Below are 653,214 nucleotides of genomic sequence, written 5' to 3'. Positions count from 1 at the left end.
AGTTCGGCAGTGATACGGCCCGTTCAACCGGCAGGGGATATTATGCGCATATGCGGCGTGAGCAGGATGCGTCTTATGTTATATCAGGCGCCACCTTGCGTTTTATGTACCAGCATGAACTCAACAGTTCATCAGTGCAGCTGCGGATCACCGATATCAGTAAGAATCCCCAACAGGAAGTGGCACTCGATTCATCGAACCTGGCAGTGAATTATGGTTCCAATTACCTGAGCCTTGACCTGGGTAATAAAGGGTTGATCAACCGCCATATGTATCTGCTTGATCTTTCCAATGACCGTAATGAACATTGGTATCTAAAATTCGAATACAGACAGCAACAGTAATTCCAACGGTAAAATAATCTGAAGAAAACTTTATAATAATGTTACAGACATTAGCCCGTAATCCCAGAACCATTGCCTGGTTTTTAGTGACCTTATTTTATCTGGAACTGGTGATGGTACCGGTTGCAGCCAGGGCGAATAGCCGCCCGATATCAGGGCGTACGCATAATTACAGTGCAGATACCTGGAAGGCTGGCCTCATTAACAACAAGCCAGTTAAGGCGGAAGCAGTTAGAAAGCCCGATGTAATAACCGAAAACACAGGTGAAAAGAAAGCTAACAGCCCTTTACATGTAAAAGGAGTAGTTACTACCGGCCCAACACAGCCGGAGATGCAAAGCTTTCAATCGGTGAATGGAAACAACCTGGTTGATCCGTTCTCCGGTGATTTTTCCTATAACATTCCATTGCTTGATGTGGGCGGTTATCCCGTAAACCTGCATTACCAGAGTGGAGTCTCTATGGACCAGGAAGCAAGCTGGGTAGGGTTAGGCTGGAACATTAACCCGGGCGTGATCTCGCGCAATATGCGGGGATTGCCCGATGATTTTCAGGGTGAGCAGGATAAGGTTGAAAAGACCATTTCCATTAAACCCAACAAGACCGTTGGCGTTACCATTGGTGGCAATATTGAGTTGTTTGGATTTTCAAAATTTTCCAGGATAACCAATCCGGAAACAGGCGGTGTTGTAGATTCTGTAAAAGGCCGCTCTGGCGTATTGGGCGTTTCCTTGGGCGTTTTTCATAATACATACAAAGGCTGGGGTACAGAGTACGGCTTAAATGCAAATATCAATGCCGGTAGTGCAGCCAAGACGCCGCTTTCGGCCGGACTGGGTATTACCAATAACTCTCAAACCGGTTTCGACTTTAGTCCCTCGCTGTCATTAAAACTTGGCAAAGAGCATGCAAAAAGAATTGGTAATATTTCCATTGGTACCAACTACAATTCCAATACAGGGATCCAGAATCTTCAGATCACCGGCGAATTAAAACGAACCACTAATGATTACAAAAAGATGTGGCGGGGTGGGCTAGAACATTCCCTTTCTATTGGATTTGCACGTCCATCCTATACACCTGCCATTAATATACCTTATACCAGCAGTCAGTTTTCATTGACGACCAAAGTAGGGTCTGAACATTGGGCGTTACATCCTAACTTTTACATACGTGGATATAGCTCCATACAGAAAGTGGAAGACAGGGATAAAACCCTGAAATTGCCTGCCTACGGATATTTGTATTACGACAAAGCTGGCAAGAACAGGAATGTGCTGCTTGATTTCAACCGCGAAAAAGATGTTCCCTTCTCAGACAATTCACCTCACATTGCAGTGCCTATCTACACCTATGATACCTGGTCAATAACCGGTGAAGGGACCGGTGGCAGCTTCAGGGCTTACCGGGGTGATATCGGCTATGTGTTCGATCATGCCATGACTACTAAAAGCAACAGCAATAACTTTTCACTCGATCTGGGCTTTGGCCAGATATTTCATGGAGGCGTAGATTACAACCGGGTAGATGCGTACAGCAAAACGAATCCCTGGGAAAAGAGCAACAATTTTATCGGGGTAGTTCCTTTTAAACAGGCAGAAGCTTCGTTTGAAAATGTGTATTTTAAAAATCCCGGTGAAAAGACCACTGTCAATAAAAGATTTCTCGATGCAATAGGTAACGACTCGCTCATTAGAGTAAATCTTTCACCCGAGGCGGCCAGCAATCCGGAAGTAGTAACTGCTACCCGGCAGGTGTCGCTCTTTCACAATGGCAAAGCCGTTGCCACCCGGTTATTCGATGCCAATACGTTCCGGCAGGTTCGGGATAAAAGAACACAGGTGATCTCTTATTTAAGTGGAAAAGAAGCCTGCGCCGCAGGTTTGGATACCATTATCAAATCTTATCAGATAAATGCATTTCCCATCACTTCCTGCGACAACAATTACGAGGTGATCAAGCGCGTGGATGCGATAAGAAAAGCCCACCATCTCTCAGAGATCACGGTGCTGAATGCCGACGGCCGGCGTTACGTGTACGGTGTGCCGGTATATAATATTACACAAAGTGAAGTTACCATGTCGACCCAAACGGGTGACAATGCAACAGGTTTGGTGGGCTATAGCGCTGTGGACAACTCTCCCAACAATAACAAGCCCAAAGACGGATATTATAATCACGAAAAATTGTCCGCTTATTCCCATTCGTTCTTGTTGTCAGGGATATTATCCAGCGATTATGTAGATATCACGGGAGATGGTATCACGGAAGATGATAACGGGGATGCGGTAAAATTCAATTATAGCCGCATTTACAGGCTTGGAGATGCATACAAATGGCGGGCGCCGTATCAGCAAAATCTGGCTGCCTATAATGAAGGCTTAAAAACCGATAGCCGGGATGAGCGTGGAAGTTATACGTATGGCGAACGGGAAGTATGGTACCTGAATTCCATTGAATCAAAGACCATGATCGCCACTTTTGTGCTCGAGACCGATTCCATCCGGCAGGATTCATACGGTGTATTAGGCGAAAACGGCGGGCAGGATGTCAACCAAAGATTGTTCCGGTTGAAAAAGATCAACCTCTATGCAAAGGCGGATTATTTAAAGAACGGACCAGTAAATGCAAAGCCGGTCAAAACAGTGCATTTTGATTACAGTTATGAACTTTGCAGGAACAACCCGGGTTCATTGAACAGTTCCGGAAAGCTTACTCTCAAAAGAGTTTGGTTCAGTTACAATAAAAATGAAAAAGGCAGACGGAATCCTTATATATTCACCTATAATACAGCCAATCCTGATTTTTCACAAAAGTCGGTCGATCGCTGGGGAAACTATAAAGATCCCAAAGACAATCCAGGTGGATTAACGAACGCCGATTACCCCTATGCCTTGCAGTCAGGCATCAATAACTGGAATGCTGATAAGGCGGCAGCCGGTTCTGCTCCCTGGACCCTTTCACAGATCAAACTACCGTCGGGCGCCACGTTAAAGGTGACCTACGAATCGGACGATTATGCCTATGTTCAGAACAAGCGTGCGATGCAATTCTTTTCCATAGCTGGATTTGGCAGTACACCCAACGCCTTCATGGCGCAGGAATTATACCAGAACTACCAGGATCACCATTATGTATTTATTAATGTGACCGAACCCGTAACTGACAAGAATGATATAACACGCAAATATCTGGAGGGTGTGAACACATTGTTCTTCAAACTTGCAGTGAATGTTCCGGGTGACCGCTGGGGCAGGGGATATGAGATCATTCCGGTTTATGCCGAAATTGAAGATTACGGAGTCAGAAGTGGAAGCGGTAATAAAATTATCTGGATCAAAGTAAAACCAGTTAAAGGCGACGATAGTCCGTTTGCCACTACCGCGTTGCAATTTTTGCGGCTAAACCTTCCCTCCAAAGCCTATCCTTTTTCGGAACCGGGTGATAATCTCGACATAAAAACCCTGTTGGGATCGCTGGCTTCCGTTGCCAATAACGTAAAAAACGCTATTAATTCATTTAACAGTAATGCCCATGAAAGAGGATTTTGTAAGCATGTTGAGACAGACAAGTCTTTTGTGCGGTTAAATAATCCAGTGTACAGGAAACTAGGCGGCGGATTACGGGTGAAGAAGGTGGAGGTATTTGACAATTTCAATAAAATGACCGGGCATAAGCTGCAGGAGTCGGTGTACGGGCAGACCTACACTTATACCGATTCCGTAATGATCAACGGAGTATTAACGGCGATCAGCAGTGGCGTAGCAACCTATGAACCCATGATCGGCAATGATGAGAATCCGTTCAGGGTTCCGCTGAAATTATACACAGTTAAAGTGGGTGCGCTGGCGCCGGCTGATTATATGTATACGGAGGAGCCATTTGCAGAGACCTTTTTCCCTGCTCCGATGGTAGGGTACAGCAAAGTGCGGGTCCGATCTATTCATAAGGACAGGAAATCAGCCAATGGATTTGAAGAAACGGAATTCTATACGGCAAAAGAGTTTCCCGTCATTGTAGAATATACACCTATTGATGACAAAACAAAGAAAACGTATAATCCGAAGATCCAGAACTTCCTGAATTTTGATGCTAAACACTTTGTAACCCTCAGCCAGGGCTTTAAAATAGAGTTGAATGATATGAATGGCAAGCTGAAAGCGCAGGCCAGTTATGCTGAAAATGATCCGAAACATCCCATTTCATATACCTATAATTATTACCGGCTAAAAAATGATAATGCGGCACAACCAAAATTATTGAATACGGTGGCTGCAATAGATTCAGCCAATGGCATTATAGATACGGCAGCCGAAATAGGCAAGGAAGTAGAACTTATGATCGATGTACGTGAAGAGACCTCCTATACCTTGAGCAACAGTCTGGAGGTGAATGCCGATTTTGTGCATCCGTTGCCACCCATCAATATTTTTACCGGTATTCCGCTGCCTTCTGCAGAAACCAACCGGTACCGGTCAATTGCTGTGTTAAAGATCGTGAACAGGTACGGAATGCTGGACAGCATTATTCATGAGGAAAAGGGGAGTACGGTTACTACCCGCAACCTGGTATATGATGGCGAGACCGGCGACGTGTTATTGTCGCAAACCAATAATGAGTTTGATGATCCCGTATATAATTTCAATTATCCGGCACATTGGGCGTATAGCGGCATGGAACCGGCATACAAGAATATTGGAACCGTATTGAAAGTTAATTTCCGTAAAGGGATCATGAAGTTTGCAAGCAATGAACGGGTACCCGTTGAAAAATATTTTGAGAGTGGGGACGAGTTGCTGGTGTTTGCCCGGGATAAACGCAAAGCGTATACCAACGATGCCTGTACTGATCTTTATTACCAGTTTGAGGACGAAACAAATGCCCGCAGGATTTGGGCTGTTGATGCAGCAAAAGGTAAAGAAGGGCAGCGGGGGATCTATTTTATTGACAGGGATGGTATTCCCTATTCTGCTGACGGGGCAACCATCAAGATAGTACGCAGTGGAAAGCGCAACATGGCGGGTATTCCGATAGGGGCGATCACTTCATTGCATTCGCCGGTAAAAAAAGTGAACAATGTCCCACGGCTTGTTTTTGATGCAACTACAGGTGTTATTGCGGCCAGCGCTGCCCGGTTCAGGGATCTGTGGGCAGTGGATAGTACTTTATATGCCAAGGATACCCTGGTGCGGTCACCTGGTTTGGTGACACCGCATTCCCCAATAACCCTGGTAGCCACTGATCATTACAGTATCCGTAACTATAAAGAATCTAGCGGTGGTAACCGTGATCTTGAGATACAGCCCGATTACGAATATTTTGAAGCGTCTTCATATAACAATGGTGGAAGTGGTTCAGATGAAGAAAAGAAAGGGTATTTGAAATTTGATATGAGCAGCATACCGAAAGGCGCATTAATAACTTCTGCAAAATTGTATTTGTTTGGACGGTCGAATGAATTACATAGGAATTCCCGCATCAGCAATGCCTGTTATCTTGAACGGTTAAAAGCTGTCTGGCCCCGGCAGGCAATTCCCGGGTCAAGCGATGGAAACATCGTATCAGATTATTTTTATGATGAAGAAAATTTAACCATTGACCGCAATAACCGGATAATTATTCCGGAAACAGCCCGTGATGTAGATGTTGCCAGAAACGACACTTTAGACATAACCGCTATGGCGCAGGATATGCTTGATCAGTATTATAGTTCGGAAGGTGTCGTATCCCCTGCCATGCGTATGAGTCTTGTGCACATTGGCGATGACGACGATGGTAAAAGAAGCCGTTTAACTTATAGTTCGGGGCAATTGCCTGAATTTTGTCCGGGTATTGTGCCTTGTAATCCCTTTATCGTACTTACTTATTATGATCCTTGTGGGGATGGGTCTCGCCCTTATAAACTAAGCACTTCTGGGGATGGTGGCGAAACTGCTATGATGATGGCCGCAGCCGCGCCGGCGCCTGTAGATTATTACTATTGTAATGATAAGCTGGTCGATAGCCCCATGTGCAAACCCAATATCAATGATACCGCTTTGAATTTTTACCGGTTCGGCATTTTAGGGAACTGGCGTATGGACCGCGCCTATACCTACTATGGAAACAGGGTGGAGTCTGATCCCGCCGATAGTACCAACATTCGGGTAAATGGGATCATTCAGGATTTCGCACCCTACTGGTCGTTTACCAATGCCCGTTTGGCCCCCTCTTCAGATTCCACCCGCTGGGTCTGGAACAGTGAGTTAACACACTTTAATAATAAAGGCTATGAAATAGAGAATCATGATCCGTTGAACCGGTACAATGCCGGACAATACGGATATAACCAGTCAATGCCGGTTGCCGTAGCGCAAAATGCGCAAAGCCGGGAAATCGGTTTTGATGGATTTGAAGATTATGGTTACCAGACGGATGCATGCAAGAGATGTAAACCGTACCGCCATTTCGATCTGGGCAGCGATGCCAGCCTGGTTGACTCCGTCAGGCATACCGGTTTGCATAGTGTACGGGTAAATGGGAATAGCGCAATAACTATATCTTTCAAAATTGGTACGCGTAATGAAGCCGGCCTATTGCCGGAGTTGTCAATGAAAGAAGATTCCATACCGCTGATTACATCCACCGTCAATCCTCAGGGGACCGGATTGACAGTTAAGTCCGATGCTGCGTGGACTGGTCCGAACATTTGTGGTATCGGAACGTTGGATATCGATACGAATATTAATTTCAACGTTACAGATAGAGAATTACCCGGTTTATGCCGCACAGGGTCTTTTAACGTTGAGTGGAATGGCTATATCCAGCCCCGTTATACCGGAACGTATAGATTTCTTGGGGTTGCTGATGATAATATGTCTGTACACATTTGGAAAAATGGTGTAGATATAGATCTTACTGTAGGTACAGGTTTAGAAGGCCCCCACGAATGGCTTGATACAATTCCTACTCATGCCATTGATCTACAAGCTGGTGAGCTATATCAGATCAGAGTGATATGGACCGCAGGACATGATCCTAACCAGGTCCGGCTGGAATGGCAAAGCGAAGGCCTGCAGCCACAAAGCAGGGAAGTAGTACCAGCAAACGTGCTGTATCCCTGGGGTTCTGATTTGAATGTTATAAAAAACATTAGTATCAGGAAAGATACCACCTGGTGTGTGCAATTAAAAAATCCAACAGGAAAACACGTAATCAATAAACGATTCTCACCCCTGCAGGGACAAAAAGTGGTGATAAGCGGTTGGGTAAAACAGGAAGGACAATGTATTTCCGGCAACTATGATAATGCCTGGTTAAACCTCGGCTTTAATGACGCAGCAGGCACTTATGTTACAATGAAACCAACTGGAAATATTATTGAAGGCTGGCAGCGGATAGAAGATACGCTGACCATTCCGAATACAGCTACAGAATTGTCGTTGACGATGAGGGCAGCTTCTTCGGCCTCGGTATATTTTGACGATATCCGCATTCAGCCCTTTAATGCAAATATGAAATCGTTCGTGTACAACCCGGTGAACCTCCGGCTGATGGCAGAGCTGGATGAGAACAATTACGCCACCTTCTATGAATATGACGATGATGGAACGCTCATCAGGCTTAAAAAAGAAACAGAAAGAGGGATAAAGACCATCAAAGAAACCCGGAGCGCTTTACTGAAAGAAAATGATCTGCCCTGATAAACAAATAAAAGAGAACAACTATGCTGAATATAAATAACCTGTGTTTAAAGCTGTTGATCCTGCTGGTGACCGGGTGCGGGCTCAAAGCCGCAGCACAGCCGGTCTCCGACGCATTTCAATGCTCCATGGAACTGGGTAAAATAAAAATGGCATTGCAGGATACAACCGGTTTAAGTTTCCAGGCCGAATACGTGGTCTCCTATAATGATGCCACCAGTAAAACGGTCAGTTATCAATACAGGTTGAGTAAACATAAAATGCATTACACGGCGAGTGATAGCACGGAGGTGATCCAGAATTATGCATACAACCTGGCCCTGGATCACAGACAGCATCGGGCGGTTGTTTCGCGGCCGGTGGATATTTTTAAATACCTGACCAATATTAATATCACTGATCTTTCATTCTATAAACTACTCGTAACCGGCAGGTCGCTTTCAGATACCGGTAATTACCGGAAACTGTCGTACCATTTTAAGCCGGCAAGTCCGTACCGGTCTTATGATATCATATACGATCCGGTCAGCTATCGCATCCAGGCTATCCAATACAGTTTTAATATGAATGGTGCACAAGGCGCTCCTGCAGGCAGCAAAATGCCTTTTCATGTAACCGTTCAGTTCAGTAACTATAATACCGGCGCATTCGGCGACGATGTGTTTGCCACCACCGGTTATTTTACCCGGAAGCAGGGAAACTGCAAGATGGTAGCCCCTTATAGCAATTATGAACTTATCAACTCCTTACATCAATAAACCGTATTCCATGCAACGCACTCTTTACCGGTTATTGTTTATTTGTACGCTGCTTGTTTGTTTTACTACAGTAAAAGCAATTGATGAACGGTACGCTGCCCCCGAATTAAGGGGTAATCAGCTGGCGCCCGATTCAACCAGTATCGTAATGGATACGGTATATTTCAATCCGGTCCTTAAACCGGCGCAAACGACCTGGTTTGTTAAGAACCTGATCACTTTCAAGATCGATGAAGCGTACCGGTTTGTCCTGCCCGATGCGTTTAACGTAACTATTAAGTTCCTGGTGCATTATACCATGGACAATAATGGTACACCAGTTACAGGTGTCTCTGATACGATCTCCTTAAATATCAATTACACCAAATTGAACACCTATGCTTTTAAAAATACCTATATGAAAGACGGGTGGTATAAAGCGGAGATCGAAATAGTAAGTATAAATGGAGGCACTAATTTGAGTGATTACCGCGATGCATTGGTACTGACGAATGAGATCCTGGTTAACCGGGAATACAATTTTTCGTGTACTAATAATGCCGTCAAAAGCATAAACCATGCTTTGCTGCCCGCTAACGGTGAATTGTTCGTAAACTGGCAGCCGGAAAGAGCTGCGGATGAATATGACCTGGAGTGGACGTATGTAGAACACGCTGCTGCGAATAACTACAGATCCGGTGATCAATTCGAACCTAAGAAAGTTTTCGCGGCTGGAGCAACCAGAGTGAGTGTAACGAAAGAGCATTATACTATACCATTGTTGTTTGAAGGGGCCGGTACCTTAATTTTCCGGGTAAGAGCTGTGCAGGTAAAACAGAACGGACAACGGATAGAATCAGTGTGGAGCTCTGATTATGCAGGTGGACTGGGGCAATATGTTTTCCGTGGATTGGATACGATGATGAACTGGCAGGCAAGTACCAGCTTTGCAGAAGAAGGAAAAAGGAAATCGGTAGTTCAATATTTCGACGGTTCCCTGAAAAGCCGCCAGACGGTTACCAAAGACAATACTACCGATAAGGCGATCATTGCAGAAACTTTGTACGATCACCAGGGCCGGCCGGCGATACAGGTAATGCCATCGCCATCATTAAGCAGTATTATAAAGTATACACCTGGCTTTAACCGGTTGAATGGAGAGTATACTAAAGACAAGTATGACGGTCTTCTAAAAGACACCTGTTTTTGCAGACAGGGCGCGCCGGCTATGAATACAGACAGCGGGGCCGCGCTGTATTATTCACCCAACAATCCCCTGGCCGACAGCAGCTATCATAAATATATTCCCGATGCAAACGGTTATGTTTTTGCCGAAACAAAATATACGTCAGATAACACCGGACGTATCAGCGTACAGGGTGGGGTAGGCGAACCTTTTCAGCTCGGTAAAAAGCATGAGACCCTTTACACCTACAATTCAGCTGAACAGGAAGAATTGGATGCCTTGTTTGGAACGGAAGCAGGTAATGCCCGGCATTATTTTAAAAATACGGTACAGGATGCCAATGGACAGCTGAGCATCAGCTACGTTGATATGCATGGCCGAACGATTGCTAGCGCACTGGCCGGCGATGCAGCCGTTAAACTGGATAATCTGACATCGAACACGTCCAACCTGATCATGAAAAAGCTGCTCGATAGCAACAGCAACCTTGTAAAAGGAACGGTGATCGAAAGCAGTAAAGGCCTCCTGGTAACAGAGACCGGGCCACACCGCTTTATATATTCACTGCTACCGGAAGGAGTTAGCATTAAAGATTGCAAGGATATTTCTATCTGTTATGACTGTGTCTATGATCTTTCGTTAACTATTGCCGAAGAATGCAATGATACCACGAGGGGCAACGGAAATTCCATCGTGTTAACCCGAAATAATTATAAAATTGATACAGCCTGCAACAATTATTTTCCGTCGCTCGATACTACGCTTACACTGGTCAAGGGCAGCTACCTGGTAACCAAAACCCTTACGGTGAACAGGCAGGCCATGGAGTATTACCGTGACAGTATTTTCATGCAGCGCAATACCTGCCGGAGCTTGCAGCAGATGGTTCAGGAGCAAATAACACAGTTGCAGACGAGTATTTCATGTGAAAACGCCTGTGCATCTTGCGAAACCGAAGGTTTACATGTTAATATCCGCCAGCAAATGTTGGCAGATATAACCCCGCCGATGGGACAATACGCCAAACCCGGCAATATTGATCAGTATTCCGTTTTTTACCAGGATGGAAATAATCAGCCGGCCTATAAACAAGTGAAAGGCCTGTATAGGGATGAAAATGGCAATGAGGATCCCCTAATACAAAACGGCATAACCCGGGAACAATTTATAGCGGAATTTAAAAGCTCCTGGGCTGAAACGCTGATCGAAATGCATCCTGAGTATCCCAAGCTTCGGAAATATGAAGAGTTGGCAAAAAGCAATAGCTGGGATCTGCGTTTTCAAAATACCGACAGTTATCAGGCAGCCGTCGACAGTGGATTTTTAAATCCGGCTGATTTTCCAACGCATCCGGCAGGCAGCATCTTTGCTCATAAGTATGAACACCGCGATCCGCTGTTCACCGATCTATACCCCGGATATAAAGGACGTATGCAGGACAGCCTTAAGGAAAAAGCCAATGATTCCGGAAAAGCGATTTCTATGTGGTCGCTGGCTACCATTATGGCCCATTGCCCCGGGGGCGATAATAGCTGCCTGAACCGGTACAAACATATTGACAGCGCCTTTGCTATAGGCAGTGAATGCAGTGGCGACCGCGATATTGCCTGGCAATACTTCCGGGAAATGTACCTGCAGGAAAAAAGGGAAATTATTGCGGAAATATTAAATGCAGCTCAACAGGCAGCTGAGATAGAACGATTCAGGGACCTGACAGAGTTATTTGATAATCACACGCCTAATTTTTATGATCCCAATTCAACGTCCATCAGAAGTGATATACCTCCAAATGAGCAGGCCGGCCGCGACAGTTTAAACAGTTTTATTAATAACAACTGCCTGGCGTATGTAACGCAGTGGTGGGAGGAATTGAAGCCATGTGATTTTAATGCGACTGACAGTTTATGGATAGTACCAAAATTGCTGACGGTATGCAGCCTGGGAGGAGATTCCGCGCATTTATTTGGAGCAAGTACGGTAAAGCCATCCAATTCCTATCAATTCAGAAGTTTTGAAGAAGTAATAAAAGCATACAGGGCACTTACGGGCAAGAGCTACAACGCGGATTGCAATGCCTATCTCATCACAGCGCCCTTGCCCTATGACCAGCAGCCGGTATACTATGAAAAACCGGTTTATCAAAAGCCCGACAGTTGTGAATGTGCTACCATTAGCTCGTTGTACGAGCAATTTGAGTTTTCTCGAAAAGACAGCAGTTTTTCTGATTATATCTATAGAACTACGGGTACCCGCATATACCAGGGGGTGCTGGATACATTGCGTATGGCTTGTGATGGGCAGGTCAATTGCAGTTTTCTCTCAACACCAATATCCTTACCGCCCGTGCTGCAATGTGGGGTAAAAGATGTGTGTGTTGACTGTGACCGCATCGAAGCCTTAAACGAACGATTTAAAGCTTCTTTCCCGGGTGTAAATCCTGCTATTGAAAATACTGGTGTATCAGATTCTGCTTACCAAACTTCGAACCGGTTGTACGAACGGTTTATGAATAACCATCTTGGATTTAGTAAAACGGCTTATGAATATTTAACGTTTACTGAACAATGCGGAACAGAGAATTTGAATGGGTCTTGTGGTACGCTGGGAAATTGGTTGAGCGAATTTAAAAAATACAGCGGTATTCCGCATTTGGATGCCAGCGGTAGTGACACTACACATTGGAAAGTAACTTTCTTTGGCTGGGATTACAATGTTGGAGTTCCGCTAGGGGAAGTCATCAAAAACGGGGTAATGGGTCTGCCAGGTTATTATGCCGATACGCTTGTAAACAAGAATGCGGCCTTTGAATACCTGAGAGATACGATGTGCTTTGATACGACGGGGTTTACCTGGGAAACCAGGATCAGGTTACCGGATAGCCTCGCGAAAATAGATGGATTTGGTACCATTTGGTGGACTTACTTATACCTCAATAAAGAAGTTGGGGACATTTTGCTGACTATTTCACCGTACGATGGACAAGGTACGGGTGTTTGTACCCATCTGAATGATCCCCTGAAGTCCTGTGTTCTTCAGAATCCCGGCCTGCATTTGAATGACTGGACGGTACTTAAAATGCAGTTCCGTGGCCGGAATTTCAAAGTTTATGTTGGTGATATATTGATGTCGGAGCGAACATTGGATGCGCCCGTGTCGAGTATGTATCATTGGAGTTTGGCGCCACGTTCTGCAAAGGGGAAGGTAGACTATATAAGAATTTACGATGCTGATAGTACGATATTGTATAATGAGAATTTTGACGATGCCCATAACCTGGCGCAGATCAGCAACAAAGCACGGTGCGAGCCCTGTGGAGTACGCTATACGAACTATTTCAATCAGCGAAATAATTCAAATCTGTCATATGCGTCGATCGATTCAATGTATCACAGTTGCGGAGTTCAATTAGATCCTTGCGAAGAATTAAAAAAGCTTTGCGGCAAAACGGAACCGGTATTTGCGCCAGAAGTAGTAAAACAGCATGCTGCCTGCAACGACACTACTTTATTTTCGCATACAACCGGCGTAGTGATGCATGAAGCCTACCGCGACTCTTTGATCAACAGTTTTAATGACCGCTATCTGGCCAAATGCTTAAACGTTCGTTATAATGAGCGCTTAACGCTGTATCAGCCTACCCGCGAGTTTCATTATACCTTGTATTATTATGATCAGGCTGGTAACCTGTTAAAGACCATTCCGCCCGCAGGCGTAGACGTGAGTAAATTTGGCTGGGCGCGTGCCTGGTCAGATTCCGTAACGCTGGCCCGTCGCAACCGGCAATCGCTGACGCCCAGGCATACCCTGCCTACACAATACCGGTATAACACGCTGAACCAGGTAGTAGCGCAGCAATCACCCGATGGCGGCAAATCAGAATTCTGGTACGATCGGCTGGGCAGGCTGGCCATCAGCCGCAATGCACGGCAGAAAGCCGCAGGCGTTACAGAACAGAACCGGTTGTATAGCTATACAAAATACGATTCCCTGGGCCGGATCACGGAAGTAGGGCAGGTGAGCAATACGGATGCCAACGGAGCGATGACGAATGCCATCAGCCGCAACCAGGGATCATTGAACAACTGGTTAAATACCTTACATGGCCGGCGTGGACAGATCACCAATACTGTATATGACCTTCCTTATCCCGGGTTTATAGGCATAGGTGACATGCGGCAGGTGATAACACAGAAGAATTTACGTAACCGGGTAAGCTACACGACCATCACAGATACCGGAACCAGCAATGCATACAACCAGGGTACTTTCTATACGTATGATATCCTGGGCAATGTAGATCAGCTGTTGCAGGATTATGGCAGCAGCAGCTTTGGAACTACTGCCAACGTGATGAACAAGAATTCAAACCGCTGGAAAAAGATCAGTTACCAGTATGACCTCGTAAGCGGTAAAGTGAACCTGGTGAAATACCAGGCAGGTTGGCGGGATGGATTCTTCCATCGTTACAGTTATGATGCCGAGAACCGTTTAACGCTGGTAGAGACCAGTAACGACAGCCTGGTGTGGGAAAAAGACGCCCGGTATGAATATTACCGGCATGGACCGCTGGCACGGGTAATACTGGGAGAACAACAGGTACAGGGCGTAGACTACGCGTACACGTTGCAAGGTTGGTTAAAAGGCATCAACAGTTCAGGCGGAACTGATTCGTTTGATATGGGCCAGGATGGGCTTACCGGCAGCATGAACCAGTACACAGCACAAGATGCGATCGGGCTTACGCTGAATTATTATGGCAATGATTATACGGCGATCAGCGGACATCCGTTCCCGGGGGTCAGTGGGTATCTGCCAACAAATGTTTACCGGCCGTTGTACAATGGAAATATCAGCAGCAGCAGTGTTTACCAGCGGCGGTTTGAACTGGTGGATAATAATCATCCAGGCGGGCCGCTGATCTTTTACAATTATAAGTATGATCAACTGAACCGGTTGACGGCGCAGGATGCTTATGCAGGTAATTATAATATATCTACCGGCGCCTGGAACAGTTTGCAAAGCATGGGTGAAAGACTGAAAGAGCGGATCGTGTACGATGCCAATGGAAATATTCAAAAATACCTGCGCAAAGGAATTACAGGCACTGCAGCGCATATGGATAGTTTGAATTACTTCTATTATGCAGGCACTAACCGGTTAAAACATATTTCAGACAGTATTGCGGCAAATGCGTATACCACGCCCGGTAACCGGATCATCGATATCGATGGTCAGTCAGACAGCAACTATGTATATGACGCCATAGGTAATCTGATCAAGGATAAGAAGGAAAACATAACCGACATCAAATGGAATGTATATGGCAAGATCCAGGAAATAACCAGAACACCGACGGCAGAAGTACCGGCCAGTAATATTAAATATACCTATGATGCCTTGGGTAATCGCATTGGGCAGGAAGTTACATCGGGCGCAACGAAGTATTACAGCTGGTATGTGCGGGATGGGCAGGGCAATCTGTTAAGCACTTATACGGCAGAAGGCAGTGCCAGCGACCTGTCGGCCCTGGTATTGAAGCAGACAGAAAAACACCTGTTTGGCAGCAGCCGGTTGGGCTATGTGACCATGGGAACGGGCGTAAATTTTGATGGCGGTCCGGGCAATACGCAGTTTTATTTCAATGAACGGAAATTCAATTATGAACGCGGGCATAAACAGTATGAGTTGACCAACCATTTAGGGAACGTACTGGCCACAGTATCAGATCGCAAATTTGGTGTATCTTCAGCCGGAAGTTCTTTGATCGATCACTACGACCCGCATATTGTGACTGCCCAGGATTATTATCCGTTCGGGATGCTTTCAAGGGTTGCATTGCCTAATAGTGGAGTGCCATATAAGTTTGGGTTTAATGGCAAGATGAATGACAATGAGGTGAAGGGGATGGGCAATCAGCAGGATTATGGGATGAGGATTTATGATGCGAGGGTGGGGAGGTTTTTGTCTGTTGATCCACTTACTAAAGGATATCCTGAGTTAACGCCTTATCAGTTTGCGAGTAATAGCCCAATTGCAGGGATTGATCAGGATGGGTTAGAGTTCTTAGGTGCTGGATGGCTAATAGATAAAGCATCGGAGGGGTTATCAAAATTAGGAATGCCCAGAACGGCAGGTTTTGTAAGTTCATATGGACATTCAGTAATTATCGATCCTGCATACTCAAATTATGAGCATGTTCAGAAAATTAGGAACAAACAGTATATTGAGGCTGCAAAAGATTATGATCCTACTGGACTGACTCGAATTCCCGATATTTATAGAACTGGTGTAAAAGCTTTTAGTGGGGATAAGAATGCACAAGGGCAACTTCTAGGGATGGTTCCTGGTGTTATTGGAGGAATTAAGGCTTATAGGGCAGCAACAGGTAAAAATGCAGTAGCTACTGCGACAGAAGCGGCTACCATTGAAACACAAGTTGCTGCAAATAGTGGAAATTCAGGAGCGGCAAAAACAGTTAATGTTAAAAAGCCATTCGGTTATGACAGCTGGGGAGGTGAGACTCTGGATGATGCTATTAGGACTAAAGAGCAAGCATTTGACCCTACTCCACCTGCACCAACTGCACAACCAAATCCTCCTCCATTACCAGATTTGGTTGGTTTTCGTAAAGCCCATATTTTAAATAGACATAAACCCGGTGCTGGAAAAGCTGGTAAAACAGAGTTTCCATCAAGTTGGAGTGATCAAAGAATTATTGACGAAGTGAATAAAATTGCAAATGATCCAAATGCAGCAGGAGGAGTAGGTTTATATAACTCACCATATAAATATGGCACAGTAAATGGTGTTATAATTCGTGTTGATTTTTATCCAATAGGTCACGCTCAACACGCAGGTAAGGTGTCAACTGCATATCCGATAAATACCATTCCCAATCCTTAAAACTAATAAATGTATAATTATGGAAAATGAGACTGCTATTCAGGCTGAATCGTTTATAAGAGAAGTGCTATCAGTTGTAGCCTCTAACCTCGAAAAAGATCTAATAGACTTTGTAAAACACTATTTATATCATGCCGAGTATGAAATGGCGTTTGAGGGATTGTTTATTGCGATAATGAATTTTGATACAGTTCCAGTTATTGATTGGAGAAGGAGCATTGAAGTTGGCAAAAAGCTTAAATTAGATGTGGAATCAATCTATGATGAAAACTTCTGGACACGATTTAGTAAATATGTTGAAGGTAAAATCAATGACGATATGTCAAGTAATGGTATATAACGTTATTGAGCTAGAACTAAAATAAGCTAGGCCCACCACCTGGCGTTTATAATCCATTGAAGGAGGTCAACACATGGCCTCCTTTTATTTTTTCACCTCCTAGAACTTCCATGAACTTTACACAATTAAGCGTCCGGTTATCCAATAGCATAACAGAAACACATAAGCTAAAGCCAGGCTAAACAGCTTGGCTTTTTTTATTTCACCCATTAAACATTATTACATGACTACAACACTCAATACAGTTAACCGGGAGTCTCTGCATGCCAATGCCAATAATTGAATTATGGGCTTTAAGCGGCATATCGCGGGCATGTAGGATTAGTGTTATGGCCTGATAGATAATTCCTGCAGGTGGAGTAGTTGATATTGAGATGTACGGCTGCTTTCTTAATAGAAGTGTACTTCTCTCCTGTGCAGGTGTCAACGATAAGGCGTCTTTTCCTTTCTCCGGATTTATATAAGCCCGTTTTATAGGCATGTAAGGCGTTTTCTGAGGATGGCCATTTGGATTTTTCAGCCAGTTATCAGGCTTGGCGCCGTTGAAATGGTTTAGCGTAGCTTTATTCTCATGTTTTGGAAATTCCTGAGCAGGTATCCTATGTACCTGTTTGGTGGTTGATTGTCCGTTTTTTATTAGAAGTAACGGTAAAATAACCTTTGCTAGATGCTTGGGCGTTTATCTTTTCTATTGAGATTTGAGTACCTGGTACGTAGATTTTGTAGGTATGCATCTTTTGATGCTACGAAACTGTCAGAATTGCGTATATCCTAGTGCTCTGTAATAACGTAAAAGACGTCCAATGTTCCCTATCGATAAATAGTTGAGTAGAACTACCGAACGTACAAGGGAGTGACACAACAGGTGGTGGTGAGAGTAGGTGTAGCTGGTCAATAAAAGAAATTAACGGAGGAAACCTGGTGCCAATTAATTCGGCTGCAGCCAGGCTGTCTTCGTTCAGGAGTGCAAATGAGAAGCCATACCTGCATGGACCAATGCTACAGCTAACATTAAGTGAACAGCAGCGCTTGTCCCGACTTCAGTCGGGATGCAGGGTATGGACTATGCATACACGCTGCAAAGCCTGCCCCGCTTAGCTGGGGTTGGTTAAAAGGCATTAACAGTTCAGGTGGAACGGATTCATTTGAGATGGGCCAGGATGGACATGCCGGCAGTCTTAACCAGTACACTGCACAAGATGCCATCGGGCTTACGCTGAACTATTTTGGCAATGATTACACCGCGATCAATGGCCATCCGTTCCCCGGAGTTAGTGGTTATCTGCCATCAAATGTTTACCGGCCATTATATAATGGCAATATCAGCAGCAGCGTTTACCAGCGGCGGTTTGAACTGGTGGATAATAATCATCCAGGCGGGCCGCTGATCTTTTACAATTATAAGTATGATCAGCTAAACCGGTTGACGGCGCAGGATGCTTATGCAGGTAATTATAATTTATCTACCGGCGCCTGGAACAGTTTGCAAACGATGGGTGAAAGACTGAAAGAGCGGATAGCATACGATGCCAATGGAAATATTCAAAAATACCTGCGCAAAGGAATTACAGGCACTGCAGCGCATATGGATAGTTTGAATTACTTCTATTATGCAGGCACTAACCGGTTAAAACACATTTCAGACAGTATAGCGGCAAATGCGTATACTACGCCAGGTAACCGGATCATCGATATCGATGGTCAGTCAGACAGCAACTATGTATATGACGCCATAGGTAATCTGATCAAGGATAAGAAGGAAAACATAACCGACATCAAATGGAATGTATATGGCAAGATCCAGGAAATAACACGGACGGCAACGGCGGAGGTGCCGGCCAGTAATATTAAATATACCTATGATGCCTTGGGTAATCGCATTGGGCAGGAAGTTACATCGGGCGCAACGAAGTATTACACCTGGTATGTGCGGGATGCGCAAGGCAATTTGTTAAGCACTTATATGGCAGAAGGCAGTGCCAGCGATCTGTCGGCACTGGTATTGAAGCAGACAGAAAAACACCTGTTTGGCAGCAGCCGGCTGGGATATGTAACCCTTGGAACGGGTGTAAATTTTGATGGCGGTCCGGGCAATACACAGTTTTATTACAATGAGCGTAAATTCTATTATGAACGCGGGCATAAACAGTATGAGCTGACCAACCATTTAGGGAACGTACTGGCCACTGTATCAGATCGCAAATTTGGCGTATCTTCCCCCGGAAGTTCTTTGACTGCGTCCGACTCCCGGCGGATCGATCACTACGACCCGCACATTGTGACAGCGCAGGATTATTATCCGTTTGGGATGATGAGCAGGGTGGCGTTGCCTAATAGTAATATTCCGTATAAGTTTGGGTTTAATGGTAAGATGAATGACAATGAGGTGAAGGGGATGGGGAATCAGCAGGATTATGGATTTAGAATTTATGATCCAAGAATCGGTAAATTCTTATCAGTTGATCCGCTTATTAAAGATTATCCCTGGTACTCGTCTTATCAGTTTGCGGGGAACAAGCCAATTTGGGCAACAGATTTAGATGGTTTGGAAGAAAAGTATTTTGATGGGCAGTGGAATAGCAAAACGGGCAAGGTTGTGTTTAAATTGGAGAAGGTTGTGGATCAAAAATCCTTCCTTGGTTATAAATATAAACCCAGCGAAGAAATCATAGTTACGTTCAAGCGTCCCGATGGAGATCAAAGCATATTCAGCTTTACACCTGTAGGCCATATTGTAAGGAATAATGGTATAAACGAAAGGGTTAATAAAATCGCAGAGTTTGAGGCATTTAAAACTGCATCTGCTGAAGCGGTTTTTTCGAATGAGAATGACGCATTCATGCCATTTGGAGGTGAAAAGGGGGCAGGGTTTTACAGTAATGGTGCATTGTCGTGGAACTTTTGGGGTAATTTTGATAAAGATTTTCATGATCACGGTGGTGCTTATACCTTAAATGCAAGGATAAAAGTTAGCAATCAAGTTAAAGCAGCTAACCAAGGGAACGAAGAAGCTGGTGAATCTGGTAGTGGTGATAAAATAACTTTGTACAGAGGTATAAACGAAAGTCATAAGTATTATAAAGATGCGTTAAAAGGTAATGCAACACCAAATCAAGGAAATGCAACGCCGCTAGAACATAATACTAAATCTACTTTAAACAGTCCATATACATCCTGGACAACGGATCGGGACGTTGCAGAAAATTTTGCTTTGCGTCCATTTGGAAAAGGTATCGTGCTGACAAAAACAGTCCCAGTTAGTGAAACCGTTGTAAGTCCAAATACCAAAAAAGTTAACCTTATTCAAAAGCCTGGGAAAATTGTTAGCGAATCGGAAGTATTAATAAAAGGAAAAGTAACTGGGGCAAAGGTTGAACATGTTAAAAAACAATAATAAAACCTAATTAAATATGATAGAAGCTCGTTTCCCACAACTTTCTGAGAAGGAAGTCGCATTAGTTAGAGCCGAAAAAAATACAGGAATAATCGTAGATGATAAATTTGAACGCCATATATCAGAAAGTCAAGTGTATTATTCAGTTTTTGAAAGTTATGAGGCGGCCCTTCAATATATTAATAGTATTTCGAGAAAAGATATTGAGTTCATAATCTATGGGAAGAATCAAGAAGTATTATTGTTTCATTCTTGAGGTATATGCTGCAAGGGTGATAATGTTTCACATGCCACGTTAGTTGAAAAGTAAGTAAAATTAAATGCATGTAAGTCTTGTTCACCGCCTGGCTTTTATAATTATTAAAAGGAGGTCAAACGGCCTCCTTTTTTTATTTCACCCCCTGCAACCTCCACGAACGTCACACAATAAAGCGTCCGGATATTCAATTGCATACCAGAAACACATAAACTAAAGCCAGGCTTTACAGCTGGCTTTTTTATTTCATCCCCTTAAACCCTTTTACATGACAATAGCACTTAATACTGAAAACCGGGACTACATCACCTGGCAATATCAAGATTTGAACTTCGGGCTTCTGGGTGGCCTGAAAATAGAAGGACTGGAAAGAATGCGGGTAACCCTGAAAGTGGAATATAAAGAACTGCAGTACGGCATAACCTTGACCTGTACAACAATGAAAGCCTTGATAAACTGATAAGGCGCTGTGCTGAACGGGTTACACTGGGGTACTGCTTACCTGACTACAGCATTTGCCACACTGATAAACCTGTTGGAAGAATACGGGGTTGGAGCAACTGAAGCTACTGGTTAAAGAAAAAGAACCGGTAAAACAGCTTACCGATGCAGAAAGGAAGGAAGCTGAGCAGTTTCTACGTCAGCCTGACCTGTTACAGCGAACCAATGATCTGATTGGGCAAAGTGGTGTAATAGGTGAAGAGCAAAACAGACTTCTAATGTACCTGGTTTTTACCAGCAGAGAGCGAGAAGAACCTTTGCATGTAATTAGCTTAGGTAGCAGTGGTACAGGTAAAACCCATTTACAGGAAAAGGTAGGTGAACTTATGCCGGCAGAAGATGTAATCCAGATCACCAGCTTATCAGAGAATGCTTTTTATTACTTCGGTAAGCAGGAGCTAAAACACAAGCTGGTTATGATAGAAGACCTTGATGGAGAAGGAGACGTGCTTTACCCGTTATGTGAGCTGCAAAGTAAAAAGGTGATCACTAAAATAATATTTATCAGAGAAGCCATCTTTCCCGTAGGTATTCATTCCTAAATGTTCATAATTTTCGATAACCTTTTGGACTAGTTGCATGATATACTTGTAGGTACAGTAAGCCTCCTGATGCAAGCGCGGTATGCATTCGTTCAATAAGCGGCATTTTTCCGGATCAGGTAATGAATCCATATCGGATGTAGGTTTGTGGAATGATGGAAGACCTGGTCTGCTTTGAGGACAGCCCATTCAAGGACTTATATGGGATTGAAAGGAAGTATTTAGACCATTCGGATTATTCTGCATCAAGATCTATAATAAATCATAAGAACCCGATGGTAAACAATGAGTTTAAGGAACGCTATAAGCTACAGGAAGTCAACATACAGCATTGTGATTTTGGTATAAACCGCCATAACTTTATTATTTGTCGGAGTGTACTCCATTTCTTTTACCTGTAATTTCATCCTTACATAGCTCATAAAGATTCGTACGTTTCATATACGAACGCGGGCATAAACAGTATATGAGTTGACCAACCATTTAGGGAACGTACTGGCTACTGTATCAGATCGCAAATTTGGCGTATCTTCAGCCGGAAGCTCTTTGATTCATCACTACGACCCGCATATTGTGACTGCTCAGGATTATTATCCGTTTGGGATGATTAGCCGGGTAGCGTTGCCTAATAATAATGTGCCTTATAAGTTTGGGTTTAATGGCAAGATGAATGACAATGAGGTGAAGGGGTTGGGGAATCAACAGGACTATGGGATGAGGATCAGTGACCCGAGGATAGGAAGGTTTTTATCGGTTGACCCACTTACTAAGGGATATCCTGAGTTGACGCCTTATCAGTTTGCAGGGAATAGCCCAATGGCAAATATAGATTTGGATGGTGGTGAGCCTAAGCCGGCAATAAACGGAACTCAGGAAGGCCAGTCACAATCCACTTCCCAAGACACCTACAATGCAAGGGGAGATTACACTGGAACAAAAACGGAGACTTGGTATTGGCATTCCGGTGGATTACGTGATGCAAAAGGAAATTTGACCAAAGCTGGTTGGTATGGGTCTGGTGGTTATGTGAATGTATTGTCTACTTCTCTGGCAGCAAAATCTTTGGGAAGTTCATTGGGATTGTATAATTCGGCTGCAAAATCATTGAGTGGAAATGAAGAATTGAATAAAAAGGAACTTGATAGATTTGTAGGAAGTGGATTAAATTACGAAGCAGCTAGACACTTTACCGCTGCAGCAAAAGCTACAGCAAATTCTTCAAACAGCTTTGTATCGGGCAAAATTGAGCCAAGTAATTTTAATGTAGAGGATTTATTAGGTGTTGGCATGTTACTTAGAGGAGGGCTTAGATTCTTAGGAGGAATAGCTGCAAGAAATCGAGTAATGCCTCTTGTGGGTTTTGGAAGTGATAAAGCAATTATTCAAAATTCAGCTAATCTAATTTCTAAAAAAGGTTGGTATGATGCTGTTGTGCATGGTACTGAGGATGGGATGGCATTTACAATAAACAAAAAAATTGTTAGTCCTCAAGAATTATATAATCATATGTTAGCCAATGGATATAAGCCCGGCACTAAAATCAGACTAATGTCTTGTTATTCAGGAAATTTTCCAAATGGTGCAGCTGCTCAATTACAAAAAATAGCAGGTGTACAAGTTGTAGCACCAACTGGGGAGCTTTCAATTATGAACAAAGGGAGCTTTATGGTAAATTACGGACAACAATTCTATGTAGCGCCCACAAAGCAACATGAAGTAGGGAAAATGCTCTTGTTTGAATAAAATTAATAGAAATGAAATTTGTAGGTATCATTAGCGATCATGAACGTGGATTGTTTAAGATTGGACAGCCATTAAGCGAATATCAAATACAAAAGGAGGTGCCAGTTGAAAATCTTGAACAGATCATTAACTATTTGGAGAATGGAACAGTAGTTGTTTCTTTTTTGCATTACGTTTATGATAAAATGAATAATCCAATTGTCCCACTCATTTTTTATACAGATGGAACATGGATTTGGCCTAGCTATCTTGGGTATTATTATTCTAAACAGTACACTGATTTAATTCCAGAGGAATTCCTTACTGATATGAAGAATAACAATTACAACCCGCCCACTGTCGACAATGAAAAATTGTTAGAAGCTCAAAAATTATATGTCAATACATATGATCCTAATAGAAAAGGTGGAAAGTAGTCATTCTTTAACAACATAAATAAAATAGCACCAAGGCCAACACACTGGCTTTATATAATCTATTGAAGGAGGTCAATACAGCCTCCTTTTTCATTTCAACCCATTAAACACTTTTACATGAAAGTAGCACTCAATACAGAAAGCCGGGAGTACAACACCTGCTAATATCAATCGTTGAATTTGGGGCTTAAGCTGCGTATCGCAGGCATGTAGGATTAGCGTTATGGCCCGATAAGTAATTTCTGCATGTGGCGTAGTTAATATTGAGATGTACGGCAAAAGGCTCTAATAAAATCAGGTATGGCAGATAAAAAAGGGAAAATAACAAAACTGAATCATGGATAAAGATTATAATGATATTCCGCTTGATAAGGAATTGGCTGAAAAGATATTTGCATCAAAAGATGTTAAAAATATTTGTCATGCACTGGTCGCTATAGCTTTGAATGAGCAAGATTGGAAATGGGTGCAAGATAAATGTCTTTATTTTTTCATGAGTAATAATTCTGAAATAAGTGGCTTAGCTGCCACCTGCTTAGGGCATGTGGCAAGGATACATGGTAAACTTGAAAAAGATAAAGTAATAAGTATACTCCGCACTAGGTTAAATGAGCCTGAAATAGCTGGGATAGGAGATGCTTTAGATGATATAGAAATGTTTATTAAAGGCTAATGTCTCAAAAAAATTGGTAAAAGAATAGTAAGAATAAAATCATTGAAGGAGGTCGATACGGCCTCCTTTTTTCAATTCACCCCATTAAAACGCTTCAACATGCAGAAATCAGCGGAGGATACCTGGTGCAATTAATTCGGCTGCGGCCAGGCTGCCCTCGTTCACGAGTGCAGAGCAGAAGCCATACCTGCATGGACCAATGCTACAGCTAACATTAAGTGAACAGCAGCGCTTGTCCCGACTTCAGTCGGGATGCAGGGTATGGACTATGCATACACGCTGCAAAGCCTGCCCCGCTTAGCTGGGGTTGGTTAAAAGGCATTAACAGTTCAGGTGGAACGGATTCATTTGAGATGGGCCAGGATGGACATGCCGGCCGACTTAACCAGTACACTGCACAAGATGCCATCGGGCTTACGCTGAACTATTTTGGCAATGATTACACCGCGATCAACGGCCATCCGTTCCCCGGAGTTTTCAACATGATCCGTTATTTTTGTTCTCAATGAGCCTGTTGGCTTTGGCTTGCTCAATTTGAAAGCATAGGCATGCCCGGTAGGGTAGCATGGAGAGGTACACGCACACATCAATGTAATTGATACAGGCCAAGGCTTTGAAAATAGTTTTGCCGCTGGCTTTTTGGTTGAAAATAATGTGGGTAATGTTAATACGAATGGAATTGGGTGATTCACATTTGACCGCTACCCAAAAAATTGTATATTGGCGCGGATGCTCAATAATGACACTGCCGTAAACCTTTATTTATGATGAACTTTATTACTTATTTTGCCCTTTTAGTTTCTTCTTTTTCCTGGTTATCGTCCGATACTTCGATCAAAAATACCAATGCACCTCAGCCTGCTTTCGGATGTAAAAGCTATTACGATACAACACTTGGGTTAACTGTATACACGGGTGTAGAAACCGTACCGGAGTATCCGGGCGGTGCGCCTGCATGGGGGAGGTATATAAACAGGAATTTTAATACTAACGATATTGATGCCACGATGGATTGTAACTTAAGAATTAAATTGGTCATAGATTCTGCCGGAATGATCAGAAGAACAGTACCTATGCGTGGCGAAACAGAGGTAAAAGAACCGAATGCGCTGGAAAAGGAAGCACTACGCATTTATCGCAAATCGGGCAAGTGGAAACCGGGTACCTGTAACGGGAATAACGTAACCACTGAGTTCGTGCAAGCGTTGAATCCTTGTGATAGATAAATAAAGTGAGTAAGTCAAAAAAATAATTGAAGGAGGTTAATACGGCCTCCTTTTTTCATTACAGTGATTTTAAATCAACAGACTGAAATAAACATAAGTCATTTACATGGAGTTGACCAGAATAACAGCGGTAAGTTAACCTACATTTCTTCCAGTCTGAGCCCACTCTGCGCTGGGCCTGCTTCGGGATTTGTTCGGGATTTCCGGGAGAAAACCCAAAGCATCCCCGGGGAAGAGCCGAACAAATCCCGAAGAAATGCATGCAGTTTCATAGACAAACCGTCAACATGCTCATACGAATTTTCCACCACAAGACCCGGGTGAACAGCCGCTCCTTTTTAAAATTAATCTATTGGTTATTAGTCGAAATGCAGTGATACATGACCCAAAACGGCTGTTTTGTACATTTCCGGCCACCATTGATCCACTGCGGCTCAAACCTGCCAACGACGGCTACTGATCTGGTATTACGCGTTTTTCCTATTGGTTTAATGATACATTTGTATTCAACAAAGTAATGGTCACAAACAATAATTCAGTTCTTTGATTTATGGGATGGCCAATTAAAACGTCAACTCATCATCTTATTAACCCTAAGCCGTTGCACCTGGTTCAATTTGCCAATCCTTTCTATAAAAGCCGCTGCCTCGTAAATGGCCTTGTGGCTATGTTCCTGCATGTTATGCTTATACGTTTCATTCGTCATTACAGCAGTTACAGCCTGGGCAATTTTGGAAGGCGTTGCTGCTACAAGCCCTGTTCCGGTTTGCGTTAACCAGTCTTCCTGTGCCTTTTGCAGGGGCCGCATGCTCCTGCTCCTGAGCGCTATCAGCGGTTTCTGCGTGATCAGCGCTTCCGAGATGGTCATAGCGCCGGCTTTACCTATCACGAGATCACTCAGGTGCAGGAAAAGTATTGGCGATTGGTGTAAATAGCTGTAAACGGCCGTAGGCAAGGGGAGTTGTAAAGCGGTTATCTTACGGAATGATCGTTTGTTCTTACCACATAAAATGATCAGGTTCAACTGGCGGTGTTGTTTGGCCAGGGCGTGCACAACAGCACGTATTTTGTGCGAACCTTGTGCGCCAAATGAGATCAGTGCTACCGGCCATTCGGGATTCAGTCCGATCGAGCGTAATTGAAAATGGCGGTCGGCCGGCGCCGGCTCATAAGCGCTTTCGTCTACCGGCAAACCGGTTATGCGGAAACGATATTGTTCGGGAATGCCTGCTTTTGCGGCCTGCTGCTGCAGTTGTTCCGTTGCATTCAGGTAATACTGCTTTACTTTAGGGGTAAACCAGTAGCGGCTGCAAACTTCATTGAAATTTACCGGAATGGTAATGCATTGTACGCCCGGGTTCACCTCCATGGCACTGCGGTATAACACAGGGTTGAAGAGAGGCGTTACCGAAACAATTACATCAGGATAGAATGATTGCCAGAATGCGGCCATTTTACGAATTCCATTTCGGCCAATGAGGTCGTGGGCAAACAGGGTGCCGTTGATGAGTCCGCGCAGATCGAAGCTGCGGTCACGTTTCAATTGCCAGTTAAAATAGTGAATGCTGCTGCGAATAAGTTTTCCGAAAAGGCGATGATGGTCGAAGATCTCCGTAATGTTCACCAAACGTACCCGGCAGTGGGGTTGTTGGGACTGCAACACTTTTTGTAAGGCTGTCGCCGCAGACCGGGAGCCGGAAGCGGCATCTGCATACACAATGGCAACGTTGCGGGTGGTTTTTATGCTTTCTACTTGCATACAAAGGATATTGGGACTGGATTGGAGATAAAAATAGCAATTATAGGATCGTATGCAAGCTTTTACGGCAAAATATTACAGGGTAGGTGTCCGCAGTTTCCTGGCGTCGAACGGGTAAGTGTGGCACACCTTACAAATACCTGAAACTTTTTAAAAAATCATCCTTATAATTCCTGCCGATAGGGATCTGATGTGGCCCTATGATGATCTCTTCTTCGTTAAAGCTATCGATGTTCCTGATGTTCACAATAAAGCCCCGGTGCACCCGTACCAGGGCCGGGTGATTGAACTTATCTGCCAGGTATTGCAGGGATAAGCGCAATGCTATTTTCTTCTTGGTAGTAACCAGCCTGATATAATTGTTATCACTTTCGGCAAATAACAGCTCATCGAGGGAGAACTTGTTAAAGCGATAATTGTGTTTTACAAAAAAGTAGTTATTGAAGAACAGCAATGTTTCTTTAGCGGTATCGTCTTTCGCTTCTACAACTGGCTGCGGATGGGTGGGTTTGCCCGGCACGGCAAAATTGTGAATGGCGATCTGGATGCTGGTGTGCAGGCTGTCGTTATTGAATGGTTTTACCAGGTAGGCCGAAGGGTTTACGGTTTTGGCCCGGGTAATATATTCATTCTGAGAAAAAGCCGTGAGAAAGATCAATGGCACTTCCTGGATCTTTTTTAAGGCGGCGGCAGTTTCAATGCCGTCTTTTTTACCTTTAATATTAATATCCATCAATACCAGGTCGGGCTTGTGTTCGGTATAGATCTCAATGGCATCGTCGCTGTTACTGGCAATACCCACCACCTCGTAACCTTCTTTTTGCAGGCGCAGCGAAAGGTCCATCGCTACAATGGTCTCATCTTCCACGATCATGATCTTTACTTTGTCGTTCATGCTTGTACAGGTTTAACAGGGAATGTAAATGTAAATACGGAACCGGCATCGCAGTTCAACTGCATGCTGCCTTCCAGTTGCCGGGTAAGCGAATGTATCAATTGCCGTCCGAATGAGGCAGACAGCCGCCAGCTTTTCTCTGTAAGTTCCCGGCCGTTATCGGCGATGGTCAGTTGCAGCTTGCCACCGTGCTCCTCCAGTGAAATGTATAACGAAGGATCGGTCACCTGCCGGTAAGCGTACTTAAAAGCATTGGTCACCACTTCATTCAGGATCAATCCTACGGGGATCGCCGTATCGGCTTCCAGTTCTTTAACTGCTATCTCTAATTGCAGGTTGAAGTTATCAGCTTTGTAACCGTAGGCATGCATCAGGTTCTCCGATAATTCTGCAATGAACTCCTGTATATTCACCCGGCTGGTGGTTTTGGTCTGGTATAGTTTCTGGTGTATCAGGCTCATGGCCTCGATCCGGTGCTGGCCTTCGGTCAACGCCTTCTGTGCCTGGGGATCATCGATCCTGGCGCTTTGCAAATTCAGCAGGCTGCTTACGATCTGCAGGTTGTTCTTGACGCGGTGATGCAGCTCTTTCATCAGGTAGTTCAGGTGGCCTTCCTGCTTTTTTATTTTCTTGTTCTGCCGCCACAGCAAGAACAACAGGGCCAGGAAAATGGCGGAAGCGGTGACGGCAATGAACAATAATTTTTTGCGCAGGCGGTTTTGTTGATCCAGGTCTTTTATGCGGGCATCTTTTTTACCGCTTTCGTACCGCGTATCCAGTTCCTGCGCATGACCGCTGATGATCTCATCGTCCCGCTGTTTTTTCAGGTCATTGTATCTTTCCAGCGCCGCTCTGGCCGAATCATAATGATTCAGGCTGAATTCCAGCAAGGCGCGGTTGAGATAATATTCCAGCAGGTTATCCTTCCCGGGCGAAGTGATGGCCATCAGGCGTTTCATACTATCGAGGTACATTGCCGCCAGCGTATGGCGGGGTGATCCATGCTGCATATCGAGGCTGGCGATCTTCGTATAGCCTAACCCTTTTGTCAGCGGCATTACATCAGGCAAAACCAAATAAGGCCGCATAGCAGCCACTGCCTGAAATGACTTCGCATATTGTTTCAGACCATTGTACGAATTGATGATCTGGATATAAGTTCTGGCTATGATGTCTTTATAGTTGCCCGTATGCGCAAATTCGAGTGTTTTTTCGTGGTACACCAGCGCGCTGTCGTAGTGGTTGAAGCTGTTGAAGATGTTCCCGATGTTTGACGAGGTGGTCGCCATATCATAACTGTTGTTCGAAGCTTCTGAATAGGCCAGCGCCTTCTTATAGGCATCTATCGCTTTGGCAAACTGATTGGTGTTACGGTATACATACCCTAATTTCCGGTATATAGCGGCAAGCACATCGGGCGGTAATGTCGTACGTTCGCTGATCTTTAATGCTTTTAACGCATATTCCATCGTCATGGCGTTGTTGTCTTTCATCAGGTAAACTGCGCTTTTGCCGGCATACACCATGGCCAGCGCCGTATCGTTGCCGTTGCTGGTAGCGAAACGTTCCGCTTCATTGTACAGTAACATGGAGGTGTCGGGGTCCTGCAATAAAAATATAAAAGCAGCGTCTGTAAAATATTTTACTTGTTCCACCGGGGCGATTGCCTTTTTACCGGCTTTCAGCAGGCTGTCGGTCTGAATACGCCATTGTTGCGCCATGCAGTAAGAGGAAATGAAAAAAAATCCAATAAGCAGAAAGGGGTTTTTGCGGCGGCGCTTCATTCAATAAAAATAGTAAGAGATTTTTGGATTTTGGGATTTCGAGATTTAGAGATTTCGGGATTTTGACACTTGATTTTCAATATAACTTTCTACATGTGTTGGGGCTAACACCACTTTTCGGCGCGGTTTGAAGTGGTCTTATGTGCGGGTTTATCAGAAAAAATAATTATAAGAAAGCTGTGGCGCGGTTTAAACTGCGCCACACCTGATCTATGCATTTCAGCCTGAATAATTTATCCAGTCTGCAAAAAGTACAGAATGTATTAAAATGTTGCCGGAAATAGTAATAAAAAATACAGGTCGTACTTTCTTGATACTCATCTATCCTTTCCTGCTTTAGTTTGAAACAATATTATTTTCTTTGATCACATGATCAAAGATCCGCGCTACAATATTGCCCGGCTTTTTATTGAAAAAGGAGAGATCACCTCGATCTCCCAGATCTTCGACTATATACCCAAGTCGGTCGTGAGCCATGAATTGAAAACAAACAATAACCGGTTCACCCGGCTTATTAACGAGCCGCTCGAATTTAAATTAATAGAGCTGTCGAAGATAGCAAGGGCAATAGGTGTTGATACAAAAGTGCTGGTGAATATGGCTTTACAGGATGAGCATAAAAGGAGCAGATCGGGTAAGCGTTCGGGAAGGTAACAATTCGCATAGCCCGGTTTGTTAATTCATTTGAAACAAAAAAAATACAAAACGAAATATCTGTTTGCTCGAAGTGAAGAATTAAAAGACGAATTGTTGATTTTTGATATTTAATCGTGTATTCTTCTTTTATTTGAATAATGAGCATGGATAAACGATATGAAAGTATAAAGTTCATGATCGAGACCGGACATATAAAAGAGTTTAAAGAAATATTCCATTACATCCCAAAGAGCTTACTCGGTAGACACCTTCGCACTAATAATCCAAGAATGACCCGCCTGGTCACCAACGTAGACGATCTTACCGTACACGAGATCTTTAGCATCAGTACCCTGTTCGATGTAGATTATCACAAGATCAATCATATAGTGTTCACGCAATATCTGAACGACAAAAAGAACAGGCAGTAGAAATGTGGTATCAACACATTATGTTGTTAAGGCTCTGCTTCATACCATGGGTTTTTCGGGAAGAGGGATTATGCTGCTGTGGTTAAGGCAGCTACCTGCGCCTTCTGACAGGAAACCCGGAGGGGAATGAGCCATCCTGTATATGCAGCGGTGGCTTCATTTTTACCCCCAGCCCCCCAGACACCCCCCGGCCCCCTAAAGGGGGAGCAACGCACGGTTCATAATAATCTATACCCCAACTTCCTAAGCCGGGAAGCGTTTGCGCCTTCAGCCTTGCGCCTTCAGCCTTTAGCCTTTCGCCTTCAGCCTTCAGCCTTTAGGCTTCAGCCTTGCGCCTTTAGCCTTGCGCCTTTTTTGTTAAAATCTTCTTCCCCTAAAAAAAAACATCGAAATATTTAGATGTATCTATTTATATTTGTCCCGCAATTCAATTGGGAGCTAGTATGGATAGTAAAAAAATAGAGAAGATTTCCCGGGCGATAAGCGATCCCAGCCGCATCCAGATCCTGCAACAGTTCAGGAAAAGGCGGGAATGTTTATACTGTGCAGAAATACATGACATGCTGGACCTTGCCCAGCCATCTATATCACACCACCTGAAACAACTCGTAGATGCAGATCTCTTGCTGCCTGAAAAAGAAGGCCGCAACCTCAAATACGTGCTGAACAAACCAGTGCTCAACGAGTACATTGCCTTTTTAAGCTCCCTGGAAGGGTAGCGTTAACAATAATTTTTAATGAATGAAGGTTGGCAAACCATAACCGGCTTGCTACAGGATCACTATTGACTAATATATCGAAACATTTGAATGTTTAAATTTATGAAGAAGTCTATTTACATTATGGCCCTGGGCGCTTTCGGCATTATCACTACCGAATTCGGCATCATCGGCATTATGCCCGCCATTGCCAAACACTTTAACGTTTCCATCGACACAGCCGGCTGGCTATTGAGCGGGTTTGCATTGACCATTGCCTTAACGGGTCCCTTTGGTGTGTTGTTAACATCCAGATTTAACAGAAAATGGATGATGAGCCTGGTGCTCTTCACATTTGTGTTGTCGAATATCCTGTCGGCTGTAGCGCCCAATTTTACGGTATTGATGATCGCCCGTATACTGCCGGCCTTTCTGCACCCGGTATTCTGGGCGGTGGCAACAGTGGCAGCGTCTAAACAGGTAGAACCAAAAGATGCACCCAAAGCGGTGTCAGTGGTGCTGGCAGGTTTAAGTATAGCCACCGTACTCGGCGTGCCTCTTACCACTTATGTAGCTGAGTTGATCAACTGGCAAGCAGCCTTCATCGTATCGGGCGTTATAAACCTGATTGCTTTTGCAGCGCTGGCAGCTTTTGTACCATCCATGCCCGTTACAGAAAAACAATCGATCAAAAGCCAGCTGGTAATTTTACGTAAAGGGCAAATGTGGGTGAACCTGGTGGCAACCATGATCATGATCGCCGGCATTTTCGCCACCTATAGTTACCTGGCCGAATACCTGGGTAAGATCAGCAGGATGAATGGGACCCAGATCAGCATTATGCTGTTGTTATTCGGCGCCACCGGTATTGCCGGTAACTGGGTCACCGGACTGGCATTAAGCAAAAACGTATTGTTGACCACCCGGTTCTTTTTGTTGTCACTGATCGGGGTGCATATACTGGCCTATGTTTTCGGCGGTTTATTTATTCCCATGACCGCCATCGTGGGTATCTGGGGTTTCATTCATACCGGCGGGTTTTTGATCGGTCAAACCCGCTCAACGTCAGAAGCGCCGGAAGCGCCTGAACTGGCAGCCAGTTTGATGGTGTCGTTTGGGAATGCAGGCGTAACCCTCGGCACTTTCCTCGGCGGCATCGTCATTACGCAGTTCGGCATTCACCAGGTGATCTGGATCAGCATCCTGTTATTACTGGTAGCGCTGGCGCTCACCTATGTGTTCGTTAAGAAACGGGAGCAGGTAAGCGAACCTGCAACTGCTTCAGCCAATGACATAGTTGAGGAAGATGTTATCCCCGAAGAGAGTTTCCTGGGCGTTTAAAGGGGTTTGAACCGGCTTAGAATTAAATGACTGCACAGGTATCGGCCGGTCATGTACGTTTATGGAAGTAGTTTATAAAACCTTATAAGACAGGTTCTCAATAAAAGAGGCCGTCTCAAAATTATTGTTTGAGACGGCCTCTTCATAAATATTTCGGTTACATTAATTGACCCTGAATGCTGTAAAATAATAATTATTCGCGGCGCCTATAAGTTCGAGATTGGTATAGTATGACTGTACAAAATCAAAATATGCTTTGAATTCGTGCGTTGGTACAGCAAATTCATCAAAGAAAACGATATCTCCCTTTTTCAGAAAAGGCGCCAGGGTGCTCAGCACATACAGAGTAGCGGAATATAGATCTGCATCCAGCATAATAACATTCCTGTTATTATTGTTTAATTCTTTCAAAAAGCCAGGAACAGTCTGTTGAAACAAGCCCTGAAAAAATTTCCCTCTTGAATCGTTGATCACAGGTACTTCGTTCTTGTTATCGAAATGTCCTTTTTTGTACGGACCATAATCTTCGGGTAACCCGGTAAACGTATCAAATCCATAAAAACGGCTTTCAACAAGCGTATTTTGCTGTAAGAACCATTTGAAGGAATGCCCCTGAGCAACTCCGAATTCCAGGTAGTTAATAGGCTGCTGTTGAAGGTTCTCTTTTTCAATTACCCATTTATAAAGACCATATCTTTTCTCATAATCCCATTTGCAGGGAAAATCATTATATCCGATCTTTCTGTTCCTGCTTGCCCACGCAGATAATTTTGTCAGGTGATACAGGTTTGATAACAGGCTGGAGAAAATATTGAAAATAACATGCAATCGCAGCCTGAGGAATGCGATCTTGGTGTATCTGATAAGAAATAATTTCATTGAGTTGTTTTTTAACGGATATACAGATTGACCGGAATAATGGGCAAAATAGAGGTGTTTTATTGATTTTTGTAAAGGACACAAAATAAGCGCTCCTGCTACTTATTAACAAAAAAACTTCCTTTTTTGCCATTTCCCCATTTGCAGGCAGCAGATTGAATGGCACAAACTTGTGAAGGCTAAAGTTTGTATTGTATTAATTTAATCCCGATTATTGTAAAACAGAAAACAGTAAGCTGCATGCAAAAAATTTATCTCAGTGATTCGGGCCCTAAAGTATCACCGGCCATTTATGGTTTTTACAGATGGAATGAAGTAAAGAACGATGCTGCCGACACCATGGAAAAGATCGTTAATCTCTGTCTGGAACTGGGGATTAATACCTTTGATCATGCTGATATTTACGGCGACTACCAGTGCGAGGAACTGTTTGGCAAACTGATCAGCCGCAAATCGTTCAAAAGAGAAGATATTGTTTTATTTTCCAAATGTGGACTGGTTACCCCACATGCCGGCCTGCCTGGCGTGCGCATCAACCATTATAACACTTCCAAAGATCATATACTTAAAAGTGTAGACAATTCCCTGCGGAAACTGAAAACCGATTACATCGATATCTTTCTGCTCAATCACCTCGATCCGCTGTCGAACGTGGAAGAAACTGCACTGGCATTGCAACGCCTGAAAGATTCGGGTAAGGTGAAGAACGTTGGGGTAGTCAATTTCACCGTGTTTCAACACCAGTTACTGGCTTCGTTGTTAAAAACGCCTATTGTAACCAATCATATTGAACTGAACCTGCTGAACACATCGGCGCTCGACAATGGGCAGCTCGATTATATCAAACAGCGGTATATGCGTCCGCTCGCTTCAGCACCCCTCGCTGCAGGCCGCATTGCCAATGGCACCGACGCGCAGGCCGTAAAAGTGCGTTCGAGACTGGAAACGATCGGCAAAAAATACAATGCTGATATAGAGTCCTTAGCCGTTGCCTGGCTGGTTAAATTGGGCGCGCTGCCATTAGTTGGAACCATTAGTGAGCAACGCATCCGCAATATTGCCAATGCCTTTACCATTGACCTCGATCACCAGGATTGGTATGAGCTGTATGCAGCTTCACGGGGAGAATTATAAATTACCAGTTACCAGTCGCCGGATGCCTGGAAACCGGAACCCGGTGACTGGTAACACAAACTATAACCAGTTCATTTTCATCTTAAACAGAAGGCCCGAGCTAACCACAATTGAACTATCTTTGTGCCGTTTATGAGAACGTTTGAAGACACCTACCGGCATAAAGGGCTGCGTAAACAACTGGTTGACCAATTAAAGCAGAAAGGCATTACCGATGAGCGGGTGCTAACAGCCATTCTACAGGTTCCCCGGCATTACTTTCTGGATTCAGCTTTAGACCGCGTTGCCTATGAAGACCGGGCGTTTCCCATTGCTGAGGGACAAACCATTTCTCAACCTTACACTGTTGCTTATCAAACCCAGTTGCTCGAAATAAAGCCTTACGAAAAAGTGCTGGAGATTGGTACCGGCAGCGGTTACCAGGCCATCATTCTGGGCGAAATGAACGCACAGGTATATACTATAGAGCGGCAGAAAAAACTGTTTGAAGAACACCGTGGTTTTATCCTGAGAAGTAAATACCCCAACATCAAATATTTTTACGGTGACGGCTATGAAGGCCTGCCCACTTATGCACCATTCGACAAGGTGATCGTTACTGCAGCAGCGCCGTATATTCCGCCTAAATTAATAGATCAGTTAAAAGTGGGTGGTAAAATGGTGATACCGGTAGGCGAGGGGCATATTCAACGTATGTTACGCATTACGAAACAACGCGATGGAAGCATAACGGAAGAGTATTTTGATAATTTTTCGTTTGTGCCCATGGTAGAAGGGAAGAACCAATGATCCACGTGGCAATGTGATAATGTGATGATGTGATAATGTAATAATGTAAACAACGGGCATAAGCCCTGGAATCTGACACTGGTAACCGGTGACTGGCAACTGCAGTTCAGCATCAAGAACAAAAACGTAAAACAAAGCATTGAGAATAGTAATAATCGGTACAGGAAACGTTGCCACCATATTGGGAAAAAGATTTTTAGCGGCAGAGCACGAGATCATACAGGTGTATGGCAGAGATCGATTGCACGCTGAGGAACTGGCCGATATGCTTTCAGCTTCCTTTACCCATGATCTGAAACACACCGATCCATCAGCCGATCTGTATGTAATAGCCGTAAGTGATTCCGCCATTGCTGCTGTTGCTGCAGAACTACAGGTAAATAATAAATTGGTTGTACATACAGCCGGGGCGGTATCAAAAGACGTCTTGAGTTCCTGCAGTAAAAACTATGGCGTTTTGTATCCGCTGCAAAGCCTGCGCAGCGAACTGAATGAACTGCCCGATATCCCCTTCCTGGTTGATGGCAATACGGAGGATGATCTTACCCTGATCACTGAATTTGCCGGCACTGTTTCGAACCAGGTGCAGCAGGCCAATGACGAACAGCGGTTGAAACTGCATCTTGCAGCCGTCATGGTAAGCAATTTCACGAATCATTTATATGCCCTGGCAAAAGCCTATTGTTTGCAGGAACAGGTTGATTTTACCATGTTGTTGCCCCTGATCACTGCGGTAGCCGACCGGTTACATGAACATGAGCCGGCTGCTGTACAAACGGGTCCGGCCATTCGCAACGACCAGGCCACCATTCAAAAACACCTCGAGCTGTTACAAACGCATCCTTCACTGAAAGTAATGTACACCCTCTTTACCGACAGCATCAGGAAAATGTATGGGGAGAGTTAACCAGTTATCACATTCATTATTGTTTCTTCTTTTTCTTCTTTTTAATACCGTTCACTTTCACTTTATCGCCGGATTGTTCATCCAGGTATCTTTCCCTGATAATACGCATATGATGAGCAACATGGCCTGCACAAACAAACGCCAGTCCCGCCACACTGATCGTACTGTTATTGGCAGAACCGGTCTGTAACAATTGATCGTTGTCGAGTGAGTTCAGGAAGATCTCATTGGCATTACGGAGCAATTTGAATTCTTCTACCAGTTCGTTCCATTTGCGTTTGGGGGCTTTGGCAGTAATGGCCCAGTTGTTTTCATCGAAGCCGGGCAGGGGAGCCGGGTCGCGGCGGGCAAATGTAAGGGCCCGGTAAATGAATACCCGTTCAGCATCGATGATATGTTGCAGCAGTTCCTTGATCGTCCATTTGCCTTCCGCATACGCATAGTTGATCTTATTATGCGGGATCTGTTTAAGCAGTTTTCTAAAACGGCGGGTGTTGTTGGCAAGGGCCTCCTGCAGTTCTTCTTCCTGCAGGGCATTGATATAGGTTTTGTAAAAATCAGGTACAGTTATTTCGCTTTTACGCAACATACTTTCTTTTTTCTAAAAATACTTAAAATACATGTTCCAGGTTACAGGTGTACAAAGTTAGAATGTTTCAGAATATCCGAATGTGTTACCGGTTACCTTGCGCCGGTCGCCAGGACATTATTTCGAGGCTTACTATTTTTCCGGCATTGGTCGCATGTGCAGGCGCTGATTAAAGGGTGCCTTTTCGCGGTAACCGGCGACCGGTAACTAAAATAAACAGGGTACAAATTACCGGTTTTACCCTGTAACCTGTACCCTGTAACTATCTAAGTAAGCTTATCCTTTTTTGTTCTTCAGCGTTGGTTTGGCAGAAGATTTTTTGGGCGAAGCTTTTTTGCCGGAAGGATCCAATGTAGCAGCTACTTTAGCGGCTTCGTAGGCATTGATAATACCACCGCTTTCGCTCAGGTCAGTTAAAGCAACCATTTCCTCAGTACCGGGTTTTCTAACCTTGGCGTCGGGCACCTGGGCCGATTTCATAATGCAATATTTTAATTGCTGCGGCGTAAGGTAAGGGAAGTATTGCAGCAGGAAGGCGGCTGTGCCGGCTACTACCGGGCAGGCCATGCTCGTACCCTGGGCATTGCCGTAGGTGTTGCCTCCAGGAATGCTTGAGTAGATCTTGACACCGGGTGCAAATACATCTACCTGTTGTTTGCCATAGTTGGAAAAAGAGGCTGTAAAGCCACCGGATTTCGGATCGCCACTGGCGCCTACCGTGATCCAGTTAGAGGCTTTTTCATTGCTTCCTTTCATATAAGCATTCGGGAAATTGTCAGCGGTATCTATGTTTTTGGCATCGTTACCAGCTGCATGTACCAGTAATACGCCTTTGCTTTCTGCATATTTAACGGCTTCGTCTACCCATTTTTTCTGGGGCGAGAAATCTTTACCGAAGCTCATGTTCACGATCTTGGCGCCATTGTCAGTTGCATAGCGAATTGCCAGGGCAATATCTTTATCATGCTCGTCGCCATCGGGTACGGCGCGGATCATCATGATGCGTACATTGTCGGCAACGCCATCCATACCTTTACCATTGTTGCGCACAGCGCCGATGATACCGGCCACGTGCGTACCATGGAATGGGGTAGAAGCCATTACATCGGGATTACCATAGTTGCGGTCGTTGATATCGGCCTCATTGTCTTTGGTGATATCGCCGCGGTAATTTTGAGGCGCTTTTTCCTTGGCCTCTGCCTTTCTTTCTTCACCGCTTACAAACTCTTCAAAACCTTCCAGGAATTCCTTGTTGGTGGTTTCCATCATCTGGTTGGCTTTGAATAAATACAACAGGCTGCCTTTAGCCGTTTTTTCGTTTGATGAAACAGCCGTGAAAGTATCTACATCGGAGCCGGTATAAGTTTCTTTTTTCAGCGCTTTACGCATGATGCTGTCGCTTTTCTGTGCGCTGCTCAACGCTCTTTTCAGCATTCCCAGGTCAACGCCTTCATCGGCGCCTTCCCCTTCGATCTTCTTTTTCGATTTCAGCCACATTTTGTACTCATCTTTTTCTTCGGCCGACAGCGTAGCGGTGTCTATGCTCTTACCGGCGAACTTCTCCTTGTACATATGGTAAACGCGGGCGCCTTCATAAGAGTCCTGTTTTACGTTCTTGCCGTCTTTTCCGCCTATGAAGTTCCACCCGTGGATATCATCAGTATAACCGTTGCCGTCATCATCGATATTATTGCCCGGGATCTCCTTTGGGTTCACCCACAGCACTTCTTTCAGGTCTTCATGCAGCGTATCGATACCCGAATCGATGACCGCCACTACAACAGTCTTTGATTTCAGGTTTTTGGTACGGATGAATTCATAGGCTTTATCGAGACTGATCCCGTGATACCCGTCCTTGGTTTTGTCGAGCAGGTGCCATCCCTTCGGCACATCTCCTGTTTTTATGCTTTTCTCTTGCTGCGCAAAGGCCGTTTGGTCAGCAATCACCATGGCAGTAACTAATCCTGCTACTTTTACCAGTTTGTTCATTTACAAGTTTTTTTTGCTTTACAGATGTGTAACGTAAGTTTATTAATGGTAATACGGTCCAAATATCTTGTTTTTTACTAATTCTTAACATTTCATGAACCCTATAACCGGGAGAATGAACTGCGTTTATTGCCCAAATTCAGGCGGCTGCTTTTACAAACGTTCATTCTCCGCCTGGCACAAAATATAAAATTAAAAGCCACACATGTATCTTATTTACATGAGTGGCTGGTAATTTGTTCGAGATTAAGCGACAATTATATTACGAGCAGGATCGCAACTCATAACCTTTTGCAAACTTTGAAAAGATCCCGCTTTGCAATGGGCAGGCGCCGCTTTCAACTGCTATCGCTGCGATAGTTTCAGTTCCACCCGTCGATTTGCTGCCCGGCCCTCGGGTCTGCTGTTATCGTCAACCGGGTTTTCCTGGCCATAGCCGATAGCTGTTAATCTGCTGGCGTCAAGCCCTTTTTGAACCAGGTAGTTCTTAACGGCATCAGCGCGTTTTTGCGACAGGATCAAATTCGATGCCGGTTTGCCTACATTATCCGTATAACCCGCTACCACCAGTTTAAGGCTAGTATCATTCCTCAGAATGGCTACCACATTATTCAGGGCGGCGAAGGAAGCCGGCAGGATCTTGTCGCTTCCCGTGGCAAAGAAGATCTTCTTGGCCGCATAGTTCACGCGGTCAACGATCTCTTTCTTAATGGCCGGACAACCGCTGTTTTCCCGTACGCCGGCCACAGTAGGACATTTATCCTCTTTGTCATTTATGCCATCGCTATCGCTGTCGGGCACGGGGCAACCATTAAAGTCGGCCGGGCCTGGTTTGTCAATACAAAGATCATTTTCGTCGTTGATGCCATCGCCGTCGGTGTCGGGTGGCGGACAGCCCTGGTATTTCATAAGTCCTGGTACGTCAGGACATTTATCTTCAGGATCAAGAACGGTATCATGGTCGCGGTCACGAATGGGACAGCCTGCATCGCGGGCAAGTCCTGGCTCATCCGGACATTTATCCACCCCATCTGCCACGCCATCGCCGTCTTTATCAGGACAACCGCCTGCCTTCGGTGAACCTGCCACATCGGGACAGCCGTCCACTTTATCGAGCACCCCGTCTTTGTCCTTATCATTCGTCAACACCACTTTTTTACCCAGCCACAAGCCAATGGAAGCGCCAATAACCCGGTGTTTGAAGCTGCCTTTGTATGGCGCATCGTAAAAACTGGTCAATCCCTGGCTGATGAAACCGGTCAGCAACAGGTTTCCAAATTCAAAACCTACCCGGGCATTTACGCCCAGATCCAGCGTAGTGACCTTATGATCATCTTTGCCAACCTGGATGTTTGATTCATCTTTTGAATAAGTGATGGATGAATCGTCATAGGAGATCCGCGTTTCGGATGTTTCCTTACCATTATAAAAAAACGATACGTATGGACCGGCGCTGATGATGAAGTTGCTTCTCCTGCTTTTGTTCAGCGGAAGTTTTAACGCAAAATTCAGCGGTACTTCAATATAGTTGGTGTAGTAAGTATTGCTGTGAAAGACGGTGTCTGTTTTCACCTGGATGGTGTCATACAGGCGTTGGTATTTTCTGCCCTTGGTCATGTATAAAATACCAGGCTGGAAATACCATTTATTGCTGTAACCAAGCGACATTTCACCCATAAGCCCGATATGCATACCGCTTCTTTTCGTATAGTAAGGCTTTACGGTATTATCCCAATCCGGTATAAAGTTCTTTTCAATTACTGAAGAGGAGTGAGGACCACCCATTATTCCCAGCCGCATTTGGGAATTGGCTATATGCATAACAGTGGTAGATAAAAGCAGCAAGTAAAGTTTCTTCATACCGGTTTCAGCTTGACAGACAAGAATTAACGCTATAAGTAAGTCAATATTGTTTGCTTACAGGCCTGAAATCAAGGTATGAGGCACGCGTTAAGGAATTTAGCGATTGCTGATTTCGGGATTTTGAGATTTGACCAAAGGCAGAATCTGGATGAAATCTCAAGATCCCAAAACCTGCCTGCCGGCAGGCATGTCTCAAAATCTCGAAATCAGGATTATGCCTTTAAACGAAAGCTTTTTAATATGTAATAACGCATTAAATTAAATATGGAGGCCTATACATGAAATTTAATGCCCTGCGCTAAGGGTAATTGTGTAGAATAGTTGATCGTATTCGTCTGGCGTCGCATATACGCTTTCCAGGCATCGCTGCCACTTTCCCGGCCGCCGCCGGTTTCTTTTTCTCCGCCAAAAGCGCCGCCAATTTCTGCTCCCGAAGTACCGATATTGACATTGGCAATACCACAATCGCTGCCGGCTGCCGACAGGAACTGCTCCGCTTCGCGCAGGTTCAACGTCATAATACTGGACGATAACCCCTGAGGCACACTGTTTTGAATGGCAATGGCATCGTCGAGTGTACTGTATTTCATTAAATACAGGATAGGCGCGAATGTCTCCTGTTCAACGATCTTGTAATGAGGCTCCACTTCGGCAATGCAGGGTTTAACATAACAACCGCTTTCATACCCTTTACCGGTTAAAACGCCGCCTTCAACAATAAAGCGGCCGCCTTCTTTTTTACAGGCATCGAGTGCTTTTTCATACCCGATAACTGCATCTTTATCGATCAGTGGACCTACATGGTTGTTTTCATCAAGCGGGTCGCCAATACGCAATTGATTATACGCAGCTACCAGTTTATCTTTTACCAGGTCGTATACTTCATCGTGGATGATCAGGCGCCGCGTGGTCGTGCAACGCTGACCGGCAGTGCCTACAGCGCCAAAGACGGCTCCGCGGATGGCGATATCCAGGTCGGCATGTTTCGAAATTATGATGGCATTATTGCCGCCTAGCTCGAGCAGGGCCCTGCCCAGGCGTGCGCCAACAGTAGCCCCTACAGCTTTGCCCATGCGCGTTGAACCGGTAGCCGATACGAGCGGAATACGGGTGTCGGCCGACAACCATTCACCCACTTCGCGGCCGCCAATGACCAATCCGTTTATGCCGTCAGGCACTTTATTGCGTACCAGTACTTCCTGGATAATATTATGACAGGCAACTGCGCATAACGGTGTTTTTTCTGAAGGTTTCCAGATGCACACATCGCCGCAAATCCAGGCCAACATGCTGTTCCAGCTCCATACCGCTACAGGAAAATTAAAGGCGGAAATAATGCCCACAATACCCAGCGGATGCCATTGTTCGTACATGCGGTGTGCCGGGCGTTCGCTGTGCATGGATAATCCGTATAACTGACGCGACAGTCCCACGGCAAAATCGCAGATGTCGATCATTTCCTGCACTTCGCCAAGCCCTTCCTGCAGGCTTTTACCCATTTCATACGATACCAGTCTGCCCAGCGGTTCTTTATTGACCCGCAACGCGTCGCCGATCTCGCGCACGATGTCGCCCCGTTTGGGCGCAGGCCAGGTGCGCCATTCCAGGAAAGCTTCCTGTGCTTTGGCTACCACCAGGTCATAATCACTTTTGTCGGCAGTTTGTACGGTTGCGATCAGTTTACCATCCACCGGAGAAAAGGATTCTATGACCGCACCATGGGCGGGCAGCGTTGATATACCTGTTGAAACACCGGCGTTCTGTTTCGTTATTTTTAATGGGGCGAGAAGATCCATATGGTGCATTTTCAACAAATGTAGGGAAAACTGGCAAGTAGCAGCCAAGGAGGAATGACGGTGACTGCATTTTCGTAAACACATTAGCTAACTATCGAATTAGCTAATTGTTTTCTGCAGTATTCGTTAAACTCATCTTCATCGGCATCGTCCTCTTCATCGTCTTCCACTTCGCGTTGTAAAATGCGGTTATTGGTAAAGTCGAGTGTGAGCAATCCGTCTTTCAGCACAATATTGCTGAACTGTTTCCAGTCGTATCTTTTTTTAAAGAGCGAGTTAATAACGATCTGGTTATCGGAGAAACCGATCTCTATGGAATATTTAGCCTGGTATTCGAGTAAGGCAAGAATAATGAATACAAACACCAGCCACTGAAAATAAGGCATTTTCATCCATACCAGGGCGGCTATAAGCAGCGCACGGCTGTAATACACTTTTCTTTTCTTAGCCGATTGAATAAGGTTCCATACAACGAAACCGAGCACGGCTATACTGCCCAACAGGTAGGCTTTGCTAGTGCTGAACGATTCCAGGGTAAAACAAACAATAGAAAAAAGGCTCAGAATTAATCCCAGTATATCAATATACCGGTTACTTTGATTTTTGAGGGTTACAACATATTGGTATACCATAGGCAGGTCTATTGGTTGCTGGCCACCAGCAGGTTCGCTAATCTCCATAAAATATGCGCGCCCACATTGGCATCCCACTCATTGTTGTCGCCTACGCCTATTTCAACCAGGTCGAAACCGATGAATTTACGACCGCTCTGGACTATCTTTTTTAGCAGGTAGAAGATCTGTTCGGTTTCAAATCCACCCTGTACTGGTGTGCCGGTATTGGGACACAATTTAGGATCGAGCCCATCAACATCAAAACTTACCAGTACTTTTTCTGGTAATTTGTTTACGATCTCATCGGTGATCTGTTTCCAGGTTTCTCCTTCAAACTGCCGTTCTTTAATGTCTTTATCAAAATAGGTGGTTACGCGGCCAGGATTGTTTTTAATGTATTCCCATTCTTCCTGGCAATAGTCCCGGGCGCCCATCTGCACGAGATGCGTAAGCGAAGGAATTTCGTTGAGCGCATTGTACATAACACTGGCATGGCTGTACGTAAAGAGCTCATACGATGCACGCAGGTCGCAATGCGCATCAATTTGCAGTACACCAATATCACCATGCTTTTCAGCCATTGCCTTAATAAAACCTAATACAATACTGTGGTCACCGCCGAGCAGGGCAACCAGTTTATTCCTGTTGATCAGCTGTTTTGTTTGCTCATACACCCAGTTGTTCAGGAACTTTCCGCCTTCATTTATTTCTTTCAACGATTTGCACATGAAGAAATTCTTCTCCAGTACTTCCCCTTTGGAAATATAGTCGATATACAGTTCTGCTTCCTTACGCAGGTAATCGCTTTTCAGCAGGATCTTTTTGTCCGGAGAGCGCATAAAAAAACCCTGTCGCCACGATTCCTTGGTGTCAGGGTCAAAAAGATCAACCTGCATACTTGCCTTAAATATATGATCGGCTGCCCGGGCAGTACCGGCATTATAGCTTACTGTTACTTCCCAGGGAACAGGTAATATAACTAAACGGGCGTCTTCTTCAGTGAAGGGTAGTCCGAATATGTTGTTATTGGGGTTGCTCGCCGCGTTAGGATCAAAATGAGATAGGTCTGTCATATATCATATATCATACTACGCTAAAAAAAACGGGATGCAAGGTAACACAGGAACCGGAGGCCGCAAAAAAATTATAGCTAACAAGCTTACGTTTGTTAGGAATGGCTGCCCGCTTACGGGTTGGTTACCAGTTGCCGGTTACCAGTTGCCGGTTACCAGTTGCCGGTTACCAGTTGCCGGGTTACCAGTTACCGGCTAAGCCAGGCGTATGCTCATATTTACCTGAGAACTAACCTTCCCGAATCAGGTGCCCGGAAACCGGTGACAATCTCTTGAAATGTTAAAGATTTATCAATTACCTTATAAATTAAATCTATCCATCCCTCAATATGTTTTTGAACTAACTTTGCGGTGCATAAACAATTGTGCCACGTCTTCAAGGCGTTACGATAAACATTTCAGATGAAAAAGATCCATATTGTTATTCTTGTGGGCATTGCGGTCTGCATAATGATCCTCTTAAGCTTTATGGCCGACCTCTCCACCTATGAAACCCTGGCCTCCGCCCGTCAGAAAGAAGGAAAAACAGTGACGGTTATTGCCAAACTCGATAAATCGGTGGCAACGCCTATCGAATACGATCCCGCCAAAGATCCCAACCTTACCCGGTTCTATGTGATCGATTCGCTGGGAAACAGGGCGCAGGTGCGTTATTATTTCGAAAAGCCTTTTGACATGGAGAAAAGTGATCGTATTGTGCTGAAAGGAAAAATGCAAGGCGATGTATTTGAAATTACCAGTAAAGACGGTATCCTTATTAAATGTCCTTCAAAGTATAAAGACGATCCCAAGGCTGCACAGAACAATCTGACTCAAAATTAAAAAGCTGTAATGAAGTATATCGGTGAACACCTGTTACCCGGTCAGTTGGGACATTTCCTGGTTGTGCTTTCCCTGGTAGCGTCTTTAGTAGCCACTATTGCCTATTTCAAGGCTTCAAATGCTACCACCCCCCAAGACCACGATGGCTGGAAAAAGCTGGCGCGTATTGCGTTTTTGATCGATGCCGGTTCTATACTGGCTGTTTTCGGCCTGTTATTTTTCATCATTGCCAATCATTATCACGAATATTTTTACGCCTGGAACCACTCCGACCGGTCCCTGAAGCCCAAGTACCTGCTGAGCAGTATCTGGGAAGGGCAGGAGGGTGCTTTCCTGTTGTGGGCGGTATGGCATGCCTTAATAGGGATGGTATTGATCCGTACGGCCAAAAAATGGGAAGCGCCGGTAATGACGGTGATCAGTTTTGCCCAGCTTTGCCTGGCTACCATGGTCCTGGGTGTGTATGTTTTCGATGTACGGGTAGGAAGCAGTCCCTTCTTACTCACCCGGCATCAGTTTCAGGATGCACCCATCTTTGCTGCGGCCGATTACCTGAGCCAGCCTAAAATACATAATGGAAACGGTCTCAACCAGTTGTTGCAGAACTACTGGATGGTGATCCACCCCCCGGTGCTGTTCCTGGGTTACGCCAGCACCCTGGTGCCTTTTGCCTTCTCCATCGCCGGTTTATGGAAAAAAGATTTTGGCGGCTGGACAAAGCAGGCCTTACCCTGGTCATTATTTTCCGGAGCCATCTTTGGGCTGGGTATTATGATGGGCGGCGCCTGGGCATATGAATCTCTCACCTTTGGTGGTTATTGGGCCTGGGACCCCGTTGAGAACGCCTCCCTGGTGCCCTGGCTGATCATGATTGCGGGTATTCATACCCAGCTTATTTACAATTCCACCGGGCATTCCCTACGGGCTACCCATGTATTCTTTATACTCAGTTTTCTGCTGGTAATGTACAGCACCTATCTTACCCGCAGCGGCGATCTGCAGGATACCTCGGTACATGCTTTCGTTGACTCGGGAATGAACTGGCAGCTGCGTGCCTGGCTGTTCACCTTTATTGTTCCGGCGCTGGCCCTGCTGATCGTGCGGTATAAAAGGATCCCGCATATTGCCAGGGAAGAGGAATTCAACAGCCGGGAATTCTGGATGTTCATCGGTTCGCTGGTTCTGTTCCTGTCGGCCATGGCAATCATTGTTCCTACTTCTTTCCCAATTATTAATAAACTATTCGGCACCAGCCTCGTGATCGGCGAAGACAAAGAGTTTCCTTACAACCGTATCCAGATCTTTGTGGCCATTGTGGTGGGCGTGTTGACTGCCATCGGCCAGTACCTCAAGTACAAGAACACGGCAAAGGCATATTTCGTCAAAAAGGTGTTGTGGGCTACAGTCATCTCCGTGCTGGTATCGGCTTCGATCAGTTATTTCGGTAATATCAATTATAATAAATACGGATTAGGCTTCCTGGCAGCCATTCACCTGGCCCTGTTTGCTTCCGTGTATGCCGTAATTGCCAATACCGCCTATATTTTTATAGGCCTGAACGGCAAACTGAAGGCCGCGGGCGCTTCTGTAGCGCACCTGGGCTTCGGCCTGATGCTGGTTGGTATCCTGATCTCTTCTTCTAAAAAGGAAGTGGTGTCAGTGAATACCTTTAACCCGCTGAACTTCGGTCCTGACCGGCCGAAAGAGGGCTTTGAGAACCTGACCCTTTTCCGCGGTGTAAAGACCGATATGGGTAAGTTCTGGGCCACTTATGTTAAAGACTCGGTGAATGAGAACGGCAACATTACCTACTTCCAGGTTGATATGGAGCGAAAAGACGGTTCCGACAAATTCACCTTATATCCCGACCTCATCAAAAATACCAAGGGACAGGAAGGGATGTCGAACAACCCCGATTCGCGTCATTACTGGGATAAGGATATTTTCAGCTATGTGAACCATGCGAGCTCATTGGAGGAAGGGTCTGATACATCGCAATTCAAAAATCATGTCATAAAGACCGGCGATACCGTCTATTATTCCGAAGGTTTTATGATCCTTGACAGTGTAACTGTAAATCCGAATGATGAAAAGCACAAGTTCACCAGCAGGGATACAGCTATCATGGCCAACCTAACGGTGATCACCAAGGACCAGCAAAAGCTGAAGGCCAAACCGGTGTTTTACGTTCAGAATAATGGCGCTCAATATATTATAGATACATTGTATTCGGAGGGGCTGGCCATTGGCCTCACTCGTATTGCCGATGACAAACATCTCGAGATCAGTGTGAAGGAATCTTCGCGCCTGACGCCGTTCCTGGCCCTGAAAGTACTGCAGTTCCCCTTCATTAATCTCGTTTGGCTGGGAGTCATTCTGATGATAGCAGGTTTTGTAATAAGTATTATCCGCAGAGTAAAGTTGTTATAAGTTCAAAGTTTTAAGTTCAAAGTTTACAGTTATGACTTCCAAAGCCGGAAAACTGTAAACTTTGAACTATAAACTATAAACTGTAGCTCGTGTAACTTATTATAAAAAGAATCTATCCGTTCGTTATAAGTAGTTAGTCTTATTTAATTAAACCAATAGCACCCAACTCATCCCTTTGCAGTTTCCGTATTGTAATTTTAATCTGAGGTCTTAATATTTATTTAAGAATCGTGAGGCAGCAACATGGGTTACATTTCGTGTCTTTCGGAATTATAATTACAGATATTTTTGTACTATATTAGTAACGTTGGAATGACTGCAAATTGGAAAATATTCAAAGGTTTTGTGGCGGTTTTGGCGCTCGTAGCTGTAACTATGGGTTCAGCATTTGGCCAAACGGCTCCCGATTCCATTCCCTTACCACAGTTAGGTCCCAACGATACGATCCCCGTTCCTGCAGAGATCCACGGCGGCGAATATGTGCCGGTGCAAACCCTCGAATATTTCCGGGTACAGGTTCCCTATCCAAAGCATTTATTGAAAAGAAGGCAGGAATGGACGCGGTTGCGCAATGCGGTTTATGTTTGCTATCCATACGCCCGCCGGGCAGGCGCCATCATGAACGACATCAATGCCCGCATTGCCAAAATGCCCGACAAGGAAAAAAGGAAATATATACATTCCCGGGAAAAAGAATTGAAAAAGCAGTTTGCTGAACCGTTGAGCGAACTTTCTATCTACCAGGGAAAAGTATTAATGAAACTCATCAACCGGCAAACCGGTAACAACTGCTACAACATCATCAAGGAATATAAAGGTGGGTTTACTGCCAGGGCCTGGCAAACGGTGGCCTTTGTATTCGGCAGCAATCTCAAACAGCCCTACAATCCCAATGGCGACGAGCGTGAAATGGAAATGATCGTGCAGGAAGTGGAACGACTACACAGAATGTAGTTTGTAGTTTGTGGTTTGTAGTTTGTCGTTTGTCGTTTGTGTTTGTTCAAATTCCTCAGCTCATAATTGTTTTTCAGACCTCTGCTTTTTGGTTATTCAGTTCCTGAGTTATTCAGTTCGTAAGTTATTCAGTTCGTAAGTTATTCAGTTCGTAAGTTATTCAGTTACTTATAATAACGTAGCAACTAAATAATTGAGTAACTGTCTATGAACTTTAAACTTTAAACTGTGAACTGTAAACTATGAACTATGAACTCATTCTCTGAATGATGCCCGTCGTTGAAAAGCCTTCTACAATTGGATTGATAATTACTTTACCCCCAGCCGCTATTACTTCTTTAGCGCCTACGATCTGTTCAAGGGTATAATCGCCGCCTTTCACCAATACATCCGGTTTAAGCGTCGTAATGAGGTTCAGCGGAGTATCCTCTTCAAAAATAACAACCATGTCTACCATGATGAGGCCCGCCAATACCAGGGCTCTCGACTGCTCATCATTTACCGGGCGGCTATCGCCCTTTAAACGTTTGGTGCTGGCGTCGGAATTCAAACCTACTACCAGATAATCGGCTTCAGCAGCTGCCTGTGAAAGCGAGAAGATATGACCTCGATGCAGGATATCAAATACCCCGTTGGTAAATGCCACTGTTTTTCCGGTTATGCGCCATTGACCCAGTCTGTGCAATGCTTCATTCAGGGTGCATATCCGGGTAGTGATGACATCAGCTTTTCTCATGAACTGGGTTTCTTTTATTAAAATAGGGTAATAGAGTAAGGGCGATAAATCCGCTGATCAATGCAAAAAAGAATTGTACCGACCACATGAGCTGCCCAAATGCAAAACCTATGGAGCCCACCAGTGCATAAGCCTTCAATGTTTTTTCAACAAACAGGGGATATACACCAAGACCGCCGCCGGGTACCGGCACGATCATCGCAAGGCTGCCCATGGTCAGTACCGATAACGCCTGGGGAATGCCAAACATCGACGTTTCTCTCATGGCCCAGAAACCGATCTGTACGCTCAGCAGGTACATGCTCCAGATCACTATGGTATGAACAACGAACCAGCCTTTATTTTTCAGGTAGCGCACGCTCGTAATGCCATGCCAGATGCCTGAAAAAATTGTTTTTATCTTTTGAATGAATTTGATATGGCCGAACTTTTTAAATACAATGATAGCGGAGAAAACAGCCACGAGCAGGATGACAAGCAGTATAATGATCCGGGTAGAAGAAAATGAACCTGTTTTGGACGCAAGGATATCGTTCAATGCATCATTGATATATCCGCCGATCAGATCGGCCTGGGTAAGCAGGGTGATGATGATAACCAGCGCGAGGCACAAAACATCGAAAGCCCGCTCTGCTACAATGGTACCCACGAGTTTATCGGCCGGCACCTTTTCATACCGGGCCAGAATCGTACATTTTAACACCTCGCCCAAACGCGGAACGGCCAGGTTGGCCATATAGCCTATCAACACCGCCATATACGTATTAAAGACCCTGGGTTTATAACCGAGCGGCTCCATCAGGATCTTCCATCGCATGGCTCTGCTATAATGGCTCAACAACAAAGTACACATAACCGGCAAAATAAGCAGGTAGTTCGCGTTGCGAAAGGCGTCTTTGATTTTTACCCAGTCACTGTCAGAGATATCTTTAATTGACCACCATACCAAAAAAATGCTGAGCCCGAGGAAAAGGAGATATTGTAATATGCTCAGGATCTTTTTATTCATAAAGGGGCGATTGTTTTCCAAAGTTACAGGTTTCAGGTTGCAAGTTGCAAGGTGCAGTGCACCAGTAACCTGAAACCTGTGACTTGTAACATTTACTTAATGGAAAAAGAAGATATTATTTGAAATGGCAATATGTTACAGCTTATTTCCGGCTTGTGGAAATATAACTGAGGGTTTGAAAGTTTTTGCTTTATCAAAATCCATTGTAGCGTAGGAAATAACGATCACAATATCACCTACAGCACCCTGCCGGGCGGCAGGACCATTTAAACAGCAAACGCCTGAACCGCGTTTTCCTTTGATCAAATAAGTTTCAATGCGGGTACCATTATTTACATTCACGATCTGCACTTTTTCGTATTCGATCATGTTGGCAGCTTCCATCAGGTCTTCATCCAATGTAAGGCTACCCACGTAATTGAGGTTGGCTTCCGTAATGGTTACGCGGTGAATTTTGGACTTCAGTATTTCTATCTCCATGTTTTGTTTTTGTTATTCGATTTTATAAAACGGGCGCAAGCTACTATTAATTGGTTAACAATCAAACCAACATATTATCAATTAATCTAACGTCATTCAGGAACGCTGCTATCAAAGCAACCCGGGGAACCTTGTTACCGGTTGTTGTGTCGGCGGGTTCAAGCGTATTAGCGTCGGCCAGTTCAACATAATCGATCCTGAAGCCGGCAGCTGCAAGCAATTGTACTGCTTTTTCTTTTATAACAGGCCAGGCTATGTGTTGGTTGTATGCCTCTTTGATAAGGGCAAGGCATTTAAAGATAGTGGTTGCTTTCTGCCGCTCTTCGGGCGACAGGCGCAGGTTGCGGCTGCTCATGGCCAGTCCATCGGCCTCGCGCAGGGTAGGGCAGGTGACCAGTTCGGTGGTCGATTGCATCAACTGCAGCAGCCGGCTTACCACCATACATTGCTGGTAATCTTTCTGCCCCATAAATAATTTATGCGCCTGTACCATGGTCAGCAGCCGGTTCATGACCTGGCACACGCCCTGAAAATGCCCCGGGCGGTATTTTCCTTCCAGTAAAGTTTCGAGATAACCCAGGTCATATTGTTCCAGGTTATTGGTGCCATTGGGATACATTTCCGCAATGGAGGGGAGGAACAACATGTCGCAGCCGGCTGCTTCCAGTTTCATGATGTCCTGTTCAATGGTATTTGGGTATTTCTGATAATCGACTGGATTATTGAACTGCGTCGGATTTACAAATATGCTGCAGACAGTCAGATCTGTATCTTTTTTTGAGCGGTCGATCAGGGCAATATGGCCGTTATGCAGGGCGCCCATGGTGGGCACGAATCCTATTTGTTTACCTGCATGCTTCTGCTGTTGAATATACCGGGCAAGCGCTTCAGCATATTTAAAAATGATCATTTAACGAAATTTTAAGTTTTTTAGCCGCCCTGTTCCTGTTTCAATGGAGGCCATTATTCATCATTCATCAAAAAATTTGCGGTTCCAGCGCCCTGTATAGGAACATATAACGGGCTTCTGAAGCCGTCTGCCAGCAAAGGCTGGCTTAGAACTAATAAAAAAACCTTAACTTTGCACCCTGATTTTTAAAAGTTAGCTCATTAACTATTATCTATAATGCTGACAAAGAAAAGAATTTTATTTATTGCTAACGAAATGTCCCCCTACCTGGAATTGACGGAATTCTCCGAAACGGTTAACCGGTTGGCAATAAAGGCAAATGAAAATGGCTTTGAAGTGCGTTGTATCATGCCCCGGTTTGGGGTTATCAACGAAAGACGTCATCGCCTTCATGAAGTGGTTAGGTTGTCGGGCATTAATGTTTCGGTAGGTAATGACGATTATCCTCTTCAAATTAAAGTAGCTTCTTTACCCAATGCGCGGTTGCAGGTTTACTTCCTTGACAATGAAGATCTGTTCAAACGTAAATTTATTTTCCACGACGAAGGCGAAAAATGGTTCGAGGATAATGACCTGCGTACGGTGTTCTTCTGTAAAGGTGCCCTGGAAACAGTAAAGAAATTCGGCTGGCCGCCCGATATCATCCATTGCAGCGGCTGGATGACCGGTTTGATCCCTCTGTACCAAAAGACCGCTTACAAAAAAGAGCCGGTGTTCTCGCATAGCAAAGTCATTTATACCATTGGCAACAATGCCCATAAAGAAAAACTGGGTGATGATTTCCTGAAGATCGCTTCAATCAGTTCTTTTGTAAAAGAAAAAGACCTGGAGCCTTTTAAAGAAGGTACCACTACCTCAATGATGCGCGGTGGTGCAACATATGCCGATGCCATTACCTTTGGCGCCGACAAGGTTGATAAAAAGCTGGTGGAAGAGTTTGGTAAAGTAAAAGGCAAAAAGGTGCTCACCTATAATGCCGAGTCTGACCTGACTGACTATCTCCAATTATACCACGATCTTACAAAGTGATGAAAGTAGTAAGCGATAAGTATTAAGTAATAAGTTAGTACAAGTATGCGGATGTCCACAAGTAATCAACAATTACACAATTCAGCAATTAAAACTTAGCACTTATAACCTAAAACTTATAACTTAGAATTTTTATCTCATATATTTACCCATTAATATTCTATTCAATTCCAACAAACAAAAAGTACTATGCCTTACTTATTTACTTCTGAGAGTGTTTCGGAAGGCCATCCTGACAAAATAGCTGATCAGATATCTGATGCCCTCATTGATAATTTTCTGGCATTTGACCCGCAGTCGAAAGTAGCTTGCGAAACCCTGGTTACTACCGGTCAGGTAGTGCTGGCGGGAGAAGTTAAGTCAAAGGCATATCTCGATGTTCAGGAAATTGCGCGTGAGGTGATCCGCAAAATTGGTTACACCAAGAGCGAATACATGTTCGAAGCCAGCTCTTGCGGTGTATTATCTGCTATTCACGAACAGTCTGCCGACATCAACCAGGGTGTTGACAGAACCAAGAAAGAAGAACAAGGCGCCGGTGACCAGGGTATGATGTTTGGTTATGCAACAAACGAAACCGAAGATTACATGCCGCTGGCATTGGACATTGCCCATAAATTATTAATTGAACTGGCTGCCCTGCGCCGCGAAGGCAAACAGATCAAGTACCTGCGTCCTGATGCGAAAAGCCAGGTTACGCTCGAGTACGACGATAATAATAAGCCCGTTCGTATTGACGCCATTGTAGTGAGCACCCAGCACGATGATTTTGATTCAGAATCAAAAATGGCGAAAAAGATCAGGGAAGATGTGATCAACATCCTCATCCCCCGCGTAAAAGCCAAGTACAAAAAATACGCTCACCTGTTCAACGATAAGATCAAGTATCACATAAACCCAACCGGTAAATTCGTGATAGGTGGTCCGCACGGCGATACAGGTCTCACCGGCCGTAAGATCATCGTAGATACGTATGGTGGTAAAGGTGCACACGGTGGTGGCGCTTTCAGTGGAAAAGATCCTTCAAAGGTTGACCGTTCTGCAGCGTATGCTACCCGTCACATCGCCAAGAACCTGGTAGCTTCCGGCTTATGCGAAGAAGTACTGGTACAGGTTTCCTATGCCATTGGTGTTGCCCAACCCATGGGTTTGTACATTAACACCTATGGCACAGCCAAGGTAGAACTTACCGATGGCGAAATTGCAAAACGCGTAGCCCAGATCTTCGATATGCGCCCTTACTTCATTGAACAACGGTTGAAGCTGCGTAATCCTATTTACAGCGAAACAGCTGCTTACGGTCACATGGGCCGCCAGCCGGAGATCGTTGAAAAAACGTTCACTGCGCCTGATGGTAAAACCGTTAAGAAGAAAGTAGAACTGTTTACCTGGGAGAAACTGGATTATGTGAAGAAGATCAAACAGGCTTTTGGGATCCGATAATTTTGAACTTACATAAGTGCATGAATGCCATTCTGTTATGCAGAATGGCATTTGCTTTTATGAAGGGTTTTATTATATTTGTTGAAGGCTTGAGAGAATGGTGACAGCATCGCAGACATTAAAGATGTATGAGTTATTGAATAAGCACTTCAAGAATAGTGAGGATGCTAAAGTACTTGTGCAGGGGGATTGAAGAGGTAATCGATATAAAATTTGAAGCCGCAAAGGACAGGTTAGCTACGAAATCAGATCTGACCCGTGCAAAAGTAGAATTGAGGAAAGGTTGGAAACCCGTATGGAACCAGGATTTAAAGAGCAATTAAAATGGACTATAGTGCTCATGGTGGGAATGACTTCTTTATTTGTTGCAGCACGTAAACTTTTTTAAACAGAACACATATTATTTAGCAATGCATCTTCGAACTGGATGGCATTGCTTTTTTTTGTAGCATAAGTTATATTTTCGGCCTATGAATGAATTACATAATCCCTGGAAGGTCTTACAGGAAAAGAAAGTGTACGAGAATCCGTGGATCAAACTGACAGAATATGATGTTATCAATCCCTCGGGTGGAAAAGGTATCTATGGCAAGGTGCACTTCAAAAGCATAGCTACCGGCGCCCTGCCGCTCGATGAAGAGCTGAATACCTACCTGGTTGGCCAGTATCGCTTTACTATTGACCGGTATAGCTGGGAAATTCCGGAAGGTGGCGGCGCTTTTGGCGTTGACCCTGTAGAATCGGCCAAACGGGAATTATTGGAAGAAACCGGCCTCGTTGCTGAAGAATGGACAGAAATTGTTGGCATGCATTTGAGCAATTCTGTTTCTGATGAATATGCGGTCATATACCTGGCGCGCAAACTGAGCCAGCAGGTGGCCAGTCCGGAAGAAACCGAACAATTGCAGGTGAAGAAGATCCCTTTTGAAGAAGCCTATCAAATGGTGGAACGGGGCGAGATCACCGACTCCATGTCGGTTGCCGCTATTTTAAAAGTAAAACTGATGCTGGCAGATGGACGGATTTCATAGAAAAAAACCTGGTGTTAATAAGTCGCAGCTGATCATAGGCCGCCAGCCCATTATTGAAGCCATTCAATCGGGCCGGCCCATCGATAAGATTTTCTTTCAGCGAAATGTAAGCGGCGATGCGATCGGCACCATTCGCCAGCTGGCCCGCGAACACAATATTCCTATTCAACAGGTGCCGCCCGAAAAGCTGCAATCATTTACCAGGGCCAATCACCAGGGCTGCATAGCCATTGCGGGCCTGGTTCAGTATATGGACCTGCAACAGGTGATAGATCATGTGCTGGGTAATGGAGAAACGCCGCTGTTCCTCATCTTGGACGGTATTACCGATGTACGTAATATTGGTGCTATTGCCCGCAGTGCGGTGTGTTGCGGCGCGCAGGCCATCATTATTCCCGATAAAGGAGTAGGGGCATTGAATGAAGAAGCCATGAAATCATCGGCGGGCGCTTTGGAAAAGATCAATATCTGCCGGGTGAACAGCCTGATGAAGGCGGTTGATACGCTGCATTTGAATGGAATAAAAGTATACGCAACGGAAATGACCGCCGAAAAATTCTTATATGAAGTAGATTATTCAGCACCCTGTTGCATTGTAATGGGCAATGAAGAGAACGGCGTATTTCCGGCCCTGATGAAAATATGCGATGAAAAGATCAGGATCCCCATGGCCGGGAATTTTGAATCGTTCAACGTTTCTGTAGCTACCGGGATTGTTTTATATGAGGCTATGAAAAGCAGAATGGGCAATCGTTAATAAACGAGCGTTACAAGTGGCAGGTTACAGCGCTGCAGGGAAAAACCTGCAACTTGAAACGTGTAACCTGTAACTTCTACCTATAATAACAAATCATAAATTGAGTACGAATCCTCCAATACATCTCATCGAGTGTCCAAGGGATGCCATGCAGGGCTGGCCGGTATTTATTCCTACCGAAAAAAAAATAGAGTATCTGAGCGCCCTGTTGCAGGCAGGCTTTCATACACTTGATTTTGGCAGTTTTGTTTCGGCCAAAGCCATACCGCAGCTGACCGATACCGCAGCTGTTTTGAAAGGACTGAAAAGTTCACCCGTTAAAACCGAAACAAAATTATTAGCCATCATTGCCAATGTGCGTGGGGCCGAAGAAGCTGCTGCGTTTGACGAGATTGATTACCTCGGATTTCCATTCTCTGTATCAGAGACCTTTCAGCTGCGAAATACCAATAGCACTATTGAACAATCGCTGCAACGGGTTACTGACATCCAACGCATTTGTGAACAAAGCAGGAAGCAGCTGGTCATTTATATCTCCATGGGATTTGGGAATCCCTATGGGGATCCCTGGTCGGCGGAGATCGTTTTCGACTGGGTAAACCGCATCGCTGGCCTGGGTGTATCCATTATTTCCCTGGCCGATACGGTGGGCCTGGCAACACCGGAACAGGTGTATACCATTACCAGCTATGTGATCAACAAATTACCAGGTCATGAAATAGGCGTTCACCTGCATAGTACGCCGCACAACCGCGCTGCTAAAATAGAAGCGGCCTGGCAGGCCGGCTGCCGGCGGTTCGACGGCGCCCTCAAAGGCATAGGAGGCTGTCCCATGGCCAATGATGCGCTGGTTGGCAATATTGATACGGAATGGCTCATATCATATTTAGAACAATATGAGAATTTGCCTCGGCTAAATAAAACAGCGCTGGCTAAAAGTGTTACCTTAGCTAACGAAATATTTACCTTATGAAATTCACCTTTAGGGCGCCGTTTCCCGGTTTCCCTGAACGCGTAAATAGATCGTGGCACGGCCCGCCGCTATGTTACGATTTGTATTTTCATCCTCTCTTGCTTTAATTTGCAGCAGCAATCGCCCTTCACTATAACCATCACCTGTTACAATGCAATAGTCACCGGTTGATCAGCTTCCTTTGAAAAATGGCACCTTATTCCTTAATGTATTAACCAGATAAACGTGATTATGGACCTCCAGATACCGATTCAAATTCCAACCTTGTCGACGCCCATTAATTACCAGGACAATATCATGTTAATGGGCTCGTGTTTTACGGAGCATATTGGCGAAAAGCTCGACGAGCTTAAATTCGGCGTATTGCAAAATCCCAACGGGATCTTGTTCGACCCCGCCAGTGTGGCGAGCAGCCTGGTTTCTTATATTCAGAATAAGCAGTATCAAACCGAGGAACTATTTTATTATAATGAGGTTTGGCAAAGCTGGCAGCACCATAGCCGTTTTTCCAAAACCGATCTGCAGGAATGCCTGCGGGGGATCAACGCTTCGCAGCAGGAGGCGCATGCCTATTTAAAAACGGCCAACTGGCTGATCATTACATTAGGCACTTCTTTTTCATACCGGCTCACTGAGCAGGTGCCAGCTTCATTCCGGCGGGGCGCTGTACGGGGAGCTGTAGCCAATAACCACCGAACACCGGCAGGATGGTTTAATAAACACCTGCTTACCATTGAAGAAACAACCACCATGCTCGACAACTGTTTACACCAGTTGTTCCAGTTCAATCCCGGTCTAAAGGTGATCTTCACTGTTAGTCCTGTACGGCATATACGCGATGGGGTGATTGATAATAACCGCAGTAAAGCGCGTTTGATCGAAGTGGTGCATCACCTCGTTAATAAATTTGACAGGCTGTATTATTTCCCGGCTTATGAACTGGTAATAGATGTATTGCGCGATTACCGTTTTTATGATATCGATATGGTGCATCCCAATTACCAGGCCACCCAATTTGTGCTCGATAAATTCATGCGCCATTTTGTTGATGAAAAAGCGCAGCAGCTGGCAGAAGAAATAAAGAAGATCGTGATCGCCCGCAAACACAAACCTTTTCAGCCTTCCACCGAAGCGCATAAGAGATTTTTAAAAGCACATCTCGAAAAGGCGCAGGAGCTGCAAAGAAAATACCCGTTCCTTAATTTGGATGAAGATATCAGATACTTCCTGCAATGAACAGTGTAACGGGAATACTTGTAAACGTTTATGGTTTGTGGTTTATGGTTTGTTATTCCTTCATACAGAACTTCCAATTTAATTTCGAACCTCAAAGCGCGGCAGCAACCACAAACTACAAACCACAAACTACAAACTGAAGCAACGATCTATTAGTATTCGTCATTCAATGCAAAATTGTTCTTCCTGAACATCCATTGCCCGCTGGTAAAGTCGGGAAACTCAACGGTTTCATTACCCAGCTCAATGCTTCGCTCGCTCAGCGGTGTGATAGCGCTCCAGGCAGCGGCATCATACACATCCATTGGTGTTACAGTCTTCCGTTTTATTGATTCAACAAAAGCGTGCAATACAAAGAAGTCCATGCCCCCGTGGCCGGCGCCTTCCGAAGAAGCGCCCCAGCGTTTCCATAAGGGATGATCGTATTGATCGAGGTAGGCTTTGGCATCTTCCCACTTATCATTGGTTTTGCTCACGCCTTCGATGTACAGTGAATGGTTCACATCCATCCAGATGCCTTTTGTGCCCTGTACGCGGAAGCCCAGTGAATAAGGGCGGGGCAGGTTGGTATCGTGTTGCAGGAGGATGGTTTCGCCATTGGCGCAACGGATCATGGTTGTTACCACATCACCCAGTTTGAATGCCACTTTTGCATTCGGGTGTTGTTCACCGCCGTTTTTCACAATATATTCATGCAGTCCGCGAGCTTTGGTAGCAAAAGAAGACAGCGACACAAAGCGGTTGCCGCGGTTTATATTGATCATTTCTGCTACCGGGCCAATACCGTGGGTGGGGTATAAGTCGCCGTTACGGTGTATAGAGTGTTCCGTTCTCCAGCGGCCTTCAGAAAACGCTTTTTCACCAAACTCAACACCGCCGCCATAAGGCTTTTGTCCGTCATTGAATTTCACATTCCGCAGATCGTGCTGGTAACCACCCTGCAGGTGAATGATCTCGCCGAACAATCCCTGCCGCACCATATTCAATACGGCCATTACATCGCGGCGGTAACAAACGTTCTCCAGCATCATAACCTGGGCATTGTGGTGTTCGGCTGCTTTTACCACGTCCCAGTGATCCTGCAGTGTAATGCCCAGCATCACTTCGGTGCCTACATATTTTATACCTGCTTCCAGGCTGCCAATGATCATCGGCGCATGCCATTCCCAGGGAGTAGAGATGATGACCGCGTCGAGTTCTTTTAATTCCAGCAGCTTTTTCCAGGCATTGGGATCGCCTTTGAAAACCTTGGCCATTGGCTTGCCTGCTTTTTTAAACAGTTGGCCCGACATTTCGAGCATCCGTTCATCGATATCACAAATGGCTACTACCTGTACATCTTTACGCCGAAGGGCATTGTCGAGGTGCCTTTGTCCGCGCAGGCCTACGCCAATAAAGCCCAGTTTAACGGCAGGCTCAGGCGCAGCAAATGATTGAGCTGTTGGTAATATGGCGAAACCGGCTGCAGCCAGACCGGTATTTTTGACGAATGATCTACGGTTCATAGCTTATTTTTACATATAGTTTGGAAATGCCAAAATACCAAATAAGCGAACATGAAGACCGCCGCTGAAAAACTTACGCAATCGTATGCTATCCTGAAATTTTACAAAAATCTGGCGCCGAAGCTTAAATTACCTGCTGGCGTGGAGATCATGAACCCATTTACCGATGCGGCCGCCTGGCAATTGGCAGAGTCGTTTTATCATAAATATTACAATGATCAACAGCCGCGCACATTCATTTTCGGCATCAATCCGGGGCGCTTTGGCGGTGGCATAACAGGTGTTCCTTTTACCGATCCTATAAAACTGAAAGAGGTACTGGGTATCGAAAATGACCTGCCGAAAAAAGCGGAGCTGTCATCGCATTTTATTTATGCCGTGATTGACGCTTATGGCGGCCCGCAGGCGTTTTATGGCGATTTCTTAATTACGGCTTTGTCGCCGCTGGGTTTTACGAAGAATGGCGTTAACCTGAATTATTATGATGATAAAGAGTTGCTGAAAGACAGTGAACCGTATATTATACAGTGCATCAATGAGCAGTTAGAAACTATTGCTACCACGCGGGAGGTATGTTATTGCCTGGGCGAGGGCACCAATTACAAGATCTTTCAGAAGCTGAATGCAAAACATCAGTTCTTTAAAGAGATCATTCCGTTGCCGCATCCACGGTGGGTAATGCAGTATCGGAGGAAAAAGATAGATGACTTTGTTAAGTTGTATATCGAGAAGTTAAATGCAATGTGATAATTAGCAGATTTGATAATGTGATAATGCCGCGTCGCGGCTGTATTTCATTATCAAATTATCACATTATCTAATTATCACATTAATTAATGCATTCGATCACCCCGCACTTCCAGTTTTTGCATTAACTCCGCTTCATACGCGAGCCATTCCTGCCAGCGTTTGCGCACTTTGGTCTTTTCAACATAGGTTTCTGCCAGTTCAATGAACAGGTGATAATGGCCCGCTTCGCTTTCCATAAAACGGCGGTAAAAATTACGCAGGTACTCATCATCGAGCCCTTCGCTGAGGCGTTTGAAGCGTTCGCAGCTGCGGGCTTCGATCAGCGCGCAGATCAATAGTTTATCCAGCAGGCGTTGTTCTTCGGTGGCGCCTTTTATTTCAAACTGTAATAACTGGTTTACATATTCATCTTTCCGCTGTTTCCCCAGTTTCAGGTTGCGCTTTTGCAGTTCAGCCAGCACCAGTCTGAAATGACCCCATTCTTCCGTAACAATGGGCGCCAGTTCGTTCACCAGTTTTTCTTTATCGCTGTAGCGCTGGATCAGCGAAATACAGCTGGTAGCCGCTTTTTGCTCACAATAGGCATGATCGGTGAGAATATGTTCCAGTGACATTTCGGCCAGGTTCACCCACCGGGGATCAGTAGGCAGGTGCAACCCCAATATATTCTTTGTTTCGTTGGTAGTGCTCATAAAGTGCACAAAGTTAACATGTAAGTACGATATATTTGCTTCGGCTGACGGGTAGTAAATAGCGAGTGGCGAGTAGGGGGAAAGGCAGGCGGAAAAGGATAATTTTGGAATAAAATCAACAAGGCGATTAATTGTGAGCTTCGAATAAAAGTCCTACCAGCCATTTACTACTAGCCACTAGTTTTAATTATGAACGACGACTTCCTCCTCAAAAAACTCAACGAGCGGCAGCAGCAGAATGCTTTCCGCCGGCTTAGGTTGCCCGATGGCAAAACAGATTTCTGCTCGAACGATTACCTCGGTATTGTGCAAAAGCAGCTGATCGAAAAAAAACTGAAGGAACAAGACGGTACCGCCTACCGGCATGGCTCCACAGGCTCCCGGCTGCTGGCCGGTAATTATGCACTGGTAGAAGAAACAGAAAAAAAACTGGCGGCCTTTCATGACGCCGCGGCCGGACTGATCTTTAATTCTGGATATGATGCCAACCTGGGACTATTGAGTTGTGTGCCCCAGCGCGGCGACACCATCATCTACGATTTTCTCAGCCATGCTTCGCTGCGCGATGGCATTCGGTTGAGCTTCGCCCAATCCTTTTCCTTCCGGCATAATGACCTGGCCGACCTGGAAAAAAGACTGCGGGCCGCTACCGGTACCATTTTCGTGGTCACCGAGTCGGTATTCTCCATGGATGGCGATATGGCGCCGCTGACAGCTATCAGCGCCCTGTGTAAACAATATGGCGCGCACCTGATCGTAGATGAAGCGCATGCCACCGGTGTGGTGGGTGCAAAAGGGGAGGGACTGGTACAACAACTGGGTCTGTCGGCAGCCTGTTTTGCCCGCATTCATACATTTGGCAAGGCAGTAGGCTGCCATGGCGCTATTATTCTGGGCAGTGAACAACTGCGGAATTACCTGGTGAATTTTTCCCGCTCATTTATTTATAGTACGGCTTTGCCCGAAGCCAGTGTGGCTGCCATCCGTTGTGCCTATACGTTATTTCCCGAAATGCATGCGGAAAGAGCGCACCTGCGACAACTGATCGCCACGTTTCAGCAGGCAGCGATGCCCTGGGAAAAACTGGTTTCCGACACACCCATACAAATAGTGATCATCCCTGGTAACGATCAGGTTAAGGCAGTAGCCGCTGCACTGCAGGCGGCAGGGCTGGATGTGCGCCCCATTTTATATCCTACGGTTCCGGCGGGAAAAGAACGGTTACGCATAGTACTGCATGCCTTCAATACGTTTGAGGAGATGCTTCTATTGGTTCGTATTCTGAAATCCTGAATGTCGGTAGTCAAAAGAATATGTTACAAGTTGCATGTTACAGGTTGCAAAGGATCGTTTTTTTGAATGCTGCGATCTGGGATTTTAACAATGATCCGGTAATTGGAAGCTGGTAACCGGAAACCAGGAACTGGTAACAGCCCGTGTGACCTGGAACCTGCAACCTGCAACTTATTGCTTCTTGGTTTCAGCTTCCGGAATATAATAGGTCTCATTAGGCCCTATGCCTGCCACCTGCATCGTACATTCTTCAGTGAACCATTCATAATGGGGTTGATCTGCTTTGATGATCACATAACTTCCGGGGCCATAAGCCATGGCATTCACGGTGGTATCAAAAACCTTATCCATTACAATATGCGCAGAACCGCTGAGTATAGTAACATGCAGGTCGGAATTGTGCACATGCGGCATGCCTTTATAACCGGGCGGGAAAATATAACGTTCAATAAAGAATCCGGGTTGGTTGCGGTGCCCGGCAAGGTAAATATTCCTTCTGCCACTTTGCAGAACAGTATCATGCACAGGCGGGAGTATCATCCTGGCTTTCGTACCTGAAGGAGGATTTGCAAGGTTCTGCACCGGGTTATCGGTACAGGACAGCCATGGAACCAACAGCATTGCCATGGCATAAAAGGCTGTCTTTTTCATAGCAAACAATATTTAGGTGACGAATAACTAAAAGAACTGATAAGTAAGTTACTAAAATTTCAAGAATTACGTATTCTGTTATGACCGGCGGTATTGAGCTGTACCTGCCGGATAATTCCTTAAGACAGAGTTTGGTTGGGTATACGGCGGAAATGAATGACCATCGTTGGCTCAGCCTGACGGGCGGAGCGCACCAGCTATTCTTTGCTTGATAAATAAAACTACTCTTTCAAAACCTGATTTTTCAACAAAAAAAGCCCCGCTTTGGGCGGGGCTGGTACCACGGACTGTAACCTCTAAGGTTGATGAACTAAACGATTGCTGATGACTACTGAACTGCGAACAACTTTTATGTATAATTGCTATACAAATACGGCCATTAACAACAGTGCGGCAAATAATAAGGCCAGCACTCTTTTTTTCCATTGATAATCCTGCGCTTCCATCTGCTTCAATTTTAACGCCTCAATTGCTTGATCTCAATACAAAATTCAGCATAAGTAATGTTTTACACAATACAACTTTGTGGTAATTCTCTGCCCCGCCAACACCGTTGTTCGGCGGGGGCATTCATTTATTTATCCGAAAACCGTTTTGGCAAAACGGGTTTGCAACCATCGGGCCCCAACCGAAGGCCATCCGGTGCGGTAAGCATTTAACCGTCGAGTGATTTCAAAAAAATGCACTACTTTTAAAAAACCTTCTAACCCCATGATGTGAATTAGCTTTATGCGCATTATTCCATTTATTGTTACCGTAGTTATCACTATAGGTTTGATCATTACACTAAGTATACCTATAGACAGCATTCCGCCGCTGGGTAGTTTTCTCAGTCCGCAAACCGGCTTCTGGCAGAATGCAGAGCCCGTTAATGCCCATCCCAACCTGGATCTTCATTTTCCGCAGTTAAAAGACAAAGTGCAGGTGTACTTCGACGACAGAATGGTGCCGCATGTGTTTGCGCAAAATGACGACGATCTGTATTTCGTACAGGGATACATTCATGCCAAATACCGGCTCTGGCAAATGGAGTTTCAAACCCATGCAGCTGCCGGCCGTTTGACTGAAGTACTGGGTGCCGGTCCTAAGGACGCTTACCTGGATAATGATCGCAATATGCGCCGCCTGGGTATGTGTTACGGAGCAAGGCGTTCGCTCGACAGTATGGAAAGGGACGCCGATACCAAAAAGCTGCTCGATGCCTATACTGCAGGGGTAAATGCCTACATCGATCATCTGCCTGCCAATGAACTGCCGCTCGAATACAGGCTCCTGAACTATGTGCCCGAACACTGGAGCAATTTAAAAACAGCGCTTTTTCTTAAATACATGAGCTATGACCTCACCGGTGCTGAAAATGATCTGGAATATACCAATGTTCGCAATGTATTGAGCCGGGAAGATTTTGAGCTGTTATATCCGGTTATGCAGGACTCCCTGGATCCTATAGTGCCCAAAGGCACACCCTTTCCGGCGCCGGCTGTTCGTCCGCAAATACCTGCCTCGGCCGATTCATTATATTTTAAATGGAATACTTTTTCAAGCATCAATATAACACCGGTAAACAAACCCGATAAAGACAATGGCAGTAACAACTGGGTGGTGAATGGTACGAAAACAAAAAGCGGCCGGCCTATTTTGTGCAACGATCCGCATCTCGGACTGAACCTGCCATCACTTTGGTTTGAAATGCAATTGCATACCCCGCAGCATAACGTGTATGGCGTTACGTTTCCGGGCTCACCGGCGGTGATCATCGGGTTTAACGACAGCTGCTCCTGGGGAGTTACCAATGCGGGTCGTGACGTGAAAGATTATTTTAATGTCCATTTCAAAGACAAGACCAAACAGGAATACGAATTCAACGGCCGCTGGCGGCAAACCGACCTGCGTGTCGATACCTTCAGGATAAAAGGGCAACAACCCTTTTATGATACAGTAGCTTATACGGTCTTCGGACCCGTACAATACGATAATTCTTTTTCGGGCGGTGAAGGTGCTTCTACCCATAACAGTTATGCCGTACGATGGAAAGCGCACGATCCTTCGAATGAGCTGAAGACATTTTACCTGCTGAATCGCATGAACAATTACGCCGATTACAAAGCGGCCATTAGCTATTTTGACTGCCCGGGACAAAACTTCGTGTTCGCTTCCAAGAGCGGTGCGGTAGCCATCTGGCAGCAGGGAAAATTTCCGGCCAAGTGGCGGCGCCAGGGCGATTTTATAATGCCGGGGATCGACACCTCTTATTTGTGGCAGGGCTCCATAAAACAGGATGAGAATCCGCACGACACCATTGCCGCCCGTGGTTTTGTAAGCAGCGCCAACCAGGCAGCAGCTGATACTTCCTATCCTTATTACCTGGGTGGAAGTTTTCCCATTTACCGCGGTATTATCATTAACCGCTACCTGCAGCAGATGAACAATATCACCATCGATGATATGAAGAAAATGCAGACGGATAACTACAATGTGTTTGCAGAGTATGCCTTGCCGGTATTGATGGCCCATGTGGATGAAACTAAATTAGATGCGGAGCAGAAAAAATACCTCGATATTTTACGCGGCTGGAATTTACGAAACGATGCTACCGAAAAAGCGCCCGCTATTTTTCAATTATGGTTCGACAACCTGAAGAGAGAAGTGTGGGAGGATGAGCTGGATATTGCCACCCGGCCGGTTATTATGCCCGACGAAGCAACGCTTTTAAAATGTCTTTCCATTGCCGATTTCAAATTTGCCGACAATGTGAGCACAGCGCCGGTTGAAACTGTGCAGGATGCAGTAACAGCGGCTTTTAAAAAATCAGTACCGCTTATTTCAACGGCCGATAAACAAGGCACCCTGAACTGGGGGAAATACAAAGATGCAGGTATTCGCCATTTGATGCGGCTGCCGCAACTAAGCCGTTTTCACCTGATCACCGGTGGCGGACCAAACATCATCAATGCAACCCGGCAGTTTCATGGTCCGAGCTGGCGTATGATCGTTGAATTAACGGATAAAACAGAAGCCTGGGGCATTTACCCCGGCGGACAAAGCGGTAACCCCGGCAGCAGGTACTACGATAATTTTATCGATGACTGGACGGTAGGAAAATACTATAAGTTGTGGGTGATGGATGAAAAGGAAGTGAAGGATAAACGGATACTTTTTACGATGAACTTTACCAATTAGCTAATTAGCTGATGTGCTAATGTGCTAATGAAAATAAAGCCGCGACGACACGAATAGCACATTAGCAAATTAGCACATTAGCAAATTATCAAATTATCGAATTATCACATTAAAAGGTTGGGGCGCATAATTAATAATTCAATCAATCAATTAAATGAAGTTCTCGGTTTCTATAATACTAACTATCGTTGCAAGTTTCGCCGCCGGTTTTTACCTGCCTTGGTGGAGTATAGCGCTGGTGGCTTTTGGAGTGGCGGTCATGATGGATCTAAAGCCGGTGATGGCCTGGCTGGCAGGTTTTGTAAGCATTTTATTACTCTGGGGTTTACTCATCTGGTGGATCGACGCCCAGAATGACAGCATTTTGTCTGCACGTATGGCCACCCTTTTTCCGCTGGGTGGTTCTTCTGCATTATTGATATTGATAGCGGCATTGGTAGGCGCCATCATTGGCGGATTGGCCGCTTTGTCGGGAAGCTTTTTGCGGCGGTACCTGAACGAAAGGAAATACAGGAGCGAATACTAGTTATATTTGCGGCTGAAAAATTACCCTTACTCTATGCAGGACATTTTAACAGACCCTGATCAACAGCCCAAATTGGCTTCCATATTTAGGCGGTGGGCTGCCTGTTTTATCGATCTCTTTCTCGTACTTATAGTATCTGCTATTATAGCCGTTATTTTTGGTGAACGACAACTGTATCCGGACGGCTCGTATAGAAGTTACACTTTTCATAAAATAAATGGAAACCTGGTACTGTTGCTGTGCTGGCTGGTATTCTTGCCGGGGATAGAAATTTTTAACAACGGTCAAACTATTGGCAAGATATTGTTGCGGTTAAGAACATTACATGAAGACGGTTCCCGGCTCAATTGGAAAAGATGCCTCGTTAAGCATCTGTTCGATTTTGTAGATCATTTTCCTGGATGCGGAATAACCGGGATGATAGTATCAGGAATTACCAGAAAAAAACAGCGCGTCGGCGATCTCGTAGCAAAGACCGTTGTGATTGATTCTATACCTAAAAGCGGGTAATTACTATTTCATATAGTAATTTGACCGGCTTATCTATTATATGGCCGTTTTAACCATTTTACTTCAACGCTAATCAACAATTGGCCTTATTTTCGCGTTCGTCGCGATTATGAGAATTTTGACCTTCATTAACCTCTTTATTGTTTGCTATACTTCAGCGCAGGCTGGCCGCATCAGCGGTAAGGTCACGGATGAAAACGGACAGGCACTGGTTTATGCTTCAATTCTGGTAAAAGGCACCACACTGGGCACCACAGCCAATAAACAAGGTGATTATTTTCTGCAGCTCGATCCAGGCACGTATACCATCATTGCACAGTATGTAGGCTATACCCGCCAGGAAAAAACCGTAACAATAGGAGCTGAAGACCACACACTCGATTTTCAGCTTTCCATTCAACAATTAAGTTTAAAGGAAGTGGTGGTTCGGCCCGGCGCTGAAGATCCGGCTTATGAGATCATTCGCCAGGCCATTAAAAAAAGACCCTATTACCTCAACCAGCTCAATGCCTTTCAATGCGAAGTGTATATAAAAGGACAGCTGCAGCTGCGCGCCTATCCCAGAAAATTCCTGGGTGAGAAAATTGATTTCGAAGACGGCGATACCAGTCAGCGCAAAATGCTTTTTTTATCCGAAACCATAGCACGGTATTCCGTAGAAAAGCCACGCAAGAGCAAGATTGAAGTGCTTTCCACCAAAGTAAGCGGCCGCAGTGATGACTTTGGTTTAAGTACCCCTCAGATCGTTTCTTTTTATGAGAACAATATTTCGGTAGGCCGTAACCTGAATCCGCGTGGATTTGTTTCTCCCATCGCCAGCAGTGCGCTGAATTTCTATCGCTATCATTACGAAGGAAGTTTTGTAGAAGATGGCCGCGAGATCAATCGCATTAAGGTAACGCCCAAACGGCGCTACGAGCCTTTGTTCAGCGGATACATCAATATCACCGAAGGCGACTGGCGCATCCACAGTTTGCAGCTGCGGCTCACCAAGTCCTCCCAGATGGAACTGATCGACTCGCTGAATATCGAACAATTGTATGTTCCATATAATAATGATGTATGGGTGATCAAAACTCAGGTGTTGTACCCAGCTGTAAAATTGCTGGGTTTTGATGCGTTCGGCAGCTTTGTAAATGTGTATTCCAGCTTCAATACAACACCTTCTTTCGACCGCAGGTTCTTTAACAATACATACCTGAAGATCTATGAAGGTTCCAATAAAAAGCCGGCAGCTTTCTGGGATTCTATCAGGCCTGTACCCTTACAGGCCGAAGAAATAGCCGATTATCACCGGAAGGACAGTCTGGAGAAAGCGCATAAAGACCCGCATTACCTGGATTCGATAGATCGGCGCAGGAACAAACCGCACTTGTTTGCGATGGTAGCTACCGGGCAGAGTTTTTACCGCGAAAAAAGGCGCGAAACCTGGTACTTCAACCCGCTTTTACAAACAGCAGCCTACAATACCGTAGAAGGCTGGTTAGTTAATCTCGGGGGGCGTTATACCAAAAAGCTCGATACCATTCCCGGCTCAAGAAGGGCCCTCAGTATAGAGCCGGCCATCAGGTACGGGTTCAGTAATCATCATCTTAATGCAGCCAGCAGTTTTACCTATACGCATGGTAATAAATATTTTTCTTCCTTTTCACTGAGCGGCGGAAAATGGGTATACCAGATCAATAATGCCAATCCCATCAGCCAGCTGAGTAATACGATCCGCAGCTGGTTGTTCGAGCGTAACTATGCCAAGTTCTATGAAGCCTGGTTTGCACGTTTTCACTTTTCAAAAGATGTAGGCAGTGGCATCACGGTTTTCGGTGGTCTGAAATACGAAGACCGCATTCCGTTGGAGAATACGTCAAGCTATTCCTTCGGCGATCGCAAAGGCGTTACGTTCACACCGAATTTCCCCATCGAGATCATGCAGCAGAACTTTGCCCGCCACCAGGCATTTATCGGAAATGTAGGCATCAGCTGGTTGCCCGGAACGAAATATATCGAGTTTCCCGAACGGATCGTGAATGTGGGTTCCAGGTATCCGCTGCTGACGTTCAATTACTCGCAGGGCATACACAAATGGCTGGGCAGCGATATCGATTACGCCAAATGGCGGTTTGAAGTGAGCCAAAGTGTGAATATGAACCTGGGTGGCAATTTCCGCTATAAAATGGCCCTGGGCGGCTTTATGCGGCGCGACAGCGTGCAGGTGATCGATTACACGCATTTTAACGGCAACCAGATCCTGGCCTCCGTTGAATACCTGAACGGATTCCAGTTATTACCGTATTACAAATACAGCAACAAGAACCGCATTTATGCGCAAAGCCATATAGAACATCATTTCAATGGTCTCCTTACCAATAAGATACCCTTATTCCGCAAGATCAACTGGTACCTGGTAATGGGCGCCAATGCCCTGTATGCCGATAGCGACAAAGAGTATGTAGAGGTATTTGCCGGCTTCGAGAACCTGCTGAAAATAGCCAGGTTCGACTGGGTGTGGGGCGTGGAGAAAGGACATGTCGTAACTACCGGGGTCAGGTTGGGGATTAGAGGGTTTGGGAAGTTGTAGGTTTACCGTTTATTCAATCGTTTATGTTTATAGTTTATGGTTTGTAGTTGCTGCCGCGCTTTTACATCACCTTGTTCTCTCAACAGCCTGAATTTTAGGAAAGAAGAATGTATCCGGAGATGTCGAATGAATGAACAACAAACGACAAACCATAAACCCCAAACACAAACAATTTAAGCTTAATCTTCACTATTACCGCAAACAGAACGTTTTGTATATTTGCACCGTTTAAAAATTTTTGACTGCCCTGCAAGCGGTCGCAAAAATTAAATTATGGCAATTTTACATAACCGCGTCTCCCAGAAGGAGTTGAAAGAACGCTTGTACCAGGAAACCGAACCCCGTACTACCATTTCTTTTTACCAGTATTTTCCCATCGCCGATCCTGAGCAATTCCGCAATGAGCTATACAAACATTTGGATGCCCTGAAAGTGTTTGGCCGCATTTATGTGGCGCATGAAGGCATCAATGCCCAGATCAGTGTACCGGAAAGCAATTTCGAAGCCTTTAAGAGCTATTTGTATTCCATAGAACCGTTGAACGGTCTGCGCCTGAATATTGCGGTAGACGATGACGGCAAATCGTTCTGGGTGCTGAAGATAAAGGTGCGCGACAAGATCGTGGCCGATGGCATTACCGACGAAACCTTCAACATGAACAACAAGGGAAAGTATGTAAATGCCGAGCAGATGAATTCCCTGCTGAACGACCCCGAGACCATCGTTGTTGACATGCGCAACCATTATGAATATGAAGTTGGTCATTTTGTAAAAGCCCTGGAAGTGCCAAGCGATACCTTCCGCGAGCAGTTACCCATGGCGGTTGACATGCTGAAAGATCAGAAAGACAAAAATATCATTATGTACTGCACGGGCGGCATCCGTTGTGAGAAAGCGAGTGCGTACATGCTGCATAACGGGTTTAAAAATGTGTTTCACCTCGAAGGCGGCATCATCAATTATGCCCAGCAGATCAGGGAAAAAGGGCTCGACAGCAAATTTATCGGGAAGAACTTTGTGTTCGATAACAGGCTGGGGGAGCGCATTACGCCCGATGTGATTGCCAAATGCCACCAGTGCGGCCAACCGGCCGATACACATGTGAATTGCGCCAATGACGGATGTCACCTGTTGTTTATTCAATGCGAAAACTGCCGCCAGCAATATGAAGGCTGCTGCAGCAAGGACTGCCAGGATTTTATTCATTTACCTGAAGAACAAAGAAAAGAACTTCGCAAAGGCATTGACAAAGGCCGGAACATTTTCAATAAATCGCGGCACAGACTCAGACCTAAATTGGGAGAGTGAGCGCATTGAATGGTGAATGGTCAATGGTGAATGGTCAATGGTGAATGGTCAATGGTGAATGGTGAATGGTGAATATCTCGCGACATTCAAAACCAATAACCAACCACCCGCCATTTCCTTCAGCCTTGAGCCTTCAGCCTTGAGCCTTTTGCCCTGAGCCTTTTGCCCTGAGCCTTCAGCCTTGAGCCTTCAGCCTTGAGCCTTTTGCCCTGAGCCTTGAGCCTTTTGCCCTGAGCCTTCAGCCTTGCGCCTTTTGCCTTTATCGTTGCCAATTGTCTACTGCTCATTGTCTGTATTTCATTATCACATCATCACATTATCACATCATCACATCATATCATCACATTGCTAATTGGCTCCTGCCCATTTCAAACAAACCGGGTTTCCCACTTCAATGCGTTTGCCGGTATCGGTCAACAGGCCGGTCTTTTTGTTGCGCCGGAAGATCACGATGTTGTCGGATTCCTGGTTAGCCACCAGTAAAAAGTTTCCGGAAGGATCGATTGTGAAATTGCGTGGCACATCGCCTTTGGTAGATTCATAACCTATGGACTTCAGCTTTCCGCTTTTGTCAATCGAAAAGATAGCGATGGTATTGGAAGGCGTGCGATTGGAGGCGTAGAGAAATTTGCCATCGGGCGAAACATGAATATCGGCCGACCATTTCTTACCGGTAAAATCGGCCGGATAGGTGGATAGCTGCTGAATCAGAGTGAGCTTGCCGTCTTTATACTGATAAGCCGATACAGCGCCGCCCATTTCCTCGATCAGGTAAGCGAATTTACCATTGGGATGAAAGGTGAAATGACGTGGTCCGTTGCCCGGCGGAACGGCCGCAAAAGGTACAGGAGCCGGTTCAGGTTTACCGCTGCCGGCATTAAAGGAATAGATCATCACCTTATCGATGCCCAGGTCGGGCACAAAAAGGTATTTATCATCGGGTGAGAAAACGGTGGAATGTACATGCGGTTTTTCCTGCCGCTCTTTATTTACGCTGCTGCCCGTATGTTGAACAGTGGTGGGCCTGCCCAGCGTTCCGTTAGCCATAATGGGCAGGGTAGAAAAACTGCCGCCGGTATAATTGGCCACGGCCACCCATTTGCCCGTTTTATTTACCGCCACATAACAAGGGTGGTCTCCGCCACTGGTTTGTTTATCGATGTATTTCAGTGAGCCATTGCTTTTATCAAACGCAAAAACCGACACACTGCCTTTGTCACTGGCATCTTCATTCACGGCATACACGAACTTTTCATCGGGCGAAAGATCGAGGTATGATGGATTGGCAGCTTTGGCGTTGCTCACAAAACTAATATCACCGGTTTCGGTATTCATTTTATAAACATATAAGCCTTCGCTTTTTCCGCGCGTGTAGGTTCCGATCAATAAATACTGGTTCATTTGGCAATCGCTGATTATAGGAAGCGCAAGCAATAAAATATTATACCATATCATTTTCATACCCGGAAGTTACGGAGGCTGGCAATTCGCACCCCACCCATGGCATGAAAATTTTTGCACTAATAAGAACAAAAACATACAACCATGCCAAACGAAAAAACAGATAAGAAGGGATTCGCATCACACGATCCGGATCAGGAGCGGGATATGGCGGCCAAGGGAGGACCTTCTACGTCGTTAGGTAAAGCAAACGATAAACACGGTGTTGCATCACCGTATAGCGAAGACCTCCAAACTCAGATGGCGGCTAAAAGTAAACATAAGAAGAACGATAAAGCCGATAAGAAACGCAAGCCATAATGTTAAGAACGAAAAAATCCCTGGTTCCAGACCAGGGATTTTTAATATACGTTAGATAAGTCAATTAACTTTTCAACCGGGCAAGTTCACCCGTTATACGGCTGGCTGTTTCTTCTTCCGAAAGGTCTTGCGGAACAAACTTCTCCCCAATAACCTTTTCATAAAGCTCAATATATCTTTTAGAAATGGTATTGATCCATTCTTCGGTCATTTCGGGAACGGTTTGCCCTTCCTTGCCCATAAAATTATTGGCAATGAGCCATTCGCGCACAAACTCCTTGCTCAGCTGCTGCTGCCGTTCACCTGATCTTTGTCTTTCTTCAAAGCCATCGGCATAAAAATAGCGGCTGCTGTCGGGTGTATGGATCTCATCCATCAGGTAAATGGTATCGCCGATCCTGCCAAATTCATATTTTGTATCTACTAATATCAATCCGCGTTTCGCGGCAATTTCTTTACCGCGGGCAAATAATTTCAGCGTATAGTCTTCAAGTATAGCCCATTCTTCGGCGGTAGCCAGGCCGGTGGCAATTATTTGTTCTTTCGAAATATCTTCATCATGTCCGGCTTCTGCCTTGGTGCTGGGCGTTATAATGGGAGATGGGAAATAATCATTTTCTTTCATGCCTTCCGGTAATGGTACGCCGCATAATTCGCGTTTACCGCTGGCGTAGGTGCGCCAGGCATGACCGGTTAAATTTCCTCGCACCACCATTTCAATTTTGAATGGTACGCATTTTTTTCCGATCGATACATTGGGTGCCGGTACCGATACTAACCAGTTGGCACAAATGTCGCGGGTCGCCTGCAGCATATATGCAGCAATCTGATTTAATACTTGTCCTTTATAAGGGATGGGGCGGGGCAATATCACATCAAAAGCCGAGATCCGGTCACTGGCAATCATTACGAGCCACTGATCGTCAATGGTATATACATCTCTAACCTTGCCTCTGTAAAAATTGGTCTGCTGCGGAAATTGTAATGATTTCATGGGCCGAAGATACCAGCGATGTGGAAAATCATGAAAAAAAAGAATTCCCGAAATATCAACAAAATCAACAAGATGTGATTAAATAAAATTTTCTGTTGAAAATTACAAGTCGTATTTTGCTCAATAACCATAAAAACTCCATGCTATGAGTAAATGCCCTCGTTGCCTGGCAGCTTTATCCTTGCTCTTTTTATTTACGATTGCTGCCAATGCTCAAACCACTGTTATTTCGGGCACTGTCCGGAATAATACAAACAAAGAATCCGTTCCCTTCGTTACCGTATCAATCAAAGGCACCAGTGCCGGAACCTTTACCGACGAAAGAGGTAATTTCAAGCTTAGTACTTCACACGCACTTCCCCTCACACTCGTATTCTCATCCGTAGGTTTTGTTTCAAAGGAAGTAGCTGTATCCAGTGCGGGAAATATCGATGTAGACCTGGAGCCTGGTAGTAGTCTGGGTACTGAAGTGGTCATTTCTGCCAGCCGCGTGGCCGAACGCATTCTTGAATCGCCCGTGTCTATCGAACGCATGAACGTAGGCGCCATAAGGGCGGCGGCGGCTCCCAATTATTATGATCAGGTTGCCAACCTGAAAGGTGTAGACCTTACCACATCCAGCCTTACTTTCCGAACCATCAGTACGCGCGGTTTTAACGGCAGCGGAAACCTGCGGTTCAACCAATTGGTAGATGGTATGGATAACCAGGCGCCCGGTTTGAATTTCAGCGTAGGCAATATCATAGGGCTTACCGAGCTGGACGTTGACAACGTAGAACTGTTGCAGGGCGCTTCTTCGGCGCTGTATGGTTCCGGCGGAATGAATGGTACGCTGCTGATGACCAGCAAGAGCCCATGGAAGAACCAGGGATTAAGCTTCCAGGTAAAACACGGGTATATGCACTTCGACGATCCCGCTCAGGACAATGCCACACCGTATTACGACTGGTCGCTCCGCTACGCCAAAAAGATCTCTGAGCGGTTTGCTTTCAGAATTTCAGGTCAGTTCATAAAAGCCGATGACTGGCAGGCTACCGACTACCGGAACCTGCAACGCAATAACGTGTTCAGTTCGTTAAAAGATGGCGACCGTACTTCTGATCCCAATTATGATGGCGTAAATGTGTTTGGTGATGAAGCCAGCGCCAGCATGAATGCATTTGCACAGGTAGTACGGTCTCAGGTAGCTGCCAATCCATCTGCAGCGCCCGCCCTGGCAGGGCTCGACGCTATGATCGCCGGCGGTATGACGCCCCAGCAAATTGCTACTACGTGGCAGGGAAATCCCCTTTTGGCGCCTTTGGCGCAATACCTCCCATTCCTGATACCGACCAGCGGCGTGGCCAATAACCCTTACAGGGGTACCTTTGGTGCACAGACCGTCAGCCGTACGGGATATGAAGAGAACACCCTGGTTGATTATGACACTTACAACGTAAAAGTATCAGGCGCGCTGCACTTTAAAGTAACCGAAAATATAGAAGCCATTTTGATGGGTAACTGGGGAACCGGCACCACCGTATACACCGGGGCCGACCGCTACAGCATCAAGAACCTTAAAATGGGCCAGTATAAACTGGAAGTTAAAGGGAAGAACTGGTTCGTAAGGGGCTATACCATTCAGGAGAATTCCGGCGATGCCTATACGGCTACCACAGCTGCTGTAGCTATTAACAGGGAATGGAAATCGGATGCCACCTGGTTCCAGCAATATTCAGCTGTTTATGGGGCAGCCCGGTTAGGGATCTTGCCCAATACCGGTGGAGCAGTAATTCCCAATGCAACGGCCCACGGCCTGGCCAGAGGTTATGCGGATTCGGGGCGATATGTACCAGGAACGCCTGAATTCAAAGCAGCATTTGATAATGCAGTGAATAAGTCCATCAGTAAAGGCGGCGCTAAATTTGAGGATGCTTCCGATATGTATCATGTTGAAGGACAGTATAATTTTTCCGACGACATAAAATTTGCTGAAGTATTGGTAGGCGCCAGCTTCCGCCGCTATGTGTTGAATTCGGCCGGAACCATTTTTGCCGACACTACCGGCTCTATAGGTATTAATGAAATGGGAGGGTATGCGCAGGTATCAAAATGGGTAATCGATGATCGCCTTAAATTAACCGTATCGGGCCGCTACGACAAAAACGAAAACTTCGACGGCCGCTTTACACCACGGGCAACCGCATTGATAAAAGTGGCAAAAGACAACAGCTTCCGTTTATCGTATCAGCAGGCCTATCGTTTTCCTTCCACCCAGGACCAATGGATAAACCTCCGTACGCCCGCAAGTGTATTAATAGGCGGTTTGCCCGACTTTTTTACGTATTACAATTTCGGGAACAGTCCGGCCTATACTGCCGAAAGTATAACCAAATACAGGACCACTGGCAATCAGAATGACCTGGAGGTCGCTGAATTTGGAACGCTGAAGCCTGAGATCGCCAATTCGTATGAGATCGGTTACCGCGGTTTGCTTACACCAAGCCTGTTGGTTGATGCATATGGTTATTACAGCCGGTACCAGGACTTTTTAGGCCGTAAGGCTGTGGGAAGATCTGTAGGAGGCAGCGTAAATAAACAAATGTTGTTAAGTCCGTTTACGACCGATAACTACTCGTTTATCTTCAACTCTGAAAATGTGGTAAAAGCCATAGGCTGGGGGGTAAGTGTAAATTATAATTTTAAGAAAGGATATCAGTTTGGCATAAACGTTTCGGGCGATCAGCTGCAGGATGTAGATTCAGGGCTCGTTACTTTCTTCAATACACCCAAGCTGCGTTTCAACGTTACCCTGGGTAATGAAAAACTGAATGGCAGCAACTGGGGCTTTAATATACTGTATCGCTGGCAGGATAATATGCTGTGGGAAGGAACCTTTGGTACCGGTGATGTTGATTCGTTCGGTTCACTGGATGCACAGATCAGCTATCGTTTGCCAAAGATCAAAAGTCTGATCAAACTCGGCGCTACCAATCTGCTGAATAACTATTATACAAGTGCTTTTGGTAATCCCAGTGTAGGCGGTTTGTACTATGTGAGTTTCGGCTATAATGTGTTTTGATAAATAAGAGCTTGTTTAAAGTGTGGCACACCTCGAAGGTGTGCCACACTTACTTTAGGCTCCTCAGCTTTTCAGCATGATCTCCTTCACCTGCTTTACGCAGTCCAGGTGCTGGGCTGTAAACCCATCCTGCCAGGCAATCCCCATTTGCTTAAGGTCGAAATGATGTAAGATGGTGGCGATATTGCCTAACTGACGGTTCTCTTCCTGTTTGTACCCCAGAATATAAATAGAATCGGCCAGCTCTACCGCCAGTTCAATATCGTGCGTACTGAACATGATCGTGTTCAGTTCATGACTTTCATTAATGAGTTGAAATGCTTTTTTTACGCTCATGATATTCCCGATATCCAAACCAGAGAACGGTTCATCGAGCACCATATACTGTCCTGAGCTCAGCAGCTGCTCCAATATAGCCGTCCGCTGCCGCTGACCACCCGATAAAAAATTCGGATACTGGTCTTTACACGTCTCCAGACCCCAGTCTTTTATGTAATGCATGATCTTGTCATGTTTTTCTTCTTTCGACAAAGTGGTTTTGCGCAAGGCAAACAGCAGGGTATTGTAAACGGTTTTATGCCTGAACAGGGTGTATTTCTGGTTTACAAAACCTACGTCGCCTTCCTGTACCTGTTTGGCAGGTTGCTGTCCGTTATTAATGGGTTTACTCAGATCAGGGATCAAGACGCGGCCGGTAGTGGGTTTTTCCAAACCGGTGAGCGCACGGAACAGGGTACTTTTTCCACGGCCCGACCGCCCCAGGAAAGCAATGATCTGTCCCTGTTGCCGATTGGCGCGTACGGTATCTTTTTCGGTAATATTTATGTCGCGGATGATCGTTCTGTCGCCATAGGAAACACTCAGGTTCTCTACATGCAGAATGACGCCTTTTTGTTCATAGGCTTGGGTGGCGGTTTCCATATCAGAAGGTTGAATACTTGAATAAAGATTTACGGGTTGCGCGAAGGAACCAGTCGAGTAACAGGCCCACCAGCAGGATCACGAGCTGTAATGCTACGATGCGGCCATGGTTCATGAATTTGTCACTGTTCTTGATCAGCACGCCGAGTCCGCCGGCAGCCACTAATATCGATTCAACGGTTACGAGCATCATCCAGGTCATGGCCAGGTTCTGGCGCAATACATCGATCACATAATCCAGGCGTCCTTTAATGATCACCTCCCACAATACCTCCCAACGGGTGCATTTAAGCGATCGCGCATGATCAATTTCATCAACGGGCACGTCTTTCAAAACTGCCAACAAAGACGTAATAAAGTACAGGCTCATGAAGATCACCAGTACGCTTATCTGCATCGTACGTGCACTGCTCACGAGCATCGCCAGGTAAAAAGTAATACCGGTAAGCGGCAGGTACCTTAATTTACTCAACGTATTCGCCAGTGGTTGTAAAAAGGGCAGGGGAGAAATATAAACGAGTATTAAAGACACCAGTATGGAATATATAGTGGCTTGCAGGCAAAGCGCCAGTGAGCTGCCTACATGAACTACCAGGCCTTCCTGGTAAAGAGAAACAAAACCATCCCATACCTGTGCGGGCGTAGGGAACAGATGTTTGCTGCCTGAGGTAGAAAAGATCCAGTAGGTTATAAGCAGCACTATCCATACCGCGAAAATGATGTACCGCTCTTTATGAGCGATCGTTTCAAACGGCCTGAACCAGCTTTTAAGTTTCATAAGATATTTTTGGTGAGAAGGGGCCTATGAAAAAAGGGTGGGCCGCAACCCACCCTTATACATAATCAAGTTTATTTAAGCAGTGCGATCACCACCCTGCGGTTCTTAGCTTTACCGGCAGCTGTGGTATTGTCGGCAACAGGCTCATCCTGGCCTTTACCATCAATTTTTTGAAAGCGGCTGGATGGGATCCCTTTTTGGATCAGGAAATTCTTTACAGCTTCAGCACGGGCAGTTGATAAGGCGTAATTGCCGTCCTGTGTGCCGGTGTTATCCGTGTGACCTACCAGTTCCAGCTTAGAATCTTCCGCCTGTACCAGCAGGTTATAGATCTGTTCCAGCACATCTTTTGCTTCCGGGCGGATGGTTGCTCTTCCTGATTCGAAATTGATGCGCCACTCACCGGAGGCCATTACACTGGTAGCTTTTTTAGTGTAGTCGGCGGTATAGGTAGCACCTGCATCAATATTGGTAATGCCTTTCAGGTAAGAAATGTTCACCGCCTCGTCATAAGGCACTATACGCTTTACATTCTGGTTAAAACCGCCGGGGTTCAGTTCTTTCAGGTAACGCGACACCTGGTCGTAAACGGCTTTATAGCGGTTTACACCATCGGTGGTACCGAAATACTGGTTACAATCGGCCAGGTTGAAAACGCGCGAACCTCCCATGTTATAGGAAATGCCGCCTTTTTCTCCCTGCTGGCCTTTGAACATATTATACCAGTAATCACCATTTTCCTGTTTGAAATTCGCAGCGGCAGTTTCGGCTGCTTTTTTACGCCAGCTGTCGTATTGTTTCATCTGGTTGGTGGCCAGGAAAGTAGCTTTAAAGAGATCGGCTACAAGCGATTTATTGGCATCTGCCCACTGTTTCAGGCCGATCACCGTCGTCGGCATCTGGTTGTTGAACTCCTTGGTAGAAACAACATCGGTAAAACCGTTGAGGGCATCGAATACCATTTTATCGCCAGGTGTCCAGGTAGCGCAGCCATCAATTTTTTTGTTGATGGTTTTGCCGGTGAGTTTACCGCTTTTCACTTCTTTGAGGGGAACGGTATAATCCTGCGTTTGCGATTTAATGAGCGCTTTTGACGCTTCAATGTAATCGTCGTTTTCAGCAGCTACAAAGTTCACCGCTTCCGCGTCATAGGTGGCGGGGTCCGGATTAACTTTCAGACCATTGGCAAAAGCATAGTTTACAGCTACTACCCAGTCGCCATCACCAATTACGGTTGAAATAAGAGCGCCCTTCATTGACTGGGGGTTCATTTTCCAACTGGGCGGGCCGATCACTTTGTCTTCACCGTAACTTAAACCGATAGCACCCAGTACCTGCAACTGGTATTTGCCGGCGCCGTATTTATCATCGAGTGCCTGTTGGGCAGAACTGATATAGAACGGAGCGCCATCACCCATGATCATGATAGCGGCAACGCCTTCTTTTGGTGTATTATTTCCTTTGTCGAACTCTTCAATGAATTTCATTTGCTGGTTGCGCAATTCAGACAACCAGTCCTGGCGGATCAGTTCGAGATTGATACCGTTTTTCTCCATCAGCGAACCCCTGGTGGTTTTGGAACCGCCATTGGCTACAATGATACCAGACTGTGCATTCCAGGCATAACCGGCTATACGGATCAGTGGTTTTGATGCTATTGCCGAAGAAGGTTCTGCTTCAGGCAGCGGCAATTCAGCTGATGTAACTACGTTGTTCACGTCTTTGTCAGAAACATCCAGTTTGCCAAGCGATTTTGATTCGTCTACACGCAAGCCTGGGCTCAAAAAGTAAACAGCGCTACCTATAGCGCCGGCTACTACTAATGTGATCAGGGCCTTTGAAAAAAAGGTTAGGTTAGACCATTTCATGTGTTGTTCAGGTGTTGGTTAAATTAATTGAAAATATCCCCGAAGCCTTTGCTTTCCATCTTATCTTCCTGGGATAATTTATAATTGGGGTTAGCGTATTTTTTTGATTCAGGAATAGTATAGTTGTCGGTCTTGATCTGATCGGCCAGTTTATCGAGCTTGGAATACAGTTCGTCGCTATCCATTGAGTACTGGCTGGTAAGGGAGTCAAGATCGAGCAGGTTCTCCTTGGTGGTGGCCAGGTCGAGCTCGATGGTATTGGTAACAACATCCAGCGCATATTCCAGTTCCCAGCCCTTGGTGAACAGCATGGCAGATTTCGCCTGCTCGGTAGCATCCTTGGCCGCCTGGGCAAAAGCGTATTCTTTCTTAAGCATGTCAATGCTCACCTCAAAATCGGCGATCTTTATTTCCATGGCGGTATCAACCATATTCAGCTTACGGTCTAACTTACCGATCACATGTGCCCGGCTGCCATATTTCCGTACCAGTCCGGTGCTTTGATTCAACATATGGCTCACCCGCTGCGCTTCACTCAGCGTTTTCATGATGTTCGTTTGCAGTTCCACGTATTCATCCGAATCTTTGGCGGCTGCACCCATCCGGCCTTCCATTTCCTGCATTTTATTCTTTGTGCCTTCTGCTTTCGATTGTAAAGCCAACACTTTTTCCTGGTATTCTTTCGCTTCTTTTTCGGCTTTTATCGATTCGTTTTCCATATTCGATTTAATAGCCTTGATCTTGGCCTTCGCTTCTTTGAACTGCACCCGGTTGTTGATCATTTTCTCTTTTTGTTCTTCCAGTTCACCAAAGGGATCGTATTTGATGAGCATTTTATGAAGAGTTCTGGCCAGCCGTTTCAGCGCTTTAACGATCACCGGCAACAGAATAAAAAATGCGATCACCAATACAGCAGCTGCAATGGCGCCCAATGCCTGGCCTACCCAGGTAAATACGATGGGCAGAATAAATTTATATAACCCCCAGGCAATAGTGCCAAGCAATACCAGGGCTATTACAGTGGCAATCCCTTTTTCTCCTTTACGCCAGTTTTTAGGGTTGAAAGTGATCTGGCTTTTTTCAAAATGCTTGAGGATAGGCAGCTCAAGCACCTTATTGGATTCGGTAGACATTCGTGTTGGTTTAAGAGTTTATTAGGCTTTAATGTATTTCAGGATCCCTTCTTTGATGATATTGAGCTTGTCGATGCTTACTTTCCGGGCCATATCGTTGGCCATTAATTTTTCGCGGATCGTTTTCTCCTGGGGATAGAAACTTTCATCTGTTTTGGTGAGCGCAGTTTTCTTTTGATTGAGCTCTGTTTCCAACTGCTGCAATTCGGCCGTGAGTTGTGAAAGACGGGTAGAACCGGCATCTATTTCACGCTGCAGTTTATCTTTATCGGCACTCTTTTTTTCCTGCAGGGAATTTAGTTTTTGGTTTCCCTGCGTAACATACTGCCCGTGCACCTCATTTATTTTGCTTATATAGAACTCGGCATCGGTCATCAGCTTTTGAGGCGTAATGGTTTTGTCGAGCGACTTAGCCATTTGATAAGCCAGCTGATAGGTATTTTCGTTGGCCTGTCCTATGCTGGTGATCGCTTTATAAAACTCATAGAAATCGTACCCGGGCATGTTAATGGAATCAAGGCCCGACTCATACACATCAAGCACTTCCTGTACAGAAGGATCAATAGAAGATGGAGGAGGTGTAGCAGCTCCCGACACTGAACTGGCGTTAAACGAAGAAGTATCCGTAACGGGAAATGAAAAAGATTCTGTGGTAGTATCTTTTTTAGGGGAATCTTTTTTTTCATTTTCGGATCCGGTCTCTTTTACAAACAGGCTTTTCCAGTTTTTAATCATGGATGATAAGGGTTTACTTAAGGTCTCTTAAAAGAGATTAAAATGTATTTCTACAATTAATCCCAAGGTTTATAGAATAACAAGCTGTATAATAAATACGGGTATTTATCAACAACTTCTTTTTTCCTGATTAAATGCCTTTCTGGTTATGTAGATGCAATGGTAAACTCTACAAATATACACATGCGTATTCAAAACGCACTGGATTAGGCTTTATTGTAATATCACCTGACCTAATGTTGTTTTGATATTACTGATAATAATAAAGTGATTCTGTGACCGGCTACATTTCTTACAGATCGCCGACAGCTATAGGTAGTTAAGCATTATAAAATGTTACAAAAACTGAAGATGAATATTTGAATTTATTTAAGTGTATTAATTATAACATCATCACATCATCACATTATCACATTATCACATTAGCTTTCCATACTCGCCGCTATCAGTTCAGCAACATCAAACACTTTTACCGACTCTTCCTGCTCTTTTTGCTTCACGCCATCGGTGAGCATGGTATTGCAAAACGGACAGGCGGCAGCTACGATCTGTGCCTTTGTTTCCAGCGCTTCCTGTATACGTTCCTGGTTGATGCGCAGATTGCCTTTTTCTTCTTCTTTGAACATTTGCGCGCCACCTGCTCCGCAACACAGTCCCTTACTGCGGCAGCGTTTCATTTCTACCAGTTCAGCATCCAGCGCTTCCAGTACTTTGCGGGGCGCTTCATAAATATCATTGGCCCGCCCCAGGTAACAACTATCATGGTAGGTAATACGCTTGCCTTTGAAAGAACCGCCTTCTTTTAAGATGATCCTGCCCTCATCGATCAACTGCTGTAAAAAGGTAGTGTGGTGGATCACTTCGTAATTACCACCCAGCTCAGGGTATTCGTTTTTAAGGATGTTAAAACAGTGCGGACAGGCCGTTACAATTTTTTTGATACCGTAACCATTCAGTATTTGAATGTTCTGATAAGCCATCATCTGGAACATGAATTCATTGCCGGCCCGGCGGGCTGGGTCACCCGTACAGCATTCTTCTTTACCCAGCACGGCAAAATTGATCCCCACTTTTGTGAGTATGGTAGCGAAGGCCTTCGTGATCTTTTGCGCCCGCTGATCGAAACTTCCTGAACAGCCAACCCAAAAAAGTATATCCGGCGGCGTGCCGGCGGCGATCATTTCAGCAACAGTGCGTACTTGCATGTGGTATACCGGTTTATGTGCCTCAAATATAAGGGAAAGGCCGGCTAATTCATACATATTGACCACCTGTGTATTTGCCCATCCTTTTGCGGGCTAAACGGTTAATTTTGATAACTTCAATTAGAACAACTACATCATCATGAGAAAAAAACTATGTATTCTTTTTTGCTGTACCTGCGTGTCTGTACTTTCCCTGCAGGCGCAGAAAAAGGCCGAAGCAGGCCCACAGCCGCCAAAAGCGGAGAAACCTGGCGAAAAGGATCACACGGTGCGGCTGGCATTGGACAGCAGTGTGACCACCTCCAATACGATTACCATAAAGGGCCAGCGTGTGCCCTATACTGCAACGGCCGGTTCCCTGCCGGTATGGGATGAACAGGGCAAACCGCTCGCCGGCGTGTTCTATACGTATTACGAACGAAGCGATGTAAGAGACCTGAGTACCCGCCCGCTGGTGATCTCGTTCAACGGAGGACCCGGTACTTCTTCTGTATGGATGGAGATCGGTTACACCGGCCCTCGTATGCTGAAGATCGATGACGAAGGTTATCCCATACAACCGTACGGATTAAGGGATAATCCACATTCCATACTCGATGTGGCCGATATCGTTTATGTTGACCCGGTGAACACTGGCTTTTCACGCCCTGCTGATGCAGCTATTCCGGGTTCAACCTTTTTTGGAGTGAACGCCGATATCAAATACCTCGCCGGCTGGATCAATACTTTTGTAAGCCGCTACAAACGCTGGGCTTCGCCTAAATTCCTGATCGGCGAAAGTTATGGCACCACGCGGGTAAGCGGACTGGCACTGGAACTGCAGAATAACCAATGGATGTACCTGAACGGGGTGATATTGGTTTCGCCAACAAACCTTGGTATTGAACGTACCGGCCCGGTAGATATAGCCTTGCGCCTGCCTTATTATGCCGCCACCGCCTGGTATCATAAGAAACTCCCCGCCGACCTGCAAAGCAAAGACCTCACCGCCATGCTGCCCGAAGTAGAAACGTTTACGGTTAATGAGCTGATCCCTGCACTGGCAAAAGGGGGCAGTCTGGCTGATGCCGACAGAAACGCCATTGCCGCTAAAATGGCACGGTATGCGGGAGTGTCCCAACAATTCATTATGCAGAACAATCTCGAGATAGCCCCCTCCGCATTCTGGAAAGAGTTGCTGCGCGACAAAGGGTACACCGTAGGCCGGCTCGACAGCCGTTACCTGGGCATTGATAAAAAAGATGCCGGTACAGCGCCCGATTATAACGCGGAGCTTAGCCACTGGCTGCATGCATTTACACCGGCGATCAATATGTACCTGCGCGATGAGCTGCGGTATAAAACCGATCTGAAGTATTATATGTTCGGCCCTGTTCGCCCGTGGGACCGCTCTAATGACCTCACCGGGGAGAACCTGCGCCAGGCGATGGCCATGAATCCTTTTTTGCATGTATTTGTACAGTCGGGCTATTATGACGGGGCCTGTGATTATTTCAATGCGAAATACAACCTGTGGCAGATAGATGCAGGGGGTAAATTAAAAGGACGCCTGTCATGGGAAGGCTATCGTAGCGGACACATGATGTACCTGCGCAAAGAAGACCTGGCTACGGCCAATCAGCATTTGCGGGACTTTATTTTAAAAGCGATCCCCGGCGACAAACCGGCGAAATACTAAAATGCTAATGTGATAATGTGATGATGTGATAATGTGATGATGTGATAATGTGATAATGTGATAATGTGATAATGTGATAATGCAATAACTGGTAGTAAATGGTGAGTAGGGCTTAGGGATCCTGCTTGCCATTTACTACCAGCTACTAGTTGATGGAGATTGTCTGTCATTTGGAACGCTATGAAGTTTTCAACTTTACACCGTGCACGGAAATTAATTTCTTCTTCATTTTTTCAACCCCTTTAGGTACACTCTTCCTCGCATCACTCAAAATAACATCGCGGTTGGGGTTAAGGGTGATCGTTGCGTACTTTTCAGACCATAATCCAATGCTCAGGATGATGGGCAGCAGGTCGATCCCTTTTTCTGTCAGACTGTAAATGATCTTCTGCTTGTGCTGGCTGTCTTTTTCTTTACGGATGATCTTTTCTTTTTCCAGCATCGCCAGCCGGTCGGCCAGCATATTGGTGGCAATGCCTTCGGCCGACTGTAAGAATTCGTTATAATACCGCTTGCCGAAGAACATGAGGTCGCGGATGATAAGCAGGGTCCACTTATCACCGAAGATCTCTATACCATAATTCAATGGGCAATCAGACCGCATACTGTTAAATTTAAAACCACTTGCAAATATAAAGCAGTTTGCCGTATCTTTGCCACTGCTTGCAATTTGCAAGTAGATGGCGAAAACGCAAAACGCGAAACGCTGAACGCAAAACGCTCAACGCAAAACGCAAAACGCTGAACGCAAAACGCAAAACGCTCAACGCGAAACGCAAAACGCTCAACGCTGAACGCTCAACGAAAAACGCAAAACGCGAAACGCTAAAGGCTGAGTGCTTAAGGCGGAAGGCATGAAAATTTGCTTAAACGGTATTGTTGACGATTGTCGATACGATTCTTGATTCTCGATTGCCGATTGTCGATTGCCGATTGTCGATTGCCGATTGTCGATTGCCGATTCACGATTGCCGATTCCGCCATGATCTAAAATTAAAATCTATGAACAGAGTAGTTGTTACCGGTATGGGAGCGCTTACACCCATCGGCAACGATGTATCGACCTTTACCAGAAATTTATTGGCAGGAAAAAGCGGCGCCGCACCCATTACCCGGTTCAATGCAGAACGGTTCAGGACCCGCTTTGCCTGCGAGCTGAAAGACTTTAATGCAGCGGCCTTTCTCGATAAAAGCGAGCTGCGCAAAACAGACCTGTTTACGCAATTTGCGCTCGTAGCAGCGGATCAGGCCATCAAAGATTCTGGGCTCGATCTGCCATCCATGGACCCATTTGATACCGGTGTTATCTGGGGTTCAGGACAAGGTGGTATGCAAACCTTTGAAGAGCAGGTCGCTGAATATATAGATGGAGATCGCAATCCCCGGTTCAATCCTTTTTTTGTGCCGAAGCTCATTGCCAATATGGCTTCGGGCATGATCTCGATCAAATACCGCCTGATGGGCATTAATTATACAACGGTATCGGCCTGCGCCACCTCGAATACCGCTATTATGGATGCGCTCAATTACATCAGGCTTGGCAAAGCCAAAGTGATTATTACCGGCGGCTCCGAAGCACCCATCACAGAAGCATCAGTAGGCGGTTTTTGCGCCATGAAAGCCATGTCTACCCGCAATGATGATCCGCAAACGGCATCGCGGCCATTCGATGTGAACAGGGATGGTTTTGTAATGGGCGAGGGAGCAGGAGCCCTGGTGCTGGAAGACTATGAGCACGCCCGCAAAAGGGGCGCAAAAATATATGCAGAAGTAGCCGGCGCCGCTATGACAGCCGATGCCTGGCATATGACAGCTACACATCCGGAAGGACTGGGCGCTTCTCACGCCATGCGGCTTGCCTTACAGGATGCCGGCATTGCCCCGGGTAAAGTAGATTATGTAAATATGCATGCTACGTCAACACCGGTGGGTGACCTGAGTGAGATAGCTGCTATCACGAAATTGTTTGGCAACGATCTTTCTGCTGTACATCTCAGCGCTACCAAGTCCATGACCGGACATTTACTGGGAGCCGCCGGCGCCATTGAAGCCATCGCCTCAATTGCAAGTATAAACGAAGGCGTAATTGCACCCACTATCAATACCGATCAACTCGATCCGGAATTACCAGCCGGTGTGCAGATCGTGCTTCAACAACCACTCGAAAAGAAAGTGGATGTGGCTATGAGCAATACATTTGGTTTTGGCGGGCATAATGGGATAGTTGTGTTTAGGAGAGTATAAATTGTTAGTAGGAAAGGTGAGTGATGAAGCGGGACCAGAGAATGTAGGATGCCAATGTGCTAATTAGCTAATATGCTAATGTGCTAATGAAATACAGGCTTATGCGAAGGAGCATTATAATTAGCATATTAGTACATCTGTAAATTGACCGTATCAATCGTTTGCGCAATTTTAGTTTTCCAAATCAATGCTATGGAGTAATTTTTCGCCTTCTTTTTATAAAAAAAGAAGCTACCATAGTGTATGAATTCGCTGCGAGTCCCTTATCTGACTAATATAAATCAGTATACGCCTTTACGTGATGTTTCGCATGTGCTCGATGGCACACCCAGGCAGGAACTGGTGTATGCTCCGTGGGCAGAGTATCCCTACCATCCTCAGGTGCAGTTCTCCATGGTGCATGGCAGCGATGCCGTGTTCCTTAAGTATTTTGTTAAGGAAAAAACAATAAGGGCCGTTAATAATACACATCATTCGCCGGTGTATAATGACAGCTGCGTAGAGTTTTTTATCGGCTTTGACGATGAACCGGCCTATTATAATTTTGAATTCAATTGCATAGGGGCACATTTAATAGGTTATGGCGAAGATAGGCTGAACCGTACTTTATTACCGCATGATATTAGTCAGCAAATAAAGTACAAATCTGTACTTACTAATGACCAAAGCGGCGAAGTCATTGGCTGGGAATTGACACTGCTGATCCCCGTAACTGCTTTCTACTTCCACAACATACAATCTTTAAAGGGCCGGAACTGTGTTGCTAACTTCTACAAATGCGGCGATGAACTGCCCGAACCACATTTTGTAACCTGGTCGAACATCCAATGGCCACAGCCTAATTTCCATTTACGCCAGTTTTTTGGCTCCCTGGTGTTTGAATAACCAATTAGCTAATCAGTTCATGTAATAACGCCCTGAAGGTCCACAAACCTGTTTTCCGGCACCTAGCGCCTGAGGCTACGGTAAGACACCCGTAATTTCTAACACATCGCCAGTTCGCAAAGCCTGTATTTCAATTCTCACATTCTCACATTATCAAATTATCACATTAAGTTTTGGCTTGAATCTTGCTTACCAACCCCCGATCAAAATTTACCGTATCTACCCTTTACGATAATAATTCACGCGATCCGCTATCCCGGGAAACTACTCTGAACATTCATTAAAACCATTTGCATGCGAAAACTTTTGCTATTAAGCATTTTTTGCCCGGTTATAGCTGTGTCTCAACAACGCTTTCACGTTACCCTATTCGGCGGACTTTCCAATTATGCGGGCGATTTACAAGACCACCAGTTTACTTTAGAACAATCAAATTTTGCTTTTGGCGCGGGTCTCAAATACGATCTTTCGCCACACCTGGCTCTGCGCCTGGCGTATAATCACGGCACTATTGAAGGGGATGATAAAAAGAGCAGCGATCCCATGTTACGGGCACGCAACCTGAGCTATGTTTCAAAGATCAATGAAGGTAGTTTACTGTTAGAATACACCCTGCTGAACCTGGAAGAAAGAAAGATCTCTCCATATATATACAGTGGTTTAACGGTGTTTCATTTCAACCCATATGCATACGATACCCTGGGCAATAAAGTTTTCCTGAAACCGCTCAGCACCGAAGGCCAGGGCCTGGCGGAATATCCCGATCGCAAACCTTATAAACTCACCCAGTTTGCCATTCCGGTAGGGGTGGGATTAAAATTCAGGATCAGTGATAATACGGTGCTGTCATACGAAGTGACCTTACGTAAAACCTTTACGGATTACCTGGATGACGTAAGTAAAACCTATGTCGACCAGATTGCGCTTGGCCAGGCAAGGGGATCGAAAGCGATTGACATGGCCTACCGGGGTGATGAATTAAAAGACAATGCAACAACATATCCCGCTGAAGGTTCGGTACGCGGTGGTTCAAAATATAAGGACTGGTATTATTTTACCGGCTTCACGCTGTACGTTGGGCTGGGTTCCCGTAATGGTGGCAGCGGCAAAGCATTTGGCGGCCGCTATCGGGGCGGTAGGAACCAATTGGGATGTCCGAAAGTGCTGTAAAGGCAATTTGCTCATTAGCTAATGTAATAATAAGCCAATGGAAAGCCTGGAAGAAATTGGGTGCCACTTTCTTCCGGGCTTTGTCATTTCTTGTTAATCATTCTCTCTTTTACTTACTGGCAAATTAGCAAATCAGCACATTAGCAAATTATCACATTAGCAGCTTACCTTTGCGCCATGTCATATAGAAATCAGCAGCATTTTATTGATACGTTGGAGCAGGCAGGTGAACTGGTGCGTATCAAATCCTATGTAGACCCGAAATTGGAAATAGCAGAAATTACCGATAGAATTAGTAAAACTACGGGCGGTGGCAAAGCCCTGTTGTTTGAAAACACCGGCTACGATTTTCCTGTGCTCATGAATGCCTATGGCAGTGAAAAAAGAATGTGCCTGGCGTTGGGGGTTCAACAACTCGACGATGTAGCGCGCGAAATTGAAAGCTTGTTTCACTTACTTGCTTCGCCCAAAGAAAGTATCATCGATAAATTGAAAGTGCTGCCCAAATTGTCGCAGTTTGCCTCCTGGATGCCAAAAGTAAAAAGCGGTCGGGGAGCCTGCCAGGAAGTGATCATGCCGCAACCGGATATCTCGAAACTGCCGGTGATTACCTGCTGGCCAAAAGATGGCGGTCCGTTCGTGACCCTGCCTGTTATTCATACGAAAGATCCCAACACCAATACCCGCAATGTGGGCATGTACCGTATGCAGGTGTTTGGACCTGCCTTAACGGGCATGCACTGGCACAAGCATAAAGTTAGCGCCCGCCATTTCAATGAATACAAAAAGCTTGGCAAAAGAATGCCGGTGGCTGTAGCATTGGGTGGCGACCCCGTATATGCATATTCTGCAACAGCACCGCTGCCGGAGAATGTAGATGAATATATGCTGGCCGGTTTTCTGCGTAAGAAAAAAGTAGAACTGGTTAAATGTATTACCCAGCCCGAAATAGAAGTGCCTGCCGACGCTGATTTTGTGATTGAAGGGTATGTAGACCCCAATGATGAACTGATCTGGGAGGGACCGTTTGGCGATCATACCGGCTATTATTCATTGCCCGACTGGTATCCGCGCTTTCATATTACCGCTATTACCCACAAAAAGAATCCGGTGTACCCGGCTACTATTGTTGGAATTCCGCCGCAGGAAGATGCCTGGCTGGGCAAAGCTACCGAACGCATTTTCCTGGCGCCTATTAAAATGACCATGGTGCCTGAGATCGTTGATATGGATATGCCTATCGAGGGGGTTTTTCACAATCTGGTGATCACCAAGATCAATAAAGAATATGCCGGTCAGGGACAAAAAGTAATGAATGCCATGTGGGGCGCCGGTCAAATGATGTTCAACAAGATCCTGGTGCTTGCCGACGAAGGCGTCAAAATCCAGGATTACGAAAAGCTGGCGCAATACGTATTTGCCAATCTGAATCCGGCCACCGATATCTACCTGTCACAGGGACCTATGGATGTGCTGGACCACAGTTGCAGCAAGCTGGGCTTTGGCGGCAAAATGTGTATCGATGGAACGCGGAAATTCGATGAAGAAACCGATCCGGCATTTGAGTTTCCGGTATTAAGCACCAGGTTCGATAAAAAGCTGTTGCAGCAACAATTCCCGGAAATAAAGGGCATCAATGATGCGCTGCCGGCCATACATATTCCCTGTTTGATCATTTCTGTTGAAAAGAACCGCAAATTGCATATCCGCGAACTGCATCAGCAGTTATGCGCTACCGGTATGATCGAAGGCATTAAAATGGTCTTGTATGTAGAGCATACGGTAGATGCCAATGACCTGCCGGTTGCCTTATGGCGGTTCTGTAACAACCTCGATCCCCGCCGGGATAGCGTTCTGGTACAGCAGCCTGCCCGCCAGATCCCTGGTAAAACCTGGGCCTGCATGGGCTTCGATGGTACCATTAAAACAAAAGAGCTCGACGATTTTCAGCGCGACTGGCCCAACATTATCGTAGCCGATGATAAAACCATTGCTTCAGTCGATGAAAAATGGAATACGCTGGGCCTCGGTGAATTTATTCCTTCGCCATCCTTAAAGTTCAAAGACCAGATGTATGGGGAAGAAGCAATCGTAAGTTAGTTTATGGTTTGTGGTTTGTGGTTTGTGGTTACGCCTGATTCGAAGCATCCGGTTATTCGCGGGCGCCCTGTCATTGAGCAACGACAAACTACAAACAACAAACCACAAACAACAAACGCTATCTAAATTGAATAGCTTTAATTGGTTGTACTCGCTTAATTATAATCGTTGGAATAAGCAACACCAGGAAACAAACAATGAATGTGCCGGTGTTTACCGCTGCGATCTGCCACCATACGATATCTACCGCTGCTTCTGAGATATAATAGGCGTCTTCAGGTAATTTAATGAAGCCGGTCTTTTGTTGCAGCCAGGCGATAAATAATCCGCAGATATTGCCCAGTAATAAACCAAAGAAGGTGATAATGGCGCCGTGATACAGGAATACGCTTCTCACCGTATGATTTCGGGCGCCCAGGGCTTTTAGTAGGCCGATCATGCGGGTGCGCTCGAGCACCAGGATCAGCAGGCAGGTTATCAAATTCAGGAGCGCTATGCCGATCATGATCGCGAGCACGATCAGGATGGTTTTATTTTGCAGGGCCAGCCAGTCGAAAATACTGGGATAAATATATTTTATTGTATTGCTTTGCAGTCCCACCGGAATGTCAGGAACGATGGCATCACTCACTTCATCCATACGGTTATAATCGTGCAGGAAAATCTCATAACCACCTATGAGGTCGGCATGCCAGTCGTTCAACCGTTGTATCAGTTTCAGGTCACCGATGGCGATCAGTTTATCATATTCTTCAATGCCCGTTTTAAAGATGCCGGCCACAGTTAATTTGCGGGGGCGGGGAGGAGCGCCGGGTTGAATAAAATAGATCAGCACCTGGTCATTGGTATCTAATTTTAACAGGTTGGCTGTATACGCCGATAGCATGATCTCGTTACTGTAACCGCTGTCGGTAAAGTTCAGCCAGCGGCCTTTTACTTTGAACTTCTCCAGGTTGCCGAAGTCATAATCCTTTTCTACTCCTTTGAATAATACCCCTTCGATGGTCTCAGCCGTTTTTAAAATGGCATTTTTGGTAGCAAATGCCTGAACGGTTTTTATGGCGGGATATAATTTTTTAAGATCAGTCACCGAATCACTGCGCTGAATGGGTGTTTCTTCGGCAATGGCAACGCGTGCTGAATAATAGCTTTGAATACGGATATGGCCCCAGAAACTAAACACTTTCTGGCTGATCGTTTTCTGGAACCCGCTGGCAAAGGTTAACGTAAGTATCATTACGGTAACGCTGATCACAGTAGCTCCAATTGATAACCGGATTACAAAGCGGGAAAACGATTTCTGCTGATTAAAGGCAATTCTACGTGCTATAAAAGCGGCAATATTCAACCGGCATGATTTTTAGTCCATCAAAAATAACCCCTCATCCTAAGAACGACGAAAGTTTTTTGATATTTTATGGTAACATTGTATGCTTTAGCGCTGTGCAACGTTTTCAAAATGCGGCACATCTAATACCTGACGAAATGCATAACATGAAAAATATCCTCATATCAGTTATTGCCGGCCTGCTGATTTCAGTTCCAGCAAGAACGCAGTTAACAGAAGCCATCAACTACCCTAATATTAAAACGGTTCAATTGTTCCCTGCCGGCAACCAGATAGGTTACCCAATCATGAAACTGGGCAGTTCTGACCGGTTCGAACTGCATTTCGATGACCTGGACGCCAATGTTAAAAACTACTCCTATACATACCAGTTGTGTAATGCCGACTGGACGCCGGTTATGCTCAGCAGTTTCGATTTTATCAAAGGATTTTCCTGGCAACGCATAAATACTTACCGGATATCATCCGTAGCATTTACCCGGTACACCCATTATTCGGCGGTAGTGCCTGATAATAACTGCGCTCCTTCGCGTTCGGGTAATTATATCTTAAAAGTATTCTTAAATGGAGATACGTCGAAAGTAGCTTTTACCAAACGTTTCCTGGTAGTGGATGACCAGGCCTCGATAGCTGCACAAATTCAACAACCATTCAATGGCGAAATATTCCGCACGTGGCAAAAGATCCCGTTCCAGGTTACCCTGAGCGACCGGTTACAGGTCATGAACCACCTGCAGCAGATAAAGGTGGTGATCATGCAGAACAACCGATGGGATAATGCGCTCGTTAACGTGCGACCTACTTTTTTCTCTGGCAGAAAACTTGACTTCAATACCGAAGATCAGATCGTAATGCCCGGCGGTAAGGAATGGCGCTGGCTCGATCTGCGCAGTTTCCGCCTGCAGAGCGACCGCGTAGCGAAAGCCAATTACAATGCCCGCTCAACCGAGATCTTTGTCAAGCCCGATGTTGACAGAAGCCAGCATCGATTTGTATATTACAGGGATATCAATGGCATGTATACTATTGAAACTACGGAAAGCCTTAATCCATACTGGCAAACCGACTATGCAACCGTACATTTTACGTATATACCACCCGATAACGTACCCTTTGCCAACCGCGATCTCTACCTGATCGGGCAGCTGACCAACTACAATCTGAACGACAGCGCAAAAATGACTTTTAATAACGAGACCAGGGCGTATGAAAAAACGCTTTTCCTGAAACAGGGGTATTACAATTACAATTATGTGACGATCGATCAGCATGATAAAAAAAGGGCGGCTTCATACGAGTACACCGAAGGTAATTTCTGGGATACAGAGAATATGTATACCATCCTGGTTTACTACCGGGCGTTGGCGGGCCGGGCAGATGAACTGATTGGGATCGGTCATGTGAGCTCCCTGCACGGAAGACAAGGTATTCAATAGGCAAAAGGCTCAAGGCTGAAGGCAAAAGGCTCAAGGCTCAAGGCTGAAGGCTCAAGGCTCAAGGCTGAAGGCTCAAAGCTGAACGCAAAAGGCTCTTGCGAGTTATTCACCATTCACCATTGACCATTGACTATTGACCATTGCCCACTCACCACTGACCACAATTATTTGGAAAATATTCATTGTTAATTCTCCATTCATTCGTACATTTGCACCCGGCAGGTCTTACACGACCAGCTCCCGCTGAACCCCCCCAGGGCCGGAAGGCAGCAAGGGTAGGTGGTTGTAGCGGTGCGATGTAAATCGCCTGCCTTTTTTCTTTTTTATTCCCTACAGAACTGCACGATAGGTTGTAATAACCGACTTAGAATTTACCTGCTCACTTACTCATTTCAACAAACAAGTCTAATACCAGAGCAAATTCGTAAATTTGCAACTGCAATCTAAAATCTAAAATAATCATGAAGTTTTTTATTGATACAGCGAATCTTGCCCAGATCAAAGAAGCTCACGACCTAGGTATTCTTGATGGTGTTACAACCAATCCTTCCCTGATGGCCAAAGAAGGTATTAAAGGGGAAGAGGCAGTTATGCAGCATTATCTCACCATCTGCGAACTGGTTGATGGCGACGTAAGTGCTGAAGTATTGTCTACCACTGTAGATGAAATTATTGAAGAGGGCAAAAAGCTGGCAGCTATTCACCCCAATATTGTAGTAAAAGTACCGATGATCAAGGATGGTGTGAAAGCTTTGAAATGGTTCTCAGACAACGGTATCAAAACCAATTGCACACTGGTATTTTCTGCCGGTCAGGCAATCCTGGCTGCCAAAGCGGGCGCCAACTATGTTTCACCTTTCATTGGCCGCGTTGACGACAGCAACTGGGACGGTGTGGAACTGATCAAACAAATTGCGCAGATCTACAAGATCCAGGGCTATAAAACAGAGATCCTGTCTGCTTCTATCCGCAATCCTTTACACATTGTAAAATGCGCTGAAGCTGGCTCCGATGTGATCACTTCTCCGCTGGAACCCATTCTGGGCCTGTTGAAACATCCGTTAACTGATATCGGATTGGCCAAGTTCCTCGACGACGCCAAGAAGATGCGTCATGAACTGGCTACTGCCAAGTAATCAATTTACAATAGGCAAAAGCAACTTAAACGATAAAATAAGAAGGGATTGGAAGCTCCAATCCCTTCTTATTTTACATTTATAATCGTACGCTGTATTTCATTATCACATTATCATATTAGATCATGTACCGATAAGCATATTTCTCGAATTCTTTCTGTTCCTCCGCTGAGAAGGCGTATTTAGGATCTCATCCACTGTTTTCAGCCGTTCCACTACTTCTACTTTCTTAATATAAATGGTGCATTCTTTCCAGATGGCCGTATTATTTTTCAAGACCGCTTTTACGGTCACTTTTTCACCTTTAAAAGCAGTGTCGAGCACCAGACTATTGCCATCAAATTTACCTGCCGAGGCCGTAAAATCGATCTCCTTATTGGTTAAAGGAAGCCAGCGGCCATCCGATAATTTGCCATCGACGTTAATATAATTATGCACGCCTTTTTTAAGGCTGTCAGTGTACAGGTGAAAAAAAATGCTATCTACCTGCTGCGCCCGTCCGGCCAAACCGGCGGCGGTTATCAGCAGTAACAGCAGGAGCTGCTTACGGGGTACGTTGGTTGATATTTTCGGCATGGTGAACAATGTATATGTGTCTTCAAAAATACGACGCAACAGGTCGTATTTATTTAGACTAAAACGAACGTGTTCCGGTTGTGTTGTGCCCGCCTAAATGTCTGTTAAATCGGTTAACGAATTAACATGCATGTTTTTCACCGGAACCAGGGAGATCTCTTCGTAATGGCGCACAACGGGGTCATACCGCACCATCATATCCTGGGCAATCTGGGGAACTACGGCAATATCAGCCGCTTCGCCGGCAAATTCCTTAATGGCATCCATACTGTCCCAATAGGTCACCACCAGGAATTCGATACCATCGGTGACAGCCCGTTGAAAGATGGAGGCGTGTTTAAAGCCCCTGATGGTTTTTAGTTTTTTGAACGTATCGTTCTGAAGATGAGCGATATAATCATTGGTACGCTCTGGTTTTACAACACCTGTCCAGTTTCTCGAGATCATAGTAATATGGAATTGATTAGTGAATACGGTAACCTGCCCGCGCAGGCAGGCGCTTAACGCCTAAAACTTAATGCTTAAGGCTCAACAGTTATCAACATTAAAGCAATTGCCGTTCCGTATTGCTATGGATGCGTTGCTACTGCACTCTCCCCGAACCTTGAGCCAAAGCAGGCCTGCTGCACACGCAGGAGTAAGCGTTCAGCGTTAAGCGTTTTGCGTTCAGCCTTAAAGATACCCACAACATATTAACATTTATAAACACCATTTCACAGGCGTTATTCCACAAAAGTGCACAACTTTTGAGGCCTGTTAGTAGAACCGGCACTATTTTGTATCGCTATTCGTTATTTTTGTCGTTTCCTAAAAAATAGATCAAGTGCGCTTAAAAAGCTTAGAAATCAAAGGGTTCAAGAGTTTCGCCGATAAAACCGTACTCCACTTCGATGAGGGGATTACGGGCGTTATCGGGCCCAACGGGTGTGGTAAGAGTAATATTATCGACAGTATCCGCTGGGTGATCGGGGAGCAGAAGATCAGTCACCTCCGTAGTGAAAACCTTGAAAGTCTGGTGTTTAACGGGTCCAAAACCCGCTCGGCATCCGGTCTGGCCGAGGTGAGCCTTACCTTCGAAAATACCCGTAACCTGCTGCCTACTGAATTCAGCACCATTACCGTAACCCGTAAGTTCTACAAAAGCGGAGAAAGTGAATACCGCCTCAATGACGTTCAGTGCCGTTTGCGCGATATCCAGAACCTGTTCATGGATACCGGGGTAAGCACCGACAGCTACGCCATCATCGAGCTGGGGATGGTTGATGAGATCATTAAAGACAAAGAGAACAGCCGCCGCCGCATGCTGGAACAGGCTGCCGGCATCACCATTTATAAGACCCGCAAGAAAGAGGCTAAGCAAAAGCTGGATGCCACCGAGCAGGACCTGGCCCGTATCGAAGACCTGTTGTTTGAGATAAACAACCAGTTGAAAACGCTGGAGAACCAGGCTAAAAAAGCAGAGAAATATTACGAAATAAAGAAGGAATACCGCGAGCTGAGCATCGAGTTGGCCAAAGCGGCCCTCGAAGGCTTCAACCTCACGTACCGCGAGCTCAATTCACAATCTGAAATAGAGACCGATAAAAAGATCCGCCTCGATGCGGAGATCGCCAACGAAGAAGCGATCATTGAACAGGAAAAAGTAGGTTTCATTGAAAAAGAACGCGCCCTGCAAAGTATGCAGCACGAGTTCAACGAGCTGTTGCAAACCCTGCGTACCAAAGAGAATGAAAAGAACCTCGCTTCCCAGCGCCTGAACTTCCTGAAAGAAAAAGAAACCAGCCTGCGGGAATTTCTGAATAAAAGCGAAGGAACGCTGAAATCCATTGAAGACAGTATTGAATATACCCGCGTACAGGTAGATCAGGAACAGGGCAAACTGGAAGGGTTGGAGCAAATGGTGGAAGAGCACAAAGAAACCGTTGCCACCAAACGTTCGGTCTTTGATGAAATGAGGGGCAAGGTAGACTGCCTGCGCGCCGAAAACCTGAGCCTGCAGCGCAACCAGTTCGATGCGGAAAAGAAGGTGGCCGTTGCCGATACCTCTATCCAGAACGTTCAAAAAGCGATCAACCAGATCGAAGAAGAACGCGAGGCCCGCTACAGCCAGTTAAAACAGCTGGAAGAAGAAAAGATGGTGAAGGAGCAGGAGCTGGAGAAAAGGCAAATTGACCTGGTGCAATTACAGGAGCACCAGGAAAGGACCAAAGAACAAATATTAATTACCCAGCGCGAACTGGAAGCCTTACGTCAGCAGCTGGCCGAAGAAGGCAGAAAGCTGGATGCCAAAAAGAACGAGCACGATCTGTTGAAAAGCCTGATCGACTCCATGGAAGGTTATCCCGAGAGCGTAAAGTTCCTGCACAATAACCCGGGCTGGAACCATACAGCACCAATTTTATCAGATATTATTTACGTTAAGGAAGAATTCCGCGCTGCCGTTGAAAATGTGCTGGAACCTTACCTGAACTATTACGTGGTGAACAACCTGCAGGAAGGTTTACAGGCCGTGCACCTGCTCGATAGTAACAAGAAGGGTAAAGCGAATTTTTTCCTGCTCGATAAATTAAACGAACGAAAGAACGAGGCGGAGAACGGACATGCGCCCGCCAATACCATCGCCGCAATGGATGTGATTGAGGTAGATGCCCAATACCGTCAGTTGGCCGAATACCTGCTGGGCAATGTGTTCATTGCTGAAAGCGAGGAAGCCCTGGCCACCAGCAATGGTTCGGTAGTACTGGAAAAGACCGGTAAATATGTAAAAGGCAAATATGCATTGACCGGTGGTAGTGTTGGATTATTTGAAGGTAAAAAGATCGGTCGTGCCAAGAACCTCGAGAAATTGCATGAAGAGATCGTAGCGCTGGAAGAAGTTGTACAGGGATTAAAGGACGGTATTCAGCAAAAGCACAACGAGGTGATCGGGTACAACGAGCAATTGAAAGATACGGCCATCAAACAAGCCCAGGCTGATATCAATACATTGACCAACCAGGTGTTCTCCCTGGAGAACAAAATGGAAAACCTGCATGGTTTACAAAGTTCTTCGCAGAACAGGCTGGAAGAGCTGCAGATGAACCTGGAAGAAACAACGTCTTCCATTTCAGGCACCCGCCAGCAATGGATGGAACTGGTGAGTCAGTTGAACGAGCTGAAGGAGCAACTGGCCAGTGTGGAAAGTGAATACAAATCGGCTGAAAGCGAATACAACAATGCACAGTCGGTATTCAATGAATACAATCTTCAATTGACACGTCAAACCAGTAAGATCAATTCATTGAAGCAGGAACTGGACTTCAAGAGCAAACAGCTGGTTGACCTGCGCAACCAGATAGAAGCGAATGCATCGCAATTAAAACAAACAGTTGAGCATATTACCGAAAGTGCGGAGCAACTGGCCAATGCAGAGAACGGATTGATAGACATGATGCGGCGCAAGGAAGAAGAAGAAAAAACGCTTAACGAAGCCGATCAGGCCTATTACAACCTGCGGAATGCGCTGAGCGAAAAAGAAAGCGAACTGCGTCACAAGTCGAAAGAAAGAGAGCAGACGGAGCATTTGCTGAGCGAAATAAAAGACAAGCTGAACGAGCTGAAGCTGCAGCTGGCCGGCATGAAAGAGCGATTGAGCGTTGAGTTCAAGATCAACCTCGATGATATCATCGATCAGCCCCGTACAGGCGACACGCCCGTAGAGGAGCTGCAGGAAAAAGGCGACAAAATGAAAAAGCGCCTCGAGAACCTGGGTGAAGTGAACCCAACGGCTATCGAAGCTTTCCAGGAAATGAAAAAACGTTATGAGTTCATCCTGGAACAAAAGAACGATCTCGTAACGGCGAAAGACAGTTTATTACAAACCATCCAGGAAGTGGAGGCTACCGCCAACCAGCAGTTCCTGGATACTTTCAACAAGGTGCGCGAGAACTTCCAGAAGGTGTTCAAGGCATTGTTCACCGAAGATGACTCGGCAGATATGATCCTGGAGAATCCGGAGAATTTGGCTGAGACCAGCATCGATATTGTGGCCAAGCCCAAGGGGAAACGCCCGTCTTCGATCACGCAGTTGAGTGGGGGAGAAAAGACCTTGACGGCAACAGCCCTGTTGTTTGCGATCTACCTGATCAAGCCGGCGCCGTTCTGTATCCTCGATGAGGTAGATGCGCCGCTGGACGATGCGAACGTAGGTAAGTTCACGCAAATGATCCGTAAGTTCAGCCAGGAGAGCCAGTTTATCATTGTAACACACAATAAGCAAACCATGAGTGCTGTGGATGTGATCTACGGGGTTACCATGCAGGAGCCCGGCGTGAGCAAGCTGGTGCCGGTTGATTTCAGGAATTTAAATTAACGCGGTTTAATGATTAGATATAAAGCCCGGCAGGCAACTGCCGGGTTTTTTGTTTGCTGCACACTTTTTAGCAAAAATGGCGCACTTATCAGCAAAATGTACGCAGATACAAATTGGCGTGTAAACCAATTGAAACATGAGTTACTTTCGCTGCACTTTACAGTAACTCTCCATAGCCATGAAACGTACACTACTGTAAAGCTGATCTCAGCAAAAGAAAAGCCCCGACGAGCAACATCGGGGCTTTTGGTATTGATCAGTTATTTCATTTCTAGTGATGCCCGTGGCCGCCTTTTTTGCCGCCGCCACCTTCCTGTACGGCCAGCGTGGCCAGGTCGCGATCGAACAGGTACATACCGCCTTTGTCTTCACCGATCAGGTTCAGTTTGTCGATGATATCACGGGCAAGGCTTTCTTCCTCGATCTGCTCGGTAACATACCATTGCAGGAAGTTATGGGTGGTATAATCCTTTTCCTGGATGCAAAGTTCAACCAGTGCATTGATCTCGTTTGACACTTTTACTTCATGTGAGTGAACGATATCGAATATCTCGCGAATGTCTTTAAAGTCTTTTTGAGGAGCAGCAAAAGGCGGAACAATAGCACGCCCACCCCGGTCGTTAATATAACGGAACAATTTCAGCATATGCATTCTTTCCTCATCTGAATGATGATACAGGAACTGCGCCACGCCTTTATATCCTTTTACTTCTGCCCAGGAGCCCATAGCCAGATAATACATAGAAGAATAGCCTTCCAGGTCTATTTGTCTGTTTAATGCCTCTTCAATTTTGCTCGAGATCATACGTGAATAATTTTATTCAAATTACTGAAATATTATTAGTTAAAATTTATTGCTTTCATCTTTATTTTTGGCAAATGCGTACGATCCTTCTATTGTTATGTTCCAATATTTTTATGACGATCGCCTGGTATGGTCATTTAAAACAGCAGCACATGCCTATATGGAAAGCCATCCTGATAAGCTGGGGTATTGCTTTTCTGGAATATTGCCTCATGGTGCCGGCCAACCGCTGGGGATTCTCCAATGGCTTTACCGGATTTCAGTTGAAAATGACGCAGGAAGTGATCACCCTCGTCGTGTTTACCGTTTTTGCGATGGTGTATTTACATGAGCCCTTTCACTGGCGCTACCTGGTTAGTTTTGCCTTGTTACTGGGAGCGGTTTACTTTATGTTCAAGAAATAGCTGGCTGTAAGTGGCGGGTGGCCCGTAGGAGAGAGCAATCGGCAAACGTGAAATCCGCGAAACGGTAACTTAATACTTTAAACTTTGAAACTGGCGCCCGGCAACCGGCAACCGGTAACTGGCAACCCAATCCTACAAAATCAATCTGGCAACGCGCCCGTTACTGCCGGCGAGAAAAACGGTCTTGCCTTTTTTGGCTTTACGGCAAACGTGGTAACCTGTTTCGCTGATCAGGCGCCAGGTAAGGCCGCTGTCGGTGGACAGATCAACACCCGAGGTGCCGCAACAAAGCAATTTTTTATTGGTGATATAAGTAATGCTGCTGCGGTACCCGTGCGGTGGGGTAGCAGGGTGGAACCAGGTTTGTCCCCCATCATTGGTCAGCACACAATTACGGGTGGTGTCTTTATCCCTGGTAAAATCGCCCCCCGTAATAATAAACGTATTGCTCACGCGAGGACCGCTGTTTCGTACTGCAATGGAATTGGCCCCTGTGCTTTCCTTACCCTGGATGATGGGGATCGACCGGCCGCCGGCATCGTCGTGTAACCGGCTCACCGTGCCGCCGCTCACGAACAGGAAATCCTTGTTGCGGAAATAATGAATATTGCTGCCGCTGCTGGCAAAACACGCTTCTCCGGCCATTGCATTGGATTGCATGATGGGCGGTGTTTTCTTCCAGGTATTGCCCCCGTTGGTGGTCTTTGCAATGAAGAATTTCGAGTCGATGGGATCGCCCACGACGACGCCGTGTTTGTTATCATAAAAATCCATGGCATCGAGGAACATGCCTTTGGTAGAATCGGCAAATACGACCTTCCAGTTGTCGCCGCCGTCGGTGGTCTTTAAGATATGCGCCGGTTCGCCTATACCCATAATGATAGCTGTATTCGCATTAAAAGCCTCTATATCGCGGAAATCTGTTTTTTCGAACCCTTTTACCGTGATCCATTTCCAGGTTTTTCCGCCGTCTAACGACTTCCCTACGACGCCCTGGCTGCCGCTTACCCAAACAATATGGTCGTTAACAGCACATAATCCCCGGATAGAGGTGGCTTTTCCGCTCGTAAGCTGTTCGATGGTTTGAGCAGTTGTGCAAAAAGAAAGGCCTGCCAGCAGCAGTGATAATAACGATAAGCGGGCGGTCATGAATGTGTTTGTTTTGGAAACATGAATATAAAAGAAAAAGCCCTGACGGAACCGTCAGGGCCAATATAATTTCATCAGTCGACTTACCAAATTTGAACTGCTTTCATTGGTATCGGATTTTTTTTCAAAGGTAAAACACGTTTTGGTTACAGGTTTTCAGGATATCGACTGGGTTTTCCAAGGGATCTCATTGGATCTGGTCTTTGAACTTAGGCATTGGATGTAAGTACTGTGGAACGGTTTTTTAAGGATACGATCTACAATGTAAAAATTACATTTTTTGGAACCGGTTTTTTACGGGATAATTGGACGGTGGTCGTTCGGATACTGGATTTTGAAACCTCTTTAAAAACTTACTACTATTGATTATTGAAATCAGTAAATCAAAAATATATGTTAAACCCATTCGATCATAGAGCAAATGTGCCCGATTTAAAACCTTCAGTTATTACGTTGGGTATCGTTTTAATAACATGTCGCACAGGTAAATAACCAGTTTGCAGTATAGTAAAATTACTATAGTTGCCGGTTGCGAACCCGATGATATGGCATTAATATAGCCTTTTTACATACAGGAAGTGACCATTCATCCGGCGAGAAATCCACGGTAGGTTTTCACGGTGAATAAAAGTACAAAAGCAGGGGCAGAAAAAGCATTTATCAGGCAAGCGTATTTATACAACACAGTATGTGGTGCGCACCAGGGAAAAGCATCGGTTGTTTATTACAGATATAACACTATTGTTCACCCGCCGTAAATTAGCTAAATCGAATAGTAATAGTACAATGCTCCCAACCAGTTGATCTGTCTGGATCTGACTTATGCAACCGGTTGTGCAGAAGCGATTTTTAGCAACAGTATTTTATGCAGAAATCGACAAAAGTACAATTACTGAAAAACACGCTCAGAGCAATATTTTGCGGTATTTTAGCGATTTTATAGCGTAATCTGTTCATGTTTTGAAAAGTCTTATTTACCAGATCGTATCTATTGTTGCTGTGGGGTTATATTTCGTACCTGTGCTTATTGTGATAGCTAAAAAGCTATGGCCCGCAGTTCCATTCAGATTGTTTGCTTTGTACTGGCTGGTAGGTGCTTTGGCAAATGTGGTTGAATTCATTCCCCTGTCTGCCCGCGCGATGGATCTGTACACTGTAATTTATAACCTGCTCGATATTCCTTTTGTTCTGATCATCTTTTACTTCTCCACGACCTCTGTTGCTGTTAAAAGATTCACCAGCCTCATGGCGCCGGCGCTGGTAGCGGTTGGATTGGTAAACTGTATTTTTCGGGGATTTACAACCGATACACTGAAGTATGTGCTGGGCGCTGAACTGCTGATCGTATTGGGAGTGATCGTGTGGGAGATCATTTTAAAATTACAGAAGATCAAACTTACCCGCCATGCCAAAGGATTGTTGCTGATCTGTGCAGCCTTACTGTTTGAATACGGAACATTCGTTGTTATCTACATATTCGATTATTTCCTGCCAGGCGTTTCTTCATCGGCCGACAGCTTCCTGATGTATTACTTATCTTCCCTGATCGCCCTGCCGGTGGCCATCTGCGGATTTTTGATCAGGGGAATTAAAGTCCCCGTGCCGGAAGCGGACCGCTTCGAAAACCAGTATAGCAGACACGCCGAACGCGAAACCATGAACGCTTAACGCAAAACGCTGAACGCAAAACGCAAAACGCTGAACGCAAAACGCAAAACGCTTAACGCAGAACGCTGAACGCAAAGCCAATATACCTTCAACGCTCAATTGAAATCCAGCTGTTTGAACTATAAATTTTGAACTTTGAACTTTGAACTTTAAACTTTAAACTGTGAAGCGGTAATTACAAATTAATGATCGCGTAGGCTGTTTCGCTTACGTATGGTCCGCCGGGATAGCGGGCGGTGTAATCAAGATTGATCCAGTATTGACCATTTTGTTCGTGGTAATACATGTTGTCGATAGCTTCATTACCAAACAGGTGTATCACAGCCTGTTGCATCATCTCGAACTGTTTTTCGTCGCCACAGAGCAATTCAGGATACAGGTGACCATCTGTAAGGATCATGCGGCAATGAGCGCCTATGGCCTTCATGCAGGTTACCATCAGAATGGTATGATCGTCGCAATCGCCGCCCAATCCGTTCTGAATAGTCTCACGGGCGGTAGCAAAGTATTCATCCCTTTCAGAATCAGACACATATTTAAAGTTGCTGTTGATGTGTTTGAACAGCGACAAAATTCGCACCTGCGAGCCATATTTGGGATAATATTCGTCAAAGGAAGCTACCGAATGTTTTACGGCATAATTCCTCACAAGTGAATCATTGGCATGTACTTTTGATCGCAGCGACTTCACCGTTTTCGTAAGCGGGCCATCAAAAAAGGTGGGGCGTAAAACCAGGTCAATTTCCTTCTGTTCTTTCTTGCCCCAGTTGTTTTGAACCATGGTTTTGTAATCTCTTAACATATTGCCAAAACCGTAACCATTGGTCAGCTGATTATAGATCAGCACCAGGATGAGTAATCCAACAGCCGGTAATAATAAAAAACGGAATAACCGCAGGGTAAGAAAAGTCAGAACGCCTGCCAGAATGATGGAAACAGTAAGATCAAGGTTCCAATCCCCCAATACTAATGGTGGAATGTAACGATTGATTAATGGAGCCAGCGGAATTACTGCAATTATGCTCAGAATCACCAGCAGCACTTTTCTCGTATGGCCATATTTATCCTGGGCTTGGTTCATAACGTACTTGATTTACAGTAACGTAAGATCAACCATTTTTTTCGTATGGCAAGTGTTAAAGGTATCCGTAATTTAGCCGGTAAAGATTTTACCTGATAACGTGGTAAAATAATGCATGGAGTGATATCAGGCGCTTACCGTCAGTTTACCCGTTGTACCTAAAAAAGGGAAACAACCTGGCAACTGGTCTAAAGCAAACTTACGAAAAACAAGCCACAATGTAAAAGGTTTAACGTATACCGTTTAAGGTTGATGCTGCAGGATGTTATAAAAAGCAAAAGGTTTAAAGTGTGACCTTTTTAAATATTAATAATATTCAAAGTGAGGCAACAACTTTAAACCTTCCAACTTATAGTTCAAACTAACTATTCATCATCTTCTTCCTCATAATAGGCATCCTGGCCGTCATTGTAAACGGCTTCCCATTCTTTCACTTTATCATCGCTCAGCAGTTCCAGAATGTCGAAGATCGGATCGTTTTTCTTTTTCCACACCAAAACCGGCATATCCTCATATTGAGTGACATACAGGCACTGGTCGGTTTCTACCGTTATTTTAATAAGCGTTACAGGATCGTCTTCTTTTTCCTGTATTAAATAATAACAGCCGGGCTCTAATAAAGCATACGAATACATACTAATATCCTCCACCTTTTTAAATGTTTCAAAAAAGAAGAATCAACAGGTTGCAAGCCGAATTTAACGGGTAGTGTCGCGTTTCGTTCTACAGAATTTAATGTGTTGGTTCCATGTAGTATATGGGGTGTGTAGTAAAGTTTCCCGGAACGCTGACAAATCAAAATTAGGATAAAAAATCACATCGGCCATGAGCCCGGCACCTGCCCGGTAGAATTTATAATTTGTTTAAAATTGCCTATTGAAAATCAGGCTGTTGCGTTGTTTAGCTTTTTTAGCGGCGGGGGAATAATTGATGAAATTTAAATTTTCGGACCCACCCTTTAAAACCGGTTTTTGGCACCCGGTTTATGGTCCGGCGAGCTGGCAAAAACGTCATTTCGCCTGTCAAAATTCCGGTCAACTAATTAAAGTTCAAAGTTCTCAGTTTTAAGTTCAAAGTTCTCAGTTCAAAGTTCAAAGTTCTCAGTTCAAAGTTCAAAGTTACAAGTGCACTGCCTTTACGTCTTTGAACTGTAAACTTTAAACTATAAACTTTGAACCTTTCCCCGAACCAGCTGAATGCCGCGCACTTTCTGGTTCCGTACGGTGTGAACAGACAACTGCATGTGCCGGGCTATTTGTTTGTTGCTGAAACCGCCTATGTAACTTAACAGGATTATTTTGCGACATTGTAGCGGCAATGATTCCACGCTTTTGTAAACATCGCATAAGATCTCTGATTGGGTTATGGAGCTTAAAACTGATTCATCGACTTCATCAGTAAGAATGCGCCAGCCGGCTTTGGCACGTGCCTGGCTGCGGGTCTTTTGATTGTGATTGATACAGGCATTTTTTGTGCTGATGTACAAAAATGCCTTTGCAGCATCCAGGGCATTGAACTGGTATTGCTTCTGCCAGTACTTCAAAAATATGTCAGCAACAAGATCTTCCGCGGCCAGGGCATCCATCAGCAGTTTGCGGGCAAAATAAACCAACGGATTGTAAAAACGCTTATAAACACTCGCAAAGGCAAGCGGCTCTGCTTCCTGCCAATGACCACCAGCGTTACATGGGTGCGGTAGGTGCATACAAAAGGTTTACTGGTTAAGATAATTTGAGCGGCTGTTGTATTGGTTGGGTGGGAATGACTATAGCTGAGAACAGGCGGCAAAAATAAGGGAAAATAATAATGTGGGGTTTAAGTCCCACATCTTTTTTATGAATTTCGGTGATCTTACTCCTGTTAATCATCAATATGAAGGCAGGGGACGACCAGGACATCTTAAAAAAGTTTGGCGATAATCTGAAGAAGATAAGAAAGCGCAAGGGTTTAAGCCTTCGTGCATTGTCGTATGAGTGCTCGATCGATTTCAGCGATATCGGAAAAATTGAACGTGGCCAAACCAATATAACTTTACTCACCATTATGCAGCTGGCCAAAGCACTGGATATACCCGCTGAGGATCTGTTCAGGTGGGAGAACTAACAATCTGGTACATCAGGTATGCTGCCTTCCTTCAAACCATCCGGCTGTACCGCCTATAAACTGCAATGCGCCCTTTCCGCGTTATCGCCTATTCTACCGGCGTTTTAAACCGCTGTTAACGCATTCAAGACGGCAGCGGCGCAATTGGCGGCCGGTAGCCTGCATCATCGTTTTTGACGGACCCGGTGCCAAATAGTGCCAAATTGGGAATATCAAATTATCGGGCAAACGAGACTTAACAGCGCTCGCAATAGCCCTGCGCAAAAAAATACCCATTTGCAGCGTTTTCCCGGCAAAAATGGCCTTACGGAAAGAGATGAATAGTACGGTAAGGGTACATCAGGTCAACCTGGTTTTTCTGCGTTTATAAGGGGTAATCAACTGGCACAAAAGTTTAAGCATTAACATTACAAAAATCATCAGTTATGCGAGCCATTTGGACCGGAGCGATCGGTTTCGGGTTAGTCAATATTCCCGTTAAACTGTACAGCGCTGTACAAGGCAGTGAGCTTGATCTGGATATGCTGGATAAAAAAGATCATTCCAATATCCGGTTCCAGCGCGTGAACGAAAAAACAGGTAAACAGGTAGCCTGGGAGAATATTGTGCGCGGGTATAACCTCGATGGCCAGTATGTGGTGCTGACAGAAGAAGATTTTCAAAAAGTAAGGCCCGAAAAGAATAAGATCATCAATATAACCGAGTTTGTCGATGAAAAGGAAATAGACACCATTTATTATGAAAACCCGTATTACCTGGCGCCTGATAAAAGCGGCGTAAAAGCGTATAACCTGTTGCGTGACGCCCTGGAGGAAACCGGTATGGTGGGCCTGGGAACTTATGTGTTGCGGAACAAGGAAAGTATTGCCCTGATCAAGCCGCATGATGATATACTGGTATTGAATAAGATACGTTTTGGCGAAGAAATTCGGGATGCATCGGAACTGGATGTTAAAACAACCAAAAGCAATCCCCAGGAATTGAAAATGGCCATAGCCCTTATAAACCAGTTATCGGGCAAATTCGACATCTCACATTTTAAGGATACATACTCAGCGGATCTGATGCAGCTGATCAAGGATAAAGCAAAAGGCAAGAAAATTGAAAAACCCACTTTACGGGTGGTGCATTCCCGGTCAAAAGACCTTATGGAACAACTGAAAGCAAGTCTTGGCAAGGAAAAGAAAGGGGGTGGCGGAGGCCGCCGCCGGAAAGCTTCGTGATGTAAGAAGTTGGTAAGAAAATTTTCATTAAATTAGTAGTAATCCTTTGCGTGTTTACAAACAGCAGTGATCGTTCGCCCTGACGGAACTGTAATTTTTCTTCTACTGATACGGAACAAATTTAATAACACTTCAAAACATCACGCTTGTGGAATATCAACAATTAGCAGAGATCTTGAATGACCTTTCTGCAATTAATCGCGAACGGGCTAAGGCTTATGAAGAAGCGTCTTTTCTGAATTTCATTTTTAACCTCGAATTGCGAGGCACTTTCGCCTTACTGGCCAATCAAAGCCGGCAAAACAGTTTTGCCCTCCGTCAGCACCTGGAGCAATTGCAAAGTCATATTCCCGTTTCAAAGAAACCAATGCCGCAGCTTACATTTGGTTATTTGTTTAACCTATGGAAAGAAATGGGGGTGTCCTTCTCTGGCCCCAACATTTATGATATGCTGAAAAGCAGCGAAGCCGGAGAACAGGCCATACAGGTCATTTATAGCAAAGCGATTGAACAGTTACCGGCCGGTGAACTGCATTATTTGTTAGAGAACCAGCTGCGTGGACTGCAAAATTCGCACAGCGTTGTTAAAGGCATTCTGAACCAGCCGCAAAAGATGCCGCAGAAAATGAAAAAGACAATTTAAAGGCATGCGATACCCTGGAAATTCCTCAGTATAACACTGTAAGGAGCGGGTAATTACATTAATTGCCTGGCATTTCACTGATCTTTTTCAGTACCGACTTTAAGTTGATCCCTTTTCCTAATACGGGTTTGAATATATCTCCAACTTCCCTGGCCCGGCTATACATATTTCGAATAGTAAAATCCTGGATGCTTAATCCCTTTTTTACTTCATCCCAATGCAATGGCGCCGAAGCAGTGGCTCCTGGTTTGGGCCGAAGCGAATACGGAGCAGCGATCGTTTGAATAGACCTGTTCTGTAAATAATCCAGGTATATTTTGTCCTTTCTTTTGGCCGGACTGCGCTCGAGGCTGGTGAAAGTGGGCATTTCATTATACGCAAGCGATACCAGCAGCTCTGCTAACTGCCTCGACTGATCGTAATCATAAGCCGCGCCCAGCGGAATGTAAATATGCAGCCCGGTAGAACCGGATGTTTTACAATATGTGTCTATTTTCAGGTCATCTGCCAGTTCTTTAATTACCTGAGCAGCTTCAATGACTTTATTGAAGGAAATATCCCCGGGATCCAGGTCGATGACGCACCAGGTTGGATGATCAGGCTTTTTAGTGGTGCTGTGCCAGGGATTCATTTCAATACAACCAAGATTGGCCATGTATAACAGGGATGCCTCATCAGTACAAACCAGGTATTGTTTTTTCTCGCCATCCGATTCGCTCACATAATCATGCTTTTCGATCCAGTCGGCCACTTTGCCGGTAACATCCTTCTGATAGAAGCTGGGTTTGTTGATGCCATTGGGAAACCGGTTCATAGATTGCGGCCGGTCTTTCATATAAGGCAGCATAAAAGGTGCAATCTGCTCGTAGTAGTTCAGCAAATCGCGCTTGGTGATCTTGTCGGCCGGCCAGTATATTTTATCGAGATTGGTAAAAGTGAGCTCTTTTTTATTGATAATGACCACCTGTTCTTTTTCGGCGTCATTCAGAAATCCTTTAGGTGCCTGGGAAACAGGTTGCTTTTTACGCGGGGTATTTGACGTGGCGTGCTTGCCTGTCGCAATGGGTTCAGCCCGCTGCGTTCCGCTTCTGGCTTTCTGGGTTGCGCCTTCAGCGCTGGGCGTTTGGCGTTTTTGCATCGTTTTGCCGGATCTGGTTTTTTTATTATGGGTGGTGCTTTCGGCTTCAGCTGCAGAAACAGCTTTACCAGTATCCACTGCTTTTTCTTTAAATACGTCTTTGGCGTTCTTGTCTTCCCGTAATCCCATGAAAATCGGCTGGCGCAGAATATTGTCTTTGGTCCATTCTGAAAACTTTACTTCACAAACCAATTCGGGTTTCACCCAGGTACAGGGCATATTGGTCTTAGGCTTTTGTGCGAATGGTGACGTGGAAATGACCAGCGGTTTAAGCTTTTCATAGATTTCTGCCAATGATTGTTCCGTAAACCCGGAGCCCGTATGGCCTACATAGATCAATTTATTTTTTTCGTACACACCTAGCACCAGGGCGCCAAAGTGGCTGCGGCTTCCTCTTGTTTCGGTAAAGCCGCCGATCACAACTTCCTGCCTTTGATTCGCTTTGATCTTTAACCATTGTTTGGTTCGTGCTTTGGGCGTATAGGCACTGTCAATCTCTTTGGCAATAATGCCTTCGAGCCCCTGCTGTGTAGCCATGTCAAAAAACTCGATGCCGGTTGCTTCTATATGATCGCTGTACCGGATCATAAGATGATCTGGCAATATTTCCTTTAAGATGGTTTTGCGTTCAGCCAGTGACAAATCCATCAGGTTGTAACCGTTTAGCCATAACAGGTCAAACACATAATACGCCAACTCGCCTTTGCCGCTGTTTTGCCAGTTCTGCAATAGTTGAAAATCACTTTTGCCTTCCTCATTAAGCGCAACCACCTCGCCATCGAGCACGGCTTCCAGGCCCAGCTCCTGCAAGGCTTCAACTACTGTTGGAAATTTGTGATTGAAAGGCAGGTTCTTGCGCGACATGAGCGTAATATCACTCCCGTTGAGATAGGACACTGCCCGATAACCATCGTATTTTAATTCAAATACCCAGTCTTTGTCATCGAATGCGCCATCTGTAAGTGTGGCCAGCATGGGAATGATACCGGCCGGCATTGGTTGTTTCTTACCCTTTGCTATGAGCTTTTCGACTGACGCCGGGACTTTTTTTTTAACTGCCTGCTTTTTTTGCGGGCCAGCCGTTTTGCGGGCGGATGTTCTTTTCGCACTGCTTTTCCGGGCAGTGCTGCTTTTCCGGTTGCTTACCCATTCATTGGTGCTTTCTTTAGCTACCTCTTCCAGTTTCAAGCCGGATTGTACCGATCTCGCCTTTTTGGTAACGTCGGCAGTACTGGCGTATTTGTCGCGTTTTTTGATCAGCAGCCAGGCATTGTCTTCACTGTTTTTTATATGTACCAGGGCAAAATCGCCTTTCAGTTTTTGTCCGTGTAACCTGATCTTGAGGTCGCCTTTATGTAACTGACCAAGCAGGTGTTTCTCCGCTTTTTTGCCATCCTCGATAGATTCCATGGGTTCATAGGTGCCTTCATCCCAAACGATGACGGTACCGGCGCCATAGTTACCGGGTGGAATTATGCCTTCAAAGTCTTTGTAATCGTATGGGTGGTCTTCCACCATCATGGCCAGCCGCTTGTCTTCGGGGTTCATGGAAGGGCCTTTGGGAACGGCCCATGATTTCAGCACGCCTTCCATTTCCAGGCGGAAATCATAATGCAACCGGGAAGCGGCGTGTTTTTGAACAACAAAATGCAGGGCGCCGGCTTCGGCTTTCTTTTTGGCGGCGGTTTTTTTACCTGCTGGCTCCGGCGTTTTGTTAAACGACCGCTTCTTTTTATAAGTGGTAAGACTCATACGATAGCGGTCAAAAAAGTTGTGCCATGTAACCGGTAGTGGGCAGAAGGCAATGGTTACTGTAAAAAAGTAAGCAATGCCTGCTTAAACTGGCCCAGGTCCTGGATATGCGGTATATGGCCGATACCTGGCATTTCGAACAGCAGGGCATTGGGAATTTGTTCCTGGGTTTTCTTGGCCAGGGCAGGATATTGTCCATAACGATTTTTGTCCTCATCGCTTAACAGGGCTTTCCCTACAACGGTGCGGTCTTCAGTACCAATGATAAGCAGGGTGGGGGCGGCAATGCGTTCCCATTCATAACACACCGGCTGTTCATAGATCATTTGATAGGTAATCGCGTTTATACGGGCAATACGGGGAAATTCCGGATTCTTCAGCGCTTCAGCCTGGGCCTGTACATATTGCTCGTATTCCGGTTTCCATTGCGGATAATACGATTGCTGGTATTTTTTATAGGACTCATACGTGGCGCTGACTTCTTTTTGATACAATTGTTCGATGGTTTGATAAGGCACAAACCGTTTGTAATCTTCCAGTCCGATCGGGTTCTCCAGCACCAGCTTTTCTACCTTACCCGGGTACATCATGGCGAAGCGGGCTGCCAGCATACCACCCATGGAATGGCCAATGAGGTACACTTTCTTTACCTGTAAGGAATCAAGCAATCCGTTCATCGCATAGGATAACAGGTGAAAGCTGTAATGCAGTTCAGGTTTATCTGAGCGGCCCCAGCCGGGCTGATCAGGAACGATCACCCGAAAACCTGATTTTATTAAAAAGGACATTACGTCTTTCCAGTAATAGCCATTGAAATTCTTACCATGAAAAAGCAATACGGTTTTTCCGGGTGCTGATTCCGGTTGTACATCCATATAAGCGATTTGAACCGGTTTATTTTCGAGGGTAATATTAAACTTTTTAACGGGGTAGGGATATTCTACCTGCCCCTGCCCGTACAAAGTGGCAGTGAGGAAGAACAGCATCATCAGGGCTTTGGGATAGTATAAACTTGCCATGCAGAAAAAAAATTAGATGCATGAAGTTACATGCATTTTATAACCGTTAGTTGATTTAAGATATTTTAACAGGATTCTAAGAAGTCAGGAAAACTTCCGCTATGCAGAACTGGTTCTGCATATTCCATTACTGGCAAAGATGGGTTTCTACGGGTTGGGGGGTAGGGGTTATTCCGGTTCTGATTCTATTTTTTCTTTGACCATTTCTATCAACATATTCAACTCACGGGGATCCATAATGTTTTTTTGATTCCCCATTTCGTATTCGTTGAACAATACATCGCCCTGTTGGGTAAGGGTGAAAAGGTAATTGTCTTCTGTGAATACATCGAATACGATCATATCGCCAAAATCCCTTTCCTTGATCTGACAGGAAACGGTTTTACCACTTACTGACAGATCCATTGTTTTCGTTTGTAGTTCTTCCATAACCTGCGATTTAATTGAAAAATAAGTGGAACGGTTCAAACTGAATTAATGGAAAATCGCCTGTTCTTCTCTTTCCTGAACCGGCACTTTTTTGATCAGTTCGTCATAATTCTCATCTTCATTATGGGTCGTATAAACGCCATAAGCATCCATACTGTAACCAATTGTGCCGTCATTCGCTTCTATAAGGTAAACGACAGAAGAGTCGCCCGGATCCGAAACACCTTCGAAGCGGTAGGATTTAATGATGGTCAGGTCTTCGGGTTTATAGAATTTCCCGTTTGACGTGGTGAAACCATCATTCTTGGGAGTAAATTCATTATCGTTATGTTGTTTTCTTAACTTCTCCAATACGGCGGTTAAGGTTGTCATTTCAGATGGTTTTGTTTCCATAAACAAGTTTTTAAATGAATAAATAGTTCGTCGATTATTGAATACCAGTCAGGTACTAATTACGAGCTGTCATATCATTTCAAAAACCCGTGCCACCTAATGCCACGCTATTATATTGATAGTCTGCATTAAGCTTAATTTGTGGTTTTGAAATGCCTGTGGGGTTGTTGAAGCGCTCGTCATATTGACGAAATATTTCTACACAAACAGTGGGTTGCAGGGACCACCAATTCCAACTTTTATATTATTTATTGAACATCACCGGAATGATAGCTGGCACAGGATTTTAATTATTTGTTCAGAGCGGTAATTTTTTCCTTCTGGCAATTACACTCTTATGGAGAGTGTTAAGAATGCTGGATACATCACTGTAAAAAGGGAAAAAAATATCACTAGCCCCGGATAAAACCGGGGTTTTTTATTGGGTATCGGGGTTGCATTATTTTCCGAAAGGAAGTTTATGGCATCAGCAGCAAAGAAAAAGAAGCGAACCACCACCGCAGGTAAAAAAGCCAGTCCTACCCGCAAAAAGACCAGCCGCAAAACAGCTTCTAAAAAGACTGCATCAAAGAAAAAGTCGCCGAGGAAATGGTCGCGCCGGGTAATGCAAACCAGCGATGCGCTTGACCTGGAGTCGGGCGTATTTCGATCAAAGGACCCGAAGAAAATAGCCAGGTCGTTGAAACGTTCGGCCGAAAAAAGTAACAGGAGGAAAGGCACGCCTTTTCAATCTGCTATGTCTATGTTAAACTTCTATATCAACCGGGCGGGGAAACAACTGACAGCCAAAGAAAAGCAACCCCTCGAAAAGGCCAAGCACGAATTGCGGGTGCTTTTTGACCGGGAAGAGCCTTAAAGCAGAATGCCTCCCCCTCCGTCCGCCGCTCTCTTCAAAACCGATTCCCGCCGAATTTGTTATATTCAGGGCTAACGATTGTTAGCAAAGCCATATCTTTGTGTTTACCAGAAAACCAGATCTTAAAAACAGCACTTACTATATGAACAAAAGAGAAGTATATATTATATCCGCCATGCGAACACCGATGGGTAGTTTCGGTGGTGGTTTAAAAGATTTTCCTGCCACAAAACTGGGCGCGATTGCTATAAAAGCCGCGTTGGAAAAAGCAGGTGTGCAACCAAACCAGGTGCAGGACCTGCTGATGGGTTGTGTATTGCAGGCCAACCTGGGGCAGGCGCCTGCCCGCCAGGCTGCCAGATATGCCGGCTTGCCCGATGAAGTGAATTGCACCACCGTAAACAAGGTATGCGCCAGCGGAATGAAAGCTATAACACAGGCTGCACAAAGCATTGCCCTCGGGGATGCCGATATCGTAGTGGCCGGTGGTATGGAAAGCATGAGCAATGTGCCTTTCTACGTAGAAAATATGCGCTGGGGAAATAAATACGGTAACAGCAGTCTGGTTGACGGACTGGCTAAAGACGGGTTGACCGATGTATATAACGGCCAGGCCATGGGAAATGCTGCCGAGCTTTGCGCCAAAGAATGCGGGATATCACGGGATGAACAGGATACATTTGCCATTGAAAGTTATAAACGCAGCCAGGCAGCCTGGGCTGCGGGAAAATTTGCAGACGAAGTCGTCTCCGTCGACATTCCGCAACGCAAGGGTGATCCCATCAGGTTCTTTAAGGACGAAGAACCTTTTAATGTGAAATTCGATAAGATACCCGAGTTGAAACCTGCTTTTCAGAAAGACGGTACCGTTACCGCCGCCAATGCCAGTACGATGAATGACGGAGCAGCAGCACTGGTATTGATGAGTAAGGAGAAAGCGGAGGAACTTGGGCTGAAGCCCATTGCAAAAATTATTTCATACGCCGATGCAGAGCAGGCGCCTGATTGGTTTACAACAACACCGGCTATTGCAGTGCCAAAAGCAGTTGCCAAAGCTGGGCTTCAAATGAGCGACATCGATTACTGGGAATTAAATGAAGCGTTTGCTGTAGTGGGTATTGAAAATACCAAACGCATGAAGCTCGATCCGGCGAAAGTAAATGTGCATGGAGGTGCAGTTTCGCTGGGGCATCCCCTGGGAGCCAGTGGAGCCCGTATTATTGTAACACTTATCAATGTGTTGAAGCATAATAATGGTAAATACGGTGCCGCGGGCATTTGTAATGGCGGTGGAGGTGCATCAGCTATGGTGATCGAAAGGATGTAATAAAGTGTATATAAAGAAAAAAGCCCTGACGCTGCCGTCAGGGCTTTTTTTATTTAGAACTGAGGTCTGCACGGAAGGATAATAATTCGCTGGGCATGTGCCGTTAATGCCTTTTCAAACTCAGTTGTTCTGTAGGCTTTGGGAATGCTCTAAACGAACTAAGTACATTTTTGGGTTTGGCTTATTCCGACTAATGGAAGTAGTAGCCAGCAGAAAATTGTTTTTCACATGGTCAGTGATTGGAGGATATTTTTCCGAAGAAATTTTTTTATAGGGAAAGGTGTGAAGTCCAATTGCAAAAATGCATTGAAAAGTTACAAAGAATATATTTTCAGAAAAAATGATATCCATCATGACCGTGATTAAATTGTTAGAATGATCTATAAGCGGAATGTTTTACACAATTACATTTGTAATATGAATGAGATTCAAATAAGAGAAGCAACCATTGAAGATGCTGCATTGATAGCGGATCTGAGCAGGCAAACTTTTTATGATTCATTTGCACGTGACAACTCCAGGGAGAATATGGACAAGTTCATGAATGAAGTTTTCACCCGGGACAGCTTAATGAAAGAAGTGGGCGCTGCCGGTAATACTTTTTTATTGGCTGAACAAGATGGTGAAGTGGTAGGATATGCACGATTGCGTGAGACGACGAATCCCCTTTTAACAGAATACGGTGCGGCTATTGAGATCGCCCGCATCTATGCGGTACAAAGAAGTATTGGCAAGGGAGTGGGAAGTGCGCTGATGCAACGATGTATTGATGTGGCCAAACAAAAGAATGCCCGGGTAATATGGTTGGGCGTATGGGAGCACAATCATAAGGCTATTGCGTTTTATACAAAGTGGGGGTTTGAACGGTTCAGCGAGCATGTCTTTATGTTAGGAGACGATGCACAAACCGATTGGTTAATGAAGAAATTATTGTAAACCTATATCAGTAAACCCGCCGATGAAGATCGGCGGGAAACTTACAACAACTACACGTCACCCAAATTTCATACCGGGCATGGCAACCCGGCAAGGGTAAGGAAACACCATTAAAACATACACGGATCTAAAAAAACTTTTTTAATGAACCAACAGCAGGCGCTTGCCGTTCCACTGCGAAGGATATGTATGCGGCAAGCAGCTTAACACACAGCTAACAAGCTTCCGGCCGCGATGTTGCTACACTATGCTGAACTTAAATTTTAAGGTCCCCGTTGTGCACACTTCCTGCGCAATGCAAAGGAGGTAAAACGAGGTTGCGGTAGGGCGCCCAACATGAGCATAACGTGCAGCTTAACACATCAGCTAATAAACTTCGGTCAGCTATCACTGCACTATGCTGATTTGGATTTTAAAGCTCAATATGGACACTCCCTGCAACACCCCGGAGCACTGATTGAAAGAGTATTTTTGGACTAGCTGCAGTGCCCGCTTGCGTGAACGCCGTTCAGTCTTTCGGGAACGAGCTTATCTATAAAGGTTTTTGGTTAATGGTACGATTTCTTATTATATCATGGCTGCTTCCCTGCTTTGGAGGCCTGCCACTTTGATTATTCCATTTCAGCCAGATCTTCCGGCTGCTCAGCGGACTCGTTTTGGTGTCTTGCGCCACCACCCAGCATGAGCATTTCATTTAACACGACTTCTGTAATAAAGCGTTTAATACCGTTCTTATCTGTATACTGGCGGTGCACAAGTTTACCCACAACGGTCACTTCTTTTCCTTTGGTCAGGTATTTTTCGGAAATATCGGCGAGTTTGCCCCAGGCTACAACGTTATGCCATAAAGTTTCGGAAACTTTCTGACCATGTGCGTTGCGGTAAGTGTCATGGGTAGCGATTGAAAAACGGGCAAGTTTTTTACCTGTTTCTGTAGTGCGTATTTCAGGTAATTGACCTAAGTAACCGATCAGTTGAACTTTGTTTCTTATTGCGTACATAACCGTATTTTTAAAGATTGATAATTTTATTTCAGTCACTCGGGCGCCGTTCGATTGACAACTCAAAGATGCAACCCACGGAAAGCCATAGTCGGTTTTTAAACGTTTGTATCCGGATATAGTCGTTTGTTGTCGTTTACAAACGACTATTTTTTGTACTTTCCATCATTCAATAGCCAATTAAACCTTTGATAATGACTGTTAAAAACTGTCTGGCCTGCAACAGGCCGATTAAAGGCCGCACAGATAAGAAATTCTGCGACGATTCATGCCGGAACAACTACAACAACCGGTTAAACAGCGATGCAAACCCGGTGGTAAGGAATATCAATAATATTTTACGGAAGAACCGGCGGATACTCGAAGAATTGCTGACAGCACTTGAAAAGAAGGTGTTGGTGGTTGACCGGCAAAAGCTGGCTGAAAAAGGTTATCAGTTTGAATACTTCACCGAGCATTTTACTACCAAGGAGAACGACCAATATTATTACTGTTACGATTACGGCTACAAGCAGCTGCCTGATGAGAAATTGTTGGCGGTTAAGGACACCCGCAAAAAGACATTTCCAGGGGAGAAAAAGCAACGCCTGGTGAGGAGTGGGGAGTAGAACGGGCTGCCGTTATATCCTTTTTTGGGATGTTCAAACCATCCCTGGCGCAGTCATCGTATGAGACATTACCGAATCTGGTATCACGCGTGCCTGGCCCAGAGGTAATACTGATCTCCCTCACTTCCTCAACAACTTATTATTTACAATCTTCTCCATGATCTCTTCCTTCTGGTATTTGGAGATCGGGATCTGGTACTTGCCCACATGCAAAATGTTGCCTTCAATGGATTGAATGCCCTGGATATTCACCAGGTAAGATTTATGCGGCTGAATGAACTGGCCCGGCGGCAGTTTTTCCTGCAAAGCTTTCAGGGTGCAGTGGGTGATCAGTTTTTTCTCGGAGGTATACAGCGCTACATAGTTTTCCATCGCTTCTACGAAAAGCAGGTCATCCAGGTTCACTTTCTCCAGTCGATTATCGGTTTTAATGAACAGGTAGCCGGGCGCTGCAGCGACGCTGGCAAAGAGATCGTATGCCTTGTTGGCCGCTTTCAGGAAACGTTCAAAGGAGATGGGCTTCAAAAGATAATCCAGTACATCCAACTCATATCCCTTGATCGCATATTGTTCATAGGCAGTAGTAAAAATAACCTTAGGTGCCTGTGGAGTGTTCTTCAGAAAGTCAATGCCGGAAACATAAGGCATTTCAATATCCAGGAACAGCAGGTGGGCACGCTGTTGTTTTAATAAGGAGTTTAGCTGGATCGCATCTTCACATATACCAACCAGTTCCAGGAAGTCAATTTTATCAATATACCCCTGCAGCCCTTTACGGGCGATCGGTTCGTCATCGACAATGATGCATTTGATGGTTGGCGTCATGCTAACTGTATTTGGATGGCTGCGAAATAAGTGTTATCTTTTTTTTGGGCAGTAAATGTATGTTTGGCCGGGTATAATAATTCAAGTCGTCGTTTTAGGTTTTCCAGTCCGATGCCATGCCGGGAGGGACCGATGGCTTGCTGGTAACGTGATTCAGTAGGGATTGAATTTTCAACGGCAAACCACAGCAGGTTATCTTCTCTCCGTGCTTCAATGTTTAACTGATAGTCGCCGCCCACATATTTAAAGGCATTTTCTACCAGGGGCAGAAACAACAGGGGATACACCTGTTCGCCATTGAGTGATTTATCAAAATGCACCTGCAGTTGTAACCTGGCTGAGCTTCTTACTTTCTGCAATTCGATAAAGTTCTGCAGGTAATGTAATTCCTGTTGTATAGGCACCGTCTGTTGCTGGTCATACAACTGGTAGCGCAGCAGTTCTGAAAATTTCTCTATGCTTTTCTTTGCTTCGGCTATATTATCATCCATTTGAAAATATACTGTATTGAGCGCATTGAATAAAAAGTGTGGATGGTACTGCGCTTTTAAAAACTTAAGCTCTGTTTGCAGTTGGTCATTGGTCATTTTTTCCAACAGCAATTTGTTGTTTACATACGCTTGCAGCAATCTGTTGCTTCTTACCACCGCATAGTACACAAGACAAAACAACAAGGGTATTATATTAATAGTAGCGAAGTCGCCCCAGCTTAAGCCGTCGTCGGTCAATGCCACCATCGGAGTAACGATGGTATTGTTGATCAGTTCGGTTATGATCACTACCCACACAAGTTCCTGCAGCACTGTTTTGAAATTGATACTGTGTTGTAATCTTTTATCGAACCGTTGAAACAGCTTTTGAAATGCATACATGGTAATATAACCGGCGGCTACGACGAACACCAGTTCTATAGCTGTGATGATCCAGGCCCGCCGCCATACCCTGAAATGGGAAACTGTATCATTCAATATTCTTATTGTGATATAGATCAGTAATCCAAATAATCCGGGGAACGCATATTTCCAGAACCGTTTCATTTTTTGTAATTTACGATATTTGGATGGCTGATGGTATTGTTTCAGCCGATTTCTCCGGTGCAGCTTGTACCCCTGTTTCAACGCCCGGTTTTGTCTCTTTTTTCTTCGGTTTCATGCCAAACAGGAATCGCGTAATATCGTAGGGCCTTATCAGCAGATGATAGATACACATAATAAGGGTAAGGGAAGTGATAAAAGTGAACAGGAACTTGTTCATGACCGGTTCATTTGTCCTTATTACATAAAACACTACTATTACAATGATCGTTTGGTGCAAAATGTAAAACGGATATATAGCCTCATTTATATAGTTCTGAATGCGGTGTTTTTTATTCAGGTATCGTTTACCATACCCAATGGCGGTAAAGATCCAAAACCAGGCTGTAATGGGAAATAACGATATATACGCATAGGTACGCCAGTCGCCTCGCCAGTCAGGGATCACATTTTCAGGTTCCAGGTTATTCCACCGGATATAATTGATACAAAAAATACTCGCAAACGCCAGCAGGAATGAAGTGCGGCGATTCCTTTCGAGGCTATTCATTAACGAAGAAAAATTGACGCATAAAAAACCCGTGAATAAAAAGAAGATCCAGTATACATGCCTGCTCCAGTCATGTATAAGATCATGGGTTTCGGGGAACGACAAGTTCATACCGGTATAGGCGATCACACTGGGAACAGCCAGAAGATAGATCCATCGGCGGTTAGCGAGTCTATTGAAGAAAGCCAACGCTTCTTTACCCTGTTCACTCATCATCCATTTAAACAGTGGCGCAAACAGGATGTCGTACAAAAACAAATAAACAATAAACCAGAGGTGATGCCAGCTGAAATTACCAGCCGGGTAGGGGCCGGTAGTGAAAACAGTCGGATAGAAATCGGCAAAATTGCCTTTGAAGCCTTGTGTGAGTCTTTCCATGTAAACCTGCGGCGGCACAATGACCAGTATGCCAAAGACCAGCGGGATAAACAATCGGCGGAAGCGTAAACCCATGAAGGAGCCGGTGCTTCTTTTCAACAACATGAAATAAGTTACCGTACCGGAAATAAAGAACAACAACGGCATTCTGAAACGGCCCAGCCAGAAATTCACCTCCATGAGCAGGTTGCTCGTCTCTTTATTTTTAAGGTGCCATTCCCATTCTTCCACGAATGCCATGCCTGAATGCAGGAAGAAAACAGCTAATATCGACAGAACTCGTAGCCAGTCTAGATACGCCTGGCGGGCAGTAGCAGGTTGCATAAGGTTAATTTTCTACAAACCTAGTTGGGGACTCCCCGCCTGTAAAATTACTTTGACGTGTGGACGGTTCCGGCGGGTCAATGGACCAATCAGCGGATTTGCCAAATAGCGAATCTGTGTAAGGGCGGTACAAATTGTGCTAACGGGCCAATGGCTAGCAGGGTAGCTTTTGCTTCGGATAATTAAAAAAACAATGGTAAATCCGCCTTAAAACGCGTGAAATCCCCCCGGTACGGGGCCTTCACTATTGTTCCTGACTTTCTGTCTTTTAGACATTTAATTTATTATTGCCCGGCAATTTGTTATTATGCTCCTCAACCAATAATTTTGCCGGGTTTTAAAAACTGAATACAGAATGGCAAGATCTATCGCATTTCGCGAAGCGCTCCGCGAAGCTATGAGTGAAGAAATGAGGAGAGACGACCGGGTTTTCCTGATGGGTGAGGAAGTAGCTGAATACAATGGCGCCTATAAAGTAAGCCAGGGAATGCTGGCAGAATTTGGCCCTAAAAGAGTTATTGACACCCCTATTGCCGAGCTGGGTTTCGCCGGTATTGCGGTAGGTGCTGCTCAAAACGGTTTACGTCCGATCGTTGAGTTCATGACCTGGAACTTTGCTGTATTGGCATTGGATCAGATTTTAAACACAGCTTCTAAAATGCTGGCTATGAGCGGTGGACAAATCGGTTGTCCCATCGTTTTCCGCGGGCCTAATGGTTCTGCCGGCCAGTTAGGCGCCCAGCACTCTACAGCTTTTGAAAGCTACTATGCAAATATCCCCGGTATTAAAGTAATTTCTCCTTCCAATCCATACGATGCCAAAGGTTTAATGAAAGCCGCTATCCGCGACGAGGATCCGGTAATGTTCATGGAGAGTGAGGTAATGTATGGCGACAAAGGCGAAGTTCCCGAAGAAGAATATATCATCGAGATCGGTAAAGCCGATGTTAAGAAACAAGGCAGCGATGTTACCATTGTTTCTTACAATAAGATGATGAAGGTTGCCCTGGGCGCTGCTGCCGAGCTGGAAAAAGAAGGGGTGAGCGCTGAAGTGGTTGACCTGCGTACTATTCGTCCGCTCGACTGGCACACGATCCTGGAGAGCGTTAAAAAGACCAACCGCCTGGTGATCGTAGAAGAGCAATGGCCCATGTGTTCGGTTTCTTCAGAGATTGCTTACCGCATTCAAAAAGAAGCTTTCGACTACCTGGATGCGCCGATCCGCCGCCTCACCGCTGCTGATGCTCCGCTGCACTACGCACCCAACCTGGTTGAAGCAGCCTTACCAAGCGTTGACAAAACCGTGCGCCTGGTGAAAGAAGTTATGTACATGAAGAAATAAAAAAGGCAACGAGGCATAAAGTTATTATGGTGGGCTGCTCCTGGTGAGTAGCTCACTTTTTTATTGCTGATAAGCGAGGTAAAAACTGTGAAGCGGTGATCGTTGTAAAGGGAATGACATTCGCGGCCGGGTAACTGGTAACCCGCAACCGGTAACTGGCAACCTGTAACGAAACAAGCCTCCCGATTTACCGGAAGGCCGTTTTTGCTTGCTTTGGATATTACTAAAAAGTTCTCCGGAAATTATTTTAATAATGAAGAACATAAGGTCAGCAGACCATACATGCCTCCAAGAATAAATCCTCCTAAAAGTGCTAAACGGGTAATTACTTTGGTAAGTGACAGGTGTGACTGAACATCTACTGCAGATGCCTTCATAAGTAACGGATTTTGATTAACAATGTTTTTTCTAAAGGATATGGCTCTAAAATAATATGTATTGTTAAGCCCTGCAAGGTAGATTTACTAAGGAATACTCTTATGTGTACAGAGTTATTTACCATCGCCGCAGCTGATGCGGGGTGAATGTCCACTCGGGTGTGTAAATGAATGAGTTATCGGTCTTTACTTCGTACCAGGGGCTCAAAACCCCGTTTACCGGGTTTTTTAACAGGTGAATATTTTGCGCCGGCATATAACTTTGCGCCAGCAGGTAGATCGCTCTGCCATTGCTGTTAACGGCCATATCCATAACCATTACACAATGCCCCGGCGAACCGCCTTTGATCAAAACATCACCCGGTTGTATCGACGCAAAATCAGTTACCCGACGTAATTGCTTTTCAAGTGAGGCTGTGCCGCAAAAGCTGTACACCCTTTCAAGATAGCGCTCGAACCGGGTGCTGTCGACAGGGTTCGGACAAGCATGTTTTTTTCCACTGTTATCTGTAAAAAAGATCTCAGCATACCGTTTTTGTTCAAGCAGGTACGATGCCCGCAGGCGCATTACTGCATCGGCACACTGCTGCAGGTCTTTGTCGCCAACAGGCAGATCGAGCACCGCATACTGAGCCTGCTGGTTGCGCTTAAGCCGGCCATTGTACAGGTAAACCCTCGCATCTTTTTTAAGCGGCTGCTTACGTAACCAGGTGGCAAAAGACCGTTCGGGGTAAGTTATGCGTTTAAATCCTGCTGGCACAGGAATTTCTGCTACCGATGACGGCGTTGCAGTGAGTGTATATGGTTGAGGGCCGGCTTCATTGATATTTGTGGTTTTTCCCATACAATTAATAAGTAAAAACGGCAGGATAATTGTCGTGAGGAGGTTCCGTTGCATATCGTTACTTTTGATGAACCATGAGATGATAAAACTCTATTTTTCCATAGCTAAAGACTGTTAAACCAAATATGTCAAACATTTTAATTATCGACGACGAAAAAGCTATCCGTAAAACCCTGTGTGAGATACTTTCTTATGAAGGGTATAAGATCGAAGAGGCAGGCGATGGGGAAGAAGGGCTGAAGAAATTCAAGGAAAAAGCGTATGATGTAGTGTTGTGTGATATCAAAATGCCCAAACTGGATGGTATTGAATTTCTTGATAAGGCGCGTGAAGCCAATTCAGATGTGCCGGTGATCATGATCTCGGGTCATGGAACCATTGAAACGGCTGTAGAAGCGGTTAAAAAGGGCGCGTATGATTATATTTCAAAACCGCCAGACCTGAACCGCCTGTTGATCACCATTCGCAATGCGATGGATAAGAACAACCTGGTTACCGAAACCAAAGTGTTGAAGCGCAAGGTGAGTAAGGTGGAAGAAATGATCGGCGAATCGGCGCCCATTGTAAAGATCAAAGAAACCATTGATAAGGTAGCGCCTACCGACGCGCGTATCCTGGTTACCGGTGAGAACGGGGTAGGTAAGGAGCTGGTTGCCCGCTGGGTGCATGAAAAAAGTAACCGCGCTTCGGGGCCGTTGGTGGAAGTGAATTGCGCGGCCATCCCCAGCGAACTTATAGAAAGTGAATTATTCGGCCATGAAAAAGGTTCTTTTACCTCGGCTGTTAAACAACGTATAGGCAAGTTTGAACAGGCCCATGGCGGTACGTTGTTCCTCGATGAGATCGGCGATATGAGCCTGAGTGCCCAAGCCAAAGTATTACGTGCCCTGCAGGAAGGCAAGATAACCCGCGTGGGTGGTGACAAAGATATCAGTGTAGATGTGCGGGTGATCGCGGCTACCAATAAAGATCTGTTGAAAGAGGTGGATGAAAAGAATTTCCGCCTTGACTTGTATCACCGGCTAAGCGTGATCATCATACATGTGCCTTCACTGAACGATCGCCGCGAGGATATTCCTTTGCTGGTTGATAAATTCCTGGCAGATATCTGCGCTGATTATGGTATTCCCAAAAAAGGCATCGATAAAGAAGCCCTGGATGCACTGAAACAACATAACTGGACGGGTAACATCCGTGAATTACGGAACGTGGTTGAGCGGTTGATCATCTTATCGGGTAAAACCATCATTTCAGAAGACGTACATGCCTACGTAATTCCTAAAAGATAGTTACATGTGCCACACCGTTAAGGTGTGGCACAGATATTTGACCAATTAACTTGTTAACACGTTAATGCCTTCCTTCAGGAAGGCTTTCTTCTCCTCAATTGTCTTCAATAATCTTACGTTTTTCAGATCACAGCTGCACTGACAGGCTTCAGGCCCTGAAAAAACGATCTCCTTCTCGGGAAACATGTGAGAGAACGTTTTCAGGTATTCATGCATGTCGCATTTATTCAGGTTCGGAATGATGAGGAAATACAATTGTGTGCAGGGCTGCTGGTTGCAGATCAGCTGCAACATGTCCAACGGCACATTTTTGCCCATGTAAATCGTGGGCACGCCTTCTTTCTTCAGCATATATTGCATGAACAGCAGGGGCAGCTCCTGGCATTCGCCGCCCGGCATATCGTGGTGGTCGCCCGCCGGGGTGAATAACAGTACCCTGCGGCCACCGGTGTAAGCCGGTTTTTCCAGTCCGTCAATAGCCACCATCATTTTTTTAATGATCAGCGAACGGGCAAAATGGGCATGTGCCTGTATTACCTGGCCGTTCAGCCATAATACCCCTATCTTTTTGAGGAAAGGGAATAGCACACTGATCATGCTTTTTTCGAAACCGGCATGTAAGACGAGGTTATGGAGAATTTTATCGAACCGGGGCTGATCGAGGTCGATGGACGCTTCTGTTAATTGATTGATAAAAATTTCGTAATTATCGGTATCCGGCTTTGCCTCGAGGGCCAATCTGGCCATTTCTTCAGGCGAACAGCAGGCAATCTGGGAAATCTTGTGTCCCTGGTTGTACAGGTAGGCAATGCGTAAGAGGTGTTTCAGATCCTCACAATCATAGAAACGGTGCTTGCTTTCCCTGCGTTTGGGGCAGAAGAGGTTATAGCGTTGTTCCCAGATGCGCAGGGTATGCGCTTTAATTCCCGTTAAGTTTTCAATATCCCGGATGGAAAACAAATTCATAGTATTGTAACAAAAGGTAAGATATCACAACTAATGCAACTGGAGAAATACTGTTCATCATAAATAGCGCCATTCTGCCAAAATATAGACACTTTTTTTAGCAAATTGTTCGTTATTGCCCTGTTCCTGTGAATATTAATATGGTATTTTTGCCCGGATTTTTTATAAAACAGCCCCATAATGAGTTTACACGATCTGTTTGTTATTATACTAATATCCTTACTGATAGTAGAACTGCCAGCCTTCGGCTTAGCCAAGTTATTCGAAAAAGCCGGTATCCCATCCTGGAAAGCCTGGGTACCGTTCTATAATACCTGGGAGATCGTAAAAGCCGCCCGGTTGAAAAAACACTGGTTCTTCTGGCAATTTTTGCCGGTTGCGGGCTGGTTCATCAGCATGTGGCTGCTGGTGGAGTTCGTGAAATTGTTTGGTAAATTCAGCTTTCTCGATCATGCAGGCGCGGCGCTTTTAGGGGTGGTTTATTTCCCCTATATCGGCATGGACAAAAAGGTAAAATACCTGGGTCCCGAAGCCGTAAAAAATCACAAAAAAACGACCCTGCGGGAATGGATCGATGCCGGTGTTTTTGCCGTGGTAGCGGCTACCCTTATCAGGGTGTTTGTGTTTGAAGCCTATACCATCCCCACCGGCTCCATGGAAAAAACGCTGCTGGTGAACGATTTCTTATTCGTTAGCAAACTAAGTTATGGCCCCCGCATCCCCAATACACCGCTGGCTGTTCCATTCGTACATCACACCCTGCCTATATTTAATTCAAAATCGTACACTGAGGTCGTTCATTTGCCATACACCCGCTGGTTTGCCACTCCGGTGAAACGCAATGATGTGGTAGTGTTCAATTTTCCGGCAGGTGATACGCTCACCAAGGAACTGGATTCGCAGGACCCGTATTACGACATCTTACAAAGTGAAGAAATGCGGCAGTACCAGCAATTAAAGGGTCAAATCCCGAATGAGGCCGACCTTAAGGCGATCAGCAGGCAAAAGGCGCGGGAAATTGTATGGACAGACTATACCATTATGACCCGCCCCGTTGACAAGCGCGAGAATTACATTAAAAGATGTGTGGCCATTCCCGGCGATACCATTCAGATCGTAGATGGTATTTTATTTGTCAATGGTCAGAAAGCATATATTTCACCATCTTCTGCTACTGACTATGTGGTTACTACTGCCAATAACAGAATATTGAGCGAAGATGAATTGCGGGAAGCGGGCATACGCTTAAATACCGATGAGCGCAATCCTGATTTTATTCCTTACGGCCCGAACAGTTACATGATCAACATGACTGAATCGGAAGCCGAGATCTTGAAAAAGATCCCGGGTGTAACTGTTACCCGTAAACTGGAAAATGTAGGCGACCCCCGGATATTCCCGCGTGATACGGCCCTGGTTTTATGGAGCACGGATGAGTTCGGTCCGCTCTGGATCCCTAAAAAAGGTGTTACCATACCATTGACCCCTAAGAACATCGCCTGTTATAAACGCGCTATCAAAGTGTACGAAAATAACAGTTGGGAAGAACGGGATGGCAGGATCTTCATTAACGGCCAGGAAGCAACTTCTTATACCTTTAAAATGAACTATTACTGGATGATGGGTGACAACCGCCACCGGTCGCAGGACAGCCGCTTCTGGGGTTTTGTACCGGAAGATCATGTAGTAGGAGAAGCCTGGTTGATCTGGATGAGCTGGGATAAAGGTGTACGCTGGAACCGCATGTTCAGAACAATACATTAACGGTTACCGGTTTCCCGTTTCCGGTCACCGGGCAAAAAATTCGGTGAGCCCAATTGCCCGCAGGAGGATCGCCATGCAAGGCCTGGCAACCGGTACCCGCTAACTGGTAACCTGTAACATGCAACCTGAAACATATTTCATATCTTTAATGATCCTCCCCGCACTGTGGGGAGGATTTTTTGTCTCGTAAGGTTTAATATAAAATCAGGAATATGAAAAAAGATGAATACAGGTTTTCCTTCGAGATCTATGATTCCATAGATGAATTATCAGAAGAAGATGCGTGGTTGCTTAATGAAGCGAGGGAAGTAACGGAACATGCGTATGCGCCCTATTCTCATTTTCATGTAGGTGCTGTGGCCAAACTGGCCAATGGAGAAATTGTTGCCGGCAGCAACCAGGAGAATGCTTCTTTTCCGGTGGGCTTATGTGCCGAACGGGTATTGCTGGCTTCCGCATCATCCCTGTATCCCAAGGTGCCGATTGAATCGCTGGCGATCAGTTACCAGGCCGGTAATGGCGATAGTGATCATCCTATTTCGCCATGTGGCATCTGCCGTCAGTCGTTGCAGGAGTTTGAATCCAGGGTTGGGCATCCGATCAGGCTGATACTCGGTGGTATGGAAGGAAAAATATATGTGATACCAAAAGCAAGTTCATTGCTTCCTTTGGCTTTTACCAGTGAAGAATTGAAATGACCAATGAAACCGCATCATACCAACATACTAAAAAAGCTCACCAGTCATTTCGGCGCGGCGCCTTCTTTGTTGTGGGATCCCAGTGAGGAAGGGCCTGAAGTTGGCTGTGCTTATTTTCCGGCAGAAAAGACGGGCCGTCCATGGGGTACACTCGCAACTTATGGCATGAGCCTGCAGCCAATGGTTTTGGATGAGCGGGCAGAAGATACTGATACAAAAAGGACTGAGTTAATTGCCTATGTAAGGGAAGATGAAACAAAACTGGATGACCTGGCCAACTGGATGTGCTGGGCCGGCGCTTTTCCCTTCCTGCAGGATCCGCCAACCTACCTGGGCTGGGGGCATACGATCCATATGGGTGAGGTATTCGAAAATTCTTCGCTGACCACTTTACTCACGCTTACTACCATTGTCATTGCCGACACGGGAACCGTTTTCCGGGTTGACGATGACGATGTTTCTTTTCTCTGGCTGACCTTTCTTACCGATGCCGAGTATGCGCTGGCAAAAGAACATGGCGTAAATGCGATACTCGATCTTTTCCTGGAATATAAACATCCTGTTACATTAGACCGCAGCCGTACCAGTTATGTGTAGCTATTCTTAGATCTCCAGTTCCAGGTCTGCCGCAGCATATCCTGTGCAGGTGAGTACCAATCCCTGCTGCAGGTCTTTATCGGTTAACACTTCATTGATGCTCATGGTCACCGAACCCTTGCGGCACCGCGCGGCGCAGGTAGCGCAGCGGCCGGCATTGCAACTATACGGCAGGGAAATGCCCTGCTTTTGGGCGGCCTGTAAAATGGTGTCGGGCCAGGCAGACGTGAACCTGTGCGTTTGTTTAGCGTACTGCACAATAACGGTAAATGGGGTCGACGGCATGGTAAAGGCAGGTTTGCGCACCGGTTCAATTACAAAATGTTCCTGGCGCAGCTGTTCTTCCTGGAAACCCATAACGCGCAGGGTGAACTGTACCATCCGCATAAACGGCTCCGGGCCGCAGGTATAGAACAGGGTGTTGAGCGCATGGCCCGCCGCTGTTGTTGTCCCCACTATTTTTTCCAACAGCCAGTTGTTTAACCGTGCCGGTCTGGTATCTGCGTCAAGAGGATTGCTTAACAGGTCGATGCGAGTGAACCGGTGTGCATATTGGGCAGCCAGCTGCTGCAGTACTTTGTGATAAATAATATAACGTTCATCGCGGTTCTGATACAACAGGGTGATATGGCTGCCCGGTTCGTTGTAAAGCGCTTTTTTCAACAGGGCCAGAATGGGTGCTATGCCGCTGCCTGCCGCAATGAACCAGATATGCCGCTTTTGTGCAGGATCGGTATCAATGACAAAGCGGCCGGCCGGGGGTAAACTGCGCACGAGCGTTCCTTTTTGCCAGGTGCCCAGAATATGCCGCGATATTTCACCATTCTCTTTCTTTTTTACGGTGATGGCTATATGTTTATCGATGCCCGGCGCTGTACAAATTGAATAGGAACGGCGGATCTCATGCCCGTGACGGGTAAATAAAAAGGTCAGGGACTGACCGGCATCCCAGCTAACCGGGTTTCCATTAGTTTCTTCCAAAACATAAGTAATCGCATCAGGTGTTTCGGGGATCACCTGTATAACTTTCCACTGCAACAACTCCATGATCACGCGTTGTTGAGGTTTACTACTATGCGGCCCATCACTTTTCCCTGTAGAATGCTATCTATATAGGTGGTGTTCAATTCTTCGAGGTTTATTTCTTTTGCAATGGCTGGTAGTTTGTCTTTAATATTCCAGTCGGTAGACAGTCTTTCCCAAATGATCAATCGGGTAGCCATGGGGGTTTCGGCCGAACCTACACCCAGTAAATTAATTCCGTTCAGGATAAAAGGGTATACGGTTGAATCGAGTTTGGGCGATGACACGAGGCCGGTGCTCACGATGCAGCCTTCAGACCGGCAGCCTTTTAACAAGGTGCTCAGGGTTTCACCGCCAACCGTATCAATAGCGCCTGCCCACCTGGGTTTTATCAGTGCTTTTTTTGATGTGTCGAGCACAAATGACCTGTCTTCCAAACGGGCGGCGCCCAGGTGGCTTACGTATTCATGTGCATTGGATTTGCCGCTTACGGCAATCACCTCGTAACCCGCTTTTGCTAAAATCGAAATGGCCATACTGCCCACACCACCGGTGGCTCCGGTAACCACTATGGGGCCGGCGTCGGGTTGAAGTTTCAGCAATTCCATTTTGTAAACTGCAACAGCTGCCGTAAAACCGGCTGTACCAATGATCATGCATTCCTTCAGGGAATAGTTCTCGGGCTTTTTAACCACCCAGCTGGCCGGCACGCGAATGTACTGACCAAAGCCGCCGCAGGTATTCATGCCCAGATCGTAACCGGTGATCAACACTTCGTCGCCTACCGCGAATTGTTCATTCCGGCTGATCTCGACCGTACCCGCTGCATCGATACCTGGTGTATGCGGGAACTGGCGTGTAATGCCTTTATTACCTGTAGCCGAAAGCGCATCTTTATAGTTTAATGAAGAATAGTGTACTCGTATCAATACCTCACCGGTTGGCAGGTCGTCGATCGCCCGCTCAACAATTGTCCGCTCAAACGTTCCTGTCCTGGTTTCTGTTATCCAAAGCGCTTTAAATGACATACCTGTTATTGCTGATTTTAGGTTTCAGGAGTTTGGGATTTCTTACTGTGCGCATTACTTACACTCTAAACGCTGAAATGCCAACATCCAATTTTTATTATAGTCTTTCTTTATACAAAGTATAATTCTCATCGTCGAAGCAAACAAAGATAACTTCCTCTAACGGGTTTTCGTCTGCCAGATACTGTTGTACTTCTTTTATGGCAATATCGGCGGCATTGGGTTTGGGAAAACCATAGATGCCCGTGCTGATATTGGGAAAAGCGATCGTCTTTACGCCATTGGCCACGGCCAGTTGCAATGAACTGCGGTAACAACTGGCCAGCAGTTCGGGCTCTCCTTTATGGCCGCCATTCCATATTGGTCCTACCGTATGGATCACATATTTTGCCGGCAGCTGTCCTGCTGTCGTGATCACCGCTTTACCGGTAGCACAACCGCCTTGTTTGGCCCTGATCTTTTTGCATTCTTCGAGAATAGCGGGACCTCCGGCCCGGTGAATGGCGCCGTCGACACCGCCGCCACCTAACAGGGAGGTATTGGCGGCGTTAACAATGGCATCTACCGGTAACTTTGTTATATCTCCTTTTATTACTGTAACCACGTCCTTGATTTCTGATTTCTGATTTTGAGATTTCTAGATTTCTGAAATTCTTAACCCGCTTTCTGATTTCTGATTTATGATTTTGAGATTTCGAGATTTTGCGATTTTGAGATTTTGTGATTTTGCTATTCGTAGTTCGCTTTGAATCGATAAATCCCGAAATCTCGCAATCCCGAAATCTGCTATTCGTAGTTCACTTTGAATCGATAAATCCCGAAATCTCGCAATCTCGCAATCCGTCGCAATCCCGAATCATAAATTTCAAATCTTATGCCGCTTAGGTAAGTTAGAACAATGTCTGTACCCCGTGTGCTATTTTCTGCTCATGGTGCAATAACCACTTTTTGCGGGGCAACCCGCCGGCATAACCTACCAGCTGGTTATTGGCGCCGATTACCCGGTGGCAGGGCACAATGATGGCCACGTTATTCCTGCCATTGGCGGCTGCAGCAGCCCTGATCACTTTGGGATCGCCCAGGCGGTGCGATAGTTCGAGGTAACTGATCGTTTTGCCAAAGGGGATGTTCATCAGTTCTGCCCAAACCTTTTGCTGAAAAGGTGTTCCTTCCTGCGATACAGGCATTTCAAAAAAGCGGCGCTGTCCATGAAAATATTCTATTAACTGTTCAACTGCCTGTATAGCCAGGGGCGGTAATTGACCAGGATCGGCAGCAGTTACTTTTTCCTGCTCATCAATAAATTTCACTTCACTGATGAAGTGACCGGTGCCTGCAATCTGCAGCAATCCTACGGGCGACTGATAATATGTAATAAATGTGCCTTGCATGATCCGGGGTCATCATATATGGTATTTTCAAATTACATGGAATCGTTGTACCACCATACGCTGAACGCTTAAGGCTTAACGCTGGTTTCCGCAAATGCTGGTTTCAATACTGGCGTCCGGCTTTCGTATTTGGCGTTTTGCGCCTGCCTGCCGGCAGGCAGGTTAAGCGTTTTGCGTTGAGCCTTCAGCCTATTTTCCAGCCGTTTTGCACCGGCTGATCAGGTGTTAGTAAAACTACCTCTTTTTTATCAGTGTATACGCCCAATACCAGGCATTCACTGAAAAAATTAGCAATCTGTTTGGGTGGAAAATTCACGATGGCTATCACCTGCTTGCCGGTCAGCGCTTCTTTTTCATAGAAATGGGTTATTTGTGCTGATGACCTTTTAATACCCAATTCACCGAAATCGATGGTAATTTGCCATGCTGGATTCTTAGCTTTGGGAAAATCATTAACTTCCGTAATTGTTCCGACGCGGATATCTATTTTTGCGAAATCATCCCAGGTGATGTTCATGCTCTTAATTTTTTTCAAAAATAAATCACAATTACATGAAACGTACAGCTACTGCCGTTTGGAACGGCTCAGGAAAAGATGGAAAAGGAATTATGACTACACAAAGCACAACCTTAAACAAAACGCAGTATTCGTACAAGTCAAGGTTTGAAGAAGGTGTAGGCACCAACCCCGAAGAGCTGATCGCGGCAGCGCACGCCGGCTGTTTTGCTATGAAATTAAGCTTTGTGCTGGGCGGCGCCGGTTTCACTCCCGATTCGCTGGATGTAACTTCTACCGTTACGCTCGAAGATGGCAGCATTAAGAGTTCTGCCCTGGTACTTAAAGCAAGTATTCCCGGTATCAGTGCTGAAAAATTCAAAGAATGCGCTGAAGACGCAAAAGCGAACTGTCCTGTGAGCAAGGTATTGAATGCAGAAATTACACTGGACGCTTCTTTAGTATAACAAGAGATTTCTGATTTCTGATTTAGAGATTTTGAGATTTAGAGATTTTGGGATTTTGGGATTTGCAAATCTCAAAATCCCGAGATCTCGAAATCATAGATTACATTAAACTTTCTGCTTCACTTTCTCAGAATGCGATTCTGACTTCAATGATCTTCATCCTAACATTGCTTGAGATATGCATGCCCTGAAAAGAACCATCAACCGGCGCAACTTTATAAAAAATACTTCCCTGGCTGCCGGTAGTTTCTTCATTGTTCCGCGACATGTATTAGGCCGTGGCTATACTGCTCCCAGCGATAAGCTCAATATTGCGGGTATAGGAGCCGGTGGCAAAGCCGAAGTGAATTTACCCTACGCTTATAATAATGGCGCCGAGAACATCGTAGCCCTTTGTGATGTGGATGACCGCATGGCCGTAAATGCCCGCAAAAAATGGCCCAGGGCGCCGTATTACCGCGATTACCGGGAGCTGTTCGATAAAGAACACAAGAATATCGACGCGGTAATAATTACCACACCCGATCATATGCATGCTGTGCAGGCCATGGCCGCCATGCAGCTGGGCAAACATGTATATGTGGAGAAACCATTAACGCACGACATTTACGAAGCCCGCGTGTTAACGCAGGCCGCCCAACGATATAAAGTGGTTACTCAAATGGGTAACCAGGGCAGCAGCGGCGATGATACCCGCATCGTTGAAACATGGATCCAGGATGGTGTGATCGGTAAGGTGCACACCGTGCACGTATGGACAAACCGGCCCGTATGGCCACAAGGTATACCTACACCCACCGGCAAGTTTGAGATCCCCGCAGCAGTTGATTGGGACCTGTGGCTGGGCACTGCGCCGTATCGTGATTTCAATCCGGCTTATTTACCGGCCACCTGGCGGGGATGGGTCGATTTTGGTTGCGGCTCCCTGGGTGATATGGGCTGCCATTTCATCGATGTGCCATTCCGGGCGTTGAAACTGGGCTATCCGGAAGCGGTAGAATGCAGTGTCGGCTCTGTTTTTACAGGTTTTTTCAAAGAAGCGTTTTATACCGACAGCTATCCGCCTTCTTCCAAGATCCATATCTATTTTCCGGCGCGCGGCAAAATGCCGCCGGTAGAAATGATCTGGTACGATGGAGGTATTAAGCCCGACCGTCCGCCAGAGTTGCTGCCCGATGAACAACTGGCAGAATGGGATGGAGGTATTCTCTTTGAAGGAACCAAAGGCAAACTGATGGCGGGCCTGTTTGGCCGGAATCCCACTTTGCTGCCAACGAAAAAAATGAAAGAAGCCCGATTGCCCAAATCAAAATTCCCGTTTGTTGAGAAAGGGTCGGAGGGACACCAGACGCAATGGGTACAGGCCTGCAAAAAAGGTTTTGGCGCCTACACCAGTTCTTCATTTGATGTGGCAGGTCCGTTAACAGAAACGGTACTGATGGGTAACCTGGCAGTAAGAAGCTATAACATTAAAGAAGGCAATCATTTTCCCGGCCGCAAAAAACTGCTGTGGGATGGCACCAATATGCGGATTACCAATTTCGATGCAGCCAATGCTTTTGTAAAACGCGAATACCGCGCTCACAGTCTATAGTTTATGGTTTATGGTTTGTGGTTTGTGGTTTGTAGTTATTCACTTACGGCAAACTAATAAGCTTAATAGCTCATCAACTCAAAAATTCAGGAACTCAAAAACTCATGAACCCAATAACTCAAGAACTCATCTAGTCTTTCTGCACACAGTTGAGGGCCGGTGCCTGCAAAAATATTTTTGCAGGTTTTTTCTATAAAATACTGATACAGATATCAAAAGATTAAAGTAACTTAATTTGCTAAATCGGTTTAAATCTATACTTTCAGGCTTCTAAAACTCAATGCTTACAGTATGAAGAAGAACAAAAAAAACAACCAGTCACGCCGCGACTTCCTTAAAAACACCTCTTTGGCGGCTGCCGGGTTCTTCATTGTTCCCCGGCATGTATTGGGCCGTGGATATATTGCTCCCAGTGATAAACTGAATATTGCTGGTATTGGCGCAGGCGGCAAAGGCGCCAGCGATCTCACTGAATTTGCCAAAAGTCCCAAAGTGAATATCGTTGCTTTGTGTGATGTTGACGATCGCCAGGCAGTTAAGAGCCGCGAGCGTTTTCCCAAGGCGCCTTACTATCAGGATTTCCGCGAAATGCTGGAAAAAGAAAAGAAAAACATCGATGCTGTAAGTGTTTCTACCCCAGATAATACACACGCTGTAGCGGCTTTATCGGCTATGCAGCTGGGTAAGCATGTATATTGCCAGAAACCTTTGACCCACGATATTTATGAAGCGCGTATCCTGGCGGAAGCAGCCAAGAAATATAAAGTCGTTACTCAAATGGGTAACCAGGGTGGTTCCGGTGACGGGGTGCGTAAAATGAAGGAAATGGTGGATGCCGGCCTGGTGGGTGATGTGCATACTGTACATTGCTGGACGAACCGTCCTGTATGGCCCCAAGGCATTCCTACACCAACGGGCTCCTTTGAGGTGCCTAAAGAAGTGAACTGGGACCTGTGGCTGGGCCCCGCCAAAAAGATCGATTATAACCCCGCTTATCTGCCTTTCAACTGGCGTGGCTGGTGGGCTTTCGGTACCGGAGCATTGGGCGATATGGCCTGCCATATCATGGACCCGGTATTCCGGATCCTGCCTATTGACTATCCTTCGTCTGTTGAATGCAGCGTAGCTACCATTTACAAAGAAATGTGGAATGACAGCATGAATCCGGATGGCTGTCCTCCTTCGTCTATCATGCACCTGACCTATCCGCGCAAAGACGGTAAAGGCAATATTAAAGTATCCTGGCACGATGGCGGTTTAACCCCCGAGCGTCCTGAAGAGTTACTGCCCGAAGAGCCCATGGGTAACTGGGATGGCGGCGTGATCATGGTAGGCACCAAAGGCAAGATCATGTGCGATTGTTATGGCGCCAACCCCCGCTTATTGCCAACGCGCCTCATGAAAGAAAAGAAAATGCCTAAAGAAACCATTAAACGGGTTCCAGAAGGTCACTATATTCAATGGGTGAACGCCTGTATGGAAGGTTATGGCAAAGGGGTGACCAGCTCGCCGTTCGATTATGCCGGTCCGTTTACAGAAAGCATCCTGATGGGTAACCTGGCCATTCGCAGCTTTATGATGAAGAATCCGAATGCGAAAGGTGATAACAGGTATCCGGGCAGAAAACGCCTGCTGTGGGATGCGAAAAATATGAAGATCACCAATTTCGACGAAGCGAACCAGTTTGTGAAGCGGGAGTACCGCGAAGGCTGGACTCTTAGTTTATAAGTTAACTAGTTGACCAGTTAACTAGTTAACTGGTCAACTATTCTTCCGGTTCCTCAGGTTGTTCAGGTTTTGTGTTCTCACTGATCAACTCTGCCAGGGCAAGTAATTCTTTCTGCTTGTAGCTGTTCTTCTCACCAGTAAAACATTTGCTGAACTCTTCCATTAAGAATTGGATCACCCGCTTGTTGGAAAGCTGTTTGAAGTAGGAAGCAGATGGCGCTACGTTTATACGTTTGAAATAATTCTCAACATCTTTATGGGTGAATACCTGTCCGCTCATCGGATCTATAAAGAATTCCGTTTTATACAACGGGTTCTCTACATGCCGGGTAAAATCATAATCTGTTTTAAAATATCCCAGCACGAACTGGTGCGGAATATTGATGGCGCGAACCGGTACATCGAGCAGTTCGCATAAGATCAGATAGAGTATACCGTTGGCAATGGTATTGCCGCGTTTTGTTTCCAGTTGTTTATTGATCAGGAATTCTTCCGGGTTCTGGTAACCGATCTCCACGCCCCGTAAATTGAAATAATTGTACAGGATGCTGGTAACCACATTTACCTGTTCCAGCGGGGTGAGGTAACTGTTCAGTTCAAGCCAGATGTTCCTGCGTAATTTTTCAACTTCCTGAAAAACCTGGGCGTTGATCAGGTCGGGGTATTGAAAGCGGGCAACGAGCAGGGCGCCGGTAAGTAAGTCCTGGTGAATGTTTTTATTCCATTGCGTGAGTTCTTCCGTCAGGTCGCGGTAGTGCAGGCGGTGTATCAACATTTCTATACGTTCCTGCACATCTTCGCTGATCGTGTTCTCCCATAGATTTTCGAGGTTGGGTATGATCCCTTTCCCGTAATCGATAATACGCGTAGATACCGCGTTGAAGACTTCTTCATCGGGATCGTCAATTAAATGGAACAAGGCCGATATTTCTTTGTTTTCTTCCATTTTGGTAACAGGCAGGGTTGGCTACGAAGCTACCCTGCATAATAACTTGAAAGTAAATCACAACTAAAAGATATCAATAAAAATCTTATCCACAAAGTCCGTCACTATGTGGGGAACTCTGAACTTAGTGGCAAATACTGGTTAAATAATCGTTCCAGCTCCTGCTTGTCCTGGGGTGTTGCAATTACCCGCCTGGGTATAACGATTGCGTGATACGAATTTGTGTACAAATAGTAACAGGCGGGCGTTTCAGCCTTTTTTACAATCGCTTCCCAGGTGTACCTGCTTTCCGATGCATTGTCCTTATCGATAATGCCTGTATCACTGAGCACCACTTCAGCCTCTTCCAGTACGTGCTGGTTTTCCGGTTTCGACAAAATATTTCTAACCCGGCGCAGGATAGACTGCCTGATAAGATACGGGACCATCAGGAAATAAACCGTGGCGATCAGTCCGAAGATGATGAGATCGATAAAGATCTGGTCTGTACGGCGGCTGAAAATGTATAATCCCGCAACCGCTGCATACAGAATGAAAACCCGCAGGTAATACCACAGCCGGTAATTCTTCTTTTCAGGCGATGCCCAGGCTGTGTAGTAATTGTAATCGAAATATTCTTCTTCTGTAAGGTGGTATTTGAGACTAAGCATTGTAAAAATCAATTGGCAAGGAAAATCAATAGGCAATTGGCAAGCGAATACCAATTGACAATAGGCAATTAGCAATTGGCAAGCGAAAACCAATAGGCAATAGGCAATTAGCAATTGGCAAATAAGTTCCTAAATGGTAGCAGCTTGCCTAAAATCGATCGCTCTGCAGCCATAAGCCCTTGTCTATTGCCTATTGTCCATTGCCCATTGTCCATAGCCCATTGGCTATTTTGACTTCTTCTTCGGTGCTGCTTTTTTGGCTGCTTTTTTAGGCGCTGCGGCTGTTTTACCAGGCGCTTTCCTGGCGGCCGCCTTTTTAGTGGCGAATGCATTCGGGATCTGCGCCTCGATCATTTTCTTTACCTCGTCGAGCGGAACAGTGCTCAGCTCTTCAGCGGTGTATTTAGTGTCATCGGCTTTTCTGCCTACCTTGAGTATTTTCTTACCAAATTTCAGAACCGGACCCCAACGTGCATTTTCAATGGAGATCTTTTCTTCCGGCCAGTTCTGGATATACCGGTTCTCTTCTTTTTTGATCTTGGCTTCTATCAGCTCATCGATATTTGCCTGTGAAAGGTTCTCAAAATCGTAGCGCCTGGGTACATTAATGTACATATCGTTCCACTTGATGAACGGACCAAACCGGCCGGTGCCTTTGGTAACAGGTTTATCGTCGAAATATCCGATGGGTGAATCGGCTTTTTGTTTTTCACCTATCAGCTCCAGGGCTCTTTCCATGGTTAACCCGAACGGATCTTCACCGCGGGGCATGGAAATATTCTGCTCGCCGAATTTTATATAAGGACCAAACCGGCCCAGGTTCACCGAAATTTCCTGTCCGTCCAGTTCGCCAAGGGTCTTGGGCAGTTCGAATAACTGCAATGCCTCATCGAGCGTAATGGTCTCAATGCTTTGGCCTCTTCTTAACCCGGCAAAGCGGGGCTTTTCTTCGTCATTCGCATCTCCGATCTGCACCATGGGTCCAAACCGGCCCATCCGGGCAACGATCTTTTTACCGCTTTGCGGATCGATGCCCAACTCACGTTCACCTTTTATGCGTTCTGCTGTTTCAATGGTATTATCAACGTCTTTTTTGAAGGGAATGTAAAAGTCGTCGATCATGTTATTCCACTTCAGTTTACCGGCGGCCACTTCATCAAATTCATTTTCTATACGGGCAGTAAAGCCGTAGTCCATGATATCGTCGAAGTACTGTTTTAAAAAGTCGGTCACCACCAGGCCAAGATCGGTAGGGAAGAGTTTGGCTTTTTCCGCGCCGGTATTTTCCTGTTCAGTTACTTTGGCTATTTGATCATTCTTCAGGGTCATGATGCGGAAATCACGCCTGATGGGGTCTTTATCGCGTTTTTCTACATACCCACGTGCGAGGATGGTTGAAATGGTAGGCGCGTACGTGGAAGGACGGCCGATGCCCAGTTCTTCAAGCTTCTTTACCAGCGATGCTTCCGTATACCGGGGCGAAGGACGGCTAAAGCGCTCTATGGCCTTCATTTCCCGCAAAGGCAGTTGCTGGTTTACGGTTAATGGCGGCAGCATGCCTTCCTGTTGTTCGTCCTCGTTTATATCTTCATCATCGCGGTCTTCGCGGTATACTTTCAGAAACCCGTCGAATTTCAGCACTTCACCGGTAGCGGTAAGCTCTTCTTTATTGGTTGAGATCTCAATTTTGGCAATGGTCCTTTCCAGTTCGGCATCAGCCATCTGGCTGGCCATGGTACGTTTCCAGATCAGCTCATACAGGCGGCGGCCATCGGCATCGTCTACCGTGCTGTTCTCCATATAGGTAGGCCTGATAGCTTCGTGCGCTTCCTGTGCAGATTCATTCTTGTTCCTGTATTTCCGGGGCTGATAATAATTATTACCGTATTGTCCGGTTACCTGTTTACGGATATCGTCCATAGCGGTATCGCTCAGGTTCACACTGTCGGTACGCATGTAGGTGATCTTACCGCTTTCATACAACTGCTGGGCGATCTGCATCGTGCGTTTAACGGAATAACCCAGTTTCCGCGATGCTTCCTGCTGCAGGGTAGAGGTGGTAAAAGGTGCCGCCGGCGATTTTTTGGCGGGTTTCACCTGAATGTCGTTCACCTTATATTTTGCACCGATACAGCTTTGCAGAAACTTTTCGGCATCATCTACCGTATCATATTTTTTGCCTTCGGCAACAAAGGTTACGTTCTTGCCGGTTATATCGGGTGTGGTGAAAAGGGCTTCAATTTTAAATGTACTGGTAGCAATAAAGGCGTTGATCTCTCTTTCACGTTCAGCGATGAGCCGAACGGCCACGCTTTGTACACGTCCCGCGCTGAGGTTGTTGCGGGTGCTTATTTTACGCCATAATACCGGGCTTAGTTCAAAACCCACGATGCGGTCGAGTACCCGGCGGGCCTGCTGCGCGTTCACCAGATCCATATTCACCGTACGGGGAGTAGTCACCGCTTTTTGGATGGCAGGCTTGGTAATTTCATGGAAAACAATACGTTTGGTGGTCTTTGGATCGAGGCCCAATACCTCGCACAAATGCCAGCTGATGGCTTCTCCTTCACGGTCCTCATCCGTTGCCAGCCAAACCTCGTCAGACTTCTTGGCGAGGCTTTTAAGTTCTTTTACGACTTTTTCCTTGGTTTCCGGAACGGTATATCGGGGTTTGTAGCCATTTTTTATATCTATACCCATCTCTTCCTTTTCCAGGTCACGGATATGACCAAAACAACTCTTTACCTCGAAATCCTTCCCCAGGATCTTTTCGATGGTTTTGGCTTTTGCAGGAGACTCAACTATCAATAAATTCTTCGCCATAGGTTCAATAAATGGTTTATATGCACTAACGCTTAACGCTTAAGGCTTAACGCTAAACGCCAGTCTCTCAAATTCTAAGCTCACTTTTTTCTTTCAGCCCTCCGGTTTCAGCAATCAGCATTTGCCTTCGGCTTTCTGCATTTCATTTTACATCAGGACTTCAGCCTTTTGCTTTCAGCGTTCTGCGTTTTGCCTTCGGCCATCGGCATGAAGCCGTTTAGCTTTATGCTAATTGCTTCAAATTCAATGATCTTTACTATTGAATTTATGCGTGGCTGATGGCAGAAATGGTCTGTTGCTGGCGTGCAAGTTTAATGTATAACAACGAAAACAACAAATTGGTACTTAGCCGGTAAAAGTGTAACATGCCGAAATGGCGGTTATATTTTACAATTGCGGGCGATCATTTTAAACAGCGGGAGGCCGGATGAAGTTCGTAATCCTCACTTTCTATTAGGTGAAAACCTGTACAGATCAGGATGATAAAAATATAATACCATGATATTTATGACAGAATGCGTGGTTATCTGGTAAAAAAATTAACTTCAGTCATTTCTTAGTCACGTTGACCAACCAATATAAAATATTTCCCCTCGGAGATGCGGCCGTCACTTTAGACATGGGCAATACGATCAGCGAGACGTTGAATCAGAAAGCGCTGGCTATGCAGCAATGGCTGCTTGCCCATCCGTTTGAAGGATTGAAGGATTGCCTGGTGGCCTACAGTTCCCTGACGCTCTTATACAATCCGGTTATTATCAAAAAATATTATAAACCAGCAGATACGGTATTTGCCTGGGTAGCTGATCTGTTGCAAGAGGCATTTGACAAAGCCCTTTCAACTCCGACAGCATCCCGGGACGTGATCAGGATACCGGTTTGTTATGAGGAACCTTATGCACCCGACCTCGCCGCGCTGGCCCGCGAAAAGCAGCTGACCACCGGGGAAGTGATCCACCTGCATACTGCGCCTGTGTATAATGTATACATGATCGGATTTCTGCCTGGTTTTTCTTATATGGGAGAAGTGCATGAACGAATTGCCATGCCGAGAAAACAATATCCCGCACCGGTAAACGCCGGCAGCGTTGGCATAGCCGGTTCACAAACGGGCATCTATCCTTTGAACAGTCCCGGTGGCTGGCAGATCGTAGGCCAAACGCCGCTGCGGTTGTTTGAACCCTTTGCGCCAGAACCGGTGAAACTACAGGCAGGAGACAGGGTTCAGTTTTATGCTATTAGTAAAAATGAGTTCATGGAATATATTCAGCGTTTGTAGTTTATGGTTTGTAGTTTATGGTTATTATTATTCAGCCTCGCGACTAATTGTTAACCTCAAAAGCCTTAAGAATCCAATAACTTATGAACTTAATAACTCAGGAACTGAATAACTCAGGAACTGAATAACTCAGAAAACGAGAACCGAGAATTTAGAACAAACAATGTCATTAAGTATAATTAAACCCGGTTTACTGGACACCATCCAGGACCTGGGAAGAACAGGCTACAGCCGGCTGGGTATTAATTCCGGCGGGGCGATGGACCGTTATGCCGCCCAGGTAGCCAACATGCTGGTGGGCAATGAAACGCCGGAAGCTGTCATTGAAATACATTTTCCCGGTGCGCAGTTCCTGTTTGAACAAAATACGTTGATCAGTATCACCGGTGGTGATTTTAACGCCATGCTCAACGACGAACCGGTTCCGTTATGGCATCCCATAGTGGTACGTAAAAATGCGGTATTGCATTTTCCGAAATTGCAATCCGGCAGCAGGTGTTACCTGGCGGTACATGGCGGCCTTTGCGTCAACAGATGGCTGAATAGCTACAGCACCCACCTGAAGGCCGGCGCCGGCGGCTTTCAGGGCCGCAAGCTGGAAAAAGGGGACGAGATACCTTTCCGCGAAAGCCGGATCTATTTTGCCGGACTGCTTAAACCAGGCCGGGAGTTCGAAGTGTTGAAATGGAAAGTAGATACGGGCAATACCTACCGGCATCCAAACGAGATATACATTATTAAAGGAAATGAATGGGACCAGCTGACCGAACAATCGCAACAACATTTGCAGGAGGATAATTTTACCATCCATCCCTTCTCAGACCGCATGGGTTACCAGCTAAAAGGGGTTGACCTGAAACGGACCGACAATACAGAACTGGTTTCTTCCGGTGTAAGTTTTGGCACCATTCAGCTGTTGCCCAACGGCCAGCTGATCGTGCTGATGGCCGATCACCAGACAACGGGCGGTTATCCGCGCGTAGGGCATGTGATCTCGGCCCACCTGCCTAAACTGGCGCAGCTACGGCCAAGTGATTGTATTCATTTTGAAACGACGGATCTTGCCACAGCCGAAAACCTGTTGCTTGCACAACAACAGGAATTAAATATCTTACAACGTGCCTGCACAGAACGGCTGAATCAAATGGTATGTTAAGCATAGACATCAATTGCGACATGGGAGAAAGCACCCACCTGTGGCACTACAATCTTGAAAAAGACCGGCAGTTGTTATCGTATGTAAGCAGCATTAACCTGGCTTGCGGCTTACATGCGGGTGATGCACATACCATGCATGAGCTTGTGGCAGCTGCGATCGACGCCGGTGTTGCCATTGGTGCGCATCCCGGATTTCCCGACCGCGAAAATTTTGGCAGAACCAATATGAACCTGCCGCCGGAAGCCATCTATGACCTGGTACTGTACCAGACCGGTGCGCTGGATGCATTTTTAAAGGTGATGCATACCCGCATTCATCATGTTAAACCACATGGCGCATTATACAATATGGCGGCAAAGGACGCAGCCCTGGCCGAAGCCATTTGCAAAGCGGTGTATGATTACGACGATCAGTTACTGGTCTACGGCTTATCGGGCAGTGCGCTTATTGAAGCAGCCACTGCCACCGGCCTTAAAACATGCAGTGAAGTATTTGCCGACCGTACTTACCAGGATGATGGCCATCTGACGCCACGTACGCAGCCAAATGCCATAATAATCGATCCGCAGGCATCCCTGAACCAGGTGCTGCAAATGGTTACCCGGCGCAGTGTGATCAGTGTACATGGCAGGGAAGTACCCATTGTTGCGGATACCGTTTGTATACATAGCGATGGGGAACATGCTGTTGAATTTGCCCGTTCCATAAATGAAGCTTTGTTGATCAACGGGATCAAAGTTCAAAGTTCTAAGTTTTAAGTTCAAAGTTCATAGTTCATAGGTTATTCAGTTCCTGAGTTATTAAGTTCATAAGTTTTTGAGTTGAAGTATGGTGAAATCGACAACAAGGTCTGCTATCACCGGCGCCGCCTTCCTGATGGCTACTTCGGCCATTGGTCCGGGTTTTATTACCCAAACCACGGTGTTCACCCAGCAGCTGCTTACCAGCTTTGGTTTCGTAATATTAGTGTCCATCGTGCTCGACATTGCGGCCCAGTTAAATGTATGGCGCATTATTGCCGTCACTGAAATGCGGGCCCAGGACCTCGCCAATCATTTATTACCCGGCATGGGATATCTGCTGGCGATCCTCATCGTGACCGGAGGCCTGGTCTTTAATATCGGCAATGTAGCCGGGGCCGGACTAGGAGTGAATGTGGTATATCCCTTCGATACTGATATCGATCATCCGGTATATGGCGCGGCCATCAGCGCGGCCCTTGCGCTGATCATTTTCTGGGTTAAAGAAGCAGGCGTGGCGATGGACTGGTTTGCCAGGATCCTCGGCTTTATTATGATTGCACTCACCCTGTATGTGGCCATCAGTTCGCAGCCACCGGCTGGCGAGGCGATCTATAGGTCCTTTGTACCGGTTACCATAAACACAACTGCGATTATAACGCTGGTTGGTGGAACCGTAGGCGGATATATCAGTTTTGCCGGGGCGCATCGCCTGCTCGATGCCGGCATAAAAGGTCAAGAACAACTACCACAGGTAACCCGCAGCAGTATAAGCGCCATATTACTCGCCTCTGTAATGCGGATATTATTATTCATGGCGGCATTGGGCGTTGTAACACACGGCGGTGTATTGAACAGTAAAAATCCGGCTGCTTCGGTATTTCAGATCGCTGCCGGCGATGCCGGTTACAAAATATTCGGGATCGTATTATGGAGCGCAGCCATTACATCGGTTGTAGGTTCTGCGTATACCTCTGTTTCATTTTTACGCACCCTGCATCCGGCATTCGACAAATACCATCGGCTCATCACTACTTTATTCATATTGATCTCCATGAGCGTTTTTGCTTTTCTGCAGCAGGGAGCGGTGCAATTGCTGGTGATCGCCGGCGCTTTGAATGGCTTGATCTTACCTGTGTCGCTGGCTCTCATGTTAATGGCCGTTCTGAAAAAGAAACTGATCGGTGATTATAAACACCCTGTATGGTTATCTGTTGCCGGCTGGATCGTCGTAGTTATCATGGGTCTTATGGGCGCCAAAACCGTCGCATCCCTTTTCGGTAACGTATAACAGGTTCTGGAAGCTGCTATTATAATTACTGTGCTGTGCACGTAGTATTCCTGTTTCTGTGCAGTAATTACGAATGTTATGATTAATTTGTGTTAACTGTTTTAACACCATTAATGTTGCCGTTCTTTAAAGGATCGCTTTTCCTTTCTTTTTTACGTTTCGTTTACACATAAACCGATTTTTTTATCGTTATTTGTGATGTTCCAACCACCTCAACCCACCTATAAGGCATTTCATTTTTTTTACAACAATTATCCATTAATTAAACCGTAACGGTTATGGCTGACAATCAGCAATCGCCTGACACTGGCTTGTATACCTATGATTCATTCACCGGCAGAGGCCCCGGTAAAAAGGCCGACACTAATTTTTTATGGTGGTGTTCCGGTGCTCACCAGGAACTGCTAAAACAATTCCCTTCTGAACACAGCAAATACTGGGGATTAGGCGGCGTAATTCTGGCCACCTTTGTGCTCGCTGCATTATCTGCCGGTTACGCTATTTACAGCGTATTTGGCAACTGGGCCTGGACACTTTGCTTTGCCGTCGTCTGGGGGCTTATCATCTTCAATTTCGACCGCTTTCTGGTTTCCACCATGCGTAAGTATGGCGTAAGCCGCCGCAAACAATTGTCCATGGCTATACCCCGGATGGTGCTGTCGATCCTGATCGGTTTTACCATTGCACGGCCACTGGAGCTGAAGATCTTTGAAAAGGAGATCAACACAAAAGTGATCGAGAACACGCACAAGAAGATCCAGTTGAACGACAGCTTGCTGCAGGCTGAAAATACCGCCTTGATGCAATCAACCGAAGCGGAAAGAAATCGCCTGTTTGAACGCAAAAAAAATATTGAAGATGAACTCAGCCGGTTGCAACAATCCTATGTGCAGGAAGCGGATGGTACAGGAGGTTCGCAGCAGCGCGGCGTTGAGCGGATCGCCAAACTGAAATTGGATGCTTATACATCTTCTACCCGGCAAGCGACGCCTGAGCTGCAGGCGCTCACCAACAGCATCAAAGTGCAGGACAGCATTCTGGCTACGGCTAAAAGTAATATGGAAGCCAAACGGGCCCAGTACGAATTAAACGCCCTGCAGAATGTAGGTTTCCTCGAACGCAATAAGGCCCTGACCGATCTGGCGGCTGAAGAAAGCAGTGTTTTCTGGACCAGCTTTTTATTATCACTGCTCATCATCCTGATCGAAGTAGGTCCCATCATTTCAAAACTGATCATGCCCGTGGGTCCATACGATATTGCGCTGGCCAAGGAAGAACTCACCAGCATGGCCGCTGCCGAAGAAGAAATGCGGCGGAACAAGGAAATGCTCGTTAATAAAAAAGATACCTGGTACAAGAAACAGAAAGAAGTGTCGGACCAGCTGGTTGAAAAAATGACCACGCTGCAGCAAAAACACATCGACCAGGAGCTTGACAAATGGGAGCGGGGCGACTGGAACCCGCGCGATCACCGCGCCAGTATGGACGAAGTCATGCGCAAAATAAAGGAGCGTTACCAGTTCAATGGCGAAGATCTATTGTAAGTAAATATATGCGCCTCCGAGACCAATTAATAACAGCAGGGTTAGTAGAGCAACACCTTTACTAACCCTGTATTTTTGCCGGGCGGAGGGTAACAGTAAAAAGATGATAGCCCAAACCAACAGGAACAGTGCTACGAAGAAACCGATCATGCTGTTATCGAATCTTTTCAATTTCATGGCCTGCTCTACGGTCATGGCGCCTGTAACCGTTGTAATGAATAACAAGATGGGAACACCCAGCATCCAGCCCAGGCGCCTGCCGGCCAGCAAACACCAGCCTGCTATAATGCCTGCAAGGATCAGCGAATAGGTCCTTAGATCAGAGAACAATTCATTTTTATTGATAACTAAACTTCCGTTTTGAATGGCATAGGAGCTCGACCTGTTTGAGAATACCGATGCCAGCTGCATCAGCAGGTAAACGATACTGATCAGTAACACCAGGATGCCGGCGTATTTTTCTTTCCAGCTTAATTTAACCATAGGACGTTGTTTTGAAATATGTTATTCGCTAACGTCATGAATAGCGTTTCAAGTATGTGTTGCAAGATTCAGGTTACAGGTTTCAGCGCCTTAATTCAGAAGATATCTCATTTTTTTTACCCCTGAAATTTGTAACCTGCACATGTAACTGTTTCTTATTTTATTTAAGCAGGTCGCTTAGAATCATCCCTGCCAACTTTCCTGCCCACAAAGTATATTCTTTTCCCGAAGGGTGTAATTGATCGGCGGCCAGCAACGATGGATCATTGGCCGCCAGCCGGGTGCCTGGTGTTATGTCGATATAATTCACTGCATACTTACCGGCCATTTGTTTGTTCACCGCATTGAAGGCATCTATTTCCCGGGTAATAGCCGCACCGTCCCTGCCACTGGCGAAAGGTGTAATGCCCCAGTCTGGAATGGATAAAACAAAAACACGTTCCGTTTGGTCGCCGGCCAAACGAAGGGCCTGCTGTAACAGCGTTTCGAATTGCTGTTCATACTCATCTATACGTCTGCCCCGGTATTGATTGTTTACACCGATCAACAGGGAAACAATGTCATATACAGGAAGGAGCCGGCTATTGTTTATGCCTGCCTGTAATTCATCGGTTGTCCAGCCGGTTTTGGCTACGATCTCTGCTGCAGCTACCGCATACCCTGCGTTTCGCAACAGTTGAACGGTTTGATAGGGAAAATTTTCATATACCGGAACGCCTTCTCCAATAGTGTAGGAGTCGCCCAGGGCCAGGTAAGCGTACGTTTTAAGCATAAGCTGATAATAGGGGAGAAAAGTACAAAAAATACGGTTACCGGGTTACCGGTTGCCGGTTACCAGTTACCGATTGCCGGGTACCAGCGGTCGCGGCGTTGAAAAATCAGCGTTGGTCGTTAAAAAATATGTTCCAGGAATGGAACAAACAGCATTTGTTTTTTAACAATGCAGTCAGATCTTTTCAATGACGGGGGGCATTTATTGAAAAATGGGTTCAATTATTTTAAAGAATTGATCTGTTTGTTCAACGAACAATATCTGTTTGTGCAATAAATTATCCCTTTTTTTCAATGAACCATACCTGTTTATTCAATAAACTGTTCTTGTTTGTTCAATAAATTAAGGTGCAGGTAATTCATATTCATTTAAAAAAAAGGGCTGCTTTCGCAGCCCCGCAACATAATCATGTAGTTTCCGTAACTGTTGCTTTATTAAAACAATTTTCCTTCAGGTTTTACTAAATCCATGGTGCTAAAAATGTGAAGCATTTGCATTTTTTCATTTGCACATTAGCACATTTGCTAATTTGCTAATTACTGCTGTATTCCCTGCATGCCGTTCTGCATGCCTTCCTGCTCGCCGCGCAGGTTCTTACGTTTGAACAGGGCCACGTCGAATTTACCAAAGCGGTAGCTGAAGTTCACCCGAACCATTTGCGGGTCTCTTCTGCGCCAGTCGTCCTGCACAAACCCGGTGGCAACAGCGTGCACGAAATAGCGGCGGGTGCGGAAGATATCGCTCCAGTTTACAGAGACAGTAGCTGTATTCTTTTTGATCTGGAAATCCTTGCGCAAGCCCATATCTACGCCATAGTTGGCATTGATGTAACCTTGCGTAGTGGTGGGTGGCCCGCCGCCAAATCCGCCACGGCCGCCGCCGCCGCCGCGGCCTCCACCGCCATCACCACTGTTGCTGGTGCTTACCGGTAACGCGCTCTTTCCTACGTATTCTCCGCTGATCTGAACACTCCACCCTTTATTGAATTTAAAATTGTGGTTCATTTTGGCCGACCAGCTGGTGCGTTCGTTTTCAAGGTCCTCAATAACATTGCTGCCGTTGATCTTCGAATAATACACATTGGCGCTTGTGGTAACATCCCACCATTTTGCCAGGTTATTGCGGAAGATCAGCTCGAGGCCGCTCGCATAAGCGGTTGAAGCATTTACGTAAGTTGAAATAAAGGCGGAATCGGTACTATTGCCCAGGTTGCCCCACTGTTGGTAGCGGGCGATCAGGTTAGTGGTATACTTTCCGAAAAGGGTAGCCAGAAAAGTATTGTTCTTTTTACCATAGGTTTTCTGATACGACAGTTCCAGCGAATGCGTGAACTCCGGTTTCAGGGCCGGGTTACCGGTTTGATAATTCAACGGATCTGAATAGTCGGTGTTCGGCATTAACTGGAAGAAATTGGGCCGGTTAATGCGCCGGGTATAATTCAATTGCAGGTCCTGCCTGTTATTCAAGGTCCTGCTTAAAAACACACTGGGGAAGAGGCTGATGGGGAAATCGTTCTTGTACGTGTCTTTACCTATCTGTTCGCCTTCATAGCCACTGCTTTCGGCGCGTAACCCAATCTGGTAACTGAAGCTGTCCTTTATTTTTTGCGAGAAGGTAACATAACCGGCATATACGTGATCGGTATATTCAAAGTTATTGCTCTGTGCATCGATGAAAGTACCGTTCAGGTAATTATACTGAAAGCTTTCAAAATTGCGGATCTGGGCACGCAGACCGGCTTCCCATTTTATATCTTCCGTAACCGGTTTTATGTAATCTGTTTGCGCAATAAAGAATTTGTTGCGGCCGCCACCATCTATCGTTTGCAATTGTTCAACATTCTTGGGATCCATTTGATCGAGGTCTGCGAAGTAACGGTAGCGGATATCGCTGAAATTCGTATTCCTGCTTTGATTGAAGTTCACGTCGGCGGTCCATTCTTCACCGGGTCGCGCGAACAGGTGTTTGAAGCTCAGTTGCGTACCGTAATTGCGGAAATTGTTTTTACCAAGTGTATTGCGGTACTGGGTCTCAAGACTGCCAAAGGCGGTATCGATGACGGTATTGGTGCGATTATCCGGTTTGAAATCGCCGTTCACGATCGACTGCGACAGGGAAATGGTATTGCGGTTATCAATGAAGTAATCAAAACCAAAGCGGGCAAAGGCAAAAGCACCTGTGAACACGCTTTTCATATATTGGGTAGTATAAGCTTCTCTTGCATCAACGATACTGGTGCGGTCTGTTTGTCCCCAGCCCTTTGATTTCCGCTGGTTGTACATGGCATTGGCAAATACGTTGATCTTGCCCTGGCGAACGTTCACATCTCCACCGCCATTAATGCGGCCGCGGCTGTCAACGCCGGCGCGTACACTTCCATTATAACCGGTCTTACGGTTCTTCTTCAAAATGATATTCAGGATACCCGATTGACCACCACTGGCATCGTACTTGGCAGAAGGGTTGGTGATTATTTCGATACTTTGAATGGCGTCGGCGGGGATCTGATCTATAGAGAGGGTAGTGGGGCGGCCGTCTACGAAGATCTGCGGCGCCGAATTTCGCAGGGTAACATTGCCGTCAATATCTACATTGATGGAAGGCACATTACGCATAACGTCAATGGCGGTACCACCGGCCGACGTGATGCTTTTTTCTACATTAAAGATCTTGCGGTCGACACCCATCTGGATCATGGGTTTACTGCCGGTAACCGTTACGTCCTGCAGCATGGTAGCATCCTGCTCCATTTTAATATTGCCGAGGTCTTTATCTACTGCGGAAAGGATCTGCGACCTGTCCATACCCGGCCCCATCTTAATATCAAAGCTGATTTTTTGTTCAATGGGTTTGTAGCCGATGGCAGTTATCACCAGTTTGAACTGGCCAAAAACGGGCAGGTTTTCGAGACTGAAATCCCCGTTGCGACCGGTAAGCATACCGCCAATTACGACATCTGTTCTTTTCTTGCTAACTGAATCAAACTTATTCTGGAATAATTGTACTGAAGCTGCGTCGAGTCCTTTGTTGGTTGTTTTATCAACGATACGTCCGTAAAAGTGACCGATATTCATTTGTTGTCCGCCGCCCTGCCGGTTTCCACCACCGGGCCGGCCACCGCCGCCAGCTGCGCCCGGGAACTGGGCATTGGTGATATAACAACAGGTCAGGAGTGCAAAGAGCCATCCGATTTTTTTCATCTGAAAAGTATAATTTGTGTTTTCGCCGGATGAACCTACGTCCCGATAACCGGGAGGTAGGTTTCATTGGTTTAGTGCTATGGTTGTGATCAATTAGACGCAAAAATGCCGGAGAACTTGTGAAATGGACATTATTTGTGATGAGCGGCGATGGTTCCTGGTTACAGGTTTCAGGTTATAGGGCTTCTATTGCAGCTGCCTGTTTTTCTGTAACCCCCTGCAACTTTTAACCTGGAACTTTTTTATACCAAACCCATTACGATGAACGCCTGTACACAACCCACAATAAAGCCCAGGGCAGCGCCTAACAAACCCGCCTGGCGTAATTCTTTTCCCATGGTCTCGCGTACCGTTGCTTCTATTCTTTCGGGAGAAACAGCGGCTATTTTATCGTGGATGAGCTGTTCCAGGTTCAGCTCTTCTTTAAGGTTTTGCACATAGGTTTTCATGATCACCGGAAAAAGGGTTTCCAGTTCTTTCATAAAGATCTCTTTAAGGGTGGCAATGGTTCTGTCGCCGATCAGCATACCGATCATGGGAAATGCTTCCTTCAGCTTATTGCGCAGGAAATCATCAACGTGCATCTCCACGGTAGGCATGATCTTTTTAAAATTGTCGGGGTTGGTGATCTTTGCTTCGAGCGCGGCCAATGTGCCGAATTCCCTGCTCGCAACCGTGCTCAACTGAGCGGCCAGTTGCTTTTGGCGTTTGGGGATAATGCCCTGGATGGTGAAACCGGGTAACCGTACAGGTTGCAGGGGATGGAACAACAGGGTGATGAGAAGCTTGTTACTTGCCCAACCGATAAATGCCGATGTAAAAGGGATAATGATCAATAACCACCAGTTCATAAAGACTTTTTAAACTACAAACCTTGCATATGTTCACGGAAAACCCTATTTTTCACAGCCAGGTTCTACAAATAAAAAGCCCCCCGACTCAGGTCGGGGGGAGTTATCTGAGGGAGGATGATGGGTCTCGAACCCACGACCTCAAGTGCCACAAACTTGCGCTCTAACCAACTGAGCTACAACCTCCGTGTTCAGGCTGCAAATGTAAGAAAAAATTAGTTTTCGTAACAAATCTTTCTATAAACCTTTCATCAAAATGGCTTGTTAATTATAACATTAGTGCAACAACCCATCTTTTTTATCGTTATTTTTGAATTGATGCCTAAAGTATTAAAATATATGCTACAACGTAAAAATTTACCCATAGTCTTGCTTTTATTCGGTGCAGGTTTGTTCCTGGCGTTCCGCTCGCTGGGCATTGGTTTGGGTAATGGTAATCCGCCTACTAAATATGAAAAAATACTTCATAACGTGGGTGAAATGCTTGCCGAGATCCACTACAGTCCAAAAAAGATCGACGATAATTTCAGCAGGGAAGTGTTTAAGAAATATCTGGGCGAGAAGATTGACGACCAAAAGAACATCCTGCTTCAATCGGATATTCAGCAGCTGAAGAAATTCGAAACCAAGCTCGACGATGAGATCCTGGGTGGCGCTGTTCAATTTGTGCCAGCCGTATCCGAGATCTATAAAAAACGTTTACCAGAAACTGAGGCCATCTATAAAGAGCTGCTGTCGAAACCTTTTGATTTTACAAAAGACGAAACGGCCAACTTTAATGATGAAAAGCTTGATTATCCCAAGACGGAAGCAGACAGAAAAGAAGCGTGGCGCAAACGCTTAAAATACCTTACGCTCGAGCGCTATTATGACCTGATGGAAGACCGGGAAAAGAATAAGGGTAAACAAAACTTTGTAGTAAAGACAGATGAAGAACTGGAAAAAGAAGCCCGTGAGCGGGTGTTGAAAATATTGAACCGGAATTTTGATCGCCTGAAATTCAAAGTGAGCGATGACGACCGGTTCAACGAGTTTGTAAAGACCGTTACCGAATCGATGGACCCGCACACAACCTTTATGCCACCGGTTGACAAACGTTATTTCGACGAAGAAATGAGCGGCCGATTCTATGGCATCGGCGCTTCGCTGCGCGAAGAAGATGGCAATATCAAGATCGGTTCTGTACTGGCTGGCAGCCCGGCGTTGAAATCAGGTCAAATTGGTGTTGGCGATGCCATCATTAAAGTTGGCCAGGGTGCTGCAGAGCCTGTTGATCTTACCGGTTATACCGTTCAGGATGCCGTGAAACTGATCCGTGGTAAAAAGGGTACAGAAGTTCGCCTTACATTAAGAAAACCCGATGGCTCGGTAAAAAATCTTTCACTCATCCGCGATGAGATCATCCAGGACGAAACTTTTGCCCGCAGCGTGGTGATCAATACCGGCAAAGCAAAACTTGGTTTCATTTACCTGCCCGAGTTCTATGCCGATTTCGATAATCCCAAAGGCGCCCGTTGTTCTGAAGACGTGCGTAAAGAGATCATCAAATTAAAAGAGCAGAAAGTAGACGGCATCATAATGGACCTGCGCAACAACGGCGGCGGTTCATTATACGATGTGGTGCAAATGGTTGGTCTGTTCATTGAAGGTGGTCCCATCGTTCAGGTGAAAGACCGCGAAGGCAAACCCACGGTTTACTACGATCGCGACAAATCAGTATTGTATGATGGTCCGCTGGCCGTTATGGTAAATGAATTCAGCGCTTCGGCTTCCGAGATCTTTGCCGCTGCCATCCAGGACTATGACCGTGGTGTTATCATTGGCAGCACTTCTACTTATGGCAAAGGTACTGTACAACGTAACATCGGTCTGGATAAAACAATGGGTTTCCTGGATCCCAACAGCGAACTGGGAACCATTAAACTGACACTGCAAAAATTCTATCGCATCAATGGTGGTTCTACTCAATTAAGAGGCGTTTCATCTGATGTAAACATACCAGACATCTTTGAGTATACGAAGATCCGTGAAAAAGATAACCCCGATGCATTGGCATGGGATGAGATCCAACGGGCAGATTACAATCGTTGGAAATATGGCCTTGACCTGGGCCCCATCAGAAAAGCCAGTGCAGAACGTATTAAGAATAATGCCCTGTTCACCACCATTCACAACAATGCTGAATGGCTGGCTAAACAAAGCGATAAAACGGTTTCATTAAGCCTGAAAAAATACCAGGAAGAACAGAAGAAGAGCAAAGCGATCGCCAAACAAATTGAAACGCAGAACAAGTTACCGCACGAGCTGAATGTGGAGCCTTTACAGGAAGATATGAAACGCCTGGAAGCCGATAACGCCAAGCTGGAGCGTTTCAAGAACTGGTTGAAGATCCTGCGTAACGACCCATACCTGGATGAGGCAACCCATGTTTTAAACGACATGGTTACCCAAACCAACCTGGTATACGCCGACGTAAAACAAAAACAACAGTAACAACAGTCGTTTTTTAAAATATAAAAAAGCCCTGACGCAACCCGTTGGGGCTTTTTACTTTTGACCTTTATTTCTTTACACGGGCCACTGGTATAAGCCGGATTTTCCGCTTATTTTTGCACCCATCCCATGAGTATGAATATTTTAGACCAATTTAAGCAGATAACGACCTTTGTCTTTGATGTAGACGGCGTACTGACTGATGGTACGCTGTTTGTTTTTGATGACGGACAGTTTGTGCGGCGAATGAATATAAAAGACGGGTTCGCGCTTCAACTGGCCATTAAAAAAGGGTATAGGGTGGCCGTTATTTCCGGTGGCACAAGCGACGCTGTTACCCAGCGCCTGAGCCGGCTGGGCATACAGGATGTTTTTATGCAGGTAACTGATAAGAAAAGCAAACTGGCGGCCTATGTTCAGCAGCATAAACTGAAATGGAACGAAGTACTGTTCATGGGCGATGATATTCCCGATTATGAGGTGATGCAACAGGTTGGACTGCCCTGCGCACCGGCTGATGCGGTCATGGAAATAAAGCAGATCGCCAAATATATTTCGTTGCAACCCGGTGGACAGGGTTGTGCCCGGGAGGTGATAGAGAAGGTGCTGAAGTTGAATGATCACTGGGAGCTACATACTGATGTAGCCAGTAAATGATTGCTGATTTCGCGATTTAGAGATTTCGGGATTTACTTCAATACGCGCCAAGCTTTTGATTGCTGATTTCGAGATTTCGGGATTAAATAGTCTTAGTATTCGAAGTGCAAATCTCAAAATCTCAAAACCTGCCTGCCGGCAGGCAGGTCTCAAAATCCAAAAATCCAAAAATGTTTTTCTGATGAAGCTGCTGGCAGCATTTATACGCCTTATACGTTCAGTGAACCTGCTGTTCATTGCCATTACCCAATTGCTGTTCCAGTATTGCATTGTTGGCCCCATTTTTCAAAACGCCCACGTACCACCGGTTCTAACGCCGCCTGTTTTTATTACACTGATTGCCGCTTCCGTATTGATCGCCGCTGCGGGTTATATCATCAATGATTATTTCGACCTGAACATTGACCTGGTAAACAAACCAGATAAGCTTGTGGTGGAAAAGATCATCAAGCGCCGCTGGGCAATTATCTGGCACCTGGTCTTTTCGGCCTTCGGCGTGTTGTGCAGCGCCTATGTTGCCTGGAAAACAAGAGCCTGGTGGCTGATACCGGCGAATATAGGTTGTGTAGGCGCCCTTTGGTTTTACAGCACCATTTTTAAGAAGAGACTGCTGAGTGGTAATGTGATCATCTCGCTGCTCACGGCCTGGGTTATCCTGGTGATAGGTTTTATCACCCATTATGTAGTGATCAAAAAGCCCGAAGTGTATGGGCTGGTAGATGCATCCAAGCTCATGCGGCTTACATTTCTGTACGCCGGATTTGCATTTATCATCTCGATTATCAGGGAAGTGGTGAAAGATATGGAAGACATCCCGGGCGATGCCAAATATGGCTGCAGGACCATGCCGATCGTATGGGGGATCAATGCCTCGAAAATATTCACGGCCACCTGGCTCATCGTACTGATCACTGCTGTGGTCATTATGATGGCGTATATCCTGCCGTTCCAATGGTGGTGGGCTGCTGCTTATTGTGCAGTGCTGATCATCATTCCCATGTTGCTGCTGTTGCGTAAACTGGTGAAAGCAGTAACACCAGCCGATTTTCATACAATCAGCACCTGGTTAAAGCTGATCATGCTGAGCGGAATTTTATCCATGTTGTTCTTTAAACTCTATTCATGACAATCAACGGTCCACGTATTATACTGGCTTCTCAATCGCCAAGGCGTAAACAATTGCTTGAATGGGCAGAGATCCCGTTTGAGATAATGGTACAACCCACCGAAGAAACTTTTCCGCCTGATATGCCGGTTGCGGAAGTGCCTGTTCATATTGCCCGGCAAAAAGCGATTGCCGTGAGGCAGAAATACGAATCCCTGCACGACGATATCAATATTGTCATTGCCGCAGATACGGTTGTAGTACTGGGTAATACCGTCATTGGTAAACCGAAAGACCGTGAAGATGCGCTTAATATACTGAGACGCCTGTCAGGCAATAAACACCAGGTCATTACCGGCGTTGTGTTATTGAAGGGCGAGCGGGAAATAGCTTTCGCCGATACTACCGATGTGTGGTTTCACGCCCTGACGCCGGAACAGATCGCTTTTTATGTTGATAAATATCAGCCTTATGACAAGGCCGGCGCCTATGCCATTCAGGAATGGATCGGCGTAGTGGGCATTAAATCCATCCAGGGAGATTTCTATAATGTAATGGGGCTGCCCGTTAGCAGGGTAGTAGCCGCATTGGCTAAACTTATAATTTGATGATGTGATAATGTGATGATGTGATAATGAAATACACCAATTAGCTAATTTGATAATTAGCTAATTGAAATACAGTTATGATAGCAGGCTGTTGATAATAGTTGGAGTTTCGGAAATTAAGCATTATCAAATTATCAGATTATCGAATTATCACATTATTTCGGTAGCTTTAGGTATAGTAAGTCCTCGATTAGTAGCCACTCTGTTTCAGTAGCACATTTTCTAATTTTCATATTTGCTAATTGATATGACAGAAAGGCTATTGCAATATCTGTGGCAGTTCCAGTATTTTAATAAACATAGTGCCATCCTCGACAATGGAGATAGTTTCCAGGTCATTCATCCCGGCCGGTATAATACCAATCAGGGTCCCGATTTTCTCGAAGCCAAGATCAAAATAGAAGACACGTTATGGGTTGGCCATGTGGAATTGCATTTGAAAACATCTGACTGGTTCAGGCATGCGCATCACCTTGACCGTAACTACGATAACGTGGTATTACATGTTGTATGGGAGAACGACCTGCCTGATACTGAGACCCGGATACCCGTCTTTTCCATGCAGTCGAAAGTGCCGCTGATGTTATTAGAGCAATATGGGCACTGGATGAACAATAGCGGGTTTATTGCCTGTGGCAGCCAGATAAGAGATGTGTCGCGCATCATCTGGATCTCGTGGCGTGAGCGGCTGCTGGCCGAACGCATGCAACGTAAGTCATCAACGGTCTTTTCTTTTCTCCTGCAATCGAACCAGCATTGGGATGAAACATTCTGGTGGCTGCTGGCCCGCAACTTTGGGGCAGTCCTGAATTTTGAACCCTTTGAGGCCATGGCCAAGTCATTGCCCATAACCCTGCTGGCCCGGTATAGGAATAAACTACCCATACTGGAAGCACTGTTATTAGGACAGTGTGGTTTACTGGAAGGAGCCTTCTCCGCCGAATACCCGGCCATGCTGCAACGGGAATACCTGCATATCAAAGCAAAGTTTCATTTGCAACCTGTAAGGCAGCCAGTCCATTTTCTGCGTACCCGGCCGGTTAATTTTCCCACCATCCGGCTGGCACAACTGGCAAAACTGATCCACGGATCATCGCACCTGTTTGCTTCTATCAAGGATACAGTACAACTCAACGACGTCAGGAACTGGCTGGCAGTAACGGCCAGTGAATTCTGGGATCAACATTATACCTTCAACAAATCGTCGGTTCACCGCCCAAAAAAGCTGGGTAACCAGATGATAGATACGCTCATCATTAACACGGTGGTGCCCATTTTATTTGCCTACGGGTCATTGCATAATGAAGAACAATACAAGAACCGGGCACTGAACTGGCTCGATGAGCTGGAACCCGAAATGAATGCGGTCACCAATGGCTATGCCGGGCTCGGCATCGTTAATAAAAGCGCCTGTGATTCGCAAGCCCTGCTTGAATTGAAGAACCATTATTGCGAGCCGCGCAAATGCCTTGATTGCGCCGTGGGCAATGCCCTGCTGAAAAGATCGGTTGCAGTTAGCCTGGAAACATGTTTTTGATGTCCCGGGCAACCGCTCGTATCACTTCACATATAATATGGATCAAACAGCCGCTGGGGGCGTGTTTGCCGGCCTGTTTGATCCTGGAACAATAAATTTTACAGCTGAAAAATCGTGTAAATGCTTTATTATTGCCGGATATCCTGGTTTGGGATAACCCTTAATTGACAGATCGTTTAATTTAATATGATTAAAGGACAAAAAGTAGTAGTAGTGCTGCCGGCATATAATGCAGCCAAGACACTCCGGCCAACCTATGATGAGATCGACAGATCGGTTGTTGATGAGGTGATCCTCGTGGATGATGCCAGTAAAGATGATACCATTTCCGTAGCCCGTGAGATCGGCATCCAACACATTATCCGGCATGAGAAAAACAAGGGCTATGGCGGCAACCAGAAGTCCTGCTATAATAAGGCGTTGGAAATAGGGGCTGATATCGTTGTTATGCTGCACCCCGATTACCAGTACACGCCCGCATTGATAACACCCATGGTGTCCCTGATCGCTAATAAAGTGTACCCGGTGGTGCTGGGTTCCCGGATTCTCGGTAAGGGTGCTTTAAAAGGCGGAATGCCTTTGTATAAATACATTTTCAACCGGATGCTCACCATGACCCAGAATCTTCTCATGGGTCAGAAATTATCAGAATATCATACCGGCTACCGGGCTTATCATAAAGATGTGCTGCTGTCGATCCCATACCAGGAGAACTCCGATGATTTTGTGTTCGACAATGAACTGCTGGCCCAGATCTTTTTCAAAGGCTATGAAATTGCAGAAATTACCTGTCCTACCAAATATTTCGATGAAGCTTCCTCTATTAACTTCAAACGCAGTTCCATTTATGGATTAGGCGTTTTGCGGGTAAGTATGCAATATTTTCTGCACAAAGCAGGGATCGCGAAATACAAATTGTTTAAAGACTTAAATAATAAAAAATAAAATACAAATGGGCCTGCAAGGCCCATTTGTATTTTTGTCAATTGCTGATTGTCTATTGTCAATTGGCTACTTCGTTTCCCATTTAGCAATGCGCTGCGACCAGCTTACCAGCAGGCTGTTATGAGCCATATACAATAACATCAGCGGAAATATTTTAAACAGTCCGCGTTTGGTTGAATTGTCCAGATCGAGCAGCGGCAACAGGTATCCCAGCAGGGGGAAGCCTATATAAATGACCAGTACGGCGTACAGCCAGTTACGGGTCGTAGTGTTTAGTTTGCGTTTGATCACCAGTTCCAGCACCAACAGCCCAATGAACAGGTAGAAGAAATAGCCATAATAACCCACTGCCGTATCGCTGAAGATGAGTTTACTGTTGATCTCTGAAAAGCGGTCGAAGAAGGGCGACAGGTCGCCAAGGTTCTTGTTTACCTGTCCTTCAATGTTATACTTTACCGGCAGATAGCGGTTGATATAGACCGAAACGGAAATGATATACGCTAATACGGAAGGTACCCCAAAAAAGGCGCTGCTCATCAGTCCTTTTACGATACCCGTCTTATTCTTCCAGTGATACCACACAATGGCCGGTACCATCAGGAAGGCCAGGATGAGGGTCTCTGACCTGATGTAGGTGGCAATGGCCATCAGCAAACCGGCAAATGACAGGTAATTGCGTTGCTGGTTCTGAAAGAAAACGTAGAGGAACCAGACGGACAAAAAGAAAAATACGGCATTGCTATAGTCGAACAACACCATAAAGGTGTAAGCAAACATTTCAGGTATGGCCATGAAGAACAGGACCAGCAGCCCGGCAAAAATGCGGTGAATGGTGAGGGTAAGCGCGTGGTACAGGAAGATGAGAAAGCAGGCCACGATGGTGCTTAACCAGATTTGTCCGAATTCGAAACCCGCATATTTATAAATGATCTGCAGGCAGGTAATAAATGGTGGTTTGAACTGGTTGTTGGTTGTTTCCAGGTTCACGGTAAATACCGAGTTGATCATGGTCTTTTCGCGGATGGCATATTCAGCGATCACTTCAGGTCCCGAGGTAAGATCGCGTGGGGTGGGAGGGAAGTAAAAGCAACGCCATGCGCTAACAAACACAATGAAAATGATCATCACCACAAAGGGGATCTCGTATATTTTGATCCTGAATCGAAGGCCACTCCAAAGCTCTTTAAAACGGGCCAGCCCCGATTTAAACCTAATATTTAAGAGAGCGGTGGCTGCTATTATCGAAATGAATACATTAGCCGAGGTCAACGGAATAAAGGCCAGCTGTAAAACAAAGGGCATAATGGAAAAAACAGCTACTCCCAATAATATGGCCAGGGAAATAAACAGGCCTGGTTTCAATTCTATTTTAAACAGGTTGAGGAGGCCAAAACCTGCAATAAACTGTATGACCGTTAAAACCAGAATGATCATTATGCCGCTCATAAGGAAGATTTGAATTTGTTAAATGCTGCAATCGTGTCGAGGAAAGCCTGTTTGTTGGTAACGCTGTCAAACACCAGTCCGCCCCCTTTTGCAGTAATATACCAATTGGCTTTCGAGGCTTCGGGGCTGTTGGCCCAAATGGTCTTTAAACCAGTGAAGTAATAGAATACGGCCGGTTCGGGTACATGTATGTTTAAGCCATTGGCTTTGAAATAATCGCTGGGCGGCACCAATAAAAGTACTTTACCGGCTGTTCCTCTTTTTTCGAAAAAGTCGGTCACGTTTCTGGCAAAAAGATAATCGGTCCCATAGCGGGCCATTTTGCGTTCTTCCAGGTCGAGGTTTAGTTTTTGTTCTTTAAAATCCTCCCAGTAAGGCATGATCCGTTGTTCGAACCAAAATTTGTTGGGCGTAAGTCCGAAGAAAATAAGAAGGGAAATAATAGCGGTTACCAGTAAAATAAATCCTTTAAAACCATTGGTGGAAGCTGCCGGGGCCGTTTTTTTGGCGGCAGGCGGGGCCGCTGGTGATGGAGCAACCGGTTGAGGACTGCTTTTGGTTGCAGTACGTGCGGTCTTCTTTTTTTTCATCTAAATGGTTTTATGTTTTTCCATGGCTTATTAATCAATCGCACCTTCATGCCTCTGTGTACATGCAGTTCAACGCCCTGATGCTGCAAATATTATAACTTTTTATAAGGCTTCCGCGTTAAGCCGGGGATAATTTCGGCAATTTTAAAAAATTTAAAACGAAAAATATCAAACGAAGTAGAAAATGGTGGAATAAAAAAAGAGGCGTCCGCCAGCTAGCGGATGCCTCTTTACCAGTGTGATCATAGACATTGGGCGGGTTCTTCCGGTATTGGAATCGATGGTTTGTTTGCCTCATCGGCATTTGTAATAAGTTTCCTTATGCTACATAAATGGCCTTCTATACAAGCAGAAAGCAACCATACTGTATTATAAGAAAACCGTTACATGGTCTTTCAAAGCGTATTTCTGAATTAAGAACAAACAAGCTATGCTCCATGCTATGGAACTGATCTAATTTCTTTATCAATATGTATGTGGAACTGCTTTCTTTCCGGGAGGTACACAGCGCCTACAAAATCAAAAATGCCAGGAAAAGGTCGCGGATCGTTTTTCGTCAGAATATGTGGATTTCCTCTTTCCTCACTAAAATCATTCCTATCTCGTTGTTTCGAGAAAAAAATGTATATGATCAATTAATTTGGTTCGTTTAGTCACAAGCATTATGCCATCCTTTTTTCCCATTACAGGCGATTCGCATATTCAATCACTTGAGTGCTATTAATTTAGTTTTAATATACCTTATGCAGCTTTTGAAATACCTTATTAAGTGCTTAAAGCGGCTTTTGTTATTACCTTATTGTTTTTTGTACACTTAACAAAGAAGAAGGTGTGCCCACAATTAACCAAGGCACACCTTCTTCAAAAAAATTACAGGTACTCATCAATTCCAGGTGAAGTTGAGCGGTATGTGCAGCTTCACTCCAAAGTTTCGGCCCATATTGAATACACCGGTGCGGCCGGTTACATTGTTAACAGCTGTATATTTTAAGCGGCTTAAATGGCTTTGCCAGGCAACATCGCCCAGGTTGTTTGCTGTAAAGCGAAGCGTGAACAGGGTTTTTCCTTTGCTCACAAAATCGCCTCCAATGCCGGCATTGATCAGCCAATAGCCAGGTGTGGCCGTTTCTGTATCAAATCCGGTAAAAGCATGATCCTGCTTGAATGTATAATCGCTTTCGAGGTTGATGTGCAGGTTGCGCAGGGTCTTTCCTTTGGGAAGCAGGCTTACTGCCAGGTCGGTGAACAACCGGGCAGCCGGAATGTACGGAATATTCTTCGTGCCATCTATTGCTTCGGTAAACTGTGCCCGGGTATAAGAGAATGCATTTCTGAAGTGTAACCAGTCGAGCGGGTGGGGATGAATGTCAATGGCCAGTTCAGCACCATATAAGTTAGCATCTTTCTGATCGAAACGAAACACATTTAGTTCATCGCCAGATTCGGCATCGATGAGTATGGAATCGGTACCGGCGCTGTTCAGCACTTTCTCATAAAAAATAAAATGATTGATATGATTATAGAACAGGCTGGTTTCCAGCGAAACGTGCTCCGAGTTCAACTCAAAGCCGCCATCTACCTGCAAGCTGGTCTCTGATTTCAAATCGTTATCGCCTATTTCGTACCGGTTCGTTCCTTCATGTGCACCATTGCTGGCCAGCTCAGCCAGGTTAGGCGCTCTGAAACCGCGCGCTACATTAAGCTTGAAGGTGAGCAGATCATTGGCGGCATAACTAAGGCCTACACTGCCCGACACATTGGAGAAATTACGGCTGAAGCCGGTGAACTTGGTCTCATTGTCAACATCCAGCGGTTTGCCATTTACATGGCGGGTATCGAACCGGATCCCACCGCTCAGTGACCATTTATTTTTATTGAAACGACTGTACACAAAACCGCCAAGATCAAACAGATCGTAATCCGGGATGATCGCTTCTTCGGCTTTATTGGCATTGGTTTGCGACATTCCGTTTACGCCGATCGTTGTCTTCCAGTTTTGGGTGGAAGGTAAATGCCAGCGTAAGGCATAATTAACCGTTTTTAAATTGAACCAGGCTTCGGGAGTGGCGGCTTCATCGGCATTGCCAAATTCCTTCCGCTGGTTCTGTTGATAACCCAAAGCCACATCGAGGCTGCCTTTGCCGACCGCAAAATTGTTTTCTGACAGTACTTTGAAGTGGCGGATATGCTGATAGGGGATCGCGGGGGTTATTTTCTTAAAATCGGCATCGGTTGCAATACCTTCATCACCACCGGGCAGGGCTTTCAGAAAGGCGCCGGTGGCGCTGTCGCGATCGCCTTCCACCATGCCGATGCGTTGATCAAAATTACTTACTACTAAATGGCTGTAGCCCCAGGAGCCGCTATAACCCAGCATACCACCGACATTCTGGTTGTAAAACTTGGAATTAAATACGCGGCCATCATACTTATTCTTATAATCTTCAGCGCCTTTGTAAGAACCGTATACATTCCAGCTGAATCCGTTCTTTGTTCCGGCCACATCGCCATAAAAACCGCGCAGGGCATTATTGCTCTGGTATTCACTCAGGATGTTGGCAGTAATATGTCCATCGGCAACCGGCCGTTGTGAAATAATATTAATAACACCCGCCAATGCATCGCTGCCATACATGAGAGAAGCGGGGCCTTTCAATACTTCAATGCGCTGGATGCTGTAATCGTCTATTTCAATTCCATGTTCATCGCCCCACTGCTGGCCTTCCTGCCGCATGCCGTCATTGATAGTGACCACCCGGTTATACCCAAGGCCGCGGATAAATGGTTTTGAAATGGCCGGACCGCTTGACAAATTATTCACGCCAGGTACTGTTTTGGTCAATGCATCGATGGCATTGGTTGAAGACACATTGAAGAGCTGTTCTTTTTTTATGACGTCCACCGGCTGGGGCGATTGCCTGATGCGGGTAGCTGCCGATACCCCGGTCACCGTGACTTCTTCATTCTCCACGACGGCGGCTTTCATGGAAAAATCTTTTTGCGTTTCGCCTTGTACCGGCACTGTTTCTATGATACTGGAATAACCCCGGTATGTGATCTCAACCAGGTATTTACCGGTGTTCAGATTGGCAATGCGATACATGCCTTTATCATCTGATATGGTTCCTTTCTTCAGGTCGTGAACATAAATGCTGGCGCCCGGCAGTGGCTCCCCTGTTTTGGCATCGGTTATTTTGCCGATGAGCATGCTGGCAGGTGGAGTTGCTACAGGCACGGGATGGTTGCCTGCATTGAGTTCGTGCTGGCTATAGCTGTAAAAATGAATTAAACTATATATAAATGTAAGGATCGCACTTACTGATTTCATAAATGAATGAATTAGAACAGTCCGTAAAGGCCTGGTTGGATTAAATTGACTGATTGGTTGATAAGGGCAAATGCCATTGGCAATAGACAACAGGCAATCGACAATACGCAGTGAAACATCAGGTTATTGATGGCCCTACCAAAGTACCGATATGCTGATTTGCCAGCTAACAAAAGATAATTCAGGCCAGTGCGGGAGGAGCGCGAAGGGAATGAAAGTATTTAGATACCGTAAGGATGGAAAAAACAGGCTCGGCTTGCGGTGTATTTACTACAAAAACCGGCGGCTGTATGGCCGGTACGCTTGTTTCGGTGAACGGTAAATTGAAATCATTGATACATCCGCAGGCGAACTGTAGTTCCTGGCTGGAGATGGGTTTTGACGGTGTTGCATGTTTACCGGGGGCGTGTAACCAATTATGCAGGTAAAGACTCATCCCCATTTTCTGGCTGAACACCAGAATGAGTAAGAGGGTGGTGAGCTTTGCTATAATACGCTTTCCGGTCATCTCGTCACAAAAGTAGATAAATTTGCAACAAGAGTACAAATTTAATTAGCTAATGTGATAATTCGATAATTAGCAAATTAAATCCCCGACAGGGCGGATTATCCATGAGCATCATGCATTCTCGTAATTGGAGTGATCTACTTCGCAAGAACGGTGTTCTTATTATCACATTATCAAATTATCACATTATCGCATTGTTTACCGGTTCTTCTCTCCCCAGTCGCTCAGGTTCTGTAAAATGGGTGTCAGGGATTTTCCTTTGGCAGTCAGTTCATATTCAACCCGGGGTGGTACTTCGGCGTAAACGATCCGTTTAATGAGTCCGTCCTTTTCCAGTTCGCGCAATTGCAGCACCAGCATGCGTTCAGTAACTTGGGGAATAGCATCGCGCAGAACGCTGTAGCGGAGCTTGCCGTGGGTGAGGCGCCATAAGATGGCCGGTTTCCATCTGCCGCCGATGGCAGCAAGCGTATACGACATGCCGCAATCCATTTCCATCTGGCGTTTATTGAGCGTATTGGTGGAATTCTCTTTTCGCATTACTTACATTTTTGACAGTACCTAACAACTTTATACGTACCGGCAAATGTACAATGCAGCCAATAGTTTTGCAAGCAATAAAAATGATAACATGAAGAGCATAACTAACAAGGTTGTATTTATTACCGGAGGGAGCCGCGGTATAGGCGCGGGTATTGCTAAACGTATGGCTGCTGCAGGCGCAGATGTGGTGATCACTTATGTACATGCCGCCAGCCAGGCAAAACAGGTAACAGAGGATATTACAAAGACGGGCCGCCAGGCATTGGCCCTGCAGGTTGACAGTGCTTCACCGGCTGCCATTACCGGCGCCATAGAAAAAGCCATTGCCACTTTCGGGCGCATCGATATCCTGGTGAACAATGCCGGTGTATATATAGCCAAACCATTGGCGGAACTAACACTGGAAGATTTTGAGACCAGCGTGGCCGTGAATGTACGGGCTGTTTTCCTGGCTTCCCAAAAGGCTGCGCAATATATGCAGCCGGGCGGCCGCATTATTACCATTGGCAGCAATATGGCCGACCGCGTTGCGTTTCCTACCGGCAGTTTATACGCCATGAGCAAATCGGCGCTGATCGGTTTAACGAAAGGGTTAGCCCGTGACCTGGGCGAACGCGGCATTACCGTGAACCTGGTACAACCCGGGCCCATCGATACCGATATGAACCCGGCCACCAGTGCGCATGCCAGTATGCTCACCAGTGCCATGGCTGTTCCCCATTACGGCAAACCCGAAGATATTGCCGAACTGGTAGCCTACCTGGCCAGTGATGAAAGCCGCTTTATGACGGGGGCTGCATTGACAATTGATGGAGGATTTAATATTTAATGATCTACCGAAAAGATAAAGGGATCGATCAGTACACCGATCCCTTTTTATATTTTTAATAGACAACGTTACTAACGCACAAGCACCTGCGGTTTTCGGGCTTGTAGATCCCACATTAAAAAACCCTCGTCCCGATTGTAAAGGGATGAGGGTTTTATATTTCGACATGATTGTTGAGGCAGAGATAATATTAATGAAACATTTAGAAGAGGGATTACAAAGACGAAAATGTACCTGTATCCTGCTCCCTTTAGGGCTTCACATCAAGAAATATTTACTCCATTGGACACATTTTTGATACCAGTAAAGCTACTAAACGCTTTCCCACATGGTATTTTCGGTGGCTATCACCTGCATGGTTCCGTTAGAGGACAATGTTACATTCTTTAATGTATACAAGCCGGGTTTACAGTTTCCTGGAACTGTTAAACCATCAACGATTGCTTCAGCCGGCAGACTGCCTCCATCACCGGCGTTAACCTTTTCAACAATTTCAATTGATTGCATCGGGCAGAAATAGAGTACCATTTTCCCGAAATTGCTTTCCAATCTAACCGGAGAAATGTTAGCTGTCACTGTTTCACCATGGGACAGTTTTTCTTCTTTCATTCTCTGTTGCAGGACATGCGGTTGAGAATAAGAAGTGATCACTACCGGTGTAGATTTTTCTGACTCTGTGGGCTTGCCCTTTGCACCAAAGAGATTGCTGAAAAGGGAGGTGTGTTCTTTTTTCATATCTCTTAAATTTTTAGTTACTAAAAACAATACTAAAAGAGGTCATCTTATACGGGCGTAGAATGCCCGCTTAATAACTTATAGTTCCGATCTAATACAGTAAATAGGATACAGTGTTGTACAATTCGTCTTTCTTCGGATCTGTTAGCGGTGTTATAAAGGTTCTAATGCATATTATCGGCTCAATAGGGTGGAGTTAAAAAGAGGATAATATGATTCAATGATTCTACCTACTTAACCAGACAGCGTTTACCTGTGATTTGCTGCTTATGGTACATTGGATGAAATGCATGCAAAAAGGTATGCTGAAACAAACGATGCTTTTATCTGGATGTTCTCAAAATGGCGGTGATGATCTGAATGGTGTTTCGTTGATTCGTCAGTTGGTCCAATACCTGGTGAAGTTGTTGAAATATCTTCCCCCACTTTGCAAACACACTGGTAATGTGCATTCTTCCTATGATAAAAGATCAAAAATTATGCCGGGCGAATTATCCTCACTTACTTCAATTCTAGCTGTTGTTCTTTTATGATAACCTTAATTTATGTTGTTAAGTTCTCGTGACAAGCAGATTGTTATTAACAGTTCACTTCTTTTACTATACGATGAATTGCTGTTATGCGTTGGGCAAAAAACGCTGCTTCGCGCGCAGTGAAAGAAGTGTTAATACACGCCTGTACTGCTGACTGCATGTTTCAAACCGGCCTTAAAAAATCGATTGCCGAAAGTGATATCTTTTATTCTTTCTTTCTAACCTAATTTAATCATTTTTTCTGGTAAACTAATGCATATATCCACATTAAAATTTTTTTGCCAAAAGCAGCAAGGCAACACCGTTCACTCTTAATGGAAATACCTTGCTGCATAGCTTAACAATTAGTCTACTCAACGGGAATACTTTCTTCTTTTTCGCCGAAAACATAATTGTTAAACCATAACCAGTTGTGCCAAACGGCTGCCAATCGTTCTTTGGGTTTATTGATGCTATGTCCAAACCCTTTATAAACGATGAGCCGTGATGGAACTTTGCGATCCTGCAAACCGCGGTACAATTCATAAGCATTGGGAATTGGTACGCGCTTGTCAAATTCGCCATGTTGAATGAGCGTGGGAGTAGTAGCCTGGTTAATGTTTGTCATGGGCGAGGTCTTGAGGTAGATATCCATGTCATTCCAGGGCGTATTCTGCAAATACTGGCGTGTAAATGGCGTTATGTCAGAGTTTACGTAGTATGTCACCCAGTTGGAAATGCCTGCACCTACGGAGATCGCTTTAAAAATATGCGTGTTAGTGGTTAAAAACGCCGAAATATAGCCACCCTGGCTCCAGCCCATGGCGCCCATCCGCGACGTATCGATCATGCCTTTGCTATTGAGGTATTCAACGCCGCTCACCACATCCCACATATCGCCAACGCCAAGATTGCGCACATTCAACGAACGGAATTTTTCTCCGTAACCGGCGCTGCCCCGGTAATTCACCCGCAATACCAGCGCTCCTTTTTCAACCCATTGGATGAGCGGATAAACATAGGCCGCCGTAGGATCAGGAATGTCGATACCGGTTGGTCCCCCATGGATCACCACCAGCAACGGATATTTCTTTTGCGGATCATAAGCGGCCGGCTTTGATAAAACGCCTTCAATGGAAACGCCATCCTTACTTTTCCACCGGATGATCTCATTCACCGGTGTTTTCCAGCCGGCGAGCTGACCGGTGAAATTGGTGATCTTTTTCAGCGGTTGTTTGAAGGAGCCGGTATAACAGTCGCTCATTTCATTATAGTTCCGGGCGATCACTGCAATCTTATCGGTGTTCCTGCTGAAAGCAACACTCATGGTAAGGTCATAAGGAAGATCAACTGCTTTTGTTTTGCCTGTTTTGGGATCTACCGTAAACAATTTTTGTCGGGTTCTTTCGAGGGCGCCTACAAACAAGCCGTATTTGTTCCAGTCCACGATCGACCGGTATTCATCTATATCGGTGGCAATTTCGCGGCTCGTTTTGGTGGCCATATCATAAATGAACAAGCGATTGTTCTTGTAATAGTCTGAAACACTGTCATTCACCGCGCTTTGATAAATGAATGCCCTGCCGTCGGGGCTCCATCGGCCGTTAAAATCACTGGTGGGATTGCTGACCAGGGTATCTATTTTTTTCGTAGCTATGGTAAGCAGCGCTATGTCGGATGTAATGCCGGAGAGGATCAGCGGATCCCGCTGTTTAGTGATCAGGATCTGCCTGTCATCGGGGCTCCAGGCATAATTGATAACAGTGAAAGAACCGCTGGTAAGCCTTTTGGCAGCGGGTAGCGTTAAACAAAGGGAACTCCTGAGGGCAACGCTGTCTTTCTTTGCCGAATCTTTTTTGGTGTCGTAACAGGGAAGCTGACCGGCCAAAATAACAGAGTCATAATTGAAGTCGAGGAGCCATAAATGGCGGTGTCTGTAGTCTTCTCCTTCCACGCCAAAAGCGCCATAGCGATCTTTAAGCGTCTTCTCCGGTTTACTGTCGGGTTCCGTTTTTATGAGGGCGAGCTGTGTGCCGGCGTGATTCCATCCATAGCTAACGATGCCGTCTTCTTCTTTGGTTACCTGAAGGGCTTCGCCGCCTGCCACAGCAATGATGTATAACTGGGATTTATCACCGCGATCGGCCAGAAAGCTCACGAACCGGCTGTCGGGCGTGAAACGGGGCGAAAAGCTGCTTCCTTTGGCCGTACGCGTGAGCTGTACCGGCGTTTCTCCGTCGCGGCTCATCCACAATTCAGAATCATACGTATTATTGGCCCAGTCGGTGGTAGTTACCGGATACACGATGGTTCGGCCATCGGGTGATATAACAGGATCACCGATCCTTTGAAGGCTTAACCATTTTTCGAACGATACAGAAGCGCCTTTCTGCGCCTGTACGATTGTTGATGAAAATAAAGCAAGAAGAAGGAGAAGGCGTGTCATAATGTTGATCGTTTTTTTAAATGTACTAAAAGCGAACGGCCGCCCGGCTTATAAAGTGATAAATGGAATGGTATTTGACGGGGCCTAATTTCCCCAATACGGTGTTATGCGCTGATCAATGGCTTACAATGGGCGGTGGCACTGATTTATACGGATTATAGCTGATATGAATCAAAATAGTATCCGATATGGAAAAATGGTTTGTTTTAATCAGGGATAAGCTGGAATCGTGGCTGGAGCTGCTGATAAAAATGCTGCCTAACCTGGTCCTTGCGATCCTGATCTTTGTTGTTTTCATTTTTCTGGCCCGGTTGCTGCGAAGGATACTCTATAATATCCTGCTGCGCATATCCCGCCAGCCTTCCATCAGTGGTTTGTTCGCCAGCATTTTTTTTATCGTTGTGCTATTTGTGGGCCTCTTCATCAGCCTGCAATTGCTGCATCTTGACAAAACGATCGCCTCGCTGCTGGCAGGGGCGGGCATTATCGGCCTGGCCCTTGGTTTTGCTTTCCAGGACCTGACGGCCAATTTCATTTCGGGCGTATTTATCATTTTCCGGAAGCCTTTCGATGTGGGCAACATTATCGATACGAACGGATTTATCGGTATTGTTGAGGAAATACAGTTGCGCTCTACTACCATCCGCACCTTCCAGGGCCTGCATATTATGCTGCCTAATAAAGATATTTTTCAAAAGCCGATCACCAATTACTCGCTGAGTGCTAAAAGACGCATCGATGTGGTGCTTACCCTGCCGGGCAAATCGAACCTGGCGGAAACGGAGCAACAGATCAGAAATGCGCTCACGGGTATCCGGGAAGTCAAAGATGACAAAGTGGAAATATTATTCACCGATTATAATGGCGATACCGTTAAAATGGAAGTGCATTGCTGGATCGACAATACCATTGAAATGGGCTATATGACTACGCGCGACAAAGTGCTGCGGCGGGTACATGCCGCTGTTACGAAAACCGACAATCGTCAGTCGTGAATCGTCAATCGTGAATCGTGAATCGGGAATCGGCGATCGGCAAACCAATCGGCAACCTTCATTATTCAAACCTCAATATTTTCCACGGCTCTAAAACTTAGAACTTAAAACTGAGTTATCCATTGATGATCGATCCGCCATTGGGGTGTAATACCTGACCGGTCATGTAGGACGCATCTTTGGAGGCCAGGAAAAGATAGCTGGGAGCTACTTCCACCGGTTCACCGGCTCTTTGTAAAGGTGTATCCTCGCCATGGTGTTTGTTGCTTTCTTCATCGAAGCTGCTCATGGCGAGCGGCGTCCAGATGGGACCCGGAGCCACGCCGTTCACCCTGATCTCCTTATCGACCAGGCTGGCCGACAGGCTGCGCGTAAATGCGACAATAGCGCCTTTGGTGGCAGAATAGTCGAGCAGGTCCTTGTGTCCCTGGTAAGCGGTTACCGAAGTTGTATTGATGATGGAACTGCCTTTAGGCATATGCGGTACTGCTGCCTGCGTGATCCAGATCATGGCAAACACATTCACCTGGAATGTTTTGATGAGGTTGTCTGTTTTTATGTCTTCAATACTTTCGGTATGGTGCTGCGTGCCGGCATTGTTTACCAGGATGTCTATACGGCCGAAATGTTTTACGGTAGTATCTACCAATTGCCGGCAAAAAGCTTCGTCGCTGATATCGCCCTGGATGAGCAACACCTCGCCGCCATATTTTTCAATAATGGCTTTTGCATCCTGCGCATCTTCCTCACCTTTATAGTAATTGATGGCTACTTTGGCGCCTTCCTTCGCAAACAGAATGGCCACTGCTTTGCCGATGCCGCTGCCGCCACCGGTGATAAGTGCTATTTTGCCTTTGAGTTTGCCACTGGCTACATGGCTCTCATCATCAACCACCGGTTGGTGCTCCATCTGTTTTTCATTGGTGATTTTTGATTCATTTTCTGCTGTTGCGGTGTTGGTTGTATGGTTCGGTTTCATGAGCTTACGTTTAATGGTTGGCAGAAGAAACAGTACCGGTCTGCAGGTTGATCTTTTCCAGGTCTTTGTCGGCCGGACCTGTAAGTACTTTTCCGTTGGCATCGTACCGCGCACCATGGCAGGGGCAATCCCAGGTTTTTTCTGAAATGTTCCAGGCAACGGTGCATTTCATATGGGTGCACCGCGGGTTGATCGTATGTACCTGACCGCCTTCATCCTTATACAGGGCAACGGTTTGTCCTTCCAATTGAACGATCTTTCCTTCACCCGGGGCAATGTCGGCTATGGCGTCTATTTTTTCTTTGGTAAAAAATCCGGTGATCAACTGTTTGGCCACATCCACATTCTCTTTTACAAAACTGGCAAAGCCTGCTATGGGTTTTATCCGGTTGGGATCGAACAATTTGATACCCGGGTTTTCTTTATCTAACACGATATCGGTCAGGATGCGGGCGGCCACGGTGCTATAGGTCATTCCATTGCCGCCGAAACCCGTTGCCACCAGTATTTTACCGGGGTTACCGGGCAGATGCCCGATATAAGGCAATCCATCGGCTGGTTCAAAGTATTGTGACGACCATCTGTACGCGATTTCCTGCACGTTAAAATTTGACCGGATATGGCTTTCCAGGGTGTTAAATGAAGCATTCGTATTATCGGTATGAGCTGTTTTATGGTCTTCACCGCCAACGATCAGGTAGGGCTCACCATCGATCATTTGTGTTCTGTAATAATGATAGGGATCGTACATATCGTAACTGAGATCGGCGGGGTAACTGTTGTCCGACAGGCGCACAGCCATGGCATAGGAACGGTAAGGCGCACAACGCAGGTGCAACAGGTTTATGCCGGGTGGAATATGTGTTGCATAGATCAGCCATTTGGCCTGAATATCGCCCATTTCGGTTTTAACGATCACCGGATCGGTATTATCTGTGTCGAGCACCCGGCAATGTTCTACTATAGAGCCACCGGCGTCTTCAAAAGCTTTTGCCAGTGCCAGTACATATCGTAACGGGTGGAATTTCGCCTGTTGTTTTACTTCAATTGCTTTGTGAAAAGATATGGGTAAGGGAGTGGCGTGAATGTAGGCGGCAGGAACGCCGGCTTCCAGGGTTGCTTTTCTGATGGCTTCCAGCTCTTCGCTTTGCTTTTCGTTCTGAGAGTAAAGGTAGGCGCTGGCTTCTTCGAAAGCGCAATCGATTTGATACCGGGCTATATTGGTTTTAATGTCGTTTATGGCGTTGCGGGCAGCCTGCGCTACCAGGTTGGCGTTGTCTTTACCAAAGTCATCGGCAATGGTGTTATAAGGCGTATCGAGCAGCGTATTGAGGTGCGCGGTGGTGCCGCCGGTAGTGCCAAAACACAGGGATTGCGCTTCGACCAGCAGGCATTGTAAGCCGGCCTCCTGCAGCATTAAAGCGGTGCTGATGCCGGTAATACCGCCGCCTGCTATTACTACATCATAGACCTTTTCGGTAATAACCGGCCGCGATGGAATATAGGGGGTAGTTGTTTGTTGCCAAAGACTTATGTTGGCGCCGTCCCTTGCTATCATAACATGCTTTTAACTACATCTGCAAATTTCATCCGCCCGGCAGCTGGTATCTGATGTAGAAAAAGGAAACTATACAGGGAAAAAATTCCCCGGATGGTATTTTTTAAGGCCGGTTGAACCCAAATAAGCGCGCATCGTCATCTGGTATGCCCAGTGCCAGCCGGGTGATGATCTGCGCTGCGATCATGCTGAAGGTGATGCCATTGCCGCCCAGGCCGAGGGCAAAATAAGTATGTGGCTTACCGGGCAGGCAGCCGATGTAAGGCAAGCCATCTTTGGTAGCTGCAAAACTGCCGGCCCATTTAAAGTCTGTTCTGAAATGGATGTGAGGAAATAATTTATGGAACGCATGTTCCAGTGACCTGGCTTTTGCGTGCAGGGCTTTGTCGCGTAACCGGGGGCTGGCAAAATGATCATCTTTTCCGCCTATGAGAATGCGATTGTCTTCCGTTGTTCGCAGGTATAAATAAGGCCTATCGGTTTCCCAGATCAATGCATTTTGATGCCAGTATTGTTCAATGTTCGCCGGCTCGCTGATAATGGCGTAGGTGGAATGCAGGGTTTGTATCTTTTGCGGAATATACCGCGCCGATTCATAACCGCAGGCAATGACGAGTTTGCGGGCTTTAATTTTTTTGCCCTCATCGGTGGTCAGTTCAACGCCCCGTTTGTTTTCCTCCAAACGGGTGATGGCTGTATGATCGTATACTTCAAGGTCCAATTGTTTACAGTTGTGCAACAGCGCATGGGTCAAACTGTAGGCTTTTACTTCCGCAGCATCACGGGAAAGCAGGGCCGCTTCTTTTTCAAAGCCAAACCAGTCTTTAATGGTGCTTTTATCGAGCCATTGCAATGCAATGCCGGCCTGTTTGCGAAGCTGAAATTCTTTTTTCAGGGCGGTTACATCTTTTTTATAAGAAGCGTATTGCAGGCTGGGTCTTTTAGTAAATGATACTTCCGGCCATTGACTGCAGATGTCTTCGAGGTCGGTTATGGCTTTAAGGCTGAGCAGGTAACTTCTTACCGCATCACGTTCGCCACGCAAGTTGATCAGTTCGGTTAGCGGCGTATCAATTTCATATTGCAGCAGGGCGGTGCTGGCGGCTGTGCTGCCCATACCCACATGGCGTTTATCAACTACAACGGTTTTAAAACCGGCGTGGGCAAGATGCCAGGCGGCCAGTGCGCCGCTGATGCCTGCTCCCATGACAACGATATCGGTCCTGATGTGCTGCTGCAATGAAGGGTAGGAGTGTATGATGCCTTTGTCGAGCAACCAGAAGGGAAAGTCTGATCTCAGGTCCATGTAATGGTAGTATTTTGGTTAAAGGCGTATGATGTATTTACAGGCTACAGTATACTGGCTTAATTCACAAAGTGAAAAGTACATGCCAGTCGGCTGGTGGCATATCATTTGAAATGAGTGGATAATATCAACTGTATGAATAAAAGGATCCGTTCTTCCAGCAAAGAAGGTCAAAACTGATTCATCTGCAAACAGTGTGGGAAAGCGGTTATTGTGTGGCCAAAAGCTGTTAACACAAAGCCGCTAATTGGCATTAGGTGAGGGCCTGGTGTGGGCAAGTTGTTGCTCAAAATGAGGTGAGCCGGACATACATATTAAAAAACTTTTTCTTGTAATAGCATGTACTATTATGGATAAGCATGTGTCATCATTAACGAATCAGTTGGATTTTTTGTCGGGCGGTGGCGAAATGGGTGAGCGTGTTCGCAATTTTGACTGGGCGAGTACCCCCTTAGGCGATCCGGAAACCTGGGAACAAAGTCTGAAAACCTGCGTACGAATTATTCTTACTTCGGCCCAGCCCATGTTTGTATGGTGGGGCCCTTCCCTTATAAATATTTATAACGACAGTTATGCCCAGATCATGGGCAAAAAGCATCCGGCCGGTTTAGGTGCTAAAGCGGAGGATGTATGGCCCGAAATATGGGACGTGCTGGTATCCCGTATCGAAAGTGTAAAACGAAATGAAGGCACTTATGACGATTCGTTCTTTTTCATTATGGAACGTAAGGGATTCCGGGAGGAAGTGTACGTGTCGTTTAGCTATAGTCCGGCGCCCGGCGATGATGGAACGGTGAAAGGTATCTTCTGCGTATGTACAGAAAGTACCGAACGAATTATCAATGAGCGGGCCCTGCAATTATTGCGTGACCTGGGCGCTGTGGCATTTGATGAAAAATCACTGGATGTCATTTACCGGAATGTGGCCGAGGTATTGGGCAGGAACAACAAGGATTTCCCTTTTGCGATAGTGTATAAATCAGACAAGGGCGGTTGTTCGGCTGAGGCTGCTGCAGCTACAGGCATAGAACGGTACGAACATATTTTACCGCAATTTATCAATCCTGCAACGCCGTCGGCCCTTACCAGCGATTTTTGTAGGGCGTATGAAACCAATAAAGTGGTTGTTGCCGGTATCAATGGCATGCGGGACGATCTTCCCAAAGGATTTTGGAAAATACCGCCCTCTCAAGTTGTATACATACCCATCAGTGCAGCAGGCAGCAAACATCCCTACGCCATTATTTTTGCAGCGCTTAATCCCTGTCGTCAGTTCGATAAGAATTTCCAGCAGTTGTGCGAGATGATCGGCGCACGGGTTTCGCTCGAGATCAATAAAATGCAGGCCCTGGAAGAAGAGCGGAAGCGGGCCGAAGCGCTGGAGGAGATAGACAAGGCCAAAACCGTTTTTTTCAGTAATATCAGCCATGAGTTCAGAACGCCGCTCACCCTCATCCTGACCCCGCTCGAAGAACTGCTTCATCAGCCAAAAAGCAGCCTGTCTGCTGCAGAACAGCAAAATATTGAAACGGCGCACCGGAATGCGCTGCGTTTACTGAAGCTGGTAAATACACTGCTCGATTTCAGCCGCATTGAATCGGGCAGGCAACAGGCCAGTTACGTGCTTACCGATATTGCCTCCTATACCAGGAACCTGGCAGCTAATTTCAGGTCGGTAATAGAAAAAGCCGGACTGCAACTTTTTATCAAGACCGACAGGGTAGTGCAGCCTGTGTATCTCGACCGGCGGATGTGGGAGAAGATCGTGTTTAATTTGTTGTCGAATGCGTTCAAATATACATTGGCAGGAAGTATAACGGTGGAGCTCACTGCAGAAGATAAATTTGCCGTATTGAGGGTTAAAGACACAGGTGTTGGTATTCCGGAAGCAGAGCTTCCGCACATGTTTGAACGGTTTCACCGGGTGCAGCATGTGCAGGGCAGAACTTTCGAAGGCACCGGCATTGGCTTATCGCTCGTAAAGGAACTGGTGCTGTTCCATAAAGGTGATATCAGCGTTGAAAGCCAGCCCGGCAAGGGAAGCACGTTTACGGTAAAAATACCAACGGGTAAAGAGCATTTGCCTGAACCGCAAATAAACATGCAGCTGGAAGAAGAACGGGTAACATCAGGCATGTATGTGGAAGAAGCCGGCACCTTACTGGTAAAGGAAAATGAAGCCCCGGCCATTACTGCTTCACCGACCAATGAGGCGGTTGTTCTGGTGGTGGATGATAATGCCGACATGCGCGAACACCTGCATTCGATCCTGTTACACCGCTTTCAGGTAATTACCGCTACCAACGGGCAGGATGCCCTGCAAAAGATCCGGGAACAGAAACCAACATTGATCGTAAGCGATGTTATGATGCCGGTGATGGATGGCATTGAACTGGTTAAAGCATTGAAGGCTAATAGAGCTACGGCGCATATTCCGGTCATCTTACTTACTGCGCGCGCAGGCGAAGAATCGAAGATCACCGGCTGGGAAACAGGCGCCGACGATTACCTCACCAAACCCTTCTCTTCCAAAGAACTTATTTCGCGCATTGCCTCGCAGATAAAGACCCAGGAAATAAGAAGAGAAGCCCTGGTTGATGTTGCGGAACAAAGGAAGTATGCCAGAAAGCTGGAAGATATGAACCGGGAGCTTATCAAAATAAATGAAGAACTTACTTCATTTGCCTATGTGAGCAGCCACGACCTGCAGGAACCATTGCGTAAGATCCAGATGTTCAGCAAGCGCATTCTCGAAAAAGAAATAAATTCTTTGAGCGAAGAGGGCAAGAACTTTTTTCTGCGGATGGACAATGCCGCCAACCGGATGCAGCTGTTGATCAATGATCTGCTGACCTATTCGCGCACGAATACATCCCAGAAGCAATTTCAAAAGACCAGTCTCAACGATCTGATAATGGATGTGAAGCAGGAGCTTTATGAAAGGATCATGGCCACTGATACCATCATAGAATGCGAGCCGCTGCCCGAGTTAGAAATCATACCGTTTCAGTTCAAACAATTGTTCACTAACCTTCTTGCCAATTCGATCAAATTTGCAAAGCCGGGGGAACGGCCGCATATATCTATCACGAGCAGCCTTGTTGATGGCAGTCAGATCAACTATCCTACGGCCGATAAAGAAAAGAGGTACTGGCATATTGCTTTTGCCGACAGGGGCACGGGCTTCGATCCGCAATTCAATGAACAGATCTTCGGGCTGTTCCAGCGTTTACATGGCAGAAAAGAATATGAAGGTACGGGCATTGGCCTGGCCATTGCGAAAAAAGTGGTAGAGAATCACAACGGCATTATTACAGCAGAAGGAAAGGAAAATGCCGGCGCCACCATTCATATCTATCTGCCTGAACAATGGCTTCATTGAATGCCAGGATGCAACAGGTAACGTTTAAAGTACTGGGTAATAATACGTCTGAAAGCCGTTCAGATTTATTCTTCATGCTACTTAAAAAAGACTTATCTTGATAGTAACCTTTTAAAACACATTTCATGAATATACAGGTGTACAATTTAAGCCGTAATATCAGTGATGCTGATCTGCGAAGATTGTTCTCTCCGTACGGTATTGTCGATTCAGCAGAAGTCGTACGCGACAAATTGAATGGCCGTTCGAAAGGGAACGGTATTATCGATATGCCTGTTGAAAAAGATGCCAGGCAGGCAATTGCAGCCCTGGATCAAACGATAATGGATGGGAAAAAGATCTCTGTAAGCGAATTGAGATAGCCACCGCAACGGTAGTAAAAAGGTGCGAATTAAGCTGTAATTAGTGAGAACACAGGCTGTAAGTTAAGGCTTCTATTTTATTAACTTGCACTTTATGAACAAGTTAACATTGTAAGATCAATGTTTTTCCCGATTTTACCGTTTAAAGGTGTATCTTCGTTCAACTTATTTCGTTCCTGCACCTATCTTGATTTCCCCGTTCAACATTTGTGAAGGTAAGATTCTAAGCCTGGTACGTGTCATCATAGGCAACTTACCATCATTATTATTTATTTAAATTTCAAACATTGTCATTCGAAAAGTTAAAAGTAATTGCGCCCATTTTAAAAGCGCTTACAAATCAGGGTTACACACAACCTACTCCGGTACAGGAGCAATCCATCCCCGTTATTCTGCAACAAAGAGATCTGTTTGGGTGTGCCCAAACAGGTACCGGTAAAACCGCAGCTTTCGCCATACCGGTTCTTCAATTGTTGTATCAACAAAAGCAAACAGTAAAACACACAGCATCAATAAAAGCATTGGTATTAACACCTACCCGTGAGCTGGCTATTCAAATACAGGAAAGTTTTGAAGCCTATGGCAAAAATACGGGGTTGAACCAGGTGGTGATCTTTGGCGGTGTATCACAGTGGTCGCAGGTGAACGCCTTAAAAAAGGGAGTTGATATTTTAGTGGCAACTCCCGGCCGTTTACTTGATCTGATCGAACAAAAAATTGTGAACATCAGCAACATAAATCTTTTGGTGCTCGATGAGGCAGACCGTATGCTGGATATGGGTTTTGTGCACGATGTAAAAAAGATCATCGCCAGAACGCCTAAACAAAAGCAAACGCTTTTCTTTTCCGCTACTATGGCGCCTGCCATCCGTAAGCTGGCCAATTCCTTATTGATAGATCCGGTTATGGTGGAAGTAACGCCGGTGGCAACCACTGCGGAAACCATAGAGCAGCGTGTTTGTTTTGTAGACAAAAAAGACAAGCCTGCCTTATTGTTACACATGATGACGAAAACAGCGATCCCGATGGCTTTGGTATTTACCCGTACCAAACATGGCGCTGACCGGGTAGCGAAGGAATTGAACCGGTCTGGCGTGCGGGCTGAAGCCATACATGGCAACAAATCGCAGCAGGCACGGCAAAAAGCGTTGCATCAGTTCAGATCGAAGCAGATCAAAGTGCTGGTGGCAACCGACATTGCAGCCCGGGGCATAGATATTGATGAATTGTCGCATGTTATTAACTATGAGCTGCCAAATGTTCCCGAAACCTATGTTCACCGGATCGGAAGAACAGGACGGGCAGGGGCATCGGGTATTGCGCTGTCGTTTTGCGACAGGGAAGAAAAATTGTATTTACGCGACATACAAAAGCTCATTTCCAGGGCTATACCGGTTGAAGAAGAACATCCATTCAGGGATGCCGCCTTCCAAAATGCCAGCCGGCAGCCATCCAGAAAAAATTATGTAGGCGGAACACAGGCCAATCGTTTTTCCAGAGCTAATAAAAGAAGACCCAGCTATAACAAAGCTGTTCAATAAGTCTTAAATTGTAAATGTTTATTATGACAAACGTTCAGATCGAAAAATTCGTGCAACAGAATTACCTTGATAAAACGCCTGTGAAGGTTAGTTTTAGAGGAAGAAAGCCAATCGTTGGAATATTTATTTCAACACCTGACTATAGTGAATTAAAAGCAAAGAATTTCTGGCGGATAGTAGGTGAATTGAATATTGAAAGTTATCGCAAGTCGAGGGATATGAATCTGGCAAGAATGTTCAGCGGATCCGAGATCACCAAACTTTCTGCTCCCTAACACCCTTATTTTATGTTACGTTCAATTATTACCGGATCGGGAAGTTATATTCCACCGGTCATTAAAGCCAATGCCGACTTCATTACAAGAAATTTTCACGGTATAAACAACCAACCACTTGCTGTGCCGGCAGATGAGGTCATCAAAAAGTTCGAGTTAATTACCGGTATAGGGGAACGCCGTTATGCGCCTGATAACCTGAACACGTCGGACATAGCTGCCATCGCCGGTAAGCTGGCCATTGAAGACAGTGGCATTGATGCGGAAACTATTGACCAGATCATCGTTGCCCATAATTATGGCGATGTAGTGAAAGGGACCATTCAATCGGATGCGGTTCCTTCGATTGCCTCACGGGTTAAACATTTGTTGGGCATCCGTAACCCGGCCTGTGTGCCGTATGATATTCTGTTCGGTTGTCCCGGATGGGTACAGGGCATGATACAGGCCGATGTGTATTTCAGAGCGGGCAGCGCCAAAACCTGCCTGGTGATCGGGGCAGAAACATTGTCGAGGGTATTGGATGAATATGACCGGGACAGTATGATCTTTTCCGATGGTGCAGGGGCCTGCATACTCGAATACAGGGAAACCGGTGATCAGCCCGCAGGCATATTGGGTACCAGCACCAGGTCAGATTGCCTCAACGAAGTTTCATATATAAATTTTGGTGAATCATACCAGTCGGGGGCGAATGAAGATACACGGTACATTAAAATGAAAGGCCGGAAAGTATATGAGTATGCGGTACGCCATGTTCCGGAAGCAATGAAGGGATGTTTAGATAAAAGTGGCATACCTATAACCGACCTGAAAAAAATATTTATCCATCAGGCGAATGAAAAAATGGATGAAGCCATTGTAACGGCTTTTTATAACCTGTACGGTATTCAAAAGGCGCCGGAACACATCATGCCAATGAGTATTCACTGGCTGGGAAACAGTTCTGTAGCCACCATTCCAACATTGTATGACCTGGTGTGTAAGGGAATGGTAAAGGACCAGCAGCTTGAACCCGGAGATGTTATATTATTTGCATCTGTTGGTGCAGGTATGAATATCAATGCCGTTTGTTACCGAATGCATGGTAATTAAATTAACAATTACATTAACCAGCCCTTTAAAGAATTAGTTGGCAGTATGCATTTAATGGGCTATCTTTATTAACGACAATTGAGTTTTACAGCATAAAGTACTTTAAACGATATTTTGCTTTTTTTTCTCCTGTAAGCTTTCGCTTTTTCTACTTTTTGTGAGTGCTGCTCAGTTCATTTATCACATTTTAATTTTAGAGTAATGAATTTGTACGTTTCTAATTTAGGTTTTCACGTTAGTGACGAGGACCTGAGAAATTTATTTTCGGCTTATGGTAACGTTACCTCAGCCAAAGTAATCACAGACAGAGAAACAGGCAGATCCCGTGGGTTTGGATTTGTAGAAATGTCTGCAGAAGATGAAGGGAAAAAAGCCATACAGGGGCTTGAAGGAAAAGAAGTTGAAGGCAGGAATATTTCTGTTTCGGTGGCAAGACCGAAAACTGACCGCGGCAATTCGTTTGGCGGCGGCAACCGCGGTGGCGGTGGTTTCAAATCAAGATGGTAATCAATAGCTCGTTGTTGAAATAATTCAATCGAAATAGCTCATTGAAGTAACCCTGACGATACCGTCAGGGTTTTTTTGCTTTCACCTCGGTGTCATTTTGTACAGTTAATATCGAAACTATGAGTGGTTTTGGCTAAACTTGCAAATGGCACAAACCATCGAAATAATTGGATCAATTGGGATCAGTCTGCGGCCCCTACTGGCTTCAGATGCCGAAGCGCTGGCGGTTATTGCCAACGATCCATCGATCAGCAGCTTCGTACGAGACAGTTTTCCCTCTCCGTATACACTCGCCCATGCAAAAGGATTTATTCAATTCGCCAAAGAAGATGCCCATTTATATTGTTGGGGTATCTTTGAATCTGGCACACTGGCCGGTGTTATCAGCCTTGTACAGCAGGAAGATATTTACCGGCATTCTGCCGAAATAGGTTACTGGCTGGGAAGCCGTTTCCGGGGCCGGGGAATAACCACAGAAGCGATCGGCCTGGCATGCCGGTATGGATTCGATCAACTGAACATCGTCAGGATATTCGCACATGTGTTCGAGAACAACCATGCTTCCCAAAAAGCCTTATTGAAAAATGGATTTGTAATAGAAGGAATACGCAGAAAAGGGTCTATCAAGAACAATGTATTACTCGACGATTACCTGATGGCCAAATTAAAATAAGCATGGCAGGAAAAATTGGAAAAATAATAGCCCAACGCACAGGGAACAGCGATTTGATCAGTATACTTTCTGAGCAATTATCAGGCGCCGATCTCAATTCCCTGTTGCTGGAAGTGTTTGCGCGCAGGGCGCAGCAGCTCACTGCACCTGAACTGTTGAAACAATATGATAACAACCGCTTTGTTCAACCGGCTGAAACGGATTACCTGCACCTGCTTGAAAGGTCTTTGCAAACGCTGCAATGCCTGAAGCGCCATGATTTTAAACCTTTGCAGGTATCGCCGCTCAGTCAGCTGGGTACCTGTTCGGTAGTAGCCACCGTTGACCAGGACAAAGTGGTTTCGGCTTTACGCAGCTGCGAAGTGCTGTCAGATGCTACGAATGCCCTGGCGTTACACATCAGCAGCCAGAAGAAGAAACAAAAAAATGCGGTCGGAGAGGCGCATATAAAATACAGCACCGTGCAACGGCATGTGCGTTCGCAGCCATTCGCAATAAAAGGCTTCTCGCCCCATTTTACGATCGGCTGTATGGTTTCATCCGGTTCAGATACCGGTAGCTACACATTTGAAAAGAAGGCGTTAGCCGACCATTTCACGGCATTGCAGGATGTACTTACCACGGTTTTTAATACGGGCACGGTAAAATTCCGGTTGCAGCAAAGAGCGGGTTACCCCGAAGTTTTCTTACCAGCTGTTATGGAATATCTTAATGACCGGTTGCCGGGCGTAGCAATTACCCGCGACGAAACGCCCGGTTCAAATAATTATTATAAAGGGCTTCAGTTCAAAGCAGACATTAGTGTGCAGGGACGGCAATTTGAGATCGCTGATGGCGGACTGGTTGACTGGACCCAACAACTGCTCAACAATAAAAAAGAACGGTTCTTCATTTCAGGGTTTGGCCTTGAATTGCTTAATAAACTGGAAGAAGGATTGCTGTAGCTCCGGGCAGGCGTTTTTTAAATTCTGGCTGCCAAAGTGATTTATATGAATGCTGGGAATCGCCTGCTGTATTGGCGCCTGCTCAAAAGACAAAGACGAAATGTAGCATGGAAGGCCTGGTCATTGACAGTAACACCACGGCCATCGAAATGGAAACAGGTATTTTTTCAATAATTAATCAATGACAAAAGGGTCTCCGCAACTCGCGGAGACCCTTTTGTCATTATTCCCACTTCTCTTACTGAATGATGAGCTTACCACTGGTTAACCTGCGTTTTCCGTTCTGTATGTTGTAATAGAACATACCGCTCAAATTAACCGGCAACGTTATACGTTGATTGCCCGTTGTCAGGATGCGGCTGAACACAAGTCTACCGGTAGCATCATTCACCCGCAATATCCCGTCGTTTTCGCTGCATACTACCTGTATGCTTTCACCTTGCTTTATAACATTCGGATACAGGGCAGTTTGTACTTTTCCGGTCTCCAGGAGAATAGTGTTTGAATAGTATACCGAATCCTTATCGGTTACCTTTATGCGATAGTAGTTCTTACCATTATCAGGCATTTCGTGTTTAAAATCGAAATTAAAGCTGCAGGCATCCCAGCCTTTTGGTTTGCCAATGCTGCTGAAACTAATTCCATTATGGCTTTGTTCAACATCGAATATGGCCCATTTGCGTAAACATCTGAAGAACCAGCTCAAAACATTGGATCTGCCCAATGAATGACCGTTGAAGTTTTCAACCATCAATGGTGTGCCCTTCCGGTTGGTTTGTACGATAAAACCGCCAAAACCGCTGGCCTCAAAGGTGATCTCCCAGCGGTTGGCTGCTGCATTCCATACAATGTTGCTGTCTGCCGGATCTATAAGCGTAGCATCGCCGCTGTAACTACAGGGCAGGCCGGTACCATTGCTGCTGCTGCCTTCGTACCAGGCGATACGTACATTGGCTATACCAGCCGCATCTCTTGGGTTGGCCGGCAGGTTCAGAAAGCTCAGGTAATCGGCATTGAAGGCGGTGAATTCAGCCTGGGTAAAGAACAGGGTTACCTGGGCTGTAGCCGATGTTGCATTCGTGGCAGGCAGTAACTGGTAATGCCTGGCCACAAAAGGTATTCCGCAATCATGGGGAACCCTGGATTCTATCCATACGTTGGCGGTAACCGTACCACTTACCGGCGTGGCGCCGGCCGGTGATACCTGGGCTATGAGGCGGCAGCTGCTGTCGACGAACAGATGGCTGGCAGCAATGTCCCTGATCGCTTTTGTATTCCTGGTAACCAGGTTGCCTGTCATCAGCGGATGGCTGTATACCACCGAGCGGATCTTGTAATCAAATCCCGGATTTACCCAGGTGATCCCATTCGCGGAAATGAGTGTCCGGTTATCAAGACTGGTGCTTTCCCGGCGCAGGCTCCAGTTGGCTGCGCTGGCCGAATCGCGATAGACCACTACATAATAATCGGCGCCGTTCGTAACGGAGATGTTCAAGCCGCTGAGATCGACATAATTCCATGAATAAGCGCTTACAGTGGTATCGGGCAGTGGCAATGTGGCCAGTAACGCACCCGGGACGCCGGCGCTATCAGCCCGTACTTCCAACACCAGGGCCGTTTTGGTAATAGAGGTATGATAATACGCGCCACCAAGGCGGCCGCTTATATCGGGCGTAAAGCGTACGGCTACCCGCTGGCTGCCGAGCGTTACCCCGCCATCTTCAGAAGCCAGGTTGGGGGCATCGTATTGATAGGTCTTGCGGTTCACCGGTGAACAATTGAAGGCTGCGCCAACGGCCCGGTAAATATCCAGACGGCCATGTCCCCAGGTCGTATTAGGAGTGGGGCCTGCTGCTTCAGTTAAAGAATCTTTGGTGGTATTGGAAAAAAGAAGGTTTCTAAGCTGGGAAACGTTTGCTGTTGGATTGGCCTGTAACAGCAATGCTACCGCACCGGTAACCACCGGTGCCGACATACTGGTTCCCTGGTTCTTCCGGTACAGTCCGGGATAGATAATATCTGTTACCGCCGCTGAACTACTGGTGGAGAATGCCGAGATCACGTGTTGACCAATAGCAGCGATCTCGGGTTTCAATACGCCATCACGCCGTGGGCCGTGAGAGCTGAAAGTGGCAATGGCATCCATTTGGGCAGTAGTGCCGTAATAGGCGCCATTGGCGGCATAGGAATACCAGGAAGGCCGGCCTACATAGGCTGCCGCAGTGATGGCCGAAGTGGCATTGCCCGGTGAACTCACGAGGAAGTCGCTGTTGCCGTTCACCAGCGTCAATGCAAAGAAGGCGGGGTTCCTGTAATACATCCAGCCGTGCAATGACAACGTATTGCTGGTATTATTCGAGAGCGAAAGGGTCCAGGTACCAACCGGATTGATGTTATTGGTACCATTCCTTTGAACATAGACGTCTACATAGCGGTCACCATTGCCTAATTCTATCTGATTGCTTACATATACATTGAAGCCATTGCCTATAACCTGGCCAACCACAGACTGACCTGCATTGGCTGTAACTGAACCGCCGGAGCCGGGTGCAGACAATGTAGCCGAAATATTGCTGCTATCGTTTACATATACGCGGTACTGAAAGAGATCCGGGGCGGTGACAGCCGGCACATTGAATGAAACCGTTCCGCTGCCGCCGCCTTCCAGCGTAAGCTGGTTATGGATATTACTGCCATTGTCGTTACCGGCTGAAATAACCACTGCCCGGCCAGGTGCGGAAGCCGTGAAATCATCTACTACAAGTTCATATTCGCGGGTGCCATCGTGGGGGCCGAACTGGCTTCCGATACTCATATTCAATACAACGGGTTTGCCAAGCGAAGTGGCCAGGTTCTTTAACCAGGCTATGCCATTGATGACATTGGTGTTGGGAAAAGAACCGTTGCCGCCTTTAATAACAACGATGTCGGCTTCCGGCGCCATACCGGTGTATTTTCGGGTAAGGGGCAGGGCGGCGCCATTACCGGCAGCTGTGCCGGCCACGTGGGTGCCATGTCCGTTAATGTCCTGTTCCCGAACATAGTTCGTAGGCGTTCCATCCAATTCATCATTGATCTGTTCCCGGGTATATTCAACGCCGTAACCCATGCCTGCGGGTGACACTTCTCCGGCAATGGGAGTGAGCGTTTGATCCCAGATGCGCAGGATGCGGCTTTTGGTGGTGTCGTCAGGGTCGCGAAAGTCGGGATGTTTCCAGTCGATACCCGAATCAAAAATGGCAACGATCACTCCTTTGCCTTTGTACACCGTGTTGTTCAGTTTTCCCTGGTGAAGGAGGGTGGCGCCGCTGCTGGCAACGGCAATGTCGTTATGCAATTCATCCATCACAGGAGCAGCTATGTAATTGACCCCGGGCAGCTGCGCCAGCTGGTTTATTTGTTCTGGCGTAACCCAGGCCGTTACAAAATGCGGATACACTGAATTCACCAGAATGCCACTGTTGCGGAGTGCGTTTGCATCGGACGTATATACGATGCAATCATAACGCTCACCAGCAGGCTGCCCCGTCGCCGACCGCACCTGCGTAGGCGTGGTTTTGAAAGCAGGGGAATAAGTGCCCGTCACCTGCCGCGCGCCCGGTTGATGGGCCAACACAAATTTGAATGCAGGATCGATCTTCTGTTCCGGCGAGCGACCCTGCGCATAGCCAGCCAGGTATAACAGCACTGAAAGAAAAGAAAGCAGGATTGATTTGTTTTGAAATAATGTTGTGACAGGAATATGCACAACAAGAGGATAACCCTTTTGGGTAGATTTTCTCATAGACAGGTATTTGATTGTGGTTAATGGAGACAAGCAATTTAACGAAAACTATTATACGCAGCTTCGGGGGATTTGGGTAAGTTGTTATTGCGGATGCATTTTTAAATATTCCGGGGCTTCGATAAACTTCACTTCGGGCATGGCTGCTGCAATGGTTAGCTGGGTTAGGGTAACCCGGGCCGTTACTGCCCGTGGGGAAACAGCCAGAATGGTAAAACCCTTCTTTTTAAGCGCTCCGGGTTGGGTGGTATGAATAATACAATCATACTTTTTTACTAAGGTGTCCCGGTTGCTGCACTGGTTTATGGAGTCAGCGCGTTTTTGTTCGGCGATCAGGCGCCTGAACGGCCAGTCGATCTTGTTATCAGGAATGGTTTGTTGCGCCGTAACCTGGACAGGTGTCAGTAAAACAAGATATAAAACTGTTATCATTGCCCTGGCAAACATGCAAAATCAGCTATCGTTTAAAACATAAGTTACGGGTATTGTTTTGCAGTAAAAAAACAGGGTGTTATAGTGAATTTAATGAATATGATGAAGGTTATTAATGAAACATTTACTTACAGCTTAATGGTAGACGGATGCCGAAAATAATTGCTATCTTTTGATAGTAATTAATCAAATCATGCAAACAAATATACTTTGGGCAGGACGTGAATACCACTCACTGGAAAACTGTTTGATCGATACGGGAGAAACAGGTTCCGAAATTACTGCTACCATCGTTGGAAGCTACCAGGGAAAGATCTACCAGGTAACTTACCACATTAAAACAAATGATCATTGGGAAACCCGGTTTGTTGCCATCACCAGCCGGCATAGCAACGAAACCCAAACGATACGGTTGGAAGGGGATGGAAAAGGCAACTGGACATTGGATGGTAAAGAGGCGGCACAATTCAATGGATGTATTGACATTGATATTTCATTAACACCCTTTACCAATACCCTGCCTATACGCAGATTGCGGTTGCACCAGCACCAGGAAGAGGACATCCAGGTGATCTATTGTGATCTGATGGAACGGCGGATCCTGCCTGTTCGCCAACGTTATCGCCGCCTGTCTGCGACCGAATATCGCTACCAAAATATTCCCAATGATTTTGAAGCCGATATTGTAGTAGATGAATCCGGCTTCGTGGTGGATTATCCAACCTTGTTTGTACGAAGCGCAGCCATAAAGACCGCTTACGGTACTTCAATTGACAAACAATTGTGAAATCCAGGAAGCTGATCGCCCGTCTCAGCGTTCGGGTATAATATTTGAGCTCACTCTTTTGTTTAACGCTATTTTAAGCATCCACCTGTATAGTTAAAACGATGAGAAGCGTTAACAACTGTGCGCCTGTGCTGTAGCATGATATTCCTACTTTCTAAAATCATTTATTATGGATAGCCATACTGCTCAGCACCAGCGGTTTCCCGCAGTGGCCCTGGTGGCCGTTTTATTTCTGCTGTGTATCATCTTTGGCCAGTCGTGGATCGCCAATCAATTTCCTGCCATCTCGGGGCTTGTTCAAATTAAACCAAGTCTTGTTTTCCTGGATATTCCCACACCATTACCCATCTACATCGATCTCATCCTGGCGCCGGCTTTGTTCCTGCTGGTTTATCCCGTAGTGTTATTATTCTTTCCTGGCCGGTGGGCCATTGGCCAGCGGTTAAAAGCCGCATTTACCGGATTATTTGCCTTGCTGGTCTGTATGCTTGCGGGTGGAGGGATCTATTACCTCGTGCAGGATCATTTGCCTGTGAACATCCGGAACGGTATCGATTCCATGGGCATCATTGCAGATATTCATCTGCCATACGCCGGCTTTGAACCGATCAATCTGCGGGGCAGTTTGATCTTGTTTGTTTGTTTTAATATTGGCACGTTCATCCTGGTAAGAAAACTACGCAAGGAACCGGCGCCGGGCCTCACCCGCGAGCAACGTATGACACCCTACAAGCGAATGTTGCGGGAGAAACGTATGCAGAAAACGCAACCGATAGCAGAAGGACGAAACATGCAGTCAGCAGGATTCAATTATACAGCACAGGACAATACCAATAAAAATTATAGACAGGAAGGCCTGGAAACGGAAGCTGTGCAGTCTGGATATCATAGCCAGTCACCTGTATGCTGGTGCCAACCGGTTATGACCATAAAGCCAGAGGCCGTTTATTATATGCCAAAGTGATATTGTGGCATTTATTTTAAAGAGTCATATTAAGGCAAGTGCCTGAAGAAAATATAAAGGGGCCTTTGCAGGCCCCTTGTACGTTGAAGACACCGTTTTACAAGGCTGTTTCAAAAATGCTTTCTGTAGAATATACTTTCAATACCGGTTCCCGGGCGAAATCTTTTCTTACTTTTTCAACCAACTCCCTGTACACACCACTGGTGTGGTAAGCATCCGCATCCTGCTGGCTTGCCCAGGTTGTCATGGAAATATAGTCGTCTGTTTTTTCAATAGGTTCCAGCAGCCGGCAATCGAGATTTCCTTTTTGTTTTCTTACTACCGGAACAACCTGTTCGTTGTAAAGCCTTTTAGCCTCTTGCAGATTTTGAGGCAGAAAACGTAGGAATGTTAATCGGACAATCATAAAACCTCCTGATTTTAAATTGAAAAAAGGGATGAAAGAAACGGGTTTAAGACTGTGCGGATATTTAATGAGGAGGATAAGTAGGCAGGAATTATCATAGAGAAGATACAACTAAATATGGGAATAAGCAATTAAAAATATTGAACGAGGCCCCGGTCTTAACGACTAGATCTCCGTTTTACAATGATAAAATGCTTCTTCCGCCAACCGGATTTCTCGTAGCAACCGGTAATCAGCGCTCGCAGGCTGTTATTGTACTCTTTTAATTGTTTATATCAGAGAAAATAAATTACCGAACAATAAGTCCACTTATTTTGTGGACTAAATAAAACTATTTAATATTGTACAGAATTTAAAACTAAAGCTTGATTATGTAGCCAGTATACCTGCTGGTTATAAAGCTGCGCTCATGTCGTATATCAACCACATATTCATGCCTTGCATGCCAGCATTATCATTGACTGGCTCCAGTTGTTGTTATTGTTGTAGCTGAACATGCACGACCTTATCATAATTAACTTGTTTGGCCATAGATAACCTGAATAAGTAACCATACATAAATTATTAAAGCAGTATGACCAGGTTAACCATCTTTTTAAAGAAAGGACATAATACCTGTTTTGGCCGGGCAGGCCCTGATGGTTTGTTCGTTTGATAAAAGAAGCCGGAATTGTTGCGAGCAATTCCGGCGGAAACAAGGCGTTAAGGGCAGATAGTGATTGCGAGTCCCGTCTGCCCCGCCTTATTGTTAATTACCAAAACAAATATAATGACAAAAGCTCTTAGTGTATGGCTTTCGCTTGCACTGCTTGGCCCATTTATTACGTTTTCCCAGGAAGATGCTGAAAAAAGAGATTCATTAAAGGGGGCAAAAACGAATAACATCATTCTTTTCGGCCGCATCATCGATGACAAGACAAAAGCGCCATTACCGGGCGCTACCATTCATATCAAGGGCACTACGCATGAGGTGTCGGCCGACGATAAAGGCAATTTCAAATTTGTAACCGGCCAAAAAATACCCTCCGTGTTTCTGGTTACCTATGTCGGGTACCAGCCGCGGGAGATCACTATTAACCAGGCTGAGAATATTGTTATCACCCTGCATGAAAATAATTCACAGTTGAACGATGTGGTAGTGGTAGGGTATGGCACACAATCCCGGAAGAACCTGATCAGCTCCATCACCAAGGTGAACGCCGCAGAAGTAAAAGAAATTCCGGTAGCAGGTGTAGATGCGCAATTGCAGGGCAAAGCTTCCGGCGTTCAGATCAATTCAAATACCGGTGTGCCGGGCGATGGTGTTTTTATCAGGGTTCGTGGCGCTACCTCCATTAATGCCAGCAATGATCCGCTGTACGTGATAGATGGTGTTTTTGTTAATAATACCAGTCTGCAAACGGTAAGTACCGGTGGCCGGTCAACATCGCCTATTGCCGATATTAATCCCGCCGATATTGAGAGCATTGAAGTGTTGAAAGACGCCAATGCCACTGCCATTTATGGCGCTCGTGGCGCTAATGGCGTAGTGATCATTACTACGAGGCGCGGTAATTATAATGCGGCGCCGCGCGTAAATTTCAAAGCATCCACTGGCTGGGGCAAGGCGCCTGAATTATGGAAATTAACGTCAGGGCCCGAACATGCCGAAATAGTAAATGAGTTTTATGCCAACTCTTACCAGGACGCTGTTGCAGCTAATGATGCAGCCGGTATGGCCAAATACAGGCACCTGCCGTTCCGGGCGCTCACTGATAATCCCACAGCCACACCTGCGCCGCGCGGATTGCCGGAGGCGCAAGCAACCTATGACCGCTTACATAAATTATTTCGAACAGCCCGGTTGCAGGAATATGATCTTTCTTTACAGGGCGGCAGCAAAACAACGAAATACTATCTTGGCGCTGGTTATACCAGCCAGGAAGCGATCATCCGGCCAGTCGATTTTGATCGTGCCAGCTTTAAGCTGAACCTCGATCAGAAAGTGAACGAGAAAGTACAGGTTGGTGTAAGTAACAGTCTTTACCGCAGCTTCCGCAACCAGGCGAGGGCAGGTGACGGGCCACAAGGCGGATTGTTACAGTCGGCCCTGCATACGGCTACTTATTTACCCGAAGTGAATGCCGATGGTACGCCGGCGCGATGGGCCGGTTTTGATAACCTGGATGTGCTGATCAATAATTACGATGTAAATACCATTAGCCTGCGGTATATCGGTAACCTGTATGCAGATGCAGACATTCTCCCCGATCTGAAATTCCGCACCAGCTGGAGCCTCGACTATAATCATTACAATGAATCGGAATACTGGAACAACCTCACCCAGTTAGGCGCGTCACCTACCAATGGGTTGGCTACTTCCATTCAAACCCAGAACACGACCTGGATTAACGAGAATACGCTTCAATACCGCACCAATTTCTTTGGCGGACATGGTCTTGGCATCCTGGTAGGTAATTCTATTCAAAGCAATTCCTTACGTACAGATTCCCTGTCAGGTTCAGGGTTTCCCAATAATTCCTTTACGTCAATTGCGTCTGCAGCTACCCGTTCTTCTTCGCAGAAATTCACCAAAGGCAACCTGGTGTCTTTCTTTTCGCGGGTAGACTATAATTACAGCGGGAAATATTTCCTGGAATTTAGTATCCGGGCCGATGGTTCTTCGCGCTTTGGTAAGAACAATCAGTTCGGTTATTTCCCTTCCGTAGGCGCCGCCTGGCGTATCAGGGAAGAAAACTTTTTGAAAGAGGTTAACTGGCTGAGTGATCTGAAACTCAGGGCCAGCGTGGGTTTGACCGGCAACCAGAATGGCATCAACAATTTTGCAGCCCTGGGGCTTTGGTCGGGCGGTGCCGGATATCCTGATAATACCGGAGGTACTGATCAGCCAGGCACTGCACCGCAGCAGCTGGGAAATGCCGATCTGAAATGGGAAAAGACCCGTCAGGCCAATATCGGCGCCGATATCGGTTTCCTGAATGGCGCACTCACCGTAGAGGTGAATTTCTATTCCAAATACACCACCGATGCGTTGTTGCAGTTGCCTATTCAGGCCATTTCGGGCTTTAACAGTTATTCAACCAATATGGGAGAGATCAGCAACAAAGGGTACGAGGTGAGTGTATTCTCGCATAACATTCGACGAAAAGACTTTAGCTGGACTACCAGCTTCAATATTTCCGGCAACGTAAATAAGATTGAAAAGCTGCCTACACCTGTCAATTATTATAACCGCGACTGGGTGCGTTTGCAGGAAGGTCATTCACTGTATTCTTTCTGGTTGTATAAACAGCAATATGTTGATCCGCAAACCGGCGCTGCGGTTTTCGAAGATGTAACGAAAGACGGCGCCATCACCGTTGCCGACCGGCAGATCCTGGGTAGTGCCATTCCTGCATTCTTCGGCGGCATCACCAATAACCTGCGCTACCGCCAGTTTGACCTGGGTATTTCATTTACTTATCAATATGGCAATAAGATATTTAACCTGAACCGCTTTTTTGGGGAAGGCGGCGGTACCCGCGATGGCAATCGCGTGATACTCGCCAGCCAGCTGAGCAGGTGGCAAAAACCGGGTGATATTACTGATGTTCCGCGGGTAACAGCTTACGGAAATAATTACACGCTGGAGCAGAACAGCCGCTTCCTCGAAGACGGATCATTCATAAAGTTGAATGCATTGACCGTCGGGTATTCGATTCCGCAGCGCATCGTTTCGAAAGCGCATATTCAACATGTTCGCCTGTATTTCATTGGCAGCAATCTGTTATGGATCAAAAAATATACAGGCCCGGATCCGGAGTCGAATGTAACCGGCAGCCAGAATGTGCAGGGGCTCGATCTGGGTACGCCGCCGCAGCCGCGTGTAATACAGTTCGGTATTAATGTTACGTTGTAAACTTCAAAATTTATTAAGATGAATATTGTTAAATATATAGTGCTGGTACTGGCAGTTGTATCGCTTGTGTCGTGCAAAAAGTTCCTGGATGTAGAGCCGGTTGATTCGGTTACTGATGACCAGACCATTGTAGATAAGACATCAGCAGAAACGGCTACGCGCGGTTTGTACCGGGCGCTGGCTGGTGATGGCTATTATGGGCTTACTTTTCAGGCTATCGGTTATTTGTCGGGCGACAACGTGCAATGGACGGGTTCGCAATCAATCGTGCAACAGTTTATTACCCATAATGTGCGGGCGGATAATGCGTATATAGCGTCGGCCTGGGGAGCGATCTATGCCACCATCAACCGCGCCAATCACATCATTGCCAAAGTGCCTGAAGTAACAGATCCCCTGTTCACGCAAAATTTGAAGAACCAGCTTACCGGTGAGGCATATTTCGTCAGGGCGCTGGCCTACTTCGATCTGGCCCGCACCTGGGGCGGCGTTCAGCTGGCACTAACGCCCACTAATTCCGCATCTGATAAGAACGGCATTGAACGCAGTTCGCCGGCTGAGACCTATGCCCAGGTATTGAGCGACCTTACGACTGCCGAGCAGCTGTTACCCGAAACAACCAATCGCTACCGGGCCACCAGGAAAACAGTGTGGGCCTTGCGGGCACGGTTCCATCTGTATCAAAGCGAATGGGCGCTGGCAGAAACCTATGCTTCCAGGTTGCTGGGCGATGCTGCGAATTACCAGCTGGTGAAACCCTACAGCGCTTTTTTTGCAAATAATGTAGTGGCCACACCCGAATCTATATTCGAATTGTCTTATAGTGCTACCTATACCAGCGGGCATCGGAATCAATGGCAACCACCGGCCAATAACGGTACGCGGCAATGGGCGCCGAATGATACCTTCATAGCCCTGGTGAATGATGCGAGTATAGGAGGCAACCGCAATGCAATGGTGGCTAAAACATCGCAGGGACTTTGGTATGGTAACCTGTATTACCGTAGTCCGGCTACCGATCCTGCTTATATCCTTCGCATCGCAGAACAATACCTCATCAGGGCAGAAGCAAGAGCTCAGCAGAAAAAGCTTACCGAAGCGCTGAGCGATCTGAATGCAGTGCGCAGCCGGGCAGGTCTAACAGCGAGCACAGCTGCAACACAGGAGGAAATACTATTGGCGATAGAAAATGAAAGAAGAATAGAGTTCGCGTTGGAGCCGCACCGCTGGTTCGACCTGGTGCGCACAAAACGGGCTGATGATGTATTGGGTGTTACAGATACCAATAAATGGGTGCTGCCGTTCCCTGCTTCGGAAGTGTTGATCGATAAATCGCTGGAACAGAATTTCGGGTATTAATAAAATCAGTCACAATGAATGCACAACATACTACGGAATGGACACGCTGTGAAAAAATAGCTTTCCGGTTCTTCTTTATCTACTTTTTTATCCAGGCAGTTCCGCTTGACTGGCTCTATTATAAACAGGTATTTGCCATAGACTGGCTGCACCTGCGGTACAATGATATATTTATCCTGGCGCATTATATGCCACAGTTTATAAGCGGCCAGCCAGATTTTGTAAGCTGGGGCATTGTAGCCCTCATTGCCGCTGGTAGTACAATCGTATGGACTGTTGTTGACCGGCAAAAGGAATACAATAACCTGTATTACTGGATCCGGGCAATCGTTCGCTACCGGCTGGCCATTGCTGTTATTGCTTACGGCTTTATCAAGGTCTTCCCTTTGCAATCGCCCTATCCATCCATCAGCAATCTGAATACCGCTTACGGCGACTTTACCCGTTGGAAATTGTTCTCGATCAGTTTGGGAATAGTGCCCGGTTACGAAAGTTTTTTAGGTTTTGTAGAGGTTATTGCCGGTTTATTATTGTTATATCGGAAAACGGCATCTGTAGGCGCCGTAGTTATATTGCTGTTCACCGGTAATGTATTTATGTCGAACATAGCTTACGAAGGAGGAGAGGTAGTCTACAGCCTGTATTTAATAGTGTTCGCGCTCTTTGTGTTGTGCTGGGACCTGCAGCGGATCACCCGCCTGCTGGTATTGCAAAAGCCTGCATCACCTGACCGCATCAGGCCAGTGTTTACAAAAAAATGGCAGGTATACGGCAAAAGGTTGTTGCAGCTGGCTGTTATTTTCTTTTTTGTGTTGTTGTATAGTTTTAAGACGGCTACAGGTTATAAATACGATCCTTATCAGTTGCCCGTTACAAAAGGTTTGTCCAACGCAGCCGGCATTTATAATGTAACATCCTTTCGCATCAACGACAAGGCCATTGCTTATTCAAAGTATGATCCATGGCGCTGGCAGGATGTGGTTTTTGAAGAATGGAACACCATCAGTATCCGGTTGAACCGGCCGGTAAAGATCGACTCGAATAATATTGAACAGATGAATTTGGAAGATAAAGACAAAACGTATGAACTGGAAGGATCGGCTGGCCGTCATTATTACAGTTACACCGTAGATAGCGTACATCAACTGCTGACACTGCAAAACAAAAATAAGTATTATAAAAATGAACAGTTGCTGCTTCATTATAACCGAACGAACGACAGCTCGATACAGGTTTATGGTGTGAATGAGAACCGCGATTCGGTATTTGCCACCCTGCAAAGGATCAATAAGAAATACCTGTTAAAAGAAGTGGAACGCCAGGGACGCAGCAAACCCCTGAAATTGTGATGGCATTGTTCCACTCATTATCAAAAATACAAACTATGTCAACCATACAAAACGAATACATAGCCACTGAGCCGGTACCAAAACAGCCTAATGGCAAAGGATATTCAGTCACCGCATCAGGCATTACGGCTCCGGTGTATACCGCCTGGACGTTCTGGCAAAAACTTTTGTTCAGGATCGCATTTATATTTTTTATCTGCATCTCTATTCCAAATAGTGCAGAGTGGTATAAGATCGTATTTCATATCGACTGGACCAACCTGCATTACCGCGATCTGTATGATATAGCGCGTTTTGGTTCCGGGATCAATTTGTTCGGCAACAAACTTTTTGGAAGTACTTTGCTGGGTTATGCCAATTGGATCATTACCTTGATCGTTGCTATTGTTGGCGCACTGGCCTGGACCTGGATCGTTCGCCGCCGGAAAACAGAAAGAGCAGAATACAATCTTCTGTATTACTGGCTCCGGGTGGTGGTGCGGTACCGCGCCGGTATCGGCATCATTGGATTTGGTTTCACCAAATTGTTACCGGTGCAAATGCCTTACCCTTCACTGGGTTTATTGAATACCAATATCGGCGATCTCACTGCACAGAAATTATACTGGTTATCGATAGGCATAGTGCCCTGGTACCAGATCTTTGCCGGGGTGGTGGAAGTGCTGGCAGGTACGCTGATATTGTTCCGCCGTACAACGACCATCGGATCTATCTTGTTGTTCAGCGCCCTGGCTGATATTGTATATGTAAATTTTGCCTATGACGGCGGTGTGCATGTATACAGCAGTTATTTCGTGTTGCTGGCAGCTTTTCTGTTAGTGAATGATGTGCCGAAGCTGTACCAATTGTTAATACTGGAAAAATATACAGTGCCGGTAAATTTTTATCCGGTATTCAGCCGGAAATGGCAGCAGTATGCAAGGGTAGGCATGAAAGCACTTACGTTGGTCGTATTTCTTGGCGTGTTCTTTTATTTGCAGTTGATCAATTTTCTGTATGATCCATACAAGCAACCTTCTGTAGCCGGGCTGAAGCAGCTGCGCGGTAATTACGCCGTTTCAGAATTCCGCATTAACAACAAAATTATCCCTTACGATCCCATGGATACCATACGCTGGCAGGAAGCCACTTTTGAGAAATGGACCAGTCTCACCTTCCGTGTGAATAAACCTTTGCCGCTTGATCTGTCGAACGGCGGCGGTGATCCGCAACGCGATATCAACCGGACGTTTGAGATTGCCGGTGTTGGGGGCGGACAACGGGTCTTTCATTATTACGCCGATACCGTCAATAACGTACTATACCTGCAGGATAAATACAAAGAGGTACCCGACAGAAGGAACCGGGCCTCCGGCGTTGGCGGTGATGGCGGAACCGACAGAAACCTGAATACAGCCGGCAACAAAGCAGCCACAGCAAAAAGGGATTCCAAAGACACCGCAACTGATAACTTTATTCCGGCAGATGCCTGGAAGAACATTGGCAATGAAGTAACGAAGATCGATGCGCGGGCGGCATCTACCCGGCGCAACCGCGAATTTGCCGAAGCTCCCAAAAATGAAAAGCGAAACCGGATGATCCTCCATTACCAGACTTCAGACGGATCACACGTCGTACTGACCGGTATAAACGAAAATAAAGATTCCATTTATGTGGTGCTTGACCGCATCGATCGCCGGTATGCTTTAGCTGAAAGCAGTTTACAGGCAGGAAATTATTAATAGCATTATGAACAAGCTGTATATCGTATGCATGAGCGTTATTGTGTTATCATGCAACATTGAACAAACCGTACAACCGCAAACAACAGAAGGAATTAGTAGGGAAGCTGATACCACCGGATGGCCAGCCAGCTTTGGGCTCGGTCGTCCGGCATCAGCCGCAGCCATTGCGGCAATGGATATAGACGTACGGCCCGACGGCGTGGGGCTGCCCGCCGGCGAAGGAAATGCCATTATGGGAAAAGCAGTCTATATGGCTAAATGCGTTGCCTGTCATGGTACTGAAACTACACCGGGCGATGCTAAGTTATTGGGCCCTGTTTTGATCAGTAGCCATCCCGGTAAAAAAGCGAAGACCATCGGGAATTACTGGCCCTATGCTACAACGTTGTTCGATTATGTGCGCCGTGCGATGCCTTACAATGAACCCGGTACACTGACCAACGAAGAAGTGTACCAGGTAACGGCATTCCTGTTAGCGGCCAATAAGGTGATCGATGAGCAGCAGCTGGTGAATGCGCAAACATTGCCCAACATTAGAATGCCGGCGCAACAACGCTTTGTTCCCGATGACCGGAAAGGCGGGCCGGAAATAAGATAATATGATAATTTGATAATAGGATGATGTGATGATATGATGATCCCGACTGAAGCCGGGATAAGTCCATGATAAGGTAATACAATGCTGGAATTTTAAAAACAGATTAATGGCAGACAATACAAATAAAATAAGCCAGGAACAAACGGCATCCGGGGGTAGGCCAATAAGTAGACGAATATTACTGGGTGGTGCTGCTACAGCCGCAGTAGTGTTATTGCGATCATCGTATGGGCAGATAGTGCAAAAGGCCATAACCCAGGCTGAGATGAAAATAAGTGATCCTACAAAAGTACTGGGACCGCCACCTGGTGAACTGGGAACGCGGTCGAAGTTTGAAAAACCCATAAAGAAACCTTCAGATACTTCGTCGCGCACACCTTTGCAGGACCTGTATGGAACCATTACACCGGCTGATCTGCATTACGAGCGGCATCATGCCGGCGTGCCCTTGATCGATCCGCACAGCTATACGCTCACCATACATGGCATGGTAGAAAAGCCATTGGTGTTCACCCTGGCCGATCTGAAACGTTTTCCATCAGTGACCAGGGTCTTTTTCCTGGAATGTTCCGGTAACTACAGGGGGGGCAGGGAAACGCTTACACCGCAGGAGATCTGCGGCCTCACCAGTCAAAGCGAGTGGACAGGCGTAATGTTGTCGACCCTGTTCCGCGAAGTGGGTGTTAAATCGAAAGCCAGCTGGTTCCTCGCAGAAGGATCCGATGCGGCAGTAATGACGCGCAGTATACCAGTTAACAAAGGGTGGCAAGATGCCATGATCGCCTATGCACAGAATGGTGAAGCTATCCGGCCTGAGCAGGGTTATCCGGCCAGATTATTGCTGCCAGGTTGGGAAGGGAATACCAGTGTTAAATGGTTAAGACGGATAGAATTATCGGATCAGCCGTTTATGACGCGGGAAGAAACTTCGAAGTACACCGAATCGGTGAAGGGTGGCAAGATCAGGCAATTCAGTTTTGTGATGGATGCCCGGTCGATCATAACGTACCCGGCGTATCCGCAACAAATTCAAAAAGGCTGGATGGAGATCAGGGGCATCGCCTGGAGTGGCCGGGGGAAAATTTATAAGGTGGAAGTAAGCACCGATGGCGGCAGCACATGGAAGACAGCAGTCTTGCAGTCGCCGGTGCTTGACAAAGCCCATACGGCTTTCCGTTATTTGTGGCAATGGAAGGGTGGTGAAGCCGAGATCATGAGCCGTGCCATTGATGAAACCGGTTATATACAACCCTCAATGAAACAGCTAAAAGAAGCCCGTGGTGCAGACATGGGCGGGTATCACCTTAATCCAATCACGTCATGGATCATCCAACGTGACGGACGCGTTATCAATAAACCGCTTAGTTGATATAGTTATTGAGTTATTGAGTTATTCAGTTATTGAGTTATTCAGTTATTGAGTTATTCAGTTATTCAGTTATTGAGTTTATGAGTTATTGAGTTAATGGGTCTTGAGATTTGCAGGAGAGCTTAGCGTGAGGGAAATCTCAAAATCTCAAAATCTCGAAATCAGAAATCAGAAATCAGAAATTTTAGAGTATTGAACACATACGATGCAATAGTAGTAGGTTCAGGGCCCAATGGATTATCAGCGGCTGTCACGCTGCAGCAGGCAGGGGTAAAGGTGTTGCTGCTGGAAGGTAAGGAAACGATCGGGGGCGGATTGCGCACCGCTGAAATTACATTGCCCGGTTATCTGCACGATATTTGTTCGGCTATCCATCCCATGGCAGTCGCTTCTCCGTTTTTATCAACCTTGCCACTACAGGAACATGGATTGGAGTTTATCTATCCCGATATAGCTGCGGCGCATCCTTTTGATGATGGCAGTGCGGCTGTATTAAAACAATCGTTTACTGAAACTGCCCGGTTACTTGGCGAAGACGAACACAACTATACTAAGCTGATACAACCCTTGCTGCAGAGCTGGCCTCAGATCGCCGCTGATATACTGGGACCCTTACAGTTTCCCAGGCATCCATGGCTCCTGGCGCAATTCGGTTTGAAGGCATTGACCTCGGCCAGTTATCTTTCCGGTAAATTTCGCACGGACAAAGCAAAAGGCCTTTGGGGCGGCATGGCGGCGCATTCCATACAGCCATTGACGAATGCGGCCACATCGGCTATCAGCCTGGTTTTGATGGCTGCAGGTCATTTAAAAGGATGGCCATTGCCCAAAGGTGGTTCCATTTCCATTGCCAACGCAATGGCTTCTTATTTTCTCTCCATCGGTGGAAAAATTGAGACCGGCAATTATGTGCGCTCGCTCGATCAGTTGCCGGCATCAAAAGCAGTGTTGCTCGACGTTACACCCCGGCAGTTACTGCAAATAGCCGGTAACCGGTTCTCCTCATTTTATACCAGGCAGTTGCAACGGTACCGGTATGGGATGGGTGTTTTTAAAATTGATTGGGCGTTGCGAGAGCCAATTCCTTTTACGGCTCCGGAATGCCGGCAGGCTGGCACCGTGCACATTGGCAACAAAATAGATGAGATCATGGAAAGTGAACGGTTATCATCCGTTGGTATTCATCCGGAAAAACCATTTGTGCTGCTGGCGCAACCAAGCCTTTTCGATATTTCACGGGCGCCTGCCAATAAACATACCGCCTGGGCTTACTGTCATGTGCCCCATGGCTCAACGGTTGATATGACAACCGCCATTGAGAACCAGGTGGAGCGCTTTGCGCCAGGTTTTAAAGATTGTATTCTGGCCAGGCATACCATGAACACCGCACAAATGGAAACTTATAACCCTAATTATATTGGAGGAGATATAAATGGCGGCATCATCGATCTGAGACAGTTGTATACGCGTCCCGCCATGCGCTGGTCTCCATATACCACACCCGCAAAAGGGATCTACATCTGTTCTTCTTCCACACCGCCCGGCGGCGGCGTGCATGGTATGTGTGGTTTTCATGCTGCCCGCAAAGCACTGCAGGAAATTTTTTCAATTAAAATATAAATTAATAATCTAACGGGATTCCCCAAGCTAACAAACAAAATAACATGTCGTACCAGCACATGAACGCAGAAAATGCAACTGTTAACAAAAACGTCAGTCAATCCACTGCCACCAAACGGTCAGTATTCAGCAATTTTACGGAAGATGGCTGGGCCATATTGATAGGGAGTGTTGTTATTGTAGCCATCCTGGCATTAACCACTTTGGTGGCTGGTTTCAAATTCCCGCTGCCAACATATCAATGGGAAAATACCAGCGACCTGGCGACCAAAGTATTCTCCGGTAAAAATATCATATTGATCGTTCAAACCGGGTTGTTGTTCCTGGTGCTCTCCGGTGTGGCTATCCGGTTGTCGGGTGGCAGCATTAAAAATTATGCGGCCGGTTTCTCCCTGGTGTATTTGCTGGCCATCGCAGCGCTTATTATAGAAGGTAACAGTACCATCTCTTATTATGGACTGGAATATGTGGTCTTTGCGCTGGTATTGGGGTTGTTGATCGGTAATCTCACCCGCATTCCGGTTTGGCTCAAAGAAGCCGCCCGTTCCGAATTTTTTATTAAAACAGGCCTGGTGATCTATGGCGCCAGCATCTTGTTCAACGATATTATCAAAGCCGGTGCACCGGGTATTTTGCAGTCGGTGCTGGTGGTGCTTGCCGTTTGGTTCGTGGCCTTATGGATCTGCCGGAAATTAAAGGTGGATGATGAGTTTGGCGTAATACTGTCATCGGCAGTAGCCATCTGCGGCGTGTCGGCAGCCATTGTGGCCAGCGGCGCTATCAAAGGCGATAAAAAGAAACTGTCTTATGTGACCACGCTGGTATTACTGGTAGCCATTCCCATGCTGGTAATTCAACCCTGGTTGATCAAACTGTTGAACATACCCGAAATAGCAGGCGGCGCCTGGCTGGGTGGTACACTGGATACCACGGCTTCCGTTTCGGCAGCAGCGGAACTGGTGGGCCCTAAAGCCTCCAAAGTAGGGGTGATCGTAAAATTTTCGCAGAACGTATTGATCGGGATTGCCGCTTTTTTCATTGCCCTTTGGTGGACGTACAGAAAAGATCCCTCCAGACAAGGCTCCGAAAAACCAGGGCTGGGCGTAGTATGGGAACGGTTTCCCAAGTTCGTGCTTGGTTTCATTGCAGCTTCGCTGATCTTTTCGTTTTTGATACCTGCAGCCGTTACCAAAGAGGTGGCCGGTCCATTGAAAGGGCTGCGCACGGTATGGTTTGCGCTGGCATTTGTTTCCATTGGATTGGAAGCCCGTTTTACCGACCTGGTAAAAACGGAAGGCGGCCGGCCGGCGCTGGCATTTATAGTAGCGCAGGTGTTTAATATTCTCTGGACCCTGTTATGGGCTTACCTGTTGTTTGGCGGTGTGCTGTTTGCGGTTCCGGATATTGAGTAATGAAACAGTGGCATGGTTAATAAAGGCGTGGTACATTTAAAATGTGCCACGCCTCAAAAAGTACAAACCGTGCTTCCTATTTACTGTTCTCTTTTACTGTAGTTTTATTGTCCTTGTCGGTCTCTATTTCCACTTTTTTCAAAGCCACGGCATAATCATTGGGTTGAATGGAAGTGCCCTTTTGGGCGCTCCATGCTTTGGCAAATTCAGCACCCAGGTATAAGATTATGGCGGAATAATAAACCCAAAGAAGTAAGATCACAAGTGATCCGGCGGCGCCATAGGTAGTACCAATATTACTTTGTCCAATATAAAATGAAATGGCAAATTTACCGATCATAAATAAAATGCCCGAAGCAATGGCGCCTGGCATTACATCTTTCCATTTGGTTTTTGCATCAGGCAGCACTTTAAAGATGAGCATAAACAGGGAAGTGATAACAACAAAGGAAATAACCAGATTTAAAATATAGAAAACTATTAGGGTTACATCGGGGAAAAAAGCCTTTAATCGATTGTTCAACCCTTCAATGACACTGGTTATGGCCAGGGAAACAAGTAATAAAAAGCCCAGGCTTACGATCACGGAAAAAGATAAGAAGCGGTTCCTGATGATCGGCCATAAGCCTTTGTTGGGTTTTGCCTTAAACCCCCAGATCGTATTGATGGAATCCTGTATTTCCGCAAATACTGCCGTTGCACTAAACAGTAATGTTATAACCCCGATCACAGCGGCGATCCTGCCTTTGCCGCTCAATGATGCATTCTGGATAATTGTTTGCAACTGCAGCGCCGCATCCTTCCCAACAAATTGTTGCAACTGCCGGTAAATTTCGCCCTGTACAGCTTCCTGACCCAAAAAGAAACTACATAAAAAGATAATTACCACCAGTAAAGGTCCAAATGAAAATACAGTGGTGTAAGCCAGTGCAGCACTGAATTTTAGAATTTTGTCCTCCATGAAACTTTTGAAAGACTGTACAAGTACTTTCCATATGGTTTTTAACCGGTTCATCTGTTTCACTGTTTATGTTACAGCAGTTACAGGAAAACCGCTAAAAAATCCATACCATGGGGTCATTTCATCTCTACCACAGCCACTGAAAATGGCTGCAAGGTGATCATATTACCGGTGAAAGTAGTTAATGCAGGCGGGTTCTCACGGGTGTTCACATCTACCTGCCTTATGATACCGTTGTTTACTGTCGCCGGTAACAACACTGCGGCCGCTGTATTGTGTTTATTGATCAGGAGTATCTTTTGTCCCTGTTTTGTTTTAATGCCTTGCGCTGCTACATAACCGCCTTTTCCTTTGCAGGTGGTATTAACCAGTAGATCACCTGCACCGAAATTCTCTTTCAGCAATCGCAGCACCCAGTAACGGGCATTGGGGTTTCCATTTTCCCAGTTCATCATACTTACGTCGGGGAACTGGGTGGGATAACCTACCAGTTGTGATTCACCTGCCACATCGATACCAATTTTGGTTAACTCGAGAAATATATAAGCATACATGGCGCCGGCCAGGTTCCAGTAGTCTTCATGTATGGGGCCCGATTCCCGCGCCGAACGCAGGATCACGCCTATTTCATTGATGTGAGTAAATACCTGTGGCGCCAGCCTTTTTCTTATGTTTTCGATATACCGCACTTTATCGAGAAACGATTCTGCACTTTCAAAAAACGTGTATTGGTAAGCGTCAATAGTTTGCTGTGGGAAGGAAGGTCTTGAATAATGGTGATAGGAGATGCCTTCCAGCGGGATACCTGGTTTATGGTTTTTAGGATTGAGGAAGTATTCAAAATACGCAGGGTCGCGTACATGGGCAAGGGAAAGTCCGATAAATTTTGTTTGTGGTGAAATTTTCTTCAGTTCACCCACAATGGCATCGTACATTTTTGTGTACAATTGAACAGGTATATGATGTTCGAGGTCGGGTTCGTTAAGTACTTCCCAGTAAGCAATATTGTAATGGTGTCCTGATTTATGGTATACACCCAACTCATCCGTAAATCCACCTTTTGTATACCAGCTGAACAAACGGGAAAAGTAACCGGTCAACTCTTTCATCGTTGTATCGCGCAATTCCTTACCCTGGTTATAGTCCCAGCATAATCCATAGGGGTCATCTGGGTATTTCACCGGTTTGGCAGTTGCCCACATCCAGGCGGGTGTGGTGCTGAAGTTGATAACGGGTGAATGTCCTTTCGTTGCTTCCATGAAAGCGGCCATGGTGCTGTCGAGATAGGTAAAGTCCCAAAAGGTTTTATTGCTGGTAGGTGGTTGCAGTTCGGCTACCGCCATTTTAGGGTAAGGAAACCAGGGTACATAGCGAACATAGTCGGCGTCGAGTTCCTTCAATGCCTTGAACGTATTCTTATGAATGGGCGAACCTGGCCGCACCATCGGATTTTCTACCAGCTGCAGGGTAGGTGTTGTTTTTGATACGGTGATCGTATGGTTCCAGTTGATCGTAACCTTGTTGGTATCTGTTTGGGCAGATGATAGTTGCATCAGCGCCAGGGCGCCGGCAACGATGAACAGTCGTTTCATGTTAGCGGGTATATGTTTACGTATAGATTATAAATACGTAAAAAACGCCTGCGACCACTAATACAATTCTCAAGTGATGTATTTTTAGAGATTGGTTATGGAACAATAACCGGTAAAACGCCGGGCAGGCATTCAGCCTGTAAGGAATAGATCTTGCCCAGGTACTCGCCATCTACCTGGAAATGCACGCGGTGCCTGGAATGTACTTCAACGCCCGAGGTGGTGAACAGTTCTGTTTTTGCCGGGTCGAATTCTTTGTGAGTGATCATCATTTTAATGATCTCACTGAAAGCAATCTTTTTGATCACAACGATCTCGAATTTACCGTCATCCAGTTTACCATTTGGATTGATCACGGCGCCGGTGCCGTATTTAGTGGCATTGGCAAGCACTACCATGGCGGCATTCCGCCTGACGGCCTGCTTTTCGCCAGCAATGGTCACTTCCATATGGCGGTGCCGGAACAATACCTTGAAGGCTGCTTTTATATAGCCCCACATGCCTCGTTTGTTGAACGTTTCAAAGGTCTTTACTACGAAAGCGTTAAAGCCGATATCGCTCAGGTGAATGCACAGCTCATTATTAATGCGGATGAGATCAATATTTTTTATGTTGCCTTGTGTAATGATGTCCAATGCCTTTTCGGGATTGGTGCCAATGCCCAGTTCTTTGGCCATGCCATTGGCAGAACCGGCAGGCAATACTCCAACGGGCACATTACTGTTCAGCATGCTTTCTGCAACCAGTTTAAGGGTGCCGTCTCCGCCCACTGAAATGATGCTGTCTGGACTGTGTGTTTTGTATTGTTCCTGTATTTGTTCCCTGGTGAATGGCGCTTTTAAATGATGAATTATTATGGTGTGAGGTTTGTTGTTGAAGTATTGCCGGATAGTTTGGTCCCAGTCCGGTTTGGTTTTACCGGCAGTGGCATTGATGATGAATAACAATTTCAATGGCGGGTTGGTATACATATTGGTGACCGGTTATATAGTGCTAACGTCATTAAATCCTTTAAGCCGATGAAGATAAAAGTATACCAGGGGTATGGCCATACGAAGAACCTGGTCATTTACGGGCACGTGTTGAAAAAACAACCGGCTGAACATACCCATTATTCCAAAAACAAACTGGTAAATGCTTTATATCTGCTGCGTTTGTTTTTTGTGAAACCTTTTCCCCAAACCCGGGTAAAGCTGCGTTGGGGAAGCCAGGAATTTTTCACGGTTACCGACGATGAAGGATTTTTCAAGTTTGAATGGAGCTCGGAATATGAATTGGACGCAGGCTGGCATAACGTGACGGTTGATAGTATCGATGAAGCAGGCGCCGTTATTGCCAGCGGAACCGGCAGGTTGTATGTGCCCCACAGCACCCAGTATGTGTTTGTTTCCGATATCGATGATACGGTAATGGTTTCTCATACGGCCACTACCTTCCGAAGGATGTGGGAGCTGCTCAGGCATCCGCATTCGCGCCGCCAGTTCAAACACATGGCTGAATATTACCAGGCGCTTGCACAGGCGCAAACGGAGGACCATATACCCAACCCTTTCTTTTATGTATCAAGTAGTGAATGGAACCTCTACGATTACCTCACTGAGTTCTTTATGTTCAATCGCATGGCTGAGGGTATATTTTTATTAAGCGAGTTGAAAAGAATATGGGAATTATTCCGGAGCGGACAAACAAAACATGGCGGTAAACAGGTACGTATTGAACGTTTGCTGAGCGTGTTTCCCAAAGAACAATTTATTCTACTCGGCGATAATTCTCAAAAAGATCCGGAGATCTATACCGGTATTGCCGCAAAATTCCCCCAACGCATCTTCGCCATTTACATTCGCAATGTGCGGCCCGAAAAAGCTGTAATGACCGCCGGCCTTTTGCAAAGGGCACAGCAACAGGGTGTGCATACCCTGCTCTTTGAACGTACTGCCGAAGCCAAATCGCATTCTGAAAAAATAGGGCTGATCTCCTGATCGATATAATCGATTTTCCTCATGTCATGGCCCTGAAAGGCCATCCTGAAAATTATTTTTATCCTGAATAGATATTTGAATGTAAACGGTTACATATTACAATACGCTTGTCTCTACGGGAATGTAGACGTTGTTTATAACTTTATTTATGTAATCGGTTACATCAATGGCCGGAGTTCGTTAAATTTAGTATCACTAACAAATTTTGCCATCATGAAATCAAACACCTTCCTATCCGAAGTAACCAGGATGGTTCGCTTCGGCGCAACGACGCTTCTGTTCGTTGCCAGTTCATCCATTTTACCTGGTTGTAGCAAAGAAAGTGCTCCCGCACCCGCAGTTCCGGGCGAACGGCTGACCGGTTTTGTTAAAGACGATGCCACGCCTGAAGATCAGGGTACCATTAACGGCTGGTTCTGGTCGTTATACCGTGAAGGCGGCTCTGCCAGTATCACTCATGGTTCAGGCGGTAACTTCGCTATCAGCTACAACAATGTGAACGATGTGGTGGGCGGAAAAGGCTGGAGCACCGGCGCCTCCCGCACCATCGGGTACAATGTAGGCGCCCTCAGCGGCAGCTACAATTTTGTAGGTATTTATGGCTGGACAACCAACCCGCTTATTGAGTATTACGTGGCGGAGAAAGGCTCCATGACCGGTGGAACCTCCTTTGGCTCCGTGAGCAGCGACGGACACACCTACAGCTGTTACAAGAGCCAGCGCGTGAACGCACCTTCCATTATCGGCACTGCCACTTTCTGGCAATATAAAGATACCTGGGGCGGCGCACCTACCGGATCAAATCAAAAAGTTACCATGGGCAACCACATCAACAACTGGCGCAGCAGGGGCGGACAGGGCTTTGGTAATCACAACTACCAGATCCTTGCACTGGAAGCATGGGGCAACAGAAGCGGCTATATAAATGCCACAGTATGGCAGCAATAAATTATCAGGTGCAGCCCTGATGCAGCTTTCGGCAATGCTCATGGATTGCAGGCTATTGCGGCCTGCAATTTTTTCTATCAGTTAAAGGAAACATGTAATGAATAAACTGTTCCTCGTTCTGGCAACGGTAATGATCGTTGTCATAAATGCCTGTTCGGAAAAAGCGCCTGCTCATTTTGTATACATCAAGGGCGGAGCTTTTAAAAACAATAAGAGTAACTACTATGGAAAAAGTGCGCCTATGCATGACTTTTATATTGGCAAATATGAAGTAACCCAAAAAGAGTGGCAGGTTATCATGGGCAGCAATCCCGCTACCTTCAAAGGCAATGAACTGCCTGTTGAAACCGTAAGCTGGTATGACTGTATCGAGTACTGTAATAAAAGAAGTATCCTGGAGGGCTTACAGCCGTATTACACAATTGAAAAGAATAAAAAAGATCCGGGTAATAACAATGAGCTGGATGATATGAAATGGATGGTAACGATCAATGCGCATGCCAATGGCTACCGGTTACCAACAGAGGTTGAATGGGAGTATGCTGCCGGCGGCGGCCAGTTGAGTAAAGGGTATATCTACAGCGGTGGTAATTCCATAGATGAAATAGCCTGGTACTGGAAAAATTCAGGCAATAAATACCTGACAGGGTATTGGGTGTGGGCTGCCCTCGAAAAGAACAACAACAAGACAAAACCCGTTGGTAGCAAAAGCCCCAACGAATTAGGATTGTACGATATGTCGGGCAATGTAAGAGAATGGTGCTGGGACAGATACCTGCCCCAGGGGGCCGACACCCCGCAAGGGCGCATTTGGAAGGGCGGTGGCTGGATGGGCGCTGATTTTTGCTGTGAACCTTCGTTCCGGGCCGACTACCAGGCTAATGGCAAAGGCCCCGACCAGGGTTTTCGCATTTGTCGCAATGTTCTCTTTTAACAGGCAGTGTATGTGATCAGAAGTAAATAAATGTAATGATCCAGATGGTGGCCAGGATCATCAATGCCTGATAATAACTCCAGAAAGCGCCCATATCATTTTCCTTTTCATAATGCGCCAGGCTGACAAACACGCCAATAATGGGGATCCAGTATATTAGTTTATTGTTCATAAACCAATCTCTCCTGTACTAAAGGTACACCATTTTCCCCAATCGCTATCGCGGGCCTTGGCTGCCTGTCCAAGCTGCCACCTTGCGGTCTGGTGCCCCAGGCGGCGTGCTGGTGTTATAAACTGAAAACCACTGCCCAGGTAAAATAGCTTAGTGAAATGCTTATTTAACAAATCAAACTTTGTATCTTCATAGACTCCTGCCTTATACAACAGCTTCGTTCGCTACCACCATTGAAGACCAACACTATTCTTAACTTCAAAAAAGTTTACCATGAATGAATCAACAACCATGCAGCCAACTGCGGTGAACCCTAACAAAGCGCTCTGGGAAAAAGGCGATTTTACCCGCATAGCAGAAACCATGCGGGAAAGCGGTGCGGCACTCATCGAAAAACTTGGGATCACCAGCGGAATGGATGTACTGGATCTTGGCTGTGGTGATGGAACTACCGCGCTCCCTGCGGCCCGGCTTGGCGCCAATGTAACTGGTGTAGACATAGCCAGCAACCTCGTGGCTGCGGCTAACAAACGCATCCAGGAGGAGGGTCTCACCAATATTACCGTGCGCGAAGGGGATGCCACCAACCTGGAAGGTATACCTGATGAAAGTTTTGATTTGGTAGTAAGTATCTTCGGCGCTATGTTTGCCCCGAAGCCATTTGATGTGGCCAAAGAGATGGTAAGAGTAACCCGCCGCGGCGGCAGGATTGTCATGGGTAACTGGATCCCTAACGATCCAACACTGGTGGCACAGATATTGAAGATCAGTTCTGCCTATACACCACCGCCACCGGAAGGATTTGTGAGCCCGATGTTGTGGGGTGTAGAAAGCCATATCATAGAGCGGTTTGGCAAGGCCGGTATCCCACCGGAAAATATTTCCTGTGAGCGCGATACCTATATTTTTATGGCCACATTTTCACCTTCCGAAATGGTAGAAAGATTCAAGAACTATTATGGACCTACCATGAATGCCTTTGATGCAGCGGAAAAAGAGGGAAAAGCGGCCGATCTGCAGCGTGAACTGGAAGAATTGTTCAACCGGGAAAACAGGAGTGGAAATAATGAAAGCACTTCCATTCCCGCCACATTCTTACGGGTAACGGTTAAACGCTAAAAAAACAATCAGTAATGTCGGCACATAAAAAAAGCCTTCCGGTTCAATACGTGAAGGCTTTTTTATTTTGGCAAACTTTTTTTTTCAGACCGTTGTAATCAGCTTGTATGATAAAGATCGCAACGTTTAATATCAATGGAATCAATGGACGATTAGCAGTGCTGCTTCGCTGGCTCAAAGAAGCAACACCCGACATCGTTTGTTTGCAGGAATTGAAAGCGCCGGCTGACCGGTTTCCCAAAGCGGCTATCGAGGCTGCAGGTTACCAGGCGGTGTGGCATGGACAAAAAGCATATAACGGTGTAGCCATCCTTTCCCGTTCTTTTCCCATCCAGGAGATCAGGCGGCAATTGCCTGGCGACAAAACGGATGACAGCAGTCGTTACCTGGAAGCTATCGTTGGTAAAATGGTGATCGGATGCATCTATGTGCCGAATGGAAACCCATACCCCGGTGAAAAATTTGAGTTTAAACGGAAGTGGTTCAAAAGGCTTTCAGCACATGCCAAAGCGCTGTTGAAACATGATGTACCCGTATTGCTGGTAGGTGATTTTAATGTAATGCCCACGGAGCTGGATGTTTACAAACCAGAAAAATACATCAACAATGCGCTTTTCAGAAAAGAGATCAGGGCCGCTTATGCGAAATTGCTGACGCAGGGGTACACCGACGCATTGCGAACCTTGTTTCCCACAGAAAGGATCTACACATTCTGGGATTATTTACGATTCGCGTGGGAACGCAATGCCGGGCTCAGGCTTGATCATTTCCTGCTAAGCCAACACCTGGCCGGCCGCCTACGCCAGGGTGGAGTTGATAAACACGTCAGGGGTTGGGACAAAGCCAGTGATCATGCACCCGCCTGGATAACGTTGCGGTAAATCAAAGCCCTTAGCGAAACCGAAGCAGAAGGACTGCCTGTTGTCTATTGTTTATTGTCTTTTGTCTATTGTGAACTGGCTATTGTCAATTGCTTACTGTATTCCCAGGATCGGTTTACATGCTATAAAGTTATCGATAAGCGCTGGCGAATAAGCTCCCTCAAATTCACCAAAGCCCATCACAAAAGCCGGCGCCGGCATGAAGAAGCGGATAGCGTTCGTAACTTCTTCGAGGTATTCCGTTGCATAACCATTGGTGATCCTGCTGGAATTAATGGCAGTCTGGAAATAAGGTGATTGTTCTGATTTCAATACGAGGAAGGGGATTATAAAAGGAACATATTTGCTCAATGCCGGATTCTCTTCATACGTCAACCGGGTATCGGGCCAGATGTTGAGCTCATTAAAAGCAGGCGAAGCGCTGGTGGTATAAACGGCCCGCTCTTCTTTGATCATCCGGAATATTTCATCCTTGTTGTTTTTGATGGCCATTTTTATATAGGCATCTGTCCAGGTGGTAACTCCTTTGGCGTTGATGGTAAAATAGGGGTGGAAAGAGTTGGTGATGCATACGCCCCCGATATTACCTATTACTAATTGATACAGGTTATGAAAAGCCTGTATGTCGTGCGAGGTGCGATTGGGATCGTTTGAAAACCCGTACAGGTAAAAAAAACGGAAATCGTCGAGTTCGAGCTGTGTCCTTTCGGCATATGGGATAGATACGATCTCTTCCTTAGCCTTTTTAAAAATACTTAATAAAGCCATGGTTTCTCTCAATTGGATTTTATATAATACGTAAATATAAACGTTGTATTGTATTGATGCAAGCCTAAATGGCTTCTAACTGGCTGCTGTAGCGCCCTTGAGGCTGTTTGAAGGGGCGGGAAAGGGGGTTAGAAGCTACTGCCAGGGCCAAATGTAAATGGCGTTTTTACCGGATAAACGCCCGGAAATGCGCTATAACCGGGCGTATTTCTTCGATAAACGGAAACGGAGGATACGGTGAATAAGTTTATATGGAAGTGCGTCTAAAAATTCGATTAATTTTTTGAAAAAGTTGTTAAAAAACGTTAATAGGCAGCTGCTTTATTCGGTATTGATCAATGATCGAACCATGCTGCCGGAACGGTTTTATCGTGCTGAAAGCTGTGGTGCATTCTCAAGCGCATTGGCAATGGCATTCAATAACCGTTGCCGGCTATCGTCCTGCCGAAGCTCCCAAAATAATAAACCATTGAGTCCTTTGCTCAGCGCGTATTTTGTTTTATGCGCCACAGAACGTTCATCATCAAAAGTGGCAAACTGCTTTGTTTCAGGATTGAAGCAATACGGCACTTTCGCAGTATCATCCCAATAACCGGTAAAGCCACCCGCTTCCGCAAATCGCCGCGGATAGCTTTTATACACCGCAAAATCCTTAAAGACGGCCGGCCGGTACAAACCATGATCATTGGTATCAGCAGTGATATACGTGCGCGCATAAAACGCCGCACCAATGACCACTTTATTCCGGGCAATACGTAAGGAATCTAAAAAACGGATGGTGTTATCAATGGAGGTAACCTGAAAAGGCGTGGAGTACAAAGCCGAATGATGGCCGGTAGCAGCACTCTTCCTGTTCACCATATCGTATGACATTAAATGCACCCGGTCAACCAGCGGCATTACCTGCTGCCATTCTATGGAATTGTATAAATATTCCGGGAATACGCCCGCAGCAAAACTCAGCTCATAACGATTGCCCAGGGCTTGTCGAACGGCACTGATCAATTCAGTGAAATTTTGTTTATCGGCCGGGCTGTACGGGTGTCCGGCCGGGCCTTCATCGATGGCCGGATATTCCCAGTCGATATCGATGCCATCTAATTGGTATTGCTGCAGAATGGCCAGCACCGATTGGGCAAAAGCTGTTCTGTTGCCAGGAACAGCAAAGACATTGGAGCAGGTTTTGCAACCTCCCCAGCCGCCAAAAGCCAGCGCTACTTTTAATGATGGATTTTTTTTCTTCAGCGAAACAAGCTTCTTCAAGATACTGCCTGCAGCAGCACTAACATAAAGCCGGTTATTTTTAAGCAGGGCAAAACTGTAAATGATATGAGTAAGCGGTTGTATATCGTAGCGATCGATGTCAGTACTATTGCCACTGTAATAAGCAATAACAGAGAAAGGCCGGCGGGCAGTATCCGCCGCTTCACTGTATCCCGAAATACCGGTAGCAACGAGTAACCATAATAAGAAGCGCATTTTTCACACATTGAAATTCCCATGCCAGCGTGGCGCCAATCTGCCATTGCTAATAAGAACAGCCAGTGCGCCGGCATTTAGTTCAGTAAAATAATAAACTGTATTAAGGTTTATATTGTGCTATATTAAACCGTTAAAACACCTTTTTTTATTACCTGAAGAAGATATGTTCATAACGGTGTGTTATATATGAAATAATTTACTACCTTGGCATTCCCTAAACGCCCCTAAGTGATTTTATTCAATTGATATCAATGTTCTGCCTGGTTTGAGCTCCCTATTACTGGCATCCATACCTGAATACTTATCTTACAAGGCTTCTGTATAATTAGTCAGCTGTTTCACCAAAGATCCCATAAGCATTTAATCAGCTACCACTTACCATACGACTCTGTCCTGCTGCAGATACCAGCGGGGGCGAATTCCGAAAAGCCTTATGAGTAGGAGTAAACTATTAAAACATTTCAAATGAGTACGTTTTTAGACTTACAAAATGGATGGTATAATGGTTTCATCCAGGGAATGGATCAAAATGCAAATGCATTTCAGATCATTCAGCCGGCGCCCCCTATAGCAAGCGGATCGGCAGCTGATGCTACGCTCTGGGCTTATTTTAACAATATTCCGCCATTATCGCTTACACAACAATTTATGGCCAGTGGTGGTAACCAGTTCTATAGCAACTACAGAGCATTAATGTCTGCACTGGTGCCATCCAGGAATGTGAATGTGCAGGGAGATATTGGGGCTGATAATTTTAAAGAGTGGCAAAAATATGTTCTGGGTTTGTCCACACCGCCAGGCATGAACCAGATACCCACATTATTCCGCAACTGGGCCATGATCTTTGCACCACAGGTTGCCAATATAGGCTCTTCTGATTATGCCTCGATCTTACTGGATCCTATTGCTACTGCTCAAAATGAATTGACATTAATATACACCGATCTGAACGGGCTTCCGAAGCCATTTACCTGGTCGCTCAGTTACACCGATCTGATCACGCAATTGAATAGCAGCCCTTCAAGACAATTCAGCTTTGACAGCAGTAATATGAATACCAATGTGAGCACATCCTGGACAAAGGGTTCCAATGAGGGCTTTTTTGGATTGTGGGGTGAAAGTACGACTACCACTTCTATCAGCCAGCAATTCGCTGCCAGCCATGTAAAGGTTACTGCCTCCTTTGATAATGTACTCGTATTTAGCAATACACCAGGCCTGTGGTATAACTCCTCTGCCATGGCGCTGGCTTTTGCCAACAAAACCGGCAACCCATGGAGCCCTCAATCATCCATCAACTGGGACAATACTTTCGGGTCTAATGGCAATATGCAACGTTTTGCAGCGAACCTCATCATTGCATCCGGCATGTCTGTTACGGTAACATCCGACGCATCTTATTCCGCCCAGGATCAGCAAACGATCAGTTCCAGCGGGCATGCAGGTTTCTGGCCATTCTATTCCGGCAGCAGCGGCAGTTCATCAACCAATACAATAACCTTTAACCAACAGGGACAACTGACCATTACTACATCCAGTGTAAAAGGTGTTCCCATTGTACTTGGCGCAAATGTGCTGCCGGTTGCACAATTTGTAGGTCACTCAGCTGCTATGAGCAATTCATTGTATGCAGCTGCCAGGAGCTTCAAAGCGCCGAAACCAGAAATGGCTGAAGCGTTCGCTAATTAAAAACAAGTAATAACAGATCATAAAGAAGAGGCAACCTGAATAAGGGAACTGCCTCTTCTTTTCTATATATTCATTTCGCCTTTTGCAGATCATCGCTTATTATTAAAAGCTTTATGATGGCCACCAATAACCTTTCCTGTGACAGCATCACAGGAATTACGAATGCCTGGTACAACGAATTATGTAACAGATTGAACTTGTCAACCGGATATTTCCAGCTGTTTCAGCCCGTTATAGTTCCGGAAAATAACCAGGAACTATGGGCTTTTATAGACCTTGTTCCGCCAAAGACGTTGAAGTTCAATTACTGGTATTACCATCAGCCGGGCTTTTTCGGTCAATACGCCGCAATAGCTGACCAACTGCAGCTTCCTGAAAGCGCCTTCGAGAAAAATATCGGGCAAACTACCTATGCAATGTGGAATAGCTATCTGCAAAGTTTACCCCAGCCGCCACCTGAAAATACATTGCCAACGGTCTGGTTTCAATGGGCGCTCCTCCATGCGCCTGCAGTGGCAAATATTGGCCGCTCCGGTCTGGCCTCCGAAATACTTCTCAAAAGCGGCCGCAAAGCTTTAACACCGTATCAGGGACCGCATGCGAAATCACCTGATTATTCGCCGGCATTTCCGGAACTGTTTACGATCCTGCAGGTTTCGCCACCGATTGAATTTTCGTTTACCTGCGCGAATGGCAACCCCGATGTGTCAAATTCCTGGGTGACCGCTAACGATCCCAACCTGTTTGGTATGTGGACAGGCAGCTGGTGTGGATTCCTTATAAATAAAAAATTTGCACAAAGTAATATTTCAGTGTCGGCCAGGTTTGAACAGGCTGCTGTTGTAACCATTACACCTGGTGCCTGGTACGATTCAGGCGTGTTGCATCTTGCATTGGCTTCTACATCGGTGCCGCCATGGAATTCCATTACGGCGTGGGATACCTGGTTCGGTCAGGATGGCGTGCTGAATTACGCTATGGGCTCGGTATTGGCCGTAGACGGCTTATCGCTCACGCTCACGTCAGATGCGGCTTTTACCAGCCAAGAGCAGGCTGTTCTTCAATCGCAGGCCAGCATGGGGTTCTGGCCAATGTACTGTCCCTCGAAACCGGCTGTAATTAAAAACAGGGTTTCTTTTGATGCGGGTAAAATGACCATTACCTGCCAGGCTGCTCCCGGAAATCCGATCTTGATAGGGGGGAATGTGGTAAGAATAGGTCAGTACCTGGGCGGAAACTAATACTGCCGGCGCTCTGCGCCGCACTCATTTCTTTAGATCGAAAACCACCTTCGCATTTTTTTGCCGGCTCGATGAAATAAAAACTTCGTAACGGGTGCCGGGCGTATTGATCACCATGACGGAGGTATTGGGTGGAATGGAACCCAGGTTCTCCGCCACCATAATGAGTTCATGATGGCTTTGCGCTTCATTTACAGCAATGGCGAATGAGATCGGTTTTTCAGATAGCCGCATCTTCGATTTAATCAATTTGTTGTTATGGTATATGCTAACCGTATCATCATCTATTTCACCATTGTCATAGCAACTGATGTTGATCTCGCCGGCTTCCGTCTCAATTTTCTTCACCAATGTATTTTCCCTGTTTTTCAATACCAGGGGCATTACAGGTATGGCTATCGTAGATTGTTTTACCGGTTCAATGGTTTTTGAAATGATCACAGGTTTCGGTTTTATCACCGGGCCCGGCTGAACTTTTTTTTGCGGGAAAGTGGTTGTTTTCGGTGTGACTGTTTTGGAAGCTGTAAAACGTTTTGTCGCGGCAGGCGTTTTTTGCGTTGCTGCAACCGGCTTTTTCACACATTCCCGGAAGGTGATATCATCTATGGCAAAGTCGTTTCCGCAGCCTCCCGGCACATGGTTGGCCATCACCAGACGCAATGTTGCCGGAGATGCAGGGGTGGTAAAATAAGCCCGGTGCTGTTCCCAAACCGGCACTGCGATCCTGGGCAGATCCTTTGTAACTATATTGGCAACCGGCCTGCCTTCCGTTGTCTCCAGCCGGATGTTCAGGCTCGGCAGCAGTATGGACGGGCATTTTTTCGTGGGCTTGCATAAATTGATCACCCAGAGGGCAAGTTCATATTGCGTATTGCTCTTCAGTCCAATTACCGGGATGTTCATAAAAGTGCCTCCATCCGGTGCTGCGTTCACCAGCAGCATATTGCCATCAGCATCGCCTGCGGTATGATCTGAGGAGAGCGTATGCCAGTCATCACTAAAACATCTGCTGGTATATGAAACAAAAGAATAATGTCCGTCAGAAGGGCAGGAGCCGGCAACCCGCCAGTAATTGGAAAGATTGGCGGTATTCGGGTCACGCACGTTACCGCTACCGAAATGGATGGTGAATTGGGATGGCCTTAAAATACAATTGCCTGGTTGCGCCTTCGATAAAAAGGTGAAAAGAAGAAAAATGATTATGAAACCAGGCTTCTTCAAATCTTTTACACTTTGTCTTATAAGTTACTACAAAAAGCGATCATTTTTCAGTTCATGGTATGAAAGGTAATTTTAAGGGATAGGGTGGAGTGCTGCAGATCTCAGGAATTGCAATACTTCTGCACCAGCATTTCTATCATTTCCCGGAACCCTTCGAATGTATCGGGTTTGGTAATGATCTGGGTGGCGCCGATATCGAAGCATTCATTGGATAAACGGCTGTCGTTATAGGTAGAGTAGATGACGACGGGGATGTGATTGAAACGGTCGTTCTTCTTGATAAGCTTCAGGGTTTCCTTTCCATTCAACTGCGGCATGTTCTGATCAAGGATCACCAGGTCGGGTAGTTTAGGTGTATTCTCCAATGCATGGAGGATCTGCACGCCATTGTCTACCACATCAAAGTGAATATTTCTGTTGGCGGTCAGTTTTTTCATGATCTCTGTGAAGATCCATTTATCATCTTCATCGTCTTCCGCTAACATTATTCGCTTAAATACTGTCATTTCATTTCGTGTTTACCTGGCAGATTGCTCTATGGGAAGTATAATGGAAAAAACCGCTCCATGCCCTTCCTGGCTGTTTGCTGCAACCAGGCCGTTATGTTTTTCCACAATCTTTTTCACGATCGCAAGACCGATACCTGTACCTTCAAATTTGTCTTTCGAATTCAACCGTTGGAACAGGTCAAAGATACGGTTCCGGAACTGTTCATCAAAGCCTATACCGTTATCCTTAACGTCAATATGGCACCAGCGGCCTTTATCTACCGGTGGCGCAGTGAATGATTTTTCATTTATGCACCAGGCAGTAATGGTGATCACCGGCGGTACGTCATTACGTGCGAATTTGAGCGCATTGCCAATGAGGTTCTGGAACACCTGCTGAATATGCGGTTTTATCACTTCCAGCTGTGGAATATCTGACACCCTGATCTCCGCATTCTTATCGCGGATGACCATTTCAAAATCTTCCCGTACTTCCCTGATGATCTGCCCTATGTCGGTCTTCCTGAAGCCGGTAACGTCGTTCGACAGCTTTGAAAAATGCAGGATATTGTTCACCAGCGCTTTCATGCGCATGGCAGACTGCATGATCTTGTTAAGGTATATGACGGTTTCCTCGGGAAGATCCCCTTCATGACGGTCTTTCACCATCTTGGTAAGCATATGGATCTTGCGAAGCGGCTCCTGCAGGTCATGGCTGGCTACAGAAGCGAACAACTGCAGGTCGCGGTTGCTCGATTCCAGTTCCCGGTTGGTTGCCTGAAGCTGTTCTGTACGCTGTTTTACTTTTTCTTCCAGTTCTTCATTCATGCGCTTGATCTCCAGCTCGGCCTTGCGCAGTGCGGTAAGGTCGAGCATGGAGCCCAGCATGCGGTAGGGCACCCCAAATTCATTATGCAGGATATAAGCCCTGTCCAGCACATTGGCATAGTCGCCATCGGCTTTCCGGAAGCGGTATTCCTGGCTCCATTGATGATAATTTTCATGAATGGCGGTATGAATGCTGGTTTGTAGTCGCTGGCGGTCATCGGGGTGAACATGTTCCAGCCAGGCCTTACGCGTCATTCCCGTTTCTGCATAACCGAAGGTTTTGCGGAACGCATCGCTCCACCATACTCTGTCGGCGGTAAGATCCCAATCCCATAGGGTGTCATTGGTGGCGCGCGCCACAAGCCGGAAGCGCTCTTCGCTGAAAGACAGTTCCCGCGTGCGGTCCTTCACTTTATCTTCCAGTTCTTTATTGAGCCTGCGGAGGTGTTCTTTCACTTCGTTCAGCTCACTGTAGTTCTTGCGGATCTTCTGAACAGCCTTCTTTTTATCGGTGATGTCGGTAAACGTTATAACAAGGCCATCCGGCATCTTCGCTGCCGTAAGTTCAAACCACATATCCGTCCCGTCGATTACCACGTCGCGGTGCAGTTTAACGTCATCCAGCACTACCGACAAATACTCCGAGAACAACTCTGGTGTGCTCAATAACGGCGCTGCGCTGCGCAGTCTTTTGCCGGTTAGCAATACATCTTTGCTGCCGAACCATTCTTGCGCTTTTTCGTTGGCTGCATCTATCATGAAGTCTGTGATCTTTCCGCGTTGGTCAGTCACGGTATGCAGGGCCAGAATGGCGCTGGTAGTGGCATTGAACACGCTGCGGATGATATTGTTCAGGTTCGTGATGGTCGTGATATCTACAAAGGTGATAATGATACCTGCGTACTTTTTTTCCCGGGTGATGTAAGGCATAATACGCAACAGGAAGTTCCTGCCTTCGTGCAGGCTGATCTCCTTTTCGACCACTGTGCGGGTATGCTCTACATGGCGGATATCATTTAACAGCTGGTCGTACTTGAATTTGTTGGAAATGTCGGAGAATGGACGGCCAAGATCGGACTCGATAAAATTGATGATCTCTGTTGATGCAGGGTTGAACTTGCGAATGTTCAGCTGTGCATCGAGAAAGATCTGGGCGATATTCGTACTGCGGAAATAGTTGTTCAGGTCATCGTTCAGTTCTACCAGTTCCTTGATCTTTAACTGGTGCTCAGTGTTGAGCGTGTACAGTTCTTCGTTCAGCGATTGCAGTTCTTCATTTGAGCTTTGCAGCTCTTCGTTGGAGGAAAGCAATTCTTCGTTGGAGCTCTGCAGCTCCTCGTTGGCCGTTTCAAGGTCTTCTACCGCCAGTTGCAGGCTGTTCTTGGTTTCTGCCAGTTCGGCCTCAAGGTTCCGTACGTAATCATAATCATATTCCGGTTCGGGCCTTTCCACTGGAAGCTCTACTGGCGGTACGGCCCTGCTGAACATGACCAGCGTATAATCGTGCCCGCTGGCTATTACAGCGGGCTTCAGCAAAATATTCACGGCGCGGGCATTATCCCCTTTGCCAAATACAATATAATTCAGGTAAACAGGTTTATTGCTCTTCCACGCTTTGCGCACTTCCCGGTTCACGATCAGAGAAAGATCCTGCGGCAGCATGCGTATCAGGTTCAGGTTAAGCATTTTCTTGGGCAGGGAAAGCAGGTCCTCATAATTGCCCATGGTTTCATGGATCTCGAAGTTGCGGTCGATATAAAAAGCTATATAGCCGAGGTCTTCCAGGAATGCCGTCCGCATTTCTTTCCAAAGATCTTTCTGTCCTTTTGTGCCTGCATCCTGCGGCGAACTGCCATGCCGCTGCATTTTTACGGGGCTTGATACACTGTCGCCAAAGGTTACCCGTTGCTTTATGTCAGCCAGTTTTTTAAAGATCTTCCACTTCGGGCTCACCTGCTGTATGGCGCTGTTCTTGCTGAACGGCGGGTTCTCGCTGGGGCCAAGAAAGAGGAAACCATCTTTGTTCAGAGAGAATTGCAGCATGGCGTAGATCCTGTCCTGCAGCACACTGTTCATGTAAATAAGCATGTTGCGGCAGGTAACCAGGTCGTTCTTGATGAACGGCGGGTCTTTGGTAATGTCGTGCCGCGCAAATACGATCTGTTTGCGCAGCCGCTGTACGATGAGCCAGCCTTTTGCCTTCTTTAAAAAATACTTGTTCAGCAAATGCTGCGGTACATCATTTTCAATGGAAAAAGGGTACAGCCCCACAGAAGCAATGTCGAGGTTGGCCGTATCAATGTCTGATGCAAAGATCTTTACTTCTATCTCTTTTCCTGTTTCTTCCAGTACCTGGTCAATGGCCATGGCTATGGAATAGGCTTCTTCTCCGGTGCTGCAGGCCGATACCCATACTTTAAGCTGATCACCGCTTTCTTTTGAGGCGATGAGCTCGGGCAGCACTTTTTCGCTAAGTACTTTATAAGCTTCTGCATCGCGAAAGAACTTGGTTACGCTGATGAGGAAGTCATGGGCCAGCTCCTTACATTCTGCAGGGCTGTTTTCCAACAGCTTCACATACTCCTGGGGCTCCTCGATGCTGTGCTGCAGCATTCTTTTATTGATGCGCCGAAGGATGGTCGGTGTTTTGTAATAATGAAAATCCTGACCCGCGTATTTATAGACCAGCTCAAATATTTGTGCGAGCGTTTCCTCATCGGGCTCTTTGGCTTTCAGGTGTTGTTCCGTTTGGAATATTTCCTTTACGATCGCTTCGGCAATACCGGCCGGTGTGTCTATGACATCTGCATAACCCGAAGCCAGGGCGCTGTTGGGCATGCCGTCGAATTTGGCAGAGGCAGGGTTCTGAACCATCACTGAGCCTCCATTCTCTTTAATGGCGGCAATACCTCTGGTGCCATCGGTTCCGGTTCCTGAAAGGATCACGGCGATCGCCTGTTCTTTTTTATCGGCAGCGAGTGAGTGCAGGAAAACGTCTATTGCGTTATTGGGCGCCTTATCGTTCACTTTATCAGATAACAGCAATTTCCCTTTCTGCATACGGATCTGTTTGTTGTTGGGGATCACGTACACACTGTTTGGCAACACCGGCATATTATGGGCGGCTTCCAGCACTTTCATGTGTGTTCTTCTGCCCACGAGATCTACCAGCAGGCTTTTGTAATCCGGCGAAAGGTGCTGGATCACTACAAATGACATATTGCCCGTCGGGGGCATATGATCAAAGAACTCCTGGATGGCTTCCAAGCCCCCTGCAGAAGCTCCTACTGTGATCACATAATGTTTTTGCGTCGCTTTCATTGCTGTAATGCCAATGGTTCGGGGTTTATCAATTCATAAATAAAACTACGCAGATTTTCTGCCGCCATTATTTCTTCAGGCAGCCAGGGTTTGGAAAATCCTTTTACATGCTCCTGCCACAGCTTGAACGAGTGGCGTGGGTGGTAGATCTTCGGATCCTTGTCGAAGAAGATCCGTTCTTCCGGATTGCCGCCCCAACTGGTGGTGCGGATGAATTCTTTCCGGAAAAGAATGAGGTATTCATCCTGCGCGGCTTGTATCGGTATCACCAGCATGCCGCTGGCAATGTCCTGGTATTCCGCTGCCATATCATATATGCCCGACAGTGAGTCGGTGTAAAATACTTTGCGAAGGTTCTTGAGGTGAAGCCACAGCACCAGGTCTTCCAATTGTGAGGCATTCGGTACCTCACCGGCTGTTTCTTTTTTATTTCTGTAAGTTATGACAACTCCCTGCGCATCGAAAAGATCCAACACATGCGGTTTTTCGTGCAGCAGGCTTTTTACCAGATTTTTACTCTGATAAATATTTTCGATCAGCTGGGTATAAAGGCTGTTGAGCCGGGCGCTCAGGTCTTGAACTTTCTGGTGGTAAAGCAGGTTGATGCGTGCCGAAATTACGGTCGAGAGAAATTCAAGCACCGTGCACAGCTGGTTGTCTATGCGCCGGGCTGTTTTATGGTGACAGGCGATCAGGCCCCATAAGGCGCCGTCCTTTAATAATCGCACAGACATGGACGCCATCACCTGCATGTTCTTCAGGTATTCTACATGTACTGCCGCCACCCCCCGAAGGTTGCATTCAGACATGTCGAGGAAGGTGTTGGTGATGGGATTGATCACCGGGTACAGTTTTACCGGTTTGAAGTCCCTGTCGGGAATGAAGCGGTACGGATTCTTCTGGTACATATCACGCGCCGGCTTGGGAATGTCTGATGCCGGGAATGTGAAGCCAATATAAGATTCCATGTCCGGTTCCATAGCTTCAGCCAGCACATTACCATTCCAGTCCTGGTCAAATGCATAGATCATTACTTTATCGAAACCGGTGATCCTTTTCAATTCCGCGGCTGCAATGGTGCACACCTGCTTTATGTCGGTCGCAGATTCTATCTGGCTGATGGTTTCGCGGAGCGACTGGTATAATGCACTGAACGAGGATTCGGTATCTGCCGCAGGCTGGTTCTCCATTTCCACGATCACCATATTCTCTTTTACATGCAGCAGGGTGTTATAGCGTTCTCCTTTTATTTCCCACGCTGTGGCATATTTGCCGTTGCCTTTTTGAAGGTGCTCCTCCAATACGTGGGAGGCAGCTGCGCCAATTAGGTCCTGCACCGGTTTGCCGGCAAGGTTTTTAAATGGTGATCCAAAGAAAGCTTCTGCATTTTCACCCAACTGCTCTATGGTGAGTTTGTGCCGGTCAAGCACCAGAAGGACCCCATACTCCTGGGTAGTATTGATAATATGGATGGGGATATTGCCACAAAATTCGGAGTCATATTTAGAAAACTGGCTCATACTGGTCGATCCACGCTTTGAATTTTAAAAATGTTTGCCGGGCCGTATCGGCTGCTGCTTCCTGGTCTTCTTTTCGTGTAAGCGCAAGCAGGTATGTGCGGAATTTATTCCACATTCCATGGGCATTTTCCCCATAACAATTGAAAAACGAAAATCCCTTTCCTGCAGGGATATCCGGCAATTGTGCCCTGATCATTTTTGCAATGATCACACCACCGAGTGTTGAGCCTTCCAGTACGTATGCGGCTCCCAGAGCCTGGGCATAGCTGTTGATGTCCGGTGTATCAACCTTCCCCTGCTGGTTTTTGCTGTCCCCGCCAAGGTCCCTGATATCCTGCAAAAGCGCATTCGATTTCCGGCGCTCAGCAATGTCAGGAATAAGGTCTTTTTTCAAATATTGTTCCATTTGAAGCTCGAGTGCATGATAATAGCCATGGAACATCCTTAAGAGGTGGATATACTGTTCTGTGGTATGAATGTTTTTAATGATGCCGATCAATTGCTTCTCCAGAGCAGCATGCTCCGTCTTCGTGTGCAATTTTATGTATTCCGGTAATGTGCGATCTGCCACTTGTACCATTTGCCTGCAAGATAACCCGAAATTGCATTTATAAAATCGATCGTGTAAATATGAAATATATAATTATATCCTTGTTTCGTAATTGTCGCTGTTGACGTTTGTAACAACCTCAAGGACTGCATCGATCGACTGGGATGTATACTTAATGGAGATCTTTAAAAGCTCACACAGCTGTTATGGGATGGTCGTCATGCGCTGCAAACGTTTACACAGGTTGGGATAGATCAGATCGAAGTAGACTTCGATTTCTTAATCTATATCAAATGACTTCACGTGGTACTCTGACAAAAAGGACTTACCTTTTATTAAAATTTTTCAGCCATGATCATAGTACACGACATTTTTATTTGTAAACCAGGCAATGCTTCCAAACTGGCTAAACTATTCAAAGAAGTGATGGCCGATAACAAGGAGTTTGTAGATGTATTGACCGATATGACCGGTCAGTACAACAAGGTAGTAATGGTAAGCAAATTCGACAGTCTGTCTGCTTTTGATAAAAGCTGGGAAGAAATGGGCAAAGACCCTGAAAAAACGAAAAAGATGCAGGAGAAAATGGCCGGATACACCGATATGTATTTGACCGGCTCCAGGGAAATATACCGGGTCTGGTGATCACGGTAAACGCTGCCGTTGTTCATCAGAAAAGCTTGCCCGGACGTAACGCCAGCCATACAGGTTCCTCAGCCGGGGCTTCTCCGCAAACCGGTTTTTTTAGCCTAATTTTGCGGAAATCATTTGATCTTGAGTGTTCCTGTGTTTTTGATTACTCCGCCTTTCACCCAGCTTAATACGCCGTATCCGGCCACGGCTTATTTGAAGGGTTTCCTGAATACTAAAAATATCCGTTCCTTTCAGAGCGACCTGGGTATCGAAGTAACCCTGGCCCTGTTCTGCCATGAAGGGCTGCAGGAACTGTTCAACCGTATCAACCAGCTTGAAAAACCATTGTCTGACAATGCCGCCCGCATAGTGGCCTTGCAGGAAGATTATATCCATACGATCAACGAGGTTGTCCTGTTTCTGCAGGGACATAATCCCACCCTGGCGCACCGCATCTGCAAACGCGATTTCCTGCCTGAAGCCAGCCGTTTTGCGCAGCTGGGCGACCTCGACTGGGCATTCGGTTCCATGGGTACCCAGGACAAAGCCAAACATTTTGCCACCATGTACCTGGAAGACCTGTCGGACCTCATTAGTGAATGTATAGATGAACATTTTGGCTTTAGCCGGTATGCAGAAAAACTGGGGCGCTCTGCCAACAGCTTCGACGAACTGTACAGCGCCCTGCAAAAGGAAAACACCTTCATCGATGAATTGCAGATCAGGCTGCTGAAAGCGCACATGGAAAGGTTAGCACCGAAACTCGTAGCCATTTCCGTTCCTTTTCCCGGCAACCTGTATGCTTCCCTGCGTTGCGGTCAGTGGATCAAACAACATTACCCCGAAGTAAAGGTGGCGATGGGCGGCGGCTTCGCTAATACAGAATTGCGTTCCCTTTCCGATCCGCGTGTATTCGAGTTCTATGATTACATCACCCTCGATGATGGCGAAGCGCCCCTCGAACAACTGGTGCATCTCGTAGAAGGCCGCTGTTCCGCTTCAGCCCTGAAAAGAACATTTACCCTGCAGCATGGAACCGTGCAATTTATAAACAACCAAAGCTGCGCCGATTACAAACAGGCGCAGGTGGGCACACCGGACTACAGCGATTTTCTTCTGGATAAATACATTTCTGCTATTGAAGTAGTAAACCCCATGCACCGGATGTGGAGCGATGGCCGGTGGAACAAACTAACGATGGCGCATGGCTGCTACTGGGGCAAATGTACTTTCTGCGATATTTCCCTTGATTATATCAAACTCTACGAACCAATAGCCGCCTCGCTGTTGGTTGATCGCATGGAAGAGATGATGAAACAGACCGGACAGAACGGTTTTCATTTTGTGGATGAAGCTGCGCCACCGGCCATGATGCGCGCACTGGCGCTGGAGATCATCCGGCGCAAACTAACGGTGAGCTGGTGGGCCAATGTGCGATTTGAAAAGAGCTTTACCCGCGACCTCTGCCTGCTGCTGAAACGTTCAGGTTGTATTGCTATTTCCGGCGGACTGGAAGTGGCCAGCGACCGTCTTCTTGCGCTTATTCAAAAGGGGATCACCGTAGCGCAGGTGGCACAGGTGAACAAACATTTTACAGAAGCGGGCATTATGGTACATGCTTACCTTATGTATGGTTTTCCCACCCAAACCGAACAGGAAACGATCGATTCACTGGAAATGGTTCGTCAAATGTTCGCCGCAGGTGTACTGCAGTCGGCTTTCTGGCATTTATTCACCATGACGGTGCATAGCCCTATAGGAATGGAACCGGAGAAATTCAAAGTAAAAAAAGCGTCGGCACTTGCAGGCAGCTTTGCCAACAATGACCTCGTACACATCGATGAGACCGGAGCGGACCACGAAGCATTTGCGTTTGGTCTGAAGAAATCGCTGTTCAACTATATGCATGGCATCGGCCTCAACGATCCCTTGCAAAAATGGTTTGATTTTAAAGTGCCGAAAACAAAAGTAGCGCCTGACTATATTCAGAAAGTACTTGAACAGGATATCTATACTTCTCCAAAACCCAGTTCCAGGATCGTATACCTGGGCAGGCCGCCGGTCATAGAACAATTTACCAAAACTAAAAAAGGCAATAGCTGGGAAATGACCTCGCTTACCTTTCAGGACAAACGCGAGCAATACAGCATCAGTGTTGGCCGCGAACAGGGCATCTGGCTGGCCGGAATGCTCAACGCACTGTCGATCACCAATCCCAGGGTGCTTACGCTGCAGGATGTAATGGACAGTTACAAAGCCGCCGGACTGGAAGACTTTGAGCTGTTCTGGGACAATAAACCAGTAAATACTTTACATAAGGTTGGTTTGTTGAGGTTATAAAGTTGATGCATAGGGTATACATATAAATATTGTTTCTTACCGTCACACTACATTCTTCTACGTATAATTACGCCGGTTGTTTTCCTGCTTCTTTAGTAAATCTACTGCTGTTGCGCATAGGCAAACAAGATAGCAATGCGGCTTAACCTATTGACTCACTGGATAAAGTAGTTAATGTAATAATATACATCTAGCAATAATGCAGGTGTATACACTTAGGGTAAAATAAAAATAAATATTAAATCATATAAAAGCTTTTGGTCTTATAGTTTAATTAATATATTTGTTTTATTTCCTATAGATGGGTCCTGGAACAGGCAGTGTGAACGATAGTGATAATAGGATAAAAAGTGACCGGCAACCAAGAGAAAAGTTAGTCTAAACCATTTTTCAATAATAAGGTGCTGCCAGCCCGGAGATTTACTGGCAAATCCATTTCAGCTTTATTGCTATTTAGTATTGACATTGGTTTAGTACTCTTTTATATCAATCCGTATTTATGAAAAAAATTGTACTCATCCAATTCCTGGCTCTTTGGGTGTATGGGGGTAATTCACAGGTCATGACACCCGTAATTGAGGGAAAATTCGGGATAGAAGCCGATGCACAAGCCAACATGTTCATGGGCGTTAACAGCCCATGCAGCGATTGCGATGACTGGTTTTACAAACAGGTTCCCAATGGCGGCAACAGTTTGTTTGTAATTGATACCACAGGCGCTGCAGCCATCCTCGCCGGTTATCAGTCCAATGCAGCCAACAGAAATATACCGTTTTACCGCAAGATGGGGTATCCCTCATTTTATCAAACAAATGGAAGGACTTTAATTGATGCAGTATTTGTCAGGGATTACCATGACTATGACCAAACTGCGTTTACCGCCGGCTCTAATAAGAACGGCGATAGTCCGGCAGACTGGACCGGCGAAACGAGCAATATGCTCCCGAAAAATGATATCCTTGACGTATTCCTTCATTTAAGGCGCGAAGGGCCCAACTATGATCCTTCAGATCAACTCTGGCTGTTTGGCGCCGTCGCTATAGAAGGTACTAACGGCAACCGGTATTTCGATTTTGAACTCTACCAGACAGATATTTTTTATACCCGCAGCACAACCGGTTTTACCGGTTATGGTCCTGATGCAGGGCATACGGCCTGGAAGTTTGATGCCGCCGGCAATGTAACGCAGGTGGGCGATATGATCTTTGCGGCCAATTACAACGGCGGGCTTCAAAACATCGAAGCGCGGATCTGGGTAGATGAAGCGGAACTATTAAATACAATACCAGCAAATTTTGACTGGACCGGCACCTTCGGTGGCGGTAAAACCCAATATGGATATGCCGGCATTCAGCCTAAGAACGGCGACCCGTTTTACTTTGGCACTGAAAACGCTGCTCCTACCTGGGGCGGCCCCTGGTGGGTGCCACGCGCCAATGGCGGGCTGGTGCAGTCCTACGCCACCGGCCAGTTTATGGAATTCGGCATAAACCTTACGGTGCTCGGCCTCGATCCTGTTAGTTTGATGGGAAAAACGCCCTGCGGCATACCATTTAGTAAGGTAATGGTTAAAACAAGAAGTTCAGAACAATTCACTGCGGAATTAAAAGACTTTATTTCTCCCTTCGATCTGTTTTTACCGCCAAGTGTTGATATTGCAGCCGATGTTCCCATATTTTGCGGCGCTGTAGGTGTCAGCAATATCTCGGTTACTAATCCATATTCTACATCCATCTACAACTGGACCACCACCGATGGATCAATTGCAGTCAATAACGGCACTTCTATAACGGTGGATCAGCCCGGTACTTACAAAGTAACCCAGGTGCTGGAGAACAATTGCCCGGCCTATGCGGTCGACAGTGCTACCATTGTTTATGATCCAAGCTGTGCTGTACTGAACAATAACAAAATAAATGTTACCGGATTACTAAATAATGGGTTGGTTAATCTCGATTGGTCGGTGACCTCAAATAAGAGCATTAAGAACTTTACTATAGAGAGAAGTACCGATGGGATCCATTATACGCCTGCAGGAACGGTGAGTGCAGATACGAAGTTAACTTATAGCGCTTACAAGGCCACAGATGAAGTATTCGGGGTTAAATCCTCAAAAGTATACTACCGCATAAAAATAACCGGTCATAACGGAGAAGTGCAATACAGTAAGGCGGTAGAAATATCATTATCGGTAAATGCATTATCCGTAAAACTGACGCCTAATCCGGTAAAAAATGCAGTACTGATAAATATTGCATCCAATGCTGATAAAGATGTGCAGGTGTTTATTTACGATGTTACAGGAAACCTAATGCGATCAATTAACACCCATGTTCAAAAAGGATTCTCAACCATTAAAATGAATGATTTCGATACCTGGGCAAAAGGCATCTACACCGTAAAAGTGCTGTCAGGTAGTGATGTGCTGGTGGAAAGAATGCTTTTAACGAAATAGATCATTATAAAAAAGGGATGCGCTTTTTTCGGGAAGCTGCATCCCTTTGTTTTATACAGCTGGCGCAATACAAACATACATGTTGTCGTTTTTTAATATGTGTGCGTGCTGCTCAGGCGTTTTATTAATGTGCGTTCACTGATAACCTATACCATATCCTGTGAAAAGTTAAATCCATTTATCAACTATGCGAAAAACTTTGCAGGTGCAAATACTGAATAAAGTATTGCTGCTTTTTCTTTCCCTCCAGCTATTTTATTATGTGGCACAGGCGCAGGTGTCAGGTACATACACGATCAACTCCACATTGCCTACAGGCGGTACCAATTTCCAATCATTTACCGATGCGGTCGCTTTCATGCAGAATGGACTGAACGGCCCCATTACTTTTAACGTAGCGCCCAATACGGGACCCTATAATGAGCAGATCTATCTCGATAACAAGATTGGGACAACTGCTACCAATACCCTCACTTTCAATTGTAATGGTGTAACGCTGTCATTTATTTCGAACAATACCAATAACCGGGCTGGTGTAAAGCTCGATAACATCAGCTATGTAACTTTTGATAAGATCCGGATCACCCCACAGGCAGCCGGGCAGTTTGGCTATGGTTTTCACCTGCTGAACAACGCAGACAACAATACTATAAAGAATTGCAGGATCATTCTTCCAACCGGCGCTACGCCGGGCAATAACGAAGGGATCGTAATTAATGGTAACCACGGCGCATCAACAGCGGCCGGTACCAGCCTTTGCGATAATAACCTTATTCAAAACGATACCATTTCAGGCGGAAGAACCGGCATTACGCTTAACAGTGCACCTGTTTCCGGCACAGCGGTATTTATGCAGGGTAATAGGATCCTGAACAATGTTATTTCCGATTCATACAGTAACTGTATTCAATTGACCTATAACGATGGTACTATCGTAGACGGTAATGACCTGCAGGGTGGGCCGCATGCCACCACTACGGTTGTCGGCGTTTACCTGAACCTGTTTGACCAGAACGTAAAAATCATCAATAACAAAATTCACAATTTTCATATTGATGAATTTATATGGGGCAGCTATATTTATGGTATATTGAATTCGGCGCAGGGAGCTGCCGGTAAAGAAAATCTGTTCGCCAATAATCTTATCTACGATCTCAGCTCAAATGGTATACAATATGGTATAGCGTCGCGCTATGCAGCCACTTCGTATTTTAACATTTACAATAATACCATTTCACTCGACGATCAGAACATTTACGGCCAGGAGTGCAATGGGATCTATTTTGAAGACGTGAGTAATGTAAATGTGTTTAATAATATCATTACTATTTCAAGACCAACCAGCGACTGGAACTATTGTATTACATTGGAGAAGGTGATGCCGGCGCTTACCTTTAAACGGAATGTGTATTATGTAACCGGTTCTGATTTTAGCAATGCGGTTGCCTCGCTGGCGCACGAGGACCTGCCATTATTATCTGACTGGCAAAAAGCAACGGGGCAGGATTATTCATCGGTGTACATGCATCCCCAATACACCAATATAGCGGCTTTCAACTTTGTGCCTACAGCCCAACCCATAGATAACATGGCGCTGTTGGTAAATCTTATTACCGATATTGCGGGCGCAACACGTAGCACGCTCAATCCCGACCCCGGCTGTTATGAGTTTGTAACGCCCGCCTGTCAAACCCCGGTTACGCCCGGAACCACTACCGTTTTACCTGATTCAATATTATGTTACGGTCCGCAAATAGCGTTGGGCTTAGCCGGTAATTCCTGGGGCGTTGGGCAAACCTACACCTGGCAAAGCGCTTCCTCGGCAAACGGAACCTATACCAATATCAGCAGCGGCCTTGCTTATCCATCATTGGAACTGTTACCGGGCACCACCTTATTTTACCGGGCTGCTGTAACCTGTCTTGGAGATACAAAATATTCAGCGCCTATTCGGGTGATCGTTAATACAAAACTGTCTGGCGGCACCTATACCATCAATGCAGCGCAGCCCACCGGCGGTATAAATTTCAATTCATTCAACGATGCGGTGCTCGCCATGCAATGCGGCATTACAGGATCCATCGTATTCAATGTAGCGCCTGGTACTTACAATGAACAGGTAATTATACCTGCTGTCAGTACTTCGCCCACACAAACAGTCACCATCAGGGGTAATGGAGCAACGCTGGCATTTGCCCCAACCAACAACAGCGAACGCGCCGTACTGAAATTGAACGGTATAGATTATCTTACCATCGACAGCCTGCATATAAATGTGATAGGGTCATCATTTGGTTATGGAATACAATTGATGGGCGATGCCGATCATAATACCATACAACGCTGCACCATTTCACTTGGTACCAATGTTACCACTACCGGTTATGCAGGCATTGTAATTAACAACAGCCCGAGCAACCCGATCGATTTTTCGACTTATTCTTACTGCGATAGTAATACCATAACCAACAATACCATCACCGGTGGTTATTATGGCATAACGCACACGTCACGCACCTCTCTTGCCCCTTCACCCATTCCTTTAGGTAACATCATTAGCGGCAATAAAATAACCGATGCCTGTGGCTTTGGCATTTATCTCGACGGCGTTGCCAAAACACTGGTCGATAGTAATGATATCAGTCAGCAGGCCCGTACGGTTTTTACCAATTTCAACGGTATTTACGTTAAACAATCCGTCTCATTTGGTATTACGCCGAACGGCAATCAAATTACCAGGAACAGGATCCACGACCTCATCACCGGCGGCAGAGTGTCTACTGTAGAAACACATGGTATTCATTTCGAAGCGGTGGCCGGTATGCCGGCTTCCCCGAACATCGTAACCAATAACCTGCTGTATAATTTCCGGGGTGTTGGCAACCAATATGGTGTTTATACCCGGAATTCAAATAACCTGAAGGTTTACCACAATACCATTTCACTTGAAGATTCCACAGGCTTTACCATTGCCGCTATTGTGACACGCGGATTTGGTGTGATAGGCAACCTGACGGTTAACAACGAATTCAGGAACAACAACGTGGTCATCAGAAGGGGAGGGCAGGGAACCAGAACTGGTATCTTTATCAATGGAAGGGATAGCGCCCTTAAGGCCGATTATAATAATTATGTAGTTACGGCAGACAGCGGCACTGCTTATACCGGTTCTATGGGTGGAATTAACTATGCGCAACTGGCCGACTGGCGGGCAGTAAGAAAAGATTCCAATGCCATCAGCCTCGATCCGCTGATAGCAGATTCATTAAACAGCGATTTCACACCTACGTATATACCCTACGACGACAAAGGCGCTTACGTGGGCGTAACAAACGATATCAATAACAATCCGCGAAGCAGTACCAAACCCGATATAGGCGCCATTGAATTTACGATCTGTCATCCGCTCACGACGCCCGTACTCACGGTAGATTCGGTGGGTGGATTTGTGCTCCGTTTTGCCTGGACGCCCGTTGAAAATGCAACCGGCTACCGGGTGTCGCGGGATGGCCTTCACTGGACCGAGCCTTCATCGGGACCTACAGGCACCACTCATACCATTAGCGGTCTGTTGGGGCGCGATACGGTGGGACTTATGGTAGAGGCGCTCGGATCGAGGTGGGATTGCGCATCTGCATTCTCAAACAGAATAGTAGGTCAGACATTAAGCGACCAGATCTACTTCCCCAATACCTTTACACCAAACGGGAACGGGCAGAACGATAAGTTCAAAGTATACAGCAACGTTATTCAATCCATCCGCCTGATCATTTTTAACCAGTGGGGCGAAAAGGTATTTGAAACAAAAGATCCTGCTGAAGGCTGGGACGGCATCTATAAAGGCAAACCACAACCTGTTGGTGTTTATGTCTATGTTGCTTCCATCGTGTTATCTGATAATACGACAGCGGTTAAAAAAGGAAGTTTTAACCTGATCAGGTGATCAGCCCGCGGCAGCAGTCGGTCTAACTGTAATGGGCAGTCCGGCGAAGTAAAACGATCGGCATGAACCGGTTCGTTTAAACCACCCCCGGCGTTGCGAAAAGCGGCCACTGTGGTGTGTGGGTAATTGTGAGCCCGCATAACTGAATGGCAGAAAATTCAGTTAAATTTATAGCGGTACTCATTTTTACCATTAAATCGAATCGTCACATGAGAAAAGTTTTACTCTTCGCAACAGCGATGTTGTGCAGCACCATACTGCTTGCACAGGATTACTGGAGGCCACATACAGATGGCGCCAGGATCGCTACCGATAAAGCCGTAGCCCGGCTTGCCTTTCCCACTGAATTCAAATTATTTGACCTGAATTTCGCTCCTTTACGGAATGAGGTATTCAAAACGGTTGGTGCAACCGCACGACCAACAGTTATCTCTTTGCCCAACGCCGACGGACAGATTGAACAGTTCCAGGTAGTAGAGGCTTCCAATTTTGAACCTGCATTGCAGGCACAATTTCCTGAAATAAGGGCGTTTTCGGGAAAAGGTCTTACCGACAAATACGCCACTGTAAAGCTGAGTATTTCCCCGCAGGGTGTACAGGCAATGGTCATTCGCACAGAAAGGCAAAATGAGTTTATTGAACCTTATTCTGCCGATCACACCGTTTACACGGTATTCAGGAAACAGCCCAGGCAATTACCATGGAAGTGCTCAACTCCTGAACAACAATTGTCAACTGATATCGGGAACCAGGTTAATGCCGCAAGGGTGGCAAGGTCAACCGGCGATCTGAAAACATTGCGGCTGGCACAGTCAGTTACTGCCGAATATTCCAATTATTTCGGGGCTACAAGCGCTTCACAGGTGGCTTTGGTGCTGGCGGCTGTCAATGCTACGCTTACCCGGTGTAATGGTGTTTACGAAAAAGACCTGGCCATCCATCTTAACCTGATCGCGGCTTCCACCAATGTATTTTATTATAATCCCTCAACCGATCCCTATTCACCGGCCAGTACCGGCGCCGGCGGCGCCTGGAACAGCCAGTTGCAGAGTACATTGAACTCGGTGATCGGCGCAGCGAATTACGATATTGGCCACCTGTTTGGCGCATCAGGCGGTGGCGGTAACGCCGGTTGTATCGGTTGCATTTGTGTCGACAATTCAAAAGGAAGTGGCTTTACTTCACCTGCCGATGGTATTCCGCAGGGCGATAATTTCGATATTGATTATGTGGTGCACGAAGTAGGGCACCAGTTGGGCGCCAACCATACTTTTTCTATGAGCAATGAAGGCACAGGCGTTAATGTAGAACCCGGTTCAGGGATCACCATTATGGGTTATGCCGGTATTACCAGCCAGGACCTTGCCCCACATTCTATTGATATTTTTCATGCCGCTTCCATTGCACAGATCCAGTCAAATCTGTCTGGTAAGACCTGCCCGGTAACTACTCCAATAGCCGCCAATAACGCAACACCCGTTGTGAGTGCCGGTAGCAATTATACTATACCGATCAGCACTCCGTTTGCGCTTACCGGTTCAGCAACAGATGCCAATGCCGCGGATGTGCTCACGTATTGCTGGGAGCAGAATAATAATGCATCCACAGCACAAACAGGCGCTGCCAGTGTGGCCAGTCCCACCAAAGCTTCCGGTCCCAACTGGATCTCCTTTGCACCTACCACATCACCAGTAAGATATTTTCCCAAGATGTCGACTATCCTTGCAGGTGGCCTGGTATCAGGCCCGCTGGCGGGAGGTGACGCGGGCGCCAATACCGAAGCATTGAGTTCCGTTTCTAGAACCCTGAACTTCCGGTTAACGGTCAGGGACAATGCGCCTTACAGTTCCACGGCGCCGGTAAGTGTGGGCCAGACGAATTTCGCTGACATGACGGTAACCGTCACCAATTCATCAGGGCCTTTTTCAGTAACCGCTCCCAATACGGCCGTATCATGGGCCGGTAATTCGGCACAATCAATAACCTGGAATGTAGCCAATACCACGGCTGCGCCCGTAAGTTGTGCCAATGTAAAAATATCCATCTCTACCGACGGCGGCACTACATTCAATACCCTGGTGGCCAGCACGCCGAATGACGGCAGTGAGATGGTAACTATTCCTAATACACCCACTACGACCGCAAGAATAAAAATAGAAGCTGTTGGCAATATTTTCTTTGATATTTCAAACATCAACTTTACGATCACATCCGGTTCAGGCTGTGTGTCTCCGGCAGGTTTGGTCGCTTATGGTATTACCACCACATCGGCCAATGTAAGGTGGACCGCAGTCAGCGGTGCTGTATCCTATGATGTGGATTATAAATTAAACACATCTGCCACCTGGATCAATGCAGCAACGGGAACAACGGATACTGCCGTTGCCTTAACGGGCCTTACACCGGGAGCCACCTACGATTACAGGGTAAGGACCAATTGCGCCAGTGGCAGCAGTGCTTATTCAGCAGCACAGTTTATCACAACGCCATTGGTTACCTGCAGTGCGCCCACCGGACTGAACAGTTCAGGGATAACTGCTACAGGCGCCACTGTTAGCTGGGCGGCTGTAAGCGGTGCAGTAAGTTATGACGTAGATTACAAGGCGAATTCATCAGCGACGTGGATCAATGCAGCAACCGGAACCACTTCAACGTCTGTAAATCTGAGCGGATTAACATCCGCTACGTTATACGATTGGCGGGTAAGATCAAACTGTTCAGGTGGCAGCAGTGCATTTACTGCTGCGCAGTTCACAACCATATCCACTATTTGTGCAAGTACACTGGATACTTCAACCAATGGAACCCTGTCCGGTGCGGCAACCATTCCATTTAATACCAATGTCAATGGACTCATTAGCCCCACGGCCGATATTGATCATTATAAGTTCGTGATCAGTAGCCGCGGCACTATCACCATTACATTGGGTAACCTGCCTGGCGATTATGACCTGAAACTGCTTAACAGCGCAGGTAACCAGCTCGCTATTTCACAGGCAGGCGGCACCAGCAATGAAACGATCAGCAGGACCGTTAATCCCGGTACATATTATGCACAGGTATATGGATACAACGGGGCAAATAGTGCTACCACTTGTTATACAGTACGGGTACAACTGGGCACCGCCAGCCGCGGAACAGATCTTATCACCAGCGATGTGCAGAAAGTAAATGTATTCCCGAACCCAGTTTACAATGTAGTGAACATTAACCTTACAGGTTTTGCAGGAAGATCAGACATCAGTCTGTTTGATGTGAACGGCCGTGTCGTATTACGCCGTCAGGTAAACACGATCAATACGCAGTTGGATATCGCTGCATTGCCGGCAGGCGTATATATGATGAAAATTATGAATGGAGGCAGGGAAGTGAATATGACGAAGATCGTTAAGCAATAAATAGCAAATTCGAAAGTCAGGTTTTACCTGGCTGTTCTAGAAAGACGAAGACCCGCTGATGTGCAGCGGGTCTTTGTCTTTCAAATTAAACTTGTTAACCATAGGCTCAACGTTTTGATAAGTTTGCCTGCTGTTAAATTTTGGCGTTTAACAGCATAAACATATATTTGCAACAATGTTGTAAATACGAAGTTGACGCTTTCTGGAAAATATCGCCATTGGATCACTTCTTTCCTCCTGATCTTGTACGGTTTGGTAACCGTGCCGGTACAGTTCTGGCATCACCATCCGGAAACGACAGCGACATCATTAAACAAAAAGCAGTCGGTTCAATCAACCGTTGACAAAGCGGTTGTTGGTAATATTGACAATTGCAAGATCTGTTCTCATTCTTATTCCGTTTTTGCGCCTGATCATGCATGTATACAAATTAGTATAGCAACCAAACCGTTATCATTAGCGCCGGCGCCGGTTCTGGATCTACTTGAGTTTGCGGGACCTGCTTTTTCCAACAAAGGTCCGCCTCCTTCCTTCCCTGTATAACATTGCCTTTATTCAATTAACCAGGTCACGCTGTATTAGTGTATGCCGGAGCTGTGTCGTTGGCAGCTTCAAAAAAAACGGCTAACGCCAATGCGAACGTGTAGCCCCATGTGCTGCCACGGTATATCGCAGCCGCCTGTCTGCAATTCTTTTAATGAAAATTATAAATTCCTGACTCAGTGAGAAGAACCGTCATTTTTTCAATTGTACTCCTATTGCCTGTGTGGCTTTTTGCGCAGAAACCAGGCCATGTAAACGGCCGTATCATAGATACCAATAAGGAAGCCGTTGCTTTCATTTCGGTAAGACTTTTGGAGATCAATAAAGGTACACAAACCAACGACAATGGCTATTTTGATTTCTTCCGGGTGCCTGCCGGAAAATATACCCTCGAGGTAAGCGGTATAGGCTTCGAAGCGCAGAAACAAAACATTGAAGTGATCGAAGGGAAAAGGACCGCGCTATCGCTGCAACTGAATAAGCAGGACAATAGCTTACAGGAGGTAACGATCACCTCCCGCACTATGAGGCGCTATAATTCAACCACAACAGAAGAAAGTAAACTGCCGGGTAACCTCATCGACCTGCCGCTCACTGTTCGCGTGATCGATCGCGGGTTGATAGACGAACGGCAGGCTACCGAGTTCAGGCAGGTGGTAAAAAATATGACCGGGGTTACGCTCACTTCTGCTAATGGCGATTTTATGATCCGCGGTTTTCAGCACTCGGGAGAATACAATTCCGGCAGTGCACAACTGATCAATGGAATGAAAAACTTCTACACCGGTTATACGAACGATTTGAACCTCGTGAACGTAGAACGGATCGAAGTTTTAAAGGGACCAACCTCCATATTGTATGGCGCGAATTCGCCTGGTGGTAATTTTAATATTATCACCAAAAAGCCGCTTGAAATGAACCGGTATACGGTGGGTGCATCCTTCGGCAGTTGGGGACGGTTCCGCGCAGACGCCGATCTAACGGGTAATCTGAGTAAAGACAAAAAATTGCTCTATCGCTTCAACACATCTTATCAAAACAATCCAGACTACAGGGATTTTATCTACAATAAGAACTTTGCCGTAGCACCCGCCATTCGTTACAAACCTTCGGAGAAAACAACAATAGATATCGAATTTGCCCATAATCACATTAACCGCAGCGTTTGGTTCGACTGGGGTGTACCAGCCTGGAATAATGATGTGCTTGCCATTCCTGTAAAGTATACTTCGCATGAGCCAACCGACAATGTGCAAATAAGGAACACGATGCTGTCGTTCCAGCTGCAGCACAGGTTTACGCCCACACTGACTTTTCATAGTGGCTTTAATGGGAGCGGACATAACCTGGAAGGACATACCCACAGTCCGTCTTTCTTTAACCCGATACCTGGGCCCGACAGTAGTGTAAGCAGGGTATACCGGGAGATGATCGCCAACAATACGGCTTCCTTTTTCACGAATTACCTGGTTTGGGAGCCTGCAAAAGGCAGGTTCCGGTTTCGTGTTACAGGCGGGGTAGACTATTACAAAAACAAATACTATTCAGATATCAAACAGGCTGGGGGATTCGATGGCGTGCCCTCCATCAACATCTTCAGGCCGCAATACCAGCAGGCGTCCGAAAAATCGTACACGATCTCACAGTCATTAAGCGAAATGACCTTTACTGAATTCTGGGGCGGGTACCTCATGGGCTTTATAGATTTTAACGACAAACTTAAGCTGATGGTAAGCGGCCGATACGACATATACAGGTTCAGCTACCTGATGGCCAATACTTCCAACGACAGCAAGCCATTTTTGCCCAATGTAGGCATCACTTATCAGCCGGTTAAAGGAATGAGCGTATATGGCAGCTGGAGCAAAGGCTTTATGCCGCAGACCGACCAGTCGATCGATTTCGGCGGTCCGTTTGACCCGCAGTACAGTGAGCAATATGAAGTTGGGATAAAGAAAGAGTTTTTCAACGGCCGATATAGCATCACAGCTGCTTATTACAATATCCAGAGAAAAAATGTGCTGGTGCCCATAGACCCTGTCAATGATCCCTGGGGTAAACGGGAAGCTACTGGCAAAGCCAGCAGTAAAGGCATTGAAGTTGACATTGTTGGCAACGTGTTGCCCAACCTCAATGTAAACGCCGGCTATACATATAACGACAGCCGCATTACGCGCAGCGCTTTTGAGATTGAAATTAACCGGCAGGCCACCAACGCGCCTTACCATTCAGCGCATGTGTGGACCCGGTACAATTTTACAAGCGGTGCATTTAAAGATGTAGGCATCGCTGTGGGAAGCAACTATGTAGGCTTCCGCACAACAGACGGCTCGCTTGATTATCCTGTTCCTGTGCTTCAAAAACTGCCTGCTTACGCAACGGTTGACCTGGGATTATACTATCGATATCAGAACCTTCAACTGAGCGCCAATCTCGATAATGTATTCGATGAGCAATATATCTATGGAGCCTTCAACGCCTTTTATATGCAGCGCGGTTTACCAAGGAATATATTGTTCAGGGCGCAATTGAGCTTTTAACAAGGTTATCACATTAAAAGAATGCAGATGAAAGCGATTATTCAATACGAGTGGTTGCAGATCAAACGTAACAAAGTGGCCATACTGCTGTTGGGAATAACCGGTTTGCTGTTGATCATATCGCTGGTGATAAGCTGGAATTACTATCAGTGGTATAGCAGGCTGCAAAAGGAAGTATCAGACAATGCAAGGCACCACTGGGAAACACAGGGAGAAAAGAACAGCCACAGCGCTGCCCATTTTGGCATCTATCTTTTTAAGCCTTTGTCTGCTTTAGCCATCTGGGACAGCGGCATCGAAAAACACTACGGGGTAAGCCTGTACATCGAAGCGCATAAACGCAATGAGTTACAACTGAAAGCCATTGAAGACAATCCATTACTCGCGCGCTGGGGCGAGCTCACGCCGGCAGGTATGTTGTTGGTGGTGCTGCCCCTGCTGATGATCTGGCTGGCGGCCAGTATGGTAGTAACTGACCGGTCAAATGGTACCCTGAAGATGCTGTTAATACAGGGCGTGCCTGTGCGGAAACTGATCTGGGGCAAGGCACTTACACTATGGTGCATCAGCGGTAGTATGATCGGCGCCATTTGGTTGTGTGGAGGCATCCTGACAAGTATATTGAGCCAACAGAACTTTTTTAACGCTTCCTCCTTCTCTTTGCTGCTGTTGTACCAGCTATATGCAGGTGTATTTATTCTGGCCGGCATCATCCTAAGTATGAAAGCCAAAACGGCGAGAGCTGCGTTGGTAAGCGCTTTAGGCATCTGGTTGCTGGTGGTATGGCTGGCGCCAAGATGCTTTGTTCAATGGAGCAATGCAAGGTATCCGCCGGTAGATGCCGAAACGTTCATGGCCAGGATCGGCGAAGACATAGCGCTTAACGGACTGAACAGTCATGGCGCGGCAGGCAATAAAGAAAAGGAACTGCAAAACCAATGGCTGCAGAAGTATGGGGTAGACAGTGTGCAGCAGCTGCCTTTGAACTGGCTGGGTGTAGTGTTGCAGGCCGATGAGGAGATCAATAACCCCATTTATGATAAACACTACGATAGCTTGTATAATATTTTCCGGCTGCAAATTGATATGCATCACCGGAGCGGATGGATGTCTCCGACGCTGCCGGCAAAATATGCCAGCATGGCCCTTGCCGGCACTGACCTGTACAATTGTATCAGCTTTTACCGGCAAACGGAAGCGTATCGCAAGACTTTTATCAAACGCCTGAATGAAAGACTGAGGGACAATAGCCAGTATGGCGGCCGTGATACCGGTAATACCGCTTTTTGGAAAACGGCGCCGGTGTTCACGTATATCCCTCCTGCAAACGGGAACAAATGGGCGCAGGCAAAAGCGCCGTTTCTTACGGTAATGGTATGGGTGCTGGTATTGGCCGCGGCCACCCAGTTGCTGGCGCCACGTATTAAAATCATTGAAAACTGACAGCACACCATGAGAAAGGAGATCATACAATTTGAATGGAAACACTGGTTCCTAAGACCAATGACCCTGTTATTGATGTTTACCTGGGTCGCTGTACTGACTGCTACCTATGCTGTCAGCAACGCAGTGACGAAGCAAACCCGATCGGGTCAACAAAAATTATTATCGGCTCAGCAGTTAAAGAGAACTGCCCACTTGGCGCAGGTCGACAGTTTTTGGGCCGGATTTAAAAAGCCGGCGGACGTTTGGGGTGATCCTACGAATGCTTATGTAACAGGCCTAGATTACGGACGGCGGTATTTGGTAAAACACCCGCTGCCGTTGGCTCCCATCTCTTATGGACATAGCCACATACATCCTGGCATTGCCACAATCAATACAGCAGCCGAAAATTGGTTCATTGCTTTGAGGAAGTCGGAAAAACTGATTAATCCACATAACAGTATATGGGGAAATATCGATCCTGCAGGCGCCATATTGTTCTTATTGCCACTGCTCATCGTTGTGTTCAGTTTCAATATTATCAGTGCAGAAAGAGAGGCCGGGCGGTTGTCCATTTTGGCGGCCCAGGGCGTATCTATACAGCAATGGATCTGGCATAAGACCGGTTTCAGATTTCTGGCCATAACGTTGATAACTGTACTAACGCTTTTGACAAATCACTGGTTGCTGAGCGGAACTTCAGGTTCCGGCGGTATGGCCATGACCGGTTTTGTCATCGCTGTTGCGTTGTATAGTGGCTGGTGGCACTTATTGTGCGCACTTATAAACCTTTATAAAAAGAGCGCTGCGTTCAATGCAGGCTTTTTGTTTGCAACTTGGATTGCATTCTTAATGGTGATCCCGGGGTTGACAACCGTGATCGGCACAGCAGTGCGGCCGACGGCAGGTAAAGTAAAACTGATAGACGAGGTGAGAAGCACCCTGACAGCCTTCGACCGGAAGAATTCACAACTCCTTGATCAGTTCTATACCGATCATCCTCGATTTGTAACTACCGACAGCGCCAATGTGATGCCCCTTTTTGTGTACAGGTATATCGTTAAGTATATGCACACGCTCGATACCCTCAGTCCGGTTATGAGCGAATATAAAAAAGAGGCTTTGCAGCAGGCGCATGCCGTCATGTATACATCTGTGATAAGTCCTTCTATGATATTCCAGGAACTGGCAGATGAATTTGCCGGCAACTCCCAAACGCAATTCTTACTGTTTCAGCAACAGGCTGATTCCATGGTGCGCAGCTGGAATGACTATATCAACCCGAAAGCGCTTGCAAATCAGCAGTTGGGAAGGGAAGTATTAAACACTCTGACCGATAGGGTATATGCAACGAAAATATCGGCTGGCAAGGTTTGGTGGTTAACCGGCGGAATGCTTGTTTGGTTGGCTGTTTTACTGCTACTGGTAATCAGGCGGACAGGAAAGTTCACCGTTATTTAAAAAGTTGGAGCCATATTAGTTAGCGATATATGCCGGGGCATCGATAGCGGTTACTTCAATAGTTACCCAATCTGACACATTAAAAAAATTATTATCGGTTTAGATATATTAGTTATTTTTGGTAAGTGTTCCGTTCTGCCTTTTGAAACTGCTGTCTAACTATCTGCTACAAACCAAAACTAATTGATATGACTTCTAAATTTTGTTTCCGCATCTGCTATTTACTGAGTTTTGTTATCGGCCTTGCCGGCTGCAATGACCAGGCAGAGACTAACACACCGGCAAAAACAAACGCTACATCAAGTGACACCTCAACAACCAGGTATACGCCCTTTGATACGGCCCGGGGTGTAACCAGGATATCACCGCGTCTCTACAAAAAATTGGCAGACACGCTAAACGTCAGGGTCATACAGGGCATTTATAAGCCAGGCGACTCTTCCATCATGCATGCGCACCCCGATTTTGCCATGTATGTATTGGAAGGTGGTACTGTTGAGCTAACAGCCGAGGATGGTAAGAAGCAAAATATAGAATTTAAAAAAGATATGGCAGTAGTGCTTCCTGCTGCAACGCACTCCGCTAAAAACATCGGAAAATCAACGTTAAAAGTAATTGTAGTAGAGGTGAACAGGCCGAGAGACTAAGGGGCTGGATGTGGATTTTCGTTTATCTGGTCTGCAGCGGGATTACAACAAAAATGATGTATTTTACTGTTGAAATGATAAACGATACAGAGATAATTTTGCGCAAGACCGAGATCGCTGATCTTGAGTACTTTTTTATTTTTCAGCTTGACAGGGAAGCCAGTTATTTAGCTGCTTTCACGCAAAAAGACCCGACGGATAAAACAGCCTATCTTGAGAAATATTCAAAACTGTTGAATGATCCTACGATCAGTATGCTGACAATTATTGTTGACAATAATATTGCAGGAAGTATTTCAAAGTTTGAAATAGAAGGCGAAGCAGAAATTACCTATTGGATCGACAGAAAATATTGGGGCAAGGGTATTGCGACGAAAGCGCTTAAAGAGCTTCTCAAAATAGAAAGTAAAAGGCCTGTTCTTGGCCGGGTTGCGTTTGACAATATTGGTTCGCAGCGGGTTTTGGAGAAATGCAATTTTGTAAAGGTCGGCACCGACAAAGGATTTGCGAATGCACGGCAGACCGAAATAGAGGAGTTTATTTACAAACTGACGTAACCATTTTTTTCGTAACATTAGAATAAATCTCCTGATATGCAAAAATATGCGGCTTTGCTATTGCTCACACTAATAAGTGCAGGCTTAAAGGCACAGAAGAAAGAGATTTCAAAAGAAAAATGGCATTGGGGTAAGGTAAAGCAGGATACAACAGCCGGATACGCACAGGTATTGAAGGTTGACAACATATTGTACATTTCCGGAGCCGTTAGCACAGAGATTACGCCTGAGGGAATTACAAATGTTTACCGTGCCCTGGAGCAGTCATTAAAAAGCTTTGGCGCCAGTTTTCAAAATGTTGTAAAAGAGAATTTATATACGACAGATATTGAAGCGATGAAAAAATATAATGATTCGAGAAAAGTGTTTTATAAGAACGACTTTCCCGCAGCAACATGGGTACAGGTTGCAAGATTATATATGCCAGACGCTAAATTAGAGGTAGAACTGGTAGCGCATCTGCCCAAGGATTGATGTGAAATGACATGCATTATTGACAATTCAAAATGCAGTGATAAAGTGCTTGTTTAAATCACACGTGTAAGGATAGTATTAATACAAGTGCTCCTTCCCATGAATAATTTCCTGGTGGGAATAATCAAACGCATGCTTTAAGATAAAAACAGCTCTCTCCTTTGGATTCAGGTATTCCAGCAAAACTAACATGGAATACGATATAATTTCCTGCCTGTTAATTTTTGTGTCCGCATTTTCAGTTGATACGGGGTCGGGCAGCCATGTGGTTTCCCCTGACAGCTTTTTGTTCCTTTTTTTCAGGTTGATCTATCTGTTAATTACACTTTTAACAAGGTAAGCCAATTCATTATTTATATTTTCCCTTTTACTTTCAAAATAGTCTACTATTACATCCTGGATGACATCGTTGGCATCATCTATGCTGCCAAGTATGTTGTAGGCGTAGGGAAACAATTTTGCCTGATAATTGTTGAAATTTTCCATTTTCTATCATTCCTTTGGATCCCCGGCTTTATTGTATAAGCACAGTGTGCTGTACATAGTGTAATATGCAAGGGTTTACTCAATTAAAAGACCGCCTGAACGCAAGTGGAGAAAGATTGGTTTTTGTCTTAAATAGTTTACTGAATGACTGCGGATGTTCGAAACCCAGCGCATAGGCAATTTCGCTCACCGATAATGTAGTGGTGGAAAGTTTCTCCTTTGCCTTTTCGATCAGTTTTTCATGGATGTGCTGCTGCGCATTTTGGCCGGTCAATGCACGCAGCATATCGCTTAGATAACTGGGCGACAAATGCAGGTTTTCGGCAAGATACTGAACGGTAGGGATGCCCTTGCTTAAAGCCTCTTCATTGCTGAAGTAACCGGCCAGCAGTTCTTCCAGCCTTTGCAAAAGATCGTGGTTGACGACCTTACGGGTAATGAATTGGCGCTTGTAGAAGCGATTGGCGTAATTCAGCAACAACTCGATCTGGGATATCACCAGGTCCTGACTGAAGTCATCTATCCGGCTGCTCAGTTCCACTTCCATGATCCCGAAAATAGACATGATCGTGGCTTTTTCCCGTTCGGAAAGGTGCAGCGTTTCGTTGGTTGCATAAGAAAAGAATCCGTACTGACTGATCTTTTTAGCAATGGGATAACCCAAAAAGAAATCCGGATGAATCAGTAAAGTATACTCGGAACATATGGCATCCTCGTTTTCAACGCCACCCATTACCTGGCCGGGTGAAGCGAACAGTAGTCCTCCTTCATCAAAATCATAATAACCCTGGCCATATTTTAATTTACCGCTCAGTTTTGGCTTGTAAGAGATCTTATAAAATCCCAGCACATGCGGCTGTGACGGCTGCAGTATTTCCGGCCAGGATGGCGTCCCTTTGATCAAACTGATCAACGGATGCATGGGACGAGGCAGGCCAAATGCGCGATGCGCATCGGACAGTGTCTCAAATTTGTGCACGCTATTCGCGTCTTTTTTCATCTGTAAATATTAATTGTGTTGTTGACCAGATGCCCGGATGAGGCGTTTCATTTAAAAACAAATATAATCATAACCGGTAACCATTTAAATTACCGGTCATGATCCCTTCTTTTTAAAGAATGCCCTGAATTTAAATAATACCCTGGGCTGAACAGGAAACCGCGTCCCATTGTTCCCAAACTGCCAGCCGTTCTTCATAAGCAGCGCGTACCCATGGAAGATTTTGACTGCCCAAATGGAACCGCAGCGGCGGGTTTTCCGCATCTACGATCTGAAAAAGCGCTTGTGGAGTGGCGTTTGGATCGCCTCTTTTCATATCTTTTATTCTTCCGATAAATTGCTTTTTAAGATCTGCGTATATTTCCATATCGGCAGCAAATTTCAAAGACTCCTGACTGCCAAATTCCGTCGCATATGCGCCCGGCTCAATGATGGTCACTTTGATCCCAAACCCTTTGATCTCGGTTGCCAGGCTTTCGTGAATAGCCTCAAATGCCCATTTTGACGAGCAGTAGTAGCCAATAACCGGCAGTGTAACATGGCCAAGGTTACTCGAAGTGCCAAGTATGTGCCCGCTGCCTTGTTTCCTGAGCAACGGTAACGCAGCCTGAATAACAGCCAGTGCGCCGAAAACATTGGTTTCATACATCGCCTTAACATCTTCCACACTCGCTTCCTCTATTGTGCCCACTAATGAATAACCAGCGTTGTTCAGCACAATATCTAACCTGCCGAAATGAGCATGCGCCTGGGCTACAGCTGTTGCCGCCTGGCCAGGCCTGGTGACGTCTAATTCAAGGAGCAGCACATTTTCGCCATACTTTTGTTTAAGTGCGGCTATACTCTCGACATTGCGTGCTGTTGCAGCGACTTTATCGCCGCGCTCCAGGGCGGCCTCCGCCCAAACGCGTCCAAAACCGCGTGAAGCTCCGGTAATAAACCAGACTTTAGTATTGCTTTGATTTTTCATGTTCCTTTTCTTTTCAATGATTGATAGGACAAAAATCAGGAGGTGCCGCCTGACGTACGTAGCCAAATTGAGTGGTTTTGTAGTCTAATCGCGGATTTGTGTAATTGTCGTCATTACAGCTGTTTTTAGCTAACCGCACCAGGCAGCAAGTGGAGGCGGCGCTGGGTGGTAAAACGACATTCGCGGGGGCGATTGTGCCTTGATTAAGAGCCGTATAAAATGCATCCCCGGGGCCCTCGGGGCTGCATCTTGTTTTGATTGGCGTTTTGCCATTCCCGATACGCATCGGGATAAGTAGCCGTAGCTTATTACGGCTTGTGTTAGTTGTCCTGCTTAGAGGACGTCGTTGGCGGTTAGGTAAGTGTTACTTCACCGCAATAAACGCTGTTGGCCAGCAATTTGCCGTTGGCCGACATGAAACTGAGCCAGGTATGCACCTTCTTGCCTGAGAATTCAGACAGGTCCAGTGTTCCTGTTCCTGCATCCCGGGCAGGCCCGAATGCGTACTCTGTTTCATTTTCTACAGGGCAATAAGCAATAAGTATCGCCTGGTCATTGGCCTTTGCGAGTTTTTTACCCGCATCGTTAATCCAGGTGAACCTGAGAATGCCGTTAGCTTCCGGCGTTGTTGCAGGCTTTTTGACCTTAGGCAGCTTGCCCTGGCTAAGTGACACCTTGCTGTAATCGATCTGAAAATCGGGGTAAGTGCCGGTAATTGCATTCCTCAGGAGGAGCGACTGGCCATAGTTTTTACCCGTCATTTTAACGGCCTGGTCTTTGAATCCAAGCGTTAAGAGATCATTCATGCTTTGAGCGAATTTGCCGGCTATGGCAAATTTTGCCTGTTGTTCAAGTTGAGCATCGGTGAGCGCGCCTGTGCGTTTTTTTGATTTAGCACGCATATATGACACGCCGCGCCAGTTACTGCCAACTACTTTGCCGATGGTTCCTGAAAACTCATCCAGGATACCGTTGTTCATCTTTCCCATAAAAGGAGATTTTAAGTGTTAATGAAAAGGGTGTCGTTCATGAAAACCGGCCTGTGTGTAACCGGTATATCCACTGGTTCCGATTTCCATGACAAACATACACCGGCAAAAAGTAGCGCAATCCCGTTTACCAACTTAGGCCAACTTAGACCAACTTAGACCAACTTACGTCCCTTTTTGACGTCTTTGTCGCGTTATAGAGTGGGCGAAGTGATAGTTACGCTAATTGATGTTCATAAAAAGCGGAGGATTTCTTCGCAACTTCTTTTAGACTTCTCTTAGACTTCTCTTAGGCTTCTTCGCAAATTTGCGAAGAACTTGCGAAGGATTTGCGAAGAAGGGTAAGCGCTGTCTTTGCTCAGTCCCGGAGAAGGGGCGCAGCAAGCATGTTAAGAATTCGATGAACTTTAATAAGCCTGGGTTTTATCAGGGTTATATTTTTAAGCATGTGAATTTGTGTAAATTGAGAGACGCTTTTTTTCCCTCCCACCAAAAATACCCGATACCCTGCCTTCCGGAAGTGATTGCGCTTAGTTATTTTTAACGCATGAATACCATATCCGAACTGGAAGAGCTGGCCAATAATTATGACCTGCAAGCAATGGATACCCTTGTCGAAAGCCTTTCGCCCACCGAACTGGAAGAAAATAAGCAAGAGATAATCGATACTTACGATATGGTTTATTCGCACGAACAGCCTTGTTACTGAAGCCGCTTGAAGGTTATTACACAGAAGACGCAGAACTGCTCAACCGCCTGGGTAAAGCATTTGCAGACACTGCCAAAAGATCAGCTTACAACGATCTGCGCCTGACCTGTTATAAAGCAGCAGTCGACTTTTTTACGAAAGGTCATAAGCTGCAACAAGCTGCATGGACCTTTCCGGTATATGCCACCAACGCCCTGCTGGGTATGGCAAAAATCTATCATGAACAGGGCGCATACGAAAAACTCATCAATACATTTGAGCAGGGGCTACAACTTTTTTCACAGGTATATAAACATGAAGAGGACTTTACACTGAATCTTTACTGGGGCGATTTCCTTGTTGCATATTCAGGACTTGCCTACGATTACAGGTCGCCCTCCATTAACCGCCTTGCAGAAGAAAGATTGCAACGTTCCATAGCGCTGGGCAATAACTATTATTCGCATCCTTACCTTTCTTTGGCAAGGCTCGCGATAAAATCGGGCGACAAAGGAAAGTGTGTTAAATTGTTGCTGCAATGCAGAGCGGCCATGCGTTCAGGCGGATACGATGCGTATGACCTGGGTGAAGCCTTGGGCGATGAAGATTTCAGGGAGATCTGGGACCAATTGCAATGATTATTGGTTGAAGTCACTTAAAACAAGATTCGTAATATTTTCAAAAAGTGGGAAAAAGCCATTGTCATCGGAATTAAATAACGCAGCAATAAAAATATCCTCCTCCGGCAGATAAACCTCCATACTTCTGAAACCGTCTATTGCGCCTCCATGGCCGATCAGTTTCCTTCCCCTCAATTCTTTAATGAACCAACCATAACCATACTGCGATAGTTTTCCATCTGAGAACCGGAAGGGCGCGACTGCCTTATCCAGCGTTTCCTTTTTCACTAATTTATATGCATATAATGCCTGGTGCCATCTGAACAGATCGCGGGCGCTTGCCAGCAGTGCTCCTGCACTAAACACCTGGTTCATGCTCAGATAGCCGGCATTCTGATAACCTGTACTTCCTTTGGTATAACCGGGCATCCTGTTTTTTATGATCTCTACAGGCGAATCATAAAAGGTCTCTGACAGGCCTATAGGTGTAAAAACATTTTCCTTCATATAGGATTTATAGGCTTTTCCAGTCACTTTCTCGAGGATAAAGCCTAACAGGAAATAATTGGAGTTGCTATAGCTGAATTTAGTCCCGGGAATAAAGGCAAGAGGTAAAACCCCAAGACTGTCAATCATTTGTTTTGGTTGGAAGTCAATTCGGATTGCATTGGGAATATGAAAATCCAAAACTTCATAGTCCACTATACCGGAAGTATGGGTCAGTAGATGCTCGATGGTGATGGTATGTCCCTTATAAGGAAAGCCATTGACGAACTTTTGAAGGCTGTCTTGCAGGGAAATTCTGCCCTGCTCAATTAATTGCAGGATGGCTATCGCTGTGTATTGCTTGGTGATTGAACCTAGCCGAAAAAGCATTTCCGGTCGCATGGGAACGTTTAGTTCGATATTGGCCTGTCCGAAACCTTTTTCATACACAACTTTCCCTTTTTCGGATACCAGGACCACACATCCGGGTGCGATCGAATGATAGCTCCTGGTGATCAATTCATCGATCTTTTTAATTGATCGCTGGCCTGAAAGCACTTGTGAGCTGAGGGGAACGCTAAACAAGAGAACGAAGAATAGAAGTGTTGCTTTTTTCATAGCTGCTTTTTGATGCAAACCTCGGAGCGGCCTGCCGCCAAAACAAGAAACAGCCGTCTCAAAAGCCGGTTTTGAGACTAATTTCCCTTTTCAGACACCGATTTCCGGAAGTCGCTGGGGGAGGAGCCGGTAACCTCTTTAAATATACGCTGAAAAGTTGCCCTGGAATTAAAGCCACATTCCAAAGCAATAGCGGCCATGGTAAAGTTGTTTATCTCCGGCTGTTGCAGCTTTTGCTTAAACGCCTCTATCCGGTACTCATTAACAAACTCATTGAAACTTTTTTTCATATGCTGGTTGAGAACAGCTGAAAGCGTTTTTTGTGGGATACCTGTATGTTGAGCCAACGAGTGCAGATCAAGATCGGGGTTAAGATACATTTTATCATCTTCCATGGATTTTTGTAAGAGTAACACCGTTTCCTGAATAATGCCAGGTGCCAATGATGCAACTGCAGCTGGTTTCTTTCTGGAAGCAACGTTAGACAGGTATGAAATATATCCTTTAATGCCTAGCCAGTATATCATAATTGCCATTAATATATATACCGGGTACCAGCTGAATATTTCCAGCATGGCATCTGTGTACGAAGGGATGACATAGGGAACCAGATATGCCAGCCAGATGATCTGAAAGACTTGAAAAATACGGATAAGCTGTTGCATGCGCGTAACACCCACTGACTGGGAGCCTTCCTTATTTTTTAGTCCGTCAAGATATCTGGCAGAAAGCACTAAGTAACAGGTCACGGATATCCAACGCGGGATATCAGAATATACGTTGTAGTCATCAATAAAGACATTCCAGGGTTTCGGATCAGGAGTAAAGAATCCGGAAGCCACTCCGATAAGACAGACAATAACCACAAACGATGGAATGAGATCGATAATTACGGGTAAAAAATGAATGCGGTGCTTCCTCGTTAATTGAAAGGTGGGGTCGAGCGAAGATCGTACATAAAAGTACAGGAGCGGTCCTACCGGCATGATGATCACCATCGGGATAATGGCATGGAGTATCGCCAATGTTGTATTCGCATAATACCAGCCGGTATAATTCAGGTAAATATTCAGGCTGGCCAACGCCAGTAGCCAGATCAAAACAGCAAGAAGCCGGGTGTTTTGGTTGCCATGTACTGCAAAAAAAAGTAAACATCCGGTAATGATCCCTTGTAAAGATCCGAGCAGGATAATCGTGTGTAGTATCTGGGATGCAGAAGCCATTAAACTAGTTTGATCGGGAGCCCGCCGTCGCTTAAGCTTCGGCGGGCGAACCAGGGCAGACTCGACAAATTTCGAACCTGTTAATTCAGGATCTATGATTATCAGGGCAATTTATAAATCTGAATGGAAACTGAATATGAAACCAATTGTTAAATTTTCAGTATTCGACCTGAGGTAGCGGTAAAAAGCACGATTAGTAGAACCGCGAACCTGCAAAACATTGTAAGGACAACTTTAATTTTTGATCAAAGCCACATTCATAGCCACCGGTCCTTTGTGGCTTTTTTGAACCGTGTACGACACTTTATCATTTTCTTTAACCGGTGCAGCCAGGTCGTTGACGTGAAAGAAGATCCGCTCATGAGATTTGGCATCATTGATAAATCCAAAACCTTTGTGATCATTAAAGAAAGTGACAATTCCGGCTCTTAATGCATCAGCCGGTTGTGCTTCTTGTTTTGGAACACTTATGGAAATACTCTCCAGATCATAATCAATTTTTTTTCTGGGGTCCTGTGGTTTGCTGGTAAGATTGCCATTTTCGTCGAGATACGCCATCATTTGTTCAAGGCTTTTACCTTTGCTATTATTATTTTTCCGCTCTTTCATTTTTTCCCGCTTATCCTGCTGTTTTCTCTTCCGTTGTTTTTCGCGGTCTTTTTTTGAGAATGTGTCCTGAGATTTTGCCATTGTTAATTGTTTGGTGAATCCTGTTTTAACAGGAAATTATGTTTGAAAGATACCTCGATGCTGCGTTTGGGAGCAAAAGTGAATTGACCGGCAGTAATTGAAGTCTTAATCAATAGCAGTGAAGGTAGGTCTAATTATTGGAATAACAATTGAAACCGCTTGTTATAAGCAAAAAGGCAATTTTTAACCGGATCGATATTTAATTGACATTACGCCCAATATAGCTTACCTTTAGGAAGGGTGCGTTGATAAATAACGTTTTTATTTCCCTCCTCAGCCGTTCTACGCAGCTTAAATTGATATCAAATGAAATTTTTAAAAGAACATCTTCAAAGCAGTCATTATAGTTGGGAAACCATTTCCAGTCATTCAGCATTTACCAGCGAACCCGACCGCCGTTCTTTCGACCGGTTCAATGGCAACCAGGTATTATTCATTATAAACTATCTTGGTAGCTCATTAGGAAGATTAACACTGTCTCACGGACAAAAAATAGAAGAACTTATATCAACCCAGTTGCCTCAACATACGAAAAGCGAACTTTCTGTTTTTAACTGGTTGCGCGGAGTCTATCTGTATTATGGAAATTAGAATTGAAACATTTTTTTTAATATTAAATCAGATTCATGAAGATACAGATTTACAATCTTGGCCGCGATGTTAACGATGCCGCTCTTCGAAAATTGTTTTCAACTTTTGGCATTGTTAACTCTGCAGAAGTAGTACGTGACAAATTAAATGGACGCTCTAAAGGAAATGGTGTTATAGAGATGCCTATAGAAAGGGAAGCAAAGCAGGCAATTGAATCTCTTGACCAGACAATCATAGTTGGAAAAAGGATATCTGTAAGCGAGTTGCGGTTGCCGCCTGAATGGTAGTATAATTATACAACGGCCTCTGACACTTCAATGTAATGATTCATAAAGTTTATATTGTTCAATACATTAATGGCAGAGTTGCCCGATTGCTGGTCCATTACTATATACCCGTATCCCAATGAATGCCCTGTATTGTCCATAATGATCTTTGCAGAGAGAACAATTCCAAATTGAAGGAAAAGATTTGATAAATGAACAGCAGTTGTCTTAAAGTTGAGATTGGAAATAAATATTTTCATATAATAAATTTAAAGCGGTTTCAATTATCTGACGCGATTGGATACGATTACAAGTATGATCCGGGGGATGATAGTCAAGGTACCAAAATAAATCCGATAAATCTAAATTATTAATTTCAGGAATAATTAATCGCAATACCTTAGGAAGACAGGCCTGCACGTAAACATTTTCCGTCCCGCATGATAAGGCGGAGATTATAAATTGAAGGTGATAGATTATTCTATTTATTGAATCCCGCTTTGATAATAGTTAATTGTAACTTATTGAACCTGTTTGGAAGTTAACACAAGTAACTATCGGTATGTCACCACTTAAAATCGGTTTGATTGATCTTGTAAGCAAAGGCCCGGCTAACACGTTGTGGGCTAAGATCATGCATGCTAATCTGGCCAGTATTATGCCTCAGGTAATAGCTGCCTGGTGTGAACAGGAGGGGCATGAAGTGACAATGATCTGCTATACAGGCTATGAAGACCTTCGAAAGGAACTTCCCGATAATGTAGACCTGGTGTTTATCAGTTCTTTTACACAAGCAGCCCTGCTGGCTTACGCGCTGAGTAATTATTACCGTAGCCAGGGTGCAGTAACCGTGTTGGGTGGACCGCATGCCAGGTGTTATCCGGACGATGCCATCCTTTACTTTGATTACGTGTTGGGCTTTACCAACCGGTCTACCATTGCAGAGATCTTAAATGATTGTACTCCGCACCGCCCTATAGGAAAACAATTGAGTGCGGGTAAACAACCGGCTTATTTTTGTGGCGTACAGGAGCGCTGGAAATTCATAGAGCCTACTTTAAAAAAAGCGCCATTCCTTCAAATTGTGCCTATGCTTGGCAGTGTGGGCTGCCCGTACACCTGCCCATTCTGCATCGATTCAACAGTTCCCTACCAGCCATTGGATTTCCAAACCATAAAATCAGACCTTCAATTTCTGCTTACAAAATATAAAAAGCCCTGGATAGCTTTTCATGATCCGAATTTTGGAGTAAGGTTTGAAGAGATTATGGAGGCTATTGCTTCGGCTGGTGCACCAAAAAGCTTTCGTTTTATTGCAGAGAGCAGCTTGTCAATCCTTACAGAGAAACACCTGAATCAATTACATCAAAATGGTTTTGTTGCGCTGTTGCCTGGTATAGAGTCATGGTATGAACTCGGCAATAAATCAAAAGCTTCACATATTACAGGAGTCAATAAGGTTAACCAGGTAGCTGAGCACGTTAACAATATATTTCGATATGTACCCTACGTGCAAACAAATTTTGTACTGGGTTTGGATAGTGATGAGGGGGCTGAGCCATTTGAGCTTACCAAACGATTTATAGACCAATCGCCCAACGCTTTTCCGGGTTTTTCATTACTTACTGCTTTCGGCGAAGCGGCCCCGTTGAATTTGGAATATCAAAAGCAGGAACGGGTACTTCCATTTCCTTTTCACTTTCTGAACAATCACCTGGCCATGAATATTAAACCCAAAAATTATGATTGGGTAGAGTTTTACGATAAGGTGATTGATGTAACAAGTTATGCATTCTCTCCAAAAGCAATGTATCGCAGGTTTCGGCATGCACGCGGAATTACTGTAAGATGGATGAATATTATGCGGGCCATTTCGTCTGAGGGCTGGGGACGGTTGAGATTTTACAGAGAAATAAAGCAGCAGCTGGTGGGGAATAGTGGTTTTAGAAACTATTTTGAGGGCAAAACACAACAATTGCCCGAGTTCTATTATAATATTATTAAAAGAGATCTTGGGATCTGGTGGCAATGGCTTCCGGAAAATGCTCTATCGCATAACGCCAACGCCTATCTACACAAGACAATGAAAAGCGAACGAGGTGAATCGGAAAGAACGGGCTGAAGGCGTGAGATTATTGAAACTGCAGTTAAGGCTATCTATATTCCTGTCATTATTTTAAGACAAGTGTAAAAAGGCTGTCTTCGGTACAAAAAAGCGTAGTCAAACGCTGGGTTCCCGGTTGTGTTGATTTTGCTGATAACTGCGCAGATTTGCCAATAGGCGTGTAGATTTTGGCAATAGCTGTGTAAATCGGTTCGGTTATCGGTAAGTATAGGTAAAATTTATTATTCTACCATATTGGTTAAACAAAATGCAACCAGTAACTTACCGGGCAAAACCCAATTAGCTAGAGCCATTGTGGCGCCCTATTAATCCTTAAACCACATGATTGCAAGCTTCCGTTCAGTAATACAGTTGTTGTTGCTTTTATCGCTAACCACTACTGTTCAGGCACAGCTTAATGCAAATTTTACGGTCGATAAATCAGCAGGGTGCTCGCCGCTAACTGTTACTTTTACCAATAGAACAACAGGTGCATCTGCCAGTGCCATCTATAAATGGGACCTGGGAAATGGCAACACTTCCAGTCTTGCTAACCCGGCTGCCGTCTATACCGATGAAAAGAACTATACAGTTACGCTTATTGTTCAGGATGGCAATCAAACGGCCAGCAAAACAGTGGCCATTTCGGTTTATAAAAAGCCGGTGGCCGATTTTTCCCCTTCTATAGTAAAAGGATGTGTACCGTTGCAGGTAACGTTTACCAGTAATTCGCAGGCTATTAACGGTTCCATCTCGAGCTACTTTTGGGATTTTGGCGATGGCAATACAGAACAGGGAAATACCGGCAGCCAGACTCATATGTATAATCTGGCCCAGCTATCTGCGGTAAGCCTCACCGTGTCCAACAGTTTCGGTTGCTATGCTACTATAAAAAAGAAAGACCTTATAGAAACCATGCCGGCCCTGACGGCGGCATTTTCATCCGATAAAACAGTGCTTTGTAAGGAAACGGATGCGGTGTTATTCACTAATACCAGTACCGGCCCTGGTGTACTTGATTATAGCTGGGATTTTGGCGATGGCAATGCTTCCAACGAGAAAGATCCCAGTTATGCATTCAATAAAAAGGGTACCTATACGGTAAAGCTCACGGTTAATAGTTCTGTAGGTTGCACCGTTTCAAAAACAGAAACCAACTACCTGAATGTAGCCAATTACAGCTCCGGCATCCTCATGCCTGCCCGGGTGTGCGCGGGCAACACCGATACTTTTTATCCCCAAAATAATCCGGTGGCCGATAAAATGGTCTGGAAAGTGAATGATCAGGTGATAGCGCCGATCACCAATTATGCGATGAAATATCCTTTTGGCGCTGCAGGGACTTACCTGGTTAAACTGGTGAATACTTTTGGTAATTGCCTGGATTCAGTTACAAAACAGTTTGATGTAAAGGATGTTCCTGATATTCGCCCCTTTGTTGCCGATATAGTAACGCCTTGCGGATCTCCTGCTACCGTAAATTTTAAAGATACCACGCCGGGAGCGGTGAAATGGGAGTGGAGATTTGAAAATAATTACAATCCGGCTGTGGTGCAATCAACATTGCAGGCGCCTACGTATGTTTATCGTGCCAACACGACGTACACGGTATTGTCGAAAGTATGGAATGGGGATGGCTGTGCCAATACCATTAGCCAGCCTGTAAGAATTGATAAACCTGCTGTTCGGATCCTGTATAGCTCCAGTGCGACCGGCTTGCAATCATGCGGGCAGCCGCTTACAGTTACTTTCTTTGTGGGAAACCCCCAGGACATGGCATCTTATGAATGGGATTTTGGCGATAAAACTACCTCCACCGACGCCTCGCCGACTCATACCTATACGAAGGTAGGTGAATACCGGGTGGCATTAAAATATGTATCAGTAAATGGTTGTTCAGACAGGGTTGATTTGGGTTTCGTGCTCGCTGTTACCAACCCGTTGAAGGCAGATTTTGAAAGTCGTGATGGGACTACTATTTGTGGCAATAACCAGGTATATTTCAAAAATACGTCAACCGGAGGCTGGTCATGGTGGTCTGTTGACGGGAAACAGGTTAATTGGTCCAGTTCCCCGAAACAGGATATGATCTACAAGTTTACTACGCCGGGAAAACATACTATAAGCCTGACCGTTGAGTGGAACGGGTGCTACGATAAAATTGAAAAAACGGATTACATAACGGTATTGCCACCTATTGCAAAGATCGATAGCGTGACCTATCCATGTACAGGAAACAGGGCAGATGCGATCTTTTATTATAAAGACCCGGGCGGTGGTACATGGACCTGGGACTATGGCGACGGTACAACAGAAACACTGACTACCTGGTCGCCTACAATCACCCATACGTATGCTAAAACCGGTTTGTACAGAGCGAAATTAAAAGCAACCGATGGACAATGCCAGATAGCTGACTCCATCCTTGTAATTGTAATGCATAAACAGTACCCACAGCTTACAGCTGCCAAAACCGGTGTTTGTGAAAATGAACCATTGAAGTACGAGCTTACGAACATTGATTTTATGAAGAGTAATTTTTTGGGGCATGAAACATATACGTATTATGAATTGGTTGGTTACAACTATAATACCGGCGTTACGGACGCCCCGCCAAAAACGTATATAGATCCAAAAGCTCCACTCCCTTATAAGGGAACTATTGAAAAGATCCAAAAAGATGCAGACCAGGTACGGGTTATTGTACGTAATCAATCGAACTGGTGTTATGATACCAGCAATTATATTCCGGTTAATATAACCGGCTCGCGGGCCGGTTTTGAGGTGATCACCAATAATGTCTGCTATAAAGATGCGGTTACGTTTAAAGACACGTCGAAATCGAACAACAGTACCATCACCAGTTGGCAATGGGATTTTGGCGATGGGCAAACGAGTACACAAAACGGAACTGTTTCTCATATTTATGATACACCGGGGCAGTATAATGTAACTTTAAAAATCACTGATGCCAGCGGTTGTGGTTCCGCTACTTCTTCGAGCGCGAATACGGTCATTGTTGTTGGCCCGCAGGCTGCGTTTACCCCTTCGGGTATCAGTGTGCCATTGAGCACTACCGTAACCTTTACCAATAATACCAACAATTCGGGGAGCAGCAATACTACTTATCAATGGCAGGTGAATGGAACCGGTTTTTCAACCGATTTCAGTCCTTCTTACACCTTTGATAAACCAGGCAGCTATACGGTGACATTAACCGCTACCAACCCGGTTACCGGATGTTCCTCAACTGCCACCCAGGTAATTGTAGTAAATAATTTTAATGTAGCTTTTACAATTGATTATACAGCCATTACGGCTAATGGTTGTCCGCCCGTACAGGTTCGCTTTACCAACACCTCGCAAAATTACGCCAGCTTAAAATGGAACCTCGGTGATGGCACTATCATCGAAAATGTAAGTAACCCCACCCATATTTATGAAAAAGGCGGCAAGTATATCATCACGTTGGATGTAACAAATGCAAGCGGATTACAAGGCACTCATATTGATTCTGTGATCATCAATGTACCACAGGCTGTTGTTACCAGCAACGCGTTGGAAGCCTGTAAAGGAAGCATGATCACACTGAATGCCGTTGCCAGCAATACCGGTTTGTATATTTGGGATTTTGGTGACGGCAGTGTGATCACTACAACCGATACATTTGCTAACCATCAATATAGTACAACAGGAGTATACACACCTGCGCTGATCATGAAACAATCAGCCAACGGATGTACGGGCGCTACGCCGCTTGGTAACAAGATCAACATCAGACCCGATCCGGCAGTGACCATTGCGCCGGCCCAGCCGTTGATCTGTAAGGGCGGTTCTGTGTCTTTGCAGGCAACCGGTGGTAGTACGTATGAATGGCTTCCGGCTGCTGATCTGAGTAATGCTGCCATTGCCAATCCGGTGGCTTCCCCGGGGCAGACCAGCTCTTACACCGTAAACGTTGCAGATGATATCGGCTGCAAAAGCACCGGCCAGGTGACCATTACAGTTATCCAACCCGTTGAGGTAGCAGTGACCGGCAAGGGCGATATTTGCCAGGGGGAATCGGTTAATTTGAAAGCAAGCGGCGCTGCCGTGTATAAATGGATCAATGACATTGCCGGACTGAATAACGTCAATATTCCCAATCCGGTAGCAACGCCTGGCGTTACAACGGTCTATACCATTACTGGTTCAGACGCTCATAGTTGTTTTACCGACACCGCTGCGATCACCATACAGGTAAAGCCTGCGCCCACGGTAAATGCAGGCCCCGATGTACAAGCATGGCCCGGCGAACCTGTTCCATTACAAGCTATTGGAAGTAATGATGTGACCTACTGGAAATGGACGCCTGCCACCTATCTGAGTTGTACCAGTTGTTCCAACCCGGTTTGTACCCCGCTCACCAGCAGTTCATACACCGTTACTGTAAAGAATCAGTATGGATGTGCTGCCGTTGATACCATGGAGGTGAAGCTGTTATGTAGTGAGGGCAGAATAAGGATCCCCAATGGCATCACGCCAAATGGCGATGGGAAGAACGATGTATTTATGATCAGGGGGATTACTATAGTGAAACACCTGGTTATATTTAACCGCTGGGGACAAAAGGTCTTCGACCGCAGTAACTTCATTGCCGGCGACCGGTCATTATGCTGGGATGGCACCCTCAATGGACATCCGGCTGAGACGGGCACCTATGTTTACTTTGTGGAGGTCGATTGCCCCGAGGGGCCATTTACGAAAAAAGGGACCTTGGAATTGGTGCGGTAGGATTACTGCCAGACTTGGTGCGTTATCTCAATGCTGCCGGTGGAGATCCTGTTTTCAAGATATTTCGAACCAAAAGGGCCTTCAAATCCAACGACTTGAAGGCCCTTTTAATGTAGTGTCGGGCAGACTGGATTCGAACCAGCGACCCCTACGTCCCGAACGTAGTGCGCTACCGGGCTGCGCTACTGCCCGAAATTTCAGCATTCTCTACGCTATCCGCTTGCCCTGGTCCCGACTAAAGTCGGGATCAGGAAAATCTATTGCTCCTACGTCGCAATGACTTTCCTTGAGCTGCGCTACTGCCCGAAATTTGAGATTTCGGGGTGCAAATATACCTAAATTCTATATTACTCAACAAATTACAACTTTTTTTACTTAATCCCGGGCAACCCAATCGGAGAGCCCTAATACCCACATATCTGCTCGTCGAAACACATACCAATTTCCTTGCAAATACCTGTTCCAATGGCTCTATTGTGGCTGCCAACAAAAATCCGGCTGTCAGCGAATGTCTATTGAATTGAAACAATAACCAGGTAAGTGTGAGCCTGCAGGCGACGTTATCTACAATCGTATAGAAAATTGCTGTTTGCCATGGACGGAGATCTTGGCCGTAAGATTTATAACTCCGTTAGCCGGTTCATAAATAGAAAAGATGCTACTGAATGCCTCCATCGTTTACTGTAATCATAAAGCAAATTTTTCACGTCTACGGCTAAAATCCCGTGACCAACGCCATAATTTACACACCTATCGCCAAAATCTGCACGCCTATTGCTAAAACAACGCAGTTATCAAATATATTAATGTGTTCTAAAACTAATCCATAATCTTATCTATATTCGCACTCATAAGGTTACTAACGTAATAGCGTACTTGAACAGATTGCTGATTTTTCGGATTTGTTTTTAATTGGTTAAGGCAAATGCATAAGACATTTATCCTCTTTCTGTCATTTGTTGCCCCCGGTTTTTTCTAAATCTAAATGAGATTATAGTACGTCTAAACTGATGCGCTTGCAAAAGACGCAATAGGAACTTTTTTGACCTAAACCCATAAACCCAACCGCACGGCATGGTAATAATTTATCCATGTTGCAGATTCTTTATTGTCCGAACCTGCCTGTTTGTTATCCTTCAGGTTGGCGGAACCATTGCCTGTGCGCAATCGCTGCACAAACCCGGCCTTCATACGAACGCTGGGTTTCTTTTACGGGACACCCTCCCGGTTCCTTCAAAAGATACTCTTAAAAAGCTGCTCCCGCCCATTGCTAAGGATTCAATCAGGCAGTTATCCAAGGCTGTTATAAATAACGTAGGCCGGAAAGAAAAAGCACGAATAACCGCCAACGTAAAAGATCAGATCGGTTCATTTGCCAGCCAATGGAAAACTCCTTCCATAGATTCAGTTAAGATCAATGTAAATAACCCCTTTGATAAACGCTTTTTGACCCATCCGGCCGTTCGGGTAAATGGCGGAATGGTTTGTTATAATTTCAACTACAGGTCACTGATCGATACGCCATACGCAGAAAAGAATATTCTACAACATAACGTTACCGGCAAACTGAATGTTACCGTGGCCGGAATTTTTCCCCTTCAGCTCAATTACTGGATGCGCCAAAGCAATTCTGATTTCTTCAAAGATATCTATGACGTACAACTTGCTTTCAGCGGCAGTGAGTTTCATCAGAAGATCAGATCTGACATGCAGGGCCGGTTATTGGCGCTTGCGCCCTTCGTTGCAGATTCCCTGCTCGAAAGATCATACCACTTAAAACAGGCACAGCTTTTCAACCTGGATAAACTTTTAACCTCCACCTTTTATCCGCAAAAGCTTATCGAAGCAAACGAAGTGCTTAAAGTGCCTAAGTTCACCTGGAACGCCGCTTTTCCGGATAGCATCAATCTGCACAGGGAAGATTCTCTGAAGAATGCTGCCGCCTTTTTCCTAAACCGGTATTCCGCTACAAAAAAAGAATACGATCAGTTAAGCAAACAGGTTGATTCATTAAAGAACAGGTATGAAGAAAACCTGAAAAAAGTGAACGCCTATAAACAAATGATCAATGGTAACTGGAATGATCTGCAAACGGGTCGCCAGTGGAAAAACAAGTTGCAGGAATATGGATTGGAAAATACATCCATTCCCGCTAAATACCGATGGTTACTGGGCGTTAAAAGCTTCAGCCTGGGCCGCAGTCCGGTAAACTATAGTGAGCTTACCGCCAAAAACGTCAGTGTAAACGGCATCAACATTGAATACAACTCCTGGTATTATTTTGCCGCTACCGCTGGTACGGTAAATTATCGTTTCCGTGATTTTGTAATGAATGGTGTGGGTAAAAAGCCTCAGTTCCTGTACCTCCTTCGTGCTGGTATAGGGCGGTTGGAAAAGAATTACTTTATAGTTACCGGGTTTAGCGGACAAAAGCAGCTGTTTGCCGCCAATTCCGCCAATAATGGCACTATTCGGGTTTCAGGTATAAGTGCGGAAACGCGTTGGGCAATCAATCGCACCTCTTACCTGACGGCCGAGATCGGGAAATCCAATGCACCTGATTATCGCAATAACCCGCCAGACAGCAGCCGTAACAAGGGTTTTCTGAAGGATAAAAATAACCGGGCCTTAGCGCTTCATTTGTACACTGAGATGCCGCTTACACGTTCCCGGGTGGAAGCATTTTATAAAAATACCGGCGCCAACTACCAGTCATTCAGCAGTTATACTACCCATGCAGCGATGGAAAGCTGGTACCTGAAGGCTGATCAACATTTCTTCAACAGAAAGTTACGGATCGCAGGCTCGTTACGTAAGAATGAGTTCTCCAATCCTTTTATTGTTCAGGATTATAAAAGCAATACGGTCTTCAAAAGTCTGACCGCTTCGCTGCGTATTCGCAAATGGCCGGCAGTAACCGTGGGCTATCAGCCGCTATCGCAATTAACCAAAGTTGATGACCTGGTTGTTGAAAACCGGTTTCAAACATTCAATGCTACCATCTATCATTTTTATACTGTTAAAGAACTCAGGCTGGCGACCACCCTTATGCTGAACAAATTCTATAATAGTAATTCCGACACCGGTTTCATCTATTATAACGCTACCAATAGTTATCTCGCACAGAGTTTCTTTTTTAATTCATTTACCGCCAATGTGGGTGCTTCCTATACCAGCAACCCGAATTATTCATTGCAGATCCTCGAGGCAGGCATTCAGCCGAATATTTCAAAGTTCGGCACCGTGGGAGTGGGTATCAAGATCAATAACCTCAATCATTCGTTCATTAAGGCAGGTGGCTATGTAAACGCCAATGTTCGAATATATAAGCAGGATATGTTGTCAGTGAGTTATGAGCACGGTTACCTGCCGGGTAATGGAAACAGGCTGGTTCGGAATGAGATGGGTACAGTTCAATTTATAAAGTCATTCAATTTCAGATAATATGAAAAAAGTTTTGCTATTCATTGGGCTCCTGGCAGTGTGCGGTGTAAATGCACAGGTAGTTATAAACCCGCAGCTGCCGCCATTGGGGCTTACGATAAAGCCGCAATTGTGGAATGTGTCGCTGATAAACACTACGGGGCAAAATATGAATGTGCAATTGCAAATGGTAATGACGGATGCTGCAACCAGCCAGGCGGTTTTGTCGGGCGCTTCGCCCACCTTTACAATCCCGGCAGGGGTGAAGCTGGTAACAGCAAACGATGTATCTCCCGTTACCTACAATAATGGTACAGGCTATACGATAGATCCTTCCCCCGCCGGTTTTTTGCCGGTAGGCGTATACAATATATGTTATACGGTTACCCGGTGGAACAAGGATATTCCCGAACAGATCGCAGAGGAATGTGTTACTGCAGCAGTGGAGCCCATCACTCCGCCACAGCTGGTGCAGCCTGCAGACAGCGACAGGGTACTTCTCAGGCGGCCGTTCTTCACCTGGCTGCCGCCCACTCCTCATAATTCGTTCAGCAGCCTGTTGTACGACTGGTCGCTGGTAGAAGTACAGGCAACCCAAAGTGCAGCAGATGCCATTCAACAGAACATACCGGTTTTGTTGCAATCAAATATTTCATTTACCAGTTTTCAATATCCATTGTCGATGGCTGAATTAGACAGTACAAGGCTGTATGCATGGCGTGTAATCGCAAAGAACAACGGGATGCCTGTTGCCAACAGCGAGATCTGGTGCTTTCGTATACAGCCGTTCACAAACGATACGATCAAAAAGCCGTCGAGCGGAACCTATGCAGCCCTGAGAAGAACGCATGATGCTTCTTATGTCATTTCTAACGGCCTCTTGCGCTATCAATACCAACATGAAATAAACAGCAATAGTATTCAGTTCAGGATCACCGACATCACGAATGCCAATCAAACAGCCATCCAGCTGGATTCAAATTTGAGCGCGGTGAAATATGGGTCAAATTATATAACGCTCGATCTAACGGATAAGGTTGGAATGATCGATCGTCATATGTATTTGCTCGAAGTGACCAATGCTGTTAATGAACGATGGTACCTGAAGTTTGAATACCGTAAGCTGCCGCAATGATTCATTGCGCATACCTGAAAAAACGACCAATATTTTCTGAACCCAGAATCAAGAATTCAGCCTGATATGTTACAAACATTAGCCCGCAATCACCGACCCATTGCATGGTTTTTCGTGAGTGTGTTTTATCTTCAGCTCGTTTTAGTACCTGCCGTAACGAGGGCGAACGAGCCATTGAGGTATCCTTTCAGAATGCCGGCACCTGCTTCAGGTACGGTAAAGACGCCGGTTGGTAACCTGATGCCGTTGGATCGCAAAGCGGTGGAAAGTAAACCTGATAAAATATCCCGGGTGGCAAACGCCCGGCCACGTTTTGCTCCCAAAGGCATTAAAGGAACTTTTACTACAGGCCCTACACAACCTGAAATGCAAAGTTTTCAATCGGTGGGCGCCAATAACCTGGTTGACCTGTTCTCAGGTGACTTTTCTTACAACATTCCCCTGCTGGATGTTGGCGGTTACCCGGTGAACCTGCATTACCAGAGTGGTATTACAATGGATCAGGAGGCGAGTTGGGTGGGGCTTGGCTGGAATATCAATCCGGGCGTGATCAGTCGGAATATGCGTGGCCTGCCTGATGATTTTAATGGAGAAACAGGCGTAAAGAAAACGATCAGCACCAAACCCAACAAAACCTTTGGTGTTACGGTGGCGGCCGACATTGAATTAGTGGGTTTTCCGCTGCTAAGCGCCGGTGTAACCCTGGGTGTGTTTCACAATACGTATAGGGGATGGGGTATTGAATATGCCCTTAATGCATCTATCAATTCCGGTTCTTCTGCAAAAGGTCCTTTGTCGGGCGGCCTGTCTATTGGCAGCAACTCCCAATCAGGCGTTAATATAAGTCCTTCCATGGGTGTTCATCTCGGAAGCAACGAAAGCAAAACCCAGGGTAACATAAGCATAGGCACCAACTATAATTCCCGTACCGGCATCCAGGCCCTTCAAATGACCGGCCAGGTAAAACAATCGGCCAATGTTAAAAAGATGACGCTGAGCGGTGGCGCTAAAATAACAACGGGGATCTCTTTTGCAAAACCATCGTATACACCTTCCATTAACGTTCCATATACTTCTACACAATTTTCCTATACTGCCAAAGTTGGTACAACTGCCTGGTCGATGCACCCCAGCGGCGCTTTGAGCGCTTATGGTTCAACCCAGGAAATTGCACCAGGCGACAAAACCCAGGAGATACCTGCCTATGGATATATGTACTACGAAAAGACCGGCAATAACCGGAATGTATTGTTAGACTTTAACCGGGAAAAAGATATTCCTTATACTGATAAAACGCCGCACATTGCCGTGCCTGTTTATACCTACGATATATGGTCTATTTCGGGTGAGGGTACAGGTGGAATGTTTAGACCCTATCGAGGCGACATAGGTTATATTTACGACCATTCTTCTTCTACCAAAAGTAAAAGCAACAACTTTGCGCTGGACGTAGGTTTTGGTGGTGTGCTGCACACGGGTTTTGATTATAACGCGATCGATGCCGGAACCACCAGTAAAGGATGGGAAGCTGGCAACAGCTTCGTTCAGGCAGTGCCGTTCAAAGAAAGGGATGGCAAATTCGAAAACGTATATTTTAAAAATCCCGCCGAAAAGACTGTTGTCAACAAACAATACCTGCAGGCGGTAGGTGATGATTATCTGATGCGGGTGAAATTATCGCCCGGCGGACAAAACAATCCCGATGTAACTGCTACCAACAGTGTAGCATTGTTCAAAGGCGGCCGGGAAGTATCATCAAAAACGTTTGACTTAAATACCCTTCGCGCAGACAGGGATAAGAGATCGCAGGTAATATCTTATCTGAGTGCCGACGAAGCGGAAGCTGCCGGACTTGATAAAAAGATTAGGTCCTATCACCTCAACAGTTTTCCGGTTGCTGCCTGTGCCAACAATTTTGACGAATTGTCAAGGCTGGATGATTCCAGGAAAAAGCACCACTTATCTGAGATCACTGTGTTGAATGCAGATGGAAAGCGGTATGTGTACGGTATTCCAGTGTATAATAAGAAGCAGGTGGAAGTAACGATGGCTACCAAACCGGGCGACAATAAAACCGGCCTGGTACAATATAGCGCACAGGATAAATCGGTCAATAACACGCAGGGAAAAGATGGCTATTTTAACCGGGAAGACCTGCCTGGTTATTCCCATTCTTTTTTACTCACCGGTATCTTATCGCCTGATTATTCCGATCTGAGAGGCGATGGCATCACAGAAGATGATAATGGCGATGCGGTGAAGTTCAACTACTCGCGCGTGTATGGTCTTGCAAATCCATATTTATGGCGGGCGCCGTACGATGCCGGCAAAGCTTCTTATAACGAAGGGCTAAAAACAGACAGCAGGGATGAGCGCGGCAGCTTTACCTATGGTGAACGTGAAGTATGGTACCTGAATTCCATTGAATCTAAAACGATGATGGCCACTTTTGTGGTAAGTGCCGATCGTAAAGATGGTTTTGGCGTGGCCAATGAAGATGGCGGGCAAAACGCTGCGCAGCCGCTTTACCGGTTGCACCAAATAAATTTATATACAAAGTCGGATTACCTGAAGAATGGGGGAAATGCCAAACCCATTAAAACGGTACATTTCGAGTATAGCTATGAGCTTTGCCGCAACAATCCCGGTAGTGCAACCGACTCAGGAAAGTTGACGCTGAAAAAGATCTGGTTCAGTTATAATAAGAATAAAAAAGGCAAACGCAACCCATATGTTTTCAGCTATCATTCAAATAATCCAAAATTCGATAGCAAAGCTGTAGACAGATGGGGTAATTATAAGAGTGCGGCCAATAATCCGGGCACCAGCGGCGGGGCACTGACCAATGCCGACTACTCTTATACACTACAGGAAGGCGTTAAGAATTGGGATTCGGCCAAGGCCGCCGCCAATGCGGCTCCCTGGACGCTCAATGAAATAAAACTTCCCTCCGGGGCCCGCATCAAAGTAACCTACGAATCGGATGATTATGCGTATGTACAAAACAAACGGGCCATGCAGTTCTTTACGGTGGCTGGTTTTGGCAGTTCACCTTCTTCCTCCATTCAACCCCAGTTATATCCGGCAGGTTCTACAGGAAGCGATTACAAATATGTATTCATCCAGGTAAGCGATGCCGTAAGTTCCCGGACAGAAGTGCAACGCAAATACCTGGAAGGCGTTAACCAGTTGTTTTTTAAACTGGCGGTAAATGTGCCGGCCGACAGATGGGGCAAAGGATTTGAGATCATTCCGGTGTATTGTGATATTGAGGACTTTGGCGTTCGCAGCGGTAACAATAAAATGATCTGGGTTAAAGTAAAATCCGTTAATGACAATGAAAGTCCTTTTGCTACAGCCGCTTTACAATTTTTGCGGCTCAACCTGTATTCCAAAGCTTATCCCTTCTCTGAACCTGGCGACAATCTCGATATCAAGACGATCGTCAACATGATGGTTTCGGTGAGCACTTCTATCTTTAGCGCCTTCAGCGACTTCAATAAAAAAGCGCACCGCAATAACTGGTGCAATACTGTTGTAACCGATAGATCGTTTGCCCGCCTCGATAACCCCCGGTATAAAAAGCTGGGTGGCGGACACCGGGTGAAGCAGGTGGAAATTTACGACAACTGGAAAAACATGACGGGGCAGGAGGAATCGGTATACGGACAAACCTATGATTACAGTACTACGATTGATCTAAACGGAACGCCTACCCGTATCAGCAGTGGAGTGGCAACGTTTGAACCGGTAGTAGGCAGTGATGAAAACCCTTTCCGGGTTCCCATGAAACTCTATACCGAAAAAGTGGGAGCCATGGCGCCAACGGATTACATGTACTCGGAAGAACCTTTTGCCGAAACCTTTTTCCCTTCTCCCTCGGTGGGCTATAGTAAGGTGCGGGTACAAACAATACATAAAGAGAGAAAATCGGCCAACGGTTTCCAGGAAAGCGAATTTTATACTTCCAAAGATTTTCCTGTTCTCGTAGAATACACTCCCCTCGATGGAGACAGCAAGAAAACATATAATCCTAAGGTTCAGAACTTCTTTAAAGTAGATGCAAAGAATTATGTAACGCTTAGCCAGGGCTTCAAAATAGAGTTGAACGACATGAATGGCAAAATGAAGTCCCAGGCCAGCTATTCTCAAAACGATTTAAATGCACCTATCAGTTATACTTATCATTATTACAGGCTTAAGAACGACAATGCAGGCCAGCCGCAGTTATCGAATGTGGTAGCTGCTGCAGCGCCAGCCACCGGTATTGTGGATCCTACTGCTGAAATAGGACGGGAAGTGGAAGTAATGGTAGACGTACGCGAACAAATTTCTATTACCCAGAATAAAGGGGTTCAAACGAATGTGATCTGGGCCCATCCTTTCCCGCCGATCTTTTTGGGATCAGTGATCCCGGTACCCAACAAGGAAACCAACCGTTACCGTTCGGTAGCCGTTTTGAAAGTAGTGAACCGCTATGGGATACTCGATAGCGTAGTTCATACTGAAAAAGGAAGTACGGTTACTACCAGGGACCTGGTGTATGACGCCGAAACAGGCGGTGTATTGTTATCTCAGACCAACAATGAATTCGACGACCCTGTATATAATTTCACCTATCCGGCGCATTGGGCGTACAGTGGCATGGAGCCGGCCTATCGCAACATAGGCACAATTTTAAAGAACGTTGTTTTCCGCAAAGGGATCATGTTCTATCAAAATGGTCAGCGGGTGCCGGTAAACCAGTATTTTGAAAGTGGCGATGAATTGCTGGTGTTCGGTCAGCAGGACCGCAAGCATACAACCGAAGATCATTGTTTGCCTGAGTACTACGATTTTACCAGTGATAAAAGCTTTAAGAAAGTGTGGGCGGTAGATGCGTCGCGCGGAAAAGAAAAGCAACAGGGAATTTATTTTGTCGATCTCGATGGAGCGGCTTATTCCGCCAATGCCGATCAAGTTAAGATCATCCGCTCCGGTAAGCGCAACCTGGCCGGTACGCCTGTAGGGTCAGTTACTTCGTTGCGTTCGCCGTTGCGAAACGCCAGCCAACTGGTGTTTGATAACCAAACCGGAGTAATTACCGCGAATGCCGCTCGGTTTAAAGATCTGTGGAGGGTAGATAGTACCATTTACAGAAAAGATACCAGCATAATTGCTACCCACAGGTTACAAATACATCGCATTACCCTTACCCCTGATGATGTTTATGGTATTCATGACTATAAGCCAGCCGGCGGCAATCGTGGGCTTGGTCAGATACCCGATCAGCGATATTTTGAAGCTTCTGCATATGACGATGGCGAAAGCTCGTGGGATGAACAGATCAGAAGCTATTTGAGGTTTAATATGGACGGGATCCCACAAAATGCAATAATTACATCTGCCAATCTTCGATTATACGGAACGCAGAACATACCCAGTAAAAACGAAAGGGGATCAGGTAATATGAGTTGGATCGAACGGTTGAGCGCCGGCTGGGTGCGGGATGTTATTGACAATGCAACAAATGAAGAAGATATTAAATACGCACGGGCATTTTACTGGTCCAGTGCAGAACCGTTGGATCTGGAAACAAGGGTTTCGCTTAGTGGAACGCTACCTAATATTAATGTGGTTAGAAATGAGAACGTATCCATTACGGCTATGGCGCGGGCCATGTTGCATGATCGATATGCTTTAGGCAATCCGCCTGTGATCCGCATCCGCCTCGATGATCCGGGAGGCGGCCACAAATTAATGAACAGGAGAATTTATAACACGCAACTTACACCCGAAGAATGTCCTTCCACACAAACCTCCTGTTTGCCGGCTATTGATCTTGAGTATATTATTCCCTGCGATAATGGATCGGAACCCTGGTTCTCAACCACGCCTCCTTTTGGTGCAGATGATCAAACACCGGGTCCCGGTTATTACTGTAACCTGTCGCAGGTTGACACCTTCCTGTGCAAACCAAACATAAATGATACCGCCGTTAACTTATACCGCTTAGGCATACTTGGTAACTGGAGAATGGACAGGGCTTATACGTATTACGACAGAAGAGCGCAATCTGATCCAGGCACCGTTACCAATGCCCGCCGGGATGGCGAAATAAACAATTTTGCGCCATTTTGGTCATTTGCCGCCTCCAAACTGCAACCCGGTTCAGATGAAATGCGCTGGGTATGGAATAGTGAATTGATGAAGTTCAATATCAAAGGTTTTGAGATCGAAAACCACGATCCGCTGAACCGCTTTAATGCGGGTCAATATGGTTATAATCAAACCCTGCCGGTAGCCGTTGCGCAAAATGCCCAAAGCCGTGAAATTGCTTATGATGGCTTTGAAGACTACAGTTATCGCACTAATGATTGTATAAAGTGTGTACTGAACCGTCATGTTGATCTGGGAAGTGGCGCCAACCTGGTTGATGATGTTAGCCATTCTGGTTTGTACAGCTTGCGGTTGAACGGGAACCAGACTTTTGCTAAAACATTCGAGATCGGTTCAGCAGGAGATGATAATACTGCCCCGGAATTATATATGAAGGAAGATTCAATTCCTCTTGCATCTATGGCAGTGCGTGGCAATGGAACAGGATTAGGCAACTATTATTATACCAATGGGGGTGGTTGTCATCCTTATAATGAGAGCGATCCCAATCAACAACCTTTATATACTGGTTATAACACCAATATAAACTATCAGATCGGTGTTAACCCGATACTCAATACCTGCCGCACAGATTGGATCTATTACTCCTTCAGAGGATATATTCAGCCCATTCATACCGGGTTATATAAATTCTGGGCTACAGCTGATGATGCTATGTCGATATACATTACCAAGAATGGCGTAACCAGGCGTATTACAGAGGGCAGATTCATCGAGGACCCTACCCGAGAAGAGTGGGAGTATGCAACGGCCTATGAAACGGAAACCATAGAGCTGGAAGCAGGAGAGTTGTATGAAATTGCTGTTTTATGGGATAATAACGGGGGAGATTACCGTGCCAAACTGGAGTGGGAAAGCCTTACTGGCGATCAGTTGCAGGGCAGGGAAATAATTCCGGCAACCCAGTTATATCCTGCCGGTTCTGATGTAAATGCTGTAAAAGCAGGCACTGTCTTCCGGGATACTACCTGGTGTGTTCAATTTAAACATCCCAGGGTCACTAATGGTAACCAGAAACGTTTTTCACCGCTGAAAGACCGTAAAGCAGTAGTGAGCGCCTGGGTTAAACAGGATGTGCCATGCGTCAACGGTAATTATGATAACACCCAGTTGGAACTGGCATTTGATGATGGAAGCAGCAGCACATTCTCCTTCAGGCCGGCCGGCAACATAATAGAAGGCTGGCAGCGCATTGAAGGCATCGTGCCGGTACCGGCAACAGCCCATCGTGTAACAATAAAGATGCAATCGTTGTCTTCGACCCCGGTCTATTTTGACGATGTTCGTATTCATCCTTTCAATAGCAATATGAAATCATACGTGTATAACCCGGTGAACCTGCGGCTGATGGCCGAACTGGATGAAAACAACTATGCCACTTTTTATGAGTACGACGATGAGGGTACGCTCATCAGGTTGAAAAAAGAAACAGAACAAGGCATAAAGACCATTAAAGAAACCAGAAGTGCCTTATTGAAAGAAAAACAAACTCCGTAAAAGCAGGTAGTTAACAATTAATACGGTTGAGAATAAATAAAAATGAATATGCGCTATATAAAAAGGTTACCCATACAACTTACAGCCATGCTGATGATTGCCAGCCTGGTTACACTAAAAGGTCAGCCAAATACAAACAGCTTTGATTGTTCCAGGGAACTGATGAAGATTGAACATGCAATGAATGATACAACGCATATAAGCTTTCAGGCCACCTCTAATATGCATTTCAACAATGGTGCACATGAGACGTATTCGTTTGATTATAAGGTGAGCAAAGACAAGCTGAGCATACGGGGAAGCGACAGCACTGAAATTATTCAGAATGAGGTTTTCAGTCTGGCAGTAAAGAACCGCCTAAAAAAAGCGGAGCTATCCTGGTCAAAGAGCGTGCTCAATTACATTCTGCGTGTTCATGTGCATAGTGCTTCCTTCAATGAGAAATTTGTAGCCAGCCGGTCTTTCGTCGATTCGGGTAACTATCGCATATTGTCGTACCACTTCAAGGGCGGACCATACACCCAATATGACATTGTTTACAGCAAAAGCACCCACCGGATACAATCTATACGGTACAGCTTTGGCGGCACAAAAAGCAGCAGTCCCGACAGCCCGTTCCCTTATACGGTAAATGTTCAGTTCAGCAATTACCAAACAGGCGGATTTAATGACAGCGTGTTCAACACTGACGCCTGGTTTTTGCGCAGGAACGGCGTGTACTACATGGTGGCGCCTTATGAAAATTATATCCTGATTAACTCACTTAACCACAAATAAACCGTATCACATGCAACGCTTTTTTTATCGTTTATTGTTACGGCTTTGCCCCTTTTGCTTTTTACTCTTTATAACCAACCGGGCATTGGCCATCGATGAGCGGTATGCAGCCGAGGTATTGAGAGGCAATCAGCTGAACAGGGATTCGGGTAGTACGGTAACGGATGCTGTGTATTTCAATGCCGGGTTGAAACCATTGCAAACCACCTCAATGGTAAAGAACCTCATCACATTCCAGATCGATGAGCAGTACCGTGGTATATTACCAGATACATTTGATGTATCGGTAAAATATACAGTAACCTATACCTACGATAACAATGGAACACCAACAACTGTTGTAAGTGCTCCCTTTATCCTAAACCTGGCCTATTCAAAATTTAATAAATACAGCTTCAAGGCGGTAAATGTGCAGGATGGCTGGTTTAAGGCAGAGATCAAAATAATAGATATTACAGCCGGTAATGGCAGCAACCTGAACGATTTTCGCGATGCATTGATGCTCACCAATGAAATACTGGTTAACCGTGAGTATAGTTTTTCGTGCACCAACAATGCCATTCAGGCTGTTTTTTCAGACATCACCACGGTGCCGCTCAAAGGCGAACTGAAAGTTTACTGGAACACAGAAAGGGCAGCGGATGAATATGATCTCGAGTGGAGTTATATCGATGATTCGGCCCTGGCGAATTATTATATCTCCGGCAGTTCAACCGATTTCGACGCCAGAAAGATCTTTACCCGGAATGCTACCCGGGTAAGCATTCGCCAGGAAGCGTATTACATACCATTAATCTACGAAGGGTCAGGGCATTTGTTCTATCGGGTACGGGCCGTACAGGTAAAAGGCAGCGGGCAGCGCATAGAGTCGGTTTGGAGTTCGGATTATGCTGGTGGTATGGGTAAATACACTTTTGCAGGGTTGGATACCAGCCTTAACTGGCAGGTGTCTACCAGTTTTGCCGAAGAAGGAAAACGCAAGTCGGTGGTTCATTACTTCGACGGTTCTTTGAGAAAACGGCAGACTGTTACCAAAGACAATACCACCGATACAACTATCGTTGCTGAAACATTGTACGATTACCAGGGTCAGCCTGCGATACAGGTAATGCCAGCACCATCGCTCAGTAATGTTATAAAATATACTGCCAACTTTAACAGCCTCAATGGCGCTGAATATAGGAAAGAAGCATACGATGGCATGTTGATAGACAGCTGTTATTGCAAGCAGGGCGCTCCGGCTATGGACAATATTTCCGGTGCAGCCAATTATTATTCACCCAATAATCCGCTGGTTAATACCGGTTATCATAAATACATTCCCAATGCCAATGGATTTGTGTTTGCGGAGACCCGTTACCTGCCGGATAATTCCGGTCGCATCAGTTTACAAAGCGGGGTAGGCGACCAATTTCAGATCGGCAAAGGCCATGAAACAAAATATACGTACAATTCGGCCGATCAGGAAGAACTGGATGCCTTGTTTGGAACCGAGATCGGCAATGCCGCTCACTATTTTAAGAATACAGTGCGGGATGCCAATGGCCAGGTGAATATAACCTATGTAGACATGCATGGCCGTACCATTGCCACGGCGCTGGCTGGTTTCCCTGCTGAAAAGCTCGATGCAATACCCTCTAACAAAGGGTATGTGATCACCAAAAATCTGATCGATAACAATACGAATATTGTTAAAGGCCGGGTGATCGAAAGCATTAAAGGACTTACCGTAACGAAAGCAGGGCCGCACCGGTTCAGGTATTCACTGTTGCCCGACAGCATCAGTCTTAAAACATGCGATACCAGTACCATTTGCTATGATTGCGTGTACGACCTGAAGATAACCATCACTGATGATTGTAACAACAGCACGCTGCCCAATGGCCAGCCGATAGTGATCACAAAATCTAATTACCGCGCTAATGTAGATACCGATTGCAATCCCAATCTTCCATTTCCCGAAGTTGACGATACCGTGTTTTTGCGCGAAGGCAGTTACATGGTGACAAAAACGCTCACCATCAACAAACGGGCGATGGATGATTACCGGAACATCTTTTTGTCTCGCAATACATGCCGGTCGCTCGAGAGAACCATACAGGAACAAAAACAATTGATATCGCAGACCATCTCATGCGGACCGGGTGAATCTGTGCCAAAGAACCTGTATGCCTCCGTTCGCGAACAAATGCTGGCCGATGTAACGCCGCCTTTCGGCCAATACGCCAATCCCGATAATGTTGATCAGTATTCTATTTTCGCGCGTCATCAGTTTAGATTGACCTATACCAGGGTAACGGATTATAAAGATGAGAATGGTAACCCTGATCCGCTGGATCCCCGGAGTTTAAGCATCCCCGAGTTTGTGAAAGAGTTTAAAAGTTCCTGGGCCGTAAGCCTGTTACCGCACCACCCGGAATATCCGAAACTGGTAAGGTTAAACACCCTGGCAGCCAGCAATGCCTGGGACGAGCGCTTTGGCAGCACCCAAACCTGGCAGGCAGCTGTTGACAGCGGATTTTTAAACCCGGGAAATTTTGCTACCCGGCCGGCAGGAAGTGCTTTTACTTATAATTTCGATCACCGCGACCCTTTCTTTACTGATCTTATCGGTCAGGGTTATGTTGGCGCCTTTTATAAATCGACTATGCAGAACGCCCTGGTGCGCGCAGCGGAAGATGCAAACGGGGCAGCAGTTTCAATGTGGTCGCTGGCCACTATTATGGCCCATTGTTCAAAAGACGACCTTGCCTGCTTTGATCAATTCAAGGATCTCAATGCTGCATTTACGATGGGGGCCGACTGCAGCGGCGATCTGGATATTGCCTGGAGGACCTTCAGGGATCTTTACCTGCAGAAAAAACAGGAATTGATCGCGGATATATTGAGGGTTGCACAAAACATGAATAGTGAATTTTTCCGCGACCTTACGGATCTTCACAATAACCATGCACCCAATTTTGTTGATCCCACGTTAGTGCCAACATCCAATGTAACCAGAGATACTACAGTTGCAAAGGCCGGACTGGAAAATTACATAAGCAATAATTGCGAAGCCTATGCCACACAATGGTGGAATGAACTGCAGCCGTCCTGCAAATATAGCACTGCAGACAGTGCTGCTATTATTCCCCTTTTAATTCAGGTATGCCGTGAAGGCGGCGATGCAGACCATGTGTATGGCGCCAGCACAGTGAAACCATCGAGCACAAATACCTATAGAAGTTTTGAAGAAGTTTTAAAAGCATATAACCAAAGTGCAGGTTTGCCCTATAACGCATCCTGCAATGTGTACCTTATAAGTGCGCCAAAGCCGTATGACCAGCAACCGGTATACTATGAAAAACCGCTGCTGCAAAAGCCTGACGATTGTGAATGCGCCACTATAAATGAGCAATACCAGCAATACCAGGTGGCAGGAAAAGACGCGAGTTTTGCCGCTTACCTGTTCCGCACTTCCGGCACCATAATGCGCAACGGTGCCCTGGATACGCTTCGCATGGCTTGTAACGGACAGGTCAACTGCAGCTTTTTGAAAGAACCTTTGAAATTACCGCCTGCATTACAGTGTGGGGTAAAAGATGTATGCGTGAATTGCGCCCGCATTGATACGTTGTACCAGAAATATACAACCCAGTTTCCCGATGCAGTTCCCCGTACAGATAATACTGACAGTCTGCAGCGCGAAAAGAATAAGCTGTTTGAGCAGTTTATGAACTCGCAGCTGGGTTTTAATAAATCTACTGCAGAATACATGCAGTTCATGGATACCTGCAATATTAAAAAGCTGAAAGATACTTCCTGCAATGTAGCCCTGCAATTTAACGGGGCTGCCCGCCAGCGTGTTATTATTCCAAACCAAACGCAAATTCAACGCCTGGACATAGGTGCAAGTGATTTTACCATAGAAGCAAAGGTTAAATTCAAGGAACTACCAGGCAATGTTCAGTATCCCATTATTTCCAGTATGTCTTCAATGTGGCCTCCTGGTAAATACCCCTTTGACTTTTTTGTTGAACCTAACGGAGATATTAATTTCTTAATAATACCATGTGGATCTTTTAAGGCTACAGGAAATAATTTATTTGACAATAAAGCACACCATATAGCTGTGTCACGGAATGGGGACTCACTGGCCATATATGTTGATGGTGTTAACAGACCCGTTGTAAGCAAAAGAATATGTGGAGGACCTGGTAGTGGCGGCCCTATCAGTCCCGCCGGAAATTTGTCGGCTGACCTTGGTTATCGTATTGGAAGTGATTCAGCATATAAGATAGGATCGGGACCAACAGCTTATACATTTCCCTATGGCTTTTTTAATGGCTGGATGAATTATGTGAGAATTTGGAAAAAAGCACGTACGGAGGCAGAACTCGCAGCAGATAAAGATAATGAGTTAGCTCCGCAGGATGGATTGGTAGGTAATTATATAATGGAAAGTAACGACACCTGCCAGCAATTCGTAACTGACCAGTCAACAGACGACTCCTCGCTTCGTAACAATGCCATTATTGGAGAAGTGGATGGAAAAGAGTTGATTGAGCCTGTATGGATGTCCGGTTCTCAAATAGCTGACAACGGGCCAGATCCGGTGGGTGTTCTTAATAAATGCAGTTGTGAAAAAATAGCGCCTCCACCTGCTAGCTGTAATGTGGCCATGGGATTTTCAGCGGCTGCGGGCCAACGTGTTACTATTCCTAAGCAAAATAATCGCCTGAGCTTAGGTTATAGTAAGTTGACTATTGAGGCAAAAATTAAAATTAAAAGCAGGGAAGGCAATATAGGTTACACCATATTTGCCACTCCTGAAGTAAGGCTCATTGTTAATAATAGAGGCCTGGCATATACTGTGGGCGAGTGTACTACCTATGAAACTTCAGGTATTAATTTGTTAGACGGCAAAGCACACCATGTTGCTGTGAGCACGCCAAAGGCCGGTACTGTAAACCTGTATATTGATGGTGTTTCAAGATCATATATGCTCTCCATGTGTTCGGGGGGGCCTAATACTATATCTCGTTATACGGGCAATTCATATATTGGATTTGATCCAATAACCGGGTCTAATATCTTTAACGGTTGGATAAGCTATGTACGGGTTTGGAATAAAGCGCGAACCGGCGTTGAAATAGCCGGTAATATGGATTCAGTATTGTTGCCACAGGACAGCCTGGTTGGGAATTACATAATGACCAGCAATAATAGCTGTCAACAGTTTGTGGTTGACCGGTCAACCAACGATCCGTCTTTCCAGAACAATGGTATTTTAGGAAATTCAACTGACGGTGAACCTGTAGATCCTGTTTGGTTGTCTGCAGGCCAGATCTCTTTTGACGGGGCCGACCCGGTAAATATTCCGAATAGCTGTACCTGTGAAAGCGTACTTTTTGCACCTGATACAAACTGTAACAAGGCATTGCAATTTTCAAGAAACAGCCGACAACGGGTACTTATTCCTAATCCGAACGAGCGATTGCAATTAGGCACCGGTGATTTTACCATGGAGGCGATGATCAAACCTAAACTCGTTCCGGGCGTAACGGCAGCTTATACGATATTTTCTAACCGGGCAAATCAACCGTCTGGCGTTGGGCGTCCCGTTGAAGGATTTGAGTTGTCTATCACGGAAAGCAAATGGTTAGCGATCACAATGCAGGGATGCGGACTTTCTTATGTTTATGCCCCTCAATTGTTTGATGGTAAGGCACACCATGTTGCAGTAACGCGTAATGTAGATACCCTTGGGATCTATATTGATGGCGTTTCGAAATATTCATCTACCTCAACGGGATGTATAATCGATAGCAATAACCAACAATACCGGCTCAAGCCTTCACAGCTGAATTTATCAGCCACAGGGAATTTTTACATTGGGTATGATTCATTACCAAATCTTTGGAATCAGGGTTTTAACGGTTGGATGAGCTATGTAAGGATTTGGAAGAAAGCGCGTACCACTGCTGAAATAGCCGGCAACATGGATAAGTTATTATTGCCGCAAAATGGGTTGGTTGGAAATTTTGTCCTTGGTAGCAGCAATACCTGTCAACAATATGTGATAGACCAGTCAACGAATGATCCGGCGCTTCGCAATAACGGGATCATAGGTAATTACACAGGCAGTGAGCCTGTTGACCCTGTTTGGCTGTCTGAAGCCCAGCTGTCTTTTGCGGGTGCCGATCCGGTAAATGTTGCTAATACATGTGTGTGCGGCGAGGCTACGAACAGCGAATTACAGGGCGCTAAGAATGAATTTATTAATTACTATTACAATTATGGCCGTAAATACGATAGCGATGGTACTGATACCAGCACCTGGAAAGTAAATTGGTCTGGATTAAATATTAACAATACCGGTGTTCCGCATACGGACATCTTTAAAAACGGGGCAGCTCAGTTCCCCCATACATTATCGTCATCGTACGGTCACCAATCGGTTAAGTTCGATTTCTTCGGAAAGGATTCAGCCTGTATTGATGGATATGTTAAAGTCGAAATGAGAATGAAAGATACCCTGAAGGCATGGGAAGCATTACATTCGAAACAGTTTGTATTTTATTTCAGTAACCCGTCTACGGGAACCCAGCAGTTAGTTCGTATTGATGATCTTAACGCTTTTGGGAATTCGGTTTATAATGCGCCTGGTTATATTGATTTTGCTACTGAGTTACAACAGAATTATACTGGTCCTCATACACTTGGTTTTGAAATGCACCCCTTCTATTTTAAATTTTATCTGGACGGGCAATTGATCAAATCCATTAGTTATCCTGCTACGATCGAGTCGGCTGCAACCAGAAGCAGATTTTATGGTATGTCTGTAACGTCTGAGGCTGACAGTAACCTCAGCGTTCTGTTTGACTATATAAAGTGTTACGACAAGAACGGCCGGGTGTTTTATAATGAAAATTTTGATGACAACAGCCAGTTCCGCCTGTTTGATCGCTATATAGCATGTCCTCGTTTACCATGTGCACAGGCGTTCACCAACTGGTATAATTCCCAAAAGCAAACCAACTATACGTATTCGCAGCTGGATAGTTTATATGCAGCCAGCCACATGCCGTTGGATATTTGCACGCCCCCGTTGAATACCACTCCGGTTAATACCAGGTATCCAGACATTACCCTTTGTGGAAAGACCGAACCGGTATTTCCACCGGCCGATAAGGAGTTTACACAACATACACCCTGTGCCGATTCTACGCTGTTTGCCTGGTCAACCAGTGTGTTGATACATGAAGCATATAGCGATTCGCTGTTAGGTAATTTCGACGACCGTTACCTGGCGAAATGCCTTAGTGCCCGCGATCACGAACACTTTACCGTTGAACAACCCATCAGCGAGTTTCATTACACGTTGTATTATTACAACCAGGCGGGCAATCTTATAAAAACCGTTCCACCAGAGGGTGTTGATGTAAGCAAGTTTGCCTGGGCAAGCGCCTGGTCAGATTCGGTGAAAGCAGCCCGCAAGGCAAACCAATTGTTAACACCAGCGCACCGACTGACTAGTGAATACCGGTATAATACATTAGAAAAATTAGTGGCGCAAAAAACGCCTGACGGGGGATTGTCGGAATTTTGGTACGACCGGTTAGGCCGTATAGCCATCAGCCGCAATGCCCGACAACGAACGGCAAGCGTCACTGAAGACAGCAGGTTGTACAGTTATACCACATACGATGCACTGGGGCGCATTATCGAAATAGGTCAGGTGAGCAATATCGCTAATAATGGAGCCATGACCGATGCCGTTAGCTGTAATGAATCGCTGCTCGGCACCTGGCTTATGAAGCTGACAAACCGGCGAGGACAGATCACAAATACGGTATACGACCTGCCTTATACTGGCTTTGACGGTACTGGTATTGATATGCGACTGGTAATTACACAACGCAATTTGCGCAATCGGGTAAGCTATACCACGTACACCGATACAGTTACCAATAACGCTTATAACCAGAGTACGTTTTATACCTATGATGTATTAGGTAATGTAGATCAGTTGTTGCAGGACTTTGGTAGCAGGGATGTAAATGCTACTGTCAATGTGATGAACAAAAATGAAAACCGGTGGAAAAAGATAGCATACAAATACGATTTGATCAGCGGTAATGTAAACATGGTAATGTACCAGCCCGGATGGCGCGATGGCTTTTACCATCGCTACGGCTATGATGCCGATAACCGGTTAACATTGGTTGAAACCAGCACCGACAGCCTGGTGTGGGAAAAAGAAGCCCGGTACGAACATTACCGCCATGGCCCGCTGGCGCGTGTAGTGATCGGCGATCAGCAGGTGCAGGGCATGGATTACGCATATACCCTGCAGGGCTGGTTGAAAGGCATCAACGCTACTGCCCCGGCTGAGCAAGGTACTGGTGCAGGTGATATGGGTGGTGATGCTAAAATCGGCACCCTTAACCAATATACAGCGAAGGACGCTTTAGGGTTAACATTAAACTATTTCACAGGCGATTATGCAGCTATTAATACAGGGGTTATGCCATTCCCTGGTTACAGTGGGCATTTGCCTTCAGGCGAATACAGGCCTTTGTTCAACGGTAATATCAGCAGCCAGAGTGTTTATCAAAAACGCTTTGATGCTGGTAATACGCCGGGCGGACCGTTGATCTTCTATAATTATAAATACGATCAGCTCAACAGGTTGATAGCCCAGGATGCCTACAAAGGATTCAATGTGGGCTCTAACAACTGGAATGGTATGACCAGCATGGGTGAGAACCTGAAAGAACGGATCGCTTATGATGCTAATGGTAATATTTTAAAATACCTGCGTAAAAGCATCAGCGGTACTCCGGCTGATATGGACAGTTTGAATTATCATTATTATGCCAATACCAATCAGTTGAAGCGGGTTACCGATAATGTGCCTGCCAATGCCTTCCCGGGAAGCCAGGATAATCAGGCGTTGGCTGATGTCGAAACCCAGGCTGATAACAATTACGGTTATGACTCCATTGGTAATTTAATAAGAGATGATGCTGAAAAACTCACCGATATAAAATGGAATGTTTACGGTAAAATCCAGGAAATAAGCAAAGCGGCAACAGCTACAGCGCCGGCTACTCATATTCAGTATTCGTACGATGCTGCCGGCAATCGCATCAGCGAGGTAGTGACTTCAGGTGGAAATAAATATTATACCTGGTATGTGCGCGATGCACAGGGTAATGTGTTAAGTACTTATACCGCCGAGGGTAATAACAACGATCTCGCGGCGCTGGATTTAAAACAGGCTGAAAGATATATGTATGGAAGCAAGCGGCTGGGCGTGCTTACAACGGGCGAATCGATGGACACCGGACCTGCCGACATACAATTAATGCATAGTTATACTTACAACCGGGGAGCCAAACAGTATGAACTTACCAATCATTTAGGAAATGTACTAGCTACTGTGAGCGATCGCAAATATGGCGTATCTTCAGCCGGAAGTTCTTTGATCGATCACTATGAGCCGCACATTGTAAATGCCCAGGATTATTATCCGTTTGGAATGATGAGCCGGGTAGCCAATGGTAAGGCTTACAGATTTGGATTCCAGGGACAAATGACAGACAATGAAGTGAAGGGGTTCGGCAATCAGATTGATTTTGGTTTTAGGGTCTATGATCCACGCATCGGCAAGTTCTTAAGCATAGATCCGCTGACGCCAAAATATCCACAATACTCTCCATACCATTTTTCATCAAATCAGCCTAACCATGCAAGAGAATTGGAGGGTCTGGAAAGTGAATTTGATTTGACTATACCTAATTCACCTGGTGAGGTAGACTTGAATCATTGGAAGCCGAATACCCAACATAGAAACCCGAATGGAATGAGTTGGGTCGATCATCATGGAAATAAATTATTTTTCGATAAGGCACAATACGATGCAAATGGAAAACCATTAAACGGATGGAAAGGGGTGGATCATTGGCATTTTGAAAATGCAGAAGGACAGCGATTTAATGCGGACGGTGTACCTAATAAGTCCGCAAAAGGAAGTGCAACGCACATACTTCCCGGTACACAAACTAAAATAAAGATCATGCCAGCCGTAGTAACAATAGTTGAGGAAGGTATTGCGGCAACAAATGCTGTAGCAAAAGCAGCCGAAGAAACTGTAGTTAGCAAGGTTAATGGAAAAGTTGGTGGGGCAATGATGATCCTTGATGTTGTTACCAGTTTCTTTGGGATTGCTAGTGGCGATCCCGATGCATTGATCAATTGGTTTGGTACTGCCCAGGTCGGGGAACTAAAAAAAGGAAATATTGGCGGAGGAAATGGAAATTATTTTATGATCGTCAGAGAGGAAACTAAAGAATGGACAGAAAATGGTGTTAAGCATAAGGAGGTAACAAGATTTGGCCAGAATTATTTACATAAAGGTCTTACCAAGGATAAAAAGTACATCGGCGTTGATCCTGTAGGAGCAGAAATCCGTCAAACTCAAAGTTATGAAAACGGAAAAAAGATTAAAACCGGTAAACTTGAGCAACCTGGAATAATATAAATATGAATTTGATTAAGTATAATATTGAATCTGAAAATCCATACATCTATATCGATAACATTGAACTGCCTGCTTTCATGAATATTTTAGGTAGTGAAAAAGAAATTGTTTTATCGGAACTGTTTGGATATACCGGTGATAGATATTTTTCAAAAAATGATTTTCCACCAAAAATGACAACTGATGCATTCCTCAGATCAATTGAATCATTAAAAATTTCAAATATCAAAGACCTTGTTTTCCAATCAGAAGGTTACAAGATTGTTGTTGATGATTGTAACACATATCATATCAATGCGGATTCTTCATTGATATTAAATGTGCTTAAGGAGATTTGTAAAAAGATTTTATTGACAGAGGAGTTTTATAAACATATCAGGTCATTTGAAGATCTATACCTGTTATTCGATAATGGGCGGTTAGTGGAAACTTTTGAAACCTTTGACCAGTACTTAGAATCTGAATATAGTGACTAGCAAGCGTGTTAAGGAGGTCGCCACGACCTCCTTTTTTATTTATGTGCATCCATCTACAGTATCGACCTTATCAACCCGCCTTCCACCCGAATAGCAGCGCCATTGGTCGCTGACGCTAGCGGACTTGCCAGGTAAGCTACCATATTGGCTACTTCTTCCGGAGTGGCAAAGCGTTGCAACAGGGATGTAGGTCGGAAGTCCTGGAAGAATTTGGATTCCATTTCATCAAAACTCACGTTCTCCTGTGTTGCCAGGCTATTCACAAAATCTCCAACGCCTCTCGATCTGGTAGGACCCGGTAAAACGCTGTTCACCGTTACATGAGTTCCTTTTGTCAATTCCGCCATACCCCGGGCAATGGCCACCTGGGCCGTTTTCGTCATGCCATAATGGATCATTTCATCGGGAATGAATACCGCTGATTCACTGGAAACAAAAATGATACGGCCCCAATTGCGTTCGAGCATTTTGGGAAACAGAACACGTGACAGTCGAACCCCGCTCATGACGTTCACCTCAAATAAGTGGAACCAGTCCTCGTCCGGGATTTCAGCGAAGGGCTTGGGTTCAAATATGCCTACGTTGTTTACCAGTATGTCAATTTGAGGCAGTCTGGCTATCAGGGCGTCCACCTCTTCCTTTTTACTAAAATCAGCGGCCATGCCGGAAACCTTAGCCTGCGGAAAAGCTTTTTGAAGGGCTGTTACCACTTCCTCAACCTGTTTTTCTTTGCGTCCGTTAATAATGACGGTCGCGTTCTCTTTCAGCAGGGCTTCGGCAACAGCCAGGCCGATGCCGGCGGTTGAACCGCTTATAAATGCCGTTTTGTTATGAAGTTGCAGGTCCATTGATTGCTTTTAAAGTATAATTGATATGAATGAATACAACAGACTGCCTGAAAAATTGTTTAATGAAACTTATTTCAGTTAGCGCCATAACCGTTGGGCGTCTTTACTCACTTTCATAATAATTGTAAACGGTTGCCAGAACTTCCCATCTGTTATTCTGAAATGTGTAAAAATTGAACTCTAATTGTGTATAGTTAGTTCTGTATTTTTTCTGATCTAAAAACAGGGTGATTGTATTATCTCTTAAAAAAATTGGTTTTGAAAAAGTATAAACAATTGAACACATGTTTTTTTCGCTTTCTGATGGTAGCTTTTCAGTAATGTTAAGCGAATTTTGTATTTCAGTGAGCTCGATGCGTTTTGAATTAGGAAATAAATTGGAATCCCATCTGTGGCTTTTGTGCTTTTCCAATTCTGTTAGCAGGTAAGCTTGTTCTTCTTTCGAGAGTTCCAATGGGCTTGTCATTTTGCCGCGATATAAAAAGTGGATCTTGAATGAGGTTTGGTTTTTTATAGTTTGGATGGCAGAATCTATAATATTTTGTTCGATCTCAGCGGTATAATACATCGTGTCGCAGGTAAATCCTTCCAGTTTCCATCTGTAAACCCAGTCTAAGTAGGGGTCTTTCATCAGGCTGAGCGGGGTTTTTGTGTTGTCGGCTATCTGTGCAACCGTTAATGTGGCAACAGACAGCAACAAAATTGTACTTAAATATTTCTTCATGGTGTGTATTTGTTTAACCTGAGTATCAGAGGCTAAAAATAACATCTATCTATTACTTTTAAAAGCTTCCGGTCTCCGCAGTGTCGCAATCGGTTTGCAGCGCATCGTTGTAGATTATATATCCACATAGTTGCAATTTAGCCGGAAGCGAACCAATTTTTCGTTTTTGCCACGGACTATTCTTTGAAAAAAGATACCGCAATGCAACGGTAATAATGATTTAATGATCCTAATTGCTGGTTATTAAAAAATGCCGTATAATCGAGGAATTTTTTATTTGAATATTACTGCTGAAACACAAAAAACTACAATGAAAAAACTTACGTTTTCCGCTTTGTCCGTTGTGCTGGTACTACTTTGTTCCTGCAAATCACCATCTGCCGGCAGCGCAAACCCTGCGGATGATCTTACATTCTCAAAGCTTATTTACCATTTGAGCAAGTGTAATGGAACCTGTCCCAGTATGGACCTGCAGATCGATAATAATAAAAATGTGTATGTTAACCGGGAGTTCTATAGAACAAAAAGTACGATAGACTCAGTCAATAGCGGCCGTTTCAAAGGCACATTGAGCCAGGGTCAGTATAATAAGCTGATAGAAGTACTAAAAAAGAGCAAACTCGACAGCCTCGAATTTACTCCCGTGGGTATAACGGATGTATCAGAAACCACTCTTATTGTTTATTATAATGGTAAAAGGAAATACCTGCATTCCGCCCGTCCTGCTCCTGCTGCAGAAGAGCTGATCAATTTTATAAAGTCTGTCGGCAACGATAGATCTTTGGAAAGAACAACTGAAGTGAAGGAGTTGGAGAACTAAGCGGGTTCTCTACTGGGATAACGCGCAGTCAGGACACCTTTTGATAAGTGATAGCGCTTATTCAAAAGGTGTCTTTCTTTTTACATAGCGATACCTGCCAGTGCGCAGGTCAGTGTTTGTTTTATGCCTCTTTAGGCTGCTTTTATCTCGATCCATACCGGCGCATGATCGCTGGTTTTTTCCCAGCCCCGAACATGATGGTCAACACCTGCTGCCAGCAATCGGCGGTCTGTTTCCGCATTTAATAAAAAATGATCTATGCGAAGTCCTGCATTGCGTTCATAGGCGTTGCGGAAATAATCCCAGAACGTGTAGATGGTATCGTTGGGATAAAGTTTTCTTATCGCGTCCGTCCAGCCCTGGTCGACCAGCTTCTTAAATGCCGCACGGGTTTCCGGACGAAAAAGGGCATCGTTCACCCAACCCTCGGGTTTATACACATCTTTTTCGGTAGGCATCACATTGTAATCGCCGGTTAAGATTACAGGTCTTTTCAATGTTAATAATCCCGCGGCATGCAGGGTTAACCGTTCGAACCACGCCAGTTTGTAATCGAACTTGGGTCCTGGGGCAGGGTTTCCATTCGGTAAATACAGGCAACCGATGGTTATATCATTTACAGTAGCTTCTATATAACGGCTATGTACGTCTTCGGGATCGCCGGGGAGGCCACGCTGGGTTTCAACCGGTTGTCCTGACCTTGATAATATAGCTACGCCATTCCAGCTTTTTTGTCCATGCCAGATGGCGTGATAACCAGCGTCCTTTATGGCTTGTTCAGGAAATTTCTCCTGCGGTGCTTTCAGTTCCTGCAAACAAACGACGTCTGGTGCGCTTTCATTTAACCAGCGAAGTAACACAGGCAACCGGCCATTGATGCCATTCACATTGTAAGTAGCGATTTTCATTGTATTCTTGCATGTACACCGAATATAATGATATATTTGGTAGCCATTTATACTGACAGCGAAAAAAAATATAAGCTTATAGCAATTCTATTACATGGACAACTGAAAAGCCGTGCCCTTGCCCGGTGCCGTGTGTACTGAAATGCTGCAGGCGATGGTTTTGGCCAGGTCTCTCACTAAATGAAGTCCCAACCCGCTTTTTATACCAACGGGTGAAGCGTCGTTGAAAAGAGCTTCCAGTTGTTGGTCTGTTGCGCCTCCGCCGTTGTCTGTTATGGAGAGATATTTATTGCCGTTTTGTTCCCAGGCTTTCCATTCTACGGTCGCATTTGTCGTATTGGCCACGGCTTTAATGGCATTGCCTGTTAAATTGCGCATGATGGTCTTCAGGTAATGTTCATCGGTGCTGATATACATATCCGGTGATTGATCGAAAGTAATGCGCACACTATTTCCATCGGCAAAATGCTTTTCAATGTCGGCAAACAATTCGCTCACTGGCACATTCCTTATTTGTGGTTTGAAGTTCTCCATCTGGCCTTTACACCACAACAGCAAGCCTTCCATGGTTTCCAGCAGGTTTTCTGCGGAAGCTGTGATCTTTTGTGTATATGACGCTGCTGTTTGTTTATCCATGAGGTCAGGTGCTTCCCGTTGCAGGTGTAAGAAGTTGATGAGGTTAGAAACAGGACTGCGCAGGTCATGGCTTAATATGCTGAAGAATTTCGTCTTTATTTTATTGGCTTCATCCAGCTGATTATTGAGCAGTAATAACGTAGTATTTGTCTTCTTCCGGGTACGGCTCTGTACATACAGCAATGCTCCGATAATGAGCAATAAGCAAAGGCCGGTTATCAGGAACCAACCTTGCTTTTTCTGATTATCAAGCGCCAGCTGGTTAATGGCGATCTGTTTGTCCTTTATGGCCAACTCGCGTTGGCCTTCAATGGCGGCGATATTGTTTTTGTTTTCCTGCGAGTAAATAGAATCGTACAGGTCGTGATAGGTCCTGAAATTGGCGTAAGCTTCTTTATACCTGCCCTGTTCAAATTGAGTTTCTGCCAATACGCCGGTAAAATACGCCCGGTTTTCCACGTCGCCTGTTTGTTCGCCCAATGCGATCGATCTGCGAAGATAAACTTCCGCTTTTTGCAATAAAGCCTGTTTACTGTCGGGGATGAGGGCATCCCGTTGAACGATATGTAAGGTGTCATACCGGGCAATATCTAAATAAGCTGTCCCGAGATTTCCAATATTTGTAATGGCGATAGGATAGGCGGGGCTAAGCGTGTCCCAGATAGCATGCGCTTTAAGTTCATAGCTTATGGCTTTCCGGTAGTCTGTTGCACTGGCTACACCCAGCTGCGAGTATATAGTAGCGATGTTCAATAAGTTGCCTGCGTCCTCATATATTTTCAGGGCTTTTAAATAAAACGCTTCAGCTTTTGCGTATTCTTTCTGCTGATTATAAATATTGCCTATAACTTCCAACGCTGTTGCAATGCCCAGTTCATCCTGCAGGGCTTCGTATAGTTGAAGGCTTTTATGGCCATAATCGAGGGCTTTGGCAAAATGGCTTTGCCCAAAAAATATTTTGGCAATATTTACATAGTTCAATGCAATCAGCGAACTGTCATGAATGGCTTCTGCCAGTTGTAAAGATTGAAAATAAAGATCCGTAGCTTTGGTGTAATCCCTTAGATCAAAGTAAGCGCCGCCGATATTAAGCAGCGCCGATACCATTCCTTTTTTATTATTGATCTCCTTATTAACAGCCAGCGCCTGTTGGTAATGTTCAATGGCCGGTCGATAACTGCCGGTGTTGCTTAATAAATTGCCCAGCGATATATGAAAAGCGGCAATACCTTTTTTCCATTTCATTTTCCGGGCATGTTCCATTCCCATCTCTGCATACCGCATACCCTCCTGTGTATTAACAGGTGTATAGCTTTCACTGATTTTATAAAGCAGTTTCGTTTTGAAAGTGTCTTCCTTTGCCTGGCCCAATTGTAACAGCAGGCTGTCGATGAATGCCTGCTGCTGGGCGTGTGCAGCAAACCCGGTGAGAATAGAAAATATTATGGCAAGCTTTTTCATGATCCCTTGTTCATTTTGAGTTCTTCCAGGCTGTTCCTGTAGCTTCTGCCTACCGGCAGCGTAATGGCCGTATTCAAAGTAACCTGGTTTACCGCGATCTTTTCAATAAAATGTTGCTGAACCGCATAACTCCGGTGAATGCGGATGAAGGTCTTGAATGCAGCCTCTTTTAACAGGTTGCCTAACGTAAAGAGCACACAGTATTTTTTGGTGGTTGTTACCACATGGGTATAATCTTTCAACGCTTCCAGGTATACTATTTCATGTAATTTAATTTTAATCTGATCGTGTCCTTCTTTAATGAAAATAGTATCGCCGCCCACACTGCATTCGAACAGGGCGGCCTTACGTTTAATATCAAAATAATCCTGTAGCCGGTTCATGGTGTGCAAAAACCGGTCAGTCTTCAAGGGTTTTACCAGGAAGTCGAGGGCGGCCAGTTCAAAGCTTTCTACTGCATAATCGGGATACGCTGTTATGAAAATACAGACTGGTGTTTGTAGTAACTGTCTGCGCAGGTCGAGCCCAGTGAGGCCAGGCATATCGATGTCGAGGAATAAGACGTCAACCGGCGTATTTTTTATGCCCACCAGCGCTTCCTCAGCCGAGGCATATACTCCTGCAATTGTTAAAAAAGGATATTTCCGGACAAACGAAAGGGTGGTGAGTCTGTCCACTTCATCATCGTCTACTATAATGCACTTATAGGGAGGCGTGAATGGCATATCGGACTTCAAACATAGCGCTTTTTTCGCATTCTGCCCTGTACACCATTCATTCATCTATTTAAAATGTCATTCGTCGGTTAGCCGTTTTTCCCGGGATAGCGGGATCGTAGGTTTGCGAAAAAAGAATCATGAAAACAAGAAACTTATTGGCAGCAGCGCTGGTTGTGACAGCTTTTGCTTCCTGTGAAAAAGACAAGGATGATCAACCAAAGAACGATGTAAAGGTCTTTGAACCTGTTGTAGCCTTTAATACCAATCCCGGGAGTAATTATGTGGAAGTAGGCAACCAGTATAACGTACAAAAAGGATGTTACCTGGATCTCATCGGCGGCAGGGCCAGAAATCTTGATAGCGCCAAACGTCATCCCTACAGCATCGATCTGATCTTCCTGGCGCCTAATGATGGCCAGAATGCTTATTACCTGATGACGCCTGCTTATTCGAGAAGTGGGGCAGGAGCCAATGCTATGTGGGGGTCAAACAGTACCGAGAATCCGGTAAAATCCTGGTCAGGCGTAAACGAGAGTGAAATAGCTGCTACTGATCTTACTGCAACGGATTTTTATAATGTTTCAACGAACAGCCAGTTGAGTGCTGCGGTGCAGGGGGCCGATGATTTCAGCGGCAACTATGTATCCGCCGGCGGCGTAAAGCTGACAGGACAGGTGTTTGCCGTTAAACTGAATATGGATAACCGCGCCCTGCAGGCGCTGATCTTAATTGTTGATCACCTGGGCACCAGCGGCACTACCGGATACCTGAAAATAATTGTGAAAGTAACTGGTATCGACACCAATAACGATGGTAAACCTGATAACAACGGCTATCGCAGCAGGCTGTAACCCCTTTTCGTTTATTAAACGGGCCCTGCTGTTGCCGGGCCCGTTTGGAATTATGGTATAGTGTGGTATGATCTTCTTCAGTAAATTTGACTTGTTTCCATCTAAAAACAAAATGTTATGCATCCGGATATTCAAAAATACAACAATGCGCAGGCGCCAGAAGAGAAAGCGATCTGTGAGTTGCTGGCAAAAGAAATAGATACTGCTTTGCCGGATGCTGAAAGCAAGATCTGGCATGCACATCCCGTGTGGTTCCTGGATGGTAATCCTATCGCTGGCTATAGCAAATTAAAGGGTTGTATTCGCCTGTTGTTCTGGAGCGGTCAGTCGTTTGATGAAGAGGGTCTGCAAAAGGAGGGTACTTTCAAAGCTGCGGAAGCGCGTTATACTGCTGTGAGCCAGGTCAAAAAAAGCGAGTTGAAACGCTGGCTGAAGAAATCCCGTGACATTCAATGGGATTATAAAAATATCGTAAAAAGAAAAGGTGTGTTGGAAAGACTGAAATAAATGTGATAATTCATATCTTTTAGAACAGGATAACAGCAATATACAAAAAAACAAGCGTCCCGGGTTGCCAGGACGCCATTATACAAATATTCATATCTCTTTAATGCATCGGGGTCTCGCTCATGGTTCCTGCGCCCGCGATTGCTTTTGAAAGTTCCGGTTGCTCTTTCTTTTCACGGCTCAATAATTTCCAGATAATGATTATGCTGAGCAACATACACACCGCCCCGATCAGGAAGTGTATCCCGGGGAAATGAAATGGTGCTTTGTCTGACGTGAAATAAGCAAACGTATTATTCATGATCAATGGACCGAAAATGGTCGTCAGGCTCATCAGGCTGGTGAGCGCGCCCTGCAACTCACCCTGCTGGTTGGGCGCTACATGCACGGAGATCACTGACTGTAATGAAGGTCCGCAAATGCCACCCAAACAATAAGGAACCAGGAAAGCAAACATCATCCATCCCTCAGTAGCAAAGGCAAACAACACCAGTCCGAGGGTATACAATCCCAGGCCTATGTAGATACTTTTTTCATTACCCAGCTTAGGCACCACCACTCTGGTCAATCCACCCTGTACGGCACCTACCAGTACGCCTACAACGGCCAGGGATATACCCACCATTTTTTCACTCCAGTGAAACTGGTATATAGTGAAGAAGTTCCAATTGCCCTGCACTGCCTGCGCGCCGAGATAGATGAGGAAAAAGCTGATGGCCAGTCCACCGATCTCTTTGTGTGCAGTTAGAAATTTTAAGGAACCAAATGGGTTGGCGCGTTTCCATTCAAAAGGCCGGCGGTTCTCTTTGCTTAATGATTCGGGCAAAAGGAATAGTCCGTACAAACAGTTGAGCAGGCACAGGGCAGCGGCTGCATAAAAAGGCGCTCGTATGCCCCAGGTAGCCAGCAGGGCGCCGAGGGCCGGACCCAGCACAAAACCTAACCCGAACGCAGCACCGATCAGTCCAAAGTTTTTAGCCCTGGTCGTTTCATCGGGACTTATATCTGCAATATAGGCGGTGGCTGTTGTAAAGCTGGCGCCTGTAATACCGGCTATTACACGGCCTAAGAACAACCAGCCATAGGTAGGTGCCAATGCCAGGATAATGTAATCGATGCCGAAACCCAACAGGGAAAACAATAACACGGGCCGGCGGCCGTACCGGTCACTCAGGTTTCCGACAACCGGTGCAAATAAAAATTGTGCAACAGCAAAAACAGATAATAAAAAAGCGCCATAAGTGCTGGCCTCATTTACCGGTATTCCTTTTAGCTGCGCAATCAGATCGGCCATTACAGGAATGATCAATCCCCATCCCATTACATCTATCAGTAATGTGATAAAAATAAAACCCATTGCTGACTTCATCGGTTTCTGCATAAATATCGTATTGATTTTTCGGCGGTAAACTTAAGGCGATATGCTTAATTATCAAGGCGGTAAATGCGACATTTTTAAGGTCATTTGCGACAAATTAAGCTCATATTAGAATTGAATTAGTTTTTATAGCTTAGCGCCCCAAATACCAGTATTCATGAAGTACCTCAAAGGCCTCCTGATCGTCCTCACAATAAGTGTAGCATTTGCATTCCCGACATGGGCGCAGGATGCTACCCGCAAACAACATCAATCGCAGCATAATACAGACTCAACGCGTAAGCAACGTGATACTGCCCGATGGAGAAGAAGCAACCAGCTGTCCTCGTTATTTTCCGATTCCGCCAAATTAACGACCAGCGATTACCAGCTGCAGATAGAAAAGACCTACCTCATTTTGAATAATGTAGGAAATAAGAGCGAACTGGGATTGCCGGTAAAACTAATAAGAGAAAACCTGGAGCACACCGACTCGCTGCTGGCTGTGCTGAAAGACAACGTGCTTAACAACAGCGCGGCGCTTAACCTGCGCAATTTGCAGGTTTTTGAAACCCTTTTGCAGAATATTCAGGCAGCCTGCCGGGAAGACCGCAAAGTGCTGGATAGTACCGAAAATAAATTGGTTGCTCTTCGCAACAGTATGAAAACCCTGGTAGGGGATACGCTGATGCGGCAGATCTGGCGCGATTCGGTATTACGCAAACAGTTCTCGCCCCAGTTAAAAGGAATGCGCGATCTGTTTAGCGGCTCTACCTCCAAATTGCGGGAAAGCCTGGCTAAAGTGAACCACTTACAAACGCAGGTATCTTCCAATGCGGTAACAGCTACTCAATTGCTGGATAAAGTAAGGGGCCTGCTAACGACCTCTGCCAGCCGCATATTCGGCAAGGAATCTAATTACCTGTGGGAAAAAGATACCACCAGTTTGTCGGCCAGCGCCCGCCAATCGCTCGGGAAAGCGTATGATGGTGAAAAAAAGGCGCTGCATTATTATTTCAAGGACAGTGGCTACAAACGGTTGTTCCTGCTGCTCATCGGTGTGTTGTTCTTCACCTGGATCTTTCGCAATATCAAAACCCTGAAGCGGTTGAACGCGCTGGAACGCATCAACAACCTTGAGTTTGACTACCTGCCGCAAAACTATATCGTTGCTGCTTTCATTATGATGTTTGCGGTAGCGCCCTTATTCGATCTGCATGCGCCTTCTGCCTATATTGAGTCCATGCAGTTCCTGATGCTTGTTATTCTCACTATCATCTGCTGGAAGAAGTGGCCGCGCCGGCTGTTCGTATACTGGATAGCGATGGTCATCTTATATATTTGCTTTTCTTTTACGCATCATATGGCCGATCCCGGTTTCTGGCAGCGCAACGGCCTGATCTTACTGAATATACTGTCGGTGGTTTTTGGCATGCTGTTCCTTTCTCAAATGCAACACAACCTGCCTGTGCGCCGGTTCCTTCGTTTTGTGATCATCCTGCATAATGTTATGAATGTGGTGAGTGTGTTGTGCAATATCTTCGGCCGCGTTTCTTTGGCCCAGATTCTGGGCAGCTCGGCCATCTTTGCGTTTACCCAGGCCATTGGCCTGGCCGTGTTCAGCAAAATATGCATGGAAGCCATTTTGCTGCAGATCGTTGCCAGCCGCCTGCATCGCAATGTACAGGGCCGGTTGAATTACCAACCGGTACTGGCAGGTTTCCGCCGGCCGATCCTTTTCCTGGTAGTCATTCTGTGGCTGATCGTATTTGCGACAAACCTGAATATCTATACTTCAGCCTTGACCTTTTTGGGCGAATTCCTTACTCACCCGCGTAATATTGGTAATGCCAGTTTTACGCTCGGCGGTGTGCTGTTGTTTTTCTTTATTATCTGGATCGCTCACCTGCTGCAGAAATATGTGGGCTACTTTTTTGGCGATACGGGTAGTACAGAAGACGATGAAATACATAACAAGGGACAGCGCTCGCGTTTGCTGATCGCGCGGCTTATTCTTTTGTGCGTTGGCTACCTGCTGGCCGTTGCCGCTTCCGGTGTTCCGGTTGATAAAATTACCATTGTGCTGGGCGCTCTTGGTGTTGGTATCGGTTTAGGCTTGCAGAATATTGTCAATAATTTTGTATCGGGTATCATCCTTATCTTCGACCGGCCGCTGCAAATAGGAGATTTGGTGGAAATTGGCGATAAAAGTGGCAAAGTGCGGGAGATAGGACTGCGTTCGAGCACCCTGCTCACCGGCGATGGGGCCGAAGTGATCATACCCAACGGCGATGTGCTGTCGCAGCAGATCGTTAACTGGACCCTGAGCAATAACCAGCAGCGGGTGCAGTTAGACCTGGCCGTTACCGGGAATAATGATATGGAAGTGGTATCAACGCTTGTTAAAAATGCTATTCTTTCTTCGGGTTATGTTTATGAAGGCCGTGAACCTTCCATTTTGTTCACCAAGGTGAACGACGACGGCTTCGAGCTGAAAGCCTATTTCTGGTGCAGCGATGTGAATAAGTCCGATTCGGCCAAAAGCGCCATTTTATTGTTGTTATTCCAAAAATTAAAGGCGGAAGGCATTCAAATGGTATAAAATAAAAAATGCTGTTCTGGAGCGCCAGGACAGCATTTTTTTACAAACACCCGGGTTATGTTACCAGTTGCTGGTAGCCATTAATTCTCGGGGATCGGCATCTTTATAGCCATAAGCGGTTGCAATAAAATAAAGGTCTTCGCCAATGATATCCCTGGCAACTGTTTCTATTTCGCTGTCATTGTCATAAAATTCATCCTGCAGGTCGTTGAATTTGTCTGCAGCGGCGTGGGTTAAAACATATAATTCATCGAGGTCCTGCGGCTGCGTTTTTTCGATGTCGAAGCAAAGGTCGATTAAAATAGATTTTCCTTTATCAACCACGTCATTTGGGTAATAGACGGTTTCATACAGGTCATTAAGAAAGATATACGCTTTGATCTTTTCGTTCTTCAGATCAGCTTGTTTTTTCATCGTTGTCGGTAATTATTTGCTATGGAAACTTTCAAAACGTACATTAACGGATGAACGCCGGATTTATTTTATTCCGCCTTCGCTATTGATCTGTTATCGTATTTTGTTACTTTCTGCAGCTGTCTGGCGTAATAATCAGCCAGCTCCTTGTTGCCGCATAAACGGGCCGAGCGGGCAGCTCCCTGGAGCCCGTTGTAGCGGTTCGGATGTTTTTCCAGATCTGCCTGGTAGGCCGCTAATGCTTTTTCAGGTTGTTTCAATGCCAGGTACAGATCGGCCAGTAATTCGCGCGCAGGTAATACCTCGCCGGGCGTTACCGGATGTTTTTCGGTTTTGTCTTCCATATCTGCGGCCTCGTGCATCTTTTCCAGGGCAGCTGCGGAATTGCCTTCTTTCCATAAGATCCAGCCTTCCGAGGCTTTGATCTGGATATCTACCTGGTTGGCATAATAGGTCTTTTGTTTGGCCAGTAAGTCGTTTCGCAGCTTGTTCAGGATGGCGAGTTCGTTCTTGGCGCTGTCTGGCTGGTCGAGGTGCACAAAGCCCAGCAGGCGGGCGAAATGAATAATGCCGCGCTGCCAGAGAAATTGTTGCATGGGAAATCCGGCCGGGGTGGTAGTCAGTGTTGTAGCTTCTTTCCACAACCTGTTTTCCAGCACATACCGCACCGGAATAGCGGCAAATGTATAGGCGCCTTTCAAATTAGGCGGTGATGCTTCTTTAAATGTATTCAGCAGATCCCATTGTTCTTTGGCTTTTTTCAGGTCCTTCTTTTGCAAATAGGCATATACGACATAATCCATGGCATGCAGCTCTTCATCCCAGATACCTTTGATGCCCGCGCTTTCTGCATAACAGCGGGCTGCCGTGATGGATGCCAGGTTCGACTGGATGCTTTCATCCCACATGCCCAGGCGCGTAAAGATATGTGAAGGCATATGCTGTGCATGCGCCGATGAAGGTGCTACCGATGCATATTTCTGTGCTGCCGGTAACGCCAGTTGCGCCAACTCCGGATAATCGTAGGTGTGAATGATATAATGCACAACGCCGGGATGATAGGGGGCGTTGGGATAAATGCTGTTGAGGATTTGTCCGGCCTTCTTTTGCCGGGTGTACATTTTATCGGCCGGGTCAGCGGCTGCATCCAGCGCCAGGGCATAAAAGATCGCGGCTTCTTTATCGTTGGCATATTTCTCCGATAATTTTTTCATTGCTTCTTCATACTGCAGGCACCGGGTGCGGTGATCGAGCTTTTCCCAGTTTTTATAATAGGCAGATAAGGCATTGATATAATCCGATTCACGGTTAGTTTTAGCTGTTATGGAGCGCGCAATTTCCAACGCTTTATTACCTTTTATCAATTCCGGCGCTTCGGGCGGCGTCCATAAGGGATGGAAATTACACATGGCTACACCCCAATACGCCATGGCGCAATGCGGATCGCGGTGAATGATCTGTGCAAAAACTTTTTCGGCTTCATCGTATTCAAAGGAATGTAACAGGGCGATGCCAAAATTGAATTGCCTCGAAGTGCTGTCGTCGCCCGATATGATAAACGATACTTTGCCTACGCCTTTATCTTCGGGACCGCATAACACAACATTCCCTGTTTTCAGATTAATGTCGCTGATCTCTTTCGCCAGCATGGGCTTTTGTCTTTCTCTGCACGATAACAGCAGGGTGACAACAAAGAGCATAGCAGTTGCCAAATGTTGAAAGTTGTTCATGGTTGTTACCGGTTGAATGGCTTACAAAAATGCAGGTGTGCGGATAGGCGTTATCAATGGGGACAATATAAAGGCCATTCTTAAAGGTAACTATATTAATTGGTATAATTACCAGCCTATTTGGGTGGACGATGGGTTCCGGTATTTTTGACTGGGACTGGCACATTTAGGAGAATTTATGGGTTTGGATTCTACCTTTATTTTGGTATTTTTACCCGTTCGGTTTCTTAGTTAACCTTAAAAACAACCCATGAACCAAAAACCCTCAAACGCCTTTATTGCGGCGTCGTGGATTGCCCTTGGCGCCGGTATGGCCGGATTTTTAATCGGCTTGTGGCGCGCTGAAATGCAACTGAATGAAAAGGGCTATTATTTTACGGTTTTAATGTTCGGTCTTTTTTCCGTTATCTCTGTTCAAAAAAGTGTTCGTGACAAACTGGAAGGTATTCCTGTTACCGAGATCTATTATGGTTTAAGCTGGTTCTGCACCATTCTGGCCGTAGTATTACTGGTAGTGGGTTTATGGAATGCTGCTATTTTACCCAGCGAAAAAGGATACTATGCGTTCTCTTTTTTACTGGCTCTGTTTGGCGCTATTGCTGTTCAAAAGAATACGCGCGATGCGAAAACTGTAACCAAAAGCGTTTCAAAGGATCAATAACTTAAAAAATTTTGAGATTTCGGGATTTCCGATTTCGGGATTTATCGGCAATTTTGAACTCGCGCAAATCTCGAAACCTGCCTGCCGGCAGGCAGGTCTCAAAATCTCAAAATCAGAAATCTCCAGACCGCGGTTCTTCGTAACTTTAAAAGAAAAAAATGGACAACCGCGGTCTTCTTTTTATTCCTGATATCAGCGGTTTCACCCGTTTTGTTTCTGAATCGGAAATTGAACACAGCCGCTTCATCATTCAGGAATTGCTTGAGGTGCTGATCAATGCCAACCATCTCGGTTTGCAGATCTCCGAAATTGAAGGCGACGCTATCCTGTTTTACAAATTTGGCGATCCGCCGGCATTACCCGAGTTATATCAGCAGGTAGAGGATATGTTCTGCGCTTTTCACCGGCGATTGATCGCTTACGACCGCCGCCGCTATTGCCAGTGTGCTGCCTGCGCTGCAGCCATACAGCTTACACTTAAAGTTATTACGCATTACGGTGAATTTACCGGGTACCAGGTACAGCAGTTCAATAAACTGATCGGTAAAGACGTGATCGTTGCGCACCAACTATTAAAGAACGATATAGCACAACATGAATACTGGCTGGTAACGAATAACCTGATACAGGATCCACCTGAAGGTATCAGGCAATGGATGAACTGGCGTATGAGTAATAAGGAAACGGAGGCTGGCGTAATTCCATATCGCTATACGTTGTTAAGTAAGTTGAAAGAAGAGCTGCCGCCGGAACCGCTTGAGCCGGTAAATGAGCGGGAGATCGTAAAGATGCTGTCGATGTCGCAGGAATATAAAAAAGATATCATTACGATGTTCCATGCTACAGGCGATTTCAATTACCGCAGCCATTGGCAGGAGGGGGTTAAAAAGGTAGTAAATGTTGAACATCCTTTACCCCGCATTGGTATGCGTTGCCGCTGTATCACCGACTCTGGTGAAAGCGTTGTTTACAGCAGCAGTTTTTATTACCAGCCGGACAAGATCAGGTTTAGTGAAACGGAGGAGAACACCCATAACGTAACTTATTTTACGTTGGACAGAATAGATGATAACACGACGCGTGTTACCCTGGATATCTACCGGAAGAAAAATTTTATTAACCGTTACCTGCCTGCATTTGCCGGTAAAACCAAACTCAAACGCAGCTTGCAGCAATCCATGAAGAACCTCGAGAAGCTGGCAGCGGAAATCGTATTACCATGTCCGTAAAATAACAAAAGCTCCTGATCGTATATCAGAAGCTTTTGTAAGATCAATGCTCAATTACTTCACATATTAAGTACAGGGCATTTGCACCTGAGCCGAATGTGCTGCATTTTCCGCCTTTGGCGGATCCAGCATTTCGCATTTGAGCGTGTATGGGTTTTCATAAAGGAATCGTAACGTGCAGCCGGCAGCCTTTACCAGGCGCGGTAGTGATCTCGCAACGGCCGTGCAGGTGCCTGGCGCGTTCCCTGATATTGATCAGGCCGATACCATCTACCTGGTGGCCCGGGTCGAAACCGATGCCATCGTCGTCAATGATCAGCTCCACATGCCTGTCATCGGTTTCGAGGGTCATGACCACGGTTTTTGCTCTGCTGTGCTCTATGATATTCCTGAATTGTTCCTGCAGAATACGGTAAATGTTGATTTTCTTATGGTCGGAAATGAGCTCTTCCTTAAACTGATGGATCCCAAAAACGATGTTTATTTTGTGGATCGATCTGATGTCTTCAATGAAAGCTCTTACACTTTCAAGCAGGGTATCTTTTTGCAATTTTTGTAACACCATTCCGCGCGATAACTTCTTGATCTCGTCTATTGCGTCTTTTAGCAGCTGAATAGTAACATCCTTTGCTTTTTGATTATCTGCCTTATACACCTGGATGAGGTCAAGGTGCAGTTTGGCAGAGGCGAGCAGTTGGTTCACATTATCATGTAGTTCCTGTCCGATTACCAACCGTTCGTGGTCGAGCATTTTTATCAAAATGCCTGAAAGGGCGGATTGCTGGTCTTGTTGGCCTGCAGCGCCGGGTGCCAGGATCGTGGCGCTTTCGGCGGTCACTGCGTTCTCATTACTAAGGCCGGCACACAGGATGTAGCCGTTGTCTTCTTTGCCCGAGATCAGTTGAAAGAATGACCATTTAAAGATCAACTGTCGGTTGGGGCCGGCATAGGTGTACAAATTAACAGGGAAGGATTGCAGGGCAGGGTCGTTATTTGCTAACAGGGTATCGAAGATTTCCCGGTCGGTTTCTGACAGCAGGGATTGAAATTTCTCCAGCTGCCGGGTAGTTCCGGGACCAAAAACCGCGTTCATGGCCGTGTTCATAGATACTATACGGCCTTCCTGGTCAATGATTGCATAGTACACCGATTCATGCCCCCTGAGGGGAGCATCCAGTGACCATCCGTCACTCATGTTCATAGCTAGTTTTACTTTTGTTTTAGAAGGCTTTCCAGGGCCTTATCTGTTATGCCTGTAATGGAGTCAAACCCCATAGACTTCTCTACATAGTAATCAGCTCCAAGGCGCATGCATGTTTCCAAATATTCACCAGGGTCGTTATTGGTAAGCATGACGATCGTCACATGCCTGTTCATTTCCCTGATCTTTACCAGCAGGTCAATTCCGCTCCTGTCTGGCAGGTTGATATCAAGGAAAATTACGTGTGGTGTTTTTAGGGCGAACATCGTTAGTGCATCTTCATAGCTACCGGCGATCGCTATAGAGACATTATCGTAACGTTCAGAAAGCAGTTGTTCGATGCGATGAATGAATAAGGCCGAATCATCAATTAAGAGGATACAGAGTGTTTCGTTCATTCATGCTTTTTTGTTTGGAGTGCAAAGTTGCATCAACAACCAATGTTGAGCAATAGGGTCAAATGTTGTTTTTTTGTCGGGATGACAATTACTTGTTGTCGTCGTTTGCACTACAAACAAAGTCAGCAGTAAGGAGGAAGTGCAGCGGTTCGGAGAGTGTTACAGGTTGCAGGTTAACACGTTTCAGGGAAAAACAAATACAGTTACCGGCTACCGGTTGCCGGTCACCGGCCAGGGAGCTGGAGGGCGATTCCTGGTAGAGTGATTGAAATTCAGGTCCTGGTAACTGGCGCCCGGTAACTGGTAACCGGAACCCTGCAACCCGGATCCTTAACGAGCATTGTATTTTCGTGATTTTCCAACAGTCAAATGAGCTTATTCTCAATAGCGTACACCGTCAGTTCAGCGTTATTCTGCATATTCATTTTTTCCAGTATCCTCGACCGGTAGGTGCTGATGGTATTTACGCTGAGGGAAAGGGAAGCGGCTATTTCCGACACTGTTTTGCCCGAGGCTATGCGCTTGAGCACGTCAAATTCGCGCTCTGATAATTTCTCATGCGGTAACTGGTTGGGATCATCGCCAAAGGCGGCGGCTAATTTCTCGGCGCCCTCGGCACTCACGTATTTCTTTCCCTGCAGCAATTGCCGCACGGCTTTTATAAGCTCATCGGGATGGCTTTCTTTATTCAAATAGCCGGAGGCGCCGGCTTTCAGCGCGCGTACCACATATTGATCTTCAGGATGAACACTCAGGATCAATACCGGGGTGGCAGGTAATAATTTTTTCAGCTGCCGCAATGTTTCCAGTATGTTGCGGCCGGGCATGGATATATCTGAAATGATGAGATCCCATTTTTGTACCACGGCTTCTTTAAGAAGGGCGGAGGAATCGGTCACTTCGCTTACTTCCGCTCCGGGAAATTCCTCGCGTAATAAAGTACTAAGGCCTTTCCGGATAAGGCTGTGATCATCGGCTATTAAAAATTTAGTCACAGTTGGTTTATTTCCTGGTTAGTGATTAGTATAGGGATGGATATTTGAATATAGGTTCCCTGTTCAGGGCTGCTTTCAAGATGGAATTCCCCGTCGATCATCAGCGTTCTTTCCTGCATGCCCTTCAGGCCGAGTGTTTTTTTATTGTTCACATCATCGTTCATGCGAAAGCCGCTGCCGTTATCGCGGATCTCCAGTATGTACCTGTCATTGTCCTGCGACAGCACGGCGTCAACCTGGGTGGCGCCGGCATGGCGGGCAATATTGGTGAGGGCTTCCTGGTATATGCGGAATAAGGCATTTGACTGGGTGACCGTAAAATGGGGTTCGTTCAGGAGGCTTTCAAAAATGCAGCGGATACCAAAATTCTTTTCAAACTCCCGGCTTTGCCATTCCAGCGCACTTACCAGTCCCAGGTTATCGAGTATACTGGGTCTCAACTGGGTGGCTATCTTACGTACCGATCGCATCGTTTCTGCCAGTAACTGATCAGCCTGTTTCATCTTGTCTATCAATTCCTTTTCTTCGGGGTTTATCTTTTTGGTCATTTGTAACAGGTCGAGCTTTAACAGCGTTAATTGCTGACCGAGTTCATCATGTATTTCACGCGAAATATGTTTTCGTTCTTCTTCTCTTATGTTTTCGAGGTAAGTGGATAATTCTCTTAGTTGGCGGTGTGATTGTTTGAGTTCCTGTTCGGCTTTTACTTTGCCGGTAATATCACTGGCCACTATGTATATATTCTTATGTCCTGTGGAAACAAAGAACTCCACGTTCTTTTTCGATCCATCCTTGCAGGTTACTTCATAATGGTTAACCAATGCTGTTCCGGTTTTCTGTTGGCCGCGTTTTGCCGATTCACGTACGGCCCTGATCTCATTCCGGTAATTGGCGTCAGGATACGCTTTTAGCAGCCAGTACTTCCGGTTAGGTATATCTTCGCGCGTATAACCAAACGTATCTATAAACGCCTGGTTCAGGAACCGGGTTTCTCCCTTATCACTAAATACACAAATGGGAATAGGTAATTGTTCGGAAATATTCCTGAAATTCCGGGCGTTCTCCCGTAAGGCCCTTAAAATGGCATTGCGTTCCGTAACATCGTTAAATGTTATATAACAAAGATTTTCATCTGTTGTAAGCGATAATTCCAGATCCTTGATCGTGCCGTCTTTGCAATAAACTGTTACATCAATAGGCCCGCTTTCCGCCTTTTCACCACTATGCACTTTAAATAATTCGGTTTGCCATTCTTTTTGCAACTGCAGAAAATACTCCTCGTCGCGAAAGGCCAGCTGCCGCCAGTGATCAATATCAGGAAGATCTTCAATAGTATAGCCGAACCATTCCGTAAACTTGGGATTGATAAATTCGAATCGCTTCGGTTCATGTATTTCGTATGCAGCAATGGGCATTGTGATCTTTTCAATGATGCGTTTGAACTTCTCCTCTGCTGCTTCGCGCACCCATTGTTCCGCCTGTTTTCTTTCAATGAATTCGGTGTCTGCTGTCGCCGGCAGGCCGGTGGTGGCAGACTGAGGTTCGGCCGGTTTATGTATTACCAGCACGAAGGGCTGTTTGCGTATATGCCATAGAGAGCACTCATAGCTGGCAGCAGGCAGTTTTTTGGAATGGAACTCAAGCCGGAGGGTAGTTTCGGGTAGTTTATTCTTTTTCGAAATGGCTTGTTTCAGAACTGTTTTGGACGCAGGAGTGAGGAAGGACTGGATCTTTTTGCCTATACACCGTTTACCGGCCATGCCATGTAAGCTGGCTTGCCGGGGCCAGATGCCATTTATAACGCCAGATTTTTTTTCCACTGATACCAAAATGACATCGCCTGAACGGTTGTTCGCATGCATACTCTTTTCCATTAAGCGGAAATTGATTTAAGTATGTATTAAGGGTTCGGTTTATAAGTTACAGTAATTCCTTATAAAAATACTTGTAAAAGGGTTATTTTTTAACGAATACCTTTTTACCTGTAGTCTTAAAAAACACTAAAAGGGCGGGTGCTCTTAAGAAGACGCATCCCTTTAACAAAAAAATTATCCTGAATACACTTTCTTGCTTCCGTTCAGGTCATAGCCCTATACATTCGGGACGCTCTCTGGCCATAGCAATAAAGCGTCGGCGATCGTAAAACTACGCATGTGCGTAGCCGGGGATGAAATACTGCAAGCGACCGTATCTTTTTATAATTGATATATGATCGTTTTACTGCCTGTTAACACATGGACAAGTGGCGCCCCGCTTGTTTTGGCGGTCTTTTTGAATTATTTATTATTGCATCATGAAAAAACAAATGCGCGACATGCTAAAGAAAGGTGATTTCAGGGTAAATGGAAGTATTTGGGTGGAAGGCAACGGAACCCGCTTTTTTGGTCCTGGCCCGGTTGAACTGTTGCAGCTGATCGAAGAAACGGGATCCATTAACCAGGCAGCGCGCAAAATCGGCATGTCGTATAAAAAAGCATGGGAGATCGTCAGCCGGCTGAATGAGACCATGGGCAGTGCCATGGTAGTTACTGCCACTGGCGGCGAAAAGGGGGGAGGCTCCACTATTTCGGCAGAAGCCAAACAAATGATAGCCTGGTATCAGTCGCTGCGCGAAAAGTTCAGGAAGTTTATGGAGCAGGAGACGGAGAAGATTCAATAGGCAATTGACATTAGGCAATTGGCAAACCTCCTCAATGTTCAGAATCTACAATTGTCCGGTTGCTTATTAATTATAAACTGAATAACTGAATAACTAGTTATCCCTGCCAACTCAGCATATCAACTGTAAACTTTAAACTTTGAACTGTAAACTTTAAACGGTGAACTGCATTTGCCAAAAAGAAATAACCCTTCTCGTAACAAATCCCAGATATTCGTATAACCGGATGGCGCGTTCATTGGTCTGTAATACGTGCAGGAAAGGGGTGTTGCCCTGTTCAAGATTGGTATGACATAACTGAACAATCAATTGTTGCGCATAACCGCGGCCTGTATAAGCAGGATCAGTGCAAATAGCACTTATCTCTGTTAGTCGTTCCAGTCGCATTCTTTCACCGGCTATGGCGACCAGTTGATCATTTTGCCGGATGCCAAAATAATTACCGAGTTGAGAAGTCTCCGGTTCATAATAACCGGGTTGTACTTTGTTAATCAGGTTGAACATTTCTGTTTTGTTAAATTCGGTTAGCTTAGCCACCGTAACATTCCTTTGTATGGCGGGCACCGGCCTTTGCAGGATCATTTGGGCGCAGGGTAGTTCTTTCAGCAATTGAAAACCGGCGGGCAGATGCGGCAGCTCACCTATTAGAAAAAAGGTCTCACCTGGTTCAAGCAGCTCACTTAACGCAAGCAGGTTTTCTGTTGTTGCCTCTTCAACCGCCGTAAAAGGTAAAATGCCGCGTTGGTATCTTTTAGCGCTTGTATCTCCCGCTGCAAACGATTGCTGGGTGCCGGTCAGTGCCCACCAGGCGGGGTTATCTAGTTTATCCAAAGGATCACTGTTATGCATATTGCAAGATAAGGCATGATGGTGAGTGGCCAATGGTCAATGGTGAATGGTCAATGGGCTTTGAACTTTAAACTATGAACTGGAAATCGATTGAAACGCCTGGCCCAGACAATCGATAAGGTCAGAAGCGATGAGGGAAGGCTGCGAAGTGTAAGCGGCTGCCAGGTCGCCGGCAAGTCCATGCAGGTATACGCCCATAATGGCAGCATGTAATGGTGCATACTGCTGCGCCAGCAGCCCGGTGAGTATACCGGTAAGCACGTCGCCTGTTCCGCCGGTGGCCATACCCGGGTTGCCCGAGCTGTTGAAATAGCCCTTGCCATCAGGGGATGCAATAAACGTGTAACGGCCTTTCAATACAATATAAAGCTGGTGGGCTGCTGCTTTTTGCTGGGCCAGCTGTATGCGCTCGTAGTCGTTGAATGTCTTGCCGAACAGCCGTTCGAACTCTTTTGGATGGGGTGTAAGTATGGAGCCGGGCGGGATCTTGTTCAATAATGCTGTTTCCCGGCCTATCGTGTTCAAACCATCTGCATCTATGACCATGGGCCGGCGGTTCTGCTCAAATAATGTATATAGCAGCGGGATATTCGCCGCATCTGAACCAAGTCCGGGACCAATGCCAATGACGTCGTATTTGTCCATTTCTGCCGCGGGATGTTCGTTTTCGGCGGTTTTGCACATAGCTTCCGGCACCGATACCTGCATAATTGTATAACCGGAGGCTGGTATGTGGCAGGTGAGTTTGCCTACGCCGCTGCGCAAACAGGCCCGGGCACATAAAACGGCAGCGCCCATCATGCCATAGCTGCCGGTAACGAGCGCGGCATGGCCAAAATCGCCTTTATGGGAAAATGCCTGGCGAGGTTGCAGCAGGCGGTTGACGATTGGCCGGTCGATCAGTTCAAAAGGAGCGTCCTGTGTGTTTAAAAAATCGGGGTGCAGGCCGATATCCAGGATATGCATCCCGCCAATGACCGCTGCGTTCTCCGGCATCAGGAAAGCCGGTTTAAAACATTGAAAGCTAAGGGTGTGCCTGGCTTTGATGATCGTATTTCCGCGGCTGCTGTGGTCTACGAATAGCCCGCTCGGAATATCGATGGCAATGACCTCGTTGCCGCTGTTATTTATATGCTTAATAAGCTGCGCGGTGAGCCCGTCGGTGGGCCGGTTAATGCCGGAGCCCAGCAAGGCATCGATCACCACATCGGCTGGAGGAATAGGATGCAAGGCTTCTTCTGACGACACAAACCGGATCCCCGCGGTGGTGTCGTGCAATCGGGCCAGGTTGATCTGAAAATCAACGGTTCCCTTGTGCCCGAATTCGAGGATATGAACGGTAACAGTATGATTGCTCTGGGCCAGCAGGCGGGCGATCACGAGGCCATCTCCGCCATTATTCCCTTTTCCGCAGAAAATGGAATAAGACCGGCCTTTATAGTTGTGTTGCATCAACCATTCATAGCAGGCTGTGGCAGCGCGCTCCATGAGGTCGACCGATGCAATCGGTTCATGGCGGATGGTGTATTCGTCCCAGGCTCTAATTTGTTCGGTAGCAAAAATTTGCATCCCGAAAATTAATTACTTTCTGGCAGTTGAGCGGCGATGGGAGCTTTTCTTTTTTGTGGTGGCTTTTGCCTGGCGGGGCCTTTCTGCGCGGGCTACCTGGGTAGGCTCATCGTCGGCATAGCGGCGATGTTGCTGCATATAATCGCCAAAGATGTCGGCCAGCTCCTTCACTTTATATACATAGCGGCAATCGTTGTTGCAAAGGGCAATGATCACGGCATCTTCATCGGTCATCCGATAGAAGGAAGTGCGGTTGCCATGCCACCAGCCATTGTGGTAAATGAGTTTTTTGCCGTTCTTCAGCAGGTACATACGCCAGCCCAGCCCATAATTGTGGGTGCCGGGCTTTTCAAAACTGTAACCTGCATAGGCCTGGTCGAGAGTAGCTTTTTTAAAATAGTTCTCGCGTTGCAGGGCCTGGTGCCATTTCAACAGGTCGCGAACCGTGCTGTAGACGTTCTTGTCGCCATACACTGCATCGAGGAATTCGAACCTGTATTCGCGGTTGCTGTAATAGAAAGATGGCATATAGCGGGCAGAATCGGCCAGGGTGAATACATACGTATTTTTCATCCCAAGCGGATCGAAAAAGGTCTTTTTCAAATAATCCTTGAAGGATAGTCCACTTACTTTCTCAATGATCAGCGCCAGCAGTGCATAGTTGGTATTGCTGTAGCTGAAGCCACGATTGGGGGGCGCGATAGGTATTTTCTTGTAGTTGGCAATAAGGAAATCCAATACATCCTGATTGGAGATCATTTTTCGTTTATCCCAACCCATTTCGCCCATGTAATGATCGTATTTCGGAATGCCGCTGCGATGGTTGAGCAACGTACGTATGGTTACACCTTCCAAAGGAAAGCCAGGCAGGTATTTGGAAACAGGATCTTCAATATTCAGCTTACCTTCTTCCCATAGCCGCAACGTGGCCATGCCGGTAAAAGTTTTTGATACAGAAGCGAGGTGAAATGGTGTGGAGGGAGTAATGGAGTCTTTTTTTGTGCGGGGATCTACAAATCCGGTATATTCTTCAAATACGATCTGTCCATTCTTTGCAACAAGGATGCTGCCATTGAACCGGGTTCTTCCCAGGGTGGAATCAAGATGGTTATCAACCCTTCTCCTCAAATTGCTAATTTCCTCGGGCGTTAAGGTAACAGCATGAGCAGGTAAAGATGAGGTATCACCTGCGTTCATTGGGCCAGAGGTCACCTTTTTATTGTTAACGCGCGCACAACTCTCCAATGCCAGTAGTATAAGCAATAACCTGACTATGTTTTTCACCAGGACAATCTAATTTTAGGTTACCGTAATTTGCGAAATTATACAAAACCGATCAGTTACAGGCCCATGTATGCATTTTTCATGCCTAAGTTTCTGCAACTATGAACTATATTTGCAATCTTTTAACTAAGGTACCGTAAATAACGTAAAAGCAGTAGGAATCATTATGACCGACAAACAAATTACGAGTTATCCCAAGGAAAAGATAAATATTCTTCTACTTGAGAACATCAGTGACACGGCTGTAAAATTCTTTAAAGACAATGGCTACACATCCGTTAAGAAAGTAACGGGGGCATTAAGTGAAGAGGACCTGATAAAGGAAGTGAAGGATGTGCATTTGCTGGGTATCCGATCCAAAACGCAAATTACGCCACGTGTTCTGGATGCTGCTAAGAAACTGCAGGCGATTGGCTGTTTTTGTATTGGTGTAAACCAGGTTGATCTAAAATACGCTAAACAACAGGGTGTTGCGGTGTTCAATGCGCCGTATTCCAATACCCGTTCGGTAGCAGAGCTGGTGATCGGTTTGTCAATTCTGTTGATCAGACGCATTGTTGACAAGAACAAAGCGGCTCACGAAGGTATATGGTTGAAAGATGCGAAAGGCAGTTACGAGCTTCGTGGCAAAACACTGGGTATTATCGGTTATGGAAATATCGGTACACAGGTAAGTGTGCTGGCCGAAGCGCTGGGTATGCATGTGATTTTTTACGACACGGTAACCAAGCTGCCCTTAGGCAATGCAGTGGCGAAGAAATCGTTGAAAGAACTGGTAAGCCAGGCAGATATCATTACACTGCATGTGCCTGAAACCGCCAGCACTAAAAATATGATCAATAAGAACGTGATCAAGAATTTCAAGAAAGGTTCTATTCTTATAAACTATGCCCGTGGTGAGGTAGTTGAACTGGAGGCGCTGGCCAAAGCCCTGCAGGACGGACAATTGAGCGGTGCTGCGGTAGATGTATATCCCTGGGAACCTGAAAAGAATGGCGACAAATTCACTACGCCGTTACAGGGGTTGCCCAACGTTATTCTTACCCCGCACATTGGTGGTTCAACAGAAGAAGCGCAACAGAACATAGGTGAAGATGTGAGCAATAAGCTTTTCCAGTATCTTGAAATGGGCGTGAGCATTGGTTCCCATACCGTGCCGCCATTAAGCCTGCCGCCCCAGGAAGGAACACACCGTATTTTACATGTTCACCGCAACGTGCCTGGTGTGTTATCGGCTATCAACACCACTTTGTCGAACAACAAGATCAATATTCTTGGCCAGTACCTGAAAACCAATGATGAAATTGGGTATGTGGTGCTTGACCTCGACCGTAAGATCTCCAATACCGCGGTACAGTTGTTAAAAGAAGTAAAGGATACTATCAAGGTAAGGCTGTTATACTAATCTAAATCATTCATAAACGAAAGCGGGTCGTTCTAAATGAGCGATCCGTTTTTTTGTGTTGTTACCAGTTACCGGTTTCCAGTCACCGCGCAAAAAATTAGGAGAACCCGATTAGTTGCAAAGTGATCGAAATTTAAAGTCCTGGTAACTGGTACCCGGTAACCGGTAACTGTTCGTGTCGCAAAACACCCCATTATTGTCCGCAACACACCCCGTTAAAGCTGTTTATTGAATATATTTTTGTTTCAACAAACCAGGCCGGTATACAACAAAGCATCGCTGGCCTGCTAACAAAACAAAAATAATTAGTCAACGATTAAACTATTTGTTATGAAAAAGACGAACATTTTCTATTGGGTGTTTACCGGGTTATTTGCTTTCCTGATGCTAGGTTCAGCCATTCCTGATATCATGAGCCATCCTGTGGCAATCCAGGGCATGCATGTGGAACTGGGCTATCCGAAATTCTTTGTCCCCTTCATTGGCGTTGCAAAATTATTAGGCGTCATAGCTATCCTGGTGCCTGGTTTTCCCCGGATAAAAGAATGGGCATATGCCGGGTTGTTCTTCGATCTCATAGGCGCAACTTATTCAATACTGGCCATTGGCAAACCCGACTGGATGTTTATGGTATTGCCTTTGGGACTGGCCACTGCTTCTTATGTTTTTTATCAAAGAAGAAAAAGATTGCAACAGGACAGGATTGGTAATCAACAGACTGCTGTGTTAAGTACTGCGTTTTAAGTTTACAGTTCAAAGTTTATAGTTCATAGTTTATAGTTCATAGTTCGCAGTACCTGGTTATTGAGTTATTAAGATATTTGGTTCCTGCCGGAACCGACTAACTTAATAACTTTTTTCTTGTAGCGAAATTTCCACACCGGTTAGCTGTCAATTGGCTGCGGTAATAATTAAATTTGTTTTTCAGTAACTTGATGCCAAACCATTAAATAGCAAAACCATGGATCAGGGCACATTAGGCAAAACCTATTTAAAAGAGCTGGAAGCAGAGGTAACGGCTACCCGAAAATGCCTGGAGCGCATACCGGTTGAACTGTTCCATTACAAACCGCATGAAAAATCAATGGAGCTGGGATACCTCACCATACTGGTGGCTGAGATGCCCAACTGGATCACCACCATGATTGAACAACCCGAGATTGATCTGGCTACAGGTCAGTTCTTCAAACCTGCCAGCACTGCCGATGTAGTAAAACGGTTTGATGAAAATATCCAGGGCGCCAAAAACGCCTTGAACAAGGTTACTGATGAAGCTTTGCTGGAGCCATTTTCTTTGAAGAGGAATGGAGAGGTGCTTTATACCGCTCCTAAACTGGGCCAGATCGGATCCACTTTAAACCACCTGGTGCATCACCGCGGCCAACTTACCGTTTATATGCGATTGAATGATATTCCCGTGCCTTCTATTTATGGACCTTCTGCGGATGAGCAAAAATGGCAAAACGATTTCTGATTTCTGATTTCGAGATTTAGGGATTTGCTCCAATATAAGCAGCCCGCTAAATCTCAAAATCTCGAAATCTCAAAATCTCGAAATTTCTTAAGCTATTTAAGAAAGCGGTACGTCCATTTAAACAAAAAGATATTTCTTGCCGCCTGGTTATCGAAGGCATTCTGAAATAAACTTTTTGGAATGGCTACATTATTGTACAGGTCAGCCGATGCATCGGGTGTATTGCTTTGCGACCACACGAGGTAGAGCTCGGAGCCTGGTTTGTATTCCCACCGCATGACAAAATTGGAACGGAACTGCACAAAATTGAAATCGGGTTTGCCGAAGCTGTAATCGACTATCCCATCGTTTTGCTCATCTACCTGGTATTCGCCATTCACTTCTTTTACTTCTCCATTGTTGAATGGATGGAAACGATCGTTGTAATTTTTTGCCGTGGCATTGGTTACATAGGCAAAGTGGTTGTACAACGGCCGGTTAATATAGGGCTGCCCATAGTATTGCAGGGTGAGGTCGGGTGTAATGTTATACGTCAGGCGGCCGGTAAAACGCAAGGTGTTTTGTTTTACTTCGCTTACAATGGTCCGGGTAGTGTTATTATAAGTTACATTATCAACAAACTGGTCCTGCCGGCGCCAGTAATAAATATAGAGGGCACTCAAACTGACGCGCAGGTTATTCATCGGTTGAAAGTATAACGTAAGTTCCAGATTGTTCGTTTTTGTGGTATTACCGAATCCCCATGTATTGATAATACCCAGGTAAGCGGATACCTTTTTCCGAAAGTCGGTATTCACATACATGTTATGTGAAATATTGCCGGGATTACGGATAGCCGTGGCGCCCCGTAATGCATTGTTTGAAACGTCGTACACATTGGTAGTGCTGCCCGTACCGGCCTGCCAGTTGTTCCTGAAGGTGGCATGCGAGTTGAAATTGAAGGCCTGGTTCATGAACCTGCCGCCGTAATCCCACCGCGACCAGTGATTATAGTTTAGCCTTGCATTACGGAAGAAAAGGAACGACTTAGGCCAATGCAAACCAGCCCAGGTAAAATGGTTGATCTCATTAGCGGTGAGCATAAAGCCGATATCGTTCAGCTCCAGCTCCGGCGAACGAAGGGTAAAACCCGTTTCAAATTTAAATAACCGGCCATGACGGCCGGAATTACCACCCACTTTTCCAAACCTGAAGGTGCCACCGGTGCCGGTGAGCGCGGTGCGGTTACTGTCTACCGATACCTCGCTGGCGCCGTTGCGCTGAAACAGGTGTTCAAAAGCTGTCTGGGTATTGAGGATGGCGGTTTTACTACCCTGTACCTGGCTGAACACCATATTACCCCGAACATACCAGGTGCGGTTTTTCCAGGTATGAAAGAAATCGAGCCCGCCGGAGTAAGCGCTGCGATGGAGCTGGTCATTCAACCCGTTATCACGATTTACCGCAGTAAAAATGCCGCCCAATATGGTTTGACCACCATTGATATCTTTTTGCAAGCGGCCAACAAAATAGTTGGTAAGCGGTTCTACCAGTTCCTCTCTTTTTTCGCCATTGTTATCAATGGTGGCGATCTCTTTTTCGGTAATGCTTTCCAGGATGCCGATGCTCCAGCCTTTGCGCGTTTTGCCACTGAACTTGGCCGCCCCCAGGATCGTATTGTTTAAAGGCATCTTCAGGTATTCATCGCTGTTTATTTTCGGCGAAGCATGCGGTGCGCTGCCGATGCGGCGGGAATAAAAGAGCAGGTCGGAGTCGTAATCGCCGCCCGCTTCTGACCCGGTTAACTGGTAATCAAAAATATTGCGGCTTTCCATAAAGAATGGACGGCGTTCTTCAAAGAAGTTCTGAAAGCCATCGATGCGCACCTGGGAGGGATCGGCTTCTACCTGGCCAAAATCAGGATTTACGGTAAAATCGAGAATAAGGTCGTTGGTAACGGCATACTTGCCATCGAGCCCGCCGTTTAATTTTGTGTCGAACCCTTTCGCAAACGGATTGCCATCTTCTTTTTTGTACTTATCGGCCTGCATAGTTACATAAGGCGCTATTTCCACCTGTCGGTGCAGGGGAATGTTCTTCAATCCCTTCAGTTCGCCAAAACGGCTTACCCATACACCTGAGTTTTGTGGAATGTATTGCCAGCAGGACCTTTCTTCTTTTCGAAAAATGCGCCTGGTAACCTGAATACCCCAGGTTTTGTCTGCTTCATTGCCATAACGAAGCTGGCTGAACGGGATCTTCACTTCTGCCGTCCAGCCGGTATTATCAATATGGGTTTTAGCAAACCAGATAGGGTTCCAGTTTGCGTCCCAGTTATTGCCATTATTTGAAACAAACTCATCACCGCGAACGCCGGATACCGACAGGGTAAAGGAAAAGGCGGTGCGCAGGTCGTGGTAGCTGTCGATGTTTATTTCTACCCAGTCGCCGGGAAACTGGTCGCGGCGGTCCATCCATCTTATGATGGAGTCGGGATATTGATCAATACAATGGTATGCGATATACAGGTATTTTTCATCATACAGAATTTTGAAACGGGTAGGCTGATGGGGCGCTTTCCCTTCGTTGGGCTGCCATTGCGTGAAGTCACCGGTCCAGTCAACTGCATTCCAGGCTTCCTCATTCGGTATACCGTCTAATGAAATGGCGCTTTTGAGGTGTTGAGTAATAAAAGTTCTTCTTACAACCGTTGTATCGGTGGATTGACTCATGGCGGTTGTTGTGACTGTGACTGCAAAAGAGATTAGCAAAAGCAGTTTACCCGGGTTCATATACCAATTGTACAAATTCTCTTATTTTTTTTCCTGTTAAAGTATAACAGCGGTAGCCTGTGAAATTTGGATGGCGGAACAATTGTTGCTGTGATCGAAGGAAGTAACCGGTCGGTATGATTGATAAAAATTGACCATTTAAAGGATGAGCGGAAAAAGCCGCCTGCAAGAACGATACAATGCGGCTGTTAATGGCAAACGATCATCACCTTTTGTAAAAATGTTGGTAGGGTGTTTTAGGTGCTGGTAACTCATTGTTAATTAAATTTATTCAAAATTGGCAATTATGAATTCCCGTCGAAACTTTCTGCAAAAACTGGCCGCTTCGGTAGTTACATTTCCCCTGTTATCGTCCGAAGCAATAGCATGTATGGAACAAACCGGCTCTATGGTACAGGATGGACCGCCATTACGCGTAGCCATCATGGGATTGGGAAGTTATGGCACCCGCGTAGCGGAAGCCATGAAGGACTGCAAACGGGCCCGGCTAACCGGAGTTATCAGCGGTACCCCGGCCAAGATCACCAACTGGCAGTCGAAGTACAACATTCCCGAAAAGAACTGTTATAATTACGAGAATTTCGACCGGATAAAGGACAATCCCGACATAGATGCGGTGTATGTGATAACGCCGAATGCGTTGCACCGTGAGCACGTGATAAGAGCAGCCAAAGCGGGTAAACATGTCATTTGTGAAAAACCGATGGCGCTGAATGCAAAGGAAGGGCAGGAGATGGTGGATGCCTGCAAAAAGGCGAATGTAAAATTACTGGTAGGGTACAGAATGCATTTTGAACCCAAGACCCTCGAGATCATCCGCATGCGGAAAGAGGGCGAATTGGGAAAGATCATGTTCTTTCAGGGATTGAGCGGTTTTGCCATCGGCGATCCCGGCCAATGGCGACTGAAGAAAGAACTGGCCGGCGGAGGCGCTTTGATGGACATAGGTATTTATTCCATTAATGGTGCGCGTTATATGGTAGGCGAAGAACCGGTCTGGGTAACGGCGCAGGAGACCAAAACGGATCCCGAGAAGTTTAAACCGGGCGTAGATGAAACTATTCAGTTCCAACTGGGTTTTCCCAGCGGGGCGGTGGCTTCCTGTTTATCTACTTATAGTATGAACAACCTCGACCGCTTCTTCCTGAATGGCACTAAAGGATTTGCCGAACTACAGCCCTCAACAGGCTATGGCCCTATTAAGGGTCGAACCAATAAAGGCGAATTAACGCAGCCGCATATGACGCACCAGACCGTGCAGATGGATGAAATGGCTGCGATTATCATGGATGGCAAACAGCCGGTGGTTTCAGTAGATGGAGAAGAAGGCTTACGCGACCTGAAGATCATCGATGCCATTTATGAGGCGGTTAAATCGGGCAAGAAAGTTAAGTTGACCATTTAATTACAAGGCGGGACAAAATTTTCCCAGGTTACAATTGCAACCATTGTCAACAGGTAGATAGCATAAGCCCCGGTTAAAAGACCGGGGCTTATGCTGTTTTTTAGTGTATTGCCGTTCCTCTGATGTTGTTATCACCGGTTATATGCCTTTGGGTGGGCGTTCGTCCTTCGCCAGGTTCACGTTTTGAAATGAACACGATCACCAGGCCAATACTTCCCAATATTACGTGTGGTTCCCAAATGTAATCTTTAAAGCCGAACAGCCAGGGCGAAGCGATCAGGAGCAGACTAACGATGGTGTCGAGTAATAAATGCCGGCGCATAGGTATCATCCGGGCCTGGCTTAACTCATACCTGGTCAACAAACTGTACAGTATCGTTGCTATACCCAGTATTGGCGGAATAAATGTACTTGCGTCATCCCTGGCAAAATTAAATATCCATGGGGCTGCAATGAGCAGCGCGCCCATTATATAATCGATGTATCCATGGATCTTTGTGCTGAGTAAGTTCATATCCCAGAGGTTTAGTGTACTATAAAAACTTCACAAGTTATGCCAGCTCATTGGGCCGGGCTTTTGCTGCCGGCATAGTTGGGGAGTGTAGAGTAAAGGCAGTTATTTAGGGAGATTTATTTACACTGGAGCCCGCGGTCACCTACAATGTTAAAACCTTGAAGGTGCCTGCCGGGATCATCCAACTTTTCATCAACGTGTTACGTATCTTGTAGCCTAAACATTAAAGCCCTGATGAAAAAACTTGTCTTGTTTACAGTTTCGCTAATTGTTGGTGCTGCAGGCTACGCTCAAACACCGCGGTACCGTAACCTCGTGATGGAAGGCGGAGGGGTGAAGGGTTTTGCGTATGCCGGTGCTTTACAGGTACTTGACAGCATGGGCATTTTAAAAGACATTCAGCGGGTAGGAGGTACTTCGGTGGGCGCTATACAAGGGGCATTGCTGGCCGTTGGTTATACGTCGGGTGAGATCATTGAGTTAACGGCGAATATCCCCTTAAAAAAGTTCAATGACGGCGGCTGGATGCTGGCCGGTGGTATCAGGCGCCTGCGTAAACAATTTGGCTGGTATAAAGGAGAGAAAATAGCTAAGTGGATGGAAGATCTGCTGGCTGCTAAAACAGGTAATGCCGATATCACCTTCGGGGAACTGCATGCAAAACGTGTTGAAAAAAATTATAGAGACCTGTATATAACGGGCACCGACCTTACCTATCAGCGGCTGCGGGTATTTTCGCATGAGAGTTATCCGGATATGCGCATTTGTGATGCTGTGCGTATTTCGTTATCTATACCCTTGTATTACCGGGCTGTGCTGATGGATGACTGTGGCAGGGTATATGAAAGACCTACGGACAAGCAATTACTGCATGTAATGGTTGATGGTGGCGTGCTGAGTAATTACCCCATCAGTTTATTTGATTCTACCAAATACATCAACGGTCATAATGCGCCAGTCAATACATGGGTCGAAAACCGTGAAACGCTGGGGCTGCTGATGGAAATGCCCGAACAAATTCAATACAATGCAGAGCAGCCGGGCGTTTACCCGTTTGAGATCTATACCCTGAGCGATTATCTGAAAGCGTTGTACCACACGCTGATCGATAAGGCCAATCCGGAAGTTACCCATCCCAATAGTTTACGCAGGACCATTGCCATTAACAATATGAATCTCTCCGGCCGCGTACGCAGGCTGCCGAGGAAAACAATAGCTGAGCTGGTGGAGCATGGAAGGGAAGGCGCGAGGCGTTTTTTTGCCGCCGAACCGTTAAGGACCGACCAGTAACATTTGTATAAATACGCGATAGTAGCTTACTTTGTTAAAAAAATACCGGTTAGTATCTAAACATGAAAAAGGCCGAGGCAACAAGATTGGGCATTTTACAAAAGGCTTTTGAACTGATCTATGTAAAGGGTTATCAAACGACAAGTATCGATGATATTCTGGCAACTACACAGGTCACTAAAGGCGCTTTTTATTATCATTTCAGGAATAAAGATGAGATGGGCATTGCCATCATCAATGAATTGCTGAAACCCAGTTTTGCAACTGCGTTTATCAAGCCGCTTCAGTCAGAAGGCGATCCGGTAAAGATCATTTATGACATGATGTATGCTATCCTGATGAAAAATCAATTTTTGAAAGTAGAGTACGGTTGCCCCGCGGCCAATTTTACCCAGGAAATGGCTCCCTGGCATAGTGATTTCACCAGGGTGTTAAACGAGTTGTCGGAGGAATGGAAAAGCGCCATTGTCCATTGCATCAGGAACGGAAAAAAAGCCGGAAGTATAAGAGCAGATGTGAAAGCTGAACAGGTTGCCGTTTTCATTATGTCGGGCTACTGGGGCATTCGAAATATGGGTAAATTGAATAACAGCAGCGCTGTATATCTTGTGTATCTAAAGCAATTGAAAGATTACCTGAATTCCCTGCAATAATTTTTTTCAGTAAAAACATACCAGTTAGTATGTTTTTGTGTTAGCTTTGCCCTGCCTTTATTTTAAACAATCACAAAGCGGGTATAGCCTGATTATGTATCAATTCCTCATTTATTTGCATTCGTATGTACGATGGTTCGTACTGGTGAGCTTGTTCCTTGCGGTATGGAAGGCCTGTAGCGGATATTTCTTCAAACGAAAATTCACAAAAGGCGATAATGCCGTACGCCATTGGACGGCTACTATAGCGCATATACAGTTAATGGCTGGAATGACTTTGTACTTTCAAAGTCCGCTAATAAAGTATTTTCTTAAGAACGGTAATAAAACCATGGAAGACGCCGGGTATTTGTTCTTCGGAATAATACATAGTACACTGATGCTGGTTGCTATTGTCATTGTTACCGTTGGATCGGCATTGACAAAAAGAAAACAAACAGATGAACAGAAATTCAAAACAATGTTGTTGTGGTATTCGCTTGCATTGGTTATAATCTTTATAGCCATTCCCTGGCCGTTCTCCCCATTTGCTAACAGACCTTATATCAGATAGCATATGCAATCATTATTTAAAACAAAGATCGGGCGCCTGCGGCTGCTCGGCTTCCTGGAAGGAGTTTCTCTTCTCTTACTGGTATTTATAGCTGTGCCGTTGAAGTATGCAGCACATGATGAAACGTTTACAAAATTACTTGGGCCTGTTCACGGCGTTTTGTTCCTGCTTTTTATATTCAATACAATTAGCGTAGGGGTTGAGCAGAGATGGGCTTTTACAAAAATCACCTGGAAAGTGATACTGGCCTGCTGTATTCCTTTCGGTACTTTTTATATTGACAGGAAGATCTTGAGTAAAGTGTAAGCGGTAATTACTTTAACACTTTGGGAGCTACGCCTTCAAAAGTTATTTTCACGGGTTTGATGAATCCCTTGTCATCAAACTCCATTTTATCGATGCAGGTCACCCGGTGGTTGCCGTCGGTTTCACCCAGAGGGCGGCGGTGGTATACAATATACCAATCGTTGCTGCCCGGAACTTGAAGCACCGAATGGTGGCCTGCACCGGTTGCCACGGCTGCATCCTGTTGCAGAACGGTGCCTATCCGCTCAAATGGACCAAATGGAGAATCGCCTATCGCATAAGCCACGCGGTAATCAGGACCTGTCCAGCCGCCTTCGCTCCACATAAAATAGTACTTGTTGTTACGGATGAACATAATGGGTCCTTCTACATAACCTTTAGGTGTGATCTCCCGGAAGGTATTCCCATCTTCAAACGGAACAAAGCCGGTAAAATCGTCTTTCAGTTTGGTGATGTTGCAATGACCCCATCCACCGTAGATCATATAGTACTGCCCGTCTTTGTCCCGGAACACAAACTGGTCAATAGGCTGCGCTTTGTTTACGATCTTATCGAGTAAGGGTTTGCCGAGGTAATCTTTGAAGGGGCCTTCCGGTTTATTGGCAACAGCGACTCCAATGCCACCGGGTTGCTGTTCGTTCTGAATATCGTTAGCGGCGAAAAATAAAAAGTACCGGCCATTCTTTTGCACAATGGCAGGCGCCCACATGGCCCTTTTCGCCCACTTGATAGCAGCCGTATCAACAATGCGTTCGTGTTTCGTCCAGTTTACCAGGTCCGTCGACGAGAAAGCATCTAGAAATACCTGTTGATTATAAGGTGCAGAGTAAGTAGGGTAGATCCAGTATCGCTTGTTGAAAATCGCCCCTTCAGGATCGGCATACCAGCCGGGAAAAACGGGATTGCCGGAGGTTTTTTTGCCCGCTGTTTGCTGTGCTTGCAGGGATGAACAACTGCTGATGACAATGGCAAAAAGCAAAGAAGGATAAACCAGTTTTTTCATGTTCAACGATAGTTGCGTTGAAGTTACTGGATAATTTCTTTGCCGGCGAAGCTAAAATTGTTTTGCACGAATGTGTTTGTCGAAAGGGAAATGAACCCGGGCGCTACTGATTCCTGGCGCCCTGTTTCATACGTCTGGTTAGCCATTTCCGCACAGGCTCATCTACATACTTCATAGTCAGGTACGCCAATAACAATAATAAGATTGTACCAATGACAATGATCCATGTCACAGTATCCATAGCAGGTTTGTGCTTTTCAACATAACTCATGAACACCCATATAAATGGATAATGGACCATGTAAAGCGGGTATGATATCTTTCCCGAAAAGCGGCAAAGGGCGCGGGTCGTTTTTTGCGTTACTGCGCCGGCGCCTAACACGACTAGTAATGGAAAATAAAAGATAACCACGAGTGGGTCGGCAATCCAGTTATGTTTTTCAGAGAACGGAAACAGTAAAGCCGGCAAGAGCAATAATCCTATTGACACAAAACCCAGCTTTGAGCGAATGATCCATCGTGAACGGTAAACAAGTACGCCTGCCAGGAACGAAAAGCTTACCCTGATGGCGCCTCCTTTAATATTATCGCCGCCCCATCCAACGCTAAGATGGCTTGATTGCGAGGATTCATATACCAGCGCTATGGCAGCCAGTACCGCTAATGCCCAAAGGAATTTCTTCGGTAGCCGGATAAGCAGCACGGCATAAAAAATATTAGCGATGTATTCCCAGAACAAGGACCATGTTGGTGGATTGAGATGAAAAAGATTTAAATATCTTTCCTTTACCACCGGGAAGGGGATCATCAGGCAGGAGTATATGAACAACAGCCAGGTTTTATCAGCATAGGTTTCATGTAAATTACTGAAGGGATCGAATACAAAGGTCAATAAACCGAGCACCGAGCCAATGATCACCAGTGGATGTAAGCGGGTCAGCCTTCGTTTGAGGAATGTAGAGATACCAATGACAGGCATTTTATCATCATAAGCATAGGCAATGACAAACCCTGACAGGCAAAAGAAAAAGTCCACAGCCAGGTAAGCATGGGCAATAAAATTTTTTTCGAGATCAGGTACGGCAATTTCCATGAAGTGAAAGATCACCACTGCAATCGCCGCAACACCCCTTAACCCGTCTAAGATCTCAAAATGTGGTTTGTCGGGCAGGGAAGTATGCGGATGTTTCATTTGGGGGGCAATATTCTGTATCACGTGAATTAAAACCAGCGCCAGCGAAGAAATTAATGCGTATTTAATGTGGAACCACGCATTATCGCAAGGTGATCTATGAATAAAGATGAAATGGTATTAAATTCCGAGCAATGAATTAAAAACTAACTGCTGCCGAAAATGTAACGGCCGTATTGGTATTAGTTACATTATCACCTTTGATAAAGATCTCGTCCCTGCTTTTCAACATTCTTCCTTCCAAACGAAGCGCGATGTTTTGCGCCGGCAGATAATCGATGTTGGCAGAGAATCCGGTTGTTTTGAATCCATTCGCGGTACCAGAGGCAATGATCACGCCCTTTTCATCGCTATAATATTCACCGCGTACGGCAAAGGCCCATTGATCAACCGGCGCATAACGCAGGATAACAACGGGCGTGTACCAGGTATTCATTTTGCTTTCGCCTTTAGCCGCCTGCTCCTGGCCGATATCGAAACCAAGGATCGCTTCTACTTGACTGCTCAACTGAATAGTACTGTATAAATTATGATAATATCTCCAAAGCCGGGCACTGTCGGGTTTATCAGTACCTATAAACGTGCTGTAATTCAATACCACTTTATTGGTTGGTTTAAACTGGATCTGTGTACCCCAGCTCATCAATGAATTGCCAGCCGCCCGTTGAATCCGTTGCCAGCCGTTCAGCGCCAACGCACTGAATAACCATTTATTATTATCGGTGGTGTAGGTGAGTTTGGCGCCGTTTTCGTAATAGGGGGAGTTTTCTGCCATCAGGCTCCTGGTTATGGTACGGCAATCCTTGCTCACGGCACTTTCAAAACCAATATGTGATGGCATAATGCCTATATCGAGCCACAGGTTTTTGCGGGCACTTAATTTAAAACCCACATTTGCTTCATATAGATTCTTAAGAACGCCGGGTTCAGCCGAATAGTTGGCATTCATGTAAGTTCCTGCTGCCAGCGCCAGATTGGCCCGAACGCGCTCGCCGGCATAGGCGGCTTTAATAAAGGCGATGTTTACATTGAACTCATTGCTCCGGTTGTGACTGTATAAAAATTCCGGCCGGTAGCTGTCTGCCGGTTTGTTAAAGTCGTAGCTATAATATGCCTCCGCATAGCCGCTGACACTGATCTGTGCTATGTCTCCTTTTTTCGTGGAATCCTGGGCCCATCCTGAAGTTGCAAATAAGACCACTGTAATTGTCAAGATCCGTTTCATTATTGTATATTGAATTATTTTACCTGCTGCTTTTTCCTGCTTATTCTCTCTTATTTTATTTAAAGCTTTAGGCCGTTTCAAACATTCACTTACAAGTAACGGAAGGCATTGACAAATATGCTTATTTTAATTACATTTATTTATTCTTAGCGCTCAAACCCCAAAACCAAAACTGTGCTTTTCAACTCGCTTGCATTTCTTGTTTTTCTGCACATTGTGTTCTGCTTATACTGGTTTGTATGTAATAAGCGTTTGCGTTTGCAAAATGGCCTGGTGCTGGTTGCCAGTGACAAAGGCGCCACCATTGCCACTCCTATTATTAAAAACGCCCTTTAGTTAAGACGCCACGGTTCTTGTCGAAATGCCTATTCGGTTCAAAAAGTTGATGTGACAGATGCAGACGATGATATCGGCTATTTCCCGGTCATTAAAATGCGTTTTGATCTTTTCATATGTTGCGTCAGTAACGCCATGAACGGAAATATGCGTAATTTCTTCTGCCATTTGAAGCGTGCTTTTCTCCATATCGGTAAACAGGGGGCTTTCTTCCCACGCGGTAAGGGCGAATATCCTGCGGGCTGTTTCGCCCTGTTGTAAAGCTTCCTGGGTATGGTAATCGATGCAAAAAACACATTTATTGATCTGCGAAACCCGGATCTTGATGAGCTCTATGAGACTTTTTGGAATGGTAGAAGCATACAGTCGCTTGTCTATCGCAGCAATCTGATTCCAGTACAACGGTTCTTCCTTCCAAACATCTAAACGGTGTTTAATAACATTAAGCATAATTGAACATTTTTGTTTAGGAGGCAAATTTCGATAGCAAAAATGCAATGCTTCTTAAACTGGTTTAAGAAAGATATTTTTTGCGGATCTCACTCAGGTATTCGGGGGTAAAACCCAGGAAGGAAGCCAGGAGATACTGGGGAACGCGCTGAACAAACTGCGGGAACTGCTCATTGAAATGCCGGTATAATTCTTCCTTGGAGAACTCGTATAACAGCCGGAATCTTATTTGAGAAGCGGCATAAGCCTTTTGAAATACGAGGTGAAAATATTCGTTCAGTTCCGGAACCTGTTTCAGCAGCTCACGCTGGCTGTTGGCTGTAATGCACAGCACATTGGTGGTTTCTACCGCACGAATGGACAGCTGTGCCGGGGAACCGGTTGGGAAAGCCATAAAATCCGACGTCCACCAGTTCTCCAGTGCGAAGTCGGTCGTTTGTTCAACCCCATTCTGCTTTAAGTAATATAGGTGTACGCAGCCTTTGACAATGAAAAATTTCTCATAACACCGTTGTCCTTCGCTTAACAACAGTTCTTTTTTCCGGTAAGTCCTTTGTTCAAAGAAAGCTTCCAGTAGATTTAATTTCTTTACATCCATTAGACAAAACTTGCTGATATGGGTTATAAGGTTTTCTATCACCGGCTTTCTTTTTGCGGCCAAAATTATTACAGTTCCCGCAATTTCTGTTTTTATCGCCTTACAGGTAAATGACGTCTTTGACGGGAATTAAGTATTAGCTTTAAGCCAAACATTCGCCAATATGAAAAAATCAGCAGTCAGGAAAGCGCGGAACATATTAGCCGCCGGCGTACTCTTTTTATTGGCCAGTCCGCTACTGGCACAACGCACACCAGACCCCTCAGGCGCGGTGCAAACGGAGATCTGGCAGTTTCGCGATTACACCTCGCAACGCATTTCCAGCCACGACACCAGCGGCGCCAACGACGACGGCAACTGGAAACACAAGATCAAACCGGGAGAAACACGCACAATAGGAAACGTAACCGGCCCGGGCATCATCAAACACATGTGGTTCACCATCGCCAGCAACGAAACCAATCACCTGAAAAAGATCGTCCTGAGAATTTATTGGGAAGGCAACAGCACACCAAGCGTCGAAGCGCCTATTGGAGATTTCTTCGGTCTCGGGCTCGCTAAATATTTCCTCTATGAATCGAGATATCTTTCAGTGGGATCACAGCGTGCACTGAACTGCTATTTTCCAATGCCTTTCCGTAGATCCGCAAAAATCACGATCACGAATGAAGGGGAAAACGCAATCGACGCATTTTACTATAATATCGACTGGGAAAAGCATGCATCGCTGCCTGAAAACATGACCTACTTCCACGCACAATACCGCCAGGCCGTACCAACAGACGGCTGGTCGGCCGACTGGAAAATGAACGGTGATGAAAAGATCAACAACAAACAAAACAAAAGCGGAGAAGGAAATTATGTTATCCTCGAAGCGCAGGGTAAGGGATTCTTCCTCGGCGTTACACATAGCATCGTGCAAAACCAGGGCGACTGGTGGGGTGAAGGAGATGAAATGATTTATATCGACGGCGACAAAAGTCCTACTATCAATGGAACAGGAGCAGAGGACTATTACCTGGGCGCATGGTGCTACGGCGGTTGCGGGATCAATCCTTTCGGAAACAATCAGCCGACATTCAGCTACTCCGATTATGGCAATCCCAGGAATGGCGGAGATAACCGCGGCGCGGAATGGACTGTTTATCGCTTTCACAGCGAGTCGCCAATCGTGTTTAAAAAGTCAATCAAAATGACCATCGAACACGGTCATGCTAATCACAGATCTGATAATTATTATACAGTTGCCTATTGGTATCAGACACAACCGCATGGCCCGTTCCCTGCTTTGCCGGCCGTTAAAGACCGCATTCCACGCATGGTGAACACCGATGGACCAACTAATGGTAAAAACTGACATGGAAAAATCTCGTGAATTTTTGAACAGGTGAACAAATGAGGTGTGCCGTTAGTGTCAGTTTGCGTGCTGTTCTTTTGCAGAAAACCGGGTGTCATTTGGGGTAGAAAAATGGGAGACAGCGTAAGAGCTTACCTGTTTTTGACCTGCCTGAAACAAAAAAGCCCTGTAAATCAATGACTTACAGGGCTAAGTTGGTGCCCAGGACTGGATTCGAACCAGCACACCCTTGCGAGCGCTGCGACCTGAACACAGTGCGTCTACCAATTTCGCCACCTGGGCAATTCAGATCTATATAATCCTAAAAGAACTTTTTACTTTTCCGAACTTTCTGCCGTTGACAGCAGTGTTATTTTTAATTCGGGTTGCAAAGATAATCGTATTTTGTAAACAGCCAAAAAAATGAGAAAAAAAATCTCAGAAAAAATTGAGTATCAACCGCCCACCTCCGCAACTTTCAATAACTGCATCAAACCACCTTGCTATCTTATACTATCTTAGCTGTAAACGCCCTTTATGGCTGCTTCCACTGCTCAAAAACTGAAAATAAAGGAAGGGTTTACCCTGCGTACCATCAATGCCCCGGCAGACTTTAAGCAGCAACTGGTGCGCTGCCGGATAAGGTGACTATAGACCCCAAGGCCAGGAACTTTCAGCAGATCCACTGGTTTATGCTGAACAAGGCCCAGCTCGATAAAGGATTGCCCAAAGTAATGCAGCTGGTAAAAGGGGAGGTGCTCTGTTGGTGCTATTACCCGAAGGGGACTTCCGCCCTGCAGACCGACCTAACCCGCGATAAGGGCTGGGATAACCTGCTTACAGTTGAAGCCTTTCACTGGGTCAGTCTTATCTCGTTCAACGATACCTGGTCGGCTTTTGCATTCCGGCTGAAAACGGAAGCTGATATAAAAAACGCTGCCCGGCCTAAAGAACGCCCTATCCTCGATCTTATCGATGCCAAACAAAAGATCGTTCGGTTGCCCGACGATCTGGCGAAACAGTTAGCCGGAAACAAAAAGGCAAAATCCTTTTTCGAAACACTTTCCTTTACCAACAAAAAGGAATACGTAGAATGGGTGGTAACCGCAAAACGTGTGGAAACACGTCAACAACGCATAAGCGATACGATTGACAGATTATGCAAAGGCTGGAACAATCCGCGTAATTTATAATGGCATAAGATTTTTATATTGTATCATCCGGGCCTGTTACAAGCTCGTTTTACAACCGTTTATTATGTTCATATTCAAGAGCAAAATCCTGTTTTTTTATTGGTAGAACTTTGAAAAAAAATATGTATTATCTTATAAAAAATAATATATATTTACAGTGAAATTGCTCTGATTCCCGATTCCAACATCTTCTGATAATCCTTTCTTCAATTGGTTGGGTGCTTAAAAACTATTCTTTCATTACAGTTGACTGACTATTCATTCCTAATCTACTTATCATCCATGTCCATATAGGAAAAACGCTTTGCTGGAAGCTTTATGTTTATCGGTATTATAGCGTTCCACTTTATGGTGTATACTGGTTACTATTACGCTTACCGTCCATTGTCCAATAGAAAAAACGTTACTCTGAAAGCCACTATAAAATGCTTTCATTAACTGGTGCGTGCCTGCTTGTTGCATTGTTTGTTAACCAACCAAAATTGTTTGTTATGAAAGTCAAAGTACCTACCGTAACCAATCGTAATTTTGAAACCATGAATTTATTTTGTGCATTATCTCTGGTATGTATTCTCATCTTATCGGGTTGTAAAAAACATGATGAAGACTCCGGCTCCGGAGGAAATGAAAAGAAAGTAGATCTACAGTTAGTTGCAGAAGATTTTGTTTCACCACTACAGGTTGTTTCTGCCCCCGGTACTAAAAATCTTTATATTCTTGACCAGGTTGGTAAAGTATGGATGATCGATAGTAGTGGTAAAAAATGGCCCACTCCTTTTCTGGATCTCAGCAGCAGAATTGCTCCGCTCTCATCTAACTATGATGAACGTGGGTTAATAGGCCTGGCCTTTCACCCCGATTTCAAAAGCAACTGTCGCTTTTATGTGTATTATCAACTTCCCCCACGTGCAGGCGGTCCGGTTCCAGGCGCTTCATGGAACAACCTCAGCCGCGTGTCACAGTTCAGGGCTAACTGTGATGAAAGAAGAACTGACATGAGCACTGAAAAAGTATTGCTTGAGTGGGACGATCCTCAAATGAATCACAACGGTGGCGCACTCGCTTTTGGCCCCGATGAATTCCTGTATATCGCCATTGGTGATGGCGGCGGCGCCAATGATACAGATCTCGGTCATGTTGATGACTGGTATTCCGGTAACAAAGGCGGTAATGCCCAGAATATTGAAGCCAACTTCTTTGGAAAGATCTTGCGCATCAATATTAAATCAAGCTCTCCTACAGGAACTCCTTACACTATTCCCACACAAAACCCATTCTTGAATGCGCCCGGTCTGGATGAGATCTATGCATATGGTTTTCGCAATCCATACCGGATGTCATTCGACATTGGCGGAGAGCATGGTCTAATTGTTAGCGATGCCGGCCAGGCATTATCAGAAGAAATAAACCTGGTTGAAAAAGGTCATAACTATGGTTGGAATGTAAGAGAAGGCAGGCATTGTTTCAACGCAGCCAACAATAAAGATATACCGGCCTCCTGTCCTACAGAAGACAACTTAGGTAATTCGTTGAGAGATCCGGTTATAGAAGTGAACAACTGGCAGAATCCTACAGGTGGTAAAGCCACTACCATCATCGGCGGACATGTATATCGCGGTCGTGCTATTGAAGGCTGGGATGGAAAGTATATTTTCGGAACATTCTCTCAATCACCCACCACACCTAACGGAGAACTTTTTATGGCAACAATGGGCGGATCAAACTGGGAGTATAAAGAAGTTTCAGTTAAAAACCATCCGAACGACCTGGGCTATTATATCAAAGGATTTGGCCAGGACAATGACGGCGAAGTGTATGTAACTGTTTCATCCAACGCTGGTCCCACAGGAAACACTGGTAAAGTATATAAGATCGTTCCTGCAACAGATAATTGATCAAGGGATGTTACTGACGTTCCGGTTTTTTCAATCTTGCTTTTTTTTTACAGCTAACAGTGAAAGATTAAATACCAATGGAGTAAAAGGGGGGAATTCAATATTTCCCCCTCTTTCCATTGGCTAATGCTGGTAGGTGATCGTTGCTTCGGTAGTTGGCTGCGGCCTGCTTTAAATCATCGTTTTCCTGGCCGGGGATGATCACCGCTTTCTACACCCGGTGTTGCCGGCTATGGCGCCCAATGGTAATTCGATAATTTGCTAATGTGATAATGCCTCTGGCTCAGGGAGGCTGATGACCGGCTGGCGTTTGTAGTGGCGAAAAATATTAATTATTTTTAGCCCATCGAACGCCCATGGAATTCTCATTAAACATCCGGCAATTGTACCGCCCCCTGCAACCAACGGTAAAACAAACAACAGAAAATGTATCCTATGTTGAAGTGGCGCCCGGCGAACAGTTGCTGCCTTATATTTATTGCTACTGGCAGCTAAAGACCGATAAAAGCCTGCAGGAACCATTTACCTACCGGGTTGTTGCCGATGGCTGTATTGATATTTATTTTGAACTGAACGCCCCATACGAAAATTATGTAATGGGCTTTTGTAAGAAATATACGGAGTTCCCTTTGCAAAACAGTTTTAACTACGTTGGCATCCGGTTCCTGCCCACCATGTTTCCCCAATTGTTCCAGGTAAATGCAAAAGCACTCAGTAACAGGTACCTGCACCTGAAAGCGGTGAATAATAAGTTATCGGCGTTCATTAGCAGCGCCTTCCATGGTAACCAGTCGCTCGACGTGATCGCAAGGCTATTGAACGATTACTTCATAAAACATATTTCTACCCTGTCATTCGCTGCCGACAATCGCCTGTACAACGCATTGGAAATAATTTTCCGCAACCAGGGCATGGTTGCGGTAGAAAAGGAGCTCGACACAGGCATAAGTGCAAGGCAGTTGCGCCGCCTGTTCGACTTCTACATTGGCGATACCGCCAAGACCTTTGCCAAGGTGGTGCGTTTTCAAAACATTCTGAATGCCAAACCTTCCACACAAAGCCTGCGAAACAACAAACTGTTTTTTGATGCCGGCTATTATGACCAGGCGCATTTTATCAGGGAGTTCAAAAATTTTTATGGAGTAACTCCCAGCAAAGCCTTCGGAAGATGAACTTGTCCGATTTGTACAATGATTTGCCTGCCAATAGCCGGAGATTTGGGGCGTAATCAATCTCATGAATTATGGTCCGTTTTATTTTGATCCTGGCATTGGCCGGTATAACGGCAGACACTTATGCCCAAACCCATTCATCATCTAAAAAAGCGAATGCAATGAAATTAAATGCAGGCATTGTAACCAGTAAATTGAAGGAAACAAAAGCTTTCTATACAGAGAAATTAGGCTTTGGCGTTACCTTTGAAAATGAATTTTATCTGTTAATGCATACGCCGGACAGGGGAGCAGAGATCAGTTTTTTGTTGCCCCATCATCCCAGTCAGCAGCCTTTATTCCATAAACCTTTTCCCGGGCAGGGAATGTACCTGACAATAGAGGTAGACGATGTGGATAAAATATATGCTGACCTAAAGAAGAAAGGGGCTGCCATAAAGATCGAACTCCGCGACGAACCCTGGGGCGACCGGCATTTTGCCATTGAAGACCCAAATGGCATTGGTATTGATATTGTAAAATATACGAAGCAATAATACATGACGCTGGATCAGATCATAGAACGAACGTATCAGCTTCCTGCCAGCTCCAGGGCGCAACTGGCGATGTATGTAACGGAGGTGAGTTACCCGAAATGTCATGTGCTGTTAAGGGCCGACCGGGTAGAATCCTATATGTATTTTATTAAAAAGGGAATTGCCCGCGCGTACACCAGGTTCGATGATAATGAAATTACATTCTGGTTTGGCAAGGAAGGTGATATGCTCGTTTCGCTGAAAAGTTTTGTAGATGATCAGAAAGGATATGAAACAATAGAACTGCTGGAAGACTGTGAACTGTATGTTATCGGCATCAGCAACCTGCGGGCGCTGTTTACCGAAGATATCCATATTGCCAACTGGGGAAGAAAGCTGGTTGAACAGGAGCTCATCAAAACGGAAGAAAGACTTATCTCCCGGTTATTTCAAACGGCTTCAGAAAGATATAAGGACTTACTGCAGCATAACCACGATCTGCTGAAACGGGTACAATTAGGGTATATTGCTTCCTACCTGGGCATTACCCAGGTAAGCCTGAGCAGGATAAGAGCTGAAATAAAATAGCCGTGGTTTTTATCATTTGTAAAATTTTAAGGACTTCTCATAACCGACCTTTGCAAAAAAAATAAAAAGCAATGAGTTGGTTTTTGTTGATAATAGCAGGGTTATTTGAAGTGGTATTTGCAACCTGCCTGGGAAAAGCGCAGGCAACGACCGGCAATACATCTATGCTCTGGTATGCGGGATTCTTTGTTTCGCTGTTCATCAGTATGTTCCTGTTAATGAAAGTAACACAAACCATTCCCATCGGCACCAGTTATGCGGTATGGACAGGCATTGGGGCTGCAGGCACTGCGCTCATCGGCATCTTTTTATTCAAAGATCCGGTCAGCTTCTGGCGGCTGTTCTTCCTCATTACACTTATTGGGTCTGTTGTTGGATTAAAAGCAGTTTCTCATTAAGATGCCGGCATTTTTGATAACATTTATAAAAAATTGATTAGAATTGGGTCTTCCAATCTAAATAATTAAACGGCTGATGTATAAGACCATTCTTCCAAACCTGATGCTCCGGCGCTATGTAGCCCGTTTCTGGGAAGGAGAACTGGTTATCGATCCTGGCCAGGTGCATACCCACCATGCCATCGCCAACCGGAAGCTGGAACTGCTGTTTTGTTTCGCGGGCGATTACGCCACATCAGATAACAATGGCGTGCCGATGCGTATTCCTACCATGGGCTTCTATGGTCAAACGAACACCAGTAAACAATTCGCGTCTGCGGCCACCGTAAACGGGTTCTTTGGGGTGCAGCTGTATGCACATGCATTGCCGCTGTTATTCAATATTCCCGCTACGGTTGTTACCAACCAGCAGATTGATGTGGTGGCCTTATTGGAAAGACCAGGCGCCGCCCTGGCCGATAAATTGTTGCATGCGATGAGTTTCGAAGAAAGGGTGCAGATCGTTTCCGGGTTTTTGGAAGCGCAACTGCATCGGGGCGCCTCGAAATATACCCGCCTGGAAAAACTGATCTTTTCGATTTATGAATCGAAACATTACCCTTCCATAAGTGAGTTGGTGAAAGAGGCGAATTTGTCGCCCCGCCAGTTTGAAAGACATTTTAAAGACCTTACCGGTTTTTCGGCCAAAACATTTTTCAAGCTGGCACGCTTTGAGCAGCTCATCGAGGTTTTAACGGGCGGTGCTAATACATCTCCTCAAAAGCTCACCGCCATTGCGCATGCGCTCGATTACTACGACCAGGCACATTTAAACCGCCATTTCAGGGAGTTTACGGGTTTGTCGCCATCGGCTTTCTTACAACAGCAGGCGATACAGGTGCAGTAGCAGGCAGAATGTCGTTTCGGTACAATTTCCGGCAGGAATAGTTCTTCAACTTTGCAGGCTACTACGCAAAAGCCCATAGTATGCCCGACCAACACACAAACCAGTATGCTATTCCTTTGCTGCCCTGTATGTCAATAAACCAGACAGAGGACTTTTACAAAGCCCTGGGAGCAGTTGTTACCTATAAGCAAAAGGTGCCGAACAATTACATCGCATTTAATATCTGGGACCTGGAACTGCATTTTTTTGCGCTGAAACAACAGCCTGATGCCAATTACAGCGGCTGCTATCTGATAGTTACCGAAATCGATCCTATCTATGAAGTTTGCCGGGCTTCTTTAAAATCGCTGTATGGCAAAGTGCCGTTGAAAGGTTATCCCCGGTTAAATCCGTTGAAAGACATACCGGCCTATGGCGTACGGCAATTTATTGTTGTTGATCCGAATGGCAACTATATCAGGGTAGGGCAGCGGATCGAAAAAACGAACAGCCTTGTCTTCCCTGAAAAAGATAAACCTGCTGTGACAGGCACACCCCTGGCCAAAGTGTATGAGTTAGGAAGCCGGCTGGCTGATGCTCATGGGGATTTTGAAACGGCTGCCAAAGTGCTTGACAAGGCGCTGTTGACTGCCGCTACCAATGATCCACTGAACCTGCTTAAAGTACTCATCCTTCGGGCAGATATTGCAGCAAGGCTTGCCGACGCCAACCGGTTCAATGAATTGATGGCCGCTGCGGAGAAACAGCTATTGACGCTGCCTGTTGAAGATACCATAGAACAACGGCGACTGCTTGATGAATTAAAGAATATATAGAAAAAAGCACCGATAGAATGATTTTCGGCTGAATTCTTTTTAGCATTTTCTTGCTTTTGCTAAACGCCGAAATTCGTTGTATTCACGGTTAACATTAAACTTTTTTCTATGAACCAAACGCTTGCTTTATCCCGGATGAAAGCAGCCTGGCTATTGCCGCTGCTTCAATTCTTTATTCTTCCAGCAATGGCCCAGATCACGTGGCCCTCTTCACAACTCCTTCCTTCGTTCCCCGCGCCTGCAACAACGCAGGACCATATAGTGCTTCGGGAAACGTCTTCCCACTGGGAAGCCGAAGGACCGGCACTAAGCCATAATACCGGCCGGCCTGAATCAGATGGCTGGCTTTGCCAGACCAGCATCGATGCCCCGAACCAACATATGATCTATGGTCCCTATGATGCCAGTATTCCCGCAGGTCCCAATGTGGCGGAATTCAGAATGAAGGTTGATAATAACACCGCCAATAACGACTCTGTAGTAGACATTGACGTTAGAAACGCCACTACCGGGCAAACACTGGCATTCCGGACGATCACCCGGCGTGAATTTCCGGTGGCATCGAACTATGTAAGTTTCACCCTGCCCTTTACGATGCCGGCTGCCAATCAATCCATAGAGCTGCGCGTCTTCTGGCGGGGCACTTCTTATACAAAAGTAGATTGGGTAGCGGTGCAGCAAAACGCATCTTCTGCCGAAATGTATCTTTTCGCTTCCCTGAAAGGCATTGTAAACAGAACAAAACCACGCATCTTCTCGTATGAAGGCGATGCGTTTGCCGAAGGGCCATTCACTTGGTTGCAATCATTAGGGCTGAGTTATACCGAACACGCCGATAAATGGAGCCTGATCAGCAAATACAGGAGCGAGATCGCCGGCCTGATCGTATATGATCCGGCGCAGATGCATACCGTGAACCTGGCTACTGTGCTGGCTAAGAACAGGAAAGCGCTCATCGCTTCACCATTATTGTTATCCCGTTTAACAGCTGCCCCTTATAATTTACCGGTATTGCTCGATCTGCGGGGGCAATTCACCAGTAAACTGCAGGTATATCAAACCCTGTACAATACCTACTGGCCCAGCCTTGATCGCCGCTTGTTGATCGGCTTAAATCCTGATGTGCATAAAGCTGCCTTACGGGAATATGCAACAGCACTGGGCGCCGCCGTTATATGGCTCGATCCGAATGTGGCTGCAGAAAGTACCCTGCTTAACAGTTTCTTAAATTCCATGCCGGCCGGTTCCAATTATATGGGCTGGTGGCCTGAAGAAGCACCGGGTGTTCAACGGGCATCGCAATATGGTATCGCTACCATTGCCAGTGACTGGTGCAGCAACCTGACCATTCACAGCGGCACTTCCAGAACAGTGACGGTAAAACCAGCTCCGCCAAAGCCTGCCTTGCAGAACAAGATCTATGTGGCCTTTATATTAAGTGATGGCGATAACCTCCAATACGTAGAGCACCTCATGCGAAAGCTTTGGAATAATCCTGATCGTGGTTCTGTACCCATCGGCTGGACACTGTCGCCGGCTATGCTGGATGCCATGCCCGGTGCGCTTAACTTCTATTACCAAACGGCCACCGATAACGACAACCTTATTTCTGGTCCATCGGGGTATGGTTACGTATATCCCAACAGCTTTCCCAACCAGCAACGGTTGAACCAGTTTGTTGCCAGGACCGAAGATTACAATCGCCGCGCCGGTTTCAGGGTGATCACCATCTGGAATACGATCACCGGCGGCATAAATCAGAATGTGGGACAAAGCTTTGCTACCTATGCACCATCCCTGCTTGGCCTCACAGCACAGAATACCGGCGGCGGGCTGACCATTTATAATAACAGTCTGCCCGGTATGGCGCTTTCCTGCAATTATTGTACAGGTGAACAGGCCATGAAAGATCATATTGCATCAGCGGCTGCTGGCTGGAACGGCAGTTCGCCCCGGTTCATCATCATTCAGGCACAACCGTGGACAGATGTGAAACCATCCAATTTCAAGAACGTGGCCAATTCCCTGAATGCCGATTATGTGGTGGTACGGCCCGATCATATTTTTCAATTGATCAGGGAAGCCAATGGCCTGCCGGTTGATGCTTCACCCAATGGATGCAGGTTCAACCCGATAACAAAAAAGTAAATTAATTTATATACGTAAATCAGTAAACGTTTTTATCATATAATGACCGGGTCAGGTTCTCGATAAGATGAATGAATGTTAAGCCGGGTAATTGATTATCTGTATTGGTTTTAAAAAATAAACTGTATGTATATTCGTTCATACATCATCTTATGTTGAATCCCTGACCCGGCCTATGCAACGTTTTGGTTTTTTGGTATTACTCCAACTGTTAATATGTCCTGAGCTCACTGCCCAGAAGCAGGGAAATATCTGGTATTTCGGCCGGAATGCAGGAGTTAGCTTCAATTCCGGTGCACCCGTGGCGCTTACGGATGGCGTTATTAACCAGAGTGAAGGCTGTGCATCTATTGCAGACGAAAATGGCCAGTTGCTGTTCTATACCGATGGTTCGCAGGTATGGAACCGCAATCATGCAGTTATGCCCAATGGCAGCGGATTGCGCGGCCAGAACATCTCGGCACAATCGGCCATTGTAGTTCCCATGCCTCAAAATAAGAACCTGTATTATGTATTTACTATTGGTGACTGGACCAACACTTCTGCTGGTTATGGGCTGAATTATTCTGTCGTTGATATGTCACGCAATAACGGGTTGGGCGATGTAACCATCAAGAACAGCCTGTTGTTCGAAAATGCGCGGGAACAGGTTACGGCTGTACATCATAGCAATTGCCAGGACGTATGGATCATTACGCATGAGAAGGGGAATAACAACCGGTTCCATGCTTTTTTGCTGACGGCTGCCGGCATAACGCCCACAGCCGTAACATCAGCTGTTGGTATGACCTATCATGGAGGCAACCGCTATGGCTATTTAAAAGCGTCGCATGACGGTAAAAAGCTCTGTTCAACGCTGGGTTATGCCAATACGCCTACTACGTCACCCACAGTAGAATTGTATGACTTTGATAACCTGACCGGCCAGGTCTCAAATGCTGTTACCCTTGCCCTGCATAATGCAATCCGGGATGCATACGCTTCTGAATTTTCACCCGACAATACAAAGTTATATGTGGTAGCATTTAGCGGCTCCTTTATTTATCAATACGACGTTTCATTAGGTTCGGCTGCTGCGATCCTGGCTTCCCGGCAAAGTGTTGGCACCGGTACCAGCATAAAAGCCTGTGTGCAGTTAGGACCCGATAAAAAGATCTATGTATCCCGGTCTGCTAATGGCTACCTGGGAGTGATCAACAATCCTAATAATGCCGGCGCGCTTTGCAATTATGTAGATAATGGCGTTTACCTGGGCGGCAGGAACGGCGCCCTGGGTTTGCCTAATTTTAACGCCCTCTATTTTTCCTATCCCGATCTCGGACCAGACTCAACACTCTGTATCGGTAATACATTGCCGTTAGATGTTTCAGGTTTGGGCAGCACGTCGTACCTGTGGCAGGATGGATCAACATCGCCGGCATTTACCGTAACACAACCCGGCTGGCATTGGGTAGAAGTGACGAGTACCAGCGGCTGCCGCAAAAGAGATTCGGTGAATATTCAATACACTTCTCTGCAGGTATCGCTGGGAAACGATACTGTTCTGTGCGATGGCAACAATCTGTTGCTTGATCTGGCATCCGTTTCGGCGGATAGTTATCTATGGCAGGATGGAACTACCGGTTCCAGCTACACCGTTTCTTTGCCGGGTACTTATTCCGTACAGGTAAAAAAAGGGGGTTGCAATGCAACAGATAACATCCTCGTCAGTACCGGCGTGTCGCCAACACCTGACCTGGGGAAAGACACGGCTATATGTAACGGCGCTTCGCTGCAGTTGGATGCTACAGCTGCCGGCATTCAAACATACACCTGGCAGGACGGATCGATACAACCTACATTTACTATAAACCAGACCGGGCAGTACTGGGTGGAAGTGGCTGACCCCGCCGGCTGCCGGAAAAGAGATACAATAAATGTATCGTATACAAACCTGTCGCTGGAATTGGGTAACGATACCACTTTATGTAATGGAAGCTATTTATTGCTGAATGCAGCTTCAAGCGCTGGTGATAGCTATCTGTGGCAGGATGGTACGCTCCAGCCTTCTTACACCATAACCCAGCCCGGCAAATATTGGGTTGAAATCAATAAAAGCAACTGCACGACAGCTGATACTATTAACGTAGTGTATTCGTTTGTACCCACATTTTCATTAGGCAACGATACAACGATCTGTAATGGGACTGCCTTGCCATTGAATGTACTGGTGACAGGCAGCCATCAATACACCTGGCAGGATGGATCCGCGGGAAATACCTATACCGTATCGCAGCCCGGCCAGTATTGGGTACAGGTTGCAAATAATGGTTGTGTTCGTGCTGATACCATTCAGGTTTCGCTGAAGGCGCTGCCTACAGTAGAATTGGGACGGGATACTGCTCTTTGTGATGGTGCATCAATTATACTGAATGCATCTGTTGCAATGCCGGCCAGCTGGCAATGGCAGGATGGCGCTGTAATGCCAACTTATAATGTCACCAGATCAGGAAAATACCGGGTTGAAGTTGCCAGTACCTGTGGAATAGTGGCCGATTCGGTGCTTGTGCAATTTTATAATTGTGATTGCCAGATTAAACTGCCAAATGCCTTTACGCCGGATGGGAACGGCCGCAATGACCAGTTTAAACCGGTTATGGAGGCGGGCTGCCGGTTCAGCGAATACCGGCTCACTATTTTCAACCGCTGGGGCGAAAAAGTATTTGAATCTACCAATCCCGCAACTGGCTGGAATGGCCTATACAAATATGAGCGCGCCATGGCCGGTGGTTATGCCTATATGCTGCAATACAGAACCCCGGATCGCAATGTTGTTGAAAAGCGGTCGGGTGTCGTGATGTTGCTGCGATGATCCCATCAATCCCGGCTGACTCCAGAAATATATATATTGCTGATCATGAATTTCTTACGCAACCTGCGCCCAAACTGTTTTTTGTCAGGAATACCCTTTTTCAGTTAATTTGTTACATTAGCCAGATAAAGCTGCACAGGATTTAGCAGGATGCGGCATTTTACAGCTGTGTTTGTCTGGTATGTAACATTTAACCCTTTAGCCAAAAGTGCTTGCGAATGAATTTTAAGTCCCCGGAGAATAAACCTGAAGGTGCGTCTGCCGGCCATGTCCGGTTCGATGATGCTTCCTTTGAGGAATTCTTCAAGAAGCACTTTCTTCCCCTCTGTGCATTCTGTCAGTTCAGGTATGGGCTCGACCTCGATATGGCCAAGGAAATGGTTCACTCAGGCTTCATTAAATTATGGGATGCGCGCGATAACCTGGCGCCGGGTGTTTCTCCCCGGAATTATTTGTACAAGATCATTTCCAACAATATCCTAGACAATCTAAAGCACCGGAAGATCAGGCAGCAGTATGTTCAGTTCATGTTGCAATCAGTAGCTGAAGACGACCCGGCCAATGGGTTTAACAATGTGGATGTAAAACAGCTGCAGGCAGCCATTGATACCGCTATTGGCGAACTGCCCGAACAAATGCGCCGCATATTTGAAATGAGCCGGTTCGAAGGACTGAAATATAGTGAGATCGCCGACCGGATGAATATCTCCGTAAAAACCGTGGAAACGCAGATCAGCCGGGCGCTGGCAAAACTGCGCGAAAAGCTGGCCAGCTGGCTTTCTTTCGGCATTATCTTATTGGCTTTCATTTTACTGTTAAATAAATAATATTTTTTTTATTTCACGGTAAGGGTAATTCTTTTTCCAGTCGTATCAATAATAAGTGCATGGAAAGTAATAATCAAATAAATGAGCTGATAGGCAGATTCCTGACGAATAACCTGAGTGAAGAAGAACATTCGACCATTGTTGAATGGATCAATGCCAATGAAGAGAACCGGCGCTACTTTATAAATTATATGAACACCTGGCAGCTTACTTCCGTAAAGCTTACAGCACAGGTAAACGAGGACGAAGAATGGGATCTTTTCAAACAAACTGTAGCGGCAAGAGACGCAAACCTTATTTCTATTAATGAGAACACGCTATCTGAAGATGCGTTTACAGGAAAAGCGCAGGAGCGGAAAGCGGTTATTTACCGGAAGATGACAAGGGTGGCCACTGCGGCTGCGGTGCTGCTGGCTATTGGTTTGGGCTGGATCTATTTTTCCAAAAAAGATCAGCCGCCTGCTGTGGTTACGAATACAGCGGCGAAAGATACGGTAGCAACGCTTGTGCAGCGTGAAGTGAATACGAGTGGAAAAGAAAAAAGCATTACACTGGCCGATGGTTCCATGATCGTTCTGTTCAATAACAGTGAGGTCATTTACGAAGCGCCGTTCAATAAACGGCATATCCGGCTCACCGGTAAAGCTTTTTTTAAGGTGGCCAAAGACACAACACGGCCATTCACGGTAGAAAGCGGTGCTATTGCCACCACTGCACTGGGAACAGAGTTCACTGTTTCGGCCTTTGCCAAAGAGCGGCAGTTGTCGGTTCGTTTATATGATGGAAAGGTGGTGATCAAAGCCGTGGATAAAACGACCAGTTTAATAAAACACGATGTTTTTCTGATGCCGGGGCAGGAATTCATTTATGGGCCTTATTCCACTGCGATACGAACATTCAGGGCCGACAGCCAGAAACCGAACATGCGAAAGAACAGTTCAGCGGCGGTTGATAACCCTTCATTACCGGTAAATGCCAAAGGCAGCTGGCATATGTATAATAACCAGCCATTGTCCCAGGTGCTCGATCACCTGGCAGCTACCTACAAAGTAATGATCGTGTACGAGGCTAAGGATGTGCAGCAGAAATATTTTGTAGGGCAGTTTAAAACAACAGATTCAATAGAGGTGATCTTAAAATTGATAACCAAAGCTAACAAACTGAAATATACCAGAGAGGACAGTACCTACATTATTCATCAATAGGTATTCCCATTCAGTTATTGTAATTAAATAAGTAGACCATTCATTTACGAACGGTGTCCTGCGTCGGAAGCTGCTTCCGCATGCGGGAACAGGACCGTTTTTTATTTAAAAATTGCAAGCTATATGAGATTAACGATTGTCAACTCCGGGGCATGCCTATTGCCTCTGCTCTTGCTTAGTCAATTACTCCTGTTTTCCCCGGCAAGCGCCCAACAGAACAGCACTGTGACCGGTGTTGTTTCGAATGAAAAGAACCAGCCACTGGGAAGCGTTACAGTGGTAGCGAGAAACGCAACAACCAATTTTACGGCTGGTACTACTACTGATTCTTCCGGCGTGTTTACGTTTAACAATTTACCAGCGGGCGGCCCGTACAACTTTTCATTTTCAGGGGTGAGTTACCAGGCGCAAAACCTGAACGGTTATAACCTGAAAGGCGGCGCCTCGCTGTCACTCGTGGTCACCATGAAAGAAATTGAAAACACGCTCGATCAGGTGGTGGTAGTAGGTTATGGAACGCGTAAGCGGTCAGAGGTGACCAGTTCTATCGTAAGTATCAATTCAGAAGAAATACGCTCGCGGCCCGTGCAGAATGCCGTGCAGGCATTGCAGGGCAAGGCAGCCGGTATCGACATTACATCGAACGAGCGGCCGGGTGAAGTAGGCAATGTGCTCATCAGGGGTGTACGTTCCCTGCGGGCAAGTAATGCGCCTTTATATGTAGTGGACGGTGTTCCACTCAGCTCCGGTGGTTTCAATCCTGCTAATCCCAATTCTATTTCAAGCGGCGGCATCAGCGCGGTAAATCCAAACGATATTGAGACCATTGATGTGCTGAAAGATGCTTCTGCAACCGCCATTTACGGTTCAAGAGGCGCCAATGGGGTAGTGCTGATCACCACCAAGAAAGGGAAGAATGGTTCGCTGAACCTCGACTATGTAGGAACGGTAACGGTTGAAGATATTCAGGACCGCATGGAGTTAATGAATTCGGCGCAATACATCGAATTCCGCCGCGATGCTTACCGGCGCATCAGGTACCTGGGTGGTACAGGTGCGTCCTATCCCGATGTTCCCACAGAAGCGGCTGACAAAGCTATCTTTGGCGCTGATGCTTATGCCTGGGCAAATGTGCAGAAAGGCTGGGCAAATGGCGCATGGGATGGCAGCCTGGTGCCAACCACCGACTGGAGAAGAATGGTAAAACAAACAGGTATTACGCACGACCATATTGTAAGTGTAAGCGGCGGTTCTCAAAAAGTGAAAGCATACGCCTCTTTTGGGTATCTGAAGCAGGAAGGTACACAGCTGGGACAGGACTACACCCGCTATTCTTCCAAATTCAATATCGATATCAATCCCGTTAAATGGTTTTCCATGGGTACCAGTATTACCGCTACCTATGGCCTGCAGAACTTCGGCTTTGCTACCACCAATGCTACGGGCCCCGGTTCTTTATACGCAGCTGCCGCCGGTATGCTGCCTTATGCCATTCCTTTTGATGAAAATGGAAAACGCATCAATCTGCCCGGTGGTGATATCAATATCAACAACCCAATTGGTGAAGATAAATACAATGTGAACCTGCGTAAATCCCTGCGGGCGCTGGGTGCTTTCCACCTCGAATTCATGCCGGTGAATGGATTGCGTTATCGGTTGACCTTTGGTCCCGATTTCAACAATTACTATAATGGCCGCTGGATGGACTCTATGTCAGTTAACCGTGGTAGTGGGCAGCCTGGCAGCACCAACTATGCACAGTTGAACCAGAACAACAATTTCGCCTGGACCCTCGATCACCTGTTGACCTATAATAAAACGATTGGGGATGGTCATGATATCGGCGCTACTTTCTTATACAGTTCTACCAGTGTGCGGCAGGAAGCCTCAACGATGACCGCCACCAAATTGCCCTGGGCCAGCCAGAAATGGTATCAACTGAATTCTGTGTCGGCGCTGGATAATTTCAGCAGTAACCTGGTAGAGAATTCCATGCTCTCGTACATGGGCCGTGTCACCTATGGTTACAAGGGCAAATATTTTATAGATGCGTATACCCGTTGGGATGGTGCATCGCCACTGGCGCCCGGTAAAAAATGGGATATGTTCCCGGCGGCTTCAGTGGCCTGGCGCATCAGCCAGGAGCCATTCATGCAGGAAGTTACCTGGGTTAACCAATTGAAGGTACGGTTTGGTGTGGGAACCGTAGGTAACGCTGCTGTTGACCCATATACGACGCTGGCCCCGGCGCAAACATTATATTATACCTGGGGCGGCGTGGTGGAACCCGGTTATGTGTCATCAGATGCTTCTTCAGCTAACCCAACTTCTATGCCCAACCCCAACCTGAAGTGGGAGCGTACTACGCAAGCCGACCTGGGCGTCGAGTTCCGCCTGTTCAATGGACGTATAGACGGATCTATAGATCTCTATTCTTCCATCACAAGAGACCTGATCATGCTGCGTCCCATTCCTTCACCAACCGGTTATATGCAGAGCCTCGACAATGTGGGCAAGACCGGCAACAGGGGAATAGATATCACGCTGAATACAGTGAATGTGCAGCAGAAGGATTTCTCCTGGTCAACCACCCTGAATTTCTCTGCCAACCGTGACCGTATCATAGAAACCGCCAATGGAAAGATGGATGATGTTACCAATCTGTGGTTCCCCGGCCAACGCCTGAACGTGATCTATGATTATGAGAAAGAAGGCATCTGGCAGGAAGGCGATAAAACTGAAATGGACAAATTCAACGCGAACCTGCCCACCGCCAGTCATTTCAAACCCGGTACAATAAAAGTGAAAGATCAGAATGGCGATTATAGAATAGATGCGAATAACGATCGGCGTGTGGTAGGCAATCTGCAGCCCAGCTGGAACGGTGGCCTGGTAAATGAAGTTACCTACAGGAACTGGAGCCTGAATGTATTTGTTTTTGCCCGTTGGGGGTATTCCATTCAAACGGGCCAGGAATCGTTACAGGGACGTTTTGCCCAACGGGTGCTGAACTACTGGACGCCTGCGAACCCCACGAACGATTATCCGTCGCCGAACTATAGCAATGCATCCGGCGATCCTTACCGTTCAAGCATGAACTACCAGGATGGTTCATTTATCAAAATAAGAAACATTACCCTCTCGTACCTGCTGCCCCGGGGAGCCATCAATAAACTGAAAATGAAGAATTGCCGCATTTATGCACAGGCATTGAACCCCGGTTTGATCTACTCGCGCATCGACTGGATCGATCCGGACCTGGGCGGATCAACCTGGAACAGAGGTTTTGTATTTGGCGTGAACGCCGGTTTTTAATTACTAACGATATAACTCTTACATAATGAATTGCTCCAAAATATTATTCTCTGCAAGTGCAATAGCCTTACTACTGACGGTGGGAGCCTGTAAAAAATCTTTTCTCGATGAGAACCTGATCACCGCAAAGAGTACCCAGGATTTTGAGACCCCAACGGGGCTTGATGGTCTGGCCACTGGGTTATACCAGAACCTCCGCTTTCATTTCAACTACGAATGGGCTTATGTGAGCACCAACTATGGCGTTGATGAGTTTACCGTGGGCGGCGACCCGATCATGCAAATGTGGAATTCATACGATGCCAACCTGAATTCGCTTACAGGCGATGCAAGAACCATCTGGGACAATATGTATGGCGGTATCAACTCTGCCAATATTCTTATTGAGAACATTCCCATCTATTATGGCGATGGCCCCAACAGGAACACGCGGTTGGGCGAAGGTTATTTTATGCGCGCCTTTAATTATTTCAAACTGGTAAATCAATACGGCGCTGTGCCGCTTAAGCTGAGCCAGTCAAAAAGCGTGGAATTTGAGTTTACCCGCACGCCGGTTCCCGAAATATATGAGCAGATTATAAGCGATATGAAACAGGCGTACGACCTGTTGCCGGCCACACCGGCGCAAAGAGGCCGCATTACCAAATGGGCCGCTGCACATTACCTGGCAAAGATCTCGCTGTTCAGGGCCAGTGAAGCCAACAACAGCTGGAACAGTGCTACCAGGGCCAGCGACCTGGATAATGTGATCAAATATGGTACGGAAGTGATCAATGCAAGCGGCCATAAACTGGCTGCCAATTTCAGTGACCTGTGGAATTATACCGGTCCGGATGCTGCAAATGAAACGAATGCCGAAATAATTTTAACGGCTCAATTCTCCAACAATACTTCTACCCAGGGCCGTTTCGGCAACCAAATGCATTTGTATTATCCGTCGGTTTATCAGAACCTGCCTGGTATGGTGCGTGACCTGCCCGGCGGCCGTGAATTCCAGCGCCTGCGGAGTACCGACTATGCATTGGATGTTTATGACCGCGTAAACGACTCCCGTTTCTGGAAGAGCTTTAAAACAAGGTATCTCTGTAACAATCCGAATGGTGCGCCAAAATGGGATACGGCCTATGCACCCTCACTGGCGCTGGCAGGTAAGGCAAGGTTCGCCGGCGGACAGGAATCAATTCTTTATATAGTCAACAACGCCGGGGATACGCGGTATACGTCTACAAACATCAATTACCGTGCTCCGCATATGTTCGTCCGTTATTTCAGCGGACAACCGGAGAATATGCTCGGTGGCCATGGTAATTACAGCGCATCCCGGTATGTAGGTTTGTCGAAATTTGCCGATGGATCAAGAGATGCGGTCGCCTCGCAGTTTGGCCGTCGGGATGGCATCCTGGCCCGGCTGGCTGATACTTATTTATTGGTGGCAGAAGCGTATGGCCGCAAGGGACAGTATGTAGAAGCATTGCCCTTCATCAATGCCCTGCGCGACCGGGCTGCTTACAAGAGTGGGGAAGACCGCAGCGCTTATGTAGATGGCGGTGTGGCCTATAAGACAAATACGGCCGCCAATACCGCCACCTTTGTGTCTTATTCCGACAAGAATACCTATTACGAGTCGAACAACGATATGCCGGTAACGACAGCCAGTACACTCAGCGAGATGCATATTAACAGTGTAAATGACATTTTGAGCTCAACACGCGAGTTCTATGGCAAACTGAATGCTGCCAGTGATGCAGATAAGTTCCTTGCATTTATCTTGAATGAACGTTCGCGGGAACTGATGGGCGAGTTACACCGCTGGGAAGACCTGGCTCGAACCAGGACGCTCATAACGCGTTGCCAGGCCTTTAACAACGAGGCCAAGCCTTCCCCAAAAGATTACCTGCGTCCCATACCGCAAAGCTTCCTGGACGTTATAAAAACGGAAGGAAGGCCATTGACCGCGGAGGAAAAAACAGCGATGCAAAATCCTGGTTGGTAAATTTCGATTATACAACAGTGTTCTGATGGGTGTGCCATCCCGGTGATAACCGGGGTGGCACATCTCTTTTATGGGAATTCTGCATTATGACGTACGGGATTATTCGAAGTAACCTTACTATATTCAAAAACACTTCATAATACATCGAAATATATATAATATTTGGCATTGCATTTGCGTAAAAACTGACATACTTTGCAGAAGTATACCTAATATCTAATCCATTACCGATGAAAATGAACATCCCTTTTACCGTGTGCATCATGGCCTTCATTGCATCATGCTCGGTTTCGTATCAGGCCCAGAAAACCGTATGGACAGTTAAGGAGGTGCAGGAAAAATTTAATAAGGATTCGGCCAAATTCAATGCTAACTGCGTTCTTTACCGCGGCTCCGACAATCAGGCGCATCATTTTTTAAGTCAGTTTACTGACAAATGGGTATTTCTCACCATCAAAAAAAATGAGCTATCGATCACTGAAGAGAAGCCTTACAAGGTAGATTCAGTGGTTAAACTGGGCTACTATTACGTAGATCCCAACAATCATTTTGCAAAGATCCGGGACTTTAACTAATTACCCATACCTGAACAGGTAAATATACGTGTTGTATGATACACTGTTTACCAGGTATGATCTCACATAGGCACAATTTTTCATGGTACAGCCAGAACAGATTGTGTCCTATGTGCTTAAAAAAAATATAATCCGCGGCATTGCTTTTGTTTTACCTAATTTTTATATTACCATAACAAATCCGTATTCATTAAAAATCCAGTACCATGTGGAAATCACTTGCCTATTCTCAAAGAGTTTGCCAGGGAGATAAGATCAGATTCAACAATGCTCCACGCGAAGTTGGCCCACAAACTTTATTTCAGGTAGTAAAAGCAGATGAACATTATTTTGAAGTTTGTCCCATTTCACAGGAATGTGACACGCTGCTCGATCTTGTTACCAAAAAAATTGTGCGGTACTTCGATCTTGGCTATTATGTGCAGGCAGAGATATGGAATGATGAGTAGTGATGAGCTGATAGTCCCTGGTTGAGCACGGTTCCATATTTGATCTCCGGTTATATCTATTCCAACCCCTTCCAACTGCCCTAACACGATCCCGGCCTGTAGCACTATTTTCGATATAACGTAAGATGTAAATAGGTGTGATGGTATGTCTTTTCACCAGCTGACAGCCTGTTGTCTTTCCAGGAAAGGCCATGAAACAGGGCTCACAGAAAAAATTATGCCCGGGATGGCATGAATTTGTCAATGATATTGTGCAGTGTTTGCAACAAAACTACTTTGTTGCGGGTGATTTTTTGCTCCACTTCCATAATGCCCCATAATATTTTTTTTCTTCCATTCCTTGCATTACCTTAGTATCACTACGGTAATTCGCTGTATGTCTATACTGTTTTCCCAGTCATTTTTCCAGACAAATTTATTTACTCATTCATTTGTTGGTATTCTTTTAAGGTGAGGCCTGGTAGGCTGGCATGGCTATAGTAGTGATCTATTAATAAAAGAGAATCGTCTACAAAACATGCGCGAAAAAAATGTGATGAAGGATCCATGGTTGAGGGATATAGTTCCGCAACAGAAAACGGGTCAATCTTCATTTACCCATAGCCGTATCAGTTGCCGGAACAACAACCATGCAAAGGAATGTTTTCATATTGCAGCGGACAGATTGCGGAATGTGAACCGGTGGAATGATTTTGCCGGAAAACCGACCGCCGCCTTCCAGGTCTTTGATGAAACCGGTAATTCCGTTTACCGGCCTGTTCAGAAGAATGATTATATGCGCATCAATATTCCGGGTCCCGGCAATCCGGATAGTGATGGCGGAGACTGGGTGCAGGTGATTGAGCTGGGAGAAAAACAGGCTGAACAGCAGCAGTTGGCGTTTTTTACGGTACGGGCGGCTTCCAATCCCATGGTCATTGCAACCGAGGCATCGCATTTTTTTGATCAGCCCGCCACCTCAACGTTTGTAGTGTATCGCAGACAGCTGACCATTATGGCTGCCGTATTTGGCCGAAATGAGCATTCGAACCTCCGGACGCCGAACATTATAACCAGGATCCGGAACTGGTTGATCTATATAGGAGCACAAATGGGTTTAGCTAACTTGCAGTGGAAAGCGTTGACCCATGGATTATTACACTATAATCAGTCCTGAGCTCCTGTTAACTAAAAACGACGATCTATGATACGCACAATTTTACAAAGTATTTGCTGCCTCTTTTTTTACTTTTCCTTTACTTCCTGTGATAAATTTCCCTGTGAGCCTGAGCTTGACCGGTTGAAAACGGTATTTGTCGATGATACGTTTCAATTGACCGGTGTGGCCATTTCGCCTGAGGAGCGGTTATTCGTGAATTATCCTTTGTGGTCTGATATCTATAAATATGCCGTAATAGAAGCCGGTGGCGGAAACAATAAGCAACCCGATGACAAAAGTTGGGATACGAAACATCCATATCCCAATCTGTATATGAACAGCTGGCAGGCAGGGCAGAATGGCAAAGACAAATGGGTTTGCGTGCAGGCCGTGTATGCCGATGAAAAGAATTACCTGTGGGTAGTTGATCCCGCATCGCCTAAAATGACAGGGGTTTATCAGAACAGCCACAAGCTGGTAAAGATCGATCTGGCCACCAATAACATCGAGCGCACTTATTTTTTTGAAGGCGTGGCAGGTGCACAAAGTTATATCAACGATGTGCGGGTTGATAACCAGCGCCAGTATGCATATTTAACCAATAGCAATGAAGGCGGCATAATCGTGCTGAACCTGGCATCGGGTAATGCCCGCCAGGTATTGCAGGATCACTATTCCACCAAATCTGATCCGGCATTTAAATTCATTATCGATGGGCAGGAATTGATGAAGAACGGCCAGCCGGTAAAGATCCACTCAGATGGTATAGCGCTTACGCCTGATGGCGACTGGTTATACTATAAACCGTTAACAGATGATAAATTGTATCGCATCCGCACCGAATTCCTGCGCAACGATACCATGAGCAGCGCCACGCTGGGCACAAAGGTGGAAGACCTGGGCCGTTTTGCCACCACTGATGGAATGATCTTCGATAAAAAAGGCAATTTGTATATCGGTGACCTGCAGAACTATGCTATTAAACGCATTTCGCCTGATCTTAAGATACAAACCCTGATCAGGGATGAAAGGCTGATCTGGCCCGACAGTTATTCCATTTCAAAAGATGGTTACCTGTATATCAGCTGCTCGCAAATACACAAGCAACCGGAGTATAATAACGGAGTGAACAAACGAACATCGCCCTATACGATCTACAAACTAAAGCTGCCCTGATCGTATTCATTTCATTTAAAAAACTATTTTTATGATCGAAGGAATTGTAGGGATCATCGCAGTTATAGGAATAATCATTTTCCTGTTTGTTGCCTTTAACAAAAAGAAAAAAGGGCAGGACCTGGGAGAGCGGGATCAGCAGTGATTTGTTTGAGGTAAATATTGGTTTGTCAAGCAGTTTTTTTCGTAATTTTTCAGAATATTGTTGAATTCAAAAAATACTGCTATGAACCTTTCCCAACAGATCGCTACCAATTTCAGATCGGTGTATTTCGGTGGTAACTGGACAGACGTAAATTGTAAGGACAGCCTTGCAGGGGTCACGTTTGAGCAGGCCACCAGGCAGGTCTATAACTGCAATACCATTGCTGCGCTCGTTTTTCATATGAATTATTATGTGAGCCGCGTATTGAAAGTGTTCCGGGGGCAACCACTGGATGCGCATGACAATAATGCTTTTGATCTGCCACCCATTCAATCGGAAGAAGACTGGCAGAACCTGCTGAACCAGTTCTGGAGCGATGCAGAGGCATTTGCCATGGAAATTGAAAAATTACCCGAAGCCAGGTTTGAAGAAATTTTCGTGATGGAGAAATATGGTAATTATTACAGGAATATTCATGGCATCATCGAGCACAACCATTACCACCTCGGACAGATCGTGCTGCTGAAAAAAATAATGGCGCAGGTTTAAATACGATTTCTGATTTCTGATTTCAGGATTTTCGGATTTTATTCAATTTAAGTATTCAAAGAAATCTCGGAGTCTCAAAATCCCGAAATCCCAAAATCTCGAAATCACGAAATCTCGAAATCACGAAATCTCGAAATCTCAAAATCTTCCTATCATCCCTACGACAGCCGCAATTAATGTATTGAGAAAGTTCACCTGGTCATTCTTCAACCAGCCTTTTCGTTCAAGCGAGGCGCCGAGAACGGAATCGGCTATGTTGCCCGTAAATCCGGCGAATACTATCCAAAAAGCCGCCACGCTGTACCCATAACCGGCCATATAGATCAGCGCGATCAACATGCTGCCGGCAATACCCCACAGGGTGCCTTCCACACTAATTACGCCATCGAGTCCGCAGGCGTCTTTTTTAAATGTAAGGATGTTATAGAACGATTTGCCATATACGCTTCCCATCTCAGATGAAAGGGTGTCGGCGCAGGCCGATGCCAGGGAGGCAGCGGCTGCCAGTTGCCATAACCCCGCCTGTTGTGGATATAACCAGGCCAGTAAACCAGCCAGCGCGGCAACACTGCCATTGGCCAGCACCTGACCCGCAGTTCGCTGGCCTTTGTTCTTTTCTGCTATGCCCAGTTTTTCTTTTTTTCGGCGTCCGAAAGCAGTAGCTGCCGTGCCGGCCACAAAGAAGGCGCCTAGCATAACGATGCCGGTGATTCCGGCGCCTTTGTACAGCAATGCCGCCAGGCAGCCGCCTGTAAGCGCTCCAACTGCGGTTAATTTGCGCAAAACAATGGTGGCTGCTATCATGGTGCCGATAAATAACAGCACAATACCGTCGGTTATATGCATCGTGGCAAACTACTGCATGGGCGGCAAATGACCAATATTTATCTGCCTGGCAATACCGGTTGCCGCACTTTGGTGGGTACAGCCGTCATGGATTCCAGGAGGGCGATCAGGTCGGCTTTTTGTGTTTGGCAATTATTTGCGGAGTGCTATTATGTGAATTCGAAAATCACTCAACAACCGTAATGCCGGTTGCAGTAAACCGAATTTCTTTTTTGGGCTGGGTGATGGCGTTGATCTCTGCCGCTGATTTTTTAGCGTCTTTCGCATAGTGCTGCAGTTCGCTTACCGGCGTCGTGATCATTTTTACCTCTCCATCCATTACAATGGTCTTGCCTTTAACTGCTGTGGGCAGAAAGAAAGCATAGTCCTTCATTTTAACAAATGCAGTGGTGCTGTCGTTAACAGCCAGCTTTAACCAGCAGCCTTTTTTCGGACAAACATCCAGCACCTTTGCTTTTACTTTGGTGTTGAAGGATTCTTTTTCCTTAAGTTTAGCCGGAATTTCGGCAATATCTATAGCGTTGGCAGTTTGTACTTTCTCACCATACCAATCGCCGGGACTGGCATTTCCTGCAGGAGGCTGAGCCGCTGCATGTATAATGCTACAGGCAACGAGTGCCGATAATAGTAGTTGTTTCATGTAACAAATTTAATTGAAAAGTTTTACAGGTCAGCCTGTTGCGGTTGAACGGCGTGAAATTAACAGAAGACGCAGGATGAGGTGGTAACGATCGGGAAATCGATTTACGCAGGCCGTAAAATAGCAGTTGTATCCGGAAAAATAAATATATAAGGAGGGCAAAAAGCTAGGAAATCGTAAGTATTATATTTTTTGTTTTAGTGTGCGGAATGCTGAGAGAAGAAAATAAAGAAGGGTACGGATCAATACAAATCAGGTAAACAGTGTAATTAAAAACGGGACATTTGGTGAAAAGGGATTAGGGACAGGAATAATAAATACGAAGACGTGACATGGCTGATCGGAAGATAGCCGGTTGACTAGTATCCCGTAGCTGCAATCATTACTCAACCCAATGAGATAATCATAAGAGAGTTAGTGGTTTTATCCGGACTATGGATTATATTCCTGGTTTTTCATTATTCATTTCCGGAGCATATCGCTGTGTTATGGGGGTACTTGTAAGTTACAAAAATTTTCAATACAACGATTATTTAGCATACGATTTAATGTTGGCGTTAGTAGGGTTTTGATCTTCGTCAATGCGTTTAGTGCACCACAGTCACCAATATCATTTATTTTACTTATAACCCAGCATTTTTGTTGGGATAAATAGTTTTTGTACATTTATTAGTAACCCCCATCCTGTAAAAATACAGTTACCTACATCTCCTTGAACCGAAAAACCTGTATGAACAAGGTGTTACTTAACGGTAACGCCTTGTTGCTTTTCGGGCTCGTGCTTATGTAGTATCTCCCATGACATATAAATAGTAAGCCATCTGCGCCGGCAGATGGCCTAAAAAAGGATCGTAAATAAATTCCGGATCATGCGTTTACGGCGATGCCTAAATAGGCTTCGGTATAGTATACGCCTGATTTATACAACTGTTCTTTTTGCTGCTGCGTAATGTGAAAATCGGTGGCGGCAATGCCGAAGTCATCTATCCGCACGGTTCTTTTTTCCATGGATTCATCGTTTTCAAAATCGATGTCCTGCGAATCGAGCAGGGTTTCGAACAATGCCTTGCAATAAGCGATCGGCTGGTCGTAGGCGATCGTACCGGGCTTTTTATTGCCATTGCGGTCGTATAAAAAGAAACCCAGCGTTTGCGGGTTGTCCGGCGCCTGTGGGGTATCGAAGACGGTGAGCGGATAGTTCAGAACTACACCGCCATCAACATAAATATGATTGTCGGGCAGGTTATTACTGAATTTCCACGCTTTGAAGAATAATGGGATCGACATGGATGCTCTCACTGCTTCGCAAACAGGAACGTTGGGCGTATCGAGGTGGGAGAATTGTTTGATGTCGTACATGTTGAGATCCGTAGCGAATACGAACAGGCCGATGCCATTTTGCTCGTACAGATCGGCAAAGCTGGCATTGGCGCCTTTAACCGATTTATTGGCGATCATCTTTTGTATCCATGCCAGGAAGGTATTGCCTTTATATAAACCGTATTCCGTGGGCAAACGAAGGGGATCCCAGCCGTCTTCAAACTGGCTGAAGTCCATGCTCATGATGATGGACTTAATTTCAGGGGCGGTATAACCCAAAGCTATCAGCGTAGCTGTAATAGCCCCAGCCGATGTGCCGGCTACCTGTTTAATTCGGGACATAATACCGCAATCGGTCAATACCTGCAGCGCACCGGCATAAGCGATGCCTTTTACGCCACCTCCTTCAAATACCAGATTGGTGTAGTTGTACGTCATTTGTTACGTTTTAATGGTTAATGTAATAAAGGCAGTTATGGAGACCGGGTAGCGGAATGAAGGTTGTTTTCCGGAGAACGAATGAGGTAAGTGGTTGTCAAAGGTTGCATTATTTCCCCGGTTATGCAAAAGAGTTAATCGTATTTTCCCGGCCACGCGCCAGCGCTAGAACAATTTTGCCTTGCAAATGAATGCAAGGTTTGCCCTTCAGTTCATAAATTGATCGTTGTCATGTTAATGTTGGGGTGGTGAGTTTTGGCGGGCAGCGCGATTGTCAGCGCTGCGGTATATTTCATGAGCACAACCTGTCCCGCTTTGCGGGATTAGCAAATTATCACATCAGCACATTGGCTTTCCGATTCCGTCAATCTTTCGCTGAATGGTTTGTTTATCGGTAGCCGTTTTCGCCAGCGCCAGGGCCTGCTCATAATGATGCCGGGCTTTATGAGTGTCGATACCGGTATACAGTTCGCCCAGCAAAGTGAAATAAAAATGATTGTTGGTGAGTTGTAATTTTTCCGCTTCGATGATGGCTTCCTGTTTGCCATTGGCTTTTGACAGGGCAAAGGTGCGGTTAAGGGCTGCCATGGGCGAGTATTCAATTTGTAACAGCCGGTTATACAGTTGTAAAATATTCTCCCATTTTTCCCGCGTATCGTCTTTCTGCGTATTCCAGTAGGCAATGGCTGCTTCAAGGTGATATTTGGAAAGCTGTTCTCCACTGGCAGACAAATTCAGGTAATAAGCGCCTTTGCTGATGAGATCGGTATCCCACAGGGTGGTATCCTGTTCGTCGTACAGTACATATTCGCCATTCTTGCCGATGCGTGCTTCAAAACGCGAGGCGTGAAAGCACATGAGCGACAATAACGCATTCACCGCCGGTTTGTTGGTGTATTTGTTCTCTACCAGCATATAACATAACCGCATGGCTTCAATGCACAATTCTTTGCGAAACACCTTATTATTGCTGATAGAATAATATCCCTCACTGAACAGCAGGTAAATTGTTGTAAGCACACTGGCCAGTCTGCCCTCAAGCGCTTCTGCCGGAGGCAGTTCAATGGAGATCTTTTCTTCCCGCAGTTTTTCCTTTGCCCGGAACAGCCGTTTGTTAATGGTTTCTTTATTGGTGAGAAACGCATCGGCGATTTCTTCAATGCCAAAACCGCAGAGGATGCGCAGCGATAAACCGATCTGTGCTTCCGGCGGGATCGTTGGATGGCAGATGGCGAACATCATCTGCAGCTGGCTGTCATTGATGTTCTGAGGCGACAGATCGATCTCGTAATCGGGCAGGGTGGCGGTATCATTCCGGTTCGATGTTTCAGGAATGACCTTATTGGCGAAAGTAGTTTTTCGTTGCAGGTAATTCCTTGCCTTGTTTTTCGCTACCGTGTACAACCAGGCCACCGGGCTTTCGGGAATGCCCTGCAAGGGCCAGGTTTGAGCAGCGCTCATAAAAGTGTCGCTTGCAATATCTTCTGCAATTTCAATTTGGTCGAAACCAAAACGTTTGCAAAGGACAGCGATCACTTTCCGGTATTCCGTTCTGAATAAATGTGGTATTAACGCTGATTGCTGCATATTTGAAAGCAAATTTGTCAAACAGGCCAACATGGCGCCGGCCCATTTGACAAATTTGGCGCATTTGGCTGGTAACTTATTGCACCTGACTTATTTCTCTTACTTCCACATTGCCACCGACGGTTAACACGGGACAACCTTTTGCCAGTTCAATAGCGGCATCGTACGATTCGGCTTTTACAATGGAATAACCACCTATTGATTCTTTGATCTCTGCATACGGACCGTTGGTTATGGTGCCGTCGCTCTTGATCACTTTTCCTGAAACTTCAAGCCGGTTACCGCGGTTCCCCAATTTATTCTGGGCCGCAATACTGCCGATCCAGTCCATCCAGCGTTTGCTCAGAGCCTGCATTTCTTCAGCAGTAGGCTTTGGCATATTATTGAAGTCGGTGCGGTAAACCAATAAATACTCCTTCATATTCAGTTGTTGTTTAAGAAAGTGGTTGTTGTATCATGACCATGTTACACATCGTGTTTATCGATCTTTCTCACCTCCACGCTGTTTCCTTCGCCCAGCAGTACAGGGCTGCCTTTGGCAAATGCAACAGCTTCATCAAATGAATCGGCTTTTACTATGATATAGCCGCCTATAGTTTCCTTGATCTCGCCAAATGGTCCATCCGTAACGACCCCCTGTGACCAAACCACTTTACTGCCTTCGAACGGAAGGCCATTACCACCCACGAATTTCCCTTTGGCAGAAATGCCGCCGATCCATTCCATCGTTTGGTTCATCCAGATCTGAATTTGCTCCGGCGAAGCTATTTTATTTCCGTCTTCGTGCCGGAAGATCAACATGTACTCATCCATTTTTTCAGGTTTTTAGTTATTGAATATAATTATTATATCCTTATTACAATTGAGGAGGTCGCGATTGGACAATGAATTCGAAATTTTTTTTCATTGCCTGCGACTAGAAAAATACAGCTGAACGCTAAACGCGGAACGCAGAACGCAAGGCCCTGAAACGTGTAACCTGTAACTCCAAAAGAATTCGGATCTGAACTTTGAACTTTAAACTTTGAACAGTAAACAGTGAACCATTCATGTATTCTAATTTTTCTTTTGGGTAATATGACGTAACTTATGAGACACAAAAAATTTTAAAACTAAAGCTATGAGAAAAGCAGCGTTACTCAGCCTGGTATTCGTTGCGTGTGGGTATGCAACGAATGCTCAACTCTCTGTTACTCCAAGAGTGGGTCTTGAACAAGCTTTCACCTGTGTACAGTACAATAACACTTCTGGTATTAAACCCATGTCGTCCAATTTCTCCCCGCAAATTGCTTTACGAATGGATTATCTCTTCAACAAAGCACATGGGCCATTTGTAGGTGTGGCGAGCAACCGTTCTGTGGTTGAATACATGTTCACCAATCCTGAAACAGGCGACAAAGAATTCTCTTCTTCTCATGGCGACTGGAAACTGCGCCTCGAGGCCGGTTACCAGGTTAGCAGTAAACCAATTGCATTAAGTAGAAACGCCAGCCAAACATCGGCCACAAAAGCACCCAAAGCCAAGCAAAGCCCCTGTGCGGCGCGGCTGAACAACGCCAAAGCGGCTCTAACGCAAAAACCGGTCATGAATATGCGCATTCAGCCTTATGCCGGAATGGCCTTTGTGCCCAATGCACAAACCGCCATCAGCAGCGTCATGCAGGCCAGCGAAACGGTTTACCAATACAGCGCCGGCAACTGGAATACCGCTTTTATTACCGGCGTTAATTTTGCTTTTGCCAAAGGAAATATAAATAAGTATGTGGTGGGCATACAGTACCTCAAAGGCATTGGCAATATGGGTTCAGAAACTTTGACCACTGCATTGGATAACAAACAGCTCAATACACAATTATCTTCTTCAGCTGCCGCCTGGAATATAACCGTGGGTATGCCGCTCAGTTTCAAAAAAGACAAACAGGTTATGCCTGCAAAAGCCGTAGCACCGGCTAAAGAACCGGTTAAAACAGCAACGCCCATGATAACAGAACAACCCAGGAAAACGGAAGCACCTGCGCCTGCTAAAAAGTCTTGTGGATACTATAAGAGCAGGTGTTCGAAATGGCAGTAAGCTTAATTTGATAATTAGCAAATGTGATGATGTGATAATGGAATACCGCATAATTTGATAATTAGCAAATGTGATAATATGTGATGATTGCATGTTGATTATTGGAACTGTATCAATTATCACATTATCAAATTATCATATTATCAAATTATCTTTTCCAGCCAATAAGAATAACACCAATGATGACGAGAACCGTACCGGCAATTTGTGCGGGAAAGATCTTTTCGCCCAGGATGAAATGTGCCTGGATGATCGTGGAAACAGGGCCGATAGCGGAAATAATGGCTACGTTGTTGGAACCGATCCGTTTCATCCCGTTCGACAGGAGAAAAGTAGGTAATACCGTTGCAAGAACGGCCAGCAGAAGTCCATAACCAACATGGGTGCCGGCTTCCCGCAAAAGCTGCAGGCTGCCACCGCCCAATGCAAAGTGGATAAAGACGCCGGCGGTGGAAGATAACATGGCATACGCCGTAAAACGGGTAACGCCCACCGTTGGTATCATGCGGCCGCTGCCAACAATGTAAACACTGTAGGTGATAGAACAAAGAAAGATGAGGAAACTGCCCCAGATAAAATCAGGATTACTGATATCGATGCTTAATTCGCCGATATAGGCAATACCGATGCCGATATAGGTGAGCAATAAAGCGATCTGTTGCGTGCGAACGACAGGTTGTTTAAAAACAAAAGCGTTGATGAGCACGGCAAAAGTGGGGTACAGGAAAAGAATTAACCGTTCCAGGCCGGCCGTAACGTATTGCAGTCCTACAAAATCGAACAAACTGCTGAGGTAATAACCAAAGATACCGAGACCGATAACGCCCAGCCACTGGCGGATTGTTAACGGTTTAAGGCCTTCCTGGCGGGCAAACCAGATGGCGCCAAGATAAAAGGGAAGGGAAAAAGTCATCCGCAGCATAAGCAGGGTAAGGGCATCCATGGACGTGTTCGCAAATGCCACTTTTACAATGATGGCCTTTGTTGAAAACAGAATGGAGCCGATTATCGTAATGAGGAATCCCGCTAGTGTGACCGTATGTTTTTTCCCTTCCAAATAGTATGTCTTAAACAGATACGTTAAAATCTCTCAGCGCATCATTCAAACTTGTTTTCAGGTCAGTGCTTGGTTTACGCTGACCGATGATGAGCGCACAACTAACATGATATTCTCCGGCAGGGAATTTTTTCGCATAGGTACCGGGGATCACCACGCTGCGGGCCGGAACCCGTCCTTTGTATTCAACCGGCTTATCGCCGCTTACATCTATGATCTTGGTACTTTGGGTCAGCACCACGTTGGCGCCGAGCACCGCTTCTTTTTCCACCACTACACCTTCTACCACGATACAACGGCTGCCGATGAAACAACCATCTTCCACAATAACAGGGCTGGCCTGTAAAGGCTCCAGAACGCCGCCAATGCCTACGCCACCGCTTAAGTGCACGCCTTTACCAATTTGGGCGCAGCTGCCTACAGTAGCCCAGGTATCAACCATGGTGCCTTCATCAACATAAGCGCCGATGTTTACATAAGAAGGCATAAGCACCACGTTTTTGGCTACATAAGCGCCATAACGCGCTACAGCGTGCGGCACGGCGCGAACACCCAACTCTTTATAATTTTTCTTCAACAGCATTTTGTCGTAGAACTCAAAGGGCTCCAGGTCCCAGGTTTGCATGGGCTGAATGCCGAAATACATCAAAATTGCCTGTTTTACCCACTCATTCACCGTCCATTTGCCATCCGTGGGCGAAGCCACCCGTAAACGGCCTTTATCTACTTCTTCAATAACAGCTTTTACCGCATCGGTGTATTTCTTTTCTTTTAATAACTCGCGGTTGCTCCAGGCTTCGAGTATCAGATCTTGCATTTTTTTAATTTTTTGCAAACATACAGTACAGATCATAAAGTGTTTTGAATAAGTAGGGCTTTTTGGCGGTTTTTATTATTTTTATCGCTTTATTTAACCCCTTGACTATGCGTTTATTGATCTATATCCTTTGGGCACAAATCTGTTCAAAACCAATGGACGATACTATGCGGCCTATTATGAAAACGATTCCCGCAGGCTGAGTATCTCGAAGTTTTAAACAGCATTACCCGTCTTTTTCAGGTGGCGGGCTATTGGCATTTTGACATTACATTTGCACCATGGATTTTTCACACGATATTGATCATTGTTTAAAAGTGTTACAGGGTGGGGGATTGATCCTTTACCCCACAGATACCATTTGGGGCATCGGGTGCGATGCTACCAATGCGGCAGCCGTTAACCGCATCTTCCAGTTGAAACAACGGCCCGAATCGAAAAGCATGATCATTCTGTTGGCCGATGAAAAAGAGCTGATGCAGTATGTGGCGCATATCGATCTGCAGGTATTCGATTACCTGGCAAAGACCAAAAAGCCTACGACGGTCATTTATGACGGGGCCATCGGGCTGGCAGATAATGTGATCAACGCCGATGGAACAGTAGCCATCCGGATCGTAAAAGACCCTTTCTGCAGGCATTTGATCAAACGGTTCCGTAAACCAATTGTTTCTACATCGGCCAATATCTCGGGCGACCCGTCGCCGGCCCTGTTCACCGACATTATGCCCGCCATCTGGCAGGGCGTGGATTATATTGTACACCACCGGCAGAAAGAAACTACGCCACATGCAGCGTCATCGATCATTAAGTGGAACAAGGATGGGAGTGTAACGGTCATAAGAGAATAAATTATAGTTTATGGTTTATGGTTTTTAGTTTATAGTTCTTTCTCGGCGAGCTTAAAATTAATTTCCAGCCTCAAGGTTCGGCACAACCATAAACTATAAACAAGAAACAATAAACATTCATGAAGTTTCTCATAATACAAACCGCCTTTATCGGAGATGTAGTACTGGCCACCGGCATCATAGAAAAACTGCACCAGCATTTTCCTGATGCCGACATTGATTTTATGGTACGAAAAGGCAATGAAGGCTTGTTGTTACACCATCCGTATCTGCATGAAGTGCTGATCTGGGATAAAAAGAACGGTAAGCTGAAAAACCTGTGGAAATTATTAGGAACGATCCGGAAACGCCGCTATGATAAAGTGATCAATGTACAGCGTTTTGCCGCCACCGGTATCCTCACTGCTTTTTCCGGCGCCCGCGAAACCATCGGGTTCGATAAGAATCCGTTCAGCTGGTTGTTCACTAAGAAAATAAAACACGTTATCAGTGATGTGCATCATCCTGTTCACGAAGTGGACCGCAATAATGAACTGATCCGTGATTTTACCAATGACCAGGTTATGAAACCCAGATTGTATCCCGCAGCGCAGGATATGGCAGCCGTGCACGTTTACAAAAAACATCCTTATATCACGATCTCGCCTGCATCGGTTTGGTTCACGAAACAATTCCCGAAAGATAAATGGATCAGCTTCGCCAGACAGGTGCCGGCCCATTATACCATCTATTTATTGGGGGCGCCCGGCGATATTGCACTGGCAGAAGAGATCCGCACAGCGGATATTCCCGCAACAGTGGTTAATTTATGCGGAAAGCTTTCCTTTTTGCAATCGGCTGCTTTGATGCAGGACGCGGTAATGAATTACGTCAACGATTCAGCGCCCATGCATTTTGCATCTTCCGTAAATGCACCGGTCACCGCTGTGTATTGTTCCACCCTGCCTTCATTTGGGTTCGGACCATTATCAGACAAACGGTTCATCGTTGAGATACAGGGGCCATTACCCTGCCGGCCATGCGGATTACATGGTAAAGCTGCCTGTCCGCTCGGCCATTTTAAATGTGCGTATGAGATAACCGATGCGCAGCTGCTCGAGACTATGCAGAAGGCTGAAGGCTGAAGCCATTCACCATTCACCATTGACCATTGACCATTGACCATTGACCATTGACCATTCACCCTCCAACTGCTAACAAAAAATTATATTTGCAACAAGCAATATACAATGGATATAAAGTGCACTGAAAAGGAGCTGTTTGTATTTAAAAAGATCGCCCATGCTGCAGAGGAACTGGGCGTGCCTGCCTATGTAATTGGTGGTTTTGTTCGTGATAAGTTATTGGGCCGTCCTACCAAGGATGCCGATATAGTATGTGTGGGCGATGGCATTCAGCTGGCGCATAAAGTGGCTGAACGGTTTCATCCAAAACCTGCTGTTTCCTTCTTTAAGAATTTTGGCACAGCACAAATAAAACTGAGACATTTCTACGAAGAACATCCCGGTGAGGTAGATCACAGTCATCTTACCGGTGAGAACGGTAAACAGGATGAGCAACCCGCAGCAGAGGCACCGGGTGAAGAGCCTGCTCATGTGCAGGAAAAATCTGCTTTGGAAATAGAATTCGTAGGTGCCCGTAAAGAAAGTTACCGCTATCACAGCCGCAACCCTGAAGTGGTGCCGGGTACCTTAAAAGATGATCAGGACAGAAGGGATTTTACCATCAATGCCATGGCCATTTCTTTGAATGCCGCCGATTATGGCAAACTCATCGATCCTTTTAACGGACTGCTCGATCTGGAAAAAAAGATCATTCAAACGCCGCTCGACCCCGGACAAACATTCAGCGATGATCCATTGCGTATGATGCGCGCCGTTCGCTTTGCTTCGCAATTGCATTTTACCATTGCGCCTGCAACTTTTCAAAGCATCAAGGACCATGCAGAGCGCATACGCATTATTTCACAGGAGCGCATTACCGAAGAGCTGAATAAGATCTTATTGAGCGCCAAACCTTCTATCGGTCTGGATCTCCTGTACCAAAGCGGTCTACTGCATATCATTTTCCCGCAGCTCGTTGATCTGGCTGGCGCCGAGTATATCGATGGGCTCGGCCATAAAGACAATTTTTATCACACTTTACAGGTAGTAGATAATATCGCCCGCCACACCAATGACCTTTGGCTGCGCTGGGCTGCCTTGTTGCACGATATAGGGAAACCGGCTACCAAGAAATTTGAAAAAGGACATGGCTGGACCTTCCATGGCCATGAAGTAGTGGGTGGCAGAATGGTGCCACGCCTGTTCACCAAACTGAAGCTGCCACAGAACGAAAAACTGCGTTTTGTGCGCAAGCTGGTAGAACTGCACCTGCGGCCTATTAGTCTGACCAAAGAAAATATCACAGATTCTGCCATACGCAGATTATTGTTTGATGCGGGCGATGATATCGATGCATTGATGATGTTGTGTGAGGCAGACATTACATCAAAGAATAAGCAAAAAGTCATTCGTTTTCTGGAAAACTTTGAGCTGGTGCGCCACCGCCTCAAAGAAGTGGAGGAGAAGGACCGCATCCGCAACTGGCAACCACCCATTACCGGTGAAATAATTATGGATATCTTTGGACTTCCCCCCTGCAAAATGGTGGGCGACCTGAAAAACGCTATCCGGGAAGCCATACTGGATGGAGAAATTGATAATACGTACGACGCCGCATACGATTTTATGATGAAAAAAGCAGCAGAGTCAGGACTGCAGGTTGTCAAAAAGAACGCTGCCGGCAAATAAGGGCCGGTACGCCGGCTACGCGGCTTTTTCCTGGTCTAATTATGGATTTATTTGCATAAATCAATATGACTGTGTATGTTCGGGCATTTTGTTACTATGCAAATGCAGCTTAAATTGCATACTTTGATAGTTGGGGAATTGTCTTATTTTTGACGCTGGGGCAAACGAAATGGTGGAACTGTCTGAAGGCACAACTGGCTGGCACGATTATAGAGAATTATTTTACAATAAGCTCAGGACGCACTGGGTGGTAAATAAAATCAGAAACAAGTAACCTGAAATTCCAAGTATGGCTGTTTTAAAATTCAGAATATATTTTGAAGAAGATGACAGTATCTACCGTGATGTAGCTATTAAGCACACCCAGACTTTTCTGCAACTGCACCAGGTAATACTGAAAGCATACGAGTTTGATAACAAACATCAGGCTACCTTCTATCGCAGTAACGACAACTGGCAGCGCGGACGTGAGATCAGTCTGGCCACTTATGACAAACCCTATAAGGTGGCGCCCCTGCTCATGGAAAGCACTACGATCGGTTCTGAGATCAAAGATCCCAATCAGAAATTTATTTATACATACGATTTTGTAAAGGGCTGGACCTTCCTCGTTGAATTGATCAGCGTATCAAAAGAAGAAAGCAGCAAGATCGATTATCCCGCCGTGATAAAATCGGAAGGTATTGCGCCTTCTCAATACGGTACCAAAGGCATTGCCGGCGACAAGCTTACAGAGATGGAAGAAAAATACGATCTCAAAGCAGGTACCGAAGGTTTTGGCACCGAAGGTGATGAAGACGATGATGACCTCGGCCTTGGTGAAGAAGCCGAAGAGGGACAGGACGACGAGGCTTAAAGGCAATTTATGATTTCTGATTTGGAGATTCTGGGATCTATTTACTGTCGAGACTCATACGTAAATTCGCATGCGCCAACTCTAAAATCTCAAAATCAAAAAATCTCAAAATCTCAAAATCTCAAAATCCCGAAATCAGGAAATCCCGAAATCAGCTAATCCGGAAATCAGGAAATCCCGAAATCAGAAATCAGAAATCAGAAATTAAAAGATTTGTTGGGTTCTGTACAAGCTCAAACAAATAATATGAATGAAAAAACCTGCCTGATCATCGCTGGTCCCACGGCAGTGGGTAAAACAGCAGTAGCTATTGAAATAGCCCGCCATTTTAATACTGAGATTATCTCCGCCGACTCCCGGCAATGTTTTAAAGAAATGACCATAGGGGTTGCCAAGCCCTCACCGGACGAACTGCAGCAGGTACATCATTATTTTATTAATTCGCACTCCATACACGAAGATGTGAATGCGGCCGTATATGAGCAATATGCGTTGCAGGCAGCCGATAAAATATTCCGGCACCATAATATTGCGGTGGTTACCGGTGGTACCGGTTTGTATATAAAAGCTTTTTGTGAAGGGCTCGATGATATGCCGCCTGTATCGCTGGAGATCCGCCAGGCGATCAGTGAACAATACCAAAAGTTTGGACTCGCCTGGTTGCAACAGCAAGTTCAGCAACAGGATCCCTTGTATTATAAGACCGGCGAAATTCAAAATCCGCAACGGCTCATCCGCGCACTGGAAGTAAAGCAGGCAACGGGTGCGTCTATCCGCAGTTTTCAACAGGGAAAAAAGGCGGTACGCCCTTTCAGGATCATCAAGCTGGCGCTTGAGCTGCCCAAGCCTGAATTACATGCACGCATCAATGCACGGGTTGACATGATGATGGAGATGGGATTGCTGCAGGAAGTGAAAGGACTGCTGCCAAAACGACAATTGAATGCGTTGCAAACAGTGGGGTATACCGAACTTTTTGATCACCTCGATGGCAGGATAACCCTTCAACAGGCTGTAGAGCAAATAAAAACAAATACCCGCCACTACGCCAAACGCCAAATGACCTGGTTTAGAAAAGACGCCGGTTTCAGGTGGTTCTCACCCTTTTCAATTGACGATATGCTGCGAACAATATAAAACACGTGTATCTATGCGAGTGGATTAACAAATGTAATAGTTCAAATCTTCGAACAACGGGTCAAACATAAACTGTAAACTGTGAACTTTGAACGGTGAACTTTGAACTAAGAACTATTACCTAAAGCATGCTAAGTTTTGTTAATAGCGTTTGACAATTATCGCCGAAAGATTAGCGTAACCGGTTTGATATAACGAGTTTTACACCACGAAAGAAGAAAGAAAGTTTAATCCGTAACACCTGGGAAACGTGAAAGGTACCAAGAAGAAAACCTTTTAAAAGAAACCCCGTCTGCCAACTGGCGACGGGGCTTTCTACTTTAAAAGATCGATGGGCTTATATCTTAAATCCAAAGGTCAGTAATACCTGTCCGATATTGCTTTTGATATCGGCATAGGGAACGCCTTTATCGGGTAACCTGTATGGGATATTTATATCACGGGAAATACTATGCACGTAAGTAAGGTCAATGAAAATGCCTCTATCGCGATAACCCAGGCCACCGCTGATATTGGTTCTGCCTGCTTTAAAAGCGCTTTCTTCGTATGGGTTGCCATAATAGGCAAAACCCAGCCGGGTCATAAGGGTATTGAATTTTAATTCGCCACCCACGCGGAAGTTAAAAGCACTTTTGTAATCCTGCTTAACCACTTTGTTCACGTCATCGAAATAGCCGTCATCATCACCTGCCTCGGCAGCGCTGAACCGGGTAGAACCGTAGGTTACATATTCTACATCTGCAGTGATAAACCCTCTTTGCCGGGTAACATCTTCCACTTCATTAAAGACATACGAACCACTCACCAGGAACCTCCAGGGCGAGGTCATATCATATTTATACACGGGGCTGCTGCCAAAATAATCTGAGGTAACACTGTCTACCGGATCATTGTTGAACAGCTGCTCCACATCGGTCACCATTTTGGTACTTAACTGGTCTTTCAGTCCGTAAATGGTGGGGGTATGAAAAGCGACGCCGATCCGGGTTTGTGGGGCCGGTTTAAAAATGATACCCAGTTTGGCATTCAAACCCACACCGGTGGTGGTTAATTTTTCTTCATACCGGCTGTAACTGAAATTATTGTCGAGGTCACCGCTGGGGTCTGATTCCTTAAGTGTCTGGCGTCTTTCATACCTTAAAATAGGAACGCCGATGCCTCCACCAACATAAAATTTATCCTGCAGGTTACCGGCGTAGCCAATGGCGATTTCGGAAATGCCACCGCGGGTGGTAGCGCTGTATTCCTGGTCAACCGCATCGAGGTATTCGGGCCGGCCCACTACCTGGGGTATTCCTGCAATAGTATCCACATCGATCAGGTAAGTATGAATAGCCGATTTGGTGCCCAATGAAAGATAGGGGCTATACCGGTAATCATCGATATCCACGCCCGATTCAGACAATTCTACCGCATACACTTCAGAAAACGAGCTGGCGTCATTGATCCCCCTGTAATAAACTGAATTGTTGAAATTGGCCATGCGGTTCACGGCAATGCTGAAAGCCTTGCTCACCCAATTGCTGCCCGGGGTGTTGGTGGCTGATACAAAACCAGTCGTGCTGAAATTGAATCGGCTGATATTATCACTGGTTGAATTCATACCCAGGTAATCGCCTTTGCTTTTGGCCAGCGTTAAACCAGGCGTTAGTACAATTTCGCTTACCTTGTAAAAGCCTAAACCGGCAGGGTTCACAAAAGTATTCGTTATTTCACCACCCAGTGAACCCACGGCGCCGCCTATGGCCTGGCTGCGGGCTGTACCCGAAGGCACATTCCAGTTTAAACGGATCACGTCTTCCGGTAACTGCGACATTGCCTGATGGCCGATCATTAGAACTACTGCTATCGTTACTGTATACTTCATGTTGCTTCATTGCATTAAAAACGGTAAACCTGAAATGCTACCCCGGCAAACGACCCGCCCGTGGCGAAGTTATGTACCGTGTATTTCATGTTTACCGTTGTATAAAAGACATTTATCTACTGTAGTAAAACGGGATCACGCCGGATTGTAAGAACAATTTGTTTTTTAAAGAGTGTTATGCGTTGCCAATTGCCTGTGCCAATTGGTTGTTGATTTATCGTCCACCACGGCTCGGTCTGCCGCCGCCGCCACTGCTTCCGCCAGATGATCCACCCGAAGAAGGCGAGTAGCTTCTAACCGGTGCAGAAGATGGAGGAGGAGAGAAGGATGGTCTTGAGTTGGACTGCGACTGCGGTGTATAATAGCTGTCATTGCTTCTGCTGGGATACACCCTGCGCAATCCGTTTGAGCCTGAGTTGTTGTTGCTATTGTTGTAGTAGCTGCCCCTGGTGCTTTGCCGGCCATTGGGCGTAGAATAATAAGTGCCACGGCTGCTGGTAGCATTGTTACTACGGTTGTAGTAATTCCTGTTGCTGTAGCTGGACATATTGAAATTACGCACCGACCTGTACACAGCTGGGTTGTTTTTCGGACTACCTACAATGAAGCCGGGGCCGTATGGGTTGTAATAGTTGTTCCAGTTATAGTAACTGTTCCAGTAGGAACCAAATGACCAGGGATTGTAAGCCCATGGATTATAGAAACCATAGCCGCCATAAGGGCTATAGAGACTGCCATAGAAACCTCCTCTTCCATAAGAGAAAGGTGAATACATGCCATAATAGCCGCCGTTGTATTGCCAGTCGTTCATATAAGCATAATCGTCGAAAGTGCTCCAGCGGCTTCCGTAACGGCGCATCCGCAGATAATTATCCTCGGGGCTGGTATTATTTTCATAACGGTCATAGCTGCGGCCACGTCTCGAATTGTCAACCGCCAGGTAAGAATCCTCTGAACGTCCGGGAGAATAGTACACATCATCCGGTGTTTGACCCGACCGGTACACCGAACAGCTGGATAAGGCAGCCATTGCCAGTATCACAGGGAGTATATTTAGAAACCTCATAGTTATGGTTTTATGTTATGTTTACAACGCTAAATATTACTTTTGCGTTTTCCGTATTAAAGTTACAATAAAAAGACAGCCTCAGCCAGGAAATAATTGCATGGCGAATGTTAAAGTTTCTCGATAAAACGCCTGATAATGAGGACGGAAGGGTATTCTGGCGGGGATTAAATGGTAATTAAAAAGAAATCGGAAGTCGGAAGTCCGAAGTCGGAATCCGAAGTCTGAAGTCGGAAGTTCGAAGTCGGAAGTCTGAGGCCAAAAAATCAGCCGCTTCAGACCTCAGACTTCAGACCTCAGTCTTAGACCCAATTATAAAAAACAAAACATGAGCAAAGAGATCACCAGCCGAAGCGCAGATTATTCGCAATGGTATAATGATTTGGTAATTAAAGGCGGCCTGGCCGATTATTCGGCCGTAAGAGGTTGTATGGTAATTAAACCCTATGGGTTTTCACTGTGGGAGAATATGCGTGACGCCCTTGATAAAATGTTCAAGGATACCGGGCACGTAAATGCCTATTTTCCGTTGTTCGTGCCTAAAAGCCTTTTCGAAGCCGAAGAAAAGAATGCCGAAGGATTTGCCAAAGAATGCGCGGTGGTAACGCACTACCGGTTAAAGACCGATCCTTCCAAAAAAGGCGCCCTCATGGTTGATCCCGAGGCCAGGCTGGAAGAAGAGCTGGTGGTTCGCCCAACCAGTGAGGCCATCATCTGGAATACGTACAAGAACTGGATCCAGTCGTACCGTGATCTGCCTTTGCTGATAAATCAATGGGCCAACGTGGTGCGCTGGGAAATGCGTACCCGTCTGTTCCTGCGTACTGCTGAATTCCTCTGGCAGGAAGGCCATACCGCCCATGCTACCGCCCAGGAAGCCGTTGCCGAAACCGTTCAGATGCTGAACGTGTACGCCGATTTTGTGGAGAACTGGATGGCCCTGCCGGTGATCAAAGGGGTGAAAACCGAGAATGAGCGTTTTGCCGGTGCGGTCGATACCTATTGTATCGAAGCCCTGATGCAGGATGGCAAAGCCCTGCAGGCCGGTACCTCGCATTTTCTGGGACAGAATTTTGCCAAAGCGTTTGATGTAAAGTTCTCTGATAAAGACAATAAACTCGATTACGTATGGGCCACCAGCTGGGGCGTGAGCACCCGCCTGATCGGCGCCCTCGTAATGGCCCATAGTGATGATGATGGATTGATACTGCCGCCTAAAATTGCTCCGCTCCAGGTGGTGATCGTTCCCATTTATAAAGGGGAAGAGCAAAAGGCCAAGATCGATGTAAAGGTGCAGGACCTGGTGAAGCAGTTAAAAGCCCTGGGTGTGCGCGTGAAATATGACGATAACGATAACGCCCGGCCAGGTTGGAAATTTGCCGAATATGAAATGAAGGGCGTGCCTGTTCGTATTGCCCTGGGTTTACGCGATCTTGAAAACAATACCGTAGAGCTGGCCCGTCGCGATACCAAGGAAAAACAAAGCGTATCTATGGACGGACTGCCAGAACGGATCGTACAACTGCTGGCCGATATTCAACAGGCGATCTACAACAAGGCGCTGGCTTACCGCGATTCACATATCACAGAGGTTAACAGCTGGGATGAATTTGTAAACACCCTGAATGAAAAAGGCGGTTTTGTGTCTGCTTTCTGGGATGGCACTTCAGAAACGGAAGACGCTATCAAGGAAAAGACGAAAGCTACTATCCGTTGTATTCCTTTGGATAATCCGCAGGTAGACGGCGTTTGTGTTTTCTCGGGCAAACCTGCGAAACAGCGGGTGTTGTTCGCGCAAGCCTACTAACCAATTTCTGATTTCTGATTTAGGGATTTTGGGATTTTAAAAAATCCAGAAATCTCTAAATCTCTAAATCCCGAAATCGAGAAATCTCGAAATCTCAAAATCTCGAAATCCCAAAATCGACTGACTATGGAACCATATAATCAGGCCACTGCAGGAGCCGATCAGCATTTGTTCGATCTGCAGATCGATCAGCAAAGCATCAGTTACCTGGGCGAAACTGCCCGCTGGGCAAAATTCCTGTCGATCGTGGGATTTGTATTGTGTGGACTGATGATCGTATTTGCCCTGTTTGCCGGAAGTATACTCACCACATTTGCCCGGTTCGGCAGCCGCGATGCGCTGACCAGCGGTATGGGATTTGGCGGCGCGTTCGTTTCCCTGATCTATATTGTGATTGCGTTATTATATTTCTTTCCCTGTTTGTACCTGTTCAATTTTTCAGGAAAAATGCAAACTGCATTGCGCAACAATGACCAAACCCTCCTGAACGCCTCTTTTGGCCACCTGAAATCCTGTTTCAAGTTCGTTGGCATTCTTACCATCGTTTTTTTGTCTTTCTATTTGCTTGGGACCATCGTTATAGTGTCTGTGGCTTCGATGATGCGATAATCGTAAACTAATGTGCTGATTTGCTAATTAGCTAATGTACTAATGGTCCTGTGAGCGGCCTGCCAACCAATTCAAGGCAATCTGAGAATTTAAAACTCCTACCAGAAGTATTGGCTCAACTTTTAACTGTATTCCATTAGCATATTATCACATTAGCATATTAGCAAATTGATTTATTAGTTAGTAGAATAATAGTTATAATCCTTTAACAGGGTTTGTAGGAAATCCAGTGAATCCTGGTCGCTGTTCATTTTCAGTTTTGACTGAATACGATCGGCGATCTTGAGCGCCAGGTCGTAGTCGTTGCGCTTTTTTACGGTTTCAATAATATTCTTCAGTGTATTAATGTCGCGGTCGCTGAGCTGCATTACCTGCGGGTATCGGGGTTGATAGGTAGATTCCACCTCGGTGAATACAGTATCCTGCCAGGAAGTGCGGTGTTTGAGATCGATGAGAATGGTACCGGCTACCAGGTCGCCCACCCGTTGGGAATTGGGCGTGGCAATGGTGCAGATCAAACCGGCAAACAGAAAGATCACCACCCACCAGGTTGAATAGCCACTGGCTACACCCAGGAACAGCAGCACCGGAAAATCAATAATACGGAACAACCAGCGGATGAGGAACTGGCTCACGGAAGGTTGTCCGCCCTGCAGCGTCATTACCTTTATTTGCATGGCCATTTTACCAATACTCTGGCCGTTCATGATGATTTCGGAAAGCAGGTGATAACAGATGAAAGGCAGCAGGAACAATACCACGATCCACAGCTCACCATTCCAGCGATAGCTGGTGAGCGCATCGAGGAGTTTGGAGCCCAGCCATACGTAAGTGCCCTGAATGGTGACATCGATCAGCCAGGCAAAAAAACGGCGGTGAAAGGGACTCAGCGCAAATTCCACTTCAATGTTAAAACCGGTATCTAATTTTACTTGCAGCATAGCTATTAAAGTTCCAGGTTACAAGGTACAGGTTACAGGGAGAATTCCAAAACAGGTGCCAGTTACCAGTTGCCTGTTACCGGGGACGCTGAACCTGTATATTACTTACTTATAACGAATTATATTCAAACATTCTGTGAACGATAACAAGAATTATCTGTTTCCCAACGTTATAACGTTCAAATTTTTACTATTATATTTACTTGTGCCATTTAATTTGGGCCTGAATAGGTAGATTTGAAACAATAAAAATACGTCTGAGTGAGAGAAGGACTATTTATAAAGAAAAATATTGATAAGTGGCGGAAGTACCAATATGAAACAACCACCGACCCTGATGAAATGGCGCAGCAGTTCACCGAACTGGTAAACGACCTTGGTTACTCCAAAACTTTTTACCCGCACAGCAAGGTTACGCAGTACCTAAACGACCTGGCTTCGCGTATTTACCTCGATATTTATAAGAACAAACGCGAAGAAACTTCCCGCATCGGCCGTTTTTTTAGAACGGAATTACCCCTGACGGTACGCAAGCATCATCGTGAGATCTTATATGCCTTTCTCATTTTTGTTGGTTTTGCCGTTATGGCGGCTTTTTCCGCAGCCCATGATGAAACTTTTGTAAGAGGGGTATTGGGTGATGGCTATGTAGAAATGACCGAGGAGAACATTGCCAAAGGCGATCCTTTCGGCGTGTACAAACAAACCAATCCGGCGAACATGTTCGCGTACATCGCGTTGAATAATATTTATGTTTCCTTCCAGGTGTTTGTATGGGGATTGTTCCTGGGCCTGGGCAGTGTTTACGAATTGTTCATCAATGGCGTAATGGTAGGTTCTTTTCAATACTATTTCTTTGCAAAGGGCCTGGGCTGGCCTTCGGTGCTGGTGATCTGGATCCATGGAACGCTGGAGATCTCTGCCATCATACTGTCGGGAGCTGCCGGCTTAATCATAGGCAACAGCATTCTATTTCCCGGTTCACATAAACGGTTGCATTCCCTCATGCAAGGGGCAAAAGACGGGTTGAAATTGATGATCGCGCTGGTACCCATACTGATCGCCGCTGCTTTCCTGGAAGGATTCGTTACCCGCTATTCGTATTCATCCATGCCGCAATGGGTAAGTATACTGATCCTGGCCCTGTCTTTTATTTTTATCATGTGGTATTTTGTATGGTATCCCATACAGGTACAACGTAAAGCAAAAGCCGAAAAAGCCGTTAAATAAACTATTTGCCCGACTGATGAATTATTTTGCTTCATACCGCTTCTTCATACCCACTGTTAAAAGCATACAGTTAATAGCCTGCCTGGCTGTTTTGCTGGCGTTATCAGCGGGTGCACGGGCGCAGGAGAACGATACCGCCGCGGCGATCGTTGAAGAAGCGCTTATAGAAGAGACTACCGCAGCCCCCGATGCCGAAGACACTTATAAACTGCCTGAACCGCCCCAGTTGCGGCAGGTGCCTGATTCCATAGTGAACAATTTGAAGAAGCAGGAAGAATTTGCCTATGCAAATGATCCGGCCTACTGGGAACGCGACCCCGAGCTGCCCCGCGAACCTCGCAAACGGAATAAAGGATTCTGGGATCATTTCTTTAATTTCTTTTCCGGTTCTACCGTGCGTACCATTACCTATGGTATACTGATCGCATTTTTTCTGTTCGTTATTTACCGCATCATTGTAGTGAACAAGCTGTTCCTGTTCTATTCATCCGGAAAGACAAAAGCAGTAGCCGGCGGTGACGACATGGACATTGAAGATGAGAACCTCGATGAAAAGATCCGGAAAGCCATAGCGGCCAAAGAGCATCGCCCCGCGGTACGCTTCATGTATCTGAAGGTCTTGCAGCTGTTGAATGAGCGGCAGTGGATCAGGTATCATGCAGATGGCACCAACTATGAGTATGTGATCCAGATGAGCGGGCATAAACTGGGCAATGAGTTCAGTTCCCTTACCCGCGTGTATGATTACGTGTGGTATGGTGAGTTTACCTTAACCGAAGAACAGTTTGATATAGTTCATAAAAATTTCAGCCACTTTTACAACGCCATTTATTCTTGAAACGTATAATACGATATCGCTTATTGATCATCTGGCTGGTGGCGTTAACCGGTCTGGCAGCCAGTTGTGGTTCCGGCGCCAAACGTTTGAACAAACGGGTGACCTTTTGGCGGACCGATAAGATACCTTATGGTACTTATTATGCCTATGAGCAGCTGCAGCAGCTCTTTCCCGATGCCTCGGTGCTCATCAATAAAAGATCGCCCGACCGGTACAAGACCTTTAGCCTCAAGAACAAGGAGGAGGAAGAAGAAGCCTACAACAACTACGATGATCAAAAGACGAATTACATCATCATCTCTAACCAGGTTATACCCGATGACGATGAAATAGCCGCTATCCTGGGAATGGTGGCCCGGGGCCAGCATGTGTTCATTTCGGCCCTGCGCATCAGTGAAACGCTGCTCGACAGCCTGCATTTGAAAACCGCGTTTTATACCAGCGCCTATAATACCGATGATTCGCTGACCATAAGTGTGAATAATCCGGTGACAAATGATTCGGTGTCGTACACATATCCCGGTTATGCCCTGGATAATTATTTCGTGGAAGTGGATTCATCCATTACATCGATCCTCGGTAAAGACAAGTACGGCCGGCCCAATTTCGTACAGTTCAACTATGAAGGCGGGGGATCGCTGTACATCCACCTGGCGCCGACCGCTTTTACCAATTTCTTTTTGCTGCACAAGAATAACAAAACCTATTACGATAACGTATTATCATACCTGCCGAAGAACAGCGATGTGGTGCGGTGGGATGAATATTTCAGGTACCATACCAAAGGGAATGACAGCGGCTCGGGCGGAAAAGGTAAAGGCCTGTTTGGCGCCGGCAGCTGGTTGAGCAAACAGCCGGGGCTGGCAAGGGCCATGTGGTTATTGCTGATCCTCATGCTGATCATTTACCTGTTCGAGAGCAAACGCAAGCAACGCATTATACCGGTGATACAACCGTTGAAGAACGCATCGGTTGATTTTGTGAAGACAATTGGCCGCCTGTATTTTCAACGGCACGATAACAAGAACCTGGCGTTGAAGATGACGGTGCATTTTCAGGATTATGTGCGCAGCCGGTATGGCATCCGCGCCTCGCTCAGCGATCCGGAATTTGAAAAAAGACTGGCCTGGAAAACGGGTTATAACGTTAATAACCTGAAGAACCTGTTGTACTATATGAATATGTTGCAGGACGAATACAGCGTAAGCGATGAAGCCCTGCTTGAACTGAACAGTAAACTGGAGCACTTTTATAAACACGCATAATACATGGAAAACTTTTTCGATGTCAGAACCGATCTCAGCGCCCTGCAGCAGTCGGTACAAACCTTAAAACAGGAGATTGGTAAGGTGATCGTTGGGCAGGAGCAAATGGTAGAACTATTGCTTGCTGCTGTATTAGCCGATGGACATGTTCTTATTGAAGGCGTACCCGGCGTAGCCAAAACCCTTACGGCCAAATTGCTGAGCAGAAGCATTTCGGTTGGTTTTTCACGTATCCAGTTCACGCCCGACCTTATGCCCAGTGATGTGCTTGGCACCTCTATCTTCAACCCCAAGGATTCAACTTTTCAATTCAATAAAGGCCCCATCTTCAGCAATATCGTGCTCATAGATGAAATTAACCGCGCCCCGGCTAAAACCCAGGCTGCGCTGTTTGAAGTGATGGAGGAGCGGCAGATAACGGTCGACGGCCATTCCTACCAGTTGGCGATGCCGTTCATGGTGGTAGCCACGCAAAACCCCATAGAGCAGGAAGGTACTTATCATTTGCCGGAAGCCCAGCTCGACCGCTTCCTGTTTAAAATAAATGTATCGTATCCCACTGCCGAGCAGGAGTTTCGCGTTGTCTTGCAGCATCATCAGCAAAACCTGGGCGATATGATCAACCAGGTATCAACGGTGCTGTCGGCCGCCCAGATCCAGGAGCTGCGCAAGCAGGTACGCACCATTCATGTGGAAGAAAAGCTGATCAGCTTTATTACAACCATCGTAGCCAATACCCGTAACCATAAATCGATTTACCTGGGAGCGTCACCCCGGGCTTCTATTGGTATCCTCAACGGCGCGAAAGCGCTGGCCGCAATGCGGGGCCGCGATTTCGTTACGCCTGATGATATCATCTATGTCATTCCGCCGGTATTGCGTCACCGCGTTGTTTTAACGCCCGAGAAGGAAATGGAAGGAGCGAGTACCGATGATGTGATACAACAAATTATTACGAGTATCGAGGTACCAAGGTAGTTTACGGTTTCATTCGGGTGTTTATGGTTTATGGTTTGTGGTTTATGGTTCTTTTAATTCTTAGCAGTACTATTTCCACTAAACCTCAAAAACTTTAGGAAAAGGATTATGCTGCTATTTATTAGAAGCTTCGAAGTGAGGCAACCATAAACTATAAACAATAAACCATAAACTCTTTCATTATTGACCAAACATGAACTTTTATAAAACATACATACTACCGCTCTTCTTCGGTCGCCGATTCTACTGGGCTTTCGTAGCCGTCATATTGCTGTTTGTGCTGTCGTACAATTGGCCCGTGCTGTACCCGGTAGCGCAAATATGCCTGTGGTTCGTAATAGCCATGGTAGTGCTCGATTACGGGTTGCTGTTCGCCCGCCGGGAAGGATTACGCATCGAACGCCGGGTGAGTGACCGGTTCAGCAATGGAGATAGCAACAAAGTGCAGCTGTTCATTACCAACCGCTTTCATTTTCGCGTTTATCTCAAGATCATCGATGAGATCCCCGTGCAGTTCCAGCAGCGGGATTTTTCAGTATCCGCCGTGTTGAACAGCGATGAAACACAAAACATCGTGTATACGTTAAGGCCGGTGGAAAGAGGCGAATACATTTTTCATGATACCAATGTATTTGTAAAAAGTCCGTTACAACTGGTAGTACGGCGTATCAGGAATGAAGGGGAGCAGATGGTAAAGGTTTTACCCTCGTATCTGCCATTGCGCCAGTTTGAACTGATGGCCTATTCCAATAACCTGGCAGAAGCTGGCAGCCGCAAGATCCGCAAGATCGGGCATAGCCTGGAGTTTGAACAGATCAAGGAATATGTAACCGGTGATGATATCCGCAGCATCAACTGGAAGGCTACCGCCCGCAAAGGCGGACAGCTCATGGTGAACAACTATACCGATGAGCGCAGTCAGCAGGTGTATTGTATCATTGATAAAGGCCGCGTAATGAAAATGCCTTTTGAAGGTATGACACTGCTCGACTATGCCATCAACGCCACGCTCATCTTATCGCGGGTAGCACTTATTAAACAGGATAGGGCCGGACTGGTAACTTTTGCCGAGAATATCGGTCATTATTTGCCGGCCGATCGCAAGGCTGCCCAGATGGGACATATCCTGGAAACTTTGTATAACCAGCAGACGAAATTCCTGGAAAGCGATTTTGAAAAATTGTATGCGCATATCCGCACGCGCATCTCTCAACGCAGTTTGATCGTGCTGTTCACTAATTTCGAATCCTTATCAGGCCTGCAGCGGCAGCTGCCTTATATCAGGCATATCGCCCGTAATCACCTGGTGCTGGTGGTGTTCTTTGAGAATACGGAATTGCGCCAGCTTACCGATGATCCGGCTGAGGATATTGAAAGCCTGTACACTAAAACCATTGCAGAGAAATTTGTATATGAAAAGCGGCTTATTGTAAAAGAGTTGCAGCAGCACGGTATTTTCACTATTTTAACGGCGCCGCAAAACCTGACCATCAACACCGTGAACAAGTACCTGGAGCTGAAAGCCCGGCAGGCGATCTGATGCACTGACTGTTTATCAAATACCCTTAATTATATAAGAAACCTGCCACATGAAAAATATCGTAAAAGGTGTATGCCTGTTTGCAATGGCTTGCATTTTCAGTAATGTTGTAAATGCCCAGGAAAACGATAAGAGAACGGAAGTCCTTAAACTGCAGCCCCAACGGGCAAAGATCAGTTCCGCCAACTTTTCAAATGTAGAGGTAATAGATACCCGTCGTGATCCTGATCATCTTGGTTATATCCAAAAAGGGGGCTTTAACAGAAAAGAAACGTTGGTCCTTACTCAACCGCTGAAAGATGAGATCGCTTCCGTTGTTACCAAACTGCTCGATGGGGCCAATAAAAAGGATGGCACCCTGCTCATCAACATTCGTCATTTTAATGTCTCTGAATTGACAGGCTATATGACTGAAAAAGGAACTTTTGAATGGAATGCCGGGTTTTATATTAAACAGGGTTCCGATTACAGGTTCCTTTTCTCAATTGATAGTACGGTTACCGTTAAAGCCGGCGGCCTCGATGTAACCACGCGGTTACTCGATACCGTACCTGAAGTTTTGGCCGGGTATATTAATCAGGCTGCCACTTTCGATCTTAGCAAGGCCGGTACCAGGCCATATACGGCAGACGATATTCAACATATTGATGAACTGGAAAAAAAGGAGATCCCGGTTTATAATGTCGATATACCAAAAAAAGGTTTATACCTCACGTACGACGATTTCAAAAATAACCGCCCTTCCCGGGAGGATATCATTGTATATCACAAGAAAGGTTTCAGCCGGCCTTTTGTTTATGAAATGAAAGAGAATGATAAAAAGGGCAAGGAAATTCCCAGTAAATCTTATTATGTCGTATGTGACGGCGAAAAAATGTATATCGGCCGGCCGCGCACACTCTACGCATTGACAAAAACGAATGGCGATTTTTATTTTACCGGAATCGGCAAAGACGAAGCGGATATGGGAACCATGATCCTCGCAGGCGCCTTGGGCGGCCTTGCCGGGGGCATCGCCGGTTCGCATGATACTGCCATTTTCGAATTCAAAATAGATCACCTGACAGGTAAATTCATCCCGGTTAAGAAGATCAAAGATTGATATTGTTATAATAAACGCGAGTTACATCCATCCTATGAAACAAATGGTAAAAAGTATATGCCTGTTGGCAATTGTATGTTCGTCATATAGTGCAGCTACTGCCCAGAAAAACGAGATCATCAGCCTGCAACCCAAACGGGTCACGATCAGCTCTTCCTGTTTTTCGAATGTGGAAGTAGTGGATACCCGCTTGGATACTTCAAACCTGGGATTCATTCAGCGGGGCCTGCTTAACCGCAGGGCGTTTGTAACAACCTCGCGGCCGCTGAAAGAGGAACTGGCCTCCATGGTAACCACCCTGATAAAGGATGCCAGTAAACAGGATGGCACTTTACTTATTAACCTTCGCCAGTTTAAGCTATCCGAGTTTGATGGAAAAGGTGGAGAAAATGGCGTGTTAAGGCTCAGTGCGGTTTTCTACCTGAAGCGGGAATCGATGTACAGGAAATTATTTACCGTTAATACGAATGTGGTCACTACATCTTTGGATATAACAGAAAGATTACTGGATACGGTGCCTGAAATACTGGGTGCGTATATAAAGCAGGCCGCCGGCCATGATACCGCCAAAACTGATTCAGCTTCCCCATTTACTGCCCGCCACTGGGATGAGCTCGATGAGCTGGAAAAGAATACGATCCCGGCTTACAATGTCGATCTGCTGCAAAAGGGTTTATACACCACATTTGACGAATTCAGGAATAACCGTCCGGCAGCACAACCGGTCATCGTGGAAATGGATGCATCTGACAAGCCTGTGGTTTATGAAATGAAACCAAATGGAAAAAGAGGCAGACAGATAAAAACCAAAAATTTTTTTGCTGTTTGCGATGGAGAAAAAATGTTCTTTGCAGGCCAATATGCCTTATACGCGATGTCGAAAAGGGATAATGATTTTTATTTCAGGGGCATTGGCAAAGAATCGGGCGATGGATCGCAGTTGGTGCAGGGCCAGACGATCATCCTGGGCAGGTCGGGCGAACTGCCGCCTGATCTGAAGTTTGACTGGTCGATGGTCGTGTTTAAAATAGATCATATTACAGGCAGGATCATTCCGGTAAGGATCGTCGAAGATTAACTGAGGTTCTACAGAAGGCGATAAACCTTATTTTTGCCGGATGCAACAGGCGCCTAAACAAATTTTTGAAGAAGGACAGGTTTTATTGATCAATAAACCGCTCGGGTGGACCTCCTTTGATGTAGTTAGAAAGATCCGTAACACCATTAAAATAAAAAAAGTGGGTCATGCCGGTACGCTCGATCCGCTGGCGACCGGTTTACTCATCCTGTGCACCGGTAAGTTCACCAAACGCATTAACGAGTATATGGCGCAGGAAAAAGAGTATACCGGCACCTTTACCTTTGGCGCCGTTACACCTACCTACGACCTCGAAAGCGAACCACAGGATCATAAAGATTTTAGTGCCATCACGCCGGAACAATTACAGGCAATTGCCCAACAATTCACCGGCAACCTGCAGCAGGTGCCGCCCATGCATTCGGCTATTAAAAAAGATGGCAAACGGGTGTATGAGCTGGCCCGTAAAGGGCAGACGATCGAGCTGGAACCACGCAGGATCGTGATCAAAGCATTTGAGTTTACCAGGATCGAATTGCCTGTCGTGCATTTCAGGGTGGTTTGTTCAACCGGCACCTATATCCGCAGTCTGGCGCATGATGTAGGCCAGGCAGCGGGTTGCGGCGCTTATCTCAGCAGTCTCTGCCGTACCCGTATTGGAGCATTCACATTGGATCAGTCTATGACTATGGACGAAGCTTTAGAGAAGATACAAACCATTGGTGAAAGGTAACTGGTGAATGGTCAGAAATATATTGGTGAGTTGCAGGTTGCTACAGGGCTTTATTTTCACAATTCCAAACAGGCAGCTGCCAACTAAAAACTGCAGCTTTACATCATTTGTGTAACCTTGTAACCTTGTAACCTGGAACCTGTAACCTGTAACGCATGATCCGTGAACCTTACAACCAATCAGGGACTCAGCTTATTAGAATGGGTATCCGATCCCCAACTGGAACTGCCCATTGAGTATTCGCAGGTCATTGAACCAACCATCATTCTTCCAGGCATAAAGCGGGTCTTTTATCCTGTAGGCCCAGTCGAGCCGGATCATAAAGAAGTCGAAGTCGAACCGCAAACTGCTGCCGGCGCCAATGGCGATGTCCTTGTACAGCCGGTTCAGGTTGAAGGAAGCTTCAGGCACTTTTTCTTTTGTGGTGGGATGAAACTCTGTGCTCCAGATATTTCCGATATCTACAAACAAGGCACTGTTCACTTTAATGCCTGCAATGGTTGTGATCGGAAAACGGTATTCGGCATTCAGTTCTATCTGCATATTGCCAAAGCGCTCGATGCCGCTGGTGTCGGGTTTGTCGTACAGGTTCGAAGAACCGGGTCCCAGCCGGCGGATGGGCCAGGCGCGCATGCTGTACGGGCCGCCGGCAAAAAACGCTTTGAAGAAGGGCAGGTTGTTTTCATTAACGATCAATTGGGGCCCTGTCTTGGAAGTGTCGGTTTTACCATATACAAAACCATAACCGGCAAACGCCCTGAATGCCCATGAAGAATGCGGCTTATTGATAACATGTTTCCACTCGCCATCAATTTTAATGAATCGCGCCAGCGAACCCAGCTCCAGGTTTTTGATCAATCCGAATAAAGCGCCGCTTTCCTCGATGCGGCCGCGCAGCAGGGTAAGTTTATTGTCTCTTTCAGCACCGGTCGACAGGCTCAGGATCTGGCTGATGATCATTCCACTATTGAAGGCAAACTTGTACGAACTGATCCTGTCTTCCAGTTTCAGCAGACTATCGGTCTTGGTTACATCGGTATATTCAAAATTGATAGGAACGTACTGCCAGGTCTTGCGCCATCTTTGACCAACCAGGTCCTGGTCTTCCCGGCGGCGGCCTTTGATCCATTCGTAGCCCCAGGAGGTATTGAATGAACGGGATTTATACAGCAGAAACCTGTCGGTGTACGCGGCATTCAGGTTTAACAGCGTACGCGGGGCGATCAGGCTGTCTGTTTTTATGCGGATGGGTGAAATAAACTTCGGGAAATTGACGGTATGCGCCAGGCTTGCCTGCAGGGTTTGAATGATATTTGTTCCCAACTCGATGCCAAACCGGGCACTGGTCACCGTTTGAATGGCTTCGCGGTAAGCGTTCCGGTTCAACAGGCGGCCGTTCAACCCGATCCCGAATAATTGTCCGGTGGACAGGATATCGCTTACGTTCCGGCTCGTTTCAAAAGAAATGTTCAGGTTTTGTTTAGCCTGCGGATACAGCAGCACTTTCGCATCGAGCAGCGGCCGGCTGCTGTCGTACCGTTCGGTCATTTCAATATCCACGTTCTGCCACGCTCCGAGGCTTGTAAAGCTGTTAATGGTCCTGAAATAGCGGCGCTGCACATACATCGATCCCGGCCGCAGGTATACGTGATTGGCGACAAACGGCAACTTGAACCGCCGTGAATTATAGACCATTTTAAAGCCTTTGATATTGGCGGTATCGTGGCGGGGGGAATCATATTCGTGGGTATAACTCGCATCGGGGAACACAGTCACATTACCGATATAGAATTTTTTTAACCGGGTGCTGTCTTTTACCGGGTGCTGTTTCATGACGACGTTAATGGTGGGGTTCTCCCTTTTCCTGCGCAGTGAATCCAGCAGCCTGATCTGTTCAAAAGGATCGAGGGTAGGGTCTATCAGGGCTGCCACCACGGTATCTACCTCGGCAAAAACATCTTCTTTACTCAGTTTGTAATAGCCGTTGTTCCTGAAAACGGTGATCAACCTGTCCAGTTCATCCGATAATTTCTGCAGGGAATAGGACTCGCCTTTTTTAAGCACCGATTTATCGAGTTGGCGCAAAGCCAGCGCCTGTAATTCAGGGGTACTGAAGGCATAGCCAATGGAATCGAGCCGCAGCACCTTGCCCGGTGTAACCGTAAATTTTACCCGTGCACGATATTGCTTTCGTACGGTATCGATCTGAAACGTATCGCTTATTTCAGGATGGAAATAGCCCAGCGAATGCAGCAGGCTGGTCATAAATATGCGCGAGCGGCTGATATTGGCGGTATCAAATACGGGCGGTTTCCATAAGACCCTTCGTACACCGGCATAGGTAATGACGCGGGTTTTCAGGCTGTCATCGAGCTGGTTTTGCAGGCGTTCTTCCAGTTGCAGTTTATCGGGAACGTTGCCATTTATGTTGATGGTGGTCTTGTAAACAAAAGGTTTACCGGGCTGAAATTTTCTGGGAACCGTGCAGGAAATTATCGACGCTACAACTAAAGCGACGTACGCTATCCACTGAACCAATCTAAAAACAGTAACTTGCCGGGCTAATAACATATTTAGTTTAAACGGAATGCAATGTTGATTAAATCTCAGGTCAAATATATTCAAAGTTTAAGCCACAAAAAATTGAGAGATAGCGAAGGGGTATTTGTTGCCGAAGGACCGAAGCTAATTAACGAATTATTAAGTGCCCGCCTGCCGCTGCAGCAGTTGTATGCCGTTAAAGAATGGATCAGTGAACAGGATAAGGTTATTGCCGGTATGGCAGTTGAAATAACAGCTTCAGAGCTGGAGCGTATATCCCTGTTAAAAACACCTAACCAGGTGTTGGGCATTTTTAAGAAACCCGGCTTTGCCGCGGCCAGGCCTCGCCGAAATACTATTTCCCTGATGCTCGATACCATTCAGGACCCCGGCAATCTGGGTACTATTATCCGTTGTGCCGACTGGTTTGGGATCACGCAGATCTTTTGCAGCGCCGACTGTGCCGATGCTTATAGTCCGAAGGTGGTGCAGGCCACCATGGGCAGTATAACCCGGGTGCAGGTGGTATATGGATCTTTGATCGAATTACTGCAACAGGAACCGGATCTTCCAACCTACGCGGCTGTGTTAAATGGAACCGACCTGCGGCAATTACCACCCGTTAAAGAAGGCATTGTTATCATCGGCAATGAGTCGAAAGGCATTAGTGAAGAAGTGTTGGCAGCCAGCCGTAACCGCATAACCATTCCCCGCCACGGCCAGGCAGAGTCGTTGAATGCGGCCGTGGCTACCGGTATCATTCTTTCACATATAACGAACGCTTAACGTTGGTGAATATAGCTGTTCCCGGTTACCGGTTACCGGTTCCCGGGCAAAAAATTTTGAAAGTCCGAATACCGGCGAGACGATCGGAATTCAAGTCCCGGCAACTGGTGCCTGGTAACCGGTAACAGATTTTTACTCCGTCTTCACAACGATCCGCTGCCCCGCATCCACCTGCACATCATCGAACAATTTTTTAACCGCGGCATAATCGGCTGCCGGTATTTTATACTGGTTCAACACCAGCGAGGCCGCTGCGTACACCGCTTTTTCCGCTTCATTATACCAGTAGGCAGTGCTGTAGCTCGCATAAGAGCAGGTTAAGCTAACCGGTTTGGGCAATGCTTCCACCGTGGCGCCTGCGGGCAATTTGAATATCGTAGTATCGGTAAATGCAAACGGACTTTGAAAGTAATAGTCCAGTTTCCTCTTGTCTGCTTTGGGCAATGTAATATCCCAGATCTTATGCAGGCGGGGCGCCAGGAACATTTTATTACCGGCTGTGAACTCGGGGATCTTTTCAACCGTCATAGTGAGGGCAGTGGTGAACAGGTCGCCGGTGTCTTTTTTGTTATAGTCGAACGCATCAGGCTGTTTAAACCCGAGGCTGTTTACGATGGATGCTTTCTGGTCGTCTTTTTTCTCATTGAGGATAAAATCCAACAATCCTTTATAGCGGCCGTTCGAACGGAACAGCGTAGCGGTTTTGCCGGAACCATCATTAGCCAGGTCAATACTGGTTGTTGTAATAAGTTTATTGCCGGCTGATGTACTGGCAGGCGTTTTTACCAGCACACCACCTGCATCGGTCACCAGCAGTGCATTACGGTTCTCGGTAAAGGAGCCCAGGATGTCGAAGTCGGCCTTTGAGCTCGTGCATTCGAGCCAGATGGAATCCTGTGGTTGCGGTACGCACAGGATCGCATGATCGAACATGTTTGCCGGGAAATCCCTGTCAACCGGTTCGCTGTTGTATCCGGCATTGATAATGGCAACATGACTGGTGATATTTACTGCTTTCAGGGCAGCTTTCATATAATTGCTGAGCCCTTTACAATCACCATATTTTTTCTTATCGGTAACATCGGCTGAAAAGGGTTTCAGGCCGCCAATACCCAATTGAATACTTACATACCGGAAATTCTTTTGCAGGTAATCATAGATAAGCCTTACTTTTTCCCGGTCATTCGGTGCGTCTTTGACCAGGTTGCGAAAGAAAGCTTTTCTTTCTTCCGGCAATTCATCGAGCCCGGTGTACAGTTTATTGATCCACTCGCCAAACGATTGCCAGCTGGTAAGGTCGCCGGTATGGCCATAATAAGAAAAGCGGTTAGGCGCCAGCAGGATGGATGGGTAGCGGCTTTCGGCACTTACGGCACCCGCCTCGTTGGCTATGGGCGCCAGGTTATTCGCCGTCCATTTATACAGGCGATAGGCGCCTTCTTCGGTTATTTGTGGCGCCAGTTTAATGTTCTTCTCTTTATAGCGCAGCCCCAGCTCTTTGGGTACTTTGGCGGTAAAACTTGATCTTTCAACGCCCTGCCCGGGTCTTATGATCTGGTATGGCGGAAAGAACAAAGTGCCTTTGAAGCGGAGGGTGAATTTGTATTCCACCGTAACCGGATAGGCAGCGGCGGGCACATACATGCCCGTTAAAGATCCATCTTCGATCAAACCTTCGCCGGTAGCCACGGTTTGCATATCCTTCTTTTTGTACCTGTTTATTGGCCTGCCCAGTACGTCGTACACTGTAATGCTGGCATCATCGAGTAAAACCGTTTTATTGGTTGGCACGCTGAAGGCGAGTTCCGATTTTCCATTTTCGTTCTTGATGGTCACAATTTTATGGACAGTATAGGAAGCCCGGTCAATATCGGTTACTTCCAATACAATATCCTCATAGCGTTTTATAACATCTGCATCTTTCTTTACGATCTCGGGCACCGACGACAGGTCATACGCGGTAACCTGCGCCTGCAGGGAACAGGTGAAACACAATGCAGTTATGATGGATAAACACTTCGTCATAGTGGTCAATGGTGAATGGTGAATGGTCAAGGTCAATGGTGAATGGTCAATGGTGAATGGTCAATGGTGAATGGTGAATCGTCAGTCGTCAATCGGCGGCTCATTGCCTTTCCCACTCGCACTGGCTGCTTTCTACCCGCCTTTGATCTGTGAACTTTAAACTTTGAACTGTGAACTTTGAACTGTGAACTGTAAACTAATCAGCCTTCTTCAAAACGATCTGCTCGTTCATAAGGTCAGCCATTTTTTTATAGAAACTTCTTACATATTCATATTCGTCGGCAGTGAACACGCTTCGATTGGTGACAATGTCATATCGCACTTGTAACAGATCGTTCTTTACTTCGAGGATCCGGCTGAAGCTGATGCTGGTATCCGGCATGATCATGCGGATGTTCTTTGGCAGGCTTTCTATCTTCAGGGAGGCCGGCAACTCAATGGCTTCTGTAACCACATGGCTTTGCAGGCAGCCATAGTCGATATTGGTGAACCGGATATCAGAAATGAACGGGTTTTTGGCGATGCCGGTGAACAGGTTCAGGTTAATGAGTTTGTAATTACCGCTCACCGTTGGCGGAATGGAAAAATGGAATTGTTGCTCCAGCGGCAGCGAATCATTGTTAAGGTTGTTCATCACCAGGCTATCCATTTGCATGCCGGCCTGGTACTTGGTATAATAGTTCTCGCGAAAATGTTCTTTATCGCGTTCCCAGGCCCGCAGGCGGTTAAGGCGGGCATATTCATTACTTTGAATGCTGGCATCGCCGGTGAGGGCGCCGTTCTCATCTATCCGGGCGTAGATGTTAACAAAGTTCCTGTCTTTTTTGGTGGTCTCTGTAAGGCTGATAATGCCGCCTTTCTTGCGGTTCACCACAAATGCTTTTGTATTGATCACAGAGAAAGGGATCATAAAAGGCGGGGTGTACGGACCCGCTGCATCCAGCACATAATGTTTACCGTTGATAAGCACATAAGCCATTACTTTATTGAACTGGTCAATAAAAGGGTATTCCGCGTTCACCTTGCCGTGTCCGCGTTCGCTTACGAGCAGGGGATACACGTCCAGTCCGGCTTCTTTCAGCAGGTTGATGAGCAGCAGGTTGATATCGCCGGTGCTGCCTTTCTTTTTCTCCCAGGCTTCCTTAACGCCGTTGGTGCTGCCCACACTGCTGATACCGTCGCTGCTAATAGTGTTATATACATAATTGTAAATGGTCGACATTCTTTCAAATGCCGAAGGCATTGCTTTCAGTTTGTTCGTCCATTCTTCTCCAACCGGAATATTTTTGTTCAGCTGGCCGCCAAAATATGAGTTGGCCATTAATTCACGGGTCACTTCATCCCAGGTGGTCATCAGGCGGGTGGTGCCGCCGAAAGTGCCCTGGTAGCCCGACATTTGAAATTGCACATGCTGCAGGTAATCTTTTTCAGCATCCATGAACGGTTCGTCGCGCAGACCCGCTATGTTGTTCATCTCGAAATAGATCTTACCCGAATTTCTTTCCTGTTTGATCTCTATGGGCAGTTGCTCGCTTTTATGTACCCGGTAGGCAAATTCATAATTAGGCATGATGGTTAGCGAGAACTGGCTGTGCATAACAGGCAGTTCGCGCTGGAAATACCAGTCGTCGAGATAATGGAAGTTCTTCGAGGTAATGGAGTATTTGTATTCGATGATGCTGCCGGCTTTTACTTCCGGCATGGCTATTTTTACGACAGATACTCTTTCATTTAATTTTTGCCGGTAAACAGCCGAGTTCGGCACCTTTTTAATTTCCGGGACAGAGCCGCCGTTGGTAAAATTGCAGGTGTAGGCTTCGATATCGCCAACATACTGAACATCGTCAGGGCTGCGGTAATGGATGGCAATATCACCATACCGATTCCCTTTCGGTTTAAGTATTTTGATGCGCACCCTACGGTTGACAATGAGATTGTACCGGTCGTTGTAGTCTGCCGAGGCGGCGTCGAAGAGTACAACAGCATCGGCCTCTTTATCGAATGCACATTCGGTAAGAGCGCTTTCTTCGGCAGAAATTTGTCCAAATTCAGGCAGGGTCTTTTGTGCCCAACAGCAATTAACCATTGCAAGCAACAAACAGCTACAAAAAAGTCGTTTCATGTACAAATTGCTTTATAAGCAATAATTGGTTTAGGTATTTTTTCCTTTTGTATAAACGGTTGTCTGATTCGTTTATTCCCCGGTTTCGATTTTGTAAATTTATTGGTAGATATCAACGAGCCGGTTTAGCTTTGTTGAACGTGTTTTAACTATTTCTGCCTACGGCACAAGTATAATAAAAAAAGCACCATATTCATATCAGGTTGGACAAAAGCAAGTAAATATGTTATCGAAAAAAGTAAGTATGTTAATCTTTTATGTAGCCCTGGCTGTGGCCGGATTAGGACAAAATGACAAACCAGGGAAGAAGGGGAACGTTCCGGCAGCGAAAACCGCCTATAATCAGTTAGATAACACCCTCTTATGGAAGATCGCCGGAAACGGGCTGAAAAAACCATCCTACCTCTATGGCACCATGCACGTGCTTTGTGCCGATGATGCAACGCTGAGCGATAGCCTGAAACTCGCCATTAAGCACTGCGACCAGATCTACTTCGAGCTCGATATGGATAATATGGGCGAATTGCTGGGCGCCATGAAATACCTGCGCATGAACGACGGCAAAAAATTATCGGAGCTGCTCACCAAAGAAGAATATGCTAAAGTGGAAGCGTATTTCAAGGAGCATTCAGTGCCGCTGCCATTGGCCATGATGAACCGGTTCAAACCGTATTTCATTTCCAGCCTTATTGGCGAGCAAATGATGAGCTGTTCGCAAAAGAATGGTATGGAAGAACTGATCATGCGCGAAAGCAGGCAATACAAGAAGGAAATAAAAGGGTTGGAAACAACCGAGTTCCAGGCTTCCATTTTCGACAGCATCCCGTATGAAAAGCAGGCAAAGGACCTGGTAAATTATATCGACAGCATCGATAGTTACAAAGAAGTAACCATGGAAATGGTGGAAGTGTACCGCCAGCAGAACCTCGAGCGCATGGATTCGCTGATGCACAAAAGCGATCCCGGCATGGATGAGTATATGGATATTCTGTTATATGGCCGCAACCGTCATTGGGTAGATCAGATGCCGGCCATCATGAAAGATAGCACCATTTTATTTGCAGTAGGAGCGGGGCATTTACCCGGCGAGCAGGGCGTGATCAATCTGCTGCGGAAGAAAGGGTATAAGGTGACGCCGATGAAGAACATCAGCAGGAGAACGGAGTCATTGTAGTTAACCAGTTGACCAGTTGACGAGTTGACCAGAAAACTATAATAAAAGTATATATGAAAAAAGCGTGATCCGGTCTGGAGCACGCTTTTTTAGCTTTTCAGCCTTATAATCTTGTTAACTCGTTAACTGGTTAACTTGTCAACTGAATTAATATTGCTCCAGTCCACTAAAGAAGAAATTACCCTCAATAATGGCATTTTCGTCGCTGTCGCTGCCATGGATGGCATTTTCGCCAACGGAAGTTGCAAATAATTTACGAATGGTACCGGCTTCGGCCTGGGCGGGGTTGGTGGCACCGATCAGGGTACGAAAAGCAGCAACGGCATTGGGTTTTTCGAGGATGGCGGCAATGATTACACCGCTGCTCATAAAATCAACCAGTTCGCCATAGAAGGGACGCTCTTTATGCACGGCATAGAACTCGCCTGCTCTTTCCTTACTTAACTTGGTCATTTTCAACGACACAATGCGGAAGCCTTCTTTAATGATCCGGTCCAGGATCGCGCCGGCATGCCCGTTCTTCATAGCGTCGGGCTTAATCATCGTAAACGTGCGGTTACTCATACTATCTTCTAATTTTGGCCGCGAAAATAAGAAAATGGTTTGTAGTTTGTTGATTGTGGTTTGTGGTTCTTTATTTCTTAGCGCCCGACGAATAGCTTGATTCGCTTTTATTCGTAAAAGGACAATTGCTAAAAATATCGCTTTCGACGTTGCGGCAACCACAAACAACAAACCACCAACCACAAACTGCTTTTGGTGTTTGGGTTTTATTTCTGCAACTTTGCTGCCGCTCCATGAAACCTATACAAGACATATATTCACATTTAACAACCCCACGCAATGTGGTGATAACCACGCATCAGAAACCTGATGCGGATGCCATGGGCAGCTCCCTGGCCATGTATCATTTTTTAACCTCCTTTGGCCATTCTGTAACCGTAGTGTCACCTACCAACTGGGCAAAATGGCTCGACTGGATGCCGGGAAGCGCTACCGTGATCGATTACGAGCTGCAGCGCGACCGTGGGGAAGCCGCCTTACAGCAGGCCCAATGGGTGTTTTGCCTCGATTTCAATGTGCTCATCCGCACCAAACACATGGCCAACTCTTTGCGCCAGGGTGCCTTTGACCGCATTCTTATCGATCACCACCAGCAACCCGAGACAGCCATTTTTACCTGGGGCGTCAGCGACACCGCCAAAAGCAGCACCTGCGAAATGGTGTATGATTTTATCGTTGGCAGCGGCCATAGCGACCGCATTACACCAGCCATTGCCGATTGCCTGTATGCCGGGGTAATGACCGATACGGGGTCCTTCCGCTTTCCTTCGGCCAGCGCCTCTGTGCACCGCATGGTGGCCGATCTGAAAGACCGCGGATTACAGCATACCCTGGTGCATGAGAACATTTACGATAATTTTCTCGAGAACCGGCTCCGCTTCATCGGGCACATCCTGCTGCACCGGATGGACCTGTTCTACGAATACAATACAGCCCTGATCGCCATATCTAAAAAAGATCTGTTGCGATTTGAGATCAAGACCGGAGATACAGAAGGACTGGTGAACTTCCCCCTCAGCATTCAGGGTATTAAACTGGCTGCCCTGGTCATTGACCGGGACGAGGAAAGGAAATGGAGCTTCCGCAGCAAGGGAGATTTCGATGTGAATACTTTTGCCCGCACCTATTTTGAAGGCGGAGGCCATTACAACGCTTCCGGCGGCCGCAGCAGCGCTTCGCTCGACGTCACCGTGCAGCATTTCATTGAAGCTATGAAGGAAAACGCATTGCAGTTACAATAAAATTCTATCTAATAAAAAAATGAAAAGATCAACTATTTTATTAAGCGCCCTTTCAGTGCTGTTGTTGTCGACGGCCTGTAAAAACAGCGGGTTCAAAAAAACACAGAGCGGTTTGCTTTACAAGATCGTTTCTACCGGAAGCGGCCCAAAGGTTAAACGTGGTGATGTCATAAAACTTCAGTTCGTACATAAATTAAGGGATTCTGTACTGGCCAGCTCTTATGAGCAAATGCCTTTCTATGCAAAGGTCGACAGTGTAGGACCTGTATATGATCCGCAGGAAATTTTCACCATGCTGCGCAAAGGCGACAGTGCGGTGGTGATCCGCCTGGCCGACAGCCTGGCTAAAAAACAGGGCATGCTGCCTGAGTTCATCAAACCAAAAGATAAACTCGTTCTTTCTTTCAAGGTGGTTGAAATATTCACCGTTGACAGCCTTGCTCAGCGCGACCAGATGACTGAAATGCAGGCTGCGCAAAAAAGACAATCTGAAAAGCTGGAAAGCCTGAAAGGCCCCAAAGTGAAGGAGATTGAAGAATACCTCACTAAAAACAAGATCCAGTACCAAAAAGGTCCTGAAGGCACTTTCATTGAAATAAAAGACCCGGGTAACGGCGCCCAGATCGATTCCGGTAAATATGCGTCTATCCGCTATACCGGAAAAGTATTCCCTTCCATGAAAGTGTTTGAAAGCAATATGGAAGCAGGTAAAGAGCCTTTCAACGTTCAGGTAGGGACCCACGCGGTTATTCCTGGTTGGGATGAAGGCCTGAAATATTTCAAACAGGGCGGAAAGGGAACCTTGTACATTCCGTTCTTCCTGGCTTATGGTGCACAGCCTGGTCCCGGCGGCAAACAATACGAAAACCTGGTTTTTGATATTGAAGTAGCCAAAGTAAGCGATACAGCGCCCAAACAGGCTATGCCGAATATTCCCATGCCGCAGCAACAGCAGCAACATGGCGCGGGCGACGGACATAATCATTAATACACCCCCAGACCCTTAAAAGGGGCTTGAAATACATTAAAGGCATGTTATCTGATGGTAACATGCCTTTTTATTTATTAAGAGACTTGTAAACTGGTGATTTAATTACGGCTTTTCAAGGTGCGCCAGCAGTTCCCCCTTTAGGGGGTTAGGGGTTAGGGGGTTAGGGGGCGTAACAGCGTGATCGCTTCCTTCGCCTCCTTCACATCATGCACTCTTATGATGCTGGCGCCGTTCAACAGGCCAACGGTGTTCAAGACAGTCGTGCCGTTCAATGCTTCCTGCGGGGTTATGCCCAGGGTTTTCCATACGGTCGATTTGCGGGAAAGCCCGATGAGGATCGGTTTGTTCAATATTTTGAGGGTGGCCAGTTCTTTCAGCAGGGTGAAATTGTGCGCCTGGGTCTTGGCAAAGCCAAAACCGGGATCGATGATCACATCGGTAATGCCTGCCTGATGACATTCGGCTGTTTTTTGAATAAAAAAATCGAGCACTTCGCGGGTCACATGCTCATAGGTGGCATGTTGCTGCATGGTGGCGGGTGTGCCTTTGATATGCGTGCAAACGTAGGGAACCTGCAGGGCGCCGGCGGTGGTGATTATCTTGGGGTCAATGAGCCCGGCGCTGATATCATTCACGATGGAAGCCCCTGCGGCGACCGCTGCTGCAGCTACCTCCGCGTAATAGGTATCGATGGAAATTATTGCTTCCGGAAAATTGTAATGCAGCGACTCAACAGCGCCGATCACCCGTTGCAGTTCTTCGGCAGCCGAAATGGTGGTGCTGTTGGGGCGGGTGCTTTGCCCGCCAATATCCAGGATATCGGCGCCGGCCTTCAGCATTCGTTCGGCCTGCTTCAGCACCCCCGATTCGCCCATAAAACGGCTGCCTTCATAAAATGAGTCGGGCGTGGTATTGATGATACCCATCACCAGCGGTTTATCAATTACCAGTAAACGGCCTTTACAATTCAGCGTAAACATTTATAGTTTGTTCATTACATTTGATGTGTTAAAGGTAGGTTGATAAGTTGATAGAGGTGACAAAGTTGATGGGAAAGTTAAAGCTTGGTCGAGAAGTTAAGGAATTGACGATTGACTTGCTCAGGAAGAAGGAAGTAAATGTTTGGCAGGAAATTTTTACGATTGCGCGGCTGTCCGGCATTGTGCGTTTCACGTCTGCCGTCTGCCGTTTCACCATTCACCATTCACCATTGACCATTCACCATTGACCATTGACCATTGACCATTCACCATTGACCATTCTCCGTTCATGTTACAATATCTTATATGAGAATATTACTGACTATAACCCGTATCGTAGTAGGCGTTCTGTTTATCTTTTCAGGCCTGGTCAAAGCCAATGACCCGCTCGGACTGAGCTATAAAATGCAGGAGTTTTTTGAAGTGTGGGGTTGGGGCTTCCTGGATAATTACACCCTGGCCTTCTCGGTAGCCATGATCGCTTTTGAGATCATTGCGGGTGTGGCTGTACTGGTAGGCTGGCAAATGCGCCTGTTCAGCTGGCTGCTGTTGCTGCTGATTGTTTTCTTCACCTTTTTGACGGGGTATGCCCTTTTCAGCGGAAAAGTTCGTGAATGCGGTTGTTTTGGCGACTGTATTCCATTAACGGCCGACCAGTCGTTCATGAAAGACCTGATCCTGCTCGTACTCATCGGTTTTATTTTCTGGAAACGGAACAGCATTCAACCGGCATTGAATACAACTTACAGTCTGGTAGCGCTTTTCTTTACTACGGTCTTTTCCTTTGCCTTCCAGTGGTTCGTGCTCGTGCACCTGCCCGTAAAGGATTGTCTGCCCTATAAGATCGGCAATAATATTGTTGAAAAAATGCAGCCGCCGCCCGGCTCCATTCCCGATAGCACGGTCATTAGTTTTGTTTATGAGAAAGCAGGCAAACAGGTTGAGTTCACTGCGGATAATTTCCCCGCAGATTATGATGAAGCAACCTATAAGTTCGTAAAGCGGTACGATAAAGTAGTGCGTAAAGGCAATGCTTCTCCGGCCATCAAAGATTTCTCCCTGCAAACCTATTTCGGTAACGATACCACACAGGCACTGTTGAATGAAGATCAATACCAGTTGTACCTGTTCCTGAAGAATGGCTACACCCTCGGTGAATGGACCAATGTGCTGAACGCGGTGATGCGCAGTGCAGAGCAGAAACATATTAAGGGTTACCTGGTTACCAATGTGCCTTTAGAAACCCTGCGGGTGAATCCGCCGGATGTGTTTTATGCGTTTATGCCGCTGCGTTGCGACGCCACCGCTATTAAAACGGCGGCCCGCGCCAACCCGGCCTTGTTCCTGGTTAAGAAAGGAACTATCCTGAATAAATGGAGTTATGCCGACCTGGAGAATGCCTTGCTTGTTGTAAACAACTTACCAGGCAATGTAGCTAAAACAAACGGTGAGCAGTTGGGGAAGAAATAAGGTTGAGGGAGTTGCCGGTTCCCGGTTTCCGGTTGCCAGGGTCTTTATGCAACTTACTGACAAATCTTGTATTTCCCGGTAACCGGTAACTGGTAACCGTTAGATTCACTTAGCATCGATTTAAAAAGAACGAACTTGATCAAATACTTCACACGACGGATCCTGTATGGCCTATTGGTAATGCTTGGCGTAATAGTGCTGGTATTTTTATTGTTCCAGGGTTTTGCCGATCCATCGAGGCTGATCATGGGCCAGCGGGCAGATGCTGCTACGCAGGAAAACATCCGCCGCGAACTGTATCTCGATCAACCCAAATGGAAACAGTTCGTGTTGTTCATGAACGACCTGTCGCCCATAGCCATTCATACAGATAGCGAAATTCAAAAGAAGCAGTTGAAAGGCATCTTTATAGGCGGTGATGTTAACCTGGCCATTAAACTGCCTTATTTACGCCGTTCTTACCAAACCCGCAAAAATGTGGGCGAGGTATTGATGGAAGCCCTTCCCGGCACGTTGCTGCTGGCGGTAGCGGCCATGTGTATTGCCGTTATTTTGGGCATTCCGTTGGGCGTGCTGGCGGCCGTGAAGAAGGATACCTGGCTGGACACTTCGGCCATTTTTACCAGTGTGCTGGGCATCTCAGCGCCTTCGTTCTTTATGGGCATTGTGATTGCCTACCTGTTTGGATTTGTCTGGAGCCAGTATACCGGGCTGCACATGACCGGCAGCTGGCGCGATATGGATGAAGTGACCGGAAGGCCATTCTGGTCTTTACAAAACCTGTGGCTGCCTGCTATTACGCTGGGCATTCGTCCATTGGCCATCATAACGCAGCTCACCCGCAGCGCCATGCTCGATGTGCTGAACCAGGATTATATCCGGACAGCCTATGCCAAGGGATTATCAAAGGGGGTAGTGATCTGGAAACATGCTTTGCGCAATGCGTTGAACCCGGTGATCACCGCTATTACCGGCTGGTTTGCCGAATTGCTTGCCGGTGCTTTTTTTGTAGAATACATTTTTGGCTGGAAAGGAATCGGTAAAGTAACGGTAGATGCGTTGGAGAAACTGGATTTTCCGGTAGTGATGGGATCAGTATTGATCACTTCATTCTTTTTTATCCTGGTGAATATTCTGGCTGATGTATTGTATGCGGTTGTTGATCCAAGAGTGCGATTGGAATAAAAAAGAGTTGTTCAGTTATTCAGTTATTCAGTTATTTAAATCTCGCGACTGTATTCAAACTGAAGACTTAATAACTCAATAACTTATGAACTGAATAACTTATGAACTAACAAACAAAGAACTAAGATTAATCAATAATATGAAAAGAATCATTCTGGCTCTCGCTGCACTTGCTGTAATAGCCGGCTGCCATCGTAAACATAACCCGCAGAAGGAGTTTGGCAAATCCTTATTCCGGGCGTATGATCATACGGCTGAAAACCTGTTTACCAGGAATTGTGAAGGGCCTGCTGTTGATAAAGAAGGGCGCTTGTTCGTGGTGAACTATGAAAAAGACGGCACGATCGGACTGGTACAACCGGATGGTAAAGTAGAGTTGTTTGTGACCCTGCCCAACAAAAGTGTGGGCAACAGCATTCGCTTCAAGGCCGACGGTAATATGCTGGTCGCTGATTTCGTGGAGCACAATGTGCTGGAAGTGGATCCCGTTACCAAAGCCGTAAGCGTCTATTGTCACGATGACCGTTTTAACCAGCCGAACGATCTTTGCATCAGCAAAAAAGGCATAGTGTATGCGTCAGATCCCAACTGGCAGAAACAGACCGGCCAGGTATGGAAGATAGGTACCGACCGCAAAGCCGTGCTGTTGAAAGAGAACCTGGGCACTACGAATGGCATTTGCTTAAGTCCCGACGAAAAGATCCTCTATGTGAATGAAAGTGTTCAGCGCCGCATCCTGGCATTTGAACTCGATAATAAAGGCAATATAAAAAGTCAACGCACTTTTGCCACCTTCACCGATTTTGGCATGGATGGAATGAAATGCGACAGCAAAGGCAACTTATATGTTACCCGTTATGGAAAAGGCACCGTGGCCATTTTTAACGACGGTGGCCGCCAGATCCAGGAAGTGGAATTGAAAGGAAAAGATGTAAGTAATATAACCTTCGGCGGCAAAGACGACAAAACCTGTTTTGTTACTTTGCAGGATAGAAAATGTATTGAGAAATTCAGGACCGATATAGCAGGAAAGTAGATTTCTGATTTCTGATTTCGGGATTTCTGATTTTGCGATTTTGGGATTTTGCGATTTTGGGATTTTGGGATTTTCAGATTTTGCGATTTCTGAATTTCTGATTTGGGGATTTTGCGATTTCGAGATTTTGGGATTTTGAGATTTTGGGATTTTGAGATTTATCGGTAGTTCCGAATGTGAGCAAATCTCAAAATCAAGAAATCTCGAAATCAGAAATCGTTTTATTGGATGACAACGTCCTTCACCGCATTCTCCCCCAGGGTTTCATTCACCCTTTTAATGATATTTTCTTTCTGATACAGCAGCTCCTGCTTCAGCGGGGCCATGCTGGTGGTTATATACAGGGTCTTACCCTGGATCTGGATCTTATCGGTGTATTTGGCAATGGTTTTACCCATGATCTGTTCCCACACATCTTCAATTTGCAATGCCTGGATATAACCTTTCAATTTGCTCTGGTTAAGAAAGTATTTTAAGGCGTCGCCTAGAGACTGTTCACCCATTGTTGGTTTAATTTCACGTGTGAAGGTAAGAAAGTAAATTTAGAGATTTCGGGGATTTTAAGATCGCCGGCAGGCAGGTTTCGGTATTTATTATACGGCGAATAAAGTGAAATCTCAAATCAGGAAATCTCAAAATCAGCAATAATAGTTTACAAACAAATTAACTGGTATTTAAGCCCTAGATTATCAAAGTGAAGTTTGATACGATCAGCGTGCGTGTCGGTGATAAAAACCTGTCCCAGGTTCTGCACACACACATGGTCGAGCAGGTTATGCATGCGACCGGCATCGAGCTTTTCGAATACGTCATCGAGCAGGAGCAGGGGCGGAAATTGTTTTGCCTGTTTCAGCGTCTCAAATTCGGCCAGTTTCATGGCGAAGAGCAGGCTTTTTCTTTGCCCCTGCGACGCCAGTGATTTGAAGGGCTGATTATTGAGCTGCGTATTGATGTCGTCGCGATGAATACCACCACTGGTGCGTTGCAGTAAGCAGTCCTTCTGGCGTAAACGCTGTAACAATTGGGGCAGGGAAATTTCGTGCAGCTGGCTTTCGTAATGGAGGGCCAGCGGTTCGGCTTGTCCGGCGATCTGCGTATAAAATGCCGATACCAGGGGCAGAAAAGTTTTCAGGAATTCATTCCTTTTCCGGTAAATGGCATCGCCATAGCGGGCGAGTTGTTCGTCGTAAACATCGAGCAGTTTGTAGTCGGTGATCTTTTTTTCGGCCAGCGATTTTAAGAAGCCATTGCGTTGCTGCAAGACCTTGTTATAATCCATTAGCTGCTGCAGGTAACCGGCGTCGAGCTGGGAGAGCAGGGCATCGAGCAGGCGGCGGCGTTCTTCACTGCCGCCGGTGATGATCTGCACATCGTCAGGAGCGATTATTACGCAGGGGAGTTTGCCGATATGTTGAGCGAATTTCTCATAGGGTTCGTCGTTCACAGAAAATTCCTTGCGACCTGTTTCGCGCAGGATACAAACCACTTTCAGCGGGTCGTTTTGTATACTGAAATGCCCTTCGACCCGAAAGCCGCCCGATCCGTGTAAGATGTTCTGGCTGTCGCTTCTCGTAAAATAGCTTTTGGTAAAACAGCAATAATAGATGGCGTCGAGCAGGTTGGTCTTGCCAACGCCGTTCGGTCCGCAAATGCCTACGATCCTTTCAGTGAAAGGGAAATTGCGGGTTTCGTAGTTTTTAAACTGGGTGAGAGATATGTTTTTTAGTAAAAGCAAATTGGCCGCAATATAAACATTCCAATAAAATCGTTTTGCTAAACGTGCTTTGGGTCATTACAAGGCTGCAATGAACCGATGTTAGCTTGTTATGAACCGTTTCCGCGTGTTATTTCACCGCTGTAAGCTGTTATTGTATCATAACAGGCCGGTATTGTAACGAAACGGCTTGCTATGATATCGTTGCAGGCTGCTACGTCATCGTTGCAGCCTGTTTTGCTGACATTGCAGGTGCTAAACGGATAATAACAGCCTGCAATGATAAGCATTCACGCTGCAATGATCCGAAGCCGGCAGGAAACGATCCGAAGTCAGGCTGAAATGATGAAATTTCAGGTGTTATATGGTCATTGCAGCTTGAAATGATCTTAAAACAGGTTGAAAACATTTCAATTACAGCTGAATCGGCATCATATCAGGTTGTTTTGATATAAATGCAGGCTGATATGACAACATTCCAGCCTGCAACGACCTAATAGCAGGCAGCTTCGATCCATAACGGGCAAACAATGATCCGAAGTCAGCCGGTTATACCTCTTAGCAGCCGGGCAGTGCAGCGAAGCAGGACGGAAATGATCCAAATCAGGCAGATATTGACCCGTATTCACCTGTTTCCGGTTCATAGCAGGTCGGTAACGGTCAAATGGTAACCGGTAACCGGTACTGGCAGCCCGCATCCACGATTTTTCACGGAAATATGTCCTAAATACGGCCGTGCCAGCCATTTTTCTTCCAAACAACTGGCTATCAAACCATATATTAGGCTTAAAATCTCATTTCCCCATTCCATATTTCCCATTCTTACCCTATCTTTGCCCCCGCCTTTGCCAGCCTGCCCCGACGCGAGTCAGGAGGCCTCGGCGGGGTTAAAACCTCAAATTTTTTTACTGTGGCTTCGAAATTCTCCAAAGAAACGTATTTGTACTGGTATGAGTTAATGCTCTTGATCCGTCAATTTGAACTGGCAGCCGAAGAAAAATATAAAATGGAAGGTAAGATCCGCGGCTTTTTCCACGCCTATGTAGGGCAGGAAGCAATTGCCGCCGGTGTTATGACGGCCACCCGCCAGGAAGATCCATTCGTAACCGCTTACCGCGATCACGGTCTGGCCCTGGCCAAAGGCATGAGCCCTGAAAGCTGTATGGCCGAACTGTACGGTAAAGCAACCGGTTGTGCCAAAGGTAAAGGCGGAAGTATGCACTTTTTTGGAAAAAAAGAATACTTCTTCGGTGGCCATGGTATCGTGGGCGCCCAGATTGGAACCGGAGCCGGTTTGGCATTTGCCGAAAAATACAAGGGCACTGACAATGTTTCATTGACCTTCTTTGGTGATGGCGCTGCCCGCCAGGGTATTTTGCATGAGGTATTCAATATGGCCATGACCTGGAAATTGCCAGCGATCTTCATTTGCGAAAACAACAATTACGCCATGGGTACGTCGGTAACCCGTACCAGCAACGTACATGATATTTTTAAACTGGCCGATGCGTATGAAATGCCGGCCGATTCTGTGGATGGCATGAGCGCTGAAGCGGTACATGATGCCATTTCCCGCGCCGTGAAAAGAGCCCGTGAAGGCGGTGGACCAACTTTACTGGAGATCAAAACCTACCGCTATAAAGGTCACTCCATTTCTGACCCGCAGAAATACCGTACCAAAGAAGAAGTAGAAGAATACAAACAACGTGACCCCATCCAGCTGGTACTGAATACCATTCAGAAAAATAAATACGCCACCAAGGACGAAATTGCAGCCATCGATAAACGGGTGAATGATAAAGTTGCGGCAGCGGTGAAATTTGCCGAAGAGTCGCCTTTCCCAACGGAAGATGAAGTGCTGAAAGACATCGTGATGACGCCTGATTATCCGTTCATCGTTGATTAATATACAGATTCAATACCTAAGTAAACAACATTAACAACTAAAACAATACAAATTCATGGCAACTGACGTTAAACAAGTGCCAGAACAACCAGTAGAAAAAACAACCGAAGAAAGAGTGGTGGATTCCGCCCGCGATTTCTGGGGTAGGAATAATAAACTTATTACTTACGTGTTGGCCGGTCTGGTGGTGATCGTAGGCGGTTATTTTGCCTATAGCAAATTTGTCAAAGGACCTGCAGAGGCCAAAGCGGTTGAAGCGATCTGGAAAGCCGAAGACTATTTCAGGCAGGATTCTTTTAAACTGGCTTTGAATGGTGATGGCGTGAACGGTGGTTTTTTGAAGGCCATCAAGAACCACAGCGGCACCAAAGCTGGTAACCTGGCTAAATTTTATGCCGGCGCCTGCTACCTGCACCTGGGCGATTATAACAATGCGATCAAACACCTGAAGGATTTTTCTACCGACCAGGTTGAAGTTGAATTGCGCGCCACCGGATTGCTGGGTGACGCCTATTCTGAACAGGGAAAAAAACAGGAAGCGATCGATTATTATAAAAAGGCCGGTACCATGTTCAATGAGGATGATGTGAATTCTCCTGAGTACCTGTTCCGCGCAGCCATGCTGAGCCAGGAACTGGGCAAGAACAAAGAGGCTATCGAGCTGCTGCACACGATCAAGGATAAATATCCTAATAGCCAGCGTGCTTTTGAGGTAGATAAATACCTGGGTAAGTTAGGAGACTTAAACTAGGGTTACCAGGTACCAGTTACCAGTTGCCGGGATTTTGAAACCGGTCGCGGCGAAGCCGCGAAGAACTGGAAACCGGAAACCGGTAACCGGAAACCGAATAAAATGGCTGAAGTAAGCAATAGCAAGTTATTACAGATAGACGCAGGCATTCTCAACACGAATGCCTGTGTTGTTATAGTACGCACCGAATGGAATGCCGCCATCGTTGATGAGCTGGAAAAAGGCTGCCATACCATCCTGAAGCAGGCCGCCGTTAGATCTGTGAAAGTGATCACCGTGCCCGGCGCTTTTGAGATCCCGTTCGGCATTAAAAGTTATTGGGACGCGAACAAATACAAAGATGACCGTCCCTGTGCATTCATCGCCCTCGGCTGTGTGCTGCGTGGCGACACCCCCCATTTCGATTATGTATGCCAGGGCGTAACCAATGGGGTTACCCAATTGAACCTGTCCTTACCCGTGCCCGTTATCTTTGGCATCCTGACAGTAGATAACGATCAACAGGCACAGGAACGCATTGGCGGAAAACACGGACATAAAGGCGAAGAAGCCGCCATCACTGCGCTTAAAATGATCGCATTAACGCATTCATACAAACAACAATAAAGTTTACAGGGTGAGCGGTTGCCTTCCGGTAATAGCGGCAGGCGGAACACCACCTTTAAAAGGGGATTTCCATGAAGGTTCAATTATTTATACCCTGCTTCGTAGACCAGTTGTTCCCGCAGACAGCCTTTAATATGGTAAAAGTGCTGGAGAAAGCAGGTTGTACCGTAACGTATAATACCAACCAAACCTGTTGCGGACAGCCCGCATATAATGCCGGGTTCTGGGACGATGCCCGCGAGGTGTGTTCCAAATTCATCAAAGATTTCAGCGGATCGAGCACTGATTACGTAGTGGCGCCCAGCGCATCCTGCGTTGGTTTTGTTCGGAACTATTACGAAACGCTTTTTGAAAATACGCCACAGATGAGCGAGGTGATGCGGTTGAAGAAAAGAACCTTCGAGTTCACCGACTTCCTGGTAAACGTGCTGAAGGTTGAAAATGTAGGCGCCAGCTTATATGCCAAAGCCACTTACCATGACTCCTGCGCCGGTTTGCGCGAATGCAGGATCAAGCAGGAGCCGCGTAAATTATTGTCGAATGTAAAAGGACTGGAACTGGTGGAAATGACCGATGTGGAAACCTGTTGCGGTTTTGGCGGAACTTTCGCCGTGAAATTCGACCCCATTTCCATTGGTATGGCCGATCAGAAAAGCATCAATGCCAAAAATACCGGTGCCGAATGCATCATTTCTACGGACCTGTCGTGCCTGATGCACATCGATGGACATATCCGTAAAAAAGGGATGGGATTACAAACCATGCATATCGCAGATGTGTTGGCCAGTGGTTGGTAAAGCCCCCTAACCCCCTAAAGGGGAAAAAGGTGTTAGAGGTACAAGTTGCAGGGAAAACATGTTCCCTGTTATGTTAACCGGGTGGTGCAATCCCTGAACCCTGAAACCTGTAACAGTTGCCTGATATGAAAAGCAACAATCCATAACATTACAAACATTTATTGTATGGGCATTGCAGACCGTTTATTTCAACAACGAAAAGAAAAAGCAGCAGCTAATTTGAAAGCCGGTAACGACTTTCTGGAAGCAAATAAACAAAAACCCGGCATTGTGGCTTTGCCCAGCGGGTTACAATATGAGATCATCACCGAAGGTACTGGCGCCAAGCCAACAGCTACCAGCAATGTGACCTGTCATTACCACGGTACACTCATCGATGGCACTGTATTCGACAGTTCAGTACGCCGTGGCCAGCCGGCCACTTTCCCGTTGAACCGGGTAATCAGGGGCTGGACGGAAGGGCTGCAACTGATGCCTGTCGGCAGCAAATGGCGCTTTTTCATTCCGCCGCACCTGGGCTATGGTGAGCAACAGGTAAGTGCACAGATCGGTCCGAACAGCACGCTGATATTTGAAGTGGAGCTGTTGGGAATAAAGTAGCGTAAAAAATAAGATGTACAATATACAGTGCCACGGTCGTCCTGAAAAGGAAGGCTGTGGCATTGTTGTTCCAGCATAAAATAACCTGTTACTATGAACAACAAGAGGGTACTTTTCATGCTTGCTTTCGCGGCCCTGGTGTTTACGGGCTGTGGCTTCGACAATATGGAAAAGCAGGCGAGTAAACAATTCGGCGACCAGCATTTTAAAACAGCTATTGCATTGATAGAATTGCATAAGGTTCGCTTTGGTGAATATCCCGCATCGCTTGAGAGTATAAAGTATACCGGCCAATGGGATCAGATCGTATGGTCGGCTGTCAAATACAAAAAGCTGGACACCGGCTATGAACTTGACCTCACCAATGGGCTGATGTCCCTGCCTGAAAACCTGGAATATCCGGCCGAATTCTGGCAGGGGCTTGGACTTGTAAGATCAAATTTGAAAAAGTAACTTGAGTGGCGGTTCACCAGGACCGTCCTCTAAAGACCTTTTAGTATGAGCCGTTATGCTACGTACGAAAAATTCTTCAACCCCGAACAGGCAGCGCCGGTGCTGTCTGTATTAAAAGAGCAGCGTATTCCCCATGAATTTGCGGCGATCGGGAAACAGGTTGACCAGCTGATCACCGGCGGAGGACCTGCCTACTTATATGAGGTCAGAATGCCTGCCGATCAGTTTGAAACGGTCAACCGGTTGTTGCGTGAAAAAATGCACGTCCATCTTGATGACATAGACCCTGATCATTATCTGTTCAGCTTTGATGATATTGAGTTGGTGGAGATCCTTAAAAAACCCGATGAATGGGGCCGGCTCGATTATGCGATTGCCCGGGAGATCCTGGAAAGCCGCGGCATTGTTTACACGAACGAAGAGCTCGATGGCCTGTGGAATAAAAGAATGGAAACATTGGCCCGGCCTGCGACTGATGGTGGCCGTTGGATCACTGCCGGCTATTTCTTTTCTGTGGTGGGCGGATTCATTGGCATTTTGATCGGTCTGGTCCTGATGCAATCGACCAAGACCTTACCCAACGGCAGCAGGTATTATATTTATGATAAACGCACCCGCAGGAATGGGAAAACCATTCTTTTTATTTCTGTAATTGTAACTGCGATCAATCTTACCTTGGCGCTGACAAGGTCATTTACTATCGTTAAGCATAACTGGATTGGCTGGTGACGGGTGGTTAATAGTTGGTTCGAGTTCTTTGATTCGAATTGCAGTCGGACAACAGCATGGTTTATATGATAATGGAGATCGCCGGGTATGTCTTAAACGCACTATCCTTATTTGATCGTGCATTATCCTGTAGGTTATTCTATAATGATAAATTTCAAAACCCGCCAGGTGCCATCGTTACCATTCTTATACTTATCCGGGGGATATTTTTCGGGATGTCTGGGAAGATCGAGTGTTATATCAATAATTTCATCCCTAACCTTAGCTGCATTTTGGGGAGAATCTTCCCGAATATATTCGTAAGCTTTTAATAATTGGTTTTGTGCTCGCTTACTCCAAAAAGTTACCATTTACTGGCTTCTCTTTTTAAATCAGCTGCAGTGATGTAATCTCCTTTCTCGATCTCTGCATTGCCATCTTCCAGGTCCTGATTATATTCATCCAGCGTTTGGGGCTTTTCAGAAGTTTTGAAAGCAATACCCATTAATTTTAACGTGCGAATAAGCCACTCTCTTTTTGAACTGTCCTTTATTTTATCGATGTCAATTATTAGCTCCATTATTTTATGTTTATTTATTTCTGCGGATCACACACCTACCAAAATTAATATTTTTTAGCGAATTTCGGAATTGCAAACGACGTAGAAATGCATCCAATTGGCTGATCTTAATGAGTTGATTTGTATATCATTATACTGCCTTCTCAACTTGGCCGGTCTACCGCTCACTAAAAAAACACCGCCAGCTTCAACCGCGCAAAGAACGGCGTTCCCGGCGTAAAATGGATCTCGGAAACAGGATCAGGCTCGTCTTTCAACCGGGATTCGGTATCAAACTGCGTTTCATTCCATTTCACATTGAACGGGTTTTCGATTTCCAGTCCAACCTCGTATTTCTTTTTGGTATAATTAACTGACAGATCGCTAACGGTATATCCTTTAGCTACAACCGAATTGTCTTCGTTGGCGGCGCGATCATTCATGAACCTGTAACGCAGGCTGCCATTTAATCCGTTCTTTAATTGAAAGTTCAGTCCGCCGGTGCTCGTAAAATTGGGCGCCAGCGGAATATACTGTTCGCCTTTGGGTTCATCAACACTGCGGGGTTTGGCCAGGTTTACATTGGCATCGGCAAACAGCCAGTTGTTGAACTGGTAACGGGCAGAAAGGTCGAGGCCGATCCTTCGGGTCTTGCCACTGGGCTCCACCACGCCTTCATCGCCTACGTAAACAAATTCCTGTTGCAAATACAAATACCAGGCAGCTACATTCAACAGCAGGTTGCGGGTGGGTTTCAACAATACGCCAACATCGGCTCCGTAAGCGGCCGGTAATATGTCATACCCCTGGTTAAATACCACTACGCGGGCATCATTCGAGTGGAAGCCTTTACCTGTTTTTACATACAGTTGTGTGTTGGTATTGAGTGTGTATTGAATATTCACCTTGGGACTTACAATAACTTTCTGCCGGTCGGGCGATTGATCTGCGTTGAGCTGATCGTTATAATGAAAATTGAAATAATCGAGGCGGGCGCCGATATTGAAGCGCCACCTGTTCTTTTCAATGCTTTGGTCGGCATAGGCACAAGCATTGGCTTCGCGGATATCGCCCAGCTGGGTATATTCCAACACCGTGTTGCGGTTGGTGGTATGCGATAATTCCGTATTCCGCGTTTGATCGAGGCGGAAACCGGCGCCATAAACCGATTGCACATTCCAGCTGCCCAGGCTGGTTTCGTGCGAAAGCTTGGAATGGTAACCATAAATATGCCGGCCCTCCCGCTGGCGGATCTGATCACCATTTACCGGATCGTTTAAAAAGAACGTGAAATTGGAATGCAGGTTGAAATTGTAGTTGCTGTAAAATGCGTGGTTTTCCCAGGTGGTATTGGGCGATAAATAACTGGTGAGCCGTGCACTGGCATTGGTTCTGTTCGTATAACCGCCTTCGGTATTGTCGAGATAACCAAACCTGCCGATGAGGCCGCTTTTTACTGCCCGCTCAGGTATTTGACCCGATGCATCCCAGTCGCTGTTGAGGGTAGAAGCGATCAGGGTGAGTTTATTATTGTTGCCAATCTGCGTATTGAATTTTGCAAATAAGTTGAAGCGGTTGAAATATTGCGGCGATTCAAAAGGACCATCCGAATAGAGGAACTCACCGGCCACGTAAGCATTGGTGCCTTTCTGTTTTAGCCTGTTGCTCAACAGGTCGATCATTGCCACGCCGCGCAATGTATTGAATTGACCGCCTTCCAGCTTTATGGTACTTTTATCGAGACTATTCACGGTGTTCATGCTTACATAACCGGCCGTGCCCAGGTTGCCGTATTGGGTGTAGTAGGGGCCTTTGCCATAATCCACGCTGCCGGTCAATTCCGGGATCAGAAAATGCAGATCGGCATAACCCTGTCCATGCGCATGCGATACCATGTTTACCGGTAAACCGTCTACTGTTACGTTGATGTCGGTGCCATGGTCAATATCGAAACCGCGTAAAAAGATCTGTTCGGCTTTACCACCGCCCTGGTGTTGCCCGATGAACAGTCCGGGTACCGTGCGTAAGAGATCCTGTGCCGATCGAACCGGCTGCAGGTTCAGGTCGATCTTACTGATCGTATGAAATGAAGCGGCGGTCGACTGCGGCGTAATTACCACTTCCTGCAGGTTAACCGGTCCTTTTTCCATTTCAACAACAATGGTATTATTACCGGTTGTTGTGATTTCTTTGGTGGTAAAACCTATAAAAGAAACGATCAATATGCCATCGTTTTTGTGATTTGCCAGATTGGTTAAAGCGAAATAGCCCTGTTGATTGGTAACCACACCCTGGGCGGCATTACGCCAGCGAACATACGCCAGTTCCAGCGGTTCCTTACTGTTTTTGTCAATGACGCGTCCCTGCACAGTGCCCTGGCTCCAGGAAGCATAGGTAGAAAAACAGATCAAAGCAGTTGTTATATATTTTTTCATAATCAGTTGAGCGCTTTTAATAAGGCACTATAGCTGCTGTCCGGTTCAGCCGCATCCAGCTGCGAAAGTAATAATTCAAAATCAGGAACCGGATGCCGTTGCTGTAAATAAGTAACGATCGTACGGGCACTGGACCCAGGCATTATGCAGGAAGAAAGCCCTGATAGAGATCAGGGCCTCGTAGGGAGTTCTTAGCTCCCGGATAACACCACATGATCGATCATAGTATGCATTTACGTTGGCCGGCGATCCTCAGATTGCAGCAACGAAGAAAAAGGCTGTTGCAGTGTCTGCCCGTTGGAAACGTAACTTTCCTTACATTCGCATTTATTATTATTGATTATGGCATACTGGCTGGTAAAATCTGAACCTTCTGTTTATTCCTGGGAACAATTTGAGAAAGACAAGCAGACCTTTTGGGATGGCGTACGCAATTACGCGGCCCGCAATCACCTGCGGTCGATGAAAAAAGGCGAGCAGGTTCTATATTATCATAGCAACGAAGGACTGGCCATTGTTGGAATTGCCAAAGTAGTAAAAGAAGCTTACCAGGATCCCTCCACAGATGATGACCGCTGGGTAGCCGTTGACCTGAAGCCCTATAAAAAGCTGGCCAATCCGGTTACATTAAATACCATCAAAAAAGATAAACGTCTTGCCAACATGGCCCTGGTTCGTATCAGCCAGTTATCGGTTCAGCCGGTCACTGATGAAGAGTGGGCCGCCATCATGGAACTGGCGGGACTGTAACGCCGGTTGCCAGTTACCGGTTGCCGGTTGCCTGTTACCGGTTACCGGTTGCCGGTTACCGGTTGCCAGGCACCGATGCCCGCCTTCGCAAAAGCCTCGGACGGGCAAGCGTTTTGCGTTAAGCGTTTTGCGTTAAGCGTTAAGCGTTTTGCGTTAAGCGTATTAACAATTCCTTTAGGTTACCTTTTCATCCCTTGGTAATTAATCATTACTGATTAACCTAAACATATTGCCATGTCAGCAACTACTGCCCGGGGAGCTCCCGGTAATGAAAATGCCATGTATAAATCGAAGCACGCGACAAGGAACGAACACAGCATTCAACATTTTCTCTTTCAAATCGTATGTAATTTTTCCCGCCCGGCATCTACAACAAAACACTTCTAAACACGTATAGCCATGAAATTACTTTTCCAATTACTGGCAGCATTGCTGCTCTGGCTCTTTATTGCCTGTAATAACAGTACAGAATCCGAAGCAAAAACGGCCGATATGGCAGTGGCTGAAAACAATACGCCTGCTGCCAGCGCCAATTACTATGGGGTTGCAGACACCACCGCACCTGTACCGGCTGCAGGTAATGAAGAACAGTCCAAACAAGCAGGTACAACCGCAACTGCTGCAACTATCGACTGGGATAAAAAGATCATCAAGAACGCCAGTTTAACGGTGGAAGCGAAGGATCATAAAACGTACAATGATTTTGTGCATGAGCAGATAAAAAGAACCGGTGGTTATATAGCCGAAGAAGAGCAGCATAAATCGGAGTATAAGATCGAAAACATCGTCACCATCAAAGTGCCTGTTGATCAGTTTGACAACCTGGTAAGCGCATTGACCGCCACAAAAGATGAAAATGTAGTGTCGCAAAAAGTCACTTCGCAGGATGTGACCGGTGAAGTGATCGACACCCGTTCCAGAACAGAAGCCAAACGGCAGATCAGGTTACGCTACCTGGAGTTACTGAAGCAGGCAAAAAATATGGAAGAGATCTTGAAAGTGCAGCAGGAAATTAACAACATCCAGGTAGAAATAGAGGCGGGCGCAGGCAGGGTAAATTATCTCACCCATGCTGCTGCCTACAGTACAATACAGTTGACCTTTTATGAGATCTTAAATCCCTCGGCCCAGTATGTAGATAAGCCTGGTTTCGGAAAAAGGGTACTGAATGCCCTCACCAATGGAATGGATTGGATAGGCGAGATGCTGATTGTAGTGCTTACCTTATGGCCATTGTGGTTATTGGCAGCATGTATCTGGTGGTTCTTTAAAAGATGGAAAGCGAGACCCACAACGGGCAACAACAGGCCGTAAGAATTTAGCGATTTCGGGATTTAAGGATTTTGAGATTTACCGGAAAGATCAAACCGGGGCAAATCTCAAAACCTGCCTGCCGGCAGGCAGGTCTCAAAATCCCGAAATCCCTAAATCTCGAAATCAGCAATCAAAAAGCGAGGTGTATTGAATTAAATCTCGAAATCCCTAAATCTCGAAATCAGCAATCAAAAAGCGAGGTGTATTGAATTAAATCCCGAAATCCCTAAATCTCGAAATCAGAAATCATATATTTGAAGCATGAGCAAAAAGAAGATCGTAGTATTGACCGGTGCGGGTATTAGCGCCGAAAGCGGACTGAAAACATTTCGTGACAGCGACGGCTTATGGGAAGGATATGATGTCCGGGAAGTGGCTACCCCGCGCGCATGGAAAAAGAACCCGGCCCTGGTACTGGAATTCTATAACCAGCGCCGCAGAAATGTACTTGAGGCGCAACCGAACGAAGCGCATATCGGATTGGCCAAACTCCAGGATGATTTCGATGTAACCATCATTACCCAGAATATCGATGACCTGCATGAACGCGCTGGTTCCAAAAAAGTATTGCATTTACATGGCGAAATCTTAAAGATGCGCAGTGAATTCAATGAATCGCTGGTCTATGAGATCCGCGGCGATATCAAGCTGGGCGACAAAGCCGCAGATGGCGCGCAGTTACGTCCGAATATCGTATGGTTCGAAGAACCGGTGCCTTTGATCGAATTAGCCATTCCGGTAGTGCTGGGCGCAGACATCTTCGTCGTAGTGGGCACTTCCCTGGTAGTGTACCCGGCGGCCGGTCTCGTGAACTATGCGCCGAGGGAAATTCCCAAGTATGTAATAGATAAGGTGATCCCCGCCACCAATTCGGTGTACAATGTCACAAACATCGAAAAACCGGCTACTGTGGGCGTTCAGGAATTGATTACCCTGTTAAAAAGGTAAGACCCGGCTGCAAATAACCGCATTCCGCATGTCAATAATTTTAATGCGGAATGCCCATTGCACATGACATTTCGTTCATATATTTTTGTAAGCGTGATAGCGCATTACGTGGACTGAATGGCATGTAATCTAAATTGTTTGCAATGGAAATTCCCGCTGTAACCTCATCCTTGAAAAAATACAAAGGCAAATGGGGCCCTCCTGAAGTGAAACATTTGCTGAAACGTACCTTGTTCGGCGCCCGTAAAGAAGACATCGATCTTTTTGCTTCCAAATCACTCCGCCACACTATTCAACATCTCCTGCATACTGAAGAACCAACGCCGGCGCCGCCCATCAATCATTATAACGACGAAAAGTATACCGACGAGGAAATTCAAGCCGGTGCTACCTGGATAACCGCTACCAAACTAAACGGTATGAACAGCGGCCGCAGAAGGAATTCCTTCAAGGCCTGGTGGCTGGGCTGTATGCTGAACCAGCAAACGACACTTCGCGAAAAAATGGTGCTGTTCTGGCATAATCATTTTGCCACCGAAATGAAAACGGTCGATAATCCCACCATGATCTACAAGCACAATGTGCTGCTGCGGCAATATGCTCTGGGCAATTTCAAGGCCATGGTACGGGCCATAACGGTTGATGCCGCCATGCTCAAATACCTGAACGGAAATGCCAATACCAGAAAGGCGCCTGATGAAAATTATGGCCGCGAACTGCAGGAGTTATTTACAGTAGGCAAGGGACCCGGCTCGCAATATACCGAGGAAGATGTAAAAGCTGCCGCCCGCGTCCTGACCGGTTTCCGCATCAACAACAAATCGCTGCCCGACATACACGGCGTATTTGACGCCGGCCGCCACGATGAAAGCGATAAACAATTCTCTGCTTTTTACAACAACCAGGTAATAAAAGGCCGTAAAGGGAAGGAAGGAGAGGCGGAGCTGGACGAATTGCTGGACCTTATTTTCCGGCAACCGGAAGTAGCCCGTTTTATCTGCCGCAAATTGTATCGTTTTTTTGTTTATCACCAGGTCGATGAGGCTTCGGAGAAAAACATCATTGAACCGCTCGCCCACACGTTCCGGCAAAACAATTATGACATTAAACCGGTGCTTGAAAGATTATTGAGCAGCCGGCATTTTTTTGATATGGGTAACCGCGGGAGCATCATTAAAAGCCCGGTCGATCTGGCGGTTGGCCTCTGCCGTGAATTCAATATAACATTTCCTGGTGAAGAGAGTTACGTAGAGCAATATAACTGCTGGTTCAATATTCAAACCATTGCTTCGCAAATGCAGCAGAATATCGGCGACCCGCCGAATGTGGCCGGCTGGCCGGCTTATTACCAGGAGCCGTTGTATGATAAATCATGGATCAGTTCCGATACATTGCCGAAGCGAACAGCCTTTACCGATCGTATGGTGAACAATGGGTTTGCCCGCACTAGTAAAAAGATCCTGATCGACCCGGTGTTGTACACAAAACAATTATCGGCGCCCGGTGATCCTAATAAACTTATCGATGAGCTGGCGGCCCTGTTGTATGCCGTCGAGTTGCCTGTTGAAGAAAAACAGTATATGAAAACCGGCATCCTTTTACAGGGATTGCAGGGCATGGCCAGTGATCATTACTGGACCGATGCGTGGAATAAATTACTGGAGAAACCAGCCGATGCGGCCAATGTCAGGAACGTTACCAATAAGCTGAAGAACCTGTTGAAATATATGATGAGCCTTCCCCAATACCAGTTAATGTAAAACCGCAACTATGAAACGCAGACAATTTTTACGGAACACGATCTCAGGCGTGGTGCTGCCCACTTTTCTGCAGGGTATTTCCCTGAAAGCCCTGGCAGGTACACCCGGCTTGCATGCCCGCCATGCCGTATTGAACGATGACCGCGTGCTGGTGCTTATTCAACTGGCGGGGGGCAATGATGGCATCAATACGGTGATCCCCTTCGATCAGTACAGTGCCTATACGGCAGCGCGCCCGAACATTTATCTGCCGGCCGAAAAAGTGTTGCGATTGAACGGCTTTGATGCCACCGCATTTAATCCGGCCATGGTGAATATGCAGCATTTGTTCAATGAAGGAAGGCTGGGAGTGGTGCAGGCCGTCAGTTATCCAAAGCCGAACTTCTCACATTTCAGGGCAACCGATATCTGGATGTCTGGTTCTGATAGTGATAAAGTAGTGTCGTCGGGTTGGGCAGGGCGTTTTTTACAGGATATATATCCGCAGTTCCCTGATAATTTCCCCAACGAGGTTATGCCCGATCCGCTGGCCATACAGGTAGGCGCTGTGGTGTCCACGGCCTTGCAGGGCCCCTTGTTTACGATGGGTATGGCCATCAGCAACCCGGCGGGCTTTTACAAGCTGGTAGAAGGAAAAGTGAATGTGAATGCCAACTCACGCTGGGGCGAGCAGCTGGACTATATAGAGCTCATGAGTCAGAAAACGGATCAATATGCTACGGTGATCAAAAATGCGGCACAAAAAGTAACGGCGCAATCACCAGTCTGGCCGGCTGCGGGTAAAAATCCGTTGGCCGATCAGTTAAAGATCGTGAGCCGCCTCATTGCAGGTGGACTGAAAACAAAAGTGTATATGGTAAGCACCGGCAGTTTTGATACGCATGCTAAACAAACGGAAACCGATACAACTACCGGAACGCATGCCAAACTGTTGCAGCGCGTATCGGAAGCTATTGGCGCATTTATGGCCGATCTGCAATTCCTGCAAACAGAACAACGGGTGATGGGCATGACCTTCTCGGAGTTCGGCCGCCGCATTAAAAGCAATGCCAGTGGCGGTACCGATCATGGCGCCGCGGCGCCGGTATTTTATTTCGGCCATGCCATAAAACCGGGGATCGTTGGCGCCAACCCGGTAATCCCGGAAAAAGTCAATGTGAACGACAACGTTCCCATGCAGTTTGATTTCAGGTCATTGTATACGTCGGTGCTGCAAAACTGGTTCAACATGCCGGCGCAGGACGTGCAGCAGATCCTGATGGGCGATTTTGCGCCGGTGCCTATTATATAATGGTATCCGTTTCATGAAAGCGGATGCCGTTCAATTCCAGTTCCCGGAGAACGGGGGTATAAATAGAAGACATAACGGGAATGTGCAATCCCTTTTCGGGCAGCTGTCCCTGTAAGATCTGCTTGGCGGCAATGGCCAGCGGCAGGCCGGTGGTTTTGGCAATGGCGGTGTTCAGGTGATCCTCGCCTTTTATCACCAGGCTGCTCGTAGCTATGTGTTGCTCACTGTTCAGCTCATATCCGATCTCATGTTGTAATACTACCAGGTCTTTATCGGCCGGCTGCAGTAACAGCTTTTGTTCCATGGCAAACTGCAATACATCAGCGGCGCTGCATGTTCCCTTATTGATCAGCGTTTGGTCGTCGTCCATGCCTAAAAAGAAAAGCTGTTTCATCGAGAGGTTGGCCTCGTGCATTTGTCCGGCCACCGTAGCTGCGGCCTGGGTCTTTATGGCATCGAGGTTTATGTCCATCAACTGCCCTTTGTTATCTACCATCATAAAATCCTGCAGGGCTTTTCTTTCATCTTCATTGGCGTCCTCTTCGGCTTCCAGCAGTTGTTGCAGCTTTTCGAGCAATTGTTTGGTTTGGGCAAAGCGGGCCGTCAGTTGTTTTTCGATCCATTCGCCAAAACCATGGCTGGCAAAATGTTCCTGGAAGAACTGTTGCAAAGAAACGCCGTCGGTATTGTATTGTTTCGTGACGTCGGTCAGTTTTAGCTCTACTACATTTTTCCAGCCAAAACAGAACTCGGGATACCGCAGGATCGTGCGCACAAAAGTGTGGGCATCAGCAAGTCCGTATAACGGCATATAATGCAGCGAATCGCGATTGGGATACCAGGCCAGGTAACCCAGTCCCGGGATCTGGATAACCCGGTTGGGATCGAATAATTGCTCGTACGACAGCCGGCAGATCGTGCCGTTCTCCTTGAACACAGCGCCGTCTTTACCCGCCAGCACTACGTTCTGGTAACCGCCTGTCATTTTATAATGCCAGGGATTGTTATCGCTTTCGGGCGAGATCAATCCGCCGCAGAATGATCTGAAAGAAGTGATGGTTCCGCCATTCGCTTTGATCCGGTGGATGTGTTGCATGGCATTCATATGATCGATGCCCGGATTGAGCCCCATTTCACAAAGGAATAAAAGTCCTTTTTCCTTGATCGCGGCATGCCAGGGCACCATGGCATTGTCGACATACGATGGCGTTAGTAAATTCTTTTTATGTTGTAAACAATCGGCAGCAATAAGCAGGTGCAGGGCAGGAGGGAGCAGCGAGATCACCAGATCGGCGCCTGTGATCAGTTGATGACGTTGTGTTTCATCTTCGGGTAAGAACAACACGGTTTGAATATGGTTGTCAGGAAGCGCAGGTGTATGTGCAGTTAAAGGAGGAACATCAGCAATGGTAATAAACCAGTTGTTTATTGCAGCTTCTTTTAACAGGTAACCGATCAACGAAGGGGAAGAGCCATTGGCACCAAACACTAGTATGCGCTTCATGTAAGAATTATATTAAATAAAGATACTTAAAAAGGCAAAAAGGAATGACAGCTAAAGCAATGGCCGGTTTAAGAGGCCCATTGTCGATTGTCGATTGACGATTGTCGGTTCACAAGGAGGGGCATAAAAAAAGCCGGTGATAAACACCAGCTCTTTTGGTTTTGAACCGTCCCTTATTTAATATGTTTAATTCAGAATGATCGTTCCCATATCGAGTGTGCTGCCTTCTACAACTTCTACCATCTTGCCTGCTTCATCACTCGCATGACCCTTTCCGACTGTCACTTTCCACGCGCCCGGTTTAACTTTGAACCGGAACTGGCCATTGTTCACCATCGTCTTTAAAGAATCCTTACCATTTACTGCAAACACCCAAACGGAGTCCCGGGGTGAAGTTACTTTTCCGGTTATTTTGGATTCGTGCATCGCTCGTGTCGCATGAAATCCTATAACCACACTTACAACTCCTATTAAGGTGGCAACAGTTCTATCCATATAGCAAAGGTTTTTAAGTCCCCAGTTATGTGATCAATTATCGAGAGCACATAACCTTTAAAAAAACTGTGCCAGATGCTTATAAGGTCTAAAAACTATGCCAGACGCAATAAATGTGGAAAACGAAGATCGCAACTGTAGAATATTCCTCAGAAACCCGCAGCAGCCAAACCGAGCGCTTTTGAGTTGATGCTGGTAATAGAATAGTCAATGCTTATGCCCCGTTTGGTACTGGGTACTTCCAGCGTTCTTCTTTTACCGGCAGGAACATTATTGAAGATGATGGTTTGCGTTTTTACGAGTTTCTTTTCCATACCGTAATACTTCACCTCAACCGCTACCTGGTCAAGCGTATAAGGGCTACTGTTAAAAACGGTTATATCCAGATCTGAAATACCACCAAGTAAACCTACCTTGAAGGCGCTGGCTTCTGCGCGCACCTGTTCATAGATGTTCCTGCGCGCTTTTTCAATTGCTTCCTGGTTATTGGTTTTTTCCCTCGTTTCCACGGTCGTTACCGTTTCTGACTGGGGAGTGGAATTGGAAACCGGAACTACAATGGATCTGTTTTGCTGTGGTGGCGGAACTATATTATTGTCTTTTTTAATAACTGCCTGCCGCATGTTTGATTGGGCAGGCGGGTTACTGGTAACGGATGCAGCAGGCGGTGGCGCCGGTTCTGCCACATCGTTATTGGCATTGTCGGTGGCGGCAGGCCGTTCTTCTTCCCGCTGTTCAGTGCGTTTCTTAGCCACCTTTTCTTTTTCTTTATCAGGAGCAGCTGTGCTGACCTTTTCATTTTGCTGTTCCCTGATCTCTTTCACCAGGCTCTCCAATGCTTTGGCATCCGGATGCTCACGGCCGGCATTGATAACCAGGCCAATGACTACCCCGGCCAGGATCAATACCGCTGCTACCAGTGTACGGGTCACATTCTTATTATCCTGCAGGTATTTACCCGAACCAGCCACCAATGCTTTCCAATCGAATTGATCTTTTTTAGCCGTCGTTGACCAACTGGTCTTCGATCTGGCGGCGGCAGGTCTCTCAACCGGTTTTTCGGCTGTTTGTTTTATCGTTGAACTGCCCGGTCTCTTTCCGGAAAAAGCGGCTTTCCGCGCTTCATAATCCGACAGGAATCCGTTATTGATCTCATCGTCCTCCTTTTTCCTGGAGTTATATCCCTTCAGCAAACTGCTGTTCAGTTCATCATCTTCCTCAGAGATCAGGTATGTGGCTGCTTTGTTTTCGGTATTTTTTTGAGTGGCTGCATAGGCGTTTTTATCGTTTTGCCGGGCAACCGGTTTGGCAGCTTCTTCTTTTTTGGCAACAGGAACCGCTGTTTTACCACCGGGCATGGTTACGTAAATGTGTTTGCCCTTGTTTACCGGCTGCTGCTCTTGCTGAACATTGTTAGCAGTTGCCTGATGTTGTTCGGTCACCGTTGATGCGGTCGCTTCACCCTGTTTTTTATAAAATCGATCGTATGGCTGTTCTTCCACCCCCGGAGCAAATGATTTCAGCTCTTCAATCTCGCTGGGATAACGCCATGCTGCACTTCTTCCTTCCAACCAAACGAGGTCATAAGGCTTAAGACCTTTGGCCGCCAGCTCTTCTGCGGTGTAGGGCCCTGTTTGCTTGTTATCGCGTAAAAGTAGGTATGTGTTCATAACATTACAACTCAGTAAAAATTATGCAAGCAGGTAGCTGTAGTTAGCTACTTCGTAAACCGAAATAGATATTCAGTGGGTCGCGGGCTCAGAAGGTTACACGGAATTCAAAAAGGATACCGGGGGGTGAATTAAGCTTAGCTGCAAGTTAACAGTTGATAGTTATTGTACCAAATACTCGATATAAAAAGAGACGTTAAAATAGCAAGTAGTTTTCCACCATAACTCGCTCAGTACCCGATACCCATAAGCAAATACCAGTAACACGTTTTAAAACCTTTCTGCAACAAGGAAGAACAGGATATATAACGATTGGTTATAAGGCATGGTAATGCCATTTTTATGCGGTTTTCAGTTATCCCGTAGCTTCAAAAAACGCATGATGAAAGCTGATAGATGGGTTCTTGAGTTTTTAACTGGCAACTGCCAACTGTAAACTGTGAACTGTGAACTGCGAACTGCTTTTCAACCCGCTATTTTTTAACATTTGTTGATAAAATTTAGGGCTAAAAAACCCCTTTAATTACCGGGTTTTCACGCTTAAATAGGGTATTTTTGCACCCCATCCAACGACCAATAAACGGATGTAAATCATTTCTGTAAACAAGTATGGAAGAAAACTTCACACCACAGGAAACAAACGATCAGAATCGTATAATCCCTGTAAATATCGAAGAGCAAATGAAGACGGCTTATATCGATTACTCTATGTCAGTGATCGTAAGCCGTGCCTTGCCGGATGTACGCGATGGTTTGAAACCGGTTCACCGGCGCATTTTGTACGCCATGAACGAACTGGGTTTGAACTATAACAGAGCGTACAAGAAATCTGCCCGTGTTGTAGGTGAGGTGTTGGGTAAGTATCACCCGCATGGCGACTCATCGGTGTACGACGCCATGGTGCGTATGGCCCAGGAGTGGAGCATGCGATACACCCTTGTAGACGGCCAGGGTAACTTCGGTAACCAGGACGGCGATGGCCCTGCGGCCATGCGTTATACGGAAGCCAGGCTTGAAAGACTGTCGGAATACATGCTGCAGGATATCGACAAGGATACGGTCGACTTTCAGCCGAACTTCGACGATTCAGAAAAAGAACCGTCTATTCTGCCCGCCCGTATTCCCAACCTGCTGGTAAATGGTTCAAGCGGTATTGCGGTTGGTATGGCTACCAACATGATGCCGCACAACCTCAGTGAAGTAATAGACGGCTGTATTGCCTATATCGACAACCGCGAGATCGGCATTGAAGAATTGATGCAATATATCAAGGCGCCCGATTTCCCTACCGGTGGTATCATCTACGGTATGGAAGGCGTGCGGGCCGCCATGCATTTTGGAAGAGGCAGGGTAGTGCTGCGGGGTAAATTGCATGTAGATACCAAACCCAGCGGTCGGGAGACCATCATTGTAACCGAGGTGCCCTACCAGGTGAACCGGGATGCGCTGTGCGATAAGATCGGTCAGCTCGTAAATGAGAAAGTGATCGAAGGCATTGCACATGTGAACAATGAATCGAACCAGAAGGAAGGTACCCGCATTGTGATCGACCTCAAACGCGATGCTATCGCCAATGTGGTGATCAACCAGCTGTACAAGTTTACCGAACTGCAGACTTCATACGGTATCAACAACGTAGCCCTGTCGAAAGGCCGTCCCAAAACACTGAACATAAAAGAAATGATCAGTGAGTTTGTGGAGTTCAGGCATGAAGTGGTTGTTCGCCGTACGCAGTTTGAATTACGGGAAGCGGAAAAGAAAGCCCACATCTTACAGGGTTATCTCATTGCCCTGGATCACCTCGATGAAGTGATCGCCATGATCAGGGCATCGGCCACGCCGGAAATTGCCCGCGAAAGCCTGATCAACGCCGGCTGGGGATTGGATGAAGTGCAGGCAAGAGCTATCCTCGATCTGCGTTTGCAACGGTTAACCGGCATGGAACGCGAAAAGATCCGGGAAGAATTTGAAGAGCTGCAACGCCTGATCGCCCATTTGCGCGAACTGTTAAGCAATGAAGGTATGCGGTACGATGTCATTAAGACCGAACTGAACGAGGTCAAGGAAAAATTCGGCGATGCCCGCAAAACAGAGATCACTTACCTCGATAATGAGGTTCGCATAAAAGACCTGATCAAGGAAGAGGATGTGGTGATTACCATCACACACCTCGGTTATATAAAACGTACTTCCGCTACCGAATACCGCGCCCAGCGCCGCGGTGGCCGTGGCGCCAAAGGCGGCCGCGCCCGGGAAGAGGATTTTATCGAGCATCTGTTCGTGGCCTCAACCCACAGCGCCATGTTGTTCTTTACCGAAAAAGGACGCTGCTACAAGCTGAATGTATACGAAATACCCGAAGGCGATAAAACAGCCAAAGGCCGTGCCATTCAGAACCTGATACAATTGCCTTCCGACGATAAGATCAGGGCCATCATCGATATCAAAGACCTCGAAGATGAAGAATTTGTAAAAGGCCACAACATCGTGCTGTGCACCAAAAAAGGTATCATCAAAAAAACGGCGCTGGAAGAATTCAGCAACCCGCGCAAAACCGGGGTGAATGCCATTACCATCGTGGAAGGCGATGAACTGCTGGTAGCCAGGTTAACCACCGGCAACAGCGAGATCATGATGGCTGTAAAAAGCGGCCGCGCGATCCGTTTCCCCGAAGAAAAGGTACGCGCAACCGGCCGTGGCGCCATTGGCGTGTCAGGAATTGACGTAGATGATGAAAATGATGCAGTTATTGGCATGATATGTGTCAGCAAGGAAGATAACACTCGTAGCGTATTGGTTGTGAGTGAAAAAGGGTACGGAAAAAGAACGCAGTTAGAAGAGTACCCCATCACCAACCGGGGCGGTAAAGGGGTTAAGACCCTCAACGTTACCGAAAAGACCGGTTCGCTGGTGGGTATGCTCGATGTGGCAGAGAAAGAAGACCTGATGATCACCTGTAAGAGCGGTATGACCATCCGGATGCCGGCCGAAGGGATCAGTGAACTGGGCCGCAATACGCAAGGTGTAAAATTGATCCGCCTGGATGATGGCGACGAGATCGCCGCCATTACCAAACTCGACGATAGCGAAGAGGAAGTGAGCGGCGAAAATGGCGAAACCGAGGCACTGACAACAGATACAAATACAGTTGCACAGGCAACCAATGGCAATGAGTTTGCATCTGATGATAATGAAGGTGGTGCTGCATCTTCGAACGAAGATGCTTCATCCGGAACCGATGAGAGCCCCGGTAATGAGTAATTAGGAGCACTAAAGCACTAATTAATAAAACACACAGATGGAACGAGCCGTAAAGATTTTCAACCGCTTTGAAGTTTTTTACGGCGAATTCCATTGCATGTCCCGAAAGCTTTCGGGATGGCCAATAAAAATCAAAAATTACACATGAAAAAGTTGTTTCTGACAGCAATGCTTGCTGTATTTGCGTTCTTGTCACAGGCCCAGAAACTCGAAAAGGCGAAGGACCTGCTGAGCAGGAAAAAACTTGCCGAAGCAAAAACAGAGATTGATAATGTACTGGCCGTTGAAAAGAACAAAACCAATTCAGAGGCCTGGTATACGAAGGCAAAAGTATATGGCGCAATAGCCGCTGATTCTACCCAGAAATCAACGGTTCCCGATGCCCGCGGTATTGCCTTTGAAGCCATGAAACAGTATCTGTCGCTCGAATCAGGCGTAAAAGATGCCGCTAAAAGGAATATTCAATTGACCCTGGATAACAATGCTCCGCTGATCGAGCTGTACACCGGGTATTCAAAGGACGCAGCGTCTTTTTACAATGCCAGCAACTTCAACGATGCATTCGTGAATTTCAAAAAGTCGCTCGAAGTATTTGACCTGATGTCTGAAAAAGGCATTATTCCCATCAAGCTCGATACTACCACTACTTTGTATGCTGGTATTTCAGCTGAAAAGGCGCAAAAGCCCGATGATGCCGCTGTTTATTATGGAAAGATCGCCGAAGCCAAAGCAAAAGGCGAGGGCTTTGTAGAGATTTACAAATGGCTGGCTGATTACTACCGCAGAAAAGACGATGTGGCCAACGCTTCCAAATTCTCTGCACTGGGTAAGGAAGTATATCCTGCCGATCAGTTCTGGACAGGTTTTGAGCTCGATATGGCGCGTGAAAAAGGAAATAAGGAAGACCTGTTTAAAAAATATGAAGCAGTTATCCAGGAAAATCCCGACAACTACCTCTTCCTGTTCAACTACGGTGTAGAATTATATCAAACAGGTTATGATCCTGATGCCAGCAAACGTCCGGCTAATTCAAAAGAGCTGATCAATAAAGCCATTGAAGTAATGACCAAGACCCTGGAGAAAAAACCTGATTTTGCGAATGCCAATATGGTATTAGGCCAGATCTATTACAACCAGGGTGTTGAGATCAACAATGAGAACAAGAATATTCGTCCAAGCGGCGGTGTTAAATTATCAGCTGATCAGTTGAAGAAAAAAGAGGAACTGCGTGCTGAAACCAGCAAGAAGTTCGATCAGGCCCTGCCTTATTTAATGAAGGTAGACGAGCTGCTCGATAGCCAGGGCAAATTGAAAATGGAAGACAAAGAGCACCTGAAGAATGCCCTTGACCTGCTGATCATCATCAACGAAGAAAAAGTAAATCAGCTGGAACAAAAGAAACGCCAGGCCGAAGCTAAAAAAGATGCAGCCGGCATTAAGGCAATCGATGCAGAGATCAAGAAGATCCAGGATAACGTAACCAGGTACACCGATAAGTACAATAACATCGATAGAAAGCACTAAGAAGCATACACGAAATTTGTAATCAGGTGTGGCATCCCCGGTAAGTGGATGCCACACTTTTTTTATGCCCATTGCCCATTGCCTATTGACCATTGACCAGATATCCGCCGGCTGATGCATTCCTGTAACAGACCGTTGCATGAAGTGTATTTTAATTTCGTTTTAATTGATGCATAAGTACCGAATGGGACGTGGCTATTACCTTTACGCATGCGCTGAACAATCGTGCGCATGGGTTTAAGGGTTTAATTTTTCAATCAATTTAACGCAGCCTTTCTAGGCTGCGTTTTTATTTGTAACACCTCATTGGTCATCACAGATTGATATTTTGTTTAATGCATTGGTTTTGGTTAAGTTATCAGCGAAAAAATCGCTATCTTAAAGAACCAATATGTCAAACGCAAACATAACCATTAAACCTTGTCGCTTATGATCACTTCCCTGGTAACAGGCGGGGCCGGTTTCATCGGGTCGCACGTTGCAAGGTCCTGCCTTGAATTAGGACATAAAGTAATTGTTATTGATGACCTTAGTGGTGGGTTTGAAGATAATTTACCCCCCGGCGTGTTATTTATAAAAGGGTCGGTATACGATAACGAGCTTCTGAAACAGATATTTGAAACGTACACGATCAATTTTGTTTATCATCTGGCAGCTTATGCTGCTGAAGGACTTTCCCATTTTATCCGCAGATTTAACTACGACAACAATCTCATAGGGTCGGTAAACCTCATAAATCTGGCCGTATTACATAAGGTGGATTGTTTTGTTTTTACTTCCTCAATTGCTGTGTATGGCGCCGGCCAGTTACCCATGACAGAAAATATGGTTCCCGAACCTGAGGACCCGTATGGAATTGCCAAATATTCGGTTGAACTGGACCTGATGGCCGCACGCCGGCTCTTTGGACTCAACTATATTATTTTCAGACCACATAATGTGTATGGCGAGAACCAGAACATTGGAGACAGGTACCGGAACGTCATCGGCATTTTTATGAATGAAATCATGAACGGCAGGGAGCTGACCATTTTTGGGGATGGCGAGCAAACGAGAGCGTTCAGTTATATCAGTGATGTAGCACCGGTGATCGCCCGAAGCGTACATGTGAGGGAAGCTTATAACGAGATAATCAATATTGGCGGCGACAATGCCTACTCTGTAAACTACATCGCCCGCCTGATCGCGGATGCGTTTGGCGTCGTTGCATCGATAAAATATTATGAGGCGAGGAAAGAGGTGCTGCATGCTTTCTGCGATCATACAAAAGCCCGGAACTATTTTGGAGAGGTAACACATACACACATAGAAGAAGGTATAAAGAAAATGGCGGCCTGGGCGAAATTAAAGGGAGCAAGATCTTCTACGGTATATGATAATATTGAAATAGAAGAAAATTTACCCGTTATCTGGCGAAAGCCCGTAAATGAGATCAAAGATTGATAACAAAGATTTTTGAACGTTATGCCTGAACAGCATTCCAATTACAATTTTTTGACCAGGGATATTATTGGCAACAAACCCCGTTGGATAGTGCGGTGGGGGATCTCTGTTATTTTCCTGATCCTGCTTACCCTGGGAATTACTTTGTCCCTGATAAAATACCCTGTTTCCGCCAGCCTGCAGGCCAATCTGGAGTATGACCGTAAACCGGTACCCATCATAGCAACAGAAAATGCATTGCTTGCAACGGTGTACGATAGCGCCAGGGCAGGTGTTGTTGACAAGGGCACCAGCCTGATGCTTTTGGAAACATTAGGCAACCGGTCGAAGATCATGCTTACAGCACCTGTGCCAGGGAATATCTACCTGTCGAATAACTTTAGCGTAAATTCCTTTGTAAACAAGGACCAGGTACTAGGGTTTATTTTGCCCCGGCCGAACGAACATATCGTAAAGCTGGTTGTTGCTTCCGATAAATTCAACAGGCTGCAGGTAGGTCAGAAAGCGACAATTACGATTAATGGCCGTTCAACGATCAACGGCAGACTTGAAGGTAAGATCGACTTTATAGGCCCGGGTTTCTTAAATAACACCTATCAGATCACTGTGAAATTCCCGCATGCCGTGAATGAACAGTTACTGGCTGATCCGTTATTGAATACAGTTGACAGCATCAAATGCACTGCAGGCTTCACCATAGATACCATGAGCTATCTAAACTATATTTTCCGGGGAAAGCGGATGTAACCGGTTCTATACCTTTTCTGCCTTTGATCTTATAGCGGTGAGGTAATACCTGTTCAGAAGCGTGTAAATGACGAACTCGCATTTATTGGGGTTCGATACGAAAAGCCGGTTGATGAACATGTGTATATAGCTTGCCGTTAAACTATCCAGCTGTACTTCCCCGTAAGTACTCACCTTACCCATGATCACCGGGGCAATCTTTTGCAGTTTCTCATACCGCTCGTCAAGCGCCGGCATTCCTGCCTGCAAATACTCTGTTAGCTGACCGTAATTACAATTTTTAGCAAGCAGGTTCTTTATTTCTTTCTCGAACAGTTTATATTTCGCATTCGCCTGTTTGATGGTGGATTTGTTGCCATTTGACCTTTTTAATTCATACTGCTCCATCTCAGCTAATAAACGCTGTTTGTCATGTAAGGCGTAGCCAAATGAATGTAAGAGCATGTCAATTGCTTTAAGGGCCCAAAGCCAGCGTTCATTGTATTCATCATACTCTTCCCCTAATCTGATAAATTCAAGGCAGGCTGCGCTGTCTATACAAAACAGCTGTTCCGATTCTTCCATGGTATGGGGGCCATACCTTTCCACTTCCCGGTCATAGGTGTCGATCTGGATCTTATAAAGAATTTGCTGGTCCTGCAAAGAACGCATCGCGTGGGTAAAGCCTTCCATTATTTTTAAATAACCGGCATTATCATTTGAATGAAAACGCAGCCGTAGATGATATTCCGGATCACCATAACGCAGGAAATGCCATGATACGATGCTGTCTTCCTGCTGCAAATGCCTGATGAGATCGTACACATGCTGCATCAGCATATTTTCTGCATTTATCCTGCTGGTGTACAGTTTGAAATAAAGCCATTCACTGCCTATCGAAAATTTTCGTTCAATTTTTGCCGGCAACACAGGCGGGAGATCAACCGTCCTTGTTTCTTCAGTCGTGATCTTATTTACAGGCAGCATTATTTCATTGGCATACCGCTGGTTGTTGGTGTCGCTGATCCAGCAATGATCCCGGGGCTGCAGGTATTCTTCCAGCAGGATGCTGCCATTCCTGTTCAGTTCCTTTAAGATGTACCGGCAGCTGATCTCACAATGCAGGTCGAATATGAACTCCTTATCGAGCTCCTCAAAAAAAGATACAAACCTTGGAATAGAAAGCTGTTCTGCCAACTGCCTTAAACAGTTTACCGGATCGTTATTCAGTATTTCATCGGGTGCAGCGGGAAGCTCTTTTCTGGTAATTAACCACTTGGCTGTTTTTAACACTATATTTTTATATTGAACCCGGGGTAAAAAACGCTGATTTTTTAAATACTGCCAGTGCCATGACAACCAGTCGCTGCCACGATCGCGCTGGCACTCTCCCAAAAATTTATAAACGGGCAGATATGATTCGGCAAAGACATGCGCATTGGTGAGCCTTGGAATAATTTCCCTGTTCAGTCTTTTTGACCGCAATCTGATGCTGTTATTCCTGACTGAAACCATCAGATCAGTAACAGGGATCTGGTATTCAACGTTCAGGCCTGATTTACCTAAATAGGGGATTTCATACGCCCTCAGATGCGGTCTTATAGTCACGTTACCAACCCGCGCATTGGTTAAATGAACGATTTCGGCATAGATGGCTTCTTTGTTGAGCGCTTCTTCTTTTGCAATGCAGTCTTTCACTTTTTCTGTGAGGTATTCGGATGTATAACAGAACCGGCCAAGGGTAAGGCACGAAGGCGGCCCTGACAGGTTCTTCAAATGAAAAAGGAAATTGCCATTGTCCAGTTCATCGGGTGAGGCGGCTACCAGCGAGCCATGCATGAAAAAGTTGTCGGGCAGTTTTCTGTCGATCCCTTTTTCTTTAAGCTGTTTAAGATCCTCGTCGCTGATGATGAGTTTTTGCGATCCGTTTTGAATGCACTCGATATATTTTTCCGTAACATAATCGGTAAGCGCATCATAGGTTATCCTAACCGGCTCGCCTTTGTCGTCGTTACCAAAAGCAATATCCTTCAGGAGCGGATTTTCTGTGTTGACACCTAAGTTGCCGTAACCAATGCCAATATCCGGGTCAATTGCTTCCACAAGCGGAATTTCCTGTGTATCATATCTTGCCAGAAACTCCTGTTTGAACGTTCTAAGTGCGGGGCGGTCGATCCCATAGGCGAAAATTTCCAGTTGTTGCATTTGTGCGGCAATTGTTTCCAACACCCGCCGGCTTATTTTATTTTGCCGGGTTAACATCTCCATGTCTGTTTGTAAAATGCTCCAGTAAGGTTTGGCGCCTACTATTTTTTCTGCCAGATCGCGGGTGTGCTCTGTTCTTTCAATGTCATATCTCTTTGTTTTCAAATACGACTGAATTTCTTCGAGGATCGTTGTATATTCTTCATTGCCTTCACAGCGGTTGAGGATCTCAATGATCTGCGTAAGATTGTCCTTACCCGTAATATTCGGTTCCAGCTCACTGACCAGGAGCTGGGCAGCGATTAACTGATTCACATATTCCGCAGCATCCTCGTCGCTTATTTCATCATCGTAGTCCTTTAATACTTCTATAAGCTTCGAATAACTGCATCCTTTCGCGGCTGCCTGCAGTATTCCATCCAGGTATTCTTCGTAAGCAACAGCAGCATAATTATATTTTCTTAAATAGGTGTCTGTTGAATATTCAACGTATTTGAACTTGTCGTTTACGCGGTAGATGGAGGAATTGCGGTAATAGCTGACAGACCGTTTTATTTTTTCGTCGGCACATAAAGTGTATACGATGTCCTGTATGTATTCCATGTCTAACCGCAGGTGCGTCGTATTTTTACCGGCGCCAACCAGCTGGAAGTTCGTTTCATTTCCGATGTCTGCAACGGAAAAACCAGAGAACATGCCAAATGGCACACACCGGGTGGTCATCCGCGCCAGGTACCTGATCAGGGTGTCTTCGATCTTTTCGTTCTCTTTGGCCGATTTTGTTCCTTCCATCCATTTCCTGAACTCAGCATAAAATGCCCGGGAGCTGCTGCCATGCAAGGCGGTCTGAATGGACGGATCAGCATAGATCTTTTTTAATTCTGCACTGATGGATTCCTGGCGCTGATCTTTCTTCTGGTAAAGTTGATATAACAGATCGACCGGGTAGGCCGGAGTGCGCATGAAACAAAAATCGGCTATAGTATATTTTTCCATAAACGGCAGCTGGATATAAGATCAATTAATAAGGTTTATTTATACGGCGTATTACAGGTTGAATGCTTTGTGAATTAACGAGAGCGCGGTTTTCCTGTCTTTGGGATTACGGGCAATATTCAGAAAGGTAAATTCATTGTAGCCGTAATGCTCCTGGTACATGTAGATCATGTCTTTAAACTTTTGTATAGAACCAATAATATTGATTGTCCTTATGCCGAGATAATTGGCGCTTGCAGCGATCTGGTTGGCCTTTGTATCGGTATGATGGCAACAGCCGGCAAAGGCAAGCGTTAATTCAGCATGTTGCTTATGCTGGATAAAATAATTTGTTTTGAAAACTTCCAGTTGTTCCCGGTTAAAGTTGAGGTCGCTTCCATGAAACAATGATCGTGAAAAATTTGCCTTGTGTTTGATCACATCATCCAGGTTGCTGTAAGACGAACCAAGGAACCATACCGAAGGAATGCTGCCTTTAAAAGGCGGAATGATCAATTCTTCTTCATTCACCAGTTTGTCTTCGTTGGCCAGCAGGTGAACAAGCTGGGCTCTTTTATCGTGAAAGGAGCGCTGCTCCGTTGTAAAGAAACTGCTCACATTTTCCGGCGGTGTTCCACTGGCAATTCCCAGGTCGATGCGGTCCGGAAATAAATTGGCCAGCAATTTATAGTTGAGGGCTATGTGATATGGATTATGGATGTTCAGCTGGGTACCGGCAATGCCTGTTTTTATTTTTTTGGTCATTCCGGCGATCAGGGGCAAAACAGGCAGGGGATTATACCAGGCTGCGGTAGCGTCTGAGATATGATGTTCTGCCAGCCAGATCCGTTTGAAACCCATCTGTTCGGCTGTTTGTGCATAATCGAGCACATCTTCAATGATCCGCAAACTGTTCATGGATGGGTCCCGTAAGCCGAAATCCAGTAAGCTGAATTCAATTTTAGTATTGCCTGTTACTTCATGCATGCTGCTTTTTTTATGCGACCGGCTGTTTTTTCTTTTTCGGTTGGTAAATCACTTTTGCCTCCAGCGACTTTAACAGTGCCGCCGACACTTCGTGCTGCGGGGTATTCAATGCTGCAAGCGATTCTGTAATATTATGCGAATGCTGCAATGCATGTTGCAGCACCCTGATCCAGCTTCGCGCTGCATCTGTTGCTTCCTCGATGATCTCAACAAGGTCTCCGTCCAGGAAAACATACCATTGACCCTGCAGATCGGTTAGCATGGTAACGTTTCCGGCTACCAGCAGATCCTGCTCTTTTTTATTTTTATGCGTTTTGGCTGCATGCTTTTTCACCAGGCTGTCAAATGCCGATTGCTCCTGTTTTACCTGATTACAAAAAGCCGTACGATCCAGCTGGATCTTTTCCCGCGTTGTAATTTTATCAAAGTCATTTTCCTGTACTTTCCGGGATAGAATGCCCATATTCACCAGGAATCTCAGCTCATCGATGCCTTTATGGTTGGTATCGGTTTTAACCTGGTTGATCAACCGGTCAATTTCTTTTCTGTTCAACACATCGTGTTTTGCATGACTATCGCCCAATGCATAATCGATCAGTTCATGATCATTAGCTGTGATAATATCCAGGATCACCTTCCTGGAGTAGTTGTTTTTATTGTCGAAAATAAATGGCACTTTAGGCCGATGGCAAAATGCAGCGCTTAGATCATGCTTCATGGCTTCCCGCAAAATATTCTTGTTCCAGAACAAACGTGGAAAATACTTTTGCGGCACCTGCAGCATAAATTCTACAAGCCGGTGATCGAGGAACGGAACCCGGTTCTCGATGCTGTTCGCCATAGCGGTGCGGTCTTCGTGCAGCAACTGGTACAACTGCAGGTTTTTGGCATGCATATTCAGATAACCATACCATGGGGAAGTTCTTACGGCGCTGTTCTTTAATGCTGCCAGATAATCGCGGTTCATAAACCGGTGATAGGAGCTGATACCCTGGTTTATACCCGAGAGCCAGCTGCCTTGCTCAATATGGTGTAAGGTTTGTTCAAATTCAACCCATTTGTTGTGTTTTCCGGGGCTGGCTTCATTTACATATTTGTGAACATAGCCTCCATTGAACTCATCGCTTCCCTGGCCAAGTAAAACAATTCTCAGCTCCGGGAAAGCCGATCGTATGTAGCTGTATAATTCATATTTGAAAAGCTGTTCGGTACCGCATTCATAGGTTTCGCACTGCCAAACCAGCTTCTTCCAGAAAGCGGCATCGTGATAATAGCTGTTGTAAGTTATGTTCACCTGGTAATTGACCAGTCCCAGTTCGTTAGCCACCCTGTTGCCATATACAGCGTCCTCACTTTCGAGCGTGTCGGGGTTCAATACACTGAAGGTTTTTATTTTTTGCGTTTTTGCCGCCAGTGCGGCAATGGCCGAGGAATCGATACCCCCGCTTAAAAAAAGTCCTATATCAACGTCCCCAAGCAGCATGAGCCGTACCGAATCATTGAGCAATTCATAGTATTCGCGGATCAACTGATCTGGCGCTTTATCTTCATAATGCCTGTTTTGATCTGCACATGCAAGCAGCTGCCAGTAATTTCTTACCGTTATTTCATTTTCATTTTCCCGTACAAGCAGGTACTGTCCGCCATTTAACTGCCTGATCCCTTTAAAACAGGTCTCAACTTCGTAGTTATCATCAACAAATCGTTTTTTGTGTGTATTTAAAGCTTCATACCAGTTAAACTCCCGGGGACAATCCGGAAAAGGCAGCAGTGCTTTAATTTCTGAACCAAAGAGCAGCCGGCTGCCGGAGTTTGAATAATACAGCGGTTTTATACCCAGCCTGTCGCGGGCTAACAGCAGGATCCCCTTGTTTTGATCCCAGAGGGCAAGCGCAAACATGCCGTTTACAGCCTGTAAAAAGTCGATACCTCTTTCTTCATACAGGTGTATCAGCACCTCACAATCGGACCGGGTATAAAACCGGTGCGGTTGTTTCAAATCATCCATCAGTTCCCTGTAATTATAGATCTCGCCATTCACTATAATTTTGATCGTACCGTCTTCGTTTTGCAGGGGTTGCCTGCCGCCTTCGGGATCTACAATTGACAATCTTTTAAATATAATGCCCAGGTTCCCCTGCATACACAGCTGTTCGTCGTCAGGGCCACGATGTGCGATCTGGTTGCCCATTGACCGTAAAACAGATGTTTTATCTACATCGAGATGTTTGTAAAGATAGAAGCCGGCAAATCCACACATAAGCAGGTGATAAATCGTTAGTATGATCAGGCCTGGAGTTAATTTAACTGAGCAGCATGAACTTTTGCCATTTCAGATCCCTGTCGGTCAGAAAGGACGATAATACCAGGTTTACGCCGGCGAGTCCTTCGAGCAACGAGGTCTCCAGATTTTTCGGTTTGTAGAATCCGGTTGGCAGTTCATCGTTCAGTGCACAGATGGTATTATGCAGCCAATAGTCGCAGGCAGCTTTGTATTCCGGCCTTCTGCTGATCATATATAAATGTTTATATACTGCCGCCAGTCCTGAGTGGCCATGGCAAAAATGGGAGGTTGAAGAATAGGTTTCTTCCAAAGTTTTTCTGTACGTGGTAGCAATTCCGGTAGCTTCTGCCAGTTTCAGCAACTCTTCATTATTGGTGTATTCACCAAACCGGTAAAAGTAAATCACCCAGCCCAGATCCCCGTAACACCATGCAAGCCTTGAGTCGGGCCAATGCGCCAACCGGTTGATCTCGTCGATAGTGGATTTAACCGGCAGGTAGCTGGGAAAAAAACTGTAATTACCTGTTTCGTTCTTTATCTCCCGTTTCAGGTTGACCATGAACGTGGTTGCAGCCTGTAAATAACTGTTGATCTGCCCCGCATTTTTAATGCCTCCTTTTTCAAGCACCGACAGCAATATCAGCATGACACCGCATAACCCATGCGACAGGCTGAGGTCGTAATCATCGTTTTTGGTCCATACGTATTGCCCTCTGGGTATTCTTATGCCTAACGGATCCTCTTTGACCTGGTTGAGGATAGCGGTTACAAGCTGCTCTTTATAATGGGTGATAATTTCATTAGGGTTGCGCATATTAAAATACAAAAGCGCACCTGCGCCGCCATGCATATACTCTACATACCCTTTATTGATCTGGTCCAGCGCATGCTCAAAAATTGATTCATCAATTACCTGGAAATCATCATCCATATCGGCATCAATCGCTTTTTCATCAACTAAAAATTGTAAAACAGCGCCCAGGCCTGCAAGACCGCCTGAATATTGATAGGAATTAAGCGTAGATCCCGGCGTGGAAAGATCGTTAACGAGTTGCTCAATAAGCTCTAACGCGAATGCGCGGTTGTGGATATACTGATCTTTGAGCAATGAAATACAATAGTGATAAACTACGAGACCTAAATTCCCTGTAAAAAGCGAATCTTCCAGGGCCCGCTGCCGATCTATTAGTGCGTGAATGTGCCGGAAACACTCCTCTGTACGTTGCTGTAATTCATCATGTAGGCGTGGTTCGGTTAACAGGTTAACAGGAGAGTTCATAAATAAGATAAAGGTTTAAGTTCATTCATGTATCCGCTTCACTTATACTTACAGGATAACACAAACTTTTATTTAAGTTAAACAAAAAATATTTACAAACTGAAATAAAATTTAATTAAATTAATAGCTCCAAAAAATGTGTCTAACAATAATAAAATATTGTTATACGATTTTGGACTTTGCTTTACCGAATATTCCTTATCTATGTCAATGCAAGTACGAGTGCCACTGCCGGTTAATATTGAAACAGGAACACTTTCCCTTTTTGAGCCCTATACGAGGTATGAAGTATCACCCCTTTACGTTAAAAGATTAAAGAATGTTTTTATAACTCACTCCGGTCTGGCCATTAACAAAAACGGTTTGATCAAAGAATGCTGCCATGACTATCCGGAACAGCAGGCGATCTGTTCGCAGGAAGCTGCCTTCTATTATTATGGTGCAAGCGAAGATCCCGACAAATGGATCGACCTGGATAATGAGCACACGTATTTGTTGATCCATCACCCCTGGTATAATTATTATCACTGGATCTGCGAATGTATTTTGCGATTGTGGCTGGTAAGGGAAAAGAAAGATGCGATGATCCTGTTATTGCCTGACTATTACGAGCAAAGTGATTTTATTACCGGCTCACTGGAACCATTTGAAATAAAGAAAAGATATTATATCCCCCAGGGTAAAAGTGTTTTTGTAAGAAATCTTTGCCTGCCACAGATCAAGCCGGTATGTGATTCATACCATGTTGACAAATTGATTGAGATCAGAAAGTTTTATTTGAACTACGTTCTGCAGGTAAAGAAAATAAATATCCAGCTGGGTGAGCGAATCTATTTAAGCCGGAAAAAAGCGGCCAGGAAAAAAGTGGTCAATGAAGCGGACGTTGAGAAAGTCCTAAGCCGGTACGATTTTACCATCGTTTATAATGAAGACTATTCATTCCTTGAACAGGTAAGCATTTATGCCAATGCACGGTACCTGGTTTCCATTCATGGCTCAGGCTTAACGAATATGCTGTTTATGAAAGAAGGATCTACTATTCTTGAATTTCATAAAGTGAAGACCAATACCCTGGATCGTCCCAGTTTTGTTTTTTGGTACCAGGCTGCAGCGCTTGGCTTCCGTTACTTTCACCAGGTGTGTGAACCAATCACTGAAGACGACGATTATTTTTTTGGAGATTTCGAAATCGACATCCCTCTTTTAGAAAAAAACCTGGCAGCCGTATTTGCCTGATCTTTCAAAGACACCATTAATTATTATGAGCCGTGCATTTGTTACATTTATGACAACCGACGATTACCTGCCTGGCGTACTTGCCTTGTATAAATCGTTACGGTTTTTCAATAAAAAGCATGATTTCGTGGTATTAACGACAAACACGCTGTCTGATACATCAAAGGGCATGCTTGAAGCGCTGGGTTGCAAAGTGCAGCTGGCGCCCGAAATTAAGAATCCGCATATCGGGGAAAACGATCGCGATACATTCAACCATTATACCAAACTGCGGGTCTATGCACTGGCCGAGTACCAAAAGATCATTTTCCTGGATGCTGACCTTATTATCTGCTCCAATCTGGAGCCGCTTTTCAAAGCGCCCCACATGTCTTCGGTAATTGCAGGCGGATTGATACCAGAGAATAACTGGACGGACCTGAACGGTGGCTTTATGGTCGTAGAACCCTCCCTGCAATTATTTAACGAGATGTTTGAAGCTACCCGGTACCTGCCTTCCAAGGACAGGACCGACCAGGGATTCCTGCAATCCTTTTATAAAGATTGGCCCGAAAATAAAGCGTTGCACCTGGATCATAAATTCAACGTACCGGCCAATTACCTCGATATTTATTGTGCGCAGTTCGGTTACGATTTTTCGTATACCGACCAGACCCTTGAGACAAACATAGCTGTAATTCATTACTGGGGGCCTGTGAAGCCCTGGCATATTGACCGGCATTCCCTGCCGCCGGATGGATCGCCGAAATTCAATCAGGCAATTGATCTGTGGTGGGACTTTTATACAGCCGTGCTTATTGATATCAAAACCAGCCAGGACAAATGCTGTCTTTAAATCTAAATCTATCCTGTTATGCTCAGAAACTTCTTTAAAACAGCCATCCGTAATTTATATCGCAACTTCAATTATACTTTGCTCAATATTGCGGGTTTAGCGGCCGGTGTTGCCATCTTCCTGCTCATCTATATATTCATCCATTTTGAAACCAGCTTCGACAGTTTCCATTCAAAAAAAGACCGCATTTATCGTGTTCTAACGGAATATCACAAGGAAAATACCTGGCTGAGCGCAGCGATACCCCAACCATTACCTGCCACTATAAGGTATGATTTCCCCCAGCTGGAAGCCGTTTCCGGGATCTATGCAACGAGTAATAACAGTGTTTTTGTTCTGAATGAAAGCGGGCAAACCGTTAAAAAATTCAAAGAAAAATCAGGTACCTATGATGTAGAGCCGGAATTCTTTCAAATTTTTGATTTCAAGTGGCTGGCGGGCGATCCGAATTCATCTTTGAAAGACCCCCTTTCTGCCGTTCTTTCGCGTTCTACGGCAGAAAAATATTTCGGTAACTGGCAGCACGCGATGGGTCGCACCGTTAACATGAATGGTTATGTGGTACTAAAGATCACCGGGGTGCTGGAAGACCCGCCTGCCAACACGGATTTTCAATACAAGATCATTACGCCATATACTTTACTGGGTTTTACAAGATCGGCTGACTGGGGTACTTCATCTGACAGGCATAACTGTTATGTGCTATTGCCACCCAACGAAACGGAAGCCTCATTTACCAGACAGCTAAGGGCATTCGCTAAAAAATACCAACAGGGCGACAACAGGAATGAATTTGTGTTGCAACCTGTCAGCAAGGTTCATCTGGATGAGAATGATAGCCGGATCACCAATTACCTGGGCCGGACCATTTCCGTCAGCCTGATCAGGGCTCTATGGATAATAGCAGCATTTATCCTCGTCATTGCCTGCGTTAATTTTATAAATCTGTCTACGGCACAGGCCGTAAACCGGGCGAGGGAAATCGGCATGCGTAAGGTTTTTGGCAGCAATGCATGGCAAATAAGAATGCAATTCCTGCTTGAAACCTTTATCATCGCATTGGTTGCAGTGCTGCTGGCAACTATTATAACGCTGTTAGCGGTAGGGCCTATTGGAAAACTGCTGGATATTCCGCTTTCTTTGACCGTTTTTCTGGAACCCTTAACAAGCGTGGTATTAATTGCCGTGACCATACTGGTTACGCTGCTCGCAGGGTTTTACCCATCGGAGATCGTATCGAGGTTCAATCCTGTTACTGCGCTAAAAAGCAAACTGCTGGCGAAAAGCAGCAAGGGCATAACGTTACGCCGGGCGCTTGTGGTATTTCAGTTTGTTATTGCGCAGGGCCTGATCATTGCGATATTGATCATGGTAAGACAGATGGATTATTTCCGGAACGGCTCTATGGGCTTCGATAAAGAAGCCGTTATAAATGTTCCGCTTCCCAGCGACAGTGCAAGCAATAGTAAAATTGATTATATACGCACAAGGCTGGCAGCAATACCTGGCATAAAAGAGATCAGCTTTAGTTCCAATCCGCCAGCAGCCCAGGACAATAACTGGGGTGATTTTCATCTGGATAAGGGCAATAAAGGAGACATCTTATGGTCAATATCAAAATATGCCGACCGTTCGTATGTTCCATTATATGACCTGCAACTGGTCGCCGGCCGCAATTTTACATCGGATACCGCCCGCGAATTTCTCGTAAGTGAAAAGCTGGTTCAGCAGTTAGGCATAAAGAACCCTGCAGATGCTTTGAATAAGGAATTGACACTTGGCGAAGATTTTATAAAAGGGCCCATTGTCGGGGTCCTCAAGAACTTTCATACAACGGGGTTTAAAGACGGGTATTCACCTGTATTTATTGTGCCTCACAAACGGTCTTATAATACGGCCGCTATAAAACTGACATCTGTATCCCAGGCCCAGACTGCATTGCATCAAATTCAGGCGCTGTGGGATAATACTTTTCCCGATTTCATTTTTGAATATGAGTTCCTGGATGCCGTTATCGAAAATTTTTATAAACGGGAGATGCAGCAGACACAGATCTATAAGATACTTGCCATCATTGCCATTTTCCTTGGGTGCCTCGGATTATATGGTCTGGTATCATTTATGGCTGTTCAAAGACTGAAAGAAGTAGGTATCCGGAAAGTACTTGGTGCATCCGTGAGCAGCATTGTTTACATGTTCATCAAAGAATTTATCTTACTGATTGGGATCGCATTTATAATTGCTTCTCCGGTTGCCTGGTACTTTACGAACAAATGGCTGCAGAACTATGCTTACCGCATCGATATCAGCTGGTGGATCTTTATTGCCGGCGCAGCCATTTCCATGGCTATTGTACTGGTAACGATAAGCTTTAATGCTGTACGGGCAGCGGTCACCAGCCCGGTGAAGAATTTAAGAACGGAATAAGCATCTTAGACCAGATCGCCTACAGGAAAGCTAGTCCTGCGTTTTTGTCTTTTTTAAATGTGCCTTTAAGTAATTGAATGGATGGGCATAGACCTCCTTATGCTTTTCCTTTAATTGTTCTATCAGCTGCGTTTGATTTTTGAAGACCTCCGTAACCCTGGATGAATCTTTTTGCCTGTAATAGAACAATATTTCAGGCACGATCACGATCGACCAGTGTTCTTTTGTCATCCGCATCCAGAACTCCCAATCTTCAAATCCATCATTCACCGTTTCATCGAAGCCATTTATCTCTTCCCAGGCGGTTCGGCGGATGAGGGCGCAAAGGTGACTGCCCATATTACGCAGGATGTCTTCGAGCTGCCCCCCTCTGTAGTCCAGAAAACCTTCCTCATAACCAAAATACATCACTTTCCCGGAAACAGCACCTGCTTCCGGGTTTGTGGCCATTCCGGCCATTGTTTTCTCCATAAAGGTCTTCTCCAGGATATCATCTGCATCCAGCGTTAGAATGAATTCCCCTTTTGTATGTGAGAAAGCCAGGTTTCTTGCCCGGGACGGAAAGATCTGTTGCGCTGAAGTCACTACCTGGGTAAACGGCGCCTTATAATTACGCAGTTTTTCTTTGGTGAACGGATCATCAGACCCCGCGTCCACTATAACAATTTCATAGTTGGTATAAGTTTGCTGGTAAACGCTTTCAACTGCATCGTCAATGAATTTACCTTGATTAAAGCAGGGAATCACTACAGAGATCAAACCTGGCTGAGTTTCTTGGTTAGGCATTTATTTGCAGGATATTTATAAGTAAGAGATCTTTTATCCGGTAATGGTACAGCTGTTTCAGCGCGATGTGCTCATCCGCGGCGGGTATAGCTGCTTTATGGGATAGTAAGTGATCAGTAAAATCACTGATCGTACTTTCTTTCGAAAAATGATCAATGATCTCAGCCGATATCTTATCAATGTTAAATTCAAATGCCGTATCCCGTTCCTGGTCAGGGATAAAGCCTGCGATAAAATAAGCAGGATCAACACTGCTGTTATAGATCACCTTCAATGCCGCTACTTTTTCAACAGCAACGCCTTCTACCCAGCGGGTGTTCCATTTCCAGTCGGTCTCTGTGAAGTAAAAGAACGGGTTCACGGCTATTTTCAGCCTGTTAAACACTTCTTCCGGTGCATCCCAGTATTGCAGGATCTTTTCAAATGCGGTGTTCTGTTGTTTACGTACAGCATCGCTTTGCGCCAAATAATGTTTATGAACCTTACTTACATTCTTCTCAAAATGATATACATCCTTCAATAGTTTCATACGGTCGTCAGCCGGCCTTTTGCTCATGCTGGCCTTGATGTTCTGCAAAGACAACACATTGCCGGTTTTACCGTTCCCCGCCGGCGTAACCGTTTCAGGATACATTCGCTGGTAGAGCTGCCTGGTGCGTGGATAGGAAGCTGTTTTGCCATTGTTGTTATGCAGCCGCTTTTCCAAAAGCCGGATCGCCTGGAATGTGTCTGGAAAATGAAGTCGAAAATAACGGAGGAGGTGAAGGGAAAAAACAGGGTCGGAAAAATAATGATCTCTTACTTTCAACAGATCCTGGGTGACATTTTTAGTGGAGAACCCGAATTGATCTATTGTTCTTTGTATTACTTCCATCGGGTCCTTAAAATAACTGTCAAATTCAGCGCCTTTGGCGGTGCAATAGGAATACAGCCAATAGCGTTTGAAAAAATCTTCTATGACGGCATTGTCGATCTTTGAGAGCCCGGCTGCATAATTGTGTATGAACTGTTGCACCTCCGTTAAGTAATCTTTTATAAGGGCATTATTTTCGATACCGATCAATGCGGTGTCTATGTAAGCCATTTTGTTCTGCCACAGCGTATCATCCAGGAGGGGAATAGTGGTGTTAATGCGCATTGTTTTGATCAGGGCTTTTACCAGTTTTATGGAGTTCAGATCAATGCCCAGGATCTTCAGGGCGCCCGGTTTACAGCTGAGATCGATCTTACCCATCGTCAGTAGCGTATCATCCACCAGAACGGCAGGTTGCGCCTGTAACGACAAAACATGCAGGTCATTAACGGATTTGTACGAGGCAGAGAGTTTGTCCACAACATTGATCTTCGCGAACGGGATCGAAAGGCTGTCTATGATCCGGGCGCCTGCTGCATCTGTATAGAGTTCAACCGTGTGATGTTTTAATAATAATAAAGAACTGAGACCAAACAGGTATAAAGGTTCGCGCCTGATGGTGAGATAATAGGGGCGCCTGTCTGGCCCGTCAGGATCATCCCAGTAGGTTTTAATGATTTTCATTTTGCTGGATTGGAAGGCAGTATACCGCCGTTATAATTTGATTTGGCCGTCACTTTCTCATATTCAGGAGTTGATTCAGTTTAACCCTGTCTTCTTCGCTGTATTTCCTGGTGGTTATAATCCTGGTTAACAGCTCATGCATTTGAACATCTACGGGAATATTCTTTACATCTTCTTTGTAGTCTTCCATCGCCAGGGCTTTGATTTCGTCTGTTCTTGCTGAAAGCGCTTTTCTCATGTCATCCAGTTGCTTTTTCACCGCTGCCTCATCCTTCCTGTTGGATGATGCCGTTTCAAGGGTTCTGATAAGCGCAGCGATACTATCCACTTCATCATTCAGTTGGTCAGTTCTCCGGCTTCTGATCTGCCTGGGGGTAGGAGGGATCTTGCTCAATTCTTCCATGGAGATAGTCCTTGATTGCCGTATGGTTTTGTAGATGGTATCCAATTCCATTTTTGAAACAGTGTCGCCATCAATGTAGGCATACAGGGGATCGCCGTTGGTGGTTGACACCAGGAACAGTTCATGCTTTCGATTGGCTTTTTTATAATTGAAAACCTCAATTTTATGATTGGCCTGGTTGTCGGCATAAATTTGCTCAACGGAATCTTTTGGTTGCGGGAGCAGGTCATTATTCAACTCGCTTACGCATTTGGTTAAAAAGATCAGGAACGAAGAAAGTAAGATCAGCGTTGATAAAGGCATAGATATTCTAAACCGCTGCCTCGGATTCACCAACCGGTAGATCCTTTTGTAAAAGGTTCCCTTTTCGGGTGCAGCAGATAAGGAGAGCCTGGCATGGGCGGATAAGATTTTTAAATTGGTCAAGGCAATTGCCATGGTTTCTTTGTTCCCGCAACAGGCTGCCGCCATATCATCACAGCAGTATTCTCTTTCATTTCTGACGATCCGCGACATCACATGGAAGAACGGGTTGAAGAAATAGATCGCATCGAGAGCAGCCTGCAGCATATTTATAAGATAATCTTTACGCCTGATATGGGCCAGTTCATGCGCGAGGATCATTTCAAGCTGGTCAACAGGTACCTGTGCCACATAACTGAAAGGCAGCATGATGACGGGTTTTATATGCCCAAACGTAAGCGGCTCATTGATCTTATCCGTTATGATCAGTTTTAACGGATGGTAGATGCCCATCTTTTGGCTTAACTCCTGCAGTTTATCAACGGCCAGGGGGAAAGTTTCAGATGGCAGCTTTCTGAGGCCATGGAGATAACGCCAGTTATAACCCATCCTGATCAAATACAACAGCATCCCAAGCATCCACAGCAGTGCACAATAGGGGCTGACAGCGGTAAGGGCTTGTAACAAATTAAGTCCGGTTCCTGATGTATTGCTGGTAACAGGTGCGGGCGTCAGGGCCGGAGCCGGGTTAACAGTAGCATTCACAGGGACTGCCATTTCTGCAACAGCCTGCCCGCCTTCGCCGTGCAATGATCTAGATTCATATTGAAAAGTTAACGCCGCGCACGTTACTGTTGCCACCAACATACTGATACTAATGAGGTACCGCAGGCCGGATCTTCGCTTAGGGATGAGCCAGAGGCTCAACTGAAGTAAGATCAGCAGGACCATTGATTGCCAGATGGAATGAAAAACAGACCACCCGATTATTTTCAGTATATCGGTATTCAACCATTCAGGAAATAGCATAAGATTTATTTTTTATTGTTTTTTAATTGATTTACAACTTTTATTAATTCTTCCATGTTTTCATCGTTGGAAGAATTTCCCAGGGCATGAAGGGCGAGGCTTGAATAAGAGCCGTTAAAAAACTTATTGATCAGCTCTTTGACCGTATGGTTTCTCACCTCCTCTTCTTTGGCCAATGGATAAAAAACATGCCCAGGACTACCGGCAATTCGACCTATCAACTTTTTAGTGGTCATTTTTTGCATGGTTTTTAAAGTAGAAGTATAAACGCATTTCTTACGGGCAGAAATAGCGTCATGCACTTCCCTCACAGTGGCCTTTTTCAGTTCCCACAGAACTTCCAGTATTTCCAGCTCTGCGCTGGTTGGTAATTTCTTTTTTTGTCCCTTCATGCCCGGATATTTATCATGTTTCGGTTGTGTTACCGTTATTGACGTACGACGATTGTCGTAGTTAAGGTACGAAGTTTCCGGAATAAAAAAATAATTTTTCTTTATTCCTTTAAAAACAGGAAAGCAAACCTGGAAAAGCGGTCTTTCAGGAAAACCGCTTTTCGAATGTAAGCTAGCCGCAACATGCCGTATTAACGGTAGAACAGCAGGAGGAACTGAACTTCGAGCACTGGCCTTGTCCACCTGAAGTATAATCAGTGGTAACAGCCATACGGCCGCCCATAAAATGGTTCAGCTGCTCTTCATTGAGTTGAGACAGTTTTTCCCTGCTTAATAAAAGCTTTTTTCCGAGTTTGATCTTCTTTTTCATAACTGAATAAATGTAGGTTGCAAAATACCTATGCTGTTAACAGCATGCTGTTCTGGAGGTAGAGCAGCAATCGGTGTACATTATTGAACATTTGCCTCCGTCATTGGTACCGTAATCGGTAGCCCGGGCCATGCGGCCGCCCATGAAATGATGCAACTGCTCTTCGTTAAGCTGATTCAGTTTTTCCTTGCTTAAAGTAAGCGTTTTGCCGAGGTTGATCTTCTTTTTTTTCATGATAAAGAATGTGTGTTAAAAAATTAAGTTTTACAACAAGCAGGCTTTCGTTTAGCCGCAACATGACGTTGCATCAATTGAACAGCAGGAAGTACTTCCCTCTGAGCATTTGCCATTGCCGTTTGACGTGTAATCAGTAGCAACCGCCATACGGCCTCCCAGAAAATGGTTTAATTGCTCTTCGTTGAGTTTGCTGAGCTTCTCTTTGCTTAATGAGAGCTTGGTGCCGAGGTTGATCTTCTTTTTTTTCATAATTGAGTGTGATTTAAGATTTCAATTAATAAATACAATGTTACAAGAACGCGGCTGCATTAACCGCAGCATGAGGTTGAGCCTTCCGAACAACAGGAACTTTCGTTCTTTGAGCAGGTACCACCACCTCCGGCGGTATAGGTGGTTGCCAGAGCCATACGGCCTCCCATAAAATGAGACAGTTGTTCTTCATTCAAACGACTGAGTTTTTCTTTACTCAGCGAAAGCTTCTTACCGAGTTTGATTTTCTTTTTCATACATACTAATGACGTTTTAAGAGCTGTATACGCATTTAACCACAACAGGAGGTTTGTCCCTCAGAACAGCAGGAGGAATGCATGTCGGAGCAACTGCCGCCTCCTCCGGAGGTGTATTTGGTGGCTACCGCCATACGGCCTCCCATAAAATGTTGTAACTGTTCTTCATTCAGCTGGCTTAGTTTTGCCTTGTTCAATGAAAGCTTCTTGCCCAGTTTGATTTTCTTTTTCATAATTGATGATTTGAGTTTACAATAAAAAAAACAGGTTTTACTGCCCGTGTGCGGTTATCCGCAACAGGATGATACGCCTGTAGAACAACATGCTGTTTTGTCTGCTGAACAATTACCATCGCCGCCGGAGGTGTAAGAAGTAGCCAGGGCCATTCTTCCCCCCATAAAGTGGGATAATTGTTCTGCATTCAACTGACTAAGTTTTTCCTTACTTAACGAAAGCTTTTTGCCCAGTTTAATTTTCTTTTTCATAATTGATGATTTAGGTTTATAATAGATACATCAGCCCCTTCTCATTTGTGGATAAGAGCAGGTTTCCTTTGGGTATTGACATAACAGGTCTTGGGTGGCTACGCATCCTGATGTACACGGAATAGCCACGCTCTTTTAGCCTGCCGCTTATTTTATCACCTGAAGCATTCGGCCAAAAGTCATCCTGAACCCTATTTGATCTGCCTTTTCTGGAGTTAAATGTCTGAAGAGAAAGTGTACAGTGGTGCTTGTTAACAGCACGACGTATTTGTCATTGAGCAACAGGACGTGTTAAACGTTGAACAATTGCCCGTACCGCCCGCTGTGTAAGAGGTAGCAATGGCCATTCGTCCGCCCATAAAGTGACTCAATTGCTCTTCATTGAGCTTATGCAATCTTTCTTTACTTAAGGTGAGCTTTTCGCCCAGTTTGATCTTCTTTTTCATAAAAGCAAGTTTTAATGTTATTGTAATAATGGTTCTTCGGTCAATAAAATGAGAAGTGATTTCGAAGGAAATGTTTGCAGCAGGTACCGGAGGAGCGTTGTATGTTCTGGTTACCCTGGATGGATCCCGACATCATTAAACTTAATTCTTCGTTCCGCAAGACGGAGCTTTTTGTAGATACGCATTTGCATAAAATAAGGTTTAACCAAATATATGTAATTAATTTCTTTAAAACCGATAATAAAATTTGTTTTTGCAGTATTTTAGTTATGATCGTCTGAGTTTATGGATATGCGTTTGAGTTATAAAACATATTTATGTTATGCAATATATGTGCAAATGTGATAAATAAACGTAGTTATTACATTAGTACAGGTTTGGCGGCAGGCATGATAGTTAGTGCAGGAATAATTTTAATACCTGGTCTGCGTAACATTGTTTGAATGGAATTGATATATTTATCATACACTTTTTGTGACGCTATCCTCCATTGCTTTATTGATTATCGATTGCTTTATGAGACAATGTAAAATTGGCCTATTGAATTTCAGTGAAACGAACAGCAATAAACACCAGCTGGATGTTATGCAGGAATTGCTTGATTATGCAGAGATGGCCGACCAGTTGGGTTTTTCACGATTCTGGCTGGGTGAGCATTATTTGTACAGGAAATTACAGAATTGGACCAATCCCGAAATGCTGGTTCCTGTAATTGCCGGTTACACAAAGCGGATAAAGGTAGGCGTTGCAGGCTCATTGATAAGCATTCACCTGCCGCTTGACGTAGCCACCAATTTTAAACTACTCGCAAACCTGTTCCCCGGAAGAATTGATCTGGGCTTTGCCAAGGGAGGCACAAAGGAACTGGGCGAGAATGCGAACAGCCTGTCCTTCCTTTTAAAAGAAGCAGATCCTGAAAAATTATTTAAAAAAAATGCAGCGCTCATAGCCGGCTACCTGCATGCAGAAAAATTCCATTTTGACAATGGCCTTGTTTTGCCGCCGGCCTGGGGCCATTTGCCCGATATGTGGCTTTTGGGATCGTCATACAGGAGCATTGAGCTTTCCCTGGAACTGGGCGCTAATTTTTCCCGTTCCCTGTTTCATTTACAAAACACCCCCGATCCCGGATTGGATATACTCAACAGCTTCAGGGAAAGATTCTACAACAATTTCAGGCGAATGCCCGGTATCAGCTTAGCCATTGCAGGTTGTTGTCATGAAAATGCTGCTGTTGCCAGGCAGATCGTGGAGGCAAATTGTAATTCGGGCACCGTTGTGCTCGATCAAAAGAACATCGTTTATGGCTCTGTCAAAGAGTTTTGCGATCAGCTCTATCTGCTGCAGGAAAAATATGACATCGATGAGATCATATTGCTGCAGCTTTACAATAGCCAGTCAGATAAATTAAAAGGTATCGAGCTAATTGCCAGAGAGCTCAATCTTTGTTAGTCAGAAATTAACCTTATCATCTTCTTTAATTCATTGCATGGCTTTTCCTTTTTTCAAACAGTACGATTCAATGGATTGCGGCCCCACCTGTGTTCGCATGATCGCCCAATACTATGGTAAGGATTACAGCCTTCAGTTCTTAAGAGAAAAATGCAGTATCGGCAGACTGGGGGTGAGTATGCTGGGCATAAGCAAAGCTGCTGAGACCATTGGCTTTAAAACGCTGGGGGCAAAGATCACGATCGACCAGTTGCAGGATGAAATGCCGCTTCCCTGTATTGTCCATTGGGATCAAAACCATTTTGTTGTTGTATATAAAGCAGGAAAGGACAAGATCCATGTGGCCAATCCTGATACCGGCTTACTGACATATAAAAAAGAGGAGTTTCTAAAACATTGGGCGGTAAAAGGCAAGGATAAGGATGCGGATCCTGAAGGCGTGGCTTTGCTGCTTGAACCGATGGAAAAGTTTTACGAGATCGAGTCGGTCAGGGCATCCAAGAACGGGTTGATCGAACTATTAAAATATTTCAGGAACTACAAGCAAACCATCTTTCAGTTGCTGATTGCCCTCATCATAAGCAGCTTGTTGCAGCTGATGTTCCCTTTTTTAACCCAATCTATAGTAGACGTAGGCGTCAACAATAAAGACATTCATTTTATCAGTGTTGTGCTGATTGCGCAGGTAATTTTATTTGCAGGCCAGTTCCTTTCGAACTTTTTCAGGAACTGGCTATTGCTGTATATGAGTACGAAAATAAATGTTTCGATCCTCTCTGATTTTGTGGTAAAATTGATGCGGGTGCCTGTTTCGTTCTTTGATGTAAAACTGGCCGGCGATATTATTCAAAGAATGAATGATCACAGGAGGATCGAATCTTTTTTAACCGGATCTACGCTGAACACTATATTTTCCTTTTTCAGCTTACTGGTCTTCGGTATTGCCATATTCATTTACAACAAGCTGATATTTCTGATATACATTTTTTTTAGTGTGTTGTATGTATTGTATATAGTATTCTTTTTAGGCAGAAGAAAATCGATCGAAGGAAAAAGCATGGAGGTCGCTTCAGCCATTCAGGGAAATACCTTACAAATGATCTATGGCATCCAGGATATCAGGCTGAATAGCGCAGAAATGCTGAAAAGGTGGGAGTGGGAGGAGTTGCAGGCGAATCTCTTTAAAATAAATATTCAAAAGCTCCGGGTTGAGCAGATCCAGGAAATAGGCGCTTTTTTCCTGAACCAGTGTAAGAATGTTTTAATTACTTTCTATACAGCATACCTTGTTATAACCAACCAATTGACCCTGGGTGAAATGCTGGCCTGCCAGTTTATCATCGGGCAGTTAAACGGGCCGCTGGAACAGTTGATCCATTTCATGTTGGTTGCCCAGGATGCCCGTCTGGCCCTGGGCAGAATAAAAGAGATCAATGAAATTGAGGACGAGGAGCCCATGGGCAAATACAGTGCTGACCATTCCGGTTCAAGCCTCGATAACAGTATTGCCATTAAGGATATGTCATTCAGGTATCCGGGCATTTATAAGCCGGTATTGCACAATATAAATCTGGAAATTCCTGCCGGGAAAATAACGGCTATTGTAGGGGCCAGCGGAAGCGGTAAAACAACGCTGATGAAACTTCTTTTAAAGATCTATAATCCAACGGACGGAAAGATCAGCATCGGAGACATTGACTTTAGCGATATCAGTCCAAGCCTTTGGCGCGAAAAAATAGGTACGGTTATGCAGGATGGTTTTATTTTTTCTGATTCCATTGAAAAAAATATTGCACTTGGTGACAATAAGAACCAGATAGATAGAGAGAAACTTACCAAAGCCATTAAGATCGCCAATTTAACTGAGCTCATTGAAAGCCTGCCTAACGGACTGGAAACGAAAGTTGGCACAGAAGGCCTTGGCTTAAGTCAGGGACAAAAGCAGCGGATCCTTATAGCCAGGGCTGTTTACAAAAATCCGGAAATAATCATGCTCGATGAAGCTACGAATGCGTTGGATGCAAATAATGAAAGGGAAATTGTTAACAGTTTCAATGATTTTTTCCAGGGCAAAACGGTTATTATCATTGCGCATCGCCTGAGCACGGTAAAAAATGCAGATCAGATCGTAGTGCTTGACAAAGGGGGCATAGCGGAGGTTGGCCGGCATGCTGAGCTGATAAAAATGAAAGGGTTTTATTATACCCTTGTTAAAAATCAGCTTGAACTGGATGCATAGATCTATTCAGCGTTGTTGATCACTTCAAGTAATGGAGCAAAAGCCGTTTCGGCAGAAAAATATTTTCGAATAAAGTCATAGGCGTTGCGGCTTAATTCAAGGCGGCGATCTGTATTCTCGATCAATAACGATAGTGCATCCAGTATATGTGCCGGCTCATTGGCTGTTAAAAATGCCTTGCCATCGGCCATTTCCAATCCGCGCGCGCCATGCGCTGAAGTTACCAACGGCTTGCCGTTGGCCAGCGCTTCTATGTTCTTTATTTTAAGCCCGGCGCCAAATCTTACAGGGTTAATTACAATATCAACGTTTTTATAAATTTCCTGCAGATCGGCAACAAAGCCATTTAAAATAATCCCTTTTCCTGCAGCCCTGATCTTCCGGCAAACATTCCCATAAACGGATAACGTTACATTGTATTTTTCCTGTACAGCGGGCCAGCAGTTCTCTATAAAAAAATGGATGGCGTCAATGTTAGGGTCGTATTCACTGGCAATAAAGGCGAGATTTGAAACGGTGGGCCTGGTATCATGATAGGAGACGGATGTTGAATGAGAACAGAGCAAGGCTTTGGGGTAATCAAAGAAACTGTTTATTTTCTCCTGGTCGGCCCCACATAATACTATTACATGATCATAAATATCGAAAACCTGAAACTCGAATTCTTCCGACATTTCAAATAATGACTGGTAATTATACTTTTTGAAAGCTTTGGTCCGCTCACTGATCAGGTCATGCGCATCCAATATGGTAATGGCATTGTCCAGGTCGATATAGTTCAATAAATAGGTATTATGAATGTATTCGACAATGATCGCATCAAAATTCCGGTCTTTGAGCAGCGCACTTACATACAAACCTGTTTGTTCCATGGTAGCGGTGGCAATAATTTCAACCGGCAGAAAACAAACCTCTGCGATTTTTCCGTGCAGTACAGATCTGCGGGCAGGATCGTCTGCACCCAGATACAGAATTGTTAACTGAACATGGTGTACCAGGTAATCAACCAGATTGTAAATTCTCATTCTGTGACCGGCGCCCTTCACCCAGAAATTTATATCAGTGATCAGCAAGACCTGCTGCATACTATTTCATTTACATTATCAGATAGTTTCAATTGTTCTGGTATGGCTGTAATATTCCAGGTAGGTTTTCTGGATACGCCCCATTTTTTTGAAATTTTCAGTAAAGATCATGGTAATTAAACCTTTTACATCATGGTGAACCGGCGTAACATCAGAATAACCAAAATCTTTCTGAAACGATATAAAGGGATAGAGCACCATTTTATTTACCGTCAGGTTCGATAAAAATCTGTCGGCAATCACCTTATCGTCAAACGGTTGGTCCAGGATGCGGTTGAAGAATTTGCGAAAGACGATTATAAACTGGGTTGAAAGGCACATGGAGCCCCAATACCTGTTTTCAGTAACGGGAACAGCCTGTGCAACACCGCCGCTGCCGCCACATAGATAATCAGCTCCCTGAAAATGCGCTTCAAAAATATTTTTGATCAGGTATTCTTTTGTATAATATTCGGAAAATTCGTGGTCGTCTTCGCATATAATGATCACTTCGTCATCATTGTCAATGGCCATTTGGATTATTTTACGAATACTAAGCCATAAGCCCACCGCACCAATGTCATGTCTGCAAGCCTCAATGTATTTAACGTCGAATTCATCCCTGCCCTGGAACTGTGCTTCAATATGCGCCCTGCGCTCGGTTCTTTCCGGTAAATTGATGACATAGGTGGGAATGACCAGGTTTTCAATATTTTCCGGGTCGAATACAGCCCGGCTTTCTTCAAGCGTATCCTGGTAGAACGAAAAAACTTCCCGGATGGTTTTAATGGCGGGTGCAACCTGAAATGTTGCTTCGGTTTCTTCATTATTGATCGGCACTTCTTCGCAGTCTTTTTTAATGGACAGAAGGGGAGTGGCGATAAAAATCTTGGAAGACATTGCTGACAGCTGCTGCTCTATGTCGTAAATGTTACCAAGTTTGGCATCCAGTATTTTTTCATAGAACCTCTCGTATATGATCATGAATTGTATTCCCGTAAAATAGTTGATCCAGGCAACCGCATCCGTGACCGGCAAAACCGTATCAAACCAACTCACGCCTCCTAATAATAGGTCTGCATCGAGTTGATCTGCCTGGGTAATTTGATCGCACAATGTGTCTGTGGAATAATCCGCTGTAAACTGATGGCTGTCATCACAGACAAGTATAAATTTCTCTTTATTTATCCGGGCTGTAGATATGATGCTGACCAGGCATCCCCATATACCATCTACCTCGGGGTTTGTTGAATCTGTGACCGTGATGGTGAATTCTTTTTTGTCTTCAAATTCTATCAGCAGATGCTGGTGATCTGTTGATTGGGCATTCCTGTTGATGAGATACGTTGAAATAGGCAATCGCATAGTCATAAGGTTAAAGGTTATATATGCAGTAATTTATTATTAAATTCTGATAATTGGATATTCCTCCATCAAATACTTTTAGCCTGTTAGAAATGGCTAATAGTTTTAATTTGTTTGTAGAATATACAATTTAAAAAAATTGGCTTAAATTGATTTGCATGGACGAATCAAATGAATGGACGGGTTTTTCCATTTTTTCGCCGCGTAAAGAATGGCCGCGCCTGCTAAGCGAATTGGATATTTTTTTTAACGCCGGCCCGGGCAGCGGGCTAACGGAACTGCGCATTATAGAATTTAATTATTTATATGGAAGTAATATCCGCGTTTTCGGGTTGCCGGTAACGGGCCAGCGAGCTGCTTTGGCCAGGCATTTACAAACTTTACTGCAGGATACCCTTGGGATGCAGGTTATGCCGGCCCTGCATCCAAAAATACCAACCGGTAATACAACCGCTTTGGCTATCCGGGTATTATTGTCAGATGTGATCATGGCGGCATTCCAGCACGAAGCAGTGGATGACGAGGCGTTATTCACCATGGTGATTTGCCTGTATCTCACCCTGCTAAAGAAAGACAAAACCGCAATGGCGCTGATGCTTACAGATACAGATCCTGTAGGTTTTATGGAAGACCCGGTTAAAAACAGGAAACAACTGGAAGCTGAATATGCCAGGAATAAGGGGCTGCTGTGTGAAATGAAAAATGATATTTTTCGAAATAGCGAGACAAACCGGCCCGATTGGTTACAGGAATGGATAACCGGTTATGAAGCAATTACCGGCTCAATGCCGGCAGGCAGTTTGCCGGCAATCTATCGCACTACGGTGTATTTGATCATGAAACAATTAGGGCCAGCCGGGCCGCTGATGCTGCAGGCGGAGTATTTTATCAGAAAAATAGCAGCGTCGGAAACGGTCAGTTTATAAATATTGTCAACTATGATATCCAGTAACCTTGTTCCCGCTGCCAGGCAGGTTTTCCTGTTGCTTTCTAATAATTGTACACCCCGGATTATGCATCTTTTCAACCAGATAAGCGCAGCTGCTGCTCACCTGGGCGATAGTTTTTTGCTTTATCATCAAACGGAAGCAGTACTGCCCGCTGCATTGAACAGCAATAACAGTTTTAGCTTTTGCGACAATATCCTTACCGGTCTTCATTATCTGCCTGTATCAGCTACACTTATACCCGGCAACAATCATTTTCCACTACTCCATTTTTACCGGCAGCATCCGGGCTATGATTTTTACTGGTTTATTGAAGATGATGTACGGTTTAACGGGCCATGGGAAAACCTGTTCAACTATTTTACCGCACAGCCGGGCCAGCCTGATTTTATAAGCTCACATGTAAGGAGGTTTGACGAGGAACCTAACTGGTATTGGTGGAACACCCTTCAGCATGTATATACCTTTATACCACTTCATTTGCGTATCAGGTCTTTCAATCCTATATACCGGATATCAAATGCTGCTTTGAACTGTATTCACAGCATCTTATATGCCGATAAATGGCGCGGCCATCATGAAGTGCTGTTGCCAACCCTGCTATCGCTGGAAGGATTGCATATAGCGGATTTTGGCGGGGTGGGGCAGTTTGTACCGGAAGGCTGCATGAATAAATTTTATGTAGACGATCATTGCGACGTGTTCGGAGCGATCAACGCCGGAACCATGCGGTACCGGCCTTTGATCGAAAATTTACAACACGCTGATAAATTATACCATCCAGTTAAGGAATAATGGTTGGTGAGTTTTCATTAATATGCTTTTCGAGTTGATCCAGGATGGAAGCACTTTCAACATCATCAAACTTTCTGGCCCACAAATTTTCAGACTGCATGATGGGCTCCCAATCATACATAGTAAGAATGCGTGGATGCGGACCGCCCGTCCACACGATATATTTCAGGTTATTATTAACTGTCTTTTCTTTAAAAGGCGAATTCAATACCAGCGTATTGAAGAATATTTCGTCAGGATTAAGGCAAGTTTGAAAGAACTCTTCATAAAGCCGGTTAGAGCGGAGGAATTTCAAAATATACGTGGCACATTCGGTGGTTATGCACCACCATTGTGATCCGCCATACGGCGGAAAGTCCTCGAAGTAGGGCCTTGTCATGTCTTTGTTCTTTTGCAGCTCATACACTTCATAACTTGCGTCAAGGCCAAGAGCATCAATAAACCAGTGAAAGCGCATTCTGTCCAGTCCGAAATAAGGGCTCCATCTTACGTCGGGAAGCGGGAAATGCTCCAAATATTCGCGTCCATAATTTTTCAGCAGAAAATCATAAATGACCTCAGGCGATTTAACCGGGAAGTCCTGGCCGCTTAACAAGATCAAATAACCCGGTTCTTTTTTTTGACAAGCCGCTTTCATAAGGCTAAGGGTGGCCCTGACCATATTGTAACCACCCCAGGTAATATTGTACCTTTCTTTTATGACAGTTACTTTGGGGGCGCCATAAAATCCGGATCTTTCAATGTCATCGGGAGGAACCCTTCCATCGAGATGAATTAAAAACTCAGCGTGTTCATGACGCAGGGCATTGATCATTCTGTCTACCTGGTGCAGGTTCGCATGAGCGAGTATCAAATAGAAAAGCTTCATAATTGATAAGGTTTATTTCAAATTTAAGGAATACCGTTTTTTTTCTGGTAAGTATGACCGTTAATTATTTGACAGAAGCTCGAGTCGCACAACTGTGATCGTAAATGACTTGGGGTAGATCACATATCGAATTGATCCGCGGCTTTAGCATAACGTTTTTGAAAAAAGTTGACCGCTTCAATTTGAACAACAATGCCCGAATGCTCGCTGGTTTCAATTCCTATCTAAATTCAAAAACAGGATAGAAGTAAATAAAGAAACGGTGCAGCATGTTTACAAACATTAACTGCACCGTTTTCTATTTAACATAACATAAATTATGATACTAAACTGGAGAGCTAAAAAGCGGGGACATTTACAACGCTATAAGTACAATGAACTGGCATCCAGGGACTCTGGTATTATTTAGGCACATAGTGCCCGTATTGAAAATAGTACGGCTCTCGAAATATCCGGCTGAAAAGTGTTGGCAGGCCGGGAAAGCCAGCATTGAGCCTTCAATAAAAATGATGCGGATCAAAAAAAATGATAGATCTATAAGCCCGGGAACCTTAATCCATGATAACGAAACGTGATACAAATCAGATAAAACACCTAAAAGGCCGGTTTTGCCAGGCTTCGGGGAAATACTTATACTAAACTAATGGCTTTATGCGTTTGAAACATTGATTCACATCCCTGGTAAAACCTGATTTTATGCTCGGTACAATATCCCTGATTCTGATCCTGTTGGTTCCGGTCATCTTCATCTGGCTCGGTCATCGCAGTAGCAAACGGTTTAAAAACTTCAATTGAGGTATTGCATTAGCAAATTAACTAATTAGCACATTAGCTAATTGATCCAGGTAACTTTTTCCTGCACCGGTTTTCGTTTGCCCGAAACTGATGGTACTTTAACATAACCCAGGTAAAAAAATCCCATCAACATATCATCCGGACCCAAATTGAACAATGGTTTGGCTTCTTCAATAAATGTAATGCCACCCGTGCTCCAGTAACCGCCCAGTCCATCATATGCAGAAATAGTAAGATAAATGTTTTGCACCGCACAGGCTACAGCCGCAATTTCCTCCATGGCCGGCAGCTGATCTGCATGCCGCTTACAGCCGATGGCAATCACATGCGAACATTGCTGCGGCGTCACTTGCAGCTGCTCATATTTATTTTGTTTGAACTTGACGCCGGCATATTTTTTATAGATCTCGGCCTGTTGTTCGGCCAGTTTTTGTAACCCGTTGCCACTAAAAACCGTAAACCGCCATGGTTCTGTAAATTTATGGTTGGGCGCCCAATTGGCGTTTTCAAGAGCCTGCCAGATGATCTCGTCCGGTATAACTTTTCCCGCTTCAAATTGTTGCGTAAACACACTCCTGCGGTTACGAATCAGTTCATTGATCATGTCACTTTTATTCATAGGTTGCAAATTTAAGATACAAGAAACATTAAACCTTTAATTCCACAATTTTCGATTGCGTCCCGGTTTTTGTGCCTTGTTGCGCCTTGAACCTTTTAACTTGCGCGTTGAATCTTGTACCTTGCGCCTTGCCCGCCGCAGCCTTGGCGAAGCTGGCCCTGAACCTTGTATCTTGTGCCTTCTTCTTTAACTTTGAACCATGCGTATAATTTTATTTTGTATTTGTTTTCTCTCTGGGATCTCATTGTATGCGGCTGACACTAAAGAACTGGACAGCCTGCTCAGCCGGCGCCATTTTTTTGAGCTGAAACGTGCCCTGCAAAGCGACACCTACAGCAATTTGCCCGCCTATCGCAAATTATATTACCAGGCTTTTTTGCATAATTTTTTTCATGATCTTCCTGCCTCCAACCAGGTCATCAGCCTGCTGCTGGAAAAGCACAAACCGCAGTTGACGCCCACACAGATCAGTAGTTTACTGATGAAGAAAATTGATAACCATGTGAAATTGTACCAATACCGCGAGGCGCATCTTACTACCCAGCTATTATTGCGTAAATACCGGCATGTATTATCCGCCGAGGAACGCGATGACGCCCGTAATTCGGATATCATCTGGAAAGGACTGCAAAACGTTGGGCCACAAACGACGACAATTACCGGCGAAACGCAAATAGCGTATCGTCGCGACCTGGCCGGCCTCATCAATGTTCCGGTGAGTTTCATTGACAGCACTTTTGACTTTGTATTTGATACCGGCGCCAACTTATCGGTAATAACGGAATCCTATGCCCGCAAATCGAAGCTGCGGTTACTGAATGTAAAGTTCAAAGTGAGAGCCATAACCGGTTTACAGGTTCAGGCCAACCTGGGTATTGCCGATGAATTTCGCATGGGAAATATTATTATAAAAAACGCCGTGTTCATGATCTTTCCTGACAGTGCCCTGTCCTTTGCCCGTGGTATGTACACCATTAAAGGCATCATCGGGTTTCCGGTTATAGAGCAGTTGCAGGAGATCAGGATCAATAAAAATAAACTGATAGTCCCTGCTATCGCCGTTGACCGGAAGATCCGCAATTTTGGTGTTGATGAGTTGCTGCCCGTTATCTCAGTCGCTTACAATACCGATACCCTGGCGTTCACATTTGATACCGGCGCCCAGTTTACCTTTTTGAATGAACCGTTTTACAAGAATTATAGACCACTCATCGATACGGCCGGCACATCGTTCGACATGCAGATCGGCGGAGCTGGCGGCATAACCAAAACCAAAGCTTACCGCCTGCCGCAGGTGCATATCAAGGTTGCCGGTCACCCTGCTGTGCTGAAGGATGTGGCCGTGAAAACGGTCAGCACCACTCCAAAAGATGAATTGTATTATGGCAACCTGGGCCAGGACGTTATGAATCAGTTTTCCGAAATGGTCATCAATTTCCGCTATATGTTTGTTGATTTTATACCCGCCGCTCCCTAAAGGGGCCTGGTTCCTGCAATCGCCAACTAATATTGATTAATCCGCCGCCTGTTGCAAGGGGAACATGCCTGAAAGTATCAGATCAGCTTCTCCCCCTTAGGTGCTGGGGTTTAGTCTCTGTCATCATGTTCTTCCTGGCCGCTGCCGTTGTTATTCCGTTTGAATAACTGGAAATCGGCCTTGCCAAATTTGTAAGTAAGGGTTGCCCGGAAGCTACGCACATTCCAGCGACGGTATGAATCCTGGTAAAAATTTTCAGTATCGCTTATCATTCCCCGTTTTCTGGAATTAAATAAGTCGTTTACGTTAAAAGTGAAGGTGGCTTTGTTCTTAAGAAATTCCTTGCGCAGACCGAGATCGATGCCATACATTTCCTTGCGTTTTCCCTGCGGAACCACTTCGGGTGATTCGTATTCACCGGTGGCCTGGAAGCTCCATTTGTTCCAGAAAGCTGATTTGGCAGCAAGCCGGTAATTGATGATCAATTTGGCTTCCATATTAAATCCTTCATTGCTCAGATCGGTATTGTTGACATCAGACACGACTTTTTTATACTGCATGTCGATGGTAGGTGTAATGTCAAATTGTTGTCCGAGCTTTTGTTGTAAGGTCAATTCAGCGCCCCAGCGGTTCTGGTATTGGGCATTGACGAAAGTGTTCAAAATAGCGCTGGGATCTATGGCTGCATTGTTCAACCGCTGAAATTGTTCAGCCGAGATGGTGTCGCTGTAACGCGTGATATCGCCCTGGGTATTGCGGAAATAAATAACGCCCAGGAAGCTGCCTGCGAAATAAGTTTTGTTGTAATTGAATTCAAATGAATTTGTGAATTCTGGGCGCAGGGCGGGATTACCCTGCCTGATATTCAGCGGATCGTTGATGTCGACGAAGGGGTTCATTTGCCAGAAATCGGGCCTGCGGATACGGCGGCTGTAATTCAACTGGATCTCCTGCCCCTCGCCGATCGTTTTACTCAGGTATAAGCTCGGGAACAATGCATCCCAGATATTTTTGAGCTGTTGCGGGAACTGATAACCGAATTTCTGGGCGCTGTCGACAAGTTCGCCATCGAATTTAGAAAATTCAGCGCGTAAACCTGCCTGGTAGCCTATCCCCTGCCATTTCCCGGTGTATGTGGCATAGGCTGCATTTACCATTTCCCGGTATTTGTAGTGGTTGCTCAATGGCAATTTGATCTCGGCAGCATTGTTAACTGAATAGGCATTGAAAATACTCGTAAAATCGTTGATGTAAGTACGTACGCCTGTTTCAAGCTTGTTATCTTCCCCGTTTGGATCAACGTAATCAACCTGTATGGTGACCTGGTTATTACGGCCGGAACCTTCATTACGAACCCGGCTTTCCGGCGCGTATTCACTGCCATCCGGATAGGAATACGTGTTGCTGATATTTGTATTATCGGTGTTATTTCCGTAGTTGTAATTGATATCTGCACTTAACGTTTTGCCGCTCTCCACGAAATTGTGTTTGAAGATCAATTGCGTGCTGCCGCGCTCATTGTTCGAACTGTTGTCAGATGTTCTAAATCCATAGTGGTCGGCCTGCCGGTGAATATCCAGGTACTCCTGGTGCTGTTCTTCCGCATTGCCAAATTTTCCGCCGCCGATATGCTGCGTAATGGTAAACGTATTGCGGTTGTCAAGATAATAATCCATTCCAAACCGGATAGAAGAAAAACGGCGCTCACGATCATTATATGCGACCTGGTTAAAGTAATTCTGAACAATACCATTGTCTTTATTCTGGCGGTAGGTTTCCGATTTGGCGCGGCCGCCTGACTGGTTATAGTTTCCGTTTACAAAGAAATTAAATTTGCCCTGGCGTAAATTAAGCGCCAGGTTGCCGGTATAGATACCAGGTGTACCGGCGCCGGCTGAAACAAGACCGTTCAGGCCCAGCTTTTTATTTTTTTTCAGTACCACATTGATGATGCCGCCTGTGCTGGCGGCGTCAAACTGGGCGGAAGGATTGGTGATGAGCTCTACCCTTTCAATATTGTCGGCCGGTATCTGGTCTAAAGTAAGGATGGTAGGGCGGCCATCTACAAAGATCTGCGGCGCATTGTTGCGCAAGAGCACGTTTCCGTCAACGTCAACAGTTACCGAAGGAATATTCCGCATTACATCGATGCCGGTACCACCTGCGGAAGACAGGTTCTTTTCAACATCAAATGTTTTACGATCGATGCCCATTTGCAGCGCAGGTCTTTGCGCAACCACGGTAACTGATCCCAAATATTGTGATTCGGCGGTTAATTTGATGTTGCCAAGGTCTTTTTGAACAAAGTCGCCTTTGGCTGAGCCCTCGAAAAAGATAATTATTTCCTGTTTAGCATATCCTATAGCAGTGGCAACCAGTTTGAAAGTATCGGTAGTGGAAAGATGGCTGATATCAAAATCGCCATTGGGTTTGGTCAACATCCCACCAGCCAGCGTATTGGAATTCTTTTCAAATAATTGAACAGAAGCGGCATCTATACCTTTATTGTTCCTGGCGTCAACTATTTTACCAAACAATTTACCAGCACCTGCTGCGGCTGGCTTTTTTGGGGAAACATTTTCTACCTGGGCCCATAGGGATATCGTTATAAAATTTGCTAAAAACAGTGCTAATACAGGTTTCATTACGCAGTTTGTGATTTTTTTAGACCCAGTTACATGAATTTTAACCGGATGGGCTATTAGACGGTAAAAATGTGACGCAGGTGTGCATGCTAAAAATTTATTTAATATTAATTTAATGTGGTTCCAACGGATGGAAGTTTATATAGTGACATCAATATTCACACCACGCAGTGCGAAGTGGCGCAGGAGAGTCAATTAATCCGACGTCCATTCGAGTTGCAGTTTATTCAAACTTTTATATAAACCATCTTCCTGGGCGAGTAGTTCCTGGTGGGTGCCGCTTTCAACCACATGGCCTTTATCGAGCACAATGATCTTACCGGCATTGCGAATGGTGGAAAGCCGGTGCGCAATGACAAATGAAGTACGGTTTTTCATAAGATTGTCCAGCGCTTCCTGCACCAGCGATTCGGAAGCGGCATCGAGTGAACTGGTGGCTTCATCCAGCACGAGGATCACCGGGTCTTTTAAGATAGCCCGCGCAATGGCAATTCGCTGCCGTTGACCGCCCGATAATTTTACGCCCCGCTCTCCTACCATGGTATCATATCCTTCAGGGAAGCTGATAATAAAATCATGGGCATTGGCTTTACGGGCAGCTTCTTCAATCTCTTCCTGGGTGGCGCCGGGTTTGCCATAAGCAATATTTTCCCTGATGGTGCCGCCAAACAACAATACGTCCTGGGGTACCAATGCCATTTGTTTGCGAAGCTGTGAAAGCGGAATTTCATCGGCCGGTTTACCATCGAACAATAATTGGCCTTCATCGGGATGATAAAAGCGTAACAGCAGCGCAGCAATGGTTGATTTGCCGGCTCCGCTTGGACCAACAATGGCGATCTGTTCGCCCGGCGCTGCAGTGATGGTCACATCTTTTAAGATATGTACTTCTTTGCGGGATGGGTAACTGAATGCTACATGTTCAAAACGAACTGCTCCCAGCAATTTGTTTTTTTCCTCAACCGGTTCATCATTTACTGTTACCGGTTCTGTATCATCACGCAATATTTCCCGAACGCGCTGGGTAGCTCCCAGTGTTTTTTGCAGTTGACTGTACAGGTCGGCAAAGCCCGCCATGCTACCGCCGACAAAAGCGGTATAAACGACAAAAGCGGTAAGGTCACCGAATGAAAGCGTACCCGCCTGCACTAATGTGGTGCCATACCACACAACGAGAATAATGGTTCCGAAAATGCTCATTAATATAAAAGAAACGAACAGTCCCCGGAAGCGGCCATTGCTCACCGCAAGTTTCACCACCTGCTGCAAGCTACGGGTATAGCGCCCGATCTCATACCACTCATTAGTAAACGATTTTACATTACCGATTCCCTGCAGGGTTTCCTGCACAATGGTATTGGAGTCGGCCAGCTGATCCTGTGTATGGCGCGAGAGCTTGCGGATCTTTTTCCCAAACACCACGCCGGCTATCACAATCACAGGCACAACAGATAACATTACCACCGTAAGCGACCGGGATAAATATAATATCAATCCCATTCCAATTACAAGCGTTAACAGCCCACGCAAAATTTCTGCCAGCATGCCGGTAACGGCTTCCTGTATTTGCGAAAGGTCGGCGCTGATGCGGCTCGAGAGCTCTCCCACCCTGCGTTGTGCAAAAAAGTTCATGGGCATCATGATCATTTTGCGATACACATCTTTTCGCATATCCGCCAGCGCGTATTCCCCAACATAGGAAAACAGGTACACGCGCATAAAGGAAAAGATCATTTGTAATATTAATATACCCAACATCCACATGGCAATGGCGCCGGGTGCTATGGCATCCTTACCGAGGCTGAGTGAGTGAGCACTATCAATAAGTCTTTTTAAGAAATAAGGAAAAGCCATGGTAGTACCGCTGCTGAGTGCAATGAAAAGCAATCCGGTTATGAATGTCCAGCGATATGGTCTCACGTAGCTGAAAATTAATAACGCTTCCTTCAAATTTTCCTTTGTCAATCTTGCTTTAGGCATATCCGGTTTACGAGCACCGTTATCCTGTCTGTTGCCACGAGCCATATAAAGCAATGAACGTTTTAATGTTTAATAATCAATGTTGCAAAAAATGGTGCCGGACTTTTTAATTTTCTGGATCCTTTCTTAACAACAGCTGTTTTTTTGCCGGCTGGAACTGGTTGCTACGGGTAATAAGGTATTTTTTTCTGGTAGACGAAAGGGCAGGATAAATATTGTATTCGGAAATTATATCTCAAGGAAAATCAATAAATAATACATCTTTATTGAAGTGTGTGCAGGTTTTATTAAGCAGTAATAAATAGTTTAATTTTTCTATTTTTTGAATGCAGTTGATTTTTTTGGCATGATTCTTAATACTTAATTGATAACCTAGCGATTTTTAAAACTACAAGCCGATTGCTTAACCTGATTTTGTAGCCTACCCGCTCCCCAGCGTAGTTACTTTAGTTAGTTAATTACATTTTTTACATATTAAAAACTCAAAGTTATGAAAAGAAGCTTTTTAGCGGCAGGCATTGGTCTTTGCATTTTTGCAGTTACTATGGTAGTATCAAACACACCAGTTAGAGCAGAAGTTTACAACGGTAATGCAATCGAGCAGGATACTACACCAAAGAAAAAAGATACAAGTAAGAAGCAACCAGATACAATGCATCTCAATCTGTCTTCACCTTCAACATCACAAAAGTAATTTTATTACTTACAGAAAAACCGTTCCGGTAAACGCGGGACGGTTTTTCTTTTTATGATGGATGGCCTTATCAAATTAAGTAAGCTCCATAGTATGCGGCGCCGATAAGCCCGGTTTTATCATTTTTGATAATTCGGATGGGTACGTTCTCCAGTAAATGTTGCATGCGATCACAATCCATATAATGCTCCATGAATTGTTTTTGCAACAATAAAGGCGCAATTTTAGGGGGAATACCTCCGCCCAGGAATAATCCACCGGTAGCTTTCATCTTCAATACCAGGTTCGATGATTCACGCGCCAGGTACCGCACAAACAACTCCATCGTTTCAACACAAATAGCTGCCTTTTGTTCGATTGCAGCACCACTGATCACTGCCGAATCATTCTTTTCCTGTTCCAGCGCTTCCTTTAACCAGTTCGGTTCTTCCCGGTTCTTTACATCGCGCAAAAAGCGATAGATATCTGTAATGGCCGGACCAGCCACTACTTTTTCCCAGCTCACGACGCCATATTCATTTTGCAGGAATTTTAATAAGGCGATATCCAGATCGGTTCGCGGTGAAAAATCGGCATGCCCGCCTTCCGTAGGGAACGGAAAATGATTTTGTCCATTCCAGTATAGACCAGCCTGGCCTAAACCGGTTCCCGGTGCAATGATGGCCATATTACCGGTGCTGTTGTCATTTCCCGGATGTATTGTTATAAGATCTTCTTCTGTTAGTGCAGCCAGTCCATACGCCATTGACTCCAGGTCGTTCAATAAGTAAACGGCCTCAACGCCCATTGTGCGTTTTACTTCTTTAATATCAATATCCCAGTCGAGGTTGGTGAGATTTACTTTGCCATCCAGCACCGGACCAGCAACGCCCAGGCAGATCCTGTCGGGCGCCGGGCATTTGTTATCAGCCAGGAACTGTTGCAGAATGGCTGTGCAGGACGTATATTCTGCCGATGGATATCTGCCGGTATATAATACTTTTAATCCGGTTTCCATTGCCACATAAAATGCCAGGTTGGTTTTTGTACCACCTATATCGCCAGCCAGTACAGTAGTACCTTTTTCGCCGAGTCCCGTGCGCCGTTGGATATGCAGATTTTTTATAATCATATTAAGGTGCGTGTTTTTTCGTGGTTAATTCCTAACTGATACTGCAATAATAAGTCATAAAGCTATTAAAATACAGCAGGCGGGCATTAGTTAATTTCCTGATTGCATCAGGCTCAGTTTGAGATTTCTGATTTCTGATTTTCTGATTTCTGATTTTGGGATTTACGGATTCATCATAGATCCAAGGAGGCTAATCAACGATTACCTGCCTTCCGTTCCGGTGAAAGTAGCAGGAAACTACAATGATATAAACCGAGAATTCTTCTTTTGCAGCCCCATTGCACGCAATAAAGCTTACTTATTCAATTAGTTTCCTTGTTGACCTTTAATTTAACTTAAAGTAAACTGTTGCTATGCAGGCAAATTGCTCTTTGTTTCTTTCCGAATTTCTATCCGAATTTCTATCCGAGGGCGAGGGCAAAGGCTTATGACAGCCAAATATGGAAAAGATCACCCTGGTTCCTTTAATTTAAAAGGAACTGGCGCAGGTAACCATTTAGTAATCAATACAATTTTTCCTTTTCGATTGTTTTTGCCAGGTCTGGTTCATCGAACTATTACGATGCCCTTTCTACCTGGCTGGTTATCCACTGTTTAGCAGAAATTGTGTAAAAGTTAATTTGGTTTTTTCCTCTTGACTACAATATTCCACTCCGCTCCGCTGTTTATATCAAAGGAATCGGCCATATTCCCCCTGTTTATGGCCAGGGAAAAGTTCATCAGGCTGTTCATATAAGCCAGTGGTTTCCCTTCCGGCACGTCGCCAAACGTGTTCACAAATTCAATATCCTGGTCAAACACCGGGAGGCCATTCTTATTTATTTTTATTTTCAATTTTTCTTTAGGTTCCACGTGTAACAGTTTGAAAATCGAGTCGTTAATGTTTGTCCAGACGTTCCCATACTGAACATCAAGAATGGGAATGTTGCCCAATATGGAATCTCCCCTGAGCACCGGTTTCTGGTACGGAAGGGTGACTACCGATGCAGGTAATTGCTTACCTACCTGTTCAAAACTGATCACCCCGGCTGCCAGCCGCGCACCGGTATACGCATATACATCCCTTCCGTGAAAAGTATACGATGCCTGAGAGTTCTTCCTTCTATTTAATTCTTCATCAATCTCACGTACTGACTCAATGCCAAGCGATTCGGAGATCAACGTTAGTGTGCCATTGTCGGGCGTAACAAAGTAATGGCCGGTTTTCGTTTTCAATACCACCGACTTGCGGCTGGTACCTACACCGGGATCTATGACGGAAACGAAAACAGTACCGGCTGGCCAGTAAGGAGCCGTTTGCTCGAGCCGGTAAGCTGCCTCCCAAATATTATATGGCGGGATCTCATGGGTAAGGTCATACAATTTCAGGCCGGCATCGACGCCGGTAGCTACGCCCTTCATTGCACTGACCGCCCCATCCTTCAGACCAAAATCGGTCTGAAAAACCACAGCAGATTTTTTGGGTTGACAGGCACTCAAAAGGCCTGTTAGAAAAACGGATAATAAGTAAGTTTTTTTCATCTGATAATTTTTATAAGCCATCGCCAGCATCCGGGTGAATTTTGGTAACAAGGCTGGTGATGATGGTAAAATGACTATTTTTCAAATTTATATGGATTTATTAAAAGCAATTGAAAAGGAGCACTCGAAAGCCCAGTGTGAAAGGATCGTTCGTTATGTCGGCGGCGATAAAACGCGTTTTGCCCAACTGATGGATTTATTTTTAAAAGGCGGGTACCGGGTTACCCAGCGGGCAGGCTGGCCGTTGAGTATTTGTGTTGAGAAACATCCTGAGCTGATCACTCCGTATTATAAACAGCTGTTGCCGCTTTTGAAAAGAAACGATGTGCATGTTGCCGTGGTGCGGAACATTGTGCGGTTGCTGCAGTTTGTATCCATTCCCGAAAATTACCACGGCGAAGTAATGAATACCTGTTTTGAATTTGTGGCCGATCCTGAAACGGCCCCGGCCGTAAAAGCGTCCTGTTTAACCATTCTTGAAAACCTGTCGGCGTTATACCCCGATATCAGACCGGAGTTGAAATTGATCATTGAAGAACGCTGGCCATACGAAACCGCCGCGTTCCATTCCAGAGCCAGGAAGATCCTAAGGCCCCCTAACCCCCTATAGGTGGAAGGTGGATGGTGAGTGGTTCGCGGCAGACGCGAAACGGCAGACGTGTAGCGGCAGACGTGAACTCCTATTGAAGGATTCGCTTGCTATACACATTGATCGGCGATCCCTCTGCCAGGAACACGGAAACAGGTTGCCGGCCGTTCAGTTCGGCGAAAGCCGGACCGTACAGCTTTGCAAAATCGCAATCAACTGTATATTGTTCAACCGGGTATACATCCCAGCTCGGGTGTTCTACCTGGTATTCCCCGGTAAGCTGATCGTTGATGCAGGTATAACCACAGAAATGTTCCGTAATGAATTCTTCTTCGCTGCCAGCCTGCAATGGATATTTTTGCAAACCGGTCCTTACTTCCAGTTTATTCCAGTGGTTATTGAATTTCCAGTGATACCCAATGTGCAGGCCCTGTTCACTGGTATGGGAGAACGCTTTCATGGGCAGCGTAACATATCTTTCCCGGAAGAGCGTATTCGCAATAAAAGTGATCGCGCGTTTGGGAACGATCTCCTTTACGAACACGACGCCCCGTTTATAAACGCCATTTTCTTTGTAGCGAACATAAAAGCGCAGGTTCACTTCCGGAAAAGTGGTGTGAAAAGGAACACGCACTTTCATAACGCAGGTATCATGAAACAGAAAACCAACCAGGCTCACATACGTCCTGTTATTCCAGGTATCCAGTTCAGTTTTTGCGGGTAAATACGGTTGCAACGCTTTGGCGTCGATCTCGTAATTCGCCATGATCAATCGCAGCCATTTGGCGGTCAGGAATTTCTTTTGTTTCATGGACAGATCCTTCTGATAGTAAAATTATTATAATTTGCCGGTACGGTCAATGCCTGCAGCTGGAAATCAGTACGCCGGATTCAGGCAGGATTTTTTTTCAGTCACCCCCACATTTGCATCCGGATAGCGTCTACAAAGAGACGGCCTGTAAATGGTAAGTTATTGTTAACGATACTCAAAAAATATTAAGTGATAAAACGATTTGTTGCTTTTATTCTTGCCCTGATTTATCTGCAATCGTATGCCCAGCGATCAACGTACAATTTCAATAGCAACTGGAAAGTTTTTGTTGGCGATGATTCCACTGCCAAAGAGCCTTCTTTTAATGATGCTGCCTGGCGGGCGGTGACCCTGCCCTGGGCCTGGAATGAAGACGAGGCCTTTAAGAAAGATATCAGAGACCTGAGCACCGGCATCGCCTGGTATCGTAAACATTTTAAATTACCCGCTACAGCAAAGGGTCATAAAATCTTCCTCGAGTTTGAAGGTATCCGGCAGGCTGGTGATTTCTATTTAAATGGAAAATATATTGGCATGCACGAAAATGGTATCACGGCTTTTGGGTTCGATATTACCAACCTCGTGAAGGAAGGTGATGCTGAGAACGTGCTGGCCGTGCGGATAGATAATAGCTGGGATTACCATGAGCGTGCTACCAATACGAAATTTCAGTGGGAAGACAAAAACTTCAATGCCAACTATGGTGGTATTAACAAGAATGTATACTTGCATATAACGGGAAAAGTATATCAAACGCTGCCGCTGTTCACCGCACTGGGCACCACCGGCGTATATGTATATGCCGATCAGTTCAACATCAGAGGACGTTCTGCTACAATTCATGCCGAATCGCCCGTTAAGAATGAAACGGCTGCACCACAAACGGTTCAATACGAAGTATCCATCACTGATATAGCCGGAAAACCGGTGAAAACTTTTACCGGTGATAAAACAACGTTGGCGCCGGGGTCAACAGCTGTTGTAAAAGCCGCCGCCGTAGTGAACGGATTGCATTTCTGGAGCTGGGGGTATGGCTATTTGTATACAGTGCAAACAGCTATAAAAGTGAATGGACAACCAGTAGATGTTGTAAAAACAACAACCGGATTTAGGAAAACGGCATTCAGGAATGGCATGATCTACCTGAATGACCGGGTGATCATGGTGCATGGTTATGCACAAAGAACCAGTAATGAATGGCCGGCGATCGGGTTGAGTGTGCCTGCCTGGTTAAGCGATTACAGCAATCACCTGATGGTGGAAAGTAATGGCAACCTGGTTCGCTGGATGCATATTACGCCCTGGAAGCAGGATATAGAAAGTTGCGACCGGGTTGGTCTGCTACAGGCCATGCCGGCGGGGGATGCCGAGAAGGATGTTACCGGCACCAGGTGGGAGCAGCGTAAAGCCGTGATGCGGGATGCTATCATCTATAACCGGAACAATCCAAGTATCCTGTTTTACGAATGTGGCAATGAATCTATCAGCGAGCAGCATATGCAGGAAATGAAAGCCATCCGGGATGCGTATGATCCGCATGGCGGCCGGGCCATTGGTTCGCGCGAAATGCTGAACAGCAAAATAGCAGAGTATGGGGGCGAAATGTTATACACCAACAAAAGTGCGCACATTCCCATGTGGGCCATGGAATATTCCCGCGATGAAGGCTCCCGTAAATACTGGGATGATTACACGCCACCTTATCACAAAGATGGCGAAGGTCCATTGCATAACGGACAAAACGCTGCTGCTTACAACCGTAATATGGAATCGCATGCCGTGGAAAATGTAAAACGCTGGTTCGAGTTCTGGAATGAGCGCCCCGGTACCGGTAAACGTGTAAGTTCAGGCGGCGTTAATATCGTGTTCTCTGAAACGAATACACACCATCGCGGGGAAGAAAACTATCGGCGAAGCGGTGAGGTAGATGCCTTACGCATTAAAAAGCAAAACTTTTATTCGCACCAGGTAATGTGGGATGGCTGGGTGAATCCGGAGACGTATGGCATCCATATCATTGGACACTGGAATTATGCACCAGGTGTAAAGAAAGATATCTATGTAGTTTCCTCTGCGGCTAAAGTCGAATTAAAGGTAAATGGCAGATCGCTTGGGTTCGGTGAGAAAAGCAATGGTTTTCTGTTCACTTTTAAGAATGTGGAATGGCAACCAGGCACTATTGCCGCTTTTGGATCTGATGCGAAAGGAAAAGTGGTTTGCGAAACCAGGATCACTACAAAAGGTGAACCGGTTGCCCTTCGGTTAAAGAACATTGAAAGACCTGTGCCATTTATCGCCGATGGACATGATCTGTCACTCGTTGAAGTAGAAGTGATAGATGCCAAAGGTGAGCGCTGTCCAACTGCATTGAATAGGGTGAACTTCACCCTGGATGGACCTGCCGAATGGCGTGGTGGCATGGCGATGGGGCCAGACAATTATATCCTGGCTAAAAGCCTGCCGGTCGAGAATGGCGTGAACCGGGTATTGATCCGGTCGACTACCACAGCCGGAAAGATCACCATAAAAGCCACTGCTGATGGATTGCAGGCGGCTGCTCTGACATTAACGTCTGTTCCTTTTGAAGAAAAAGATGGTTTATCGACAAGATTGCCAGCAGCCGGGTTAAGCGCCCGGTTGGATAGAGGTCCAACACCCGCTACACCTTCCTTTACTCCTACCCGGATACCGGTAACTATTGTAAAAGCAACGGCCGGTGCACATGCCGATAGTGCCGTTGCCAGCTATGATGATAATGAGTTGAGCGATTGGGTGAACGATGGCAAACTTTCTACTGCGTGGATCGAATACGAACTGGAACGGCCGGCTACCGTCAGTGAAGTGACGCTGAAATTGAACAATTTCCGCAGCCGTGCATATCCATTGGTAATTACCATTGATGGCAAAGAAGCTTTTTCCGGCACTACCCGGCCCACGCTGGGTTACTATACCATAACCTGCAAACCGCAAAAAGGTAAAAAAGTTCGGATACAGCTGGCTACGCAGTCAAAAGAGGAAGCCGGTAACCAGATGGTGGAAGTTTCCGGTAAAAAGCTCGATGACGGTGTGCCGCGCGATGACTCAAAAGCAAAAGGAACGCTGAGTATTATAGAAGCAGAGATCTATGAGGCTTTATAGTTCAAAGTTCAAAGTTCAAAGTTCAAAGTTTATAGTTCAAAGTTTATAGTTCAAAGTTATGCGCCTCGAGCCTTGGTGTTCTGCATAGCTTTGCCTTCAGCGTTTTTGCCTTCAGCCTTCAGCCTTTAGCCTTCAGCCTTTAGCGTTGCGCGTTCCGCGTTAGGCGTTCCGCGTTAAGCGTTTCGCTTACTCACTGCGTAACGCTTTTACCGGGTTGGCCAGGGCAGCTCTTATACTTTGGATACTCACTGTAATAAAAGCAATGATTATCAACAAAGCCGGCGCCAGAATGAATACGAACCAGCCCAACTGAATATGGTACGCAAAATTGCTGAGCCATTTACTGGCGGTGAAATAAACAACCGGAACGGCAATGAGCCCCGAGATACAAACCAGCCTAATGAAATCGCTGAATAACAAATAAACAATACTGTGTACAGTTGCTCCAAGCACTTTGCGAACACCAATTTCTTTGGTGCGCAGTTTTATAGCGAAGGTTGATAAACCGATCAGCCCCAAACAGGCTATAACAATGGCCAGTATGGTGAAGAGCGCGAAGATGTCACCGAAGCGCTCATCGTCCTGGTACTGCCGGTTGAAATACTCATCGAGGAAAAAGCTTTCAAATGCGTTGCCCGGAAAGAATTTATCGTATTGCGCTTTGATAAAAGCAAGTGTTTTACCAGCGTCTTTTGTATTCATGTTTATGGAGAAGTAAGCCCAGTTGTAACTGTCATTCTGATAATACAGCATGGGCAAAATAGGGTCTTTTAATGATCGCTGATGAAAATCCTTTATCACTCCAACGATCTCGCAGGTAATATCGCCAAACCAGGAAACAACTAGCACCTTTTGGTTCAGTACTTCATTAATATTGTTGTACCCAAGCATTTTAGCCGCCTGCTCATTCACCAGCGCTTTGGTGTTCAATGTTTCAAAAACGTTGCCTGATGGCTGGTTGGGCAGGTTGTTACCGGCTGCCAGTTGCATGTTATAGGTGGGTATAAAATCGTGATCTGTCACTATCAGGTCGCTCACAAAACCTTCTTTTCTGTCCTGGTTGAACCTCCTTACGGTATTCCGTGCCCATATCGTTTTGCCGGGTATTTCTGTTGAAGGTGCTATATTCACAATGGCCGGATGTTGCTGCAGGGCTGTTTTAAAGCTTTGGGCTTTGGCTGTAAAAGTGGAGTCAAATACCGCAGGCGCCTTTATAACAGCAATTTGATTGATGTTATAACCCAACTGCTGATTACGCATAAACGATAACTGCCGGTATACAATGATGCTACCTGCGATCAAAAGTATAGACAGTACAAACTGTCCCGATACCAATATTCTTCTTAATGTAATACCTTTATTTGATCGCAGGAATTTGCCTTTCAATACCAATGCGGGACTGAAAGCCGATAAAAGGAAAGCAGGATACATGCCAACCTGGATGGCGCCTGCAATAAAAATAAGTGCTGCTACTAACCAGAATTTCCACATACTCATAAGCCCCGAATTCAAAAAGCCCGCCGTGATTTTTTTACCGGTGAGCTGATCGAACAAAGGCGCAAATCCGATAATCAAAGCAATGGCTATGAATAGCGCAAAACAATTTACCAGGAATGACTCAAAAATAAATTGCCTGATCACCTGGGGCCGGGTGGCGCCGGCCATTTTTCGCAAGCCCACTTCCCGCGCGCGCTCCATTGATTTTGCGGTAGACAAATTGATATAATTGATCCAGGCGATCACGAGGGTCAGTATGCCCAATACCGAAAGGAAATATACCGTTCTTTCACTGCCGGCTGGTTCCGGTTCCCCTTTCAAACCCGACTTCAGGTGAATATCGGTGACAGGCTGCAAAGAGAACTTCGCCCTGAAATTGAATTCCTTCATTTTGGCAGCCAGGTATTTTTCAGTGAAAGCCGGCAATTTAGCTTCCAGCTTTTTGAGGTCGGCATCGGGAGCAAGCATCACATAATTATAGAATTCGGGCCAGCCCCACTCTGTGTAACCCCATTTTTCACCAGCTGTTGCAAAGGAGGTCAACATATCGAATTTGATATGTGAGTTTTGCGGAAGATCTTTAAATACACCGGTTATCTTTAATGGCATTTGATTAATGACAAGAACTTTGTCGAGTGCATTGGTTGTACCGATGTATTTTTTAGCAATCGATTCGGAGATCACTATGGTTTGTGGCGCTTCCAGCGCTTTTGCCGGATTGCCAGCTATAAACGGAAAAGAGAACATCGATATAAAAGCAGCATCTGCTATATAAAAATTGGCTTCATTGAAAATTTTCTTTTCACCTTTTTCATTCGTGTACCACATGGTTGAAGTCTGGCTGAAGGTGGTTGGTTTTGCCAGCCGGGCAAACTCAACTACTTCAGGAAAATCGGCTTTCATAGCCGGGCCTACAGCAGGGTGTGTGGTTGCCAGACCTTTTGCCGAGCCGTAATAGCTCATGGATATCCGGTATAACCGGTCAGCATTTTTATGGAACCGGTCGTAGCTCTTTTCAAAACGCACATATAGAAAAATAAAAAAGCAGGCTGCCATACCAATAGCCAGTCCAACAATATTGATGGCCGAATACACTTTGTTGCGGGTGATATTGCGCAGTGCAATGGTTATATAACTTTTCAGCATCGGTTCTGAAGTATTACATCAAAAATAGAATAGTTGAAGTAACAACTCCATTGCCAATTGCTAAAATGTTTACTATCAGTATATTAAAGTGAGATATAAAAAATGGATTGTTCGAAAATGAACAGTCGTTGTACGAAAGAGTTACAGGTTAGTTACAAAGTCCGGGTTACAAGGCTAAAATATTGACGTCCCTGCAACCTGTACCTGTAACAGATAACTATATCCACAGTTTCCAACAAACTTAGTGATACTTATATAGTAATGGACATCACTTTATTCGTCTTCCGGCTTTCTTCTGCCATAAAACCCATGATATGGCTTTCTATCGATTCATCGATAGTAGATGTTAGCAGTTTGGGATTTTGCTGCGATACTGCCTGCACAAAATCATGCGCCAGCAGCCAGTCGCCCCCACCATGACCGCTGTTCTTGTATTCATCAACATCTTCAGCTTTGGGAACCAGTTTGGTTTGCTTATCTGTTCTGAAATCGGTGATCACCAGTTCATTCATATCGCCTACCATATCGCCCATTGACCCCATAACACGGGTGCGGCGCCCTGCATAGCTTGTGAATGCTTCCATAGAGAAGCTGGCGGTTATGTTATCGCCGAACCTGATATTAGTAATATAATGATCGGGCTGGTCATTGTCCATACGATATACACAACGCCCGTAATTGGTGGTCTTTAGATTTTGCATGATCGCTTCGGCGTGTTTCTCCTTGTCTTCCGGCAGATCAAATACACCTAAGCGTTGCCTTTTTTCGTGATACATCCTGATGGCTGAATAAGGGCAGCTGCGCTCCACTTTACAACCATCGGTACAACGGGCAGTACTGCCTTCCGGTGCATTTTCTTTTCTAAACCACTTTAGATCGCCCATGGCTGAGATCTGTTTGGCGGGCTTATTGATGATCCATTTTATAATATCCAGGTCGTGGCATGATTTGGCCAGGATGATCGGCGTTGTTTCCTTTGAGTTATGCCAGTTGCCGCGTACATAAGAATGCGCCATGTGCAGATGCTCGATGGGCTCCAGGTGTTGTATGCTGATGACCTCGCCAATAGCACCCTGCGCCAGCAGTTCTTTCATTTTTACAAAATAAGGTGCATAACGTAATACATGGCATACGGCTACAATGCGGCCGGTTTTTTTAGCAAGCGCCAGAATATTACGGCATTCTTTTTCGGTGGGCGCAATGGGTTTTTCCAGTAAAATATCGTATCCCATTTCAAGCGCTTTCATGCAGGGCCCATAATGCAGCGCGTCGGGTGTTGAGATGATGATGGCATCTGCAAACTTGGGCCGTTCAAACACTCTTTCCCAGGTATGAAAGCGGTTTTTCGCATCGATCTGGTGTTTGGCAGCATAGCGTTCATTCCTGATGGCAATGGGCTCTGCCACTCCTACAATATCCAGCAGGCTGGGAAATTTGGCGGCAAAATTTCCATATACATTTCCACGGCTACCAGCTCCAAGGGTAATGGCGGTTACTGGTTTTTCAATTTTTTTGTACAACGGATTGTGTGGCATTTCATATTCAATGGTATCATTGGCAAGCCGCGCCATAGTGTTTGAGCCCAATACCGTGGCGCCTACACTCAAACTGAGTTGTTTTAATACGCTTCTTCTATTCATGAGTAATATGTGAGGGTGGAGAAAATCGTTAACTATACCTGTCATTCCGCCATGGGTATGCTGTATTCGAGTAACCTCTTTCTTCCCAGAAACCCAATACATTTTTTTTCAGGAATTCTATTCTGCAGATCCATTTAGAACCTTTCCAGGCATACAACTGGGGCGTGATCATGCGCACCGGACCGCCATGTTCTATTGGCAAGGGCTCCCCTTCTACCGTATGCACGAGTAACACATCGGGTTTCAACGCTTCTTCCAGGGCAACATTCGTGGTGTATTCGTCGTAACCGTAGCAAAGAATGTGGGTAGCTGTTTCTTTGGGTTGAACCAGGGCCGCCAGATCCAGCAACCGAACCCCTTTCCAGTTCATATTTAATTTCGACCAGGTGGTCACACAATGAAAATCGGAAGTATCTTCTATTTGTGGCAGGGCCATAAATTCATCCCAGTTCAATGTTACGGGATGCTCCACTTCGCCATCTACGATCAATTGCCATTCTGTTAAGGGGATCTCAGGTTGAATGCCCAGATCGAGCACAGGCCATTTCCGGGTTTCCGTTTGCCCCACAGGAATTTCAGGCATTCCATGCCGGTTTGGTTTACCCGTACCCATGGGCCGTTCATCGGCGACTGATGGCGTTTGTCTCATCTTTTCTTCAAACCGGTTCTTCAATTTCATGCGGGCTTCCACTATCCGCTTCAATTTGTCTGATTGCTCCATGCTCATGAAATTAGGAAAAAAGTTGAAAAGTTGAGGAGTTGATATGTTGAGCGAGTTGATAATGAAAAGAGTAAGAGTTAACAGGTAAGCGAACAACAGGGAGGTTTGAGTTTGAGACCTCCCTATTGCCTATTGTCTATTGTCTATTGAACCAACACCTTCACTGTCTGCAGGTGCTGTTCATTCACATTTGCAGATTTGTCCGCCGAAGCCCTGACGAAGGCGGACAACCAATAAATACCTTTTCCGAACTCATTGGCGGGAATTGTGACCGTGCGACTGTTACTTACCGTCACCGTATTTTGATAAACAATTCTTCCTTCTGCATTCATCAGGCTTAAACGAACGGGACCATTGCCATTGATCTTAATGCGGATATTGTCGCGGGCGGGATTATTCAACACAAACAACTGTTGCGCTGCTTCATTTTGTATGATGGCCAGGTTGGAGATCGTTTGCTGATTGTTCTTATCCGTTGTTACCACCCGGTAATAAGCGGTCGTATTAATATCGTTATCATTGATCTCATACTGGTACCCTTCACCGACAGAGCCCATCGGCGTTATGCGTCCGCTAATGGCTTCGAAATGTTTGCCATCTTTACTTCTTTCGAGGGTGTAATAAGCAGTATTTGTTTCCGGACCTGTTTCCCATTCAAGCCTGTTACCGCGGTGGCCATGTTTGCCGATCAAAACAAAACCGCAATGCCTGTCGGGCTTCGATAGATAATCAACCGATGCGCAAACCAGGTTGTTACGCACATTACCATCAACAATGGCTTCAACCGGAAATCCAAAATACAACACCCTGAACCGGCCTTTATAACCAATACCCGCGCCGGCGCTGCTGGTGTTGGCATAGTTCAGTACTAATTCCGATCCGCCTATTGTATCGATCACATCGGGAAAATCTACGTTGTACGAACCGTTGACGCCATTCCCGAAGGTGCCGCTGCCTCCATTAAAAAAGCCGGTAGTACCATTAAAGTTATATGTGCCGGCACCATCACTTACATATACCGCTTTCAGGTAGTCTTTATAAAAGGCAGAATCTGCATTTGGCGAACCTGAACGGCCAAGGTCCCACCCTATTTCTGAACCGGAGATCAGCAGGCGTCCGCCTTTGTCGAGGTATTTTTTAATGACTGCTTTTTCTGCCGAATCAAGGGAACGGCCGGTGGTAGTTTCTTCACCTGCAAACCAGTCAACGGCAAAATATTTCGATAAGGCCATTCTGCCGGAGGCGATCACTTCGTTCTGCACACCATCAAATGCCACATCGCAACCGGCGAGCCCATTCCCATGTTCTACCATATAGCTGTAGTTGTTCATGCTGCCGAGTACCATTCTGCGTACATTGCCGAGGGCGCTGCTTTCAAATTTCAGCAGCATGGCAGATGCATCGAGCCGGTCGAACCCATCGACCAGCAGCCAGGTAACCGGTTTATGTTTCACCGGTACGGCATGACGCGGCGTGCGGGCGGCCACTACGCTGGAAGCAAAGGATTCGCCTCCGGCATTTACTGCGGTAATTTTAAAGAAATAGGTCTTATTCGGTCTTCCCCTGAAAATATAGGTAGTGTCAATAACGTCAATAGCGTCACCAAATCCGCGGCCGTTCTCGCTGATGTATACCCGATAACCGGTGGCCGGGTCACCATAAATGCCGCCGCTTACCGGGGCTGACCAACTCAAATGGATCTTATGATGCCCGATGTTTCGGGCGGCCACTTTGTTGGGTTCTTCCGGTAAAACGGTGCGCCTGATGCTATCACGGTATGTATAAAATTTCAGAATGCCTTTGTACATCGCTCTGGCGGCCAGTCGCCGGAATTCCGGTTCACGCATCGCTGCCGCATCACCGGTGTGATCGTGAAAACCTAATTCTATCAGCGTTCCGGGAATGCTGCGCAATTCTCTTAATTCGCCGAAATTGGCGGTCTTTACACCTCTGTCGGTCCAGGTACTGCGCCAGCCGGCCCTGATGTCGGCAATGATCTGTTTATGGATGCTGTCGCGCAACTGCGTGCTGCCGGGGGTGATAGTAGGTTGCGAGGCGCCCCCACCGTTATAGCGGTAACTTTCGGTACCGGTTCCGCCGCCGGCATTGGTATGAAAAGAAACAAAGACCGCATTGTTTATTTCTGAAGGCAACCCCTTGCTTAATTCCCATTCGGTATAAATGGGTCGAACCGTAACATCTTCGCGGCAGGGCGGATGGCCCTGGAACCGCGCATACTGACGAGCCGATTCTTCAAACCGCGGCCGTCCACTGGCCATGCCACCATTTAAACAATCGGGGGTTTCACCAATACCCCCACCCAGCCGGATGGCATCTGCTACAATTGCCTGTGTGCTGTCGGCCGACTGATTACTGATGGTAACATTGTAATTACCACCGGCAAAAAAATAGAATTGTCCCAGGTACACCCAGGTGTCGCCATGGATCTCCTGGTTGACGGTGAATTTGGTGGTGCCGCCTGCATGGGTAACGGCATATTTCACGTCAGTAGCCCGGTTCACACCACTGATATAGCGCACCGAAACCCAATATAATCCACTGGTGGCTACCGTGGGCCTGAAAACAGCAGTAGCCGTGGCTGTTGCGCTGGCTGCATGGGTACGGTAGGTGCCGCCATAACCAGCAATGGTGCCATTAGACCAGGCGCCGGTTTCTGTATAGGCCGGTGCACCGTCATCATTATTGACAATGATCTCAGCGGTGTTCATATCGCGTTCGCGAACACTCCAGACGTTGGCGCCTGCATTAATGAGATAGTTCAACAAATAATAGTCAACCGTTTCTGCTGTAGTAAAATCTTCAACCAGTTGGTTCGAATTGCCGCGCTGGGTAAGAAAACCGAAGCCGGTGCCGGTATTCTGCCAGCCATGGCCCGGACTTAACCAGACGGTTTTGCCGCTTAAGGCGCCTGCGGAAACCGGTTGTCCGGCCCCCGGCATTACGCGCGCCAGGGCTGCGCCTGCAGCTCCCGGTTGATCGGGATAGGGATCATTGTTCTTCACTGCTTCATACTTTTCAATGGGCGGCGACAGTACAAAAAAATCGAGTGTTTTCCATTCGCCGGATGCCTGGTCTTTGGCCAGCAGCAGCACATTTCGGCTGTCTGTATCGGTCAAAAGGTGTAACAAAAGTTCCGTCAACAGTTCTGATTCGGTTTCAGTAATGGCGCCGGGTATAAACGACTGACCGGTGTTGAAGTATACCTGCAGCTCGTCATTGACCTTAACGATACTATCGGCCCGTAAATGAACAGCAGGTTCCCGCGCGATCAATTCATTCACATGATGCACGCGGCTGGTATCGTTCTGTGCCATGGAAAGGGAGGTGGAAAAGACTAAACACAAAAGGACAGGTAGTAATTTTCTCATTGGTAGGTTGGTATTTGATTAGATTAAACCTACTGAAAAAATGCGTGCTGTCTGAAAAATCTATGGTGCATAAAAACGCATATAGTAATGTGATAATGTGATGATCCCGCAGAGCGGGACAAGTTGTGATGATTTGATGATGTGATGATGAAATACACTTCAGCGCGGAAACGTGAATCGGCAATCGTAAAACCGTGTCACGGTGGCCTTCGAACCGGCAACCGGTAACTGGTACCCTCACACCTGTAACTTAACCTGCAACTCATTTTAGCACCCGCAAAACTAAAAATGTACTAATGACATTATGGAATTAAACACGCGCTGCATCTAAGTACAAACTACTGTTGTATGAACTCACTAGCCCTGCCTGTTGTTCATCCAGCATTTCAAAAATTGAAACGCGCTGGTCGCTCTTTGCATTTCGCTGCCGGTGGATTGATCCTGGTACATGCGCTGTCGCATTTGAACCAACCTCACAGCAGTCCCATTTACCTGGGCTGTTTATTATTTATGGCAGTCGACATTTTTATTCTGGCCATAGCAGGTAAAAATATAACCGCTGATCTGCCGCTGGTGAATCTATTCTTCCGGCTGGTAGAGATCATCTTCTTCCTAGGCATTGGTATTACCTCCTGTTTGTCTGGCGAGTGGCTGATCGGCGCCGGGCATATTGTAATGAGCCTGGCGTATGCTTACCTTTTCTGGTGCGAAAAGAAAATGCTCAACACGGAATATGTGGCGCTGCACCATACAGGCATTACCATTCCTGCCCTGCCTGAAAGCCGTTTTTTCATCTGGTCGAACATCGATCGTATTGACGCTCAATATGATCGCATCACTATTGCCGCCTCTGGCGACAGATCATATCGTTTTGACCTGCGCCAAAATCTTCAATTCGAAGAACTCGATCAAATTCACGAATTTTGCAGACATTATTTAAAACAGGCGTAAGGCCGAAGGCTGAAGGCTTAATGCAGGTTCCCTTTCGGGATTTTGCCTTAAGCTGTAGGCTTTAAGCCTTTAGCTTTTAAAAGTGATTGATGTCTGAATTAAAGAGTTCGCCGTATTTATTGTATTCCGACGGAAAAGGAAACATTTTTGAGGATACTACATTATATGCTACCGGAAGAGCCGGTTGGGATGCCTATGAGGTGCCGGTAGAAGACTGGATCGTATTGCCCGATGGCGGTTCTTTGTATGAATTGCCCGGTCGCCGGGGAATCGGTATCGATGTGGCAACGGGCCACATGCGCCTGTGCGAAAAAGGCTGGGCGGTGGCTGCCTTTATTCCGCCTGCCCATACGGGTTTATACCTGGCTGCTTACGAAACAGCCGCCGATGCCCCTACGTTGCCCCTGTTCTGTTATACCGCTGTGGGGTGGCAGAATGATGTATTCTATGTACCGGCAGTGCGTATTGAACAGGACATCCGCCAGGAATGCGCCGGTTTCGATACAAAACGTATTGAATCAGGAGTAGCTACTTTCCTGAAAGCCTATCCGCACAACCGGCTGGTAAAACACCTGGCCGATAATTGTTGCATGACGTATAATTGTCCGGCCGCCCGTAACTATTTTATGGGCCGCTGGGAATGCCCGGTGCCTTCATCTCCGGCGTGTAATGCCAATTGCATTGGCTGTATTTCTTTTCAACCCCAGGATGAAGAGATCGTTTCTACGCAGGACCGGCTCACCTTTAAGCCCACTGCTGAGGAAATTGTAGAGTTTACCGTGCCGCACCTGGAAACGGCGCCTTTTCCGATCGTTAGTTTTGGCCAGGGCTGCGAGGGTGAACCGCTGCTGATGTGGGAAACCATTCGCGAGTCGATCATTCAGATGCGCAAGCATACTTCCAAGGGAAGTATTAATATCAATACGAACGGGTCCAAGCCGGCTGCGGTAAAAGCATTGTGCGAAGCGGGATTGAATTCCATTCGCGTAAGCACCAATTCGGCGCGTAAGCATATTTACGAAGCGTATTACCGCCCCAACAATTATCAGTTTGAAGACATCATAGAAAGCTTGAAAGTTGTGCGCAGCTATAATGGCTGGGCGAGTATCAACTATTTTGTGTTCCCGGGCATGACCGACAGTGTGGAAGAATATGAAGCATTGCGAAAGTTGATCATCGATACCGATCTGAATATGATCCAATGGCGAAATTTCAATATCGATCCCGACTGGTACATGGGCCGGATCGGCGCCTATGAAACCGGCGATCTGCTGGGAATAAAACAGTTGCAGGAATTAATTCATGAAGAATTTCCCCAGGTGAAGTTCGGTTACTTCAATCCAAGTATGGAGCGGATTACGGGAAATTACGAAGAAGATTTCGCGCATTGAGGATGGGCAATGGTCAATGGTCAATGGGCAATGGTCAATAGTCAATGGGCAATGGTAAATGGAATTCGTTTCCTCTTTGTTTCGAAATTCCGAAAATCGCGAGCTATTCACCATTGACCATTCACCATTCACCCAAAAAAAAAGCGCCGGAACAACCGACGCATTATAAAACACTCTATGATGATGATTGACTGAAACTGCAGGTTCGGTTATTTAACCTTGTTGATCGTAGTTTCCTGAACGTACGTGTGATTTCTGTTGATAGAATACACTTCTGTAGTTCCTTTTTTAGATCTTACTACAACACTCAATGCTGTATCACCGAGATCTTCTGATTTTAAGAGGAATTTCCTGGTGATACCGGTTCCTTTGAATTTATCGTTGTACAACACGTTGCCATACTCGTCGCGGAAAATTACGGTGTACTCATCTTCTTCTTTATTCGCCAGGCTCAGTTCGAATACCGGTTGATTTTCCATGTTGCCGATAAACTTTAATTCTGTGGCGTTCTCTCCTTTATCTCCGTCATTGGCAAAAGCAGGTGCTGAAAAAGCCAATGTAAAAGCCAGTGCTACGATTGCCAGTTTTCCGTAATTCCTCGATTCAGTTTTCATGTTTGTATGTTTTATGCGTTTAATGCGTTTCGTGATGCAAACATAATACGGGTTTTCCCGCCGCTAAAATCAACTCAGGGCCGTTTTTAGGATGCTTAAAGCGCGTGTGAAAAGTTAAAAGCGGCCATGGTAGCGGGTTTAATAGAAAATTGACGATGATGGCCAAGGCTTAAAAAGGCTGAAGGCAAAAGGTTGAAGGCGCAAGGCGAAAGGCAACAAGGCATAAAGGCAAAGAGACACGCCTTCGCCAAGGCTATGGCGGGCAAGGCATGAGTTTGTGGAGGCTCGAGATTTATCATTAGTTTCAAAAAATCATGAGCCATTCACCATTGCCCATTGACCATTGCCCCCTTTAGGGGGTTAGGGGTATCGCGGACAAACTCACTACCTTTGCCTTCTAAATTAACCTGTATGCAATTTGACCTGGAAAAAGCGCTGCCCATCTTGGAAAGAACGCCACTGGTGATTGAAGCTATGTTATACGGACTGGCAGATGAATGGTTATTCAGTAACGAAGGCGGCGGCACCTGGTCGCCTTTCGAGATCGTGGCGCATTTGATACATGGCGAAAAAACCGACTGGATCCCCCGCACGCAGATTATTTTAGGGCAAGGCGACAAACTCTTTCCTCCATTCGACATGGAAGGACATGTAAAAGAAAGCAAAGGCAAGACAATGAGTCAGTTGCTCGATGAGTTTAAAGTGCTGCGTAAGGATAACCTGGCGGCGCTCAAAACAATGAACCTGACTGATGAAATACTTGAAAGCACCGGTATCCATCCGGTTCTTGGTACCGTTACCCTGCGTCATTTATTAGCGTCGTGGGTAGTGCATGATCTCACGCATATCCATCAGCTAAGCCGCGTTATGGCCAAACAATATGATGAAGCCGTAGGACCATGGAAACAGTTTATGGGTGTGCTCAAAACTAATTAGCTGATGTGATAATTAGCTAATCCCGGCTTTGTCGGCACAAGTTGTAATAATAAAATACAGTTCCATACTTAAGCCACCGTCACTGAATTCCCATTATTGATTGTAGCTGAAGCCGCCAACGGCGAAGGCGCATTCACGATTGACCATTGAGGATTGTCGATTGACGATTGACGATTCGCGATGCCGAACATAAGGTTTCAAAAGTTCACCATTTGCAGGAAATACCTGGAAAAACTCTGTTAAAATTTGTGCAACGGGCAACATCGATATGGATTTGCTGTTCAATTAGCATTATAGTTGTAATAAACTCTAAACATTGGTTATCTTAGTGTAATCAAAATACTGATCATGACGCAGCACCAGGAATTTGAATCCAAAAAGAATATACAGGCTGGCAGCTATACCGCACTGGTGGTTGGCTTGATGCTGGTTATTTTCATTTTTGTAAAATGGGGTATGCCGCCTTTGCCGCAGCCGCCTATGGAAGAAGGTATTGAAGTTAACCTCGGAAACAGTGATATGGGCATGGGCAATGATCAGCCCTTTGAACCCGGCTCCCCTGCCCCGGCTCAACAACAGTCAGTATACGTTCCGCCTACCAGGGCGGAACCTGCCAAAGAAGATGTAAAAGATATTGAGACTGATGATAAGGATGTGGATGCACCGGAAATTAAAAAGCCCCCGGTAGCAAAACCGGAAGCAACCAAAGTGCCGGAGAAAGAAGTTGTGAAAAGCAAACCGGTAAATAATCCGCAGCCTGTAGAAACACCTGCACCGCCTGTTCGCAAACCCAAGGCTACCATGGGCGCTGTTAATGGTACAGGCACAGGTGGCAACGAAGCTTCTACCTACAAAAGAGGCGGTAGCGAAGGTATTGCCGGCGGAACCGGTGATCAGGGCCGGCCTGGCGGTAATCCCGATTCAAAGAATTATACCGGCGGCGGACGCGGTAATTCGGGTATTGCCATTAAGAGTGGTTTATCGGGCCGTATGTTCACCAGGGTTTATTCCTATACCGATGATTTCAATGAAAATGCGACCGTAGCGGTTGATATAAAAGTTGATCAGGCAGGGAATGTCATCAGTGCCAGTTATCAGCCAAGAGGTTCCACCACTTCAGAAAGCTTTTTTAAAGAAAAGGCCATTGATATCGTTCGCCGGTCAAAATTAAATGCTAATCCAAACGGTCCTGAGGCACAGACAGGCACCGTACTGGTCAAGTTCAAAGTAAGAGGGTAATTCGAGGACTTACTAATCCTTTCTTATAAAACAGGTGTGCCATTCGCCAGCTGACGGATGGCACACCTTTTTTTCGCAGTTTTCTTTTAGCTTTGTCGCCCTAATTATAACGATGACCTACGAGCAAGCGACGAACTATCTGTTTACCCGGCTGCCTATGTTCAGCCGGATTGGCGCAGCCGCCTATAAGAAGGACCTCACCAATACCATCCGGCTTTGTGAATACTTAGGCAATCCGCATAAAAAATTCAAATCAATACATATTGCCGGAACGAATGGCAAGGGTTCCACCAGTCATATGCTGGCGGCCATACTGCAAACAGCAGGTTATAAAACCGGCTTGTACACGTCGCCGCACCTGCGCGATTTCAGGGAGCGGTTCCGGGTAAATGGTGAAATGATCGATAAACAGTTTGTCGCCAATTTTGTCGAACGCATTCAACCCGCCATTGATGAAATAGAACCTTCCTTCTTCGAGATCACCGTGGCGATGGCTTTCGAATATTTTGTACATGAACAGGTAGATATCGCCGTGATTGAGACCGGACTGGGCGGCCGTTTGGATTCTACCAATGTGATCGTTCCCGAAGTAGCTGTTATTACCAATATCGGTTGGGATCATATGAATCTCCTGGGCAATACCCTGCCGGCTATTGCCATGGAAAAAGCCGGTATCATTAAACCGCAGGTGCCGGTTGTCATCGGCGAAACGGCGGCGGAAACAAAACCGGTATTTGAACAGGTAGCCAGCGAGAAACAGGCGCCATTGGTGTTTGCCGATAAACAACGCTATGTGGCCGAGTGGAAATATGATCATCACCAGTTGGTGCTGCAGGTATCTCCTTCCTCTTCCGATCAACGCAGCACCTATCAGTTAGACCTCCCCGGATATTATCAAACCAAGAACTGCGTCACCGTGCTGGAAGTCGTACATCAACTGCAACAGCGCGGCTATAAAATAACGGAAGAACATGTGCAGAAAGCTTTGCAGCAGGTGAAAAAACTCACCGGTCTGCATGGCCGCTGGGAAGTGATCCATGCCAATCCGGTAGTAGTATTGGATGTTGGACATAACGAAGATGGCATTAAACAGATCACGGCACAAATTGAATTGAGTGATCATCAACATTTGCATATTGTGATCGGACTGGTAAAGGATAAAGAGATCGAAAAAGTGTTGTCTTTATTACCCAGGGAAGCCACCTATTACTTTACCCGGGCACAAATACCGCGGGCTTTGCCTGAAACAGAACTGGCTGCCAGGGCACAGGCCATTGGGTTAAAGGGCCATGCCTATAGTGATGTGAACACGGCATTACAGCAAGCCATGAATAAAGCATCAAAGCATGATTTGATAATCGTGTGTGGCAGTGTGTTTGTAGTGGGAGAAGTTAGTTTGTGAAGCCTGAAGCCGGAAGTCTGAAGTCTGAAGTCGGAAGTCTGAACAGCCTGTAATTCCGACCTCTGACCTCGGACTTCTGACTTCGTATCGGGAACTACAATTTAAAATTTCAACTCTCCTAACTTAGCCAGCGCATACATAATAGCCGTCACGTGCATACTTTGAACGATCTCGTTATCACGGAGCATTTGCTTTAATTCATCCATCGATACCAGGTGAATTTCGATATCTTCATTCTCATCAAATTCCTGGTCCTTTACTCTTTTGCCGCCGGTAGCCAGGTACATGTGCATCCAGTTATTATTGGTACTGGGATTGGCGCTGGTCTTTCCGAGGTATTCAAAGCGGGTGAAGCTATAACCCGTTTCTTCCAGCAGTTCGCGGGCAATGGCATCTTCATAAGTCTTGTCGGTATCATCTACACAGCCGCCGGGGATCTCATAATGCGTCTCCTGCAAGCCATGCCGGTACTGGCGTTCCAGGATCACCTTCCCATCTTCCGTAAGCGCTACGGCTGTTACCCAGGTAGGGAATTCGTATACGTAGTAAGGAGCTACCAGTTTTCCATCGGGTCTTTCACAGGTGTCATTGCGCACAGTGAACCACAGGTCTTTGAATAAATATTCCGACTTTATTGTTTTCCATTTCAGGTCTCTCATTCCTTCATTTTTTGTCATTGGTTGTGAATGGTGAATTTGCTCAATCGTCAATCGACAATCCTGAATCGTCAATCGACAATCCTGAATCGTCAATTGACAATCCTGAAGAGCTTACCTATTAACTGAACAACTGAATATATGTAAACTGTGAACTTTGAACTTTAAACTGTGAACTTTAAACTTTGAACTTTACCACCCGTTCCGTTCCCGCAACGAAGTGATATGTGCTACGTGATGTTTGCCATGCCAGGCATAGTTGCCTAAGAGATAATACAGCGTCATTTCTTTTTTATGTTCCGGGTGAAATACGGTACGGTTCCAGGCGTCTGCCGGCAGGTTCAGCATAGCCGAATGCCAGCGGGTATGTAAAGCATATAACAGCGTAATAGAAATATTGATGGACACCGCATTTACATCGGCCAGGTTGGCCCATAATGTTTCTTCATAGGGCTTGATGACCGGATTATTTTCCGTTAATCCGAGTTTGATCCGGATGTAGGCATTTATATGGCTGTCGGCCACGTGGTGCACCACCTGTTTAACCGTCCAGCCGCCATCGCGGTAAGGAGTGTTCAGCTGCTTTTCATCGAGGTTCTCGATAGCCATTTCCAGCATGCCCGGCAGGAACTGGATATCCTGCAGCCATTCGCGTTTTTGTTTGTCGGAGAACGGTTGTGGTTCGTATCTACCTATTGGATAACGTAAATCCATAATTTGAAAATGTTATAATCCCGCAGAGCGGGACAAGTTGTGATAATGCGATAATGGAAACCGCCCAACGTATTATTTTTCGTCTCTCAGCGCATGGCCTGTCAGGTGAATGAACACATCTTCGAGGTTGGCTTTCTTTACTTCTTTGGGCCGCTCAAAGCCGGTTGCAACCAGGTCGTCGATCAGTTTATCGGGCGTTGCCAGGGCGATGATCTTTCCTGCATCTATGATGGCAATGCGATCGCACAATACTTCGGCTTCATCCATATAATGAGTTGTAATGATCACGGTAGTGCCTTTGGCCCTGATCGATTGAATGAGGTCCCACAGATTGCGGCGGGCCTGCGGGTCAAGGCCGGTGGTTGGTTCATCGAGGAAAATGATCCGGGGATCATTAATAAGTGTAGTAGCAATGGAAAAACGTTGTTTCTGCCCACCGCTAAGGTCTTTGAACTTGCTTTTCGCCTTATCTTCCAAGTTCACCATTTTCAACAGGTCGCGGGCAACGATCCTGCGATTGTACAAACCGGCGAACAGATCGATCAGTTCTACGAGGTTCAACCCCGGATAGAAGCCGGACGTTTGCAGCTGCACGCCGATCACCTGTTTAATGGAATTCGGATCTTTATCGAGGTTGAATCCATTTACCCATACTTCACCGGAGGTTTTCTCGCGCAGGGTTTCAATGATCTCGAGGGTGGTTGATTTGCCGGCGCCATTAGGGCCCAGCAAGCCGAAGATCTCCCCTTCCCTGACATCGAAGCTGATGCCTTTCACTGCCTCGAAACTGCCGTATTTTTTGATAAGATCCTTTACCGAAATGATCACCTTACTCATGTACTTGTTCCTGAATTTGAGGCACAAGATACCCCCAATTGAATAAAATTTCTGATTTCTGATCGCGGGATTTTGTGATTTGCTCTAATTTGAACATGCTCAAATGTCTCCAGAACCCTAATTTTCCAATATAAATCTCAAAAATCCCGATGAATATAATTTCTGATCGCGGGATTTTGCGATTTGCTCTAATTTGAACATGCTCAAATGTCTCTAGAACCCTAATTTTCCATTATAAAAAATCTCAAAAATCCCGATGAATACAATATCTGATTTCTGATTGCGGGATTTTGCGATTTGCTCTAATTTGAACATGCTCAAATGTCTCCAGAACCCTAATTTTCCAATATAAAAAATCTCAAAAATCCCGATGAATATAATTTCTGATTTCTGATTGCGGGATTTTGCGATTTGCTCCAAAATCTCAAAATCTCGAAATCGAAAATCTCGAAATCAGAAATCTCAAAATCCCCTGCCTGTTATTTAGCGAAGAGTTGCGTAAAATATAGCTGGTTTTGCATGTTACGGGTCACCCCGATACCGGTGTATTTAAAATTGCCCTCCATATTTTTGCGGTGTTCGGCGCTTTTGATCCAGCCGTCGACCACTGCCCGGGCCGACAGGTTGCCAAAAGCCACATTTTCGCCTACCTGTGTAACGCCGGGCACTTTGTCCATAATGTATTTCATGCGGAAGGAAAGCCCCTGGTGACCAAATGGAATACGGTGCGTGCCCATATCCATGCTGTGCCGGCGGGCCTGGTATTCCATGGCTGCATTGCTTTGCAGCGGTCCGAGTTTTTTCTTTTTCCTGTAGTCATTTACCAGGGCCAGGATCTCACGTTCCAGTCCTGGCGCCAGGTTGGCTTTAACAACAGGGGTAGAAGGCGTGACCACCACTTTCTTTTCAGTTGTAGTTCCGGCGGTGGTTGATCCGGCCGTGCTACCGGTTTTGCTGGTAGTACCCGTTGAACTGGTCGTTGTTTTAGTGGTTGTGCAGCCAGCTATTGTTAAAATTATGTAAACGAAAACCGAATAAATACTGATTATTCTACACATATCCCGTTCATGAAGTGATTAAAACCCCATCGATGCTAATACTATACCAGAAATCTGGCTTAAGGCTAAATGCTTAACGCGTTCAGCCTTGAGCCTTCAGCCTTAAGCGTTTCACGTTTTGCGCTTTGCATTAAGCGTCTTGCGTTCAGCGTATTGTTAAGCCTTCGTTCTGCCATTCAGGCATTCATCCAGTTCATTCATCATGCCGCTGCTGCCGATGAATAATGGACTGCGCTGATGCAGTTCGGTCGGTTGAACATCCAGGATCCTTTCTTTACCATTGGTTGCCCGCCCACCGGCTACTTCTGCAATAAATGCAAACGGATTGCATTCGTACAGCAAACGCAGCTTGCCATTTGGTTTATCAACAGTTCCCGGATACATGAAGATGCCGCCCTTGATCAGGTTGCGGTGCACATCCGCCACCATGCTGCCGATGTAGCGCTGCGTATAGGGGCCACCGGTATCTTTGTTCTTTTTCTGGCAAATGTTGATGTATTTCTGAACGGCCGGTTCGTACTGGAAGAAATTACCGTGGTTCACCGAGTAGATCTTGCCAAACTCAGGGCATTTGATATTGGGATGGCTTAAACAGAATTCGCCAATCGAGGGATCGAGGGTAAAACCGTTCACACCGCGGCGGGTAGCATATACCAGCATGGTTGAACTTCCGTAAACGATATAACCAGCCGCTACCTGGTTCCTGCCGGGTTGTAAGAAATCATCTGCTTTGGCAATAGTGCCTTTTTCCGATACGCGGCGGTATACGCTGAAAATAGTTCCGATAGATACATTCACATCTATATTACCACTGCCATCCAACGGATCGTACAGACAAACATATTTCGAGTTCTTGCTGACAGCATCGTCAAAAGCCACATATTCATCAAGCTCTTCACTGGCAATACCTGCGCAGCTGATACCATGCTGCAACACACCGGTGAACTGGTTATTGGCAAAGACATCCAGCTTCTTTACATCTTCGCCCTGTACATTTATGGTGCCGGCATCACCGAGTATATCTACCAGTCCGGCCTTGTTTACTTCTACATTTACCCGTTTGGCTGCCAGACCAATATCCCTTAAAAGGCCGCTCAACTCACCGGTTGCATGTGGAAAATCTCTTAACTGCTGAATAGTGAACTCATCAAGGGTTAATACATTTCTGTTGATTGTGGTCATATTTCAATCCATTGTTTGGTTAACAGTTGTTAGCTGGCGAAGATAGGGAAACAGAAGTCAGAAGTCTGAAGCATCAAGCCAGAAATTTCCGAATTTTTTAAGTCATACATAATATACTATCTCCTGTGATTCCTGATTGCTGCATGTAGCGAGCGGCTTTTGGGATTTGCCCGGGTTCAGCCATTCCAAAAAAATTTAAATCTCAAAATCCCGAAATCTCAAAATCTCAAAATCCCGAAATCAGTATTTTGCATCCTTATCGAAAAAGTTAACAATAATACCAACCATGAAAGTCTTCAAATTCGGCGGCGCTAGTGTAAACAGTACGGAAAGGATCCAGCAGGTAGGGGCTATACTAAAATCATACCACGGAGAGCAACTGCTAATAGTTATCTCAGCCATGGGTAAAACTACCAATGCACTTGAAAAAGTAGTGGAAGCGTTTTATGATAATAAAAAAGAAGAGGCGCTGCAATTGTTTGAAGCCATTAAACAAAGCCACCTTACCATGGCCAAGTACCTGCTCGTTAAAACATATAATAGTGCACTGGAGCAGCTGAGCAACTTTTTCACTGAGGTAGAATGGCTGCTGCACGACAAACCCGTACAGGGATTCGATTACTACTATGACCAGGTGGTGTGCATCGGTGAATTACTGTCAACCGTTATTGTAAGTGCTTACCTGAACGAAACAGGTTTTAACAATCACTGGATCGATGTACGGGATATCATCCGCACCGATGATAATTTCCGCGATGCGAATATCGACTGGTTCTATTCCCGCAATAAAGCGGAAAATGTGGTGTTGCCGCTGTTGAAAGAACACAATGTGATCGTAACCCAGGGTTTTATCGGTTCTACTGATGAAAATGAAAGCACCACGCTTGGGCGTGAAGGCAGTGATTATACGGCTGCTGTATTTGCAAATTTGCTCAACGCCGAAGGACAATATATCTGGAAAGATGTGGAAGGTGTGATGAATGCCGACCCCAAATTGTTCCCTGATGCTCAATTGATGCGTGAACTGAATTATGATGAAGTGATTGAAATGGCCTATTATGGCGCGCAGGTCATTCACCCCAAAACGATAAAACCGCTGCAGAATAAAGGCATTCCGCTGTATGTAAAATGTTTTCTCGATAAAGACCTGCCCGGTACCGTCATTCATAACAAACACCTTAAAGGATTGCCGCCGATCATAGTGTTGAAGGAGAACCAGGCTTTGATACAGCTGCATTCAAAGGATTTTTCGTTTGTAGGTGAAAAGCCGGTGGCCGATCTGTACCAGTTGCTTGCCGATACCAGGATCAAACCCAACCTGATGCAAACCGGCGCCGTTACCATACAGGTTTGCCTCGATAATCAACCCGAGAAAATGGAAAAGCTGGCCCTCGCTGCCGCCAGCATTTTTGAAGTGCAGGTTGAAAAAGGACTTACCCTGCTTACCATAAGGCATTATACCGAAGAACTGTTACAGAAAATGATCGCGGGTAAAACGGTTGAATTGATGCAGCAGACGCCTGATACGGTGCAGGTGGTTATGAAATAGTCGCCAGTTTCCGGTTCCCGGTTTCCGGGTAAAAAATTATAGGCAGCATGATCGACATTCAAGGCCCGGCAACTGGTAACTGGTAACCGGTTCCTAATTTAAATTTTTCGAAATCAAATTTTCTATAAAAAAACTTTGTCTCTGGCAAATTACGATTTCAATATGGCATCAACCATTGCTTTTTACGAAGAGAAGGTGCAGTTCTATACTGATGCATTGAGCCGGATAAAACCGGTCACCACCGCTATAGCTGCATTACGGCTTGCCTGTTTCGTGGTTTTTGCCTGGGCAATTTACCAGTGGATCGCAGGTAACAGCACTACCTGGATGGTCACCAGCCTGGTGATGGTGGTCGCTTTTGTCGTGCTCGTAAGGGTGGCCTGGCGTTTGAACGATCGCAAGGCCCTGTTGGAAAAATTACTTTTCATAAATACCAATGAGCTGGCGGTATTACGCCATCAGCCCAACCAGTTCCATGATGGCGCTTCGTTTCTGTCAAACGACACTATTTCGGGTGACCTTGACATTTTCGGCCCCGCTTCTTTATATCATTTGTTGAACCGCACCACTACCTGGCATGGTTCGCGGCAGCTGGCGGCACTGTTACAACAACCTTTGCTTGAAAAGCATGCCATTGAACAACAGCAACAGGCGGTACAGCTGTTACAACCGCAACGGGAGCTGCGGCAATTATTGACGGCGCACGGGTTGCTCAACCAGGAGAAGGAAGGCAACCTGCATAATATTGCCGACTGGTTACAACGGCCGGCTATCATTCATGGTAAAATCCAGATAAATGTGCTGCGCCTGCTGACGCCGGTATACAGTAGCATTTTCCTGATCGTATACCTGTTCACGGGCAGTTATTTGCTGCTCATCCCGGTTGTATTTCTCAATTGGATCATTATAAGCATGTATGCGAAGCGGATTCATGAGCAGCACAATTTGCTGGGTAAAAAGCAGTCGATCCTCGAGCAATATGCGAGTATCCTGTCGTTGTTCAGTAAGGTGGAAACCGGTAACGCGGCTTTGCTGGAAAAAGAAAAGAACATGGCAACGGCAGCGCATGGATCTGTAAAAAAATTATCGCGCCTGGCAGCCATGTTCGATCAGCGGCTGAACCTGGTCATCAATATTTTTATGAACAGCTTTTTCATGTACGATATCCAGTGCCTGTGGGCATTGGAAAGCTGGAAGAAGGAGCATAAAGATGATTTTGGCGATTGGATCCATTGTGTAGGCATGATCGAAAGCCTGAACTCACTGGCCTGTTTTGCGTTCAATTATCCGCAGTACAAGTATCCCATGGTGAATAACAGCGGCGTGTCTGTAGCTGCTACCCAACTGGCCCATCCCCTCATAGCAGCCGAAGAACGCGTTGCGAACGACTGTACATTCGGCATTGATGAAAAGCTGGTATTGCTCACCGGTTCCAATATGTCGGGAAAGACCACCTTCCTGCGTACACTGGGAGTGAATTTCATTTTGGCGCAGTGTGGCGCGCCGGTATGCGCTGCTGCATTCGCGTTTACGCCCATGGTCATTCGCAGCTCTATCAGGGTAAGTGATTCCCTGCAGGAACATACCTCCTATTTCATGGCAGAACTGAAAAGGCTGCAGCAGATCATTCATTACCTGCAACAGCAAACTGTGCCCGTGCTCATTCTTATCGATGAAATCCTGCGCGGCACCAATTCAGAAGATAAAACCCATGGCTCTGAACAATTCATCAGGAAATTGTTACAATATAATTGTCTTACCTTATTTGCCACGCACGATCTCGCGCTCAGCCGGCTCGAAGAAGAGCTGAAGGGTAAAGTGAATAATTATTGTTTTGAAAGTATCATCCGCGATGGAGAATTGCTGTTCGATTATACGCTGCAGCGCGGTGTGGCCAAGAACCGCAATGCGTCTTTTTTAATGGAAAAGATGGAAATAATATAGTGTGATAGATTATCACAGCTTGCAGCGGCTTTTGTAAACATCATCACATCATCACAACTTTTCCCGCTCTGCGGGATTATCACATTATCACATTAGCAGGTTCCTATGACGAAAATTCATTAAATTTGGTAAAAGCATGCATTATGGATCTGCCAATAAAAAAGGAACTACATGAACTTATTGACAAGTGTGATAACCAGTCAATTCTTGAACAGATAAAGGCTATACTGGAATCGGACAAAGTGGTTGATTGGTGGGATGAATTATATGATGGAGATAGAAAACCGGGAAGAGATTAAAAATCCCCTCCCGGTAAACCGAAAGGGGATTTTCGTCTTTTATGTAATCTCCATCCTCTTATTTCACTTCTTCGTACTCGGCATCGGTTACATTTTCACCGCCACCGTTATTTCCGCCTTGCTGCTGGCCACCGGCTTGTTGTTGGCCTCCGCCGGCTTGTGCGCCTTGCGTAGCTTTATACAACTCTTCGCTGGCTGCCGTCCAGGCAGTGTTCATTTCAGCTGTAGCTGCATCAATAGCAGTTACATCCTGTGATTTGTGCGCTTCTTTTAATTTGCTCAACGCAGATTCAATGGGCGCTTTTTTATCGGCCGGGATCTTGTCGCCGTATTCCTTCAATTGTTTTTCGGTTTGGAAGATCAGGCTATCGGCCTGGTTGATCTTATCAACCTTTTCGCGGGCAGCCTTGTCTGTAGCTTCGTTGGCCCTGGCTTCGGCTTTCATTTTTTCGATCTCGTCTTTGCTCAGCCCGCTACCGGCTTCGATCCGGATCTTCTGTTCTTTACCTGTGCCTTTGTCTTTGGCCAGCACATGCAGGATACCATTGGCGTCGATATCAAAGGTCACTTCGATCTGCGGAACGCCGCGGGGCGCCGGTGGAATATCAGTGAGCTGGAAGCGACCGAGGCTCTTGTTCTGGTTGGCCATCGGACGTTCACCCTGCAGTACATGGATCTCAACGCCGGGCTGGTTATCGCTGGCAGTAGAGAATACTTCTGATTTCTTGGTAGGAATGGTGGTATTGGCTTCGATCAAACGGGTCATTACTCCACCCATGGTTTCAATACCCAGGCTCAGCGGTGTTACGTCGAGCAACAGTACATCTTTCACTTCACCGGTAAGTACGGCGCCCTGAATAGCAGCACCAACGGCTACCACTTCATCCGGATTCACCCCCTTGTTGGGTTTCTTGCCGAAGAATTTCTCAACGATCTCCTGTACTTTCGGAATACGGGTGCTACCACCTACCAGGATCACTTCATCAATTTGTGAAGTAGACAGACCGGCATCTTTCAGCGCCTGTTCGCAAGGACGCAGGCAACGCTCGAATAAACTATCAGATAATTGTTCAAATTTGCTGCGGCTCAGCTTTTTAACAAGGTGCTTGGGCACTCCGTCAACAGCTGTGATATAGGGCAGGTTGATCTCTGTTTCGGTAGAAGAAGACAGCTCGACCTTGGCTTTTTCAGCAGCTTCTTTCAACCGCTGTAAGGCCATCGGGTCTTTGCGCAGATCAACATTTTCGTCGTTTTTGAATTCGTTGGCCAGCCAGTCCATGATCACCTTATCGAAGTCGTCACCACCCAGGTGGGTATCACCATTGGTTGATTTTACTTCGAAAACGCCATCGCCCAGCTCCAGTACAGAAATATCGAATGTACCACCACCGAGGTCAAATACGGCGATCTTCTGATCATGTTTGCCTTTATCAAGACCATAAGCCAGGGCGGCTGCCGTAGGCTCGTTCACGATACGGCGTACATTCAAACCGGCGATCTCACCGGCTTCTTTGGTAGCCTGACGTTGTGCGTCATTGAAATAAGCCGGAACGGTAATTACGGCCTCATTAACTTCCTGACCCAGATAATCTTCAGCCGTTTTCTTCATTTTCTGAAGGATCATGGCTGATAATTCCTGGGGTGTATATAAACGGCCGTCTATGTCAATACGTACCGTATTATTGTCACCTTTTGCGACTTTGTAGCTCCAGTGGCTGATCTCTTCTGTCACTTCATCGAACCGGCGGCCCATGAAACGCTTAACGCTCATGATGGTATTGTGCGGATTGGTGATGGCCTGGCGTTTGGCCGGGTCGCCCACTTTACGTTCGCCGTTTTTCAGAAAAGCCACTACAGACGGGGTGGTACGGCGTCCCTCATCATTGGCAATTACCACCGGCTCATTTCCTTCCATTACTGCAACGCAGCTATTGGTGGTACCGAGGTCAATTCCTATTATCTTTCCCATATATGCTGAATTTAATGTTCCCTTATGGTTATCAATGATTATGCCGTGGCCAGGAAGGGTGCAAAAATGTCAGTTCTATTGGCAGAGACACGTCATGAAAATGTGATAATTCGATGATTTGATATGTGATAATGCTCCGATGCGGCAGTCTTATTGTTCGAATTCTTACTTTGTGGCATCCATCGACCGAAATCCCGTATGTGATACCCGGGCTCTTGCGCGGGCATTCACCATTCCTGTGTTTCCTCATCATACTATTGCATTATTAAATTAGCTAATTTGATTGCCTGTATTTCATTATCGAATTAAATTATCACATTGGTAACTGTTACAAACCGTAAGCAAAGTGCAGGAATAATGTGCGTTTTTAAAATCCGGCATTCCCTTTGAAAGTAAAGGGATTGTCTTAATAACGTCCCTTAAAAATTACTCCTTATGGTTTTTCAGTTCTGGGCCCTATTTGCAATTCTGACTGCTGCCGTAGTTGTGTGTGACCGAAAGTTCAACATGCTGCGCGATCTAAGCAAAGCCAGTCCCCGCCCCTTCAGCTGGTCACGTGTACAGCTGGCCTGGTGGTCGGTGATCATTCTAACAGCTTTTACGACCATTATTTTACAAACCGGTCATGCTCCCAATTTGCATACTTCTACCCTCGTGCTGCTGGGCATCAGCGCCGGAACTACCACCGCCGCCCGCGTTATTGACCTGGCCGATCAACAGGATCCGCTGGTCTTCCGCCACCAGGATATCAAGACCAGCAATTTTTTTCTCGACATCCTTTCTGATCAGAACGGCGTAAGCATTCAACGGTTCCAGGCGGTTATATTCAATGCTGTATTTGGGATCTGGTTCATTGCATCGGTGCTGGGCAACCTGGGCGATCCCGGTTTTTGCCTCTCCGATTTCGCAAAAGGTGATCCCAACCTGGCGCAATGCCTGCTGCATTCAACCGATTTTTTAATTCCAATTGTCAGCGATAATAATCTGATCCTGCTTGGATTAAGCTCGGCTACTTATGCCGCTCTGAAGATCACCGAAAACAAAGGAACTGCTTCCGAAACCTTATCTGAAAAAGTGGTGGATGAAGCCTTGAATACACCTGCACAGGGTTAAAACATTACTATGAACATCACATCTGTTTTAAGTCCCAATTTTACCCAGGGAAGAAGGACCTATCGCCCCGAGGCCATTGTCATTCATATTATGGACGGTACATTAGCCGGTACCGACAGCTGGTTCCGCAGCCCGTTATCGCAGGTTTCGGCACATTATGGCATCGGAAAAAATGGCGAAGTACACCAGTACGTGGAGGAAACCGATACGGCCTGGCATGCCGGCCGCATTCATGACCCCACCTGGCCCCTGATCAAAAAAACATCTGACGGGATGTTCATCAACCCCAATTACTATACGATCGGGGTAGAACACGAAGGCAATGAACTGAGCGACTGGACCGACTCCATGTATGCCACCAGCGCCGAGCTGATCAGGAAAATGTGTCAGCGCTGGAGCATTCCCGCCGACCGGCTACATATTATCGGGCATCATGAAATATATTCTTTAAAGAATTGCCCGGGTTTTAAAGTAGATCTGGATAAGCTGATCGCCCTGGTGAATGGCAGTGTGCAGGTGGTGAACGGACAGATCAGTAAAACGGAAAAATTTGGCAAGGTAACTACGCTTACCCGCCTGAACCTGCGCGCCGGTCCCGGTAAAGTGTATAAGATCACTAATATGGTGAATGCCGGCATTCAGCTGGCCTATGATGGATTTACCATGCAGGGTGAATCGGTGAATGGAAATGGAAAATGGTATTATACCGAAGAAGGCAACTGGTTCTGGTCGGGCGGCGTGAAATAATGTGATGATCCCGCAGAGCGGGACAAGTTGTGATGATGTGATAATCCCGCAGAGCGGGGCAAGTTGTGATAATATGAAGATGGATACCTGAAAGGTAGCGTGAATATATTATATATCCCGACCAGGGCAAGTGGGTTGTCAACTTTTCGAATTGTCCAATTGTGTTAGCTGATCAGTTCGTCCACTTCCTTCTTCGCCTCAGTGGCTGATTGAACAGGTTGAACTGGCGTTTCTGCCGCTGGTTCTATCTTAAACGTGAAATTCTTCTGCGTAATAAAACTGAACGCCACAACAATGATCGTGGTTAATATTTTTGATAACGTGGGGTACAATCCGCACTGCTCAACAAACAGCTTGATGAAAATATAGTTCAGCGCAATGCAGCTGATCACCAGCAAAGAATAGCGGAACAACTGAATGCGGCCGCGCAGGGTTGAACCGGGAAACACGATCGTGCGGCTCATGTAAAAACCCAAAGGAAACGTAATGGAAAAGGAAACCAGGAAAGCTGCGATATACGGACTGATCGTGATGCCGATCGGCGTATGCACGAGCTGTTTTCTAAAGAGGAAATTATAACTGAGAGCGTACAGCGTTATATCCAATAATGTATTACCGCCACCACACGCTGCATACCGGAAAGTTTGCAAGGGCATAAACCGGCGAAAAATAGGATAAAATAAGTTTATTACGGCATTGATCAGCTTCTTCACATACGGTATTTTATACCTTACAAAGGTAATTGAATATCAATAAATACCGGCGCGGTTATCCAGATCGTTCATATTTTCTCCAAATTCAACTGTTCTTCCGGGTTTTACTACCCGAATTTTGCCAAAATAGCGCATACATGACAGGTTTAACTTCAATTTCATTGATCTGAATCAATAAAATTTAACAATAGTTTTTAAGTTTCCTAAAATCATACATATTTGAGCCAGTTTAACCCCTAAACAACAGATCAGGAGCTGCCCTTACCGGGTGGCTCTTTGAGTTTTCAACCGCTAGTCAAGGGACGTTTACACCCATGATAGCTTTTCTACAGGCCAGACGGTAATTAAGAAACACTGGCGGAATTGCAGCAAACTGGTAGCCTGATGGTGGGGATATTGCCTACACCATTCCATTACCATTTCCTTACAACTGCTATTATTATGTTTCAGCATCAAGCGTTCCGCTTTTATATTATTTTTGCAGCTTCAAAATCAACGCATGGCAATAGTTCCCGTTATTCAGTCGGCAGTTAGCGCACAGATCAACCATTTGTACCAGGTAGATATTCAACCGGCTGATATCACCGTAAATGAGACCAAACCAGAATTCGAGGGCGATTATACCGTCGTTCTCTTTGCCCTGCTGAAGACCCTGAAAAAACAACCTGAAGCGCTTGGGAATGAGCTTGGCCAGGCGCTGGTGGCTCAAAATACCGGCCTTTTTAGCGGTTTTAATGTGATCAAAGGATTTTTAAACCTCTCCGTGACCGACAGCTGGTGGCTGCAATTTCTCAAAGATCAGTTCAATGAGCCCGATTATGGCCGGCAGCCACGCAATGGCAAGCGGGTAATGGTGGAGTATTCTTCGCCCAATACCAACAAGCCCCTGCACCTGGGCCATTTAAGAAATAATTTCCTGGGCTGGAGTGTGGCCGAGATCTATAAAGCCAATGGGTATGAAGTGGTGAAAACCTGCATTGCCAACGACCGTGGCATTCACATCTGCAAAAGCATGATCGCGTGGCAGCTTTTCGGCAACGGCGCTACGCCCGAAAGCACCGGCATCAAAGGCGACCACCTTGTGGGCGATTATTATGTACTGTTTGGCACTGAGATGAAAAAGCAGTTAGAGCCTATAAAGGCCAAAAAACTGGCAGAACTGATAGCGGCCGGCAAAACAGAAGAAGAAGCAAATAAACTGATAAATAATAAACAACTAAAAGAAGAACTGGAAAAAGAAACGCCCATCATGAAAGCCGCCCAACAGATGCTGGTTGACTGGGAAGCCGGCAAACCCGATGTGGTGGAACTGTGGCGTACCATGAACAGCTGGGTGTATAAGGGTTTTGATGAAACGTATAAACGCATCGGCAGCGATTTTGATAAAGTGTACTATGAAAGCGAGACTTACCTTCTTGGAAAAAATCTGGTGGAAGCGGGTCTCGAGAGAAAAGTATTCTTCCGGAAAGACGATGGCAGCGTGTGGGTTGATCTTACCAAAGACGGCCTCGATGAAAAGATCGTACAGCGGCGCGATGGCACTGCTGTATACATCACCCAGGACATTGGACTGGCAGAAGTAAAACAGAACGAATTCAACTGCGACCTCAGTATCTATGTGGTGGGCGATGAACAGAATTATCACTTCAAAGTATTAAAACTCATTTGTCAAAAACTGGGACTTCAGGCGGCCGATGGTATTTTCCATTTGAGCTATGGTATGGTGGAACTGCCAACCGGTAAAATGAAAACCCGTGAAGGTACTGTTGTAGATGCAGATGACATACTTGATGAAATGTTCCGGGAAGCAGAACGTAAAACCCGCCAGCAGGGCAAAACGGAAGGGTTGACCGAATCTGCGTTAAAAGATCTATATGACGTCATTGGAACCGGTGGATTGAAATTCTTCCTGTTACGGGTCGACCCGCAAAAGCGGATGATCTTTAATCCGGAAGAATCGATAGATCTGCATGGTTTTACAGCCACTTTTGTTCAGTACGCATACGCTCGTACACAATCGGTTCTGCGGCAGGAAAAACCAACCGGCGGCAATGTTGGCACAGATCTGTTGCCGCTCGAAAAAGAGTTGATCCTCACATTGGAAAGATATACTGATATCCTGCAACAGGCAGGTAGTGAGATGAACCCAAGTGTAATTGCGAATTATGTGTTCCTGATCGCAAAAACATTCAATGCATTGTGGAATGCACATAGTTTTCTAAAGGCTGAATCTGCCGCAAAGAAAGAACTGCGTTTGCAGCTGACCCAAATGTGTGCCCATGTAATTAAATCAGGGATGGCGCTGTTGGGCATCAGGGTGCCGGAGCGGATGTAGAGTGCTTGAAGTCAGACGTCGGAAGTCTGAATAGAACTAAACTTCGCAACTCGCTTCTATAACAAAAGATAAAAAATTGAAAAGGTGAGCTTCGCATCTAAAAGCGAGCTCACCTTTTTATTATTTCAGGCTTCTGACTTCTGACCTCCGACCTCAGATTTCGGTACTAAATCCCGCCCGGCATTTTCTTTTCCTCTTTCAGCTTTTTCAAAGAAGGGTCCATTTCAATGGCTCTGTCGCACAACTGTTGTCCTTTCTCCTTCTCTCCTTTTTTCTGATATGATAAGCCGATCATGTATAAGGAACTGGCGTTTTGTTTATCGATCGCCAGGATCTTATCCCAGTAGCTGATCGCATCGTCATACTTACCGGTCTGGTAATAAGCATCGGCAATATTGTATAACAATTCCTGGTCCTGCGGTTTGCGTACCAGTACTTCCTGTAACAGGGCCAGTCCTTTTTCGTAGTTCTTTGTATTCAGATAAGCATTGGCGAGGTTCTCGATAAAATCGTTGCTGCGCGTATACCCTTTGGCGGCAGCCCGCTCGAACCAGTAAATGGCTTTTTTATCATCAGGAATGGCGTAGTAAACAAGCCCGGCTTCATACATCCAGCCGGCTTTGGAGCTGTCGCGCTCAATGGCCTGTTCAAAACAACCGGCTGCTTTTTTGTAATTGCTCATTTCTACGAGGCTGCGCCCCGCAATGTAGGGCGTTTCGGCACGTTTGGGATCATCTTTAAAAGCCAGTTCGCAGTATTTCAGGCATTCGCCGTAATTCTGCTGTTCATAATAACTTCTGGCAATGATATAATTAGCGGAATTGCCGATCCGGGCTTCCTGCATTTTTTTGGCGTACACAATGGCGTCATTCCACTGGCGGGTATTTAAAGAGATGTTAGCCAGGTTTTCAAGCACCTCAGGGTTTTTACTGTCGGCTGCATAGGCCGCCTTGTATTTTTCGCGGGCTTCCATGTAACGTCGCTGTTCCTGTAACGATTGGGCCCAGCTGGTAAGTACTTTGGCATCGGTGGGCGAGAATGACGCAGCTTTCGCGAAATTCTTTTCTGCTTCCCGAAAGCGGCGGGCTTCTTTTTCGGCCGTTCCTTTTTTGAAATAAAAATCGGTGCTGTCGGTTTGCGCAAAAGTAATGTTGGACACCAGTCCCAACATTAAAACGATTTTAATGTTTTTCATAGATATCGCGTTTTCTTTACGTCAGATTTCAATTACTTCAATACTATAGCTCCCAACGGCGGCAGATGCACATTTATTTCATACATATTATTATTTTTATCTAAAAGTGTTGTTGAGATGTGCGGATTGAACACATCTCCGGTTCCCCAATAACGTTTGTCGTCTGAATTAAAGATCTCGCGCCATTCCGATTTACCATATGTATACACTTTCCAGTCGTACCGGATAACCGGTGTGAGATTCAGGATCACCAGCAGATCATTGGCAGGGTCCTTTCCTTTACGGCGGTAAGCCACTACACATTCGGCGGGATGATTCAGGTCAACCCATTCAAACCCATAAATATTGAACTGATTTTCATACATCGCCGGTTCATTGCGCAATAAAAAGTTGAGGTCGCGTACACAATCTTTCAGCAGGCGGTGCGAATCATGTTGCAGCAGGTGCCATTGCAATTCGCTTTTATAATTCCACTCATTGGTATCACCGAACTCGTTGCCCATGAATAAGAGTTTTCCGCCGGGATGCGTAAACATATATGTGTACAGGGTGCGCAGGTTGGCAAATTTCTGCCAGTCATCGCCCGGCATTTTATAGATCATCGGGCTTTTGCCATGCACCACCTCATCATGACTTAAGGGTAACAAAAAGTTTTCGTCATAATAATACATCATGCTGAAAGAAAACTTGTTCTGATAGTGCCGGCGGTGAATAGGATCCATTTTAAAATAATCCAGGGTGTCGTGCATCCAGCCCATCATCCACTTCATTCCAAAGCCAAGCCCGTTCTGCCAGGTAGGGCGTGAAACGCCCGGCCAGTCGGTGGCTTCTTCGGCAATGGTTTGCACATCATGAAAATCGCGGTAAAGGGTCTCATTCAGATCCTTGATAAAATTGATGGCTTCAATATTGCCATCACCGCCGTATTCATTGGGCTCCCACTGACCATGGGTACGCGAATAATTCAATTTCAGCATGGAGCTTACCGCATCAACGCGGATGCCGTCGATATGGAATTTATCGAACCAGAAGCGGGCGCTGCTGATGAGAAAAGATTTCACTTCTCCCCTCCTATAGTTGAACACATAGCTGTTCCAGTCGGGATGGAACCCTTTGCGCATATCGGCGTATTCGTAGGTGTTAGTGCCATCGAACATGAACAGGCCATGTGCATCGTATGGGAAATGACTGGGCACCCAGTCGAGGATAACGCCGATGCCTGCCTCATGGAAAGCATTTATCAGCTCCATAAAACTTTGCGGATCGCCAAACCGGGAGGTGGGCGCAAAATAACCGGTTCCCTGGTAACCCCAGCTGCCATCAAAAGGGTGCTCCATCACGGGCATGAACTCCACATGGGTAAAACCCATTTCCTTCACATAGGGCACCAGCAGCTCGCGGAGCTGGTCATACGTATTATATGTTTCCTCATCATATTTATTAGGCCGCATCCAGCTGGCCAGGTGTACTTCATAAATACTGCAGGGGCAGTTGAGCGAATTGTGGTGGCGGCGATCGCTCATCCATTCACTGTCTTTCCAGGTATAGTCCAGGTTCCAGGTAATGGAGGCGGTATTGGGGCGTTTTTCCCAGAAATTGGCGTATGGGTCACCTTTGTCGGTCTTTCTACCCTGATAGCCGTTGATATGATATTTATACGCTTCTCCCTTGGGCAGATCGGGAATGAAGCCTTCCCAGATCCCGGATTTATCGAGCCGAACAAACAGCGGATGGCTGCCCGGGTTCCAGTCATTAAAATTACCGATCACGGAAACATAGGTAGCATTAGGTGCCCATACGGCAAAGTAATACCCCCTTCTTCCCAACACCTCAATTTCGTGTGAGCCAAACAGGTTGTACAGGCGGTAATGCGTGCCCTGCTGAAAATTGCGGATGTCGTCTTCTGAAAAAGAAGAATAGTTCCAAACCGGTTTTGTACTGTCTACAAAATGGATCTCTTCATATTTTTTTGTAATGTTCATGTGCCTTGCTGTTTGTTTTGGGCCGTTCGTGATAACTATCGGGTTGCTTTAACGATTAATTAAGATACAGAATGGTTAATTACCAATTTCATTACAGAATTTCGTTTAATCCAGAAAGGCATACAGGGACTCATACCTTAAACATATTAACCTGATATGGCTATATGCCTGTGTCCTGTAACAACTGCCATGAAGAAAACAGCCGCCCTGCTCGTTGTTTTGTTCCTCCTTTCCTTTCCTGTATTTTCCCAGGATGCTGCTATTAAAGGTACAGTAATTGACACTTTGGAAAAAAGAAACCTTTCCAATACCGTGATCGCCTTATTGCGGCCAGCTGATTCAGTCCTCGTATCTTTTACGCGCAGCAATAAGGATGGTAACTTTTCTATGCAAAAGTTATCCCCGGGTAAATTCATAGTCATGATCACCCGCCCCGCCTATGCCGATTATTTCGATCGCATTGATCTTGCGCCTGGTGCCACCGTTGATCTGGGCAAGGTTTCACTGATCCTGAAAAGCCAGTTACTGCAGGAAGTTGTGGTACAACACAAACTCGGCGCTATCCGTATCAAAGGCGATACCACGGAATACATTGCCGATAGTTTTAAGCTGAGCGCCGGTGCCACCGTTGAAGATCTGTTGAAAAAATTACCCGGTATACAGGTAGATAAGGATGGAAAGATCACCGCCCAGGGCGAAACGGTGCAGAAAGTGCTGGTAGATGGCGAAGAGTTCTTCAGCGACGATCCCACGATCGCTACCCGGGGATTAACAGCCGATGCGGTGGAGAAAGTGCAATCATTTGACAAAAAAAGTGATCAGGCCGAATTTACCGGCATCGATGATGGTGAGAAAACCAAGACGATTAACCTGCAACTGAAAGAAGACAAAAAGAAAGGTTATTTCGGCAAGCTGGAAGCCGGGGCCGATGGCGACCGTTACTGGAACAATAACCTCATGTTTAATGCCTTTAAAGGAAAACGGAAGCTTTCTGCCTTTGGTATCATGTCGAATACCGGTAAAACGGGGCTCGACTGGCAGGAAGGGATGAATTACGGGTCCAATAACATGGAAATGGGTGATGATGGCGCCGGGGGCACGTATGTATATATTGACGGCGGTGACGATGAATTTGGTTCAGGCAATTATTGGGGCGAAGGATTGCCAAAAGGCTGGAACGCCGGCCTGCATTATTCGAATAAATGGAATGCCGATAAGATCCATTTGAACAGCGGTTACCAGTACAATAAACTGAATACCGAAGCCCAGGGAAATACGCTCAGCCAGTATATTCTGCCCGACTCCACCAATTTGTATGTGAATGAATCGGGCAATAGTTACCGCAGCCGCGACAGGAACCGGCTCAATGGTTTGTATGAACTCAAGATAGATTCTATGTCGAGCGTAAAAATAACCGCACAGGGATCTATCGGGAATAATTACAGCCAGAGCAAGTACCACCAGGAATCATTGAACGACAATTACGACACCCTGAGCATCATTGACCGGGTAAGCACAGTTGACGCCAATAACAAAAACTTTAATGCGACGCTGTTATGGCGGCAGAAGTTCAGGAAGACCGGAAGAACACTGTCTTTATCGGGCAGGCAGAACTATACCGAGAATACTTCCCGCGGCATATTCGCCTCTGAAAACTATTTCTTCGAGAACGGAATGCTGGACAGCCTGAAGGTGCTGGATCAGCAAAAGCTCACCGATAATATAACGTCGGCGATCAATTCGCGCGTTAGCTATACCGAACCATTGAGTAAACGCGCTTTGCTCGAATTCAACTATAGTATCGATAACAATCACCGGCAATCGCGCATTACCACACTCGAGAAAAGAGATCCCAACCTGAAAGAGTATGAGCAGTATATTGATTCGTTAAGCAATGAATACAGTTTTAATGTGCTTACCCAGTCGGGCGGCATCAATTACCGGTATGCCAGGCCTAAAAAGATCACGTTTTCGTTCGGGATGAATATCTCCAACGCCGTTTATACGCGGAAGGACCTGAAAGGCGGTTCGGCCATCGATTACAGCTTTACCAATTTCTTTCCGCAGGCGAGCCTTGTGTGGACAATGGGCCGTAATGGCAACCTGCGCTTTAATTATAACGGCAGCACCCAGGCACCATCGATCGACCAGATACAACCCATCAGGGATATCACCGATCAGTTAAACATTCGGGTAGGTAACCCTGACCTGGAACAGGCTTTCCGGCACAATTTCAGTCTGTCGTACAATAGCTATAAATTTCTTTCTGAACGCAGTATTTATGGGAATGTAAATTTTACGGCTGTTCAAAATGATTTCAGTTCGTTGAACATACTCGACCTTTCAACCGGGCGCAAAATTATTCAACCGGTGAATGTGGATGGTAATTACCGCATGAACGGTTGGATTGGTTATTGGAAGAAGATCAAGAGCCTGGGCATCCGCACCGGTTTCAATGGACGTTTCAACGTGAATCACAATACCAATTTTATAGGTGATCAGCAAAATGAGAACGATAGCTATACATTCGGCGGCGGACCCCGGATATCCTATCAAAAAGAAAAGAGATTTGAACTCTGGTTAAGCACCGGCTTCTATCGCAATATTTCAAAGACTTCTTTACGCAGCGACCTGGTAACCCGGTACTGGACGCAGGAACATGATATAGATCTGCTGGTGTTCCTGCCCTGGAAATTCGAGCTCGGTACAAACTGCAATTTTAGTATCCGCCAAAGGACCAGTACATTCGACCGGAATAATAATGCGATCCGGTGGAATGCGCGGCTCGACCGCAAGCTGTTCAAGAACGATGTGGCCCGCTTACGGTTCTCTGCCAACGATATCCTGAACCAGAACATCGGTTTCAACCGGAATATCAACAGCAACTTTATTTCAGAAAGAACATACGATACGATAAAGCGGTACTTTATGTTGACATTCATCTGGAACTTCAGCAAAAATGGAAAACCGGCGCAATGGTAACTAAAAACAAGTTTTTAAGTTCATAAGTTATTAAGTTCATAAGTTTTTGAGTTGAAGATCAGTCGCGAGCCTGAATAACTGAATAACATATACAATAATGAGAACATTCATATATATCATAACATTGTTACTTCCTGCAACTGTGTTTGCGCAGCAACAACAATTCATAACCCAGGGAAGGATCGAGTATGAACGCAAGACCAACCAGCATGCCTTTATGGAGGAAGGAAGTGTGTGGGACGAAGCGGCCAAAAAGACCATGCCGAAATTCGTTACCTATTATTACGACCTCACGTTCAAGGGCGATCGTACGCTGTTTAAAACCGGGCGCGATCCGGAAGTGAAACAAATGAAATTCTGGGGTTTGTTTGAATCGGATAATACGATTGCTACCCTGTTAGACAGCAATAGCTCCGTTACCCAAAGGACCATCTTCAGCGATATGTACCTGGTGAGCGATTCGCTGCGCCAGGTAAATTGGAAAATTACCACAGAGATCAGGAAGATCGCGGGTTTCGACTGCCGCAAAGCAGTGGGCCGGGTAATGGATTCGGTGGTCGTCATCGCTTTTTATACCGACGAGATAACAACTTCCGGCGGACCGGAATCCTTTAACGGATTACCAGGTATGATCCTGGGACTGGCCATACCGCGTTTACATACCACCTGGTATGCCACAAAACTGCAAATGATCGAAGTAGCGGATAAAGACCTGCTGGCGCCTAAAAAAGGAAAGAAAATGACCGGTGAAAGTTACCGGTCAGAAATAAAAAAAGTGTTGAAGCAATGGGGCGAAGAGGGTGCCAGGCGGCTGTTTCAATTTTTGCTGTGAGCTGTTTCGCCCAACACTTCATCGATCATGCCGAAGGCTTTGGCTTCTTCTGCTTTCATCCAGTGATCGCGGTCAGATGCATCGTGCACTTTTTGATACGGCTGGCCGCTGTGTTTGGCAATGATGGAATATAACTCCAGCTGCAGCTTTTTTATTTCATTCACGGTGATCTCGATATCTGATGCATTGCCCTGGATACCACCTGATGGTTGATGGATCATCACCCGCGCATGTTTCAATGCCGCGCGTTTACCGGTGGCACCTGCACATAACAATACCGCACTCATAGATAAAGCCGTGCCTGTGCAAATGGTTGCCACATCGGGCGTAATGTATTGCATGGTATCATAAATGCCAAGTCCGGCATATACCGATCCGCCGGGTGAATTGATATATAACTGAATGTCGCGTTTGGCGTCGGCCGATTGCAGGAACAGCAATTGTGCCTGAATGATATTGGCGATCTTGTCGTCAACGGCATCACCCAGGAATATAATGCGGTCCATCATAAGGCGGGAGAATACATCCATCTGCGCTACATTCAATTGCCTTTCCTCTGTAATGTAAGGCGTCATCGCCATTGGAATGAACCGGTTCTGCATGCGTGTTATAAAGCCGTCTACATGCTGGCTGCCAATGCGATGGTGGTGTATAGCATAGGCACGAAAATCCTGTTGAATGTTATTCATAATTAATGTTTGTATATAAATGTCGTGATTGCGGTACAGGTTGCAGGTTACGAGGTAACCGGTCCCCGGTTACCAGTTACCGGGAATAAATCGATGCATTTTGATAATTGGCGGGTATATTAAATTGTAAACCCTGGCAACCGGCTTTCCTTTTAAAGCTTCGGGGGACAAAATAAGTTCAGTATTTTCCTTCGGAATGAGATGTGTTCCGGTTCTGTGAACAGTTGTTGATGCACCGATTCAATTTCGGCTTTTAACTGGCGGCGGCTGTACTGGCGAATGATCGCATGCGTTTTCTGCTGCCATATAAGCGCTTCCCGCAAAGCTGGCTGCAGGATCAGCCGGGCTTCAAAAAGGCCGCGGTCAGCTTCGCCGGCATATTTTAAAAGATAATCGTCCAGCTGTTTTATTTCATTTAAGGAAGTCCTCATACGTCAACGATTTTTCTTTTACAAGATCTCTTACTTTTTCGAGGCATTTATATTTCTGAACAGTGGCCGAGCGCTCACTGGAAAAGCCGAACCGGTTGGCAATTTTACGCATCGACAGTTTGTCGTAATAAAAAGCCGCAGCAATTCCATGCACTTTTTACCGGAGCTTTGCAACAGATCGATCAATGTGTCGGCAGGCCCGATGCCGGTATCTTCTTCCATGGCTATACCGGTCATCGATTCGTCAAGGGCTACATCGTGCGGTTGTTTAAACTGCTTCGCCCACAGGTGTTTTACAATGCCCAGGATATAGGACCGTTCGCTATGCGACAGTCTTAGATCTGATGTTATGATCTTTTCATAATATATAACCAGCGCATCCTGAAAAATATCTTTGGCTTGCTCAAACGAGCCACCCCTGTCGCGCACATATTTTGCCACCAGCGGAAAAGCCTGTTGATACAGCTGCATAAACAGCGTTTTCCGGTCAGCGGCAATAGGTTCTGTCAACATCGATTGAAACATAGGCAAACGCTTTATAAGTAAGTGCCGGTTTTATGACGAATATCACCCAGAATATACAAATTTATTTTCAGAGAAATGTGCCTGTCACGAAAAGTAAATGAAAGATCGGGCATAGCAAACCCGCCTGGATATGGAAATTAAATGTAGCTTAGCGAACCGAAATTTTTGTCCTTTCCGGTTTATTGATCCGCATCAGTTTTTATTAATCCACCTGTAATTGTTAATCTAAGCGCCCGCATACATAATCGCAGCCGCTCATTCCCTTCGGAATAGTATACATATTTTTATAAATGACCATCAGGGCAGCCTTGATTACAAGCAAAAGAAGAATGGATCCTGATTAAGGGGCGCGCCAGCGTCCCTTTTTTACTTCTCTAAGTTGAGACAAGCAGTTGCATTTTTATAGTGGTTGAAAGGATTCACGTGTATTCAACTCATGCGCGCTTCTTCATTTCTTCCTTTAACAACCGTTCTATTTCATTTCGTAACCGGGTAAAATATTTTGGGAAGGTGAATGCCGTTAGTGCATACGCAGTGCCTGAAAATACAGCAAAGATGAAAAGTGCAAATAGAAAAATGGCCCAGTTAAAAGTTCCGAGGACAGAGAACGTAAGGCAGATCAATGCTGCAAAAATGCCCGTTTTTATCAGGAGCCGCGATATGTCTGCCTGGAAAGATACGAGGTACTCTTTTTCGGTTTCTTCTATCGTAATTTTACCAGTAAGAAAGTTTGAGAACTTATTAGTGAGCTTGTTTTGAAAAAAGTTATAGGGATTGTTTAAAAAGTATAGGGTATTGTATTCCCTCGAAATATTGCTGATCTCCTGGTACTCCAGTTCCTGCGTGTAAATGTCAATAAGCAATGGTATGCTAACGTCTGGGTTCTGTGCTTTGCTGAAAGTTGTGGTTGTTTTGAACATACGGCCTGGTTTTGTCTTTTTATAAGACTAAAAAACTCATGCCCGTGTTCGCCGCCCTTTCAAATTTAGCTTTTTGTTTGCCTTTTAAACCCGTGTTATTGTTTTGCCGTAGCATCCATTTTCAAATAGTCATTGACCTGTTTCCCAATTTCATTGATCGTTAATAGTACTGCTTCGGTTTGTACCCGGTTCCTGGCTTCGGTAACGTCCAGTTCTTCTTTCTTTTTGGCTGCCAGGAAATCGCGCGTAACAATAGTTGAAAAAGGCACCAGTCCCGTTCTTACATCCATAATGATAAGCTGCGTGGTGGCATAAGCCTTGATATTCGGACTTTTAAAACTCCGGTATTTAGTGTAAATATCACTATTGATAACATAGGCCACCACGATATCGGCCTGCATACGAACGGCCGATTCCCGGATAGAAGTAAGCGATTGCGGCGATTTAGACACCAGCAGATCAGGAATGGCCATCATTTTGACCACCCTGGGTGATTGTTTGAATTTCGCGGTAAAAGAATCGAGGAAAGCCTGCTGGGTTCTTAAGTAGGCCTCATCGCCCCAGGAATACCAATAATATCGTCTTTGCGTGCCCTCGAGTTTGAGAATGGCTACCCGCAATTGTTGCGGCATTCTATAAGTGCCATCGAGGATCTTTTGAATATTTTCTTCCGAAATAGTTGATGATTTGTCGGCGAACAGGGATTCGGTAATGGGCGGACCGCCACCTTCTTCCCTCGAAAGATAACCAGAAGGGCCGCAGGATGACATACAGATTGCAAGGATAAGTATTGCCAGGATGTTTTTCATGATCTAAGGGTTTGGCGTGTAAAATATAAAAACGTACAGGTAATTCAAAGCGGCGAAAAAAAATGGTTTATAATTAACGCCAAAGCCCTCCATGATGCGGAGGGCTTTGACATTAGGTCATACATATTTCAGGCAAATTCATTAAGCCGGTTGTATTGACAAGGCATGATGAAATATATTCAGCGGGTCCCATTTGGTTTTTACCTGCTGCAGGCGGGCGTAATTTTCTTTGTAATAAAAGGTAAACCAGGGAACACCCGATTGGTTCCACTGCACATCGGTGAGGTCTGTGTCAGGATGGTTGATCATGCAGCCATCGGTCTGCTCATTGGGCACAGGTACACCGCCGGTACCAGGAAAAAGGTCCTTATAAAAATTACGAACCCAATACAGGCTGGGTGCTGCCCCTTCAGGACTTAACCAACCGGTATTACAGGCAACATCCATTATACTGTCACGTTGAGGCGATGCAGTAGCATCGGGCGACAGGGAATTCACTTTGCCGCCGTAGGTTGCCATTGCTAACATACCGCCAATCGGTACTTCCGCATTCAGGTATTTCCAGGCAGTTGCTATTTGACCGTCGGTGAAAGGCTGCCGGAAAAAGGCGTCCTTTCCTTTCATATGTACTTTGTCGAATCCCGTTTGAAATAATTCAGGAAAGGGGTTCAATGCAAACTGTAACCATGCACTTATTTCAATCTGTTGGGTATAGGGTAAACCAACCGGACCGGCGATGTCGGCCAGGTGTTCGGTTATGAGATGGGTGGCTTCGGGTCCCGTAGCCAGTCCTTTTATTTGTATACTGCCCACGTTGCGGTGATTTAAAAAGATCAGGCTGAATAAGGGTGTAAAATGAGAACCGGGGCCGCTGTTCTCTAATGCCCAGTCGCCGAAATTTTTCACCAGGTGCGTGAACGACGCTTCGTCAAAATGCTTCCAATCCCACGACACGCGAAAGGTGGTAACAGATGCCGGGGCTTTTGGCAGGGCAGTCGCCGGATCGGATCCTGCAGCATCGGGCGACCGCAGCCAGTAGCGCGTTACGATGCCAAAATTGCCACCGCCACCACCGGTATGCGCCCACCATAACTCACGGTTGCGGTCATCTGATTCGCGGGTGGCAACAACGCTATGGGCCTTGCCGGATGCATCGACCGATACCATTTCTACGCCATACAGATGATCTGCCGCCAATCCGTATTCGCGGCAAAGAAAACCAAAAGCGCCGCCCAGGATATGTCCGCCAACACCTATGCCGGGATACTCTCCCGCCGGAAGCAGCACGCCCCAGCCCAGGAACAGCCGGCGGTACAACTCCCCTACTGTGGCGCCGGCTTCCACGGCAAAGGCTGATTTTTCTGTATCGAAATAGATGTTGGTCATAAGCGACATATCGATCAGCACCTGCACCGTGGGGTCTGCCACAAAACCTTCCAGGCAATGTCCGCCGCTGCGTACTACGGGCCGTCGTTTACTGTTCACGGCATCCTGTACGGCTTCTATTACTTCGTTGGTAGATGCAGGCAGAAAAATGTACTCAGGCTTTCCTGTGTAGCGTTTGTTAAATCTTTTTTCTGCCAGATCGGTATAACGTATGTCGTCGGGTGTGATCTTTTCCATCCGATAAATTTATAAAAATTGAGGATGCATTGGGCGGGAAATAAAAAAGCCTGCTCATGAAATGGCAGACGGTAAATCTTGAAAATTAAGTATGTTGTTTTTGGGGATGTCTGTTTTTAATGAATGGCTACCACCCTTTTGCTTTAACCAACTGTAGTATTGGCTTCCCTTTTTCTACAATGTACGTGGCAAGTTCAGCGCCCTTGTTTTTACCGGCATTTCTGGCGCTATGTGGCGTTCCGGCGGGAATGAATAATACGTCGCCGGCCTTAAGGGTTACCGGTGGCTTGTCGCCCACCTGGTATTCCAGCAAGCCTTCGGTCACATAAATGACCTCTTCGCCAGGATGTGTATGTTTGGGAAATGTTACGCCCGGCGCCAGTTCTACATGTACCTGTAAAACTTCACGACCCGGTACACTGAGATCATCGCGCTGTAATTCGGTGCGTTTAACGCCCAGCTGTTGTTGTGCGGTGGCTGCGTGGATGATAATAAATGATGCCAGAATAAGCGCAGTGACGGTGCCGATGATGATGCTTCCTGTATTTTTCATTTCTGTACTTTTAAAATTTATGCTAATACTGTAAAAGTACAGGCGGCAGTAACCTATCACCAACAACAATGCGGCGGGTTAGTCTAAACTGTAGTTGGCACAGGCAATATTAACCCTGAAATTGTCAGGTAGATCTATCCTGGGCGCTACTTTTATGACAGATGTATAGGCGGAACATTCCGCAGCGAGCCGCCTGCCATTTTCTTGGCATTGGCTTCCTGTAGATCAATGGCAGGTTGTATCATTGTCCTGAACCTTTCTACTATTTCTGCCTGAGTTAGTTGCGCCGCTAACTCCTTTGAAAATACCAGTACTTCAACGTAGTTGTTTATGTCTTTCATGCTATATAAACATCTAAAACAAAACAAAGTTTAAAAGATGTTCCGGCGCCATTGCGTACGTCTTTTCAGTTTTCAAAACATTAACAGACGCTAACATATTTTTAACAATTGGGTTAAAAAGGCTACCAGTTTTCTCCTGGAAGCTGTTACAAAAACTTCTACAAGTATTTTATTGCAGTGGAACTAACTTCACTGATCCGCCCAGGCCGGATGGCTGCACTTTCCAGGTGCTGGCGTCAAAATTCTTATAATTGATATTTACAAAGTTTATCTCATGGTAATTACGCCACACTTCGCCCTTGCGATCCATATCGCGGATGCGATTGGCCATGAGGTTATTAACTTCAATGCTTATGGTATTCTTGCCTGCTTTTAAATACCTGCCCAGCCGCATTTCATAGGGCAGACTCCAGATCAGTCCGGCATCCTTGCCATTGATGATGATGCGGGCTGATTCATATAATTTATCCAGCTGTAGTAAATAGTCCGCTGCTTTGTTCTTGATGGTAAATGTGGTGGTGTACACGCCGGTGCCTGAAAAGGACTGCGTGGCCGAATCGCTGGTGAGACCTGTCCAGGGTTGAACCGCATTCAATTGTCTGGCTGCTGGCAATTGCGGACCGCCCGCCTTAAACTCCAGCGTCCAGCGGTTGTTTTGTAAATCGATGGAAGCGCCTGCGGGTGTCAGATATTTATACGCGGGCGCCTGCTCCGCTTTGCTGCTTAGCTTTACGATCACTGACTCACCTGATCTCAGCTGCAATCTCAGGGCCGTTCCATTCGCTTTTTGCGTATGAGGCAGCAGGTGGATGTCTCCATTCAACGGATCCATTCGCAGCACGGCCCTGGCGGGCGCCTGTAAGGTCAGCGTTTCATCAATGTCCTTGGCAGTATTATTCACAATGAAATAATATTTTCCTTCGGCTGTTTGTCTGCGGATAAATTTCAAATTACCGGCTGCCATTGGTTCAGGCGCCACTTTCAAATAGTTCAATGCGCTGGTTACATTGCCTACGATCAGTTTTCCTTTACCAACCGAAACGATCTGCGGCTGCGGTTTTGTCTCTGCCATTTTTAGTGCAGTAATCAATGCTTTCAGTTCCTGTCTTCGTTTTTCCAGGTCATGGTAGCCGGGTACATCTTTGGGGAATTGTTCTATAATTACGGCCGCGCCTTCTTTTGCCAGTCGCAGGATATTACTGAAAGTAGTTACGGGCATTTTTTCGCAGGCAGGAACCAGCAATACTTTGTGTTTGGCGCCTTTGTCATGTACGCTGATGATGCCATTTTTGGTACCGGCCTGCGCCAGCATTCTGTCGGAAGCAAAATCAAGCGAGTAACCGGCTTTTTGTAAGCTCACCACCTGCTTATAAAAGTTGGTAGGATGCAGCCATTCATCAACGTCATGCACTTTCAACGGCATATCCATACCTTTTGCATGGTGCCAGGCATCGTATACCGGCCAGTACAGCAGGATCTCATTATCGGGTTCACCTGCCTGCAATACGGCCTGGCAGCGCGCGATATAATCATTCAAACCTTTTAAATGCGGCCATAAGCTGTTGTTGGGCACAAAATTCACCGATGCATAAAATAACCAGCCGGGCCATTTTGCATCGTCAGGGCTGTATGTGGTGCCATGGTAAAATACATGATTGATGCCCGAGAGAAAAACCTGGTCTACTTCGGGCTTACACTGGCTCCACGATGTTTTGAAATGTTCGGTGAGCCAGGTAAACGTTTCGCAGCTCGTTAATGGTTTGCCGTATGCATGCGCTGCAGAAGACGCAAACTTCAACATATTGGGATCGGGGTCTACATTGCGAATATCGCCGCTGTCTCTTCTTAGGCCACGGATGGGAAAATAACTGCTGCCAAAGGTTTCTGTTTCGGGAATATCGAAGGCGCCATACAGATCGAGCAGGTTACCTGGTGAACCATGCGCCTGGTTTACCGATAGTGTATTGCGATTGTTGGTCCATTTGGTAAAGACGTTGGAGAAATTTTCGCGCATGAGGTCTGACAGCGTTTCGCGGTAATCTGATTTCAACCGGGCAGTGGCATCATTCGTGGAATCAGCGGCCAGGAACTGGTTGATATGAAGCCGCAGGTCATACCCACGGCGTTTCAAGAACTCATTAAAAAAATCGGGTGTCCAATCGGCGTTATACACTTCATAGCTGTCATTAAAAAAAGCCTTTACGCCATGCGATGAATTGCCGAAGGCGGTATCGAAGATCTTAAAGTAATTGGCTGTTGCCGCCGTAGAGAAATGATCGATGGTGTATCCTTCCCCGCCAGGCGCAGCTCTTTTTACCGCCTGCCTGGTTTTACCGGTGAACAGGGCATACAGTTGCAGTTCTTCGGAAGTATTGTATTGTAAGGTGCCGCTGGCATCTACTTTATTGGTTAGATCGATGGCTTTACCAGCTTTGTTAAAACCCATGAGGGCGCTCAATGTGGCAAAGCCCTGCTGCTTTGGATCTTTTATGCTGATCTTCTCTGCCAATGGCGTATTAGCCTTCAGTTCATATTGCTGTACAAATAATTTTGACGCAGCGTCCTGGATAGTAACGTGTGTACCGCCAATAGGCCAGCCGGACCCTACCGAAATATACACGCCCATGTTCAATGCATTCGATTGTTGAACGGTATGGTCGAGCATTTTCATCCATTGCGGCGACAGGTATTTTACGTACCGGTTTTCATATCCTTTGGCGCCATAGATGGGAACGATCTCTACGCCGCCAAAACCGATCCTGTTCATTTGTTGTAAGGAGGAACTGCTGTTCTTTTCATCAACAGCGCTGCCCATCCACCACCATCGTGTCCAGGGTTTGGTTTGCTGGTTAATTGCAGGCCATTTTGTTTGTGCGGGAAGGACGTTTGTGAGTAGCATCACATAACAGGCAACAAGCGTTTTCTTCATCCTGCTAATTTATATAAATCCATGTTGCGGCCCATCCTATACTGTCGGGTTGAAGCCGAGGGCCGCCGTTCGTTATGTACGACCACCGTATCGTTGTCTCAATTGCCTTTACCGGATCAGCTCCGCTACCCACAGCATTTTCCCCGGTATTTTCAGCTTGTTTGTGATATCCTTTTCTGTGCCGTCGATCACAGAGCGGGCTTTGGTGAAGGTTTTGGTGCGTTCTTCAAACCGGCGCATATCCAGTTCTTTTTCCTGGTCATTGGGGTTCATAACACACATGATCGTTTGCTGTGCATTGTACCGGAAATATACGTACACGCCATCTTCAGGTACATACTGCATCAGTTTACCGGTTTTCAAAGCACTGGAGCCTTTACGAAAATTGGCAAGCGTTCTTACATAATTGTGCACGTCATTTTCTGCGCCTGTTCTGCCGCCGGGTTCAAATTTGTTGGAAGCATCGCCCGGCCAGCCGCCGGGGAAATCCAACCTGACCAGCCCATCGGGGTTGGCAAAATTTTTCATCAGGATCTCGGTTCCATAATACAATTGCGGAATGCCGCGAAAGGTAAGCAGCCAGGCCAATCCCATTTTTAATTTGGCAATGTCTTCGCCTACTATGCTGAAGAAACGGCTCAGGTCGTGGTTGTCCAGGAACAGCACATTCTTCATGGCATCGGTGTACACAAAATCGTTTGTAGCGGTGAGATAGAGGCGGTTCACCCCTTCTGTCCAGCCAAAACCCTGGGTCATTGCCGGTATTATACCGTACAAATTCAGCTGAAAATCGGTTACGCCAGGCAGATTGCTTTTATACGGCATATTGTACCGGTTGCGTACAAAATAACTCTGGTTGGGAATGCCATGCACCCAGGTTTCGCCGAACAAATGCAGTTGGGGGTATTCGTCCAACAACGCTTTGTTACACCGGTTCATAAAGTCAAGGTCATTATAAGCGTACGTATCGATGCGCCAGCCATCGAGGCCGAATTCTTCGGTACACCAGATAGCATGTTGTATAAGAAAGCTGGCTACGTATGGATTGCCCTGGTTCACATCAGGCATCACGGAAGTGAACCAGCCATCACTCATTCTTTTTTTATCGCTGAGGGCGGCATAGGGGTCCATCAATACCTGGTCTTTGTAGGTGGTATTGGTATAAGCCGGCCACCAATGGAACCAACTGCTGTCGGGCATATCGCGGTATAAAAAATGTTCAATACCTACATGGTTGTACACGGCGTCCTGAATGATCTTCATACCGCGATTGTGTAAGCTGTCAATCAGTTCCTGGTAGGCTTTGGCGCCGCCCAGCCGCGGGTCAATGGTATAATGATCGGTAAATGCATATCCATGCTCGGTGCGGTCGGGCATGTCGTTCAGCAACACCGGGTTCAACCAGATGGCCGTTACGCCCAATTGCTGCAGGTAGTCGAGATGGTTTTGAATACCCTTCAGGTCGCCGCCATGGCGTTTGAAATAATCGGAGCGGTCAAGGCTCTGATCGCGCAATCCTGTGATACGGTCATTATTTACATCACCATTGCTGAAGCGGTCGGGCATGATGAGGTAGATAAGATCTTCAGAAGTTACGCCCCTGATGCGGGTTTTGCCATTCTGTGTGCTGCGCGCTTTTAAGGTGTACGACAATTGCGTCACCTGCGTTGCGCCGTTCCTGAAAGTAAATGTAAGCCTGCCCGGCGCCGCGGTTTTGCTGATGTCGAGATAAATGGTGAGATAATTGGGATTTTTGTACGTATGTACGCTGGTAAGCTTTACGCCGGCATAAGGTTTCAACGTTACCTGCCTCGCCGATCTGATATCGGGCGCCCGCACCAGCAATTGCAGTTTGGTATTTTTCATGCCCGCCCACCAATGCGATGGGTATACTTTCAGGCTATCCCGGGCCGATGTATGTAGAACCAATAAACAAGTGATAATTAATAGGAGGAGTTCCTTACAGCAAGTCTTCATTTGTTTTTTCTTTTACAATGAACGCACATATAATACCTGCTATAATCAATAAGCCGCCGCCGATCTGCACGGCGAGTAACCGGTCGTTATGCAGCAATGACTGCATTATTTTTCCAAAGAACAGCGAGGCAATGATCTCTGGCAGAACGATAAAGAAATTAAAGATGCCCATGTAAATGCCGATCTTATTAGCAGGTAAATACCCTGCCAGCATGGAATAAGGCATCGACAGAATGGAAGCCCAGGCAATGCCTACCATACTCATAGATACATACAGCATTCCGGGATCGCTGATATACTTTACGGTAGTAAGGCCAATGCCGCCAATGATAAGGCAAAACGTATGGGTCATTTTTTTGCCCAGTTTGGCTACCCAGAAGGAAAGTGTGAGTGAAAATAGAAAGGTGACCAGGTTGAGCACTGAAGCCGTTGCATTGGCATGTTCAATGCCCCGTGTGTATACTTCATTGGAGGTGCCGGGATCGCCTTTAAAAATATCGCGGGCTACGCCGGTGGTATAATAGAACCACATGAGGAAGAGGCCTGGCCAGGTTAGGAACTGTACGAGTGCCAGTCTTTTCATTTGGGCCGGCATGTGCATGACCGATGCCGTGATCTCCTTTATGGCGCCGCTGAAGCCGCTGCCATGCTCTGCATTGAGCTGTTGCCGCCAGTTGGGATCGGTTGGCGGATATTCTCTACTGCGCAGTACGGTATATAATACTGCTACCAGGAACATAATTCCGCCGATATAAAAAGACCACATAATGTTTTGCGGAATACCACCGGCTGATTGGTCGCGGGAGACGCCAAACCAGTTTACCAGCAGTCCGGGTAAAAAACCGGCAATAAAAGCAGCAGCTCCTATGAACATGCTTTGCATGGCATAACCGAAGGGCCTTTGCCGTTCATTCAGGTTATCGGCTACGAATGCCCGAAACGGTTCCATACTAACATTGATGCATGAGTCCAGGATCCACAGGGTGCCTGCGGCCATCCATACGGCGGAGGAATTGGGCATGATGAACAAAGCGATGGAACTTAAAATGGCGCCGATCAAAAAATAGGGTCTTCTTCTGCCCCAGGTAGGATGCCAGGTTCGATCGCTGAGGTAACCGATAATGGGTTGAACGATGAGGCCGGTCATGGGAGCCGCCAGCCACAGGCCGGGGATCTGTTCGGCCGATGCGCCCAGGTATTCGTAAATGGCGCTCATATTGTTCATTTGTAACGACCAGCCAAACTGTATTCCAAAGAAGCCGAAACACATATTCCAGATCTGCCAGAAGTTGAAATGGGGCTTTGCCTGTATGGCCTTTTCAGTGTCCAATACAATGGGGGATGGTTCCATAATGCAATCGCTTTGAGAAGATACAAGGTACAAGAAAATTCAAAGTTCTAAGTTCTAAGTTTTAAGTTCTAAGTTTTAAGTCAGCGGATAGCGAACGGAGATTGATTTTTGAAGGGAGGATTGCCTATTGCCTATTGTTTTCCGTACACTGGTCGTATCGAAATCGAACAGTTACCGGAAGCTGCTCCAATATAGTGCCTTGATTATTACGGTTATAATTTCCGGCACCGGGTTGGTTACTGTAAGAAGTGCCCGGGCCGAAGCATGGCTCAGGCGTTACAGTTAGGTGCCAACCGTGTAACCGTTACAATACTATCAGCGTCGTAAGGTTATCTGGTGAAGGCAGGTTTCAACCGAGTAGAGCACATGAGAATTATATAGGTTATCAGTAGGTATTGGTAAAGCCCGATCTGTTGTGTGGTCGGGCTTTTTTATACCCCCCGGCCACCTTAAGGGGGAGCCGCTGGCGCGCTTTGGCAAGTGTTCATTAAACTCGGTAGTCTGTTCGGGCGGGTTTTTGACATAAATAAAAGGCATGTTAACTGAAGTAACATGCCTTTTATTAAATTTCAGCATTGTATGCCTGCTGAAATTTGTTATGCTTTTTAAAGGGCGGTAGCTCTCCCCTTTAGGGGCCCGGGGGCATTATATCACAAACCCATCTGGTAAAATAGACCCTTTTTTCACGACGACAATTCCGTCTTTTATGGTGTATAACGAATGATCGGTATTTTCGAGGTGATTGCTGCCATTGATGCGTACATCATTACCGATGCGGCAGTTCTTGTCAACAATGGCATTACGAATGTAACAACGTTCGCCAATACCCAGCTTGGGTAGTCCGCGTTCAACGGAATGCTGCATTTCTTCAATGGTCTCAAAGTAATCGGAGCCCATAATGTAACTGCTTACCACTGTAGTGCCATGTCCAATACGGCTGCGGATGCCGATCACGCTGTTCTCGATGCGGCTGGCGTTAATGATGCTGCCTTCTGCAATGATCGTCTTCTCGAGCGTGGTGCCGCTGATCTTGGCCGGCGGCAGCATGCGGGCGCGGGTATATACCTGATTGCTATTGTCGAATAAATTGAAAGGCGGAATATCCTGGGTAAGCGCGAGGTTGGCTTCGAAGAACGAATAAATATGTCCTATATCGGTCCAGTATCCATCGTACTCATAACTCATTATTTTATGCACCCCGATCGATTTGGGCAGGATCTCCTTGCCAAAGTCGGTGGCATTTTTATGTTCATCCAGCAGCTGATCAAACATCAGCTTGCGGTTGAAGATGTAGATACCCATTGAAGCGAGATATACCCTGCCCTGCTTTTGCATTTCTTCACTGGTCTCACTCTTCCAGTCGGGCAACAGGTCCTGCTTCGGTTTTTCAATGAACGAGGTAATGTGGCCGTCAGGGTCTGCTTTCAGAATACCAAAATCGGATGCTTCCTTGGCGGGCACCGGAATGGTGGCAACAGAAATATCTGCACCCGACTCACGGTGTTTGTTGATCATATCCTGAAAGTCCATCTGGTACAGCTGGTCGCCCGACAGGATCAAAACGTATTCGAAGTCATGCTGGCTGAGGTGCCGTAACGATTTGCGTACGGCATCGGCAGTACCCTGGTACCAGGAAGGGTTATCGGGCGTTTGCTCTGCCGCCAGGATGTCAACGAAGGCGCTGCTGAAAATACTGAAGTGATAGGTGTTTTTAATATGCTTGTTCAGCGATGCCGAGTTAAACTGGGTTAAAACGAACATGCGGTTGATGCCCGAGTTAATACAGTTTGATATGGGAATGTCTACCAAACGATATTTTCCGGCGATAGGCACAGCGGGTTTCGAACGGCTGGCGGTCAGGGGATATAGCCTCGTACCGGCTCCACCTCCCAGAATAACAGCAATCACTTGTTTGCTCATGGTTGAAATTTTAATCCGAGTTCTTCTTCTTCTAAGTTATACAATAATTATATTACTAGCGCAGTATAGACATCAATATAATGTTTGACACTCGTCTCCCAGCTAAAATCAAGCTTCATCATATATTGTCTGATGTGATGCATTTTTTCTTTGTCGTGGTATAGTTCGGCTGCCCGCCATACTGCATGAGTAACATCGGGAACGCTGGCATGGGTGTAACAGATACCGTAACCGTTTACATCGCCCATATCAATAACGGTATCTCTTAATCCGCCAGTGCGACGTACCATTGGTACGGTCCCATAGCGCATCGAATACATCTGGTTCAGTCCGCATGGTTCTACCCGTGAAGGCATTAACAAAAAATCAAGCCCGGCATACATGGTATGACTTAACCCTTCATTATAACCGATAAATACATTGTAATCGTATTGCGATAATGGTTTTAGCGCATTCAAACCGGCTTCAACTTCGGGGAAGCCGCTGCCCAATACGAGGAAATTCATTCGCCTGCCTATATAGTAAAACGAATCGCTGATCACCTGTGGCAGCAGGTCGGCGCCTTTCTCCCCTACCAGGCGGCCAATAAAACCAATGAGGGGTTTATCAAAATCAAGACTGAACTGGTCGCACAGCAGCATTTTATTTTTTGCTTTGCCGGCTTCCAGATCGCCTATTGAATAATGGTGCTGTAAATAGGTATCCTCCCGAGGGTCCCATACCTTGTCGTCGATGCCGTTAAGGATGCCCACACATTTCCCTTTTTCATACTCGAACAGGGCTTCCAGTCCATTGCTCATGTATCTGAGTTCGGCCAGGTAACTGGGACTTACCGTGGTTACTTTGTCGGCGCATTTTATGGCGCTGGCCAGCGGGTTGATGGTATTGTTCCAGTCGAGCATGCCCCATTTCCACATATCCCATTGGGGAATCAGGATGCTGCGGCTCCAGGACATCCAGCCCTGGTATTGAGCGTTGTGAATGGTAAGGACAGTTTTAATGCCTGCCAGTGGTCTGTACTTAAAGCAATGCCTTACCATGAAGGGTATTAATCCGGTATGATGATCGTGCACGTGGAGAATATCCGGCTTTTGCGTCCAGGCATTGAGCCAGTCGAGCACACAGATCTGAAAAGCGGTAAAACGTTCTGTATCGTCGTCGTACCCATACACTTTTTCGCGATCGAGCAAGCCATTTACATCTACGAGGTACAGTTCAAAACCCAGTTTATTGGTCTTTTCCTTGATAATGGTAAACTCGAACCACCAATTGCCCATGTTGGTGCGGCCTTTATGCACCACATCCCAATCATTGGCATATAAGAATTTGGTACGATACATAGGCATTACCACCCGGGCCGTATGACCCAGTTCATTCATGTACTTTGGTAAGGCCCCTACTACATCTCCCAACCCTCCTGCCTTAGCTACTGGGTAACATTCCGCGCTTACATGTAAGATATCCATTCTTGACAGCCTTTTTAAATAATGATTCCAGTTGGTTGTACTGGCTCTAAGCTACTGAATTAATTATGAAAGTAAACCACAACACACACAGATATAAAAAAAATGATTACAAAGACGACTGCTTATGACACCGGTAAACGAGCTGCTTCGCGTCTAGGTATAAACTGGGAGAATATAAAAATTTGTGCCTGCAAGCTGCTAAAGCGGTAACTTGGCAATTTGAACGTGCAACATAACAACAGTCGCTGCCAGCAATGGCAAAAATCTTATTACTTTTAAAACATCTTTTTGACTAAAACCAACCTTTAAATGAGCCAACAAACGAAATGGTCGCAATTTGCTGTTTTGATCTCTGTATTCTTTTTCTGGGGATTCGTTGCTGCCAGTAACGATATCCTGATCCCGGTATTCAGGGAGAAATTAAACCTGGAGCCCTGGCAATCCCAGATGATCTCCTTTGCATTCTATGTAGCTTATACGGTTGGTTCTGTTATTTATTACCTGATCAGTAAAGCTACCGGCGGCGATATCCTTAATAAAATGGGTTATAAAAATGGTATAGCCCTGGGGCTGGTGATCTCTGCATTGGGAACATTGCTGTTTTATCCTGCTGCAGAAACCGAATCGTTCCTGATCATGATCACCGGGTTATTTATTGTGGGGCTGGGCTTTTCCCTGCAGCAAACGGCTGCCAATCCGCTGGCCATTGTAATGGGTGATCCAAAAACAGGGGCTCAGCGTTTAAGCATGGCTGGCGGTATCAATAATTTTGGGACTACCCTCGGACCAGTGATCGTGAGCCTGGCTATTTTTGGTTCTGTGACTGGTGGTACCGCTGCTAAAGTGGCCGACATCGGCGCCGTAAAAGTACCCTACCTGATATTAGGCGCCGCCTTTATATTAGTAGCGATCATATTCAAATTCTCTCCTATTCCCAATCAGATAGAACATGCTGATGATACCAGCAAGGTAGCAACGCCTACCGATATTGCCAGCCCTATGGTTACCAGGAGAAGTGCATTGAACTACTCACAGCTGTGGTTGGGCATGATCGGCATTTTTATATATGTGGGCGTGGAAGTGGCTACGGCCAGCAACCTGCCTCAGTTTATGACCGAACACCTCAAAGATGAAAATGGCAATCCTTTTCCTACCGAAAGCATTGCCCCCTGGGTGTCGCTGTACTGGGCGAGCCTGATGATGGGCCGCTGGACTTCCTCCATCGGCGCCTTTCCTATCAGCGCCAGTGTAAAATCAGTATTGCGATTTATTATGCCTTACCTGGCCTTTGGTGTTTTCCTGCTGATCAATAAGATCGCCAATCACGATATAACTCCGTTTTATATTTATGCCGGCGTGATCGTGGCGCTGATCATTGGCGACCTGCTCAGCAAGGGCAATCCTGCACGCCAGTTGCTGATCTTCTCTGGCCTGGGTATGGCCGGTTTGATCATCGGGATGCTGGCCGATGGCTGGATCAGTGTGTATGCCTTCACCAGCGTGGGACTCTTCTGCTCTACCCTGTGGCCGTGTATCTTTACCCTGGCCATTGCCGGCTTAGGACGGCATACCAACGAAGGCGCCAGCTTCCTGATCATGATGATCATGGGCGGCGGGTTCATTAGTTTATTGCAGGGCTGGCTTGCAGGTCCGGAGGTAATAGGTATTCAGGCTTCCTTCATCGTAGGAGTGCTTTGTTTTGCCTACCTCGCCTTCTATGCCATTCGCGCCAAGGCCATTTTAAAAAGCCAAGGCATTGATTATGACAAACTAGAGAGCGCAGGAGGTCATTAATACACAAATAGATGGTATCTTCACGCCGCAAAAACTATAGGCCCTGGCCCACGCGGGGACAACATGAATTGGGACTGCTGGTATAAATAAAACGGCAGATCAAGCCGGATAATGACTGAAACTAAAGAAACTGATTAATGCAATGAGACAACAAGAGTATGCCATTGGAATTGATATTGGCGGCACGAACACCGTATTTGGGATTGTAGATCACCGCGGAGATATTTCATACCGGGGGGCCATTTCAACCCGCAAACACAAGGATGTAAACGATTATATTGATGAGCTGGCTGCTGCGCTGGCGCCGGCCATCGACCAGGTTGGCGGCATCAATGGCATCAGGGGTATCGGTATTGGCGCTCCCAACGGAAATTATTACAAAGGCACTATTGAATATGCGCCGAATTTGCCCTGGAAAGGACTGGTTCCATTGATCCAGCTGATGAACGATAAATTCGGCGTTCCCTGTTCCCTTACCAATGACGCCAACGCAGCTGCTGTAGGCGAAATGATGTATGGCGTGGCCCGTGGCATGCGCGATTTCATAATGATCACCCTGGGCACCGGCGTGGGCAGCGGCATCGTGGCAAACGGTCAGCTGATCTATGGTCACGATGGTTTTGCGGGTGAACTGGGACATACCACCATTATTCCCGGCGGCCGCTTACATAAAGGCACCGGTTTACGGGGTTCGCTGGAATCCTATGCTTCTGCTACCGGCGTAACGCTCACCGCCCTGGAATTCCTTGACCGCGACTTAAAACGCGACAGCCTGTTGCGTAACTATGCCAAGGAAGAGATCGATAGCCGGATCGTTTACGAATGCGCGATGCAGGGCGATGCCATAGCCAAAGAAGTGTATGAATTCACTGGGGAAGTACTGGGTCTGGCGCTGGCCAATTTTGTGATGTTCTCTTCGCCGGAAGCCATTATTTTATTCGGTGGCATGACCAAAGCGGGCGATCTGATCCTGAAGCCAACCCGTGAGCATATGGAAAAGAACCTGCTGCCGATCTTCCAGAACAAGGTGAAGCTGTTGTTCTCTGAACTGCGTGAAGCCGATGCAGCGATCCTGGGTGCCAGCGCTTTGGTATGGGAAGTGAAGACGGATAAGGTTGTCTGAAACTGAAGTCGGAAGTCCGAATTCGGAAATACATAATACAAATACAAAAAGGACCCAAGTTGATCGTATCAACATGGGTCCTTTTCTTATATATCGAGCTCTTTACCCATCATCTCCGACTTCTGACCTCCGACTTCAGACCTCTGACCTCTGACCTCCGATTTCCGGTCTCCGATTTCCGGCCTCTGAGAACCATGAACACACTGGCAACGGGTCGCTGCGTTTCATCAGAAGGAACAATCGTTTCCTTCCCATTAATAAGCATACAACTGCTGCCGCCGCCATCGAGGTTGATGGCTTCCACACAACCAAGGTCAACCAGTATACGGGCTTCTTCATCGAGTGTGGCGCCTTCCGCAATACCGGGCGAACGGCCCTGGATAACCAGTATGATCAAGCGGTGGTTCCTGGTATAGCCGATCGCCGTGCGCGGATGCCGGTCATTCCTTTCAAAGGCGTATAACTGTTCTTCTTTATTGGTAATAAATACCGCCCCTTCCTGCACCAGTACTGGTCCTCCCCCAATGGCGGTATGCATTTTCCACCAGTTCCATTGTTCAATGGTATGCAGGTCGGTAAATGAGGGGTCTGGATTGCTGCCTTTGGCAATAATGGGATGGGTTTGAAATCCATAAGGCCATCGTTTGGCCGTATCTGTGAATACCCAGGCTACATCGGCCTGCCGGTTTTTCGAAATGCCAAATGCGCTGCGGGTGGCATAATAAAAGGAATCGCTGAGCAGGCTTTTCAGGGCAGGCACATTATAGGCTACTATCTTTCCCTCACGCATGATCAGGTTCAGGTTCTGCCGGGTTTGCGGGGAGAAATAACCGCCGTTAACGACGATATACGGCTTTCCCTCCCGGTTATAAAATTCGGATGGCGTGTAGCTGTTGCCTTCGCCTGTTTGTGCAGTAAAATCGAGCTGTTTGTCTTTCAGTTTTACCTCGGCACACCAGGCTCTGAAAGGCCGGCCGTTCAAGGAATCGGACGTCTTAAAAATGCGGATGGATGCTGGCAGGCTATCGAATTCATTGTTGGCTTTTATCCACTTCAATTGCGTAAACCCTGAAGCTGGTAAAAGGTAGAGCAATGTTAATATTGAATGTCGGGCAAGCAATTGAATGTTGAAGTGGAATTAGGATGGTGTAGCAGGAAGTATTAAGTATGAAATTTAGCGATTTCAGAGTCATCTGAAGTGGATTCCGGCAAAACCATAAATCCCGAAATCTCAAAATCCCGAAATCGAAATCACTTCATACTTTGTACTTCTGTCAATACTTTACCGGAAGATAATCATAATTTAAGAAATCATCATTTCCTTTTGCTTTAACCACTGTTCTTTTCCGTAACCCGGAATCACGTGGCGTTCGCTGTGGTAAGAAGAACGAACGAGTGGTCCGCTTTCTACATAATCAAAACCCATGTTATAACCGGCTTCGCGATACTCAGCAAATTCATCGGGATGCACGAACCGAAGCACTGGTAAATGCTTTTTAGTGGGTTGCAGGTATTGGCCCAGGGTGATCACATCGACACCACTGTTGCGCAGGTCCTGCATGGTTTGCAGAACTTCTTCTTTGGTTTCGCCCAAACCGCACATGATGCCGCTTTTGGTGCGCATTCCACCCTGTTTCAGGATCTTCAGCACTTCCATGCTGCGACGGTATTTGGCCTGAATACGAACCTGGCGGGTGAGGCGTTCAACAGTTTCTATATTGTGTGATACCACTTCGGGCGCCGCGTCAATTACGCGTTGAATGTCTTCAGCCTTTCCTTTAAAGTCAGGTATCAGGGTTTCGAGTGTAGTATCGGGATTTAATGCTTTAACGGCTTTGATGGTATTGTGCCAGATGATGCTGCCACCGTCTTTCAGCTCGTCGCGGTCAACCGAGGTGAGGACTGCGTGTTTAACTTTCATCAGGTGAATGGCTTCTGCCACGCGTTGCGGTTCGTCCCAATCAACGGCATCGGGCCGGCCGGTGGCTACTGCGCAAAAACCGCAGCTGCGGGTACATACGTTACCCAGGATCATGAAGGTGGCTGTACCTTCGCCCCAGCATTCGCCCATGTTCGGACAATTGCCGCTTTCACAAATGGTGTGCAGTTTATGAGTGTCAACCAGGTTGCGTACATGCCGGTAGTTTTCGCCGGTGGGTAATTTTACACGCAGCCAGTTGGGCTTTTTTACAACAGAAGTCGATTCATTTACGCTACTGATAACGGGTAATTCCTGCATAAGTCTTTTTATTCTGATTAAACCTTAGGGTGTTTACAACTTGTCCCGACGGGTCGGGGGCCAGGTATAATAACACATCAAAACCCAAAAGGTTGCTGAGTCTGATTGTAACAGTTTGATATATAGCCATCTATTGCAAACAGCATGGCAAATCGCCTACAAAAATAACATAAAATCAATTGGCAATCAACAATCAATAGGCAGTTCACAGTTCACAGTTTATAGTTTACAGTTTATACTTCTTTCATCCGTACAGCCGACTTTGATTTGTAAGCTGCCTGTAACTGGGCAAGCGGAATGGTAACCAGTGACTGATGCCTGGTAATCGATGCGGTGGTAATCGGTGCGTGGTAACTGGTGCCCGGTAACTGGTGCCCGGTTACCGGTAACAAATAAAAAAGGAGGATCTCCTGTTATTGGAAGTCCTCCTTTTTAACGTTTACAGCTGCCCCTTTAGGGGGATTGGGGGGCTTTCCCCCTTTAGGGCCCCGGGGGTAAATTATTTTCGCCGGCCCAGTAATAAAGAGATATACGCGTTAAAGAAAAAATTCTTTTCCGGGTTATAAGCCATCTGCGCTACTTTCTGCACATAATATTCTGCATTCAGCCCTACTTCAATCGCTGCTACGGTTTCATTGAACCGGCCATAATCGAAACGAAGCGCGCCTTTGGCATGTACGCCATATTTTGGTTTTACTTTGTCCCAGCCTACCGTAAACCCTGATGCGCCCTGCTCAAAATAGTTGCTGTCGATGATTTCGGGGTATGTTTTACGATAGCGCTGGTTGGCCTGGTCAACCACATCAACAAAATACGGTTTTTCCAAACCCACGGCTACGCCCCCGGTATAAACGGCCATTACCGCTACCCCGTTCTTATTGCCCTTGCCACCAATAATACGTTGTTGACCGGCGCCGAGTTTTACCTGGTAAAAATTATTCAGTTTTCCGTAAATGACACTGTTGAAGTTAAAGCCGTTCAGCAGGGAAGTACGTTTTTCTTTTTTGTGTTTTTTTTCGTTTATCTCCAGCTGGAAGATATTAGCTACGCGGGCACTTTTAAACCGCCCTATTTCGTAGGAAAGTCCATAGCCGTCGGTATTTAACTTTATTCCGAAAGCGCTTTGCCTGGCGAAAATGATCTCTCCTTCTTCTTCCTGCTTTAGCAGGTTGTTGATCCTCTCACGTTTTGCGGCCTGTCTGTCTTTTTTTGCTGTTGGTGATTTGGGAGTTGGATTATCTTGCGCCCATAAATTAGATGCAAGCGTACCAGCCAAAAGGAACAAAACAAATTTCTTCACTGGCTATGATTTGATTATTAAACGTAAATTTAAGGTAAAAATATACATAATGACCTCAACAGTAGTTTACGAAGGAAATCTGAGAACGGTTTGTACACACGTAAAATCCGGATCCGTTATTGAAACTGATGCGCCACCAGATAACCAGGGCATGGGTGAACGTTTTTCCCCTACCGATATGGTGGCAACCGCCCTGGGAACCTGCATGCTTACTATAATGGGTATTAAAGCAAGGGATATGAATCTTGATATCAAAGGCATTAAGATAGATGTTGAGAAGATCATGAAAGCCGATCCACGTCGTATTGGTGGTATAAATTTAACATTTCATTTTCCCGATACCCTGCAGGTAGATGAAAAACAAAAGACCATTCTGGAACGTGCCGCTCATACCTGCCCCGTTATGTACAGCATTCATCCCGATATTGAAGTGAACGTGACTTTTAACTGGAAACCCGAACCAATAAACAATTAGCAATAGGCAATTGACAAGGCTTGCTAATGATCGAACGTTGCGATTTTTTGCCTGTTGTCAATTGCAATAGATTTCAGCCGGTGGACATCCATCGGCTTTTTTTATAATACAAACAACCTTTTCGTATCGAAAAGCTTCTTCTGTTCAAAAAATTGCTATTTAATATGAAGAAAAAATGGTCTTTGCTTCTTTTCTTTTGTTCGCTTGTAATTGCTTCCCATGCCGCCATCCGTTTGCCCGCAGTCATCAGCAGCAATATGGTGCTGCAGCAACAATCATCCGTAAAATTATGGGGCTGGGCCAGCCCCGGTGAAAAGATTGCTATTACTACTTCCTGGAATAACAGATCCGATACTTTAAAGGCTACACGCGATGCCAACTGGCAATTTTCTGTACAAACGCCTGTTGCCGGCGGGCCTTATACCATTACCATCTGGGGCAGCAATACCCCGGCTCCGATTGTACTCGAAAATGTAATGATCGGTGAAGTATGGGTTTGCTCAGGCCAGTCAAATATGGAATGGAATTATTATAATAAACTACCCGATATCGCTGCTGAATTACCTACCTGCTATAATAAGAACATCCGCTTCTTTCATATTCCAAAGACCACTGCTGTTCATCCGCAGGATGATTGCGCTGCCAAATGGACCATCTGCGATTCCAATACCCTGAAGTTCTTCAGTGCCGTTGGTTATTTCTTTGGCAAAAAGCTGAACCAGGACCTGAACGTTCCTATTGGTTTGATCAATGCCAGCTGGGGCGGTACACCTGCTGAAGTATGGACGCCCGAAGAGAAGGTGTTCAGTGATGCCGACCTCAAGGCTGCCGCTGCCAAACAAAAGAACGATGCCCGCTGGCCAATTACCCCGGGGTATACCTATAATGCCATGATTGCACCCATTACGAAATATGGTATTGCCGGTTCTATCTGGTACCAGGGGGAAAGCAATACGGAAACTGCCGCCACTTATGGCAAATTATTTACAACTATGATCGAAAGCTGGCGCAAGGCGTGGAATAAAGAGTTTCCTTTTTACTATGTACAAATTGCACCATATAAATACAACAGCCCGTTGATAGGCGCTTTGTTACGCGAACAGCAGACAAGATCCATGGCGTTGCCGCATACAGGCATGGTTGTTATTACCGACCTGGTAGCCGATACCAATAACATTCATCCTACCAATAAACATGATGTAGGCGCGCGGCTTGCCAACTGGGCGTTGCATGAAACTTATAAGAAAGAAGGCATTGTTTATAAAAGTCCTGAATTCAAAAGCATGGAAGTGAAGAAAGGCAAAGCCTATATTTCATTTGATAACGCACCCACCGGTTTAATGGTGAAGGGAAAAACCGTTACAGAAGTGTATGTCGCCGGCAATGACCGTCAATTCTATCCGGCCGATACAAAGATCGAGAACAACCAGCTGGTTGTTTCCAGCAAGCAGGTGAAAGAACCTGTGGCTGTACGATACGGCTTCACCAATACGGCTATGGGTAATTTGTTCGGGAAAGAAGGATTGCCGGTTTGCCCTTTTAGAACTGATAATTGGTAATCCTGTCTGCGGGCTGGTTTATAGTTCACAATTTACAGTTCACAGTTTACAGTTCAAAGTTCAAAGTTCAAAGTTTTCAAAGTTTCGAGTTCATAGTTCCCGGCTTACAGGAGGGAACTATGAACTTTAAACTATAAACTTTGAACTAATAAATTCTACCCCGCCCTTCGTTAATGTCAATTAACTTGTTGGCAAGTGTATCATCAAACGCCTCGGCTTTATTGGCTAACACCAGCCTGAGCAGATCATGAATGGTAATGATACCCATGAACTGGTCGTTGTCGAGGGCTACCAGGTAACGGGCTTTGTTCCTTGTCATCAGTGTCATGCAATGCTCCACCGTATCCTGGGGCGATACTACCGGCAGCTCAGTGGTCATTACTTCCTGTACTTTGGCCGAATTGCTGCTGCGGCCTTTTAATACTACATTACGACTGTAATCACGCTCTGAAAATACGCCCTTGTAGGTATTTCCTTCCATGACGATCAGGTAACTCAGGTTTACCTGGTCGAGCTCGCGCAGGGCATCGATCACCAAGGCATCTGGCTTAATAATGTTTTCCGCACGTGGTTTACTGGCAATAAGATCGTCTACCGTTCTCATGAAATGACATTTCTTTTAAAGTTCGGATATTATTTAATATAACACATGATATAAATCATCTCCCTGATAGCATATTCGCGATAAATTTATTACAAAATTAATACGAGCCTTCATGAACTGTCCTGTAGTTTGAAAAACAACAGCCCGATTGACCCGGATGCAGTGCCTTTTAGCGCCCCGAGTGGCCGGAAACGCCTATTTTCGCAACATCCAAAACAAAGCGAGTCTCATATGAATATCCAGGAACAATTCGATCAGGCCGTTGCCCGAAGTAAAACATTGACCGAAAAACCCGGGAACGACATCCTGTTACAATTATATGCCCTCTATAAACAGGCTACCGAAGGCGATATTAATATAGAACCGCCAACCAATGCCTTTGACTTTGTTGCCAAAGCCAAGTTCAACGCCTGGCAAGAGCTGAAGGGAAAGCCAAAGGAAACTGCCATGCAGGAGTATATTGACCTGGTTGGAAAGTTGAAGTAGGTTTGCAAAACGATGAAGAACACCTTCCTTTACCAGCTATGGCGGCACAACCCAAAACTGTGTTACCTCCTTATTACATTTGCCACCCTTACCCTGGCCGCAAATGTAGCAGGCGATGAAGTGACACCTTTTTTTGTATGGGGTATGTATTCTGAAAAGGAGAAGCCCGTTGAACAGTATGAGCTGCTGAGGACGACTATCAACGACAGCACGGTGGTAAACATGTATGATCATGCTAACACCGATACCCGTTTTTACCTGTCTGCTCCCCTGGCCTATTACAAAAGAATAAAAGACAACAATCACCAGGATCCAACCATCACCTTTCTTCAAACGAAATTGCAGCAACATTATGCGCAGATCCGCTTCCTCGAATCTTCCCTGTTCAATACCCAGCCACAACAACAGGCATTTTTATACTGGTATGCCCGCTACCTGCATCAGGCAACCGGTCAGCCGGTCAATTCCATTCGCATTGATGTAGTAAAAGCACATTATACTGATAACAAACTGGTAACTGACTCTGTGTACCTCTTCGAAAAATGGGAAAAGCCGTAACCAATATAAATTTTTATACACCGTGGCAACAAACTCGTATTGCCCGTGTGGTGTTCGCGTTGCTGCTTACGTCGCTCACCTGGTCTTTCTTTTCCGGCAACCTCGTGCACCAGCTACAGCAACCTGTTATCAGATTTCCGTATGTTGATCTAACCTATTGGGTCATGCACTGGTTCGGTATTCCTGAATTCATTACCGGTCATTATGCAGTAGCCTGCCTGTTCGACCTGGCGCTTTTTACGTTTTGCATCCTGTCGCTCCTGTATCCACAAAAGCGCGGGTATGTATGGTCGTTCATAGCGTTGTACTTTGTTTATTTTATTACCTTCAATACATTCGGTACCCATCATACCAATCATAAGATCGGGTGGCTGATGATCGCCATTCCCTTTACTACGGCTAATTACAAGACCTTTAATTTTCTATGGAGGGGCTTGCGGTATTTTCTCTTGTTTATCTGGACCGATGCGTTCTTGTGGAAATTGTTCCGCCTTTCATGGTTGCATCCCGACCAGGGTTTACACATTTTAAAGAAGAATGCAGTTGCTTTGTTATACTATGAACCCAGCTCCTGGAAAGCCGGCCTTTACCAATGGGCATTACAACATCCTGCCTGGATAAATACGGCGTATATAGCGGGATTTATTATGGAAGGAGTGTTTATAGTCGGTTTTTTTACCTATAAGTTCGATCGCTACCTGCTGTTATTGTCGATCCTGCTGCCGGTTGGTTTCTGGTTAATAGCCGATGCCAATTTTGTGGAATTAATGGTGCTCAATTGTACACTGGTTAATTTTCATAAATTTTTTGTTCGAGTTCAGTGAGCGCTTTCTTCAGAAAATAACCCTGGCTTATTTGCGCGGCCAAAGGACGGGTATTGGCAACCATCTTTTGATAATCTTCTTCGCTTATATTTTTGATAACCTCTTCAATATCCGACAGCCGGTCGATCGTGCAGCCGATACCATATTGTTTTACCAGTATAGCGCTGGCCGAGGTCGCCGGTACCATCAGGGGAATGCCCGCCATGATAAACAGCGACAGTTTATGCGGACTGATAGCCGTAAGATAACTACTATAACTGCCTGCAAAGTTGTCGATGTCTGAACCATACCAGATCAGTCCGAACGAGCCCTGCAAATGATGCACGAGTTCATAGGGCGGAAACACTCCCTTATATTCTGCATTGGCAGGGAACACATTCGCTGTATAACCTTCGCCGTAAATGGAAAATGATAATTGCGGAACCTGCCCGAGCTTTTGAATAAAAGCCGTTTTTTGCAGGTCGCCGGCAATAATAATGCGGTTGTCCTTTGACCGGTGCTGGTTACAGGGTGTGGCCAGAAAATCGAAGAACTGCAGCTGTGCAGTATTGGCATTCGGCACTATAGCCTGTATCCATTGTTGCATTCGTTCATTATGAACAATAAAGAACCGGAACCGGCGGAATGCTTTCTTTTCTTTTTCAAGGATCGTCTCATTGCCATTTCGCCACCCATCAATATCTAGGATCAGGCAAATGATCTGTACCCCTTTAATACGCAACAGCGTTATTAACAGCTCATGGGCTTTTGCATATAAAGGAAATTGAAAAACGACCACATCACGGGACGCGATGCTGAAAAAAAGCCTGAACAAATGGAGCAGCCTTTTCCATTTTGACCGAAACGAAAAATCAAACGTTCCCGGAAACTCGATAGCCTGATACCCTTGTGTTATAAAGATCTTTTCAGCATCTACATTGCCTATGCCGCCGTGAAATACTTCTCGGTGTAGATGTTCTTTTATAAAATATTTTTTTGCGACTGGCATTTTCCGGCGAATAATTATTGGGTATTTACAGGCGTTTTCTTCAGGTTGGCGATCGCAGTTGTATATAAATATTTAACCAGTTTATTTTTCATAACCCATAGTTGCATAATAAAGTAAATGGGTACACAGATCGCCAGGGCCGACAGGACTATTAAAACGGGTGAGCTAAGAACCATTTTCACCAGCCAAACTACCGGGATGAATAACAGCGAAGCGGCCAGCGATTGAAGAAAAGTAACTTTATCAAAGATCTTCATGCCGGGAAAGTATTTTTTTACATACCAGTAACCCATTGACAGCACTATAAATTCCCCGAGTATCATGGCAATACAGGCGCCCCTGTCATGCAGGTAATAAGATAAGGTAAGCATCAATAAAATATACACTATACTACCGATGATCAGCCCGTACAATGTAAGTTTTTCCTTGCCGTGGGCCATTAATATTTGTTTATTAAGGAAGAACCCGTACGTCTTTAGCAGGGGGAGTAATGCCAGGATCTGGATATTTACCGATGCTTTCAAAAAGCTGTTAGCCAGCACTGCTTTTACCAACGGTTCAGCCAACAGAAAAATACCAACCGTTGCCGGAATGGTAATGATAAGAATAAGTTGAACAGATCGTAAAATGGTTTCCTGTAATTCTTTGTCTTTTTCCTGGTATAACAAGGTGGCAGTACGGGGATATAAAACCAGGAAGATATCGGTGAAAAGGCTAACCCCTACCTTCATCATTTTTATTGACATGGAATAAATGCCCACCACAACCGCAGTACTCATAATCCCCAGCAGCACATTATCGAGCCAAACCATAATGCCAGCCACCATGCTGATGAAATAAGTGGTTAAAGCATGTTTCAGGTGGCGTTTCCATTGCAGGTCCTGCAAGGTCAATGGTAATTCCCTGAATACATTCACCAGGTTGGTAAGGAGGTTGATAATGGCGGCTGTTGTGATAATACCATAATAAATGTAGTAATCCGAAGGCGCTTTTACCAGAATAAATAAGGCGATAAGACCCAGTAAACGGCTGATGAATGAGCGGATGGTTATATACCGGAACTTTTCAAGCCCCCAAAAATACCATTCGCAGGCAAAACTGTTGATCAGTAAGAACGTCACCGAAAAAAAGACCAGTCTTATGTCCTGGATCTTTTGCCAAAGTATAAAAACGGCAAACCCGTAGAGGATAAGTGTAATGCCCGACGTGATGCAATGCAAAACAAGCAGTTCCGATACCAGCTTCCGTAATTTGTCTTTATCGTCTTTTACCCTGGCGATTTCCCGGATGCCATAGGTGACAATACCAAATTCGGCGATGGCTACAAAACAATAACTTAACGAATCAATGAAGCTTACCCTGCCAATTCCTTCCGGATTGAGCACCCTGGAGATATAGGGAATGGAAATAAGCGGCATCAACACCTGGCTGCAGGAGAGTAAAAAATTATAGAATAAATTTTTTTTTAAGTTTGCCAAGTTTAAACCGGTAATGGGTGCGCCCTTTATGTACGTTGCAAACATAATATATATAGCATTATGAAAACAGGCATTTTTGAAATGGAGCATTTTGAAGGCGCTTACCCGGTCATTCAGTTGTTTGATATGCCTGCCAATCAGCTCGTGATCTTTACCGATGCGGATACTTATAACCGGTTTGCCGACCTGTTCAGGGAACGCGTGAGCTGCTTTCAATGGGAGATCCTTGATACTTCCGGCGGTAAATGGCGCTTTTTTCGCCAATTGTACAAAGCCGCCAAAAAACATGAACTGGATCTTTTTTACCTCAATACCATCAGTAATAACCACCTGTTTTATGCATGGGTCATCGGCGCGCTGCGCATTGCCCGTGTGGTGATCACTGTTCACGACATCAACTGCCTGTTCAAGTCGCGCTGGTCGTACCGTTTTCGGCAACTGGTGCAGCACATTGGGAAAAAAGCCCTCATTAAACGCGTGAGCGAATACAATGTGGTGTCCGACACCATGATTGCCTATCTACGCGAAACCACGGGCGGACAAATGCAGATCCACAATGTGCCCGGCGCTGTTTTTGAAAGCGAACAACATACACTCACCATTGACGATCACATTCACCTGGTGGTGCCCGGTTCGCTGGATAAAAAGCGGCGGGATTATAATCAAACGTTTGAGTTGCTAAAAGCCGCCGAGGCGCAACAACTGCGGTTGCATATTACATTGTTAGGCGGCCACAACGATGGCTATGGCAAGGCCGTGATCCAGCAGGCAGCTGCCATGAAATTAACCTATGCCAGGATAACGGTTTATGATACGCGCCTGGTGCTGCAGGACGAGTTTGACCGGCAACTGAACAGGGCTCATTTTATTTTTGTGCCCTCTGTGATTCATACGGCCATATGTTATGCCATTCCAGAAACGTATGGTCTTACAAAATCATCGGGCAATATGTTCGATGTGATCAAACATGCCCGCCCCTTTATTGCTCCTTATGCCTTGCGCATTCCGGCCAGCCTGGAAAGCAGTTGTTTCAGGTACACTTCTATTGATCACCTGGTAAATTTTCTGGCCGCCATGATGCAGAACAAAACGGCTTACACTGCCTGGGAGCAACAGGCGCTGGCCAACTCCCGGGAATATACGATTGCGAAAGTGCGGGAAAGGAACGCTACACTTTTTGCAGTGAGCTAACACCCTTGTGTTGTAAAAAAGCGGTATATACTTCTTCCGTAGAAACCGAATCGATAATAGCCTGCGAAAAGCTCGTTTTATAAAACGCCTGTAACAAAAGCGGGCTCACGATCTTTTTGAGGGTGCCGTAATCGTAAATCTCGGCCGGACTGGTACAGTTAAAAATAGCAATGGAAGGAATGTGATAGGCCATGGCCACATGCATGGCCAGCGTATCGCCGGAAATAATAAACCCGCAGCCGGCAATATCATCGAGGTATGCTGTGATCGTATTCCGTTGCTCCAGTAACCGCACCTCATACCCCAGCTGCTGTATTTTTTTTGTCAGAGCGGGGTAACCGCTCCAGCCTTTATTGGGCCAACGCACTCCTACCCTTGTTTCAATACCGATCACCCGGTGATCGGGTCTTATTTGTATATTCCGGTAAATGCTATACGCTTCGCCCGTAAAAGGCAGGCCGAACATATTCAACAGCAATTGCTGAAAGCTGGCAGTGTTACGTTTTTTGGCCTCATTGGCGGCTGAATGGCCCAGGGTTGATACCAGGCTCAGATCGAACCAACAAGCCGAATCGGGTGTATAGGTAAGCCTTTTGTTTTCCAGGAAGATGCCGGTTAATTTCTTGGTAGGTATTTTACAGGCGAGCAAAGCGCAAACAGGATCTTCTTCAAGGGAAATGGTATGATCAAAGATCTCGTGCTGTAAGGTTTCAAGAGCATTGTCGAGGTTTACTACACGGTGCAGGTTCGGATGCCTGACTGGTAAAATAGCGGAATACCTGCTGTCGATAACCCAGGTAACGGACCCTTGCAGGGCATTTAGTAAAACAGTTGTGCGAACAACATCACCGGCTGCTCCTGTCTTAATTAGCAGAATCTTTGTCATTATGTAATATTTTCTCCGGCACTAGCAGGAGCTAAACTACATAATTTTATGCAAAACGCTTAGGCTTAACGCGGAACGCAATGCCCTAGATCGTACTTCGCAAATAAATTCAATGCTCTAAATGAGGTAAGCGTTTAACATTTGCGCAGGTTTTACGACGTTATTATCTCGCCACAGCAGCCATTGAAACGTTGAGCTGGCTTAGTTCCTGTGGGGGTATCACCTCTTCCATTTTTCTGAAAATGATCTCATCTTCGAAATGGCTGTGCTGATCAACCAGTTTAACGAAGGCGTTATACAGGTAATAATCTTCATCTTGCCGATGAAGGCGTTCTGCCAGCAGGCGGATGGTATCGTGCTCACGCTTAAGGATATTCACGAAATTGAAGGGAAAATGATGTTTCTGCAGAAAAGGGAATAATATCGCTTCTTCAGCATCCACATGTTTTTGCAACTCGTTCTTCCAGAATTGAACGATCCGTTGCCGGATGCCGGATTTGTCGCGTTGCTGCTGGATGTCTTTCAAAAATTCACGGCATTTGAGCCTGTCTTCTTTATGTTGCCTGGAAAGTACCTGTAGTGCCTTAGCATGTTCCATAAACAATTCCTCCGCTGGAAGAAAAACAATAATCACTCCACAAGCGGTTTATGGGGAAAAATGTTAAGGCTTTTAACAGTCAATTAGGAAGTACGTAGTAAGAAGTATGAAGAAGGAAGTAAGAAGTACGAAGATTGAGGTTAAGCTTGGTTATTAGTTTAAAGGTAAGTTATTTTCTTACCTCCCATTTCATACCTCATATCTCCTGCCTCTTACTTCCTGGAAACGAAAACCTACTTTAAACTTTTAATGATGGTTACGAATTCTGCCGCATTCAATGATGCACCACCAACCAGGCCGCCGTCGACGTCGGGACAGCTGAACAATTCCTGGGCATTATTGGCTTTTACGCTGCCGCCATACAGGATAGAAATGGCATCGGCCGTAGCGGCGCCATATTGTTTGGCCAATACACTGCGCAGGTAAGCATGCATCTCCTGGGCTTGTTGTGAGGTGGCTGTTTTGCCGGTTCCGATAGCCCAAATGGGTTCGTAGGCGATCACAATGCGTTTGATATCTGTGTCGGACAAATGGAAAAGCGATTCTTTTAACTGGGCTTCCACAAAGCTGTTCTGGGTATTCGCTTCCCGGATGTTCAGCGGTTCGCCACAGCAAAATATAGGGGTGATGTTGTATTGCAGGCAAAGGTCCAGTTTCTCGGCCAGCATCTTGTTCGACTCCTGAAAATACTCCCGGCGCTCGCTATGGCCCAGCACACAGAACCGGATGCCGATGGATTGCAGCATTTCGGCTGACACTTCACCGGTATAAGCACCTGATTTTTTATTATAACAGTTCTGAGCAGCAACAAAATAATTGTTCTCATTTTCTGTTTCACTTTTGGCCATGATCAGGTACGGAAAGGGAACTGCAAAAATGGTTTGCTGGTGTTCTTTTAATGCAATATTGGCTGAAAGGATCTCGTCGAGTAACTGTTCGCCCTGTTGGTAGGTACAATTCATCTTCCAGTTAGCCGCAGCAATTTGTTTGCGCATAAGTAATCGTCTTTTTTAGTAATGAAGGCTTTTAAGATTGCCCAAAAATATGTTTCAATTGATTTATTTCTGCTTCTGTAAGCACCTGATTTTTTAATTTTTTCCAATTACTTATATCTGTCAGCGCTTTTTCAAATTCGTACAGGCTCAATCCCTTATTGCCCCAGGTAAAACTGGGAACGAATTTGGGCGGCATGCCTTCGCCAAAAATATTGGCGCAAACGCCTACCACCGTTCCGGTATTGAAGGAGGTATTGATGGCAGCCCGGGAATAATCACCCATTAGCAATCCACATTTTAACCCGGCGCTCAGGTATTCGCGCGCAGGATGATGCCAGACATTTACCTCGCTGGCGGTATTCTTAATATTGGAGTTGGAGGTACCGGCGCCCAGGTTGCACCACTCGCCTATGACCGAGTCGCCCAGGTAGCCGTCGTGGGCTTTGTTGGAATAGCCGAACAAAATGGAATTTTTGATCTCCCCGCCCGCGAGGCAATACGGACCAATCGTAGTAGCCCCATAGATCCTGGCGCCCATTTTCACCAGCGAGCCTTCGCCCAAAGAAAAAGGCCCCCTGATCAGTGATCCTTCCATGATCTCGGCATTACGGTCAATGTAAATGGGACCGGTTGAGGCGTTCAACCAGCAATGGGTTAAAACGGCTCCCGGTTCAATAAATATGTTTCCGGCATTCACCGCCTGTACCGTATCAGGAATGGGGGCAGATGACCGGTTCTGCGTAATCAGTTGAAAATCTTCACGTAACGCCCAATCGTTCCACTGAAATATATGCCAGGGATATTGCAGCAGCTTTACCAGACTGTAATCGGGCCGGTTGGTAGGCTGGCCCGTTGCATCGAACGCAGATCGAATGAACTGCCGGGAGGGAATAATATTGGCGGCAAAAACAATGGCATCCGCAGGCGCCTCTTCATCATCTTTCAACACAGTCACCGGCTGGTTCAACAGCCTTTCCCATTTTTGACGGATCGTGAGAATCCCGATGCGGATATCGGCTACCGAGCGGGTTTGCGTAAAAGGAAACAAATGATCAGCCACTTCTTTATCTGACAGAAATACCCGTTTGTTCATAGTACTTATGCTTAGTTTCTGGATTTGTGTTCCTGGGTTGCGGGGCTGAACCCGGACGTCAAACTTAGTTCATTTTTAATTTACAGTACTCAATAAGAACTTTACGGTTCACTATTCCACCATCAACTTTTTTCGCGGGTAAAGGGCACTGTTCTCAGTTTAGCATGCTTTAGCGCCTGCAGATTCCGGCATTTATATAAATAACCTATAGAACTTCAAAAGAACCAGGTTGCTATTAAGTAACGGCGATTTACAGGATTTGTAGCGAAATAAGACTTCGATGGCGATGTTTTACAGGTAGTAGCCCAACAACTACTGCAAACTATTAACAAAGCCAGCATACTTCTTAAAAATCATGCAACGTTAAGCGATTGCGGAGGTCTAATAATGAGACTAATCGCCTGCAACACGAGAGCCGACGCTATTAATGTAGATTTGACATCTTAACATTGTTGTTATATCAACACATTATTGAAACTAACGAACGGAAGTGAAAGGGTTTTCAATTACAGCGTTGTTGTAAACGCTAATTTTATTTGATGCAGGAAAAATGAGGCGATATAAAAGAAAAATCCCCTTCCTGAGAACAGGAAAGGGAAAGTATAGCCATGAAAAACAAAAATGTTTGTATTGAAATTACGCTTTTTATTTTTTCTTTTCGTAACGTTTCTTGAATTTATCAATTCTACCCGCTGTATCAACCAGTACGTTTTGACCGGTGAAGAAGGGGTGTGATGTATTAGAAATTTCTAATTTGATAAGAGGGTATTCATTACCATCTTCCCATTTAATAGTTTCTTTAGAAGGAGAAGTGGAACGGCTGAGGAAACTGTACCCGTTACTCATATCTTTAAAAACTACGAACCGATAATTTTCGGGATGAAGTCCCTTTTTCATAACTCTTTGATTTTTAATTTTGCACCGATTTTGCGGTACTAGCTGTTAATATATTTTTTACACTGGTTTTATCAGCAAAGCCGCAAAATTAGCTCTCCCTCCTAATTCTGCCAAATTAAATTTTATTCCTGACTTCTTTAAATATTTATTAAAGATAAGCGGAAAATTAATAAACCAGCTGGGAAAAATAAATTTTTAAGGCAAGAAATTATAAAAAAAGAAAGCACCGGATCCATTTTATACCTGCTACGTGCACGTATAACCTGTATATCCAATGCTTTCCGCTAATCGCATTGAACCATTTTACTAGTCTACTGCGATTTTCTATACCTAAGTTACTTATTATATTATTACTTTCCCAAATTTTAGCCGCTTATATTATGCACCTGTTCTGCACTTAATTATCCACAGCCCCACCCCTAACTTCTCATATTTTCATACTGCAGGGGTATTCCCAAGGAGGCATTGCGGCAAAGCTGGATCACTTCCTGCAGGTCGTCGATCTTTTTACCGGTAACCCGTACGATGTCGTCATTGATCTGCGCCTGCACTTTCAGGCCCGAATCCTTGATGAGTTTTACGATCTTCTTGGCATCTTCCTGCTTCAACCCGTTCCTTACAGCCACTTCCTGTTTTACTACCTTACCGCTTTGATAGGGCTCTTTCGACAGGTCAAACGCTTCGGGGGAAATGTTCTGTTTGTGCGCCCGGCTGATCAATACGTCTATCAACTGGCGCATTTTCATGTCGTCGTCGGTTTCAATGTTGATCTTGAATTCCTTTTTATCGAGATTGATCACCACATGCGATCCTTTAAAGTCGAAACGATTGGTGATCTCTTTGGTGGTAACATTCACTGCATTGTCCAGTGCCTGTCCATCCACCTTGCTAACAATGTCAAACGAAGGCATAGCGTTAATTTAAAGTACTGAATAGTATCAGGGCACGAATGTACTTAATTAGATATTACAAGTGGTCACACAGTAATAAAAATGCCCCCTCCGCCAGCTGGCAGTCGGGGGCTTAGTTTGCACATGAAACGAGAGAACAATTTGCTGATTTGCTAATGTGATAATGTGCTAATGAAATACAGATGTCTTAAAGGCTCTTTCGCATGAGTTTCGTTTTTGTAGGAACTGCTGGCATTTCAGCAATTAGCACATTAGCCTATTATCACATTAGCTAATTCTGGTTTCCTCCTGCCCTGTTCTGTTCTTCTGAAGCGCCGGTATTCCTGCGCCTGGCCTGGGCAACCGAGGTCTTGCCAAAGCGGTAACTGAAGGTGGCGGTAACGTTTCGATTATCCCACCGGTTGAATATTTTCACATCTATATCGCTGTACAGGGTTCGTCCCCTGAATTGCTGCCAGTGAAAAGGATCGCGGAAGTTCAGCCGCAGGGTACCCTTGCCTTTGATAACCGTTTTCTGCACGCCCAGGTTTAAAAAATACATGGGGTCGGCAATGGTCAGCTGCTCAATGGTCTTGCCCCGGTACCAACCGCTTACTTCCCCACTCCATCCTTTTTTGAATGTAAAAGTATTACTAACGTTCACCAGTGCCGAAGTATAACTTATATCAATTGGATCATTATTGCCGGTGAATGAATTGTAGTAAACGCCTTCATACCGGTTGTTGAACACATTTACAAAGAGGTTCACATTCCAGTTCTTTACCGGCGAGAATGGTGCATTAATGGCCAGTCCGATATTCTTGAACCTGGCCACGTTATCGGTGGTAAGGAAGGTGATCCTTTTTTCGGTGTTCTGTTTTAACAGCTGCGATATCACATCGTCGGTAACGGTATAATTGATGGTGGTGGTGAATCGTCCTTTCCACGTATGCCTGAATTCAATATTGTTGGCATATTGCGGCAACAGGTATGGATTCCCCTGGCGGTACTGTAACGAATCGAGGAACCAGATGAAGGGGTTCAGGTCCTGGTAATTGGGCCGTTCAATGCGGCGGCCATAGGTTAACGTGAAAGCATGGTTCTTGCTGGCCTCATAATTGACGTACATGGTAGGAAACAGGCTGGTATAATTACGCGTAAAGCTGGAATCATTGGTGACCTGTTTGCCTTTGGCAATGGTATTTTCAATACGAAGACCCGCCTGTCCGCTCCATTTTTTCCATTTTTTGTTGATGCTAACATAGCCGGCATTAATGTTTTCTCTATAAATGAAGTGGTTCGAGCGGTTGTCGGGTTTCCAGGTGCCGTTGTCGTTACGTTCATATTTTACCTCGTTGTCATTTTTAACATAGCTTACCTTGAAACCGGCATCGAAGCGGAAATTGTTTTTCAGCGGCCGTACATAATCGGCCTTGGCCGAATAGATATTGATGAGCCCGGGGATATCGCCTGACAAGGTAAGCCCACCCAGTGAGTTGCCATAGCTGTCGTATATAGAAGTAAATAAAGTGTTTTTGGCGTCGTTGAGGTAACCTATGTAATCGATGTCGGCAGTGAGCTCGTGGCCGGTTGAATCGAATGTATGCTTGTAGTTAAAATTGGCGGAATAATTGAAAAAGTTATTCTTGTTTGTGATTTGGGACTCCAGTGTCGATTCAATACTGCCATCAGGCTGATAAATGGTTTGTGTACTGGTGGGGAAAGGCCGGCCGAAAAATCCAAAACCCGTCAATACCACGCCAAAGACATTGTTTTTATCGGCGTAATAATCAAAGCCCGCTTTTAATGTCTGGTTATTATTGCGGCCAATAAAATACGTATTGGTAAACGAGGTGGAATTGAGGGTGCCATCCTTTTCAAAAAAGCGGCGGTTCAATTCCATTAAACCCCTGCCCTCGCGGTAGTTGTAATTGTAATTGCCAAACAGGTTCCATTTTCCTTTGCGGTAATTGAGATTGATGCTGTTCGTGCTTCGGAAAGGCAACTGCCAGGAACCACGGTATTTCCAGAAGCCAACGGTGCCACCAATGGAAATGCTGCCGTTCAATCCTTCTGTAAGGCTCTTTTTCGTTTTGATATTGATAATGCCGGAGTTGCCGCTCGCATCGTAACGGGCCGGCGGATTGGTCATGATCTCTATCTGGTCAAGTGCTGAAGCCGGCAGGTTCTTTAACAGGTTCGCGAGATCGGCAGGTGACAAATAGGTTGGCTTGCCATCCAGCATGACACGCACGCCCTGTTTGCCTTTCAGACTGATCTCACCTTCATTGCTTACGGTAACGCCGGGCGATTTCTCCAGAACCTCCAGCGCCGATGCGCCTGCATTGGTTGGCGCCGCTTCTACATTCACCACCATGCGGTCGATCTTGTTTTCGATCAGCGGCCTTTTAGCAGTCACCGTTACTTCGCCGAGCGTTCTGGCAGCGGCTTTTTGTAATTGAAAAGACGGGATCTTATAAGTGGCCGCAGCAGAAATTGTAAAACGTTTACTGATGACCTTGTTGAAGCCTACAGCGGTAACGCTCACAAAATAATCACCCGCTGGAAGGTTGTCAAACTCAAACAGTCCATACTTGTCGGTAACCGCAACTTTAACCAATGAAGAATCTTTTGAGCGTTGTAATGAAGCAGTGGCTGATTCTACAGGCTGGGCATCTGCATCGGTGATAACGCCACTTGCTTTACCCGACTTATTTTGTGCATTAATAAGAATGGAAAGAAAACATAATATGGTCGTTAACCACGACGCTTTAATTTTCATGTGCTATTATTGAAGGGTTCTAACGGCAGGAATCTCTAAGCTAAGTTGCGACGTATTGAGTGGATTAAAAAACGATTAATGATAATCAGTATTATTTAAATACAAGGGGGCTATAATCGGTATCAATACACCAGCGGAAAAAATTAAGGAAGAAAGGAGTTCATTGACATTGCCGGTGAAAGGAAGGAATTTGTGGTGGTTCATCTACAGTTGTTATTGCGGTTTGCTGCTTTATGCAACCTGCTAAAAAAATAAAGGCCCCATAGAAATGGGGCCTCGTTAACCAAAACTAACTGCTTATGAGAAAAACTGTATGACTGCTATTTATGAAGAAAGTTTATTGTTCTAATTATTTGCTATTTACATATATGAAATTCCACATCCCACCAGGTAAACAAGTGCAATTGCTATAAGTATGATCTTTCTCATCGTCCATGCTGTTTTTTTATTGCCTGTATATATATAAGACGTTTAATCGGTAAAATGGTTTCATCATCCACTGTTAAAAAAATCTAAATACTCCAAAATGCCTGGCGCCTGCCTCGAAGTCTTTGCCCTCGTTTGCCCGGCTTGAACGAATCGCAGGGCGTTCTCCTTTTTTCAAACAGCTATTATTAACTATTCAGAAATTGTGCCAGCTAATTATTCCATTTTCTTAAAATTGTCTCTTCCACAAATCTTTTCCCAATCTGTTCCTCTGCACCTTTTGACTTGCGCCGGCCGCTATAGTTTAACGACTCTACTGCTGGAAATTTTAATTGCCTGTTATCGTATTTAAAGCTTAATGCTGAAGGCTTATTGCCAGACGCTGCTCCCGGTTTTGAGCCTTCACTTTCTGTTGCATCTTCGCAAGGTTTTGGAAATAAATGGGGTTGACAGTTTGCCTTTGGCCTTCAGCATTGAGCATTCGTTCGCGTTGTGCATTGTGCGTTTTGCTTAATTTCCTATGTTAACGCGGTTTTGTTCGTCATTGGCGCCGCCTTTTTTCCGCTGGCCGTTGGTGCTTTTGATGGGTTTGCCAAAGCGGTAAGAAAAGGTAAGATTAACAACCCGGGTATCACGGGTGTTGCGGAACCAGGCTTCGGTGTTCTTAAAGTTGATGTCGCCATTCGGGATCTGGGTATAAAAAATGTCACGCACATTTACTTTCACTGACCCCTGGCCTTTCAGCACCTGTTTAGAGATACCGGCAGCCATTTGCCCCATCGGCATGAGCAGTATCTGTCCTTCCACACCTTTGCTTCTGTACCAGCCACTCAGTTCGGCCCCCCAGCCTTTGTTGAAGTTTAACTGGTTGTTCAGGCTAATGAGCAGGTTACCGGCTTCCACTTTCAATTCCTCGCCATATAATTGTCCTGAATAACGGGTATAGTTATAGTTGGTGTATAAAATGCTGGTAAGCCATTTGGTCACTGGTACGTTCGCATTCACTGAGATGCCGGCATTTTCACGGCGCCCGATATTGCCCTGCCTTACAACGGTGGCATAACCTAGCTGATCGAATGTTTCATTGAACAGGTTTTCGGTAATGCTGTAGTTAAGGGTGGTTGTCAATTTGCCTTTATAGATATGGGTTAGCTCAAAGTTGTTCGAGTATTGGGGCCGTAGATAAGGATTTCCGGCAACATAGGTGAATTTGTCAATGAAGAACATGAACGGGTTCAGGTTTTGATATCCCGGCCGGTCGATACGCCGGCCGTAGTTTATGCCAAACTGGTTATGTTCATTGGCGGCATAACTGATATACACAGTCGGGAACAAACTGTTATAAGTGCGTTTGAATGAGGAGTCGCCTTTGGCCGGATTGCCAAACTGATGCCCTTTGTAGTTCGTATTCTCAAAACGCAGTCCGGTTTGCAAACCCCATTTTTTGGTGATCTGTTTGTTAAGGCTTATATAAGCAGCATTGATATTCTCGTTATAGTCGAAGTAATTCGTTTTTTCAAGATCTGTCATCCATTCGCTGCCATCGTACAGGTAGTAGTTGGCTTTGTTCTCCGTTTGTACATAGCTGCTTTTCCAGCCTGCTTCAATTTTGCCATTCTTTTTTAAGGGGTGCGTGTAGTCCATCTTCGCAGAATAGATGTTCACGGTCACCGGCAACACGCCCTGTAATTGTTCTTCATAACGTTTTATCCAGTTGGGTTCGTAGGTTGTGTTCAAAAATTGCTGGTTATTCTCATTATCATATACGATATAATCCAGGTCAGCAGTTAATTCACGGCCGGTTGAATCGAACTGGTGACGCATATTCAGGTTCACGCTGGCATTCTTCCAGGTACCTTTAATATGAGAGCCGGCGGTAGCAATGGAGTCCAGCGCATAGTCGGGGTCCTGCAGGTAACTGGTATTGGTATTCCTGCTGCTTTCAGGGTTATAAAAGCCGCTGAACACTACACCCAGTGTTGTTTTTCCGGTCAGGTAATAATCCATTCCCATTTTCAGGTTATTGCTCATATTGCGCCGTTTCATATACGCCACCTGTTCAAAAATAGCATTGGTTGATCCGTCATCGTCTTTGTACCGGCGGAAGATCTCCAACTGCTGAAAATTGTTATTGAGGTTAAAGCTGTAATTGCTGAATACGTTCACCTTGCCATTACGGTAGTTGAGGCTCAGGCTTTCGTTGGTTTTGAAATAAACACCCTGACTTACGCCGGCGCTCATATTGCCGTTAAATCCCTTTACCTTATTCTTTTTTGTTTTGATATTGATGACACCGGCATTGCCTGCTGCATCGAACCTGGCCGGTGGATTGGTCATGATCTCGATTTGCTCCAGCTGCGAAGCCTGCATACCTTTTAACATATTGGCCAGGTCGGCGCCGCTAAGGTAGGCCGGACGCCCATCGATGAGCACCACCACATTCTGTTTGCCTTTCAGGCTGATATTGCCATCCTTGTCTACCTGGATGCCAGGCGATTTTTCCAGGGCTTCCAGGGCATTGGCGCCCGTATTACTAATGAATGCATCTACATTTACTACCGTGCGGTCGATCTTCTGTTCAACCAGTGGCTTGCGGGCGCTCACCGTCACGGCCTTCAGGTCTCTGGTGCGCTGGATGAGTATTATAGGTGTCAATTCTATTGCCGGGTTGTCAGGCGACAAGGTAAAAGGGGTTGAATATTGTTTTTCATAACCTACTGCAGAAACAGCGATCAGGTAGCGGCCCTGCGGCGGGTTATTGAACGAATACCGCCCGTCCTGATCTGATACCGACATCTTGACTACACTCGAGTCTTTGGCTCTTAAAAGCGTTACAGTGGCAGCTGACAAAACAGATTGGCTGGCAGTACCTACTTTTCCGCTGAGTTTATATTCAGTTTTGTTTTGTGCCCTGCCTACCAAGGATACTGATAAAAGTATGATAGCAAACAGGTTGGGAAGGGTTCTCATGTTACTTTATTGGTTGTTGAATACTTTGCGTTGTTAATTACACTCCAAAGTTAGGTACTGTGTAATGCAAAGTACATGGTTTTGTGTTTAATGGCTTTTTTTCCTGATGTCCGGAAATATCCGGGTGCAGGTTGGACGTATGGGCTACCAGCATGTTACAACAAAGGATGGGTTTAGGATAAATGGCCTGAGAACTGGTTAAGCGGATACCCCCAGTGTGTGAATTTCCCTGCGGGCGGTTCTGCTTTTCGGTTAAACCTGCCGGTTTACCGGAAAATTGCGGCCAATTGTCGATCGTATGGCGCCAATTAGCTGATACTCTTCGATCTAAATATTTATGAAATGTAATTTTGGCTTCAGAATTCAATCTTATGAAACATCGCATCTTTTTAACTATTTGCCTGGGTGTGCTCGTCACCTCTGCGTTTGGGCAAAACATCAACTACGACAAGGAGAAGCAGCTCGTATTACAACGCAACAAAATTGGTAAAACCTACATTTTTGACCGTTCTAAAAAGGGGCATTATAACAGAAACGAGTTAATGTACCTGGGAAAGTTGAAAACAGACGACGGTCGCATTTTCAAGGTAATGACCTCTATTATGTTCTGGGGACGTTCGCCAGGCGCTACAGGCAGAGTGCTTTTGTTCAATACTAAGAACCAGTATGTGGGCAAGTACTTTGTAGGTGGTATTGATTGTCTGCCAGGCAGAATTGAAAACAATGCACTGGTATTCGACAATAAAGAACGGGTCGACTGCGACCCTGAACTGGAAACCCGCATTCCTTTTGACAAGGGTATGCCACAGGAGATCTTTTTACCGTGCAAGAATACCAAGGGTGAATCATATGCCTTTAGTAAATAACGCGGAATGCTTAACGTTAAATGCGGAACGCTAAACGCTAAACGCGGAACGCTTAACGGTAAATGCAGACCCTGCCTGCCGGCAGGAGGCGCTGAACGCAGCACCCGAGCTTTTCTAACCCTGAATCGTACCACCTAATTAAAAAAGAGCCTCCGCTATCCGGGCTACCGGGAGCTGAGGCTCTCTTCTTTATAATCGTTTTGCGTTTTCGATCGATAAGCGCAACTGTATTCCATTATCACAACTTGTCGGCGACTTTAGTCGGGATTATCATGTCGTCACATTATCACATTGTTCAGGCTTTGAGCGGATCTATTTTAGCGCCATACTTTCTTTTCATATAAAGGTATAACGCGGCGCCAGCTAATACGAGACACACGGCAATGATCTCGGCCTGTGTGGGATGAAAACCAAAGATGGAATATTTGGTGTTGACCCTGATCTGTTCTACAAAAAAGCGTTCGATACCATTTACGATCAAATATACGCCGAACAGGGTGCCTGGTACTTTCAGCTTTTTACGCAACGACCACAGGAACAGGAACAGCAAAAAGCAGAACACCGTTTCGTAGAACGGGGTTGGGAACACCGGGATCGGCAGCTGGTTGCAGAACTGCTCTTCTTCGCAACCCGGAATGCGCACACCTTCGTTCACCACGTTATGCGGATAGGAATAAGCAAATAACCAGTTAGGCAGCCAGGCGGGGGCTTTAACACGGGCATGCGGTATTTCGGAAACATTATTAACCTGGAAGGTGCGAAGGTAAAAACTGTTGTGGGCCTGTAACGTATTCTGAAAACGGGTTGTATCGGCCGGTTGAACTTTCGATTCCGGACCCATTTCCGTTACATACGCACTGTTCAAAATTCCCCAGTCGCCATCGCCCGCCACCTGGCAGCCGATCCGGCCAATGGAATAAGCCAGGATGAGCGCCGGCGCAATGGCGTCGCACAGATGACGGAAATCGATTTTATGTTTACGGCTGTAATAATAAATGGCAACGGCTGCGCAGATCAAACCACCGTAAAAAGTTAACCCACTAAACGACAGTAACGCCTCGATGGGATTTGTTTTAAAGTCCTGCCAGTTCTCGAGGTTGTGAAAGATCTTGGCACCGAGAAAGCCGAACAAAGCAGCATAGATCACCAGGTCGCCTACCCTGTCGTGCGGCCAGATGCGGATGGTGCGCTCTTCGGGTTTGTCCAGTTTTTGCTTATGCTTTTCCCACCACTTCAACCCCGCAAAAAGAAGGCCTAGCGCAATGCCTATCGGCCAGTTTCCTTCTGAGGAAAAGATGTATTGCTGCGGATCTGCAGTAGTTTCACTGCCTGAGATAAATAGTCCGATGATCTTGTAGCCCAATAAAAAACCCAGGAAGAAATTCAATAACAGCTCCCCGGCACTGGCCTGCTTGCCCACGATCATCTTAACGTCCTGACCAGTTAACAAACCCGCTCTTTCCTTGCGTTTTAATTCCAGGGTCAAAATATAAGCGGCAGCTAAAAAAGACAGGGCTACAAAAAAACCGAAGGAATTAATAAAACGAAGTCCGTTCCAGTTAACACCAAATAGATCCTTAAAAGCGTAATATAGGTTTGGATACATGTATCAGGAATAGATTTTTCTACCAATTATTTAATAAAGGTGCAATGATAAGAAAACCAATTGGCAATTGACAACTTGCAATTGGCAATTGCTTAAAATATGCCCAACGCAGAACCAGCCGGCAAAAGGCAACCGACAACAGGCCAGGTTGTAATAATGCTGAATTCCCGACTATCAACGGGCGGTGCAAATTGTTTATTGTCAATTGCCTGTTGAAATAAAAAACCCTCCCAGGAATGAGAGGGTTCATCACTATGAACAAAGCTGAATTAATCAGCTAAGATTTTAACAATATTCTTCGAATGCTGCCATCAGGTTGTGAGCGATCAATTGCGCCGGACGTCCTTCGATCATATGTCTTTCGATGAAGTGAACCAGCTGGCCATCTTTAAACAGGGCAATAGCCGGAGAAGATGGCGGATAAGGCAGTAAATGCTCACGCAATTTCTTTACAGCATCAATATCATATCCTGCAAAACTGGTAGTCAAATGATCGGGTTTTTTAGCTGCATTGGTTACGGCCATTAATACACCGGGTCGGGCAGAACCTGCAGAACATCCACATACCGAATTGATCATCACCAGTGTTGTTCCTTTTGCTTTAAGTTGATTATCAACGTCTTCCGGGGTTAACAGCTCCTGGAAGCCATTGTCTGTCAACTCCTCTTTCATTGGTAGTACTATTTCTGTTGGATACATTCTACTATTTTTTAATTGAAACGCAAAACTACGTAAAAAGTTTATTTATACCCCAGATCGGAATTTATGTCAGTAACTTAAACATTAATATGTCTTTATGTCTGTTTGTTTAGCCTGGCCTCTGCCAATCCTTCCCGGTTTTTGGCCTTTTTCTGCAATGGTACACTGTTTGAAAAATGATAGGCGTAATTCGAGATTTAAAAAACAATAAAAAACATAAGTTATGACAGTTAGACTGCACCATCCCGCCCGCAAATCATTCGATTCTGTAGTTGATGATTTCTTTAATTCGATTCCTGGTTTATGGAATGATGGCTACAGCGGCATTAACCTGGCTCCTGTTAATATTCATGAAACCTCCAATGGTTTCCATCTGGAAGTAAGTGTACCTGGCATCAATAAAGAAGATATTAAAGTGAATGTAGACAAGGGGCTGCTGACCATCAGCTATGAAAAGAAGGAAGAAAGCAAATCGGAAGACTACAAAACCGTTCGCCGCGAATTCAGCCAGCGCAGTTTCAAACGCAGCTTTACAGTAGCTGACCAGATCGATGCAGATGCTATTCAGGCGAAATATGAGAACGGTATTCTCAAGCTCTTTCTGCCTAAAAAAGAAGTTGTAAAAGACACTCCTAAACAGGTTGTTGTCCAATAATTAGCAAAAGAAATATTAAAATTTCAGTTTCATAAGCAGTTGGTTTTGGTTTAGATGACCATCCCGACCCGATCGGGATGGTTTTTTTTATGGTTTTGTCCTAACTTCGGCCCCCATGAAAGAACTTACCTTCTGTATCCGAAAGACGTTGGGATTGATCGTACTTTGTATGCTTTCAGGCGTATGGTCTATAGCTCAGGATCGGCAGCCGGGAGATAGTGCATTTAACGGTCGTAAACACATTGATACGCTGCCTTTTATCGTAGATTCGGCCGAGGTGGCCTTACGTATCAAGAATCTCAATCCATATTTTACGCTACACGTTGATTCATCCCTGGCCTACAAGCTGGAGATCAATAAAGATCAGTCGAAATATTACTGGTTCCTGCGCAACCCGCCTATTGGCCTGCGCATTAATAAAGACAATGGCTTGCTGACCTTCAAGGCCGAAAAGTCCTATTTTCTCTCGGGCAAACTGAAATACGATTTCCAGTACAGGGTAAGTGTGGGCGTTCAGAACCTCGAAGTGCCCAGCGATCATGTTGATACTTCTTTTTATATCACTTTTTATAATACGGATATTATTCCTTCCAGGGTTAAACCTACTGTAGGCTCAACGCTGACAGTGGATGAAGGGGATACCGTTGCCTTTAAAGTGCAATGTGAGAATGGTAGTTTTCCCATTGAGACCATTACCTATATTGCCAATATGCCGCTGAAAGGCGCTACCCTCGTCAAAAAATGCGACGACGATTTTATTTGGTCGCCCGGTTTCGATTTTGTGAAAGAATCAGACCCCGGTAAGGAAAGGACCGTTGTGGTGAGCTTTGTTGGCGCCAACCGTTTTATGGTGCGCGATACTGCACAGGTAAGGATCGTGGTAAAGGATGCGTTGAATTATCCGTTAACGCTGGAGGATTACAAGCTGACGGTGAACGTCATCAATGGATATATTCTGCGATTGAAATATACCTTCCTGCAGTTGGACAAAGGGGTTAAAAAAACGAAATCTACCCGTACTACGTTTGATATCACCGGTTCAGCCACGGCATTAACCGGAAGTATTATGTCTTCTTCAACTAGTGAAAGCTCGCAGAAAGTGGGCAAGGTGATGCCTAGTGTGGGCGTATCGCTGGTACCTGTTAAGGAAGCCATTTCGCCCCAAAAAGTAACCGAACAGAACCAGGCTTCGGGTATCCGCACTGCGATCAAGCGGTTGGAGTATATGATCAGCGACAACGCCCTGGTGGGTGAACGCGATCCGGATATTGCCAGGAAAACCAGTAAACTGAAAGAAGAATTAAAACAGATCCAGGTTCAGCTGGTTGATATTCCCATCGAGATCACCAGCAACATGAGCGAAAAGGAATTGAACCAGTATTTCAATAGCCCGAAAGTGAATAAGAAGTATCGCACGAAGAAGTAATGTGATGATTTGATGATGTGATAATGTGATGATGTGGTGATGCTTTCCCGGCGTTCTTACGATAATAAAAAAACTCGCGCTGTATACACAGCGCGAGTTTTTTTATCGGATGTATTCCATCATCCAATTATCAAATTCTCGAATTATCACATTATTTATCGCAGTTCTTCCGCCGGGTATCGATCAGGTACTGGATCTTCCAGCCGTCTTCGAGGCGCACCAGTTGAAAAGAGTTCACCCCGCAATGCCGGAATTTTCCTTTATAATAGAACTGATACGGAGCCCATACCATGGCGAGTGGACCGTCTATGCGAATCGATTCGAACTCAACCCGCTCATCAGCCTCGCCCACTTTCTGCTGGCTGATGAACTTTTTGAAGTCTTTATACTTGTCGCTCTTAATGTAAACCTGCTTCTTTTTATTGGTAGCAATGGTTTGCATAATGGGGTCTTCGGTAAATGCAGATATCAATAAAGTCGTATCGGCGTTTTTCATGCCTTCGAACAACCGGTTAATGGTGGCTTTCACCGAATCTTCGGTTGTTTGCGCCTGTGCTGAACAGGTTGTGGCAATAGCTACGGTTAATAAAATCGCAAATCGTTTCATGTGGTAAGTTGTCAGATCGCTAATCTAGTACCCTAATATCTTTAACATACTTTGGGCAGTTTGTTCTTTGGCATATATCCAGTCTACCAGTTTGCCATTTTTATCGTGGCCTACGATTACGTGTTTGGGTGACGGAATAAGGCAGTGTTTAATACCGCCATAGCCGCTGATCTGGTCCTGGTAGGCGCCGGTATGAAAGAATCCTACATACAGGGGTTCGCCGTTGTTGATCTTGGGCAGGAACACCTCGTTGATATGTTCTTCAGAGTCGTAATAGTCGTGACTGTCGCAGGTAATGCCGCCCAGTACTACGCGCTGGTATTCCTGGTCCCACTTGTTCACCGGCAGCATCAGGAATTTTTCACCAATGCCCCAGGTATCGGGTAAAGTAGTAATGAATGAAGAATCGATCATATACCAGATCTCGCGGTCGTTCTGTACTTTTTGACCGATGACGCTGTAAATATGCGCCATGCTCTCCCCTACGGTATAGCTGCCGAATTCGGTGAAGATATGAGGCATGGGCACATTGTTCTTTTTGCAGGCTTTTTTGATATTGCCTACAATCTCATTGATCATGAACTGGTAGTCGTATTCGAAGCCGAGTGAGTGTTTGATGGGGAAGCCACCGCCAATATTGATTGAATCCAGCTCGGGACAGATCTTCTTCAACTGGCAGTAAAGGTTGATCACTTTGTTCAGTTCACTCCAGTAATAAATATCGTCTTTGATACCTTTATTCAGGAAGATGTGCAGCATCTTCAACTGGAAGCGGTCTTCATTGCCTTCGATCTTGTCAACATAGAACTCCAGCACGTCCCTTGCCCGGAAGCCGAGGCGGGAGGTATAGAACGGGAATGTAGGTTCTTCTTCAGCTGCTACCCGGATGCCGAGTTTGAAAGGAACCTTTACCGATTTTTTATAGTGTTGTAATTCTTCCCTGTTATCCAGAATGGGTACCACATTTTTGAAACCGGTATTCAGCAAATTGGCTATACGGCTGGTATAGGTCTTTTGCTTGTAGCCGTTGCAGATGATAAATGTTTCCTTGGTGATCTTTTTACGCTGGTATAACTTCTTAATGATCTCGATATCGTAGGCATACGACGTTTCGAGGTGAATATCGTGCTTCAATGCCTCTTCCACGACAAACGAAAAGTGAGAGCTTTTAGTGCAGTAGCAATAGTTGTACTCGCCTTCATACCTGTGCTTTTTTATGGCATTGGCGAACATCTTCTTTGCCTTTTTTATCTGCATTCCGATCTTGGGCAGGTAGGTAAGTTTCATCGGGGTGCCATACTTGGCAATAAGCGCTTTCAGATCCAGCCCGTTAAAATGCAGGTAACTGTCTTTTACATCGAACCCTTCCTGGGGAAAGTTAAAGGTCTGGTTCACCAGGTCGGTGTACGAGTTGTTCATGTACTGGTTCAGGTTGCTGATGGTCGTGAATTTTAATGGTCAGAAAAAAAATTACCCAAACTGAAAAAAAAATTACTGCAAAAGTAATAGTTTGAACAATTTTTCAAATAAAAAAACGTGCCCGCTGGAAAATTGTCAGTATTATCTTGTTGATTGGTTCCAGTGACCGGTTAACCAGTTTCCGGTTGCCGGGTAACAGAGCTTGCCCCGCTTCGTGGGGTTCCATGTTACAAGTTCAGGGGCTGGTTCGCGACAGCATACTCCACGGCTATTGACGATTCACGATTCACGATTGACGATTGCCGACTCATGATTGCCGCGTTAAGTAAATGTTACCAAAAAAGAACCCCGCACTCAGTTAGTGCGGGGCCTCGATATATTGTTTGCTCTGCAAGCTTATTTTACAGAAGCGATCAGTTGTTTGAAAGTCTCAGGCTCATTCATAGCCAGGTCAGCCAGGATCTTACGATCGAGGCCAACACCTTTCTGGTTCAGTTTATGGATGAACTCAGAGTAAGTTAAACCTTCGGCGCGAACTGCGGCGTTGATACGGGCAATCCACAGTGCACGGTATTCTCTCTTCTTCAGTTTGCGGCCTACATATTTGTATTGCAGACCTTTTTCCATTACGTTCTTCGCAACGGTATATACGTTTTTACGTTTGCCATAATAGCCTTTGGCAGCTTTCAGGATCCTCTTGCGGCGTGCCCGGGATGCTACGGCGTTTACTGAACGAGGCATATCTTAGATAATTTGAAAATTTGAAAATTGGTTAATTTGAAAATGATCAACTCGAAAATGTGTCGATCTGAAAGCAAGGCGCCTGGCAACAGGCTTTCATCTTCAGATCTTCAAATGGTCACATTTTCAAATCAATACTACTTCAATCTCAGCAAGCGCTTTACAAAATCAACATTTGATTTGTGTACAACACCGTCCTTGTTGAGGTTCCGTTTGCGGCGCTTAGACTTTTTGGTAAGAATGTGGCGTTTGAAAGACTTTTGGTGTGTGATCTTGCCGGTGCCAGTTACTTTGAATCTTTTTTTGGCACTGGAGTTCGTTTTAACCTTGGGCATAGTTAAATACCTTTTGCTGTGATACCCTGCTGGCGCTCCCGAACTGACGGGAAACTTTTTGGGCCATGTGGGCAATGTTGTTTTAAGGCTTATGACCGAAAAACGTAAAATGGAGCGCAAAGGTAGGGAAAAACTGACAATAAGTCAAAAGACATTGGTAGAATTTAGTTTCCTGGTAAAGTGCTTGTTTACAAGATATTAGAAGTTACAAGTGCCAGGTTGCAAGTTACAGGGAATACAGTTACCGGTTGCCAGTTACCGGAAAATACACACCCCCTGGAACCCTGCAACCTGTAACCTGTAACGGTTTCTAAAAAAAAAGCACCCCTCCTTGCGGAAGAATGCTTTTAAAGCTATATCTGCATTAACCCTAAGCCCCTTCTTTCTTCTTTTTCTGGCTTTTGGGCGAAATGATCATCAGCATGCGTTTGCCTTCCAGTTTGGGTAAGCCCTCGGGCTGCCCTACTTCGGCCAGGCGTTCTGCAAATTTTAATAATACCAGCTCACCGCGCTCTTTAAACATGATGGCGCGGCCTTTAAACTGCACGTATGCTTTTACTTTGTTGCCTTCTTTTAAAAAGCTTTCAGCATGACGGGCTTTAAAATCAAAGTCATGATCATCTGTACCAGGCGTAAAACGGATCTCTTTTACCTCAGCCGTTTTACTTTTAGCCTTCATCTCCTTTTCCTTCTTCTTCTTCTCGTACAGGAATTTATTATAATCTATGATCTTACAAACGGGCGGGTCAGCCTGCGGTGAAATTTCAACCAGGTCGAGCTGTTGCTCCTGCGCCATTTTCAGCGCTTCCTGGATAGAATATACTCCTACTTCTACATTATCGCCCACCAACCGTACCTGCGGTACGCGTATCATATTATTGGTGCGATGCTCCTGCTGCTGTTCTTTTCTGAATCGGGGATTGAAATTACCTCTCGGTTGTCGCGGTGGAAATGCCATTTAAAACTTTTAGTTAAACAATTTTTTAGTGTTGGTAACCAGGCTACTAACTGAGTTACCGGTTTTGAATGTTGATTTTGTTTTCGAAATATGTTACGGATGACCTATTAACAATGTTCCTCGTTCTAAGTTATGAAATCTATGTGAACTCACAACACAAACTTATTCTCCCCTCCGTTCTTTGATCTCGGCCCTTGCCTCGTTAATGAACTCTTCCAGGCCCTTCGTAATATTACCTGCATCGCCCTTGCCCTGCCGGCGTACGGCCACCTTGCCTTCATTCATTTCTTTTTCACCAACGATCAGCATGTAAGGCACTTTCATCAGTTCGGTATCGCGGATCTTTTTGCCTATTTTTTCGTTCCGATCGTCCACTTCTCCACGAATATCTGCATTTTTCAGCGATTCCAAAACACTATTTGCGTATGGCAGGAACTTGTCACTGATAGGCAGGATCTTTACCTGAACCGGTGCAAGCCACAGCGGAAATTTACCGGCATAATGTTCCAGCAAAAAGCCAATGAACCGCTCATGGGTGCCAAGTGGTGCCCGGTGAATGATCAATGGGGTCTCTGCTGCATTGTCTTTATTGGTAAATTCCAGTTTAAAGCGGCGGCCCTGGGCAAAGTCAACCTGGTTGGTGGCCAGCGTGAACTCACGGCCGATCACACTCCAGATCTGCACATCGATCTTCGGGCCATAGAAAGCGCCCTCATCGGGGATCTCTACATAAGGGATATTCGATTCAATCAATACCTGCCGAACCATTTCCTCGGTTTCCTTCCACAGTTCGGGTTCATTGATGTATTTCTGACCCAGCTTCGACGGTTCGTGCAGGGAAAGCCGCATTACATATTTGTCAATGCCGAATATTTTAAAATACTTCAGGTACATTTCATTTACCGCCCTGAACTCATTGGCAAACTGTTCACGGGTGCAATAAATGTGCGCGTCGTTCATATGTAAACAACGTACACGCATCAGTCCAAACAGCTCACCACTCTGCTCATAACGGTAACAGGTACCATACTCTGCCAGGCGCAATGGCAGGTCCCTGTAGCTCCTGGGTTCTGCGCCGAATATCTTATGGTGGTGCGGACAGTTCATGGCCTTCAGGTAGTATTTCTGCCCTTCCAGCTCCATGGGTGGGTACATGCTGTCCTGGTAATACGGCAGATGACCGCTGGTGAGGTACATGCTTTCTTTGGCAATATGCGGGGTTACTACCCTTTTGTACCCGGCTGCCTGCTCGGTTTCTTTGGCCAGTTTTTCCAGCTCTTCAATAATGATGGTTCCGTTCGGCATCCATAAAGGCAGGCCCGGACCAACATCATCGTCCATGGTAAAAATACCCAGTTCCTTACCCAGTTTGCGATGATCGCGTTTCTTGGCCTCTTCCAGCAATTGCAGGTACTCGTCCAGTTCTTTCTGGGAGGGAAAGGTTACGCCATATACGCGGGTAAGCTGCCTGTTATTTGAATCGTTCTTCCAGTATGCACCGGCAATATTGGTAAGCTTAATGGCTTTAATGGGTGCAGTTGACGGAATATGCGGTCCGCGGCACAGATCGGTAAAATTGCCCTGGGTATAAAAAGTGATCTCGCCATCTGCCAGGTTGCTCAGCAGATCGAGTTTATATTCGTCGCCTTTTTCGGTAAAATATTTAACGGCTTCGGCCTTGGGCATTTCCTTGCGAACATAACTGTTGTTCTGCTTTGCCAGCTCATTCATCTTCTTTTCCAGCTTTGCCAGGTCTTCTTCCGTCAGCTTGCGATCGCCCAGGTCCATATCATAGTAAAACCCGGCCTGGCTTTCCAGGGCCGGACCCACCCAGAATTTAACGCCGGGGAACATGCTTTCCACCGCCTCGGCCATCAGGTGAGCGGAAGAATGCCAAAAAGTTAATTTTCCTTCCTTGTCATCCCAGGTTAATAAATTCAGGGTAGCATCGGTGTAAATAGGGCGCGTGGCGTCCCATACCTCGCCGTTCACTTTTGCGGCCAATACTTTTCGCGCCAATCCTTCGCTGATTGACTTCGCTATTTCCAAACCAGTGGTTCCTTCTTTGTACTCCCGTACATTTCCATCCGGGAAAGTAATTTTAATCATTTTGTCACTACCTTTTTTGGTGACCGGTTATAGCTTTAGGTGTGCTGCACTTCGTTACATCATGCAAGGGTAAGTGCGGCACACCTATGCTGTAATCCGGAAGAACGGCAAATTTAACGAACAATTTGCAGACCACCATTTACGATATCTGTCGTAAGAAACTAATTATTAAGTAATTTGCCCTTTGATGCAACTCTGTCGGCCGCAAAAAGAGATAAAACCAGGAAAAATCAGCAATTACAGATGAAATCAGTTCTATTATTTGTGTTTTTGATCATGGGCTTGTGCATACAGGCGCAGGACCTTACCGGCATCTGGCGTGGAAATTTCAAAAGAACACCGGTTGGCTCCCAGGGTCGGATGATGGAATTATTGGGTGGCGATGAGCGTTATAAATTTGAAGTACAGATAGATCAGAAAAATAAAAGTTTCAAGGGAGTTACCTATTCTTATCTTACCACCGTGTTTTATGGTAAGGCAACCTGCCAGGGCACAGTGAATACAGCTACAAAACTGGTGCGGCTGGAAGAGCTTAAAATAGTGGAAGTAAGGATGGCCGGCGGCAGCGATGCCTGTGTAATGACCCTGAACCTGAGATATTCCAAAGAAGGTGATGAAGAGTTCCTTGAAGGTTCCTACACCAGTTTCAATACAAGAGATTCTACCAATTGCGGCAAGGGCACCGTTTTTCTGCGTAAAGTAACTACCTCCGATTTTTACGAAGAACCATTCCTGGTAAAACGCCATAATGAAAAACAGAAACAACCGGAGGTAAAAGTACCTCCGAGAAAACCTGATACAACTGCCAAAACCGGCATTGTAAAAACCACGCCTAAAACCCCTGCGCCAGCTGCCAGAAAGCCGGTGACCACACCTGCTAAAAAACCTGAAAACAAAACCGTAGCCAAGGCGCCGGAAACAAAACCTGATGTTAAGATCGTGCCTGTTGATACGGCGAAAAAGGTGAATGTAAAATTGCCGCCGCTGGCCAATATTCCAACGCCCAAAGTACTTGCCAGCCGGGAAAATGAATTGGTAAAAACAATCACCACCAACTCAAATGAAGTGGAGGTGAATATTTACGACAACGGTACCGTTGATAATGATACGATTTCCGTTTACGTTGATAAAAAACTGGTATTATCCAAAAAACGCCTCACCGAAAAAGCATTGACCCTGAAGGTAAACCTCGACGACGATGCAAACTATCATGAATTGGTGATGGTTGCCGAGAACCTGGGCGAAATTCCACCCAATACTTCCCTGATGGTGGTGAAAGCGGGTAAACAGCAATATGAGGTAAGGATCACTTCCACAGAGCAAAAAAATGCGGTTATTGTGTTCAAGTATCAACCATGAAACTGATTTGATAATGTGATAATTTGATAATTCATTTATTTCGGAAGCTCCTACAAATTCGTAGCCCGCTCCAGGCTAATGAAAGCCTGTATTCCATTATCATATTATCACATCATCTAATTATCACATTTGCCTTTTCGCTACCGTTTACATAAAATACACGCTACATATGCCTATACCGTGGTAAATTCCAATAAAATTACTGCATGCGTTTCCTGCTGTTGCCTGTGCTGCTGGGATTTACTGTCATTACCCATGCACAATTACTGACAGGTGTTTGGGGAGGCATTCGAACCCAGAATGCGGGTGGTTGTTTTCCCGCTTATTCAACCGAGCTGCATATCATTTATATGCAAAACAACTCTTTCATAGGCAACGTGTACAGCTTTGATAACGACAAATACACCAAGATCAATTTCACCGGCAAATACAATCCGCTCACCAATCGCATCGTGATCATTGAAAATGCCGTGATCCAATACAATGTGCCCGACAGTTGTGTGCCCTGTATAAAGACCTATGATCTGATGTTTTCAAAGAACGGACAGGCCGAATTGCTGCAGGGCGATTGGCATGGCCATGAAATGGGCAACAACCACGATTGCCAGCCCGGGAAAATTTCTCTCTCCCGCCTGGGTAAATCAACCTTTCCGGTAGACGTATACCAGAACGATTCGCTGGCCCGGGTGCAGAAGAACCTGAAATTGCAGCACCGGCAGAAAGACGTGGTTAGAACTATCCCCGTTGATACCGCTTTTATTAAAATAGAACTGTACGATAATGCCGAGATCGATGATGACACTGTTTCGGTATTCCTCAATAACACCTTGTTGTTATATAAAAAACGATTGACCGGCAAACCACTCATACTTGAGGTTAATGTATTTCCCAACACAGAATATGAGCTGATGATGTATGCTGAAAACCTAGGCCGTATTCCACCCAACACATCGCTGATGGTCATCACTGCCGGACGTAAACGCTATCAATTGCACCTGTCTTCGAGTGAACAGAAAAGTTCGGTAGTTCGATTTAAATATGAACCTGACCGATAATACAGTTTATTAGTTATTCAGTTATTCAAGCTCGCGATTAATCTTCAACTCAAAAACTTAAGAACTTAATAACTCATGAACCATGAACTTTGAACTATAAACTTTGAACTTAATAACTTTTCCTCGGAATCTTTTCCTTCCGTTGCGCCGCATGGTAAACAAATGAAGCAATGATAACCGCCGACTGCTTCAGATCGGCGGCCTGCAAATGATCGTATGAATCCATATTGCTGTGGTGGGTGCGGGAACTGTATTCAATATCGTCCTGGATGAACTGGAAGCCGGGCAATCCGATAGCGTCAAACGACAAATGATCGGTGCCGCCTGTTCGCTGCAAGGTGATGGTAGAAGCGCCCAGGTCTTTAAATGGCGCCAGCCATTGGGTGAAGATGGGTTGCGCGGCTTTGTTTTCCTGTAAGTAGATACCTCTTATTTTTCCGGTGCCGTTATCGAGATTGAAGTAAACCGACACTTTATCACCGGCCTTGTTATACCGCTGTGTAACGGTATCGGTAAAATGCTGCCGTACATAATGCTTCGAACCGATGAGTCCCTGTTCTTCCCCACCCCATAATGCAATGCGGATGGTTCGTCTGGGACGAACGTTCAGTGTTTTAAGAATACGCATCACCTCCATCATTACGGCGCAACCGGCCGCATTATCGGTAGCGCCCACCGAAGCATGCCATGAATCGAGATGCGCCCCGATCATTACCAGCTCCTGTTTCAATACGGGATCGGTACCTTGTATCTCTGCGATCACATTATAGCCCTGCAGGTCGTTGGTATGGAATTCTGTTTTCACGTCCAGTTCCAGCTTAACCGGAATGCGGTGCTGCGCCAGGCGCTGCAACATCATATAGTCTTCATAGGCCACCGTAAGATCGAGAAAATTTTCTGCCGCATTGGCTGTCCAGGCGCCCCCACCCTGCACGAACACCGTTCCATCGCGGCCGTTAGGATGGGTGCTCAGGATCGCCAGCGCCCCTTCTTCCTGCACGAATTGTTTCACCTGTTTATACGTTAAGCCGCCCGGTGGGCCAAATGTCGGTTTGCCGTGGTGACCGGCGGTGGGTGTATATCCTTTACCCTGCAAGCCGGCTGAAATACCTTTGCCTGACTGACCGGCGTGTTTCGGGCTTTTCCAGTTGGCCAATTCCTTCAGTTCCTCATCACTGTAACGGGTGGCATCGGCTGCATACGCCGGTTCCAGCGAGTCGCGCCGCTGCAACAGGATCACTTTACCATGCAGCTGGCCTTTATACAGATCAAGGTCCCGGGCGTTTGACACGGATAGCAATACGATCTGCGTTGTCTGCAGGCCGTTGGTGCCGGCCGTCCAGCTTTTGGGAAAAGCAATAACAGGTTTATAGTAAGGCGCCGCCATGGCCACATAGCAACGTTTCAGTTCCCAGCCCTTACCCCATTCACCCCAGGGCTCCAGCCGGGCATCGGTTAGTCCCCATTCACTCAATTTGTTCCTGGTATAATTGGCGGCACGGCGAAAACCCGGTGAATTATTCAGCCGCGGTCCGCTTACTTCGGTAAGAAAAAAAGCAAGATCCATTACCTGGGAGTGGTTGAAACCTTCCTGCCTGATCTTTTGGATCATCGCCAGGTCTGGTTGATCATTCTGTGCAAGCAGATACCGCAATGGAAAACAGGCCAGTGTGACAAGGATGAGTTTTTTCATGGTCGAACATTTCATGGGATCGGTCGGCTCGTAATGCCATTTTCGTGCCGGTCGGTAAAAGGCACGTTCAAAAACATTCGCAGCAAGCGCGCATCAGGTTGACGGCAAAGGGATTAACAAACGCGCATTGTTTATAAATGGCTGTCTTTTGTTAACCGATCCGCCATAACATTAAGCCACTAATGAAGAGATCAAAAGCTGCTGAAAGATTTCATATAAAGCAATAAGCTCATGTTTACCAGCAAAAGCAGGTAATCAGAATTTGAAATTCCAGGTAACCGAAGGAATGACGGGGAACAGTGATACCTGCCTCGTCTTCATGGTCAGGGACCCGTCGTATGGACTACCATCCTGGCTGAAATAAATGAAATACGGGTTCAACCGGCTATATACGTTGTAAATGCTGAAGACCCAGCTCTGCTGCCATTTTTGCCCCCGTTTTAAGCGGGGTGTAAGCGTGGCGGAAAGATCCATACGATGATAAGGCGCCAGCCGGTATTGGTTGATCTTGCTGTACTCCTGCGTAAGCACCCGGTTAACCACATAGAACCGCTCGGGCAATGAAACGGCATTTCCACTGCCATAAACAAATACCCCGGATAATTTCCATTTTTTGTTCAGCTGATAGGCGGCCACTACCGACAGGTCGTGCCTGCGGTCGTATTTGGAGGGATATCTAAGCCCATCATTCAGCGTATCGAACTGCCGCCAGGTCCATGACAGGGTATAACCGATCCAGCCCGTGAGCTTTCCTTTCGTTTTATTCACATACAGTTCCGTGCCATAGCTCCAGCCTTTGCCAAAAACGAAATCTTCTTCAGGGTCTTTCAACGATGGCGTATATCCCTCGCGGTATTCGATCTGGTTATCCATTCTTTTATAATATACTTCCAGCGAGGTTTCCAGCATATTATTATTGAAGTTCCTGAAGATACCAGCCGCGTACTGCCAGCTGATCTGCGGTTTCACGCGGTAAGTGCTGGGTACCCACAGGTCTGTAGGTAAGGTAGAGCCGGCATTGCTTACCAGGTGGATGTATTGAAGATTTCTGGTAACAGCCGCTTTTAAAGACGTTTCATCATTGATGGCATAGCGCACGGTTAACCTGGGCTCAAACCCGTCATAGGTTTTTACCGGTTTGTTCCTGCTGTAGCTGATGCTGTCTGATTTATCGCCATTGATCGTTTTTGAGAAGATCTTATAAGGACCCAATTGTACGAAACGGCTGTAACGGATGCCAGCATTCACTTTAATGCGTTCGCCTATTTCCCAGTCGTCCTGAATATAGATCCCGGTTTCACCGGCGTATTTTTTCATTTCATTATCAGGGTAGAACTGGTTATCACCCTGGTTGCCGCTCAGGATATTCGGGGTAAATGTATGATACGTATAGGCAGCCCCGAAGCGCAGTTTGTGATCGGGCGAAGCGTAGAAATCAAAATCGGTTTTGGCGCTCCAGTCGTGAATGCCCGATGACAATTTGATATTGAAATCATTCTGCGTGGCACCGAATGAGAACGCGTAATCATTATATACGACGGTAGTATTGGCAAATAATTTCCGGTTGAACACATGGTTCCAGCGTAAGGTGGCCGTGGAATTGCCCCATGGAATATCTGCCTTGAAGGCGCGCCGCGCATTGCGATAGGTAAATACGTCCCTGCCGAAATAACCACTCAGGTACAAACGGTCCTTTTCTGAAAAAATATAGTTCACCTTGGCATTGAAGTCATAGAAGAAATAACCTGATCCGTAGAAATCACTTTTTTCTGAAATGAATGGTTTCACTAACAGATCCACATAAGTGCGCCGGCCAGAAACGATGAAGGAGGATTTATTCTTTTTGATAGGCCCCTGTACCGATAAGCGCGACGCAATAGCGCCTATGCCGCCCTCAACTTCCAATTTGTTCAGGTTACCTTCCTTCATGGCTACATCCAATACAGAAGACAGGCGGCCGCCATATTGTGCAGACATACCCCCTTTTTGGAGCGAAATATTTTTAATGGCATCTGAATTAAAAATGGAAAAGAAGCCGAACAGGTGACCGGTGTTATAAACGATGGCATCATCGAGCAGGATCAGGTTCTGATCGGGACCGCCGCCCCGCACATATAAGCCGGTATTGCCCTCGCCCGCATTGCGCACACCTGGCAATAGTTGCAGGGTTTTCAGGATATCGGTCTCGCCCAGCAGCACCGGCAGCGATTTCACCTGGTTCATCGTGAGATCGATCTTGCCCATTTGGGCATTGGCTACATTCCCGTCACGCTTGCGGCCGGAAACAATCACTTCCTGTAAGACCGGTTTGGTTGACAGGTAAAAATTCTGTTCAATATTATGATCGAGCGCAATTACCTGTTGCTGGCCTTCATAACCGGCAAAACTAACGATGACCGGATAAGTGCCGTGTGGTAAAGTAATGGAATAGAACCCGAACTGGTTGCTCACGATGCCCTTGCCATGGCCATTCACAGCAACGGTGGCGCCAATAAGCGCTTCACCCGATAACGAATCCCGAACAAATCCGCTTAATGTGAACTTTTCCTGTGCGTTTGCACACAGAACACTAATCACCCCAAATACTATCGCAACCAGTCTGGTCATCGGCAGAAGTTTTCCGTTATCTTTTTACACCGGCAATCCGGCAGATAGCGTAATTACTTCGAGTAGTCAAGCGAATCTTCCACGCTACCGCAGTTGAGCATTTCACTACCGAAGTAAGGGTTTTTGATTTCCCGCTCAAAGCTCATCCAGTAGGCGCCTTTATTGTCAAAAGCCATTGGGCAGTATTGCCAGTATAACTTTTGACCGGTGTACCGCACGGTACGGGTAAGGCTCCACATGGCATCGGCTATCATCTCAAACTCCTTACGCTTGTTTTTTAAGTCTTTTTCTGCTGCCAAAGCCTGTGCCGAACCAGCAATGGTACCCGTGAAAGCCTGGGCAGTTTCTTTTATCACACCTGAGGTATCGCCTGTTATTTCATTCACTTTAAGGCTATCGGCAGCGGCTTTCAATGCCAGGCCTGCTGCTGATGCTTTCTCTGCATCACTGGCCACCAGGGCGTCCTTCAAACTATTGTAAGCATTAAGTAATTGGGTAAACGACTGATTGAATGCATCGGTATTGGCTGAGATCGATAAAGGCTGTTGCTTGGGATCTTCTGCTACTTTATCGTCCTTTTTATCACTATTGCAAAAAAAGGGCCGGGCAATTAATACAACGGCGGCAAGCACGATAACTACGATTAACGTTTTTTTCATCTGAAAATTTTTAATTTCATTTTGACCAGATGCCCGCCCGGATGACCGGGGTCGGACGGGGAACTTACCAGGACAATCCGCCAGTTGGCGAAGTCTGACAGAAAATGTGTTTCGGTTTTTGGGGTATTGGGTTTGTTTTACCGAAATAATCCTGCCGGTTTTCCGGCTGCAGCTGGTTACTGACTTATTTACTGCCAAAGATAAAAGAATAACCTTACATTACTGGCTCATATACAGGTGTTTTCGTATTTATAACCGCGTTCTAATTTTCTGGCTGTCAACTTTTGCGATAACTTTCGAAACGCCCCGAATTATTCTATTTTTGCAGATCATTTTGACGTAAATATTATGCTGGCAGGATTAACGAATGTAACTTTTGAATTTGGCGCCCGGGTAATTGTAGAAGACGCAACCTGGCATATTCAACCCAATGAACGCATTGGATTAATTGGCTATAACGGAACCGGAAAATCAACGCTGTTAAAACTTTTAGTGGGTCAGTACCAGGCATCGGCCGGTACGGTGGAAAGGAGCCGCGGAACTACCATTGGCTACCTGCACCAGGACCTGCTCAGTTTCGATACTTCGGATTCAATTTTACAGGTAGCGCTGGGCGCTTTCGAGCGCGTAATGCAACTGGAGAAAGAAATTGAAGAACTGGGCAAACAATTGGAGAATTCCCCTGCCAGCGGCATTTCAGAAGCAGAAACGGAAGTGCTCTTGCACAAATATTCCGACAAACTGCACGAACTTGAAACGCTGGGTGGCTATAACATTCATCACAAAACAGAAGAAGTATTGCAGGGCCTTGGGTTCTCCAATGCCGACCTGCAACGCCCCTACCGCGAGTTCAGCGGAGGCTGGCGCATGCGCGTGCTGCTGGCTAAAATGATCCTGCAGGCGCCCGATCTATTGCTGCTCGATGAGCCTACCAACCACCTTGACCTGCCCTCTATTGAATGGCTGGAAAAATACCTCATCCATTATCAGGGTTCGGTGGTGATCGTGAGCCACGATAAATATTTTCTCGACCGCATGGTGACCAAGATCGTGGAATTATACCAGCGGCAGCTGCACATTTATAATGGCAATTATTCCTTTTACGAAGTAGAAAAAGTGCAGCGGATAGAACTGCAGCAACGCGCCTTCGAGAACCAGCAGGATTACATTCGCCAGCAGGAACGCTTTATTGAACGCTTCAAAGCCAAAGCATCGAAAGCTGCCGCCGCCCAAAGCGCCATGAAGCGGCTTGAAAAGCTCGACCGCATCGAAGATGTAGCCGTTGAAAGACCTAATATTCGCATTAACTTCCAGGTTGATAAAGTGCCTGGTAAAGTACTGTGCGAACTGAAACACATAACAAAGAAGTTTGGCGATAATATCATTGTCGAAGATACCCATGCAGAGATCAACCGCGGCGACAAGATCGCGTTGATCGGCGCCAACGGAAAAGGGAAGTCTACCCTGCTGCGCATCATTGCCGGTGCCGAATCGTTCAGTGGCGAACGCAAATGGGGCCACAATGTAGAAGAAAGCTTTTATGCCCAGCACCAGCTGGAAGCGCTGGATGTGAACAATACCCTGCTCGATGAAATGAAAGCTGCCGGCAGCCAGAAAACCGAACAGGAGCTGCGTAACCTGCTGGGCTGTTTTTTATTCGGCGGCGATGATATTGATAAAAAGATCAAGGTATTGAGCGGTGGTGAAAAAGCACGCGTGGCCCTGGCCAAGACCATCATCAGCAAAGCCAATTTCCTGATGCTCGACGAGCCTACCAACCACCTGGATATTCATTCTGTAGAATTATTGATAGAGGCCCTGAGTAAATACGAGGGCAGCCTTATACTGGTTAGCCACGACCGTTACTTTGTATCGAAGGTGGCCAATACCATTTGGGAGATCGACAACCACAAGATCAAAACATTTGCCGGCGGATACGAAGAATGGAGCGAGTGGAAAGAAAGACAGAAACAGCGCTCGGAAGGCGGAAATCATAAACCGGAAGCTGGAAGTCAGAAGTCGGAAGTCCGAAATCAGAAGTCAGAAGCCGGAAGTCAGAAGTCGGAAGTCCGAAGTCAGACGTCAGACTTCAGACCTCAGACCTCAGACAACAGACCTCAGGCTTCGGGACCGATCAATAAAGAATTGAAGAAGGAATTGCAGAAACAGCAAAAGCTTTTTCAGCAGCTGGAAGAAAAGATCGGCCAGCTGAATCAGCAAAAGGCAACCCTGGAATCGCAATTGACAGCCCCGGACACTTATGCCGACAGGAACAAATTTGTACAAACCGAAACTGACTATAAAAAAGTGAGTGATGAACTGCAGCGGATGAACAAGCAGTACGAAGAGGTGTTTGAGAAAATAATGGAGCTGGAAGCAAAAGGCTGAAAAACAAACCCATCCCATGAATATCAAGATCCGTAAAGGCACAGAGGCCGATTACCCGGCTATTCTCGACCTGATCCATCAATTTGCAGTTTATCAAAAAACACCGGAAAGGGTAACAAATACGGTGGAACAAATGAAAGCAGACAACAATTTGTTCCAGTGTTTTGTTGCTGTAGACGAGCGTAATAAGATCGTTGGTTATGCTGCCTGGTTCTTCGCTTATTTTTCCTGGACCGGCAAGACAATGTATCTCGATGATCTGTATGTGGTAGAATCGGCCCGGGGACATTCGATCGGAACAAGACTGTTACAAACGGTGATAGAACATGCCAGTGCAACGAAATGTGTAAAAGTACGCTGGCAGGTATCTAACTGGAACAAACCGGCCATTGCATTCTACCGTAAGATGGGCGCACAGATAGATGATGTGGAAATGAACTGCCATTTTGAACTCCATTGAGAAACCAGCATTAAACACCGATCCCGCAGTTATCACGACCAGTAACCATAACCGAAGAACCGATCTCATATTGAAGATAATGAGTAAAACCCGTGCTTAACAAAAAAGGCTTTTGGGTATTATTATTCGTGATCTGAGATTTGTAATATGTTTAACATCCAATCACCTATTTTGACCAGGCAATTGTCAACGATCATTCAAAGGAATATCCCGAAATCAATAATGGGAGTAACAGATGGTTATATTCAAAAGCTACATACCGGCATTGGTTGGGCTGTTTTTACTGTTTCAATCCGCTTTGGCCCAGGAATCTGCGCAGCGCCCTAAAATAGGTTTAACGTTGAGTGGTGGCGGGGCCAAGGGACTGGCACATATCGGTATCCTTAAAGCTATTGATAGTGCCGGACTGAACGTTGATTATATAACCGGAACCAGCATGGGCAGCATCATCGGAAGCCTGTATGCTATTGGTTATAGCGCCGACAGTATTGAAAAAATTGCCCGTGCCATCGATTGGGACCTGCTGCTCAGCAACCAGTCTTCACTGCGCAGCATCTTCATGGAAGAAAAGAATGAGTACTCAAAATATGTAGTGGAGCTTCCCTGGCAGAATCATCGGTTCCGTCTGCCCAGCGGACTGTTACAGGGACAGGAGCTCTGGCTTAAATTTTCTGAATTATATTTTCCGGTGCACCAGGAAAAAGATTTTTCCAGGTTCAGCATTCCCTTTCGTTGCATCGGCACCGATGTAGGCAACGGCGAAGCCATTGTAATGAAGGAAGGCGAGATCATTTCTGCCATCCGCTCCAGCATGGCGATTCCCTCGGTATTTACGGCGGTTGATTATAATGGTAAGCGGATGGTCGATGGTGGTATCGTGCGCAATTTTCCGGTACGCGATGTAAAGGAAATGGGCGCCAATATTGTCATCGGCAGCAATGTGGCCAGCGGGTTATTACCTTCTGAAAAAGTACGTAATGCCTTGCAGATCCTGTTACAGATCGCCTTTTTCCGGGAAGCCGAAGATGCCAGGACGGAAGTGCCGCAATGCGATATCTATATTCCATTTAAAATGGAGAAGTATAACATGGGCAGCTTTAGTGACGGGCATGCTATTTTAAACCTCGGTATTGAAGAAGGCCGGAAATTATACCCCCGGTTCAAACGCCTGGCCGATTCGCTGGATGCTATTTATGGCCCGGCTGAATTCAGAACGAACCGCCTGCCCAAGGTACATGCAGTGACCATTTCATCCTTTGAAGTACATGGTGTGGAAAAGACATCCACTGAATTTTTCGCACATACCATGGACCTGCAATTGAATAAAACCTATACGGCGCACAAGCTATCGAACATGGTGCGGCAGGCCTATGGCACCCGTTATTACAGCCGCATCATTTATTCCCTCAGACCTCAACCCGACGGAACCTGTAAGATCGTTTTTGATGTAACCGAGAATCCGTTAACGTTTGCCAAACTGGGCCTGCATTATAACCGGTTCACGGGTGTAGGCATCATTGCTAACCTTACGGCCAGGAATTTTTTCATCACCAATTCCCGCAGCCTGGTTACCATTAATATCGGGGAAAGTTTTCGCATCAGGGGCGAACACCTGCAATACATTGGCCGGTTGAAGAACTTTGCCCTGATCGCAGAAACACAGTTCGACCGGTTTGAAGTGAATACCTATGATCAGTACAAACAGGATGGCTTATACAGACAAACATTCTTTAAAATAGGCGAACGATTTCAGTTCTCGCCTACCCGCAATTTCTCCATAGGCACCGGGCACCGGTTCGAATGGGTGCATTATACGCCCAAGATCGCCAAAGGCCTTGAAATGAAAGGCAGCAATAATTACAATACCCTGTATGGTTATATTTCGCATAACTCCCTCGACCGCGGCGTACTTCCGCGCAGAGGCATAAAAGTATATGCCGAAGCCGGACGGGTGTTTGATCAACATGCCCGTCTCGATTTTTTATCGAACGGATCGCCGCTGGAAGATCCTGATTCCATAAAGATCAATACCTATCCGTATTTACGAACAATACTAGACGTGGAGAGTTATATTCCCTTAGGCGGCCGCACCACCCTTTTGTTGAACGGACAGGGCGGTGTAAACTTTAACTATACCCGGAATGTTTTGAATGAATTTGCTATTGGCGGATTAACGAAGGTGTTCCGCAACCAGATAACATTTGCCGGTTTGCATGAAGGTACTCTGTACAGCCCTTCGGTAGCTATGTTACAGGGCGGTTTGCGGGTGCAATTGTTCAGTAATAACTATGTTACCGGACGGGCCAACATATTGTTCAATAATTTTATCAGCAGAAGCGATTTCTTCCAGAACCCTGATTTCCTGTCGGGTTACTCACTCACGTATACATATAATTTTGCCCTCGGTCCGCTCGATATAAGCACCATGTACAGCGATCAAACGAATAAGCTGCAATGGTATATAAATTTGGGGATCCCGTTTTAAGAGTTCCTGAGTTATTGAGTTCTGTCATTAAGTTTAAAAGTACGAATGACTTTTGAACTGAATAACTGAATAACTAATGAACTATAAGGCGTTTTGCGTTAGGCGTTCAGCGTTTTACTCTCCGGTATCTTCATGCGCTTTGATGAAGTCGCTTACCAGGTAACTGATGAGTTTACCGGTGGTGTCGTTGGTGCGGCCATCGCTCAGGCGGGTGGCGCCCTCGCAAATATGTACATAAGCCACCTGGCTTTCACGGGCAGTGAGCGTCATGTACTGCCGGGCATGTAAGGTTGAAATGCCGGAAGGGGTCATGGCGCTGGATAAGGTATTTTCAATGCAATCGAGGTCCAGTTCAATGCCTGTATAATTCTCCTCCGTAAAACTGGTAGCATGAGCAATGGCCTGGATAAAATTCCTTTTCTCCAGAATGAAAATGTCTTCATACGTAATGAAATCAAGAAAAGGATTGTTTACAATGTCGAGCCATACATTTTGCGGCAGGTAATTCTCATGCAAGCCAACCACGCAGTATTTCTGTAAATAGCCGTCTTCTTCTGCATAGCGAAAGCCGTTGCCGCTGTGCCTTCCTTCCGACGGGCGGAAATCGGCATGCGCATCGAGGTTGATGCAATTGATCTGGGCCAGTGGTAAATTGCCCGCCTTGTGCAAACCTTTGGCAGAACCTTTTATCAACGGGTAAGCATTATTGTGGCCGCCCCCGATGGCAATGGGTATTTTGTTGTGGGAGGTGATGATCTTGGTGAGCTCTTCCACTTCGTCATCGATGGTCATGACCGCATGGCGGTAAGCATCTATCTTTTCTTCATAACTATAGGCATTCTCTTCAATGAGCGCATTGGCATCGCTGAAATTGAAATGACCTAAAACAATGAGCTCTTCCCCATTTAAGAAGTCATTGCTTTGCAGGTTTAAAAAAGCCGACAGGAACGACAGCCAGGCCGAATCCGCGCCACCTGTACCATGATTGGCCTTGATCCCGATATCCTCAGCTATTCCAAATACTACATATTTTGCAGGCGATTGCTGCAGGGCTGTTTCCCACGAATTTTTATCAGGCAGTACATGTACGCTTTCACCCAGTTTGGTTTCAAACCGGCGGATCCTGGTAAGATTCAGCACATCGTGCTTATGGTAGAATTTGAAATGTTTCATACAGCTGATTTAATTGGTCGTTTATTTAGTAATGATCATACCGTTTGTGTTGGTTCTTTAGCCGATCTCCGTTTCCGCGGCCTGATAAAATCAAGCGGATGGCTGCGGAAATATTTCCAGAGGATCTTTAAAAAACCCGGGTAATCCTTCAGCCGGATACCCCTTGAACGCACTGCTACAAAAAAAGCCAGGGAAAAGCTCACCAGGAAGTTCAGGAAACCGATTCCCAATACGCCGGCTACTACATTCGCCAGGTACCGGTAATTGATGTGCTCCCATCCTACTCCATAAGCGCCTATGGAAGTGTTGGCAGCCGAGATGGTAATATGCCTGATATCGAAAGGTATTCCAAATATCTTACCCACGATGCCGGCCATACCCAGAAAAAATCCCAAAGCGATATTACCGGCCAGGCTGCCCCCATGTTCATTGATGTAAGTGGCTATTTTTTGCAGCCGGTTGGCCGGCAACGATAACCGCAATACGGGATGTTCTGTCAGCCGTTTATCGATGCGTCCGTAATTTATTTTGTTTTGTACATAACCGGCAATGATACCGCTTAAAAAAAGAAAGAAACCGGTATTGCAGGCATACAATAAAGACAGGCTTTGCCAGGGATGTTGATCCCGCAATAACTGAACCGCCTTTTCTCCCTGCACCAGCGGATGGCCCGTTGCCCAATCATATAACCAAACCAGCAGGTATGTCACGGGAAATACGATGATCAGGTTACCGATAAAGGACGCGATCTGGCTGCGGCTTACTTTCGAAACGGTTACTGCGAGGTTGTATAAATTGGGTGGCTCGTCCGATTTACGGGCATCTAACGAACTGGCTACAGCGCTGGCGGTAAATGCCGGTTGTTTGGTAGCCAGGGTTGATCTGGTTTCTTCAATGGCCACAAAACCCATGCTGTAATTCACGCTGTACACAAAGCCATGCCAGAAAGGCGCCATCTGCAGCAGGCCCAGCAGGTTCTTGAAGATCGCCACAAAACAAATGATCAATCCGCCCCACATGGCACTGCCGATCATTTGCCAGTATTCCAGCGGTGAAGATGTAATGTATTTGCTTCCTTTTTTACCCTTGTGCTCTGCTATCTGGTAAGCCAGGTAGCTGGTGGTTTGCGACAGGAATTCGCGGATACTGTTCTTGCGGTTCTCGTTGCGAACAACGGTAATGAACAGTTTGGCAAAACGCGCCAGGTTGATCTTTTCGTCGGCATCGGCAATATCCAGCAACAGGATCATCCGGTTCAGCTTCTGCTCTATCTGGAATAGGATAAAGGTCTGCGACAGACTGGTTCCTTTGTCGGCCGTTTCGTTACGAATATGTTGCACCAGTTGAAAGCATTCGCTTAGTACCGCATTCAATCTTTTCGCCAGCGCCTGTACTGCTTCATGGCTTTGATTGTGCCGGATCACCTGCTCTTTTATCTGATACACCAGGTATTGCTGCACTGCAAAGGGATTGTTGGGCGGTTGCCACTGCGCAGGGGTGTTAAAGGTGATCTCATTTTCCCAGCCCAGTTGTGCCACCCGTGCGCTTAGAATCTGTAACGACACGATCACCTGTTTCATGATGACCGGGTTGTTTTCCGAAAAATGCAGCCCCAACAGTTCGAACAGGTGGATCCATTTTTCCTGCCCGATCTTTTCTACCCATTCATAGTCGTTATGCTTGAAGAAGATGCGGTTGAGCAGGTATAAAAAATCGCTGGGGTCCTGCGCCGGCGGCAACAGTTTATGTTTTAAGCGGGCATATAATTCACGGCCTGCGCCGCGCGAAACGGTAATACCGCTTTCTGTAAGCAGTGGCACCAGGTTACTGTTGATCAGCTGCGCCATAATAGCCACCCGCAGGTTGCTTACAACCGAATCGTGCCGATGCAGGAACTGCAGCGTTTCTGCAAACTTTTTATTGGCGCTTTCAAATTCCGACAAGCGTGGCCGGATCATTGCCACAAAAGCCACCAGGTAATTCAATGCCTCTTCCCGGTCCTTGATAGAAACGGAACGGCCTTTTTCCAGGAACTCTTTTACCAGGTTAACCTTTTTCTTTTTCCTAAACATCATAATCATCAATGGTGAATGGTTACCCGCTCACCTTTTATTAAAACTTGCTCTATTAAATTTGAACCAAATGAATACGGAATATATGCCAGGGACGGTACCGGCCTGGTGATGATCAGGTTGGCTTTTTTGCCAATGGAAATACTGCCCAGGCTGTCGGCGCACTCCATGGCCCAGGCGCCGTTTAGGGTGGCTGCATTGACCGCTTCTTCCGGCAACATTTTCATTTGAATGCAGCTCATATTTACCACCAGGTTCATATTGCCGCTGGGCGAGGAACCTGGGTTGAAATCAGAAGCCAGGGCAATGGCGCAGCCTGCATCGATCAGCGCACGGGCTGGTTGAAACGGCATTCTTAAAAAGAAGGCTGCCGTTGGTAATAAGGTGCCAATCGTTTGCGAACCGGCCAATGACCTGATCGCCGCTTCATCCATCGTTTCCAGGTGATCTACACTGATGGCGCCTAGCCTTACACCAGTTTGCACACCGCCCGATAAATTAAGTTGATTGGCATGGATCTTTGGTTTTAATCCAACCCGCATACCGGCCTGGCAGATGGTTTCCGTTTCTGCAGGGGAAAAGAAGCCTGTTTCGCAGAACACATCAATATAGTCGGCCAGTTGTTCCCGGGCGATCACCGGCAGCATCTCCTGTATGATCTGATCGATATAGGCCTGGTGATCGTCTTTAAATTCCACCGGATAGGTATGTGCGCCCAGGAAGGTGGCTTTAATTGTAACTTTCGATCGCTCGCGTAATCTTTTTATAACGCGCAGCATTTTCAGTTCGCCGGCTACTGTCAATCCATACCCACTTTTAATTTCAATGGCGCCTGTGCCCAGCCTGGTCAATTCTTCCAATCGTTTCCACGCCAGGTTGAACAACTCATCCTCTGACGTGTCATTCAGTTTGCGGGCCGAGTTCAGGATGCCGCCTCCCCGCGCTGCAATTTCAGCATAGCTCAGTCCTTTTAACTTATCTATGAATTCATTTTCCCGGCTGGCGGCAAATACGAGGTGCGTATGGCTGTCGCACCAGGCTGGCAATACCAGTTTACCGGTTGCGTCAATGACGTCAGCGGGCAAGGACCTGTTGATGGATGACAATTGTTCCATGGTACCATAGGAAACGATGGTATCATCTTCAATAAGTAAATATGCGTTGTTTATACATGGAAGTTCTGCCAGTTCTTTCCCCCGCAGCACCCGCCATTGTTCCCGTACATTAACCAGTTGTTTGATATTGGTAATCAGCGTCGCGGCCATGGGGTGAAGATACTGTAATTTGAAAAGCCGCACATGTTGAACTATAAATAAAAAGTCCGGAAGAAAGTGCACCGCTGGCGTACCTCTTCCGGACTTACCCGTCGGACATTCATTAATTATATTATGTTCCCGCGTATTGTTTATTAATGATCGGTAACATGATCCTTTTCAGTAGTTGTAATACTTTTTGTTGCGAGAAAACGGTGTACTGGGCGGCAGTAGGACCATTGCTTACCTTAATGCTGTACGCCCGTTCACCCAATGCTTTGAACATATCTTCATCGGTAGTATCATCTCCGATACATAAAACAAAATCAGGCTGCATGTCGTTCACGATCTTCAGGGCCATAATGCCTTTATCAAATCCCGACATACGCACTTCCACAACCTTATTGCCATCCACTACCTGCAGCATGGTGTTCTGCAGCAACTGCGTGAGGTTGTTGATCAACTCCCTTGACCGGGTGAAACCGAGATCAGGATGCGTATTGCGGTAATGCCAGGCCAGCGTATTGGTCTTTTCTTCTATAAAAGAACCCACGCAATGGGTAACGAATAATTGCATAATGGGTCTTATCTCGTTCTTCCATTGATCAGGGATAGAAACGGCCTGCTGCCACTGATCGTTCTTCGGTTTAAAGCTGGCGCCATGTTCTGCAACCAGCATTAACGGAAGGTCGCCCAACCAGTTCTCCAGCGTTTGTGCCTCGCGTCCGCTGATGATCACTACATTATTTTTCGGGTCAGCGGACAATTCCGTCAATAACGCCCGCAGTTCTTCATTGGGCTTGGCGTCTTTCGGGATCTTTGCATAAGGAACCAGGGTGCCATCGTAATCCAGTAAGAGACACCGGCTATTAGCCATCTGGTAATGCAAATGAATTTGCGAACTGGTGCGGTCGTCGAGGTGTTTCACCTGTTGCTTCTGCTGTTCCAGTTTAACATTCGACAACTGGTCCAGGAAATCACTTACCCATTTAATAACATCATAATCTGATAAGCGCTGTTGCATCAATACCATCCGTTGTTGCTGTTCATCCGGAGGCATGGTCAATGCGCGGTTGATCGCGCTCGATACGTCAATAACGTCTGTTGGATTAACAAGCAACGCTTCATTCAGCTCGTTGGCGGCGCCGGCCAGTTCACTCAGGATCAAAACGCCTTTACGTGCAGAACAGCTGGCGACATATTCTTTGGCCACCAGGTTCATTCCATCGCGCAACGGCGTTATCAATGCCACATCAGCTGCTTTGTACAGTGCCGCCAGTTCGTTAAATGGCAGATGGGTATATCTGTAGATGATCGGCTGCCATGTAATGGTAGAAACCTTTCCGTTGATGGTGCCGATCTTTTGTTCTATCTGTTGTTTCCGCTCGGTGTATGCCTGAATATCATCGCGCGAAGGCACAATGTTCAGAATAAAGACCACTTTTTCGCGCCAGTCAGGATACTGATCGAGGAAATAATCAAAGGCATTGAGACGGTCCATCAACCCCTTGGTATAATCGAGCCTGTCTACCGAGAAGATGATCTTCTTGCCTTCAAAATTATTCCTGATCTCACTGTAGTATTGTTTGGTTTCCGGATCGTCGCAGGCTTTATTGAATTTTTTATAATCGATGCTGATGGGGAACAGATCGGCCTTGATCAGGCGGTCCTGGTACTGGATCGTATGAAAATAACTATCCACCCCCAGGATCATTTTCACGGACTGCAGGAAATGCTGCGCATAATCGTGTGTGTGGAAGCCTACGAGATCACTGCCCATGATGCCTCGTAATAAACTGGATTTCCATTCTGCCGGTAACATTCTAAACAGTTCGTACGATGGAAACGGGATATGTAAGAAAAAGCCGATCGTAGCTTCCGGTTTTTCCGCGCGGATCATTTCAGGCAGCATCATCAGCTGGTAATCGTGTATCCATATCGTATCGTCGGGTTGAATGAGCGGAATTAATTTATCTGCGAATGCCCGGTTCACTTTAACATAAGCATCGAAGTAATGTGTCTGGTAATCGACCAGACTCGGAAAATAATGGAATAAAGGCCAGAGGACCGAATTGGAAAAACCGTTATAATAGTCCTTGTAAAGAATTTTATTAACGAACAAGGGTTTGATCTGAAAATCAACGTCCATTAATTTTTCAGATAGAACAGTCCATTCATTTTGGGGAAAATCTGCCACACCTACCCACAACTTTTCTGTAAATCCACGATTTTTAGAGCTTTCGCTTTCAAAATAGCTCTTTATAGCAGAAACGAGCCCCCCGGAACTTTGCCGCAGCGAAAGTTGATCGCCTTCATGATCAATAGAAAAAGGTAACCTGTTAGATATAATAATCAATCGTCCCATAGAATAAACAGTAAACCAATTAATAATAAAAGGGCTTGCTAGTTGGTTGCTATCAGGCCCAGTTTGGTTGGTAGATTATTTAAGAAATTATAGTGCCAATGAGGGGGAAAATCCGATGGAACCGATTGATTTAAAGAGATTGTAATGTGGCTTTAATATAATTCCAAGAATGAAATTCCAAGATCCAAATTGAAAGAACCAAAAAATAAATGCCAGTATTCCAGATCCCAAGCTCAAAAAATAATGCAACCCTTATTCAATCTTGTGTTGAGACCAGCGATTTGAGATTTATTTGGTTCCTGATATTTGTGATTTGAGATTTATTTGGTTCCTGATATTTGTGATTTGAGATTTATTTGGTTCTTGATTTTTGCGATTTGAAATTTGTTTGGTTCTTGTCATTTGTGATTTGAGATTTATTTGGTTCTTGTCATTTGTGATTTGAGATTTATTTGGTTCCTGATATTTGTGATTTGAGATTTTTAAAAAAATAAAAGGAGACAAAGAGTAGCCTCTTTATCTCCCTTTAATGTTGTATGTTCCTTTGCCTTATTTAAAATTCAATTTCATTTTCTGGCGGTATAACTCTCTAACAACACCGCGTTGGTTGTAAGGGTTGGTAACCAGGAAAAATAAATACAGGGGTTCAGTGAGCTCAGCTACTTTCAATGTTTTTTCTTTAACAGGGAAATAAACCTGTTCAATGGTTCTGGTAGCTGTAACCGTGTTGGCATCTACAGTTTTGATGTCTCTGTCGAACCGGTATTCGTTGGTCGATTTGTTATAGTACCAGAATGACCAGTTGTCAGCGGCTACAGCAATTTGTTTGTTGGTGTTGAAGTTTTCTTCCTTCACAATTTTGTAGGGAATGTCTTGCAGGTCGGGTAAAGCGGCTTTGTCGGCGGTCTTATAAACAGCGTCGGTAAAATCGGCGTTTACAAACACACCATCATAAGCATTAACATCAAATGTGAATTCAACAGCGAAAGGGGCTTTTTTTAATTCATATTCTCCGTTAACGGGGTTTACGGCGGCTCCGTTCTGAATGATCTTCAAGCTTACTTTGGCCTGGGAAAATGCTGTGCTGGCTACTAAGGCAAAAAGGAGCAAGGAAATGGTTGTTTTCATAATTCGGATTTTTCATACAAGTTTATCTCATACCTGCTACAACGTACAGATCAATGAGATATTTTGTCATCGTATAAATACCATTTTTTCCGGCTGGGTCGGTGGTATCCGCAACAAAATAGAAAAATTATTTTATCTATGAAACCGTTTTTTCAAATCAAGACCAAATTTTATGGAAGTTTCTTTAGCAACCTCGTATCCCGCATCTGCATGTCGTATAACTCCCATGCCCGGATCATTGCGCAAAACGCGTGCAAGCCGTAATGCGGCGTTATCTGTTCCATCGGCAACGATTACCATGCCCGCATGAATGCTATAACCCATGCCCACGCCACCGCCATGATGTAAACTTACCCAGCTGGCGCCGCCTGCTGTATTCACCAGTGCATTCAAAATGGGCCAGTCTGCCACTGCATCGCTGCCATCGCGCATAGCCTCTGTTTCCCGGTTGGGCGAGGCCACAGAACCGGTATCCAAATGATCACGGCCAATAACGATCGGCGCTTTCACTTTTCCTGTTCGCACCAGTTCATTAAAGGCCAAGCCCGCTTTTTCTCTTTCTCCCTGCCCCAGCCAGCAGATCCGCGCCGGCAATCCCTGGAAGGCAATTTTTTCTTTGGCCAGTTTCAGCCAGCGTTGCAATGATTTATTGTCGGGGAACATATTACCAATTACTTCATCTGTTACCGCTATATCCTGCGGATCGCCGCTTAAGGCCGCCCAGCGGAATGGGCCCTTGCCCTCGCAGAACAATGGACGTATATATGCCGGAACAAATCCCGGGAAATCAAACGCATCCTGTAATCCTTTTTCTTTCGCCCGGGCGCGAATGTTATTGCCATAATCGAAAGTGATGGCGCCCTTTTGTTGCAATTCCAGCATCAGCTGTACATGGCGGTACATGGAATTGTACGCATAATTAATATATTGATCGGGATTTTGCGCTCGTAAAACCATCGCCTGTTCATAGGAGATCTCATGCGGCCAATACCCGATCAGCGGATCATGGGCCGAAGTTTGATCGGTAAGTGTGTCGGGAACAATATTTCTTTCAACCAGGCGTTGTAGGAGATGTACTGCATTACATAACACTCCTATCGATAATACTTCTCCTTTTTGCTTTGCTTCCAATGCCCGGTCAATGGCCGCATCTACACCGGTTATTTTTACATCGAGGTATTTTGTTTCAATACGTTTATCAATCCGCCATTCTTCCACTTCTGCTATAAGCGCCACCCCTTCGTTCATGGTAATAGCCAGCGGCTGCGCACCACCCATTCCACCCAAACCGGCGGTTACATTCAATGTGCCTTTGAGTGTTCCGCCAAAATGTTTATTGGCTGCAGCTGCATACGTTTCATACGTGCCCTGTACAATTCCCTGGCTGCCGATGTAGATCCAGGAGCCGGCCGTCATTTGGCCATACATCATCAAACCTTTTTTTTCCAGTTCATCAAAATGCTGCCAGTTGGCCCAATTGGGAACAAGTTGTGAATTGGAGATCAGTACACGTGGTGCATTTACATGTGTTGGTAGGATAGCCACCGGTTTACCACTTTGTATCAGCAGCGTTTCATCATCATTCAGGTCTTTTAAAGATTGAATGATCAGATCCAGCGCTTCAAAATTACGTGCTGCTTTTCCCCGCCCGCCATATACGATCAAATCATCGGGCCGTTCTGCCACTGCGGGATCGAGATTGTTCAACAGCATGCGTAATGCCGCTTCCTGCACCCACCCTTTGCAGGTGAGCTGTGCGCCTGTTGGCGTTTTATATTTGGCTGCGTCGTATGTTATCACCATGTGTTAACAGGATTTGATTCGCTTTTATCAGTCGTATGGGTTTCGTTTGGGGGTCCCTCAATTTACCACTTTCCTTCGAATCACACGGCAAACACCTCGAACCCTTCATTTAAATTGATCTTTTTTAACTTCGCCAGTTCATTACAATGTTCCACAAACGAAAAATCACTGATGAGCTTTTTTATTTTGTAAATATCTTCAGCAAATATTCTATCCTCTTCTGCAAAGCTTACAAACTGCCGTACATAATCATGGGCCGATTCAAGGATCTCACTGCTCTTCAACGGGCGCCTGAACTCGATGGCCTGACAGGCACTTAACAATTCTATCGCCAGGATATATTCCAGGTTGTCTAACACCTGGTTCAACTTGCGGCCGCTGATGCTGCCCATGCTCACATGATCTTCCTGTCCTAACGAAGTGGGAATGCTGTCTGCACTGGCCGGAAAACAAAGCGTTTTATTTTCTGTTACCAAAGCGGCTGTAGTGTATTGTGGTATCATAAAACCGCTGTTCAAACCTACATCTCTCATGAGCAACATGGGCAATCCCCATTTTCCTTCGAGTAACAGGTAACAGCGCCGGTCTGAAATATTCCCGGTTTCTGCAGCGGCTATACAGGCATAATCCAGCGGCAAGGCCAATGGTTGTCCGTGAAAGTTACCACCACTGATGGTGTCATCAGCGCTCAGGATGATCGGATTATCCGTTACTGAGTTCAATTCTGTTTCGGTAAGCTGTTTCAAATGCAACCAGGCATTGCGGCTGGCGCCATGTACCTGGGGCATGCAACGTAAACTGTAAGGGTCCTGTACCCGGCCGCAGTCGACATGACTTTGCATGATGGCGCTCTCATGCAAGAGCAAACGCAGGCGCTGGGCAACCAGTTGGTTGCCGGCAAACGGCCGCAGGCGATGTAAACGTTCATCGAACGGCGCTTTGGTGCCGGTCAACGCTTCCAGGCTCATGGCTCCAATGATATCTGCCGCCTCCAAACAGTTGTGCATACGTTGTACGGCTTTCACTGCAAAGGAAAGAATGAATTGGGTGCCGTTGATAAGTGCCAGCCCTTCCTTAGGACCCAGTTGAATCGGCGCCAGGCCAAATTGCTGCAGTATTTCGAGTGAGCGGTAACGTGCTCCTTTGTAAAAGACCTCTCCCAACCCTATCAGTGGCAGGAACAAATGCGCCAAAGGCGCCAGATCGCCCGAAGCACCCACACTGCCTTTTTCGGGTACTACCGGTATAACGTCCTGTTCAATATGCCATAAAATCCGTTGCAGGGTGATAAGCTGGACGCCCGAATAACCCTGGGCCAGTGCATGCACTTTCGTGATGAGCATGAGTTTGGCAATTTCTATGTTAATGGGCTCGCCTACCCCAACGCTATGGCTTTGTAATATCTTATGTTGTAAAGTGCGGGTATCCTCTTCCGATACCGGCTTATTGGCCAGCACGCCAAAACCGGTATTGACGCCGTAAACAGTTTTATTGTTCTCTACGATTTCCTGCACAAATTGCTGGCTTTTCTGAATATTCGCGATGGCGGTTTTATTCAATACACCTTTCACGGTGCCGGCTGCAATGGCCAGCGCGTTGCCAATCGTCAACTGGTCGATACCATAATTAAACTGCTGTTGCATAGTATTTACTTATGATGCAAGATATTTTGCACCCGGTTAAAAACTGATTCATTTTGCAGGCCCTGTTCAATTTCCCCAATGGCTGATAAGATCGTTTTGCTGTGCCGTCCTTCCTGTGCCAGCGATTCCATGGCCTGTTGCAGGGCATCCCATACCGGCTGCACCTGCTGTTGCAGCCTTTTGCCTTTCGAAGTGAAGGCAACTACTTTTTTGCGGCCGTCATCGTCAGCGGTCGTAGTTTTGATAAGCCCTTTCTGTTGCAGGCTGCTCACCAGCTGGCTCACCGCCGAATGCGATATACCCAGTTCAACGGAAATGTCCCTGATAGAAACCGTTTCCTGCCGCGATAAAATATAAAAGACCGGGAACCATGCGGCATCGAAAGCCAGGTCATGCGACGCATAGATCTTGTTCACATCAGCCAGAAATGCTTCACTTAACCTGCGTAACCGGCTTCCAAATACCAGAAATCCCAGTGATTCGTAAAAGCTCATAAATGTATAAGTGCTTATACAAATGTACAAATACTCCCTGTTATTCAAAATATAATTCGGAAGGCATTGATCGCGGCCTGCTAATACATTTTTGTTGTAATTTTCAAGCTTCAGCACCTTACTGGTATTTATCAATCTTAAATGTGTTTGAAAGGACCAGAAACAATATCTTTAAACCGAAATCCAAGCGATTCCTGAAAATAATATAGCAAATATGAAAGCTGCTTTGCGCGCTCAACTTTCTGTAATGATGTTCCTGGAGTTCTTTATCTGGGGATCATGGTATACGACCATTGGTGTTTATATGAGTAATCATGATATGGCTGACCTCACTCACTGGCCATATACGGTAAATCCCGTCGCCGCCATCGTTGCGCCTTTTTTTGTAGGCCTCATCGCCGACCGTTTTTTTGCCACGCAAAAAGTGTTGGGCGTACTGCATATTTTAGGCGCTATTTTTATGTTCCTTGTTCCTTCTGCAACCGGTAATTCAACCTTGTTTATATTATTACTGCTGGGCTATAATTTATGTTATATGCCAACCATGAGCCTGGCCAATACCATTTGTTTTCACAAAATGACCGACCAGGAAAAGGAATTTCCTTTGATCCGGGTTTTTGGCACTTTAGGCTGGATTGTTGCCGGTTTGATAATCAGTTTTGTGCTGAACAAATTTGTAGCTGACAATGTGAAGCCCGAAGAAACAGGTATGCAACTGTATATGACGGCCGGCGCCAGCCTGTTGCTGGGTCTTTTTAGTTTCACATTACCTAATACGCCACCACCGGCCAAGGGAAAAAAAGTTTCTGCAGCCAGTATTATTGGGGTTGATGCGTTTAAACAACTGGCCAGTCCGTCGTTCTTTATTTTCCTGTTTAGTTCATTCCTTATTTGTATACCGCTGGCGGCATATTATAATTTTACCCAGCATTTTCTTGCAGCCACCGGGTTCGAAAAGATCGCTTCTACTCAAATACTCGGGCAGGTGTCTGAAACCTTATTCATGACCCTGATACCTTTCTTTTTCATTCGCCTGGGTGTTAAAAAAATGCTGGCAGTGGGCATGCTGGCCTGGGTCATACGGTATGCCCTGTTTGCATTGGCTGCTCCCGACCAGGTAACCTCGATGATCATTATCGGTGTTATTATGCATGGTATTTGTTACGACTTTTTCTTTGTTACCGGACAGATCTACGTTGACAAAAAAGCAACGCCCCAGATCCGTGCACAGGCACAGGGCCTCATTATTTTTGTTACCTATGGTGTGGGCATGCTGGTAGGCGCGCCAATAGCAGGTTCGGTGTATAATAAATTCCTGGGCACATCGCAAGGGCTTACATTACAACAATGGCAAAACTTTTGGTGGATACCCTGTGCGTTTGCCGCAGTAGTTTTACTGTTCTTTATAATTACATTTAAGGAAAGGCAAAAAGGCATAAAGGCATAAAGGCAACGAGGTTACAAGCATGTCGGCGTTTGTTATGTGGAATGTTTAAAATTGTTTTCCAGGCTGAACTGAGGACAACGATAAACCATAAACTAAGATTCCGGTGCTTTTGTGGAATGATGAATTTGCTTTTGAGACCAGGATTCCGGTGCTTTTGGGGGAATGATGAATTTGCTTTTGAGACCAAGATTCCGGTGCTTTTGGGGGAATGATGAATTTGCTTTTGAGACCAGGATTCCGGTGCTTTCGATGCGGAATGATGAATTTGCTTTTGAAACTAAGATTCCGGTGTTTTCCATGCGGAGTGATGAATTTGCTTTTGAGGCTGAACATAGGACAACCACAAACCATAAACAATAAACTATAAACTATTATTATGGCTCGCATTGCAATGCTAGGTTCCGGCTTTATCGGCAGGTTTTATGCCGACTCCCTGCAAGGGTACAGAAGCCGTGACAAGATCGTAAGTATCTATTCCCGCCGCACAGAAAGCGCCAGGAAGTTTGCAGAAGATTACAACGTTTCGCATTATACCACCAATATGGAGGAGGCCATTGCGCATCCCGACGTAGATATTGTTTGTATCTCCCTGCCCAATAACCTGCACGAGGCCGCGGTGATGCTCTGTTGCCAACACCGCAAAGCGGTGATGACGACCAAGCCGCTGGGCCGCAACGGTGAAGAAGCAAAGCGTATGCTGCAGGCCGTTGAACAGGCAGGTATTTTCAATGGTTACCTTGAAGACCTTGTATATACGCCAAAATTCATCAAGGCTAGTGAAAGTGTAAAGAACGGAGCCCTGGGCCGTATCTTATGGGCAAAATCAAGAGAAACCCATCCTGGCCCCCACAGCGACTGGTTCTGGGATATGGAGCAGGCCGGGGGCGGTTGTATCCTTGACCTCGGCTGCCATTGCGTGGAAATAACCCGCAGCTATATAGGGAAAGATATAAAACCGGTAGAAGTGATGTGCTGGGCCGATACCCAGGTAAAACCCATCGACGCCGAGGACCACGCTATTGGACTGGTAAAATACGAGAACGGGGCCATTGGCCAGTTTGAAGTAAGCTGGACCTTCCGCGGCGGGCTCGACCTGCGTGATGAAGTAATGGGCTCGGAAGGCACCATCTGGATCAACAGCTTTCTGCGCACCGGCTTCGATATGTTTACCAGCGGTAAAGGCGCCGACTACGTGGCGGAAAAGGCCGAAAGCAATACCGGTTGGTTATTTCCGGTAGGTGATGAACTGAATGAACTGGGTTATAACCATATGTTCATGGATATGTTCAATGCCCTGGAAGCTAACCGGGAACCCAAAGAAACCTTTTATGACGGTTATGTGGTGAACTGTATCCTCGATGCTGCCTACCGCTCGGCCAAAAGCAAGGTGTGGGAGCCTGTTCAGCTCGACATCTGGCGCGGCAAGACCGGGATTACCAAGGACAGTCACCTTACCGAGTACGACGCTGATCACTACCTGGTAAAGGAAGAAGTGACCCATTACGGCGCTAAAAAAGTGATCCTGAAAAACAAACAAACGGGCAAGATCAGCGAAAAAGTGTTGTCATAAAGAGACTAAATAAAATCGCTGGATTTTTTTAGGAAAGCAGCGATTCGCCTATTTTTGCGACTCTATAACTTAAACCCACCAATATGAAAAGGCAATTTGTAGCGATAGTGTTAATTTTTACTATTGGTCTGCTGGCCAATGCATTCCAGGGAAATGCACAAAACAAAATAGGTTATATCAGCCTGCAGGAGTTGATCAGTGCGATGCCTGAATACAAAAAGGCCCAAACGGATATGCAGGAATATCAAAAAGCGCTGGTTCAACAGGGTACTGATTACCAACAGGCATTTGTTGACAAACAAAAAAGCTTTGTAGCTGACTCCATAAAAATGACGGCTGCCGTAAAAGAAGTTAAACGGAAGGAGCTGAATGAACTGTATTTGAAATGGACCAATTTCGTTAACCAGGAGGCGCAGCAAATGATGAACCAGCACGAGCAGGAACTGCTGGCCCCGATCCAGGAAAAAGCGGTTACCACCTCCCAGGCTGTGGCTAAAGAGAACGGGTATGCTTATATTCTGCCCAAAGAACAGCTGATCTCTTTCCCCGCTGCAGATGATATTTTACCACTGGTTTATAAGAAACTCGGCATTACGCCACCCGCCAAAGACGCCGGCGCCAAGAAATAGTCCGAAGTCTGAGGTCGGAGGTCTGAAGTATGACGTCAGAAATCCGGGGGCTGAAAAATTACTTAAATAAGAAAAGGAACAAAGGAGATATAAGTCAACTTTGTTCCTTTTTTATTTTGTATTTCTGACTTCCGACTTCGTATTTCCGACTTCGGACTTCATTACTTCAAGCCCAAATCCTGAATAATTCCCTGGATACGCTTATCCAACTCACCATGAACCTGGATAGAATCGAATTCGGCAGCGCTTTTTATGGTCGTATTTACGCTGAAGTAGAATTTGATCTTGGGCTCGGTACCGCTGGGGCGGGCTGAGATCTTGCTGCCATCGGCCAGAATGAATTGCAGCACATTGGAAACTGGCAGGGTGATATCCCACTCCTCCCCGGTTTGCAGGTTCTTGCCCTTGCGCAGTTCATAATCGAGCAATTGAACGACCGGTGAACCGTTAATGGTCACAGGCGGATTGTTGCGATAGCCATCCATCATGTCGGCGATCTCTTTTTGACCGTTCATGCCTTTTTTAGTGATGGAGATCAAATGCTCTTTATAATAACCGTATTGCACATACAGGTCGATCAGTTTTTCGTACAGGGTCCTGCCCTTGTCTTTTTCGTAGGCTGCCATTTCGCACAGAAGCGCTACGGCAGAAACCGCATCTTTATCGCGCAGCTGGCTGCCGATCATTAAACCGTAACTTTCTTCACCGCCCACGATATAATTTTCGCTGGCTTCTTTTTCCTTGATCAGTTCGGCGATCCATTTGAAGCCGGTGAGTACATTGTAGCATTTCACATTGTTATCGGCTGCAATGCGGTCGATCATATCCGTTGTAACAATGGTCTTGCACACAAAATCGTTCTTTTGGGCTATGCCTTTGGCCTTGCGCGCTTCGATGATATAGTTGAAGGCCAGTACGGCGGTCTGGTTGCCGTTCATCAACATCCAGTTGCCCTGTTTGTCTTTAATGGCAATACCTACGCGGTCGGCATCGGGATCAGTGCCCAGTAAAATATCGGCATCCAGTTCCTTTGCTTTTTTCAAACCAATGCTCATGGCCTCGCTTTCCTCGGGGTTGGGATAGATCACCGTAGGGAAATTACCATCGGGCTTAGCCTGTTCTTCCACAATAGACACATTGGCAAAACCAAAACGTTGCAACACCTCAGGCACCAGCATGATACCGGTTCCATGTATTGGCGTATAAACGATCTTCAGGTCGCGCTGGCGGGTGATCACTTCGGGATACACGCTCAGGCTTTTTACCATGTCGATATACGCATTGTCCATTTCTTTCCCGATGATCGTAATGTTGGCTTCGCCCCCATTCCACTTCACTTCATCTACAGAACCGATCTTTTCAACTTCCTTTATGACGTTTTTGTCGTGTGGCGGCACCAATTGCCCGCCATCATTCCAGTATGCTTTATAGCCGTTATATTCTTTCGGATTATGCGAAGCGGTACAAACCACACCACCCTGGCAGCCCAGGTGCCGGATGGCATAGCTCAGTTCGGGTGTAGGACGCAATGCTTCAAACAGGAAAACTTTAATACCGTTGGCTGCCATAACATTTGCCGTGATCTCGGCAAACTGGCGGCTGTTGTTGCGGCTATCATGCGCAATCGCAATGCGAACAACGCCTCCGGGGTAGGTTTGCAACAGGTAATTGGCAAAACCCTGGGTGGCCATGCCCACCGTATATTTATTAATGCGGTTGGTGCCTATGCCCATAATTCCGCGTAAACCACCGGTGCCAAATTCCAGGTTGCGGTAAAAAGCATCGGCCAGCTCGGCGGGGTTTTCCTGTTCGAGCCTGGCTATTTCCTGTTTGGCGGCATCATCGTAATTTCCGTCTTTCCAAACTTGTACACGCTGCTTAATTGCATCATCCATAGTGCTCAATTTGTTGTTAGTGTTGAAGGTTGAAGTTATAGAATTTTATGGTTTGACGGTTCCTCTAATGCATAAACCGTGCCTTCCAAAGTATGATAGAAATTCTATTCTCCCTATTCCATATAGGCTCCCGTAATAACATCGCCTTCCACTTCTACGAAAATATGTTCCTGTAAAGTGGTTGCTACCGATAAACCAACATAATCGGTATTTACAGGATAGGCCTTATGCGTGCGTTCAACCAGTGCCAGCGTCTGGATCTTTTTAGGCAGGTAGGCCAGAAATGGTTTTATGGCATACAGCATCGTTCTGCCGCTGTTGGCCACATCGTCAATTACGATGATCACTTTGTCGGTAAAATCGGTTTCACCGCTCAACCTGATATCATGCGGCGATTTTTTGTCGAGGGAAATATCGATATTCCAGATGGCGATATTGCTGTTTATGGAGCGTAACAGCTTTTCGATCGTGCGGGCAATGGCGCTTCCGTTATCCCGGATCCCGGCAAGGATGATCTGCTGTTCATCCAGGTTATTTTCTATGATCTCATAAGCCATTCGTTGTAATTTCCGGGCTACTGCTTCCTTATCAAGTATATAATTACGCGCCATGAATTTTGGGTCAAATCTAAATGAAAATTTTCTCCCTGATCAATTTTTAGTGCAAATTTGTCGCACACGATCGGGATCACCCTGCTTGCCATGCACATTCATTAACCACGCTAAAACTGCTTGTTATGCATTCTGGTAGAAATTATACCCTTCAGGAATTTATATACTGGACACGGAGGAAGATTTATGTACTTATTGTGTTGGCCGTTGTGCCTACGGTTGTATTTGCAATTACCGGTACAAAATGGATCCTCATTCCCTGGCCGCCGATCTTACTGATAGGTACAGCATCGGCGTTGATCGCAGGCTTTCGCAATAATGCTACTTATGGCCGCTCCTGGGAAGCCCGTCAGATCTGGGGCAGGATCGTGAACTCAAGCCGTACGTTTGGCATCATGACCCTTGATTTTATCCGTCATCCGCAGGAACATCTGCTGAAAGAGATCCACCAGCGGATCCTGTTCCGCCATTTGGCCTGGATCACCGCTTTGCGCCATCAGCTCAGGGAAAAAAGACAATGGGAAAATGCGCGGATCTGTCCACAGTACATTGAATATGCTAAATTTTATTCGGTGCCCGAATGGAAGTCGACCCTGGCAGAAGATATTAAAGAGTTTTTGACCGAAGACGAATGGCAATCGGTAAAAAACAGAAAGAATATTGCCACCCATATACTCACCCTGCAATCGGCCGACCTTCGCCAACTGCATGAACAGGGCCGGATCACCGAATTGAAATACCTGGAATTGCAACAACAGCTCAAGGACTTTTACGATCACCAGGGCGGCAGTGAGCGCATCAAGAATTTTCCCTACCCCCGCCAGTACTCCACCCTCAGCCGTTTCTTTTTTAGCATTTTGACCGTATTGATACCGCTTGGTATGCTCAACGAGTTCTCGAAGCTGGGCCCCCATTTTATCTGGTTGAACATTCCTTTCAGCATCATTGTAAGCTGGATCTTCTTAACCCTGGAAGATATTGGTGAGAGCACTGAAAACCCCTTTGAAGGCGCGGCCAACGATGTGCCCATCAGTACCATCAGCCGTACGATCGAAATAGATCTGAAGGAAATGCTTGGGCTCGAAAAAATACCACCAGCCCGCGTTCCCGATCACTATATTCAAATGTAATTTCCGAGGCTGGTTGCCGGTTATCAGTTACCAGTTACCGGTTACCGGTTGCCAGTTGCCGGTTACCGGTTACCAGTTGCCGGTTACCGGTTACCAGTTACCGGTTGCCGGTTACCGGTTGCCGAATGCTGTGCGTTTTTCCTTACGCCTTCAGCCTTGAGCCTTCAGCCTTGAGCCTTCAGCCTTGAGCCTGTATTTCATTAGCACATCAGCAAATTAGCAAATTAGCTAATTAGCGTTATCTTAGTGCTATGTCATACATACCACAGATCCTTTTTATCATTGTTTCGGCCATAGCCATCTGGTTGTTTACAAAAAAGATAATGGCTATCCGCCGGAATATCCTGTTAGGAAAAGACGCCGACTTTTCTGACCGGCCGGGTGAACGGTGGAAGAATGTATTGCTGATCGCGTTCGGACAAAAAAAGATGTTCCGCAATCCCCTGGTAGCGGTGATGCACTTTTTTATTTATGCCGGCTTCATCATTATCAATATTGAAGTACTGGAGATCATAATAGATGGATTATTGGGCACCCATCGTATTTTTTCACAGATCGGTGGCGGCTTTTATTCCTTCCTCATCAACTCTTTTGAATTTCTCGCCATCACCGTTTTACTGGCCTGTGTCATTTTCCTTATAAGAAGAAATGTAGTAAAGGTAAAACGCCTGGCCAGTCCCGATCTGAACGGTTGGCCCCGCAGCGATGCCAATTATATTCTCATTACCGAGATCGTACTGATGACGCTTTTTTTGACCATGAATGCCTCCGATACCCTGTTGCAACAACGCGGGTATGGACATTACGGCGAAAACCCTACCGGTAATTTTGCCTTCTCTTCCCTCCTGCATCCTTTACTGAACGGTTTAAGCAATAGCGCCCTGGTGGCTGTTGAAAGAACCTGCTGGTGGCTGCATATCCTGGGCATTTATGCTTTTTTGAACTACCTCCCCTACTCGAAACACCTGCATATTATACTGGCGTTCCCCAATGCTTACTATTCCCGCCTGCAGCCTATGGGCAAGATGAATAATATGCCTGCCATTCAGAATGAAGTGCTGTATGCGATGCAGCCGGAGATGGCGCCGGCCAATGCCACACCACCTGCTACATTCGGCGCCAAAGAAGTAACCGACCTTACGTGGCGGAATTTGCTCGATGCATATTCCTGTACGGAATGCGGTCGCTGCAGTGCGGCCTGTCCGGCTACAATAACGGGTAAAAAGTTATCACCGCGCAGGATCATGATGGCCACCCGCGACCGCATGGAAGACATGGGCAAGAACATCGATCAAAACGGGGAGTTTAAAGATGATGGTAAAACCCTGCTGCATGATTATATCACCGTTGAAGAGCTACGCGCCTGCACTACCTGTAACGGTTGTGTACAGGAATGCCCGGTGAATATAAGTCCGCTGGAGATCATTCTCGAGCTGCGCCGGTCGCTGATCATGGAAGAAAGTAATGCACCCCAGGAATGGAACGTCATGTTCAGCAATGTGGAGAATAATTTCGCGCCGTGGAAGTTCAGTCCTGATGACAGGGATAAATGGGTTTCCGAATTAATGTGATAATTCGATAATTTGATAATTTGATTGTACAGCCACAGGCTGATCCGAATTTTCATAGCTAATAGCACACAATGTATTTGTTTTCATTAACAGATTACACATTAGCAATTGCGTTTTTGTTTTCCATTATCACATTATCCAATTATCACATTATCATATTATTAGGGTAACACTACATTAAACGTTGCTCCTCCTATTGTAACGGTAGCATTGGCATCGCAGCCGGAACTACCGTAATCAAGGGTGCGGGTTGCCAGCCCTTCAGGCGTTAGCTCAATTTTACCGCTTTCAAACCAGTTACAGGTCATTTTACGAACCAGTGCCTGGGTGATGTTAATGGTATAGGCATGGCCCGAAGCCACTGTACCGGTAGCAGAACCGGTAATGGAATAAATATCATCCAAAATGTTCAGCGGGGTGTTAATGCCGGCCACCCATTCGCGTTGGCGGGTAGACTCCCAGGTAATTTCTCCTCCGTTATTGGCTTTCACGATCGTACCGTTCACCTCGATCTTGTATACCAGGTTACCGGCATTGTTGGCGCCCATGTTGGTGGTCTTATGGGTTCCTTTGATCTGGTTATCGTTTACAAAGTAATTGTCATACGTTATATTCACTACAGTTCCTGCCTCGCGGTACCTGCCCGTCCAGTTGGCCAGGATGCGGCCGCGGCGTTTTCTGCCATCAACACAGAGGCAGTTGGTGGTGCCGAAATTAATGACTACCGAGCGGGTGGCGTTCACGGTATCGATGGTTACCGTTACGCAGTTCCCTAAGACTTCTTCTATCCGGGCAGCTGGTTCATTCGTGGCTACCCTGAAGGAAAAGTTGGCGCCATAGGTTACGGATGCATCCACCATTGTATTGGCATCGGTATAAGCCGATTCTGCCATAGCATTGTCCTGTGCTGCGGTGGTATCGCTATCTGTTGACGGTTTGGAATCTTTTTTACAGGCTGTAAATGATAGTGTAATGATGAAACAGGCCATAATGCCCAGAAAAATGGATGGTGTCTTTTGCATGGGGTTTTGGTTTATGATCCGGCTCAGACTGGTAACCGGGTACCACGTTTAAAACGAATTACATTTTTTTTTAGTATGATCCCTGGTGGAAATTGTTTTCCTTATATAACGAGCTGAACGGCACTGAAATGCAATTGCTGATTTCTGATTTCTGATTTCGAGATTGCGAGATTTCGAGATTTCCTCCTGTTTGAATATTCCAATAAATCTCAAAATCCCAAAATCTCAAAATCCCAAAATCTCAAAATCCCGAAATCAGGAAATCCCAAAGTCCCGAAATCAGAAATCAAGTTGGTCTTTTAAACCGCGTTTTTCTTTTTGATGATGCGCCAGGCCATGATGACGGCGGTGCAGGCAAAAACGGCCCCGATGATCCAGCTGATGACGCTCTGGTTCGCATTTAAGCCGTTTACGATGAATTGTCCGCCAAAAATAAACACCGCATTACCCAGGAAGGTACCCAGGCCAATACCGGCTATATAAACGTTATAATGGTCATTGCGCGGATGCAATACCTTTTTAGTGAAAAGTGCCGTGCTCCAGCCAAACCAGAAAGGGATCTGCGCCGGATTTATGGCGCTCATGGCCACGCCTAACCAGAACCGGTGAATGGTATGGGAAAGAATGACGTTCTTCTGTGTCTGCGGGCTCGCTGCCGCAATGAAATTCGATACCGCAAGGGCTGCAATGATCAGTACCGTAATCCATTCGAGCCAGCGGAACAGCGTCTTGTGTTTTTGCACCCAGTCCATAGCCACCAGCGAAATGCGTACATATATGATCTCTACCAGCAAAGTGCCCAATGAAAAGTACAGGGCCGGACGAAGTCCATCACTGACGGAGATCTGCATGGCCGCTATATTCAGCGTTCCCAGGGGTAAGGTACCGAGGAAGCTGATACACATGCCGGTTATGAAGATTCTTAGGTACATCGTTCAATGTGCTAATGTGCTAATACTAATATGCTAATGTGCTAATGTGCTGATTGGCTAATGCTAATGTGATGATGTGATAATTCGATAATTTGATAATGCTTCATTGTTGCGCAGTACTATATTTTCCATACTTACCGTAACACTCACTTAGCCTGTATTTCATTAGCACATTAGCATATTTTCAAATTAGCTAATTGGCTTTTTGGTTTTTCGATGCCAGCCTGTATTTCATTAGCACATTAGCATATTATCAAATTAGCCAATTGGTTTTCATTCCGTCATAGCCGCCAGTTTCCGTGACCACTCCCTGTCTTCCCTGAACATGGCAATGCCTTCACGCCAGCTAAGGTACCGATGTCCTTTTTTATGGTTCATGCGACTGATGCGGTTGAGCATGATCCAGTGCCGGATGATCTCTTTCCAGGCAAAGAATATGGAGTGCCCGGGATCATAAATATGGGTTGGTTCTGCTCCTGCGCCGTTCACTTCGATGATAGAAAAATTCCTGCCCTGCTTCATGGCCTCCCAGGTATCGTAACGGATGTCGAGGCGGCCAAAATAAAATTCAGGTATTTGTTTACAAATGGAATCTATGACATTGTTCAGGGCTTCATCGGCCAGGTGGCTTTCGTCGATGAATTTAGAGCCGCGGGCGTGATTGCCGAAGGGCGACACGATCATTTTTTCACCCGCAGGTAATACCAGGTTCATCCGTTCGCCATGGATCTTTTGCAGGCTGCGCAAATACATCAATGCCCGTTTATTCTGTTGCAACAATTGAAGTATTGTGTGTTTGCCGTCGCCGGTCACCGACAGGAATTCCTTACCTACAATACCGGTGATCCTGCCTTTTTCTTCGCCCGGATACCGCACATAAAAAATGCCGGCTTCATTCTTCCAGGGAACAAATTCCTGGATGTGAAAATCGAGGTATGCTGTACGTGCATAGTTGCGTACATCCTGCTCATCGCGTAATACTTTTACGCCGCGGCCGCGGCCGCCCATATTGGGCTTGCCGATGAGCGGAAACTGCAGGCCTGCCCTTCGCAGGTCGCGTAACACGATATCACCATTGGCCGGGATGGAAAAAAAAGCGGTGAGTGGATGGTATTGCGGTGGGATAATACTGATAATGTCTTTTTTGCTTTCGCATAAAAAGCCGCCATTTTTAATGGTTGGATTGGAAGCGGCAAAGAAAAAGAAAGACCGGGCACGGAGGCACAGTAAGATCCATACCGGGTAGATCAGCAGATATACACTTGTAAAACTCCAGTATTCCCAGTTCAGTAATTTAATAAAAAACGGTCGGTGCAGGATGCGTTGTATGCTGTTCATTATCGGCCTGCCATTGGTTTTTCAACTATTAATTGTTGGGTGAAAGCATTGTTGTTCTTGAGATCGAGGTATTGCATCCGGATGGTATCATCGGTGAGCGCCAATAAGGTAACGCTAACAGTGAATACCTGTCCGTTCCGGTTCATGCGCAAGTCGTTGTGGGTGTCGCCATCTCCGGTGAACTGGTGAAAGTGCAGAATATCGTCGGGCGTAGGCGCTCCCGCAGGGCGGGATTGTTGCAGCCATTTATTGAACCAGCTTTTTCTTTTCCTGACCACTTCCTCATCGTACAGGGTCGCCGATGACCAGATGTGCGGCGCAGTAGCCGGCAACTGGGTCATATGTTTCTTTTCACCATCCCAACGGCATTCAAACAGTTGTCCCGCCCATACAACAGCGGTGAACGGTTCTATCCTTTCAAGCGAGATCTCTCTGAAACGCTCAACCGGATCGGATGCATCCAGCAGGTCAAGCAGGATGAGCCCCCGGCTTTTGCGGTAAGGTGGTTGCGGCGTATGACGAATAAATCCCCCGTTCAAAAAAACGATCGCATGACCGTTCTCATGGGCAGCGATCCAGGTACCACCGGCATCTCCGTCTTTCGGGAATAACAGGTTGCCCGACTGGCCGGGATATATGGTGGGTGGTAATGCATTGGAACGCCAATGCTTTTCATCCCGGTTGGATGTAATATATAGCTTATCCCTTACAGGAATAAAGGTTACTGTGCACATTGTTTACGATACTTAACGGTAGACGAGGCTACCCCAAAATCATCTGGTAATTGAATGTTCGAAATTTCAGTAATGCCTACCCGTATTAAAGCCATGTGGTGGATCGTGTGCTCGAGGTTATAAGCTACCTCGCGGAAATAATTCGTTTCAATGGCAATGGAATCGGTAACATGTTCGTCGTAACAGGCTTCCAGCGTGAGCGTTTTATTCGGTTTGCCCAATCCCCGATGAACTTCCAGCAACAAGCGACCCGCCAGCTCCTTATCCGTTTCAATCATCGTGTCGCGCTTGCGTCTTTCATAATTAACGATCCCTGTGTCATATCCATTCTCAAGGCACTGAAACAGCTCGATAATATGTCGCACATGCTGACCAATCGTATTATTGAAAAGTGTTTTACACGACTGGCTGTACTGCTCTTGCGACAACTGGCTGAGCGAGTCAGATAACTGTACAAAAATTGTATTTACAGCTTGTTGTAATTGCATTGGTCGGTTTTGTTCCTAAAAATAATATTATTTTTCAATTAAGAATTTCCGTTCCTGAATTTTACTGTATGTCTGTTGTTAACGCTGCTTTCCTGGCGACCACTTTTAACTGAACCGTTAGACGATCACTGATTGTATTTCCTGCGCCCACATTAAAATCCCGCCGTTTCATCCTGAATTCCCCCGCAAACAGGAATCCGTTCTCAATGGGCTGCGCTGTAAAAGGAAATGCAAGATCTTTTGTTATTCCTTTTATGGTCAGCTTACCGGAAACAAATAATGTTCCGTTCTTTTTACTGGTATTTATTTTTTCAGATACGAACCTGATCTGCGGGTAGTTTTTGACATCAAAGAAATCGGCCCAGCGAAGGTGGTCATCGCGTTTGTCAACCCCGGTATTTACCGTACTGGCATCTATAGTTACATCAAAACTACAGCCAGCCAAACTATCGGGCAGAAAGGTTATAGTGCCCGCCAGACCGCTAAAGGAGCCGGTTGTATTGAAGCCAAGGTTTTTTATTTTGAAAGAAATTTCCGAAGAGCTGTCAACTGGTATATAGTGTTGCGAGTACAGGTTTAAATGTCCGAACAAGACCACCAGGCAGCCTGCGAAGTACTTCATATAAAAATCCTTTAAATGTAAAGTACTCCTTGTTACTCAATTCTGCCGTTAAAGTTTTTAACACAAGGTGGGGAAAATTTTCCCTAAAAATGGAATTAGAGAAAAAAGCTGCGGGCCCCGCAGCCAACTATCAAATTATCACATTCTGTTTGACGACTTTCAATATCACTCTTTCGTAGCCTTATACAATTGGCGAAAGTAGGTGCCCGGCTGAAATGGGCAGCATGATAAAAAAGTATTACGAACCGCTGGTAATCCGTAATGCTTTTTTCATGAAGACAGTAAGACCACCGCTATGTCTCTACTGTATCGCCGCGATTCGCCGGACCGTTATACCGGTCCATTGTTGTACACCTGCTGGATCATAATGGTTAACGGTAGCTAGTTAATTTTTAGTTTTCCTGTTTGCGACCACTCAGTCTTTTCTGTTTTTACTTTAATGCGGTAAACATAAATGCCTTTCTGTAGTGTGGTTACATTGAATTCTTCATTATGAAAGCCTGCTGGTTTGGTGGCATCCGTCAATGTCGTAATCTGCCGGCCTAAAAGATCAAATACCTGTATAATCACCCGGCCTTCAAATGGCAGTTCATAAAATATTTTAGTGGCAACAGCAGCCGGATTAGGTGCAACGGTAACCTGGAAGCTGGCTGGCAAATCACTATTCGTTATTACAGGTTGGCTTATTCTTTCGTTGCCGGGCGTTTGTTCATATTTAATGGTGGCATAATCGGATGACGATCCATCAAAAAAGGTTTGATCACCAGAGCTGTGCCCTGTTACATATACATGACCGTCATCATCCACGGCAATAGCGGTTGCAATATCTACGGTGTGTCCGGGACCATCGTACCTGGCCACCCATTGTTCGAGGCCCGCTGCATTGTATTTAATGGTAGCATAGTCTTCAAAAAAACCGTTGGTTGACCTGCTGCTTCCTGTTACATATACATTTCCCCGGGCATCCAGTGCCAGCGCATTGGCTATATCTTCTGAACCATTGTTATACGCCGCCAGCCATTGCTGCACGCCGGCAGTATTGTACTTGATAGTAGTATAATCGCCCTGGCTCTGCCCTGTTACATATACATTACCGGAAACATCTACGGCTATATCCCTGGCCTTATCGAAACCAGAGCTCGTGGAACCATCGTACCTGGCCACCCACTGCAGCACGCCAGCTGTATTGTACTTAATAGTAGCAAAGTCCTCCGTGCCACCACCCCAACTGCCACCAGTGACGTATACATTGCCATTGGCATCCAGCGCCAGGGCATTAGCTTCATCAAGGTAATTATCAGGGCCATTGTATCTTGCCGTCCATTGTTCATTTCCATTGGCATCGTACTTAATGGTGGCATAGTCTGATTCACTGCCACTGCCCTGACTGTGTCCTGTTATATATACATTGCCCTGTATGTCTACAGCAATGGCTGTGGCCTGATCGGATGTATTGCCTGGACCATTATAACGTTTTATCCATATCGTATTTCCACTATTGTCATACTTAATAGTAGCATAATCCGGTGAGTTTCCAAAGCTCAACCCCGTTACATACACATTGCCGTTTTCATCAACAGCAATGGCAGTAGCCTGATCGTTGGAATTACCGGGGCCATTATATCTTCTTACCCACTTTGTATCGCCGTATTTGTCATACTTAACGGTAGTATAGTCGTCACGAGTGCCGCCTCCATCGCTTGTTCCCGTTATATACACATTTCCTTTGGCATCAACCGCTATGGCACTGGCTTTGTCGGGGCCAACACCCAGGCCGTTGTATGTTTTTTTCCATATTCTGTTTGCATCCGGATCATACTTATAAGTGGTGTAGTCCATTCCGGTATGAAGCCTGGTGATACCGCCTGTTACATGCACATTACCATGCTTGTCTAGTGCCAGGGCAGTTGCGAAATCGGGGCCTCCTTTTACCTGAACGTTCTGGCCGTTATATCTTTTTAACCATTCTTGCTCACCATCGGCATCGTATTTAATGGTGGCAAAGTCAAACCTGTCAATAGCGCTTCTTCCGGTTACATATATGTTTCCATTGTTGTCGAGACCCATGGCAAATGCTATATCACTGGCGTTTCCGGGGCCGTCATAGGTGGCTGCCCATTGTTGCACACCATTTGAATTATACTTGACAGTAGCATAGTCTGTTTCATTTATGAAAAAATTGACGCCGACAATTCGCACTGAAAGGGCGCCGGTAATATACACATTGCCCGTTTTGTCTAGCAACAGGTCATGGACCAGGCTGTTTTCATCATTGCCAGTGCCTTCAAGAAAGGCCTCCCACTGCTGCACGCCTGCCGTATTGTATTTAATGGTTACATAGTCATTGTCAGGATTTCCGGGAGCAGACCCGGTAATTCCGCCTATGTACACGTTGCCTGCAGCATCCACCGCCAGCGCATTTCCTTCGTCGTGACCCTCGCGGCTAAATACGGCAAGCCATTGCTGCTGACCCAATGTATTGTATTTGATCGTGGCAATGTCACTTATGATCCCAAAATCTTCAATCACGTGGGTGGTGATGGACCCTGTTACATACACATTGCCGTTTTCGTCGAGGGCAAGGTCATTTGCCCTGTCGAATTCATTGACAGGGCCGTTATACCGGCTTACCCATTTCAAATCACCATCATCGTCGTATTTAATAGTGGTAATATCACTGCCGGTTCCAATGCCGGCGCTCCATCCCGTTACATATACGTTGCCCTTCTTATCCACGGCAATGGCGGTAGGCTGATCCCTTTCATTACCCGGTCCGTTATATCTTCTTATCCATTCCGTATGACCATCCTCATCGTATTTGATGGTGGTAATATCTTCAGCGGTCCCGCTGCCCGTACTTCTGCCGGTTATATAAACATTTCCATCTGCATCCACGGCAATGGCGAATGCTTCATCACTGCTATTCCCCGGCCCGTTATATCTTCTTACCCATTTTATATCGCCGTCATCGTCGTATTTAATGGTAGTAAAGTCGCTGGAAGTACCAATGCCGGTACTCCATCCTGTCACATAAATATTACCGTTGTTATCTGTTGTTATGGCTGTTGCTTCATCGTCTCCATTTCCAGGTCCCTTGTATTTCTTTACCCATTTTGTATCACCATCATCGTTGTATTTAATAGTGGCCCAGTTAGTATTGGAAAGGTTTTCATTGCCATCGATAAGTCCCGTTACAATAATATTACCTTTACAGTCTATTACCAGGTCCCTTGCTATGTCATGGGTATTGGCATCTCCGTTCTGCCGCTTTACCCATTTTTCGGTAACCTGAGTAAAACCAATAGTTGAAATAAAATGGAGACTGGCAAGCAATAATGGCTTCCAGATGAGCAACATGTTACTCATAATCTGAAGTTTTAAGAGTTAGTAATGGTTAACAGTAGTTATATGCCATTTTCATAAGGAACATGTGAACCAATTAGCTAATATGCTAATGTGCAAATGGAGGCCTGCCCTCACAGTGTTAGCACATTAGCATATTAGACCAGCTCCCGGGAAAGTAACTTGATTTATTTGATCACACTTATTTTGCCGGTTTGGCTCCAGGCTGTCGTACCTGATCTTACCGTGATGCGGTAAACGTAGATGCCTTTCTGGAGTGTAGTTACATTGAAGTTTATGTTATGGAAACCCGCCGGTTTGGTAGCGTCTACCAGCGTTGTTATCTGCCTGCCCAACAGGTCAAATACCTGTATAGAAACCCGCCCATCAACCGGCAGTTCGTAAAATATTTTAGTGGTAATAGCAGCCGGATTGGGCGCAATTGCCACCTGGAAGCCCGCTGGTATTGTATTATTGCCGGGTTGGCCTATTCTGCCTGCGATAATAGCAGCATCGGGCTCACATGGTTGTGAATATTTGATAGTTGTAATATCGAAACCGGTGCCAACACCTGTGCTCAATCCGGTTACATACACATTGCCTTTCTTGTCAACGGCAATAGGGTGAGAAGAATAAAAGCCTATAAATAACCCTCCGGGGCCATCGTTACCATTAGCGGGGCCATTATATCTGGCCACCGATTGCTCATCACCTGCCCCACTGTATTTAATGGTTGCAAAGTCAAATGCAGTGCCAATACCAGTGCTTCGCCCGGTTACATATACATTACCATCTTTGTCAAGGGCCAGGGCGATGGCCTGGTCATGATCATTCGCAGGGCCATTATACCTTCTTACCCAAACTTCCTGCCCATTGGCATCATATCGGATGGTGGCATAGTCATAATTCGTTTCAATAGGCTCAGCCGCGCTGTAACCTGTTACATATACATTTTGTGAAGCGTCAACTGCAAGGGATAATGCATCGTCAATAGAATTGCCGGGACCGTTGTATCGGGCTGACCAAAGCTCAGTTCCGTTGGTATTGTACTTAACAGTAGCATAATCGTTGGCGTCTTCGAGATTACTGCCGGCACTGCGCCCGGTTACATATACATTCCCCGATTTATCTACCGTTATATCCAGCGCTTCATCATAAAAATTTCCCCGGAAGGGTCCATCATATCTTCTTACCCAAAGTTCCTGTCCTTTTTTATTATATTTAATGGTGGTATAATCCATATCCTGCTCATCCACATCCAGGCCTTCAGGGCTTCTGCCTGTCACATACACATTTCCATCCTTATCCACGACTAAAGCATTCGATTCTTCGTTATTTCCTGGACCGTCATACCTGGCCACCCACTGCTTTTGTCCATTCTTATTATATTTAATGGTAGCATAGTCTGAAGTGTTATCATTACCCACGCTGCCGCCCGTAACATATACGTTACAATCTTCATCCACCCTTATTGCCTTGGCCCAATCGAACCCATTGCCCGGGCCGTTATACCGCGCCGACCATTGTCTAACGCCAGCTGAATTGTATTTTACGGTAACGAAATCAAAACCGGTTCCATTACCTATACTTCTTCCCGTTACATAAGCATTCCCATTGCCATCCACGGCAATTGAAAAGGCTTCGTCGTCACCGTTCGCAGCACCATTCCACAAAGCTTTCCATTGAAGCACGCCGGCGGCATTGTACTTTATGGTTCTATAATCCAGACCTGTTCCGGTGCCGGTAGCTGTTCCCGTTACGTATACATTTCCATGTTTGTCTATGGCAAGAGACCTTGCCCCGTCTGTACTGTTGCCTGAACCGTTGAAACGCGCTGCCCATTCCTGCGTTAATTGGGCAACACCAACGTTTGTAAGCAAAATAAATGTTGAAAAAAAACAGCACTTTCCGAAGAGTAGTCGTTTTTTCATAACCAGCAGTTTTAAATGTTATAAAGGAATGCATTAGTCTAGGGCTGGGAATCCTTTTTCAATGAGTATCCTGGCAAATTAAAGCAGACCTGTAACGGGTAAGCGGACTCTTTCGGGTGAAAAGTGTGGAGTATTGGAGTAAATCAGGCGTGTAGTGCTTTAGGAATGGATATGAATTTATTGCAGGTGCATGTACCCCGGCAATCATTTACAGTAACAAAGTACGGTTATTTACAGAATATATTCAATGGAGATTCTACTGATATATATCACTTAACCGTATTTAGCTAAACCCTGCTAATGTTGGAATAGAGTGGTTGTTGCACCGGCTTTGGGTAGAACTAAAATGAAACAACCTGTAACCCCGGGGCCGGGGATCACAGGTTGTCAGAGATATCTTTGAAGTCCTGGAACGTGTAGCGTGTTTTCAGCTGTTAAGCCGGCTTCCTGCCCAGTTCGCGGATCATCCGGTAATGCGAGGCTATTGCCTGCTGCATCGTGGGAAATTCGTTGTACGTGATATTGAACTGGCGGCAGGTTTGCTTTACGATCCGGTTGATGGCCGGATAATGCACGTGACTGATCCGGGGGAACAGGTGATGTTCTACCTGATAATTCAATCCGCCCACAAACCAGGAAATAAATTTATTGCGCGGAGCAAAATTTGCGGTGGTCTTAACCTGGTGGATGGCCCACTCATTTTCGATGGTCATATCCTCCTGGTGATCATAATGCACAAATTCGGTATGTTCTACCACATGCGCTAACTGGAAAACCACGGCCAGTGTTATACCCAGTGTCAGATTCAGGGCAATAAAACCGAATAACCACGGCATCCAACCCAGCCACAGGATAGGAAATACTATGAAAAAGGCTGCGTATAAGGCTTTACTTAACCAGAAGATGACATGCTCCTTAAAGTCCATTTTTGTCATGGGCGTATTATGCACTTTCTGGTTGAAATATTTAGTGAAATCCATCACAAAGAACCAGGCCAGCGACGTAAAAGCGTATAACAGGAAACCATATATATGCTGGTACCGGTGTGGCGGAAGCCATTTTTGGGTAGAACATTGCCGCATCAGGGGGCTCAGGGCAATATCATCATCAACCCCGTCGATATTGGTGTAGGTATGGTGAACGATATTATGCTTGAATTTCCAGATGTAGGTATTACCACCCAGCAGGTTTGAACTGAGGGCCATCAGGTTGTTTACCCAGCTTTTGCTCGAATAGCTGCCATGACACGCATCATGCATTACATTAAATCCGATGCTGGCCAACACAAATCCCAATAAACAGCAAAGCACTATTGCCAAAGCGGCAGGCATAGGTAAAAAAAGCAGCAATGCATAAATGAGGATGGCCGCAGGCGCCAGTATGACCGTTTTGGAATATAATTTCCAGTTACCGGTTTTTTTCAATTGCTGAGAAGCGAAATACTGGTCAACAGAAGATTTTAATGTATTGAAAAAGGTCTTGTTTTTATTATTAAAGGTTACTTTATGCATAATAATGCCAAAAATTAATTTTTGTATCGACTTTAACTACTAAATAAAATGCTGCTACCAGGAGAGCCTTTATTGTTGGTGAGGGTAAATACGTCTGATTTAAAAGCGTCGCAAAGGTAAAGAAAGAAATGTTAAAGAACCCCCATTTCATAAATGATTTCAAATTGATAATTATCACGTTATTGTGGATGAGCGCCGCCGGGAAAACCAGCGGTTACGGACATGGATAAAAACACTGAATGTGGTAGAATGTTCATATGACGGACACCAGAAATTCATGCTCAAATGGTTTTTAACAGCACAGATTTTATATTGTCAAAAAGTACAAACTCTATGCCATGAAGGATATTGGAATTTTTATTAAAAAATGTAATATAAAGAACGAAAATATACAATAAGGATTGTGCATGAAGCTACAAATCGCATACCTCAGTTACAATGCGGGCACAACCCGGGTGTTTCTAATTTCACTACAATACTAATTGTTCATGTAATCGTGTCAATGCGGTCAGGGGATCGCTGCAAAAGCCCGGATGCACACGCGAAGTTTGTAAAATGGTGCTCCGTTGTGCGGTCAGCCACCGGAAACGGGAAGGCATATCGAGCAGGGCTATGGGACCGCCGTTTTTGTCGCCCTTACAAATGCGGTCGAATGCCTGCAGGTAGGACTGAATTTCAGGGATATCCGCTTTTTCATCCAATGCCCGCACCCGGTTCTCGTTTATGGTGTACAGGGTTTGCAAAAATTTCAGCTCTTTACAATACAGGATAATGCCCACATTGCAGAATTCTTCGCGTTCCACCTTAGGCACCATACGAATGACAGCGTACTCAAATAAGTATTTTTCGTGCATGTTGGGCTTCTTTAACAAAAATGGGTGACGATGCAATTCGGGTAATTAAAAAATCGGCGTATACCTGGCGGCGTTCCGCAACGGATGCTTCTTCCAGGTCGGTCGACAGCCATTCGTCGGGCAACAGATCAACAATAGCGCGGATACGTTCTTCCGTAAGTACCGGTCGAAATGCTGCGTCCACTTCTTCCAGCTGGGAGGCCTGTGGCAACAATACATGGTCTTTTATCTGTGCAAAAGGTTTTTGCGCCTGTTCTTTCCAGTTTTGCCAGTTATGGTGAAAGTATAAGGTAGCGCCATGATCGATCAGCCATAATTCTTTATGCCAGATAAGCATATTGGTATTCCGGGGCGTGCGGTCTACATTCATCAGTAAACTGTCGAGCCATACAATTTGGGAGGCCAGGCGGGCATCGAGGGTGGTCACTGCCGGGTCGAAGGTAATGGCGCCTGACAAATAATGCAGCGCCAGGTTCATGCCAACACTTGCTTTCAGCAGATCCTGAATCTCTTCATCAGGTTCCGTACGCCCAAAGGCAGTATCCAATAACGCGAAAACAATTTCAGGAACTTTTATTCCCAAAGCACGGGCTATTTCACCGCCGATCAGTTCGGCGATCAGCGCTTTGATCCCCTGCCCTGCCCCGCGGAACTTCAGCACATACATAAAACCATCGTCTGCTTCGGCAATGGCAGGCAGTGAACCGCCTTCGCGCAGCGGCGTCACGTAACGGGTTACGTTCACTGTTCTTACTTCTAATTTTGACGGCATAAAAAATGGGGCTAAAAATAGGGATAAGTTGACAAGATAACAAAGCCGGCTTTAATAAAGGGGTGACGACAAACACGTACCTGCAAAAATAACCTGCAAAAAAAATCCCCCGGTTTAGCCGGGGGACTGTTGTATGTATGAAAAGTCGAACTATTTCTTATAATTAGCCCATAATTCATCATACTCATCTGCGGCATATTGGTACTTTACATACAATTGCAGATCAGCACCGGAAATATTACTGATCTTAAGTGTGTCCTGGCCCTGCAGGATAAGATTTGAACCATCTACTTTGTAAGCGGTGGTATCTTTATAAGGGCCGTTCATATCGATACCCTGGATATACAGCTTTCCATCAGTTTTAAATTCAATGGTTTCGTAACCTGAAGGATATAAAGTTGTATCGCGATGAGGGGCATTGCTATAAAATTGGTTCTCATAATGGCTTACGAGGGTCCATTTTCCAATGATCTGGTCACTGGATGATTTTTTATCGTCTTTTTTACAGGAAAAAACCAGGGCCGATAAAGCCAGCATAGATACGATCGTTTTTTTCATTCTTAGGTCGTTTTCGGTTAATTGTTTTTGTAATTATTGTTATGGGTCTTTTGTAAGGCAGGTTAAGCGTACGAATACAGGTGAATAACCGTCGCGTTTATATTCAATCAGACTTATAATAAATTTATTTCTTTCAGCGACTGTGGTGGTTTGTGTTGTTCACATCAGGTCAGGTGTGCCAACTTCTGATTATGCCAATGGCGCGACAAGGTATACGCGGATCGTAAGCAGCCGGGGTTGTTTTTCATGAATATGGTATGAGTATGCAAAAATATATAAATAGCCGGCTTATGCAAGTACTGTTACAAAAATGATGAAAGATCAGCGGGAGGTCCAAAATACGGCAAACGCGTTCCTGCTTGCATATATCGGGCAAAAAAAAGCCCCTGTTAACAGGGGCTGGAATAATGGAAGGTGTTATTGCTTTTTATAATTGAACCAGTATTCTGTGTATTTGGTGGAGGAACTGATGAGCTTTTTATAGGCCTGTAACGAAGAACTGGAAATAGTAACGAGCTTAAAAGTGTCAGCCAATGCTTTCTGTTTTATTATCACGTTGGAACCGCTTATTGAATAATCACCCGTATCTCTGGCAGCACCACCGGCAGTCATCACATATATATAAGCTTTTCCGTTGCTGGTGAATTCCCAGGTTTGGATGCCAGCAGGAAATTTTGTTGTATCGCGTTTGCCAACATTATTGGTAACTACATTCCGGTACTGGCTTTCCATACTCCATTTTCCCACGATCAACTCATTGGTTGAATCTTTATCATCATCCTTGCTACAGGAATAGACCAGGGCTGCAAATGCCACCATGGACAGGATCATTTTTTTCATTTGATCAGTTTGTTTTGAGTTATTGATAAGTAATATAGCGGGGAACAGTCAATACCTATATAACACCGTTCTGAAATGGCACATGCGCTGCGGGCGTCCAAAAGCGTTATATAAACGGTTCAATACATCTCGTGTTGTTAGATCGGCTGGCTTATAGCCAAAACCACGCCAAATTCATAACTGATCAAAGTGTATGGCGGCGGTAAAGAATTTCTTCGGTTATAGTATGGAGCAGGTGAAGATGTACATAATACAATTAATTTTTATAAAAGATAATAGTCAGGATATTAAGCCGTGGTTTTAATTGTCATTTTAGCTATGGCGCGTATGTATAATAAAAAGGTGAGCCACTCTTTGGAATGACTCACCAGTTATCTGGCGTTTTTGCACGCAGATTATACTTATTTATCGCTTAAAGCAACTCCTAGTGATACGCGGGTATCATTCATGAACAGGTTCAGGGCAGTAGGTTTGGCGCCTGCAGGAATTTTGTAAGTCCATTCTTCCTGTTTGGAAGTAGCTTCCGGTTCTGCCCGTAAATGATCAGTGGCGTTGTCACAGGTAATATTGGTTCCGTTATCCAGTTGTAAACGTGATTTGGTATAATCCATAAACACCCCATTTCCTTCTCCGATCTGTTGTTTATTCGTGAGCGTAAGCTTAAGTACCAGCTCAATACCATTGTCTTTACCATCAGGATCGGTCAATGCCATGGCGGTAGCGCCGTTCACTTTCACAAGCGCTTCTTTTTTCTTACCCAAAATAGCCGTATCGGGTGTGGCTGTTACGTTGTATTCCTTGGGCTGATTGGCTGCAGCGGGTTTTTGTTCTTCACTGGTGGCAGCAGTCTGGGTTGCGCCAGTGGCTTCATTGGTTTCTTCTTTTTTGCCATCATTTTTACAGGCAGCAAATGCAAGGACAGTGGCCATAGCGCCCAGGAAAATTACTTTTTTCATAAAATGTTTGAGGTTTTAGTTTCAATTGAAAAGCATGCAAATAAAATGTATTTTAAAAGGCGGCCATATTAACTGTTCAAGAATACCTGCTTTTCAGCGTGGTCATTGACAAGTGACATGGCCATACCCGGATGCCTGAACGCTTTACAAAGCTTCATGCCATTCGGGCCCTTTACAGATCATTTCATGCATACAACGTTATATGTATCGCCGTGGGCGATTTTGTTACAACTATCAGTGAAACGAAATTTTTTATTGAGGTTCAGCTACGGCATTCATGAGCAACTTAACATTAACTTTACCTGGCTACTTTTCAAGCCGTTGACTAGCCAAAGGCCAAAGCTGAACTTAAAAAAGGCTGAAATTTCCCCCTACACTGCCGCACAGTAGCATTAACTTTTTGTTGCCTGTTCCTTACCCCACGGTTACCCCTGGGCCGGGTTTGCCTCGTACCTGCTTCGCTGATGTTTCGTACATGTTCCGTACATGTCTCGTATATGTGCCGTACATAACCCGTTCCTTTAAAGATACGGGACATGTACGGCAAACCGATGAAAAACATAGCTGAGACGATGGGGAAATGGGCGAATCAGATACGAAGCAGAGGCGATCCTGGATTGGTACAAGGGTAAACAAATGGAAATAACCTGGTAATTGGGAGTGGCGAAGCTGTAACGCTGCGGAAGGGTTATAGGATATGTGTATCCATTTAATGTGTAAAAGATAGATAACCTGAATGATAGAACGAAGTTGAGATATTTTCATTAATTTGCATGTGTTGTTTGGGCAGCGAGATGTTGCAGTTCGGAAATGAGCAGCTGCCAACATGCTAATCAACCATTAAACCAACTGTTATGGGAAAATTTGAACCTCCGTTTTCTTTTACGGGCACAGTAAGTAATATTTCTGTATATAAGGTCCGCGGGTCTGATAAACCCGTCGTACGAATGAAGGGTGGGCCTACCAAAAGGCAAATTGAAACGCGGGCCTCCTTTGCCACCACCCGGAAGAACAATAAGGAATTTGGCGGAAGAGCCCGCATTGCGGGACAGGTGTTGGAAGCGCTCCGCCCACTCAAATACCTGGGTGATTTTAATCTGGCGGGTCCGTTAAACTCCTTGTTTATACCTATACAGGCGCTGGACACCGAACATCCGCATGGAGAGCGCAATGTTGAACTCAGTAAAGCGCCAGGCCTGCTGCAGGGTTTTAACCTCAATCGCCGCACCCCTTTTGAAACCATAGTAGCCAACCAGCTTGACTACACGTTGTCAAAAGAAACGGTGAAAGCGTCCATCACTTTTCCGGCGCTGATGCCTGGCATCAACTTTTTCCCGCCCGGTAAATATTCCTGGTACAGGTTTATTGCTGTTTTAGCTACTGTAGAAGACATGTTTTATTCAAATGGAGAATATCAGCCTGAGCATGGTGCAAATCGAGAGATGAATATGTATACGATCGAGGAAACAGACTGGATGGCTGTCACGCCCCGCAGTGAACCATTTACAATGGAATTAAACAAGCTCGGTACGTATTATGAGCGAGCTGCTGATAGAAAGCAGTTCAATCGCCATAGCCTGTTGCTGGCAGCAGGCATCGCTTTCGGCAATATGCCTAAAGGCCAGATCCAGATGGTAAAATATGTGGGTGGCGCTAAGATCCTGGCGATGGCTTAAGGAGGCCGACCTTCGCCAAGGCTTGGGCGGGCAGGGAGGCAAAGTCCAGTCCGGTCAACATGTTTTTATGTTTGCAATCTCCTTAGCGGTTCTTTCGTTTGCCGTTTCACGTTTGCCGGTATTCCGTTTGCTCTTACATGTTTGCCGTTTCACATTTGCCGGTTTTCCGTTTGCCGTCTCACGATTATTGACTACTAGCCCTTTTCCACCACAATAATAGTATCCGCCCCATCGGGCGAAATACCTTCTGTTGAAATGGCGACGCCATTCTTTTGTTTGGTGAATTTCACCGGTGTATTGCTGCCCAGTAATTTCACTTGCTTGATCTTAAGTTTTGTATCAGGCAGTAAGATGGTATTTCCTTCCGGTGCTTTGAATAAATGCAGGTAGATCAGTTTTCCCTTTTGCGTGCTAACTCCCCAGGTTTGTGGCGGCAGTGGTCCGCCCCGGGTGCCATAGATACTTTCGCCATATTGCTGCAGCCACTTCCCTGCCCCGGCCAGCGTATCAACAAATTCTGATTGTATCAGTCCTGTTGGCATTGGTCCAACGTTCAGCAACAGGTTGGCATCACGGCCGGCAGCGCTTACCAGCAACTGCACTACCTGTTTCACTGATTTGTAGTTTCGGTCAGTGATATTATAGCCCCAGGCGCCATTGATCGTTTCGCAGGTCTCGAGCGGCATGGCGTCGGAAGGTTTTTGAAAGCTTAGTCCCGATTTGTTCTCACCCGGCAGGTCCCTTTCAAACATCTGGAAATCTTCCAATGAACAGATTGGCAATGGCTAAAGCAATGTGTTTCATGGCGTGAAAATAAGTTGTTTTGCAGTTACTTCCCCAGAGTATAGTGAACCAGATATAAACATTTTTAGGATACATTTGGTTATTAAATGCAGAAAGCTGAACGCAGAACGCCGAACGCAAAACGCAAAAGCAGGTTGTTTTTATATTTCGCGTTTCAGAGTTAAGGCATTCTACCACGAAAAAGCAAGTCGTTTTGTATTAAGCGTTATGCGTTAAGCGTTTAGCGTTAAGCATATAATTATGGAAATAGGAATAAGCACATTCGTTGAATTAACGCCCGATCCTGACACGGGGGCAACCATCTCGCAGCACCAGCGCATGCGCGATCTGATGGAAGAAGTAGCGCTGATGGACCAGGTTGGACTGGATGTTTTTGCGGTCGGTGAACATCACCGGCCCGATTTTATCGCATCCTCGCCTGCTGTTATTCTTGCAGCAGCTGCTGCTAAAACAAAAAACATCAAACTCTCCAGCGCCGTGACCGTTCTGAGTTCTGATGATCCGGTCAGGGTGTTCCAGGATTTTGCCACAGTTGACCTGTTGAGCGATGGCCGTGCTGAGATCATGGCCGGCCGGGGTTCATTTATTGAATCTTTTCCCCTCTTCGGCTATGACCTGAATGATTATGATGACCTCTTTGCCGAAAAGCTCGACCTGCTGGTAAAACTCAATAAAAGCGAAAGAGTAACCTGGAAAGGCAAACACCGGCCGGCGATCGATAACCTGGGTATTTATCCAAGGCCGTATCGGCCTGAACTGCCTGTATGGGTAGCCGTGGGTGGAACACCGCAATCGGTCGTGCGGGCCGCTAATTACGGCTTACCATTGGCGATGGCTATTATTGGTGGCAGTCCGGAAAACTTTGTGCCCCTGGCGCAACTGTACCGCAATACTTACAAGAAAGCGGGACATGATGAACAAAAATTGCAGTTGGCTGTACATTCACATGGTTATATAGCCGAAACCTCGCAACAGGCGGCTGACGAATTTTATCCTTCCTACAATCATGTAATGACCCAATTGGGTAAAGAACGTGGGTGGCAGCCCATGACGCGGCAACAGTTTGAAGCCATGCGCAGCAAACGGGGCGCCCTGCTGGTAGGCAGCGCCCAGGAAGTGACCGAAAAAATACTATATGAACAGGAAATACTCGGTTTAACCCGTTTTCTGTTACACATCAGTGTGGGCACCATGCCGCATGCCAATGTTATGAAGGCCATTGAGCTGCTTGGAACCAAGGTTGCGCCCGCGGTTCGAAAACACAGTCCCCCGCCTACTAAAAGTTCATAGTTCATAGTTTACAGTTTAAAGTTCCCTGAACTTTAAACTGTACTTTAGGCTTTGTACTTAAGACAAAACTTAGACTCTTAAAACTTTGAACTTTGAACTTTAAACTTTGAACTCAAAGCTTTGAACTTTGAACTTGTTCCATCGCCTGCAACGCATTCAATTCTGTTTCCCAGTTAACCGTTTTTCCTTCCGCCTGAAGGTAAGTGGTAAAAAACAGCTTGATGCTATCGATTAAGGCCGAGGGCAGATCTTCCAGCGTCGTGATCTGCTCATAGGCTGAGCTTTGCTCCAGTACGCCAATATAGCGATCGTTGCGGAAAGATTTCCTTGCATATGTTTGCATAGCAGGCAGGCAGCCAACGACGCGTACATCCATTACGCAACCCGGGAAGCCGTTGTATTCAGAGATCACCATTATGTCCAACGGGTCGCCGTCTTCTCCCCGCGTGCCGGGAATAAAACCAAAGTCAAAAGGGAATACAAGTCCGGCAGCGAGCACTTTCTTAAAACGGAATAATTTCAGGTCCTTATCATAGGTATATTTCTGCGCACTTCCTTTGGGTGTTTCAACGATGATGTCCATGGCAGCAAATTTGATGTGTATTTAAACACTATGTCTTCAAATGACATACCTTATTTTAATTTGATTATGTAACCACCATCATTTTGAGAATCATTTGAATAATTTATATTTGGGCTCCGTACTCCATAAGCTCTTTTCTAACGTACTACAGGTGCCGCATACATACAAACTCTAAATACCTTTCCATGCAAAAAGATACTCAGAGGGACCATGCTCTTGCTAATTTATATGAGATACTCAATGATTGCAGTATTGACCGGGTGATGGCTATTGATGATCAGGGGCGGGTTATTGCCTGGAACAAAACAGCCGCAGCGGTAACAGGTATTGAAAAGGAAGACATTGTTGGAAGATATTATTTTGAGGTGTTCCCGCAATTGCAGGAAGACCCGGAAATGATCGAAGCTATCGAATTTGCGATGCGGGGCAAGAAAACATATCTGCCCGCACGGCCCGGTTTATTGAACCGCCAGAATTACGAAAATCATTTTATACCCTTAAAAGATGACGACGGTCATGTAAAAGGGGTGATGAACATCATGCATGACGTATCGCACCGGGAAAAGGCCGAGAAAAAATTACAGCAGTTGAATGAAGCGCTCGAGCTCAGGTATCGCCAATTGGAAACTGCTTCTACTGAGATGGCCACGTTCACATACATTACCACCAATGATATAAAGGAACCATTACGGCATGTTTATACAGCCTTTGAGCTGCTGATGAAATCGGAAGGAAATGCTTTGTCGAATGGCGGCAAAGCCAATATCCGCCGGATACAGGCTTCATTGAACCGCATGAACCTGATGCTGGATGATATCAGCGCACTCAGCCAGATCAACAGCTTTAACCAGGAGCGAAAGACCATTGAGCTGGACGAGATCTTTAACCATGCGGTTTATAAACTACAGCATAAAATAGCGGAAAAGCAGGCGGTGGTTACGGCCGGTAAACTGCCGGCCATTCGGGGATATAAAGAAATGCTTCAAACGCTGTTCTATAATCTCATCGACAACAGCCTGAAGTTCCAGGCGCCCGGTAACCAACCGCGGGTGACCATTTCGAGCCGGCTGGTGCAGGGCGATGAATTGCCTGCCGGCTTTAGATCGACCAACAAAACAATGGTACTTTTGACGTTTACTGATAATGGTATCGGTTTCGATCCGGCAGACGCCCACCGCATTTTTATTATGTTTGAAAAGATGCATCCCAAAAGCCAGTACCATGGTTCCGGCATGGGGCTGGCGATAGCCAAAAAGATCGTTGAAGCGCATGATGGTATTATCCAGGCGATCTCGCAGCTAAACGACGGCGCCACTTTTGAATGTTATTTACCTGCTGAATAAAAAAACTAACCCCTGCCAATGCAGGGGTTAATTTTTTGCTCTGCGGGAATTCCAGGGCTATACTACCCATATTTTTTTATCCCAGTTATAGGCGCCTTCGTGTTCGGCTTCCACGTTGATATATGTTTCGGCGATATCTGTCAACAACTGATCGTTCATTTCTTCTTCAGCCAACGTTTTATCCAGTATATCGGCTGCTCTTTCCATACCCATGGTCAATGCCAGCGCCACCAGTCCGCCATAAGAAGCGATCTCATAATGTTCTATTTTTTGTGCGGCGATGATCAAAGCGGCATCGCGGGTCATGGTATTTTCTTCAGTTTCGCGGATAATGGTTCTGCATTCTTTAATGAGGCCATCCATGGCTTCACATTTTTTCCCCTCCGGTTTTTGTCCCACCATGTGAAAGATCTTTTCAAGCCTTTTCACATGCCGCCGCGTTTGCTGAATGTGATCGTCTATCGCATCTTCCAGCTCTTCGGTGGTAGCGGCGGCTTTTACTTCGGGCAATGCCTGGATCAATTCCTTTTCGGCATAATACATATCCTTTATCTGGTCGATAAAAAATTTCTGCAGGTAAGATGGCGATTCATCGGCGCCTTGCTGCATACCGCCCTTTTTTTTGCTTTCAGTCGTTTCCGGCATATGACCGTTTTTATGTTTGCCTGTTTCTGTAGCCGTGGCCATATTATAAAGTTTTATGGTGTTTATAAATTAGTGAATGGAAAGGATAGAGCAAAACGCCCTATCCTTGCATTATAAACCCTGTCTTATTCACACCAGGTATATTTACCTGGAACTGCTTCTGCTGCGATTGCTGCTGGAACCTGAGCGGCTTTTGCGGCCGCTGGATCCGCTTTGTTGTGAACGGCTGCGGGATGAGGAGCTGCTTTTACTGCCTGAACGGCCCTGGTTGGAACGGTTGCGTGCTTCTCCACCCATACTGGCTATGCGGCGTACCTGGTCTTTAGGCATGCTGGCAAATCCACGGCGGGAAGAACCGCCTCTTCCTTCATCTTCATCATAATCGTCTTCTTCGGACTGCTGTCCGCGCTGGCTGCCAAATCCCTGGCGGGAACGGCCCTGCATCTGCCGGCCTCCATATTCATCTTCATCCTCTTCATCTTCTTCAATATACCATTCATCTTCCTCTTCTCCGCCGCCATACTGGCCCTGCATGCCATAATCATCATCGTCGTCATAATCTTCATCGAATTCCTGTTCCTGTCCGCGATAGCGGCCCTGCATACGAGACTGGTTATAATCTTCATCATAGTCTTCATCATAACCCTGGCCCATGCGGCCCTGCCGGCCATAACCGCCCTGTTGGCCGCCATAACCACCCTGCATGCCGCCATAGCCACCTTGCATACCACCGTATCCACCCTGCTGACCTCCGTATCCACCTTGCTGGCCACCATATCCGCCCTGATGTCCGCCCCAGCCACCTTGCTGACCACCCCAGCCTCCTTGCTGGCCATATCCGCCCTGACGTCCCCATTCACCTTCCTGACCATATCCGCCCTGGTTGCCGTATCCTTGTTGTCCATATCCGCTATAACCACCTTGCTGTTCTCTGTATCCGCCACGTCCATATCCCCCTGATCCACCAAAACCACCCTGCTGACCTCTGTGTCCACCTTGCTGACCATATCCTCCCTGCATTCCTCCATAGCCTTGTTGACCGTAACCTCTTTGCTGTTGCCAGTCTTCCTGCTCGTAACCGCCTCCCTGCATTCCTCCATAGCCTCCCTGCTGGCCATAACCTTCATTACGTCGCGAGCCGAAGCGACCACGGCTTCTTTCATTTTGGCGGCCGGAACCCTGGCTGCCCTGGCGATCTCTTCTAGTCATAATTAAAGTGTTTAATCGTTAGAAAATGTGAACCATATACTGCAATTTTAATGCTCACTGGATTGATTACTTTATTGTTGTAAACACTGATCAACTATTTATGAACTGCTCCTGTACAAACAACGTTTGTTATTATACGTTATATATCAAATTACCGGTGCCTGACATCGATATTTAAACTGTAATTAATAAATGGAACACGTCTGTAGCAGAAGTGTGTGAACAAACGGCGAGCTAGGGTGAGAGAACCGTTCGTGAATAAAGCTATTTACAAATCATTAAACATAAAAAATATACCCCAGAAAATTTTTTTGTTGAACCCGGTGCTGAGATATTTCCACAATATGCCCCAGGATCGTTTGAGTTAAAGCGGGCATTTGCTGGCACGTGTTTTATATAAATAATGACAAATATTCTTCAAGGGGGTGGTTAAATAAAATGAGAAGAATCCGTGAGGAACCTACTCATGAAAATTGAACCTGAGAACATACCCCGACAACCTGATCTGGATAATGCCAGCGAAGGGACTGAAGAATACATGAGGACTCCGGTACAGCCGGAGTCTTTTTTTATGTCCTTTTTGATGGGCAATATACAACCATCGGAGGCCGGTTCAGGCTTGCTTATTGCAGCGGATAGCATTTAAAGCACGGTGGTGAAAATGGTATGGAAGGAGCAGATCATTAACATTGATTAATATTGCATTGCCGTTCCACCAGCAAGCGTTATGTACACATTTCATTCATATGAGAAAAGTAACCATCATTGAAGACGATCCCGCCATATCCGACGCCATAAATATTTTATTTACCCGCGCGGGTTTCAACCCGGCCACCTATCCAAACGGCAATTTTATTTTAAATGGTGAGTATGACATTCCCGATCTTTTTATCATCGACAAACAATTGTCGGGGGTAGATGGACTGGAAATTTGCAGGCACCTGAAGCAATCTCCCTCAACGCAGCATATACCTGTGCTCATTTTGTCGGCAACGCCCCATTTACGTGCGCTGATAAATCAGGCCGGGGCCGATGCTTTTCTCGAAAAACCATTTTCCAACCAGCATTTGTTACAATTGGCGGAAAAACTCATAAAAGGGCATTGAAGTTTTTGCTGTTTGAACTATTCAGGGAACTGAAATCAGCTAAAATAATTTTTTTTCATTGCCAAGTAGAGGTATCTTTATACCACCTACGGTTCAACCTACTCTCCGTTTGTTCATACATCTTTTTTGTTATTGTATATTCCCATCACTCTTTTTTATCAACCCTTAATGGCTTTATACGTGAACTGTGTTTAGCAGCAGCATTTATTAATGCAACTTCCCTGCTTTTTAGAAAAGGGAGCGGTATTGATTGCTGATAAAACCCTGAAGCCCATGCTGCCTGAAATTAACCTTGTTCAAAAGACAGTTGTATGCAAAAAACAATTTTACTGGTAGACGATGATGAAGAGGAGTATTATATTATCAAACTGGCATTGGAAATGGCTAAGAACGATTGCCGTTGCATTTGGGCCAGCAGTTTGGAAGAGGCTACTGAATTGCTAAAAGAACTACAGCCTGATTTTGTATTTATCGATATCAATATGCCCAAGCATGATGGTTTTTGTTGCCTGAAGCATTTAAAACAGGTGGAAAAGCTGCATCGTGCAGTGTTTGTAATATATTCCACACATATCAGCGAGGCAGACCGCAAGATGGCTTTGCAGTCAGGGGCATCCTATTGCATTCATAAACCGGAAAATATTCATATGCTGCTCGATGAACTGATGATCCTATTGAGCAACAAAACCCATTGCTCCTAATTGTATGGCCACCGGTTTCGATAAGCTTATTTCTTTTTTCTGTTCCATCAGGATGAGGTCACACAGCCGGTGATATACTTCCGTAAATGATTTTCTCTTTGTCCAGTCAAAAACATGATGAAGTTCGTGATTTAACGGCCCCCAGCGGTGCGGTTCGCCATCCATGCTGATGATAATACTGGGCGTTTTGGTGGCGGCCGCAATATGCGATACGCCGGTACAATTAGCGATGAGCAGGCTGGCATTTTTTATGAGCGCGGCCACAACGCCCAGGTTTGTTTTGCCGGCCAGGTTGATCGCCTTATGCTGCATCAGCGCGGCAACATAATCTGTAAGATACTTTTCTTCTGCCGTGCCGGTGAGCACCACGCGATACCCGTGCTGGGCACAGTGATCGGCCATGGCGGCAAAATAACAGGGCGGCCATTGCCGGGCCGAACTTCTTGAGCCGGGATGCACCACAACATATTTTTCATAATGTACAAAGGGTGCTACTTCCTGCATGCTCTCTTCCTCCTCGTCGGTTATAGGAAACTCCAGCTGGGTACCGCTGTCCGGAATGCCCAGGTGTTTCATCAATAACAGGTGGCGGTTTATTTCGTGCACTGTTTCGGGATATTCTGTAAACCATTCGGCATCCATCTGGCAATCATGGCGATGAAAGCCGGCCAGCCGCCGGGCACCCAATTGCTGTAACATGTCGTTTACAATCGTGCCGTTTCCCTGCATTTGTATAATGCAATCGAATTGCTCCCCGCGCATCTGTTCCACAAACTGGTCCCAGGCTGTTTGCGAGAAGGGTTGTTCCGGCAGGCCGGGGTAGCCGGGGAAAACAATATGCCGGTTGATATAGTGGTTGTACCGTTGAACAAAAGAGCCCGCCCAGGGCAGACCTAATAGCGTGATTTCTGCCGGTGGGAACGCTTGGCGCAAAGCCCGGAATGCGGGCACAGCGCAGAGCATATCGCCTAATTGCAAAGCCCTGAGCAGGGCGATCTTTGGTTTTTCAGTGGTAAATGTCATCATACAAAAAAGGTCTTAAATTTTACAGCGCCATACAAATTCCAGTAAACGGATATTACCGGAATTACGGCAGAGGTAAAGATCATTTCTGCCACATGCGGCAGGCTGCGGGAAGTGTCCTTCAGCCGCTTCCAGGCAAACCAGCCGGTGAACATCATCCAAACTGCCATGCAAAAAATGGTCCCCGGCCTGTTGTGAAAAGCGAATACCAGGGCCAGCAATAGCAGGCAGGTAATTATATAATAATACCGGGGCGGCCTTTCCATCCTGCTTTTTTCATACAGCCGTGTATGTTTTTTATACAGGAGGGCATTGAACATGCTTTTCTTTTGTTCCTTAATGCTGATACCCCAGGAGGCTGCCCGTACCGGATGTACGATCACGGCTTCGGGCACTTTTATAATAGGAATATTCTTTTCACTCAGGTCAAATTCGAGGGCTGTGTCTTCCCGCCAGGCCATCGTAAACTCTTCATCCAGCCCGCCGGTCAGTTCCAGCGATTTGCGGCTGCAGGCGCAGTTGGCGGTCACGAAACGCGCCCTTTCGAGCTGCGCCGTGTTTTTTTCATAGTCGGTAGGTATGCCCGACAGCGGCACAATGATCCGGCCTGAAAAGGCAATGGCTGTATCGCGGTATGGGGTATACGCTACCCAGTATTTTTCCAGGCATTCCGGTTGTGGAACGCAGTCATCATCGGTAAAAACAATGAGTTCGCCAAGCGCCTTACGCCAACCGGCATTCCGGGCAGCGGCAGGGCCTTTTTTCACCGGTAATGAAATGCAGGTTACGGCTACCTTGCCCCGGTATGCCCTGAGCCATTGTTTCATAAACCGTACGGTAGCAGGGTCGGGTCCGTCGGTTACAATTATGATCTCGTAAAAAGTTTCAGGCATTGTTTGTTTGGCCAGGGCCTCCAGGCAGCGTTGTACCAAAGCAGTGCGCTGCCAGGTGGCGATCACAACAGAGACGGAAGGTTTCATGCAACTGCATTTTTTTCCAGTAAAAATGAATTAATGACCAACGCATCAAAAGGTGATGTCCAGAAACAGGCAATGGCATCCTTGGGTGAACAAACGATGGGTTCGCCCCTGGTGTTGAAGGAGGTATTGATGAGCACCGGCACGCCGGTGAGTTTGTTGAACTCGTACAACAGATCGTAATACAGCTGATGTTGCTTTTTGTTGATGGTTTGAATACGCGCGGTTCCGTCAACATGCCGTACTGCCGGTATTTTGTCGGCTTTGTCGGGTTTGATGTTGTACACGAACAACATGAACGGTGAAACGGTTGCATTCTCAAACCACTCCCCTGCCACTTCCTCCATCACTACCGGGGCTACAGGCCTGAAGTCTTCGCGGTCTTTTATTTCGTTCAGTTTTTGCTGCATGGAGGCTTCTGCGGGTGAAGCCAGGATGGAGCGGCTGCCCAATGCCCGGGGGCCGAATTCCATTCTGCCCTGGAACCAGCCTATGACCTTATTCTGTGCCAGGATCCTGGCGGTTTCAGCTGCTACATTGTTCAGCCGGCGGTAAGGGATCTTCATCCATTGCAACAGGTTCTCTACGTCGGCGTCTGAATACGCTGGTCCCCAATATGCATGTTCCATGGGCTGCGCCGGTGTGCCGGCATTGAATTTCCGGTCAATCCAGATGGCGGCGCCGAGGGCTGTTCCTGCATCGCCTGCTGCAGGTTGTACCCAGACATTTTTAAAGGGGCCTTTGTCCCTGATGATCGCATTCAACACACAATTCAGGGCTACCCCGCCCGCCATACAAAGGTTTTCCTGTTTGGTTTCTTTATATAACCAGTGCGCCAGTTCCAACACGGTTTCTTCGAGCACCTTCTGCAAGGAATGGGCAATATCAAAATACCGTTGTTCAAATGTCGCTCCCTTTTTGCGGGCCGGTCCAAACGCTTCTTCAGGAGAAAAATCATCTATGGTATAACAACCTTTGCCATCCAGATGAATAAAGGACCTGAATTTATCGAGGTATACCGGCTTGCCATAAGAGGCCAGTGCCATCACTTTATATTCGTCGGATGAGTGCAGGAAACCCAGGTAGGTTGTCATTTTTTCATACAACATACCCAGTGAATGCGGCATACATACTTCGCCCACTTTCTGCAGCGAGTTGTCTTTCCCCACAAAATAGCTGGTGCTGGCCAGTTCACCACGCCCATCCAGTGTTAAGACCGCCGCTTCCTTAAACGGTGAAGGAAAAAAAGCGCTGGCGGCATGGGCAATATGATGCTCCACGAAATGCCATCTTTCCGGTTGTATAACCATCCCGGACAAACGCTTCTGCAGGTGATGGGGATAGCCATCGCGCAGATGCTGGGGCGCCTGTTGCATATAAGACAGGAACAGGTCGTTCCATTGTTCGGAAAATATGCTTGTAGCAACATTGTTGTTGCCGTTGGCTTTTTGCTGATGGTTGTTTAGCAGCGAAGGGTCGAAGGAATAGGCGATGTGATCGACCTCTTTCATGGTAATGCCGGCTTCCTGCAGACAATAATCTATTGCATGGAAGGGAAGTTCATATGCCGAGAATGGGATGGGCCTTTTGCCATGTTTGATATGCGTGAAGCGTTCGTCCTCTGCGGCGGCAATCAAAACGCCATCTTTTATGAGCGCAGCGGCCGAGTCATGGAATGCTGCATTAATTCCGAGTGTATACATGCGACGGGAAATTTTTATGATTATGGTTATTAATTGGCGAACGCATCAAATACCTTACCCAAGTGAATTATGCCATTTGTCTATGAAAGTTGTGGACATAACGCCTTATAAAAAGTTGAAAGTCAGAGAAGCGTTTCTCTATTTCCACATGTTCATGCGGCATTCTTTTTATGCTTTAATGAGAAGTTCAACATTAAAATGAGATCACCGTTATGACTTCAGTTGTACAACAATCAGAAAGGCTAAAGCTATTTACCTGGCATATTCACGGAAGCTATTTGTATTATCTTTCCCAATGTGGCTTTGACATTTATATTCCTGTCAACAAAGAGAAGAATGAAGGTTATTATGGAAGGGGCAAGACATTTTTGTTTGGCGATAATGTAATTGAAGTTCCTGCGGAAGAAGTAAGGGAACATCAATTTGATTGTATCCTGTTCCAGTCGGAAAAGAATTACCGCATCGATCAGTTTGAGGTATTGTCAGCGGAGCAACGTCAATTACCTGCTGTTTACCTGGAGCACAATGCGCCGGAGCCGCATCCGGTGAATTCATCACATCCATTGACTGATCCTGACGTGGTGCTGGTTCATGTTACCCACTATAATAAATTAATGTGGAAGAACAATGTTCCCCTGGTCAAAGTGATACAACATGGCATTACAGAACCCACACACAAATATACCGGTGAGTTGGAGAAAGGGATCGTGGTGATCAATCATATTAAGGAACGTGGCCGCATCACCGGCTGGGATATTTTTGAACAGGTACGGGCCGAAGTACCTGTTGATCTGGCGGGTATGGGCACAGAGAAATATGGCGGTTTGGGTGAAGTATTGTTTCCCCGGTTAACCGCCTTCACAACCCGTTACCGGTTTTTATTCAATCCGATACGGCACACCAGTTTTGGGCTGTCGGTGTGCGAGGCCATGATGGCAGGTTTACCGGTGGTGTCGCTGGCAACAACGGAATACGCCAATCTGCTCAGAAATGGCGAATCGGCATTCATCAACACTGATGTTGATGCGCTGATAGCAGATATGAAGCGGTTGTTGCAAGATCGCTCACTGGCAATCACTATGGGAGCGCAAGCCCGGCAAGTTGCCCTGGAACATTTTAGTATGGATCGGTTTACACGAGAATGGAACGAGGTATTTCAATTTGCGATTAATCATAAAAACGTGACGGTATGAAACGGGTTGCTTTCATCAGTGAACATGCTTCGCCCCTCGCTACGTTGGGTGGCATAGATAATGGCGGACAAAACGTGTATGTCGCCGAACTGAGCCTGGAGCTGGCTCGTAAAGGATACCATATAGATATATACACACGGCGCGACAATACAGCTGTTCCCGAAGTGGTTGAATGGAAACCCGGCGTACGGGTGGTTCACATCACTGCGGGCCCGCCCGAATTTGTTCCAAAAGAGCAGTTATTACAATACATGCAGGAGTTCACTTTTCAGATGCTGTTCTTTATGAGCCGCCAGGAATTGTATTATGAGATCATACACGCACATTTTTTTATGTCGGCCCTGGTGGCATCGAATATTAAAAAGACCACAGGCATTCCGTATGTTGTTACGTTTCACGCGTTGGGACTGGTGCGTCAACTGCACCAGAAGCAGCAGGACGGATTTCCGCCGGAAAGGACCATTATCGAAAAACATATCATCGATGACGCCAACCTGATCGTGGCAGAATGCCCCCAGGATAAGGAAGACCTGCTGGATCATTACTATGCAGATCCTGACAGGATCGTAATTGTGCCCTGTGGTTTCAACCCAAAAGAGTTTTACCCCATAGATAAAGAGGAGGCGCGGGAATATTTACGGCTACCAAAAAAGGATAAGATCATTCTGCAACTGGGCAGAATGGTGCCCCGCAAAGGCGTGGATAATGTGATCAGGGCATTGGGCGAAGTAAACAGGCATAACAGCAAAATAAAATTACTGGTGGTGGGCGGTGAATCAGATTCACCTGATCCGGCGTCTACACCGGAAATAGGCCGGCTGCAAGAAGTGGCGAGGGAAAGCGGCGTATCTGACCAGGTTACATTTACGGGACGTAAAGGCCGGTCGTTATTGAAATATTATTATGCTGCTGCGGATGTATTCATTTCCACTCCCTGGTATGAACCATTTGGGATCACGCCGCTGGAAGCAATGGCCTGCGGAACACCCGTGATAGGCTCCAATGTAGGCGGCATAAAATACAGTGTGGTGGATGAACATACCGGTTTCCTCGTGCCGCCGCGTGAACCCACTGCACTGGCAGCTAAAATAAACCTGTTGCTGAGTGATGCCGATCTGCATCGTACAATGTGTAAGAATGCCATTAAACATGTGCGCCATAGTTTCACCTGGAACAAGATCGCAGCATCCATGCACCAGGTATACAACCAGGTATTGACCGATGTGCATAAACCGGCCAAAGCGCCTGTTTTGCAAATGGTAACAGATCATACAGCATTGCTGAACCTGCTGAACCTGTTGCCTGGTTTTAAAAGTTCTGTAGTATGAACAAAGCTGTTTTTATTGATAAAGACGGTACACTGATCAAGGATGTGCCTTATAACGTTAATACCAACCTGATACAATTTGAAGACAATGCCATTGAAGCCCTGCGATCGCTGCAGGCACAAGGCTTCCAGCTGATCATCGTTTCCAATCAACCCGGAATTGCATTATCTTATTTTTCAGAAGAAGATGTGCAACAGGTATTTCAATTTATTAAGCATACATTATTGGAGAACGGCGTGCAGTTAAACGGTTATTATTACTGCCCGCATCATATCGACGGCAACCGCGAGCCTTACGCAAAGGCCTGCTACTGCCGCAAACCATTGCCCGGGATGTTATTAAAGGCGGCGATGGAAATGGATACAGACCTGGAACGATCCTGGATGATCGGTGATATTTTGAATGATGTTGAAGCCGGCAACAGGGCCGGTTGTAAAACTATCTTATTAAATAATGGTAATGAAACCGAATGGGTGTTGAACGAAAGCAGAACGCCCACGCAGCTGTGCAGCAACTGGAAAGAAGCTGCTGCTACCATTATTGAATATGTTAAAGCAACAACCAGTGTGGAACACGTGTAAAAAGATCCTTTGCATAAGAGCCGACAATATGGGCGACCTCATTATGACGACGCCCGCTTTAAAAGCATTGAAGGAAACGTTTCATTGTCATATAACCGTGCTTACCTCTACCCTGGCTAAAAGTATTACCAGTTACATTCCGGTAATAGATGATGTGATCATCCGCGATCTGCCATGGATAAAAGCTGATGCGGCTGCAGCGGGCGATGACCTGCTTGAACTTGTTAACGTGTTACGTGAGCTGCAGTTTGATGCAGCAATCATCTTCACCGTTTACAGCCAGAGCGCGCTGCCCGCAGCCATGCTGACCATGATGGCAGGCATTCCCCTGCGACTGGCATACAGCCGCGAGAATCCGTATGGCCTGCTCAGCCACTGGCTGCCTGATAAGGAACCTTATAGTTTTATTCAGCACCAGGTAAAGCGCGACCTGGCATTGGTGGCGGTCACCGGCGCTGCTACTGCAGATGACCGGTTACTGCTGACAGTAAGTAAGGCTGATATGCAAAACATGCTGGCCAAACTGCATCAGTTGCCGGTGGATCTTACAAAAGGTTATCTCATTTTTCACCCCGGTGTAAGTGAAGAAAAAAGAATGTACCCGGTGAGTGAGTGGATCACATTGGGAAAACTGGCAGCCAGTTACGGGCTGCCTATCTTGCTTACTGGTACGGCCAAAGAACGTGCACTGACGAGCGCCATTGCTGCTGGGATTGGCGATCATGCTATTGATACCGCCGGACTGTTTACCGCAGGGGAATTTATTGCGCTGGCCGATGGCGCCGCCGCCATTGTATCGGTCAATACAGCCACCATTCATATAGCTGCCGCCAGGCAAACGCCGGTCATAGTATTGTATGCGTTAACCAATCCGCAACATACACCGTGGAAGGTATGTGGGAAAGTATTTCCCTGGAATGTACCGGCCCGTTTGCAAAGTAAAAATGAAGTGATCGCTTATGTACGCAACAACCGGATGATCAGGGAAGCCGCGCTGCCCCAGCCTGCTGACATTGCCCGGGCTTTGGAATCATTATTGCAGAAAGGATCAAATATGCAGTACATAGCCCCTGATACCCTGATACTGTAATATTTAACAGTTTGAAAATGGATTATTATGTCATGGCGGCCTGAACCTATATTAACGGACAAGCAAGTACAACGTGGCATGAAGCTGGTGATCGGCGATGGACTGGCTTCAGAAGCGATGATCACATTTACCAGCGGCACTTTCCTTGTTGCCATGGTGTTGTTACTCGATGCCAATAATTTTCAGATCGGCTTACTGGCCGGATTGCCTACCATCACCAACGTTTTTCAGTTACTTTCCATTTGGCTGGTACGCCGCTACAATAACCGGCGGGCCATTGCAGTGATCTGTTCCTTACTCGCGAGAACGCCTTTGTTGATCATTGGACTGCTCATCCTCTTCTTCAAAAATATTCCGGTTGAAACGGTCATTTTTATCCTGTTCTTTCATTATTTCTTTGGGTCAATAGCAGGGCCCTGCTGGAATGCCTGGATGAAAGACCTCGTGCCGGAGAACCAGCTGGGTACTTATTTTTCACGCCGCACCAGCTACACCCAATTGCTGAACATCGTATTGGGATTAGCTACTGCCTTCATTGTTGATTATACCAAGAACCACCAGATAACTTCCGAATTGAATGTGTATGCCGGATTGTTCATTGCCGGCGGTATTGCCGGCATCAGCAGCGCCTTGTTCCTTTCGGCTACGCCCGAGCCGTTAGGAAAAGTGACCAGCGGTGATATCATCAGCATTCTGCAGCGGCCCTTGCGGGATCAAAATTTCCGGCGTTTACTGGTTTTCAACTCCGCCTGGGTATTTGCGCTGAATATTGCCACGCCGTTTTTTGTGGTGTTCATGATGAAAAAAATGGGGTTGTCTATTTCCTACATCATCGGGTTCACGATCATTAGCCAGCTGTGCAGTATTTTAACCGTTCGCATGTGGGGCCGTTTTGCCGACCGGTTCAGCAATAAGACCATTATAGCCATTTGTGCGCCGCTGTATATCCTGGTGCTGATCGGTTGGTGTTATGTGGGCATTTATACCAGGGAATACCTGAACCTGCTGCTGTTGCTGGTGATCCATGCGGGTACGGGCATCAGCAATGCAGGCATCAACCTGTCGCTGACGAATATCAGTTTGAAATTATCACCGGCCGAGGAATCAGTGGTGTACCTTTCGACCAAAAATATCATTACCGCTATTTTTTCTTTTATCGCCCCGCTATTCGGCGGTTACCTGGCCGATTATTTCAGTACCAGGTCCCTGTCGGTAGATGCGGCATGGAAAGGGCCCCAATGGCAGAAAGTGATCCACCTGCTGAGCCTGCATGAGTTCACCTTCCTGTTCCTGATCGCTGCCGGGCTGGCCTTTGTTGCTGTGGAACTGCTGGTGAATGTAAAAGAAACCGGTGAGGTAGCTAAAAATGTGGTCCGGCGGATGATCCGTAGTAATATTAAAAGTAACCTGCGCGAATATTTTTTGATCGGCCAGATCATCGATCTGCATGATGCGTTCCGCCAGCTTATCCGCAAACGGGTGGTGCCGCGCCGCAAGGAAAAGGTGATCAAAGAGACCAATACCGTTCCATAAAGTTTAATAGGAGTGCCACACTTATACCGCCATCGCAAGGAAAGTGTGGCACTCCTGTGTTAGCTTACTGTCTCTGCTTTATACCCCGCTTCCTGAAGCTTCTGGATCACGGTTGCTTCCTTCGTTTTATCGCCAGTATGAATGGTCAATACCTTTTCTGGTGATTGAAGATCTACCTGCCAGTTGTTCTCGCCTACTGCTTCATTTAAAAAGGGGGTCACTGTGGCAATACAGCCACCGCATTTAATGTTTGTCCTGAATTTTATACTTTCCATATGTGTTCAATTTATAATTTGGTTGTTTTTAATCGTAAACTATTGGTCACTACTGATACAGAACTTAGGGCCATGGCAGCACCGGCGATCATCGGGTTTAACAGGAATCCGTTGAATGCATATAATACACCGGCTGCAAGGGGTATACCAAGCAGGTTATAAATAAATGCCCAGAACAGGTTCTGCCTGATGGTGCGCACCGTTTTGCGGGAAAGCACCAGCGCCCGGGGAATAGATTGCAGGTCGGACGTGATAAGCGTCATTTTCGCTACGTCCATCGCAATATCCGAGCCCTTTCCCATGGCTATGCTCACATCGGCCTGCGCCAGCGCCTGCGAATCATTGATACCATCCCCTACCATGGCAACCACTTTGTTTTGTTGTTGCAGTTCTTTTATAAAATCCGCTTTTTCTGCCGGCAGCATGCCCGCTGTATAATGCGTTATACCGGCTTGCCTGGCTACCGCTGCGGCCGTTTGTTCATTATCCCCCGTGAGCATATACACTTCGATACCCATTTGCTGCAGTTGCTGTACGGCTTTAAGCGAAGTAGGTTTTATTTTATCTGCAATGGCTATAATGGCCAGCACCTGGTGCTGATCGGCAAAATAGATAACGGTATGGGCCTGCTGCTGTAAAAGCGAGGCGGCCTGCTGCAGGTCTTCCCCGATGCGTATTTGTCTTTCATCGATCAGTTGCCTGTTGCCCACATAATAACGGAGACCGTTATAGATACCTGTTACGCCTCTGGCGGTCAGGCTTTCAAAACCGGTTACCTGCGCCGCGCTGATCGCTTCTTTTTTTAGTTCGTTCACGACAGCTTCTGCCAGCGGGTGCTCAGACTTTACTTCCAGGCTGTAAAGGACCTGTTTTAAGGTGCTGCTGTCCTTTTCGCCGGCTGACCAGGTCATTTGCGATACTACGGGTTTGCCTTCCGTAATAGTACCAGTTTTATCCAGGATGACAGCATCTACTTTATAGCCGAGCTCAAGGCTTTCCGCGTCTTTTATGAGGATATTGTGCTCTGCTCCTTTGCCTATACCCACCATAATGGCGGTAGGTGTTGCCAGTCCTAACGCACATGGACAGGCAATGACCAGCACCGTTACGGCGGTTAACAGGGCATTGGTAAATGCATTGTCGCCACCCACCAGCATCCAGGTTATAAAAGTGAGTATGGAAATACCGATCACGATGGGTACGAAGATGCCGGCGATCTTATCGACCAGTTTTTGTACCGGCGCTTTACTGCCCTGTGCTTCCTGCACCATTTGTATAATGTGGGCCAGCATGGTATCGTTACCTACTTTTTCGGCCAGGAATTGAAAGCTCCCTTTCTGATTTACCGTACCGGCAAAAACCTTGCTGTCCTTTTCTTTTTGAACCGGTACCGGCTCACCTGTGATCATGCTTTCATCAACGTAGGAAGAACCGGCGATCACACTTCCGTCTACAGGTATTTTTTCACCGGGCCTCACGAGGATGGTATGTCCGGGTTGCACAGCCGAAACCGGTAATTCCTGTTCCCGGCCATTCATAATTACCCTCACTGTTTTCGGCTGAAGGCCCATTAGCTTTTTAATAGCGGAAGAAGTATTGTATTTAGCCCGTTCTTCCAGTAATTTACCCAAAGAGATGAAGGCGATGATCACTGCCGCTGCTTCAAAATATACATGCGGATGAATGCCACGCGCATGCCAGAAGCCGGGGTTAATGGTATTAAAGGCGCTGAATAAAAACGCGATCCCGGTACTCAGGGCCACCAGCGTATCCATATTCGCTTTACCATGACGCGCCTGTTTCCACGCATTGATAAAAAAGGAACGGCCAAACCAGGCCACTACTGGCAGTGTGAGCAGCATGGATATATAATTCCCGTAGGGCATATCCATAAAGAACATCCCGATGATCACTACCGGCACTGATAATACGGATGCCCAGATGGTTCGTTGCTGTAAGGCCTTGTAATGTTCCCGCTGCGCTGCTTCTTTTATTTCGTTGCTGTTGGCTTCGTCAATGACCAGGTCGTACCCGATGGAGCGAACCGTTTTCTGCAGGTCGGTAGTGGTAGCAATGGCAGGATCATATTCTACCCACGCGGTTTGATTAGCGAAATTAACGCCCGCATCCTTTACGCCTGCAGCCGATTTGAGCATCGATTCCACACTGATGGCACAGGCGGCACAGGTCATTTCCAGTACGGGAAATGTTTTCCTGACCGTACTTTGGCGAACTGTATTTTTGTTCTCCTTATCAATAGTTATAGCTGACATATAAAATCCTTTATACAAAGGTCCTATATGGTCAGCAACTGATCGTTATACAATTAAGCGGGGGATGTATATAATTTTAAGCATGGCCGTTAACAAAGCTATAACTATACCTTGTCTAAGGGTTTGCGCGTGTTCTCCTTTAATTCGCGGAACCGGGAAGGCGTTAAACCGGTCTCTTTTTTAAACTGCTGGGAAAGATGTTGCACACTGCTGTATTCCATTTGGTCGGCGATCTCGCTCAGGCTTAATTCATTATAGGTAAGCAGTTCTTTTACCCGCTCGATGCGCTGCCGGATGGTGTATTTTTCGATAGTTATACCTTCCATGGAAGAGAACAGGTTGGAGAGGTAATGATAATCCATTTGCAGTCTTTCCTCGAGAATGGCCGACAGCTTCTTATTGTTGCTGTCGTCATTCCGGTGAATAAGCGCGATAATGATATTTTTTACCTTCTCTACCAGCTTTTCTTTTCTGTCGTCGAGTAGTTCAAAGCCAATGGCCGTAAGGTTTTTATTCAGGGTATCCAATTGTTCAGGGGTAGGATCCTGGTCTAGCGCCACTTCGCCCAGATTCACACTATTATATGCAATGCCGGCACCGTCCAGTTGTTGTTTTATGGCCAGTATACAGCGGTCGCACACCATATTTTTAATATACAATTGCATAGTGCAAAGATACAGCTTAAAAAGTTGACAAGTTAATTAGTTAACAAGTTGACCAGTGATAGGTTCACAAGATGATGGTGGCAACAAAATCCTGTTTTTTTAATAAATTGTTATACTGAATGTAAAACTATGAATGAAGAACGACGCACGGCGTTCATAAAAGCGGCGATATGGCATGGTTCGCTCGAAGAAGCGGAGCAGTTACTGGCGGCACATCCTGAGCTGGCTACCTGTGATATTCACACGGCCGCGATTACTGCGCAGGTCGATGCTGTGCGCGAATTCCTGGCCGATGATCCGGCGAATGCTACGGCTGTGTCGGAACCATACGGCGGCAATGCATTGGTATATCTATGTCTTTCGATATACCTGCAACAGGATAAAACAAGAAGTGATGATTTTATGCAGGCGGCGCAGGCACTGCTGGAAGGAGGTGCAGATCCCAATGCGGGATTTACGGTGGAAGGCCCCTATCCCGGTTACGAAACGCCTTTATATGGGGCTGCCGGTGTGGCGCATCATGCAGGACTTACAGAACTCCTGCTCGCTTATGGCGCCAACCCGAATGATGAAGAAGCGGTGTATCATTCACCGGAAACTTACGATAATGAAGCTATGCAGTTGCTCGTAGCAACCGGTAAACTTACGCAGGAAAACCTGTCGATGATGTTGATCAGAAAGCTTGACTGGCATGATTACCATGGCCTGCAATACCTGCTGGATCATGGCGCCGATCCGAATGGCGAAAGAAAACGGGGCTGGCATGCATTACATCATTCATTAAAGCGCGCTAATGGATTACCGTTTGTAGCGCTGTTGCTTGAACGTGGCGCCGATCCTCTGCTGGCAAGTAATGGTTTCACCCCGGTTATGATGGCTGCCTGCGAGGGCCGTAACGATGTGCTGGAACTGTTTGCACAGAAAGGCATAGCTGTTCAGCTGGAAGGCGTATATCAATTGATCGCGGCCTGTGCCATGGACGATCCTGAAGCAATAGAAAAGATAGTGAGGGCATCGCCTTCACTTGTTTCGCAGGTATTGGCTATGGGTGGTGAACTGCTTGCCCGTTTCAGTGTATGTGGCAATGCAGCAGGCGTGCAGCAATTGCTGAACCTGGGCATCCCGGCAGACGCACCCTATCGCGCCGGCGATGGCTATTATGATATCCCCATCGGCAGCCTTGCCATTCATATTGCAGCCTGGCGCGGATACCCGGAGGTTGTTCAGGTATTCATCGCCGCCGGTTCACCGGTTGATGTGCCTGATAAGAACGGACAAACCCCGCTGGCGCTGGCAATAAAAGCCTGTGTAGATTCTTACTGGACGGAACGCCGTTCGCCGGACGCCGTTAAAGCTTTGTTAGCAGCCGGCGCTTCTGCCAATACGATATCTTACCCCTGTGGATATGATGCCGTTGATGCGTTGTTGGCCGCTGCAAGGAAATAAAAAAACTTTTTGTATCTTTGCGCTTCTTCTGATCCAAGGTTTATATAATGTAGTAGATAATTTCTTTCAAAATAACATAGATGGTGCACCGCAATGCGGTTGCTTATTGTTTGTTAACCTTATAAGAAAGAAATTATGCTTATTCTGCAGCATCTCTCTTACCTGCATCCCAATAAAGATCTGTTATTCGAGAACATCAATCTCACTGTTGCCCGCCGCGACAAAATGGCCCTGATCGGAAACAATGGCGCCGGAAAATCCACTTTGTTACGCATTATAGCCGGTGAATTAATACCGCATGAAGGTCAGCTGCAGGTTGATGCCACCCCGTATTATATACCGCAATTATTCGGACAATACAATAAGCTTACTGTTGCGCAGGCATTGCGAATAGATGAGCAGCTCATGGCCCTGCAGGCCATCCTGGCGGGTCAGGTAACGGAACGTAATCTTCAATTGCTGAACGATGACTGGACGATCGAGGAAAGGTGCCAGGAGGCGCTTCAATACTGGCAATTAAAGGACCTGGACCTGCACCAGCGCATGGAGACCCTGAGCGGCGGACAGAAAACAAAAGTATTCCTGGCAGGTATTCATATTCATAAGCCCGAATTGGTGCTGCTGGATGAGCCCAGCAATCACCTGGATCTAACAGGCCGGGAGCTCCTGTACCATTTTATCCAGGACACTAATTGTACGCTGCTCGTGGTAAGTCACGACAGGAAACTGCTGAACCTGCTTAACCCCGTTTGCGAATTAAGTGCCCGGGGCATAACGGTGTATGGTGGTAATTATGATTTTTATACAGAACAAAAGCAGATAGCCAGTAACGCTTTACAACAGGATATTCAAAGCAGGGAGAAAGCGTTGCGAAAGGCCCGGGAAAAAGAACGGGAGACCATGGAACGGCAGCAAAAACTGGATGCCCGCGGCAAACATAAACAGGAAAAAGCCGGCGTTGCCCGCATTATGATGAACACGCTGCGGAACAATGCAGAAAACAGTACGTCAAAGATCAAAAGCACCCATGCCGAAAAGATCAGCGGCATTAGTGATGAGCTGCAGGCATTGCGCAATGAACTGCCCGACATTGATAAAATGCAATTCGGATTTGATAATACTACCTTACATCGTGGAAAAATATTGTTTACTGCAAGCGGGATAAATTACGCTTATGGCGAGCAGTCATTATGGAACGAAAACCTGGACCTGTTGATCACCAGTGGAGAACGCATGGTGATCAAAGGATCGAATGGTGCCGGAAAAACGACCCTTATAAAGATCATCCTGGGCGAACTGGAGCCAGGCATTGGCACTGTGTACCGGGCAGCTAATAAATGGGTGTATATCGACCAGGATTATTCCCTGATCAACAACCAGTATACCGTATACGAACAGGCCTGTGCTTTCAATACCACGGCTTTGCAGGAACATGAGATCAAGATCAGGCTTAACCGGTTCCTGTTCACGAAAGAAGACTGGGATAAACGCTGCAGTTCACTGAGTGGCGGCGAACGTATGCGGTTAGTGCTTTGTTGCCTCACCATTGGCAGTCAGGCGCCCGATATCATTGTGCTGGATGAGCCAACCAATAACCTGGATATTCACAATATAGCTATACTCACCGCAGCGATCAACTCATACGAGGGAACGTTGATCGTGGTTTCGCATGATGAACATTTTATAGCGGAGGTACGGGTAGAACGTACGATTGAACTGGTGGCTAGCTGATAATGAAATGCTGGTTAAACAACAGTGAAAAAATGGATAACAATTTCTTGATCCGGATCACTTTTTAAAATGGTGTTTTAAACAATTGTAATCAAAACACTTAAAGAGGTGGGCTTGAATTTTGTTTCAAAAACTTACAATTGCAGTTGATAAAGTCTTTTATTTATTTCAATTACTTATTATATTTGATGACGCTGATCCAACCAGACATTTATCCGAAGATGGCCCCGTTTTGTCCGGTATCCTTATGATGATATCCAATGCCTGTGAAGAGAAACAGACCACTCTCTTTAGTGTAAATTATTAAACCCAAAAACCCCATATGTATGGGGTTTTTCGTTGGGTTTTCAGGGCTGGATACTGTTTTAAATGGCCGCTAACATTTTCTCATATTTATCAGCAGGCACATTATATTTCTTTGCTTTGGCAATGGCCAGGGAAACATATTTTTTTAAATCCTTCCAGGTCGCCGGCTGTTTTTAAGATATTGGCAGTGGCGGTAAGCAATTCAAAGCCTGTTTCAACGGTCATGGCTTTATCGGCCCATCCTTTAAGCAGTTGTGCATTGGCCGCTGTTATTTCTTTTTTTACAAGTAAGCTGTTGCAGAGGGAACCATAATAGTTCATATAGATCACCGGGTGTTCATTCATGAAACGGAGCAGGGCTTCATTGTCTTTGGCAATAGTGGTATAATAAGAAAATGCCACTATATGTTCAAGGATCGTCCAGTCTTCGGCGGGAAACAGTTTTTTCTTTTCCTGCAGGAATTGCCGGAAAGCCGCATCGTCTCTCAGCTTGTTCAGCTTTTTGTTTAATTGGGCGGTGAGGATACCGGATACTTTATTTTGCATCAGGTAGGCGCCGTATAACGCCTTGTAACGGCTGTAATTGTCGATCAGGTATTCTTCGACGGCAGTTTCGAGTTTGCCTGTGCGGAAAATGGACATGGCAACGGCTTCTGAGGTCCAGTCCTTTTGCGCTTTGATCCAGGTACCGGCGGCGGTAAAATCTGAGTTCCGGTTCTGCCGGTTGTAATATTGTTTGTAAAACTCGGGGTAGATATCAGTATAAGCAGGTGAGAAACCGGCCAGTACCTGCTTGTCGGCGATTTTTTGTTTAGCCGTTTGCAGTTCAGTTAAAAATTGTCCGGCATCTTTATAACCACTGAACATAGTTACGAGCTGGCCATTTGGATCGAGTACGAGAAAGGTTGGAAAACCAGAAATGCCATATTTAATGTTGATGGAGTCCCCTATCTTTTCCGAGAATACATCTACTTTAATGCCGATAAAATTGTCGGCCAGTTCTTTGCTGACAAGCCTGTTTGGAAATACTTCCCTGTCCATTTGGGCGCAGGGGTGGCAACCGGTAAAATAGCAGTCGATCACTACCGGTTTGTTTTCCGTTTTTGCTTTTTCCAATAAGGAGGCCCATGAGCCGGTATGGCTCCAGGCTGATGTTTCCTGCGCATAACCGGCGAAGGCTGCTGCACTGATGCAAACTGACAGTATTAGTTTTTTCATGATCATTATTTAATTTTAACGCTGAACGCTGAACGCTGAACCTGCCTGCCGGCAGGCAGGCGCAAAACGCAAAAACACCGATAACTGAGTTTTGCCTTCAGCCTTCAGCCTTGCGCCTTCAGCCTTCAGCCTTGCGCCTTCAGCCTTATTTGAGGCTTTTGAATGTTATTTCATTGATCTTATTGAAGCCGGTGAAAACTTTGCTATAGGTATTGTTGACGAAGCTGCCCGTTGGGCTGATGGGGAAATAATAGACCTTGCCCTCACCGTTCTCATGTGTAGCCACAGCGATCAGTTTATTGTTGTATGAATCGGTACTCAATTTCAGGTTGCGGTACATTTTCATGGCCCTTATTTCAGTACCCGCGGGGAAGCTGTATACAGGCGCCGCTGTTTTTGCCGGAACGTCCAGTTTGTAGATCTGATGGCCACTTACATAGTATAAATGCGGCAGTGTTCTTGAGCCTACGAATAACCGGGCATCGATCAAACCGGGTGCACTCAGGATCTCTGTCTTATCCAGGTCAGGGTTCGTTACAGCAGGATTGAAGCCATACGCAAACAACGAATCATTGTCATTGTTTTTGAAGTAGGCGTAGCATTTAGGCGATGCATTCAACTCGGCATACAGCAGTTTCTTGCCAATGTTGTTGAGGTAAAAAAGCCGGGTTCCCGAAGGTGTGGGAAAAGGCGTTAAACTGGATGAACTTGCGTTCAGTTTCAAAAAGCTTTGTGATACGGTGTCAAATACGACATAACCGCTGGCCACACTATAGAGTTCGTAAGGGGCAATGAAGTGGTTTCCGCTAGGCGGCAGATTTAATTTATTAGCGCCTGACGGAGCATTTAGTGAACGGCTATGGATCTTGCCATTGTTCAGCATCATATCCTCGGTGCCGTTCACAAAGTATTCCTGCGGTTTTGGAACGGGCGGCTCCCAGAAGAATTCGTTGAATGTTGACAATTTCTTGAAATCGGAATAGGTAACCTGGATCATATCGGCCGGCGAAATGATATAGATCTTTTGATCACCGTTATGGGTCTTGATCTCAGGGATGCGGAAAGTGCCGGCCGGCAACTTTTGTCCATTATTAGTAGTTGAATAAATATTCCTGAAGATAGTATCAACCGGACTGATCATGGAAATGTCGCAGGCGCCGTTATTTTCTTCTACTACCATCCAGCCTTCGCTATAGGCCGTCAATACGGAAACAACCAATCGCTTTTGATATTCTACGCCTGTTTTTCGATCTTTTGCATAGAGCATGAGGTAATAACTGCCGGGCAGTTCAGTAATGCGGGCTTTCAGGTTTTGCGTCGTATCGAGCACCCGGCGTTCAAGCGGGGTGCCCCCGGCCAGATACAACACCCATTCGAAACTGAATCCGGCGGGATCAGGTATGGTTTGTTCGATCGTTACGTTTACTTTTAGCGAATCGGGCAATATCAGACTGATCGCTTCCCGGTCGGTTTTTAATGTTACTTCGTTTATAGCCTGGTAATCGTAATTGCCTTTGTCTTTATAACAAGCTGCCAGCACGAGCGCTGCCAGGCAAAATATATAAATATTGATATAACGTTTGGTCATGTACTAATCGCTTTTGAGAGTTAGAGTAGCGGAAAAGTTACTTCCTGTCCGGTTTCATCTGTAAGTTTTGTGCCGTTTGTTCTATTATACTCTTCCAGGTAATAAGAGCATGCTTTACCGAAGTAAGTCATTTCTGAAGGGGTTAGGCCTGTAGCACCTGTTGAAAATTCGGTGCGGCCGGTAACGTCGATCACTATTTTATATTTAACCTGGCTGTAGCTGCCAAAATAAAAGACCATAAAGGTATCCCAGTTCAGGGGTTTGGTTAAATAGTCATTGATCCTTACCGGAAAACGTACGGAACCACCGCCCATCGATGCGCCAGATGCCGAATTGTAAATGCCGGGTTGAAAATCATCGGATGCCGCCACTTCCAATAACAGGCGCAGCTCGTTGCTTTTTAAGTCTGGTTTCCTGTATACCAATAACGACACGTTGGTGGTATATTCACCCGCCTTAATGACCGTTGGCAGGATTGTATAATGATCCGGGGTTGCTGTTGAACTGTCGGTCACTACCTGGATGTTCACGCTTCTGTCGTAATCGGCAGCAGCGCCCATTATCCGCAAGGGAATTTTTATAGTGTCGGCCTGCAGCGCGTTCGACTTAATGGCAAAGGAATATACTATACTGTCTTTGTCAGGGTCGTAATGGTCTTTATAGAAATATACCATGCCGGGTTGCGTATAACTGGTCAACTCACTTTTTTTGCAGGCGGTGAACAGCAACAGGAGGAACACCGGCAGGGATATATGCTTTATATAGTTTACCATATTAGTTTTAATTGCATTGATTAAGGTCTGATCGCAAACTCAATTTCATCATCGGGAAGCGGTAAAATCCAGGTGGCGTCGGTCATGTTGATGGTACTGCCATCTACCCGGGCTGTGTTCTTACGCTTGAAATAGTAGAACAGCTGGCCTTCTGCATACATTTCCTTTTTATATTCTTTCAGGATCTCTGCTTCCAGCGTGGCGGCGTTAACGTTGGTAGCCCGCTGGGCCAGTCCCCGGTTACTGCGAATGATATTAATGAAAGCCATTCCTTCCGCCGGTGTGGCGGCGCATTCTGCCGCGATATAATACATTTCGCTCAGTCTTATTATAGGGATATGTCCTCTTAAAGGTTCACTGGTAATGGCATCCTGGTAGTATTTAGATGTAGAAGAACCGGAGGAGAACGTTACAAACAGATTTACATACCGCAGATCGGAACTGCCGCCGCTGGCTGTTTCATATAAATTGTTGAGATTGGTAGCGGTGGTGTACAGTTGCGGGGTTCCATTGGTTGCGTTTGTCTTGAAATATTCGTCTACATATTCGTTGAGTTTAAACGCATACAGTGAAAAAAGCAATTCCGTGACATACGGCCTGTCGCGATTATTAGTAGCTGCGGCAGCAGCGCTGGTGACGAACGGGAAATTTTCAGGCGCACTGGCGATCACTTCCCAGGCTGCCGTTGCAGCGGCTGTTTTATCGCCTTTATATAAATGGATCCTGGCCTGCAATCCCTTCACCGCCCAATAATTCATGTGGTTGCGGGTATAAGCCAGGTAAGGGTCATCAGGATAGTCGTTGCGGAGTGTTTTATCCACGCTTAAGAGTTCTGCTGCTGATTGCAGGTCGGCCAGGCAACTGTCGATCACCTGGTTTACCGGCAATAAAGGATACGCCTCAATGCCGAATGTAGTGACATAAGGAATGGCTTTGCGATTGCCGTCAACTACAGGTGCTGCACCAAACAAACGAACCAGGTCAAAATGCAACAGTGCCCGCAGGGCCAATGCTTCGCCTTTTATGATGTTGTAATTATTGTTCAGGAACAGCTGTTTGTTATTGTCAATTTGCATGAGCACATTGTCGAGGTTCCCAATGGCCTTGTACAAAGTGCCCCAGATATCTTTGATGTAACTTTTTACAGTGGTGTTTTGATAATCATACCTGGCTGTGGTGTAAAACCTGTGGCTGCTTGAGCTGGTGGCATACCGTTGCGCCATGGCATCAACGAAACCCATGGTAAGATGTTGACCGTAGGCCGGCCTGGTAGCCAGCAGCTGATAGGTGCCGATCAATGCATCTTTAAATCCCGACTCTGATGTGAACAGTTCCTGTTGCCTGATATCGGATTTCGGCTGAACATCGAGCCATTTTTTACAACCCATGCCGGTGAAGCAGGCCGGTAACAACAAGTAAATGATATATTTCAGTTTCATTAGTTCTTAGGTTATGATGATCAAAACGAGGTGCTGATATTCAATGTCAGGTTGCGGGCGAAGGGATAATCCAATCCCCTTTCCACCTGGATGGCCGACCAGCGTTTGAGATCATTGGCTACAAAAGTGAATTTGGTATTGCTCAAATTTAATTTTCTGCTCAATTTGTGAGGCAGTAAATAAGAAACGGAAATGCTTTCTGCGTTAACGAAGTTGTTCTTTTGCACAAAGCGGGAAGTGGCCAGGGTGGCTGTGGTCACCGGGTTACCGTAGTCGTTCACCAGCCCTTTAAAAAAGGTGACATCGCCGGGTTTTGACCAGCGGCCGTATAGTACCCGGCGGTCGACGTTATACGTAAAATTGGTCACTTCTACCCTGTCTGCCAGCGTCTGGTTATACAATTTGCCACCCAGTTCATACGCGAAGTACAAACCTACCGTAAAGCCTTTCAGGGTAACGGTGGTGCCAAAGCTACCCCGCAGGTCGGGCACTGTATATCCTACCGGCATTTTATCGGCCGGATCCCAGACATAGGTCAGGGTGCCGTCTCTTTTCACGAACACTTCGCGGCCGGTGGCCGGATCGATGCCCATTGAAGGAACAGCCCACAGCGTATTCACGCTCATGCGTTCCTGGAATTTGAATTGCGGCCTTACCTGTTTGTTATAATTTTCATTGGTCGGAGATGTACTATTCGCATCGTTCAATTCATTCAGTCTTTTCAGCGAATTAGAGATCGACTTAATATAATCGCGGTTATGCAAACCATTTCCGAATATGCTCCAGTAGATCTGCTTGCGCTCATTTTTAATCAGGAACAGGTTTGCTTTAAACTCATAACCTTTGTTCTCGAGCAGGCCGGCATTTTCTTTATAACTGTTGAATCCTACAGAGGGCGGTGTGGTTACATCCAGGATCAGCTGACTGGTAAGTTCGCGGTAAATGTCTACGTTCAGCAACAAGCGGTTATTGAAAAGGCCCAGGTCTAACCCGACGTTGGTTTTGCGGGTAGATTGCCATTGCAGGTTCTCATTGCCATAGCCTTTTAAAGTGGCGCCCACGAGGCCGCGATAATTCTGGTCGGTATAATATTGATAGGTGGTTATACCCATGAATGACTGAAACCGGCTATCGCCTGTTTCTCCAATACTGCTGCGCAGGCGCAACATGTTAATGTATGGTTTATCGGCGAGGAACTTTTCCTTATGCAGGTTCCAGCTTACGCCGGCGCTCCAGAAAACACCAAAACGTTTGTTTGAACCAAATTGCGAAGAGCCGTCTGTACGTAAGCTGATGTCGGCAGCATACCGGCTATCATAACTGTAGTTGAAATTTGTGTACACCGAGATCAGCCGTGAGGTATTATTGGTGTAGGTAGGTTTACTGTTTTCCTGGTAGTTATTACCAAAATTGATCTGGTCGAGCCGTTCATTGGGAAAGCCGGTTGCCGTTACGCTGTAGTAGTCGCTATTGGTTTGCGCTATACTGGTTCCTGTTGAGTTCAACAACAGGTGTTTGCCCAGTCTTTTTGTGTAATCCAATTGCAACGAACCATCGAATGAAAAGAAATTCGCGGTGGTTTTAGTATAACTTCCTTTACGGGTTATACTGGTTACCGTATCGAATTTTGTATGCGTTCCCGGCGCAAACACGTCAGACTCTTCATTTTGTTTTGTCAGCTGCAAACGGCCTGTTAACCGGAAGCCTTTGCCCAGCAACCATTCCAGATTGGTTTGATTGGTCATGTTGCCATACTGGCTTTTGTCGATCGTATTCAGCGATGCATTGTATAATGGATTAAAGTAAGACGTGGTTTGTGTAGGGGAAACGGGCGTTTTTACGACCTCAAGAACCCGTACCAGGTTACCGTTTGAATCGTAGGGATTCCAGTATTGGTTTTGTTTTGTATAGTCGGCGAATGTGCCGTAATTGGAATTGCGTGATTTGTTGTAGGTAACGGATAGAACGTTTTTAAAGAGCAGGCCTTTGTGGCGATAGCTGAAATTCATGCCCCCGCTGTAGTTATCGCGATTGCTGTTTTTCATGACGCCGCTGTTGCTGCTATACATCATGTCTATTCCATAACGGATAACGGCATCGCCTCCTTCCAGGAACAGCGAGTGGCGGGTTCCCAAACCGGTTCGAACAGGTTTATGCAGCCAGTAGGTATTTACACCCCGTTGTACGGCCGCAAGACGGTTGGAATACCGTTCGCGCAAGACAGCGTCGGCATCCGGGCGTATACCTGTGGCATACTCATTGTATACACCTGCCAGTCGTTCTACTTCCAGTTTTTCTGCTGCATTGGTAAGGTCATATACGGTAAGGTCGGGCGCCGTCACCTGCATCATACCGCTGTAGTTCAGCCGCAGTTTACCGGGCATTGGCTGGCGCGTATCGATCACTATAACGCCATTTGCCGCCTTTGACCCATACATAGAGGTTGCGGCGGCATCTTTTAAGATCGTAAAACTGGCGATCCGGTTAACATCGAGGTCGTATATTTTTTGCAGGCTTACTTCAAATCCGTCGAGAATGAATAAGGGCTGATTCGGATTGCTCGTGTAGTTGGCCATGAAATCAGCTCCGGAAGATGGCGTGGCGCTGCCCATTGTTTGCTGCGGGAAATTATTGGTTCCCCGCAACGTTATTGTTGGCAGTCTGTTGGGATCACTGCCGAACTGTACATTGTCGGGAATGCGAACCGAGGGATCAAACACTTTCAATGCATCGAGTATATTTACATTGTTCACCCTTCGCAGGTCCTCGCCCGAAATGGTGGTGGCCGCCCCGGTAAAATTTTCCTTTGGCCTTTTATACATACCGGTGCTTACAATGACCTGTTCAAGCTGTTCTTTCCTGGGCGTTAACTTAATGGTCATCATCGTTCTCTCGGCAGTTGTTATATTCACCGGCGTGAAGCTGATATGCCCTACCGTGATGCTGTTGACCCTGCCGGGTATTCGTATCGTGAAATAACCTTCGGCATCTGTGGTGGTTCCGATCTTCATATTTCGCACCAGGATAGTGGCGCCTGGTACCGGGCTTTCGCCATTTGCAGAAATAACCCGGCCTCTGATCAATTTATCGGGTACTGACGTATCGGACATTTTTTGCTGGCGAGAAACAGGCCGCACGGTAGTGTCGATCTGCAGGTTGTCATTATTTCCAATAATAGCAGCTGCGGGGGTAATGTAATCAGCTGGTGGCAGCTGTAATTGTAAAGCGGTGCGTTTGGCTGTAACGATGGTGAAATTTTTTTCGTTGAGTTGGGCCGCTTTCAAACCTAAAGGCTCCAATAGATCACGTAGTACTTTTTTGGCGGAGTACCGGCCGGGCACAAATTTATAGGAGGTATAAATGCCCTGTACCAATCGGTTTTCGTACGCAAGGTTAATTTTGTAGTATTCTGAGATTGCATCCAGTACAGATCTTACCGGCGTAGCTCCCTGCCATTTAAAGTAATGGCCTGAACCTGCGCTTTTGGCGGAATGAACCCAGAAGGTGCCTAAACATACAGTTAAGGCAATAGCAGTCACCTTGCTTCTGATAAGCAGTTTTTTCATTCGAGCTTTTTAATGTCTGGTTATTACTTGCTGATAGTTATAGTTTGGTTGGTTATCGTGATCTTTACATCCAACATGTTTTCCAGGGCTTTGAATAAGATTTGATGATCTTCCGATGAAATAGTGCCACCAAGAGTGCGGGTTAATAACGAGCTGTCGGGAACATTCACCTTATAACCGTAATTATCTTCTATTAATCTGATGACCTCACTCAATGGGGTGTTGTTAAACTTCAACCGGTTTTCTTTCCATAAGGAGCAATCGACGGGATTGGTTGTGGCTTTTGATAGTGTTTTACTGTCTTTGTTAAAACGTATAAATTCGCCAGGTTGCAGATAAACGGCGGCAGGTCTTGTTTTGAGCTGTACTTTCACCTTACCGGTTTCTAATACTACCTGTTCCTGGTTGCGTCTTGTGTTTATGGTAAATGTTGTCCCCAGCACTTCTACCTGCATGTTCTGTAAATGCACAATAAAACGATCGGCCGCAGTTACCGGTGTGCCGGACTTATTTCTATGCACCACATCGAACCAGGCTTCACCGTTAACCCATACTTCCCTGGGCGCATTCTTTTTGGGCCTTGGTTTGTATCTTATTTCAGAATTGGCATTCAATACCACCTGGCTTCCATCGGGCAATGTTACCGCGCGTTTTTCTCCATAGGCCGTTTTTATCAATACTTCTTTTGTTCGATGATATTGAAAAACGAACAGTCCGCCAACGATGAGCAGAACAGCTGCTGCAGCCATCCAGCCAAGAGCCCTTTTCATTGACCTTAGTTTCGCGGCTGGTGTAACTGACGAGGTAACCGCATTCCAGATCCTGTCTTTGGCTGCATCGGAGGCTTTTTCTTTTTGCACTTGCAGGGCTGCTGCGAGTTTCCGGGCGTCGGTAATCTTGTCAACGAGATGTGGATAGGTCATTTGCAGGGTATTCCAGAATGCATTCCTGGTTCCATCCGGTTGTTTTAACCACAACAGGAAGTCCTCATCCAACATAAAGTCAGCAACGGTGTAATGATAATATTTTGTGTATTGATCAGTCATAAACAAGTCGGATCTTCCCTGCCCGAAACTTTACATTGCGGCAATGGTATTTTAGCGGTTCAGGTGGTTAACTAACTATTAAAACGGAGGAACCTGATTTATTACCCCATGATCTTTGAAAAATATTTGATCACCGGAATTAAAATTCCCGATGGCATCAGTATATGCCATGCTGTACCCTTTAATTGCTCTTTTAAAGCATCTATGGCCCTGGCCATCAATTTATAGGTTCCTTTGGTAGTAAGGTCCATCATTTCGGCAACCTGGTCGTAGGAAAAACCTTCTATATAACGTAGAAAGATCGCTTCCCGCTGGCGCGGGGTAAGTGCGTCCAGGGCAACCGTCAACCGTTTTTGCAAGGAGTTTTCCTCTTCCTTTTTGATCATATTCTTCTCCGGCGACAGGTCGAAGACAAACAAGGCCTTGCCGGCTTCATCGAGGTAAGCGGTTTTATTTTTTGATTTAAGCTTATCCAATACAATGGACCTGAAGGCTCTGAACAGATAGTATTTTACCGAGTTGGTGGCAGAAAGGTTCTGCCGGGTCCGCAGCAGTTTTATAAAAAGGTCCTGGATCGAATCTTCCGTTAAAGAAATGTCATTCAGCCATTTATTACCATAATTATACAGCTCGTCAAAGTAGTGTCTGTAAATGATCTCAAGGCTTTTATCATCTCCTTCCCGAAAGGCATTCCAAATCTTTTGTTCTTCTATATGTTCGTTTTGGTTGGTGTACATGAAACCTTAAAAGTGCCCCAATATTAAAATAAAATTACAGTTTATGTAATTAATTGTTAAGCAACCGTTTTTTCTATTGTCAAAACTTCCTGCCATCCTGGGGTAAAAATCTCATCTCCATCGTTTATGCTATTAGTGAATGATGATGCCGGTGCAAACCGGCCGTAAATTATATTATCTATAAGCAAACAGGCATTTTTAAAATAACTATTAAATGAGAATCAGGGTATTATTTAGTGTATTGTTTTGCCTTGCCACTTCCGTAGTAGCTGCGCAGGGCAAATTGACCATTGTGCAGGGTACGGTCAACAAAGAGAATTTGCAATCGCTTGTTCTGTATGATGTTCAGCAGGGGGAGAAACTGGAACTGGCAACAGCCCGGGTGAATAATCATCAATTTGCTTTTGCATTGCCTCATCCGCTTAAAAGCGGGTTTTATTTTTTAAGCGATCAGCAAAAGAGAAGTTTTATCCGCTTCTACTTAAAAGATGGCGATAAATTTCAGATCACTATCAATGACGATGGTTATGAACTTATACAACCTTCGCCGGAAAATAAAATACTGAAAGAATGGATCAGCTACTCACAGCCGGTAACCCGCATGAGTGTGTTTCCCCGGAAAGATACCGTTACTTATGCCAGCTTCTTTCCTACCCTGGCCGGCTTTTTACCAAAGGCGGAAGCATTCAAGAAAAAAGTAAATACGCCGAATGCGGCTTTCAATGAACTGCTGAAAAGATCGATCGATATTGACATTGAACATGCTGCTTTAAAGTTTCTGTTTACGCCTAATAGCAAGCATCCTGGTAAAAATGATATTATTCCCTATTACGCAAGTATCTACCAACCTAATAAGTTTGCCAATAGTGCCGTTTTATATTCCGGTTATGGGGTTGATCTCATAAGGTTGTACGCAACTTATGTATATACCAGGGTAAAGGAACCTGAAGCAAATGCAAGGTTATCGTTGCCCGAGATCCTTGGTTATTTTGGCAATGATACCATCCGGGGCGTTTATGTGGAAAACCAGATGGCTGGTTACAGATCCCTGGAAAAATTCAATGAAGAAATTGAACCGGTAAAAAAATACCTGATAACTGATTCCATGCAGGCGAGGTATGCACGGGCATTGAAAAAGCTGAGCACGTATAAAAAAGGCGATAAGGCATTTAATTTTTCGTACCCTGATAAAAACGGGAATCCGGTTAGTATGGCCAGCCTGAAAGGAAAAGTAGTGCTGGTGGATGTATGGGCTACGTGGTGCGGTCCCTGTAAAAAGGAGATCCCGCATTTAAAAAAGCTGGAAGAAGAGTTGAGGGATAAGAACATTGCCTTTGTATCCATTTCGGTAGATGAAGAAAAGGACAAAGAGAAATGGAAAAATTTTGTAGAGAAAGAACAGTTGGGCGGCATTCAGCTATACGCTAAAGGCTGGAGCGATTTCACCAAATATTACGACATTCACGGTATTCCCCGTTTCCTGGTGTTTGACCAGGAAGGGAAAATTGTTACAGTAGATTCCCCACGTCCTTCGATGCCCGAATTGAAGGAATTGTTGCTGAACACACTTAATAAATAAAATTATACAGCTAAACAGGCATGCCCGGGGCTGGTATCAGGTGATACCGGCTTACCGGGCATTTATTTTTTTGGATGTTTTTGTCCCCCCGTTTACCTTTCAATCGTTATCATGCAAACACAAAATTGTACGATCATGAAAGAGTTTATGCTGATCTTCAGAAACAGTAATCCGGCACCCGATACTCCAACGCCTGAGCAAATGCAGGAGCGAATGAACTGGCTGGCCGGTATTGCCGCGCAAAATAAACTGGTTGACAAAGGCAACCGGTTGTCTATGGGACAGGCCAAAACGGTGCTGCCGGACAATATTGTCACCGATGGCCCGTTCACAGAGATCAAGGAATTCGTCAGGGGCTATATTGTTGTAAAAACGACAACTATTGACGAAGCCATCGAGCTGGCGAAGGGTAACCCGATCCTTAAAATGGGTGGCAGCGTTGAAGTAAGGGCCCTGTTGACACCCGGAGAGAACAATTAAGCAACATGGAGACATTTGCGAATTCGCATAATGAGCTTTTACCGCAACTTTTCAGGATGGAGTATAGCAAAATGACGGCTGTAATAGGCCGTCTTTTTGGCCTCCATGCCATTGAAATTGCAGAGGATATCGTAAGCGAAACTTTTTTAAAAGCAGCCGAAGTGTGGCGGGTGAATGGCAAACCCGAAAACCCTACGGCCTGGTTGTACACCGTTGCGAAGAACAAAACAAGAGACTATCTGAAGCGGGTTAACCTTTTTGAATCAAAGATCAAAGGCACTCTTCCGCTTATCATCGGCAATAATGAACTGGAGATAGAGCAGGACCTGGATTTTACCCACCAGATCATATCCGACAGCCAGCTGGCGATGATCTTTGCTGTTTGCAATCCGGTAAATTCAACAGAAGCGCAGATCTGTTTAGCGCTGAAAATTCTTTGCGGGTTCAGTATTGAAGAAATTGCCAGCGCGTTCCTCGCAAAAACAGAAACGATCAAAAAGCGATTGTTACGCGCCAGGGCCAACCTGCGTAATCCGTCATTCAAACATGCACTCTCCCACCCTGTGGATGCATCGCCGGCCCGGCTGGAAGCCGTATTACGGGTTTTGTACCTGTTGTTCAACGAAGGTTATTTTTCCAAAACAGACGATCATTTGATCAGAAAAGATCTTTGTTCTGAAGCTATCAGGTTGACGCTTGTTTTAACGGAGCATGCCGCCACGAATACCACTGAAACCAATGCCCTGCTCGCCCTGATGTGTTTTCAGAGCTCACGGCTCGATGCCAGGGCCAATGATGCGGGTGAAGCCATTTTGTTTGAAGAGCAGGATAAAAGTTTATGGAGCAAAGAGCTGATAGCGAAAGGGAATTATTACCTCGTGAATGCCTGTTTGGGCAATGAGATCTCGAAATATCACCTGGAAGCCGGTATTGCCTACTGGCATACTACGCCTACCGGTCAAAATAAATGGGAGCATATCTTACAATTATACAATCAACTCATCATTCTTGAATATTCGCCGCTCACGGCGCTGAACAGGGCTTTTGCCATTGGCAAAGTGTACGGTCATAAACAGGCTATCCAGGAAGTGAAAAAATTAAACCTGACCGATCTCAATTACTATCATGCGCTGCTGGGATATTTGTATGCGGATACCAATATTGAGAAAGCGAAAATACATTATGAGCAGGCGATCACGCTCAGTACCTCCATATCTGAAAAGAATACGCTTATGAAAGTACTGAAAAGGCTGAAGGCGCAAGGCTGAAGGCTCAAGGCTAAAGGCGCAAGGTTTAATACGGAACGTTCTGCGTTATGCGCTGCGCGTTAAGCGTTCTGCGTTCTGCGTTAAGCCTTCTTAGGTTTGCCCAAATTGACTTTATAGTTGTCCGGTGTGCCGGTAATGGTCAGGTTCATAAATCGAACGCGCCTATCCTTGTCCCGGTATTCGATGGCATCCACCTGATCGGGGTCTACTTCCTCCTGCTTTTTATTGAACAACATGCGGAAACCTACCTGGGTTACCATTTTAAGGGGAATGCGCACATAGTATTGCATATTCATATCCAGCGACTGGGTACCGGAGAATTCCAGGAAGCCCAGGGAGGAGTTGATGTTCATGGTAGGAATGTTCAGCGTATTGTCTTTGAAGGTAAGCACATTGCGCAAGGTATCAAAGCGTACCTTCATCATGTTCTTGTCCTTGAAATAGGCCGACATGGCTGCCATGGGCGCAAAATTGATCAGTTCTCCATTATAAATATTTATATCGAGCTGCGCCTGCGACTGATCCAGCATCGGCGTTAAGTCTGGATGTATGCGCATATAACCTTTTACCTGTCCGGTTATATGGCCCCTGATATTTTTGTTGATGACGTAATCCTGCCCAAGGTAATCGAGCTTCAGCATCATTTTTTCCAGGTCAATATCATCTACTTTAATGCGGCTTCTCAGATAGATCTTTTCGGGGTTATTGCCATTGAAATGAGCGCGGGCATCTATCTTTCCTCCTGCCATTTCCATGTGCAGGGTATCGAGGTACAGGTGGTGATTTTCGAGCATGCGTACATTGCTGGCCACGTTCTTTATCCATAACCGGCGGTACTTTATTTTCCCAATGTTCACCGATGCCTTAAAATCGACAAAAGGCACCTGGAAAATATTGAAGGCTTTCGCATGAACCGATGGTGAAGAAACTGTTTGAACTGGCACAGCTGCTTCCGGCGCTGCCGATGTATCACCTCCCCTGCGGCGTCTCGGTCTGGGTTTCTCCATCGTCATATCGAATTTGTAATTGGTCATCTGGTCAACATCGAGGAAGCGTGAATTGAAGCGCAGATAGTTTTCCTTCATCCGCCGGGTGCTGTCTTTACCGGTATACAGGCGCATGTTGATGTCAAAGTCGCTTCTCCCCACTTTACCTGTAAGAGTATCTATTTTGATGAAGTTTTCGGTGTTGAACATCACGGTGCCTTTGATGCTGTCGAGCTCAAACGCATGTTTTGTCAGGTGGCCGGAAACGTTGGCTAATTTTATTTTGGCAAATTTGAAGACAGAATCATACCGCAGCATGGTCTTTGAGCGCAGCCACACATTGGTGGCAACTTCGTCGTGAAACGCTTTTGGAACCGATCGCTTGCTGCGCCGTCCCAACAGGTCTCGTAAGGCCAGCCGTTTTGATTTCAGGTCGAATGCGATCTCCGTTCTGCCTTTTTTCACTGAGTCGAACCACAGGGCATAGTTGTTCACCCGGCCGCTGAATGCAATGTCGGTACTGTCGATAAGACCGGCGAAATTCTTTAACCGCAGGGAGGTATCGGCAATGGTAAGTTCGGCACCAAAATCATGAAAGGTATGCGGGTAGCGTTTAAAACCAGCGTTGAGGCGCTCGATCTTCACAATGCCTTTAGGCAGTGGATTGGGATGCAGCAATTCGTTTACTGAAGTGGTAAGCGATACACCTATATTGAAACCATAGATCTCTTCTTTGCCTCTACGATTCTTTGTCGTGTCGATATTCAACAGTTCGCGCAGGACCATTTTCTGGCTACGGGCATTCAACGTAGCTACTACCGGTTTCGTCTGGTGATGGAAGATGGCAGGCAGATCGCTCAGCGACCCGTTCAAATAGAAATCTGACTGACCGATCCTGCAGGCCAGTGAATCCAGGCGCACAAAACCATTCTTCATGTCGGCATGGAGGTTCAGCCGTTCTACATTATATGGATAATTGGGAATGCGGAAAGTGAGGTTCTTTACGGTGAGTTCGCTTTGAACACCCTCGGTGAGTCGGCCCACCTGTTGTTCGGGCATACTCATATCGACCAGTTCTTTAAAATTCATTTTAAGGCTGATCTGGCCGGTGATGCGCTGCAGGTCCTTAATACCCAGGAATGCGCCGATGAATCCAAGCTCGAGATCTGAATCGACCTGCATGAGTATTTTCGGATTGTCGAAATTGCGCATGATGAAATTTCCGTCGAAAATACCGGTGCCTGGTTTTGCATGTACACCGAGCAGGCGTAATTCAGAGGTGGTCGAATTCTTCTGGTCGCCGTTGGTGTAATAGCCTTTAAAGGCCAGGGAGTCGAGCTTTTTGTCGGATTGGGTATTGTGCAGCCAGGCTTTCGTACAGCCGAAAGAAACGTCTATACGGGGCATTTGTCCGTTGGCGAGACTTCCCTTTACGGTTCCTTCAAAGTTCACATGTCCGTCGTAGCGAAAATGTTTCAATTGTTTGGCTACTGATTCTGGCACAAAGGCAAACAATTGTTGCAGGTCGGGTTTGTCGCCGCCAAATTTTATATCAACAGCATTGTTATTTTGTTGCAGGCTGGCCGAGCCGGTAATATTGAAAACGGCGTCTTCCACTTTCAATTTACCGGTATTTATCGTCACCAGTTCCGTGCTTTTTTCATACAAAACGGCCAGATCTGTTTCAAGGTGTTTCTGGCGGAACAGGGTTGAATTGCCCGGACTCGTATAATCGATGACGAATTTGCCGGTAAGTGCGGCATTTATTTTCAAACTATCGTTCTGAACGGAGGATTGGATGCGTTCTATCTGTGTAACGATATGGCGACCGCTGGGTTTGTCGAGATAAGAGATCGCCATGTTGCGTAAAATGATCTTCCTGATATCCAGTTTCAGGGGCGACTGCGCCGTATCCGTTGCAGTAGTAGTGTCGCTGGTGATGCGGCTGGCCTCTACAATGTTTACCTGCCCATTCTTCTCGGCCACTACGTCAAGGTGCCCGTTCTTCATGCCGATCACCTTTACATTATAATTTTGGTTAAGAATATCTTTGAGGCTAAACCCCGCAAACATCCGTTCTGCCTGGAACAAGGGCTTTTGTGTGGTGCTTTTGCCGCCATAGAGGCGCACATTGTTCAGCCGCACCGATATATATGGAAAATTTTCAAATAAGGAAATCTTACTGCTTTCGACAGAGATGGTGCCCGACAATTTTTTATTGAACTCTTTAACCGCCAGTTTAACCAGCCTTGATTGCTGGGTAACCAGCATGGTAAATGCCGTTGCTACCAACAACACCAGGACAATAACCGGGATCAACAGAAAGCGAATAAGCCTTTTTCGCGTCTTGCTTTTCATGGACGAATTGGTTTGGGGATTCTGTAGGGCCTTAAAGGCAATGCCGGTGCAAAAATAACTGCTGAATACTTAAAAAAATACAAAGCTTTACACTGAAAAGCCTGTTTCAGCATAAAGCTCTGTTCTTAACGAATTCCTGACCGATAAAGTATGTGATGACCGGGGCGGTTTGGTAGATTATTTAGGGCTGTTCGTCATGACATGCCGCCAAATAGCAGCTATTTCCAGGGGCACCAGATGACACCGTCCTTGTGGTCATCTCCCCGAAGTATAAAAGAAAGTTCGAATGTTTTCGGTTTTTGTTCGGCCTCGCTGAGTTTGGAAACAGTAATGTCATAGGATAAGCCGAATTGCATGGTTTTATAACGCAAACCAACGTATGGGATAATGGCATTTTTCGACCAGTACCAAAGCCCGAGGTATAAGATCTGATCTTCGCCGGTTTCATTAATGAAAAAGCCAAGTGCCCCGCCAACTGAAAAATAGCTGGCCTTTGATTGTTCCTGGTAAATGCCGTTGGTGTTGAGCAGGATATAATCATTGAGATAGGTCTCGAAATTGGCGTGCGCTACCTTCCGCATGGCCAGGTATTTGTTAGGATCGTCGAGCACTGTTTGCCTGGGCCTGTTCAAATGGAATACCGCAACGCCTGCATCGAAATTGCTTCTGTCATTGGTATAGCTGTACGTGGCGCCGGCACTGGAGGAAAAATAGGGTTTCATATTCGTGCGTGCGGCTTCTCCCGATGGTAAATTGGTATTGAATCCATTGCCGGTAAATTGTTCAGGATAAATGAGGCGGTGAAATTCTATGCGTTTGCTGGCAACTATGCCCCCCACGCCTATTCCCAACCGGTGATCGCCCATATTATCTGATAATGTAATGTTATACGATACATTCACAGATCCATATACGCTTTTATGAATGCCTGACATCGCATAATCGTACATCAACATGCCGCCCAATCCAAACACGCTCGTTTCAGGCAGTTTATCTTTCATGATCTTGCTGTCAAATGAGACCGTTCCGGTCGTGTATGGACTGGCAGGGCCTATCCACTGGTCCCGGAAATTGGTGACCAGGCGCCATTTGCTATTGATATTCGCCGTTAAACCCGGATTGATATTTAATGGTGAAGCAAAGAATTGGGAAAAGCTTGGGTCCTGGGTCCATGCGAAGCCCGGAATAAGCATCCATATCATTGCAATTGTAGTAGTAAGTTTTCGTTTCATAACGCAAATTTTTATCGTAACAACATTGCATTACCTGCTTTCTTGAATACGGTACCATCATTACCTACCGCTTCCACCGTCCATGTATAAGTGTCCATCACCTGTGGCACTCCTTTGTAAATGCCATCCCAGCCTTTGCCTAATTCTCTGGTCTCAAATACCAGCTCGCCCCATCTGTTGAATACCCGGAAATACCGCAGCTCAACTATGTTAACGGTGAATGGGAACAGGAGATCATTATGGCCATCTTTATTATGTGGCGACCAGGCTGTGGGCACCCACAGGTTAGGCGGCTCATTAACCTGTGTGCGGGCGATCACTTTTACGGTTTGGGTATCAACCACTATACAGCCACCATCTGATGTTATATAGATGAGATAATCCATGCGTTGAGAATAGTTGAACACAGGGGTTCTTATATCGCTCTTGCTTAAACCTATGGATGGTGTCCATTTATAGGCGTAATTGCTGCCGAGATCACGCGCCCTCAGTTGGGTAGACTGATTAATGCCGGTTAATACTTCGTTATACCTTAAACCAGCAGGCGGAATGATCAGGTTAGCGGTAGCAGATGCATTCACGGCAGTATTCGTGCACAAGGCATCCGATACGCTGGTAATAGTATATGTGGTATTTGTTATTGGCGCAATTTCTGTTTCATATACTGATGTTGAGATGTTATTGAAGGTGTAATTGGCAGTGCCATCAGTATAGGTTACACCGAATGGGGCCTGACCAGAGAAGGTGATCGTTAACTTAGTTTTTACGCCGGGGCAAATATTACCAGCTGTAATGTTGGCCGTGGGCGCCCGGTTTATTTGAACGGATACCGATTTAATGCTTTGGCAGCCTGCAGCATTTGTTGCTTTGATATAATATATGCCATTGTTGCTTACAGCATTTGGAGTAGTGAGCGGACTGGTAGCGGTTGGGTTCGTCCAGTAAGAAAGGATGAGATCCGGGTCGCTACCAGCGGTAATTGCTGCTGCTGTAATATCGATGGTTGGTTTACATTCAGCAGCTGGATTATTCACCTTTAAGTTGGGTGAAGGCTGCAAGGTCAGGTTCGTTATTATGGTGCTGTCGCAACCTGCCTGGTTCGTAAAGGTGGAGGTATATACACCACTGGCCGTTGCAACAGTGCCATTTGGTAACCGGTAAGAAGGTTCGCAAGTGGCTATGTTTTCCGTTCTGGAAAATGATGAACTTACATTCAGTATTAATGTGATAACGGAATCGCAACCGGCCACGCTGGTGCGTGTTGCTGTGTAGGTACCGGCGGCGTTGTATGTGTTGCCATTCCAGGAATAGGGTAATTGGACTGGGCAGATGGTTACTGTTTGTGTTGAACTGAGTGTTGGATTTATGTTCAGGATGAGTGTGGCAATAGAGTCACAACCAGCGGTGCTGGTGAGTGTGACATTGTATGTGCCTGCCGTGTTGTAGGCATTGCCGATCCAGTTGTAAGGTAACTGGTTGGTACAGATGGTTGCTGTCGTGGTATCGGTTAAGATGCTGTTTACGGTAAGGATGAGGTTGGTGATGGAATCGCAACCTGCGCTGCTGATGAGGGTGTCGCTGTAAGTGCCAGCGGCGTTGATGTTGATGCCATTCCAGTTATATGGAAGCTGGTTGGTACAGATGGTTGCTCTGGTAGTATCTCTGAGAATGCTATTGACAGTCAGGATGAGGTTCGTGATAGAATCGCAACCGCTTCGGCTGATGAGGGTGTCTTTATATGTTCCGGCTGCGTTAATATTAATACCGTTCCAACGGTATGGCAACTGGTTGGTACAGATGGTTGCTATGGTGGTATCTCTGAGAATACTATTGACAGTCAGGATGAGGTTGGTGATGGAGTCACAACCGCTTCTGCTGATGAGAGTGTCTCTATAAGTGCCAGCGGCGTTTATATTAATGCCATTCCAGCGATATGGAAGCTGATTGGTACAGATGGTTGCTCTGGTGGTGTCTCTGAGAACGGTGTTGACAGTCAGGATGAGGTTGATGATTGAGTCACAACCTGCTTTGCTGGTGAGGGTGTCGCTGTATGTGCCCGCGGCAGTTATGTTAATGCCATTCCAACGATATGGTAAC

Annotated in this window: 517 protein-coding genes, 3 tRNA genes, 1 other RNA gene and 1 riboswitch; of the genes, 263 read left to right on the top strand and 258 right to left on the bottom strand. The window is 45.8% G+C overall.

Annotated elements, in window-relative coordinates; all coding sequences use genetic code 11:
• The 14 genes from JUB15_RS14035 to JUB15_RS13970 all read left to right on the top strand — a co-directional run.
• Positions 1-344 (top strand): hypothetical protein (locus tag JUB15_RS14035; RefSeq protein WP_207513123.1); only part of this gene is annotated, 344 nt, incomplete at its 5' end.
• Positions 345-382: 38 nt separating this feature from the next.
• The gene (locus JUB15_RS14030) at positions 383-8,026 is read left to right on the top strand and encodes a PA14 domain-containing protein (RefSeq protein ID WP_207513122.1); all 7,644 of its coding nucleotides are present in this window, start codon (positions 383-385) and stop codon (positions 8,024-8,026) included.
• A gap of 23 nt (positions 8,027-8,049) precedes the next feature.
• Positions 8,050-8,784: a LolA3 family protein gene (locus tag JUB15_RS14025; protein WP_207513121.1), complete on the top strand. Its 735-nt coding sequence runs from the start codon at positions 8,050-8,052 to the stop codon at positions 8,782-8,784.
• Positions 8,785-8,794: 10 nt separating this feature from the next.
• Positions 8,795-16,852, top strand: coding sequence for an RHS repeat-associated core domain-containing protein (locus JUB15_RS14020; protein ID WP_207513120.1), 8,058 nt, complete (start codon positions 8,795-8,797; stop codon positions 16,850-16,852).
• A gap of 19 nt (positions 16,853-16,871) precedes the next feature.
• Positions 16,872-17,192, top strand: a complete 321-nt coding sequence (locus JUB15_RS14015) for a hypothetical protein (RefSeq protein WP_207513119.1) — start codon at positions 16,872-16,874, stop codon at positions 17,190-17,192.
• 1,015 nt (positions 17,193-18,207) lie between these two features.
• Complete coding sequence (locus tag JUB15_RS28775) at positions 18,208-20,586, top strand: RHS repeat domain-containing protein (protein ID WP_207513118.1); 2,379 nt, start codon at positions 18,208-18,210, stop codon at positions 20,584-20,586.
• 16 nt (positions 20,587-20,602) lie between these two features.
• On the top strand, positions 20,603-20,842 hold the full coding sequence (locus tag JUB15_RS14005) for a hypothetical protein (RefSeq protein WP_207513117.1): 240 nt from the start codon (positions 20,603-20,605) through the stop codon (positions 20,840-20,842).
• Positions 20,843-21,110: 268 nt separating this feature from the next.
• The gene (locus JUB15_RS14000; RefSeq protein WP_207513116.1) at positions 21,111-21,302 is read left to right on the top strand and encodes a hypothetical protein; all 192 of its coding nucleotides are present in this window, start codon (positions 21,111-21,113) and stop codon (positions 21,300-21,302) included.
• A gap of 91 nt (positions 21,303-21,393) precedes the next feature.
• The gene (locus JUB15_RS13995; protein WP_207513115.1) at positions 21,394-21,885 is read left to right on the top strand and encodes an MTBMA_p00010-related P-loop-containing protein; all 492 of its coding nucleotides are present in this window, start codon (positions 21,394-21,396) and stop codon (positions 21,883-21,885) included.
• Positions 21,886-22,356: 471 nt separating this feature from the next.
• On the top strand, positions 22,357-23,628 hold the full coding sequence (locus tag JUB15_RS13990) for an RHS repeat domain-containing protein (protein ID WP_207513114.1): 1,272 nt from the start codon (positions 22,357-22,359) through the stop codon (positions 23,626-23,628).
• An 11-nt stretch (positions 23,629-23,639) separates the two neighbouring features.
• Positions 23,640-24,044: a hypothetical protein gene (locus tag JUB15_RS13985; protein ID WP_207513113.1), complete on the top strand. Its 405-nt coding sequence runs from the start codon at positions 23,640-23,642 to the stop codon at positions 24,042-24,044.
• Between the two features lie 337 nt (positions 24,045-24,381).
• Positions 24,382-24,717, top strand: a complete 336-nt coding sequence (locus tag JUB15_RS13980) for a hypothetical protein (protein WP_207513112.1) — start codon at positions 24,382-24,384, stop codon at positions 24,715-24,717.
• A 218-nt stretch (positions 24,718-24,935) separates the two neighbouring features.
• Positions 24,936-25,226 carry a hypothetical protein gene (locus JUB15_RS13975; protein WP_207513111.1) on the top strand — a complete coding sequence of 97 codons (291 nt, stop codon included), beginning with the start codon at positions 24,936-24,938 and terminating at the stop codon, positions 25,224-25,226.
• Positions 25,227-25,481: 255 nt separating this feature from the next.
• Positions 25,482-25,943 (top strand): hypothetical protein, encoded by a 462-nt coding sequence (locus tag JUB15_RS13970; protein WP_207513110.1) that lies wholly within the window; start codon positions 25,482-25,484, stop codon positions 25,941-25,943.
• Positions 25,944-26,514: 571 nt separating this feature from the next.
• On the opposite strand, the gene JUB15_RS13965 is transcribed toward JUB15_RS13970, so the two are convergent.
• The 3 genes from JUB15_RS13965 to JUB15_RS13955 form a co-directional block, all read right to left on the bottom strand.
• A complete protein-coding gene (locus JUB15_RS13965) occupies positions 26,515-27,702 on the bottom strand; it encodes a glycosyltransferase (protein ID WP_207513109.1) in 1,188 nt (395 codons plus the stop codon).
• 130 nt (positions 27,703-27,832) lie between these two features.
• A complete protein-coding gene (locus JUB15_RS13960) occupies positions 27,833-28,597 on the bottom strand; it encodes a LytR/AlgR family response regulator transcription factor (protein WP_207513108.1) in 765 nt (254 codons plus the stop codon).
• Complete coding sequence (locus JUB15_RS13955; protein WP_207513107.1) at positions 28,594-30,381, bottom strand: histidine kinase dimerization/phosphoacceptor domain -containing protein; 1,788 nt, start codon at positions 30,379-30,381, stop codon at positions 28,594-28,596. Before JUB15_RS13955 ends, JUB15_RS13960 begins: the two co-directional genes overlap by 4 nt.
• Before the next feature lie 369 nt (positions 30,382-30,750).
• On the opposite strand from JUB15_RS13955, the gene JUB15_RS13950 reads away from it, so the two are divergent.
• The 4 genes from JUB15_RS13950 (at position 30,751) to JUB15_RS13935 (ending at position 33,487) form a co-directional block, all read left to right on the top strand.
• Positions 30,751-31,035: a hypothetical protein gene (locus JUB15_RS13950; protein ID WP_207513106.1), complete on the top strand. Its 285-nt coding sequence runs from the start codon at positions 30,751-30,753 to the stop codon at positions 31,033-31,035.
• A 146-nt stretch (positions 31,036-31,181) separates the two neighbouring features.
• The gene (locus JUB15_RS13945; RefSeq protein WP_207513105.1) at positions 31,182-31,448 is read left to right on the top strand and encodes a hypothetical protein; all 267 of its coding nucleotides are present in this window, start codon (positions 31,182-31,184) and stop codon (positions 31,446-31,448) included.
• 443 nt (positions 31,449-31,891) lie between these two features.
• A complete protein-coding gene (locus tag JUB15_RS13940) occupies positions 31,892-32,167 on the top strand; it encodes an ArsR/SmtB family transcription factor (protein ID WP_242696338.1) in 276 nt (91 codons plus the stop codon).
• A 102-nt stretch (positions 32,168-32,269) separates the two neighbouring features.
• Entirely contained in the window at positions 32,270-33,487 is a 1,218-nt protein-coding gene (locus tag JUB15_RS13935; protein ID WP_242696337.1) for an MFS transporter, read from the top strand.
• Positions 33,488-33,649: 162 nt separating this feature from the next.
• Here the strand turns inward: JUB15_RS13935 and JUB15_RS13930 are convergent, their stop codons facing one another.
• A complete protein-coding gene (locus JUB15_RS13930) occupies positions 33,650-34,366 on the bottom strand; it encodes a class I SAM-dependent methyltransferase (protein WP_207513103.1) in 717 nt (238 codons plus the stop codon).
• Positions 34,367-34,606: 240 nt separating this feature from the next.
• On the opposite strand from JUB15_RS13930, the gene JUB15_RS13925 reads away from it, so the two are divergent.
• The 3 genes from JUB15_RS13925 (at position 34,607) to JUB15_RS13915 (ending at position 37,196) form a co-directional block, all read left to right on the top strand.
• The gene (locus tag JUB15_RS13925; RefSeq protein WP_207513102.1) at positions 34,607-35,500 is read left to right on the top strand and encodes an aldo/keto reductase; all 894 of its coding nucleotides are present in this window, start codon (positions 34,607-34,609) and stop codon (positions 35,498-35,500) included.
• 132 nt (positions 35,501-35,632) lie between these two features.
• Positions 35,633-36,289 carry a protein-L-isoaspartate(D-aspartate) O-methyltransferase gene (locus JUB15_RS13920; protein ID WP_207513101.1) on the top strand — a complete coding sequence of 219 codons (657 nt, stop codon included), beginning with the start codon at positions 35,633-35,635 and terminating at the stop codon, positions 36,287-36,289.
• Positions 36,290-36,428: 139 nt separating this feature from the next.
• Complete coding sequence (locus tag JUB15_RS13915; protein WP_207513100.1) at positions 36,429-37,196, top strand: Rossmann-like and DUF2520 domain-containing protein; 768 nt, start codon at positions 36,429-36,431, stop codon at positions 37,194-37,196.
• 16 nt (positions 37,197-37,212) lie between these two features.
• Here the strand turns inward: JUB15_RS13915 and JUB15_RS13910 are convergent, their stop codons facing one another.
• The 6 genes from JUB15_RS13910 to JUB15_RS13885 all read right to left on the bottom strand — a co-directional run bounded on the left by JUB15_RS13910 (position 37,213) and on the right by JUB15_RS13885 (position 45,120).
• Positions 37,213-37,785, bottom strand: coding sequence for a DinB family protein (locus JUB15_RS13910; protein WP_207513099.1), 573 nt, complete (start codon positions 37,783-37,785; stop codon positions 37,213-37,215).
• Positions 37,786-38,061: 276 nt separating this feature from the next.
• Complete coding sequence (locus tag JUB15_RS13905) at positions 38,062-39,774, bottom strand: S8 family peptidase (protein ID WP_207513098.1); 1,713 nt, start codon at positions 39,772-39,774, stop codon at positions 38,062-38,064.
• 345 nt (positions 39,775-40,119) lie between these two features.
• Positions 40,120-41,634: an OmpA family protein gene (locus tag JUB15_RS13900; protein ID WP_207513097.1), complete on the bottom strand. Its 1,515-nt coding sequence runs from the start codon at positions 41,632-41,634 to the stop codon at positions 40,120-40,122.
• Positions 41,635-41,909: 275 nt separating this feature from the next.
• Positions 41,910-43,433: an L-piperidine-6-carboxylate dehydrogenase gene (amaB, locus tag JUB15_RS13895; protein WP_207513096.1), complete on the bottom strand. Its 1,524-nt coding sequence runs from the start codon at positions 43,431-43,433 to the stop codon at positions 41,910-41,912.
• Positions 43,434-43,516: 83 nt separating this feature from the next.
• The gene (locus JUB15_RS13890) at positions 43,517-44,113 is read right to left on the bottom strand and encodes a hypothetical protein (protein WP_207513095.1); all 597 of its coding nucleotides are present in this window, start codon (positions 44,111-44,113) and stop codon (positions 43,517-43,519) included.
• Positions 44,074-45,120, bottom strand: a complete 1,047-nt coding sequence (locus tag JUB15_RS13885) for an agmatinase family protein (protein ID WP_207513094.1) — start codon at positions 45,118-45,120, stop codon at positions 44,074-44,076. The genes JUB15_RS13890 and JUB15_RS13885 overlap by 40 nt, the downstream gene beginning before the upstream one ends.
• A 34-nt stretch (positions 45,121-45,154) precedes the next feature.
• Between JUB15_RS13885 and JUB15_RS13880 the strand changes: the two genes are divergently transcribed.
• From JUB15_RS13880 to JUB15_RS13865, 4 genes are all read left to right on the top strand, one after another.
• Positions 45,155-45,319: a hypothetical protein gene (locus tag JUB15_RS13880; RefSeq protein ID WP_207513093.1), complete on the top strand. Its 165-nt coding sequence runs from the start codon at positions 45,155-45,157 to the stop codon at positions 45,317-45,319.
• Between the two features lie 203 nt (positions 45,320-45,522).
• Positions 45,523-45,942: a cytochrome c maturation protein CcmE domain-containing protein gene (locus JUB15_RS13875; protein ID WP_207513092.1), complete on the top strand. Its 420-nt coding sequence runs from the start codon at positions 45,523-45,525 to the stop codon at positions 45,940-45,942.
• A 9-nt stretch (positions 45,943-45,951) separates the two neighbouring features.
• Complete coding sequence (ccsA, locus tag JUB15_RS13870) at positions 45,952-48,372, top strand: cytochrome c biogenesis protein CcsA (RefSeq protein WP_207513091.1); 2,421 nt, start codon at positions 45,952-45,954, stop codon at positions 48,370-48,372.
• A 312-nt stretch (positions 48,373-48,684) separates the two neighbouring features.
• Positions 48,685-49,326: a DUF4294 domain-containing protein gene (locus tag JUB15_RS13865; protein ID WP_207513090.1), complete on the top strand. Its 642-nt coding sequence runs from the start codon at positions 48,685-48,687 to the stop codon at positions 49,324-49,326.
• 247 nt (positions 49,327-49,573) lie between these two features.
• On the opposite strand, the gene rfaE2 is transcribed toward JUB15_RS13865, so the two are convergent.
• The 4 genes from rfaE2 to panC all read right to left on the bottom strand — a co-directional run bounded on the left by rfaE2 (position 49,574) and on the right by panC (position 52,461).
• Positions 49,574-50,062 (bottom strand): D-glycero-beta-D-manno-heptose 1-phosphate adenylyltransferase, encoded by a 489-nt coding sequence (rfaE2, locus tag JUB15_RS13860; protein ID WP_207513089.1) that lies wholly within the window; start codon positions 50,060-50,062, stop codon positions 49,574-49,576.
• A complete protein-coding gene (locus tag JUB15_RS13855; protein ID WP_207513088.1) occupies positions 50,049-51,071 on the bottom strand; it encodes a lysylphosphatidylglycerol synthase transmembrane domain-containing protein in 1,023 nt (340 codons plus the stop codon). The genes rfaE2 and JUB15_RS13855 overlap by 14 nt, the downstream gene beginning before the upstream one ends.
• 135 nt (positions 51,072-51,206) lie before the next feature.
• Positions 51,207-51,551, bottom strand: a complete 345-nt coding sequence (panD, locus tag JUB15_RS13850) for an aspartate 1-decarboxylase (RefSeq protein ID WP_207513087.1) — start codon at positions 51,549-51,551, stop codon at positions 51,207-51,209.
• A gap of 61 nt (positions 51,552-51,612) precedes the next feature.
• Positions 51,613-52,461, bottom strand: a complete 849-nt coding sequence (panC, locus tag JUB15_RS13845; RefSeq protein ID WP_207513086.1) for a pantoate--beta-alanine ligase — start codon at positions 52,459-52,461, stop codon at positions 51,613-51,615.
• Between the two features lie 216 nt (positions 52,462-52,677).
• Here panC and JUB15_RS13840 point away from each other — a divergent pair, with 216 nt between their 5' ends.
• The 6 genes from JUB15_RS13840 to JUB15_RS13815 all read left to right on the top strand — a co-directional run bounded on the left by JUB15_RS13840 (position 52,678) and on the right by JUB15_RS13815 (position 58,930).
• A complete protein-coding gene (locus JUB15_RS13840; protein ID WP_207513085.1) occupies positions 52,678-53,490 on the top strand; it encodes a glycogen/starch synthase in 813 nt (270 codons plus the stop codon).
• Between the two features lie 189 nt (positions 53,491-53,679).
• Positions 53,680-54,933, top strand: a complete 1,254-nt coding sequence (metK, locus tag JUB15_RS13835) for a methionine adenosyltransferase (RefSeq protein ID WP_207513084.1) — start codon at positions 53,680-53,682, stop codon at positions 54,931-54,933.
• 470 nt (positions 54,934-55,403) lie between these two features.
• Positions 55,404-55,964, top strand: a complete 561-nt coding sequence (locus JUB15_RS13830) for an NUDIX domain-containing protein (protein ID WP_207513083.1) — start codon at positions 55,404-55,406, stop codon at positions 55,962-55,964.
• On the top strand, positions 55,948-56,721 hold the full coding sequence (gene rlmB, locus JUB15_RS13825) for a 23S rRNA (guanosine(2251)-2'-O)-methyltransferase RlmB (RefSeq protein WP_207513082.1): 774 nt from the start codon (positions 55,948-55,950) through the stop codon (positions 56,719-56,721). Before JUB15_RS13830 ends, rlmB begins: the two co-directional genes overlap by 17 nt.
• A 100-nt stretch (positions 56,722-56,821) precedes the next feature.
• Positions 56,822-57,694, top strand: coding sequence for a hydroxymethylglutaryl-CoA lyase (locus JUB15_RS13820; protein WP_242696336.1), 873 nt, complete (start codon positions 56,822-56,824; stop codon positions 57,692-57,694).
• 231 nt (positions 57,695-57,925) lie between these two features.
• Positions 57,926-58,930 carry a GSCFA domain-containing protein gene (locus JUB15_RS13815; RefSeq protein ID WP_207513081.1) on the top strand — a complete coding sequence of 335 codons (1,005 nt, stop codon included), beginning with the start codon at positions 57,926-57,928 and terminating at the stop codon, positions 58,928-58,930.
• A 152-nt stretch (positions 58,931-59,082) separates the two neighbouring features.
• Here the strand turns inward: JUB15_RS13815 and JUB15_RS13810 are convergent, their stop codons facing one another.
• Positions 59,083-60,435 (bottom strand): Gfo/Idh/MocA family protein, encoded by a 1,353-nt coding sequence (locus JUB15_RS13810; RefSeq protein ID WP_207513080.1) that lies wholly within the window; start codon positions 60,433-60,435, stop codon positions 59,083-59,085.
• A 51-nt stretch (positions 60,436-60,486) separates the two neighbouring features.
• Here JUB15_RS13810 and JUB15_RS13805 point away from each other — a divergent pair, with 51 nt between their 5' ends.
• On the top strand, positions 60,487-61,182 hold the full coding sequence (locus JUB15_RS13805; RefSeq protein WP_207513079.1) for a uracil-DNA glycosylase family protein: 696 nt from the start codon (positions 60,487-60,489) through the stop codon (positions 61,180-61,182).
• A gap of 86 nt (positions 61,183-61,268) precedes the next feature.
• On the opposite strand, the gene JUB15_RS13800 is transcribed toward JUB15_RS13805, so the two are convergent.
• The gene (locus JUB15_RS13800) at positions 61,269-61,877 is read right to left on the bottom strand and encodes a MiaE family protein (protein ID WP_207513078.1); all 609 of its coding nucleotides are present in this window, start codon (positions 61,875-61,877) and stop codon (positions 61,269-61,271) included.
• A gap of 189 nt (positions 61,878-62,066) precedes the next feature.
• Here JUB15_RS13800 and JUB15_RS13795 point away from each other — a divergent pair, with 189 nt between their 5' ends.
• Positions 62,067-63,170 (top strand): aminotransferase class I/II-fold pyridoxal phosphate-dependent enzyme, encoded by a 1,104-nt coding sequence (locus tag JUB15_RS13795; RefSeq protein ID WP_207513077.1) that lies wholly within the window; start codon positions 62,067-62,069, stop codon positions 63,168-63,170.
• A gap of 171 nt (positions 63,171-63,341) precedes the next feature.
• Here the strand turns inward: JUB15_RS13795 and JUB15_RS13790 are convergent, their stop codons facing one another.
• A complete protein-coding gene (locus JUB15_RS13790) occupies positions 63,342-63,821 on the bottom strand; it encodes a cupin domain-containing protein (RefSeq protein WP_207513076.1) in 480 nt (159 codons plus the stop codon).
• A gap of 729 nt (positions 63,822-64,550) precedes the next feature.
• On the opposite strand from JUB15_RS13790, the gene JUB15_RS13785 reads away from it, so the two are divergent.
• The 5 genes from JUB15_RS13785 to trhO all read left to right on the top strand — a co-directional run bounded on the left by JUB15_RS13785 (position 64,551) and on the right by trhO (position 71,920).
• Positions 64,551-67,001 carry a penicillin acylase family protein gene (locus tag JUB15_RS13785; protein ID WP_207513075.1) on the top strand — a complete coding sequence of 817 codons (2,451 nt, stop codon included), beginning with the start codon at positions 64,551-64,553 and terminating at the stop codon, positions 66,999-67,001.
• 154 nt (positions 67,002-67,155) lie between these two features.
• Positions 67,156-67,527 carry a hypothetical protein gene (locus JUB15_RS13780; RefSeq protein ID WP_207513074.1) on the top strand — a complete coding sequence of 124 codons (372 nt, stop codon included), beginning with the start codon at positions 67,156-67,158 and terminating at the stop codon, positions 67,525-67,527.
• A gap of 33 nt (positions 67,528-67,560) precedes the next feature.
• Positions 67,561-68,037: an RDD family protein gene (locus JUB15_RS13775; RefSeq protein ID WP_207513073.1), complete on the top strand. Its 477-nt coding sequence runs from the start codon at positions 67,561-67,563 to the stop codon at positions 68,035-68,037.
• A 109-nt stretch (positions 68,038-68,146) separates the two neighbouring features.
• Positions 68,147-70,612, top strand: coding sequence for a DUF5686 and carboxypeptidase regulatory-like domain-containing protein (locus JUB15_RS13770; RefSeq protein ID WP_207513072.1), 2,466 nt, complete (start codon positions 68,147-68,149; stop codon positions 70,610-70,612).
• Between the two features lie 273 nt (positions 70,613-70,885).
• Entirely contained in the window at positions 70,886-71,920 is a 1,035-nt protein-coding gene (trhO, locus tag JUB15_RS13765; RefSeq protein WP_207513071.1) for an oxygen-dependent tRNA uridine(34) hydroxylase TrhO, read from the top strand.
• 348 nt (positions 71,921-72,268) lie between these two features.
• Here trhO and JUB15_RS13760 read toward each other — a convergent pair whose 3' ends face one another.
• Positions 72,269-73,381 (bottom strand): lactonase family protein, encoded by a 1,113-nt coding sequence (locus JUB15_RS13760; RefSeq protein WP_207513070.1) that lies wholly within the window; start codon positions 73,379-73,381, stop codon positions 72,269-72,271.
• An 84-nt stretch (positions 73,382-73,465) separates the two neighbouring features.
• Here JUB15_RS13760 and JUB15_RS13755 point away from each other — a divergent pair, with 84 nt between their 5' ends.
• Positions 73,466-73,681, top strand: a complete 216-nt coding sequence (locus JUB15_RS13755; RefSeq protein ID WP_207513069.1) for a hypothetical protein — start codon at positions 73,466-73,468, stop codon at positions 73,679-73,681.
• A gap of 64 nt (positions 73,682-73,745) precedes the next feature.
• Here the strand turns inward: JUB15_RS13755 and JUB15_RS13750 are convergent, their stop codons facing one another.
• Positions 73,746-74,675, bottom strand: coding sequence for a phosphoribosylaminoimidazolesuccinocarboxamide synthase (locus JUB15_RS13750; RefSeq protein ID WP_207513068.1), 930 nt, complete (start codon positions 74,673-74,675; stop codon positions 73,746-73,748).
• A 145-nt stretch (positions 74,676-74,820) separates the two neighbouring features.
• Between JUB15_RS13750 and JUB15_RS13745 the strand changes: the two genes are divergently transcribed.
• Entirely contained in the window at positions 74,821-77,736 is a 2,916-nt protein-coding gene (locus tag JUB15_RS13745; RefSeq protein WP_207513067.1) for a TonB-dependent receptor, read from the top strand.
• Positions 77,737-77,799: 63 nt separating this feature from the next.
• On the opposite strand, the gene JUB15_RS13740 is transcribed toward JUB15_RS13745, so the two are convergent.
• From JUB15_RS13740 to JUB15_RS13715, 6 genes are all read right to left on the bottom strand, one after another.
• Entirely contained in the window at positions 77,800-78,657 is an 858-nt protein-coding gene (locus JUB15_RS13740; protein WP_207513066.1) for an ATP-binding cassette domain-containing protein, read from the bottom strand.
• 1 nt (position 78,658) lies between these two features.
• Positions 78,659-79,435, bottom strand: a complete 777-nt coding sequence (locus JUB15_RS13735) for an ABC transporter permease (RefSeq protein ID WP_207513065.1) — start codon at positions 79,433-79,435, stop codon at positions 78,659-78,661.
• 71 nt (positions 79,436-79,506) lie between these two features.
• On the bottom strand, positions 79,507-81,303 hold the full coding sequence (locus JUB15_RS13730; protein WP_207513064.1) for an OmpA family protein: 1,797 nt from the start codon (positions 81,301-81,303) through the stop codon (positions 79,507-79,509).
• A 23-nt stretch (positions 81,304-81,326) separates the two neighbouring features.
• On the bottom strand, positions 81,327-82,436 hold the full coding sequence (locus JUB15_RS13725) for a hypothetical protein (RefSeq protein WP_207513063.1): 1,110 nt from the start codon (positions 82,434-82,436) through the stop codon (positions 81,327-81,329).
• A gap of 21 nt (positions 82,437-82,457) precedes the next feature.
• On the bottom strand, positions 82,458-83,171 hold the full coding sequence (locus JUB15_RS13720; RefSeq protein WP_207513062.1) for a hypothetical protein: 714 nt from the start codon (positions 83,169-83,171) through the stop codon (positions 82,458-82,460).
• A gap of 422 nt (positions 83,172-83,593) precedes the next feature.
• Entirely contained in the window at positions 83,594-84,376 is a 783-nt protein-coding gene (locus JUB15_RS13715) for a (Fe-S)-binding protein (protein WP_207513061.1), read from the bottom strand.
• 139 nt (positions 84,377-84,515) lie between these two features.
• Here JUB15_RS13715 and JUB15_RS13710 point away from each other — a divergent pair, with 139 nt between their 5' ends.
• Positions 84,516-86,054 (top strand): S10 family peptidase, encoded by a 1,539-nt coding sequence (locus JUB15_RS13710; protein WP_207513060.1) that lies wholly within the window; start codon positions 84,516-84,518, stop codon positions 86,052-86,054.
• Positions 86,055-86,232: 178 nt separating this feature from the next.
• Here the strand turns inward: JUB15_RS13710 and JUB15_RS13705 are convergent, their stop codons facing one another.
• Positions 86,233-86,658: a winged helix-turn-helix transcriptional regulator gene (locus JUB15_RS13705; RefSeq protein WP_242696335.1), complete on the bottom strand. Its 426-nt coding sequence runs from the start codon at positions 86,656-86,658 to the stop codon at positions 86,233-86,235.
• Between the two features lie 398 nt (positions 86,659-87,056).
• On the opposite strand from JUB15_RS13705, the gene fabF reads away from it, so the two are divergent.
• From fabF to JUB15_RS13685, 4 genes are all read left to right on the top strand, one after another.
• Positions 87,057-88,298 carry a beta-ketoacyl-ACP synthase II gene (gene fabF, locus JUB15_RS13700; protein WP_207513058.1) on the top strand — a complete coding sequence of 414 codons (1,242 nt, stop codon included), beginning with the start codon at positions 87,057-87,059 and terminating at the stop codon, positions 88,296-88,298.
• 243 nt (positions 88,299-88,541) lie between these two features.
• Positions 88,542-89,183 carry a carbohydrate-binding family 9-like protein gene (locus tag JUB15_RS13695; RefSeq protein WP_207513057.1) on the top strand — a complete coding sequence of 214 codons (642 nt, stop codon included), beginning with the start codon at positions 88,542-88,544 and terminating at the stop codon, positions 89,181-89,183.
• A gap of 294 nt (positions 89,184-89,477) precedes the next feature.
• Positions 89,478-90,353 (top strand): type IX secretion system protein PorG, encoded by an 876-nt coding sequence (gene porG, locus JUB15_RS13690; RefSeq protein ID WP_207513056.1) that lies wholly within the window; start codon positions 89,478-89,480, stop codon positions 90,351-90,353.
• 177 nt (positions 90,354-90,530) lie between these two features.
• Positions 90,531-92,453, top strand: a complete 1,923-nt coding sequence (locus tag JUB15_RS13685) for a menaquinone biosynthesis decarboxylase (protein WP_207513055.1) — start codon at positions 90,531-90,533, stop codon at positions 92,451-92,453.
• 118 nt (positions 92,454-92,571) lie between these two features.
• Here JUB15_RS13685 and JUB15_RS13680 read toward each other — a convergent pair whose 3' ends face one another.
• Positions 92,572-93,801, bottom strand: a complete 1,230-nt coding sequence (locus tag JUB15_RS13680; protein ID WP_207513054.1) for an ABC transporter permease — start codon at positions 93,799-93,801, stop codon at positions 92,572-92,574.
• Positions 93,802-93,947: 146 nt separating this feature from the next.
• Here JUB15_RS13680 and JUB15_RS13675 point away from each other — a divergent pair, with 146 nt between their 5' ends.
• The 3 genes from JUB15_RS13675 to fsa all read left to right on the top strand — a co-directional run bounded on the left by JUB15_RS13675 (position 93,948) and on the right by fsa (position 96,373).
• Positions 93,948-95,237: a type IX secretion system plug protein gene (locus JUB15_RS13675; RefSeq protein ID WP_207513053.1), complete on the top strand. Its 1,290-nt coding sequence runs from the start codon at positions 93,948-93,950 to the stop codon at positions 95,235-95,237.
• 216 nt (positions 95,238-95,453) lie between these two features.
• An RNA gene (gene ffs, locus JUB15_RS13670) (signal recognition particle sRNA small type) lies at positions 95,454-95,553 on the top strand.
• 145 nt (positions 95,554-95,698) lie between these two features.
• Positions 95,699-96,373, top strand: coding sequence for a fructose-6-phosphate aldolase (fsa, locus tag JUB15_RS13665; RefSeq protein WP_207513052.1), 675 nt, complete (start codon positions 95,699-95,701; stop codon positions 96,371-96,373).
• Between the two features lie 123 nt (positions 96,374-96,496).
• Here the strand turns inward: fsa and JUB15_RS13660 are convergent, their stop codons facing one another.
• Positions 96,497-96,988, bottom strand: a complete 492-nt coding sequence (locus tag JUB15_RS13660) for a hypothetical protein (RefSeq protein WP_207513051.1) — start codon at positions 96,986-96,988, stop codon at positions 96,497-96,499.
• A 54-nt stretch (positions 96,989-97,042) separates the two neighbouring features.
• A complete protein-coding gene (locus JUB15_RS13655) occupies positions 97,043-97,396 on the bottom strand; it encodes an antibiotic biosynthesis monooxygenase family protein (RefSeq protein ID WP_207513050.1) in 354 nt (117 codons plus the stop codon).
• A gap of 376 nt (positions 97,397-97,772) precedes the next feature.
• On the opposite strand from JUB15_RS13655, the gene smc reads away from it, so the two are divergent.
• A complete protein-coding gene (gene smc / locus JUB15_RS13650) occupies positions 97,773-101,300 on the top strand; it encodes a chromosome segregation protein SMC (RefSeq protein WP_207513049.1) in 3,528 nt (1,175 codons plus the stop codon).
• 271 nt (positions 101,301-101,571) lie between these two features.
• On the opposite strand, the gene JUB15_RS13645 is transcribed toward smc, so the two are convergent.
• Positions 101,572-102,105, bottom strand: coding sequence for a ferritin (locus JUB15_RS13645; protein WP_207513048.1), 534 nt, complete (start codon positions 102,103-102,105; stop codon positions 101,572-101,574).
• A 74-nt stretch (positions 102,106-102,179) separates the two neighbouring features.
• Here JUB15_RS13645 and JUB15_RS13640 point away from each other — a divergent pair, with 74 nt between their 5' ends.
• Entirely contained in the window at positions 102,180-102,509 is a 330-nt protein-coding gene (locus JUB15_RS13640) for a DMT family protein (RefSeq protein ID WP_207513047.1), read from the top strand.
• A 132-nt stretch (positions 102,510-102,641) separates the two neighbouring features.
• Here the strand turns inward: JUB15_RS13640 and JUB15_RS13635 are convergent, their stop codons facing one another.
• Positions 102,642-103,658, bottom strand: a complete 1,017-nt coding sequence (locus JUB15_RS13635) for a YCF48-related protein (protein WP_207513046.1) — start codon at positions 103,656-103,658, stop codon at positions 102,642-102,644.
• Between the two features lie 960 nt (positions 103,659-104,618).
• Between JUB15_RS13635 and JUB15_RS13630 the strand changes: the two genes are divergently transcribed.
• Positions 104,619-105,326 (top strand): hypothetical protein, encoded by a 708-nt coding sequence (locus JUB15_RS13630; RefSeq protein WP_207513045.1) that lies wholly within the window; start codon positions 104,619-104,621, stop codon positions 105,324-105,326.
• A gap of 175 nt (positions 105,327-105,501) precedes the next feature.
• On the opposite strand, the gene JUB15_RS13625 is transcribed toward JUB15_RS13630, so the two are convergent.
• From JUB15_RS13625 to JUB15_RS13615, 3 genes are all read right to left on the bottom strand, one after another.
• On the bottom strand, positions 105,502-106,407 hold the full coding sequence (locus tag JUB15_RS13625) for a transglutaminase domain-containing protein (protein ID WP_207513044.1): 906 nt from the start codon (positions 106,405-106,407) through the stop codon (positions 105,502-105,504).
• A 365-nt stretch (positions 106,408-106,772) separates the two neighbouring features.
• Entirely contained in the window at positions 106,773-107,042 is a 270-nt protein-coding gene (locus JUB15_RS13620; protein WP_205511162.1) for a hypothetical protein, read from the bottom strand.
• Between the two features lie 527 nt (positions 107,043-107,569).
• Positions 107,570-108,112: an RNA polymerase sigma factor gene (locus JUB15_RS13615; RefSeq protein WP_207513043.1), complete on the bottom strand. Its 543-nt coding sequence runs from the start codon at positions 108,110-108,112 to the stop codon at positions 107,570-107,572.
• Between the two features lie 167 nt (positions 108,113-108,279).
• On the opposite strand from JUB15_RS13615, the gene JUB15_RS13610 reads away from it, so the two are divergent.
• The 3 genes from JUB15_RS13610 to JUB15_RS13600 all read left to right on the top strand — a co-directional run bounded on the left by JUB15_RS13610 (position 108,280) and on the right by JUB15_RS13600 (position 110,376).
• Positions 108,280-108,510, top strand: a complete 231-nt coding sequence (locus JUB15_RS13610; RefSeq protein WP_207513042.1) for a helix-turn-helix domain-containing protein — start codon at positions 108,280-108,282, stop codon at positions 108,508-108,510.
• A 425-nt stretch (positions 108,511-108,935) separates the two neighbouring features.
• On the top strand, positions 108,936-109,733 hold the full coding sequence (gene ku, locus JUB15_RS13605) for a non-homologous end joining protein Ku (RefSeq protein WP_207513041.1): 798 nt from the start codon (positions 108,936-108,938) through the stop codon (positions 109,731-109,733).
• A 148-nt stretch (positions 109,734-109,881) separates the two neighbouring features.
• The gene (locus JUB15_RS13600; protein ID WP_207513040.1) at positions 109,882-110,376 is read left to right on the top strand and encodes a ferritin family protein; all 495 of its coding nucleotides are present in this window, start codon (positions 109,882-109,884) and stop codon (positions 110,374-110,376) included.
• A 58-nt stretch (positions 110,377-110,434) separates the two neighbouring features.
• Here the strand turns inward: JUB15_RS13600 and ligD are convergent, their stop codons facing one another.
• The 4 genes from ligD to JUB15_RS13580 form a co-directional block, all read right to left on the bottom strand.
• Positions 110,435-113,266 carry a DNA ligase D gene (gene ligD, locus JUB15_RS13595; protein ID WP_207513039.1) on the bottom strand — a complete coding sequence of 944 codons (2,832 nt, stop codon included), beginning with the start codon at positions 113,264-113,266 and terminating at the stop codon, positions 110,435-110,437.
• 56 nt (positions 113,267-113,322) lie between these two features.
• Positions 113,323-114,285 carry an alpha/beta fold hydrolase gene (locus JUB15_RS13590; RefSeq protein WP_207513038.1) on the bottom strand — a complete coding sequence of 321 codons (963 nt, stop codon included), beginning with the start codon at positions 114,283-114,285 and terminating at the stop codon, positions 113,323-113,325.
• Between the two features lie 168 nt (positions 114,286-114,453).
• Complete coding sequence (locus tag JUB15_RS13585) at positions 114,454-114,714, bottom strand: hypothetical protein (RefSeq protein WP_207513037.1); 261 nt, start codon at positions 114,712-114,714, stop codon at positions 114,454-114,456.
• 45 nt (positions 114,715-114,759) lie between these two features.
• Positions 114,760-115,086, bottom strand: coding sequence for a hypothetical protein (locus JUB15_RS13580; RefSeq protein ID WP_242696334.1), 327 nt, complete (start codon positions 115,084-115,086; stop codon positions 114,760-114,762).
• A gap of 481 nt (positions 115,087-115,567) precedes the next feature.
• On the opposite strand from JUB15_RS13580, the gene JUB15_RS13575 reads away from it, so the two are divergent.
• The 3 genes from JUB15_RS13575 (at position 115,568) to JUB15_RS13565 (ending at position 118,226) form a co-directional block, all read left to right on the top strand.
• Positions 115,568-115,963 (top strand): DUF3175 domain-containing protein, encoded by a 396-nt coding sequence (locus JUB15_RS13575; RefSeq protein WP_207513035.1) that lies wholly within the window; start codon positions 115,568-115,570, stop codon positions 115,961-115,963.
• A 142-nt stretch (positions 115,964-116,105) separates the two neighbouring features.
• Positions 116,106-117,290, top strand: coding sequence for an acetyl-CoA C-acyltransferase (locus tag JUB15_RS13570; protein WP_207513034.1), 1,185 nt, complete (start codon positions 116,106-116,108; stop codon positions 117,288-117,290).
• Between the two features lie 417 nt (positions 117,291-117,707).
• On the top strand, positions 117,708-118,226 hold the full coding sequence (locus tag JUB15_RS13565) for a GNAT family N-acetyltransferase (RefSeq protein ID WP_207513033.1): 519 nt from the start codon (positions 117,708-117,710) through the stop codon (positions 118,224-118,226).
• A 611-nt stretch (positions 118,227-118,837) separates the two neighbouring features.
• Here JUB15_RS13565 and JUB15_RS13560 read toward each other — a convergent pair.
• Positions 118,838-119,227, bottom strand: coding sequence for a single-stranded DNA-binding protein (locus JUB15_RS13560; protein WP_207513032.1), 390 nt, complete (start codon positions 119,225-119,227; stop codon positions 118,838-118,840).
• 194 nt (positions 119,228-119,421) lie between these two features.
• On the opposite strand from JUB15_RS13560, the gene JUB15_RS13555 reads away from it, so the two are divergent.
• Positions 119,422-119,835, top strand: coding sequence for a hypothetical protein (locus tag JUB15_RS13555; RefSeq protein ID WP_207513031.1), 414 nt, complete (start codon positions 119,422-119,424; stop codon positions 119,833-119,835).
• A gap of 120 nt (positions 119,836-119,955) precedes the next feature.
• On the opposite strand, the gene JUB15_RS13550 is transcribed toward JUB15_RS13555, so the two are convergent.
• Genes JUB15_RS13550 through JUB15_RS13540 form a run of 3 tightly spaced genes read right to left on the bottom strand, consistent with a single transcriptional unit; the run spans position 119,956 to position 122,946 of the window.
• Complete coding sequence (locus JUB15_RS13550) at positions 119,956-120,660, bottom strand: LytR/AlgR family response regulator transcription factor (protein ID WP_207513030.1); 705 nt, start codon at positions 120,658-120,660, stop codon at positions 119,956-119,958.
• Complete coding sequence (locus tag JUB15_RS13545) at positions 120,657-121,697, bottom strand: sensor histidine kinase (RefSeq protein WP_207513029.1); 1,041 nt, start codon at positions 121,695-121,697, stop codon at positions 120,657-120,659. The genes JUB15_RS13550 and JUB15_RS13545 overlap by 4 nt, the downstream gene beginning before the upstream one ends.
• A gap of 10 nt (positions 121,698-121,707) precedes the next feature.
• A complete protein-coding gene (locus JUB15_RS13540; RefSeq protein ID WP_207513028.1) occupies positions 121,708-122,946 on the bottom strand; it encodes an acyltransferase family protein in 1,239 nt (412 codons plus the stop codon).
• Between the two features lie 355 nt (positions 122,947-123,301).
• Between JUB15_RS13540 and JUB15_RS13535 the strand changes: the two genes are divergently transcribed.
• Complete coding sequence (locus tag JUB15_RS13535; protein ID WP_205511182.1) at positions 123,302-124,288, top strand: pyruvate dehydrogenase complex E1 component subunit beta; 987 nt, start codon at positions 123,302-123,304, stop codon at positions 124,286-124,288.
• 495 nt (positions 124,289-124,783) lie between these two features.
• On the opposite strand, the gene JUB15_RS13530 is transcribed toward JUB15_RS13535, so the two are convergent.
• On the bottom strand, positions 124,784-125,563 hold the full coding sequence (locus JUB15_RS13530) for a DUF4846 domain-containing protein (RefSeq protein ID WP_207513027.1): 780 nt from the start codon (positions 125,561-125,563) through the stop codon (positions 124,784-124,786).
• A 71-nt stretch (positions 125,564-125,634) separates the two neighbouring features.
• Here JUB15_RS13530 and JUB15_RS13525 point away from each other — a divergent pair, with 71 nt between their 5' ends.
• Positions 125,635-126,798, top strand: coding sequence for a sigma-54-dependent transcriptional regulator (locus tag JUB15_RS13525; RefSeq protein ID WP_207513026.1), 1,164 nt, complete (start codon positions 125,635-125,637; stop codon positions 126,796-126,798).
• A 45-nt stretch (positions 126,799-126,843) separates the two neighbouring features.
• On the opposite strand, the gene JUB15_RS13520 is transcribed toward JUB15_RS13525, so the two are convergent.
• Positions 126,844-127,764 carry a MerR family transcriptional regulator gene (locus tag JUB15_RS13520; RefSeq protein WP_207513025.1) on the bottom strand — a complete coding sequence of 307 codons (921 nt, stop codon included), beginning with the start codon at positions 127,762-127,764 and terminating at the stop codon, positions 126,844-126,846.
• 180 nt (positions 127,765-127,944) lie between these two features.
• Here JUB15_RS13520 and JUB15_RS13515 point away from each other — a divergent pair, with 180 nt between their 5' ends.
• The 3 genes from JUB15_RS13515 (at position 127,945) to JUB15_RS13505 (ending at position 130,823) form a co-directional block, all read left to right on the top strand.
• On the top strand, positions 127,945-129,528 hold the full coding sequence (locus JUB15_RS13515; protein ID WP_207513024.1) for a S26 family signal peptidase: 1,584 nt from the start codon (positions 127,945-127,947) through the stop codon (positions 129,526-129,528).
• A 212-nt stretch (positions 129,529-129,740) separates the two neighbouring features.
• Positions 129,741-130,226, top strand: a complete 486-nt coding sequence (locus tag JUB15_RS13510; protein WP_207513023.1) for a cytidine deaminase — start codon at positions 129,741-129,743, stop codon at positions 130,224-130,226.
• Positions 130,227-130,229: 3 nt separating this feature from the next.
• Positions 130,230-130,823, top strand: coding sequence for a suppressor of fused domain protein (locus tag JUB15_RS13505; RefSeq protein ID WP_207513022.1), 594 nt, complete (start codon positions 130,230-130,232; stop codon positions 130,821-130,823).
• Positions 130,824-130,829: 6 nt separating this feature from the next.
• On the opposite strand, the gene JUB15_RS13500 is transcribed toward JUB15_RS13505, so the two are convergent.
• The 5 genes from JUB15_RS13500 to JUB15_RS13480 all read right to left on the bottom strand — a co-directional run bounded on the left by JUB15_RS13500 (position 130,830) and on the right by JUB15_RS13480 (position 134,782).
• The gene (locus JUB15_RS13500) at positions 130,830-131,870 is read right to left on the bottom strand and encodes a flavin reductase family protein (protein WP_207513021.1); all 1,041 of its coding nucleotides are present in this window, start codon (positions 131,868-131,870) and stop codon (positions 130,830-130,832) included.
• A gap of 2 nt (positions 131,871-131,872) precedes the next feature.
• On the bottom strand, positions 131,873-132,874 hold the full coding sequence (locus JUB15_RS13495; RefSeq protein WP_207513020.1) for a YhdH/YhfP family quinone oxidoreductase: 1,002 nt from the start codon (positions 132,872-132,874) through the stop codon (positions 131,873-131,875).
• 97 nt (positions 132,875-132,971) lie between these two features.
• Positions 132,972-133,478: an O-acetyl-ADP-ribose deacetylase gene (locus tag JUB15_RS13490; protein ID WP_207513019.1), complete on the bottom strand. Its 507-nt coding sequence runs from the start codon at positions 133,476-133,478 to the stop codon at positions 132,972-132,974.
• Between the two features lie 286 nt (positions 133,479-133,764).
• Positions 133,765-134,265 (bottom strand): methylated-DNA--[protein]-cysteine S-methyltransferase, encoded by a 501-nt coding sequence (locus JUB15_RS13485; RefSeq protein ID WP_207513018.1) that lies wholly within the window; start codon positions 134,263-134,265, stop codon positions 133,765-133,767.
• A gap of 184 nt (positions 134,266-134,449) precedes the next feature.
• On the bottom strand, positions 134,450-134,782 hold the full coding sequence (locus JUB15_RS13480) for a tRNA-binding protein (protein WP_207513017.1): 333 nt from the start codon (positions 134,780-134,782) through the stop codon (positions 134,450-134,452).
• A 35-nt stretch (positions 134,783-134,817) separates the two neighbouring features.
• Between JUB15_RS13480 and JUB15_RS13475 the strand changes: the two genes are divergently transcribed.
• The 3 genes from JUB15_RS13475 (at position 134,818) to JUB15_RS13465 (ending at position 138,550) form a co-directional block, all read left to right on the top strand.
• Positions 134,818-135,228, top strand: a complete 411-nt coding sequence (locus JUB15_RS13475) for an OsmC family protein (protein WP_207513016.1) — start codon at positions 134,818-134,820, stop codon at positions 135,226-135,228.
• Positions 135,229-135,406: 178 nt separating this feature from the next.
• A complete protein-coding gene (locus JUB15_RS13470; RefSeq protein WP_207513015.1) occupies positions 135,407-136,822 on the top strand; it encodes a Gfo/Idh/MocA family protein in 1,416 nt (471 codons plus the stop codon).
• A 291-nt stretch (positions 136,823-137,113) separates the two neighbouring features.
• A complete protein-coding gene (locus tag JUB15_RS13465; RefSeq protein WP_207513014.1) occupies positions 137,114-138,550 on the top strand; it encodes a Gfo/Idh/MocA family protein in 1,437 nt (478 codons plus the stop codon).
• A 37-nt stretch (positions 138,551-138,587) separates the two neighbouring features.
• On the opposite strand, the gene JUB15_RS13460 is transcribed toward JUB15_RS13465, so the two are convergent.
• From JUB15_RS13460 to topA, 3 genes are all read right to left on the bottom strand, one after another.
• Positions 138,588-139,496 (bottom strand): transglutaminase family protein, encoded by a 909-nt coding sequence (locus JUB15_RS13460; protein ID WP_207513013.1) that lies wholly within the window; start codon positions 139,494-139,496, stop codon positions 138,588-138,590.
• Positions 139,497-139,600: 104 nt separating this feature from the next.
• Entirely contained in the window at positions 139,601-140,146 is a 546-nt protein-coding gene (locus JUB15_RS13455; RefSeq protein ID WP_207513012.1) for a YcxB family protein, read from the bottom strand.
• A gap of 225 nt (positions 140,147-140,371) precedes the next feature.
• Positions 140,372-142,969, bottom strand: a complete 2,598-nt coding sequence (gene topA, locus JUB15_RS13450; protein ID WP_207513011.1) for a type I DNA topoisomerase — start codon at positions 142,967-142,969, stop codon at positions 140,372-140,374.
• Positions 142,970-143,534: 565 nt separating this feature from the next.
• Between topA and pxpB the strand changes: the two genes are divergently transcribed.
• From pxpB to JUB15_RS13425, 5 genes are all read left to right on the top strand, one after another.
• Positions 143,535-144,248 carry a 5-oxoprolinase subunit PxpB gene (gene pxpB, locus JUB15_RS13445; RefSeq protein ID WP_207513010.1) on the top strand — a complete coding sequence of 238 codons (714 nt, stop codon included), beginning with the start codon at positions 143,535-143,537 and terminating at the stop codon, positions 144,246-144,248.
• Positions 144,249-144,411: 163 nt separating this feature from the next.
• Positions 144,412-145,404 (top strand): 5-oxoprolinase subunit C family protein, encoded by a 993-nt coding sequence (locus JUB15_RS13440; RefSeq protein WP_207513009.1) that lies wholly within the window; start codon positions 144,412-144,414, stop codon positions 145,402-145,404.
• Entirely contained in the window at positions 145,398-146,165 is a 768-nt protein-coding gene (locus tag JUB15_RS13435) for a 5-oxoprolinase subunit PxpA (RefSeq protein ID WP_207513008.1), read from the top strand. The genes JUB15_RS13440 and JUB15_RS13435 overlap by 7 nt, the downstream gene beginning before the upstream one ends.
• A gap of 70 nt (positions 146,166-146,235) precedes the next feature.
• Complete coding sequence (locus JUB15_RS13430; RefSeq protein WP_207513007.1) at positions 146,236-147,438, top strand: NRAMP family divalent metal transporter; 1,203 nt, start codon at positions 146,236-146,238, stop codon at positions 147,436-147,438.
• A gap of 278 nt (positions 147,439-147,716) precedes the next feature.
• Complete coding sequence (locus tag JUB15_RS13425) at positions 147,717-148,982, top strand: DUF4407 domain-containing protein (protein ID WP_207513006.1); 1,266 nt, start codon at positions 147,717-147,719, stop codon at positions 148,980-148,982.
• Here JUB15_RS13425 and JUB15_RS13420 read toward each other — a convergent pair.
• From JUB15_RS13420 to JUB15_RS13400, 5 genes are all read right to left on the bottom strand, one after another.
• The gene (locus tag JUB15_RS13420) at positions 148,974-149,465 is read right to left on the bottom strand and encodes a hypothetical protein (RefSeq protein ID WP_207513005.1); all 492 of its coding nucleotides are present in this window, start codon (positions 149,463-149,465) and stop codon (positions 148,974-148,976) included. The genes JUB15_RS13425 and JUB15_RS13420 overlap by 9 nt on opposite strands.
• A 160-nt stretch (positions 149,466-149,625) precedes the next feature.
• Positions 149,626-150,237: an SGNH/GDSL hydrolase family protein gene (locus JUB15_RS13415; RefSeq protein ID WP_207513004.1), complete on the bottom strand. Its 612-nt coding sequence runs from the start codon at positions 150,235-150,237 to the stop codon at positions 149,626-149,628.
• A gap of 536 nt (positions 150,238-150,773) precedes the next feature.
• Positions 150,774-153,437, bottom strand: coding sequence for a TonB-dependent receptor (locus JUB15_RS13410; RefSeq protein ID WP_207513003.1), 2,664 nt, complete (start codon positions 153,435-153,437; stop codon positions 150,774-150,776).
• Positions 153,438-153,679: 242 nt separating this feature from the next.
• Complete coding sequence (locus JUB15_RS13405; RefSeq protein WP_207513002.1) at positions 153,680-154,288, bottom strand: DUF445 domain-containing protein; 609 nt, start codon at positions 154,286-154,288, stop codon at positions 153,680-153,682.
• 112 nt (positions 154,289-154,400) lie between these two features.
• Positions 154,401-154,474 (bottom strand) — tRNA-His (locus tag JUB15_RS13400).
• A gap of 153 nt (positions 154,475-154,627) precedes the next feature.
• Between JUB15_RS13400 and JUB15_RS13395 the strand changes: the two genes are divergently transcribed.
• The 6 genes from JUB15_RS13395 (at position 154,628) to JUB15_RS13370 (ending at position 161,633) form a co-directional block, all read left to right on the top strand.
• The gene (locus JUB15_RS13395) at positions 154,628-156,781 is read left to right on the top strand and encodes a carboxy terminal-processing peptidase (RefSeq protein ID WP_207513001.1); all 2,154 of its coding nucleotides are present in this window, start codon (positions 154,628-154,630) and stop codon (positions 156,779-156,781) included.
• A 135-nt stretch (positions 156,782-156,916) separates the two neighbouring features.
• Positions 156,917-157,438 (top strand): KdsC family phosphatase, encoded by a 522-nt coding sequence (locus tag JUB15_RS13390; protein ID WP_207513000.1) that lies wholly within the window; start codon positions 156,917-156,919, stop codon positions 157,436-157,438.
• A gap of 55 nt (positions 157,439-157,493) precedes the next feature.
• Positions 157,494-158,564: a geranylgeranylglycerol-phosphate geranylgeranyltransferase gene (locus tag JUB15_RS13385; RefSeq protein WP_255539628.1), complete on the top strand. Its 1,071-nt coding sequence runs from the start codon at positions 157,494-157,496 to the stop codon at positions 158,562-158,564.
• Positions 158,561-159,151 (top strand): Maf family protein, encoded by a 591-nt coding sequence (locus tag JUB15_RS13380; RefSeq protein ID WP_207512998.1) that lies wholly within the window; start codon positions 158,561-158,563, stop codon positions 159,149-159,151. The genes JUB15_RS13385 and JUB15_RS13380 overlap by 4 nt, the downstream gene beginning before the upstream one ends.
• A gap of 247 nt (positions 159,152-159,398) precedes the next feature.
• A complete protein-coding gene (locus tag JUB15_RS13375) occupies positions 159,399-160,688 on the top strand; it encodes a DUF2851 family protein (protein WP_207512997.1) in 1,290 nt (429 codons plus the stop codon).
• A gap of 186 nt (positions 160,689-160,874) precedes the next feature.
• On the top strand, positions 160,875-161,633 hold the full coding sequence (locus JUB15_RS13370) for a glycosyltransferase family 2 protein (protein ID WP_207512996.1): 759 nt from the start codon (positions 160,875-160,877) through the stop codon (positions 161,631-161,633).
• A gap of 66 nt (positions 161,634-161,699) precedes the next feature.
• On the opposite strand, the gene JUB15_RS13365 is transcribed toward JUB15_RS13370, so the two are convergent.
• The 5 genes from JUB15_RS13365 to JUB15_RS13345 all read right to left on the bottom strand — a co-directional run bounded on the left by JUB15_RS13365 (position 161,700) and on the right by JUB15_RS13345 (position 168,045).
• Positions 161,700-163,079 carry a hypothetical protein gene (locus tag JUB15_RS13365; RefSeq protein ID WP_207512995.1) on the bottom strand — a complete coding sequence of 460 codons (1,380 nt, stop codon included), beginning with the start codon at positions 163,077-163,079 and terminating at the stop codon, positions 161,700-161,702.
• On the bottom strand, positions 163,076-163,669 hold the full coding sequence (locus tag JUB15_RS13360; protein ID WP_207512994.1) for a hypothetical protein: 594 nt from the start codon (positions 163,667-163,669) through the stop codon (positions 163,076-163,078). The genes JUB15_RS13365 and JUB15_RS13360 overlap by 4 nt, the downstream gene beginning before the upstream one ends.
• An 883-nt stretch (positions 163,670-164,552) precedes the next feature.
• Positions 164,553-166,997, bottom strand: a complete 2,445-nt coding sequence (locus tag JUB15_RS13355; protein WP_207512993.1) for a TonB-dependent receptor — start codon at positions 166,995-166,997, stop codon at positions 164,553-164,555.
• A 181-nt stretch (positions 166,998-167,178) separates the two neighbouring features.
• On the bottom strand, positions 167,179-167,505 hold the full coding sequence (locus tag JUB15_RS13350; RefSeq protein ID WP_207512992.1) for a hypothetical protein: 327 nt from the start codon (positions 167,503-167,505) through the stop codon (positions 167,179-167,181).
• 198 nt (positions 167,506-167,703) lie between these two features.
• On the bottom strand, positions 167,704-168,045 hold the full coding sequence (locus JUB15_RS13345) for a winged helix-turn-helix transcriptional regulator (RefSeq protein ID WP_207512991.1): 342 nt from the start codon (positions 168,043-168,045) through the stop codon (positions 167,704-167,706).
• 91 nt (positions 168,046-168,136) lie between these two features.
• Between JUB15_RS13345 and JUB15_RS13340 the strand changes: the two genes are divergently transcribed.
• The gene (locus JUB15_RS13340) at positions 168,137-168,877 is read left to right on the top strand and encodes a 3-oxoacyl-ACP reductase family protein (RefSeq protein ID WP_207512990.1); all 741 of its coding nucleotides are present in this window, start codon (positions 168,137-168,139) and stop codon (positions 168,875-168,877) included.
• A 312-nt stretch (positions 168,878-169,189) separates the two neighbouring features.
• On the opposite strand, the gene JUB15_RS13335 is transcribed toward JUB15_RS13340, so the two are convergent.
• On the bottom strand, positions 169,190-169,612 hold the full coding sequence (locus JUB15_RS13335) for a hypothetical protein (RefSeq protein WP_081155902.1): 423 nt from the start codon (positions 169,610-169,612) through the stop codon (positions 169,190-169,192).
• A gap of 882 nt (positions 169,613-170,494) precedes the next feature.
• On the bottom strand, positions 170,495-172,570 hold the full coding sequence (locus tag JUB15_RS13330; RefSeq protein ID WP_207512989.1) for a S9 family peptidase: 2,076 nt from the start codon (positions 172,568-172,570) through the stop codon (positions 170,495-170,497).
• Positions 172,571-172,758: 188 nt separating this feature from the next.
• Here JUB15_RS13330 and JUB15_RS13325 point away from each other — a divergent pair, with 188 nt between their 5' ends.
• The gene (locus JUB15_RS13325) at positions 172,759-173,565 is read left to right on the top strand and encodes a mechanosensitive ion channel family protein (RefSeq protein WP_207512988.1); all 807 of its coding nucleotides are present in this window, start codon (positions 172,759-172,761) and stop codon (positions 173,563-173,565) included.
• 115 nt (positions 173,566-173,680) lie between these two features.
• Here the strand turns inward: JUB15_RS13325 and JUB15_RS13320 are convergent, their stop codons facing one another.
• From JUB15_RS13320 to JUB15_RS13310, 3 genes are all read right to left on the bottom strand, one after another.
• Entirely contained in the window at positions 173,681-174,544 is an 864-nt protein-coding gene (locus JUB15_RS13320; RefSeq protein ID WP_207512987.1) for a glucose 1-dehydrogenase, read from the bottom strand.
• Positions 174,545-174,554: 10 nt separating this feature from the next.
• On the bottom strand, positions 174,555-176,102 hold the full coding sequence (locus JUB15_RS13315; protein ID WP_207512986.1) for an FAD-dependent oxidoreductase: 1,548 nt from the start codon (positions 176,100-176,102) through the stop codon (positions 174,555-174,557).
• Positions 176,103-176,205: 103 nt separating this feature from the next.
• On the bottom strand, positions 176,206-177,408 hold the full coding sequence (locus JUB15_RS13310) for an NAD(P)/FAD-dependent oxidoreductase (RefSeq protein ID WP_207512985.1): 1,203 nt from the start codon (positions 177,406-177,408) through the stop codon (positions 176,206-176,208).
• Between the two features lie 349 nt (positions 177,409-177,757).
• Between JUB15_RS13310 and JUB15_RS13305 the strand changes: the two genes are divergently transcribed.
• The 8 genes from JUB15_RS13305 (at position 177,758) to JUB15_RS13270 (ending at position 186,187) form a co-directional block, all read left to right on the top strand.
• Positions 177,758-180,790 (top strand): hybrid sensor histidine kinase/response regulator, encoded by a 3,033-nt coding sequence (locus JUB15_RS13305; RefSeq protein WP_207512984.1) that lies wholly within the window; start codon positions 177,758-177,760, stop codon positions 180,788-180,790.
• A gap of 125 nt (positions 180,791-180,915) precedes the next feature.
• A complete protein-coding gene (locus JUB15_RS13300) occupies positions 180,916-181,152 on the top strand; it encodes an RNA recognition motif domain-containing protein (RefSeq protein WP_207512983.1) in 237 nt (78 codons plus the stop codon).
• Between the two features lie 287 nt (positions 181,153-181,439).
• On the top strand, positions 181,440-182,693 hold the full coding sequence (locus tag JUB15_RS13295) for a DEAD/DEAH box helicase (protein ID WP_207512982.1): 1,254 nt from the start codon (positions 181,440-181,442) through the stop codon (positions 182,691-182,693).
• 23 nt (positions 182,694-182,716) lie between these two features.
• Positions 182,717-182,968: a short-chain dehydrogenase gene (locus JUB15_RS13290; RefSeq protein WP_207512981.1), complete on the top strand. Its 252-nt coding sequence runs from the start codon at positions 182,717-182,719 to the stop codon at positions 182,966-182,968.
• A 12-nt stretch (positions 182,969-182,980) separates the two neighbouring features.
• The gene (locus JUB15_RS13285) at positions 182,981-184,063 is read left to right on the top strand and encodes a 3-oxoacyl-ACP synthase III family protein (RefSeq protein ID WP_207512980.1); all 1,083 of its coding nucleotides are present in this window, start codon (positions 182,981-182,983) and stop codon (positions 184,061-184,063) included.
• Positions 184,064-184,264: 201 nt separating this feature from the next.
• The gene (gene rbp / locus JUB15_RS13280) at positions 184,265-184,570 is read left to right on the top strand and encodes an RNA-binding regulator (RefSeq protein ID WP_207512979.1); all 306 of its coding nucleotides are present in this window, start codon (positions 184,265-184,267) and stop codon (positions 184,568-184,570) included.
• Between the two features lie 145 nt (positions 184,571-184,715).
• The gene (locus tag JUB15_RS13275; protein WP_207512978.1) at positions 184,716-185,243 is read left to right on the top strand and encodes a GNAT family N-acetyltransferase; all 528 of its coding nucleotides are present in this window, start codon (positions 184,716-184,718) and stop codon (positions 185,241-185,243) included.
• 2 nt (positions 185,244-185,245) lie between these two features.
• Entirely contained in the window at positions 185,246-186,187 is a 942-nt protein-coding gene (locus JUB15_RS13270; protein WP_207512977.1) for a hypothetical protein, read from the top strand.
• A 238-nt stretch (positions 186,188-186,425) separates the two neighbouring features.
• On the opposite strand, the gene JUB15_RS13265 is transcribed toward JUB15_RS13270, so the two are convergent.
• Together JUB15_RS13265 and JUB15_RS13260 are read right to left on the bottom strand one after the other, a co-directional pair.
• On the bottom strand, positions 186,426-189,971 hold the full coding sequence (locus tag JUB15_RS13265; protein ID WP_207512976.1) for a S8 family peptidase: 3,546 nt from the start codon (positions 189,969-189,971) through the stop codon (positions 186,426-186,428).
• An 84-nt stretch (positions 189,972-190,055) separates the two neighbouring features.
• Positions 190,056-190,403, bottom strand: coding sequence for a hypothetical protein (locus JUB15_RS13260; RefSeq protein WP_207512975.1), 348 nt, complete (start codon positions 190,401-190,403; stop codon positions 190,056-190,058).
• 193 nt (positions 190,404-190,596) lie between these two features.
• Between JUB15_RS13260 and JUB15_RS13255 the strand changes: the two genes are divergently transcribed.
• Both JUB15_RS13255 and JUB15_RS13250 read left to right on the top strand, forming a co-directional pair.
• Positions 190,597-191,190 (top strand): putative glycolipid-binding domain-containing protein, encoded by a 594-nt coding sequence (locus tag JUB15_RS13255; RefSeq protein WP_207512974.1) that lies wholly within the window; start codon positions 190,597-190,599, stop codon positions 191,188-191,190.
• A gap of 169 nt (positions 191,191-191,359) precedes the next feature.
• Positions 191,360-192,154 (top strand): hypothetical protein, encoded by a 795-nt coding sequence (locus JUB15_RS13250; protein ID WP_207512973.1) that lies wholly within the window; start codon positions 191,360-191,362, stop codon positions 192,152-192,154.
• Positions 192,155-192,251: 97 nt separating this feature from the next.
• On the opposite strand, the gene JUB15_RS13245 is transcribed toward JUB15_RS13250, so the two are convergent.
• The gene (locus JUB15_RS13245) at positions 192,252-192,560 is read right to left on the bottom strand and encodes an antibiotic biosynthesis monooxygenase family protein (protein WP_207512972.1); all 309 of its coding nucleotides are present in this window, start codon (positions 192,558-192,560) and stop codon (positions 192,252-192,254) included.
• A 769-nt stretch (positions 192,561-193,329) separates the two neighbouring features.
• Between JUB15_RS13245 and JUB15_RS13240 the strand changes: the two genes are divergently transcribed.
• The 8 genes from JUB15_RS13240 to JUB15_RS13205 all read left to right on the top strand — a co-directional run bounded on the left by JUB15_RS13240 (position 193,330) and on the right by JUB15_RS13205 (position 205,889).
• Positions 193,330-196,458, top strand: a complete 3,129-nt coding sequence (locus tag JUB15_RS13240) for a SusC/RagA family TonB-linked outer membrane protein (protein WP_207512971.1) — start codon at positions 193,330-193,332, stop codon at positions 196,456-196,458.
• An 18-nt stretch (positions 196,459-196,476) separates the two neighbouring features.
• Positions 196,477-197,817, top strand: a complete 1,341-nt coding sequence (locus JUB15_RS13235) for a RagB/SusD family nutrient uptake outer membrane protein (protein WP_207512970.1) — start codon at positions 196,477-196,479, stop codon at positions 197,815-197,817.
• Positions 197,818-197,831: 14 nt separating this feature from the next.
• The gene (locus tag JUB15_RS13230; RefSeq protein ID WP_207512969.1) at positions 197,832-199,166 is read left to right on the top strand and encodes a DoxX family protein; all 1,335 of its coding nucleotides are present in this window, start codon (positions 197,832-197,834) and stop codon (positions 199,164-199,166) included.
• Between the two features lie 35 nt (positions 199,167-199,201).
• On the top strand, positions 199,202-200,887 hold the full coding sequence (locus JUB15_RS13225) for a hypothetical protein (protein WP_207512968.1): 1,686 nt from the start codon (positions 199,202-199,204) through the stop codon (positions 200,885-200,887).
• 7 nt (positions 200,888-200,894) lie between these two features.
• On the top strand, positions 200,895-201,488 hold the full coding sequence (locus tag JUB15_RS13220) for a c-type cytochrome (RefSeq protein ID WP_207512967.1): 594 nt from the start codon (positions 200,895-200,897) through the stop codon (positions 201,486-201,488).
• Positions 201,489-201,594: 106 nt separating this feature from the next.
• A complete protein-coding gene (soxC, locus tag JUB15_RS13215) occupies positions 201,595-202,857 on the top strand; it encodes a sulfite dehydrogenase (protein WP_207512966.1) in 1,263 nt (420 codons plus the stop codon).
• Positions 202,858-203,049: 192 nt separating this feature from the next.
• Complete coding sequence (locus JUB15_RS13210) at positions 203,050-204,477, top strand: phytoene desaturase family protein (RefSeq protein ID WP_242696333.1); 1,428 nt, start codon at positions 203,050-203,052, stop codon at positions 204,475-204,477.
• 44 nt (positions 204,478-204,521) lie between these two features.
• Entirely contained in the window at positions 204,522-205,889 is a 1,368-nt protein-coding gene (locus tag JUB15_RS13205) for a YeiH family protein (protein WP_242696332.1), read from the top strand.
• Between the two features lie 76 nt (positions 205,890-205,965).
• Here JUB15_RS13205 and JUB15_RS13200 read toward each other — a convergent pair whose 3' ends face one another.
• The 3 genes from JUB15_RS13200 to JUB15_RS13190 all read right to left on the bottom strand — a co-directional run bounded on the left by JUB15_RS13200 (position 205,966) and on the right by JUB15_RS13190 (position 209,413).
• The gene (locus tag JUB15_RS13200; RefSeq protein WP_207512965.1) at positions 205,966-206,904 is read right to left on the bottom strand and encodes a YihY/virulence factor BrkB family protein; all 939 of its coding nucleotides are present in this window, start codon (positions 206,902-206,904) and stop codon (positions 205,966-205,968) included.
• 62 nt (positions 206,905-206,966) lie between these two features.
• Positions 206,967-208,442 (bottom strand): glycoside hydrolase family protein, encoded by a 1,476-nt coding sequence (locus tag JUB15_RS13195; RefSeq protein ID WP_207512964.1) that lies wholly within the window; start codon positions 208,440-208,442, stop codon positions 206,967-206,969.
• A gap of 95 nt (positions 208,443-208,537) precedes the next feature.
• Positions 208,538-209,413: a diacylglycerol/lipid kinase family protein gene (locus tag JUB15_RS13190; RefSeq protein WP_207512963.1), complete on the bottom strand. Its 876-nt coding sequence runs from the start codon at positions 209,411-209,413 to the stop codon at positions 208,538-208,540.
• 48 nt (positions 209,414-209,461) lie between these two features.
• Between JUB15_RS13190 and JUB15_RS13185 the strand changes: the two genes are divergently transcribed.
• The 3 genes from JUB15_RS13185 (at position 209,462) to JUB15_RS13175 (ending at position 212,303) form a co-directional block, all read left to right on the top strand.
• Positions 209,462-210,421, top strand: coding sequence for an App1 family protein phosphatidate phosphatase (locus JUB15_RS13185; RefSeq protein ID WP_207512962.1), 960 nt, complete (start codon positions 209,462-209,464; stop codon positions 210,419-210,421).
• A 213-nt stretch (positions 210,422-210,634) separates the two neighbouring features.
• Positions 210,635-211,369: a glycoside hydrolase family 11 protein gene (locus JUB15_RS13180; protein WP_207512961.1), complete on the top strand. Its 735-nt coding sequence runs from the start codon at positions 210,635-210,637 to the stop codon at positions 211,367-211,369.
• Positions 211,370-211,466: 97 nt separating this feature from the next.
• On the top strand, positions 211,467-212,303 hold the full coding sequence (locus tag JUB15_RS13175; RefSeq protein ID WP_207512960.1) for a formylglycine-generating enzyme family protein: 837 nt from the start codon (positions 211,467-211,469) through the stop codon (positions 212,301-212,303).
• A 16-nt stretch (positions 212,304-212,319) separates the two neighbouring features.
• Here JUB15_RS13175 and JUB15_RS13170 read toward each other — a convergent pair whose 3' ends face one another.
• Positions 212,320-212,475, bottom strand: a complete 156-nt coding sequence (locus JUB15_RS13170) for a hypothetical protein (RefSeq protein ID WP_207512959.1) — start codon at positions 212,473-212,475, stop codon at positions 212,320-212,322.
• Positions 212,476-212,748: 273 nt separating this feature from the next.
• Between JUB15_RS13170 and JUB15_RS13165 the strand changes: the two genes are divergently transcribed.
• Together JUB15_RS13165 and xth (JUB15_RS13160) are read left to right on the top strand one after the other, a co-directional pair.
• Positions 212,749-213,594 carry a class I SAM-dependent methyltransferase gene (locus JUB15_RS13165; protein WP_207512958.1) on the top strand — a complete coding sequence of 282 codons (846 nt, stop codon included), beginning with the start codon at positions 212,749-212,751 and terminating at the stop codon, positions 213,592-213,594.
• Between the two features lie 107 nt (positions 213,595-213,701).
• Positions 213,702-214,475 carry an exodeoxyribonuclease III gene (gene xth / locus JUB15_RS13160; protein ID WP_242696331.1) on the top strand — a complete coding sequence of 258 codons (774 nt, stop codon included), beginning with the start codon at positions 213,702-213,704 and terminating at the stop codon, positions 214,473-214,475.
• A 93-nt stretch (positions 214,476-214,568) separates the two neighbouring features.
• On the opposite strand, the gene JUB15_RS13155 is transcribed toward xth (JUB15_RS13160), so the two are convergent.
• Both JUB15_RS13155 and JUB15_RS13150 read right to left on the bottom strand, forming a co-directional pair.
• On the bottom strand, positions 214,569-215,243 hold the full coding sequence (locus JUB15_RS13155) for a hypothetical protein (protein WP_207512957.1): 675 nt from the start codon (positions 215,241-215,243) through the stop codon (positions 214,569-214,571).
• Positions 215,244-215,609: 366 nt separating this feature from the next.
• Entirely contained in the window at positions 215,610-216,722 is a 1,113-nt protein-coding gene (locus JUB15_RS13150) for a glycoside hydrolase family 18 protein (protein ID WP_207512956.1), read from the bottom strand.
• A 468-nt stretch (positions 216,723-217,190) separates the two neighbouring features.
• Here JUB15_RS13150 and JUB15_RS13145 point away from each other — a divergent pair, with 468 nt between their 5' ends.
• A complete protein-coding gene (locus tag JUB15_RS13145; RefSeq protein ID WP_207512955.1) occupies positions 217,191-218,414 on the top strand; it encodes a hypothetical protein in 1,224 nt (407 codons plus the stop codon).
• A 116-nt stretch (positions 218,415-218,530) separates the two neighbouring features.
• A complete protein-coding gene (locus tag JUB15_RS13140; RefSeq protein WP_207512954.1) occupies positions 218,531-219,655 on the top strand; it encodes a hypothetical protein in 1,125 nt (374 codons plus the stop codon).
• Between the two features lie 24 nt (positions 219,656-219,679).
• Here JUB15_RS13140 and JUB15_RS13135 read toward each other — a convergent pair whose 3' ends face one another.
• The 5 genes from JUB15_RS13135 to JUB15_RS13115 form a co-directional block, all read right to left on the bottom strand.
• A complete protein-coding gene (locus JUB15_RS13135) occupies positions 219,680-220,876 on the bottom strand; it encodes a hypothetical protein (protein WP_207512953.1) in 1,197 nt (398 codons plus the stop codon).
• A 101-nt stretch (positions 220,877-220,977) separates the two neighbouring features.
• A complete protein-coding gene (locus JUB15_RS13130; RefSeq protein ID WP_207512952.1) occupies positions 220,978-221,382 on the bottom strand; it encodes a response regulator in 405 nt (134 codons plus the stop codon).
• Positions 221,383-221,394: 12 nt separating this feature from the next.
• Complete coding sequence (locus tag JUB15_RS13125; RefSeq protein ID WP_207512951.1) at positions 221,395-225,513, bottom strand: chemotaxis protein CheB; 4,119 nt, start codon at positions 225,511-225,513, stop codon at positions 221,395-221,397.
• Positions 225,510-227,033 carry a GAF domain-containing protein gene (locus JUB15_RS13120; RefSeq protein ID WP_207512950.1) on the bottom strand — a complete coding sequence of 508 codons (1,524 nt, stop codon included), beginning with the start codon at positions 227,031-227,033 and terminating at the stop codon, positions 225,510-225,512. Before JUB15_RS13120 ends, JUB15_RS13125 begins: the two co-directional genes overlap by 4 nt.
• Positions 227,017-227,604 carry a biliverdin-producing heme oxygenase gene (locus JUB15_RS13115; RefSeq protein ID WP_207512949.1) on the bottom strand — a complete coding sequence of 196 codons (588 nt, stop codon included), beginning with the start codon at positions 227,602-227,604 and terminating at the stop codon, positions 227,017-227,019. Before JUB15_RS13115 ends, JUB15_RS13120 begins: the two co-directional genes overlap by 17 nt.
• Positions 227,605-227,934: 330 nt before the next feature.
• Here JUB15_RS13115 and JUB15_RS13110 point away from each other — a divergent pair, with 330 nt between their 5' ends.
• The 11 genes from JUB15_RS13110 (at position 227,935) to JUB15_RS13060 (ending at position 247,999) form a co-directional block, all read left to right on the top strand.
• Positions 227,935-228,228: a hypothetical protein gene (locus tag JUB15_RS13110; protein WP_207512948.1), complete on the top strand. Its 294-nt coding sequence runs from the start codon at positions 227,935-227,937 to the stop codon at positions 228,226-228,228.
• A 129-nt stretch (positions 228,229-228,357) separates the two neighbouring features.
• Positions 228,358-230,556: a B12-binding domain-containing radical SAM protein gene (locus JUB15_RS13105; RefSeq protein ID WP_207512947.1), complete on the top strand. Its 2,199-nt coding sequence runs from the start codon at positions 228,358-228,360 to the stop codon at positions 230,554-230,556.
• Positions 230,557-231,055: 499 nt separating this feature from the next.
• Positions 231,056-233,011, top strand: coding sequence for a T9SS type A sorting domain-containing protein (locus JUB15_RS13100; RefSeq protein ID WP_207512946.1), 1,956 nt, complete (start codon positions 231,056-231,058; stop codon positions 233,009-233,011).
• Positions 233,012-233,198: 187 nt separating this feature from the next.
• Positions 233,199-236,954 (top strand): right-handed parallel beta-helix repeat-containing protein, encoded by a 3,756-nt coding sequence (locus JUB15_RS13095; protein ID WP_207512945.1) that lies wholly within the window; start codon positions 233,199-233,201, stop codon positions 236,952-236,954.
• Positions 236,955-237,163: 209 nt separating this feature from the next.
• A complete protein-coding gene (locus JUB15_RS13090) occupies positions 237,164-240,352 on the top strand; it encodes a reprolysin-like metallopeptidase (protein WP_207512944.1) in 3,189 nt (1,062 codons plus the stop codon).
• 722 nt (positions 240,353-241,074) lie between these two features.
• On the top strand, positions 241,075-243,435 hold the full coding sequence (locus tag JUB15_RS13085) for a TonB-dependent siderophore receptor (protein WP_207512943.1): 2,361 nt from the start codon (positions 241,075-241,077) through the stop codon (positions 243,433-243,435).
• A gap of 27 nt (positions 243,436-243,462) precedes the next feature.
• Positions 243,463-244,878: a DUF3526 domain-containing protein gene (locus JUB15_RS13080; protein ID WP_207512942.1), complete on the top strand. Its 1,416-nt coding sequence runs from the start codon at positions 243,463-243,465 to the stop codon at positions 244,876-244,878.
• Between the two features lie 9 nt (positions 244,879-244,887).
• A complete protein-coding gene (locus JUB15_RS13075) occupies positions 244,888-246,321 on the top strand; it encodes a DUF3526 domain-containing protein (RefSeq protein ID WP_207512941.1) in 1,434 nt (477 codons plus the stop codon).
• 188 nt (positions 246,322-246,509) lie between these two features.
• On the top strand, positions 246,510-246,968 hold the full coding sequence (locus JUB15_RS13070) for a cupin domain-containing protein (protein ID WP_207512940.1): 459 nt from the start codon (positions 246,510-246,512) through the stop codon (positions 246,966-246,968).
• Between the two features lie 53 nt (positions 246,969-247,021).
• Positions 247,022-247,525, top strand: coding sequence for a GNAT family N-acetyltransferase (locus tag JUB15_RS13065; protein WP_242696329.1), 504 nt, complete (start codon positions 247,022-247,024; stop codon positions 247,523-247,525).
• Positions 247,526-247,561: 36 nt separating this feature from the next.
• A complete protein-coding gene (locus tag JUB15_RS13060) occupies positions 247,562-247,999 on the top strand; it encodes a RidA family protein (RefSeq protein WP_207512939.1) in 438 nt (145 codons plus the stop codon).
• 565 nt (positions 248,000-248,564) lie between these two features.
• Here the strand turns inward: JUB15_RS13060 and JUB15_RS13055 are convergent.
• From JUB15_RS13055 to JUB15_RS13045, 3 genes are all read right to left on the bottom strand, one after another.
• The gene (locus tag JUB15_RS13055; protein WP_207512938.1) at positions 248,565-249,485 is read right to left on the bottom strand and encodes a helix-turn-helix domain-containing protein; all 921 of its coding nucleotides are present in this window, start codon (positions 249,483-249,485) and stop codon (positions 248,565-248,567) included.
• Between the two features lie 130 nt (positions 249,486-249,615).
• Positions 249,616-250,455: an SDR family NAD(P)-dependent oxidoreductase gene (locus tag JUB15_RS13050; protein WP_207512937.1), complete on the bottom strand. Its 840-nt coding sequence runs from the start codon at positions 250,453-250,455 to the stop codon at positions 249,616-249,618.
• A 353-nt stretch (positions 250,456-250,808) separates the two neighbouring features.
• Positions 250,809-251,444 carry a DUF6266 family protein gene (locus JUB15_RS13045; RefSeq protein ID WP_207512936.1) on the bottom strand — a complete coding sequence of 212 codons (636 nt, stop codon included), beginning with the start codon at positions 251,442-251,444 and terminating at the stop codon, positions 250,809-250,811.
• A 547-nt stretch (positions 251,445-251,991) separates the two neighbouring features.
• Here JUB15_RS13045 and JUB15_RS13040 point away from each other — a divergent pair.
• Both JUB15_RS13040 and JUB15_RS13035 read left to right on the top strand, forming a co-directional pair.
• On the top strand, positions 251,992-252,153 hold the full coding sequence (locus JUB15_RS13040) for a hypothetical protein (protein WP_207512935.1): 162 nt from the start codon (positions 251,992-251,994) through the stop codon (positions 252,151-252,153).
• Positions 252,144-252,770 carry a tetratricopeptide repeat protein gene (locus JUB15_RS13035; protein ID WP_207512934.1) on the top strand — a complete coding sequence of 209 codons (627 nt, stop codon included), beginning with the start codon at positions 252,144-252,146 and terminating at the stop codon, positions 252,768-252,770. Before JUB15_RS13040 ends, JUB15_RS13035 begins: the two co-directional genes overlap by 10 nt.
• Here JUB15_RS13035 and JUB15_RS13030 read toward each other — a convergent pair whose 3' ends face one another.
• The 3 genes from JUB15_RS13030 to JUB15_RS13020 form a co-directional block, all read right to left on the bottom strand.
• Positions 252,771-253,856, bottom strand: a complete 1,086-nt coding sequence (locus JUB15_RS13030; protein ID WP_207512933.1) for a serine hydrolase domain-containing protein — start codon at positions 253,854-253,856, stop codon at positions 252,771-252,773.
• Positions 253,857-253,933: 77 nt separating this feature from the next.
• Positions 253,934-255,079 carry a helix-turn-helix domain-containing protein gene (locus tag JUB15_RS13025; RefSeq protein ID WP_207512932.1) on the bottom strand — a complete coding sequence of 382 codons (1,146 nt, stop codon included), beginning with the start codon at positions 255,077-255,079 and terminating at the stop codon, positions 253,934-253,936.
• 234 nt (positions 255,080-255,313) lie between these two features.
• Positions 255,314-255,769, bottom strand: coding sequence for a cold-shock protein (locus tag JUB15_RS13020; RefSeq protein WP_207512931.1), 456 nt, complete (start codon positions 255,767-255,769; stop codon positions 255,314-255,316).
• Positions 255,770-256,075: 306 nt separating this feature from the next.
• Here JUB15_RS13020 and JUB15_RS13015 point away from each other — a divergent pair, with 306 nt between their 5' ends.
• Positions 256,076-256,360 (top strand): hypothetical protein, encoded by a 285-nt coding sequence (locus JUB15_RS13015; RefSeq protein ID WP_207512930.1) that lies wholly within the window; start codon positions 256,076-256,078, stop codon positions 256,358-256,360.
• 35 nt (positions 256,361-256,395) lie between these two features.
• Positions 256,396-256,647, top strand: a complete 252-nt coding sequence (locus JUB15_RS13010; RefSeq protein ID WP_207512929.1) for an RNA recognition motif domain-containing protein — start codon at positions 256,396-256,398, stop codon at positions 256,645-256,647.
• Positions 256,648-256,652: 5 nt separating this feature from the next.
• Here the strand turns inward: JUB15_RS13010 and JUB15_RS13005 are convergent, their stop codons facing one another.
• Positions 256,653-256,886, bottom strand: coding sequence for an RNA recognition motif domain-containing protein (locus JUB15_RS13005; protein ID WP_207512928.1), 234 nt, complete (start codon positions 256,884-256,886; stop codon positions 256,653-256,655).
• Positions 256,887-257,188: 302 nt separating this feature from the next.
• Here JUB15_RS13005 and JUB15_RS13000 point away from each other — a divergent pair, with 302 nt between their 5' ends.
• Together JUB15_RS13000 and JUB15_RS12995 are read left to right on the top strand one after the other, a co-directional pair.
• Positions 257,189-258,748 carry a B12-binding domain-containing radical SAM protein gene (locus tag JUB15_RS13000; protein WP_207512927.1) on the top strand — a complete coding sequence of 520 codons (1,560 nt, stop codon included), beginning with the start codon at positions 257,189-257,191 and terminating at the stop codon, positions 258,746-258,748.
• Between the two features lie 324 nt (positions 258,749-259,072).
• Positions 259,073-263,503, top strand: a complete 4,431-nt coding sequence (locus JUB15_RS12995) for a PKD domain-containing protein (protein WP_207512926.1) — start codon at positions 259,073-259,075, stop codon at positions 263,501-263,503.
• Between the two features lie 118 nt (positions 263,504-263,621).
• On the opposite strand, the gene JUB15_RS12990 is transcribed toward JUB15_RS12995, so the two are convergent.
• Positions 263,622-263,695 (bottom strand) — tRNA-Pro (locus tag JUB15_RS12990).
• Positions 263,696-264,577: 882 nt separating this feature from the next.
• Between JUB15_RS12990 and JUB15_RS12985 the strand changes: the two genes are divergently transcribed.
• The 6 genes from JUB15_RS12985 to JUB15_RS12960 all read left to right on the top strand — a co-directional run bounded on the left by JUB15_RS12985 (position 264,578) and on the right by JUB15_RS12960 (position 287,498).
• Positions 264,578-266,947, top strand: a complete 2,370-nt coding sequence (locus tag JUB15_RS12985; RefSeq protein ID WP_207512925.1) for a hypothetical protein — start codon at positions 264,578-264,580, stop codon at positions 266,945-266,947.
• Position 266,948: 1 nt separating this feature from the next.
• Positions 266,949-268,061: a hypothetical protein gene (locus JUB15_RS12980; protein ID WP_207512924.1), complete on the top strand. Its 1,113-nt coding sequence runs from the start codon at positions 266,949-266,951 to the stop codon at positions 268,059-268,061.
• Between the two features lie 66 nt (positions 268,062-268,127).
• Positions 268,128-275,717, top strand: coding sequence for a GLEYA domain-containing protein (locus JUB15_RS12975; protein WP_207512923.1), 7,590 nt, complete (start codon positions 268,128-268,130; stop codon positions 275,715-275,717).
• Between the two features lie 48 nt (positions 275,718-275,765).
• Positions 275,766-276,494, top strand: a complete 729-nt coding sequence (locus JUB15_RS12970; RefSeq protein ID WP_207512922.1) for a LolA3 family protein — start codon at positions 275,766-275,768, stop codon at positions 276,492-276,494.
• A gap of 10 nt (positions 276,495-276,504) precedes the next feature.
• The gene (locus JUB15_RS12965; protein WP_207512921.1) at positions 276,505-287,022 is read left to right on the top strand and encodes a LamG-like jellyroll fold domain-containing protein; all 10,518 of its coding nucleotides are present in this window, start codon (positions 276,505-276,507) and stop codon (positions 287,020-287,022) included.
• A 2-nt stretch (positions 287,023-287,024) separates the two neighbouring features.
• Entirely contained in the window at positions 287,025-287,498 is a 474-nt protein-coding gene (locus tag JUB15_RS12960) for a hypothetical protein (RefSeq protein ID WP_207512920.1), read from the top strand.
• A 53-nt stretch (positions 287,499-287,551) separates the two neighbouring features.
• On the opposite strand, the gene JUB15_RS12955 is transcribed toward JUB15_RS12960, so the two are convergent.
• Both JUB15_RS12955 and JUB15_RS12950 read right to left on the bottom strand, forming a co-directional pair.
• A complete protein-coding gene (locus JUB15_RS12955; protein ID WP_207512919.1) occupies positions 287,552-288,346 on the bottom strand; it encodes an SDR family NAD(P)-dependent oxidoreductase in 795 nt (264 codons plus the stop codon).
• 103 nt (positions 288,347-288,449) lie between these two features.
• Positions 288,450-289,070: a hypothetical protein gene (locus tag JUB15_RS12950; RefSeq protein WP_207512918.1), complete on the bottom strand. Its 621-nt coding sequence runs from the start codon at positions 289,068-289,070 to the stop codon at positions 288,450-288,452.
• 310 nt (positions 289,071-289,380) lie between these two features.
• Between JUB15_RS12950 and JUB15_RS12945 the strand changes: the two genes are divergently transcribed.
• Positions 289,381-289,890, top strand: coding sequence for a DUF6438 domain-containing protein (locus JUB15_RS12945; RefSeq protein ID WP_207512917.1), 510 nt, complete (start codon positions 289,381-289,383; stop codon positions 289,888-289,890).
• Between the two features lie 131 nt (positions 289,891-290,021).
• Here the strand turns inward: JUB15_RS12945 and xth (JUB15_RS12940) are convergent, their stop codons facing one another.
• From xth (JUB15_RS12940) to JUB15_RS12930, 3 genes are all read right to left on the bottom strand, one after another.
• Positions 290,022-290,798 (bottom strand): exodeoxyribonuclease III, encoded by a 777-nt coding sequence (xth, locus tag JUB15_RS12940; protein WP_207512916.1) that lies wholly within the window; start codon positions 290,796-290,798, stop codon positions 290,022-290,024.
• 90 nt (positions 290,799-290,888) lie between these two features.
• Positions 290,889-292,895 carry an ATP-binding protein gene (locus JUB15_RS12935; protein WP_207512915.1) on the bottom strand — a complete coding sequence of 669 codons (2,007 nt, stop codon included), beginning with the start codon at positions 292,893-292,895 and terminating at the stop codon, positions 290,889-290,891.
• Positions 292,892-293,632: a LytR/AlgR family response regulator transcription factor gene (locus JUB15_RS12930; protein WP_242696328.1), complete on the bottom strand. Its 741-nt coding sequence runs from the start codon at positions 293,630-293,632 to the stop codon at positions 292,892-292,894. Before JUB15_RS12930 ends, JUB15_RS12935 begins: the two co-directional genes overlap by 4 nt.
• Positions 293,633-293,751: 119 nt before the next feature.
• On the opposite strand from JUB15_RS12930, the gene JUB15_RS12925 reads away from it, so the two are divergent.
• Both JUB15_RS12925 and JUB15_RS12920 read left to right on the top strand, forming a co-directional pair.
• Positions 293,752-294,465, top strand: a complete 714-nt coding sequence (locus JUB15_RS12925; protein WP_207512914.1) for a hypothetical protein — start codon at positions 293,752-293,754, stop codon at positions 294,463-294,465.
• Between the two features lie 117 nt (positions 294,466-294,582).
• Positions 294,583-294,972, top strand: coding sequence for a DUF1801 domain-containing protein (locus JUB15_RS12920; protein WP_207512913.1), 390 nt, complete (start codon positions 294,583-294,585; stop codon positions 294,970-294,972).
• A 100-nt stretch (positions 294,973-295,072) separates the two neighbouring features.
• On the opposite strand, the gene JUB15_RS12915 is transcribed toward JUB15_RS12920, so the two are convergent.
• Complete coding sequence (locus JUB15_RS12915; protein ID WP_207512912.1) at positions 295,073-296,353, bottom strand: TCR/Tet family MFS transporter; 1,281 nt, start codon at positions 296,351-296,353, stop codon at positions 295,073-295,075.
• A gap of 154 nt (positions 296,354-296,507) precedes the next feature.
• Here JUB15_RS12915 and JUB15_RS12910 point away from each other — a divergent pair, with 154 nt between their 5' ends.
• The gene (locus JUB15_RS12910; protein ID WP_207512911.1) at positions 296,508-298,931 is read left to right on the top strand and encodes a mechanosensitive ion channel family protein; all 2,424 of its coding nucleotides are present in this window, start codon (positions 296,508-296,510) and stop codon (positions 298,929-298,931) included.
• 60 nt (positions 298,932-298,991) lie between these two features.
• Here JUB15_RS12910 and JUB15_RS12905 read toward each other — a convergent pair whose 3' ends face one another.
• Positions 298,992-299,345 carry a DUF5713 family protein gene (locus JUB15_RS12905; RefSeq protein ID WP_207512910.1) on the bottom strand — a complete coding sequence of 118 codons (354 nt, stop codon included), beginning with the start codon at positions 299,343-299,345 and terminating at the stop codon, positions 298,992-298,994.
• 68 nt (positions 299,346-299,413) lie between these two features.
• Positions 299,414-301,075: a tetratricopeptide repeat protein gene (locus tag JUB15_RS12900; RefSeq protein WP_207512909.1), complete on the bottom strand. Its 1,662-nt coding sequence runs from the start codon at positions 301,073-301,075 to the stop codon at positions 299,414-299,416.
• 250 nt (positions 301,076-301,325) lie between these two features.
• Here JUB15_RS12900 and yiaA point away from each other — a divergent pair, with 250 nt between their 5' ends.
• Together yiaA and JUB15_RS12890 are read left to right on the top strand one after the other, a co-directional pair.
• The gene (yiaA, locus tag JUB15_RS12895; protein WP_207512908.1) at positions 301,326-301,736 is read left to right on the top strand and encodes an inner membrane protein YiaA; all 411 of its coding nucleotides are present in this window, start codon (positions 301,326-301,328) and stop codon (positions 301,734-301,736) included.
• 158 nt (positions 301,737-301,894) lie between these two features.
• Positions 301,895-302,965: a DUF2652 domain-containing protein gene (locus JUB15_RS12890; protein ID WP_207512907.1), complete on the top strand. Its 1,071-nt coding sequence runs from the start codon at positions 301,895-301,897 to the stop codon at positions 302,963-302,965.
• A 157-nt stretch (positions 302,966-303,122) separates the two neighbouring features.
• Here JUB15_RS12890 and JUB15_RS12885 read toward each other — a convergent pair whose 3' ends face one another.
• The 4 genes from JUB15_RS12885 to JUB15_RS12870 form a co-directional block, all read right to left on the bottom strand.
• Positions 303,123-304,160, bottom strand: coding sequence for a sensor histidine kinase (locus tag JUB15_RS12885; protein ID WP_207512906.1), 1,038 nt, complete (start codon positions 304,158-304,160; stop codon positions 303,123-303,125).
• Positions 304,161-304,174: 14 nt separating this feature from the next.
• Positions 304,175-304,564: a response regulator gene (locus JUB15_RS12880; protein WP_207512905.1), complete on the bottom strand. Its 390-nt coding sequence runs from the start codon at positions 304,562-304,564 to the stop codon at positions 304,175-304,177.
• A 365-nt stretch (positions 304,565-304,929) separates the two neighbouring features.
• Positions 304,930-305,559 carry a response regulator gene (locus JUB15_RS28770; protein ID WP_207512904.1) on the bottom strand — a complete coding sequence of 210 codons (630 nt, stop codon included), beginning with the start codon at positions 305,557-305,559 and terminating at the stop codon, positions 304,930-304,932.
• The gene (locus JUB15_RS12870; RefSeq protein WP_207512903.1) at positions 305,556-307,433 is read right to left on the bottom strand and encodes a PAS domain-containing sensor histidine kinase; all 1,878 of its coding nucleotides are present in this window, start codon (positions 307,431-307,433) and stop codon (positions 305,556-305,558) included. Before JUB15_RS12870 ends, JUB15_RS28770 begins: the two co-directional genes overlap by 4 nt.
• 419 nt (positions 307,434-307,852) lie before the next feature.
• Here JUB15_RS12870 and JUB15_RS12865 point away from each other — a divergent pair, with 419 nt between their 5' ends.
• Positions 307,853-308,218 carry a winged helix-turn-helix domain-containing protein gene (locus tag JUB15_RS12865; RefSeq protein ID WP_242696327.1) on the top strand — a complete coding sequence of 122 codons (366 nt, stop codon included), beginning with the start codon at positions 307,853-307,855 and terminating at the stop codon, positions 308,216-308,218.
• 153 nt (positions 308,219-308,371) lie between these two features.
• On the opposite strand, the gene JUB15_RS12860 is transcribed toward JUB15_RS12865, so the two are convergent.
• The 3 genes from JUB15_RS12860 to JUB15_RS12850 form a co-directional block, all read right to left on the bottom strand.
• Positions 308,372-309,049, bottom strand: coding sequence for a GNAT family N-acetyltransferase (locus tag JUB15_RS12860; protein WP_207512902.1), 678 nt, complete (start codon positions 309,047-309,049; stop codon positions 308,372-308,374).
• 90 nt (positions 309,050-309,139) lie between these two features.
• On the bottom strand, positions 309,140-310,636 hold the full coding sequence (locus JUB15_RS12855) for an NAD(P)H-hydrate dehydratase (protein ID WP_207512901.1): 1,497 nt from the start codon (positions 310,634-310,636) through the stop codon (positions 309,140-309,142).
• Positions 310,637-310,648: 12 nt separating this feature from the next.
• Positions 310,649-311,833 carry a serine hydrolase domain-containing protein gene (locus JUB15_RS12850; protein ID WP_207512900.1) on the bottom strand — a complete coding sequence of 395 codons (1,185 nt, stop codon included), beginning with the start codon at positions 311,831-311,833 and terminating at the stop codon, positions 310,649-310,651.
• 253 nt (positions 311,834-312,086) lie between these two features.
• On the opposite strand from JUB15_RS12850, the gene serA reads away from it, so the two are divergent.
• The 3 genes from serA (at position 312,087) to JUB15_RS12835 (ending at position 314,799) form a co-directional block, all read left to right on the top strand.
• Positions 312,087-313,325: a phosphoglycerate dehydrogenase gene (gene serA / locus JUB15_RS12845; protein WP_207512899.1), complete on the top strand. Its 1,239-nt coding sequence runs from the start codon at positions 312,087-312,089 to the stop codon at positions 313,323-313,325.
• 330 nt (positions 313,326-313,655) lie between these two features.
• On the top strand, positions 313,656-314,069 hold the full coding sequence (locus JUB15_RS12840) for a DoxX family protein (RefSeq protein WP_207512898.1): 414 nt from the start codon (positions 313,656-313,658) through the stop codon (positions 314,067-314,069).
• Between the two features lie 217 nt (positions 314,070-314,286).
• Positions 314,287-314,799 carry a DinB family protein gene (locus JUB15_RS12835; protein ID WP_207512897.1) on the top strand — a complete coding sequence of 171 codons (513 nt, stop codon included), beginning with the start codon at positions 314,287-314,289 and terminating at the stop codon, positions 314,797-314,799.
• A 92-nt stretch (positions 314,800-314,891) separates the two neighbouring features.
• On the opposite strand, the gene JUB15_RS12830 is transcribed toward JUB15_RS12835, so the two are convergent.
• Complete coding sequence (locus tag JUB15_RS12830; RefSeq protein WP_207512896.1) at positions 314,892-317,510, bottom strand: DUF5916 domain-containing protein; 2,619 nt, start codon at positions 317,508-317,510, stop codon at positions 314,892-314,894.
• A gap of 346 nt (positions 317,511-317,856) precedes the next feature.
• Here JUB15_RS12830 and JUB15_RS12825 point away from each other — a divergent pair, with 346 nt between their 5' ends.
• Positions 317,857-318,975, top strand: a complete 1,119-nt coding sequence (locus tag JUB15_RS12825) for a Gfo/Idh/MocA family protein (protein WP_207512895.1) — start codon at positions 317,857-317,859, stop codon at positions 318,973-318,975.
• Between the two features lie 100 nt (positions 318,976-319,075).
• On the opposite strand, the gene JUB15_RS12820 is transcribed toward JUB15_RS12825, so the two are convergent.
• Positions 319,076-319,489, bottom strand: a complete 414-nt coding sequence (locus JUB15_RS12820) for an SPW repeat domain-containing protein (RefSeq protein ID WP_207512894.1) — start codon at positions 319,487-319,489, stop codon at positions 319,076-319,078.
• A gap of 234 nt (positions 319,490-319,723) precedes the next feature.
• Between JUB15_RS12820 and JUB15_RS12815 the strand changes: the two genes are divergently transcribed.
• From JUB15_RS12815 to JUB15_RS12800, 4 genes are all read left to right on the top strand, one after another.
• The gene (locus JUB15_RS12815; protein WP_207512893.1) at positions 319,724-320,779 is read left to right on the top strand and encodes a patatin-like phospholipase family protein; all 1,056 of its coding nucleotides are present in this window, start codon (positions 319,724-319,726) and stop codon (positions 320,777-320,779) included.
• A gap of 62 nt (positions 320,780-320,841) precedes the next feature.
• On the top strand, positions 320,842-321,432 hold the full coding sequence (locus tag JUB15_RS12810; protein WP_207512892.1) for a TetR/AcrR family transcriptional regulator: 591 nt from the start codon (positions 320,842-320,844) through the stop codon (positions 321,430-321,432).
• Between the two features lie 94 nt (positions 321,433-321,526).
• A complete protein-coding gene (locus JUB15_RS12805; protein WP_207512891.1) occupies positions 321,527-321,985 on the top strand; it encodes a hypothetical protein in 459 nt (152 codons plus the stop codon).
• A 3-nt stretch (positions 321,986-321,988) separates the two neighbouring features.
• A complete protein-coding gene (locus JUB15_RS12800; RefSeq protein ID WP_207512890.1) occupies positions 321,989-322,291 on the top strand; it encodes a DUF3817 domain-containing protein in 303 nt (100 codons plus the stop codon).
• A gap of 7 nt (positions 322,292-322,298) precedes the next feature.
• Here the strand turns inward: JUB15_RS12800 and JUB15_RS12795 are convergent, their stop codons facing one another.
• The 3 genes from JUB15_RS12795 to JUB15_RS12785 all read right to left on the bottom strand — a co-directional run bounded on the left by JUB15_RS12795 (position 322,299) and on the right by JUB15_RS12785 (position 325,711).
• The gene (locus tag JUB15_RS12795; protein ID WP_207512889.1) at positions 322,299-323,294 is read right to left on the bottom strand and encodes a glycoside hydrolase family 43 protein; all 996 of its coding nucleotides are present in this window, start codon (positions 323,292-323,294) and stop codon (positions 322,299-322,301) included.
• Between the two features lie 103 nt (positions 323,295-323,397).
• Positions 323,398-324,486 carry an acyltransferase family protein gene (locus JUB15_RS12790; protein WP_207512888.1) on the bottom strand — a complete coding sequence of 363 codons (1,089 nt, stop codon included), beginning with the start codon at positions 324,484-324,486 and terminating at the stop codon, positions 323,398-323,400.
• A 139-nt stretch (positions 324,487-324,625) separates the two neighbouring features.
• Positions 324,626-325,711, bottom strand: a complete 1,086-nt coding sequence (locus tag JUB15_RS12785; RefSeq protein ID WP_207512887.1) for a porin — start codon at positions 325,709-325,711, stop codon at positions 324,626-324,628.
• 174 nt (positions 325,712-325,885) lie between these two features.
• Between JUB15_RS12785 and JUB15_RS12780 the strand changes: the two genes are divergently transcribed.
• The gene (locus JUB15_RS12780; protein WP_207512886.1) at positions 325,886-326,047 is read left to right on the top strand and encodes a hypothetical protein; all 162 of its coding nucleotides are present in this window, start codon (positions 325,886-325,888) and stop codon (positions 326,045-326,047) included.
• On the opposite strand, the gene JUB15_RS12775 is transcribed toward JUB15_RS12780, so the two are convergent.
• A complete protein-coding gene (locus tag JUB15_RS12775; RefSeq protein WP_207512885.1) occupies positions 326,048-326,497 on the bottom strand; it encodes a carboxymuconolactone decarboxylase family protein in 450 nt (149 codons plus the stop codon).
• A 64-nt stretch (positions 326,498-326,561) separates the two neighbouring features.
• A complete protein-coding gene (locus tag JUB15_RS12770) occupies positions 326,562-327,095 on the bottom strand; it encodes a Crp/Fnr family transcriptional regulator (RefSeq protein ID WP_207512884.1) in 534 nt (177 codons plus the stop codon).
• A gap of 163 nt (positions 327,096-327,258) precedes the next feature.
• Between JUB15_RS12770 and JUB15_RS12765 the strand changes: the two genes are divergently transcribed.
• Positions 327,259-328,452: a glycoside hydrolase family 172 protein gene (locus tag JUB15_RS12765; RefSeq protein ID WP_207512883.1), complete on the top strand. Its 1,194-nt coding sequence runs from the start codon at positions 327,259-327,261 to the stop codon at positions 328,450-328,452.
• A gap of 195 nt (positions 328,453-328,647) precedes the next feature.
• Here JUB15_RS12765 and JUB15_RS12760 read toward each other — a convergent pair.
• Positions 328,648-328,734, bottom strand: a tRNA-Leu gene (locus tag JUB15_RS12760).
• 341 nt (positions 328,735-329,075) lie between these two features.
• On the opposite strand from JUB15_RS12760, the gene JUB15_RS12755 reads away from it, so the two are divergent.
• Entirely contained in the window at positions 329,076-329,624 is a 549-nt protein-coding gene (locus JUB15_RS12755; RefSeq protein ID WP_207512881.1) for a YdeI/OmpD-associated family protein, read from the top strand.
• A gap of 276 nt (positions 329,625-329,900) precedes the next feature.
• On the opposite strand, the gene JUB15_RS12750 is transcribed toward JUB15_RS12755, so the two are convergent.
• Positions 329,901-330,086, bottom strand: a complete 186-nt coding sequence (locus JUB15_RS12750) for a hypothetical protein (RefSeq protein ID WP_207512880.1) — start codon at positions 330,084-330,086, stop codon at positions 329,901-329,903.
• A gap of 29 nt (positions 330,087-330,115) precedes the next feature.
• Here JUB15_RS12750 and JUB15_RS12745 point away from each other — a divergent pair, with 29 nt between their 5' ends.
• The 18 genes from JUB15_RS12745 to JUB15_RS12660 all read left to right on the top strand — a co-directional run bounded on the left by JUB15_RS12745 (position 330,116) and on the right by JUB15_RS12660 (position 352,264).
• Positions 330,116-331,519: a PQQ-dependent sugar dehydrogenase gene (locus tag JUB15_RS12745; RefSeq protein ID WP_207512878.1), complete on the top strand. Its 1,404-nt coding sequence runs from the start codon at positions 330,116-330,118 to the stop codon at positions 331,517-331,519.
• Between the two features lie 356 nt (positions 331,520-331,875).
• Entirely contained in the window at positions 331,876-332,691 is an 816-nt protein-coding gene (locus JUB15_RS12740; protein WP_207512877.1) for an AraC family transcriptional regulator, read from the top strand.
• Between the two features lie 71 nt (positions 332,692-332,762).
• Positions 332,763-333,227 carry a VOC family protein gene (locus tag JUB15_RS12735; RefSeq protein WP_207512876.1) on the top strand — a complete coding sequence of 155 codons (465 nt, stop codon included), beginning with the start codon at positions 332,763-332,765 and terminating at the stop codon, positions 333,225-333,227.
• A gap of 3 nt (positions 333,228-333,230) precedes the next feature.
• The gene (locus tag JUB15_RS12730) at positions 333,231-333,794 is read left to right on the top strand and encodes a Crp/Fnr family transcriptional regulator (protein ID WP_207512871.1); all 564 of its coding nucleotides are present in this window, start codon (positions 333,231-333,233) and stop codon (positions 333,792-333,794) included.
• Positions 333,795-333,865: 71 nt separating this feature from the next.
• Positions 333,866-334,192: a DMT family transporter gene (locus tag JUB15_RS12725; RefSeq protein ID WP_207512870.1), complete on the top strand. Its 327-nt coding sequence runs from the start codon at positions 333,866-333,868 to the stop codon at positions 334,190-334,192.
• A gap of 76 nt (positions 334,193-334,268) precedes the next feature.
• On the top strand, positions 334,269-335,078 hold the full coding sequence (locus tag JUB15_RS12720) for a helix-turn-helix domain-containing protein (protein ID WP_207512868.1): 810 nt from the start codon (positions 334,269-334,271) through the stop codon (positions 335,076-335,078).
• 80 nt (positions 335,079-335,158) lie between these two features.
• Positions 335,159-335,893, top strand: a complete 735-nt coding sequence (locus JUB15_RS12715; RefSeq protein WP_207512867.1) for a DUF8817 family protein — start codon at positions 335,159-335,161, stop codon at positions 335,891-335,893.
• A 108-nt stretch (positions 335,894-336,001) separates the two neighbouring features.
• Positions 336,002-338,041 (top strand): GxGYxYP domain-containing protein, encoded by a 2,040-nt coding sequence (locus JUB15_RS12710; protein ID WP_207512866.1) that lies wholly within the window; start codon positions 336,002-336,004, stop codon positions 338,039-338,041.
• Positions 338,042-338,234: 193 nt separating this feature from the next.
• Entirely contained in the window at positions 338,235-340,892 is a 2,658-nt protein-coding gene (locus JUB15_RS12705; RefSeq protein ID WP_207512865.1) for a T9SS type B sorting domain-containing protein, read from the top strand.
• Between the two features lie 218 nt (positions 340,893-341,110).
• Entirely contained in the window at positions 341,111-341,719 is a 609-nt protein-coding gene (locus JUB15_RS12700; protein ID WP_207512864.1) for an RNA polymerase sigma-70 factor, read from the top strand.
• Positions 341,720-341,778: 59 nt separating this feature from the next.
• Positions 341,779-342,924: a FecR family protein gene (locus JUB15_RS12695; RefSeq protein WP_207512863.1), complete on the top strand. Its 1,146-nt coding sequence runs from the start codon at positions 341,779-341,781 to the stop codon at positions 342,922-342,924.
• A 123-nt stretch (positions 342,925-343,047) separates the two neighbouring features.
• Positions 343,048-346,239 (top strand): SusC/RagA family TonB-linked outer membrane protein, encoded by a 3,192-nt coding sequence (locus JUB15_RS12690; RefSeq protein ID WP_207512862.1) that lies wholly within the window; start codon positions 343,048-343,050, stop codon positions 346,237-346,239.
• Positions 346,240-346,264: 25 nt separating this feature from the next.
• Positions 346,265-348,232, top strand: a complete 1,968-nt coding sequence (locus tag JUB15_RS12685; protein ID WP_207512861.1) for a RagB/SusD family nutrient uptake outer membrane protein — start codon at positions 346,265-346,267, stop codon at positions 348,230-348,232.
• Between the two features lie 230 nt (positions 348,233-348,462).
• Complete coding sequence (locus JUB15_RS12680) at positions 348,463-348,807, top strand: hypothetical protein (protein ID WP_207512860.1); 345 nt, start codon at positions 348,463-348,465, stop codon at positions 348,805-348,807.
• Positions 348,808-349,013: 206 nt separating this feature from the next.
• Positions 349,014-349,256: a hypothetical protein gene (locus tag JUB15_RS12675; RefSeq protein ID WP_207512859.1), complete on the top strand. Its 243-nt coding sequence runs from the start codon at positions 349,014-349,016 to the stop codon at positions 349,254-349,256.
• A gap of 517 nt (positions 349,257-349,773) precedes the next feature.
• Positions 349,774-350,412, top strand: a complete 639-nt coding sequence (locus JUB15_RS12670) for a hypothetical protein (protein ID WP_207512858.1) — start codon at positions 349,774-349,776, stop codon at positions 350,410-350,412.
• A gap of 27 nt (positions 350,413-350,439) precedes the next feature.
• On the top strand, positions 350,440-351,570 hold the full coding sequence (locus JUB15_RS12665; RefSeq protein ID WP_242696326.1) for an L-dopachrome tautomerase-related protein: 1,131 nt from the start codon (positions 350,440-350,442) through the stop codon (positions 351,568-351,570).
• 226 nt (positions 351,571-351,796) lie between these two features.
• A complete protein-coding gene (locus JUB15_RS12660; RefSeq protein WP_207512857.1) occupies positions 351,797-352,264 on the top strand; it encodes a DinB family protein in 468 nt (155 codons plus the stop codon).
• A gap of 138 nt (positions 352,265-352,402) precedes the next feature.
• Here JUB15_RS12660 and JUB15_RS12655 read toward each other — a convergent pair whose 3' ends face one another.
• The 6 genes from JUB15_RS12655 to JUB15_RS12630 form a co-directional block, all read right to left on the bottom strand.
• A complete protein-coding gene (locus JUB15_RS12655) occupies positions 352,403-353,110 on the bottom strand; it encodes a DUF92 domain-containing protein (protein ID WP_207512856.1) in 708 nt (235 codons plus the stop codon).
• A 166-nt stretch (positions 353,111-353,276) separates the two neighbouring features.
• A complete protein-coding gene (locus JUB15_RS12650) occupies positions 353,277-353,750 on the bottom strand; it encodes a DUF4920 domain-containing protein (RefSeq protein ID WP_207512855.1) in 474 nt (157 codons plus the stop codon).
• A gap of 867 nt (positions 353,751-354,617) precedes the next feature.
• A complete protein-coding gene (locus JUB15_RS12645) occupies positions 354,618-355,508 on the bottom strand; it encodes a patatin-like phospholipase family protein (protein ID WP_207512854.1) in 891 nt (296 codons plus the stop codon).
• Between the two features lie 339 nt (positions 355,509-355,847).
• A complete protein-coding gene (locus JUB15_RS12640; RefSeq protein ID WP_207512853.1) occupies positions 355,848-357,095 on the bottom strand; it encodes an RNA polymerase sigma factor in 1,248 nt (415 codons plus the stop codon).
• 76 nt (positions 357,096-357,171) lie between these two features.
• On the bottom strand, positions 357,172-357,516 hold the full coding sequence (locus JUB15_RS12635; protein ID WP_207512852.1) for a YciI family protein: 345 nt from the start codon (positions 357,514-357,516) through the stop codon (positions 357,172-357,174).
• A gap of 44 nt (positions 357,517-357,560) precedes the next feature.
• Positions 357,561-357,908 carry a YciI family protein gene (locus JUB15_RS12630; protein WP_207512851.1) on the bottom strand — a complete coding sequence of 116 codons (348 nt, stop codon included), beginning with the start codon at positions 357,906-357,908 and terminating at the stop codon, positions 357,561-357,563.
• A 307-nt stretch (positions 357,909-358,215) separates the two neighbouring features.
• Between JUB15_RS12630 and JUB15_RS12625 the strand changes: the two genes are divergently transcribed.
• On the top strand, positions 358,216-359,166 hold the full coding sequence (locus JUB15_RS12625; RefSeq protein ID WP_207512850.1) for a hypothetical protein: 951 nt from the start codon (positions 358,216-358,218) through the stop codon (positions 359,164-359,166).
• Positions 359,167-359,314: 148 nt separating this feature from the next.
• Here JUB15_RS12625 and JUB15_RS12620 read toward each other — a convergent pair whose 3' ends face one another.
• A complete protein-coding gene (locus JUB15_RS12620; RefSeq protein ID WP_207512849.1) occupies positions 359,315-360,223 on the bottom strand; it encodes a DMT family transporter in 909 nt (302 codons plus the stop codon).
• Positions 360,224-360,233: 10 nt separating this feature from the next.
• The gene (locus JUB15_RS12615; RefSeq protein ID WP_242696325.1) at positions 360,234-361,040 is read right to left on the bottom strand and encodes a 2,3,4,5-tetrahydropyridine-2,6-dicarboxylate N-succinyltransferase; all 807 of its coding nucleotides are present in this window, start codon (positions 361,038-361,040) and stop codon (positions 360,234-360,236) included.
• A 281-nt stretch (positions 361,041-361,321) separates the two neighbouring features.
• On the opposite strand from JUB15_RS12615, the gene JUB15_RS12610 reads away from it, so the two are divergent.
• The 5 genes from JUB15_RS12610 (at position 361,322) to miaA (ending at position 366,676) form a co-directional block, all read left to right on the top strand.
• A complete protein-coding gene (locus JUB15_RS12610) occupies positions 361,322-361,891 on the top strand; it encodes an L-threonylcarbamoyladenylate synthase (protein WP_207512847.1) in 570 nt (189 codons plus the stop codon).
• A gap of 119 nt (positions 361,892-362,010) precedes the next feature.
• On the top strand, positions 362,011-363,015 hold the full coding sequence (locus JUB15_RS12605) for a glycosyltransferase family 9 protein (RefSeq protein ID WP_207512846.1): 1,005 nt from the start codon (positions 362,011-362,013) through the stop codon (positions 363,013-363,015).
• Positions 363,016-363,120: 105 nt separating this feature from the next.
• The gene (locus tag JUB15_RS12600) at positions 363,121-364,683 is read left to right on the top strand and encodes a CCA tRNA nucleotidyltransferase (RefSeq protein WP_207512845.1); all 1,563 of its coding nucleotides are present in this window, start codon (positions 363,121-363,123) and stop codon (positions 364,681-364,683) included.
• Positions 364,684-364,972: 289 nt separating this feature from the next.
• Positions 364,973-365,539, top strand: coding sequence for an IS1096 element passenger TnpR family protein (locus JUB15_RS12595; RefSeq protein WP_207512844.1), 567 nt, complete (start codon positions 364,973-364,975; stop codon positions 365,537-365,539).
• 246 nt (positions 365,540-365,785) lie between these two features.
• Complete coding sequence (gene miaA / locus JUB15_RS12590) at positions 365,786-366,676, top strand: tRNA (adenosine(37)-N6)-dimethylallyltransferase MiaA (protein ID WP_207512843.1); 891 nt, start codon at positions 365,786-365,788, stop codon at positions 366,674-366,676.
• A gap of 337 nt (positions 366,677-367,013) precedes the next feature.
• Here the strand turns inward: miaA and JUB15_RS12585 are convergent, their stop codons facing one another.
• Together JUB15_RS12585 and JUB15_RS12580 are read right to left on the bottom strand one after the other, a co-directional pair.
• Complete coding sequence (locus tag JUB15_RS12585; protein WP_207512842.1) at positions 367,014-368,543, bottom strand: OmpP1/FadL family transporter; 1,530 nt, start codon at positions 368,541-368,543, stop codon at positions 367,014-367,016.
• A 214-nt stretch (positions 368,544-368,757) separates the two neighbouring features.
• Entirely contained in the window at positions 368,758-369,609 is an 852-nt protein-coding gene (locus JUB15_RS12580; protein ID WP_207512841.1) for a hypothetical protein, read from the bottom strand.
• Positions 369,610-369,937: 328 nt separating this feature from the next.
• Here JUB15_RS12580 and proS point away from each other — a divergent pair, with 328 nt between their 5' ends.
• Together proS and JUB15_RS12570 are read left to right on the top strand one after the other, a co-directional pair.
• The gene (gene proS, locus JUB15_RS12575; RefSeq protein WP_207512840.1) at positions 369,938-371,416 is read left to right on the top strand and encodes a proline--tRNA ligase; all 1,479 of its coding nucleotides are present in this window, start codon (positions 369,938-369,940) and stop codon (positions 371,414-371,416) included.
• A gap of 126 nt (positions 371,417-371,542) precedes the next feature.
• Complete coding sequence (locus JUB15_RS12570; protein ID WP_207512839.1) at positions 371,543-372,025, top strand: DUF5362 family protein; 483 nt, start codon at positions 371,543-371,545, stop codon at positions 372,023-372,025.
• A 176-nt stretch (positions 372,026-372,201) separates the two neighbouring features.
• On the opposite strand, the gene JUB15_RS12565 is transcribed toward JUB15_RS12570, so the two are convergent.
• Positions 372,202-372,966, bottom strand: coding sequence for an RDD family protein (locus JUB15_RS12565; RefSeq protein ID WP_207512838.1), 765 nt, complete (start codon positions 372,964-372,966; stop codon positions 372,202-372,204).
• Positions 372,967-373,227: 261 nt separating this feature from the next.
• Here JUB15_RS12565 and JUB15_RS12560 point away from each other — a divergent pair, with 261 nt between their 5' ends.
• The 8 genes from JUB15_RS12560 to truB all read left to right on the top strand — a co-directional run bounded on the left by JUB15_RS12560 (position 373,228) and on the right by truB (position 381,730).
• On the top strand, positions 373,228-374,196 hold the full coding sequence (locus JUB15_RS12560) for a stage II sporulation protein M (protein WP_207512837.1): 969 nt from the start codon (positions 373,228-373,230) through the stop codon (positions 374,194-374,196).
• A 16-nt stretch (positions 374,197-374,212) separates the two neighbouring features.
• Positions 374,213-375,034: a DUF4129 domain-containing protein gene (locus tag JUB15_RS12555; RefSeq protein WP_207512836.1), complete on the top strand. Its 822-nt coding sequence runs from the start codon at positions 374,213-374,215 to the stop codon at positions 375,032-375,034.
• The gene (locus JUB15_RS12550; RefSeq protein WP_207512835.1) at positions 375,031-376,299 is read left to right on the top strand and encodes a DUF4350 domain-containing protein; all 1,269 of its coding nucleotides are present in this window, start codon (positions 375,031-375,033) and stop codon (positions 376,297-376,299) included. The genes JUB15_RS12555 and JUB15_RS12550 overlap by 4 nt, the downstream gene beginning before the upstream one ends.
• 3 nt (positions 376,300-376,302) lie before the next feature.
• Positions 376,303-377,277 carry an AAA family ATPase gene (locus JUB15_RS12545; protein ID WP_207512834.1) on the top strand — a complete coding sequence of 325 codons (975 nt, stop codon included), beginning with the start codon at positions 376,303-376,305 and terminating at the stop codon, positions 377,275-377,277.
• 193 nt (positions 377,278-377,470) lie between these two features.
• Positions 377,471-378,817: a DUF58 domain-containing protein gene (locus JUB15_RS12540; RefSeq protein ID WP_207512833.1), complete on the top strand. Its 1,347-nt coding sequence runs from the start codon at positions 377,471-377,473 to the stop codon at positions 378,815-378,817.
• A gap of 49 nt (positions 378,818-378,866) precedes the next feature.
• Positions 378,867-379,919: a hypothetical protein gene (locus JUB15_RS12535; protein WP_207512832.1), complete on the top strand. Its 1,053-nt coding sequence runs from the start codon at positions 378,867-378,869 to the stop codon at positions 379,917-379,919.
• A 34-nt stretch (positions 379,920-379,953) separates the two neighbouring features.
• Entirely contained in the window at positions 379,954-380,997 is a 1,044-nt protein-coding gene (locus tag JUB15_RS12530) for a hypothetical protein (RefSeq protein WP_207512831.1), read from the top strand.
• Between the two features lie 40 nt (positions 380,998-381,037).
• Positions 381,038-381,730: a tRNA pseudouridine(55) synthase TruB gene (truB, locus tag JUB15_RS12525; RefSeq protein ID WP_207512830.1), complete on the top strand. Its 693-nt coding sequence runs from the start codon at positions 381,038-381,040 to the stop codon at positions 381,728-381,730.
• 195 nt (positions 381,731-381,925) lie between these two features.
• Here truB and JUB15_RS12520 read toward each other — a convergent pair whose 3' ends face one another.
• On the bottom strand, positions 381,926-384,268 hold the full coding sequence (locus JUB15_RS12520; protein ID WP_207512829.1) for a BamA/TamA family outer membrane protein: 2,343 nt from the start codon (positions 384,266-384,268) through the stop codon (positions 381,926-381,928).
• Positions 384,269-384,322: 54 nt separating this feature from the next.
• On the opposite strand from JUB15_RS12520, the gene JUB15_RS12515 reads away from it, so the two are divergent.
• Positions 384,323-385,057 carry a TrmH family RNA methyltransferase gene (locus JUB15_RS12515; RefSeq protein ID WP_207512828.1) on the top strand — a complete coding sequence of 245 codons (735 nt, stop codon included), beginning with the start codon at positions 384,323-384,325 and terminating at the stop codon, positions 385,055-385,057.
• Positions 385,058-385,189: 132 nt separating this feature from the next.
• Here the strand turns inward: JUB15_RS12515 and JUB15_RS12510 are convergent, their stop codons facing one another.
• Both JUB15_RS12510 and JUB15_RS12505 read right to left on the bottom strand, forming a co-directional pair.
• Entirely contained in the window at positions 385,190-387,082 is a 1,893-nt protein-coding gene (locus JUB15_RS12510; RefSeq protein ID WP_207512827.1) for a DUF3857 domain-containing protein, read from the bottom strand.
• Between the two features lie 196 nt (positions 387,083-387,278).
• Entirely contained in the window at positions 387,279-389,204 is a 1,926-nt protein-coding gene (locus tag JUB15_RS12505) for a DUF3858 domain-containing protein (RefSeq protein ID WP_207512826.1), read from the bottom strand.
• Between the two features lie 244 nt (positions 389,205-389,448).
• Here JUB15_RS12505 and JUB15_RS12500 point away from each other — a divergent pair, with 244 nt between their 5' ends.
• On the top strand, positions 389,449-390,378 hold the full coding sequence (locus tag JUB15_RS12500) for a TraB/GumN family protein (protein ID WP_207512825.1): 930 nt from the start codon (positions 389,449-389,451) through the stop codon (positions 390,376-390,378).
• 147 nt (positions 390,379-390,525) lie between these two features.
• Here the strand turns inward: JUB15_RS12500 and JUB15_RS12495 are convergent, their stop codons facing one another.
• Entirely contained in the window at positions 390,526-390,942 is a 417-nt protein-coding gene (locus JUB15_RS12495; protein ID WP_207512824.1) for a nucleoside-diphosphate kinase, read from the bottom strand.
• A gap of 233 nt (positions 390,943-391,175) precedes the next feature.
• Between JUB15_RS12495 and JUB15_RS12490 the strand changes: the two genes are divergently transcribed.
• Complete coding sequence (locus JUB15_RS12490; RefSeq protein WP_207512823.1) at positions 391,176-392,183, top strand: DHH family phosphoesterase; 1,008 nt, start codon at positions 391,176-391,178, stop codon at positions 392,181-392,183.
• 19 nt (positions 392,184-392,202) lie between these two features.
• A complete protein-coding gene (locus tag JUB15_RS12485; protein WP_207512822.1) occupies positions 392,203-393,171 on the top strand; it encodes an FKBP-type peptidyl-prolyl cis-trans isomerase in 969 nt (322 codons plus the stop codon).
• Between the two features lie 155 nt (positions 393,172-393,326).
• Here the strand turns inward: JUB15_RS12485 and folP are convergent, their stop codons facing one another.
• Entirely contained in the window at positions 393,327-394,154 is an 828-nt protein-coding gene (folP, locus tag JUB15_RS12480) for a dihydropteroate synthase (RefSeq protein ID WP_207512821.1), read from the bottom strand.
• Between the two features lie 306 nt (positions 394,155-394,460).
• Here folP and JUB15_RS12475 point away from each other — a divergent pair, with 306 nt between their 5' ends.
• From JUB15_RS12475 to JUB15_RS12465, 3 genes are all read left to right on the top strand, one after another.
• Positions 394,461-395,624: a BT_3928 family protein gene (locus JUB15_RS12475; RefSeq protein WP_207512820.1), complete on the top strand. Its 1,164-nt coding sequence runs from the start codon at positions 394,461-394,463 to the stop codon at positions 395,622-395,624.
• Positions 395,625-395,759: 135 nt separating this feature from the next.
• On the top strand, positions 395,760-396,809 hold the full coding sequence (locus JUB15_RS12470; protein ID WP_207512819.1) for an ABC transporter permease: 1,050 nt from the start codon (positions 395,760-395,762) through the stop codon (positions 396,807-396,809).
• A gap of 139 nt (positions 396,810-396,948) precedes the next feature.
• Entirely contained in the window at positions 396,949-397,845 is an 897-nt protein-coding gene (locus JUB15_RS12465; protein WP_207512818.1) for an SMP-30/gluconolactonase/LRE family protein, read from the top strand.
• Positions 397,846-398,066: 221 nt separating this feature from the next.
• On the opposite strand, the gene JUB15_RS12460 is transcribed toward JUB15_RS12465, so the two are convergent.
• Together JUB15_RS12460 and recF are read right to left on the bottom strand one after the other, a co-directional pair.
• A complete protein-coding gene (locus JUB15_RS12460) occupies positions 398,067-398,348 on the bottom strand; it encodes a DciA family protein (RefSeq protein ID WP_207512817.1) in 282 nt (93 codons plus the stop codon).
• A gap of 149 nt (positions 398,349-398,497) precedes the next feature.
• The gene (recF, locus tag JUB15_RS12455) at positions 398,498-399,580 is read right to left on the bottom strand and encodes a DNA replication/repair protein RecF (RefSeq protein WP_207512816.1); all 1,083 of its coding nucleotides are present in this window, start codon (positions 399,578-399,580) and stop codon (positions 398,498-398,500) included.
• An 889-nt stretch (positions 399,581-400,469) separates the two neighbouring features.
• Between recF and pdhA the strand changes: the two genes are divergently transcribed.
• The 7 genes from pdhA to JUB15_RS12420 all read left to right on the top strand — a co-directional run bounded on the left by pdhA (position 400,470) and on the right by JUB15_RS12420 (position 405,401).
• On the top strand, positions 400,470-401,465 hold the full coding sequence (pdhA, locus tag JUB15_RS12450; protein ID WP_207512815.1) for a pyruvate dehydrogenase (acetyl-transferring) E1 component subunit alpha: 996 nt from the start codon (positions 400,470-400,472) through the stop codon (positions 401,463-401,465).
• A 55-nt stretch (positions 401,466-401,520) separates the two neighbouring features.
• Positions 401,521-402,216, top strand: coding sequence for a tetratricopeptide repeat protein (locus JUB15_RS12445; protein ID WP_207512814.1), 696 nt, complete (start codon positions 401,521-401,523; stop codon positions 402,214-402,216).
• A 102-nt stretch (positions 402,217-402,318) separates the two neighbouring features.
• Positions 402,319-402,822 carry a 6,7-dimethyl-8-ribityllumazine synthase gene (gene ribH, locus JUB15_RS12440; RefSeq protein ID WP_207512813.1) on the top strand — a complete coding sequence of 168 codons (504 nt, stop codon included), beginning with the start codon at positions 402,319-402,321 and terminating at the stop codon, positions 402,820-402,822.
• Between the two features lie 71 nt (positions 402,823-402,893).
• Positions 402,894-403,619 (top strand): (Fe-S)-binding protein, encoded by a 726-nt coding sequence (locus tag JUB15_RS12435; RefSeq protein ID WP_207512812.1) that lies wholly within the window; start codon positions 402,894-402,896, stop codon positions 403,617-403,619.
• Positions 403,620-403,784: 165 nt separating this feature from the next.
• Complete coding sequence (gene bamJ / locus JUB15_RS12430) at positions 403,785-404,219, top strand: BamJ family beta-barrel-assembly machinery protein (protein WP_207512811.1); 435 nt, start codon at positions 403,785-403,787, stop codon at positions 404,217-404,219.
• Between the two features lie 93 nt (positions 404,220-404,312).
• Positions 404,313-404,672, top strand: coding sequence for a hypothetical protein (locus tag JUB15_RS12425; RefSeq protein ID WP_207512810.1), 360 nt, complete (start codon positions 404,313-404,315; stop codon positions 404,670-404,672).
• Positions 404,673-404,717: 45 nt separating this feature from the next.
• Positions 404,718-405,401 carry a hypothetical protein gene (locus JUB15_RS12420; RefSeq protein WP_207512809.1) on the top strand — a complete coding sequence of 228 codons (684 nt, stop codon included), beginning with the start codon at positions 404,718-404,720 and terminating at the stop codon, positions 405,399-405,401.
• A 134-nt stretch (positions 405,402-405,535) separates the two neighbouring features.
• On the opposite strand, the gene JUB15_RS12415 is transcribed toward JUB15_RS12420, so the two are convergent.
• From JUB15_RS12415 to JUB15_RS12400, 4 genes are all read right to left on the bottom strand, one after another.
• Positions 405,536-405,751, bottom strand: a complete 216-nt coding sequence (locus tag JUB15_RS12415) for a type II toxin-antitoxin system RelE/ParE family toxin (protein ID WP_207512808.1) — start codon at positions 405,749-405,751, stop codon at positions 405,536-405,538.
• Positions 405,745-405,960, bottom strand: a complete 216-nt coding sequence (locus JUB15_RS12410) for a hypothetical protein (protein WP_207512807.1) — start codon at positions 405,958-405,960, stop codon at positions 405,745-405,747. The genes JUB15_RS12415 and JUB15_RS12410 overlap by 7 nt, the downstream gene beginning before the upstream one ends.
• A 167-nt stretch (positions 405,961-406,127) precedes the next feature.
• Positions 406,128-408,374 (bottom strand): TonB-dependent receptor, encoded by a 2,247-nt coding sequence (locus JUB15_RS12405; protein ID WP_207512806.1) that lies wholly within the window; start codon positions 408,372-408,374, stop codon positions 406,128-406,130.
• Between the two features lie 2 nt (positions 408,375-408,376).
• Positions 408,377-408,517: a hypothetical protein gene (locus tag JUB15_RS12400; RefSeq protein ID WP_207512805.1), complete on the bottom strand. Its 141-nt coding sequence runs from the start codon at positions 408,515-408,517 to the stop codon at positions 408,377-408,379.
• A 199-nt stretch (positions 408,518-408,716) separates the two neighbouring features.
• Here JUB15_RS12400 and JUB15_RS12395 point away from each other — a divergent pair, with 199 nt between their 5' ends.
• From JUB15_RS12395 to JUB15_RS12370, 6 genes are all read left to right on the top strand, one after another.
• A complete protein-coding gene (locus JUB15_RS12395) occupies positions 408,717-409,124 on the top strand; it encodes an EVE domain-containing protein (RefSeq protein WP_207512804.1) in 408 nt (135 codons plus the stop codon).
• A gap of 234 nt (positions 409,125-409,358) precedes the next feature.
• Complete coding sequence (locus JUB15_RS12390; RefSeq protein ID WP_207512803.1) at positions 409,359-409,511, top strand: hypothetical protein; 153 nt, start codon at positions 409,359-409,361, stop codon at positions 409,509-409,511.
• 12 nt (positions 409,512-409,523) lie between these two features.
• Positions 409,524-410,438: a DUF4349 domain-containing protein gene (locus JUB15_RS12385; protein WP_207512802.1), complete on the top strand. Its 915-nt coding sequence runs from the start codon at positions 409,524-409,526 to the stop codon at positions 410,436-410,438.
• A 261-nt stretch (positions 410,439-410,699) separates the two neighbouring features.
• Positions 410,700-411,386, top strand: coding sequence for an SIR2 family NAD-dependent protein deacylase (locus JUB15_RS12380; protein ID WP_207512801.1), 687 nt, complete (start codon positions 410,700-410,702; stop codon positions 411,384-411,386).
• A 143-nt stretch (positions 411,387-411,529) separates the two neighbouring features.
• Positions 411,530-413,146: a DUF1800 domain-containing protein gene (locus JUB15_RS12375; RefSeq protein ID WP_207512800.1), complete on the top strand. Its 1,617-nt coding sequence runs from the start codon at positions 411,530-411,532 to the stop codon at positions 413,144-413,146.
• Between the two features lie 10 nt (positions 413,147-413,156).
• Positions 413,157-414,437 carry a DUF1501 domain-containing protein gene (locus JUB15_RS12370; RefSeq protein WP_207512799.1) on the top strand — a complete coding sequence of 427 codons (1,281 nt, stop codon included), beginning with the start codon at positions 413,157-413,159 and terminating at the stop codon, positions 414,435-414,437.
• Here the strand turns inward: JUB15_RS12370 and JUB15_RS12365 are convergent.
• The 3 genes from JUB15_RS12365 to JUB15_RS12355 all read right to left on the bottom strand — a co-directional run bounded on the left by JUB15_RS12365 (position 414,430) and on the right by JUB15_RS12355 (position 418,106).
• On the bottom strand, positions 414,430-415,941 hold the full coding sequence (locus tag JUB15_RS12365; protein ID WP_207512798.1) for a saccharopine dehydrogenase C-terminal domain-containing protein: 1,512 nt from the start codon (positions 415,939-415,941) through the stop codon (positions 414,430-414,432). The two genes, JUB15_RS12370 and JUB15_RS12365, sit on opposite strands and share 8 nt — an antisense overlap.
• A 186-nt stretch (positions 415,942-416,127) precedes the next feature.
• Positions 416,128-416,436 carry a hypothetical protein gene (locus JUB15_RS12360; protein ID WP_207512797.1) on the bottom strand — a complete coding sequence of 103 codons (309 nt, stop codon included), beginning with the start codon at positions 416,434-416,436 and terminating at the stop codon, positions 416,128-416,130.
• A gap of 149 nt (positions 416,437-416,585) precedes the next feature.
• Positions 416,586-418,106 carry a DUF4339 domain-containing protein gene (locus JUB15_RS12355; RefSeq protein WP_207512796.1) on the bottom strand — a complete coding sequence of 507 codons (1,521 nt, stop codon included), beginning with the start codon at positions 418,104-418,106 and terminating at the stop codon, positions 416,586-416,588.
• A 609-nt stretch (positions 418,107-418,715) separates the two neighbouring features.
• On the opposite strand from JUB15_RS12355, the gene gyrA reads away from it, so the two are divergent.
• The 4 genes from gyrA (at position 418,716) to JUB15_RS12335 (ending at position 425,081) form a co-directional block, all read left to right on the top strand.
• Positions 418,716-421,367 carry a DNA gyrase subunit A gene (gyrA, locus tag JUB15_RS12350; RefSeq protein WP_207512795.1) on the top strand — a complete coding sequence of 884 codons (2,652 nt, stop codon included), beginning with the start codon at positions 418,716-418,718 and terminating at the stop codon, positions 421,365-421,367.
• A gap of 144 nt (positions 421,368-421,511) precedes the next feature.
• Positions 421,512-422,891 carry a hypothetical protein gene (locus JUB15_RS12345; protein ID WP_207512794.1) on the top strand — a complete coding sequence of 460 codons (1,380 nt, stop codon included), beginning with the start codon at positions 421,512-421,514 and terminating at the stop codon, positions 422,889-422,891.
• A gap of 429 nt (positions 422,892-423,320) precedes the next feature.
• On the top strand, positions 423,321-424,334 hold the full coding sequence (locus JUB15_RS12340) for an NAD-dependent epimerase/dehydratase family protein (RefSeq protein ID WP_207512793.1): 1,014 nt from the start codon (positions 423,321-423,323) through the stop codon (positions 424,332-424,334).
• A gap of 21 nt (positions 424,335-424,355) precedes the next feature.
• Complete coding sequence (locus JUB15_RS12335; RefSeq protein ID WP_207512792.1) at positions 424,356-425,081, top strand: HlyD family secretion protein; 726 nt, start codon at positions 424,356-424,358, stop codon at positions 425,079-425,081.
• 6 nt (positions 425,082-425,087) lie between these two features.
• Here the strand turns inward: JUB15_RS12335 and JUB15_RS12330 are convergent, their stop codons facing one another.
• Genes JUB15_RS12330 through JUB15_RS12315 form a run of 4 tightly spaced genes read right to left on the bottom strand, consistent with a single transcriptional unit; the run spans position 425,088 to position 432,790 of the window.
• Positions 425,088-428,261, bottom strand: coding sequence for a lantibiotic dehydratase (locus JUB15_RS12330; RefSeq protein WP_207512791.1), 3,174 nt, complete (start codon positions 428,259-428,261; stop codon positions 425,088-425,090).
• A gap of 51 nt (positions 428,262-428,312) precedes the next feature.
• Positions 428,313-429,227, bottom strand: coding sequence for an LLM class flavin-dependent oxidoreductase (locus JUB15_RS12325; RefSeq protein WP_207512790.1), 915 nt, complete (start codon positions 429,225-429,227; stop codon positions 428,313-428,315).
• Between the two features lie 10 nt (positions 429,228-429,237).
• Complete coding sequence (asnB, locus tag JUB15_RS12320) at positions 429,238-431,487, bottom strand: asparagine synthase (glutamine-hydrolyzing) (RefSeq protein ID WP_207512789.1); 2,250 nt, start codon at positions 431,485-431,487, stop codon at positions 429,238-429,240.
• Positions 431,488-431,530: 43 nt separating this feature from the next.
• A complete protein-coding gene (locus tag JUB15_RS12315) occupies positions 431,531-432,790 on the bottom strand; it encodes a lanthionine synthetase LanC family protein (protein WP_207512788.1) in 1,260 nt (419 codons plus the stop codon).
• A 210-nt stretch (positions 432,791-433,000) separates the two neighbouring features.
• On the opposite strand from JUB15_RS12315, the gene JUB15_RS12310 reads away from it, so the two are divergent.
• Genes JUB15_RS12310 through JUB15_RS12300 form a run of 3 tightly spaced genes read left to right on the top strand, consistent with a single transcriptional unit; the run spans position 433,001 to position 437,288 of the window.
• On the top strand, positions 433,001-434,026 hold the full coding sequence (locus JUB15_RS12310) for a glycosyltransferase family 61 protein (protein ID WP_207512787.1): 1,026 nt from the start codon (positions 433,001-433,003) through the stop codon (positions 434,024-434,026).
• 25 nt (positions 434,027-434,051) lie between these two features.
• A complete protein-coding gene (locus JUB15_RS12305) occupies positions 434,052-434,861 on the top strand; it encodes a glycosyltransferase (protein WP_207512786.1) in 810 nt (269 codons plus the stop codon).
• A gap of 18 nt (positions 434,862-434,879) precedes the next feature.
• Positions 434,880-437,288 (top strand): ABC transporter permease, encoded by a 2,409-nt coding sequence (locus tag JUB15_RS12300; RefSeq protein ID WP_207512785.1) that lies wholly within the window; start codon positions 434,880-434,882, stop codon positions 437,286-437,288.
• Positions 437,289-437,318: 30 nt separating this feature from the next.
• On the opposite strand, the gene JUB15_RS12295 is transcribed toward JUB15_RS12300, so the two are convergent.
• The 11 genes from JUB15_RS12295 to JUB15_RS12245 form a co-directional block, all read right to left on the bottom strand.
• A complete protein-coding gene (locus JUB15_RS12295) occupies positions 437,319-438,074 on the bottom strand; it encodes a glycosyltransferase family 2 protein (RefSeq protein ID WP_207512784.1) in 756 nt (251 codons plus the stop codon).
• Positions 438,067-439,611 (bottom strand): DUF6734 family protein, encoded by a 1,545-nt coding sequence (locus JUB15_RS12290; protein ID WP_207512783.1) that lies wholly within the window; start codon positions 439,609-439,611, stop codon positions 438,067-438,069. The genes JUB15_RS12295 and JUB15_RS12290 overlap by 8 nt, the downstream gene beginning before the upstream one ends.
• A 49-nt stretch (positions 439,612-439,660) precedes the next feature.
• Positions 439,661-441,286, bottom strand: a complete 1,626-nt coding sequence (locus tag JUB15_RS12285; protein ID WP_207512782.1) for a M56 family metallopeptidase — start codon at positions 441,284-441,286, stop codon at positions 439,661-439,663.
• 5 nt (positions 441,287-441,291) lie between these two features.
• Positions 441,292-441,678 (bottom strand): BlaI/MecI/CopY family transcriptional regulator, encoded by a 387-nt coding sequence (locus tag JUB15_RS12280; protein WP_207512781.1) that lies wholly within the window; start codon positions 441,676-441,678, stop codon positions 441,292-441,294.
• A 172-nt stretch (positions 441,679-441,850) separates the two neighbouring features.
• Positions 441,851-442,048, bottom strand: coding sequence for a class I lanthipeptide (locus JUB15_RS12275; RefSeq protein ID WP_207512780.1), 198 nt, complete (start codon positions 442,046-442,048; stop codon positions 441,851-441,853).
• Positions 442,049-442,084: 36 nt separating this feature from the next.
• Complete coding sequence (locus tag JUB15_RS12270; RefSeq protein WP_207512779.1) at positions 442,085-442,282, bottom strand: class I lanthipeptide; 198 nt, start codon at positions 442,280-442,282, stop codon at positions 442,085-442,087.
• A 51-nt stretch (positions 442,283-442,333) separates the two neighbouring features.
• Entirely contained in the window at positions 442,334-442,534 is a 201-nt protein-coding gene (locus JUB15_RS12265; protein WP_207512778.1) for a class I lanthipeptide, read from the bottom strand.
• A gap of 59 nt (positions 442,535-442,593) precedes the next feature.
• A complete protein-coding gene (locus JUB15_RS12260; RefSeq protein WP_207512777.1) occupies positions 442,594-442,791 on the bottom strand; it encodes a class I lanthipeptide in 198 nt (65 codons plus the stop codon).
• A 35-nt stretch (positions 442,792-442,826) separates the two neighbouring features.
• Positions 442,827-443,024 carry a class I lanthipeptide gene (locus tag JUB15_RS12255; protein ID WP_207512776.1) on the bottom strand — a complete coding sequence of 66 codons (198 nt, stop codon included), beginning with the start codon at positions 443,022-443,024 and terminating at the stop codon, positions 442,827-442,829.
• A gap of 54 nt (positions 443,025-443,078) precedes the next feature.
• Positions 443,079-443,276 (bottom strand): class I lanthipeptide, encoded by a 198-nt coding sequence (locus tag JUB15_RS12250; protein WP_207512775.1) that lies wholly within the window; start codon positions 443,274-443,276, stop codon positions 443,079-443,081.
• A 251-nt stretch (positions 443,277-443,527) separates the two neighbouring features.
• Positions 443,528-443,722: a class I lanthipeptide gene (locus tag JUB15_RS12245; RefSeq protein WP_207512774.1), complete on the bottom strand. Its 195-nt coding sequence runs from the start codon at positions 443,720-443,722 to the stop codon at positions 443,528-443,530.
• A 516-nt stretch (positions 443,723-444,238) separates the two neighbouring features.
• On the opposite strand from JUB15_RS12245, the gene JUB15_RS12240 reads away from it, so the two are divergent.
• Positions 444,239-445,174, top strand: coding sequence for an LLM class flavin-dependent oxidoreductase (locus tag JUB15_RS12240; RefSeq protein ID WP_207512773.1), 936 nt, complete (start codon positions 444,239-444,241; stop codon positions 445,172-445,174).
• A 37-nt stretch (positions 445,175-445,211) separates the two neighbouring features.
• Positions 445,212-447,413 carry a peptidase domain-containing ABC transporter gene (locus tag JUB15_RS12235; protein ID WP_207512772.1) on the top strand — a complete coding sequence of 734 codons (2,202 nt, stop codon included), beginning with the start codon at positions 445,212-445,214 and terminating at the stop codon, positions 447,411-447,413.
• Positions 447,414-447,415: 2 nt separating this feature from the next.
• Here JUB15_RS12235 and JUB15_RS12230 read toward each other — a convergent pair whose 3' ends face one another.
• Positions 447,416-448,498 (bottom strand): glycosyltransferase, encoded by a 1,083-nt coding sequence (locus JUB15_RS12230; RefSeq protein WP_207512771.1) that lies wholly within the window; start codon positions 448,496-448,498, stop codon positions 447,416-447,418.
• Between the two features lie 18 nt (positions 448,499-448,516).
• Positions 448,517-449,842 (bottom strand): glycosyltransferase family 25 protein, encoded by a 1,326-nt coding sequence (locus JUB15_RS12225; RefSeq protein ID WP_207512770.1) that lies wholly within the window; start codon positions 449,840-449,842, stop codon positions 448,517-448,519.
• A 158-nt stretch (positions 449,843-450,000) separates the two neighbouring features.
• On the opposite strand from JUB15_RS12225, the gene JUB15_RS12220 reads away from it, so the two are divergent.
• Together JUB15_RS12220 and JUB15_RS12215 are read left to right on the top strand one after the other, a co-directional pair.
• Positions 450,001-450,768 carry a hypothetical protein gene (locus JUB15_RS12220; RefSeq protein ID WP_207512769.1) on the top strand — a complete coding sequence of 256 codons (768 nt, stop codon included), beginning with the start codon at positions 450,001-450,003 and terminating at the stop codon, positions 450,766-450,768.
• A gap of 12 nt (positions 450,769-450,780) precedes the next feature.
• The gene (locus JUB15_RS12215; protein WP_207512768.1) at positions 450,781-451,584 is read left to right on the top strand and encodes a DUF3405 domain-containing protein; all 804 of its coding nucleotides are present in this window, start codon (positions 450,781-450,783) and stop codon (positions 451,582-451,584) included.
• On the opposite strand, the gene JUB15_RS12210 is transcribed toward JUB15_RS12215, so the two are convergent.
• Positions 451,574-452,452 (bottom strand): beta-1,6-N-acetylglucosaminyltransferase, encoded by an 879-nt coding sequence (locus JUB15_RS12210; protein WP_207512767.1) that lies wholly within the window; start codon positions 452,450-452,452, stop codon positions 451,574-451,576. The genes JUB15_RS12215 and JUB15_RS12210 overlap by 11 nt on opposite strands.
• An 832-nt stretch (positions 452,453-453,284) precedes the next feature.
• Positions 453,285-453,866, bottom strand: a complete 582-nt coding sequence (locus tag JUB15_RS12205; protein ID WP_207512766.1) for a nitroreductase family protein — start codon at positions 453,864-453,866, stop codon at positions 453,285-453,287.
• 199 nt (positions 453,867-454,065) lie between these two features.
• On the opposite strand from JUB15_RS12205, the gene JUB15_RS12200 reads away from it, so the two are divergent.
• On the top strand, positions 454,066-455,343 hold the full coding sequence (locus JUB15_RS12200) for a retropepsin-like aspartic protease (RefSeq protein WP_207512765.1): 1,278 nt from the start codon (positions 454,066-454,068) through the stop codon (positions 455,341-455,343).
• 110 nt (positions 455,344-455,453) lie between these two features.
• Here JUB15_RS12200 and JUB15_RS12195 read toward each other — a convergent pair whose 3' ends face one another.
• Both JUB15_RS12195 and JUB15_RS12190 read right to left on the bottom strand, forming a co-directional pair.
• A complete protein-coding gene (locus JUB15_RS12195; protein WP_207512764.1) occupies positions 455,454-457,988 on the bottom strand; it encodes a TonB-dependent receptor in 2,535 nt (844 codons plus the stop codon).
• Positions 457,989-458,183: 195 nt separating this feature from the next.
• Positions 458,184-460,013: an ABC transporter ATP-binding protein gene (locus JUB15_RS12190; RefSeq protein ID WP_207512763.1), complete on the bottom strand. Its 1,830-nt coding sequence runs from the start codon at positions 460,011-460,013 to the stop codon at positions 458,184-458,186.
• A gap of 445 nt (positions 460,014-460,458) precedes the next feature.
• Between JUB15_RS12190 and JUB15_RS12185 the strand changes: the two genes are divergently transcribed.
• Positions 460,459-460,662 (top strand): hypothetical protein, encoded by a 204-nt coding sequence (locus JUB15_RS12185; protein WP_207512762.1) that lies wholly within the window; start codon positions 460,459-460,461, stop codon positions 460,660-460,662.
• Positions 460,663-460,732: 70 nt separating this feature from the next.
• On the opposite strand, the gene glk is transcribed toward JUB15_RS12185, so the two are convergent.
• Positions 460,733-461,773, bottom strand: a complete 1,041-nt coding sequence (gene glk, locus JUB15_RS12180) for a glucokinase (RefSeq protein ID WP_207512761.1) — start codon at positions 461,771-461,773, stop codon at positions 460,733-460,735.
• A 615-nt stretch (positions 461,774-462,388) separates the two neighbouring features.
• Positions 462,389-463,294: an SAM hydrolase/SAM-dependent halogenase family protein gene (locus tag JUB15_RS12175; protein ID WP_207512760.1), complete on the bottom strand. Its 906-nt coding sequence runs from the start codon at positions 463,292-463,294 to the stop codon at positions 462,389-462,391.
• 91 nt (positions 463,295-463,385) lie between these two features.
• Between JUB15_RS12175 and JUB15_RS12170 the strand changes: the two genes are divergently transcribed.
• Positions 463,386-463,904, top strand: coding sequence for a HEAT-like fold family protein (locus JUB15_RS12170; RefSeq protein ID WP_207512759.1), 519 nt, complete (start codon positions 463,386-463,388; stop codon positions 463,902-463,904).
• A gap of 70 nt (positions 463,905-463,974) precedes the next feature.
• On the opposite strand, the gene JUB15_RS12165 is transcribed toward JUB15_RS12170, so the two are convergent.
• Positions 463,975-464,694: a YqjF family protein gene (locus tag JUB15_RS12165; protein ID WP_207512758.1), complete on the bottom strand. Its 720-nt coding sequence runs from the start codon at positions 464,692-464,694 to the stop codon at positions 463,975-463,977.
• Between the two features lie 189 nt (positions 464,695-464,883).
• Between JUB15_RS12165 and JUB15_RS12160 the strand changes: the two genes are divergently transcribed.
• Positions 464,884-467,832 (top strand): glycoside hydrolase family 2 protein, encoded by a 2,949-nt coding sequence (locus tag JUB15_RS12160; RefSeq protein ID WP_207512757.1) that lies wholly within the window; start codon positions 464,884-464,886, stop codon positions 467,830-467,832.
• A 186-nt stretch (positions 467,833-468,018) separates the two neighbouring features.
• Here JUB15_RS12160 and JUB15_RS12155 read toward each other — a convergent pair whose 3' ends face one another.
• The 4 genes from JUB15_RS12155 to JUB15_RS12140 form a co-directional block, all read right to left on the bottom strand.
• Complete coding sequence (locus JUB15_RS12155; protein WP_207512756.1) at positions 468,019-470,475, bottom strand: ABC transporter permease; 2,457 nt, start codon at positions 470,473-470,475, stop codon at positions 468,019-468,021.
• 251 nt (positions 470,476-470,726) lie between these two features.
• On the bottom strand, positions 470,727-472,115 hold the full coding sequence (locus tag JUB15_RS12150) for a Gfo/Idh/MocA family protein (protein WP_207512755.1): 1,389 nt from the start codon (positions 472,113-472,115) through the stop codon (positions 470,727-470,729).
• Positions 472,116-472,143: 28 nt separating this feature from the next.
• Positions 472,144-472,836 carry a molybdopterin-dependent oxidoreductase gene (locus tag JUB15_RS12145; RefSeq protein WP_207512754.1) on the bottom strand — a complete coding sequence of 231 codons (693 nt, stop codon included), beginning with the start codon at positions 472,834-472,836 and terminating at the stop codon, positions 472,144-472,146.
• A 143-nt stretch (positions 472,837-472,979) separates the two neighbouring features.
• Entirely contained in the window at positions 472,980-476,225 is a 3,246-nt protein-coding gene (locus tag JUB15_RS12140) for a golvesin C-terminal-like domain-containing protein (RefSeq protein ID WP_207512753.1), read from the bottom strand.
• A gap of 348 nt (positions 476,226-476,573) precedes the next feature.
• Here JUB15_RS12140 and JUB15_RS12135 point away from each other — a divergent pair, with 348 nt between their 5' ends.
• Both JUB15_RS12135 and JUB15_RS12130 read left to right on the top strand, forming a co-directional pair.
• Entirely contained in the window at positions 476,574-477,176 is a 603-nt protein-coding gene (locus JUB15_RS12135) for a hypothetical protein (protein WP_207512752.1), read from the top strand.
• Between the two features lie 89 nt (positions 477,177-477,265).
• Positions 477,266-478,567: a radical SAM family protein gene (locus tag JUB15_RS12130; protein ID WP_207512751.1), complete on the top strand. Its 1,302-nt coding sequence runs from the start codon at positions 477,266-477,268 to the stop codon at positions 478,565-478,567.
• A 209-nt stretch (positions 478,568-478,776) separates the two neighbouring features.
• On the opposite strand, the gene JUB15_RS12125 is transcribed toward JUB15_RS12130, so the two are convergent.
• Complete coding sequence (locus JUB15_RS12125) at positions 478,777-479,181, bottom strand: hypothetical protein (RefSeq protein ID WP_207512750.1); 405 nt, start codon at positions 479,179-479,181, stop codon at positions 478,777-478,779.
• Positions 479,182-479,592: 411 nt separating this feature from the next.
• Between JUB15_RS12125 and JUB15_RS12120 the strand changes: the two genes are divergently transcribed.
• The 3 genes from JUB15_RS12120 (at position 479,593) to JUB15_RS12110 (ending at position 482,758) form a co-directional block, all read left to right on the top strand.
• Positions 479,593-480,117, top strand: a complete 525-nt coding sequence (locus JUB15_RS12120) for a DinB family protein (protein ID WP_207512749.1) — start codon at positions 479,593-479,595, stop codon at positions 480,115-480,117.
• Between the two features lie 348 nt (positions 480,118-480,465).
• A complete protein-coding gene (locus tag JUB15_RS12115) occupies positions 480,466-481,356 on the top strand; it encodes a hypothetical protein (RefSeq protein WP_207512748.1) in 891 nt (296 codons plus the stop codon).
• A 112-nt stretch (positions 481,357-481,468) separates the two neighbouring features.
• The gene (locus tag JUB15_RS12110) at positions 481,469-482,758 is read left to right on the top strand and encodes a bifunctional folylpolyglutamate synthase/dihydrofolate synthase (RefSeq protein ID WP_207512747.1); all 1,290 of its coding nucleotides are present in this window, start codon (positions 481,469-481,471) and stop codon (positions 482,756-482,758) included.
• 101 nt (positions 482,759-482,859) lie between these two features.
• Here the strand turns inward: JUB15_RS12110 and JUB15_RS12105 are convergent, their stop codons facing one another.
• The 5 genes from JUB15_RS12105 to fbp form a co-directional block, all read right to left on the bottom strand.
• On the bottom strand, positions 482,860-483,417 hold the full coding sequence (locus JUB15_RS12105; protein ID WP_207512746.1) for an NUDIX hydrolase: 558 nt from the start codon (positions 483,415-483,417) through the stop codon (positions 482,860-482,862).
• A 189-nt stretch (positions 483,418-483,606) separates the two neighbouring features.
• A complete protein-coding gene (locus JUB15_RS12100) occupies positions 483,607-484,128 on the bottom strand; it encodes a YfiT family bacillithiol transferase (RefSeq protein ID WP_207512745.1) in 522 nt (173 codons plus the stop codon).
• A gap of 72 nt (positions 484,129-484,200) precedes the next feature.
• Positions 484,201-484,965, bottom strand: coding sequence for an ABC transporter ATP-binding protein (locus JUB15_RS12095; protein WP_207512744.1), 765 nt, complete (start codon positions 484,963-484,965; stop codon positions 484,201-484,203).
• Between the two features lie 479 nt (positions 484,966-485,444).
• The gene (locus tag JUB15_RS12090) at positions 485,445-486,023 is read right to left on the bottom strand and encodes a CAP domain-containing protein (RefSeq protein WP_207512743.1); all 579 of its coding nucleotides are present in this window, start codon (positions 486,021-486,023) and stop codon (positions 485,445-485,447) included.
• A 156-nt stretch (positions 486,024-486,179) separates the two neighbouring features.
• Entirely contained in the window at positions 486,180-487,205 is a 1,026-nt protein-coding gene (fbp, locus tag JUB15_RS12085) for a class 1 fructose-bisphosphatase (RefSeq protein WP_207512742.1), read from the bottom strand.
• Positions 487,206-487,491: 286 nt separating this feature from the next.
• Here fbp and JUB15_RS12080 point away from each other — a divergent pair, with 286 nt between their 5' ends.
• Both JUB15_RS12080 and JUB15_RS12075 read left to right on the top strand, forming a co-directional pair.
• Entirely contained in the window at positions 487,492-488,754 is a 1,263-nt protein-coding gene (locus tag JUB15_RS12080) for an aspartate kinase (protein WP_207512741.1), read from the top strand.
• 162 nt (positions 488,755-488,916) lie between these two features.
• Complete coding sequence (locus JUB15_RS12075) at positions 488,917-490,698, top strand: MutS-related protein (RefSeq protein WP_207512740.1); 1,782 nt, start codon at positions 488,917-488,919, stop codon at positions 490,696-490,698.
• A gap of 357 nt (positions 490,699-491,055) precedes the next feature.
• Here the strand turns inward: JUB15_RS12075 and dnaK are convergent, their stop codons facing one another.
• A complete protein-coding gene (gene dnaK, locus JUB15_RS12070; RefSeq protein WP_207512739.1) occupies positions 491,056-492,966 on the bottom strand; it encodes a molecular chaperone DnaK in 1,911 nt (636 codons plus the stop codon).
• 507 nt (positions 492,967-493,473) lie between these two features.
• Here dnaK and JUB15_RS12065 point away from each other — a divergent pair.
• Positions 493,474-494,079: a hypothetical protein gene (locus tag JUB15_RS12065; RefSeq protein WP_207512738.1), complete on the top strand. Its 606-nt coding sequence runs from the start codon at positions 493,474-493,476 to the stop codon at positions 494,077-494,079.
• Between the two features lie 9 nt (positions 494,080-494,088).
• Positions 494,089-494,826: an N-acetylmuramoyl-L-alanine amidase gene (locus tag JUB15_RS12060; protein WP_207512737.1), complete on the top strand. Its 738-nt coding sequence runs from the start codon at positions 494,089-494,091 to the stop codon at positions 494,824-494,826.
• Between the two features lie 164 nt (positions 494,827-494,990).
• Here JUB15_RS12060 and JUB15_RS12055 read toward each other — a convergent pair whose 3' ends face one another.
• Positions 494,991-495,539 (bottom strand): GtrA family protein, encoded by a 549-nt coding sequence (locus JUB15_RS12055; protein WP_207512736.1) that lies wholly within the window; start codon positions 495,537-495,539, stop codon positions 494,991-494,993.
• Between the two features lie 499 nt (positions 495,540-496,038).
• Here JUB15_RS12055 and argS point away from each other — a divergent pair, with 499 nt between their 5' ends.
• Positions 496,039-497,874 (top strand): arginine--tRNA ligase, encoded by a 1,836-nt coding sequence (argS, locus tag JUB15_RS12050; RefSeq protein WP_207512735.1) that lies wholly within the window; start codon positions 496,039-496,041, stop codon positions 497,872-497,874.
• 166 nt (positions 497,875-498,040) lie between these two features.
• Here argS and JUB15_RS12045 read toward each other — a convergent pair whose 3' ends face one another.
• Together JUB15_RS12045 and glgB are read right to left on the bottom strand one after the other, a co-directional pair.
• Positions 498,041-499,069, bottom strand: a complete 1,029-nt coding sequence (locus JUB15_RS12045; RefSeq protein ID WP_207512734.1) for a tetratricopeptide repeat protein — start codon at positions 499,067-499,069, stop codon at positions 498,041-498,043.
• 32 nt (positions 499,070-499,101) lie between these two features.
• A complete protein-coding gene (gene glgB, locus JUB15_RS12040) occupies positions 499,102-501,051 on the bottom strand; it encodes a 1,4-alpha-glucan branching protein GlgB (RefSeq protein WP_207512733.1) in 1,950 nt (649 codons plus the stop codon).
• Positions 501,052-501,240: 189 nt separating this feature from the next.
• Between glgB and JUB15_RS12035 the strand changes: the two genes are divergently transcribed.
• The gene (locus tag JUB15_RS12035) at positions 501,241-504,033 is read left to right on the top strand and encodes a TonB-dependent receptor (RefSeq protein ID WP_207512732.1); all 2,793 of its coding nucleotides are present in this window, start codon (positions 501,241-501,243) and stop codon (positions 504,031-504,033) included.
• Between the two features lie 97 nt (positions 504,034-504,130).
• Entirely contained in the window at positions 504,131-504,865 is a 735-nt protein-coding gene (locus tag JUB15_RS12030) for a GLPGLI family protein (protein WP_207512731.1), read from the top strand.
• Here the strand turns inward: JUB15_RS12030 and JUB15_RS12025 are convergent.
• The 13 genes from JUB15_RS12025 to JUB15_RS11965 form a co-directional block, all read right to left on the bottom strand.
• Positions 504,850-505,554: an ATP-dependent Clp protease proteolytic subunit gene (locus JUB15_RS12025; protein ID WP_207512730.1), complete on the bottom strand. Its 705-nt coding sequence runs from the start codon at positions 505,552-505,554 to the stop codon at positions 504,850-504,852. The two genes, JUB15_RS12030 and JUB15_RS12025, sit on opposite strands and share 16 nt — an antisense overlap.
• A 152-nt stretch (positions 505,555-505,706) precedes the next feature.
• A complete protein-coding gene (locus JUB15_RS12020; RefSeq protein ID WP_207512729.1) occupies positions 505,707-505,985 on the bottom strand; it encodes a hypothetical protein in 279 nt (92 codons plus the stop codon).
• Between the two features lie 30 nt (positions 505,986-506,015).
• Positions 506,016-506,456, bottom strand: a complete 441-nt coding sequence (locus JUB15_RS12015; RefSeq protein WP_207512728.1) for an RNA polymerase sigma factor — start codon at positions 506,454-506,456, stop codon at positions 506,016-506,018.
• A 488-nt stretch (positions 506,457-506,944) separates the two neighbouring features.
• Positions 506,945-507,430: a hypothetical protein gene (locus JUB15_RS12010; protein ID WP_207512727.1), complete on the bottom strand. Its 486-nt coding sequence runs from the start codon at positions 507,428-507,430 to the stop codon at positions 506,945-506,947.
• 95 nt (positions 507,431-507,525) lie between these two features.
• The gene (locus tag JUB15_RS12005; RefSeq protein ID WP_207512726.1) at positions 507,526-508,239 is read right to left on the bottom strand and encodes a hypothetical protein; all 714 of its coding nucleotides are present in this window, start codon (positions 508,237-508,239) and stop codon (positions 507,526-507,528) included.
• 141 nt (positions 508,240-508,380) lie between these two features.
• On the bottom strand, positions 508,381-509,862 hold the full coding sequence (locus tag JUB15_RS12000) for an FAD-binding oxidoreductase (protein ID WP_207512725.1): 1,482 nt from the start codon (positions 509,860-509,862) through the stop codon (positions 508,381-508,383).
• Between the two features lie 127 nt (positions 509,863-509,989).
• Positions 509,990-510,415: a cupin domain-containing protein gene (locus JUB15_RS11995; protein WP_207512724.1), complete on the bottom strand. Its 426-nt coding sequence runs from the start codon at positions 510,413-510,415 to the stop codon at positions 509,990-509,992.
• A 152-nt stretch (positions 510,416-510,567) separates the two neighbouring features.
• The gene (locus JUB15_RS11990) at positions 510,568-510,756 is read right to left on the bottom strand and encodes a hypothetical protein (RefSeq protein WP_205511373.1); all 189 of its coding nucleotides are present in this window, start codon (positions 510,754-510,756) and stop codon (positions 510,568-510,570) included.
• Between the two features lie 169 nt (positions 510,757-510,925).
• The gene (locus JUB15_RS11985; RefSeq protein WP_207512723.1) at positions 510,926-513,685 is read right to left on the bottom strand and encodes a glycosyl hydrolase; all 2,760 of its coding nucleotides are present in this window, start codon (positions 513,683-513,685) and stop codon (positions 510,926-510,928) included.
• Between the two features lie 108 nt (positions 513,686-513,793).
• Positions 513,794-515,614: a glycoside hydrolase family 13 protein gene (locus tag JUB15_RS11980; protein WP_242696324.1), complete on the bottom strand. Its 1,821-nt coding sequence runs from the start codon at positions 515,612-515,614 to the stop codon at positions 513,794-513,796.
• A gap of 31 nt (positions 515,615-515,645) precedes the next feature.
• Positions 515,646-517,013, bottom strand: coding sequence for an MFS transporter (locus tag JUB15_RS11975; protein WP_207512721.1), 1,368 nt, complete (start codon positions 517,011-517,013; stop codon positions 515,646-515,648).
• 645 nt (positions 517,014-517,658) lie between these two features.
• Complete coding sequence (locus JUB15_RS11970) at positions 517,659-518,933, bottom strand: glucose-1-phosphate adenylyltransferase (protein WP_207512720.1); 1,275 nt, start codon at positions 518,931-518,933, stop codon at positions 517,659-517,661.
• A 47-nt stretch (positions 518,934-518,980) separates the two neighbouring features.
• Entirely contained in the window at positions 518,981-520,399 is a 1,419-nt protein-coding gene (locus tag JUB15_RS11965) for a glycogen synthase (RefSeq protein ID WP_207512719.1), read from the bottom strand.
• A gap of 309 nt (positions 520,400-520,708) precedes the next feature.
• Between JUB15_RS11965 and JUB15_RS11960 the strand changes: the two genes are divergently transcribed.
• Positions 520,709-522,193, top strand: coding sequence for an MFS transporter (locus tag JUB15_RS11960; RefSeq protein WP_207512718.1), 1,485 nt, complete (start codon positions 520,709-520,711; stop codon positions 522,191-522,193).
• Positions 522,194-522,335: 142 nt separating this feature from the next.
• Entirely contained in the window at positions 522,336-523,316 is a 981-nt protein-coding gene (locus tag JUB15_RS11955; protein WP_207512717.1) for an ROK family protein, read from the top strand.
• 109 nt (positions 523,317-523,425) lie between these two features.
• Here the strand turns inward: JUB15_RS11955 and JUB15_RS11950 are convergent, their stop codons facing one another.
• From JUB15_RS11950 to JUB15_RS11940, 3 genes are all read right to left on the bottom strand, one after another.
• The gene (locus JUB15_RS11950; protein WP_207512716.1) at positions 523,426-524,373 is read right to left on the bottom strand and encodes a phosphodiester glycosidase family protein; all 948 of its coding nucleotides are present in this window, start codon (positions 524,371-524,373) and stop codon (positions 523,426-523,428) included.
• Positions 524,374-524,619: 246 nt separating this feature from the next.
• Positions 524,620-525,555: a lipoyl synthase gene (lipA, locus tag JUB15_RS11945; RefSeq protein ID WP_207512715.1), complete on the bottom strand. Its 936-nt coding sequence runs from the start codon at positions 525,553-525,555 to the stop codon at positions 524,620-524,622.
• Positions 525,556-526,054: 499 nt separating this feature from the next.
• Complete coding sequence (locus tag JUB15_RS11940; RefSeq protein WP_207512714.1) at positions 526,055-526,855, bottom strand: hypothetical protein; 801 nt, start codon at positions 526,853-526,855, stop codon at positions 526,055-526,057.
• Between the two features lie 49 nt (positions 526,856-526,904).
• On the opposite strand from JUB15_RS11940, the gene JUB15_RS11935 reads away from it, so the two are divergent.
• Both JUB15_RS11935 and JUB15_RS11930 read left to right on the top strand, forming a co-directional pair.
• A complete protein-coding gene (locus JUB15_RS11935) occupies positions 526,905-527,330 on the top strand; it encodes an OsmC family protein (RefSeq protein WP_207512713.1) in 426 nt (141 codons plus the stop codon).
• 164 nt (positions 527,331-527,494) lie between these two features.
• Positions 527,495-528,889 (top strand): sialate O-acetylesterase, encoded by a 1,395-nt coding sequence (locus JUB15_RS11930; protein ID WP_207512712.1) that lies wholly within the window; start codon positions 527,495-527,497, stop codon positions 528,887-528,889.
• A 145-nt stretch (positions 528,890-529,034) separates the two neighbouring features.
• On the opposite strand, the gene JUB15_RS11925 is transcribed toward JUB15_RS11930, so the two are convergent.
• Positions 529,035-529,493 (bottom strand): CBS domain-containing protein, encoded by a 459-nt coding sequence (locus JUB15_RS11925; RefSeq protein ID WP_207512711.1) that lies wholly within the window; start codon positions 529,491-529,493, stop codon positions 529,035-529,037.
• 231 nt (positions 529,494-529,724) lie between these two features.
• Here JUB15_RS11925 and JUB15_RS11920 point away from each other — a divergent pair, with 231 nt between their 5' ends.
• Genes JUB15_RS11920 through JUB15_RS11910 form a run of 3 tightly spaced genes read left to right on the top strand, consistent with a single transcriptional unit; the run spans position 529,725 to position 531,361 of the window.
• Positions 529,725-529,979, top strand: a complete 255-nt coding sequence (locus JUB15_RS11920; protein WP_207512710.1) for an acyl-CoA-binding protein — start codon at positions 529,725-529,727, stop codon at positions 529,977-529,979.
• Between the two features lie 12 nt (positions 529,980-529,991).
• Positions 529,992-530,537 (top strand): hypothetical protein, encoded by a 546-nt coding sequence (locus tag JUB15_RS11915; RefSeq protein ID WP_207512709.1) that lies wholly within the window; start codon positions 529,992-529,994, stop codon positions 530,535-530,537.
• Positions 530,522-531,361 carry a hypothetical protein gene (locus JUB15_RS11910; RefSeq protein WP_207512708.1) on the top strand — a complete coding sequence of 280 codons (840 nt, stop codon included), beginning with the start codon at positions 530,522-530,524 and terminating at the stop codon, positions 531,359-531,361. The genes JUB15_RS11915 and JUB15_RS11910 overlap by 16 nt, the downstream gene beginning before the upstream one ends.
• On the opposite strand, the gene JUB15_RS11905 is transcribed toward JUB15_RS11910, so the two are convergent.
• Together JUB15_RS11905 and JUB15_RS11900 are read right to left on the bottom strand one after the other, a co-directional pair.
• A complete protein-coding gene (locus tag JUB15_RS11905; RefSeq protein WP_207512707.1) occupies positions 531,327-532,349 on the bottom strand; it encodes a glycosyltransferase in 1,023 nt (340 codons plus the stop codon). The genes JUB15_RS11910 and JUB15_RS11905 overlap by 35 nt on opposite strands.
• Before the next feature lie 14 nt (positions 532,350-532,363).
• Positions 532,364-533,827, bottom strand: a complete 1,464-nt coding sequence (locus JUB15_RS11900; RefSeq protein WP_207512706.1) for a flippase — start codon at positions 533,825-533,827, stop codon at positions 532,364-532,366.
• Between the two features lie 60 nt (positions 533,828-533,887).
• Between JUB15_RS11900 and JUB15_RS11895 the strand changes: the two genes are divergently transcribed.
• Complete coding sequence (locus tag JUB15_RS11895) at positions 533,888-535,018, top strand: glycosyltransferase family protein (protein ID WP_207512705.1); 1,131 nt, start codon at positions 533,888-533,890, stop codon at positions 535,016-535,018.
• Here JUB15_RS11895 and JUB15_RS11890 read toward each other — a convergent pair.
• The 8 genes from JUB15_RS11890 to JUB15_RS11855 form a co-directional block, all read right to left on the bottom strand.
• Positions 534,996-535,904 carry a glycosyltransferase family 9 protein gene (locus JUB15_RS11890; RefSeq protein ID WP_207512704.1) on the bottom strand — a complete coding sequence of 303 codons (909 nt, stop codon included), beginning with the start codon at positions 535,902-535,904 and terminating at the stop codon, positions 534,996-534,998. The genes JUB15_RS11895 and JUB15_RS11890 overlap by 23 nt on opposite strands.
• 163 nt (positions 535,905-536,067) lie before the next feature.
• Positions 536,068-536,502 carry a hemerythrin domain-containing protein gene (locus tag JUB15_RS11885; protein ID WP_207512703.1) on the bottom strand — a complete coding sequence of 145 codons (435 nt, stop codon included), beginning with the start codon at positions 536,500-536,502 and terminating at the stop codon, positions 536,068-536,070.
• A 233-nt stretch (positions 536,503-536,735) separates the two neighbouring features.
• A complete protein-coding gene (gene tpiA, locus JUB15_RS11880; RefSeq protein WP_207512702.1) occupies positions 536,736-537,497 on the bottom strand; it encodes a triose-phosphate isomerase in 762 nt (253 codons plus the stop codon).
• Between the two features lie 31 nt (positions 537,498-537,528).
• Complete coding sequence (locus tag JUB15_RS11875) at positions 537,529-538,590, bottom strand: putative sugar nucleotidyl transferase (protein WP_207512701.1); 1,062 nt, start codon at positions 538,588-538,590, stop codon at positions 537,529-537,531.
• Between the two features lie 645 nt (positions 538,591-539,235).
• On the bottom strand, positions 539,236-539,487 hold the full coding sequence (locus JUB15_RS11870; RefSeq protein ID WP_081148966.1) for a type B 50S ribosomal protein L31: 252 nt from the start codon (positions 539,485-539,487) through the stop codon (positions 539,236-539,238).
• A 419-nt stretch (positions 539,488-539,906) separates the two neighbouring features.
• Positions 539,907-540,398 (bottom strand): YajQ family cyclic di-GMP-binding protein, encoded by a 492-nt coding sequence (locus JUB15_RS11865; RefSeq protein WP_207512700.1) that lies wholly within the window; start codon positions 540,396-540,398, stop codon positions 539,907-539,909.
• A 271-nt stretch (positions 540,399-540,669) separates the two neighbouring features.
• Complete coding sequence (locus JUB15_RS11860) at positions 540,670-543,159, bottom strand: TonB-dependent receptor (protein ID WP_207512699.1); 2,490 nt, start codon at positions 543,157-543,159, stop codon at positions 540,670-540,672.
• Positions 543,160-544,095: 936 nt separating this feature from the next.
• Positions 544,096-546,555: a TonB-dependent receptor domain-containing protein gene (locus JUB15_RS11855; RefSeq protein ID WP_207512698.1), complete on the bottom strand. Its 2,460-nt coding sequence runs from the start codon at positions 546,553-546,555 to the stop codon at positions 544,096-544,098.
• A gap of 371 nt (positions 546,556-546,926) precedes the next feature.
• Here JUB15_RS11855 and JUB15_RS11850 point away from each other — a divergent pair, with 371 nt between their 5' ends.
• Complete coding sequence (locus tag JUB15_RS11850; RefSeq protein ID WP_207512697.1) at positions 546,927-547,421, top strand: hypothetical protein; 495 nt, start codon at positions 546,927-546,929, stop codon at positions 547,419-547,421.
• Positions 547,422-547,716: 295 nt separating this feature from the next.
• On the opposite strand, the gene JUB15_RS11845 is transcribed toward JUB15_RS11850, so the two are convergent.
• The gene (locus JUB15_RS11845) at positions 547,717-549,027 is read right to left on the bottom strand and encodes a prolipoprotein diacylglyceryl transferase (protein ID WP_207512696.1); all 1,311 of its coding nucleotides are present in this window, start codon (positions 549,025-549,027) and stop codon (positions 547,717-547,719) included.
• A 285-nt stretch (positions 549,028-549,312) separates the two neighbouring features.
• Positions 549,313-549,726, bottom strand: coding sequence for a BrxA/BrxB family bacilliredoxin (locus JUB15_RS11840; RefSeq protein ID WP_205511344.1), 414 nt, complete (start codon positions 549,724-549,726; stop codon positions 549,313-549,315).
• Between the two features lie 223 nt (positions 549,727-549,949).
• On the opposite strand from JUB15_RS11840, the gene JUB15_RS11835 reads away from it, so the two are divergent.
• Together JUB15_RS11835 and JUB15_RS11830 are read left to right on the top strand one after the other, a co-directional pair.
• On the top strand, positions 549,950-550,381 hold the full coding sequence (locus JUB15_RS11835; RefSeq protein WP_207512695.1) for an Hsp20/alpha crystallin family protein: 432 nt from the start codon (positions 549,950-549,952) through the stop codon (positions 550,379-550,381).
• Positions 550,382-550,496: 115 nt separating this feature from the next.
• A complete protein-coding gene (locus JUB15_RS11830; protein ID WP_207512694.1) occupies positions 550,497-551,807 on the top strand; it encodes a hypothetical protein in 1,311 nt (436 codons plus the stop codon).
• A gap of 151 nt (positions 551,808-551,958) precedes the next feature.
• Here the strand turns inward: JUB15_RS11830 and JUB15_RS11825 are convergent, their stop codons facing one another.
• The 6 genes from JUB15_RS11825 to thrS all read right to left on the bottom strand — a co-directional run bounded on the left by JUB15_RS11825 (position 551,959) and on the right by thrS (position 557,976).
• Positions 551,959-552,414, bottom strand: a complete 456-nt coding sequence (locus JUB15_RS11825) for a nuclear transport factor 2 family protein (RefSeq protein WP_207512693.1) — start codon at positions 552,412-552,414, stop codon at positions 551,959-551,961.
• 24 nt (positions 552,415-552,438) lie between these two features.
• Entirely contained in the window at positions 552,439-553,833 is a 1,395-nt protein-coding gene (locus tag JUB15_RS11820; RefSeq protein WP_207512692.1) for a type III PLP-dependent enzyme domain-containing protein, read from the bottom strand.
• A 396-nt stretch (positions 553,834-554,229) separates the two neighbouring features.
• Positions 554,230-554,574 carry a 50S ribosomal protein L20 gene (gene rplT / locus JUB15_RS11815; RefSeq protein WP_207512691.1) on the bottom strand — a complete coding sequence of 115 codons (345 nt, stop codon included), beginning with the start codon at positions 554,572-554,574 and terminating at the stop codon, positions 554,230-554,232.
• A 137-nt stretch (positions 554,575-554,711) separates the two neighbouring features.
• A complete protein-coding gene (gene rpmI / locus JUB15_RS11810) occupies positions 554,712-554,909 on the bottom strand; it encodes a 50S ribosomal protein L35 (RefSeq protein ID WP_207512690.1) in 198 nt (65 codons plus the stop codon).
• Between the two features lie 370 nt (positions 554,910-555,279).
• Positions 555,280-555,867 carry a translation initiation factor IF-3 gene (infC, locus tag JUB15_RS11805; RefSeq protein ID WP_205511338.1) on the bottom strand — a complete coding sequence of 196 codons (588 nt, stop codon included), beginning with the start codon at positions 555,865-555,867 and terminating at the stop codon, positions 555,280-555,282.
• Positions 555,868-556,029: 162 nt separating this feature from the next.
• On the bottom strand, positions 556,030-557,976 hold the full coding sequence (gene thrS / locus JUB15_RS11800) for a threonine--tRNA ligase (protein WP_207512689.1): 1,947 nt from the start codon (positions 557,974-557,976) through the stop codon (positions 556,030-556,032).
• 243 nt (positions 557,977-558,219) lie between these two features.
• Between thrS and JUB15_RS11795 the strand changes: the two genes are divergently transcribed.
• Both JUB15_RS11795 and JUB15_RS11790 read left to right on the top strand, forming a co-directional pair.
• Complete coding sequence (locus JUB15_RS11795) at positions 558,220-559,335, top strand: hypothetical protein (protein WP_207512688.1); 1,116 nt, start codon at positions 558,220-558,222, stop codon at positions 559,333-559,335.
• A 206-nt stretch (positions 559,336-559,541) separates the two neighbouring features.
• The gene (locus JUB15_RS11790) at positions 559,542-560,390 is read left to right on the top strand and encodes a hypothetical protein (protein ID WP_207512687.1); all 849 of its coding nucleotides are present in this window, start codon (positions 559,542-559,544) and stop codon (positions 560,388-560,390) included.
• A 109-nt stretch (positions 560,391-560,499) separates the two neighbouring features.
• Here JUB15_RS11790 and JUB15_RS11785 read toward each other — a convergent pair whose 3' ends face one another.
• The 3 genes from JUB15_RS11785 to JUB15_RS11775 form a co-directional block, all read right to left on the bottom strand.
• Entirely contained in the window at positions 560,500-562,083 is a 1,584-nt protein-coding gene (locus tag JUB15_RS11785) for a M20/M25/M40 family metallo-hydrolase (RefSeq protein ID WP_207512686.1), read from the bottom strand.
• Between the two features lie 255 nt (positions 562,084-562,338).
• Positions 562,339-564,690, bottom strand: coding sequence for a TonB-dependent receptor (locus JUB15_RS11780; protein ID WP_207512685.1), 2,352 nt, complete (start codon positions 564,688-564,690; stop codon positions 562,339-562,341).
• A 53-nt stretch (positions 564,691-564,743) separates the two neighbouring features.
• Positions 564,744-565,349, bottom strand: a complete 606-nt coding sequence (locus JUB15_RS11775; protein ID WP_207512684.1) for a DUF3347 domain-containing protein — start codon at positions 565,347-565,349, stop codon at positions 564,744-564,746.
• Positions 565,350-565,697: 348 nt separating this feature from the next.
• Here JUB15_RS11775 and JUB15_RS11770 point away from each other — a divergent pair, with 348 nt between their 5' ends.
• The 3 genes from JUB15_RS11770 to JUB15_RS11760 all read left to right on the top strand — a co-directional run bounded on the left by JUB15_RS11770 (position 565,698) and on the right by JUB15_RS11760 (position 570,682).
• Positions 565,698-567,737: an ABC-F family ATP-binding cassette domain-containing protein gene (locus JUB15_RS11770; RefSeq protein WP_207512683.1), complete on the top strand. Its 2,040-nt coding sequence runs from the start codon at positions 565,698-565,700 to the stop codon at positions 567,735-567,737.
• Between the two features lie 16 nt (positions 567,738-567,753).
• The gene (locus JUB15_RS11765) at positions 567,754-568,197 is read left to right on the top strand and encodes a GNAT family N-acetyltransferase (protein WP_207512682.1); all 444 of its coding nucleotides are present in this window, start codon (positions 567,754-567,756) and stop codon (positions 568,195-568,197) included.
• Positions 568,198-568,432: 235 nt separating this feature from the next.
• A complete protein-coding gene (locus tag JUB15_RS11760; RefSeq protein ID WP_207512681.1) occupies positions 568,433-570,682 on the top strand; it encodes a patatin-like phospholipase family protein in 2,250 nt (749 codons plus the stop codon).
• Positions 570,683-570,796: 114 nt separating this feature from the next.
• Here the strand turns inward: JUB15_RS11760 and JUB15_RS11755 are convergent, their stop codons facing one another.
• The 8 genes from JUB15_RS11755 to JUB15_RS11720 all read right to left on the bottom strand — a co-directional run bounded on the left by JUB15_RS11755 (position 570,797) and on the right by JUB15_RS11720 (position 582,730).
• Complete coding sequence (locus JUB15_RS11755) at positions 570,797-571,855, bottom strand: formimidoylglutamase (RefSeq protein WP_207512680.1); 1,059 nt, start codon at positions 571,853-571,855, stop codon at positions 570,797-570,799.
• A gap of 35 nt (positions 571,856-571,890) precedes the next feature.
• Positions 571,891-573,930 carry a site-specific recombinase gene (locus JUB15_RS11750; protein ID WP_207512679.1) on the bottom strand — a complete coding sequence of 680 codons (2,040 nt, stop codon included), beginning with the start codon at positions 573,928-573,930 and terminating at the stop codon, positions 571,891-571,893.
• Positions 573,931-573,935: 5 nt separating this feature from the next.
• A complete protein-coding gene (hutI, locus tag JUB15_RS11745; protein WP_207512678.1) occupies positions 573,936-575,192 on the bottom strand; it encodes an imidazolonepropionase in 1,257 nt (418 codons plus the stop codon).
• Positions 575,193-575,313: 121 nt separating this feature from the next.
• Positions 575,314-577,545 carry a bifunctional alpha,alpha-trehalose-phosphate synthase (UDP-forming)/trehalose-phosphatase gene (locus tag JUB15_RS11740; protein WP_207512677.1) on the bottom strand — a complete coding sequence of 744 codons (2,232 nt, stop codon included), beginning with the start codon at positions 577,543-577,545 and terminating at the stop codon, positions 575,314-575,316.
• A 549-nt stretch (positions 577,546-578,094) separates the two neighbouring features.
• Positions 578,095-578,673 carry a hypothetical protein gene (locus JUB15_RS11735; protein ID WP_207512676.1) on the bottom strand — a complete coding sequence of 193 codons (579 nt, stop codon included), beginning with the start codon at positions 578,671-578,673 and terminating at the stop codon, positions 578,095-578,097.
• Positions 578,674-578,805: 132 nt separating this feature from the next.
• Positions 578,806-580,476, bottom strand: coding sequence for a urocanate hydratase (gene hutU / locus JUB15_RS11730; protein WP_207512675.1), 1,671 nt, complete (start codon positions 580,474-580,476; stop codon positions 578,806-578,808).
• 80 nt (positions 580,477-580,556) lie between these two features.
• Positions 580,557-582,119 carry a histidine ammonia-lyase gene (gene hutH / locus JUB15_RS11725; RefSeq protein WP_207512674.1) on the bottom strand — a complete coding sequence of 521 codons (1,563 nt, stop codon included), beginning with the start codon at positions 582,117-582,119 and terminating at the stop codon, positions 580,557-580,559.
• A 5-nt stretch (positions 582,120-582,124) separates the two neighbouring features.
• Positions 582,125-582,730, bottom strand: coding sequence for a MarR family winged helix-turn-helix transcriptional regulator (locus JUB15_RS11720; RefSeq protein WP_369411539.1), 606 nt, complete (start codon positions 582,728-582,730; stop codon positions 582,125-582,127).
• Positions 582,731-582,827: 97 nt separating this feature from the next.
• Here JUB15_RS11720 and JUB15_RS11715 point away from each other — a divergent pair, with 97 nt between their 5' ends.
• The 3 genes from JUB15_RS11715 to JUB15_RS11705 all read left to right on the top strand — a co-directional run bounded on the left by JUB15_RS11715 (position 582,828) and on the right by JUB15_RS11705 (position 586,259).
• Entirely contained in the window at positions 582,828-584,060 is a 1,233-nt protein-coding gene (locus JUB15_RS11715) for an MFS transporter (RefSeq protein WP_207512673.1), read from the top strand.
• Positions 584,061-584,436: 376 nt separating this feature from the next.
• Positions 584,437-585,630 carry a Gfo/Idh/MocA family protein gene (locus tag JUB15_RS11710; protein ID WP_207512672.1) on the top strand — a complete coding sequence of 398 codons (1,194 nt, stop codon included), beginning with the start codon at positions 584,437-584,439 and terminating at the stop codon, positions 585,628-585,630.
• 83 nt (positions 585,631-585,713) lie between these two features.
• Complete coding sequence (locus JUB15_RS11705; RefSeq protein WP_207512671.1) at positions 585,714-586,259, top strand: OmpH/Skp family outer membrane protein; 546 nt, start codon at positions 585,714-585,716, stop codon at positions 586,257-586,259.
• Positions 586,260-586,420: 161 nt separating this feature from the next.
• Here the strand turns inward: JUB15_RS11705 and JUB15_RS11700 are convergent, their stop codons facing one another.
• Together JUB15_RS11700 and JUB15_RS11695 are read right to left on the bottom strand one after the other, a co-directional pair.
• Complete coding sequence (locus tag JUB15_RS11700) at positions 586,421-588,154, bottom strand: phospho-sugar mutase (RefSeq protein ID WP_207512670.1); 1,734 nt, start codon at positions 588,152-588,154, stop codon at positions 586,421-586,423.
• 113 nt (positions 588,155-588,267) lie between these two features.
• Positions 588,268-588,765 carry a phosphoribosyltransferase family protein gene (locus tag JUB15_RS11695; RefSeq protein ID WP_207512669.1) on the bottom strand — a complete coding sequence of 166 codons (498 nt, stop codon included), beginning with the start codon at positions 588,763-588,765 and terminating at the stop codon, positions 588,268-588,270.
• Between the two features lie 125 nt (positions 588,766-588,890).
• On the opposite strand from JUB15_RS11695, the gene JUB15_RS11690 reads away from it, so the two are divergent.
• The 3 genes from JUB15_RS11690 to JUB15_RS11680 all read left to right on the top strand — a co-directional run bounded on the left by JUB15_RS11690 (position 588,891) and on the right by JUB15_RS11680 (position 591,466).
• Positions 588,891-589,895, top strand: a complete 1,005-nt coding sequence (locus tag JUB15_RS11690) for a bestrophin family protein (protein WP_207512668.1) — start codon at positions 588,891-588,893, stop codon at positions 589,893-589,895.
• A 13-nt stretch (positions 589,896-589,908) separates the two neighbouring features.
• Positions 589,909-590,055: a hypothetical protein gene (locus tag JUB15_RS11685; RefSeq protein ID WP_207512667.1), complete on the top strand. Its 147-nt coding sequence runs from the start codon at positions 589,909-589,911 to the stop codon at positions 590,053-590,055.
• A 91-nt stretch (positions 590,056-590,146) separates the two neighbouring features.
• Positions 590,147-591,466, top strand: coding sequence for a 4Fe-4S dicluster domain-containing protein (locus JUB15_RS11680; protein ID WP_207512666.1), 1,320 nt, complete (start codon positions 590,147-590,149; stop codon positions 591,464-591,466).
• A gap of 161 nt (positions 591,467-591,627) precedes the next feature.
• Here JUB15_RS11680 and JUB15_RS11675 read toward each other — a convergent pair whose 3' ends face one another.
• From JUB15_RS11675 to JUB15_RS11610, 14 genes are all read right to left on the bottom strand, one after another.
• Positions 591,628-592,488 carry a hypothetical protein gene (locus tag JUB15_RS11675; protein WP_207512665.1) on the bottom strand — a complete coding sequence of 287 codons (861 nt, stop codon included), beginning with the start codon at positions 592,486-592,488 and terminating at the stop codon, positions 591,628-591,630.
• 299 nt (positions 592,489-592,787) lie between these two features.
• Positions 592,788-593,420: a LysE family translocator gene (locus JUB15_RS11670; protein WP_207512664.1), complete on the bottom strand. Its 633-nt coding sequence runs from the start codon at positions 593,418-593,420 to the stop codon at positions 592,788-592,790.
• A 273-nt stretch (positions 593,421-593,693) separates the two neighbouring features.
• Positions 593,694-594,758 (bottom strand): ATP-grasp domain-containing protein, encoded by a 1,065-nt coding sequence (locus JUB15_RS11665; protein WP_207512663.1) that lies wholly within the window; start codon positions 594,756-594,758, stop codon positions 593,694-593,696.
• Positions 594,758-595,492, bottom strand: coding sequence for an NRDE family protein (locus JUB15_RS11660; RefSeq protein ID WP_207512662.1), 735 nt, complete (start codon positions 595,490-595,492; stop codon positions 594,758-594,760). Before JUB15_RS11660 ends, JUB15_RS11665 begins: the two co-directional genes overlap by 1 nt.
• Positions 595,480-595,980 carry a hypothetical protein gene (locus JUB15_RS11655; protein WP_207512661.1) on the bottom strand — a complete coding sequence of 167 codons (501 nt, stop codon included), beginning with the start codon at positions 595,978-595,980 and terminating at the stop codon, positions 595,480-595,482. The genes JUB15_RS11660 and JUB15_RS11655 overlap by 13 nt, the downstream gene beginning before the upstream one ends.
• Before the next feature lie 61 nt (positions 595,981-596,041).
• Positions 596,042-596,602: a YceI family protein gene (locus tag JUB15_RS11650; protein WP_207512660.1), complete on the bottom strand. Its 561-nt coding sequence runs from the start codon at positions 596,600-596,602 to the stop codon at positions 596,042-596,044.
• A 381-nt stretch (positions 596,603-596,983) separates the two neighbouring features.
• Positions 596,984-599,968: an SBBP repeat-containing protein gene (locus JUB15_RS11645; protein ID WP_207512659.1), complete on the bottom strand. Its 2,985-nt coding sequence runs from the start codon at positions 599,966-599,968 to the stop codon at positions 596,984-596,986.
• Between the two features lie 164 nt (positions 599,969-600,132).
• Positions 600,133-601,875 carry an SBBP repeat-containing protein gene (locus JUB15_RS11640; protein ID WP_207512658.1) on the bottom strand — a complete coding sequence of 581 codons (1,743 nt, stop codon included), beginning with the start codon at positions 601,873-601,875 and terminating at the stop codon, positions 600,133-600,135.
• A 434-nt stretch (positions 601,876-602,309) separates the two neighbouring features.
• Entirely contained in the window at positions 602,310-603,386 is a 1,077-nt protein-coding gene (locus JUB15_RS11635; protein WP_207512657.1) for a fatty acid desaturase family protein, read from the bottom strand.
• A 470-nt stretch (positions 603,387-603,856) separates the two neighbouring features.
• A complete protein-coding gene (locus tag JUB15_RS11630; RefSeq protein WP_207512656.1) occupies positions 603,857-604,240 on the bottom strand; it encodes a DUF3037 domain-containing protein in 384 nt (127 codons plus the stop codon).
• The gene (locus JUB15_RS11625; RefSeq protein WP_207512655.1) at positions 604,218-605,012 is read right to left on the bottom strand and encodes a HipA family kinase; all 795 of its coding nucleotides are present in this window, start codon (positions 605,010-605,012) and stop codon (positions 604,218-604,220) included. The genes JUB15_RS11630 and JUB15_RS11625 overlap by 23 nt, the downstream gene beginning before the upstream one ends.
• Positions 605,013-605,162: 150 nt before the next feature.
• Positions 605,163-605,570 carry a hypothetical protein gene (locus JUB15_RS11620; RefSeq protein ID WP_207512654.1) on the bottom strand — a complete coding sequence of 136 codons (408 nt, stop codon included), beginning with the start codon at positions 605,568-605,570 and terminating at the stop codon, positions 605,163-605,165.
• A 417-nt stretch (positions 605,571-605,987) separates the two neighbouring features.
• Complete coding sequence (locus tag JUB15_RS11615) at positions 605,988-606,410, bottom strand: lipocalin family protein (RefSeq protein WP_207512653.1); 423 nt, start codon at positions 606,408-606,410, stop codon at positions 605,988-605,990.
• A 401-nt stretch (positions 606,411-606,811) separates the two neighbouring features.
• Complete coding sequence (locus JUB15_RS11610; protein ID WP_207512652.1) at positions 606,812-607,366, bottom strand: hypothetical protein; 555 nt, start codon at positions 607,364-607,366, stop codon at positions 606,812-606,814.
• Positions 607,367-608,220: 854 nt separating this feature from the next.
• Here JUB15_RS11610 and JUB15_RS11605 point away from each other — a divergent pair.
• Entirely contained in the window at positions 608,221-609,042 is an 822-nt protein-coding gene (locus JUB15_RS11605; RefSeq protein WP_207512651.1) for a hypothetical protein, read from the top strand.
• 194 nt (positions 609,043-609,236) lie between these two features.
• Here JUB15_RS11605 and JUB15_RS11600 read toward each other — a convergent pair whose 3' ends face one another.
• Positions 609,237-609,809, bottom strand: a complete 573-nt coding sequence (locus tag JUB15_RS11600; protein WP_369411537.1) for an alpha-L-fucosidase — start codon at positions 609,807-609,809, stop codon at positions 609,237-609,239.
• A gap of 277 nt (positions 609,810-610,086) precedes the next feature.
• Here JUB15_RS11600 and JUB15_RS11595 point away from each other — a divergent pair, with 277 nt between their 5' ends.
• Positions 610,087-611,136 (top strand): LLM class flavin-dependent oxidoreductase, encoded by a 1,050-nt coding sequence (locus tag JUB15_RS11595; RefSeq protein ID WP_207512650.1) that lies wholly within the window; start codon positions 610,087-610,089, stop codon positions 611,134-611,136.
• A 112-nt stretch (positions 611,137-611,248) separates the two neighbouring features.
• Here the strand turns inward: JUB15_RS11595 and JUB15_RS11590 are convergent, their stop codons facing one another.
• Positions 611,249-611,719 carry an inorganic diphosphatase gene (locus JUB15_RS11590; protein ID WP_207512649.1) on the bottom strand — a complete coding sequence of 157 codons (471 nt, stop codon included), beginning with the start codon at positions 611,717-611,719 and terminating at the stop codon, positions 611,249-611,251.
• Positions 611,720-611,904: 185 nt separating this feature from the next.
• Here JUB15_RS11590 and JUB15_RS11585 point away from each other — a divergent pair, with 185 nt between their 5' ends.
• Positions 611,905-613,062 (top strand): sensor histidine kinase, encoded by a 1,158-nt coding sequence (locus tag JUB15_RS11585; RefSeq protein WP_207512648.1) that lies wholly within the window; start codon positions 611,905-611,907, stop codon positions 613,060-613,062.
• Between the two features lie 57 nt (positions 613,063-613,119).
• On the opposite strand, the gene JUB15_RS11580 is transcribed toward JUB15_RS11585, so the two are convergent.
• On the bottom strand, positions 613,120-613,749 hold the full coding sequence (locus JUB15_RS11580) for a YciE/YciF ferroxidase family protein (RefSeq protein ID WP_207512647.1): 630 nt from the start codon (positions 613,747-613,749) through the stop codon (positions 613,120-613,122).
• 102 nt (positions 613,750-613,851) lie between these two features.
• Positions 613,852-614,916: a KGG domain-containing protein gene (locus tag JUB15_RS11575; RefSeq protein ID WP_207512646.1), complete on the bottom strand. Its 1,065-nt coding sequence runs from the start codon at positions 614,914-614,916 to the stop codon at positions 613,852-613,854.
• Positions 614,917-615,327: 411 nt separating this feature from the next.
• Positions 615,328-615,460, top strand: a riboswitch (TPP riboswitch).
• 202 nt (positions 615,461-615,662) lie between these two features.
• Here JUB15_RS11575 and JUB15_RS11570 point away from each other — a divergent pair.
• On the top strand, positions 615,663-616,022 hold the full coding sequence (locus JUB15_RS11570) for a response regulator transcription factor (protein WP_207512645.1): 360 nt from the start codon (positions 615,663-615,665) through the stop codon (positions 616,020-616,022).
• 311 nt (positions 616,023-616,333) lie between these two features.
• Complete coding sequence (locus tag JUB15_RS11565; protein WP_207512644.1) at positions 616,334-616,723, top strand: response regulator; 390 nt, start codon at positions 616,334-616,336, stop codon at positions 616,721-616,723.
• Here JUB15_RS11565 and JUB15_RS11560 read toward each other — a convergent pair.
• The 3 genes from JUB15_RS11560 to JUB15_RS11550 are packed head-to-tail and all read right to left on the bottom strand — an operon-like array spanning position 616,694 to position 620,426.
• On the bottom strand, positions 616,694-617,749 hold the full coding sequence (locus JUB15_RS11560; protein WP_207512643.1) for a glycosyltransferase family 9 protein: 1,056 nt from the start codon (positions 617,747-617,749) through the stop codon (positions 616,694-616,696). The genes JUB15_RS11565 and JUB15_RS11560 overlap by 30 nt on opposite strands.
• The gene (locus tag JUB15_RS11555; RefSeq protein ID WP_207512642.1) at positions 617,746-618,726 is read right to left on the bottom strand and encodes a glycosyltransferase family 2 protein; all 981 of its coding nucleotides are present in this window, start codon (positions 618,724-618,726) and stop codon (positions 617,746-617,748) included. Before JUB15_RS11555 ends, JUB15_RS11560 begins: the two co-directional genes overlap by 4 nt.
• Positions 618,723-620,426, bottom strand: coding sequence for a carbamoyltransferase family protein (locus JUB15_RS11550; protein WP_207512641.1), 1,704 nt, complete (start codon positions 620,424-620,426; stop codon positions 618,723-618,725). The genes JUB15_RS11555 and JUB15_RS11550 overlap by 4 nt, the downstream gene beginning before the upstream one ends.
• A gap of 212 nt (positions 620,427-620,638) precedes the next feature.
• Between JUB15_RS11550 and JUB15_RS11545 the strand changes: the two genes are divergently transcribed.
• Genes JUB15_RS11545 through JUB15_RS11525 form a run of 5 tightly spaced genes read left to right on the top strand, consistent with a single transcriptional unit; the run spans position 620,639 to position 626,151 of the window.
• A complete protein-coding gene (locus JUB15_RS11545; protein WP_207512640.1) occupies positions 620,639-621,619 on the top strand; it encodes a glycosyltransferase in 981 nt (326 codons plus the stop codon).
• On the top strand, positions 621,616-622,947 hold the full coding sequence (locus JUB15_RS11540; protein ID WP_207512639.1) for a glycosyltransferase family 4 protein: 1,332 nt from the start codon (positions 621,616-621,618) through the stop codon (positions 622,945-622,947). Before JUB15_RS11545 ends, JUB15_RS11540 begins: the two co-directional genes overlap by 4 nt.
• The gene (locus JUB15_RS11535; protein WP_207512638.1) at positions 622,944-623,528 is read left to right on the top strand and encodes a D-glycero-alpha-D-manno-heptose-1,7-bisphosphate 7-phosphatase; all 585 of its coding nucleotides are present in this window, start codon (positions 622,944-622,946) and stop codon (positions 623,526-623,528) included. Before JUB15_RS11540 ends, JUB15_RS11535 begins: the two co-directional genes overlap by 4 nt.
• On the top strand, positions 623,494-624,618 hold the full coding sequence (locus JUB15_RS11530) for a glycosyltransferase family 9 protein (protein WP_207512637.1): 1,125 nt from the start codon (positions 623,494-623,496) through the stop codon (positions 624,616-624,618). The genes JUB15_RS11535 and JUB15_RS11530 overlap by 35 nt, the downstream gene beginning before the upstream one ends.
• A gap of 27 nt (positions 624,619-624,645) precedes the next feature.
• Positions 624,646-626,151 (top strand): MFS transporter, encoded by a 1,506-nt coding sequence (locus JUB15_RS11525; protein WP_207512636.1) that lies wholly within the window; start codon positions 624,646-624,648, stop codon positions 626,149-626,151.
• Between the two features lie 59 nt (positions 626,152-626,210).
• Here the strand turns inward: JUB15_RS11525 and JUB15_RS11520 are convergent, their stop codons facing one another.
• The 3 genes from JUB15_RS11520 to JUB15_RS11510 form a co-directional block, all read right to left on the bottom strand.
• Positions 626,211-626,426, bottom strand: a complete 216-nt coding sequence (locus JUB15_RS11520; RefSeq protein WP_207512635.1) for a heavy-metal-associated domain-containing protein — start codon at positions 626,424-626,426, stop codon at positions 626,211-626,213.
• 11 nt (positions 626,427-626,437) lie between these two features.
• On the bottom strand, positions 626,438-628,699 hold the full coding sequence (locus JUB15_RS11515) for a heavy metal translocating P-type ATPase (protein WP_207512634.1): 2,262 nt from the start codon (positions 628,697-628,699) through the stop codon (positions 626,438-626,440).
• 104 nt (positions 628,700-628,803) lie between these two features.
• Positions 628,804-629,364 carry a helix-turn-helix domain-containing protein gene (locus JUB15_RS11510; RefSeq protein WP_207512633.1) on the bottom strand — a complete coding sequence of 187 codons (561 nt, stop codon included), beginning with the start codon at positions 629,362-629,364 and terminating at the stop codon, positions 628,804-628,806.
• 129 nt (positions 629,365-629,493) lie between these two features.
• Here JUB15_RS11510 and JUB15_RS11505 point away from each other — a divergent pair, with 129 nt between their 5' ends.
• Both JUB15_RS11505 and abc-f read left to right on the top strand, forming a co-directional pair.
• The gene (locus JUB15_RS11505; protein ID WP_207512632.1) at positions 629,494-630,810 is read left to right on the top strand and encodes an ankyrin repeat domain-containing protein; all 1,317 of its coding nucleotides are present in this window, start codon (positions 629,494-629,496) and stop codon (positions 630,808-630,810) included.
• A 135-nt stretch (positions 630,811-630,945) separates the two neighbouring features.
• Complete coding sequence (gene abc-f, locus JUB15_RS11500) at positions 630,946-632,541, top strand: ribosomal protection-like ABC-F family protein (protein ID WP_207512631.1); 1,596 nt, start codon at positions 630,946-630,948, stop codon at positions 632,539-632,541.
• A 408-nt stretch (positions 632,542-632,949) separates the two neighbouring features.
• Here the strand turns inward: abc-f and JUB15_RS11495 are convergent, their stop codons facing one another.
• The 7 genes from JUB15_RS11495 to JUB15_RS11465 all read right to left on the bottom strand — a co-directional run bounded on the left by JUB15_RS11495 (position 632,950) and on the right by JUB15_RS11465 (position 643,214).
• A complete protein-coding gene (locus JUB15_RS11495; protein WP_207512630.1) occupies positions 632,950-634,065 on the bottom strand; it encodes a thioredoxin family protein in 1,116 nt (371 codons plus the stop codon).
• Positions 634,066-634,210: 145 nt separating this feature from the next.
• Positions 634,211-635,653, bottom strand: a complete 1,443-nt coding sequence (locus tag JUB15_RS11490) for a PKD-like family lipoprotein (RefSeq protein ID WP_207512629.1) — start codon at positions 635,651-635,653, stop codon at positions 634,211-634,213.
• 20 nt (positions 635,654-635,673) lie between these two features.
• Positions 635,674-636,426: a DUF4843 domain-containing protein gene (locus JUB15_RS11485; protein ID WP_207512628.1), complete on the bottom strand. Its 753-nt coding sequence runs from the start codon at positions 636,424-636,426 to the stop codon at positions 635,674-635,676.
• 20 nt (positions 636,427-636,446) lie between these two features.
• A complete protein-coding gene (locus JUB15_RS11480; protein WP_207512627.1) occupies positions 636,447-637,865 on the bottom strand; it encodes a RagB/SusD family nutrient uptake outer membrane protein in 1,419 nt (472 codons plus the stop codon).
• 20 nt (positions 637,866-637,885) lie between these two features.
• The gene (locus JUB15_RS11475) at positions 637,886-641,431 is read right to left on the bottom strand and encodes a SusC/RagA family TonB-linked outer membrane protein (RefSeq protein ID WP_207512626.1); all 3,546 of its coding nucleotides are present in this window, start codon (positions 641,429-641,431) and stop codon (positions 637,886-637,888) included.
• A gap of 23 nt (positions 641,432-641,454) precedes the next feature.
• Positions 641,455-642,477: a FecR family protein gene (locus JUB15_RS11470; protein WP_207512625.1), complete on the bottom strand. Its 1,023-nt coding sequence runs from the start codon at positions 642,475-642,477 to the stop codon at positions 641,455-641,457.
• 101 nt (positions 642,478-642,578) lie between these two features.
• Positions 642,579-643,214 carry an RNA polymerase sigma factor gene (locus JUB15_RS11465; RefSeq protein WP_207512624.1) on the bottom strand — a complete coding sequence of 212 codons (636 nt, stop codon included), beginning with the start codon at positions 643,212-643,214 and terminating at the stop codon, positions 642,579-642,581.
• Between the two features lie 214 nt (positions 643,215-643,428).
• On the opposite strand from JUB15_RS11465, the gene JUB15_RS11460 reads away from it, so the two are divergent.
• The 3 genes from JUB15_RS11460 (at position 643,429) to JUB15_RS11450 (ending at position 646,541) form a co-directional block, all read left to right on the top strand.
• Entirely contained in the window at positions 643,429-644,793 is a 1,365-nt protein-coding gene (locus tag JUB15_RS11460) for a TlpA family protein disulfide reductase (RefSeq protein WP_207512623.1), read from the top strand.
• Between the two features lie 135 nt (positions 644,794-644,928).
• Entirely contained in the window at positions 644,929-645,273 is a 345-nt protein-coding gene (locus tag JUB15_RS11455) for a YciI family protein (RefSeq protein WP_207512622.1), read from the top strand.
• 5 nt (positions 645,274-645,278) lie between these two features.
• Positions 645,279-646,541: an RNA polymerase sigma factor gene (locus JUB15_RS11450; RefSeq protein ID WP_207512621.1), complete on the top strand. Its 1,263-nt coding sequence runs from the start codon at positions 645,279-645,281 to the stop codon at positions 646,539-646,541.
• A gap of 80 nt (positions 646,542-646,621) precedes the next feature.
• On the opposite strand, the gene JUB15_RS11445 is transcribed toward JUB15_RS11450, so the two are convergent.
• From JUB15_RS11445 to JUB15_RS11435, 3 genes are all read right to left on the bottom strand, one after another.
• Positions 646,622-649,885, bottom strand: coding sequence for an AsmA family protein (locus JUB15_RS11445; RefSeq protein ID WP_207512620.1), 3,264 nt, complete (start codon positions 649,883-649,885; stop codon positions 646,622-646,624).
• Between the two features lie 218 nt (positions 649,886-650,103).
• Positions 650,104-651,117 (bottom strand): PorP/SprF family type IX secretion system membrane protein, encoded by a 1,014-nt coding sequence (locus JUB15_RS11440; protein WP_207512619.1) that lies wholly within the window; start codon positions 651,115-651,117, stop codon positions 650,104-650,106.
• Positions 651,118-651,128: 11 nt separating this feature from the next.
• Positions 651,129-653,214: T9SS type B sorting domain-containing protein (locus JUB15_RS11435; protein WP_207512618.1), on the bottom strand; the 2,086-nt coding region annotated here is incomplete at its 5' end.

It is taken from the genome of Longitalea luteola (assembly GCF_017356035.1).
Taxonomy (GTDB): Bacteria; Bacteroidota; Bacteroidia; order Chitinophagales; family Chitinophagaceae; genus Niastella; species Niastella luteola.
This window is presented reverse-complemented; position numbering and strand designations above follow the sequence as displayed.

Coding starts and splice junctions, on each gene's coding strand:
- JUB15_RS12750 (WP_207512880.1), bottom strand. CDS start 330,086: ATGCAACAAGCAGGCACGCACCAGTTAATGAAAGCATTTTATAGTGGC.
- JUB15_RS12500 (WP_207512825.1), top strand. CDS start 389,449: ATGTTAATCTTTTATGTAGCCCTGGCTGTGGCCGGATTAGGACAAAAT.
- JUB15_RS11555 (WP_207512642.1), bottom strand. CDS start 618,726: ATGAAACCTTCCGTCTCTGTTGTGATCGCCACCTGGCAGCGCACTGCT.
- JUB15_RS13780 (WP_207513074.1), top strand. CDS start 67,156: ATGAAGTTCTCGGTTTCTATAATACTAACTATCGTTGCAAGTTTCGCC.
- amaB (WP_207513096.1), bottom strand. CDS start 43,433: ATGGATCTTCTCGCCCCATTAAAAATAACGAAACAGAACGCCGGTGTT.
- JUB15_RS12675 (WP_207512859.1), top strand. CDS start 349,014: ATGTGGAAATCACTTGCCTATTCTCAAAGAGTTTGCCAGGGAGATAAG.
- JUB15_RS13960 (WP_207513108.1), bottom strand. CDS start 28,597: ATGAACGACAAAGTAAAGATCATGATCGTGGAAGATGAGACCATTGTA.
- JUB15_RS13320 (WP_207512987.1), bottom strand. CDS start 174,544: ATGAAACCGAACCATACAACCAACACCGCAACAGCAGAAAATGAATCA.
- JUB15_RS13375 (WP_207512997.1), top strand. CDS start 159,399: ATGACAGAAAGGCTATTGCAATATCTGTGGCAGTTCCAGTATTTTAAT.
- JUB15_RS11560 (WP_207512643.1), bottom strand. CDS start 617,749: ATGATGACATTTACCACTGAAAAACCAAAGATCGCCCTGCTCAGGGCT.
- JUB15_RS13325 (WP_207512988.1), top strand. CDS start 172,759: ATGGAAAAATGGTTTGTTTTAATCAGGGATAAGCTGGAATCGTGGCTG.
- fsa (WP_207513052.1), top strand. CDS start 95,699: ATGAAGTTTTTTATTGATACAGCGAATCTTGCCCAGATCAAAGAAGCT.
- JUB15_RS11995 (WP_207512724.1), bottom strand. CDS start 510,415: ATGAAAAATACAGGAAGCATCATCATCGGCACCGTCACTGCGCTTATT.
- JUB15_RS13165 (WP_207512958.1), top strand. CDS start 212,749: ATGAATGAATCAACAACCATGCAGCCAACTGCGGTGAACCCTAACAAA.
- JUB15_RS11635 (WP_207512657.1), bottom strand. CDS start 603,386: ATGCATAAAGTAACCTTTAATAATAAAAACAAGACCTTTTTCAATACA.
- JUB15_RS11920 (WP_207512710.1), top strand. CDS start 529,725: ATGAATATCCAGGAACAATTCGATCAGGCCGTTGCCCGAAGTAAAACA.
- JUB15_RS13520 (WP_207513025.1), bottom strand. CDS start 127,764: ATGAATTTGTTTTCCATCCGGGATATTGAAAACTTAACGGGAATTAAA.
- argS (WP_207512735.1), top strand. CDS start 496,039: ATGGCAATAGTTCCCGTTATTCAGTCGGCAGTTAGCGCACAGATCAAC.
- JUB15_RS12685 (WP_207512861.1), top strand. CDS start 346,265: ATGAATTGCTCCAAAATATTATTCTCTGCAAGTGCAATAGCCTTACTA.
- JUB15_RS13285 (WP_207512980.1), top strand. CDS start 182,981: ATGTTACGTTCAATTATTACCGGATCGGGAAGTTATATTCCACCGGTC.
- JUB15_RS11735 (WP_207512676.1), bottom strand. CDS start 578,673: ATGAAAACAACCATTTCCTTGCTCCTTTTTGCCTTAGTAGCCAGCACA.
- JUB15_RS13945 (WP_207513105.1), top strand. CDS start 31,182: ATGGATAAACGATATGAAAGTATAAAGTTCATGATCGAGACCGGACAT.
- JUB15_RS11645 (WP_207512659.1), bottom strand. CDS start 599,968: ATGAGTAACATGTTGCTCATCTGGAAGCCATTATTGCTTGCCAGTCTC.
- JUB15_RS12095 (WP_207512744.1), bottom strand. CDS start 484,965: ATGAGTAAGGTGATCATTTCGGTAAAGGATCTTATCAAAAAATACGGC.
- JUB15_RS12935 (WP_207512915.1), bottom strand. CDS start 292,895: ATGAAAAAGCTTGCCATAATATTTTCTATTCTCACCGGGTTTGCTGCA.
- JUB15_RS12820 (WP_207512894.1), bottom strand. CDS start 319,489: ATGAACTTACTCAGCACAAAGATCCATGGATACATCGATTATATAATG.
- JUB15_RS12870 (WP_207512903.1), bottom strand. CDS start 307,433: ATGGAAAAGAGTATGCATGCGAACAACCGTTCAGGCGATGTCATTTTG.
- JUB15_RS11460 (WP_207512623.1), top strand. CDS start 643,429: ATGAGAATCAGGGTATTATTTAGTGTATTGTTTTGCCTTGCCACTTCC.
- glk (WP_207512761.1), bottom strand. CDS start 461,773: ATGATTATAAAAAATCTGCATATCCAACGGCGCACGGGACTCGGCGAA.
- JUB15_RS11850 (WP_207512697.1), top strand. CDS start 546,927: ATGAAACATCGCATCTTTTTAACTATTTGCCTGGGTGTGCTCGTCACC.
- JUB15_RS13405 (WP_207513002.1), bottom strand. CDS start 154,288: ATGAACTGGTGGTTATTGATCATTATCCCTTTTACATCGGCATTTATC.
- JUB15_RS13255 (WP_207512974.1), top strand. CDS start 190,597: ATGCAAACAAATATACTTTGGGCAGGACGTGAATACCACTCACTGGAA.
- JUB15_RS12815 (WP_207512893.1), top strand. CDS start 319,724: ATGAAAAAACTTGTCTTGTTTACAGTTTCGCTAATTGTTGGTGCTGCA.
- JUB15_RS12355 (WP_207512796.1), bottom strand. CDS start 418,106: ATGAACACATACCTACTTTTACGCGATAACAAGCAAACAGGGCCCTAC.
- JUB15_RS12310 (WP_207512787.1), top strand. CDS start 433,001: ATGCAAGTACGAGTGCCACTGCCGGTTAATATTGAAACAGGAACACTT.
- JUB15_RS11625 (WP_207512655.1), bottom strand. CDS start 605,012: ATGCCGTCAAAATTAGAAGTAAGAACAGTGAACGTAACCCGTTACGTG.
- JUB15_RS12265 (WP_207512778.1), bottom strand. CDS start 442,534: ATGAAAAAAAAGAAGATCAACCTCGGCACCAAGCTCTCATTAAGCAAA.
- JUB15_RS13130 (WP_207512952.1), bottom strand. CDS start 221,382: ATGACAGTATTTAAGCGAATAATGTTAGCGGAAGACGATGAAGATGAT.
- JUB15_RS12300 (WP_207512785.1), top strand. CDS start 434,880: ATGCTCAGAAACTTCTTTAAAACAGCCATCCGTAATTTATATCGCAAC.
- JUB15_RS11510 (WP_207512633.1), bottom strand. CDS start 629,364: ATGCAATTGTATATTAAAAATATGGTGTGCGACCGCTGTATACTGGCC.
- JUB15_RS12380 (WP_207512801.1), top strand. CDS start 410,700: ATGAGCAAAAAGAAGATCGTAGTATTGACCGGTGCGGGTATTAGCGCC.
- dnaK (WP_207512739.1), bottom strand. CDS start 492,966: ATGGGAAAGATAATAGGAATTGACCTCGGTACCACCAATAGCTGCGTT.
- JUB15_RS13575 (WP_207513035.1), top strand. CDS start 115,568: ATGGCATCAGCAGCAAAGAAAAAGAAGCGAACCACCACCGCAGGTAAA.
- JUB15_RS11930 (WP_207512712.1), top strand. CDS start 527,495: ATGAAGAAAAAATGGTCTTTGCTTCTTTTCTTTTGTTCGCTTGTAATT.
- JUB15_RS12365 (WP_207512798.1), bottom strand. CDS start 415,941: ATGAAGCGCATACTAGTGTTTGGTGCCAATGGCTCTTCCCCTTCGTTG.
- JUB15_RS13800 (WP_207513078.1), bottom strand. CDS start 61,877: ATGAGCACTACCAACGAAACAAAGAATATATTGGGGTTGCACCTGCCT.
- JUB15_RS13920 (WP_207513101.1), top strand. CDS start 35,633: ATGAGAACGTTTGAAGACACCTACCGGCATAAAGGGCTGCGTAAACAA.
- JUB15_RS12045 (WP_207512734.1), bottom strand. CDS start 499,069: ATGAAAAACATTAAAATCGTTTTAATGTTGGGACTGGTGTCCAACATT.
- fabF (WP_207513058.1), top strand. CDS start 87,057: ATGAACAGAGTAGTTGTTACCGGTATGGGAGCGCTTACACCCATCGGC.
- JUB15_RS12145 (WP_207512754.1), bottom strand. CDS start 472,836: ATGGAGCAATCAGACAAATTGAAGCGGATAGTGGAAGCCCGCATGAAA.
- JUB15_RS12600 (WP_207512845.1), top strand. CDS start 363,121: ATGGATATAAAGTGCACTGAAAAGGAGCTGTTTGTATTTAAAAAGATC.
- JUB15_RS13040 (WP_207512935.1), top strand. CDS start 251,992: ATGAATACCATATCCGAACTGGAAGAGCTGGCCAATAATTATGACCTG.
- JUB15_RS11770 (WP_207512683.1), top strand. CDS start 565,698: ATGCTGGCAGGATTAACGAATGTAACTTTTGAATTTGGCGCCCGGGTA.
- JUB15_RS11835 (WP_207512695.1), top strand. CDS start 549,950: ATGACAGTTAGACTGCACCATCCCGCCCGCAAATCATTCGATTCTGTA.
- JUB15_RS13345 (WP_207512991.1), bottom strand. CDS start 168,045: ATGCGAAAAGAGAATTCCACCAATACGCTCAATAAACGCCAGATGGAA.
- JUB15_RS11520 (WP_207512635.1), bottom strand. CDS start 626,426: ATGGAAAGTATAAAATTCAGGACAAACATTAAATGCGGTGGCTGTATT.
- JUB15_RS12640 (WP_207512853.1), bottom strand. CDS start 357,095: ATGCAGCAATCAGCGTTAATACCACATTTATTCAGAACGGAATACCGG.
- JUB15_RS12230 (WP_207512771.1), bottom strand. CDS start 448,498: ATGCAGCAGGTCTTGCTGATCACTGATATAAATTTCTGGGTGAAGGGC.
- JUB15_RS13905 (WP_207513098.1), bottom strand. CDS start 39,774: ATGAACAAACTGGTAAAAGTAGCAGGATTAGTTACTGCCATGGTGATT.
- JUB15_RS13000 (WP_207512927.1), top strand. CDS start 257,189: ATGTCACCACTTAAAATCGGTTTGATTGATCTTGTAAGCAAAGGCCCG.
- JUB15_RS12280 (WP_207512781.1), bottom strand. CDS start 441,678: ATGAAGGGACAAAAAAAGAAATTACCAACCAGCGCAGAGCTGGAAATA.
- JUB15_RS11445 (WP_207512620.1), bottom strand. CDS start 649,885: ATGAAAAGCAAGACGCGAAAAAGGCTTATTCGCTTTCTGTTGATCCCG.
- JUB15_RS12725 (WP_207512870.1), top strand. CDS start 333,866: ATGAGTTGGTTTTTGTTGATAATAGCAGGGTTATTTGAAGTGGTATTT.
- JUB15_RS13095 (WP_207512945.1), top strand. CDS start 233,199: ATGCGAAAAACTTTGCAGGTGCAAATACTGAATAAAGTATTGCTGCTT.
- JUB15_RS12865 (WP_242696327.1), top strand. CDS start 307,853: ATGAAAAAACAAATGCGCGACATGCTAAAGAAAGGTGATTTCAGGGTA.
- JUB15_RS13525 (WP_207513026.1), top strand. CDS start 125,635: ATGTCAAACATTTTAATTATCGACGACGAAAAAGCTATCCGTAAAACC.
- JUB15_RS13735 (WP_207513065.1), bottom strand. CDS start 79,435: ATGAAACTTAAAAGCTGGTTCAGGCCGTTTGAAACGATCGCTCATAAA.
- JUB15_RS11705 (WP_207512671.1), top strand. CDS start 585,714: ATGAAAAGGCAATTTGTAGCGATAGTGTTAATTTTTACTATTGGTCTG.
- JUB15_RS11860 (WP_207512699.1), bottom strand. CDS start 543,159: ATGAAAATTAAAGCGTCGTGGTTAACGACCATATTATGTTTTCTTTCC.
- JUB15_RS13045 (WP_207512936.1), bottom strand. CDS start 251,444: ATGGGAAAGATGAACAACGGTATCCTGGATGAGTTTTCAGGAACCATC.
- JUB15_RS12140 (WP_207512753.1), bottom strand. CDS start 476,225: ATGAGAAAATTACTACCTGTCCTTTTGTGTTTAGTCTTTTCCACCTCC.
- JUB15_RS12105 (WP_207512746.1), bottom strand. CDS start 483,417: ATGAGAGACCTGAAATGGAAAACAATAAAGTCGGAATATTTATTCAAA.
- JUB15_RS11985 (WP_207512723.1), bottom strand. CDS start 513,685: ATGAAGAAAACGCTTGTTGCCTGTTATGTGATGCTACTCACAAACGTC.
- thrS (WP_207512689.1), bottom strand. CDS start 557,976: ATGATTAAAATTACTTTCCCGGATGGAAATGTACGGGAGTACAAAGAA.
- JUB15_RS13785 (WP_207513075.1), top strand. CDS start 64,551: ATGCGCATTATTCCATTTATTGTTACCGTAGTTATCACTATAGGTTTG.
- JUB15_RS12090 (WP_207512743.1), bottom strand. CDS start 486,023: ATGTGTAGAATAATCAGTATTTATTCGGTTTTCGTTTACATAATTTTA.
- JUB15_RS12110 (WP_207512747.1), top strand. CDS start 481,469: ATGACCTACGAGCAAGCGACGAACTATCTGTTTACCCGGCTGCCTATG.
- JUB15_RS12390 (WP_207512803.1), top strand. CDS start 409,359: ATGTCAGCAACTACTGCCCGGGGAGCTCCCGGTAATGAAAATGCCATG.
- JUB15_RS13640 (WP_207513047.1), top strand. CDS start 102,180: ATGCGTACGATCCTTCTATTGTTATGTTCCAATATTTTTATGACGATC.
- JUB15_RS13955 (WP_207513107.1), bottom strand. CDS start 30,381: ATGAAGCGCCGCCGCAAAAACCCCTTTCTGCTTATTGGATTTTTTTTC.
- trhO (WP_207513071.1), top strand. CDS start 70,886: ATGGCAATTTTACATAACCGCGTCTCCCAGAAGGAGTTGAAAGAACGC.
- JUB15_RS12905 (WP_207512910.1), bottom strand. CDS start 299,345: ATGAAAAAACAAGCTGATCTGAAGAACGAAAAGATCAAAGCGTATATC.
- asnB (WP_207512789.1), bottom strand. CDS start 431,487: ATGTGTGGATTTGCCGGCTTCTATCTTTACAAACATCTCGATGTAGAT.
- JUB15_RS13150 (WP_207512956.1), bottom strand. CDS start 216,722: ATGCGCTTCTTATTATGGTTACTCGTTGCTACCGGTATTTCGGGATAC.
- JUB15_RS13740 (WP_207513066.1), bottom strand. CDS start 78,657: ATGGAAACCGCCACCCAAGCCTATGAACAAAAAGGCGTCATTCTGCAT.
- JUB15_RS13705 (WP_242696335.1), bottom strand. CDS start 86,658: ATGCGGTCTGATTGCCCATTGAATTATGGTATAGAGATCTTCGGTGAT.
- soxC (WP_207512966.1), top strand. CDS start 201,595: ATGGCAGACAATACAAATAAAATAAGCCAGGAACAAACGGCATCCGGG.
- JUB15_RS11515 (WP_207512634.1), bottom strand. CDS start 628,699: ATGTCAGCTATAACTATTGATAAGGAGAACAAAAATACAGTTCGCCAA.
- JUB15_RS12830 (WP_207512896.1), bottom strand. CDS start 317,510: ATGAGTCAATCCACCGATACAACGGTTGTAAGAAGAACTTTTATTACT.
- JUB15_RS13495 (WP_207513020.1), bottom strand. CDS start 132,874: ATGTCATTTAAAGCGCTTTGGATAACAGAAACCAGGACAGGAACGTTT.
- JUB15_RS11870 (WP_081148966.1), bottom strand. CDS start 539,487: ATGAAAAAGGGACTTCATCCCGAAAATTATCGGTTCGTAGTTTTTAAA.
- JUB15_RS12330 (WP_207512791.1), bottom strand. CDS start 428,261: ATGGAAAAATATACTATAGCCGATTTTTGTTTCATGCGCACTCCGGCC.
- JUB15_RS12185 (WP_207512762.1), top strand. CDS start 460,459: ATGAAAAGAAGCTTTTTAGCGGCAGGCATTGGTCTTTGCATTTTTGCA.
- JUB15_RS11485 (WP_207512628.1), bottom strand. CDS start 636,426: ATGGTAAACTATATAAAGCATATATCCCTGCCGGTGTTCCTCCTGTTG.
- JUB15_RS11450 (WP_207512621.1), top strand. CDS start 645,279: ATGGAGACATTTGCGAATTCGCATAATGAGCTTTTACCGCAACTTTTC.
- JUB15_RS12410 (WP_207512807.1), bottom strand. CDS start 405,960: ATGGAGCTAATAATTGACATCGATAAAATAAAGGACAGTTCAAAAAGA.
- JUB15_RS13565 (WP_207513033.1), top strand. CDS start 117,708: ATGAATGAGATTCAAATAAGAGAAGCAACCATTGAAGATGCTGCATTG.
- bamJ (WP_207512811.1), top strand. CDS start 403,785: ATGGGCATTGCAGACCGTTTATTTCAACAACGAAAAGAAAAAGCAGCA.
- JUB15_RS12650 (WP_207512855.1), bottom strand. CDS start 353,750: ATGAAACAACTACTATTATCGGCACTCGTTGCCTGTAGCATTATACAT.
- JUB15_RS12170 (WP_207512759.1), top strand. CDS start 463,386: ATGGATTTATTAAAAGCAATTGAAAAGGAGCACTCGAAAGCCCAGTGT.
- JUB15_RS13815 (WP_207513081.1), top strand. CDS start 57,926: ATGGACCTCCAGATACCGATTCAAATTCCAACCTTGTCGACGCCCATT.
- JUB15_RS13005 (WP_207512928.1), bottom strand. CDS start 256,886: ATGAAAATATTTATTTCCAATCTCAACTTTAAGACAACTGCTGTTCAT.
- JUB15_RS12205 (WP_207512766.1), bottom strand. CDS start 453,866: ATGAATAAAAGTGACATGATCAATGAACTGATTCGTAACCGCAGGAGT.
- JUB15_RS11535 (WP_207512638.1), top strand. CDS start 622,944: ATGAACAAAGCTGTTTTTATTGATAAAGACGGTACACTGATCAAGGAT.
- JUB15_RS14005 (WP_207513117.1), top strand. CDS start 20,603: ATGATAGAAGCTCGTTTCCCACAACTTTCTGAGAAGGAAGTCGCATTA.
- JUB15_RS12950 (WP_207512918.1), bottom strand. CDS start 289,070: ATGAAGAAATATTTAAGTACAATTTTGTTGCTGTCTGTTGCCACATTA.
- JUB15_RS12505 (WP_207512826.1), bottom strand. CDS start 389,204: ATGAAACGACTTTTTTGTAGCTGTTTGTTGCTTGCAATGGTTAATTGC.
- JUB15_RS13350 (WP_207512992.1), bottom strand. CDS start 167,505: ATGACCGGAAAGCGTATTATAGCAAAGCTCACCACCCTCTTACTCATT.
- JUB15_RS13745 (WP_207513067.1), top strand. CDS start 74,821: ATGAGTAAATGCCCTCGTTGCCTGGCAGCTTTATCCTTGCTCTTTTTA.
- JUB15_RS13065 (WP_242696329.1), top strand. CDS start 247,022: ATGATGTATTTTACTGTTGAAATGATAAACGATACAGAGATAATTTTG.
- JUB15_RS12395 (WP_207512804.1), top strand. CDS start 408,717: ATGGCATACTGGCTGGTAAAATCTGAACCTTCTGTTTATTCCTGGGAA.
- JUB15_RS13980 (WP_207513112.1), top strand. CDS start 24,382: ATGGATAAAGATTATAATGATATTCCGCTTGATAAGGAATTGGCTGAA.
- JUB15_RS13290 (WP_207512981.1), top strand. CDS start 182,717: ATGACAAACGTTCAGATCGAAAAATTCGTGCAACAGAATTACCTTGAT.
- folP (WP_207512821.1), bottom strand. CDS start 394,154: ATGTTTACGCTGAATTGTAAAGGCCGTTTACTGGTAATTGATAAACCG.
- JUB15_RS12995 (WP_207512926.1), top strand. CDS start 259,073: ATGATTGCAAGCTTCCGTTCAGTAATACAGTTGTTGTTGCTTTTATCG.
- lipA (WP_207512715.1), bottom strand. CDS start 525,555: ATGCAGGAATTACCCGTTATCAGTAGCGTAAATGAATCGACTTCTGTT.
- JUB15_RS12700 (WP_207512864.1), top strand. CDS start 341,111: ATGAATTTTAAGTCCCCGGAGAATAAACCTGAAGGTGCGTCTGCCGGC.
- JUB15_RS11590 (WP_207512649.1), bottom strand. CDS start 611,719: ATGGACATCATCGTTGAAACACCCAAAGGAAGTGCGCAGAAATATACC.
- JUB15_RS11640 (WP_207512658.1), bottom strand. CDS start 601,875: ATGAAAAAACGACTACTCTTCGGAAAGTGCTGTTTTTTTTCAACATTT.
- JUB15_RS12345 (WP_207512794.1), top strand. CDS start 421,512: ATGAAAAAGTTGTTTCTGACAGCAATGCTTGCTGTATTTGCGTTCTTG.
- JUB15_RS11955 (WP_207512717.1), top strand. CDS start 522,336: ATGAGACAACAAGAGTATGCCATTGGAATTGATATTGGCGGCACGAAC.
- JUB15_RS11530 (WP_207512637.1), top strand. CDS start 623,494: ATGTTAAAGCAACAACCAGTGTGGAACACGTGTAAAAAGATCCTTTGC.
- panC (WP_207513086.1), bottom strand. CDS start 52,461: ATGATCATTTTTAAATATGCTGAAGCGCTTGCCCGGTATATTCAACAG.
- JUB15_RS14015 (WP_207513119.1), top strand. CDS start 16,872: ATGGAAAATGAGACTGCTATTCAGGCTGAATCGTTTATAAGAGAAGTG.
- JUB15_RS13120 (WP_207512950.1), bottom strand. CDS start 227,033: ATGAGCCAGTTTTCTAAATATGACTCCGAATTTTGTGGCAATATCCCC.
- JUB15_RS12510 (WP_207512827.1), bottom strand. CDS start 387,082: ATGACGAAGTGTTTATCCATCATAACTGCATTGTGTTTCACCTGTTCC.
- JUB15_RS11785 (WP_207512686.1), bottom strand. CDS start 562,083: ATGAAAAAACTCATCCTTGTCACACTGGCCTGTTTTCCATTGCGGTAT.
- JUB15_RS12420 (WP_207512809.1), top strand. CDS start 404,718: ATGAGCCGTTATGCTACGTACGAAAAATTCTTCAACCCCGAACAGGCA.
- JUB15_RS13250 (WP_207512973.1), top strand. CDS start 191,360: ATGGATAGCCATACTGCTCAGCACCAGCGGTTTCCCGCAGTGGCCCTG.
- JUB15_RS12970 (WP_207512922.1), top strand. CDS start 275,766: ATGCGCTATATAAAAAGGTTACCCATACAACTTACAGCCATGCTGATG.
- JUB15_RS12245 (WP_207512774.1), bottom strand. CDS start 443,722: ATGAAAAAGAAGATCAAACTGGGCGAAAAGCTCACCTTAAGTAAAGAA.
- JUB15_RS13645 (WP_207513048.1), bottom strand. CDS start 102,105: ATGATCTCGAGCAAAATTGAAGAGGCATTAAACAGACAAATAGACCTG.
- JUB15_RS13225 (WP_207512968.1), top strand. CDS start 199,202: ATGTCAACCATACAAAACGAATACATAGCCACTGAGCCGGTACCAAAA.
- JUB15_RS13900 (WP_207513097.1), bottom strand. CDS start 41,634: ATGAAGAAACTTTACTTGCTGCTTTTATCTACCACTGTTATGCATATA.
- JUB15_RS12585 (WP_207512842.1), bottom strand. CDS start 368,543: ATGAAGTATACAGTAACGATAGCAGTAGTTCTAATGATCGGCCATCAG.
- JUB15_RS13505 (WP_207513022.1), top strand. CDS start 130,230: ATGAAACCGCATCATACCAACATACTAAAAAAGCTCACCAGTCATTTC.
- porG (WP_207513056.1), top strand. CDS start 89,478: ATGCGAAAACTTTTGCTATTAAGCATTTTTTGCCCGGTTATAGCTGTG.
- JUB15_RS11925 (WP_207512711.1), bottom strand. CDS start 529,493: ATGAGAACGGTAGACGATCTTATTGCCAGTAAACCACGTGCGGAAAAC.
- rplT (WP_207512691.1), bottom strand. CDS start 554,574: ATGCCTCGTTCAGTAAACGCCGTAGCATCCCGGGCACGCCGCAAGAGG.
- JUB15_RS12530 (WP_207512831.1), top strand. CDS start 379,954: ATGAAACAAATGGTAAAAAGTATATGCCTGTTGGCAATTGTATGTTCG.
- JUB15_RS12670 (WP_207512858.1), top strand. CDS start 349,774: ATGCGCGAAAAAAATGTGATGAAGGATCCATGGTTGAGGGATATAGTT.
- JUB15_RS11495 (WP_207512630.1), bottom strand. CDS start 634,065: ATGAAAAAACTAATACTGTCAGTTTGCATCAGTGCAGCAGCCTTCGCC.
- JUB15_RS12065 (WP_207512738.1), top strand. CDS start 493,474: ATGCTGCGCGATCTAAGCAAAGCCAGTCCCCGCCCCTTCAGCTGGTCA.
- JUB15_RS11550 (WP_207512641.1), bottom strand. CDS start 620,426: ATGTATACACTCGGAATTAATGCAGCATTCCATGACTCGGCCGCTGCG.
- JUB15_RS13205 (WP_242696332.1), top strand. CDS start 204,522: ATGTCGTACCAGCACATGAACGCAGAAAATGCAACTGTTAACAAAAAC.
- metK (WP_207513084.1), top strand. CDS start 53,680: ATGCCTTACTTATTTACTTCTGAGAGTGTTTCGGAAGGCCATCCTGAC.
- tpiA (WP_207512702.1), bottom strand. CDS start 537,497: ATGCGCAAACAAATTGCTGCGGCTAACTGGAAGATGAATTGTACCTAC.
- JUB15_RS13300 (WP_207512983.1), top strand. CDS start 180,916: ATGAATATACAGGTGTACAATTTAAGCCGTAATATCAGTGATGCTGAT.
- JUB15_RS11480 (WP_207512627.1), bottom strand. CDS start 637,865: ATGAAACTGAAATATATCATTTACTTGTTGTTACCGGCCTGCTTCACC.
- JUB15_RS11990 (WP_205511373.1), bottom strand. CDS start 510,756: ATGAAAGACATAAACAACTACGTTGAAGTACTGGTATTTTCAAAGGAG.
- JUB15_RS12080 (WP_207512741.1), top strand. CDS start 487,492: ATGAAAGTCTTCAAATTCGGCGGCGCTAGTGTAAACAGTACGGAAAGG.
- JUB15_RS13925 (WP_207513102.1), top strand. CDS start 34,607: ATGCAAAAAATTTATCTCAGTGATTCGGGCCCTAAAGTATCACCGGCC.
- serA (WP_207512899.1), top strand. CDS start 312,087: ATGACCGACAAACAAATTACGAGTTATCCCAAGGAAAAGATAAATATT.
- JUB15_RS12580 (WP_207512841.1), bottom strand. CDS start 369,609: ATGAGGTTTCTAAATATACTCCCTGTGATACTGGCAATGGCTGCCTTA.
- JUB15_RS13195 (WP_207512964.1), bottom strand. CDS start 208,442: ATGAAACGACTGTTCATCGTTGCCGGCGCCCTGGCGCTGATGCAACTA.
- JUB15_RS12695 (WP_207512863.1), top strand. CDS start 341,779: ATGGAAAGTAATAATCAAATAAATGAGCTGATAGGCAGATTCCTGACG.
- JUB15_RS13695 (WP_207513057.1), top strand. CDS start 88,542: ATGAATTCGCTGCGAGTCCCTTATCTGACTAATATAAATCAGTATACG.
- JUB15_RS13185 (WP_207512962.1), top strand. CDS start 209,462: ATGAAGATAAAAGTATACCAGGGGTATGGCCATACGAAGAACCTGGTC.
- JUB15_RS12460 (WP_207512817.1), bottom strand. CDS start 398,348: ATGGGTGAACAGTCTCTAGGCGACGCCTTAAAATACTTTCTTAACCAG.
- JUB15_RS13515 (WP_207513024.1), top strand. CDS start 127,945: ATGAGTTTACACGATCTGTTTGTTATTATACTAATATCCTTACTGATA.
- JUB15_RS12625 (WP_207512850.1), top strand. CDS start 358,216: ATGAGAAAAGCAGCGTTACTCAGCCTGGTATTCGTTGCGTGTGGGTAT.
- JUB15_RS12490 (WP_207512823.1), top strand. CDS start 391,176: ATGAAACCTATACAAGACATATATTCACATTTAACAACCCCACGCAAT.
- JUB15_RS13390 (WP_207513000.1), top strand. CDS start 156,917: ATGAATATTTTAGACCAATTTAAGCAGATAACGACCTTTGTCTTTGAT.
- JUB15_RS11910 (WP_207512708.1), top strand. CDS start 530,522: ATGGGAAAAGCCGTAACCAATATAAATTTTTATACACCGTGGCAACAA.
- JUB15_RS13625 (WP_207513044.1), bottom strand. CDS start 106,407: ATGAACCAAGCCCAGGATAAATATGGCCATACGAGAAAAGTGCTGCTG.
- JUB15_RS13770 (WP_207513072.1), top strand. CDS start 68,147: ATGAGAATTTTGACCTTCATTAACCTCTTTATTGTTTGCTATACTTCA.
- JUB15_RS13885 (WP_207513094.1), bottom strand. CDS start 45,120: ATGACAGACCTATCTCATTTTGATCCTAACGCGGCGAGCAACCCCAAT.
- JUB15_RS11665 (WP_207512663.1), bottom strand. CDS start 594,758: ATGAACAGCATACAACGCATCCTGCACCGACCGTTTTTTATTAAATTA.
- JUB15_RS12595 (WP_207512844.1), top strand. CDS start 364,973: ATGGCTGTTTTAAAATTCAGAATATATTTTGAAGAAGATGACAGTATC.
- JUB15_RS12475 (WP_207512820.1), top strand. CDS start 394,461: ATGAGAATATTACTGACTATAACCCGTATCGTAGTAGGCGTTCTGTTT.
- JUB15_RS12615 (WP_242696325.1), bottom strand. CDS start 361,040: ATGCAAGATCTGATACTCGAAGCCTGGAGCAACCGCGAGTTATTAAAA.
- JUB15_RS12770 (WP_207512884.1), bottom strand. CDS start 327,095: ATGGATGTAAAGAAATTAAATCTACTGGAAGCTTTCTTTGAACAAAGG.
- JUB15_RS11765 (WP_207512682.1), top strand. CDS start 567,754: ATGAATATCAAGATCCGTAAAGGCACAGAGGCCGATTACCCGGCTATT.
- JUB15_RS13720 (WP_207513062.1), bottom strand. CDS start 83,171: ATGATTAAAAACTGGAAAAGCCTGTTTGTAAAAGAGACCGGATCCGAA.
- JUB15_RS12190 (WP_207512763.1), bottom strand. CDS start 460,013: ATGGCTCGTGGCAACAGACAGGATAACGGTGCTCGTAAACCGGATATG.
- JUB15_RS13030 (WP_207512933.1), bottom strand. CDS start 253,856: ATGAAAAAAGCAACACTTCTATTCTTCGTTCTCTTGTTTAGCGTTCCC.
- JUB15_RS13810 (WP_207513080.1), bottom strand. CDS start 60,435: ATGAACCGTAGATCATTCGTCAAAAATACCGGTCTGGCTGCAGCCGGT.
- JUB15_RS11570 (WP_207512645.1), top strand. CDS start 615,663: ATGAGAAAAGTAACCATCATTGAAGACGATCCCGCCATATCCGACGCC.
- JUB15_RS11595 (WP_207512650.1), top strand. CDS start 610,087: ATGGAAATAGGAATAAGCACATTCGTTGAATTAACGCCCGATCCTGAC.
- JUB15_RS13365 (WP_207512995.1), bottom strand. CDS start 163,079: ATGAGCGGCATAATGATCATTCTGGTTTTAACGGTCATACAGTTTATT.
- JUB15_RS11865 (WP_207512700.1), bottom strand. CDS start 540,398: ATGCCTTCGTTTGACATTGTTAGCAAGGTGGATGGACAGGCACTGGAC.
- xth (WP_207512916.1), bottom strand. CDS start 290,798: ATGAAAATCGCTACTTACAATGTGAATGGCATCAATGGCCGGTTGCCT.
- JUB15_RS13235 (WP_207512970.1), top strand. CDS start 196,477: ATGAATATTGTTAAATATATAGTGCTGGTACTGGCAGTTGTATCGCTT.
- JUB15_RS12220 (WP_207512769.1), top strand. CDS start 450,001: ATGGACGAATCAAATGAATGGACGGGTTTTTCCATTTTTTCGCCGCGT.
- JUB15_RS13790 (WP_207513076.1), bottom strand. CDS start 63,821: ATGAAAAAGACAGCCTTTTATGCCATGGCAATGCTGTTGGTTCCATGG.
- JUB15_RS13245 (WP_207512972.1), bottom strand. CDS start 192,560: ATGATTGTCCGATTAACATTCCTACGTTTTCTGCCTCAAAATCTGCAA.
- fbp (WP_207512742.1), bottom strand. CDS start 487,205: ATGACCACAATCAACAGAAATGTATTAACCCTTGATGAGTTCACTATT.
- JUB15_RS11565 (WP_207512644.1), top strand. CDS start 616,334: ATGCAAAAAACAATTTTACTGGTAGACGATGATGAAGAGGAGTATTAT.
- JUB15_RS13555 (WP_207513031.1), top strand. CDS start 119,422: ATGACTGTTAAAAACTGTCTGGCCTGCAACAGGCCGATTAAAGGCCGC.
- JUB15_RS11905 (WP_207512707.1), bottom strand. CDS start 532,349: ATGCCAGTCGCAAAAAAATATTTTATAAAAGAACATCTACACCGAGAA.
- JUB15_RS12305 (WP_207512786.1), top strand. CDS start 434,052: ATGAGCCGTGCATTTGTTACATTTATGACAACCGACGATTACCTGCCT.
- JUB15_RS13715 (WP_207513061.1), bottom strand. CDS start 84,376: ATGCAAGTACGCACTGTTGCTGAAATGATCGCCGCCGGCACGCCGCCG.
- JUB15_RS12100 (WP_207512745.1), bottom strand. CDS start 484,128: ATGGATTTACGTTATCCAATAGGTAGATACGAACCACAACCGTTCTCC.
- JUB15_RS12285 (WP_207512782.1), bottom strand. CDS start 441,286: ATGCTATTTCCTGAATGGTTGAATACCGATATACTGAAAATAATCGGG.
- JUB15_RS12630 (WP_207512851.1), bottom strand. CDS start 357,908: ATGGATGAGTACATGTTGATCTTCCGGCACGAAGACGGAAATAAAATA.
- ribH (WP_207512813.1), top strand. CDS start 402,319: ATGGCTGAAGTAAGCAATAGCAAGTTATTACAGATAGACGCAGGCATT.
- JUB15_RS11525 (WP_207512636.1), top strand. CDS start 624,646: ATGTCATGGCGGCCTGAACCTATATTAACGGACAAGCAAGTACAACGT.
- JUB15_RS11655 (WP_207512661.1), bottom strand. CDS start 595,980: ATGCAATTACAACAAGCTGTAAATACAATTTTTGTACAGTTATCTGAC.
- JUB15_RS12215 (WP_207512768.1), top strand. CDS start 450,781: ATGATATCCAGTAACCTTGTTCCCGCTGCCAGGCAGGTTTTCCTGTTG.
- ku (WP_207513041.1), top strand. CDS start 108,936: ATGCGAGCCATTTGGACCGGAGCGATCGGTTTCGGGTTAGTCAATATT.
- JUB15_RS13560 (WP_207513032.1), bottom strand. CDS start 119,227: ATGTACGCAATAAGAAACAAAGTTCAACTGATCGGTTACTTAGGTCAA.
- JUB15_RS13635 (WP_207513046.1), bottom strand. CDS start 103,658: ATGACCGCCCGCTTATCGTTATTATCACTGCTGCTGGCAGGCCTTTCT.
- JUB15_RS13435 (WP_207513008.1), top strand. CDS start 145,398: ATGTTAAGCATAGACATCAATTGCGACATGGGAGAAAGCACCCACCTG.
- JUB15_RS13260 (WP_207512975.1), bottom strand. CDS start 190,403: ATGATAACAGTTTTATATCTTGTTTTACTGACACCTGTCCAGGTTACG.
- JUB15_RS11775 (WP_207512684.1), bottom strand. CDS start 565,349: ATGAAAAAAACGTTAATCGTAGTTATCGTGCTTGCCGCCGTTGTATTA.
- JUB15_RS13750 (WP_207513068.1), bottom strand. CDS start 74,675: ATGAAATCATTACAATTTCCGCAGCAGACCAATTTTTACAGAGGCAAG.
- JUB15_RS13535 (WP_205511182.1), top strand. CDS start 123,302: ATGGCAAGATCTATCGCATTTCGCGAAGCGCTCCGCGAAGCTATGAGT.
- topA (WP_207513011.1), bottom strand. CDS start 142,969: ATGGCGAAGAATTTATTGATAGTTGAGTCTCCTGCAAAAGCCAAAACC.
- JUB15_RS13615 (WP_207513043.1), bottom strand. CDS start 108,112: ATGCACCTACCGCACCCATGTAACGCTGGTGGTCATTGGCAGGAAGCA.
- JUB15_RS13200 (WP_207512965.1), bottom strand. CDS start 206,904: ATGAACCGGTTAAAAACCATATGGAAAGTACTTGTACAGTCTTTCAAA.
- JUB15_RS12920 (WP_207512913.1), top strand. CDS start 294,583: ATGCATCCGGATATTCAAAAATACAACAATGCGCAGGCGCCAGAAGAG.
- JUB15_RS13275 (WP_207512978.1), top strand. CDS start 184,716: ATGGCACAAACCATCGAAATAATTGGATCAATTGGGATCAGTCTGCGG.
- JUB15_RS13370 (WP_207512996.1), top strand. CDS start 160,875: ATGATTAAAGGACAAAAAGTAGTAGTAGTGCTGCCGGCATATAATGCA.
- JUB15_RS13730 (WP_207513064.1), bottom strand. CDS start 81,303: ATGAAATGGTCTAACCTAACCTTTTTTTCAAAGGCCCTGATCACATTA.
- JUB15_RS13395 (WP_207513001.1), top strand. CDS start 154,628: ATGCTACAACGTAAAAATTTACCCATAGTCTTGCTTTTATTCGGTGCA.
- JUB15_RS12425 (WP_207512810.1), top strand. CDS start 404,313: ATGAACAACAAGAGGGTACTTTTCATGCTTGCTTTCGCGGCCCTGGTG.
- JUB15_RS12035 (WP_207512732.1), top strand. CDS start 501,241: ATGAAGAAAACAGCCGCCCTGCTCGTTGTTTTGTTCCTCCTTTCCTTT.
- JUB15_RS12235 (WP_207512772.1), top strand. CDS start 445,212: ATGGCTTTTCCTTTTTTCAAACAGTACGATTCAATGGATTGCGGCCCC.
- JUB15_RS13430 (WP_207513007.1), top strand. CDS start 146,236: ATGGTGAAATCGACAACAAGGTCTGCTATCACCGGCGCCGCCTTCCTG.
- JUB15_RS11875 (WP_207512701.1), bottom strand. CDS start 538,590: ATGAACAAACGGGTATTTCTGTCAGATAAAGAAGTGGCTGATCATTTG.
- JUB15_RS12485 (WP_207512822.1), top strand. CDS start 392,203: ATGAAAAGATCAACTATTTTATTAAGCGCCCTTTCAGTGCTGTTGTTG.
- JUB15_RS13805 (WP_207513079.1), top strand. CDS start 60,487: ATGAAGACCGCCGCTGAAAAACTTACGCAATCGTATGCTATCCTGAAA.
- JUB15_RS13675 (WP_207513053.1), top strand. CDS start 93,948: ATGAAAAATATCCTCATATCAGTTATTGCCGGCCTGCTGATTTCAGTT.
- JUB15_RS13930 (WP_207513103.1), bottom strand. CDS start 34,366: ATGAAATTATTTCTTATCAGATACACCAAGATCGCATTCCTCAGGCTG.
- JUB15_RS11700 (WP_207512670.1), bottom strand. CDS start 588,154: ATGGATGATGCAATTAAGCAGCGTGTACAAGTTTGGAAAGACGGAAAT.
- JUB15_RS12915 (WP_207512912.1), bottom strand. CDS start 296,353: ATGCAGAAACCGATGAAGTCAGCAATGGGTTTTATTTTTATCACATTA.
- JUB15_RS13985 (WP_207513113.1), top strand. CDS start 23,640: ATGAAATTTGTAGGTATCATTAGCGATCATGAACGTGGATTGTTTAAG.
- JUB15_RS12825 (WP_207512895.1), top strand. CDS start 317,857: ATGAATTCCCGTCGAAACTTTCTGCAAAAACTGGCCGCTTCGGTAGTT.
- JUB15_RS11575 (WP_207512646.1), bottom strand. CDS start 614,916: ATGACTAGAAGAGATCGCCAGGGCAGCCAGGGTTCCGGCCGCCAAAAT.
- JUB15_RS11970 (WP_207512720.1), bottom strand. CDS start 518,933: ATGAGCAAACAAGTGATTGCTGTTATTCTGGGAGGTGGAGCCGGTACG.
- JUB15_RS12175 (WP_207512760.1), bottom strand. CDS start 463,294: ATGAAAAAAACTTACTTATTATCCGTTTTTCTAACAGGCCTTTTGAGT.
- JUB15_RS12790 (WP_207512888.1), bottom strand. CDS start 324,486: ATGAAACATCCGCATACTTCCCTGCCCGACAAACCACATTTTGAGATC.
- JUB15_RS13585 (WP_207513037.1), bottom strand. CDS start 114,714: ATGGAAGAACTACAAACGAAAACAATGGATCTGTCAGTAAGTGGTAAA.
- JUB15_RS11540 (WP_207512639.1), top strand. CDS start 621,616: ATGAAACGGGTTGCTTTCATCAGTGAACATGCTTCGCCCCTCGCTACG.
- JUB15_RS13910 (WP_207513099.1), bottom strand. CDS start 37,785: ATGTTGCGTAAAAGCGAAATAACTGTACCTGATTTTTACAAAACCTAT.
- JUB15_RS12240 (WP_207512773.1), top strand. CDS start 444,239: ATGAGACAATGTAAAATTGGCCTATTGAATTTCAGTGAAACGAACAGC.
- gyrA (WP_207512795.1), top strand. CDS start 418,716: ATGGAAGAAAACTTCACACCACAGGAAACAAACGATCAGAATCGTATA.
- panD (WP_207513087.1), bottom strand. CDS start 51,551: ATGGAGATAGAAATACTGAAGTCCAAAATTCACCGCGTAACCATTACG.
- JUB15_RS11615 (WP_207512653.1), bottom strand. CDS start 606,410: ATGAAAAAAATGATCCTGTCCATGGTGGCATTTGCAGCCCTGGTCTAT.
- JUB15_RS11960 (WP_207512718.1), top strand. CDS start 520,709: ATGAGCCAACAAACGAAATGGTCGCAATTTGCTGTTTTGATCTCTGTA.
- abc-f (WP_207512631.1), top strand. CDS start 630,946: ATGCTTATTCTGCAGCATCTCTCTTACCTGCATCCCAATAAAGATCTG.
- JUB15_RS13620 (WP_205511162.1), bottom strand. CDS start 107,042: ATGTATTCGTATGCTTTATTAGAGCCCGGCTGTTATTATTTAATACAG.
- JUB15_RS13335 (WP_081155902.1), bottom strand. CDS start 169,612: ATGAAAAAAGAACACACCTCCCTTTTCAGCAATCTCTTTGGTGCAAAG.
- JUB15_RS12025 (WP_207512730.1), bottom strand. CDS start 505,554: ATGAATAACATTCAACAGGATTTTCGTGCCTATGCTATACACCACCAT.
- JUB15_RS13940 (WP_242696338.1), top strand. CDS start 31,892: ATGGATAGTAAAAAAATAGAGAAGATTTCCCGGGCGATAAGCGATCCC.
- JUB15_RS13455 (WP_207513012.1), bottom strand. CDS start 140,146: ATGCTTAGTCTCAAATACCACCTTACAGAAGAAGAATATTTCGATTAC.
- rbp (WP_207512979.1), top strand. CDS start 184,265: ATGAATTTGTACGTTTCTAATTTAGGTTTTCACGTTAGTGACGAGGAC.
- JUB15_RS13340 (WP_207512990.1), top strand. CDS start 168,137: ATGAAGAGCATAACTAACAAGGTTGTATTTATTACCGGAGGGAGCCGC.
- JUB15_RS11690 (WP_207512668.1), top strand. CDS start 588,891: ATGCATTCTGGTAGAAATTATACCCTTCAGGAATTTATATACTGGACA.
- JUB15_RS12275 (WP_207512780.1), bottom strand. CDS start 442,048: ATGAAAAAGAAGATCAAACTCGGAAAAAAGCTTTTATTAAGCAGGGAA.
- JUB15_RS11890 (WP_207512704.1), bottom strand. CDS start 535,904: ATGACAAAGATTCTGCTAATTAAGACAGGAGCAGCCGGTGATGTTGTT.
- JUB15_RS12900 (WP_207512909.1), bottom strand. CDS start 301,075: ATGAACAACTTTCAACATTTGGCAACTGCTATGCTCTTTGTTGTCACC.
- hutH (WP_207512674.1), bottom strand. CDS start 582,119: ATGCAACAGCAGTTTAATTATGGTATCGACCAGTTGACGATTGGCAAC.
- ligD (WP_207513039.1), bottom strand. CDS start 113,266: ATGAGTCTTACCACTTATAAAAAGAAGCGGTCGTTTAACAAAACGCCG.
- JUB15_RS11670 (WP_207512664.1), bottom strand. CDS start 593,420: ATGTACCTAAGAATCTTCATAACCGGCATGTGTATCAGCTTCCTCGGT.
- JUB15_RS11780 (WP_207512685.1), bottom strand. CDS start 564,690: ATGACCAGACTGGTTGCGATAGTATTTGGGGTGATTAGTGTTCTGTGT.
- JUB15_RS12910 (WP_207512911.1), top strand. CDS start 296,508: ATGAAGTACCTCAAAGGCCTCCTGATCGTCCTCACAATAAGTGTAGCA.
- JUB15_RS12250 (WP_207512775.1), bottom strand. CDS start 443,276: ATGAAAAAGAAAATTAAACTGGGCAAAAAGCTTTCGTTAAGTAAGGAA.
- JUB15_RS12000 (WP_207512725.1), bottom strand. CDS start 509,862: ATGGAAAAGATCACACCCGACGACATACGTTATACCGATCTGGCAGAA.
- miaA (WP_207512843.1), top strand. CDS start 365,786: ATGAATGAAAAAACCTGCCTGATCATCGCTGGTCCCACGGCAGTGGGT.
- JUB15_RS13310 (WP_207512985.1), bottom strand. CDS start 177,408: ATGGACCTGAGATCAGACTTTCCCTTCTGGTTGCTCGACAAAGGCATC.
- JUB15_RS12745 (WP_207512878.1), top strand. CDS start 330,116: ATGAAAGTCAAAGTACCTACCGTAACCAATCGTAATTTTGAAACCATG.
- JUB15_RS12655 (WP_207512856.1), bottom strand. CDS start 353,110: ATGCATATAACCGACGGTATTGTGCTGTTATTTATCGGCACCATGATA.
- JUB15_RS13950 (WP_207513106.1), top strand. CDS start 30,751: ATGATCAAAGATCCGCGCTACAATATTGCCCGGCTTTTTATTGAAAAA.
- JUB15_RS14025 (WP_207513121.1), top strand. CDS start 8,050: ATGCTGAATATAAATAACCTGTGTTTAAAGCTGTTGATCCTGCTGGTG.
- JUB15_RS13015 (WP_207512930.1), top strand. CDS start 256,076: ATGAAATTTTTAAAAGAACATCTTCAAAGCAGTCATTATAGTTGGGAA.
- JUB15_RS11825 (WP_207512693.1), bottom strand. CDS start 552,414: ATGAAACGATTTGCGATTTTATTAACCGTAGCTATTGCCACAACCTGT.
- JUB15_RS13795 (WP_207513077.1), top strand. CDS start 62,067: ATGAACGACGACTTCCTCCTCAAAAAACTCAACGAGCGGCAGCAGCAG.
- JUB15_RS13480 (WP_207513017.1), bottom strand. CDS start 134,782: ATGAACATCACCTGGGATGATTTCGCAAAAATAGATATCCGCGTCGGA.
- JUB15_RS13865 (WP_207513090.1), top strand. CDS start 48,685: ATGACTGCAAATTGGAAAATATTCAAAGGTTTTGTGGCGGTTTTGGCG.
- JUB15_RS12020 (WP_207512729.1), bottom strand. CDS start 505,985: ATGAGGACTTCCTTAAATGAAATAAAACAGCTGGACGATTATCTTTTA.
- JUB15_RS12015 (WP_207512728.1), bottom strand. CDS start 506,456: ATGCAGCTGTATCAACAGGCTTTTCCGCTGGTGGCAAAATATGTGCGC.
- JUB15_RS11620 (WP_207512654.1), bottom strand. CDS start 605,570: ATGAAAAAAACGATCGTATCTATGCTGGCTTTATCGGCCCTGGTTTTT.
- JUB15_RS12835 (WP_207512897.1), top strand. CDS start 314,287: ATGGATCAGGGCACATTAGGCAAAACCTATTTAAAAGAGCTGGAAGCA.
- JUB15_RS13610 (WP_207513042.1), top strand. CDS start 108,280: ATGAAGGCAGGGGACGACCAGGACATCTTAAAAAAGTTTGGCGATAAT.
- JUB15_RS11935 (WP_207512713.1), top strand. CDS start 526,905: ATGACCTCAACAGTAGTTTACGAAGGAAATCTGAGAACGGTTTGTACA.
- JUB15_RS11795 (WP_207512688.1), top strand. CDS start 558,220: ATGAAATCAGTTCTATTATTTGTGTTTTTGATCATGGGCTTGTGCATA.
- JUB15_RS12985 (WP_207512925.1), top strand. CDS start 264,578: ATGGTAATAATTTATCCATGTTGCAGATTCTTTATTGTCCGAACCTGC.
- JUB15_RS13420 (WP_207513005.1), bottom strand. CDS start 149,465: ATGGTTAAATTAAGCTGGAAAGAAAAATACGCCGGCATCCTGGTGTTA.
- JUB15_RS12255 (WP_207512776.1), bottom strand. CDS start 443,024: ATGAAAAAGAAAATCAAACTGGGCAAGAAGCTTTCATTGAACAAGGCA.
- JUB15_RS13315 (WP_207512986.1), bottom strand. CDS start 176,102: ATGATAGCAAGGGACGGCGCCAACATAAGTCTTTGGCAACAAACAACT.
- JUB15_RS12740 (WP_207512877.1), top strand. CDS start 331,876: ATGGAATTCTCATTAAACATCCGGCAATTGTACCGCCCCCTGCAACCA.
- JUB15_RS13100 (WP_207512946.1), top strand. CDS start 231,056: ATGAAAAAAATTGTACTCATCCAATTCCTGGCTCTTTGGGTGTATGGG.
- JUB15_RS12965 (WP_207512921.1), top strand. CDS start 276,505: ATGCAACGCTTTTTTTATCGTTTATTGTTACGGCTTTGCCCCTTTTGC.
- JUB15_RS12060 (WP_207512737.1), top strand. CDS start 494,089: ATGAACATCACATCTGTTTTAAGTCCCAATTTTACCCAGGGAAGAAGG.
- JUB15_RS12030 (WP_207512731.1), top strand. CDS start 504,131: ATGAGAACATTCATATATATCATAACATTGTTACTTCCTGCAACTGTG.
- infC (WP_205511338.1), bottom strand. CDS start 555,867: ATGGCATTTCCACCGCGACAACCGAGAGGTAATTTCAATCCCCGATTC.
- JUB15_RS13550 (WP_207513030.1), bottom strand. CDS start 120,660: ATGACGCCAACCATCAAATGCATCATTGTCGATGACGAACCGATCGCC.
- JUB15_RS13500 (WP_207513021.1), bottom strand. CDS start 131,870: ATGGAGTTGTTGCAGTGGAAAGTTATACAGGTGATCCCCGAAACACCT.
- JUB15_RS11475 (WP_207512626.1), bottom strand. CDS start 641,431: ATGAAAAAACTGCTTATCAGAAGCAAGGTGACTGCTATTGCCTTAACT.
- JUB15_RS11610 (WP_207512652.1), bottom strand. CDS start 607,366: ATGAAAAAAGTAATTTTCCTGGGCGCTATGGCCACTGTCCTTGCATTT.
- JUB15_RS11710 (WP_207512672.1), top strand. CDS start 584,437: ATGGCTCGCATTGCAATGCTAGGTTCCGGCTTTATCGGCAGGTTTTAT.
- JUB15_RS13460 (WP_207513013.1), bottom strand. CDS start 139,496: ATGGAAGAAAACAAAGAAATATCGGCCTTGTTCCATTTAATTGACGAT.
- xth (WP_242696331.1), top strand. CDS start 213,702: ATGATAAAGATCGCAACGTTTAATATCAATGGAATCAATGGACGATTA.
- JUB15_RS11840 (WP_205511344.1), bottom strand. CDS start 549,726: ATGTATCCAACAGAAATAGTACTACCAATGAAAGAGGAGTTGACAGAC.
- JUB15_RS12435 (WP_207512812.1), top strand. CDS start 402,894: ATGAAGGTTCAATTATTTATACCCTGCTTCGTAGACCAGTTGTTCCCG.
- JUB15_RS11440 (WP_207512619.1), bottom strand. CDS start 651,117: ATGAAACGAAAACTTACTACTACAATTGCAATGATATGGATGCTTATT.
- JUB15_RS12120 (WP_207512749.1), top strand. CDS start 479,593: ATGCAATTTGACCTGGAAAAAGCGCTGCCCATCTTGGAAAGAACGCCA.
- JUB15_RS12135 (WP_207512752.1), top strand. CDS start 476,574: ATGAACTCACTAGCCCTGCCTGTTGTTCATCCAGCATTTCAAAAATTG.
- JUB15_RS12200 (WP_207512765.1), top strand. CDS start 454,066: ATGCGTATAATTTTATTTTGTATTTGTTTTCTCTCTGGGATCTCATTG.
- JUB15_RS12645 (WP_207512854.1), bottom strand. CDS start 355,508: ATGACGTACAACTACACCAATCTGGTATTTGAAGGAGGTGGCGTAAAA.
- JUB15_RS13360 (WP_207512994.1), bottom strand. CDS start 163,669: ATGAAAAAAAAGAAGACCGCACGTACTGCAACCAAAAGCAGTCCTCAA.
- JUB15_RS13025 (WP_207512932.1), bottom strand. CDS start 255,079: ATGGCTTCTGCATCCCAGATACTACACACGATTATCCTGCTCGGATCT.
- JUB15_RS12150 (WP_207512755.1), bottom strand. CDS start 472,115: ATGAATAGAAGAAGCGTATTAAAACAACTCAGTTTGAGTGTAGGCGCC.
- JUB15_RS13470 (WP_207513015.1), top strand. CDS start 135,407: ATGCATGCCCTGAAAAGAACCATCAACCGGCGCAACTTTATAAAAAAT.
- JUB15_RS11885 (WP_207512703.1), bottom strand. CDS start 536,502: ATGGAACATGCTAAGGCACTACAGGTACTTTCCAGGCAACATAAAGAA.
- JUB15_RS12960 (WP_207512920.1), top strand. CDS start 287,025: ATGAATTTGATTAAGTATAATATTGAATCTGAAAATCCATACATCTAT.
- JUB15_RS12545 (WP_207512834.1), top strand. CDS start 376,303: ATGGAAAACTTTTTCGATGTCAGAACCGATCTCAGCGCCCTGCAGCAG.
- JUB15_RS12295 (WP_207512784.1), bottom strand. CDS start 438,074: ATGCCTAACCAAGAAACTCAGCCAGGTTTGATCTCTGTAGTGATTCCC.
- JUB15_RS13145 (WP_207512955.1), top strand. CDS start 217,191: ATGAGTACGTTTTTAGACTTACAAAATGGATGGTATAATGGTTTCATC.
- JUB15_RS13530 (WP_207513027.1), bottom strand. CDS start 125,563: ATGCAACGGAACCTCCTCACGACAATTATCCTGCCGTTTTTACTTATT.
- JUB15_RS12335 (WP_207512792.1), top strand. CDS start 424,356: ATGCCTGAACAGCATTCCAATTACAATTTTTTGACCAGGGATATTATT.
- JUB15_RS11680 (WP_207512666.1), top strand. CDS start 590,147: ATGTCATACATACCACAGATCCTTTTTATCATTGTTTCGGCCATAGCC.
- JUB15_RS12210 (WP_207512767.1), bottom strand. CDS start 452,452: ATGAAGCTTTTCTATTTGATACTCGCTCATGCGAACCTGCACCAGGTA.
- JUB15_RS13970 (WP_207513110.1), top strand. CDS start 25,482: ATGATGAACTTTATTACTTATTTTGCCCTTTTAGTTTCTTCTTTTTCC.
- JUB15_RS12165 (WP_207512758.1), bottom strand. CDS start 464,694: ATGAAACAAAAGAAATTCCTGACCGCCAAATGGCTGCGATTGATCATG.
- JUB15_RS13410 (WP_207513003.1), bottom strand. CDS start 153,437: ATGAAAAAAATCGGATGGCTCTTTGCACTCCTGACCTGTTGTTATATC.
- rpmI (WP_207512690.1), bottom strand. CDS start 554,909: ATGCCCAAGGTTAAAACGAACTCCAGTGCCAAAAAAAGATTCAAAGTA.
- JUB15_RS11675 (WP_207512665.1), bottom strand. CDS start 592,488: ATGCAAAAGACACCATCCATTTTTCTGGGCATTATGGCCTGTTTCATC.
- JUB15_RS12710 (WP_207512866.1), top strand. CDS start 336,002: ATGAACCAAACGCTTGCTTTATCCCGGATGAAAGCAGCCTGGCTATTG.
- proS (WP_207512840.1), top strand. CDS start 369,938: ATGAGCAAAGAGATCACCAGCCGAAGCGCAGATTATTCGCAATGGTAT.
- JUB15_RS11740 (WP_207512677.1), bottom strand. CDS start 577,545: ATGGGACGATTGATTATTATATCTAACAGGTTACCTTTTTCTATTGAT.
- JUB15_RS13415 (WP_207513004.1), bottom strand. CDS start 150,237: ATGCTTAAAACGTACGCTTACCTGGCCCTGGGCGACTCCTACACTATT.
- JUB15_RS12115 (WP_207512748.1), top strand. CDS start 480,466: ATGACGCAGCACCAGGAATTTGAATCCAAAAAGAATATACAGGCTGGC.
- JUB15_RS12610 (WP_207512847.1), top strand. CDS start 361,322: ATGGATTTTTCACACGATATTGATCATTGTTTAAAAGTGTTACAGGGT.
- JUB15_RS12925 (WP_207512914.1), top strand. CDS start 293,752: ATGAAAACAAGAAACTTATTGGCAGCAGCGCTGGTTGTGACAGCTTTT.
- JUB15_RS11585 (WP_207512648.1), top strand. CDS start 611,905: ATGCAAAAAGATACTCAGAGGGACCATGCTCTTGCTAATTTATATGAG.
- JUB15_RS13155 (WP_207512957.1), bottom strand. CDS start 215,243: ATGGCTTTATTAAGTATTTTTAAAAAGGCTAAGGAAGAGATCGTATCT.
- JUB15_RS13655 (WP_207513050.1), bottom strand. CDS start 97,396: ATGATCTCGAGAAACTGGACAGGTGTTGTAAAACCAGAGCGTACCAAT.
- JUB15_RS12570 (WP_207512839.1), top strand. CDS start 371,543: ATGGAACCATATAATCAGGCCACTGCAGGAGCCGATCAGCATTTGTTC.
- JUB15_RS12980 (WP_207512924.1), top strand. CDS start 266,949: ATGAAAAAAGTTTTGCTATTCATTGGGCTCCTGGCAGTGTGCGGTGTA.
- JUB15_RS12125 (WP_207512750.1), bottom strand. CDS start 479,181: ATGAAAACTGAATCGAGGAATTACGGAAAACTGGCAATCGTAGCACTG.
- JUB15_RS13055 (WP_207512938.1), bottom strand. CDS start 249,485: ATGAAAAAAGACGCGAATAGCGTGCACAAATTTGAGACACTGTCCGAT.
- JUB15_RS12195 (WP_207512764.1), bottom strand. CDS start 457,988: ATGAAACCTGTATTAGCACTGTTTTTAGCAAATTTTATAACGATATCC.
- JUB15_RS12635 (WP_207512852.1), bottom strand. CDS start 357,516: ATGAAGGAGTATTTATTGGTTTACCGCACCGACTTCAATAATATGCCA.
- JUB15_RS12360 (WP_207512797.1), bottom strand. CDS start 416,436: ATGGATAGAACTGTTGCCACCTTAATAGGAGTTGTAAGTGTGGTTATA.
- JUB15_RS13190 (WP_207512963.1), bottom strand. CDS start 209,413: ATGTATACCAACCCGCCATTGAAATTGTTATTCATCATCAATGCCACT.
- JUB15_RS12535 (WP_207512832.1), top strand. CDS start 378,867: ATGAAAAATATCGTAAAAGGTGTATGCCTGTTTGCAATGGCTTGCATT.
- JUB15_RS11845 (WP_207512696.1), bottom strand. CDS start 549,027: ATGTATCCAAACCTATATTACGCTTTTAAGGATCTATTTGGTGTTAAC.
- JUB15_RS12775 (WP_207512885.1), bottom strand. CDS start 326,497: ATGCTTAATGTTATTAAACACCGTTTAGATGTTTGGAAGGAAGAACCG.
- JUB15_RS12605 (WP_207512846.1), top strand. CDS start 362,011: ATGAAGTTTCTCATAATACAAACCGCCTTTATCGGAGATGTAGTACTG.
- JUB15_RS11470 (WP_207512625.1), bottom strand. CDS start 642,477: ATGACTGATCAATACACAAAATATTATCATTACACCGTTGCTGACTTT.
- JUB15_RS13475 (WP_207513016.1), top strand. CDS start 134,818: ATGAAACGTACAGCTACTGCCGTTTGGAACGGCTCAGGAAAAGATGGA.
- JUB15_RS12880 (WP_207512905.1), bottom strand. CDS start 304,564: ATGAACGAAACACTCTGTATCCTCTTAATTGATGATTCGGCCTTATTC.
- JUB15_RS12325 (WP_207512790.1), bottom strand. CDS start 429,227: ATGCATGAAGTAACAGGCAATACTAAAATTGAATTCAGCTTACTGGAT.
- JUB15_RS13180 (WP_207512961.1), top strand. CDS start 210,635: ATGAAATCAAACACCTTCCTATCCGAAGTAACCAGGATGGTTCGCTTC.
- JUB15_RS12715 (WP_207512867.1), top strand. CDS start 335,159: ATGCCCGACCAACACACAAACCAGTATGCTATTCCTTTGCTGCCCTGT.
- JUB15_RS13330 (WP_207512989.1), bottom strand. CDS start 172,570: ATGACACGCCTTCTCCTTCTTCTTGCTTTATTTTCATCAACAATCGTA.
- JUB15_RS13265 (WP_207512976.1), bottom strand. CDS start 189,971: ATGAGAAAATCTACCCAAAAGGGTTATCCTCTTGTTGTGCATATTCCT.
- JUB15_RS12415 (WP_207512808.1), bottom strand. CDS start 405,751: ATGGTAACTTTTTGGAGTAAGCGAGCACAAAACCAATTATTAAAAGCT.
- JUB15_RS11660 (WP_207512662.1), bottom strand. CDS start 595,492: ATGTGCACAGTAACCTTTATTCCTGTAAGGGATAAGCTATATATTACA.
- JUB15_RS12270 (WP_207512779.1), bottom strand. CDS start 442,282: ATGAAAAAAAAGAAGATCAACCTCGGCAAAACGCTTACTTTAAGCAAG.
- JUB15_RS12260 (WP_207512777.1), bottom strand. CDS start 442,791: ATGAAAAAGAAAATCAAACTCGGTAAGAAGCTTTCGCTGAGTAAAGAA.
- rlmB (WP_207513082.1), top strand. CDS start 55,948: ATGGACGGATTTCATAGAAAAAAACCTGGTGTTAATAAGTCGCAGCTG.
- JUB15_RS12795 (WP_207512889.1), bottom strand. CDS start 323,294: ATGAAAAAACTGGTTTATCCTTCTTTGCTTTTTGCCATTGTCATCAGC.
- JUB15_RS12800 (WP_207512890.1), top strand. CDS start 321,989: ATGCAATCATTATTTAAAACAAAGATCGGGCGCCTGCGGCTGCTCGGC.
- glgB (WP_207512733.1), bottom strand. CDS start 501,051: ATGAACATTACAAAAAAATATGAAGAGATCCATTTTGTAGACAGTACA.
- JUB15_RS12130 (WP_207512751.1), top strand. CDS start 477,266: ATGTCTGAATTAAAGAGTTCGCCGTATTTATTGTATTCCGACGGAAAA.
- JUB15_RS13170 (WP_207512959.1), bottom strand. CDS start 212,475: ATGAACAATAAACTAATATACTGGATCCCCATTATTGGCGTGTTTGTC.
- JUB15_RS13540 (WP_207513028.1), bottom strand. CDS start 122,946: ATGCAACCTGCTACTGCCCGCCAGGCGTATCTAGACTGGCTACGAGTT.
- JUB15_RS13230 (WP_207512969.1), top strand. CDS start 197,832: ATGAATGCACAACATACTACGGAATGGACACGCTGTGAAAAAATAGCT.
- JUB15_RS12315 (WP_207512788.1), bottom strand. CDS start 432,790: ATGAACTCTCCTGTTAACCTGTTAACCGAACCACGCCTACATGATGAA.
- JUB15_RS12850 (WP_207512900.1), bottom strand. CDS start 311,833: ATGAACGCAGGTGATACCTCATCTTTACCTGCTCATGCTGTTACCTTA.
- JUB15_RS13710 (WP_207513060.1), top strand. CDS start 84,516: ATGAGAAAAAAACTATGTATTCTTTTTTGCTGTACCTGCGTGTCTGTA.
- JUB15_RS13580 (WP_242696334.1), bottom strand. CDS start 115,086: ATGACAACCTTAACCGCCGTATTGGAGAAGTTAAGAAAACAACATAAC.
- JUB15_RS13755 (WP_207513069.1), top strand. CDS start 73,466: ATGCCAAACGAAAAAACAGATAAGAAGGGATTCGCATCACACGATCCG.
- JUB15_RS12885 (WP_207512906.1), bottom strand. CDS start 304,160: ATGAGTGACGGATGGTCACTGGATGCTCCCCTCAGGGGGCATGAATCG.
- ccsA (WP_207513091.1), top strand. CDS start 45,952: ATGAAGTATATCGGTGAACACCTGTTACCCGGTCAGTTGGGACATTTC.
- JUB15_RS13890 (WP_207513095.1), bottom strand. CDS start 44,113: ATGGAGATTAGCGAACCTGCTGGTGGCCAGCAACCAATAGACCTGCCT.
- JUB15_RS13355 (WP_207512993.1), bottom strand. CDS start 166,997: ATGAAATCAGTAAGTGCGATCCTTACATTTATATATAGTTTAATTCAT.
- JUB15_RS12515 (WP_207512828.1), top strand. CDS start 384,323: ATGTTGATTAAATCTCAGGTCAAATATATTCAAAGTTTAAGCCACAAA.
- JUB15_RS12690 (WP_207512862.1), top strand. CDS start 343,048: ATGAGATTAACGATTGTCAACTCCGGGGCATGCCTATTGCCTCTGCTC.
- JUB15_RS13075 (WP_207512941.1), top strand. CDS start 244,888: ATGAGAAAGGAGATCATACAATTTGAATGGAAACACTGGTTCCTAAGA.
- JUB15_RS11630 (WP_207512656.1), bottom strand. CDS start 604,240: ATGCACGAAAAATACTTATTTGAGTACGCTGTCATTCGTATGGTGCCT.
- truB (WP_207512830.1), top strand. CDS start 381,038: ATGCAACAGGCGCCTAAACAAATTTTTGAAGAAGGACAGGTTTTATTG.
- JUB15_RS12405 (WP_207512806.1), bottom strand. CDS start 408,374: ATGAAAAAATATATAACAACTGCTTTGATCTGTTTTTCTACCTATGCT.
- JUB15_RS11975 (WP_207512721.1), bottom strand. CDS start 517,013: ATGGAACCATCCCCCATTGTATTGGACACTGAAAAGGCCATACAGGCA.
- JUB15_RS13545 (WP_207513029.1), bottom strand. CDS start 121,697: ATGAAACGGTTCTGGAAATATGCGTTCCCCGGATTATTTGGATTACTG.
- JUB15_RS12010 (WP_207512727.1), bottom strand. CDS start 507,430: ATGTTCAAAACAACCACAACTTTCAGCAAAGCACAGAACCCAGACGTT.
- JUB15_RS13305 (WP_207512984.1), top strand. CDS start 177,758: ATGGATAAGCATGTGTCATCATTAACGAATCAGTTGGATTTTTTGTCG.
- JUB15_RS13240 (WP_207512971.1), top strand. CDS start 193,330: ATGACAAAAGCTCTTAGTGTATGGCTTTCGCTTGCACTGCTTGGCCCA.
- JUB15_RS14000 (WP_207513116.1), top strand. CDS start 21,111: ATGACAATAGCACTTAATACTGAAAACCGGGACTACATCACCTGGCAA.
- JUB15_RS12155 (WP_207512756.1), bottom strand. CDS start 470,475: ATGCTGAAAAGTTATATAACCATTGCACTGCGCAATATCACCCGCAAC.
- JUB15_RS12955 (WP_207512919.1), bottom strand. CDS start 288,346: ATGGACCTGCAACTTCATAACAAAACGGCATTTATAAGCGGTTCAACC.
- JUB15_RS11915 (WP_207512709.1), top strand. CDS start 529,992: ATGAAGAACACCTTCCTTTACCAGCTATGGCGGCACAACCCAAAACTG.
- JUB15_RS11490 (WP_207512629.1), bottom strand. CDS start 635,653: ATGACCAAACGTTATATCAATATTTATATATTTTGCCTGGCAGCGCTC.
- JUB15_RS11715 (WP_207512673.1), top strand. CDS start 582,828: ATGAAAGCTGCTTTGCGCGCTCAACTTTCTGTAATGATGTTCCTGGAG.
- JUB15_RS12660 (WP_207512857.1), top strand. CDS start 351,797: ATGAACCTTTCCCAACAGATCGCTACCAATTTCAGATCGGTGTATTTC.
- JUB15_RS11965 (WP_207512719.1), bottom strand. CDS start 520,399: ATGGATATCTTACATGTAAGCGCGGAATGTTACCCAGTAGCTAAGGCA.
- JUB15_RS11545 (WP_207512640.1), top strand. CDS start 620,639: ATGACTTCAGTTGTACAACAATCAGAAAGGCTAAAGCTATTTACCTGG.
- hutI (WP_207512678.1), bottom strand. CDS start 575,192: ATGGCCGCGACGCTGATTACCAATATCAAACAACTGGTTAATGTACGG.
- JUB15_RS12840 (WP_207512898.1), top strand. CDS start 313,656: ATGAAAAAGACGAACATTTTCTATTGGGTGTTTACCGGGTTATTTGCT.
- JUB15_RS13270 (WP_207512977.1), top strand. CDS start 185,246: ATGGCAGGAAAAATTGGAAAAATAATAGCCCAACGCACAGGGAACAGC.
- JUB15_RS12730 (WP_207512871.1), top strand. CDS start 333,231: ATGACGCTGGATCAGATCATAGAACGAACGTATCAGCTTCCTGCCAGC.
- JUB15_RS12465 (WP_207512818.1), top strand. CDS start 396,949: ATGAAAAGAATCATTCTGGCTCTCGCTGCACTTGCTGTAATAGCCGGC.
- JUB15_RS12075 (WP_207512740.1), top strand. CDS start 488,917: ATGGCATCAACCATTGCTTTTTACGAAGAGAAGGTGCAGTTCTATACT.
- JUB15_RS12555 (WP_207512836.1), top strand. CDS start 374,213: ATGAATTATTTTGCTTCATACCGCTTCTTCATACCCACTGTTAAAAGC.
- JUB15_RS13840 (WP_207513085.1), top strand. CDS start 52,678: ATGCTGACAAAGAAAAGAATTTTATTTATTGCTAACGAAATGTCCCCC.
- JUB15_RS11455 (WP_207512622.1), top strand. CDS start 644,929: ATGAAAGAGTTTATGCTGATCTTCAGAAACAGTAATCCGGCACCCGAT.
- JUB15_RS12375 (WP_207512800.1), top strand. CDS start 411,530: ATGGAAATTCCCGCTGTAACCTCATCCTTGAAAAAATACAAAGGCAAA.
- JUB15_RS13855 (WP_207513088.1), bottom strand. CDS start 51,071: ATGAATAAAAAGATCCTGAGCATATTACAATATCTCCTTTTCCTCGGG.
- rfaE2 (WP_207513089.1), bottom strand. CDS start 50,062: ATGAGAAAAGCTGATGTCATCACTACCCGGATATGCACCCTGAATGAA.
- JUB15_RS13220 (WP_207512967.1), top strand. CDS start 200,895: ATGAACAAGCTGTATATCGTATGCATGAGCGTTATTGTGTTATCATGC.
- JUB15_RS11895 (WP_207512705.1), top strand. CDS start 533,888: ATGAAAACAGGCATTTTTGAAATGGAGCATTTTGAAGGCGCTTACCCG.
- JUB15_RS14030 (WP_207513122.1), top strand. CDS start 383: ATGTTACAGACATTAGCCCGTAATCCCAGAACCATTGCCTGGTTTTTA.
- JUB15_RS12340 (WP_207512793.1), top strand. CDS start 423,321: ATGATCACTTCCCTGGTAACAGGCGGGGCCGGTTTCATCGGGTCGCAC.
- JUB15_RS12720 (WP_207512868.1), top strand. CDS start 334,269: ATGTATAAGACCATTCTTCCAAACCTGATGCTCCGGCGCTATGTAGCC.
- JUB15_RS13510 (WP_207513023.1), top strand. CDS start 129,741: ATGAAAAAAGATGAATACAGGTTTTCCTTCGAGATCTATGATTCCATA.
- JUB15_RS12540 (WP_207512833.1), top strand. CDS start 377,471: ATGAACTTTTATAAAACATACATACTACCGCTCTTCTTCGGTCGCCGA.
- JUB15_RS13060 (WP_207512939.1), top strand. CDS start 247,562: ATGCAAAAATATGCGGCTTTGCTATTGCTCACACTAATAAGTGCAGGC.
- JUB15_RS13935 (WP_242696337.1), top strand. CDS start 32,270: ATGAAGAAGTCTATTTACATTATGGCCCTGGGCGCTTTCGGCATTATC.
- JUB15_RS13020 (WP_207512931.1), bottom strand. CDS start 255,769: ATGGCAAAATCTCAGGACACATTCTCAAAAAAAGACCGCGAAAAACAA.
- JUB15_RS11605 (WP_207512651.1), top strand. CDS start 608,221: ATGGGAAAATTTGAACCTCCGTTTTCTTTTACGGGCACAGTAAGTAAT.
- JUB15_RS12290 (WP_207512783.1), bottom strand. CDS start 439,611: ATGAAAATCATTAAAACCTACTGGGATGATCCTGACGGGCCAGACAGG.
- JUB15_RS12975 (WP_207512923.1), top strand. CDS start 268,128: ATGTTACAAACATTAGCCCGCAATCACCGACCCATTGCATGGTTTTTC.
- JUB15_RS11465 (WP_207512624.1), bottom strand. CDS start 643,214: ATGTACACCAACCAAAACGAACATATAGAAGAACAAAAGATTTGGAAT.
- JUB15_RS11695 (WP_207512669.1), bottom strand. CDS start 588,765: ATGGCGCGTAATTATATACTTGATAAGGAAGCAGTAGCCCGGAAATTA.
- JUB15_RS12400 (WP_207512805.1), bottom strand. CDS start 408,517: ATGCCTGGGTCCAGTGCCCGTACGATCGTTACTTATTTACAGCAACGG.
- JUB15_RS13125 (WP_207512951.1), bottom strand. CDS start 225,513: ATGAAAGCGACGCAAAAACATTATGTGATCACAGTAGGAGCTTCTGCA.
- JUB15_RS12810 (WP_207512892.1), top strand. CDS start 320,842: ATGAAAAAGGCCGAGGCAACAAGATTGGGCATTTTACAAAAGGCTTTT.
- JUB15_RS13440 (WP_207513009.1), top strand. CDS start 144,412: ATGTCATTAAGTATAATTAAACCCGGTTTACTGGACACCATCCAGGAC.
- JUB15_RS11580 (WP_207512647.1), bottom strand. CDS start 613,749: ATGGCCACGGCTACAGAAACAGGCAAACATAAAAACGGTCATATGCCG.
- JUB15_RS13485 (WP_207513018.1), bottom strand. CDS start 134,265: ATGCAAGGCACATTTATTACATATTATCAGTCGCCCGTAGGATTGCTG.
- JUB15_RS12805 (WP_207512891.1), top strand. CDS start 321,527: ATGTATCAATTCCTCATTTATTTGCATTCGTATGTACGATGGTTCGTA.
- JUB15_RS11855 (WP_207512698.1), bottom strand. CDS start 546,555: ATGAGAACCCTTCCCAACCTGTTTGCTATCATACTTTTATCAGTATCC.
- JUB15_RS13725 (WP_207513063.1), bottom strand. CDS start 82,436: ATGTCTACCGAATCCAATAAGGTGCTTGAGCTGCCTATCCTCAAGCAT.
- JUB15_RS12890 (WP_207512907.1), top strand. CDS start 301,895: ATGGACAACCGCGGTCTTCTTTTTATTCCTGATATCAGCGGTTTCACC.
- JUB15_RS12445 (WP_207512814.1), top strand. CDS start 401,521: ATGGCAACTGACGTTAAACAAGTGCCAGAACAACCAGTAGAAAAAACA.
- JUB15_RS12565 (WP_207512838.1), bottom strand. CDS start 372,966: ATGCTGCAAGTAAAATTAGATACCGGTTTTAACATTGAAGTGGAATTT.
- JUB15_RS13080 (WP_207512942.1), top strand. CDS start 243,463: ATGAAAGCGATTATTCAATACGAGTGGTTGCAGATCAAACGTAACAAA.
- JUB15_RS12225 (WP_207512770.1), bottom strand. CDS start 449,842: ATGCGATTGCCTATTTCAACGTATCTCATCAACAGGAATGCCCAATCA.
- JUB15_RS12495 (WP_207512824.1), bottom strand. CDS start 390,942: ATGAGTAACCGCACGTTTACGATGATTAAGCCCGACGCTATGAAGAAC.
- JUB15_RS11830 (WP_207512694.1), top strand. CDS start 550,497: ATGAAAGAACTTACCTTCTGTATCCGAAAGACGTTGGGATTGATCGTA.
- JUB15_RS13775 (WP_207513073.1), top strand. CDS start 67,561: ATGCAGGACATTTTAACAGACCCTGATCAACAGCCCAAATTGGCTTCC.
- JUB15_RS12665 (WP_242696326.1), top strand. CDS start 350,440: ATGATACGCACAATTTTACAAAGTATTTGCTGCCTCTTTTTTTACTTT.
- JUB15_RS13050 (WP_207512937.1), bottom strand. CDS start 250,455: ATGAAAAATCAAAGCAATACTAAAGTCTGGTTTATTACCGGAGCTTCA.
- JUB15_RS13070 (WP_207512940.1), top strand. CDS start 246,510: ATGACTTCTAAATTTTGTTTCCGCATCTGCTATTTACTGAGTTTTGTT.
- JUB15_RS11755 (WP_207512680.1), bottom strand. CDS start 571,855: ATGAAACATTTCAAATTCTACCATAAGCACGATGTGCTGAATCTTACC.
- JUB15_RS13465 (WP_207513014.1), top strand. CDS start 137,114: ATGAAGAAGAACAAAAAAAACAACCAGTCACGCCGCGACTTCCTTAAA.
- JUB15_RS11750 (WP_207512679.1), bottom strand. CDS start 573,930: ATGATGTTTAGGAAAAAGAAAAAGGTTAACCTGGTAAAAGAGTTCCTG.
- JUB15_RS11650 (WP_207512660.1), bottom strand. CDS start 596,602: ATGAAGTACTTCGCAGGCTGCCTGGTGGTCTTGTTCGGACATTTAAAC.
- hutU (WP_207512675.1), bottom strand. CDS start 580,476: ATGGTGATAACATACGACGCAGCCAAATATAAAACGCCAACAGGCGCA.
- JUB15_RS12735 (WP_207512876.1), top strand. CDS start 332,763: ATGGTCCGTTTTATTTTGATCCTGGCATTGGCCGGTATAACGGCAGAC.
- JUB15_RS13380 (WP_207512998.1), top strand. CDS start 158,561: ATGACAATCAACGGTCCACGTATTATACTGGCTTCTCAATCGCCAAGG.
- JUB15_RS13110 (WP_207512948.1), top strand. CDS start 227,935: ATGATCATAGTACACGACATTTTTATTTGTAAACCAGGCAATGCTTCC.
- JUB15_RS13830 (WP_207513083.1), top strand. CDS start 55,404: ATGAATGAATTACATAATCCCTGGAAGGTCTTACAGGAAAAGAAAGTG.
- JUB15_RS13965 (WP_207513109.1), bottom strand. CDS start 27,702: ATGCAAGTAGAAAGCATAAAAACCACCCGCAACGTTGCCATTGTGTAT.
- JUB15_RS13175 (WP_207512960.1), top strand. CDS start 211,467: ATGAATAAACTGTTCCTCGTTCTGGCAACGGTAATGATCGTTGTCATA.
- JUB15_RS13685 (WP_207513055.1), top strand. CDS start 90,531: ATGTCATATAGAAATCAGCAGCATTTTATTGATACGTTGGAGCAGGCA.
- JUB15_RS12370 (WP_207512799.1), top strand. CDS start 413,157: ATGAAACGCAGACAATTTTTACGGAACACGATCTCAGGCGTGGTGCTG.
- JUB15_RS13140 (WP_207512954.1), top strand. CDS start 218,531: ATGGCCACCAATAACCTTTCCTGTGACAGCATCACAGGAATTACGAAT.
- JUB15_RS12385 (WP_207512802.1), top strand. CDS start 409,524: ATGAAATTACTTTTCCAATTACTGGCAGCATTGCTGCTCTGGCTCTTT.
- JUB15_RS13010 (WP_207512929.1), top strand. CDS start 256,396: ATGAAGATACAGATTTACAATCTTGGCCGCGATGTTAACGATGCCGCT.
- JUB15_RS12765 (WP_207512883.1), top strand. CDS start 327,259: ATGAAAAAATCAGCAGTCAGGAAAGCGCGGAACATATTAGCCGCCGGC.
- JUB15_RS11790 (WP_207512687.1), top strand. CDS start 559,542: ATGCGTTTCCTGCTGTTGCCTGTGCTGCTGGGATTTACTGTCATTACC.
- JUB15_RS12005 (WP_207512726.1), bottom strand. CDS start 508,239: ATGAAAAACATCCTGGCAATACTTATCCTTGCAATCTGTATGTCATCC.
- JUB15_RS13425 (WP_207513006.1), top strand. CDS start 147,717: ATGGCTGACAATCAGCAATCGCCTGACACTGGCTTGTATACCTATGAT.
- JUB15_RS13880 (WP_207513093.1), top strand. CDS start 45,155: ATGCAAGGTAACACAGGAACCGGAGGCCGCAAAAAAATTATAGCTAAC.
- JUB15_RS11505 (WP_207512632.1), top strand. CDS start 629,494: ATGAATGAAGAACGACGCACGGCGTTCATAAAAGCGGCGATATGGCAT.
- JUB15_RS12945 (WP_207512917.1), top strand. CDS start 289,381: ATGAAAAAACTTACGTTTTCCGCTTTGTCCGTTGTGCTGGTACTACTT.
- JUB15_RS14020 (WP_207513120.1), top strand. CDS start 8,795: ATGCAACGCACTCTTTACCGGTTATTGTTTATTTGTACGCTGCTTGTT.
- yiaA (WP_207512908.1), top strand. CDS start 301,326: ATGAACCAAAAACCCTCAAACGCCTTTATTGCGGCGTCGTGGATTGCC.
- JUB15_RS13760 (WP_207513070.1), bottom strand. CDS start 73,381: ATGAAAATGATATGGTATAATATTTTATTGCTTGCGCTTCCTATAATC.
- JUB15_RS13570 (WP_207513034.1), top strand. CDS start 116,106: ATGAACAAAAGAGAAGTATATATTATATCCGCCATGCGAACACCGATG.
- JUB15_RS13090 (WP_207512944.1), top strand. CDS start 237,164: ATGAGAAAAGTTTTACTCTTCGCAACAGCGATGTTGTGCAGCACCATA.
- JUB15_RS12680 (WP_207512860.1), top strand. CDS start 348,463: ATGAAAATGAACATCCCTTTTACCGTGTGCATCATGGCCTTCATTGCA.
- JUB15_RS12785 (WP_207512887.1), bottom strand. CDS start 325,711: ATGAAACGGATCTTGACAATTACAGTGGTCTTATTTGCAACTTCAGGA.
- JUB15_RS13875 (WP_207513092.1), top strand. CDS start 45,523: ATGAAAAAGATCCATATTGTTATTCTTGTGGGCATTGCGGTCTGCATA.
- JUB15_RS12855 (WP_207512901.1), bottom strand. CDS start 310,636: ATGCAAATTTTTGCTACCGAACAAATTAGAGCCTGGGACGAATACACC.
- JUB15_RS13590 (WP_207513038.1), bottom strand. CDS start 114,285: ATGGCAAGTTTATACTATCCCAAAGCCCTGATGATGCTGTTCTTCCTC.
- JUB15_RS11760 (WP_207512681.1), top strand. CDS start 568,433: ATGGTTATATTCAAAAGCTACATACCGGCATTGGTTGGGCTGTTTTTA.
- JUB15_RS11820 (WP_207512692.1), bottom strand. CDS start 553,833: ATGAACAACTCGTACACCGACCTGGTGAACCAGACCTTTAACTTTCCC.